The 795249-nt window shown below is 46.2% G+C and carries 687 protein-coding genes, 14 tRNA genes, 5 rRNA genes, 2 other RNA genes, 16 pseudogenes, 1 CRISPR repeat array, 3 riboswitches and 2 other annotated features (1 of these 730 cut by a window edge); of the genes and pseudogenes, 408 read left to right on the top strand and 316 right to left on the bottom strand.

Annotation, left to right across the window (positions count from 1 at the left end):
* From VOA_RS10165 to nfsA, 10 genes are all read left to right on the top strand, one after another.
* A 23S ribosomal RNA gene (locus VOA_RS10165) occupies positions 1–428 on the top strand; the annotation flags it as partial.
* A 110-nt stretch (positions 429–538) separates the two neighbouring features.
* Positions 539–654: ribosomal RNA gene (gene rrf / locus VOA_RS10170) — 5S ribosomal RNA — on the top strand.
* A 358-nt stretch (positions 655–1012) separates the two neighbouring features.
* Positions 1013–2555: ribosomal RNA gene (locus VOA_RS10175) — 16S ribosomal RNA — on the top strand.
* Positions 2556–2617: 62 nt separating this feature from the next.
* Positions 2618–2694, top strand: a tRNA-Ile gene (locus tag VOA_RS10180).
* Positions 2695–2702: 8 nt separating this feature from the next.
* Positions 2703–2778, top strand: a tRNA-Ala gene (locus VOA_RS10185).
* 302 nt (positions 2779–3080) lie between these two features.
* A 23S ribosomal RNA gene (locus tag VOA_RS10190) occupies positions 3081–5967 on the top strand.
* A 110-nt stretch (positions 5968–6077) separates the two neighbouring features.
* Positions 6078–6193, top strand: a 5S ribosomal RNA gene (gene rrf / locus VOA_RS10195).
* Positions 6194–6223: 30 nt separating this feature from the next.
* Positions 6224–6300 (top strand) — tRNA-Asp (locus tag VOA_RS10200).
* A 197-nt stretch (positions 6301–6497) separates the two neighbouring features.
* Entirely contained in the window at positions 6498–6821 is a 324-nt protein-coding gene (locus VOA_RS10205; protein WP_001120311.1) for a DUF1904 domain-containing protein, read from the top strand.
* A 9-nt stretch (positions 6822–6830) separates the two neighbouring features.
* Positions 6831–7553 (top strand): oxygen-insensitive NADPH nitroreductase, encoded by a 723-nt coding sequence (gene nfsA / locus VOA_RS10210; protein ID WP_001070291.1) that lies wholly within the window; start codon positions 6831–6833, stop codon positions 7551–7553.
* 36 nt (positions 7554–7589) lie between these two features.
* Here nfsA and VOA_RS10215 read toward each other — a convergent pair whose 3' ends face one another.
* The 4 genes from VOA_RS10215 to rdgC all read right to left on the bottom strand — a co-directional run bounded on the left by VOA_RS10215 (position 7590) and on the right by rdgC (position 11844).
* Positions 7590–8882 (bottom strand): erythromycin esterase family protein, encoded by a 1293-nt coding sequence (locus VOA_RS10215; RefSeq protein WP_000832795.1) that lies wholly within the window; start codon positions 8880–8882, stop codon positions 7590–7592.
* Positions 8883–9121: 239 nt separating this feature from the next.
* Positions 9122–9376 (bottom strand): YfhL family 4Fe-4S dicluster ferredoxin, encoded by a 255-nt coding sequence (locus VOA_RS10220; protein WP_001196279.1) that lies wholly within the window; start codon positions 9374–9376, stop codon positions 9122–9124.
* Between the two features lie 2 nt (positions 9377–9378).
* The gene (gene trhP / locus VOA_RS10225) at positions 9379–10779 is read right to left on the bottom strand and encodes a prephenate-dependent tRNA uridine(34) hydroxylase TrhP (protein WP_000211017.1); all 1401 of its coding nucleotides are present in this window, start codon (positions 10777–10779) and stop codon (positions 9379–9381) included.
* 150 nt (positions 10780–10929) lie between these two features.
* Positions 10930–11844 (bottom strand): recombination-associated protein RdgC, encoded by a 915-nt coding sequence (gene rdgC / locus VOA_RS10230; RefSeq protein ID WP_000264263.1) that lies wholly within the window; start codon positions 11842–11844, stop codon positions 10930–10932.
* 237 nt (positions 11845–12081) lie between these two features.
* On the opposite strand from rdgC, the gene phoB reads away from it, so the two are divergent.
* Genes phoB through VOA_RS10245 form a run of 3 tightly spaced genes read left to right on the top strand, consistent with a single transcriptional unit; the run spans position 12082 to position 15068 of the window.
* Positions 12082–12771: a phosphate regulon transcriptional regulator PhoB gene (phoB, locus tag VOA_RS10235; protein ID WP_000091118.1), complete on the top strand. Its 690-nt coding sequence runs from the start codon at positions 12082–12084 to the stop codon at positions 12769–12771.
* A 21-nt stretch (positions 12772–12792) separates the two neighbouring features.
* Entirely contained in the window at positions 12793–14094 is a 1302-nt protein-coding gene (gene phoR, locus VOA_RS10240; RefSeq protein ID WP_000230243.1) for a phosphate regulon sensor histidine kinase PhoR, read from the top strand.
* A gap of 5 nt (positions 14095–14099) precedes the next feature.
* Positions 14100–15068, top strand: a complete 969-nt coding sequence (locus tag VOA_RS10245) for a PstS family phosphate ABC transporter substrate-binding protein (RefSeq protein WP_000952772.1) — start codon at positions 14100–14102, stop codon at positions 15066–15068.
* Between the two features lie 72 nt (positions 15069–15140).
* Here the strand turns inward: VOA_RS10245 and ppx are convergent, their stop codons facing one another.
* Positions 15141–16643 (bottom strand): exopolyphosphatase, encoded by a 1503-nt coding sequence (gene ppx, locus VOA_RS10250; RefSeq protein ID WP_000205485.1) that lies wholly within the window; start codon positions 16641–16643, stop codon positions 15141–15143.
* Positions 16624–18729: a polyphosphate kinase 1 gene (ppk1, locus tag VOA_RS10255; protein WP_009355886.1), complete on the bottom strand. Its 2106-nt coding sequence runs from the start codon at positions 18727–18729 to the stop codon at positions 16624–16626. Before ppk1 ends, ppx begins: the two co-directional genes overlap by 20 nt.
* 193 nt (positions 18730–18922) lie before the next feature.
* On the opposite strand from ppk1, the gene VOA_RS10260 reads away from it, so the two are divergent.
* The 4 genes from VOA_RS10260 to phoU are packed head-to-tail and all read left to right on the top strand — an operon-like array spanning position 18923 to position 24342.
* The gene (locus VOA_RS10260) at positions 18923–21118 is read left to right on the top strand and encodes an ABC transporter permease subunit (RefSeq protein ID WP_000946006.1); all 2196 of its coding nucleotides are present in this window, start codon (positions 18923–18925) and stop codon (positions 21116–21118) included.
* Between the two features lie 9 nt (positions 21119–21127).
* Entirely contained in the window at positions 21128–22774 is a 1647-nt protein-coding gene (gene pstA, locus VOA_RS10265; RefSeq protein WP_000935859.1) for a phosphate ABC transporter permease PstA, read from the top strand.
* Between the two features lie 2 nt (positions 22775–22776).
* Complete coding sequence (gene pstB, locus VOA_RS10270) at positions 22777–23598, top strand: phosphate ABC transporter ATP-binding protein PstB (protein WP_000286623.1); 822 nt, start codon at positions 22777–22779, stop codon at positions 23596–23598.
* A gap of 33 nt (positions 23599–23631) precedes the next feature.
* The gene (phoU, locus tag VOA_RS10275; protein WP_001159459.1) at positions 23632–24342 is read left to right on the top strand and encodes a phosphate signaling complex protein PhoU; all 711 of its coding nucleotides are present in this window, start codon (positions 23632–23634) and stop codon (positions 24340–24342) included.
* A 58-nt stretch (positions 24343–24400) separates the two neighbouring features.
* Here the strand turns inward: phoU and ppk2 are convergent, their stop codons facing one another.
* The 3 genes from ppk2 to VOA_RS10290 all read right to left on the bottom strand — a co-directional run bounded on the left by ppk2 (position 24401) and on the right by VOA_RS10290 (position 26957).
* On the bottom strand, positions 24401–25177 hold the full coding sequence (gene ppk2, locus VOA_RS10280) for a polyphosphate kinase 2 (protein WP_000164342.1): 777 nt from the start codon (positions 25175–25177) through the stop codon (positions 24401–24403).
* 49 nt (positions 25178–25226) lie between these two features.
* Positions 25227–25985, bottom strand: a complete 759-nt coding sequence (locus tag VOA_RS10285; RefSeq protein WP_001109269.1) for a copper homeostasis protein CutC — start codon at positions 25983–25985, stop codon at positions 25227–25229.
* 363 nt (positions 25986–26348) lie between these two features.
* Positions 26349–26957, bottom strand: coding sequence for a peroxiredoxin C (locus VOA_RS10290; protein ID WP_000244649.1), 609 nt, complete (start codon positions 26955–26957; stop codon positions 26349–26351).
* 200 nt (positions 26958–27157) lie between these two features.
* Between VOA_RS10290 and VOA_RS0117705 the strand changes: the two genes are divergently transcribed.
* The 3 genes from VOA_RS0117705 (at position 27158) to aceA (ending at position 31726) form a co-directional block, all read left to right on the top strand.
* Positions 27158–28063 carry a hydrogen peroxide-inducible genes activator gene (locus VOA_RS0117705; RefSeq protein WP_000049510.1) on the top strand — a complete coding sequence of 302 codons (906 nt, stop codon included), beginning with the start codon at positions 27158–27160 and terminating at the stop codon, positions 28061–28063.
* Between the two features lie 583 nt (positions 28064–28646).
* Complete coding sequence (gene aceB / locus VOA_RS10295; RefSeq protein ID WP_000106361.1) at positions 28647–30284, top strand: malate synthase A; 1638 nt, start codon at positions 28647–28649, stop codon at positions 30282–30284.
* A 128-nt stretch (positions 30285–30412) separates the two neighbouring features.
* Positions 30413–31726, top strand: a complete 1314-nt coding sequence (gene aceA / locus VOA_RS10300) for an isocitrate lyase (protein WP_000176888.1) — start codon at positions 30413–30415, stop codon at positions 31724–31726.
* A 128-nt stretch (positions 31727–31854) separates the two neighbouring features.
* On the opposite strand, the gene VOA_RS10305 is transcribed toward aceA, so the two are convergent.
* Positions 31855–33798: a methyl-accepting chemotaxis protein gene (locus VOA_RS10305; protein WP_000769463.1), complete on the bottom strand. Its 1944-nt coding sequence runs from the start codon at positions 33796–33798 to the stop codon at positions 31855–31857.
* A 210-nt stretch (positions 33799–34008) separates the two neighbouring features.
* On the bottom strand, positions 34009–34452 hold the full coding sequence (locus VOA_RS10310; protein WP_000598456.1) for a CBS domain-containing protein: 444 nt from the start codon (positions 34450–34452) through the stop codon (positions 34009–34011).
* Between the two features lie 272 nt (positions 34453–34724).
* Here VOA_RS10310 and queA point away from each other — a divergent pair, with 272 nt between their 5' ends.
* On the top strand, positions 34725–35783 hold the full coding sequence (gene queA / locus VOA_RS10315; protein WP_001198111.1) for a tRNA preQ1(34) S-adenosylmethionine ribosyltransferase-isomerase QueA: 1059 nt from the start codon (positions 34725–34727) through the stop codon (positions 35781–35783).
* On the opposite strand, the gene VOA_RS20005 is transcribed toward queA, so the two are convergent.
* Positions 35738–36001, bottom strand: a complete 264-nt coding sequence (locus tag VOA_RS20005) for a hypothetical protein (protein WP_032468186.1) — start codon at positions 35999–36001, stop codon at positions 35738–35740. The two genes, queA and VOA_RS20005, sit on opposite strands and share 46 nt — an antisense overlap.
* Positions 36002–36011: 10 nt before the next feature.
* Between VOA_RS20005 and tgt the strand changes: the two genes are divergently transcribed.
* From tgt to secF, 4 genes are all read left to right on the top strand, one after another.
* Positions 36012–37151, top strand: coding sequence for a tRNA guanosine(34) transglycosylase Tgt (tgt, locus tag VOA_RS10320; RefSeq protein ID WP_000778618.1), 1140 nt, complete (start codon positions 36012–36014; stop codon positions 37149–37151).
* Between the two features lie 104 nt (positions 37152–37255).
* The gene (gene yajC, locus VOA_RS10325; protein ID WP_000053139.1) at positions 37256–37588 is read left to right on the top strand and encodes a preprotein translocase subunit YajC; all 333 of its coding nucleotides are present in this window, start codon (positions 37256–37258) and stop codon (positions 37586–37588) included.
* 21 nt (positions 37589–37609) lie between these two features.
* Entirely contained in the window at positions 37610–39463 is a 1854-nt protein-coding gene (gene secD, locus VOA_RS10330; RefSeq protein ID WP_083806464.1) for a protein translocase subunit SecD, read from the top strand.
* Between the two features lie 14 nt (positions 39464–39477).
* Positions 39478–40425, top strand: coding sequence for a protein translocase subunit SecF (gene secF, locus VOA_RS10335; protein ID WP_000486403.1), 948 nt, complete (start codon positions 39478–39480; stop codon positions 40423–40425).
* 168 nt (positions 40426–40593) lie between these two features.
* Here secF and suhB read toward each other — a convergent pair whose 3' ends face one another.
* A complete protein-coding gene (gene suhB / locus VOA_RS10340) occupies positions 40594–41397 on the bottom strand; it encodes an inositol-1-monophosphatase (protein WP_000553435.1) in 804 nt (267 codons plus the stop codon).
* A 181-nt stretch (positions 41398–41578) separates the two neighbouring features.
* On the opposite strand from suhB, the gene trmJ reads away from it, so the two are divergent.
* The 20 genes from trmJ to VOA_RS10440 all read left to right on the top strand — a co-directional run bounded on the left by trmJ (position 41579) and on the right by VOA_RS10440 (position 60096).
* Positions 41579–42310, top strand: a complete 732-nt coding sequence (trmJ, locus tag VOA_RS10345; RefSeq protein ID WP_001995075.1) for a tRNA (cytosine(32)/uridine(32)-2'-O)-methyltransferase TrmJ — start codon at positions 41579–41581, stop codon at positions 42308–42310.
* Positions 42311–42424: 114 nt separating this feature from the next.
* Positions 42425–42946 (top strand): Fe-S cluster assembly transcriptional regulator IscR, encoded by a 522-nt coding sequence (gene iscR, locus VOA_RS10350; RefSeq protein ID WP_001918301.1) that lies wholly within the window; start codon positions 42425–42427, stop codon positions 42944–42946.
* A 26-nt stretch (positions 42947–42972) separates the two neighbouring features.
* Positions 42973–44187 (top strand): IscS subfamily cysteine desulfurase, encoded by a 1215-nt coding sequence (locus tag VOA_RS10355; protein WP_000775249.1) that lies wholly within the window; start codon positions 42973–42975, stop codon positions 44185–44187.
* 36 nt (positions 44188–44223) lie between these two features.
* A complete protein-coding gene (iscU, locus tag VOA_RS10360; RefSeq protein ID WP_000331703.1) occupies positions 44224–44607 on the top strand; it encodes a Fe-S cluster assembly scaffold IscU in 384 nt (127 codons plus the stop codon).
* 60 nt (positions 44608–44667) lie between these two features.
* Positions 44668–44991 carry an iron-sulfur cluster assembly protein IscA gene (gene iscA, locus VOA_RS10365; protein ID WP_000301571.1) on the top strand — a complete coding sequence of 108 codons (324 nt, stop codon included), beginning with the start codon at positions 44668–44670 and terminating at the stop codon, positions 44989–44991.
* Between the two features lie 48 nt (positions 44992–45039).
* Positions 45040–45555, top strand: a complete 516-nt coding sequence (gene hscB, locus VOA_RS10370) for a co-chaperone HscB (protein WP_001105755.1) — start codon at positions 45040–45042, stop codon at positions 45553–45555.
* Positions 45556–45578: 23 nt separating this feature from the next.
* Positions 45579–47429, top strand: coding sequence for a Fe-S protein assembly chaperone HscA (gene hscA, locus VOA_RS10375; protein WP_001196556.1), 1851 nt, complete (start codon positions 45579–45581; stop codon positions 47427–47429).
* A gap of 13 nt (positions 47430–47442) precedes the next feature.
* Entirely contained in the window at positions 47443–47781 is a 339-nt protein-coding gene (gene fdx / locus VOA_RS10380) for an ISC system 2Fe-2S type ferredoxin (RefSeq protein ID WP_001124187.1), read from the top strand.
* Between the two features lie 47 nt (positions 47782–47828).
* Positions 47829–48023 carry a Fe-S cluster assembly protein IscX gene (iscX, locus tag VOA_RS10385; RefSeq protein WP_000872174.1) on the top strand — a complete coding sequence of 65 codons (195 nt, stop codon included), beginning with the start codon at positions 47829–47831 and terminating at the stop codon, positions 48021–48023.
* 219 nt (positions 48024–48242) lie between these two features.
* Complete coding sequence (gene pepB / locus VOA_RS10390) at positions 48243–49532, top strand: aminopeptidase PepB (RefSeq protein ID WP_000107234.1); 1290 nt, start codon at positions 48243–48245, stop codon at positions 49530–49532.
* Between the two features lie 77 nt (positions 49533–49609).
* The gene (gene ndk / locus VOA_RS10395) at positions 49610–50038 is read left to right on the top strand and encodes a nucleoside-diphosphate kinase (RefSeq protein ID WP_001162850.1); all 429 of its coding nucleotides are present in this window, start codon (positions 49610–49612) and stop codon (positions 50036–50038) included.
* A 173-nt stretch (positions 50039–50211) separates the two neighbouring features.
* Positions 50212–51333 carry a bifunctional tRNA (adenosine(37)-C2)-methyltransferase TrmG/ribosomal RNA large subunit methyltransferase RlmN gene (locus tag VOA_RS10400; RefSeq protein WP_000206066.1) on the top strand — a complete coding sequence of 374 codons (1122 nt, stop codon included), beginning with the start codon at positions 50212–50214 and terminating at the stop codon, positions 51331–51333.
* Positions 51334–51646: 313 nt separating this feature from the next.
* Positions 51647–52684 carry a cytoskeleton protein RodZ gene (gene rodZ / locus VOA_RS10405; RefSeq protein ID WP_000206167.1) on the top strand — a complete coding sequence of 346 codons (1038 nt, stop codon included), beginning with the start codon at positions 51647–51649 and terminating at the stop codon, positions 52682–52684.
* Between the two features lie 10 nt (positions 52685–52694).
* The gene (gene ispG, locus VOA_RS10410) at positions 52695–53819 is read left to right on the top strand and encodes a flavodoxin-dependent (E)-4-hydroxy-3-methylbut-2-enyl-diphosphate synthase (RefSeq protein ID WP_001163463.1); all 1125 of its coding nucleotides are present in this window, start codon (positions 52695–52697) and stop codon (positions 53817–53819) included.
* Between the two features lie 25 nt (positions 53820–53844).
* The gene (hisS, locus tag VOA_RS10415) at positions 53845–55113 is read left to right on the top strand and encodes a histidine--tRNA ligase (RefSeq protein WP_001140459.1); all 1269 of its coding nucleotides are present in this window, start codon (positions 53845–53847) and stop codon (positions 55111–55113) included.
* 36 nt (positions 55114–55149) lie between these two features.
* Positions 55150–55764, top strand: coding sequence for a YfgM family protein (locus tag VOA_RS10420; RefSeq protein WP_000424764.1), 615 nt, complete (start codon positions 55150–55152; stop codon positions 55762–55764).
* 12 nt (positions 55765–55776) lie between these two features.
* Positions 55777–56937 carry an outer membrane protein assembly factor BamB gene (gene bamB, locus VOA_RS10425; RefSeq protein ID WP_000732737.1) on the top strand — a complete coding sequence of 387 codons (1161 nt, stop codon included), beginning with the start codon at positions 55777–55779 and terminating at the stop codon, positions 56935–56937.
* 197 nt (positions 56938–57134) lie between these two features.
* Positions 57135–58619: a ribosome biogenesis GTPase Der gene (gene der, locus VOA_RS10430; RefSeq protein WP_000249408.1), complete on the top strand. Its 1485-nt coding sequence runs from the start codon at positions 57135–57137 to the stop codon at positions 58617–58619.
* A gap of 54 nt (positions 58620–58673) precedes the next feature.
* Positions 58674–59567: an alanyl-tRNA editing protein gene (locus tag VOA_RS10435; RefSeq protein ID WP_000638608.1), complete on the top strand. Its 894-nt coding sequence runs from the start codon at positions 58674–58676 to the stop codon at positions 59565–59567.
* Positions 59568–59862: 295 nt separating this feature from the next.
* Complete coding sequence (locus VOA_RS10440; protein WP_000369857.1) at positions 59863–60096, top strand: zinc ribbon domain-containing protein; 234 nt, start codon at positions 59863–59865, stop codon at positions 60094–60096.
* On the opposite strand, the gene xseA is transcribed toward VOA_RS10440, so the two are convergent.
* A complete protein-coding gene (xseA, locus tag VOA_RS10445; protein WP_000099119.1) occupies positions 60077–61417 on the bottom strand; it encodes an exodeoxyribonuclease VII large subunit in 1341 nt (446 codons plus the stop codon). The two genes, VOA_RS10440 and xseA, sit on opposite strands and share 20 nt — an antisense overlap.
* A gap of 208 nt (positions 61418–61625) precedes the next feature.
* Between xseA and guaB the strand changes: the two genes are divergently transcribed.
* From guaB to VOA_RS10475, 6 genes are all read left to right on the top strand, one after another.
* Entirely contained in the window at positions 61626–63089 is a 1464-nt protein-coding gene (gene guaB, locus VOA_RS10450) for an IMP dehydrogenase (protein WP_000944166.1), read from the top strand.
* Between the two features lie 107 nt (positions 63090–63196).
* Entirely contained in the window at positions 63197–64750 is a 1554-nt protein-coding gene (gene guaA / locus VOA_RS10455) for a glutamine-hydrolyzing GMP synthase (RefSeq protein WP_000164601.1), read from the top strand.
* A 235-nt stretch (positions 64751–64985) separates the two neighbouring features.
* Entirely contained in the window at positions 64986–66686 is a 1701-nt protein-coding gene (locus VOA_RS10460; protein ID WP_000475496.1) for a chitinase, read from the top strand.
* Between the two features lie 191 nt (positions 66687–66877).
* Positions 66878–67471, top strand: a complete 594-nt coding sequence (locus VOA_RS10465; protein WP_000104918.1) for an acetate uptake transporter — start codon at positions 66878–66880, stop codon at positions 67469–67471.
* Positions 67472–67681: 210 nt separating this feature from the next.
* The gene (locus VOA_RS10470) at positions 67682–68584 is read left to right on the top strand and encodes a LysR family transcriptional regulator (protein WP_000943022.1); all 903 of its coding nucleotides are present in this window, start codon (positions 67682–67684) and stop codon (positions 68582–68584) included.
* Positions 68585–68689: 105 nt separating this feature from the next.
* Positions 68690–70672: an alkyl/aryl-sulfatase gene (locus VOA_RS10475; RefSeq protein WP_000859407.1), complete on the top strand. Its 1983-nt coding sequence runs from the start codon at positions 68690–68692 to the stop codon at positions 70670–70672.
* An 86-nt stretch (positions 70673–70758) separates the two neighbouring features.
* Here VOA_RS10475 and VOA_RS10480 read toward each other — a convergent pair whose 3' ends face one another.
* Positions 70759–72309 (bottom strand): alanine/glycine:cation symporter family protein, encoded by a 1551-nt coding sequence (locus tag VOA_RS10480; RefSeq protein ID WP_001190522.1) that lies wholly within the window; start codon positions 72307–72309, stop codon positions 70759–70761.
* Positions 72310–72685: 376 nt separating this feature from the next.
* Complete coding sequence (locus VOA_RS10485) at positions 72686–73948, bottom strand: D-amino acid dehydrogenase (protein ID WP_000453475.1); 1263 nt, start codon at positions 73946–73948, stop codon at positions 72686–72688.
* Between the two features lie 103 nt (positions 73949–74051).
* Between VOA_RS10485 and VOA_RS10490 the strand changes: the two genes are divergently transcribed.
* The 3 genes from VOA_RS10490 to VOA_RS10500 all read left to right on the top strand — a co-directional run bounded on the left by VOA_RS10490 (position 74052) and on the right by VOA_RS10500 (position 76500).
* Positions 74052–74957 (top strand): LysR substrate-binding domain-containing protein, encoded by a 906-nt coding sequence (locus tag VOA_RS10490; protein ID WP_000920222.1) that lies wholly within the window; start codon positions 74052–74054, stop codon positions 74955–74957.
* A gap of 60 nt (positions 74958–75017) precedes the next feature.
* A complete protein-coding gene (locus VOA_RS10495) occupies positions 75018–75995 on the top strand; it encodes an ion channel (RefSeq protein ID WP_000431429.1) in 978 nt (325 codons plus the stop codon).
* 175 nt (positions 75996–76170) lie between these two features.
* Positions 76171–76500 (top strand): DOPA 4,5-dioxygenase family protein, encoded by a 330-nt coding sequence (locus tag VOA_RS10500; protein ID WP_000274567.1) that lies wholly within the window; start codon positions 76171–76173, stop codon positions 76498–76500.
* On the opposite strand, the gene VOA_RS10505 is transcribed toward VOA_RS10500, so the two are convergent.
* Positions 76469–78049: an EAL domain-containing protein gene (locus VOA_RS10505; RefSeq protein ID WP_001150566.1), complete on the bottom strand. Its 1581-nt coding sequence runs from the start codon at positions 78047–78049 to the stop codon at positions 76469–76471. The genes VOA_RS10500 and VOA_RS10505 overlap by 32 nt on opposite strands.
* Positions 78050–78461: 412 nt before the next feature.
* Between VOA_RS10505 and VOA_RS10510 the strand changes: the two genes are divergently transcribed.
* Positions 78462–78860: an ACT domain-containing protein gene (locus tag VOA_RS10510; RefSeq protein WP_000014285.1), complete on the top strand. Its 399-nt coding sequence runs from the start codon at positions 78462–78464 to the stop codon at positions 78858–78860.
* 113 nt (positions 78861–78973) lie between these two features.
* On the top strand, positions 78974–79708 hold the full coding sequence (locus VOA_RS10515) for a TrmH family RNA methyltransferase (protein ID WP_000624130.1): 735 nt from the start codon (positions 78974–78976) through the stop codon (positions 79706–79708).
* Positions 79709–79826: 118 nt separating this feature from the next.
* On the opposite strand, the gene fdxA is transcribed toward VOA_RS10515, so the two are convergent.
* Complete coding sequence (gene fdxA / locus VOA_RS0117695; RefSeq protein ID WP_000896328.1) at positions 79827–80150, bottom strand: ferredoxin FdxA; 324 nt, start codon at positions 80148–80150, stop codon at positions 79827–79829.
* Positions 80151–80405: 255 nt separating this feature from the next.
* Here fdxA and VOA_RS10525 point away from each other — a divergent pair, with 255 nt between their 5' ends.
* Positions 80406–82022: an NAD(P)/FAD-dependent oxidoreductase gene (locus VOA_RS10525; protein ID WP_000620439.1), complete on the top strand. Its 1617-nt coding sequence runs from the start codon at positions 80406–80408 to the stop codon at positions 82020–82022.
* A gap of 67 nt (positions 82023–82089) precedes the next feature.
* Here the strand turns inward: VOA_RS10525 and VOA_RS10530 are convergent, their stop codons facing one another.
* Positions 82090–82773, bottom strand: a complete 684-nt coding sequence (locus VOA_RS10530) for a VC0807 family protein (protein ID WP_000841473.1) — start codon at positions 82771–82773, stop codon at positions 82090–82092.
* A 223-nt stretch (positions 82774–82996) separates the two neighbouring features.
* On the opposite strand from VOA_RS10530, the gene VOA_RS10535 reads away from it, so the two are divergent.
* From VOA_RS10535 to VOA_RS10555, 5 genes are all read left to right on the top strand, one after another.
* Positions 82997–83329, top strand: coding sequence for an HVO_A0114 family putative DNA-binding protein (locus VOA_RS10535; protein WP_000350215.1), 333 nt, complete (start codon positions 82997–82999; stop codon positions 83327–83329).
* Positions 83319–84344: a DNA cytosine methyltransferase gene (locus VOA_RS10540; RefSeq protein ID WP_000792263.1), complete on the top strand. Its 1026-nt coding sequence runs from the start codon at positions 83319–83321 to the stop codon at positions 84342–84344. Before VOA_RS10535 ends, VOA_RS10540 begins: the two co-directional genes overlap by 11 nt.
* 18 nt (positions 84345–84362) lie before the next feature.
* Positions 84363–86363: an McrB family protein gene (locus VOA_RS20110; RefSeq protein WP_000525027.1), complete on the top strand. Its 2001-nt coding sequence runs from the start codon at positions 84363–84365 to the stop codon at positions 86361–86363.
* Positions 86364–86389: 26 nt separating this feature from the next.
* Complete coding sequence (locus VOA_RS10550; RefSeq protein WP_000024182.1) at positions 86390–88720, top strand: DUF2357 domain-containing protein; 2331 nt, start codon at positions 86390–86392, stop codon at positions 88718–88720.
* 349 nt (positions 88721–89069) lie between these two features.
* Positions 89070–89270: a helix-turn-helix transcriptional regulator gene (locus tag VOA_RS10555; RefSeq protein ID WP_001114737.1), complete on the top strand. Its 201-nt coding sequence runs from the start codon at positions 89070–89072 to the stop codon at positions 89268–89270.
* Between the two features lie 79 nt (positions 89271–89349).
* On the opposite strand, the gene VOA_RS10560 is transcribed toward VOA_RS10555, so the two are convergent.
* Positions 89350–90384: a hypothetical protein gene (locus VOA_RS10560; protein ID WP_000355642.1), complete on the bottom strand. Its 1035-nt coding sequence runs from the start codon at positions 90382–90384 to the stop codon at positions 89350–89352.
* Between the two features lie 414 nt (positions 90385–90798).
* Here VOA_RS10560 and VOA_RS0117685 point away from each other — a divergent pair, with 414 nt between their 5' ends.
* Positions 90799–91440, top strand: coding sequence for an inovirus Gp2 family protein (locus VOA_RS0117685; RefSeq protein ID WP_000825659.1), 642 nt, complete (start codon positions 90799–90801; stop codon positions 91438–91440).
* Positions 91441–91474: 34 nt separating this feature from the next.
* On the opposite strand, the gene VOA_RS10565 is transcribed toward VOA_RS0117685, so the two are convergent.
* The 4 genes from VOA_RS10565 to radC form a co-directional block, all read right to left on the bottom strand.
* A complete protein-coding gene (locus VOA_RS10565; RefSeq protein WP_000858604.1) occupies positions 91475–92461 on the bottom strand; it encodes a GTPase family protein in 987 nt (328 codons plus the stop codon).
* Positions 92462–92562: 101 nt separating this feature from the next.
* On the bottom strand, positions 92563–92973 hold the full coding sequence (locus VOA_RS10570) for a DUF2787 domain-containing protein (protein WP_050395386.1): 411 nt from the start codon (positions 92971–92973) through the stop codon (positions 92563–92565).
* An 85-nt stretch (positions 92974–93058) separates the two neighbouring features.
* Positions 93059–93487: a DUF2787 domain-containing protein gene (locus VOA_RS10575; protein WP_000634671.1), complete on the bottom strand. Its 429-nt coding sequence runs from the start codon at positions 93485–93487 to the stop codon at positions 93059–93061.
* Positions 93484–93960 carry a RadC family protein gene (radC, locus tag VOA_RS10580; protein ID WP_000148679.1) on the bottom strand — a complete coding sequence of 159 codons (477 nt, stop codon included), beginning with the start codon at positions 93958–93960 and terminating at the stop codon, positions 93484–93486. Before radC ends, VOA_RS10575 begins: the two co-directional genes overlap by 4 nt.
* Positions 93961–94103: 143 nt before the next feature.
* Between radC and VOA_RS10585 the strand changes: the two genes are divergently transcribed.
* On the top strand, positions 94104–94280 hold the full coding sequence (locus tag VOA_RS10585) for an AlpA family transcriptional regulator (protein WP_001211491.1): 177 nt from the start codon (positions 94104–94106) through the stop codon (positions 94278–94280).
* A gap of 158 nt (positions 94281–94438) precedes the next feature.
* On the opposite strand, the gene VOA_RS10590 is transcribed toward VOA_RS10585, so the two are convergent.
* The 10 genes from VOA_RS10590 to hcp-2 form a co-directional block, all read right to left on the bottom strand.
* Entirely contained in the window at positions 94439–94978 is a 540-nt protein-coding gene (locus tag VOA_RS10590) for a hypothetical protein (RefSeq protein WP_000934804.1), read from the bottom strand.
* Between the two features lie 72 nt (positions 94979–95050).
* On the bottom strand, positions 95051–95680 hold the full coding sequence (locus VOA_RS10595) for a DUF2628 domain-containing protein (protein WP_001181552.1): 630 nt from the start codon (positions 95678–95680) through the stop codon (positions 95051–95053).
* 128 nt (positions 95681–95808) lie between these two features.
* Positions 95809–96000 (bottom strand): PAAR domain-containing protein, encoded by a 192-nt coding sequence (locus VOA_RS19105; RefSeq protein WP_079993816.1) that lies wholly within the window; start codon positions 95998–96000, stop codon positions 95809–95811.
* Positions 96001–96010: 10 nt separating this feature from the next.
* Positions 96011–96799 carry a glycosyl hydrolase gene (locus VOA_RS0117680; protein ID WP_032468224.1) on the bottom strand — a complete coding sequence of 263 codons (789 nt, stop codon included), beginning with the start codon at positions 96797–96799 and terminating at the stop codon, positions 96011–96013.
* Positions 96800–97006: 207 nt separating this feature from the next.
* Positions 97007–97306, bottom strand: a complete 300-nt coding sequence (locus VOA_RS10600) for a type VI secretion system PAAR protein (RefSeq protein WP_001136809.1) — start codon at positions 97304–97306, stop codon at positions 97007–97009.
* A 10-nt stretch (positions 97307–97316) separates the two neighbouring features.
* Positions 97317–98105 carry a glycosyl hydrolase gene (locus VOA_RS0117675; RefSeq protein WP_032468223.1) on the bottom strand — a complete coding sequence of 263 codons (789 nt, stop codon included), beginning with the start codon at positions 98103–98105 and terminating at the stop codon, positions 97317–97319.
* Positions 98106–98313: 208 nt separating this feature from the next.
* Complete coding sequence (locus tag VOA_RS10605) at positions 98314–99924, bottom strand: hypothetical protein (protein ID WP_000882291.1); 1611 nt, start codon at positions 99922–99924, stop codon at positions 98314–98316.
* Positions 99914–100702 (bottom strand): DUF4123 domain-containing protein, encoded by a 789-nt coding sequence (locus VOA_RS10610; RefSeq protein ID WP_001216278.1) that lies wholly within the window; start codon positions 100700–100702, stop codon positions 99914–99916. Before VOA_RS10610 ends, VOA_RS10605 begins: the two co-directional genes overlap by 11 nt.
* Complete coding sequence (tssI, locus tag VOA_RS10615) at positions 100702–102678, bottom strand: type VI secretion system Vgr family protein (protein WP_000212149.1); 1977 nt, start codon at positions 102676–102678, stop codon at positions 100702–100704. Before tssI ends, VOA_RS10610 begins: the two co-directional genes overlap by 1 nt.
* Before the next feature lie 126 nt (positions 102679–102804).
* Complete coding sequence (gene hcp-2 / locus VOA_RS10620; RefSeq protein ID WP_001142919.1) at positions 102805–103323, bottom strand: type VI secretion system effector Hcp-2; 519 nt, start codon at positions 103321–103323, stop codon at positions 102805–102807.
* A 415-nt stretch (positions 103324–103738) separates the two neighbouring features.
* On the opposite strand from hcp-2, the gene VOA_RS10625 reads away from it, so the two are divergent.
* The 6 genes from VOA_RS10625 (at position 103739) to cas6f (VOA_RS10650) (ending at position 111146) form a co-directional block, all read left to right on the top strand.
* Positions 103739–104533 carry a WYL domain-containing protein gene (locus VOA_RS10625; protein ID WP_000880611.1) on the top strand — a complete coding sequence of 265 codons (795 nt, stop codon included), beginning with the start codon at positions 103739–103741 and terminating at the stop codon, positions 104531–104533.
* A gap of 114 nt (positions 104534–104647) precedes the next feature.
* Complete coding sequence (cas1f, locus tag VOA_RS10630; RefSeq protein ID WP_000342415.1) at positions 104648–105637, top strand: type I-F CRISPR-associated endonuclease Cas1f; 990 nt, start codon at positions 104648–104650, stop codon at positions 105635–105637.
* Positions 105634–108570 (top strand): CRISPR-associated endonuclease Cas3'', encoded by a 2937-nt coding sequence (locus VOA_RS10635; protein ID WP_000989811.1) that lies wholly within the window; start codon positions 105634–105636, stop codon positions 108568–108570. The genes cas1f and VOA_RS10635 overlap by 4 nt, the downstream gene beginning before the upstream one ends.
* 3 nt (positions 108571–108573) lie before the next feature.
* Complete coding sequence (gene cas7fv / locus VOA_RS10640; RefSeq protein WP_001174707.1) at positions 108574–109521, top strand: type I-Fv CRISPR-associated protein Cas7fv; 948 nt, start codon at positions 108574–108576, stop codon at positions 109519–109521.
* A 9-nt stretch (positions 109522–109530) separates the two neighbouring features.
* Positions 109531–110586 carry a type I-Fv CRISPR-associated protein Cas5fv gene (gene cas5fv, locus VOA_RS10645; RefSeq protein WP_000697508.1) on the top strand — a complete coding sequence of 352 codons (1056 nt, stop codon included), beginning with the start codon at positions 109531–109533 and terminating at the stop codon, positions 110584–110586.
* 8 nt (positions 110587–110594) lie between these two features.
* Complete coding sequence (cas6f, locus tag VOA_RS10650; RefSeq protein WP_000340322.1) at positions 110595–111146, top strand: type I-F CRISPR-associated endoribonuclease Cas6/Csy4; 552 nt, start codon at positions 110595–110597, stop codon at positions 111144–111146.
* A 130-nt stretch (positions 111147–111276) separates the two neighbouring features.
* Positions 111277–113284: a CRISPR direct-repeat array (repeat unit 28 nt; unit sequence GTTCACTGCCGCACAGGCAGCTTAGAAA).
* A 357-nt stretch (positions 113285–113641) separates the two neighbouring features.
* Here cas6f (VOA_RS10650) and VOA_RS10655 read toward each other — a convergent pair.
* The 3 genes from VOA_RS10655 to smpB all read right to left on the bottom strand — a co-directional run bounded on the left by VOA_RS10655 (position 113642) and on the right by smpB (position 115966).
* Complete coding sequence (locus VOA_RS10655) at positions 113642–114880, bottom strand: integrase domain-containing protein (protein WP_001107726.1); 1239 nt, start codon at positions 114878–114880, stop codon at positions 113642–113644.
* Positions 114881–115045: 165 nt separating this feature from the next.
* Positions 115046–115412: a transfer-messenger RNA gene (gene ssrA / locus VOA_RS19100) on the bottom strand.
* A gap of 68 nt (positions 115413–115480) precedes the next feature.
* Positions 115481–115966 carry an SsrA-binding protein SmpB gene (gene smpB, locus VOA_RS10660; RefSeq protein WP_000162689.1) on the bottom strand — a complete coding sequence of 162 codons (486 nt, stop codon included), beginning with the start codon at positions 115964–115966 and terminating at the stop codon, positions 115481–115483.
* A gap of 183 nt (positions 115967–116149) precedes the next feature.
* Between smpB and VOA_RS10665 the strand changes: the two genes are divergently transcribed.
* Both VOA_RS10665 and VOA_RS10670 read left to right on the top strand, forming a co-directional pair.
* The gene (locus VOA_RS10665; protein WP_000815877.1) at positions 116150–116584 is read left to right on the top strand and encodes an SRPBCC family protein; all 435 of its coding nucleotides are present in this window, start codon (positions 116150–116152) and stop codon (positions 116582–116584) included.
* A 2-nt stretch (positions 116585–116586) separates the two neighbouring features.
* Positions 116587–116892 carry an RnfH family protein gene (locus tag VOA_RS10670; RefSeq protein ID WP_032468185.1) on the top strand — a complete coding sequence of 102 codons (306 nt, stop codon included), beginning with the start codon at positions 116587–116589 and terminating at the stop codon, positions 116890–116892.
* Between the two features lie 77 nt (positions 116893–116969).
* Here the strand turns inward: VOA_RS10670 and bamE are convergent, their stop codons facing one another.
* From bamE to nadK, 3 genes are all read right to left on the bottom strand, one after another.
* Positions 116970–117329, bottom strand: coding sequence for an outer membrane protein assembly factor BamE (bamE, locus tag VOA_RS10675; protein WP_001160912.1), 360 nt, complete (start codon positions 117327–117329; stop codon positions 116970–116972).
* A gap of 158 nt (positions 117330–117487) precedes the next feature.
* The gene (gene recN, locus VOA_RS10680; RefSeq protein ID WP_000879547.1) at positions 117488–119152 is read right to left on the bottom strand and encodes a DNA repair protein RecN; all 1665 of its coding nucleotides are present in this window, start codon (positions 119150–119152) and stop codon (positions 117488–117490) included.
* 128 nt (positions 119153–119280) lie between these two features.
* On the bottom strand, positions 119281–120165 hold the full coding sequence (gene nadK / locus VOA_RS10685; RefSeq protein WP_000742826.1) for an NAD(+) kinase: 885 nt from the start codon (positions 120163–120165) through the stop codon (positions 119281–119283).
* 145 nt (positions 120166–120310) lie between these two features.
* Here nadK and grpE point away from each other — a divergent pair, with 145 nt between their 5' ends.
* The 3 genes from grpE (at position 120311) to dnaJ (ending at position 124408) form a co-directional block, all read left to right on the top strand.
* Entirely contained in the window at positions 120311–120913 is a 603-nt protein-coding gene (gene grpE, locus VOA_RS10690) for a nucleotide exchange factor GrpE (protein WP_000064042.1), read from the top strand.
* Positions 120914–121166: 253 nt separating this feature from the next.
* A complete protein-coding gene (gene dnaK, locus VOA_RS10695) occupies positions 121167–123074 on the top strand; it encodes a molecular chaperone DnaK (protein ID WP_000516151.1) in 1908 nt (635 codons plus the stop codon).
* 200 nt (positions 123075–123274) lie between these two features.
* A complete protein-coding gene (dnaJ, locus tag VOA_RS10700; protein ID WP_000043917.1) occupies positions 123275–124408 on the top strand; it encodes a molecular chaperone DnaJ in 1134 nt (377 codons plus the stop codon).
* A 102-nt stretch (positions 124409–124510) separates the two neighbouring features.
* Here dnaJ and VOA_RS10705 read toward each other — a convergent pair whose 3' ends face one another.
* Positions 124511–124954, bottom strand: a complete 444-nt coding sequence (locus tag VOA_RS10705; protein WP_000425241.1) for a type IV pilin protein — start codon at positions 124952–124954, stop codon at positions 124511–124513.
* Positions 124955–125050: 96 nt separating this feature from the next.
* On the opposite strand from VOA_RS10705, the gene VOA_RS10710 reads away from it, so the two are divergent.
* From VOA_RS10710 to VOA_RS19095, 4 genes and pseudogenes are all read left to right on the top strand, one after another.
* Positions 125051–125563 carry a pilus assembly FimT family protein gene (locus VOA_RS10710; RefSeq protein ID WP_000554596.1) on the top strand — a complete coding sequence of 171 codons (513 nt, stop codon included), beginning with the start codon at positions 125051–125053 and terminating at the stop codon, positions 125561–125563.
* Positions 125544–126134 (top strand): PulJ/GspJ family protein, encoded by a 591-nt coding sequence (locus VOA_RS10715; protein ID WP_001185562.1) that lies wholly within the window; start codon positions 125544–125546, stop codon positions 126132–126134. The genes VOA_RS10710 and VOA_RS10715 overlap by 20 nt, the downstream gene beginning before the upstream one ends.
* On the top strand, positions 126134–127366 hold the full coding sequence (locus tag VOA_RS10720) for a hypothetical protein (protein ID WP_000617159.1): 1233 nt from the start codon (positions 126134–126136) through the stop codon (positions 127364–127366). Before VOA_RS10715 ends, VOA_RS10720 begins: the two co-directional genes overlap by 1 nt.
* A pseudogene (locus VOA_RS19095) lies at positions 127356–127475 on the top strand (type IV pilus modification PilV family protein); the annotation flags it as partial. The gene VOA_RS10720 and the pseudogene VOA_RS19095, both read left to right, overlap by 11 nt.
* 59 nt (positions 127476–127534) lie before the next feature.
* Here the strand turns inward: VOA_RS19095 and VOA_RS10725 are convergent.
* Positions 127535–128575, bottom strand: coding sequence for an IS481-like element ISVvu4 family transposase (locus tag VOA_RS10725; protein WP_000903432.1), 1041 nt, complete (start codon positions 128573–128575; stop codon positions 127535–127537).
* Between the two features lie 104 nt (positions 128576–128679).
* On the opposite strand from VOA_RS10725, the pseudogene VOA_RS10730 reads away from it, so the two are divergent.
* From VOA_RS10730 to tadA, 3 genes and pseudogenes are all read left to right on the top strand, one after another.
* A pseudogene (locus VOA_RS10730) lies at positions 128680–128982 on the top strand (type IV pilin); the annotation flags it as partial.
* Positions 128983–129471: 489 nt separating this feature from the next.
* Complete coding sequence (locus VOA_RS10735) at positions 129472–131031, top strand: AbgT family transporter (protein ID WP_000070917.1); 1560 nt, start codon at positions 129472–129474, stop codon at positions 131029–131031.
* A gap of 123 nt (positions 131032–131154) precedes the next feature.
* Positions 131155–131667, top strand: a complete 513-nt coding sequence (tadA, locus tag VOA_RS10740) for a tRNA adenosine(34) deaminase TadA (protein WP_009355874.1) — start codon at positions 131155–131157, stop codon at positions 131665–131667.
* A gap of 45 nt (positions 131668–131712) precedes the next feature.
* Here the strand turns inward: tadA and VOA_RS20340 are convergent, their stop codons facing one another.
* Positions 131713–131847: a hypothetical protein gene (locus VOA_RS20340; RefSeq protein ID WP_000946177.1), complete on the bottom strand. Its 135-nt coding sequence runs from the start codon at positions 131845–131847 to the stop codon at positions 131713–131715.
* 230 nt (positions 131848–132077) lie between these two features.
* Complete coding sequence (gene mltF, locus VOA_RS10750; RefSeq protein WP_000187491.1) at positions 132078–133655, bottom strand: membrane-bound lytic murein transglycosylase MltF; 1578 nt, start codon at positions 133653–133655, stop codon at positions 132078–132080.
* 106 nt (positions 133656–133761) lie between these two features.
* Between mltF and VOA_RS20490 the strand changes: the two are divergent.
* Together VOA_RS20490 and purL are read left to right on the top strand one after the other, a co-directional pair.
* A pseudogene (locus VOA_RS20490) lies at positions 133762–133968 on the top strand (hypothetical protein).
* The gene (gene purL, locus VOA_RS10755) at positions 133965–137858 is read left to right on the top strand and encodes a phosphoribosylformylglycinamidine synthase (RefSeq protein WP_001221768.1); all 3894 of its coding nucleotides are present in this window, start codon (positions 133965–133967) and stop codon (positions 137856–137858) included. Before VOA_RS20490 ends, purL begins: the two are co-directional and overlap by 4 nt.
* 103 nt (positions 137859–137961) lie before the next feature.
* Here the strand turns inward: purL and VOA_RS10760 are convergent, their stop codons facing one another.
* From VOA_RS10760 to tsaA, 5 genes are all read right to left on the bottom strand, one after another.
* Complete coding sequence (locus tag VOA_RS10760) at positions 137962–138153, bottom strand: DUF4250 domain-containing protein (RefSeq protein WP_001046696.1); 192 nt, start codon at positions 138151–138153, stop codon at positions 137962–137964.
* Positions 138154–138158: 5 nt separating this feature from the next.
* Positions 138159–138362, bottom strand: a complete 204-nt coding sequence (locus VOA_RS10765) for a YaeP family protein (RefSeq protein ID WP_001267016.1) — start codon at positions 138360–138362, stop codon at positions 138159–138161.
* Positions 138363–138464: 102 nt separating this feature from the next.
* Positions 138465–139109: a tellurite resistance TerB family protein gene (locus tag VOA_RS10770; RefSeq protein WP_000364593.1), complete on the bottom strand. Its 645-nt coding sequence runs from the start codon at positions 139107–139109 to the stop codon at positions 138465–138467.
* Positions 139110–139226: 117 nt separating this feature from the next.
* Positions 139227–140942 carry a proline--tRNA ligase gene (locus VOA_RS10775; protein WP_001260601.1) on the bottom strand — a complete coding sequence of 572 codons (1716 nt, stop codon included), beginning with the start codon at positions 140940–140942 and terminating at the stop codon, positions 139227–139229.
* A 102-nt stretch (positions 140943–141044) separates the two neighbouring features.
* On the bottom strand, positions 141045–141740 hold the full coding sequence (gene tsaA / locus VOA_RS10780; protein WP_000283247.1) for a tRNA (N6-threonylcarbamoyladenosine(37)-N6)-methyltransferase TrmO: 696 nt from the start codon (positions 141738–141740) through the stop codon (positions 141045–141047).
* A gap of 134 nt (positions 141741–141874) precedes the next feature.
* Between tsaA and VOA_RS10785 the strand changes: the two genes are divergently transcribed.
* From VOA_RS10785 to VOA_RS10795, 3 genes are all read left to right on the top strand, one after another.
* The gene (locus VOA_RS10785) at positions 141875–142132 is read left to right on the top strand and encodes a type B 50S ribosomal protein L31 (protein ID WP_000643441.1); all 258 of its coding nucleotides are present in this window, start codon (positions 141875–141877) and stop codon (positions 142130–142132) included.
* A complete protein-coding gene (gene ykgO, locus VOA_RS10790) occupies positions 142129–142254 on the top strand; it encodes a type B 50S ribosomal protein L36 (protein ID WP_000866542.1) in 126 nt (41 codons plus the stop codon). The genes VOA_RS10785 and ykgO overlap by 4 nt, the downstream gene beginning before the upstream one ends.
* A 223-nt stretch (positions 142255–142477) precedes the next feature.
* Positions 142478–144064, top strand: coding sequence for an AbgT family transporter (locus VOA_RS10795; RefSeq protein WP_000098867.1), 1587 nt, complete (start codon positions 142478–142480; stop codon positions 144062–144064).
* A 65-nt stretch (positions 144065–144129) separates the two neighbouring features.
* On the opposite strand, the gene VOA_RS10800 is transcribed toward VOA_RS10795, so the two are convergent.
* Both VOA_RS10800 and VOA_RS10805 read right to left on the bottom strand, forming a co-directional pair.
* The gene (locus VOA_RS10800) at positions 144130–144579 is read right to left on the bottom strand and encodes a YaiI/YqxD family protein (RefSeq protein ID WP_000708230.1); all 450 of its coding nucleotides are present in this window, start codon (positions 144577–144579) and stop codon (positions 144130–144132) included.
* A complete protein-coding gene (locus VOA_RS10805) occupies positions 144576–144875 on the bottom strand; it encodes a hypothetical protein (protein WP_000956119.1) in 300 nt (99 codons plus the stop codon). The genes VOA_RS10800 and VOA_RS10805 overlap by 4 nt, the downstream gene beginning before the upstream one ends.
* A gap of 850 nt (positions 144876–145725) precedes the next feature.
* On the opposite strand from VOA_RS10805, the gene VOA_RS0117655 reads away from it, so the two are divergent.
* Complete coding sequence (locus tag VOA_RS0117655; protein ID WP_000150763.1) at positions 145726–146253, top strand: GNAT family N-acetyltransferase; 528 nt, start codon at positions 145726–145728, stop codon at positions 146251–146253.
* On the opposite strand, the gene VOA_RS0117650 is transcribed toward VOA_RS0117655, so the two are convergent.
* The gene (locus VOA_RS0117650; protein WP_032468183.1) at positions 146210–146512 is read right to left on the bottom strand and encodes a DUF3301 domain-containing protein; all 303 of its coding nucleotides are present in this window, start codon (positions 146510–146512) and stop codon (positions 146210–146212) included. The two genes, VOA_RS0117655 and VOA_RS0117650, sit on opposite strands and share 44 nt — an antisense overlap.
* 3 nt (positions 146513–146515) lie before the next feature.
* Positions 146516–147553 carry a DUF3549 family protein gene (locus tag VOA_RS10810; protein WP_000379671.1) on the bottom strand — a complete coding sequence of 346 codons (1038 nt, stop codon included), beginning with the start codon at positions 147551–147553 and terminating at the stop codon, positions 146516–146518.
* A gap of 88 nt (positions 147554–147641) precedes the next feature.
* Here VOA_RS10810 and VOA_RS10815 point away from each other — a divergent pair, with 88 nt between their 5' ends.
* Together VOA_RS10815 and truC are read left to right on the top strand one after the other, a co-directional pair.
* Positions 147642–147953, top strand: a complete 312-nt coding sequence (locus VOA_RS10815) for a YqcC family protein (RefSeq protein WP_000898498.1) — start codon at positions 147642–147644, stop codon at positions 147951–147953.
* A complete protein-coding gene (gene truC / locus VOA_RS0117645) occupies positions 147954–148694 on the top strand; it encodes a tRNA pseudouridine(65) synthase TruC (protein WP_000884386.1) in 741 nt (246 codons plus the stop codon).
* Between the two features lie 309 nt (positions 148695–149003).
* Here truC and dxs read toward each other — a convergent pair whose 3' ends face one another.
* From dxs to VOA_RS20385, 4 genes are all read right to left on the bottom strand, one after another.
* The gene (dxs, locus tag VOA_RS10820) at positions 149004–150884 is read right to left on the bottom strand and encodes a 1-deoxy-D-xylulose-5-phosphate synthase (RefSeq protein ID WP_000171184.1); all 1881 of its coding nucleotides are present in this window, start codon (positions 150882–150884) and stop codon (positions 149004–149006) included.
* A 20-nt stretch (positions 150885–150904) separates the two neighbouring features.
* Positions 150905–151789 (bottom strand): (2E,6E)-farnesyl diphosphate synthase, encoded by an 885-nt coding sequence (ispA, locus tag VOA_RS10825; protein ID WP_000568623.1) that lies wholly within the window; start codon positions 151787–151789, stop codon positions 150905–150907.
* 47 nt (positions 151790–151836) lie between these two features.
* A complete protein-coding gene (xseB, locus tag VOA_RS10830) occupies positions 151837–152079 on the bottom strand; it encodes an exodeoxyribonuclease VII small subunit (RefSeq protein ID WP_000157113.1) in 243 nt (80 codons plus the stop codon).
* A gap of 247 nt (positions 152080–152326) precedes the next feature.
* Entirely contained in the window at positions 152327–152536 is a 210-nt protein-coding gene (locus tag VOA_RS20385) for a hypothetical protein (protein ID WP_309303987.1), read from the bottom strand.
* On the opposite strand from VOA_RS20385, the gene pomA reads away from it, so the two are divergent.
* The 5 genes from pomA (at position 152445) to VOA_RS10855 (ending at position 157493) form a co-directional block, all read left to right on the top strand.
* Entirely contained in the window at positions 152445–153158 is a 714-nt protein-coding gene (gene pomA / locus VOA_RS10835; RefSeq protein WP_309303986.1) for a flagellar motor protein PomA, read from the top strand. The genes VOA_RS20385 and pomA overlap by 92 nt on opposite strands.
* Before the next feature lie 11 nt (positions 153159–153169).
* Positions 153170–154129 (top strand): flagellar motor protein MotB, encoded by a 960-nt coding sequence (locus tag VOA_RS10840; RefSeq protein WP_000340793.1) that lies wholly within the window; start codon positions 153170–153172, stop codon positions 154127–154129.
* A 187-nt stretch (positions 154130–154316) separates the two neighbouring features.
* A complete protein-coding gene (gene thiI, locus VOA_RS10845; RefSeq protein WP_000668909.1) occupies positions 154317–155768 on the top strand; it encodes a tRNA uracil 4-sulfurtransferase ThiI in 1452 nt (483 codons plus the stop codon).
* A gap of 395 nt (positions 155769–156163) precedes the next feature.
* Positions 156164–157093: a transcriptional regulator GcvA gene (locus VOA_RS10850; protein WP_032468181.1), complete on the top strand. Its 930-nt coding sequence runs from the start codon at positions 156164–156166 to the stop codon at positions 157091–157093.
* 13 nt (positions 157094–157106) lie between these two features.
* Positions 157107–157493 (top strand): DUF423 domain-containing protein, encoded by a 387-nt coding sequence (locus VOA_RS10855; RefSeq protein WP_001086377.1) that lies wholly within the window; start codon positions 157107–157109, stop codon positions 157491–157493.
* 31 nt (positions 157494–157524) lie between these two features.
* On the opposite strand, the gene xni is transcribed toward VOA_RS10855, so the two are convergent.
* The 5 genes from xni to queF all read right to left on the bottom strand — a co-directional run bounded on the left by xni (position 157525) and on the right by queF (position 164788).
* Positions 157525–158304, bottom strand: a complete 780-nt coding sequence (gene xni, locus VOA_RS10860) for a flap endonuclease Xni (RefSeq protein WP_000052144.1) — start codon at positions 158302–158304, stop codon at positions 157525–157527.
* Positions 158305–158414: 110 nt separating this feature from the next.
* Positions 158415–159773: a nucleotide 5'-monophosphate nucleosidase PpnN gene (ppnN, locus tag VOA_RS10865; RefSeq protein ID WP_000586706.1), complete on the bottom strand. Its 1359-nt coding sequence runs from the start codon at positions 159771–159773 to the stop codon at positions 158415–158417.
* Between the two features lie 217 nt (positions 159774–159990).
* The gene (locus VOA_RS10870) at positions 159991–161556 is read right to left on the bottom strand and encodes a GGDEF domain-containing protein (protein ID WP_000538425.1); all 1566 of its coding nucleotides are present in this window, start codon (positions 161554–161556) and stop codon (positions 159991–159993) included.
* A 110-nt stretch (positions 161557–161666) separates the two neighbouring features.
* A complete protein-coding gene (locus VOA_RS10875) occupies positions 161667–163928 on the bottom strand; it encodes a tetratricopeptide repeat protein (RefSeq protein WP_001211745.1) in 2262 nt (753 codons plus the stop codon).
* Between the two features lie 14 nt (positions 163929–163942).
* On the bottom strand, positions 163943–164788 hold the full coding sequence (gene queF / locus VOA_RS10880; RefSeq protein ID WP_000049888.1) for an NADPH-dependent 7-cyano-7-deazaguanine reductase QueF: 846 nt from the start codon (positions 164786–164788) through the stop codon (positions 163943–163945).
* A 96-nt stretch (positions 164789–164884) separates the two neighbouring features.
* Here queF and syd point away from each other — a divergent pair, with 96 nt between their 5' ends.
* The gene (gene syd, locus VOA_RS10885; RefSeq protein ID WP_000189084.1) at positions 164885–165433 is read left to right on the top strand and encodes a SecY-interacting protein; all 549 of its coding nucleotides are present in this window, start codon (positions 164885–164887) and stop codon (positions 165431–165433) included.
* Between the two features lies 1 nt (position 165434).
* Entirely contained in the window at positions 165435–166211 is a 777-nt protein-coding gene (locus VOA_RS10890) for a Zn-ribbon-containing protein (protein ID WP_000289672.1), read from the top strand.
* Positions 166212–166368: 157 nt separating this feature from the next.
* On the opposite strand, the gene metQ is transcribed toward VOA_RS10890, so the two are convergent.
* From metQ to metN, 3 genes are read right to left on the bottom strand one after another with little or no spacing between them, the layout of a single operon-like run.
* The gene (metQ, locus tag VOA_RS10895; protein WP_000672703.1) at positions 166369–167178 is read right to left on the bottom strand and encodes a methionine ABC transporter substrate-binding lipoprotein MetQ; all 810 of its coding nucleotides are present in this window, start codon (positions 167176–167178) and stop codon (positions 166369–166371) included.
* A gap of 35 nt (positions 167179–167213) precedes the next feature.
* Positions 167214–167891: a methionine ABC transporter permease gene (locus VOA_RS10900; protein WP_000009577.1), complete on the bottom strand. Its 678-nt coding sequence runs from the start codon at positions 167889–167891 to the stop codon at positions 167214–167216.
* Positions 167881–168915, bottom strand: coding sequence for a methionine ABC transporter ATP-binding protein MetN (gene metN / locus VOA_RS10905; protein WP_000569868.1), 1035 nt, complete (start codon positions 168913–168915; stop codon positions 167881–167883). Before metN ends, VOA_RS10900 begins: the two co-directional genes overlap by 11 nt.
* Before the next feature lie 213 nt (positions 168916–169128).
* On the opposite strand from metN, the gene gmhB reads away from it, so the two are divergent.
* The 4 genes from gmhB to treC all read left to right on the top strand — a co-directional run bounded on the left by gmhB (position 169129) and on the right by treC (position 174186).
* Positions 169129–169689 (top strand): D-glycero-beta-D-manno-heptose 1,7-bisphosphate 7-phosphatase, encoded by a 561-nt coding sequence (gene gmhB / locus VOA_RS10910; protein WP_001108090.1) that lies wholly within the window; start codon positions 169129–169131, stop codon positions 169687–169689.
* A gap of 69 nt (positions 169690–169758) precedes the next feature.
* Positions 169759–170709 carry a trehalose operon repressor TreR gene (treR, locus tag VOA_RS10915; RefSeq protein ID WP_001080445.1) on the top strand — a complete coding sequence of 317 codons (951 nt, stop codon included), beginning with the start codon at positions 169759–169761 and terminating at the stop codon, positions 170707–170709.
* A 289-nt stretch (positions 170710–170998) separates the two neighbouring features.
* Positions 170999–172423 (top strand): PTS trehalose transporter subunit IIBC, encoded by a 1425-nt coding sequence (gene treB, locus VOA_RS10920; protein ID WP_000034049.1) that lies wholly within the window; start codon positions 170999–171001, stop codon positions 172421–172423.
* Between the two features lie 77 nt (positions 172424–172500).
* A complete protein-coding gene (gene treC, locus VOA_RS10925; protein ID WP_000091312.1) occupies positions 172501–174186 on the top strand; it encodes an alpha,alpha-phosphotrehalase in 1686 nt (561 codons plus the stop codon).
* Between the two features lie 121 nt (positions 174187–174307).
* Here the strand turns inward: treC and VOA_RS10930 are convergent.
* The 4 genes from VOA_RS10930 to VOA_RS10945 all read right to left on the bottom strand — a co-directional run bounded on the left by VOA_RS10930 (position 174308) and on the right by VOA_RS10945 (position 174898).
* Positions 174308–174392, bottom strand: a tRNA-Tyr gene (locus VOA_RS10930).
* Between the two features lie 83 nt (positions 174393–174475).
* Positions 174476–174560: transfer RNA gene (locus VOA_RS10935), tRNA-Tyr, on the bottom strand.
* A gap of 83 nt (positions 174561–174643) precedes the next feature.
* Positions 174644–174728: transfer RNA gene (locus VOA_RS10940), tRNA-Tyr, on the bottom strand.
* 85 nt (positions 174729–174813) lie between these two features.
* Positions 174814–174898: transfer RNA gene (locus VOA_RS10945), tRNA-Tyr, on the bottom strand.
* Positions 174899–175182: 284 nt separating this feature from the next.
* Here VOA_RS10945 and vexG point away from each other — a divergent pair.
* The 15 genes from vexG (at position 175183) to VOA_RS11015 (ending at position 193209) form a co-directional block, all read left to right on the top strand.
* Positions 175183–176241 (top strand): vibriobactin export RND transporter periplasmic adaptor subunit VexG, encoded by a 1059-nt coding sequence (gene vexG / locus VOA_RS10950; protein WP_032468180.1) that lies wholly within the window; start codon positions 175183–175185, stop codon positions 176239–176241.
* On the top strand, positions 176241–179351 hold the full coding sequence (gene vexH / locus VOA_RS10955; RefSeq protein ID WP_000266723.1) for a vibriobactin export RND transporter permease subunit VexH: 3111 nt from the start codon (positions 176241–176243) through the stop codon (positions 179349–179351). Before vexG ends, vexH begins: the two co-directional genes overlap by 1 nt.
* A gap of 338 nt (positions 179352–179689) precedes the next feature.
* Positions 179690–180244, top strand: coding sequence for a low molecular weight protein-tyrosine-phosphatase (locus VOA_RS0117630; protein WP_083806448.1), 555 nt, complete (start codon positions 179690–179692; stop codon positions 180242–180244).
* Positions 180245–180634: 390 nt separating this feature from the next.
* The gene (gene vpsA, locus VOA_RS10960; RefSeq protein ID WP_000756752.1) at positions 180635–181753 is read left to right on the top strand and encodes a UDP-N-acetylglucosamine 2-epimerase (non-hydrolyzing) VpsA; all 1119 of its coding nucleotides are present in this window, start codon (positions 180635–180637) and stop codon (positions 181751–181753) included.
* Positions 181754–181772: 19 nt separating this feature from the next.
* A complete protein-coding gene (gene vpsB, locus VOA_RS10965; protein ID WP_000491998.1) occupies positions 181773–183014 on the top strand; it encodes a UDP-N-acetyl-D-mannosamine dehydrogenase VpsB in 1242 nt (413 codons plus the stop codon).
* A complete protein-coding gene (gene vpsC, locus VOA_RS10970) occupies positions 183011–183565 on the top strand; it encodes an exopolysaccharide biosynthesis acetyltransferase VpsC (protein WP_000098191.1) in 555 nt (184 codons plus the stop codon). The genes vpsB and vpsC overlap by 4 nt, the downstream gene beginning before the upstream one ends.
* Positions 183562–184710 (top strand): VpsD family glycosyltransferase, encoded by a 1149-nt coding sequence (locus VOA_RS10975; protein WP_000756874.1) that lies wholly within the window; start codon positions 183562–183564, stop codon positions 184708–184710. Before vpsC ends, VOA_RS10975 begins: the two co-directional genes overlap by 4 nt.
* On the top strand, positions 184707–186116 hold the full coding sequence (gene vpsE, locus VOA_RS10980; protein WP_000562062.1) for an exopolysaccharide biosynthesis flippase VpsE: 1410 nt from the start codon (positions 184707–184709) through the stop codon (positions 186114–186116). The genes VOA_RS10975 and vpsE overlap by 4 nt, the downstream gene beginning before the upstream one ends.
* The gene (vpsF, locus tag VOA_RS10985) at positions 186113–187348 is read left to right on the top strand and encodes an exopolysaccharide biosynthesis protein VpsF (protein ID WP_000140059.1); all 1236 of its coding nucleotides are present in this window, start codon (positions 186113–186115) and stop codon (positions 187346–187348) included. The genes vpsE and vpsF overlap by 4 nt, the downstream gene beginning before the upstream one ends.
* A gap of 72 nt (positions 187349–187420) precedes the next feature.
* The gene (vpsG, locus tag VOA_RS10990) at positions 187421–187852 is read left to right on the top strand and encodes an exopolysaccharide biosynthesis acetyltransferase VpsG (protein ID WP_000266824.1); all 432 of its coding nucleotides are present in this window, start codon (positions 187421–187423) and stop codon (positions 187850–187852) included.
* Positions 187852–189192, top strand: coding sequence for an exopolysaccharide biosynthesis protein VpsH (gene vpsH, locus VOA_RS10995; RefSeq protein WP_000495289.1), 1341 nt, complete (start codon positions 187852–187854; stop codon positions 189190–189192). The genes vpsG and vpsH overlap by 1 nt, the downstream gene beginning before the upstream one ends.
* A complete protein-coding gene (vpsI, locus tag VOA_RS11000; RefSeq protein ID WP_001243148.1) occupies positions 189189–190265 on the top strand; it encodes an exopolysaccharide biosynthesis glycosyltransferase VpsI in 1077 nt (358 codons plus the stop codon). The genes vpsH and vpsI overlap by 4 nt, the downstream gene beginning before the upstream one ends.
* Complete coding sequence (gene vpsj, locus VOA_RS11005; RefSeq protein WP_000842808.1) at positions 190262–191449, top strand: exopolysaccharide biosynthesis protein VpsJ; 1188 nt, start codon at positions 190262–190264, stop codon at positions 191447–191449. The genes vpsI and vpsj overlap by 4 nt, the downstream gene beginning before the upstream one ends.
* Positions 191421–192185 carry an exopolysaccharide biosynthesis glycosyltransferase VpsK gene (gene vpsK / locus VOA_RS11010; protein ID WP_032468179.1) on the top strand — a complete coding sequence of 255 codons (765 nt, stop codon included), beginning with the start codon at positions 191421–191423 and terminating at the stop codon, positions 192183–192185. The genes vpsj and vpsK overlap by 29 nt, the downstream gene beginning before the upstream one ends.
* A gap of 232 nt (positions 192186–192417) precedes the next feature.
* Positions 192418–193209 (top strand): RbmA family biofilm matrix protein, encoded by a 792-nt coding sequence (locus VOA_RS11015; protein WP_001057218.1) that lies wholly within the window; start codon positions 192418–192420, stop codon positions 193207–193209.
* Positions 193210–193450: 241 nt separating this feature from the next.
* On the opposite strand, the gene VOA_RS11020 is transcribed toward VOA_RS11015, so the two are convergent.
* The gene (locus VOA_RS11020; protein WP_000990674.1) at positions 193451–194656 is read right to left on the bottom strand and encodes a glycosyl hydrolase family 28-related protein; all 1206 of its coding nucleotides are present in this window, start codon (positions 194654–194656) and stop codon (positions 193451–193453) included.
* Between the two features lie 284 nt (positions 194657–194940).
* Here VOA_RS11020 and VOA_RS11025 point away from each other — a divergent pair, with 284 nt between their 5' ends.
* Positions 194941–197814 carry a beta-prism lectin domain-containing protein gene (locus VOA_RS11025; protein ID WP_000203872.1) on the top strand — a complete coding sequence of 958 codons (2874 nt, stop codon included), beginning with the start codon at positions 194941–194943 and terminating at the stop codon, positions 197812–197814.
* 181 nt (positions 197815–197995) lie between these two features.
* Positions 197996–198166 (top strand): annotated as a pseudogene (locus VOA_RS19085) (transposase); the annotation flags it as partial.
* A 174-nt stretch (positions 198167–198340) separates the two neighbouring features.
* Here VOA_RS19085 and VOA_RS11030 read toward each other — a convergent pair.
* Positions 198341–199660: an O-antigen ligase family protein gene (locus VOA_RS11030; protein WP_000200318.1), complete on the bottom strand. Its 1320-nt coding sequence runs from the start codon at positions 199658–199660 to the stop codon at positions 198341–198343.
* A gap of 166 nt (positions 199661–199826) precedes the next feature.
* Positions 199827–200432 (bottom strand): hypothetical protein, encoded by a 606-nt coding sequence (locus VOA_RS11035; RefSeq protein ID WP_000817068.1) that lies wholly within the window; start codon positions 200430–200432, stop codon positions 199827–199829.
* Between the two features lie 488 nt (positions 200433–200920).
* Between VOA_RS11035 and vpsL the strand changes: the two genes are divergently transcribed.
* The 6 genes from vpsL (at position 200921) to vpsQ (ending at position 207449) form a co-directional block, all read left to right on the top strand.
* A complete protein-coding gene (gene vpsL, locus VOA_RS11040) occupies positions 200921–202315 on the top strand; it encodes an exopolysaccharide biosynthesis glycosyltransferase VpsL (RefSeq protein WP_001208224.1) in 1395 nt (464 codons plus the stop codon).
* A 79-nt stretch (positions 202316–202394) separates the two neighbouring features.
* Positions 202395–203582 carry an exopolysaccharide biosynthesis beta-barrel protein VpsM gene (gene vpsM, locus VOA_RS11045; protein WP_000779387.1) on the top strand — a complete coding sequence of 396 codons (1188 nt, stop codon included), beginning with the start codon at positions 202395–202397 and terminating at the stop codon, positions 203580–203582.
* A 2-nt stretch (positions 203583–203584) separates the two neighbouring features.
* Positions 203585–204112 (top strand): exopolysaccharide export protein VpsN, encoded by a 528-nt coding sequence (vpsN, locus tag VOA_RS11050; protein ID WP_083806444.1) that lies wholly within the window; start codon positions 203585–203587, stop codon positions 204110–204112.
* 24 nt (positions 204113–204136) lie between these two features.
* On the top strand, positions 204137–206347 hold the full coding sequence (gene vpsO, locus VOA_RS11055) for an exopolysaccharide regulatory tyrosine autokinase VpsO (RefSeq protein WP_000130257.1): 2211 nt from the start codon (positions 204137–204139) through the stop codon (positions 206345–206347).
* Positions 206344–207036, top strand: coding sequence for an exopolysaccharide biosynthesis protein VpsP (gene vpsP / locus VOA_RS11060; RefSeq protein ID WP_001089718.1), 693 nt, complete (start codon positions 206344–206346; stop codon positions 207034–207036). The genes vpsO and vpsP overlap by 4 nt, the downstream gene beginning before the upstream one ends.
* Positions 207015–207449 carry an exopolysaccharide biosynthesis protein VpsQ gene (gene vpsQ, locus VOA_RS11065; protein ID WP_001163371.1) on the top strand — a complete coding sequence of 145 codons (435 nt, stop codon included), beginning with the start codon at positions 207015–207017 and terminating at the stop codon, positions 207447–207449. Before vpsP ends, vpsQ begins: the two co-directional genes overlap by 22 nt.
* 28 nt (positions 207450–207477) lie before the next feature.
* Here the strand turns inward: vpsQ and VOA_RS11070 are convergent, their stop codons facing one another.
* On the bottom strand, positions 207478–208074 hold the full coding sequence (locus VOA_RS11070) for a YitT family protein (protein WP_000410934.1): 597 nt from the start codon (positions 208072–208074) through the stop codon (positions 207478–207480).
* A gap of 340 nt (positions 208075–208414) precedes the next feature.
* Between VOA_RS11070 and glyA the strand changes: the two genes are divergently transcribed.
* Positions 208415–209665 carry a serine hydroxymethyltransferase gene (glyA, locus tag VOA_RS11075; RefSeq protein ID WP_000919125.1) on the top strand — a complete coding sequence of 417 codons (1251 nt, stop codon included), beginning with the start codon at positions 208415–208417 and terminating at the stop codon, positions 209663–209665.
* Positions 209666–209790: 125 nt separating this feature from the next.
* Here glyA and VOA_RS11080 read toward each other — a convergent pair whose 3' ends face one another.
* The 13 genes from VOA_RS11080 to leuS all read right to left on the bottom strand — a co-directional run bounded on the left by VOA_RS11080 (position 209791) and on the right by leuS (position 222890).
* A complete protein-coding gene (locus VOA_RS11080; RefSeq protein WP_000196754.1) occupies positions 209791–210117 on the bottom strand; it encodes a hypothetical protein in 327 nt (108 codons plus the stop codon).
* Positions 210118–210322: 205 nt separating this feature from the next.
* Positions 210323–211288 carry a lipoyl synthase gene (gene lipA / locus VOA_RS11085; protein ID WP_000042596.1) on the bottom strand — a complete coding sequence of 322 codons (966 nt, stop codon included), beginning with the start codon at positions 211286–211288 and terminating at the stop codon, positions 210323–210325.
* Positions 211281–211934: a lipoyl(octanoyl) transferase LipB gene (gene lipB, locus VOA_RS11090; protein WP_000431343.1), complete on the bottom strand. Its 654-nt coding sequence runs from the start codon at positions 211932–211934 to the stop codon at positions 211281–211283. Before lipB ends, lipA begins: the two co-directional genes overlap by 8 nt.
* Before the next feature lie 185 nt (positions 211935–212119).
* Positions 212120–212398, bottom strand: coding sequence for a DUF493 family protein YbeD (ybeD, locus tag VOA_RS11095; RefSeq protein ID WP_000932183.1), 279 nt, complete (start codon positions 212396–212398; stop codon positions 212120–212122).
* Positions 212399–212530: 132 nt separating this feature from the next.
* Complete coding sequence (locus tag VOA_RS11100; protein WP_000748301.1) at positions 212531–213706, bottom strand: serine hydrolase; 1176 nt, start codon at positions 213704–213706, stop codon at positions 212531–212533.
* Positions 213707–213797: 91 nt separating this feature from the next.
* On the bottom strand, positions 213798–214589 hold the full coding sequence (locus tag VOA_RS11105) for a septal ring lytic transglycosylase RlpA family protein (RefSeq protein WP_032468178.1): 792 nt from the start codon (positions 214587–214589) through the stop codon (positions 213798–213800).
* The gene (mrdB, locus tag VOA_RS11110) at positions 214589–215710 is read right to left on the bottom strand and encodes a peptidoglycan glycosyltransferase MrdB (RefSeq protein ID WP_000781444.1); all 1122 of its coding nucleotides are present in this window, start codon (positions 215708–215710) and stop codon (positions 214589–214591) included. The genes VOA_RS11105 and mrdB overlap by 1 nt, the downstream gene beginning before the upstream one ends.
* Positions 215707–217623 carry a penicillin-binding protein 2 gene (gene mrdA / locus VOA_RS11115; protein ID WP_000945983.1) on the bottom strand — a complete coding sequence of 639 codons (1917 nt, stop codon included), beginning with the start codon at positions 217621–217623 and terminating at the stop codon, positions 215707–215709. Before mrdA ends, mrdB begins: the two co-directional genes overlap by 4 nt.
* A gap of 6 nt (positions 217624–217629) precedes the next feature.
* Entirely contained in the window at positions 217630–218100 is a 471-nt protein-coding gene (gene rlmH, locus VOA_RS11120; RefSeq protein ID WP_000701620.1) for a 23S rRNA (pseudouridine(1915)-N(3))-methyltransferase RlmH, read from the bottom strand.
* Positions 218101–218102: 2 nt separating this feature from the next.
* Positions 218103–218420, bottom strand: a complete 318-nt coding sequence (gene rsfS / locus VOA_RS11125; protein WP_001161142.1) for a ribosome silencing factor — start codon at positions 218418–218420, stop codon at positions 218103–218105.
* Between the two features lie 68 nt (positions 218421–218488).
* Positions 218489–219517, bottom strand: coding sequence for a DNA polymerase III subunit delta (gene holA / locus VOA_RS11130; RefSeq protein ID WP_001241937.1), 1029 nt, complete (start codon positions 219515–219517; stop codon positions 218489–218491).
* A 5-nt stretch (positions 219518–219522) separates the two neighbouring features.
* Positions 219523–220137, bottom strand: a complete 615-nt coding sequence (locus tag VOA_RS11135; protein ID WP_001246456.1) for an LPS-assembly lipoprotein LptE — start codon at positions 220135–220137, stop codon at positions 219523–219525.
* Between the two features lie 176 nt (positions 220138–220313).
* On the bottom strand, positions 220314–222890 hold the full coding sequence (gene leuS, locus VOA_RS11140; protein ID WP_001153974.1) for a leucine--tRNA ligase: 2577 nt from the start codon (positions 222888–222890) through the stop codon (positions 220314–220316).
* A 255-nt stretch (positions 222891–223145) separates the two neighbouring features.
* Here leuS and VOA_RS11145 point away from each other — a divergent pair, with 255 nt between their 5' ends.
* On the top strand, positions 223146–223616 hold the full coding sequence (locus VOA_RS11145; RefSeq protein ID WP_001125926.1) for a zinc ribbon-containing protein: 471 nt from the start codon (positions 223146–223148) through the stop codon (positions 223614–223616).
* A gap of 44 nt (positions 223617–223660) precedes the next feature.
* Here the strand turns inward: VOA_RS11145 and lnt are convergent, their stop codons facing one another.
* The 5 genes from lnt to miaB all read right to left on the bottom strand — a co-directional run bounded on the left by lnt (position 223661) and on the right by miaB (position 229221).
* Positions 223661–225178 (bottom strand): apolipoprotein N-acyltransferase, encoded by a 1518-nt coding sequence (gene lnt, locus VOA_RS11150; protein ID WP_000854371.1) that lies wholly within the window; start codon positions 225176–225178, stop codon positions 223661–223663.
* A 41-nt stretch (positions 225179–225219) separates the two neighbouring features.
* Positions 225220–226095: a CNNM family magnesium/cobalt transport protein CorC gene (gene corC / locus VOA_RS11155; protein ID WP_001001298.1), complete on the bottom strand. Its 876-nt coding sequence runs from the start codon at positions 226093–226095 to the stop codon at positions 225220–225222.
* A 69-nt stretch (positions 226096–226164) separates the two neighbouring features.
* Positions 226165–226629, bottom strand: a complete 465-nt coding sequence (gene ybeY, locus VOA_RS11160; RefSeq protein WP_000021214.1) for an rRNA maturation RNase YbeY — start codon at positions 226627–226629, stop codon at positions 226165–226167.
* Positions 226626–227729, bottom strand: a complete 1104-nt coding sequence (locus VOA_RS11165) for a PhoH family protein (RefSeq protein WP_000066201.1) — start codon at positions 227727–227729, stop codon at positions 226626–226628. The genes ybeY and VOA_RS11165 overlap by 4 nt, the downstream gene beginning before the upstream one ends.
* A 67-nt stretch (positions 227730–227796) precedes the next feature.
* Positions 227797–229221, bottom strand: coding sequence for a tRNA (N6-isopentenyl adenosine(37)-C2)-methylthiotransferase MiaB (miaB, locus tag VOA_RS11170; protein ID WP_000038551.1), 1425 nt, complete (start codon positions 229219–229221; stop codon positions 227797–227799).
* A 253-nt stretch (positions 229222–229474) separates the two neighbouring features.
* Here miaB and VOA_RS11175 point away from each other — a divergent pair, with 253 nt between their 5' ends.
* Positions 229475–230641 (top strand): 2-octaprenyl-3-methyl-6-methoxy-1,4-benzoquinol hydroxylase, encoded by a 1167-nt coding sequence (locus VOA_RS11175; RefSeq protein WP_000097705.1) that lies wholly within the window; start codon positions 229475–229477, stop codon positions 230639–230641.
* Between the two features lie 99 nt (positions 230642–230740).
* Here VOA_RS11175 and crr read toward each other — a convergent pair whose 3' ends face one another.
* From crr to cysZ, 5 genes are all read right to left on the bottom strand, one after another.
* Positions 230741–231250 carry a PTS glucose transporter subunit IIA gene (crr, locus tag VOA_RS11180; RefSeq protein ID WP_000522237.1) on the bottom strand — a complete coding sequence of 170 codons (510 nt, stop codon included), beginning with the start codon at positions 231248–231250 and terminating at the stop codon, positions 230741–230743.
* Between the two features lie 108 nt (positions 231251–231358).
* Complete coding sequence (gene ptsI / locus VOA_RS11185) at positions 231359–233080, bottom strand: phosphoenolpyruvate-protein phosphotransferase PtsI (protein WP_000623162.1); 1722 nt, start codon at positions 233078–233080, stop codon at positions 231359–231361.
* Between the two features lie 134 nt (positions 233081–233214).
* Complete coding sequence (locus tag VOA_RS11190) at positions 233215–233472, bottom strand: HPr family phosphocarrier protein (protein ID WP_000273061.1); 258 nt, start codon at positions 233470–233472, stop codon at positions 233215–233217.
* A gap of 296 nt (positions 233473–233768) precedes the next feature.
* Complete coding sequence (gene cysK, locus VOA_RS11195) at positions 233769–234737, bottom strand: cysteine synthase A (RefSeq protein ID WP_000036915.1); 969 nt, start codon at positions 234735–234737, stop codon at positions 233769–233771.
* A 124-nt stretch (positions 234738–234861) separates the two neighbouring features.
* Entirely contained in the window at positions 234862–235614 is a 753-nt protein-coding gene (cysZ, locus tag VOA_RS11200) for a sulfate transporter CysZ (protein ID WP_001167401.1), read from the bottom strand.
* A 229-nt stretch (positions 235615–235843) separates the two neighbouring features.
* Here cysZ and zipA point away from each other — a divergent pair, with 229 nt between their 5' ends.
* The 5 genes from zipA (at position 235844) to cueR (ending at position 241862) form a co-directional block, all read left to right on the top strand.
* A complete protein-coding gene (zipA, locus tag VOA_RS11205) occupies positions 235844–236695 on the top strand; it encodes a cell division protein ZipA (protein ID WP_001157050.1) in 852 nt (283 codons plus the stop codon).
* A gap of 140 nt (positions 236696–236835) precedes the next feature.
* Positions 236836–238845, top strand: coding sequence for an NAD-dependent DNA ligase LigA (gene ligA, locus VOA_RS11210; RefSeq protein WP_000072960.1), 2010 nt, complete (start codon positions 236836–236838; stop codon positions 238843–238845).
* Between the two features lie 567 nt (positions 238846–239412).
* The gene (locus VOA_RS11215) at positions 239413–240450 is read left to right on the top strand and encodes a porin (RefSeq protein ID WP_000359798.1); all 1038 of its coding nucleotides are present in this window, start codon (positions 239413–239415) and stop codon (positions 240448–240450) included.
* 131 nt (positions 240451–240581) lie between these two features.
* Entirely contained in the window at positions 240582–241385 is an 804-nt protein-coding gene (locus VOA_RS11220) for a DUF2057 domain-containing protein (RefSeq protein WP_001228761.1), read from the top strand.
* Between the two features lie 66 nt (positions 241386–241451).
* Positions 241452–241862, top strand: coding sequence for a Cu(I)-responsive transcriptional regulator (gene cueR, locus VOA_RS11225; protein ID WP_009355860.1), 411 nt, complete (start codon positions 241452–241454; stop codon positions 241860–241862).
* A 56-nt stretch (positions 241863–241918) separates the two neighbouring features.
* Here cueR and VOA_RS11230 read toward each other — a convergent pair whose 3' ends face one another.
* From VOA_RS11230 to VOA_RS11250, 5 genes are all read right to left on the bottom strand, one after another.
* The gene (locus VOA_RS11230; protein ID WP_000571565.1) at positions 241919–242368 is read right to left on the bottom strand and encodes an NfeD family protein; all 450 of its coding nucleotides are present in this window, start codon (positions 242366–242368) and stop codon (positions 241919–241921) included.
* A 7-nt stretch (positions 242369–242375) separates the two neighbouring features.
* On the bottom strand, positions 242376–243296 hold the full coding sequence (locus VOA_RS11235; protein WP_000963386.1) for an SPFH domain-containing protein: 921 nt from the start codon (positions 243294–243296) through the stop codon (positions 242376–242378).
* A gap of 287 nt (positions 243297–243583) precedes the next feature.
* Positions 243584–244438, bottom strand: a complete 855-nt coding sequence (locus VOA_RS11240; RefSeq protein ID WP_001147522.1) for a co-chaperone YbbN — start codon at positions 244436–244438, stop codon at positions 243584–243586.
* Positions 244439–244803: 365 nt separating this feature from the next.
* Positions 244804–245631 (bottom strand): SDR family oxidoreductase, encoded by an 828-nt coding sequence (locus VOA_RS11245; RefSeq protein ID WP_000167403.1) that lies wholly within the window; start codon positions 245629–245631, stop codon positions 244804–244806.
* Between the two features lie 52 nt (positions 245632–245683).
* Positions 245684–246598, bottom strand: coding sequence for a TIGR01777 family oxidoreductase (locus VOA_RS11250; protein ID WP_001221386.1), 915 nt, complete (start codon positions 246596–246598; stop codon positions 245684–245686).
* 365 nt (positions 246599–246963) lie between these two features.
* On the opposite strand from VOA_RS11250, the gene yfcE reads away from it, so the two are divergent.
* Complete coding sequence (gene yfcE / locus VOA_RS11255) at positions 246964–247512, top strand: phosphodiesterase (protein ID WP_000764924.1); 549 nt, start codon at positions 246964–246966, stop codon at positions 247510–247512.
* Positions 247513–247563: 51 nt separating this feature from the next.
* Here the strand turns inward: yfcE and VOA_RS11260 are convergent, their stop codons facing one another.
* The 4 genes and pseudogenes from VOA_RS11260 to VOA_RS20480 all read right to left on the bottom strand — a co-directional run.
* Positions 247564–247866: a SelT/SelW/SelH family protein gene (locus VOA_RS11260; protein WP_000356387.1), complete on the bottom strand. Its 303-nt coding sequence runs from the start codon at positions 247864–247866 to the stop codon at positions 247564–247566.
* Between the two features lie 163 nt (positions 247867–248029).
* Positions 248030–248551, bottom strand: a complete 522-nt coding sequence (locus VOA_RS11265; RefSeq protein ID WP_001181148.1) for a regulatory protein ToxS — start codon at positions 248549–248551, stop codon at positions 248030–248032.
* Positions 248552–248560: 9 nt separating this feature from the next.
* Positions 248561–248908: pseudogene (locus tag VOA_RS20485) on the bottom strand (transcriptional regulator); the annotation flags it as partial.
* A 65-nt stretch (positions 248909–248973) separates the two neighbouring features.
* Positions 248974–249406, bottom strand: a pseudogene (locus tag VOA_RS20480) (winged helix-turn-helix domain-containing protein); the annotation flags it as partial.
* A 262-nt stretch (positions 249407–249668) separates the two neighbouring features.
* On the opposite strand from VOA_RS20480, the gene htpG reads away from it, so the two are divergent.
* The 3 genes from htpG (at position 249669) to hemH (ending at position 253624) form a co-directional block, all read left to right on the top strand.
* The gene (gene htpG / locus VOA_RS11270; protein WP_000004782.1) at positions 249669–251576 is read left to right on the top strand and encodes a molecular chaperone HtpG; all 1908 of its coding nucleotides are present in this window, start codon (positions 249669–249671) and stop codon (positions 251574–251576) included.
* Positions 251577–251885: 309 nt separating this feature from the next.
* Complete coding sequence (gene adk, locus VOA_RS11275; protein WP_001220227.1) at positions 251886–252530, top strand: adenylate kinase; 645 nt, start codon at positions 251886–251888, stop codon at positions 252528–252530.
* 125 nt (positions 252531–252655) lie between these two features.
* On the top strand, positions 252656–253624 hold the full coding sequence (gene hemH, locus VOA_RS11280) for a ferrochelatase (RefSeq protein ID WP_001059274.1): 969 nt from the start codon (positions 252656–252658) through the stop codon (positions 253622–253624).
* Positions 253625–253676: 52 nt separating this feature from the next.
* On the opposite strand, the gene dtpA is transcribed toward hemH, so the two are convergent.
* Positions 253677–255248, bottom strand: coding sequence for a dipeptide/tripeptide permease DtpA (gene dtpA, locus VOA_RS11285; RefSeq protein WP_083806438.1), 1572 nt, complete (start codon positions 255246–255248; stop codon positions 253677–253679).
* Positions 255249–255664: 416 nt separating this feature from the next.
* Here dtpA and rfaH point away from each other — a divergent pair, with 416 nt between their 5' ends.
* Positions 255665–256162, top strand: coding sequence for a transcription/translation regulatory transformer protein RfaH (gene rfaH, locus VOA_RS11290; protein WP_000833003.1), 498 nt, complete (start codon positions 255665–255667; stop codon positions 256160–256162).
* 124 nt (positions 256163–256286) lie between these two features.
* On the opposite strand, the gene asnB is transcribed toward rfaH, so the two are convergent.
* The 4 genes from asnB to nagA form a co-directional block, all read right to left on the bottom strand.
* Complete coding sequence (gene asnB / locus VOA_RS11295; protein WP_000337012.1) at positions 256287–257951, bottom strand: asparagine synthase B; 1665 nt, start codon at positions 257949–257951, stop codon at positions 256287–256289.
* Positions 257952–258145: 194 nt separating this feature from the next.
* Positions 258146–259732 (bottom strand): cation:proton antiporter family protein, encoded by a 1587-nt coding sequence (locus VOA_RS11300; RefSeq protein WP_000364237.1) that lies wholly within the window; start codon positions 259730–259732, stop codon positions 258146–258148.
* A 95-nt stretch (positions 259733–259827) separates the two neighbouring features.
* On the bottom strand, positions 259828–261042 hold the full coding sequence (gene nagC / locus VOA_RS11305) for a DNA-binding transcriptional regulator NagC (protein WP_001013126.1): 1215 nt from the start codon (positions 261040–261042) through the stop codon (positions 259828–259830).
* Between the two features lie 2 nt (positions 261043–261044).
* The gene (nagA, locus tag VOA_RS11310) at positions 261045–262181 is read right to left on the bottom strand and encodes an N-acetylglucosamine-6-phosphate deacetylase (protein ID WP_000271130.1); all 1137 of its coding nucleotides are present in this window, start codon (positions 262179–262181) and stop codon (positions 261045–261047) included.
* 481 nt (positions 262182–262662) lie between these two features.
* Between nagA and nagE the strand changes: the two genes are divergently transcribed.
* From nagE to purF, 9 genes are all read left to right on the top strand, one after another.
* Positions 262663–264234, top strand: a complete 1572-nt coding sequence (nagE, locus tag VOA_RS11315) for an N-acetylglucosamine-specific PTS transporter subunit IIBC (RefSeq protein ID WP_001023167.1) — start codon at positions 262663–262665, stop codon at positions 264232–264234.
* Positions 264235–264470: 236 nt separating this feature from the next.
* Positions 264471–266141 carry a glutamine--tRNA ligase gene (gene glnS, locus VOA_RS11320; RefSeq protein WP_001287124.1) on the top strand — a complete coding sequence of 557 codons (1671 nt, stop codon included), beginning with the start codon at positions 264471–264473 and terminating at the stop codon, positions 266139–266141.
* 225 nt (positions 266142–266366) lie between these two features.
* Entirely contained in the window at positions 266367–270701 is a 4335-nt protein-coding gene (locus tag VOA_RS11325) for a FimV/HubP family polar landmark protein (protein WP_001251091.1), read from the top strand.
* Positions 270702–270807: 106 nt separating this feature from the next.
* The gene (truA, locus tag VOA_RS11330; RefSeq protein ID WP_001216998.1) at positions 270808–271602 is read left to right on the top strand and encodes a tRNA pseudouridine(38-40) synthase TruA; all 795 of its coding nucleotides are present in this window, start codon (positions 270808–270810) and stop codon (positions 271600–271602) included.
* Positions 271603–271774: 172 nt separating this feature from the next.
* On the top strand, positions 271775–272701 hold the full coding sequence (accD, locus tag VOA_RS11335) for an acetyl-CoA carboxylase, carboxyltransferase subunit beta (protein ID WP_000118588.1): 927 nt from the start codon (positions 271775–271777) through the stop codon (positions 272699–272701).
* 44 nt (positions 272702–272745) lie between these two features.
* Positions 272746–274011, top strand: a complete 1266-nt coding sequence (gene folC / locus VOA_RS11340) for a bifunctional tetrahydrofolate synthase/dihydrofolate synthase (RefSeq protein ID WP_000182631.1) — start codon at positions 272746–272748, stop codon at positions 274009–274011.
* The gene (locus VOA_RS11345; protein ID WP_000157048.1) at positions 274012–274599 is read left to right on the top strand and encodes an SPOR domain-containing protein; all 588 of its coding nucleotides are present in this window, start codon (positions 274012–274014) and stop codon (positions 274597–274599) included.
* Between the two features lie 62 nt (positions 274600–274661).
* On the top strand, positions 274662–275153 hold the full coding sequence (locus VOA_RS11350; protein WP_001104250.1) for a CvpA family protein: 492 nt from the start codon (positions 274662–274664) through the stop codon (positions 275151–275153).
* 32 nt (positions 275154–275185) lie between these two features.
* Positions 275186–276700 (top strand): amidophosphoribosyltransferase, encoded by a 1515-nt coding sequence (purF, locus tag VOA_RS11355; RefSeq protein ID WP_000334232.1) that lies wholly within the window; start codon positions 275186–275188, stop codon positions 276698–276700.
* Positions 276701–276794: 94 nt separating this feature from the next.
* Here purF and VOA_RS11360 read toward each other — a convergent pair whose 3' ends face one another.
* The gene (locus VOA_RS11360) at positions 276795–278120 is read right to left on the bottom strand and encodes a Na+/H+ antiporter family protein (protein WP_032468177.1); all 1326 of its coding nucleotides are present in this window, start codon (positions 278118–278120) and stop codon (positions 276795–276797) included.
* Between the two features lie 102 nt (positions 278121–278222).
* Positions 278223–278897 (bottom strand): ribonuclease T, encoded by a 675-nt coding sequence (rnt, locus tag VOA_RS11365; RefSeq protein WP_000130235.1) that lies wholly within the window; start codon positions 278895–278897, stop codon positions 278223–278225.
* Positions 278898–279171: 274 nt separating this feature from the next.
* On the opposite strand from rnt, the gene motY reads away from it, so the two are divergent.
* Complete coding sequence (motY, locus tag VOA_RS11370; RefSeq protein WP_001045953.1) at positions 279172–280056, top strand: flagellar protein MotY; 885 nt, start codon at positions 279172–279174, stop codon at positions 280054–280056.
* A gap of 93 nt (positions 280057–280149) precedes the next feature.
* Here motY and gloA read toward each other — a convergent pair whose 3' ends face one another.
* The 17 genes from gloA to VOA_RS11455 all read right to left on the bottom strand — a co-directional run bounded on the left by gloA (position 280150) and on the right by VOA_RS11455 (position 297880).
* Positions 280150–280566 carry a lactoylglutathione lyase gene (gene gloA, locus VOA_RS11375; protein ID WP_000064971.1) on the bottom strand — a complete coding sequence of 139 codons (417 nt, stop codon included), beginning with the start codon at positions 280564–280566 and terminating at the stop codon, positions 280150–280152.
* Positions 280567–280604: 38 nt separating this feature from the next.
* Positions 280605–281246: an endonuclease III gene (gene nth, locus VOA_RS11380; protein ID WP_001057748.1), complete on the bottom strand. Its 642-nt coding sequence runs from the start codon at positions 281244–281246 to the stop codon at positions 280605–280607.
* 26 nt (positions 281247–281272) lie between these two features.
* Positions 281273–281965, bottom strand: a complete 693-nt coding sequence (locus VOA_RS11385) for an electron transport complex subunit E (protein WP_005511140.1) — start codon at positions 281963–281965, stop codon at positions 281273–281275.
* A gap of 1 nt (position 281966) precedes the next feature.
* Positions 281967–282596 (bottom strand): electron transport complex subunit RsxG, encoded by a 630-nt coding sequence (gene rsxG / locus VOA_RS11390; protein ID WP_000954374.1) that lies wholly within the window; start codon positions 282594–282596, stop codon positions 281967–281969.
* 11 nt (positions 282597–282607) lie between these two features.
* Positions 282608–283654, bottom strand: coding sequence for an electron transport complex subunit RsxD (gene rsxD / locus VOA_RS11395; protein WP_000863722.1), 1047 nt, complete (start codon positions 283652–283654; stop codon positions 282608–282610).
* The gene (gene rsxC, locus VOA_RS11400) at positions 283654–286146 is read right to left on the bottom strand and encodes an electron transport complex subunit RsxC (protein ID WP_000949739.1); all 2493 of its coding nucleotides are present in this window, start codon (positions 286144–286146) and stop codon (positions 283654–283656) included. The genes rsxD and rsxC overlap by 1 nt, the downstream gene beginning before the upstream one ends.
* Before the next feature lie 8 nt (positions 286147–286154).
* Complete coding sequence (gene rsxB / locus VOA_RS11405; RefSeq protein WP_000104489.1) at positions 286155–286742, bottom strand: electron transport complex subunit RsxB; 588 nt, start codon at positions 286740–286742, stop codon at positions 286155–286157.
* The gene (rsxA, locus tag VOA_RS11410) at positions 286742–287323 is read right to left on the bottom strand and encodes an electron transport complex subunit RsxA (RefSeq protein ID WP_000141447.1); all 582 of its coding nucleotides are present in this window, start codon (positions 287321–287323) and stop codon (positions 286742–286744) included. Before rsxA ends, rsxB begins: the two co-directional genes overlap by 1 nt.
* Before the next feature lie 255 nt (positions 287324–287578).
* Positions 287579–288565 (bottom strand): HAD family hydrolase, encoded by a 987-nt coding sequence (locus VOA_RS11415; RefSeq protein WP_001023814.1) that lies wholly within the window; start codon positions 288563–288565, stop codon positions 287579–287581.
* Between the two features lie 42 nt (positions 288566–288607).
* Positions 288608–289858: a BatD family protein gene (locus tag VOA_RS11420; protein ID WP_000819635.1), complete on the bottom strand. Its 1251-nt coding sequence runs from the start codon at positions 289856–289858 to the stop codon at positions 288608–288610.
* Positions 289858–291546, bottom strand: coding sequence for a vWA domain-containing protein (locus VOA_RS11425; protein WP_001089758.1), 1689 nt, complete (start codon positions 291544–291546; stop codon positions 289858–289860). The genes VOA_RS11420 and VOA_RS11425 overlap by 1 nt, the downstream gene beginning before the upstream one ends.
* Positions 291539–292546, bottom strand: a complete 1008-nt coding sequence (locus VOA_RS11430; RefSeq protein ID WP_000192600.1) for a VWA domain-containing protein — start codon at positions 292544–292546, stop codon at positions 291539–291541. The genes VOA_RS11425 and VOA_RS11430 overlap by 8 nt, the downstream gene beginning before the upstream one ends.
* The gene (locus VOA_RS11435; protein WP_001070162.1) at positions 292543–293031 is read right to left on the bottom strand and encodes a DUF4381 domain-containing protein; all 489 of its coding nucleotides are present in this window, start codon (positions 293029–293031) and stop codon (positions 292543–292545) included. The genes VOA_RS11430 and VOA_RS11435 overlap by 4 nt, the downstream gene beginning before the upstream one ends.
* Positions 293028–293978, bottom strand: coding sequence for a DUF58 domain-containing protein (locus VOA_RS11440; RefSeq protein WP_000042565.1), 951 nt, complete (start codon positions 293976–293978; stop codon positions 293028–293030). Before VOA_RS11440 ends, VOA_RS11435 begins: the two co-directional genes overlap by 4 nt.
* Positions 293979–293983: 5 nt before the next feature.
* Positions 293984–295000, bottom strand: coding sequence for an AAA family ATPase (locus VOA_RS11445; RefSeq protein ID WP_000438470.1), 1017 nt, complete (start codon positions 294998–295000; stop codon positions 293984–293986).
* The gene (locus VOA_RS11450; protein ID WP_001140797.1) at positions 294984–296291 is read right to left on the bottom strand and encodes an anaerobic sulfatase maturase; all 1308 of its coding nucleotides are present in this window, start codon (positions 296289–296291) and stop codon (positions 294984–294986) included. Before VOA_RS11450 ends, VOA_RS11445 begins: the two co-directional genes overlap by 17 nt.
* Positions 296292–296362: 71 nt before the next feature.
* Positions 296363–297880, bottom strand: coding sequence for an arylsulfatase (locus tag VOA_RS11455; RefSeq protein WP_000103099.1), 1518 nt, complete (start codon positions 297878–297880; stop codon positions 296363–296365).
* Positions 297881–298057: 177 nt separating this feature from the next.
* Here VOA_RS11455 and VOA_RS11460 point away from each other — a divergent pair, with 177 nt between their 5' ends.
* On the top strand, positions 298058–298894 hold the full coding sequence (locus VOA_RS11460; RefSeq protein WP_000365332.1) for a LysR family transcriptional regulator: 837 nt from the start codon (positions 298058–298060) through the stop codon (positions 298892–298894).
* A 129-nt stretch (positions 298895–299023) separates the two neighbouring features.
* On the opposite strand, the gene VOA_RS11465 is transcribed toward VOA_RS11460, so the two are convergent.
* A tRNA-Asn gene (locus VOA_RS11465) sits at positions 299024–299099 on the bottom strand.
* A 586-nt stretch (positions 299100–299685) separates the two neighbouring features.
* On the opposite strand from VOA_RS11465, the gene uvrB reads away from it, so the two are divergent.
* The 3 genes from uvrB to luxU all read left to right on the top strand — a co-directional run bounded on the left by uvrB (position 299686) and on the right by luxU (position 303735).
* Complete coding sequence (gene uvrB, locus VOA_RS11470) at positions 299686–301716, top strand: excinuclease ABC subunit UvrB (protein ID WP_000029981.1); 2031 nt, start codon at positions 299686–299688, stop codon at positions 301714–301716.
* Positions 301717–301980: 264 nt separating this feature from the next.
* Entirely contained in the window at positions 301981–303390 is a 1410-nt protein-coding gene (gene luxO / locus VOA_RS11475; protein ID WP_001183004.1) for a quorum-sensing sigma-54 dependent transcriptional regulator LuxO, read from the top strand.
* Positions 303391–303393: 3 nt separating this feature from the next.
* Positions 303394–303735: a quorum-sensing phosphorelay protein LuxU gene (gene luxU, locus VOA_RS11480; RefSeq protein WP_001209534.1), complete on the top strand. Its 342-nt coding sequence runs from the start codon at positions 303394–303396 to the stop codon at positions 303733–303735.
* On the opposite strand, the gene VOA_RS11485 is transcribed toward luxU, so the two are convergent.
* On the bottom strand, positions 303718–304614 hold the full coding sequence (locus VOA_RS11485) for a YvcK family protein (protein ID WP_000061077.1): 897 nt from the start codon (positions 304612–304614) through the stop codon (positions 303718–303720). The two genes, luxU and VOA_RS11485, sit on opposite strands and share 18 nt — an antisense overlap.
* Before the next feature lie 178 nt (positions 304615–304792).
* Positions 304793–304932: riboswitch (molybdenum cofactor riboswitch) on the top strand.
* On the opposite strand from VOA_RS11485, the gene moaA reads away from it, so the two are divergent.
* The 5 genes from moaA to moaE all read left to right on the top strand — a co-directional run bounded on the left by moaA (position 304921) and on the right by moaE (position 307677).
* Positions 304921–305910, top strand: a complete 990-nt coding sequence (moaA, locus tag VOA_RS11490; RefSeq protein WP_000068573.1) for a GTP 3',8-cyclase MoaA — start codon at positions 304921–304923, stop codon at positions 305908–305910. (Overlaps the previous riboswitch by 12 nt.)
* A 59-nt stretch (positions 305911–305969) precedes the next feature.
* A complete protein-coding gene (gene moaB, locus VOA_RS11495; protein ID WP_000509704.1) occupies positions 305970–306482 on the top strand; it encodes a molybdenum cofactor biosynthesis protein B in 513 nt (170 codons plus the stop codon).
* Between the two features lie 10 nt (positions 306483–306492).
* Entirely contained in the window at positions 306493–306972 is a 480-nt protein-coding gene (gene moaC, locus VOA_RS11500) for a cyclic pyranopterin monophosphate synthase MoaC (RefSeq protein ID WP_000080905.1), read from the top strand.
* On the top strand, positions 306969–307214 hold the full coding sequence (gene moaD, locus VOA_RS11505) for a molybdopterin synthase sulfur carrier subunit (protein ID WP_000598594.1): 246 nt from the start codon (positions 306969–306971) through the stop codon (positions 307212–307214). The genes moaC and moaD overlap by 4 nt, the downstream gene beginning before the upstream one ends.
* Position 307215: 1 nt before the next feature.
* Complete coding sequence (gene moaE, locus VOA_RS11510; RefSeq protein WP_000370417.1) at positions 307216–307677, top strand: molybdopterin synthase catalytic subunit MoaE; 462 nt, start codon at positions 307216–307218, stop codon at positions 307675–307677.
* 9 nt (positions 307678–307686) lie between these two features.
* Here the strand turns inward: moaE and VOA_RS11515 are convergent, their stop codons facing one another.
* Entirely contained in the window at positions 307687–308661 is a 975-nt protein-coding gene (locus tag VOA_RS11515; protein WP_000200637.1) for a GGDEF domain-containing protein, read from the bottom strand.
* A gap of 224 nt (positions 308662–308885) precedes the next feature.
* Here VOA_RS11515 and VOA_RS11520 point away from each other — a divergent pair, with 224 nt between their 5' ends.
* From VOA_RS11520 to udp, 3 genes are all read left to right on the top strand, one after another.
* Positions 308886–309302, top strand: coding sequence for a CBS domain-containing protein (locus VOA_RS11520; protein WP_000377747.1), 417 nt, complete (start codon positions 308886–308888; stop codon positions 309300–309302).
* 114 nt (positions 309303–309416) lie between these two features.
* On the top strand, positions 309417–311741 hold the full coding sequence (locus VOA_RS11525; protein WP_032468176.1) for a zinc/cadmium/mercury/lead-transporting ATPase: 2325 nt from the start codon (positions 309417–309419) through the stop codon (positions 311739–311741).
* 269 nt (positions 311742–312010) lie between these two features.
* A complete protein-coding gene (gene udp, locus VOA_RS11530; RefSeq protein ID WP_000169475.1) occupies positions 312011–312772 on the top strand; it encodes a uridine phosphorylase in 762 nt (253 codons plus the stop codon).
* A gap of 81 nt (positions 312773–312853) precedes the next feature.
* Here the strand turns inward: udp and VOA_RS11535 are convergent, their stop codons facing one another.
* Both VOA_RS11535 and metG read right to left on the bottom strand, forming a co-directional pair.
* Positions 312854–313684, bottom strand: a complete 831-nt coding sequence (locus VOA_RS11535; RefSeq protein WP_000498226.1) for a hypothetical protein — start codon at positions 313682–313684, stop codon at positions 312854–312856.
* 340 nt (positions 313685–314024) lie between these two features.
* The gene (gene metG, locus VOA_RS11540) at positions 314025–316076 is read right to left on the bottom strand and encodes a methionine--tRNA ligase (RefSeq protein ID WP_001262535.1); all 2052 of its coding nucleotides are present in this window, start codon (positions 316074–316076) and stop codon (positions 314025–314027) included.
* Positions 316077–316233: 157 nt separating this feature from the next.
* Here metG and apbC point away from each other — a divergent pair, with 157 nt between their 5' ends.
* From apbC to VOA_RS0117605, 3 genes are all read left to right on the top strand, one after another.
* Positions 316234–317310 (top strand): iron-sulfur cluster carrier protein ApbC, encoded by a 1077-nt coding sequence (apbC, locus tag VOA_RS11545; protein WP_032468218.1) that lies wholly within the window; start codon positions 316234–316236, stop codon positions 317308–317310.
* 177 nt (positions 317311–317487) lie between these two features.
* Entirely contained in the window at positions 317488–318129 is a 642-nt protein-coding gene (udk, locus tag VOA_RS0117610; RefSeq protein ID WP_001293732.1) for a uridine kinase, read from the top strand.
* Between the two features lie 97 nt (positions 318130–318226).
* Positions 318227–320338 (top strand): AsmA family protein, encoded by a 2112-nt coding sequence (locus VOA_RS0117605; RefSeq protein ID WP_000732651.1) that lies wholly within the window; start codon positions 318227–318229, stop codon positions 320336–320338.
* Positions 320339–320408: 70 nt separating this feature from the next.
* On the opposite strand, the gene cobO is transcribed toward VOA_RS0117605, so the two are convergent.
* Positions 320409–321080, bottom strand: coding sequence for a cob(I)yrinic acid a,c-diamide adenosyltransferase (cobO, locus tag VOA_RS11550; protein ID WP_442852181.1), 672 nt, complete (start codon positions 321078–321080; stop codon positions 320409–320411).
* Between the two features lie 19 nt (positions 321081–321099).
* On the opposite strand from cobO, the gene VOA_RS11555 reads away from it, so the two are divergent.
* A complete protein-coding gene (locus VOA_RS11555) occupies positions 321100–321567 on the top strand; it encodes a low molecular weight protein-tyrosine-phosphatase (protein WP_001174516.1) in 468 nt (155 codons plus the stop codon).
* 89 nt (positions 321568–321656) lie between these two features.
* Here the strand turns inward: VOA_RS11555 and VOA_RS11560 are convergent, their stop codons facing one another.
* The 4 genes from VOA_RS11560 to VOA_RS11575 form a co-directional block, all read right to left on the bottom strand.
* Positions 321657–322928: an outer membrane protein transport protein gene (locus tag VOA_RS11560; RefSeq protein ID WP_000856204.1), complete on the bottom strand. Its 1272-nt coding sequence runs from the start codon at positions 322926–322928 to the stop codon at positions 321657–321659.
* 301 nt (positions 322929–323229) lie between these two features.
* The gene (locus tag VOA_RS11565) at positions 323230–324483 is read right to left on the bottom strand and encodes an outer membrane protein transport protein (protein ID WP_001061927.1); all 1254 of its coding nucleotides are present in this window, start codon (positions 324481–324483) and stop codon (positions 323230–323232) included.
* A gap of 255 nt (positions 324484–324738) precedes the next feature.
* Positions 324739–325470, bottom strand: a complete 732-nt coding sequence (locus VOA_RS11570) for a DUF3379 domain-containing protein (protein WP_000343831.1) — start codon at positions 325468–325470, stop codon at positions 324739–324741.
* Positions 325463–325969: a sigma-70 family RNA polymerase sigma factor gene (locus VOA_RS11575; RefSeq protein ID WP_000375859.1), complete on the bottom strand. Its 507-nt coding sequence runs from the start codon at positions 325967–325969 to the stop codon at positions 325463–325465. Before VOA_RS11575 ends, VOA_RS11570 begins: the two co-directional genes overlap by 8 nt.
* Before the next feature lie 578 nt (positions 325970–326547).
* Here VOA_RS11575 and fadI point away from each other — a divergent pair.
* The 3 genes from fadI to VOA_RS11590 all read left to right on the top strand — a co-directional run bounded on the left by fadI (position 326548) and on the right by VOA_RS11590 (position 330647).
* Positions 326548–327855: an acetyl-CoA C-acyltransferase FadI gene (gene fadI, locus VOA_RS11580; protein ID WP_000517920.1), complete on the top strand. Its 1308-nt coding sequence runs from the start codon at positions 326548–326550 to the stop codon at positions 327853–327855.
* The gene (gene fadJ, locus VOA_RS11585; protein ID WP_000368954.1) at positions 327855–329981 is read left to right on the top strand and encodes a fatty acid oxidation complex subunit alpha FadJ; all 2127 of its coding nucleotides are present in this window, start codon (positions 327855–327857) and stop codon (positions 329979–329981) included. Before fadI ends, fadJ begins: the two co-directional genes overlap by 1 nt.
* Positions 329982–330098: 117 nt before the next feature.
* The gene (locus tag VOA_RS11590) at positions 330099–330647 is read left to right on the top strand and encodes an NAD(P)H nitroreductase (RefSeq protein ID WP_000387683.1); all 549 of its coding nucleotides are present in this window, start codon (positions 330099–330101) and stop codon (positions 330645–330647) included.
* 74 nt (positions 330648–330721) lie between these two features.
* On the opposite strand, the gene VOA_RS11595 is transcribed toward VOA_RS11590, so the two are convergent.
* Positions 330722–331597: a LysR family transcriptional regulator gene (locus VOA_RS11595; protein WP_000762364.1), complete on the bottom strand. Its 876-nt coding sequence runs from the start codon at positions 331595–331597 to the stop codon at positions 330722–330724.
* Between the two features lie 248 nt (positions 331598–331845).
* On the opposite strand from VOA_RS11595, the gene VOA_RS11600 reads away from it, so the two are divergent.
* The 7 genes from VOA_RS11600 (at position 331846) to recR (ending at position 337442) form a co-directional block, all read left to right on the top strand.
* A complete protein-coding gene (locus tag VOA_RS11600) occupies positions 331846–332940 on the top strand; it encodes a response regulator (RefSeq protein ID WP_032468217.1) in 1095 nt (364 codons plus the stop codon).
* Positions 332941–333112: 172 nt separating this feature from the next.
* Positions 333113–333244, top strand: coding sequence for a hypothetical protein (locus VOA_RS20335; protein ID WP_000013200.1), 132 nt, complete (start codon positions 333113–333115; stop codon positions 333242–333244).
* Positions 333244–333642, top strand: coding sequence for a YbaN family protein (locus VOA_RS0117600; RefSeq protein WP_001257890.1), 399 nt, complete (start codon positions 333244–333246; stop codon positions 333640–333642). The genes VOA_RS20335 and VOA_RS0117600 overlap by 1 nt, the downstream gene beginning before the upstream one ends.
* 131 nt (positions 333643–333773) lie before the next feature.
* On the top strand, positions 333774–334319 hold the full coding sequence (gene apt / locus VOA_RS11610) for an adenine phosphoribosyltransferase (protein WP_000206216.1): 546 nt from the start codon (positions 333774–333776) through the stop codon (positions 334317–334319).
* Between the two features lie 18 nt (positions 334320–334337).
* Complete coding sequence (dnaX, locus tag VOA_RS11615) at positions 334338–336425, top strand: DNA polymerase III subunit gamma/tau (RefSeq protein ID WP_000120784.1); 2088 nt, start codon at positions 334338–334340, stop codon at positions 336423–336425.
* Between the two features lie 70 nt (positions 336426–336495).
* Positions 336496–336825 (top strand): YbaB/EbfC family nucleoid-associated protein, encoded by a 330-nt coding sequence (locus VOA_RS11620; RefSeq protein WP_000467102.1) that lies wholly within the window; start codon positions 336496–336498, stop codon positions 336823–336825.
* A gap of 14 nt (positions 336826–336839) precedes the next feature.
* The gene (gene recR, locus VOA_RS11625) at positions 336840–337442 is read left to right on the top strand and encodes a recombination mediator RecR (protein ID WP_001260575.1); all 603 of its coding nucleotides are present in this window, start codon (positions 336840–336842) and stop codon (positions 337440–337442) included.
* A gap of 105 nt (positions 337443–337547) precedes the next feature.
* On the opposite strand, the gene aqpZ is transcribed toward recR, so the two are convergent.
* Positions 337548–338243 (bottom strand): aquaporin Z, encoded by a 696-nt coding sequence (gene aqpZ, locus VOA_RS11630; RefSeq protein WP_001046150.1) that lies wholly within the window; start codon positions 338241–338243, stop codon positions 337548–337550.
* Positions 338244–338527: 284 nt separating this feature from the next.
* A complete protein-coding gene (locus VOA_RS11635; protein WP_000340590.1) occupies positions 338528–338779 on the bottom strand; it encodes a YkgJ family cysteine cluster protein in 252 nt (83 codons plus the stop codon).
* A gap of 140 nt (positions 338780–338919) precedes the next feature.
* On the opposite strand from VOA_RS11635, the gene VOA_RS11640 reads away from it, so the two are divergent.
* A complete protein-coding gene (locus VOA_RS11640) occupies positions 338920–339357 on the top strand; it encodes a YcgN family cysteine cluster protein (RefSeq protein ID WP_000106699.1) in 438 nt (145 codons plus the stop codon).
* Positions 339358–339447: 90 nt separating this feature from the next.
* On the opposite strand, the gene VOA_RS11645 is transcribed toward VOA_RS11640, so the two are convergent.
* Complete coding sequence (locus tag VOA_RS11645; RefSeq protein WP_001109950.1) at positions 339448–340191, bottom strand: YciK family oxidoreductase; 744 nt, start codon at positions 340189–340191, stop codon at positions 339448–339450.
* Between the two features lie 158 nt (positions 340192–340349).
* On the opposite strand from VOA_RS11645, the gene sohB reads away from it, so the two are divergent.
* Positions 340350–341411 carry a protease SohB gene (gene sohB / locus VOA_RS11650; protein WP_009355852.1) on the top strand — a complete coding sequence of 354 codons (1062 nt, stop codon included), beginning with the start codon at positions 340350–340352 and terminating at the stop codon, positions 341409–341411.
* An 87-nt stretch (positions 341412–341498) separates the two neighbouring features.
* Here the strand turns inward: sohB and VOA_RS11655 are convergent, their stop codons facing one another.
* The gene (locus VOA_RS11655) at positions 341499–342566 is read right to left on the bottom strand and encodes a PLP-dependent cysteine synthase family protein (RefSeq protein WP_000337328.1); all 1068 of its coding nucleotides are present in this window, start codon (positions 342564–342566) and stop codon (positions 341499–341501) included.
* Positions 342567–342690: 124 nt separating this feature from the next.
* Here VOA_RS11655 and VOA_RS11660 point away from each other — a divergent pair, with 124 nt between their 5' ends.
* Positions 342691–343146 carry an Lrp/AsnC family transcriptional regulator gene (locus VOA_RS11660; protein ID WP_176470623.1) on the top strand — a complete coding sequence of 152 codons (456 nt, stop codon included), beginning with the start codon at positions 342691–342693 and terminating at the stop codon, positions 343144–343146.
* A gap of 10 nt (positions 343147–343156) precedes the next feature.
* Here VOA_RS11660 and tesB read toward each other — a convergent pair whose 3' ends face one another.
* Complete coding sequence (gene tesB / locus VOA_RS11665) at positions 343157–344017, bottom strand: acyl-CoA thioesterase II (protein ID WP_000042745.1); 861 nt, start codon at positions 344015–344017, stop codon at positions 343157–343159.
* 150 nt (positions 344018–344167) lie between these two features.
* Here tesB and VOA_RS11670 point away from each other — a divergent pair, with 150 nt between their 5' ends.
* Positions 344168–344602, top strand: a complete 435-nt coding sequence (locus tag VOA_RS11670) for a YbaY family lipoprotein (RefSeq protein WP_000757091.1) — start codon at positions 344168–344170, stop codon at positions 344600–344602.
* A gap of 39 nt (positions 344603–344641) precedes the next feature.
* On the opposite strand, the gene VOA_RS11675 is transcribed toward VOA_RS11670, so the two are convergent.
* On the bottom strand, positions 344642–344944 hold the full coding sequence (locus VOA_RS11675; RefSeq protein ID WP_000371944.1) for a DNA base-flipping protein: 303 nt from the start codon (positions 344942–344944) through the stop codon (positions 344642–344644).
* Between the two features lie 50 nt (positions 344945–344994).
* On the opposite strand from VOA_RS11675, the gene VOA_RS11680 reads away from it, so the two are divergent.
* From VOA_RS11680 to VOA_RS11690, 6 genes and pseudogenes are all read left to right on the top strand, one after another.
* The gene (locus tag VOA_RS11680; protein WP_000603551.1) at positions 344995–345738 is read left to right on the top strand and encodes a hypothetical protein; all 744 of its coding nucleotides are present in this window, start codon (positions 344995–344997) and stop codon (positions 345736–345738) included.
* 182 nt (positions 345739–345920) lie between these two features.
* On the top strand, positions 345921–347939 hold the full coding sequence (locus VOA_RS11685; protein WP_000960869.1) for a GGDEF domain-containing protein: 2019 nt from the start codon (positions 345921–345923) through the stop codon (positions 347937–347939).
* A gap of 131 nt (positions 347940–348070) precedes the next feature.
* An RNA gene (gene ffs / locus VOA_RS19070) (signal recognition particle sRNA small type) lies at positions 348071–348167 on the top strand.
* A 120-nt stretch (positions 348168–348287) separates the two neighbouring features.
* On the top strand, positions 348288–348911 hold the full coding sequence (locus VOA_RS0117590) for a TnsA endonuclease N-terminal domain-containing protein (protein ID WP_000460250.1): 624 nt from the start codon (positions 348288–348290) through the stop codon (positions 348909–348911).
* A 2-nt stretch (positions 348912–348913) separates the two neighbouring features.
* Positions 348914–350781 (top strand): annotated as a pseudogene (locus tag VOA_RS0117585) (Mu transposase C-terminal domain-containing protein).
* Entirely contained in the window at positions 350747–351844 is a 1098-nt protein-coding gene (locus tag VOA_RS11690; RefSeq protein WP_000177823.1) for a TniB family NTP-binding protein, read from the top strand. Before VOA_RS0117585 ends, VOA_RS11690 begins: the two are co-directional and overlap by 35 nt.
* Positions 351845–351847: 3 nt before the next feature.
* On the opposite strand, the gene VOA_RS11695 is transcribed toward VOA_RS11690, so the two are convergent.
* Positions 351848–352156 (bottom strand): helix-turn-helix domain-containing protein, encoded by a 309-nt coding sequence (locus tag VOA_RS11695; protein ID WP_000548580.1) that lies wholly within the window; start codon positions 352154–352156, stop codon positions 351848–351850.
* Between the two features lie 101 nt (positions 352157–352257).
* Here VOA_RS11695 and VOA_RS0117580 point away from each other — a divergent pair, with 101 nt between their 5' ends.
* The 14 genes and pseudogenes from VOA_RS0117580 (at position 352258) to VOA_RS0117550 (ending at position 366408) form a co-directional block, all read left to right on the top strand.
* A complete protein-coding gene (locus VOA_RS0117580; protein ID WP_001080692.1) occupies positions 352258–352785 on the top strand; it encodes a hypothetical protein in 528 nt (175 codons plus the stop codon).
* A gap of 515 nt (positions 352786–353300) precedes the next feature.
* Entirely contained in the window at positions 353301–354947 is a 1647-nt protein-coding gene (locus VOA_RS11700; protein WP_000415647.1) for an AAA family ATPase, read from the top strand.
* On the top strand, positions 354947–355813 hold the full coding sequence (locus tag VOA_RS11705; protein ID WP_000735927.1) for a hypothetical protein: 867 nt from the start codon (positions 354947–354949) through the stop codon (positions 355811–355813). The genes VOA_RS11700 and VOA_RS11705 overlap by 1 nt, the downstream gene beginning before the upstream one ends.
* Positions 355810–356111, top strand: a pseudogene (locus VOA_RS20380) (hypothetical protein); the annotation flags it as partial. The gene VOA_RS11705 and the pseudogene VOA_RS20380, both read left to right, overlap by 4 nt.
* 76 nt (positions 356112–356187) lie before the next feature.
* Complete coding sequence (locus VOA_RS11710) at positions 356188–357399, top strand: TniQ family protein (protein WP_001090699.1); 1212 nt, start codon at positions 356188–356190, stop codon at positions 357397–357399.
* A gap of 2 nt (positions 357400–357401) precedes the next feature.
* Positions 357402–359490 (top strand): annotated as a pseudogene (locus VOA_RS0117570) (type I-F CRISPR-associated protein Csy2).
* A 6-nt stretch (positions 359491–359496) separates the two neighbouring features.
* On the top strand, positions 359497–360528 hold the full coding sequence (csy3, locus tag VOA_RS11715) for a type I-F CRISPR-associated protein Csy3 (protein WP_000417845.1): 1032 nt from the start codon (positions 359497–359499) through the stop codon (positions 360526–360528).
* Positions 360529–360539: 11 nt separating this feature from the next.
* Positions 360540–361178 (top strand): type I-F CRISPR-associated endoribonuclease Cas6/Csy4, encoded by a 639-nt coding sequence (gene cas6f, locus VOA_RS11720; RefSeq protein ID WP_000083149.1) that lies wholly within the window; start codon positions 360540–360542, stop codon positions 361176–361178.
* A gap of 422 nt (positions 361179–361600) precedes the next feature.
* Positions 361601–361984, top strand: coding sequence for a hypothetical protein (locus VOA_RS0117565; protein WP_000038289.1), 384 nt, complete (start codon positions 361601–361603; stop codon positions 361982–361984).
* 392 nt (positions 361985–362376) lie between these two features.
* On the top strand, positions 362377–362691 hold the full coding sequence (locus VOA_RS0117560) for a hypothetical protein (RefSeq protein ID WP_000113900.1): 315 nt from the start codon (positions 362377–362379) through the stop codon (positions 362689–362691).
* A gap of 3 nt (positions 362692–362694) precedes the next feature.
* Positions 362695–364137: a DUF4041 domain-containing protein gene (locus tag VOA_RS11725; RefSeq protein ID WP_000369786.1), complete on the top strand. Its 1443-nt coding sequence runs from the start codon at positions 362695–362697 to the stop codon at positions 364135–364137.
* 318 nt (positions 364138–364455) lie between these two features.
* Positions 364456–365520, top strand: coding sequence for a hypothetical protein (locus tag VOA_RS11730; RefSeq protein WP_000429454.1), 1065 nt, complete (start codon positions 364456–364458; stop codon positions 365518–365520).
* On the top strand, positions 365498–365902 hold the full coding sequence (locus tag VOA_RS0117555) for an ASCH domain-containing protein (RefSeq protein ID WP_001197714.1): 405 nt from the start codon (positions 365498–365500) through the stop codon (positions 365900–365902). Before VOA_RS11730 ends, VOA_RS0117555 begins: the two co-directional genes overlap by 23 nt.
* The gene (locus VOA_RS0117550; RefSeq protein ID WP_001037425.1) at positions 365899–366408 is read left to right on the top strand and encodes an ATP-binding protein; all 510 of its coding nucleotides are present in this window, start codon (positions 365899–365901) and stop codon (positions 366406–366408) included. Before VOA_RS0117555 ends, VOA_RS0117550 begins: the two co-directional genes overlap by 4 nt.
* Positions 366409–366454: 46 nt before the next feature.
* On the opposite strand, the pseudogene VOA_RS19055 reads toward VOA_RS0117550, so the two are convergent.
* Both VOA_RS19055 and VOA_RS20100 read right to left on the bottom strand, forming a co-directional pair.
* Positions 366455–366901, bottom strand: a pseudogene (locus tag VOA_RS19055) (IS4 family transposase); the annotation flags it as partial.
* A 1-nt stretch (position 366902) separates the two neighbouring features.
* Positions 366903–367033: pseudogene (locus VOA_RS20100) on the bottom strand (regulator); the annotation flags it as partial.
* A gap of 367 nt (positions 367034–367400) precedes the next feature.
* Here VOA_RS20100 and VOA_RS0117540 point away from each other — a divergent pair.
* The 4 genes from VOA_RS0117540 (at position 367401) to VOA_RS0117535 (ending at position 373173) form a co-directional block, all read left to right on the top strand.
* Entirely contained in the window at positions 367401–367808 is a 408-nt protein-coding gene (locus VOA_RS0117540) for a LexA family protein (RefSeq protein ID WP_000864707.1), read from the top strand.
* Entirely contained in the window at positions 367808–369064 is a 1257-nt protein-coding gene (locus VOA_RS11735; RefSeq protein ID WP_000457824.1) for a Y-family DNA polymerase, read from the top strand. The genes VOA_RS0117540 and VOA_RS11735 overlap by 1 nt, the downstream gene beginning before the upstream one ends.
* A 289-nt stretch (positions 369065–369353) precedes the next feature.
* Entirely contained in the window at positions 369354–370244 is an 891-nt protein-coding gene (locus VOA_RS20095; protein ID WP_232202779.1) for an SIR2 family NAD-dependent protein deacylase, read from the top strand.
* Positions 370168–373173 carry a hypothetical protein gene (locus VOA_RS0117535; RefSeq protein ID WP_232202778.1) on the top strand — a complete coding sequence of 1002 codons (3006 nt, stop codon included), beginning with the start codon at positions 370168–370170 and terminating at the stop codon, positions 373171–373173. Before VOA_RS20095 ends, VOA_RS0117535 begins: the two co-directional genes overlap by 77 nt.
* 474 nt (positions 373174–373647) lie before the next feature.
* Here the strand turns inward: VOA_RS0117535 and VOA_RS11740 are convergent, their stop codons facing one another.
* Together VOA_RS11740 and VOA_RS11745 are read right to left on the bottom strand one after the other, a co-directional pair.
* On the bottom strand, positions 373648–374112 hold the full coding sequence (locus tag VOA_RS11740) for a hypothetical protein (RefSeq protein ID WP_000251101.1): 465 nt from the start codon (positions 374110–374112) through the stop codon (positions 373648–373650).
* A 13-nt stretch (positions 374113–374125) separates the two neighbouring features.
* Positions 374126–376066, bottom strand: coding sequence for an alkyl sulfatase dimerization domain-containing protein (locus VOA_RS11745; protein WP_000301880.1), 1941 nt, complete (start codon positions 376064–376066; stop codon positions 374126–374128).
* A 292-nt stretch (positions 376067–376358) separates the two neighbouring features.
* Between VOA_RS11745 and VOA_RS11750 the strand changes: the two genes are divergently transcribed.
* From VOA_RS11750 to VOA_RS11770, 5 genes are all read left to right on the top strand, one after another.
* Positions 376359–376700, top strand: a complete 342-nt coding sequence (locus VOA_RS11750; RefSeq protein WP_000936744.1) for a metalloregulator ArsR/SmtB family transcription factor — start codon at positions 376359–376361, stop codon at positions 376698–376700.
* 27 nt (positions 376701–376727) lie between these two features.
* On the top strand, positions 376728–377729 hold the full coding sequence (locus tag VOA_RS11755; RefSeq protein WP_000985833.1) for an ArsJ-associated glyceraldehyde-3-phosphate dehydrogenase: 1002 nt from the start codon (positions 376728–376730) through the stop codon (positions 377727–377729).
* 13 nt (positions 377730–377742) lie between these two features.
* On the top strand, positions 377743–378240 hold the full coding sequence (locus tag VOA_RS11760; RefSeq protein ID WP_000149573.1) for a cyclin-dependent kinase inhibitor 3 family protein: 498 nt from the start codon (positions 377743–377745) through the stop codon (positions 378238–378240).
* Positions 378241–378286: 46 nt separating this feature from the next.
* Positions 378287–379516 carry an organoarsenical effux MFS transporter ArsJ gene (arsJ, locus tag VOA_RS11765; RefSeq protein ID WP_000952213.1) on the top strand — a complete coding sequence of 410 codons (1230 nt, stop codon included), beginning with the start codon at positions 378287–378289 and terminating at the stop codon, positions 379514–379516.
* A gap of 602 nt (positions 379517–380118) precedes the next feature.
* Complete coding sequence (locus VOA_RS11770; protein ID WP_001143596.1) at positions 380119–383334, top strand: glycosyl hydrolase family 18 protein; 3216 nt, start codon at positions 380119–380121, stop codon at positions 383332–383334.
* Between the two features lie 83 nt (positions 383335–383417).
* Here VOA_RS11770 and VOA_RS11775 read toward each other — a convergent pair whose 3' ends face one another.
* Positions 383418–384167, bottom strand: coding sequence for a CPBP family intramembrane glutamic endopeptidase (locus VOA_RS11775; protein WP_000927227.1), 750 nt, complete (start codon positions 384165–384167; stop codon positions 383418–383420).
* 461 nt (positions 384168–384628) lie between these two features.
* On the opposite strand from VOA_RS11775, the gene VOA_RS11780 reads away from it, so the two are divergent.
* Complete coding sequence (locus VOA_RS11780) at positions 384629–385174, top strand: YbhB/YbcL family Raf kinase inhibitor-like protein (RefSeq protein WP_000647504.1); 546 nt, start codon at positions 384629–384631, stop codon at positions 385172–385174.
* Between the two features lie 11 nt (positions 385175–385185).
* Positions 385186–385968 carry a helix-turn-helix transcriptional regulator gene (locus VOA_RS11785; RefSeq protein ID WP_000048778.1) on the top strand — a complete coding sequence of 261 codons (783 nt, stop codon included), beginning with the start codon at positions 385186–385188 and terminating at the stop codon, positions 385966–385968.
* 49 nt (positions 385969–386017) lie between these two features.
* On the opposite strand, the gene VOA_RS11790 is transcribed toward VOA_RS11785, so the two are convergent.
* Complete coding sequence (locus VOA_RS11790; protein WP_001286332.1) at positions 386018–386506, bottom strand: hypothetical protein; 489 nt, start codon at positions 386504–386506, stop codon at positions 386018–386020.
* Positions 386507–386769: 263 nt separating this feature from the next.
* Positions 386770–387759, bottom strand: a complete 990-nt coding sequence (locus VOA_RS11795) for an L-threonylcarbamoyladenylate synthase (RefSeq protein WP_001132579.1) — start codon at positions 387757–387759, stop codon at positions 386770–386772.
* Between the two features lie 247 nt (positions 387760–388006).
* Between VOA_RS11795 and VOA_RS0117525 the strand changes: the two genes are divergently transcribed.
* From VOA_RS0117525 to VOA_RS11820, 8 genes are read left to right on the top strand one after another with little or no spacing between them, the layout of a single operon-like run.
* Positions 388007–388372 carry an Hpt domain-containing protein gene (locus VOA_RS0117525; RefSeq protein WP_000375680.1) on the top strand — a complete coding sequence of 122 codons (366 nt, stop codon included), beginning with the start codon at positions 388007–388009 and terminating at the stop codon, positions 388370–388372.
* Positions 388369–389511, top strand: a complete 1143-nt coding sequence (locus VOA_RS11800) for an HDOD domain-containing protein (protein WP_000215324.1) — start codon at positions 388369–388371, stop codon at positions 389509–389511. Before VOA_RS0117525 ends, VOA_RS11800 begins: the two co-directional genes overlap by 4 nt.
* Before the next feature lie 34 nt (positions 389512–389545).
* Positions 389546–389911 carry a response regulator gene (locus VOA_RS0117520; protein ID WP_001007804.1) on the top strand — a complete coding sequence of 122 codons (366 nt, stop codon included), beginning with the start codon at positions 389546–389548 and terminating at the stop codon, positions 389909–389911.
* On the top strand, positions 389908–390492 hold the full coding sequence (locus tag VOA_RS0117515; protein WP_000158010.1) for a chemotaxis protein CheC: 585 nt from the start codon (positions 389908–389910) through the stop codon (positions 390490–390492). The genes VOA_RS0117520 and VOA_RS0117515 overlap by 4 nt, the downstream gene beginning before the upstream one ends.
* A 10-nt stretch (positions 390493–390502) precedes the next feature.
* Positions 390503–391822 carry a sensor histidine kinase gene (locus VOA_RS11805; protein WP_001130096.1) on the top strand — a complete coding sequence of 440 codons (1320 nt, stop codon included), beginning with the start codon at positions 390503–390505 and terminating at the stop codon, positions 391820–391822.
* Between the two features lie 12 nt (positions 391823–391834).
* Positions 391835–393139 (top strand): sensor histidine kinase, encoded by a 1305-nt coding sequence (locus VOA_RS11810; protein ID WP_032468216.1) that lies wholly within the window; start codon positions 391835–391837, stop codon positions 393137–393139.
* On the top strand, positions 393139–394749 hold the full coding sequence (locus VOA_RS11815; protein ID WP_000271334.1) for an EAL domain-containing response regulator: 1611 nt from the start codon (positions 393139–393141) through the stop codon (positions 394747–394749). Before VOA_RS11810 ends, VOA_RS11815 begins: the two co-directional genes overlap by 1 nt.
* Positions 394736–396079: a response regulator gene (locus tag VOA_RS11820; protein ID WP_001177855.1), complete on the top strand. Its 1344-nt coding sequence runs from the start codon at positions 394736–394738 to the stop codon at positions 396077–396079. Before VOA_RS11815 ends, VOA_RS11820 begins: the two co-directional genes overlap by 14 nt.
* Positions 396080–396092: 13 nt before the next feature.
* On the opposite strand, the gene VOA_RS11825 is transcribed toward VOA_RS11820, so the two are convergent.
* The gene (locus VOA_RS11825) at positions 396093–397697 is read right to left on the bottom strand and encodes a sensor histidine kinase (RefSeq protein ID WP_009355843.1); all 1605 of its coding nucleotides are present in this window, start codon (positions 397695–397697) and stop codon (positions 396093–396095) included.
* A 3-nt stretch (positions 397698–397700) separates the two neighbouring features.
* Positions 397701–398513 carry a phosphate/phosphite/phosphonate ABC transporter substrate-binding protein gene (locus VOA_RS11830; protein WP_001271121.1) on the bottom strand — a complete coding sequence of 271 codons (813 nt, stop codon included), beginning with the start codon at positions 398511–398513 and terminating at the stop codon, positions 397701–397703.
* A gap of 623 nt (positions 398514–399136) precedes the next feature.
* On the opposite strand from VOA_RS11830, the gene VOA_RS11835 reads away from it, so the two are divergent.
* From VOA_RS11835 to VOA_RS11860, 6 genes are all read left to right on the top strand, one after another.
* Positions 399137–400768 (top strand): ABC transporter substrate-binding protein, encoded by a 1632-nt coding sequence (locus VOA_RS11835; protein WP_000277621.1) that lies wholly within the window; start codon positions 399137–399139, stop codon positions 400766–400768.
* A gap of 154 nt (positions 400769–400922) precedes the next feature.
* Positions 400923–401843, top strand: a complete 921-nt coding sequence (gene oppB / locus VOA_RS11840; RefSeq protein WP_000911063.1) for an oligopeptide ABC transporter permease OppB — start codon at positions 400923–400925, stop codon at positions 401841–401843.
* A 13-nt stretch (positions 401844–401856) separates the two neighbouring features.
* Entirely contained in the window at positions 401857–402759 is a 903-nt protein-coding gene (gene oppC, locus VOA_RS11845) for an oligopeptide ABC transporter permease OppC (RefSeq protein WP_000956298.1), read from the top strand.
* A 27-nt stretch (positions 402760–402786) separates the two neighbouring features.
* Entirely contained in the window at positions 402787–403758 is a 972-nt protein-coding gene (locus VOA_RS11850; RefSeq protein WP_000054403.1) for an ABC transporter ATP-binding protein, read from the top strand.
* Positions 403755–404747 carry a murein tripeptide/oligopeptide ABC transporter ATP binding protein OppF gene (gene oppF, locus VOA_RS11855; RefSeq protein ID WP_001271736.1) on the top strand — a complete coding sequence of 331 codons (993 nt, stop codon included), beginning with the start codon at positions 403755–403757 and terminating at the stop codon, positions 404745–404747. Before VOA_RS11850 ends, oppF begins: the two co-directional genes overlap by 4 nt.
* A gap of 149 nt (positions 404748–404896) precedes the next feature.
* Positions 404897–405841: a glutathione S-transferase family protein gene (locus tag VOA_RS11860; protein ID WP_000517146.1), complete on the top strand. Its 945-nt coding sequence runs from the start codon at positions 404897–404899 to the stop codon at positions 405839–405841.
* A gap of 88 nt (positions 405842–405929) precedes the next feature.
* Here the strand turns inward: VOA_RS11860 and VOA_RS11865 are convergent, their stop codons facing one another.
* Positions 405930–406865, bottom strand: coding sequence for a LysR family transcriptional regulator (locus VOA_RS11865; RefSeq protein ID WP_001046969.1), 936 nt, complete (start codon positions 406863–406865; stop codon positions 405930–405932).
* A gap of 160 nt (positions 406866–407025) precedes the next feature.
* On the opposite strand from VOA_RS11865, the gene VOA_RS11870 reads away from it, so the two are divergent.
* From VOA_RS11870 to VOA_RS11900, 8 genes are read left to right on the top strand one after another with little or no spacing between them, the layout of a single operon-like run.
* A complete protein-coding gene (locus tag VOA_RS11870; RefSeq protein ID WP_000692773.1) occupies positions 407026–407973 on the top strand; it encodes a porin in 948 nt (315 codons plus the stop codon).
* Positions 407974–407982: 9 nt separating this feature from the next.
* A complete protein-coding gene (locus VOA_RS11875; protein WP_001233627.1) occupies positions 407983–408456 on the top strand; it encodes a copper chaperone PCu(A)C in 474 nt (157 codons plus the stop codon).
* Positions 408453–409076 (top strand): cytochrome c3 family protein, encoded by a 624-nt coding sequence (locus VOA_RS11880; protein ID WP_000793358.1) that lies wholly within the window; start codon positions 408453–408455, stop codon positions 409074–409076. Before VOA_RS11875 ends, VOA_RS11880 begins: the two co-directional genes overlap by 4 nt.
* Positions 409073–410722: an Lcl domain-containing protein gene (locus tag VOA_RS11885; RefSeq protein WP_009355841.1), complete on the top strand. Its 1650-nt coding sequence runs from the start codon at positions 409073–409075 to the stop codon at positions 410720–410722. The genes VOA_RS11880 and VOA_RS11885 overlap by 4 nt, the downstream gene beginning before the upstream one ends.
* A gap of 43 nt (positions 410723–410765) precedes the next feature.
* Positions 410766–411854, top strand: coding sequence for a WD40 repeat domain-containing protein (locus VOA_RS11890; RefSeq protein ID WP_000765281.1), 1089 nt, complete (start codon positions 410766–410768; stop codon positions 411852–411854).
* A gap of 10 nt (positions 411855–411864) precedes the next feature.
* A complete protein-coding gene (locus tag VOA_RS0117510) occupies positions 411865–412419 on the top strand; it encodes an SCO family protein (protein ID WP_001225805.1) in 555 nt (184 codons plus the stop codon).
* Positions 412416–412946 carry a TlpA family protein disulfide reductase gene (locus VOA_RS11895; protein ID WP_001024695.1) on the top strand — a complete coding sequence of 177 codons (531 nt, stop codon included), beginning with the start codon at positions 412416–412418 and terminating at the stop codon, positions 412944–412946. The genes VOA_RS0117510 and VOA_RS11895 overlap by 4 nt, the downstream gene beginning before the upstream one ends.
* Positions 412918–413247, top strand: a complete 330-nt coding sequence (locus tag VOA_RS11900; RefSeq protein WP_232202777.1) for a c-type cytochrome — start codon at positions 412918–412920, stop codon at positions 413245–413247. Before VOA_RS11895 ends, VOA_RS11900 begins: the two co-directional genes overlap by 29 nt.
* A 64-nt stretch (positions 413248–413311) precedes the next feature.
* Here VOA_RS11900 and pta read toward each other — a convergent pair whose 3' ends face one another.
* On the bottom strand, positions 413312–415456 hold the full coding sequence (gene pta, locus VOA_RS11905; protein WP_000091716.1) for a phosphate acetyltransferase: 2145 nt from the start codon (positions 415454–415456) through the stop codon (positions 413312–413314).
* 135 nt (positions 415457–415591) lie between these two features.
* A complete protein-coding gene (locus VOA_RS11910; protein WP_000041139.1) occupies positions 415592–416788 on the bottom strand; it encodes an acetate kinase in 1197 nt (398 codons plus the stop codon).
* Between the two features lie 348 nt (positions 416789–417136).
* Here VOA_RS11910 and yfbV point away from each other — a divergent pair, with 348 nt between their 5' ends.
* The gene (yfbV, locus tag VOA_RS11915) at positions 417137–417589 is read left to right on the top strand and encodes a terminus macrodomain insulation protein YfbV (RefSeq protein WP_001060894.1); all 453 of its coding nucleotides are present in this window, start codon (positions 417137–417139) and stop codon (positions 417587–417589) included.
* A gap of 125 nt (positions 417590–417714) precedes the next feature.
* Here the strand turns inward: yfbV and VOA_RS11920 are convergent, their stop codons facing one another.
* Entirely contained in the window at positions 417715–418125 is a 411-nt protein-coding gene (locus VOA_RS11920) for a VF530 family DNA-binding protein (RefSeq protein ID WP_032468211.1), read from the bottom strand.
* A gap of 424 nt (positions 418126–418549) precedes the next feature.
* On the opposite strand from VOA_RS11920, the gene VOA_RS11925 reads away from it, so the two are divergent.
* From VOA_RS11925 to VOA_RS11940, 4 genes are all read left to right on the top strand, one after another.
* Positions 418550–419515 carry an ABC transporter substrate-binding protein gene (locus VOA_RS11925; protein WP_001201234.1) on the top strand — a complete coding sequence of 322 codons (966 nt, stop codon included), beginning with the start codon at positions 418550–418552 and terminating at the stop codon, positions 419513–419515.
* 113 nt (positions 419516–419628) lie between these two features.
* Positions 419629–420573: an ABC transporter permease gene (locus VOA_RS11930; protein ID WP_001272065.1), complete on the top strand. Its 945-nt coding sequence runs from the start codon at positions 419629–419631 to the stop codon at positions 420571–420573.
* Positions 420570–421364, top strand: a complete 795-nt coding sequence (locus VOA_RS11935; protein ID WP_000620370.1) for an ABC transporter ATP-binding protein — start codon at positions 420570–420572, stop codon at positions 421362–421364. The genes VOA_RS11930 and VOA_RS11935 overlap by 4 nt, the downstream gene beginning before the upstream one ends.
* 167 nt (positions 421365–421531) lie before the next feature.
* Positions 421532–423001, top strand: a complete 1470-nt coding sequence (locus tag VOA_RS11940) for a sensor domain-containing diguanylate cyclase (protein WP_009355836.1) — start codon at positions 421532–421534, stop codon at positions 422999–423001.
* A gap of 9 nt (positions 423002–423010) precedes the next feature.
* Here the strand turns inward: VOA_RS11940 and dusC are convergent, their stop codons facing one another.
* Positions 423011–424006, bottom strand: a complete 996-nt coding sequence (gene dusC / locus VOA_RS11945) for a tRNA dihydrouridine(16) synthase DusC (RefSeq protein ID WP_009355835.1) — start codon at positions 424004–424006, stop codon at positions 423011–423013.
* A gap of 164 nt (positions 424007–424170) precedes the next feature.
* On the opposite strand from dusC, the gene VOA_RS11950 reads away from it, so the two are divergent.
* The 4 genes from VOA_RS11950 to serS all read left to right on the top strand — a co-directional run bounded on the left by VOA_RS11950 (position 424171) and on the right by serS (position 428268).
* Positions 424171–424791 carry a YecA/YgfB family protein gene (locus VOA_RS11950; RefSeq protein ID WP_001109762.1) on the top strand — a complete coding sequence of 207 codons (621 nt, stop codon included), beginning with the start codon at positions 424171–424173 and terminating at the stop codon, positions 424789–424791.
* A 95-nt stretch (positions 424792–424886) separates the two neighbouring features.
* Positions 424887–425483: an outer membrane lipoprotein chaperone LolA gene (lolA, locus tag VOA_RS11955; RefSeq protein ID WP_001045827.1), complete on the top strand. Its 597-nt coding sequence runs from the start codon at positions 424887–424889 to the stop codon at positions 425481–425483.
* Positions 425484–425507: 24 nt separating this feature from the next.
* Entirely contained in the window at positions 425508–426857 is a 1350-nt protein-coding gene (locus VOA_RS11960; RefSeq protein WP_000073978.1) for a replication-associated recombination protein A, read from the top strand.
* Between the two features lie 103 nt (positions 426858–426960).
* On the top strand, positions 426961–428268 hold the full coding sequence (gene serS, locus VOA_RS11965) for a serine--tRNA ligase (protein WP_000887347.1): 1308 nt from the start codon (positions 426961–426963) through the stop codon (positions 428266–428268).
* Positions 428269–428375: 107 nt separating this feature from the next.
* On the opposite strand, the gene bioA is transcribed toward serS, so the two are convergent.
* Entirely contained in the window at positions 428376–429656 is a 1281-nt protein-coding gene (gene bioA / locus VOA_RS11970; protein WP_001961219.1) for an adenosylmethionine--8-amino-7-oxononanoate transaminase, read from the bottom strand.
* A 132-nt stretch (positions 429657–429788) separates the two neighbouring features.
* Between bioA and bioB the strand changes: the two genes are divergently transcribed.
* The 4 genes from bioB to bioD are packed head-to-tail and all read left to right on the top strand — an operon-like array spanning position 429789 to position 433471.
* The gene (gene bioB, locus VOA_RS11975; RefSeq protein ID WP_000453786.1) at positions 429789–430841 is read left to right on the top strand and encodes a biotin synthase BioB; all 1053 of its coding nucleotides are present in this window, start codon (positions 429789–429791) and stop codon (positions 430839–430841) included.
* Positions 430825–431979: an 8-amino-7-oxononanoate synthase gene (gene bioF / locus VOA_RS11980; RefSeq protein ID WP_000175219.1), complete on the top strand. Its 1155-nt coding sequence runs from the start codon at positions 430825–430827 to the stop codon at positions 431977–431979. Before bioB ends, bioF begins: the two co-directional genes overlap by 17 nt.
* Positions 431976–432779 (top strand): malonyl-ACP O-methyltransferase BioC, encoded by an 804-nt coding sequence (gene bioC / locus VOA_RS11985; protein WP_000063015.1) that lies wholly within the window; start codon positions 431976–431978, stop codon positions 432777–432779. Before bioF ends, bioC begins: the two co-directional genes overlap by 4 nt.
* Positions 432776–433471 carry a dethiobiotin synthase gene (gene bioD, locus VOA_RS11990; RefSeq protein ID WP_001243132.1) on the top strand — a complete coding sequence of 232 codons (696 nt, stop codon included), beginning with the start codon at positions 432776–432778 and terminating at the stop codon, positions 433469–433471. Before bioC ends, bioD begins: the two co-directional genes overlap by 4 nt.
* A 64-nt stretch (positions 433472–433535) precedes the next feature.
* Here bioD and VOA_RS11995 read toward each other — a convergent pair whose 3' ends face one another.
* Positions 433536–433706: a hypothetical protein gene (locus tag VOA_RS11995; protein WP_000796529.1), complete on the bottom strand. Its 171-nt coding sequence runs from the start codon at positions 433704–433706 to the stop codon at positions 433536–433538.
* A 342-nt stretch (positions 433707–434048) separates the two neighbouring features.
* Between VOA_RS11995 and htpX the strand changes: the two genes are divergently transcribed.
* The 8 genes from htpX (at position 434049) to VOA_RS0117505 (ending at position 440734) form a co-directional block, all read left to right on the top strand.
* Complete coding sequence (gene htpX / locus VOA_RS12000) at positions 434049–434912, top strand: protease HtpX (RefSeq protein ID WP_000832599.1); 864 nt, start codon at positions 434049–434051, stop codon at positions 434910–434912.
* A 299-nt stretch (positions 434913–435211) separates the two neighbouring features.
* Positions 435212–435631 carry a nuclear transport factor 2 family protein gene (locus VOA_RS12005; RefSeq protein WP_000383057.1) on the top strand — a complete coding sequence of 140 codons (420 nt, stop codon included), beginning with the start codon at positions 435212–435214 and terminating at the stop codon, positions 435629–435631.
* Positions 435628–436356: an SDR family oxidoreductase gene (locus tag VOA_RS12010; RefSeq protein WP_000859693.1), complete on the top strand. Its 729-nt coding sequence runs from the start codon at positions 435628–435630 to the stop codon at positions 436354–436356. Before VOA_RS12005 ends, VOA_RS12010 begins: the two co-directional genes overlap by 4 nt.
* A gap of 10 nt (positions 436357–436366) precedes the next feature.
* Positions 436367–437644, top strand: coding sequence for an NAD(P)/FAD-dependent oxidoreductase (locus VOA_RS12015; RefSeq protein WP_000684189.1), 1278 nt, complete (start codon positions 436367–436369; stop codon positions 437642–437644).
* Positions 437644–438450, top strand: a complete 807-nt coding sequence (locus VOA_RS12020) for a DUF1365 domain-containing protein (protein ID WP_001276587.1) — start codon at positions 437644–437646, stop codon at positions 438448–438450. The genes VOA_RS12015 and VOA_RS12020 overlap by 1 nt, the downstream gene beginning before the upstream one ends.
* Entirely contained in the window at positions 438440–439681 is a 1242-nt protein-coding gene (locus tag VOA_RS12025) for an SAM-dependent methyltransferase (RefSeq protein ID WP_000935157.1), read from the top strand. Before VOA_RS12020 ends, VOA_RS12025 begins: the two co-directional genes overlap by 11 nt.
* 2 nt (positions 439682–439683) lie before the next feature.
* The gene (locus VOA_RS12030; RefSeq protein WP_032468171.1) at positions 439684–440223 is read left to right on the top strand and encodes a DUF2878 domain-containing protein; all 540 of its coding nucleotides are present in this window, start codon (positions 439684–439686) and stop codon (positions 440221–440223) included.
* Complete coding sequence (locus VOA_RS0117505; protein ID WP_198006572.1) at positions 440186–440734, top strand: chalcone isomerase family protein; 549 nt, start codon at positions 440186–440188, stop codon at positions 440732–440734. The genes VOA_RS12030 and VOA_RS0117505 overlap by 38 nt, the downstream gene beginning before the upstream one ends.
* 57 nt (positions 440735–440791) lie before the next feature.
* On the opposite strand, the gene purB is transcribed toward VOA_RS0117505, so the two are convergent.
* Genes purB through mnmA form a run of 3 tightly spaced genes read right to left on the bottom strand, consistent with a single transcriptional unit; the run spans position 440792 to position 443975 of the window.
* Positions 440792–442162, bottom strand: a complete 1371-nt coding sequence (purB, locus tag VOA_RS12035; protein WP_000423493.1) for an adenylosuccinate lyase — start codon at positions 442160–442162, stop codon at positions 440792–440794.
* Between the two features lie 57 nt (positions 442163–442219).
* Positions 442220–442837, bottom strand: a complete 618-nt coding sequence (gene hflD / locus VOA_RS12040) for a high frequency lysogenization protein HflD (protein WP_001262243.1) — start codon at positions 442835–442837, stop codon at positions 442220–442222.
* Between the two features lie 22 nt (positions 442838–442859).
* Positions 442860–443975, bottom strand: coding sequence for a tRNA 2-thiouridine(34) synthase MnmA (gene mnmA / locus VOA_RS12045; protein ID WP_000110000.1), 1116 nt, complete (start codon positions 443973–443975; stop codon positions 442860–442862).
* A gap of 264 nt (positions 443976–444239) precedes the next feature.
* Here mnmA and VOA_RS12050 point away from each other — a divergent pair, with 264 nt between their 5' ends.
* A complete protein-coding gene (locus VOA_RS12050) occupies positions 444240–445544 on the top strand; it encodes an inosine/guanosine kinase (protein ID WP_000671612.1) in 1305 nt (434 codons plus the stop codon).
* A gap of 46 nt (positions 445545–445590) precedes the next feature.
* On the opposite strand, the gene VOA_RS12055 is transcribed toward VOA_RS12050, so the two are convergent.
* A complete protein-coding gene (locus VOA_RS12055) occupies positions 445591–445998 on the bottom strand; it encodes an H-NS family histone-like protein (RefSeq protein ID WP_001290197.1) in 408 nt (135 codons plus the stop codon).
* A 389-nt stretch (positions 445999–446387) separates the two neighbouring features.
* Positions 446388–446570, top strand: a riboswitch (Lysine riboswitch).
* A 114-nt stretch (positions 446571–446684) separates the two neighbouring features.
* Between VOA_RS12055 and VOA_RS12060 the strand changes: the two genes are divergently transcribed.
* The 9 genes from VOA_RS12060 (at position 446685) to hisIE (ending at position 455798) form a co-directional block, all read left to right on the top strand.
* Positions 446685–448286, top strand: a complete 1602-nt coding sequence (locus tag VOA_RS12060) for a Na+/H+ antiporter NhaC family protein (RefSeq protein WP_001048839.1) — start codon at positions 446685–446687, stop codon at positions 448284–448286.
* A gap of 182 nt (positions 448287–448468) precedes the next feature.
* Positions 448469–448602: a sequence feature (His leader region), on the top strand.
* Positions 448603–448657: 55 nt separating this feature from the next.
* Positions 448658–449554 carry an ATP phosphoribosyltransferase gene (gene hisG / locus VOA_RS12065; protein ID WP_001194703.1) on the top strand — a complete coding sequence of 299 codons (897 nt, stop codon included), beginning with the start codon at positions 448658–448660 and terminating at the stop codon, positions 449552–449554.
* Positions 449555–449558: 4 nt separating this feature from the next.
* Complete coding sequence (hisD, locus tag VOA_RS12070) at positions 449559–450854, top strand: histidinol dehydrogenase (RefSeq protein ID WP_001261302.1); 1296 nt, start codon at positions 449559–449561, stop codon at positions 450852–450854.
* Between the two features lie 3 nt (positions 450855–450857).
* Positions 450858–451898 carry a histidinol-phosphate transaminase gene (gene hisC, locus VOA_RS12075; protein ID WP_000412882.1) on the top strand — a complete coding sequence of 347 codons (1041 nt, stop codon included), beginning with the start codon at positions 450858–450860 and terminating at the stop codon, positions 451896–451898.
* A 51-nt stretch (positions 451899–451949) separates the two neighbouring features.
* Positions 451950–453023: a bifunctional histidinol-phosphatase/imidazoleglycerol-phosphate dehydratase HisB gene (hisB, locus tag VOA_RS12080; RefSeq protein WP_000043555.1), complete on the top strand. Its 1074-nt coding sequence runs from the start codon at positions 451950–451952 to the stop codon at positions 453021–453023.
* Positions 453023–453634 carry an imidazole glycerol phosphate synthase subunit HisH gene (gene hisH / locus VOA_RS12085; protein WP_000193248.1) on the top strand — a complete coding sequence of 204 codons (612 nt, stop codon included), beginning with the start codon at positions 453023–453025 and terminating at the stop codon, positions 453632–453634. The genes hisB and hisH overlap by 1 nt, the downstream gene beginning before the upstream one ends.
* 42 nt (positions 453635–453676) lie before the next feature.
* Positions 453677–454414: a 1-(5-phosphoribosyl)-5-[(5-phosphoribosylamino)methylideneamino]imidazole-4-carboxamide isomerase gene (gene hisA, locus VOA_RS12090; RefSeq protein WP_000586508.1), complete on the top strand. Its 738-nt coding sequence runs from the start codon at positions 453677–453679 to the stop codon at positions 454412–454414.
* Positions 454396–455169: an imidazole glycerol phosphate synthase subunit HisF gene (gene hisF, locus VOA_RS12095; protein WP_000880142.1), complete on the top strand. Its 774-nt coding sequence runs from the start codon at positions 454396–454398 to the stop codon at positions 455167–455169. Before hisA ends, hisF begins: the two co-directional genes overlap by 19 nt.
* Entirely contained in the window at positions 455166–455798 is a 633-nt protein-coding gene (gene hisIE, locus VOA_RS12100; protein WP_001067501.1) for a bifunctional phosphoribosyl-AMP cyclohydrolase/phosphoribosyl-ATP diphosphatase HisIE, read from the top strand. Before hisF ends, hisIE begins: the two co-directional genes overlap by 4 nt.
* A 73-nt stretch (positions 455799–455871) precedes the next feature.
* On the opposite strand, the gene rluE is transcribed toward hisIE, so the two are convergent.
* A complete protein-coding gene (gene rluE, locus VOA_RS12105) occupies positions 455872–456597 on the bottom strand; it encodes a 23S rRNA pseudouridine(2457) synthase RluE (protein ID WP_009355833.1) in 726 nt (241 codons plus the stop codon).
* Positions 456598–456906: 309 nt separating this feature from the next.
* Here rluE and VOA_RS12110 point away from each other — a divergent pair, with 309 nt between their 5' ends.
* Positions 456907–459132: an NADP-dependent isocitrate dehydrogenase gene (locus VOA_RS12110; protein WP_001142844.1), complete on the top strand. Its 2226-nt coding sequence runs from the start codon at positions 456907–456909 to the stop codon at positions 459130–459132.
* Positions 459133–459235: 103 nt separating this feature from the next.
* On the opposite strand, the gene cspD is transcribed toward VOA_RS12110, so the two are convergent.
* Positions 459236–459457 carry a cold shock domain-containing protein CspD gene (cspD, locus tag VOA_RS12115; RefSeq protein WP_000190602.1) on the bottom strand — a complete coding sequence of 74 codons (222 nt, stop codon included), beginning with the start codon at positions 459455–459457 and terminating at the stop codon, positions 459236–459238.
* A 475-nt stretch (positions 459458–459932) separates the two neighbouring features.
* Between cspD and clpS the strand changes: the two genes are divergently transcribed.
* Positions 459933–460253: an ATP-dependent Clp protease adapter ClpS gene (clpS, locus tag VOA_RS12120; protein ID WP_000041731.1), complete on the top strand. Its 321-nt coding sequence runs from the start codon at positions 459933–459935 to the stop codon at positions 460251–460253.
* A gap of 38 nt (positions 460254–460291) precedes the next feature.
* Positions 460292–462559, top strand: a complete 2268-nt coding sequence (gene clpA / locus VOA_RS12125) for an ATP-dependent Clp protease ATP-binding subunit ClpA (RefSeq protein ID WP_000932410.1) — start codon at positions 460292–460294, stop codon at positions 462557–462559.
* A gap of 102 nt (positions 462560–462661) precedes the next feature.
* On the opposite strand, the gene VOA_RS12130 is transcribed toward clpA, so the two are convergent.
* Positions 462662–464338, bottom strand: coding sequence for an aspartate:alanine antiporter (locus VOA_RS12130; protein WP_001018086.1), 1677 nt, complete (start codon positions 464336–464338; stop codon positions 462662–462664).
* A gap of 205 nt (positions 464339–464543) precedes the next feature.
* Complete coding sequence (locus VOA_RS12135; protein ID WP_000498419.1) at positions 464544–464807, bottom strand: GrxA family glutaredoxin; 264 nt, start codon at positions 464805–464807, stop codon at positions 464544–464546.
* A 306-nt stretch (positions 464808–465113) separates the two neighbouring features.
* Here VOA_RS12135 and VOA_RS12140 point away from each other — a divergent pair, with 306 nt between their 5' ends.
* Positions 465114–466361 (top strand): iron-containing alcohol dehydrogenase, encoded by a 1248-nt coding sequence (locus VOA_RS12140; RefSeq protein ID WP_000486147.1) that lies wholly within the window; start codon positions 465114–465116, stop codon positions 466359–466361.
* A gap of 68 nt (positions 466362–466429) precedes the next feature.
* On the opposite strand, the gene VOA_RS12145 is transcribed toward VOA_RS12140, so the two are convergent.
* The 5 genes from VOA_RS12145 to VOA_RS12165 form a co-directional block, all read right to left on the bottom strand.
* Entirely contained in the window at positions 466430–467254 is an 825-nt protein-coding gene (locus VOA_RS12145; protein WP_332252481.1) for a MurR/RpiR family transcriptional regulator, read from the bottom strand.
* Between the two features lie 338 nt (positions 467255–467592).
* Positions 467593–469239 (bottom strand): pyridoxal-dependent aspartate 1-decarboxylase PanP, encoded by a 1647-nt coding sequence (panP, locus tag VOA_RS12150; RefSeq protein WP_000253253.1) that lies wholly within the window; start codon positions 469237–469239, stop codon positions 467593–467595.
* 110 nt (positions 469240–469349) lie between these two features.
* The gene (locus tag VOA_RS12155) at positions 469350–469859 is read right to left on the bottom strand and encodes a hypothetical protein (protein ID WP_001081090.1); all 510 of its coding nucleotides are present in this window, start codon (positions 469857–469859) and stop codon (positions 469350–469352) included.
* Positions 469860–470066: 207 nt separating this feature from the next.
* Positions 470067–470972 (bottom strand): lysine exporter LysO family protein, encoded by a 906-nt coding sequence (locus tag VOA_RS12160; RefSeq protein ID WP_000948491.1) that lies wholly within the window; start codon positions 470970–470972, stop codon positions 470067–470069.
* Between the two features lie 19 nt (positions 470973–470991).
* A complete protein-coding gene (locus tag VOA_RS12165) occupies positions 470992–471912 on the bottom strand; it encodes an HDOD domain-containing protein (RefSeq protein WP_000019003.1) in 921 nt (306 codons plus the stop codon).
* Positions 471913–472287: 375 nt separating this feature from the next.
* Here VOA_RS12165 and VOA_RS12170 point away from each other — a divergent pair, with 375 nt between their 5' ends.
* A complete protein-coding gene (locus VOA_RS12170; protein WP_001005360.1) occupies positions 472288–472878 on the top strand; it encodes a TfoX/Sxy family DNA transformation protein in 591 nt (196 codons plus the stop codon).
* A gap of 71 nt (positions 472879–472949) precedes the next feature.
* Here the strand turns inward: VOA_RS12170 and VOA_RS12175 are convergent, their stop codons facing one another.
* The 3 genes from VOA_RS12175 to VOA_RS12185 all read right to left on the bottom strand — a co-directional run bounded on the left by VOA_RS12175 (position 472950) and on the right by VOA_RS12185 (position 476138).
* Positions 472950–473504 (bottom strand): hypothetical protein, encoded by a 555-nt coding sequence (locus VOA_RS12175; protein WP_001232584.1) that lies wholly within the window; start codon positions 473502–473504, stop codon positions 472950–472952.
* A gap of 190 nt (positions 473505–473694) precedes the next feature.
* Positions 473695–474192, bottom strand: a complete 498-nt coding sequence (locus VOA_RS12180; RefSeq protein WP_001046161.1) for a response regulator — start codon at positions 474190–474192, stop codon at positions 473695–473697.
* Positions 474189–476138, bottom strand: coding sequence for an ATP-binding protein (locus tag VOA_RS12185; protein ID WP_001083001.1), 1950 nt, complete (start codon positions 476136–476138; stop codon positions 474189–474191). Before VOA_RS12185 ends, VOA_RS12180 begins: the two co-directional genes overlap by 4 nt.
* 222 nt (positions 476139–476360) lie before the next feature.
* Here VOA_RS12185 and VOA_RS12190 point away from each other — a divergent pair, with 222 nt between their 5' ends.
* Both VOA_RS12190 and serC read left to right on the top strand, forming a co-directional pair.
* Complete coding sequence (locus VOA_RS12190; protein ID WP_009355831.1) at positions 476361–477626, top strand: DUF945 family protein; 1266 nt, start codon at positions 476361–476363, stop codon at positions 477624–477626.
* Positions 477627–477747: 121 nt separating this feature from the next.
* Positions 477748–478842 carry a 3-phosphoserine/phosphohydroxythreonine transaminase gene (serC, locus tag VOA_RS12195; RefSeq protein ID WP_000400872.1) on the top strand — a complete coding sequence of 365 codons (1095 nt, stop codon included), beginning with the start codon at positions 477748–477750 and terminating at the stop codon, positions 478840–478842.
* Between the two features lie 90 nt (positions 478843–478932).
* Here the strand turns inward: serC and VOA_RS12200 are convergent, their stop codons facing one another.
* The 6 genes from VOA_RS12200 to VOA_RS12225 all read right to left on the bottom strand — a co-directional run bounded on the left by VOA_RS12200 (position 478933) and on the right by VOA_RS12225 (position 485130).
* The gene (locus VOA_RS12200; RefSeq protein ID WP_000264324.1) at positions 478933–479919 is read right to left on the bottom strand and encodes an alpha-L-glutamate ligase-like protein; all 987 of its coding nucleotides are present in this window, start codon (positions 479917–479919) and stop codon (positions 478933–478935) included.
* Positions 479919–481427, bottom strand: a complete 1509-nt coding sequence (locus tag VOA_RS12205) for an inactive transglutaminase family protein (protein WP_000202055.1) — start codon at positions 481425–481427, stop codon at positions 479919–479921. Before VOA_RS12205 ends, VOA_RS12200 begins: the two co-directional genes overlap by 1 nt.
* A gap of 8 nt (positions 481428–481435) precedes the next feature.
* Positions 481436–482173, bottom strand: coding sequence for an ATP-dependent zinc protease family protein (locus VOA_RS12210; RefSeq protein ID WP_000476333.1), 738 nt, complete (start codon positions 482171–482173; stop codon positions 481436–481438).
* A gap of 119 nt (positions 482174–482292) precedes the next feature.
* A complete protein-coding gene (gene cmoB, locus VOA_RS12215; RefSeq protein WP_000481528.1) occupies positions 482293–483264 on the bottom strand; it encodes a tRNA 5-methoxyuridine(34)/uridine 5-oxyacetic acid(34) synthase CmoB in 972 nt (323 codons plus the stop codon).
* A gap of 130 nt (positions 483265–483394) precedes the next feature.
* Complete coding sequence (gene cmoA / locus VOA_RS12220; RefSeq protein WP_001068376.1) at positions 483395–484123, bottom strand: carboxy-S-adenosyl-L-methionine synthase CmoA; 729 nt, start codon at positions 484121–484123, stop codon at positions 483395–483397.
* A 137-nt stretch (positions 484124–484260) separates the two neighbouring features.
* Entirely contained in the window at positions 484261–485130 is an 870-nt protein-coding gene (locus VOA_RS12225; RefSeq protein ID WP_000127290.1) for a DUF72 domain-containing protein, read from the bottom strand.
* Positions 485131–485421: 291 nt separating this feature from the next.
* On the opposite strand from VOA_RS12225, the gene aspS reads away from it, so the two are divergent.
* Positions 485422–487197, top strand: coding sequence for an aspartate--tRNA ligase (gene aspS, locus VOA_RS12230; protein WP_001256505.1), 1776 nt, complete (start codon positions 485422–485424; stop codon positions 487195–487197).
* A gap of 95 nt (positions 487198–487292) precedes the next feature.
* Complete coding sequence (locus VOA_RS12235; RefSeq protein WP_009355830.1) at positions 487293–487871, top strand: thymidine kinase; 579 nt, start codon at positions 487293–487295, stop codon at positions 487869–487871.
* 100 nt (positions 487872–487971) lie between these two features.
* Here VOA_RS12235 and VOA_RS12240 read toward each other — a convergent pair whose 3' ends face one another.
* The 8 genes from VOA_RS12240 to VOA_RS12275 all read right to left on the bottom strand — a co-directional run bounded on the left by VOA_RS12240 (position 487972) and on the right by VOA_RS12275 (position 496464).
* Complete coding sequence (locus VOA_RS12240; RefSeq protein ID WP_000453411.1) at positions 487972–489228, bottom strand: dicarboxylate/amino acid:cation symporter; 1257 nt, start codon at positions 489226–489228, stop codon at positions 487972–487974.
* A 316-nt stretch (positions 489229–489544) separates the two neighbouring features.
* A complete protein-coding gene (trpA, locus tag VOA_RS12245) occupies positions 489545–490351 on the bottom strand; it encodes a tryptophan synthase subunit alpha (protein ID WP_001083170.1) in 807 nt (268 codons plus the stop codon).
* Positions 490351–491541, bottom strand: a complete 1191-nt coding sequence (gene trpB, locus VOA_RS12250; protein ID WP_001096423.1) for a tryptophan synthase subunit beta — start codon at positions 491539–491541, stop codon at positions 490351–490353. The genes trpA and trpB overlap by 1 nt, the downstream gene beginning before the upstream one ends.
* 40 nt (positions 491542–491581) lie before the next feature.
* Positions 491582–492991: a bifunctional indole-3-glycerol-phosphate synthase TrpC/phosphoribosylanthranilate isomerase TrpF gene (gene trpCF, locus VOA_RS12255; protein WP_000003295.1), complete on the bottom strand. Its 1410-nt coding sequence runs from the start codon at positions 492989–492991 to the stop codon at positions 491582–491584.
* A 5-nt stretch (positions 492992–492996) separates the two neighbouring features.
* Positions 492997–493995 (bottom strand): anthranilate phosphoribosyltransferase, encoded by a 999-nt coding sequence (gene trpD / locus VOA_RS12260; protein WP_001193363.1) that lies wholly within the window; start codon positions 493993–493995, stop codon positions 492997–492999.
* 18 nt (positions 493996–494013) lie between these two features.
* Positions 494014–494619, bottom strand: coding sequence for an aminodeoxychorismate/anthranilate synthase component II (locus VOA_RS12265; protein ID WP_001274031.1), 606 nt, complete (start codon positions 494617–494619; stop codon positions 494014–494016).
* Between the two features lie 2 nt (positions 494620–494621).
* Positions 494622–496193 carry an anthranilate synthase component 1 gene (locus tag VOA_RS12270; protein ID WP_001030218.1) on the bottom strand — a complete coding sequence of 524 codons (1572 nt, stop codon included), beginning with the start codon at positions 496191–496193 and terminating at the stop codon, positions 494622–494624.
* Positions 496194–496277: 84 nt separating this feature from the next.
* Positions 496278–496380 (bottom strand) — a sequence feature (Trp leader region).
* Positions 496327–496464 (bottom strand): trp operon leader peptide, encoded by a 138-nt coding sequence (locus VOA_RS12275; protein WP_009355828.1) that lies wholly within the window; start codon positions 496462–496464, stop codon positions 496327–496329. (Overlaps the previous feature by 54 nt.)
* 64 nt (positions 496465–496528) lie before the next feature.
* Between VOA_RS12275 and rnm the strand changes: the two genes are divergently transcribed.
* The 3 genes from rnm to rluB all read left to right on the top strand — a co-directional run bounded on the left by rnm (position 496529) and on the right by rluB (position 499116).
* On the top strand, positions 496529–497401 hold the full coding sequence (gene rnm, locus VOA_RS12280; RefSeq protein WP_001217209.1) for an RNase RNM: 873 nt from the start codon (positions 496529–496531) through the stop codon (positions 497399–497401).
* Between the two features lie 2 nt (positions 497402–497403).
* Complete coding sequence (locus tag VOA_RS12285; RefSeq protein WP_000077263.1) at positions 497404–498024, top strand: L-threonylcarbamoyladenylate synthase; 621 nt, start codon at positions 497404–497406, stop codon at positions 498022–498024.
* Between the two features lie 132 nt (positions 498025–498156).
* A complete protein-coding gene (rluB, locus tag VOA_RS12290) occupies positions 498157–499116 on the top strand; it encodes a 23S rRNA pseudouridine(2605) synthase RluB (protein ID WP_001291241.1) in 960 nt (319 codons plus the stop codon).
* Positions 499117–499252: 136 nt separating this feature from the next.
* Here the strand turns inward: rluB and cydC are convergent, their stop codons facing one another.
* The 3 genes from cydC to trxB form a co-directional block, all read right to left on the bottom strand.
* The gene (gene cydC / locus VOA_RS12295; protein ID WP_001208700.1) at positions 499253–500974 is read right to left on the bottom strand and encodes a heme ABC transporter ATP-binding protein/permease CydC; all 1722 of its coding nucleotides are present in this window, start codon (positions 500972–500974) and stop codon (positions 499253–499255) included.
* Positions 500967–502754, bottom strand: a complete 1788-nt coding sequence (cydD, locus tag VOA_RS12300; protein WP_000358472.1) for a heme ABC transporter permease/ATP-binding protein CydD — start codon at positions 502752–502754, stop codon at positions 500967–500969. Before cydD ends, cydC begins: the two co-directional genes overlap by 8 nt.
* 118 nt (positions 502755–502872) lie before the next feature.
* The gene (trxB, locus tag VOA_RS12305) at positions 502873–503829 is read right to left on the bottom strand and encodes a thioredoxin-disulfide reductase (RefSeq protein WP_000073131.1); all 957 of its coding nucleotides are present in this window, start codon (positions 503827–503829) and stop codon (positions 502873–502875) included.
* 464 nt (positions 503830–504293) lie between these two features.
* On the opposite strand from trxB, the gene VOA_RS12310 reads away from it, so the two are divergent.
* From VOA_RS12310 to VOA_RS12320, 3 genes are all read left to right on the top strand, one after another.
* The gene (locus VOA_RS12310; protein ID WP_000946305.1) at positions 504294–504950 is read left to right on the top strand and encodes a 2OG-Fe dioxygenase family protein; all 657 of its coding nucleotides are present in this window, start codon (positions 504294–504296) and stop codon (positions 504948–504950) included.
* Positions 504934–506169 (top strand): cysteine desulfurase-like protein, encoded by a 1236-nt coding sequence (locus tag VOA_RS12315; protein ID WP_001212915.1) that lies wholly within the window; start codon positions 504934–504936, stop codon positions 506167–506169. The genes VOA_RS12310 and VOA_RS12315 overlap by 17 nt, the downstream gene beginning before the upstream one ends.
* A gap of 294 nt (positions 506170–506463) precedes the next feature.
* Positions 506464–507780, top strand: coding sequence for a GGDEF domain-containing protein (locus VOA_RS12320; protein ID WP_000869773.1), 1317 nt, complete (start codon positions 506464–506466; stop codon positions 507778–507780).
* Positions 507781–507843: 63 nt separating this feature from the next.
* On the opposite strand, the gene VOA_RS0117500 is transcribed toward VOA_RS12320, so the two are convergent.
* The 3 genes from VOA_RS0117500 to VOA_RS12330 are packed head-to-tail and all read right to left on the bottom strand — an operon-like array spanning position 507844 to position 510652.
* Positions 507844–508620 (bottom strand): SanA/YdcF family protein, encoded by a 777-nt coding sequence (locus tag VOA_RS0117500; RefSeq protein WP_032468169.1) that lies wholly within the window; start codon positions 508618–508620, stop codon positions 507844–507846.
* The gene (locus tag VOA_RS12325; protein ID WP_001176418.1) at positions 508593–508922 is read right to left on the bottom strand and encodes a DUF3392 domain-containing protein; all 330 of its coding nucleotides are present in this window, start codon (positions 508920–508922) and stop codon (positions 508593–508595) included. Before VOA_RS12325 ends, VOA_RS0117500 begins: the two co-directional genes overlap by 28 nt.
* 41 nt (positions 508923–508963) lie before the next feature.
* Positions 508964–510652, bottom strand: a complete 1689-nt coding sequence (locus VOA_RS12330; RefSeq protein ID WP_009355827.1) for an NAD-dependent malic enzyme — start codon at positions 510650–510652, stop codon at positions 508964–508966.
* 491 nt (positions 510653–511143) lie between these two features.
* On the opposite strand from VOA_RS12330, the gene VOA_RS12335 reads away from it, so the two are divergent.
* Positions 511144–511494, top strand: coding sequence for a hypothetical protein (locus VOA_RS12335; protein WP_000460962.1), 351 nt, complete (start codon positions 511144–511146; stop codon positions 511492–511494).
* 100 nt (positions 511495–511594) lie between these two features.
* Here VOA_RS12335 and VOA_RS12340 read toward each other — a convergent pair whose 3' ends face one another.
* From VOA_RS12340 to VOA_RS12365, 7 genes are all read right to left on the bottom strand, one after another.
* Positions 511595–512701 carry a phosphoribosylaminoimidazolesuccinocarboxamide synthase gene (locus VOA_RS12340; protein WP_000050050.1) on the bottom strand — a complete coding sequence of 369 codons (1107 nt, stop codon included), beginning with the start codon at positions 512699–512701 and terminating at the stop codon, positions 511595–511597.
* Positions 512702–512851: 150 nt separating this feature from the next.
* The gene (locus VOA_RS20000) at positions 512852–513253 is read right to left on the bottom strand and encodes a hypothetical protein (protein WP_000903298.1); all 402 of its coding nucleotides are present in this window, start codon (positions 513251–513253) and stop codon (positions 512852–512854) included.
* A 290-nt stretch (positions 513254–513543) separates the two neighbouring features.
* Positions 513544–513726: a hypothetical protein gene (locus tag VOA_RS12345; RefSeq protein ID WP_009355826.1), complete on the bottom strand. Its 183-nt coding sequence runs from the start codon at positions 513724–513726 to the stop codon at positions 513544–513546.
* A gap of 147 nt (positions 513727–513873) precedes the next feature.
* Entirely contained in the window at positions 513874–514887 is a 1014-nt protein-coding gene (locus VOA_RS12350) for a J domain-containing protein (RefSeq protein WP_001212204.1), read from the bottom strand.
* A gap of 115 nt (positions 514888–515002) precedes the next feature.
* Positions 515003–515671 carry an OmpA family protein gene (locus tag VOA_RS12355; RefSeq protein WP_032468209.1) on the bottom strand — a complete coding sequence of 223 codons (669 nt, stop codon included), beginning with the start codon at positions 515669–515671 and terminating at the stop codon, positions 515003–515005.
* A 109-nt stretch (positions 515672–515780) separates the two neighbouring features.
* Positions 515781–516464: a DUF2786 domain-containing protein gene (locus VOA_RS12360; protein ID WP_000360770.1), complete on the bottom strand. Its 684-nt coding sequence runs from the start codon at positions 516462–516464 to the stop codon at positions 515781–515783.
* A gap of 130 nt (positions 516465–516594) precedes the next feature.
* Positions 516595–517278, bottom strand: coding sequence for a DUF3334 family protein (locus VOA_RS12365; RefSeq protein WP_000742112.1), 684 nt, complete (start codon positions 517276–517278; stop codon positions 516595–516597).
* A 213-nt stretch (positions 517279–517491) separates the two neighbouring features.
* Between VOA_RS12365 and ydiJ the strand changes: the two genes are divergently transcribed.
* The 3 genes from ydiJ (at position 517492) to VOA_RS12380 (ending at position 522820) form a co-directional block, all read left to right on the top strand.
* Positions 517492–520527: a D-2-hydroxyglutarate dehydrogenase YdiJ gene (ydiJ, locus tag VOA_RS12370; RefSeq protein ID WP_000937694.1), complete on the top strand. Its 3036-nt coding sequence runs from the start codon at positions 517492–517494 to the stop codon at positions 520525–520527.
* A gap of 55 nt (positions 520528–520582) precedes the next feature.
* Complete coding sequence (locus VOA_RS12375; protein WP_000792735.1) at positions 520583–521044, top strand: methyltransferase family protein; 462 nt, start codon at positions 520583–520585, stop codon at positions 521042–521044.
* A 144-nt stretch (positions 521045–521188) separates the two neighbouring features.
* Positions 521189–522820, top strand: coding sequence for a S1 family peptidase (locus VOA_RS12380; RefSeq protein WP_032468167.1), 1632 nt, complete (start codon positions 521189–521191; stop codon positions 522818–522820).
* Positions 522821–522895: 75 nt separating this feature from the next.
* On the opposite strand, the gene VOA_RS12385 is transcribed toward VOA_RS12380, so the two are convergent.
* From VOA_RS12385 to yeiP, 8 genes are all read right to left on the bottom strand, one after another.
* The gene (locus VOA_RS12385; RefSeq protein ID WP_000480161.1) at positions 522896–523621 is read right to left on the bottom strand and encodes a DUF3581 domain-containing protein; all 726 of its coding nucleotides are present in this window, start codon (positions 523619–523621) and stop codon (positions 522896–522898) included.
* A gap of 160 nt (positions 523622–523781) precedes the next feature.
* Positions 523782–525317, bottom strand: coding sequence for a histidine ammonia-lyase (gene hutH, locus VOA_RS12390; RefSeq protein ID WP_000902911.1), 1536 nt, complete (start codon positions 525315–525317; stop codon positions 523782–523784).
* An 11-nt stretch (positions 525318–525328) separates the two neighbouring features.
* Complete coding sequence (gene hutU / locus VOA_RS12395) at positions 525329–527026, bottom strand: urocanate hydratase (RefSeq protein ID WP_000194588.1); 1698 nt, start codon at positions 527024–527026, stop codon at positions 525329–525331.
* A gap of 18 nt (positions 527027–527044) precedes the next feature.
* Positions 527045–528073 (bottom strand): formimidoylglutamase, encoded by a 1029-nt coding sequence (gene hutG, locus VOA_RS12400; RefSeq protein WP_001069134.1) that lies wholly within the window; start codon positions 528071–528073, stop codon positions 527045–527047.
* Entirely contained in the window at positions 528063–529271 is a 1209-nt protein-coding gene (gene hutI, locus VOA_RS12405; RefSeq protein WP_000995886.1) for an imidazolonepropionase, read from the bottom strand. Before hutI ends, hutG begins: the two co-directional genes overlap by 11 nt.
* A gap of 103 nt (positions 529272–529374) precedes the next feature.
* Positions 529375–530085 carry a histidine utilization repressor gene (gene hutC / locus VOA_RS12410; RefSeq protein WP_000075028.1) on the bottom strand — a complete coding sequence of 237 codons (711 nt, stop codon included), beginning with the start codon at positions 530083–530085 and terminating at the stop codon, positions 529375–529377.
* A gap of 173 nt (positions 530086–530258) precedes the next feature.
* On the bottom strand, positions 530259–530579 hold the full coding sequence (locus VOA_RS12415; RefSeq protein ID WP_000818873.1) for an HI1450 family dsDNA-mimic protein: 321 nt from the start codon (positions 530577–530579) through the stop codon (positions 530259–530261).
* 4 nt (positions 530580–530583) lie between these two features.
* On the bottom strand, positions 530584–531150 hold the full coding sequence (gene yeiP / locus VOA_RS12420; protein WP_001123592.1) for an elongation factor P-like protein YeiP: 567 nt from the start codon (positions 531148–531150) through the stop codon (positions 530584–530586).
* Between the two features lie 216 nt (positions 531151–531366).
* Between yeiP and VOA_RS0117490 the strand changes: the two genes are divergently transcribed.
* The gene (locus VOA_RS0117490; protein WP_000174742.1) at positions 531367–532134 is read left to right on the top strand and encodes a nucleotidyltransferase domain-containing protein; all 768 of its coding nucleotides are present in this window, start codon (positions 531367–531369) and stop codon (positions 532132–532134) included.
* 99 nt (positions 532135–532233) lie between these two features.
* Positions 532234–534306 (top strand): EAL domain-containing protein, encoded by a 2073-nt coding sequence (locus VOA_RS0117485; RefSeq protein ID WP_232202776.1) that lies wholly within the window; start codon positions 532234–532236, stop codon positions 534304–534306.
* Here VOA_RS0117485 and VOA_RS12425 read toward each other — a convergent pair.
* On the bottom strand, positions 534278–536641 hold the full coding sequence (locus VOA_RS12425; RefSeq protein WP_000687812.1) for a DNA polymerase II: 2364 nt from the start codon (positions 536639–536641) through the stop codon (positions 534278–534280). The genes VOA_RS0117485 and VOA_RS12425 overlap by 29 nt on opposite strands.
* Positions 536642–537014: 373 nt before the next feature.
* On the opposite strand from VOA_RS12425, the gene uvrY reads away from it, so the two are divergent.
* The 8 genes and pseudogenes from uvrY to VOA_RS0117480 all read left to right on the top strand — a co-directional run.
* Positions 537015–537659 carry a UvrY/SirA/GacA family response regulator transcription factor gene (uvrY, locus tag VOA_RS12430; RefSeq protein ID WP_001890391.1) on the top strand — a complete coding sequence of 215 codons (645 nt, stop codon included), beginning with the start codon at positions 537015–537017 and terminating at the stop codon, positions 537657–537659.
* On the top strand, positions 537659–539491 hold the full coding sequence (gene uvrC, locus VOA_RS12435; RefSeq protein WP_032468166.1) for an excinuclease ABC subunit UvrC: 1833 nt from the start codon (positions 537659–537661) through the stop codon (positions 539489–539491). The genes uvrY and uvrC overlap by 1 nt, the downstream gene beginning before the upstream one ends.
* Before the next feature lie 47 nt (positions 539492–539538).
* On the top strand, positions 539539–540096 hold the full coding sequence (gene pgsA, locus VOA_RS12440) for a CDP-diacylglycerol--glycerol-3-phosphate 3-phosphatidyltransferase (RefSeq protein ID WP_001211977.1): 558 nt from the start codon (positions 539539–539541) through the stop codon (positions 540094–540096).
* Between the two features lie 255 nt (positions 540097–540351).
* Positions 540352–540425, top strand: a tRNA-Cys gene (locus tag VOA_RS12445).
* Between the two features lie 2 nt (positions 540426–540427).
* Positions 540428–540503, top strand: a tRNA-Gly gene (locus VOA_RS12450).
* Between the two features lie 64 nt (positions 540504–540567).
* Positions 540568–540654: transfer RNA gene (locus tag VOA_RS12455), tRNA-Leu, on the top strand.
* Positions 540655–540664: 10 nt separating this feature from the next.
* A tRNA-Gly gene (locus VOA_RS12460) sits at positions 540665–540740 on the top strand.
* A gap of 61 nt (positions 540741–540801) precedes the next feature.
* Positions 540802–541641, top strand: a pseudogene (locus tag VOA_RS0117480) (diguanylate cyclase); the annotation flags it as partial.
* Between the two features lie 57 nt (positions 541642–541698).
* On the opposite strand, the gene VOA_RS12465 reads toward VOA_RS0117480, so the two are convergent.
* The gene (locus VOA_RS12465; protein ID WP_000171366.1) at positions 541699–542181 is read right to left on the bottom strand and encodes a GNAT family N-acetyltransferase; all 483 of its coding nucleotides are present in this window, start codon (positions 542179–542181) and stop codon (positions 541699–541701) included.
* 290 nt (positions 542182–542471) lie between these two features.
* Here VOA_RS12465 and pheS point away from each other — a divergent pair, with 290 nt between their 5' ends.
* The 3 genes from pheS (at position 542472) to ihfA (ending at position 546611) form a co-directional block, all read left to right on the top strand.
* Entirely contained in the window at positions 542472–543455 is a 984-nt protein-coding gene (gene pheS, locus VOA_RS12470; protein WP_001164213.1) for a phenylalanine--tRNA ligase subunit alpha, read from the top strand.
* Positions 543456–543481: 26 nt separating this feature from the next.
* Complete coding sequence (gene pheT, locus VOA_RS12475; RefSeq protein WP_000672435.1) at positions 543482–545869, top strand: phenylalanine--tRNA ligase subunit beta; 2388 nt, start codon at positions 543482–543484, stop codon at positions 545867–545869.
* 445 nt (positions 545870–546314) lie between these two features.
* Entirely contained in the window at positions 546315–546611 is a 297-nt protein-coding gene (gene ihfA / locus VOA_RS12480; protein WP_001229255.1) for an integration host factor subunit alpha, read from the top strand.
* A gap of 129 nt (positions 546612–546740) precedes the next feature.
* Here ihfA and VOA_RS12485 read toward each other — a convergent pair whose 3' ends face one another.
* A complete protein-coding gene (locus VOA_RS12485) occupies positions 546741–547520 on the bottom strand; it encodes a phosphoribosylglycinamide formyltransferase (RefSeq protein ID WP_000054949.1) in 780 nt (259 codons plus the stop codon).
* 338 nt (positions 547521–547858) lie between these two features.
* On the opposite strand from VOA_RS12485, the gene VOA_RS12490 reads away from it, so the two are divergent.
* Positions 547859–548515 carry a thiopurine S-methyltransferase gene (locus tag VOA_RS12490; RefSeq protein ID WP_001205539.1) on the top strand — a complete coding sequence of 219 codons (657 nt, stop codon included), beginning with the start codon at positions 547859–547861 and terminating at the stop codon, positions 548513–548515.
* A 92-nt stretch (positions 548516–548607) separates the two neighbouring features.
* On the opposite strand, the gene purT is transcribed toward VOA_RS12490, so the two are convergent.
* The 7 genes from purT to VOA_RS12525 form a co-directional block, all read right to left on the bottom strand.
* Positions 548608–549783 (bottom strand): phosphoribosylglycinamide formyltransferase 2, encoded by a 1176-nt coding sequence (purT, locus tag VOA_RS12495; protein WP_000468092.1) that lies wholly within the window; start codon positions 549781–549783, stop codon positions 548608–548610.
* A 153-nt stretch (positions 549784–549936) separates the two neighbouring features.
* Positions 549937–550812, bottom strand: coding sequence for an AEC family transporter (locus VOA_RS12500; protein WP_000462881.1), 876 nt, complete (start codon positions 550810–550812; stop codon positions 549937–549939).
* 159 nt (positions 550813–550971) lie between these two features.
* Positions 550972–551859 carry a cytidine deaminase gene (cdd, locus tag VOA_RS12505; protein WP_001246052.1) on the bottom strand — a complete coding sequence of 296 codons (888 nt, stop codon included), beginning with the start codon at positions 551857–551859 and terminating at the stop codon, positions 550972–550974.
* A 170-nt stretch (positions 551860–552029) separates the two neighbouring features.
* Complete coding sequence (locus VOA_RS12510; RefSeq protein WP_000266246.1) at positions 552030–552704, bottom strand: LrgB family protein; 675 nt, start codon at positions 552702–552704, stop codon at positions 552030–552032.
* A complete protein-coding gene (locus tag VOA_RS12515; RefSeq protein ID WP_009355822.1) occupies positions 552695–553069 on the bottom strand; it encodes a CidA/LrgA family protein in 375 nt (124 codons plus the stop codon). The genes VOA_RS12510 and VOA_RS12515 overlap by 10 nt, the downstream gene beginning before the upstream one ends.
* Before the next feature lie 28 nt (positions 553070–553097).
* Positions 553098–554522 carry an exodeoxyribonuclease I gene (gene sbcB / locus VOA_RS12520; protein WP_001183766.1) on the bottom strand — a complete coding sequence of 475 codons (1425 nt, stop codon included), beginning with the start codon at positions 554520–554522 and terminating at the stop codon, positions 553098–553100.
* Between the two features lie 147 nt (positions 554523–554669).
* Positions 554670–556043: an L-cystine transporter gene (locus VOA_RS12525; RefSeq protein WP_000117943.1), complete on the bottom strand. Its 1374-nt coding sequence runs from the start codon at positions 556041–556043 to the stop codon at positions 554670–554672.
* Positions 556044–556358: 315 nt separating this feature from the next.
* Between VOA_RS12525 and msrB the strand changes: the two genes are divergently transcribed.
* From msrB to btuD, 8 genes are all read left to right on the top strand, one after another.
* Positions 556359–556808, top strand: a complete 450-nt coding sequence (gene msrB / locus VOA_RS12530; protein WP_000935888.1) for a peptide-methionine (R)-S-oxide reductase MsrB — start codon at positions 556359–556361, stop codon at positions 556806–556808.
* A 432-nt stretch (positions 556809–557240) separates the two neighbouring features.
* Entirely contained in the window at positions 557241–558266 is a 1026-nt protein-coding gene (cobT, locus tag VOA_RS12535; RefSeq protein ID WP_000887094.1) for a nicotinate-nucleotide--dimethylbenzimidazole phosphoribosyltransferase, read from the top strand.
* Positions 558266–559051: an adenosylcobinamide-GDP ribazoletransferase gene (locus VOA_RS12540; RefSeq protein ID WP_001247408.1), complete on the top strand. Its 786-nt coding sequence runs from the start codon at positions 558266–558268 to the stop codon at positions 559049–559051. Before cobT ends, VOA_RS12540 begins: the two co-directional genes overlap by 1 nt.
* Before the next feature lie 8 nt (positions 559052–559059).
* The gene (gene cobU / locus VOA_RS12545; RefSeq protein ID WP_000110715.1) at positions 559060–559602 is read left to right on the top strand and encodes a bifunctional adenosylcobinamide kinase/adenosylcobinamide-phosphate guanylyltransferase; all 543 of its coding nucleotides are present in this window, start codon (positions 559060–559062) and stop codon (positions 559600–559602) included.
* A gap of 4 nt (positions 559603–559606) precedes the next feature.
* Positions 559607–560203 carry a histidine phosphatase family protein gene (locus VOA_RS12550; protein WP_000619443.1) on the top strand — a complete coding sequence of 199 codons (597 nt, stop codon included), beginning with the start codon at positions 559607–559609 and terminating at the stop codon, positions 560201–560203.
* A 203-nt stretch (positions 560204–560406) separates the two neighbouring features.
* Entirely contained in the window at positions 560407–561435 is a 1029-nt protein-coding gene (locus tag VOA_RS12555) for a succinylglutamate desuccinylase (protein WP_000167423.1), read from the top strand.
* Positions 561436–561515: 80 nt separating this feature from the next.
* Entirely contained in the window at positions 561516–562511 is a 996-nt protein-coding gene (gene btuC / locus VOA_RS12560) for a vitamin B12 ABC transporter permease BtuC (RefSeq protein ID WP_000345519.1), read from the top strand.
* Positions 562498–563253 (top strand): vitamin B12 ABC transporter ATP-binding protein BtuD, encoded by a 756-nt coding sequence (gene btuD / locus VOA_RS12565; protein ID WP_000621852.1) that lies wholly within the window; start codon positions 562498–562500, stop codon positions 563251–563253. Before btuC ends, btuD begins: the two co-directional genes overlap by 14 nt.
* Positions 563254–563367: 114 nt before the next feature.
* Here the strand turns inward: btuD and VOA_RS12570 are convergent, their stop codons facing one another.
* The 5 genes and pseudogenes from VOA_RS12570 to VOA_RS0117475 all read right to left on the bottom strand — a co-directional run bounded on the left by VOA_RS12570 (position 563368) and on the right by VOA_RS0117475 (position 568092).
* Positions 563368–563943, bottom strand: coding sequence for a nucleoside triphosphate pyrophosphohydrolase family protein (locus tag VOA_RS12570; RefSeq protein ID WP_001177590.1), 576 nt, complete (start codon positions 563941–563943; stop codon positions 563368–563370).
* A gap of 175 nt (positions 563944–564118) precedes the next feature.
* The gene (locus tag VOA_RS12575) at positions 564119–564469 is read right to left on the bottom strand and encodes a DUF2750 domain-containing protein (protein ID WP_032468208.1); all 351 of its coding nucleotides are present in this window, start codon (positions 564467–564469) and stop codon (positions 564119–564121) included.
* A 93-nt stretch (positions 564470–564562) separates the two neighbouring features.
* On the bottom strand, positions 564563–566173 hold the full coding sequence (locus VOA_RS12580; RefSeq protein WP_000915493.1) for a methyl-accepting chemotaxis protein: 1611 nt from the start codon (positions 566171–566173) through the stop codon (positions 564563–564565).
* Positions 566174–566428: 255 nt separating this feature from the next.
* Positions 566429–566941 carry a glycine cleavage system protein R gene (locus VOA_RS12585; protein ID WP_001059534.1) on the bottom strand — a complete coding sequence of 171 codons (513 nt, stop codon included), beginning with the start codon at positions 566939–566941 and terminating at the stop codon, positions 566429–566431.
* 236 nt (positions 566942–567177) lie between these two features.
* Positions 567178–568092, bottom strand: a pseudogene (locus tag VOA_RS0117475) (DUF3943 domain-containing protein).
* A gap of 175 nt (positions 568093–568267) precedes the next feature.
* Here VOA_RS0117475 and VOA_RS12590 point away from each other — a divergent pair.
* Positions 568268–569506, top strand: a complete 1239-nt coding sequence (locus VOA_RS12590) for a CinA family nicotinamide mononucleotide deamidase-related protein (RefSeq protein ID WP_000912235.1) — start codon at positions 568268–568270, stop codon at positions 569504–569506.
* A 247-nt stretch (positions 569507–569753) separates the two neighbouring features.
* Positions 569754–570008: a hypothetical protein gene (locus VOA_RS12595; protein WP_000486263.1), complete on the top strand. Its 255-nt coding sequence runs from the start codon at positions 569754–569756 to the stop codon at positions 570006–570008.
* Between the two features lie 90 nt (positions 570009–570098).
* On the opposite strand, the gene yfaE is transcribed toward VOA_RS12595, so the two are convergent.
* The 4 genes from yfaE to ubiG form a co-directional block, all read right to left on the bottom strand.
* Complete coding sequence (yfaE, locus tag VOA_RS12600) at positions 570099–570377, bottom strand: class I ribonucleotide reductase maintenance protein YfaE (RefSeq protein WP_000718940.1); 279 nt, start codon at positions 570375–570377, stop codon at positions 570099–570101.
* Positions 570377–571510, bottom strand: a complete 1134-nt coding sequence (nrdB, locus tag VOA_RS12605; RefSeq protein WP_000331865.1) for a class Ia ribonucleoside-diphosphate reductase subunit beta — start codon at positions 571508–571510, stop codon at positions 570377–570379. Before nrdB ends, yfaE begins: the two co-directional genes overlap by 1 nt.
* A 91-nt stretch (positions 571511–571601) precedes the next feature.
* Complete coding sequence (gene nrdA / locus VOA_RS12610; RefSeq protein ID WP_001075907.1) at positions 571602–573884, bottom strand: class 1a ribonucleoside-diphosphate reductase subunit alpha; 2283 nt, start codon at positions 573882–573884, stop codon at positions 571602–571604.
* A 447-nt stretch (positions 573885–574331) separates the two neighbouring features.
* Positions 574332–575069: a bifunctional 2-polyprenyl-6-hydroxyphenol methylase/3-demethylubiquinol 3-O-methyltransferase UbiG gene (gene ubiG / locus VOA_RS12615; RefSeq protein ID WP_000168824.1), complete on the bottom strand. Its 738-nt coding sequence runs from the start codon at positions 575067–575069 to the stop codon at positions 574332–574334.
* Between the two features lie 351 nt (positions 575070–575420).
* Between ubiG and gyrA the strand changes: the two genes are divergently transcribed.
* Together gyrA and VOA_RS12625 are read left to right on the top strand one after the other, a co-directional pair.
* The gene (gene gyrA / locus VOA_RS12620) at positions 575421–578105 is read left to right on the top strand and encodes a DNA topoisomerase (ATP-hydrolyzing) subunit A (RefSeq protein ID WP_001281171.1); all 2685 of its coding nucleotides are present in this window, start codon (positions 575421–575423) and stop codon (positions 578103–578105) included.
* Positions 578106–578279: 174 nt separating this feature from the next.
* A complete protein-coding gene (locus VOA_RS12625) occupies positions 578280–578903 on the top strand; it encodes a TPR domain-containing protein (RefSeq protein WP_000348915.1) in 624 nt (207 codons plus the stop codon).
* Positions 578904–579078: 175 nt separating this feature from the next.
* Here the strand turns inward: VOA_RS12625 and nrfA are convergent, their stop codons facing one another.
* A complete protein-coding gene (gene nrfA, locus VOA_RS12630) occupies positions 579079–580506 on the bottom strand; it encodes an ammonia-forming nitrite reductase cytochrome c552 subunit (protein WP_000716710.1) in 1428 nt (475 codons plus the stop codon).
* Positions 580507–580947: 441 nt separating this feature from the next.
* On the opposite strand from nrfA, the gene nrfB reads away from it, so the two are divergent.
* Genes nrfB through nrfF form a run of 6 tightly spaced genes read left to right on the top strand, consistent with a single transcriptional unit; the run spans position 580948 to position 586074 of the window.
* A complete protein-coding gene (gene nrfB / locus VOA_RS12635) occupies positions 580948–581535 on the top strand; it encodes a cytochrome c nitrite reductase pentaheme subunit (protein ID WP_000521189.1) in 588 nt (195 codons plus the stop codon).
* Between the two features lies 1 nt (position 581536).
* Positions 581537–582223 (top strand): cytochrome c nitrite reductase Fe-S protein, encoded by a 687-nt coding sequence (gene nrfC / locus VOA_RS12640; RefSeq protein ID WP_032468165.1) that lies wholly within the window; start codon positions 581537–581539, stop codon positions 582221–582223.
* A 1-nt stretch (position 582224) separates the two neighbouring features.
* Positions 582225–583181, top strand: coding sequence for a cytochrome c nitrite reductase subunit NrfD (gene nrfD, locus VOA_RS12645; protein WP_001094647.1), 957 nt, complete (start codon positions 582225–582227; stop codon positions 583179–583181).
* A gap of 18 nt (positions 583182–583199) precedes the next feature.
* Positions 583200–585149 (top strand): heme lyase CcmF/NrfE family subunit, encoded by a 1950-nt coding sequence (locus VOA_RS12650; RefSeq protein ID WP_001281352.1) that lies wholly within the window; start codon positions 583200–583202, stop codon positions 585147–585149.
* The gene (locus VOA_RS12655) at positions 585118–585654 is read left to right on the top strand and encodes a DsbE family thiol:disulfide interchange protein (RefSeq protein WP_000909997.1); all 537 of its coding nucleotides are present in this window, start codon (positions 585118–585120) and stop codon (positions 585652–585654) included. Before VOA_RS12650 ends, VOA_RS12655 begins: the two co-directional genes overlap by 32 nt.
* Positions 585655–586074: a heme lyase NrfEFG subunit NrfF gene (gene nrfF / locus VOA_RS0117470; protein WP_000898921.1), complete on the top strand. Its 420-nt coding sequence runs from the start codon at positions 585655–585657 to the stop codon at positions 586072–586074.
* Between the two features lie 229 nt (positions 586075–586303).
* On the opposite strand, the gene VOA_RS0117465 is transcribed toward nrfF, so the two are convergent.
* Together VOA_RS0117465 and cspE are read right to left on the bottom strand one after the other, a co-directional pair.
* The gene (locus tag VOA_RS0117465) at positions 586304–586504 is read right to left on the bottom strand and encodes a hypothetical protein (RefSeq protein WP_001231165.1); all 201 of its coding nucleotides are present in this window, start codon (positions 586502–586504) and stop codon (positions 586304–586306) included.
* Between the two features lie 442 nt (positions 586505–586946).
* Positions 586947–587159, bottom strand: a complete 213-nt coding sequence (gene cspE / locus VOA_RS12660) for a transcription antiterminator/RNA stability regulator CspE (RefSeq protein WP_000066842.1) — start codon at positions 587157–587159, stop codon at positions 586947–586949.
* Positions 587160–587516: 357 nt separating this feature from the next.
* Here cspE and trhO point away from each other — a divergent pair, with 357 nt between their 5' ends.
* Positions 587517–588500: an oxygen-dependent tRNA uridine(34) hydroxylase TrhO gene (trhO, locus tag VOA_RS12665; protein WP_000085166.1), complete on the top strand. Its 984-nt coding sequence runs from the start codon at positions 587517–587519 to the stop codon at positions 588498–588500.
* A 25-nt stretch (positions 588501–588525) separates the two neighbouring features.
* Here the strand turns inward: trhO and VOA_RS12670 are convergent, their stop codons facing one another.
* Positions 588526–589425 (bottom strand): helix-turn-helix domain-containing protein, encoded by a 900-nt coding sequence (locus VOA_RS12670; RefSeq protein ID WP_009355817.1) that lies wholly within the window; start codon positions 589423–589425, stop codon positions 588526–588528.
* Positions 589426–589630: 205 nt separating this feature from the next.
* Between VOA_RS12670 and VOA_RS12675 the strand changes: the two genes are divergently transcribed.
* The 10 genes from VOA_RS12675 (at position 589631) to VOA_RS12715 (ending at position 600230) form a co-directional block, all read left to right on the top strand.
* Entirely contained in the window at positions 589631–590848 is a 1218-nt protein-coding gene (locus VOA_RS12675) for a sugar efflux transporter (RefSeq protein WP_000285486.1), read from the top strand.
* Between the two features lie 178 nt (positions 590849–591026).
* The gene (locus VOA_RS12680; RefSeq protein WP_000228192.1) at positions 591027–591206 is read left to right on the top strand and encodes a hypothetical protein; all 180 of its coding nucleotides are present in this window, start codon (positions 591027–591029) and stop codon (positions 591204–591206) included.
* Between the two features lie 168 nt (positions 591207–591374).
* On the top strand, positions 591375–592025 hold the full coding sequence (locus VOA_RS12685) for a GTP cyclohydrolase II (protein WP_001178147.1): 651 nt from the start codon (positions 591375–591377) through the stop codon (positions 592023–592025).
* Between the two features lie 179 nt (positions 592026–592204).
* Entirely contained in the window at positions 592205–593467 is a 1263-nt protein-coding gene (locus VOA_RS12690; protein ID WP_000865451.1) for an imelysin family protein, read from the top strand.
* A gap of 146 nt (positions 593468–593613) precedes the next feature.
* A complete protein-coding gene (locus VOA_RS12695) occupies positions 593614–594999 on the top strand; it encodes a di-heme oxidoreductase family protein (RefSeq protein WP_000842474.1) in 1386 nt (461 codons plus the stop codon).
* A gap of 9 nt (positions 595000–595008) precedes the next feature.
* Complete coding sequence (locus VOA_RS12700; protein WP_000753307.1) at positions 595009–596016, top strand: imelysin family protein; 1008 nt, start codon at positions 595009–595011, stop codon at positions 596014–596016.
* Positions 596006–597082: a DUF1513 domain-containing protein gene (locus tag VOA_RS12705; RefSeq protein ID WP_032468205.1), complete on the top strand. Its 1077-nt coding sequence runs from the start codon at positions 596006–596008 to the stop codon at positions 597080–597082. Before VOA_RS12700 ends, VOA_RS12705 begins: the two co-directional genes overlap by 11 nt.
* A 166-nt stretch (positions 597083–597248) precedes the next feature.
* Positions 597249–598817 carry a L,D-transpeptidase family protein gene (locus VOA_RS12710; protein WP_000842394.1) on the top strand — a complete coding sequence of 523 codons (1569 nt, stop codon included), beginning with the start codon at positions 597249–597251 and terminating at the stop codon, positions 598815–598817.
* A gap of 144 nt (positions 598818–598961) precedes the next feature.
* Positions 598962–599510 (top strand): DUF882 domain-containing protein, encoded by a 549-nt coding sequence (locus tag VOA_RS0117460; protein ID WP_032468164.1) that lies wholly within the window; start codon positions 598962–598964, stop codon positions 599508–599510.
* Between the two features lie 63 nt (positions 599511–599573).
* Positions 599574–600230 carry an MBL fold metallo-hydrolase gene (locus VOA_RS12715; RefSeq protein WP_000058371.1) on the top strand — a complete coding sequence of 219 codons (657 nt, stop codon included), beginning with the start codon at positions 599574–599576 and terminating at the stop codon, positions 600228–600230.
* A gap of 8 nt (positions 600231–600238) precedes the next feature.
* Here the strand turns inward: VOA_RS12715 and VOA_RS12720 are convergent, their stop codons facing one another.
* A complete protein-coding gene (locus VOA_RS12720; RefSeq protein ID WP_000212750.1) occupies positions 600239–600913 on the bottom strand; it encodes a DUF2982 domain-containing protein in 675 nt (224 codons plus the stop codon).
* A gap of 172 nt (positions 600914–601085) precedes the next feature.
* Here VOA_RS12720 and VOA_RS12725 point away from each other — a divergent pair, with 172 nt between their 5' ends.
* The 6 genes from VOA_RS12725 to VOA_RS12750 all read left to right on the top strand — a co-directional run bounded on the left by VOA_RS12725 (position 601086) and on the right by VOA_RS12750 (position 606956).
* Complete coding sequence (locus VOA_RS12725; RefSeq protein WP_001234196.1) at positions 601086–601484, top strand: hypothetical protein; 399 nt, start codon at positions 601086–601088, stop codon at positions 601482–601484.
* A 351-nt stretch (positions 601485–601835) separates the two neighbouring features.
* Complete coding sequence (locus VOA_RS12730; RefSeq protein ID WP_005524588.1) at positions 601836–602930, top strand: TRAP transporter substrate-binding protein; 1095 nt, start codon at positions 601836–601838, stop codon at positions 602928–602930.
* 100 nt (positions 602931–603030) lie between these two features.
* Complete coding sequence (locus VOA_RS19755; RefSeq protein ID WP_001257142.1) at positions 603031–603570, top strand: TRAP transporter small permease subunit; 540 nt, start codon at positions 603031–603033, stop codon at positions 603568–603570.
* 9 nt (positions 603571–603579) lie between these two features.
* Entirely contained in the window at positions 603580–604863 is a 1284-nt protein-coding gene (locus VOA_RS12740) for a TRAP transporter large permease (RefSeq protein ID WP_000579488.1), read from the top strand.
* 106 nt (positions 604864–604969) lie between these two features.
* On the top strand, positions 604970–606325 hold the full coding sequence (locus VOA_RS12745) for a cache domain-containing protein (protein WP_001128524.1): 1356 nt from the start codon (positions 604970–604972) through the stop codon (positions 606323–606325).
* On the top strand, positions 606318–606956 hold the full coding sequence (locus VOA_RS12750) for a response regulator transcription factor (protein ID WP_000360441.1): 639 nt from the start codon (positions 606318–606320) through the stop codon (positions 606954–606956). Before VOA_RS12745 ends, VOA_RS12750 begins: the two co-directional genes overlap by 8 nt.
* Before the next feature lie 2 nt (positions 606957–606958).
* Here the strand turns inward: VOA_RS12750 and VOA_RS12755 are convergent, their stop codons facing one another.
* Positions 606959–607438: a MarR family winged helix-turn-helix transcriptional regulator gene (locus tag VOA_RS12755; RefSeq protein ID WP_000410816.1), complete on the bottom strand. Its 480-nt coding sequence runs from the start codon at positions 607436–607438 to the stop codon at positions 606959–606961.
* A 373-nt stretch (positions 607439–607811) separates the two neighbouring features.
* Here VOA_RS12755 and VOA_RS12760 point away from each other — a divergent pair, with 373 nt between their 5' ends.
* Entirely contained in the window at positions 607812–609416 is a 1605-nt protein-coding gene (locus VOA_RS12760; RefSeq protein WP_032468204.1) for a BCCT family transporter, read from the top strand.
* A gap of 119 nt (positions 609417–609535) precedes the next feature.
* Here the strand turns inward: VOA_RS12760 and cod are convergent, their stop codons facing one another.
* A complete protein-coding gene (cod, locus tag VOA_RS12765) occupies positions 609536–610831 on the bottom strand; it encodes a chitin oligosaccharide deacetylase (RefSeq protein ID WP_083806395.1) in 1296 nt (431 codons plus the stop codon).
* A gap of 241 nt (positions 610832–611072) precedes the next feature.
* On the opposite strand from cod, the gene VOA_RS12770 reads away from it, so the two are divergent.
* The 6 genes from VOA_RS12770 (at position 611073) to VOA_RS12795 (ending at position 616391) form a co-directional block, all read left to right on the top strand.
* Entirely contained in the window at positions 611073–611378 is a 306-nt protein-coding gene (locus VOA_RS12770; protein WP_000722178.1) for a PTS sugar transporter subunit IIB, read from the top strand.
* 91 nt (positions 611379–611469) lie between these two features.
* Positions 611470–612801 (top strand): PTS sugar transporter subunit IIC, encoded by a 1332-nt coding sequence (locus VOA_RS12775; protein WP_000780655.1) that lies wholly within the window; start codon positions 611470–611472, stop codon positions 612799–612801.
* A gap of 48 nt (positions 612802–612849) precedes the next feature.
* Positions 612850–613158 carry a PTS lactose/cellobiose transporter subunit IIA gene (locus VOA_RS12780; RefSeq protein ID WP_000434491.1) on the top strand — a complete coding sequence of 103 codons (309 nt, stop codon included), beginning with the start codon at positions 612850–612852 and terminating at the stop codon, positions 613156–613158.
* A gap of 9 nt (positions 613159–613167) precedes the next feature.
* Positions 613168–614490, top strand: coding sequence for a 6-phospho-beta-glucosidase (locus VOA_RS12785; RefSeq protein ID WP_000089161.1), 1323 nt, complete (start codon positions 613168–613170; stop codon positions 614488–614490).
* Between the two features lie 22 nt (positions 614491–614512).
* Positions 614513–615271 carry a chitin disaccharide deacetylase gene (gene chbG / locus VOA_RS12790; protein WP_000864252.1) on the top strand — a complete coding sequence of 253 codons (759 nt, stop codon included), beginning with the start codon at positions 614513–614515 and terminating at the stop codon, positions 615269–615271.
* Between the two features lie 100 nt (positions 615272–615371).
* Complete coding sequence (locus VOA_RS12795; RefSeq protein ID WP_000101071.1) at positions 615372–616391, top strand: LacI family DNA-binding transcriptional regulator; 1020 nt, start codon at positions 615372–615374, stop codon at positions 616389–616391.
* A gap of 46 nt (positions 616392–616437) precedes the next feature.
* Here VOA_RS12795 and mdoH read toward each other — a convergent pair whose 3' ends face one another.
* Together mdoH and VOA_RS12805 are read right to left on the bottom strand one after the other, a co-directional pair.
* Positions 616438–618600: a glucans biosynthesis glucosyltransferase MdoH gene (mdoH, locus tag VOA_RS12800; RefSeq protein WP_000184206.1), complete on the bottom strand. Its 2163-nt coding sequence runs from the start codon at positions 618598–618600 to the stop codon at positions 616438–616440.
* A gap of 18 nt (positions 618601–618618) precedes the next feature.
* Positions 618619–620256 carry a glucan biosynthesis protein G gene (locus tag VOA_RS12805; protein WP_000621894.1) on the bottom strand — a complete coding sequence of 546 codons (1638 nt, stop codon included), beginning with the start codon at positions 620254–620256 and terminating at the stop codon, positions 618619–618621.
* A gap of 414 nt (positions 620257–620670) precedes the next feature.
* Between VOA_RS12805 and VOA_RS12810 the strand changes: the two genes are divergently transcribed.
* On the top strand, positions 620671–622554 hold the full coding sequence (locus VOA_RS12810; protein ID WP_000779062.1) for a methyl-accepting chemotaxis protein: 1884 nt from the start codon (positions 620671–620673) through the stop codon (positions 622552–622554).
* Positions 622555–622650: 96 nt separating this feature from the next.
* Here VOA_RS12810 and VOA_RS12815 read toward each other — a convergent pair whose 3' ends face one another.
* From VOA_RS12815 to VOA_RS12830, 4 genes are all read right to left on the bottom strand, one after another.
* Complete coding sequence (locus tag VOA_RS12815) at positions 622651–623352, bottom strand: 3'-5' exonuclease (protein ID WP_000487812.1); 702 nt, start codon at positions 623350–623352, stop codon at positions 622651–622653.
* 5 nt (positions 623353–623357) lie between these two features.
* Complete coding sequence (locus tag VOA_RS12820; RefSeq protein WP_000338515.1) at positions 623358–625247, bottom strand: CBS domain-containing protein; 1890 nt, start codon at positions 625245–625247, stop codon at positions 623358–623360.
* A gap of 197 nt (positions 625248–625444) precedes the next feature.
* The gene (locus VOA_RS12825) at positions 625445–626635 is read right to left on the bottom strand and encodes an amino acid aminotransferase (RefSeq protein WP_000462154.1); all 1191 of its coding nucleotides are present in this window, start codon (positions 626633–626635) and stop codon (positions 625445–625447) included.
* Between the two features lie 288 nt (positions 626636–626923).
* Entirely contained in the window at positions 626924–628378 is a 1455-nt protein-coding gene (locus VOA_RS12830; protein ID WP_000799114.1) for an HD domain-containing phosphohydrolase, read from the bottom strand.
* Between the two features lie 284 nt (positions 628379–628662).
* Between VOA_RS12830 and VOA_RS12835 the strand changes: the two genes are divergently transcribed.
* Both VOA_RS12835 and thiD read left to right on the top strand, forming a co-directional pair.
* Positions 628663–629280, top strand: coding sequence for a sugar O-acetyltransferase (locus VOA_RS12835; RefSeq protein WP_000085702.1), 618 nt, complete (start codon positions 628663–628665; stop codon positions 629278–629280).
* Between the two features lie 34 nt (positions 629281–629314).
* Positions 629315–629437, top strand: a riboswitch (TPP riboswitch).
* Positions 629438–629497: 60 nt separating this feature from the next.
* On the top strand, positions 629498–630337 hold the full coding sequence (thiD, locus tag VOA_RS12840) for a bifunctional hydroxymethylpyrimidine kinase/phosphomethylpyrimidine kinase (protein ID WP_001128451.1): 840 nt from the start codon (positions 629498–629500) through the stop codon (positions 630335–630337).
* A gap of 62 nt (positions 630338–630399) precedes the next feature.
* On the opposite strand, the gene asnS is transcribed toward thiD, so the two are convergent.
* Entirely contained in the window at positions 630400–631800 is a 1401-nt protein-coding gene (asnS, locus tag VOA_RS12845) for an asparagine--tRNA ligase (RefSeq protein WP_000220373.1), read from the bottom strand.
* A 145-nt stretch (positions 631801–631945) separates the two neighbouring features.
* A complete protein-coding gene (locus tag VOA_RS12850) occupies positions 631946–633577 on the bottom strand; it encodes a methyl-accepting chemotaxis protein (RefSeq protein WP_001088885.1) in 1632 nt (543 codons plus the stop codon).
* Positions 633578–633889: 312 nt separating this feature from the next.
* Between VOA_RS12850 and queD the strand changes: the two genes are divergently transcribed.
* Positions 633890–634252 (top strand): 6-carboxytetrahydropterin synthase QueD, encoded by a 363-nt coding sequence (gene queD / locus VOA_RS12855; RefSeq protein WP_000845981.1) that lies wholly within the window; start codon positions 633890–633892, stop codon positions 634250–634252.
* An 89-nt stretch (positions 634253–634341) separates the two neighbouring features.
* Here queD and VOA_RS12860 read toward each other — a convergent pair whose 3' ends face one another.
* The 4 genes from VOA_RS12860 to pabB all read right to left on the bottom strand — a co-directional run bounded on the left by VOA_RS12860 (position 634342) and on the right by pabB (position 639499).
* On the bottom strand, positions 634342–635703 hold the full coding sequence (locus VOA_RS12860; RefSeq protein WP_000626425.1) for an L-serine ammonia-lyase: 1362 nt from the start codon (positions 635701–635703) through the stop codon (positions 634342–634344).
* Positions 635704–635795: 92 nt separating this feature from the next.
* Positions 635796–637049, bottom strand: a complete 1254-nt coding sequence (locus VOA_RS12865; protein ID WP_001098612.1) for a serine transporter — start codon at positions 637047–637049, stop codon at positions 635796–635798.
* Positions 637050–637347: 298 nt separating this feature from the next.
* A complete protein-coding gene (locus VOA_RS12870) occupies positions 637348–637962 on the bottom strand; it encodes a CoA pyrophosphatase (protein WP_001244577.1) in 615 nt (204 codons plus the stop codon).
* A 160-nt stretch (positions 637963–638122) separates the two neighbouring features.
* On the bottom strand, positions 638123–639499 hold the full coding sequence (gene pabB / locus VOA_RS12875; protein ID WP_001063896.1) for an aminodeoxychorismate synthase component 1: 1377 nt from the start codon (positions 639497–639499) through the stop codon (positions 638123–638125).
* A gap of 178 nt (positions 639500–639677) precedes the next feature.
* Between pabB and VOA_RS12880 the strand changes: the two genes are divergently transcribed.
* From VOA_RS12880 to VOA_RS12915, 8 genes are all read left to right on the top strand, one after another.
* Positions 639678–641195 carry a fumarate hydratase gene (locus tag VOA_RS12880; RefSeq protein ID WP_000216117.1) on the top strand — a complete coding sequence of 506 codons (1518 nt, stop codon included), beginning with the start codon at positions 639678–639680 and terminating at the stop codon, positions 641193–641195.
* Between the two features lie 118 nt (positions 641196–641313).
* A complete protein-coding gene (locus tag VOA_RS12885) occupies positions 641314–641499 on the top strand; it encodes a hypothetical protein (RefSeq protein WP_001137101.1) in 186 nt (61 codons plus the stop codon).
* A gap of 224 nt (positions 641500–641723) precedes the next feature.
* Positions 641724–643097 (top strand): YcjX family protein, encoded by a 1374-nt coding sequence (locus VOA_RS12890; protein WP_001188988.1) that lies wholly within the window; start codon positions 641724–641726, stop codon positions 643095–643097.
* Entirely contained in the window at positions 643094–644110 is a 1017-nt protein-coding gene (locus tag VOA_RS12895; protein ID WP_001281577.1) for a YcjF family protein, read from the top strand. Before VOA_RS12890 ends, VOA_RS12895 begins: the two co-directional genes overlap by 4 nt.
* 113 nt (positions 644111–644223) lie before the next feature.
* Entirely contained in the window at positions 644224–645765 is a 1542-nt protein-coding gene (gene tyrR / locus VOA_RS12900; protein WP_001235503.1) for a transcriptional regulator TyrR, read from the top strand.
* Positions 645765–646340, top strand: a complete 576-nt coding sequence (gene rimJ / locus VOA_RS12905) for a ribosomal protein S5-alanine N-acetyltransferase (protein WP_001013421.1) — start codon at positions 645765–645767, stop codon at positions 646338–646340. The genes tyrR and rimJ overlap by 1 nt, the downstream gene beginning before the upstream one ends.
* Positions 646341–646342: 2 nt before the next feature.
* On the top strand, positions 646343–646933 hold the full coding sequence (locus tag VOA_RS12910) for an HD domain-containing protein (RefSeq protein WP_000003984.1): 591 nt from the start codon (positions 646343–646345) through the stop codon (positions 646931–646933).
* 9 nt (positions 646934–646942) lie between these two features.
* A complete protein-coding gene (locus VOA_RS12915) occupies positions 646943–647416 on the top strand; it encodes a DUF2947 domain-containing protein (RefSeq protein WP_000121062.1) in 474 nt (157 codons plus the stop codon).
* Positions 647417–647461: 45 nt separating this feature from the next.
* Here the strand turns inward: VOA_RS12915 and VOA_RS0117455 are convergent, their stop codons facing one another.
* The 3 genes from VOA_RS0117455 to VOA_RS12925 form a co-directional block, all read right to left on the bottom strand.
* The gene (locus tag VOA_RS0117455) at positions 647462–648340 is read right to left on the bottom strand and encodes an EamA family transporter (RefSeq protein ID WP_001121572.1); all 879 of its coding nucleotides are present in this window, start codon (positions 648338–648340) and stop codon (positions 647462–647464) included.
* Positions 648341–648507: 167 nt separating this feature from the next.
* Positions 648508–649731, bottom strand: a complete 1224-nt coding sequence (gene alr / locus VOA_RS12920; RefSeq protein ID WP_000273645.1) for an alanine racemase — start codon at positions 649729–649731, stop codon at positions 648508–648510.
* A gap of 64 nt (positions 649732–649795) precedes the next feature.
* The gene (locus VOA_RS12925; RefSeq protein ID WP_000478921.1) at positions 649796–651427 is read right to left on the bottom strand and encodes a methyl-accepting chemotaxis protein; all 1632 of its coding nucleotides are present in this window, start codon (positions 651425–651427) and stop codon (positions 649796–649798) included.
* A gap of 395 nt (positions 651428–651822) precedes the next feature.
* On the opposite strand from VOA_RS12925, the gene VOA_RS12930 reads away from it, so the two are divergent.
* From VOA_RS12930 to VOA_RS12945, 4 genes are all read left to right on the top strand, one after another.
* The gene (locus tag VOA_RS12930) at positions 651823–653235 is read left to right on the top strand and encodes an SLC13 family permease (protein ID WP_032468202.1); all 1413 of its coding nucleotides are present in this window, start codon (positions 651823–651825) and stop codon (positions 653233–653235) included.
* Positions 653236–653244: 9 nt separating this feature from the next.
* On the top strand, positions 653245–654594 hold the full coding sequence (locus VOA_RS12935) for a sensor histidine kinase (protein WP_001140881.1): 1350 nt from the start codon (positions 653245–653247) through the stop codon (positions 654592–654594).
* The gene (locus VOA_RS12940) at positions 654563–655039 is read left to right on the top strand and encodes a response regulator (protein ID WP_000413394.1); all 477 of its coding nucleotides are present in this window, start codon (positions 654563–654565) and stop codon (positions 655037–655039) included. Before VOA_RS12935 ends, VOA_RS12940 begins: the two co-directional genes overlap by 32 nt.
* 348 nt (positions 655040–655387) lie before the next feature.
* A complete protein-coding gene (locus VOA_RS12945; protein ID WP_000718553.1) occupies positions 655388–658447 on the top strand; it encodes a transglycosylase domain-containing protein in 3060 nt (1019 codons plus the stop codon).
* A gap of 91 nt (positions 658448–658538) precedes the next feature.
* Here the strand turns inward: VOA_RS12945 and nqrM are convergent, their stop codons facing one another.
* Together nqrM and VOA_RS0117450 are read right to left on the bottom strand one after the other, a co-directional pair.
* The gene (nqrM, locus tag VOA_RS12950; RefSeq protein WP_000221705.1) at positions 658539–658769 is read right to left on the bottom strand and encodes a (Na+)-NQR maturation NqrM; all 231 of its coding nucleotides are present in this window, start codon (positions 658767–658769) and stop codon (positions 658539–658541) included.
* Positions 658769–659227, bottom strand: a complete 459-nt coding sequence (locus VOA_RS0117450; protein ID WP_032468163.1) for a NifB/NifX family molybdenum-iron cluster-binding protein — start codon at positions 659225–659227, stop codon at positions 658769–658771. Before VOA_RS0117450 ends, nqrM begins: the two co-directional genes overlap by 1 nt.
* 588 nt (positions 659228–659815) lie before the next feature.
* Here VOA_RS0117450 and mglB point away from each other — a divergent pair.
* The 3 genes from mglB to mglC all read left to right on the top strand — a co-directional run bounded on the left by mglB (position 659816) and on the right by mglC (position 663477).
* The gene (gene mglB, locus VOA_RS12955; protein ID WP_009355808.1) at positions 659816–660790 is read left to right on the top strand and encodes a galactose/glucose ABC transporter substrate-binding protein MglB; all 975 of its coding nucleotides are present in this window, start codon (positions 659816–659818) and stop codon (positions 660788–660790) included.
* Between the two features lie 160 nt (positions 660791–660950).
* On the top strand, positions 660951–662459 hold the full coding sequence (gene mglA, locus VOA_RS12960; protein WP_009355807.1) for a galactose/methyl galactoside ABC transporter ATP-binding protein MglA: 1509 nt from the start codon (positions 660951–660953) through the stop codon (positions 662457–662459).
* A gap of 10 nt (positions 662460–662469) precedes the next feature.
* Positions 662470–663477: a galactose/methyl galactoside ABC transporter permease MglC gene (gene mglC / locus VOA_RS12965; RefSeq protein ID WP_000340256.1), complete on the top strand. Its 1008-nt coding sequence runs from the start codon at positions 662470–662472 to the stop codon at positions 663475–663477.
* A 67-nt stretch (positions 663478–663544) separates the two neighbouring features.
* On the opposite strand, the gene VOA_RS12970 is transcribed toward mglC, so the two are convergent.
* A complete protein-coding gene (locus VOA_RS12970) occupies positions 663545–665005 on the bottom strand; it encodes a DUF2867 domain-containing protein (protein ID WP_000757223.1) in 1461 nt (486 codons plus the stop codon).
* Positions 665006–665146: 141 nt separating this feature from the next.
* On the opposite strand from VOA_RS12970, the gene VOA_RS12975 reads away from it, so the two are divergent.
* From VOA_RS12975 to VOA_RS20460, 12 genes are all read left to right on the top strand, one after another.
* Positions 665147–666523 (top strand): MATE family efflux transporter, encoded by a 1377-nt coding sequence (locus tag VOA_RS12975; protein ID WP_000117906.1) that lies wholly within the window; start codon positions 665147–665149, stop codon positions 666521–666523.
* Positions 666524–666648: 125 nt separating this feature from the next.
* On the top strand, positions 666649–667320 hold the full coding sequence (locus tag VOA_RS12980) for an ABC transporter ATP-binding protein (protein WP_000939698.1): 672 nt from the start codon (positions 666649–666651) through the stop codon (positions 667318–667320).
* Positions 667301–669754 carry an ABC transporter permease gene (locus tag VOA_RS12985; protein WP_000964625.1) on the top strand — a complete coding sequence of 818 codons (2454 nt, stop codon included), beginning with the start codon at positions 667301–667303 and terminating at the stop codon, positions 669752–669754. Before VOA_RS12980 ends, VOA_RS12985 begins: the two co-directional genes overlap by 20 nt.
* The gene (locus VOA_RS12990; protein WP_000944972.1) at positions 669755–670873 is read left to right on the top strand and encodes a lipocalin-like domain-containing protein; all 1119 of its coding nucleotides are present in this window, start codon (positions 669755–669757) and stop codon (positions 670871–670873) included.
* A gap of 273 nt (positions 670874–671146) precedes the next feature.
* Positions 671147–672295 (top strand): Na+/H+ antiporter NhaA, encoded by a 1149-nt coding sequence (nhaA, locus tag VOA_RS12995; protein ID WP_001281949.1) that lies wholly within the window; start codon positions 671147–671149, stop codon positions 672293–672295.
* Positions 672296–672905: 610 nt separating this feature from the next.
* Positions 672906–675791, top strand: coding sequence for a pyridoxal phosphate-dependent class III aminotransferase (locus VOA_RS13000; protein ID WP_000100691.1), 2886 nt, complete (start codon positions 672906–672908; stop codon positions 675789–675791).
* Between the two features lie 13 nt (positions 675792–675804).
* Positions 675805–677049, top strand: coding sequence for a carboxynorspermidine synthase (locus VOA_RS13005; RefSeq protein ID WP_000025726.1), 1245 nt, complete (start codon positions 675805–675807; stop codon positions 677047–677049).
* Positions 677050–677174: 125 nt separating this feature from the next.
* Complete coding sequence (nspC, locus tag VOA_RS13010) at positions 677175–678308, top strand: carboxynorspermidine decarboxylase (RefSeq protein WP_001171232.1); 1134 nt, start codon at positions 677175–677177, stop codon at positions 678306–678308.
* A gap of 205 nt (positions 678309–678513) precedes the next feature.
* Positions 678514–678738, top strand: coding sequence for a transposase domain-containing protein (locus VOA_RS20475; RefSeq protein WP_198006570.1), 225 nt, complete (start codon positions 678514–678516; stop codon positions 678736–678738).
* A gap of 4 nt (positions 678739–678742) precedes the next feature.
* Complete coding sequence (locus tag VOA_RS20470) at positions 678743–678982, top strand: hypothetical protein (protein ID WP_009355805.1); 240 nt, start codon at positions 678743–678745, stop codon at positions 678980–678982.
* A 27-nt stretch (positions 678983–679009) separates the two neighbouring features.
* Positions 679010–679417: a transposase gene (locus VOA_RS20465; protein ID WP_198006569.1), complete on the top strand. Its 408-nt coding sequence runs from the start codon at positions 679010–679012 to the stop codon at positions 679415–679417.
* Positions 679418–679449: 32 nt separating this feature from the next.
* Positions 679450–679755 (top strand): hypothetical protein, encoded by a 306-nt coding sequence (locus tag VOA_RS20460; protein WP_198006568.1) that lies wholly within the window; start codon positions 679450–679452, stop codon positions 679753–679755.
* A 49-nt stretch (positions 679756–679804) separates the two neighbouring features.
* Here the strand turns inward: VOA_RS20460 and VOA_RS13015 are convergent, their stop codons facing one another.
* Positions 679805–680443: an OmpA family protein gene (locus VOA_RS13015; protein ID WP_000023712.1), complete on the bottom strand. Its 639-nt coding sequence runs from the start codon at positions 680441–680443 to the stop codon at positions 679805–679807.
* A gap of 1 nt (position 680444) precedes the next feature.
* Positions 680445–681758 carry a TolC family outer membrane protein gene (locus VOA_RS13020; protein ID WP_000677446.1) on the bottom strand — a complete coding sequence of 438 codons (1314 nt, stop codon included), beginning with the start codon at positions 681756–681758 and terminating at the stop codon, positions 680445–680447.
* A gap of 419 nt (positions 681759–682177) precedes the next feature.
* On the opposite strand from VOA_RS13020, the gene VOA_RS13025 reads away from it, so the two are divergent.
* Positions 682178–689194 carry an Ig-like domain-containing protein gene (locus tag VOA_RS13025; RefSeq protein WP_000511195.1) on the top strand — a complete coding sequence of 2339 codons (7017 nt, stop codon included), beginning with the start codon at positions 682178–682180 and terminating at the stop codon, positions 689192–689194.
* 107 nt (positions 689195–689301) lie between these two features.
* Here the strand turns inward: VOA_RS13025 and VOA_RS13030 are convergent, their stop codons facing one another.
* Positions 689302–689850 (bottom strand): DUF1415 domain-containing protein, encoded by a 549-nt coding sequence (locus tag VOA_RS13030; protein ID WP_000102808.1) that lies wholly within the window; start codon positions 689848–689850, stop codon positions 689302–689304.
* Between the two features lie 56 nt (positions 689851–689906).
* Positions 689907–691124, bottom strand: a complete 1218-nt coding sequence (locus tag VOA_RS13035) for an MFS transporter (protein ID WP_000571070.1) — start codon at positions 691122–691124, stop codon at positions 689907–689909.
* A gap of 105 nt (positions 691125–691229) precedes the next feature.
* Between VOA_RS13035 and VOA_RS13040 the strand changes: the two genes are divergently transcribed.
* Positions 691230–692099, top strand: coding sequence for a LysR family transcriptional regulator (locus VOA_RS13040; RefSeq protein ID WP_000453907.1), 870 nt, complete (start codon positions 691230–691232; stop codon positions 692097–692099).
* A 30-nt stretch (positions 692100–692129) separates the two neighbouring features.
* Here VOA_RS13040 and VOA_RS13045 read toward each other — a convergent pair whose 3' ends face one another.
* On the bottom strand, positions 692130–692363 hold the full coding sequence (locus VOA_RS13045) for a glutaredoxin family protein (RefSeq protein ID WP_000832721.1): 234 nt from the start codon (positions 692361–692363) through the stop codon (positions 692130–692132).
* 173 nt (positions 692364–692536) lie between these two features.
* Between VOA_RS13045 and VOA_RS13050 the strand changes: the two genes are divergently transcribed.
* The 3 genes from VOA_RS13050 (at position 692537) to VOA_RS13060 (ending at position 694422) form a co-directional block, all read left to right on the top strand.
* On the top strand, positions 692537–693043 hold the full coding sequence (locus VOA_RS13050) for a M48 metallopeptidase family protein (RefSeq protein ID WP_000553153.1): 507 nt from the start codon (positions 692537–692539) through the stop codon (positions 693041–693043).
* Positions 693040–694125 carry a 23S rRNA (adenine(1618)-N(6))-methyltransferase RlmF gene (rlmF, locus tag VOA_RS13055; protein ID WP_001095827.1) on the top strand — a complete coding sequence of 362 codons (1086 nt, stop codon included), beginning with the start codon at positions 693040–693042 and terminating at the stop codon, positions 694123–694125. The genes VOA_RS13050 and rlmF overlap by 4 nt, the downstream gene beginning before the upstream one ends.
* A 72-nt stretch (positions 694126–694197) precedes the next feature.
* Positions 694198–694422 (top strand): hypothetical protein, encoded by a 225-nt coding sequence (locus VOA_RS13060; RefSeq protein ID WP_001217309.1) that lies wholly within the window; start codon positions 694198–694200, stop codon positions 694420–694422.
* Between the two features lie 3 nt (positions 694423–694425).
* Here the strand turns inward: VOA_RS13060 and pilW are convergent, their stop codons facing one another.
* A complete protein-coding gene (pilW, locus tag VOA_RS13065; protein WP_000831968.1) occupies positions 694426–695139 on the bottom strand; it encodes a type IV pilus biogenesis/stability protein PilW in 714 nt (237 codons plus the stop codon).
* Between the two features lie 248 nt (positions 695140–695387).
* Entirely contained in the window at positions 695388–696329 is a 942-nt protein-coding gene (gene metA, locus VOA_RS13070) for a homoserine O-acetyltransferase MetA (protein ID WP_001122738.1), read from the bottom strand.
* 139 nt (positions 696330–696468) lie between these two features.
* Here metA and VOA_RS13075 point away from each other — a divergent pair, with 139 nt between their 5' ends.
* Complete coding sequence (locus tag VOA_RS13075) at positions 696469–696843, top strand: ATP-binding protein (RefSeq protein WP_001247356.1); 375 nt, start codon at positions 696469–696471, stop codon at positions 696841–696843.
* 3 nt (positions 696844–696846) lie between these two features.
* Here VOA_RS13075 and VOA_RS13080 read toward each other — a convergent pair whose 3' ends face one another.
* The 5 genes from VOA_RS13080 to VOA_RS0117430 all read right to left on the bottom strand — a co-directional run bounded on the left by VOA_RS13080 (position 696847) and on the right by VOA_RS0117430 (position 701989).
* Positions 696847–697995, bottom strand: coding sequence for an ABC transporter permease (locus VOA_RS13080; RefSeq protein ID WP_000061018.1), 1149 nt, complete (start codon positions 697993–697995; stop codon positions 696847–696849).
* Positions 697992–699143 (bottom strand): ABC transporter permease, encoded by a 1152-nt coding sequence (locus VOA_RS13085; protein WP_000679636.1) that lies wholly within the window; start codon positions 699141–699143, stop codon positions 697992–697994. Before VOA_RS13085 ends, VOA_RS13080 begins: the two co-directional genes overlap by 4 nt.
* Positions 699144–699161: 18 nt before the next feature.
* Positions 699162–700136: an HlyD family secretion protein gene (locus VOA_RS13090; protein ID WP_000859635.1), complete on the bottom strand. Its 975-nt coding sequence runs from the start codon at positions 700134–700136 to the stop codon at positions 699162–699164.
* An 11-nt stretch (positions 700137–700147) separates the two neighbouring features.
* Entirely contained in the window at positions 700148–701566 is a 1419-nt protein-coding gene (locus VOA_RS13095; protein ID WP_000644932.1) for a TolC family protein, read from the bottom strand.
* A 189-nt stretch (positions 701567–701755) separates the two neighbouring features.
* A complete protein-coding gene (locus VOA_RS0117430; protein ID WP_001250485.1) occupies positions 701756–701989 on the bottom strand; it encodes a hypothetical protein in 234 nt (77 codons plus the stop codon).
* 327 nt (positions 701990–702316) lie between these two features.
* Here VOA_RS0117430 and VOA_RS13100 point away from each other — a divergent pair, with 327 nt between their 5' ends.
* The 5 genes from VOA_RS13100 to VOA_RS13120 all read left to right on the top strand — a co-directional run bounded on the left by VOA_RS13100 (position 702317) and on the right by VOA_RS13120 (position 707389).
* Positions 702317–703933, top strand: a complete 1617-nt coding sequence (locus tag VOA_RS13100; RefSeq protein WP_000262318.1) for a sensor histidine kinase — start codon at positions 702317–702319, stop codon at positions 703931–703933.
* On the top strand, positions 703933–704619 hold the full coding sequence (locus tag VOA_RS13105; protein ID WP_000993912.1) for a response regulator: 687 nt from the start codon (positions 703933–703935) through the stop codon (positions 704617–704619). The genes VOA_RS13100 and VOA_RS13105 overlap by 1 nt, the downstream gene beginning before the upstream one ends.
* Before the next feature lie 65 nt (positions 704620–704684).
* Complete coding sequence (locus VOA_RS13110; RefSeq protein WP_001198751.1) at positions 704685–705464, top strand: substrate-binding periplasmic protein; 780 nt, start codon at positions 704685–704687, stop codon at positions 705462–705464.
* A 24-nt stretch (positions 705465–705488) separates the two neighbouring features.
* Positions 705489–706466: a chemotaxis protein gene (locus tag VOA_RS13115; protein ID WP_001064343.1), complete on the top strand. Its 978-nt coding sequence runs from the start codon at positions 705489–705491 to the stop codon at positions 706464–706466.
* Between the two features lie 242 nt (positions 706467–706708).
* Positions 706709–707389: a DUF2726 domain-containing protein gene (locus VOA_RS13120; RefSeq protein WP_000889648.1), complete on the top strand. Its 681-nt coding sequence runs from the start codon at positions 706709–706711 to the stop codon at positions 707387–707389.
* Here VOA_RS13120 and VOA_RS13125 read toward each other — a convergent pair whose 3' ends face one another.
* Positions 707390–708448, bottom strand: a complete 1059-nt coding sequence (locus tag VOA_RS13125) for a GGDEF domain-containing protein (RefSeq protein WP_000340045.1) — start codon at positions 708446–708448, stop codon at positions 707390–707392.
* A 273-nt stretch (positions 708449–708721) separates the two neighbouring features.
* Here VOA_RS13125 and VOA_RS13130 point away from each other — a divergent pair.
* The 3 genes from VOA_RS13130 (at position 708722) to fdhF (ending at position 713407) form a co-directional block, all read left to right on the top strand.
* Positions 708722–708798: transfer RNA gene (locus tag VOA_RS13130), tRNA-Val, on the top strand.
* A 21-nt stretch (positions 708799–708819) separates the two neighbouring features.
* Positions 708820–708896 (top strand) — tRNA-Val (locus tag VOA_RS13135).
* 320 nt (positions 708897–709216) lie between these two features.
* Positions 709217–713407, top strand: a complete 4191-nt coding sequence (gene fdhF, locus VOA_RS13140; protein ID WP_000614663.1) for a formate dehydrogenase subunit alpha — start codon at positions 709217–709219, stop codon at positions 713405–713407.
* Positions 713408–713478: 71 nt separating this feature from the next.
* Here fdhF and ygjK read toward each other — a convergent pair whose 3' ends face one another.
* The 8 genes from ygjK to ebgR all read right to left on the bottom strand — a co-directional run bounded on the left by ygjK (position 713479) and on the right by ebgR (position 725342).
* Positions 713479–715866, bottom strand: a complete 2388-nt coding sequence (gene ygjK / locus VOA_RS13145; protein WP_000804310.1) for an alpha-glucosidase — start codon at positions 715864–715866, stop codon at positions 713479–713481.
* A 17-nt stretch (positions 715867–715883) separates the two neighbouring features.
* Positions 715884–716936, bottom strand: coding sequence for a protein YgjJ (gene ygjJ, locus VOA_RS13150; protein ID WP_000848517.1), 1053 nt, complete (start codon positions 716934–716936; stop codon positions 715884–715886).
* Between the two features lie 338 nt (positions 716937–717274).
* Positions 717275–718708 carry an amino acid permease gene (locus VOA_RS13155; RefSeq protein ID WP_000004669.1) on the bottom strand — a complete coding sequence of 478 codons (1434 nt, stop codon included), beginning with the start codon at positions 718706–718708 and terminating at the stop codon, positions 717275–717277.
* Between the two features lie 82 nt (positions 718709–718790).
* A complete protein-coding gene (locus tag VOA_RS13160; protein WP_000636173.1) occupies positions 718791–719243 on the bottom strand; it encodes a beta-galactosidase subunit beta in 453 nt (150 codons plus the stop codon).
* Between the two features lie 2 nt (positions 719244–719245).
* The gene (gene ebgA, locus VOA_RS13165) at positions 719246–722359 is read right to left on the bottom strand and encodes a beta-galactosidase subunit alpha (protein WP_001017065.1); all 3114 of its coding nucleotides are present in this window, start codon (positions 722357–722359) and stop codon (positions 719246–719248) included.
* Between the two features lie 286 nt (positions 722360–722645).
* Entirely contained in the window at positions 722646–723329 is a 684-nt protein-coding gene (locus tag VOA_RS13170; protein ID WP_000764123.1) for a hypothetical protein, read from the bottom strand.
* 10 nt (positions 723330–723339) lie between these two features.
* Positions 723340–724023 carry a hypothetical protein gene (locus tag VOA_RS13175; RefSeq protein WP_001001287.1) on the bottom strand — a complete coding sequence of 228 codons (684 nt, stop codon included), beginning with the start codon at positions 724021–724023 and terminating at the stop codon, positions 723340–723342.
* 332 nt (positions 724024–724355) lie between these two features.
* Positions 724356–725342, bottom strand: a complete 987-nt coding sequence (gene ebgR, locus VOA_RS13180; RefSeq protein WP_000212430.1) for a transcriptional regulator EbgR — start codon at positions 725340–725342, stop codon at positions 724356–724358.
* Between the two features lie 434 nt (positions 725343–725776).
* Here ebgR and galE point away from each other — a divergent pair, with 434 nt between their 5' ends.
* The 4 genes from galE to galM all read left to right on the top strand — a co-directional run bounded on the left by galE (position 725777) and on the right by galM (position 730195).
* On the top strand, positions 725777–726793 hold the full coding sequence (gene galE / locus VOA_RS13185) for a UDP-glucose 4-epimerase GalE (RefSeq protein ID WP_000866949.1): 1017 nt from the start codon (positions 725777–725779) through the stop codon (positions 726791–726793).
* A 41-nt stretch (positions 726794–726834) separates the two neighbouring features.
* Complete coding sequence (locus tag VOA_RS13190) at positions 726835–727899, top strand: UDP-glucose--hexose-1-phosphate uridylyltransferase (protein ID WP_000034286.1); 1065 nt, start codon at positions 726835–726837, stop codon at positions 727897–727899.
* Between the two features lie 65 nt (positions 727900–727964).
* Positions 727965–729125, top strand: a complete 1161-nt coding sequence (gene galK / locus VOA_RS13195; protein WP_001292228.1) for a galactokinase — start codon at positions 727965–727967, stop codon at positions 729123–729125.
* A gap of 8 nt (positions 729126–729133) precedes the next feature.
* Complete coding sequence (galM, locus tag VOA_RS13200; protein ID WP_009355802.1) at positions 729134–730195, top strand: galactose-1-epimerase; 1062 nt, start codon at positions 729134–729136, stop codon at positions 730193–730195.
* Between the two features lie 73 nt (positions 730196–730268).
* Here the strand turns inward: galM and VOA_RS13205 are convergent, their stop codons facing one another.
* From VOA_RS13205 to VOA_RS13225, 5 genes are all read right to left on the bottom strand, one after another.
* Positions 730269–731990 carry an ABC transporter permease gene (locus VOA_RS13205; RefSeq protein WP_000944964.1) on the bottom strand — a complete coding sequence of 574 codons (1722 nt, stop codon included), beginning with the start codon at positions 731988–731990 and terminating at the stop codon, positions 730269–730271.
* A 94-nt stretch (positions 731991–732084) separates the two neighbouring features.
* A complete protein-coding gene (locus VOA_RS13210) occupies positions 732085–732762 on the bottom strand; it encodes a TVP38/TMEM64 family protein (protein ID WP_000670358.1) in 678 nt (225 codons plus the stop codon).
* 27 nt (positions 732763–732789) lie between these two features.
* Complete coding sequence (locus VOA_RS13215) at positions 732790–733560, bottom strand: (Fe-S)-binding protein (protein WP_000066863.1); 771 nt, start codon at positions 733558–733560, stop codon at positions 732790–732792.
* Positions 733557–735353, bottom strand: a complete 1797-nt coding sequence (locus VOA_RS13220) for an FAD-dependent oxidoreductase (RefSeq protein ID WP_001045095.1) — start codon at positions 735351–735353, stop codon at positions 733557–733559. The genes VOA_RS13215 and VOA_RS13220 overlap by 4 nt, the downstream gene beginning before the upstream one ends.
* A gap of 21 nt (positions 735354–735374) precedes the next feature.
* Complete coding sequence (locus tag VOA_RS13225) at positions 735375–736358, bottom strand: sulfurtransferase (protein WP_000749847.1); 984 nt, start codon at positions 736356–736358, stop codon at positions 735375–735377.
* Between the two features lie 245 nt (positions 736359–736603).
* Here VOA_RS13225 and VOA_RS13230 point away from each other — a divergent pair, with 245 nt between their 5' ends.
* The 3 genes from VOA_RS13230 to VOA_RS13240 all read left to right on the top strand — a co-directional run bounded on the left by VOA_RS13230 (position 736604) and on the right by VOA_RS13240 (position 743924).
* Positions 736604–738427, top strand: a complete 1824-nt coding sequence (locus tag VOA_RS13230) for a sensor histidine kinase (RefSeq protein WP_156794452.1) — start codon at positions 736604–736606, stop codon at positions 738425–738427.
* Positions 738417–739019 carry a response regulator transcription factor gene (locus VOA_RS13235; protein ID WP_000489518.1) on the top strand — a complete coding sequence of 201 codons (603 nt, stop codon included), beginning with the start codon at positions 738417–738419 and terminating at the stop codon, positions 739017–739019. The genes VOA_RS13230 and VOA_RS13235 overlap by 11 nt, the downstream gene beginning before the upstream one ends.
* A 330-nt stretch (positions 739020–739349) precedes the next feature.
* Positions 739350–743924: an SslE/AcfD family lipoprotein zinc metalloprotease gene (locus VOA_RS13240; protein ID WP_009355801.1), complete on the top strand. Its 4575-nt coding sequence runs from the start codon at positions 739350–739352 to the stop codon at positions 743922–743924.
* A gap of 93 nt (positions 743925–744017) precedes the next feature.
* Here the strand turns inward: VOA_RS13240 and VOA_RS13245 are convergent, their stop codons facing one another.
* A complete protein-coding gene (locus VOA_RS13245; protein ID WP_000543909.1) occupies positions 744018–744458 on the bottom strand; it encodes a YkgB family protein in 441 nt (146 codons plus the stop codon).
* 446 nt (positions 744459–744904) lie between these two features.
* Here VOA_RS13245 and VOA_RS13250 point away from each other — a divergent pair, with 446 nt between their 5' ends.
* The 3 genes from VOA_RS13250 to sodC all read left to right on the top strand — a co-directional run bounded on the left by VOA_RS13250 (position 744905) and on the right by sodC (position 747601).
* Positions 744905–746416 (top strand): catalase, encoded by a 1512-nt coding sequence (locus VOA_RS13250; protein ID WP_000551122.1) that lies wholly within the window; start codon positions 744905–744907, stop codon positions 746414–746416.
* A 93-nt stretch (positions 746417–746509) separates the two neighbouring features.
* Complete coding sequence (locus tag VOA_RS0117425; RefSeq protein WP_032468162.1) at positions 746510–747046, top strand: ankyrin repeat domain-containing protein; 537 nt, start codon at positions 746510–746512, stop codon at positions 747044–747046.
* 39 nt (positions 747047–747085) lie between these two features.
* Positions 747086–747601: a superoxide dismutase family protein gene (gene sodC, locus VOA_RS13255; protein ID WP_001071439.1), complete on the top strand. Its 516-nt coding sequence runs from the start codon at positions 747086–747088 to the stop codon at positions 747599–747601.
* Between the two features lie 44 nt (positions 747602–747645).
* On the opposite strand, the gene VOA_RS13260 is transcribed toward sodC, so the two are convergent.
* Positions 747646–750162 carry a YbcC family protein gene (locus tag VOA_RS13260; protein WP_000993491.1) on the bottom strand — a complete coding sequence of 839 codons (2517 nt, stop codon included), beginning with the start codon at positions 750160–750162 and terminating at the stop codon, positions 747646–747648.
* Positions 750159–751709 (bottom strand): NADH-quinone oxidoreductase subunit L, encoded by a 1551-nt coding sequence (locus tag VOA_RS13265; RefSeq protein WP_001292961.1) that lies wholly within the window; start codon positions 751707–751709, stop codon positions 750159–750161. Before VOA_RS13265 ends, VOA_RS13260 begins: the two co-directional genes overlap by 4 nt.
* A 118-nt stretch (positions 751710–751827) precedes the next feature.
* Here VOA_RS13265 and VOA_RS13270 point away from each other — a divergent pair, with 118 nt between their 5' ends.
* The 7 genes from VOA_RS13270 (at position 751828) to VOA_RS13300 (ending at position 756864) form a co-directional block, all read left to right on the top strand.
* Positions 751828–752700: a LysR family transcriptional regulator gene (locus VOA_RS13270; protein WP_001216246.1), complete on the top strand. Its 873-nt coding sequence runs from the start codon at positions 751828–751830 to the stop codon at positions 752698–752700.
* Between the two features lie 136 nt (positions 752701–752836).
* Positions 752837–754432 carry a lipid A modification system glycine--protein ligase AlmE gene (gene almE, locus VOA_RS13275; protein WP_001252096.1) on the top strand — a complete coding sequence of 532 codons (1596 nt, stop codon included), beginning with the start codon at positions 752837–752839 and terminating at the stop codon, positions 754430–754432.
* Positions 754416–754652, top strand: coding sequence for a lipid A modification system glycine carrier protein AlmF (gene almF, locus VOA_RS13280; RefSeq protein ID WP_000806242.1), 237 nt, complete (start codon positions 754416–754418; stop codon positions 754650–754652). The genes almE and almF overlap by 17 nt, the downstream gene beginning before the upstream one ends.
* Position 754653: 1 nt before the next feature.
* Positions 754654–755475, top strand: coding sequence for a glycine--lipid A transferase AlmG (almG, locus tag VOA_RS13285; RefSeq protein ID WP_001884831.1), 822 nt, complete (start codon positions 754654–754656; stop codon positions 755473–755475).
* A gap of 155 nt (positions 755476–755630) precedes the next feature.
* Positions 755631–755975: a N(4)-acetylcytidine aminohydrolase gene (gene yqfB, locus VOA_RS13290; RefSeq protein ID WP_000115900.1), complete on the top strand. Its 345-nt coding sequence runs from the start codon at positions 755631–755633 to the stop codon at positions 755973–755975.
* Between the two features lie 2 nt (positions 755976–755977).
* Positions 755978–756436, top strand: a complete 459-nt coding sequence (locus VOA_RS13295) for a DUF2127 domain-containing protein (protein WP_000072368.1) — start codon at positions 755978–755980, stop codon at positions 756434–756436.
* Between the two features lie 77 nt (positions 756437–756513).
* Positions 756514–756864, top strand: a complete 351-nt coding sequence (locus VOA_RS13300; RefSeq protein WP_001068360.1) for a DMT family protein — start codon at positions 756514–756516, stop codon at positions 756862–756864.
* A 116-nt stretch (positions 756865–756980) separates the two neighbouring features.
* Here VOA_RS13300 and VOA_RS13305 read toward each other — a convergent pair whose 3' ends face one another.
* Together VOA_RS13305 and VOA_RS13310 are read right to left on the bottom strand one after the other, a co-directional pair.
* Entirely contained in the window at positions 756981–758366 is a 1386-nt protein-coding gene (locus VOA_RS13305; protein WP_000196499.1) for a class II fumarate hydratase, read from the bottom strand.
* A gap of 15 nt (positions 758367–758381) precedes the next feature.
* The gene (locus VOA_RS13310; RefSeq protein WP_000431621.1) at positions 758382–758762 is read right to left on the bottom strand and encodes a hypothetical protein; all 381 of its coding nucleotides are present in this window, start codon (positions 758760–758762) and stop codon (positions 758382–758384) included.
* 522 nt (positions 758763–759284) lie between these two features.
* Here VOA_RS13310 and VOA_RS13315 point away from each other — a divergent pair.
* On the top strand, positions 759285–760622 hold the full coding sequence (locus VOA_RS13315) for a cytochrome ubiquinol oxidase subunit I (protein WP_000887582.1): 1338 nt from the start codon (positions 759285–759287) through the stop codon (positions 760620–760622).
* Complete coding sequence (locus VOA_RS13320; protein ID WP_000984098.1) at positions 760619–761611, top strand: cytochrome d ubiquinol oxidase subunit II; 993 nt, start codon at positions 760619–760621, stop codon at positions 761609–761611. Before VOA_RS13315 ends, VOA_RS13320 begins: the two co-directional genes overlap by 4 nt.
* 73 nt (positions 761612–761684) lie before the next feature.
* Here VOA_RS13320 and VOA_RS13325 read toward each other — a convergent pair whose 3' ends face one another.
* The 5 genes and pseudogenes from VOA_RS13325 to VOA_RS13345 form a co-directional block, all read right to left on the bottom strand.
* Positions 761685–762386 (bottom strand): ABC transporter ATP-binding protein, encoded by a 702-nt coding sequence (locus VOA_RS13325; protein WP_000839109.1) that lies wholly within the window; start codon positions 762384–762386, stop codon positions 761685–761687.
* A pseudogene (locus tag VOA_RS13330) lies at positions 762386–762874 on the bottom strand (ABC transporter permease); the annotation flags it as partial. The gene VOA_RS13325 and the pseudogene VOA_RS13330, both read right to left, overlap by 1 nt.
* A pseudogene (locus VOA_RS13335) lies at positions 762859–763617 on the bottom strand (TolC family protein); the annotation flags it as partial. The pseudogenes VOA_RS13335 and VOA_RS13330, both read right to left, overlap by 16 nt.
* The gene (locus VOA_RS13340) at positions 763610–764743 is read right to left on the bottom strand and encodes an efflux RND transporter periplasmic adaptor subunit (protein WP_001129591.1); all 1134 of its coding nucleotides are present in this window, start codon (positions 764741–764743) and stop codon (positions 763610–763612) included. The pseudogene VOA_RS13335 and the gene VOA_RS13340, both read right to left, overlap by 8 nt.
* Positions 764744–764919: 176 nt before the next feature.
* Entirely contained in the window at positions 764920–766044 is a 1125-nt protein-coding gene (locus VOA_RS13345; protein ID WP_000778171.1) for a VarG family subclass B1-like metallo-beta-lactamase, read from the bottom strand.
* Positions 766045–766155: 111 nt separating this feature from the next.
* On the opposite strand from VOA_RS13345, the gene VOA_RS13350 reads away from it, so the two are divergent.
* The gene (locus tag VOA_RS13350; RefSeq protein WP_000226378.1) at positions 766156–767088 is read left to right on the top strand and encodes a LysR family transcriptional regulator; all 933 of its coding nucleotides are present in this window, start codon (positions 766156–766158) and stop codon (positions 767086–767088) included.
* Between the two features lie 65 nt (positions 767089–767153).
* On the opposite strand, the gene VOA_RS13355 is transcribed toward VOA_RS13350, so the two are convergent.
* The 16 genes and pseudogenes from VOA_RS13355 to katG all read right to left on the bottom strand — a co-directional run bounded on the left by VOA_RS13355 (position 767154) and on the right by katG (position 784172).
* Positions 767154–767954, bottom strand: coding sequence for a hypothetical protein (locus VOA_RS13355; RefSeq protein ID WP_001131046.1), 801 nt, complete (start codon positions 767952–767954; stop codon positions 767154–767156).
* Positions 767941–769454, bottom strand: a pseudogene (locus tag VOA_RS0117420) (NAD(P)-binding protein). Before VOA_RS0117420 ends, VOA_RS13355 begins: the two are co-directional and overlap by 14 nt.
* Before the next feature lie 390 nt (positions 769455–769844).
* Positions 769845–770267, bottom strand: a complete 423-nt coding sequence (locus tag VOA_RS13360) for a hypothetical protein (protein ID WP_000848982.1) — start codon at positions 770265–770267, stop codon at positions 769845–769847.
* A 199-nt stretch (positions 770268–770466) separates the two neighbouring features.
* Positions 770467–771174: an NAD(P)H-flavin reductase gene (gene fre / locus VOA_RS13365; RefSeq protein ID WP_000669980.1), complete on the bottom strand. Its 708-nt coding sequence runs from the start codon at positions 771172–771174 to the stop codon at positions 770467–770469.
* A 19-nt stretch (positions 771175–771193) separates the two neighbouring features.
* On the bottom strand, positions 771194–772345 hold the full coding sequence (luxE, locus tag VOA_RS13370; protein ID WP_001098399.1) for a long-chain-fatty-acid--protein ligase LuxE: 1152 nt from the start codon (positions 772343–772345) through the stop codon (positions 771194–771196).
* Between the two features lie 69 nt (positions 772346–772414).
* The gene (gene luxB / locus VOA_RS13375; protein WP_000668369.1) at positions 772415–773389 is read right to left on the bottom strand and encodes a luciferase subunit beta; all 975 of its coding nucleotides are present in this window, start codon (positions 773387–773389) and stop codon (positions 772415–772417) included.
* A gap of 27 nt (positions 773390–773416) precedes the next feature.
* Positions 773417–774484, bottom strand: coding sequence for a luciferase subunit alpha (luxA, locus tag VOA_RS13380; RefSeq protein ID WP_000668386.1), 1068 nt, complete (start codon positions 774482–774484; stop codon positions 773417–773419).
* Positions 774485–774523: 39 nt separating this feature from the next.
* Entirely contained in the window at positions 774524–775471 is a 948-nt protein-coding gene (gene luxD, locus VOA_RS13385; RefSeq protein ID WP_000019861.1) for a fatty acid reductase transferase subunit LuxD, read from the bottom strand.
* Positions 775472–775504: 33 nt separating this feature from the next.
* Positions 775505–776950, bottom strand: a complete 1446-nt coding sequence (gene luxC / locus VOA_RS0117415) for a long-chain-fatty-acyl-CoA reductase LuxC (RefSeq protein ID WP_000716491.1) — start codon at positions 776948–776950, stop codon at positions 775505–775507.
* A gap of 97 nt (positions 776951–777047) precedes the next feature.
* Positions 777048–777479, bottom strand: a complete 432-nt coding sequence (locus VOA_RS0117410) for an NUDIX domain-containing protein (protein ID WP_000611645.1) — start codon at positions 777477–777479, stop codon at positions 777048–777050.
* Positions 777476–778786, bottom strand: coding sequence for an adenylosuccinate synthase (locus VOA_RS13390; protein ID WP_000588269.1), 1311 nt, complete (start codon positions 778784–778786; stop codon positions 777476–777478). Before VOA_RS13390 ends, VOA_RS0117410 begins: the two co-directional genes overlap by 4 nt.
* Positions 778783–779010, bottom strand: a complete 228-nt coding sequence (locus tag VOA_RS20090; RefSeq protein WP_232202775.1) for an HAD family hydrolase — start codon at positions 779008–779010, stop codon at positions 778783–778785. Before VOA_RS20090 ends, VOA_RS13390 begins: the two co-directional genes overlap by 4 nt.
* A gap of 35 nt (positions 779011–779045) precedes the next feature.
* Positions 779046–779447: an HAD family hydrolase gene (locus tag VOA_RS20085; protein ID WP_232202774.1), complete on the bottom strand. Its 402-nt coding sequence runs from the start codon at positions 779445–779447 to the stop codon at positions 779046–779048.
* A 33-nt stretch (positions 779448–779480) separates the two neighbouring features.
* Positions 779481–780527 (bottom strand): hypothetical protein, encoded by a 1047-nt coding sequence (locus VOA_RS13395; protein ID WP_000777180.1) that lies wholly within the window; start codon positions 780525–780527, stop codon positions 779481–779483.
* The gene (locus VOA_RS13400) at positions 780514–781302 is read right to left on the bottom strand and encodes a 1-(5-phosphoribosyl)-5-[(5-phosphoribosylamino)methylideneamino] imidazole-4-carboxamide isomerase (RefSeq protein ID WP_000033089.1); all 789 of its coding nucleotides are present in this window, start codon (positions 781300–781302) and stop codon (positions 780514–780516) included. The genes VOA_RS13395 and VOA_RS13400 overlap by 14 nt, the downstream gene beginning before the upstream one ends.
* Positions 781303–781997: 695 nt before the next feature.
* On the bottom strand, positions 781998–784172 hold the full coding sequence (gene katG, locus VOA_RS13405) for a catalase/peroxidase HPI (RefSeq protein ID WP_000400834.1): 2175 nt from the start codon (positions 784170–784172) through the stop codon (positions 781998–782000).
* Between the two features lie 458 nt (positions 784173–784630).
* On the opposite strand from katG, the gene VOA_RS13410 reads away from it, so the two are divergent.
* Both VOA_RS13410 and VOA_RS13415 read left to right on the top strand, forming a co-directional pair.
* A complete protein-coding gene (locus VOA_RS13410; protein ID WP_000152362.1) occupies positions 784631–784993 on the top strand; it encodes a RidA family protein in 363 nt (120 codons plus the stop codon).
* Positions 784994–785003: 10 nt separating this feature from the next.
* Positions 785004–785474 (top strand): YhcH/YjgK/YiaL family protein, encoded by a 471-nt coding sequence (locus tag VOA_RS13415; protein ID WP_000469799.1) that lies wholly within the window; start codon positions 785004–785006, stop codon positions 785472–785474.
* A gap of 94 nt (positions 785475–785568) precedes the next feature.
* Here the strand turns inward: VOA_RS13415 and VOA_RS13420 are convergent, their stop codons facing one another.
* From VOA_RS13420 to VOA_RS13445, 6 genes are all read right to left on the bottom strand, one after another.
* Positions 785569–786279 (bottom strand): glycerophosphoryl diester phosphodiesterase, encoded by a 711-nt coding sequence (locus tag VOA_RS13420; protein ID WP_001139215.1) that lies wholly within the window; start codon positions 786277–786279, stop codon positions 785569–785571.
* Between the two features lie 30 nt (positions 786280–786309).
* On the bottom strand, positions 786310–787071 hold the full coding sequence (locus tag VOA_RS13425; protein WP_001050928.1) for a DeoR/GlpR family DNA-binding transcription regulator: 762 nt from the start codon (positions 787069–787071) through the stop codon (positions 786310–786312).
* An 8-nt stretch (positions 787072–787079) separates the two neighbouring features.
* Positions 787080–788276: a sn-glycerol-3-phosphate import ATP-binding protein UgpC gene (locus tag VOA_RS13430; RefSeq protein WP_000841471.1), complete on the bottom strand. Its 1197-nt coding sequence runs from the start codon at positions 788274–788276 to the stop codon at positions 787080–787082.
* The gene (ugpE, locus tag VOA_RS13435; RefSeq protein WP_000841549.1) at positions 788266–789108 is read right to left on the bottom strand and encodes a sn-glycerol-3-phosphate ABC transporter permease UgpE; all 843 of its coding nucleotides are present in this window, start codon (positions 789106–789108) and stop codon (positions 788266–788268) included. Before ugpE ends, VOA_RS13430 begins: the two co-directional genes overlap by 11 nt.
* 9 nt (positions 789109–789117) lie before the next feature.
* Positions 789118–789999: an ABC transporter permease subunit gene (locus VOA_RS13440; RefSeq protein WP_001189743.1), complete on the bottom strand. Its 882-nt coding sequence runs from the start codon at positions 789997–789999 to the stop codon at positions 789118–789120.
* Positions 790000–790063: 64 nt separating this feature from the next.
* Entirely contained in the window at positions 790064–791368 is a 1305-nt protein-coding gene (locus VOA_RS13445) for an extracellular solute-binding protein (RefSeq protein WP_001045550.1), read from the bottom strand.
* A gap of 304 nt (positions 791369–791672) precedes the next feature.
* On the opposite strand from VOA_RS13445, the gene VOA_RS13450 reads away from it, so the two are divergent.
* The 5 genes in view from VOA_RS13450 to VOA_RS13470 are tightly spaced (at most 9 nt apart) and all read left to right on the top strand, a layout consistent with a single transcriptional unit that may run on beyond the window.
* Positions 791673–792431 carry a DUF3450 domain-containing protein gene (locus VOA_RS13450; RefSeq protein WP_009355792.1) on the top strand — a complete coding sequence of 253 codons (759 nt, stop codon included), beginning with the start codon at positions 791673–791675 and terminating at the stop codon, positions 792429–792431.
* Positions 792431–793807, top strand: a complete 1377-nt coding sequence (locus VOA_RS13455) for a MotA/TolQ/ExbB proton channel family protein (RefSeq protein ID WP_000669331.1) — start codon at positions 792431–792433, stop codon at positions 793805–793807. Before VOA_RS13450 ends, VOA_RS13455 begins: the two co-directional genes overlap by 1 nt.
* A 9-nt stretch (positions 793808–793816) precedes the next feature.
* Positions 793817–794356, top strand: a complete 540-nt coding sequence (locus VOA_RS13460; RefSeq protein ID WP_001083291.1) for a MotA/TolQ/ExbB proton channel family protein — start codon at positions 793817–793819, stop codon at positions 794354–794356.
* Positions 794353–794757 carry an ExbD/TolR family protein gene (locus VOA_RS13465; protein WP_001236422.1) on the top strand — a complete coding sequence of 135 codons (405 nt, stop codon included), beginning with the start codon at positions 794353–794355 and terminating at the stop codon, positions 794755–794757. The genes VOA_RS13460 and VOA_RS13465 overlap by 4 nt, the downstream gene beginning before the upstream one ends.
* A protein-coding gene (locus VOA_RS13470) for an energy transducer TonB (RefSeq protein WP_000533086.1) crosses the window boundary here: on the top strand, positions 794757–795249 show its 5' portion. The gene runs 128 nt beyond the window's last position; only the first 493 of its 621 coding nucleotides appear in the window; the start codon lies at positions 794757–794759; its stop codon lies off the right edge, out of view. The genes VOA_RS13465 and VOA_RS13470 overlap by 1 nt, the downstream gene beginning before the upstream one ends.

Raw genomic sequence — 795249 nt, 5'->3', positions numbered from 1 at the left:
TATCGACGGCGGTGTTTGGCACCTCGATGTCGGCTCATCACATCCTGGGGCTGAAGTCGGTCCCAAGGGTATGGCTGTTCGCCATTTAAAGTGGTACGCGAGCTGGGTTTAGAACGTCGTGAGACAGTTCGGTCCCTATCTGCCGTGGGCGTTGGAAGATTGAAGGGGGCTGCTCCTAGTACGAGAGGACCGGAGTGGACGAACCTCTGGTGTTCGGGTTGTGTCGCCAGACGCATTGCCCGGTAGCTAAGTTCGGAATCGATAACCGCTGAAAGCATCTAAGCGGGAAGCGAGCCCTGAGATGAGTCTTCCCTGATACTTTAAGTATCCTAAAGGGTTGTTCGAGACTAGAACGTTGATAGGCAGGGTGTGTAAGCGTTGTGAGGCGTTGAGCTAACCTGTACTAATTGCCCGTGAGGCTTAACCATACAACACCCAAGGGGTTTTGTAGTGGACTCAAAGCTAAGCGCATAAGAATGTGTGTGAGAACGAAGACAGCTTTCCAGATTATTCTCTAGAAATAGAGAGAAAGAATTTGCTTGGCGACCATAGCGTTTTGGACCCACCTGACTCCATCCCGAACTCAGAAGTGAAACGAAACAGCGTCGATGGTAGTGTGGGGTTTCCCCATGTGAGAGTAGAACATCGCCAGGCTCCTATTTATTTTCACTTTTTAAAAGTGAAGACAAAAGGTCCGACTGGTCTAGCAATAGACGAGTCACCATAAAGTTCTAAAAATTTTAGAGTTTTATGTTGACTTTCAAAGTGGGAAGCGTATTATACGCACCTCGCTGACGTGCTAAAGCACTGAAAGCCAAGCTCTTTAACAATATAAACCAATCAATCTGTGTGGGCACTCGTTGATGATAATCGCAAAAGATTTATCAATGAACTGAGTGACCATTTGAATGAGCAATCATTCAGCACAGTCAATTCAACATTACTTCGCTTTTTATTAAGCAAAGAATGTAATCAGTATTCATTGAGCCGAAGCGAAAGCTTCAAAAACTTTTAATTGAAGAGTTTGATCATGGCTCAGATTGAACGCTGGCGGCAGGCCTAACACATGCAAGTCGAGCGGCAGCACAGAGGAACTTGTTCCTTGGGTGGCGAGCGGCGGACGGGTGAGTAATGCCTGGGAAATTGCCCGGTAGAGGGGGATAACCATTGGAAACGATGGCTAATACCGCATAACCTCGTAAGAGCAAAGCAGGGGACCTTCGGGCCTTGTGCTACCGGATATGCCCAGGTGGGATTAGCTAGTTGGTGAGGTAAGGGCTCACCAAGGCGACGATCCCTAGCTGGTCTGAGAGGATGATCAGCCACACTGGAACTGAGACACGGTCCAGACTCCTACGGGAGGCAGCAGTGGGGAATATTGCACAATGGGCGCAAGCCTGATGCAGCCATGCCGCGTGTATGAAGAAGGCCTTCGGGTTGTAAAGTACTTTCAGTAGGGAGGAAGGTGGTTAAGCTAATACCTTAATCATTTGACGTTACCTACAGAAGAAGCACCGGCTAACTCCGTGCCAGCAGCCGCGGTAATACGGAGGGTGCAAGCGTTAATCGGAATTACTGGGCGTAAAGCGCATGCAGGTGGTTTGTTAAGTCAGATGTGAAAGCCCTGGGCTCAACCTAGGAATCGCATTTGAAACTGACAAGCTAGAGTACTGTAGAGGGGGGTAGAATTTCAGGTGTAGCGGTGAAATGCGTAGAGATCTGAAGGAATACCGGTGGCGAAGGCGGCCCCCTGGACAGATACTGACACTCAGATGCGAAAGCGTGGGGAGCAAACAGGATTAGATACCCTGGTAGTCCACGCCGTAAACGATGTCTACTTGGAGGTTGTGACCTAGAGTCGTGGCTTTCGGAGCTAACGCGTTAAGTAGACCGCCTGGGGAGTACGGTCGCAAGATTAAAACTCAAATGAATTGACGGGGGCCCGCACAAGCGGTGGAGCATGTGGTTTAATTCGATGCAACGCGAAGAACCTTACCTACTCTTGACATCCTCAGAAGAGACTGGAGACAGTCTTGTGCCTTCGGGAACTGAGAGACAGGTGCTGCATGGCTGTCGTCAGCTCGTGTTGTGAAATGTTGGGTTAAGTCCCGCAACGAGCGCAACCCTTATCCTTGTTTGCCAGCACGTAATGGTGGGAACTCCAGGGAGACTGCCGGTGATAAACCGGAGGAAGGTGGGGACGACGTCAAGTCATCATGGCCCTTACGAGTAGGGCTACACACGTGCTACAATGGCGTATACAGAGGGCAGCAAGACCGCGAGGTGGAGCGAATCTCACAAAGTACGTCGTAGTCCGGATTGGAGTCTGCAACTCGACTCCATGAAGTCGGAATCGCTAGTAATCGCAAATCAGAATGTTGCGGTGAATACGTTCCCGGGCCTTGTACACACCGCCCGTCACACCATGGGAGTGGGCTGCAAAAGAAGCAGGTAGTTTAACCTTCGGGAGGACGCTTGCCACTTTGTGGTTCATGACTGGGGTGAAGTCGTAACAAGGTAGCGCTAGGGGAACCTGGCGCTGGATCACCTCCTTACACGATGATTATCGTGATGAGTGTCCACACAGATTGATTTGGTTTAGATTTGAGCATCAAGTGGGTCTGTAGCTCAGGTGGTTAGAGCGTACGCCTGATAAGCGTAAGGTCGGTGGTTCGAGTCCACTCAGACCCACCACTAACGATGGGGTTATAGCTCAGCTGGGAGAGCGCCTGCCTTGCACGCAGGAGGTCTGCGGTTCGATCCCGCATAACTCCACCATCTTTAAGCGTTTTCGCTGAGAATGTTTAAAAATGGTTCATCTTTTCTTTAAATAGAAAGGGAATCTTGCTCTTTAACAATTTGGAAAGCTGACAAAACAACAATTTATTGTTGTTTGTAAAGTTCTCAATGTTTATCGAAAGATAAACACCAACAACACATTCAAGTGTGCTTGGTATCGAATAAGACTTAGGTCTTGTTCAAAATTTGAGTCCGGCAAAATCTGTCTCGCACTCATGTAAATTAAACGCGAGACAACTTAGGTTGTTTAAACAACAACCCGAAACTCCTTCGGGTTGTATGGTTAAGTGACTAAGCGTACACGGTGGATGCCTGGGCAGTCAGAGGCGATGAAGGACGTACTAACTTGCGATAAGCGCAGATAAGGCAGTAAGAGCCGTTTGAGTCTGCGATTTCCGAATGGGGAAACCCAACTGCATAAGCAGTTACTGTTAACTGAATCCATAGGTTAACAGAGCAAACCGGGGGAACTGAAACATCTAAGTACCCCGAGGAGAAGAAATCAACCGAGATTCCGGTAGTAGCGGCGAGCGAACCTGGATTAGCCCTTAAGCACTCGTTGAAGTAGGTGAACAAGCTGGAAAGCTTGGCGATACAGGGTGATAGCCCCGTAACCGACGCTTCATCGAGCGTGAAATCGAGTAGGGCGGGACACGTGATATCCTGTCTGAATATGGGGGGACCATCCTCCAAGGCTAAATACTCCTGACTGACCGATAGTGAACCAGTACCGTGAGGGAAAGGCGAAAAGAACCCCTGTGAGGGGAGTGAAATAGAACCTGAAACCGTGTACGTACAAGCAGTAGGAGCACCTTCGTGGTGTGACTGCGTACCTTTTGTATAATGGGTCAGCGACTTATATTCAGTGGCAAGGTTAACCGTATAGGGGAGCCGTAGCGAAAGCGAGTCTTAACTGGGCGCTCAGTCTCTGGATATAGACCCGAAACCGGGTGATCTAGCCATGGGCAGGTTGAAGGTTGAGTAACATCAACTGGAGGACCGAACCGACTAATGTTGAAAAATTAGCGGATGACTTGTGGCTAGGGGTGAAAGGCCAATCAAACTCGGAGATAGCTGGTTCTCCCCGAAAGCTATTTAGGTAGCGCCTCGGACGAATACTACTGGGGGTAGAGCACTGTTAAGGCTAGGGGGTCATCCCGACTTACCAACCCTTTGCAAACTCCGAATACCAGTAAGTACTATCCGGGAGACACACGGCGGGTGCTAACGTCCGTCGTGGAGAGGGAAACAACCCAGACCGCCAGCTAAGGTCCCAAAGTATTGCTAAGTGGGAAACGATGTGGGAAGGCTCAGACAGCTAGGATGTTGGCTTAGAAGCAGCCATCATTTAAAGAAAGCGTAATAGCTCACTAGTCGAGTCGGCCTGCGCGGAAGATGTAACGGGGCTAAGCAATACACCGAAGCTGCGGCAATGTCCTTTGGGCATTGGGTAGGGGAGCGTTCTGTAAGCCGTTGAAGGTGAATCGTAAGGTTTGCTGGAGGTATCAGAAGTGCGAATGCTGACATGAGTAACGACAAGGGGGGTGAAAAACCTCCCCGCCGGAAGACCAAGGGTTCCTGTCCAACGTTAATCGGGGCAGGGTGAGTCGACCCCTAAGGCGAGGCTGAAAAGCGTAGTCGATGGGAAACGGGTTAATATTCCCGTACTCAATCAAATTGCGATGGGGGGACGGAGAAGGCTAGGTGGGCCAGGCGACGGTTGTCCTGGTTCAAGTGCGTAGGCTTAAGAGTTAGGTAAATCCGGCTCTTTCTAAGGCTGAGACACGACGTCGAGCACCTACGGGTGTGAAGTCATTGATGCCATGCTTCCAGGAAAAGCCTCTAAGCTTCAGATTTGATGGAATCGTACCCCAAACCGACACAGGTGGTCGGGTAGAGAATACCAAGGCGCTTGAGAGAACTCGGGTGAAGGAACTAGGCAAAATGGTACCGTAACTTCGGGAGAAGGTACGCTCTTGATGGTGAAGTCCCTCGCGGATGGAGCTGACGAGAGTCGCAGATACCAGGTGGCTGCAACTGTTTATTAAAAACACAGCACTGTGCAAAATCGCAAGATGACGTATACGGTGTGACGCCTGCCCGGTGCCGGAAGGTTAATTGATGGGGTTAGCGCAAGCGAAGCTCTTGATCGAAGCCCCGGTAAACGGCGGCCGTAACTATAACGGTCCTAAGGTAGCGAAATTCCTTGTCGGGTAAGTTCCGACCTGCACGAATGGCGTAATGATGGCCACGCTGTCTCCACCCGAGACTCAGTGAAATTGAAATCGCTGTGAAGATGCAGTGTACCCGCGGCTAGACGGAAAGACCCCGTGAACCTTTACTACAGCTTGGCACTGAACATTGAACCTACATGTGTAGGATAGGTGGGAGGCTATGAAGACGTGACGCTAGTTGCGTTGGAGCCGTCCTTGAAATACCACCCTTGTATGTTTGATGTTCTAACTTAGACCCGTTATCCGGGTTGAGGACAGTGCCTGGTGGGTAGTTTGACTGGGGCGGTCTCCTCCCAAAGAGTAACGGAGGAGCACGAAGGTGGGCTAATCACGGTTGGACATCGTGAGGTTAGTGCAATGGCATAAGCCCGCTTAACTGCGAGAATGACGGTTCGAGCAGGTGCGAAAGCAGGTCATAGTGATCCGGTGGTTCTGTATGGAAGGGCCATCGCTCAACGGATAAAAGGTACTCCGGGGATAACAGGCTGATACCGCCCAAGAGTTCATATCGACGGCGGTGTTTGGCACCTCGATGTCGGCTCATCACATCCTGGGGCTGAAGTCGGTCCCAAGGGTATGGCTGTTCGCCATTTAAAGTGGTACGCGAGCTGGGTTTAGAACGTCGTGAGACAGTTCGGTCCCTATCTGCCGTGGGCGTTGGAAGATTGAAGGGGGCTGCTCCTAGTACGAGAGGACCGGAGTGGACGAACCTCTGGTGTTCGGGTTGTGTCGCCAGACGCATTGCCCGGTAGCTAAGTTCGGAATCGATAACCGCTGAAAGCATCTAAGCGGGAAGCGAGCCCTGAGATGAGTCTTCCCTGACAGTTTAACTGTCCTAAAGGGTTGTTCGAGACTAGAACGTTGATAGGCAGGGTGTGTAAGCGTTGTGAGGCGTTGAGCTAACCTGTACTAATTGCCCGTGAGGCTTAACCATATAACACCCAAGGGGTTTTGTAGTGGACTCAAAGCTAAGCGCATAAGAATGTGTGTGAGAACGAAGACAGCTTTCCAGATTATTCTCTAGAAATAGAGAGAAAGAATTTGCTTGGCGACCATAGCGTTTTGGACCCACCTGACTCCATCCCGAACTCAGAAGTGAAACGAAACAGCGTCGATGGTAGTGTGGGGTTTCCCCATGTGAGAGTAGAACATCGCCAGGCTTTAATTTAGCACCAAGCGCTAACCAATGCGGAGCGGTAGTTCAGTTGGTTAGAATACCGGCCTGTCACGCCGGGGGTCGCGGGTTCGAGTCCCGTCCGCTCCGCCACTTATTTGAGAAACCCAGTCTTCGGACTGGGTTTTTTGCTTTCTGGATAAAAGTGCCGTTATCTTGGCTATTCAATCCTTCTAACACTCTCATTCTGCTTCTTGAGCCCTTAGAACAATGGTTTATCCTTTGTTTTTTGTACGACTCGCTCCTCGTCATTCTGGCTGTTATGATGGCGAAAAAGGAGAAAATGAGTCATGCCCCACTTACGTTTTCGTGCTGTAGAAGCACATATCGTTGAAACACTGGTAACTCCGTTGCTCAATGAACTTTCCTCTCTACTCTGTACCTCTCGAAGTGCTTTTACCTTTGAGTTGATTAATACTCAGTATTTCGCCGAAGGAGAGGTTTATCCCATGGTGGAAGTATTGTGGTTTGGAAGAGAACAGCAAACTCAGGATCAGGTTGCACAGGTGATTACTGAGCAGATACGTCAGTTGCTCGGTGCTGATGCTCATGTTGCTGTAGTGTTCATACCTTTGCAACGCACTGCTTATTATCTGGATGGTCAACATTTCTGAGGAGACAACATGAATCCAGTTATCGATACCATGCTCAACCATCGCTCTATCCGTGCTTTTAGTCCAGAGCCTATTTCTGCAACGCAACTTGAGACGATCATTGCTTCAGGTATTGCGGCTTCGTCATCCAGCTTACTGCAAGTGATTTCCGTAATCAGAGTGACAGATGGTAGTATACGTGAGCAATTAGCAAAGCTTGCTGGCAATCAAGCTTATGTGGCGAGTGCTGCTGAGTTTTTAGTGTTTTGCATTGATTATCAGCGGCACTATGCACTGAACCCTAACGTAAAACCTGAATTTATGGAGTTAACCTTAATTGGTGCTGTTGATGCGGGGATTATGGCGCAAAACTGTTTATTAGCGGCAGAGTCGATGGGGCTTGGTGGGGTGTACATTGGTGGTTTACGTAATTCACCGAATGAAGTCGATGCTTTGCTTAACTTGCCGCCTTATACCGCAATATTGTTTGGAATGTGCTTAGGACACCCAGCACAGGATCCAGAGTTAAAACCACGCTTGGCTCCGAAGGTGATCCTGCATGAAAACCACTATCAACCTTTGAATAGAGACGATGTGGCGGAATATGACTGCACTATGATCGAGTATTACCAAAAACGTTCTGGCAATCCTAAACAACAGGGTTGGTCAGAACAAATCACCGCTAAGCTCTCCGAAGAGTCTCGTCCATTTATGCTCAGTTATTTGCAGAGTAAAGGTTTGGCGCTGAAATAATGTAAAAATCCCAGCACTTGGCTGGGATTTTTAGGTCTATGGAAGATCTGCATCAGATATAGGTTGAACGGGCTGCTCTTCCGCAATAAAGAGAATGCCATCCATTATTTTGCTTGGAATTTCTGTCGGTAAATATCCCCAAGCATATCTGATTGCATAGGGCTTGTTTAAGTAATCGATGTTGCTTTCATTTTGGCTCTTAAAATCAATAAAAGCGTCGGTATATCCAGCATGATATAAAGCACTATTCAATGTGCCCTCTTCTTCCTGAAGACGTTCTGTATCAATTAGCCAACGTGTGTAATCCGGAGTGTTTGCAGCAAGAGTACCTTTGTAGCTTAACTGCATCACACTATAGACGGATCTGTCTGGATAGCGGCTGTTCATTGCGGAGATCAGAGAACCAGGAATAGGTGTGGCATGAATATTGTGCGCCCAGATAAAGGTTTGTCCCTGTATTTTAAACCACTCATTTACTAACCAATTTAAGTTTTCAGCAGACTGATAGTCGGTATAGGAATGGTCAATGTTGTTGATAATGAAATAGGACTGGGAATATAGGCTTCTTACTATCTGCAGCCAAAATGTAGCGTAATTCCGAAATTCTCGCGGATAGCTAGGGTCGTAATCTGGAACGGTTTCGAGCCTTTTTTGTGTGGTTAGTACTGTTTCCAGTTTTTTCAATTCTTGGGTTAGATCTTGGTGGTTTTGTGATGTGAATTTTTCAGTGGTATGCCAAGGGCACATCATTCTCGGCCCTAGAGTCTGTATCGTATCGTAGTTGGAGAGGTCAAGGCTGTTAATCTGCAAGTAGCTTCTTAATTCATCAAACATCACACTACATCCTGGATCACTATTGATACGGGCATCGTAGCCGATCAGTAGTAGCGGGTTGTCCTGCTGAGAAACCTCACTGACATAGTTGGCCAGAGCTCCCACTTCTTTACTAAAGCGATGTCCATACATGTAGTTCGCATTAGGTCCAATTATGGCCTGTTGTAGGCGCTGTTTTCCGGTGAGGAAATTTTGCCACGCCACTAACCCATCATATAAACCAGCTTCAAAAGCAACTAAGGTTAGATCGCCTTCTTGATGAAGAGCCTTAACCATACGAGCTTTGTAGCTATACGCTTTAGAACCTTGGTGCGTTCTTTCTCCTACACTAACGAAATCATAGCCTTTTACTGCTGCAACAAAACCCTGTAAATCACTATTCTCATGAGTCAATTCTGTACTGGCTAAGCTTTGGGAGGTAACGGTTGGCGGGCTGATACTTTCACTATTACATCCCGATAATAGAAATAAAAATACAATTCCCCAACGCTTCATATTTCTTAACCTTCTATAAAAATAATTACCAAGATTAGATTGAAACTCATTGGTAATGAAAAGAGGTTTGAAGACTTAGTGCGAGTTGCTACGAGTACCAATTTCTTAGGTCGTGAAATGAACCGAATGAAAGGTTTTTAATAATTATATTTTTATTAGATAAAGCGTTGAGAAATTGATTGCTGAATAAAGATTAATATTGTCAAAAAAAAGCGCCATAGAGGCGCTTTTTTTGATTCTTACGCGAGCCCTTGAATTACCACGAACTTCTCTAGCAGTTGCTCTTCGGTTTCGCGATGGGCAGGATCGGTGATGATGCAGTTGCTGATGGGACAAACCGACTGGCACGTCGGTTTGTCATAGTGCCCTTTACATTCAGTGCATAAATCAGGATCGATCTCATAGATCTTATCGCCCATTGAAATCGCACTGTTTGGGCACTCTGGCTCACACATATCACAGTTGGTGCATTTGGCGGTAATCAGTAGCGCCATAATTACTTGCCTGTTGGGTTACGGGTATCCTGCCCTTGTACTAGGTTACGCATCAGCAGAGCGTAGCGGAGATCCAACTCTTCCGGAACTGGAATGTAAACAAAGTGACCGTTGCCTTTGGCATCATCTGTCGCTTCACCTTTACGATTTTCCATCGCTTCTAAAGTGAAGATAACATTGCCTTTTGGCGTCATCAGTTCAAGGCTATCGCCGAGCACAAATTTGTTCTTCACTTCCACTTCGGCCATTGCGCCGCGGCGTTTACCGGTAAATTCACCCACAAACTGTTGAGTGTCGGAAACCGAGTAGCCGTAATCGTAGTTTTGGTAAGCATCGTGCGTGTGGCGACGTAGGAAACCTTCGGTATAACCACGGTGCGCCAAGCTCTCTAGGGTAGTCATCAGGCTGTCATCGAATGGCTTGCCCGCAACCGCATCATCAATCGCTTTACGGTACACTTGCGCGGTACGTGCGCAGTAGTAGAAAGATTTGGTACGGCCTTCGATTTTCAGTGAGTGCACACCCATTTGAGTTAGGCGCTCAACATGCTGTATGGCACGCAGATCTTTGGAGTTCATGATGTAGGTACCGTGCTCATCTTCAAAGGCGGCCATTTTCTCATCAGGACGATGGCTCTCAGAAAGCAGTACGACATCATCAATCGGTTTGCCGGCCCCAATGGTGGTGTCTGGACGTTCATTTTGAACTTCGATGGCTTGCGCAGCATTGGGGTCAAACTGTTCAACGATCTGACCTGCTTCATCTTCTTTTGCTGCTTCAACTTTGTATTCCCAACGGCATGCGTTAGTACAAGTGCCTTGGTTTGGATCGCGCTTGTTGATGTAACCTGACAGCAAGCAACGGCCGGAATAAGCCATACACAGAGCGCCATGCACGAACACTTCAATTTCGGTATTCGGACATTTTTCACGGATCTCTTCGATCTCTTCTAAAGAGAGCTCACGAGAAACAATCACACGCTCAACGCCTTGCGAAGCCCAGAATTTCACGGTTGCCCAGTTCACTGCATTCGCTTGTACCGAAAGGTGGATCGGCATGTGTGGGAATTCTTCACGAACCATCATGATAAGGCCTGGGTCAGACATAATGAGCGCATCAGGCCCCATATCAATCACAGGCTTAAGGTCACGGATGAACGTTTTCAGCTTAGAGTTGTGTGGCTGAATGTTACACACGACATAGAATTTTTTACCCAGTGCGTGGGCTTCATCAATGCCGATTTGTAGGTTTTCGTGGTTGAACTCATTGTTACGCACGCGCAGGCTGTAACGAGGTTGGCCAGCGTATACCGCATCTGCCCCGTAGGCAAAAGCGTAGCGCATATTCTTCAGGCTACCCGCAGGTGAAAGGAGTTCTGGAACAAAGGTTTTTGGCGTTGTCATTGCTTGCTTCTCTTACAATCTGATCTCAAGTCAGGCCAATACCACCTGATGGTATTGGAAAGGGCGCAAATTTTACGTCAAAAACCCTACTCTGCATAGTGAAACTCTCACCACCTCATTTACGCAGAGGTGGTGAAATGGAGTCCACGATTAGGCTTCAGGGTGAGGTAGGCCACCTAAGGCATTGAACAGGTCAGGTAGGAAGACCGACATTTCTCCGCACAGCAGGGAGAAATCGGCATCCAGACGTGCTGCGCGATCTTCGCGTGGGATGTCATCATTCTGCTCTTTAAGTTCATCGCTGTATGCTAGGCGTTTGATGCTGCAATCTTCCGCCAATACAAAACGAATTCGATCTTGCCAGTTGATCGCCAGTTTGGTGACCACTTTATTGGCTTGAATGTGGCTGAGAATTTCATCACTGCTCAGTTCCTGCTTTTTACAGCGAATGGTTGCGCCATCATCGAGTAATGATTTGAGCTCCGCTTCTTCCATCAGGTTAAAGCCTTGTGGCAGATTGCCTTCTTTCACCCATTGCGTCAGAGTCGTTTCGACCGCAATTTCAGGAATAGCAGGCACAACAGGCAGGCTGCCCATGGTTTTACGCAGTAGCGCGAGCACATCTTCGGCTTTTTTGTAGCTTCCTGCATCAACTAGAATTAAGCCTTCGGTTGGCATGATCAGCACAAAAGTGAGTTGGCTTTTGCTGAATGCGCGTGGCAGTAAATCGATGACGATGTCTTCTTTCAGCGCTTCTTTTTCTTTCTTCTTCAGTGGGCGGCCTTCTTCGGCTTCCATCGCTTCGACTTTGGCGTTAAGCGAATCTTTAATCACCGAAGCGGGCAGCATTTTCTCTTCACGTTTCGCGCAGACTAAAATGCGGTTTTCACTGACGTGGGTCATCATGTCGCCGTGTTTACCCAGTGCGGAAACCCAACCAAACTTCTGTTTATCCTGACTGCCGCAAGGCGTAAAACGAAATTCGGCCAACTGTTTTTCCAGCTGATCGGCATTGAAGTTAACCTCGCGATTAACGCGATACACCATACAGTTCTTAAACCACATTGTTGTTTTCCCTTGGTTAGAAAGCCAGACATGATAGGGGAAGATGCTGAGAAAGTCTTAATCCTAATTCAAAAAAATAGGGATAGCTGCCCAGTTGTTGTCTCGCTTTGCTTGTGAGGCTTAGGTATATGAATTTCGCCTGAACCTTATATGAAAATTTGTTTGCAAAGGTCACAAAAGTGTCATAAACATTTCCCATAATGCATGGCGTTGGTGAAAAACAAAGGTTAATCAATTATGTCTAGAAGGATTCTGGTTGTTGAAGACGAAGCACCGATTCGTGAAATGTTGTGTTTCGTGCTTGAACAAAAGGGCTATCAGGCGGTTGAGGCCGAAGATTATGATTCGGCGATGAGTAAACTGGCTGAGCCTTTTCCTGATCTCGTCCTGCTTGACTGGATGTTGCCTGGTGGAAGTGGCATCAACCTCATCAAGCATATGAAACGTGAAGAGGTGACGCGCAACATTCCAGTGGTGATGCTCACCGCGCGTGGGGAAGAAGAAGATAAAGTTCGCGGCCTCGAAGTGGGCGCGGATGATTACATTACCAAACCGTTTTCACCCAAAGAATTGGTTGCCCGTTTAAAAGCCGTGATTCGCCGAGTTACGCCAACGGCATTAGAAGACGTGATTGATGTTCAAGGTTTGAAGTTAGATCCGGTTTCACACCGTGTGACGGCCAACGATCAGCCGTTGGACATGGGACCAACTGAGTTCAAGATGTTACACTTCTTCATGACGCACCAAGAGCGTGTGTATAGCCGTGAACAACTGCTCAACAACGTTTGGGGTACTAACGTGTATGTGGAAGATCGTACGGTAGATGTTCACATTCGCCGTCTGCGTAAAGCGTTAGAAGACGCCGGACATGATAAGTTGATCCAGACTGTGCGCGGTGCGGGGTATCGTTTTTCAACCAAAGCCTAAGAGGGTGTAGAACAAATCAGTATGGTTGAACGCTTAACATGGAAAAAGCTAGCTTGGGAGCTGGCTTTTTTTTACTTGCCATGGATTGTGGTGGGATGGATTTTCGGAAGCATGCCGTGGCTGCTGTTGGCAGCGACGGCTTTGCAGCTTTTTTGGCATTTGAATCATCAAATTCGCCTCTCGGCTTGGTTGTGGGATGAAAAACGTCTCACCCCACCTTCTGGAACGGGGAATTGGGAATCACTGTTCAATGGCATTTATCGTCTGCAGCAGCGCCATCGTAAAAAACGCAAAGAGCTGACTAACCTTATCCGCCGCTTCCGTAATGGTGCCGAATCGCTCCCCGATGCGGTAGTGGTGTTTCGCAGCGAAGGCAATATCGTGTGGTGTAACCGCCTTGCGCAGCATTTGCTAGGCTTTCGTTGGCCAGACGATGCCGGGCAGCCGATCTCGAACCTGCTGCGTACGCCGGACTTTATTAAATACCTCAAGAAAGATGATTTTACCGATCCGCTCGAAATGCGTTCACCACTCAATAGCGATCGCATGCTAGAACTACGGATTGTACCGTACACCGAAGGTGAACACCTGATGGTGGTGCGTGATGTGACTCAGCTGAAACAACTCGAAGGCATGCGACGTAATTTCTTTGCCAACGTTTCTCATGAGCTGCGTACGCCGATGACGGTGCTGCAAGGTTATTTAGAAATGACCGAAGATCCGGATGTGCTCGCCGGCCCGATGTGGAGCAAAGCCCATGGCGTGATGACTGAGCAGCTCAATCGGATGAATAGTCTGGTGAACCAACTGCTGACGCTTTCGAAAATTGAAGCATCACCGATGGTCGATCTCGACCAGGTGGTGGATGTGCCTGCCATGTTGGAAGTGCTAGAAAAAGAAGCGCTGAGCTTAAGCGGTGATGCACAACATAAGCTGCATTTTGAGGTGGATAAAAGCCTTAAGGTGCTGGCGGATGACGATCAACTGCGCAGCGCGATTTCTAACTTAGTTTACAACGCAGTTAAATACACCCCGCCGGGCGCGCAAATTGACGTGCGTTGGTATCGATCCAGTAAAGGGGCTTGTCTTGAAGTGGAAGACAAAGGCGAGGGGATTGAACCACAGCATTTGCATCGCTTAACGGAGCGTTTCTACCGTGTCGATAAAGCCCGCTCTCGTGATACCGGCGGCAGTGGTTTAGGACTGGCGATTGTGAAACACGCACTTGCGCACCATGACAGTCATTTGGATATCTACAGTAAAGTCGGCGTGGGCAGTAAGTTTTCGTTTGTATTACCTAAACGGTTAGTGGCAAAAGGGTGAACCGCATGCTAAGTCGTGTTGGTTTGTTAAGCTCGTTGGTTTTGGCTTCATCGGCTGCTTGGGCATTGGATGAAGGTTTACCGACCTATGAAAAAGTCAGCGGTATTTCGGGCAGCCTACTGTCCGTCGGCTCGGATACGCTGGCGGGTATGACCACGCTCTGGGTCGAAGAATTTCAAGCCTATTACCCTGCAGTGAATGCACAAGTGCAAGCCTCGGGGTCAGCGACAGCGCCGCCCGCGTTATCAGAAAGCACGGCGCAGTTTGGCCCTATGAGTCGCCCCATGCGCAGCAGTGAAATTGCCGCGTTTGAAGCGATGCATGGCTATAAACCGACGGCATTGCGTGTGGCGATTGATGCGGTTGGGATTTTTGTGCATCGCGATAACCCGATCAAAGGGCTGAATTTCCAGCAACTGGATGCGATTTTTTCCGCCACATTACGCTGTGGTGCCACTCAGCCGATTGTCACTTGGTCTCAGCTTGGTCTGCCTTATGATTGGGCAAAGCGCAACATTCAACTGTTTGGTCGCAACTCGGTATCAGGAACCTATGGTTACTTTAAGCAAAACGCGCTGTGTCAAGGTGATTTCCAAACCCGAGTCAATGAGCAGCCAGGCTCGGCTTCAGTGGTGCAGTCGGTTGCGTCTTCCATTAACACACTCGGTTATTCTGGGGTGGGTTATCGTGTTTCTGGTGTAAAGCTACTGCCGATTGCACGTGAAGGAAATGATTATGTTGAGCCAACCCAAGCGAATATCCTGTCAGGGGCTTATCCTTTATCCCGCTACTTGTATGTGTATGTGAACAAGAATCCAAACCGAGATTTGTCACCGATTGAGCGTGAGTTTATTCGCTTTATTTTTTCGGAGCAGGGGCAAGCTTTGGTCGCTAAAGATGGCTATTTACCTATCTCCGCGCAAGTGGCTCAACAAGAACTGGCAAAAGTCGGGATTGAGCCATCAACCGATTGAGCGGGTTCGTTCCGAGCAGGACAACAAAAAACGCCCAAATAGTTTTGGGCGTTTTTTGTAGGTAACTCGTGATTAAAAATGCAATTGCCAGCCAACTTCACGCCAATACTCTTGCTCCGTTTGTAAGTCAGCGTGCAATAACTTATTGTTTTCCAACCAATCAGGCTGTTCGCAGTCTAGCTTCCATTCGTCATCTTTAGCGGATAAAGAAAGAGGAGGTAATGGATCATCGTTGCGCTGTCCATTAACCACAATAGCTAGCCGTAAAACGCGAATCAAGCCAATAATGTGCTTTTTCTTAAACAGGCTAAAGTCATCCAACTCATTCAATTTCAGTGACTTACGTTGAAACCTTGCTAAATTGGATAGAACTAACTGCTGCTCGCTGTTAAAACCGGCCATGTTGTTGTGGCGCAAAATATACGCTGAGTGGCGATGAAAGCCTTGTAAGTTAATGCTCAGCCCAACTTCATGCAGTAATGCTCCCCACTCAAGCAGATCGCACAACTCACTCCCTTCGGGCAAACTCAATTCGCCGGCGATTTGTGCGAGAAATTCACGTGCGTGACCTTTGACTTTGGCGGCGTGTTCTAAATCGACCAAGTGTTTTGCCGCCAGATTTTCTGTAGTACGCAGACGGATGTCGGAATACTTGAAACGATCTTCCATCTCATACAGCAAACCTTCGCGCAGTGCACCATCAGAAAAATGCATCTCTTTGATTTTTAAACCATGAAAGATCGCGGAAAGAATGGCAACCCCTGCAGCAAACACAGGTTTACGATCATCAGTTAAACCAGGCAGTTGTAAGTCATCGATGCTGTCCCATTCGCAGAGTTTTTCAATCAGCTTGCTCAGTCGTTCAAAGGTGATCAATCCATCTTCATGTCCTTGCCCGACTAACACTTCGTGGATTGCTTTGATGGTGCCTGATGAACCAAACGCGACTTGCCAACTTTTTTTACGGTATTTGGCGGCGATGGATTCCAATTTTTGCTCACTGGCGACAATCGCCTGCGCAAAGTTTTTGCGTGAGAGTTTACCATTAGCAAAAAAACGTTCGGTAAAGTTCACACACCCCATCTGTTTACTATTGACCAACTCGGCTTCAAATCCTTTACCAATGATCATTTCGGTGCTGCCGCCACCAATATCAACCACTAACATAGAATCGGCTTGTGGTTGGGTGTGGGCAACGCCGAGATAAATCAAACGCGCTTCTTCAGAACCTGGGATGATCTCAATCGGAAAAGGGAGCACTTCCAAGGCGCGTTGAATAAATATGTGGGCATTGTTGGCTTGGCGCAGGGTATGAGTTGCCGCAATTCGAACATTATGAGGGTCAAAACCTTGTAAGCGTTCCGCAAACATAGCTAAGCATTCTAAACCTCGTTGAATGGACTCCTCATCGAGATTTTTCTGTTCATCGAGCCCTGCTGCGAGGCGCACACGTTGCTTATGACGGCTAATCAGTTGAAGATCTTGGTCTACAACTTTGGCGACCACCATGTGAAAACTGTTTGAACCAAGATCGATGGCAGCGATTTCTCTGCCGTTACTGACTGCTGTTGTCATTGCTTTCCTGTTGACCTTTTATTTTGCGAGTCTGCTTCTCGACATTTTTAAGATAGTCGTAAATCGCGACCTGCGAGCGTACTTTTCTGCGATTACCACGCTCCACATATAAGTTACTCATTTCTTTGTCGATGCGGCGCGCTTTGACTGTATCTATAAACTGAATATTAAGGATATCAATGATGCGCTGTTTGATACGTTCATCACGAATCGGAGCCATGACCTCAATTCGGTGATCAATATTCCGCTCCATCCAGTCTGCTGATGAGATAAACACTTGTGGGTTGCCATCATTATGCACCACTAACACGCGAGGATGCTCAAGGAAGCGGTCAATAATACTGACGATCTCAATATTGTCACTGACGCCCTCAATCCCCGGTACTAAAGAACACATTCCTCGGATAATCATGCGAATGTTTACCCCAGCAGCACTCGCACCATACAGTTTATTAATCAAGCCTTTATCCACTAAGTTGTTCACTTTTAGGGTGATGGTCGCTTTTTTACCTGCCTTGGCGTTGGCGATTTCCCCATCTAACAAGCGGTAAATTTGAGTGCGTGAATTGCGCGGTGAAACAATCAAGTGATTGAATTTAACTGGGCGAAATGGGTTTTCAATGTAGCCAAACACGGAGCGAACTTCGGCGGCCAGTTCTTGGTCTGCCGTCAATAATGCAAAATCGGTATAAATGCGTGCGGTACGTTCATGGAAATTGCCGGTACCGATGTGAGCGTAACGGACAAAATCCTCTCCTTCTTTACGGGTGATCAGCAGCAATTTTGCGTGAATTTTCATGCCCGGAACACCGAAAATAACGTGTACTCCTGCATCGGTCAGAATGCGTGACCACTCGATATTGGCTTCTTCATCAAAACGAGCTTGCAGCTCAACCACCACCACCACACGTTTGCCGTTGTGCACCGCATCCACCAACGAGTTCATCAATTTGGAGTCTTTGGCTACGCGATAAATATTGATTTTGATGCTGACGACTTTCGGGTCAAAAGAGGCTTGGCGCACAAGTTCCGTCATGTGCTCAAAGCTGTGATAAGGGTAGTGCAGTAAAATATCTTGTGCGCGAATCGCATCAAAAGCATTGGCATAGCCTTCAAAGTCAGCACAAGTCATCGGAGGCAAGGGTTTATTTTCTAAATAATCTCGTCCCACGTTAGGGAAGGAGATAAAGTCTTTAAAATTGTGATAGCGCCCGCCAGGGATCAGGCTATCGTAGTGCGAGATTTTGAGCTTGTAACAGAAGAATTTGAGCATGGCTTCTGGCATGTCTCGCTCATAAACAAAGCGTACCGGAAGTGCGGTTAAGCGCTGGCTTAAGCCTTCCGACATCTGCTCGAGTAAACTGTATTCCACTTCGTGGCGCAAATCGTACTCGGCATCGCGGGTCATTTTCATCGCGTAACCATTGAGCGAATCGTAGTCATAAAAACCACGGAAAATCTCATCCAGACAGAGACGAATAATGTTATCGAGCAGAATGATGGTTTTACGCCGTTTGCCTTTTTGCTCAGGTAGCATCACAAAGCGCGGCAGTTGATCGGTAGGGATTTCGATCAGCGCGTATTTAAATTCATCACTACTGCGCATTTCAACCGCAATGTAAGCGTACTCGTCTTTTAAAAACTGCATCACATCAATGTCATCACGCAACATGATAGGGGTCACATGCGGTAGCACTTCTTTGTGGAAATACTTTTTCACCCACTTGAGTTGGATTTCATCGAGTTGCGTTTCATTGACCAAGAAAATGCGCCGTCTGGCCATTTCAAGAATCAATTCATTGTAAAGGTTATCGAAATCTTGGTTGAGTTTTAGGGCTTTGCTTTGCATGCGTGAGAGGAGGTGTTTGGAGATATCGTTGCCGCCCCGTTCTCGATTGATCAAGATTTGTCGTTTTACATCAGCGAATCTCACCTTATAAAACTCATCGAGGTTATTAGAAAATATCCCCAGAAAACGAATTCGTTCAATCAGAGGTACGGTTTTATCCGCTGCTTCCTGTAACACTCGTTCGTTAAACGAGAGCCAACTGAGTTCCTTATCGATGTACAGCTTATCCGCACTCATATCTTCCCTGCCATGTGAGTTGACGTTTTCATCATTAAAGAACTGCAAACTAAGTGATTTTTGTGACACTTTTATTGCATCGTCTTTCGCGTCATAGAGTTGTTTTGATTTCAGTAATTTATTGTGAGCTGTAATATAATTGTCACCCAACCGAAATATTATGACACTCCCCTAAGTATAGGTAGTCCAAAGCATGCTCAGACAACCATTTTCATTGAAAGAACGTGATCGTGCACGGTTAGTCAAAGACCGTATCGTGCGTTTTGCAGTGACTTGCGGTGGCGTCAGTGTATTGGGAGCTTTGGTACTGATTTTTATCTATTTAGGTATGGTAGTTGTGCCGTTGTTTGGCGATGCAAAATGGCAGGGCGATGTAGCGGTTAAGTCGATTTCAACCCCTAATCCGCTATTGATGACGGTAGGGGATTATGGTGAAAATGCCTTTGTTCTTTCAGATGATGGTGTAGGGCAGTTCTGGTCAGTAAGATCGTCTAGTGATCAACCCACACTAAGCGAATCATTGGATTTTAAACCTGTGTTGTGGGCGCAAACACCTGCGGCTCAAGGTTGGTTTGCTCTTGTTGGCCGCCATAACCAAGTGGCGGTGGTGCATCCGCAGTTTTCCTACTCAATGACCGCGCAGGGCCGTGAATTTACGCCAAGTATTGAGCGTATTGATATTGCAGAGGATTTCAAACTCAGTGATTTACCATTGCAACAATTGGCTCTGGCAGTAACAGATCAGCAGCTTATCTTCGCCACTTACGATCAAGCGCAGAATGTGCAAGTGCTACGTGTTGATCGCCAAACTGGACAAGTGCTCAATCGCGTCACGCTAAGTGTAGCGTTTAACGATCTCAGCCAGCTTTTGTTGACGCCGGATGGCAAAACACTCTATTTGCGTACAGGCTCCGAGTTGGTGGTAACTCAATTGGAAGAACTGGGATATCAAATCCGTGAAGTGGTGGATCTCAGCGCAGGGGATAAACACCATCAAGTTTCGCAGCTGTATCTGCTCTCGGGGGCCTTCTCTTTATTAGCTGTTCATAGCGATGGTTTAGTGTCGCAATGGTTTGATGTATTGCGTGATGGTCAGCGTCACTTGACGCAGATCCGCCATTTCAAGCTGGCATCTGAAGTGCAGTTTTTGTTGCCCGATACCCATAGCAAAGGTTTTTATAGTTTTTACCGTAATGGCACGTTGCAAAGCCATTACACGACCAGTGAAAAATTGGTGTTGTTTAAGCGTGCTTTTCAGCGAGCCCCACAATTGGTGGCGATGTCTAGCAATCAAGCCTATGTGGCAAGTTACGACCAAGGACAGATCCGCTTAGCGCGAGTAGAAAACCGCAATCCGGAAGTCTCTTTCTCAGCCTTATGGCAAAAAGTGTGGTACGAAAGCTACCCAGAGCCTGAGTTTGTTTGGCAATCAACTTCCGCTAATGATGATTTTGAAGCGAAATTTAGTTTAGTACCCATTGCATTTGGAACCTTAAAAGCGGCGGCGTTTGCCATGTTGTTTGCGGTTCCGATAGCGGTGCTTGGCGCGATTTATACGGCGTATTTTATGACACCAGCGATGCGCAGAGTGGTTAAGCCGACCATTGAATTGATGGAGGCCCTACCGACGGTGATTATTGGTTTTTTAGCAGGGCTGTGGTTTGCCCCATTTGTAGAAAGCCACTTACCCGCAGTGTTGGCGTTGATGCTGCTATTACCATTGTCCACGATGGTGGTGGGAAGCATTTGGTCATGTTTACCTAAGCGTTGGTTGCGCCATATTCCAAGTGGTTGGCATGCAATGATTTTAATTCCGGTGTTAATTGGCATCGCGACTCTGATTTTGGCCTATAGTGGTGAGTTAGAAAATGCGCTGTTTGATGGCGACTTGCGAGTGTATTTAGCACAGCACGGTATTGGCTATGATCAGCGTAATGCATTAGTTGTGGGCTTTGCGATGGGCTTTGCGGTGATCCCGACCATTTTTACTATTGCAGAAGATGCGATTTTCTCGGTGCCCAAGCATCTGTCGGATGGCTCTCTGGCTTTGGGGGCAACACCGTGGCAAACCTTGATGTATGTCGTACTGCTTACTGCAAGCCCTGGCATATTCTCGGCGATCATGATGGGAGTTGGTCGCGCGGTAGGAGAGACGATGATCGTGTTGATGGCCACGGGGAATACGCCACTGCTTGATTGGAATATTTTTGAAGGCATGCGCACGTTATCGGCAACGATCGCGGTCGAGCTGCCTGAGTCTGAGGTGCAAAGTGCTCATTTCCGAATTCTGTTCTTGGCAGCACTACTTCTGTTGACCTTTACCTTTGCCGTGAACTCCCTAGCCGAATGGGTTCGCCAACGGTTACGTGAAAAATACCGTTCTTTATGATGGAGCAATATGTTGAATTGGTTTAGATCCGGTGCTCCTTGGATCTGGTTAACCGGAGGGGCAGTCAGCGTCAGTCTTATTGCGGTGCTTGGGCTACTGTTGTTGATTGGTTGGCGCGGCTTAACCTATTTCTGGCCATCTCCTCTGTTGGAGTGGCAGACATCGGACGGATACCGTGTGGTTGGTGAACTCTATGCGCGTGAAAGCGTCCCTGTCAGCCACTTAAAAGAGATGAACCTGCCTTTACCCGCAGATGTAGAAGCGGCAGGGCTTGCCACTCGCCTTAATATCAAAGTCGCTAACCGAGATCTGTATGGCTCGGACTTTATCACCTTGCTCGAATTTCAGGCCGAATTTAAAGGTGCACCGCAAGGTTGGGCTGTGGTTGAGCGCAGTCGCGGTGGCCAGCTATTTGGTAAACCCATCCGCTTTGATTCTCTGAATGAGGCAAGCAATCAGTCATTAGAAATCGTTTTGCAACAGGCACTTGATAAAGCACAAACGACTCGAAAGCAAGTTAACACAATAGTTGAAGAGCAAGTTCGAGTGATCAGCGGTAATTTAGAAAAACTGCGTTTGGAAAAGCGCCGTAAACAGCTCAATAACCAATTATCGGATGAGTTTCTACAAAACTATGTGCTACGCAAAAGCCGTTTGGAGGCTGAGCTATCCGCAGTTCAAGTTCAGTTGGATGCGTTGCGTGCGCCACTGGATCAGCAATTCTTGTATGTGATGGATATGCGTGGACAGACTGTATCGGTCCCGCTGAGTGAAATCTTGGATTTTTGGTATCCCAATGACATGAATTTTGCCCAGAAGTTGGTGGAATGGGGCAAGCAAGCTTGGCGTTTCTTATCCGAGTCGCCTCGTGAATCAAATTCGGAAGGCGGGGTATTTCCGGCAATTTTTGGCACGGTATTTCTGGTGATCATCATGTCGATCATTGTGATGCCATTGGGCGTGATTGCAGCTATTTATCTGCATGAATACGCCAAAGAGGGCGCATTTACCCGCATGATTCGGGTGGCGGTGATCAACTTAGCCGGTGTTCCTTCCATCGTCTATGGAGTGTTTGGTTTAGGCTTTTTTGTTTACACCATAGGCGCTTCGGTGGATAACCTGTTTTATGCTGAACGTTTGCCCACACCGACCTTCGGTACACCGGGGTTGCTGTGGTCTGCTCTGACTTTGGCGGTATTGACACTGCCAGTGGTGATTGTGGCGACAGAAGAAGGGTTATCGCGCATTCCGATTTCGGTACGCCACGGTTCATTGGCACTTGGCGCTACCCAGTTTGAGACTATCTGGCGCATAGTATTGCCAATGGCAAGCCCCGCAATTATTACTGGATTAATATTGGCGATTGCGCGTGCGGCAGGAGAAGTGGCGCCACTAATGTTGGTTGGCGCGGTCAAATTGGCCTCCAGCTTACCTGTGGATGGTGAATTTCCGTTCATCCATCTTGAGCGCAAATTTATGCACTTGGGCTTTCATATTTACGACATTGGTTTTCAAACCAACAATATTGAGGCAGCGCGCCCATTGGTTTATGCCACCTCATTTTTATTGGTCACCGTGATTGTGGCGCTCAACCTAACCGCAATCAGCATTCGTAATAATTTACGGGAAAAATACCGAACTTTGGGGCAAGACTAGCTATGTACTCCGCTAATCCCACTTTGGGCTACTATGTGCCGCCGCTAGACGTGAATCATCTCACCGATCAGCAGACGGCGATTTCGATTGAACATTTAAGCCTGTATTACCAGCAAAGCCGTGCCTTGAGCGATATTTCCATGCGTATTCCCAAAGGTCAGGTTACGGCGTTTATCGGCCCCTCGGGCTGTGGTAAATCGACGCTTTTGCGCTGCATTAACCGGATGAACGATCTGGTGGAAGGTACGCGTGTTGAAGGTGAGGTGAAATTGCATGGCAAAAACATCTATCATCCGGATGTGGATGTGCCAACGCTGCGCCGCCGAGTCGGGATGGTATTTCAGCGCCCGAACCCTTTTCCTAAATCGATTTATGAAAACGTGGTGTATGGACTGCGTTTACAGGGGATTAAAAATAGCCGTGCGCTAGATGATGCGGCGGAGCAATCTCTGCGTGCTGCGGCGTTGTGGGATGAAGTTAAACATCGTTTGCACGAAAATGCGTTTGGTTTATCGGGCGGGCAGCAGCAACGTTTGGTGATTGCCCGTGCGATTGCGATTGAACCTGAAGTCTTGCTTCTTGATGAGCCAACCTCAGCGCTTGATCCGATCTCGACCTTGACCATTGAAGAGCTGATCCACGATCTTAAAACCAAATATACCGTGGTCATCGTCACTCACAACATGCAGCAAGCGGCGCGCGTGAGCGATCACACCGCCTTTATCCATATGGGAAAGTTGATCGAGTACGCAGATACTGACTCTATTTTCACCTCACCATTGAAAAAGCAAACCGAAGACTACATTACGGGGCGATACGGTTAAACCCTTTTTCAGCCAGTTTAGTAAGGATATGCCATGCAGTTCGGTCGACATATTTCAGGTCAGTTCAATGTGGAATTGGAGTCCATTCGTAGCCAAGTATTGACGATGGGCGGCTTAGTCGAGCAGCAGTTGACCTTAGCCATGCAGGCCTTGCATGAAGATGATGAAAAACTGGCGCGCCGTGTGATTGCCGACGATCACAAGGTCAACGCAATGGAAGTGTCGATTGATGAAGCGTGTACGCGCATTATTGCCAAGCGGCAGCCGACAGCTAAAGACTTACGTCTGATTATGGCCATAATCAAAACCATTACCGATCTTGAGCGTATTGGCGATTCAGCGACGAAAATGGCTTATATTGCGATCGAGCGTCCACCGGCGAAACAACACCAGTTCCAAGTATCTCTTGAGCCACTTTGCCGCCAAGCGATTGCCATGCTGCATCAAGTGCTCGATGCGTTTGCGCGGATGGATGTTGAAGCCGCAGCCGACATTTATAAGCAAGACGATCGACTGGATAAAGAGTACGAAGCGGTGGTGCGCCAACTGATGACGTATATGATGGAAGATCCGAAAAATATTCCACATATTCTGCAGGTTATCTGGTCGGCGCGTGCCATTGAGCGGGTGGGTGACCGCTGTCAAAACATCTGTGAATACATCATCTATTTCGTCAAAGGTAAAGATGTACGCCATCTGGGCGATCAAGGTATTGATGATGTGCTAAAGAAACCAAGTTTGTAAGCAAGGTGCTATCCTTTCGCACTTGCCGCTTAGCAGCAAGTGCGTTGGGTGTAGGTGACTAGTAGCGCTGAGGTACAAAGGTTTGGTCTTCAATCGGTGGTCGAACGTAACCCTGCTTATTGATCTCAGGCAGCTCAATGGGCGGATATTCAATCTCGTGATACTCAATACTGCTTAATAAGTGGCTGATACAGTTGAGGCGAGCCCGTTTTTTATCATCAGAAGGCACTACCCACCACGGGCAATGTTTGGTGTCGGTATACGCAAACATCTCATCTTTGGCGCGGGAATAGGCCGCCCAACGCTTTCGGGATTCGAGATCCATCGGGCTGAATTTCCAGCGTTTGAGCGGGGTTTCGATGCGTTCTATAAAACGTCTTTCTTGTTCTTCGTCGGACACCGAAAACCAGTATTTGAGCAAAATAATTCCTGAGCGTTGTAACATGCGCTCAAATTCAGGGCAGGAGCGTAAAAACTCTTGATGTTCTTCCTCGCTACAAAAGCCCATTACCTTTTCAACCCCTGCACGGTTGTACCAACTGCGGTCAAACAGCACGATTTCGCCGCCAGCCGGCAAATGAGCCACATAGCGCTGGAAGTACCATTGGGTTTTCTCTTTTTCGGTTGGCGCGGGTAGGGCGGCGACTCGGCAAACACGGTGATTGAGTTTCTCCGTGATGGTCTTGATTACTCCACCTTTACCTGCTGCATCGCGCCCTTCGAAGATCACCACAACTTTGAGTTTTTCTTGTTTCACCCATTCTTGTAGTTTTACCAACTCCACTTGCAGCTGCTCTAATTCATGCTCGTAGACTTTTTTATCCATTTTCGTCATCCCTACATCTCCTTTGATGAGCTAAGCATAGCAGTGAGTATCGCTAAGTTCAGTTTGAGTGAATGGAGTTGAGAGCCTGTACCGTTTGTTGGAGAGCTTCAGTGTTGGTAACTGGAATAATAAAATCATCACAGTCATTGGCTCCCATTTTGCTTTCTGAGCGAATGAAATGCATCAGACTTGAGCGGGTGGTTTTTGCGGACAAATGCAGTTCTTGTACTCCGGTGTCTAAAGCAATTTCTGCCACATTCTGTGCGTTAACACCGGCCCCCGCCATGATGGAAATTCGGCCTGCACTTTGTTGAACCAGTTGAGCTAAACGCTCAATGCCTAAATAGGCGCTACGTGCTAGTCCAGAGGTTAAAACACGCTCACAACCCAGAGCAATAATCTCTTCTAACGCTTGTGTCGGATGGGCGCAATGATCAAAAGCACGGTGGAACGTCACCCCTAAACCAAGTGAGTGGGCAAGCTCAATTAAGGGTTTACAGCGTGTCACATCAACTTTTCCATCGGGAGTTAGCATGCCCAAGACCACGCCTTGTAAATTCGCTTGGTGAGCGGTATGAATATCTTGTTCCATAATGACTAAATCATCATCGTGATAGAAGAAATCCCCCTCTCTTGGGCGGATCATTGCGTAAACCGGAATGGATGACAGTTTGCCTGCACTGTGCATGAGTCCGCTACTTGGCGTTAAACCACCTAAGGCGAGTGAAGAGCAGAGTTCAATGCGGGTTGCCCCTCCTGCAATGGCGTTATGCAAGGATTCGATATTGTCGATACAGACTTCAACTTGATAATTCATCAGGTTAACTCCGGTTTGATGAAGGAAAGGGCAATCATCATAGCAGCTGAAATCACAGTGGAAGAGTAAGAATAGGGGTAAAGTTTAGGGCTCGGATTACCTATTTAATCCCTTTCCTAACTGATGTCATTGAGGTGTTGGTTGCCTTTACGACCCTCTATCGCATAGAGAATTTATGCTTCGGCAGGACTTCCACTTGCTGGCTACTTGCAACACCAAGTCGTTTGGGTACAAAGCGTAGAAATCACAAAAAAGCCCAAAGCGGTGCTCTGGGCTTTTGAAGACTTTACTTCTTAACTGATTGGCGTAGCGTTTTCGCTTTATTTTTTCCAACCACCCGTGTTGAGCGCGGGGTTAAGAATCTTATTTTTTCAGGTCTGAAGAGTGTTGAGACAGGAATGCTGCAACACCTTTTGGTGATGCTTCCATACCTGCTTTACCTGCTTCCCATTGTGCTGGGCACACTTCGCCGTGAGTTTGGTGGAAGTTCAGTGCATCAACCATGCGCAGCATTTCGTCGATGTTACGACCTAGTGGTAGATCGTTAACCACTTGGTGGCGAACCATACCTGCTTCATCGATCAGGAATGAACCACGGAAAGCAACGCCTGCTTCTGGGTGCTCTACATCGTAAGCTTTACAGATTTCGTGTTTAACGTCTGCAACCAGTGGGTATTTCACTTGACCGATACCGCCGTTTTCAACAGCAGTGTTACGCCATGCGTTGTGAGAAAACTGAGAGTCGATAGACACGCCGATCACTTCTACGCCTTTCGCGATGAAGTCTTCGTAACGGTTGTCGAATGCAATCAGCTCAGATGGGCAAACGAAAGTGAAGTCTAGTGGGTAGAAGAAAACAACGGCTTTCTTACCTTTTGTAAACTCAGCGAAGTTGAAGTTTTCAACGATTTCACCGTTACCCAGAACAGCTGCAGCAGTAAAATCAGGGGCTTTGCGACCAACTAGTACCATTATTTTGCTCCTAAGAAGTATGGTAATTGCTAAGACGTGATTTCGATTCACGGCTCAGTCCGTATTTGAACGGGACAAACTATAGTACAGATTGTAGGATCGAAAAAAGCGAATTAAATAGATTGAGTTAATCGAAAAAAGCGATAAATATGAGAAGCGTTAGCTGTGAAGCAAGTTTGACCTAAGGTACTGATAAGAACATGAGTAAGTGGCCGAGTCTAAAACAATTATCCTATTTAGTGACATTGTATGAAACACGTCATTTTAGTGAGGCAGCCGAGCGCTGTTTTGTCAGTCAATCCACGCTGAGCAAAGGTATTCAAAACCTTGAAGAGTTGATTGGGTGCCCATTATATGAAAAGCAGGATAAGAAGAGTCCGCTGGTCTTTACACGGGCTGGAGAGTTGGTGGTCAAGCATGGGCGTGAGTTATTGGCTAAAGGCCAGGATTTGGTCGAGCTAGGTAAGCTTTGCCAAGGCGACGGAATGGAAGGGCAACTTCGACTGGGTTGCATTCCCACTATAGCGCCTTTTTTACTTGGTGATTTGGTGCAAGAGATCAACCAACGCTACCCCAAACTGCACCTACTGTTGCGTGAAGATACCACCAGCAACCTGCTTTCGGCACTGCGCAGTGGTGAGTTGGATGTGTTGATCCTGGCGCTTCCGGTTGAAATCGGCAATATGGAAAAGCGTATTGTTGGACATGATCCGTTTCGCATGGTGATCAGCCGTCATCAGGCTGATCGAATTCGTGTCCCAATCAAATATGATGATTTGCCCGATGAATCGGTCTTTTTACTTGAGAATGAGCATTGCCTTACCGAGCATGCGGTATCGGCCTGCAAGTTAACCGATAAAGAGAAAATAAACCCATTTACCGCCACCAGTTTGCATACATTGGTACAAATGGTTGCCAACGGTTTAGGTACAACTTTTATCCCACAAATGGCGATTGATCACGGCTTGCTGGATAATCAGAATTTAGTCGTTGTCGATCCACCTGGTCAAAAAGCGTATCGGGAAATTGGCTTGGTTTGGCGACCAAGTTCCTCTCGGACGCACACTTTTGAACAATTGTCTCAAGTGGTTTCTGAGCTGCTTTAGCGATTGGTCGTACATTCAAAGTGTTTAGTTGCTAGTGAAAGCACGCCGTATATGGTGTGCTTTTTAGCATTTTATGTGGTTAGTAATTTTTTTATTGTGAAATTTCACAAATCAAAATTGGTGGGGCTTTCATAAAATTGTAAATATTCACAATGTCAATTTTACACATTCTGCTTTCAATACTGTTTAAATCACCTTCTAATTCCTCTTCTCTAGCCCAATAAAAACTGGCCTTTTAGTTCTGTCTAATAATTTAAACATCCGTTTTACGGCCTTTTTCTACCTCAATTTGTGTGTAATTTAATTTCGTAATTAATTACATTTTTTGGGCTGTTTCTAATGTTATTTCTGTAACCGAAGAAAACTTTGAATTTAACGCTTGATTAACTTTTGCACTTTCGTGAAAAGGCTTTGTGGGTTAAGGTTTATTGGCGTTGTTAAGACTTATGTCTAGTGCCTTACTTCTTGCAAATGGAGTTGCTTTAGGTGACTTTTATGCACAGAGAGAAGCAAGAAAAGTAACTGGAATTTGTTGTTTTAAAGTTACAAATGATTTTTGGTGAGCGTTTCAAGGATGGAATTTATGTCAACCAATACTGCCGAATTAACTCAACAATCAACTGCAGCAAAAACGCCCCAAGGCAAGCTTGATGTGGTGGGTACCCTTTCGCCCGAACATCAAGCGATTTTCCCTGTCGAAGCCCAAACTTTTTTACATCATATCTGTGAGCGCTTTGCATCACGAGTGGATGAACTTTTGACCTTACGCGAACAAAAACAAACGCTTATCGATCAAGGTCAGCTACCTGATTTTCTTCCCGAAACCAAAGATATTCGTGAAGGAAGCTGGAAGATTCTCGGCATTCCCGAAGATCTGCAAGATCGCCGTGTAGAGATCACGGGGCCAACGGATCGCAAAATGGTGATTAATGCACTGAACGCGAATGTGAAAGTCTTTATGGCTGATTTTGAAGATTCGATGTCACCTGCGTGGGACAAAGTGCTCGATGGGCAGATCAACCTGCGTGATGCGATTCTAGGTAGCATAAGCTATACCAATCCAGATAATGGCAAGCGTTATGAGCTCAATGCCAACCCAGCGGTGCTTATCTGCCGCGTGCGCGGTCTGCACCTCAAAGAAAAACATGTCACTTACAACGGCTTGGCGATTCCCGGTTCACTGTTCGATTTTGCGCTCTATTTTTACAACAACCATCGCGCACTGTTGAAAAAAGGCAGTGGCCCTTATTTCTACCTACCTAAGCTGCAAGCTTATCAAGAGGCGCAGTGGTGGAGCGAGGTATTCCATTTCACGGAAGATTATTGTGGCTTAGACACAGGCACCATCAAAGCAACGGTGTTGATTGAAACTCTGCCTGCGGTATTTCAGATGGATGAGATTCTGTTCTCACTTAAAGAGCACATTGTCGGTCTGAACTGTGGACGCTGGGATTATATTTTCAGCTACATCAAAACCTTGAAAAAGCATCCCGATCGCGTATTGCCGGATCGCCAAGTGGTGACTATGGATAAGCCTTTCCTCAATGCGTATTCCCGTTTGTTGATTTACACCTGTCATAAACGCGGCGCATTTGCGATGGGTGGGATGGCTGCGTTTATTCCAGCCAAAGATCCTGCGGTCAATGAACAAGTGCTACAAAAAATTCGCGGTGACAAAATGCTTGAAGCGACCAACGGCCATGATGGCACTTGGGTGGCTCACCCCGGTTTAGCCGATACCGCAATGGCGGTGTTTGATGAAGTACTTGGTGAGCGCAAAAACCAGCTCAATGTGAGCCGAATGTCTGATGCGCCTATCAGTGCGGCCGATCTTTTAGCACCTTGTGATGGTCCGCGTACTGAACAGGGGATGCGTCATAACATTCGTGTTGCGCTGCAATACATCGAAGCATGGATTTCTGGCAACGGTTGTGTGCCGATCTACGGCTTGATGGAGGATGCCGCAACGGCAGAGATTTCACGCGCTTCGATTTGGCAATGGATCCAACACGGCAAAACGTTAGATAACGGGCAAGTGGTCACTAACGAACTGTTTCGCGACTACCTCAAACAAGAGATTGAGGTGGTGAAAAGCGAAGTGGGTGAGTCCCGTTTTGCACAAGGACGTTTTACTGAAGCGGCCGAATTGATGGAGCGCTTAACGACCAGCCAAGAGCTACCGAATTTCTTAACCATACCGGGCTACGACTACTTGCCGTAGGCCTCTATAACACTAGTAACGTGAAAAACAGCAGTAACGTGAAACTACTTTACGATCAGCGTGCGCAGTACTGATCGAACAAGGAATCGAGCTGCCAGCAGGCAACCAATATACAAGAGGGATAGATTATGACACTGACTCGTCGCCAACAAATTGAAGCGTTAGAAAAAGATTGGGCAACCAACCCACGCTGGAAAAATGTGAAACGTACCTACACCGCAGAAGAAGTGGTGAGCTTGCGTGGCTCGATCGTACCTGCCAACACCATTGCACAACGTGGTGCAGACAAATTGTGGGAACTGGTGAATGGTTCAGCCAAAAAAGGTTATGTGAACTGTTTGGGCGCACTCACTGGCGGCCAAGCGGTTCAACAAGCCAAGGCGGGCATTGAAGCGATTTATCTCTCTGGCTGGCAAGTGGCGGCAGATAACAACACCGCAGGCACCATGTACCCAGACCAATCTCTCTATCCGGTTGACTCAGTACCTTCTGTGGTGCGCCGTATTAACAACGCGTTTCGTCGCGCCGATCAAATCCAGTGGTCAAGCGGCAAATCACCTGCGGATGAAGGTGGCATTGATTACTTCCTCCCGATTGTAGCAGATGCGGAAGCGGGTTTTGGTGGCGTACTCAACGCCTATGAGTTGATGAAATCGATGATTGAAGCGGGCGCTGCTGGCGTTCACTTTGAAGACCAACTGGCTTCCGTGAAAAAATGTGGTCACATGGGTGGCAAAGTGTTAGTACCGACTCAAGAAGCCGTGCAGAAGCTGATTGCAGCACGTTTGGCCGCTGATGTTGCAGGCACGACTACGTTAGTGATTGCTCGCACTGATGCCAACGCTGCGGATTTGCTCACTTCAGACAGCGATCCCTATGATGCCGATTTCGTAACCGGTGAGCGTACTTCCGAAGGTTTTTACCGTGTACGTGCTGGCATTGACCAAGCGATTTCTCGCGGCTTAGCTTATGCACCTTACGCAGATTTGGTGTGGTGTGAAACTGCGAAGCCGGATCTGGAAGAAGCGCGTAAATTTGCTGAAGCGATTCATGCGCAATATCCTGATCAACTGCTGGCTTACAACTGCTCACCTTCGTTCAACTGGGAGAAGAATTTGGATGCGAAAACCATCGCGCATTTCCAACAAGCCTTGTCGGATATGGGTTACAAGTACCAGTTCATCACGTTAGCGGGCATTCACAATATGTGGTTCAACATGTTTGAGTTAGCACATGCTTACGCGCAAGGCGAAGGTATGCGTCACTATGTGGAAATGGTTCAGCGTCGAGAGTTTGAAGCGGCAGAAAAAGGCTACACCTTCGTGGCGCACCAACAAGAAGTGGGAACAGGGTACTTCGATAAGATGACCAATACCATTCAAGGTGGCAATAGTTCAGTGACAGCTCTGAAAGGCTCTACCGAAGAAGATCAATTTCACTAATCGATAATCCACAATTCTGTGCGAACCTTGGCGGCCGAATGGCCGCCTTTTTTGTCATCCATAACCTAAACCACCGCCAATGGCGGTGGTGGTTTTGAGAAAAATGTATCTTATTAAAAAGAGCGTCTTTAGAGCTTAAAGAAACGTAATAAACTTTTTTGCTCTTCGACTAATTCACCTAACCGCTCACTGGATTGTTTACTCTCGGCTATGCCAGATACATTCTGGTGTACCAAAGTAAAGGCGTGGCTGATGTTAGATGAAATATCTTTTGTGACCCCTGATTGCTCTTCAGACGCTGTTGCAACATGGGTGTTCATATCCGAAATTGTGGAGACGGAATGACTGATCGCTTCAAAAGCGGCATGGAGACGGCGGCTGATATCGCGAGAATCATCGACCAAAGAAATGTTGGATTGCATGAAATCATTCGCGTGCTCCGCTTGTTTTTGCAGCCGACTAATAATGTCCTTGATATCCAAAGTGGATTTTTGGGTTTTTACCGCCAACGAGCGTACTTCATCGGCGACTACCGCAAACCCTCTTCCTTGTTCGCCCGCTCGTGCTGCCTCAATGGCCGCATTGAGGGCTAATAGGTTGGTTTGTTCAGAGATGTTGTTGATGACCTCAACCACAGAACCAATTTCAATTGAGTAGCCATGCAGTTGGTTGACGATCTGTGTGGTTTCACTGATCGAATTAGCAATCGAATTAGCGATGTTATCGGAAGCAGCTAACGCAGATTTACTTTCGGAAACGTTACCATTGGCTTGATTGGCGGCATCTTCTGCGTTGTTGGCGTTCATGCTGACTTCATTGGCAGTGCTAGAAAGTTCGGTGATCGCCGTTGCAATTTGCTCAATTTGATGTAGCTCCTGCTGAGCATTTTTCTCTGACTGTTCGACCACGCTACTCAGTTGCTCTGTAGCGGATGAAACACTGTCAGAAATTTGATGGAAACTGCCGATAATACGTCGCAGTTCTTCGCGCATTTGCAGGGTTGAAAGATAGATTCCAGACTCAGTGCCTGTGAGTCGATGTTGATTGCCTAAGTTACCTTTCGCGATGCTTTGCACAATGGCGGCAATTTCAGCAGGCTCACCCCCCACCACTTTGAGAATGCTGCGATAGATAAACAGAGCGATACTCAGGGCGCAGCTCACTGCAATAAGAGAGAGGATCAGCAACATGGATTGGGTGCTATCAATGTTGTCGACCATCTGGGGTCCTAGCTCATCTTGCACCTGTTTAACATCGAGTTTTACTTGTTCAATCGATGTGGCGGTATCTCTACCTGCAGCATCGAGTTGGGTACGAACGAGTTCATTTCGCTTCTCAATAATTTGCCGTATATCAAGGAAGGCTTTTTGGTATTGAGTAAAGGCATTTAAAAAGGTTTGATACAGCTCGGCATCCTGAGTATTACCCTCGACAAACCCCTTTAACTCTTGAGTCCGTTCTTGGATATAAGCAAATTCTTTTACTGCCTTATCTGCATCATCCTCTACGTTAGTCACTAGGAATTTTACCGCATAGAGACGGGCTAATAAGATATGCTCCTGTGTCTGGCCTGTGGTGACCAACATTTGCATATTTTGTGAAGCTGCAGCTCTATCAACAATATTGCTCATCGCTTGAAGCATAGCGAGTCCGTTTGGGTCGAGGTGCTTACTCACTGCATCGTTACGTCGGTCAATTAATGCCACCACGTTAGCAAAATCACCGCGATAATCGGTCACCTGAGCTTTGATCGTTTGCATTATATCTTCTTGATCTTGCGGTAAATTGAGGCTTAGGGTTTCATCCAATAAGGCAATTGCACTGCTGATTCGTTCTTCTACTTGCTGTTTTAGCAAAGGATCTTGAGATTTGATGAATTTATGAGAGGCAAGCTGCGCATCTAAAATATTGGCTTGTACTCGGCCAATAGCAACACTGGTTACGGCTTGATCTCGATAAGATTTAAATCCTTCTCCAGTGGTTGAAAAACGATAAAAAGAGAGGAGTGAAATGGCTAAAAGTAGAAGTAAAGTTAATCCAAATCCGAGCAAAAGTTGCTGTTTGAGCTTCATGTTTCCCCCTGAAAACAATCCGGTAATGTAAAAAGCCAATGACGAGAATAAGCGGCAAGTTGCATCTTGCCTGTAATGGTATGACTACTAGTATAGTTTCTTATCATTAATAGTAGCTAATTCTGAGATGTGATTTTCTACGAGAGAGTGAAAAATTCTCTCTCTCGTAATGCGGGAGTTAAGCAATCAAAGGAAAAGTTTTAGCGCAGGTTAGCCGTCTAGCTCTTCAGGCTCACTCTCTTCCTGTAACTCAAGCAGATTGATTGCGATGGTGACAAAATCACTGTCGGTAATAATTCCCACCAATTCACCTTTGGCTACGACAGGTAAACAGCCAATTTTGTGCTTTTGCATATAAATAGCACTTTCTTTGAGGCCAGCTTGTGGCGCTACGCTTACCACATCGGTGTGCATCACGTCATATAGCGGTGCCTCAAGTGGATAAGAAGTGATTTGGGTTGAGTGTTGTAAGCTCGATTCTTGAGCGGCCAATAAATCCCGCTGACTAACAATACCGAGCAATTTTTTGTTGGCATCTACCACCGGAATGTGCCGAATATCCAGCGCTTCCATCAGATGTTTTGCATCATTAAGGGTGTGAGTACGTAACAAGGTGTGTGGGTTACGTGTCATCATGTCTTCAACTTTGATCATAGCCAACTCCTTTGGTCAAAGAGATAAATCAGAGTCGGGTTTTTTAACCCTTTCCTGTTAACTATAGTGCTATCGGCATTCAACTTCTGCGAACTGAAACCGAAATATGCGGTTTACTGGTGTTTATCTATGCGGAGTTCGCGCTTTACAAAAGGTTACTTTCAGAGGAGTGCATACTCACGCACCATTCCTGTATCTTGAGCACACTTAGGTATATACTGGCGCGCCGCGAAATCGGGCAACACTACTGATCACTTAATCAAGAAAGAGCCATGCAAGTTTCAGATTTTCACTTTGAACTCCCAGACGAGCTGATTGCTCGTTACCCAAAAGCAGAACGTACCGCGAGCCGATTGCTCCAACTTGACGGCAATAGCGGTCAACTGACGGATGGAACCTTTAAAGATGTTCTCGGATTCGTTGAACCAGGTGATCTGCTGGTGTTTAACAACACGCGAGTGATCCCTGCACGTATGTTTGGGCGCAAAGCCAGCGGTGGCAAGTTGGAAGTGTTGGTGGAGCGCATGCTTGATGAACACACGATTTTGGCGCACGTTCGCTCATCAAAACCGCCAAAGCCGGGCACTGAACTGTATTTAGGCGAAAATGATGAATTTCATGCGGTGATGCAGGCGCGTCACGATGCGTTGTTTGAAATCCGTTTTACTGCGGAAACCGTGGTATTGGATATTCTCAACCAAATTGGCCATATGCCATTGCCGCCTTACATCGATCGTCCTGATGAAGATGCAGATAAAGAGCGTTACCAAACCGTTTACAACCAAAAGCCGGGCGCTGTGGCAGCACCAACGGCCGGTTTGCATTTTGATCAAGCACTGTTGGAGCAGATCCAAGTCAAAGGTGTTGAGTTGGCGTATGTGACTCTGCATGTTGGTGCGGGAACATTCCAACCAGTGCGCGTGGACAATATCCACGATCACCACATGCATGCGGAATACGTAGAAGTGCCGCAAGAAGTGGTGGATGCGGTTGCGGCGACCAAAGCGCGTGGCGGTCGAGTGGTTGCTGTGGGTACCACCTCAGTACGTTCACTCGAAAGTGCGGCGCAAGATGCGCTGCAAAAAGGCACCGAGTTAAAGCCATTTTTTGGTGATACCGAAATCTTCATCTTCCCGGGGTATCAATACCAGTTGGTGGATTGCTTGATCACCAATTTCCACTTGCCTGAATCGACCTTGATCATGCTGGTGAGTGCGTTTGCAGGTTATGAGCACACCATGGCCGCTTATGAACATGCGGTCAAAGAGCAATATCGCTTCTTTAGTTATGGCGATGCGATGTTTATTCGTAAGCAGATGACTAAAGCGTAATCATCGCTGATCACTTGGCGCTGTAGCTTTAAGTGATTGGCGATAACGAAAACGAGTGCTGGCAGTAGCCAGAAAAGGTACAGACCTTTTTCGCAGGGAAACGCGACCGCTCCGCAAAGAGCCTTATTCAATGATATAAGGCTTGGATTGTAGACCTGCTGATGTGGGCAATACGCCACATTGAGTGGGAATAAAACGTCAGACTGTTTCTCTGACATTGGAGGCTTCGTGAAATTAACATTTGAATTGAAAAAGAAAAACGGTAATGCCCGTCGTGGTCAATTGACCTTTGAACGCGGCACAGTGCAAACCCCTGCGTTTATGCCAGTGGGTACTTACGGCACCGTAAAAGGGATGACGCCTGAAGAAGTGAAAGAGACCGGTGCGCAAATTCTGCTCGGTAACACTTTCCACCTATGGCTGCGCCCTGGCCAAGAAGTGATGAAAATGCACGGTGACCTGCACGATTTCATGAACTGGCAAGGTCCTATCTTGACTGATTCAGGCGGTTTTCAGGTATTCAGCTTAGGCGATATTCGTAAGATCACAGAAGAAGGCGTGCATTTCCGTAACCCAGTCAACGGCGACAAAATCTTTATGGATGCCGAGAAGTCGATGGAAATCCAAAAAGATTTAGGCTCAGACATCGTGATGATTTTTGATGAGTGTACGCCATATCCTGCGACCCACGATGAAGCGAAAAAATCGATGGAAATGTCACTGCGTTGGGCAAAGCGCTCACGTGACCACTTCGACAAGCTCGAAAACCCGAACAACCTGTTTGGTATCGTGCAAGGTGGTGTGTATGAAGATTTGCGTGATGTATCGGTAAAAGGTCTGACTGAAATCGGTTTTGATGGTTATGCTGTGGGTGGTCTTGCGGTGGGTGAGCCGAAAGAAGACATGCATCGCGTACTGGAACATACCTGCCCACAACTGCCGGAAGACAAGCCACGTTATCTGATGGGCGTAGGTAAACCGGAAGACTTGGTGGAAGGTGTACGTCGTGGTATCGACATGTTTGACTGCGTAATGCCAACCCGTAACGCACGTAATGGTCACCTGTTTGTGACGGGTGGTGTGATCAAGATCCGTAATGCAGCACATAAAACGGATACAACACCACTCGATCCGCATTGCGACTGTTACACTTGCAAAAATTATTCGAAGTCATACCTGCATCATTTGGATCGTTGTAACGAAATCCTCGGTGCTCGCTTGAATACCATCCATAACTTGCGTTACTACCAACGACTAATGGAAAGTATTCGTAAAGCAATTGATGAAGACCGTTTTGACCAATTTGTAGCCGAGTTCTACGCGCGTCGTAACCGCGAAGTGCCACCACTACAAAAAGACAAAGCCTGATTTCGTGCACTGGGTTGGATTTGTGCGCTAAGCCGCTTGAATTCAACCTTGTGCATCCCAATAGAATCAACATTAAACAACAATAACTTAGAGGACGTTTCTCAATGAGTTTAATTTCTGTAGCACATGCCGCAGGCGAAGGTGCCCCACAAGGTGGCGGTTTTGAAATGATCATCATGCTCGCGATGTTCGCAGTGATCTTCTATTTCATGATCTACCGTCCACAAGCTAAGCGTGTAAAAGAGCACAAAAGCCTGATGTCATCCATGGCAAAAGGCGATGAAGTGCTCACTAGCGGTGGCTTGGTTGGTCGTATCACTAAGATTGCTGAAGACAACGCTTACATCACTATCGAGTTGAACACCAACAACGAAGTTGTGATTAAGAAGGACTTCGTGACTGCAGTGTTGCCAAAAGGTACGCTGAAATCTCTTTAAAACAGCCATAGGATCCTCGCTGTGCTAAACCGTTATCCGTTATGGAAGTATCTGATGGTGGTGTTTACCATCGCCATTGCAGCCTTGTATGCACTTCCAAATATCTACGGTGAAGATCCAGCTATCCAAATTACAGGGGCGCGTGGCGCCTCTGTTGATATGTCAACGCTGGATGCTGTCACCTCTGCGCTCGATAAAGCGCACCTCTCCAAAAAATCCATTGCTCTTGAAAATGGCTCTATCCTTGTTCGTTTCAATGATACGGATACGCAAATCAGCGCCCGAGATATTATCAGCGAAGCACTCGGTAGCGACAAAATCGTTGCGCTCAACCTTGCGCCTTCAACGCCAAACTGGCTTGAGTCGATTGGTGCTGCACCAATGAAACTGGGTCTTGACCTGCGTGGTGGTGTGCACTTCCTGATGGAAGTGGACATGGATGCTGCAATGGAAAAGCTGGTTACTCAACAAGAAGAAGCTTTCCGCGGTGATCTACGTGACGAAAAAATTCGTTATCGTGCGATCCGTCCGTTGCCGGATGCGGTTGAAGTAACCTTACGTGATGCAGAGCAACTGGCACAAACCAAGCTGCTTCTGGAGTCGAAACACCGTGATATGACCTTTACGACTTCAGAAACGGATGGCCGTTTTGTGCTGCTGGCTAAGTTTACCGAAGCTCGCTTACAGGAAATTCGTAACTACGCTGTCGAGCAGAACATCACCATTTTGCGTAATCGTGTGAACGAGCTGGGTGTGGCTGAGCCTCTGGTTCAACGCCAAGGTGCAACGCGTATTGTGGTGGAGCTACCGGGTGTTCAAGATACTGCGCGTGCTAAAGAAATCTTAGGTGCGACCGCAACTCTTGAATTCCGTGAAGTTGACGATAAAGCCGACCTCGCCGCTGCAGCAGCAGGACGTGCGCCAGCAGGAAGCGAAATCAAGTTCGATCGTAATGGCCGTCCTGTGGTGCTGAAAAAGCGCGTGATTCTGGGTGGTTCAAGCATTACCGATGCAAGCTCAAGCGCGGACGAATATGGTCGCCCACAGGTGAACATTTCGCTCGATAGCGAAGGCGGTAACAAAATGTCGGCGTTCTCGAAAAAGAACATTGGCAAGCTGATGGCGACGGTGTTTGCGGAATACAAAGACAGCGGTAAGCGCTCTCCTGAAGGTAAAGTGATCCTGACCAAGCATGAAGAAGTGATTAACCAAGCGACAATTCAGTCGGCACTGGGACGTAACTTCCGTATTACTGGGATTGATTCACCGGCAGAAGCACATAACCTTGCTCTGTTGTTGCGTGCGGGTGCTTTGATTGCACCAATTTCTATCGTTGAAGAGCGCACCATTGGTCCATCAATGGGGCAACAGAATATCGACATGGGTATTCAAGCCTGTATTTGGGGCATGGTAGCTGTAATGCTGTTTACGCTACTTTACTATCGTAAGTTCGGCATGATCGCTAACGTGGCACTAATGGCAAACCTTGTGTTGATCATTGGTGTGATGTCGATGATTCCCGGTGCAACCATGACCTTGCCGGGTATTGCGGGTATCGTGCTGACAGTGGGTATGGCAGTCGATGCCAACGTGCTGATTTTTGAGCGTATTCGTGAAGAGCTACGTGAAGGGAAAAATCCGCAGCAAGCGATTCACCAAGGTTATGCTAACGCATTCAGTACTATTGCCGATGCCAACATCACCACCTTAATTACTGCGATCATTCTGTTTGCCGTAGGTACAGGTGCGATTAAAGGCTTCGCGGTGACGCTGTCTATCGGTATTTTAACCTCTATGTTTACCGCCATTATTGGAACACGTTGTATCGTGAACTTGATGTATGGTGGCAAACGTATCAACAAATTGTCGATCTGAGGCTGGGGTAAGTTATGTTTCAAATCCTAAAAGCAGACAAAATGATCGACTTTATGCGTTGGTCGAAATTCGCCTTTGCTTTGTCGTTGGTGATGATCGCCGCATCGATTTTTACTCTGTCTACCAAATGGCTGAACTGGGGGCTGGATTTCACCGGCGGTACTTTGATTGAAGTGGGCTTTGAACAGCCTGCCAATTTGGAGCAAATCCGTAGCGCTCTTGAAGCTAAAGGCTTTGGTGATGCCACAGTGCAAAACTTTGGTTCTGCACGTGATGTAATGGTACGCCTACGTCCGCGTGATGATATGGCGGGTGAAGCGCTGGGTAACCAGATCCTCGCTGCAATTAAAGAAGGCACCGGTGGTAACGTAGAAATGCGCCGTATCGAATTCGTTGGCCCGAACGTGGGTGATGAACTCACTGAAGCGGGCGGTCTGGCGATTCTGGTCTCTTTGCTGTGTATCTTGCTTTACGTTTCTGTACGCTTTGAATGGCGTTTAGCAGCGGGTGCAGTGCTGGCACTGGCGCATGACGTGATCATCACTCTAGGTATCTTCTCTATCTTACAGATCGAAGTTGACCTGACGATTGTCGCGGCATTGCTGACGGTTGTGGGTTACTCACTCAACGATACCATCGTTGTTTTTGACCGTATCCGTGAAAACTTCCGTAAGATGCGCAAAGAAGAACCGGCAGAGATCATGAACAGCTCAATTACTCAAACCTTGAGCCGTACCCTGATCACCTCAGGTACTACCTTGTTTGTGGTCATTGCACTCTTTACCCAAGGTGGAGCGATGATCCACGGTTTTGCTCTAGCTTTGCTGCTGGGTATTACTGTTGGTACTTATTCTTCTATCTATGTGGCATCAGCACTGGCGCTAAAACTCGGGATTACCCGTGAGCACTTGTTGCCTCCACAAGTAGAGAAAGAGGGTGCTGAATTGGATGAAATGCCTTAATTTCTATTCGATTCCCTGAATGAAAACCGCTGCACTGGCAGCGGTTTTTTTATCAAGCGTATTCCGCGATGGCCTGATTTATCATCAAGTCGTAGACGATGGGGTAATAGAGCTAAAAAAAAGCCCTGCCATAATGGCAGGGCGATATCAGCTGTGACGGAGCAGATATTATTTCAAGATTGCGCTGTTACCGTTTTCACGGATGTGCTGCAGAATGGCTTTCACACCGCGTGGGCTTGATGCCACGATGTTGCCTGATTGCATGTAATCAGTACCGCCAGCAAAGTCAGTTACGATAGCACCCGCTTCACGAGCAATTAGTTCACCCGCAGCCATGTCCCAAGGTTTCAGGCCTAGTTCGAAGTAACCATCAACACGGTTTGCCGCTAGGTAGCACAGATCCAGCGCTGCTGAACCAGTACGACGGAAATCCGCACATTCAACAAACATCGCAGAGAGGATCTTCATGAAAGATTCTGAGTGTTGTTTTTGTTTGAATGGGAAAGCGGTTGCCAAAACTGCGCCTTGCAGATCTTTGATTGGCTGAACGCGAATACGAGCGTTGTTGAGCTGTGCACCAGCACCACGTTGGGCAGTGAACAGTTCGTTAGTCATTGGGTCGTAAACACAAGCGACTTCAGTTTTGCCTCTAAAGCGTACTGCAATAGAAACAGCAAAGTGAGGGAAACCTTTTACAAAGTTAGTGGTGCCATCCAGTGGGTCGATGATCCATTGCACTTCTTTATCTTTACCTTCGATAAGGCCGCCTTCTTCTGCAATGATGCAGTGCTCAGGGTAAGAGCTTTTGATGGTTGAAACGATAATCGCTTCTGCTTCTTTGTCGACGTTAGTCACAAAGTCGTTGCTGCCTTTCTGAGTAGTTTGAATCTTCTCTGCGTTTTCCAGAGATTTGGCAATATGGTTACCTGCTTTTCGCGCGGCGCGAATAGCGATATTTAGCATTGGATGCATACGAGTTTCCCAACGGATGTTAAAGAACGAAAAAGCGGGCGGCAGTATACCAAAACAAATCAAAAAAGGAAGTGGTTATTTTTTGTGCGCTTAGTTGCCCGTCAAGGTAAAGGGTCTGACCATTTTGGTCAGGTTTGTGTTAATATCCCGCGGCTTTGTTTGGAGTACATTTTAGCAAATGATGTTAGAACGCGTGAAAGTCGTATTGGTCGGCACAACTCACTCTGGAAATATTGGTTCGGCCGCTCGGGCGATGAAAGTCATGGGGCTGAGCCAGATGGTGCTGGTCGATCCGCAGTGTCAGGTTGATGCTCAAGCGATCGCGTTAGCCGCGGGGGCAAGTGAAATTGCACTCAATGCGCAAATTTATCCAACGCTGGAAGCCGCCGTTGCCGATTGTGGGTTAGTCGTGGGCACCAGTGCGCGTTCACGTACCCTTGAATGGCCAATGCTTGAGCCACGCGAGTGCGGAGAAAAACTCATCAGCGAAGCCAACCAACATAGTGTGGCTATGGTGTTTGGTCGTGAACGCACTGGCTTGACCAATGAAGAGCTGCAACTGTGTCACTACCACGTGTGTGTGCCTGCTAATCCAGAATACAGCTCGCTCAATTTAGCAATGGCGGTACAACTGCTGAGTTATGAAGTGCGGATGGCCTATCTTGCTTTGCAGCAGAGCTCGCAAAGCAGCACATTGCAGGAAGAGTATCCGCGTCATCAAGAGTTGGAGCGTTTTTATGCCCATCTTGAACAAGTGATAATGCAAACCGAGTTTATTTCTGCGCAGCAGCCGGGGCAGGTGATGAATAAACTGCGCCGCATGTTTACGCGCGCTCGGCCAGAAGCTCAAGAAATCAATATCTTGCGCGGGATCTTAACGTCAGTACAAAAGTCAATCTCACGCAAAGAATAAGCTTATAAGTCTCAGGGTTAAATACCTGACTAAATTAGTCAAATAAATACTTGACCAAAAGAGTCAAGTATGGAAAACTTCCAGCCACATAAACAGTGTGGATACGGTGTGATTATGAGACTGACATCTAAAGGAAGATATGCGGTAACAGCCATGTTAGATGTGGCTCTGCATTCGCAACAAAACCCAGTACCGTTGGCGGACATTTCTGAGCGCCAAGGCATTTCTCTCTCGTACTTAGAGCAGCTTTTTTCTAAGTTACGTAAAGCGGGCTTAGTCGCCAGTGTGCGCGGTCCGGGCGGCGGTTATCGCTTAGGAATGGACTCATACGCCATTTCTATTGGTACTGTGATTGCCGCGGTTGATGAATCGGTCGATGCGACCAAATGCAACGGGAAAGGGGATTGTCAGGGCGGGACTCGCTGCCTGACTCACACACTGTGGCGTGATCTCAGCTCACGCATTACGGATTTTCTCAACAACATCACGCTCGGTGAGCTGATGATGGATAACGAAGTTCTCGAAGTTTCAGATCGTCAAGATCTTCATCTTGCGGTCAGCCAAAGGGTTTCGCAAAACAACTCAAACACAGTCACCATTGGTGCTGCGCCTTTTGGTATTAATGTTCGCTCATAGCGGCAAGGTTTACACTGGAGTAGAAAATGAAACTGCCTATTTATCTAGATTATTCAGCGACATGCCCGGTTGATCCGCGCGTAGCTGAAAAAATGGTTCAGTACATGACGATGGATGGTACCTTCGGTAACCCAGCTTCGCGCTCGCACCGTTATGGCTGGCAGGCAGAAGAAGCGGTAGACACTGCGCGTGAGCAAATCGCAGCCCTGCTGAATGCAGACCCACGTGAAATTGTGTTCACTTCGGGTGCTACTGAATCTGACAACCTCGCGATCAAAGGTGTTGCTCACTTCTATAACAAGCAAGGCAAGCACATCATCACCAGTAAAACCGAACACAAAGCGGTACTGGATACCATGCGCCAACTGGAGCGTGAAGGCTTTGAAGTGACTTATCTTGATCCAGAAAGCAATGGCTTGATCGATCTGGCTAAGCTTGAAGCCGCGATGCGTGATGACACTATTTTGGTTTCTATCATGCACGTGAACAACGAAATCGGCGTGGTACAAGATATCGCAGCGATCGGCGAACTGTGCCGTTCACGTAAAGTGGTGTTCCATGTTGATGCAGCGCAATCCGCGGGTAAAGTAGCGATTGATGTCCAAGAGATGAAGGTTGATCTGATTTCTCTGTCTGCGCACAAAGCCTACGGCCCGAAAGGTATTGGTGCTTTGTATGTACGCCGTAAACCACGTATTCGTCTTGAAGCACAAATGCATGGTGGTGGCCATGAACGTGGTTTCCGTTCTGGTACTCTGCCGACTCACCAAATTGTGGGTATGGGTGAAGCGTTCCGTATCGCGAAGGAAGAGCTGCAGCAAGATTACGATCACGCACTGAAACTGCGTAATCGTCTGCTTGATGGCATTAAAGATATGGAAGCCGTGACCATTAACGGTGATCTGGATCAGCGTGTACCACACAATCTCAACGTCAGTTTTGCGTTTGTAGAAGGTGAATCTCTGCTGATGGCACTGAAAGATCTGGCTGTATCGTCAGGCAGTGCATGTACTTCAGCCAGCCTTGAGCCTTCTTACGTATTGCGCGCTCTGGGTCTTAACGATGAACTGGCACACAGCTCAATTCGCTTCTCTTTTGGTCGTTTCACGACCGAGGCAGAGATTGATTATGCGATCGAACTGATCCGCGTAGCAGTGGATAAACTGCGTGCGATGTCTCCACTTTGGGACATGTACAAAGACGGCGTAGATCTGAACACGGTTGAGTGGGCACACCACTAATCATTCCAAGGTTATAAAGGATTCGAGGTAACGAACATGGCATACAGCGAAAAGGTCATTGACCATTACGAGAACCCACGTAACGTTGGTTCATTTGATAAAGAAGATCCTTCTGTAGGCAGCGGCATGGTTGGCGCACCTGCGTGTGGTGATGTAATGCGTTTGCAGATCAAAGTATCACCAGAAGGCATCATCGAAGATGCAAAATTCAAAACTTACGGCTGTGGTAGCGCAATTGCTTCTAGCTCGCTAGTGACTGAGTGGGTGAAAGGCAAGAGCATTGATGAAGCGGCAGCGATCAAGAACAGCGAAATCGCCGAAGAGCTCGAATTGCCACCGGTGAAAATTCACTGCTCAATCCTAGCCGAAGATGCCATCAAAGCCGCTGTTGCGGACTACAAGAAAAAGCATCAACACTAATTCGTTTGGGAGCGTCGAGCGCTCCCACCCTTTAATTTATTGAAATCATAAGGTTGAAGTATGGCCGTCACTCTTAGCGAAACCGCAGCAAGCCGAGTAAAAACTTTTCTGGATAATCGTGGAAAAGGCATCGGTTTACGTCTTGGTGTCAAGACAACTGGGTGTTCGGGAATGGCGTATGTGCTCGAGTTTGTTGATGATCTCAACGAAGAAGACCACGTATTTGAAAGCCATGGTGTGAAGGTGATCATTGACACCAAAAGCATGGTCTATTTAGATGGCACTCAACTCGATTACAAAAAAGAAGGGTTAAACGAAGGCTTTGAATTCAACAACCCAAATGTCAAAAGCGAATGTGGTTGTGGTGAAAGCTTCAACGTTTAACGGTAACTGACTATCGAGACTGTTCTCGATCACAGGACCGCTATCAAGATGAATTATTTTGAATTATTTGGGCTGCCGATCCAGTTTGAAGTGGATGGTAGCCTTCTTTCTTCTCAGTTCAGAGCGTTGCAGAAACGATTCCATCCGGATAATTTTGCTACCGCTTCTGAGCGTGACCGCCTAATGGCAGTGCAGCAAGCCGCGCAAATTAACGATGCGTATCAGACACTGAAAGATCCACTCCGCCGCGCGGAATATCTGTTGTCGTTACAAGGCATAGAGATGAACGCTGAGCAGCAGACGCTGCAAGATCCGATGTTTCTGATGGAACAGATGGAGCTACGCGAAGAGCTAGAGTCCGTGACGGCTTGTACAGATCCAGAAGCTGCCTTAGTCGCTTTTGACACTAAGGTAACCGCGATGCAGCGTCATTATCTCGCACAGCTACAAGGCCAATTAGCCCAAAGTGAGTGGTTAGCGGCGGCTGATCAGATCAGAAAGCTCAAATTTATTGCCAAACTCAAAAATGAAGTAGAACGAGTCGAAGACCAACTGCTTGGCTAATTCAAGATTCAAAGGAACAACTGATGGCATTACTTCAGATTGCAGAGCCGGGGCAAAGTTCGGCACCACACCAGCATAAGTTGGCTGCGGGTATTGATTTAGGCACCACGAATTCACTGGTCGCTTCTGTGCGCAGCGGAACCGCAAGCACACTCGTCGATAGCCAAGGGCGTAGTATTCTCCCCTCAGTGGTGAACTATGGTGCTGATGCGACTCGTGTCGGCTATCCTGCTCGTGAACAAGCTGAAACCGATCCGCACAACACTGTGATTTCGGTAAAACGTCTGCTTGGACGTTCACTGCAAGACATCAATCAGCGTTATCCTCATCTGCCTTACCGCTTCAAAGCGAGTGAGAAAGGCTTGCCGATTGTGCAAACCGCGCAAGGGGATAAAAACCCTATTCAAATCTCTGCCGATATTTTGAAAGCCTTGGCAGAACGTGCCACCGCCACCTTAGGTGGCGAATTGGCGGGAGTGGTCATCACGGTACCTGCGTATTTTGATGATGCGCAGCGGGTTGCCACCAAAGATGCTGCGGCGTTAGCGGGCTTGCATGTGCTGCGTTTACTCAATGAGCCGACAGCTGCGGCGATTGCTTATGGTTTGGACTCAGGCCAAGAAGGGGTGATCGCGGTCTACGATCTGGGCGGCGGCACCTTCGATATTTCGATTTTACGCCTTTCACGCGGCGTGTTTGAAGTGCTCGCAACCGGTGGTGACTCTGCACTGGGCGGTGATGATTTTGACCATCTGATCGCCGATCACCTGCAAGCACAAATCGGACTCACCAGCTTAACCGCTGAGCAGCAGCGCGCGCTGATTAACGCCGCGACACAAGCCAAAATCGATCTGACTGAACACATGACGGCTGAGCTGAATGTGCTTGGCTGGCAAGGTACGCTTACTCGTGAAGAGTTGGAAAACCTGATTGCACCATTGGTGAAAAAGACCCTGCTTTCTTGCCGCCGCGCATTGAAAGATGCCGGTGTTGAAGCGGATGAGGTGCTCGAAGTCGTGATGGTGGGCGGTTCAACCCGCACACCGTTTGTGCGCGAGCAAGTGGGGGAGTTTTTTGGCCGCACACCACTGACCAGCATTAACCCGGATGAAGTGGTCGCGATTGGTGCGGCGATTCAGGCGGACATTCTGGCCGGTAATAAGCCGGATGCAGAAATGTTGCTGCTCGATGTCATTCCTCTCTCTTTGGGGATTGAAACCATGGGCGGTTTGGTCGAAAAAATCATCCCACGCAACACCACCATTCCTGTTGCTCGCGCGCAAGAGTTTACCACCTTCAAAGATGGGCAAACGGCGATGAGTGTGCATGTGGTACAAGGGGAGCGTGAAATGGTCGATGACTGTCGCTCTCTGGCACGCTTCTCACTCAAAGGTATACCACCGATGGCGGCAGGTGCTGCGCACATTCGCGTGACTTATCAAGTGGATGCGGATGGTTTACTTTCCGTGACGGCTTTGGAAAAAAGCACCGGTGTACAAGCAGAGATTCAAGTTAAGCCATCTTATGGTTTAAGCGATGACGAAGTCACCCAGATGCTCAAAGACTCCATGGCCTATGCTAAAGAGGATATGCTGGCGCGTGCGTTGGCAGAGCAGCGCGTAGAAGCGGATCGCGTGATTGAAGGCTTAGTTTCAGCCCTGCAAGCGGATGGTGATGAACTACTGAGCGAGCAAGAGCGCCAAACTTTATTACAGGCGATCGAGCGCTTGATTGAACTGCGCAATGGCGATAATGCGGATGCCATTGAGCAAGGAATAAAAGACACAGACAAAGCGAGTCAGGATTTTGCGTCAAGACGAATGGATAAGTCGATTCGTAGCGCACTGGCTGGCCACTCCGTTGACGAGATTTGAAGAGACTACCAACATGCCTAAGATTATTGTTTTGCCTCATGAAACCCTTTGCCCGGAAGGCGCAGTGTTAGAAGCGCAAACCGGGGAAACGATTCTTGATGTGGCACTCAAAAACGGTATCGCTATTGAGCATGCGTGTGAGAAATCGTGCGCTTGTACTACTTGCCACTGTATCGTTCGAGAAGGGTTTGATTCACTGGAAGAGAGTGATGAGCTGGAAGACGATATGCTGGATAAAGCTTGGGGTCTGGAGCCAGAATCTCGTCTCAGCTGTCAGGCTCGAGTGGCGGATGAAGATCTCGTCGTCGAGATCCCGAAATACACGCTAAACCACGCAAGCGAAGATCATTAATTCTTAGCCTCGGTCGCAGCCGAGGTAAACCAATAGGAAGGCTAACCATGAAATGGACAGATTCACGCGATATCGCGATTGAGCTGTGTGACAAGTTTCCCGATGTCGATCCCAAAACCGTACGTTTTACCGATCTGCATCGTTGGATCATGGAGTTGGAAGATTTTGACGATGATCCGAATCATTCCAACGAAAAAATCCTCGAAGCCGTCATTCTGTGCTGGATGGATGAATTCGAGTAATTCATCACGTGCAAAATGAAGTGAGTGGTCAATCAATATGGCGCTTGCTTTGTTTAGCCGGGGGAGAAACCCCACAGAGTTAACACTTCTTAGCAAAAAATGCGGACCACTTGGTCCGTTTTTTTATTCGGTTGACATTTTGCCTCGACATAATGCTAACATCTTGGCGATTTAATGAGATGGCACAGGCAAAGCCAATATTTAAGACAAGGAGAAACCATGTCTACACAGATGTCTGTATTTTTGAGTACTCAAGCTGCCCAGCCTCAGTGGGGAGAGAAAGCGCTCATTTCTTTTGCAGAGCAAGGTGCAACCATTCACCTGCAACAAACACAAGATTTCAGCGCGATCCAACGCGCAGCTCGTAAGTTAGATAATCAAGGTATCCGCACGGCATTCCTGGCTGGAGAAGGTTGGGATCTGGAGAGCATTTGGGCTTTCTATCAAGGTTACCGTGATGCGAAAAAGCGCAATACCGTCGAGTGGAAAGCGTTAGCGGCTGCTGAACAAGCAGAGCTAGAAGCGCGCATTAAAGCGACGGATTGGACACGCGATATCATCAACAAAAGCGCGGAAGAAGTTGCACCACGCCAATTGGCGACCATGGCAGCAGAGTTCATCAAATCGCTTGCACCTGATCATGTCTCTTACCGTATCGTCAAAGACAAAGATCTGCTCACTGAAGGGTGGGAGGGGATTTACGCTGTAGGCCGTGGCTCTGAGCGTACGTCGGCGATGCTGCAACTCGACTACAACCCAACGGGCGATGAAAATGCACCGGTATTCGCGTGTTTAGTCGGTAAAGGCATCACTTTTGACTCGGGTGGTTACAGCTTAAAACCTTCCAACATGATGTCAGCGATGAAAGCGGACATGGGCGGCTCAGGCATGATCACTGGTGCGCTCGGTTTGGCTATCATGCGCGGCTTCAACAAGCGCGTGAAACTCATTCTATGCTGCGCGGAAAACATGGTTTCCGGCCGTGCGTTGAAGCTTGGTGACATCATCACCTACAAAAATGGCAAAACCGTTGAAATCATGAACACCGATGCGGAAGGCCGTTTGGTGCTGGCCGATGGTCTTATCTACGCCAGTGAACAGAAACCGCAATTGATTATCGACTGTGCAACCTTAACCGGAGCGGCGAAAAACGCGCTGGGTAATGATTACCACGCACTGCTTTCTTATGATGAGTCGCTGAGCCAACAAGCATTAGCTGCGGCAAAAGAAGAGAATGAAGCGCTGTGGGCTCTGCCTTTAGCTGAGTTCCACCGTGAAATGCTGCCTTCTAACTTTGCGGATCTGTCAAACATTAGTAACGGCGATTACACGCCGGGAGCCAGCACCGCAGCGGCCTTCCTTTCCTATTTCGTGGAAGGCTACCAAAAAGGTTGGCTACACTTCGACTGTTCAGCCACGTATCGCAAGTCAGCCAGCGATAAATGGGCTGCAGGAGCCACGGGCATGGGCGTGAAAATGCTCGCACGTATTTTGATGCAGCAAGCATAAATTTAAAGGCAGCTTGTATAGCTGCCTTGTTTTTATTAAGAGAATTAAAACAAGCACAATAAACAAAAGGAAATTTTATGGCTCTAGAAAGAACGTTTTCGATCATTAAACCGGATGCGGTGAAGCGTAACCTGATTGGTGAGATTTATCATCGTATCGAAAAAGCCGGTTTGCAGATCATTGCAGCGAAAATGGTTCACTTGTCTGAAGAGCAAGCAAGCGGCTTTTACGCTGAGCACGAAGGCAAACCCTTTTTCGAACCCCTGAAAGAATTTATGACTTCAGGTCCGATCATGGTGCAAGTGTTGGAAGGTGAAAACGCCATTGCACGCTACCGTGAATTGATGGGAAAAACCAACCCGGAAGAAGCGGCTTGCGGTACGCTGCGTGCCGATTATGCACTGAGCATGCGCTATAACTCAGTACATGGTAGCGACAGTCCAGCATCAGCCGCTCGTGAAATTGAATTCTTCTTTCCAGAGTCAGAAATCTGTCCTCGTCCATAGCCTTTGAATAGGTCTATTTAGGCTCCCGATGTGGAGCCTAAATTTTGCATAAAAAACAACCTGACAAGAATTAACACCTTAGAAAAGACACGGTTTTGCAGCCCTTGTTGTTGCTGCATAAAGGCTGTACAATTCGCGCCCTTAATTACTGTTCCGTCTTCTTGAGAGGCACCATGACCACAGAAAAAATCAATCTACTCGATTTTGACCGCAAGGGTTTACGTACGTTTTTTGCCGAAGAGCTGGGTGAGAAAGCGTTTCGTGCCGAACAGGTCATGAAGTGGATTTATCACTTTGGTTGTGATGACTTTGATCAAATGAACAACATCAACAAACAACTTCGCGAAAAGCTCAAAGCGAAGTGTGAGATCCGCGCGCCTTATGTTTCGGCAGCGCAACACTCAGCCGATGGCACCATCAAGTGGGCAATGCGTGTGGGTGATCAGGATGTTGAAACCGTTTATATCCCAGAAGAAGATCGCGCGACGCTCTGTGTTTCTTCCCAAGTGGGTTGTGCATTGGAATGTAAATTCTGCTCAACGGCTCAGCAAGGTTTTAACCGTAACCTACGTGTTTCCGAAATCATCGGTCAGGTTTGGCGTGCAGCACGTGAAATCGGCCTAGAGAAAGAAACTGGACGCCGTCCAATCACTAACGTGGTCATGATGGGCATGGGGGAGCCTCTGCTCAACATGAAAAACCTCATCCCTGCGCTAGAGATTATGCTTGATGATCTCGGTTTTGGTCTGTCTAAGCGCCGCGTAACAGTTTCCACCTCCGGTGTGGTTTCTGGTTTAGAGCAGATGATCGGCCAAATTGATGTGGCACTCGCCATCTCATTGCATGCACCAAATGATGAACTGCGCAGCCAAATTATGCCGATCAATGATCGCTGGAACATCCAAGAATTTTTAGCCACAGTGCGCCGCTATATCGCATCATCGAATGCCAACCGTGGCAAGGTGACCGTGGAGTATGTGCTGCTGGATCATGTGAACGATGGAACTGAGCATGCCCATGAACTCGCTGAACTCATGAAAGGCACGCCTTGTAAAATTAACCTGATCCCATTTAACCCGTACCCAGGCTCACCCTACAAGAAGCCAAGTAATTCACGCATCGATCGTTTCCAAAAAACCTTAATGCAATATGAACACACAGTCACGATTCGTAAGACACGTGGTGATGATATTGACGCCGCTTGTGGCCAGTTGGTGGGAGATGTGATTGACCGAACCAAACGAACCAAAGCCAAACAATTTGCTGAACAAGTCATTCCAGTGAAAACACTGTAATTCATCAGCCAGATAAGCCAGAGAAGTTTCTCTGGCTTTATTTTTGCCTAATATAACGACAATTCGCTTATCTTGAATGTCAGATCAAAGAAAAACCTTGAGCTAACTGTGATTTATTGGCCATTTCTTTATTGTTTAGTCAACAATATCTATTAGAATGGGGCAAATTTTCTCAAACTTGATTTGAGTATACCGAAGCTAAGCGCTAACTGATTGCATCGATTAAGCAAAGCTGTCTCATCACTACCTATAATGAAGAATAAAAGTGAGCGACCCAAGCGGCTTAGTCCAGACTAAGAGATTGAATTTACGGATGACTACTGAACAACACGATTACACCCAACCAGAAACCCCTGAGCAAGTGATTGACAAAGTTGCACCAGGTACGCTGCTCAAACAAAAACGTGAAGATTTGGGGTTAACCCAGCGTCAAATTGCGGATCGACTCAGATTACGACTCTCTATTATTCAGAGTATCGAAGAGAACCGTTTTGAAGATGGTCAAGTCGCAACATTCACGCGTGGTTACTTACGCTCTTACGCGAAAGCCGTTGGCATTCGTGAGTCAGAAATTTTGTGCGCCTTTGATGACAGCTACTGTCAGCCGGAGCCCGCACAACCTGATATGAAGAGTTTCTCTAAGAAAACCAAGCGTCAGCTACACGATACTCGCATTATGCTTATCACTTGGGTGGTATTTGCGGTGATTGTCGGTATGTCTACCCTGTGGTGGTGGCAGAACAATCAGAAAAGTAACTTAATTCCTACTCAAACGGTGACAGAAGAAGGCGCGTCTGCAATCGATATGCAACCTGCAGATGAAACAGAGGTTGCCAACGAAGAGTTTGCCACCGTACCACCGCTGAATGATCTCCAAAATAGCGCGCCGCCGAGTGAAGAAACGCCGCTGTTGGAAGTGCCACCGACAACAAGTGAATCCGATGAACTTACCTCTCCGGCATCTAATGGTGCTGAAGTGGCGGCTGAAGCCTCTACTTCAACGGAAGCCGTGGTGACACCGATTGAGCAAACGGAGGCCGTTCCAGCAACGCAGCCTGCAGTTACTACACCTATTACATCTACTGAGCCAGCTATAGCTCCTGTTGAAGAGACTTCTGCGTTATTGGTGATGAACTTTTCCTCTGACTGTTGGATTCAAGTGAAAGATGCAACGGGTAAAACGCTCTCCACTGGAGTTAAAAAAGCCGGACAGAGCATCAGTTTGAATGGTTTGCGCCCATATAAAGTAGTGCTTGGTGCGCCAGAAGGCGTTTCAATCACATTAGCGAGTGAGCCGGTTGACCTTTCTGGGTATACTTCCGGCAAAGTAGCAAGATTGACCTTACCTTAGAAAAATGTCTATGCAACATGAGTCTCCTATTAAGCGTCGCCCCTCGACACGTATCTATGTGGGTGACGTTCCTATTGGTGATGGTGCACCCATCGCCGTACAATCCATGACCAATACCCGAACCACAGATGTGGCTGCCACGGTTGCGCAGATCAAGTCTTTGGAAAAAGTGGGTGCAGATATCGTACGCGTCTCGATCCCTACAATGGATGCTGCAGAGGCGTTCAAACAGATCAAACAGCAAGTCTCAGTGCCTTTGGTGGCTGATATTCACTTTGATTATCGTATCGCGCTGAAAGTGGCAGAATACGGCGTGGACTGTTTACGAATCAACCCAGGCAATATCGGTAATGAAGAGCGCATTCGCTCAGTCGTTGACTGCGCGCGTGATAAAGGTATTCCGATTCGCATTGGTGTCAACGGTGGCTCGCTCGAGAAAGATCTTCAGCTAAAGTACGGTGAACCTACGCCAGAAGCCTTGGTGGAATCTGCGATGCGTCACGTTGATATCCTCGATCGTCTCAACTTTGATCAGTTCAAAGTCAGCGTAAAAGCCTCGGATGTGTTCCTCGCGGTGGAATCTTATCGCCTGTTGGCGAAAAAGATCGATCAACCTCTGCATTTAGGGATCACTGAAGCCGGTGGCGCGCGTGCTGGTTCTGTTAAATCGGCGGTTGGCCTTGGTATGCTGCTTGCCGAAGGTATCGGCGATACGCTACGTATTTCGCTAGCGGCTGATCCGGTTGAAGAAATCAAAGTCGGCTTCGATATTTTAAAATCGCTGCGCATTCGTTCGCGCGGCATCAACTTTATTGCTTGTCCAAGTTGTTCACGTCAGGAATTCGATGTGATTGGCACGGTCAACGCACTGGAGCAACGTCTCGAAGATGTGCTGACACCGATGGATGTGTCGATCATTGGTTGCGTGGTGAATGGCCCAGGTGAGGCGGAAGTTTCTCACTTAGGTTTAGCGGGCAGCAATAAGAAAAGTGCGTTCTATGAAGATGGCGTACGCCAGAAAGAGCGATTTGATAACGATGATCTAGTTGCTCAATTGGAAGCAAAAATTCGCGCGAAAGCGGCGCAACTAGACGAAAAAAATCGCATCAATATCCAGCAAATAGAGCAAGATTAATCTCAACGATATTACGGTAAGAATTGTGGCAAAAACTATTCAAGCAATCCGAGGCATGAACGATTGCCTCCCAGCCCAGTCTCCACTTTGGCAAAAAGTGGAAGGCGTGGTGAAAAATGTAATCAGCGCTTACGGTTACAGCGAAGTTCGCATGCCTATCGTTGAGATGACCCATCTGTTTAGCCGCGCGATTGGTGAAGTTACCGATGTGGTGGAAAAAGAGATGTACACCTTTGAAGATCGCAATGGTGACAGCTTAACGCTGCGTCCTGAAGGCACGGCGGGCTGTGTGCGTTCCGGTATCGAAAATGGTTTGCTGTATAACCAAGAACAGCGCCTGTGGTACATGGGACCGATGTTCCGCCATGAGCGCCCTCAGAAAGGCCGTTATCGCCAATTCCATCAGTGTGGTGTGGAAGTGTTTGGTTTAGATGGTCCAGATGTGGATGCAGAACTGATCATGATGACCGCACGCCTGTGGCGTGAACTGGGTATCGCTGAACATGTTCGTTTGGAGCTGAACTCAATTGGTTCACTAGAAGCGCGTGCCAATTACCGTAGCGCTTTAATTGAATATCTAGAACAGTACCAAAATGTACTGGATGAAGATTGCAAACGCCGTATGTACACCAACCCGCTGCGTGTATTGGATTCAAAAAATCCCGATGTGCAGGCGATTCTGGGTGATGCACCACAGTTGTCTGATTATTTGGATGCTGAATCAAAACAACATTTTGCAGGTTTGTGTGAACTTCTGGATGCCGCAGGCATCGAATACACGGTTAATCAGCGTTTGGTACGCGGCCTTGATTACTACAACCGCACGGTTTTTGAGTGGATCACCGAAAGTCTGGGTTCACAAGGTACCGTTTGTGGCGGTGGTCGCTATGATGGCCTGGTTGAACAACTGGGCGGTAAACCAACTCCTGCGGTAGGTTTCGCTATGGGCTTAGAGCGTTTAGTGCTGATGATGGAAACCTTGGGTAATACCGAAGTTCGTCGTAGCGTGGATGTGTACATGGTGACCGCGGGTGAAGGCACTATGATGGCGGGAATGAAACTCGCTGAACAACTGCGTGAACAAGTGCCGGGTCTGCGCGTGATGACTCACTTCGGTGGTGGCAATTTTAAAAAGCAATTTAAACGCGCTGACAAAGTAGGTGCAGCCATTGCATTGGTATTGGGTGAAGACGAAGTCGCCGCTCAAACCGTGGTAGTTAAAGATTTAGCGGGCGGTGAACAGAGCACTGTTGCTCAAGCTGAAGTAGCCCAATTATTGGCTCATTTAGCGTAATTCTCCCCCAGCACGTTTTAAATAAGAGGACAGGAAGTGGAACTCTACGATACTGAAGAACAACAAGTTGAAGCGATAAAAGATTGGTGGAAAGAGAACGGCAAAGCGGTAATCTTTGGTGCTGTGATTGGCCTAGGTGGCCTATTTGGCTGGCGTTACTATCAAGACTCTGTTGTTGCTGCGCAAGAAGCAGCTTCACATAATTACAGTCAAGCGATGGATGCCCTTGTTGCCAAAGGCGCTGAAGCAGAGGCTTCTATCCAAACCTTTATTGATGCCAATAAAGAGACGGAATATGCAGTACTTGCGGCCATGCAACTGGCAAAAGTACAGGTCGATGCTGGTCAACTGGATGAGGCTCTTGCTCAGCTTGAGTGGGCAAATGGCGTGACCAAAGATCCTGCATTGAAACCGCTACTGACATATCGTGTTGCTCGTTTACAAGCAGAGCAAGGTCAATTTGAGGAAGCACTGGCTCAACTGGGCAATATTCAAGAAAAATCTTGGTTAGGCCGTGTGGCTGAGCTGCGAGGTGACATTCTGATGCGTAAAGGGGATAGTACAGGCGCTTATGCGGCTTATACCGAGGCGCAACAAGCCGATGATGCTAGCCAAACTCTGCAAATGAAATTGGATGATCTCGCGAAGTAAGGGCACTCCCTGATGAAGAAGCTGTTCAATCAAGTGCTGGTCGCGGCGGGTGTGCTAACACTTCTCGCTGGTTGTGCCAGTGAAGAAGAAAACGTCATTATAGCCCCACTGCCTATTGTGAAAAGTGAATTTACACCGAAAACTCAATGGAGCACTTCGGTGGGAGATGGCGTTGGTCACTACTTCTCAAAACTCGCACCGGACTATGCTTACGATAAAGTTTACGTTGCTAGTCGCGATGGTATCGTCAAAGCGTTGGATCCACAAAACGGTAAAGTGATTTGGAGCACAGATCTTGAGGTTGATGGTTCCGCCCGCTTATCCGGTGGCATCACGGCTGCTTTTGGTAAATTGTTCATTGGCAGTGAAAACGGCGTAGTGAATGCGTTAGATGCCGAAACTGGGGAACCGTTATGGACCTCGGTCTTGGAAGGCGAAATTCTTGCCGCTCCGGCAGCTGACAACAACATAGTGATCGTCAATACCAGTCGCGGTGCGTTGATTGCGCTCAATCAAGAAGATGGCGCGCAGAAATGGACCATCAGCACTGAGGTTCCTAGCTTAACGCTTCGTGGTGATAGTCGCCCGACAGCGGTATCTGGTGGCGTGTTTTGGGGTACCCCTAGTGGTCGTCTGGCTGCTGCGATTGCCGAACGTGGCCAATTGATTTGGCAACAGCCAGTAGGGCAGCCAAAAGGGGCGACAGAAATAGACCGCTTGGTGGATGTGGATGCATCTCCCTTGGTCATCGGTGGTACGCTATTTACCGTTGGATTTAACGGTCAACTGATCGCCATTGATTTACGTTCGGGCCAGCCAGTGTGGAAGCGTAACTACTCTTCTGCAACCGACATGGCGACTGATGGCAGCCGTATTTACTTAGTTAGCGATAAAGATCACTTGGTAGCGGTAGACACTCGCAGCGGAACGGAAATTTGGAACAATAGCAAACTTGAGCATCGCCTACTTACCGCACCGAAATTGATCGGTGATTATGTTGTTGTGGGGGATGCGGAAGGTTACTTACATTGGATTGATCGTGATAGTGGTGAATTTGTTGCTCAGCAACTGGCCAATGACAGCGGTTTTGCTGTTGGGCCATTAGTGTTGAGTGATGGCTATGTTATCGTGACTCGCGATGGGCAAATAAAGAAGCTGACGATTCAACAGTAAATTGTGATATGATTCACACGCGGCTCCTGGCTGGAAACAGTTAGGAGCCGTTTTATTGCTAGTGGCATCAAATTGATAGTGCCATTATGGTGTCCGTCTGTGTGGTTATAGGTAAAAGTGGTTATAGGTAAAAATTTAGCGCTTGTGACAGAGTGTTTACCTATAACTACATAAGATGAAATTTTGTAGAGGTTGTTATGGTACCTGTTGTTGCTCTTGTTGGGCGTCCAAACGTCGGTAAATCGACGCTGTTTAATCGACTCACTCGCACACGGGACGCATTAGTCGCGGATTTTCCCGGTTTAACTCGCGATCGTAAATACGGTCAAGCTAAGTTGGGTGAACACGAATTTATCGTGGTTGATACCGGTGGTATCGATGGTTCAGAAGAAGGTGTAGAAACCAAGATGGCTCAGCAATCGCTCGCTGCGATTGATGAAGCTGATGTGGTGTTGTTCATGGTGGATGGTCGAGCTGGTCTGACCGTTGCTGATGAAGCGATTGCTCAACACCTACGTCGAATCGAAAAACCAGCCATTCTGGTGGTGAATAAAGTTGACGGGATCGACGCTGATGCCGCTTCTGCTGAATTTTGGCAGCTGGGCATGGATCAAATGTACCAAATCGCCGCGGCACATGGTCGTGGTGTGGGTGCATTGATTGACCGTGCACTTAACCCGTTTGCAGAGCAAATGGAATCTGAGCAAGCTCAGCTTGAAGATCTGACGAATGAAGAAGATCCAGAAGAAGAGCAGCTAGAGTACAGTGAAGAAGAAGCGGAAGCAGAATACAAGCGTCTGCAAGACTTACCGATTAAACTGGCGATCATCGGCCGTCCAAACGTTGGTAAATCAACGCTGACTAACCGTATTCTGGGTGAAGAGCGAGTGGTGGTTTACGATATGCCGGGAACCACGCGTGATTCTATCTACATCCCAATGAAACGTGATGAGCGCGAATATGTATTAATTGATACTGCGGGTGTGCGTCGTCGTAAGCGTATCAATGAAACCGTTGAAAAGTTCTCGGTTGTTAAAACGTTGCAAGCGATTGAAGATGCAAACGTGGTACTGCTGGTGGTCGATGCGCGTGAGAATATCTCCGATCAAGATCTTAGCCTACTCGGCTTTGCTCTAAATTCTGGCCGCTCAATCGTGATTGCAGTAAACAAGTGGGATGGTCTGAGTATTGACGTCAAAGAACACGTGAAGAAAGAGCTCGATCGCCGTCTTGGTTTCGTTGATTTTGCACGCATTCACTTTATTTCTGCATTGCATGGAACAGGGGTTGGTCACTTGTTCGAATCGGTGCAAGAAGCGTATCGCTCTGCGACAACCCGTGTCGGCACCTCAGTTTTGACTCGCATTATGAAAATGGCCACCGATGATCACCAACCCCCTATGGTGCGCGGTCGCCGTGTGAAACTGAAATATGCCCACGCCGGTGGTTATAACCCACCAATCATCGTTATCCACGGTAACCAAGTGAACGAGCTGCCAGATTCATACAAACGTTACTTGATGAACTATTACCGTAAATCGCTAGAAATTATGGGTACACCGATTCGTATCCAGTTCCAAAATAGCGAAAACCCATTTGAAGGTAAGACAAATAAAATGACTCTCTCACAAGAGCGACAACGTAAGCGCTTGATGAGCATGGTGAAAAACCGCAGAAAATAATTTATAAAGCCCAAGTAAACTTGGGCTTTTTTGTCTCTAAAGGATTGTTATTACATGATCTATTGCGCAACAGAAGTCACTTTTCCACAAGGGATCACCGCCCTTGATACTCAAATCATGCTATGCCAGCCCCATTCTACTGGGGTTGATGTTGTTACTTATAAAACGCCTTTTCATCCGGTTAGCCATATTTGGCCTGACCATCCGGCGGATCGTGGTGCATTCATCTGGCAAGGAGAGGAATATCCTGTTACTGACTGCTTAGTGGGTGCCATTGAACAAGCATCGGGTCATTTGTATGTCGGAAGTGATATTCCCGTAAAACGAGATGAGGCAGGCTGGATATTTGTGGTCGTACACCGTCTAAGCCAAATGCCACCTGCACTCAAAGTGGGTGAGAGCGTTAAATTGGTGGTGGATGCTCAATACCAAGCCAGCTTGAGCCGAGGTCATAGTGCTGGTCATTTGGCTTATTTGGCACTGAATAAGGTTTTGGCTCAAAGTTACTGGCGTAAAGATGCTGACCGTAAAGACCCACATGGGTATTTTGATTTCAACAGCTATGCGCAGATATCAAGTTCTGTAACGCCTAACTGTTCAACAGATTTGTACCGTTTAGGAAAAACACTGCGTAAGCGCGGCTTAAATAGTGATGATGTTCTAAGATATTTGGATTTGATAGAGAAAAACACTAATCAGCAGCTTGTGCAGTGGCTAGCGCTAGCGAGTCCGATTCAACTTGAGTGTGAAGGTTTGGCTCTGACAGATTCGCGTTACTGGGTATGTGACTTACATGAAGGATCCGTAGCTCGTATTCCTTGCGGAGGAACACATACCAAAGGGTTGGAAGCCTTTCGGATGATCAAAGTAGTGCTAAAACAAGTCGATGAACAGCATATCGAAGTAGTAACTAACACAGAACCGACTGGATTAGAGGGATCTTTTTAGTATATTCTGATTTTTATTTGAAATGATGCATCTTATGGAATTAATGTCTGTTTAAAATCCAAATGCAGGATATGTAACTTATGCTTTCGGTGGGTGGTTATATAAAAGTTCTTTTAGGGGCAGATCGCTGATCAAAAGCTTTTGAGCGGAAGATCAATGTAGGATCTTGTTTAAAAGAGTATCAGGTATTGGTTAAACACTGTGCATTAAACTAAGTAGGCGTGATAAGGATCATGGCGCATGATCCCCGCTATAGAGATTATGTGACGCAACGCAAAATACTAAGGAGAGCGCAATGGACAACCCATGTCCTGTATGTGGTCAAGAGTTGGAATGGACAGGGCTGTATCACTGTACTGCTTGTGTTCAGGATTATCGCAAAGTGGGTTTTTGCCCAGAGTGTGACTGCGAGTTAGAAAAGCTGCAGGCATGTGGTGCGGCAAATTACTTTTGTAATCAATGCAATGAGCTTAAATCGAAGTCAAAAATCCGTTTTGTCTTCCAGCCGCTTAGCGCGAATTCACTGTAGAGAGAATCTCGCCATCCATTAACTGGGTGACTAAAGTGTCACCCGGTTTCACTTGAGCGCTTTGACGCACTAACTCACCTTGTGTGGTACGTGTCACCGAATAGCCACGGGCTAATGTTGCAAGAGGGCTGACTGCATCCAACTTTTCACTCAACAAAGCAAGTTGATGGCGTGATTGGATCAAATAGTGTTGGATCGACTGATTTATTCGCTGCTCTTGCTGGATCAGGTGAAAACGCTGTTGGCGGACCAAGTGAATGGGCGAATGGAGTTCGATCTTATGGCTTAAGCGATCCCAACGCTGCTGCTGAGTTGCCAGACGGTGCTGCATCTTTTGCTCAAGGCGTAGGCTGAGTTCATCAAGTTGCTGCTGCTGGCGCTCTAAACGAGCTTGTGGATGCTGTTTATCGAGCTTGTGCTGTATACGAGCAAATTGCGTATCTTGCTGCGTCAAATAATGACGCATGGCACTGGCGAGTTTGGCTTGCCATTGATGCAAGGCTTGCTGTTTATGGCGATTATCACGGCTGACCAATTCCGCAGCTGCAGAGGGGGTAGGAGCACGAACATCGGCGACAAAGTCAGCGATCGTCACATCGATTTCATGGCCTACCGCACTGATAACCGGGATTTCACTCGCGGCGATAGTACGCGCCACGATTTCATGGTTAAAACACCACAAATCTTCTAAAGAGCCACCACCGCGACCCACGATTAATACATCACACTCCGAGCGTGCATTCGCGCGACCAATCGCTTGGGCAATTTGAATCGCGGCATCTTCGCCTTGTACGAGAGTGGGGTAGATCACCACGGGTAAATTCGGGTCACGGCGCTTGAGCACGTGTAAAATATCGTGCAGTGCGGCACCGGTACGTGAGGTAATTATCCCAACACAGCGAGGGTTTTCTGGAAGTGCTTTCTTTCGCGTCTGAGCAAACAAGCCTTCTGCGGCAAGCTGCATCTTCAGTTGTTCAAACTGTTGTTGCAGGCGTCCATCCCCTTCAGGCTGCATGCTTTCGAGGATGATTTGGTAGTCACCACGCGGTTCGTATAGTGAGAGACGAGCTTTGACTAATACCTGCTGACCATTTTGTGGTTTGAAGTTAACCAGACGGTTATTGCCCTTGAACATCGCGCATTTTACCTGCGCTTGGCTGTCTTTTAGGGTGAGGTACCAGTGACCAGAAACGGGGGCGGAGAAGTTTGAAATTTCACCCACCAACCAGACGATCCCCATTTCATTTTCCAGTAATAAACGAACTTCAGAATTTAAACGGGAAACGGTATAGATATTTCGATTGGCGAGAGAAGAAGACAACGCTGATTCCTCAGACGTGGGTATGGAAATTAGCCGCAATATAATACATATCAAGGGGTGGAATGCAAATAAAAAATGAAAAAATGTGTAGTCAACCGATTGCCTCGGGCGTATAATCCGTCCGCAATATCAAATATAAATCCATTTTATTAGGCGAAACGATGAAGTGGATTTCCGTTGTTAACACTCCTGTTGTGAGATATTGCACATGCTACGAATCGCAAAAGAAGCTCTAACCTTTGACGATGTTCTACTCGTCCCTGCTCATTCCACCGTTCTTCCAAACACTGCCGATCTTCGCACTCGGTTGACCAAAAATATCGCGCTGAACATTCCTATGGTTTCTGCGTCTATGGACACTGTCACGGAAGCACGTCTTGCGATCGCTCTGGCTCAAGAAGGCGGCATTGGCTTTATTCACAAGAATATGTCGATTGAACAGCAAGCAGCTCAAGTTCACCAAGTGAAAATCTTTGAAGCCGGTGTGGTTACTCACCCTGTGACGGTTCGCCCTGAGCAAACCATTGCTGATGTAATGGAATTGACTTACCACCACGGTTTTGCGGGTTTCCCTGTTGTAACAGAAAACAATGAACTGGTTGGTATCATCACTGGCCGTGACGTTCGTTTCGTTACTGACCTCACCAAATCGGTTGCCGCAGTCATGACGCCAAAAGAGCGCCTAGCGACGGTAAAAGAAGGCGCAAGCCGTGCTGAAGTGCAAGAAGAGATGCACAAAGCGCGTGTTGAGAAAATTCTAGTGGTGAATGATGAGTTCCAACTTAAAGGCATGATCACCGCGAAAGACTTCCACAAAGCCGAAAGCAAACCCAATGCATGTAAAGATGACCAAGGTCGTCTGCGTGTTGGTGCTGCTGTTGGCGCTGCTCCAGGCAACGAAGAGCGTGTTAAAGCCTTGGTTGAAGCGGGCGTTGACGTACTGCTGATCGACTCTTCTCACGGCCACTCAGAAGGTGTTCTGCAACGTATCCGTGAAACTCGCGCGGCTTACCCACACCTTGAAATCATCGGTGGTAACGTGGCGACAGCTGAAGGTGCGCGCGCTCTTATTGAAGCGGGCGTGAGTGCTGTGAAAGTCGGTATTGGCCCTGGTTCTATCTGTACGACTCGTATCGTAACGGGTGTGGGTGTTCCTCAAGTTACTGCGATTGCGGATGCGGCAGGTGTGGCTGAAGAGTTCGGTATTCCTGTTATCGCAGATGGCGGTATCCGTTTCTCTGGCGATATTTCTAAAGCGATTGCTGCTGGTGCATCTTGTGTGATGGTTGGCTCTATGTTCGCTGGTACTGAAGAAGCACCGGGCGAAGTCATTCTGTTCCAAGGCCGTTCTTACAAAGCCTATCGCGGTATGGGTTCACTGGGTGCGATGTCAAAAGGTTCATCAGATCGTTACTTCCAAACCGATAACGCTGCGGACAAGCTGGTTCCAGAGGGCATCGAAGGCCGCATCGCTTACAAAGGTCATCTAAAAGAGATCATCCACCAACAAATGGGCGGCCTACGCTCTTGTATGGGTCTGACTGGCTCTGCCTCAGTAGAAGATTTGCGTACTAAAGCTCAATTTGTACGTATCTCTGGTGCGGGTATGAAAGAGTCTCACGTACATGACGTGCAGATCACGAAAGAAGCTCCAAACTACCGTCTGGGTTAAGCGTAAACGTTTGCTTTAATGCTTGATGACTGAATGTGAGGCGAGTAGACTCGCCTCCGTTTTAAGACTTCCTGTTTTTAATACTTGGCTGATAAGACTGCTAAACAATGACTAAGAATATTCATGACCAACGAATTCTGATCCTCGATTTCGGATCTCAATATACCCAGCTGGTTGCCCGTCGCGTGCGCGAAATCGGTGTGTACTGTGAGCTGTGGAGCTGGGATGTAGAAGAGGCGGACATTCGCGAATTCAATCCAGACGGTATTATTCTTTCTGGTGGCCCTGAAAGCGTGACAGAAGCGAATTCGCCACGTGCCCCACAATATGTGTTTGACAGTGGTGTGCCAGTATTTGGTGTTTGCTACGGCATGCAGACTATGGCTGAGCAGTTAGGCGGCCGTGTCGCGACCTCTGATGAGCGTGAGTTTGGTTATGCTCAGGTGAAAGTTTCTGGCGAATCAGCGCTGTTTAAAGATCTTGAATTGACTCAAGACGTTTGGATGAGCCACGGTGACAAAGTGGTCGAAATTCCAGCTGATTTCGTAAAAATCGGTGAAACCGACACTTGTCCATACGCAGCGATGGCCAATGAAGAGAAGAAATACTACGGCGTGCAGTTCCACCCAGAAGTAACGCATACCCAAAACGGTTTGCAGATGCTGGAGAACTTTGTTCTTGGCGTGTGTGGTTGTGAGTGTCTGTGGACGTCAGAATCTATCATTGAAGATGCCGTTGCACGTATTAAAGAGCAAGTGGGTAACGATGAAGTGATCCTTGGTCTTTCTGGCGGCGTGGATTCTTCTGTGGTTGCCATGCTGGTTCACCGCGCGATTGGTGACCGCCTGACTTGTGTGTTCGTGGATAACGGTTTACTGCGTTTGAACGAAGGTCAGCAAGTGATGGATATGTTTGGGGATAAATTTGGCCTAAACATCATCAAAGTGGATGCAGAAGAACGTTTCTTGAAAGCACTGGAAGGCATTGATGAGCCAGAAGCGAAACGCAAAACCATTGGTCGTGTGTTTGTTGAAGTGTTTGATGAAGAATCGAAAAAACTGAAAAACGCTAAATGGTTGGCACAAGGCACGATTTATCCAGATGTGATTGAATCAGCGGCTTCAAAAACCGGTAAGGCGCATGTGATCAAATCTCACCACAACGTGGGTGGGTTGCCAGATGACATGAAAATGGGTCTTGTTGAGCCACTGCGTGAGCTGTTTAAAGATGAAGTGCGTAAGATCGGTCTTGAGCTTGGCTTGCCTTACAACATGCTTTATCGCCACCCATTCCCAGGTCCTGGCCTTGGTGTGCGAGTGCTTGGCGAGATCAAGAAAGAGTACTGTGATTTACTGCGTCGTGCAGATGCGATCTTCATTGAAGAGCTGCACGCAGCGGATCTGTATAACAAAGTTTCTCAAGCCTTTACTGTGTTCTTGCCAGTTCGTTCTGTTGGTGTGATGGGTGATGGCCGTAAGTACGATTGGGTTGTGTCACTGCGTGCAGTCGAAACTATCGACTTTATGACCGCACATTGGGCGCACCTGCCTTATGAGTTCTTAGGCAAGGTTTCCAACCGCATTATCAACGAAGTGAATGGCATTTCTCGCGTGGTGTATGACATCTCCGGTAAGCCACCTGCTACGATTGAATGGGAATAATATTCCATAAAAGTCACATAAAACCTCAGGCATAGTCTGAGGTTTTTTCTTTTGCAACAGAATCTGTTGTTTTTGTATTTCCGTTCAAAATCTTTATGTAGACCGCAAGCGTACGATTTACATCGTCCTGAAATGGCTCGCAATTCTGGCTTTTTCCTTATTTTTTACTATTAAATTAGTGCTCAATAAGCCTACTCTCAAATGGATTTCCAAGTTGAGAGAAGGGCTTTCATCTATGTTTAAACTCAAACACACGGCGTGGTGGGTGGCTATGGCGTGCGCATTGCCAGCACAAGCGGCAATGAATATTCAGCCTGATCCACAAAACCCTGGTGGTTATGTGGTTGCTAAAGCGGATATTGCCGCAGCAGAGCAAGCCAAAACCGCCAATCCTATGTACGGTATTTGGTCAAATGCGTTAGCAACTCGATCTAATGCGATTGTCGATGCGATCGAGCCGGGACTGGCGACAAACCCTGATAACGTTAAACGGGTTGAGCGCGTATTTCCTGAATCAGAGTGGAATTTCCTCACTCATATGGCGGCACCTGAATACACCTATACCCGTTTCTTGCGTGCGATTGGTAAATTCCCTGCATTTTGTGCGGAGTATACTGATGGCCGTAATTCCGATGCGATTTGTAAAAAATCGATCGTGACGGCTTTTGCTCACTTTGCTCAAGAAACGGGCGGGCATATCGCGAAAGACAATATTTCTGATAACCCATTAGCTTTGGAAGAGTGGCAGCAAGCTTTAGTGCATGTGCGGGAAATGGGCTGGTCAGAAGGTCAAGAAGGTTATACCACGGGGTGTGGTCAAAATGACTGGCAGAACAAGAAGTGGCCTTGTGCTACTGGGCAGGGTTACTTTGGCCGTGGTGCAAAACAGCTTTCTTACCACTTTAACTACGGTGCTTTCTCCGAAGCCATGTTTGATGGTGATGCTAAGGTACTCTTGAATAATCCCGGATTAGTGGCTGATTCGTGGTTGAACTTAGCATCTGCCATCTGGTTCTTCTTAACACCACAAGCTCCAAAGCCCGCTATGTTGCATGTGATTGATCGTACTTGGGTTCCATCACAACGTGAAATTGATGCAGGGATTGGTTATGGTTTTGGTACCACTATCAACATCATTAACGGTGGTATTGAGTGCGGTGAACAGAATAAAGACAAAGGTCAGCCGGTTAACCGTATTCGTTACTGGGAAGGCTTAGCGGAGCATTATCAAATTCCGATCGAAGCGGATGAGAAGAATACTTGCTGGCAGCAATTGCCCTACGGCAGTTTAAATCTCAATGGTGCGACCGATGTGCTTTACACCAACTGGGATGGCAACTGGAAATATTACCCAGATCGTCCAGGTGGCTACTCATTTGAATGTGAGTTGGTGGGCTTCCAAACCGCTTATTCCGCTTTGGTGAAAGGTGACTATGAGAAGTGTGTGACCAACTTGTATGGTTCACATGCGAGTTGGCCAAAAGTTCGTGTAGTGGAAAAGCTCGATCCATTACCGACAGATCCGACGGATCCACCAGTCGGTGGTGCCCCTGCATGGGAAGCCGGTAAGGTTTATAACACGGGTGATAAGGTAAGTTATAAAGGCGCGGTTTATCAAGCCAAGTGGTGGACACAAGGTGATGATCCTACCAAAGGTGGTCCTTGGGCGTTGGTTTCTGGTGAAACAACACCGCCAATGGAACCGACTCCTCCGCCAACAGAGCCAGTACCTCCGACAGAGCCAACACCACCGACTCCGGTTCCACCAACAGAGCCAACCCCTACGGATGCGATTGTGTGGCAACCTGGAGTAACCAAAGTCGCCAATGGTGACAAAGTTATCTACAACGGTCAGTGTTTTACGGCTAAGAACAGTCCGGGAGTGTGGGAGTCACCGACTCAGCCTAATTGGTTTTGGGATAAAGTTTCCTGCTAAGTCTTTGTATTTAAAATGTATATTTAATCGCTCAACTTAGGTTGGGCGATTTTTTTGCTCGCATCTGTAACTAGCTGTTTCAACAATCTAAGTTTCCAATAAGATCTTTTTTCTTTTGTCTGCCTGTTAATTAAAATTCGCGCGTAATTTTTACAAACATTTTTGAATTCACACTCTGAAGGTAAGTTCACATGTCAACTAAGCTAGCCAACCCAGCACCTCTTGGTCTGATGGGTTTCGGTATGACCACCATTCTGCTTAATATCCACAACGCAGGTTTTTTCCCAATCGACTCGATGATTTTGGCGATGGGTATTTTCTACGGCGGTCTGAGTCAAGTGATCGTTGGCATTATGTGCTTTAAGCGTGGTGACACCTTCGGTACAACGGCATTCACCTCTTACGGTCTATTCTGGCTAACTCTGGTTGGCTTGATCGTGATGCCATATATGGGGCTGCCAGCTAGCCCAGCTCATTTTATGGGGTGGTACTTAGCGCTGTGGGGGATCTTCACTGGCTTTATGTTTATTGGTTCACTGTGCTACCCAACTGCAAAACAAGTAGTGTTTGGTTCACTGACCATTCTGTTTGCTCTACTTGCTGCGCGTGATTTCACTGGTAGCGAGCTGATTGGTACCATTGCAGGTATTGAAGGCATTTTCTGTGGCGCAAGCGCTATCTACTTCGCAATGGCACAAGTGCTGAACAATGAATACGGTCGCGTTGTACTGCCAATCGGCGAAAAGCGCGTACAGCCAGTTAAAGCTCAAGAGCTGGCTGCGTAATTAACATTTGGGAACGTGGAAGGGCTAGCCTGTGGCTAGCCCTTTTTTTATTGCATAAGCAAACGATCCACAGTGGTGTATGTGGTGCAAATTCGCTTTCTAAGGAAGCAAAAGGGTTAACTTAGTGGCAATAAGGCATCGAGATGAAAGGCAATTTGCTTTAAATCGAGTAATATCACGCAGTTCTATGATCACTAAAACGGATTGACCATGCTGCGAGATTATGACCTAAACCTGCTGACGGTGTTTGATGCGGTAATGACATTAGGTTCGGTGAGTAAAGCGGCAGATAAGCTGAACATGACATCGGCTGCTGTGAGTCAAAACTTAGCACGATTGCGAGAGCAGGTTGGTGAGCCCCTCTTTGTACGGCAGGGGCGTGGGTTGCAACCCACTCAGCATGCCCTCAATATGCATAAATATGTTTCTGAAGGGCTCAGCGCAATTCGTTTTGGGTTGGAAACCGATACTACTTTTGATCCTGAAACCAGCACTCGAGAGTTTGTGATCGGTGGGCATGCCTATTTTGATTTGGTGGTATTACCTCGGTTATTGCACCAAATTAGCGATGTTGCGCCGAATGTTTCTGTTCAATTAACGCCTTATGAAGAGAATCATTTCACGCCCAGTCAAGTCTTGAGCGAACGAAAAGCGGACCTTTTCTTATCATCGATCCCTATTAGTCATCCCTCGGTGATCACTGCGCAACTCACCGAAGAAAGCTTGGTCGTGGTATATGCTAAAAATCATCCTCGCCTTAACGGTAAACTGACGGTTCAGCAATTTTTTGCGGAAAAGCACACTGCATTAACCAGTCGCCGTTTTGGTCACTACATGTTTTCTAGTTTATTGGAGCAAGCGCTTCCTGCGCGTAAAGTACATTATCAAAGCGAGTCAATGTTGAACTTAATGGCTACGGCATCAGTGACCGACTTGCTCTGTTTTACACCTAAACGACTTGCCGATATGTGGGCCGAAAAGCTGGGCTTACAAATTCAGCCTCTTCCTTTTGATATTCGCCCTGTCCCTACTTTTATGTGTTGGCATAGCGCTAAACAGCAAGATAAAGGATTGATTTGGTTGCGCCAACAAATAGAGCAAATCCTCTGTTAATTGTTAAGCATTGCTTAATATTGGTTTATTGTTACACGAATCGTTTTGCTGATTTTTCTCTTTTATTCTTGATGGCATTACTAAAGGCATGAAGAGAGATATCAAATGAAAACCGTCTTTAAACCTACACTACTCGCTGTATTAGTTGCCACTTCAGCACCTGTTTTAGCCCATTCTTTGACTGCAGATACCAAAGCACCGAGTGCGACAACGCAAGCTTTTGCTGCAGAGCAACGTAGCACTTTACCATTTGACGATAAAGAAGATTTTAAACTGGTTGAGAAAGGTCTGATCGCACAGCAAAAAGATCTCAAAATTAAAGATGCTAATGGCAAGGTGGTTTGGGAATTAGGTAATTACAGCTTTCTATTGGATGGAAAAGACTACGACAGTATTCACCCAAGCTTACAACGTCAGGCACAGCTGAACATGCACCACGGTTTGTATAAAGTGACGGATCGTATTTATCAGGTTCGTGGTTACGATTTGGCTAACATCACCTTTGTGAAGGGCGATACAGGCTGGATAGTGTTTGATCCTCTCACTGTACCGGCAACGGCCAAGGCGGCATTGGATTTTGTGAATAAAGAGTTAGGTGAGCGCCCAGTAAAAGCGATAGTTTACAGCCATGCGCATGCTGACCACTTTGGTGGCGTAAAAGGCATTGTTAGCCAAGAGCAGGTGGACAGTGGCGAAGTGCAAGTGATTGCTCCGAAAGGGTTCTTAAATCATGCGGTGGCGGAAAACGTGTTGGCAGGAAATGCCATGTCGCGTCGCACCACCTATCAATACGGCAACGTACTGCCTAAAGGTGCCACAGGGCAAGTTGATGCGGCGATTGGTAAAAATGTTGCGCAAGGTGAAGTAAGCCTGATTGCGCCGACCAAAGTCATCACCAAACAAACTGAAACCCTTGTGATCGATGGAATAACGATGGAATTCCAAAACACACCGGGAACGGAATCGCCAGCGGAGATGAATACTTACTTCCCTCAATTCAAAGCGTTGTGGATGGCGGAAAACACGGTAGGTGGTCTACACAATGTGTATACCTTACGTGGAGCTGAAGTGCGTGATGCACAAGCATGGAGCAAATACATCAACCAATCTATTCATATGTACGCCAAAGACGCCGATGTGATGTTCGCTTCTCATACTTGGCCACGTTGGGGAAATGACAATATTAACCATTTCCTGCGTAAACAGCGCGATATGTACGGTTACATTAATGATCAGGCACTGCGCTTAGCTAACCACGGTGTCACGATTAACGAAATTCAAGATGAATTTCATGTGCCAGATGTTTTAGCACACGAGTGGTATAACCGCGGATACCACGGTAGTTACCATCGCAATGCCAAAGCGGTGATCAACAAATATTTGGGTTACTTCGATATGAACCCTGCCACTTTACGTCCATTGGCACCAACGGATGCTGCACCGAAATACGTAGCTGCAATGGGTGGCATGGATAACGTGCTGAAGATGGGCCAAGACGCATTCAGTAGAGGGGAATACCGCTGGTGTGCGGAAATTGTCGACAAAGCCGTATTTGCTGATCCGAGTAATAAACAAGCGCGTTACTTGCAAGCAGACTGTTTAGAGCAACTGGGTTACCAAAGTGAATCGGCGGGTGAGCGTAACACCTATTTGATGGGGGCTTACGAACTACGTAATGGCTTGCCGACCGTGTCTGCCACTAAAACGGCAAGTGCAGATGTGGTTGTGGCGATGGATACTGAACTATTCCTCGATTACTTAGGGGTACGCCTCAACGGAGATAAAGCGGTCGGTGTGGATTACACCATCAACTTTGTACTGCCAGATGTGAATGAGAAATTCTTGGTTGAGTTGGAAAACGCACACTTGAATAACCTGAAAGGGATTCAGTCTGATAAGCCTGATATGACACTGACCATCAATCGTTCGGAACTGAACCGAGTGCTGATGGGGAAAACCACTATTCTCCAATTAGCCAAAGAGGGGAAAGCGAAAGTCGATGGTAACGGTAAAGTATTAACGGATATCGCTGGTATGTTGGATAACTTCGAGTTCTGGTTCAACATCATCGAACCGAAAACAAAGTAATACACCATCGAGCATTCATGAAAAAAAACAAAGGGTTAGCTTATGCTAACCCTTTGACTTAGTTATGTTGTGTTCACTGCTTTTTCTTATATTGAGCTAGTTTGCTCTACCTCATGGGTCTCTTTTACTTCCGACTTTGGCGCTTTGCCCGTTTTTCGGAGGTATTTTCCTTCCCAATAAGTGGCCCCTTTAATGCCAAGCTTAACTGGGTTGAAGATAAACTCGGTTACACCTTGTTTTTGTTGGTCTTCGTAATCTTTTAGCGCAGCCATGGTTGGCTTAGACATGAAGAAGATAATAATGATACCAACTATGTTGAGCCAAGCCATTAAGCCTACCCCAACGTCACCCAATGCCCACGCCAAGTTAGCGGTTTTAACCGTACCGTAGAACACGGCGGCCATGAGTACGATTTTGAGCACAAACATCAGGCCATCGACTTTGAAGGTGCGGCGGATGTATGCAACGTTAGTCTCGGCGATGTAGTAGTAAGCCAAAATTGTGGTGAAGGCGAAGAAGAACAACGCAAACGCCACGAAAGGTTTACCAATGCCGGGCAGGGCACTATCTACTGCAATTTGAGTAAAGGCTGGGCTGCTAGCAATAATGTCTGCAGGTAGATTTTGCACAAGGAAGATGCCTTCACCCGCACCATGTACGTTGTAAGCACCGGTGATCAAAATCATGAATGCCGTTGCAGAACAAACCATCAAGGTATCAATGTAGATAGAAAATGCCTGTACTAAGCCTTGTTGGGCTGGGTGTTCCACACTTGCCGCGGCCGCTGCATGTGGGCCAGTACCTTGGCCAGCTTCGTTAGAGTAAACACCACGTTTTACCCCCCAACCAATGGCAGCACCAACCCCCGCCATTGGTGAGAAGGCATCTCCCACGATCATAGCGACGATACGTGGCACTTCACCAATGTTGAGCAAAATGATCACGAATGCGGTGATGATGTACGCCAGTGCCATAAAAGGCACGATGATCTGGGTGAAACTCGCAATACGTTTCACACCACCAAAAATAATGAAGCCGAGAAGGATTGAAACGACAGTACCGGTGAAAATTTTGGCGAAACTAAAGGTGCCGATCGCGGTTTCAATCATCGGGCCAGAGCCAAACGCTGACTCAACCGCATTACCAATACTGTTGGACTGTACGCCCGGTAGCAGTACACCACAGGCGAAGATGGTAGCAATCGCAAAGATCCAAGCATACCATTTTTGCCCCATGGCTTTTTCGATGTAGTAAGCTGGGCCACCACGGAATTCCCCGTTATCTTCTTCCTTGTAGATTTGCGCCAGAGTGGATTCAGCATAGGCTGTGGCTGCACCGAAAAAGGCTACCGTCCACATCCAAAATACCGCGCCAGGACCACCAAAACCGATCGCCGCGGCCACACCTGCAATATTACCCGTACCCACCCGACCAGAGAGTGAGACTGCGAGAGCTTGGAAAGAGGAGATACCTTTGGAAGACTCCTTGTTGTTGAGGAGCAGACGCCACATTTCAAAAAAGTGGCGAACCTGAACAAAACGAGTCAGAACAGAATAAAACAAGCCAGCGCCAAGGCAGAGGTAAATCAGTGCCGGACTCCAGATGATTCCATTCAGAAAATCAACAAATGACTGCATAAGTAGTCTCCCTGTTAATGAGTTGTTGTGTTTGTTGTGTTTTCGACATATTAAGCTTTTTGTAATCTAAATGTTAATTCTTTTATCTAGCAAAGTAAGGATGCGTGACGATGAACACAAAACCTGTTTATTTGCTGTACAGTTGGAGCGGAATAAGTCGATGTGGCTGATTTTTGGTCAATCTGGTGGGCGATATGTGCTAGATAGAAATTTTATGCTTTAGTTAAGTTGCTTTACAAAAGGTAAGAATTCTCTGCTATTTTACGGTTTTCTTGAAGTTTTACGCTGAAGGCTTATCAAAAAGGCAGTGAGTAAACATGACTGCACCACACTCAACCACACAGAGTTAGGTGGTTGAGTCATGGCAAGGGCAAGCTTAAGAAGCTTTAGGGTAACGGAAAAGATCGAGCCCTAATGAACTGAACCTATTTTCTTCGTGGCTGATCACATCGGCCAGAATGCTGGCGGAACCACAAGCCATTGTCCAACCTAGTGTGCCGTGTCCCGTATTGGTATACAGATTCGCATAAGGTGTGGCACCAATGATCGGCGTTCCATCGGGCGCCATAGGGCGAAATCCCGTCCAGAATTGCCCTTGGGCAAAATCTCCGCCGCGTGGGAACAGATCACGTGCCACCATCTCAATAGTGGCTTTGCGCGGTTCAGGAATCGCAGGATCAAAACCCGCCAGCTCAGCCGTTCCCGCCACGCGGATCCGGTCTGAAAAACGGGTTAGCGCAACCTTATAGGTTTCATCCATCACCGTGGATTGTGGTGCGAACGCTTCATCAATAATCGGTAAGGTTAACGAGTACCCTTTTACTGGATAGACAGGTATATCAATCCCCAACGGTTTGAGAAGCGCAGTGGAGTAGCTGCCTAGTGCCACCACATAAGCATCAGCCTTGAGTAAACCCAAATCGGTTTGGACACCGATGATCTTTTTGCCCTCATAAACCAATTGCTGGATGTGGCAGTTAAATTGAAAACGCACTCCATGTTGCTGCGCTAGTTCCGTCAATTGCTGACAAAACAGGTAACAATCGCCTGTTTCGTCATCCGGTAGCCATAGGCCACCCACCAATTTTTCTTGCACTGGGGCTAGCCCTGGTTCATGAGTCAGGCACTGCGCGACATCCAACAGTTCAAAACGCACACCACTTTGCGCTAGGAGCTGCATGTCTTTTTCAATCGCAGCTAACTGCTTTTCATCACGAAATACCTGCAAAGTGCCGCGTTGGCGGCCTTGGTAATCGAGCTGATACGTTTGATTGAGTGCTTTTAAACACTCGCGGCTATGGTTGGCAATCGCCAACATCCGTGATTTGTTGACTTGGTAGCGCGAAAGTTGGCAGTTAAGCAGCATCTTGCCCATCCAGCTCAGTAACGCAGGATCGAGCGAGGGTTGAATTTTTAGTGGCGCGTGTTCTTCTAACATCCATTTGAGTGCTTTTTGCGGAATGCCAGGCGCTGCCCAAGGGGAAGAGTAGCCATAGGAAATTTGTCCTGCGTTAGCAAAACTGGTCTCTTCTGCACTGCGTGGTTGGCGATCAATCACCGTGACGTTATGGCCAGCTTGTGCGAGATACCAAGCACTGGTTAACCCCACGACACCACTGCCTAAGACTAGAACTTCCATCATTGACTCCTCTCTCAATAGTCGGCTCAGTGTCTGAGGTTTACTTTTCATTAACAATCGATAAAAATTATCACCACCATTTAGTAAAACTAAAAGCAAAGCCATGTTGAAAAGCCACCAAGTTGCGAGTTTGTATACCTTCATGCAGGTCGCGAAATACCCGAGTTTTAGCCTAGCCGCAACGGCATTGCATCTCACAACAGGCGCAATTAGCCAACAAATGTTGCAACTGGAAGGTCAGCTTGGTTTTAGCTTATTTGAACGGCATTCACGGGGAGTACGCTTAACTGAGGCGGGGCTGCTATTGCTCACGACTGTGCAACGTAGCTATCAAGATATTGAGCAAACCCTGCGTCGTTTAACGCCGGCATCAGAGCGCAAAGAGATCCGGCTTAAGCTCACACCATCCTTTGCCTTTAAATGGTTGGTTCCACGATTAGAGGACTTTTATCGCCGTCATCCGGAAATTCAAATTCAGAGTTTTGCGGAAGGCGCGTTGGTGGATAGTGAGCGACATGATTACGATCTAGCGATTGATTACGGCATGCTGCCATACCCTCGGCGCGATGCGCAGCTACTGATGGAAGAGTTTTTGTTGCCTGTGATGAGCGCGGCTTATCTCGCGGCGCATCCTTGGCTGCAACAGGATTGGGCTAACTCCGAAGCTTGGCAGCAAGTGGTACTGCTGCATGATGCAGTGCCGTGGGCGAATGCAGCACGTGATCAAGAATGGCAGTTTTGGGCCAAACACATGGGGATGGTCTTACCGGAGCGGCGTGACCATTATTTCAACCGTACCGACATGGCGATGTCAGCTGCGGAAGCTGGCGTTGGCATTGCGATGGCGCGCATGGCGCTGCTTGCCAATGAATTAGATAGTGGGCGCTTAGTGACGCCTTTTGCCCCAATTCCTGCAAAAGCCGGGTACTTTTTGATTACCCATCAAGCCAGTGAAGCCACACAAGTGTTCACCGATTGGCTATATCAACAAATCCACCTTGATCACTAGCACTCTGTTGGAAGGTTCCTAAACTTATTGGTGAGTATCATCTGGTTAGGAGCCTTCAAAATGGAAAACCAGTCCCTAAAGTGTTGCTATTGCAGCCCATCAGGATGGCGTTGTGATCAAACTGCGAATGAGAGCGGACTCTGTTATTGGCACGATCCTGCCGTTGATAAAAGCCATGATGAGGTAAAAGACAAGCTTGAGGCTTGGGTTCGTTCAGGCCGACCTCTGGATGGCTTTCGACTGGTGCGTACTAACTTACAAGATATTAATTTGGTCAATCGTGGCAGTCTAGTCGGTTATTCGTGTCGGGATGCCGATTTTTATCGCGCGAATCTGACCGATGCCCACTGTTTTCGATTGGATCTTCGAGGCAGCTCTTTGATGAAGGCGAATCTACATGGGGCGAATTTAAATTGCGCTAAATTGGAAGGAGCCAACCTGCTTGGTGTGGAGTTATCGCGTGCTCGGTTGGAAAATATTGAATGGGGAATCGCTTTTAGGCAGGAATTCGAGGCAAAAGAAGCACGCAAAAATCGCGATGTCGCGAGTGAGATCTCCCTCTATCAAGAGCTCGAAGAGGTGTGTCGTAACATACGCAAGCGGTGTGAAATGCAGGGGCTATTTCATATTGCTGGGCAGTTTTTTAAAAAAGAGATGCGTTTTCGCCGTTACCAGATGAAACGTTTTAGCTTGCCCAGAGTGATCTCTAAAATTGTTGAGTTATTTTGTGGTTATGGGGAAGATCCACTGCGCGTTGTGCTGTTTTCACAGTGTGTCATTCTGTTCTGCGCCACACTTTATTATTTGCTTGATACCACCATCCACAATCCACTCTTTGCAAGCGCGCAAGGCTGGCAATTTAAAATGTTCGAGTTTTTAAATGCCGTCTATTTTAGCGTGGTGACCTTTACCACCTTAGGCTATGGCGATATTGCGCCACATGGTTTTGCTCGTGTGGTGGCTGCCATTGAGGCGTTTATGGGCAGTTTTACAATGGCGCTATTCGTGGTGGTTTTTGTTAAAAAAATGACCCGATAAGCGATTCAACGCTGTCATTCTAAGCAGTCGATAGAGATGGACAAACTTATTGGCTGATATTTCCCCTTGAGAGGCGCTATGCTTGGCTGCAATGATAAAAATGGTTGTAATTCGGTGAGTTACCGTTAACCCATGTGATCAAGTTGCTAAATATCGCATCAATCAAGGAGTTGTTATGTACCATGCCCATGTTTATTTTGACCTTGAACAAACGGTGGATGCTGAACGTTTTCGCCAACACATCGCTCATGAGAGAAGCGATGTATTGGCGATCTTTGGACTGGTACCACGTTTGGTGGGACCCCATCTAAAGCCGATGTTTGAGCTGCACTTTCGTGATAATCAACACGGCTTAGTCGAGTGGCTTGATGCAAACCGTGGTGCGCTCAGTGTACTCATTCATCCTGTTTCCGGTGATGATGAGTATGACCATCAAGACGATCAAATCCGTTGGTTGGGCGAAACTTTAGGGATTAACCGAACCGTTTTTCGTTACCTTCGGTGAGCTCCAATTTGTTACTGCCTATACGTGGTGTTTCCCAAGTGCCAACGGCTAGGTGAGTCAAAAAATCATCCATAGGCATCGGTTTCGCGTAGAAATAACCTTGCATGTAGTCCACTCCACGTGAAGCAAAGTAGGCTGCTTGTTCTGCGGTTTCGATGCCTTCGGCTACCGTTTGCATTTCTAAACGATGGGCGAGATCCAACAAGGTATCCACAATATGGCTAGACACCGCATTGGAACCAATCATACGCACAAAACTTTGGTCGATTTTTAACACATCAAATTGAAATTGTTGCAAATAATTTAAGCTGGCGTGTCCGGTACCAAAATCATCAATCGCTAAACGAACGCCAATTTGATTGAGCTCAGAAAAAAGTTTGCGAGCCTCTTCGGTATCCTCAATCAGCTCTCGCTCGGTCAGTTCAAGTGAAAGCAGTGAAGGATGCTCAAAAGCACTTAGAAACTGCTGGCAATCTTGTACCAAGTTAGAACCCACACAATGCTTAGCCGAAATATTAAAGCTGATTCGAAAATCATCGGCGATTTTTGACTGATACGGTGCAAGTTGGTCGCGCACTTTGGCCATCAATTGCGTGGTCATTGGCACAATGAGTCCTGATTCTTCAGCCAATGGAATGAACAGATCGGGGCGAACTAATCCCGCTGTTGGGTGTTGCCAACGCATCAATACTTCAGCTCGTACCATTCGGCCGTAATTATCCATGATCGGTTGGATAAAAGGTTCAAACTCTTGTGCCTGTATGGCGCGGCGGATTTCTGGAGCAAGAGCGTTAGCTTTTCCCTGACGCCAGAAAGTATAAGAGCTAACTCCCACAGACATGATCAGCAACAACCACAAACTGGTGTGCTTTGCATCCAGAAAATAATCCCAATAGTCCTGAGGTGAAAGACTCGTTGCTAATGAGTAATCATATTTGGGAGAGGCCAGCTCAATGGTGGCTTCGGCATTACCTTGGGTGACTATCCCTTTATCACTTAACCAGCGAGTACCAATATGAAGCTGCGTACTGCCGTAGCTTTTTATAAGCGACAAGACATTGCGCAGATAATAGACGCTCACACTCGAAAATACGGATCCTTCTGAATAGTTACGATAAAACACCAAGGCTGAATTCACGGGTGAAAGACGGTTGCCTTGAAGCAACAGCAACTCATCATTAGGATTTAGTTGTTCTTTGATTGGACGAATCCCTTTTCCGCCTAAAGAGTCACAATAAATCTGGTGATTTTCACCTAAATGAATACTACGGACGTCAGGTGTAATTGCCACCAAGTCGGCTAAATAGGGTTGAGCGGTCTGGCAGCTCATACGCAGGTATGGCGCGGCTCGCTCGGTCGCGATTTCAGCATGTTGGACTAAAGAGTCAAGTAATGCGTTACCCGCTTGTAAATTCTCTCGGATGTCATTCTCTAGATCATGTTGGGTTTGCCAGGTAATAAAGGGCAATCCAGCAGCGAGAGGAAGAAGAAACGCCAAAAAGGCGTGGCTGGTGCGCTTAACGATGTTTTTTTGGAAAAAATCCTGCATGTTAGGACTCGCTTATTTGTTGTGTTTGCGCTGTTCCTTGGCAGTGAATTTCGGTTTGATTGTTGCTTATATCTATTTTTTATTCAATCCATAGTGTTTTATTTTGACAATTAGTTGACGCTAATATATCAATAAAATGACGAGGCTTTTGTGAAGAAGAGCTGGAGTGAGCAATTTTTTATATTAAAAAACAGATACTTATATATAAAATTTGTTGCAAGGTTGGTTTGGACGCGTTTTTTGCTTTTTACATATTGAAGACGAATGAAATGTCACGTTTCCAATTCATAGCAGCACATTTGCAAACACATTAGTGACGCTAATCTTAGGTTAATATTCTTCCATGTACTTGTGCTGACGTGGTTTCTATTCTGTCGAGTCTGAGCCGTGGCGATATAAGAAGGAATAAAGCATGTCAGGAATCAAAAACTTAGATCTACTATTGCAATCTATGTCGCCAGAGCTGATGGCGGGAGATTACGTGTTCTGCACAGTTAATGGGGCATTGAATGACTATTTATCTTTAGAGCCACTCGCCACTTTTCGTGAGCCAGAAGGGCTGACGTTAGTGTTGGAGGCTGAAAAGGCGCAGCAAGCAGGGCTGGAGAGCAGCGCGTTGTTTCGTTTGATCACCTTAACCGTGCATTCCAGTTTGGAAGCGGTTGGGTTAACCGCCGCGTTTGCCAGCAAGCTTGCTGAACATGGCATCAGCGCCAATGTGATTGCAGGTTATTACCACGACCATATTTTCGTGCAAAAAGAGAAAGCGCAGCTGGCATTACAAGCGTTAGGAGAGTTTGCTCAAGCCTAGCGCTTGGCAATCGAACGCTGTGATTGTGTTGGTTTGATGGCTTCCCCTACGCGCCCCTTTAGCTCGTAGGGGCTTTGCACTATAATTCGCCGGCATTTATCTCGGACAGCACAATGATTTCGAAAACCCAACTCAAATTGATTCGCGCTTTAGGGCAGAAGAAACAGCGCAAAGCGCACGGCTTATTTCTGGTTCAGGGCGAGAAAAACGTCCTAGAGCTGACCAACAGCACGCTGAAAGTACAACACATTTTTGCGACCGCCGAGTTTCTCGCCGAGCACGCACAAGCCTTAGCGGGTTTCGAATGTATTGAAGCGACCTTGGATGATTTAACCAAAGTCAGCACCTTGGTGAGCAACAACGCCGCGATTGCGGTGGTGGCGATCCCACATATTGAGGTTCCGAAAGCACAAGGGTTGATGATTGCGTTGGATGGCGTTTCCGACCCCGGTAACTTGGGCACCATTATTCGTGTCGCGGATTGGTATGGCATTTCGCACATCATTGCTAGCCAAGATTGTGCCGACCCGTATAACCCGAAAACCATCAGCGCCACGATGGGCAGCTTTGGCCGCGTGCAAGTCAGCCAAGTGGATTTACCTGACTATTTAGCCAAGGCGAATTTGCCGGTGTACGGTGCCTTTTTGGAAGGGGTGAGCGTGCATCAAACCGCCTTTAAAGCCGAAGGTATTTTGCTGATGGGCAGTGAATCTCACGGCATTCGTGAGCAAGCGGCGCAGTACGTGACAGACAAAATCACAATTCCGGCCTTTGGTGGCGCAGAGTCACTCAATGTCGCGATGGCAACGGGGATCATTCTCGACAATATGCGCCGTCAGCACAGCTAATCATTTATGCCTAAAACAAAAAAAGCGTTGGATTGTCCGACGCTTTTTTCATCTCAAGGCTTCTTATCCCAAGGCTTTTTGTCCTAAGGCACTGCACGCTCAAACTCGCGGCTGGGTTTTATTTCTCCAGCATATTCAGTTTGTTCGGCACACCATCCCACTTTGCGGCATCTTCCATGGCCGGTTTCACTTCGGTCAAATTTGGCCAATGCTCCGCCAACTCGGCATTGAGCTCGATAAAAATCCGTTGGTCACCCACCAATTCGTCTTCCTGAAAAATGGCTTGCGCGGTACATTCCGGCACACACAGCCCACAGTCGATGCACTCAATCGGGTTGATCACCATAAAATTCGGCCCTTCATGGAACGCATCCGCGGGGCATACCGCCACACAGTCGGTGTATTTACATTGGATACAGTTATCGGTGACGACAAAAGCCATGACAATTCGCTCTATCTAGTTAGCCGTTTTGTACACCTACAGTGTACGCAAAAATCAAGAACGGCGATGATACTGCGCCGCCGCTAAAATTCAACCCAAGCCGTTTCGATGGTGGCTATTTCCAGCCTGATCTGAGCTTTTATTATGACAAAGCTTTTAATATGACAGAGAACGCGAATTCTCGTAAAATGCGCGCCATTGTGAGCCGCCACGCCAGTGGTGAGGCTAAGACACCCATGACCCACGAGACATCCCATGATACGTTTAACTGAACTTAAGCTGCCCCTCAACCATGAGGAAGGTGCGCTGCTTGATGCCATTGCTGCCAAGCTGAAAATTCCTGCTCAGCAAGTCCTCTCTTTCACTCTGTTTAGACGTGGCTACGATGCTCGTAAAAAAAATGATATCCAACTGATTTACACCGTTGATGTGGAAGTGGCGACCCCAGAAAAACTGCTCGCCAAATTTAGCAAAGATCAGCATGTGCGCCCAACGCCGGATATGTCCTACAAATTTGTGGCGAAAGCACCTGAGAGCCTACCTGAGCGCCCTGTGGTGATTGGTTTTGGCCCTTGTGGCTTGTTTGCGGGTTTAGTGCTAGCACAAATGGGCTTTAACCCGATCATTGTTGAGCGCGGTAAAGAGGTACGTGAGCGTACCAAAGATACCTTCGGCTTTTGGCGTAAGCGTACTCTGAATACCGAATCTAACGTGCAGTTTGGTGAAGGTGGTGCAGGTACGTTTTCCGATGGTAAGTTGTACAGCCAAGTCAAAGACCCTAACTTCTACGGCCGTAAAGTGATCACCGAGTTTGTTGAAGCGGGCGCGCCAGAAGAAATTTTGTATGTGAGTAAGCCGCACATCGGTACCTTTAAACTGGTGACCATGATTGAAAAAATGCGCGCGAAAATCATCGAACTGGGTGGCGAAATTCGTTTTAGCACGCGTGTCGATGACATCCATAGTCAAGATGGCCAAATCACCGGCGTGACGTTATCCAACGGTGAAGAGATCAAATCTCGCTATGTTGTGCTCGCGGTTGGGCACAGTGCGCGTGATACGTTTGAGATGCTGCATGCGCGTGGTGTGTACATGGAAGCCAAGCCTTTCTCGGTCGGTTTCCGGATTGAACACAAGCAATCCATGATTGATGAAGCGCGCTTTGGCCCAAGTGCGGGCCACCCGATTCTGGGTGCAGCAGACTACAAACTGGTTCACCATTGTAAAAATGGCCGCACCGTGTACAGCTTCTGTATGTGTCCGGGCGGCACGGTAGTGGCAGCAACCTCTGAAGAAGGTCGAGTCGTCACCAACGGTATGAGCCAATATTCACGTGCCGAACGTAACGCCAACAGCGCGATTGTAGTGGGTATTTCGCCAGAGCAAGATTACCCAGGCGATCCGCTGGCGGGCATTCGTCTGCAACGTGAACTGGAAGCCAACGCCTATAAACTGGGTGGTGAAACTTACGATGCACCAGCGCAGAAAATCGGTGATTTTCTGAAAGGCCGCAATCCAAGTGAACTGGGCGATGTACAGCCTTCTTTCACTCCGGGCATCAAGCTCACAGACCTTTCTAAAGCGCTGCCTGCCTTTGCGGTAGAAGCGATTCGTGAAGCGATTCCGGCGTTTGATCGCCAAATCAAAGGCTTTGCCTCGGAAGATGGTTTGCTGACTGGCGTAGAAACGCGTACCTCTTCACCGGTGTGCATCAAGCGCGGCAAAGATTTCCAAAGCATCAACCTGAAAGGCTTCTACCCAGCCGGTGAAGGTGCCGGTTATGCAGGCGGTATTTTGTCGGCAGGGATTGACGGGATCAAAGTCGCGGAAGCGGTCGCGCGTGATATGGTGGCGCAGTTCGTAGGCGAATAAGACTTGCGATAAAACAAAAGGGCTCAGTTGAGCCCTTTTTTGATCTTGATGGATTAAAGCGAAGCGATTACTTGCTACGCAGAAAATCTTCCATCTTATGACCTGTGATGCTGGAAAGGCTTCTAAACAGATAGAACAGCGCGCCCATCATCAAAATCGTCACCGGCAGTGAAATCACCGGAAAGCTCAGCGCTGTCATTTTACCAATCTCTTCATTGAACGCTTCCGTACCCGCAGGGCTTTTCACAATCCACTTCGCCAAGCCATAGTTGAGCACGGCTGAAACAAAAAACGAGAACGCAATCAGATAAGAGCTGACATTCACCCGACGCTCAAATTCCGCCTTCTTCTCTGGCGTGCTTAACGCGCTGTGCAGCTTGTCGTGATCGACAATATCTTCATTGAGCAGCATTTTGCGCACTAGCGGATAACCAATCAGATTACTGACCACCAGAATCACAAAAATCAGCCCCGGAATCGCCGCTTCTTTAATCGCAATGTAAGCAGGGTCGAGTTGCAGCAAGCCAATGCCACCGGTGAGCAACACGCTAATCATGCCGAGCGCCGAGTAAAAATTGACTTTGCGCTCTTGAATAAAACTGTAAATACCAAATAGCAGTGGGAAGGCTAAAGCCGCCACCAATGCCCACGTTGGGCCTAGGTTATCTTCACCACTCATTTTGCTCAAAATCACCACTGGAATAACAATGTTGATCAGCACATTACTAAATAAGCTTTGGTTGGATTTCATACGAACAACTTCCTATTAACTGAGCGCTCAGTATACGAATGAAGCGGTTTGACTCAAGCCCATTGATGGTTGCTCGTTGGGTTAATTGTAAGAAGGTGTGGGGGAATGTCGTTAGGATTGGTGTAGAGGGAAAAATCATCTTGCTCCATAATCAGCAGCTGATAAGATATGCACCCTATGTACAGACGTACAGCGGTTTATAAAAGCCAGTCAAGAGAGAAGAATGGACATTGCTAAGCAAAAACGTTGCGTGATTGGTATTCGAGGGCAAATTTCAGACCCTGATTACCCTGTCGATATTTGGTTTGATTCACTGAAATCGGTGGCGAATGTGCTATCGAAAGAAAACCAATATCTATTAAAAGTGATAGCTGAACAGCAGCCACAATCAGTCACCGAGCTTGCCAATTTGACTGGCAGAGCCGTCAGTAATGTATCAAGAACATTAAAGACATTAGGTAAATACAATTTAGTAGAGGTACAGAGTGCAAAAAATATGCTTTGTCCCAAAACTCTACATCAAGAATTTTTAGTAGTATTAAATAATGAAAAATAAATCAATACACATCAAACCAAGAACAATATCTTTATTTTCTGGCTGTGGCGGCCTAGATCTTGGGTTTCATAAGGCTGGTTTTAATATTGTATTTTCCAACGATATTGAAAAAAATGTTGAGTCTACCTATAGGTATAATCTAGGTGATATTCTAATAAAGGATATCACGAAAATTGATATAGATAGTGAAATTCCTAATGATATTGATGTGATACTTGCTGGTATTCCTTGTCAGCCGTTTTCTAGTGCAGGAAATAGGAAAAGTATGGATGACCATCGAGGTGGTCTTTTTGAAAGTGTAATGGATATTGTTGACAAGAAAAAACCAAAAGTGGTTCTTTTTGAAAATGTTCGAGGATTTATTTCATCAAAAGATGACAAGGGCGTGTTAATGCCTGAGCGAATTAAAAATGAATTGCTTACACATGGCTATCACACTTATTGGAAGTTGCTCAAGGCATCAGACTTTGAAGTTCCTCAAAATCGTCATAGGGTGATAATTGTTGGTGTTAGACATGACGTTAATAATAATTACACTTTCCCAGAACCAATAATATCATCAGATCTAACAGTTAAATCTGTTATTGAAAATAGCATTTTAGATGATGAAGAGTTTGAAGTTTGGCCTCTGTCACCACAAGCACAGCTTCTATCATCATATATTCCAGCGGGTGGGTCATGGAAGAATATTCCGGATGATGTGCTCCCAGAACGTTTGCAGCGCATACGCCAAGAAATGAAAAGGTATCGATCGCCTAATTTTTATAGAAAATTCAATCTTGATGAAATTATGGGTACGATTACAGCAGCTGCTACACCAGAAAATTCAGGTATTTTACATCCTTTGGAAAATAGAAGATACTCTGTCAGAGAGATCGCTAGGTTCCAATCATTTCCTGATGATTTTAAATTCATAGGGACTAGCATTCCGAGTAAATATAAAATGATAGGTAATGCTGTACCACCAAAACTTGCCTATCATATTGCGAAGAGCATTTTGGAGCAAATTTTCTAATTATAAAGAGAGCTTTTTATGGGGCTATATTTATCTAAAGAATTACTAGAGTTAGCAATAAGTGATTTTAAATTGTTGGCAAATGGTGAGGAAGTTAAACAGGGTGTTACGCAGGATGTTAGTGCAATTCGTCATTGCTTAGCTTTAGATAGAGTTTTGCATAGTGAATCTTTAAAGTCGGTTAAACTGCAGCATAAAACAGACCCTTATCTAGAAAGCTTTACTAATTATGTTGGTGATATTGTTAAGTTGGATCAAGAGGGGAACTATACTACAAATTTTATTAACGATATAAAACAGAAGTCAGATTTTGGTGTTGGTAGTAATTTGTTAAGCTCAGGTGTTGCAACACACTCTTTAGAAAATGCACAAACTTATCCCAAAAAAGCCAATAAGGGCTTGATTAGAATAGAAAAATATGTTTTTTCATTATTGGATGATTATGTAAACAAACTAGAGTCAGTATATGGCATCTCTCGAATTGGCTTTTCATTATTAATTTGGTTGAACAGGTTTAATACCTTTGGAAAGGAGTGTGAAGATCCAGAGTTACTTTTTAATGCCCTTGAAAACTTTGTAAGTGAAAAATACTCATCTAAATTGGCTGAGTTAATTTGCTTCTCAGATGTAGAAGATTTTAAAAAGAAATATTGTGGAGTGAGTGGTTTACTCTCTGAAAATGAAACAGCATTGAAAGAGCTATTTGATGTTAAAAGCCGGAATAAAGAAAATGCCATTAAAGATTTTAGTTTAAACACATCAATCCCCAAACCCTTTCTCCTCCTCGCCGGTATCTCTGGCACTGGCAAAACTCGTTTTGTGCGCAAGCAAGCTGAAGCTCGTGGTCAATTGAGTAGTACTTACTGTTTAACTTCGGTGCGTCCAGACTGGCATGAACCAAGTGATTTGCTCGGTTATGTTTCACGCTTAGGTGGGCATGCGGAGTACATCACCACGGATGTACTGACCTTTATGGCGCAAGCGTGGCGTGCGATTGTAGATAATGAAAATTTGAACATTGAGTGTGTGGATTCAGATGGACAAGGCAAGCGCTTGGTCGTAAGTGGTGAAGCTGAAGCACTTGAGGATGTTCCGCCTTACTGGCTGTGTTTAGATGAGATGAACCTCGCGCCAGTTGAGCAGTATTTTGCAGATTATTTGTCAGTATTAGAAACCCGAGAGTGGTGTTGGGATGGTGGCGATTCTTTTCACTACAGCTGTGATGCGCTATTAAAACCCTCTTTTATCCAACTTAACGGTGCTGAACAAGCCTATAACACAAAATTGCGTGAGAGCTTAAAACTCGCTGATAGTAAATATGACGATTTATGGCACTGTTTTTGTGAGTATGGTTTGCCAATCCCATTTAATTTAATCGTTGCTGGCACTGTGAATATGGATGAAACAACGCATGGCTTTTCACGTAAGGTGATTGACCGTGCGATGAGTTTTGATTTCGGTGAGTTTTTCCCTAACGAGATTGATGAGTTTTTCGAGGGTGATAAAAAGAAAAGTGTGAACACCTTGAGCTATCCCATCTTGAGCCATGTAAGAAATATTGAAGAGTTCAGTGCTGTTGAAGCGGATAGTGATGCGAACAAAACTAAAGCGTTCTTCAAAGCGATAAATAATGTGCTTAAAAACACGCCGTTTGAACTGGCTTTTCGTGCGTTTAATGAACTCTGTCTTAGCGTAATTTGCTTTGCGCCAAAAACGGATACAGAGCTAGCCGCAGTGTTCGATGATTACTTAATGTGTAAGGTTCTACCGCGTATTGAAGGCGATGAAGATAAAGTACGCACTTCGCAAGGCCACAATTTACTTGAACAACTGACAGAGGTTTTGCAGGAGCAACTTACGGCTATTTTGCCGAATCATGAGTCGATCTCACGCCCTGATCTGCTGCGCCATTTTGAGGGTGAAACAGAGGAAAAAGTCGTGGTTGAGTGGCGTAGTGAGAAGAAATTAAAAGCCATGACCGCACAGCTAAACAATGGTTTTTGCTCATTTTGGCCTTAATGGATAGAGAAGTGTGGAAGTAAAGTATGGCCAACACTCAAGGTGAAACCATTTGCTATCAGCATGATGATTTCGAGATTTTTATTACTGCTGACAATTTAGCTTCGCCAAGAGCGAAACTTGACCGAACTTATGCGCAGCGAGAGTTGTTAACGCCTCAGAGCAAGGTGCTGCTGGGCGAAAATCCATTTACTCTAGAAAAGGGTGAACCGCTAGAAAAACCTTTCTTTTTTGAAAACAAACCTTATTGGTTTGAGATTGAGTTTAAAGATGGGGTTGATCGGGGTTCCCCCAAGATTTGTCATAAATACCGACTTCTTGAAGAGAGTTTTTCGCTTAGCCATAGACGAAATGCCCTGCAAGCCATGCTCAATTTTGGTAATGATGTGGGCGATTGCCAACTCGTTATCGAGTACCTTCGTCAGGGAGTACGATGCTGCGTTGAGTTAAAGTTTACGGTCTTTGCTACCAAAATGGTTGTGGACACCGATCTCAGCATGATGAGTCGCCAAGTGGATGCGGTATACCCATTTTGGCGCTATGCGATTGTGGGAAAAACCAGCCAACAACACGCGAAATCAAACGAGTCTCGCGATCGATTTGAGCTTTTTTGGTTAGCGCAATTTGAGCGTCTGTTTGATGAGTTTAATCTTGGAATTAAGCGAATTCTCAATGCTCCACATAACCGTTTGCAATCTTCGACTCGCGCTCTGAAGTTAGATCGAGTTAATAAGCCACTCTCCGCCAAACAACAAGAACGTGCCCAAGAGCTTATTAAAGCAAAGCGGATAAACAGCCGTTTACCGGTGACCATTAAGCAGTTAAGTGTCAACACGCCAGAAAATAGGTTCATCAAGCACGTCCTAGCTCAGTCCAAACAAGGCTTATCCAAGTTCAAATATCATTTAGATCAAGATGAGCAAAATAGCTTGTCGAGTTCATTTCAAAAGCAAATTTCTGACTGGTATCACTCGGTCAGTCAAGCACTCAAATACCCACTCTGGCGCGAAGTTGGAGAGCTAGCCGGCGGTGTGAGTGAATCGAAAGTGATCCAGCAAGGTCATGGCTACGCCAAAGTGTATAAGGTGTGGCAGCAGTTGAAACACTATTTGCATCAGGTCGAAGGCGGTGATGCGCAATTGGCGGTGAAATCGGTCGCCGATGTCTATGAGGTATGGTGTTTCACAGAAGTGATCTCGATTGTTAAATCATTAGGATTTGAAGAAGTACAACGCAATATCGGTGAATTAGGGCGCTGCTGGTCTTCTCGAAAAGCGGCTAACAATGAAATGGCTTCAGCCTTTCTGTTTAAACGCAAAAGTGATGGCATGGAATTAGATATTGCCCATGAGCCTGCTTTCACCCCAAAAGGGGAGGAAAACCGCACTTGGCTTGGTAAACACAAACCTGATATTGTGATCCGAGCTAAGCTTGCCAATGGCGAAGCTTTCTTGCTGCTATTCGATGCGAAATACCGAATTGATACTCAGCTGTTTAAAGGTGGCGATGCTGTACCTGAAGATGCGATTAACCAAATGCACCGCTACAGGGATGCCATTATTCACCTAGAAAACATGGATTATGAAGCACCGCTAAAAAGCCGACCAGTGAAAGGTGCCTTTGCTCTCTACCCAGGTTATTTCCCTGAGCAAAACAGTGCTGAAAACCCTTATGCTGAAGCGATTAAGGAAATCGGTATTGGGGCTTTTGCACTACTGCCTAATGACGAAAAAACGCCACATAATGTCTGGTTGAAACAGTATTTGATTGAGGCGTTGGGATGCGGAGATCTCACTCAGTATTTGGGGGGTTACCCTGCGGATTATTTTTACATTGAAGATTCTGCTCGCATTGCCCCATATGGTGTGAAGACGGTAAGGCATCATGGCTTAACCATGATTACGCCGATCAATGAGTTGGGGCGAGAAACCACTTATTTAGAAAATGCGAGACAAGGTTTACTTAAGGGCTATCACACACAACTATTCGCAACCAATAGACAAAATATTCACCGTAATATCATTCGTGAAGTTCGCTATGTAGTGGCTCTTGTTCGCGATTCGTTGAGTGATACACAACAAGTGGGGCGCTATTTGTACCGAGTGCGTAGTGTCAAGCTGCTGCCAAGGAGCAGCATAGAAAATGATTTCACTGGCAAAGCCAGTAACGAAACGGCTTACTACTGGTTGTTTGAGTTTTATAGCGATGCCATCAAGCTCCATACCGAAATTCATAAACCTTATGAAGAGCATTTTAACTTCAAGTTGATGAAAGCTGAGGATTTAGAACGGATTCAGGATTGGCAGGATATTTCGGGTGAGTTGCAGGTTTATGCTGAACTCAATAAAACATGGTGATGGAAGAGGAACTGAAATAGTTTCTCTTTCCGCAAAACAAAAAAGACACCCGAGGGTGTCTTTTTTAATGATTTGGTGGGCTGGGGTAAGTTGATCTTGTTTTTTAAATTATTGTTTATATAAGAATTTCATTGATTTGATTTTTATTGGTGTACCTTTTAGTGTACCCATAAATTGTTGCTAGTTACCCAATGGCACTTCTGTCTCATTTATCTTTTTAGTTTTTATCCATGCTTATGGGTCCTGATAAAGCAGTAGCGTAAATGACTTAAAGCCAATTTACACCTAACCAAAAACTATTCAGACATATGTCATCTTCTTGCAACTAACCAACCTGAGAGGTGTGAATATGCCAGAAAACAACATTCGTTTGATCCGCTTTCGAGAAGTGCTAACTATGACTGGTTTGTCTCGCTCTAGTTTGTACCGATTTATTGAAGAAAACCAATTCCCGCCCCAAGTTCAACTGGGTGGTCGTGCTGTAGCTTGGGTAGAAGGCGAGGTGCAGGAGTGGATTGCTCAACGGATCACAAATCGTCGTGTGAATTAATAACATTTATTTTAATGATCCTTAAGCCTGCTTTCATTAATGAAAGCAGGCTTAACAATGGATAATCATAATTACTAGATTAATGTTTGGATTTATTTATTTGTTCAATAGCTAACTCAATGAGTTGGCTTTTTGTTAATTTTAAATCATAACATAAATTATTAAGTTTTCTCTCTATTTCTTTATCTACTCGTAAATTTATTGATTTCTTATCTTTTACACTAAGCCTATATTTTTGTTGAGACCAAGATCTTTTCATTTTTTCTAAGAAGTAATCTTTGCTTCCAATTTCTGGTATGAAATAATCCTCTTGCCATAAGTCGAGTAGAGTTAAGCATGAGTAATACTTATAATCAATATCTTCGTTATTGTTTATAAACCAAAGTTCTATGTTTGATTTTTTAAAGTATTCTACTATCCAGTAAATTTGAACTGTGTTTTTTTTATCTATCCAATCATGATTGTTGTTTTTTAATGCTGAACTCCATTTTTTCTTTAATTCATCCATCATTACTATTGCTTCCTTTTTATTTATCGACATAAAGAAAAGCAATAAATGCTCATGCATTAAATCAAAGCTATGTGTTATATTTGGATCAAAATGATTTAATATGGATATTTTGGATTGAATATCTACGTCTGTTATTTTATCTAATATTACATTTTTGAAGCTTTTAGATGATAATATTGTAAGTTCCTCTAAAATAGATGTTTGGTTGTAATAGATGAATAGCAATGAGAATAAAAAAAGACACTGGCGTGAGTTGCCCATTTTTATCCATTCTAAATCAGATGTTGATACTAATCTTTTGGGTCTGTCAATTTTTAAATAATCATTCACTTCTGCTATTGAAGGATTTTTTTTGTCTATGTCTCTAGAATTGACTTGATGGCGATTCGCTCCATTTGATATTTCAATAATATCATTTATTATTGAGTTTATTTTTGAATTAATAGCATTTCTATCATGCTTTATACTAAATATTTTTTTGTTGAATTTATATTCTCTTGTATCATTTGAATTCAACAATAGATGGTGTGCGACTAATTCAAATATATCATTTGAAATTAAATTATATATGTCATTTTCTAAATAATCTTGTGTTATATCCATTTTGTATTTTCGTTATTTGTTGTCTGTTTATTGTCTGTTTATTGTCTGTTTTTTAATTGTTTATTGAAGTTTTTTTGATTGTAATAGGCAATTTTTTTGTAGTTTTATTGTCGATCTTTATAGTGTCTTTATAGTGTCTTTATAGTGGCTCAAGTCTATGCACTTAAGGCATTTATGCGATGAAGTGAGCATTTTCTTATGTGGTGAAACTCTCTGCGTTGATTTTTGACGCTGCGGTAATGTTTTTCCAGAGTGGCAGAACGTGACATTGTCTCTAGATGTGCGTTGGAACAGAAGGTGGGTAGCTAAGGTAGTAAGTTCGATTATGTTGGTATAGTAATATAGGTTTAGTAAGCACATTAAAAATAACAAGGTGGATATCTTCTATGAACAAGTTAATCATAGAGGTGACTAATGAAACGTTTAATTCAAAATCCGAACCTGACTCTTTTCTATGGCGAGAGTTTTTTATCTAACACTGTCATTAAAGGATATGGTCCATTATGTGAGGAATATTTGATTGCCATTAGGGATGTTTTAGATATCTCTTTATCTGAATATAATCGAGTTTACGTGCAGAGAATTGATCTTAGATACCCTAGCTATTATACAGGGCATAATTGTGGCGATATTTCTAGGTTTTTTTCTTCGTTAAAAGCAAAAATAAAACATGACTTAAAAACAAAGGGTAAGGCTGGTAAATGTACGTTAAGATACGTTTGGGTAAGGGAGCAATTAAGTTCAGGGAATCCTCATTACCATGTGGCATTATTTCTTAATAAAGATGTTTACTTTTGTTTGGGGAATATTACTAAGGATAGTGATAATTTTTCTTCAATGATAAAAGCAGCGTGGGCAAGTGCTTTAGGTATTGAATACTTTGAGGTGAAAAGTAGTGTGCATTTCCCAAGTAACTCTACTTATTACATTTATAAGGGGAAAGATCCTTATCAAGAGGAATACCGACAGTGTTTTTATCGCTTAAGCTACTTGGCTAAAATTGATACGAAAATCTATTCGAATGGATTAAAAAATTTCTCGACTAGTCGAAAATAAAAAAAAGAGGCTCGCCTCTTTTTAATGGTTACATTTAAAACCCAAATGTATATCGTAAACCACCGAAAAATAGACCAGCGATAGAGCCTATGACTTTACCTAGGATCTCGCCTGGTTTTCCGAAAATAGATCCGATATCGGAGCCAATAGATGCGCCTTGTAAAGTTGTTTCTACAATGGCTTCCCAAAGGCTTAAGGTGGTTTTTTTATTGTAATCGCTGGCATCGTTATCTTTCCAATTATCTGCATCATTGGAAATGGTACGATTTGCCAGCATTACTCGTTTATTGTTTGGTAGTATTTCGACAATGGTATAAAGCAATTTTGATAGGTTGTAAGGCCTCTGGCGATTGACTCCATCACTGTAGCCCGCTACAAAGTAAAGAGTCTTAACATTTATCTGTGTGGCTTTATGTATACGTCTTGCTATCGAGTTTTGTTGTTTCTCCAGAAATACCTTAGCCTTGTCCGTTGGTAGATTGTCGCTGTAGTTCCATGATTCAGGTCCTTTCAATGCAACGTCGGCTTGATTCACCGCAACGATGAGCCGTTTTTCGGCTTCATCGCCTAATTGCGGGATAACAATGTCATTGATGAGTCTCAATGGCGTACCCAGATCGCGAGAGCCGCCATCAAGTATCACGAGAACTAAATCAATGACCAACTGACCATGGTCATCTCGTTTGTTGAGAAGCTGTTTAATGGCCTGTACGTGTTTTTTATCCTCATCGATCCCATCTCCAAGCCCTGGAGTGTCCCATAGCACGAGATTATTTAAGTGGTAACACTGAACACATTCCGTGTGCGGATCACTATCGATGCCGACTTGGGCAACCGTCATGTCAAATAGAGCGTTGATGGTGGAGCTTTTCCCAGAGCCTGTGGAACCTGTGATCAGAATATTCAGTGATGCTTTGCGAAGGAAAGATAAGTTACTTAGTAACTTATCTTTCGTGGTTGAATCTAACGAGTTGTGAAGAATGTTAGTTTCTAGAGTTGAGAATAAATCAGTAGTTTTCATTGTTGTGGATCCTCTTTTAATGTTGAGATGATGAACTTGGAGAGCGCGGAGCCCCAGAGCACGGTGATTATCTTTATGAACCTGTCGGTTTTTTGATGGAACTAAGGAGCTGAGGTTAATGAAATATCATCAAAAGCTTCCGTTGCGACATAGGCGAGAAAGTTACTCTCCCATAACTGGTAGAGCTCTCGCGCATCACGGTTACCTACGATAGGATTCCATCCGTGATAGGCGGTGAAGAAATCCCCACGCTGGAAATCAAAATCCAAGCAGCGTTCTAGCTCAGGAAAGTGGTTGCCGACATAAGCAAAATCCGTGATGTATTCAATGCTCCATTGGCCATCACTAGACTGAATCAGTGCAATTTCTACCGGATGAAAACCGCCATCTTCGGCACTGTAAGAACTGTCTCGAAAGTTCATGACAACCTCTTTGCTGGTGGCCTGAACTTCACTTTTTGCTTGATGTTCAGAAAGTATGTTAGCGAGTAGGGCATGAAACGGTTTGGAAATGGAAAGGTGGGTGGGTTGAACAAAATGTTAGACATGGTTATGCCTCCTACAAAAATAAGATTCGATTAAGAAGAATCGCCTTGGGTTAGCGAATCATGGTGAGTTGAATATCTTGCAACGCTTGTTTGGCAAGGTGGCGCTCAAATGCGGAGCACCAGCTATAAAACAGGTCTAGCACGGCTGGGTGAGCTAAATCAGCAGAACCGGCATCAGGCTGGTAACACCAACGGTTAGCAAGGTGAAAGTAGAGCTCGACATCCAACGAGTCATGCCTGTCATTCTGATAAGAAAAACTGGCGATAAACGCGATGGACCACAGGGACTCGTTGCTTTCTCGCTTGAACTGTATTTCGACCGGATGTAGGCCCTGGCGAGAGCTGTAATAGTTTGGATCTCGACAGTTGAGGACTATTCGCTCTGCCTCTTGTGGGATGTCAAAGCGACGAAGTATCGCGCTCAACGTATGACAAAAGCTGTCAGCTAACTGGATCGTTTGATAGCTTTCCACAATCATAGCCAGCCCCTTTCTGCAAATGACACGCTGCTTTTGCCAACGACCACATGGTCTAGCACACGAATATCTACCAGTGATAAGGCGTCTTTTAAGCGCTGAGTAATACGCCTATCGGCTTGTGAAGGCTCCGGATCGCCAGAGGGATGGTTATGCGCAAAGATCACCGCTGCTGCGTTAACGTTTAGTGCCTCCTTTAGTACCTCTCTTGGGTAGACACTGGCGGCGTCGACCGTACCGCGAAAGAGCTCCTTAAATTCAATTAGCCGATGCTGGTTATCCAAAAACAGTACGGCAAACATTTCGTGCTCGTATCCAGCAAGTTTACAGCGCAAGTATTCCGTGGTGTTTTCCGTACGTGCAAAGGTTTCACCGCGCACATAACGCTGTTCAAGGATCTCTGCTGCTTCTTCCAGTACTCGATGCTCATAAGCTCGTTGCGAGAGTAAATAGCTGTGGCGAGGGAAATGAGTCATAGCCTGCTCCTTAACAATAGTGGGAAGGTTCACAGTGATGACATATATCTAAATTGGCTTTGAATATAGGTAAGGCTCTGATTTAACTATTTTTTACAGAGTCAGTTCATCCCATGGGACAACAAGACATAGGAGAACATCCCATGAGATTTCTGAAACTAAAAGAAGTAATGGAAAAGACCGCACTAAGCCGTTCAGCAATTTACCGCAAAATGAATGATGGCGAGTTTCCACAGTCGGTGAGCTTGGGAGAAAGGGCGATTGCCTGGGTGGAAAGCGAAGTGGATGAGTGGATGGAAATGCGTTTGGAGCGGCGTTAGTGGATTTATGGAGGAAGTCTGATGCGTGAAATGAAAAGCGCTGCCAAGTAAAATGGCAGCGCAAGATATTGAGCGCATCACTTAGAACATAGCGCTCTAGATAGGATTGTGGATAGACCAACCTTCTCATTTCGAAATAAATCACAAAGAGTAAATATTTAACTGGCAAGATTCCAAATACAAGCTGCTATGAAGAAGGCTAAGCTGACATAGCCAAGCCCCTTTAATGCTAAATCATAAAGATGTTCGTTATTCCTCTTGTCATAATGATCCACCACAATAATGATGCAGCAGATAGCTAGCACCACAAAAGAGCCAAATAAAACAAAAATCGAATCACCGATAAAAGTAACGCCATGTCCTCGTTTGGAAGGTAAGTAAATTTCTCCGTGGTTAATACCAAACAAACCATAGAGTACTAACCCAGCCGCAATCGATAGAAAGAGAATTCGAATATTTTTGGGTATGACATTTGGTTTATAAGGTTTACTTTTTTTAATAAACTCATACTCACCATTTCGTTTGTTAAGAAAGGATTTCTTAACAAACAGCTTAATGATGAACTCTTCCTCTTGTGACGTGTAGTAGCCCTTATTAAGCTTTGAAAACATTACCTTAGCTATCTCAGGGCTTATATCTTCTTTACCTTGATACAATATCTTCCGCTGCTCAAGATGAAAGTAAACGCGATTCAGCATCCGCTTATATTACCTAATCATTTTAAGTCTGAATGTTGTTGTGACCGAGTCAAGCTGGTGGTTAATCTTGCATTACTGATTGCAAATTACATCTCGACCATAGCTATCAACTTCTTCTTGAGTGGCAAGCATCACAAATGAGCCACAAGGAACACGTAGAGAATTTGGGTCATCATAGGCCGCATACGTTGAGTATGTATGCGTGGCCATGTAGTAAATTGAACTCCCCCAAATTGCAGCACATAGGGCTAAAAACCAAAGAACACTTGACTTATTTCGCCACCGCTCTGGAATCCAATCCCATAGCTGCTCGCTATGAAACGTCATTCGATACAGGTCATAGTTAGCCCACTGGGAGCACAAGCAAGCTGATAAGCTCCAAAAAACTACATCGGGGATGATAACCCCACTAACAAACTCAATTCCCGCTAGAGCAGCTATCCAAAGCATAGATAAAGAAAGAAGTACTAAGCCTTTCAAATACATACGCTTATAGAAGTAGTATAGAAAGCCACCAAAAAACGCCGCGAAATTAGAAATAAAAAACATACGTTCTTTAAAAGACAATGCTCTATAAGCTTCACTCTTTAAAATCAAAGCATGGCTGAGTTCATCTGCCCCTAGATTTTTCAATAGATGAAAACGGCTCTTCCACTTATTACTAACATCTAAGTCATCAATTGTATTTATACTGTTTTGCAAACTATTAAACCTCTCTCGAATTAAATACCAAGCGTTGTTTACGCCAAAGAATAAGGCTCTACGTCAACGTAAGCCTTCTATGAGTAAGAACTCTTTCCTACCCAAAAAGCTTTTACACAGGGCTACCTCTAGATGGTCATATCGAAGTAAATTATTTTTGTAGCTGCTCTTGAATGGTCACCATGAGGTTCTAAAGCATCACCTTGTCGAACGGCGGGTTTACCATCGATAAATACATCACCACTTCCCGCGATAATGGGCGTCGGCGGGAAGTAATCATGCTCAGAGCCGATATCACCGAGTCTTGCTGCTCCTGGTATCTTGGTTCTCCTAGCGTGATACTACGACTCGTCCATCAATCATGGAGAAGTAGGGTAAGACAGAGAAAATTAAATTTTGCTCATCGGAACCAATTCTCAGGGGGGAATGCCCTCGTTTATCTTCTAATTGTACTAGGCGTCCTCCCATGTAGCTTTTTAACTTGTACTCATGCCACTCGCGTCTAGGTTCAATTTTTCCATCGCTGTACCTCTTAAAGGTGGATTCAAAACCAACAGCATCAAAAAACTCATCAGGGGTAGAATAATAAGCTTCTGCCATTGCATTCTCCCTATTTGAAAGAGACCAAGCCATATTTAGCCCTTCCAAATCGCGTTTTTCCATTAATGTTAGGAGATTGGTATACGCACGGTAGAGCTGTTTCATCTGCTCAGGGTTGTCTTCACGAATTGGCGTTGCATCCACCCAGCGCCAGCGCGGGATAGTTTTAATATAAATCGGACGAGTAAAGTCGGTTAATCGATGAGATGTAACACCATCGACATTTACTAACGGGGTTTTATGGTTATCGGGGTAAATTGTTGAGGTTTTTACGTTTGGCTTACCATCGATAATGGTTGCGGTTAGGTTAGAGAGTTCTTGTTTGTTACCATCAGGAAATGCGCCAAAGATAGTGAGCTCACAACGATCGTTTTCGTGATAAGTAAAGTCGCCGTTGTATGCACCACTCGGAACAGTTCCAATACTAAATTCGTTCTCTCCTGGCTGTAAAAAAGCGGTCGCATTAAATCCAGATGAAAATGTACCAGAATCTGAGCCGAGATTATCTAATTGCTCCATGCCGTTTATTTGTCCACCACAAAAGATGGTGTTTGAATTGATGTTCGCCGTGTAGAGCACAGGCGGTTTTTCACCTTCGTTATCGATTTTTACATCAACCGTTGAGACTTGTTCTCTGATTGGTATTAAATCACTCTCCCTAGAACAAGCGGAGAGCGTAATGACTAAGCAGCCGATGATTGGTAGTAATAGATTCAAGTGCATATTTTACCCAATGAGCACGTTCGCAGATGCGGAGGCAATAGTGCCTCCACAATCAATCGCATCACCGAGACGAGCTGCGGGTTTGCCATTGATAAAAACGCCGGATGATCCACCGGAAACCGCTCTTGGATGGTCACCATGAGGTGTTTTCGGGCATGGACAACCATGAGGCTCTAAAGCATCACCTTGTCGAACGGCGGGTTTACCATCGATAAACACATCACCACTTCCTGCGATAATGGGCGTCGGCGGGAAGCAATCATGCTCAGAGCCGATATCACCGAGTCTTGCTGCTCTTGGCATCTTGGTTCTCCTAGCGCGATATGACGATTCGTCCATCAATCATGGAGAAGTAGGGCGTAGGTGAATAGACGAGGTCGTTCTTAGTAGAACCAATCCTTAAAGGAGAATGACCTCTCGTATCTTCGAGTCTTACTAATCGACCTCCCATATAACTTTTTAATTTATATTCATGCCATTCACGTCTAGGTCTGACTTCTCCATCTCCATATCTTTCAAAGGTCGATTCAAAGCCAACAGCATCAAAAAATTCATCAGGGGTTGAATAATAAGCTTCGGCCATTGCTTTCTCTCTGTTGGAAAGAGACCAAGCCATTTTTAGCCCTTCAAAATCGCGTTTTTCCATTAATGTTAGGAGATTGGTATACGCACGGTAGAGCTGTTTCATCTGCTCAGGGTTATCTTCACGAATTGGCGTCGCATCCACCCAGCGCCAGCGAGGGATAGTTTTAATATAAATCGGACGAGTAAAGTCGGTTAATCGATGAGATATAACGCCATCGACATTTGCTAACGGGGTTTTATGGTTATCGGGGTAAATTGTGGAGGTTTTTACGTTTGGCTTACCATCGATAATGGTTGCGGTTAGGTTAGAGAGTTCTTGTTTGTTACCATCAGGAAATGCGCCAAAGATAGTGAGCTCACAACGATCGTTTTCGTGATAAGTAAAGTCGCCGTTGTATGCACCACTCGGAACAGTTCCAATACTAAATTCGTTCTCTCCTGGCTGTAAAAAAGCGGTCGCATTAAATCCAGATGAAAATGTACCAGAATCTGAGCCGAGATTATCTAATTGCTCCATGCCGTTTATTTTTCCACCACAAAAGATGGTTTTTGAATTGATATTCGCCGTATAGAGCACTGGCGGTTTTTCACCTTCGTTATCGATTGTTATGGATACGGTTGAGACCTGTTCTCTGATATTCATTCGTTCCTCGTCATTCCCTGTACAGCCACTCAGTAATAACAGGGTTATTAGGGTTAAATATTGTTTCTTCATTAGACTCTTCTTATCCGCCAATTAAGGTTGTGCGATAGCGGGAATTGGTTTCACTTAATGCCTTGGCCCAAATCCACTCTTTGGTATATGTGTTCTTGGCACTTACTTCAACAGAGTTTTCAGAGCTTCCCCAGCCGCCCCAAAAGCCGCTGTTTCCTTTGGTTGACTCTGTTCCTTCTTTAGCAATATCTCCTGATATCTCAATTTTTACTTCTGCTTTAATCCCATCGTGGAAAAAAATCAGTTCTACAAGAGGTTTTTTGTCTTTAATTTTGCTTCTTAGAGCAATTTTTCCTTCTGCAACCACCTTGGCTTCTAATAAAAATGCCCCTTCCACGACCCAAACTTTTGCCCCTCCTCTTAAATTGACTAAAGAAGAGAGTGTGACCGTTGCCACCTGCGACAGATCGTATTTGGCGGGGTGCTCCGAATTGAAGGTAACTGTGCCGGAAGCATCGAGCTTTGTAGCTAGTGAAATGAAAAACTCTGCGCCTGCGTAAGCACCGATTTCTCCGGCTTTAACTTTTTCTTCTAGCTGTTTAGCTTGTTTTCGAATTTCTGCGACGGCCTTTTCCATTTTAAAGTATGCTGCTGCCGCCAAAATTAAGTCGAGACTGATTTTTAAGTCACATAGAGGATCGAACTTTAAGGTTACATTACCGGTCGTCACCACTTTTGAATCGACAATCTCACTACTTCTCTTGCCCTCTAGGACAAGTTTTGGTGGCCCAAAGTCAAGACTGACCAGTTTTACTTTATCCGCTCCAGTGTTTTGGTAAGTACCATTTTTTAAGTGCTCAACGATGCCAATGATACCGTTAATCAAGCTCCATTGTTCTCGGAAGTTTTCAAAGGAGTCTTGTATGTTTTTGACTTTAACTAAATTGCTTTTAGTCATTGTCTTTGATGCAGAGTACTCGGTTTTTGAACTTCCTTGAGATACGGTCAACGTGCCAGAAAGATTAAATTTCTTTTTGATCTCTTGAGTGGGGATCGGAGTGCCATCATGCATCCCCTTTTTTTGACGCTCTATATATTGCGTATATCTATCTTCATCACTTAGATTAGATTTCGAGCCTGAATAGTCGAGAGTTAGCTTCGATTCAATGTCGACCTTTGGATAGACTTCAATGTAAGTGTCATAAGGGATATTACCCAACAGATATTGAACAGGTGGTGATAACCACAGCGTTTGCTGTGTTTGTGGTTTTCCCGCGCATTGAGTAATGCATACTTTATATCGAGTATAGGGAATTCCGGTAAATCCATCTTGAGCCAATAAGTATTGTATTGCGCTAAACAAGTCGACGTCTTGCCCAGACTTTTGACGGTAGAACAAAGTATGGTCTTTACATTGCGAAGTCGAAAGCGCTTCTGAGAAAGAGCGTTCGTCCGATAAGTAACCGGTTGGGCATGTAGTCAGGTTGTTGGTGCATTTTCCTTCTATCGCAATGTTGACTTTAGTTCCTTGACCTTTATCGACAAGCTTAATGGTCGAAAATTTGTTATCGCCATTTTTAAACTCGAATAGTCCAGCATCACTGGTGATTTGGTAGCGAACTAGACAATCGCCTTTTAGATTACAACGGCAAGCAACACCTGCCGGGTGTTTACATAACATGAGTTGTCCTTACTTCAGACTGAAGACGCATGATTCGGTAATCCGCTGGGTATTGAGTGTTCGATAACAGTGTTTGCCACGGTTTAGGAAAGTTAAGCAGGCTAGTAATTTTCTCATCTGAACACCACTGTGCAACCCTTTTGATGTGAGTTGGAAGGGAGATCTCCCATTCAATCAATTGGTTGACCAGCGCTTTACTAAAAACTTTGTCTTTATCACCAACCATGCTGGCAACTTCATCGACCAAGTTTTGCTCGCACTGAGCAAGGATGGCTTGGTAATGAGTGTGCTCTATGGGAAACGGCGTGAATGCTTCATACCCAAATGGGCGATAGGGTGTCAGCATCGGCTCGAAATCTGACGCTCGTTGCTGAGGGAATGTGGTATGAACGCTTTGTATCGGGCCGAGGAAGTGGTTTAGCCACAGAGGCTCAAATCCATCGAGTACAGCCCATAACACACGTGGATCGTAGTAACGAAAAAACAGCCGCTCTTTAGTCTGCAGGATCTCAATGTTCATCAGACGGCGAAGATGAGTACGAAGTGCCTTGTGGTCATACTCTGATTGAAGGAAAAATCCCCACGGTGCATTTTTCGTGGTGAGCTGCGTGGTAAGCTCAGGAGTCATGAGCACCAGAAAAGGGGCCACTAAGGCAAAGTCTTTCTCGATTGGCTCTGGAAATAAACACCAATGTTGGTTATTCGACTCTTTCACTTTTGCAATAAACTCAGGTGCAACGGCTCGATCCACCACCGCATAATTGACTAAATGACGCATCAGCTCATCTCCGGGCAGTTAGCGACAAAAGCGCTCCCTGCTGAAGCGGCAGCTTCCAACACATCCGCGCTTGAAGGAAGGGCTAGTGAGCCGGGGGAGCCTCCCGATTTAATCAAGATGGTGCCACCATCTATCGCGACACCACTGGCATCAATCACAACAAAACTTCCGCCAACTTGTAGGGTAATTTTACTGCCACTTTTTATCGTAATGTCCCCGTCGGCACTGACCCCGATGGCACCAGCGATTTTGCGTGCTAAATCACCGCCGATGGACTCGTGTTTATCCCCTTGAGTATCAGAGACATAGTTCCCTTTTGTGACCTGACTTTGTGAGCCATCTACCGTGAGCTTACGATCATTAGCAACAACATGCATTTCATCATGGCCAATACTGACCGATTGATCGTAATTGATTCTGGAGTGGCTGGAGTTTTCTACTTTGACCTGCATATCTTTCTGCGCATGCAGATAAATCAGCTCTTTACCCGCTTGGTCTTCAAAGCTGAGTTCGTTAAAACCCTCTCCTTGATGCGTATCACTGCGCAGTACCGTCTTCGTTTTGTTTTCTGGTAAAGGGTAAGGAGGCGTATTGGTTGCATGGTAAGTGCGCCCAGTGATAATCGGTTGATCCGGATCGCCGTTTAAAAAGGAGACAATCACCTCATGACCAATACGAGGGATGGTGATCATGCCGTATTGGCTACCAGCCCAACCTTGTGACACCCGTACCCAACATGAGCTTTGCTCATCGCCATACGAGTAACGATCCCAATGGAAATGAACTTTGACTCGTCCATATTCATCACAGAAAATCTCTTCACCTTTAGGGCCGACTACGGTGGCTATCATTGGTCCGTCGACTAAAGGTTTAGGTTGTGGCGTGGCTTGCCAATTTAAATGCGCAGGAATTACCGTAAATTGGTTAGCATACGTTGTTGCACCACTGCCACCTTCCTCTTCCATGGCTTGCGGTTGGGTGCCGTGGTGATGAACGCTTATCAGCAGCCAATCCCGATTCATAGCCGTATTCAGGTGATCTTGTAATGTAAACTTATAGCCAGCTCTCAGTAGTGGTTGGTTACTTTTTCCAGAGCCTGTATGGGCCTCACGTCTTAAATATTCCAACCGTACTTGACTAAACGCTTTACCATTGAGGTCATCCTTATAACGACCCGGAGCATCAAAGTGAGAGTATATGGCCTGTTGGTAAGCCATCTCTTCCCCTTGAGTCCTTTGTAAGAAGGAATAGTTTGGCTTTTTGAAACTGTAATCTTTGAGTTCGACGTCACTGACTTGGGTTTCAGTTCGCGAGGTCAATCCTGAAATATAAGGCGTGTCTTGTGTGCCACCAGCTAATGCATTGTAGGGGATAGGCTCGGCTAATTTATTGAGTGTCGCGCTAGAGTCACTGAATAACAGCGTGTGTTTACCGGCTTCGTGGGTAAAGCAATAAACGAGTCCCTCTTCGGCGGCTAAGCGGTGCAGAAAATCAAGATCCGTTTCCCGATATTGAACACAAAACTCACGTTGTTCACATTCCCGTTCTAGAGCAAAGGCGTAATCGTTGATCCCCATTTCTTGTAAGATCACAGACAAGATTTCAGGAACGGTTTTACGTTGAAAAATACGACTGTTGTGACGCAACGATAGACGTTCAAGAGCAGGTACTAGCGTTAAGGAATAGAGGGTGTAGTGATGACCGATATCCCCTTGAGAAAAAGCACGCACAATGCCGTGTACCCGTTGGACTAATTGACCATCACGGAACATTCTCAGCTCAGCAGATTTATCGACGACCTGCGCCGCACTGAGATGAGGTTGTCGACTGGCTAAAGCAATTTCATATCGAAAGCCGTAGCAGGGGGCGTATTGAAAAACCGTGTTCGAGAGAGACTCCTGTCCCTCAAAGCTGGTCACAACGAGCGTTTCATCACCGAGCCCGTCGATGTGTATCGTATAAGCTAATGTCGCCATTACGCCTTCCTTCTCTGATACGGAAAATGACAAAAACCTTAAACTCAGTGCACCGCAGAATCGATAGGCTGAGTTTAAGGTTTTCAGCCGCTCACCCGAAAGTGAGCGACCGTATCGGAGCGCGAATTACGCTTCGATTGGCTTACGCCAGTCATCGGAGCCTGAAGTCCCCGCGTTAACGTGATCCCAGGTGATTTTGCGGTAAGACAGAGACACTGTCAGGTTTTGAGTGAAGTCTGCTTTGGCTGGATCTTGGCAGTGTGGCATTTCACAGTGAATATCTACGATAGAAGCGTTTTCCAGCTTAGTCGTGAAGAAGTTCTCTTGTTTACCTTCTAGAGATGTACGGTACCACTTCAGCTCAACGGACTTCAGCTTCTCGCCTGAAGAAAGCGCATTGTACAGTAGAGGAACCGCTTTATTCAGCGCCACAGTAAATTTGAATGGCTTGTGAACGCGCTGGCCTGAAGGCTGACCCGATTGTGGATCGGTAGGTACTGTTACTGTGTGATCAAATTGCTGAACCAGCATCTCATCTTCGTGACCTTCAACAAATGAATCACCGATAGAATCTGCAGTACACGCACCAGCAGTAATCAGACCCTGAGTTTGGCCTTCAATCTTGATATAACATGGAGTTGGCATGATGAATCCTTATAAATGTACGAGGAGTAAAACATTGGCCCATAACAGGGCAAGTCACATGCCATAACTCAAGACTAACAATATCAATAGGTTATTCTGATTTCTTTGACATTCCGGGCAGGTTTTTGCCCGCATCGAGCAATACTTTACCCAGCGAGCAATATTTTGTTGCTTCTATTTCCCCAAATCCAGACTAGGTTTTTTGACCATATTGGAGGCTTGCTGGCTTATGAAGAGCCGTTGTCTCCTATGAAATCGGTATAGCTATACCTGAGTTCTTAACCACTTCGACGTGTAATGTCGAAACTATCACGAACACATCTTATTGATTATGCTACCTTATGCCCATTGTTAGACAATCGGCATATATAGCTTGACCATACACACTCTTCAAGAACGGCATCGGTTTTTAGAAATGCTAGCCTTGTGGCAAGGCTATGTTCGGAACAAAGATCTGATCGATCAGTTTTCGATTACCCGCCAACAAGCCTATCAGGATATCCGAGCCTACCAAGAGCAACATCCTGAACGGTTAAAGAAAATGGTGTCTGGCCCTTATCAATTTAGCGCGCAATATCTCTTTGAAGCCCCCAAACACTCGCTTGAGCATTATTTGCAATGGTTCAGTACGGGTCAGTTTTATGCGCCTCAGTCATCATTTAATGCCGCGCTGGGTGAGCACTGCTGCGTTCCACAGCGTTATGTTGCACCACAGGTGATTGCCGCGCTAACGGCAGCGATTCGTCAGCAAAAACGCCTTGAGCTTGGCTATGTGTCACTGTCCAATCCCGAATGGGAAGGGCGAATTTTCCACCCCCATACCTTGGTTAAAACGGGTTTGCGTTGGCATGTTCGTGGCTACTGTGAAAAATCGCAGGACTATCGCGATTTGGTCTTAAGCCGTTGCCGCGGTGATGCAGAATTACTCGATACTTCAGATCACACCAAAGAGGGCGATCTGGTTTGGAATACGCAGGTGGGTTTAATTTTCGCCCCTGATCCACGCTTAAATGACGAGCAAAAAGAAGTCATCGCCCACGATTACCAAATGGAAAACGGACAACTGCGCATAACCACACGTGCCGCATTGGTTGATTACCTACTCAAAGAGATGCAAGTCAAAACCCACTATCTCGAAGGCACGCCAGAAGCCCAACAACTGATTTTGGTTAACCCACGTGACGTCAAACCCTGGTTATTTGAACGTTAAAACTCAGCCAAGCCACGCTTAGGTAAAGTTACTTTACCTGAATAAATGCGCAGGATTGAGCTTAGGAAACAGATGCATAAAGTAGATGCATGAACGCTAAGCATGGAGCAAAAAATGGACGATCTCTCACCCTCTGATCTTAAAGTCATCCTGCACTCAAAGCGCGCCAATATGTATTACTTGGAATATTGCCGCGTGATGCAAAAAGATGGCCGCGTGCTCTACTTGACCGAAGCCGACAAAGAAAACCTCTACTTCAATATTCCGATTGCCAACACCACCGTACTCATGCTCGGCAATGGCACCTCCATTACTCAAGCGGCCATGCGCATGCTCTCACAGGCTGGCGTATTGGTTGGATTTTGTGGCGGCGGCGGTACGCCACTGCACATGGCTTGCGAGGTCGAATGGTTCACGCCTCAGAGCGAATATCGTCCAACAGAATACTTACAAGGCTGGCTCTCATTCTGGTTTGATGATGAAAAGCGCTTGGCCGCCGCCAAACAATTTCAAAACGCACGGATTGATTACTTGCAGCGAGTTTGGCGATCAGACCGAGAATTAACGCTTGAGAAATTTAATCTACAAGATGAAGTAATAAAGCAATCCCTTGATACCTTTCACCAACGTACTGAAGCCGCGAGTAAACCGGCCGATCTGCTTCTCACTGAAGCGCAGCTCACTAAAGCCCTGTACAAGTACGCCGCCAATAACACAGGCAAAGAAGGCTTTACGCGTCAGCATCAGCCGGATAAAAAATGCACCGACAAAGCCAACGATTTTCTCAATCACGGCAACTATTTAGCCTACGGGCTTGCGGCAAGCTGCCTGTGGGTGCTTGGTATTCCGCACGGCTTTGCTGTCATGCATGGCAAAACCCGCCGAGGCGCTTTGGTATTTGATGTCGCGGACTTAATCAAAGATGCCATTGTGCTGCCGTGGGCTTTTGTTTGCGCCAAAGAGAACGCCAGCGAACAAGAGTTTCGCCAGCAAATTCTGCAAGCCTTCATCGAACACAAAGCGCTCGACTTCATGTTCGATACAGTGAAACACGTCGCACTGCCAGGTAAAGAGGAAGAAGAGCGCGAGGCACACCAATTATGATGGTCACCTTTGTGAGTCAATGCGAGAAAAACGCCCTCAAGAAAACCCGCCGTGTACTGGATGCCTTCGCCAACCGCATTGGTGATAACACCTGGCAAACCCTTATCACCGAAGAAGGGCTACTCACGGTGAAAAAAATGCTTCGCCAAACCGCCAGCCGCAGTACCGCAGTCAGTTGCCACTGGATCCGCTCTCGCTCAAGAAGTCAGTTGTTATGGGTAGTGGGCAATAAAAAGAAATTTAATAGTGAGGGCATTGTGCCGGTGAATTACACAGAAAAAGAGGTTTTTATGGATGTAGTAACAGACAAACCCAAGCACGGTGTGTTGTATGCCAATACCCAATTACAGCCACTGAGTGAGCATTTATTTGCGGTGGGCTATGTTGCCGAGCAGCTGCACCGTCAGTTATTTCCAGACAATACACAGCTTTCACTGACAAATTTTATTGCAGGTTGTTTGCATGATTTAGGGAAAATTGATCCTAAGTTTCAAGAGTGGGTAACCAATCCTAAAAAGAAAGAGTACATAGCAGACGATGGTCAGCATATTGATGATGCTAAATTTAGCTTCGACAAGCACCCAAGGCATAACGAAATCTCTCTGTTACTCTATCAATTGCTTGATAGCGCTGAACTTAAATTCCTAAACCCAAGTAATAAACGTTCAGTAAAACATGCGGTGTATTGGCATCATGCGAAGCCATTTCGTAAAGAAAAAAATGGCTTTGACACCTATAAAGACATCAGCAAAAAGTTCTTGGCAAATCAGAAGAATATGGGTCTATGCGCTATTTTAGGTCAAGCTCAAACACTGCTTAAGCAGGTTATAGGTATTGATAAAAAATATCGTTATTTAACTGATAGTTTTCTTGAAAAAGTCTTCTTAGTTGAAGTTGAACAGGATGTAGAGGCGAATTTGCCCGATGCGCCGCCTTTACCCAGCTATAAAGAATATGAATTTGAAGAGTCGGTATCGGCTAATAGCGACAATGTTAAAGTCAATGCACAAAACAACATTGTACGTGCTTGTTTGATCACCGCTGATCGTGCCATATCGGCATTAAGTGCAGAAGAGCTACACACTGCCATATTTGAGCGCCAGTTAGATCAAATAGTAACCGAGTTACTGGAAGTGGAAACCACACTTACCTCTGATATTGATACTTGCTTAAACGCCTTTTTCCCAACGAGTGATCGCAGTAAAAAGCAACACGATATCGCCAAGCAACTAACCTCAGCCGAGGATATTGCAGTGCTTGCGGGGGCGGCAGGTAGTGGTAAAACTAAAATTGCTTTAGAGTGGGCAAAATTGCAGGGTGCAAAACGGATTATTTGGGTGTGTCCACGCGTACAAGTTTGCCAAGGATTGTTTTATGAGTTGACCTCCGAGCAGTACCTACCTAATAGCCTCATTGAAATAAATACGGGTGAATTTAAATTTCATAATCAGTGGGATAACCCTATTGCGGATGACAAAAACTTTTCTGGCGATATTGTTATCACAACCATAGATCAAATACTTGGCTCAGTAATAAGTCACACTAAAGCGAATACGCTTATTGATTTTTTAAATGTGCATGTTGTGTTTGATGAGTTCCATGAATGCGTCAATATGCCAGCGTTTAATTTGCTATTTGCAGAATTAATTGCGGCAAAAAAAATGCAACAAGATCAAGCTAAGGCCTTATTAGTGTCGGCAACGCCACATTATGTCTTTGTTGAAGATTTACTCGGTATTCATCCTGATGATATTAAAGTCATGCCCTCGTTCAATCCAAGCCAGTATCAGATTGATTTTAAAATCTTTGATGATACTAATTTAAGCGAGATAAACCCGCTATTTGCTCAGCAAAGTGAGTGTACTTTTGTGATCAGTAACATGGCGCTCACGGCACAGAACAGTTTTATTGCAAATCAGCACAACGAGAATGCGGTATTGCTACATTCAAAATTTATCAAAAGTGATAAGCGTAAATGGTTTGGTGAAGTGTACGAGGCATACAAGCGCGGGGGTACTCGTAAATATGAAGTGCTACGCAGTGGGCCGATAGTACAAGCATCACTTAACATCAGCTGTGATTATATGGTGGCCGAAATCACCAGCGCTGAAGATTGCTTACAGCGCTTAGGTCGTTTAGATCGCTTTGGTGAAAATAGTCACGTCAATACCTATACGTTAGCCGTGCCAGAGTCCATAGCCAATGGCAAAGGTAAAAGTCCGGCTGCGGGATTTCTATCAAAAATGTATACCTTGAGTTCTGTTCGGGCTTGGTATCAGTTTTTACACAACGAATTGGCAGGCAAGACTTTTACGTTGCCAGATATTTATCAGCTTTATTTTGCATTTCATCACACTGAACGTAATCGAGAGTTTATCGCGAGTGACTTAGTGGCCGCCCTAAAAAATAGTGTGCAGCAAATTCATTTAAAAGTAGTTGATCCTATAACCGTTCCACCCAAAAACAGCAAAGATAAAAAACGCACCAAGATCAGCAAAGTATCACTGCGCGGTGATAATCGGTTTGTGCAATTGGCAGTGGTAGATTTAACTCAAGCTAAGCCGGAATATATCGAAGCTTACGCTTATTCAATTCCACTGGATGATATAAGTAATATCGACAATCTTACATACCCGACTGGTGCTATTTGTGGTTACGGCCAAAGTGATAAAGACCTTTTAGCACATATGTTTAAAAAGCATCACAATATTATTGGGGGCACGAGTAAAGCGTTTACCGATAAGATTTTACTCAATGAAGCGCGAGACCCTGAATCACCGATCTATTTAAGTTATACCTCGAACGATTTATTGCAAGTGGGCGGCGAAAGTGCTCGCCATCCTCATGCAATTTATTACGCCATTTGCGAGAAGCAAGCTATTGGCGCTATGTCCATTACACAAATTAATCAAACCACAGAAGATGAGGAATAAATTATGCAAAAAGTAACAGGAATTAAAAGTGTAGATTTTAAAATTAAAGCATTAGGTCATGGTGTAGTGAATTGGAATGGGCCTACAACCTTAACTGGAGATGATGGTAAAACAGTCGATAATCATACCTTGCCAAAATTGCGCGGCTATACCAACTTAACCGGTAAAGTAAAAGATGAAACTGGCTATAAATATAAAAAACAAGCAACTGACATTAATTTCAAAGAAACGCCACTGTATATAAGTCAAAATTGTATTCGACATCATTTGTTTCGTGAGCAAGCTTTTGATTTACATTTTGCTAGTGACAAAAACCTAAAAAACGTTCTGGCTTCAATTACGGGGTTGATCCGAGGTTATGTAGTTCCTGCAAGTCAATGTAAGCGCACCAGTCCACTATTGTTAGAAGATTTTGTTGATCAATTTGGGAATGGCAACTTTGAACAATATGGACAGGCAGGTGCTAGAGATAGCACATCATTTTTTTCAAAGACTACTTTTGGTGATACTGAATATATCTCTTATGGTTCCATTAGTATTGAACAACTGCAATTTATATCGTTGGATAAGAAGTTTGATCGTGCCGCAATGGTTATCAAAGAGGGCGAGGGTGAGGTTATTGCCGCTGAACTACAAAGCTATATTAAGTCACTTAATCCTAGCTTAAACCCACAGGCGATTTTTCACAAAAACTACGTCAGAAGAGGCACAATATTTGAAGAGGGAGAGTGTGGCATTTTACTTAATGATGACGCAGTGAAAGCTTTAGTTGACGAAACACTAGATCGTTTAGCTAATTTGTCTATTCGTCAAGCGAAAGGTTATATGTATGTTGACGAAATTACAGTTGATTATAACGATAGTCATAAAATGATGCGCATTAAGCGTGATGAATCAGAAATTTCAGAGCAACCTAATGGTAATTTTGCAATTTACTTTTATGCAAAGTAGAGGTAGGTGATGAAAATCTTAATTGATTATGAAGCATCTTGGCGTAACTCATTTTTGGATGGTAATAATAATGAGCCATTACCTGCGAAAGGTAGAAAATTTATAGCTGCAAGCTCTAGTTTAAATGATCGTGAAAATCCGGGTAATTTTAAATTAGTTGAAGTAACGAAGCAGACAGTATTTGGGATTCTGTGTCGATTGATTGGTGATCAAAGGAAGTTATATCAATCAAAACAAAGTGATACGTATTTCCTGAAAGGGTTGGAAGACTTAATAACGTTCAAAGATAAACCTGTGTTGACCAATGAAATTGTATATATTCGGAATATGACTGGTAGCTTTGACAGAGAGTCATATACAGGAGTGATAAATACAAATCATTGGTTGTTTAAATCTAATTTTTCTAAGCAACTTTGGAGTCTTGCTTTTACTGATCTAAATGCACTGGTCAGTTTTATAGTTGAAGAATTTGAAGTTGCTAATGATCGGGAGTTCGATCCTAGGGATATTATTGATCGATTTAGTAACTTTAAAAGTATCGCCATCAGTAAAATTGATGAATTAGGCTTGTCAGAAAATCGTTTATATAAGGCAGTTGACATTCTTTATGATGCTAACCTTAATGCAACTTTAAGGTATTTGTTTCCCAGTATGAAAAAGAGCTTTTCTGATATTGACTATATCAAATCAGATCAAGTTGATGTCAGAGCATTATATTGCTCTGCACTATATTTAAAGTTAGTCAGGCTCAACCTAAGTGGTGTACCTATAGCGAGTAATATTAAAGGGTTTTCTGTGGCTCGTTTGACACCAAAAGACTTTATGGGCAGTTTCACACAAGGTAAAAAGAAGGTTTACGGTAATCCTTATCTAAAAAAGGAAATGATAAAAGGACAAGGAGAAGTGACATCTATGCTGACCAAAGCCAGCGGGCAGTTGGAAATTATTATTGATGTGGATCGAGACAAAGCACAAGAAATCAAAACGTTGATTGAAAATGCTGGGGTATCAAGTTTTTACCTTGGAAAAAAAGGGTTGGCTTATGTTTCAAGCATTCGACTTTAGGAGCGATGATGGACGCATACATTGATATACGGCTGATGCCTGATGCTGAAATGCGCGAGGCAGAATTAAGTAGTAAAGTCTTTATTAAATTTCACAAAGCACTGGTGAAGTTACGGAGCAATAAAATTGGTATTAGCTTTCCAGAAGCAAATATTAAACTAGGGCGATTATTTCGTTTACACGGTGAAATGAGCGCACTGCATGATTTGCAGGGGTTAAATTGGTTAGGACCTTTGGCAGGATATTGCAAGATTACTACGGTTACTCATGTGCCAGACCAAGTGCAATATCGCATCATTTCAGTTAAACGCAGTAATTTAAGCAAAGCAAAATTAACGCGTTTAATTGCTAGAGGTAGCATAGATAAAGATGGTGAGAAACGTTACAAAGTAAAAATGCTTAGCCAAGGGTTTGATAATCCATACCTTGATCTGTCTAGCAGTTCAACAGGGCAGGTGTACCGAAAATTCTTTGAGTTTAGTGATATTCAAGCTGACCCAGTTGATGGTGAGTTTGATAGTTATGGTCTTAGCAAAACAGCTACAGTACCTTGGTTTTAACCCTTTATTTTTGCTCTTTAAAAATGTGCTTTTAAAACAAATGGTTGCAACGGGTTGTTTTTAACAAGGTAAAAAGATGATTTTTACCCTAACAGCTTGTTGCAGCTTATTTTTATCGGTTTATTCTATTGTTCACTGCCGCACAGGCAGCTTAGAAATTTCATAAAGGTGAAAGCGTAACCACCTGCAAGTTCACTGCCGCACAGGCAGCTTAGAAATGATTGTTTCCGTTAACGTAAACACGGAAGTTGTTCACTGCCGCACAGGCAGCTTAGAAATTTGTTGTCGGTGTCTGCCGCATACCATGTGTGTTCACTGCCGCACAGGCAGCTTAGAAAATTATTAACTTCGCGCTGCATTTCTTCTAGAGGTTCACTGCCGCACAGGCAGCTTAGAAATTAATCGACTTTGCACTGATGAGGGCTTTTCTGTTCACTGCCGCACAGGCAGCTTAGAAACATAGTGATTTTAGTAGTTGAGGTTTTATGCCGTTCACTGCCGCACAGGCAGCTTAGAAATATCAAGCAACACAAGATGCTATGAACGTAGCGTTCACTGCCGCACAGGCAGCTTAGAAATTCCGCTATTCTTCTGGCTTAAAAAACAAGCTGTTCACTGCCGCACAGGCAGCTTAGAAATTGGTTTTTGAATCACCTATTCGAATGTATTTGTTCACTGCCGCACAGGCAGCTTAGAAATCAGACATTCGCCGAAGCGCTACAGCTTGCAGGTTCACTGCCGCACAGGCAGCTTAGAAATTATCGCAGCAATACTCATCCTTGCGTGCTTCGTTCACTGCCGCACAGGCAGCTTAGAAATATTTAACTGGATCTGGCATTGGCATTGGCATGTTCACTGCCGCACAGGCAGCTTAGAAATAATTGAAATGTCTAAGCAGATGCACGAAGAGGTTCACTGCCGCACAGGCAGCTTAGAAAAAATGTCTGCCGGAACTTCAAACCACTTGAGAGTTCACTGCCGCACAGGCAGCTTAGAAATTTATCTGGAATTTCTTGTGGGGTGTACACTGGTTCACTGCCGCACAGGCAGCTTAGAAATGAAGCACTGCGCCTTTCATAAATGTGAAAGCGTTCACTGCCGCACAGGCAGCTTAGAAACAACAATGGCGCCATTGCCCATCTCGTAACTAGTTCACTGCCGCACAGGCAGCTTAGAAATTAGTGTTGCTGATAAAGCCGAGTTCAACCAGGTTCACTGCCGCACAGGCAGCTTAGAAAGTTACCCCAACAGGCCGATACATTAAAGCTAAGTTCACTGCCGCACAGGCAGCTTAGAAATCAACTTGATCGAGAATTGCCTGATTTGGGATGTTCACTGCCGCACAGGCAGCTTAGAAAATATGATGTGTTTTATGGGTGCTTAGACAACAGTTCACTGCCGCACAGGCAGCTTAGAAAGATCTCAGCTTCCCATTCGGACTGAGTTTTATGTTCACTGCCGCACAGGCAGCTTAGAAAACATGCGTGTTTTACGCCTTTTTGATATAATTGTTCACTGCCGCACAGGCAGCTTAGAAAAGTTAACCCCGCTGATTCTGCACCTAAGTGACGTTCACTGCCGCACAGGCAGCTTAGAAATCTATGACTACAATAGCTGGATTGTTCGCCAAGTTCACTGCCGCACAGGCAGCTTAGAAACCATCTGAGTAACAGAGGTAGCGGAATTGTTAGTTCACTGCCGCACAGGCAGCTTAGAAAACTAATCACAAATCCAGCCCCATCCATAAATTGTTCACTGCCGCACAGGCAGCTTAGAAAACACAAACAAGCCTCGCAAAAGCGGGGCTTTTGTTCACTGCCGTACAGGCAGCTTAGAAAGCTAAAATCACTAGGCTGGAACAGAAACAAAAGTTCACTGCCGTACAGGCAGCTTAGAAATGACTGAGCCAGAGAGCAAAGAAGAAGTTTTGGTTCACTGCCGTACAGGCAGCTTAGAAACGTAGGAACGCAGCAGATCAGAAAGTATATCCGTTCACTGCCGTACAGGCAGCTTAGAAAAAGGGTTTAGACTTGGTATCAGTGTATAAATCGTTCACTGCCGTACAGGCAGCTTAGAAAAGCTTAAACAGTACGTTTTTGCCTTTGACGTTGTTCACTGCCGCACAGGCAGCTTAGTTAGAAAGTAAATCAAACGAGGCAGTTCACTTTCTAGATTACGTTAAGGTTCTTACGTTCTGCTATGCATGTTTATTAGGGTTTTCTTAAATGGTCTTTTCCCCAAGCATTAGTGACAAATTTCCGAGGTGTAATGATTAAGATAGCCCAGTTGATGAGTATCAGTTGAGGGGTAGTCACCATGAGCATCGTTGGTTGTGTTAATATCAAATCCAAGTATATCGATCGAACATGTCAGATGGTCTCGTAAGCCAAGTTTTACTCAGGGCGAGTTTTGCGTCAATAAAAATCCTTTTAAAATCATAACGTAATGAGCTATTGGATTACATCAGCTTCCATGTCTTAAGTGGAGGTTATATTCTAGATTATTTTCAATTGCCGAGTACCAGTCACAGATAGGCTACCTTTCGCGGCCTCTTCTATATGCCCGCTCCACCAGCACATCATTGGTTTTCTACGTTCGAGATAATCCGTGCGGTTATAGGCACTTCGAACTTGGTTATCGTCAACGTGGGCTAGGGCTGCTTCAACTAAATCAGGATCAAAGCCTTGTTCATTGAGTGTGGTACTCGCCAGCGAGCGCAAACCGTGACTAACTAGCCTTCCGGCAAAACCCATACGTTTTAATGCCATGTTAGCCGTTTGGCTGTTGCAGGGCTTTTTCGGGTCTCTATCTGACGGAAAAATAAAATCTCGATGGCCGCTTATCGGTTTCATTACTTCCAATAGCGCCAGCATCTGCTCTGTGAGCGGGATGCGGTGCTCTCTTCTTTTTTTCATTCTTTCAGCAGGAATGGTCCAAATTTTCTCATCCCAATTAATTTCATTCCAACGTGCACCGGATGCTTCTGCAGGGCGCGTCATGGTATGCAATTGCCATTCAAGTAAACAACGCGTAGTGCGTTTGATACTGGCATTGGCAATAGCCGCCATGAGTTCGGGCAGCTCTGCCGGTGTCAGTGCCGCCATATTTTCTTTTTTAGGTTTCTTGAAGGCGGCTTTGATGCCAGTTAATGGATTGGCCTGGATAAGACCGCAGTTAGTGGCGAAGTTCATCACTTCATTGAGTCGCTGTGTTAAACGTTTGACGGTTTCTAGGCTACCTTTGGCTTCAATCGGTTTGAGTAGTTCTATGATCTCTGGTGCGGTGATCGCTTTTATCGGTTTGTTGGCAATGTGCGGAAAGATATGAAGTTCCAATGAGCGCCAGATATCGAGTGCGTAATCCGGTGTCACATCATGCTGTTTGATGGCAAACCAATCTTTCGTGACGTTCTCAAAGGTGTGCTCATGGATCTCTTTATGAACTTGTTGTTGGCGTTTTCGATCGTCTTGTGGATCGATGCCTTGTGCGATCAGCTCTTTGGCAGAAAGTAAGCTTTTTCTTGCTTGTAAAAGGGAGATGTCTGGGTACATTCCAAAGCTTAAGTTAGCTCGTTTACCGTTTGTGGGACGATAGTAGTTGAAGATCCACTGCTTTGAACCGTTAGGTTTGATTCTAAGTCGCAAGCCATCACCATCGAAAAGATTATATTCTTTCTCTCTAGGTTTGGAGGCTTTGATCTCTTTATCTGTCAGCTTTACTGTGTTTTTCGCCATGAGGGGTACACCAGATTAACACGATAAAATCAGTGTACCTTGTAGTGTACCTAAAAATCAAAGCTGCTATGGAATCTTGTGGAATAGCTATAAATTCTAAGTTGTTGATCTTTAATTGTTTGATATAAGAAAAAAGACGTCCGGAGACGTCTTTAAACTATGATTTGGTGGAGCTGGGGGGAGTTGAACCCCCGTCCGAAAACCATTCATCTTTGGTACTACATGCTTAGTCGATCTTTAATTTCACCACCGCCTGCGAACCGACACGCTAACGAATGGCTAACCTGAATTAGATCTCGCGCTTCATCCCTCAGGTGGGGGAATCCACGCCAGCTTGATTTGGTTTGACCTTCCTGATTTCCCCGTCTTACAAGCGGAAGCTAGGGAGGAAGGGCTCTGAGCAGGGTATTAAGCTGCTAGTGCGTAGTTTTCGTCGTTTGCGACTATTTTTTTGCGGTTTGTTAACGAGGCCTACCGCACCTCGGCATGCACCTCAGACTGCAAAATTCCCGTCGAATCCTGAATCAGCCCCAGAGGTAACGGGTGCATAGTACCAGAATACGTGCTTCTGTCTAGCTCCCATTTTTCAAGTGGTTACTATTAGCGCAACGCGCTCTTCATCACTCGATCTTTTTGGCGTTGCCACTCTTTTTCTTTCAGATCTTCACGTTTGTCGTGCAGTTTCTTACCTTTCGCAACGCCAATTTTGATTTTGACCCACGAACGAGACCAGTAGAGTGACAATGCGGTTAGTGTCATCCCTTCACGGTTGATGCGACCAAACAGGTTGTCCAGCTCGCGGCGTGAAAGTAGCAGCTTGCGGATACGGGTAGGGTTGGCTACCACGTGAGTGGAGGCTTGCTGCAACGGAATGATGGTCATACCGGAAATGAACGCTTCGCCATCTTTGATGTAGACGTAGCTTTCTGCAATGTTGGCTTTACCTTGGCGAAGTGATTTGACTTCCCAGCCTTGTAGCTCCATGCCAGCTTCAAATTCATCTTCGATGAAGTATTCGTGGCGAGCTTTCTTGTTCAGCGCGATAGTGTTGCTACCCGCTTTGGTATTGGTTTTCTTTTTTGTCATAGTGGGCGCATTATACGGATTGGTCAGCGGTTAGGAAACGCTTTTGTTTGCCGTAGCATACGGTTATCTGCGCGATGACTCAAGCGCTGTATCGTGTTGTGCGTGACTGACGGCTTGAGGTGCCGGGGGGATGAAAGTACAATCCGTTTTCCCAAGCTGTTTGAGTCGTGGTAAGGAGTGAAAATGAAACAAGTGAGTCGTTCTGCCTTGGTCTCGTTTAGTGCAGAGCAGATGTTTCATTTGGTCAATGATGTGGCGCGCTATCCTGAGTTTTTGCCCGGTTGTTCGGGTTCTCGTGTGCTAGAACAAAGTGATTCCCATATGGTGGCATCGGTAGATGTATCTAAAGCGGGGATCAGCAAAACCTTTACCACCTCTAACCAATTGATACATGGATCTTCTATTGGTATGAGTCTCGTAGATGGGCCATTCAAAACTCTGCGTGGTGGATGGTTTTTTACGCCATTAGACGAGGCTGCTTGTAAAGTTGAATTGCGTCTAGAGTTTGAGTTTTCCAGCAAAATGATTGAGTTGGCGTTTGGCAAAATTTTTAATGAATTGACCAGCAATATGGTGAATGCGTTTACTCGCCGAGCAAAACAGGTGTATGGAGAGTGATGATGAGCAGTGAAATGATTCATGTTGAAGTGGTGTATGCGCTACCGCATGAGCAGCGTGTACTCAAGCTGGTGGTTGAGCAATCGGCAACGGTGGAAGAGATCATCCGTACCTCAGGCATTTTGCAGATGTACCCTGAGATTGATCTGACGGTCAATAAGGTGGGCATTTTCAGCCGGAATGTGAAGTTGGATGCTAAGGTACGAGATAAAGATCGGATTGAGATTTATCGCCCATTATTGGCTGACCCGAAAGAGATTCGCCGTAAACGTGCGGATCAAGCCAAAGCTGCTGCTAATCAAAGTTAATGTGATGGCTGAAGAATCAACACCAAAAAAAGAAAAGGCTTGTGAAAGCCTTTTCTTTTTTAATCAGCAAAGTGCGCTTAGTTGACGCCTTCGAAGAAAGAATCGCCAGCAGGGAAATCTCCCGCGACATTAACAAGTTTGCCACCATCATTAAATTTAACGATCAGGTTTTTCTGTACGGGATCGTTATGGCCTTGGGTGTGGTGATAAATGTAATACCAAGTATCTGGATATCCATTTTCAACCAGCATAGGTGAGCCGAGAACAAAACGAACTTGTTCTTTACTCATGCCAAACTTGAGCTGATCAACCGATTGTTGATCAACATAGTTACCCTGATTGATATCGATTCGATACACCAAACGCTCTAATAAAGAGCAGCCGGATAAGGCGGTGACGGCAAGGGGAAGGGCGATGAACCACTTAGTAAACTGCATTGTTAAAACTCTCTGTCCCTCAGGGCTAAAAACTTGGCTGATAATAAACAAGCTCAGAGCAGATGTAAAAACCTCGATCGTGCTCTGAGCCTATTGAGACTGTGAATTTTGAGTTTGGTTGCAAAGCTGAACAAAAAATCCAGTGATGTGATATGAAATTAGGCTGCGATTAATAGCTCTTTAGCATTCGCGAGCGTGGATTCGGTAATTTGGCTGCCTCCGAGCAAGCGTGCAAGTTCAGCAATGCGCTGTTCTTGATCCAGTTTGAGCATTTGCGTTTCGGTTTTGCCTGCTTTGGTCTGTTTGGCGACAAACAGTTGATGGTGTCCGCAACCTGCCACTTGCGGTAAGTGGGTGACACACAGTACTTGAGTCGACTCGCCCAATTTGCGCAGTAGTTTGCCAACTACGGCTGCTGTTGGCCCTGAAATACCCACGTCAACTTCATCAAAAATCAGGCTTGGAGTATCGACTTTCTGCGCAGTAATCACTTGGATCGCCAATGACATCCGTGACAGTTCACCACCAGAGGCCACTTTGGCGATGGGTTGCAGCGGTTGACCCGGGTTCGTCGAGACTAAGAAAGTCACGGCATCAAAACCTAATGGCGATGAGTGCGCGCTGTCTTGCAGCACTTCGATTTTGAATTGCGCTTTTTCCATGCTCAGCTCATGCATGCTTTGGCTAATCAATTTATCCAATTCTTTGGCATAGCGAACACGAGATTTGTGCAGTTTGTCAGCGGCCGCAACAAAGGTTTGGTAGAGCACGTCGACTTCACTAGCGAGTGCTGACATTTTCTCGTCAGAACAATCTAGCTGAGCAATTTGCTGCAAGAGTGTTTGGTGATGCTGATACAGCTCTTCTGGAAGCACATGGTGTTTACGTGCGAGCGACATCACTTTGGAATAGCGCTCTTCAACATATGACATACGTTCTGGGTCGACATCAATCGAATCGAGATAGTTGCGCAGCTCATGGTAAGTTTCTTCAAGCTGAATCAATGCTTCTGCCACCATTGAAGGGAGCGTTGTCAGTTTGCTATCCATTTCAGCTAAGTCTATTAGCGTATGACTAACATTCTGCAATAGACCTAATGCGTTAACCTCTTCACCTTCATTGAGTAGCTCAATCGCGCGTTGGCAGTTGAGTGCCAGATCGCCGCTATTGGCTAAGCGTTTGTGCTCTTGTTCAAGTTCGACAAATTCTTCTTCACCAAGAGCTAATTCATTGAGTTCTTTAATTTGGTATTCCAAAAGTTGTAACTGTGCCTGATTCTGCTGGCTATTTTCGTGCAACTGTTTGAGTTGATTGCTCGCTTGACGCCAATTTTGATAGGCGTGACGCGTGGCTTTGAGCAAGTCTGCATGACCTGCGTATTGATCAAGCATACTGAGCTGATATTCCGGTTTCATGAGTTGCTGATGTGCGTGTTGGCCATGTACATTGATCAGCAGTTGTCCCAACGTTTTGAGCTGAGAAAGCGGAACTGGGCTGCCATTAATAAAGGCTTTAGAACGCCCATCTTTGGTGATGATTCGGCGCAGAATGCACTCTTTACCTTCAAGCAGTTCATTATCTTCTAACCAGCGGCTAGCGAGCAGATTGTTATCCAGATGAAAGGCGGCGCTGACTTCGGTTTTATCTTCACCTTGACGCACCATGCTGGCTTCAGCTCGTCCGCCTAGGCATAAACCCAAAGCATCGATCGCGATGGATTTACCTGCACCAGTCTCACCTGTGATGGTGGTCATTCCTTTTGACAATTCCAATTGCAGCGATTTTACGATAGCGAAGTTATTGATACTCAAATGAGCCAGCATGTTTGCACCTGTATGATTAACCAATACTGTATAAAGAAACAGTTTATACTGTTTCTTTATACAGTAAAGCTACACAGGTAAATTTTTTCACAGCCTTTTCTATTCATGCATGAAATCTGTGAGCGGAATCAAAACAGCTTACTTGACCAACCCAGTTTGGTACGTAGTACATGATAGTAGCTGTAATCTTCGGGATGGATCAGTTTCAGCACATTAGGGCTTTGATAAATATGAATTTCATCACCAGGGGAGACTGGGAGTGAGATTTGCCCATCACAACTGACTTCTTGAGTGCCACGATTATCTGGTGAGACAACAAGCTTGATGCGGCGATTGCCATCGACCACCAGTGGTCGACATGAGAGCGTGTGTGGAAACATCGGCACCAAGGTGATTGCATTGAGGCTTGGCGAAAGGATTGGGCCACCACCGGAAAGTGAATAAGCGGTAGAGCCCGTTGGGGTGGAAACAATTAAGCCATCGGAGCGTTGAGAGAAAGCGAAGTTCTCATCGATATAGACTTCAAATTCAATCATATGCGCTATTTTACCCGGATGAAGCACGGCTTCGTTCAAAGCCGCATTATGGCTTTTGATTTGCCCGTGACGATGAATTTCCGCTTCAAGCAAAAAGCGAGTTTCTTGCAAATAGTGGCCATCCAACACTTCTTGTAAGCGTTGTTGGAAATCTTCTGGGTTTAAGTCGGTCAAAAAGCCTAAATTGCCGCGATTGACCCCGATCACGCAGATATCGAAGCGAGATAATACGCGCGCTGCCCCGAGCATATTGCCATCACCACCGACCACAATCGCTAAATCAGCTTTTTTGCCGATTTCAATCAAACTTGCAAAGTGCTCGCTCGGTAAATCGGGCAAAATTTCCCGTAAACGATCATCAATAAACACCGAATAACCTAGTGAAATCAGCCAGTGATAAATTTCTTTATGCGTTTGAATTGCTTGTTGATCTCGCGGTTTGCCGATAATGGCAAGAACGTTGAATGGCTTTTTCATAGGGTTTCCAACCGATTTAGGCTTGAATCAGAATTCATCGTCCCCATAATAAGGGCAAGTTGTGCTTTTATGCGAATTTTTGTGTTGGGAAATCGACAACTAGGCGATTTCTCCTGACCAGTATGAAGTGAATTTTGGAGATATCATGAGCAACGAAGAGATCAAAAACAAAGACGAGCAACTGCAACAAGAAACGGTTGAAACCGAAGCTGAAGTTGTAGGTACAGATGCCGATATCGATTGGAACCAAGCTGCTGATGAGCTTGATGAGAAAGAAGCAAAAATTGCTCAGCTAGAAGCAGCACTGCTTGTGAGCGAAGAGCGCGTAAAAGAGCAGCAAGACAATGTGCTGCGTGCGCGTGCTGAAGTCGAAAACATGCGTCGCCGTAGCGAGCAAGAAGTGGATAAAGCGCGTAAATTCGCACTCAGTCGCTTTGCTGAAGAGCTGCTGCCAGTGATTGATAACCTTGAGCGTGCGATTCAAGCTGCCGATGGTGAAGTTGAAGCCATCAAACCTCTACTGGAAGGTGTGGAACTGACGCACAAAACCTTCGTAGACACCATTGCTAAGTTCGGCTTGAAAGAGATCAATCCGCACGGTGAAACCTTCAATCCTGAATTCCATCAAGCGATGTCGATTCAAGAAAGCGCCGAGCATGAGCCAAACACAGTGATGTTTGTGATGCAAAAAGGCTATGAATTGAATGGCCGTGTGGTTCGCCCTGCGATGGTTATGGTTTCTAAATAACCATTTCTTAGCAATTATCAAATCTGAAAACGAAGAGCGAAGCCGATTGGCTTCGCTTTTTTATGCCCAAAACGCAATAAATCTGAATTTTTTTCACTTTTACCCTTGAAATGGTTTTTGAAGACCTTATTTAAGGGGCATACGAGAAGCAAACAAGCCCGTTTTGGTTTGTGAGTAGGGGTTGAAACCCGATTCTCCATCCCCACATTAGGGGTATACAAATCGAACATAGAATTTTTTTGGAGATAGCCTGATGGGTAAAATCATTGGTATTGACTTAGGTACTACAAACTCATGTGTTGCTGTGTTGGACGGCGACAAGCCTCGCGTAATTGAAAACGCAGAGGGTGAGCGTACTACTCCTTCTGTAATTGCCTATACAGACGGTGAAACTCTGGTGGGTCAACCTGCAAAACGTCAAGCAGTTACTAACCCACAAAATACGCTATTTGCAATTAAGCGTTTGATCGGTCGTCGTTTTGAAGACGAAGAAGTTCAGCGCGATATCAAAATCATGCCTTACAAGATTGTTAAGGCTGACAACGGTGATGCTTGGGTTGAAGCGAAAGGCCAAAAAATGGCGGCTCCTCAAGTGTCTGCTGAAGTTCTGAAGAAAATGAAGAAAACCGCGGAAGATTTCCTCGGTGAGCCAGTTACTGCAGCGGTTATCACTGTTCCTGCTTACTTTAACGATGCTCAGCGTCAAGCAACCAAAGATGCTGGCCGTATCGCAGGTCTAGAAGTGAAACGTATCATCAACGAACCAACCGCAGCCGCTCTGGCTTATGGTCTGGACAAGCAAGGCGGCGATCGCACTATCGCGGTATACGACCTTGGCGGTGGTACATTCGATATCTCTATCATTGAGATCGATGAAGTTGAAGGTGAGAAAACCTTCGAAGTTCTGTCTACCAACGGTGACACTCACCTAGGTGGTGAAGACTTTGATAACCGTATGATCAACTACCTGGTTGACGAATTCAAAAAAGACCAAGGCATCGACCTGCGTAACGACCCGCTGGCAATGCAACGTCTGAAAGAAGCAGCTGAGAAAGCGAAAATCGAACTTTCTTCTGCGCAGCAAACAGACGTTAACCTGCCATACATCACGGCAGATGCGACCGGTCCTAAGCACATGAACATCAAAGTGACTCGTGCGAAATTGGAAGCGCTGGTTGAAGATTTGGTTCAACGTTCTCTGGAGCCACTGAAAGTTGCTCTGGCTGACGCAGGCCTGTCTGTGAACGAGATTACTGACGTTATCCTTGTCGGTGGTCAAACTCGTATGCCAATGGTTCAGAAGAAAGTAGCTGAATTCTTTGGTAAAGAGCCACGTAAAGACGTGAACCCTGATGAAGCGGTTGCGGTAGGTGCTGCGGTTCAAGGTGGTGTTCTGGCGGGGGAAGTAAAAGACGTTCTGCTGCTAGACGTAACGCCTCTGTCTTTGGGTATCGAAACCATGGGCGGTGTGATGACCAAGCTCATCGAGAAAAACACCACTATCCCAACCAAAGCGAACCAAGTGTTCTCTACGGCGGAAGATAACCAAAGCGCAGTAACCATCCATGTACTGCAAGGTGAGCGTAAGCAAGCGATGTACAACAAGTCTCTGGGTCAATTTAACCTAGAGGGTATCAACGCTGCACCACGTGGTATGCCACAAATCGAAGTTATCTTCGATTTGGATGCGGACGGTATCCTGCACGTTTCAGCGAAAGACAAACAGACTGGCAAAGAGCAGAAGATCACTATCCAAGCTTCTGGCGGTCTGAGCGATGCTGAAATCGAAAAAATGGTTCAAGAAGCTGAAGCGAACAAAGAAGCGGACAAAAAGTTCGAAGAGTTAGCGACAGCGCGTAACCAAGCAGACCAGATGATCCACGCAACTCGCAAACAAATCACTGAAGCAGGCGAAGCACTGCCAGCGGATGAGAAAGCAAAGATCGAAACGGCGATCAATGAGCTGGAAACTGCGAAGAAAGGCGAAGACAAAGCGGAAATCGATGCCAAAGTGCAAGCACTGATGGCAGCGGCACAGAAGCTGATGGAAATCGCACAGCAACAAGCTCAAGCACAAGGTGCAAACGCTGAACAGTCTTCAACAAAAGAAGATGACGTAGTTGACGCTGAGTTTGAAGAAGTTAACGACGATAAGAAGTAATTGAGCGATACCGCACGAAATAACTCGTGCGGTTTGCTGAGTTCTTATTGAACTTTGAAGCAGCGGGCGTTTGAGGTAACTCTTACGCCCGTCTGTTTGAAGCGTGTCGCTAAAGATAAAGGCAACCTGATCCCCCTTATCTATATCGATACCCACCGAGCGGCGTAGCCGTTGGCAGTAACAAATTGGTGACTGAGAACATGTCAAAACGTGATTTTTACGAAGTATTAGGCGTAGGCCGTGACGCCTCCGAGCGTGATATTAAAAAGGCATACAAACGCCTTGCGATGAAATACCACCCGGACCGCAACTCGGGAGATGCCGGTGCGGCGGAAAAGTTTAAAGAAGTCAAAGAAGCGTATGAAATTCTGACCGATGCACAGAAGAAAGCGGCTTATGACCAATATGGCCATGCGGCGTTTGAACAAGGCGCAGGTGGTTTTGGCGGCGGCGGCGGTGCTGACTTTGGCGATATTTTTGGTGACGTGTTTGGTGACATCTTTGGTGGTGGTCGCCGTGGCGGCGGTCCGAGAGCACAGCGTGGCTCCGACTTACGTTACAACATGGAGCTGAGCCTTGAAGAAGCGGTTCGTGGCTGCTCGAAAGAGATTGAAGTACCGACCTTAGTACATTGTGACTCTTGTGATGGCTCAGGTGCGAAAAAAGGCACCTCAGCACAAACTTGTGGAACCTGTCACGGTCATGGCCAAGTCCAGATGCGTCAGGGCTTTTTTGCCGTGCAGCAAACCTGTCCAACCTGTCATGGTAAAGGCAAGATCATTAAAGATCCTTGTAACGTCTGTCATGGCCAAGGTCGCAAGCAAAAGACTAAGACACTCAATGTCAAAATCCCAGCGGGTGTGGATACGGGCGATCGCATTCGTCTAGCTGGTGAAGGTGAAGCCGGCGAAATGGGCGCACCAGCAGGGGATTTGTACGTACAAGTGCATGTCAAAGAGCACCACATTTTCGAGCGCGATGGCAACAACTTGTACTGTGAAGTGCCAGTCAGTTTCGCGATGGCGGCTCTGGGCGGTGAAGTGGAAGTTCCAACACTCGATGGTCGCGTAAGTCTGAAAGTGCCAGCTGAAACCCAAACGGGCCGCATGTTCCGCATGCGTGGTAAAGGCGTGAAAGGCGTTCGCTCTGCGGCATTAGGCGATTTGATTGTCAAACTTGTGGTCGAAACCCCAGTCAATTTGAGTGCTCGCCAGAAAGAGCTGCTGAAAGAGTTTGAAGAGTCTTGCGGTGGTGAAGCGGCGACGAAACACAAACCAAAAGCTGAAGGCTTCTTTAATGGTGTGAAGAAGTTTTTTGATGACCTAACCAGTTAATCAAAATTCAATCAGTAATAATAAGAAAAGACCAGCTTGCTGGTCTTTTCTTATTTCAGTAAATAACTCAATGATGATTTTATTACGTTGATATTCGGATTTTTATTTCCAACATGCGCTAGGTGTAGTTACCCCTTTCTCATTTAACGTGAGGGATGCATAGGTATTACCGCCGCATTTATCACTATTCTGTCCTTTGGTGGATTGCGGGGTTGCTGTAATGGCGTAGCTGCTGGCGGCGGTTTCGACCACAATCTTGTAACGATCACTGTCTACGCTACAAAACGAATTACAGACTTTTTGGGCATCGACAATGCCCGTAGCCGTATAGCCATTGTTGTACTTTTCTTCTAAATAAAGCTGAATTTTGGCCATATCCGCCATTGCCTGTTTACGATGGCCTTCTTTAACATAGTTGGTATAGGCTGGGTAAGCGATACTGGCTAAAATTCCCACGATCACTACCGCGATCATTAATTCGATCAATGTCATACCTTGTTGCTGAGTCACACTTGGCTTGCAGAAAATTTTTCGAATCATTTCCATTACTTCTCTTTATAAAACAACGCCATTTTTGATAGCTGTTAGCATCTATGCAAGTTGATTCACCATACTCTCACAGTTTGCAAAGGATTTTGGGAAATGCATCGCGGCTTTACTTTGCTGGAGCTTTTGATCACCGTTGCGGTATTAACCACAATGTTGCTTTTTGCTGCCCCTAATTTTTCAAAGGTGAGCCAGCAAACGAAGATGACCAATTTAGCCAATGAATTGCAGGGATTCCTCATTCAGGCTAAATCGGAAGCCGTTTTTCGAAATCAGGATTTATGGGTGCATATTCAAGGATTGCCTTCTATAACGGGTCAATGGCAACTAGTGTTATCTAGCGTATCGGATGTGGCAGCGATCGATGCAAGTAATACGGTTGCTCAGTTGCAAGGTCAGCGATATCAAAATGTATTTGTATCGAAGACCAATACACTAACTGAGGTCAAATTTGATCATGTAATGGGCAATCCTCAGGAAGCGGGCAGTCTTTTTATTAAACCGTCGGAATCTGCTGCCGATTCAATCAAAGTGACAGTGCACAATCGGGCTGGGCGAATCAAAGTTTGCACCGAAAATGAGGCAAAATATGGCTTTGAAAAGTGCTAACCAGCAAGGTAATACGCTGATTGAATTTATGGTTGCCGCTTTGGTGGGGGCGATGGCTTTAGCTATTGTCGGGACTGTCTTTTTGTCTAACCAAAAAGCGGCAGCGCAACGCAGTAAAGAAATCATGCTGCTTCAGCAAGTTAGCAGCGTTATGCAGCAGATGAAAGAGGATATCCAACGTGCTGGTTTTGATGATGTGGGTAATCAATCTATGCGGCTATCTGGTGCTGTCGGTGTGATCTATCGAGCATCGAATAAAATTAGTTATGTTTATCGAAAATCATCCACCAAGGTGAGTAATACGGTCTATCAATTAAATAATGACATGTTGGAGTACTGCCAAAAGGATTCCACCTCTCCACTCAGCGTTGTCTCTGCTGCGACAGGATGTTTTGATTTATTTGACCCGAAACAAATCAAAATTGATCAATTTGAAGTTTCAGAAACGCCTTTATCTGGTCAATCGGTCAATAGTTCGTTAATGACGATTTCTATTATGGCGAAATTAAAAGATACCCCTAATATCTCTCATGCTATTTCATTACAGATTCAGCAAAGGAATTGGCAATAATGATTCAATATCAAAAAGGTGTCGCGACTTTACTGATTACCGCTATTTTGCTTTCAATCGCATTGGTTGTGACGCTCGGTTCGTATAAAAATCTTTTTTATCAGATTAAACGTGCACAAAATGAAATAAAAGCTAGGCAAGAGCACTGGCTCGCAGAGGGGGGGCTAGAGTGTGGTTATTCACAGTTTTTATTTTACAATGGGCTCCCGGGTACGATTACTGATTGTGGTAGTGGCTTAGGTGTTATACCTCAATTTAGTTTAATCAGTTCAGGGTATAAAGTGACTTCCCACTATGGTTATTCCTCATTGGTTAAAGATATTCTCATCTCAGGGAATATGGCGCATGGTGCAATTCAATCAGCTTCTGATATTTATGTTAGAGGAAGTGTTAATATTATTCCAGACCCTGGTGTTTTTAATTCAGATGGGTGGGAATGTATTGCGCTACGCTATAAGAATATTTTTGATGCATCTGGTGCTATACAAAATGATGGAGTCTTAATTCCTAACAAACCGCCCTATACTGGATTCTTAAATCCAACGGGGAAGGATTGTCAAACCACACACAAATCCAGTGCGTCAGGAACTCTACCCATCGGTAGTGATTTTGTTAAGCAACCAGAAATGAGCTTATTTGAAGAGTTCTTTGATGTCAGTGAGGAGCAGCATGAAAAAATAAAGAACAATCCAAAGTTCACGCAAATTCTTGCTCCAGAAAATACGAATGGTCAACCTAATATTGTTCCTGATTGTGGACAGAAAATATTGGAACAAATAGAAAATAAACATTATTACCTATGGATTGAAGGGGGGTGTGAACTTAATGCTGTTTATACGCAAAAGGTTTCTGAAGCTTCTCATAAAACACCCGGTGTATTGATTTTGGTTCACGAAGGGATTTTTTCCGTTATGGGTAATGGAGAGTTAAAAGGAGTGTTGTTTCATTTCAATAAGGACTATGTTTCATCAACACAGCACTGGGCCTCTTTTGAAGCGAATACATATTTAAATCACAATCCAAGTGTCATACCAGACTCATTCAGAACGATTGCCTCTTATTATCAACACGGTTCATTTACTGTGACTGGTGGGCAGTTTCTTGATAGCTCGGGTCAGGCCGCGGCATTTAATAACTCCTTAGTATTTAATTTTAATAAAGATGTGATCGATCATATTGCGAGTAATTTTGTAAACCCGCGCTGGAAAGAAGGAAGCTGGAATGCGCAATAAGCAACGTGGATTTAGCTTGATCGAAGTGATGATCTCATTTGTGTTGATTGGTATTGGTGCGCTTGGCTTGGTGAAATTACAAGCTTATATCGAGCAACGTGCCGATTACGTGTACTAATTCAGACCTGATCTGACAGTTACCCACTTTTCGACTTGGTGCCTGTCAGATTATATCTGGGCTAGATTCTTTTCAGCCCAGATTGATTTCCCATCCTCTAATGTTTCTATCGGCGTTCTGCCACAGCACATTTTTCCTTGATGAGTACGGTGATTGTTGTAGTAGTCCATCCATTCGTCCAGATCTTTCTGCAACTCTTCGATAGAACCATACAGTTTCTTTCTGAATGTCACTTGGTAGAACTCATTCAATATGGTCTTGTGGAAGCGCTCGCAGATACCATTTGTTTGTGGTGACATCGCTTTAGTTTTCGTGTGGTCGATATCATTAATAGCTAGGTAGAGCTGGTAATCGTGCTGTTCAACACGACCACAGTATTCAGTGCCTCGGTCAGTCAAGATTCGCAGCATTGGCAGTTCATGCGCCTCAAAGAACGGTAGAACCTTATCATTCAATATATCCGCTGCGGTGATTGGTGTTTTCGTTGTGTAGAGCTTGGCAAAGGCGACTTTACTGTAGGTATCAACGAAGGTTTGTTGATAGATGCGCCCAACACCTTTCAAGTTGCCAACATAGAATGTGTCTTGAGAGCCGAGATAACCTGGATGCGCTGTTTCTATCTCACCACAAGCCTCATCATCGTGCTTCTTACGCTCAAGAGCCGCAACTTGCTCGTCCGTTAGGATAATACCGTTCTCTGCGACCTGTTTCTCCAGTGCGATAAGACGTTTCTTGAAGTTCTCTAGGTCATTGCGAAGCCAGATTGAGCGTACGCCACTTGGAGAGATAAACACTCCCAATTTACGTAATTCATTACTCGTTCTAACTTGTCCATGAGCTGGGAAGTCGATGGCGTATTTGATAACGGCTTGCTCAGTTTCACTATCAACACGGTTCTTCAAATTCGGTGCTCTTCGGCTACGGTTAATCAGAGCATCAATACCCCCCGTCTCAACCAACTCTTGATAACGGTAGAAAGTATCTCTTGATACCCCCATAACCTTACAGGCTCTAGATACATTACCGAGTTCTTCTGCAAGATTGAGAAGGCCCGCTTTGTGTTTGATAATTGGATTGCTAGTATGAAGCATGAGAGTTACCTCTTTTTGTCTTTGATTAGTGATTAAGCACCTTTAATCAAAATGGGTAACTCTCTTCTTTTCAAATTGAAGTGTCAGATCTAGTCGGAACTAATACAGATTACGCCATGCACAGTATTGAAGCTTTGAACCTTGCCGAGCAGAAATTGGAATGGTTTCGTACCCGTGGGGCTTCTTCTGCTCTACCTACGATGCCTGCGGCTAATTTTGATACCAATATTGTCTCTGGGAATGATGTTTCACATCCTCTGTATACCTTGTCGTGGTCTGTGCCAGCTGCAACTCTGTCGGGAGCACTTAAGACCATATATATAGAAGCTCTATGGCAAGATCGCCATGGTGAAACCCAGTCAGTTGAGCTGAAAACCATGATCTCTAAATACAGTGAGTTTGATTAACAAACTTTCTTGTGATGTTTCGTATGACATCCCGATCATTCTTCTGTCATTCCAACTTGGATCTCTCATACCGAGTTGGAATGGGGGCTTTTGCTCCTGATTAAAATTCATTCTCTTGTTTGAACCTCCATATATCAGAGAACACTACATTCTCTTCACTCCTATCCCTTACTCTTTATCGACAAATCATATGTTCATCGATCTGCGCAATCTCAGTTTTTGCAAGTTGGTTTCTGAAATGTATGTGTTGTTTTTTCTGTAATGTTTCGAATGTGTTTCTTTGGTTTTCTGTTTTTGCAAAATATGTCTCTAAATATGTAAAAAAAGAACGAACTCTGTGCTTTGGCTAGGGCGTTTCTATACAATGCCAAGTGAAAAATTGCCCTTTCACTGTGACTGATTAACCAAGCTCACACGGATATTCGAAACGGCTACAGAAGGCCAAACTTATAAGGCCTCACGCAGCAACATCACATTACGGAATTTACTATGAGTAACCAATCTATCAATCAAGCGCTATCGGCCAAACCAAGTGGGATGGATCGCTTTTTAAACTTTATTGAACGGGCCGGAAACAAGATCCCTGACCCTGCTATTCTTTTCTTTTGGGCACTGGTCATCGTTTGGGTTTCCTCTGCTCTGCTCTCTAATCTAAGTTTTGATTTGATTAACCCTCGTACTAATGAGGCTCTAGAAATCAAAAACTTACTAACCGGCGAATCACTGGCTCATTTTCTTGCCAATATGGTGACCACATTTACCAGTTTTGCGCCGCTCGGTATTGTACTTGTTGCTATGTTAGGTGTGGGTGTTGCTGACTCTTCTGGCTTTATTACCACAGGCCTGAAGAAAATGCTTAATGTCACGCCGGCGAAACTGCTCACTCCTATGCTGATTTTGGTGGCGATTGTTTCACACACTGCGGCTGATGCAGGTTATGTGCTGGTGATTCCACTGGGTGGTATTATTTTCCATGCAGCAGGTCGTCATCCGCTGGCGGGTATTGCTGCGGCGTTTGCAGGGGTATCTGGCGGTTTCTCTGCGAACTTTATTCCGTCTGGTATCGACCCATTACTGGCTGGTTTTACTCAAACTGCGGCGCAAGTACTGGATCAGTCTTACCAAGTTAACCCATTAGCCAACATTTACTTCACCGGTCTGTCATCCATTATCATTGTGGCGATTGGCTGGTATGTGACGGATAAAGTGATTGAGCCTCGTTTAGCCGCAACTAAAGTGGATGAGGATGCGGAATCCGCTCCTGATCTGGGGTCATTCACTGCGATCGAATCAAAAGCTTTCCGCTATGCAGGCTGGGCAATGGTTGCTGGTATCGCACTGCTAGTGGCAGCCGTATGGCCTGAAAACTCAGCATTGCGTTCTCCAGATGGTCAGATTACAGCATTCTCTGCACCAATCATGAAGTCGATTGTTCCGCTGATTTTTATCCTTTTCATCATTCCAGGCATCGTTTATGGCCGTGTCGCGGGAACGTTTAAAAATAGTAACGATGTGATCAAAGCCATGTCAGGCACCATGTCTACTATGGGTGCTTACATCGTGATGTCGTTCTTCTGTGCACAATTCCTTTCTGCTTTCGGCCAATCGAACATTGGTACTATGCTGGCACTGTACGGTGCAGAAGGTTTGAAAGCGATGAATCTTCCAGGTCAAGCCACGATTGTTGGGATGATTCTATTGACGGCTATGGTTAATCTGCTGGTTGGTTCTGCTTCAGCTAAATGGGCACTGATTGGCCCAATCTTAGTACCTATGCTGATGGCCGTTGGTATCTCTCCTGAGCTTTCTCAAGCGGCATACCGCGTGGGTGATTCGGTGTCTAACATCATTTCTCCACTAATGGTGTTCTTCCCTCTCGTGGTTGTGTATTGCCAACGCTATGTGAAATCAACGGGTATCGGCACCTTGGCTTCGATGATGATGCCTTACTCAATCGCTATGCTCATCGGTTGGTCTGTGTTCCTGCTAGTTTACTGGGCATTGGGTATCCCGCTAGGTATTCAAGCGCCGTACACTTACACCATGTAAGTCGCCAAACCGATAAATATCGACGAGCCCACTCAATTGAGTGGGCTTTTTCTTGCTCTTACTTTCGTTTTTTCTGCAATCTCCGCTAGAATCACCGTTTTCGATAATCCTTGGAGTGTGGTTTTGTCCGAGTCTCTTTTTTCTACTCAAGATGAGCAATTTATGCGTCGAGCGATCGAGTTAGCCGCTCAAGCCGAAGCACTAGGTGAAGTTCCTGTTGGCGCGGTGTTGGTTCAAGAGGGGAAGATTATTGCTGAAGGCTGGAATTGCTCTATCACACACCAAGATGCCACTGCCCACGCGGAGATTGAAGTTATTCGTGAAGCGGGGAAAGTGCTCAGCAATTATCGCCTGCTCGATACCACCTTGTATGTCACGCTTGAGCCGTGCCCTATGTGTGCAGGAGCGTTATTACACAGTCGAGTGAAACGGATTGTGTACGGAGCGCCAGATTTGAAAGCAGGAGCGGCAGGAACAGTGATGGATCTGTTTAACAGTCAAGCGTCTTACCACTATGCCACTGTTGAAAAAGGGCTATTGGAAGAAGAGTGCCGCACTCAATTACAGGCCTTTTTTCAGCGACGTCGCAAAGAGATAAAAGCGAAACGAGATGAGGAAAAGAAAGAAGGGAAGTGAATCTTTGGCAAACATCGGTAACGATGTTTGCCATTCTAGGTGTTACTACTGGTTGCCAAACTGGACGAAAGCACGATGGCGAGCCAACACCTTTTTCTTGCTGTTGGCTAACATGCGACGACGACGGTTAGCGGATACGGTTTTGTTCAGGAGTTTTGATTGACGTTTACGTCTCAACATAAAACACCCTCCTACTACTGACTGACATAAAACCCCTGCGAGCTAGAGCAGGGGGCCTAATATTGACCTTCTGTTATCTCGGCACAACAGTTGAACTGCTGTTTCAAGTTCTTGGGTCTTGCTGAATTTATCGCTTAATTATTGCGTTTGAATGTTACCTGTTTTTGACGGCAGGAAAGCGATGTAATTCACACATTGGTTTACGTGTTTTCAGCTCAAAAATCAAGTGGCTATTTTATATTCTCATCGGATGCTGCTGCGCCGGATTCGATACCTTCGAGAGACTCAGACTCCATTTTTACCGCGTCTTCATCATTGATCTCTGAGCTGCTGTCATTCAGGCTTGCTTCATCGAGGGCGATCACTGCGAGATCTTCAATATTCTCATCACCGCCAGTCAATTGGCGTTGTTCAAGGTGACCAATGATGCTTTGGTAGTAACGGCGGATGTTTTCCACATAATTACGCGCTTCATCGCCACGCGCGTAACCATAACGAGTCTGAGTAAAGTATTTTTTCTGTTGTAACTGAGGTAAGCGATCTTTTACATCGGCCCATGAATCAGGGTCTGCGCCTTGATTTTTGGTTAAGCGGCGTGCATCCATCATATGCCCATAACCAATGTTGTAAGAGGCTAGCGCAAACCAAATTTTCTCATGATCGGAGATCGAGTCGGGTACTCGCTCCATCATACGGCGAAGATATTCCACACCACCTCGAATCGATTGGTCAGGGTCGAGACGATCGCTAACCCCCACACTACGGGCTGTTGGCAGGGTTAACATCATTAAGCCTCGAACACCAGTAGGGGATTTGGCATATGGATTCCAGTGAGATTCTTGATAAGCCAAGGCAGCCACTAAACGCCAATCAAATTCGGCTGAATACTTTTGAAACATCGGTGTCCATTTAGGCAATCGAGTATCTAACGCACGAATAAACGCACGTGTATCCACATAATCGAAAGTACCTATATGGCCGATATATTTTTCTTCCAAAGACGTGAGGTAACCGGACTGCTTAAGATTGCCAAAAAACTCAATCATTAAAGCATAGAGGCTTTCATCATCGGAACGGCGAATAAACCATGAGATCGGCTGATCTTCGGTTAATTCAAATGCCGCTGCCAGCTCAGGATAGATGCGTTGAGAAAGCGACACTTCGACCGAATCCGCCATAGTAAACATCAGCTCGCCTTGTGAGACTTTTTTCAGCAGTTCATTTACATCCGAATTGTTATCGACATGAAACTGAAAATCAGGGTGTCTTTGCTGCTTCGCTTGCAGTGTGTGTTCAAAATGGGAGTCATCCACCACACTGAAAAAGGCCAAATCTGGATTGCTCTTTAAGAGTTCTTGCTGTTTTTCAACCAACTGTTTGAAATTGCGTGGCCGCCAATCGCCTTTCTTATAGACCACCTGTTGTGACACGTAGTAATAAGCCGGACCCGCACGGAAATCTTTGAGTCGCTCTTCGGATTGGCTTAAGCCAGCAGCAATGATATCCACTTCGCCATTTTTGAGAGCGGGAAACAAGCTAGAGAGGCGATACGCGGGCTTCATTTCCAATTTTACGCCAAGCTCTTTGGCAAATTCTCGGGCTAACTCGTAATCTAATCCCGTTGGGCCATCAGGACCGATGTAATAGGAGAGGGGATTATTGAGAGTGCCCACACGTAAAACCCCACGCTCACGAATTTTTTCTAGCTCGCTTTTCGGCTCGGAATCGATTTGGCAACCGACTAAGAGCAGGCTCAACAGGCCTAGCCAGAGTATGCGAACAGGGAGTTTATAGGTAAAAGGAGTCATCAATTTGGGTTTTCTCTCATCAAGACAGATGCCTTTATATCAAAGGCGATGGTTTTGGCAAAGTCCTCACTGAGTAAGCTGTCATTTTGCTCGAAGATTTGTGCAAATGGGTCGTAACTCAAAATTAACGAAAAAAATGACGCAAACGGTTGCTTTTAGTGTTACGTCACAAAAAGAATTCCTCTATAATGCGCAGCCATTAGTAGAGGTGAAATCGGCATACATTCAATAAATAGAGTTTAATCTACTGTATTTGAAAGAGTTTATGCCAATTACACCTCAATCAATTGGACATAGAGACCTAAGCACATGAGAATTTTGCGTGGCTCCCCAGCTCTTTCAGAGTTTCGTGTTAACAAGCTCCTGACCGCGTGTCGTGAACTGCAACTGCCTGTAACCGGTATTTACGCCGAGTTTATGCACTTTGCCGATCTCAAGGCAGAGCTCAATCCGCAAGAGTTGGAAAAGCTCGAAAAACTGCTCACTTATGGTCCAACCATTCAAGAGCATGAACCGCAAGGTTTATTGCTGTTGGTGACGCCCCGCCCCGGAACCATCTCACCTTGGTCCTCAAAAGCCACCGATATTGCACACAACTGTGGCCTGCATGGCATCAAGCGCCTCGAGCGCGGTACGGCTTATTATGTTGAAGCAGAAACGGCGCTGACCGCAGTACAACTCACAACACTTAAGGCGCTGTTGCATGATCGAATGATGGAAGTCGTGTTCGCAGAACTCACCGATGCCCAGCAACTGTTTAGCGTGGCGGAGCCTGCACCGCTGAGTCAGGTCGATGTGCTAGCTGGTGGTCGTTGTGCGCTTGAAGAGGCAAACGTTTCCCTTGGTCTGGCACTGGCAGAAGATGAAATTGACTATCTGGTTGAGAGTTTCACCAAACTGGGTCGTAATCCTAACGATATTGAACTCATGATGTTTGCACAGGCGAACTCAGAGCACTGCCGCCACAAGATTTTCAACGCCGATTGGACCATTGATGGGGTTAAGCAAGACAAATCGCTGTTCAAAATGATCAAAAACACCTTTGAACAGACGCCGGATTATGTGCTTTCCGCTTATAAAGATAATGCAGCGGTAATGACTGGATCGAGCGTTGGCCGTTTCTTCCCTGATCCTGATAGCCGTCAGTACACCTATCACCATGAAGATACCCACATTCTGATGAAAGTGGAAACCCACAACCACCCAACGGCGATTTCGCCTTGGCCGGGAGCATCGACAGGTTCAGGCGGTGAAATCCGTGATGAAGGCGCAACGGGTATTGGCGGCAAGCCCAAAGCGGGCTTGGTGGGTTTTACTACCTCGAACTTGCGTATTCCCGGTTTTGAACAGCCATGGGAAAGCGATTTTGGTAAGCCAAGCCGCATCGTCAATGCGCTGGATATTATGCTAGAAGGACCACTCGGCGGCGCGGCGTTCAATAACGAATTTGGTCGCCCGAACCTGCTCGGATATTTCCGTACTTATGAAGAAAAAGTGACTTCACATGCGGGCGAAGAGGTACGTGGCTACCACAAACCAATTATGATCGCTGGCGGTCTGGGGAATATCCGCGCCGAGCATATTCAGAAGAAAGAGATCCCAGTTGGGGCAAAACTGATCGTGCTCGGTGGTCCTGCGATGAACATCGGTCTAGGTGGCGGTGCTGCCTCTTCTATGGCATCTGGTCAGTCTGCTGAAGATCTGGATTTTGCTTCCGTGCAGCGTGAGAACCCAGAGATGGAGCGTCGTTGTCAGGAAGTGATCGACCGTTGCTGGCAGCTCGGCGATAAAAACCCGATCGCCTTTATCCATGATGTGGGCGCAGGCGGTATCTCTAACGCGCTGCCTGAGTTGGTTAACGATGGCGATCGCGGTGGTAAATTCCAACTGCGCAACGTGCCGAATGATGAACCGGGCATGAGCCCACTGGAAATTTGGTGTAACGAATCGCAAGAGCGTTATGTGCTGGCGGTTGCAGTGGAAGATATGCCGCTGTTTGATGCCATCTGTCAGCGTGAGCGCGCACCTTATGCTGTGGTGGGTGAAGCGACCGAAGAGCGCCATTTGATGCTGGAAGACAGCCACTTTGCTAACACGCCGATTGATATGCCGATGGATATTCTGCTGGGCAAGCCGCCTAAGATGCATCGTGATGCGAGCACGCTGAAAGTTTCAAGCCCAGCCTTAGATCGTTCTGGTATTGAGCTAAACGAAGCCGTGGATCGTGTACTGCGTTTACCTGCAGTAGCAGAAAAAACGTTCTTGATCACCATCGGTGACCGTTCAGTCACGGGTTTAGTCGCACGAGATCAAATGGTGGGGCCATGGCAAGTCCCAGTGGCTAACTGTGCGGTAACGGCCGCGAGTTTTGATTCTTACCACGGCGAAGCCATGTCGATGGGTGAGCGTACCCCAGTTGCGTTGCTGGATTTCGGTGCCTCCGCACGTTTAGCGGTGGGTGAAGCTATCACCAACATTGCCGCAACCGATATTGGTGAGCTGAAACGCATCAAACTCTCTGCGAACTGGATGTCTCCAGCGGGCCATCCGGGTGAAGATGCCGGCCTGTATGAAGCGGTGAAAGCGGTCGGTGAAGAGCTTTGTCCTGCACTAGGTATCACTATCCCAGTCGGTAAAGACTCGATGTCGATGAAAACCAAATGGCAGGAAAATGGCGAGCAAAAAGAAGTGACTTCGCCGCTGTCACTCATCATTACCGCCTTTGCGCGTGTAGAAGACATTCGCAAGACAGTAACTCCACAACTGCGTACTGACCTTGGCGAGACAAGCTTAATCTTGATTGATTTGGGTAATGGTCAAAATCGTCTTGGCGCAACCGCATTGGCGCAAGTGTACAAACAGTTGGGTGATAAACCTGCTGATGTGGATAACGCGGCGCAGCTCAAAGGCTTCTTTGATGCAGTGCAAACTCTGGTGCGTAACGACAAGCTGGTGGCTTACCACGACAAAGGTGACGGCGGTTTATTGGTGACGTTGGCGGAAATGGCCTTTGCGGGTCATTGTGGTATCAAAGCTAATATTGAAACCTTGGGTGATGATGCACTGGCGGCACTGTTCAATGAAGAGCTTGGTGCTGTGATTCAGGTGAAAAATGATGAGTTGAATGCCGCTCTGGCAACGCTTGCCGCCCATGGCTTAGAAGCGTGTGCTCACGTGATTGGTGAAGTAGAAGCGTCGGATCGCTTGCTGATCACTTGTGGTGAAGAAGTCTTGATTGAGCGCTCTCGTACTGAACTGCGCACAATCTGGGCGGAAATGACCCATAAGATGCAAGCGCTGCGTGATAACTCAGCGTGTGCCGATCAAGAGTTTGCTGCCAAACAAGATAACCGCGACCCAGGCTTGAATGCGAAGTTAACTTACGATGTGCAAGCCGACGTGGCTGCGCCTTACATCACCAAAGGTGCGCGTCCGAAAATGGCGATTTTGCGTGAGCAAGGCGTCAACTCACACGTTGAAATGGCGGCAGCGTTTGACCGCGCTGGTTTTGATGCGGTTGATGTGCATATGAGCGACATTCTGACTGGGCAAACCGTGCTCGATGCTTACCAAGGTCTGGTGGCTTGTGGTGGCTTCTCTTACGGTGACGTACTGGGTGCGGGTGAAGGTTGGGCGAAATCGATTCTGTTTAACGCCCAAGCGCGTGAGCAGTTTGAACAGTTCTTCCAACGTAAAGATACTTTCTCACTTGGGGTGTGTAACGGCTGTCAAATGCTGTCTAACCTGCGTGATTTGATCCCGGGTGCTGAGCTATGGCCACGTTTTGTGCGTAACGAATCGGATCGTTTTGAAGCGCGCTTTAGCTTAGTCGAAGTGCAAAAATCGCCATCGCTGTTCTTTAGCGAGATGGCGGGTTCAAGAATGCCGATTGCAGTTTCTCATGGTGAAGGTCGTGTGGAAGTGCGTGATGCTCAGCATCTGGCGGCAATTGAGCAATCTGGCACCGTAGCGATTCGTTTCGTGGATAACTTTGGTCAGCCAACCCAAGCTTATCCAGGCAACCCGAACGGCTCACCGAATGCGATTACCGGTTTAACCACTCAAGATGGTCGTGTGACGATTATGATGCCGCACCCTGAGCGTGTATTCCGTACCGTCGCCAACTCGTGGCACCCAGATAACTGGGGAGAAAACGGTGCTTGGATGCGTATGTTCCAGAATGCTCGTAAATATTTTGGCTAATTGATTTAGGCTTAAGCACAATAAAAAGCGCTGAGAGAAATCTCGGCGCTTTTTTCGTTTTTTCAGCTCCGATTTGAAAGGGCGTTTTGCGATAACCGTTGGCTTAGCGGAATTGGCCGACTTGCGGTAAAAACTCAAAGCCTGCGCTCGCTAACTTGGCTTCCAACGCGCTGCGATCAATATCGAAATAGCTGACGAGTTTATCCAGATCACCACCAAAGTCGTCACGCAGTTTCATGTTAATGATGCTCATCAGCATGATCGGATCCATAGTGGCAAAATTCGCGAGATTCATGGTGATTAATCCTCAAAATCGGAAATCAGTAAATTCGCCGCCGCAAACGCCGCTTTTTCTCGTGCTGCCAGTGGTAGGGCGGTATCAGCCGCAATCTCGTTTAATGCACGTACAGCGCAGCTGATGGCTTGCGGAATATAGCCTTGATCACCACTACCAATTTGCGCGTAAAGCTCGCGTACCAATTCACAACAGTCGTAAACTCGCATGGGTTCGTCCTCAAATGATAACAGCTCTCAATATACCCTGAGAGCAGAAAAATACCAAACCTACAGCTTGCGTTGGCTCAAGGAATCCGTATGACTGACTAATTACTGACCAGTAACTTGTAAGTTCAGTTGCGCGACCAATTGATCATCCAAGCCGAGCTGTTTAGCCAGTTCGTTGAGATAGGCTTTTTCCATAAAGTTCTGTTCATCCGCAATCAATAATGAAGCCAAATAAAGCTCAGAGGCTTGAGCCGGATTTTGCGCAAAGCGAGCAATTTCAGCAGGATCCAGAGGCTTACGTAGCTCTTGTTCAACCAATTGTTGTACTTGATTATCCGCGCCCAGCTCATCAATCGCTTGTTGGATTCGTGCCATCTCCTGCTCATCGACATGTCCATCCGCTTTCGCGGCGGCGATCATGGCTTTTAAAATGATCAACTCATGGCGAGGGTTGCTTTCATCAAAAGATGTCGGTGTGGTATTGCCTTTTTGATTGGCATTCCAATCGTTGTAAACCTTGTAGGCGAGTGCGCCGAGAGCGGCAGCGCCCCCGACTTTTAAAGCGCTTTTGCCCCATTTTTTGCTTTTTTTAGAGCCAAGTAACATACCAAGCAGACCGCCACCTAAAGCTCCTGCTCCTAGCGTGCTGAGTTGGTTTTTATCTTGGCCTAAGGTTTTCAACTGCTCGCTGCCTTTTTTGACAAGGTCTGAGCTCAGTGCTTGGTTGAGTAATGATTTAAGATCCATGGCTTATCTCCTCTGGTTTTGACTCAGTGTAGGGGGAGAAAAATGAATCTAGTATTAATGGCGGGCAATAAAAAAGGCTGCCAGAGGGCAGCCTTTGTAAGCGAATGTGACTGGAAATTAGGCCAGTTTGGCTTGGATAAAGTCGATGATCGACTCCATTGCCACCGCTTCTTTCTCACCTTGACGGCGATTTTTGTATTCGAAGTGGCCTTCATCCATACTGCGATCACCAATGATGATGGTGTGTGGCACGCCGATCAGTTCCATATCTGAGAACATAACACCTGGGCGCTCTTTACGATCATCAAACAACACTTCGATGCCTGCGGCAGTCAATTCTGCGTATAGCTTTTCTGCTGCTTCCTGAACGCGCTCAGATTTGTGCATGTTCATTGGCACAATCGCCACTTGGAAAGGCGCTAGTGCATCTGGCCAGATGATGCCGTAATCGTCATGGTTTTGTTCGATGGCTGCAGCCACGACACGAGATACACCGATGCCGTAACAACCCATCTCAAGGATGACGTTTTTACCGTTTGAATCGAGCACGCCACAGTTCATTTTTTCAGAGTAGTTGGTGCCCAACTGGAAGATGTGACCGACTTCAATACCGCGCTTAAGCATCAGAGTCCCTTTGCCACATGGGCTTGGATCACCTTCTACTACGTTACGCAGATCTTCGACTTTGCCGAGCTCAACGTCACGACCCCAGTTGATACCGAAGTAGTGTTTGCCGTCGATGTTCGCGCCAGCGCCGAAATCGCTCATTACTGCAACCGTACGGTCAACGATGAATGGCAGTTTTAGGCCTACAGGACCTAATGAACCAGGGCCAGCTCCGATCAACGCACGAATCTCTTCTTCGTTGGCCATTTCCAGTGGAGAGGCAACTTCTGGCAGATTTTCTGCTTTGATTTCGTTCAGTTCGTGATCACCACGGATGATCAGTGCAATGATAGATGCATCGATCGCATCAGAGGCTTTTACAAACAGCGTTTTCACGGTTTTTTCGATTGGCAGACCGTGTTGCTCAACCAATTCCGCGATGGTTTTCGCGTTTGGAGTATCCACCAACGTCATTTCCTGAGTTGGCGCAGCCGCTTCAGTCGCTGGTGCCAGTGCTTCTGCTTTTTCGATGTTCGCTGCGTAGTCCGATTCGGTTGAGAATACGATCAGATCTTCGCCGCTTTCTGCCAGAACGTGGAACTCTTGTGAACCGTTACCACCAATTGCACCGCTGTCTGCCAGCACTGGACGGTAATCCAGACCCATGCGATCGAAAGCTTTGCAGTAAGCTGCGTGCATCGCGTCATAAGATTTTTGCAGGCCGTCTTTGTCGATGTCGAAGCTGTAAGCATCCATCATTGAGAATTCACGCGCACGCATCACCCCAAAACGTGGACGACGCTCGTCACGGAATTTGGTTTGGATTTGGTACAGGTTCAGTGGCAGTTGCTTATAAGAGTTCACCTCGTTACGCACGAGCGCTGTGATCACTTCTTCTGCGGTTGGGCTTAATACAAACGGACGTTCATGGCGATCAGTAAAGCGCAGCAACTCTGGCCCCATTTTTTCAGAGCGACCAGTCTCTTCCCACAATTCAAACGGCTGTACCACCGGCATCAAGGTTTCGATTGCACCAGCATTATCGATCTCTTGGCGAACGATGGTTTCGACTTTACGCAGTACACGCAGACCGGTAGGCAGCCAAGTATAAAGACCTGAAGCCAGCTTACGGATCATACCTGCACGTAGCATGAGCTTATGGCTCACGACTTCTGCGTCGTTTGGAGTCTCCTTCAGAGTGGAAAGAAGATATTTACTGGTACGCATTCTATGGTATCCGTTTCATCAAAGTTTAAGGGATCGCTTTATTTATAGGAGTAACGTTATAAAGCGAATTTGGGCGCTAATAATATCAGCCAAATGGTTTTGTCAAAAGGGTTCAATTGCGTTGACAACGATTGCTTCAGCGTTAACGGTAAATTTCACGTTCCAATCGAACAAATTCACCGCATATAACTTGTCGTCAGCACGATTTTTTTTGTAAGCCGGACGCGGATCTTGCGCTAACACTTCGCTGATCACCGCACGACGAATTTCACCTTCTGGATGTGCTTTGAGTATTTGCTGAGCAGCATCGGCAAACGTTACGCGAATGCGTTCGGGTTCTTGCTCCGCATAACCGCCTTGTGCATCCACAATTGAATCGGAGTAGGGGATGTAAGGTTTAATATCAATAATCGGTGTGCCATTAACTAAATCAACGCTACCGAGTTCAAGATAATACTGGTCGCCTTCTTTGCTGACACCACGTAGTTCAACCGCTGACATACCAATTCCATTGGGGCGGAAAGTTGCTCGTGAGGCGAAAACACCGACTCGTTCATTCCCTCCGAGACGAGGAGGACGTACGGTGGGTTTCCAACCTGCGGCGAGGTTTTGGTCGAACAAAAATAGCAGCCACACATGGCTAAATTGCTCAATACCGCGAATGGCCTCTGCACAGTTACATTCCCCCAACAGTTTGATTCGAGCGGTGGCACTCGGCACTAATCGAGGTTGTCTTGGTACCGCAAATTTTTCTTGGTACGGACTTTCAATAATCGCAACAGGTTCAATGGGATACATGTTTTTATCTGTATTTATAGGTATTGAGAGCGCAAAAATAGCATAGCTCAGTGTAAAAATCGCTTGCAAATCATCTTGAGAATAATTATTAATTAAAATGTTATAACATAACAATTTGAGGTGTTAAGTTTAAAATGAAAGCAGGCATTCATCCTGATTATCGTAAAGTGGTGTTCCACGATACAACTGTCGATCACTACTTTGTGGTCGGTTCGACTTTGCAAACCGATCGCACTATTGAGTGGGAAGGTAAAACCTATCCCTATATCACTGTTGAAGTTTCTTCAGAGTCTCATCCGTTTTATACCGGTAAACAGCGCGTGGTACAGAAAGAAGGCCGCATCGCTAACTTTGCTCGTCGTTTTGGTCAGTTTGCTAAGGAATCCAAATGAAAGTGCTCAGCTCGCTAAAAAGCGCTAAAAATCGTCACCCAGATTGTCAAATCGTCAAACGCCGTGGCCGTTTGTATGTGATCTGCAAGTCTAACCCTCGATTTAAAGCCGTTCAGCGTTAATGGATTGCGGGAGAACCGATTCATAGCGAGATATTTTTCTAACCAGATGGTTGTTCTTTGCAATGATCATCTGGTTAATTTTTTAAAATTGGATGAATATTGTTCTCTCAGATAGATTTTGTAACATCTTTGCTTTTTAATTTACCTTTCTTGTCGAGTACTCTGCCCGCGCTTTTGACATTTTTGTCACAAATGCATAGGAATCAAGACAAGGAGGGAACAGATGAGTTCATCTGCTTCAATAAATCAAAATACACCTAAGAAACCTTTTATTACCCGTTTTCTCGATGGTGTCGAATATTTGGGGAATCTATTACCCCATCCCATCACTTTATTTGCCATTTTCTGTGTTGTACTACTGGTGGCTTCAGGCATCGCGGGATACTTTGAGCTCTCAGTGATTGACCCGCGCCCGGAAGGTGCGAAAGGCCGCGCTGCTGATGGCATGATCCAAGTTGTTAGCTTACTGAATGCGGACGGACTTGAGCTGATCGTGATCAATTTAGTGAAAAACTTTGTTGGCTTTGCACCTTTAGGTACGGTATTGGTGGCGATGCTGGGTGTCGCGATTGCAGAACACTCAGGCTTGCTCTCTGCTGCGATGCGTGGCCTGGTGATGGGGGCTTCGCAACGCATGGTGACTTTCACTGTGGTGTTTGCAGGCATCATCTCTAACACCGCATCTGAATTAGGTTATGTGGTGCTCATTCCACTTGCTGCGATGCTATTCCATTCGTTAGGTCGTCACCCATTAGCGGGCTTGGCTGCGGCGTTTGCGGGGGTTTCCGGTGGTTACTCGGCGAACTTGCTGATTGGTACGGTTGATCCGCTACTATCGGGCATTACTGAAACAGCTGCTCGTATGATTGACCCAACCTATAGTGTTGGCCCTGAAGTTAACTGGTACTTTATGGCTGCATCGACTTTCGTGATCACGATTTTAGGTGCATTGGTGACGGAGAAAGTTGTTGAGCCTAAACTCGGCCAATATGATGTCACAGAAGCCAGTGATGATCTCAGCCAAGACAAAATGGGTCTGCTGACATCGCTTGAGAAAAAAGCGTTAGCGTATGCGGGGCTGGCTGTGCTGGTGGTGAGTGCACTCTTAGCGTGGACGATTGTTCCTGCCGATGGCATTTTACGTGGTGCTGATGGCCAAGTTTCCGGTTCGCCATTTTTAAAGAGCATCGTGGCATTTATTTTCGTGTTTTTCGCTATCCCTGGTTATGTGTATGGCCGAGTGGTCGGCACCATGAAAACCGATCGCGATGTGATTGATGCGATGTCCAAATCCATGTCTTCAATGGGTGTGTACATTGTGTTGGTGTTTTTTGCAGCACAGTTTGTCGCGTTTTTTAACTGGACTAAGTTTGGTCAAGTGTTGGCAGTATTAGGTGCCGACTTCCTGAAAGACATTGGTCTAACGGGTCCCATGTTGTTCTTCGCTTTCATTTTGATGTGTGGTTACATCAACTTAATGATTGGTTCGGCGTCAGCGCAATGGGCAGTCACCGCGCCGATTTTCGTACCTATGCTGATGCTGGTGGGCTATGCCCCAGAAGTGATTCAAGCCGCCTACCGTATTGGTGATTCGGTGACCAACATCATCACCCCGATGATGAGCTACTTCGGCTTGATTCTGGCGGTGGCGACACGTTATATGAAAAACCTCGGTATCGGTACGCTGATCGCCACCATGTTGCCATATTCAGTGGTGTTTATGGTGGGTTGGAGCTTACTGTTTTACGTATGGGTATTTGTGTTGGGTCTGCCGGTTGGCCCTGGCGCAGCTACTTACTACACGCCATAGTGTTTGCTCTGCACAAGAAAAAGCCTGCGTATATCGCAGGCTTTTTTACATCAAGAGAGTGATGATTACACTGAGCGTTTCGCCAAAATACGATCCAGATGATTGGCAAACTCGCGGCGTTCAGTCTGTGAAAGCGCGGCAGGGCCGCCGGTTTGAATACCGCTGGCGCGCATGGTATCCATAAAATCGCGGATATTCAGGCGCGCTTTGATGGTCTCTTTGGTGTACAGCTCACCACGGGGATTCAGCGCCAAACCGCCTTTGCTGATCACTTCATCGGCGAGAGGGATATCTGCCGTAATCACTAAATCGCCCACTTCAGTACGTCTTACTATTTCATTATCGGCAATATCAAACCCCGAAGAGACTTGCAGAGCGCGAATGTTGTCGCGTTTGGGGAGTGGGATTAAGTGGTTCGCCACAAAGGTACACACCACACCAGTACGTTCAGCGGCGCGGATCAGCGTTTCACGGATCACTTTCGGACACGCATCGGCATCGACCCAAATTTTCATCGTTGAGTTCCTTTAGTCGTGGTTTCGAGCGCTTCAATACGTGCTGTGAGCTGCAAAATCGTTTGCTCTAACATTTCAATACGTTGCTCAAGGTTGTTGCCGGTATTGGCGGTGGCGACTTCCACCTTGGGGATACGCTGGGTGCTTTTCCAGCTTTTAATGGTGGCAATAATTGCAGGCATAGGTACAGGTGTTTTTAAGCGCGCTTTGACCAGCGCGACAGAAGGCTCTTTGCCTTGTTGGCTGAGGCTAGTGAGGATCTCTTCCAGCTCTTGTGACACGTCTTTGGTCAGCATAATGGTTCCTTATTCTGGTGTGTTGCCATCTTACTGAGAAAGTCTGATGAGCAAAAGGGGCAATGGTTTGTGAGAGATCGCTTACATCTTGTGTAAGCCAAGGCAGTGAATGGATGCGGGAATAATGGTGTAATCGATTTATCACTTTGAAATTTAAAGGTATTTTCTGATTTCGTTCTGTGCTGTTTTATTTGGATTCTCTTAGTGGCTTGTACGAAAAAGCAAAACGGGTAAATTATCTCTTGTCGAAGGAAATGACCTAGGAACTGTTATTCTCAGGATGAGAAGTGGTGAGGATGACCACAGCAGGATGCAGGAAACGCCAAGGATAGCGTTAGCCCACAGAGACGTGAGCAGCAAGGAAGACTAGGACACTCTAAGGATGTGAGAAGGAACACCATCAGGATGATGGCAGGGACACCGCTCAAGGAACAAGTGATGAAGGCTGAATAGGATATTCGGCATCAGGATGAGAGGACACCGCTAGGACGGCGATGCTCGGAGTTCGCTGAAAGGATCAGCCAGTTAAGGATGATGCAAGGAGCACGCTCAAGTAGCCGGATGCTGCGAGTAAGATTAAGCCCCGACATTCTTTGTCGGGGCTTTCCTTAATCCTCCCACTCGAACCTGCGTCAATAAGGCTTTGTTGGCCAACCATAAAATGAGTACGCCCAAAGGTTCTTCAGAAACATAATTACTATAACAATGTCATTAGGCTATATCTCACATTACTGATGTATTCGGGATGATGAGGTAACTTGATTGAGTTCAAGTGAAAATAAATAGCGCCTTTCTTATACGGAAAGGCGCTTTTTCAGTTTCGATTGATTTTGTTCTACAAGGAATGTCAGTGACTATAGCGACGCGAAGAACGCTACTTATCCCTTACACCGAGGCGTTGGAGTCTAATTTTCTCGTACTCAATTACTGCGCAAAAAACCGTTCACAGATGAACGGTCCGACCACGGTTGCCGCGGCTAAACAGCTTTTTCAACGAGTGTTGCACGACAATTCGTTGTACGCGATGGCAGTGCTCGACAACTATAACCGCGAGTACATGGGGCATGTGTTTATTGAATTTGAGAGTGAAGGACGCGCTGAACTCGGCTTCTTATTTGATAAAGCGTATTGGGGGCAAGGATTAGCCAGTGAAGCACTGAATGCTTTTTTCCCTAATGTGTGCCAACGCTTTGGCTTACAACGCGTGGTGGCTACCATCAAAGCCCAACATGAAGTGGCACGAGCCATTTTGCACAAGTTGGGCTTTGAGCACCGTGCCGATATTGAAGAATTTTTTGGTCCTTGCAGCCAGTTTGTCTGGACGGCCGATGTCCTTAACCCATCCGATGAGGTGGCAGAGCAAAACGTACTGTTCTAAATCCCTGCATTTCTAACTTGCCTTGATAACAATCATCCCCGAGTGACGAAAACTCAAAGAGATAAATGGTGTGCCAACGCCAGCTTCCTGAAGGCGTTCTCACTTTATGCTGGCCGAATGCCACGTTGAGCAGTTGCAAATCAAGCTGATCGCAGTGACGTTGAATCGCTTGTTTGGCGATTTCGGCTTGATGGCGCTGCTGCCAAAACAGAAATCCGGCAAAACAGAGTGCCAGTATCAAGAGTAAATCGCCAATCATGCTTTATCCTCGCGTCATCTGTTGGAGTTGTTGCAGTGCGTGTGCCAACTCCGGTGAGGGGCTGGCATGCAGCAAAGGCAGCATCACTCCACGCAGCGCAGGTAACATAACTACATCCGCAAAAAGTTGGTTAAATAACGCTTGATTTTGAGTTTGCGCTAAACGGATCAAGAAACGTTGTGCACGTCCTGAATTCTGCAAGCTCATCCAACTGCGTCCTGCGAGTGCAATTAACACTTCTTGGTGGCAAAGCGCGGGCGAGGCGAGAATGGCATCACAAGTGGCATCAAGTAAATCTGAAGGTGCACCAGCCAAGGCACGCACTAAGGCCGCGAGTAAAAACAGATCCGGATCGCTCGCTTTCATTTCAGCTTGAGCAAGTTCATTTAAGCGTTCCGCGAGTTTTTCCTGTAAGTTCACATGCTCTAATGCTCCCAACACGGCGTAGAGTGGCTGCGCGGGTAAATGAGTCAGTGCTTTGCGGAGCAACACACCATTTTGCTCTTGCTCTAAACGTGCACAAATATCGGTAATACCTTGTAATCCTACGGTGTGCCACTTGTCCCAGCCCAAGCCACCAGAGAAATAGTGCTGAGCATGTTCGTAATATTGGCTGCATGATAAGCCAAGCTGGGCGCGGATTTGGCTGTGTAGCGTGGCGAGCTTGTCTTCACTAGGTTTGAAAGTATAGGGATTATTGGCGAGCTTCTGTTGCTGCTCTTCGCTCAATGACTGATTAAGGCGGCTGCCCATCGCTTCAAGCAGGTATTGAATAAATTGTCCGACATCGGCTTGTTGCAATAAGCCACGTTCATCCAAAGCAAATTTCAACATCCAGATCCAAGGCTGATGCTGCTCATTCCAATAAGCGATAGCGAATTGTGCATGGCGCTGTACTGGGAAAGGGTAGGCTTGCTGACCCAATTCTACTTGAGCAAACTGGCGGCTATCGATCGGTTGCACGCGACGACCGAGATCAAAAATTTGGTACTGGCAGCCACTATTTTGCAGTAGTGCTGTGAGGGTATGAATGGTATCCATGCGGAAATTGATCCTAACTTTCTTTCTCCAATAAATGGTACTCTATGGCACTTTTTCAAGGTCAACGTAGAAATAAACCGGACGAATTATGTTGTTCAACTCCGCATTGGTGAAGTTACTCGATGAATTAGAGTCCACACTGCGTACTGCGCAATTGTGGCAAGCGACACCCCCGACACCACAAGCGCTCGCGAGCCAAGAGCCGTTTGCGGTAGATACTCTTTTACCCCATGAGTGGCTGCAGTGGATTTTTCTGCCCAAGATGAAACAAGCGATCGCTCAAAATGCGGTGCCGCGTGGTTTTGCGCTGGAGCCTTATTTTTCTGAAGTGTGGAAAACACAACCCCATCACCAAGCGGTACTCACGGTGATCCTGCAAATCGACAAGGCGTGCCAATAAATGCTCGACATTGTTTATCAAGATGAATATTTAGTGGCGGTTAATAAACCCGCAGGCATGTTGGTGCATCGCTCATGGCTCGACAAGAATGAAACTCAGTTTGTGATGCAGACCTTGCGCGATCAAATTGGTCAGCACGTTTTCCCATTGCACCGTTTGGATCGCCCGACATCCGGCGTGTTGGTCTTTGCGCTATCGAGCCAAATTGCCTCTGATGTGATGCCGATGTTTGCCAATCATCAAATGGAGAAAACCTATCACGCGATTGTGCGCGGCTGGATTGAAGAGGCGGATGTGCTCGATTATCCGCTCAAAGAAGAGCTCGACAAAATCGCCGATAAGTTTGCCAAGCAAGATAAAGGAGCGCAGTCGGCAGTGACGGCTTACCGACCATTGGCCAAAGTGGAACTGCCCATTTCGACTGGAAAGTTTGCCACGACGCGTTACTGCTTGATGGAGATGCAACCGAAGACTGGGCGTAAACATCAGCTGCGTCGTCATATGGCGCATCTGCGTCACCCGATTGTGGGTGATACCACCCATGGCGATGGAGTGCATAACCGACTGTTTCGTGAACACTTCTCAGCGCAACGCTTAATGCTCCACGCCAGTGAGTTACGCTTTGTTCACCCTTATACTCAGCAACCGTTAGTGATTCGCGCTGGACTAGATGAAGTGTGGCAAGGCTTGCTTAGTGAGTTTGGTTGGAAGTTTGCAGATAATATAATAGTGTCGAGATGAAAATGAAGAATTGGGGTAAAAAACTGCTATTGTGTTTATTTGGACTCATACTGATATCGCCGTTACTAGTTCTGTTTGGGAACTATTATGTGATATCGACGTATGATCCTGATAATCAAGAAATAACAGAAGAGGAATATCAGAGGCATTTATGCATTTCGGGTGCTATTGAATGCTCGAACGATATGCTTGAATCGGATCAAATCGCAAAATGAGCCATATGGCTTTTAATTATGGTGCAGTAAAAAAGCCTTCATTCCGAAGGCTTTTTCTCGTTCTGATTTCTAGCTAAGCGGCTGATAGAAAGTGCTATTTGGCCAGATAGTCGCGGATAGCACGCTTGATACCAGCACCATCTAACCCAAGCTCAGCATGCATCTCTTCCTGTGAGCCTTGCACAATAAACTCATCAGGCAAGCCTAAATTGAGTACAGGTTTAATGAGTTTCTCTTTCATCATAAACTCAATCACACCCGCACCCGCACCACCGGCAATCGCGTTTTCTTCCAATGTCACCAGTACATCATGAGTTTGGGCGAGTTGCTTGATGAGCGTTTCATCCAGTGGTTTCACAAAGCGCATATCGGCCACGGTCGCATTGAATTTATCTGCCGCCTCTAAAGCGTTAGGCAACAGAGTGCCGAAACTCAAAATCGCGACTTTTTCACCAGTGTTGGCGGTGCTTTCACGCATTAAGCGGCCTTTGCCAATTTCCAATGCCGTAAAGTCACTTTCTAGGGCAACGCCCATGCCATTGCCGCGAGGATAACGCACCGCGCTCGGGCCTTGATGTTGGTGGCCTGTGTAGAGCATTTGGCGGCACTCATTTTCATCCGCTGGAGCCATGATCAGCATGTTGGGAATGCAGCGCATAAAGCTTAAATCAAACGCACCTTGGTGTGTTTGACCATCAGCGCCGACAATACCCGCGCGGTCGATAGCAAACATCACCGGTAGGTTCATGATGGCCACATCGTGGATCAGTTGATCGTAACCACGTTGCAAGAAGGTGGAGTAAATCGCCACAATTGGGTGATAACCCGCAATCGCCATGCCTGTTGCCAGTGTTACTGCGTGTTGCTCAGCAATGGCCACATCAAAGTATTGGCTTGGGAACTCTTTGGAGAAGCGTACCATGCCTGAGCCTTCCCGCATGGCTGGTGTTATCGCCATCAATTTAGGATCTTGCGCGGCCATATCACACAGAAAATCACCAAAGATTTTCGAGAAAGTCGGCTGTGTACTGTTACTTTTTGGCAAGCTGTGGTGGCTAGGGTCAAATTTGGGTACGCCATGGTAACCAATCGGATCTTTCTCAGCAGGCGCATAGCCTTTGCCTTTTTTGGTCATCACGTGGAGGAACTGTGGCCCTTTTAGCTCACGCATGTTTTTCAGGGTTTTGATCAGATCCAGAACGTCATGGCCATCAACAGGACCAATGTAGTTAAAGCCGAGCTCCTCAAACAGCGTGCCGGGTACCACCATGCCTTTGAGGTGTTCTTCGGTGCGACGAACCAATTCTTTGATTGGTGGAATGCCAGAGAGCACTTTTTTGCCACCTTCACGAATCGAGGTGTACAGGCTACCCGAGAGCACTTGCGCTAAGTGATTATTGAGGGCGCCCACGTTCTCGGAGATTGACATTTCGTTATCATTGAGGATTAGCAACATATCAGGGTGCACATCCCCCGCGTGGTTCATGGCTTCAAACGCCATACCAGCGGTGATCGCACCATCGCCAATCACACTCACTACTTTACGGTCTTTGCCTTCTTTGCCCGCACAGATCGCCATACCGAGTGCGGCACTGATCGAAGTCGAAGAATGGCCAACCGATAGCGTGTCGAACTCGCTCTCTTCGCGCCAAGGGAAGGGGTGTAGTCCACCTTTTTGACGAATGGTTGGCATTTGATCGCGGCGACCGGTGAGAATTTTGTGCGGGTACGCTTGATGACCCACATCCCAAATCAAATGGTCGAAAGGAGTGCGGTAGACGTAATGCAGCGCAACGGTCAGCTCAACAGTGCCTAAGCCAGAGGCTAAGTGGCCACTGGATTGACTTACTGAGTTGAGCAAATAGGTTCGTAGCTCGTCACACAGTTTTGGCAGCACTTCCTTTGGAAGGCTGCGCAACTCCTCTGGGGTATTTGCCAGAGCGAGTGTTGGGTATTTTGAGATATCAAGAGTCATAAGTATGCGCGCTTAATTGTTTAGTTCTTGCGCTCGACGACATATCGGGCGAACTCTTCCAGATGTTCCGTATTGTAGGGAATTGCTTCTAATGCCAGAAGCGCTTCTTGTAACAGAGTATGTGCTTTTTCCTGTGCTCCTTTTAAGCCTAAAAGAGCAGGGTAGGTACTTTTATTCAATTGCTGGTCAGAACCTTGCGGTTTCCCCAAGGTTTCAGTGTCACTGATGATATCCAGAATGTCATCTTGGACTTGAAATGCGAGGCCTACTGCATCTGCGTAACGATCTAAATGCGGTAGCATCGCGCGGCCTTTTTCGCCGGCAGCCAATGCCCCTAAACGGATCGCGCAGCGCATCAACGCGCCGGTTTTATTGCGATGAATGGTTTCCAATTCTTCCAGTGAAACTAAACGATTTTCGGCTGCCAAATCCAACGCCTGACCTAGGCACATGCCTTGCGCGCCAGAAGCTTCTGCGAGGGCTTGGATCATGGCGACGCGCTGTGTTTCGCCTGCAGCAGAAAGAGCGCCTTCGGCCAAAATGGTAAACGCCAGTGTTTGCAGGGCATCGCCGGTTAAAATGGCGGTGGCCTCATCAAACTCGATGTGACAAGTCGGTTTACCGCGGCGCAGTTCATCATCATCCATTGCCGGCAAATCATCATGGATCAGTGAATAAGCGTGAATGCACTCAACCGCAGAGGCCGGAGTGTCTAACTCATTCAGCTCACAGCCGAGCATTTGACCAGTAATGTACACCAAGTATGGGCGTGCACGTTTGCCACCAAGGAGTAGCCCGTAACGCATTGCCTCGATAAGAGGTAAGGTTTGAAAAGGAATACGGTTCAGCCACTGATCCAGTTGCTGACTATTTCGCTGTTGGTATGAGGATAACGCCTCAATCATAGGGGGCTCGTCTTTATTGGTTGTTCAGGCTGTAGTTCGGAAATGGCTTATTCAGGTAAATCGTTGAAGTCACTCAGTGGTGCATCATCACTGTTACTGAGTAAAATGCGCACACGTTGTTCTGCGTCATCCAGCTTGAGCTGGCCCGCTCTTGCGAGGCTGATGCCTCGTTCAAATTTTCTTAGTGCTTCATCGAGTGCCAGATCGCCACTTTCCAGTTGTTCAACCAACTGCTCTAGTTCTTCGATGGTTGACTCGAAGGACATGTTTTCCGGTTTCTTACTCGCCATAATCTGTATGCCTTACTTAAGATGCACGAAAGTTACCTCAGGGGGCTGAGCTGGTCAAATTTAACCAAGCGATTTTGTCAGAAATAGAACGCTTTTTTACCGTGTTAGATAACGAAATGGAAAAAAGCCCACAAAGTCACAATCCCAAGGGTAAAAACTCTGTGTGCCACAGGTGCATCTTCGGCCTGTTTGCGTATACACTTGAGTAAGGTTTTTGTTCTCTATTCTGACAATTTCATTAAAGAATTTATTCTGTTGCCGATAATGAGGGTAAGCTTTTCATTATCGCGAATGTGTAGCCGGAGGAGTGCTTCGTGGATTTAGCAACACTGATTGGCCTTATTGGTGGTATGGCTTTCGTTATCATGGCGATGGTGCTAGGCGGCAGCCTCATGATGTTCGTTGATACGGTCTCGGTTCTGATCGTAGTTGGCGGCGCTGTTTTCGTTGTGATGATGAAATTTACTATGGGGCAGTTTTTTGGTGCGGGGAAAATCGCCGCTAAAGCCTTTATGTTTAAAGCGGATGAGCCCGAAGATTTGATTGCCAAGATCGTGGAAATGGCGGATGCGGCGCGTAAAGGTGGTTTTCTCGCTCTGGAAGAGATGGAAATCCCCAATCCTTTTATGCAAAAGGGGATTGACCTGCTGGTGGATGGACATGATGCCGATGTCGTGCGCGCCACTTTGCAAAAAGATATTGCTTTGACTGACGAACGCCATAGTAAAGGTACGCAAGTCTTCCGCGCTTTTGGTGACGTGGCACCTGCGATGGGAATGATCGGTACGCTGGTTGGTCTGGTAGCCATGCTATCCAACATGGATGACCCGAAATCGATCGGTCCTGCGATGGCGGTGGCACTGTTAACCACACTGTACGGTGCGGTACTTTCCAACATGATCTTCTTCCCGATTGCTGACAAACTGGCTTTACGCCGCGATCAGGAAACCCTCAATCGCCGTCTGATTATGGATGGTGTGTTGGCGATTCAAGATGGTCAAAACCCAAGGGTTATCGATAGCTATTTGAAGAACTATCTTAACGCTGGTAAGCGTGCTCTTGATGTTGATAAAGAGTAGCGGAGCTTCCTATGGATGACGAAGAGAAGTGTACTTGTCCCCCTCCTGGGCTACCGATGTGGCTCGGGACGTTTGCAGATTTGATGTCGCTATTGATGTGTTTCTTCGTACTCTTACTCTCGTTTTCCGAGATGGATGTACTGAAGTTTAAGCAAATTGCGGGCTCGATGAAGTTTGCGTTTGGTGTGCAAAACCGCTTGGAAGTCAAAGACATTCCTAAAGGCACCAGCATTATTGCCCAGGAGTTTCGCCCCGGACGCCCTGAGCCAACGCCGATTGATGTGATTATGCAGCAAACGATCGATATTACCCAGCAAACTCTTGAGTTTCAGGAAGGGGATTCAGATCGTGCTGGTGGTAATCAGCGTGATTCTGGGAAGCTCACAGGGGGACAGTCGGCAGAAAGTTCAACCCAAGAGAACCAGAATACGCAATCGGATATGCAACAGCAGCAAGCCAAAGCCATGTCTGAGCAGATGGAAACGGTTGCTGAAAGCATCAAAAAAGCCTTATCTCGAGAGATTGAACAAGGCGCAATTGAAGTGGAAAACTTGGGGCAGCAGATTGATATCCGGATCCGAGAGAAGGGAGCTTTCCCTGAAGGTTCTGCATTCCTGCAACCGAAATTTCGCCCGCTGGTGCGTCAAATTGCTGATCTTGTGAAAGATATTCCCGGCAAAGTGCGCGTGACCGGACATACGGATAACCAAAAACTGGATTCTGAGCTCTATCGTTCAAACTGGGATCTGTCCGCGCAGCGCGCAGTCTCGGTGGCGCAAGAAATGGAAAAGGTCAAAGGGTTTGATCATCAACGTTTACAGGTACGAGGCATGGCGGATACTCAACCGCTTGGTCCTAACGATACCGAAGCACAACGTGCGCTGAATCGCCGTGTTGAAATCAGCATTTTGCAAGGAGATCCATTGTACAGCGATGAAGTACCTTCGCTTGGTGCACCTACAAACCAATAGCGAGCTTCTCGGCTGAGAGGTGATTCACAAAGGCAAGCCGAATGGCTTGCCTTTTTTACAGGCTTTTCTCTCTCCTGTTGAATCGTGTATAATGCCGCCCCTTTAGCGTGAATGCCCCAACGGCTTGATATTTCAGTGCTGGTTGAAGCCAAACGCCACATCATTCATCTAGATTGCGAATAAGCTTATGAAATTTATCGTCAAACCCCATCCGGAAATTTTTGTGAAAAGTGAATCGGTACGTAAGCGTTTCACAAAGATCCTTGAAAGCAATATTCGAATTATTGTGAAAGCCCGCACACAAGGGGTGGCGGTATTCAATCGTCGCGATCATATTGAAGTGACGGCCAACAGCGATACGTATTACGCGGAAGTGCTGGAAATTCTGACCACCACACCGGGTATTCAGCAAATTTTGGAAGTGCAGCAGTCAACCTTTACCGATCTGCACAACATCTATGAGCAAGTGCTGGAGCTGAATCGCGCCAATATCGAAAACAAAACGTTCGTGGTGCGCGCAAAACGTCGCGGTAAGCATGATTTTACCTCGATTGAACTTGAGCGCTATGTTGGTGGTGGTCTTAATCAAGCTGTAGCCAGTGCTAAGGTGAAATTGACTGATCCTGATGTGACCGTGCAAGTGGAGGTAGTGGATGAACTGCTGAACCAAGTGATTGCACGCCATAAAGGTTTGGGTGGTTTCCCTCTGGGTACTCAAGAAGATGTATTGAGCCTGATTTCTGGTGGCTTCGACTCAGGCGTGTCGAGCTATCTGCACATCAAACGTGGTTCCAAAGTGCATTACTGTTTCTTCAATCTTGGTGGCCCAGCTCACGAGATTGGCGTTAAGCAAACTGCTTATTACTTGTGGCAAAAATACGGATCATCCGCCAAAGTCCGTTTCATCGCGATCGATTTCGAGCCTGTTGTGGCTGAGATCTTAGAGAAAATCGATGACGGCCAAATGGGCGTTGTGCTGAAACGTATGTTTATGCGCGCAGCAGGTATGGTGGCAGAGAAGTTTGGTATTCAGGCGTTAGTGACGGGGGAAGCACTCGGCCAAGTGTCTAGTCAAACCCTGACTAACCTGCGCCATATCGACAATGTCACTGACACTCTGATTCTGCGTCCGCTGATCAACTGGGATAAAGATGACATCATTCGTTTGGCGCGTGAAATTGGCACAGAAGATTTCGCGAAGACCATGCCTGAATTCTGCGGTGTGATTTCAAAAAGTCCAACGGTGAAAGCCGTTAAAGAGAAGTTGGAAGAAGAAGAAGCCAAATTCGATTTCTCTTTGCTTGAACAAGTGGTGTACAACGCACGCAAAATCGACATTCGCGAGATTGGTAAAGAGTCACTCGAAAAAGCGCCTGAAGTAGAGCAGGTAAACAGTGCAGAAGAGAGTAACGCAGTCGTGCTGGATATTCGTAGTCCAGACGAAGAGGATGAGAGTCCACTTGAGATCGCAGGCGTTGAAGTGAAACACCTGCCGTTCTACAAGCTCGCGACCCAGTTTGGTGATTTGGATCAGTCGAAAACTTACTTGCTGTACTGCTCACGTGGTGTAATGAGCCGCTTACAAGCGCTCTACCTGCAAGAACAAGGCTTTAGCAACGTGAAAGTCTATCGCCCATAAACGCGATCATGAATGGAAACGCAGAGTTTGTTATGCAGACTCTGCGTTTTTTTTCGCTTAACATTCTCCGGTTACTTGGTCGTGACAGAAAATGCAGATAAAAAAACACCGCCAACAGGCGGTGCTAAAAATTTGACAGACAGGTCAAAAATAAATACAGGAAGTATTTGTTTTGTGGCAGGGATAACTGCACAAAACAGATGGTAGAAACTACCTAACTCGAATTTCGAGTTTGCAAACACAACATCGCAACAACTAAGCCTATTGATTTACAAGGAAATCAAGCCGTTCAGGCCGCTGCTGCGCGGTGAAATATAGATTTTCTCTGGTCGGTTAGCAACGGACAAATTATAATGTTTCAGATTAAAAAAACTAATCTTTAACCGAGTATCTCTATGTCCAGAAGATTGCCCCCCCTTAATTCGTTAAAAGTGTTTGAAGCGGCCGCTCGCCATTTGAGTTTTACCCGAGCCGCTGAAGAATTATTTGTGACACAGGCCGCAGTTAGCCATCAAATCAAAGCCTTAGAAGAGTTTTTAGGATTGAAATTATTTCGGCGTCGTAATCGATCTTTGCTGCTGACGGAAGAAGGACAAAGTTACTTCCTCGACATAAAAGATATTTTTAGTTCATTAGCTGAGGCAACGGATAAATTACTTGAGCGCAGTGAAAAAGGGGCGCTGACCATTAGCCTACCGCCAAGTTTTGCCATTCAATGGCTGGTACCACGTTTGGCGGATTTCAACCAACAAGAGCCAGATATTGATGTGCGTATCAAAGCCGTGGATATGGATGAAGGTTCACTGACGGATGATGTGGATGTGGCGATCTATTATGGTCGCGGTAATTGGCCGGGGTTACGTGCCGATAAGTTGTATCAGGAGTTTTTAATCCCACTCTGCTCACCAACCTTGCTACTCGGAAATAAGCCGATGGAATCTCTGCGAGATCTGTCTTTTCACACTTTGCTGCACGATACCTCTCGTAAAGATTGGAAACAATTTGCTAAAGAGAACGGTCTGGATAATGTGAATGTTAACCACGGGCCGATTTTCAGCCACTCAACCATGGTGTTGCAAGCGGCCGCACACGGACAAGGCGTTGCACTAGGTAATAACGTTTTAGCACAACCAGAAATTGATGCAGGGCGATTAATTGCTCCGTTTGATGAAGTGTTAATGACCAATAACGCCTTCTACGTGGTGTGCCATGAAAAGCAGGCAGACATGGGGCGGATTGCTACTTTCCGTGATTGGATGCTGAAAAAGGCGCGCAGTGAGCAAGTGGATATCTTGCAGCACGGGCATGATCATTCAGTTAGCTAATATGAGGTAGAGGATGAACAGTAAGTATTTACTCACTATCGGTGGTGTTTTGTCGGGTATTGCGGTGGGGCTAGGTGCATTTGCCGCACATGGCCTAAAAAAGACGCTGACACCTTATCTGCTCGGTGTGTTTGAAACTGGCGTGCAGTACCAATTTATTCATGCCTTGGCGCTGCTGTTATGTGGTGTGATATTACTACTACCAATTCAACCTGCTGCACAAAAAGGCTTTCGCCGTGCAGCACTATTTTTCCTCGTCGGTATTATCTGTTTTAGTGGCAGCTTGTATTCCTTAGCACTCACTGGAGTGAAGTGGTTCGGCCCCATCACGCCTTTTGGTGGGCTGATGTTTATGCTGGGTTGGGGCTGGTTTAGTTACGCGGCGTTGAAAAGTCAGTAGTCTTTTCGGTTATACCCAATAAAGCGCTGATTTAGTCAGCCGATGGCGAATTAAAACGGATATCTTGCAAGTTAAAGCCCAGCTCGATGTCCGTTTTTAAGGCGCAGACTTGTTTACAGATGCGCGCCATTTCAATCTGTGGCTCGAGTTTTTTCCGGTATTTTTCGGGTAGCTCAGGGCTTGCGTACGCTTCTTCGATATTGGCGAATTGGATCAAAATCTCTTTCGCTGCTTTTGGGCCAATGCCCGTAACTCCGGGAATCTGGCTTGAACTTACGCCCGTTAATCCCCAATAGTCGGTTAATTGTGCTGGTGTCACTCCAAACTCTTGCGCGATAAATGGTTCATCTAACCAGCGATGCTGAAAATAGTCGCGGATTTGTAGGGTCGGGGAGAGCAACTGACAGTAACCCTTATCCGTCGAGATAATTGTGACTTTCTCTTGATGAGCGGCCACTTTACAAGCCAGAGTGGCGACCAAATCATCCGCTTCATCACCTTCTGACAGCAGTGAATCAATCCCCAATTGCCACCAAGCATCTTGAATGGTTTCTAGCCCTTGTTGCAAAACCTCTGGCATGGGTTTGCGATTGGCTTTGTATGTGGGGAGTAACTCAGCTCGCCAACCACGATCAGATAGGTGGTGATCAAAAACCGCAATCATATGACTGGGTTGCGCTTCATTAATGATGCGTTGCAGAGTGCGTGTAGTAGTTTCTGCCGTTCTGGCAATGTCGTTAGGATCAGGCTGCACCGAATGAACACGGCGGATCAAATTAAGCGCATCAATAATGACAAGATGAAGAGACATAACCAAAAACCATAAAAAATAAGGGCTTGTGAGGCCCTTATTGTAATTAAATCCGACAAGATTACTACCCAAGCCAGTCTATCAGGCTTGAGTAGAACCTTGCTTGAGTTTTAAGTGACGATCTTATAGCAAGGCACGTATGCGCTACCGCCGGGAAGTTTCATCCGATTTTGTGCCACGAAGTCATTGAGCAGTTGATCCATTTTTTTCATTAGGATCGGATCTCCGTGCATTTCAAAAGGTCCGTGACGTTCAATTTCACGTATCCCTTCCGCTTTAACGTTGCCCGCGACAACACCTGAGAAGGCTCGGCGCAGATTTGCGGCTAACACTTCTGGGCGTTGGTTCAAGTGCAAATCTAAGTTCGCCATGCTCTCATGGTTTGGTTCAAAAGGCAGCTGAAATTCAGGTTCAATTTTCAGTGACCAGTTAAAGCTGTAAGCATCTTCTTTATCTTTACGATGCTGGCGAACCAGTGGCATCGCATTACTCATAATGCGCGCCGCTTCTGCCGGATTATCAATGACGATGCTGTAGTGTTTGCGAGCGGCTTCACCCAAAGTATCGGTAATGAATTTATCCAAAGAGCGGAAGTAAGCTTCACTCTGTTTTGGGCCTGTGAGCACGATTGGCATCGGCTGATCGGCGTTTTCAGGGTGCATCATGATGCCTAGAATATACAGCAGCTCTTCTGCGGTACCTGGGCCACCTGGGAAAATAATGATGCCATGTGCCATACGTACGAACGCTTCCAAACGTTTTTCGATATCAGGCATGATCACCAGTTCATTAACGATCGGGTTGGGTGGCTCAGCCGCGATGATGGAGGGTTCGGTTAGACCTAAATAGCGGTATTCACTGTAACGCTGCTTAGCGTGGCCTACCGCTGCGCCTTTCATCGGGCCTTCCATTGCACCGGGTCCGCAACCAGTACAGATATTTAGCTCACGTAAGCCAAGCTCATGGCCGACTTCACGAGTGTATTGGTATTCAACTTCATTGATGGAGTGTCCACCCCAGCAGACCACCAAATTCGGTGTCGCCCCTGGGATCAGGGTTCCCGCATTACGCAGGATACCAAACACTAAGTTGGTGATGTGGGTAGCATTCGTCAGATTTAGACGCTGGCTATCGGCCAAATGCATATTGACGTAGACAATATCGCGCAGCACTGAGAAGAGGTGCTCTTGAATTCCTTTGATGATCTGTCCATCGACAAAGGCATGTTCTGGCGGATTGGCCAATTCGAGTTTGATACCTCGTTCACGACGCATCACTGTAATATCAAAATTTCTATATTTATCGAGCAGTTCTTTCGAGTTATCGGTGTGGCTGCCAGAGTTCAACACCGCTAGGCTGCAATTACGGTAGAGTTGGTAAAGATCACTTGATGCGGTCTTTTTCAGGCGTTCTACTTCCAGTTGAGAAAGTAGATCCATACTGCCTGCTGGGCTAACTTGAATAATCATAGTGTCCTCCTTCAACCTGAGGTTGAGGTCATGCTAGAGCATGATGTTGAGCATTTGTTATAAAACAAGAGTAGCAGAAATACCCAGAGAAGGGGGATAACCTCTTGATATATCTGATTTCAATCTAGAGGCATCGACTAAGGGAAGAAAATAGTTCAAGAGGGTAAATGTGAAATTGAGCACAATTTATTCGCTATTGTGCTCAAATAACAGGCAGTTATTTCCAAGCTAGCTGGCTAGGTCCAATGCTTTTTGCTTCGTTTAAGGTCAAATTCAGGCGGTCTAATACGGTCTCTGGAGTATCAGAATCGGCAAAGCGAATACTGGCTGCGGAAAGAGTTATGGTCAGACTTTTATCGCGGAATTTAAACGGCAGTTTAGATACGTTACGCTGAATTTGATGAATGATCTGATAGCTTTCATTATCGGAACGTTCAGGAAGTAACAGAATAAATTCTTCACCGGAAAAACGTGCGACCGTATCGGTATCCAGCAACTCTTTTTTGATGGTGCGAGCAATAATGCCTAAAGCTTTATCTCCTGCTGCATAGCCGAAGCTATCATTGATCGATTTGAATCTATCAATATCAAATAGCACAACCCGCAAGTTGTGCTGAGTGCGTATCCAACGACGATACTCGTGTTCAAGTCGCTCGTTAAAACTGCTACGGTTGTACACTTTAGTCAGTGGATCAAGTTGAGCTCGTAAAGCCAGATCTTCAAGGCGACGGCGGTAATCTTGTGCCAAATCGGATAAGGCTTCCATCTGATTTTTGCTGTAGTGCATACGTTCGAGAAGCGCTTGTTCTCGTTGCTCTGCCAAGGTCAAACGTTCTGAAAGAGAAGACATTTCTTTCAGTATTGGAGCCATCTTCTGTTTGAGTTGCTCCAGTTCAGTTTGCTCTTTCAATGTCGATTGGCTTCGTGAAACCAAACTACTGAGTTCACTGTTCATTTCTTGCCGATGTGCCACATAGCTCTGGCTTTGCTCAAGGTTTTGAGCTGCACTTTTTAAATTGTTGCCAATCGAAAGGTTAACTTGTTCTAAAAAAGCTTCCGCCGCTTTGCGTTCGGCATGGCTGCCATCAACCACTAAACGTAGCACTTCGAGCGTCAGCTCAAGCAGAGTATGAGTATTGACACCCAACAGCAATTTGGTGCGAATATCACTCAATTGATCTCCCGATTCGCCATTAAAGTCGAGCTCGGTAATTAAATGCTGTAATTCGATGGAAAGTCGGTTCAGCAGTTCACGATCGGCTTGCTGGGAAAGTTCATTGAGTGCGAGATTGGGGTTGGCACACTGGATTTTGACCGCACGTTCATAGATCTCCAATAAGCGCAGAGCCTGTTGGTTTTTTTCCAGTGGTTGCGCCGCAGTAAAGCTCAAAAGATCACGGAGATCACGCTTAACTTTGGCGGGTAATCCCGGAACGCGCAGTAGTATTTCACCACTGCGTTTTAGCTGGTTTTCCAGATGACTATTTTGTTTGTCCATGGCCAATGACTGTTGTTTCAACATGCGTTCCAGCACAGCCAGTTGAGGGATCAGCGTGCTGATGTCTTTTTGTTGTTCTAATGCGAAGCAGAGCTCTTCTAAACTTTGGTTTAGTCTTTGGCTGCTACCGTGACAGGTCGTAGCCAGTGAAGTGACCATTCGTTTAAGCACTTGCTGCTCTCGGTTAAATTTGAACGAAGTATCTCTTTGTGTCAAACGTACTTGTTCTAACTGAGATTTCAGTCTGTGGAGTTCTGCTTGGATATCTTGTTCTAGGACGCCCATGTACAACAAACTAGATAGTAGGGGATCAATCCTGATCCTATTTATTGATTTGTCGATAATAGCAAATATTTTGCTGACGTCACTCGGTGTTTATGTCGACTGGGCAGCATTTATCCATCTTTTAAGAGTTTTTTGATGTTGTCCTCATTCTTATAAGAAGAATGAACTTTGATCAGGCCTTGATTAATCGCTTGTTTACATGAAAGCCTAATATTCTCCGAAGCAAAACTGGCGGCTGGAGCATTATCAATCGCTTTTAAATAAATCCAATGGCTCTGACTTTCACTCTGGCTTAATTCTCTAGCGATGTGTGTTGCCATTAACAAAATATCAAGCAGTTCTTTGTCATTGATCGCGGTGTAGGCACGTGGCAAGAACGGATAATCTGCCATTCCCACTCGAACTATTCTATTTATTTTTCGTTCCGGCTCAAATTCATTTATCCATGATTGAATCTGGTTGAATAGTGTTTCAGGTTCGCTACGTTGTTCACCATTTTTTTCTATATAAAGTAGGCTAGCATCCGAGAAATGATACAACCGATTGGGTTCTTTTATTCTTCCTTTTAGGAATTTTCCCAGAGCCCGCTCTAATTCTAAACCTGCAGTGTATCCATTTTGCAGATACATGTTGCGCATAAAAGGAATATCAATTAAAGCAAAGCGTAAGCGATCATTAAGTGGTTGTTGAATCAATTCACCTAATTGCCATTGCTCATAATTTTTGTTGCTGTTTTCTAACGAACTTGGCAGTTTAGCATTTAGCATTCTCAAGTTATTGAGACGCGATCTAGGGTGAGTAAATAAGGTGTCGTGTAATTCTTGAACCTCATCTCGAAAGGCTTGAACCAGATACCCACGTCTCAACACGATGATAAAAAAGACAACGCTGATCGCCAGTAGGAAAATAGCGATTTTTCGAAGCTGACTAAGTTGATTTTCGGTTTGTTGCAACTGCTTTTCTTGTCCAACTAAATGCAAGGTTTGTTCAATAAATTCCCTTTGTTGGCGAAAGGCATCTTCACTGATTTGGTTCAATTTATTTTGTCGCTTTTGCGCGAGAATTTGGCTCTTTTTAAAACTATCTAGCGCTTTTGTTGCAGATCCTGTTCTTTCATATCCTAAGGAAAGTAAACGATAGGCTTGTTCTTGAAGATAATCATCTTGAATAGATTCACCGATTTGTAGCGCTTTTTCTGCGTAACGGACAATATCGTGATCGATATTTTGATAATAAGCCAATCCAGAATGCAAAAGTGCTGCGTGCCCATTTAAACGCGGAATAGGGCTAACATTCAGCATTTCTTCTGCGTTGGTCAAATATTGTTCAGCGATTGGATAGTTGTAGAGCTGTAAATAGGTTGCCGCAAGATTGATACGAATTTCAATATCATCACTGAGAGAGGCATGGTTATTTTTATGGTCAATGACATTGAAATAATGTACCAAGGCTAAGTTATATTTTCCTTGTTGGTAGTAGATATCACCCATTTGTTTGAGGACTATAGGTAAATAGGGTGATTGTTCATAACGGCCGTAAAAGTCTGCGGCTTGTGAAAAATGATCTAATGCCTTATCCAAGACTTGTCGGTTGAAAAATAACTGCCCTAAGAGAGTATTCGCTTTGGCTAACAATGCTCCTGAGTTACTTTCAATTGCGCTCCAGTAAGCAATCAGCAATTCTGAAAGTGCGAGGTTATAACGTTCATGGCTGAGATGATGTTCACCTAAGGTTAAGTGGTATTCGATGGCCGGTTTTTCAGTTTGCAAGCTCTCAATATAAGGTTTGGCTTGAGCAAACAGCTTATCGGCTAACTCAAGATCATTGGCTTTTGAAGCAATTTCAGCACGCAGTAGCGTCATTTTATAATCGATGCCTTTCGCAATTTGATCCGCATTTTCAATCACTTGGTATTGCTCATCGATCTGGCGTAATTGCTCGCGGGCAGTCACTGCATCGCCGTTGTTTTGCCAAGCGAGGCGAGTGCTGAGGATTTGCACATCGAGCAACAAATAAGGCAGTTGGTACTGCTGTGTGAGCGCCTTGGCATCACGCAGTGCCAACTGAGCTTTGTCATATTCCCCGAGTTTGTCGAGCGCTTGAGCCAAAATCATAAGCGCATCAACGCTACTACCGGGAGTGCGTGTGCGGCTATCCGCTTCATCTCGCGAAACCGTTGCGGGATGCTTATCTAATTTGTCGGCTAAATGGCGTTCACTTAGGTACTGTTGCGCCATTTTTTTTGCTTGCAAAGGGGAGATCTCTATCAAACCATTGGCTTCATTGAGCATGGGAGAAGAATAAATAGTGGCCTGTGCCCAAGTTGAAATCAGCAGTAAGCCCGCAATGGTTATCCAGCGCAGAAATCTCATCCTAAGTTGCATCCTTATTGTCGCGCCATACGTTGATTATGCTCTGGTGCTGAATGGCAGTTGGAGCGGAATGGGTTAATGTCTAAGCCACCGCGTCGAGTATAACGTGCATATACGGTTAAGGTTTTTGGCTGACAGTAACGCATAATGTCAGTAAAAATACGTTCCACACATTGCTCATGAAATTCGTTATGTTCGCGGAAAGAAACAATATAACGCAGTAACGCTTCACGGCTAATTTTGGCACCGTGGTAAGCAATTTCCACGCTGCCCCAATCTGGCTGATTGGTGATTAGGCAGTTGGATTTAAGCAAATGGCTGTGCAGCACTTCGCTGATCTCTTTACCCTGTGCTGCGCCTTGCAGCAAGGCATCATCAAACTCGTAGCCCTTAATCTCAATATCTTGCTCATCAATACACTCACCTTGCATGGTCACAATCGGCTCAGCTGTGTATTCGCTCAGTGATTTCACTTTTACGGTTACCGTTTCGCCTGCACAGGTGGAAAGATCTTGCACAAGGCGTGCTTGTACATCATCCCAAGAGGCAAAGCGAGTTTGGTTGTAACTATTAAGGTAAAGCTTGAAGGATTTGGATTCGATCAAATTTGCGCTGGTGGCGGGAATGGAGACTTCACCGATCGCCACTTGTGGCAGCCCTTTCTCATTGAGCCAAGAAAGCTCATACAGAGTCCAGATATCACAGCCTTGAAAAGGCAGAGTATCTCCGAGGTGTAGATCATCACGGTTCAGGCTGCGAGGTACAGGTTGCAACAGAGTTGGGTTGTACTGGTTGGCATAATCGGTTTTTTTACCCAGTGTTAGGCCAGCCAGCTCTTTGGCGTCGGAATATTTGCTCATACTTTCAAGTCGATTCGATTAGAATGTGCAGAATTTTACGCAATCCCAGTGCCAGTGTCATTAACGAGGCTGCGCAAACTCTACATGGAGATGATTATGACGCCAAGCGTTGTGCAAGCCTTAAGCGCATTCAGTCAGCGTTTTCTACAATATTGTGAACAGCAAACCGGTCAATTACCGGAAAATGACGAGTTAATCGGACTGGCTTCGCCTTGTGTGGCGGAAGAATTAGCCGATGCGGTTCGCTGGCGTTCCGTTAATCGTGAAGTGTGGGCGGATTTTAATAATGTCGAGCGGGCGATTGAACTAACGCTGCACGAGGATATTAAAGCGTTTTATGCCTGTCAGTTTAGTGCGGACATGCCAGCGCAGTGGCGAGGCCGTGAGCTGACATTGCTGCAAGTATGGAGTGAAGACGATTTCACGCGCTTGCAGGAGAACATTCTGGGTCATTTAGTTATGCAGCGTCGCTTAAAACAAAAACCAACGGTTTTTATTGCGACAACAGAGGATGAGATGTCGGTGATTGCCATTTGTAACCTGACGGGCAATGTGATCCTTGAGAAATTAGGAACAGCGCAGCGTGAAGTATTGACTGCCGATCTTGAGACGTTTTTAGAACAGCTTGAACCAAGGGTGAACTGAGATGTACGTGGTTGAGTTGGAATTTGAGTGTTTTGATAACACCACAATCAGCGCGGTCGATAAAGCGATTAATGGCTTGATGGATGCACTACGTTACAACGGGCAAGTGTTGGGACGCGAGTTTCCGATTGTGTTGGGTGAGGGCGTGTTTTACGTGCGCGCCGTATGCCCAGAAAAAGAGAGTTTGCACCCTAAATTCCATTCGGAATACGTTGAAGCTTGTGTTAGCCGTTTAAGTGATGCTTGTTTGCTTGCCCCGAAAGTACGTGTGCTCGGGTTAGACATTAATTCAGAACAAGCCGCGGAAGAGGAAATCCCTAGCTGGCAGGTGCTGTACACCACGTATGTGCATACTTGCTCACCTCTGCGCAGCGGTGAAACATTACTTCCGATCCCTTTGTATCGCAATCCGCCGACCTTTAATGGTGATCATAAAGCCGTGATCAAATGGCAAACCGAATGGCAAGCGTGTGATGAGTTGCAGATGGCAGGAGCGTGCAAAGCTGAACATGCTGCGCTGCATGAGATTTGCGATGTGGATAGTGATTTATTCCGTCGTGGTTGGGATTTACGTGGACGTATTGAATTTCTGACTAAAGTGCCAACCTATTACTATCAGTATCGGGTTGGAGGCAGTAGCCTTGCGCAAGAAAAAGCGCGTCTTTGCCCTAAGTGCGGCGGAGAGTGGTTGCTGGAAGAGCCACTGCACGACATCTTCCATTTTTGTTGTGAGCCGTGCCGGATTGTCTCCAATATTTCATGGGATCATCTGAAGTAGAGCGGGGAAGGAATCCGCATCCATCGCTTTTTCTTTGTATTAAAAAGCTATCGGTATTAAAAAGATCGCGGTAATAAAAAAGGTTGGCTTAGCGCCAACCTTTTCTGAATATATTTCAATGGTTTGTTTTTAAAGGCCGATGCTTGAAGTTAAGCCATTACCAACCCTTTACCGCGCCACCTTGGAAGATTTCTGAAGCAGCTTTAGCCACTTCATCTGTTTGGTAAGCTTTCTTGAAGTTTTGTACGTTTTCCGCGTTTACATTCGCTTCACGAGCTACCAGCAAGTTAACGTATGGAGACTCTTTGTCTTCAACGAAGATGCCGTCTTTTTCTGGCGTTAGGTTGATTGAACTCGCGTAAGTGGTGTTGATGATAGACAGAGCAACATCATCCAGTGAACGTGGCAGTTGAGCTGCATCCAATTCTAGGATCTCAAGTTTCTTTGGGTTCTCAACGATGTCACGTACGGTCGCCAGCAGGCCAACATCTTCACGAAGTTTAAGTAGACCTTGTTGTTGTAGCAGAAGCAGTGAGCGGCCTAGGTTAGTTGGGTCGTTTGGTACTGCAACGCGTGCACCTTCTTGGATCTCATCAACAGATTTAATTTGTTTTGAGTAGCCTGCGATTGGGTAGACAAAAGTGTTACCTACGATTGCCAGCTTGTAACCACGGTCAGCCACTTGCTTGTCCAGGTATGGTTTGTGCTGGAATGCGTTAGCATCGATAGAGCCGTCATCCAACGCTGCGTTTGGCGTTACGTAGTCGGTAAAGGTCACCAGTTCTACATCCAGATTGTATTTTTCTTTAGCAACTTTTGCTGCTACTTCAGCAACTTGTGCTTCCGCACCTGCCATAACACCAATTTTTACTTTGTTGTTATCGATCGCTTTCTCACCACAGCCAGCCAAAATCAGGGTTGAGGCAGCAGCTGCGATAGTCAGTAAACTTTTCAGGCTAAACTTCATGATGAACTCCTTGTTCAAAAAGGCTTTTGTTTTGCTTATCGATGATCAACGCGGCGTACCAACGCATCACCGATGGATTGGATAATTTGTACCAGCACAATCAGCATGACCACAGTCACCGCCATGATGGTGATGTCGTAACGGTGGAATCCGTAGCGGATTGCCACATCGCCCAGACCACCACCGCCAACGGTACCTGCCATGGCTGAGTAGCTGACCAATGTCACTAGAGTAATAGTGACTGAGTTTAAAATCGTGGGTAGCGCTTCAGGTAGCAGTACCTTACGAATGATTTGCAGTGGCGTCGCCCCCATTGATTGAGCGGCTTCCACCAACCCTGTCGGCACTTCGAGCAATGCGCTCTCAATTAAGCGTGCCACAAACGGAATCGCACCAATGGTGAGGGGAACAATCGCCGCAGTGGTACCGATAAAGGTACCGACAATCAGTTTGGTGACTGGAATAATCGCAACCATCAACACCAAAAATGGAACTGAGCGGCCAATGTTAACAATGGCACCGAGCACTCGATTGAGCGGTAGGTTTTCCAGCAATCCATCTTTTTTAGTGGTGTGTAGAATCACCCCAAGCGGAATACCCAGTGCAAAGCCAACCATGCCCGCAATCGCGACCATGTATAGAGTTTGCCATGTGGCCGTTAAAAGTAGGTCGCTGTTCAGCGCAAACCATTGTGCAATCGTATTAAAGGACATAACCCAGCACCTCTACTTTAACGTTGTTTTCACGCAGATAGTGAATTGCGGCCTCATCATCGTCTGCATTACCAAAAATTTCAGCCACCATCATGCCAAACTTCACTCCACCGGCGTAATCCAGATCTGAGCTGAGGATGCTGACATCGATGTTGTACTTACGAGCGATTTGCGTCATCAGTGGGGCATCCACTGTGGCTCCGGTGAATTCCAAACGCACCAGGGGATAACTCCCAGCTACGCGAGTTGGCTGCAGGCGAGCTTGGTAATCTTCTGGAATCGACAAATCTAAGGTTGAGCGGATGAATTGATGCGCCAACTCAGTTTTGGGGTGGGCAAAAATATCTCCGACCGTACCTTTCTCAACGAGTTCACCACCACCAATGATCGCCACTTCGTGACAAATGCTTTTTACCACATCCATTTCGTGAGTGATCAGCAAAATAGTTAAGTTGAGCTTACGGTTAATTTCTTTAAGCAGTTCCAGAATCGACTGAGTTGTGGCGGGGTCGAGCGCACTCGTGGCTTCATCACACAGCAGCACTTTAGGATTGCTTGCCAAAGCGCGTGCAATCGCCACGCGCTGTTTTTGGCCACCCGAAAGATTGGCTGGGTAACTATCCCGTTTTTCCGCAAGTCCCACCAGAGCCAGTAACTCCGTTACTTTGGTTTCGATGTGTTGCTGTGGCTTATTCGCTAATTCGAGCGGCAGAGCCACGTTTTCAAACACAGTGCGTGAAGAAAGCAGATTAAAATGCTGAAATATCATGCCGATGTTACGGCGAGCCGCGCACAACTGTTGATTGCTGAGTGTGGTTAAATCTACACCATCCACAATCACTTGGCCGCAGGTCGGTTTTTCCAGCATGTTGACACAACGGATCAGCGTACTTTTTCCGGCACCGGATGAGCCAATCACCCCAAAAATCGTGCCTTGCGGAATGAATAAATTGATGTCTTTCAGGGCGTGGATTTCTTTATCCCCCTGATAGAACACTTTATTTACGCTTTTAATCTCAATCATGTGCAACCTTGTACTGCGAGAGGCAGAATAATCTGTTGGCCTCTTTGTCAATTAGTAGTCGATGCTATGGGCTTGCTGAGTTTAAGTCAATAGATATTTTTACGTCTAGACGTCTAAATGGTTGTTGTGAATAGATGAGAAAGTAATTAGATAGTGATGAAAAAAATAAAGCATGCAATAATTCGTACAAAGTGACTTGAAAGAGATAGCATTTTGGCAAAACCAGCCGTATTTCTGGACCGTGATGGCGTGATCAACGTTGATCATGGTTATGTGCATGATGAGCACGATTTCCAATTCATTGAAGGTGTATTTGAAGCAACAGCGGCTTTGCAGCGCATGGGCTATCTACTGGTGTTGGTCACCAATCAGTCCGGCATTGCGCGTGGCAAATTCAGTGAAGAACGTTTCATCTCTCTCACTCAGTGGATGGACTGGAACTTTGCCGATAATGGCGTTGAATTTGATGGGATCTATTACTGTCCGCACCATGCTGAACACGGCATTGGGCAATATAAAGAAGAGTGTGATTGTCGTAAACCAAAGCCAGGTATGTTCTTCTCTGCGCGTGATTTCCTCAAGATCGATATAGCCAACTCGGTGATGGTTGGTGACAAAGCGGAAGATATGATGGCGGCGGAAGCGGCGGGCATCGGCACTAAGATTTTGGTGCGTACTGGTAAGCCTGTTACCGAGCAAGGTGAAGCCTTGGCGACTGTGGTGCTCGATAGTATTCGTGATGTACCGCATTATCTGCTGCGAGTGAAAAAGTAACAGTAAGGTCGCCTAAGCGACCTTATTTATCATTCCCCTTTTCTTATTGATGAATACCAAACACAGCACATGAATCGAAAACTGACCATTTTAGACATTGCTAGGCTCTCGGGCGTTGGGAAATCAACTGTCTCACGTGTGTTAACCAATGATCCTAAAGTGAAGCCTGAAACTCGCGCCAAAGTGGAGCAGGTGATTGCTGAGTCGGGTTACGTGCCTTCTAAGTCGGCACAAACCATGCGTAGTGGCAGCCAAAAAGTGGTGGGTGTCATCATTTCGCGTTTAGATTCCCCTTCCGAAAACAAAGCGGTCAGCACTATGCTGCAAGCCCTTTATGCTCACGGTTATGACGTAGTGATTATGGAGAGCCAATTTAGCCGCGAAAAGACCAACGCCCATTTGAAAGTGCTCGCTAAGCGGCAAGTGGATGGGGTGATTGTGTTTGGTTTTACGGATATTGACCATGATGCTTTGCTTAGTTGGCAGCATCGCTGTGTGCTTTTGGCAATGCACAGTGAAGAGATCTCCTCGATCAATTATGACAATGTTGGGGTGATTGAGCGTGCTTTACAACATCTAGCCCAAAAACAGCTACGTCATATCGCCTTTATTGGGGTGGATCCACGTGACAAAAACACCGGTGAGCTGCGCCTTAACGCGTATCTCAGTTGGTGTGCTCTGCATGGCATTGAAGCGAATTATCAAACCGGACAATTGCATCACGATAGTGCTTATCAGTTGGTGGATAAGGTATTGACTGAACAGACACAAGCGATTGTGTGTGCAAGCGATACTATAGCGCTTGGGGTGATTAAGCGACTGCAAGAGCGTCAACGTAATGATGTTGTCGTGACAGGGGTGGGTGGTAATGAGTTGCTCTCTTTCCTATTTCCGAAAGTGTTCAGTGTCGACCCTGGCTATCGCGAAGCGGGTAAACTGGCGGCTGATCTACTGATTGAGCAACTTTGTGGAACGCATGCAGAATGTGTTCACCTCACTCAGTCTCCCATTTCTCACTGATCGTTCCGTTCCTTTTTTGAATGAGTGAAAATAAGGTCGCTCATCCTAACCTATTAGCGTTGTTCTGCTCATGTGGATAAGCCTGTTTACGGCAGGCTTACAACAGCAATGCATTTACCTCTGTTTTACTACACTGAAATAATGAACAAAGAACGAACAGTGTGATCGCTTTCAATTTATGGGATTGTTCCCATTTTTATTTGTTATGTGTTGTGTCAATATCTCATTAATTGATTTGGGACTGTTCCCAACTGCTGCAGCATAACTATTCAATAGGGTGGACAAGGATATGAGTAAGATAGCGAAACAAGACGTTACGCGTCTTATCGAACTGGTGGGAGGCGAAGGTAATATCGCCAGTGTTACTCACTGTTTGACACGCTTACGCTTTGTGCTGAATCAGCCTGAATTGGCTGACAAAGCGGGTTTGGAAGCGCTTAGCATGGTGAAGGGCTGCTTTACCAATGCTGGGCAGTTTCAGGTGGTGATTGGCACCGAAGTCGATCAAGTCTACAAAATGCTGTTGGAACAGACGGGTAAGCAAGCGGCTTCAAAAGAGGATGCCAAAGTCGCGGCACGTCAAAACATGAATGTGCTGGAGCGTGGCATATCCCATTTGGCTGAAATTTTCGTGCCTCTGCTTCCTGCGATCATTACCGGCGGTTTGATCCTCGGTTTTCGAAATGTGATTGGCGACATTCGCATGTTTGATGGCAAAACGCTGACCGAAATCAGCCAGTTTTGGGCATCGGTCCATGCATTTTTGTGGCTGATTGGTGAAGCGATCTTCTTCTTCCTACCTGTCGGTGTTTGTTGGTCAACCGTGAAAAAACTTGGCGGTACGCCGATTCTCGGTATTACCCTTGGGGTTACCTTGGTTTCGCCACAGCTCATGAATGCTTACTTGATTGGTAAGCAAGTACCGGAAGTCTGGGACTTTGGATTGTTTGCGATTGAAAAAGTGGGCTATCAGGCTCAGGTTATCCCCGCAATTTTAGCTGGTGTGATGTTGGCTTTTATTGAGAACAATTTAAGACGTATCGTACCTTCCTATCTCTATCTGGTGGTGGTGCCATTTGTTTCGATTCTTGTCTCTGTAGTACTGGCTCATGCTTTGATTGGCCCGTTTGGACGCGTGATTGGTGATGGGGTGGCATTTGCAGCGAAAGCGGCAATGACCGGTGATTTTGCGGTGATTGGTTCGACCTTGTTTGGCTTCCTGTATGCGCCTTTAGTGATTACGGGGATTCACCACACCACCAACGCCGTGGATCTGCAACTGATGCAGGAATTGGGTGGTACACCGATTTGGCCTTTGATTGCCCTTTCAAACATCGCCCAAGCTTCAGCCGTGGTAGGTATCATTATCATCAGCAAAAAGCAGGGCGAGCGAGATATCTCAGTGCCAGCGGCAATTTCCGCCTACCTTGGGGTAACGGAGCCTGCGATGTACGGCATTAACCTGAAATACAAATTCCCTATGCTCAGCGCAATGATCGGCAGCGCTTTGGCTGCGGCTGTGTGTGGTAGTGCAGGTGTGATGGCCAACGGTATTGGTGTGGGCGGTTTACCCGGTATTCTTTCCATTCAACCGCAGTATTGGAGCATTTACCTGCTTGCTATGCTGATTGCGATAGTGGTACCCGCAGCATTGACTCTGCTCATGTACAAGCGCGCCCAGAATTCAGGCAAGCTGGCCGTGGCGAGTGCTTAACCTTCCCTATATTGGAGTGGTTATCACCACTCCTTTTCTTCGTTTTTGAGTCAATTTTTTGAGTAAGTGAGAGTTGTATGAGTCGCTCAGCCCAATCTATGCCTTGGTGGAAAACCGCGGCAATTTATCAAATTTACCCGAAAAGTTTTTGCGATAGTGGCGCAAAAGGCATCGGAGATCTGCAGGGCATTATCAGTAAACTTGACTATCTGTTGAAGCTTGGGATTGACGCTATTTGGCTGACGCCGATTTACCAATCTCCGATGATCGATAATGGTTATGACATTGCCGATTACTACGCGATCAATCCTGATTTTGGCACCATGCAGGATTTTGAACAGTTATTGAAAGAAGCGCATCGGCGCGGTATTCGTATCATCATGGATATTGTGGTTAACCACACTTCAACTGAGCACGCTTGGTTCCAGTCCGCGTTGGGTGATCGCAGCAGCCCTTATCGTGATTACTACATTTGGCACAAACCGGTTAACGGTGGTGTGCCGAATAACTGGCAATCCAAATTTGGTGGCAGTGCATGGGAGCTAGATGAAGCGACCGGTGAGTATTATTTGCATCTGTTTGCCAAACAGCAGGCTGATCTCAACTGGGAAAACCCGCAAGTTCGGGAAGAAGTCAAAAAAGTCATCCGCTTTTGGGCTGAAAAAGGCGTGGATGGCTTCCGGCTTGATGTGATTAATCTGATCTCCAAACAGCAAGATTTTGCGGATGATGAAACGGGCGATGGCCGCCGTTTTTACACCGATGGCCCGCGGGTGCATGAGTATCTGCAAGAGATCAGCCGTGATGTTTTTCAGCGTTATGGCAGCGTAACCGTGGGCGAAATGTCTTCAACTACCTTGGAACATTGCCAACAGTATTCCGCGCTGGATGGGCGAGAGCTTTCTATGGTGTTTAATTTTCATCATTTGAAAGTCGATTACCCAAATGGGGAAAAGTGGACCAATGCGCCATTTGATTTTCTGCAACTCAAGCAGATTTTCAATCATTGGCAAACGGGGCTGAATGGCAAAGGGTGGGGCGCACTGTTTTGGTGTAACCACGATCAGCCGAGGATTGTCAGTCGTTTAGCGAATGATCAGCAGTACCGAGTGGAATCTGCGAAAATGCTTGCGGCGACCATTCACCTGATGCAAGGCACACCTTATATCTACCAAGGTGAAGAGATTGGTATGACCAATCCGAGGTTTACCTCGATTAAGCAGTATCGCGATGTGGAAAGCATTAACATCCACCAGCTCATGATGCAACAGGGCCTGCCCGAAAGTGAAATGCTGGCGATTCTGGCACAAAAGTCCCGTGATAACTCTCGTACTCCTATGCAGTGGGATGCGAGTCGTCATGCCGGTTTTACTCGTGGCGAACCGTGGATTGATCTGGCGAGTAACTACTCTGATATTAACGCTCAAGCCGCTTTGGAAGATCCGCATTCGGTGTTTTACTTTTATCGCCGATTATTATCGCTGCGCAAAAAAGTTAAGGTGATCACCGATGGCGACTACACAGATTTGCTGCCCGATCATAAAGAGATATTTGCATATCAGCGCCGAAATCAGAAACAAGTGCTGATCTGTTTGAATAACTATTACGGTCACGAAGCGGAATGTGAATTACCCGAATTACCACTGGATGATGCGCTTTATTTACTGGGCAATTATTCAGGGATTGAGTTACAGCGTGTATTGGCGCACCAAGTGCTACGCCCATATGAGACACGCATCATTCTGATTGAGTCTCCCCTATAGGATTCAATCATCTTTCAGCCCCACATTGCTGGGGCTTTTTTCTTGATATTACATACAGGCAGGATAGCTGGATATTGGCTAGAAACAAAAAAGCCAACTCAATGAGCTGGCTTTCTGTATATGGTGGAGGGGGACGGATTCGAACCATCGAAGGCGGAGCCGGCAGATTTACAGTCTGCTCCCTTTGGCCACTCGGGAACCCCTCCAGGGTGTTTTCTTTTCACTGCTGAAAAGACTTAACTGATGTTTTCCCAACGCATCAATCAAGGGTTTCTCTTGCGAGAGAATATGGTGGAGGGGGACGGATTCGAACCATCGAAGGCGGAGCCGGCAGATTTACAGTCTGCTCCCTTTGGCCACTCGGGAACCCCTCCAGGGTGTTTTCTTTTCTCTACTGAAAAGACTTAACTGACGTTTTCCCAACGCATCAATCAAGGGTTTCTCTTACGAGAGAATATGGTGGAGGGGGACGGATTCGAACCATCGAAGGCGGAGCCGGCAGATTTACAGTCTGCTCCCTTTGGCCACTCGGGAACCCCTCCAGGGTATTTTTCTTTTCACTGCTGAAAAGACTTAACTGACGTTTTCCCAACGCATCAATCAAGGGTTTCTCTTACGAGAAGAATATGGTGGAGGGGGACGGATTCGAACCATCGAAGGCGGAGCCGGCAGATTTACAGTCTGCTCCCTTTGGCCACTCGGGAACCCCTCCAGGGTATTTTCTTTTCACTAACTGAAAAGCTTAACCGATGTTTTCCCAACACATCGCTTAAGTGCGGAGCGCATCTTATCAAACTCGCTCCCTCTGTAAACACTTTTTTTAGCAAATTGAATCGAATGCTGTCTTTTTGGGCAAAGATGCAAATAATTGAGCATTTTAGCTGCTTAAGTCACAGCGCTCCTTACACTTTTACTGGCAATCTTTACGTTCCTTGACGTTCAAGTTGCGTATAACTCGCTACAATATAAACAGATTTTTAGACATTAAGCCAAATCATGAACAAACACACTCTAGTTTCATTGACACTATTGACGGTGCTGATGCACAGCGCCGTGCTATCTGCCAAAGAACCGAGCCAGCCGCCAGCGATTTCTGTGGTCACTGAACAGGTTCAATCTCATCAAATTTCACAGTCACTCTCTTTAGTTGGCAAGCTCAAAGCACAGCAGTCAGTGGAAATAGCCTCAGAGGTGACGGGTAAAGTTAACATGATTGCGGTGCAAGCAAATCAGCAAGTCAAAAAAGGTCAGCTGTTGATTCAGTTGGATGACGACAAAGCTCAAGCTGCATTAGTCGAAGCAAAAGCTTATTTGCTCGATGAGCAGCGTAAACTGACGGAATACGAGCGCTTGCTAAAACGTAACGCGATCACTCCTACGGAAATTGATGCGCAGCGTGCTCGCGTGGAAATTGGTCAAGCAAGATTGAATGCAGCGCAAGCCAATTTAGCTGATTTGCATATTGCCGCACCTTTTGACGGTACGGTCGGTTTTATCGATTTTAGCCGTGGTAAGTGGGTGAGTGCGGGGGCTGAGCTGCTGACGCTGGATAATTTGGGTTTGATGCAGCTCGATTTACAGATTCCAGAACGTTATCTGCCGCAGCTTAGCAAAGGCATGAAGGTACTAGGCAGCAGTGAGGCTTGGCCCAATCGTCAGTTTGAAGGCTCGGTGGTTGCCGTGGATTCACGCATTAGTCAGGAAACGCTGAATTTGCGAGTGCGCGTCAATTTCCCCAATCCAGAACAATATTTAAAACCGGGTATGCTGATGTCTGCTCGCATTAATTTTCCCGCGATCGACGCGCCGATCATTCCTGTTCAAGCTTTAGAGTATTCGGGCACTAAGCGTTTTGTGTTCGTGATTGGCGAGGACAATGTTGCTCAGCGTCGTGAAGTTAGCCTCGGTGCTCGGGTAGAGAATCAAGTTGTGATTGAGAAAGGTTTGGCGATTGGCGAAAAAATTGTCGTCCAAGGTATCGTCAATATGCGTGACAACGCACGAGTCAGCGAAGTGACAGTAGAAGGGCGTCCGCTGAAGAAGGATGACAAATAATGTGGTTGTCGGATGTTTCGGTTAAACGCCCTGTCGCGGCGTTAGTGCTGAGTATGTTGCTGTGCGTGTTTGGTGTAGTGTCATTTACCAAACTTGCCGTACGTGAAATGCCGGATATTGAAAGCCCTGTAGTTTCAGTCTCGACCCGTTATCAAGGGGCATCGGCCACTATTATTGAAAGCCAAATTACCAGTGTGTTGGAAGACCAACTGGCTGGCATTAGCGGGATTGATGAAATCACCTCGGTGAGCCGCAATGGCATGTCGCGCATCACGGTGACGTTTGAACTCGGTTATGATTTAAACACCGGGGTGAGTGATATTCGTGACGCCGTGGCAAGGGCGCAGCGTTCACTGCCTGAAGAGGCGGATGATCCGCAGGTGTTCAAAAATAACGGCTCAGGGCAGGCTTCGGTCTACATCAATCTTAGTTCCTCAGAGATGGATCGCACCCAACTGACCGATTACATTGAACGAGTGTTGCTCGACCGTTTCAGTTTGATCTCGGGGGTAAGCTCAGTCGATGTCTCAGGAGGTTTGTACAAGGTGATGTATGTGCGTATAAAGCCAGAGTTGATGGCTGGGCGCGGCGTCACCACCAATGATATTTCTGATGCCCTCAATAAAGAGAATATTGAAAGCCCAGGAGGACAGGTACGCAACGATTCAACCGTGATGTCGGTGCGGACGGCGCGCAGTTATCAATCGCCGGAAGATTTTGAATATCTGGTGGTGAAGAGGGCCAGTGATGGTACCCCGATTTATCTTAAAGATGTTGCTGATGTGTTTATTGGTGCGGAAAACGAGAATTCGACCTTTAAGAGCGATGGCATCGTCAACGTGAGCATGGGGATTGTGCCGCAATCGGATGCAAATCCGCTAGAAGTGGCGAAGCGCGTACATCAAGAAGTGGATAAGGTTCAGCAGTTTTTGCCGAAAGGGACACGCTTAGCCATCGATTATGACTCAACGGTATTTATTGAGCGCTCAATCAGCGAGGTTTATAGCACTCTGTTTGTGACCGGAGGGTTAGTGATTTTAGTGCTGTACATCTTTATTGGTCAGCTACGTGCTACGTTAATCCCTGCGGTGACGGTTCCTGTTTCTCTTATCTCCGCTTTTATGGCGGCTTATTACTTTGGTTTTTCGATCAACCTGATCACCTTAATGGCGCTGATCTTGTCGATTGGTCTGGTGGTGGATGATGCCATTGTGGTGGTGGAGAATATTTTCCATCATATCGAACGGGGGGAAAAACCACTGCTGGCCGCTTATAAAGGTACCCGTGAAGTGGGTTTTGCGGTTATTGCAACCACGTTGGTGTTGGTGATGGTGTTTCTGCCGATCTCGTTTATGGATGGAATGGTCGGACTGCTGTTTACCGAGTTTTCGGTACTGCTTGCGATGGCGGTGATTTTCTCCTCTCTCATTGCGCTGACTTTGACGCCCGTGCTTGGCAGTAAACTGTTGAAAGCCAATGTGAAACCAAGCCGTTTTAATCTGTTTATCGATCGATTGTTTGCAGGGCTTGAGTCCGGTTATCGCAAAATAGTGAGCCGAGCGATTCGTTGGCGCTGGGCGGCTCCTGTTATTATTGCGGCTTGTATCGGTGGAAGCTATGGTTTGATGCAGTTGGTGCCAGCGCAGCTCACCCCTTCCGAAGATCGCGGAGTGATTTTTGCCTTTGTGCGTGGGGCAGATGCGACCAGTTATAACCGTATGGCTGCCAATATGGATCTGGTCGAGCAGCGTTTGATGCCATTATTAGGGCAAGGTTTCTTGAAATCATTCAGCATTCAGTCGCCTGCTTTTGGGGGCAATGCTGGTGATCAAACTGGCTTTGTGATCATGATACTGGATGACTGGAATGAACGCAGTGTCACGGCACAAGAAGCGCTAGGCCAAGTACGTAAAGCTCTGGCTGGAATTCCTGATGTTCGAGTGTTTCCTTTTACGCCAGGTTTTCGAGGTGGTTCGAGCGAGCCGGTGCAATTTGTGCTCGGTGGTTCGGATTACTCTGAGCTGAAAACGTGGGCTGAAAAGTTAGAAGCAGAAGCTGAGAAATCGCCGTTTATGACCGGAGCGGATATCGATTACTCGGAAAAAACGCCCGAGTTGGTGGTGAGCATCGATAAACAACGCGCGGCAGAATTAGGGATCAGTGTGCGCTCGATCTCTGACACCTTGGAAGTCATGCTTGGCGGTAAAAAAGTCACGACCTTTGTGGAGCGTGGTGAAGAGTATGATGTGTATCTGCGTGGCGATGAAAACAGCTTTAACAATGCTGCCGATTTAAGCCAGATTTACATGCGTACATCTACGGGGGAACTGGTGACGCTCGACACCGTAACACGTATTGATGAAGTCGCTTCGGCAATTCGTTTGGCGCACTACAACAAGCAGAAGGCGGTCACTGTGACGGCCAACCTTGAAACAGGTTACACCTTAGGTCAAGCGCTTGATTTTCTAGATCAAAAAGCCATAGAGATGTTACCTAGCGACATTTCAGTGAGTTACTCCGGTGAATCGAAAGATTTTAAAGAGAATCAATCGAGTGTAGCGATCGTGTTTGCTTTGGCACTGTTGGTGGCGTATCTGGTGCTGGCTGCCCAGTTTGAAAGCTTTATCAACCCATTGGTGGTGATGCTCACCGTACCTATGGGGGTGTTTGGTGGCTTCCTTGGTCTGTTTGTGATGGGGCAGGGGATGAACATCTACAGCCAGATCGGCATGATCATGCTGATTGGTATGGTAACCAAAAACGGTATCTTGATTGTTGAATTCGCAAACCAACTGCGCGATCGCGGTGTTGAGTTTGAAAAGGCGATTATTGATGCTTCTGCACGCCGTTTACGCCCGATTTTAATGACGGCGTTTACTACCTTGGCGGGCTCGATTCCTCTCATTGTGTCGACAGGAGCGGGCTATGAAAGCCGGATTGCGGTAGGTACAGTCATTTTCTTTGGGATGGGATTTGCCACTTTAGTCACTTTGCTCGTTATTCCTGCCATGTATCGGCTGATTTCAGGCTCCACACAAGCCCCAGGCCATGTTGAAGCTGAACTAAACCATGAGCTACAGCAAAGTGTTAAAGGTCGCGCTCAACACTAACCCTTCTACACCCACCACGGGTTATGGTGGTGGGTTTTCCCCCCTCTTCTTAGTGTATCTCTTTGAAACCAAAACAGTCTTGATGCTTCCTATATGCACGTGATGTGCAATACATAGTGACACAACATGTCAAGTATCATGTCTAAGTAAATATTCGTTGTCGTAATTTTGATTCAGAAAATCGTCTTTTAATACTAATGAAATAGATAAAACTACAGTTATTTTACTGCTTTAGTTCTAATTAATATCCAACTCACTTATGAGACATACATTATTGGTAAGCTTAGGTTAATCTGATAATGAGTTGATTGCTTATTGGTTTAACTAGGGTAGTAATTATGCATCTTGTGTCATCTTTGAACGCTAATCCTTTATCTGTACTTGTCGTATGTACAGGGAATTTATGTCGTTCGCCAATGGCAGAGATTATTTTGCGTGAAAAGATTCTTCAGAAAAAGATGAATATTCATGTGAGTAGTGCTGGGACAAGAAAAATGGCAGGAATAAAACATCCTGATGAAAAAGCGCTGCAAACAGTACAGGAATATGGCTACCTAACGAGTAAAGATTCGATTAGACAGATAACCAAACAAGATTTTATTGAACATGATTTTATTTACGCGATGGATAGAGCCAATTTCGCGGATTTGATCGACCTTTGCCCAGTGGAACATAAAAACAAATTAAGTCTCTTCTTGAGCATTGCTCCTCGTCAGGAAAAAGAAGTGCCAGATCCGTATCGGCGTAGTCGCGCGGTTTTTCAACAAACCGCATCCCTAATTGAAGCTGGCGCTGAAGCACTCGTTTGTCATTGGCAGCAACAAGGCTTAGGGATGGATAAGGGCTATCAAATTCATCAAGAAGCCATCATGCCGCATGATGCGATAAGGTAATTGAAGTGACGAGATGTCTTATTGAAATCAACTAAATCCCAAAGTGTCAACTCAATGATTATAAGAATAAGACATTCTAAACTAAGGAATTAAATTAAGGTCTGTTTATAGGAAATAATGATAAGGATTTTATCTTTATTTGTAAGTAGAGTTTTTATTAAACGAGTTTCATTTGTTCAGTGGCGTTAATAACTGTCAGTGCCGTAGAAAAGAAAACGTTGAAATATTCTTGCAATCGGCATGGATCAAATTAATTAGAAAGCCACTCTAACGCGAAATAAATTAGTGTTTGCTTATGTATGTGCCTTATTTAAAGGGGTACGGGTTTTTTGTTGCCTGAGTTTAATGGAATTCATGTTTGAAGAGCATGTTTGAAGAGGATGGTGGGACATGAAAAAGGTTCTAATCGTATTTGGTACGCGCCCTGAAGCTATCAAGATGGCGCCGCTAGTAAAGCAGCTTGAACAAGACCATCGATTTGTGATGAAAGTCTGTGTGACAGGGCAGCACCGTGAAATGTTGGATCAAGTGCTGGAGCTTTTTGCGATCACACCGGATTTTGACCTCAATATTATGGAGCCGGGGCAAACCTTAAGTGGTGTGACGAGCAAAATTTTGCTCGGTATGCAGCAAGTGTTGAGTGATGAAAAGCCCGATATCGTTTTGGTGCATGGTGATACCGCAACCACTTTTGCAGCATCGTTAGCGGCATATTATCAACAGATCCCTGTCGGACATGTCGAAGCAGGGCTGAGAACCGGCAATATTTACTCACCTTGGCCTGAAGAGGGGAATCGTAGACTGGCTGCGGTGCTCACCGAATACCATTTTGCGCCGACAGAAACCTCTCGCGCTAACTTACTGCAAGAAAACTATCACCCAGAGAAAATTTTTGTGACGGGCAATACCGTCATTGATGCCTTGCTGACGATTCGCGACAAAATCCGCGTGGATGCTGATTTACAGGCCACCTTAGATAGCCAGTTTCCGATGCTCGATGCGAGTAAAAAACTGATTTTAGTGACTGGGCATCGCCGTGAGAGCTTTGGTGGCGGTTTTGAACGTATCTGCCAAGCTTTATTGAGTACCGCCGAGCAACATCCTGAGTGCCAGATTCTTTATCCCGTGCATCTGAATCCTAATGTTCGTGAGCCGGTGAACAAGCTTTTGAAAGGCGTTGACAATATTGTGCTGATTGAACCGCAACAGTATCTGCCTTTTGTGTATCTGATGGATCGGGCGCACATCATTTTGACTGATTCTGGCGGTATTCAAGAAGAAGCCCCTTCACTAGGCAAACCCGTGTTAGTGATGCGCGAAACAACGGAAAGGCCTGAGGCGGTTGCGGCAGGTACGGTGAAATTGGTCGGTACAGACCAACAACAAATTTGTGATGCGTTGAGCTTACTGCTGACCGATCCACTGGCTTATCAAACGATGAGCCAAGCGCATAACCCTTATGGGGATGGTCAAGCATGTCAGCGTATTGCGGACATTTTAGCGAAATAGATTCATCGGGGGATGAAAGATGTTTAGTAAAGTTTCAGTGATTGGCTTGGGCTATATCGGTTTGCCTACTGCTGCTGTATTGGCTTCACGTGGTTTGGATGTGGTTGGGGTCGATGTGAATGCCCATGCGGTTGACACTATTAATAAAGGCGAAATTCATATTGTTGAGCCTGATTTAGATATCGTGGTGCGCAGTGCAGTAATGACAGGCAAGCTCAAAGCCACCTTAACTGCAGAGCCGGCGGATGCTTTTTTGGTTGCGGTACCCACTCCATTTAAAGGTGATAATCACGAGCCAGATCTGAGTTATATCGAAGCGGCAGCAAAAACTATTGCTCCAGTGCTTGCCAAAGGTAATTTGGTGGTATTGGAAAGCACTTCGCCAGTCGGAACAACAGAAAAAATGGCGCAGTGGCTTGCTGAAGCGCGTCCAGATCTGACTTTTCCACAGCAAAAAGGCGTGGCTGCGGATGTGAAAATCGCTTACTGCCCAGAGCGTGTGTTACCCGGCTATGTACTGCAAGAGTTGGTGAGTAACGATCGCGTGATTGGTGGAGTCAGTAAAGCCTGTAGCGAAAAAGCAGTTGCGTTGTACAAAACCTTTGTTAAAGGCGAGTGTATTGTGACCAACGCGCGTACGGCAGAAATGGCGAAGCTGACCGAAAACTCCTTCCGTGACGTCAATATCGCGTTTGCCAATGAGCTATCTCTGGTGTGTGACAAGTTAAAAATCAACGTGTGGGAGCTGATCCGCCTTGCTAACCGCCATCCACGCGTGAGCATTCTCAACCCAGGCCCTGGTGTGGGTGGACACTGTATTGCAGTTGATCCTTGGTTTATCGTGAACAGTTGCCCAGATGAGGCTCAATTAATCCGTACCGCGCGTGAAGTGAATGATGGCAAACCGCATTGGGTGGTTGATCAAGTCAAACAAGCGGCGGATCAATTTAAAAAGCCGATCATTGCTTGCCTTGGCTTGGCGTTTAAAGCGGATATTGATGATTTGCGTGAAAGCCCTGCAATGGAAATCACTAAACAATTGGCAAAAGAGCAAATTGGGCAGTTGGTGGCAGTGGAGCCTAACATTCGTGAACTTCCCGCCAAATTGGTTGAGCAAGGTATTGAGTTAGTCTCTTTTGAACGTGCGATGGAGTTCGCTAACATTATTGTTGTGTTGGTGGATCACAAAGAGTTCAAAGCTGCAGACAAAACCGAGTTTGCCAAAAAAGTGGTGATTGATACCCGAGGAGTGGTGGCATGAGTTCACCTTGGGTGCTGATCAAAGCCGATCTGTATCGGCATACCGGTCGAGTGAGTGTTGGGCTAGTGGTAAAAAATCTCCTGCTCAATGCTGGCTTTGCCTACATGTTCTGGTTTCGGCTTTGCCGAAGCCGGAATGTGCTGATCCGCACCGTGGCTCGTCTTATGCACCGTATGCTGTCGGTACGTTATCAAATCCAATTACCGAAAGAGACCCAAGTGGGGCCGGGGCTGTACCTCGGGCATGCTACTGGCGTCATTGTGAACAGCACGGCCACCATTGGAGCCAATTGCAATTTAAGTCCGTTTACGGTGATTGGCTCGAACCAAGGTAAAGCGGCCACGATTGGCGATCAGGTCTACATCGGGCCACATGTGTCGATTGTTGAAAATATCACAATTGGTGATGGTGCTTTGATTGGTGCTGGGGCTGTAGTCATCCGTGATGTGCCTGCTAACACCGTGGTGGTCGGGAATCCGGGGCGTGCGCTCAATACTCAGAGTGATCAAGCTTATATCCGCTATCCGGTACCGCAGGAAATGCAGCCATGAAGAAAGTGTTACTCATCATGCCTCTTTCCACCTTGAATTGGGGTGAAAAAAATCTGGGTGGTGTGGATTCGGTGTGTCAAATGTTGGTGCGCCAACTGGCCACAAAAGAGCGTCCATATCGCTATCGAGTGTTAGCCTTTGACCCACTGAATCAGCACGATTACAGCGGTGAGGTGGTTTATCTCTCGGAAAGTATTGAAGTGGTGGTGTGTCCATTACGTGAAAAACGTTTTGGGTTGCCTCTACCTAGTCTCATTTCGGGGTGGCTGCGGATCCAAGAGCAGCTGCGAGTTTTTCAACCGGATCTGGTGCATGCTCACTTAAACAGTTGGATGCTGGGGATAGGTGGTAAGGCTTGCAAGGTTTTGACGCTGCACTCTTACCGCAAAATTGCACGTAAGTCTGTTTCCAAACTCAATGATTTTCTTTATGAGCAAGTCATTCCTTGGGTGAGCGATTTTTCTGTCGATGCCTATACTTGTGTCGGAGAAGAGCTGCACCAAGCGTTACAACCTTGGACTGATAAGCCGATTGAAGTGATTGGCAATCCGGTGAGTTCCGAATACTTCGCGTCTCATACTGAGTTCCAGTTGTTTACCAATTCGGGTGTGAATTTAGTGACTTGCGCACTGATCACGCGCCGCAAACGGATTGAGCGAGCCATTCTCTTATTGCGTGAACTTAAGCAGCGTGGCCACGCAGCGACCTTGCGCATTATTGGCCCCAACATGGATTCTGCCTACTATGCCCAATTGCAACAGTTGGTAGAAGAGAGTGAGCTTGAACAACAGGTAAGTTTTCTTGGCCAGCTCAATCAACGCGAGATAGTGCAACAGTATCAGCAAGCCGATGTGGGGGTGTTTACTTCGGCCCAAGAAACGTTTGGTTTAGCCCCATTGGAAATGTTGGCAGCCGGTTTGCCATTAATCAGCACGCCAGTGGGAATTTTAGGTGAACGCCAACAAGAGTTTGCCAAACTGGGGGTGGTGTTTATGCAAGAAGGTGATGAAGCCATGATTGCGGAGCATATTGATGAGATCAAAATGTCGGATACCCAAGCCGCCCAAGCGTATTTACGTGATCAGTTTGCAGTAGAGAATGTGATTGAGCATTACCAGAGCTTATATCGAGAGGTGCTGAGTTGATTGCCAGCCTACTCAAATATGCCCCAGTTCAAGTGTTCTCCGCTCTGAGTGTTTTTGTGTTGATCGCGATTCAAACTCGCTTTTTATCGCCACAAAACTATGGGGTGTTGGCGGTTGCTATGGTGATTTTAGAGTTGGTGCGTGCTTTTAGTACCCAGTGGCTCAACACCTCTATGTTACGTCTCTATCCAGCCTATTCAGCACAAGAACAACAAGAGTTGGTGCAATCCATTTCTTTAACCGCACTGCTGGGATCGTTGATTGGCTTTTTGGTGATTGCAGTGGCTTTGTATGCCTATCAGCAGTTGAGTGGTTCACTGCTACTGGTGTTGTGTGCTCTGTTGTTCGTGAAATCGCTGTTTCAATATCAATTGGAGTTAAGTCGGCTGACGGAGCGGTTGAGCATTTATCGCCAAGCTACTTTATTGCAATCTGTCGCTTCGGTGGTGATTTCGCTATTGCTGCTGTTTTTTTCGGCAACGATGGAATCGGCACTGTTGGCGTTAACCTTGAGTTATGGTATCGGCGCTCTGGTACTAGGTTCTCCGAGCCAGCCTAAATGGCATGTCTCAATGTTAAAACGTTTGTTTGCCTATGGTGTACCGATCATGCTCGCGGGTGGGATCAGTGTGCTCGGTGGTCGAGTGGATCGGTTGTTCATCGCCCATTTTAGTGGGATGAATGAAACCGGCATTTATGCCGCGCAGGCCAATTTATTGATGGGTGTACTGGGTTTAGTATTCATGGTGATCTCTGTTCCGCTTTATCCCAATCTGGCCAAGTGCACGGAAGATCGCTCTATGTTGCTGCGGCAGCACCAAACTTACCTTCATTTACTGCTGACGTTGACGGTTCCGGCACTGCTTGGCGTAGGCTTATTGCAAGAGGAAATCATCACGCTCTTTTTAGGTCAGCAGTATTTAAGTGGTTCTACTGCGCTATTTTGGGTTCTCGCGTTGGCTATCTTCCTGATCAATTTTAAAGGCCACTATCTGGATCATGGCTTACAGTTTTTGTTGCAGACTCGCCGACTCCTTTGGGTTTCTGTTGTGGGGTTGCTCGCTAGCCTCATGCTGTTGCCTGTGATGCTAAATCAATTTGGAATGATGGGCGCTGCGCTGACGTTGCTGTTGGTCAGCAGCTTGGTAGCCGTGTTGTCCTTCATCAGTTCATGGCGTGCAGGCTATCGTTATGGGATGGGGAGTGATGGTGTCAAGGCATTGTTTTCCGCGTTGGTCATGGGGTTTTATCTGTATGAAATCAAAAAATTATCGTTTGTGAGTAACCCTATTTGGGCGCTGGTTTTTTATGTTGCCTCATCGGTTTTTTTGTATGGCGTGAGTTTGTGGATCTTGAATGCTTTTAATGCCCGTCATCGATTTTTTTCATTGTGGAGGTTGAGTTGACCGAGCGTATTCTTACTCGCTGGATGATGTTAACCATACTCAGTGCATTTCTGCTTGGGGCTTATCTGCTTGAGAATTTGGGCATTCAATATGTTTCTGAAGGCGGAAATCCACTCATAAAAATCCATCTTTACTCTTATTTGAGTATGGGGGCTTTTGCGCTGTTGGCTGTACGTGTGGGTTACTGGGGGCTGATTAAGCCTTTGCAAAGCGTTAAAAAAGCTTGGTTGTTCGCCATGTTTTCCATGCTCGCCGTCATTGTGTACGGATTCATGCGTTTTGGCACCTCAGGGTTGGCATATTTGGTTGATACGATTTTGATCCCTTTACTGTTGGTGCCACTCATCATTCGTTTGTCGGAGGAGAGTAAAGCGCAACTGCTGGCTTTTGTTGGGTATCTGCTGTTTCTGAATGCCTGTATTGCGATTTTGGAATTTATTTTGGGACAGAGTGTGGTGGCGGTTGAGATTGGCAGTTTTGCCTTTTTCCGCTCAACGGCCTTTCTGGCCCACCCCCTTAACAACGCCTTGATCACTGCTGCACTCACCCCGATTTTGATGCGCTATACGCGAATTCCAGCTGCGTTATATGTGTCGGTGATAATGTTGGCTTTATTTGCGTTTGGTGGCCGAGCGGCGTTGGGGATTTTCTTGCTCGGGATTGGCTTAATGGCACTGCCTCAACTGCGCGACTTTTTAGGTAAAGGGGTACGTTATCACAAGTTGAAGTTCGCTTATCTACAAGCCTTGGTTTACTTCTCGGTGATCGCGGTGTTGCTGATCTTGGTGCTGAGCCCGATTGGTGACCGCATTTTGTCTAAGCTTTACATCGATACCAGTGCTGAAGCTCGGTTTGATGTGTTTATTTTGCTTGAGCAGTTGTCGGTGCAGGAGTGGTTATTCGGAGCTTCTCAAGGTTTGCTCAATGACATTGCCTTTTATATTGGCATCAATGTGGTTGAAAACTACCTGATCGGTTGGGTGCTGAATTTTGGGATTTTGGGTTGCTTGGGCCTGCTATTGGCTACCTATCTTGTACCTCTCACGTTGGTGTTTCGCCAAGCGTTGCCTAGCCAAATCGCATTGCTGAGTTTTATGTTGATCTCTATGACCAACAATGCACTCACGGTAAAAACTCCAGCTTTGATGCTGTTGGTTGTGATGCTGACTTGCGGTTATCGCCTTCCGGAGCGTTCATCGGCGAAATCCTTGGTGAGCGAGTCAGTGGGTTAGCCCATCTATCCGTTGGGGATCTGCCTTTTAGGACATGGTTTTTAGGAATAAAAAGACAGTAGGAGATAAGAAATGTGGCTGTATCGAATCGGACATTTCTTCCATAAAAATAAAATTCCACTACTCCCTCAGGTGTGTAATGGCTTGATCCGTTTGATTCACAACTGTGCGGTTTATAGCCAGAGTGAAATTGGTCAAGGGACAGTGTTTGGGTATGGCGGGATCGCGGTAGTGATTCATAAGCGCTGCGTGATCGGCAAACAATGTGTGATTGGGAGCAATGTGACCATAGGTGGCCGTTCTCGCTCACAACATGTGCCCGTGATCGGTGACGGTGTATACATCGCGACCGGAGCAAAAATACTGGGCGATATTCGCGTTGGTGATGGCGCTGTTATTGGTGCCAATGCAGTGGTGCTTAGCGATGTTCCCGCTTACTGCGTAGTGGCGGGGGTCCCTGCAAAAGTCATCAAAACAGGCATTAATCCAAAGGACTTTTACTGATGTTTACCAGTTCATTTTATGTCAAAGCGCCAATCTGGCTGCAAAACGTCATGCTCTCTGTGCGAGCGCTTTCGCGCAAAATGGTGAGAGAAAATGGAGAGATGCGAGCGGTACTCGAAGCCATCCAAGCGAATGAGTTTTCGCGCACGCAGTTAGCCAAGTATCAGCAAGAGCAGCTGCAAAACGCGTTAAGCAATGCGTGTGAAAACGTCCCTTTTTATCAGAATTTGCATTTGTCAAAGCTTGAACTGGAAGCCTTTCCCTACTTGGATAAAAGTGATTTACGTCGTGAGCATGAGCAGTTTATTTCCAAGCGCAAGCCTTCAGTTGTGGTGCATGGGGCAACCAGTGGTACCACAGGGACGCCGCTGACCATACTGCAAGACATGCGTTCGGTGATCCGCGAGCAGGCTTTCGTAACCAGACAACTGGCTTGGGCTGGGTATCGTAAAGGCGATAAACGAGCTTGGTTGCGTGGTGATATGGTGGTGCCGCTGAGCCAAAAACAGGGGCCATTTTGGCGCTACTCATGGTTTGAACAGATGATTGTACTTTCCTCATTTCACCTTACCCCACAAGCCATGCCCAGTTACCTCAAAGCTATGATTGATTTTGGGGTTGAAGTAATTCAAGCCTACCCCTCATCGATTGCCGCGTTAGCTCGTTATTTAGAGGCGAAGAAAACCTATTACCCAGTGAAACTGAAATCGATCATCACCTCTTCTGAATCCCTCTCTGAGGAGGATAGACAGGTCATCGAGACACGCTTTGGTTGCAAAGTGTTTGATTGGTATGGGTTATTTGAAAGGGTTGCTGCGATGGGGCAGTGTGAATATGGCCGATACCACCTATTGTCGGATTATTCGCAAGTGGAGTTATTGGACGCCGGTGAAGGACGGTATGAATTGGTGGGAACCAATTTCAATAACCAATACTTCCCTTTGATCCGCTACAAAACTGGCGATCATGTCCACTTATCGGAGAATGAACATTGCCCTTGTGGCCGAGTCTTTCCGGTTATTGAGCGCATTGAAGGGCGTATTGGTGACTATTTGGTTGGGGAAGATGGGCAGAAAGTTCATATCCTGAACCATATTCCTAAAGGGGTGGCGGGTATCATTGCTTGTCAGTTTGTGCAACATCAGCCCGATCACATCGTGGTGAAAGTGGTGGCCGAGGCAGCATTGTTTGATACCAAACAGCAGCAGATCCTGATTGAGCATACTCAAGCTCGTTTGGGAAGACGTATCCGTGTCACGGTGGAAACGGTCGCGGAGCTTGAACGCACCGCCAATGGCAAAATTCGTCAGGCTATTTGTACTCTCAAGGATACGTTGTGAGAAATGCGATCAATTTAATGATAACCACCGATCCAAAAGGACATGGTGGTGTCGCTACCGTGGTTTCAACTTATGCACAATGTGGTTTTCTCGAGGCAAACCGAGTGCGTTTGATCGTGTCACATTCGAGTTTGGACAACGGAGTGAAATGGCGAATGTTGCTGCGTTTTGCATGGGCGATCTTGAGTCTGCTCTACTGTCTTTCTCGTTATCGAGTTGGGCTAGTGCATATCCATATGTCTTCCCGTGGCAGCTATCGCCGCAAAGCATTGCTAGTACGTTTGATTAAAGCACTCGGTGGCAAGGTCATTCTGCATCTGCATGGAGCTGAATTCCCAGATTTTTATCGTGATGAAAGTGATGAGTTGCAGAAGCAACACATTAGACAAACCTTTGCTTTGGTTGATCATGTGCTCGTACTTTCCACACAGTGGCTTAGTTGGTTGCAACAAGTGGTAGGGCGAACAGAAGGGGTCTCCGTATTCTATAACGCGGTCCCCAGCTTGGAATTAGATCGCCATCAAGCCAAGCCAGGACATATTGCCTTTCTTGGCCGCTTAGGGGCTCGCAAAGGCGTAGCCGATCTGATTCAAGCGTTTGCTTTGGTCAAACAGCGTTGCCCCGAGGCGGAGTTGTCACTGGCCGGTGATGGTCAGATTAACATTTACCAGACATTGGCTCGCCAACTGGGGCTAGCGGAATCCGTTCACTGCTTGGGGTGGATTGCCGGCAAAGCGAAACAAGATCTATTGACGCAGACGGATATCTACTGCTTACCCAGTTATAACGAGGGCTTTCCAATGGGGGTAATCGAAGCTATGTCGGCGGAAATTCCTGTCGTGGCCAGTTATGCCGGAGGCATTCCAGATGCGATCACCAATGGAGAGCAAGGACGACTGGTGGAAGCGGGAGATGTGACAGGGCTAGCCCAAGCGTTGGGGGATTTAATTGAACAACGCGCGGAGAACCAACGTTTAGCCAAAGCCGGCAAACAAAAATTTTTGAATCACTTTTCTTTGCAGGCGGTCATGCCGCGTTTGCAAAGCCTTTACGATGAGCTGTTACAACCATGAAGTCGAGTACGATAGCCGATATCAGTCAATCTTTACTGAATAAAGCACGAGCGGAAGAGTTCGCCGGATACGATCCCTTCGATGGCCTAAATTCGAGTTGGTTTTCTTGGCTGCCAGTGAGTAAAGACTCTCTGTTTGGATTGGCTTGGATTCAATTGTTCAAGCGTTCTCCTTTCAACCTTCGTCCGTGGTTTGGTGTCAAAAAAGCGCGTAACCCGAAAGGCATTGCGCTGTTCATTTTAGGTTTGATAGAGCAGTATCGAGTGACTCAGGATACGGCTTTGCTCAGCGAGGCTGAGCAGTTAGCACAATGGCTGATTAGCCAGCGTTGTGATGAGCAAACATGGCATGGTGCGTGTTGGGGGTATCACTTTGACTGGAAAGCGCGAGCTTTCTTTGTTCCGAAAGGAAAGCCGAATGTGATCACCACAGTGTATGTCAGCCGAGCCTTACATCAATTGGGGGGAATACTTGGACGACAAGAGTGGATTGACCTTGCGCGGAGTAGTGGCGAATTTATTACTCGTCATCTGCTGACTGAAAGTGAGAAGGGGGATTTTTTTGCTTATATTCCCGGGGAAACGGCCTTTGTGCATAACGCCAGCCTTTGGGCGGCAGCTTGGCTAGCTGTAGTAGGTAGTGAAACTCAGCGAGCGGACTACACCGAACTTGCGTTGCGTGTTGCCCGAAACAGCGCTCAAGCTCAAGCGGAGGACGGCAGTTGGGCTTATGGCACTCGCCATCATCACGGATTTATTGATGGTTTTCATACAGGTTACAACTTAGAGGCCTTGCACTTGATGCGAACCGTATTAGCCACTTCTGAGTTTGATGTGGTGATTGAACACGGTTTAGCGTTTTACAGACAGCATCTGTTTGAGGTTGATGGTACGGCCAAGTATTACCACAACAATCCTTTTCCATTGGATCCACATTCGGTCTCCCAAGCGGTGATCACGTTACTGAGCATCGGTAATGGTGAGAGTGACAGGGTATTGGCTAAAAAGGTGATTCAACGCGCCATTCAGACCTTGTATCTCCCCGAGCGAGATCAATTTGTTTATCAGCGCAATCCACATTGGGTTAATCGAATTCACTACGCCCGCTGGACTCAGGCGTGGATGTATTTTTCATTCCGGTATTATTTAAGAATCAATGAGGAACATCATCTTGCAACGCATTAATTTTCTCGGTAGCCCAATGGATGTGGCGTCAATGGGTGAAACCGTCGCACTGATCCGTGAGCGGATTTTACGCCAAGATTTTACTCAGCATGTGGTTGTCAACGTGGCTAAGTTAGTCAATATGCGGACTGATCCGGAATTGGCTCAGTCGGTGACGGAGTGTGACATCATCAACATTGATGGTATGGGGGTGGTTTGGGGCGCACGCTTTTTAGGCCATCAAGTTCCAGAACGTGTCGCGGGCGTGGATCTCTTTCTGGAGTTGAATGCCATGGCTGCCCAAGACCAACTCCCAGTCTTTTACCTAGGTGCGAAAGAGGACATTGTTGAAAAAACCGCATCTGTCATGCAGGCCGAGCACCCTCAATTGCTTATAGCGGGATACCATCACGGCTATTTTGGGGATGACGAGCAAGCGATGGTGGAGAAAATTCGTCAGTCGGGGGCCAAGTTACTGTTTGTCGCAATCACTTCGCCGAAGAAAGAGAATTTTATTAACCGCTGGAAAGATGAATTAGGCGTTTCTTTTGTGATGGGGGTCGGTGGCACTTTCGATGTGGTGGCTGGGCATGTTTCACGCGCACCACTTTGGATGCAAAAATCTGGGTTAGAGTGGCTGTATCGAGTATTACAAGAGCCTGGCCGTATGTGGAAACGTTATTTACTTACTAATACAAAATACGCGGGATTATTAATCGTAGAAAAGTTAAAGCGAATAAAAAATCAAGTGAACTAAGGTTTATTTAATTATTTGTATTAGAAATGGTTTGATTGATTTAAATCGAGTGTTCGTTATTAGATACAATATGGTACATTTGTCTTATTTTCGATAACTGAGACGGCTTTCATTAAGGTGTGATGTATTTTCATAAATTATCTATTAGCCTTGGTTCGAAATTGTGTTGTATTCCAACACCCCCACGGATTTATGGCTATTTATCCCCAATATGAAGATGAAGGGAATTATTATGAACATGCGTCACACTTGTTTGACTGCCTCATTATTACTGACTTTTTCAACTGCTTCCTATGCAACGGTTGATTGTGAAACACAGCCTCTTATTTCAGCGAATATCACATTGGATCACAACCAATTGGCGAGTACCGGAGGGTACATTTCAAGCCAGTTGGGCATTGCCAACGAAAGCTGTGAAACGGTTAAGTTTAAATACTGGCTTTCCGTTAAAGGACCTGAAGGTATTTATTTCCCAGCCAAGGCTATTGTTGGGGTTGATACCGCTCAGCAAGAGTCGGATGCACTCACGGATGGCCGCATGTTGAATGTGACTCGCGGCTTCTGGATCCCTGAGTACATGGCGGATGGTAAATACACGGTTTCTCTACAAATTGTGGCAGAAAACGGCGAAATTTTTAAAGCGGAAGAAGACTTTGCAAAAGGGGTAGATCTGAATAGCCTGCCTGAGCTGAATGGTCTGACGGTTGATATACAAAACCAATTTGGTATCAGCAGTGTTGCTAGCACAGGTGGTTTTGTGCCGTTTACTGTTGATTTGAATAACGGCCGTGATAGCGAAGCAAACGTCGAGTTTTGGATGACGGCAGTAGGTCCAGATGGATTGATTATTCCTGTTAACTCAAGAGAGAAATGGGTGATTGGCGCTGGGAATACCTATTCCAAAGTGCGTGGAATTAATTTAGATAAAAGTTATCCTGCTGGTGAATATACCATTAATGCTCAAGTTGTAGACACCGTTTCAGGTGAGCAAGTTGAACAGCTCATGACAGTGGTAAAAAACTAAGTTTGTAAAAGTATTTACTTAACTACCCTAATTGAAAAGGAAAAATCGGGATTCGCGATTTTTCCTTTTTTTATACACATGTTAATGCTTATGCATGATGTTTTTCTGTTTTTAGTACTTTAGTCTTAATTGGGGTTTTGTCTGTAACTTATTGTAAGTTAAGGCGAGTAAGGTTTTTTACTGTGTCGCTTCTGTATAATATTAAAATATTTACGATTTGAATTTATTCATTTGAATTATATCAATCCTTAATATGATGTTGAATGTAATAACTATCACTATAAAGGCTGGTGTTGTTTTTTGTATGAATTGCAAGGCTTTTATTGTCGATAGAAATGAATTGGCTGTAAGGGGTTAATTGATACTGATTGCCTGTGATATTAATGTATTCAAATGAGACAAGATTATCCCGGCTGTTGGTTCTAATAATTGCCTTATATTGATTTTCTATTTCGCTACCAAAGTAAATATTACTAAAGGTATTGCCACTGATTTGGATGTTTTTAATCGGCTGATTGGTTGAACTGTTTTCACTGAAACTTTGTAAGCGGATGCCTTGCTGAATCGTGTCAAAGTTATTACCGACGATTGATATATTTCCCCACTGAATGTTTTTTTCTGTTCTAGAGTTTGGGTAAATGTTTATGGCAAAGCCATTTATGTTAGAAAAGGTGTTTCCAGAATAAAACACATCTGAATAATAACTGACTTCGTTTGAGGTTCCATTGATATTTTCAAAGCGATTGCTAATAACTTTTGCCCCTCTTGTATCGGCTCGAGCTGATAATTTTAATTTACACGCATTGAACAAGTTATTGTCAACGGTAATATCTTGCGTACCTGCCATTTCGGTTCCTGAAGTCGCTTGGGTTGTGGTTACCTGTGCGCAATGCTCAAAGCGATTATGGCTGACTTTGATTGAGTGAGAACCTGGAGGGATAGAGTGGTCTTGGCTTGCAGTGGTAATGCGCAGTGCGGCATCACCAAAGCGGATAAACTGATTTTGCGCGACTAGGGAGCCCTTAGTGCTGCCTAAGTAAACGCCCTGTTCTCCCCACACGGGTTTGAGATCTCCATCATGCAGCCCTTCAAAGCTGAGACCTTGTAGTTTGAGGTTCTGTGTGTAAGTGATATTGAGTAAATATTCTCCAGAAAATGGGTTGCATTTTTTTAATTTACTATTTATTGCACCAACTATTTCAATATCACTTTTCTCTTTCAAATAAAGTGTTTTGCAAATGAGATATTCTCCAGAGGGAATAATTAACAATTCTCCATTGCTTAATTGGTCAAGAGCATTTTGAAATGCGCTGGAGTCATCTTGCCTATCATTTGCGGTAGCACCAAAATCCACAACATTGTGAGAGATCGTCTCTGCGAAAATTTGTGGGCTAAGTATAGCGAGTGAAATAAAAATGTAATACAAGGCGTTATCCTCCGCATTCATCGTGATTTAGTATAACAGCACCAATAAATAGGTAAGGTGAAAAGAGAAAAATACCTTTTGTAGTTCTTTTATTTCTCAACATTGAGATGTCTCATTACTGAGGCGCTAAAATAGGCTTGACGTATTGAAATAATGTCTATGGGTATTGATAATTTCGTCAGGTCGTTATTAGCAATCGACTTTACCAGTTCTAGGTTTAAAAAATAATAACTACACAAATCAACCGGATGCATATTGTTGCTTCTGGCTTAGAAAATTAACACGAAGTAAAGGGAGTCTTACAGATGACATCTCAATATATCGCACTTGCTGTCGGTCTTTTATCGCTAAGTAGTTCTATGGTTCAGGCTACAACGACGGAAGCTGAAGGGTGTATTATCAGTCGCTTGAATGGTGAAAAGTATTGTTTAAAGGCAGGAGAGCGTTCTGGTTACTCTTTGCCTAGCTGGATTTATGCACATCCAGTGGATGTACTGGCACCAAGTGGTATTTCTGTCATGCTCAGTGACTGGGATAACCTTTCTTACAACCGTTTGGCTGTGTTCGATCGCTATACTGGCAACGAAGAGCTTAAGAATGTTAAAGCTTACAACGGTGCGTATTTAGATTTTTCTAAACCACGCTCAATGCGAGTGCTGGCATCTGAAACTTATCCTGAAGCTTGTATTGTGAGCCGCCAAAATGGTGAGCGTTACTGCCTGAAAGACGGCGAGCGTTCTGGCTATTCACTGCCTGCGTACATTTATGGGCATGAAGTGGATGTGGACGCACCACAAGGATTGGGCGTTATGCTCAGTGATTGGGATAATCTTTCTTACAACCGTCTCGCGGTATTTGGGGGGCAAACCCAAAATGAGCAGATGCGTGCAGTGAAAGCGTACAACGGCGAAATTCTCGACTTTTCTAAACCACGTTCAATGCGTGTTGTACCTTATGAAGGCGATAGTTCAGCCCTGAACATGAAGCAGAAATGGTCTTGGCAGGGCGGGTCGTTCTTACCTAATTCGAATCAAGTAATGGTAACGCCTGTTGTGGCGCAACTGAATGACGATAACCGTGACGGTAAGATTGATGAGAAAGACGTTGCTGACCTTGTTGTCGTCACCTTTGAAGGAAATAAATACACCAATGGTGGTTTAGTCCGTGCCTTGAGTGGTGTGGATGGTTCTGAGCTTTGGAACTACGCCAACGGTGGAGTGATTGCTGATGCTCGTTACTCTCCTGCAATCGGTGATTTGGATGGTGATGGTATCGTTGAGATTGTTACAACCAACAATCGTGACCAGTTCATTACGATTCTGGACAACCGCGGCAATATCAAAAAACAGATTCCGACCACCGAAAGCGGTTGGAAAATTGTTGGCGATATTACTTTAGCAGATTTAGACCACGATGGCAGTGTTGAGATTTTGGCTGCAGATGGCGTGTATAACTACCAAAGCGGTTTAGTGTTTAACCATGCTTGGACGCCTTCTTCAATCAATGTCGATGTGGATGCAGACCAACAACAAGAAGTTTTCTCTGGTGGTACGCTGTACCAAAACAACGGCGCTATCAACTGGCAATATCAAGCCAATGATGCGGTGTGGTTCTCTTCTGTAGTCAATTTAGACAATGATCCAGAGCCAGAAATCGTGGCTTCCGTACCTGCCACATTTGCAACGGGTGACAATGCACGCTTTGCGGTATTGGAGCACGATGGCACGATCAAATGGGAAGTGAACAATGCTGCGAACCCAGGCGGTGGCGTACAAGCAATCGCGAACTTCCTTGGTAAAGCAAAAGAGATTGAAACCAGTGAATTTTCAAAAGTTTACGCTTATCAGCCAAATAACAAACCGACTTCGATTGATTTGGCCGTAGATGGAAAAATCTATGTGCGTTCTGGTTATGCAATTGATGCCATCGGTTCTTCAACTTCGAACTTGGTTGGTGGTACTGGCGGTAATCTGAACTCTCCAGTCAATGTGAAAGACATTAAAGCGATCGATCTGACCTGGGGTAAGTATTACTGGGGTGGGTATCATCTGTTAGCGCTCGATTTTAGAATGAACAATGGCAGTGTGGTTTCAATGGGCTCGAAAAACTACGCCTATTCGAAACAAACCGAGCGTTTCACAGTGCCTGCAGGCAGCCGTATCAAAGGGCTGAAAGCGTGGACGGCTGGCTGGCTCTTAGACGGGGTTCAATTTGAGTTGGCTGCACCAAATGGTACTAACGATCTGGATGTGAAAGGGATTGTGTACGCAGGCTACGCTGCAGTAGATATGTACAATGCCCAAGGTGAACGTGTTTGGTCTGTGGCGAACGATGATACCGGCAGCGGCAAAATCGGCGTATCAGCTTATGACTTCGATAACGATGGTATTGATGAAGTTCTCGTTCAAGATCACGCTCGAGTACGTGTGTTAGATGGTAAAACCGGTAAAGAGCGTGCCTCTCTAGCGCACTCAACGGCAACCTTGTGGGAATACCCAGTGGTGGTGGATCTTGAAGGTGATAACAACGCGGAACTGATTGTGGCTGCGAACGATTTCGATCGCCAATACTCGATTAACCATGGTGTTTACGTGTATCAATCAGCGGATAGCGCTAAACCTTGGAAAAACGCGACCCGTATTTGGAACCAACACGCTTTCCATCTGAGTAATATTGAGCAAAATGGTGTGATCCCAACCTTCGAAGAACCTAGTTGGTTGAGCCACAACACTTACCGTACCAGTACGCTGCGTAACGCGGTAGGTGGTGAGTCACCAATCTTCGGTTACTCGAATACGGCGCAGTATCAACGCACGGTAACGGCAGATAATCAGATGTTCCTACGTTCTGGTTTCGCCATCGATGCGATTGGTACTACAACAAGCAACCTCGTTGGTGGACCGGTTCAAGGTACAAACGGTGGAGTATTACGAGCACCGATTGCACTGGACCAACTGCAGTCAGTAGAAGTGACCTCAGGTCTTTATAACTGGGGTGGATATCATGTTGTAGCGATTAAGTTCACCATGAAAAATGGTTCAAGCGTGATGCTGGGTTCTACAAGCTACGCGAGTAATAAAAAAGTTGAGACTTACACCGTGCCACAAGGCAAGCGCATCAAACAAATTAACGTTTGGAGCGCAGGCTGGTTGGTGGAAGGATTCCAGTTCGTCTACTAATCCAAAGTGATAGTTTGAACATTGATAGATCGAAATACCCCGAGCAATCGGGGTATTTTTTTGTCATCCCTAAACGACCGCTTTTAGCGGTGGTGATTATACCTAGGGGCTTTTGCCCGAAAATGCGCCCATGTTAGAAGACAAACTCTTATTCACCATAAGCTAAGAGAATTCAAATAACATGGGCGACTACAGAAGTTCATCACACGTCTATTGGCGTTGCAAATATCATATCGTTTGGACAGCAACATTTCGTTTTAAGATCCTAAAAGGTAATGTAGACAAAGAGCTAAATCGTTCGATCTGCATTTTTGTAAGTATGAAAGATTGTGAGGTTTTGGAGCTCAATGTTTAGCCAGATCATGTCCACTAAGTTGTGATGTTGGCAGCGCTCGTTTATACCGCTCGGATAACCTATCTATGCGCATGGAGATCTCGACCTGCAACTTCAAGTGGCTTAGGTGTACCTACTGTGGCTCGATGCCAAAAGAAAGGAAATGACGTGCACTTCCTTATTTAGCTTTGATTACGCGGTGCGTAAACGAGAATGTTTGGGGGTTGGGAGCGTGCTGCTCCAGTTGGCGAGCAATAAGCAGAAAAGAAAATAAAGGGTTGTAGCCGGTGCTTGTAGGGGGAAATCCACACTCATGTGCTGCAACATTCCGATGATGGCCATTAAGCTTCCTAAACCAATACCGCGCATGGTGGCATTGCTGCGCAACCGAAAGGCGCGAAAGGCTTGCCACACGCAAAACAGCACCATGATGCCAAGTAATCCCGTTGCTACTAAGCCGGATTCAAGGGCAAATTGCACATAATCGTTATGGGCGTGATCGTAAAACAGCGCAACATTACCTTGGTTATAAGCAGGAAACGTAGAGTAGAACGTGCCATTACCAAATCCAGTGAGTGGACGATCTTGAATCGCTTGTAAGGCATAACGAACCACATCATCGCGTGATTCACTTTCTAAACTGGTTTCTACCAACCGCTGACGTACCTTATCTAGCCCAAACCAATGGCTGACCACGAAAGTATCGATGACAAAAAGACTCACGATAAGGATGTAGATGCTCTTCGGTTTATGGCGATAAAACAGCAGTAGCAGTACACATCCAATACTCAAGGCAATAAAGAAGGCCATGTTACCCATTCGGGAACGAGTGAGGACGAGCGCGATCACCATAATCACTAAGCCCAAGCGGATAAAGGCTTTATCTGAGAGAGCAAGTGACATGAGCTTTTTCAGTGTACCTTTCCAACCCAATGAGGTTTGGTGGCTGAGTTGAGCAATCAATAAACCAAAACCGAGGCAAAGGTTGAGCATAAGAAAATTGGCTAAATGATTGTGATAAACAAAGCTACCTGACGCACGTTGGTTTAGGGGCAGAGAAAAAATAGGAGAGCTGTGAAGTTCGAGTAGCAGTACAACACCGGCATAAAATGCTTGGCACACCCCACTGGCTATCATAGTGGTCGCTAACATTTTTACCTTGTGCGGAGTATCAATCACCAAAGAGGCAATCAAGCAAATTTGTAGGTAATGCAGTGATTTGACGGCCGAAATAAGCACAAGCCCAGGGTCTGCGGAAAGGTTCAAGCGTGGCCAACTTTGGAGCCATGACCAGACTGTAAAAAGTGCGACAGGGAGCAAAATGGCTTTCGCACGCTTAATTGCTTGCCACCACTGAGGGGCAGGAATTGCCACTACACAGGCAAGCAGTAAAGCCGCAGCATAGATTTCATTAAGTGACCAAGCCCATGGGCGATTACTACCAAGTGGAATGGGCAACCAAAAAACAAACAGCAAAAAAGCAAAGAAAAGGATTTTTTTAAATGAAGTCATGAGTTCATCTGCTCAAATCAGTGACTTGACTTATCAATTCTAGTCACTGATTTGAGGTTATAAAGGCAAGGGTTATTTTAAGACTCGGGCTAATTCGGTGAGCTATTTCCTTCCTACTTGATGTTGCAGTGGTGTTGGCTACAACGCCAAGCCATTGGGATATCGATCAGTTTGGTGAAGCGGTTCCGCCACCATTACCATTGCCCGTACCAAAGGTATTGGTGGACCCCGGAGCAAGCGCAATCGGAGGTGGTGTAGCAATACCCGCTGCGGTTGGTTGAGCAATGGCTGCTGGGTCAGCACCACCAGCAATGGCTGCAATAAGGATATCGGCTGGGTCCATTAGGCCGGCTTCGGCAATCGCATCCACGATCGCTTGGGCAAGATCTTGCGGTGCACTCTCAATCGCGGCTTGGACAACATCTGAGCGTTGTTCAGGTTGCACACTTTTCACTGCATTCACTGCGGTTTGCACCAACTCAGCCTGCGAAGTTTGCTGGAACAGAGCGGTATAGATTTCTCGCGTTAGCAAAGGGTTCTGGCTAGCGGCAAGTGAAGCAATCTTCAGCGTATTTTGAGGGCACGTTTTCAATAAGTAGGTCAGCGTGTTGATGAGATCGGCCGAGTTTTTTAAATACTCATTAATCACGGTATCGTCACTGCATGAAGCAATATCAAAGGTGGCTGAGGGGGTAATATCCGCAGCGGTGTCTGCCCATACCCATTGACTAGTAAAAAGACTGGCAAATAGTACAAATGAAGCGCGTTTCATAATGTGTTGTGCTCGATGATTATTTATCAATATTTTAACTTAATACGAGAATGATGTTTTTTTAAATTTTATTCTCTTCGCTTTTTATCTCATTTTTGATTCACCAATAAATCTCAAGGTTAATAAATTTATCTCAGTCTTGAAATGGCTATTAAGTGTTAGTTATTTTCGTGTTTGTAATTATCTAATTGAATTTTAAACTAAACTTTAGTTTGTTTTTTCACTGTTGATAGGGTGGTGATATTAGGTTTTTATGGTTTTTTGTTACTTTATCATTTTGATTTTTATTGTTTTTTGATTGTGCTTTTCTTTTGTTTTATGTGCATTGATTTATATGCTTGTTTTTTTGTTTTAGTTTGCCCTAATTTTGTTGCAGTCTTAAATTTGATGCGAAAATTTCTATTGATAAAGATGTAATATGAAAAAAATAATTCATACATTTAAATTATCCTTTGCCAATTGCTTGCACCAAACAGGAGTATCTCGATATGAGGGAAAAAGGCCTAATCCGTATCGGTATTTATCCGGGTAAGTTTTTCTACAGACTGATTGATAGTTTTTTTATATTATTAATCATGTATCTGTCGATTAAGTCTCAACATCAGGTTGTCACCATGGCTTATATTTCGGTGGCCTTGCTTGGTGTTCTTTTTTACTCCTATATTGCTGAAAGTCTGGATATTTACAGTGGTTGGCGTACCGCAAAGCTACGTTCGCTATCTCTGCACACGGCATTTTGCTGGGCGGCTACTATCGCCTGTTTAACCTTGCTAGCCTATTTCTCAAAAACGGGGATTGAATTTTCTCGGCTAGTGGTAGGTACTTGGTTTGTAGGATCTTTTTCGGCGTTGATTCTGTGGCGAGTGTTTGCCTTTGCCACCATTTATTATCTGCATAAAAAAGGGCTGCATACCAAAAATGCGGTCATTATCGGTATGACAGCGCAGGGGCAGGAGCTCGCATCAAGCCTTAATCACAATCCTGAGTTGGGTATAGTGATGCAAGGTTTTTATGATGATCGCGCACCTTCACGCCTTGATGATGCAATTCCTGTATTGGGCAATATTAACGATGCACTCAGCCTTGCGAAAACAGGTCAAGTGCAGAATGTGTATATCGCCTTACCGATGCAAGCTCAGCGTCGTATCAATCAAATTCTGGATGCGTTTTCCGACAGTACCGTCAATACCTACATAGTGCCTGACTTTTTTACGTTTAACTTATTGCACTCACGTTGGTACACGATTGGTGATGTGAACGCTTTCAGTATCTTTGATACGCCGTTTAATGGATTGTTGAACTGGGTGAAGCGCTTTGAAGATTTGGTGCTGAGCAGCCTGATTCTGATGCTGATCAGTCCCGTTTTATTGCTCGTTGCTATTGGCGTCAAACTCAGTTCGCCTGGGCCTGTCATCTTTAAACAAAATCGCTATGGTTTAGATGGTAAACCAATCCAAGTTTGGAAGTTTCGCAGCATGCGAGTGATGGATAATGGCAGTAAGGTGCAGCAGGCCACCAAAGGGGATCCGCGTGTTACTCGATTTGGTGCTTTTATTCGTCGTACATCTTTGGATGAATTACCACAGTTTTTCAACGTACTGCAAGGGACTATGTCCATCGTTGGCCCCAGACCTCATGCCGTGGCACACAATGAGCAATATCGCACCATTGTGAACCGCTACATGCTGCGCCATAAAGTGAAACCAGGCATAACCGGCTGGGCGCAGATCAATGGTTGGCGTGGAGAAACGGACACCGTTGATAAGATGGAAAAGCGAGTACAGTTCGATCTCGACTATATCCATCGTTGGTCATTGTGGTTTGACATCAAAATCGTCTTTCTCACCATCTTCAAAGGTTTTGTCGGAAAGAACGCATATTAAGCAACAGCACTCCCTTCTTGATGAGGAGTGCTACTCTTGAATGGATAGATATTTAAATAAATACGGATAAAAAGAACGGATGAAACTGACTTCTCTTTTGAACGCCAGCGTAGTGACGCTAGTGGCGAGCCATATGCCTTTGGGTATGGCAAAGCTGACCCCAAACCCGATAGAAACCGAATCGGGTATTGCTATTGTGCCTTTTCTAAATCTTTCAACGGGTTATAACGACAACATTGCGAAAGCGGATCAGGGGCTTGATAGCTCGGCATTTTCCATTATTGAACCGGGAGTTGCTCTGCAAATTGAGCCACAAGGCAATAAAACTGAGCTTCGTTATCGGCTTCGTAACGGGACGTATTTTAGCTCCCATCAAGATAACTTTACCGATCATTATCTTGACCTAACCAGTGATTGGGAGCTCAATTCGCGCCATCGTTTAGCCTTGCAGTACAACTTAGCTTTGGCACATGAAGGTCGAGGTGACAACGACACAACCTTAGGTTTGGAATATAACCAATATGACAGTAACACCCTCAATCTAGGGTATGGTTTTGGTTCGACAGAAGCTGTAGGTCGAATTGAAACCAATGTCGGGTGGCAAAACTTTACTTACCAGAACAACCGTAACATCACCCAGTATCAGGACTGGGATGAGCTGCGCTTTAACTCAACCTTTTATTATCAGGCTCTGCCTCGTACATCATTGATTGCCGAAGTGATCGTTAACTCTCGTCGTTACGACACCATTGCACCAGGCTCAAGCAGCAAAGACAACGATCATTATTTTGCCTACCTTGGAACATCTTGGGATGCAACGGGTAAGCTGCAGGGCAACATTAAGTTGGGTTATCAGCAGAAGGATTTTGATGCGCCGAGTCGACGAGATTTCAGCTCCGCCTCTTGGGATATGGATGTGACCTATCTCATTCGTTCCTATTCGGCATTACAACTGGTTACGAATCGCCGTTCGACCGATTCTGATGGTGATGGGGATGCGATTGATGCGGCAACCTATCAAGTCAATTGGTCACACAACTGGGATACACAGTGGGCCACTGAAGCGGCATTAACTCGCTTGAGCGAGGACTACACGGAGTCTGCTCGTCAAGACGACACAACCAGTGCCAGCTTACGTGCCAGTTATGATTTTCGCCGTTGGCTAACTTTTGAATTTGGGCTAGGCCGTGAGAAAAAAGACTCCAACATCAACACGCTTAGCTATAGTCAAAATGTGTATTACCTGACGATCCAAGGAGTCATGTAGGCATTATGAAGTCCTTGTTCTCTTTGTTGTTGTGTTTGTTGTTATTACCGTCTTTGGCAATAGCTAATGATGACTTTTATCGATTGGGCGTTGGCGATCAAATTCGCATTCAAGTCTATGATGAACCCGAACTCTCGGTGGAGACCCGCGTCAGCGACAACGGTACGATTGATTATCCATTCCTTGGCAAAATTCGCTTAAAGGGTAAAACCTTAGAAGAAGTGAAAGTCGCCATCCATGATGGTTTATTAGATGGTTATCTGATCAACCCGAATGTATCTGTTTCCATCCTTGAATATCGTCCTTTCTTTGTGAATGGCCAGGTTATGAAACCGGGGAGTTACCCTTATTATCCAGGGCTGACGGTGAATCAAGCGATCACTATTGCTGGAGGATTCACTGAGCGTGCCTCGAAAACCAACCTGCAGATTTCCAGTAGTGATGATCCACAAGCCAAACCGGTCAAAGTGACCTTATTTAGCAAATTGCAGCCCGGTGACATTTTAACCGTTGCTGAAAGCTTCTTTTAAATCAAGGGTGAAATGGTACACGAGATGACAGATAAACAATTCACTCAGGAAGAAGTGCTGGATATTCGTCAGTATTTTAATGTGTTGCTGAACTATAAGTGGCGAATCTTACTGTTTTCTATCATGGTCACGGCGATCACCTTGCTGGTGGTGCTGTCGATGCGTTCAGAATACACCGCTCGAGCGACGATTTTAATCGAATCGACACAGGCGAAAGCGGTATCGATAGAAGAGGTCTATGGGCTAGATACCAAAAGCCAAGAATACTATCTGACTCAAATTGAGATCCTTAAGTCAGACACCATTGCGGAAGAGGTCATCAAACGCTTGGATCTGGCCAGTAATCCTGAATTTGACCCAGAATCAAGCATGAATGAACGCTCTGGGCTCAGTCAACAGCTATTGGAGTGGATGCCATTCCTAAAAGCGTTCAAGACACAAGATGTGGTGTTGGATCCGGAACAAGAAGAGTACCGTCACAGTCGGCTGGTTCTGTTCAAATTTAAACGTGGAATGAACATTAGTCCAATCCGCAAAACGCAATTGGTCAATATTTACTACACCACGGGAGATCCTAAACTCGCAGCGCAAATTGCCAATGAAATTGCACGTGTGTATATGGACAGTCATTTAGAAGCGAAGCTAGAAGTGGAGTTAAAAGCCAATACTTGGCTTAACACGCGAATGGGAGAATTGCGTGAAAAACTGCGTGAATCAGAGGCAGAACTGCAGGCGTTTTTGAAAGCGGAAGGCTTGGTCGATATTCAAGGTGTAGAGGGCTTGGCTTCTCAAGAATTAGAAGAGCTTACCTCACAGATGAACAAAGCGCGCGATCGACGTGTTGCGGCTGAAACACTGTATTTAGTGGCGAACAGCTACAGCAAAAACGACAGTGATTTAACAGCGTTATCATCCATCCCTGAAATTTCAAACCACCCGACCATTCGGGATTTAAAGGTGGCAGAAGTCGATGCGGAGCGCAAAGTTTCAGAATTCTCCAAACGTTATGGGCCTAAACACCCAAAACTAAAATCGGCCACCGCCCAGTTGGAAGCGGTGCGCAAAAATTTACGCTCAGAATTAAAACAGTTGCTCAACGGCATCAATAATGAGTTACAAGCCGCTAAGCAAGCGGAACGTTCGTTACAAACTGAGTTCAACCAACGCAAGTCTGAATTTCAGACTCTGACGGTAAAAAATGCCAAGTATTCCGAGTTAAAGCGTGAGGTACAGACCAACCGAGAGCTGTTTGATCTGTTCTTGGCTCGCCAAAAAGAGACCAGTGCTTCGGGGGACTTTAATACCACGATTGCTCGCTTTACCGATCAAGCCAATCCGCCTTTAGTTCCAAGTAAACCGAATAAAAAGCTGCTGGTTTTGTTGGCGTTTGTTGCCTCGTTTGGTTTTGCTTGCGTAGTGGCCTTTATTGCCGATGCGATGTCCGATACGTTTGCCGATATCAAACAGGTGGAGAAACAGTTAGCGTTGAGCCTGCTTGGGATCGTGCCCGCCATCAGTAAGCGTCGCGGAAAGCTAGATGCCAAAGCCTATTTTGATGAAGGGCTGCGCGAGTTGACGGAAGCAGTCCGAACTATACGCACCAGTTATCTGCTTGCCCATGTCAATAAAGAGCAGCATGTTGTCATGCTCACTTCAAGTTTGCCTGGGGAGGGTAAAACCACCTCGAGCATTAACTTGGCACTATCGTTAGCACAAATGGAAAAAACCCTGCTGATTGATTGCGATTTACGTAAACCTGCGGTTGCGCATCGTTTCTCGATAGCAGGCTCACAACCGGGAGTCACTAACGTATTGACGGGCACCCGTTTGGAAGAGTGCATCTACCATGATGAACAGTCGGGGCTAGATATTCTTACTGCTGGAGTCTATACCGCTAACCCATTGGAGCTGCTGTCATCGACGGCATTCAGTGAACTATTGGCCGATCTGCGGACACGTTATCAACGGATTGTGATTGATACGCCACCTTGCCTTGCGGTCAGCGACAGTTTTATGTTAGCGCAATATGCGGATTCGGTCATCTTGGTGATTGATGCAAGCCACACCCGAACACCAGTGGTGCGTGAAGTGGTTGGAAAGCTCACTCAACAAGGGACTCGAATTGACGGCGTAATTCTCAATCGTCTGAATGCGAAAATAGCGTCAGGTTACAGTGGTTACTACCATTACCAAGCCTACTATGGTGAAGAAAATAAACCAGGAGCCACAGAGTGAATAGTGTGTGGCAAGCCGGATGGCGAGCTTGCGTTATCGCATCAGTGCTGCTCGTGATCTGTCTGGCTTTCCAGCAAGGGATTGCTTCTTTATACGCTCTGAGTGCTGAAAAAGAGCTACTGACTTGGAATGACACACCAGCCAATATGTCAGCTGTTGAAGAGGCACAATTCGCTATCCAAAAGGCCATTGAGCATAATCCAGCTCATCCGCAGTATACTTTTTTGGCGGGGAGAGTCTGGCAGTGGCAAGCCTACCTAATGAAAGAGGATGCGCAGGACAATGCTTTGAAGAGAGCGAAAGCGTATTATCTCGAAAGTGTTCAACAGCGACCTACGTGGCCTGATAGCTGGGCAGAGCTATTAAAGATTGAGGCTCAATTATCCGAACGTGAAAGCTTAAGCCCAGAGCTTAATGAATATATGGCGATGGCTGCGCATTACGGGCCGTATACCCTAGCGGTGAATATGGCAATTTCACAAGTAGGACTATCGAAATGGTCTTACTGGAATCGTGAGCAGAAGTGGCTCGTTATTGAGCATCTAGCGCGTGGGCTGAATGGGAAAAACAGTCGACACCTTTTGGCTGATTACCTAAAATCGACTCACCAATTTAAACTGGCTTGCACTTTAGCTTCGCGCCGTGAGCCTAAATTAGAGATCCGCATTTGCAACACTGTCTTAAAATAGGCCGCCAAATTTATCAGCAACGCCCAGTTTCAGTGTTGCTGCTTGGTGTGCTGGGGTTATTTACCGTTCTGGCTTCTTGGTTTAAGTCACTGGGTTTTCATGCCGATTATGTGTACCGGATGGAAATCGCGGTTGGTGGTGATACGCACTTGCATAGCTTGCTCGCATTGCTGCTAACGCTTGCGCTGTATCACGTACTGTCAGCCACCAGTCACAGTTATAAAATCGTTGTTCTCACCGGTGTATTGATTGCGATTGGCTGCCTTGTCGATGAAGGAATGCAGGCTTTTTCGCCTTTGCGCACTTTTTCTATCATGGATATTTTGGCTAGCCTCATCGGCGTGACCCTCGCTAGCTTAATGAATACCTTTTTGGCTGGTGTGAAGCAACGCAAGCGAAAAAGAGCTCGTTAAGCCCTTCTTCGCCGTGAGTAAGATAACGTCAGTAAATGACGCGATAGCGGCTCGGTTTATGATTCATTGCCAACACGAGGTTGAGTAAAAAGGCTCCAAGGATAGAAAGACCGATCGTCAACGGTGATACAAAGAAGAACGAAGCAAGTAGGATCAAGCCATCAATTGCCATCTGGCTTTTACCTACCGAGATGCCAAATCTATCCTGAATAAACAAACACAACACGTTAAAGCCGCCTAAGCTTGAACGGTGGCGAAACAAAATCAGCATTCCCAAACCCATCAATACCCCACCGGCTACTGCGCAATAGACCACATTCACTTTCTCAAGCGTTATCAACATCGCGAGATGATCAGCAAATAGCGAGACTAAAGCACCTGAAATTGCACTATTAAATGCAAAACGGGCTCCAAAACGTTTCCAAGCGAGCAAGTAGAATGGGCAGTTAGAGAGAAAATAGAGCACGCCAAAGGTCAGTGGTAAAAATTGGGTCATTAACAGTGCTAAGCCGGTGGTTCCCCCCGTCAATAAGTGCCCAGCTTGTAGAAAATAGACGCCTTGTGCGACCAGAAATGTCCCAGTCAGAATCGCGATCCAATCTTCTTTGTGTGAATGTTTTTCCATAAATAAGGTTATCAAGGAAGAGAATGGCGCGGATGTTAATGAAAAGTCGATATTTTCGGTAGCTAGGGAGGAAAAATTGAGGTAAACCTATGTCACATCCGCTTTACAGGGTGTAAAGCAAAAAATTGACAGTTTTGTCGTTTAGACGCCACTTCTATCGTCAAGATGAAAGCTGTCTTCATGGTTATGAAAAAACTGCATGATAAATTCGTGAATTTGGGCTTTATGATAAAGATCAAATTATGTAGAATGCGCGCCATAAAGTGATGACGAAAACGTTTGCGTAGAGTCATTGTGTGGTTTTTTTGCAATTTCAGTCAATCTGAGTCAGGAGATACAGATGCTTAAGCGTGATATGAACATCGCCGATTACGATCCGGAGCTATACGCTGCCATTCAGGAAGAGACGCTTCGTCAAGAAGAACATATTGAACTTATTGCTTCAGAAAACTACACCAGCCCGCGTGTAATGCAAGCACAAGGTTCTCAACTAACCAACAAGTACGCAGAAGGTTACCCTGGTAAGCGTTACTACGGTGGTTGTGAGTTCGTGGACAAAGCTGAAGCTCTGGCTATTGACCGTGCTTGCCAACTGTTTGACTGTGAATATGCGAACGTTCAGCCTCACTCAGGCTCTCAAGCCAACAGTGCAGTGTACATGGCACTGCTTAATCCTGGTGATACCGTTCTGGGTATGAGCCTTGCACACGGTGGTCACTTGACTCATGGCTCTCCAGTAAACTTCTCTGGTAAACACTACAAAGTGATCCCTTACGGCATTGATGAAGCGGGCCAAATCAACTACGACGAAATGGAAGCGTTGGCCTTTGAGCATAAGCCAAAGATGATCATCGGTGGTTTCTCTGCCTATTCACAAATTGTTGATTGGAAACGTATGCGTGAAATCGCCGACAAAGTAGGTGCTTACCTATTTGTCGATATGGCACACGTTGCGGGTTTGATTGCGGCTGGTGTTTATCCAAGCCCAGTGCCTTTCGCACACGTTGTGACTACGACTACGCACAAAACTCTGGCTGGCCCACGTGGTGGTTTGATCCTGTCAAACGCTGGCGAAGAGATGTACAAGAAACTGAACTCAGCGGTGTTCCCTGGTGGCCAAGGCGGCCCTTTGATGCATGTGATTGCGGCTAAAGCCGTTGCGTTCAAAGAAGCGATGGAGCCTGAGTTCAAAGCTTACCAAGCACGTGTTGTGCAAAATGCGAAGGCTATGGTGGCACAGTTCCAAGAGCGTGGTTACAAGATCGTGTCTAACAGCACTGAGAACCACCTCTTCTTGGTCGATCTCATTGATAAAGACATCACAGGTAAAGATGCGGATGCGGCACTCGGTGCAGCAAACATCACAGTGAACAAGAACTCAGTACCTAACGATCCTCGTAGCCCATTTGTGACTTCTGGTATTCGTGTGGGTACGCCGGCGATCACTCGTCGTGGTTTCACTGAGCAAGATGCAAAAGATCTCGCTAACTGGATGTGTGATGTTCTAGACAACATCAACGACCAAGGTGTTATCGAAGCGACTAAGCAAAAAGTATTGACGATCTGTCAACGCCTACCTGTGTACGCGTAAGCACGCAGACCTGAACAACGTGAAGTTGCAACCCACGGGTTGCAACTTCAGCCAGAAGGGTAGTAGTGATAAAAAAAGCCTGCGATATTCGCAGGCTTTTTATTGGAATATGGTTTAGTGACCGCTTACTTACTCACGCTGATCATCGTGCCGGATTTGCACTTGAACATGTAGTACTTGTTGCTTTCGGTAAATTTACCCAGACCTTCCCCATCACAGTAATCCACGTTGATATCGCGCATGATGTCGAGGGTTTTCTCGGTTTTTAGAGCAAACTTCGCGCCATCGGCACATACGATACGCACTTGACCATCATCACTGACTGAGTAAATGTTTACTTCGGTATTACAGAGTTCAAAAGACGCTTCGCGGTAGTTATCTTGCTGGGTATTGGATGAACAGCCAGCCAACAGCGCTGCCACGGTAAGAGCGAATAAGCCGATACGAGTCATTATTGTTTTCCTTGTAGTCAGTTTTCACTCAACAGCGCGTTCAAGTTTGTGAGCGAAAAATAATCGAAACTTAGCGTAAGCCTATAGAACCCAAGCGCAGGATTCAAGGTTAAAGAACCGATATGGTGAGATTATGATGCAGGATCTCATCTCAGCTAAAGTATCAAGCCAGCGCATTGGCTGGCTTGATAGGGAGTATATGGGTTTATTTGACTTCTAAACCTTTGGCCTGCAAGTCAGCATGATAAGAAGAGCGCACAAAAGGACCACAAGCAGCATGAGTAAAGCCGAGTTCTAGCGCGATCTCTTTCAGCTCATCAAACTCTGCTGGTGGCACGTAACGCTCAACCGGTAAGTGGTGACGGCTTGGAGCCAAATATTGGCCAAGAGTTAGCATAGTTACGCCGTGTGCGCGCAGATCTTTCAGCACTTCGACGATTTCTTCTTTAGTTTCGCCTAAGCCCATCATCAAGCCAGACTTAGTTGGCACCTCTGGGTGCTGCTCTTTGAATTGACGCAGCAGTTCTAAAGACCACTTGTAGTTTGCACCCGGGCGTACTTTGCGGTACAGGCGCGGTGCCGTTTCCAAGTTATGGTTGAACACATCGGGTGGATTGTCTTTCAGAGCTTCTAGCGCTACTTCCATACGACCACGGAAATCGGGTACCAGAGTTTCGATTCTGATGCTCGGATTTAAAGCGCGGATCTCACGGTTACAGTCAGCGAAATGTTGCGCGCCACCATCACGTAGGTCATCTCGGTCAACCGAGGTAATAACCACGTACTTGAGCTTCATATCATGAATGGTTTGTGCGAGCTTCTTCGGTTCTTCCGCTTCAGGCGCATTCGGACGACCATGGGCCACATCACAGAACGGGCAACGACGAGTACAGATGGCACCTAAGATCATAAAGGTTGCCGTGCCGTGGTTAAAACACTCTGCCAAGTTAGGGCAAGAAGCTTCTTCACAGACAGAGTGAAGGTTGTTTTTACGCATGGCGGCTTTGATGTCTTGAATACGCTGGCTATCGGCTGGAAGTTTGATCTTCATCCATTCTGGTTTGCGCAGAACTTCTTTCTGCTCTGCTGGCATATTTTTTACCGGAATCAAGGCCATTTTATCGGCATCGCGGTACTTAACGCCGCGTTCCATCTGAATTGGTTTACTCATGATTGTATGCTTCTGTGCTGAATTCGACTTGCTCGTAGTCCAGTAGGGTAACGAGTTCTTGGATTAATGTTTGTTCAACCTGTTCCATCCCAATTGGGCTGTATAAATCGCTCAATTGAACCATTTCCATTCCAGCATAACCGCAAGGATTGATGCGCAAGAAAGGAGCCAAGTCCATCTGAATATTGAGTGCTAGCCCGTGGAAAGAGCATCCTTTACGGATACGCAGACCGAGAGAACAGATTTTTTTATTCTGTACGTAAACACCTGGTGCGTCAGGTCTTGCGGCGGAGTCAATCTGGTAGTGTTTTAAAGTATGAATGACTATGTTTTCAATATGAGTGACGAGCTCTCGTACACCAAGGTGCTTACGTCGTAGATCAATTAAAAAATATGCCACTAACTGACCGGGGCCATGGTAGGTCACTTGTCCCCCCCGATCACTTTGCACGACAGGAATATCTCCAGTATTGAGGAGATGCTCAGCTTTGCCTGCTTGCCCTTGGGTAAATACAGGGTTGTGTTCGACAAGCCACACTTCATCACGTGTCGTAGAATCACGTTGATCAGTGAATTGATGCATTGCCTGCCAAACCGGAGTGTAGTCCTGTCTACCAAGGCGTCTCACCAATAGCTGGTTTTCCATTCTTGTCATCCGCCAGAGATATATAAAGTTTTTCGATTATAAACTGCTTGCCAATAATGAACTACACATGTGGGGGAACTTTTTGACCTTGATAACAAGGTGGGTTTATTAATTTTATGAAAAATAAAGGAAAAGCAGCCTAAGCTGCTTTCAAAAAAATTTTAATATATAAAAAAACTGCGTATTTACAGTACCATTCGCACGATATCGATTTCACCTAACTCTTTATAGAGAATTTCAACTTGCTCAATTGAGGTCGCGTTAATCGTGACAGAAACGGCGTGGTAGTTTCCTTTTGCGCTTGGTTTTACTCGTGGGCTGTAGTTGCCTGGAGCATGACGCTGAATCACTTCCAATACCCGTTCTGGTAGCTCAGGCTTAGCATATCCCATCACTTTGTAAGTAAAGGAACATGGGAATTCGAGCAGATCTTTTAATTTTGCATCAGAGTTGATGTTCAGCATGGGGACACTCCAGTTTGAGCATTGGAAAAACGGGACGAAATACTACAGCCATTCGGCTAGGATCTCAAGTCAACAAAAAAGCCGCTTTATGCGGCTTTGGCAGTCGTATGTATTGATTGAGTATGGTTTTAATTAGAACCAGCTTTTGAACAGCAGAACTAGGTAATCCCACAGACGGCTGAATAGGCTACCTTCTTGAATATCTTCCAGTGCCATTAATGGGTATTGAGCAATGTCATTACCGGCCAGTTGATAGTAAAGCGTACCAACCACATCACCTTTTTTCAGCGGTGCTTTCAGCTCTTTCTCTAGTACAAAGCTTGCCGTGAGATCTTTCGCTTGGCCACGCGGTAATGTCACGTAAGTGTCTTTATCTACGCCTAGAGCAATAGTATCTTTGTCGCCCATCCAGATGGTTTCATTAACGAAAGTTTCGCCTGCTTTATGTGGAGCCACAGTTTCAAAGAAACGGAAGCCGTAGCTCAGGAGTTTTTTGCTTTCGGCTTTACGTGCGTTTTCGTTATCAGTCCCCATGACGACAGCAACCAAACGCATGTTGCCTTCTGTTGCAGAGCTAACGAGGTTATAACCAGCGCCGCTAGTGTGTCCGGTTTTGATACCATCCACATTCATGCTTTTATCCCAAAGCAAACCGTTACGGTTGTATTGGGTGATGCCGTTATAAGTGAACTTTTGCTCAGAGTAAATCGCATACTCTTCAGGGACATCACGGATTAATGCTTGACCAAGCAAAGCTAGGTCGTATGGCGTTGAGTATAAATCGGGATTATCTAAGCCATGTGAGTTGGTAAAGTGCGAATTTTTCATGCCGAGCGAGCTTGCCCAAGCGTTCATCAAATCCACAAATGCATCTTCCGTTCCTGCCACATGCTCTGCCATTGCCACACACGCATCATTACCTGATTGGATGATGATGCCGCGGTTAAGATCACTCACTTTTACCGTTGTGCCGACTTCAACGAACATCTTTGATGAATCTGGGAAATTTTTTGCCCAAGCATTTTTACTGATGACGACATCATCGTTAAGCGAGATGTTGCCACGTTTCACTTCTTGGCCGATCACATAACTGGTCATCATTTTGGTTAAGCTGGCAGGAGAGAGTTTAGTATTCATCTCTTTTTCGGCCAAAACTTTCCCTGAATGGTAATCCATCAATACGTAACCTTTAGCTGCGATTTGTGGAGCGTCTGGAGTCACGATAGGAGAGGCAAAAGCAGTGCTGCTTAGCGTGAGAGAAAGCGTAACTGAAGACGCTAACACGGATTTTAGGATTGATTTTTTCATGGTGAATGCTTAGTTCTACTTAAGTGTCCGTAATCTTAACAAAAATAACGTCTCAAACCAGACCTGATATGCTCGGGTCAGGTTTGAGTGGTCATTGAGTTTGTTTATTAATCGCTTTAATAAACGCGCTGTCGTAGCCTGCGGATTTTACTTGTTCAAGTAAGGTCTGCGTCAGGTCATCGTCAGTAAATGGGCCGAGATACAGGCGATGCGTACTATTTGTACTTTCTACGAAGCTCGGCGCCGATAAACTCTGACCTAAGTTTTGCGCCAAAGTTCGCACACGTTCAATATGTTGTGATGAAACCACCTGAATGACGTATTCCAGTGCATTGCTTTTGCTTTTTGGGCGCGGTTTAGCGGGTTTATCGACAGTGATCACTTCGATACGCACGTTGGCTGTACCGGCTTGAACAACACCGATTTTGTAGGCTGCCGCATAACTTAAGTCGATAACGCGGCCTTCATGGAATGGTCCACGATCATTAACGCGCACAATGGTCGATTTACCATTGTCGGTATTGATCACTTTGACATAGCTTGGAATGGGCAATGTTTTATGTGCAGCAGTCATTGAATACATGTCATAAATCTCGCCATTAGACGTGAGATGACCATGAAATTTTTTTCCATACCAAGAGGCTTTACCCACTTCGCTAAAGCCCTTGGGGTTTTTAATGATACGGTAACTCTGCCCACGTAATGTGTAGTCTTTATTACCCCCGAAGCTGTAAGGCTCGTATTGAGGATGAGCATCCTCAATATGTTCAACAGACAACGGTGTGTCTGGCGCTTGATCATCGGGCATATCATAACGCCCTCCCGAAGAACTACACCCCGCGAGGATTAAAGTGAGCAATATGTATAAATAAATTCGGTTCATTAAATCGTCTTCGAAAACGCTTTGCGATGCGTATGGATGGACATCAAAATACCGAAACCGGCCATCAGAGTCACCATTGACGTTCCGCCATAGCTAATCAGAGGCAGTGGTACCCCCACTACCGGTAAAATACCGCTTACCATGCCGATGTTTACGAATACATAAACAAAGAAGCTGAGTACGATACTGCCCGCCATCATTCGCCCAAAAGAGGTTTGTGCATGGCTGGCAAGGTAAAGTCCACGACCAATAATAAACAAATAAAGGCTCAGAAGGACCAAAATCCCGATCATACCCCATTCTTCGGCAATCACTGCAAAGATAAAGTCAGTATGTCGTTCGGGAAGGAATTCTAATTGAGATTGAGTTCCATGCAGCCAGCCTTTACCTGATAAGCCACCTGAACCAATCGCAATTTTACTTTGAATAATGTGATAGCCAGCGCCAAGGGGATCCGATTCAGGGTCGAACAGCGTGCGCACCCGTGTTTTCTGGTATTCGTGCATCAAGAAAAACCACAGCACAGGAACAAATGCGCCCACCGCGACTGCTGCTGCAGTGATGAGCTTCCAACTAATACCCGCCAAAAAAATCACAAAAATTCCCGATGCTGCAATCAAGATCGAAGTACCGAGATCCGGCTGTTTTGCGATCAAAATTGTTGGGGCAAACACCATGATGAGCGAGGCAGCTAAGGTTTTGAATGAAGGGGGAAGGGCGTGTTTACCTATGTAACGAGCCACCATTAAAGGTACTGCGAGTTTGAGTAATTCTGAGGGTTGGAAGCGAACGAAACCGAGATCTAACCAGCGTTGAGCGCCCTTAGATATCTCACCAAACAGCAATACACACACTAACAAAATCACACCGCAGAAGAACAATATTGGTGCGGCACTTTCATAAGTGCGAGGTGGAATTTGCGCCAAAATTACCATGATGACAAGAGCCATTGCCATACGCATAGCTTGACGATCCATCATAGCAAGGCTTTGCCCGCTTGCGCTGTACATGACAACGAGGCCAAACCCCATTAGTGCCAGTACGCCTAACAATAGAGGAAGGTCGATATGAAAACGCTCAAACAGCGCCCGGTTTTGCCCGGTTGCAGGATCCATTTTCATGGTTGTACTACCTCTTCTTTTGGTTCTGCTTTTGGCTCTTCTTCTTTTTTGCCCAACACCACGTGATCAAAAATTTGCCGTACAACAGGCGCACCATTACTGGAACCTCCGCCACCGTTTTCCAGTACAAATGTGACGATCACTTTAGGATCTTTCACGGGTGCAAAGCCAGTAAATAGGGCGTGGTCATGTAAGTGCTCTGCTAATTCACTCGCGTTGTATTTCTGACCTTCCGCTAATCCAAATACCTGTGCTGTGCCGGATTTACCTGCGGTTTCGTAAGTCATATTTTGGAAAGCGCGTCTTGCTGTACCTCTTGGGCCGTGATTCACCAGATACATGCCTTGGATTGCCATATCCCAATATTTCTTAGGTACACCTTCTATTGGAGGATAAGTGGTGTAAGCCGTCTCTTTTTGGGTTGAAAACTGTTCGCCGTTATCAATGGTGGCACGCAACAAATGAGGTGCAATTACTTTTCCGTGATTGACCAACACTGAAGTCGCTTTAGCTATTTGCATCGGTGTGGCAGTCCAATAACCTTGACCAATCCCCACTGGAATGGTGTCGCCTTGATACCAAGGCACTTTGTGACGAGCCATTTTCCATTCTCGCGTCGGCATGTTTGCTTTACTTTCTTCGTAAATGTCGATGCCAGTGAGATCGCCAAAACCGAAACGCATCATCCAGCTTGAGAGTTTATCAATCCCCATGTCATAGGCGATTTGATAGAAGAAGGTATCCACGGACTCTTCTAGGGATTTAATAATATCCACGCGGCCATGTCCCCAGCGTAGCCAGTCGCGAAATGGGCGAGTATCTGTGTTTGGGATGCGCCAATAACCAGGGTCGTTGCGGGTAGTATTAGGAGTAATCACACCATCTTGTAGGGCTGAAACGGCAATAAAAGGTTTAACGGTAGAACCTGGTGGATAAATACCGAGCGTGGTTCGATTGACCAACGGGCGACGTTTGTCATTCAGCAAATCACTATAATCTTTACCTGAAATACCATGTACGAAGGCATTAGGATCGTAGCTTGGACTAGACACCATCGCGAGAACACCATTGTCTTTCGGGTCGAGGGCGACTACCGAACCACGACGACCTTCCAATAGCTTATAGGCATAGAGTTGAAGTTCGATATCGAGGTTAAGCACAATGTCTTTACCCGGAATAGGGGGAACGTATTTGAGAGTGCGGATCACTCGTCCACGGCTGTTCACTTCAACTTCTTGATAACCTGCGGTTCCGTGCAGAAGATCTTCGTAGTAGCGCTCAATACCTAACTTGCCAATATCCCGCGTGGCTTGGTAATTGGCCTTTTTATCTTCGCGATCGAGACGCTCTAAATCTTTGTCATTAATCCTTGATACATAGCCAATGACGTGGGTTAACACTTCACCGTATGGGTAATAGCGTTTTAGGTTAGCGGTAACAGAAACACCGGGGAATTTATGTTGATTAACTGAAAATTTGGCCACTTCTTCATCAGTAAGCTGGGTGAGTAGAGGGACCGAATTAAAACGACGAGTTTGTTTACGCTCTTTTTCAAATGCCGCGATCTTTTCTGGGCTGATCTCCAAAATTTGTTGTAAGCGCGTAATGGTTTCTTCCATATTCGACACTTTTTCAGGGATCACTTCCAAGTTAAAGACGGGGCGGTTTTCGGCAAGCAGTACCCCATTGCGATCAAAAATCAGTCCGCGGTTCGGTGCGATGGGAACGACTTTGATACGGTTATCATTGGAACGGGTTTTGTAATCTTGATACTGATTAATCTGAATATTGTATAAGTTAGTGACCAGCAGCCCCATGCAGATCAAAATCGCGAAAAAAGAGACGATAGCGCGATTACGAAACAGGTGAGTTTCGGCTTGATGGTCACGGATGGGGGTGTGCTGGCGTAACATGACACTCTATTCTCGATGATAGGGGTGGTTGGTGGTAATACTCCAAGCGCGGTATAAGCTTTCGGCCATCACCACTCTCACTAAAGGGTGAGGTAAGGTTAGTGGAGAAAGCGACCAGCTTTGATCTGCGGCGGCTTTACAAGCGGGAGCCAAGCCTTCAGGTCCGCCAATAAGAATGGAGACATCTCTTCCATCGAGTTTCCAACTTTCCAATTGGACTGCGAGCTCTTCGGTATCCCAACGTTTGCCTGGAATATCTAAGGTGACGATTCGGTTGCCTTTTGGTACAGCAGCCAACATAGCTTCGCCCTCTTTTTGCAAGATGCGCGCAATATCAGCATTTTTACCGCGTTTTCCCGCAGTAATTTCTACCAACTCCAGTGGCATATCATGCGGAAAACGGCGGCGGTACTCTTGAAAGCCTTCTTCAACCCATTTAGGCATTTTGGTGCCGACAGCGATCAGTTGAATCTTCACACTTAACCCCAGAGTTTTTCCAGTTGGTATAGCTCACGCGGTGCTTCTTGCATTACATGCAGCATCACGGTACCCATATCTAGAACCACCCATTCACCTTCATTTTCTCCGTTCATACCGAGCGGCTGCAGGCCGGATTGTTTGGCTTCATTCGCCACATGCTCTGCAATAGAGGCAACGTGTCTTTTCGAGGTGCCGGTACAGACAATCATATAATCGGTAACACTGGATTTGCCTTGAACATCAAGTGTAACGATATCGACCGCCTTCATATCATCGGCTTTGTCGGAAAGAAAGTCTTTGAGTGCTTCACCTTGCAAAAGAATGTCCTCTGAATGTCATCAATAAAAAATAGCTTTCGCTTAAAACGGCGCAGTATATCACGCTTTTACTGTAGCAACGGTAGGTTTGCCTGGGGATTGCAGCATTCGAGGCTTAGTTGCTGCAAGATTGGCCAAACTGGTTGTTCATATTGCGTTTTTGCCAGTAATTCGGCTTTGGCCAATAGCCCAACGAGCCGAAACAGTGTTGTACTCGGTAAGCGCTGTAAGGCGGCAGAGTAGAGTGGTCTTCGATTCTGCCAGACACGATAGCGTTCAAAAAGACTCCCCAAATTACCCAGCTTTTGGCGCTCTTGTTGCCATTTAAGCAGTTGAGTGAGCTCTTTTTGTGCGGTGCGGATCAGAATAATCGGCTCACTCTCTTCGAGCATGAGCTGGCGCAAAATACGCTGAGCACGGTTGGCTTTGCCTTCTAATAGCGCATCCATCCAGTGATAAGGCGTGAAATGGTTATGGCGGCTCAGCGACTCTTCCAAGCGCACTAAAGTCAGTAGACCATCGGGGTAGAGTAACGCTAATTTTTCGAGACTCTGCGCTAATGCAAAGAGATTACCTTCATGCCACTGCGCCAACATTTGTACCGCTTCGGCATCCGGTTTTAAACCGAGGGCAAAACAGCGCTGTTGAACAAACTGAGGTAAACGGCTCAATTCTGGCGTGAGGCAGTTAACCCAACAGGCTTGCTGCGCAAGCGTTTTAAACCAAGCTGCGTTCTCTTGCGCCTTAGTCAGTTTGGGGCCAATCACCAGCAAGAGAATATCTTGATGCAGTTGGCTTGCGAGTGAGCTTAATTCTTTTGTTGTTTGTGCATTGATACCTGCTTCAGGAATCTCAATCTCAATTAATTGACGAGACGAAAACAGACTCAGCGCCTGACAACAGTCATACACTGAACCCCAATCGAGTCCTGCATCCGCGCTAAATCGATGTTTCTCCAAAAAACCTTGTGCTTGCGCCGTTTTTTCGATGGCGTTTTTGGCTTCTTGGATCAGCAATGGCTCATTACCGAATACGAGGTAAATCGGATAGAGCGTTTTGTGCAGTGATTCAGCCAGTTTTTCAGCGTAAAGGCGCATCGAAACTACTCACCTTTGTCTTGTGCTGAAACCTCTGCAGGACGTTCTTGAGTATCGATTTGGTAATCGGTCACTCCATCGTTTTCAATACTTTCATCATCCAAGGTTTTGCGTTCAAAGTCGGCTTTGAGACGAGCCATTTGGCGTACTATTTGAGTCGCTGCCAGTTTGCGCATTTCATCCTCAATCATGTCGCGCTCGACAGATTTCGCTAGTGCAGTCAGTGGGTTGTCTAAGTAACTGCGTGTTACGCTAGTGGTAAACGTGCGGCTGCCTAGCTTAGGCACGGTGACTCGATAAGAGGCTCGAAAAGTAAGTTCTTTTTCTGCGGCACGCGTATTCTGATAAAGCGATAAAGTGCGCTCGCCAGTGCTTTCACTTAAGAGATGCAGATTGGGCAGATTTTCAGCTGGAGCTTGCAGATCAATTTTATTGAGACGTAACTGACGATGCACCATGCGAGTAAAGCTACTGTATTGGTCATAACTGGTCAGAGACATACTCGAGAGCTCTTGTGGGATACTGTAATCTCCGCGTAAGTGGAAGCCACAAGCCGTGAGTAAGCTTGTCATCAGAACCAAGAGTGACCATTTCAAAGTAGGGAAAAGAGTGTTACGCATGGATGCTTCAGTCTCGTTATTAGGCAAAATACTTATCTCAGCTCACCAAGAGCGAAAGCTTGCTGTGCGATAAGCTGAGATAAGTAAACAGGGCGAACCCTGTTTACTGACATTAAAATAAGCCATCAGTTCAGCGAGTGTTCTCATGGCTTAGTGACTCATCGATAAAATGTGAGTTAGTTGGCAACGATGTTCAGCAATTTGCCTGGTACGTAAATAACTTTACGCACGGTCAGACCATCAATGAACTTCAGCACGTTTTCATCTTGCATACCGAGCGCTTCAACCTGTTGTTGAGTCGCATCGGCCGCGACAGTGAGTTTACCGCGCAGTTTACCGTTGACTTGCAGCACGATCAGCTTTTCATCTTCGACCAGTGCTGCTGCATCGTAAGTTGGCCAGTTAGCCGTATCGATGTTGCTTTCACCCAGCGCTACCCACATTTCAAAACAGATGTGCGGAGTGATTGGGTAAAGCATAAGGGTGATGGCTTTCAGTGCTTCATCGAGAATCGCGCGATCTTGCGCTTCCGTCATTGGCGCTTTCGTCAGCTTGTTCATCAGCTCCATGATCGCCGCAATCGCCGTGTTGAAAGTTTGGCGACGTGCTACGTCATCGGTCACTTTAGCGATGGTTTTGTGCACATCACGACGCAGTGCTTTTTGGTCTGCATTCAGTGCAGATGCCTCCAGTGCGGGTGCTTGGCCAAGCTCAGTGTGCTCACGGACCAGTTTCCATACACGACGTAGGAAGCGGTTTGCACCTTCAACGCCGGATTCTTGCCATTCCAGTGTCATGTCTGCTGGTGAAGCAAACATCATGAACAGACGTACTGTGTCAGCACCGTACTTATCGACCATCTCTTGTGGGTCGATGCCGTTGTTTTTCGACTTAGACATTTTAATCATGCCTGAGTGTTCAACTTGGCGACCAGTGGTGTCCACTGCAGAAACAATGCGGCCTTTGCCATCACGTTCTACTTTCACTTCCGTTGGCGACACCCACTCTTTGCCACCTTTGTCATTGGTGTAGTAGAAGGCATCAGCCAGTACCATGCCTTGGCATAGCAGCTTTTTGAATGGCTCATCACTCTTCACATAATCCGCATCACGCAGCAGTTTGTGGAAGAAACGTGAATAGAGCAGGTGCATACACGCGTGTTCAATACCACCGATATATTGATCAACTGGCAGCCAGTAGTTGGCTTTCTCTGGATCTAAAATGTCATCCGCTTGTGGTGAACAGTAACGCGCGTAGTACCATGAAGACTCCATAAAGGTGTCGAAGGTATCGGTTTCACGCAGTGCTGGTTCACCGTTAAAGGTGGTTTTTGCCCACTCTTTATCAGCTTTGATTGGGCTAGTTACGCCATCCATCACCACATCTTCTGGCAGGATAACTGGCAGTTGGTCTGCTGGTACTGGGTGTACTTGACCATCTTCAGTGGTCACCATAGGGATTGGAGCACCCCAGTAACGCTGACGAGATACGCCCCAGTCACGCAGGCGGAAGTTAACGGTTTTCTTACCTTTGCCTTCTGCTTCTAATTTCGCAGCAATTGCATTAAAGGCAGCTTGGAAATCCAAACCATCAAATTCGCCAGAAGCGAAAAGAACACCTTTTTCAGTGTAAGCCGCTTCAGACACATCCAGCTCGCTGCCATCGGCAGGCTTAATCACTGGGATGATGTCGAGGCCATATTTGGTCGCGAATTCAAAGTCACGTTGGTCGTGCGCAGGCACGGCCATTACCGCACCAGTACCGTAATCCATCAACACGAAGTTGGCGATGTAGATAGGCACTTCACGACCGTTCAAAGGATGGATAGCCGTTAGGCCAGTCGCCATGCCTTTCTTTTCCATGGTCGCGATTTCAGCTTCTGCAACCTTGGTGTTTTTACATTCATCGATGAACGCGGCGAGTGCGGGGTTATTCGCTGCCGCTTTTGTCGCCAGAGGGTGACCAGCGGCGATGCCCACATAAGTCACACCCATCAAAGTGTCCGGACGTGTGGTGTACACTTCAAGATCGGTGTTTTCACCTTTTACGGCAAATTTCAGTTCCACACCTTCAGAGCGACCAATCCAGTTGCGTTGCATGGTCTTGACCATTTCAGGCCAACCATCGAGGTTATCCAGATCATCAAGTAGCTCTTGTGCGTAGGCGGTGATCTTAATAAACCACTGTGGGATCTCTTTTTGCTCAACCGGAGTGTCACAACGCCAGCAGCAGCCATCTTCCACTTGCTCGTTCGCCAGAACCGTTTGGTCGTTTGGACACCAGTTGACTGATGAGGTTTTTTTGTACACTAAGCCTTTTTCAAACAGCTTAGTGAAAAATTCTTGTTCCCAGCGGTAGTACTCAGGGCGACAAGTGGCAAATTCACGATTCCAGTCATAACCAAAGCCCAGTAGCTTGAGCTGGTTTTTCATGTATTCGATGTTTTCGTAAGTCCAAGGTGCAGGCGCAGTATTGTTTTTTACCGCGGCGTTTTCTGCAGGCAGACCAAACGCATCCCAACCGATAGGTTGCATAACGTTTTTGCCTTGCAGACGTTGGAAACGAGAGACTACATCACCGATGGTGTAGTTACGCACGTGGCCCATATGCAGTCGGCCACTTGGGTATGGGAACATAGAAAGACAGTAGAATTTTTCTTTGTTTGGGTCTTCACTTACAACAAAGGTTTTGTTGTTGTCCCAGTGCTGTTGAACTTTGTGTTCAATATCTTGCGGGTTGTATTGATCTTGCATCGATGACATCCATCTTGGAATTTGTGAGTTCAGTAGGAACGAAGTCTTTCGGTTCGGCATAGAATACAGAAAGCAGGGGTTTACAACAATAGCTATACCCTTCCTACTTGAAGCTGCAGCGGTGTTGGCTGCGTTTACTCACCCCAATCACATAGTTGATCTATGCTCATGGGGATGAACGCACTTGCCGCCTACCTGCAACTTCAAGTCGTTTGGGTATTATCCGGCAGCCATCAGGCTTGAGAGAGGTGAGAGATGCCAAAACAGAAAGCAAGTTATGAAGCCTTACTGGAAGAGGTAGTAGAAACGCTCAAACACAGCTCGAATGGGGTCAATGAGATCGTTGAATCCTCTGCGAAATACGTGGATGCCGCGAATGATTTGACCAAGGATGAGCTTGCGCTGATCTCCGCTTATGTAAAAGCTGATCTTAAAGAGTTCTCACAAAGCTTCGAGCAGAGCAAAAGCGGCCCGTTTTATCTGATGATCGCCAATTCAATCTGGCAGGGGTTACTGGATATTACCGATCGCACCAAAGTCGAGTGGGTAGAACTGTTTGCCGATTTAGAACACCAAGGTTTGTATCAAGCAGGTGAAATGATTGGTCTGGGCGTTTTGGTGTGTGATCAATGTGGTCATAAAACGGAGTTTAACCATCCAACAGAAATAGAGCCTTGCATCCAATGTGGCGGAAAAGCGTTTAGCCGCCAACCTCTCAAACCCTAGTTGGAATAAAAAACGGGAAGATGAACTTCCCGTTTTGCTTTCGCTTATTTTGTTCGGCGTTGTCGCCAGAAAGCAAAAACAAGCGCTAAACCTACCCAAATATAGAGTGGAGCCGTGCCCCATTGGTAGTACGGGGTGCTACCACGAGTGGGTGTCACGGTTGCTTTTAGCACTCCTGTTTCAAATTGTGGCAACTGAGCTACGATGCGCCCGCGTTCGTCAGTGATGGCGGTAACACCATTGTTGGTGGAGCGGATCAGCGGTTTGCCCAACTCTAGTGAGCGCATGCGTGCAATTTCCATGTGCTGCAACGGGCCAATTGAGCGACCAAACCAAGCGTCATTGGAAAGTGTCAGCAGGAAGTCGGTGTCTGGTGTCACATTATCACGCACTTGTTCATTGAAAATGATTTCGTAACAAAGTGCCGCTGCAAACGCGAAACCTTTAGCAATCAAGTTGGGCTGAATATAGGCACCTTGGCTGAAGGAGGACATCGGCAAATTAAAGAAAGGTGCCAATGGCCTTAAAATATCCTCAAAAGGCACAAATTCGCCAAAAGGCAGTAAGTGGTACTTATGGTAACGCTCGGTCGGATCATAACGATACTCGCTTTGAGGGGTATCTCCGAGTGTTAACACACTATTAAAGAACTGCTTATCTTCACTTTGATTAATAATGCCTGTGATCACTGCGCTCTGGTTCATCCGAGCTGCTGCATCGAGATTGTGCAGGAATGAAGAGATCTCATATTCAAAGGCTGGGATTGCCGCCTCAGGCCAAATGATGATATCGGCATTCCAATTTTCGCGGGTGAGGTCGGTGTATTTCATTATGGTTGGCCAGCGTTGGCTAGGCAGCCATTTCAACCCTTGCTCAATATTACCTTGTACCAAAGCCACAGTCGTTGCTCGCTCAGTTTGTGGCGTTACCCATTGCATCGCTTGTAGGCCATAACCTGTCGCATAAACGATGACCGGAATTACAGCAATCAACCAACGACGATTGAGCACGGCATAAGCCAAACTGCCTGCACTGAAAATGAGCAATAAAGTAATGAGTTCAACGCCGCCAATCGGGGCAAAGTTGGCGAGTGGACTATCCATTTGACTGTAGCCGAGCCAAAGCCAAGGAAAACCCGTCATCACCCAGCCGCGCAGCCAATCAGTAATTAGCCATAACGCGGGCGCAGCACATAGCCACTTGGTTCGTGAGTTATTAGGAAAGAAGCGGCTGAGTAACCAACCGAAAAGCCCCGGATAGAGTGCGAGATACCCCACCAGTAATGCCATCAAAAGCAGACTGATAATTTTAGGCATACCGCCAAACGTATCAATACTGACGTGTACCCAACTGATACCAAAAGCAAATTGACCAATTCCCCATGCGTAAGCAATCAAAGCTGATTGCTTTGTACTTTGTTGGTTTAAAAGAAGCAGTAGGATAAATGGGCTGATTAAGGCCAAAGGCCAAAATTGATATGGGGCAAAAGCCAGAGGGGTTATAACGCCAACAAAAGCGGCCGCAAGCGGCCGCATTAGGCGATGATGTAATAGAGTTTTCATCGTCTCTTTTCTTTTTCTCTTACTTGGTAAGAGGATGAGGGCTACTCTTCCGCGACTTGCGAAAGCGCTTCCAGATCGGGAACAGTAACTTGAAGAGCTACCACTCGGCGATTATCTGCCGCGGTCACTTTGAAGTTGTAGCCTGCAATGTCTACGACTTCCCCGCGTGCTGGTAAGTGGCCGAATGCCGTCATCACCAGTCCACCGACCGTATCCACTTCATCATCACTGAATTTTGTGCCGAAAGTGTGGTTAAAGTCTTCAATTGTGGCGAGCGCTTTCACCGAGAAGGTGTGTTTGCTCAGTTGGCGAATGTCTTTTTGCTCTTCGTCGTCGAATTCATCTTCGATATCGCCGACGATCTCTTCCAGAATATCTTCAATGGTGACTAGGCCAGAAACGCCGCCAAACTCATCCACCACAATCGCCATATGGTAACGTTCTTCACGGAATTCTTTGAGCAGACGGTCAACCCGCTTGCTTTCCGGAACCACGACCGCAGGACGGATCACTTCTTGGATATTGAATGGCGCACAGTTGGAGCCTAGATATTTGAGTAAGTCCTTCGCAAGTAGAATGCCTTCCACGTGGTCTTTATCTTCGCTGATCACTGGATAACGCGAGTGCTGCGCATCAGTCATGATGGCAACCAAAGCATCCAAGTTGTGAGTACGATCGATAGTGACCATTTGTGAGCGTGGGATCATGATATCGCGCACGCGCATTTCGGCGATTTCCATTACGCCCTCGAGCATGTCTCGGGTGTCATGGTCAATCAAGTCATTCACTTCAGAGTCGCGGATCACATCGACCAGCTCTTGGCGATCTTTCGGCTCTCCCTGAAAAAGTTGACTTAGGCGTTCAAAGAAGGACTTTCTACTCGGACCTTCCGAATTCTGAGAATTGTCTTCGTTCATTATGTCTCAATTCACTAACGCTATCAGATGTGTGATAGCTCACATAGGCCTTATCTAAAAGGATAAGGGTTACTCTTTTTCTGCCAGATATGGGTCAGTAAAGCCCATTTCTTGCATAATTTCGGTTTCAAGAGATTCCATCTCTTCTGCTTCATCATCCTCGATGTGGTCATAACCTAGCAGATGCAGACTACCATGTACAACCATATGCGCCCAATGTGCTTGCAAAGGCTTATTTTGCTCAATCGCTTCACGCTCAACGACTTGGCGGCAAATCACCAAGTCGCCAAGCAGATCCATTTCCATCCCCGGAGGAGCTTCAAATGGAAAAGACAGCACATTGGTCGGTTTATCTTTACCGCGATAATTTAAATTTAGCATATGGCTTTCCTTTTCATCCACAATGCGAATGGTCACTTCGGCTTGTGGCTGAAAAGGGGTGATTGTACGGGTTAACCACTGGGCAAAATCCGCTTCGGTTGGCAGTCCGTTTTCATTTTCGACTGCCAATTGCAAATCCAGTTCAATACTCATGACGGGTTAGGCTCGTTATTGTGGCCAAGTGCCATTTCAGTTCGTTGCATTTCGAGCAATTTGCTTTCACGCTCTTCACGACGGCGCTGTTCATACTCTTTACGCTCTTTTTGATCTTGTGCTTCCCACTTCTCATAAGCATTCACGATACGGGCAACCACAGGGTGGCGAACTACGTCGTCAGCTTGGAAGAAGTTAAAGCTGATTTCATCGACTTCATTGAGTACTTCAATCGCATGGCGCAGGCCTGACTTCGCACCACGTGGTAAATCGATTTGTGTGACGTCACCAGTAATCACGGCGCGAGAGTTAAAGCCAATCCGCGTCAGGAACATTTTCATCTGCTCGACAGTGGTGTTTTGGCTTTCGTCGAGAATAATAAACGCATCGTTCAGTGTGCGGCCGCGCATGTAAGCGAGCGGAGCTACTTCAATCACGTTACGCTCAATCAGTTTTTCTACGCGCTCAAAACCGAGCATTTCGAACAGAGCATCGTAAAGCGGGCGCAAGTAGGGATCGACTTTTTGGCTCAGATCGCCTGGTAGAAAGCCAAGTTTTTCTCCCGCTTCAACCGCAGGACGAGTGAGCAGAATGCGGCGAATTTCTTGGCGCTCAAGCGCATCCACCGCTGCTGCAACCGCAAGGTAAGTTTTACCTGTACCCGCAGGGCCAACACCAAAGGTGATGTCGTGCGTCACCATATTCATCAAGTATTGAGCTTGATTCGGTGTACGAGGTTTGATCACGCCTTTTTTGGTTTTGACAAACACTTCTTTGCCGTGGGCAATGCTGGATTCGCTGTGCTGTTCAAGAACGCCGGATTCTTTGATCGCAAGATGAATCTGCTCAGGTTCAATGTCGGCAATTTGGCCATGCACCGGAACAGTTTCAACATACAGTGTTTTGATAATATCGAGCGCAGCAGCGGCAGTATGGGCTTTACCCACAATGGTGAAGAAATTGCCACGGTAATTGATTTCGACTCCCAAGCGACGTTCTAGATGCTTGATGTTATCGTCGAAAGGGCCACATAAACTGGCGAGTCGGTGGTTATCGGAAGGTTCCAGATTAATTTCTAAGGTTATGATTTTATTGCTCAAATTTGCCTCTCAGTATGTCAATAAATGTCCGATTTTGACCGGACACTTATTGACAGTGTATACGAGATTAAGGAGTAAATGTAGCAACCCCAAGCTCATCCTCGCGGCGAGTCTTCGCTTTCATTTCTGATGGAGAGGTCGCAATACGCAGATTCATCTCTTGTTCGGTGCGTACCAATTCACCACGCAGTGAGTTGGCGAATACATCGACAATCTTAACATCAACAAACTGACCGATCAGTTCTGGTGAACCTTCGAAGTTAACCACGCGGTTATTTTCGGTACGTCCACGTAGCTCCATCAAATCTTTCTTCGATGGACCTTCAACTAAAATACGTTGTTCAGTGCCCAGCATCAGGCGTGAGTAACGCATGGCTTGACTGTTGATCTGCTGTTGCAGTTCGTACAGGCGCTCTTTCTTCACCTCTTCCGAAAGATCACATGGATAGTCGGCGGCTGGCGTGCCTGGGCGAGGAGAGAAGATAAAGCTAAAGCTCATATCGAAATCGACATCACGGATCAGCTTCATGGTGTCTTGGAAATCTTTGTCGGTTTCACCCGGGAAGCCAACGATAAAATCAGAGCTGATTTGAATATCAGGGCGAGCTTTACGCAGTTTACGGATGATCGACTTGTACTCAATGGCTGTGTGCGGACGTTTCATCATGGTCAGAATGCGATCGCTACCACTTTGCACTGGTAAGTGCAGGAAGCTTACTAATTCTGGGGTGTCTTCGTACACCGCAATAATGTCATCAGTAAATTCAAGTGGGTGGCTAGTGGTAAAGCGAATGCGATCGATACCGTCAATCGTTGCTACCAGACGCAGTAACTCAGCAAAAGAGCAAATCTCGCCATCGTGAGTTGCACCACGGTAAGCGTTCACGTTTTGGCCAAGTAGGTTTACCTCACGCACACCTTGTTCCGCAAGCTGAGCGATTTCGAACAGCACATCGTCCATTGGGCGGCTGACTTCTTCACCGCGAGTGTAAGGCACTACGCAGTAAGTACAGTATTTTGAGCAACCTTCCATGATAGAAACAAAGGCAGTAGGGCCTTCCGCACGTGGCTCTGGCAGGCGATCGAACTTCTCAATCTCAGGGAAAGAGATATCCATTACTGGCGCTTCGCTGATTTGCGATTGTTTAATCATTTCTGGTAGGCGGTGCAGCGTTTGTGGGCCAAAGATCACATCGACATAGGGCGCACGATCACGAATCGAATCGCCTTCTTGAGTCGCCACACAACCACCAACGCCGATTACTACACCGGGTTTTTTGTCTTTCAGGGTTTTCCAACGACCAAGTTGGTGGAACACTTTTTCCTGAGCTTTTTCACGGATCGAACAGGTGTTTAGGAGTAAAACGTCTGCTTCCTCGGGTATTTCTGTCAGCTCATAGCCGTTTGCAGCATTAAGCAGGTCAGCCATTTTTGATGAATCGTACTCGTTCATCTGGCAGCCCCAAGTTTTAATTAGCAGTTTCTTACTCATCACACTTTCGCTCGTTCAATAGTTCTTCAATCATTTGAGCTTTAGCTCACATTCTAGCCGCCCTCTCGGCGGTAAGCGGCGTATTGTACTGCTTTAAAAACCGACTGACTAGTAATTGGCGGAATTCTCTTGTAACCCTTGTTGTGATTGACTTTTTACCTTATTACAAGCAGGGTTTTAGCGTAAAAAATGTCGCAATATTTCCCTCACTCCGTACAATGCCGTTTAGATAAGATGCTTGATGGGAAAGGGTATGAGCAGCAATAAATTTGACATCCTGGTAGTCGGTGGCGGTATGGTTGGTGCTGCGGCTGCACTTGGCTTTGCACGTCAAGGACGCAAGGTTGCGGTGATTGATTCTGGTGAGCCGCAAACTTTTGAGCCTAATCAGCCTATGGATGTGCGTGTCTCCGCGATTTCGCAAACCTCGGTAGAACTGCTGGAAGAACTTGGAGCTTGGTCAAGTATTGTAGCCATGCGCGCTTGTCCGTATCGCCATTTAGAAACGTGGGAACACCCAGAATGTCGTACTCGTTTTTCCTGTGAGTCCTTGGATTTGCCACAATTAGGTTACATGGTGGAAAACCGAGTCATTCAATTAGCTTTGTGGCAGCAATTCGCAAATTACCCACAACTAACCTTGATGTGCCCGGAACAATTAGCTCAATTGGATGTGACCGAAAAGGGATGCTATGTCACTTTGCAATCGGGCGATGCCATTGAGTGTGATTGGGTGATCGGTGCGGATGGAGCGAATTCACATGTTCGTCAATTAGCGTATATCGGGGTCACGGCTTGGGATTATCGGCAGCACTGCATGTTAATTAATGTGCAAACTGAACAGATTCAGCAAGAAACTACTTGGCAGCAATTTTTCCCAACGGGGCCTCGCTCCTACTTGCCTTTGGGGGGGAATCAGGCGTCTTTGGTTTGGTATGATACTCCGCAGCGCATTCGAAAACTGGTCGCATTAAACCCTGAACAATTGCGTAGTGAAATTCTTCAGCACTTTCCTGTTGAGCTTGGGGATATAAAGGTGTTGCAGCAGGGCTCTTTCCCACTGACTCGACGTCACGCTCAGCAATATGTAAAAAATCGCTGTGTGCTAGTTGGTGATGCAGCACATACGATTAACCCGTTAGCAGGGCAGGGCGTGAATCTAGGTTTTAAAGATGTGGTAGTGCTGTTGGCGGAAACACAGGATCATGCGGTATTAAGTCAGACACTGTTTGAACGCTATGAGCGTCGTCGTCGTCCAGATAATCTGCTGATGCAAACGGGGATGGATCTGTTTTACAAAACCTTTAGCAACTCGTTCACGCCGGTTAGATTTGTGCGTAATGTTGCACTTGCTTTAGCCGAACGCTCTGGGCCGCTAAAAACGCAAGTGCTGCGTTACGCTCTCGGTTTTTCAAACTAACCGATCCCTATTTAGGGGGTATTGGCAATATCAAAAAGGCTAGGCCGTAAAAACAAAAAACGCTGCACTGGGCAGCGTTTTTTACATCACATAAGTCGATTACTTGGTAACGCGTAGGATTGGAGTTTCACCTACGTTTACAGAACCAGAAAGTTTGTTCAGCTCTTTGATTTCATCCATGTTAGAAATAACAACTGGAGTCAGAGTTGATTTTGCTTTCTCTTCTAGCAATGCTAAATCGAATTCGATAATAGTATCGCCGATTTTCACTGATTGACCTTCTTCAGCGATACGCTTGAAGCCTTCGCCTTTCAGTTCAACAGTGTCGATACCGAAGTGAACAAACAGCTCAACGCCGTCATCCGATTCGATAGAGAATGCGTGGTTAGTTTCGAAGATTTTACCGATAGTACCGTTAACAGGAGCTACCATCTTGTTACCAGCAGGCTTGATCGCGATACCGTCACCAACGATTTTTTCAGCGAACACAACATCTGGCACATCTTCGATGTTTACGATTTCACCAGAAAGAGGTGCGATAATGTCAATTGCACCAGCGTTAGCGCTGTCGTCAGAGACTAGCTTCTTAAGTTTATCAAACAGACCCATTGTGTCATGCTCCTAACGTTTTAGATTTGTTCTGTCGAAGTATAGTATACCAATCACCAGAGATAGACGACTATTTTCATCGCCTATCTCTTTGGTATCAACCAATAATTATGCTTTCGCTGCGATGAATTTTTCTACGCAAGCTTCGATTTCTGCAGCAGTTGGCAGAGACAGAGCTTCTTCAGCCATCGCTTTGATTTCCGCATAATTGGCGTTGCGGATCACTTTCTTCACTTTTGGAATCGAGATACCGCTCATTGAGAACTCATCCAGACCCATGCCAAGTAGGAGCAGAGTTGCACGCTCGTCACCCGCCAATTCACCACACATGCCAGTCCATTTACCTTCTGCATGAGAAGCATCAATCACTTGCTTGATCACAGTCAGAACAGCTGGAGAGAGTGGGTTATAGAGGTGAGAGATCATCTCGTTACCACGGTCTACTGCTAGGGTGTACTGAGTTAAATCGTTAGTGCCGATAGAGAAGAAAGACACTTCTTTCGCTAAGTGGTGCGCAATCGCTGCCGCTGCTGGAGTTTCTACCATCACACCGATTTCGATGTTTTCATCGAAAGCATGGCCTTCAGCACGCAGTTCTACTTTGTACTCTTCAATCGCTTTTTTCAGTTCACGAATTTCTTCTACTGAAATGATCATAGGGAACATTACGCGAAGTTTGCCGTGAGCAGAAGCACGCAGAATGCCACGTAGTTGATCACGCAGAATTCCACGGCGATCTAAGCTGATACGTACTGCACGCCAACCCAAGAATGGGTTCATCTCTTTTGGCAGATCCATATAAGGCAGATCTTTGTCGCCACCGATATCCATAGTACGGATAATCACGGCATGACCGCTCATCGCTTCGGCAACTTCTTTATAGGCCTGGTATTGCTCTTCTTCAGTTGGAAGAGCATCACGATCCATAAACAGGAATTCAGTACGGTACAGACCGACACCTTCACCACCGTTACGGATGATACCGTCACAGTCTTTCACTGTGCCGATGTTGCCACACACTTCAACGCGGTGACCATCTAAAGTTTCTGCAGGAAGATCCTTCAGCTTTGCCAGCTCTTCTTTTTCAGCAAGGAAAGCAGCTTTAACAGCTTTAGCTTCTTCAATTTGCGCTTCGGTTGGATTCACAATGATTTTGTTGTTCATTGAATCCAGAATCAACATGTCACCATTCTTCACTTTTTTGGTGATGTCGTTGGTACCCACGATGGCTGGTAGTTCTAGCGAACGAGCCATAATTGAAGTGTGAGAAGTACGGCCACCGATATCACAAGCAAAACCAAGAACATAGTTCAGGTTAATTTGCGCCGTTTCAGAAGGGGTCAAGTCATACGCAACTAAGACTACTTCTTGATCGATTTCGCTGAGCGAAACGATATGCATGCCTAGAGCATTTTTAACAAAACGTGTACCGATATCACGAATGTCGGTCGCACGTTCTTTTAGGTATTCATCGTCTAGTGACTCAAGCGCAGTGGCTTGCTCTTCGATAACGGTATGAATCGCATTATCGGCAGACATTTTGTCTTTCTTGATGAGGGCTAAAATCTCTTCTTCTAGCTCTTCATCTTCAAGCAACATGATATGGCCTTCAAAGATGGCTTCTTTTTCTTCACCAAAAGTTTCAAGTGCTTTTTGTTTGATCACTTCTAACTGCGCAGACGATTTATTACGCGCAGTGTAAAAGCGCTCAACTTCGGCTTCTACTTGATCGTCAGAAATGGTGTTTGTGTTTAGGACAATTTCATCTTCTTGAAGAAGTAATGCTTTACCAATCGCAATACCTGGAGATGCTAGAATGCCTGAAATCATAGCCTTACCTTAAACTGGTCAACTGTAAACGGGAGATTGGATAATTCGCTAACGGTAACGTGTAGCTTATTTCTCGGGTTATTTCCAACAAAGCCATTTTGCGTGAACAAAATGGCTTTGAAAGGAAGACCGGATTAGTGAAGTTGGTCCATCAGAGCAACTAGGTGTTCAACCGCTTCTTTGGCTTGAGGGCCTTCGGCAGAGATAGTCACGACAGTACCCTTTACCAGACCTAGCGTTTGAAGTTTGAATAGACTTTTTGCGCTTGCACTTTTACCGTTAGAAGTCACTGTGATGTCTGCATCAAAAGCTTTTGCTTCTTTTACAAACTGTGCTGCTGGACGAGTATGAAGGCCGTTTTCTGCTGTGATTTCTACTTGCTTCTCGTACATGTTTTATACCCCAATGAGTTTATTTTTTGTAAGTTTGTCAACCAGATTTAGCTTAACCGCATCAGCTGCTTTGTGCTAGCACTGTCACAGGCTTTTCGTGTCAGAACTAAGACTGGTCAAAATTTTCCAATTGCCTTTGCTATTTGTTGCAATTTAAGCAATTGAGCGTAAACCGTCGGCTTCTTTATTTTGAAGCTAAAAATAAAACATGCCGATATTACCAAAGGTGAGGCAAGGATCAACAAAAAAGCCCCTGACTGGGGCTTTTTTAAACGAAAAATTGATTTAACCACGTATTACTGTTGGTTTTCTTTTTCGGTAAAAATGCCAGCAAAAAGTGCTGTACTCAGGTAGCGCTCACCAGAGCTTGGTAAGATGGTGACAATTGTTTTGCCTTCAAATTCAGGTAGTTGAGCTATGCGATTGGCGGCTACTACCGCTGCGCCTGAAGAAATGCCCGCTAAAATGCCTTCTTCTTCCATTAGGCGACGAGCCATTTCAATAGCTTCTTCTGACGTAACACGTTCAACGCGGTCAATTAAGCTTAAATCTAAGTTTCCAGGAATAAATCCAGCCCCAATACCTTGAATTTTATGTGGTGCAGGTTTGATTTCTTCACCAGCTAACGCTTGGGTGATAACAGGAGATTCTACCGGCTCAACAGCAACAGAAAGGATTGCTTTCCCTTTTGTGCCTTTAATGTAGCGGCTAGTACCCGTTAATGTGCCACCAGTGCCGACACCTGCGACAAACACATCGATCTGGCCTTCAGTGGCTTCCCAAATCTCAGGTCCTGTCGTTTTTTCATGAATTTGTGGGTTAGCTGGGTTGTTAAACTGTTGCAGCAGCAGATATTTCTCTGGGTTACTTGCAACAATCTCTTCTGCTTTGGCAATGGCGCCTTTCATGCCTTTTGCCGCTTCGGTAAGCTCTAAATTTGCACCTAGAGCTTTTAGCAGCTTGCGACGCTCTAAACTCATTGATTCCGGCATTGTGAGGGTCAGCTTATAACCACGAGCTGCAGCAACGAAAGCTAAGGCAATCCCCGTATTTCCGCTAGTCGGTTCAACCAATTCAACTCCTGGTTTGAGTTTGCCTTGTTTTTCGGCTTCCCAAATCATATTGGCACCGATACGACATTTAACGCTGAAACTTGGGTTGCGAGATTCGACTTTGGCAAGCACTTTGCCTTGTGACACTTTATTTAGGCGAATTAGCGGGGTGTTCCCAATAGTTAGAGAGTTGTCTTCGTAGATTTTGCTCATGTTGATGTTCCTTCATTCGTTGCGCAGCGTGGATTTGTGCGTGAATACTTAGTGAATATGAGCAGAGAATAAGTTCATATTCACTAAGGGAAAAGGATTAAAAAGTTATAAGTTATGTGGATGGTTACCTGCGAACCGTTAAGTGTTGTGGCTTAAATTCCATCACCCACATTGCCGTTGCGCCACATACAGCAACAGGAAGGATAAACAGGTTTACAATAGGAATACTGGTAAAAAAGGCCACTAAAATACCGAAACTATACGCCTTGCTTTGATTTTGTTTCAAAGTATTACGCATGTCATGGAAAGTGACTTTGTGATTATCGAAAGGGTAATCACAATACTGCATCGCGAGCATCCAAGCCGTGAAGATGAACCAAGCGAGCGGACCGAGTGTTTGCCCAAGTGCAGGGATCAGTAACAAGATGAAAAGTCCGAGTGCTTTGGGGAGTACATAAAGTAGTTTTCGCCATTCTCGGCTCAGTATGCGTGGAACGTCCTTAACTAGGGCCCATACCCCTTCTTCACCAATTGGTTCACCCGATAAATGCTGTTCTACTTTTTCGGCAAGCAATCCATTGAAAGGGGATGCAATAAAGTTTGCTAACGTACTAAAAAAATAGGAAAAAGTGGCAAGTATAGTCAGGGAGAGTAAAGGCCAAAGCACATAACTGAGCCAAGATAAAAATGAGGGGAGTTGTCCTATCCAATCCGTAATCCAAGCATCTAAATGGCTGAATAGGTAGTACATAGCACTGCCGACTAGTACGATGTTAGCGAGAAGCGGAAGAACGACGAAGCGGCGTATACCGGGAGTTACCGCTAAACGCATGCCGTAAAAGAAATAACCGAACCCGGAACGTGAGCTGATCTGCATAAAAACAGTATTCTCCTTGATTAACTGGATGAAGATTGTACTTGATTGAAGATGAAGTGAAACGACGAAACTGCAAAAAACGCGTCATCTTTTCAACTTCTCACATTAAGTTGTTCTAAATTCAACGAGAGTTTTGGTAAAGTACCCTGACAAGTCAAAACCACACCCTGATAAACGTCCTGTCGGGCGCTAGAGCTCAGAACATCAAACGGGATACTGAGAGTTTAAGATGCAGGAATTGCGATTCGTATTGATAATTGTTGGCGCGTTGGCGATAGCAGCGCTGCTGTTTCATGGTCTGTGGACCAGCAAAAAAGAGGGGAAATCTAAGTTTGGAGATAAACCTCTACGCAAAATTGATGTTGAGAGTGATGAACCACCTTCACGAGCATTTGCGGCCGAGGATGATTTTGAAATCATTCGCAAGGAACGTAAAGAGCCGGATTTTGGCCTTCCAAACCAACAGCATGATCCTTTAATTGCCGATTTCACTGCTCAAAATGATTCTGATGAACAAGAGGAAGAATATGAGCAGCCTATGCAGCAAACAAAGAGTGTTCAGCCTGAAATGCCAAGAGCACAGTCAGTAATACAAAAGCCGATCGTTGAACCTGTTATGGATGCCGCTCCTATTGTCGAAGAAACAAAAGAAGAGCAATTGGATGTGATTGTGCTGAATGTTCATTGTTCTGGCAGTCAGCCTTTTATTGGCACTAAGCTATTTGATAGCATGCAACAAAATGGTTTGCTGTTTGGTGAAATGGATATTTTCCATCGCCATGCGGATCTGTCGGGAACAGGCAAAGTGCTGTTTAGTGTTGCTAATATGATGCAGCCAGGTACTTTAATGCATGATGATCCTGCGGATTTTTCAACGAAAGGTATCTCATTTTTTATGACTCTGCCCTGTTTTGGCGATCCAGAGCAAAACTTTAAGTTGATGCTTAAAACTGCTCAGCAAATTGCTGACGATCTTGGTGGTCATGTATTAGATGACGCACGTAATTTAATGACCCCGAATCGTTTGGATGCTTATCGTAAGCAAATTCAAGAGTTTAAGGCTCGTGCCGCACAATCATAAATGGCGTTTTTAGTGGCTCAATTTATCCTGTTCTGTTTACGCTTCAGGTAATAAGTTTTGGCTATGTTAGCCTAAGATATCCCTAGTTATACTAAAAGGCTCCGTAGCGGAGCCTTTTTTCATCATCCGAGAGAATTACTATGTCCAATGTCGAGCAACGATTAACCGAGCTAAGACAAACCTTGCATGAGCATGGAGTCCGTTATTACGTAGAAGATGCCCCAACGATTCCGGATGCGGAATATGATCGTTTAATGCGTGAGTTATTGGAGATAGAAGCGCAGCATCCTGAGTTGATCACACCGGATTCACCCAGTCTACGTGTGGGGGGGCGCCCACTTGATGGATTTGAGTCTGTCATCCATGAAATCCCGATGCTTTCTCTTGATAACGCGTTTGATGACGCTGAATTAGACAGTTTTTATCGCCGTATGACAGATCGCATTCCAGCCGTACAACAAAGTCATTTTTGTTGTGAGCCTAAGTTGGATGGTTTGGCCGTGAGCTTACTGTATGAGAATGGTGTGTTGACTCGTGCTGCAACTCGAGGTGATGGTGCTACAGGCGAAAATATCACAGAAAATGTACGTACGATTAAATCAATCCCCTTACGTCTGCAAGGCGTAGATTTTCCTGTGCGTCTTGAAGTCCGTGGTGAAGTTTTCATGCCTAAAGCTGGGTTTGAAGCGCTGAATGCGAGAGCGCTTCAAAAAGGTGAAAAGCAATTTGTTAACCCTCGTAATGCGGCGGCCGGAAGCTTGCGCCAATTAGACTCCAAAATTACGGCTCAGCGCCCACTTGCTTTTTATGCATACAGTGTCGGTGTTATCGAAGGCGGCCAGTTAACTACCAGTCATTATCAGCGATTTTTACAACTGAAAAACTGGGGATTGCCCATCTGCCCTGAAACCAAAGTCGTAACCTCTCTCGCCGATGTGAAATCTTTTTATCAAGATATCTTGCAGCGCCGCCAATCTTTGGTCTACGAAATTGATGGCGTTGTGATCAAGGTGGACGATACTCAATTGCAGGAGCGCTTGGGGTTTGTTGCTAGAGCACCGCGTTGGGCGATTGCCTATAAATTTCCAGCGCAAGAAGAGCTAACACTTCTCAATGATGTTGAGTTTCAAGTTGGTCGGACAGGTGCGATTACCCCTGTGGCGAAGTTGGAACCCGTCTTTGTCGGTGGGGTTACGGTGAGCAATGCTACATTACATAACGCCGATGAGATTGAACGCTTAGGCGTTATGGTTGGTGATACCGTAGTGGTGCGGCGTGCGGGAGATGTGATCCCACAAATCGTTTCGGTTGTGCTAGAGCGCCGCCAAGCCGATGCAAAACCAATTCGATTTCCTACTTGCTGCCCTGTATGCCAATCTGAAATTGAGCGAGTTGAAGGGGAAGCGGTTGCTAGATGTACTGGAGGATTAATTTGCCAAGCACAGCGTAAAGAAGCGCTGAAACACTTTGTTTCACGCAAAGCTATGGATGTGGAAGGCTTAGGGGATAAAGTGATTGAACAATTGGTCGATCGCGAAATGGTGAGTACCCCAGCGGATTTGTTCCGTTTAAGAGCGGGAGAATTGACCATTCTTGAGCGAATGGGACCCAAGTCAGCGCAGAACGTAATTGATGCCTTAAATAAAGCTAAACAGACTACTTTGCCAAGGTTTTTATATGCTCTGGGGATCCGTGAAGTAGGGGAAGCAACCGCTCTCAATTTGGCACAACATTTCTTAACGTTAGAGGCGATTGCTCAGGCAAGTATCGAGCAGTTGATTGAAGTTCCCGATGTCGGGGGTGTGGTTGCAAGCCATTTACATGCTTTCTTTGCTCAGCAACGTAACCAGCAAGTGATTGCAGAGTTGGTGGAATTAGGCATTACATGGCCTGTGTTAGCTGCTGTGCCCGTGGCGGTAGATTCGGCTTTAGCAGGTAAAATTGTCGTGTTAACAGGCAGTTTTACTCAACTATCCCGTAATGATGCAAAAGCAGCACTGCAAGCTTTAGGAGCAAAAGTTACGGGAAGCGTGTCAAAAAATACCGACATCGTTTTTGCAGGTGAAGCGGCTGGTTCAAAATTAACCAAGGCAGCTGAATTAGGGATACAGGTTTTAGATGAGCAAGCGCTGATCGAGTTTGTAAAGTAGCAATTTTCCAACAGTTGATGAGAGTATTCTGTTGCACCTATAGCAAATCAAGTTGAAATGGGTAAGTTATTTTGATTTTCATCTGTATATCGAAAATAAAATTGAACTAAAAGTCTCTAAATAGTCTAAACCTCAGTCTTATGCTGGGGTTTATTTTTTCCAAAAAACAACCTTGAAACTTTCGCTTTAACTCCCATATTTAATTAGTCTTAAAAGTCACTTCATACTTTTTTTATATTCGACATACTTCAAATAAATAATTAGTCGAAAAAATAAAACCGATAAAAATCAATTGATTATATTGGCGTCTTGTGCGGTTGCTTAATTATTGGATCTCGATCACTTACTCCCCAGAAGTTTGCCGTGGCTCATATTTTTTTAGATAAAAATTAAGTTCTGATTGATGTTTTCTGGGTGAGGGTTAGTCTACAGGCATGGATACACGGTCAGTGTGCCAACAACTAAGAGAATCGGTTTCGATACTCGAAAAGGAAATGACTTCTCCCTTCGGCGGCCAACTTAAGGGAGAAACTCAAAAACAGCTATATCCATTTTTAGGAGTTATCCATGGACAAAATGTTTAAACGTACTCTTCTGGGTGCTGCAGTAGCGATTGCTTCAACTAGCGTAATGGCAAAAGAAGTTGGTATTAACTCAGACTTTAACGTAGATGTTTACGGCGTTGCAGCTATCTCTCTTGTTAACTACAACACGACTGATAACCGAGATGATAGCAAAGGTTATGTAGTGGAAAACGAATCTCGTATTGGTTTCCGCGCCCACAAAGATATGTTTGAAAACTTTACCGTTACGATGCAGATCGAGTCTGGTTATGTAGACAGCACAGACTGGGGCCACGGTGGTGTTTCTGGTGGCGTATTGGGCTTCCGTGATACTTATCTTGGCGCATCAGGTGATTGGGGTAATGTACGTGTTGGTCGTGTTTTGACACCTCTGTATGAAATCGTTGACTGGCCATTCTCTAACCCAGGTTTAGGTGCAGCCTTTGACTGGGGTGGTATCACTGCTCATTATGACCGTCAATCGAACCAAGTGCGTTATGATTCACCAAAGTTTGGTGGTTTCACATTCGCAGCATCTGTTGGCCGTGATGACAACAATAATGGTGGTGGCGATGCACATCGTGATTCATCTTTTGCAGGCGCGAATGCTCGTTATACCATTGATACTGTAACTCTAATGGGTGGTATTGAGTCAGCAAGTGACTTCGGTGGTGTTGCAGGAAAAGATACTTTTGCCTATATCGTTGGTTTTGAAGCCGGTCTACCAGGTGGTTTCGGTATCGCAGCTGCATTTAAAGGCGAAGAAATCGAAGAAACAGGTGTAAAACATACTCAAGATTCTTTCTCTGTAATTGGTCAATACTGGAATGGCCCTCTTGGAATCAAAGTTGGCTATGCAGCTAACCTAGATTCGGAAAAAGGTGGCGTAGATCAGGATGACGCGAATAGCATCGTATCTGCGCAAGTTATGGGTGTTATCAATGGATTTGTGCCATATATCCGTGTAGCTGGTCGTTCAGATTTCACATCTGACAAAGATACTGATATCGTAACTCGCGTTGGTCTGGAGTACGGCTTCTAATAGATTTTTTAAATCTGTTGTTTAAGTCGAGTTTCAAAAAGTATTTATTTCAAAACGCTGGCATCTTGTCAGCGTTTTTTATAACAATGAATCTCGATGAATGAATTTAGACTTATGGAGTAGAATGTTGTATGCGTAAACTACTAATTCTTTTAGCCCCTTTTGTATTAAATGCCTGCAGCGCTCTTAATGCAGATAGTAGTTTTCAAGATGTCCTCGATAGCGTGAACCAACGCTATGATTTTGTTCAACTAACTAGTAAGAGTTTTACTCCGCAAGTAAAAGCGTTAAAAGGTCCAGATATACTTAAATCATCGGTAGATATTGTTGCGAATATTCCACGATCTTCAAAAGAGGCTCCTAAAAGCTATGTTTACCTCGAAGTTAGCTATTTTGAAAATTATGATGAATATCAAACGGTAAAATACCAGGATAAGCAATATCTGTTAGAGGTAGTGCAACCTTCAAAAAGTAGTTGTTCAGAACACTGCACTGCAACACAATATGTTCGTTTTCCTTTCGATTATACGGTTCTACAAGATCACAATGATTTTACGTTTACTATTGAATCTGCAAGTCAACGATTGAATACGCAATTTACTATTGCTTCAGGATTTATGAATGCCCTTGCTAAAGAAGGCGATTTGCAACTTTCACTCGGTGGTTCTCAAGCTAGCCCTATGTTAATGACTGCTCCAGTGAATGCTAATGCAGAACAACAATCCAAATCACATGAAATGGTCGAATATTTGTACGGTGAAGCGAATGCTGCCGAACGTCAAGAATTTGCTAATTGGGCATTTGCTAACCGCGCTGAAGTGACTCAGCCTATGGCTACTCAAAATAAGTTGGTAGGAATGATGGCTGATTGGTATGGAAAAGCGGATAAAACCGAAAAAGCATCGATTCTTTCTTGGTTGATTAGCCAGGAATAATTGCATTTTTGGTGTGATAAAGGCATGGTCATTCCATGCCTTTTCTTTTTATTGCTTAAGATTGATATGAATATTAGCGAAATTGCCAAACTGACCGACCTTACAGCCAAATCGATTCGTTTATACGAAGAGAAAGGCCTAATCACCTCGCCATTGCGTTCGGAGAGTGGTTACCGGACCTACACTCAGCAGCATGTGGATGATTTACTATTAATTGCTCGCTGTCGGCGAGTAGGTTTTAGTTTGGATGAATGTAAGGCTATGCTCACATTAGCCAATGATCCGCACCGTACACGCGCCGCAGTACGCGCGCGAGCACAAGAAAAATTACAAGAAGTCACGAGTAAACTGGCTGAATTGGCCATGATTAAGCAACAGCTAGAAGAGTGGATAGCGTCTTGCCCTGGGGATCAAGGGAACGACTGCCCCATTATTGAACAGCTGAAAGGGAATTGTTGTTCAAGCTCTAAACAATAAAACCCCGTAGGGTCTTATTGTTCATATACTTTAAATGATGTTGGGAGGTATGATTCTTAGGTAGGTCTGACGACTAAGATTATTCCATCCACAGCAATCACAGAGACACGGCTGTCTTTAGCAAGACCTTGCTCGCAGCGAGCCGTCCAACGGGTATCCCCAAGAGAAACTTGAAACTCACCAGCAGGAGTATCTTCCGTAATTTGGATTACTCGGCCGATCAATTGTTTGTCCTTTTGATTGAGGTCTCGCTCAACATCTTGCTTTTTATCTTGGCTATATTGGCGTCGCCACCATAACCAAGTGGTGATCAGAGAAAAACTTGCAAAGGCCAACCACTGTAGCTGCCATCCGATTGGCATGACTGCCAGTAATAAGCCCACCAGTAAAGCAGATAGACCCAACCACAGAAAATAACCCGCAGTACCAAGTAGCTCAGCGGCGAGTAATATTAGACCGAAGGCTAACCAATGCCAGAAGTTCAATTGCGAGAGCAGTTCAATCACTTGTCACCTACTTGGTTTGTGAGGACTGTTTAAACATTTCTGCGATACCAGCAACGGAGCCCATTAAGCCCGTTGCTTCGAGTGGTAGCATGATGATTTTACCATTCTCCGCCTGCCCAATCGCTTTTAGAGCATCGGTATAGCCTTGAGCAATAAAGTAGTTGACTGCTTGCATATCACCTTGAGCAATTGCTTGCGATACCATTTCAGTGGCCTTAGCTTCCGCTTCTGCCGCTCGCTCACGTGCCTCTGCTTGCAAAATAGCAGCTTGTTTTTCACCTTCAGCACGTAAGATCTCTGATTGTTTTTGACCTTCGGCTTTGAGAATCTGAGCTTGACGAACCCCTTCTGCCTCTAAAATTGCGGCGCGCTTTTCCCGCTCCGCTTTCATTTGAGCATTCATCGCTGCAGTCAAGTCTGCGGGTGGTTGAACGTCTTTGATCTCGATACGAGTGACTTTTACGCCCCAAGGATTAGTCGCATGGTCAACAATCGAGAGGAGTTTTGTGTTGATCATGTCACGTTGGCTGAGCATTTCATCCAACTCCATTGAACCTAATACAGTTCGCATATTCGTCAGCGTTAGGTTGCGAATTGCATTTTCTAAATCATTGACTTCATAAGCTGCTTTAGCTGCATCAATGACTTGCACGAAGCAGACCGCGTCAATCACTACGTTTGCATTGTCTTTGCTAATCACTTCTTGGGCGGGGATATCGAGGACTCGTTCCATCATGTTAATTTTGCGTCCCACTTTGTCTATCAGGGGGATGATGATATTAAGTCCAGGTTTCAGAGTCAGGGTATAGCGACCGAAGCGTTCTACGGTCCAGTTATTGCCTTGTGGAACGGTTTTCACTGCAGAAGAAATGAAAATAATTACTACCAATACGAGTATTGCAATGGTGATCAATGAATCTATAGCCATGACGTATCCCTGTTTTTATTTGAAAATTGGCTCTCTTCACTAGCGTGTGAAAGAGTGCGGGGTATTTGAGCGAAGAGACATGGTCGACCCTTGGCCTAAATTGATATCGAATGCGTTGGAAGTTTCCCTCAAACAGCGTGGTAACGCCAAGGCAAGATTGGAAAAATACAGCTTTGCTCTAAAAATTGGCCAATATTTTGATATTTATGAGTTATAGAAGTGGCGCTCACATTTAAGCGCCATATGTGTTCTTGGGGGCAGTATTGTTCAGGTGAACAACAGTAATCCTAATAAAGTAGTGAATAGAGCTTCTTACGATACTGATTGGCTAGCGGATTCCCTTGACCTAGTGCGGTTAGAATATCCATAAAGGTTTTTTTCATTTCGCCATCGAGTGTATTGAGGCTATGGCTTAATAATGACCAGAGTAAATTGAGTGCTTCCTCATCGCGTTTTACTTGGTGGTACTGTCTAGCCAGTTCCATTGCTATGTTCGGATTCTGCGGGTCATCCTGCCATTGTTTCTCAAGAGCCATGATTTCTGGGCTATTAGCTGCTTGCTGATGCAGTTCAAGTTTGGCAACGAGAGTTTTGTAGTCGCCTTGTTGGTATTCGAGCGGCACGCTTGCAAGCATAGTTTGCGCGGTTTCGATGGCTCCGGTTTCTAGATAGCAGTGTGCTAAAGCCAGCTTCACTTCGCCTTTAGTGCGCCATTCATCGTTTAAGGATGCAAGTACTGGTAGTGCTTCATCAAATTGTTTTTGTGCTACTAAGTCTAACCCTTGCTGCATCAGTCGCTCTTCGTTACTGGGTAAATGGTGACTGAGCATATCTTCGATAGCCTCTATCGGTTGTGGTCCGCTGAGTCCATCGACGGGCTGGCCTTCAACAAACAGAGCAATAGTTGGTATCGCTTGGATGCCAAATTGTGCTGCAATAGTTTGTTCTTCTTGACAATTGAGGCGGGCAAGAACGAAGGCACCTTGATAATTTTCGGCGAGCTGTTCTAGTTGAGGCAATAATTGGGCACTTTCATGGCTGATAGGAGCCCAGAAATAAAAGAGCACAGGCGAGAGTGTGGAGTGCTGTAATACTTGGTGAAAGTTATGTTGAGAAACATCAATAATATTCTCTGCTTGCATAGCAAATCCTTGGTTTGGATGGCACATCGCTGGATAAACTATGGGGATGCTGCGGGGAAAACTCAAGCTTTGACTCTCTTTCTCTTACTGCTTTTAGGCGGGAGCTTAAAAACAAAAGCACCACCCAGTGGTGGTGCTTTTGTTGCTCTCACGAGCTAGCAAGCAAAGGTGTTTAAAGCAGTATAAATAAGGTCAGCGCAACACCGACACCGATCCAATTCCATTGGTTTAATGTCATTTTTTGTCGTACCACATGCAACGCTTGAGAAGATTTAATGTTTTAGTACGCGTTGTTTAGGAATATTCCCTCCGCGCACTATGAAGTTTGCCGGACAATTGTTACCAAATAATGACAATTAAATAAATTATGCGGCTTTAAATAACAGTTTATCTAGCCAGCGAGTAGGCAATAGCCGTTTTAGAACGGCAAAGATTTTCGTCGGAGTGGTGATTCGATAACGAATCTTTGGGCTAGATGACTCAAGGGCGTGGCAGAGTGGGGGCAAGCAAGCTTCTGCTGGTAGCACAAATCGGTTATTAGAGTGAGCTTTTCCCAAGCGTTCAATTTGCTGTCGATAAGCTTGGTGATGGATGCTTTGATCAATGTTTATCCAGTGTTGGAATGCATGTAATGCATTAGCGCGAAATTGTGTTTCTATCGGCCCTGGTTCTAATAAGCTGATGTGAATATTGGTGTCTTGCAATTCAAGTCTTAGAGTATCTGTCCAGCCTTCAATGGCAAATTTTGAGGCGTTGTACGCGCCTCGGTATTTCATGGCTGCAAAACCGAGGACTGAGCTGTTTTGGATAATCCGACCGTAACCTTGTCGACGAAAGTGGGGCAGTATGAGTGTGGTTAGATGGTGCCAACCAAAAAAATTGCTTTCAAACTGCTCCCGCATTGCTTGTACAGGAAGATCCTCCAATGCCCCAGGTTGGCCAAATGCCCCATTATTAAAGAGAGCAAAAAGTTGATTGTTGGAAAGCTCGAGAGCTTGCTCTACCGCAAGGTTAATACTGTTTTCACAAGTCAGATCCAACTGAATACAGGTCAACCCTTCTTGTTTTAGGCGCTCTACATCTTTCGCTGCTCGGCAGGAGGCGATAACATGATAGCCCCGCAGATGTAATTGCTTGGCAGCCATATAACCGATACCCGTTGAGCAACCGGTGATTAAAATCGATTTTGTCATTGTTATCCTTTACCTCGCCGTGTGATTTCTTGATGGACGCTGGATGAAACATTTATGTTGTTGGATTCAGTAGTTGGTTGAATGCGCGGTCAATCCGCGAAAAATGAAATTGGAAGCCCAAGTCGGTGAGTTTTTTGGGTTTGGCTCGTATGCTATCAAGTAGCAGTTCAGCAGCTTCTCCCATCAGTAGTTTTATGAGCCATTGTGGCGTATTTAAAAGATGTGGTCGTTTCAACGCAGTTGCAAGCGTAATGCTAAACTCTGCGTTAGTCACTGGATGTGGAGCGCACAGGTTATAGGTACCATGTGCGTGCTCTGTCTCGAGTAAAAAAACAATGGCACGAACCATATCAAGCATATGAATCCACGGCATGTATTGCTGGCCGTCTCCGATAGGGCCACCTAAACCAAACCGATAAGGTGGCAGCATTTTTTTGAGTGCTCCGCCGTTAGGAGCTAACACTATACCAGTGCGTAATAAGCATACTCTCGTCTGTTCAGATTGGGCTTTTAAAGCGCACTGTTCCCACTCTCGGCAAACTTTATGGGAAAAATGGGTGCTTTTAACCTGAAGGTTTTCGTCAAAAGCGTGCTCTTGTTGATCACCATAAAACCCCACAGCTGAACCACTCAAAAGCACACGAGGTGGATGTGCACTGGTGTGAATTTTTTCTACGAGCTGTTGAGTAATGTCTAAGCGACTATGGGCAATACGCTGTTTTTGGCGCGGACTCCAACGTTTATCAGCAATCGGTTCACCAGCAAGATTGATGATGGCATCGATGTTATTGAAATCGGACAATTCATCCAACGAGCAAATGAAACTCAGGTTTTGGCTAGGGATATGAGCGAAACGTTGGGTCGCCTTGGAAATATCGCGAGTAAGTAAAACCAACTCATGAGTGCTGAGTAATTTTATCAACTCAAAGCCAATAAACCCGGTTCCACCGGTGATTAAAATTCTCATAATGCCTCCTTTAACGAGTGGTTTAGTCTAGTTATTTTACTTGCTGTAGCTCTGGTTTTACGTGTTACTAAGTTTGCCAGTATTGATGGGAATTTGCACATACGCCATCGACTAGTTGTTGCAAAGTTGAATGACGTTAAAAATCACTTACCGATAGTGGCACTTTGGATTGCATATTAGGCTTCTCGATTTCTGATTTGAAGCGATCTGTGACTTGGCTGCGATCTTGGCCTGAGTAATTGGTTTGAATTTGAATCACGAGATATAGGTTATTGGAGATGATAGCCGAGTAATGTTGCAATTCAGCAAGTGCATCACAAGGATGAAAACCTTACAATTAGCAAGTTAATATTGTGAGGGTTGCCATGAAACTGTTTTTTATTTCTGATTTGCATGGTTCTTTACCTGCTACAGAACAAGCACTTACATTATTTGAAGCATCAGGTGCTCAATACTTAATTTTGTTGGGTGATGTTTTAAATCATGGACCACGAAATCCTATTCCGGATGGGTATAACCCAGTGGCGGTGGCTGAGCGGTTAAATCAATTTGCTAAACGGATTATTGCCGTGCGCGGTAACTGTGATAGTGAAGTGGATCAAATGTTGCTGCATTTTCCACTCATGAGTGATTATGCTTGGGTGCTGTTAGAGTCTGGACAGCGTTTATTTCTGACGCATGGACATCTTTACCATGGGGAGAAACTGCCGCTACTGAATAAAGGGGATATGTTAGTACATGGGCATACACATATTCCAATTGCTGAGCGAGTGGGTGATATTTGGATTGCTAATCCCGGTTCGATGACGTTTCCGCGAGGCAATTTCCGCCCGAGTTATGGAGTGCTGACCGAAGGTGTGATGCAAGTAATATCAGTGGACGGCGAAATTGTAGCGAGCTGCGTTTTAAGCTAATTGGCTTTCGGCATTTTTTGACGTTAAAGCAGCCATAAACTTTCGGCTGCTTTAGGATCCATTTGGTGGCGCTAAAGAGGGGCGGTCGGTATGGCCGAGATTGCGTTCAGGGTCGATTAAATCTCGTACTCGCTGTTTTAGTACCTTGGCTTCAGGAAAACCGCCTTCTTTCTTACGCTCCCAAATTTGTACGCCATTACAAATAATCTCAAACCGTCCACCAGTATCGGGGTGCATTGCAACGTAAGCGATTTCTTCACTAAAGGTGTGTAGTAATTCTTGACTTAGCCAAGCTGCGCGCAGCATCCAATTGCATTGGCGGCAGTAGTAAATGTCGATTTTTGCTTTGTCCATGAAACTTCCCTTGTATTACGCAACGTCTCACCCCGAGAATGGCGCTAACCCTTTCTACTTGAAGCGGCAGTGATGTTCTCTATGTTCGTTCACCACATTACATAGTTTGTTTTAAGCCCATAAGGATGAGCTTGCTTGCAACGCCAAGTCATTTAGTAGGCGTCTATGGGTTACTGAATAGCACGGTGGAACCATGATTTAGGCTAGTAAATAGGATGGTTTTCTCGTTAACAATATCCACTCGGCGGCTCTGCTGAGCATCCATTTTGAACAACTGAGTAATAAGCTGTAATTGTTCATCAGTAAAATCTTTGCTTTGATTTGAGGAGATATCTTTGAACTGCGTCGGAGTAAGGAGCAGGTAATTATCACTGATGTCCCATTCGCCAGATTCCGAAATATTGATTGTACTTTCCGCTTTGATGCCATCTGAGTAGAGTTTGACGGTAGAAACACGAACATAAGTTCTATTAGGCAGGTACTTCATATTCGAAGTTACATCGACCCTACTCAAAGGCCCCATTGCGGGGTTGTTGCTGTTGGTCTTGATTAGAGAGACCATCTTTGACTGCCATTCGCGAGAAACCAACACTTGCTCAAGTTTTAAATCGCTCCCCCAATATAACCATCCGCTAAATAGGAGAGAAAACAGTAAAATACCTAAGGCGACATGTCTATTTTGCATAGAAAAATCCTACTCACACACCTTTACGGCATCCGTGGGATTGGCCACGATGCGTAAACTAATATTTTCACCTGACACTCCTGGGTTGTGAATGTAATTGAGCGTCAGTTGGTTATTTTGTCCACCGGTTGCAATGACTTCTTGCGGCTTCAATTCTCCATGGTGCTTTTCATTATATTTCTTTATGCACAACTCAATAGACGGTAACCAAGTAGTGATATCGGGATGGTTGATAGGCATCTTAACGACAACTCCATCCACTTCTGTCAGTGGTTTAAATTTTGATTCACTAGGATTGGTCAATAGCAGTACCGCTAATGGGATTAACATGGCGATCAAAATAATGAGCCGAGATCCCCAGTCTTGCTGAGATTTCTTGGTTGCCGTTTGGGCTACAGATGGCTCATTGATGCTACCTAAGGGGGAGGCTACGCTGTTTGATTCGGAAAACTCAAGCTCAGCGTTTTGCTGGCTTACACTTTCTGTATCAGTCTCGCGCGTGACCTCTTCTTCAACGGTTTCGACTCTAGCAATCAGTTGATAGCCACGCTTAGGTACCGTTTTGACATATTCTGGATACTTGGTGGAATCTTTAAGCATCTTACGCAATGTTGAGATAGCCTGGGTTAAACTTGAATCATCAACTTCGAACCCTTGTTCTCTCCAAACAAAATCATGCAGTTCATTACGTGAAATGACTTCATTTGGTCGCTGGGCGAGTAGCCAAAGGATTCGATTTTCGTTACTGCCTAAGCGAACGATCTCCTCACTATTCTCTTTTTCAATCAAAGAATTGCTTAAGGGATCAAAGGTAAATCTATCAGCAAGAATGAATTTAGTAGCGATATTACTCATCGATATCTTCTTTTGAGTTATGTCCTAATCTGAACATCTTATTTCCAGCATCTCCCTGTCAAAACACTTAGACTTTACTGGTTTTTTATCTTCTTTGATAAAAATATCGGGTTAGAATAATCCAATCTCGATCAAAAAACAGTGTTTTTATGACTTTTGACCTTGAATTTACATTTTTTGTCCATATCTCACTTGCACATCAAGGTAATTCCATTGAATCTCGATGGATCAATAGTTTGAAACAGAAGTAAATGGAGCGATTATGAGCGAAACAGCGACCACCAATAAAGAAACCCGTGGTTTTCAATCTGAAGTTAAACAACTGCTGCACCTGATGATTCACTCTTTGTACTCCAACAAAGAAATTTTTCTGCGCGAGCTGATTTCGAATGCATCTGATGCCGCTGATAAGTTACGTTTTCAAGCACTTTCTAATCCTGAACTCTATCAGGGAGATGCTGAATTAGGGGTAAAACTCTCGTTTGACCAAGAGAACAACACTCTGACCATCTCGGATAACGGTATTGGTATGAGCCGTGAAGATGTTATCGAGAATCTTGGTACTATCGCTAAATCTGGCACTGCTGAGTTTTTCTCAAAACTTTCCCAAGAGCAGTCCAAAAGTTCGCAATTGATCGGTCAATTCGGTGTGGGTTTCTACTCGGCATTTATCGTGGCGGATGCGGTGACCGTTCGTACTCGTGCTGCTGGTTCAGCTCCTTCTGACGCCGTTCAGTGGTATTCAAAAGGCGAAGGTGAGTATACCGTCGAAACCAGCAATAAAGAGTCTCGCGGAACGGATATCATTTTACATCTTCGTGAAGAGGGGAAAGAATTCCTATCTGAATGGCGTTTAAGAGATGTGATCTCCAAATACTCTGATCACATCGGTATTCCTGTTTATATTCAAACTGCAGAGCTTGATGAAGAAGGCAAAGCCACTGAAGAGATGAAGTGGGAGCAAATCAACAAGGCTCAAGCATTGTGGACTCGTGCTAAATCAGAGGTTTCTGAAGAAGAGTACAAAGAGTTCTACAAACATGTGTCGCACGATTTTGCTGACCCACTGGTTTGGAGCCACAACAAGGTAGAAGGTAAGAACGATTACACCAGCTTGTTGTATATCCCTTCTAAAGCGCCTTGGGATCTGTTTAACCGTGAACATAAACATGGTTTAAAACTCTATGTGCAGCGCGTGTTCATTATGGATGATGCGGCTCAGTTTATGCCTTCATACCTACGTTTTGTGCGTGGTTTGATTGATTCTAATGACCTGCCACTGAACGTGTCACGTGAAATTCTGCAAGATAACAAGATCACTCAGTCATTGCGCCAAGCTTGTACTAAGCGTGTACTTACTATGCTTGAGCGTATGGCAAGCAATGATGCTGAAAGCTACCAAAAATTCTGGAAAGAATTTGGCTTGGTAATGAAGGAAGGTCCTGCTGAAGATTTCGCTAACCGAGAAAAAATTGCTAGCTTGCTGCGTTTTGCATCTACTCATGTGGATTCAGCAGAGCAGACGATCAGCCTTGCTTCTTACATCGAACGCATGAAAGAAGGGCAGGATAAGATTTACTACCTGACCGCTGACAGCTACACCGCTGCGAAAAACAGCCCGCACTTAGAGCAATTCAAATCCAAAGGTATTGAAGTCATTCTGATGTTTGATCGCATCGATGAGTGGTTAATGAACTACCTGACAGAATTTGATGGCAAGACATTCCAATCTATCACTAAAGCAGGGCTTGATCTCAGCCAATTCGAAGATGAAACCGAAAAAGAGAAACACAAAGAAACAGAAGAGCAATTCAAGTCTGTTGTTGAACGTGTGAAAGAATACCTCGGTAGCCGAGTGAAAGAGGTGCGCACCACCTTCAAACTGGCTAACACACCTGCGGTTGTGGTTACTGACGACTATGAAATGGGTACTCAAATGGCTAAGCTGCTAGCAGCAGCAGGACAACCTGCGCCAGAGGTGAAATACATCCTCGAGATCAACCCAGAACATGCTCTGGTTAAACGCATGGCCGATGAAGCCGATGAGCAAATCTTTGACCGTTGGGTTGAAGTGTTGTTGGGTCAAGCGATGCTCGCTGAGCGTGGTTCAATGGAAGATCCATCACAATTCTTGAGTGCGGTTAACCAACTGTTAACACCAGCGCAGTAGACTTTTGTCGATTATCCTAAGTCACTAAGCCCGCTTCGGCGGGCTTTTTCATCGCAAGATAACACTTTCTTAGTTGAAACAACCTAAGCGTTGTTATGCTGAACCTCGAATCACATTCTTTAGTCTTAGGGCAGTATGCCAAACGATTTCTGTGGTAGCATTAGGCACTTGAATGTGGTCATCAACGCGTGTATTTTTGCACGCCAGCTCGTTTAGCGGGCTATTCTGTCTGTTATACCGAAACTTACCGTGAGTTTTTGCAAGCGCAGTGAGCTTCGGTATAAAAATCAATTAGTATGAGGATAAAACATGCGCATCATTCTTCTCGGTGCTCCGGGTGCAGGTAAAGGCACACAAGCTCAATTCATCATGGAAAAATTTGGTATTCCACAAATTTCTACCGGTGACATGCTGCGTGCAGCCATCAAAGCGGGCACTGAGCTCGGTAAGCAAGCAAAAGCCGTGATCGATGCAGGACAATTGGTATCGGATGACATCATTTTAGGTCTGATCAAAGAGCGTATCGCTCAGGCTGATTGTGAGAAAGGTTTCCTATTAGATGGTTTCCCTCGCACTATTCCACAAGCTGATGGCCTGAAAGAAATGGGTATCAATGTTGACTACGTGATTGAGTTTGACGTTGCGGATGATGTGATTGTTGAGCGTATGGCGGGTCGTCGTGTTCATCTACCTTCAGGCCGTACTTACCACGTTGTTTACAACCCGCCTAAAGTTGAAGGCAAAGACGATGTGACTGGTGAGGAGCTAGTGATCCGTGAAGATGATAAAGAAGAGACGGTACGTGCTCGTCTAAATGTTTATCACACCCAAACTGCTCCGCTTATCGAGTACTACGGTAACGAAGCAGCAGCAGGCAAAACACAATATCTGAAGTTTGATGGCACTAAGCAAGTAAGCGAAGTGAGTGCTGACATCGCTAAAGCGTTGGCATAATTGTCATCCTGATGTTCTGATTGCACTGATAGGTGAAAAGAAGCGGCATTAACGCCGCTTTTTTTATAAACTTTTTCCCTGAAATAGACGTATAACACTTTGTAAAATGCATTTTGAAGGAAGCCATGAATAATCATAAAAAACTTGGTGTTTTGCTGTCCAATTTAGGTACGCCTCAAGCGCCCACTCCACAAGCAGTTAAAGCCTTTCTGAGCCAATTTCTTCATGATCAGCGAGTGGTGGATATGAGCCGTTGGTTATGGTGTCCTTTATTGCATGGCATCATTTTGCCCACTCGTTCGCCTAAAGTAGCAAAGTTGTATCAGTCGATCTGGATGGAAGAAGGTTCGCCACTTATGGTTTACTCTCTCCGTCAAAGGGAAAAGCTCGCTGAGCTCACTCAACTGCCTGTTGAGCTTGGAATGACCTATGGTGAACCTAGCTTACTCGATGGAGTTAGACAACTTCAGCAACAAGGTGTTGAGCAAATTGTTGTGTTGCCACTGTATCCTCAATATTCTGCAACCACGACTGCTGCGGTGTTTGACGGATTAGCAAAGGCATTTAACCCATTACCTGTAGTGCCAGAGCTGCATTTCATTCGTGACTACCACAATCACCCACTTTATATCGAAGCTCTTGCAGAGAGTGTTCGAGCTTCATGGCAGAAGTATGGGCAGGGCGATATGCTGCTTTGTTCTTACCACGGTATTCCAAAGCGCTATGCGCAAAATGGTGATATTTATCCTGAGCATTGCCAAAGGACAACTCAATTGCTTGCTGAAGCACTTGGGTTACCCGCAGAGAGAGTAGTAATGAGTTATCAGTCACAGTTTGGTAAGGAAGAGTGGCTGCAACCCTATACGGATAAAACCATGGAAGCATTGCCGAGCAAAGGTGTGAAAAAGCTAGATGTTATTTGCCCAGCATTTTCGGTGGATTGTTTAGAGACTCTAGAAGAGATCGCAGAGCAGAACCAAGAAATCTTCTTGCATAGTGGTGGAGAGAGCTTTCACTACATCCCATGTTTGAATGACAGCCCAAACCATGTTGCCTTAATGGCTGAGTTGATTAAGCCTTATCAAGCCCTATGAGCTGAGGAAACAAAAACAGCGCCTAATTAGGCGCTGTTTTCTATTGAAAGTTTTACTGAGCGGCTAATTCTAACTGTTCCGATTCACCGCGGCAGATCCGAGTGAGCTTTGGTGCAATCATGAAGGTCACCATGGCAATTCCTGCGGTAACGTAACCGATTTGGGCAAAGACATCACCGTAGATGTGTAATGATTCGGTAGCTCCAGTCACATCTGCAGGGGTCGAGGTGAGGCTCGCCACCCAACCTGCGATCACGGCCGCAGAAGCGGAGGTAAGGAACCACATGCCCATCGCAAACCCCATCATGCGCTGTGGTACGAGTTGTGCCACCATAGCTAAACCAAGCCCTGATACCAGAAGTTCGCCAATTGATTGGAAAGCGTAACTTGCGATCAACCAGTTTGAGCTGATGATACCTTGTTCGTTAGCAAACAGTGTTCCCCAACTTAGTACTAAGAATGAGAGGGCGCATAAAGCCATACCGAACGCGAATTTAAATGGCATTGCCAATTTATCGCCTAGCTTTCCGTAAGTTGCAGCCAGAATAGGGCTCGCGATCATGATCCAAAATGGGTTTAGAGCCTGAAATTGCTCAGGTGCAACCTCAAACCCAAAGATATGGTGTTCAACGTTATTAATGGCGAAGAAGTTCAGTGATGTTGGCATTTGGAAATAAAGTACAAAGAACACTACGCCTTGCAGCATAAGAATGAAAGCAACTAGCATTTTGGCGCGTTCAATACCTGAAATCTTGAACGCTTCTTTGAAATAGCAACTTAAAATAAACAGGCCTGCAACCACTAAAATGCCATGTGCCAAACTAAGATTCTGCAATAGGTAACTACATGCCAAACTCGCCACTACGGATCCTAATGCCACGAGAACTAAGTACAGTTTGTTCACTGGAGCAAGATCGGCCGGAGACCCTGTTCTTTTCAGCATGCGCTGGCAGAACAGGAAGTTCACTACTGTAATGGCTAGTCCAACTGCACTGACCCCGAATGCCATACCATAGCCCAATTTCACCGCTACAATTGGTGTAATGATCATTGAGAAGAAGGAGCCTAAATTGATCGCCATGTAGTACATGGTAAAAGCGCCATCTAAACGGGGATCATTCTCTGGGTAGATCTTAGCAAGCAGGCTCGAGGGATTAGCTTTAAACAAGCCGTTTCCAACGGTAATAAAGCCCATCGCTACATAAATTAACGTAGGACCGACTAGTGGGTGCTTCGCGGTAGAAAGTCCAAGTAAAATATACCCAATCATCATAACAATAGCACCAAGAGTGATGGCTCGTTTGGTACCAATGACCTTATCGCCGATCCAGCCACCAATCGCGACAAACCCGTAGACTAAAGCAGAAAAAGCCCCGAACAGCACGAAGGACGCAGATTCATCCATCCCCATAATTTTGACCATATAGACGGTCAGAATGGCTTGCATACCATAGAAGCCAAATCGTTCCCAAAATTCGATAGAAAAGATCAAATAGAAGGCATTGGGTTGTTTGAAGATATTTAGGTTGGACATACGCGTTCCTATATCATTGTGTCTTGCAAATGTAGAAATTGTTTGTTTGGTAGTTTTCTGCCAAACATTATTTTTATTCAACTCTTCCATGAGAGCTTTTTATTCGGCTGTTAGCTATACATGCAAAATAAATGCTAAGCAACAGCTAATGCTTTTGTAATTGAGTTGTTTCTATATGTAACTTAATGAAAAGTAATGATTCTTATGGCTTTGGTTTGGTGATTTTTGATGCGAAAACTAATTTTTCACAAAAAAGTCTTGCTAGGTTTTTTCGTGCTTAGGTCGTTTTATTGATTTTTGATGTCAATAATTTTCGCTTGATGTGGTTGTTTCATTGATGAAATGTTGGTGACAAGGTTTTGATATTTTGAGGTTACAGAATGGTTGGTTTGCAAATTTCTTCATAAGAAGTGCGTATGTCTCCCTTTAACCTCTTTGTGTAGGGATTTCATATTTGAGAGGTGGGTGTGGTAGCATGCCAAAAAGGTTGGCAAAAAAGATAAAAAATGAAACGTTGGTATTTACTTTATTGTAAACGCGGCGAGCAACAGCGCGCGAAAATGCACTTGGAAAATCAGAGTGTAGAGTGTTTTTACCCCGAAGTGTGCGTTGAAAAAATTTTACGCGGAAAGCGGCAGATGGTTAAGGAACCCCTGTTTCCTTCTTATATGTTTGTCCGCTTTGATTTTGAAACAGGCCCTTCTTTTACCACCGTGCGTTCAACGCGTGGTGTGGTGGATTTTGTTCGCTTGGGCCCACATCCAAGGGAATTACAAGGCGATTTGATTTTTCAATTGAAGCAACTCGATTGCCAGCAATTGAAAGGGGTAAGTAAACAACTTCCTGAAAAAGGGCAAGTGGTTCGAGTGGCAAGAGGACAGTTTGCTGGTATTGAGGCGATTTATCAGGAGCCGGATGGGGATACACGCTCGATCATGTTGGTGAAAATGATCAGTCAACAAGTCTCTATGAGCATAGAAAATACCGATTGGGAAATCACTTAAGCGTAAAACCAAAACCTTGTATCGTGTTATAACCTTGTGTTCTCAATAAAACGAAAAGCCAGAGTGATGATAAACTCTGGCTTTTTCATTTATGTTAGAAGATGAAACTGGCCTCTAAACGACATTAGTAAGCTTGTTTATGCACCGCTTTTACCGCGCGACCAGAGGGGTCGATACAGTTTTTGAATGATTCATCCCACTCAATCGCTTTCGCGGAAGAGCAGGCTACAGAAGGGCCGCCAGGTACACAACGTGCAGCTGATTCTAACGGGAACAGCTCTTCAAAAATTTCACGATAGACATAGCCCTCTTTCGTACTCGGCGTATTGTAAGGGAAACGGAATTTAGCGGTTGCCATCTGTTGATCGGTGACTTTCGCTTCTGCTGTTGCTTTCAGTGTATCAATCCAACCATAGCCAACACCGTCAGAAAACTGCTCTTTTTGACGCCATGCGATTGATTCAGGCAAATAGTGCTCAAAGCATTCACGCAGAATGTGTTTTTCCATCTTACTATTGCCACACATTTTATCGGCAGGGTTAAGGCGCATTGCAACATCAATGAATTCTTTATCTAGGAAAGGTACGCGCCCTTCAACGCCCCATGCCGCAAGTGATTTGTTAGCTCGAGCGCAATCAAATAGGTTTAAGGCCAACAGTTTGCGTACTGTTTCCTCATGAAATTCTTTTGCGTTTGGTGCTTTATGGAAGTAGAGATAGCCACCAAAAATTTCGTCAGCACCCTCACCAGAAAGGACCATTTTTATGCCCATAGCTTTAATTTTACGGCCCATCAAAAACATAGGTGTCGAAGCTCGAATCGTAGTGACATCATACGTTTCGATGTGGTAGATCACGTCACGAATCGCATCAAGTCCCTCTTGAATAGTGTAAGTCATCTCATGATGAACTGTGCCTATCTTCTCCGCCACTTCACGAGCTGCTTTGAGATCGGGAGCCCCTTCTAAGCCGATAGCGAAAGAGTGTAGCTGTGGCCACCATGCTGCTGTTTTCTCATCATCTTCAATGCGCAACGCGGCGTAACGTTTAGCAATAGCTGAAGTGATTGAAGAATCAAGCCCACCAGACAGTAGCACACCATAAGGTACGTCGGTCATGAGTTGGCGCTTTACAGCTGCTTCCAATGCCTGAGTGAGTTCTTCTTTGCTGCTGAGATTGCCTTTTACTTCATCATAACTGTTCCAGTCGCGTATATAGTAGCGTGTTGCAGTCTGATCTTTGGAACTAAAATAGCTACCTGGAGGAAACTCACTTAAGTTTTTACACACTGGAACGAGGGCTTTCATCTCTGAAGCAACGTAGAAGTTACCGTGTTCATCATGTCCCTGATAAAGAGGGATGATCCCGATATGATCTCGACCAATAAGATATTCATCTTTCTCTTCGTCATACAGTACAAACGCAAAAATACCGTTGAGTTCTTCAAGGAGATCTACGCCTTTGTCCCGATAGAGCGCGAGGATAACTTCACAATCTGAGTCAGTTTGGAATTCATATTGGCCCTGATAACGCTCACGGATCTCTTTGTGGTTATAGATTTCGCCGTTTACCGCAAGGATCAGCTTGCGATCTGGACTGTAAAGTGGCTGTGCGCCACTATTCAAGCCAACAATCGCGAGGCGCTCATGTGCCAAAATAGCTTTATCCGAAGCATAAATGCCTGACCAGTCGGGACCACGGTGGCGCAGTTTTTTCGACATTTCTAGGGCTACAGGTCTTAACGAGGCTGCATCTGTTTTAATGTCTAAGATGCCAAAGATTGAGCACATATGAATTCCTTTTAAATGTTTTTTAATCTGTTGGACTTAATTTGCCATTCTGATTAAAAACTTCAACCCTTACTTATGTTTTATTTTAAATAAAAAGAAATTGATTGGATATTTTCTATTATAGATTGGTTTTTTGTGAATAATTTTTAAAAAAAGATGGAAAAGAAGCGATAGGGCGAAATTCGCCCTATTTTTTAGCGATGAGTAAAATTCGGTTTTAGTTGTTCGCATACATGGCGTGCAAAACCAGTACCCGCCTCACTGTAGATATTGAATGCCGCGTGTGCTCCATGCTCAATTAAGCTGTCAATTTGATCGGGATACTCAGCAATGGCGGCAATCTGTCCTTGGTAATTGCGTTTTTGCAGTTGCTCAAGGGCGATTTGATTCGCTTGGTGATGAGGCATTGCCATCAAAACGAGTTTTACTTTACCCGTATCTAAGATTCGTTCCCAAAAATCAGGGTCAGTGGCATCGCCGGATATTACATTGCGCCCGTCTTCACGGTGGCTAAATGCCGCATCTTCACGTATTTCTACCCCAAGACAAATATCGCCGTGACGATGTCTTAACTCTTCGTAAGCGCCTAGCCCAATCCTTCCCATTCCTAAGATCAGCACTTGAGCGTCACCGGGATCAATTAAGCGATCTCGGGTGTGCAATGATTCTGCGGCTTGTTCTTTAAGCCATTTAGCTGAGCGTTGGTAAATGGCATGTCCTTTACGTTCAATAGGGGCAGCCAAGATAAAAGAAAGAGGAACAGAAACCGCAAGTGCAACCAGGATGTCACTATTGATCCACCCCATTTTGAAGGCAAGTCCACCGACGATGAGTCCAAACTCACTAAAATTAAACAGGGAGAGTGAAGTAAGTAGCGAAGTGCGCACACGGAAATGGAATTGATGGATAACCCAGAAATAGAGGATGCCTTTAATGGGTAACAATAGTAGTAAGAGCAGAGCAAGCATAATCCCAGTTACAGTGGGTTGTGCTGAAAGGCCGATATTTAAGAAAAAGCAAACTAAGAATAGCTCTTTGAGATTAAACAGCGCTTTAGATAGCTCTGAGGCTTTGTGATGACTGGCTAGCATCATCCCCAAGATCAGAGCGCCTAAATCTGGTTTCATTCCGACTAATTGGAATGAGCCAGCCCCCACAACTAATGCAAAGAAGATACCAAACAAAACGAGCATTTCACCATGGCCAACCCTGTCGAGTAACTCATAAAACAGTGGGCGCAATAACGGCAGGACAAATAAGCCTATGGCATACCATTCTGGTAGTTTTCCGGTTGATGCGGTGAGAAAAACAACGGCGAAAATATCTTGCATGACTAGAATGCCGATGGCTAAGGTGCCATAGGTCGCGTTCATTTCTCCCTTTTCTTGTAGTGATTTAACCGCAAACACCGTACTGGAGAAGGAAAGAGCAAAACCGATTAGAATGAGTTTATCAATAGAAAGGTCGGCAAGGCTATCAAGACCTAATTGTTTGAAAATGAGCAATAAAAGAGTAAATAGGGCTGTAGATAGAATGTTGTGTATCGTAGAGCCTACCCAGATTTCTTTGGCGAGTAGCGTTTTGACTTCAAGCTTTAATCCGATAGTAAATAGAAGTAGTGTGACACCTAAGTCTGCGAGCAGAGAAATGGTGTCATTGCTGCTAAATCCATAAGCGTTTAGAGCAAAACCCGCAATCAAAAAACCAACCAGTGGCGGCAAATGGCATTTTAGCGCGATAAAACCCGCTAAAAATGCAGCAGAGAGAAGTATCAAATCCATGAGTTATGTTCTTAATTTAATAATAAAAAAAACGGTGGTACCGAAATACCACCGCCATTATAGGTCAATCAGTTGCGTAAACTTAAATAAAATGCTTAGTCTTCAAGCAATTTTTGTAACAGAACCCCATTTAACATTGCGCGTTTGATCATAGCAAACGCTCCCATGGTCGGTTGTTTGTATACTTGTGAAGAGACAATCGGCAAATGTTGGTGAAATGTTTTCAGTGACTGATTTTCTACGTTGCGTTGAATCGCGGGGAATACGATCTCTTTGGCGGCGGTGATCTGCCCCGCAATGACAATCTTTTGCGGGTTGAACAAGTTTACGGTGATAGCAATTGCTTTACCTAACTGATTCCCCACTCGGACGAGAGCTTGTTTGGCGAGTTCATCGCCTGCATTAGCATGCTCACAGACATCATCAATCGAAATTGAAGCAAGGTTAGAGAGAGAAGATTCATAACCTTGAGCAATCAGCTTTTTAACTCGTGAAATGATCGCAGGGTTGGTAGCTACGGTTTCTAAACAACCAAAATTTCCACATTGGCACTGCTCGCCGAGCGGATCGATTTGAATATGACCAATCTCACCCACGTTACGGTTGTAACCGAGGAACACTTGCCCATTAACGATAATTCCTGCGCCAGTACCGCGATGGACACTGACTAAAATAGAATCTTGGCAATCTTGGCTTGCGCCAAAGTAATGTTCTGCGAGAGCAATACCACGTACATCGTTACCAACGAAGCATTCAACATGAAATTCTTCGCGAATAGTTGCGCCGAGAGGTAATTCGCTTATCGCTACATTTGGCATGTATTCAACAACCCCCGTTTCTGGGTTGACTAACCCTGGTAGAGCGATACCTATAGCGATCAATTGATCGATAAGATATGTATGTTTTTGAATAAATTGCCTAATTTGCTTGATGAGGCTAGAAGTCAACACCTCTTGCGTGTTGTAGTGAAACTCGTGATGTTCATCAATCAATGAGTTTCCACCTAGGTCATAGAGGCTTAGTTGGATGTAATCGCGGCCGACTCGAACTGCGATTGAATGGAAAGGTTTGACCTCGGTGGTCAGCGAAATAGCTCGCCGACCGCCAGTAGAGGCCTGCTGAGCCACCTCTTTGATCAAACCACGTTCAAGCAGTTGGCGGGTAATTTTGGTAACACTAGCGGGTGCTAGTTGGCTGACATCGGCGACTTGAATTCGACTGATTGGCCCTTGTTGGTCAATCAAGCGGTAAACCGCCGCACTGTTTAGCTGTTTAACTAAATCTACGTTACCAATTTGTCCGCCATTCATTATTAGTTCTGCTCGTATTGTCCGTTAACTACCGTCGCTTTAACGTTGAAGTCACGATCAAAAACAGTCAGGTTGGCGATCATACCTTTCTTGATACGACCTAGTTTATTATCAACACCGATTGCTTTGGCTGGGTACAAAGTAGCCATTCGCAGAGCTTCATCTAAAGCGATACCGACATGTTCAACCGTATTTTGAACTGCTTCAATCATCGTTAGGGCTGAACCGCCAAGCGTGCCGTTTTCATCAACACATTTGCCATCTCTGTAATATACTTTCTTACCGACAAAAATAAAGTGATCCATTTCGGCACCTGCAGGAGCTGTGGCATCGGTCACTAATACGAGCTTTTCACCCTTTAGTTTATGTGCGATTCGAATGTTCGCATAGTCGACATGGAAGCCATCGGCGATGATTCCCGCATAGACATCAGGCGTGTCATAAATGGCACCAACAACACCTGGTTCACGACCTACCATTGGTGTCATAGCATTGAATAAATGCGTGGCAAAAGAGATACCGGATTCAAAGCTCTGGCGTGCTTCTGCATAAGTGGCATTGGTGTGACCAATCGATACCACGATGCCTGCTTCTACCAATTTTTCGATGTGTTCTGGTTTATTGTTCTCTGGTGCAAGAGTGACTTTTGCAATCACATCGCGGTTTGCGCACATGATCTCAATCATTTCGTCATCGGAAGGACGGATGAAGTCAACGCTATGGATCCCTTTTTTCATCACGTTGAGATAGGGACCTTCAAGATGCAGACCTAGTGATTGATTAGGATATTGGCTTTGGTATTCGCGAGCCGCAGCAATGGCTTGACGCATATTTTCATCAGATGATGTGATGAGCGTAGGTAAGAAACTAGTGCAGCCAGATTTCAAATTGGCTTTATGCATGATATCGATGGTGTTCGCGGTAATTTCATCGTTGAACATTACCCCACCACAACCATTGAGTTGTAAATCGATAAAACCTGGGCTGAGGTTTGCGCCGTTAAGGTCAACAATGTTGATGTCTGATGACAGAGAGTCGGCTGAGCAAATCGCTTCAATTTTATCATCATTGATGATAACAGCATGTTTCACAAGCACATCATTGCCAGTATAGATTTTACAGTTTGTTAGCGCATACATAATCAGCTAATCCTCATATCGATATTCTTAGATTCATTTTAGCGACTCAATAAGGTGTGCAACACAGTTTAGGGTAGTTTCACTTAGCTGTTTTACTTCAATCAGGTCGCGAATTATCTTTTGGGCAATAGGTCGCAGTAACTGCGGCTAAAAATAAGTTCTTTGGTATTCCACCATTTTAGGTATCTAACCTAGTTATCTAGGTCAGGAATGTTGTGTTCAGCAGTGTAACACGATGGTCGTTTGACCAACAAACAGTGTGATATTAACGCTCAAAAGATGTTTTTTTACATCATAAAATAAGTTTTATGACGTGGCTAGCAAAATCATTTCGTTATTGGGAGAGTAGGTGATTAGGATCACAAATGGTAAGGTTTTAATTTGCGGAGCAAAATTAATATCATAAACTGACTTGGACTAAATTGGGCGACTAAAAAAAGTCTCCCGATATTATACAAAAATCCTATAGGGGGAACTTAAGGTGAATATTCTTGGATATGCGCAAAAGTTAGGTAAAGCATTGATGCTACCTATCGCAACATTACCTGTTGCAGCGCTTTTACTACGTTTGGGTCAACCCGATCTGTTAGGCATTCCATTCATGGCAGCAGCGGGCGATGCAATTTTTAGCCAACTGCCACTACTGTTTGGTTTAGGTATTGCGATTGGTCTATCGAAAGATGGTTCTGGTGCTGCAGGTCTTGCGGGCGCGGTAGCTTATTTCGTTTTGACTGCAACCGCTAAAACGATCGATGCATCAATCAACATGTCTTTCTTCGGCGGTATCTTCGCAGGTATCATCGCAGGTCATGCTTACAACGCATTCCACACCACACGTCTGCCAGAATGGCTAGCATTCTTTGCTGGTAAGCGTTTAGTACCAATCATGGCTGGTCTATTTGCTCTGGTTGCTGGTGCGATTTCTGGTGTGGTTTGGCCTTCAATTCAAGGCGGTTTAGACGCTCTGGCACACGCTGTATCAACTTCTGGTGCTCTTGGTCAATTTGTTTACGGTACTCTTAACCGCGCACTGATCCCTGTTGGTCTGCACCATGTTCTGAACTCTTACTTCTGGTTCGGTATGGGTACTTGTCAAGAGATCCTAGTTTCTGGTGCTCAAGCTGCTGGTCAAGCTTTGCCTGCACTTGAAAAACTGTGTGTGGATCCTGCGCTAGCGAAAACTCTCGTCGTGGGTCAAGAACATACATTCGCATTCAAGAATGCTGTAACTCCTGAAATTACCGCAATGGTTAAAGAAGTGACTGAAGTCGTTAAGTCTGGCGACCTACATCGTTTCTTCGGTGGCGATAAGAGTGCTGGGGTATTCATGAACGGCTTCTTCCCAGTAATGATGTTCGGTCTTCCAGGTGCTGCACTTGCTATGTACCTTGCAGCTCCAGCTGAGCGTCGTCACCAAGTTGGTGGAGCTCTGTTCTCAGTAGCGTTCTGTTCATTCCTAACCGGTATCACTGAACCTCTAGAGTTCATGTTTGTATTCCTAGCTCCAGCTCTGTATGCAATGCATGCGGTATTTACTGGTCTGTCACTGGTTGTGGCTAACATGTTTGGCACGCTACACGGTTTCGGTTTCTCAGCAGGTCTAATCGACTTCGCTCTGAACTGGGGCCTGGCAACGAAACCTGTAACTCTGTTCGTAATTGGTTTGGCGTTCTTCGCTCTGTACTTCTTCACATTCTCTTTCGCGATCCGTGCATTCAACCTGAAGTCACCAGGTCGTGAAGATGAAGATGTAGCAACTGAGACTGACTCAGGTGATGCGGTGAAAGGTGACTTGGCTCGCCAATACCTGAAAGCACTGGGTGGTCACGATAACCTGACTTCTATTGATGCATGTATCACTCGTCTACGTCTGACTCTGAAAGACCGTTCTGTTGCTGACGAAGTGGTTCTGAAAAAACTTGGTGCTAAGGGCGTAGTTAAACTGGGTGAGAATAACTTACAAGTTATCCTTGGGCCTCTAGCGGAAATCGTGGCTGGCGAAATGAAAGCCATCAGCCCGAAAGAAGATCTATCAGGCGTAAAACTGCCTTAATAGCTCTCTAACCCTAGCCACAAATTAAAGCCTTCGCGAAAGCGAGGGCTTTTTATTTAGAACTGGCGATATAACCACCGAACCATAGAAATAATCGCAAGAAATCCATACTTTTTATTGTGCCAAACGCAAGAATTGTGGATGATTAGCGGCAATATTTTCTGTTTTCTAGCCTTTACGGCTTAAGATGCAGAAACGCTTTCTGACAATACTAAATGAATTTTGAGGTGCTATAGATGAGTGAAGCTGAGGCTCGTCCATCGAACTTCATCCGCCAAATTATCGATAAAGATCTTGCGGATGGTAAACACACGACCGTGCATACTCGTTTCCCGCCGGAGCCGAACGGCTACCTGCACATCGGTCACGCCAAGTCAATCTGTCTGAATTTTGGTATTGCTCAGGATTATCAAGGGCAGTGCAATCTGCGTTTTGATGATACAAACCCAGAAAAAGAAAACCTTGAATACGTTGAGTCGATCAAAAAAGATGTGACTTGGCTTGGTTTCGAGTGGTCAGGTGATGTGTGTTACTCATCAGACTATTTTGATAAGTTGTATGAGTATGCCGTTGAACTCATTAAAAAGGGTTTAGCGTATGTGGATGAATTAACACCAGAACAGATCCGCGAGTACCGCGGTACTTTGACTGAGGCCGGTAAACACAGCCCATACCGTGATCGTAGCGTAGAAGAGAACTTGGCACTGTTTGAAAAAATGCGAGCTGGCGAGTTTGAAGAAGGTAAAGCCTGTCTCCGTGCGAAAATTGATATGGCATCCTCGTTTATCGTAATGCGCGATCCTGTTTTGTACCGTGTTCGTTTTGCCGAGCATCACCAAACCGGTGACAAATGGTGCATCTACCCGATGTACGATTTCACTCACTGTATTTCGGACGCGCTAGAGGGTATTACTCACTCTATCTGTACTTTAGAGTTCCAAGACAATCGTCGCTTGTACGATTGGGTATTGGATAACATTACGATTCCATGTCATCCACGTCAGTACGAATTTAGCCGTTTAAATCTAGAATATACGGTTATGTCGAAGCGTAAATTGAACCAACTCGTGACTGAAAAACTCGTTAATGGTTGGGACGACCCTCGTATGCCAACGATTTCTGGCTTGCGTCGCCGTGGTTTTACTCCAAGTGCAATTCGTGAGTTTTGTAAGCGCATTGGCGTGACTAAGCAAGAAAACATGATTGAGTTTAGCGCACTAGAATCCTGTATTCGTGATGACCTAAATGAGAACGCACCACGTGCGATGGCAGTGCTTGATCCTGTTAAAGTCGTGATTGAAAATTTCGCAGCGGATACGTTAGAAACGTTGACGATCGCTAACCACCCTAATAAGCCAGAGATGGGTGAGCGTGAAGTGCCATTTACCCGTGAATTGTGGATTGAGCGTGAAGACTTCCGTGAAGAAGCAAATAAAAAGTACAAACGCCTTGTATTAGGTAAAGAAGTACGTCTGCGTGGTGCCTATGTCGTCAAAGCTGAGCGTATTGAGAAAGATGAGCAAGGCAATATCACCACTATTTTCTGCTCGTATGATCCTGAAACCTTAGGTAAAAACCCAGCGGATGGTCGTAAAGTCAAAGGTGTGATTCACTGGGTATCGGCAGAGAAAGGGATTCCAGCTGAATTCCGTCTCTATGAGCGATTGTTCACAGTGCCAAACCCTGGTGCAGCAGATAACTTTGCAGAAACGATCAACCCTGAATCATTAGTGAAAGTGCAAGGTTACGTTGAACCAAGCTTGGTGAATGCACAAGTTGAATCTGGCTACCAATTTGAGCGTATGGGTTACTTCTGTGCGGATAGCAAAGATTCTACGCCACAAGCCTTAGTGTTTAACCGCACTGTCGGTCTGCGCGATAGTTGGGCAAAAATCGACGAAGAATAAGTTGAGATTGAGCGTCATTGAGAAAGCCAGCCATAGTGCTGGCTTTGTTTTTCGCGGAGTGAAAGCGTGCTTGCTTCACGCTAGGAATGAAATTTGTGTGAGATTGCTGCGATTATTCCGGCCGTGACACATTTTTTGCCAGCCAGTCTATAGTTTTGCCGGATGGATCCGATATATTTAACCAATCTCCGTACTTCATAATTCAAAGCACATACTGAGCCTTTTATGCGTCGATTTTTCCAACGACTTCTGCTGCCAGTGGCAGTAATAGTCGTGACTCAGATTTCTTTCGTCAGTGCAGAAAGCATTCGTCTTGTTGGTCCTGATGGCCAAGTACAACCTACGCCTCAATACAGCGATAATATTGTCCGTAATCAGGTCAGTGATGAACCGGGAACGTTTTTCGGTCCAACAACCTCGAGTCAGACGTTATGGTCGATTGCCAGTCAGTTAAGACCATCACCAAGAGTGACGGTACAGCAAACCTTGTTGGCGATTTATCAACTCAACCCTCAAGCGTTTGAAAATCAGAATATCCATACCCTTATTCCGGGAAGTACATTACGCATACCATCGTTAGCGCAAATTAGTCGTAACAGCAATCAAGAAGCGGTCAATATCATGGCTGCTCACCAAGCAAAATTAAACCAAACACCCGTTGTCACGACACCAGTACCCGCACGACCTACTCAAGTCGCTAAAACGGAAGTTGCTCCACCAGCCAACGCTGAAGAGTCACTACCCCCGAAAGTAGAGCCTAAAGCAACGCCAGAAGTAGTAAACACGATCAAGCCAAGTCCATCTACGGATAAAGAAGTGATGGCTTTGGAAGAAAAGAACCACACATTACGAGTCATGCTTTCTCAAGTGCAGTCAGAAGTCAGCACGCTTAAGCAAGAGTTAGGGGATGAAAACCGAATCCGCAGTGAAGTTGAAAAACTGTTAGAGGAAGAACGCCGTAAAGCAGAAGAAGCGCAGCGTCTTGCGCCATCAGCCATGGATAACTTGCTCTCCAATGGATGGCTAGTTGCTCTACTGGCGTTGATCCCTGGGTTATTAATTGCCATTGTGCTGCTCTTACTTTTGAATCGTCGTTCAGCAACACAGCAACAGGATATGAATCAGTCCAATGTGGTATCTGATCAAGCTGCTTCTGCGCCAATGGCTTTCGGTCCAGACCAGACTGATGATATTGGTGATGATCTGCTATTGGATGATGACCTGTTCAGCACCACGGACGAGAAAGAAGAAGCTGAGCCAGAGAAAGCATTCTCCGATGACGATGTATTTGCTGACCTTAATGAAACGGATCTCGATTTTAATCTCGATGGGCAAGACAGCGAAGATCTGTTTGTTGGGATTGATGATGATGGTGATCTGGATACTGAATTTGATGCTTTGGGTGAAAGTTCCAACGGTATCTCAGTCAATAGTGAGGACAAAGCGCTTGGGCTAGAGGAAATGGAGCGAGCGCTGAATGATGTGACTGAGCAAGTTGAGAGTGATGATCTTGCCTCATTTGATCTCGCAGATGAAGACCAAATGTCCGAGGATGACATTGAGGCTCTACTGGCTGGAGAGGAGAACAATGAACTGCTTGATGATGGCAAAGTGGATCAATCACTCCTTGATGACTTACTGGCCAGCGAATTGGACGCTTTAGATGAAGATCCAACGTTACAAGATACCGAAACGCTAGATACCCTACTGAATGATGAGCTTGACTTGCTCAATGAAGGCAGTGCTGATGAGTTTGACTTAAGTGGCGCAGGAGTCGCTGATGGCCAAGAACTCGATAATTTATTTGCCTCTATTGAAGAACAAGCCGACCTTGAACATCTAGAGGCGACAGCGGTTGATGAAACTGCGTTATTGGATGAAATGATCGATGATGTGGATAACTTAGTTGCTGAAGATAGTACCGAACTTCTTGAAGAGCTACTTGATGATATTGAGACCCCTGACATCGATGAGCTAGGGTTAGGATCCACACTGACTCAACTCGAAGATACACCGATCGAATTAGAGCTAGATAGCACGCAACTTCTGGATGAAGTTCTGGGGGAGCCAGAGCTCATCGAAGAATCGGTAGAACAGAATATTACGGAAGAAAGCACAGAGCTTCTGGATGAGTTACTGGATGATTTTGATCTGGATGATGACTCGATCAAAGCAACCGAATTTGCTGTTTCTCCGGAAAAGCTCAGTGTTGAAGATGGTACAGAGTTGTTCGATGAACTCCTTGAGATTGAACAACAGGCCGAGCAAGAGCAGCAAGAGTTGGCCGCGGAAGATGAGTTTAATAGTGACACATTTATCGATGACCTACTGAACTCAGCACCGGCTAAAGATCCTTTACTCGAGCCTCAACTGGACGAGAATGAATCATTTACACAATCCGATGATTTTGATTTCAATCCAGAGATTGAAGGCGGTATTGAGGAGGAAATCCCTCTTAAGCAAACTTTACCAGCCAATGAATTCGGTATTCCCCAAGACGATGATTGGGTCTTCGAAGAAGAAGGTACACAGGAAGCGGATGTTGCAAAAAATCTAGCTGATAATGAGTTAGAGTTGGATGAGGTACAGTCTGAAGATGATGAAGCAACTCTTGCTACACTCGAACAACCGTCTGCCAAAGAGCCACTGATTGACTCTCAAATTGAATCTGAGTCAGAGCCTCTCGCTGCTAAAGTTGCCATGCGGGAAGAGTCCGTAGATCCCGCCACTCTTGTGGATGACGATCTGTTTGATGAGTCGGCAACAGAGATGAGTGTTGAGGCACCTGAGCCTGAGCTAGCAACGAATCTTGAGCAAGACAATGAAGAGTCGTTCACAGCTCTTGATGAGCTCGACTTACCGGAGTACACCGAAGAGGACGCATTAGCCGATGCGATTCAAGAGCCAGTAGCAGAGCCTGAGCTAGCAACGAATCTTGAGCAAGACAATGAAGAGTCGTTCACAGCTCTTGATGAGCTCGACTTACCGGAGTACACCGAAGAGGATGCATTAGCCGATGCGATTCAAGAGCCAGTTGCAGAGCCTGAGCTAGCAACGAATCTTGAGCAAGACAATGAAGAGTCGTTCACAGCTCTTGATGAGCTCGACTTACCGGAGTATACCGAAGAGGACGCATTAGCCGATGCGATTCAAGAGCCAGTAGCAGAGCCTGAGCTAGCAACGAATCTTGAGCAAGACAATGAAGAGTCGTTCACAGCTCTTGATGAGCTCGACTTACCGGAGTACACCGAAGAGGATGCATTAGCCGATGCGATTCAAGAGCCAGTTGCAGAGCCTGAGCTAGCAACGAATCTTGAGCAAGACAATGAAGAGTCGTTCACAGCTCTTGATGAGCTCGACTTACCGGAGTACACCGAAGAGGACGCATTAGCCGATGCGATTCAAGAGCCAGTAGCAGAGCCTGAGCTAGCAACGAATCTTGAGCAAGACAATGAAGAGTCGTTCACCGCTCTTGATGAGCTCGACTTACCGGAGTACACCGAAGCAGATGCATTAGCCGATGCGATTCAAGAGCCAGTAGCAGAGCCTGAGCTAGCAACGAATCTTGAGCAAGACAATGAAGAGTCGTTCACAGCTCTTGATGAGCTCGACTTACCGGAGTACACCGAAGAGGACGCATTAGCCGATGCGATTCAAGAGCCAGTAGCAGAGCCTGAGCTAGCAACGAATCTTGAGCAAGACAATGAAGAGTCGTTCACCGCTCTTGATGAGCTCGACTTACCGGAGTACACCGAAGAGGATGCATTAGCCGATGCGATTCAAGAGCCAGTAGCAGCTGCTGATCATGAATCAGATTTAGCAGCAGAAGCTGAACAAGACTTCACTGCATTGAATGAATCAGCTAATGCCGATGAATCCGAAGACGCTCAGATAGTGACCACACCACAGCCAACCGAGACGGCTCAAGTCACGCAAAAACAAGGCTATGATGAAGAAGCATTACATGATTGGCTTAGTGAAAATCCTGATGGCGAAAAGCCTTTTAGTTTTGATCGTCCATTAGATGCGAAAACCATTGACAGTGCAGGCATGGATATTGATGCCATGTTGCAGATGGGCGGTGAGGATTGGAACGGTTTCCACTTAACCCCAGATCAGCAAGCTCAGTTACCTGATGAAGTACCGGAAGATGAACAAGCGATTTGGGCTAGCGAAACACCAGAACCGGAAGCTAAATCTGAAAACTGGGGATCGCAAGAAGATTTACTAGACTTCGATCCGCAGCGTGATGGCTACATGACGATTGATGAGTTAATGGCTCAGGTTGAATCGGAAGAGCAGAGCTTAAATCCTGATGAGGAAGAACTGAAACTGGATGTGGGTTTGGATGAATTCCCTGATGTGATTGGCGACATTCGAGATATTGATGTAGATAGTGGTGCAGAAGCTGCGGGTAAGTTGGATCTTGCGAAAATTTATATCGAAATGAACGATGAGAAAGGCGCAATTAAACTGCTCGAAGAGGCGATTGTTGACGGAGATGATGAGATTCGCCAACAAGCCAAACGGCTAATCGATGTTCTTAATGGGCGAGTATAATCACTCTTTAAAAGGCAGCTTAGCTGCCTTTTGCTTTTCTGGTGATTAGAAATTTATTGGCAAACTGTTTATACTTCCCGCCCCCATTTTTATTGAGACAAACAGCATGAGAATTGCGTTAGGTATTGAGTATGACGGGACTCACTACTACGGTTGGCAGCGCCAGAGAGAAGTCAAAAGTGTCCAAGAAGCGTTAGAAAAGGCGCTGAGTAAAATAGCCAACCATCCCGTTGAAGTTCAGTGTGCAGGACGAACCGATGCTGGCGTTCATGGTACAGGGCAAGTAGTACATTTTGATACTACCGCTGAACGGCAGATGGTGGCGTGGACCATGGGGGCAAACGCTAATTTACCAAAAGACATTGCTGTACGCTGGGCAACCGCGGTTCCTGATGATTTTCATGCACGATTCAGTGCTACAGCCAGACGTTATCGCTATGTCATCTACAACCATGTTTACCGTCCTGGCATTTTGAATTCTGGTGTTAGTCATTATCACGGCGAGTTAGATGTCGAAAAAATGCAGCAAGCCGGACAATACTTGCTCGGGGAAAATGACTTCACCTCATTTCGCGCGGTGCATTGCCAATCACGAAGTCCTTGGCGCAACGTCATGCACCTAAATGTGACGCGTCACGGTCGTTATGTGGTGATTGATCTTAAAGCTAATGCGTTTGTGCACCACATGGTAAGAAATATCACCGGTAGTTTGATTGCCGTTGGTCGAGGTGAACAAAAGCCTGAGTGGATCCAGTGGTTACTTGAGCAGAAGAATCGCACTTTAGCTGCCGCGACAGCAAAAGCCGAAGGACTTTATCTGGTTGATGTGGATTACCCTGCTCAATTTGGATTACCAGAAATGCCAATTGGACCACTTTTCTTACCAGATAATTTGAACTAATGGGTAGTAATTGACTCAAAAATAAACAATATTGTGCTGTAGTCGAAGAGCGAGAATAGGTACAACCAGTTTTTTGTCTACAGTTGGCATTTTCTGTGCTTTAATCCTCACGCATTTTTGTCGAATTTATCTCTCCTGCTGATGGTGGGAGATTGAGAGTAAAAGGTCTTCCATGAGTTGGCTCGAAAAAATTTTAGAGAAAAGCAACATTGGTAGTTCACGCAAAGCCTCTATTCCAGAAGGTGTTTGGACTAAGTGTACATCGTGTGAACAGGTGCTTTATTACGCGGAATTAGAGCGTAACCTAGAAGTTTGTCCTAAGTGTGATCACCACATGCGCATGAAAGCGCGCCGCCGCTTGGAAACGTTTCTTGATCAAGGTGAACGTTTTGAGTTGGGTGAAGAGCTTGAGCCGCAAGATAAACTGAAATTCAAAGATTCTAAGCGCTACAAAGAACGTATTGTTGCTGCGCAAAAAGCCAGTGGTGAGAAAGATGCACTGGTGGTAATGAAGGGTTCTGTACTCGATGTGCCTGTTGTTGCTTGTGCGTTTGAGTTCTCCTTCATGGGAGGCTCAATGGGTTCTGTAGTTGGTGCTCGCTTTGTTCGCGCGGTTGAAGCGGCGATTGAACACAACTGTGGTTTGGTTTGTTTCTCAGCCAGTGGTGGTGCACGTATGCAAGAGGCGTTGATGTCTCTAATGCAAATGGCAAAAACCAGCGCGGCGTTAGAGCGTTTGTCGAATAAAGGACTGCCGTTCATTTCGGTCATGACAGACCCAACCATGGGTGGTGTATCGGCCAGTTTAGCGATGTTAGGTGATATCAATATAGGTGAACCTAAAGCGCTGATCGGCTTTGCAGGTCGTCGTGTGATTGAGCAAACCGTTCGTGAAGACTTGCCTGAAGGATTCCAACGCAGCGAATTCTTACTTGAGCACGGTGCGATTGATATGATCGTTGATCGCCGTGATATGCGCCAACGTGTCTCTAGCCTATTGGCTAAAATGACGGGCCAAACCTCTCCGCTAGTAGTTTCTGTGAACGGCACGCCAAATGAAGCGCCTTATGCGGTACCAGAAGCCAACAAAAAAGGGTAAAGTAAGCGCTAACTAAACCACCGAATTCTATGGTTGCACGTTAGATGACTAATAAGCCAGTTCCTCAAGCCACATCTCCACTCGCGGTGTGGCTTGATTATTTAGCCCACATACACACCTCAGCAATCGATCTCGGCTTAGAGCGTGTTCAAGCCGTCGCTCAAAAAGCCAAACTGACCAAACCTGCACCAACCGTAATTACAGTGGCAGGTACCAATGGTAAAGGTTCCACTTGTGCACTCATGGAAGCGATCTTGCTTCAAGCTGGCTATTCTGTCGGCGTGTACAGCTCCCCTCATCTAATTCGTTATAACGAGCGCGTACGCATCAATGGGAAAGATCTGCCTGATGAGATGCACACCCAAGCATTTGCGCACATTGAGCAAGAGCGTGGAGAAGTGAGCTTAAGTTTGTTTGAATTTGGCACACTGGCTGCACTTTACCTTTTTGAACAGCAGAAAGTTGATGTATTGCTGCTCGAAGTGGGGCTCGGTGGTCGCCTTGATGCCACCAACGTTGTTGATCACGATGTCAGTGTGATTACTAGCTTAGCGCTAGATCATACTGATTGGCTAGGCAACGATATTACTGTCATTGGTTATGAAAAAGCGGGAATCTTCCGCTCAGGTAAACCTGCGATCTGTGGGCAACCTAAACCGCCTGCGACGGTTGCGGCGCATGCTGATGATATTGGTGCCAAACTGCATCAAGTTGAAATCCAATTCAGCTACGAAAAAACCTCAGAAACCACTTGGCACTGGCGCAGTGGGCGCTTTGAGTTAACGGACTTGCCCATTCCGTCATTGCCTTTACCCAACGCCGCGACGGCTCTGATGGCGCTCGGCTGCTCTGGGCTAGAAATCAGTGACATTGATGTTGTTGAAGGGCTACGTCATGCTCAATTGGCCGGACGCATGCAGCTGATTAGCCGTGAACCCATCATAGTGTTGGATGTGGCGCACAATCCGCATTCTGCACACTATTTAGTGGAACAACTCAAGCAGCGTTATCCGCAGCGAGTAATCCATTTGGTGTTAGGTATGCTGCATGATAAAGACATCGCCTCGACAGTGATGGAACTGAATCCAGTGGTAACACATTGGTATCCTGCATCTCTGTCTGGCCCTCGCGCTGCAACGGCGGAGCAGCTTTGCCAGTATTTACCCGCAGGCAATATTCAATATGCTAATCCGGTAGCGGCATTTGAAGCCGCGTTGACACAAGCTTCAGCACAAGATGTCATTGTGGTGGCTGGCTCTTTCCACACTGTAGGTGAAGTGTTAGAGCATTGGCAGAAGAGAGGAGAGTAGATGGCCAGTAAATTTCAAAGCCGTTTAGTTGGTACCATAGTGCTGGTGGCGATCGGTGTGATTGTTTTACCCGATGTGCTCGATGGTAAGAAAACGCACTTTAAAGAAGAGATCGCTAGCATTCCTATCAAACCGCAGCTAGAAGGTGAAGTCGAAAAGTTTGAAGTGCAGGATCCCGTTCAAGATACCATTGTGCTGCCCGAAGCACCGGTGTCCGTCACTCAAACGGGTACTGAACCCCCTTCTGTACCAGCAAGCACCGCTTCTGTACCCCAAAATCCACCACCTGCAAAAGTGGTGGAGCAGGTACCGGTTACGGCGACGAAAGTGCCAGAAACCAACGATTACCAAGATTCGGCTTGGATCATTCAGTTAATGGCGCTTAAGAATGCGGACAATGCGCGTAGTGTGGTCGCAGATTTACAAAAACGTGGCTATCAAGCGCATGTTAAACAAGAGAATGATTTTACCCGAGTGATTATTGGTCCCGATGTTTCGAAATCTAAGCTAGAAACTCAGCTACAGGAATTAGAAAAAATTACTGGCGCCAAAGGTCAATTGCTCAAATTTAAACCACTAAACCCATAAGAAAACGTTTGCGCGGCATTTTTTTCTGTTAAAATGCGCGCCAACTTAAGATGTAAGAACTCATGAACTGGTTAGATATTGTCATTTTAAGTGTGATCGGCCTGTCTGCGCTGATCAGTCTTGTTCGCGGCTTTGCGAAAGAAGCCTTGTCTTTAGTGATTTGGTTTGGGGCGTTTTATATTGCTTCTGAGTACTACGCCAAACTGGCGGTGTACTTCACCAACATTAAAGACGATATGTTCCGTAATGGAGCGGCCATCGCGGCTCTGTTCGTGGCGACTTTAATCGTGGGTGCTATCGTTAACTACGTGATCGCCCAGCTAGTCGAAAAAACAGGACTATCAGGAACCGACAGAATTCTCGGTGTGGTGTTTGGTGCACTACGCGGAGTATTGATTGTCGCAGCAGGTCTGTTCTTCATGGATGCGTTTACCGCATTTCCAAATACAGAGTGGTGGAAGAGTTCGCAGTTAGTGCCTGAATTTAGTCGCATTATTGCTCCGTTCTTTGAACACCTAAAAGCAACATCAAGTTTTCTCTCTGGCGCAATTTAGCGCCGGAGACGGTTGAAATCGAGGATTAGGACATGTGTGGTATTGTTGGAATCGTGGGAACAACGCCTGTAAACCAGTCAATTTATGACGCTTTGACTGTGTTGCAGCATCGTGGCCAAGATGCCGCGGGTATTTGTACCATAGAAAGCAATCGTTTTCGTCTGCGTAAGGCAAACGGGTTAGTCAAGGATGTCTTTGAAGCGAAACACATGCAACGCCTGCAGGGCAACGTTGGAGTCGGTCATGTGCGTTACCCTACCGCAGGCAGCTCTAGCGCCTCAGAAGCTCAACCTTTCTATGTCAACTCTCCTTTCGGTATCACACTTGCTCATAACGGCAATTTGACCAATGCGAATCAAGTTCGTCAAAAACTGTTTGAAAAAGACCGCCGTCATGTCAATACCACATCGGATTCGGAAGTGTTGCTCAATGTGCTGGCTCATGAGATTGACACAGTAAAAGGCAACGTCACTGTGGATGATGTGTTTCGCGCCGTTAGTAATGTGCACCGTACCATTCGTGGTGCTTACGCGGTGGCGGCCATGATCATCGGTCACGGTATGATTGCATTTCGTGATCCACACGGTATTCGTCCATTGTGCCTCGGTAAGCGTGAAACCAATGGTCAACATGAATACATGGTGGCTTCAGAATCGGTGGCACTGGATGCTGTGGGTTTTGACTTTGTGCGAGATGTGGCACCAGGTGAAGCGATTTATGTCACTTTTGATGGTGAGCTTTACACCAAGCAGTGTGCGGATAACCCAGCTCTGAACCCATGTATCTTTGAATTTGTTTACTTTGCGCGTCCAGATTCTTTCATCGACAAAATTTCGGTCTACAGCGCGCGCGTAGAAATGGGAAATCGCTTGGGTGAGCGCATTAAGAATGAGTACAGCGATCTCGATATTGATGTCGTGATTCCAATCCCGGAAACGTCGTGTGATATCGCATTGCAAATCGCTCAGGCGATTGAGAAGCCATATCGTCAAGGTTTTGTGAAAAACCGCTATGTTGGTCGTACCTTTATCATGCCGGGTCAGCAGCAACGTAAGAAATCCGTACGTCGTAAACTCAATGCCATTCGCTCAGAGTTTAAAGATAAGAATGTACTGTTGGTGGATGACTCAATCGTGCGTGGCACGACATCTGAGCAGATCATCGAGATGGCTCGTGATTCTGGTGCGAAGAAGGTGTACATCGTCTCTGCGGCGCCTGAAATTCGTTTCCCGAATGTGTATGGCATCGATATGCCAAGTGCCAATGAACTGATTGCTCACGGTCGTGACAATGACGCGATCTGTAAGCAAATAGGTGCGGATGCACTGATTTTCCAAACGATCGATGATCTGGTGGACGCGGTACGCTGTGGCAACCCAGATATCGTGAAGTTTGAAGCATCAGTGTTCAACGGTGAATACGTGACGGGCGATATCGATCAGCAATACTTGGATTTCCTAGAATCGATGCGCAGTGATGATGCCAAGGTACAGCGTGAAATTTTGCAAGATCTGGCGAATTTAGAACTGCACAATGAAGGCGCATAGGCGCTCTCAGTGTAATGATTTAATCGCAGCTCGATAACAAAAAGGCTTCCCGAGGGAAGCCTTTTTGTAGGTGTAATTTCTCACTACGCTGTAGTTACAGCACCATAGCGGCAATCCAGCCGAAGACAATGAGCGGCAGGTTGTAGTGGATAAAGGTTGGCACCACGGTTTCCCAAATATGCTCGTGTTGACCATCTGCATTGAGGCCAGAGGTTGGGCCTAGCGTTGAGTCTGAAGCTGGAGAACCAGCATCACCTAACGCAGCAGCGGTACCCACGAGAGCCACGGTTGCCATTGGAGAAAAACCAAACGAAAGACAGAGCGGCACATAAATGGTGGCGAGAATCGGAATGGTTGAAAAAGAGGAACCAATTCCCATCGTCACTAGTAGGCCTACGACTAACATCAGTAGAGCCGCTAAAGCTTTGTTATCACCAATGTTGGTGGATAGTGAGGCGACTAACGTTTCAACGCCTCCTGTGGCTTTCATCACTGCCGCAAAACCGGCCGCAGAAATCATGATAAAGCCAATCATCGCCATCATGTGTACGCCTTTGGTGAACACGTCATGAGTCTCTTTCCACGCAATCACGCCACCAAAAGTGAAGACCATAAAGCCCGCAAGCGCACCGATAATCATTGAACCCGTAAACAACTGCACGACCAATGCGGCAACAATCCCTACTCCAGCGATGGCGATGTGTTTGCTATTGATCGCAAAACTGTCTTGCAGAACCACTGTCAACTCAGTTTCTTGATATTCACGAGGTTTGCGGTAGCTGAAAAAGACCGCTAGCAATAGACCAAAGATCATACCAATCGCAGGCAGAATCATCGCTGTTGGCACTTGGCTGGCGGTGATGGCTTCTAATCCATTGTCATGCAGGTTTTTCAGCAGAATGTTGTTGAGGAAAATGCCCCCAAAACCGACTGGAAGTACCATGTAAGGGGTGATCAAACCAAAAGTCAGTACGCACGCGACTAAGCGGCGATCGAGCTTGAGCTTGGCAAACACGGCCAATAGAGGTGGGATCAAAATCGGGATGAACGCGATATGCACGGGAATAACGTTTTGTGATGCCATTGCCATGAGCAGCAATGAAATCAGCACAACGTATTTCAGGCCCGTAGAAGCCACATGGTTTTCTTGACCATGAATGCGACGAATCACACTTTGCGCGAGTAAGTCGGTTATGCCCGATCTAGAAATCGCGACGGCAAAGGTGCCGAGCATAGCGTAACTTAAGGCGATAGTGGCTCCGCCACCCAAACCGCTTTCAAAAGCGGCAACGGTATCATTTAAACTCATACCTGCGACTAAACCACCAACGATGGCACTGAACGTCAAAGCAACCACGACGTTCACCCGCATCAGGGCTAGCAGCAGCATGACACAAACGGAAATGACTACTGGATTCATATTTTTTCTCGGGATGTTGTGTGTTTCCCCTGCCTACCTGAAAAACAGGTGATGTGGGGATTGGCCTTACCTGTTGAAGTAGCTCATACGCAGCAGCGAGCTTCAATCTAAGTCGGCATCATTGTTATTGTCCTCATTATCATTGACCAATGGCCAGCCACCTAAAGCCTTCCATCGGTTGACAATGGTGCAGAACAGCTCTGCAGTTTTTTGGGTATCGTACAAGGCAGAATGTGCCTCGCGATTGTCAAATTCCATCCCTGCGGTTTTACACGCTTTGGCAAGCACGGTCTGCCCGAAAGCAAGACCACTCAGAGCCGCAGTATCAAACGTGGCAAAAGGATGGAATGGAACACGTTTTAATTTACAACGTTCGCTCGCCGCCATCACAAAACTATGATCAAAATGCGCGTTATGCGCCACAATGATGGCGCGGCTGCAGTCTGCGGCTTTTTGTTCTTTGCGAACCAGTTTATAAATTTCTTTTAAAGCATGATCTTCAGTGACGGCGCCACGCAGTGGGCTGAATGGGTCATAAATCCCAGTAAATTCCAATGCGGCTTTTTCAAGGTTAGCGCCTTCAAAAGGCTCGACATGAAAATGAATCGTACTTGCTGGGTGCAAATCCCCATTTTCATCCATACTCAAAGTAACGGCACAAATTTCAAGAAGGGCATCCGTCTGAGCATTGAATCCTGCGGTTTCTACATCGATAACCACAGGAAAATAACCGCGAAAGCGTTTTCTCAGGGTCTGCGCGTCATTTTTATCAGTCATGCGGGTTCTAAATTGTGTGATAAGGCTGGCATTATTGCAGATTCTGCTCGGGAGAAAAACCTAGCCTATTCAAATCAAGGCAATTAATTGCTCAAGAAAGAGGATCGGTTGTGTTTGACTGCTGAAGGTTTAGTCGGTTAACCGAGAGTCAATTCCGTTTATCGTTATCCATGTTACTATCGCGCTGGCTAGATTTTTGCATCTAAATCATCAAGTCTCGCAGGTGGCAAACCTCCACCTGAGCATGCAGTACCAGTAGTGAGAAAAAGTATTTATGAATAAATGGGTTATCACAAGTTTGTTTGCCTTGAGCACGTTGTCAGCGCCAGCTGCTTTGGCGTTGGAGGTGCGTTATGTGGCAACACCACAGCAATCTACGTGGCAAATGCAAACCAACACGCCGTTGGAATGCCGCCTTGTGCACCCGATCCCTAACTATGGGGATGCCGAGTTTTCTTCTCGTGCTGGTAAAAAAATCAACCTCGATTTTGAACTGAAAATGCGCCGTCCGATGGGCGATACTCGTAACGTTAGCTTAGTGTCTATGCCACCGATTTGGCGCCCCGGTGAGGCGGCAGATCGCATTACCAATCTACAATTCTTTAAGCAGTTTGATGGCTATATTGGCGGGCAAACGGCGTGGTCACTGTTGAGTGAGCTTGAAAAAGGGCGCTACCCAACCTTCAGCTATCAAGATTGGCAAAGTCGCGATCAACGCATCGAAGTAGCGCTGTCTGCGGTGCTCTTCCAGCAACCTTACAACGAATTTAGTGACTGCATTTCCAAGTTACTGCCTTACAGTTTCGAGGATATTTCGTTCACAATTTTGCATTACGACCAAGGCGATAGCGTTGAGTTGAACAAAGCTTCGCAAAAGCGCTTAGCTCAAATTGCCGAATATGTACGTTATAACTCCGATATTGATTTAGTGCTGGTATCGACCTACACCGATTCAACCGACACTAACAACAACAGTCAAAATCTCTCTGAAAAGCGTGCTGAAGTGCTGAGGGAATATTTTAAATCCATCGGTTTGCCGGAAGATCGAATTCAGGTGCAAGGCTATGGCAAACGTCGGCCGATTGCCGATAACGCTTCACCGATTGGCAAAGACAAAAACCGCAGGGTGGTGATTTCGCTAGGTCGTACTCAGGTGTGAAACCCTACCTATGACGATTTATTAAGAAGATGGCTTGCTATTACCCTAAAAAATACCGCCAATGGTGGCGGTATAGGGATGAAAAACGTTGAATTAACCTTCAAGACCCGCTGTCGCTTGCTTGTTTTGGATGAGTTCAATCATGTAACCATCAGGGTCTTTGACGAAAGCGATGTGCGTGGTACCGCCTTTTACAGGCCCTGGTTCACGGGTAACGATGCCACCTGCGGCTTTGATGATGTCGCAAGTGGCATAGATATCGTCAACACCAATCGCGATATGGCCGAATGCATTGCCTTTTTCATACTCAGCCACACCCCAGTTGTAGGTCAGCTCAATCACGGCTCCTTGTGATTCATCACCATAACCTAAGAAGGCGAGGGTGTACTTGTATTCGGTATTCTCATTTTTACGCAGTAGAGTCATGCCCATGACTTGGGTGTAAAACTCGATCGATTTATCCAAATCGCCGACACGTAGCATGGTGTGCAAAATACGGTGGTTTGACATAAAGGCTCCTTACTTTCCGGATAACGGTTTCTGGGAAATTAGCTTTCTGGGTACACTTTTTCTTTGAATTCACAAAGATCTTCGATGATGCAACTGCCACAGCGCGGCTTGCGTGCAATGCAAGTATAACGCCCGTGCAGGATCAGCCAGTGGTGTACATCGAGCTTAAACTCGCTCGGAACCACTTTGAGTAGCTTGTGTTCTACTTCATCAACGTTTTTACCGACCGCAAATTTGGTGCGATTGGAAACTCGGAAGATATGGGTATCCACCGCAATGGTTGGCCAGCCAAAGGCGGTGTTCAGTACTACATTGGCGGTTTTGCGCCCAACACCAGGTAGAGCTTCCAACGCTTCGCGGTCTTCCGGTACTTCACCTTGATGTTTCTCAAGCAAAATACGGCAGGTTTTGATGACGTTTTCTGCTTTGGAGTTAAACAGGCCAATCGTCTTAATGTACTCTTTGACTCCATCAACACCCAGATCGAGCATGGCTTGTGGAGTGTTGGCTACCGCATACAGTTTATCGGTGGCTTTGTTGACGCTAACATCGGTCGCTTGTGCGGAGAGCAATACCGCAATCAACAACTCAAAAGGTGAACTCCAGTTTAGTTCGGTCTCTGGCTTTGGGTTGTTAGCCCGCAGGCGCTCTAAAATTTCAATCCGTTTCGCGTTATTCATTAGACGGGTTGGCTTCCTTTACAAGGTTAGACATTGGTCACTCGTGCGCGCTCTATGGCTTGCTTTTGTTGTTTTGGTTGGCGTGCCGCAATGTGTTTATCAATCACACTTTTCGCGGCAATCAAGAAGCCAACACCGATAAAGGCACCGGGAGGTAAGAGTGCCAGCAAAAAGCTGCTGTCAAAATGGAAGATTTCGATACGCAAAACTTTGGCCCATTCACCAAGAAGCAGATCGGCGCCATCAAATAGAGTGCCGTTGCCGATGATTTCACGCAATGAACCGAGTACGACTAGCACGGAAGTCATACCGAGTCCCATCCAAAATCCATCTAATGCGGCAGGCAGGACATCATTTTTTGAAGCGAAAGCTTCGGCACGACCAATGATGATGCAGTTCGTCACAATCAGCGGAATAAAAATGCCGAGTGAGAGGTAAAGCCCGTAGGCATAAGCATTCATCAGCAGTTGTACGCAAGTCACCAGCGATGCAATGATCATAACGAAGACGGGAATGCGCACTTCTTTTGGCACATAGTCACGCACTAGAGATACTGTCACATTGGATCCAACCAATACCAGTAGGGTTGCGATACCTAACCCGAGCGCATTGGTGACGGTAGAAGAGACTGCCAGCAGTGGACACAACCCCAGCAATTGTACTAAGGCCGGGTTATTGTTCCACATTCCATTTAACATCAGAGTTCTGTTTTCACTCATGTTATTGACCCTCGCACGGATTAGGCTGACTGTGCAGCTGTTGTTTATGCTGGTTCACATACATCACCGCTTTTTTCACGGCTTGTACGACCGCGCGCGGTGTAATGGTTGCGCCAGTAAACTGATCAAACTGGCCACCATCTTTACGTACTTTCCAGTCATCTTGGTTATCTGCGGTGACCTGTTGACCGTTAAATCCTAATACCCAATTACTGATACGTAAATCAACCTTATCGCCTAATCCTGGTGTTTCTTGGTGAGCAAGCACACGCACACCCAGCACTGAACCATTATTGGCGATACCGACGATCAGTTTGATTTCACCGTTGTAGCCATCGGGTGCAATGGTTTCAATCGCAATGGCGCTTGGTTCTCCCCCCCGTTTAGCCAGATAAGCATGCATGGTTTTTGGTGTGCCAAGTTCGGCATCGTTCACCAAGGTGCAGGCTTCTGCTAGCGAGTTATCGTGGTATTTATGTGGGATCACTTGGTTCAGAACTTGCAGCAGTTGCTTCTGTTCTTGCCGTTGAATTTGGTTAGCTGTTAAAGCGTACGTCAGCGCGACCAAGCCAGTAGAAACGCAGGCAAAGACGGCGAGAATCAGACCATTTTTTCGAATTGCTGTCAGCATAAGTCGCGCTCTTAGTGTCCGTAAGTTCTGGGTTTGGTGTAGTAATCAATCAGTGGTACGCACATGTTGGCGAGCAGCACTGCAAACGCAACACCATCAGGGTAACCACCCCAGCTACGAATGATAAACACCATAGCACCGATGAAGAAACCGTAAATCAGGCGTCCCTTGTCTGTGGTGCTGGCACTGACTGGATCGGTTGCGATAAAAAATGCGCCGAGCATGGTCGCGCCTGATAAAAGATGGATAACGGGCGAAGCGGTTGTCCCCAGAGCAAAGAGCTGAGCGAGTAGCGACGTGATGACTAAACCTGCCAACATTGCCACCGGAATATGCCAACGTATGATACGCAGTTTCAGCAGCATCAGGCCGCCGAGCAGATAGGCAATATTGACCCACTCCCAACCGATACCCGCAAAACCGCTAAACTGAGGCTGAGTTAAGGTTTCACTCATGGTGTGCCCCGCTTTGAGCGAGGTTTTGATGGCATCCAGTGGGGTTGCCATGGTTACGCCATCAATACCGGTGCGGATTTGCTGTAACGACAGCCCATCACTGTTAAAGCCACCGAAAATCAGTGATACCGAATCGACCAGCGAACTGGGTTCGGCATTCAGCTCGGTTGGTGCAATCCAGCTGGTCATCTCTACTGGGAAGGAGATGAGCAGTACCACGTAAGCAATCATGGCGGGGTTAAATGGGTTTTGCCCAAGTCCACCGTAAAGATGTTTGGCTATTACGATCGCAAAGATCAAACCAATGACCACAATCCACCACGGTGAAAGCGGCGGAATGGCCACGGCTAACAACAGTGCCGTCACAACTGCACTGTAGTCGCGTAGTGCGGATACGGGGGAGCGTTTACGCAGTAGCATTATTCCTGCTTCCAGCGCCACGGCGACTGAGATAGCCAGCAGTAATTGAATCAGTGTGCCGTAGCCAAAAAAGTAGGTTTGGGCAATCAGGCCCGGCACAGCACAGGCCAATACCCAGCGCATGACATCGGCAGTATTACGTTTACTTCGTAAATGTGGGGAGCTAGCAATAAAGAAGGCCACTAGTCATTCTCCTCAGCGTTTAAATTAGATGATTGTTGTGCGGCTTTACGCGCTTTAGCACGAGCGATAGCAGCGGCAACTGCGGCTTTTTTCGGATCAGTGTCGTCATTGCTCAATGCGACTTCGGCTTGCTGAGTCTCGCTTTGCTCCGTTTCGTTTTGCTGCTGGGCTTTGCGTGCTTTAGCGCGAGCAATCGCTGCGGCTACCGCAGCTTTTTTCGGATCGGAGCCGTCATCGCTTGGCGCGCCTTCAACTTGTACGGCATCGCTTTGCTCCGTCCCGCTTTGCTCTGTTTCGTTTTGTTGCTGGGCTTTACGTGCTTTAGCGCGAGCAATCGCGGCGGCTACCGCAGCTTTTTTCGGATCGGCATCGTCATTACTTGATGCGACTTCGGCTTGCTGAGTCTCGCTTTGCTCCGTTTCGTTTTGCTGCTGGGCTTTACGTGCTTTAGCACGAGCAATCGCGGCGGCTACCGCAGCTTTTTTCGGATCGGCATCGTCATTACTTGATGCGACTTCGGCTTGCTGAGTCTCGCTTTGCTCCATTTCGTTTTGCTGCTGGGCTTTACGTGCTTTAGCGCGAGCAATGGCGGCAGCTACCGCAGCTTTTTTCGGATCGGCATCGTCATTGCTTGGTGCGACTTCGGCTTGCTGAGTCTCGCTTTGCTCTGTTTCGTCTTGTTGCTCCGCTTTACGTGCTTTGGCACGAGCGATAGCAGCAGCCACGGCAGATTTTTTGTCGTTCGCGTCATCACTGATTGGAGCTTGTGCTTCTGTCGGTTCGCCTTTTTCCGCTTTGCGTTCCCGAGCTTGGCGTTTACGCTCTTCACGCAGTTTCGCCATTTCACTGTTATCCGGCTCACTTGCGCCACTTTGTGCAGCTTCTGCCTGTTTGGCTTTGGCGCGTGCAATCGCCGCCGCAATCGCAGGTTTTACGCTGTTATCGGCTGGCTCAAGCTGCGCTTTTTGCGCTTTAACGCGTTCAATCGCAGCGGCAATGGCATCGGAGCCTCCTTGCTGCTGCATCTCTTTACGGCGATCTTCCGCCGCTTGCTTGAAGCGATTTTCGCGTTCCGCTTTGTCGCGATCCATCCGCGCTTTTTTCTCTTCAAAGCGCGCTTTAGCGCGTTCAGCGGCTTCCGCTTCTAAACTGCGGGTGCGAATTTCCGCTTTGGCTTGGCGATAATACTGCACCAAAGGAATGTCACTTGGGCAGACGTAGGCACAGGCACCGCATTCAATACAGTCTTTAAGATTTAACTCTTCACACTTATCAAACTCTTGCGCCTTGGCATGCCATTGTAACTGCTGGGGTAACAATGAAACCGGGCAAGCATCCGCACACTGACCGCAGCGAATACAGGCCATTTCATGATCACTGCTGGTTAACTCATTGCGTGTTGGCGCGAGAATGCAGTTAGCGGTTTTGGTGATCGGTACTTGCGCGTGTGGCAGGGTGAAACCCATCATCGGGCCGCCCATGATTAGGCGCGGTAGCTTTTTATCAACCTTGTAACCAAACTCATTGAGCAGAGCTTGTACTGGAGTGCCGAGCAGCGCCCAAACGTTACGCGGCTTACGGAAACAATCACCGGTGAGCGTTACAACGCGGCGGATCAGTGGCTCGCCATGCAAAATGGCGCGCGCAATCGCCTGTAAAGAACCGACGTTTTGTACCAACAGACCAATATCAGCAGGAATGCCGCCTTTCGGAACTTCCAAGTTAGTCAGGATCTTGATGAGTTGCTTCTCACCGCCTGACGGGTATTTGGTTGGGATAACGCGGATCACCATCGGCTTATCTTGCGCGGCTTGTTGCAGCGCAGCAACGGCTTCCGGTTTGTTATCTTCAATCCCGATGATGGTCAGTTTGGGCTTTAAAATGTGCTCAACAATCTCGATGCCCTGAATGATTTCTTGGGCATATTGACGCATTAACACATCATCTGCGGTGATATAAGGCTCACACTCGGCGGCGTTAATGATCAAAATCTCGGTGCGTGATAGCCCAGATTGCAGTTTCTTCGCGGTTGGGAAACCTGCACCGCCCATGCCTGAAATACCAGCCTGACGGATCAGCTCCAACAGTGTCTCGGGTGACAACTGTTGATAATCCGGCTGTGGCTGCAATTCGAACCATTCTTCTTGTTGGTCTGGTGTCAGTACAATACACAGCTCGCTCAAACCGGAAGGGTGAGCCACCGTACGCGGTTCAATAGCGCTAATGACGCCTGAAGTCGGCGCATGAATCGGCAGCATGAAGGTCGAAGTGTATTGCGTCAGCGGCTGGCCTTTTAAGACACGGTCGCCCACTTTAACCAGCAAATCGCCTGCCTTACCAATGTGCTGTTTGAGCGGCAGTACCAGCTCATTCGGAATGCTCGCATTGATAATCGGCTGACGGTTGGATTGATGTTTATTTTCAAATGGATGAATGCCGCCGGGGAAGTCCCAAAGCTTGCCTGATTTGATTTGTTCGATTAATGACAGCATACCAATCCTTAATTCACACTCTTCTGCGCAGCAGGCGCAGAATCGGTCACATTGACCACAGGGATGGCATTGAGTTGCCACTTCCAGCTCTCTGGCGTGGTTTGTATCGGGATCATTTCAATACAGTCTGTCGGGCAGGGTGCGACACACAGGTCACAACCCGTACACTCATTTTTGATCACCGTGTGCAGCGCTTTGTTACCGCCCACAATCGCATCGACCGGGCAAGCCTGAATACACTTGGTACAACCGATACACATGTCTTCATGGATAAAGGCGACCATTTTGACTTTGTTGTCCAGATCATGGGCGGAGTCTTGTACTTCGACACCCATTAGGTCAGCGAGTTTTTCAATGGTCGCTTGACCACCAGGAGGGCACTTGTTAATCGCATCGCCATTGGCAATGGCTTCGGCGTAAGGGCGACATCCGGGGTAGCCGCATTGGCCACATTGGGTTTGCGGCAAGATGGAGTCAATTTGATCAACGATGGGGTCTGCCTCAACCTTAAAGCGGATCGAAGCAAAACCCAGTATGGCTCCAAACACGGCGGCCAATGCCGCCAGAGCAAGAACAGCGATGACTATGGTACTCATTACAGTTTCACCAACCCGGTAAAGCCCATAAAGGCCAAAGACATTAAACCTGCGGTGATCATCGCAATGGATGCGCCTTTGAAGGGAGTGGGGACATCGGCGACATGGATCCGTTCACGCATCGAAGCGAACAAAATCAGCACTAGAGAGAAGCCGACTGCTGCGCCAAAGCCATAAATGATCGATTGAATGAAGTTGTGATTTTCGTTGATGTTGAGCAGTGCAACACCTAACACCGCACAGTTGGTGGTGATCAGCGGCAGGAAAATCCCTAGCAAGCGATAGAGTGTCGGGCTAGTTTTGTGCACGACCATTTCGGTGAACTGTACCACGACAGCGATCACCAAAATAAAACTCATGGTACGCAGATACTCAATGCCTAGTGGGCGTAACACGTAGCTTTCCACCAGATAGGCGCAAACGGAGGCCAAGGTCAGGACGAAGGTTGTCGCTAACCCCATGCCAATTGCGGTCTCTAGCTTTTTCGATACGCCCATGAAAGGACATAAGCCCAAGAATTTCACCAGTACAAAATTGTTCACCAGCACAGTGCCGATTAACAACAAAATATATTCGGTCATAGTTATATAAATGTTTGATTCCGATCCCAGCATTATCCTGCTTTGCCAAAGCAATAACAACCAAGGAAAGCTAAGGTTTTAGATACATGAACATAAATTATACGCAATAGGTGGCAAATAAGAGGCGAACGGTAGAGAAAGTTAAGTGATACATGAGCTAGCGTGCAAAGAAAATGGCGAATAAAAAGCCCAGTTGTTATCGACTGGGCTTAAGGTTGGATGACTTTAACGATAGATGTTCAAAGCGATAGAAACTTAGTGCGGATAGATAGTTTTCCAATCCGCTTTCATATCCACCATCGGCCAGTTTTTCGCTTTCGCTTCATCAAGGCCTTTATCCAATTTACCGATATGCGACTCGCGGTCATAACGCCATTCACGTCTGTCATCGGTGTGGTGAATGTACATTGGCAAACTCAGACCTTCGCCCGCAGCTGTCCATTGCAACATAGCTAAATCACCATCTGAGTTACCAAATGCGGCAATCGGGCGTTGGCCAATGCGTTCGTAAATCTCCTGTACTTTCATCGTCTTATCATTGTTCACCAGCATGTTGGGTAAGCGGTTTAGCACAGGTTTGCCATCGACCATCACAAACTCGGTTTCAAAGGTGCTGCCCACAATTTGCTCTGGCGGAATTTGGTAAACCTCGGTTGCCCACGCACGCATAAAACCAGTACCGCCACCAGACACGATAAAGGTTTTAAAACCGTTGGCGCGCAGATAGTCGAGCACTTCTAGCATAGGTTGGAAAACCATTTCGGAGTATTTTTTACCTGTTGTGGGGTGTTTGGCGGTCGCAATCCACTCTTTCACAATGGCATCAAATTCGTCTGTGGTCATGCCTGCATGAGTGGCGTAGAGCACTTTAACCAAATCTTCGGTATGCAGGTTTTTCAAATCACCTTTCAAAATGCTGGCGTAAGGTTCTTCGGTTTTCCATTCAGGGTGTTTGGGCGCCAGTGTTTTGATGCGATCTAGGGCAAACTGAACTTGAAAGTACATTGGTTGTTCCGACCACAACGTGCCATCGTTATCAAAGGTCGCGATACGCTTTTCCTGCGGTACAAAGTGCTCAGAATTTTTATCCGTCACTTGTTGCACAAACTCAATAATCGATGATTTTGCCGCGCTGTCGTTCCATGAAGGAAGCGGATCTTTGGCGGCGGCACTGGCTTGAGCAATAAATGCAAAGCCGAGGAGTAAGGCAACCGCGTAGCGCTGTAGAGGTAAAATATTCACAAGATGTCTCCTTATTTAGCCAACGGTAAAAATAGAATGGAGTTAAGAATCCGAAGATTCAGATGGATGTAATTCCGGTAATGCTTTGGGTAGCGTGAAGCGATAACGTTGCTTCTTGATGTATCGCCACAAATAAACGAAATCACGTCGGGAAGCGTCTTCCCCTTGTACCTTCACTGCATGATGTTGCCAGCGCGGTTCTGGAGAGTGTTTAACCAATGCTACAGACTGTTCTTGGGTATTCAGCTTTCGGTACAAGAACATGCGACTGCGCGACCACTCTTTGCGGCGTAGCGACTGATAAAATTCAAACCAAGCTGGAGTAGGGTGTGTTTGGTAATAGCGTTTTAGCCAAATCACCATGGCTAGAGTCGCGATTATGCTCAGCAAGATAGCGCCAAGTTCCCATGCGTAATACCGCAGCCATGACGCTAAGGTGTGTTGCACATGAAGGGTTTTACCTTCCAGTGAGACTTTTTCTAAAGTTTCGGTTTTAGTATTCCACCACCAGAATTCATAGGTCGGCCACTCAATATCACCCCCGTTCAGCAGTACATAAGTCTGGCTTTCGGTGCGCTCAGAAATGTAGCCAGAGCGGTTTTGCTTATCGACTAACTGAGGGGCATCAGGGTAAGCACTCCATGATGGAGAGGCTTCTGCATTCATTAATGACGGCAAGAGTACCGACAGCGAGTCGTTCGCTTCGATCGTGATAGTTCGTGTAATGCTGTCACCCGCCTTGAGTGGTTGGGTTTCGTCATCACTCCACTCTTGAGTGACTTTCACATCGGATGCGGCGAACCAATGTTTTGAAGCATCCAGTTCAGGGCTGGGCAGAGTGACGTGAAAAGGCATGGGCGTGGTTTCAAGAGTGACCGCTTTTTTCTGGTTGTTCTTATCAGCCACTTGAGTGATGACTTGCGCCACAGGAACCGTGAAATCACCACTTTTTTGCGGATAGAGGGTAATTTCCCAGCGCTGTTTAGACCAAGTTTGGCCGTTTTCTCGTTCGGTATAATTTACCGCAAACGTATTGCGCTGCTTGACTAATACATCGGGAATCTCGATGCCTTTGATTTGGGTGCCAGAGGTGAACCAAGTGTTGGTGGACACTTCGACGTGCAGCACAATTTGTTGGGTAGGTGCCCACACATCCACCGTATTTTCCGGGTCATCGCCGAGCCAAGTTTTCAATTTCACTTCGACAGTAGATGAAGTCTCCTGCGCCTGAACAATGCTGAGCGGTGACCAAAAAATAAGAAGACATAAGATGCGGAGTAAAAATCGCTTCATTACTGTTCTCCTTCTTCGGCTTCATTTCGTTTCAGAGTTTGTAGCTGAAATTTGGCTTGTAAAAACCGCTGTGGGTTGGCTTCGACACGCTTTAACCAAACTTGCGCTAACTGTGGATCGCCCAAAATTTGGTCGGCACTAAGTGTGTCGCGGATCATTTTGTCTTGCGTGGTTTTTTCGTCAGCACCTTCAGCAGTTTGTGGTTGGTCTTCCGGTAATTCGATGGAGGTTTCTTGATCGCCTATGCTGTTGGCTTGTGACTCACTGGCTTGGTTGATTTCACCAATTAAGCCTTCAATCACCTTGAGGTTATGTTCAATATCGGCTTTTAGATCCGATTCGAGCGTTTCTTTTTCAGCAAGGGTTTTTAATAACCTACGTGCCGCCAAATACTCGCGCTGTCTGGCCAGTGCACTGGCTGCGTAATATCGCCCAAGGTCGGTGTCGCTTTGCATAAACGCCGCTTGAGCCAGTCTGAACTCACTGCCGTAGTAATAGGCGATACCTTTGTTGATGGGGGATTGATAAGCCGCAGCGGCTTTCAGGTATTCTCCCCGCGTGAACCACCATTGCCCTTGTTGATCCGGCGTTAGCCATAAATCCAACCACCATTGATAGCTTTTATCCCAAAGACTCACCTCAACGGTTTGCTGTTCGGACTGGGCAACAGAGGCGGTGATTTCTGCGTAAGCGGTTTCCGGAGCCATAGTGGGGATGAGCAGCGCAAACATCAGCCCCCATTTCACCAGCCAGCCACGGCGGAACCAAAGCAAAGTAATCAGGGCTAACGGCCAAATCAGCCAGTAACCTTCATCCTGCCAAGGCATACTGGATTCACTGTTCAGCATGCGAAATCGCTCCGTTTTGCTCTCCAAAGTCCGTATATCGCTATCGTCCAGACTGAGCGAAACTAAGGTTCCACCTGTACTATCAGCCAAACGTTGGAGCGAAGCCAAGTCGAGAGGTACTTGCGCTTGAATGTCAGGATTGCCCGCTGCCAAAATCAGTAATTGATAGGGATTATCCGCAAAATAGTTTTTGAACGCCTCAATGGTGGCGTTACCAACGCCATCAGTCACCAGCAGAAGTGTGTTACCTACATACGGTGGAAGCTGTTTATGCAGCAAATTCAACGCAGATTGCGCGGCTTTGCCCTCAACAGGCATGACATTGGGGTTAATTGCGGCCAAATAGGGTTGCAAAACACGATTGTCACTGGTGAGTGGCATGGCGACATGCGCACTGCCAGCAAAAACCATCAGCCCCGTTTTGCCACCTTTGCGCGCCTCGGTTAAATCGAGGATTTTCTGTTTGCTGCGGGTCAGCCGATCGGGTGCAATGTCTTTTTGTTGCATCGATTCGCTACTGTCCAGCAGTACCATCAAGGAAGCGCTGTCTTCGCCAAAAGGCGAAGCTTCTCGCTGCCAAGCGGGACCGGCACAAATAATCACAGTTATCACCACCATCACAATCAGCATTTTGAGTGGTAATTGCTTACTCCAACCCCTTTGGTTGAGGGTCAACGCTTGGCGTAGATGCTCTGGAAAGAAAGAGAGCTGCTGCCCGCCTTCGTCTCTTTGCCAACGCAGATAGAGAATGATGAGTAGCGGGAGCAGTGCCAATAACCAAGTGGGTCGCAGAAAATGAAACTGTGACAACAATTGAAACTCCATCTGCCAACTATTCATTTTGCGTCTCCTTTTTATTTCGGAGCTGCTGTAATGTCATCCAGCTAAAGAGCACTAGATATAACACCAGAACCATCGCAATCAGGTAGTGATGTAGGCTCAATTTTGGGCGATACGATTCGCTGCTGTATTTTTGTGGTTCAAGCTGGTCAATGACCTGATATGCCTCGTTTAACTGCGGCTGATCAATAGCGACAAAAGATCGGGCTTGGGTAAGGGATGAAACGCGGTTCACCACATCCATATCCAACGGTTGTTCACCAACATTTTCTGGATCGCCCATCGCAATCACATAAATACGAATGCCTTTTGCTGCCGCGATTTTGGCGGCATCAACGGGGGAAACGAAGCTGCCTGTGTCATTTCCGTCAGTCAACACGAGCATGATTTGATCTTGAGAAGTAGCGGGGCTTTGTTCAAACACCTTGATGCCTAAACCGATGGCATCACCCAAGTTGGTGCTTTGTCCCGCCATCCCCGTTTCTGCTTCATCCAATAAATTGAGCCATACCTCTTGATCCGCAGTGAAAGGAGTCTGGATGAAAGCTGCATCGCCAAACAGAATCAGACCAAATCGATCGCCTTGGCGTTGAGTGACAAAATCGCGCAGCACTTTTTTAGCAGCGGTTAAACGCGATAATTGCTCACCTGATTCAGTGGCAAAATCTTTCTCTTCCATTGAGCCAGAAAGATCAACCACCATGAGTACATCACGTCCGAATGCCTCTCTGGTTTGCACTTCACCTAATACGCTGGGTTTGGCCAGTGCAGTAACCATCAGCAGCCATGACACAATCAGGGCAATGTGCTGCCAATGACTCGCATTGAGTAAGCCCGCTGCCACTTTGGGTGTCTCATCGAGCGCTTCAAGGATTTGAGTGAAGAAAGGCACCTTGATGGCATTTTCGCGGCTGCGATAAGCTGGAACCAGCCAATAGACCAATAACGGCAAAGGAAGCAAAGCAAAAGCCCAAGGATAAGCAAACTCAAGCTGCGTCATTCTGCTTTCTCCGGCAATGGGTGGTGTGTCAGCCACGCGTTGATCTCTTTGCTCAGTACGGCAAAATCCGGAGTCGGCGATTGAGGGTTTTCCAGCCAAACGACCCACTGCGTAAAGTGTGCGTTTTTCGCTATGTTCGAACCGCCTTGATGATAGTGATCCATTTGGTTCAGGAGTGGTTGGCCATAAATCGCGGCATTTTTCGGGTCAAGATACACCATCACGGCTTTCACTATTTGGAGCATCTTACGCGGCCACAATGCATCGTTGGGGGATAAGCGCAGCAAAGCATCCAGCGCTTCTCGGCGATAACGGTTATGCCACCAAAGCTTCGCTTTCTGATAAATGAAAAAAAACGCAAGAAACACGACAAGCAGTAACAACAGTTGCCAGCCAAGGGTTTGTGGCCACCCGCTAACCGTATCGGGGAGGGGAACGTCCTTCAATTCACGCAGCATGTAACTGCTTGGCGGCGTTGGATTCATTGAATCCCCCTCAGCATCTGAGCTAACTGCACCAAGTGATCACCTTGAGTATTGATTTCAATAAACGGCATTTTTTGTGCGGCCATCAGGCTTTTGAGATGAGTTTGTTTCTCAACGTAACGAGCGTGTAGCAGCTTGTTGACCTCTACCGTTTGCCGGCCTTTTTGCAGTGCGAGTTGGTATCTCCCGTCGCCCACGACCCAAGTGGAATTGAGCTGCTGCTCGGGCAGGTTAATTTCCAAAGGATCGGAGATGAAAATCGACAGCACATCGTTGTGTTGCTGTAGGTATTTGAGCTGCTTGAGTGACTGGTCATCCGCATCGGAAAAATCGCTGATAATCACCAAAGTAGCCGCTTTTAACCTGCGCTGGCTGAGTTTCTCCATCCATAGGCGAAATCCCACGGTTTCGCTATCTTGACTTGCTGCGCTAAGAGCTTGATTTGCTGAAACCAACTGGCTTAGCCCCATCAGGAAATTCGTGTTTCCCCGTTTTGCTGATGCCCAGTGGAGTGCTTGGCAGCTTGAGATCAAAAAGCCCACTCGGTCGTTGTTGGCAAGAGCAAGCCAGCTCACCAAGGCGGCGATTTCTGCCGCTACGACGGATTTCATATAGCGGACTGAGCCGAAATACATCGAACTTCTCTGGTCAACGCAGACGATCACTTGGTGGTCTTTCTCTTCGGTGTAGCTGCGCACATGGGGTTTCCCCGTACGCTGAGTGACTTTCCAGTCCATTTGGCGAATGTCATCCCCCAGTTGGTAATGGCGAAGCTCTTCAAAGTTCAGACCCCGACCACGCTGATGCGATTGATAACGACCCGACAAGTGCGCTCTTGAGTAGCGAGCACTCAAGAGTTTCACTTGTGTCACTTGGTTTTGCAGCCGCACTAATTGCGGCAAAGTGACATGGATTCGAGCATCATGGGTGACGTGGGGCTTACTCATCGTAGTTACCCAATGTTGACTACATCAAGCAATTCGGTGACGACATCTTGCTGGCTGATACCTTCGGCCAGTGCTTCATAAGAAAGGCTGAGTCTATGCCCGAGAACCAAGGAGGCGACTTCGCGCACATCATCAATCAAGACATGATCGCGACCTTCTAACCATGCCAGAGCGCGTGAGCATTTATCCAACGCGATGGAAGCGCGTGGGCTTGCACCCATCGTGAGCCAGTTGGCGAGTTTGGAGTGTGTATAGTGCTCTGGATTGCGAGTCGCCATCACCAATTCAATGATGTAGCTCTCCACCATGTCTGAAAGTGACAAGGCTGCAATTTGTTGACGGGCTTGAAGAATACTTGCCGGATCTATGGTGATATTGGCTTGCGGCTCACTAGCAAATACCCCGTTTTCTTCCTGGCGAACCAGACGAATGATGTCGCGCTCGGCTTCTTTGTCGGGATACTCAACCAAGGCTTTAATCAGAAAGCGATCCATCTGTGCTTCGGGCAGAGGGTAAGTGCCTTCTTGCTCAATTGGGTTTTGGGTTGCCAGAACCATAAACAGCTCGGGCAAGGTATGAGTTTGTCCGGCCACGGTAATTGTGCCTTCGGCCATTGCTTCTAATAAGGCAGCCTGTACTTTGGCGGGTGCGCGGTTAATTTCATCCGCCAGAACGATCTGATTGAAGACCGGGCCAGGTTGAAAATGCAGCGAAGATTTGCCTTCGGTTTCTTGCAGAACTTCGGTTCCGGTGACATCGGAAGGCAACAGATCCGGCGTGAACTGGATGCGTCCAAAAGAAATGGAAAGCGCATTGGCTAATGCTTTTACCGAACGCGTTTTAGCGGTGCCCGGTAAGCCTTCCAACAGCACATGTCCACTACAAAGCAGGCCTAAAATTAAGCTGCGGATGACGGTTCGTTGACCAACTACTTGTGACTCAATGGCATTCAATAATTTGATGACATCATGATGTGCACTATTGAGTTCATGACTGCTCGGTTGCTTATTGGTTTGTTCCATTTTGCTGTCCTAGAAGTACGGCCAAGCCTGTCAGCATTGGCAGTGAATAGTCGAAGAATGCTTTGATACCTGGGCATAAATAGCTAAGCCCTTCTTCACCGTCTGGCGTTTTTAGCAAGCGATTTTTAGGGCATTCTCCCCAGCAAAGTTTCAGATAAGGACACGCTTTACAGTATTTCGGCAGTGAATCTCGTTTGGCCATGCCAAACGCTTGCTGTCTTATCGAAAATGCCATCTCGTTGAGTGGACGTTCTTTTACATTGGCGAGTTTGTACTCTGGGTACACATAGTGATCGCAGCTAAACACATCCCCGTTGTGTTCGATGGCGAGTCCTTTACCACAAAACTCTGCAGAGGTGCACAGTTGTGCAGGTTTCCCCATCACCTGCGCGACGGCGGTTTCAAAAAGATTAACCAGCACTCGGCCTAAATCGTTGTTCACCCATTCTTCAAAAATGGTGATCAGGAATTGTCCCCAGTCATCGGCATCCACCGACCAATCGGTCACTATGGACATAGGATGCCCCGGTTTGGCTAACTCACTGCCGACAACCGGAATCATGCTTTGATTCCAGAATTGTGGCGCGGTGGTCTTGAAATCACTCGGTTCAACCACAGGGTTAAACTGCACGTAAGTCGCGCCCAGCTCGCGGGTCATAAAACGATAGACTTCAAGTGGGTATTTGACGTTATAACGGTTGACTGTGACCAGTGCGTTGAAACGAACACCGTGAGCTTTGATTTTTTCTACCGCGGCCATCACCAGATGAAAGGTCGGTTTGCCGCTGCGGGTGACACGATATTTGTTGTGGATCTCTTCTGGCCCGTCGATAGAAAGGCCAACAAGGAAGTGATTCTCTGCCAGAAATTGACACCATTCATCATTCAGAAGGATGCCATTGGTCTGTAGGTCGTTCTCGATACGAACGCCTTTAGGTTGGTATTTTTTCTGCAGTTCGACGATTTTTTGAAAGTAGTCCAAGCCCAGCAGGGTAGGTTCCCCGCCTTGCCAAGAGAAGACGACTTCATCACCATCTTGACTCTCAATATAGCTCTTCACGAAGACTTCAAGAGTTTCATCATCCATCATTGGTTGTTTAGGCTGGTGGAGTAGATTCTCTTTGTGCAGATAAAAGCAATATTGGCAGTCAATGTTACATTTTGCTCCACCTGGCTTAGCCATAACGTGGAAGCGGCGTTGATAAGTGGGTTGCGTGCTGAGATCTTTGTAAGCCGTTTTCAGCGGCACAAGATCGAGCAGAGTTGATGTTTGCATTGAGGTTTTAGCCATTCATAATTCCTTGGTGAATAGAAAATATGGCGCTCCGTAGAGCGCCAAACAAAATGAAATGAACTCAACGGTTACTTAGGAACAAAGCTACCGGCTTCCATGCGAGGTGGAAATTCTTTGAATGAATTCATGATTTCGCCCACTTTCGCTGAGGCTGGCCCCATTAAGAAGACTCTTTCATACATCCATTGGTCGTAGCCGATCCCCGTATCGCCACGCTCGAATGGGTCGATGCTGAGATCAAAGATCAGTGGGATACGCAGTTTAGTTAATGGTTTACGCCAAATATCTAGCCCAGTTTCCGTTTCTTGGATCATGAAATGGAACTTCCATTGGCCATAACGCAGCGCCATCAAATCACCATCATCACTCCAGTACACAAACTCTTTCCGTGCGGATTCTTCAGTTTTTCCGGTGAAGTAAGGCAGTTGGTTATAACCATCCAAATGGACTTTGTAGGATTGACCATCGACTTTCTTGCCTTTCAGTAACTCGTCTTTGACTTTATCGTTACCCGCAGCTGCGACCAGCGTCGGGAAGAAGTCTTCCAGAGAAACGATGCCATTGAGTGTAGTTCCCGGTTTGATTTTGCCTGGCCATTTGATCATGGCCGGAACTCGGAAGCCACCTTCCCAGCCCGTATTTTTCTCACTACGGAATGGCGTCATGCCCGCGTCAGGCCATAAATTGATCATTGGGCCGTTGTCGGTGGTATAGATGATGATGGTGTTATCGTCTACGCCAAGATCTTTGATTTTCTTGAGTAGCTGACCGATTTGGTCATCGTGTTGCTTGATGCCATCAGCATAGAAACCAGCACCCGTTTTGCCTTGGTACTCTTCAGGCACATGGGTAAAGTTATGCATACGAGTCGTGTTGAACCAAGTGAAGAAAGGTTTATCCGCTTTCACTTGCTTCTCAATGAAGGATTCGGCGGCATCGAGGAATTCGCCATCTACGGTTTCCATGCGTTTGCGAGTGAGCGCGCCCGTATCTTCAATTTTGCCGTCAGCATAAGAGTGAATAACACCACGAGGGCCAAACTTTTTACGGAACTCAGGATCTTTCGGATAATCCACATTCTCAGGCTCTTCTTCCGCATTCAGATGGTATAGGTTGCCAAAAAATTCATCAAAACCGTGGTTGGTAGGAAGATGTTCGTCGCGGTCACCTAAATGGTTTTTACCAAACTGCCCGGTCGCGTAGCCTAGTTGCTTCAACATAGTGGCGATAGTAGGATCTTTTTCACTGATGCCTTCAGGTGCACCTGGCATTCCCACTTTACTTAAACCGGTTCGTTTCGGCATTTGACCTGTGATGAAAGCACTACGACCTGCGGTTGAACTCTGCTGTGCGTAGAAGTTGGTAAACTTCGCACCTTCCGTTGCAATGCTATCAATATTTGGCGTGGTGTATGCCAACATACCTTGGTTGTAGGTGCTTAAGTTCCAATAACCAACGTCGTCACCGAATATGACTAGAATATTGGGTTTATCTGCTGCGTAAGCAGTTGCTGACGCTGCACCCATGGCAAGTGTGCATGCATTGAGCAGCAACTTGCTTGAGCGCTTTTGTTTGCCTGTACTCATATTCACTCCATTTTTCATGTGGATTACACGATTATTTGAACTAACATCACATGGAAGGGTTCAAAAATGTCTATTCAAACAAATACATATCCGATTCAGATTAGTCCTAATTTTAAAGAGAAACAATCGAGTGAATGTTTTAACATTCATAAATCAAATTTATAGGTGTGGTGATTTATGGACCTGAATTTAGTCCGGACATTCTTGGTGGTTGCTGAGTTTCAATCCTTTACTCAAGCGGCGGAAAAGCTTCAGCTCACCCAACCCGCGGTGAGTTCGGCAATCAAACGATTGGAAAAGCAATATGGTCAGCCTTTGTTTACCAAAAACGGTCGTGGCATTGCATTAACCAGCAAAGGACATCAACTGGTGCCGTTTTTCCGTCAAGCATTGAATATGATCGAAAGTACGATGGAGATGCGAGAGCATTTCAATGTCTATTGTAATGAAGCGATACTGCACTGCTTATTACCGCTAGAAAATGTAGCGTTAAGTGAGTCCCCACCCGATAAGCACCAACTATTAGAGCTGCTTCGGCAGCAAAATGTGGACTTAATTTTGGACACCCTATTAGCGAAAGACAGTGCTTTTGTAGTTGAAGAAATTCACCATGAGCCTTTAGTGGTTATTTGTCGAGCGGGGCATCCAAGAATTCAGGATACGTTAACCAAAGAAGCCTTTTATCAAGAGAAGCACGTACTTTACAGTGGGCTTTGGGGTAAGCTCCGCGGGTTGGAGCAAATTTGTCGAGAACCGATTGAAGATCGCCAAATTGATATTGTGTGCGGCTCAATTGCTGGAATTGCGCTTTATGTATCGCAATCCGACTCTATAGCTGTGATTTCACACTCTTTTGCACAAAAGTGGGCAAGCACATTACAACTGCAAGTGTTGGAGTGCCCGATCAGTACCAGTGTTATTCCTTATCACTTGGTTTATCACAAGCGTGAAGCCAATAACTCAGCACATAAAGCGCTACGTGAAAAAATAAAAAACCAGTTAGCAAACCATTGAACGAGTTGCTCTCGAGATGATAGGCAAGACATGGTGAGCAAATTGGGAAGACTGGAGTGGGGTGCGGTAGTTGAAATCCATAAGAGAGAAATAAAAAAAGACGTCCTAGGACGTCTTTTTTCTGAAATTTGGCTCCTCCTGCGGGACTCGAACCTGCGACATACGGATTAACAGTCCGCCGTTCTACCGACTGAACTAAGGAGGAATAGTTTCGGGGCGGATGTTAGCGATCTGAGATTGTAGTGTCAATGTTTTTCGATAAAAAAAATGTCCCTTTTTTATGTGCCCAAGGGTTTACTTTTTTGTATCCCTTACCGCTATTGAGCTGTATTCACTTATCCACTAAATTTGTGGATAAGTGTGTTGATGAATCTTGAGTTAGTTACATGGTGGCTATTTTTTGAGTAAAAGCTCAGTTTGAAAATGATGGTTTACTTTGGTTAACTGTTTGTTTTTGCTTTTTTATTTCAACTTTTCCACAATTATCTATGTTGATGAGATGAGCATGAAAAATGGACGTTAGAAAGCGAATAGAGGAAAAATTGGGGAAAACTGGTGGATTATTTTGACTTTAGAGGTCGGCACTAGGCCAAAGTAGGGCTGAGGATATTAACAAAGCGCAACGTCAGAAGCTAGAATTATTTTGAGTAAAAACAAGACTTATCGTACAGTGGCTAGGAAATCCGTTTACATCACGCTGTACGGACTCAAAAGGGGCGGAATAAGTGCTTGATCATCCATCATGCATACAGCAACAATAGCGCTCAACAAACAAGCGTGACGAGGATGCAATGAGTAAAGCATTTGAGCTGGTTTCCGACTATCAACCCGCCGGCGATCAACCCACAGCCATTAAGCAATTGTTGGAAGGTTTAGATTCGGGGTTGGCACACCAAACTCTGCTTGGGGTAACGGGGTCGGGTAAAACCTTTACGTTAGCCAATGTGATTGCCACCGCTCAGCGGCCTACGATTTTGTTGGCGCCGAATAAAACCCTTGCTGCGCAGCTGTATGGTGAGATGAAAGCATTTTTTCCCAACAATGCGGTGGAATACTTCGTCTCCTACTATGACTACTATCAGCCAGAAGCTTACGTTCCGAGCACCGATACTTTTATTGAAAAAGACTCTTCGGTTAATGCGCACATTGAGCAGATGCGTTTATCCGCGACAAAAGCATTATTAGAGCGTAAAGATGCCGTGATTGTCGCTTCGGTTTCGGCCATCTATGGTCTGGGTGATCCCGATTCTTACTTAAAAATGATGCTGCATTTACGCCGAGGTGATGTGATCAACCAACGCGATATGCTGCGTCGTTTGGCTGAGTTGCAATATTCACGTAATGATATGGCTTTTGAACGGGGTCAATTCCGAGTTCGAGGCGAAGTCATTGATATCTTTCCAGCAGAATCGGATCAAGAAGCCGTTCGGGTTGAGATGTTTGATGATGAAGTGGAATGCATCAGTCTCTTTGAGCCATTAACAGGGGTCGTGACATCGCGCGATTTAGCGCGTTTTACTGTTTACCCTAAAACGCACTATGTGACGCCGCGTGAACGAATTCTTGAGGCGATAGAGCTGATCAAGAGTGAGTTACAGGTGCGCCGCCAGTATCTGCTGGATAACAATAAGTTGCTTGAAGAGCAGCGGATTTCTCAGCGAACTCAGTTTGATATTGAGATGATGAACGAGTTGGGATTCTGCTCTGGTATTGAAAACTACTCGCGTTACCTCAGTGGGCGCTCCGAGGGGGAGCCACCTCCAACCTTATTTGACTACTTACCTCACGATGGTCTGCTGATCATCGATGAATCCCACGTCACCGTGCCACAAATTGGCGCCATGTTTAAAGGTGACCGTTCACGTAAGGAAACGTTGGTGGAGTTTGGATTCCGCTTACCTTCGGCTCTGGATAACCGCCCGCTTAAATTTGATGAATTTGAAGCACTGGCTCCGCAAACCATTTTTGTGTCTGCAACGCCGGGTGAGTATGAGCTCACCAAATCGGGTGGTGAAGTGGCGGATCAAGTAGTTCGCCCAACTGGTTTGTTGGATCCGATTATCGAAGTGCGCCCAGTAGCCACTCAAGTGGATGATTTACTTTCAGAAGCGCGTGTTCGTGCAGCGAATGATGAGCGGATCTTGGTGACAACCTTAACCAAACGAATGGCAGAAGATCTTACTGAATATCTGCATGAGCATGGAGTGAAAGTACGCTATCTGCATTCAGACATTGATACGGTTGAACGGGTCGAAATCATCCGCGATCTGCGGTTGGGTGTGTTTGATGTGTTGGTGGGGATAAACTTGCTCCGTGAAGGTTTGGATATGCCGGAAGTCGCTTTAGTGGCTATTCTTGATGCAGACAAAGAAGGCTTCTTGCGTTCTGAACGTTCATTAATTCAGACCATCGGGCGAGCTGCTCGTAACATCAATGGTAAAGCGATCCTGTACGCAGACTCGATCACCAAATCGATGCGTAAAGCGATGGATGAAACCGAGCGCCGCCGCGAGAAGCAACATGCTTATAACGAGCAGTTGGGCATTACTCCGCAGCCATTAAAACGCAGCGTGAAAGACATCATGGAGTTGGGCGATATTGCGAAATCTCGTAAGCAGAAGAACAGCAAAGTGGTGCCTTTAGCGAAAGTAGCTGAAGAATCGGCACAGTACCAAGTGCTGACACCACAACAGTTGGAAAAAGAGATCAGCAAACTCGAAACAGTGATGTATCAACATGCACAGAATTTAGAGTTTGAGTTAGCGGCTCAAAAACGTGATGAAATCCATCAATTACGTCAGCAGTTTATTACTAATAGTTGAGTAGATAAGAGAAAGCAGATAAAAAAATAGCCAATAGAATGAGTCTATTGGCTGTTATTTGTGAACATTTTCATTCACTAACAACGTCAGTTGGCTAGGTGACCCTTGCGGGTCAATAGTAACTAAGCACATATCGTGCCAACTCAATTTGGTCAATATTTGTGATCCTTGACGTTTTCTGCTGGGAAATTTCAGTACAAATTTGCAAAATGCAATTCCAAATGCAATTATTACAGCAAAATGCAAAACAAATATGGCTAGGTTATGCAACCCAATCAATCACTACAAAAAACCAAATATGTACTCATGGTAGAGGATACGGCATCGGTAGCGGCGTTGTATCGCTCTTATCTCACGCCACTGGATATTGATATCAATATCGTTGGAACTGGCCGCGATGCGATTGAAAGTATTGGTCGTCGCGAGCCCGATCTCATCCTGCTCGATTTACGTTTGCCTGATATGACAGGGATGGACGTATTACACGCCGTTAAGCAGAAATCGCCGGATGTTCCGATTGTGTTTATGACAGCGCATGGATCGATTGATACAGCGGTTGAAGCGATGCGCCACGGCGCTCAAGACTTTCTGATTAAGCCTTGTGAAGCGGATCGTCTACGCGTAACCGTGAATAACGCGATTCGTAAAGCATCGAAACTCAAAAACGATGTTGATAATAAAAATCAAAATTACCAAGGCTTTATCGGCAGCAGCCAAACCATGCAAGCCGTTTACCGCACTATCGATTCTGCGGCGAGCAGTAAAGCCAGTATCTTCATTACCGGCGAAAGTGGTACAGGTAAAGAGGTGTGTGCCGAAGCGATTCATGCTGCGAGTAAACGAGGTGATAAACCGTTTATTGCAATTAACTGTGCAGCTATTCCTAAAGATTTGATCGAAAGTGAGCTGTTTGGTCACGTAAAAGGGGCTTTTACGGGGGCGGCGACTGAACGCCAAGGGGCTGCGGAAGCTGCTGATGGTGGCACACTGTTTTTGGATGAGCTATGCGAAATGGATCTGGATTTGCAGACCAAACTGCTGCGTTTCATCCAAACCGGAACCTTCCAAAAAGTTGGCTCATCGAAAATGAAAAGTGTGGATGTGCGCTTTGTTTGCGCAACCAACCGTGACCCATGGAAAGAAGTGCAAGAAGGCCGTTTTCGTGAAGACTTGTATTACCGTTTGTATGTGATCCCATTGCATTTACCACCGTTACGGGCTCGCGGTGATGATGTGATTGAAATTGCCTACTCGCTACTTGGCTTTATGTCCAAAGAAGAAGGTAAGGACTTCATACGTTTGTCGGCAGAAGTGGTCGAACGCTTCCGTCACTATGAGTGGCCGGGTAACGTGCGCCAGCTACAAAACGTATTGCGCAACGTTGTTGTGCTCAATGAAGGGCGTGAAATTACTTTGGATATGTTGCCACCGCCGCTTAACCAAATGCCAGAACCGATCAATCGAGCTTTACCTCTCGCCCATGAAAATAAAGTGTCGGTGCATGAAATTTTCCCGCTGTGGATGACGGAGAAACAAGCCATTGAGCAAGCCATTGAAGCTTGTGATGGCAATATTCCTCGTGCAGCGACCTATTTGGATGTCAGCCCATCGACGATTTACCGCAAGCTTCAAGCTTGGAATGAGAAAGTCAAAGAAAAAGAGAAGGAGCGGTAAGCAATGAGAGAATGGATTAACCAAAGCAAAATTGATTTGCTGGCAAGAGAAATTGGCGAAGAAAATGTGCCGATTTTGGTCAACATTTTTCTTGGTGAATTGAACGATTATCAGATGAGGCTAGTGAGTGAAGCTGTAGCCGATAAATTGGCGTATCTCAAAGAGGTCAGCCATGCCCTGAAAAGTAGTGCGGCCAGTTTTGGTGCAGATCGTTTGTGTGCAAAAGCCGTAGAGCTGGATAGCCGAGCCAAATCTGGCGAGATGATTGACATCTCGCTAGAAGTGGAACAGATGCTAGAACTGCTGAAGCTGACGCATCAATGTTACTCAGAACTCGTCGATTAACTGCTCTTCAACTGCTAGTCTGAGCTTCTGCCGATCATGACGCCAGTCACGGTTGGCAGAAGCCAAATCACGAGTTACAAAGTTCCAACGTCCTTGCAGGTCAGGATGAGGGTGGTGACCTAAAACCACATCGATTTTGCGCCCCTGACACGCTCTTTCACACCACTCCAACTTCTGCTCTAGGCTCATTCTTCCCGCTGGCCCATATTCTGGGGAAAGGTTTTCCACAAAAATCACTTTTGCCTTTTGATTACGCGCAATCGCTTTACCCAGTTCTGGTAATAGCAGCGGCGGCATGATGCTGGTTAAAAAACTGCCAGGGCCGAGAATCACGCAGTCCGCTTCTTGAATCGCGGTAATTGCTTCTTTGGTTGCGGGGACTTCTGGTGAAAGGTCGAGTCGCCGCAAATCTTGCGTCATCTCGTCAACGCTGGTTTCGCCCGTTACCCATTTACCGTCTACTGAGAGTGCTGCCAGATCGGACGGGTGCTCAGACATCGGCAGAATATTCACATCGACCTTGAGCATGTTGCGGATCAGATTAATCGCATCCAGTGGACGTACGGAAAGGTTGTCCAAAGCCGTGAGCATAAGGTTGCCCAAGTTATGGCCATTGAGTTCCCCCGCACCCTTGAAGCGGTACTCAAACATCATCGAGCTGATGGAAGGCTCGGTAATAAGCTGATTGATGCAGTTGCGGGTATCGCCCCAAGCAATGCCACCTTGGCAGTGACGAATACGTCCTGTCGAACCGCCATTATCTGTGGTGGTGACTATGCCTGTTGCATTGGAGCCAAACACTTTGAGCGCCGCCAACATGCGTCCCAAACCATGACCGCCCCCGATAGCAACGACTTTTTTGTTTTCGTATAGAGACATGAGCATCTTCTTATTTTTTCATAACCAGCAGCAATTTAACTAACTTCATTCACAATGAGTACCCATTTAGGGCTAATTTCCCCAAGGTAATCATTTTTTTCTCGTTAAGGCTAGAATCACGTACAATTATTAAGTATTTTACCAACAGCTTGAGCTAAAGGGATGGAAACATCGCCCTGCTTGGCCTTAACTCCGAGCTTACCGCGCTAAGTTTAAACCTTTAAATATGCGTTGTAAGCCAGTGACAAAATGTCACAAGGGCATGATTGGAAATGATTTTGCCTCCCGTATTTGGAAAGGTGTTCTGTGGCGCAACAATTCGAAGACAGATTTCAACGTAAATTCTACTATTTACGTCTATCCATAACCGACGTTTGTAATTTCAAATGTACGTATTGCTTACCTGATGGCTATAAGCCGTCAGTGGATCGCCCTGCCTCTTTTCTGACCGTTAACGAGATTCGCCGTGTGGTGAATGCGTTTGCCCATTGTGGCACTTCAAAGGTGAGAATCACCGGCGGTGAACCTTCGCTGCGCAAAGATTTCAGTGAAATCATTCAAACCATAGCGCAAACTCCTGGCATTCAGAAAGTTGCCACTACCACCAACGGCTACCGATTAGCCAAACATATTGGTGAGTGGCGTGAAGCGGGGTTGACGCAACTGAATGTCAGCGTGGATAGTTTAGATCCGCGTATGTTCGCGCAAATCACGGGTGAAAACCGTTTCCAGCAAGTGATGTCCGGTATTGATCGCGCGTTTGAGGTCGGTTTCGAGCAAGTCAAAGTCAACGTGGTGCTGATGAAAAATCTTAACCACCTTGAGCTGCCAAAATTTATGGCGTGGATTAAAACCCGTCCCATCCAACTACGTTTTATTGAATTGATGCAGACCGGAGAAATGGATGAGCTGTTTGCTCGCCATCATGTCTCTGGCACTTCGATCCGCGACTATCTCCTCGGTAACGGCTGGCTACTCAAAGCCAGAGCCGATAACGATGGCCCTGCACAGGTGTTTATCCACCCTGATTACCAAGGGGAGATAGGCCTCATCATGCCTTATGAGAAGAACTTTTGTAGCAGTTGTAATCGCCTACGTGTGTCGGCGCTGGGCAAACTGCATCTCTGCTTATTTGGCGAACAAGGCATAGATTTGCGCGATCTCCTTCAGGAAGATCAACAAGAAAACGCATTGATTGAACGAATTCAAGCCCAGTTGCAAAACAAGGCGGAAACCCACTTCCTGCATGATGGAAACTCGGGTGTCACGCCTCATTTAGCGTCTATTGGCGGCTGAGTTTCTACCGATAATTTGACCTCGCTATCGAGGTTTAACCATTTTTAAAAGGTGAACAAATGGGTCACGCAGAAAGCAAATTTCAAGCAGCAAACATCGCCGTATTAACGGTGTCAGATACGCGTACTGAAGAAAATGATACGTCTGGTCGCTATCTGGCTGAACAGCTACAAGAAGCGGGTCATAAACTGGCTGATAAGCAGATCGTGATTGACGATATGTACAAAATCCGTGCGGTGGTTTCACAATGGATTGCGGATGAAACCATCCAAGCGATTTTGATCACCGGTGGCACAGGGTTTACCTCACGTGACAGCACACCTGAAGCGCTTAAGCCTCTGTTTGATAAAGAAGTGGAAGGCTTTGGCGAGCTGTTCCGTATGGTGTCTTTTGAAGAAATCGGTACATCGACCATTCAATCTCGCGCGGTAGCGGGTTTTGCTAACCACACGGTAATTTTTGCTATGCCGGGTTCAACAGGTGCATGCCGCACAGGTTGGACAAAAATCATTAAACAGCAATTGGATGCTTCTCATCGCCCATGTAACTTTATGCCACACCTGACGGTATAAGGGAGGTTTGATGAGTCAACTCACTCACATTAATGCTTCGGGTGAAGCCAATATGGTGGACGTGTCGAATAAAGCCGATACCGTCCGTGAAGCTCGTGCCGAGGCCTATGTGCGCATGGCACCCGCAACGCTGCAACTGATTCTCTCTGGTCAGCACCATAAAGGGGATGTGTTTGCCACAGCGCGTATTGCGGGCATTCAAGCGGCAAAACGTACGTGGGAGCTAATACCCCTTTGCCATCCTCTGCTGCTTTCTAAAGTGGAAGTACAGTTAGAAGCATTGCCGGAGCAAAACAGTGTACGCATTGAATCGCTGTGTAAACTCAGCGGTAAAACCGGAGTTGAGATGGAAGCGCTGACAGCGGCGTCGGTTGCTGCGCTCACCATTTACGATATGTGCAAAGCGGTACAGAAAGACATTGTGATTGAGAATGTTCGGTTGCTTGAAAAATCGGGCGGTAAGTCAGGACACTTTAAGGTGGATGCATGATTAAGGTACTTTTTTTTGCACAAACCCGAGAGTTAGTCGGTTGCGATAGCCTTACTGTGGATGAGCATTTTTCGAGTGTAGAAGCTTTGCGTCAGCATTTGGTTCAGCAACCGGGTAAGTGGGATTTGGCTTTAGAGGCGGGCAAGTTGCTGGCTGCTGTCAACCAATCAATTGTGCCATTTGATACGCCATTACAAGACGGTGATGAAGTGGCCTTCTTCCCGCCGGTAACCGGAGGTTAATATGGACAATCGCGTTGCCGTGCAAACGGAAGATTTCTCTATCGCTCAAGAATATGAAGCTTTAGCGCAAGGCACTCAAGCGGGCGCTGTGGTAACTTTTGTCGGCAAGGTTCGCGACATGAACTTGGGCGATAATGTGGTGGGGCTGCACCTTGAACACTATCCGGGCATGACGGAAAAATCCTTGTTGGAGATTTGCGATATGGCGGAAGAGCGTTGGCCTCTGCTGCGCGTTCGGGTGATCCATCGTGTGGGCGATATGCTCAGTGGCGATCAAATTGTGTTTGTTGGTGTGACCAGTGCGCATCGTAATGCGGCCTTTGAGGCGTGCGAGTTCATCATGGATTACCTGAAAACCCGCGCGCCTTTTTGGAAGAAAGAGCTGACAACGGAAGAAAGCCGCTGGGTGGATTCGCGTGACAGCGACCATCAAGCCGCACAACGTTGGGTGAAAGGCGAATAATCGACACGGTTATTCATCCCACGAGGTACCACTTAACATATGAATGGTGCCACGCTGCTCGTGTTTCGCGTGAAACAAGGCTTTGTCGGCCACTGCCACGAGCTTTTCTGCGGTTAATGCTTTGTCAATTTCCTCGCAGTGACGAATGCCGATCGTGATCGTGACATGATCGGCGACTCTTGAGTGTCGGTGTTGGATGTTCATTCTTTCCACCATCGACATCAGTTCTTCCGCTCGTTGTTGGCTCATCGCTGCATCTATCCCAGTCATAAAAATCAAAAATTCGTCCCCACCATAGCGAAAGCAGAGATCGAGGTTGGACTTCCATCGACGCAGTGTTTGCCCAATTTTACGCAGCACTTCATCACCCTGAATGTGGCCATACCCATCGTTGTACTCTTTAAAGCAATCAATATCGATCATCAGTAATGCCGCACTGACTTTGTCGAGTCTGGCAATTTCCAAAGCTTGAGGCAGTAGAGAGTCCATTGCATAGCGGTTATAAACCTGAGTGAGATGATCCATATGAGTGAGATGCTCTAGTTCAAGTTGGTGATGAGCGAGCTTTTCAACGGTGTGCTTGTAATCAGAAATATTACGTACCGTCCAGAGCACCATTTCTGCTCCGGGAAGAGGAATGACTAAGGCAGAGAAATATTGCTTATCGGTAGGGCCTGGGACGGTATCAAAGCAGGGCAGCTGGGTTGGATCAATATCATATTCAAGCTCTTTCGCACAATTTTGCTCAATCGCTTCCACAATCACTTCAGAGAACCAAGCTGCTTGAACAGCAGGCAAAACGTCGTATTGGTTCAACCCCACTAAGTAAGCAGGGTTATGGTGGCGTTCACTGTCGGTGCCCCCCCACGCTTCCAAATACACACCTTGCTTATTAATAAGAAAAGTCGGCTCAGGCAGTGATTGAAAGATAAACTGCAGGATTTCAGGGTTGGCAATAACCGTTGAGGAAAAAATGGAAGTCACCGACTCTGTCCCTATTGATTGATTGCGTAATAATCTATTTATAGTTCATCTTATCGTGAATAGACACTGATACATATCATCACTTTTGATGAAGTTCATGGCGTTCATAAAAATGTGAAATGGTCTAAATTGTGTGGCTAAGCTACAAAATGAGACAGGCTAAATCAGACATTTTGAACAACACTGATGTAAATGAGCATGATTTTGACGCAAAGGAGATCAGAATGGACTCACTGAAAGTAAGTGATTATATGACCACAAAAGCAATCACATTCAGCCCAGATATGTCTCTCACTGCTGCCTTGGATAAGGTTGTACGTTCAGAGAATATGGGGGGGCCTGTGATTGATGCACAGCGACGTGTGGTGGGTTTTTTATCTGAGCAGGATCTATTGGATAAATTGGTACATGCCAGTTATCACTGCCAAGATACCCATATCGTCAGTGACTGCATGCATAAAGAAGTGCTATTTGTGTCCCCCGAGACTTCGATTATCGAAATGGCGGCCATGATGAAAGTGGGAAAACCCAAAATGTATCCGGTGATCGCGGAAGGTCAATTAGTTGGGGTGATCACTCGGCGCGATGTGTTGCGCGCATTAAGTAAAACTTTGAACAGTTGTTTTCAACATCCGGTTTAGTTGGAAAATGATGCAGAGCGACCTGTTTTGTGCGTTTATCGTAAAAAATGGCTTGACCTTGAAGTTAACTCCAAGGTGTAGGCTGGCGATAGACCACAAAAAGGAGATCGAAATATGTGTGTTAAACATCAAGCGTGTCGTTCTAAATCATTACATCAACCGCTTTCTGCACATGCTACGAGTTGTTCGGGTAGCCCTAAAATTTTGTCAATCCGAGCTGAAGGTGTTGCATCACACAGCGAGGGGGATAGCTGTTGTAGCGCTACTGAGGGTGAGGGAGGCTCTACCCTTGATGAAGAGCCTGCTCGAGGTCAGATAGGTTCATCTAGTGCTACCTACCAGCAGAGTTGGCTTGTGTCAGGTATGGATTGCCCCTCCTGCGCCCAAAAAATTGAAAAGGCCGTCAAGCAACTGAGTGATGTCACTCGAGTACAAGTGACATTTGCAACTCAAAAACTGGTCGTGAGTTTTAATCAACAGGCGACTGCACAGCAAATTGAACAGGTGGTACGCGATACCGGATTTACTTTAAGCTCCCCAACGGAAGGCTCTGCGCCATCATCACAAACTCAGCCTCGATTCTGGCAGGGTGAAAATGGCCGAATTATTGGCATTGTGGCACTGATGGCGATTGGTGTTTTAGTCAGTTCAGACGACATCAGTCGTTGGATTTTCATTGCAACCTGTCTATGGGGTTTATTCCCTATCATCCAACAAGCTTGGCGTTTGGCGAAATCGGGTTCTCCTTTCTCGATTGAAACGCTAATGTCCGTTGCCGCTATCGGGGCCTTATATCTCGGCGAAACCTTAGAAGCCGCTATGGTCTTACTGCTGTTTTTGATTGGTGAGCGACTGGAAGCTTACGCGGCATCACGGGCGCGCACGGGTGTACAAGCCCTGATGGCGTTGGTGCCCGAAAATGCCCTACGAATTGAAAATGGTCAACGTATCACAGTGCCTGCGGCGCAGTTACAGCCTGGAGATATTATCGAAGTGGCTCCTGGTGGGCGTCTTCCAGCTGATGGTCGTTTGCTTGCTAGCGCGAGCCTAGATAATAGCGCACTAACGGGGGAATCGCTGCCGGTGGAGCTGACAGAGGGCGATCGTGTTTCGGCGGGTTGCGTCATTGTTGACAAAGTCGTGCAGGTCGAAATTACCTCTAAACAAGGTGAAAATGCGATCGATCGTATTTTGCACATGATCGAAGAAGCGGAGTCACGCAAAGCGCCGTTGGAGCGTTTCCTAGATAAATTCAGCCGTTGGTACACGCCATTAATGATGTTGGTCGCGATTGCGGTGATCATCATTCCACCATTGGCATTTGGTGCCGATTGGCAAACGTGGATCTACCGTGGTTTGGCGCTGCTGTTGATTGCTTGTCCTTGTGCATTAGTGATTTCAACGCCTGCTGCGATTACATCCGGTCTAGCGGCTGCGGCACGCCGTGGGGCTTTGATTAAAGGTGGGGCGGCATTAGAGCAATTAGGAAAAATCGAAACCATTGCGTTTGATAAAACGGGCACTTTGACGGAAGGTAAACCACAAGTGACGGATATCATTCCTTACCAAGATTGGGATGGCCTTACCTTATTAGCGCAGGCCGCAGCGATAGAGATGGGTTCACATCATCCATTGGCTACATCGCTCGTTGCTAAAGCGCAAGCTGCTCAGTTGGATATTCCAGAAGCTGAAGATCGTACGGCGTTGGTCGGCCGTGGAATTCGTGGCCATATCAATGGGGTAGCGTACAGTATTTTAGCGCCAAATCGAGTAGACACAGCTTTACCGGATGCAGTCGTTCAACAAGTAGCAGCTCTTGAAGCAGAAAGTAAAACTGTTGTGGTGATGTTAGAAGGAGAGAGCGTTGTCGGTGTTATTGCTTGGCAAGATACCTTGCGTGATGATGCGCGCCAAGCTGTTGAAGCTTTGCAGAACATCGGTGTGAATGCATTGATGTTGACCGGCGACAATGAACGCAGTGCTGCGGCGATGAGCCGTCAACTCAATATGGATTTTCGTGCAGGATTATTGCCCCAAGATAAAGTGCGTTATATCCAACAGTTGGCGCAAAACCAACGAGTTGCCATGGTCGGGGATGGCATTAATGATGCGCCCGCGATGAAAGAAGCAAGTATAGGTATTGCGATGGGCGGTGGTACCGATGTCGCACTAGAAACCGCCGATGCTGCAATTACCCACAACCGTTTGGTTGAGCTTGCGGGGATGATTGAGCTTTCACGCGCCACGTTGAGCATCATTCGCCAAAACGTCACCTTATCATTAGGACTCAAAGTCGTGTTTTTGGTCACAAGCCTACTGGGTATCACAGGTCTATGGGTCGCGGTGCTTGCCGATAGTGGGGCAACAGCACTGGTTACACTCAACGCGTTGCGTTTGCTCAAGTTCCGTACTCAAAATTCATCTTCTCAATCCTCATAATGGACGTTCAACTAGGGGAAGTCCCCCTAGTTGAAATGATGCCATCATTCTAATGAGCCAGCTCCTACATAGCCTTTCCGTATATATGGATAGATTTGCAGCACAGATACATTTGCATTGTGATATTGATCGATAATTTGTGAAAGTTTGTCACTCATTGCTCTTTTCCTTGTGATTGAAATCACTTAATTAGATGACTCTATCAGGTACAGTGTCTCAGTACCCTAAATGATAAGTGCGCTGAATAGACGCAATGAAGGAGCCCCCTTATGACCAAAACTGTATTTCACCTTGGTGTGACCGAAGCTGATTTAAATGGTGCAACATTAGCCATTATTCCGGGTGATCCTGCTCGTGTGCAGAAAATTGCGGAGCTGATGGATAACCCAGTTTTCCTCGCTAGCCATCGTGAATATACCGTGTACCGCGCGGAGCTGGATGGCCAGTCTGTTGTGGTTTGTTCAACCGGTATTGGTGGCCCTTCAACGTCGATTGCGGTTGAAGAATTGGCACAATTGGGTGTGCGCACTTTCCTGCGTGTTGGCACTACAGGTGCTATTCAGCCCCACGTTAATGTGGGTGACATGATTGTTACAACTGGTTCAGTGCGTTTGGATGGTGCAAGCCTGCACTTCGCACCGATGGAATTCCCTGCTGTACCGGATTTTGATGTTGCAACCGCAATGAAAGCGGCGGCACAAGAAAGCGGTGCGGCGGTACATATGGGTATCACGGCTTCTTCTGATACCTTCTACCCAGGCCAAGAGCGTTACGACACTTTTACTGGTCGCGTCGTGCGCCGTTTCCAAGGCTCCATGAAAGAGTGGCAAGAGATGGGCGTGCTGAACTTTGAAATGGAATCCGCAACTCTGTTGACCATGTGTGCAAGTTCAGGTTTGAAAGCGGGCTGTGTAGCGGGTGTGATCATCAACCGTACTCAGAAAGAGATCCCAGACCACGCGACACTGAAAGAAACCGAAGCGCGCTCAATCAAAGTCGTGGTGGAAGCTGCGCGTAAGATGCTCAAATAATTCATAGACTCCTTAGTTATTACTAAAGAGTATGACTAAAAAGCGCCACCTTGTGTGGCGCTTTCTGTTTTCCGCTTCTGTTTAAGCGACAACGAGTTGCGGCAAAGGGTGATAAAGGCTTTCCACCAGATCATTGAGCATATGATCGTAAACCTGAGCAATGGTTGATGAAAGCTCAGAGCTTAATTGGTACAGCGCATCGCTCTCCAACTCTACGTGAGTATTGTCCGTCACCTCATTGAGTTGACGCATTGCGGATGAACAGACTGGCGAGCCCAGCGTTAAGGGGCTGATTAGCGCCAATTGATTCAGCTTGCGTTGCATCATTTCACAATAATGTCTTATACGTAACCCGTTGTTTTCATTTCGAGTATCGTCAATACACAGGCGTAATTGAGTCAGTGTCTCCATTGCATCAAAAATTTGCTGCCAGTTCATATGGTACTCATCACTCAGTTCTTCACGACCTGATTCCGCTAACCATGCCAATACCACATCATCCATCAAATACATGCAGTGGCGGATCAGCTTGCCATGCAAGCGTTGATTCTTGCTCACGTTAGCTTGTGACCACTCGTTTAACACCTTCTTTAATGAGTTCTGCAAAATCCGATAAGACGGTCTGTTATCAAAATGGGCGATTTGGATCAGTTGCTCTGATTTCTCCAACAAGTGCTGTTGTAAATCTTGCAGATGGAGTTGCCTTTGCTGAGTCATTCCTTGTTGACCAAGCCCTAACTGACTAAGAGTTTGGTGAGTCAAACTACGATGCTGGCGACACAGGGCAAGTACTTCGCGCAAACAAACAAGCAACTCAAATTTACGCTGCTGCGCAGAGTGCTTTTGTTGAGAAAGTGTGTAAATCAAGCCAAGAATAGCCACTGAAACAAGCATTGAAATCGTCACAAACATAGTTACCTCCGTGTTGGTGTTTGACGGTTCCTCTCTGTATTTGAAAGAGAGAGAAGAGAGGATGTTGGGAATAGTGCAGTTTGAATGCCAGAGAATTACTGATTTAAAATCAATTAATTAGAAATTTGTTGTGATTTTTAATGCACATTTATGGGGCAAGCTGCGCAAATAATGTGAGTTAAGGTGGGTATTTTCAGGAAAGCTATTCTGAGTTCTAGGAAGAGAAGTGTGCCAGTGTAGTCGTAATGTTCAATAACAAAAAAGCCTTTGCAGTCGCAAAGGCTTTAAAGGCTCTCATCTCTCAACATTGATGAGAGACGAGAATAAAGGATGGCGAGAATTACATCACGCGCATGCCTGCTTGAGCACCTTGATGCGGTTCAAGCAACCACAGGTCACTACCGCCAGGACCAGCCGCGAGGATCATGCCTTCTGACATACCAAACTTCATCTTACGTGGTTTGAGGTTTGCTACGACGACAGTGTATTTACCAATCAGATCTTCTGGTTTGTAAGCAGACTTAATACCAGAGAAGACTTGACGGGTTTCACCGCCGATGTCCAGTTCAAACTTCAGTAACTTGTCTGATTTCTCGACCGCTTCACAAGAAAGAATCTTGGCAATACGCAGATCAACTTTCGCGAAATCATCGAACTCAATTTCAGCCGCTAGGGGATCTTTGCTCAGTTCCGTTTCTGCGCTCTTTGGTTTTGCTGCGTCTGCCGCGGCTTTTTCTGCTGCCGCTTCCGCTTTCGACGCTTCAATCATGGCTTCAACGTGTTTCGGATCGATACGGTTGAACAGCGCTTTGAATGGCGTGACCGCATGATCCGTTAGCGGAGTTGCTACGCCTTCCCAAGTCAGTTCTTGGTTAAGGAAAGCTTCAGTACGCTCTGCCAACGCAGGCATCACTGGCTTGAGGTAAGTCATCAGTACGCGGAATAGGTTAATGCCTACCGTACAGATGTCTTGCAGTGCTTGGTCTTGGCCTTCTTGTTTCGCGACAACCCAAGGGGCTTTTTCATCCACATACTGGTTCGCTTTGTCTGCCAATGCAGTAATTTCACGGATGGCACGACCAAACTCACGCGCTTCAAACAGCTCAGCAATACGATCGGCTGCGCCAGCAAATTCAGCATACAGCTCAGGCTCAGCAAATTGTGCTGACAGCTTGCCATCAAAACGTTTAGTGATGAAACCTGCGTTACGTGACGCAAGGTTAACGATTTTGTTCACCACGTCAGCATTCACACGTTGGGTGAAGTCTTCGAGGTTCAAATCGAGATCGTCAATGCGGTTGTTCAGTTTTGCCGCGTAGTAGTAACGCAGACACTCTGGATCCAAGTGATTCAGGTAAGTGCTTGCTTTCACAAACGTACCTTTCGACTTAGACATTTTCGCGCCATTGACGGTCACATAACCATGCACAAACACGTTGGTTGGTTTACGGAAACCAGAACCATCCAGCATTGCAGGCCAGAACAAGCTGTGGAAGTAAACGATGTCTTTACCGATGAAGTGGTAAAGCTCAGTTTTACTGTCTTTATTCCAATACTCGTCAAAGTCCAGATCGCCACGCTTGTCGCACAGGTTTTTGAATGAACCCATGTAACCAATCGGAGCATCTAGCCACACGTAGAAGAATTTGTCTTTCTCGCCCGGGATTTCAAAACCGAAATACGGTGCATCACGGGAAATATCCCACTGCTGCAAGCCACCTTCAAACCACTCTTGCATTTTATTGGCGGTTTCTGATTGCAGAGAGCCTGAACGCGTCCACTCTTTGAGCATGCTCTCAAACTGAGGCAGGTCGAAGAAGAAGTGCTCAGAATCTTTCATCACTGGCGTCGCGCCAGAGACGGCGGATTTTGGATTGATCAGCTCAGTCGGGCTGTAAGTTTCACCACAGGCGTCACAGTTGTCACCGTACTGGTCTTCCGATTTACATTTCGGGCAGGTGCCTTTTACGAAACGATCAGGCAGGAACATCTCTTTTTCAGGATCGAACAGCTGAGAAATCGTACGGCTTGAAATAAAGCCGTTCTTTTTCAGTTGCAGATAGATGTGTGAAGCCAGCTCGCGGTTTTCATCGCTGTGCGTGCTGTGGTAGTTATCAAAGCTAATATCGAAGCCAGCAAAGTCGCGTTGGTGCTCTTCGCTCACCATCTCGATCATTGCTTCTGGTGTCATACCCATTTGCTGTGCTTTCAGCATGATAGGTGTGCCGTGCGCGTCATCCGCACAGATAAAGTTTACTGTATTGCCACGCAGACGCTGATAACGAACCCAAATGTCAGCTTGGATATGCTCAAGCATATGACCAAGGTGGATTGAACCGTTCGCGTAAGGCAGGGCACAAGTTACCAGAAGTTTTCTTGGATCGTTTGCCATACTTAATATTCGCTTTTCTTGATAGGGACCAAATTGAAGCGATAATACTACCCTAAGCACGCAGTCACGCCAAGGCGCGCAACAGTTGATTCCCCTATCTTTTTCGGGGTTCAGTCGCAGGCTGAGCGGTGATAGCATGGGTAAAAAAGGGGAAGTTATGCAATCTATTCAATCCAAACAGGATCTCTGCCTATGGCTGAGTCAATTTTCGCATCCCGATTTAATTGCAGATTGGGCAATGTCACCGTCTGTCGTTACGATAACGCCAAATCAGCAAGTCACGATTCAACTGCCGTTTGCTGCGAACACTCTTATCAATGAATTGAGTGACTGGGTCGCCAAGCAGCAGGCAATCGGCGCGATTGCGCCTGTCACTTTTGACATTCAAGTTAAACCTCAAGCACTGGAAACTCGCGTAAGTGCGGCAGTCAAAGGGGTGAAAAATATTATTGCGGTAACTTCAGGTAAAGGTGGCGTGGGTAAATCCACGACTGCGGTGAATCTTGCACTCGCGATTGCGAAATCAGGTGCCAAAGTCGGTCTATTAGACGCCGATATTTATGGCCCCTCAGTCCCGCTGATGCTCGGTAAAACCAAAGCTAAACCAGTAGTGCGTGACAATAAATGGATGCAGCCAATTGAGGCGCACGGCATTGCCACGCATTCGATTGGTTATTTGGTTGATGAGGCGGATGCTGCGATTTGGCGTGGGCCAATGGCATCCAAAGCGCTGGCGCAGTTACTCAATGAAACCGAGTGGCCGGATCTGGATTATCTAGTGATTGATATGCCGCCGGGCACGGGGGATATTCAGCTCACTCTCGCGCAGCAAATTCCGGTGACGGGCGCAATAATAGTGACGACACCGCAAGATTTAGCGTTAGCGGATGCTCGCAAAGGCGCGGCAATGTTTGCCAAAGTGGACGTGCCTGTGATTGGGTTGGTGGAGAACATGAGCTATCACATCTGTAGTCATTGTGGCGAAAAAGAACACATTTTTGGCGAGGGAGGGGCACAAACTCTTGCCGCTGAATTTGGCTTATCCCTGCTGGCACAAATTCCGCTGCATATCGAAATGCGTGAGGATACGGATGCTGGCATTCCGACAGTTGTTGCACGCCCGAGGAGTGAACATACCCAACGTTATTTAGAACTTGCGCAGCGTGTGTGTGCTTCTCTTTACTGGCAGGGAAAACCCAAGCCGGAGAGCATTCAAATTCAGTGGGTTAATTAAAACAGCATCCTGCTCTAACAGCCAGAGTGAATGTAATCGTTTGCTCTGGTTTAAACTTATCCATCCGATATTTATATGGTCGTTTTTGCCCAATGCAAACTGGTATCGCGGTCACATTCTCCCTATAATCAGGCGGTTTATCTTAACTCCTCACAACCATGTTTCGGGTGCATAACCATGTCTGAGAATAATCAATGTGTCATCGTCGGTATTGCTGGCGCTTCTGCTTCTGGTAAAAGCCTTATTGCGAGCACGATTTATAATGAGCTACGCGCCAAAGTGGGTGACCATCAAATCGGTGTGATTACGGAAGATTGCTACTACAAAGATCAGAGTCATCTGAGCATGGAAGAACGTGTTAAAACCAACTACGACCACCCGAATGCGCTGGATCACGATTTACTGTGCCAGCATTTGCAAATGTTAGCGCGTGGTGAAGCGGTTGAAGTGCCAGAGTACAGCTATACTGAGCATACTCGTACGGACAAAACCACTACTATGACCCCGAAAAAAGTGATCATTCTGGAAGGTATTTTGCTCCTAACTGATCCACGTCTACGTGATTTGATGCACGCGACTGTATTTATGGATACTCCGTTGGATATCTGTTTGCTGCGTCGTGTTAAGCGTGATGTGCAAGAGCGCGGCCGTACGATGGAATCCGTACTGAAGCAGTACCAAGAGACGGTGCGCCCGATGTTTATGCAATTTATTGAGCCGTCAAAACAGTACGCAGACATTATTGTGCCTCGTGGCGGTAAAAACAGAATTGCGATTGATGTACTCAAAGCGCATATCGCAAAATTGCTCAAATCGTAATTTTGACCAGAGCTTTGCATCGGTTCGCTTTATTTTTACCAGTAGAAGTGGCACTTTAAGTGCCACTTTCTTTTTCTCGTCAAGCAAGGAAAAGCAGATGAAAAAACTGTTTCTTTCTCTTCTCGGTCTAGTGGTGGTCATTGTTGGCGCACTGCTTGCGTTGGTGTTATTGGTCAACCCTAACCAATTTAAACCTTTAATTGTTGAACAAGCTAAAAAGCAAACTGGTTTGGACCTCGTTATTGAAGGGGATATCGGTTGGCAATTTTTCCCTTCCATTGGATTTGAATTAGGGAAAACCGAGCTGAAAAACCCACAAGGTTTTGCAAGCCCGAATTTGTTTAAAGTCGATAGTGTGGGCATTGATGTTTCAGTCATGCCGCTGTTCGATAAGCAGCTCAAAATCGGCAATATTCGTTTGGATGGCGCAGAGTTCCATCTGGAAACTCTCAAAGATGGTCGCTCTAATTTGGATGCGTTGACGCAAGTACAATCCAAGTCAGCGGCAACGCCTGCAGTGACAGAATCTACCCCCACGTCTCAGCCAAGCTCAAGTGAGTCTGCAGCGGCTTGGAGTATTGAGTTGGGTGGCGTTTCTGTGTCCAACGCAGTTTTGGAGATCACCGATAAGAAAGCGGGCACTCACACCAAGTTGTATGACGTTCAACTGAGCGTTGCTGAGTTTGCGCCTGAGAGTTGGACGAAAGCGACCTTTGCTGCTAAGGGTGACAAAGACCAGCAAAAATTTGCTGCGCAAGGTGATGCCGAAGTACGTCTATCAGCAGATTTTAAGCAGTATGCACTACGTAATATCAATCTTGATGCGAGCTTTAGTGACCCAAGTAATCAGATCGATTCAGCTAAGCTAAAACTGGATACCTTTGAATTTGATAAAGCCAATGCGCTGACTTTCTCCGTAGCGGGTAAAGCGGCGGACATGAAGCTCAATGCAAAAGGTTCTGCGTCACTGATGGTGGATAAGGCAATTACTAAAGTCGGTTTGAATGGTTTGAAACTGGAAGCTGAGCTGGAAGGTGCAGCGTTGCCACAGTCGCCAATGAAGATTGGTTTGGATTCACAAATCTCCTTTGATCTGACGAAAAACCACTTGAATGTGCTACTGAATAAACTGACGGCCAATGCGCTGAGTTTCGATGGCAAAGCGGATGTAACGCTTGCAGATATTCCGAAAATACGTTTTAACCTGCACAGCCCTGATATTGATTTGGATGCCTTCTTAGGCACGAAAGCTCAAGAGTCACAAGCTACGCCTGCCAAGGACGCGGCTGCAACTTCCGCTTCTGCATCTGCGGTAAATGCACCAACAGAAGTGGAACCTGATCTGTCGGCTTTGAAAACCTTGGATGTTGCAGGCGACATCAGCATCGACAAATTCAAAGCTAACAATGCGCATCTGCAAAACGTCAAAACCAGCTTTGTGGTTAATCGTGGTGTAGTGGATTTGAAATCCTTCACTGCGAATCTGTATCAAGGATCTGTGCAAGCGACCGCGCAAGTGGATGCGCGTAAAACGCCCGCGACTTACAGTGTGAAGAAGCAAATCAAAGGGGTACAAGTAAAGCCTTTACTCAAAGATGTGTTGAATAATGAGATGCTCGAAGGTACTGGCAACATTGATGTGAATGTACAAGGTCAAAGTCTGACACCGACTGGGATTCAGAAAAACCTTCTAGGTACAGTCGCGATTAACTTTGAAGATGGTGCAGTGAATGGTATCAACATCGCCAACCTGATTCGTACCAACTATGCCAAAATCAAAGGACAGGACGTACAACAAGTGGATGCTGTCAAGAAGACGGACTTTAGTGCGATGACCGCGACCTTGAAACTCAATAAAGGTGAAGTGACGACCAACGATCTTAATATGCAGTCGCCGCTGCTGCGTATTCATGGTGAAGGGAAAGCCAATTACCTACAGCAGAATGTCGACTTTTTAGTGCGCACCTCGATTGTTGGCTCGTTAGAAGGTCAGGGCGGGAAAAGCATTGATGATCTACGTGATGTGACTATTCCGATTAATATTTCAGGTCCATGGAGTGATCCAAAATTCCGCTTGGTGTTTGATGATGTACTCAAACAAAAAGCCAAGAAAGAAGTGGATCGCGGTGTTGAGAAATTGACTGACAAAATCAAAGATGAAGAGACGAAGAAAGCCGTCGATGGATTGCTGAAAGGTCTATTTAACTGATGGTTCTGCATCACTGATGGAACAAAAAGGGCTGATTTTCAGCCCTTTCTATTTTTGCTGCCTTGGCGTTTTACCAATCGACACCTTTCAGTGCTTTAACGCCTGATTCGAAAGCGTGCTTGATGTTTTTGACTTCAGAAACGGTATCGGCCATCTCAATCAAAGTGCGATGTGCACCACGCCCAGTGATGATCACGGATTGCATTTTCGGTCGCTGATTGAGTGCTTCGACAACTTCCACAAGTTCGATGTAACCGTAGCTCACCATGTAAGTGAGTTCATCAAACAGCACCACATCCAGCGATTCATCCTGCAACATGCGTTTGCAGTGTTGCCATACTTCTTGTGCCGCTGCGGTATCACTGTCGCGGTTTTGGGTTTCCCAAGTAAACCCGGTTGCCATCACTTGGAACTCGACACCAAGCTTTTCTAAAAGATTGCGCTCGCCATTTTCCCAAGTGCCTTTAATAAATTGAGCTACCGCGCACTGCTTGCCATGGCCTACTGCGCGCGCAATCGTACCAAAACCAGAGGTTGACTTACCTTTACCATTGCCAGTAATAATCAGCAGCAACCCTTTTTCTTCCTGAGCGGCGGCAATTTTGGCATCCACTTGCTCTTTCACTTTTTGTTGGCGAGCTTGGTGGCGCTCTTGTTTTATCTCATCGCCTGACATGGCAAATCCTTTTTCAATCTGAAACTTGTCGCTATGATAGCTCAACTCGTCAGTAGCAAACACCAAACAAAAATAGGGATATATCATGCAAAAGGTTCTTGTGGTGTGTATGGGCAATATTTGCCGTTCTCCGACCGCTGAGGCCGTATTACGAGCCAAGGCAGCACAACTTAACGTTGAAGTGGAAATCGATTCAGCAGGCACGATAGGGTATCACCAAGGTAATCCGCCTGATGCACGTTCCCGTGTTGCTGGAGAGAAACGTGGTTATTCATTCTCAGGGATTAAAGCCAGAAAGATTCGTGATGAAGACTTTGCTGAGTTTGATTGGATTTTAGCGGCAGATAAAGAGAATTTGGCTGAGCTGAAAGCTCGCTGCCCTAAACCCTACCAACACAAGCTGTCATTGATGCTCAGTCATTGTGATTGCGGATGTGAAGAGATCCCCGATCCCTATTATGGCGGTGAGCTGGGTTTTGAGCGGGTATTAGATTTAGTGGAAGAAGCGGCAGAGCAGTTTTTACTGAAACTAAAACAACAAGGCCAGCATTAAGCTGGCCTTGAAATATCTCTTGCCGACTTGAGTTGCAGCGGTGTTGGCTGTCCCTTAGGTCGTTTGGATATAGATAAATTGCAATCAAATTAGAAGCGGTAGTTCGCTTGCACACCGATCAGCCAAACGTTGCCTGTTACATTGGCATCGAAAGCTCCACCAATCAATGCTGATGGCTTATCAGAATCATCACGTGGTTCACTGATAGTGGCATCTTTTGCAAAGATATAAGTGAAACCTGCATCCAAAGTCAGTTGCGGTGCTGCCACGTAGCTTGCGCCCAAACTTACCCAAGTACGATCCGTTTCTGGGATGGTTGCTGTGCGGTTTTTATCGTCTACTGCTGAAGTATCGTAAGCAACACCAGCACGCAGAGCGAGTTTGGCATCGTATTGATAAGTTGTACCGATTGCAAAGCGGTAGTTGTCTTCCCAGTTTTCTGATTTGATGAGATCAGATTTTTCTGGGAACACAGCAGTCAGCTCTTTGAATGAGCTCCAATCTGTCCAGTTAAGGCTGGCATGAATGGCCCATTGCTCATTCAGTTGATGGAAGCTTGCCAGTTCAGCGGTAGCTGGTAGAGCAATAGACATCATACCTGGCTTGTAGGCACCATAAGTAATGCCCTCAGCATGGCCTTCAAAATCCATCATCACTTCTGATTTATAAGCAAAACCTAAGCGGTGATCTTCATTGATTTGCCATGCAGTACCAACTTGCCAACCCCAAGAGTTGTCTTCGCCTTCCATGTATTTCAGCGTAGTGCCTTGAGGTAACTTTAGGGCATTTTTAGCGGGTGCAGTTGCACCGAAATGACCTTCACCCATCACATAACGCACACCGCCACCAATGCTCAATTGAGGAAGAATTTGGTACGCAATGTTTAGGTTCGCTTCTTTACTGATCACGCTGGCTTGGTTACCAAAGTGAGAAGCAGCAAACTCAGTACCCAGATCCGTTTCCATACCGTAGTTAGTGCCAAGGGCAAAGCCAAGTACCACTTGCTCGTTCAACTGGTGTGACAGGTAGAAATTTGGAATCACAGCATCGTGTGCAAAATCTTTTGAAGACGCCGCTGTTTGGCCAAGCAATTGATGCTTGACGGTTCCATCCACATCTACGTTCGGGTTCACGTAAATCGCACCGACCGAAACTTGTGTGCCGTTGAGGTAGGTTAACATGGCTGGGTTACGCCATTGTGCGCTGGCATTGTCTGCCATTGCTGCTTCACCCGCGTAAGCTCGACCAAGACCTGTTGCTGAGTACTCAGCAAGCTGGAAACCAGCAGCCTGAGTAAGAGTAGAAACACTGGCTAAACCGAAAGCCACGGCACAGGAAAGGAAAGTCTTATTGGTTTTCATAGAGATTGTTCGCTGAAATTCGCAAATTTAGGTCGGGGAAGTCTACGGCTAGAGCAATTACTTTAAAACTTCAAATCAACGAAAGTAATGGATTTGAAGTTTTAAACTGAAAATTTGCCATTTTCTAGATGATATTTCTAATTATAAAGATGTGGGTATTAAAATTTCAGCGTACAAATGTAGGTTTATCTATGGTGTTAATCGCACAAGTGTACGCTGATATTGAGCAATCAAAACTCAGAATAAAAAGAAAGGGGCTGATAAATCAGCCCCTTAGCAATAGGATATTTTGACGTTTTAATTAGAACGTACGGCTGTACTGTAAGCCCAACAGGATTGCATCTGCGTGAGTTGTTGCGGTGACAGAGGAAACAGTTAGAGATTCATTCACCTGTACATCTTTACCCATCAGATAAGTAAAACCAAAGTCAACATTTGACTTTGCATCGACTTGGTAAGTAAAACCTGCTGATAACCACTGGCGGTCTGAATCTGGTACTGAAATTGAAGTTACAGAATCTTGGGCACTGGTGTCATACATATAACCTGCACGCAGCGTCCAATCACTGTTCAGGTAATAGGTACCACCAATAGAGTAGTGCCAGCCATCTTGCCATTGGTATTGTTTAGAATATGTACCACCAGCAGCCAGCTGAGCGCCAATTGGAGAGCGGCTAGCGCTTAGATTTTCAAAATCAATTTTGTCGAAAGCGCTCCAGCCAATCCATTGAACACTATAATGTACGGCAAACTGGGTATTTTCGATTTTGTGAAAACCTGAGAATTCTGCGATGTCTGGTAACGGTAGAGTAATTTCTTGGCCGTAGTCATCTTTCGCTTTAAATTCAGGGCTGTAGCGGTATGACAAACCAAAGCGGTTATTTTCATCCAATTCGTAGACAGAGCCTAGGTTGAAGCCTACTGCCCAGCCATCAGCTTTATCAACATTAATTAAACTCATACCCTTTAGCGGTCCAAATGACTCACCAGCTACTCGTTTCATAGTGCCCTGACCGTAGATAAGATCTAAGCCTGCACCTAGGCTGAGCTGTTCATTAATACGGTATGAACCAGAAAGACCGAAGTTTGCGCTTTTTACATCTGTTAAACCACCATATTCTGAGGCTAGGTAGTTATCAGAGAATTCTGTTTTTGTACCAAAGTTTGAATAGGCGTTAACACCCCAAGCAAACTGGTCATTAACAGGAACAATCAGATGGATATTAGGAGCAACAGAAGTACTGCCTACATCATCTGTATCAGCGACAGGGAATGCTCCTGCCTGAGTGCCATATTTGGCATCTTTTACATCAATCATGGTCGTGATGGTTTCAAAACCAAGAGATAGAGCCATCTCATCAAATAGTGCCATAGCAGCTGGGTTACGAGACATTACTGCAGCGTTATCGGCGATAACAGCATCACCCGCAAAGGCGCGGCCAAGACCAGTCGCTGATTGTGCATTGAGCTGGAAGCCTGCAGCAAAAGCTTGTTGTGTCGCAAGCGTTACTGTCACTGCAAGTAACGATTTTTTAAACAGACGCATGTTGTTCATTAGACTTTTCCTTTTTAGTTTCGCCTCTAATGGGCGTTGATTTGAGCAACTTTATTTTGAGTAATTGCTCAGTGGTGGCTGATCCTAGTCGCTAGTATAGGAGATAGAAATCCGACCATTGTCTAATTTCACGAGAAAGTTACTGAAATGATGGCTATTTGGCAGGAATTTAGGCGAAAACTCCAAAAGTTAGAGTTTTCGCTCTATTTTAGGTATTGGACATACTGAGTAGATAGTGGGTTTAGTATGTGGAATTTAAATGGATGACTTAATCATAGGCATTAATTTATTAGCGATCGCCAAAACATCTTCACCTTGTTCTCCAACGAGAATTAGACTGGCCTTGCCCATCGGTTCTACAACGCCTGACATGCCATCTTGCTTAAACTCTAAGGCTTTTTTGCTGACAATTGGGGTAAAAAAGAGGGTGACTTTACCTTTGTCTCCTTGAAAAACCATATGCACAGCATTTTCTTTTCCAAAGCCACAATGGTTTAGGTAATAAACGTGATAAGGGAAACTTCCCTCTATTTTGAAGAAGAAAGGCTGCATTTTGGCGTTAATCTGATGCATATCTGCTTGTTCATCAGCTTGATTAACGAAGCCTTCCTCGTGGATCACATGCTGTACGGCCATTTCTGGCAAGCTAGCTTGCGCAGGAGAGATCAAAATATTGCCCCATTGGACTTGTCCAACGAGAAGCCCTGCTGTAAATGCAACCGATGCAGCGATTGCCATCGCTTTACGTACAAACTGCGGGCGGATTACTTTTTCATCTTCAACTAACGCACTTTGCCTGAATAAGATCTTATCTGCCAAGTCATCAGGAACAGCAACCTTGAATGCTTGAGCTAGATGTTTGTCGAGTTGCAACACATCATCAGCAAACTTGGCGTTAGCTTCGCTTGAAGCGATCATCGCAAGTAAATCACTGTCACGCTGTTTAGGATCAGACATGACTTTGCGGCGAAATTCTAGTTCATCCATTGTGCTGCTCCGGGTAGTGTGCTGAACCATCCATCATCTCTTTCAGTTGGTTGCGTGCTCTAAACAAACGTGTCATTACCGTGTTTTTGTTGAGTGAAAGAATGTCGGCGATCTCTTCACCGCTGAATCCACCTACAACCTGTAAAAAAAGGGGCTCTCGATACTCTACGTCTAATTTTAAAATTTGATTCTGTAACCACTCGTTTTGATGATGTTCATCATCGGTGTATTTGGCTTCATAGTCGTGTTCATCAATATCAACTAAATCAAACTGTTTACGCTCAAAACGGCGAGCATTTTCTCTGCGTAAAATGGTGATTAACCATGCTTTAGCCGCTTTTTCATCTAACAAGCTGTCGAGTGACTTCCAAGCTCTTAAGCAGGTTTCTTGCACTAGGTCTTCGGCAATCGAGCGATCCTTACATAGCCAGTAAGCATAACGGTAAAGATCGCGATGATAAGCACGAACCAGTGCCTCGTATTTTCTTTGTCTGTCCATATCATTATTGACCGGACGACTTGTGTCTTTCTTTCCAAATAAATTCAATATCGACACTGAAGTCTCCATTCATACATCGTATTTTGCATGTGTATAGTTTAGGCCAAAGTGGCGTCTCATAATGATGACGATGGCACATTAGGTGTTAACAGCAGCAAGTGAGCGAAAGAAATGAATTGCTTTTCATCAAGTTTACTTTCCTAGTCGCCAAGAAATCACCTTAAACTTGATCTATTTCAAAATCTATTGTTTCGAAGCCGTTATAGTACCTCCTGTCATCTCGTCAGTTATTACGACTGGCATTGTTGAGCAAAGATGACACTTCCTTTTGAAGGCTGACTTTACTTTCTCCTAATCAGGAAACTGATTTTTCAATTGGCGTAAGTTAATTGCTTTACCCATTCCGACCACACAGTTTTGTGTGGTTTTTTTTTGCAAAAAATCCCGAATCCTGTGTTTCTCCTGTATTTTTCCCTAGAAAGGATTGTTTAAATCACGATTATTTAAACGCTCGTTTGATTTGTTTAACATTCTCGTTACAATGCTTCAGGTCAGACCTCTTATTCGAAGGAGAAATCATGGGCAAGCAGGAAGTCAGGACTCGTTCTGGAGAACGAGTGGCGATAGTGGCGGGGCTACGTACGCCTTTCGCCCGTCAAAGTACTGAATTTGGTCAAGTACCCGCCGTTGATCTCGGCAAAATGGTGGTGCAAGAAATGATGGCGCGCACAGCCATTGATCCGAAATTGATTGAACAAGTCGTGTTTGGTCAAGTGGTTCAAATGCCAGAAGCCCCCAACATTGCTCGCGAAATTGTGTTGGGTACGGGAATGTCGATTCACACGGATGCCTACAGCGTAACTCGTGCTTGCGCGACCAGTTTTCAAGCAGCGGTCAATGTTGCAGAAAGCATTATGGTGGGAACGATTGATATTGGTATTGCAGGTGGTGCGGATTCCTCTTCTGTTCTGCCGATCGGCGTGTCCAAAAAACTGGCGGCTTCATTACTTGCCTTGAGTAAAGCTAAAACCATGGGACAAAAGATCAAGTTGCTCAGCAACCTTTCTTTCAAAGATTTGATGCCCGTCCCTCCCGCGGTGGCTGAATATTCAACTGGGCTTTCCATGGGGCAAACGGCTGAGCAGATGGCCAAAAGCTATGCCATTTCTCGCGCCGATCAAGATGCGTTAGCGCATCGTTCACATACTTTAGCGGCTCAGGCATGGGCAGAAGGGAAAATTCGCGATGAAGTGATGACCGCTTTCCCAGAGCCTTATAAAAAGTGGATTGATACCGACAATAACATTCGCCTTGACTCTAAATTGGAGAGTTATGCCAAACTGCGTCCGGCGTTTGATCGTCAATACGGTTCAGTGACGGCGGCAAACTCAACGCCGCTAACCGATGGTGCAGCCGCGATTATGTTGATGCGCGAAGGCAAAGCCAAAGAACTTGGTCTAGAGATCATGGGTTACATCCGTTCTTATGCGTTTGCGGCGATTGGTGTGGAAAAAGATATGTTGATGGGGCCATCGTATGCCACACCGATTGCACTGGATCGCGCAGGTATAACTCTAAACGATTTGACCCTGATTGATATGCACGAAGCCTTTGCGGCGCAAACCTTGGCGAACTTGAAGATGTTCGCGAGCGATAAGTTTGCTCAAGAGCAACTTGGTCGTGCGCAAGCCATCGGTGAAGTCGATATGAGCAAATTTAACGTCCTTGGTGGTTCATTGGCGTATGGTCATCCATTCGCAGCCACGGGCGCGCGAATGATCACTCAAACATTACGTGAACTGAAACGCCGTGGCGGAGGCTTAGCCTTAAACACAGCTTGTGCTGCTGGTGGTTTGGGCGCTGCAATGATTCTGGAGGTGGAATAATGGACAACAAAAAAGCGTTTCAGCTCTCGTTTGATGAGCAGCATTACGCATGGCTAGCGATTGATGTCCCTGGTGAGAAAATGAATACCTTGCAAGCGGCGTTTGCTGAAGAGATGAAAGAGGTATTTACAACGCTCAATGAAAAGAAAGGGCAAGTGAAAGGCCTTATTATCCACTCTCTTAAGCCGGATAACTTCATTGCGGGTGCCGATGTGCGTATGTTGGAAGCCTGCCAATCCGTCCACGAAGCACAAGCGTTGGCATCACAAGGTCAGCAGATGTTCCAACAGCTTGCGGATCTGCCTTTCCCTGTGATCGCCGCTATTCACGGGCCCTGTCTCGGTGGTGGTTTAGAGTTAGCGCTGGCGTGTGATTATCGAGTCTGTACGGAAGATGACGCCACTCGCCTTGGTTTACCGGAAGTGATGCTGGGTTTGCTGCCGGGTTCTGGTGGTACGCAGCGTCTCCCTCGCTTGATTGGTCTGCTTCCTGCGCTTGATTTGATCCTGACAGGTAAACAACTACGCGCGAAAAAAGCCAAAAAACTCGGCATCGTGGATGCTTGTGTTCCGCATTCTGTGTTACTGGATGTGGCAAAGCGTGTGTTGGAAGAAAAAGGGCACAAGAAGCGTGCGCAAACCGCGTTACCCATCAAAGAAAAACTGATGGCGAATACGGGGTTGGGACGTAAGTTGATTTTTGATCAAGCCGCCAAGAAAACGCAGCAGAAAACACGCGGCAATTACCCTGCTGCGCAAGCCATTTTAGAGGTAATTCAATACGGCCTTGAAAAAGGGATGCACGCAGGTTTGGAGTATGAAGCGAAGCGTTTTGCCGAATTGGTGATGACGCGAGAATCGAAAGCGCTTCGTTCGATTTTCTTTGCCACGACAGAGATGAAAAAAGATCTCGGTGCGGACGCGAAACCAGCAGCAATTAAAGCAGTAGGTGTGTTGGGGGGCGGTTTGATGGGGGCGGGCATTAGCCATGTCTCTGTAGTAAAAGCCAAAGTGCCAGTACGAATCAAAGATGTGGCTAACGATGGAGTGCTGAACGCGCTCAATTACAACTACAAGCTATTTGATAAGCAAAAACAACGCAAAATTTTGAGCAAGGCACAGTTGCAAGCTCAAATGTCGCAACTCTCTGGCGGTACGGATTTTGTGGGTTTTGATCGCTGTGATGTGGTGATCGAAGCGGTGTTTGAAGATCTCAAACTTAAGCAACAAATGGTGGCAGATATTGAAGCCAACGCGAAACCTTCCACCATTTTTGCAACCAATACTTCATCGTTGCCAATCCATCAAATTGCCAGCCAAGCGCAGCGTCCAGAAAACATTGTGGGTCTGCATTACTTCAGCCCAGTAGAAAAAATGCCGCTAGTAGAAGTGATCCCGCATGCCAAAACATCGGATGAAACGATTGCAACGGTTGTGGCACTTGCGCGTAAACAGGGCAAAACACCGATCGTGGTGAAAGATTGTGCCGGTTTTTACGTCAACCGCATTTTAGCGCCATATATGAATGAAGCCGCGCAAGTGTTGATGACGGGTGAACCGATTGAGAGTCTGGATACCGCTTTGCTCGATTTTGGTTTTCCAGTAGGCCCAATCACTTTGTTGGATGAAGTGGGGGTTGATATTGGCGCGAAGATCATGCCGATTTTGGTTAATGAACTTGGACCTCGTTTCCAGGGTCCGGATGTGTTTGATGTGCTACTCAAAGACAACCGTAAAGGCCGTAAGAGTGGCAAAGGTTTTTATACTTACAAAGGCAGCAAGAAGAAAGATGTCGATAAATCAGTCTATAAACTGCTCAAGTTAACGCCTGAGTCTAAGTTGAATGACAAAGCGATTGCGATGCGCTGCCTGCTGCCTATGCTCAACGAAGCAGTGCGTTGTCTTGATGAAGGCATCATTCGTAGTGCGCGAGATGGGGACATGGGCGCGATTTTCGGTATTGGCTTCCCTCCATTCTTAGGCGGGCCTTTCCGTTATATGGACACGCTTGGTTTAACCAAAGTGGTGGAACTGATGAATCAGCATACCGAAAAATACGGTGAACGGTTTGCCCCGTGTGACGGTTTGTTAACCAGAGCGGGCTTAGGAGAAAAGTTTTACCCCTAAGTTCGAGATGTCATCATGATTGAGAAAGAGGCCAAGTGCCTCTTTCTTATTGCGAGTTATTCTCAAAAATGTGTGCTAGGATGAAACGTAACATCAAGAACTAACAAGGAATTTAAAATGGAAGCGCTCGATTTATTGCTCAACCGTCGTTCAATCGCGAAACTGGATGTGCCAGCTCCACAAGGTGAAGCGTTAGAGAATATCTTACGTGCAGGTTTGCGTGCCCCCGATCACGGTGCACTCACTCCGTGGCGTTTTGTGGTGGCTCACGGTGATGGACTGGCGAAACTGGCGGCTGTTTTAGAGCAAGCCGAAATCGCTAATGGCAGTGATGAAGCGGTGATTAGCAAAGCCAAGAATGCACCATTTCGAGCACCTATGGTGATCACCGTGATTGCCAAGGTGACGCATAGTGAAAAAATTCCGGCTTTTGAACAGCATTTATCAGCGGGTTGTGCGGTACAAGCCATGCAGATGGCAGCGGTGGCGCAAGGGTTTCAGGGGATTTGGCGTTCAGGAAGCTGGATGTTCCATCCGGTAGTTCGTAGCGCTTTCAATGTACAAGGTGAAGATCAGATTGTCGGTTTTCTTTATCTCGGTACTCCTGGCACAACAGCGACTAAGGTACCCGAACGTGACCTCAGTAAGTTTGTCGAGTACTTATAAACTTGCATGCTGAAGATATAGAAAAAGGGCTGGAAGCCCTTTTTCTATATCTTTTTTAGCCTCCGAAGTTCGGATTACTGCAAGTGATAGCTAATCACGAAATCAATAAACAAGCGTACTTTTTCAGGCTGATGATCTTTGTGGTTATACAGCATGTAGATATCGCGCGGGTTAGAGCTCCAATCCGAAAGCACTTGTATTAAACTGCCGTCACTTAAGAATTCACGCAACATCACATCCGGCATCAGTGTGATGCCTAACCCCTCTGAGCATGCACTGCGTACCACATTCAAAGCACTGGCTTGAAAACGGCCACGATCCGTGTTGACGATGGTTTCCCCCTGACTGTTGGTTAGTTGCCATTTGAGTAGTGGATAACCTTTGAGCAGTTGATGTTGGTGCAACTCTTCTGCGTGAGTGGGTTGTGGATGGTCCGCTAAATATGTTGGGCTTGCCACCAGTATGTCTTTGACTTCTCCAATTTTTCGGGCAATCAAACTTGAATCGCGCTGTGGACCAACACGGAAAATCACATCCCACTCGGTTGGGTCAAGATCATCTGCTTGATTGCTCATCATCAATTCAATATGGATATCGGGGTATTTACGCATAAAGGTGTTGAACATCGGCATCATCATGCGTTTGGTGAGGTTTGATGGCGCAGAAATGCGAATGCGTCCGGAAGCTCCACGACATTCATCGGTGATTTCTTCCGTCATAGAAGCAAGGCGTTCTAGCAATGGTGAGCAATCTTTGTAAAAACGCTCACCGGCTTCTGTTAAGGTCAGCTTGCGTGCATGACGATTCAGTAGCCGAAGATTCAGCGAATCTTCCAAGGCTTGGATCCTGCGTGTGATGGTGGCCACGGGGATCATGGTTTTTTTTGAAGTTGAGGTATAGCTTCCATTTTCGACAACCAGTCGAAAGAGGTTTAGGTCATCTAGTTTCATCGTTTCTGACACATTATGTTGCAACACTGGCTAATTTATACATATATAAGCTGTTAAATTTTGAGTGATGTCAACTTGTATGACGATTTGCTAAAACCCATACATATTGTGATCGCTGAAAATGAGAGTACCCATGGTTTGTGTAAACCCCATTTCAGAGCTACTTTTTAATCAATCAATAATGCATTTTTAACGTAGCAAGTTATCGGTAACTTGCGCAGTAGATTTTATGAGTGGGGTCGATGTTTATGTATAAATCTCACATAGAAGATGAGAGTGAATCTCAAGCCCAATTAGATTCTGGCAAGCTCATCTTACTGGTCGATGATGATCCGGTTTTTCGCCGAATGACCAAAGGGTATCTGCAACAGCAAGGTTATAACGTACTGGAAGCTGAAAATGGTTTAGATGGGTTACGCAAGTTGAGAGACGGCGAACCAGACCTCGTGTTGTGTGATTTATCGATGCCTATTCTCAATGGAATTGAATTTGTTGAAGAGGTGAGTCTTGAATACCCCTCTTTACCATTAATCGTCGTTTCTGCAACGGAAGAAATCTCTGATGTCGCTCGAGCGTTGCGGTTTGGGATTAAAGATTTTCTACCTAAACCGATCGCCAATCATGCTGATTTGAGCAGTTCTATTAAAAATATTTTAGATAGTAACCATACCCAACCACGTGATTTTGCGAGCTGTTGGTATGGTGCGGATAATCAAGGCGGGATTCCTGAAGAGCAAGAGCTGCATTGGCATTTGCAATATTTAAAAGATAACCCGAATGCGGCAAGAGAGTTATTGAGTGCCTTATTGCCAGAAAATGACTCTCAGCTTGGAGATTGGAAGTGTAGTTATCGCTTGTTGCAGTCGGCTGAGATGATGCCATTGGTGTTTGACTATGCTTGGTTGATGAATGGTCAGTTTGTATTTTACGTAGTGGATGCAGCGAGCCATGAAGAGTGTGGTGCGGCATCGACACTGTTAGTCCGAGCCTTATTCCATGATTATGTGCGTAATTTGCGCAATTTTAGTGTTGAGTTGAAAGACTTGGCTGAGATTATTGAGTGGGGGATTTGTTGCTCTGACTGTATTGGTAAAGTTTCCGCATTGTTTGGGGTTGCCGACGTTGCGGGTGGAACATTATCTCTCTTGCCCGCAGGGTTAAACTGCCAATGGTCAAATGGGTATGTGCAACATCGTGTCACTTCTGGCGTTCAGCTTGGTGACAATAGTCTACGCAACTTTATCACCAAAGATTTGCCGATTCGTTCTGCTTGCCAAGTGACGCTGAGTAAGCCGAGCGCTTATAGTTTTACTTTAGATCTCTATCAGGGTTGTGAGGTGTGATTTTACTGTCTAAATTGTGAGTGTGGTTGGAACTTTAGAACGAGTTGGTAATAACCTTATATGTTGTCAGTGTTTGTGGCAGCGAGGTTTCGTTATAGTTCTGAGCAAATTAACAAATGGAGGCAGACGCAGAGCTGTCCAATGTAAAGTCACCCAGAAAGAGAAGATTACAATGGCAAATCAAGAGTTTAAAGAACCCTTTAATATCTATTATTTCCTAGGCGTGGTTGCGGTTTTACTGATCCCGACACTGCCAGCAACATTAACTTGGATCCGCGTACTTAACGGTTACGCCACCTTTTAATGCGTTCATCCCTACAACGTTTCTTATTCAGTTTCATTGGAATGACGAGTCTATGCCTAGGAATACTGGGCATATTTCTTCCTCTTCTACCCACCACGCCCTTTATTCTACTCGCTAGCGCCTGTTTTTTACGCAGTAGCCCACGTTTCCACCGTTGGCTGCATCAACATGAAACGTTTGGGCCGATCATTCAAAATTGGCAGCAACACCGTGCGGTTAGCAAGGCGGTGAAAAAACGCGCCACAGTTTTTATCTTACTGAGCTTTACCTTTTCTATTTGGATGGTGCCCCTCTTGTGGCTGAAAGTTGGGTTGTTTATTTGGCTTGTGCTTCTGATCACTTGGTTTGCCCATCTGCCAACCCATGAGTTGGTTGCTAACCAACAAGAAAATCACTAGCATTAGCGGGAAGTGTGCCCACTCTTCGAGTGGGCTTTGTTTTTTCAGTGCAGGTTATACCGCGCTATCGCCTGCGCCGGAATTGTTCTGTAATCACCTTAGGTGATTAAGCAACTGAAGCTAAAGTAACTATGACAACTGAAACTCTTTCTCTGATCAAATCCAGCATCAAAAGCATTCCAGACTATCCCAAAAAAGGCATTCTGTTTCGTGATGTCACCAGCTTGCTAGAAGATGCCAAAGCGTATCAAGCGACGATTCAACTTCTGGTGGATAAGTACAAAGACATGGGTTTTACCAAGGTCGTTGGTACAGAAGCGCGTGGCTTTCTGTTTGGCGCTCCTTTGGCATTAGAACTGGGCGTGGGTTTTGTTCCTGTGCGTAAACCAGGCAAGCTGCCTCGCCAAACCGTTGCACAATCTTATGAACTGGAATACGGTACAGATACACTGGAAATTCATGTAGATGCGATCAAAACCGGTGACAAAGTGTTGGTGGTTGACGACTTACTGGCAACTGGCGGTACGATTGAAGCGACCACTAAGCTGATCCGCCAATTGGGTGGTGAAGTTGAGCACGCAGCCTTCGTCATCAATCTGCCAGAAATTGGTGGTGATAAGCGCCTTGAAGGGTTAGGCTTGCAGGTTTACAGCATCTGTGAATTTGAAGGTCACTAACCGACAACGGATATTGGAATGAGTTATCTTGCTTTAGCACGCAAATGGCGTCCGACACGATTTAACGAAGTGGTCGGACAATCCCATGTTTTAACCGCTTTAGAGAACGCTTTGGCGCAAAACCGCTTGCACCATGCGTATCTGTTCAGTGGAACCCGAGGTGTGGGTAAGACCACTATAGGTCGTCTGTTTGCGAAAGGGCTCAATTGCGAAACGGGGATTACCGCCACTCCTTGTGGTGAGTGTGCAACCTGTAAAGAAATCGACCAAGGACGCTTTGTTGATCTGCTTGAGATCGATGCGGCATCGCGCACTAAAGTGGAAGACACGCGCGAGCTGCTCGACAACGTGCAGTACAAACCTGCGCGTGGACGCTTCAAAGTTTACCTGATCGATGAAGTGCACATGCTCTCGCGTCACAGCTTTAATGCGCTACTCAAAACGCTTGAAGAGCCACCTGAGTATGTGAAGTTTTTGCTGGCAACCACAGATCCGCAAAAGCTGCCTGTGACCATCTTGTCGCGCTGTTTGCAGTTCCATCTCAAACCGATCAGTGTGGACAATATTCAGCAGCAGTTGGATAAAGTTCTGCACGCCGAGAAGATAGCCTGTGACAACAAAGCGCTGAATCTGTTAGCTCATGCCGCTGATGGTAGTATGCGTGATGCACTGAGCTTGACTGATCAAGCGATTGCTCTGGGCAATGGTGCGGTGAAAAGTGACATCGTCGCGCATATGCTCGGCACGCTAGACACGGATCATGCGCTGCATCTATTGCAAGCCATCAGCCAACAAACACCGCAAGTGGTGATGGAGTGCATCGATACGCTTGCGCAAAATGGCGTAGAGTGGGATGGCCTATTGCAACAGCTTTCTACCCAATTGCATCGAATTGCCATGTATCAAGCGTTGCCTGCGACTTTGGATAAATCGGTTCCTGAAGCATCAAGAATCGAGTCGCTTGCTAAAGTGTTAACGCCGCAAGATGTGCAGCTTTATTACCAAATTGCGTTGAAAGGTCGACAAGATTTACCTTTATCGCCCACCGCGCGAATTGGCATTGAAATGTTGATGCTGCGCATGATGGCGTTTCGTCCATCTAGCGTATCACTGGCGAATGCGATCACATTGCCGAATGCGCAAATGAAAGTGCCATCCACAATGGCGCAAACAACACCTCAAGTGACTCCTGTAGCACAGGTGCAACCAGTCGTTCACTCACAAGTGTCTCAACCTGTGCAGAGACCAACTCAAGTTATGTCAAATACGGTGGCAGCGCCGATGATGACGCAAGAGCCTGAGATGGAAAGAACGGCTCCGGTCGTTCAGCGAGAAAATTCCCACTCGATGAACACCGCTGAGGATTCGGTTGTCACCAATACCGATATGCAAAGTCAAACCAGTATGCCAGCCCTAGCAGGGCTGCGTCATCAACTGCGCTCCAAGCGACAAAAAGTACAAAACAAAGGGGCGGACGGAAAAAAGTCTGACGCGACATCTGCTACTCCTGCATCTGCGCTAGAGCGTATTGCGCAGCGAGCACAGCAAGTGCAGGTGTCGCCAGATCAAAATGATGAAGATGAGTCGGAGCCAGAAGAGGAAATCTATCAATGGCGTCCAATGCAGCCCATCGAAGTCGCGGTGAAAAGTGAAGTCACACCGACGCAACTGAAGAAAGCGTTAGAGCATGAAAAAACGCCAGAAATGGTGGTGAAATTGATTGAAGAAGCCGTTGTACAAGATGCATGGTCGGCTCTGATCCAACAGCTGCAGACGGCTAAAATGGTTGAGCAATTGGCGCTAAATTCTGCTTTTGTTCGCCAAGGCGATCAGATTTCGCTGACGCTGCGTCCAAGCCATGCGCATCTGCACAATGAGAAAGCCCAGCAAGAGCTAGAACAAGCGTTGAATCAAGTTCTTGGTGAGTCTTGCACTTTGAGTATTACCGTAGGGCAAGGGGGCGAAACACCGCTTGAACTGCGTGAGCGCCTCTATCAGCAGAAGCTGACGTCAGCATTACACAGTTTACAAGCCGATCCCCACGTGCAATTTATTGAGCGCCGGTTTAATGCGCAGTTGGATGGCGACAGCGTACGACCAATTTAACTGGGGTTGAAACCGAAGTGTCTCGTCCCCACACTATGTGAAACATTCAACGATAACCAGAGAGATAAAGATGTTTGGTAAAGGCGGAATGGGCAACCTGATGAAGCAAGCCCAACAAATGCAAGAGCGTATGCAAAAGCTGCAAGAAGAGATCGCAAACATGGAAGTGACTGGTGAATCCGGTGCTGGCCTTGTGAAAGTGACCGTAACGGGCAGCCACAGCGTGCGCCGTGTCAACATCGATGAAAGTCTGATGGAAGACGACAAAGAGATGCTGGAAGATTTGATTGCTGCTGCATTTAATGACGCCGCTCGTCGTATCGAAGAGACGCAAAAAGAAAAAATGGCTTCAATCACCGGTGGAATGCAACTGCCACCGGGCATGAAAATGCCATTCTAATCTGAGCTGAATTTATGCGTACCAGTCACATGCTGGAACATTTGATGGAAGCGTTACGCTGCCTGCCGGGCGTTGGCCCAAAATCAGCGCAGCGTATGGCATTCCATCTGTTACAGCGCGATCGTAAAGGCGGTATACAACTGGCTGAGGCTCTGAGTCAGGCGATGGTCGAAATCGGTCATTGTCAGGAGTGCCGAACCTTTACCGAGCAGGATATTTGCCACATTTGTAGCAACCCTAAGCGTAAAGAAAATGGTCAGTTATGTGTGGTCGAAAGCCCAGCAGATATTGCTGCGTTGGAAGCTACCGGTCAGTTTTCTGGTCGCTATTTTGTGTTGATGGGGCACCTGTCACCACTGGATGGTATTGGCCCGAGCGATATTGGTCTTGATACTCTGGATTATCGTCTACAGCGTAAAGACATCAGTGAGGTGATCCTCGCTACGAATCCGACTGTGGAAGGTGAAGCCACCGCGCAATACATTGCGGAGTTGTGTCGTGAGCATCAAGTCACCGCAAGTCGCATTGCCCATGGTGTCCCTGTGGGGGGCGAGCTAGAGTTGGTGGATGGCACAACCTTATCGCATTCGCTGTTAGGCCGGCATAAGCTGTTTTAACTCAGTCTTAAGAATCACAATGCCGCTCAATGAGCGGCATTGTTTTATTGACAGCATACGTTATTTACACATTTTGTGGTTTTAACTGTTGTGTATGTAAGCCAACTAAGCGCTCGCTTTTCCTGCGATGGCTTTATAAATGATGGCACCTAAAATCGCACCTACAATTGGGGCAACCCAGAACAGCCAAAGTTGAGAGGTCGCCCAATCACCGACATACACTGCGACAGCAGTACTACGTGCTGGATTAACCGAGGTGTTGGTTACTGGGATACTGATCAAATGAATCAAAGTGAGGCAGAGACCGATCGCAATAGGAGCAAAGCCTTGAGGTGCTCGACTATCGGTTGCTCCCATGATCACAAATAAAAACACCATAGTCATCACCACTTCTGAGACTAACGCCGCCGTCATTGAGTATTGGCCGGGTGAATGTAGGCCATAGCCATTCGCTGCAAATCCTGATGCGACAACATCAAAGCCGGCTTGCCCTGTCGCTATGATATACAAAACACCCCCAGCAATTAGGCCGCCGATCACTTGAGCAATAATGTATGGCAGCACATTTTTTGCCTCAAAACGGCCACCTGCCCATAAACCAATGGTCACCGCCGGATTTAAATGACATCCAGAAATATGCCCGATAGCGAAAGCCATCGTTAGTACAGTCAAGCCAAAAGCGAGTGATACGCCTAATAAGCCGATACCGACATCTGGAAATCCTGCTGCCAAAACCGCACTGCCACAGCCACCGAGAACTAACCAAAATGTACCGAATGATTCTGCCAGATATTTGTTCATGTATATTCCTAATTTTTTTTCAAAATGACATCAGACAACAAGTTGTCGTAAGTATGTCTACTTGAAGTTGAGTGATGATCCTCAACGAGTGTAGTTTACAAAAGTTATGGTCGTGTAAGAGGGAAATAAAAATATCGTTATATATCAATGAAATGTTCGAAGTATTACATTTGAGAATTTATTGAATTTGTGATTTCAATGGGATTTCCAGCATTCATCTGCCGATCGTTGGAAGAAGGAGCTGTATATAACAAAACCTGAATAGCCTATTTGTAACAACTGGTTCAGTTGGTCAATTGTTCCAATTCAGTCAAATTCATGAGGGCAGCTTGATTGGTTGCACCACATACGATAGGACAAGCTTTGAAATCATGGCATACCTTTGGGCGCTCAGGGCGACCAAATAGCTGGCACAGATTATCGTCATTGAGCTGAATGCAGCGCACCCCAGCAGGTTTGCCGTGCGGCATACCGGGAATGGGTGAAGAAATACTTGGTGCGATACAACAAGCACCGCAGCCTAATCGACAATCCATCATGAACTCTTTGCGCTGGAAAAATGGGCGGCCATCCTAACAGAAAGCACAATAGGATGCACTGACTTGCTCTCTCCTTGCACTTTGGCGGCGCAAAGAGTATAAATCGACCCCCAATTGATTAACCGTAAGACAATGCAATGAGTACACCCTTCTGGCAAAGCAAAACTTTAGATCAAATGACCGAAGCCGAATGGGAATCGCTGTGCGATGGCTGTGGTAAATGTTGCCTGCACAAACTCATGGATGAAGATACGGATGAAATCTACTACACCAATGTGGCGTGTAGCTGGCTCAATAGCGAAACCTGCTCTTGTAAAGATTACCCAAATCGCTTTAGCTCAGGCGAAGAGTGTTTAAAACTCACCCGAGACAAGATTGAAGAATTTATCTGGCTGCCAGATACCTGCGCTTACCGTTTGCTTGGCAGTGGTCAAACTCTCCCAGAGTGGCACCCTTTGCTGACGGGGTCTAAAGACGCCATGCATGCTGCCGATGAAAGTGTGCGCGGTAAAATCGTCTATGAAGTGGATGTGATCGATTGGGAAGATCACATTGTGCTGATGAGCCGAGATTAAGCTCTTTCCTAATCGATGATGTTAGGGAATAAAAACGCCTTGCTTCTCGCAAGGCGTTTGTCTTTGAGCGAAAGCCAAAACTAAACCGCGTTATTTCTTCGGTTGGGCATCGATACATTGCCCATGAACTTCACGACCTTCTGGTGCCATTAGGTACAAATAGAGGGGCATGATGTCGAGCGGCGTTTTTAACTTGTCTGCATCTTCCGCTGGGTAAGCTTTCGCACGCATTCCGGTACGAGTACCCCCTGGGTTAATCGCATTGACACGAATGGTACTGTCGCTCAGCTCATCGGCCAGAATTTGCATCATGCCTTCGGTGGCGAATTTAGATATCGCGTAAGTCGCCCAGAAAGCGCGGCCAATGTGACCTACGGTTGAGCTAGTAAACACAATACGAGCATCGGCCGATTTGTGCAGCAAAGGCAGCAGTGCTTGAGTCATTAGAAACTGCGCTTTTACGTTCACTTGCATTACTTCATCAAAGCTGTCTTCGCCAATTTGATCAAAAGGGCTAAGCACACCAAGCAAGCTTGCGTTGTGTAGAACACCATCCAAGCGGCCAAACTGCTCTTCAATGGTATCCACCATATCCAGATAGTTTTGTTTGGTCGCCCCTTTCATATCTAGAGGTACGATGGCGGGGGTTGGGTAACCTGCAGCTTCAATCGCATCATAAGTGTGTTCGAGCTTTTTCACGGTGCGACCGAGTAGGATCACGGTAGCGCCATGTGCCGCGAAGCTGATCGCTGCTTGTTTACCGATGCCGTCACCGGCACCTGTTACTAAAATCACTTTCTCTTTCAGGGCATCTGCTGAGACTGAATAATTCACGTCTTACATTCCTTATTATTCTTGGTTCTTCCTATTGATACACCGCGTTTTTTTCTTGTTAACCTCGCGGAGAATGTAACAGGGAAGAGGATTTGCTTTAAGTCTTCGTGACAAGGTGGTTACAATACACCAATTCGCATTGAAGAAGGATGAGTCACTTGGAGTTTTTGTTAGATTACGGCCTGTTTTTGGCCAAGATTGTGACTGTGGTAGTCGCGTTAGTGGCAGTGCTAGTGGTGGTTAAATCGCTGGGTGGACGCAGTGGAGCGGCCAAAGGTGAACTGGAAATCACCGATCTGACCGAGCAGCACAAAGAGACCGTTGAGCGTTTAGAATCTTATCTGCATGACGACGCCTTTTTAAAAGCGCGTGATAAGGCAGAAAAGAAGAAAGAAAAAGCAGAACAGAAAAGTCGTGAGAAAGCACTTAAGCAGGCTGCTAAAGAAGGTGAATTGGAAAGCAAACGTGAACCGCATCTGTTTGTTCTCGATTTTCATGGCAGCATTGATGCCAAAGAAGTCGCTTCACTGCGTGAAGAAGTGAGCGCGATTTTGGCGGTGGCACAAGCGGGTGATGAAGTATTGCTACGCTTGGAAACCGGTGGTGGCATGGTGCATGGTTACGGCTTGGCTTCCTCACAGCTTGATCGTATTAAAGAGGCCGGCTTACCGCTGACCATTTCAGTCGATAAAGTAGCGGCCAGTGGCGGTTATATGATGGCGTGTATCGCTGATAAAATCGTCAGTGCACCGTTTGCGATTGTTGGTTCGATTGGTGTGGTGGCTCAACTACCCAACTTCCATAAGCTACTGAAAAAGAACGATATCGAATTTGAACAACTCACGGCGGGTGAATACAAACGTACGTTGACGATGTTTGGTGAAAACACCGATAAAGCGCGAGATAAGTTCAAATTAGAGTTGGAAGAAACCCATCAACTGTTCAAAGACTTCATTCGTGATCATCGCCCAGCGTTGGATCTGGATAAAGTTGCCACAGGTGAGCATTGGTTTGGTACACAAGCTAAAACGCTCGGTTTGGTGGATGAAATTCGGACTTCCGATGATTTGATTGTTGCCGCGTGCAAAAACAAAACCGTGCTTTTGCTGCGTTATGTGCAGAAGAAAAAACTGACTGACAAATTAGCTGGAGTGGCAGGTGATGCTGCCGACAATGTGTTGCTGAAGCTGATCAGCCGAGGCCAACGTCCATTAGTGTAATGGGTATGGCTACATGCTAGCACGCTGATAAATAAAACGCGCTTAGTGAACCCTAAGCGCGTTTTTTATTGGATGGCGTGAGAAGGTTTAATCCAAGCAGCCTGTTGCGGAGAATGTCTCCAATTTGTGCAGGTATTCGCTCAAATCGCCGATGTTATTTTTCACCCATTCAGGGTTGTAGTAAGTGTCGAGGTAGCGTTCACCACTGTCGCACAGTAGAGTGACAATCGAACCTTGCTCGCCGCGGCGCTTCATTTCACACGCCAGTTGCAGTGCGCCATACAGGTTAGTACCGGTGGAAGCCCCTGCTTTACGGCCAAGAATTTTCTCTAGCCAGTAAATGGTGGCCACACTGGCGGCATCGGGAATGGCGCGCATTTCATCCACCACATCAGGAATAAAACTGGGCTCGACTCTTGGGCGGCCAATGCCTTCAATTTTACTCCCACAATTGCGGGTTAATGCCGCATCGCGAGTACGATAGTAGTCGTAGAAAACCGAGTTTTCAGGGTCAACTACACACAGTTTGGTATTGTGTTGCTGATAGCGAATGAAGCGGCCGATAGTGGCAGAAGTGCCGCCGGTTCCTGGGCTCATCACAATCCAGCTCGGAACGGGGTGTTGTTCCATCTGCATTTGGCTAAAAATACTATCAGCGATGTTGCTGTTGCCTCGCCAGTCGGTGGCGCGTTCCGCGTAAGTGAACTGATCCATATAATGGCCTTTCAACTCTTTCGCGAGACGGTGAGATTCTGCATAAATCTGATCGGAGCGATCCACAAGGTGTGCCTTTCCACCATAGAACTGAATCTGTTCGATTTTTTTCCGCGCCGTGCATTTGGGCATCACCGCAATAAACGGTAGGCCAAGTAGGCGGGCAAAGTAAGCCTCAGAAACCGCTGTGCTGCCAGATGAGGACTCAATAATGGTAGTTTCTGGCCCAATCCAGCCATTACACAGTCCATATAAAAACAGTGAACGGGCGAGGCGGTGCTTGAGAGAACCGGTTGGATGGGTACTTTCATCTTTCAGATAGATATCGACGCCAGAAACGCACGGTAAATCGAGTTTAATCAGGTGTGTATCAGCAGAGCGTTGGTAGTCTGCTTCAATTTTACGAATTGCGCTGTTAATCCACTGATGGTCGGTACACATAATCCAGTTTCTCCCTTAGGTTATGAAATAAGTTTAGCTAGGGTAGGAGAGAAAAACTTTGCTATTTTGCCTATGCTTTTGTAGTTTGGGAGAAAATTTTTCTCCCAATAAGGTGGTTTGTATGTTGCTCGACAAAATTGATCGGCAAATCTTGGCAATTTTGCAACAAGACTGCACCGTCTCGCTCAATGAATTAGCCGAAGCGGTGAACTTAACCACTACACCTTGCTGGAAGCGCTTAAAAAAAATGGAAGAGGGCGGAGTGATTCGCGAGCGGGTAGCACTGCTGGATGCCCAAGCCCTCGAACTCTCTTTCACGGCGTTTGTGATGGTGACGACCAATAACCACTCCCATGAATGGTATTGCCGCTTTGTGACGGCGGTGGAAGAGTTTCCTGAAGTGATGGAGTTTTATCGCATGGCCGGGGAATACGACTACATGATGAAGGTGCAGGTCAAAGATATGCAGTGTTTTGATCAGTTTTACAAAAAATTGGTCAACAGCATCGAGGGATTGAATAAAGTGACCTCCACCTTTGCGATGGAGTCACTGAAATACACCACGAGATTGCCTCTTTAAGCGCGATTATTTAGTCAAGAAAACGCATTACGCCTTCTTGCACCGCAGTGGCCACAAGGTTGCCTTGACGATCGTAAATCTCACCACGCACTAAACCACGAGTATTGCTTGCCGTCGGGCTTTCAATGGCATACAGCAACCAGTCATCCATCTTAAATGGGCGATGGAACCAGATGGAGTGATCAATAGTGGCCACTTGGAATTTCGGGGTCATCAAAGAAACACCATGTGGGTGCAAGGCGGTGACCAAAAATCCCCAGTCGGAGGCATAAGCGAGCAGGTATTGATGGATGAGCTGATCATCCGGCATGTTGCCGTTGGCGCGGATCCACAAATACTGTTTGGGCTCGGCTTTTTGCGGTTTCAATGGATTGATGACAGTGACTGGACGCATCTCAATTGGCTTTTCACCACAGAAAGCTCGCTGCAATTTTTCTGGCAGGAAATGGGCAATTTGTGCCGCCAATTCGGATTCTGATGCGAAATTTTCTGGCCCTGGAACCACAGGCATGGCTTTTTGGTGTTCAAAACCAGGAGCATCGCCATGATAAGAGGCGGTCAGATAGAAAATTGGGCGTCCATTTTGAATCGCTTTAACACAACGAGTGCTGAAACTTCTGCCATCACGCAAATTTTCCACATCGTAAATGATCGGCTTTTCCGGATCGCCAGGAAAGAGAAAGTAGCTGTGGAAAGAGTGCACAGTTCGGTCAGATTCCACCGTGTAACGTGCTGCTGACAGCGCTTGGCCGATCACTTGGCCGCCATAAACTTGGGGAAGTCCCAAATTCTCGCTAGCACCACGGTAGAGCCCTTCCTCCAGTTTTTCCAATTGCAGCAGACTTAGCAGTTCGTCTAACGGTTTACTCATTACCCAGAATCCCTATTTTGTATTTTTGATGATTTTGTGATGCTAGTCAGATATTTGTCAATAATCTCTCTGTCCAATGACATAAATAATCATGCAGCATATAATTTGCATGTTTCTAAATCTGATATTTCCATTAGTTAGTGAGGCCCTATGAAAAAGGTTCTACTTGTTGTTATCTCTGTTCTGTTTGGTTCTTTACTCGTAGGTTGCCAAATGAATGAATCTGCTCCTAAAGCACAAGACAAAATGCAATCCATAACGGGGAGCGTTGCGTACCGCGAACGTATTGCCCTGCCTGATAATGCAGTAGTGACGGTTTATCTACAAGATGTCTCTTTGGCTGATGCGCCTGCAACGGTTATTGCCAAACAGAACTTTATCACTAATGGTATGCAAGTGCCGTTAGAGTTCAACTTGGCGTATGACAGCAGTAAAATCAAAGCAAACCACCGCTACAGCGTGAGTGCACGCATTGAGGTGGATGGTAAATTGCGCTTTATTACTGATACCCACTATGGTGTGATCACTGATACTGATGCAACTAAGCAAGTACAAATGATGTTGATTGGTGTGCGTGGCGAATAAATAAGTTGGCAAACCCAATGCATTAAACCAATGGCAGCTTTAGGGCTGCCATTGGTATTTTCGGAGTGATATTTTTCCTGTATCACTCACTTCTATCCCTTCCGCTAACAAGAATTGCCGTTGGCGCACAAAATCATCCCCTTGCAGTGATATTTTGCCTTGGCTGTTGATGACTCGAAACCAAGGTAACTGACTCCCCTCAGGCAAATGACCTAGCGCTTTGCCTACATGGCGAGCATAACCCGGATAGCCAGCCATTTGGGCAACCGCACCATAAGTCGAAACCTTACCAAGTGGAATTTGGTGAATTACTACGAAGATCTGTTGTAAAAACTGGTCCATAATACAAATGCCCAAAACAAGTTTACCAAGGATAGGTATAGGGAGTTGGCATGATACTGTCTGCCGTACAATTTCTGATTGCGACACTTTTTGCCATTGTTGCCGCTTATGTGGCAGGGCTCAGCGATGGTGATATTCCTATCATCGCATTTTTGATCCCTGCGCTATGGTTGCTGCCCAAATCTGGGTTCTCAAGCACAGTAATGCTAGTGGCGATTGCCATTTTTGGCTTAACTTTGCCACAACAACCGATCGCTTTATCTATCAGTCAGTGGGTATTGATCCCATTATTAATGGTGGCGTTTTCACCACGCAGCAACTGGGGTGTAATTTTAGTGAGCGCACTGATCTTGTTAACTTTACAAGTCGGTATCATGGTAACTCAATCCGCAGGAAAACTGGAAGGTTCTCCTATGGTTACAGTGGTGCAGATGGTGATGGTAATGTTGATTTGGTGGGCATCCCGTAGTTGGAAACCGAGCCATTCACACAGTTGGTGGGCTCTGACTTTAGTCATTCCACTCTGGGTGGCAGAGCAATTTTATGCTGTGACACTGGCTTTGTTGATCACTGGCATTATTGCAGCGTGCGAATATTTAGCTTCCAAAACTACGGCTTCATTGAATTGGGGCGTTTTGCTAGGTTGGAGCCTTCCTTGTGTGAGTTTTGCCGCTTTAGTCGTGTCTCCTACTACTGATGTTCCAAACCCCGTTTTTGTTGTTTGGATCTGTTTATTGGCAACGGCATGGACAACGGATTATGTTCTCAAGAGTACAGAAGAAGCTCCGGAGTAAGCAAGGCGGAACGCACTCATTCAAACAACTCATTCGGAATTCGATGCTTTGCATTAGCCGTATGGATGAGTTTTTGTGAAAAGATATTCAGAACTATGAGATAAATCTCCTAGCATCGATAGTGGGTTATGCGTATTTGCGGTAAAATACGCGGCAAAAAATAACACTAAAATTCAACGTTCATGCTAGTTAATACATTTTATCGCCTAGCTTTATTGTTGCTTGGTTGGATCGCTATTTCCGCCAACAGCTTAGCTAGTTCTCAACCTTACGTGGTCGCCACCGAAGCCGATGATGTGGTGACACGTGTCCTTTTTGATTCGATTGCTTACCATTTCAACATTGAGATTGAATACGTCAATTACCCTAGTTTTAACCATATCTTAATGGCGATAGAGTCTGGTCAGGCGGACTTTGCTGCAAACGTTACTTATACCGATAGTCGCGCTAAGAGGTTTGATTTTTCAAGTCCAACCAATATTGAATACACCTATCTCTATAGCTATGGTGGACTCCGCTTAAGTGACGTTCGTACGGTGGGTATCCCGAAGGGAACCATTTATGGTGAATTGCTTAAAGAGCACTACCCCTATATCCAGCAAGCTGAATACCAAGGGAATTTAGAGGCGATCGCTTTATTGGATAGTGGGCGTGTTGATGGGGTTGTCGATGCAATAAATCAATTGAAGCCAATGTTACTCAAAGGACTTGATGTTCAGTTGCTGAATGATCAAATACCGATTCAACCAGTCTCAATTGTGACTCCTAAAGGTAGGCATGGTGAGTTACTGAGTAAAATTGAACAATATGCACATACAGCTTATGTCCAGCGTCTATTACGCGAATCCATCCAAAAATATCAGCTCGATATTCGTAAACAAGCTCTGCGCCAAGCGGTAAATGATAGCGGTTTGAACGCACAACGCGTATTACGTGTAAAGCTAGAGAATAACCCGCAATACGCACTATATCTGCCAGACGGATCTGTTCGGGGAATCAGTGCCGATGTGCTATTTCAAGCTTGCGAGATGTTGCTACTTAAATGTGAATTGGTCAGTGATGGGCAAGAAACGTGGGAAAATATGTTCTCCGACTTGCAAGAGAAAAAAATTGATATCCTTGCTCCGGTAACCATTTCGCCACAGCGTAGGAATTTTGTCTATTACAGCGAAAGTTACTACCAGCCACAGGCAATTCTAGTCAAACGTGAACATTATAAAGATGATGTGTATAGCAATGTTTCTGAACTCGTTGCCGAGCGGATAGGTGTGGTCAAAGGAGATTTTTTTGAAGAGCTACTGCAGCAAATGTTGCCGAACAAGAGGTTGTATACCTACGCAAATCAGCATGAGAAGTTGCAGGGATTATTGAACAAAGAAGTGGATTACATAGTTTTGAGCCGAGCGAACTTCAATCTCCTGCTTCGTGAATCGAAAGAGATGTTACCGATCGTAGAAGACACCATGATTGGTGCATTTTATCAATATGACATCTCGATTGGCTTTGCTAAAAACCCACTAGGGGCAACGCTAGCACCATTGTTTTCTCGGGCGATCAAAATGATCAATACCGAACAAATCATTCACACTTATGATTTTCAACCAGATTGGCGGGCGACACTATTAGCTGAAAAAAAATATCGGCGCAGCACACAATGGTTATTTGCGATGGCCTTACTAGCGTTATTCATCATCGCTTTTTATCTACACGGAATTTCACATAGTGATAATTTAACTAAGCTGCGAAATCGACGAGCTCTTTATAACCGTTATCGCCGAGGTTTATCTGCACGTCATTCATTGGTGTATCTTGATGTGAATAAATTCAAAGCAATTAATGATCAATATGGCCATGAAATTGGAGATAAGGTACTCAGACAACTGGCGCAACGTATTGATCATGTTTGGCGTGGCCGTAGTTATCGTATTGGCGGTGACGAATTTATCTTGATTGGCGAACCCTCTTCGTCACATCTCCAACAAGTGGTTCAGCAGTGCGAGCGTTTTATGTTTGTCGATGCAGAACGTGATGTCAGTTTCGAAGTGACAGTAGCTATAGGTATTGCTCCGGTTCGTGAACGCATCACCTCGCTTAATGATGTTATACATCAAGCGGATCTTGCTATGTATCGTTCAAAAATTGAGTCAACACCCCATCAGTTCAAACATGATTTGGAGGTCAAAGCCTTACACATCGTTTAATCAAATTGGTGAAATGCTGTTCGGTTGGAATAGGATGTGGGCTTAAAAGGGGATTATTGCTTGCATTGCCTAAGTCGATGTTTAATAATCGCACCCGCTTTGGAGATAATCCAAACTCAAATCGATGGAGGCCCTGGTCCTCCCGCAACACTAGTTCGTGAATCTGGTCAGATCCGGAAGGAAGCAGCCACAGCGGATGATGTGTGTGCCGGGATGTGGCTGGGGCCTCCGCCCATCTTGATGTTTGCAAAATAAGTTCGCATAAATTGCAGAATATTTCGCAAATTTGCACTATAAGTCTGCATAGACTACGTTTTGTTGTAGGTTTACAACAAAAGTGACTTAGCTATGTTTGACCAAACTAAGAAATCATCTCACGTACACAACATCTGTAAGTTTATGAGCTTGAAGAATGATGCTGTTGTTCGCACTCTCTCCATTCTGGAGTTCGATTTCTGTTTTCACCTCGAATACAACCCAAACATCAAAAGTTTTACCTCTCAACCTTTTGGTTTCCACTATCTATTCAATAACCGTAAGTGTCGATATACCCCTGACTTTTTAGCAATAGGTCACAATGAGCAATCAACATTCTTCGAGGTCAAACACTCTAGCCAGATTCTTAAACCTGATTTTAAGGAGCGCTTTGAAGAGAAACAGAGAGTAGCGTTGAGTGAGTTCAACAGACGGTTAGTACTCGTTACTGAGAAGCAAATTAGGATGGGACCAACGCTAGATAACTTTAAGTTGTTACACCGCTACTCTGGATTGCGCACAGTGACCGAGTTTCAAAAGCGAGTTTTGGCTTTTATTCAACGCAAGCAAATGGTCAAGTTGCAAGAGGTGTCTTTGTATTTTGGTCTATCAGAGCAAGACACACTTATTTCTACTCTACCTTGGATTTCTTCGGGGCACGTTAAAACAGACCTCAACACGATTGGCTTTGGTCTAGAAACTTGCGTTTGGTGCTAACTATGCCACCTGACTCTAATAATATATTTGGGTTCTTTGATGAGTTTGAAGTGTCAGAAGAAGAATCACAATTGCTCCCAAAAGAGCTAATTCTAGAACCCGTTGAAATATCATCGACCATAGATAGTTTGCCAGCAAAAATTCAGGAAGAGGTTCTTCGCCGCATAAAAGTGATTACCTTTGTAGAGAAGCGCTTGAAAGGTGGGTGGACAGAGAAAAACTTGAACCCCATCTTAAGTCTCGTTGAATCAGAATTACAGCTGACTCCCCCTAGTTGGCGGACTGTAGCAACTTGGAAAAAATCCTACTCTGAAGCAGGTAGAGAACCATGGGCACTTATTCCGAAGCATACGTTTAAGGGTAATCGCCAGAAAGAAATGGATTCGCAATCCTTGATTGACGAGGCAATTCAGAACGTATACCTGACACGTGAACGACTTAGTGTTGCAGAGAAGCATACCGATATTATAAGAGTCGAGTGATTCAAATGAATCGAGGGATTGTTGAAGGAAAAATCAAGCCAATTGCCGAACGCTCTTTTTACAATCGAATAAATGAGTTACCCCCTTATGAAGTGGCGATTGCGAGATTTGGTAAACGATATGCAGATCGGGAGTATCGCTCGGTTGGTCAGCAGGTAGCTGCAACTAAACCTATGGAGTTTGTTGAAATAGACCACACCCCAGTTCCAGTGATTTTGATTGATGATGAGCTAGATATTCCTTTGAGCCGCCCGTATTTGACGATGCTTTATGACCGTTTCAGTAAGTGCATTGTTGGTTGCAGTCTCAACTTTAGAGAGCCAAGCTTTGACTCTGTTAGAAAGGCTCTGTTGAATTCACTTTTGGATAAAAGCTGGCTTAAAGCAAAGTATCCATCGATTGAGAATGAGTGGCCTTGCCACGGTAAGATTGATTGCTTGGTCGTCGATAACGGTGCCGAGTTTTGGAGTCAAAGCTTGGAAGATTCGTTACGGCCTTTGGTGTCCGACATTCAATACAGTCAAGCAGCGAAGCCTTGGCGAAAGTCAGGGATCGAAAAGTTGTTCGATCAAATGAATAAAGGGTTAGTTAACGCTCTGCCTGGAAAAACCTTCACCAATCCTACTCAACTACAAGATTACAATCCAAAGAAGGATGCGGTGGTCAGGGTATCGGTATTTCTTGAATTACTCCATAAATGGATTGTCGACTATTACCACATGGCACCAGATTCTAGAGAGCGTGAGATTCCATACCACAAGTGGCACCAATCGAAATGGACGCCTTCTTACTATGATGGTGCTGAGAAGGAGCAACTCAGAGTAGAGTTAGGATTGCTTAGACACAGGACGATTGGAGTGGCAGGGATCAGGCTGCATAACTTACGCTATCAGTCCGCCGAGCTTATTGAATACCGGAAATATTGCACACCTAATGATGGCAAAAAGCTCTTTGTTAAAACCAAAACAGATCCTTCCGATATCAGCTACATCCATGTTTATCTAGAATCAGAAAAGAAGTACATAAAAGTTCCAGCGGTAGACAACAGCGGATATACAAACGGCCTTTCACTTTTTGAACACCAGCGCATACAAAAAGTACGCAGACTGAACACCAAGGATCTTGCTGATGATGAGGCTCTTGCGGATACATTTCTATATATGAAAAAACGTATCCAGGAAGAAACCGATAGATTCCGCCGTGTTAAAAGTAGCAAGCCCAACCTTCCTAAAACAGGTAACACGTCGAAACTAGCAAAGTTTAATGATGTTGGATCTGAGGGGCCAAGCTCAATCAACGTGACTCCTGTTAGGCTCAAATCTGAGGTTGTTTCCGATGCCTCAGAGTACTTAGATGACGATGATTTTGAAGATATTGAAGGGTATTAGTTTGAATTTAACGCCAAAGCAGCTTGAGCAGCTAAAGTCCTTTGAAACCTGCTTTATCGAGTATCCCGCGATAACTGAAATCTACTCCATTTTCGATCAACTTCGTTTCAATCACTCTTTAGGTGGTGAACCAGAATCTTTCTTGTTAACTGGTGAGGCTGGAAGTGGAAAGACAGCTTTGATCAACAACTACTTGTCACGCTTTCAATCGGGTTCAACTTGGGGAAAGCAGCCAGTATTAAGCACTAGAGTGCCAAGTCGTATCAATGAACAGAATACGCTGACCCAATTTCTGGTTGATTTAGATTGTAAATCAGGAGGACGAGGGATTCGGCGCCGTAATGAAATTGCGCTTGGCGAAGCGGTTGTAAAGCAACTTAAACGTAAATCTGTTGAGCTGATTATTGTTAATGAAATTCAAGAGCTTGTTGAGTTTTCAACCGCAGAACAGAGACAAGTTATTGCCAACACATTCAAATATATAAGTGAAGAAGCAAGAGTCTCTTTTGTGCTTGTGGGTATGCCTTATGCTGATGTGATAGCGACAGAACCACAATGGAATTCGCGGCTAAGCTGGAGAAGAAAGATAGATTATTTCAAATTGTTGAAAGCGAATAGTCATTCGAGTAGAACGGCATCTTATGGGTTTGACTTAGAACAAAAAAAACATTTTGCCAGATTTGTCGCGGGTCTGAGTTCAAGGATGGGCTTTGATGAGCCACCAGTACTTACAAAGAATGAACTGCTATATCCTTTGTTTGCAATGTGCCGAGGAGAATGTCGAGCGTTAAAACACTTCTTGAAAGACGCGTTGCTTATTAGCTTCAACGACAATGCGGATACGATAGACAAAGCAATATTGTCACGCACTTTTGCATTTAAGTTCCCCTACCTAGATAACCCGTTTGATCGTCCTTTAAAGCAGCTTAGTCTTCATCAAATTGACTCTGGTTCTGCTTACCACTTAAATGCAGTCACCACTGAAGATAAAATAGTAGCCCCTCGTTTTACGGATGCTATTCCGCTGAGCATGCTATTGAGCAAAAATGGGCTTAAAGCTTAGAGGCTACTTGTCACGGCTTAGGCTGTCCAACAGCGCTGCTTTCTCTTCATCACTCATTTTGTCAATCACGCAAGCCAGTTCAGCACTTAACTCGTTTCTACAGAAAAAGTAGTTTAGTGGTACGTTTAACTCTTCAGCCATTCGTTCGAGCGTGCCAAGATCGGGTACATGTCTCCCTTTCTCATAGTGGTTCATCCGCCCACTCGCCGAGCTAGGTTCCATACCAATTCTGATACCCAGATCTTTCTGGGTAATGCCAGCTTTTTTGCGGGCTTCTTTAAGCCTCGTTGGGATTGGGTTGTCTTTATGCACTTACACATTTCTTTTCAACCTTTCGATAACTTAGATTGTCTAAGTTTTACCGATTTTTGTATACTTAGCAATCCTAAGTTTTGGATGGGTGAAATAGTGCAATGAATCGAAAAGTACCCCTTAACCAATGGCTATATAAGGCATTGATAAATAAAGAAATGGATGGTTTCACGGTACTGGAACTAAGAAATAGACTGTTGTACGCAACAGTGGGCGTATTCAACAAAAATGAACTCAGAAAAATGCTTTATCGCCAGCTTTATCAACTTGCAGAACGGGGATACCTTGAGAAAAGAAACAATCAGGCTAACGAAAAATCACGCTATTTCAAAACCTCTGCGTTCAAATCAGTAGAGTTTATTTCTGCGCATCGAACAAATTTACCATCCGCGAAAACAGGCTTGCCAAATAGCATTCAACAGCCTTTCATTCGGTATATATCCAAAGAAAAAGCGCAGTCCGAAGCTGAGCTTAGAATTCTGTTAGGGGAAGTTGAAGAATATAAGCGTGTGCTTACCCATTTTCCTGCTCAGTCAGCTCTTATCAAGCCGCTCTATGACAAATCAAAAGAATACTCAGCTAAGCTATTGGGAAGAGTTAATGCTCTGAGTAAATTGGAGTCACTGTAATGCTTGTGCGGGTCACCAAGATATGAAAGCGAGCTACATTCCGACTTTTTGTTGCTTATTATGAAAGCGGTGAGAGCTAGTGTGGTCGGTCTGGTGGATCACAGTTCTCATGGCACGTGTAAGTTAGTATCTGAAAAGCTTTGGGCAATTCCTTTAGCTATTCCTCCTTACAGAGAGCAGAAGAATATCACTAATATGGTGAATGGACTTCTTTCTATTTGCGACGAGTTAAAGTTATGTGTCGGTGATAGCCAACAAACGCAGCCTTAAAGTTGCCGGTTTGCTTTCTTAGATTTATATTTCTTGCAAATTACTGAAAAGATAAAAGTTCTTGTGGCGTACAGGGGGATTAGCCAAATTGTGTTACCATATCTGCCTTTCCGGATATTTAGTTTTGACCTTTAATCTGATGATATCTTTATAACAGTTAATCTTCACTCATCGAACCAGCGCGGATTATTATATGGATTTTTTTGGTGCTGATACTATTTACTTACTATCCAATAAGGTAACAAATGGAAAAGTCTGATTTATATCTTACATTTACAGATGAGAATCGTGCTCCAAAAGTAAATGAAGTTATTCTTTATGCAGAAGATAGCTCTTGGAATGACTTCGGTTATAAAATTGGGTGTACATTGAGAGTTCTTACTCATGAAGAGAATAAAAACTTTGAAGTTAGAGCATTTATAGGTTTTTTTGATCCAAGAAACTCAGAACTAGATGAAGAGCTCAAAAATGTAAACTACAAAACGACATCATATCTGGCGATGCTCCCTATAATACGGCAACTAGAAAAGAGAAGTGCATTAGATAAATTAGGCTTCTTCACTATGCTTCCTGATATGGAGGCTTACAGGTATGCAGTATCATATCTAGGTCCGGAGTTCTTAGAAAAGGTACTGCGAATTGTAAATGATTTGGTTCTTTACAAAGATAAAAAAAATAAATGGATTCCTCATGCTATGAATAGCGATGTTTTTAAACTGGGATTTATGAGGCATTCAAGTTCTTTTTTTGCGTTCAATAATGCTGACAGTGTGTTAGGAGGAGTAGAAGAAGAAAAGTTCGATGGGATATCCCAAGAGTTAACACTTAGGTATGAATTGGCCGGATTCGAAAATGATCATGAAATAAAATTAAAGTATGATCATACTAGCATTATACCCAAAAGGATCAATGTGCTAATCGGGAGGAATGGCCTGGGCAAAAGCCAAGCTCTCATGTCTTTTTGTCGAGCTGCTTTGAGATATCCAGATAAAGGCATTTCTCTCTCAACTTCAGATAGTAATGGTAGACCTGTAATAAATAGGTTACTTGCTATTGCAACGCCAGGCGAAACTCAAAACACCTTTCCATCAGAGAGAGTAAAAACCCAGAAGCTATACTATCGAAGGTTATCTTTAACTCGAAATGGACGCGCAAAAACCACGAAAACCATTAGTGATATGCTAGTTCAATTAGCACGTAGTGAAGATAGTATAGGCAAGAAGACTCGATGGGATATATTCATTGATGCTATCTCAAAAGTATTACCTATTAAAAGTTTGGTGATCGAATCAAGAGACAAGAAATATGTTGGTTTGGCTGATTTAGGGTGGGGTGGTGGAGAGCAGGCTTCTCTTGAAAGATGGGGCAACATTGCGCCTAATGCTGAGCCAAAAATAATGTTAGCTAGGGAAGCTTACCCGCTTAGTAGTGGGCAACTGACATTCATGAAGTTTGCCATTCTTTGTTGTTTATACATAGAGAACGGTTCATTCGTTCTATTAGATGAACCAGAAACTCACATGCATCCAAATATGATATCGGATTTTGTGGGGCTATTGGATGAAATTTTAGAAAATACAGGATCCTTGGCTCTTATTGCAACGCATTCTGCTTACTTTGTGAGAGAAATTCCACAAGATCAGGTTCATGTGTTTAAGAAAGAAGCGAACAACGTATGTATTTCTAATCCTAGACTGACCACATTTGGTGCACCCGTAGACTCGATATCAAGGTTTGTCTTTGATGACGATGCTGAGAGTAAACTCGCAGAGAAACTGTATCGACGAATCAAAAGGCAAAACACAACTTTTGAAGATATTGTTAATAAATTAGGTTACGAAATATCAGTAGCTGCAATGATGAAGTTGCGCCAGAAGATGGAAGAAGCATAATGAAAAAGCTTCCTATTCCTACCTACGACGATAAAGAGCGGACTACACAAGCATCTGAAAACACCAGAATGAGTAGTTACCCCCATCTTCGAAACCGATTAGCAGATGTAACTAGCGCATATCACAACTACTTGCAGCAGTCTGGAAATGCACTGAACATTGGTCCTATAGGTATTAGTAATGATCTAGCAAAAGCACTGAAGACGCACTACACGAGCGAACCTGAATGTTTTTCATTTATCCCATTACTACGTAGATCTTCTAGGCGCGTATGCCCCATGTGCGGTTCTTTGGGGACAGGAACGCTCGATCATTTATTGCCTCAGGCTATCTATCCAGAATTTGCGGTTTTTTCGAAAAACCTAGTACCAGCGTGTGATTGTAATACTAAGCGGCAAGATGTTGTTGCAGGATTTTGCAATCAATTCAATACTGGTGTAAGAGTTCTACATCCATATTTTGACGACTGCTTATCAGAGCGACAGATTTATTTCTCAATAGAGCCTTCCCCAGAATACCCGTTAGCGAAATTTGGGCTGGTATATATCAATCAGAACTGCAACGAATTCCCCTCAATCAAGTTTCATGTGGAGAGTGTTGTCCTTCCTTCGGGCATTGTGGCTGAAATGGTGGATATGTGGTCTAGCCTTAGCGAGTATCCTTCTGACAAAATTCACACGCTACCATCAGATGCAACCATAACTATTGAAAGCTTGAACGAAGCTTTGAGAGATGTATTAGGTAGACACGATCGACAAAAAACAACACCGAACAATTGGGAGTCTATTTTTGTCTATTCGATCATAAACAGTGAGAGTGCAAAAGAATGGATAGTTGAAAAACACAACTCTCTGATGGAGGAATGAGTCTCTACAACATCCCCAAAAAAACTGACCGCTTTAATTCAAACCACTTTTGAAGCTGAAGGGCTGCAAGAAAATCAGGATCTGCAAGAAGCACTTAAAGGATGCATCGACGCCATTGCCTCAGATTGCCTCGTGATCTCAAAAAGAGTTTTCCGACTGGGAAGACAGCTGTCGTCTTATTGATCTTCTGGCAATTATTCGAAATGCCAACTTTGTAGTCATTGAGCTAAGACGGGATGAAATCGGCGCACGGATGAAGCTTCAAGCTATTCGCTATGCTGCCATGTTCTCGCCTATGAATTGACGATATTTTGGTAATCATTTGAAAATACACTACACTAAAACTTAGATACTCTAAGTTTTAGTGGTGATATGTGAATACAGACATTCAACTTTACGCTGATGAATCGCTCGAAAGTTTCTTGCTGCGCTTATCGCAAGAACAAGGCTACGAGCGATTTTCTCATTTTGCTGAAGACATCTGGTTCGACACATTGGAGCAGCATGAAGCGATTCCCGGTGCTTTCCCTCTTGAGCTCAACCGAATCAATATCTACCATGCGCAAACTACAAGCCAAATGCGAGTGCGAGTTCTTATCCATCTTGAGAACCAATTAAAACTCAATAACTTTGGCGCTCTTCGCCTTGCGTTGTCACATTCAAAAGCTCAATTTTCTCCCGAATACAAAGCTGTGCATCGGTTAGGAGCTGATTATCCTTTCGTTTTTCTTGGTAAACGCTTCACGCCTATTTGCCCTTTATGTATTAGTGAGGCTCCATACATTCGCCAGCAGTGGCAATTTCTTTCTCAGCAAGCTTGTGAGCGCCATGGCTGTAAATTGGTTCATCACTGCCCCGAGTGTCAATCGAGATTGGAATACCAAACCACTGAGAGTATTAGCCAATGCGAATGCGGTTTTGAACTCCGAAACTCACCGGTAGAAGATGCGCCAGTGGCTGCGCTACTGGTTGCTCGATGGTTGTCAGGAAATGACTCAAAACCTTTGGGATTATTGAAGGCTGTGATGACGCTCTCTGAGCGATATGGTTTTTTACTATGGTACGTTAATCGTTACGGTGATATTGAGAACATCAGTTTTGAGTCATTTGTTGAGTATTGTTCTTGTTGGCCAAGAGTGTTGAAGGAAGAACTTGATGAGTTGGTAAACAAAGCCGATCTCATTCGAATCAAAGATTGGAAAAAGACGTTTTTCAATGAAGTTTTTGGCGCTTTGCTTAAAGATTGCCGCCAGTTACCAAGTAGGCAGTTAGAGCGTAATAGCGTGCTCACTCAAGTGTTAGCCTACTTTACAAAGTTAATGGCAACACTACCTTCAAGCAGCAAAGGGAATGTAGGCGATGTGCTGTTAAGCCCCTTAGAAGTGTCTACATTGCTTTCTTGCACAACGGATGAGGTGTATCGGTTGTATGAGTTTGGTGAGATTAAAGCAGCGATTAGGCCGCGGATGCATACCAAAATTGCCAGTCATGAATCGGCGTTCACCCTAAGAAGTGTCATCGAAACAAAGCTGACTCGAATGTGCTCTGAAAATGACGGTTTAAGCGTGTATCTACCTGAGTGGTAATTATGACGAAATTAAGTGATCTACTAGCAATTGAAGACGAGGCAATAAAACAAACTGCTCTAAAAAAGATGTTCATGCCCTATACAGAAGAGGTTTGTGTTGATGGGTATGAACAAGAAACGTTGACGATTTTGCTCAATCTCAGTTCTAGTCATCAAGCTGATAGGTGCTCAGATTGGTTGGATGTAGCTCGGGCTCAAAGGTATTTAAAAGACCGCGAAAACTTAGATGCCTCTCTTGCTGAAATCCAGTGGTTCCACACACATAACCTAAAGTTTCCAGATTGCCGTGTTAAGGATCAGCGGATAATTGCGCGACCTCTTTCTACAGCCGAGGAGTTTATTTCAAGTGCAGTATTGGATCAGCGATTGGGATGGGCTCATAACTCTGCTGTCTATCGTCACACATTGTGGTTACTGAATCCTTTTAAATGGCAATCACAGCCAGTGTGTATCCTTTCGCTTATTCAGCAGAAAAATCCAGTTTGGCTTGATCTGCTTACAGAATTTGGCTTGGATGTGAAGTCACTTGCTCGCTTACAACGTGCAATTGAAGAACAGCTTCCTGAGAATAGTTTTCCCGACAGTGTTAGTACTTACAGTAAGCAATTACGGTTTCCATGGGGTGATGATTATGTTTCGATCACCCCCGTTGTGAGTCATGCTCTTCAGTGCGAATTAGAAATAAGAGCACGAAGTCCAGAAAATAAACTCAGTTTTGTCTCTTCGTCACTGCCTAATTCTGCCAGTATTGGGAACCTGTGTGGCAGTTTGGGTGGGTATATGAGAGTCCTAAATTACCCGCTAGGTGTTAAGCAGGCCAAGGGGGGGGACGTTAACGGAAAACCGTCAAAAGAGTGGTCATTACTTTGATGACTATCAGGTAACTAACGCCAAAATTTGTCAGGTACTAAATCGCCTAATTGGGTCTGAGCCATCCAAAACACAGCGGCAAAGAGAAAGAGCTCGTCAGGTTAGGGGTAAGATTTTACGAAAGCAAATAGCCTTATGGATGCTGCCACTCATTGAGTTAAGAGATATCGCCGAATCTGAACCCAATCAGCAACAACTAGAGCATGACGACACCTTAGCTCAAGCCTTTTTGTCGTTACCAGAATGGGAGCTTGGCTCTTTGGCTAGTGAGTTTAACCGACGCTTACATCTCACGTTTCAAAATAATATGTATTCAGCCAAGTTTGCTTATCATCCCAAACTGATGCAGGTAGCTAAAGCACAAGTGACATGGGTGCTTGAGCAACTAAGTAAGCCAATTAACAATCAAGATACGGTGACGGGGGAGCAATATATCTACCTGTCGTCAATGAGAGTGCAAGATGCGGTAGCGATGAGTAACCCTTGTTTGTGTGGTGTGCCGTCTTTGACGGCCATTTGGGGATTCATGCACGATTATCAAAGGCAATTTAATCAATTGGTTAACAATGATTCCCCAGTTGAGTTTTCGAGTTTCGCTTTTTATGTTCGAAACGAGAATATTCAATCAACAGCGAAGTTGACAGAACCTAATTCAGTGGCCAAAGCGCGAACGGTTTCTAATGCGAAACGACCGACCGTTCGTAGTGAACGATTGGCGGACCTAGAAATAGACTTAGTTATCAGAGTTCATAGTGAAAGCCGAATTTCAGACTTTAGATCAGCGCTTAAAACGGCCCTTCCCGTTGCTTTCGCCGGAGGGGCATTATACCAACCACAGCTATCGATGCAGATTGAGTGGCTTAGAACATTTACAGGCAGGAGTGAACTTTTCCATGTTTTAAAAGGATTACCTGCATACGGGCGATGGTTATACCCAAGTGAAAAGCAACCTACTAATTTTGATGAGTTAGAGCGGTTGCTCACTCAAGACGATGATAACTTGCTTGTTTCTCTTGGCTACCATTTATTAGAGCATCCAACTAAGAGGGGTAACGCAATCACAGGTTGTCATGCTTATGCGGAGAATGCGATAGGGCTAGCTAAGCGAATAAACCCGATAGAGGTCCGTTTTAGTGGACGAGATCACTTTTTAAACCGCGCCTTTTGGTCGATAGAATGCAGTAGCGAAACTATTCTTATAAAAAACTATAGGGATTAATCGTTTATGGAACTTTGCACTCAATTGAACTATGTCCGATCACTTTCTGCTGGCAAAGCTTATTTCTACTATCTATCCGAAAGTGGTGATATGTGTCCCCTTAATGTAGATAGAACCCGATTGCGCGCACCAAAAGGGAGTTATTCAGAAGCATATAAGGGGAACAAGTTCGTCGACAAGAATGTTGCCCCCCAAGACTTGGCATATTCAAACCCTCAGTTCATCGAAGAGTGCTATGTAAAGCCCGGCGTTGATGAAATCTATTGCGCATTTTCACTTCGAATTCGGGCCAATTCGTTAACCCCAGATATCTGTAGTGATGATGAAGTGCGCAGTAAACTGTCTATGTTTGCTAAGATTTATAAAGAGCTCAACGGATACAAAGAGTTAGCTAATCGTTATGCGAAGAACATCTTGCTTGGTACTTGGTTATGGCGAAATCGTGAGTGCAGAAATATCACTATTGAAGTGACGACCAGTGAATTGGATACCTTTGTTGTCGAACATGCTCAAAAACTCTCTTGGTATGGTCATTGGGATGGTGATTCAACAGAATGCTTAGAAAGGCTTACAGCCTATCTGGAGCGAGCATTGTCTGACCCGACCGAATACTTCTACATGGACATCAAAGCAAAACTGCGGGTTGGCTGGGGAGATGAGGTTTACCCAAGCCAAGAGTTTTTGGATAGTCGAGAAGATGGAATCCCTACTAAGCAGCTAGCCACAGTAGAGCTTTTGAGCGGAAAAGAAACCGTCGCGTTTCACGGACAAAAAGTTGGTGCAGCGTTGCAATCGATTGACGATTGGTGGCATGAAGAGGCTGATAAGCCTTTAAGAGTGAACGAATATGGTGCAGATCGAGAATACGTTATAGCAAGAAGACATGTAGCATATGGAAATGACTTCTATCAATTACTCAGAAATACAGAGAACTGGATTGAAAGTATGACTGCTTCTGAATCCATTCCGAATGACGTGCACTTTATTATGTCTGTTTTGATCAAGGGCGGATTGTTTAATTGCGCCAAGGTCAATTAAGAGGTTCTATCATGTCTCAACGGTACTACTTCTTGATACGTTACACGAATGCTAATGCCGACTATGGCTTGCTAGCAGGGCGTTGTATCTCACAAATGCACTTGTTTATGGTTAATCACCACCAAGCAATGAATAGAGTAGGTGTGAGTTTTCCTGATTGGAATGAATCTTCAGTTGGTCAAACCATTGCCTTTGTTTCCGAGGACAAAGAGATGATGATGGGCCTCTCTTTTCAGCCCTATTTTTCATTGATGGTTAATGAAGGTTTGTTTGAGATCTCCAGTGTTTATGAGGTGCCAGATACTTCCGAAGAAGTAAGGTTTGTTCGTAATCAGACGATTGGGAAAAACTTTTTGGGTTCCAAAAAGCGTCGAATCAAACGCAGTATGGCTAGGGCCGAGTTATTTGGTATTCAACAATCATTACCAGTAACGAATGAAGACCGTGTCATCGATAGTTTTCATCAGATCCCTATTTCTAGCAGCTCTTCACGGCAGGATTATATTCTGTTTATTCAAAAGGAATTCGCAGATGAGCGTGCTGAATCTGGCTTTAATAGCTATGGTTTTGCAACCAATCAAGAAAAAAGAGCGACGGTACCTGACTTACGTTTTAACCCTTTTGACGAAGACTCTTTTTTAGTTCATTAGAAACAAAGAGTTACAGTTGTGAAAATAAAAATGGTGTTTTTACCAAGTTGTGACTTTAAGCAAGAATGATCAGATGCTTAGTGATTATATTTTATAGTGTTCTGCCGAATAGGCAGCCAAGAAAAACAATCGTGAGGATGTAATCCTCGGTTTCAAGTGTTCTGCCGAATAGGCAGCTAAGAATAGGTCAGGAAGCAAGCAACCTACCTGCTGAACAAGCAGTTAATATTCAAAACCATCAAGTTTTCTCTTGGTGGTTTTTTGTTTTACAGCTTGTGTTGTGACGGCGGATTGGTTGTGGCCATTTAAGAACAGCAACGCACTTTTGCCCCTAAGTTTGTTTCCACGCATTCGTTCTAACGACAGTCTAGCTGATTTTGCTATACTGCAACTAATCTAAATCTTCTGTCAGGTTGTATGCTATGAGCAAGAAAAAGTTGTCCGAAAAAGAGTTGTTAGAAGGGATGACTCCTTATAATACCCACAGTGATTTGCTCGCAAAGACAGAAATAAAGCCTGATTGGATGTCTTTCGCCGACGAGGTTGAACGGCTTACAGATGATTTCATAGCTAACCGAAATGAGGTTTTCGATGATCCTAGTTCCGATTTGGTGAACCCATATATTTTTCTTTCAAACCTCAAGTTAGCACTTGATAGCCTTCCTGATGGTGATATTGAACTTTATGACTTGGGCAATGAAATTGGTCGGGTTATTGCTAGTTTGAGTTCACCAAATAAGACACGTTTACGTGAAGTCACTGATGGTATTGAACATGGTTTTGATTTAAAGAGGATCTTCGAATGAGTAAGCTTGATGAATGGGTTGACAACAATATGACATTAACCGGTATCATCATAATGGTTGCTGGGTTAACGCTCGGATACATCCTTTTCTAACATCGATTGCTATGTCTTTGAAGAAAACTTCAGTCGTTGCAAGTTTTATATTTGCAACAATTCCCACAGGCTCCAATTGTTCTACAGCCTGTTGCACAAATTAGTCTAAATAAAAAGTTGCTTAGACCTTTTACTCATTCACACCCTTATCATGGGCCTTTGCAATACCAAAAGTAATCCACTTTATTCCCACTCAAATCCTAAAAATATGCCATCTGTTTGACATGAGCACCAGTTGCACATATTCGATTGTGCTAGCATCCAAAAAGTCAGCATTACACCACTTCAAAGGAGAAACCATTGGCTAGACGAGGTAGTGGTTTACGAACGGCTATAAAGATTGTTAAAGCAATAGATAGAGCTAACAAACAAGCTGCTCGTGAATCCCAGCGTAGGCAAAAAGCTAATGAGCGAGCACATGCTCAGGCAATGAGAGAGCACGAAAGAGAAGTGCGAGAAGCTCAGCGCGAATTACAAAGGCAAGAAAGACTAAATAAGTCAGCAGCAAAACAAGCTTTTAAAGATGCAGTAGCTAACGCCGCAGAAGAATACCAAGAGCGATGTGAAGAGCGAGCAGCTCTTAGGAAACAATTCATACAAGAGGTTCTAAAGTAATCAATGGATAATAATTTACTGATGTTGGCAGGCTTATCATTAATAGCTGTCGTATTAACTTATATTCTAACAAAACGCTCAGCAGATAAGAAAATCGAGCAATACAAGTCGCTAGATGAAGCACTAGCAAAAACAAAAGAGGAATATGATTCAGTGTGTATGAGCCGAGAATCAATAATCGCTGCCACTGAAACCGCAAAGCTAGAGCTAGATAAAATCAATGAGGAAACTGCCGAACTTCAAGCTTTGAAAGGACAAGATAATGTACTAAAAAAGAGCATTCAAGAGCAGCAAGCGACCTTAGAATCGACTAAATCAACACTAGATGAACTTAACTCAAGTATTGAAAAAGGTGAGCTTGAGCTAGAAGAGTTAATGGGTGATCTCGACTTATATTCAAGGCTTGATGAATACACTGCTCATGGTCATTTTGAAATGCCAAAGTACCTTTACGAAACATCTACTCGATTTGCGGAAGAGATCAAGGATATTAGGCAGCAGCAAAAAGACATGATAAAAGATAAAACAGCGATCACTTTCCCAGAGTCAACGGTGATATCTAACGACAAGTCATTCAATAATTCAGTTCTAAATGGTCAAGTTAAACTCATGCTTACTGCTTTTAATATTGAATGTGATCTTCTTATCGGTAAGGTGTCGCCGAGTTCGTTTGGGCGTACTCTAGAGCGTATAGAAAAACTTGCCAACACACTAGAAAAGTCAGCTGCGACATTAGAGTGCGGATTTAATATAGATTACATCGAACTTAAGTTCGAAGAGTGTAAGCTTCAATACCAATACACACTTAAAAAGCAAGAAGAGGTCGCTGAGCAGCAGCTTATCAAAGAACAGATCCGTGAAGAACAACGAGCTATTAAAGAGTTTGAGAAAGCGATAGCCGATGCCGAAAAAGAAGAAAAAATGTACCGAAATCTTCTTGATAAAGCACAGCGAGAACTTGCTAACGCTACTGAGCAGGAGCGCTCTGAAATGGAGAAACGGATAGCAATGTTAGAGCAGCAGCTCGCCGAAGCAGAAGCCAAAGAAGAACGAGCTAAGAGTATGGCGGAACAAACCCGTAAGGGGCATGTTTACGTCATCAGTAATATTGGTTCGTTTGGTGAGGATGTTTACAAGATCGGTCTTACTCGCCGTTTAGAGCCAATGGACAGGGTTAAAGAACTAGGCGATGCAAGTGTACCATTCCCATTTGACGTACATGCCATGATTTACACCGATGATGCTCCAGCTCTTGAAACAGCATTACACCGCGAATTCAATTCTAAACGTGTAAACGCTGTAAACCTTCGCAAAGAGTTCTTTAATGTCGACCTTGCATCTATCCAAGAAGCCGTAGAAAAGATAGCTGGAATAGAAGCCGAATTTAAAATGACTGCTTTAGCTGAGGATTACTATGAAAGCTTGAGATTAAGTGAAGCAGCATAATGTGGAAATGTACTGAGCTAGCTGCTGTAGCTAGCTCAATTCTGCCCCAAAGTTGCTTAGACCTTTTACTCATTCCCATCCTGTTCAAGAGTTTTCCCCTACTAAAACTTATCCATTCTTCTAGTACTGTTCGTTGTGAATCCCCATGTTGTATTACGGGGGTAAATTCCACCTAAGTTCAACGTTTGTGACGTATGGTCCTATATTCATACAAAAAATATGGAAATAGTTGCACCTCTAATATAGATTATCATGCGATAAGTTGCGTCTATTCATATGGTTACAAGCGTATCCAAATTAAGAGTCAAGGTATTAACAATGGAAAACCTTTCCTATCAGAAATTCTCACAAATCAACCTTAATGATCCCTTCTTCTCAACACTTAAAGCTGATTACGTTGAGTTTCCGGATTGGTTTGCTAAAAAGGCACGCGAAGACGAAAGTGCTTACGTTCTTTATAACCGACATGGTGTAATCGAAGGGTTTATGTATCTCAAAATTGAAGTCGGAGAAATTACGGATACAAATCCACCTTTACCAAATGCTACTCATCTAAAGATCGGTACCTTTAAGTTTGATTCAGCAGGAACTCGCCGTGGTGAGCGCTTTATTAAGAAAGTCTTTGACCATGCTATTGAGTACAAGGCTGATGATATTTATGTAACGATTTTCGACAAGCACGAATACTTAATCATTTTAATGCAAAGATATGGCTTCAACATCATTGCGACTAAAGAAACAGCGAATGGTAATGAAAATGTACTGTTTCGCAAAATGTCGTCTGTAACTGGCGACATTTTGCATGATTATCCAAAATTTGAAACTAGAGGTAACAGTAAATACCTGATGTCGATTTATCCCGATTATCATACACGTATGCTACCTGACTCGATTCTTAACAATGAGTCCCACGACTTGATTCAAGATGTTTCTCACACTAACAGCATCCATAAAATTTACTTGTGTGCGATGGAAGGAACCTCGAATTTCAAACCCGGTGATATTATCGTTACATACCGTACTACGGATCGTCAGGGACCTGCGAGATACCGATCGGTTATAACTTCAGTCTGTGTTGTCGAAGAATACAAAAACATAGGTGAATTCAATACGTTAGAATCTTTTCTTCAATATGCTGGCTCATATTCAGTGTTTAGTACTGAAGAGCTGACCCGCTTCTATAGGACAAAACGCTATCCTCATATCATTCGATTCACGTATAATACTGCTATGACTAAACGCGTAATTCGTGGCCGACTTATTGATGAAGTTGGACTTAGCGATGGACCTGGCTCTTATTGGGGCGTAATGAGATTAACAGATCAGCAGTTTCATCATATGCTTGATTTAGGTGAGTTAGATGCAAGTTTTATTATCAATTAAGCCCGAATTCGTCGAAAGAATTTTTGCCGGGGAAAAGAAATTTGAATATCGCAAAGCAATCTTTAGACGTAGCGATGTAGAGAAAGTGATCATCTACTCTACACTACCTGAGGGTAAAGTAGTTGGTGAGTTTTCTATCGACAAGATACTAACGGACACTCCACAAAAGATTTGGAAGCAGACAAAAACCAAATCGGGAATCAACAAAGAGTTCTTTGACGAGTACTTTGATGGTCGAGCAGAGGCTCATGCAATAAAAATTGGTAATGTGAGAAAGTATCTCACCCCTTTCAAACTAGCCGACATGAAAGAGAAGGTTTCAGCACCGCAATCTTTCAAATATTTATCGTGCGAGTTACTACCCGAGTTAGCGTTTGAATGAATAAATTGATTTTTGTTTCTGGGGTGCATGGTGTGGGAAAATCCACACTATGTAAAAAGCTAAATGAGCATGTTGATATTCCATCGTATTCTTGTAGTGAGATCATTAAGGCAAACTCTGAGTATGTTGAAACTTCTAAGGTTGTTGATAAAGCGGAAGCAAATCAAATCGCTTTGCTCAATGGCTTATCAACATTACGCAATAGCTCGATTTTTCTTGACGGCCATTTCTGTCTCATCGGTAAAGATTCACAAATCATTGAACTAGATTTTTCTGTTTTTGAGCAAATAGCTCCAGCTTTGATCATTAATGTTATTGCTGAGCCGGACGAAATACATAGACGACTTGTCTCTCGTGATGGTGATTCTATAGGTATCTCATTGATTGAGAGCTTACAGAAACAAGAAACATCTAATGCACATGCTTTTGGTAACTCTCGAAGTATACCTGTAATTGATTATGTCTCTGGTACAGATGTGTCAAACTTGCTCAAACAGATAAAATAGACTGATTAGTTCAGTTTTATAAAGACTCCTTTCGGCTGTCTCTTGATCACAAGTCTTCGAGATTGAGAGACATGGCCAATTCGTAACCCTCAAGGATGGTTTGTAATTTAAAGCTTCTTTCCCACAATACCTCTACTGAAGCCCGGCCTGTCCGCTTGGTATTTTTCCAACCCCCTAATCTGGCTAGACGCTCGTACGCCCACTGCATATCTGGCGCCTGTTGCGGTAACGGACCTCCCTCCTTTTTCAGCCAAAGTAACTTCCAGGTTTTCTGACCCAACAATGTTTCACAACATTGTTATTCCACTTCCGCTTTATATTCCTTCATAAAGCGAAGTTGGAGTAGGCGATAAAAGCCAGTATCACACTCATGCGCTCCAGATTCTCCAGTCTCTGCATTCTAGCGGTGCCGCTGCTTTCCATACCTTTCAATCAACCAACGATGCTCGTAATAGCTGACAACCTCCAGCGCCTCTTCTGAGCATGTGATAGGTAATAGTTTTTCCCTTATCCCATTCTTTAACTGTTCTCACAGTTTTTAAACAAAGTTCAGCAGCTTGTTCGACGGATAACCACATTCAACCTCACGAAAAATATAGTTTTTTGTCATTTCGTGATACTTCATTAAATTGCCCCTCAAAAGCGGGACATTCTATATATAATTAATATGCAGCTGCATTAAGTATAAGCAGATAAAGTGCGCACTGTGCGAAGGCGTATTAATTGGCAAATTTGCCTTATAAAAAGTTATTCATGAATAGCTAATATTAGAACTCCTGAAACTAATTTTTGTCCATCTTCGAGCTAGCTAGGTGTGGCTCGCTCAGGTTTGTCCAAGAATGTGCGTTCATCATCCAGTTGGGACAACTCATATTGTGTCAAATGGCCAATCAATAGGAAAACAATTACAGTAATCTTATCTCCGTTGCGCTGTTGCAAAATACCTAATCTGAAATACAATATACTGTATCTATATACAGTGTGTGTTTTGTGTGAAAGTTATCCCTATCTTTGCTCATGCAGGTATCACAGGCTTTGAGAGTCCTGCTGAAGAGTATACTCAGCTCGCTTTAGATCTAGACCGGCTTCTTATTGAGCATCCTTGTGCCACGTTTCTGGGATATGCATGTGGAGATTCTATGCAAGATGTGGGTATCTTCGACAAAGATTTACTTATTGTAGATCGCTCATTAGATATACAAGATTTCGACATCATAGTGGCAAACCTCAATGGGGAATTTATTTGTAAACAAATTGACCTCAATCGTCGATTACTCCTCTCTGCTAATGAGCGATACCAGCCCGTTCCTATCCACGAATTTGATCAATTTTCCCTCGAAGGGATTGTAACTCGCTCAATTCGCTGCCACCGAGTGAGTCCATTGTTGAGAACAAGATAATGTTTGCTTTGGTTGATGCTAATTCTTTCTACTGTAGCGCTGAGCAAGTTTTCCGCCCCGATTGGCGTGGAAAGCCGATGATCGTTTTGTCCAATAATGACGGTTGCATTGTCGCAGCAAATCGACAAGCTAAAGAAGCTGGCATAGAAAAGTTCAAACCTTACTATCAAGTTAAAGCACTTTGTGAACAGAAGGGGGTGATTGCTCTGTCATCGAACTATGAGCTGTACGCGGATTTATCTGCCAAAATGATGCAGGTTATTGGTCGCTTCGCACCTGAACAACACATATACAGTATCGATGAGTCTTTCCTTTCATTTGAGCATAGCTTTCCAGCCATTCGTTCTCTTAAAGAGCACGGAATGAAATTACGACGCGCTGTTTGGCGTGAATGTCGCTTACCCGTATGTGTCGGGTTTGGGCAAACATTGACACTCGCCAAAGTGGCCAATCATGCTGCGAAAAAAATTGAGGGATATAATGGGGTATGTGTCTTAGATAGCGAACGAGAGCGTAGGGCGGTTTTAGGGCAACTGCATGTCTCAGAGGTATGGGGCATAGGCAGGAAACTAACTCATCGATTAGAGATGATAGGAATTAATACAGCGCTCAAGCTTGCCAATTATCCTCCTGCACTGATTAGAAAAGAGTTTAACGTAGAAGTGGAGCGTACAGTACGTGAACTCAATGGACAAAAATGTAAGGGTTGGGATACCGCTAGAGCGGATAAGAAACAAATATTTTCTACCCGCAGTGCAGGGCAGAGGATTACTAACCTTGAGTCGTTGCGGCAAGCGTTGTGCAAGCATGCGAATATTGCTTCCCTTAAGGCTCGAAAACAAAAATCACTGTGTCGAGTGATGCTTTGTTTCGCTAACAGTTCACCATTTGACTCGCTTCCTGTGGTACGCCGAGCGGTTCATCGTTTTGCGTATCCTACTGCTGATGTGACTCTGATAACTCAAGCCGCCTCTCGACTGGCAGAGCAGTTATTCCAACAGGATGTGAGATTTTATAAAATTGGTGTTGGGCTGATTGACTTAGTTGACGGTCAGCATGAGCAGCCCGATCTGTTCAACCTGACCCCGAATAATCCTAAGCTTATGAATGTGTATGACACGTTAAACAATCGATTTGGGAGTGATGCTATCTTCCTTGCTGCTCAAGGCATAACTCAAAAATGGGCAATGCGGCGTGAAATGTTATCCCCTCAATACACCACCCGTTGGCAAGACCTACCAAAAATCAAATGCTGATAGTGTGAATTATGCTCTACCTAATACAGAGCTAGTTTGGTTTTGCTCCCCAATGCGCTACCTTACTTCTGCCCCTCGAGTTTATAAACAGCCATTTGACTTAATTTTTCTTATCCGAGCAAAGGGCATTTCGTCTGAGTTTTCTAAGCTAAATATGATATTGTAATCATATTGGTGTTCTTAGTGCCGCTGTTACCAATAGGAGCGCTATCACCTCTATTGATGTGATTAATCGTCACTTAAGTCACAACACCTAAAAGTTAGAACTTTAAACACAAAAGGAAACATGATGCGATTCCTCGAAAATGGACCTTCAATACCTGATGAACTCTTATTAGCCAGAGACCAAGGTCGGGTGGTATTTTTTTGTGGTGCAGGTGTTTCAAGAGCAAAAGCGGGATTTGCCGACTTTTTTGGGCTAGCTTCATCTGTAACATCTGAGCTTGGTGTAGAAACCAGCAGTCCTGCCTTGAAGCTTATAGATGCAGCTAAAGCAATAACCGCTAGTACTGGCGTGGAAGGAGTAGTTTCGGCTGATAGGATATTTGGTTTGCTGGAGCGAGAGTTCTTAACGAGAGATATATATAAATCAGTAGCTAAGGCTCTCACGCCTGAGAGAGAAATTGACCTAAGTGCACACCAAACGATGCTTAAACTAGCTACAACGAACGATGGTATAGTACGTTTGGTAACAACTAACTTTGATTGCTTATTTGATCTTTGCAAACCAGATATAAATACCTTTATCCCCCCAAGACTACCTGATCTTAATCATCCAATTGAATTTAATGGTACGGTATATCTTCATGGCAAAGTAAACGAGGATGGTACAGGTGCTGCAAGCAACGGCTTTGTCCTCTCAAGTTCTGAATTTGGAGATGCTTACTTGGCTAATGGTTGGGCTACCTCATTTGTCAAAGGGATATTGGAAAAATATGTCGTAGTTTTTGTCGGTTATTCTGCGGACGATCCGCCAATTCAATATTTGTTAGAAGCACTCAATAAAAGCTCAAGCCATCTTAACGATATATACGCATTTCAATCTGGTGATGAAGGTTACGCTAGCTCAAAGTGGCACCATAAAGGGGTAAAAGCGATTGCGTATGACGATACAAATGGGCATATCGCGCTTTGGAACACTTTGGAACACTTTGGAATCTTGGGCAGATCGGGCTTCTGACCCAGATGCATGGTATCGAGGAATAATCACAAAAGCTGGAATGGGGCCTCACCTGTTACAGCCCTTTGAACGCGGTCAGATTGCACATATTGTTTCTACAACCGAAGGAGCCAAAAAGTTTGCTAATAGTGAAATACTAGCTCCTGCCACTTGGCTTCATGTGTTTGATCCTGAGCTGAGATATGAAGTTCCTCGTAAGAATTTATCCGGTAAAGAAAACCTAGCTGATATGGTAGACCCATTTCACTTTTACTCTTTGGATTCGGATCATACACCACAGCATGTTGACCCTAATGACTTTTATAACAAACGTGAAGTTCCCACTGGTGCATGGGATGCTTTTGAGTTTAATTCACAAGATATTAAAGGAACACAAGACCAACGTTCTATCAGATTTAGAGGGGATGATTCCAGTTTCCCTCAGTTTTCTACCCTGCCTCAAAGGCTTAACGCATTAACATATTGGTTGAGCAGAGTGGCGGAACAGCCTGAAGTAATCTGGTGGGTTACGAAGCAGCAATGTCTTCACCCTTGGGTTCAGTTTGTACTTAAGTCACAATGTGAGCGTCGTTCTAAAAATATGGAAAGTACACTCAATGAGGCATGGAACTATGTTTTTGATGGCTTTGAACAAACTGATAAAAGAGGACACCGCGATTGGTTTACTCTGGAAGGAGCAATAAAGAATAATGGCTGGTGTCCCAGAAAATTACGGCAATTTGAAAAGATAACGAAACCATTCATCAAGGTCACACCTCCTTACCGCACCCCGAATGAGATCAACCGAGAGCAGATTAGTTTAAAAGACTTAATTCATTTAGATGTCCATTACCCAGAACTACCAAGAAGGCTAGAAATTCCTGATGAGTGGATAATTCGTATCGTTGAAGTCCTGAGACGTAACCTAGAGCTTGCTGTTGAACTAGAAAAAGAAATAGGAGGATACGGCCTGAGCCTGAGTTGTTCGTTAACACCGGATAAGACTACAGAGGATTCGTATAGTCGAACTTATGGTCTATCTGCATGGGTATTGCTGTTTGTTTCTTACTTAGAGAAATTAGTATTGATTGATCTTGATGCAGCTCGGAAGGAGCTTTCAAGGTGGCCATGCGCTGACAGTACTATCTTTGCAAGGTTAAAGATTTGGGCGTTAGGGAAAACCAATCTTGTGCCTAATGAAAGTATTATTATTACTTTAAATCAACTTTCAGACGAGGCATTTTGGGATAATTATAATGCTAGAGACTTGCTTCTAGCTTTCGTAGCCAGATGGAAAGAACTCGACAAATGTAGCCGTTCCGCAATAGAAAATAGAATATTGCAAGGACCTAAACCTTGGAAAAACGAAGATGAAAGTAGATTTAAGGAACGGAATGCGAGGAATATTCTGGATAGAGTAACTTGGCTTGAACAAAATGGTTGTGAGTTAACAATAGCTACGGATAAGTTAGTTGATCGGCTAAGAGATGATACGCCGGAATGGAAGCCTGAGCATGCAAAAGATGCAGCGCGCTCCTTTCAAGTTCGCAGTGGTATTGTTACCAAAAATACAGACTATTCTTTGTTAGCAGATGAACCAATAGCCTCAATCCTTGAAAGAGCAAGTGAATTATCTGGTAGACAAGCTGATTTTTTGATTGATGAAGACCCATTTCTTGGTTTATCACAAGAAAAACCGATTCGAGCTTTCAACGCTTTAACTTGTTCTGCAAAAAAGGGAAACATTGTTGACTGGGCTTGGGATACTTTCCTTTATTCTGAAGCCCGTAAGAATGATAAACCCCGATTTATGGCATTAATTGCAGAGCGTTTGTCTGGTTTTACCTGTAACGACTTGGTAAAAATACTTCGTTCAGTATCAAGCTGGTTTGAGAAGTCTACTAGCGTACTCGCTGATAATTATTATGCTACATACTATAAATTAGCGTTTAAATTAGTTGATGTAATGTCGATACAACCTGCTAAGGGTGAATCTTCAACAATACGAGGTAGTAAAGCTCCTGATTGGGCCATGGAGTCAATAAACTCACCAACTGGAAACTTAACCAGTGCAATACTGCAATCACAGCATAGCCGTACTTTTGAATCTGGAGAGTGCTTCACTGGAAATTTATTGTTATTGCTCAACCAATCATTAGCTTTACCTAATGATTTACATCGTTACGCAATGGTTATACTTAGCCGCAGTTTAAGTTGGTGCTTTTGGGTTGATCCTGACTGGACTCAACGGAACTTGCTTTCTGTCTTAAACTCTTCTTCCAGAGAAGATCGTCAGGCATTTTGGGCTGGTGTTTTATGGGGAGGAGTTTGTGGGAAAGAACTATTCACCATTTTGAAGCCAAGTATTCTGGAGTTGGCATATTCAGGAGAAGTTGAAAGCCGAGGTCATCAGGATGCTATTGTGGGATTAATTTTCTCAGCTTGGAAAATTAAAGATGAGGATAAAAGGTGGGTATCTGATCTTGAATTAAAAGAAGTATTAATTAAAGCAAGTGATGACTTTAGGTGTGGAATATTATGGCAAGCTAGGCATGGAGATAGTGAAGACAAAGAGCATTGGTTACTACCATTCAGAGAACTTATCTCAAATGTTTGGCCTAAACAGCTTGCTGTTAAATCACCCGCTGTATCAGAACGCCTTTGTGATATCGTATTTTGGTCGGAAGATCACTTCCCTGAAATTGTAAACCTAATCACTCCGTTCTTAACGAAATTAGAATGCGCTAACCATATCTACCTGAATGACGACAACGTACTTAAACAATATCCTAATGATCTTTTGTTACTCCTGAACATCATATTACCTGATGATGTTCACAAATGGCCTTACAACATGGGGGACTATTTAGACCAAATGATAGAAGCCAATACCGAGTTAGGTGATGATGAACGCTTTATCGAACTCAAAAGAAAATGGGATGCAAGGTGAGTCGATTTTAACAAATATTCGAGATTTTAAGTTACTTTTTCTTATCGGAGTAAGGCGCGTTAGAGTGAGATATCTAACGCTTTTTTGTCTAAAACTTTGTTAAACGTATGCTCATTGTTTTTCCAATGCACACGATTATCTACGAGCATTGGTTATTATGTAGTAACTTTACAACGTAATATTCCGATACCTACTCAAATATGCTGACTTTTGATGCAATCTTATGCGAACTTATTCTGCAAATTTCTTCGTAACTACTTGAAAGCTAGCTCTGTCTATGCAGACTTATGCTGCAAGCATCACATCTGTCTTTCCTAAAAGTCCAAAACTTACCGCATGTCGCTCGACTTTTTTCATATGTCGATCTAGATAAATCAATTTGGGCTAAGGTGAAACTGCCCCAAACTGGTCATAATACACACTGATGTGCCTGTTCTTCTGTGTCACCATCACTGATTTGGTTAGACGAGAATGTCACTCCATCGCAATGATAATTTTCATTGCATTAGCTTGCTCAAAGTTAATCTCATTACCGATCAAAGCCGCTAAGGCCGCTTCACTGAGCAGTAGTACACTTTGAGTATCATCGGGTGCTGGGACATGTATTTTGAGCTGACCGGATTGACGTTGTGACCAAAGTTGACTATCGACTAAGTAGATATAGCTTACCTCATCGAGTTCGGCAGGCCATTTCCGATGGAGTAAGTTTAACCACCATTGGGCACGAGCTAATCCTTGCACACCGGATAACTTTTTTGGTCGATTGATTTTTTTCGAGATGATTGCTTCGCGAGTGGCTAAAGCTACATCCAGTGAACCAGGGTAACTCTCTGCAAATGGGTTATTAAATTGCCCATCGTAAGAGCAAGCCAACACGGGTTGGCTTGCTGCATACCATAGAACAAGAATGACCCCTAAGAAGTGCCTACAGCGCACCATCTTGATCTCCTTGTTAAGGGGTAACGATATTGAACCAGAAATTGAATTTATCCAGCATTTCCACGAAGTCTTTGAACACTTGTGGATTACCTTTAAGTTCAATATCACCATCCGCAATCGCTTTTTCTAAGGTGACATTACCTAATTGCACATCATCTAGCGTTGCTTTTGTAAGCGTAAGGGTAACGTCCGCTTTCTTCGCTTGTTTACGAGTATGGTTGAGTACCGAGTTCTCTAAGTACAAAGTGTATTGTTCATCCAGATCCGTAAAGTTGATATTGATCGCGAAGGTTTTGCCGGCCGCTTTTTCTGGCAAAATACGCACTGAGAGGTAATCAAACAGCATTTCAGGTGGCATATTTTTGATAATGTCAGGAGAGGCGGTGTTGGTTCCGCCACTTTGTGGCGTACCATTTCTGAGCTCATAGGCACCTTGTAAGTAGACAGAACGCCAAGGGCCAGACTCTGCTTGGTAACCGAGCTGCTCATAAGTATCGGCTAACAGCGCTTTGCCTCGTTTACTTTGCGGGTTAGCAAACACAACATGTTTCAATGCTTCTGCGACCCAGCGATAGTTACCTTTGTCAAAATCTGCCTGTGCTTTATCTATGACCGCACTTTCTCCTCCCATGTATTCCACATACTTAATCGCGGCATTGGTTGGTGGTAAGTTGTTGAGGTCTGAAGGATTGCCTGAATACCAACCCATGTAACGTTGGTAGACCGCACGGCTATTGTGGCGCAAGGTGCCGTAGTAGCCACGAGTGCTCCAGTTTTTCTCTAATTCTTTCGGGAATTGAATGATCTCAGAAATTTCAGAGCCGATATAACCTTGGTTCATTAAACGCACGGTTTGATCATGGGTGTACTTGTACATGTCGCGTTGCTGTTTGAAATACTTCACGATCTCTTTTTGACCCCAAAGTGGCCAGTGATGGCTTTGGAATTTCACTTGAACATCATCACCCCACATCTCGATGGTTTCATTGAGGTAGGAAGACCATTTCAGCGCATCACGCACTTGAGCTCCACGCAATGTTAAGATGTTATGCATGGTGTTGGTGGAGTTTTCCGCCATCCAGAGTGCTTTTTTATCAGGGAACCAAGTGTTGAATTCTGTCGGAGCCTCAGTACCTGGTGTGTATTGGAATACCATGCGGACGCCATCAACAGTGAGTTCTTCCCCTGTTTTTTCAACAATATAGGTTGGTACGATCAGAGTCGGTAATCCTGTAGAAGTCGTCTGACCCAGACCGCCATTGACACCACCACGTTCATCACGTGGCAGTAAGGCACCGTACATATAGATTGCTCGGCGTCCCATGGCGTTACCTGCAATCACGTTTTCGGATACAGCGTGCTCGGTGAATCCGTGTGAAGCGATAATTTTAACTTTTCCTGCTTTGACATCTTCTTCATTCACAATGCCACGAACACCGCCGAAATGGTCGATGTGACTATGAGAATACACCACTGCAGTGACAGGGCGTTCACCCAATTGCGCATTAACGAAATCGAGCGCTGCTTTTGCTGTTTCTTGAGAGATTAAAGGATCAAAAACAATCCAACCTGTGTCACCTTTAACAAAGGTAATATTTGAGAGGTCATAAGCGCGAACTTGATAGATACCATCCGTCACTTCAAACAACCCATTAATCACGTTTAACTGAGCATTACGCCATAAACTTGGGTTCACGCTATCGGGAGCTTTAGCATCTAGCGTAATAAACTTTTTATACGCTTCCAGATCCCACACCACGTTGCCATTGGCGTTTTTGATGGTCACAACATCTTGTTTTGCAATCAAACCGCGTTGGGCATTTTTAAAATCGGTTTGATCTTTGAAATCCAACGCTTTGTACACAGCTTGGTTAGCTTCGATAGTCGCTTGCGTCGCCGGTTTAGATGGGATGGGCTCTGCGAGTGCAGTACCCGAAGTCAAGACCACTGCCATGCATAAAATGAGATGTCTCATATTCTTTCCTTGTATGAATTTGGTCGAACTGATTCGACAAAGAGACAGTAACAAACGCTATTTAAATATTCATAAATTAAAAAAAATTGCAGTTGGTTACATTTATAAACTTTGAACTGTAGCAGGGAAAATCATTCTCATTTCAAAAGTTATGTTTACTCTGATCGTTCATGTTTTCAGGATTTGGGATTGCTACCTCACCGTTTTTCTTGTTGACAGAAGCATTTTTAAAAATAGGATATATACATATCCATATATGTTGGAGTTGGTTATGTTACCTCACCAGTTTTTCAAATTACTTGCCGATGAAACGCGGGTACGTTGCTTACTGATGATTGCTCGGGAAGAGAAGGTTTGTGTTGCAGAATTAACCGAAGCCTTGAATGAGAGTCAGCCGAAAATTTCCCGCCATTTGGCGTTGCTGCGTGCCAGCGGCGTGGTGGTTGATATCCGTCAGGGGCAGTGGGTGTTTTATCGTATTTCCGATCAACTACCGGGATGGATGCGTAAGCAGATCCAAGGGTTGGTTGAATCCAACTGTCTTAAACAAGAATACCAGCAAGATATTCAGCGCTTAGCCGAGATGGCATCTCGTCCCCAGTGCTGTATTTAGATAAAAAGGTTTAGAGGAAAAAGGAAGATGGCAATCAAAGTCGGAATTAATGGATTTGGTCGTATTGGACGTTTGGCTCTGAGAGCTTCGTTTGATTGGCCTGAGATTGAATTTGTACAGATCAATGATGTGGCGGGCGATGCTGCAACATTGGCACACCTTTTGGAGTTCGATTCCGTACAAGGTCGTTGGCACCATGCCGTGAGCAGTGAAGCTGATGCGATCCTGATCAACGGAAAACGCATTCGCGCAACACAAGAAAAAGCGATTGATGCGGTGGATTGGTCGGGCTGCGATGTGGTGATTGAGGCCACGGGTAAACACCGTAAAGGCGAATTCTTGAACCAGTATTTGGCACAAGGAGTGAAGCGCGTAGTTGTTTCAGCTCCCGTCAAAGAAGAGGGGATCGCCAATATCGTGGTGGGGGTGAACGATCACATCTTCAATCCTGAGCAACATCGCATTGTTACTGCTGCTTCTTGTACCACTAACTGTATTGCTCCAGTGGTGAAAGTGATCCACGAAAAACTGGGTATTGCGCAAGCCTCCTTTACCACCATCCATAACCTAACCAATACGCAAACCATTTTGGATGCCCCGCATAAAGACTTACGCCGTGCGCGTGCTTGCGGTATGAGCCTGATCCCAACTACGACTGGTTCTGCCAAAGCGATTATCGAAATTTTCCCAGATCTGAAAGGCAAGATTGATGGACACGCCGTGCGTGTGCCGCTGGCGAATGCCTCGCTAACCGACATCATTTTTGATGTGGAGCGTGATACGACGGTGGAAGAGATCAATCAGCTGTTAAAACAAGCTTCAGAAAACGAGCTTAAAGGCATTCTGGGTTTTGAAGAGCGTCCACTGGTGTCGATTGATTACCAAGGCGATCAACGTTCAACGATTGTTGATGCGCTCTCCACCATGGTGGTTGGTAAGCGAATGGTGAAAATCTACGCTTGGTATGACAACGAAATGGGTTACGCCACGCGTACCGCGGAATTGGTTCGTAAAGTCGGTTTGGCATAAGGAGTAGTAAAAAATGACGCATCCAACTTGGGAATTACCGATAGCAGAAAATCAGGCGAGCTTAGTGCTCACGCCTTGTCCGGGAACCAAAGGCACACCGCTGTCGGAAAGTATTGCCCAACTGAAAGCGCAAGGGGGTTCAGCTGTAGTGACGGCGCTGAGCCATGAAGAAATGGAGCAGCATGGCGTGGGTGAGCTACCAGCGGAAGTCGAAAAAGCCGGATTACAGTGGTTTCATGCGCCGATTGAAGACGATTGCGCGCCGGATGCCGCCTTTGCGCAAGATTGGCAACAGTGCTCACCGGCTTTGCATCAGGCGCTGAGCCGAGGTGAAAAAGTCGCTTTGCATTGTATGGGCGGTTCGGGTCGTACTGGCCTGCTGGCCGCGCATCTGCTGCTTGAAAAAGGTTGGCCGCTGGAAAGCATCATTACTCAGGTGCAAGCATTAAGACCGGGTGCTTTTACCAAAGAAGTGCAAGTAGAGTACGTCCAACAGCTCGTGAATTCATAACCAGAGCAAAGAGCCGCATCACGCGGCTCTTTTTAAGAGAGTGTTTATGTTGTCCCAACTGAATGCCAATGTTCGTCAGTACATGCTCGTGACGTTCAACTACTGGAACTTTACCCTGACTGATGGGGCGCTGCGCATGTTGGTGGTGCTCTATTTCTATGATTTGGGCTACTCCAGCTTAGCGATTGCCTCGCTGTTTCTGTTCTATGAATTTTTTGGTGTCGTGACCAACTTAATTGGCGGGTGGCTTGGGGCTCGGTTGGGGCTGAATCGCACCATGAACATCGGGCTTGGTTTGCAAATCATCGCACTCTTGATGCTGGCAGTGCCAGCAAGCTGGTTGACTATTCCTTGGGTAATGGCAGCGCAAGCTCTGTCGGGGATCGCGAAAGATCTCAATAAGATGAGTGCCAAAAGCGCCATCAAAACCTTAGTGCCAGAAAATGCACAAGGCGCGTTGTATAAGTGGATTGCGATACTGACGGGTTCAAAGAATGCCTTAAAAGGCGCGGGATTCTTCTTGGGCGGCGCGTTGTTGTCCTTGATCGGTTTCCAGTACGCGGTCGCTGCCATGGCAGGTGTGCTGGTATTGGTTTTCATTGGCAGCTTAATGAGTTTGAAATCCGATCTCGGCAAGGCCAAGAACAAGCCTAAGTTTTCCGATATTTTCTCTAAATCGGCGAGTGTGAACATTCTCTCGGCGGCACGGCTATTTCTGTTTGGCGCGCGCGATGTGTGGTTTGTTATTGCCCTCCCTATCTATTTAGGCAGTGTGTTTGGCTGGGATCACAGTGCTGTGGGGGGCTTTCTGGCGCTTTGGGTGATTGGCTACGGCGTCATTCAAGGATTCGCGCCCAAAATCACAGGCAGCAAATCGGAGCATCCACCAGCAGGGCGAGCCGCTATTGGCTGGGCATTAGCACTGTCGTTGGTCACGGGGCTGATTGCTTACTGTGTGCAGATACAGTGGCACCCAGAAGTGGTGATCATCGGAGGACTCATGCTGTTTGGCGCGGTATTTGCGGTGAACTCTTCACTGCATTCGTATCTGATAGTCAGCTATGCCAAAGACGATGGCGTGTCGCTCGATGTCGGCTTTTACTACATGGCCAATGCGATGGGGCGCTTAATCGGCACGATATTATCCGGCTGGGTCTTTCAGCTTTGGGGTCTTGCGGCTTGTCTTTGGGTCTCTTTCGTATTCTTAGTGCTGACGACGCTGATCTCATTTTGGCTGCCGAATCGTAATCAGGCATCACAATTTCAATTGAAATAATGAGTTCGATGAACTTATCGCGGGCGATATGTGCTTATTCCTAGTTAATGGCTTTTAATGGAAATACAGAACCAATACATTTCAATGTTTAATTAATGGATCTTAATGTTGCGGGAATATTCTTACATTCTTTGTTTTTAATATATTGAGTTATACATGCGGCATTGGTTGTAGATATATAAGTGGTTCCTTATTATTTGATAGTTGGACTAAGTTTTTAGTTATCACGATAGTATTTTTGGTTGTGGATTGATCTGAAATGTAAAATTTTGTTTCATTTATTAAGTTTGAATAAATAAAGGCTAAGGTTTTGGATGGCGACTTATTTTTAAGGTGAATTGCTTTGTGTGACTTTATTTTTACCTGTTATCATTATTTGTCAAGAATGAAAATAAATTTTGAAGCAAATTCTCATAGTTAAAATAATTTTTTTAAGTTCATAAAATTGTAATAAGTACGCTGGTTTTTGAAAATATAAAAACAATTTACATTTACTTACATTCTTGGAAAACAGAATCAAATAAATTTCTTCCTATAATGAGACACAAATTTTTTTCAATAAAATAAGTCTCGAAATAATGAAAAGATCAGCATTAACCCTAATGCCAACCGTTCTTGCATTAGCAGTGGGAATGGCGATGCCTGCAGCGCAGGCGGCAATCAATAGTGAAGCATCTGTTGTTGGCACTGAAAGCCAGTGGTGGAATATCTACAAAGTGACGTTGACCAACAATGGCAGTCAGCCAGTTGAGTTGCGTGATGCTCGTATTGTGTTCGACACCAATCTTTCCGTTTCAACGCCTTCTTGGTCAGCACAAGGCATCTCTTACCCGAGCATGAGCTTTAGCAGCAATGCGCAAGGTTCTGTGTTTAGCAACCGCTTAACTCTAAGCTTTGATCAAGGTAGCTGGGTAAAAACGCAACTGCTGCCAGGCACAAGCATTGATCTTACCTTGGGCGTAAGTGGTGTGCTTGACCTGAGCCTGCTACAAAGCACGATCGCACTGGAAACGGATGGCGACATCGAACCGGGTCAGCCAGAAATTTCTCTGGAGCTGGCTTCACCCGTTCAAGGTGCAGAGTTCATTGAAGGCCAAACTGTTGCGATTCTGGCTAACGTTACCGCAACCAACACGACCGTAAAAACTGTCACATTCTTGGTGGATGGTGAGCAAATTGCGCTGCTTGAGCAAGCGCCATTCCAAGCGAACTGGATTGCGGCTGGTGAGGGTGCTCACTCAATCAAAGCTATCGTGGAAGATGCTTCTGGTTTGCTAAAAGAGCAAGCCGTACGTATTACCGTCAAAGCCGAAGAAATTGATCCACCCGTTGAGCCAGAAGTTCCTGTTGCACCTGTGATTGAGCTAACCAATCCACGTAACGGACAAACCGTATTCTTGGGCAAAGTCACCACACTGGCTGCGAATGCTTCTGATGAAAATAAAGATCTCACCGCAGTTGAGTTTTTGGTGAACGGCAACTCGATTGGCCGTGTCACGCAAGCCCCATATCAAATGGCTTGGACTCCGGTGGCTTTGGGTCAATACACCATCGAAGCGATCGCTTACGATGCGGCAGGACACCAAACACAAACACCAATGGTGACCGTGAACGCCAAAGAAATGGGCACGGGCAACCTAAGCTGTGATATTAAACAGATCTATCGTGAAGATGGCACCGAGTGTATGGGTGACGATCACCCACGCCGCATCATCGGTTACTACACCTCATGGCGTACCGGTAAAAACGGCCTGCCAGCGTACCTTGCTGGCGATCTACCTTGGGAAAAACTGACCCACATTAACTACGCATTTGCCAGCATCAACAAGTCTGACTTCAGCATGCAAGTGGATGATTCTGCGACCAAAATGACGTGGGAAAATGTACCGGGTGCAGAGATGGATCCTTCACTGCCATACCAAGGTCACTTCAACCTGCTGAGTAAGTTTAAGAAACAGTACCCCGATGTGAAAACGCTGATTTCTGTCGGCGGTTGGGCGGAAACGGGTGGTTTCTATCCAATGACGACCGATCTGGCTTCTTGCTCCGTGAACATGGAAGGCATCAAGGCGTTCAACAAATCGGCGGTAGATTTCATCCGTAAATACGACTTTGACGGTGTGGATATCGATTACGAATACCCATCTTCCATGAAAGATTCCGGTAACCCGATTGACTTCGAACAATCGAACAAGTGTCGTGGCCAGTTGTGGGATAACTACATGGTGATGATGACCGAACTGCGCAAAGAGCTGGATAAAGCGGGCGAAGAAGATGGCCGTCGTTACATGCTGACTATCGCGTCACCGTCTTCTGGCTACTTGCTGCGTGGCATGCAAGATTTTGCAATGCAAGATGTACTGGATTACGTGAACATCATGTCTTACGACTTGCACGGTACATGGAACGAATTTGTCGGTCCACAAGCGGCACTGTTTGATGACGGCAAAGACGTTGAGCTAGACCGCTGGGGTGTATACAGCACGAAAGAGTACCAAGGCATTGGCTACCTCAACCAAGCGTGGACGCACCACTTCTTCCGTGGCGCATTTAAACCAAGCCAAATCAACATGGGTATTCCTTACTACACCCGTGGCTGGCAAGGTGTCAGCGGCGGCGATAAAGGTCTATGGGGTCGCGCGGTTGAACCAAACCAATCTTCATGCCCAGAAGGCACTACCGTATGTGGTTGGGGTGCAGAAGGTACCGATAACATCTGGCACGATGTGGATGCTAACGGTAAAGAAATCAAAGCGGGTGTAGTGCCAATGTGGCATGCGATGAACCTGATGCACGCTGAAAAGCTGGGCATTGAGGGCATGCCAAGTTACGGCCCTGCTTGGGGTATGGATCCAAACAACCCGAAACACCTGATTGAAGGTAAATACGAGCGTGTGTGGAGCCAAGAGCTGCAAACCGCATGGCTGTGGAACGACACCAAAAAAGTGTTCCTGAGCATTGAAGATAAAGACTCACTGAAGCCAAAACTGGACTACATCGTTGATAACGGTCTGGGCGGCATGATGATCTGGGAAATGGCGGGTGACTACTCGTATGACGCGGTGAAACGTGAATACGTGATCGGTTCTGACATGACCTCTTATGCCCATGAAGTGTTTGCGGCGGCTGAGCCGATGGATATTCATCACAACGATCTGCCACAACCAGACTCGGTGATTGATGTCACGGTATCGACGACGGAATGGCCAGAGGGTGATCAAAACTACCCAATCAACCCGAAATTGGTGTTTACCAACCACTCTGACGTTGCGATCCCAGGTGGTTCTACGATTGAGTTCCTAATGCCAACGTCAACTGGCGACATCGTGAAAGATTGGAGCGGTGCTGGCCTGAACGTGATTGAAAGTGGTCATACTGGCACTAACTTCTCAGTTAACGGTGAGAAGAAGCTGTTCCACAAACTCTCAGTCACTCTGCGCTCAACTGAAACGATCCCTGCGGGCGGTGAGTACAGTGTCGATATGGTGTACTACACCCCAGTCTCTGGCGTGGCTAACGGCGTACGCTTTATCGTGGGTAACGAAACAGTTGGTCTGAAGAAAGACTTCCCAACTCTACCAGCGTTTGAAGGTGCAGCAGAAGGCGGTAATGGTAACGAAGGTGGCGCGGGTCAATCTTGTGCCGATGCGGGCATCAACCCGAATGGCTTGAAAGTGTACCCAGAGTTCCCACGTGGTGACCACGCGGCAGGCGGTGACCAACTGATCCACAACGGTTCAGTATGGCAAGCGAACTGGTGGACGAACAGTACACCATCGAGCGCCGATGCATCATGGAAAGTGGTGTGCAAAATCTAAGTTAACTACCGCTCATTAAATATAAGCCCAGCCATTTGGCTGGGCTTTTCTATGTTTGGAAAATGGAAAAGGGAAAAGGGCGGTTAACGCGCCAGCATGGGATAGGTAAAAAACAACAAGTGGGCAAAATTAAATAAGAAATGCACGCCAACACTGGCCCAAAGACGCCCCGTAAAATGGAACACCAAGCCATAGCCAAGTCCCGCAATGGTGCCGAACTGCTGCTGTGCTTTCTGCTGAATCAAACCACGAAACAGCGCTTCTTCCGCCACACACGTAAACAGCAGGTTATTGATAGCAAAAATCCACCACCATTCTGGTAACGACCATTCATAAGCTAAAGCCCCTAGCCACACCGCAACAGGCAATAAGGCAAATAAGGGCAGGAGTGTTGCGAGGGTGGCTCCCCACTTTGCGGTTTGCGTCTTACCCAGTAAGCGAGGAAAGGCGAGCAATAGTGCAAAAAAGACCAACGGTTTATCCAGATTGAGATACAGGCTAAACGGTGTACTGTGTGGACCGGCGATGACCTTATCCAGCACTTTGAGGTTAGAAAAACCAGGTAGCCAATGCAGAAATAGGGCTAAACACCAGAGCAGCAAAGCAACCCAAGCTGCGGTACGCCAATGCGCTGTACTATTAACCGCAAAATACGCCAACACAAACCCCAAGCCAGTACTTACGCCGCCGAGCAGCGATAAATGCCCTGTTGCAAAAGCACTCAGTAAAGTGAGGCTCAACAGTCCCCATGTGATGTGACGATAAGGGGTAAATCCAGCCATAACAGCAAGCGCCAACGGCAGCCAAACGAAAGCAGAAAGAGACAATAACATTTTGATATCCTTTTATATTCCTCGGAATAGGCAGTAAGAGAGACCGTTTCCGAAGTTTGGTTTCATATACCTTGAGAATAAAAGTGGCGTTGAATCGTTGAACCGTTGAACCGTTGAACCGTTGAACCGTTGAACAGGGGAAGAATGGTCGAGTTCGTCACAGAGTGACACGTCAACGAAAACCGTGATGTTCCGACTCGCCACATCAAACCGGCAAGATATAAGGTCAGGATAATGACGTGCTCAGCAAGTAGCGACAAGTTACATCGCTAGGCTTTCGCACTGGTTAAACCTGTTATTCATCCAACCTATGATGGTCATTTTCCTATAGATGAACACAAATGAAATAACCGTAAAACTCAAAAATGGCTATTATTAGGTTAATATTGAGTGTTTTTGTTGTCTATAATGGGGCGGGGAAGCGGTAAATTACTCACGTCAACTTAACGAGGAGAATCTCAATGAAAGCACGTCATCTTTTACCTGTACTCGCCGCTGCAGCGGTCAGCCTGCCCGCTCTCAGCAACCCAATGATGAGCATCACGAGCCAAGATATTCAAGAAGGTTCACGCATGGCGAACCAATTTGCCTTCAATGGTTTTGGTTGTAGCGGTGATAATCTGTCTCCACAACTGAGCTGGAACAATGCACCGAAAGGCACAAAGAGCTTTGCAATTACGGCTTATGATCCTGATGCACCGACGGGCAGTGGTTGGTGGCACTGGGTAGCAGTGGATATCGCGGCGGATCAACATAATGTGGCTCGTGGTGCGGCCAAGCAACTTAAAGGTATTCGTGAGCTGAACAACGATTACGGATTCAGCGGCTTTGGTGGTGCGTGCCCTCCACAAGGCCATGGTATGCACCGTTATCAATTTACGGTATGGGCTCTGCCTTTCGAGAAGATGGAGCTCCCACAAGGAGCGTCTAATGCTCTGGTTGGTTTTATGTTGCGCGCCAATGCATTGGGGCAAGCAACTCTCACCGCGACGTATGTGAGCGAATAATAGGAATTGCAATGAGTAAGGTCATCGTCCAGACGGGGCAGTTTAAAGGTTTACGTAAACAGCCTCTGCATAATGTCTTGATCTATGCCCCCACAATTATTTGGGTAACGCATGGGCATAAACAGCTCTGGTGGCATGACACGACGCTCAATTTCCATGCCTCTGATTGGCTGATGTTACCAGCCAATCAGTACCTCACTTTTGTGAATGTACCGCAGCAGGCACAGTTCTATTCGCGGACATTAACCTTGCATGAAGCCCCACCTGCAGAGTGGATTGCACAATCAAGCCAGTTGGAGTCGGATCCAGAGCCGAGAATCAAAGTGACTACGGCACTGGCCTATTGTTTCGAGCTGCTTTACGAGATGAGCCAGAAATCACTCAGTGAAGAAACACAGCGACAATTTGTGCTGGGTTTTTATGCCCAATTGCGTGATGCCAAAGCGCTGCACCTGCTCTTTCCTAGCGAAAATGCGTTGATGCGTGAGCGCCTAGCGCGCTACTTAAGTGTCAATCCTGGCGATGAACACAGTATCGAAACGGTAGCCACCCACTTTGCGATGAGCCGCGCGACAATGGCTCGCCATTTGGCTGCGGAGGGTACAGGCTTTCGAGAAGTGCTGAGTGAAGTGCGGATGAACTATGCGCTAGCCTTGTTGCAGGAGTTACGCCCGTTGATGGAAGTTGCCGTTGCGTGCGGCTACCAGTCTTTGACACGGTTTTCTGCGCGCTTTAAACAGCAGTACCGGATCACGCCATATCAATACTTACAAACGCTAACGGATAAGCCGTAAAAATAAAAAGAGCCACCTTAGGTGGCTCTTGAAGTATGGATTGTCGAGATTAAATGCCCGCACGTTTTAGCAAACCCGCCATCAAAGCAGAGCTAGATTTTACTTGCTTAGATTTGTTGAGCAGATTTTTGGCTAAAGCTTGGTTATCAATGCTTTTTGCGATGAACGACATTGCATGGTAGAAATCGCTGGCTGATTTGATTTTGTTGGCATCATTGAGTGGCGCAAGCAGTTTCACCATTTCGGTGCCTTTCATTTTTTTCTCAGTGGCATACGCTTCAACGGCATCCAACACTAAGTCGAGATCGCCCATGGCTTCCGCGCTTTCCACGCCATGCTTTTTCATCTCTTTTTGGTTGCGTTTGCGCAGTTGCTTAATCATAAACGCAGGTTTGTTGATTTTTCTAAAACCAAAGTAACCTGCAGCAATCACGATGACGATCCCGCCGACCACATAACCCCAAATGGAGCCGCTTGACTCAACTACAGGCTGTACAGTTTGGGTGGCAAAATCGACGGTGGTAGAAACATCAGACATCTTACAAATCCTATCGGTGGCGCTTCAAAACAGAAGCTATTAATTAATCTGGCTGCCGAGTTGGCGCATTGCGGTGCATCAATCTTTATTAAAAGTACGATTGAAAAGCACGTTTTTTTCACCAGCTTTGTCAACATCAATGGGGATGCGCATCAATAAAACCAAGCACCTCGTTGCCAACCTTTGCATTTGCTTGTCCAGTTTGCTGAGTGAGCTCACAAAAATTGTGACAATTTTGGATTTTGCCCTTCAACCGCTTTGGCTTAACTGGCAGCGCGGCGCAGACGGTCATGTACGGCGAGCCACGCTTCACCTTGTGGTGGGCGCTCTAACCAAATTTCATCTACACCCCATTTGTCCACTTCGGCCAGAGAGCGATATAACGCTTGCCCATAGGCTTTAGCGTCCTGCGGCATCGGTTTCAGTAAACGCTGTTCGTTAGCTTGCTGCTCAGAAAGATGGAGCAGAGCAATTTTTACATCACTGGCTTGGGTCGCGAACTCATTCTGTACATTGTCAATGACCCGCAGGCGCGTTTTCGGTTGATAGTGGCTATCCACGTTGCCCGGAACCGCCACTTGGTGAACTTGCGGCTGCAACACTTCTTGACCTAACACGGCGCTGAGTTCACTGGCGGTAATTGGGCCAGCACGGAGTACGCGAATTGGTTTGCTAGTTAAATCAACAATCGTGGATTCCAAACCATGCTGACATTCACCGCCATCCAATACTGCTGCCAGTTTGCCATTGAGGCCATCTAATACTTGCTGAGCAGAGGTTGGGCTGAGCTTTTTATATGGATTGGCAGATGGAGCGGCCACGGCAAGATGATGCGCTTTTAGTATTTCCAACAAAACAGGATGTGCCGGAACACGCAATCCAACCGTTTCTAAGCCGCCCGTTACTACCGGTGACACATGCTCCGCTTTGGGCAGCAACATGGTGAGTGGCCCTGGCCAGAATGCTTGCGCTAATTGATAGGCTTCGTCAGCAATATCGGTTGCCCACTCGCAAAGTTGTTCTGCCGAACCTAAATGAACGATTAACGGATGATTGGCTGGGCGACCTTTTGCGCTAAAAATTTGTTTCACTGCCTCAGGCTGGGTGGCATCGGCCGCCAATCCATAGACGGTTTCGGTCGGTATCGCAACCAGTTGGCCTTGCTTAAGTAACTGCGCTGCGCATTCAATATCAGCAGGTGTCATCGCTGAAAGCTGTTGGGTATTCAACAAAAAATCTCCGTGGTTCGGCATAACTCAATCGCATCATCCATCCGCTGATTCATTCGGGGATGGTGTTTTGAAGAGCGGCATTCTAGCAAACCTTGAAGCAGAACCCTACTCAAGATTGAGCTTGGAAAAGCACCGTTAAAGCACAGGTTTATTGTTAACTTTAAAACTAAAACTGCCCATCTCTGTCATTGACGAGTTCAATATTGGACTACACTTGAGTTAAGACATTGGTTTATATCGCAACCCTAACGTTGGAATGAGAACAGAGATGGATCGGAACTGTGCCTTTAATATTCCTACTATTGCCAAGATGGTCGGGAGTGATCTCGTGGAGCCTATGCTGATCAGTTATCAAGAGACCATGCAGTCTCAGTTGCCCAAGCTACAGGCAACCGCGACAACGCAGTCGGTGAGTGAGCTACATCGATTAGTGCACAGTATGAAATCATCGGCACGATTCATTGGTAGTGACGTATTGTCTGATCTTTGTTTCCAATTAGAGATGAAAACGGCGGCTGAACCGCAATGGCAAGGAGATTACTCGGTACAGATTTCGGAGTTGTGCAAGTGTAGTCGTGATGTGCTTAACCAGATAGCCATCTATATAGACCAGCAAAAAGCGAGTAGTAGATGACTGTAGAAGCGATGAAAGTCGTCTGTGTAGACGATGATGATTTTATGCTCAAAGCATTGGGGCGAATGATCCGACGTATGCGACCTCATTGGGAGCTCATTTTGGTTGAGGATGCCACTCAGTGGGTGATCAATGGGGATGACGCGCCTAGTGTGGTGATTTCTGATCTCTTGATGCCTGGTAAAAATGGGGAAACACTGCTGACCGAGGTTCGTGCCCGCAGCCCGCAGACACTGCGGGTACTGTTGACCGGAGATACCACGCAAGAACTGCCACGTAAAGCGCACGCCTACGCACAATTTGTATTGCCTAAACCTTTTACTCACGAAGATTTTGAGCATCTGTTTGTATGTATGGAGCGGCTCTACCAAATGCCGTTCAATTTTGAATGTCGTAAACGGCTCGGTGCGTTGGAAGATATTCCGATTTTGCCCAATTCTGTTCGCAAACTACAGCAGGTGATAGCTTCCCCTAACTGCAGTATGGATGCGATTGCCGAAACCATAGTGCATGAACCTGTGTTAGCCGCGAAGATCATTCAAATCGCCAACTCCTCTTATTTTGGTTTTCGCCGTAATACTGACTTGCTCAACGAAGCCGTTGCGCGTTTAGGCGCCGTGTTGGTGGAATCGATCGCTATTTCCTTATTGGCCATTCATCCCAGTAATTCGAATTCAGCGGAAGATCATCAATGGGTGGCAGACTGTGCATTTAAATCGAGTTCTATTGCGCGAGCCTTGGTTAGAGCAATGGGGTATTCACGCCAAGATCAAGACCGAGTTTTTGTAGCTAACCTGCTGACATCGATTGGGAAAATTCTGTTGTTGGAAGATGGCGCAAGCAAAAAAGAATTTATGGATTACTACCACCTACAATCGGGGTATGCCGATTGTGATGTGATATCGGCATACATACTGATTATGTGGGGCTACGATATTGATATAGGAGATATCATTCTCAACCAAAGATTGACAACGTTTAGCGGCGAACATTTAGAACAGCTTGGTAGTCTTTCAAGCTTGGCGAATCAGATTGAAAACTGTCGGCAAATCAGTGATTACCGACAACTTGTGCAAAACGCCCCAGAACCGATACAAGGTGTGCTCAAGGATCTAGAAGAACAGTTTTTTCCTGTTTAGTCAGTGAATTACTGCATTTTAAGGGAGTGAATTTATGGCGATTCGGCTAACGGTAGCAGATGATTCAAAAATGTCGCGAAAGTCTGTGATTAGGTCGATTCCACCCGGTTGGGATGTGGAAATTACCGAAGCACAAAATGGCAAAGAAGCGGTGGAGCATTACAACAATGGCCTTGCCGATGTGATGTTTTTGGATCTCACTATGCCAGAAATGGATGGTATACAAGTATTGGAACATTTTCACAGCATTGATGCTAAATGCTTAGTCATTGTGATTAGTGCCGATATTCAACCTTTAGTTCAGCAGCGAGTCCGCGAATTAGGCGCACTGAACTTTTTACAAAAGCCACTCGATCCGGCACAACTGGAACAGACACTTCATGAGGCAGGACTGCTATGACCATAGTACTTTCCGCAGACCACAAAGACGCATTGCAGGAATTCATGAACATCTCAATGGGGAGAGCGGCCAGTAAGCTTGCGACCTTGCTCAATCTGCACGTCACTATCTCTGTGCCGAATATCCGTGTTGCCACGGAAGAAGATATGCGTGCTTTGCAGTCGTATGCTGAAGATTATTACTACACAAGACAATCCTTTTATGGAGGTATGGATGGTGAACTAATTACCCTAATGAGTCGAATTGGCTGTGAGCAAGTGGTCAATGATCTCAACCACACTAAAGGTATGGCGGACGGGTTAGTGAGCATTGAAGAGAGTATTTTAGATATCTCCAACATCCTGTCTGGGGCAAGTTTAAAAGGGCTATGCCAACAGATTGAGTTGAAAACAAAGATTCAACCACCAGTGCTTTTTGATCCCAAGCATCAACCTTTGCCGCTGTTGCAATGGCGGTTGTCGTTAATTATGGAAATCAACTTCCTCATTGAGAAGGCCTCTTTTTCTGCCAAAACCATTATCTGTTTTGCCGATAATGAATTGGAGAAGGTGTTTGCGCATCTTGATGAACTGTTGATGTAAGGATACGGGTATGGCCAAGAGTCGTTTGTTGCTCTCAGAGCTATTGGATCAACTCTCTTTTGCGCTGTGTATCGTGCGAAACGATTATGTGATCGTTAAAGTGAACGAGTATTTTGAGTCACGAGTCATTTTTGATGGGGAGGCGATGCAGGGAAAAAATATTCTCGATCTGTTTCCTGAATCGGCTGACTACTTAAAGCGCAAAATTGATACGGCTCTGGTCATTGAATCCTCCAGTTTCAGTAGTTGGGAGCAAAAACCACATTTGCTACCTTTTAAAAGCTCTCGCCCCGTTTCTGGTGAAGAAGACAAAATGTATCAGGATCTCGAAGTGATCCCGATTCACAGTGAAGATGGCGCAATAGAGCACGTCTGCTTATGTGTTTATGACGTGACTATTCAAGCCAGCCAACAACTGGAGCTAAAGCGGGTTTCGCAAAAGCTTGAAGAAGAGCATCAAGCTCAAAAAGTGTTGATCAAAAAACTCGAAGATGCGCAGGGGCAGTTAATCCAGTCGGAAAAAATGGCCTCGATTGGCCAGCTTTCCGCAGGTATTGCCCATGAAATCAATAACCCAGTCGGTTTTATTACTTCCAATCTGCAAACCTTAAGTGATTACTTCGGCAGTTTAGAGAAAGTGCTGAAGAGCATTACTCAAACCATAGGTCAAGGTCAGGATGTTACGCTGATTGATTCGTGCCAAAAAATCCTCAAGCAAGGACAAGTGGATTTTATTTTGGAAGATACGGCGGAGCTGATCACTGAATCACTTGAAGGCTCTTCACGCGTGATGTCGATCGTGAAAAACCTCAAAGAGTTCTCACACGTGGATCGCTCAGAGTGGAGCTATGCCAATTTAGAAAACTGTATTGAGTCCACACTTAAAATCATTAACAACGAAATCAAGTACAACATCACGGTGGAAAAACACTATTCGCCGAATGTGCCAGATGTGTATTGCCAGCCCATGCAAATCAATCAGGTGTTGCTCAATATTCTGGTGAACGCGAGTCATGCAATTAAAGGTGAGGGCGTCATTGGGATCACCTTACAAGCCACCAATGCGGATTTTGTCGAGATAAGAATTCAAGATACGGGTTGCGGAATACCTGAAGAGATCCGCGAGCGTATTTTTGAGCCTTTCTTTACCACAAAACCGGTTGGTTCTGGTACTGGCTTAGGGTTGTCTGTTTCTTACGGAATTATTAATAAACACAATGGCACCATCAGTGTGGCGAGTGAAGTAGGCAAAGGCAGCGAATTTACCATTCGTTTACCGGTTAATCCGAGTCCCGAAACGGTAGGTAATACCGAACCCAAAGCGACGTAAATGGTGGGCGGTATGGTGAATAAACACTGGGTTTCATCTGAAAATAAGGTGGTTAATGGGGGGGAAGGGCATATTCCCTTCGCCCTATTGGCCTTTCTCAAAGTTCTCTTTTCAAATGTAAAACCCAAGCGCAAGCTAGATAGTTTGATGAGCACGGTCTGTGAGCTTGTACCTGAGTGTCAACTCGCATTACTCGAACATCAAGTGGATGATTATTGGCATCTTATTCAGAGCCGTGGTGTGGCGAATAGCCACCAAGAGTATGGATTATTCCCCGGATTGACCGAAGAAGAGTGGTACAGCATCCCCGATGTGCAACAAGAGTCGGTTTGGTTGGAGCACTATGCGGACTGTTTTCCCGAATCTTGTAGCGCTTTGGTTGTGAAATTTCATAGCTCAGAGAAGCATTACCAACTGCTTATTATGCTCCCTACGCGGGATGGTTTTAGCCACCATCAGCGGGATGAACTGTATGCCTTGTTCGATGTGACAAAAAGTGCCTTGTACTCCATGTTGCAGTTTCGTAAGGCGGTTATCGATAAACATCAGGTACAGCAAGAAGAAAAATTGGCCTCTTTGGGTAAGCTAGCTGCTGGAGTGGCACATGAAATAAACAATCCACTTGGGTTTGTAATGAGTAACTTCAGCTGCTTGAATGAATACGTGGCTCAGATTAAGCAGCATCCACAGATCCAACAGATTGATGATGTTCAGATACAAGAGATGATTGCTGATAGTGAAGCAATTTTAATTGAAAGCCTCGAAGGGTTATCGCGGATCAAAAATATTGTTTCGAGTCTAAATGTCTACGCTCACACCCGTGAAAATTTGGCGGAAATTGATTTGCGAGACGTGGTGAGTTCTGCGCTTGCCCTCATCATCGGGGATTTAAAATTCCGCGCACATTTTACTTACCCCATACCAGATAAGCCTTATTACATTCGTGGCACTTACAATAAGCTGCAGCAAGTATTCATTAATTTGATCATCAATGCGGTGCAATCGGTCCCTAGTGCTCGTGAAGGCCTTATTGGTATCGAAATTCATGAAGTGCGTTGGCCTGGAGAGAGTATTCCGCGGGTACAAGTGGCCATTCAAGACAACGGTAAAGGGATCAGTGCGGAGCACCTAGAAAAGGTATTTGAACCTTTCTTCACCACTAAAACCGTGGGGGATGGGGCTGGGCTTGGGTTGTCCGTCTCGCGTGAAATTATTGAAGAGCATCATGGCAAAATTAAACTCATGTCAACGGAAGGCATGGGAACACGAGTCTTGGTTACGCTGCCACTCGCGGTGAGAACGCAAGGAGTCTCCTGATGTATGCGAGCCGAGAGATCTTATTGGTGGATGATGAACCTGCGGTGCTCAATGCACTGAAACGGGAACTTCGCCCCTATTTTCCGAATCTGTATACCGCAACTTGTGCACAAGAGGCGTTGGAAGTGTTAAAGCAACATTCGATACAGATGGTGATCTCCGACTATCGAATGCCCGGAATGAATGGGGCGGATCTGGTGATCGAAATTAATCGTCATTATCCGCAGATTATGTCACTAATCCTCTCGGGGCAGGCGGATATGGATGGGTTATCACGTGCACTGAATGAAGGTGAATTGTACAAATTCCTCCTCAAGCCTTGGGATCGCACCTATCTATTACAGACCATATTGCAGTGTTTCAGTGAAAAAGAGCGCCAACAAGAATTCAATTCGATCACGGGGCTAAAAACGCAGAGTGCGCTAGATAAACAGATTTCCCTTTTGCAGTCACTGCGTGAGCAACCCTATCTCATTTTGGTCATGGAATGGCCGCAATCGCTGACAGAGAGCCAACGTCATTCCATTTCACAGCAACTCAACGATGTATTACCCGATGTGGATAATCTCTATCAAGATGGTTCGTGTTGGTTTTGGGTTATGCATCGCTTAACCCCTTGGTATCAGAGCGTATTTAAACTGCTGGATCACTTTGAAAACACTTTATTGCTAGCCGCAACAAATGGTGTGCGCTGGTGGTTGACGGATATGGAATCTTGGTCGGATGCCGTGCTGAAATCGCACCATTCCGAGCTAGATGTTCCCTCTTTATTTGAGAATTTCCCTTTGTATTGGTTGGGTAAAACGTCTGATGTTGATGAGATCAAGCAACTGTTGGGTATTTATCGCGATCTGTTACAACACCGATTCTGCGCTTTTTATCAACCTCAAAAATCGATGATATCGGGGGACGTGATTGCTTTTGAGGCGTTAGCAAGACGGGAACTGGGGCGAGGACTCTATGAAATGCCGGCTCGTTTTTTCCCTATTTTGGAGAAATACCATCTGATCCCTGATCTGACCGAAGTCATGGTGCGTGACATTCTGACCTTTTTAATGGCTGAAGAGTCAATTCTCTCGGACATCACGGTCGGTGTGAATATCCCCGGAACCATGCTTACTGATGGCAGTTGCTATCGGTTGATCGTAGATCTCGCCAAGCAACATGGTGCAGAGCAGGCATTACATCGTCTCTCTGTCGAGATCACTGAGCACGATTTGATTGCCGATTTTGATGCCGCTAAACATGAGATTTATAAGCTAAAATCATTAGGAATACGCTGTGCTTTAGATGACTTCGGGACGGGGTATTCGGGCTATGAATATTTGTGCGAAATTCCATTTGATGTTGTGAAAATCGATGGCCGATTTATCCAAAGTTTGGGTAAGTCGGATTCAAGCACAGTAATTTTAAATTCGATGATCTCCAGTATTAAGTCCTTGTCGATGCAAGTGATTGCGGAGTGGGTCGATTCGGAACCGCAATATCATATTTTAAAAGAGATGGGATGCGACATGGTGCAAGGCTACTTGGTTAGCCCCGCAATTGCCCCAGAACAAGTCCTGAAGTATCTCGATAAAGAGAGGGAAGGGCGCTATGCAAATGGATAACACTCATGATGAAAAGTTAAACATTCTGCTACTCGATGATGAAAACGATATTCTGAAAGCTCTAAATCGAGTATTGCGGATGGAGTACAACGTTGTCACCTTTGATAATGGTGCAGAGGCGCTGCAATATCTTGAACAGAACCTCATCCATATCATCATCTCTGATATGCGTATGCCGGAAATGGATGGTGCGGATTTTCTTGCAAAGGCGCGAGAAATGCAGCCCCAAACGGTTCGACTCTTATTGACTGGCTACGCGGACATTCAATCAACGGTACGAGCGGTGAATGCGGGAGGGATCCATACCTACATCAGTAAACCTTGGGACAATGAAAACCTGAAACTGATAGTGGGTAAAGCCGCAGAATTTTATCGTCTGAGCCGCGATAAAGAACGGCTCACCATCGAGCTGGAAGAACGGAATAAAGACCTTGAAGTCGCCAATCAAGCCCTAGCGGCCAATAACATGAAACTCTCGCAGTTCAACCAAGAGTTGGAAGTGAAAGTTCAAGAGCGTACGCTGGAGTTGCAAGACAGCAACAAACGATTGGAAGTATCCCTCGCCTCTCGAAATAAAACCTTCAAAGATATTTTGGCAATGGTGACGGCGATCATTCAGCACCGCACAGGTTATCCTGCCGATCACGCTGAGCGTATTGCCAACCAAGCGAAATCAGTGGCGCTTAAACTTAAACAGCCAGAAGCAGTAGCTAGCCATGTCTATCTGTGTGGTTTAATGCATCAAATCGGTTTAATTGGTGAAGCGAACAATGATTGGAAAGTCATCAAAGTGCATCAGGATACCGATATTCCCATCACACCGAATGTGAACCCTATCCTTGGCGCAGAAATTGTGGGACGAATTAAACGTTTTGAGCCGCTGATGGAAATTATTCGTCACCAAGACGAGTTGTATGACGGTACAGGAAAACCTGACCATTTACAGGGAGAACAGATCCCGATTGGTGCACGGATTATCAAAGTGGTCAAAGACTATGATTTCTTCGTGGCTGGTTCTAATAACCCAAGACGAATGCACACCAAAAGTGCGCAAGGGTATCTACGTCAGCAAGCTGGGATTTTTTACGATACCCAAGTGGTGGAAGCATTTATCACCATCGTGAGTGCAGTGACACGTATTGAAGAAGGGATGGAACTGTGCGTGAGCTTAAGCGAAGTACGCCCTGGAATGGTGATTAAACGCGATATTTATTTACCTAACGGCAGCTTGATGCTCACGGCAGGGAATGCCATGAATGAATCTTTGTTGCGTAAGTTGAAAGAGCTGGAAAAAGAGATGCACATGCCTATTGCAGTTTACATTGGTTAAGCGTTTTCCCATCTTATGGTTGGCTCGGGGCTAAAGGTAGAGTAATGAATACACGAGTGCCTTGGCCCTGTTCGCTGAACAATTGAATATCCCCTGCGTATTTTTTGATACTACTGTAGGCTTCGGTTAAACCGAGGCCTACGCCTTTCCCCACATCATGGGTGGTAAAAAAAGGGTCAAAGGCGTGTTGCTTCTCTTCTGGGCTCATTCCACGCCCAAAATCGACAATCTCAATTTCCAATTGATGTTGCTCATGGCGCAGTGACAGTTCAATACGCACATTGGGGTCGTTGATCGTATAAGCCTGAAATGCATTGTTAAGGATGGCACTGAAGGCCGTGATGAAATCGTTGCTGTAGCAATAAATGAGGGGAGGATAGAGCGCTTGTTCTTTCCAGACTACCCACTCACGTAAGCCACAAATCGTGATTGCTTGTTCAAGCAGACTTAGCGGGGAAACCCAACTGCTGTTGTGCCTATTGGGTTGAGTTTGGCAACGTTGTACCTTATCCACAATCGTTTTGATTCGGTCGACACAGTGCAAAGCATCTCGCAAGCTTTCTTCAATCCCTGAAACACTCTCCTCGATGTAAAGATCGTTTTTTATTCGGAAAAACTTATCGTGATAGCTCGTACCAGCCAACATCAACTCAATATTATCGAAGCAGATTTTTATTTGATTAAAATCTTGCTGAATCAGCTGTAAATGGCTTTTTAGTGCGCCATTAGGGTTATTAATTTCATGGGCAAATCCCGCTGCAAGAGTGCCAATCGAAACCATTTTTTCGGTTTCGACCAATTTATCTTTCATCAACGTCAGCTTGGTGTTCATCTCTTCCAACTGTTGGTTTTTGGCTAACAGCGTTTCAGTGCGTTGGTTGACTTTATCTTCGAGCTCTAAATTCCACTGTTCAAGTTGGTGCTGATAATCGCGCATAGTGGCTTCGGAATGGCGCAGTGATTGAATCATTTGCTGAAAGGAGTGTGCTACGCGGCTAATTTCATCATGCCCTTTTATATCAACTAATACTTCACGGTTACCAAATGTGATCTGATCAGTGGCGATTTTCAACTGAGTCAAACGGCGTGTGAGTGCGTTACCGAGCATATAAGAGAAGAGGGCTACCAATCCCATTTCACCGAGAATGATGAGCAAAGTCCAACGCCTTGCATGTTCAAGTTGTTTTTCGAGATAAGAAAGATCGAACCCAATAAACACCGTGCCAAATGCGGTGCCACTCACCTCTATAATATCGCTAGCCGTATAGATGGGTTGGAGTTGCGAAAAATCTTCATCGTTAATCGTATGGTAAGCCTTAAATAACTCACGCTCTCCTTTGAAGATCAATTCTTTACCGTGGGCGTTTTCTACACAGACATAGACAATGTCTTGATTGGACATCATTAAGGTCGCGGCCGATTCAAGGCTAGCCAAATCGTAGGCAAGCACGGCATTTTTCACCATGGTTGAAAAAAGAGCGATCGTTGTATGGGCTCGTTTCTTTAATCCATCATAGTTGGTGGATTCCAGATAGCTCAGAGTGAAGGTGATCAAAATAGTCAGCAAAAACGCCTCAATCAACGCCACTCCGAGCATAGTCTTTAAGCGTATCGACATCGCTTATTCCTTAAGCTGATGGGAAAGCGTCTGTATATGTAAGTCACGAATATCGTCCCAATCACTGTCTTGCGCTGCTTCTATTCCAGAAAAGCCAATCGCTTGCAGCTGTAGCAGGCCTACTTCTGTTTGTGAAAGATTCAATAAGGCTTCTTTCAAGGCTAAGACCTGAGCTTGATTAAGCCGTGGGTGGTAAGCGAATGCGTGAGGTGTGAATTTAGGGCTTTCCCAAAGAACGCGCAGTTGACTGGTTACCTCTTTGGGTGCGGTATTAAAGGTGCGTTGAATCCCCCCCCCTGCGACAAAAAAACCATTGGCAATATTAAGATATACAGAGTCGTGTGAAGAAACATATTGCGATTCAATATTAACGCCTTCTTTCTTGAGTAGTGCCTGAGGAATGATGGTGGCAGCAAAAGCCGCTGGCGAAGGAAAGGCGAGCGTTTTCCCATCGAGATCTTTAATCGAAGTTATTGGGCTGTCTTTAGCAACCACTATGATGCCTTGCAGTTTTTGATCTTTTTGTTTGGCAAACGCCATGTATCCCGGTTGTTCATGGAAAAAAGTGTAGTGATAGGGATTCATATACACCACATCATATTCACTATTTTTTACCCGTTGTTCAAACTCAGGAATGGTTGTTGCGGTTTGAAATTCCAAAGAGAGTCCCGAACTTTCCGAGAGATTTTCTAAAATGGGTACCCAGCGTTTAGCCAGTTCCTCGGGAGATTGCTGGGGTACAACACCAAACGTAAGGGTTGAAGAGAGGGCGAATGAAGAAATCAACCAAGTTAAAGCAAACCACCAATAGCGCATAAAGCCACCTTATCGATTCTAATACTAATGGCTTAAGTATAGAAAAGGCTTGGCGAGGTTGGGCGAGTATTTCCGGATTGGTGTTTTAATGATTTCGTATTGTTTGAGCTGTTCAGCAAAATTTACGTTTTGATTCGTTTTCTTGCATTACGATCAATTTGAGGGGAAATCGCTCCTTTTATACCAAACGATTGCCTAAAAATAAGCTTTGAGAAGAGTCACATTTTTACTCGATGGAGCAGTGAATTGTCACTAAGAGTTGGCTTTGTTGTGTACGAAATGTTAAATAGATCTGAGTTATCTAGCATAATGCACTGTACATTGTGTGAGCACTAGATAATCTGGCACATTGATCTGTTTGCTCTAGCTTCGGCATTCTAATTAACTGGATATAAATTGGATTGATGAAGTTTTTTACTGATGTTTGGGAAAACCAAAGAGTATAGTCGGTTTTTAATACATTTTTATGGCAAATTAATTCAATGATTGCTAATGTGTGCCGCAATCCCTGTCAGGTGTAAGTTGTCTTTGTTTAACACTTATACGACAAACGACAACAATCAGCCGTTCTGAATACCTGACATGGAAGTCATGGATGCAATACTAAAACTTGGAGTTTATGCATGTATAAGAACAAAATCACCCAAGCACTGCTTTTAAGTGCTGGTCTGGCGGTGGCAGCCACGTCTTTTTCCTCTCTTGCAGCGAATGTTCCTGCTGGTACCAAACTTGCTCCTGTTCAAGAGCTAGTTCGTGGTAACGGTACTGAAGTTGCTTCACTTGACCCACACAAAACCGAAGGTGTTCCTGAGTCCAACGTGATTCGTGATCTGTTAGAAGGCCTGGTTAACCAAGACGCTAATGGCAATGTGGTACCAGGTGTTGCAGAGAGTTGGGAAACTACAGACAACAAAACGTTCACTTTCCACATCCGTAAAGATGCAAAATGGTCTAACGGCGACCCTGTTACTGCGCACGATTTCGTGTACAGCTTCCAACGTGCTGTCGATCCAGCAACGGCTTCTCCATACTCTTGGTACATGGAATACACCAAGATGAAGAATGCGAAAGAAATCATCGCAGGGGAGAAAGACAAATCAACGCTGGGTGTAAAAGCGGTTGATGACAAAACGCTGATGTTTGAACTGGAAAGCGCAGTGCCTTACTTCGTGATGATGATGGGTCACACTACCGTGAAACCTGTTCACAAAGCGACAGTAGAAAAGTTTGGCGAACAATGGACCAAGCCTGAAAACTATGTGGGCAACGGTGCTTATGTTCTTGATAAATGGGTTGTTAACGAGCGCTTAGAGCTCAAACGTAACTCTCAATACTGGGATGACAAAAATACCGTACTGAACAAAGTGACGTATCTGCCAATTGAAAACCAAGTGGCAGAAATGAACCGCTTCTTGTCTGGTGAAATTCAAATCACGAACGAACTGCCTCTTGAGCACTTCAAACGTTTGAAAAAAGAGCACCCAGAAGCAGTACAAGTACAAGGTCAACTCTGTACTTACTACTACGGCTTCAACAATAAAAAGCCACCATTTGATGATGTTCGCGTACGTCAAGCACTCTCTTATGCAATTGACCGTGATGTAATCTCTGATGCCATTCTGGGCCAAGGTCAAAAACCGGCTTATTTCCTAACACCTGAAATCACTGCTGGTTTCAGCCCAGAGATGCCGGCTTACGGCAAATTGACTCAAAAAGAGCGTATTGCTGAAGCGAAAAAACTGCTGGAAGATGCAGGTTACAACAAATCTAACCCTCTGAAATTTACTCTGCTGTATAACACGTCAGAAAACCACAAGAAGATTGCAACCGCGGTCCAATCTATGTGGAAAACAACGCTAGGTGTGGACATCGGATTGGAAAACCAAGAGTGGAAAACCTACCTCGACACACGTCGTCAAGGCAACTTCGACGTAACGCGCGCGGGATGGTGTGGTGACTACAACGAAGCGTCATCATTCCTGACTCTGATGCTATCAAGCAACACGTCAAACGATCCTCAGTACCACAGTGCTGAATATGACGCAGTGATTGAAAAAGCCATGACTTCAACGTCAGAAGAAGAGCGTCAAAAACTCTATGCTGATGCTGAGAAGTTGTTGGCTCGCGATATGCCAATCGCGCCAATCTATCAATACGTAAGATCACGTCTTGTTTCTCCAACTGTTGGTGGCTACCCATCAAACAACGCGGAAGACAAGATCTATATGAAAGATCTTTACATCAAAGCTCAATAATAGAGCCATATAACCTAGCTATTTGAAGTTGCAGTGCGGTATGGCTGCAACTTCAGTAGGGTGGGGATAAAACTATAAGTAACGTAGACGCTGCATGTGAAATTCACGTGTAGGGTCCTTGCATTTCCTTGTCACAGATTGAAAGAGTGAGCATATGCTTAAATTCATCGCAAAAAGGATATTTGAAGCGATACCAACCATGTTGGTGTTGATTACGATATCTTTCTTTCTCATGCGCTATGCGCCAGGTAACCCATTTTCTTCAGAGCGTCCTTTGCCGCCGGAAGTGATGGCCAACATCAATGCTAAATATGGTTTAGACAAACCCGTTTCTGAACAGTATCTGACCTACTTGACCAATATTGTTCAGGGTGATTTTGGCCCATCGTTTAAGTACAAAGACTATACAGTGAATGAGCTGATCGCCAGTGCACTGCCTGTTTCAGTGAAAATCGGTCTCGCTGCTTTTGTCTTTACTGTCATTATGGGGGTAACGGTCGGAACCATAGCCGCCTTGAAGCAGAATACTTGGGTTGACTACACCATAATGTCCACCGCCATGTTAGGGGTGGTCATGCCTTCCTTCGTGTTGGCACCCGTGTTGATTTATATTTTTGCGATTAATTTTAATATTTTCCCGGCAGGCGGATGGCAAGACGGAGGGTTCCAGTACATGGCTCTGCCAGTCTTGGGGATGTCACTGCTCTATGTCGCTACCTTTGCCCGTATTACTCGTGGCTCAATGATTGAAACCCTGAACAGTAACTTTATCCGCACGGCTCGTGCGAAAGGATTGAGTTACGGTTATATCGTGGTCAAACACGCGCTGAAGCCAGCCATGCTTCCTGTTGTTTCATACATGGGCCCAGCTTTCGTCGGCATCATCACGGGCTCGGTAGTGATTGAGACCATTTTTGGCTTGCCAGGTATCGGTAAGCTCTTCGTTAACGCCGCCTTCAACCGAGATTATTCTTTGGTTATGGGGGTAACGATCCTGATCGGTTTCCTATTTATTCTGTTTAACGCGATTGTCGATATTCTTCTCGCTTATATCGATCCGAAGATTCGCTACTAATAGGACTTAGATAATGTTGACGAAAAAAGAAAATTTAGCGGCGATTGAAAACTTCTCGCAAAACCTTGAGATCCAAGGCCGCAGCCTATGGCAAGACGCGCGAATTCGCTTCATGCGTAATAAAGCAGCGATGGTGAGTTTGTTTGTTCTAACCCTGATTACGTTGGCTGTGATATTCCTGCCGATGTTTTCAGCCTACAGCTATGAAGATACTGACTGGTATGCAATGCATTCAGCACCTTCGGCTGAACACTGGTTTGGTACCGATGCTCTTGGGCGTGACCTCTTCGTGCGCACGCTGGTGGGTGGCCGTATCTCTCTGATGGTAGGTATCATGGGGGCTTTGGTTGCGGTATTGATCGGTACTCTGTATGGCGCAGCGTCTGGTTTTATTGGTGGCCGTACTGACCGTGTGATGATGCGTATTCTGGAAATCCTCTACGCAATCCCATTCATGTTCTTGGTTATCGTATTGGTAACGTTTTTTGGCCGTAACATCGTGCTGATCTTCGTCGCGATCGGTGCGATCGCATGGCTGGATATGGCGCGTATCGTGCGTGGTCAAACGCTGAGCTTACGTAGCAAAGAGTTTATCGAAGCGGCACATGTGTGTGGTGTGAGCAAGTGGAACATCATCACTCGCCATATTGTGCCGAACGTATTGGGTATTGTGGCGGTTTATTCAACCTTGCTGATCCCAAGCATGATTTTGACCGAATCTTTCCTTTCCTTCCTTGGCCTTGGTGTGCAAGAACCGATGACCAGTTGGGGCGCTCTGCTACAAGAGGGAGCAAACACAATGGAAGTTGCTATATGGCAACTGCTGTTTCCCGCGGTATTCATGGTGTTGACCTTGTTCTGTTTTAACTATGTCGGCGATGGTCTGCGTGACGCGCTCGATCCAAAAGACAGATAAACCAAGAAGAATAAAAAGGAAGTAATGATGAGTTTATTAGATGTCAAAGATCTGCGCGTAGAGTTTTCTACCCAAGACGGTATTGTTACCGCAGTGAACGATCTCAATTTCTCTCTCAAGCAGGGAGAAACCTTAGGCATTGTTGGCGAATCCGGCTCAGGCAAATCACAAACCGTATTTGCCATCATGGGCTTGCTAGCCAAAAACGGCAAAATCACCGGTAGCGCAAAATTTGAGGGTAAAGAGATCCTCAATCTGCCAGAGCGTGAACTGAATAAAGTGCGCGCCGAGCAAATCGCGATGATTTTCCAAGACCCAATGACTTCACTTAACCCATACATGAAGGTAAGTGATCAGCTGATGGAAGTGCTGATGCTGCATAAAGGTATGGGTAAAGCGGAAGCGTTTGAAGAATCCGTGCGCATGCTGGAAGCGGTAAAAATTCCAGAAGCACGTAAGCGTATCACCATGTATCCGCATGAGTTTTCTGGCGGTATGCGTCAGCGTGTAATGATCGCAATGGCTTTGTTGTGCCGTCCAAAACTGTTGATTGCGGATGAACCCACTACGGCATTGGACGTAACTGTTCAAGCGCAGATCATGGAACTGCTTAACGATCTGAAGCGTGAGTTCAATACTGCCATCATTATGATCACTCACGATTTGGGCGTGGTTGCTGGTTCATGTGACAAAGTGCTGGTGATGTACGCAGGCCGTACCATGGAATACGGTTCAGTGAACGATATTTTCTATAACCCAAGCCACCCTTACGCAGAAGGTCTGCTCAGTGCGATTCCGCGTTTGGATTCTGAAGGTGAAGTGTTACCAACCATTCCGGGTAACCCGCCTAACTTGCTGCGATTGCCAGTGGGTTGTCCTTACCAAGAGCGCTGCCATCGTGTGACGGATCGCTGTAAGCGTGAAGCACCGATTCTGCTGCCGTTTGGCAATGACCGTCAACGTGCGTGTTTTTCTGATTGGGAGGCTTGGACAAAATGAGTGCAGAGAAAAAATTATTACTGGACGTCAAAGATCTGAAAGTCCACTTTAACATCACTCCGAAATCGGCTTGGCCATGGACGAAACCTCTGACCCTGAAAGCGGTAGACGGTGTAAACGTTCGTCTGTATGAAGGTGAAACGTTGGGCGTAGTGGGTGAATCAGGCTGTGGTAAATCCACATTTGCTCGCGCCATCATCGGCTTGGTGCAAGCGACTCACGGCGAAGTGCTGTGGTTAGGCCAAGATTTGACTCGCATGCAGGAAGTGAAACGCCGTGCAACGCGTAAGCAAATCCAGATGATTTTCCAAGATCCACTGGCATCGTTAAACCCGCGTATGACAGTGGGCGATATCATCGCGGAACCACTGCAAACTTTCTATCCTGAGCTTTCTAAGCAAGAAGTGAAAGATCGGGTGAAAGAGATGATGACCAAAGTAGGTCTACTGCCTAACGTGATCAACCGCTACCCACATGAATTTTCTGGTGGTCAGTGTCAGCGTATCGGTATTGCACGTGCGCTGATCCTCAAGCCTAAGATGATTATCTGTGACGAACCAGTTTCAGCACTGGATGTGTCGATTCAAGCTCAGGTGGTTAACTTGCTGAAAGAACTGCAAAAAGAGTTAGGATTGAGTCTAGTATTTATTGCTCACGATCTCTCGGTGGTGAAGCACATCTCAGATCGTGTGTTGGTGATGTATTTGGGTAATGCGGTAGAGTTAGGGGTATCCAAAGAGCTGTTTGCAAATCCTAAACATCCTTATACCAAGGCCTTGATGTCAGCTGTTCCGATTCCAGATCCAGATCTGGAGCGCAATAAAACCATCCAGATGCTGGAAGGGGATTTGCCTTCGCCAATGAACCCGCCTTCAGGTTGTGTGTTCCGTACTCGTTGCCCTCAAGCAACCGCAGAGTGTGCGAAAACCAAACCAGTGATTAAAGGTTCGGATATTCACTCAGTCTCTTGTTTATACGCTGAGGCATAAATTCAGCCTGTGACGGGCCAAGCGCGATTCCTCGTTCGGATCGCGCTTTTTTTGTATTCGAATATTTTGAACAACACGACCAATCGCCTTGGGTTAAGTGGCGTGCCCAGTTGCTTATAATGCCTAAAAGATGAGAATTTGGGGGCAAGATGGGCAAGCTAATTAAAGGCAAATGGCACGATGTTTGGTACGACACCAAACAACATGATGGCGAATTTATACGCGAAGATGCAGGGTTTCGTGACTGGGTGAAAGCGACGCCTGATGCGCAATTTGCTGCGGAATCTGGCCGTTATCATCTCTATGTCTCTTTGGCGTGTCCGTGGGCACATCGCACCTTGATTTTTCGTGCTCTCAAAGGGCTGCAAACGCATATTGATGTGACGATTGTCTGTCCGGATATGCTCTCACATGGTTGGCAGTTTGGCATTCCAGAGCCGCTGTATGGCTACACTCAACTACATCAACTCTATACCCATGCTAAAGCCGATTACACGGGACGAGTCACAGTGCCTGTATTGTGGGATAAAAAGCTGCACACTATCGTCAGTAATGAATCTTCGGAAATCATTCGTATGTTCAACAGTGCGTTCAATGAGCTAACGGGTAATGAAACCGATTATTACCCCAAAGCTTTGCGAACGGTAATCGATGAATGGAATGATTTTATTTATCCAAACATCAACAATGGGGTATATCGTTGTGGTTTCGCGACCACGCAAAAAGCCTATGAAGAAGCCTTTGACGCGCTGTTTGCGGCGCTGGATAAAGTTGACCAGCATCTCGCGACACACCGCTATTTAGCCGGAAACCAAATTACCGAAGCCGACTGGCGTTTATTCACAACCTTGATTCGATTTGATGCAGTGTATGTCGGGCATTTCAAATGTAACCGCCAACGAATTGCAGACTATCTACATCTTAGTGGCTACTTATGCGAGTTGTACCAAATGGACGGTATTCAAGAAACCGTCGATTTTTACCATATCAAGCGGCATTACTATTTTAGTCACACTATGATGAATCCGACTCAGATTGTCCCTGTTGGGCCACAGCTTAATTTACTTAGGATGCATGGGCGGGAAAGTATTTAATTTCTCTTCATAATTAAAGAGTTCAGAAACTCAAGATGAATGAGTGATGCCATTTGCCATTTTAATCTCACTGGCATCACTCATTAAATTATTTTATATCGATAATGTTTTGATGAAGCTTGTTTGATAAATCATGTTCATGCTCAATAAAATGGCGAAATTCATTGATGAATACTTTTATTTTTTGTGTGATATGTTCTCGTGATCGAAGAATAATGTTCATGCTGCCTCGTTTGAAGTGGTAGTGTGGAAATAACTCAATAAGATCATTGTTTTCAATAAAATCCAATGCTTGGAATTCGGGAAGTTGTATTATTCCCACTCCACTTTTTGCTAAATTCTTCGCTATGTCTATAGAATCTGTTGTAATGTTTCCAGTGATGGGTATGGTCTTTTCTTCACCAAGAGGGGTAATATATTGCCAAGATTTTTCATTACCAGGATGGTTAATATTGGCAATGCAGTTGTGTTTATCCAAACAGGTAGGCGTTTCAGGAATGCCGTATTTATTTAAATATTCAGGTGAAGCATAGCAACGAAAATAAAAGTCTAAGATTTTTATTGCAACCAGAGAGTCATCCTCTGGCATAATAGGCGATATCAATAAGTCACAGTCATCAATGAATAGTAATTGTTTTGGTGTTTTAGTGACAAGTTCTATTTTTATTCTTGGGTTTTTCTCAAGAAATAGCTTAACGAAACTGTCGCTGATCCACCTTGCCATTGGGTGAAGTAAACCTATTTTAATATTTCCTTCTATATGATTTTTTTGCTGGTTAATATTCTCTAATCCTTCATTCCATTGTTGTAGTATATTTCTCGCAACGTGAATGAAGTTCTCGCCCTGTGGGGTTAGTGATAATTCTCTATTTCCTCTGTGGATGATTTTAAAATTAATATCATCTTCTAAAGATTTTATTTTTCGACTTAGAGTAGGTTGACTGATGTCCAAAGCTTTAGCTGCAGCGATAAAGCTTTTGTTATCAACTACGGCAATTAAAATTCTCAATAAATCCAAATTCATAACATATCACCAACAAGCTAAGCTTAAGTGGAAACATTTTATTTGAATTGGATCCCACTATGCATTTTGTGAAAGAGGGTATTGTCATCTAGTCGTCTGATAAAAAGGCACCCTTTCGAATATCATCTTATGGTAATGGAAATTAATAAAAGTACAAGAGATGAAAATTAAAGCAGTAGTAACCTTTTTAGCGGTCACCGCAATAGCTCCAACGTATGCCCAATTAACTGAAATAAGGCCAGATTTCTATGGTTCAATCCAAGGCCTAGTCAGTTGGGAAGATAATCAAGATAAGCAAACGCGCATTCAGGAAGCGATCCTTGGGTTACAGGGATTTATTCCATCAGAACATGTTCGCGTACGCTATAAGTTGGCTGCTGAATATTCAGATAACAATCCGAATTTAAAAGAAAATAATGAAATTATAATCAGTGAATCAAATGTTTTGTTAATGTCCCAATCATTTGGTGCATTGTATATAGGTAATGGCACCACAGGTGCATGGCAAGATCTGTACAGTAAAGTTGATATTTTCGATAGCAATAATATCAGCCGTGCGGGTGGCAATGGTACTTTATTTCGCCAAGATAAATATGGGAAAAACATTGTTGCGTACGCCTCTCCCGTGTTTCATAACTTTTCACTCAAAGTAGCAGCAATGTCACCCAAAGCGGAAAATGGCTCAGACGTTGACGTATTGGGGCTTCGTGCTTTGTATAACACGTCTAATTTTAGCCTAGTTTTCAACCGAGCTGAAATGGATCAGAAGTTTATGCCTTCTGGTTATACCCGTTGGGCTCTTTCTTCTGGCTACCGCTTTAACGATGCTTATTTTGGGGCTTTGGTTGAGTATAACGAAAAGGATCCCCAAGGGGATAGTTGGGTTTATGCACTCTCAGGTCAATACCAACATCATAGTGTGAAATATCGTTTAGGGGTGCAAGCCAAACAATATGATGCTCATGTGATGAAAGAGGATGAAACGCTTCTTCTCGCCAATATTTCTTATGCTCTCCATCCCAATGCTTCTCTGTATGGAGAAGTCGCCGAATATTTTGAAGATTCTTCTAACGACAAAATCAGCTTAGGTCTGATTGCTCATTTTTAAGGAGCTCGCATGCGTAAATGGTTATTTCTTATTTCATCCTTATTTTCGATTGGGGCACATGCCGGATTAACGGTTTCGGAGTGTGTAATTCGTGAACCTGTACCTGGTAAAGAGGCAACTGCCCTTTATTTGAACATTCATTTTGAAAATACCGATCAATTTGAAAGCTTATGTCTACCGGCTGATGAGGAAGTGCTTGGTGCTTCGATTCCAGCGTTGTCTGATGTGGTTGAAGTGCACATGACGGAAATGGTTGATGGTGTGATGACGATGCGTCGGGTGCCGAAGATCAAAATTATAGAGGGTAAGAATGAGCTTAAACCTGGCGGTCCACACATCATGCTGAAAAATCTCAAAATACAGCCAAAGGTGGGGGATGTTTATCCCGTCACTATCTGGATGACGTATACCGATGATTTACGTTGTGACGCTGTCGTGAAAACTAGTGCGGAGATTGCTCGTGCACAGGAGAGTGCACTGTGAAAAATCTGTTGAAAGAAGTACGAAATGTAAAGCGCATGGTTTTGTTAGTGCTTTTGGGGAGTGGTATCGGGTTAGGTATGCTTTCTGCCTTGCCTGCAACGGAAGTGTTGCATGCCTTGAGTACCAATGAATTTTGCGCATCTTGCCATACGATGCAACCGATGGCGGAGACGTTCTCGCGCTCAATCCATGGTGGGAACAATACCCAAGGTTTTGTGGCGGAGTGTGTGGATTGTCATCTTCCTAAATCGAATGTCGTTGAAGAGTTGTATGTGAAAGGTACATCTGGCATGCGTCATTTGTGGGGGGAGTACATCTTAGGTATGGAAAATTTGGATTATCAAGCACTGCATGAGAAACGTACCGAGTATGTGTTTGATTCGGGTTGTGAAAGTTGCCATAAGCAGATTGAACCAAGAGCGATCGCAGCAACGGAAGATTCCCCAATTTCAGATCAAACCCATCAATTAGCTTTTTCTCGCAAAGAGACAGATGCCAATTTCCAGTGTTCTTCATGTCATTACGACATCGCCCATCCTGGTTTAAAACGAGACATGCGATTACGTGAAGAGCGCTTACTGGAATCGCTTGCGGCTATGTCAGAAGGAGACCCATCATGAGATTAAAATACTGGGCGTTTACCTTGTTCTCGCTCACCCCCGTTACCTCTGCCATTGCTGCGCAAGATATTAATAATGGCTATGAAGACTACACAATAAATCGTACTTTCGAAGAACTGACTCCGAAAGATAAAGCAGTGGCAAACCGCATTATCTATGGTTGTTACATGGGCTGCCATCGTCCAGCGAAAGAGGAAGTCCCTGAAACCTTAAGTCCTAAGCTGGAAGGTTTTGACCCACAGTATTTTTATAACCAGTGGGTTGATATGGACAATGAAAGACATGCTGGTATTTCATCGCAGATGAAAGAAATCGTATACCAAAATACGCCGGAGCAGATGGCCACTGTTGCTGTGGTGTTGAGTGAACGAACCATGGCGTACAACCCTGATCCACAAGTTCTGAGCAGTGATGTGTTTGCTCGCGGAAAAGAAAAATACGACACGACATGTAAAATGTGTCATGGGGAACAAGGTGCAAGTACAAATCCAGCTTATCCACCACTGAAAGGGCAAATGCCAGCCTACCTTTTTGAGCAAATGAAAGCGTATCGAGATGGTGATCGTACCAATCGTCAAGCTCCGATTATGGCTCCGTTTGCTCGCATGCTTTCCGAACAGGATTATCAAGAGATCATCGCTTATGTTACTGGACAGGAATATAAAGCGGTTGAACGACGTGAGTTCATAACAGGGATTGGCATGCCACCAGTCAAAGGCTTCAAATTGCCAGAGACAGGCCAAATTCAGAACTTTAGCGATATGCCGGGTGAGGATAGTGATTACCCTCATACTCCAATGAGTTTCACCGTCAGTGAATCTGGTAAAGTTGTCCATGACAATAACACCCAGCTAATGTGGGAGCGCGAAAGTTCACGGATTTGGATGAATGCGGCAGAAGGCCAAGCGTATTGTGACAATCTTGAACTGGATGGTTACACCGATTGGCGTTATCCATTGATGAAAGAGTTGCAAAGTATTGCGGATATGGGTGAGTTTCGCCCCGCCATCAATACGGATGTTTTTTCAAACATGCCGCGAGCTAACTCTGGTATTTGGGCATTCCCGATTTCAGATCATCCAGATCATGTATGGCACGTAGGTTTTCCAGATGCACACATTATGGGGCAACATACAGCATCAACGAAATTGGTGAGATGTGTGCGCGCAGATAATGGTGCGGCCTATCACAACATGGATTTTGTCGACAATCGTGATGGAACCGTTACTGAGCGCATAACGAATCGTATGTGGCAGCAAAATATCGATTACAAGCGTCGTAATTGGCAAAACTCGATCAACTACTGTGAAAACCTGAATTATGCGGGCTACGATGATTGGCGTTTACCAAACATCAAAGAAGCGGTTTCAATTGTAAATTACAACAAAACCTCACCAGCGATTGATGAAGAGTTTTTTCCCAATACTCCAGTGAAATATTTCTTCTGGACCAGTACGTCCGATGTCGCAGGCCCTGCCATACATATGCGCCCATTGGGGCAACGTAAGAAGAATCAAACCCCTGAGATGCTCGACTTACGGAATACGGGAGATAATGAGGGTTGGGCACAAGGATATTTGATTGGTTCTGGCTTAGGTATGCAAAAAGATACTGAGTTCTATGCTCGTTGTATTCGAAACCCTTAGTTAATGAGTACCCTCAGGCTAATAACCTGAGGGTTTTTAATTTATGAAATTATTTTTATTTTTGATTGGCTTATGCTTGTCCAGTCAGGCTTGGTCTGAACAGCGTTATGTGGACGGCGCACGTTGGGCTTTTGTTTCCGATGCCCAAAGCCACCAGCTGGCCGTGATTGATACCTTTACCAAAAAGCATATCGATACGCTGACCTTGGGAGCGGTTCCAAGCTCATTGGTTGTCTCGGATATTCAAGACTTGTTGGTGTACATCGATGGTAAAACACCCTCTCTGTTTCTTTACGACTTATCTGAGAAGCAACATAGCCAAATGGCGCTCAGCTTTGTACCTGACCAACTGGCTTTTCATCCTGATGGTGCTCAGTTAGCCGTTGGTGGTCGAGATAAACTGATCTTTGTGATGCCATTGACGAAAAAAATGGTTGGTAGCTTCGCTAAGATTTCTAGTCCATTTAGCCTCAATTTTGATAGTGGTGGATATAACCTGTACATCACGGAGCAAAATACAGGCAATACTTTTATCTACCGTTTTCACGACGGTCAGCAAACTCAACTCCAATTTGCGAAGGGAACGGCGGTATCAGAGATCACTCTCTCACCGGACTCACGCCTAGGTATGGTTGCACAGTACGAGGATAATACCGTCTATATCCAAGATTTATTTATGGGTGAACCATTTAGCGCTATTACCTTATCAGCCAAGCCACAACGACCATACGTGAGTTCTGACAGTGAGCATATTATTCTTGCAGCAGACAATGGTGAAGGTGTGGTGGTTAATGCTTGGAGTGGGGAGAAGGTACGTGACATTCACTTTGGCCAAAACCCGAGTGCATTACGTTCAGGGTGGCTTGAAAGTATCGGTATTGTGGCGGCTCAAGATAGGCTAACTTTGTTTGATATTCAAAGCCAGAAATCAGAACAGCAAGTTGCTCTGAAAGCCCCTCTTCTAGAAGTCGTGGTGGTCTCTGATTCCAAAACCCTGTTTGCAACACAGCAAAACACCCCAACCCTTTTTGTGTATGACATACGTACCGCTCAGGCTTTAGCTCCAATTGAAACAGGCTTAAAGCAGCCATTGTACATGGTCATGGGAATAACCAACACGATTTGTCATTGAGAACTAAAACATGCGTAAAATATTTTTTCTTATGGGTTTGTGGATAGTACTCTTTCCAGTATTCGCCCAAGCTGGTTTACGGTTTGAACTTCAACACGCCACATTAGGTACGGTCACGGAGAAAAGTTGGTCTGAGCAATATCTTCTGATCGGGATCGGTTATACCTCATGCCCAGATATTTGCCCGACAACGGTAATCGATATGACCGCTGCTCTTAGCAAACTGGGTGATAAGGGAAATAAAATCACCCCACTATTTATCTCTATTGATCCGCATCGAGACACTGCGGAATACATGGATACCTATGTAAAATTTTTTAGCCCAAACATGCTAGGTTTGGTCGGGAATGATCAACAAACGCAGCAGGTTGTCAAATCTTTACGTGGCACTTATGGCTACACGTTAGACGGCAAACCGGTATACCCTCCATTACCCGAACAGTATGAAGTATTTCACTCTGCTTATGTTTACCTGTATAGCCCAGATCGTAAATTGCTAGATGTGTATGGGTATGGCATGGGCAGTACCAAAATGGCAGAAGAGATAGCGAGAAATATTCGATGAACATCAACATGGGTTTGAGGGTGACTTTAAGCCTTTTATGTTTATTAACGTATCCATACCTAGCCAACGCGGAAACAAGTTCCTGCCCATTACCCAATGAGTTCAGACAAATCCCAGTACGAGATATTCCAGCTGAGTGGGTAAACGATTCCCCGTATCGAGTCGTGTTCGTTAACTTTTGGGGAGTGTGGTGTGGTCCTTGTTTAAAAGAATTGCCATTACTGGATGAGCTGGCCAAAAGAGCAAACCAGTATCAAGTGCAAACACTTCATGTCGGAGATAATCCAAAGGCAATTCAAACATTATTTAACGCGCTGTCGATAACGCACTTATCCCAAGCCACATGGCCAGATTTTGAAGCACTAAGAGATGTGGGTTTTGTGGGGTTACCCGCGAGTTTGGTGATTGTAGGCGGACAAGCGCTTTTCCAAAGTGAAGGTTACTTGACTAGCACAGTGGAGGAATTTGAAACTTGGTTGAACTGTTTAGGGGAAGAGAGTGAAAGTCCAATTTCTATTGATGGCTAGTATGATGAGTGTTTCTCACTTGGTGCTGGCGAATGATGAGATTGCTAAAGGGGAAGCCTTATATCGAAACCCTGGGCGAGGTGGGTGCATTCAATGTCATGGTGAGCAGGGGAATGTGCCAGTAATTTCCTTATACCCCAAGATTGGTGGTCAGAGTGAGACATATCTCTATAACCAAATGATGGATTACAAAAATGGTCTACGTAAGAATGGCCTTTATGTACCAATGGAAACTGCTAGCAAGGCGCTTACTGAAGTGGAGATAAAAGCCATTGTTCGCTATCTTGCCCAAGTCAAATAACCCGCAACAAAAAAGCCCCCAATTATCAGGGGGCTTTGTATTTTAGCTGATGAGTCAGTTTGACTTATTTCTGTTCTTGACCTGCTTGGATAGCAGTCAGTGCGATGGTGTAGACGATATCGTCAACCAATGCGCCACGAGACAGATCGTTAACAGGCTTACGCATACCTTGCAGCATAGGACCGATAGACACCAGATCCGCTGAACGTTGTACCGCTTTGTAAGTGGTGTTACCGGTGTTCAGATCTGGGAATACGAATACGGTTGCTTTACCGGCTACTGGCGAGTTAGGCGCTTTTGAAGCCGCTACATTTTCCATGATCGCTGCGTCGTATTGTAGAGGACCGTCAATGATCAGATCAGGACGTTTCTCTTTGGCAATGCGGGTTGCTTCACGTACTTTATCAACATCAGCACCTTGACCAGAAGTACCGGTCGAGTAAGAGATCATCGCTACGCGAGGCTCAATACCGAAGGCCGCTGCAGAATCGGCTGACTGGATAGCAATCTCAGCCAGTTGTTCTGCGTTTGGATCTGGGTTGATCGCACAGTCACCGTATACCAGTACCTGATCAGGCAGCAGCATAAAGAAGATTGACGAAACCAGAGACGCATTTGGCGCAGTCTTGATGATTTGTAGTGGTGGACGAATGGTGTTCGCTGTGGTGTGAACCGCACCCGAAACCAGACCGTCAACTTCGTTACGCTCAAGCATCATAGTGCCTAGAACAACGGTATCTTCCAGTTGTTCACGCGCCACCACTTCAGTCATGCCTTTGCTCTTACGCAGTTCAACCAAACGCGCTACGTATTGCTCTTGTGCCACTTTTGGATCGATGATTTCGATGCCAGAACCCAGCTCAACGCCTTGCTGTGCAGCAACACGTTTGATCTCTTCTGGGTTACCCAGTAGCACACATTGTGCAATGCCGCGCTCAGCACAGATGGCAGCCGCTTTCACTGTACGTGGCTCATCACCTTCTGGCAGTACGATACGCTTGTTCGCGCTACGAGCCAGTTCAGTCAGTTGGTAACGGAACGCAGGTGGGCTCAGACGACGAGATGCTTGTGCACCTTCAGTCAGAGAGTCTACCCATGGGCCATCAATATGGCTTGCTACGTGCTCGCTGATGAATTCGATACGCTCTTTGTCGTCTGCTGGTACTTCAAGGCTGAAGCTTTGCAGATTCAGCGAAGTTTGCCAGGTGTTGCCTTGAGCTTTGAAAATTGGCAGACCAGTATCAAAGGCAGGCTTACACAGATTAACGATTTCATGCGGAATGTCGTAACCGCCAGTCAGCAGTACCGCACCGATTTCCACACCGTTCATCGCAGCCAGTGCCGCAGCAACAATCACATCAGGACGGTCTGCTGACGTTACCAACAGTGAACCTGGTTTGAAGTGCTCAATCATGTGTGGGATAGAACGTGCACAGAAAGTGATGCTCTTGATACGACGAGTATTGATATCGCCTTGGTTGACCACTTCAGCTTTCAGGTGCTTCGCCATATCGATAGCACGAGTGGCAATTAGGTCGATGCTCCATGGCACGCAACCCAGTACACGGATCGGGCTAGTGTTGAAGATTTGCATTACTTCAAGGTTAGCTTGCTTCGCGCTGTCCGCATCATCAAAGATTTCAGACAAGTCAGGGCGAGTACGGCCAGCTTCATCAACTGGTGCATTCAGCTTGTTGATGATAACGCCAGAAATGCTCTTGTTTTTGGTACCACCAAAGTTAGAGCACGCAACTTCAATACGCTCTTTCAGTTGCGTTGGGTTATCAGTGCCCGGAGTGGCAACGAACACAATTTCTGCGCCTAGCGTGTTCGCGATTTCCGCGTTTACTTGGTTAGCAAAAGGGTGTTTACGCGTTGGAACCAGACCTTCGATCAGAGTCACTTCTGCATTTTTGTTGATTTGGTTGTAACGCTCAACCACAGTTTCCAGCAGAACGTCCATTTTCTCGCTACCAATCAACGCTTCTGCAGCAGACATGCTCATCGGCTCGCCGATCTTGATGTCGCTGTTGCGGCTCATGACAGTAGAAGTCAGGTCAGGTTGGTCATTGCCAGTACGTGGCTGTGCAATAGGCTTATAGAAAGAAACGCTAACCCCTTTACGCTCCATTGAACGCAGGAGACCCATGCTCACGCTAGTCAGACCGACGCCAGCGCTGATTGGGATAAGCATAATAGTACGGGACATTGGTAAAGTACCTCAACACTATTGATACCAATCTAAGGTGCTTAGATTGAAAGTGACAAAGCTCAAGCGCAGATTAGGCTTACGCTGAGCCCCTAAATGACACTGGCTAACCTGAGTTAGCCAGTGTAAGTCGAATTAGATGTTAGTCAGACGAGCGGTATCTTCTGCAATCACTAACTCTTCGTTAGTCGCGATAACCATCGCTGGGATACGGCTGTCAGCAGTAGTGATCACACCTTCACCGCCGAAACGCGCTTTCAGGTTTGCTTCGCTGTCAACAGTGATACCGAAGATTGCCAGACGGTTCAGAACCATTTCACGGATAGGTGCAGAGTTTTCACCGATACCACCAGTGAAAGTGATCGCATCCAGACGGCCGTCCATACTTGCAGTGTAGCCAGCAACGTATTTCGCCAGACGGTGACAGAACACGTCCATTGCGCGAGTTGCTTCTTCTTTTTGACCGTAGTTGTCTTCCACGAAACGGCAGTCAGAAGTCACTTCAGTCAGACCCAGCAGACCTGATTCTTTGGTCAGCATGGTGTTGATTTTCTCAACTGAGTAACCTAGCGTGTCGTGCAGGTGGAAAATGATCGCAGGATCGATATCACCACAACGAGTACCCATCACCAGACCTTCCAGTGGAGTCAGGCCCATAGATGTATCAACTGATTGACCATTTTTGATCGCACAAACCGAAGCACCGTTGCCTAGGTGGCAGTTGATGATGTTCAGTTCGTTTGCTGGTTTGCCCAGACGCTCAGCTGCTTCACGTGCGATGAACAGGTGAGAAGTACCGTGCATACCGTAACGACGGATGCTGTGCTCTTTGTACAGTTTGTATGGCAGAGCGTACAGGTACGCTTCTTCAGGCATAGTTTGGTGGAACGCAGTATCGAACACGGCTACGTTTTGCAGTTCTGGGAATGCTTTTTGCGCTGCTTTGATACCGATGATGTGCGCTGGGTTGTGCAGTGGAGCTAGAGTTGCACAATCTTCGATACCTTTCAGTACTGCTTCGTCGATCAGTGCTGATTGAGTGAACTGTTCGCCACCGTGTACTACGCGGTGACCGATAGCTTTCAGTTGAGCTGCCAGTTCTGGCTTAGAAGCAAGAATAGTTTCAACGATGAAAGACAGAGCTTCATCGTGTGCTGCGCCTTCGCCCAGTTGAGCTTCGTGCTTGCCGTCCAATTTCCACTTGATACGAGCTTCAGGAAGGTGTAAACATTCAGCAAGACCTGAAAGATGTTGTTCACCGCTTTGAGCGTCAACAACTGCAAACTTAAGTGAAGAACTACCGCAGTTTAAAACTAAAACCAGCTTAGACATGTGTGACTACCTGTAATAATCGGTTAGGATAAAATCAGTACCAAGAATAGATGACGCCTTGATGTACGGCACTAATCTCGGTCAATAAAACGTCAATTTCCGTATCGTGGAGACGTGACAAAGTCAGTATAAATCGTCGATGCAATCCGTGCAGGAATCGTCCCAACGTTGCCTAAATTGTAAATAAGGGCAACAATGAGATTGAGAGTCCGCAGAGCATAGCGATAATAGACAAATATAACAAAAAAAATTTGAATCAATATTAGCTTTTGTCAAATTTTTGCGTCTTTTGTTGAATCATTCAACTATATTTTAGTGGGTTGAGCAAAGAGCAGCGAGGAAGTGGATATGAATAATAAAGTCGGCATCGTGCATAGCCTAAAAGATGGCCAAAAGTACATGGATATTTGGCCGATGCGCAAAGAGCTAAATCCGCTGTTTCCTGAACAACGGGTGATTAAGGCCACTCGCTTTGCGATTAAAGTCATGCCTGCGGTTGCGGCGATCAGCGTATTGACGCAAATGGTGTTTACCAACACACAAGCCATGCCTCAAGCGATTGTGGTTGCTTTGTTTGCCATGAGTCTACCATTGCAAGGTATTTGGTGGCTGGGCAACCGAGCCAATACCCAATTGCCTCCCGCGCTAGCTGGTTGGTACCGTGAACTCTATATGAAGGTTGTCGAGACCGGTTTCGCTCTCGAACCGATCAAAAGCAAACCACGATATAAAGAGCTGGCTCATGTACTGAATCGCGCGTTTCGTCAGTTGGATGATACTGCGTTAGAGCGCTGGTTTTAATTCTTCCGCCTAGAGGGTTTGCCCCGTCAGTCAGTTGTGGCCAACGGATATCGGATAGTCGGCCACGGAAATATACGGAAACATACAGTAGACCAAGGCAACTTAGCTCTGTAGTTCAAGATAACTTAGCGCTGAGTGTGGCGACTGCGGGACGTTCTTTCTTTATGAGCAGAAGCCGCTTTCGCCTGAGATTTCAAAATAGAGTCTACCGTTAATTGCATCGGTTCTTTCGGCTGTAGGCCATGAGGGAAAGTTCTTGCGCGTGGCGGGAGAGTAAACTCTTCACTGGAAGCGCGAGGCATGCGTTTAAAGCGATAGAGATAAAAATTTTCTAGTTTTTCTCGTGCCCACTCGGTCTTGTTTAAATATTTAACACTGCTGGCAATCGAAGGCTTGGTATGAAAGCAGTTAAAGCGCATTGCTGTATCTAAAATATCCCAGCCATAAAAATCCACCAGCTCTTGTAGCAAGGTTTCTAACTTAAGGCCGTGTAGTGGATTGTTCTTTTGTAGTTCGATTCTTTCTTGATCGGTCATCATTATTATCGGCTCCTAAGGGTAAATAGAGTAGGTATACCAAGATTTGGCAGATATGAGCCATGTACTTGTTGATCCCTGCGCGGCGGCGCATTCTAGCAGAGTTGATCTTACATCCCTATGGTTATCTGTTATGGGGTCACCTTAATCATAGCGTTTATCTGGGTTCATGAGAGTGAACTTGCCTACCATCCTCTGTCGTTCTACGTCGTTTGAGAAGAGAGATAGTTAACTTCACTTCCATTTTCGACATTGACCAAATTCTGAGCTTTTTTCTGTTATCTAACTGTTAAATCCTACTTCCCTTTGCCTAAAGTTACTGGTAATAATGTTGTCAGTGACACCCTAAGTGTCCAATAACAACTATTAAAGCTACATCCACACACAACATCATAAAAACTATGCTTTATATCAAGGAGTTAAGATGAGAGCAGGCAAAGTTATTGCTACCGCCGTTCTAGCCGGAGCTGCACTACTGTCTTCCCAGAGTATCATGGCCAAAACAGCCAAAGTCGCGGTATCACAAATTGTGGAACACCCCGCTTTAGATGCGACACGTCAAGGGCTACTCGATGGATTGAAAGCCAAAGGCTATGAAGAGGGCAAAAATCTAGAGTTTGATTACAAAACCGCGCAAGGCAACCCTGCCATTGCGGTCCAAATTGCCCGTCAATTTGTCGGTGAAAACCCAGATGTCTTAGTCGGTATTGCGACACCTACCGCCCAAGCACTGGTTTCTGCCACAAAAACCATTCCTATTGTGTTTACCGCAGTGACTGACCCTGTTGGGGCTAAGTTGGTGAAGCAACTTGAACAACCGGGCAAAAACGTGACGGGTTTGTCAGATTTGTCTCCGGTTGAGCAACATGTTGAACTGATTAAAGAAATCCTACCCAACGTCAAATCGATTGGCGTGGTGTACAACCCAGGTGAAGCTAATGCGGTCAGTTTAATGGAGTTGCTCAAACTCTCGGCTGCAAAGCATGGTATTAAGCTGGTCGAAGCAACTGCGCTGAAAAGTGCTGATGTTCAATCCGCTACCCAAGCGATTGCAGAAAAGTCCGATGTGATTTATGCCCTGATCGACAACACAGTTGCCAGTGCAATCGAAGGTATGATTGTGGCGGCTAACCAAGCCAAAACCCCAGTCTTTGGTGCAGCGACGTCTTATGTAGAACGTGGCGCAATTGCCAGCCTAGGGTTTGACTATTACCAAATCGGAGTGCAAACCGCTGACTACGTGGCGGCTATTTTAGAAGGTAAAGAGCCGGGTTCGCTTGATGTTCAAGTGGCAAAAGGTTCGGATCTTGTGATCAACAAAACCGCCGCAGAACAGTTAGGCATCACCATTCCTGAAGCCGTACTTGCGCGTGCAACCAGTACCAAATAAGTAAGCTCTATCCAAATGACGAGGGGTAACGCTTGGCGCGCTAGCCCCTCGTCGGAAGCGTATATTCCAAGGAGTTGGGGTATTTCAACTTCTGTAAGCAGAAAGGAGTATGTATGTCTGCTTTTGCCTTTTTTGGCGCTTTGGAGCTTGGCTTGTTGTATGGCTTAGTAGCTTTGGGCGTGTATTTAACTTTCCGAGTGCTGGATTTCCCTGATTTGAGCGTCGACGGCAGTTTCCCAATGGGCGCTGCGGTGGCGGCTACTGCGATTGTGGCAGGAATTAATCCATGGGTGGCGACAGGATTAGCCATTCTTGCTGGCGCCGCTACCGGTTGGGTCACGGCTTTTCTGAGTGTGCGATGTGGTATCTTGCATCTCTTGGCCTCGATTTTGACCATGATTGCTGCGTTTTCCATCAACATCCGCATTATGGGACGTCCTAATCTGGCCTTATTGGGTGAAGACACCATTTTGACCCCGTTTGAAGCCTTGGGTGATCCCGTCTTAATTCGTCCTCTCGTTGTCGCAGTATTGGTCGTGATTTCTGCGCTATTGGTTATTCGACTGCTCAACAGCGATTTCGGTTTAGGATTGCGAGCCACAGGCGTCAACGCTCGTATGGTGGCAGCCCAAGGGGCAAGCACCGCGTTTTACACGTATTTCTGTTTGGCTCTGTCTAATGGTTTTGTCGGTTTTGCAGGGGCTCTATTTGCGCAAACCAACAGTTTTGCGGATGTCACTTCTGGCGTTGGTACGATTGTGGTGGGGCTTGCTGCGGTTATTTTAGGACAAACCCTGATCCCCGGTCGCAAGATCTGGGTCGCTGTCGTGGCGGTCATTGTTGGCTCTGTACTGTACCGTTTAGCGGTTGCCTTCGCACTCAGTTCAGGCATGTTTGGCTTACAAGCGTCCGATCTTAACTTGGTGACTGCCGTGTTAGTGGCTTTGGCTTTGATCATGCCGAAGATTAAAAGGAATTTAAAATCAAAAAAGCGTAACGCACCTGCTCAGAAGCCCGAAGTCTCTCAGCAGGGAAGCGTGTCAGGAGAAGCAGTATGATCCGTTTACAAGATATTCAGGTGACGTTTAACCCTGGCACGATTTTGGAGAATCGCGCGTTACGCGGTGTATCGTTAGAGGTGCCTGAGCATCAATTTTTAACCGTGATCGGCTCGAATGGTGCCGGTAAGTCAACCTTGCTCGGCGCAGTAACGGGAGAGACTCCGATCGTCGGTGGCCGAGTATTGATTGATGAAATTGATGTAACTAAACAGAGTGTCGATCAACGCGCTAACCTTTGTGCGCGAGTGTTTCAAGATCCGTTAGCTGGAACCTGTGGAGCCCTCACCATCGAAGAGAATATGGCGCTCGCTTATATGCGCGGTAAAAAACGTGGTTGGAGCTTGGCGCTCTCAAACCAGCGCCGGAAGTTGTTCCAAGAACGCATCAGCATCCTCGGTTTGGGGTTAGAAGATCGTCTCGGTGACAATATTGGTTTGCTCTCAGGTGGTCAGCGTCAGGCGGTGAGTTTAGTGATGGCGACACTGTCAGAAAGCAAGCTCTTGCTCTTAGATGAACACACGGCGGCACTCGATCCTCGTATGGCGGCATTCATTATCGATCTCACGAAAAAAATCGTTAAAGAGTTCAATTTAACCGTGATGATGGTGACCCACTCGATGAAAGATGCTCTGGCTTGTGGTGATCGCACCGTCATGCTGCATCAAGGTCAGATTGTCTTGGATGTCACAGGGGAACAGCGCGCGAATATGGGCGTTCCGGAGCTACTTGAGATGTTTTCTAAAGTGCGTGGAGAAGAGTTGGCAGACGATAGTTTGCTACTGAGTTAAGTGCCTGTTTGAATAGAAAACGGTGAGGAAAAAGAGACGGATGATGAACAAGCGCTAACACTGTTTTGTGTTTTTTTGGCATAATCGCCGCAACGCAATTTCCCTACTCATCATAAGCGTTATCGGTTTATGGTGGGTTTTTCATTTCTAGAGGTTAGCAGGCAATTATGAATCAGCGCATGAGTTTAACTTGGATTATCTGTGCGCCATTGTTTGTTGTTTTTGTGCTAATCGCTTCATTCTTTCAGCAATATCTGGAAGAGCTGAACCAAAAAATTGATGATTCCTACGCGAGTATCCAGAGGCAACTCGATCGTGCAGAAAAAGTAGTGACAGCATTGGATTATACTTTCATGCATAATCAACCTCCTGCAGAGAATGTATTGTTCAGACATTCGGCTCGTGTTGTCGATAATGTTTGCCAAATCAAACCGATAGATGGACTGGTTCTTGCTCAAGGGCCTAGTTCTAATTTTGCCGTCCCCAAATTAAATTTGAGTTATATGTTGATCGGAGACGCCTCTTTATGCGATTCCAAACCAAGTCATGATCCCAGTTTACAAATCAAACTCTCTATGGCACCTATGCTCTCGTTTTTGCATGACATGGATGAATATATTTATGGTGTGCATTATGTGGATACCAGCGGTTATATCATTTCATCGCCGGATACCATCAGCGAAAAGGTAACCTACCAGCAAATTAAAGACTTTATCAGCGAGAGTCCTTTGTGGAACCATGCGATTGCTGCCCCTAATATGATTGCCGTTGATGGGCCTTATCGCTCAGTGACCAGAATTCAACATGAGTGGTTATTAACACTGATACTGCCCGTTTACCGTGACGCGGAGTATCAAGGGCTCGTTGCGGTGGATATTGGCATAAGTGAGCTATTAAAGCGAATGCCACATTTAGCATCAGGATTTGGAATTATCGATCTTGAAGAGAGGCCACTCCCCTCTAAAGCTTATCGCCCTTATCCATTAGCAAGTCATTATGCGGATTATCACCAGATAATATTTTATCAACTGGATATCAAAGCTGAGCTATTGAGTTTCTTGCAGCATAAAAAAGGTAACTTATTGGTTGCTGCTTTAATCTACTTATTCTTTACTGGCATACTGATTTACCTCAACACACGTTGGGAACGTAAACATTTCGAAGAATTAGCAGCACGTGATCCGATGACGGGTTTACTCAATCGACGTGGTATGGAAAGCTTTCTGAAAGGCAAACGCCACAGTCAATATTTAGCCATTGCCGTGTTGGATATCGATGACTTCAAACAGATCAATGATGCTTATGGTCATGATATGGGTGATAGAGTGATCTGCTACATTGGTGAGCAGATTGAAAACCATATTCGCAGCTCAGATGCCGTAGCACGCTTTGGAGGCGAAGAGTTTGTGGTTTATGTCACAGCAAAAGAAAAAGAGCAGATCACGAGAATTATGCAGCGCATTTTTGATGCGGTTTGCCGCGAGTCCCCTTTAATACTAGAGCCAGGTTTTACCGTCTCCGGTGGGATAGAGGTGGTTGAAAGTACAACCGATCGCAGTTTTGAAGATTTGTTTAAAGCCGCTGATGAAAAGTTGTATGTGGCGAAAACCAGCGGCAAAAATCAGTTGGTTTACTAATCAGTTGATTTACTGATTCGTTGTTTTACTCATTAGACAGGGTAGCTCGGCCGCAGCATGATGGAGTTGATCGCGATAGCGATGTAACTGATCAACGATCGGCTCGACTTGAGTCAACGTACGTAACTCACCAAACAGCTCATTAGCCTGAGGGTAGGCGTGGCGCAGATAAGCAAACCACTGCTTAATACGGTTTGGGTAGTATTTGCCTTTGTCACCACGCACTTCAAATTGCGTGTAGCGCAGCAACAAATCTACCACTTCATGCCAAGGCATGGCGGCGTGATTGTGTTTGACCACATTGCCTAAATTCGGCACGTTGAGCGCGCCGCGGCACACCATGAGTGAATCGACACCTGTGGTCTGTATACAAGCCTGACCATCGGCGTAATTCCACACTTCACCATTAGCAATCAATGGAATACTGCATTTTTGGCGGATCTGGTCAATGTAATGCCATTTGATTTCGCTGGCCTTGTAGCCTCCGGCTTTGGTGCGCGCGTGCACAGTGAGCTCATCGGCTTTAGCTTGCGCAACGGCATCGACAATCTCAAAACAATCTTCCGGATCTTCCCAACCTAAGCGGATTTTCGCCGAAACAGGAATGTGCGCCGGTACTGCGTCACGACACGCTTTGACTACCTGATAAATTAGCTCGGGATGCTGCAAAAGAGCCGCGCCGCCTTTGCTTTGATTGACCATTTTGGCAGGGCAACCGAAATTAAGATCGATGCCATAAGCCCCAAGCTCAGCAGCGCGGATCGCGTTTTCGGCCATCCAGTGTGGGTCTTGGCCAAGCAGTTGTACTTTTACCGGAACACCGGACGGAGTTTTAGATCCGTGCCGTAATTCAGGACAGAGGCGATAAAACACATGATCAGGCAAGAGCAGATTCACTACACGCACAAATTCGGTGACGCAGAAGTCGTAGTCATTGATTTGTGTCAGCATGTCACGCATCAAATGATCTAACACGCCCTCCATCGGGCCTAAAATAACTCGCATAGTGATGAATACCGGCTAGCGCTGAGAAAAGGGAGCGAGATTGTAGTAGTAGCACTGATAAATGTCACCCATCGTTTGCGATTCAAGTTCGGCGAGACGACCTGCCACTTCGGGCGCTTTGAGTATATAATGCGGCGCAACTTTCCTTGTATTAAGCGTTTTCTATGAATTATTCCCTGATCGATCTCAGCGCGATTGAATGCCCTGAGTCGGATCTGTTTATTGAAGGTGTGGTGCTCGCCGCTAACTTGGTGACTCGTCCGCTCGATCCTGAGCAGTGGCTCCCCGAGCTGTTTGTCGAGCAACATCAAGCGTTATTACGACCAGTGACCGAGCAAATTCATCTCCAATACCAGCAGCTTAAAGGCAATGGGTACGATTTGTTGGCGCTGCTGGCTGAGCATGCACTGTCGCGTGAGCAAGGTTTGGCAGATTTTGCGGAAGGCTTTATGCAGTTATGGCCACAAGTAGAACCTATGTGGCAGCAGGGTGCATTTGCAGATGGTTCGATTCGTATGCTGCAAGCATTATTGACCACCTTGATGTTGGCGATTGATGAAGCGCAAACCCAAGCGCAAATGCGCGAAGCAGGCTATGAACAAGTCCCTGCGCTCGCCGATTTGATCGAGCAACTGAATTTAATGGTGCACGAAGTCGCGCTTGCGGCGGATGAAGCCATGCTCGGCGCTAAAGCACAAAGTGTGAATCCGTTTAAAGGCATTGGCCGCAATGATGCTTGCCCTTGCGACAGCGGTAAAAAATTTAAACAGTGTTGTGGGCAATAGTTTATTACACATCACTGACACGTTAGAGAAGGCAAACGCTTAGGCTTTTGCTTTATTATCTTCCTCATCGCTAAATTGCTTGGAGCAGAGTCAGCATGAACAAATGGTTAGCCCTGTTATTTTGTAGTTTCTCGGCCATTGCCGCCCCTAAAGATACCTTAAGTGAGCGTTTAGCCATGAGTGAAGGCTTCAGCGCGACCTTTAATCAGCAAGTATTAAGCCCAGAGGGCAAAGTGATCCTGACCGGAAATGGCAAGGTGGATATTGCTCGTCCGAGCCTATTTCGTTGGGAAACCGAAACGCCGGATGAAAACTTACTGGTCTCTGACGGTACAACCTTATGGCATTTCGACCCTTTCGTGGAGCAGGTCACCTTGTACCGCGCCGAAGAAGCTTTAGAGCAGACGCCTTTTGTGCTGCTGACTCGTAATAAAGCCAGCGATTGGGATGCCTATCATGTGGAAGAAAAGGGTGATGTATTTACTCTGACGCCTACTGCGCTGGATTCAAACCAAGGCCGTTTCCAAATCACCATCAGTGAGAAAGGGGTGGTACAAGGTTTTAAAGTGATTGAGCAAGATGGTCAGCAGAGCGAATTTACCTTTAGTAAGGTGAAACAGCAGAAACCCAACGCTAGCGTATTTAACTACAAAGTGCCGAAAGGCGTGGAAGTTGACGATCAGCGTAACTAAATCAGCACCAAGGAAGCGAGTCGAGTGAGTAATTACAGCTTAGATTTTTCCGGCGACGAAGATTTTCGTCCGTTAGCTGCTCGTATGCGTCCACAAACCGTGGAGCAGTATATTGGTCAGCAACACATCTTAGGGCCGGGAAAACCGCTGCGCCGTGCATTAGAAGCGGGGCATATTCACTCGATGATTCTTTGGGGACCTCCGGGCACCGGAAAAACCACTTTAGCCGAAGTGGCAGCCAACTACGCGAATGCGGAAGTGGAACGTGTATCGGCAGTGACGTCCGGAGTCAAAGAGATCCGTGCCGCGATCGAAAAAGCGCGTGAGAACAAACTCAGTGGCCGCCGCACCATTTTGTTTGTCGACGAAGTCCATCGCTTTAATAAATCGCAGCAAGATGCGTTTTTGCCGCATATTGAAGACGGTACGGTCACTTTTATTGGCGCAACCACGGAAAACCCTTCTTTTGAGCTTAATAACGCGCTGCTTTCCCGCGCGCGGGTTTATAAGCTCACCTCACTCAATCAACAAGAAATTCTGCAAGCTCTGCATCAAGCGATTGCCGATACTGAACGCGGGCTTGGCAAAGTGGCGGCGGTATTTGCTGATAACGTGTTGGATCGCCTAGCAGAGCTGGTCAGTGGCGATGCGCGCATGTCGCTCAATTATCTTGAGCTGCTGTACGACATGGCTCGCGAAGATGATCAGGGACGCAAGCAGATTGATCTGCCTTTATTGGCTGAAGTCGCTGGTGAAAAAGTGTCGCGCTTTGATAACAAGGGCGATATTTGGTATGACCTGATTTCCGCTGTACACAAGTCGATTCGAGGTTCCGATCCCGATGCGGCTCTGTATTGGGCGGCTCGGATGATTTCCGCAGGCTGTGACCCTTTGTATATCGCGCGCCGTCTGCTCGCGATTGCCTCTGAAGATGTTGGTAATGCTGACCCACGGGGCATGCAAGTGGCACTCGCAGCGTGGGATTGCTTTATCCGTGTGGGGCCTGCAGAAGGCGAGCGCGCGATTGCTCAAGCGATTGTCTACCTCGCCTGCGCACCGAAAAGCAATGCGGTGTACACCGCGTGGAAACAAGCGCTGTCGGATGCGCATAATCTGCCTGAGTTTGAAGTACCGCCGCATCTGCGTAATGCCCCAACGCGATTGATGAAAGATCTCGGTTATGGTGAGGAATACCGTTACGCCCATGATGAACCGGGCGCTTATGCTGCAGGGGAGTGCTATTTCCCACCAGAAATGAGTGGAACTCGCTACTATCAGCCTACTCAACGCGGGCTAGAAACTAAGATTGCTGAAAAGTTAGCGTATCTGGCGGATTTGAACGCAAAAAGCCCACAAAAGCGCTATGAAAAGTAGTGCCTTTTGGTTATCTTTGGCAGGGTAAATTTCAATACGCGTGGCTTTGGCTAAAAAGGAAGCACACGCGCTTTCTCGCAACTCTTAAAGCATAGGATTAGCAATGCTGGATTCTAAATTACTTCGTACTGAGCTGGACGAAACAGCTGCAAAATTGGCACGTCGCGGTTTTAAACTCGACGTGGAGACTATCCGTACTCTTGAAGAACAACGTAAGTCCATTCAAGTAGAAGTTGAGAATTTACAATCCACGCGTAACTCCATCTCCAAGCAAATCGGTCAACTGATGGCGTCTGGCGACAAAGCGGGCGCAGAAGCGGTTAAGCAACAAATCGGCACCTTGGGTGACGATCTGGATGCGAAAAAAGTTGAACTGGATGCTGTTATGGCGCAATTGGATGCGATCACCCAAACCGTGCCTAACATTCCAGACGATGCAGTGCCAAACGGTAAAGACGACAGCGAAAACGTAGAAGTTTCTCGTTGGGGAACACCAAAAACTTATGATTTTGAAGTAAAAGATCATGTGGATTTGGGCGAAATGGGCGACGGTCTGGATTTCGCTAGCGCAACCAAGATCACGGGTGCGCGTTTTGTGGTGATGAAAGGTCAATTTGCTCGTTTGCACCGTGCTATCGCACAGTTCATGTTGGATCTGCACACCGATCAACACGGTTACACTGAGCTGTATGTACCTTACCTAGTGAACGCGGAAACGCTGTTCGGTACAGGTCAATTACCAAAATTCGGTCAAGATCTATTCCACACTGAGCCTCTGACTGAGAAAGCCAGTGATGAAGAGCCACGCCGTCTATCACTGATCCCAACCGCAGAAGTGCCAGTGACCAACTTAGTGCGTGACACCATTTTGGATGAAGCTGAGCTGCCTCTGAAAATGACCGCACACACGCCTTGTTTCCGTTCTGAAGCAGGGTCTTACGGTCGTGATACTCGTGGTCTGATCCGTATGCACCAGTTTGATAAAGTGGAACTGGTACAAATCACTCGCCCTGAAGATTCCATGGCGGCATTGGAAGAGCTGACTGGTCACGCAGAAAAAGTTCTGCAACTGCTGGATCTGCCTTACCGCAAAGTGATTCTGTGTACGGGCGACATGGGCTTTGGCTCGTGCAAAACTTACGACTTGGAAGTTTGGGTTCCAGCGCAGAAGACGTACCGTGAAATCTCTTCTTGTTCAAACATGTGGGATTTCCAAGCGCGTCGTATGCAAGCGCGTTTCCGCCGCAAAGGTGAGAAGAAACCTGAGTTGGTGCACACGCTGAACGGCTCTGGTCTGGCGGTGGGTCGTACTATGGTCGCGATTTTGGAAAACTACCAAGAAGCCGATGGCCGCATTGCGATTCCTGCGGTACTACAAAAGTACATGGGCGGTTTAACCCATATCGGTTAATCCCGTTTTCCTTTAAAGGGAAATTAGCGCTCAAAGCGCATAAGAATGAAAAAAGCCGACGTGATGTCGGCTTTTTTATGCTTGTCGTTTGTTGCGTAGCCTATTGCCTATTGCTTAAAACAGTCTGGTTGGCTTAACGCGGCTGCCATTGCATCCACCAGCTTTTGCAGATGTTCAGGTTGACTAATATAGGGTGGCATCAGGTAAATCAACCGACCAAAGGGTCGGATCCAAACCCCATGCTCCACAAAGAGAGCCTGAATCACTTCCATATTGACCGGAAGATTTGTCTCCACCACACCAATCGCGCCTAGCCAACGAGTCTGTTTCACCAGTGGAAAATTATTGAGTTTAGGTAGATGTTCGGCAAAAAACGCTTCGATATTCGCGACTTGCTGTTGCCAATCTCCTTGCTCAATCAGCGATAAACTCGCGCTTGCTACCGCACAAGCCAGCGGATTGCCCATAAAAGTTGGGCCATGCATAAAGCAGCCTGCTTCCCCCGCACAAACGGTATCGGCCACTTGTTTGGTCGTGAGGGTGGCTGATAGTGTCATGTATCCGCCAGTCAGCGCTTTGCCCACACAGAGAATATCCGGTTGAATTCCCGCATGTTCACAAGCAAAGAGTTTGCCTGTGCGGCCAAAGCCGGTCGCAATCTCATCCAAAATCAGCAGCACGCCAAATTCGTCACACAAAGCTCTAACTTGGCGTAAAAACTCGGGGTGATAGATACGCATACCACCAGCGCCTTGCACGATAGGTTCAAGGATTACGGCGGCAATCTGGTGGTGATGTTCAGCAAGTTTGGCACGAAAATCGGCAATATCACGCTCATCCCACGCATCAAAAAATCCGCCTTCTGGTGAGTTAGCGAAAATATGCTCGGGCAGAAAGCCTTTGTACAGGCTGTGCATGGAGTTATCTGGATCGGTCACTGACATCGCGGCAAAGGTATCGCCGTGATAGCCGTGGCGTAGGGTGAGAAACTTTGCTCTCGGCTGACCTTTACTGTGCCAATACTGCAACGCCATTTTCAGGCTCACTTCCACCGCAACCGAACCTGAATCGGCGAGAAACACTTGCTGTAAATTGTTGGGCGCGATCTTGAGCAGCTTTTGGCAAAGCTCAATCGCTGGTTGATGAGTTAACCCACCAAACATGATGTGCGACATCTGCTCGATTTGCTGATGTGCCGCTTGATTGAGTTTTGGGTGATTGTAACCGTGGATCGCTGCCCACCAAGAGGACATGCCGTCAACTAAGCTGCGCCCATCTTCAAGTGTGATCATTACGCCATCGGCTCGGCTTACCGGATAACAGGTCAGAGGTGTCAAGGTCGAAGTGTAGGGATGCCAGATATGGCAACGGTCGAAGGCTAAATCCATCATCATTCCAAAATCAATAAAAGATTAATTAGTAATCACATGTAAACCTTGTGATTTTCTTGTTGTTGACAGTCTAACGCCTGTCAGTAGACTAGCCAAGCATAAAACCAATAACCCCAATAAGGATTACACGTGGAAGTTCGTCATAACTGGACGGTCGCTGAGGTCAAAGCGTTACTGGATAAACCTTTTATGGATCTGCTGTTTGAAGCGCAGCAGGTGCATCGTCTTCATCATCCGCACAACCATGTGCAGGTCAGCACGCTGCTGTCGATCAAAACTGGCGCTTGTCCAGAAGATTGCAAATATTGCCCGCAAAGTGCTCACTACCGTACTGATGTAGATAAAGAGCGTTTGATGGAAGTCGAGCGCGTATTGGATGCGGCGCAAAAAGCCAAAAATTCAGGCTCGACCCGTTTTTGTATGGGCGCGGCGTGGAAGAATCCGAAAGAGCGTGATATGCCGCTGCTCAAAGAGATGATCCGCGGCGTCAAGGATATGGGGCTAGAAACCTGCATGACGCTGGGTATGTTGACTCCAGATCAAGCGCAGCAATTGGCGCAAGCGGGGCTGGATTATTACAACCACAACCTTGATACCTCTCCGGAATTTTACGGCAACATCATCACCACACGCACATACCAAGATCGCCTAGATACCTTGTCGCACGTGCGTGATGCCGGGATGAAGATCTGCTCGGGGGGCATCATCGGCATGGGTGAAAGCACCAATGACCGCGCTGGGTTATTGGTTGAGCTCGCGAATTTGCCGACTCATCCGGAAAGTGTGCCGATCAACATGCTGGTCAAAGTGAAAGGTACACCACTGGAACAAGTCGATGATGTGGAACCCTTTGATTTTGTGCGTTTGATTGCGGTAGCGCGCATTATGATGCCGAAATCTGCGGTTCGCCTTTCAGCTGGACGCGAGAAGATGAATGAGCAGATGCAGGCGCTGTGCTTTATGGCAGGAGCCAATTCGATTTTCTACGGTTGCAAACTGCTGACCACCCCCAACCCAACGGAAGACAGCGATATGCTGCTGTTTAAAAAGCTAGGAATTAACCGCGAACAAGTGGCGCAAAAGCCCGATGAAATCACGGAAAATGAGTTGCTGGATAGAGTCGTTGAACGGGTAGCCGCGCGCCCAACCGCCAGCGATTTATTTTATGACGCTGCGCTTTAAGTCGCGGATTGAGCAAGCTCTGAATGAACGTGAACATTCAGGGCTGACTCGCCGTCTTCAGCTTTTAGAGCGAAGCGCACAAGGCGAACTGATTCAGCAAGATCGTACTTACCTGAACTTCTCAAGCAACGATTACCTTGGTTTAGCCAATGATGCTGAGTTAGTGCAGGCTTGGCAAACCGGTCTGGCGCGCTTTGGCGCAGGCAGTGGCGCTTCGCCGATGGTGACTGGTTTTAGCTCAGCTCATGCCGAGTTAGAGCATGAGTTGTGTCACTGGCTTGGTTACGAGCGAGCAGTCTTGTTCAGCTCTGGCTTTAGTGCCAATCAAGCCATGCTGTTTACTTTGCTCGAAAAAGAGGACTTGCTGCTGCAAGACAAACTCAATCACGCCTCCTTGATGGAAGCGGGTATGTTAAGTCCTGCCACCATGAAACGCTTTAAGCACAATGATACTGAGCATCTTCGCCAATTACTGCATGAGCAGAGCAACAGCTTAGTGGTAACGGAAGGGGTGTTTAGTATGGATGGTGATTGCGCACCCTTGGCGCAAATTGCAACTTTAGTGAAACAGCGCGCTTGGTTGATGGTGGATGATGCGCACGGCATTGGCGTGCTTGGAGAGCATGGGGCGGGGAGCTGCCAAGCGGCAGGGATTCATCCCGAGATTCTGGTCGTTACTTTTGGTAAAGCCTTTGGTTTAGCAGGTGCGGCGGTGTTGTGTGATGCACACGTTGGCGATTATCTGACGCAATTTGCACGCCACCATGTGTATTCCACCGCTATGCCTCCGGCACAAGCGCATGCTCTGACTCATGCTGCGCGGATGATCCAAAGTCAGTCTTGGCGCAGAGAAAAATTGGCTGAGCTGATGGCCTGTTTTGATGAATGGTGTAGTGATACACCGGGCTATGTGTCGACTTCAACTCCAATCAAGCCTTGGCTATTAGGAGGCAGTGAACTGGCAATGGCGGCATCCTATCAGCTGAAACAGCAAGGCATTTGGGTCAGTGCAATCCGCCCACCGACAGTACCAGTCGGTAGCGCGCGACTACGCATTACTTTGACAGCAGCACATTCAAAGCAACAAGTACGAAACTTGTCTGATCAGTTAAAAAGAGTGATGGAGGAATGCGCATGAGTATGACAGCTTGCGAACTTTATACCGAGCTGAAAGACAAAAGTGCCATTGCTCAAGCTTTTGGCAAAGCCGCGCCACACTATGATCAGCATGCTGCGTTTCAACGCGATGTTGGATTGCGATTACTCGATAAAATGCCGAGTCGAATGGATGGCTTGTTGGTGCTCGATCTCGGTTGTGGAACAGGCTATTTTTCTGCGTTGTTGCGTGAACGTGGTGCGCAGGTGGTGTGCGCGGATATTTCCTTAGCCATGCTTGATCAAGCAAGGCAACGTTGTGGCGATGAAGGTATGAATTATCAGTTAGCGGATGCCGAGCAACTGCCTTTCATGCCAGCCAGTTTCGATTTGGTGTTTTCTAGCTTAGCGCTGCAATGGTGTGAAGATTTATCTTTGCCGCTGGGCGAGATCCGTCGTGTACTCAAACCACATGGTCAAGCCTTTGTCTCGACTTTGCTTGATGGCTCCTTATTCGAGCTACAAGAAGCTTGGCGGAGTGTTGATCATCATCGTCATATCAATCAGTTCATTTCCATCAATCAGGTAAAAATTGCGTTAGCGCAAGCCGGATGCGTTCAACATCACTTAGAGTTAGCGCCAATCACAGTTTGGTATGAGACGGCTTTCGCACTGATGCGCGATCTAAAAGGGATCGGAGCCAATCATGTCAGTGGGCGTTCAACCGGGCTGATTAGCCGTAGAACGTTGGCAAAAGTTGAGTTGGCCTACCAATCATTTCGTAACCAACAGGGTCTTGTGCCTGCCACATATCAGGTTTGTTTAGGGGTTATTCACCGATGAGAAATGCTATTTTTATCGCAGGGACGGATACCGACGTTGGAAAAACAGTCGCATCAAAAGCGATTCTTCAGGCGCTAGCGGCACAAAATATCGCCACAATTGGTTATAAGCCAGTGGCGGCGGGTAGTGATAAAACGGAGTTTGGCTACCGAAATTCTGATGCGTTGCATCTGATGAAAGCGGCGACAGTCAATATGCCATATGAGGATGTCAATCCGTATGCGCTGGTACTTCCCACTTCACCACACATTGCCGCCAAGCATGAAAATGTGGCTATTGATTATGCTTTGCTGAGCAATAAGCTGGAAAAACATAAACAAAACGCAGAGTTAGTGGTTGTTGAAGGTGCGGGTGGCTGGAGAGTACCCACTTCGGATTCTGATTGTTTATCCACTTGGGTAAAACAAGAGCGTTTGCCCGTGATTCTAGTGGTTGGGATTAAACTTGGTTGTTTGAGTCACGCCATTTTGACGGCAGAGGCTATTCGTACCGATGGCCTAGAGTTAGTCGGCTGGGTAGCCAACCGTATTAATCCTGGTACAGAACATTACGCTGAGATCATCGAACATCTTGAAGGGCGAATTGGTGCACCTAAGTTGGGTGAAATTCCCTATATGCCAAGCGCGAAGCGTCAGGAATTGGGTAAATACATCCATCTTGAACATGTGCTAGAAGCTGCGCCTGTAGCGTAAATGATAAACAGTCATAAAACAAAAAGGCTGCTCATCCTGAGCAGCCTTTTTAGTATGCATTGAGTTATTTTTCTGCTCTCATGCCCATCAAGGATTGCTGAGTTTCGACAATCTTCTGTTGAAGAGTCTGCTCTTTTGCTTCCAATCCGAGTTGAGCGCGCGCTTCTTGCTCGCTAATGCCTAAATGACAACAAAGTAAATCAATCGCCATTTGGTAGCTATGTGCTTCAGCCATGTGTTTTCCTTTGTTTATGGTGTAATTCCTTTGACCCTAGGAATGTAGTCGTACTCTCTTGCTATCTCAATAAGACCAAAGTCTAAGGAACGAATAATTTTATTACGGGTCGTCAACAAAAAATGACGAGTTGTACTATTGAGTAATTCATCATGTATATCATAAGCTTATGATGTGCAAAGTAAGAGCCATAGCGTATGTCTATCAGACACTAAATGTTGCAATTTCTCGCTTAACCTTGTTTTTTAAATGAAAGAACATATGTTGTAGAACAAGAACAGGCGAGAATCGAATGGTTCGGAACTCGTAACAGGAATATTAGTTTCCTTTCGGAGAGAAGTAATGAAACGTGTAATGCTCTTCTTAGCAACCAACCTTGCTGTTGTGCTGGTGCTGAGTGTTGTTTTAAATATTGTTTATGCTGTTACTGGTATGCAACCGGGCAGTCTGTCTGGCCTGTTGGTCATGGCGGCGGTATTTGGTTTTGGTGGCGCGATCATTTCACTGCTGATGTCAAAAGGCATGGCATTGCGTTCAGTGGGCGGGGTAGTGATTGATACACCGCGCAATGAAATGGAACACTGGCTGCTGGAAACTGTGCGTCGCCAAGCGAATCAAGCGGGTATCGGTATGCCAACGGTGGCAATTTATGATGCGCCAGATATGAACGCGTTTGCGACGGGGGCAAAGCGTGACGATTCTCTGGTAGCTGTTTCAACAGGTTTGCTGCACAACATGACGCGTGATGAAGCAGAAGCGGTATTGGCGCATGAAGTAAGCCACATTGCGAATGGCGATATGGTCACCATGACGCTGATGCAAGGTGTTGTGAATACCTTCGTCATTTTCTTGTCGCGTTTTATCGCTAACATTGTTGCGTCACGTGACTCGGAAGAGGGCGAAGGAAGCAACATGATGGTTTACTTTGGTGTTTCCATGGTATTGGAACTGGTATTTGGCGTGTTGGCGAGCTTTATCACCATGTGGTATAGCCGTCGCCGTGAATTCTATGCCGATGCAGGCGCTGCGCAGTTAGTGGGTAAACACAAAATGATTGCTGCGTTGGAACGTTTGAAAATGGGTCAAGAATCGCATCTTGAAGGTTCGATGATGGCGTTTGGTATCAACGGTAAACGTTCATTGTCAGAGTTAATGATGACTCACCCGCCGTTAGACAAACGTATTGCAGCATTGCGTAATATGTAATCTCTCAAAACCAGCCTTCGGGCTGGTTTTTTCTTGTCTCTATTTCCTTCCCCCAATCCGTATTTAGGCACCATTCAACCGTAACCTGACAGCCTGGCTCTCAAGCCTAAAAAACTATTCTTAGTTAGCTTTCCTGCCCATTCTTCTTATTGGGTAATTGTGATCTTCTAGGCTTAGTCTTTCGTAACAATGAAAGGTCAAAGTTATACAGAAAAAATCTTGTACAACTTTGTTAACTCAACTATGTTTGTCATGAATTGTACGAATATTAATTTTGTATAACATCAGGAATGATCACTATGGACGTACAACACGTCGCGCAGTTTTATCAAGCGTTAGACAAAAGCCAGCTGCATAGATTAGTCGAAATATATCATCCGAATGTGGTGTTTGAAGATGCTGCACACCGTATTGAAGGTCTGCCAGCACTTTATCAGTATTTTCTGAATCTTTATGAAAATGTACGGGCATGTACATTTACTGTTCATGCGCAGCACTCTATCAACGGTGGGGCGTTTCTGGTTTGGACCATGCACTTACGGCATCCCAAGTTAGCGAAAGGTGAGCAAGTCGATGTAAAAGGGGTCAGCCATTTGCGTTTTTCCAATGGCAAAGTGGTGTATCACCGAGACTACTTTGATATGGGAGAAATGCTTTACGAGCAGTTGCCTTTACTCGGTCAGATCATTCGTACGATTAAGCGGAGACTCGGCCAATGAAGACGGTATTGATTACCGGAGCTACCTCAGGGATCGGCAAACAGCTGGCACTGGATTATGCGCAAGACGGTTGGCAAGTGATCGCTTGTGGGCGAAACCAGCAAATATTGCAAGCACTGAGCGCAGAGTTTGCCACTATTTTCCCGCTCGCTTTCGATGTGACTGATCACGCCGCAACGAAAGCAGCATTGAGCCAGTTACCTTCTCAGCCCGAGCTATGGATTCTGAATGCTGGGGATTGTGAGTACATCGATCACGGCAAGATGGACGTCAGTGTTATGGCACGTATTTTCGACATTAATGTGTTGGGTGTTGCAGCGGTGATTGAAGGCATACAGTCACATTTGGCGCATGGTCATCGAGTCGCGATTGTTGGGTCGATTGCTAGTGAATTAGCTTTGCCACGTGCGCAGGCGTATGGTGCGTCAAAGGCCGCAGTGGCGTATCTCGCTCGTACTCTACAACTTGACTGGTATCCTCTTGGTATAGAAGTCTCCACCATTTTTCCTGGCTTTGTGGCCACCCCGCTGACCGATCGCAATACCTTTGCCATGCCCATGATCATCTCTGTTGAGCGCGCTGCTCAGGAGATCAAAACGGGCTTAGCACGGGGTGTATCTCAGCTCTATTTCCCTAAACGATTTACTTGGTTGATTCGCTTATTAGGGGCTTTGCCTTATGCGTGGCAAACCCGATTAGTGCAGCGTATGTTGAAAGTTAAATAAGGATATTTCGATGAAGATTGCAATTATTGGCACTGGCATTTCCGGCTTAACTTGTGGGTACTATTTGCATCGCTATCACGATATTACGCTGTTTGAAGCCAATGATTACATTGGTGGGCACACCGCGACGGTGGATGTCGAATTGGACGGTAAGCAGTATGCGATCGATACCGGTTTTATTGTTTATAACGATAGAACTTATCCCAACTTCATCAAAATGATGGATGAAATTGGCGTCAAAGGTAGACCAACTGAGATGAGTTTCAGTGTGCGCAATGAGGCTAACGGGTTGGAGTATAACGGTCATACATTGACAACCCTGTTTGCACAGAAGCGTAACTGGTTGAACCCGAAGTTTTATCACTTTATTAGTGAGATCCTACGCTTTAACCGCTTAACCAAAGCCTGTGTGGAGAATGAACTGGCGAGTGAGCAGACCTTGGGGGAATTCCTGAGCCAGCATCAGTTTTCCGAGTACTTTTGTGAGAACTACATTCTGCCCATGGGGGCGGCGATTTGGTCCTCGTCTCTGGCGGACATGCGTGACTTCCCACTCATGTTTTTTGCGCGCTTTTTCCTGAATCACGGCTTACTGGATGTAACCAATCGTCCGCAGTGGTATGTGATCCCCGGTGGCTCACGCAGCTATATTGAACCGCTAACGCAAGGCTTTCGTGACCGGATTCGCCTCAATAGTGAGGTCACACAAGTGAAGCGCGTACCTGCTGGTGTCGAAATTCAGGTCAATGGCCAAATAGAACGCTTCGATGAAGTGATTTTTGCCTGCCATAGTGATCAGGCGCTCGCCATGCTCAGCGAACCGACAACCAAAGAGCAGCAACTGCTTTCAGCTTTGGCTTATCAAGCTAATGAAGTGGTGCTGCATACCGATACTCGTTTGCTACCTAAACGCAAAGCGGCATGGGCTTCGTGGAATTACTGGTTGAAAGGGGAAGCCAATCAAGAAACGCGTTTACCTTCGCTGACTTACAACATGAATATTCTGCAGCATATTGAAGCGCCGCAGACCTTCTGTGTCACGCTCAATAGCAGCGACGATATTGACCCGAGCAAAGAGCTGCGCCAATTTACCTATCATCATCCGGTTTTCTCTCTGCCAGCAATTGAAGCGCAGCAGGCGAAATCGCAGCTCAGTGGCGTAAACCATACGTGGTTCTGTGGTGCTTATTGGCATAATGGTTTCCATGAAGATGGTGTGCGCAGCGCACTTGATGTTGTCACTCAGTTGGAAACCTATGCACAGCGTCGCGAGCAAGGAGCTGCCTAATGTCAGCGTCCAATCGCAACACTGAGTGGCGAAGCAGTTTGATGATAGGGCAGGTGCGCCATCGTCGTTTTACGCCGGTAGAACACGCACTCAACTATCCGCTGTTTATGCCTTGTATCGATTTAGATGAATGGCCGCAGTTAGCGAATAAAATCTGGGGATTGGGCGAACGCTGGTGGCATTGGGCGCGTTTTCATCGTGAGGATTACCTCGGTCAAGGCAAACTGAAACAAGCGGTGCTTGATAAAGTCGAACAGCTAACTGGAGAGCGGATTGATGGGCGCGTAGTGGCATTGATTCATCTGCGTTATCTCGGAATCTATTTCAGTCCAGTCAATTTTTACTATGTTTATGATGCGCAAGATAATTGGCGTTATCTGTTGGCTGAAGTGAGCAATACACCGTGGAATGAGCGCCATTATTATGCCATCCCTGTGACTCAAGAAGATTCAGCGAATAATGATGCCACGATTCGTTGGCAGCATGAAAAGGCGTTTCATGTGTCGCCGTTCAATCCTATCGAGCAGATGTATCACTGGCGAATCAAACCCTTGTCTCGCTCATTAATGATTCATCTTGAGTGTCATCGTGCTGGCAAAGAATTTGATGCGACACTCTCGATGCAAGCGGAGCGATTCACAGCAGGTAATTTATTACCTCGGTTGATCAAAACGCCCATCATGGCAGTAAAAGTGGTACTGGGGATTTATTGGCACGCATTTAAATTGTGGCGCAAAGGTGCACCGTTTTATTCACACCCAGAGCGGACTCAGAACAATAATAAGGAGCAACCTCATGTTAAATAGCTCGTCTATGGAAGTTTCGCGCTCTTTGACCAGTTGGCAAAAAGGGGCCCGCAGTGTCATTCATCGAGCCTTGCAACATCTTGATGGTAACTTGACGGTCATTGAGAACTTTCCTGAGCAAACTCAGACTTCTCATGAACAATTTGGCCGCGATAAACCCGATGCGATTCATGCGGTGATCGAAGTAAAGCATCCTGATTTCTACAGCCGTGTTCTGAAAGGAGGCAGTATTGCCGCTGCGGAAGCCTATATGGATGGTTGGTGGGAAAGCCCTAACCTTACGGCATTGATGCAGTTGATGGCCGCCAATTTGGGGGCGTTGGATAAGCTTGAGAGCCAAAGTAACCCGGTCACTAAATGGTTGAACCGTCTAACACATTGGCTCAAACGCAACACCATAGAGCAAGCCAAAGATAATATTCATCAGCACTACGATCTGGGTAATGAGCTGTACCAACTGTTTTTAGATGACAGCATGCTTTATTCCAGTGCGCTGTTTAATCAAGCAGATCTCTCACTTGAACAAGCGCAGCAGCAGAAGATGCAACGTTTATGTGAACAGCTACAGCTTAAACCCACTGACCATGTGTTGGAAATCGGTACTGGATGGGGTGCAATGGCGATTTACATAGCGCAAAACTATGGCTGTAGGGTCACAACCACCACCATTTCTGAAGAGCAGTTTGATTACACAAAACAGCAAATTACAGCGTTGGGTCTGAGTGAGAAAATTACGCTTCTAAAACAAGACTACCGTTTATTGGAAGGGCAGTACGACAAACTGGTCTCGATAGAAATGATAGAAGCGGTGGGCAAGGCTTACATACCTAGGTTTCTCAGTCACTGCTACGCTTTGCTCAAACCCCACGGAAAAATGGCGTTGCAGGCCATTACCATTACCGACCAACGATATGAGAGTTACAGCAATAATGTGGATTTTATTCAGAAGTACATTTTCCCCGGCGGCTTTTTGCCTTCGGTCAGTGTATTGACTGAGCTTGCCACAAAACGCACGGGATTCGTTGTTCGCAATCTGCACGACATCGGTATTGATTACGCGATCACTTTGCAACACTGGCGTGAGCGCTTTGAACAGCAACTGCCCAAAGTGCGTGAGCTGGGCTATGACGAACGCTTTATCCGCATGTGGCGTTATTACTTCTGCTACTGCGAAGGTGGTTTTTTGGCACGTAGCATCAGCACAGTGCATATGACGTTCGAACGAGATTAATGATGGCACTGGTATGGGTTTCCATATGGTTTGACCTAGTTTGGACTCTGGCGGTGTTTGGTCAGCAAAAATGGCTATGGCTAACAGCCTTACTCGTTATTGGCACCTATGCATTGGCGGCCATGAAGCGTCATCCGCTATTTGAAAAAATGGTGTGGATGGCAATTATTGGCATCTTACTCGATAGCGGCAATATGGTGATCGGCCTGCTTAGCTTTGCCGATGGTGAGTTTCCGCTTTGGTTAATGGCACTCTGGTTTGCTTTTACTTGGTATGCAGGCCATTTTCTGCCGCAGGTGAATCGCTATCCCCGATTCTTGATCTGTCTCCTAGGTGGTGTGCTGGGTAGCTTAAGTTATTGGGTAGGATACCAAAACGGTGCAGTGAGCTGGGGTTACCCAACATTTATCGTCATGTTGGCACTCTTTTTGGAATGGATAGGTATCACTTGGTGGCTGTTGAAGGTAATGAGGCATGAAAAAAGCACTTATAACCCTATTCGTTTTGCTGATGAGCGGACTTGGTTACGCCGCCGTCGCTAATGCGGCGCAAGCCGAACAAAAACCGACCAGTACATGGACTGAGTGGCCAGTGGTCGGGCAGGCGACACTCTCGTGGTTGTGGTTGGATATCTACTCCTCACAGCTCAGAGCGCCGGATGGCCAATACCATGAATCGCAGGATATTTCTCCGCATCCCATGGCGTTGGAAATACGTTATCTGCGAGACATTAAACGTCAGCAGTTAATCGATGCCACCAAAGACCAATGGCACAAGTTGGGGTTTAAAGAGCCACAAACTCAGCCTTGGTTGGCACAATTGCAGCAAATGTTACCGGATGTCGCGATGGGCGATCGCTTGGTGTATGTCTCTGATGGGCAGAGCGGTGAATTCTTCTTTGCTCACGATCATGAGTTGCAGTACAGCATAGGGACGATTGACGATGAAGCATTCAACGATGCCTTTTTATCGATTTGGCTTTCCCCACAAACTGAATATTTAGCCTTACGGAATCAACTAACAGGAATGAATCGGATTGAAAATGGTAAATGACAGACAGAACTAAGGGGAGCCGTTGCTCCCCTTAGTTATTTGTAATCTCAACAGAGATTACAGCTTGTCAGTCAGCTCAATCGCATAGCCAATGTAGCTGGCTGGTGTCATGGCTTTCAGGCGCGTTTTCTCTTCGGCTGGCAGCTCTAAACCATCGATGAATTGACGCATCGCTTCGCCATCAACACGCTTACCACGAGTCAGCTCTTTCAGCTTCTCATATGGCTTTTCAATGCCGTAGCGACGCATGACTGTTTGGATTGGTTCAGCCAGAACTTCCCAGTTGTGATCCAGTTCAGCGAGCAGTGCATCACGGTTCACTTCCAGTTTGCTGATGCCTTTGAGTGTTGAAGTGTAGGCAATGATCGCATAGCCGACACCCACACCGAGGTTACGCAGCACGGTAGAATCCGTCAGATCACGTTGCCAACGAGAGATAGGCAGCTTTTGCGCTAGGTGAGTAAACATCGCGTTCGCTAGACCCAAGTTACCTTCTGAGTTTTCAAAGTCGATTGGGTTCACTTTGTGTGGCATGGTTGAAGAGCCAATTTCACCCGCGATGGTTCTTTGTTTGAAGTGACCCAGAGCAATGTAGCCCCAAACATCACGATCAAAGTCGATCAAGATGGTGTTAAAACGTGCCACCGCTTCAAACAGCTCGGCAATGTAATCATGTGGCTCGATTTGCGTGGTGTACGGGTTCCAATCTACGCCCAGAGATTCAGTGATGAACTCTTCGCTGAATTTGTGCCAATCCACGGTTGGGTAGGCAGAAAGGTGTGCGTTGTAGTTACCCACAGCACCGTTGATCTTGGCTAGGATTTCTACGTTAGCGATCTGCTTGTACTGGCGTTCCATACGGTAGGCCACGTTGGCCATCTCTTTACCCATGGTAGATGGAGAGGCTGGTTGACCGTGCGTACGAGAAAGCAGCGGAATATCGCGGTACTCTTCGGCCAGTTTGCGAATCGCGTCAATCACGTTGCGAATTTCAGGCAGGATAACCGTGTCACGCGCTTCTTTCAGCATCAAAGCATGTGAAGTGTTGTTGATGTCTTCTGAAGTACAAGCAAAGTGGATAAACTCATTCACTGCATGCAGCTCAGGCATGGCAGCCACTTTTTCTTTCAGGAAGTATTCCACGGCTTTTACATCGTGGTTGGTAGTGCGTTCAATTTCTTTGATACGCAGCGCATCCGCTTCATTGAAGTTGGCGGCAATCGCATCAAGGAATTGATTCGCTTCGGCACTGAGTGCAGGCACTTCTGCGATCTCAGCGGTGGCGGCTAGCTTTTGTAGCCAGCGAATTTCAACGATAGTGCGGTACTTTAGGAGACCAAACTCACTGAAGATACTGCGTAACGCAATCGTTTTACTTCCGTAGCGGCCATCTACCGGTGAAACAGCAGTCAATGCTGACAGTTCCATGTTCTTCTCCTGAATATTGAGTTAAAGGTGTGAGTAATTCGAGTGGGTTGTCATCATTTAGATTCGCGCTAATAAAAGCTGCGCCTGTTCGATCATCTTTTTACGACCGAAAATCAGGTGACGACGGCGTCCACCAACCTGACGCCACAATACGGCGCAGCGGATCCCAGATAGAAGTAGGGCGCGCACTTTGTGTTGGTTAGCAGTTTGCTGTAATACGGATGGTGTGCCAGTGACTTGAATACGCGGGCCGATCGGGCTTACCACATCAAGGTAGATACTGGCGAGGTTGCTGATCATTTGATCATCGAATAAGTCAAAATGTTCAAGCTGACGCTCAATCATTTGAATGCGGTCGCCAAGTTGACTCATGGCATCGCGGCGGCCACTTAACTTACGTTCAAGCGCCATTAGGCTAATCAGATAACGAGTGATTTCGCTACCCGTCGGAGTGCTGTCAATACCTTTGACCAAGCACTCCAAACCGAGCTTGAGCTGACTTTCGTGGCCGAAAACTTCCAGTGTATTACTTGGATTAGTACACGTAATGGCTTTGAGCGAAGTTTCAAACGCATCAGAATCACAGTAACCATTTTTGGCAACTTGTTGTACAAGTGCCACAGCCTGACAAATGCCAGCGAAAGCGATGGTACGGTCGTAAATTGCGTTAGCCACGTAAATCTCCTAAAAATTGACTCTAAATGCGCTCTTCAATAATGCCGCCACCAAGGCAGATTTCACCTTGATAAAACACGGCGGATTGTCCTGGCGTTACAGCCACTTGCGGATCGTCAAACATCACTTTAATTCGATCATTACTGAGTGGAATGATGGTACAAGCGATGTCACTTTGACGATAACGAGTTTTCACGCTGCAACGTAAAGGTTCAGTGATTGGCGTGCGGTCAACCCAATGCAGTTGCGCAGCGACCAAGCCATGAGATTTGAGCAGTGGATGATCTGCGCCTTGTACAGCAATCAGCACATTGCGTTTTAAATCTTTATCCGCCACATACCATGGCTGTTCATTGCTCTCTTTCATACCACCAATGTGCAGACCTTTACGTTGTCCGAGTGTGTGGTACATCAAGCCTTGGTGCTCACCAATCACTTTCCCTTCAGGGGTTTCGATTTTACCCGGTTGGGCTGGCAAATAGCGAGATAAGAAGTCAGTAAATTTGCGCTCACCGATAAAACAGATGCCGGTAGAATCTTTCTTCTTCGCCGTGATTAAACCTTGTTCTTCCGCAATGCGGCGTACTTCTGGTTTTTCGAGATCGCCAACAGGGAATAGGCTACGCGTTACTTGTTCATGGCTCAGAGTATAAAGGAAGTAGCTCTGGTCTTTATTGTTGTCCAACCCACGCAGCATTTGTGGCTTTTCGCCATTTTGCGGGAAAGTACGACGAACATAGTGACCCATGGCGATGTAATCCGCATCCAGCACTTCATCGGCAAATTCTAAGAAGGCTTTGAATTTGATTTCTTTATTACACAGAATATCTGGGTTAGGGGTACGGCCTGCTTTATATTCGGCAAGGAAGTACTCAAATACGTTGTCCCAATATTCGGCGGCAAAGTTAATGGTATGCAGAGGAATGCCGAGTTTGTCACATACAGCCTGAGCATCGGCTAAATCTTCTGCCGCAGTACAATACTCTTCGTTATCGTCTTCTTCCCAGTTTTTCATAAACAGGCCTTCCACTTGGTAACCCTGTTGCTTGAGAAGATAGGCTGAAACAGAGGAATCAACCCCTCCAGACATGCCGACAATTACTTTCTTTTGGCTGTTTGCACTGTGCTCTACAGACATCACTTATCTACCACTTGATGAACTTGGACGGGGATTCTAACAGAAAGAATTTTTCGAGGACAGATCCGAGACACTAATCACACTTCATCTGACTTCAGTCAAATGTTGCTAAATCATTGAATCACTTGCGCTCCAAACGCTAAAGATAGGGTGTGAAATAAAATCCTCACAATGCAAACGTTTGCTATTTTTTCCTTTGTTGCTGCACTAAAAGGTGCGCGGTAGAATCGGCGCTCCTTTCATCCTTGAACCCAAGTAACCCTTATGAAATTTCCTGGCCAACGCAAATCTAAGCATTATTTTCCGGTTCACGCGCGTGATCCTCTCGTGATTCAAGCGCAAGAAAATAAGAAGATGTCGCGCACTCATATTATCGGTATTGATCAAACGTTGGTGGATATTGAGGCCAAGGTGGATTCAGATTTGATCGAGCGTTACGGTCTGAGTAAGGGACACTCATTAGTGATCGATGATCAAGCGGCTGAAGCTTTATATAACGAATTAAAAGATCAGCGTTTAATTACTAATGAATACGCAGGTGGGACGATAGGGAATACGCTGCACAATTATTCAGTATTAGCCGATGACCGCTCAACGCTACTGGGTGTAATGAGCCAAGATATTAAGATTGGTAGCTATGGCTATCGTTATCTGTGCAACACTTCTAGCCGTATGGATCTCAATTATTTACAAGGTGTAGAAGGTGCAATCGGCCGTTGCTTCGCTCTGATTACTGAAGATGGTGAACGCACTTTCGCAATCAGCGAAGGGCAAATGAACCAATTACAACCAGACAGTATTCCAGAAAAAATATTTGCTAGTGCTTCAGCATTAGTTATTACGGCTTATTTAGTTCGTTGTAAAGAAGGCGACCCTATGCCGGAAGCAACGATGCGCGCAATTGAATATGCAAAAAAATATGATGTTCCAGTGGTATTAACTCTAGGAACAAAATTTGTTATTCAGGATGATCCTAAATTCTGGCAAGACTTTTTACGTGATCATGTCACTGTGGTAGCAATGAATGAAGATGAAGCATTAGCGTTAACCGGAGAAAGCGATCCGTTGGCGGCGTCTGATAAAGCGTTAGATTGGGTTGATTTAGTACTGTGTACAGCAGGTCCTGTGGGATTATTTATGGCAGGATATACCGAAGATTCGGCTAAGCGTGAAACGTCATTACCTTTATTACCGGGATCGGTCCCAGAATTTAACCGCTATGAATTTAGTCGTCCAGCACGTAAAGACAGTTGTATAAACCCGATTCGTGTTTATTCACATATTTCACCTTATATGGGCGGTCCGGAGAAGATAAAAAATACCAATGGTGCGGGGGATGCAGCATTATCCGCCTTGTTGCATGACATGGCTGCAAATAAATACCACAAAGAAAATGTACCTAATTCAAGCAAACACCAGCATGAATTTTTAACTTATTCATCCTTTTCTCAAGTTTGTAAATACTCAAATCGTGCGAGCTACGAGGTACTAGCCCAACATTCTCCACGTCTTTCTCGGGGCCTACCTGAGCGTGAAGATAGCCTTGAAGAGGCATATTGGGAAAGATAAAAAAGGCTCCTTCGGGAGCCTTTATCATTTGGGTCTGCTATTAGAATTACAGAGAGAATTCTTCCAGAGATTTGCCTTCGTCCAGCGCCTTTTGGATCACTGAAGGAGTGCGACCTTGGCCTGTCCAAGTTTTTTCTTCACCATTGGTGTCGATGTACTTGTATTTTGCAGGGCGAGGAGCACGTTTGCTTTTTGCTTTAGTTTTGGTTTCGCCAGAAAGCGCAGAAATAAGCGCTTCTAGATCAATACCATCTTTAGCAATTTGCTCAGCAATCGCTGCCAATTTTGCTTCTTGTTCTGCACGAGCAGCAATCTCTTCTGCTTCTGCGTCTTTGCGCTCTTCAACAACGATAGTTAATTTATCTAGAGCTTCTTCAAGTTGTTCAATAGTCAGTTCACGTGCATACGCGCGTAGGCTACGAATATTTAATAAAGTCTTAGTGATTTCCGACATTACCATTTCCTGTTCACAATTTGGATAACGAGTTAATATTAAACCTAGCTTATTATACTGACAAGTTTTCGCTGTAAATATTAAGTCAAAATAACAAGAAAGTAAAAATTAATTATTAGGGATTATTTCCTCACCTTAAGAAAACTTCATATAAAAGTAACCGCAGGTGACTTATAACATGGATAAATTATTTTAGTTCTATATATCAAGGTTAGAGGTTTTTTTATGAATGAAGTTTCTATGAAATGATCGAATTGTGAGCTATGCCACTTGTTTTTCCACTTACCTCCTAGTTGCATTGATATTTTTGTTAAGTAAAATGTGTCGTACCTAATGCGAAAAGCGGGCTGAACTTGATCCAAATGAGTTGGAATAGTCAGCCACGAGGTTTTCGCCGTAGAGGAGCGGTTACGAAGAGTATCCACAATTAGGGTGATGCCTATGAGTTGTGGAGAAAGGCGTTGTCGCCGAAGTCAGTTTGCCGATCAAAGCAACTGGCTGGGGTTACATCAAATAGGTGTAACACTGCCATAGTCTATATTGTTGTTAAACTATGGAGCGCTACTGTAGGGTTGGGTGAAGTGTTCGCTTCCCTTTCGCTTAGTTCAACATAAATTAAGTTGACATGAAGTTGCTTAATTTGTCTGCAGTAGATCTCTAACCATTTTTACTGGTTTTGGAAGATCATGAATTTAATCGATTTTGCCTCTTCGCCACTCTCTGTTGTACCACCACTGGTTGCATTGAGTTTGGCAATTGTTACTCGCCGTGTATTACTTTCTCTCGGTGTGGGTATTTTCTTAGGTGCATTACTACTGGCTGACTATTCTGTTGGTCAATCTGCACAATATATTGCTACTCAAGTTGGCAGTGTATTTGTGAAAGAGGGTGCCATTAATGCGTGGAACATGAGTATTGTTGGCTTTTTGCTATTGTTAGGCATGATGACCGCATTGCTGACTCTTTCAGGTGGGACTCGCGCTTTTGCGCTCTGGGCTCAAGAGAGAGTGAAAAGTAAACGAGGCTCAAAATTACTAGCAGCATTCTTAGGCGTATTCATTTTTGTTGACGACTATTTTAACAGCCTAGCTGTTGGTTCTATCGCTCGCCCTGTAACGGACCGCTTTTACGTTTCTCGCGCTAAGTTAGCCTATATTCTTGATTCTACAGCGGCACCAATGTGTGTGGTGATGCCGGCTTCAAGTTGGGGGGCTTATATCATGACCATTATCGGCGGTATTTTGGTTTCGCACGGCATTGAAGATTACTCTGCGTTAGGCGCTTATCTTCGCCTAGTACCGATGAACTTCTATGCGATCTTTGCGTTGTTAATGGTGTTTGCGGTGGTGTGGTTCCAAATGGATATCGGCCAGATGCGCAAACATGAAATAGCCGCTTCTCAAGGTCGTGGTTTTGAAGAAGACCCTAGCACCGATGCGAAAGAAGCGCATGAGCTAAATGAAGAGCTCGATATTCACGAAAGTGAAGGTGGCACGGTTTTAGATTTGGTTCTACCTATCGTATTCCTTGTTGTTGCGACGATTAGCGCAATGATTTGGACTGGCGCGAGCGCATTAGCAGAAAGCGGTCAATCCTTTAATATTTTTGGGGCGTTTGAAAATACCAATGTCGGTACTTCATTGGTTTATGGCGGATTAGTTGGTCTGGCGATGGCCTTTGTCACCGTACTTCGTCAAAAATTGCCAACCGTTGAAATCGCAAAAACCTTGTGGACTGGTGCTAAATCGATGTTTGGTGCGATTCTGATCCTGATTTTTGCGTGGACCATAGGTTCTGTCATCGGTGACATGAAGACCGGTGCTTATCTCTCTTCTCTCGTACAAGGAAATATTGACCCACATTGGCTTCCGGTCATTCTGTTCATCTTGTCAGGTGCAATGGCTTTCTCCACTGGAACGTCATGGGGCACTTTTGGCATCATGCTGCCGATTGCGGGTGACATGGCGGGAGCCACCGATATTGCGTTGATGCTGCCAATGCTTGGTGCAGTGCTTGCTGGTTCAGTATTTGGTGACCACTGCTCGCCGATTTCCGATACCACCATCCTGTCATCGACCGGAGCGCGTTGTCATCATATTGATCACGTCTCCACTCAACTGCCTTATGCGTTAGCGGTTGCTCTGGTTTCCGCATTGGGGTACGTGGTGCTTGGTATGTTTAGCTCCCTATGGCTCGCATTAGGTGCCGCCTCCGTTGCTTTTGTGATGGTGTGCGTTCTCTTTGCTTTGCTCTCCAAGGCGAAAGTCAGTAAGCAAGTTTCTGCTTAATGAGATCAAGTATATGGAAAGGAGGCCATAGAGCCTCCTTTCTTATGTTCCAAAAGTCGTCATAAAAAAATAACCAGAAAAGTGTCAATTTGTGGTTGAAAAAAAAACTCAGCTTGGTTAGTGTGAAGGCAGTTCTTAAGCAGACAGAAACCACTAAGTATGCGTAATTTCGTAATGAACATTCATCACCATCATCATCCCTAAGGTGTCTTTCGGGAGATGTACGCATACCCGGGGGACAGGAATCTCCCGGAGTTGAAATCAGAGCCATAAAAAGATTCTAACCCTCGGGAGACCCAACCTCCCGAGGGTTTTTCGTTTTAAGCTTTGGAAAAATTATTAAATTCAACAAATTGCAAAGGAAGAATGACATGCAAACACAACGACTAAGAATCGCGATACAGAAAAAAGGCCGCCTGAGCCAAGAGTGTCAAGAACTGCTGAAAAAATGCGGTGTTAAATTCAACATCATGGGTGAGCGCTTGGTGGTTCATTCACTGAATATGCCGATTGACCTGTTGTTGGTGCGTGACGATGATATTCCAGGACTGATCATGGATGGGGTGGTGGATTTGGGTTTTGTTGGTGAAAACGTGCTTGAAGAAACACGCTTAGATCGCCTAGCACTCAATCAACGTAACGAATTTATCACTCTACGCCGTATGGATTTTGGTGGTTGCCGTTTGTCGATCGCGATTGAAAAAGATGCGGAGTATCGTGGATCGCAAGATCTGAATGGTAAGCGTATTGCCACCACTTACCCACAACTGCTCAAAGCTTATATGGATCGTCAAGGTGTGGATTTCAGCACTTGTATGCTAACGGGTTCAGTTGAAGTTGCACCGCGCGCAGGATTAGCGGATGCGATTGCGGATCTGGTCTCCACTGGCGCGACCTTGGAAGCCAACGGTCTTAAAGAAGTGGAAGTGATTTTTGAATCAAAAGCGACGCTTATTCAGCGCCCTGGCCCTTTTGCTGCCGATAAAGCCGCACTGATCGATAAACTCCTCACTCGTATGCACGGCGTACAACAAGCCAAAGAGTCGAAATACATCATGCTGCACGCTCCGGTTGAGAAGTTGGCGCAAATCAAAACCTTACTGCCCGGAGCGGAAGACCCAACAGTGCTCCCCTTGTCTGCAGACAAATCCAAAGTTGCAGTGCACATGGTGAGCTCAGAAAATCTTTTTTGGGAAACCATGGAACAGCTGAAAGCCCTCGGTGCCAGCTCAATTCTGGTGTTACCGATTGAAAAAATGATGGAGTAAGGCGATGAGAACCGTTGTTTGGCAATCGTTGAGTGAAGCTCAGCAAGAATCGATTTTAGAACGTCCTGCGATTACGGAAGGAGCAAACATCACCGCTGCAGTTGCGCTGGTGATTGCGAAAGTGCGCAGTGAGGGTGATGCAGCCCTGTTTGAATTAACCGAAAAATTTGATCGTGTAAAACCGGCTTCACTGCGTGTTTCTAGTGAAGAAATGGATGCCGCTGCCGCGCGTTTGTCGGAAACGATGAAACAGGCACTAGAGCAGGCATACAACAACATCAGCAAATTCCACAAGGCGCAGAAAGCTCAGCCAATCAAAGTGGAAACCATGCCCGGAGTGGTGTGTGAACAAGTGACTCGTCCGATCAATAAAGTGGGTCTGTATATTCCGGGTGGTAGCGCGCCGCTACCATCAACCGTGCTAATGCTTGGTGTGCCTGCACAAATTGCAGGCTGCCGTAAAGTGGTGCTTTGCTCACCACCGCCCATCGCTGATGAAATTCTCTACGTCGCTAAGCTGTGTAACATCGATGAGGTGTACAACTTAGGGGGCGGCCAAGCGATCGCCGCTATGGCTTACGGTACTGAAACGGTCACTAAAGTCGACAAAATTTTTGGCCCCGGTAACGCCTATGTGACGGAAGCAAAACGCCAAGTGAGTAACGATTTCCGCGGCGCTGCGATTGATATGCCTGCAGGACCTTCAGAAGTATTGGTGATTGCTGATGAAACGGCGGATGCCGATTTTATTGCCGCCGATCTACTCAGTCAGGCAGAGCACGGCCCAGATTCACAGGTGGTTCTGGTCACACCATCACCAGTGTTGGCCGATCAAGTGACTGATGCGGTACAACAGCAGCTTAAAGTCCTTTCGCGCGCCAGCATTGCTGAAAAAGCCTTGGCTTCCAGTCTGATCATTATTGCTGAATCGCTCACTCAAGCGGTGTCAATTTCTAACTACTACGGACCTGAGCACTTGATTGTGCAGACGCGCAACCCGCGTGAGTTGGTTCCACTGCTCGATAACGCAGGCTCCATTTTCCTTGGCGATTGGTCACCCGAATCGGTAGGCGATTACGCTTCTGGTACCAACCATGTGCTGCCAACTTACGGTTTCACCCGCACCTATTCCAGCTTAGGTTTGGCCGATTTCAGTAAACGCATGACAGTGCAAGAACTGACCGCTGATGGTTTGCAATTGCTCGCGCCCACCGTAGTCACGATGGCAGAAGCGGAAGGGTTAGACGCGCATAAACGTGCGGTTACGATTCGAGTAGAAAAATTACAGAAGGCTCAATAAATTATGGAAAAACTGGCTCGTCAACAAATTCAGGCGTTAACCCCATACCTTTCTGCGCGTCGTATTGGTGGTAGTGGTGATGTTTGGCTCAATGCCAACGAATCGCCTTTCAATAACGAATACAAAACCGATTTTGCGCGCCTTAATCGTTACAGTGATTGCCAACCTAAGGCGATGATCCAAGCTTACGCTAATTACGCTGGAGTACAGCCGGAGCAAGTGCTGACTTCGCGCGGCGCGGATGAAGGGATTGAGCTTTTGATCCGTGCGTTTTGCGAACCCAATCAGGACGCGATTCTGTTCTGCCCTCCAACCTATGGTATGTATGCGATCAGTGCAGAAACTTTTGGTGTTGAGCGTAAAAAAGTGCCGTTGACTGCCGATTGGCAACTCGATTTACCGAGCATTGAAGCCAATCTGGATCGCGTTAAATTGGTATTTGTGTGTAGCCCGAATAACCCGACTGGGAACTTGGTGAAACGTGCCGACATCATCAAACTGCTGGAGATGACCAAAGATCGCGCGATTGTGGTGATGGATGAAGCCTACATCGATTTCTGCCCAGAGGCATCGACGGTCGATTTGCTCGCCCAATATCCGAACTTGGCGATTCTACGCACGCTCTCTAAAGCCTTTGCTTTGGCGGGACTACGCTGTGGCTTCACGCTTGCCAATGCTGAACTCATCAATGTGCTACTCAAAGTTATTGCGCCTTATCCGGTGCCGGTTCCTGTCGCCGAAATCGCGGTGCAAGCCTTATCTGAAGCGGGTCTAGCTCGCGCGAAATACCAAGTGCTGGATCTCGGCGCGAATCGAGCTTACCTACAAGTGGGGCTTTCAATGGTTCCGGGTGTGCAGGTCTTTGAAGGATGGGGTAACTACTTGTTGGTGAAATTCCCTGATGGCAATGCGCTATTTAAAGCGGCGTGGGAGCACGGCATTATTCTGCGTAACTCACCGATTGAAAATTGTGTGCGTATTAGTGTTGGCAATCGCGAAGAGTGTGAAAAAACCGTCGCGTTCATCCGTAACTACTACCAGTAATTTTGTTTACAGCAGCTCGCAGCACGGGCTGCTGATGAAAAGGACATTCTTGTGAGCAAACAACAAAAAATTCTTTTTATCGACCGCGACGGCACCTTAATTGTTGAGCCGCCAGTGGATTTTCAAGTCGACCGTTTGGACAAACTCAAACTTGAGCCTTATGTGATCCCAAGCCTGCTCAAGCTACAAGATGCGGGCTATCGCTTAGTGATGGTGACCAATCAGGATGGTTTAGGTACTTCAAGCTACCCGCAAGCGGATTTCGATGCGCCGCATAACATGATGATGGACATTTTTGAATCGCAAGGCGTGAAGTTTGATGATGTGCTGATTTGTCCGCACTTTGAGCGTGATAACTGTTCGTGCCGCAAACCGAAACTTGGCTTGGTCAAAGAGTATCTGCAAGGTGGCAAAGTCGATTTCAAATCGTCAGCCGTGATTGGCGATCGCATGACCGATCTGCAACTGGCGGAAAATATGGCGATTCGCGGTATTCAATACCACCCACAAACCATGGGTTGGCTGGATATCGTGAAAGATCTCACCACTAAGCCGCGTGTTGCCCAAGTGGTGCGCAAAACCAAAGAGACCGATATTCAGGTTGCGGTCAATCTTGACCAAACTGGCGGCAACCAAATTGAAACCGGATTGGGCTTTTTTGATCACATGCTAGATCAAATCGCCACTCACGGCGGTTTCCAACTGCAACTGAAAGTGGTGGGCGATCTGCACATTGATGATCACCACACGGTGGAAGATACCGCCTTGGCACTGGGTCAAGCACTGCGTGAAGCACTGGGTGACAAGCGTGGTATTGGACGCTTTGGTTTCACATTGCCGATGGATGAGTGTTTGGCACAGTGCGCGTTGGATCTCTCGGGCCGCCCGTATCTGAAATTTGATGCGAGCTTTAGCCGCCCGCAAGTGGGCGATCTCTCGACTGAGATGGTATATCACTTCTTTCGCTCATTGACCGATACTTTGGCGTGTACTCTGCACCTCTCTTCCAGTGGCGATAACGATCACCACATCATTGAGAGCCTGTTTAAAGCGTTTGGCCGCACGCTGCGTCAAGCCATCACGGTGCAAGGTAACGATCTGCCGAGCAGTAAAGGGGTACTCTGATGACTCAGAATGTGGTGATTATTGATACTGGCTGCGCCAATATCTCCTCGGTCAAATTTGCCATTGAGCGATTAGGTTATGCGGTGACGATTTCGCGCGATCCTCAAGTGGTACTCGCCGCTGACAAACTTTTTCTGCCCGGTGTCGGTACCGCGAGCGAAGCGATGAAAAACCTCACCGAACGTGATTTGATCGAGCTGGTGAAGCGGGTTGAAAAGCCATTGCTTGGCATCTGTCTTGGCATGCAACTGCTTGGCAAATTGTCCGAAGAAAAAGGTCAGAAAGCCGATGAGATTGTACAATGCTTAGGGCTGGTCGATGGCGAAGTCCGTTTGCTGCAAACCGGCGATCTGCCGTTGCCACACATGGGCTGGAACACGGTGCAAGTGAAAGAGGGGCATCCACTGTTTAAGGGCATTGAATCTGATGCCTACTTCTACTTCGTGCACAGCTTTGCTATGCCCGTTGGCGATTACACCATAGCCCAGTGCGAGTATGGCCAGCCGTTTAGCGCAGCGATTCAAGCGGGGAACTATTACGGGGTGCAATTTCACCCTGAGCGCTCTTCAAAAGCGGGCGCACGCTTGATTCAAAACTTTCTTGAGCTTTAGGGACAAGTGCTGGTGAAGGCTGGCGCAATACAAGGAACCACAATGATTATTCCCGCATTAGATTTGATTGAAGGTCAGGTTGTGCGTCTGTATCAAGGTGATTACGGACAAGTGACCGAATATAAAGTAGACCCAGCGGAGCAGTTTAATTTGTACCACCAAGCGGGTGCCGGTTGGTTGCATTTGGTGGATTTAACTGGCGCGAAAAATACCGCAGCACGCCAACTGGATTTGATTGCCCGCCTGCTCGCGAGCACACCCGCCAATATTCAAATTGGTGGTGGAGTACGCAGCGAACAAGACGTGGTGGATCTGCTTGAAGCTGGCGCACAGCGCGTGGTGGTTGGCTCTACGGCGGTTAAACAGCCGCAACTGGTCAAAAGCTGGATGGAAAAATACGGCGCTGAGAAAATTGTTTTAGCGTTGGACATCAACATTGATGAGCAGGGTACGCGCAAAGTGGCGATTTCCGGCTGGCAGGAAGATTCCGGTGTGACGATCGAAGCTTTGATTGATGACTACTTAACGGTTGGCTTAAAGCACGTACTGTGTACCGATATTTCCCGAGATGGCACGCTAGCTGGCTCAAATGTTGAGCTGTATCGCGATCTCTGTCGTCAATATCCGCAAGTGCAGTTTCAATCGTCCGGTGGCATTGGTTCACTCGCCGATATCGAGGCACTGAAAGGCACAGGTGTAGCGGGGGTGATTGTCGGCCGCGCCTTGCTGGATGGAAAATTTACTGCGCAGGAGGCATTCGCATGTTGGCAAAACGGATAATTCCTTGTCTGGATGTACGTGATGGGCAGGTAGTGAAAGGTGTTCAGTTTCGTAACCACGAAATTATTGGTGACATTGTGCCACTGGCCAAACGTTACGCCGAAGAAGGTGCGGATGAGCTGGTGTTTTACGATATTACCGCTTCCAGTGATGGCCGCGTGGTCGATAAAAGCTGGGTCGCGCGAGTCGCGGAAGTGATCGACATTCCTTTCTGTGTCGCAGGTGGGATCAAGTCGGCGCAAGATGCTGCGCGAATCCTGGAATTTGGTGCAGATAAAGTCTCGATTAACTCGCCTGCTCTGGCGAATCCACAACTCATCACCGATCTTGCGGATCGCTTTGGCGTGCAATGCATCGTGGTTGGTATCGACTCTTATTTTGATAAAGAGACGGGTCAATATCAGGTTTATCAGTTTACCGGTGACGAAAGCCGCACCCGAGCGACGCAGTGGCAAACTTGCGATTGGGTGCAAGAGGTTCAAAAGCGCGGCGCTGGGGAAATCGTATTGAACATGATGAACCAAGATGGTGTGCGCAATGGTTACGATCTTGATCAACTCAATTTGGTGCGATCGGTGTGCCGAGTTCCGCTGATCGCCTCCGGTGGCGCAGGAGCGATGGAACATTTCGCGCAAGCCTTTACTCAAGCGAACGTCGATGGCGCTTTAGCCGCTTCGGTTTTTCACAAGCAGATCATCAATATCGGTGAACTCAAGCAGTATCTAAAACAACAAGGAATTGAGGTGAGACGATGAATCCAGCAAGCCCATTTGCCACGCTAACCGACCGTATTGATTGGCAGAAAGTCGATGGACTCGTGCCCGCGATTGTGCAGGATTTTCAGTCCAGCCAAGTCTTAATGATGGGGTATATGAACCCTGAGGCGTTGCAAAAAACCCTCGATACTCAACAAGTGACCTTTTTCTCGCGCAGCAAACAGCGTTTGTGGACCAAAGGGGAAACCTCAGGCCATGTGTTGCAACTGAAAAACATCGCGCTGGATTGCGACCAAGATACGCTACTGGTGAAAGTGAACCCGATTGGCCCTACCTGCCATACAGGCACCGTGACCTGTTGGGATGGTGATGCACAAGAAGAGTCGCAAATGGTTTGGCTTCATCAGCTTGAACAATTGTTGGCTGAACGAAAAGATGCCGATCCCAGTTCTTCTTACACGGCCTCTTTGTATGCGCGTGGCACCAAACGTATTGCGCAGAAAGTGGGTGAAGAAGGGGTTGAAGTCGCGCTGGCGGCGACGGCAGGGGATAAGGAGGAGCTGATTTGCGAATCCGCCGACTTGATGTATCACTTGCTAGTACTGCTGCAAGAGCAAGGCTTAGCCATGAATGATGTGATCAATAAGCTTAAAGAACGCCATAAGTAATTGGTAGAAGAGTTTATCCAATCCAACAATAACGCCCCATTATTGGGGCGTTGTATTTTTAGATGGCAAAGTATTAAAGAGTCATTTCACGCCACTCGCCGGGCTGCAAATCACCCAAGTTCCAATCGCCCATGGAATGACGAATCAAACGTAGAGTCGGGAAACCGATGTGTGCAGTCATGCGTCGTACTTGGCGATTGCGTCCTTCCATCAAGGTAATGGCTAACCATGTGGTAGGAATCGCAGCGCGAAAACGCACTGGGGGATTGCGTGGCCATAGCTCTGGCTCGGACATGATTTTTACTTTCGCCGGTAAAGTCGGACCATCTTTTAAGGTCACTCCGTGGCGCAATGCCTCGAGGTCGCTCTCTTGTGGTACTCCTTCGACTTGTACCCAGTATGTTTTTGGCGCTTTGGATTGCGGCTGAGTTAATCTGGCCTGCAAAATCCCATCATTGGTTAAAATGAGCAGTCCTTCGCTATCGCGATCCAAACGTCCTGCCGCGTAAACATCCTTAATTGGGATGTAATCGGCCAAGGTTTTTCTTCCGTCCCCATCGGTAAATTGGCTTAAAGTGTCATAAGGTTTATTAAACAAGACCACTTTACGCTCACTGGGCGAAATCGCTCGTTTGGGTGAGGTGATGTCGTTAGACGTAGCTCTTTTCTTGGCTGAGAAGCTTTTTTTACCCGATGTGGTATGGGGGCGAGTGGTGTTTTTTGTCGTCCTCTGTTTAAAATGCGACTTTCGTTGAGCAGGGGAAGAAGAGGAAGTGTCGCTGGGTGAGCGAGATGACATGTTAAGCACCTTGCAAAAATGTAAATAAACTGTGTTTGAAAGTTTTCCACAGGGGCGATATCGGCTATCATTTGCGCGCCCTGGAAAAGGTTTAGCGAACAAGATAATAGACTATTGTCTTCAATTTGTTTAATTATAAATACCTTCACTCAAGGACGAGCTCGAAGGCGGCTCAACGTCATTCGAACACAGGATTTGCAAGAGTGAGAAGATCGTACTCAGGTTGAGGGGATGTCGCCGACTTGAGAACGGACAGTCACACAGTGTCATTGCATCCAATGGTGCTGTTAGAACAGATAGGGAAAGTTCATGCCTACCAATAAACCTACAATTATTTATACCATTACTGACGAAGCCCCGGCTCTAGCCACGTATTCATTACTGCCAATTATTCAATCGTTTACTGCCTCATCAGGCATTGATATCGATACACGCGATATTTCATTAGCTGGTCGTATTCTGGCTAACTTCCCTGAGCATTTGACCGAAGAACAACGTATCGGTGATGCGTTAACCGAACTGGGTGAACTGGCGCAAACGCCAGAAGCCAACATCATCAAACTGCCCAATATTTCAGCTTCTATTCCACAGCTCAAAGCGGCAATTAAAGAACTGCAAGACAAAGGCTACGCACTGCCAAATTACCCAGAAGAGCCAAGCAGCTACGAAGAAGAAGCGATCAAAGCGACTTATGACAAGATCAAGGGCAGCGCGGTAAACCCAGTTTTACGTGAAGGTAACTCAGATCGTCGTGCACCCGCATCGGTGAAAAACTACGCCAAGAAGAACCCGCACTCAATGGGGGCTTGGAGTAAGGATTCTAAATCTCATGTTGCGAGCATGAGCGATAAAGATTTCTTTGGTAGTGAAAAGTCAGTCACGGTCAGTGGCGCAACCAAAGTTGCGATTGAGTTCGTGGGTAAAGATGGTGCGGTGAAGGTCCTGAAAAAGCCATTTGCGCTACAAGATAAAGAGATCATCGATACCAGCGTGATGAGCAAGAAAGCGCTAATTTCTTTCTTTGAAAAAGAAATCGCGGATGCGAAAGCGCAAGACGTGCTGTTCTCACTGCACATGAAAGCAACCATGATGAAAGTCTCGGATCCAGTGATCTTCGGTCATGCGGTGAAGGTGTACTACAAAGCGGTTTTTGATAAGTATGGCCAAGTGTTCGATCAACTGGGTGTGGACGTCAATAACGGCTTAGGTGATGTTTACGCGAAAATCCAATCGCTGCCAGAAGCGCAACGTACAGAAATTGAGGCGGCGATTCAAGCAGTGTACGCCACTCAACCTGCTCTAGCTATGGTTGACTCAGATCGCGGCATTACCAACCTGCATGTACCAAGCGATGTGATTGTCGATGCGTCAATGCCAGCGATGATCCGCACTTCTGGCCAAATGTGGGGTCCAGATGGTAAGCAGAAAGATACCAAAGCGACGATTCCAGATCGCTGCTACGCGGGTGTTTACCAAACCGTTATCGATTTCTGTAAACAAAACGGCGCATTTGATCCAACCACAATGGGCAGTGTGCCAAACGTTGGCTTGATGGCGCAAAAAGCAGAAGAATACGGTTCACACGATAAGACTTTTATTCTTGATGCTGAAGGTGTTGTGCGTGTGATTGACGAAGCGGGCAAAGTGCTGCTGGAGCAAACTGTCGAAGCTGGCGACATCTTCCGTATGTGTCAGGTAAAAGATGCCCCTATCCAAGACTGGGTGAAACTGGCGGTAACTCGTGCTCGTGCTTCAGGTACACCAGCAGTATTCTGGCTTGATCCAGAGCGTGCACATGACGCGGAACTGATCAAGAAAGTGAATCAGTATCTACCAAATCACGATACATCAGGCTTGGAAATCAAGATTCTGTCACCGGTTGAAGCAACGCAATACTCACTTGTGCGTATGAAGGCAGGACAAGATACCATTTCCGTAACGGGCAACGTGCTGCGTGATTACTTGACTGACTTATTCCCAATCCTTGAGTTGGGTACTTCAGCTAAAATGCTTTCCATCGTTCCACTGATGAATGGCGGTGGCTTGTTTGAAACGGGCGCGGGCGGTTCTGCACCGAAACACGTTCAGCAAGTACAAAAAGAGAACCACTTGCGTTGGGATTCACTGGGTGAGTTTTTGGCGTTGGCCGCTTCTCTGGAACATCTGAGTGTGGTTACTGGCAATCGCAAAGCGCAAGTGTTGGCAGATGCCCTAGACAAAGCAACGGGTAAGTTCCTCGATATGAACAAATCGCCTTCACGCCGTGTGGGTGAAATCGACAACCGTGGTAGCCATTTCTATCTTGCGACTTACTGGGCACAAGCGCTGGCTGAACAAACGGCGGATGCTGATCTGGCGGCTGAATTTGCTCCAATTGCAAAACAGTTGGCAGAAAAAGAAGCACAGATTGTCGCTGAGCTTAATGGTGCACAAGGTAAGCCCGCTGATTTAGGTGGTTATTATGCGCCTGAATTTGCTAAAGCATCTCAGCTAATGCGTCCTAGCGCGACATTTAACGCTGTGATTGACCGTTAATTTGTACATACGCTAGCCTAAAACAAAACCCGCCAATTCGGCGGGTTTCTATTTTTTTGCGCTTTCTTAGTCTAAAAAAGCACGTTGGTGAGGCAGTTGACCGCTACTTCGCTAGTTGTCCCTCGATCGGCACAACACAGCTTGCGTGGTATCCCTTAGGGCCTTGCTCCACCTGATAAGAAACCTGTTGACCGGCTTTGAGTGTACGGTATCCGTCCATTTGAATGGTTGAGTAATGAGCGAAAATATCGCCGTCTTCACCTTCTGGGCAAATAAAACCGAACCCTTTGGCATTATTAAACCATTTCACTGTACCTGTAGCCATGCTATACATCCCTCATGCATTTTATAACTGATGTTTTTTAAAGAGAAACCTCATTCTGTTGCTTAACTTTGATGAGTTCTCAAAAGTGAATAGCGATTCAGCCTATGCTTAACGTTAGTCACTAATTGACCAATTTAGACGATGATGCAACGCAGTCAATAGGACGAACGTATAAAAGCACACAGTTTTATATGAAAACTCAATTTTGCAATTGCAATTATATAAATTTGTCATTTGCAAATCGCGAAGCAAATTATTAGCGAGATTGCATATTGGTGTTGAGGAAATGAGCAATCACACTATTCGTGATCGTCATTCGCAATGTTTTATTTGCAGCGTTACAATTGCTGCATTAGTCTCTAAGTAGGAGGCGAAATTCGTTGAAGTGCGAACTGAATAGACAAGTCAAAAAGGCTAGGATTACAGCACTTTATAGTTGAATTCTCTTTAGAACGTCCTCAAATATTGAAGTGTCATGAGTAAAAATTTTGAATGGGTCTCTCCAGACTTTGATTTGCTGGAGAAAGAAAAAACGGCAGTTAAGCCACCATCTATGTATCACGTTGTATTGAACAATGATGATTACACGTCGATGGACTTTGTAATTGAGATTCTTGAGCGCTTTTTCTCTATGGATATAGAGAGGGCGACGCAAGTGATGCTCAAAGTGCATTACGAAGGAAAAGCAATATGTGGCACGTTTACTGCAGAAGTTGCAGAGACGAAAGTCGCTCAAGTTACGATGTACTCAAGGGAAAATGAGCATCCACTCTTGTGCACGATGGAGCAAGCGTAAGCTTGCCAGACAACGTGGTTGTTCCTTAAGGAGGCCTTATGCTTAACAAAGAATTAGAGTCGAGTCTAAACGGCGCGTTTGCTCGGGCACGAGACAAAAGACATGAATTTATGACCGTCGAGCACCTCCTACTTGCATTGTTGGAAAACGATGCAGCGCGGGAAGCCCTGTTAGCCTGTCAAGCCGATATCGATGTATTGCGTCGTGAACTGGATACCTTCATTGACCAGACAACGCCACTCATCCCTAAAAACGATGAAACACGCGAAACTCAACCCACATTGAGTTTTCAACGCGTGCTGCAACGTGCAGTATTCCATGTGCAATCTTCTGGTCGCAGTGAAGTGACTGGAGCAAACGTGCTTGTTGCGATTTTCAGTGAGCAAGAGTCACACGCGGCTTATCTGCTCAAGAAAAACGACATTAGCCGCTTGGATATTGTTAACTTTATTTCCCACGGCATCACTAAAGCCTCAAATCATAACGAAGACTCTTCTTCGGAGTCGTTTGGTAGCGAGAGTTCCGAAGAAGTGAGTGCCGATGAACGCCTAGAGAGTTTTGCGACGAACCTGAACCAACTTGCTAAACAAGGTCAGATTGATCCGCTGATTGGCCGTGACAAAGAGTTGGAACGTACGATTCAAGTCCTGTGTCGCCGTCGTAAAAATAACCCACTGCTAGTGGGGGAGGCGGGTGTCGGCAAAACCGCGATTGCGGAAGGCTTGGCATGGCGAATTGTGGAAGGTAATGTGCCTGACGTGATTCAGCACAGCGTGATTTATTCCCTCGATATTGGTTCGCTGTTAGCTGGCACGAAATATCGTGGCGATTTCGAAAAACGTTTCAAATCGATTTTGAAACAGCTTGAGAAAGAGAAAGACGCGATCCTGTTTATCGATGAAATTCATACCATCATCGGTGCGGGTGCGGCTTCTGGTGGTCAAGTGGATGCGGCAAATCTGATTAAGCCTCTGCTCAGTAGCGGTAAACTGCGCTGTATTGGTTCCACTACGTATCAAGAATACAGCAACATCTTTGAGAAAGAGCGAGCCCTGTCTCGTCGTTTCCAAAAGATTGATATTGTTGAGCCTTCGCTTGATGACACCACCAAAATTTTGATGGGTCTGAAAACCAAGTACGAAGCTCATCACGATGTACGCTATACCAATAAGGCGCTGCGTGCTGCGGTTGAGCTTTCAGCGAAATACATCAATGAGCGTCATCTGCCAGATAAAGCAATTGACGTGATTGACGAAGCCGGCGCACGTGCTCGTTTGATGCCAGCGAGCCGTCGCAAGAAAACCGTCGGCGTGGCTGAAATTGAAGCCATGGTAGCGAAAATGGCACGTATTCCTGAAAAATCGGTTTCTTCATCTGATAAAGACATTTTGAAAAATCTGGATAAGCAGATGAAAATGTTGGTATTCGGACAAGATACTGCGATCGATGTGCTAACCGAATCCATCAAACTGACTCGGGCCGGATTGGGCGCGGAGCATAAACCAGTGGGTTCATTCCTGTTTGCAGGCCCAACAGGGGTTGGGAAAACAGAAGTGACACTGCAGCTTTCAAAACTGCTTGGCATAGAGCTACTGCGTTTCGATATGTCTGAGTATGGTGAACGTCACTCGGTAAGCCGTTTGATTGGTGCTCCTCCGGGGTATGTGGGTTATGACCAAGGTGGTTTGCTGACTGATGCCGTTATCAAGCATCCTCACTCAGTAGTTTTACTGGATGAGATCGAAAAAGCGCACCCCGATATCTTTAACTTGCTATTGCAAGTAATGGATAACGGTACGCTGACGGATAACAATGGCCGTAAAGCCGATTTCCGCAACGTTATCTTAGTGATGACGACTAACGCGGGTGTTGCGGAAACAGTGAAAAAGTCGATTGGTCTGATTCAGCAAGATAATAGCCACGATGCGATGTCGGAAATCAAGAAGGTTTTTACCCCAGAGTTCCGCAACCGTCTTGACCACATTATTTGGTTCAACAGCTTGGATGAGCGTGTGATTCATCAAGTCGTTGATAAGTTCATTGTGGAGCTTCAAGCCCAATTGGATGCTCGTGGCGTTTCTCTGGAAGTGTCAGAGGATGCTCGTCATTGGTTGGCGGTGAAAGGCTACGATAGAGAAATGGGTGCGCGTCCGATGGGACGTGTAATCCAAGAGCAATTGAAGAAACCTCTGGCTAATGAGCTGCTGTTTGGCTCACTCGTAAATGGTGGAACAGTAAAAGTTTCATTGAGTGATGACAGACTCGCTTTCGAGTATTTCGCGACTCGTGAAGAGGTTGTTCATTAACACATATAAGTGTTTCGTGAAAAATACAAAAGGCACCCTAAGGTGCCTTTTTAATGCGCAGTGTTTATTGCGTTTATCTTGCTTCAGTTAAATCAATTAGCCTTAACTCAGCAAGATAAATATGGTACCTGTTAATGTCATCAGAATGTTGGCGATCGCATAGGTTCCAGCATAACCAAGTGCTGGGATAGTTGATTTTGCATATTCATTTACAATATCCATTGCTGGCGCACAAGTTCTCGCGCCAATAATTGCACCAAATAACAAAGCACGGTTCATCTTTAGAATGTAAGCGCCAACCAAATACGCGAATACCACAGGCACTACGCTAACTAAAAATGCTAGGCCAATCACCTGCACACCTACTTCAGACAGATGTTGGAACATTTTGCTACCCGCATTCAGCCCGATCCCAACCATGAAAATGGCTAAACCAAGGTCTTTGACCATATTCAGTGCACCTTGGGGTACATAACCAAAAGTGGGGTGGTTGGCACGCAGGAAGCCCAAAGTGATCCCAGAAAGTAGGAGCCCTACGGCATTACCTAAGCTGAACGAGACTTGACCAAAGGTCATGGTGACCAACCCAAACAGAATCCCAAGAATAAAGAAGCTGCAGAAGGCAAGCAGATCAGCCATTTGGCTGTGTACCGAGATAAAGCCGATTTTATCGGCCAGTCCTTTTACTTTACTTTTCTCACCGCTGACTTGCAGGACATCACCTTTGGCGAGCACGATATCCAGATCCATCGGCATTTCGATTTGCGCACGAACGACTCGGTTGAGGAAGCAGCCGTATTCCGAAAGGTTAAGGTCGGAGAGACGTTTTCCCGCAATGCTGTCACTTTTTACCACGATCTCTTCTTCTGAAATACGCAGGTCAAGTAGGTTGCGGTCAAACACCTCTTTCCCGTTACGAAAGCTGGGGTCAAGACGTGCATGGCTATCTGGATAACCGACTAGAGCAATTTCATCGCCTTCCTGCAAAATCGCATCCCCATCAGGGTGTGCCAGAATGCCATGACGACGGATACGCTCAATATAACAACCCGTCTGACGATAGATGCCAAGTTCACGTAGGTTACGGCCGTCAATCCAGTTAATCAGTTCAGGACCAACCCGATAGGCGCGAATAATGGGAAGATACACTTTACGTTGGCTACCAAGACCACGTTCCTGAGCGATTTGCTGCGCTGAATCAGACAAGTTTTGTTTTTGTAACTTAGGTAGTAGCTTAGCGAACATGATCATACTGATAAGGCCGATTAGGTAAGCCATTGCATAACCTACCGAGACATTATCTAAAACCAGTGACAGATCCATATGTCTTGGAACAGAGGCCAAACCTGAGTTGAGAGCATCTTGTGCACCTACCAACACTGGTGTTGATGTTAGCGCTCCCGCCATCATGCCGGCGGATAAGCCGTAATCTAGATCGAGGTAATAGCCACCAAAGTAAGCAATCCAAGTTGCAGTGACCAGAACCACCAAACTTAGAATCAAGTAATGCTTACCATCACGGAAAAATATGCCAAAGAAGTTTGGACCTGCTTCAATGCCCACGCAGTAAATAAACAGCATAAAACCAATGGTCAATGCTTCTGGGGTGAAGGAGAAGCCTAAGTGTCCCATGATCAGCGAGGTGATTAGAACACCAATGGAATTACCTAACTGGAAACTGCCAAAGCGAATTTTTCCAAAAGACAAGCCAATGGCGAGGACTACGAAAATCAGCAAAATTGGATTTTGCTCTAGTAACAAAACGACATCGATGTTCACGATTTAACTCAATTCACGCGTGACAAGAGGGGGGAATGATAAAATTTTGGGAATTGTATCCGAATATTGCAAAAAGATAAGTGAAATTTTGCTCGAATGCTCATTCTTTGGATCGAGATAGCTCAAAAGTGTGTACATAAGCATGAAATCATAGTTAACAAAAAAGCCTGCGAGGTTCGCAGGCTTTTGGGTGATCGATATTTGATTAATCAAATAGTCCTAGGTTTTCTTTTGCGTAAGCTTCGAAATCAGTACAACCACCGATATGTTGCTCATCGATGAAGATCTGTGGAACGGTTTCGACTGGTTTACCAATGGTTTTCTCTAGATCCGCTTTGCTGATGCCTTCCGCATGGATATCTACATAGCGGTAGTTAAAATCATCGCGTTTCTCTTTCAACGTTTCTGCATGCTCTTTAGCACGAACACAGTAAGGGCAGCCAGGACGACCAAAAATCACCACAAACATAACTTTCTCCTTCATTTTGTTTTCGGCTACTATGCCCGATTCAAGTAGGGAAATAAAGTGAGATTTTCCACTTAATTTAATAGGTAAAAACTATCGTTATTCAGAGAGTTAACTTTGCTTAACAAACACTTGTTGCTCGCAGTTGTGTTGGAAGAAATTGAAAATACTCAACTTAGGTGTGAGGTTGTGCAAGAACTAACAGTTTTTTTGTGGTTAATTCCGGCAAATTGCACTGGGTCAAACAAATTTCTTAGCTTTGGGCGCAATCTATTGGCTGTCTGACGTATCGGAGTTTTTGGAGGGTGCATGTTTCAGTTTATGACGGCGACACGGATCATTTTTGGTGAAGGATCGTTAGAAAGCTCCCTGTCAGTTATTAGTCAGTATGGCTATAGCGCACTGCTGGTTTCTGGGAAAAACTCTGAGCGTTATGCGTCGCTTCTTAACTACCTACATCAGCAGAATATGCGCTATCAGCATGTTGCGGTAACTGGGGAGCCGAACATCTCTATGGTAGAGGAAGCTGCGGCGTTAGGTCGACGATTCAAACCTGACATGGTGATTGCGATTGGCGGAGGTAGCGTGTTAGATATGGGGAAAGCGGTGGCTGCCATTATTCCCAACCAAGGTAATGTCTATGACTACGTCGAGGTGGTTGGGCGTAGTGTCCCTCTCAAAGCCAAGCCTCTCCCTTTTATAGCGATACCAACAACAGCGAGTTCTGGTTCAGAAGTCACTCGTAATGCGGTACTCAAGTCGGCACAAGATAGGGTCAAAATCAGCCTGCGTAGCCCTGATATGTTAGCGGATGTGGCCATCGTAGATCCGACATTGACTTATGGTACCGATCCTATTACTTCGGGGCGAGGGGCTATGGATGCTTTTACACACCTGATGGAAGCTTATGTGTGTGGGCAGCCAAACCCTTTAACCGACATGATTTGTGAGGAAGGCATGCGGCGGATAAGCCGAGCGATTATTCCCGGTTGTCTGCGAAATGATAAAAATGCGCGAAGTGACCTCTCGTTTGCTGCCATGCTAGGCGGTATGGCTTCAACTAATGCCAAATTAGGAGCGGCACATGGTCTTGCATCTGCTCTTGGTGGTAAATTGGACGCCCCTCACAGTGTAATCACTGCCCGATTAGCACCGTATGTGATGAGTGAAAATATTGAAGCAGCAAAAGAGGCGGGACGTAACGACATCCTGCAGCGTTACAAGGCTATCGCTCGCATACTTACAGGCCGCAAAAATGCGTGTCTGGAAGACGGTATCTTATGGGTAAATATGATGCTAAAGAGGTTGTCTATTCCTCATTTGACAGATTTTGGTGTTTGTTCTACCTCTTTTGAACGAGTCGCGGCAGATGCTCTGAAGTCAACTTCAATCAAAGGTAATCCAATCCCACTCACCATCGAACGCCTGACTCATATTCTTCACCAAGTTTGCCCATGTCATAAAGTAGACGGCAATATGCCTCAAATGTTACAAGGTGAAGTAGAAATTCGTCACGTATTACAGGAAGAGAGCGGTCATTTAAGTGGTCAACACTGATACGCGGGGGCGCTAGAGAAAATAACGGTGCCTAATGGCTCCGTTATTTTAAGACAATTTATTTTGTTCTAGTAAGGCGGCAATTTGTCGTAGCGTGAGTCTTTCAGCACTTCTTTAACACGTTTTAGATTTTCTCTAAAGCCAGAACCACGACGTAGGGTAAAACCTGTTGCAAGGACATCGATCACCGTCATCTGTACCACGCGACTTGCCATTGGCATGTAGACATCGGTATCTTCTGGTACATCAAGGCAAATTGACAACGAACTCGCTTTGTCGAGTGGTGAATCCTTGGCAGTAATCGCGATGACTGTAGCGCCATTTTCGCGAGCTAAGTTAGCAATTTCTACTTGGCTTTTAGTACGCCCAGTGTGCGAAATCAGCACGATCACATCATTATCCGTACAGTTAATACAGCTCATACGCTGCATCACAATATCTTCAAAACAGCTGATCGGAATGTTAAAGCGAATAAACTTATTTTGCGCATCACGCGCAACGGCTGAGGATGCTCCCAAACCAAAGAAGGAGATGCGCTTGGCTTGAGTTAATAGATCCACCGCACGGTTAATTTGCACTGGATCTAGACTGTTTTTTGCCACATCCAAACATGCCATGGTCGATTCGAAAATTTTATGGGTGTAGGCATCTGGGCCATCATCTTCTTCTACATTACGGTTAACGTAAGGTGTGCCGTTAGCAAGGCTTTGAGCTAAATGTAATTTAAAGTCTGGAAACCCTTTAGTATCAAGTCGGCGACAGAAACGGTTCACCGTTGGCTCACTCACGTCAGCCATTTTCGCCAGCGTAGCGATGCTAGAATGAATAGCGGTTTGTGGTGATGCCATAATCACTTCGGCAACCTTACGCTCAGACTTGCTGAAATTTTCCAGGTTTTTTTGAATTTTTTCTAATGTATTCATAGTGTTCACGCAGGCTAGAGAACAACTCGTTAGTTTGGGATTCGAAAACAATCGGTAATTAATCAAGAGCTTCCGGATAATTACCCTACCAACGCCAATAAACCGAGTATAAACCTAAGCGTGATAAATCCAGAAATGAAACTCTCATAAAGACCGTGAGAATATGACAAGCCTCAATTAAATTTTATAAAAACTACACTTTTGAGGGGGGATATCAAGCAGATATCTCAGCTTCTAGCCCATGATTGATGCAAGAGTTACAGCAATCTGAAATTTTATTTCTGTTTTCTGTAACTCTTGGCTAAGGTTTATTGGTTAAGAATGTTCTGAGTCAAGTGCTCGATTTGTTGCATTAGTTTCGGTGCTTGCTTCGCGATTTCACGTTGTTCATCTAACACTGTGCGGAGAATATCCTTAGTCGTGAGCGGATTTGCCAGCACAACACGGAAGACGATGGTAGCCAATTTATCCCATTGATATGGGTTTAATTGGGTGCGCGATACGAATGATTTTCCAGTTTCCCGTTGTTTCTTCTGAATAAATTTGGTCAGTTCATTAAGTAATTCATTCAGTTGGGTGCGTTGTGTGCCTTGTGATTGCATTAACGCGACACGTACGTGAATTGGCAGATAGCGGTAGGTTAGCAAACACAGCTCCGGTTGAGAAACCAACTCAAAGTCAGCCTGTTCATCAATTAAATCGGCAAAATAGCGAGCTTTCTCAATGCTCTGATTAATTAATAGTTCATAACCAGGACGGCTGATGATGTGCATGCTGGCATAAACCAACATCGCCATGCCTGAACGTGAACCTTCCAATGTATGACTACCTAAGTCTTTAGAGCCTTGGCGTAGAATATACTGTGCGTGGTGTTCAATTGAACGCATCGCATTAGGGTCTTTAAACAATACCATGCCAGCACCCATAGGGATATAGAGCTGTTTGTGTGCATCGATAGTGACAGAGTCGGCAAGTTCAACTCCATTAAGAAGCTCGCGATAGCGATTGGACATTAAGGTCGCACCACCCCAAGCCGCATCAATATGGAAATGAATTTGTTCGCGTTGGCAAATTTGCGCAATTGCGTGGAGTGGGTCGATGTTGCCGGTTTCTGTGGTTCCTGCGACCCCGACTACAGCAAATACTTTGATATTCTGTGCTTTGAGATCCGCAATTTTCTGTTCTAAATCTTGTGGGCAAATCTTGTTACGATCATCGGTTTTGACTGCGATCAGGCCTTCTTGGCCTATCCCTAGTACATCGGCAGCTTTTTTCAATGAGTAATGGCCACGTTCGGAAACCAAAATCGCCAACCCTTCATACCCGTAGTGACGCATGGCCTTGAACAGCCCCGCTTTTTCTACACCGGGAAAGTTGCCTTCTGCTTTAAGTGCATTATTGCGTGCCACCCATAAGGCGGTGATATTTGCTATCGTTCCCCCAGAGCAAAAAGCGCCTAATGAATGATCTGCGCTATGCATCCATTGCTGATAAAAATGATCAGTTTGGCCGTAGATTAAGCGATGAATCATACCTAAAACCTGACGCTCTAAAGGTGTAAATGCTTTAGACGTTTCAATTTTTACCAAGTTTTGGTTTAGGGCGATCATGATCTTTGACAGTGGCATCAAGAAATAGGGGAGTGCCGAGGTCATATGGCCGATGAAACTTGGCGAAGCGGTATGTACCGAATGTGACACCAAAGTATCAAGCAGGTGTTGAGTATGATCGGAGACAAATTGAGGTTGCTCAGGAAGATGCGCATTAGAAAAATCTTTCTCAATTTCTTTAAGTGGCTTTTCTTCGGCAACAATATGTTTACGTAAGAATAGGTTTAAGTTGCGAGAGAGCTCTTCATCGATTTTGGTTAGCGTTGAATCTGGACCTTCCGGAACAGTGAAGATCTTAAGCAAAGAATCGAAGCTAACTTGCGCAGATTTTTGTTCTGATACCATACAGCGTCATTATTATTTTGATTGATGAGTTTCAAGCGGAACAATCTAATTCAAAACGGGAGCAATGTCCCGTCTTAATTCGGAAAGCCTTAGTTGCATTTACGAGGAGGCTACGGACACTGAATCGTATCGACTTTTTCAATCGCTTGATTATAACGATTCATCGCCGATTCAATTTTTTTAGGATGGCTGAGTAGGTCGGCTAATGCAGAACGCAGTTCATAGTTTTTCGGATGAGGAGCGGCTTGTCGGTCGGCAAACGTGATTTTGGCTAGCTGACCAAGTTCATCATCTCGATTGGCCAGTTGTTTGATATCAGGTTGTTCAAGTTTCAACCAAGATTCAATGTGTTGAGCTGTGGCAACTTTGGTCGGATCATTCTGTAAGTAGTAGTGAACGGCCGCACGGTTTAATTCGAAGTGGTGTTGTCTTCCCGTTAGAAACCACTCGCTCACTTCGGTCAAGTCTGGATACTGTTCACTCGTTAGCTTGGTGAGGTCCGCATACCAGTTAAGGGATGCATCGATATAGGCATCGTATTTTTGGCTTAGGCAAGTGTTATCTGCATAGGCAGAGGCCGACATGACCGACATCAGTAAAGCAGTGCTCAGGCGATTCATAATGTTTCCTTTTGAATTGTTATTTTTGGTTGTTTTTGATGGGACTTCACTGAGGTATAGCATGCTCCCTTTCTCACGAAAAGGCAGTCAGAAGTGTTGACTGCATTACCAAGTCGTTGAGGGAAATCTACTTATAAAATATTGGTTGCTAAATTGTAAAACTCAAGACGAAGCATTGTAAATGGTTCGAGCGGGAAATCCTGCGATCTAGCTTGCAAGAGAAACAAAGAAAAGGATGAGCACAGGAACTAAGAGACTCAAAATAAACCCACTCACAATTGCCACTGGAACACATTTGACTCCCCCAGTGGTTTGAATTACTGGGAGTGTGAAATCCATAGCCGTTGCCCCTGCATACCCAATCACAGTGCAGGGTTTACGACGAATGAGCATGGGGATTAGCACTAGAGCAACAAGTTCGCGCAGTAGCTCAATCATAAAGGAAGCACCTCCTAGCACAGGGCCGAAAGCATCACCAACGAGAATACCGGCCAAAGAGTACCAACCAAAGCCAGAAGCCATCGCCAGAGCTTGATAGAGCGGTATGTCTAAAATCCAAGCAGCTATTATTCCGCCGAGCCAACTGGTTGCGATAATGATGGCGGCGATCACCATTCCGTGTTTATTGAGTAGTATTTGTTTCAGCGATAAGCCGCTATTGCGGAGTTGAATACCAATAAAAAACAGTAAGATAAAAAGAATCCAACTGCCAGCAGATTCAACCCAACTCACATCCAGTTGAAAGAGTACACCGGCAATCAATCCTGCGCCAACAACGAGGATTAATTTAGCGGATTCCAACATCATGCTTGAAAGTGGTAACTTCTTATGCGTGGTATCTGTGCTTAATGGTAAATATCGGTCAACTAACGGTAGTGCAAGGAGATTGCATCCTCCCAAGAGCACAAAAAAAACCGCAGTATATTTAACAATGGTTTGCAAGTTACTTTGCAGATTATCTAAACCCGCCAAGCTCAACCCCATTAGAAACAGAATCACATACACCAAATGGGATGTTGCGCGACTTAATAAATGGAGATGGGATGGATTACGCAGCGTAAAAAGGTAACCCACAACAAGTGGAGCAAAGATAAATATCATCCCTGACAGCATATATCCTCACAGCAACTCTTCAGATGCCACTCGCATTGATGACATCACTGAGCTTATTTTTAAATTCTATTTCACTTAAGTTACTGAGTTTATACAAAACCTCAGCGCCTTCAGTGTTGATCTCTACATCGTGCTCATCAAGCGCCTCATCTTGCTTTCTGAACATCAGCAAATGATGAGCGATACGAGCAATGTCAAGATAACTAACCTCATGGCGATCAGCAACGAGTTCACAGTTGCAGGAAACCTCTAAAAAGTCGGTATCAAAGCCCCAGTGGCGTAGCACTAATTGGCTGATAGGAGAGCACTGTGATTGGAAAATGATCAATGCAATGTTGGGATCCAAGTAGTTGCCATTTTGTAGATATAAGTGGTACTCGTTGACTAAACAAAATAGCCCAATGTCGGCTAATAACCCTACCAAAAGGGCTTTTTCGAGTTCAAGGTACTGATATTTTTTGCTATCAACACACTTAAAGGTCTGAGTGACGAGTAACATTGTCGCTCCCAATTCACGCGAAATGGTGGCGCTTTTAACTAATATCCGGTTACAGTCTTTACTGAGATTAACAGAATGTTTCAACTGTTCAATGGCTTGAGCTGTAACAATATCACGAACGCGCAAGATGCCTAGTCGAGAAACTGCGGTGACAATGTCGGTGCAAGTAATGTTACGTCGATTAAATACTACGGAATTCGCAACTCGAATAACGGTAGCTGAGAGACCAGGATCTTCAATCAGGCAGTCGGCGATATCCGTAATGGATGTCGACTCGACTAAACATAGCCTCTGAATTTTTAAGACAACATCTGGGATCGGTGGAAGGGATATTTTTCCAGTGCTGATAGAAAGCTCGACCAATTGCGCAAATTCACTTTCCAATCCTTGGATAAGTTTATGTTTAGTTTCTGGTAGCCAGTAAAAAGATAGATGACTCATAAAATACACGATCAAGCAAAGTTGAGTTCATTTTAACTATCGCTAAACTAAATAAGCAAACGGTTCCACACATTTTGCGAAATGCTCTGGTCTTTTCGTTGAACTATTGAGCGATTTGATAAATGTGGTTTAAGAATAAAGGAGCAACAAAAATTTGACGCTGTGATATCAGTCTCATAATATGCCGCAAAAGAATTGCACTGGTGTGAGATAGATCCGGACTTATTTTTCTCCGTTAACTATCATTACCTTCACAAAATAAGCAAGCTCATACTAAAGATTGAATAGACTTGCTAAAGATTTCATTTTTTCGCTTTATTGCTGCTATCTGGAGATCTTCCTTAATCGGGGACAATGATTAAAGGATCAATGGATATGAATGAGCAACAATTTTTCGACTACGTAAACAAGTTTGGCGCATACCAAAAACGCTCGATGTTTGGCGGGATTGGGCTGTTTCAACACGATGCAATGTATGTGTTGGTCAGCGATGATCGTATTTTTGTCCGTGGTGGCGAAGAGCTCGATCCAGAGCTAGTTGCCTTGGGGTGTGAGAAATATCGCCATGTTAAAAAGCAGACCACCGCAACGGTAAACTATTATGACATTACTGATTTATATGATCAGAATCACCCAGTGCTCGATTCGATTATCGAGCGTTCGATTCAGTTTTCAGTGAATCAAAGAGAATTTCAACGTTCTGCAGCCAGTCGCCGTTTGCGTGACCTGCCAAATATGCAACTTACACTGGAGCGTATGGTAAAAAAGGCAGGGATTGATGATGTTGAAACTTTTATGAGTTTGGGGGCACCTGAGGTGTTCAACAAGGTGCGTCAAGCTTATGGCAGTGATGTCGATGTGAAATTGCTGTGGAAGTTTGCAGGAGCGATTGAAGGTATTCATTGGAAGCTGCTGCAAGAGCCGCGTAAACGTCAGCTACTCGAAAGTTGCCATCAACGTCAGTAACGTGAATCGAAAACAACAAATAAGCCGGGATTTCCCGGCTTATTTGTTTGTGTTGTTGCTTCAAGTCAAAGCTAGAAATTAAAACGAGCAGTAAACATCAGCTGGTCGTTATAAAAGTCATTGAAGCGTGCTTCTGCGCCAAGAGAGAACAGCTCAGTAGAGTGGAAACGCGCATACACGGAACCTAGCCAGTCATCGTTGTTATCGATAGAAACATAACCCGCTTTGCCGCCCACTTCTAACTGTGGACCTAACCATTGGCGAATGCCGACATTCAGTTCCATGCCAGTATCTGCGCTAGAACGACTACGGTCATTGACTAAGCGAAATAGCATTTCACCAGTCACGTCCGCCCAATTGTTGACTGGAGCATGAAAGCCAAATCCAGCCGCGACATCGTAGTCGCCTTCAAATTCTGAGTCGATACGAGCAATAGCATGAGCATTAGGATGCACAGAACGGCTCATCGCAGCACCAAAAGTAACCGGGCTAGCGCCGATGCGCGCTTCTACGTAGTCATAGCTAAAGTTGCTCATTACGGTACGGCTATCATTATTATTACCATCAACAGCGAATGCTGAGCCAGCGGTAAGAAGTAGTGCAGTTGCAATGATTGTTTTACGCATAATTTAGATAAACCTATATCTTCTGATTAATTCCAAGGCCACTGCCCGCATATTTGCAGCGACTGAAGCCATAAAATCGACTCCGGATGCATGGTTTGACATCATAAGGCATTGATGTATCAAGCTACTATCAAAAAATGTCAGAGTTTTGTCGTTCAGATGAAATTTAAGCAAGTTAAGTGCCAGATTGCTATTCGCCAAAGCTTATTCTTTTGGCTGAGATCGCATTCAGAATTTTTTCTGCATCCAACACTTGGATCCAAGGCATTAAATCATCTTCATTTTCAATCACGTATTGAGTCAGTTGCTCTTTGACCGCTTGGCGCAGCTGTTCGCCATGCCATGGCTTAGCAATGTAAAAGTGTAAGCTCGCATGGTTTACCGCTTGAACGGTATCTTCGAGTCCAGCTTGGCCAGTGAGTAACATTTTGCGAGTTTTAGCTGTGTCAGCTTCTTGATTCAGTTCGATCAGAAATTGGATTCCGGTCTGCTCTGGCATGATGTGATCACATAGGATGAGCGCAAGTGGGTTTTCATCTTGCCTATAGTCATCAATTACAGATTTCGCTTCCGCAACTGATTCGGCTGCTTCAATAATAAAATGCTCTTCAAAGCAATCGAGATCTTGCACTACACTGTCGAGCACTTCTCGTTCATCATCCACACATAAAATCAGATATTTATTCATGGCTTACTCCTTGCCAAAGTGGGTGCGACTGAGGGAAGCCACACCGTCATGGTGGTGTAGAGGTTAGGTTGGGAGTCGACGTCTATCCACCCCTGATGTTGTAGGATTATTTGTTGACATACCGATAGACCAATCCCGAGACCAAAATTGCCTTCACGTTTGGTGGTGTAGTTGAGGGCGAAGATTTGCTCTTTAAGTTTTTCTGGGATCCCACAGCCGTTATCGGTGAAGCGAATCACGGCATAATCAGTCTCTTGATGGCGCTGTAGTTCAGTTTGAATTTGCAACACGCCGTGTTCTGGAAATGCATCTATCGCATTGGAAATCAGATTAGTCCAGACCTGCTGTAATGCGATGGGTAAACAGTAAATCAACGGTAACTGAGCGTATTCTTTTTCTACGCTGTGTCTTTTGAGCCGATTTTCAAATATGACGAGAGTATCTTCTATGCCTTCGTGAATATCAGTGAGTCGATAGGTTTCATCATCGGGTCTGGCATAGCCTTTTAGGCTTTTCACCATATCAGCAATACGTTGTGCACAGACTTGGATGGAGCGTAAAGTGCTGCCAGTGAGATGATAACTTTCCAGTTGTTCGAGCTGCTTCTGTGCGCTTTCAGGGCGACTTTTAGCCAGTTGGATCATGGTTTCATCTTCATCGAGCCCCAACTTCACCATTTTCTTGGCAATTAAACGGTGGTGAATGAGGGCTTCCAACTGCTTAGCTTTACTGCGTTCTTCGGAAGTGGATACGGGTTTGGCTTGCATTGCTTTATTGAGAAGTTGTGCACCTAATAGTTCAGTTTGGGCTCGTTCCCCCCCTTCAATTAAATGGCCTATATGACTAGAGAGAGTTTCGGTTCCACGTAATATGGCGGCGACAGGGTTGTTGAGTTCATGGGCTACACCGGCTACAAGTTGGCCTAACATCGCCATTTTTTCACGCTCCACTAACTGCTGATGAGCGGATTCGAGTGAGTCGAGGGTTTTTTGCAGTTCCAGTTTGGTGGTGATGCTGCGTTGTAAGCGTCGATTAAAATGGCGCAGCAGTAAGTTAGTAAAGAGTGGCAATAAACTGGTATCGTTGTGCATGACTTTGGCGAACACATCACGATCGAGTTTGATCACTTCGGTTTGCGTTAAGGTAATTGCGGTAGAGAAGGAGGGTTCGCCAGTGACAAAAGACATGCCACCCACAATATTACCTTTTTTATGGCGCACGACTTCACGTTGCTGACCGAGGTCGTCATTTTTATACAGTGCAACTTCACCTTCGGTGATAAACCATAAAAAGCGGTTTGGTTCCCCTTCCTGAGTCAGTATGTGTTGCGCTGAATAAGTTCGGCAGGCTTGCGTTTCATCTTTTTCATCAAAAAACTGGTACAGCGCGCCGATAACTTTTTCAGCTAGTTCACTGTCGGATAAACGATGATAATCTGTGATGAACCCCTCACGATAACTACGCATTTTATTATCGATATGCGCACGCAGTAGGCGTTGTTGGTCGAGTACTGTGCTGTAGGTGAGGATGTTATCCTTGTCGTGTTCGAGTACAAAAGAGGTTAATTCTTGGACTGCTGTTTTACGTAACACATTGTCTTGTAATGGATTGGTGAGGCAATAGTCTAATCGCCCTTCGTTAACCGCGTTGAGAATGGCTTGAATATCTTGCCCACAGCTGACTAAAACTTTTCTCGCATGTTTGGTGTGAGAAATCTTATCCAAGCGGATCAAAAATTCAGCGCCATTGAGTGCTTCATGGTGACTGGCTATAACTAAGGCTGCGATCTGTTCATGTTGTTCAAGAAACTCAAGCCATTGTTGAGCTTCAGTGATGGATTGCGCACTGCAAACATCGAACTTGTTGGCCAAGCTAACCAACTCTTGGTGCCATTGTTCAATACTGACCGGATTGTTGTCTAAAATGAGCAGGGCGTACCGATTCACAACCTATTCTCTCTCCATTTTTCAAGCTGTTACTGTAGCAGGGATGAGGCTTATGAAGTGGGAGCCGAGTTGGAGAATTTCTAATCGACAGTGTTGCAGTTCAATACTCTGATTTAATTCATACTTTTCCCGTTGTTTGCGCAAAGATTGACAATTATTTGTATCTTGTACGACTTTCGTCACCTAAACTAAGCAAACTCAATCCCAAGGAAACGTTTAACTATGAAATCAATAAAAATGATCGGTGCAGTGGGTGGGGCTGTTGCGCTAGGGTTATGCTGGCCGCTTGCGGTTGGGCAAATCGGCGAATCAGCCATTAAGGATGGCCTAGCCAATTTTGAAAGCGCCTCAACCAAAGCGGAGCTAGTGAATTATCAACGCGGTTATCTGTCGTCACAAATGCAGACGCGTTACCGCATAACTGATCCTGCGATTGTTGCGCAGTTAGAAGCAGAAGGGATCCCAACCGAAATTTTGGTCGACAGTAAATTGACTCACGGCTTAATGGGTGTGTCGGCTGTGTCTACCTTGCCTCAATTTCCGCAATTCCCACTGCAAATATTGTCCAATACGCACCTTAATGGCAATACCGATTACACAGTGAAGCTGGATCAGTGGAACTATGTGTTCCAAGGTGAAGAGCCGGTAACGGTTACTGTTGAACCTGCGCAAATGGTGGGTTCGGTCACCACCTTAGGTGAAGTGACATTCCAGCTCAACATGCCAAAAATGATTTTAGATTTTGAAAATCAAGCACAAATGGTACTTAGTCAGATTTCTGGTGATGGCCAAGGTAAAGAGAGTGAGGGTTTGTGGCTAGGTTCGCAGAGTTTCAAACTCGATAAACTGAGCGTTAACCAAGCTGGGCAAACTGAATTTGATGTGGATGGTTTTACTTATCATTTTACCTCTGCGTTGGATGGTACTCAGACACGCTTTACTACGGCGCATCAAATGAAAGTTGCCAATGCGAAGTACAGCGAAGGCGAGTTTAAAGATTTTGCGCTTGATTTCACGCTAGGTGATCTCGATACTGCGGCGACTACCGCGCTTTCAAAGCTCTATCAAGGCTCAGCAGAAATGACGGATCAAGAGGTTGAGCAGATTTTACCGCAGGTAGAAACGCTGTTTAATAAAGGTTTCTTTATTTCGATTGATAAGTTTGCGGCGAACATTTCCGGTGGTGATTTTGCATCGAACTTGCGTCTTTCTGTTCCGGAAGGCACACAAAATGTTCTGCAAGATCCTATGGCGGTAGTACCTGCGTTGACTGGACAAACCAAAACCTTTATTTCTCACCAGTTGGTTGAAGCTTTCCCATTTATTCAAGAAGGCATCGATCAGTTGATGATGATGGAAATGATGAAACAGGATGATAAAGGTTACACCTTAGATGCTGAAATTAAAGAAGGTAATCTGGTGTTTTCAAGCGGAAAGACCATGCCTTTAGTCATGTTGTTAATGCCTTTGATGATGTCGCAAGGTTAAAAAATTATTTTGTTGATATTTGCTCAGGAAAAGAGGCCGAAAGGCCTCTTTTCTCGCTTTTTATCTGATGAAAAAAGTGGTATTAATCACAACACTTTTCGTTAGCAGGAGCAAAGAACACATGGAGCACAACACCGATACGGTTTATAACTTTAGTGCGGGCCCAGCGGCATTGCCTAAGCCCGTCATGCTGCAAGCACAAGCTGAGTTTGTAAACTGGAATCACCTTGGCACTTCGGTGATGGAAATTAGCCATCGTAGTAAGCCGTTTATCCAAGTTGCCGATGAAGCAGAGCGTGATCTGCGTGATCTGCTGAATATCCCATCCAATTATAAAGTGCTGTTTTGCCAAGGCGGAGCGCGTGCACAGTTTGCTGCGGTACCTCTTAACTTGTTAGGTGATGCAGACACGGCAACGTACATTGATGCGGGTTACTGGGCAATGAGTGCAGTGAAAGAAGCGAAGAAATACTGCACTGTTGATGTTTTCGATGCCAAAATCAAAAAAGAAGGCAAAATTGCGGTGCTGCCAGCCAGTGAGTGGCGTATCGCCGATCAGGCGGCTTTTGTGCATTTTTGTCCCAATGAAACTATCGATGGTATCGAGATCAACGATCTACCCGTGACAGATAAGCCTATCGTTGCCGATATGTCTTCCACCATCTTGTCTCGTGAAATCGATGTATCGAAATACGGCGTAATTTACGCCGGCGCGCAGAAGAATATTGGACCAGCGGGGATTTGTATCGCCATCGTCCGCGATGATCTGCTCGATTTAGCCAGTGATTTGCTACCAGGGGTATTGAACTACAAGATTCTTGCCGAGCAAGACTCAATGTTTAACACGCCACCCACTTTTGCTTGGTATCTGTCAGGCCTAGTATTTAGATGGTTGAAACAACAAGGTGGCGTGAAAGCGATTGAGGAAGTGAACCGTGCTAAAGCAGCGCTGCTTTATGGTTACATTGATGCCTCCGATTTCTATCGGAACGAAATCCATCCAGACAACCGTTCACTGATGAATGTGCCATTTCAATTAGCAAAACCTGAATTGGATGATACCTTCTTAGAATTGGCGGAAGCGCGTGGTTTAGTTTCACTGAAAGGTCATCGTGTTGTTGGAGGGATGCGTGCTTCTATCTATAACGCGATGCCGTTGGAAGGTGTACAAGCACTCGTCGATTTTATGAAAGAATTTGAAGCGCAATACGCGTAATTCATCTGTAAGTGATGCTTTCATTGCTAACGAAAAAGGCTTCCCTTGGGAAGCCTTTTGTCATGCTCGACTCAGCATAAAGTAGAGTTTCTAAACGGTAGTGGCCTGTACGCCAAATTTGCGTACGGAATACGCTACTCGTTCGGCTGGGGTGGGGTAAATTAATGCCGCACCGAGACTTTCAATATGTTGTAAGCGTGGTAGCAGCCCAGCACCGTTGGCAATTTGAATGGCAAGACCTGGGCGAGCATTGAGCTCTAACACCATTGGACCTTCTTCTTTATCTAGAACCATGTCGGTGCCAAGGTAGCCCAACCCTGTCATTTCCCATGCGCTAGCGGCTAATGTGAGCAACCTCTCCCAGTGTGGAACGACTAAGGTTGAAAGATCTTTTCCTGTATCAGGATGATGCGTTACTGGTTTATTAAATTGCACGGCACGTACTGCTTTACCGGTGGCAATATCAATGCCCACGCCCACTGCACCTTGGTGCAAGTTTGCTTTGCCATCGGAGGCTGAAGTAGAGAGGCGCATCATCGCCATGACTGGGTAGCCTTTAAACACAATGATGCGCACATCGGGTACGCCTTCGTAGCTAAAGCCATCAAAGCAGTCATCAAACTTGATTAGGTTTTCAACGACAGCTACATCATTTTTTCCGCCAAGAGAGAAGAGTCCGGCTAACGCGTTACTGATGTGGCGTTCCACATCCTCTTTATTCATGGTTGAGCCAGAAGGTTTAGTATACACCCCATCCTTATGAGCGGTGACGACCAAAATGCCTTTACCACCACTGCCTCGCGCGGGTTTGATTACAAAGCCCGGCCACTCTTTCACCATGTTGTGAATGCTTTTTACATCACCTTGATTGCTGATCACGCCAATCAGTTTAGGCACCGTACACCCAGCACGCTGGGCGATGAGCTTGGTTTTGAGCTTATCATCCACCAAAGGGTATTTGGAGCGATCGTTATAGCGTCCGATATAAGCATGATTGCGCTTATTCATCCCCATAATGCCTTTATGGCGCAGCTTAAACGGCGAAGTGTAATCAGAAAGCGAAAACGAGAACCACATTACTTCTCCTCCACCAATGGTTTGAAGCGACGCAGTTCAGAAATTCGATATCCCGTATAAGTACCGAGTAACAAGATAACCGCTAATACAACTAGCTGTAACCCAATAAAGTTAAAGGTGAGATGCTGTACATAGGAGTTTGTCATCGCGAGGTAGATAAGAATCGCAGTAAACAGCGAGCCACCACCTTGCAACACTACTTCTTTGGCACCTTCTTCTTCCCACAGAATAGACATCCGCTCAATCGTCCAAGACAAGATAATCATAGGGAAGAAAGTGATGGTTAAACCTTCAGTTAAACCGACTTTGAACGCCACTACGGTAAAGACCGAGATAATCAAAATGACCGTGATGATGACGGCGGAGATCCGCGCGACCAATAATAAGTTGAGTTTGGATAGATAACTACGGATCACTAGACCTGTACCGACAATCAGTAGAAAACCGATGATACCGGTGGTGAGCTGAGTTTGAACAAAGGCTACGGCGATCAAAACCGGCATGAAAGTACCAGAGGTTTTCAGGCCAATGATGACACGCAAAAAGACTACGATCAGCGCTCCAATTGGGATCAGCATGATGGTCTTAAACATTGCCTGCTCTTCGAGTGGCAAGCTGTGGATCGATAAATTCAGTAAACCGTCTGCCTCGACTTTGCTGTCGGTGGCTTGCTGAGGTGTCACTTTTTGCGAAATCATACTGAACATGACTTGGCTGTTTTGTCCACCCACAACATCGAGTAAGGAGATGTTCGACTCATCCCAAACCAAAAGATTTGGATGTGTTGGTTGAGTGCCCGTTTCAGGATTAAACAAAATCCACGCCTTGCCATTCCACACTTCATTCATGTGCTGGATCGACTGGCGACGGCGGCCATCTTCAAGCTGAATCACACCAACGACTTTGTTGGGTACTTGTGCGTATGAGAGCAGTTTTTGAGTGGCTTCTACTTTGCTCATTTTATTGAGTAGCAATGAAGCATTTTGGCTTTCTGAATCGTTGAGCGCTTTAATCAGTTCACGAGTAAAAGTGACGTGATCGGCAGAACGTTGAGATGCACTGTCTATCAAGGCGATGGCTGCGGATTCTTCTGGACCGTCAAATGTGGGTTTAGCGATCTCTTGTGTGGGTGGAAGTTGAACGGCTTTAGCCTGAGGGTCAACCAAAAACTGTGCTTTGTAATAGATGGTCTGTGGGCCACTGGCTTGGCGAACTGACCACTCAATACGACGGCCAGAATCAGTGTTGAGGTAAGAGATGCCATAACCCGGTGATGACGCGGTTTCGCTAATTAGGGTATAGCCTTCTTGAGTGAGTGGTGCGGCAAGGGAAACTTTGGCTTCTTTGCCTTGGGCGTTAAATTCAATTCTGGCTTCAACATCCCACACTTGGCGTGTTTCACTGGGTGTCCAAGGTACACCATAATCTTGGTGACGCAACACACTGAGTGTAATGCCGGTCGCAAATAGCAGGAAGACAGAAATATAAAAAGGGATTTTAGAAGTCATTATCTCGCCTATTTTTGTTCAGTCTGAATGTACTTTCGGCTGACATCAACCAAAGCGATGTCACGGATAAACTCACGGCCAAGTAAAACCGGATGGCTCATTTGCGAGCGGTCCGCAAGAGTAAATTGGGCTTTTTCGTGGATCGATCCTAATTTTACCCAAAGTTCAACTACGGCTCGGCGCTCAGTGTTTTCGTTGGTGGACTGACGAATGCGAACATAACGTACCACAGGCGCTTCAATCCAGTTGTTTTCGGTTTTGGGATTCTTCTCATCGGCAAGGTGGAAACGCACCCAGTTTTTGCCATTACGTTCAAACTCTTCAATATCCACGGCATTGAGCGATGAAGTTGCAGCACCTGTGTCAACTCGGGCATCAAAGGTTTGTTTGATCGCATCAATGGTGACACTCTCGATTTCGCCGAGCACGACATCATGGCGTGGTTTGGTCGGAACGCTGTTTTGTTCATTAGAAGGTTTGGTGGATTGTGCACGTTTTTGCACTGGAGGTGGCGGCAATTTAATTTGGCTGACTTGAGTTTTGAGTTCAACAATCTGCTGCTCAAGGCTTTCAATATAATTATTTTGCTGACCCATTTGTGATTCTAAGTTAGTCATTTTTTGGGTCATGTTGGTTTCAGAGCTTTGAATCGCGGCGAGCGTCGCTTGGTGGTATTCATCGCCATTGGTAAGTGCACAGCCAGAAAGCAAACTCAATGCGGCCAAGGGTGCAATTCGCTTAAACATTTGCGACCTTATTATTTTCTAATGAGTGAATGTATAGAGATGTTATAGCAAAGGATGCGCTAAACATCCTTTGCCAAGGGTAACGTTATACCCCAATTAGCGAGTTAAAACTGTGTCAATTATGGTTTTTTGGCAATTAGAATGGCGCGACGTGGTGCCGGATAACCTTCAACCGTCTTGCTTGGGTCTTGTGGGTCAACGTAATCGGGCAGTGAATTATGCGTCATCCATTCGGTGGTTCGTTGCTCGCCTAACGTTGTGGTGTTTTCATCGACAATACGCACATCGACAAAGCCGGTTTTTTCCAACCACACTTTGAGTGCTAAAGCGGAAGGGAAGAAGTAGACATTACGCATTTGGGCGTAACGATCAAAGGGTACCAAGACAGTATTCTCATCACCTTCTACCACCAAGGTTTCAAGAATTAGCTCACCGCCTGAGGTTAACTGATTTTTCAGTTGTAGCAGGTGATCGAGTGGTGAGCGACGGTGGTAAAGCACGCCCATGCTGAACACGGTATCAAACGCGTTTAACTCCGGCATCTGTTCAATACCAAGGGGTAACAAGTGGATGCGTTGGTCATCACCCAGCAGTTTACGCACCGCTTCAAACTGGATCAGAAACAGCTCGGAAGGGTCGATGCCAAACACTTGCTGCGCGCCTTCACCCAACATACGCCACATGTGATAGCCGTTGCCGCAACCTACATCGAGCACCAAACGGTTTTTGAGTGGTGAGATGTGTGGCAGTAAACGATCCCATTTCCAATCTGAGCGCCACTCTGTATCAATATGAATGCCGTGTAGATGGTAAGGACCTTTACGCCAAGGGTGAAAGGTTTTGAGCACCGCTTCTAGCTTCTTCTGTTCACCTTGTGCGAGTGGCTCATGATTGTGTGCCGCTACCGCATTTTTCAGATCAATCACCTCCGGCTGACCGACCGGAATTTTCTTGAGATTGCGCATCCAGCGATCGAGATCACCGTGCTGCTTAGCTTGCCAATCCGTCAATTGCTGGGGCAGGGTGTTGAGCCATAGTTGTAGCTGGGGATGTTGGGCGATCTGTTGGTAAACGTTGGCGAAGTTGAACATGGGGCTAAATACCTAAACTATACTCTCTGTAAGTTGTTTCCGGTTCATGCTGGCGCAGAGAGTCTCTCAGCATGAAAAACCATTTCGTAGGCAAGCCACGAATAAAATGAGTGATTGAATAGCGAACTGGTTATTTAATCGCAAACATTGAGCCAAAATTAAAGCACTGGAACCAGACTTCAAAACTAGAAAATCCTAGCTTAGCAAAGCGCTCTTTATGATCTTGGATTGAGTCAGGGCGCATCACATTTTCAATCGCGCTGCGTTTTTGGCTAATTTCCAATTCGCTGTAACCGTTGGCGCGTTTAAAATCGTGGTGCAAATCAATCAACAGCTCGTGTGCTTCTTGATCCGAAAACACAAATTTCTCCGACAAAATCAAAATGCCACCCGGGCGTAATCCGGCGTAGATTCTCTCTAGTAATGCGTAGCGGTCATCGGGTGCGAGAAACTGCAAAGTAAAGTTAAGTACCACCACCGAGGCGTTTTCAATTTTGATGTCGCGAATATCGGCTTCGATCACCTGCACTGGCGTGTCAGAGCGATAAGCGTTGATGTGCAGCTTGCAACGTTCAACCATGGCTGCCGAGTTATCGACCGCAATGATTTGGCAGCCTTCTTGTTTGATATGGCGGCGCATAGAAAGAGTTGCAGCCCCTAGTGAGCAGCCTAAATCGTAAATCTGTGAATGAGGTTTAACAAAGCGCTCAGCCAGCATGCCAATCGCGGAGATGATGTTGCTGTAACCCGGCACCGAACGTTGGATCATGTCAGGAAAGACTTCAGCCACACGCTCGTCAAAGGTGAAATCACCGATTTTATCGATGGGTGCGGAAAAGAGAGTATCTTTTGGGTTCATAGCAGACCTCATGGCAGCGTCTTGTACCTGATCCCGATGAACAGGCGCAATAAAAGGCGCGTATTTTATGAAAAATCACAGCGTCTGTCATTAAACACATCACCTTTAGGGTAAATCAGCTGTGCCGGCACGTGAGTTCAAAACATGCTCAGTTGTGGCTGTTCTGGCATCGCAGGAAAATGAGTTAAGTCAGGCAGTACGATAGCCTTTTGTAATTGTTGGTAAAGTTGTACCGCGAGCTGAGGTGCTAAATCATTATCTGGCGTATGAATCATCAGATAAGGCTGCTTACCTTGTGCAATCCACTCAGGCAGTTTGTGTTGCCACGCACGGAAGAAGGGTAAGTTAGCGTCCCGTTCAGGATGGCCGATAAAACGGATCATCGGATGTTCTGCGGTGGCAATCGCATGAACCGGCACTTTGGGTTTTTTCTGTTGCGCGTCAATCACCGCTTCGGTATTCGGCAGCGCTGAAAATACGGGGCGACTGTCCATAATGATGCGGTCAATGTTTTGCTTAATTAGCCATTGGTTGAGCGCTTTTTCCGCTTCTCCTTTGCCAAAAAAGGCCAGATGACGCACCTCCACACCCAGTGGAAAATCCGCTGGGAACCATTGACAAAAGTTTTGCAGTTGAGCTAGGTGCTCAGGGCTAAACGCGGCGGGCAGTTGAATAGTCCACATGCCAATTCGGTCGTGCAAGGGCTGCATTAAACGCAAAAAGCTCAGCAGCTCTTCTTTGCAGTCGCGCAGTAAATGCTGGTGTGTAATGCTTTTCGGCAGCTTAAAGGTAAAGCGAAAGTCATCGTGAGTCGCGGCGCGCCAGTTGAGTACGGTACTGGGCGAAGGTGATGCATAAAAAGTAGTATTGCCTTCAACCGTGTGAAAAACGCTGGCGTATTTGGCAAGGCGTTCAGAGGCTTGCGTGCCGCTGCCATAAAATTCACTCTGCCATGCAGGATGAGACCACAGCGTTAAACCTAGGCGCAGGGGAAGAGAGGCAGTCACTCTGGTCAGGCTCCTTAAATCATCATCACGAGAGTTTTTGAAGAATACGGGATTTTAGCGCTATAATCAGCGCCTATTTTTCCCTTCTGGTTAGCCTTTAATCTTCTGTTAGCGGGATTATTGCGTTAAAAAGCAGCAAGGGGTAAGAAAAGACAACAAATTGTACGTGGAAGGTCGATCTTAAATCCCTTTCGGCGTATAAATGGAACTTTGCTGAAATGGCAGTCTGCTAAGCACACCACGACCTTTCAGCGTTAAATTTGATGACTAATTGAGATTGGGAAATTCACTATGCGTAGCCATTATTGTGGTCACCTGAACAAGTCCTTGGTAGGACAAACTGTAGAGCTGTGCGGCTGGGTTAATCGCCGTCGTGATTTAGGCGGTCTGATCTTCATTGATATGCGAGATCGTGAAGGTATTGTTCAGGTAGTAGTGGATCCGGATATGGCGGATGTATTCGCCGTGGCTAACCAACTGCGTAGCGAATTCTGTATCAAATTGACCGGTGAAGTGCGTGCGCGTCCAGAAAGCCAAGTCAATAAAGAGATGGCAACCGGTGAAGTAGAACTGTTGGCACGTAGCCTTGAGATCATTAACCGTTCAGATGTTCTGCCGCTCGATTTCAACCAAAAGAACTCAGAAGAGCAACGCCTCAAGTACCGTTACTTGGATCTGCGTCGCCCAGAGATGAGTGACCGCATCAAGCTGCGTGCGAAAGCCTCAAGCTTTGTACGCCGTTTCTTGGATACACACGGTTTCCTTGATATCGAAACCCCAGTGTTGACCAAAGCGACACCAGAAGGTGCGCGTGACTACCTAGTACCAAGCCGTGTACACAAAGGCAGCTTCTACGCTCTGCCACAATCACCACAGCTGTTTAAACAGCTACTGATGATGTCAGGTTTTGACCGTTACTACCAAATCGTAAAATGTTTCCGTGACGAAGATTTGCGCGCTGACCGTCAACCAGAATTCACTCAGATCGATATTGAAACCTCTTTCATGACCGCAGAACAAGTGCGTGCCGTGACGGAGAAGATGATTCGTGAAATGTGGCTTGAACTGCTGAATGTTGATCTGGGCGATTTCCCAATCATGCCATACAGCGAAGCGATGCGTCGTTTCGGCTCAGACAAACCTGACCTACGTAACCCAATGGAGTTGGTGGATGTGGCGGATCTGCTGAAAGACGTGGATTTCAAAGTCTTCTCTGGTCCAGCGAATGATCCAAAAGGCCGTGTTGCTGCACTGCGCATCCCTGGTGGCGCAGCACTGACCCGTAAACAAATTGATGAGTACACTGCATTTGTTGCTATCTACGGTGCGAAAGGCTTGGCGTGGCTGAAAGTGAATGATTTGGCGGCGGGCATGGAAGGTATCCAATCTCCAGTGGCGAAATTCCTGACTGAAGAGATTATCCAAGCCATCATCGAGCGTACTCAAGTGCAAACTGGCGATATCATTCTGTTCGGTGCAGATTCTGCCAAAGTCGTGGCTGAAGCGCTGGGCGCACTGCGTCTGAAAGCGGGTAAAGAGTTAGGTATCACCAACGAATCCGCGTGGGCGCCACTGTGGGTAGTTGATTTCCCAATGTTCGAAGGTGATGACGAAGGTAACGTGGCGGCAATGCACCACCCATTCACTTCACCGCTGAACCTGACACCTGAGCAGTTGAAAGCGAATCCAGAAGAAGCGTTGTCAAACGCTTACGATATGGTGTTGAACGGCTACGAAGTCGGTGGTGGTTCAGTACGTATCCATAACGCGGAAATGCAATCTGCCGTATTCGATATTCTGGGCATCACGCCAGAAGAACAACGTCTCAAGTTTGGCTTCCTGCTTGATGCGCTGAAGTTTGGTACGCCACCACACGCTGGTCTGGCATTTGGTTTGGATCGTCTGGTGATGCTGCTGTGCGGCACGGAAAACATCCGTGATGTTATCGCCTTCCCGAAAACCACCGCAGCGGCGTGTCTAATGACCGATGCGCCAAGTTTAGCGAACCCAGCCGCTCTCGAAGAGTTGGCGATTGCGGTCAAGCTCGCGACGAAAGATAAAGCGTAATCAACGCCTTGCGAAGGGTGGCATAAGCCACCCTTTTTTTCACCTGCGCTGCAGGGTAGCGCAGACAGTAAAATGATACAGACAGGATTTCTTCTTTGGCTCAGATGTACTTTTATTACTCGGCAATGAATGCGGGTAAATCGACCACCTTATTGCAATCGGCGTTTAACTACCAAGAACGCGGCATGAACCCACTGATTTTTACCGCGGCGATCGATGATCGTTTTGGTGTCGGTAAAGTGAGTTCTCGGATTGGGCTGGAGGCCGAAGCGCACCTTTTCCACGCCGATACCAATCTGTTTCAAGTGATCGCAAACTTGCATGAGGCTGAACCTCGCCACTGTATTTTGATGGATGAGTGCCAGTTTCTCTCTAAAGAGCAGGTTTACCAACTGACCGAAGTGGTGGATAAACTGGATATCCCTGTACTGTGTTATGGCTTGCGTACAGATTTCCTCGGTGAGCTGTTTGAAGGCAGTAAATATCTACTCTCATGGGCAGATAAACTGATTGAGCTGAAAACCATTTGCCATTGTGGACGCAAAGCCAATATGGTGATCCGTACTGATGAGCATGGCAAAGCAATTTGCGAAGGCGATCAGGTCGCGATTGGTGGTAACGATAAGTATGTTTCGGTATGCCGCCAGCACTATAAAGAGGCGTTGGGTCGTTAAGTTGATTCATCTCTCAGCTGGCATATATTGCCCGTGACTGAGTAAAGTAAAAGCCAGACGGATAATGTCTGGCTTTTTTATGAATAATCATGATTAGCGATTAGGCTTCACGTTTTTCTAGCTCAGTTGCCGCTTCTTCTGTGATCATCGAATCCACAATCACCGCACAAGCGGCATCACCGGTAATGTTCAGCGCAGTACGAATCATGTCGAAGATACGATCCAGTGCAAACAGCAGTGGCAGACCTTCAATTGGAATTCCGGCAGAGAGCAAAACCGCCACCACAAGGAATGAAGGTCCTGGTACACCTGCTTGACCAACCGCACCCAAGGTCGCAGTAATGATGATCGCGATGTAAGCGCCCATGCTCAGGTCAATATTGAACAATTGAGCAAAGAAGATCGCCACCAGACCGTAGTAGATCGCGTTACCTGACATGTTGATGGTTGCGCCCAAAGGCAGTACGAAAGAAGCCGTTGAGTTGCGCACACCCAGATCGTTTTTCACCGTATCCATAGTGACAGGCAGTGTCGCCATTGAAGAGGCGGTAGATAGTGCAACCGCTTGTGGCTTTTTCATCGCTTGAATGAATTTCTTCGCCGATGTTTTGCTAAACAGTTGGATCATGACTGGGTAAGCCACAAAGCCAAAAATCGCAATTGCCGCTACGTAAACGACGAACAGTTTAAACACCACCATCAGCGCGCTGAAACCAAATGTACCCACGGCATCAGCCATCAAGCCAAACACACCAATCGGGGCAATCAGCATCACTTTGTTGATCATCCATACCATGGCATCAACAATGGTGTTCACCGCGTTGATCACTGGGTCACGTTTTTCTTTGGCTTGCTTAGAAATCGCAATGCCTAAAAACAGACAGAAAACCAAAATTTGCAGGATGTTTGCTTCGTTCAGTGACTGGAAAACGTTGGTTGGGATCATACCGATGATGGTCGCCCAAAAAGTGGGGAGTTCACCTTGCGCAGCATATTCAGCGGAGAACATGCTCTCAACGCCAGAAACATCAACACCGACACCGGGTTGGAACAGTTCACCCATGATCAATGCCAGAGCTACAGCGGCGGCAGAGGTAATAGCAAAGTAACTTAACGTCACTGCACCGACCTTACCAGCAGAATGGCTATCACCCAGACCTGCTGCACCAGAAATCAGTGCCACAGCCACCAGAGGAATCACCAGCATTTTGATCAGATTAATAAAAATTGCACCTAGTGGGGCAAATAGTGTCGCATCGTGACCCATTGCTGCACCGACTGCGGTACCCGCGAGCATGGCGATCACCACTTGCACGCCGATGTTGTTTAGTAAACCCTTTGTCTTTAACACTTCCATAACCTCTGTGCTAATAAATTGTAAATTCCTAGTGTTAGCCACTAGTGTCATATCACTAAATGGGCAAAAATTTTGCTCCTGCTTTTTACACGGAATGTTTACATTTAGCAATAAGCACATCGAGCGTTTTCTCAATAGCAAAATAAAACGAGAGTGGTTTGGCGTTTTCGAATGCAAAGAAAACGTTTGCTATCTGTTTTTACGATGGGTTTGGAAGGGCGAATAAAAATTAAGGATGAGTTCGGGGGAGTGTGAATTGTTAATGAAATGATGCAGCACATCTGGATGGAAATGCCGCATCAAATGAAGTAGTGAGTTAAATTTGTGTTGCTTGTTTCATGGTTTGAGTGAAGTTTGCTAACTCAGCCAACTGTTTAGCTGGGTTATCCAGATGCGTTTCAATGATTTTCACTACTGCAGAACCTGAAATTGCACCGGCTGCACCGGCTTCAATTGCTTGTTTGACCTGAGCGGGTTCCGAAATACCGAAACCCAGTAACGCAGGTGGCGCATCGAATTGTTGCAGACGTTCAAGTAGAGCATGCACGGGCATATTGGCTTTGGTTTCAGCCCCAGTCACCCCCGCGCGTGACAGCAGATAGGTGTAGCCTTGGCCTAGTTGAGCAACCGCTTGTAAGGTTTCATCACTGGCCGTTGGTGGCGCAATAAAGATCGGCTGAATGCCAAACTTCTCTGCGGCTGCGACAAAAGGCTGGCTTTCGTTGGTTGGCACATCCGCAATCAGCACCGAATCTACACCGGCTTTTTGGCAGCGTTGATAAAAATCATCGATGCCGCGCGCGTAAACCAAGTTGGCATACATCAGTAAACCAATTGGAGTGTCAGGGTTGCGTTCACGAATCTGCGCGATCAGCTCAAAACAGACATCCGGGGTGGTTTTGGCCGCTAACGCACGCAAGTTCGCCCCTTGAATCGTCGGGCCATCGGCCAGAGGATCAGAGAACGGCATGCCAAGCTCAAGCGCATCCGCCCCTGCATCAATCAAGGTTTGCATAATGGCAAGTGACTGCTCGGGGTTTGGATCACCAATGGTCACGAAAGGAACGAAAGCGCCTTGCTGCGCGGCGCTCAGGCGTTGAAATAGGGCTTGATAACGGTTCATTACAACGCTCCTTTGTCTTCAAGTAATTTGTGTACGGTGAAGATATCCTTATCACCGCGGCCAGAAAGGTTAACCACTAACAGCTGTTCTTTGTCTGGCTCGGCATATGCCATCTTGATCGCATGCGCGAGAGCGTGTGAAGACTCCAACGCTGGGATGATGCCTTCGTTGCGAGCGAGTGCTTGGAACGCATCAAGCGCTTCATCATCGGTGATGCTTTCATATTCCGCGCGGCCGATGGCGTTGAGGTAAGCATGCTGTGGCCCTACCGATGGGAAATCCAGCCCCGCAGAGACAGAGTAAGATTCTTCCACTTGACCATGTTCATCTTGCATCAAAGGCGCTTTCATACCGAAGAAAATGCCGGTTTTACCGTGTTTAAGTGGTGCGCCATGTTGATGGGTATCAATGCCTTTTCCTGCAGGCTCAATACCGATCAAACGTACCGATTCTTCTTCGATGAAATCAGCAAACATACCGATGGCGTTTGAGCCACCGCCAACACAGGCGATCACCGCATCGGGCAAACGACCTTCACGAGCAAGGATTTGGTTTTTGGTTTCTTCGCCAATAATACGTTGGAATTCACGCACAATGGTTGGGAATGGGTGAGGGCCTGCCGCAGTACCAAGCAGATAATGCGCGGTCTCGTAGCTACCAGACCAGTCGCGCAGCGCTTCGTTACAAGCATCTTTTAGAGTTGCTGAACCAGAATGAACAGGGATCACGGTAGCACCCATTAAGCGCATGCGGAACACGTTCGGGCTTTGGCGTTCAACATCTTTCGCACCCATGTACACGCGGCACTTTAAGCCAAGCAGCGCACAGGCTAATGCGGTTGCGACACCATGTTGACCAGCCCCCGTCTCGGCGATGATTTCATGTTTGCCCATGCGTTTTGCGAGCAGGGCTTGACCCAAAACTTGGTTGGTTTTGTGCGCGCCGCCGTGCAGCAGATCTTCACGCTTCAAATAGAGTTTGGTTTTGGTGCCTTTGGTGATGTTTTGCGTGAGCGTCAGCGCCGTTGGGCGGCCCGCATACTCCTGAAGCAGAGTCATAAACTCAGCGCGGAAGGCATCATCTTGCTGGGCATCAATAAAGGCTTGTTCCAGTTGATCGAGCGCTGGAACCAAAATTTGTGGCACAAACTGCCCACCGAATTCACCAAAATAGGCGTTTAATTTAGCCATGCTTACATTCCTTTCTTATGCATGTTGCCATGCTGATAATCTAATAATTCCGTAACTGTTGGAAAACCTGTTGTAACTGGGTGGCGTCTTTTTTACCCGGAGCGCTTTCCACACCAGAGTTGAAATCCAGTCCGCGGCAGCCAAGTTGCGCCGCTTGGGCGACATTCTCGGCGTTCAAGCCACCGGCGAGCATCAGGTCGCTATGTTTTGGCAGCAAGCGCCAATCAAAACTGTGTCCTGTGCCGCCACTCTGTTCGCCGATTTTGGCATCGAGCAGATGTCGGTCTATGTGCTCTGGCAGTAGCTCAGGTAAAGCATCACTCACGCCATACGCTTTCCAAATTTCAATCGATTCTGGAAGGGCAGCGCGCAGTTCGCGTACATATTCAGCCTCTTCCTCACCGTGCAGTTGCACCGCAAATAAGCCCAATTCGGTTGCGATATCGGCGACTTGCGCGGCTGGGTGATTTTGAAACACGCCGACATACTGTAGCGGTGCGCCGCTCATGGTCAGGCGGGCTTGTTCTACATCCACAAAGCGTTTGGACTTCTCAACAAAAATCAGGCCACCAAAAACGGAACCTGCTTGGTAGGCTTTAACCGCATCATCAGGATGAGTCAGGCCACACACCTTGTGTTCGCCGAGCACAATTTTACGCACCGCCAGTTCAAGATTGCTTTGCGCCATCAGCGAGCTACCAATCAAGAAGCCATTGGCAAACTGAGCTAAATCACGCACCTGTTGGTGGGTGTAAATACCAGATTCGGAAATAATGATGGTGCCTTGTGGAATGAGCGGCGCCAAGTGCTTGGTGCGATTTAAGTCGGTGGTCAAATCACGAAGATTGCGGTTATTGATGCCGATGACTTTCGCTTGCAGAGCAATCGCCCGTTCCAGTTCTTGCTCGTTGCTGACTTCGGTGAGTACGCCCATACCAAGATCGTGCGCCACGGCGGCCAGTTCACGATATTGATCATCATTGAGCACCGATAGCATCAGCAAAATCGCATCGGCTTGATAATGGCGTGCCAGATAAACCTGATACGGATCGACCATAAAATCTTTGCACAATACAGGTTGGGTGACTTGAGCACGCACTTGCGGCAAAAACTCAAAACGACCTTGGAAATATTTCTCGTCAGTCAGTACCGAAATGGCACTGGCGTACTCGCCATACACGGAGGCGATGTAATCGAGATCAAACTCTTCGCGGATCAATCCTTTTGAAGGTGAGGCTTTTTTGCATTCGAGAATGAATACGGTGTTATCGCCGCTCAAGGCTTGATAGAAATCGCGCTCTGAGCGAGTCAGTAATGGATGAAAGCTAGCGAGAGGTTGCTTGGCTTTGCGCTCCTCAATCCATTGGTATTTATCGTTGACGATTTTGACCAGCACTTGCGCCATTTGCGCGGTTTGTACGGAAATATGCTCAGACAACTGCTCGGACATTCTACTTAACCTCGTTGTGCTAACTGCTGAACCAATCCATAGGCTTGGCCCGATTTCATCACGGCGATCGCTTGTTGGGTATTGGCTTTCAGATCTTCTTGGCCAAATAGACGCAGCAGAAGTGCAACGTTGACGGCCACTGCCGCCATTTGTGCTGCTGTGCCATTGCCCGTTAGGATCTGGGTGATGATGGCGCGATTCTCTTCTGGCTCTCCACCACGGATCGCATCCAGTGGGTAACGACTAACACCAAAATCTTCCGGGGTGAGCGTGTATTCAACCAATTCGCCTTGGCGAATTTCCGCCACTTGCGTTTCGCCATGAATCGCGACTTCATCCAGACCTGAACCATGCACCACCGCCGCGCGTTTCAGACCCATTTGTAACATGGTTTGCGCAATAGGACGAACCAAATCCTTGCTGTAAACCCCCATCAATTCAATATTGGGACGGGCAGGGTTAATCAGGGGGCCTAAGATGTTGAAAATGGTGCGAGTTTTCATGGTTTGACGCACAGGCATAGCATGGCGCACACCACTGTGGTATTGAGGGGCAAACAAGAAAGCCACGCCGAGATCATCCAAGGCTTGACGCGAATCTTGCGCGCTCATCGCAAGGTTGATTCCAAATGAGTTGAGTAGATCGGAAGAGCCTGATTTGCTCGATACCCCACGGTTACCGTGTTTAGCGACTTTCACGCCACAAGCAGCGGCGACAAAAGCAGCCGTGGTGGAGATGTTGATGGTGTTTGAGCCATCGCCACCGGTACCGACGATATCGGCAAAGTCGTAATCAGGCCGCGGAAACGGATTGGCGTTGGCGAGCAGGGCTTTAGCCGCCCCCGCGATTTCATCTGGCGTTTCGCCTTTGATTTTCAGCGCAGTCAGTACCGCAGCCATCAATACTGGATCCATTTCACCGCGAATAATTTGGTCGAAAAGCTGTTGGCTCTCGGCTTGCGTTAGCCCCTGCTGTTCATAGAGTTTATTAATAATGGTTTGCATAACATTCTCCCTGTGCGGTTACGCGAATTGAGTCTGTGCTGGCGTTGCAGACAATGCCCAATCAATGGCATTGGCCAGCAAGGTAGCGCCGTGGGTGGTCATGATCGATTCTGGGTGAAATTGAAAGCCGCAGACTTTGTCAGCCTCATTAACCACCGACATTACCAAGCCATTCACTTCTGCCGTCACGGTCAGAGCTGCCGGTACTTGCGTTGCAACGAGCGAGTGGTAACGTGCAATCGCCAGTGGTGATGGGAGGCCGCGATAAATCGCGTGGTCTTGGTGCTCCATCATCGACACTTTACCGTGGATGATTTCACCCGCACCAGCAACCACACCGCCGTAGGCTTCCACGATGGCTTGATGCCCTAAGCAGATACCAATCATTGGCACCTTGCCTTTCAGGCGTTGCAGTAGCTCTGGCATGCAGCCCGCTTCAGACGGCGCACCTGGGCCGGGGGATAACACGACCACGGGATTGTCTAATTGTTGCAGTGCTTGTTCGATCACATCAGCCGGGATGTTGTTACGGTAAATCGTTACGACATGACCGAGTGAGCGAAACTGATCCACCAAGTTATAAGTGAAGGAGTCAAAGTTATCGATAAACAGAATATTGGCCATGATCATTCCTTCCCTTGATGAGCGTATAAAATGGCGGAGATTACCGCTTGCGCTTTGCCGCGCGTTTCATCGGCTTCGGCTTGTGGGTCGGAGTCGTAAACGACACCTGCGCCAGCTTGAACTTGGGCGATACCGTTTTCCACATAAGCAGAGCGGATCACGATACAGGTATCCAAATCGCCTTCACCCGTGAGATAGCCCACCGCGCCGCCGTAGCTGCCGCGACGCGCTTGTTCAACGTCGCGAATTAACTGCATCGCGCGAATTTTCGGTGCGCCAGTCAGCGTACCCATATTCATGCAAGCTTGATAAGCGTGTAGCGCATCCAGATCTTCACGTAACTGACCCACCACGCGTGACACCAAGTGCATCACATGGCTGTAGCGATCCACTTGCAGCAAGTCAGCGACATGGCGAGTACCGGCTTGGCTAATGCGCGCGACATCGTTGCGTGCTAAGTCAACCAGCATCATGTGCTCGGCGTTTTCTTTTTTATCCGTGCGCAGTTCAAGCTCAATGCGGCCATCGAGGTCAAAATCAATGCTGCCATCGGCGCGTTTACCGCGGCGGCGAGTGCCTGCAATCGGGTAGATTTCCACTTGGTTGGTGTGCATTTCATACTTGAGCGCGCTTTCGGGGGATGCGCCAAACAGGGTAAAGCGTTCATCTTGCATGTAGAACATGTAAGGGCTTGGGTTACTCTGTTTTAGGCGTTGATAAGCTGCGAGCGGTGAGGGGCAAGGTAAGCGAAAACGGCGTGATGGCACAACTTGGAACACATCGCCCTTGACCACGTATTGTTTGAGATCACGCACGATGTCGCAAAACGCTGCATCGCTAATATTGGTGGTCACTTCCACATCAGATAAAGACTGCGCACTCGGCAAAGGCAGTTTTTGATTCACTTGCGCACGAATTTCACGCATTCGGCTTTTGAGTTGGCTGTGCAGCGCATCGCCGGGCTGGAATTGGGTTGCTTGCAGTTGGCAAGTTTCACGCTGATGATCAATGACCATCAGGGTTTCTGCGACATAAAACACGTAATCAGGGCATTGATTGTCGGCAGATGCTTCACCGAGCGGTTCAAAGTTAGCCACTAAATCGTAGGCAAACAAGCCCCCTAAAAACAGTGCGAATTTACCGTGGTCAGTGAGATTAAAACTGTGCTGCACTAAACGTAGCGCATCGAAAGAAGAAGCTTCGCGCAAGCGTGAGTCTTCATCCAACGTATCACACGGAGTAGAGAAGGTGAGGGTAAGTTTCGCTTTCTCTACTTTGCAAGGAATCAGAGCTGTGATGTTGCCATGAATGATGTTGAGCAGCGCTTGGCCGTTTGCACTGAGCGCATGATAGGTCACCTGATGGCCTTCACACACAATGCGCACTGCCGCATCCACCAATAAAAGGCTTTTCAGATTTTGCTTGGAGTCGATTTCTGCGGATTCCAGCAGTAGGCAGTCACTGCGCCCAGCGCAAAGAGCATGAAATAAAGCCGTAGGATCTTGCGTATAAGGCAATTCACTGTGTAGCACCTCAAGCGGCGCGGTTTTCTTTATGTTGATGGCCTTATTCATAAGACCTCCTTAACCATGATTCGATTGAGCACTGATCACCGCGATGAGAAAGTAAGTAAACAGCAGTGATAGGTGGAAAAAACCAATAAAAAGCCCGCTCAAATTGGCGGGCTAGGTGTGTGAGTATCTAAACTTAGAAATACACGTGAGCCCACCAAGAACTTGTCCAAGTGCGCCACCAAGCCAGTTCAGCATTCGCTGGACTGAAATTGGGTTTATGATTTGGGTTAAATTCTTGTAACATAGTGAGCCTTAGTAAAGAGCCTTGCATTTGCGTACTAGTTAACTAGTGCGGAGATGAAAAGTCAAGCCTAAAAATCAAGCAAATAAAAAATATGAGAATTGACCTGCATAGTCATACGACCGCTTCTGATGGACGGTTTACCTATCAAGAATTGATTGAACGAGCCGTCAGTTTCAATATTGATGTTTTGGCGATCACGGATCACGATACAGTGGCCGCTTTAAATGATGCTCGCGCTTACATTGCACAGCAGCAATATCCGCTACAATTAGTGAACGGCATTGAGATTTCAACGGTTTGGCAAAATAAAGACATTCATATTGTCGGTTTAAACATCGACCCAAACAGTGAGGCATTGGGGCAGCTGATTGCGCGGCAGCAGCAACGTCGAGTTGAGCGTGCTGAACTGATCGCCCATCGTTTACAAAAAGCGACGCGTGAGGGAGTGTTAGAAGAGGTTCAACATATTGCCGATGGTGCGCCGATCACGCGTGCCCATTTTGCCAAATGGTTGGTGGATAATGGTTACGCTACCAACATGCAGCAAGTATTTAAGAAATACCTCACTCGTGATAATCCGGGTTATGTACCGCCTAACTGGTGTTCAATGAGTGAAGCGGTGAGCGCGATTCACGCCGCAGGTGGACAAGCGGTATTAGCGCATCCGGGACGATATGACTTGACGGCGAAATGGCTTAAGCGCTTAATGACCGCGTTTGTTGAAGCGGGTGGCGATGCCATGGAAGTGGCCCAGCCGCAGCAATCACCACAGGAAAAACGAACCTTGGGTGATTACGCAATGGAATACCAACTACTCGCCTCCCAAGGCAGTGACTTCCACTATCCTTCTCCTTGGATGGAGTTGGGCCGAAATCTTTGGTTACCTGCCGGAGTAGAACCTGTATGGAAAGATTGGGGCTTATCCCCAAGCAATAGAGTCGAGAGACTCGATGAAGAGGAATAACCATGAGCCAGTTTTTTTATGTTCATCCTGAGAACCCTCAAACCCGCCTAATCAATCAAGCGGTCGCGATTATTCGCAATGGTGGGGTAGTGGTTTATCCAACCGATTCTGGTTACGCCGTCGGTTGTCAGCTAGAAAATAAACACGGGATGGAGCGTATTTGCCAGATCCGTCGTCTGGACGATAAACACAACTTCACCCTGTTGTGCCGCGACTTATCTGAGATATCTCTGTATGCCCGAGTGGATAATACCGCGTTTCGCTTACTGAAAAACAACACCCCGGGACCTTACACTTTTATCTTTAAAGGAACCAAAGAGGTTCCACGTCGTCTGATGAATGAAAAGCGTAAAACCATCGGGATCCGTGTGCCAGACAACAAAATCGCGTTGGATCTTCTAGAAGCTTTGGGTGAACCACTGATGTCGACGTCGCTGATTCTGCCGGGCAACGATTTTACAGAGTCTGATCCTGAAGCCATCCGCGATAGTTTAGAGCACGCGGTGGATGTGATCCTCAACGGTGGTTATTTAGGTCAGCAGCCGACTACAGTGATTGATTTCAGTGATGATGAGATTGTTGTGGCTCGTGTCGGAGCTGGTGATCCAACCCCCTTTCAGTAGTTGAATGACGTGGCCGTGAATACCTGACAAAACGGATGCTTTTATCCACAAAATTTGCGATACTACGCGGCCGCGATTTTGAGATCGCAAACAGTCATTCGACGTCTGAGAAGACGACACATAGGTAAATAAATGAGCGAAAAGTTACAAAAAGTTTTAGCACGTGCTGGTCATGGTTCTCGTCGTGAGCTTGAAGCTCTGATCCGAGCTGGGCGTGTAAGTGTTAATGGCAAGGTAGCTGTATTGGGTGAACGCCTAGAAGATGATAACGCTTTAGTGCGTGTTGACGGGCACGTTGTGTCTGTAAAAGCGCAAGAAGAGGTCATCTGTCGAGTTCTGGCTTACTACAAACCAGAAGGCGAGTTGTGTACCCGTCATGATCCAGAAGGTCGTCGTACGGTGTTTGACCGTCTGCCGAAAATTCGTGGTTCGCGCTGGATTTCCGTTGGTCGTTTGGACGCCAACACCTCAGGTTTGCTGCTATTTACTACTGATGGTGAATTGGCAAACCGTTTGATGCACCCAAGCCGTCAGGTTGAACGTGAGTATTTAGTTCGCGTGTTTGGTGACGTCAATGAAGAAAAAGTTCGCAACCTCGTGCGTGGTGTGCAACTAGAAGATGGTATGGCGCGTTTTGAAGATGTGATGTACGCCGGTGGCGAAGGCATCAACCATACTTTCTACGTTGTGATCAATGAAGGTCGTAACCGTGAAGTTCGTCGTTTGTGGGAATCACAAGGTACAACGGTTAGCCGTCTGAAACGTGTTCGTTACGGTGATATCTTCCTTGATAAGAAGCTGCCTCGCGGCGGTTGGATGGAACTCGATCTGAAGCAAGTGAACTACTTGCGTGAACTGGTAGAGCTGCGTCCAGAGAAAGAAACGGTATTGAACACTGCCCCTGATGCGGCAACGCGTAAGCGTGAACGTACCCGTAGCCAGAAAATTCGTCGTGCAGTTCGTCGCCATGAAGAACGTGTATCGACCGCACCTGGCCGTAGTGGCTCAGCTCGTCGTAAGCCGGGTGGTGAGTCAAGTACCCGTAATAAAGTAGCGAGTAAGCAGCAAAGTGCGCGTAAGCCTCGTGGCTAATTGCTTGCACAGTTCTGCTTTTCAATGATTAAAAAGCCAGTCATATCGACTGGCTTTTTTCTTACCTATTTTTTATCACCCGATTATGAGGGGAGTGATAAAAACCCCACTGCTCGTGAGCAATAGGGTCAGCAGATTACAGCGTTTGGGTTAATTGATGATAACGACCTTGCTGAGCGAGTAGGGCATGGTGATGGCCGAATTCGACCAGCTTGCCATGTTCAATCAGTGCGATTGCATCCATCTGTTCAAGGTTGATTAAGCGATGCGTAATGAACAGTACGGTTTTATTTGCAAAGTGGCTGTGCAGTAGTTGCATGATTTGTTGTTCAGTCTGCTTGTCCAAACCTTCAGTCGGTTCATCTAACAATAGGATAGGGGCATCATGCAGTAGTGCTCGTGCGATGCCGATACGGCGCTTCTCGCCACCTGATAACTGACGACCACCATCACCCAACCATGCGTTAAGCGCGGAATCTTGCAACAGTTTTTCTAAACCCACTTGGCGCAAAATTTCACTTAATTGTTCATCGGTTGCTTCGGCGTTGGCTAACTTCAAGTTATCACGCAATGTACCGTTAAGAATATCGACACGCTGACTGACCACACTGATCGCCGCACGAAGATCGCTCTCTCGCCACTCTCGAATATCGATTCCGCCAATCGTAATTTGTCCCGCTTGCACATCCCAATAACGGCACAGCAACTGAATTAGAGTTGATTTACCAGAACCAGTTTGACCCACAATCGCGACTTTATGACCTTGAGGCAGCGACAAGCTGAATTCATCAATGGTGTTCGGTTTATTGGCTTGGTAAGCAAAGTTAATCCCATTGAACTCAATGCCGTATTGGCCATTATGTGGGGTGGGTTGATCGGTAAACTCGACCTCCGGTTTCGCCAGAATGATCTCATTTAGGCGGCGTGCTGAAGTGAGTGTTTGCCCCAAATGCTGGAATGCACCAGCAATCGGCATCAGCAGCTCTACACTCGCCATTGTGGCGAAAGCGATGAGAGCAATCATAGGATCTGGGGTTTGACCACCGACACCATCGGCAGCCAACCAGAGCATCAGCACCAGTATCCAACCATTGGCGAGCAGGAGTAAGGATTGTGCTAAACCAGATACATGCGCGTTGGCGTATTGGTTACGCAGCAGCTTTTCTTGTGCCGTGAAGATCGCCTGGCGATAGGTTTGCTCCGCGCCGAAAATGGTTAGCTCACTATAGCCTTGCAACCAATCCAAAGTGCGAATTCTTAGCTCTGCTTTATGTTGTGTAAGTTGTTGCCCGTTGTGCTTGCCAAGTCGATAGAACAAGATTGGCCAAACCAACAGCACTAACAGTAAAACGCCCCCAAGGGTAAGACCAAGGGTTGTATCAAACCAAGCCACTAATGCTGTGAGCGCGGCGATGCCCAACACACCAACGGTCACTGGGTTAATCAGGCGCAGATAGACGTGATCCATGGCATCCACATCGGCCACGATGCGGTTGAGCATGTCGGCATCGCGCACGGCGCTCAAGCGTCCCGGAATCAGCGGAGTCAGTTTTTCAAAGAAGAACACACGCAAATCGGTGAGCAACTTAAAGGTCGCGTTGTGTGTGACAACACGCTCACCCCAACGTCCGGCAGTACGTCCCATGGCAAAACCACGTACAAACGCGCCGGGTAGCATGTAGTTGAATGTCTCTCTGGCGATGGTTAGCCCAGCTACCGCAGCGGCGGACAAGAACCAGCCAGACAAAGTGAGCAAACCAATTGAGGCGAGCACTGTCAGCAATGCCAAAAGCATGCCTAGCGTCAGACCGAACCAGTGTTTTTTATAAAGCTTGAGATAAGGCAACAGTTCACGCATCGAGATTCCCCTGATTCGCAGCTTGCAGGGCTTGGTTAGCGGCTAACATAGTGGCAAATAAGCCCGATTGCTGGCTCAACGCTTCAAAATGACCGGCTTGGACTAAGGCTCCGTTTTCCATCACTAAGATCTGCTCGACTGATTGCAACGGTTGTAATTGGTGAGTGACTAATAAAGCCGTTTGTTGCTGAATGCTTTCATTCAGACCTCGCATCACATATTGCTCACTGCGTGCATCTAAACTTGCGGTGGGTTCATCGAGTAACCAAAAGCGGCCGTTTTGCAACATAGCCCGAGCCAGAGCAATACGTTGAGCTTGACCAACAGAAAGGCCGGCTGAACGATCGTTAATCTGGTAATCCAAACCATGTTGTTCAACAAAATCTTGGGCATAAGCGGCTTGTAGCACCTGAGTGACTTGTTGATCGGCAATATTCTGTTTACCAAGCGTCACGTTATCTCGAATAGTGCCGTGCAGCAGCAGTGGATTTTGACCAACCCAACTGATGGTTTGTCGCCACTGCGCGTGATCCAGTTCGCGCAGCTCAATACCATTAATGGTTAAGCTGCCTTGATAGGGCATAAAGCCCAAAATGGTATTGATTAAGCTGGTTTTACCTGCACCACTTGGGCCGACGAGCGCGGTGGTTTTGCCGCTTTGCAGAGTGAATGACAGTGGACCTGCTAGGCATTGGCCTTGTGGGCTGAGCACCACCAGATCATGCGCGATGATTTCAATGGGTTGATCATCGGCCAGTGTTTGTTCACCACTATGCAGCGTGTCGGCTTCGGTTTGTAGAAAGTCGACAATCGATTCCGCTGCACCCACCGCTAATTGTTTGGCGTGGTAGTAAGTACCAAGGTCACGCAGTGGTTGGTAAAACTCGGGGGCGAGGATCAGGATAAATAGCCCTGCGAACAAGGTGACACTTGCACCGTAGTAGCCGAAGTTGAGCTCACCAATGTAACTAAAACCAAAGTAAACCGCAGTCAGAGCAATCGAGATCGAGGTGAAAAACTCTAATACCGCGGAAGAGAGAAACGCGATACGCAGTACATCCATAGTGCGATGGCGGAACACTTCAGAAGCGCCGCGCATTTGCTCGGTTTCCGCTGCTGCGCGATCGAAAAGGCGTATGGTTGTCAACGCTTGTAAGCGGTCATAAAAATGGCCAGACAGACGCTGTAGAGCTTTAAAGTTTTTCCGGCTAGCATCGGCGGCTTTAATGCCGACGAGTGCCATAAATAGCGGTACCAGTGGCGCTGTGAGAAAAAATATCAGGCCAGCAGCCCAGTTCACAGGAAAGACCACCGCGAGGATCACAAAAGGCACCATCACGGAAAGAGACATCTGCGGTAGGTAGCGAGCAAAGAAGTCGTGCATGTTTTCGACTTGCTCAAGCATCAAGGTTGCCCATGAGCCGGCAGGTTTACCTTTGATGTACGCTGGCCCTAAATCGCGAAGTTTATTGAGAATGAGTTCACGAATATAGCAACGGATCTCCTCCCCACAGCGATATCCTGCCATTTCGCGTCCCCAAGAGCAAAGGGCGCGCAGCGCGATGAGTACTACTAAACCGACAAATTGTGGGATGAGCAGGTGCTTATCGACTTGTTCAATAATCAGTTGATGGAGAATCGATGCGAGGAGTGCGGCTTGCGCCACCAGAAATAGGCTTGATAAAACACCTAACCCAACAGCTATTGCAAGCCAGCGCTTAGCCAGTTTGCTTTGCTGCTTGAGCCAGAGATTCAAGCTACGCTGTTTTTTCTTGTCCATTTGAAAAGGCTTAATGAGAATAATAATTGTAATAGGCCACCAGTATACAAAGAAAAGCCCGACGGTTATACCCGTCGGGCTTTGCAAAAATAAAAACTGGTGTTACGCGTAGAGTCGGTTATTTACCTTGGCTATCTAGATAACGCTCAGCATCCAATGCTGCCATACAGCCTGTTCCGGCTGAAGTAATAGCTTGGCGATAGTTGTGATCCATCACGTCACCGGCGGCAAACACACCTTCAATACTGGTTTGTGTTGCATTACCTTCAAGGCCAGATTTGACGACAATGTAGCCGTTTTTCATTTCAAGCTGGTCTTCGAAGATTTGCGAGTTAGGCTGGTGGCCGATCGCAATGAATACGCCCATGACATCCAAGTTTTCAGTCTGGTCTGATTGGGTATCTTTCAAGCGAACGCCAGTCACGCCCATGTCATCACCCAGCACTTCATCCAAAGTACGATGAGTGTGCAGAACGATGTTGCCATTGACCACTTTATCCATCAGACGATCAATCAGGATTTTCTCGCTGCGGAAGCTGTCACGACGGTGAATCAGGTGCACTTCTGCTGCAATATTCGAGAGATAAAGCGCTTCTTCAACTGCGGTATTACCACCACCGACAACGGCCACTTTTTGGTTGCGGTAGAAGAAACCATCACAAGTCGCACATGCAGACACACCGCGTCCTTTAAAGGCTTCTTCTGACTCTAAACCAAGATACTTGGCGGATGCACCAGTTGAGATGATCAGTGCATCACAAGTGTACTCTTGGCTATCGCCGGTCAAACGGAATGGGCGAGAAGAGAGATCGACCGCGTTAATGTGGTCAAAGACGATTTCAGTATCGAAACGTTCAGCGTGCTCTTTCATGCGATCCATCAATGCAGGGCCGGTTAAGCCTTCTGCATCACCTGGCCAGTTTTCCACTTCCGTGGTAGTGGTGAGCTGGCCGCCTTGCTGCATGCCCGTGACAAGCACAGGTTTTAGGTTAGCGCGCGCTGCGTAAACTGCGGCTGTGTAACCTGCAGGGCCAGAGCCAAGGATCAGAAGTTTGCTGTGTTTCACGTTACTCATGAAGTACTCCGATAAGGAAGAAAGGGAGTTTGCTCATTGCTTGACCTAGGTGTAAGACGCAAGCGAATGAGAAGAATTAGTTTCGATTGTAGGGAATATAAGAGGTGAATAAAAGTGGTTCTCTGAGCATAAATCGTAATTGTTTATTCCCTTCCTGCTCTGCCTGCAGTGATGCGCGCTATTGGGAAGCTGCATCATGAGATAAAGATTTTATGCTAACTGATTGGTCATATTCCTTATTTTTAAGTGTGACAGTGAAAGCTTCTGATTTTCCAATTTCTCGACTGCCGCCATTGGTGTAATAGACCATCATCCGACCATTAATTAGATTGTTATTTTTAAATATTCACATAATCAGTTTATTGAGTTGAGAATTGTTGTTTTTGCCAAATAATCGATTAATCTTAAATGTAAATAAAATGTGAAATTTATTGTGGTATGACTAACCCATTAAGGAGTCGATGATGTTACGTTCTCATCCCAATACCCTACATATCACTCAGCTGAGCCATTCGGCAACCCACCAACTTGCCCCTTCCTTTGCTGAGTTACCGCACACAAGTCACGCGGATGGGCAGTATCGTTTACGTCGATACTCAGTGATCCGTTTTATTGATGGACAAGTAGTGGAAGTCGATAAACATGATTTCATGCAAACGGATCAGATTAATCACTTTCAAGGCAATGTCGTGCGCCGTTTTGAGGCACTTCAACCGAGTACATTAAAAAGTGAAGGCCTGCGTGAGTTGTGCTCCCTGTTTATTGAAGCCAACATGTTACCGAACGGGCAAGAGATCGAAATTCACCAAATGCGGATCGCCGCAGTGTTTGATGAAACCTTGGTTGCACCAGAAGGGGTGCATCAAGATGGTTTTGATCATATTGCGATTGTCGGGATTGACCGCCACAACATAGTGGGTGGCGAAATCATGCTTTATTTAAGCAGCCATGAAGCACCGTTTTTCCGAAAAATATTGGAAAACGGTGAAGTTGCTATGCTGGCAGATGGTCAGTTATGGCACAACGCGTGTCCAATTCGTGTGGTGAATCATGATCAAGAAGGGCATATGGATGTGTTTGTACTGACGGCTAAGGATGGTCGCCATGCGCTTCACTCCTGAGTTGGTTCGTGAACAGTTTCCTGCGTTAAGCCAAAAAGTGAATGGTAAGCCAGTGGTGTTTTTTGATGGACCGGGTGGCTCACAAGTGCCGCAAACGGTGCTGGATGCGATGGTGGCTTACCTTGGGTGCTACAATGCCAACTTGGGTGGACATTACTTTTCAAGCCACAAAACGGTCGAATTGGTACAAAGCGCGCGTGAACATGTGCAGGCGCTACTGAATGCCCCATCTCCCGAGTCGATTGTTTTTGGGCCGAACATGACTTCGCTGACTTTTCAGTTTAGCCGAGCGCTCAGCCGAGACTGGCAACCTGGCGATGAAGTGATTGTCACGGCTTTGGATCACTACTCTAACGTGTCCAGTTGGCAGCAAGCTGCTCAAGATAAGGGGGCGACTGTTCACCAAGCTAGAGTGAATACGGCTGACTGCACCTTAGATCAAACGCATCTGCTGTCGCTGATTAATTCGCGTACTCGTTTAGTCGCGCTCACTTATGCCTCTAACACCACGGGGTCATTAGTTGATCTATCAGCGATTGTGCAAGCGGCGCACCAAGTAGGAGCAATAGTGTATGTCGATGCGGTGCACTATCTACCGCACTTTCTGCCGGATGTACAGGCACTAGGCTGTGACTTCCTTGCTTGTTCTGCCTATAAATTTTTTGGGCCACATGTTGGTATTGTCTATGTTGCGCCGCAGTGGCAAAGCTCGATTATGCCGTACAAAGTGGAACCCGCGACAAATCAAGGGCCGGGACGATTTGAAACAGGTACGCTCAACTTTGAAGGCTTAGCGGGGGTTATTGCTGCTGTGCAATATTTGGCGCAATGGGGAGAACCAAAGGAAACGCTGCGTGAGCGATTAGTCTCAAGCTATCAGCAATACCAAGAGCATGAACAACGACTGAGTGAATACTTTCTTCACAAACTAACTGATTTCCCAGAATTGCAGTTGCATGGTGTTCGCCAAGCTGATTTACGGACACCTACGTTTGCTCTGACCATCCGAGATGGCTCACCTTTGTCGATCGCAAAAATGTTGGGTGAGCAACATATCTGCGTATGGAATGGCCATTTCTATGCGTTGGGTCTTATTCGTCAGCTCGAATTGGAAGAAAGTGGCGGGGTGTTGCGAATTGGTTTGATGCACTACAACACGACTGTGGAAATTGATCGGTTATTTCATGTGCTCAGTGATGTTTTATCAACGTTGAACTAGGAATTCTAGGTAGCCAATATCGCTGCAGTTTTAGGTTGGAAGGGAATATCAGAGTTTTGCTCGTGGTTGAGTTCACTTTTTAATCAATATATTTCCAGTTTGCATACCACTTAATTGGTGTGTATTTCTTTGTTTTCTCAAAAGGTGAAATGCCTCTGAAAATGGAGTTTGCAACAATAAAAAAGCAGTGACAAAACGGCATACGGTGATTACTTTTGGAATCAATCTCTCCTTATTGGTTGGACCCTATTAAGAGTGAGCGTTTTAATTACCGGTTAGACACTGGAGTATGTTGTGAAAGTGGTGCCAAGAGTGTTGTTAGGGTTAGTTGTTACTACCATAGTGACAGTATTGCTTTACTGGCAATTTGGCTCAGCAAAGCGTGTGGTTATTTCTCCTCAACACTATGCGTTTTTCACCACCAATGACCAAGCCGCGGGTGGTGCATCAACCAGTTCTATACTGACTGAAGGGAATACCGCGAAGATCGACTGCGAACTGATTGCCAGTGATTATGCATGGCCATATTGCGGAATTTCGATCCACCTTAATCCAGATCCCACTCTAGGTTTAGATCTGAGTGACATTCACACCATACGACTTAATGTGGATTTGCAGGGGCCGACTGCAGAGTCCGCAGGAATGCGTTTATATTTGCGTAATTTCAATTCGCTTTATTCTACGACTGATGATGAATATACCCATAAATACAATGGATTAGAGTTTACGCCAGGTGTGGGTAAAGGCCGTATCGAAATTCCCATTCGTAGTTTGCAAGTGATGACATGGTGGCTAGTCGATAACCGTATTCCCATTGAAAATTCAGCGCCTGAGTTTTCCAATGTCAATAAAATCGAGTTTGCAACAGGCTCGGGAAGCTCGTTAGGTCAATATCAATTGAAATTACATCAAGTTGAATTGATTGGTGATTATGTAGCAGGGGAGAAGCTTTTTTTAGCCATGTTGATCATGTGGGCAGCGGCTGGAGCTTGGTTATCTGCGTTAGAAATTCGCCGTAATCGCCGAGAGGTTTTGCGGGCTCGTATGCGCCAAGAACACTTACAGCGTTTAAATCATTCCCTGCATGAACAAAACATGAAGTTTGTTGAAATGGCACATCGCGATGCCTTGACTGGAGCGATTAATCGTCACGGCATCCGCGATTGGCTGCAAGATCAAGCACGCCTTGTGCGTTGGCAGTTAAACCAGTTTAGTGTGTTGTTCATCGATATTGATTACTTTAAAAAGGTCAATGATATCTATGGACATTCACTCGGTGATGATCTATTGCGTGAGTTCGCGTTGGTGCTCAACCGTGAAATCCGTGAGAGTGATAAATTGGTGCGTTGGGGCGGTGAGGAGTTTGTCGTGTTTTGTGCACAGACGAGTCTTGAGCAAGCGGTTGAGCTAGCGGATCGCTTGCGAGCAAGAGTTGAAGACCATCGCTGGATACACGGAGGGGATTTAACTTGCAGCATCGGGATTGCCCAGATGGGAGATGAGCGTGTCACCGAAACGGTTTCACGCGCTGATGAAGCTTTATATCGCGCTAAGCGACTCGGTCGAAATCGAATTGAAGTCCACTATGGGTTAATGGCTAATTCGAACTAGTCTCTTTTATTTATCACATCTTAGAATCTATAAATAACGACTCAGAGACTAGAACTTTGATGGTTACTGAGCGGGCGTTCCGCTCTCTTCTGTGGTTGGACTATTCTCAATTTCTGCTTCATTGCTCTCAACAATAATCGGCTCTTTCGGACCGAGGAATTTCGGTTGAGTATCAAAGATAAAAAGATCAAAAACCGCATAAGCACGAGCAAAGACTTCACGTAAACGGACTTTAAAACCGGAGTGGTTACTTGGGCCCGGAACGGCCAAACAAGAAGCTTGAATGTCTTGATAGTGAGCGATAAACAGTGCTCGTTCACAATGAAAACGCTGAGTGATGATCAAGAAATTATTGGTTTCGAAGATCTGTTTAGCACGCACAATCGAGTCCAAAGTTCGAAATCCCGCATAATCTAGAGAAATATTCTCTGCTGGGATCCCTGCACGCAATAAATCGCGCTTCATTGTCCAAGGCTCATTGTATGAACGGTGTGCATTGTCCCCGCTGAGCAGAAAATTTCGTACTTTTCCTTGTTGGTAGAGTTCAATAGCTGCATCAATACGGTTGGTGTAGTACTCGTTGAGAGTCTTACCTATGTATTTACTGGTGCCCAGAACAACAGCAACTTGGAAAGGCGGGGTATTTTGAGTGTCGTTAATGATGTTATTTTGGGTTTGCCAAGTCACCCAACGATCAATCCCTAACAGGCTCACTATCGAGACGACTGTTATGAACGATAAAGTACGAGCTAACTTACGCCATGGGAAATGACGCAATCGAGTTGCGACAGAAAAGGCGATTGAGCGCAGAGTTAGATTTGATGGTTTCTTTGTGCCCATAGGCCTATCACAACAAAACAGCTTACGATAACGGTCAGCATCATGCCGGAATCCAGTTGCGCGAGTGTCCGAGCAACGTAAGGGCTCGCTTTGATGATGATTAAACCGTATCCAAACGCGTTAATAAAGATAAACGCTAACGTGCGCACCAGAAAATGTTGATTCCGTAATATTCTACGCAAAAAGGCATTGATTTCACCACCGAGCATCACCAAAGAACAGGCGATTAATGCGGTTGAAATTTCGCTAAGGTAGGGCATTAGAGCCTGACCCGCAGGGGCAAGAAAAGTCAATAATTGCATCTGATTAAAAAGCCCCTGAAAGCAGGGGCTTCTCCATGAGATTAAAACGCAGTACGCTTGTAACGACGATAAACTGGTTGCCAGAAGTGTTGATCGATTGACGCTTCCAATGCTTCATCGGTAATTTCTGGTGCAACACCTTGTTCAATGGCTTTCTTCGCGACGGCGAAAGCAATTTTCTTTGACACTGAGTGAATCGATTCCAATGGCGGCAGTAGTGGACCATGACCATTAATCGCCAGTGGTGAGCAGCTTGCCAACGCACGACTCGATTCCATAAGCATCTCATCGGTTACGCGACGAGCATTTGCAGCCAGAACACCCAAGCCAATTCCTGGGAAAATATAGCTGTTATTGCATTGTACAATCGGGTAGGTTTTACCCTCGTGTAGTACGGGGTCAAATGGGCTACCGGTTGCCACCAAAGCTTCACCGTTAGTCCAGCGAATAATATCGCTTGGCAGTGCTTCCACTCGGCTTGTTGGATTAGACAGCGGGAATACAATTGGACGTGGGCAGTGCTGATGCATCTCTTTGATGATCTCTTCACTAAAGAGTCCCGGCGCACCAGAAACACCGACCAATACGGTAGGTTTAGCGTTACGAATCACATCATGCAGTGAGTAACCGTTGTTCTCGGTTGTCCAGTTTTGCGTGTTGGACTTCTTTTGAACCAAACGCTGTTGGAAATCGAGCAGATTTGGCATGCCTTCTTCCAATAGACCCCAACGGTCGACCATGTAAACTTGTGAGCGTGCTTGTTGATCACTGATCCCTTCAGACACCATTTGTGCGATGATCGCTTCCGCGATACCACAACCTGCGGAACCCGCACCCAAGAAGGTGATGCGCTGTTCACAAAGTTGGCTACCCGCAGCTTTGCATGCTGCAAGCAGTGAGCCCACAGTGACTGCTGCCGTACCTTGAATGTCATCGTTGAAGCAGCACACGCGGTTTTTATAGCGCTCAAGCAGCGGCATCGCGTTCTTTTGGGCAAAATCTTCAAACTGGATCAACGCATCAGGCCAACGACGTTGCACCGCTTGCATAAACTCTTCCACAAAGTTGTCGTAATCCGCCCCTGTGATACGCGGATGACGCCAGCCCATGTACATTGGGTCAGCAAGGCGTTGTGGATTGTTAGTACCCACATCAAGCACTACAGGCAGAGTGTATGCAGGGCTAATACCGCCACAAGCAGTATAGAGAGAGAGTTTACCGATTGGAATACCCATGCCGCCGATGCCTTGGTCACCAAGACCCAGAATACGTTCACCATCGGTGACTACAATTACTTTTACGTTATGGTTTGCCGCATTATTGAGCAAGTCATCGATACGATCACGGTTGGCATAAGAGATGAACAGACCGCGGCCACGACGGTAAATGTTAGAGAAATTCTCACATGCTGCACCCACGGTAGGGGTATAGATGATCGGCATCATCTCTGAAATATGGTTTTGCACTAAACGATAGAATAAAGTTTCGTTGGTATCTTGAATGTTGCGCAGATAAATGTGCTTATCCATATCACTCTCAAAACCGCGATATTGTTGGTATGCACGCACAACTTGCTCCTGAATGGTTTCAGTAGCTTCAGGCAATAACCCCTCTAGGTTAAAGGATGCGCGTTCTTCAGCACTGAAGGCGCTACCTTTGTTAAGCAGGGGGGTACTAAGAAGAGCAGGGCCTGCGTAGGAAATGTACAGCGGACGTTTATCGTTATTCATGTTCGGCCTATTGATTGGTAGGGTAGAAGTGAAACGCGAAAATGATACCGACTTGCTGGTTGGATTGTAAATAGACAAACCCATTGCAGCCATTGATTATCCTGCTTCTGTGCGCAAGCCCAGTGTTTAAAACATCCATTAAAATAGATTGTGAGTGATTTGCATACAATCCGTCTACTTTGCCTACAGATCGCAACATATTTATACGCTGGGAGAGGAATTATCTTTCTTCATCCAAATAACAGATTGAATATGGATTGAGGCTATTTTGTTTGAATAAGAAAATATTAATCAACAAGACACATATCATTTTAAAATTGTAGGTGCAGTGTTATCAGATTGGTTTTTATATAGCGATTAAAACCGATTGCCAGACATAACAGACTATTTTTTTATATCGTATTGCTATATAGGCAAGGTTGGTCAATAGTGGTTTTACTGTGTTGCCAATCGTGTCGGGGGACTGAATGGAAAAAGCAAGGATTAGCGCAGTGTTCGATTACACCACATTTTTAGGTGCATCATGTGCAAAAAAATGGACTTTCACTGAAGCGATAAGCTCATTTGCACCGATTTTTGGGATTGCTTGGATAGATGCAATAAAAGAGCAGCAAAGCCCTGAAGAACGATTATGGGATGTCGCACTAAAAAAGCTTTCTACTCGATGCAGTGATGAGTCTAATTTGATCGCGTTAGTGAAGCTGGCTAAGCAAGAAGGCATTGACGAGTTGACACTGGTGATGCCCTACGCACTTGATGAGCAGCAACTTACAACGATTCAAAGCAAAAGTGCTGCGCAGATTGAATCGACCAATCAAGACGAATTTCTTATTAAGTTGTAATGGCTTGAATGAAAGACATTACATATCGATCGATTAGGTAATATAAAGGGACGTTTTCGCCCCTTTATTCGCTTCATCATTCACTATATTGGTGCATGGCTTAGCGTTCTATGAGCCCGTATTCTTTGTCTAGAATATCAATGATCTCTTGCTTTGGCTGATTGCTAAGGTGAATCGGCTGCCCAGTAATTTTTTCTGCAATACCTAGATAGGTACGTGAGATATCGAGTAATGCTTCTAATGGTAAAGCATTATCGCGTGCGAGCGCTTCACGCTCTGGCATACGTTCTTTATTGAGCAGAATGTCTGGATCAGGGAAGTAGTTCAGCAAAAACTGGCGGAAGCCTTCTTTCGAGTTTTCAACAATCTTGCCTTGCTGATACTGCTCAGCGTCCCAAATACGTGATGAATCAGGTGTGCCCACTTCATCCATATAGATCAGATTTTGTTGCCCTTGCTTATCAGTCACATAGCCAAACTCAAATTTGGTATCGACAAAAATTTGTCCCACCTCCTTTAATGCTTCACTGATTACAGCAAAGCCTTGCTTGAGCAGTGTCTCGTAATGGTCAATGTCTTGTGGCTGACTGAAGTTAAATGCCGTGTAGTTGTTTTCAATATCATGGCGCGAGATATTCACATCATCAGCTTCAGGTACTCCAGGAATGCCACGTAAAATACCTTTGGTGGATGGTGTCATTAGCAACTCTGGCAGTTGGCTATCTTTTTCTAACCCTTCAGGCAAAGTGATACCACAGAACTCACGCTCACCTTTTGTATAGGCGCGCCACATCGAACCGGTGATGTATTGACGACAAATCGCTTCAATTTTGATTGGCTGCGCTTTTTGCACAATCCAAACAAATGGATGTGGGATGTCGAGAATGTGACTATCGGCTAAGCCGTTTTGTTGGAACAGTTTGAACCAGTGATTAGAAATTGCATTGAGTGCAGCTCCTTTACCAGGGACCCCATGAACCCCTCCTTCAGCATGCCAAATACAATCAAATGCTGAAATTCGATCGCTAATCACCATGATGGCGAGTGGTGCATCATCGGCAACGGGGTAACCTTTCTCTTTAATCAGGCGTTGACTATCTTGCTCCGTCAGCCAGTACACCGAGCGAACTTTTCCGCTGTGTACTGGTTGATGAGTGCGAATGGGGAGGTCGTCATTGACGGCAAGGACTTGATCTGCAAGGCTCATTGAGACATTCCTATTTAAATTCAAACATCGTTTTGCAATTTTACTTGGTAGAAAATCGCAGGCTGAGCGCATAATACCAGAACTAATTTCTGCCGCCAGATAAAAAGCAAACGTTTGCTTTGTTTTTATTTTCTTATGAAAACGGGGCAGTCAGTGCAACGAATAAGTAGAGTGCCTGATAAAAAACAGTTCACAATCATGTTGTTTAGCAAACTGAAGTAACTGCTTTTGAGTGACCAAGTCTATCGAACTGGAGGCGACAATAGCACTAGCCGTTTGACAAGCAATCGCTTTAGCCACTATTTCAGCTTCGGAGTGTCGTTTAGAGGCTTTAAGGTGCACTATTTTACCGCAATTAATATTCTGCTCGCTCAATGCTGTAGTGTTTGGGCGTTGGCACTGTGCTGTATAGAGAATCCATTGTGAACGCAGAGATAAATGAGCGAGTCGCTGCATAAGGTTAGCTTCACTGTTTAGGTCAATGTTTGGACGTAACGCACTTGATGTACGTGATGGTGGTAGTCCGAAATGTTTGAATTCAGTGTGTAACATAATACTGTCTCTCCATACATGCTGTATGTAAATACAGTATTGTTGATTGGGTGGTTTTGCAACTCTTTTTTGGATAAAAAAAAATCAGAGATGGGGTCTTAAATGGTGGTTTTTTGTTTAAGATGTTGTTTTTTATTGAGTTGTTTTTAATGCGAAAGGAGTGGGTGTGAATTGTACGGATTGTATTTTTTGTGAGCTGCATCCGAAGCTTAATCTCTGGTTATACAGCGGCAGATGAAAACAGAAAAAGCGCCATAAAGGCGCTTTTTCAAAGGAAAAGGATGGGTAGGTCATCGGATGGCTTGTTGTTTTTCTCGGAATGCCATTTCAGCTAAATTAAATTGCCGTACATCCATACGAGCGAATTCATTACAGGTTTCACATGAGTGATGGGCTTTGCCATCAACATATTCATGTCTTGTTAGTCGTTTTGGTTGCTTACACCAATCGCAAATACCTTCTACGCTATACATTGTTTTCTCCCACCGTGACAGGCGTAAATCTCGCGCGGATTATGGCATGCTTTAATTCAAAAAGTTAACTATTTGTAATTATCCTTGTGAAGGAGATCGATTGCGTAAGCGCTGATTTTTCAAGGTTTAGATGAGCATTTCTAGGGCTTACGCTTGTTTTTGTAACGATCTGTTAACTGCGTCCATCACGATTTTAACCGCGCTATTTAATCGCTTCATTTCTTCATCACTGCCATGCAGATCTGGATGGTAGATTTTTGATAACTGTTTATAGCGTAGCTTGATGGTTTTCACATCCAGTGGTTGGTTTTGATGAAATCCCATCAAAGAAAATGCAATGGCGACTTTGTGCCCATCGAGGTCGGTGCTTTGGTTTTGCTGTAGACGTTTACACTCTAGGTAAAGATGATCAAGCTGCTGTTTTTGCCTTTTGATAATAAATTGCTGTTCTTTCCATTTGGCTTCGTAGTCGAGTCCGGAGGTGGGATGTGCAGTTTTATATACTCTGCGCCAGATCATGCGAATGACAATGATCGCTAGCAAGATGACCAAAGTGGTCAGGGTGGGGAGTATCCAGTCACTGTTGAGCGCTTGCTCCGTTTTTGGGGTCGGTAGTGTTGGTGGTTTACTGAGGTCTTGATCGATGACTTTATCTAATTGATCGATACTGTTTAGCTGCTTTTCACGTTGTTGGTTGAATTTTTGCTCTAGCAAGCGAGCGTAACCTTGTTCTGCTGCAGAGTCATGATTAGCATTAACTCGATACCAGATTTCAGCTAAATCGAGTGGCTCAATTGGCGTTGAGTGTTGTTCATACCATTTTGCTAAGGTTGTGCTGGCTTGGGCATTACCAGTGAGTGCGAGTTTGATAAGCCAGTACTGGGCTTGTAGGGCATCTTTCTCTACTCCTTGCCCTGTTATAAAAGCGTTCGCTACTTGTGCGATTGCGGCAGGATGATTTTGCTCAGCTGCCTGTAAAAACCAATAGAAAGCTTCATTCAAATTTTGCGGGACAGACGTGCCAGATTGATAGGCGATCGCGAGTTGGAATTGAGCTTGTGGTTCACGTTCCTTGGCCAGTTTGATGAGCTCAGTGATACCATCGGCTGCCGCAAGTGGAAATGAAAACAGCAAAATTAGCCACAAATTCCGAAAACGCATGGTTTTTCTTTCCCTGAAAAAAGACAAGAAGCCCAGTGAATACTGGGCTATTTATTCTGCGATGGAAAGTGCTGAATGTTGACTGCAAAATCCATCGCTTTGGCAACATTACACTCTATTTGAGTGGCAGAATTTGAATTTCAACGCGGCGGTTGCAAGCGCGTCCTTCTGCAGTGCTATTTGAGCATAGAGGGAAACGCTCACCATTGCCACGCGCGATTGCACGGCCAGCTGCAACGCCCTGAGAAAGCAAGAATGCACGCACTGATTCAGCACGCTTCTCCGAAAGCACTTGGTTGGTGGTATCACTGCCTGTGCTATCAGTATGACCTTCAATCACTAGACTAGTGTCAGGGTATTCGACCAGAATACGCGCAACTCCACGTAAAGTTTTGTGGATATAAGAATCGAGCTGATAGGAGCTGCTAGTAAAACCGATGCCGTTTTCCATGCGTAGCATCAGTTGATTTTCACCGACACGTACCACTTGAACCCCGGAATCCAATAACGCTTTGCGTAACTCGGCTTCTTGTTGATCAAAATAGTATCCAATACCACCACCAACCGCTGCTCCACCTGCGGCTCCAATTAATGCGTGTTTACGACGTTCTTTGGCATCATCGCCTGTCGCTAACCCAACTGCAGCACCTGCGATCGCACCTAGCAAGGCGCCTTTGGTTGCCGAGTTTGTTTCTGTTTCACCTGTCGTGGCATTTTGGCGTTGAGTCGCCTGACAGCCAGACAATGCCACCACAGCTGCTAACAATAAAGTTGCTTTATTCAACACATTCTCTCCAGTTATTGAATATTGAATGATATGACGCGCAATAAACGAGAAATTGCCTAATACGTCAATTGGCGGATTGTGCTTTTGACCAATCTCTTACAAATGCTTATTCAAGCAGCTTTGGTGCTTGTGCGCCGTGAATAGGGCGATTGACGGAGACGCGGCGGCCTTTTTTAAGGCCAGTCTCATAATCCGCAGTGAGATTCTTCATTGCTTCTCTGAGCTGTTGTTTAAAGGTTTCGCGGTCGATATTTTCGAATTCTTTATCAATATAACTATTGATTTTGTTCATAGAATCTTCGTCCGGAGTGATGATCGGCAGCTTTTCTAAAGCACCTTCAATCCAGCCTGAAACAAAAGAATTAACTCGACGAGTGACTTCCAATGAGGATGTCCCTGACCCAGCAAAACTGTTACGAAATTGCCCTGTTTGCTCATTCATCTCGCGGTAAATAATGTCAAAAGCGAATGCCGCAAAAATGGCGCGATCCGCTTCACCGATAAACTCAACGCGTTTTAGGCCTTTGTGGTTGATGAGCACTGCCTCAACTCCAAAGCGTGTGTTGATGCCACGGATCACCCGTAAAATGCCAGAGGAAATGCTCGCTGGAAGTAAATGGGTTGACTGTGTTTTTCCCATTTTGATGAACTCAATATCATCTTTATCGAGGCCATATTTTAGCATCAGGTTATGCGCCATTTTGATCGCGTTCGCGGCTTCATTAATGTTGGCGGAGTTTCCTAGCTCTAGGCATTTAGCGATTTTTTTAAGGGCTTTTTGTTTATCCATTGGCAAGTAAAACAGCTTCGGTACGGCTTAAGAAAAGTCCGACATTCTAGCGTTTTTACTCAGAGAGGAAAAGGGAAGAGGCCATATCTTACGAGATGGCCTCTCATTTAATTTTGGATTGAGCCGGTGTTTAGATTCCGAGTTGGTCAAGTAAATCAGCTGCTTCATCCTCTGATTTTGGAGTAGCTGCAGGCGCGAGAGATTTCTTTTGCTGTAGTGCTGCTTCTAAAATGTCGTCAGGGCTTTCGTCTTCTTGAACATCAAATTCTTCTAGTTGGATAAATTCAGTTTTGTCCATCGCTAGCTCAAGGTAAAAAATATTGTTATTCGCAGTGGAGAACGTTACTCGGCGTGCTTGTGGACGGTCAAGGTTGGTATCTACCGATAAGATCACCTGTTTGTTCAGAGAAAGCATTTTGGGCTGGTTTTGAGTGATATTGGTTTGTAGTTCTTTGCGTACTTTGTTAGTGAAATCGCCCACTAGCTGGTTCATTAATTCACCCAGTACATCACCCACTTCATCTGAAGTATGCAGTACCGCGAGTTCATCTTCTGGCATGCCCATGTTGCGCATGTAATTGGTGTAAACCTCAAGCGCAGCTTTGGCAGTAAAGTTGATGACCACGAGACCGGTAAAACCCCCATCAAACAATACAAAACAGCCGAAGTCAGGTTTCAGTGAGGTTTTATTAATTTTTTGTACCATTGCAGAATAGTGAATCGGTGAATTCGTTGCGGACGTGAGAACCGTAGAAACCGATTGGCACAGCATAAGTAGGATATCTTCCGTTGTTACTATTTGATTTTTTTTCATCGTTTTTTCCATACAGTTCTAAATAAGCGAAATAACAGAATGGGTCAGCAATAAACAAAGTTGAAAAAATTCTGTTTCCCCCCATTCTGGCATTCAGATTCTGATTTGATCACCATTTTAAATGTTGTAAAGTGACCAAATTCAAAGATTATTCTTTAAAATCCAACAATAACCCAAAGCTGATTGGATCAGCGTAGTAGGGGCAGGAAGCAAATGTTACCAAGACTTCATCACCAATCCGACGTTGATCCGGTGGTTTTAACTTTTTTACACGAGTTAAATGCCGCAGGGTTTTCTGGCGATATTGAAACCCAATACTCCAGCCGCCTTGCGGTGGCGACGGACAACAGCGTCTACCAACAATTGCCTCAGGCGGTTGTTCATCCTAAATCTACCTCAGATGTAGTCCTTATAGGAAAGATTAGTTCAAAACCTGAATTTGAGAGAGTGACTTTTTCACCTCGTGGTGGTGGTACGGGGACCAATGGTCAATCACTGACCAAGGGAGTAGTGGTCGATCTTTCGCGCCATATGAATCGCATCTTAGAGATTAATCCACAGGAAGGTTGGGTGCGAGTGCAGGCTGGGGTAGTCAAAGATCAACTTAATGACGCAGTTCGCCCTCATGGCTTTTTCTTTTCACCAGATCTTTCGACCAGTAACCGCGCGACGCTTGGCGGGATGGTTAACACTGATGCCTCAGGCCAGGGGTCGCTACAATATGGCAAAACGTCAGATCATGTGCTCTCGCTGCAAGCAGTATTTGCCGATGGTTCTCTGCTAGAAACCGATCTCTCACAAGGATTACCTGAAGAACACAGTTTTGCGGCGCAAGCCATGCAAGTCGCCGAACAGGTTTGCCGAACCAAGCGTGAGCAAATTGTCGCGAAATTTCCGCCGCTTAACCGTTTTCTCACTGGCTACGATTTAAAAAATGCTTTGAATGAAGCGGAAGATCGCTTTGATATCACCCGGGTATTGTGTGGCGCAGAAGGTTCACTGGCATTTATCACCGAAGCTAAACTCAATTTAACGCCAATCCCCAAAGCTCGCACTTTGGTGAATGTGAAATACGACAGCTTTGATTCCGCACTGCGTAATGCACCGTTGATGGTTGAAGCGAAAGCTTTGTCGGTAGAAACCGTTGACTCGAAAGTTCTCAATCTTGCCAAAGAAGACATTATTTGGCACAGCGTAAAAGACTTGCTGGCCGATGTGCCGGGCAAAGAGATGCAAGGCATCAATATGGTCGAATACGCAGGCCAAGACAGCGCGCAGATTAATGAGCAAGTCGCACAATTAACCGCGCGCCTTGATGAGATGATGGCTAACCAGCAAGCGGGAATTATCGGCTACCAAGTGTGCAGTGACTTGGCGAGCATCAACCGTATTTACAACATGCGTAAAAAAGCGGTGGGCTTGCTCGGTGCGGCGAAAGGCCGTGCTAAACCGGTCGCGTTTACCGAAGATACTTGTGTGCCACCGGAAAACTTGGCTGATTTTATTGTCGAATTTCGCGCACTGCTCGATTCCAAAAATCTGGCTTACGGCATGTTTGGGCATGTGGATGCGGGCGTATTGCATGTGCGCCCAGCGCTTGACCTGTGTGACCCAAAACAAGAACTGTTGATGCGTGAAATCTCCGATCAAGTGGTCAAGCTGGTGGCTAAATATGGCGGCTTGATGTGGGGAGAGCACGGCAAAGGTTATCGCTCTGAGTACGGCCCAGAATTTTTTGGTGAGGAGCTGTTCACCGAACTGCGTCGTGTGAAAGCGGCGTTTGACCCTCACAACAAAATGAATCCGGGCAAAATTTGTACCCCGCTGGATACGCCGTTTGAGCTGGTAAAAGTCTCCGACACTAAACGCGGTTTTTACGATCGCCAAATCGATGTCAAAGTGCGTGACAGCTTTAAACAAGCGATGGAGTGTAACGGTAACGGTTTGTGCTTTAACTACGAAATCAGTTCTCCCATGTGTCCATCAATGAAGGTGACGGCAGATCGTCGACATTCACCAAAAGGGCGTGCTGGGTTGGTGCGTGAATGGTTACGACAACTGACCGAGCAGGGGATTGATATCCTCGATCTTGAGAAAGCCACTTTAGAATCTTCCCCAAGCATCAAGTCAATGCTTGATCGTGTTCGTCACGCTTTTAGCAAAGATAAACAGTATGATTTTTCTCATGAAGTTTATGAGGTGATGAATGGTTGTTTGGCCTGTAAGGCCTGTGCAAGCCAGTGCCCGATTAAGGTGGATGTGCCCAGTTTCCGCTCGCGTTTTCTGAATATCTATCACAGCCGTTATCCGCGTCCAGTCAAAGATTATTTAGTCGCGAATATCGAAACCTTATTACCTGTGATGGTGAAGGCTCCGCAACTGGTGAATAGCGTGTTAGCACAATCTTCGGTGCAGAAGTTAACCGCTAAAACGGTGGGTTATGTCGATGCGCCACTCTTGTCGGTACCGACACTCGCGCAGCGTTTGCAACGTCATCCCGTTGTCCTGTTTGATATGCAGCGTTTGGCGGGGTTATCGCAAGAAGAGCGCGAGCAACATGTGTTGATTGTGCAAGATCCGTTTACCAGTTATTACGATGCGGATGTGGTCGAAGATTTTGTCGCCCTGCTGCTTAAATTAGGCAAAAAACCAGTATTGTTGCCGTTTAAACCCAATGGCAAAGCGCAACATATTAAAGGCTTTCTACGCCAATTTCGTTCGACGGCAGCGAATACCGCGGCATTTCTGACTCAAGTCGCGGATCTCAATATCCCGCTAGTGGGCGTCGACCCAGCTTTGGTGCTTTGCTATCGCGATGAGTATGTTGAAATATTAGGCAAAGAGCGCGGCGAGTTTTCGGTTCTGACGGTTCATGAATGGCTCAAACCACGTCTGTCGCAGTTTACGCCTCAAGTAACCGATGTACAGCCTTGGTATTTATTGGCGCACTGTACGGAGAAAACCAAGCTGCCGAATGCGGAAAAAGAGTGGGTGGAGATCTTCCGCCACTTTGGTACGCAGCTCAATGCGGTGGCGGTAGGTTGCTGTGGCATGGCGGGTACCTTTGGTCATGAGGTGGATAAATTAGTCATGTCTCGCGATATTTACGATTTGAGTTGGCAACCCGCATTAGCGTCGCTACCGAAAGAGCGCTGTTTGGTCACCGGTTACTCGTGTCGTAGCCAAGTGAAACGGTTTGAGCAAATCAAACCTAAGCATCCGTTGCAGGCTCTGTTACACTTGCTATAAACAGAATGCCCAGTGACTCCACTGGGCTTTTTCATTCAGTTGAATTGAGGTGATTATGAAAAATTTAGAATTAAAGGTTCCTCCCGTTGCGGTTTTTCTGGTGGCCTTGGCGTTGATTCATCTCTCTTCCATTCTATTTCCAACGTTAACCATTACACTACCGTGGCCAAGCCTAGTGATGGCGCTCTGTTTTTGCAGCTCAGGTTTCTGGGGGATTGCAGGTTTGTTGGAGTTTCGTCGTTTTAAAACGACGGTGAACCCTATGGCTCCGGATCTCGCGGCCACTGTGGTAGACAGCGGCGTTTTTGCACTCAGTCGTAATCCTATGTATCTCGGCTTACTGCTCCTGCTGTTTGGGCTTGCTTACTGGCAAGAAAACGCTCTCAGCTTGGTGATAGTTGGCGGCTTTGTGCTGTACATGAATCAATACCAAATCGAGCCTGAAGAGCGGATTTTAGAAGCTAAGTTTGGCGAGGCTTATTTGCACTATAAAAAACGGGTTAGGCGTTGGTTGTAAGCTTATAAGCGTTCGAGAATCGCAGTAAATTTAGGTTTGCTCGCAATATTAGGCGAAAAAAACGCACAACCTTCGGTTATTTTGATTGGTTGAAATAATATCTTTATGAAAAAAGATATTTTTGATAAATCAAAGGGCTAGGTTGTGAAAAAGGCTTATACATTATTGGCGTGCTCGATCATGCCACTATTTTTTCCTGCAATACTTCACGCTGAATCAGCAGCGAGTGTTTCTCCACGTATTATCAATGGTTCTGACGCCGCCATAGGCGATTGGCCTTCGATTGTGGCTTTGGTGAAACGTAACCAAAATGCATTCGACGGACAATTTTGTGGGGGCAGCTTTTTGGGTGGTCGTTATGTGTTGACGGCAGCGCACTGTGTAGAGTTTATGGACCCCGAGAAACTGGATGTTGTGATTGGAATTAATAACTTACACAACGAAAATCGCGAGGGAATTCGTGTTCCAGTTCGACGCATTTATGTCCATGAAGACTACCGTAATACGAATTTAATTAATGATATTGCGGTGTTAGAACTTGCGAATGAGGTTGCTTCACCGGCAATGGTGATCGCTGATGCTGCAACACGAGCATCAACGGGAGCGGGAACTCGTATGAGTGTCGCGGGTTGGGGAACTACCGCTCCATCTGGTTCTGCCGTGTACCCGACAGTATTACAACAAGTGGATGTTGAGCTACAAGACCAAAACGTCTGTTATGGTGCTATGTCTCCACTCAACCCCTCAGGTATGTCTGCCAGTGAAGACTCAACGAGTTTCTGCGCTGGAACCTCGAATAATTCAGATTCTTGTCGCGGTGATTCAGGTGGCCCGCTGATCATTACCTCGAGTGGTGTTCAGCTAGGTATTGTTAGCTGGGGTTCGAATGTTTGTGCTTCGAATGGCACTTATGGTGTTTATACTAATATCAGTTATTTTTCAGATTGGCTGGCAGCAAAAACCAGTGGTTTTAGTTATCAACAGTACATCAATTTAAACCCCATGCCGTTAGAAGCATTCAGTCGTACCTTTACTTACAATAACTTTAGTAGTAGCCCATTAACGTATTCCATGATTGAAGGTGTTGATAATCCTTATGCTCCAGCGAGGGTGACGGCTAATGGCTGTGAGAACCAAACCCTGAATACGAATGAGAGCTGTGATATCACAGTCCAATTCAACCCACAATTTTACCTCAACTATGAACATAACATTGAGGTGAGCTTTTTAGAAAACGGCATCACATATAAAACCGCTAAAACGACCGTTACTTATAAGGCGATGAGATATGCGGACTTAGATGTGATGGATGCACTCGCCAATATTCCGAGAGTCGATATTTTAAGTAGTGAATTTGCTTGGATTGGATCTGGCAGTGGGCTACGTTCTGGATTTATTGGGGATTCACAGAACTCAGAGTTGGTTATTAGAGGGGTTCCAAGAGGCAAACTGTCTTTCGATTATCGAATGTCATCGGAAAACACAGATAGATTTGAGTTGTATTTAAATGGTGAGTATCAAGGTCGAGCTTCTGGGTATGCCGCTGGTTCCGTTACGCTGAAGATGCTTGATGCGAATAATATTGTTGAATTCCGTTATATTAAAGATGAGAGTTATGCTGTCGGGGAAGATGGTGTATTTATTACGAATATTCGTTATTCCTCCAATTTGTCCACTGATAGCTCCTCAAGTTCGGGCTCCTCAGGTGGTGGCTCCATCGGCTGGTTTGGTTTGTTGCTATTCGTCCCGTTGTGGATGAGAAGAAAAGCTTCTTGATTATTAATTGCGAATATAAAAATAACCCGCTGTGCGCGGGTTATTTTTTTGCGTTAGATTTAGATGTTCTACGAATTATGCCGCTTGCTCAATTTGGCTGAGAAAAGCCTCTTTGCGCTCATTGAAACGATTTACGAGATCATCAATTTCCGCTTGGTCATAAGGTTTTAAACCACTGGCCACCATACGCTTAAGTCCTTTTCCTACCACTTGTCCTTCTTCTTTGAAGGCGAAGTTGAGTGTTACTAAGCCACGTTTGCCATCGACATCAAAGGTCGCACCGGTAAATTCTACTTCCGGATGGGTGAGATCAAGTCGGGAAAATTCCACTTCCATTGACTCATAAATCACTAATGGACGCTGACAGTTGATCATCATCTGCTGCTCTTCCATCAACGGCACCATGATGTGCGGGAAGTTCATTCCAGAAAACTGCACATAGCTGGTGACCACATGCTCAATGAAGGCAGGGTTACGGTTAACTTGGCCTTCATGCGACATATGTAGGTATTCTTTGCCATTCGCATCCACTACCGCACTTTCTAGTTCACACTTGTTTTCAATATGCAAAGCAACGCCATCGCTCACCATACCTGAGAAGTCAAAACGCATCTTCTGGCTAATGCCTTCTTTTTGCAGCAGTACGGCAAAAAGCAAATCGCCTGGTACGCAGAAACGCTTGCTGTCTTCGTCATGGATTGGGTTGAAATCGCCTGCCACCAGTTTGGCAAAGTGGCTAGCCTGTTGGCGAGTAAATTGAAATTGGTGTTGTTGGGTTGAATGGTATGCCGTCAGAAACATGGTTATCGCTATCTAAACTAAACTGCGGGCATTATAGGACAGAATCTCGCAATCATTGGTCTATCCAGTGGATATGTTCTTTTTATTTGAAGTTGCCACGTCAAGCGGTTTTAGCATAAGAGCCCCAGAGGGGCTCTTGAAATGTTGATTTGTCAGTCATTTAGTGCTGGCTTGGCAGTAGCTGCTCTGGCATCAAACGGTTGTGTACTGCGAGTAGTAGTAGGGCATTGGCTTTTTCGATATCCGGCGCAAAATAGCGGTCTTTATCGTAAAACGGTACTTTTTCACGCAGTATTTGCCTTGCTTCCTCAATGCGTGGTGAGGACTTCAATGGCGCACGAAAATCCAATCCTTGCGCGGCTGCAAGGTATTCCACCGCCAAAATACCACGAGTATTTTCGCCCATGTCACGCAGTCTGCGTGCGGCAAAGGTGGCCATGGAAACGTGATCTTCTTGGTTGGCTGAAGTCGGTAAACTGTCCACTGACGCAGGATGCGCAAGGGTTTTGTTCTCACTGGCTAAGGCGGCTGCAGTGACTTGCGCAATCATAAAGCCGGAGTTAACCCCACCATTGTCGACCAAAAAGGGCGGTAATTTACTCAGTGCGCTGTCAATCAGCAGTGCCATGCGACGCTCGGATAGGCTGCCGATTTCGGCAATTGCCAGTGCCAAGTTATCTGCGGCCATGGCGACAGGTTCAGCATGGAAATTGCCACCAGAGATGATGTCGCCATCATCGGCAAACACGAGTGGGTTATCAGAAACCGAGTTGGCTTCCACTTCCAACACCTCAGCTGCACTCCGAATTTGCTGCAAGCAAGCCCCCATGACTTGCGGTTGGCAGCGCAGAGAGTAAGGATCTTGCACTTTTTCACAATTGCTGTGGGATTGGCCAATTTCGCTGCTGACATCGAGCAGGTGACGATACGCTGTTGCAGCATCCATTTGGGTACGATGCCCACGCACGCGGTGGATACGCGGATCGAAGGGGCGACGGCTGCCTAGCGCAGCTTCGACTGACATCGCGCCACAAACGGTGGCTGAGGCAAACAAATCTTCTGCAACAAATAACCCTTCCAAAGCAAAAGCCGTGGAGGCTTGAGTGCCGTTGAGTAGCGCTAGCCCTTCTTTTGGCGCGAGGGTGATTGGCTCTAGCCCTGCAATTTTCATCGCTTCCAGACCGGAAATGATTTTGCCGTTGTAACGGGCTTGGCCTTCGCCGAGCAACACTGTGCTCATGTGAGCCAGCGGCGCAAGATCGCCCGATGCGCCAACCGAGCCTTTTTTCGGTACGCAAGGATAAATCTGGTTATTGACGAGCTCGATCAAAGCTTGGATGACTTCAAGACGGATACCGGAATAGCCACGCGCCAAGCTGTTGATTTTAAGTAGCATCATCAAACGAACAGTTTCATCCGACATCAGCTCGCCGATGCCCGCTGCATGAGAAAGCACGATGCTCTTTTGCAGCGTTTCCAAATCTTGCGAGGCAATTTTGGTGTTGGCGAGCAAGCCAAATCCGGTATTGATACCGTAAACGGTACGTCCTTCGCTGATCACTTGTTCCACCACTTGGGCGCTTTCGGCAATCGCAGGAATCGCTTCCGGATCGAGGGATAACACCACGGGTGAACGGCTCACTTGACGCAACTGTTTTAAGCTGAGTTGGCCGGGTTTAATCATCAGGTGCAACATGGTTTCTTTCCTCACTTGAGTTTGGCCAGCTCGGCGTTGAGCATAGGTAAGTCGAGTTTTTGTTGTTCTGCACAGCGTTTGGCGATGTCATAGCCTGCATCAGCATGGCGCATTACGCCTGTGGCTGGGTCATTGTGCAGTACACGAGCGATACGTTCGGCGGCATCATCACTGCCATCACAGCAAATCACCATGCCGGAATGCTGTGAGAACCCCATACCTACGCCACCACCGTGGTGCAGAGAAACCCAAGTTGCTCCGGCTGCGGTGTTGAGTAGGGCATTGAGCAGTGGCCAATCAGAGACTGCATCTGAACCATCGAGCATGCCTTCTGTTTCGCGGTTCGGGCTAGCGACTGAGCCTGAATCGAGGTGATCACGGCCAATCACGATTGGCGCTTTGAGCTCGCCATTTTTCACCATTTCGTTAAAGGCTAAGCCTAAGCGAGCGCGATCTTTTAAACCCACCCAGCAAATACGAGCCGGTAAACCTTGGAAGTGGATTCGCTCACGCGCCATATCCAGCCAGTTATGCAGATGTGGGTTGTCAGGGATCAGCTCTTTGACTTTTTGATCGGTTTTGTAAATGTCTTCCGGATCGCCAGAGAGTGCTGCCCAGCGGAACGGACCTATCCCTTCACAGAATAGGGGACGAATATAGGCCGGCACAAAACCGGGGAAGTCGAACGCATTGGTAACACCTTCTTCCAGCGCCATTTGGCGAATGTTATTGCCATAGTCCAGCGTCGCAGCGCCGCGAGCTTGCAAATCAAGCATGGCGCGCACTTGGATCGCCATCGAAGCTTTGGCAGCGTTGACGACTTCAGCTTCATTTTGTTGACGCATCTGCGCGGCTTTTTCCATGCTCCAGCCGAGTGGCAAATAGCCATTGAGTGGATCGTGTGCCGACGTTTGATCCGTCACCACATCAGGGGTGATGTTGCGTTTGACTAATTCGGGGAAGACGTCGGCAGCATTACCCAGTAAGCCGACAGAAATCGGACGATCGGTATCGGCGATCATTGCGAGCGCTTCATCAAGCGTGTTGGCTTTTTTGTCGACATAACCAGTGCGCAGACGATAGTCGATGCGTGATTCATCACACTCCACCGCAATCATCGAGAATCCTGCCATCGTAGCCGCCAAGGGTTGCGCGCCGCCCATGCCGCCCAAGCCGCCAGTCAAAACCCAACGGCCTTTGGCATCACCATTGAAATGCTTTTTCGCAACCGCGACAAACGTCTCGTAAGTGCCTTGCACTATGCCTTGCGAGCCAATGTAAATCCAAGAACCTGCCGTCATCTGGCCGTACATTATCAAGCCTTGCTTATCGAGCTCGTTGAAATGTTCCCAGTTTGCCCAGTGTGGTACTAAGTTGGAGTTGGCAATCAACACACGTGGCGCATTTTTGTGGGTTGGGAAAACCCCCACCGGTTTACCCGATTGCACCAGTAAAGTCTGGTCATCTTCGAGGCGCTCCAGCACTTCGACGATTTTATCAAAGCACTCCCAGTTACGCGCCGCACGGCCAATGCCACCATACACCACCAACGCATGAGGATGTTCAGCCACATCGGGGTCGAGGTTATTCATCAGCATGCGAAGTGGGGCTTCAGTGAGCCAAGATTTGGCGCGCAACTGCGTACCACGAGGGGCGCGAATGGTGCGCTGAGTGTCCAGTCTTTTTCCTTGTGCAGATGACTGTGTCATGTTGAGACTCCTTTTGATTCACGGGTGGCTGATGGATTGCACTTGTTCGGCCATCGCGTTAGCAATGTCCCAACACAAACGGGCTGCTAAGCGCGCCGTATGTTGATCGATATCGAAACTCGGGTTGTACTCGGCGATATCGGCAATCATCAGTTTGTTTTTGTAATGAAGAATTCGGTCGAAATAGGGGGCAAGCGCTTCTATGCTCACACCACGCGCGGCAGGCGCACTCACACCGGGCGCGCTGGATGCCGGAAACACGTCCAGATCAATGGTGAGATAGAGGTAATCACAATCATCAATAAAGTGTTGTAATTGAGTAAGGTGATAGTTGAGTGACAAAGACGAAAAGGCTTTGTCTTCAACATACCAAACACCCAGTTTATCTGCGCGTTCAAACAGCGCGGGCGTGTTGCTGGCGCGGCTCACCCCTAGGCAAGCGTAATGAAAATCCCAACCTTGCTGCTGGCAAAAATGGTGGATTTGATTAAATGGCGTGCCTGAGCTTGGGCGCACCGGAACGAACTCTGTTTCAAACCCAGATTCAAACGCACGTAAGTCAAAATGCGCATCAAAATTGATGATGCCGATCCGTGGTTGCTTTACGCCTGTTGCCAAGAAATGTTGTGCTAAACCCTGAAAGGTTGCCCAAGCAATCTCGTGTCCGCCACCGAGCACGATGGCTCGCGCATTAGGTAAGGCATGGCTGATGATTTGCGCGCAATCTTGCTGAGCTTGTTCTAATTCATCACCCTCACAGCGAATGTTGCCCAAATCGTAAATGGGTGTTGGATGGTGCCACGCCAGATTGGCCAGCGCTTGCTTGATCAGGTTGGGAGCATGCTTGGCTCCGGTGCGACCTTTGTTGCGTTCAACGCCCGCATCACACTCAAAACCGATCAGCGCTACCCCTTGAGGCTGATTGGCTAGCTCGTCCACTTGAATTGGACAAGCGATATGGTGCACACGACGCCCAGCTTGACCGTCTTCGGCATCATGGCGGCCTTGCCATTGGTAAGTGTGCTCTGTGGTGAGGTTAGGATTCATAGCTCAGCTCTCCATTAACCATGCGTGCATGCAGGCGAGAAATGCCGACTTGATAGCTCAGCTCGGCAGGGTGCTCGATATTCCAAATCGCCAAATCAGCATCGTAGCCTTCTGCTATTTGTCCACGGTTTGCAGCGTAACCCAAGGCTTGCGCTGCATGGCAAGTAACACCGCGTAGTGTCTCTTCCGGTGTTAGGCCAAACAAGGTACAGCCCATATTCATCATCAGAGATAAATCGGCGAAGGGTGAGGTGCCGGGATTTAAATCGGTGGATATCGCCATGGGTACGCGGTGCTGGCGTAGCCATTCAATTGGCGGCTTCTGGGTTTCACGCAAAAAGTAGAATGCGCCGGGAAGCAAGGTCGCGACCGTGTTGGATTGCGATAAAGCTTTCACGCCCGCTTCATCAAGGTATTCGATATGGTCAACCGAGAGTCCCCCCATGCGAGCGGTGAGTGCGCTGCCACCTAAGTTAGAAAGCTGCTCAGTATGACCTTTGATTTGCAAGCCATGCGCTTGCGCGGCATGAAACACGCGTTCAGTTTGCGCCACGCTAAAACCAATCGACTCACAAAACACATCCACGCTGGTGGCCAGTTGCTCCTGTGCGACAAGCGGAATGATCTCTTGGCAAATATGCGCGATATAGTCATCACTACGGCCTTGAAATTCAGGAGGCAGTGCGTGCGCGGCAAGTAATGTGGTGGTGATTTTGACGCGGCGATGCTGCTCCAGCGCTTTGGCGGCACGCAGCATTTTAAGTTCATCCTTGAGCGTTAAACCGTAGCCGGATTTCACTTCAACGGATGTCACACCGCTACGCAGCAGGCCATCCAAACGCGGTAGCGCCAGCTCGATCAACTCTTCTTCACTGGCTTGACGGGTCGCGTTAACGGTAGAAAGAATGCCTCCGCCTTGGGTGGCGATGGTTTGGTAGGGCACGCCTTGTAAACGCAGTTCAAACTCATGGGCACGACTGCCGGCATAAACCAAGTGGGTGTGGCAATCAATCAATCCCGGTGTGACTAATTTACCTGTACACGAGATAGGATGTGCATCGCTGGGTAGGTCAATATCTTGCCCTATGTGCTCAATCCTACCCTGATTAATCACCACGGTTTGTGGTTCAGTAACTTGATAACCTAGCGACCCCGGTTGCATGGTTACTAAACGCGCTTCGGTTAACACACAATTCATCGCTTTCCATCCAGATATCGACATGTCAAATGTATATACAAATAAATAGTGGAAAGCGTGAAAGTTCGCAACTTGAATGTTGCGAAAATGTGATCATGTGGGACTATTGGTTAAAGAGGACTTTCGAGCTGAGTTTATAACGCGATCCCGGATGATAGAGCAGGGCTGAGCTAACCAGCTTGTCACCACTCCAAGTGCGGCGATTGAGTAGCAAACAAGGTTCATTTGCAGCGAGTGCAAGGGCTTGTTTGACATGTGCATCTGCAACGATGGCTTCGACCGTGTGCTCAATCGCGCTCAGTGGACAGTTTTGCGACAAATATTGATTAGGCGTAATTTGCGTAAAGTCTTGGTCTAAATAGTGTGGTGCAGAAAGGCTATTCACCCAGCGCACCTCCAGTTGCATTGGGATGTCGTTAGCGTAGTGAATGATTTCACTGTAAAACACTGGGCTACCCACCATTACACCGAGCTTGATGGCGACAGCTTCATCCGCATTCAGTGCACGCTGTTCAACCACTTTGTTGTGATACTGCTTACCGCGACTGAGGATTTCATCAGCGATGTTGCGAATATCCAGCAAAGGTGATTCTGCTTTCTCTTCTGCCGCGCAAACAAAGGTGCCCAAGCGTGGACGGCGCTGTAATTTGCCTTCACTGACCAGATCGCGCAGCGCTTTGTTGACTGTCATGCGGCTGACTCCGAATTGCTCCGTTAACTCTAATTCGGTTGGGGTACGATAGCCGACAGGCCAACGACCCGACTCGATGTTATCGAGCATAAATTGTTTGATTTGCAGGTAGCGTGGTGACAAGTTTCAACTCTTTCAAAAAATCATTTGCATAGACAAATCATTTCTTTGAAATCGGTGTTTTGCAACTTTTTATGTTTAAGTTGCCACATTGCGCAGATTTTTAGGGTGTGATTGTGCTTGATATTGATGGAGCTAAAAGAGCAACGCCAGCTTGAAAGCTGGCGTTGCGAAGTTTAGTCACGCTTCCACAGCATATGACAAAACTTCTGATCTGGGTCACGACTGATCAGCATGCGCGCGAATACATCGTCCAGCACATCGTTCTCTTCGTTCACCAGACCAATGCGAACTTCGGCGTAGATTTCCTTATCGACTTCAAAGCCCACTTGATCATCCCAGTCATCGCCGACATCAACCATTTCAGCCGCGCCGCGATCGTCAAACTGTGCCGTGAACAGAATCACATCCACGGGTTCGAGGTTATCTGGCGCCATCTCTAGGAAAATGTCGTATGCGGTATCAATGGTGTCGTCGATAGAAATTAGCTCAGCCATAAGATTACGCTCGGTTCATGAATTTGCGTTCAGCAGTATTGATAACGATACGATCGCCCGTTGCAATGTACTCTGGAACTTGAACCACTAATCCAGTCGGCATACGCGCTGGTTTAGTACGAGAAGACGCTGAAGCACCTTTGATTGATGGGTCAGTTTCTTCAATCGCCATTTCAACGGAAGATGGCAGTTCAATCGCAACTGCTTCACCGTCAACCAATACTACGCTCATGCCTTGAATTTCTTCAGTGATGAACAGCAGTTCGTCTTCGATTTCATCTTTCTTAAAGTTGTATGGGGTGTAGTCGTCATTGTTCATGAAGACATACTCATCGCCATCAATGTAAGAGAAAGAGATCGGGCGTTTGTTCATTTCTACGGTGTCGAGCACGTCGTCAGATTTGTAACGCTCATCTACGCGAGCGCCAGTATTGAGGTCAGTACAACGCAGTTTGTAGATTTTTGAACCGCCGCGGCCACCTGGAGTGGTCACTTCGATGTCTTTGATCAGCAGAGTTTTACCGTTAGAAACGATGGCAAAACCTTTTTTCAGTTCACTTGCCTTTGGCATGAAATATATCCTTCGTGTAAAAAGTGGCAGCATTATAACTAAAGGTCGGGGGGAAAAGGAATATCTCTCCTTAGGTTGCGTTTTGTCTCACGAGTTGCATGATGAAGAGCTAACCGGAGTGATGCTTTGCTAAGCAATAAAACGGTGAGCTATTGATTGATAGCCGCGCATCGTGGAACATATGGGCTCTGCATATCAAGTGAGTACGTGAACGGTATGACTCTGCCGGTGATTGACCCGAAACAGCCTTTTCAACCTGAATACCAAAGCGCGATTGCCGATTTGGTACGCTTTTGGCGAGCAGGGGCAGGGCAGGCGCTGCACAGCATCTATCTTTACGGCAGTGTGGCGCGCAAAACGGCGCAACCCAATCGTTCTAACTTGGATGTGGTGGTGGTCACTCATGGATCTTTTGAAGAAAATCGTGCCACATTAATCAACACGATTCGTTGGCGTTTTCAAAAAAGTTATCCGTGGATCACTGATGTATCCATCAAACTTGCAACGGTTGAAGAAATCGCGACTTTAGAGGCGATTTTCTCTTGGGGTTTTATGCTGCGCCATTGCTGCGTGTGTGTATATGGCGATGATCTGGCGGAGTGTTTTGGTCATTACGAACCGAGTTGGGAAATTGCCAAACATTGGAATATGGATGTGGGGGATTGGCTTGCCTATTACCGAGATAAAATTGCTAAAGCGGCTAATCAACAAGAGCAGATCAATGCTCAGCAGATGGTGGCCAAAAAACTGCTGCGTGCCAGTTACTCACTGATCATGTATCGCGACAAACAATGGTTTGACGACCCCATTGAGTGTGGAACTCAATTCTTACGCTATCACCCAGAGAAGCAACTTGAGATCGAACGCCTTGGTTTGCTGTTAAAACCCCGTGCGATTCCCAAACGCTCGGTGGTTGGTCTGCTCGATAGTTTTGGCCCTTGGCTTGTTTCTCAATATCAAAAAACCGAATTCCGGATCGGCTGAATCATTATTTAGGATAGGCTGAAATTCCAAATAATGAGAATCATTATTTGGGGTAAGTGAATTATTATTAACCACGTAATGAAAAAAACGTGGTGGCTTATGCTCACAGGATTCAGTAAACAGATTGCCTCTTCCATGCTCGCGATTAGAGAGAGTATGGTTTGGTTGCTGCCTTGTTTGCTGTTGTCCTCTCTGATCTTGTTTGTGGCTAGTATTGGTGAGTTGCTTTTTGGGGGGCGAACATGGTGGATTGAAAACCTCTATCGAGCGAACGAATCGGTCAATTTAGCCTTTCCCTATCTGATGACCGCGGCTATCTCATTTGTGTTGGCCACACAGTGGCGGCTCCCTCGCCCTCCTATTGCTCTCCTCAGTATTTTCTTTTTGATCATCTCTCGCTCATGGAGTGATTCCGCAGAGTTTGTTCAAGTTTTTTATGTTGCGATGGCTATTTTAACGCCACTTTATGCCGTGCCATGTATTGCGAAGTTAAGTCGTTTCCGGTGGACGCGGATTACGTCCTCTGAGAGTGCAGGGCAGATTGTAAAAGAATCACTGAATATGGTCATCCCCGCGCTACTGACCGCTATTTTAGTGGTGGTAATTAACGGTTTTACTCTGAATTTGCTAGCTTCTATCTCGTTTGGTTCGCTAATGGATGTCAGCTATGCCAATGAACCTTATGCCTTTGGCTTGGTTTATACCTTCTGCAATTCAGCCTTGTGGTTCTTTGGGATCCATGGCTATTACGCGTTATTGCCTTTCGCTCAAATGCTGCAAGAAGGGATTAATCTTAGCTATTCGACCATGTTAGCTGGAGGGGATGTGCCATATCCGATGAATCTCTCTTTAATGGGGGCATTTGTCTTTATTGGTGGTAGTGGGTCAACATTTTCATTGGTACTTATGTTGTTACTTTTTTCTAAACAGCGCAGCTACCGTTTATTGGCTTTGGCGAGTATTCCCATTGGCTTAGTTAACGTAAATGAGCTGATGCTGTTTGGGCTACCGATCATTTTTAACTTACGCTTGCTTGGGCCTTTTATTCTGGCACCGATGATAAATGTATTGCTTTCACTGGGTGCGATACAAATGGGATGGGTAGCGGCACCGAGTGTTCCTATTCCTTTTAATAGTCCTGTTCTAATTAATGCTTGGCTTGCCACCAATGGGGATTGGTATGCCATATTGCTGCAACTCTTTAATGTTTTTGTGGGCTGTCTACTTTATGCTCCTGCCGTATTGCGCATGAATCGAGCATGGCAGGGCCCCAAAATTAACATGGCCACCATCGATACTGTGTATACCCGAATGAGGGAAGAAGCGCAGATTTTACATGAAGATCCTGTCATGCAGGCTAAACGTAAAGAGCAAGAATTGTTAGCAATGGAGCGGCGTTTGCTGACTATTCAAAATAAAGAATTTAGCTTGGAGTATCAGGTGCAAATGAATCCCACCGCCAGCGAAGTCAAAGGTTGTGAAGCGCTGTTACGCGTGGTGGATTCCGAGGGCAAAGTAGAATATCCGGGAACTTTTTTGCCTTGGCTTGAAAATGCAGGTTTGATGAAAGAGATCGATTTATGGGTATTTCGACAAGTTGTGAAAGACATTCGGCGATGGAATCAACAAGGTATCTATATGCCAGTGAGCATCAATATAACAGCCGAGACGCTAGTCGATGATGAGTATATGGACGTTATTACACGTTTAATTGAACCTTTTAGTGGTCAGATACATATTGAGTTGACTGAGCAAACTTTACTTTCAGATGAAGAGAAACTCTCTCCAATGTTGGAACAACTGCATTTATTGGGCGCGAAAGTGTTTATTGATGATTTTGGTACAGGCTATTCCTCGTTAAGTTACCTAAATCGTTTTGATATCGATGGCATTAAAATTGACCGCTCATTTGTATTGGCTCTAAATACGGAGAAAGGGCGTAAAGTCTTTGCTAGTATGCAATCCTTTGCGCAAGTACTGAATCTAGAGTTGGTGGTAGAAGGGGTTGAAACAGTCGAACAGTTGAACCAAATTGAGCGGCAGCACTCGGTTGCTGTTCAGGGCTGGTATTATGGGAAAGCGATGAAACTCGACGAGTTGATCGATTTTGTTCAAGCCACTCACCAACAATCCCACAGCCGCACTAAAACAAACCTAACTGTGGTGCAATAAGCTTGTCAAAGTGCTTTCCGATAAACGGCAAAATTGCGTCTGCGACTGGTTTTAGTTGTTTATCGATGTAGTGCTGATAATCCATCGGACTTTTTGAATAGTCTTTGGGCTCTGGTCCATTCACGGTGATCAAATATTCAATGCTGCCGCGATACTGATACTGTAGAGGCCGCCCGAGTTTGGCATTTATTTCATCCGCCATTCTGGCTGCGCGTACTTGCGGCGGCACATTCTTTTGGTACTCATGTAACCGTCGGCGTAAACGCTTTTGATACACCAATTGTTCATCCAATTGGCCTGCCAATGTCTGTTCTACGATAGTTCGAATATAGGATTCTGGATCCTGTCCGTGGAAAATCAATTGATACAGCTGATGTTGAAAACGTTGCGCGAGTGGAGTCCAGTCGGTGCGTGCGCTTTCCAAACCTTTAAAAATCAGTTGCTCATTGCCATCATCCCCTTTTAAACCCGCATAGCGCTTTTTGGATCCCGTTTCCGAACCGCGAATGGTCGGCATTAAAAAACGGCGATAGTGGGTTTCGTATTCGAGTTCAAGAATCGAAGTAAGGGCATATTCTTGCTTTAAATGCTCTGTCCACCATTGGTTGATTTCACTCACCAAAGCATTACCAATCGCGTCGGCTTCTTGCTGAGAGAATTGCCCACCGAGTGCGACAAACGTTGAATCGGTATCGCCATAAATTACTTGATAGCCGCGCGCTTCAATCAATTGCTTGGTCTGGATCATGATTTCATGGCCGCGCATGGTAATGCTCGATGCCAATCGCGCATCGAAAAAGCGGCAGCCTGATGATCCGAGCACACCATAAAACGAGTTCATGATGATTTTGATCGCTTGCGAAAAAGCCTTTTCTTGGTTGCGTTTGGCTTCATCGCGCGCTGCCCATAGCTTTTCGATCATCTCAGGCAAAAAGTGTTTGGTACGATGAAATTGACCACCGCGAAAGCCCGGAACCGCGTGATCGGCTTGTTTGCCTATCGGTAGCTTTAATCCTTCAATCAACCCAAACGGATCAATCAAAAACGAGCGAATAATCGAAGGGTAGAGGCTTTTAAAATCGAGCACGAGTACCGAGTCATACAGCCCCGGAATCGAATCCATCACATAACCGCCTGGGCTGGCAATCCAGTTTTCTGGCTGCAAATTGGGGGCGACATACCCTGCGCGATGCAATTGGGGGAGATACAGATTGGTGAATGCGGCCACGGAGCCACCAATGCGATCTAACTCGACACCCGTTAAACGTGAACGCTGGATGGCGAAATCGAGCAGATGGGTGGTGGCAAAAATCTTATTCACGAGCACGCAGTCTTGCAGGTTGTAGCGAGCTAACGAGGGCTTGTCGTGACGAAACATCTGGTTAATTTCGTCCATCCGATCATGTACGTTATGAATCGCTTTCCCTTCGCCGAGCAGCTCTTGCGAGACGGATTCCAAAGACCATGAACGAAAATGGTAAGTTGCGGTTTTTAACGTGTCGATACCATCGAGTACCACACGCCCAGGAATACTGATAAAGCCTTGCTGAGTTTGGCTCGCCGTGCGGAAGAAGCTTGGTTGCTGAGCTCGTCCAATAGTGAGTTTCAGTTTGTGGAACTCCGCGCGTTTGTGCAGCAGCCGGAAATCGAAATCCACCACACTCCAACCAATAATTACATCAGGATCAAACTGCTCAAACCATGCAATAAGCGCTTTGAGTAACTGGTATTCATCCTCGACCCATTGAATCGGCGTTTCTGCGGGCTCCGGCTGACCAACCATAATCACTCGGCTGTCCATCGGGCTATCTAAACCAATGGAGTAGAGCAGTCCTTTTTCAGAGCATTCGATGTCTAGTGATACCATGCTTAACGTTGGTAAGTAATCACCTTGACGGCATTTGGCTTGTTGAACTTGACGATAAGTATTGAACTCGGTCATTGAACCGGTAAATTCGATACTGCCTTGAATAAAGCGTTCCATCAGGTAGCGATCTGCTAAGCGTATATCGGCCTCGAAGGTTAAAATTTCTGCGTGAGCGAGTTTCTCTGCGAGTGTCTGGCTGTCACGAATCGTATTGGTATAACAAGCCGCCAGAGCTTGATCTTTAAAACTACGCAAAGAAAGAGGCGTTAATAATGGTTTTAGTGCGAGTTGGCTAGCGATAACCTCGATATTTGGGCAAGCAGACTGCTCCACGAAAAAGACTGGGTTCTCACCACGAATAATCAATTGGGTTGGGCCAGATGAGGTGGCAAGCCATAACTCAATTTGGGTTTGTCCTGCCACATCACGGGCGTGACGCGTTAATACAAACCCGGGTTCAATCTTCAATCTGGCTCACCTTTCTCGACACACCTACACTTTTGCACAAGCACATTATACTAATAGTGAAGCTGATTACATCGCGTTGTACTTCTTGTTCACAATTAGGAAGAAGAATCGGTATAACCCAATTGAAAATATGAAGTGAAATAACCGTTTTATATTCACCAAACCTTTCAATTGGTCGAGTATGATTTTCATTAACTTATTGATATTTATGTGTCGTATGTGTGGTTCGACACTTTGAAAAATAAGTGCTTGCTAAAGTGTAGGTTTCAGATCATATTCACGGGAGAAAAGTTGCCCGCCCTTTGGGGTAACTTCGCTGTAATCCACTGTCTCGGTGGGTGCAGAGCCAATAGATAAGTGTGGAGATACAAGTTTGATTAGTGTTTTCCTTGTAGATGATCACGAGCTGGTTCGCACAGGGATACGACGTATTATTGAAGACGTCCGTGGAATGAAAGTAGCAGGGGAAGCTGACAGCGGTGAAGAAGCAGTAAAATGGTGCCGTACTAATCATGCGGATGTCATTTTAATGGATATGAACATGCCGGGTATTGGTGGCTTGGAAGCAACCAAAAAGCTGTTGCGTGTTAATCCAGACATTAAAATTATTGTATTGACGGTACATACCGAAAATCCGTTCCCAACCAAAGTGATGCAAGCGGGTGCTGCAGGTTATCTCACTAAGGGCGCGGCGCCGGATGAAATGGTCAATGCGATCCGTATTGTTCACAGTGGTCAGCGTTATATTTCTCCAGAAATTGCGCAGCAAATGGCGTTAAGCCAGTTTTCGCCAGCGTCTGAAAACCCTTTTGCTGACCTCTCCGAACGCGAATTGCAGATCATGTTGATGATCACTAAAGGCCAGAAGGTGACGGACATTTCCGAACAGCTCAGTTTGAGCCCGAAAACTGTCAACAGCTACCGCTACCGTCTGTTCGCCAAGCTGAATATCAACGGTGACGTGGAATTAACCCACTTAGCTATCCGACACGGGATCTTAGATACTGAGAAGTTATAGTGTCGATACAGTTTGATTTTGCCCCCTTTCTTAAGACAGTCACTAATCAGCCTGGCGTGTACCGGATGTACAACGCTGAGGCTGAAGTGATTTATGTCGGTAAAGCCAAAGACCTCAAAAAGCGGCTAACAAGCTATTTTCGCAAGAATCTGGACAGCGAAAAAACCAAAGCTCTCGTCAGCAACATTGCCAAGATTGACGTGACGGTCACTCACACCGAAACGGAAGCGTTGATTCTTGAGCACAACTACATCAAGCAGTATCTGCCTAAGTACAATGTGCTATTGCGTGATGATAAGTCTTACCCCTATATCTTCTTAAGTGCGCACAAGCACCCGCGGTTGTCCTCACATCGTGGTACCAAAAAACGTCGCGGTGAATATTTCGGTCCTTATCCTGATTCGGGAGCGGTGCGTGAAACTCTGCATCTGATCCAGAAAATCTTCCCCATCCGCCAGTGTGAAGATACGGTATACAGCAACCGTACTCGTCCTTGCTTGATGTATCAGATTGGGCGTTGTGCCGGACCTTGTGTTAAAGGGTTGATTTCTGACCAAGGCTATCAAGAGATCGTCCAATATCTGCGTCTTTTTCTGCAAGGCAAGGACAACCAAGTGTTATCGATGTTGGTTGAAAAAATGGAGCAGGCGAGTCGTGAGCTGCGCTTTGAAGATGCCGCCAAAGCGCGTGACCAAATTCAAGCGATTCGCCGCGTACAAGAGCAGCAGTTTGTGTCGGACGACAGTTTGGAAGACCTGGATGTACTTGGCTTTGCACAAGAAATTGGCATGGCTTGCATTCATATTTTGATGATTCGTCAAGGCAAAGTGCTCGGCAGTCGTAGCCATTTCCCGAAAATTCCAAGTGACACATCGCAGGTCGAAGTGTTTGAGAGCTTTTTAAGCCAATATTATTTAAGTCACAGTGAAGCTCGCAGTATTCCGGCACGGATCATTTTGAATCGAGGATTGACCGAAGAAACCGAGGCGCTACAAACCGCGATCAGTGAACTTGCAGGGCGTAAAGTCACTTTCCATGTCAATCCAACAGGTACGCGAGGTCGTTATCTGAAACTCGCCAATACCAACGCGCTGACGGCGATCACGACTAAGATTAATCACAAGATGACCATTAGTCAGCGCTTCAAAGCCCTGCAAGAAGAGCTGGGGATGGATGCGATTACCCGCATGGAGTGTTTTGATATCTCGCATACTATGGGTGAGAGTACCATCGCTTCTTGCGTGGTCTTCAACCAAGAAGGGCCAGTGAAGCAAGAGTATCGGCGTTACAACATCACTGGCATCACCGGTGGGGATGATTACGCGGCGATGGCGCAAGTGTTGGAGCGCCGTTACAGCAAGCAGCTTGATAGCAGCAAAATTCCCGACATTATTTTTATTGATGGTGGGAAAGGGCAGCTTAATCGTGCGTACGAAATTATCTCCTCATGTTGGCAGGATTGGCCGAAGTACCCGAAGATCATCGGCATCGCCAAGGGGGTGACACGTAAACCTGGTTTAGAAACGCTGATCACCATTGATGGTGATGAGTTCCATCTACCGAGTGATGCACCTGCACTGCACTTAATTCAACACATTCGAGATGAAAGTCATAACCACGCGATTGCAGGGCATCGTGCTCAGCGTGGAAAAACACGTCGCACCAGTACGCTTGAAGGCATTGAGGGCGTAGGGCCAAAACGGCGTCAAGCTCTGCTTAAATATTTGGGTGGTATGCAGGAATTGAAACGTGCATCTGTTGAAGAAATCGCCAAAGTGCCGGGCATCAGCCACGCATTGGCAGAAAACATTTATCAAGCATTGAAACAATAAGAAAAATACAGCAACATTAACGCGCCATCGAAAAGAGCCTATACATTATGCGTTTCAACATTCCTAACCTTCTCTCCCTGCTCAGATTATTTCTGATCCCTGTTTTTGTGGTGACCTTTTATCTTCCTTTTGAATGGGCTCCCTTTGTCGCCGCGATGGTGTTCTGGGTCGCTGGATTCACCGATTGGTTAGATGGAATGTTGGCACGTAAATTAGGTCAAACCTCACGTTTTGGCGCTTTTATTGATCCGGTGGCTGATAAAGTGTTGGTGGCCACGGCGCTGATTCTGATCACCGAACACTATCACAGTATCTGGATCACCATTCCGGCGGTGACCATGATCGCTCGTGAAATCATCATTTCTGCACTGCGGGAATGGATGGCGGAAATTGGCAAACGAGCCAGTGTCGCGGTGTCTTGGGTGGGAAAAGTGAAAACCCTAACACAAATGTTTGCGCTGTGGGTGCTGATCTGGCGTTATGACGATTGGATGATTTGGCTTGGCTACATTTCTATCTATGTGGCAACAGTGCTGACCTATTGGTCAATGGTGCAATATCTGGCTGCGGCCAAAGATGATTTACTTAACGAAGAACATCATTAGAAAACGGGCGAAAGCCCGTTTTTTATCGCCGAGTGATAGGTGCGCAGAACAAAAAAGTGAAGCTTGAGATCCAGTTATCTCCATAAAAATCCGGTCTTTTTTGCTAATAAAGTGAGCAAATATCGTGTTTTTGCACGTTAAATAGGCAAACGATTAGAAAGGCAAAAAAATTGTGTTGACTCAATAACTCGAATGCGTAGAATGCATTCCCGTAGTCAGGCAGTCACCGAGACAGTGAAGGTCTGAAATTACAGAGGCGCGTTGGCAGAGTGGCCATGCAGCGGATTGCAAATCCGTGGACCTCGGTTCGACTCCGGGACGCGCCTCCATTGCGACACTAGCTCAGTTGGTAGAGCGCAACCTTGCCAAGGTTGAGGTCACGAGTTCGAACCTCGTGTGTCGCTCCAAATTAAATGATATGGCGTTAAGCGGTATCAAAAGATGGTGTCTTCCATCGCAAAGATTTTGCGTGCCCTGGTGGTGAAATCGGTAGACACAAGGGATTTAAAATCCCTCGACTTTCGAGTCGTGCCGGTTCAAGTCCGGCCCGGGGCACCATCTCCATTTCGCGACACTAGCTCAGTTGGTAGAGCGCAACCTTGCCAAGGTTGAGGTCACGAGTTCGAACCTCGTGTGTCGCTCCAAATAAAAAGCCCTGCTCATTGAGCAGGGCTTTTCTGCTTTCTAATTAATCACGACGGTGAATGGCTGGCGGAAAACGTCATCTCATTGCAAGATTTGCACACTGCGTTATTTGAGCTATCGCGCTATGCGGAATATCACTTCAAAGAAGAAGAGCAGTTGATGCGCAAGGTTGGCATCTCTGAACTTCATTTAGAACAGCATATCCAAGTGCATCGCACCTTTATCTCAGAAGTCTTCAGCATGCAGGCCTTTATCCATGAGGTTGATGATCGCTCAGCAGTACAGCTGTTAGAGTTTCTAACCCATTGGCTGGCATATCATATTCTTGGAATAGATCAGAACATGGCAAGGCAGCTTAAGGTTATCCAAACAGGACTTAGTCCCGAAGACGCTTATGTACAAGAAGAACGGGAAAAATGCGGCAACAGAGCCTTTAATTAATGCACTGAATGCGTTGTTTGACCAAGTTTCGGAGCGTAACCGTGAATTAGTTAAGCCTAATCAGACGCTAGAAGAAAAAGTCATAGAGCGAACTCAGCAGCTTTACCAAGCCAATCGGCAGTTGGAGATGCTATCGTTGACTGATTGCTTAACTTGGCTACCCAACCGCCGCAAAGCAATGCGCCAGCTTGTTTTGCATTGGTCTTTTGCTCGGAGCTCCTCGCTTGCGTTATGGTCGATGTTGATTGTTTTAAAGAGGTGAATGATACCTATGGCCATGATGTTGGGGGCAAGGTTTTAACTGCGGTAGCTCATTACTTGAATGACCATTTTCGAAGTGATGATGTGGTATGTCGTTTAGGCGGTGATGAGTTTTTAGTGATCTGCCCCAATACGGATATGAACGGTGGGCGGCAGATTGCAGAGCGGGTGCGTGCTGAGATCGAGCGGGTTATATTGCAAAGAATGGGGGTAAAAATAGAGTGAGTATGGCGCTTAAGGAGGATTAAAAGGCCGTTATAGCCTTTTTAACATCCATACATCGCAACCATTATGCTCAGTCCCTGTCATGGGGTGTGTTAAGTGCTCAAAACCAAGCTGTTGGTAGAGCTTGATTGCTTGGGTCATGCTAGAAAGTGTATCCAGATAACATTTTGTATAACCTTGCTGCATCGCAAAATTCAAACAGTGTTCGCTGAGCTCTCGCCCGACGCCATGCCCACGGCTTGCGGGGAGTAGAAACAACTTCTTCAGTTCACACAAATCTGTATGGCCAGCAAAAGGTGCAATGCCACCACCGCCGACTACCTTCCCCTCCAATAACGCAACAAAATACGCGCTACGATCTTGCTCACGATAATGCTGACTCATGGCAAGCACTTCGGCATCCGAAGGGCCAAACCCTTCACCGATGGCACCAAACTCAGCGCCAACAGTTTGGATAATCTGGCAAATAGCAGCATCAAATTCAGGTTGAATGGGGATAATTTCCAGTGTCATTGAGATTCCTTGTGATTGGTTTTATGACGACGATGGCTGTTTTTTAACACGCCCAAATGAGTTGTCAATCAATGCGCTTTGGCTAAGTGCTTTTCAAGTGCATGAATAATGCACCAATAATGCATACACGGTGGATTTCAATTTGGCTTTAATCCTGGCTTTCGGTACTATGTACAGCTATTTGAAAACCCCAAGAATCCCTTACGGTGACACTATTGGCGGTCTTGCGACTCCCAAAGAAACCTACTCGGGCTCCTAAAGGAAACTGCTGATTGGCAGACGAGGAAACGATGCAACATCTACAAGAGATTATTGCTAATGCGACCGCGGCGATTAACGCTGCAGAGTCGCTGGTCGCACTGGATGAAGTGCGTGTTCAGTATCTGGGCAAAAAAGGTGAACTGACGGTTCAACTGCAAAGCCTAGGTAAGCTACCGCCGGAAGAGCGCCGTGCTGCTGGCCAAGAAATTAACGTTGCGAAAGAAGCGGTGCAAAAAGCGCTGGCTGAGCGCAAAGATGCGCTGCAAAGCGCTGAGCTGGAAGCCAAATTAGCGGCTGAAACCATCGATGTGACTCTACCGGGTCGCCGTATCGAAAATGGTGGTTTGCACCCAGTGACCCGTACTATCGAACGTATTGAAAGCTTCTTTGGTGAGCTTGGCTTTACTGTAGAGTCTGGCCCTGAAATCGAAGATGATTTCCATAACTTCGATGCTCTGAACATTGCAGCGGATCACCCAGCGCGTACTGATCACGATACTTTCTTCTTCAATCCGAAGCTGATGTTGCGTACTCATACCTCTGGCGTGCAAATCCGTACTATGGAAGAGCGTCAGCCGCCACTGCGTTTCATCGCGCCGGGCCGTGTTTACCGTAACGACTACGACCAAACGCATACACCAATGTTCCACCAAGTGGAAGGTATGCTGGTTGATGAAAACGTTAACTTCGCTCAGCTGAAAGGCATCCTGCATGACTTCCTGTGTAACTTTTTCGAAGAAGATCTTGAAGTACGTTTCCGCCCATCTTACTTCCCGTTCACTGAGCCTTCAGCAGAAGTGGATGTAAAAGGCAAAAACGGCAAATGGCTAGAAGTGCTAGGCTGCGGTATGGTGCACCCAAATGTTCTGCGCAGCGTAGGTATTGACCCTGAGAAATACTCAGGCTTCGCGTTTGGTATGGGCGTTGAGCGTTTAACCATGCTCCGCTACGGCGTGAATGATCTGCGTGCATTCTTCGAAAACGATCTGCGTTTCCTAAAACAGTTCAAGTAATTCAGGGTCCCAAAGAGGTATATACAATGAAATTCAGCGAATCATGGCTTCGTGAGTGGGTTAACCCGGCAATTACCACTGACGAATTAACCCACCAAATTACAATGGCGGGTCTGGAAGTGGATGACGTACTGGCAGTAGCTGGTGTGTTCGACGGCGTAAAAGTGGGTCACGTGGTTGAGTGTGCTCAACACCCAGATGCCGACAAACTGCGCGTTACCAAAGTTGATGTGGGCGAAGAAGAGCTTCTGGACATCGTGTGTGGTGCAGCCAACTGTCGTCAAGGCCTGAAAGTTGCGGTTGCAACCGTAGGCGCGACGCTACCAGGCGATTTCAAGATTAAGAAAGCCAAACTGCGTGGCCAGCCTTCACACGGCATGCTTTGTTCATTCTCTGAGCTGGGCATCGATGTTGAATCGAACGGCATTATGGAATTGGCTGAAAACGCACCGATTGGTATGGATTTCCGCGATTTTCTGTCACTGAACGATGTGACTATCGATGTGGATCTGACGTCTAACCGCGCGGACTGTTTCAGCATCCGTGGTCTGGCTCGTGAAGTGGGCGTACTGAACCGCGCTGACGTGACTGCGCCTGCGGTGAATGCGATTGCTGCGACCATTAATGATACGATTGCGATTGAAGTGAAAGCGCCAGCGGCGTGTCCACGTTACCTTGGTCGTATCGTGAAGAACGTGAACGTTCAAGCGCAAACACCACTGTGGATGCAAGAAAAACTGCGTCGTTGTGGGATCCGCTCTATCGATCCGGTGGTTGATATCACTAACTTCGTGATGCTGGAACAAGGTCAGCCGATGCACGCGTTTGATCTGGCGAAGATTGAAGGCGGAATCGTGGTTCGTCTGGCTGAGCAAGATGAAAAACTGACTCTGCTTGACGGTTCAGAAGCAAAACTGAATACAGATACGCTAGTAATTGCGGATCAACAGAAAGCGCTGGCGATTGCCGGTGTGTTTGGTGGCGAACATTCTGGCGTAGGCACTGAAACCAAAGACGTATTGCTTGAGTGTGCTTTCTTCGCGCCAGACCACATTCGTGGTCGTGCACGTAGCTACGGCCTGCATACGGATTCTTCAATGCGTTTTGAACGTGGTGTGGACTATGCTCTGCAACACGCAGCGATGGAGCGCGCTACAGAGCTGTTAGTTGAGATCTGTGGTGGTGAAGTTGCACCAGTGGTAGCAGCAGAATCCGTCGCCGATTTACCAAGACCAAACCAAGTGACACTGCGTCGTACCAAACTCGACAAGCTGCTGGGTCATGCGATTCCTGATGCGGACGTGGTAGAAATTCTTGAGCGTCTGGGCATGCAAGTGGCGACTATCGCAGAAGGCTGGCAAGCGACTGCGCCAACATGGCGTTTTGATATTGCTATCGAGCAAGATTTGGTGGAAGAAGTAGGCCGCATCTACGGTTACAACAACATTCCTAACCAAGCGCCTGTGGCTGCGTTGAACATGAACCTGCATAACGAAGCGAAACTACCACTGAAGCGTGTTCGCGATCTGCTAGTTGACCGTGGTTACCATGAAGCTATTACTTACAGCTTCGTTGAGCCTGAACAGCAAAAACTGGTTGTACCGGGTGTTGATGCGCTGATCCTGCCAAACCCAATTTCTGCTGAAATGTCGGCGATGCGTTTGAGCCTGATCCAAGGTCTACTGAACACTGTAGTTCACAACCAAAAGCGTCAGCAACCTCGTGTTCGTTTGTTTGAATACGGTCTGCGCTTTATCCCTGATGCAGCAGCAGAAAACGGTATGCGCCAAGAGCCAATGTTGGCGGGTGTGATCTCTGGCGCTCGTGGTGAAGAGCACTGGAACATGGAAACCGCGACGGTTGATTTCTTCGATATGAAGGGCGATCTGGAAGCGGTTCTTGAACTGACAGCAAAAGGCAAAGCCTATAGCTTCGCAGCAACTAAGCATCCAGCACTGCATCCAGGTCAAGCTGCAGCGATTATTGTTGATGGCAAAGCGATTGGTGTGATCGGTACAGTTCACCCTGAACTCGAGCGTAAGTTTGGCCTCAATGGCCGCACTATCGTGTTCGAGATTGAGTGGAATGCGATCAATACACGCGTGATCCCAGAAGCCGCCACGATTTCTAAGTTCCCAGCAAACCGTCGTGATATCGCGTTGGTGGTTGATGGCAACATTGCTTCTGGCGAAATCGTTGAGGCATGCCGTGTTGCGGGCGGTGAGTTGCTGAAAGATGCGAAACTGTTCGATGTTTACGTGGGTAAAGGCGTTGAAGAAGGTAAGAAGAGCCTAGCTATTGCGCTGACTCTTCAATCGGTTGAACGCACTCTTGAAGAAGCGGATATCGCTGCTGCGGTAGAGGCGATTGTGCAAGCCGTATCTGCCCAGTTTGGTGCGGCTCTGCGCGACTAAGTCAGAGAACACCTCGCTTCTAGCAAGATGGTAACAGGCTCCTCGGAGCCTGTTTTTTTATCGTAACAATCTGGAACTAGGCCAACAACTCTCTGATTTCTAGATGAAACTAAGAAAAAAAATTTTGGCGTATCGAAAAAAATTATCTACGCTAAATAGTGATAAGGATCTGAAATTAATTTAGTGATAATGATGTAAATAACTAAAAATTCAGATTTTTTTCCTCTTGCTGTTCAAGAGAAAATCAGTGATTTTGGGAGAGAGATGTAAATTGTAACGTTTTGAATCGCTTAGTGAGTAATAAAAAAGTTGGCGAAAATCAGAAGGTTGGCATACACTTTCACTGTTCGGCTGTTCGGCTGTTAGGTTGTTGATTGGTCGAGCAAAAATTGCTTTGGCGCTGCCAACCAGCAGCAAGGTTTAACTTAGCTTTGAGGGAAGTTTTATGGCGCTCACAAAGGCCGAATTGGCTGAAGCCCTATTCGAAAAGCTCGGCATGAGCAAGCGGGATGCCAAGGATACGGTTGAAGTGTTTTTTGAAGAAATTCGCAAAGCACTCGAAAGTGGCGAACAGGTAAAACTCTCTGGTTTTGGTAATTTTGACCTACGAGATAAGAATCAACGTCCGGGTCGAAACCCAAAAACGGGTGAGGATATTCCTATTACCGCTCGACGTGTCGTAACGTTCCGCCCAGGGCAAAAATTAAAAGCCCGTGTCGAGAACATCAAAGTCGAAAAATAAGACCGAGCAATAGACCACGCCTATAAGCGTGGTCTTTTTGCTTTATACCCATTTCAATGAAAAAACGTAACCAGAACGTTTGGGTTGCGTCTTTACCTTTGTCCTGCTCGACGCTGCTAGGGTGGTTTTTTATGCTGCTTGAATATGTGTTGTGATGTAAGGTTGCCACGCTTGTTGATAGAGTTCTCGTGACGTTAAGCGTATCTTGGCAATTTGAGCCTGTTCCCATTCAGTTAAACTACGCTGCTCTTGGTGAGCGGTACGCTCAATATTTTGTATTTGCTCATACAGCTGATGCTCAGCACCACTTTTGACTTCAGCAATCGCGGCTAAATGAAATTGAACTTCGGCGATGATTTTGGTTTTAGGCAGTTGAACCAAAATGTTGAGATCGCGATACCCCGACTCCGCTGGATTCTTGAAGCGGTTCTTCACTTTTACTATGGTTGCTTCACGGTTCAATGTCTCGTAGGCGTTTACAAGGCTTGCCACATCATTCGCGACTATAGTAGCTCGGGCTAAATCGGTAATGCGTTCTGCTTGTCCATCTAATTCCAAAGCCACTTTTTCTAATGCACGCTGGTGAGATTTAGTTCCAGCGAAATAAGCTTGCGTTCTTGTGAGTAGGGCAGTGCTCTTACATAAGGTTTCTAATTCGATCTGGGCTTGGTGTGCTTTACTGTACAGCACATCAAAATCTTGGTAAGGCTGGGTGACGGGATAATTCTGGCTAGAGATACCGTACAAACCACTTAAGCTATGGCGAAATAGCTTAGAGCTGACTTCATTTTGTTGGGACTCTTCTCGATTATCTTCCGTTGAGCTTGAGATTAATGGAACGGCCGCCATAACTGGAGCACGGCTTAACAGCAATAGCATCAATGCTGTGGTACGTAGCAATAGACTCATTCACTCTCCTTAGCTTGCGCTGTTGGGTCAAAAAGTGGACCTAGAAGGCGTTTCCTGACAGGGCAATTAAAGTTTGTTCAATGCGTTCAATTCCGCTCACTATGATCAATGGGGTTGAGATGCATGGTTTCCAATTGCCCTCCCGCTTCCATTTGTAAGAGTTTGTTATCCATCACATATCATTGACATAAATTCAGACTGTGTATTTTAGGTGGAGTTCCGTTATGACAAGTAAACAAATGTAACGTTAGTGGCTTTAACGATGGGGCTAAAATCGTGCTACCGAAAATTGGGGAGATCCGCTACTCTTGGCGGCAGCAAATGAAAAGGAGTGAGAGATGCGAGATCCTGAGTTTTGGCATAACAAATGGGCTGCGAACCAGATTGGTTTTCATCTGGAAGATGTGAATCCGTTACTGATTCGTTTTTGGTCTGAAACAGCACCTAAACGTGATGATAAAGTGCTAGTGCCTTTGTGTGGTAAGAGTGAAGATCTAGTATGGCTTGCTAATCAGCATGACAGTGTGCAAGGCATTGAACTGAGTCAAATTGCGGTACGCTCTTTCTTTGCCGAGCATTTTTATACCCCGACGGTGACCCGACTCAACGCGCAACATGAGTTGTATCAGTTTGATGAGTTGGCGATTTTTACCGGCGATTTTTTCACGGCTCCCGTTGAATCTGTAGATTTGATTTATGATCGCGCAGCGCTAGTGGCATTACCCAAAGAAATGCGTTCAGACTACGCGCAGCGTTTGCTGCAACTGCTTAAACCGGGTGGACGGGTTCTACTGGTCAGTATGGACTACGTGCAAACTGAGCTGCCGGGGCCACCATTCTCAGTTCCTGAAGCGGAAATTCGCATGTTGTTTGCTCATTGCGAGGTTCGCAGGGTTTATCAAGATACGACTATCGATCCTCATCTGAATAAGCGAACTACAGCGGGTTTGAGCCGTTATGCGGAAGAGGTTTGGGTGATTGAGAAAGGTGAGTGACTTTTACTCCATGACCGTCACTAAGTAGAAATGAAAAAAGCGCGCTGAAATAGCGCGCTTTTTGATGGTGCTGATAACGATAGGGTGCCGAATTAGTAATGGATCTTCACTGCTTTCGCACATTCAATCGCACGATCAGTGGCTTCCTGTGTGGTTTTGCCACGGCTTAGCGCTACACCCAAACGGCGGCGACCTGCAATGTCTGGTTTTCCAAATAAACGCACTTGCGTGTGAGGAATGCTTAATGCGTCGTCCAATCCACTAAATTGAATGTTTTGAGACTGGCCTTGGCCAAGAATCGCGGCTGAGGCTGATGGCCCATATTGCACAATTTGGCCAATAGGCAGACCAGTAAACGCGCGCACATGCAGAGCGAACTCAGACAGTTCTTGGGAAATCAGCGTGACCATTCCGGTATCGTGTGGGCGAGGAGAGACTTCGTTGAAGATGACTTTATCGCCTTTCACAAACAGTTCAACGCCAAACAAGCCGTAACCACCGAGAGCATTGACGACTTGTTCTGCTACGTATTCAGCGGCTTTGATGGCATTTTCCGACATCACTTGTGGTTGCCATGATTCACGGTAGTCTCCATCTTCTTGACGATGACCGATAGGTGCACAGAAATGAACACCATCTACGGCACGTACTGTCAGCAGCGTGATCTCGTAATCAAAGTCGACAAAGCCTTCAACAATCACACGGCCTGCGCCACTGCGCCCGCCTTGCTGAGCGTACTGCCACGCGGCTTCAATTTGTTCTGGGGTGCGAATAACACTTTGTCCTTTGCCTGATGAGCTCATGACTGGTTTACAAACACAAGGTAGACCAATGGTTTCTACTGCTGCGGCAAAGCTTTCGTAGCTATCCGCGAATTGATAATGGGAAGTCGGTAGACCCAACTCTTCCGCCGCGAGTCGACGAATGCCTTCACGGTTCATCGTCAGGCGAGTCGCATTGGCGGTCGGAACCACATTCAAGCCTTGCGCTTCTAACTCGACCAATTTGCTCGTGGCAATCGCTTCAATTTCGGGTACGACAAAATGAGGTTTTTCTAAATCAATGACTTGCTGCAATGCATCGGTATCAAGCATATCAAATACATGGCTGCGATGGGCAACCTGCATGGCAGGCGCATCGGCGTAACGATCACAGGCGATCACTTCGAGGCCAAGACGTTGGCATTCAATCGCTACTTCTTTACCGAGCTCACCAGAACCAAGCAAAAGTACTCGTGTTGCGTTATCCCGAGTTGCTGTCCCAAACATAGACAATCCTTATAGTTATTCAGTCAACATTAGCAAAAAACAGCGGCCATGATACTGGAACAAAGCAGAAAAGAAAACGTTTGCTTCCCGCTGTAACCAGTCAGATTAGCTCATGTTTGGTCAAGTTGATGACAGTTTTGTGGAGAATGTCCATCATAGAGAAAGGGCGATAAAGAGCAAAATGGGTAGGCTCAATAAGCTGAAGAAATTCCCAAATAGCACCATAGCGGCAACCTGAGCCGGTTCTATGTGGTAGCGTTCGGCAAAGAGGTAGTTCATCACCGCGGGTGGCAGCATGGTAAACAGCACCATCATTTGCAGTTGTAGAGGGGGTAGGGGAATGAAAAGATAAATCACCACAAACGCACAAGCGCCAGTAAGTAAAGATTGCACCGTAGAAATGATGCCCACTTTCAGGCCCTCTAAACGCAGATTGATCATTTGCGACCCGAGTGAAAGCAGCATCACCGGAACGGCGGCTTGCCCGAGTAAAGCGGTGGCGTTGTATAAGGGTGACCAGACAGAGACTCCACTTAGATTGAGTAGTAAAGCCAGTGAGGATGCTAAAAAAACAGGAGCGCTGAGCACTGTTTTCAACACGCTGCCTTTGCTTAACATGGCAACGCCTAAGCTAATGTGCAGACACATAGAGACCACAAACAGCAACACGGCAGAGGGGAGTGCTGTTTCGCCAAAAGCATAAGTAAACAGGGGAATCGCTAAATTACCGCTGTTGCGAAACATGTGTAGCGGAGCCCATGTTTTAAATGACCATCCGCCCAAACGACACACTCCTAGCATCAATACGCCAGGCAACAATACGGCAATGAGAGCTGAGATTAGCAGGGGTGTCTGCTGTGTATCCAGCGGCATGTTGACCAGTGAAGAAAACACCAACGCAGGCACAAAGGCCTCCATATTGATGCGATTGATCGGGCGAAAATCGGGTTTGAGCCAGAGGCCAATCAGATAACCAATCAGCACCAAGCTGATGACCGGAAAAAGTATCGCAACGATTTGTTCGAACATAGCTCGCTAGAGATGCGTGTAAAAAGCGCAAATTATCAGGCTTTATTCAGAACGTCATGGTAGGTGATGGAAAAATGTGCGCACGACAGCTTTCGCAAGCGGTTTAGCAAAAGTGTTGGTACAAAAAAGTGAAGAGGCCAGCGGCCTCTTCTTTTCGATTTACAGTGAAAGATAGGAGAGCGGGATATCCGGATTAATCACTTCCAGTGTCGCTTGTGTATCGGCAAGATGGCTGATTTTACCGGTTGTACTTTCTACTAGTGCAGCGGCTTCGATTTCCTCAAACGATTCACCCATCATCATGGCTTGTGCTAAGGCCACTTGTAGCGGTGGCAAGCTTGGGTTAAATGCAGCATTTTCGGCATACGCGCCAAGGTAAACTGCACCACTGCGCATTTTCAGTGCAACCCCACTGAAGTTTTGGGTATAAGGTGAATGGCTGATGTTCATCGCACGCAGGGCTTGTTGGATCAACTCTTCATCATCGTTAGTGGTTTTACCATGATTGACTGGGCTCATCAGGCCTGAATCAATACCGAGATCGGCAGGGCCAAACGATTCGGGTAGATACTCTTGTAAGCTTTTTGCTGCACGTTTTGGAAGCTGGATTCTCAGCGAAGAGGCGGTGGTCAGCTCATTCATAAACTGGCGACAATGGCCACAAGGACTGAAGTTGATGGTAATGTCGGCAACGCCTTGTTCACCTTTCATCCAAGCATGGCTGATGGCGCATTGCTCTGCGTGAACGGTTTGACCTAATTGTGCACCAGTGAATTCCATATTTGCACCAAGATAGAGGCGACCTGAGATGCCACGTACGATGGCGCCTACATAAAATTCGGAAATAGGCGCAAAAGAGTAAGCGGCGGCAATCGGTAAAAGCGCAACGCGCAGGTCGGCATCTTCAAGTCCGGAAAGGGTCAATAATTGCTGGTACTGCTCGGCAGAGAAAGTAGCATCGAAATTGTTGGCCAGCACCAATTCGCGTAAGTAAGGGGCAAAAGAGGCGGGCATCTGTTGTAATGCTTGTTCAACACGGTTTCTCATAGTGATTCCTTTTCGTAGCATGGGATCCTATTTTAGGGAATATGAGATTTTATTTAGTGATTTAAGTCACACTAAAGGCTGCAATAATTATCAGTGTTTCATTGTTAGAGTGATGTCACACATGATATCGATTGCAGCCCGATGATATGTGATATCACTCTAAGAGTGGTTTAGTTCAGCCAGAGAGCCAACGCGAATAAGCTTGGTGCAAAAACCGAAGTAATAACGCCGCATATCACTAAAGCTAAAGAGCTAAAGGCGGCATCACGCGGATCTTTCTCGGCGCATGTTGCTGTACCGAGAGCGTGAGAAACGGTTCCCATCGTCAAGCCACGAGCAATCGGGTGGGTAATGTTGAGCAGTTTGTAGATGGGGTAAGCAAGGATTGCCCCAAAGAGGCCAACGAGTAGTACCAAAATCGCAGCGATAGCCGGTTCTCCCCCCAATTGACGGGCGACTTCCATGGCAATCGGTGTCGTTACTGATTTCCCCATTAATGCCGCGATTAAGGGGATGTCCGCTCCCATGGATACTGCAATCAAGCTGGCTGTGATCATCGACATCACACTGCCCACGCCACACGCTAAAGCGATAAGACGCCAGTTGGCACGAATTTGCGGTAATTGTTCATAGAGCGGGTAAGCCAGAGCAACCACGGCAGGTTGCAGCAAGTAACTCAGCCACTGATTATCGGCATAGTAGGTTTCAAAAGGCACTTTCAGATAGGTCAGCAACGGGATCAGTATCCCAATACTGATTAACAATGGGTTGGCTAACGGTGTTTTGCATTTTTGTGCGAGCCAACGCGCCGCGAAAAACACCAGCAGAGTGATGATCAACCACATGATTTTTTCCCCTTCTTCAGCATGCGATCCAGTATCAGTCCCAGTGTCACCATAACAATTAAGGTGCCACCGATAGCGCTGGCAAGGATCGGTGCGATGTTAGCCAGTAGCGTATCGAAGTGCACCATCAAGCCGACACTGATCGGGACGAACAGTAAAATCATGTAGCGGATAAAAAGGGTGGCGCTAGGTTTGACCCATTCGACAGGTACTAAACCGCTGGCCATCAAGCCAAATAGGATCAGTAACCCTATGATGCTGCCGGGAATGGCAATGCCTAACCAAGTTTGTAAGTTGATGCCTGCCAAGAGACAGAGAAAAATCAGTCCCATCGAGACGCAGTATTGAGCTATTTTTTTGATCATTAATGAAGTCAGCAAGTAAAAATAAACGTTAGTGAGCGAGCTTTTCAACGTAATGGTAGACGGATTTTAAAATCGCCATTTTCTTTTCGTCAGTCTGATGTTCATGAACTAAGTTTTCCAAATTGAGCATATAGCTTTCAAGGTTACGTTCAAAATAGTCACGACAATGCGCTGCCCAGCGGCGCTGCTCGGCATCGGTTAAGGTATGTGGGTAATGGCGAGCGCGGTAACGGAACAACAGTGGTTCGATACGTTTATCTGCCACTTTAATCTCAAGGCTGCCAAGATTATCCGGTGATGTGGTACGAATGATCTCCATCGCCGCACGATCGGCAGGCGAGAAGAACCCTTCATACAATTGGCTATCCACATTGTTTTCCTTGGCAAACTCGCGCTCTTGACTGAATACCGTCACCAGTTTTTCACGAATTTCTGGGTGCTGACGAATCACATTCAAATGGGCAAGACACTGTTCGCGATCAATACCAATCTTTTCAGCATTCTCTGCTGTCAGAGTCTTGGCTGGAGCAAGAATAGGGCATTTGTTGAGATGCACTAATTTCACCGGAACGGGCAGTTCATCGGGCGCTAAGTCTTCATAACGCGTATAGAGGCGTGCTTGCAACGCATCTGCATCCAAATCCAACAGCGGCTGAGGGTCTTTACCCAAATCCACCATAATCACCGCATTTTGATTGGTCGGATGCCAAGCAATCGGCACAATCCAACTGGTGTAGTGACGCTCACGTCCAAGCATACCGGAAACATGCATCAGCGGGGTTTGGTTAACGATATCAATCAGCTCAGTCAGCTTGCGTTTGTGGCGCATGTTGAAGAAATAGTCGAACAACTTAGGCTGCGCGGCTTTGATCTTTTTCGCCAATTCAATCGTGGCAATCACGTCAGCCATCGCATCGTGCGCGTTGCTGTGCTCAATGCCGTTGGCAACAGAAAGGTGTTCTAACTTAAAGCTAGTAAAGCCTTCATCATTCTCTGGCCATTCGATGCCTTCAGGGCGCAGAGCATAGCAAGCTCGGATCACATCCAGTAGATCCCAACGTGAATTGCCGTGTTGCCAGCTCCAGGCATACGGGTCGATAAAGTTGCGATAACAGGTGTAGCGTGTCACTTCATCATCAAAACGAATGCTGTTGTAGCCTAAGCTGGTGGTGTTTGGCGTGGAGAGTTCAGCGTGAATACGGGCGATAAATTCTGGCTCTGGTAAGCCTAAACTATTCGCTTTCTGTGGAGTAATTCCGGTGATCAACGCCGCTTCAGGAGCGGGTAGATAATCATTTGGTAATTGGCAGTAAATCACCAGCGGCTCACCAATGATGTTGAAATCCATATCGGTACGAACACCCGCAAACTGACTAGGGCGATCCTTCGCGGGATTCACTCCCCAAGTCTCGTAGTCGAAAAAGAAGAATGTGGGCTGGTATTCTTGCTGCATGTGGCCTTACCAAATCGCTGAAAGTTGCCGTCATTAGACCATCCTGCCCCTGACATAGCAATTGCTGCTCTTTCGGTAATCCGTTATTTGTTCAGCCTTTCAACAAAAAAGCCGATGCTTGGCATCGGCTTTGAAAAGAACGCAAGATTATGCTTGCTGAGTTTGTTGCTCAGATTCTTCGCTTGTCTGTTTGAGCAAACGGCTTGTGACTGTGCCAGCTGTCATCGAACCCGATACGTTGAGTGCAGTACGCGCCATATCAATTAGTGGCTCGATAGAAATCAGTAGTGCGGCGATGGTTACAGGCAAACCCATGGCTGGCAGCACAATCAGCGCTGCGAAGGTTGCACCGCCGCCCACGCCCGCGATCCCAAATGAACTGATGGTGATCATCGCAATCAAGGACACGATAAAGTGGATATCCAGAGGATTAATGCCCACTGTTGGGGCAACCATCACAGCCAACATCGCAGGGTAAATACCCGCACAGCCGTTTTGCCCAATCGTGGCACCGAATGACGCAGATAGGTTCGCAATCGCTGGTGGCACATTCAGTTTGGTGATTTGCGCTTCTACATTAAGCGGAATCGTGGCGGCTGAGCTACGTGAAGTAAAAGCAAAGGTCAGCACTGGCCAGATGTTTTTAAAGTAAGTGGTTGGGTTCACACCCACCATAGCTACGAGCAGACCGTGAACCACAAACATCAGTGCAATCGCAACGTAAGATGCAACAATAAAGCCCAATAAGCTCAGAATGTCTGAAGCGCTTGAAGTCGCGACCACTTTTGCCATTAGGGCTGCAATGCCGTAAGGCGTCAGCGCCATGATCATTTTGACAAGGCGCATCACAATCGCTTGTGCGGCTTCAACAAAAGTACGGATTGGCGTTTCTAATTCTTGCTTATCGGCCATCACTTTGCGTGCTGCAATACCAGTAAGCACACCGAAAATCACTACTGCGATGATGGAAGTCGAACGTGCACCCGTTAAATCAGCAAATGGGTTAGTTGGAATAAAGCTTACTAAAAGCTGTGGGATGGTGAGATCAGCGACGCTTGAAGCTCGGCTTTCCAATACTGCAATGCGTGCGGTTTCACGTGCGCCTTCTACTAAACCTTCCGCCGTCAAACCAAACGCTTGAGTGATCAGGATGCCGATCAGCGCTGAAATCGCGGTTGTTACCAGCAAAATACCTATGGTCAGGCCAGAAATTTTGCCTAATGAGCCGTTTTTATCCAGTCGTACGACCGCTGAAATCATGGAAACCAGTACCAGTGGCATGATCACCATTTTCAGCAAACCGACATAACCGTTGCCTACAATACCAATCCAAGAAAGTGTTTCTTTAATTGCTGGATGGCCTTCGCCCAGAACGACTTGCAGCGCCAAACCAAATGCACTACCAAGAACTAAACCAAATAAAACCTGACGAGAAAGGGTGGATGCTTTTTTCTGTAGTCCGAAGAGATACAGCAATAAGCCTGAGAAAATCACAAGTGCTGCGATGGTAACCACTGACATAATGAGATCCTTAAAAGGGGGGGAGTGAAATCTAACCGAAATGGCACTGAACAAGTGCTAGAAGTAACGGGTTAGAGCATCAAATGAGAATGATTTTCTGGGAATATAGCGATCGATATCACGAAAATAAACTGTGAAAAAAACATGTTTTATAACTAATGGTTATCAAAAACAGAGGGTTGATTGATCGCTGTGCGATTTGTGGGAACTTTGTGCAGTAGATGGTGTTTTTGCGAGTTGTCGATCTAATGAACATCATGAAATAGAACGGGGAAATTCACGGTCTGCTCAATAGTACAAAAAGAGGAGGTAAATATGTTGAATTGGCAACAAGTGCTGGACTTTGCAAATCAAGGTAATCCAACACCGGATTGTGAAGTGATCCGCAGCGAAGCTGAATGGCGCGAAATACTCAATGAACAGCAGTATTACGTGATGCGTCAGCATGGTACCGAAAGAGCTTTTTCCAATGCGATGTGTGAACTATTTGAACCAGGGTTATATCAGTGTGCAGGGTGTCAAACCTTACTGTTTGATTCCGCAACCAAGTTTGATTCCGGCACAGGATGGCCTTCGTTTTCACAGCCAGTGAAAATAAATGCCATCTCTTACCATTTGGATCACCAGTTAGCGCGTGCCAGAGTGGAAGTTTGTTGCAACACGTGTGCTTCACATCTAGGGCATGTGTTTCCTGATGGCCCGCTCCCGAGTGGTTTGCGCTATTGTATTAATTCTGTCGCTGTCGAAAAGCTCAACGCACATTAAGCGACCTACATCAGGTCTGGCCATAACCAGATCTGATGTTTCTCACGCACTTGATTTCTTGTTGAACAATATCGCCAGAGTGCTGGCATTAAGTCAGTGCTAGTGGCACTCGTTTGCCTTTTTTAGTGGCTGGTTTGTTGGGTTTTTGTTTTGGTGATCTTTGGTTAGCAATCATGGTACAACTCCTTGTTATTTCTCTGGTTAGGTAGACCCACTGAGAAAGGAAAACCAAACTTAAGCATCAAAGATGGAAGCGCTGTTCATACCAAGAGTATAGAACATTCTGTATCAATCGTTTATATGAGGGAAATTATCAGTAATTTTGCTTTGCGGCACGCTAGGCAAAATGTGCGAAGGTTTTTGCTTTGTTGTGTAGAGCGAGTAGACTGTGCCGACTCCGCCCCATGCCTAATAAGAAGTAAGGATGACTGCATGTTAGATCGCACTTTTAGCGCCGAAATCCAACAACGAATTGATCAAAAAACCAAACCACTCGCTGCACTCGGCCAACTTGAGCGTGTTGCTCATCAACTCGCTCTGATCCAAAGTCAATCCAAATCAAATGCCGTTAAACAGATTGAAATTCATCAACCTACTGTGCTGGTGTTTGCTGGCGATCATGGCATTGCCGCACAAGGTGTGAGTATCGCGCCAAGCGAAGTCACCGAACAAATGGTGCGCAATTTTCTTGCCGGTGGTGCCGCTATTAACTGTTTTTGCCGTACTGAGTATGCCGCCATGCGCGTTGTCGATTGCGGTATTTTGCGCGCGCAACCTGCGCATCCGGATTTGATTGAGCAAAGATTGGGTGCGGGAACAAACAATTTTGCGCAGCAAGCTGCGATGGGCCCAGAACAGGTTCAAGCTGGCATTACGTTAGGCAAAGCACTGATTCATCGCGAAGTTGATGCGGGATGTAATCTACTGATGTTTGGTGAAATGGGGATAGGGAATACCAGCAGTGCAGCGGCAATTTTAGCGGCACTTTCAGGGTTACCCATCGATGTGTGCGTAGGTCGCGGTACAGGCATCAGTGATGAACAGTTCCAACGTAAAATAACCTTAGTCACACAAGGTGTTGAACGCTGCTTAGGTGCTGAGCCGCAAGAAGTGTTAATGCAGGTCGGTGGCTTTGAAATCGTACAGATGGTTGGCGCATTCCTTGGGGCGTATGAAAAGAAAACTCCCGTATTGGTCGATGGTTTTATTGTTTCTGTCGCGGCTTATGTGGCAACGTTGATCGAGCCGAATGTGCGTGATTACTTACTGTTTGCTCATCGTTCACAAGAAGTAGGGCACCGAGCTGTATTGGAATTGCTTGGTGCAGAACCATTACTGGATTTAGGTCTACGTTTAGGTGAAGGAACAGGGGCTGTATTGGCTCTTGGGATCGTGCGTGCCGCCGTTGAGTTTTATAATCACATGGCGAGCTTTGCAGATGCTGGGGTGACCGTATAATGAGGCCGATTCTTCGTTATCAACTTGAACTTTTTCTATTGGCGGTCAGCTTCTTTTCACGCATACCGGTGCCTGTGAATCTACCTTATAGCAGCGAGCGCATGAATCAGGCCGGCCGCTATTTTGCGTTAGTCGGTTTACTCCTCGGGGCAATTTGTGCGCTCGTGTACTCCTTAGCTACCCAACTTTTTTCTACCAACATCAGTGTGTTTCTGACGATGGTACTTAGCCTATTACTGACGGGAGCATTCCACGAAGATGGGTTAGCGGATATGGCCGATGGCATCGGTGGAGGAATGACCGCAGAGCGCCGTTTAGCGATTATGAAAGACAGCCGCATTGGGACTTATGGAGCCTGTGCTCTGCTGATGGCTTTATTTGGTAAATACTTGCTGCTGACTGAACTTGCTGATCTAACCTCACTGGTGCCGATATGGTTGCTTGCGTATACGTTAAGCCGTGCGGTGGCTGCTTCTTTGATTCGCAATACCCCCTATGTTTCCGACACCGACAGCAGTAAAAGCAAACCTCTTGCGCAGCAACAGTCGGGCACTGATGTTGCGATTTTAGCGCTCACGGCTTTGGCAACCTTACTGGTGTTTTCATGGCAATTCATGGCAGTGATGATCGCGGCAAGCGTGATTTTTAGGCATACCTTCCGTACGTGGTTGATCAAACGCATAGGCGGTTTCACGGGCGATTGTTTGGGAGCTGCACAACAGTTAATGGAATTGATTATCTATATGATCCTGTTAGCTTTTCTACAACATGAACTGATGATTTAGGAGACAAGGTGAGCGTACATTTGATTTTAGGTGGCGCACGCAGTGGTAAATCGAGTCATGCGGAATGTCTTGCTAAACAGGCTGCACAAAAGCAATCGGCAACCTTGCATTATGTTGCAACTGCCACTGCCTTTGATGAGGAGATGCGTGCGCGAATTGCGCATCATCAAGCAAGGCGGAATGCCGAGTGGATTGAGCACGAAGTGCCGCTGGTACTCGCAGACTATTTAGCTCGCTTCCAAAAAAACGATGTGGTGTTGGTGGATTGCCTGACCTTGTGGTTGAACAACCTGCTTTTTGAACATGAACAATCGCTTTCTTCCTCGTTGATTGATGAGTATATAGAGCAACTGCTGGCCGCGTTAGCACAGACCCAAGCCCAGGTGATTTTAGTGAGTAATGAAGTTGGGATGGGAGTAGTTCCTATGGGGGAACTGACTCGTGTCTTTGTTGATCATGCAGGTTGGATGAACCAGAAAATCGCTGCCTTAGCGGATTCGGTGACTTTAGTGGTTGCAGGGTTACCACAGTGTTTAAAAGGCGAGAGCTAACGTTATGATCCGAATTTGGTTACTGCGCCACGGAAAAACGAAAGGGCCTGCCGCGCTCAATGGTGTGACTGATGTTGCGGTTGATAGCGAAATTCAGCAAGCGATCGCTGATCAACTGATGAACTTACCTTTCTCGCGAGTAATTAGCTCTCCTTTACGTCGTTGTGCGGATCTGGCGCAGTTGATTCAGAAGGTACGTCCGGAGATCACGCTTAACTATGATGTTAATCTGCGAGAACTGGATTTTGGTCAGTTTGATGGACAATCTTTTACTGAGCTAGAAAGTGAATGGCCACTGCTAGAGGCCTTTTGGCAAGATCCTGCAAAACATACCTTACCGCAAGCCGAACCCTTAGCCGATGCGTATCAACGAGTTTGCCAATCTTGGCAAGCATGGTTGCCTCAGTTGGAGAGCGATACACTCATACTCTGCCATGCAGGAACCATCCGCTTGATTTTGGCCGAAGTGTTGGGGGTGGATTGGCGCAATCCGAATTGGTATAGCCGTTTAACCATACCTCATCAGTCGCTGACTCAACTGAACCTTTATCCTGGTGAGTCACCTTTCGTGAGCGTGAGCAGCATCGGAAATGCGCTTTGAGGCTGTGGATCCCAGAATTGAATATAGTGTATCTCATTGAATTAGTGCTAGAATCTGCGTCGGTATCGTCGCCATCTGGTTTGGTGTGAATCATGTTCGACTCTCTTGGCTCGGTTAGGGTGAGAGGTCATAAGTGCGATCGTTTCGGCATAAATTGTTCGTACAATTTCTTAACATACCGCTGTGCAATAAAGGAGTAGCGCATGACGAAGTCTCTCTTCCGCCAATCTTTTCTGTTCGATAGCTTAGATCTTGCTCATTCCATGGTCACCCAATCGCTGTCTACAGCTCAAGGTGTAACCCTGACGCTACACCAGCGTGGCGTGTTAGAAGTCATCCCTGCACAGTATGATGCAACCACCAAAAATGTAGTGATTTCTTGCGGCATCCACGGTGATGAAACGGCACCTATGGAGCTCATGGATAAGTGGATTGACGATATTGTCAGCGGATTTCAACCGGTAGCAGAGCGCTGTTTGTTCATTCTGGCTCACCCTCAAGCTACAGGGCAGCATACGCGCTTCATTGAGCAGAACCTCAACCGCTTATTTGATGATAAACCCCACGTGCACAGTATCGAGTCTGCGATTGCGGATAATCTGAAATTGCTGCTTACACAATTTTTTGCCAATACAGAAGAGTATTCTCGTTGGCACTTGGACTTACACTGCGCAATTCGTGCGTCTAAACATTATTCCTTTGCGGTGAGCCCAAAATCACGCCATGCAGTGAGAAGCCGAGAGTTGATCCAGTTTGTTGAACAAGCTCATATCGAAGCGGTCATGCTTTCAAATGCCCCATCCAGTACGTTTAGTTGGTACTCAGCAGAGCATTTTGCTGCTCAAGCTTTAACCTTAGAGCTTGGCCAAGTTGCTCGTTTAGGTGAAAACAAATTAGATCGCCTCTTAGCCTTGGATTTGGCGATGCGTGATCTGATCTCTCGTCATAAACCTGAACATCTACCAAGAAAGGCTGTGATGTATCGAGTGAGTCGAACCATAGTGCGACTTCACGATGATTTTGATTTTCGCTTCAGTGATGATGTGGAAAACTTCACCGCCTTTATGCACGGCGAGGTGTTTGGCCATGATGGTGAAAAGCCATTGATGGCGAAAAATGAAGGGGAAGCGATCGTATTTCCGAATAGAAATGTGGCAATAGGACAACGGGCTGCATTAATGGTGTGTAAAGTGATTACCCGCTATGAAGATGACCAATTGGTGTACGACTGATTGTGCATTCACATGAACCGCTTTCTATTTGAATGGCTTAACGGTAAGGTTAGGCCATTCTTTTTTTTATGAATAATAAGATGGATTTTCATCGATTACTTCAGCATAAACAACAACGTTGGCGGCGCAGCGGCTATCTGCTGCTTGGGTTATTTTTCAGCTTATGTGCGGTTTATCTGCTCGTGGGAGAGTTATGGTTGTCGCCATTTTCCACGTGGTCTTCACTTGAACAGCAATTGGTGTGGGAGCTACGCCTGCCAAGGCTGCTTGCGGCGGCGGTAATTGGTGCTTCTTTGGCGATTGCAGGCGCAACTTTACAAGTGTTGCTCGGCAACGTGCTTGCTGAGCCCGGTGTGGTGGGCGTTTCCGGTGGTGCGAGTGTTGCTATGGTCATCTTGCTGCTGTTCTTCCCAAGTTTAAATTCTCCCGAAGCATTTATGGTTGTCGCCGTGCTAGGAGCATTGCTGTTTACCCTGCTTTTGGTGACGATGGCACGCAAATTACGCTTAACTACGGCGAGGTTGCTGTTGGTCGGTGTTGCACTAGGTATATTGTCAGGCGCAGTGGTCACTTGGGCATTCTATTTCAGTGATGATTTAGGTTTACGTCAGTTGATGTATTGGCTGATGGGCAGTGTTGCAGGCGTTAGTTGGTATCAGCATACACTCTCCTTGGTCTCAATTCCGGTAGTAGTTTGGTTAGCATTACAAGGTGGTTTGTTGGATAAGCTGATGCTAGGGGAAGGTCATGCGAAGCAACTCGGTGTTGATATTCATCGTGTCCGCTGGCGTTTGATCCTAGCTATTGCGTTATTGGTCGGTGCCTCTGTGGCAATGGGGGGCGTGATTGGTTTCGTGGGATTGGTGGTCCCTCATTTACTGCGTTTAACGCTAGGCTCTGAAAATCGACTCCTGTTACCTATGTCTGCCCTGTGCGGCGCTCTGTTATTGGTGAGCGCGGATCTGATTGCGCGTATGGCGCTGGGCAGTGGTGAGCTACCCCTTGGTGTGGTCACGACCACTCTGGGGGCGCCAATATTTATCTGGATGTTGGTGAGAAACCATGATTCGTGTTAATAGTTTACAGGTGGATTCGCGTCTGCTACCTCTCTCACTCAGTGCCAACGCTGGCGAGGTTTGGCATGTGATTGGCCCCAATGGCAGTGGCAAGAGTACCTTTCTGGCGGCATTGGCGGGGTTGACGTCATTTTCAGGTTCAATCCAGATTGATGAGTTGGAAGTGGGGGAGGCTAGTCTTTCTGAATTAGCCCTGCATCGTGCCTATCTTGCCCAAAATGATAAACCCAGTTTTCAATTGCAGGTTTTCCAATACTTAGCGCTTTCCATCCCTGCCGGTATGGCGATTGATAGCCCAGAAGTGGCCAGTGAAATTGATGAGATCAGTCGTCTGCTGAATATTGATGACAAGCTGCATCGTTCGATCCATCAACTTTCCGGTGGCGAATGGCAACGCGTACGTTTGGCTGGCAGTTGCTTACAAGTCTCTCCGGCGTTAAATCCATCTGCCCGTTTGCTGATTTGGGATGAACCCGCAGCACCGCTCGACATTGCTCAAGAAAGTTTGCTGTACCGCCTGATTGAGCGAATGGGCGGACAAGGACTGACTATCATTATGGCTAACCATGACCTCAATCGGACTTTGCGACACGCAGATAAGGTTCTGATGCTCAAAAATGGGGTGTTGTATCGCGCAGGCTGTGCTGAAGAGGTGCTTACTCAAGAAGCACTACAAGCGGTGTTTGGAGCGTCAATTCGCCGTATCGAACTTGAAGGTCATTACCATCTTCTGTTTGACTGAGTTCCCCTTGAATGATCGTCAACCTGATATGAAAAGCCACCTTAGATTAAGGTGGCTTTTTACTGCTCATTGATTGGGCTTAAAAATGAAAACGCCAAATTATTGTGAGATTTGCTATTGAGTCAGCGCCGCCAAGTTAGCCGGACGATAGTAAACGGATTTGAGCACTTTACCCTGACGAATGGTTTTTGACTCAGAGATAAAATCTTCGGCACATTTTGCAATGATGTACTCACCTTGGTGAACCGCCATCAGTTTAATACCTTGTTCCGCATAGAATTTCTCAGTATCTAAATACTCTTGCTCGTTACGGCACACTTTGCTCATGTTGGAGCTATGCACTTCATCCCAGCAAGGTAGGAATTCGATGTTTAAGTTATTGGCAACATGCAAAAGAAGATCAATCAGATAGCTGATGGCGAGATTGTCTGCCATTTTAGCTTGTCCCAAATGCACCAGCCGTCCCATAAGAACGTACACGGTATCCACAATGGCATCTGCTTGTTCAGTTTTATTATCGGCTTGTGCAAGCTCTGTCAGCTCTTCTATCGCCAAAGAGGTATGTAAGGTATCAGCCTGCTCGTTTAAAGTTTGTGGCGCGGCGACCGGCAGATCAAAGGTTTGACGAAACTCACTGATATCGCGATATAAGTGGTTGAAGATCTCTTGCGTCAGCTTGGTTAATTGCATGCTTGCGTTCCGGGTGGTGTTTAACAGGAGGGCAAGTGTAACAAAGCTTGCTAAATGGGGCTATTGCTGAGCATAGGTTGGGGCGGCAAAATTAATACGGAAAAACAAAAGGCGCGAAAACGCGCCTTATCGGTAGGGAGAACCGAAATACCTATAAACCTACATAGGGAATAGGTTACAGGTAGAGTTTGGCCAGTTGTGATGGCTCTAATTCTTTACCTTCTAGACTTGCGTTCCAGTTTGGTCCAACGAGAACACCATCTTCATCTAGGGTAATCAACCAATCTTCAGCAAATACATCAAATGGGATTTCAACCACTTCAAAGTCTGCCCACTCTTCGACATTATGAATTTGCGCATCTTCTTTTGATGACCAGAAAGGCATGACTTCACTTTCTTCAAATTCAGTCGATTCACAAGAGAGCCAACCTTCTTCGTTACGTAAACCCCATACTAGCTGGGTTTCTTGGGTTTCTTGAATAAACAGCGCTAGATTCGCGTCGATATCTGCCGTTAATTTGCTCATTTTGTTCTCTCGCAGTAGATAATGGCGTAAGGGTAGCACTTTCATTGGGGAATGCCCATGATGATCTCCGCGCTGTCTATAAAAAGAGTTAGATCACAGTTTAAAAGTCGTTAGTTTCTGATCAAGTTGACGAGATAAGTCTGCTAGTTTTTCGCTCTCTTCTGCCAAATAAGTCGCAGCTTGCGACATTTCTAACGCAGCATCATTAATTCCGCTCACGTTGCGATTCATTTCTTCAGCAACGGCACTTTGCTCTTCCGCTGCTGTTGCAATTTGTGTTGCTTTATCACTGACATGTTGGATGTGATTCACAATCAGAGATAAATCGTTACCAGCATTTTCGGCTGTAGACACACTGTTTGCGGCTAGGTCCTGACTCTTTTGCATCGCACTTGCCGTGCTCACCGCAAGTTGTTGTAAGCGGTTGATCATGGTTTGGATTTCGTCTGTAGAGTGATGGGTTCGGCTAGCTAAATTGCGCACTTCATCGGCAACCACCGCAAATCCTCGGCCTTGTTCCCCTGCTCGTGCCGCTTCAATGGCCGCATTTAGTGCGAGGAGATTAGTTTGCTCTGAAATGCCACTGATGACAGACGTGACCTCACTGATTTGCATCACTCCTTCTTTCAGTTTGTTCACTTGATCTGTTGCAATCCCGAGCTCAGTGGATAGGGCGCGAATACTATCAACACTGGAATGGACGTCTTTGTCACCCAGATTTGCCTCCTTACTGGCGTCGCGCGTATCGCGTGCCGTATCTTCCGCATGCCCAGCAACATCGGCCACAGTGGCCGTCATCTGGTTCATGGCTGTTGCGAGTTGGTTTAATTGATCACGTTGAGAGACGACAGCCTGGCTCGTTTCTTCTGCTGAGGATGCAATGCGTACAGCCGCTTCGGCAACAGATGAGGCAGACTGAACCGATTCGACTAAAGCATCGCGCACAGAGGCAATGCTGTCGTTAATACGCTGCGCCACAATGCCGAGTTCATCACGCCCCTTAACTCGGATTTTGGCTGTGAGGTCACCTTTGGCGACTTGTTTCATCGCATCTTTAATTGTGTCGAGCGGCTGGATAATGGCACGACTGATGATCACGCCGAGGCCTATCATAAATAAGGTGACGACTAAGGTTGCCAAACCCATTTTGAGGAATTGCTGATAGACAGCAGTTTGTATGTCATCGAGCAACATACCCGAGCCAAAAATCCACCCCCAAGGCGTAAAACCGTTCACATAAGAAAGTTTATCCGCGGGCTTGCCTTGCTGATTTTGCCAAGGATAGATCAGTGAGCCTTGTTGGCCATTGCGCGCTAGGTCGACCATGGTGTACCAAAATTGCCCTTCGGTGTCTTTTCCGGGGCTGCCCATTTGTTTTCCGATTAAATCTTGGCGGATTGGGTGCACAATCGTGTAGCGTGACTCGTCAATCACAAACATGTAATTGTTGCCATCAAAACGTAGCGCGTTGATCAGTGCCTTGGCTTGCTCTTGCGCTTGTTCTTTCGGTAGGGTTTGGTTGAGATAAGCAACTTGAGAAAGGGTGCTCTCTAAAACAGCCTTTAAGCGCGCTTCACGTTCGGCAACCAAATTTTCTTTTAAGGCATTAGCGGAAATGAGTAGTAAGCCCATAAAACCAATAATACCAACGATAACAATAGCGGCCAGTTTATAACTGACCTTAATATTCTCTAGCTTCAACATGACGTTACCACCTAACTGAGCATTGTGATGATCTATGTCTTATTTAACTGCGTTATTGTTTTGTAGGTAGTTGCAGATAAGATCACCTAAAAGCATGGATGACATCGGCTGATTTGCCACTTGTGCACGCTTAATATGTTAACCAGTTCAACTATTTGGTGATAATCAATGTAATTATTTCAAGATCCAGGGGGGAGGCGAGCCTCCCATGTCATGGTAAATGGTTTCGGTAGAGAAGGTAAAAGTGGGACTCAACTAAGCTTCAAGTGTTACACGGGTATCTGTGCTCAAAGATTCAAGCTCTTTCACCACGTCGTCAATTTCAGTATCGATAGGTAGACGCATTGCGACGTTTGCCGTAAATAAACTTGAGCTAATACCGCCGCCGCCGGCGATAAATACGCGTTGGCAATCCATATCCAAAATGCTGATCCCTTGCCCATCAAGAAGATGGGTAATTTCGTTGACGATACCGGCTCGGTCATTTGCATCAAGGCGAATTTGATACACTGTGTCATCGGCATGGATGTGGTGATCGGCATCCTCAACTTCAACTAAGAGTCCAGGATAAGATTCGAATGCCTCTTTCACTGCCGCTGCATTCTCCTGTGGTAACTCAATTTTGATCACGGCGGCAACTCTATCTTCGATGAAGTTCACTTTGCTGATCAGCCATTTGCCACCATTGTCATGGGTGACGGCTGCCAACCGTTTGATGGTGGCAGGTGTTGCTTTCCCGACAAAGTTTACAATGAAAATGTTGTTCATGTTGGCCTCCTGACAAGAGATTCGCGTAGCTCGCTCTTTGAGTGTAGGAGCTTAGCTAGGTTAAGAATTGACGAAAGTCAATTTTTGAACAGGCAGTATCAATGGAGAGACAATAATTCTACTTGCGCCACAGATTTACTGCCTAGGTTTAAGAGGGGGGAAGCTAAAAAGGGAATAAAAAAACAGGCAACCCAATAATGTTGCCTGTCTAATATTTGTAGCTAGCTTAAGCATGGCTAGAAGCTTATTTTTAGGTTAACGCCGTAATACTGAGAGTCTATAGGAGCACCTGCATCCAACGCATATTTGGCAGCGCTAGGGTTGCTTGACCAAGGGCTGCTCTGGAAGGAAACATCTGCAGAGCCTCCCCACGCATTACTTACCCAACCGTGTATATGGCCAATGGGGTTGAGGAAGAACAGCGTTACCCCTCCAACTGTATCTGACCCCATTAATTCGCCACCATTAGCGACAATGTTTTGTTCTGCTTCAAACATAAGTTCACCCACCACGGCACCAAAGAATGGGGTGACAAAAATATCTTGCCATGAGGGCACTTCTGCGAAGGCTTCAACGCCATATTCCCAGAAGAAAGTTGACATGGTTGCAGAATAGAGGAATGACTCAAACTCGTTAAATCCTGCATGGCGCGCAGCGGTGTAGTAAACGCCACCGAAGTAAGGGTGCATGATGTAGTTGAGGAAGTGCTCATCACGATCCCACGTTGGCCCCGAGCTGACGTTATCTTTCCATTTTTTGCCAAGGCCGCTGAGTTTGCGATCTTCCGCATCCCATTTGGTGATGGATTCTGGGAGTAAAGTCATTAATCCTGCGGTCATAACACTCAGACCTAAGATGGTATAGGTCTGGCCTTTGAGGTAGTCCCAATCACGAGTGTCTTGCACCATCAGATATTTCGGTAGGGGGTCATCGAGTTTGAGTGATGGATCATCATTAAGGCTCAAAGAAAACGGATCACCGAGAGAATCGGTATAATTATTGCCTTAGGCATAATTATTGCTTAAGTAGCAGCCGGTCTGTTCACAGCCCATTTGGTAGGCAAAATCAGATTGGAAGTTCACATCTTGTTGTGCGTTTACGCAGGCTGAAAATGTCAACAACATCATGGCGGTGATGTTTTTTTTGGGCACAGATGTCTCCACTAAAAAGGTAATTCGTCGATGAGGGTCACAATTATCCATAAAACTCACCAACAAGAAAGCTGATAATTGAACTTGTTTGAAATTGCTTAATGGATAAAACGTTCTTTTCTATTAGTTGCTGGTAGTTCAATATAGCAACAGCATTTACATCAGGATGGCAAATATGTTGAAAATAGCAATGCTCAGTACCGGCGAAGAGGTTTTGCACGGTGATATTGTTGACTCTAACGCAGCTTGGTTAGCGCGGGAGTTTTATCAGCATGGCTTTTCATTGTCTAAACGCTCTACCGTGGGTGATAGTCAACCTGCTTTGGTTGAAGAATTGATGATGCTGAGTTTTAACTCGGATGTTGTAATCGTCAATGGAGGGCTAGGGCCAACCAGCGACGATATGACCGCTGAAGCTGCCTCACAAGCAGCAGAGCAGCCTCTGGAGCTCAATACAGATTGGCTGACTCGGCTTGAGACATTTTTTGCTGGGCGCGGCCGAACTATGCCAGAAAGTAATCGTAAACAAGCGATGTTGCCAGCGAATGCGGAGTTGATTGATAACCCCGTGGGAACGGCATGTGGTTTTAAAATGCAGATTAACGATTGTTGGTTCTATTTTACGCCTGGAGTTCCTAAAGAGTTTTACAAAATGGTCAGTGAGCAGATCTTGCCTGATTTGCAACGGCAATTTCCTTCCGTACAAGGGCAACAGTGCAGCCGCTTGTATACCTTCGGTACCTCTGAATCTTCAATTTCGGATAAATTGGATAAAATGCATCTGCCGGAAGGTTATACCTTGGGCTATCGCTCATATTTACCATTTATTGAAGTTAAGCTGTTTGGCCCTGAGCAAGATGATGAATGCCGCTTAAGCTTGCTGAAAATTATTCATGCGCACTTAGAGCAATACGTAGTGAGTATTGATGAGCCGATGCTTGCATATCTTGGTCATGTGATGACGGAAAAAGGATTGACACTGGCGTTTGCGGAGCAATCTACCCATGGTTGGTTGTCGAGTTGGTTACTCAGTGAATCAAAAATTGAAGCTTTAGCTGGGCATTCATGGATTTTGAGTCATCGAGTCTCTTCTGAACTTGCTCATCAAGACCCACTTGCTGCGGCGTTTGCATTAGCAGGAGCAACCAAGGATAAGTGTGGAACACAGATGGCGTTGGTAACGGGATCATTGAAAGATGATCAAGTTTCGGTTGCACTCTCCACTCCCAATGGAGAGTGGGGGCAAACGGTAAAATTTGTCCGCCGTTTTACTGCCCAAGAGCAGAAAGAGTGGATTGCGACACTGGCGGTAGACATGCTGCTTCGCTATCTCACTGGGCGTCCTATGTTTGTTGGTTACAGTGCAGTAGAGCGAATCAAAGAAATGTACCTACCAAAGAGTGCGCTCAATTAAAATCAGAGTCTTACTCTAATTGCTTGAATAGAAAGATATTTTATATAGTTATGCATTCTGAGCTAACTGAATGAATCTTCTGCTTATTCTGCATATTGAGGGATTGCTATTCGTTATGCGTATTTTGTCTAATCATTAAGCAGATGATTTATTTAGAGAGCTTATTTTGTCTCAAAAGTGAGGCTTTAAACCCTTGGTTGGATCGGTAAACTGACTTTTCACCTGAAAGTGGAAGCAGGAGGCTGACATGTTTCAACACTCGAAGATCTTGGTTTGGTACAGAATCGCTAGTCAAAAAGTGGTTTTAGGAGAAGCACATAGCGATGGAACAGAGGATGTTGTTTCGATCTGGTTACACGCTCCGGCACAGTTCGATCAAGCTAGCAATCAAGGCTATTGGTTATCTCTGTTTGATGATGGCGGACGAGAAATTGGCAATAAGTGGGTATCGATGAGAACGGCGGATGCAATCTTGTGTGGGGGGAATAGAGCCAGAGCCTAAGCTCTGGCTAGCGTATATTCTTGGCAGTCGTCGTTTACTGGTGGCAACTAATATCTTTCTACACTTGAATCGTCTAGACAGAACCATTGATCAAGCACGTTTGGCTTTCAGTTGGTAAGTCACTTGCTCAATTTCCAGTGCCGTTTTAGCACGACAAATGCATGGAAGAATCTCGTTACCTTGAGTGTAAGCCATGGCAAAACCAACATACTCGACCTCACCAGAGACTAACTGGCAACGACAGGCACCACAGTGCCCATCGCGACAGTTGTATTCTGGTTCTAACCCCGCTTGTTCCATGCTTTCAAGCAGGGTGTGGCTAGGATTAGACTCAATGGTCAGCAGTTTGTTGATTTTGATTGCCGCCATTAAAGTTCAAAGCCCTCGAAATCATCGGTGCTTACTTCGTTGTCGATTTGGCCAACTAAGTAAGAACTGATTTCAGCTTCTTGAGGAGCAACTTGTACGTTATCAGAAGATAACCAAGCATTGATCCAAGGAATCGGGTTGGTGGTCGCAGTTGGGTAAGCTGGCTCAAGACCCACGGCTTGCATACGAATGTTGGTAATGTACTCAACGTACTGGCACAAAATATCTTTGTTAAGGCCAATCATCGAACCGTCTTTGAACAAGTAAGCTGCCCACTCTTTTTCTTGCTCTGCCGCTTCTTTGAACAGATCAAAACTTTCTTGTTTACACTCTTCTGCAACTTGCAGGAAGGTGAAATCGTCCATACCGTTGCGCAGGAGGTTGAGCATGTGCTGAGTACCTGTCAGATGCAGAGCTTCATCACGCGCAATCAGTTTGATGATCTTCGCATTGCCTTCCATCAACTCACGTTCTGCAAACGCAAATGAACAAGCAAAGCTCACGTAGAAACGAATCGCTTCCAGTGCATTCACTGACATTAAGCACAGATACAGTTTCTTCTTCAGATTTTTGAGGGAAACATTGACCGTTTCACCATTGATCTGATGCTGGCCCTCACCGTAGCGGTGGTAGTCGTTAGTCAACTGGATCAAATCATCGTAGTAGTGGGCGATGTCTTTCGCACGCTTGAGGATGTGCTCGTTTTCAACGATATCGTCAAACACCACCGCAGGATCATTCACGATGTTACGGATGATGTGCGTGTATGAGCGTGAGTGAATGGTCTCAGAGAAAGACCAAGTCTCAATCCAAGTTTCCAGTTCAGGCAGTGAAACCAGCGGTAGCAGTGCGACGTTCGGGCTGCGGCCTTGAATTGAATCGAGCAGAGTTTGGTATTTCAGGTTCGAAATGAAAATGTGCTTCTCATGATCAGGCAGTTTGCCGTAATCAATACGATCGCTTGACACATCCACTTCTTCCGGACGCCAGAAGAAGGAGAGTTGCTTTTCAATCAGCTTCTCGAAGATTTCATATTTTTGTTGGTCGTAACGTGCGACGTTGACAGGCTGACCAAGAAACATAGGTTCTTTTAGTTGGTCATTCTTTTTTTGGGTAAAAGTACTGTAAGCCATTGTTGCCTTCATCCGTTTGGCCTCTTGCCGGAGCAAGAGGCATGCAAATCAAAGAGTTAAACTATTATCTCGTGGTTTAGCTTGAATAAGCTTAGATTTTACAAGCACCGCTTGCGCAATCGTCTTCTTGTACTTTGACAGCATCAGTTTGCTCGTCTTTCGCGCCATCACGAGTGTTATGGTAATACAGCGTTTTTACACCAAACTTGTACGCTGTCAGCAGATCTTGCAGTAGCTTCTTCATCGGCACTTTGCCTGAATCGAAATTACTTGGATCGTAGTTAGTATTGGCAGAGATCGCTTGGTCAACGAACTTTTGCATGATACCCACTAAGTGCAGATAGCCATCGTTCGAACCGATGTTCCACAGCAGTTCATAGTTCTCTTTAAAGCGAGTGAATTCAGGAACCACTTGCTTCAAGATGCCATCTTTTGACGCTTTGACCGAAACATAACCACGTGGTGGCTCTATACCGTTAGTCGCGTTAGAAATTTGCGATGAAGTCTCTGATGGCATCAATGCCGTCAGGGTAGAGTTACGCAGACCGTGTTCCATGATCTCATGGCGTAGCTTGTCCCAGTCATAATGCAGAGGTTCTGCACATACGAGATCGATATCTTTCTTGTAAGTATCGATAGGCATCAAGCCTTTAGCGTAGTTAGTCTCATGGAACAGTGGGCAACGGCCTTGTTCTTTCGCCAGCTTCATTGAGGCACGTAGCAGGTGATACTGCATTGCTTCAAACGTGCGATGAGTCAGACCATTTGCACTGCCGTCAGAGTATTTCACGCCGTTTTTCGCTAGGTAGTAAGCGTAGTTGATCACGCCTACACCCAGAGTACGGCGGTTCATTGAAGAACGACGTGCCGCAGGCAGTGGGTAGTCTTGGTAATCCAACAGTGCATCCAGAGCACGAACCACAAGGTCAGACAGCTCTTCAAAATCATCCAGTGACTGGATTGCACCTAAGTTAAATGCAGAAAGGGTACACAGGGCAATTTCACCGCTTTCATCTTCCACATTTGCCAGTGGTGAAGTTGGCAGTGCGATTTCCAGACACAGGTTTGATTGACGTACAGGCGCAACGGCCGCATCAAATGGGCTGTGCGTGTTACAGTGGTCAACGTTTTGGATGTAGATACGGCCAGTTGAAGCACGTTCTTGCATCAGCAGAGTGAAGATTTCTAGCGCTTTAACGGTTTTCTTCTTAATTGAAGGATCGTTTTCGTACTTCACATACAGACGTTCGAACTCGTCTTGGTCTTGGAAGAACGCATCGTATAATCCCGGAGCATCAGAAGGAGAGAACAGGGTAATGTTGCCACCTTCAACCAGGCGCTTGTACATCAGTTTGTTGAGCTGAACACCGTAATCCATATGACGAACACGGTTTTCTTCAACACCACGGTTGTTTTTCAGAACCAGCAGAGATTCTGCTTCACCGTGCCATAGAGGGTAGAAAACCGTTGCTGCGCCACCACGAACACCGCCTTGCGAGCAGCATTTCACCGCCGTTTGGAAGTACTTGTAAAATGGGATACAGCCAGTGTGGAACGCTTCGCCACCACGGATTTCAGAACCCAGCGCACGAATACGACCTGCGTTGATACCAATACCAGCACGTTGAGAAACGTAGCGAACAATGGAGCTCGCCGTTGCATTGATAGAATCTAGGCTGTCGCCACATTCAATCAGCACACAAGAGCTGAACTGACGAGTCGGAGTACGTACACCCGACATAATTGGCGTTGGCAGCGAGATCTTAAAGGTCGACGTCGCATCATAGAAACGTTTGACGTAATCAAGGCGCGTCTCTTTTGGATACTTAGCAAATAGGCAAGCGGCCACTAAAATGTATAGGAACTGTGCACTTTCGTAGATTTGACCGGTAACGCGGTTCTGTACGAAATATTTACCTTCAAGCTGTTTCACCGCAGCATAAGAGAAATCCAGATCGCGACGGTGGTCAATGAACTGATCCATCAGCTCCAGTTCTTCACGAGTATAGTCTTCCAGCAAATGTTTATCGTATTTGCCTTTCTCGACCATGTTGGTCACGTGCTTGAACAGCGTTGGTGGTTCATATTCCCCATAAGCCTTTTTGCGCAGGTGGAAAACCGCAAGACGCGCAGCAAGGTATTGGTAGTCTGGTGTTTCTTCGGAAATCAGATCCGCCGCCGACTTGATGATAGTTTCATGGATGTCTGAGGTCGTAATGCCATCATAGAACTGAATATGAGCGCGCAGTTCTACTTGTGAGACAGAAACGTTTTGCAGACCTTCGGCAGCCCAAGTGATCACTCGGTGGATCTTATCAAGATCAATAATTTCTTTGCGGCCATCACGCTTGGTGACAGTAAGTTGTTGGTTCATTCTGCTTCATTTCCCTAACAAAACTGATAAAAGCCGTATTTTTGTCTAATTCTTGTAAATTGAATCGCGGCTTTTGTGATCAAGCTCGCCCTACATATAGCGTCATAAACACTATATGTAGGGGTGCTTCAGTGTTCGGGTTACAAGATAGTGCTATGAGAGGTCTATTGCAAGTTACAGTTAGGGGACAGATTGTGGATAACTAGCAAAATTAAAAAAATCAGTTAGTGCCTACTTACTGATGATCAAAGAGCAGAGTTGATTGTAAAAAACGCCTTTTCCACATCGCTTTATTCGTAACCACAAACGAAAAAAATTTTCTTGATCTTTAAGGAAAAATTTACGCCGAAATCGGATCGTTCAAAATGGAATCAAACGCACGAAAAATAGACTAAAAAAGTGCGGTAACCTGTGCTACCGCGGCGATTTTTTAGCGTTGCCTATGCGTTAAACTAGGCGGGTATGGACGATGTAATTCACATCGACATTTGAACCTAAACGGTAGGTATCGGTCAGTGGGTTGTAATGTAGACCAGTGATGCCTTGTTCTTGCAACGCTGTTTGGTCAATCATTTTCAACAGTTCTGATGGACGAATAAATTTATTGTGGTCATGCGTGCCTTCCGGAACGATCTTCAGCAGCTTTTCTGCACCCACAATCGCAAACAGATAGGATTTGACGTTGCGGTTAAGGGTAGAGAAGAACACATGGCCGCCGGGTTTAACCAGTTTGGTGCAAGACTGAATCACTGAAAGTGGGTCTGGAACGTGCTCCAGCATTTCCATGCAAGTCACCACATCATACGTTTGCGGGTTAGCCGCCGCATGATCTTCAACAGTGCTTTGGATGTAGGTTAGCTTCGTGCCCGTTTCGAGCGCATGCAAACGCGCCACTTCCAAAGGCTCTTTGCCCATATCAAGGCCGGTCACTTGTGCGCCTTCACGCGCCATGCTTTCCGCTAAAATGCCGCCGCCACAGCCTACATCCAACACTTTTTTGCCAAATAGACCGTTGGCTTTCTCTAGCACATAGTTAAGACGGAGAGGGTTGATCTGGTGTAAGGGCTTAAATTCGCCTTCCAGATCCCACCAACGAGAAGCCATATCCTCGAATTTTTTGATTTCGTTGGGATCGACGTTTTGTGCTGAAGCCTGCTGAGTAGAAGCCAAGTGTGTTGAAGCCATCTTGTATCGCCTGTATTACGCATCCGTGAAGAATGGGCATTATAGCGCGCTGAGTAAATCGCACCAGTTGAGATGCCAGATTTGGCGATGAGCGTTTAAAAAACAACCATCTAACTTTGCCAACTGCAAGGAATGTGTAAATTCTCGGCATTTAAGACGCAACCAAGGTCACAACCTGATAAAAGGTCAGGGAAAGTAATGCCGAAGCGTAGAAACATGTGTTATATTTTTTCACCTTATAAGTATCAAGAATATCCAGTTCTCGACTGACTTGGCGCTCAATCTTGTAGTGAGCCCCGTTTCAGTAAGAATTTGGGTATACCGATCAAACTATAGAGGGATAATGGCTCTATGAGCGATCTAGCTAAAGAGATCACGCCCGTAAACATCGAAGACGAGCTACGCAGTTCGTATTTGGACTACGCGATGTCGGTTATCGTGGGTCGTGCTCTTCCTGATGTGCGTGATGGCCTTAAACCAGTACACCGACGCGTACTGTTCGCGATGAATGTGCTGGGCAACGACTGGAACAAAGCCTATAAAAAATCTGCCCGTGTGGTAGGTGACGTAATCGGTAAATATCACCCTCATGGTGATAGTGCGGTTTACGACACCATCGTGCGTATGGCGCAGCCTTTCTCACTTCGTTACATGTTGGTCGATGGCCAAGGTAACTTTGGCTCGATCGACGGCGACTCCGCGGCGGCAATGCGTTATACCGAAGTTCGTATGTCGAAAATCGCGCACGAACTCTTGGCAGACCTAGATAAAGAAACCGTTGACTACGTTCCGAACTATGACGGCACCGAGCAGATCCCTGCGGTATTGCCGACAAAGATCCCGAACCTGCTGATCAACGGTTCATCCGGTATTGCGGTGGGTATGGCAACTAACATTCCTCCGCACAACTTAGGTGAAGTGATCGATGGCTGTTTAGCCTACATCGATAATGAAGCAATCACCATTGATGAGTTGATGGACTACATTCCTGGTCCAGATTTCCCAACTGCAGCGCTGATCAGTGGCCGTAAAGGCATCATTGACGCGTACAAAACCGGCCGTGGCAAGGTTTACATGCGCTCGAAAGCGGAAATCGAAGCCGATAAGAACGGCAAAGAAACCATCATCGTCAGCGAAATTCCTTATCAAGTGAACAAAGCGCGCTTGATTGAAAAAATCGCTGAATTGGTGAAAGAGAAGAAAGTCGAAGGGATCAGCGCACTGCGTGACGAGTCTGACAAAGACGGTATGCGCATTGTGATTGAGTGTAAGCGTGATGCGGTTGGCGAAGTGGTTCTGAATAACCTGTATGCCAACACTCAGCTGCAAACCACCTTCGGTATCAACATGGTGGCACTCGATAACGGTCAGCCTAAGCTGTTTAACCTGAAAGAGATGCTGAAGTGTTTCGTCGACCACCGCCGCGAAGTGGTGACTCGTCGTACTATTTTTGAACTGCGCAAAGCGCGTGAGCGTGCCCACATCCTTGAAGGTTTGGCTCTGGCTCTGGCGAACATTGATGAAATCATTGAACTGATCCGTCATGCCGCCACGCCTGCAGAAGCAAAAGAAGGCTTAATTGCCCGTGGTTGGGATCTTGGCAACGTTGCGGCAATGCTGGAGCGTGCGGGTACGGATGCGGCGCGTCCTGAGTGGCTTGAGCCGCAATACGGCATTCGTGATGGCAAGTACTTCCTGACTGAGCAACAAGCGCAAGCGATTCTGGATCTGCGTCTGCACAAGCTGACCGGTCTAGAGCACGAGAAGATCCTCGATGAGTACAAACAGCTTCTCGAAGAAATTGCGGCATTGATGCACATTCTGGCGAGCACAGAGCGCTTGATGGAAGTGATCCGTGAAGAGCTCGAAGCGATTCGCGCAGGCTTTAGCGATGCGCGCCGCACAGAAATCACGGCAGCAACTCACGACATCGACATGGAAGAACTGATCGCCCGTGAAGATGTGGTTGTGACTCTGTCACACGAAGGTTATGTGAAGTATCAATTACTGAGCGACTACGAAGCACAGCGTCGTGGTGGTAAAGGTAAGAGCGCAACCAAAATGAAAGAAGAGGACTACATTGAGCGTCTTCTGGTTGCCAATACCCACGATAACATTCTGCTGTTCTCAACTCGCGGCAAAACTTACCGTATGAAGGTTTACCAACTGCCGTTGGCAAGCCGTACTGCGCGTGGTAAGCCAATCGTGAACCTGCTTCCTCTGGAAGAAAACGAGCGTATTACTGCGATTCTGCCAGTGACAGAGTTCAGTGAAGATAAATTCATTTTCATGGCAACCGGTGACGGTACTGTGAAGAAAACTTCACTGGATCAGTTTGCTAACGTTCGCGCCAATGGTTTGATTGCGGTGAACCTACGTGATGACGACGCGTTGATTGGTGTTGAAATCACCGATGGTGAAAGCGACATTATGCTGTTCTCTAAATTCGGTAAAGTTGTTCGTTTTAAAGAGTCTGAAGAAACCGCTGTTGTGGATGAAAATGGTCAACCTGTGCTGGATGAAAATGGCCAGCCAGAGATCAAGTTCAAAGGCGTAAGACCAATGGGTCGTACCGCTGCGGGTGTTCGAGGCATGAAACTGGCTGACGGCGACCAAGTGGTATCGCTTATCGTACCGAAGGCCGAAGGTGACGTGCTCACCGTAACCGAAAATGGTTACGGTAAGCGTACCAGCCTGTCTGAATACCCAACCAAAGGTCGTGGTACTCAGGGTGTGGTTTCGATCAAAGTCTCTGAGCGTAACGGCAGCGTAGTGGGTGCAGTACAAGTGGCCGAGGGTGATGAGTTCATGATGATCACCAATGCCGGCACATTGGTACGTACTCGCGTGGCGGAAGTCAGCCAAGTGGGCCGTAATACTCAAGGCGTTACCCTGATCCGCACTTCGGAAGGTGAAAGTGTGGTAGGTCTGCAGCGTATCGATGAAATCGAAGAGTCTGAATTGCCAGAAGGCGAGGAAGCACTTGTTGAGAACGATGCACCTGTTGCACAAGATGATGATGGTGAACAAGAGTAATCTGCTCTGTCATATCCCCACCTAATCACACTTAGGTAGGGAAATTCATAAAGTGCCTAATCAAAGCCGGACAACCGTCCGGCTTTTTTGATCCCGCTTACAGCCTATAAGCCCCACTCAGTTTTCTCACAAACAGTTAGTTATACTGACTCGGAAAATAGTTAAGGAGTCAATATGGATGGGATGACGCTGATACTGGGTGTCGCTGTGGTAGTGGCAATGGCGATTTATCTATTGATTCGACCCCCGCGCCGAGTCGCAGTTGGGTTTGTTGGAATTGTGACTATGGTGAGCGTGGGTCTTTTTTTATGGATGCAGCAGCCAGAGCCTAAAGCCCAAGTTAAGGCCGAAACAAAATCACTGACTCAGACAATGAGTGATTTGCAGGAAGCGTTACGTAAAGATCCCAATCAAGCCGATTTATGGTTCTCTTTGGGGCAAGGCTATTTATTGGAGAGTGATTTTCCCGCGGCTACGCAATGTTTTGATTACGCGATTCGATTGACCGAGTTTCCGACCGCCAACCAATATGCCGCGAAAGCGACAGCGCTTTACTACCAACATAAGCAAAACATGAGTGATGACGTGACTCAGCTTTTGAATACGGCTTTAGAAATTGAACCATTTAATGAAACGGCACTAACACTGATTGCTCAAGACCACATGATCAGCTTTCGTTATCAGCAGGCGGTGGAAACTTGGCTGCACTTATTGGACTCTCCCGATCTCGCTCTCGATAGAGCCAAAATCATTCAACAATTGGATCTGGCAAAATCACGAGTGGTCAAAGCCAGCTAAATCGTCACCAAGCACTAACTACCTTCGACTCGAAGCCGTTATTTTGTTTGAACTTATCTTGTTTAAATAGAAGAAAAGCCAACGCACTGTTGGCTTTTCGTTGAAGGCACTCCATGTCACGAGAGTGCAGAATCGAGGTTTAAACGCTGACTTCTAGCGTCTACTGACTTTTCGTCTAATAGTTAGCTTCGCGTTGCTCTGCTTTCTTATCCCATTCAGGAACGACAGTATCGAGGAAGTGCTGTTTCTCTGCTTTCATCTTCTCCATATCCATGCCTAAGGCCGCTTGGGCTTTCTCTTTGCTTGAGATATCAGGTTGCTTAATCGGATCCGTGATGCCTTTAGTGGCTAATAGACGAGCCAGTTTAGTACGCGCATCCGCCGCGCGATCCACCGCGGTTCCCAACACTTCCAAAGCGACTTCAGGCGCATGCATGTGCACACCATGTGAAGCGATGGAGTAGTCCCAACGCCATTGCGCATGACGGATATCTTGCAAGATCGATTGCATCTCTTGTTCCGTTGCACCGGCTTTCCATGCAGCTGCTGTTTCAAAGTGTGCTGCAACGATTTGTTTTTCAGCCGTCAGCTTCATTTTCAGCACTTGCGCTTTACGAGTCGCGACAATGTTTTTCAACTCATCTTTACTTTGGGTATGGCAATTGGCACAGGTATTTTCAAAGCGATCAAATGGGTTACCGATTTTATGGTCGGTATACACTGTTCCATCTTCGTTTTTCACCTTAGGCATGTGGCAATCCGCACACACCACATTATTTTTGCCATGGATACCAGCACGCCACGTTTCATATTCAGGGTGCTGCGCCTTAATCATAGGGGCTTTGGAGAGTTGGTGCGTCCAGTCACTGAAATTCAGTGCATCGTAATAACGTTCCATAGAATCCACATCAGTACCCATATCCCAAGGGAATTTCACAGCCTTGGTAGGGCCTGCGAAATAGTATTCCACGTGGCACTGACCACACACGCCCGCTTGTTGATCGAGGCGTGACATTTGATCAAAGGGTTTGCCAATCGCCTGATATGCACGCTCTACATAAGGACGGGTGATTTTCAGTGCCGGTTCACCATTTTTGAACGCTTCACTGCGCGTGTCATGGCAGTCCGCACAACCAATCGGGTTAGAAATTTCTTCACCCAAACGCGCCCATTTGCCTTCGAAATAGCCGTCTTCACCACGTTCTTCAATTACTCTTGCCACATCGGGTGATTTACAGCTCCAACAGGCCATTGGCATTGGGCCTGAATTAGAATCGGTTGGGCCGCCAGTACGCAAGGTTTGGCGAACATCATCTAATGCGTAAAAGTGGCCACGAGCCTTGTTATAGTCTTTGGCAAAGCCGTAGCCCGCCCATAACACAACCATATTTGGATCTTCGGCCAGAGCATCTTCGATAGGTTTACTCTCTGACGTCTCTTTCCATGTTTTGTATTGATCAGGGTGTTGTGCCTGATAAGTCTCGTTACGCGGGTCTGCAAGTTTGTTTTCTGTTTCTGCAGACACGCCAAAACTCGCTACTCCCAAGGAAGTTGCGCTCATGAGTAACAATGCTGCTGATTGTTTTATCCAGTGCTTTTTCACAATGGCTTCTCCATATTCCGTGTTGGTTTCTGCGTTGTGGGGCTGAATATCCAAATTAAGAAAGGAGAATGCACAAACTATTATTGTTTATATTTTTAAAAACAAAATTAGGCATATTAATAATCATTGTTTTGGATCAATTTACCACTGTGACCAAGCTTCAAAAAAAATCCATATACCTCTAAAGTGGTATGAAATCTCTAAATAAATAGAGAAAAGGCTAATGCTTGAAATTAAATAATTTCCAATGATTTAGGTGATGTATCTCACTAATTCTTGCTTGTGAAATACCCATAAAGGAGAAGGGGGGATATTCTATTTATATAGCGTTGTGGCTTATCCAAAATAAGAATTGATTGCATTTGGTGAATAATCGAAACCAAGAGTAATTATTTTTCTGATTTTGATAACAATCCTTATCAGAAATAAGGACAGGATAATATGGGCAAAGTTCAATTTGCCATAGCCATAATGCTGAAGTCCCTTCTTGCATTTTGTCTCTATGGATATTCTATTTATGCCGTCGCGGAATCTTCTGATAAAAAATCGGAGGCATCTCCACAACGCCATGAAGTCACTTTCATCCGTGATGCTGATTACAAATGTGTTCAGTGCCATAAGGATGCCAAAAATACACTACTGGAATCACACAGTGAGCAAGCGCTGCAACAAGAAGGGCGTGAGCTGAACTGTACTAATTGCCACAGCAATATTGGCCCAGAACACCGGAATGGTGCTGAGGACGTGATCAAGTATTTCAGTGCGCAATCGCAACCCGGCACAGAAAAGGTTTATCTGGATCCAGAGCAGATCTTGCAAGCCAACAGCGTTTGTATGGACTGCCATCAACCGGAAAAACTCCGTGAGAAAAGTTGGACGCACGATGTACATGCGAAAAACCTCACCTGTTCTAACTGCCATACGGTTCATGCCATGGATGCCAAAGTGCTGAGCTTTGATCACAAGCAAAAGATAAAGCTGTGTGTCGATTGCCATTCCGATTTCAAAGCGAAGGAAGAGGAGAAATAACATGAGCTGTTCAAGACGTCATTTTCTCGCGGGTTCCGGAGCTTTAATCATGACCACGGGCATTGCGGGTACGGCAGTGATCAATAGTCGCTATGTGCTTGCCGCTGTGCAGGAAGAGGACAATAAACGTTACGCCATGGTGCATGATGAAACCGCTTGTATTGGTTGTACCGCATGTACCGAAGCGTGTCGCGAAGTGAACAAAGTACCTGAAGGAGTCTCCCGTTTGGAGATTATTCGCAGTGCTCCGCAAGGTGAGTTTCCGAATGTGGATTACCGTTTTACTCGCAAATCTTGCCAACATTGTGAGAATCCGCCTTGCGTCTATGTCTGCCCAACGGGTGCGGCTTACAAAGATGAAACGACAGGCATTGTTGATGTACATAAGGAGCGCTGTGTGGGTTGCGGTTACTGTATTGCTGCTTGCCCTTATCAAGTGCGTTTTTTCCATCCGGTCACTCATTCGGCGGATAAGTGTAACTTCTGCCGTGATACCAATCTGGCACAGGGCAAACTGCCTGCGTGTGTGGAATCTTGCCCCACTAAGGCGCTGACATTTGGCGATTTAAACGATCCGACCAGTGCAGTCAATCAACTGCTGGCGACCCGCACGGTGTACCGAGATAAAGTGCAGCTAGGTACCAGCCCTAAACTGTATAAGATCCCGCATCAGAAAGGGGAGGTGTAATATGAACACTTTACAAACCGCTTTTCATTTTGATTCTTTAGTGTGGGATTGGATTATTGCCATCTATTTATTTTTGGCAGGGATGTCCGCCGGTGCCGTCATGATCTCGCTCTATTTGAAACGCAACGTAATACAAGGCGATGCGGCAGAAAATGGGATTATTAAAGCGACCGCTTGGCTGGCACCGTTCGGAATTATTGCCGGCCTGACGATTTTGATTTTCCACCTCACTAAGCCACTCGAGTTTTGGAAGATCATGATTTATTACAACCCCACCTCAGTGATGTCGATGGGGGTGATTTTGTTTCAAGTGTATATGGCGGTGCTGTTCGTTTGGATCGGAATTATTTTCAGACCTGTGATCATGCGACTCTTGAAGGGCAAATTCACCGTAGTGGATGGTTTGCTGCTGAAAGCCAAGCAATTTGAAAATGGGATTGAAATTTTCCTCGCCATTTTAGCCATTACTCTTGCGGCTTATACGGGCTTCCTGCTTTCGGCATTAAAAACTTATCCGATGCTGAATAATCCGGTGTTGCCAATCCTGTTCTTATTCTCCAGTCTTTCATCTGGTTTCGCGGCTTGTTTGATGGTTGGGGTGTGGATCTTTAAAGAGCCGATGAACAGTCCAAGCATTGCCTGGCTGCACAGATTTGAGCGCCCGACTGTACTGTTTGAGTTGTTTGTGTTGGTAACTTTCTTTACTGGGCTGATTTTCAGTGGTGGTCAAGCACAGGCTTCCGCGTGGAATGCCATTTCAGGCGGCTTCTGGGCTAACTGGTTTTGGTTCGGTGTGATTGCACTTGGTATGGTGCTGCCTTTGGTGCTGAATGCGCTATCTCCGAAATCCATCAAACATTCGCTCGGCTTTGTACTGTTTGTCACCTCGCTTAGTTTACTTGGGGTGTTAATGTTGCGTACCTTTGTGTTGTACGCCGGACAGATGACCGTCATTTAAGCGTGATAGGAAAAGCTAATGAGTGACTTAGGGCTGTTTTTACTCATTCTGGTCGCCGTGTTAAGCACGGCGATGAGTTTTTTGGGGCTAAGTCGCTTTCGCTCTCTTTCCTTACATCTATCGAGTTTTGAGCCACAGCAAATATTGCTTACCAAAACCTGCCGACTGGTGTTCCTCTGTGCTTTGTCGGCCTTGGTGCTGTTAGCGTATGCGTTCCTCAGTGATAATTTTGCGCTGCATTATGTTTCATCCCACTCCAATTCTGCTCTGCCCGTGTTTTACAAAGTGGCAGCCGTATGGGGAGGACATGAAGGATCGATGCTGTTTTGGGTGATGACGCTAGCAGGATGGTCTGCAGTGATCTCCTATCAGCGTTGTTACCCGCAATCTTATCAATTCAAAGTGCTGACCTTGATGAATGCGCTGGTTGCCATGTTCGCGTGGTTTACCTTGTTCACCTCCAACCCCTTTGAATTAAACACGGTTTTGCCCAGCGAGGGGAGAGATTTAAACCCGATGCTGCAAGATGTCGCGCTGATTTTTCATCCTCCTTTGCTGTATCTCGGCTATGTAGGTTACTCCACCGTGTTGGCGTTTGCTCTGGCCGCATTATGGGAAAAAGAGATCCCTACCCAATGGGTGGAATGGTGCCAGCCGTGGGCAATGGGCGCGTGGCTGTTTTTAACCTTAGGCATCGGGTTAGGTTCATGGTGGGCGTATTACGAGCTCGGCTGGGGTGGTTGGTGGTTCTGGGATCCCGTTGAAAATGCCTCTTTACTGCCTTGGCTGAGCGGAACGGCGCTGTGTCACACCTTATTGGCTAACCGATACCACGGTGTATTGCAGCGTTGGTGTTATGTGTTGGCACTGATGACGTTCAGTTTAAGCATTATAGGCACGTTTATTGTGCGCTCTGGTGTACTGACTTCCGTACATGCGTTTGCGGTTGATCCCGATAAAGGTATTGCGTTGCTTGCCATTCTTGCTTTGGTGCTGCTTGTGGGCTTGGGCAGTTTTGTCCTGCGTTTAGACGAGATTCGCTCAGCATCTCTTACTCACTGGTGGAGTGCACCATTTTTGATGCTGATCGCGACAGGGTTATTGGCAATCGCCGCATTTACCGTTGGAATGGGTACCTTTTACCCCATGTTGTACACCTTGTTTGGGTTTGGCAGTATTTCAGTCGGTGCGCCGTATTTCAATTCCATGATTTTGCCTTTTGTCTTCTTGGGCATGTTGGCATTAGGCGCAGTTCCATTAATCAAACACAAAAACCGACGACCAATCGCGCTAGGGCTAGCGTTACTTTCCATACTACTGGGAACCACGTTATATCGGCTACAGGTGGATAACCCAGTTTTGTGGGTTCAACTGTTCTGGACTTTGGGATGTTGGGTTGCCAGCACACACTTGCTCTGTTTATTGGAGAAAAAAACGCGAGCGATCCCTATGCTGATGGCGCATTTGGGGTTGGCATTTCTGGCTGTGGGCACGGCAATGAATGCTGAACACTCTCAGGAAATCGCGAAAAAAATGGCACCGGGAGACACACTGACATTTATGCAGTGGCAGGTAACCTATCAGGACATAAACTGGGCAATAGGGCCAAATTACACGCTTGAGAAAGCGCGATTTACATGGCAAAAAGAGGGGGCGAGTTCTTTTATCATGGAGCCCGAACGTCGCCATTATCCAGTACGAGTGATGAACATGAGTGAACCCGCTTTGCATGGACTGTGGAATGGGGATTTGTACGTTACGCTTGGTAGCAAGTTTAGCGAGCAGAGTCATTCCGCAAAAAGCTATGCCGTAAAGAGTTACGCTGTGAAGTTACAGTTCAAAGCTTATATAGGCTGGATATGGTTAGCAGCACTGATGTTTGTAATGGGCAGCGTTCTGGCGTTAGTGAGTCGCTGGAAAGAGAGGAGAGTGCAGAGTGTTGAAAGCCAACGTTATACGCTTGCTTAGTGTGGTCTTAGTGATTGGTGGTGTGCTCGCTGCAATTGGCTTGGGGCTGGAAAATAAAAATACCAACAAGGCAGAAGTGAGTGTGGTCAAACAGTTACCGGCGTTTGATGCCCCAGATTTACTCGACCCAAACTCACGCGTAACGCAGCAAGATTTTCTCGTTTCGGACTACAAACTTCTCAATGTGTGGGCTTCATGGTGTGGCATTTGTTTGAGTGAGCATGACTTTTTAAACACATTAGCCCAGCAAGGTGTTCCAATTTACGGCTTAAATTATCGGGATGAATCCCGTGCGGCAACACGTTATTTGCAGCAACACGGCAACCCATTTGTCAAAGTGGCTCAAGATCCACAAGGTTCAGTGGCGTTAGATCTTGGTGTGATTGGCACACCGGAGACGTATTTGATCAACTCGGCAGGAGAGATTGTTTTTAAATATTCAGGGCAATTGACCCAAGAAAAATGGCAACGTTATTTTCAAACATACTTTAAGCAGGAGAGTTAATTGTTATTCCGGCTGGCTTTCTTTCTCTTTTTCATCGTATCGCCATTGCAAAGTTGGGCGAGTGATCCGCTTTCAAGCTCAGAAGGCGTTAATGCCGTTGAGTTTTTTGAGTTTGATTCCGCTGAGCGGCAACGAATGGCGACCGAGTTGGCGAAATCATTACGTTGTCCGCAGTGCCAAAACCAGAACTTGATTGAATCAAATTCGCCGATCGCCAAAGACTTACGCTTTAAAGTGTTTGTGATGGTGAAAGAAGGGAAAAGCGAGCAAGAGATTGTCGATTATATGGTTGAACGCTTCGGTGATTTTGTGTTGTACCAACCGCCATTTAAAGCTCAAACCTGGCTGCTATGGTTGGCTCCGGTAATCATTCTGAGCCTATTTTTGATTTACGCCGCCCGGTCGGTACGGCGTAAATAGCTACCAGTCAGACAAAATACGGCACAGTCTGGATATAAGACGTACTTCTGGCCGTATTTTTAAATAGATAAATATGGATCAAATCAGAGGCTAAAATAAAAATTGCACGGATGTTTTTCATATTGATCTACTTGCAATGTCTTTAAATAAAATTTTATTAAAATACGACTAATTATTAGTAATATTTTTGGTTGAATTGATACAAGCAGCGGTGATTGAGTGCTGGCTGTTAATTTATATTGATATACCTTTCGGCATTAGAAAATAGTTTTTCACATAATTTCTTCTGGTTCATATACTCTGATGTGCCTTGCTCCATTGAGTCTAGAACTTCTTTCGCTGCTTGATATTCTGAGACCATAACAGAGAATTGCTCTTCAAAGTTGTTTCTTTGTGTTTTTTTATTTGATTTTCTTACGGGTTTTCGCATTTTTGATTCCTTATAGATCCCAAAGTTTCTTCTGTTCTCGTTCTAATAAAATATCTTCAATTTTTTTCTTATCTTGTGAATGTTATCTTGACTTTCATCTGCATTAAGAACTTTTACTTTGGAATTCTTTGATTTAGAACCAGTGATTGGTTTTTTCAAATTTTGATCTCCTTCCCTAACGTAGAAATAAGCAGCTCATCGAACATCACATTTTGCGAATGTTTAATTGCAAAATAAATTTCATCCTAGAAAATTAAAATGATCATTAGGTGATATGAAATGAAAGTGGATAAGATTAAAAACGACTTATCTGATTTACAGTAGGAAGACAAACTTTAACATTGTCACTGTAAGATTGATGAACAAAGAACGGTGTTTTCTTTATTTGATGAAGATTGAATGACTAGATCTCATCATCTAAACAAGATCTAGTCATAAATATTTATAGCACAGTAACGTTAGCAGCTTGTGGGCCTTTATTACCTTGCTCTACGTTGAAAGCAACTTTTTGGCCTTCAGCTAATGTTTTAAAACCGTCGCTAACAATTGATTTGAAATGAACGAATAGGTCAGCACCGCCGTTGTCAGGAGTGATAAATCCAAAACCTTTAGTTTCGTTAAACCATTTTACTAGACCAGTTGTTTTATTAGACATATATATCTCGATAGATTAATTAGATTGAAAGAGAAACTACTAAATATGGAATGAAGAAAAAGTTATCGCAGGATATATATGACAAACTGAATCAAAAACTGAGAAGATCTTAAACTAAATTTTATATCAATAGCTCACTGTTAGAACTGGCGCTACTATACACGATGTACACACAATAGATACGCATTTCTTTGTTTTAAATTTTTATCCTTTTAAATCAGTGTGTTAGATCTTGTTTTTTGAGGGTGCTAAGGTTGGAACTAAGCTATACCCCCAAAAACACTCCGTATTTGTCATCGGTTTGCTTCGGTATAATGCCCGCCCAATTTCCAAGTGTCGTATTTAAAAGGTCATACCATGAGTCAATATGTTGTCTGTGCGCTCTACAAGTTTGTTGAGCTCAATCATTACCAAGAGCTGAGAGCGCCACTACTGGCACTGATGGAAGAGAACCACATTCGGGGCACATTGTTGTTGGCGCAAGAAGGCATTAATGGCACCGTCGCTTCTTCTCGCCAAGGAATTGATGCGCTGCTGGCGTGGCTAGACAACGAGCCCAGTTTAAAAGGCACTGTGTATAAAGAGTCTTTGGCGAGTGAGCCGCCGTTTAACCGCACTAAGGTCAAACTCAAGAAAGAGATTGTGACTATGGGTGTAGAGGGCATCGATCCGCGTCATGTGGTGGGTACTTACGTGAAACCGCAAGATTGGAACGAGCTGATCTCTGATCCCGAAGTGTTGGTGGTGGATACGCGTAACGACTATGAAGTGCAGCTCGGTACCTTTAAAAACGCACTCAACCCAAAAACCGAGACATTCCGCGAGTTTCCGCACTATGTGCAAGAAAACCTTGATCCGCAAAAGCACAAAAAAGTCGCCATGTTCTGTACCGGCGGGATCCGCTGTGAAAAATCCACCGCGTATTTGAAAGAGCAAGGCTTTGATGAGGTGTATCACCTTGAAGGTGGTATTTTGAAATATCTTGAAGAAGTGCCTCAAGAGCAAAGCCTGTGGGAAGGGGATTGTTATGTGTTCGACGGACGGGTTGCGGTAGGGCATGGCCTTGCGGAAAGTGACTATCAAATCTGTAATGCTTGTCGTCTACCTATTACGGAGGAAGACAAACAGAGCGAGCAATACGAACAAGGCGTCAGCTGTCCGCGTTGCTTTGGGTCACACACCGAAGAGCAGCTAGAGCGTTTCCGTGAGCGTGAAAAGCAAGTTCAATTGGCGAAACTGCGCGGTGAAAGCCATATCGGCGAAGAGAGTGCACACGTCATTGAAGCTCGCCGCGCTGAAAAATTGGCACGCAAAGCCGCGCAGCGTGGCCAGAAAGGTTAGCGAGTTGTGAGTGGGGGGCAGGTCTCTACCCACTCACTGCTTGAAATCGCTGACGAAATTCCCTCGGAGTCATGGCTTTGAGGGTTTTAAATTGGCGGTTGAAGTTCGACAAATTTCCAAACCCAGTTCGCTCGGCAATTAACGCAATCGGCAGCGCAGAACTGGCTAAAAGCTCACACGCTTTACCAATCCGAAACTGCTTCAAATGCTCCGAAAAACTCATCCCATAATGCTTTTCAAATAAGCGATACGCCGAGCTTTCACTCAAATGTAAGTGATGGCATAAGTCGGTGATTTTGATCGCTTGTGCGTAGTGCTGCTCCACATACTGTTTCGCCAGCTGAATTTTCTTGTGAATGTCGCTGTTACTGGCGAGTGGTGTCATCAAATACGGCGCAACGGATAGGCGCTGTGCTTGCGGATCGTCCGCCATCAACAGCAGAGACTCAATTACGCGCAAGCTCTGGTAGCTGTGAGCTTGCTGCTCAAGATTTTCCAGTAAATGGGCGACTTGAACTGCGGTCTGCTCGCTCAGGTGTAAGCCATAAGCGGCATTTTGCTGTAGGCGTTTTAAGGCTTGAGCCTGAGGTAACACGCTTTGCAGTTTATCTAGCCACTCTTGCTTAAACCAGATAATCGTAGAGTGCAGGGTTTTGAATTGATTCAAGTGCTGGCGACCAGCAATCATATGCGGCAAACCGGGGCCATAGAGCAAAAGGGTGTTGTGCTCAACCCCACCAATCGCATCACCTGCAAAATAGTTACCGACAAAACGTTGATCTGGGTTCTGGTAGAGCACCAGTTCATACTCGGTGTGATAGTGCCAAGGACAAGAAAACTCTTCTTTATTCATGTTGCTGTGGAATTCTCGTAATACCCAATCCTGACTGATGCCACTCATCACATTTTCAATTAAAGGCCGCATAACGATTTACGTTGGTTTTCCACCGATCAATTTGTGGATATAGATTAGAAGAATGGCTCAATTTCTGTCAAATGGTAGAATGGTTTTGCCGGAATAGTATTAGAACTGGCTCGAATAACATCAATACAGAATAAGCAGATTCAGTACACTAGCCGCCTTATCCATCCATGATATTTCATCTTCAGTTTTGCTACGGAGTTACTGCATGTATCGAGACAAAACCGCCTTACTGTTTATTATGTCGACACTAGTCACGGGTCTGTGCGGGGCTTTCTTTTATCCACTTTCTAGCTTGTTTATTGTTGAGGCGCTCGGTGCTTCACCGATGCAACTGAGTCTGTATATGGTCATGGCGGTGGTCAGCTCAGTCATCGTATCGCAGTGGTTGGCGCGTCAGTCAGATCGTGATTGGCAGCGTAAAACCATCTTATTGGTCGCATTGCTCTGCTATTTGATCACCGTGATCAGCTTTATGTTTATTCGCAGCTACAGCCTCGCCATTATGGTGGTGGTGGTGTTTGCAAGCGTAAGCGGCGCGTCATTTGGTCAGCTTTTCGCGCTTGGTCGTGAATACGCCGATCGCCATTTAACCGATAAAACCACCTTTCTCGCCACCATGCGTGCCGGCATTGCGATAGCTTGGGTATTTGGTCCACCGGCGGCGTTTATGCTCAAAGCCAGTTTTGGTTTTAGTGCTGCCTTTGCGGTTTCTGCCGCGATTGTTTCTTTAGCCATTGTGTTGATTGCCCGCTATTTGCCTGCAGGGGAGAAAACAGCAGTGATTCAACCGGATGGCACACAAGTCGATTTAAGAAAATACTCGACACGTAAGCGGGGGCTGATTGTGTTGTATTGTGTCACCTTGGTGTGTACGTTTGGTGCCAACAACCTCTACATCACCAGTATGCCGCTTTATTTGTCTCGCGAATTGATGGTGCCTGAGCGCTGGTTAGGCTTGCTGTTTGGTACCGCGGCGTTGTGTGAAATTCCCGTAATGTTAATGGCAGGAAAGTTGGCTCAGCGCTGGGGAATGAATAAATTGCTGATGCTTGGGATCACCTGCGGTATTTTGTTTTATGGTGTGATGCTCACTCACGCTGGGTTTGTTGCCATGATGGCGGCACAAGTGCTCAATGGCTTTTTTATTGGCGTGTGTGCAACGTTAGGAATGGTGGTTCTACAAGACATGATGCAAGACCGACTGGGTACGGCATCAACCCTGTTTTCGAGCATGCTCAGTATCAGCACCTTAGTGGCGAGCTTGTCAGTCGGCGTAGTGGGCGAATTTTATAACTACTTCAGCACCTTGTATGTTTCTTTAACTGGGGCGTTTAGCGCACTGATTTTGTTGATGTTGTTTAGTCAATTACAGCGCAAAGTGACACAGGCTGAATTGGCTCAGAGTGCGGTATCAGTCTATTAGAAACGGGTGTCGATGAGCGTTCATTTCGATCGTTCATTGCTTGTACAAAGTGATAGGTGCGTAATTATTCGGTAAATCGTAAAAATATGTGACCATACTTCCATATCTTATGGTGTTATAAGAAATCTTTATGAAAGAGGGTATTATTTTTAAGAAAGTAAAGTGATTGTGGGGAAATATGGTGGACAATTTAATTATTGCCCAGTTGAAGAAGGAGTTCTACGCGCAGTTGAGCGCGTTGCAAGCTCATTCTGCACCACAATCAAAACCCACCCTTTCCGTGCTAACCGATGAAGAATTGAGTCAGTTAGAACAAATGTGGATTGAATTGTGCGTCTGGAAAAAGTCGCAAAACTGATTTTCTCTCCTTATTTTGATGACAGAATGAACCCAACCCACAACGGTTGGGTTTTTTATTGCTCAAAAAGTCATTTGTTATAACATAACAATTTAAGCGTCCGAGTGATCTTTTCTTTGAAAAAAGGGGTATCAGCCCTCATAGTTAGGACACTATTAGAGACAACTTATGCAAATGTTGAGAAACGTGCATCCCGTTACCAAGATTCAAGTGAGTGCAAATATGGCGGAAGTAAGAGCCAGAGTCGATTTCAAAGTCGGAGCCAAAAGTAATATTGACGCAGAAATCCTGTCATTTCATGGACTGCAATCTGATAAAGAGCATGTTGCGGTTATTTTCAAAGCAGCGGATACCACCCAAGAAGCACCTTTAGTGCGTATGCACTCCGAGTGTTTAACGGGCGATGTTTTCCATTCTTCTCGTTGTGATTGTGGGGAACAGCTAGAAGAAACCATTACCAGAATGGGCGAGTCAGGCGGCATCATCCTGTATTTGCGTCAAGAAGGGCGTGGCATTGGTTTATACAACAAGATTGATGCTTATCGTCTACAAAGTCAGGGTATGAACACCTATGAAGCCAATAATCATCTTGGTTTTGGTGATGATTTGCGTGATTTTACCGAAGCAGCACAGATGTTGAAGGCATTGGGAGTGCATAAGATCCGCCTTGTGACCAATAACCCTAAAAAAATCCGTGAGTTGAAAGAACACGGTATTGAAATTGTTGAGGTTGTACATACCTCAGCTCACATCAAAGCGGGTAATGAAAGTTACTTGAAAGCCAAAGTCTCCCACGGCAAACATCAATTTAAGCTGTAAGTTTCCGTTTTATAAAGACTTTTAGCCATCTGGTGAAAAATTCAGAATGTTATTAAACCCCACGCTTGTGGGGTTTTTTGTATGTGTGCTTGAAAAAAAAATGTAAATTTGTATTATCTGCAACGAAATGACAAATGATAATAATTTGCAATACACATTAAGCCATACAAGGATGACACATGAAAGTTAAATCTATTCTCACTTCTGCCATCTTAGCTTCGCTGACGCTGACTGCTTCAGCCAGCTTTGCAGCAGCACCGACTCAAGCTCAAGTGGTTGAACATTACGCCAACATTGCACATGCCGTTTATGCGGATTCTCGTCTTACCGCTCAGCAGCTGCAAAAATCGATTGATCGTTTTTTGCAAACGCCAACAGCGAAAGGCCTAGAAGAGGTAAAACAAGCGTGGTTGGCTGCTCGGGTTCCTTATCAACAATCTGAAGTTTTCCGTTTTGGTAACACGATCGTCGATGACTGGGAAGGTCAATTGAATGCTTGGCCATTGGATGAAGGTTTGATCGATTATGTATCAGGCAGCTATCAGCATGAACTCGGCAATGAAGGCGCCAATGCCAACATTATTGCCAACACATCATTGACGATTGGTGCTAATAAGGTCGATGTAAAAGAAATTACCCCTGAACTACTGGCGAGCCTTAATGAAATCGGTGGTTCTGAGGCGAATGTGGCGTCAGGCTACCATGCGATTGAATTCTTGCTGTGGGGGCAAGATTTGAATGGCACTAAGGCGGGAGCGGGTGCGCGTTCTTATACCGATTATCTGCAAGGTAAAGAGTGTACCAACGGCAATTGTGATCGCCGAGCGCAATACCTCAAAGCAGCCGCTCAACTGTTGGTGACTGACCTTGAATGGATGGAAAAACAGTGGGCAAACGGGGAGAAAGGTAACTACCGTCAGCAACTGTTGACCGAATCCAGTGAGAATGGCTTGCGTAAGATGCTGTTTGGTATGGGTTCTCTTTCTCTGGGTGAGCTAGCGGGTGAGCGTATGAAAGTTGCGCTTGAAGCGAATTCAACCGAAGATGAGCACGACTGTTTCTCGGACAACACCCATAACTCGCACTACTACAACGAGCAAGGCATCTATAATATTTTCACTGGCACCTACACTCGTGCGGATGGATCTGAGCTGAAAGGCCCAAGTCTGTATGAGTTAGTCGCAGAAAAAGATGCCAGTGCGGCAAAAGAAATCCTGCAACAGTTTGAAACTGCCAGAACCCAAGTCGGTGAGTTAGTCACATCAGCAGAAAAGAATAATCAACATTTTGATCAGCTCATCGCAGCCGATAACACCGCAGGCCATGCAATCATCAATCAAGCCATCATGGCACTTGTGGTTCAAACAGGCTCTATTGAGCGTGCTGCAGGCATTATTGGCATTGATAACCTAAACCCAGACACGGCGGATCACGAGTTTTAATCTGTCACTCTAGTTATCCTTTCCCTCTGCAAATCAGAGCAGGAAAGGGATCGTTCGATTTTGCAATAAAACCCAATCCTAGATGTATTAATCAATAAAAACGGATTGGGTTGTTTTTCCAAGAACGTTTTCACAGGAACCATGTCATGAAGTCCTCTTTCTCTCTGCTGCTGTTTGGCGCCGTATTGGGCAGTTCTGCCTTGGCTGCGGAGATTAAATCGGGTGGTGATACCAGTACCACCAAGGAAGGGGCGAACGCCTTTTCTATGCCTGCGAGCAATTTACCGATCACCAAACGCCTTGATTTTAGTGTGGGGAACAGTTTTTTCCGTAACCCTTGGGTACCGGCACCCGCTTCAACGGATGCTCGTGATGGTTTAGGGCCTTTGTTTAACACCAATGGTTGTCAAAACTGCCACATCAAAGATGGGCGCGGTCATCCACCGGAAGCTAATGATACCCATGCGGTGTCCATGTTAGTGCGCTTGAGTATTCCGGCAGTGACTGAGCAACAGAAAGCGACTTATGCCCTCAATGGCGTTGTGCCGGAACCCACTTATGGTGGTCAGCTACAAGATTTTGCGCTGCCAGATCAAAAGCCCGAAGGGCGCATTCACATCACTTATGATGAAGTGGTGGTCACTTTCGCTGACGGTACGCCTGTCGCCTTACGTAAACCGAATTTGAAAATCTTGGATCTTGCTTATGGCGACATGCATCCGGATGTACAAATGTCGGCGCGGGTCGCACCACCAATGATTGGACTTGGACTTTTGGAAGGGATTGCAGACCAAACCTTACTGGAATGGGCCGATCCCGAAGATCGCGATGGTGATGGTATTTCTGGACGAGTCAACCAAGTACGTGATGTACGAACCGGTGAAACTGCGATTGGCCGCTTTGGTTGGAAAGCAGGGCAGCCTAACATCATGCAGCAAAATGCGGCCGCCTTTAATGGCGATCTGGGGTTAACCAGCCACCTGTTTCCACAAGAAAACTGCACGGAAAAACAAACGCTGTGCCGCGAGCTACCGAGTGGTGGTTCACCAGAGGTCAGCGACAACATTTTGGATTTCGTCGAGTTTTATGCTCAGCACTTAGCGGTTCCCGTGCGTCGCAACGTACAAGATCCTCAGGTGCAATTGGGTGAAAAACTGTTTGTCCAAGCGGGCTGCCAGTCTTGCCATAAAACAGACGTAGTAACGCAAGAAAATGCCGACCGTCCGGCACTCTCAAATCAGCGTATCCAGCCTTACACGGATCTGCTGTTACACGATATGGGCGAAGGCTTGAGTGATGGTCGCCCGGAAGCGTTAGCATCCGCACGTGAGTGGCGTACCGCACCTTTGTGGGGGATCGGTTATACCCAAGAGGTGAATGGGCACACCTATTTCTTGCATGATGGTCGAGCGCGCAACGTGATGGAAGCAGTACTGTGGCACGGTGGTGAAGCGCAAGCGAGTCGCGACAAGGTACTGCAATTGGATAAAGCACAGCGTGAAGCGCTGATGGCCTTTTTGAATTCGCTGTAGGAGATGAGGATGAAAAAAACGCTGACTCTTTTGGCTCTGTCGCTACTGACCGCGTGTCAGAGTGCCTCAAATCCTGACCATTCCAGCCAAGCGGTGTTTGAGTTAGAACGTGAATATGCGCAAACTCTCGCTGATCAGACCGAACAGTTGCAGCAGAGTGTGACTCAATATTGCCAAGCGCCGAATGGAGACATCACATCACTTAAACAGCTGTGGCAAGCTAGTATGCAGGCGTGGATGCGTTTGCAAGGCCAGCAGCGTGGCCCGAGTGTGGCGCTGGATCTAAGTTGGAACATGCAGTTTTGGCCAGACAAAAAAGACACGACTGGGCATAAGATGAAGCAGTTAGTGGCTCAGCCTCAAACATGGACGGCGGATGACATCGCGAAACAGAGTGTTGCGGTGCAAGGCCTTGGTGCATTGGAATGGCTGATCTTTGATAGCAAATCCGTTCTATTGACTGAGCCACAACAGGTATGCCCTACCGCGATGGCGATTAGCCACCATGTGCAGCGCAATGCGCAAAACATTGCTCAGGCTTGGCAAGATAACCCGTGGCAAACGCTGGATGAACAAGCGTGGCGAGCCGAGTACATCGCTCTGCTTTCTAATCAACTTGAGTTTGCCCTGTCTAAACTTAATCGACCACTGGCGAGCATTGGCCAGCCACGGCCGTATTTTTCCGAATCATGGCGTTCTAAAACCTCGCTCAGTAATATGCGCTATAACTTGCTAGCGATTCAGGCGTTGTATCATGCCGATGGACAAGGGCTGGATGCCATGTTGCGCGAGCAAGGTATGGTCACGACGGCAGATCGCGTCTTAGCTCAACTAGCGGGGATTATCGAAACATGGCCGCAACAAGCCAGCCTGTTTAACATGTTGCAAACCAAAGCTGGGTATCGAGAGGTGTTAGTGCTGCGTGATAAGTTCGAACAACTGAACTATTTGCTGCACGATGAAGTGGCGGTGGGGCTTGGCGTGGTGATTGGGTTTAATGCAACTGATGGTGACTGATGCAACTCGCCGCAATTTGCTGAAAGCGGCACTGTTTGGTGGTTGTACGCCTTGGCTGGTCAATGCTTGTAGCTCCACACCATCATCCGTGTGTGCCTTAATTGGCTGCGCGATTGAGGGGCGCGAGCGTTTCAGTGTGGTAATGGCAGATAGCGCGGGACAAAAAATAGGCCAATTGTCTCTGCCAGCCAGAGGGCATGGGATTGCCATTCACCCTCATTTGCCACAGGCTGTGGCGTTTGCGCGGCGACCGGGGCAGTTTATGTCGGTGTTTGATTACCAAACGGCGCAGCAAATTGTGCTGCGTCCTGCCGATGCACAGCGTTACTACTACGGGCATGGTGTGTTTTCAGCAGATGGCCGCTTTTTGTATGCTACGGAGGGGGAGCAAAAAAACAGCCGTGGCGTGATCGGCGTGTATGAGGTTGCTGAACGCTATCAGAAAATTGCTGAATTCAGCGGCTTTGGTGTTGGCCCTCACGAAGTGATCTTGATGGCAGATGGTCGTTTGGTGGTAGGAGTCGGTGGTGTGCATACCTTTGGCCGTGAACCACTGAATCTGGACACCATGCAGCCGAGTTTGACCTACCTCTCTGCACAAGGTGAGGTATTGGAGCAAATCACACTTGCCGATCGCCATTTGAGCATTCGTCATCTGGCACATGATGGTGCGCAAACCGTCTTGTGTGGTCAGCAGTATCGCGGCCAGCCGGATGACTACCCACCGCTAGTCGCCATGCACAAAGGTTCAGGGCCACTCATTCCATTGCAAGCCGAGCCTGAGCAGTGGGCGCGTTTTAATCACTACATTGCGAGTATTGCTGCGACGGAGGAGTTGATTCTTGCGACTTCACCTTTGGGAAATTGCTATGGAATTTGGTCTAAAGCCACAGGCGAACTGGTGGAGCTTGCTGCACTAGCAGATGCTTCCGGCGTCGTGGTTCGCCATGGTGCCTTTCAGGTGAGTTCGGGGTCTGGGAAAATCATTTTGCAATCGGCACCAGAGCACTCTCAAGCCTACATGAGTCAAGTGATGTGGGATAACCATTGGTCAGCGATTGGATGAATGAGCATGCTTGCGTATCAAGAGCGCGATTTATAACCAAGGAATGAGAAAATGTAGAACGACTGACGATAAAACGAGACATCGGTGAAAATATATCTATCAACAGCTTAAATTTGCGACTGACCTTTGCCATACTTGATGCATCTTTGGCCAAAAGGGCGTTTTGATGAAAAGCAGAGTTGTTGTTGCTATCGCGTTGTTATTGTTTGTTATTCCATGTTCAGCAGCTCAACGCTTTGTCGAGTTGGGTTGGCTTGAATCCAACGCTCCCGTCTATGAACAAATGGTCAATCCTGCATTGGTTGAAGAGATTTATCAAAATAACAATGACCAACTGTTGTGGAGTGATTTAACAACGGCAAAGCATTTTGAAACTCAATTAGAAGTTATTCATCGTGCGGGCTTTAGCCCATTCTTTAAACAACAACTTTTAGAGTTAAAAACATACCGTCAGCAAGACAAGTGGCATGAATATGACCTATTGGCAACGGATACCTTATTACAGTATCTCAGCTATGCAGAACTTGCTCCGCAAATTGGCATTTCATGGTTCTTTGAAGGGCAGCTCAATAAACCGCTTGCTGCGCCGAGTGAAGAAGCACAGCTTGCCTTGCATATGGCTATCGGTAATCAAACGCTAGATCAGTTGATTGATGAATACACACCGAGAGATCCTGACTATCAGCAATTGCTTCACACCTATCAATCTTTATTGGCAACCGAATCTCAGGATATTCCTCTTTATGAGCAGACTGGATTAAAGCGTCTGGGTGATCCCTTAACGCATCGTGATGCGTTAGTGCATCGTTTATCTTTAGTGAATATCGATATCACCGAGGTTCGTGACGATATTACGTTTTATGATCAGGCTCTAGTGAATCCGATCAAGCAGTTCCAGAGTATGCATGGTTTAAAACCGGATGGCGTTGTAGGGCCGGAAACCATGAAATGGCTGAACAAATCCATGGCTGAGAGAGTCTCATTGTTGGCGCTTAATGCTGAACGCTTGCGTTTGTGGCCAGCACCGCAAGATACCGCGATTGTGGTGAATGTACCGGGTTTTGCGATGAAATATTGGGATGCGGGACAGGAAGTGTTTGAAGCCAAAGTGGTGGTAGGGCGTGTTACACGCCCCACTCCTGTTATGAATACCAAACTGGATTCGCTCATCATAAACCCGACTTGGAATGTGCCACGTAAAATCATGGTGGAAGATATCCTGCCGATGGTGAAACGTGACCATGAATACTTAGCGAAGCATCAAATGGAGATCATTCGTGGTTGGAATGATCCCGAAGTGGTGGATCCGCAGCTCATTGATTGGGCCAGTGTTGACCCTGAAACTTTCCCATATCGGATGCGTCAGCAGGCTGGAGTGCAGAATGCGCTCGGCATGTACAAATTCAATACCCCTAATTCACGTGCGATTTATCTGCACGATACGCCAAGTAAACATTTGTTTAATAATGCTGCACGTGCCTTTAGTTCTGGGTGTATTCGTGTAGAGAATGCACAGAAATTCGCACAGACTTTGTTAGAACAGCAAGGCATTGTGCTCAATGAGCTTCCAGAGAAAACCAAAACCATCGCGCTGAAGAAGCGGATCCCTGTGCACATCATCTATCAAACCGTTTGGTATGAAGGCGGGAAATTGCAGTATCGTGACGATATTTACCGTTACGACACCTCGGCATTGAGTGATGGTGACACGTATCCAAATTTGACTAAAATTTGACAGCAGAAAATTTCCTTTATTGCTCAAGGAATAAGCTAAGTATCGACTTGAATTAGTGATAGCTAGCACGTTTTATGCATTTGATATCGGACCCAGAGTTCGGTACTTTCCGTATCGATAAAGCTAAGTTCGGTAGGTAATAAAGTGCAAACAACACGACGAGATTTTCTAAAACTGACCGCAGGCGGAATAATTTTAGCCGCATGCACCCCCAGCATTGCACTCGCGAGTTATGCCGCTAAACCAAGGGAATTGGCGTTGAGTAATTTGCACACAGGCGAAAGCATTGAAACGCGTTATTTCAATGGTAAAAACTATGTTCGCTCAGAATTGAAGCGTTTGAATTACTTGTGTCGTGATTTTCGTCGTGACGAAGTTCATGCCATGGACAAAGTGCTGTTTGATCAGTTATGCCAGATTCAACAGCTATTGGGTACTCAAGCGGAAGTGCACATTGTTTCGGGTTACCGCTCTCCAGCAACTAACAAACAGTTACGTAAAAAATCGAAAGGAGTGGCGAAGAAGAGCTACCACATGTCGGGGCAGGCTATCGATTTTCGTTTGGATGGCGTGTCACTCAAGAAAATCCGTGAAGCCGCGATTAGTTTGCAGGTGGGTGGCGTAGGTTACTATCCGAAAAGTCAATTTATCCATATCGATACGGGGCCTGTTCGTCAGTGGGTTGGAGCCTAACTTGTCAAAGGCTGGCGTTAGTGACATAGTGCCCGCCAGTTAAGAATCAGACAGGATAGGTTTATGTCTTTACAATATCAGGTGGTGCCAGTTACGGCTTTTTCTCAGAACTGTTCGATCGTGTGGTGCGATGAAACCATGGAAGGGGTCGTGGTGGATCCGGGCGGTGATGTGAAACAATTGGCGATGTTGATCGCTGAGCTCGGTGTGAAAGTGACCCAACTGGTACTGACTCATGGTCATCTGGATCATGTTGGTGGCACTGAGCCACTGGCTGAAGCTCTTGGTGGTACTCGCATTGTTGGTCCACACAAAGCAGATAACTTCTGGCTGCAAGGCTTGGAAGGGCAAAGCAAAATGTTTGGTTTTCCGCTGACTGAGGCTTTTGAACCGGATCAATGGCTGAATGATGGTGACGTGGTCACGTTTGGTAAGCAAACCCTGCAAGTTCTGCATACTCCGGGTCATACACCGGGACACATTGTACTGTTTAGTGAATCAGCACGACTCGCTTTTGTGGGTGATGTGTTGTTCAACGGCAGCATTGGTCGTACCGATTTTCCACAAGGGGATTTCAATACTCTCATCGCTTCGATTAAGAATAAGCTGTGGCCATTGGGTAATGATGTAACTTTTATTCCCGGTCATGGGCCTCAATCCACATTTGGCCGTGAACGTGCCAATAACCCGTACGTAGCGGACGAAATGCCTCTTTATTAAATCCCTTTCTACGGATTATGCTCTGGCTCGGCGGCGGCAAGATAGCGCCGAGCCAATCCGACAAATTCTTCCGCGCTTCGATCTAAATCCTGCTCTGCAATAAACACATCATACCCAAAGAATTTCCGTTGATACTGCATTCGATTGGCAAGCATGGCTTGTAACCCACTGTATTGGTTGCCTTTTGCATCCACGTAAGGGGTTGAGTCCAAAACCAAATCTTCAAATTGACCCTGCTTGGCTTGTTGCTGAGCACCAAGGTAGAGTAGGGCACGTTGGCTAAGTAGTAGTTGGGTTGAGAGGCGGGGGCAAATACTGCTAAGGTAAGGCGAATAATCTTTCAGACGAATCCCCACCCACGGCAATGGCTGATGCCACCCTTCGCGCTCATAGCTGCATACGCCGATTTGGCTGATGTTATTCCATTTTACAACCCATCCGCCCTGATAAAAATGCTGCTGAAAATGGGTTGCGGTCAGTGTGTAAGCGACTTGCCCTTTTAGAATCAACCAATAGGCAAGCCCTCCCCATGTGAAAAGTGCCAGTATGCCAATTAAGGCTTGCATGGCAGATTGCGCAATCCAGAGCACTAAAATGATGAGTGCAGTGGCGAGTAAAACTAACCCCTTGATGATTCTCGGAGTGAAATGGAACTGATGATTGTAAAGTTGCAAAGTGGCCATGCGTTCCCCGTTTTCGAAACACTCCGCACAAATTATAGCCATGCGATCGGCTAGAAGATCAATTGTCGCGGAGAACTTGACCTCATCCCTACAAACGGCGGGCGTAATTTGTTATAAAGCGCGCTTCAAAATTTTATGGTTGCCTTAGGGCAATGAAATGGAGACCGACCCGATGAGACTAGCTCATAAGCGTAAAGTGCAGGCTAAACTGCAAAAGCGCATTAAAGCGATAGTTGCAAACCTTGCTACGGTAAAAGCAACGGTGAAACCGAGTACGTCTGTGCAACAGAAAGCGCAGCCCGTGCACTCAAAGGCCCCTTCGGCACACAAAGTAGAGCAAGCGGCAGCACCCACTGTGATTAGCCAACTGACTCCGAAACAACAACAAGTTCTTGAAATCGTGCGTGATGCCGTTGAAGGCATTAACCCAAAAGCGATCGGTTTGATCGCAGGTCAAGACGAAGCGAAAGCCTCAGCATGGGCTGCAGGCGCGCTGAAGAAGCTGCTTGATGAAAAGCTGGTCGAGAAAAACCAAGCCGGTAATAAAGTGACTTACACTCTGGCGGTGTAAGCCAGCCACAAAGCTCCGCCTCTCGGAGCTTTGTTTCCTTTTATCCAAACCTCAAGCTGTTTGACCATACCTTTGTCACAGTTTTTACTCTTTTCTTTAAAATCCTATCCCGCAGAAATTAGTACGTAATAATTAGTCTATTTAATTTAAAAATAGAGTTTATCTTACTGATTCTATTCACAAAATGATTTTGTCCTACGTATTTTTACTTACAACGAATGGCTAAGTGGTGATTGACAGTTGTTACTAGGCTGCGTGGTCTCGCCGATTTTTTCTGCAGTGAAAATCAACCACATTGTTGACGAGCCTGTCGCAGGGTGCGCAGGTATTGATAACCAAGGACGTCAAACAATGAGTCTTATCCATCAATCTGTATCACGAGTCATTAAACGGAGCGTGCTGGTCATTGCAGCAGGTGTTTCGCTGCTGGCGACTTCCGCGTTTGCTGAAGAAAAAGTTTATCGCTTAACGCTGGCTGAAACTTGGGGGCCGAACTTCCCGATTTTTGGTGACACCACAAAGAACATGGCGGCAATGGCAGAGAAAATGTCCAATGGCCGTTTGCAGATCCGTATCGATTCTGCCAACAAGCATAAAGCGCCGCTGGGTGTGTTTGATATGGTGAAATCAGGCCAATACGATATGGGACATTCAGCTTCCTATTATTGGAAAGGCAAAGTGCCGAACACGCTGTACTTTACTTCTATGCCCTTCGGTATGACTACAGCGGAGCAATACGCGTGGTTTTATCACGGTGGTGGTATGGAGTTGATGGATAAAGTTTACTCGCCACACAACATGCTTTCTTTCCCAGGTGGTAATACCGATGTGCAGATGGGTGGCTGGTTTCAAAAAGAGATCAACACTGTTGAAGATCTTCAAGGTCTGAAAATGCGTATTCCTGGTTTTGCGGGAGAAGTGCTAGCCGAGCTTGGTGCTAAGCCAACCAATATTGCTCCGGGAGAGCTGTATACCTCATTAGAGCGCCGCACGATTGATGCGTTGGAGTGGGTAGGCCCATCGCTCGATTTACGTATGGGTTTCCACAAAATTGCCCCTTATTACTACACAGGTTGGCATGAGCCAGCAACGGAGCTGCAATTCTTAGTCAACAAGCGTACATGGGAGAAATTGCCAGAAGATCTGCGTGAAATCTTGCGTGTCGCAATGCGCACCGCGGCTTATGACATGTATGTACAGTCTGTGCATGAAAGTGGCAAAAACTGGGCTTCTATCACTCAAGAGTATCCAGATGTCAAAGTCAAAACTTTCCCAGCACCTGTTATCAAAGCATTACGTGAAGCGAATGACCGTCTGTTAGCAAAACATGCTGCGGAAGATCCTCTTGCTAAAGAAATCCAAGAATCACAAGCCAACTATCTAAATCAAACACGCAGTTGGACAGACATCTCATTACGCGCTTATCTCAACAGTGAATCGCAATGATATGTTGAACTACGTCTAGGAAGTCCAAGAAAAGTACATAACAATAAAGCTCCGTGCACATTAGTGATACGGAGCAATTTGATTCGACAGGGAGTTGAGAATGAGAAGTCTGATTTATGTTGAGCGGATATTTAACCGCCTCAGTGATCTGCTGGGGTGGATCTCCAGCGTTTTGTTTATCTTGTTGGTGGCGAACGTGGTGTATGACGTTGTGATGCGCTACGCCTTCAATGATGTTTCTATCGCATTTCAAGAATTAGAGTGGCATCTGTTTGCCACCGTTTTTTTGCTCGGTATTCCATATGCGATTAAAGCGGGCGGCCATGTACGAGTCGACTTGTTCTATGAACGTTTATCCATGAAAGCGCAAGCCGTCATTGATGTGCTTGGCACGCTGTTTTTCCTCCTGCCATTTTGTCTGTTGGTGGTCTATTACGGGATCGATTTTGCCAAGGAAAGCTATGAGCTTGGCGAAACCTCCGGTGATCCGGGTGGCCTACCTTACCGCTGGATTATCAAAGCCATGATTCCCGTCGCCTTTACGTTTATGGCTGTAAGTGGTGTCGGTCTGGTAATTCATTCGCTCAATAAAGTGTTTAACCCCCGTCTGATCCATGCAGACCTCAACCAAACGAAGTAAGGGAAACGTATGATTGGTATTGTGATGTTTTTCGTTGCCCTGTTTGCGCTTTTAATCGGTTTTCCAGTGGCGTTTACCTTTGGCGGTATTGCACTGATTTTTGGTGTTTGGGCTGAAGGCATAGAGATGTTTGCGTTTATGCCTTACCGCATTCAATCGATTATGGAAAACACGGTATTGATGGCAGTGCCGCTGTTCGTGTTTATGGGGCTAGTGCTGCAAAAAACCAAACTGGCGGAACAGTTACTCGAATCTATGGGGCGTCTGTTTGGTGGCATTCATGGCGGTGTTGCGATTTCCACCGTGCTAGTCGGTACCTTATTGGCGGCTTCTACGGGCGTGGTGGGCGCTTCTGTGGTGGCGATGGGGCTTATCTCTTTGCCTGTTATGCTCAAGTATAATTACGACAAAGGGTTAGCGTGCGGCACAATTTGTGCGTCAGGGACGTTAGGGCAAATCATTCCTCCTTCAATCGTATTGATTCTATTGGGTGACGTACTTGGTGTGCCGGTTGGCGATCTGTTCCAAGCAGCTCTTTGGCCGGGTTTGATGCTGGTCGCAGCTTATATCATCTACATCCTGATTTACGCCAAGCTTCATCCGAAAGCAGCGATGCCGATTGAGCCGGATGCAGAGTTATCTCGTCGCCAAGAAGTGATTAAAGCGCTGAAAGCGGTTATTCCACCTTTGACACTGATTATCGTGGTATTGGGTTCTATTTTCGCAGGTGTGGCAACACCAACTGAATCTGCCGCTTTAGGTGGTGCTGGTGCTATTTTACTGGCGCTGGCTTATGGTCAATTCAGCTGGAAAATGGTGTATGACGCGTCAAAAGAGACAGTCAAAGTTACGGCCATGGTGTTTGCGATTTTACTGGGGGCAACGGCTTTCTCTATGGCGTTTACCTACACGGGTGGCGATGAACTGGTCGAAGAGTGGATGATGAACCTACCGGGTGATAAATGGGGCTTCCTGATTGTCACTATGCTGGTGATTTTGGTTCTTGGTTTCTTCATCGATTTCGTGGAAATCTGTTTCATCATAGTTCCGATTCTGGCTCCAGTAGCTGTGTTGCTCGATGTGGATATGACGTGGTTTGCGATCTTGATTGCGATGAACCTGCAAACATCGTTTTTAACACCACCGTTTGGGTTTAGCTTGTTCTATCTCAAAGGCGTTGCGCCTAAATCGGTCACGACGATGGATATTTATCGCGGTGTCGTGCCTTTTATCCTCATTCAAATCTTGGTGTTGGTTTCGATTATGGTGTTCCCAGGCTTCTATGGAATGTGATCCGACTCAAGACTGAGCGTGTCAAAATTCAATCGCTCAGCACAAATTGTTAAAGTGAAACTGCTTTTCGAAGGGTCGAAAAGCAGTTTTTGTATGAGGAAAAGGAATGCCTCTCAAAGCCAAATTGATTTTACTGGCTTTACTGCCTTTATTGCTTGCGACAGCAAGTATCAGTTGGATCTCGATTCATCAAGCCAAAACCTTAGGTCAGCGTGAAGTTGAGATTTTCCGCGCTAAGTTAATTGAAGAGCGCGAAACCTCATTAAAAGACAGTGTTGATGTGGCGTTCGATGCGGTGAAATTAATTGCCAACAATCCAAATCTAACGGAAGCGGAAGCCAAAAAGCAGGTTAAAGCGGTTTTAACCAATATCCGTTATGGTTCTGATGGTTATTTTTTTGCTTACGATGCGCAAGGAACCAATTTAGTCCATCCCACTCAGCCAGAACTCGTGGGGCAAAACTTGTGGGAGCTGCAAGATGAGCGTGGCGATTATCTAATTCAAGCTTTGCTGTTTCAAGCCCAATCCGGCGGTGGTTATCACCAGTATTTATGGCGCAAACCTTCCACGGGAGAAACCGTCCCTAAACTCAGTTACTCCGCTTGGCTTGGTAATTGGCAATGGATGATTGGTACTGGTTTATACATTGAAGATGTCAGCCATGAAGTGGAAAAGATGCAAGCGGCGATCAATACCAACATCGATACCACCTTCTTCTCTGTGGTGGTGATTGTGATCATCACAGTGGCCGTGATCATTGTCCTCACCTTAGCGATTAACCTGCATGAGCACCGCTTAGCAGACAAAAACTTGAAAGATTTGGTGCATAAAACGGTGCTTTTTCAAGAGGATGAGAAGAAACATCTCGCGCGTGAATTGCATGATGGGATTAATCAACTTCTCGTTTCCAGCAAATGCCATCTTGAGTTGCTGGGAGGTCAATTGCAGGACCCAAAACAATTGATACATGTAGAAAAATCCCAACTCTCCCTAATGACGGCAATTAACGAAGTTCGGCGAATTTCGCACCATTTACGCCCCAGTGCGTTGGATGATTTGGGCTTGCAAGCCGCGTTAACCACCTTACTGGAAGATTTTAAGCTGCACTCGCAAATGGAAATTGAGATGTTGTTTGACACCCAGCCAGGTAAGCTAAAATCGGAAGTGGCAACGACCTTGTATCGTGTTGTGCAAGAATCGCTCAACAACATCGAAAAGCATGCCAAAGCACGGAAAGTCACTGTGTTATTGCAGCAAATGGGCCAGATGTTGCAACTCATGGTGCGTGATGATGGTGTAGGTTTTACCAGTAAAGAAGCACTACAAAAACGCGGGATTGGTCTACGGAATATGCGCGAACGTGTGGAGTTTATTGGTGGTGAATTTGAATTAAGTAGTGAGCCACAGTTGGGCACTGAAATTACTGTTTTATTGAAGTTGGATGGAAGCGTTTATGGATAAACCAATCAGAGTCGTGATGGTCGATGACCATCAAGTAGTATTGGATGGTTTTATTGCGCGCTTAGAGCAAGAGCCTGAGATTGAAGTGGTTGCGACCGCGAGCAATGGCTTGGAAGCGCTAGAGTTAGTTAAACTGCATCAGCCCGATGTGGTGCTGATGGATGTCAGCATGCCGATCATGAACGGTATTGAAGCAACACGCTTAATTAAAGAAGAAGTTCCTAACACCAAAGTGTTGATGCTAACCATGCATGATAACCGCGAATACATCATGCAAGTGATGCAGGCGGGTGCGATGGGTTACATGCTCAAAGAGATCTCAGCGCTAAAAATGGTGCAGGCGATCAAAACGGTTAATCAAGGTGCGACTTACTTTTGTGAATCGACCACCACCACACTGTTCAGCCAAGAGATTATACCTTCCGCGAATAAACCCAATCCACTTAGCCGTCGTGAAGAAGCGATTTTGCGTATGGTTGCACAAGGGTGTAGTAGTAAAAAAATCGCTTCTTTACTTAATATCAGCTACCGCACGGTTGAAACTCACAGGCAAAACATCAAGCATAAACTCGACATTCACTCCACAGCAGAGCTGGCTCAATACGCGCTACAACACGGCTTGCTTGAGTGAGCCTATTCAGGTTGGGTGATACTGCCAATAGTGAGCACGGGTGCGGCATCCATATCCTGCGCATTCATCATGGCCGAAATACGTTGCACTGAAGAGAGCAGCAAGCTTTGTTCCCAATCTTGTAATTGATGAAACTGTTCCACAAAACTTTCTTGCAACGGCAGTGGTGCTTGAGCCAGTAGCTTACGCCCGCCATCGGTTAAATGAGCATGCACTTTGCGTTTATCGCTGTTACTACGCACACGCTGCACATACCCATTACGTTCCAATCTGTCCAGAATAGTGGTTGCTGTGCCTTGGCTCATATTGGTGTGCACGGCCAGCTCTCGAATTGTGGCTTCTTCACCTAAGTCGTGGATGGAACGCATCAGGATTAATTGTGGTCCGGTGAGTCCGGCATCTTTATTAAGTTTTTTTGAGTGCAGATCAATAGCGCGGATGATCTGACGGAGTGCGACTAATACTTCTTCGTGCTTTTCCACAGTGGCCCACCAAATTTGTGCTGAATCTGCCGCGAACCATACCTTACTTCCCTTGGTTTTTAAAGCGTTGAGCTAAGAGCAACTTTCACTCTTATTGTGTTTCATTTGATGTTTTTAATTGATCTAAAATGTTTTGAGTGCAAATTAATTTGTTTTTGTTTGAATTATTACAGTCTTGGGTTTTGCGTGGTTTTTAGCCAGAAATGTAGTGGATTAGAGTGGTAAACTGGATTTTTTCTGTGATCTGTGTAAGATGATCGTGCTTTTTATAAATGGAATTAACAGTGAGTACAAAGCAATTTGTGATTATTAATTTGAAAATGCTTTGTTGTCATTGTTATTGAGCTCGGTTTAAATGACTCAGAGAGGATACTTGATGAAAGAAATTGATAAGTACAGTATCGATAATACGGATTACACCGTTGGGCAAGATAATGTACAGAAATGGGGTTTTGATGTGCATAATCCTGTCTTTGGAATCAGTGCAGGTTTTATTGGCGTATTTTTATTACTCACCGTTTTGGTGGATGCCCATGAAGCCAAAGTTGGGCTAGATTCATTCAAACAGAGCATCATCGCGAGCTTTGACTGGTTATTTATCTGGTCAGGCAATTTGTTTCTACTTTTTTGCATTGGGTTGGTGATTTCACCTTTTGGCCGAATCCGTTTAGGAGGGCAGTCAGCGAAAGCCGATCACTCCTTTTTATCTTGGCTCGCCATGCTATTTGCTGCCGGAATGGGAATTGGATTGATGTTCTGGAGTGTTTCAGAGCCTATTGCTTACTACACCGGCTGGTATGAAACACCACTAGGTGTTGAAGCTAATACACCGCAAGCAGCACAACTTGCGATGGGGGCAACTATGTTCCACTGGGGGCTTCACCCGTGGGCGATTTATGGTGTCGTTGCGCTTTCCCTGGCTTTTTTCTGCTACAACAAAGGGTTGCCACTTTCAATGCGCTCAGTCTTTTATCCGTTATTGGGTGATCGTGCTTGGGGCTGGGCTGGGCATATCGTGGATATTCTCGCGGTATTGGCCACTCTGTTTGGTTTGGCAACGTCACTGGGGCTTGGTGCGCAGCAAGCGGCTTCAGGGATCCACCATGTATTTGGCGTTGAGTCAGGTATTGGCCTACAAATTGCGGTCATCTGTGTCGTTACCGGTTTAGCCACATTGTCTGTTGCTCGTGGAATTGATGGTGGTGTGAAAGTGATCTCTAACATCAATATGGTCGTGGCATTTTTACTGCTGTTCTTGGTTGCAGTGATTGGTTATAGCGTAACTTTTACCTCAATCCCAGCCACGTTATTGGCTTATCTGCAAAATCTCATCCCACTGAGTAATCCTCATGGTCGTGAAGATGAAGTCTGGTTTCAAGGTTGGACAGTCTTTTATTGGGCGTGGTGGATCTCATGGTCACCTTTTGTTGGTATGTTCATCGCTCGTGTTTCTAAAGGACGCACAATCCGTGAATTTATTGTGGCGGTATTATTGATCCCAACCTTAGTGACCTTGGTATGGATGTCGGTATTTGGTGGCCTCGCTGTTGATGAAGTAATGAATAAGGTTGGTGCACTTGGCCAAAATGGATTAACCGATGTTTCGCTCGCGATGTTCCAACTGTTTGATTCACTGGTTTACGGCAAAGTACTTTCGGTGATTGCGGTTGTGCTGGTATTAGTGTTTTTCATCACCTCATCGGATTCCGGTTCACTGGTGATCGACAGTATTACGTCAGGTGGTAAATTAGATTCTCCTGTATTGCAGCGCGTATTTTGGGCTGTGTTGGAAGGGGCAGTGGCAATTGCCTTGTTATGGATTGGTGGTACAGAAGCCGTGCAAGCATTACAAGCGGGGGTAATTTCAACGGCGCTGCCATTTACCGTCATTTTGCTGCTTATGTGTGTCAGTTTGTGGAAAGGGCTAAAGACAGAGCCTGAGTTTTCTTCCCAAACTAAAAGCCTTAACCAGCATTGATATGAGAGGTGCTTGGCAAAAATGGTAAGGGATATGAGTTTCCTATCTCTTCGAGAATGCATAAAAAAGCGCGGAGAGTTCCCCGCGCAAACTATCTGACGATAGATAGGAGCAGCTTTTTACAAAGCTGTGAACAAGGTGTTCTGAGTGTTAGGTGTCCAGTCTTGCTGAGAAACATGAGGGACATTAACCAAATAGCGTTTGCCTTTATAATTTACTACATCACCTTGGTCATAGGCGACATTGAGCGTCCAATTTGTCGCAGGGTCAGCATTTGTCCATAAACTAGACGTTGATGATGGTGCCCAATCCTCTTGCGCCGTGTGCGCTGTTACTGCTTTGTATACAGCCCCCTGATGCAGCACATACTCTCCAGATTGATAACTCTTACCAACTGTCCAACGTGGAGTGTAATTATCCATTGTATCAAATACATAACCTGCTTCTTTCGCAAGACGGATAAATTCAGCCAGTTTTGGTAAGTTCTGAGTTGCCCCCATACCACGTTTACCGTCTTCAAATAAAAATTCGTGTGTTAGAACAATGACTTTATCTGCATGCAGTGGTGTACCACAGGGGAATTTTTGTGTTTTCGAGTTAATCGGTTCAATCGTTGTCGGTGAACAGCTGTTTAATGCTTTATCCACATAACTCAAAAAGGGTACAGCTTCGGTTAAGCTATTGGCAGGCATAGGAATACCCCAGTTTTCTGGCGCCCAATCTACATCCCAACCATGAGTTTGATAACCTTGGTTCGCAAGAATGTTTTGTACTTGGATGGATGCTTTAACACTGTTTGAAGGATTTGCTGGATCACAGACATAACCAGGTTCCCAAGGTTTCAGGTTGTCTGAAGTCGCACATAAGCCATCCGCTTGAAAGTGTTTTGTCACTCGCCAGCCATTGGTATATGGCAGACGAGCAAGTTCATTCCCCTTATAGTTAGGGTAACTACGAATGGTGGGCAGGTACTTTTCAAGAGTGATCAGGTTTTGTTCAAATGTGGCTGCATCATGAACGGGATCTTGATAAGAGTTGATTTGGTGGTTGCCTGTTGCATTACAGTCAGCTCCACTTGTTGGGCCAAACTCTTCAACACAGTTGTGGATCATATGGTCGTAGCTGTGGTTGCCCACAATATGACCAGAATCTAGTGCTAGTTTTAAAGCCTCCAAAGAGCGATCTTCATTTTCATCACCAATGCCATCCAAGTGCCAAGCGTTAAAATAAAATGTAGCTTTTACACCTCCTTGATTTAAAACCTTAATCACTTCGATAGACGCGTTGATCGGCCCGTCATCAAATGTCAAATAAATCGTGCCCTTAGGAGTGCTGTTTGCAAGTGAAGGGCCAGAAATTGCCAGAGTTATTGCGGTTAATAGAGCCAAGTTTTTTAATTTCATTTTAAAATCCATTATTTAAATAAAATATTTTGGAGTGACGTTGCGAGTGTCTTTATTGATATAAATGACAAATTAGCCCATGGTGCTTATTTGACTTCTCTAATTATCCTATCCAGAAAGTTATCCCTAGAAATAGTGCCAACTATCTAAAATGGGATTTTGTTCACGAATAACGCAACCGGTTGCGCTTTTTTATGTTGTTTTAATTTGCTACAGTTTTTAGGTCGATATTTAAACAAGGGAAGTTTGGGTCATGAAAAAAATCCTACTCTGCTGTAGTGCTGGGATGTCTACCAGTATGTTAGTTAAGAAAATGCAGCAAGCTGCTGAAATAAAAGGGATTGAGTGTAAGATTGATGCGTTGTCGGTCAATGCGTTTGAAGATGTAATCCAAGAGTACGATGTCTGCTTATTGGGTCCTCAAGTGCGCTTTCAGTTGGAAGAACTGCGTAAAACAGCCAATGAATACGGAAAAAATATTGCTGCGATCTCTCCACAAGCTTACGGCATGATGAAAGGGGACGAAGTTCTTCAACAAGCATTAGATTTAATTAATTAAATCTAATTTTTTACAGAGTATATTTTAATTCCATCCTCATTAATTAAATGATGGTCTGTATAGTCTTTATCTAAAATATAAGGTGAATCCTATGAAGCTTTATGATGCGATAATTGGAATCGTAGAAAAACATATAGCACCCATAGCTGCTAAAGTGGGTAACCAGCCCCATGTGAGAGCGATGCGTGATGGTTTTATTGTCGCGATGCCATTTATCATTGTGGGTAGTTTTATTTTAATTTTTGCATTTCCTCCTTTTTCCGAAAATACCACCAATGCTTTTGGTCGAGTATGGCTAGACTTTGCGACTACTCATTTCGATACCATCATGATGCCCTTTAACATGTCGATGGGGATCATGACCATATTCGTTTCTCTGGGTGTCGCGTACAGCTTAGCGAAAGCTTACAAAATGGACGGTATCACGAGTGCGGTACTTTCATTGATGAGCTTTTTATTGGTTGCAGCGCCAGCGAAAGAAGATAGCTTATCTATGGCGCACATGGGGGGCACAGGGATCTTTACCGCGGTTATGTGTGCTTTCTTTGCTGTAGAGCTGTACCGCTTTATGAAAAAGTACAACATCACTATCCGTATGCCAGAGCAAGTGCCTCCTGCCATCGCTCGTTCATTTGAAGTGCTGTTACCAGTATTAGCGATTTTCCTGACACTTTATCCATTGAGCCTCTTTGTTCAAGTGGAGTATGGCATGCTGATTCCTGATGCAGTTATGGCAATGTTCAAACCATTAATCAGCGCATCTAACACATTACCAGCGATTATCGGTGCGTTGTTAGTGTGTCAACTACTCTGGTTTGCGGGGATTCATGGAGCCGCGATTGTGGTGGGCTTATTGTCGCCTATCTTCTTGACTAATATTGATGCGAATATTGATGCGTTTGTTTCAGGTCAACCAGTACCAAATATCTTCACTCAACCATTCTGGGATTTTTACATATTTATTGGCGGTTCGGGTGCCACTCTAGCGTTAGTGATCCTAATGTCATTCAGTCGTTCAGCACACCTAAAAAGCATCGGTCGTATGAGCGCAGTTCCTGGATTCTTCCAAATTAACGAACCCGTGATCTTTGGTAGTCCAGTAGTGATGAACCCGATTCTGTTTCTCCCCTTTGTTTTCGCACCAGTCATCAATGCTACGATTGCCTATTTTGCTATTCAGTTAGGTTTTGTAGGGATGGGAGTGGCAACAACGCCTTGGACAACTCCTGCGATTATCGGTGCTTCATGGGGCAGTGGCTGGTCATTTACTCCAGTGTTGCTCGTTGTAGGCCTGCTGATCCTTGATCTGTTCATTTACTTACCCTTCTTCAAAATGTTTGAGAAACAAGTGCTTGAGCAAGAACAACCAACAGAAAGTAAAGTGAAAACGGCTGAGCCCAAGGGCCAAGGCGTAACAGCATAGTACGGCATAAGGCTGTCCGTTTGGGTAGCCTTGGCTTAGGAGATAATAATGGAACAAGAACTCGTCGTGATGGAAATCATTTGTAATGCCGGTGAGGCGAGAAGCCTGTGCTATGAGGCATTGCGTTTGTCGCGAACCAAATCATTCGAGCAGGCGGAAGAAAAACTCCGTCAAGCGAAAGAGTGTCTAAACAGAGCCCATCTCATTCAAACGCAATTGATTGAGGAAGACCAAGGTGAAGGAAAAGTGCCGATGACTTTGGTCATGGTACATGCCCAAGATCATTTAATGACCACGATACTCGCACAAGAGATGGCAACTGAAATGGTGGCATTACATAAACAGTTAGCAGGGTGAGGGAATAGCATGTCTCGAAATGCATTAAAGCTGGCGATCATCGGTGGTGGCAGTAGTTATACACCCGAATTAGTGGAAGGAGTTCTAAAAAGATTAGATTTTCTTCCCGTAAAACAACTGCACTTTGTCGATATTGAAGTGGGTACTGAAAAATTACATATCATTCGAGACCTTGCTCAACGAATGGTTGACAAGGTTGGCGCGGACATTGAAATCAAAGCGGGATTCGATCGGAGAGAAGCGATTGCTGGTGCGGATTTTGTGATGACTCAATTTCGTGTTGGAGGACTTACAGCAAGAGCAAATGATGAGCGAATTCCACTGAAATATGACGTAATTGGGCAAGAAACTACAGGGCCTGGTGGTTTTGCCAAAGCACTCAGAACAATTCCAGTGATATTAGACATTTGTCGGGATATAGAAGAGTTAGCCCCCAATGCATGGATGCTGAATTTTACCAACCCTGCTGGTTTAGTTTCTGAAGCCGTCAGTAAATACTCGAAAGTCAAAAGCATAGGTTTGTGTAATGTTCCCGTTTCTATGCAGATGATGATTGCTGAGATAATGGAGTGTGAACCCAAGGCACTGCAGCTTGAGTTTGCTGGACTAAACCATTTAGTTTGGGTGCATCAGGCTTGGCTAGATGGTAAAAATATTACCCAAACCGTCTTGGAAAAAGTGGGTGATGGTGCCAATTTCAGTATGAAAAATATCTGGGAGGAACCTTGGGATCCTGAGTTTTTAAAGGCCTTAGGGGCAATTCCTTGCCCATATCATCGCTATTTTTATCAAACAGATGCGATGTTGGCAGAAGAAAAACTGAGTGCTAAAGAAAAAGGAACGAGAGCTGAGCAAGTCATGGCCACTGAAAAGGCCTTGTTTGAGCTCTATCAAGACCCAAATCTTGATCATAAACCCAAAGAATTAGAAGCTCGTGGAGGGGCTTATTATTCAGATGCGTCACTAAATTTGGTCGATGCCATTTACAATAACCGCAATGGTATACACGTGGTTAATGTGCCGAATAATGGTGCGATCAGCTCATTGCCAAATGATGCTGTGATTGAGTGTAGTGCGGTGGTGGGAAGCTGGGGGGCAAAACCTATTGCAGTGGGTGATCTTTCTCCAAAGGTCAGTGGGCTATTACATCAAGTGAAAGCGTATGAGCAACTGGCGATTGAAGCAGCTGTACATGGCGATTATAACCTTGCTTTAATGGCTTTAACCAATAACCCACTGGTTCCGGATATTGGCCGAGCAAAAGCAATTTTGAATGATATTCTGCGTGAAAATGCCGCTTATCTGCCCCAATTTAAACTGACTACATGGTAACTCTAATAAGGTGAATCTCTAGATGAAGGTGATTTTTAACGCGGATGACTTTGGTTTAACCCCTGGAGTCAACGAAGGCATCGTAAAAGCGCATCTTGGTGGGGTAGTTAAATCAACTACTTTGATGGTGGGCATGCCGGCAGAGCAACATGCTGTTAAGTTGGCGAAGCAACTGTCGCAGCTAAAAATTGGCCTTCATCTGAGATTTACGGCAGGACGTCCTTTAACGGGTGAAAGAAATTTAACCGATGAAAATGGTGTCTTTACCACTTACCGAAACTTCTGGAAGCGCAGAGATTACCAACCGCATGCGATCTACCATGAGGCGATTGCCCAAGTTGAGCACTTTCTCAAATTGGGACTCACTCTCAGTCATATGGATAGCCATCATCACGCCCATACGCATCCACAATTTACCCCTATCATTTATGAGGTTTCTAAGAAGTATCACGTGCCGCTCCGATCAATCGGAATGGCAGGGGAGGAAGAGTTTGGATGCCGCTACCACTTTACTGATTTTTTTTATGATCAACGTTTGGGCATAGAACCCTTGATAGCACATTTGCTTGAGCTAAAAGAAAGCTTTGATCTAGTTGAAGTTATGTGTCACCCAGCTATGGTTGATTCATTATTGGAAAAGTGTAGTGGCTATGCCAAACAAAGAGAAGAAGAGCTGCGTATTCTAACCAGCTCACAATTAATACAATTGTTGGTAGAGCATGATATCGAAGTCACGGATTACTCGGCATTGAATTTTGCTCCTATCCACACCTGTGTATGATGGGGATGTCTCGCCGAGTTGAACCTTGTGTAATTAATTTTGGTGAAAGCGGGCAGTTCCTTGTTTCTCTGAAGTTTTTGACTTCCTATAGGCTCCAAATATGGCAAGAATTAAAGATGTTGCTGAATTAGCAGGTGTAAACCGCTCCACCGTATCTAGAATCATCAATGGCGAAGGGAAATTTAAAGAAGAGACTCGACGTAAAGTTGAGCAAGCCATGTCTCAACTTAATTATCGACCGAGTGCGATAGCGCGATCCTTAGCCACTTCTTCATCCAACATGATGGGCCTTCTGGTTACTTATTATACTGGGGGTTTTTTTGGTGAAATGATGGAGCAAGTGCAGACCGAATTGGATCAGCACCATAAATTTTTGATCACCGCACAAGGACATCACTCTGCACAAGGAGAGAGAGACGCGATACAGCGTTTCCACGATTTGCGCTGTGATGGTTACGTTTTACATAGCCGATATTTATCGGATGATGATTTGCGCGCTTTAGCGCAGCAAGATACCCCCTTTGTTTTGCTAGATCGCCATGTTGAAGGCTTGGAAGAACGCTGTATCACTTTTGATCATCGTGGAGCAAGCGAGCTGGTAGTAAATCATCTTGTGCAACAAGGGCATAGAAAGATCGCTTGTATTACGGGACCACTACACAGACACAATAGTTGTTTACGTAAGCAAGGTTACTTGGATGCATTAGCTCATGTTGGCATTATTCCGTGTGAGTCGCTGTGTGAAGAAGGAAACTATGGTCGCAAGAGTGGCTATTTGGCGATGCAGCAACTTTTGGCTCGTCATCCAGAGATCACCGCTGTTTTTTCTTGTAGTGAAGAGATGACGACTGGGGCATTACAATACTTGCACGAGCAAAGAATCAATGTACCAGAGCAGATCTCTTTAGTCAGTTTTGATAGTGTCGATTTGTGCGAGAGTCTTTACCCAACAGTGACAGCTGTACATTTCCCGATTAGTGAAATGGCGCGAGTGGCAGTTCAGTCATTGATCGAAATGCTAAAGCAGCAACCTACCACAGGGGCGCAGAGTTTTAGCCCGATTTTGAAAAAGCGTAAAGCCGATCAACTCATGCTCTCGGCATTGGAAAGTGAAAAATAGCAGAGATAAAGTGGCCTATCGCAAAAAAGAGGATAGGCCACAGACTTTAGCCGTTATGACACAGTGTTGGCGGAAGTTTCGCGACTTGTTGTATCAGAAGTGGATTACCTAAAACATAGCTTAGCTCCACTTTGGTTAAGAGGGCGAGTAGACTTTCTTGGCTTTCTGCTTCTTGCACTTTAATTCGAGCAACCGCGTCTAAAGGTTCAATCGCAGAGCCTGGTTGACGTGAGGGGAGTTTATCCATCATGGCAATATGCAGAGCAATCAAGTTGTTGTCGGCAAGAACCATGCGTGCGCTCCACACCTCTTGAAGATCAGTAACATACTCTTCACGACGAGCTTGTGCCGCAAGCACAATTGCCGGAGTTTCAATTTCTTCAGGTGTGGCAAGAATACGCTTTTTCTTAAACCAAGCACCGATTGAGTGTGAAGCCGTCATCCCAGAAAGTGGGACAGAAAGCCATAATCCAATTAGAGCTGGTGACATCCACGCGAGTAGCGTCCATGAGTCAAGCATGGCTGCATAACCTAGTAACACACCGGCTGCCATATGCCAGCGGTGTCGATACAGTAAATCGATGACAGGCAAGCTGCCATCATCACGGCGTTGTGGAGCCCAGCCACTGTCTCGACCAAACAGAATAGAAACAACAGCCCCACAATGGATTAGCATCATGATAGGTGCAACTAACGCAGAGAGTAAGATCTCAGTAATCGCACTGAGCATGACCCTAAAGCGTCCACCTAAGGTTCGGCACATTGCGCTATCAAACATCAGAAGCAGTAATCCGAAAATTTTCGGGCTGAATAGAATACCCATAGTGATGTAAAACAGTTGTAACGCCCGAGCAGAGTCCATCACCGGCCATGTTGGGAAGAGCGAAAACTGCTCAGTAAAATATTCAGGGCGAATATAGTGCGCTTGTAGAGCCAGTAATAAACCGGACAGGATCAGCAATAACCAAAATGGTGATGATAGGTAAGACATGATGCCCGTGGTCAAGTGTAGACGACTGATCCAGTGCAGACCTTTTGTACCTATGATCCGACTGTGTTGCAGGTTACCTTGACACCAACGGCGATCGCGTACGGCTAGGTCAATGATTGAGGGGGGACACTCTTCAAATGAACCACTCAAATCTGCTGCGATAGTCACGCTCCAACCCGCACGGCGGATTAAAGCCGCCTCCACGAAATCGTGGCTCAGAATATGCCCCCCAAACGGAGGACGGCCAGACAAATGGGGTAGTCCAGCAGCACTCATAAAGGCTTCGGTACGAATAATCGCATTATGCCCCCAGAAGTTACCTTCTTTTTGAACCCACCACGCAAGGCCTGTTCCTACGATTGGTCCATAGATGCGTGCGGCAAATTGCTGCACACGAGCCATGAGCGTCGTGCCATTGATCAGAGCAGGAATTGTTTGAATTAAGCCTGCGTCAGGGTCACTTTGCATGCGCTGAGCAAGTGAAATCATCGTACTAGGTTGCATTACACTGTCTGCATCGAGTACCAGTAAGTGTTCATAGGCTGAACCCCAACGGCGGCAGAAATCGGCAATGTTACCTGCTTTACGTGCAATGTTTTTACGGCGGCGACGGTAGTAAACGTTGGCTTGACCTGTTGTTTGTTGACGCAGTAACCAGAAAGCTTGCTCTTCAGCCAAAGCGACTTCAGGGTCGGTGGTATCACTGAGAATGAACCAGTCGAAAGCATGCCCATGTTCACTCTGGGCAAGCGCTAAGGCCATGGTTTCAACGGCGGCAAAAACGCGATCGGGTGCCTCATTGTAAGTTGGCATGAGGATTGCCGTACGGGTTGTGAGTGGTTGTTCTATCACCACTGTTTTCTTTCGGCTAGTTAAGACCCAAAAGCCCGCAATAGAGCCAGAGAAAGCTAAAGCGATCCAACAGAAGTTGATTGCAAACAGCATTAATACGGCGTATTCAACGGGAGTTAATCCACCGACTAAAAAGACACCGCGCATTTCATTAATCGCGAAAGCAGAGAGGAGTAGAGCAAAGCCAACAACAAACACACGGCGCAGAGGGTTAGACTTCACTCCCCCCGATTGAATTGCTGTGCGAGGAAAACCTTCACTGAGCTGTTTCAGGTTTTGCTCAGGCATATCGCCGTGTTGTTCTGGTGGCATGGCAGTGCCCCCCATTAACTGGGAGGCACCTTGTTCAACCATAGGGTTTGTCATAAAAAATCCGAGTATTAGCTACAGGGTCCAACGATACAACCAAGTTTCTACTGGACGCGCTTCTTGCAGTGTCAGCTCTGCACGTAGTTCGGCCAGCGTAACTTCGCCTGGATCAAACTCAAATGATAGGCGATAGCCATTATTGGCAGGGTTATCACGTAGTACAACGTTACTGATTATCCCTGCATTGCTGCGTACTTTAGGTTCCGGCATTTGTGCAGGTTTGGCACCTTGTACTTGGTAATCAACGACAAACAAGCGTTTTGGCGTTGGCTTGGCAATATCAGCACGTCCACTTGCAGTTCGACTAACAATGATCGCTTGTGGATTCTCTTCTGGTTGTGCGCCCCAATTGAGGTGATAAGAGAAGCGATATTCACTGCCCGCAGCAAGAGGTTGTGCCGGTTTCCAGAAAGCGACAATGTTGTCGTGAATTTCTGACTGGGTCGGGATCTCTGTTAATACCACTGCGCCAGCCCCCCAATTTCCTACAGGTTCAACCCATAGGCTTGGACGTTTTTCGTAATGAGCTTCCAAGTCTTGGTAATTGGCGTAATCACGTTCACGCTGCATCAAACCAAAACCTTGTGGTGAGTTGTCCATAAAGGCGCTGACTTGCAGAGTGCTAGGGTTGGCCAATGGGCGCCACAAACGCTCTCCGCGACCATTGATCATCAACAAACCATCCGAGTCATGTACAGATGGACGGAAATCATCGGTCTTCTCACGGCCATTAGGCGAATGCATGAACATACTAGTCGCAGGGGCTAAACCGACTTTGCTTAACTCTACGCGTGGGAAAAGTACTGCTTCGACGTCCATACGAGTGTTTTCTCCCGGACGGATTGAGAAACGATAAGCTCCCGATACACTTGGGCTATCTAGCAAAGCATGAACCACGATCAAGTTAGTATCGTAGTTCGGTTTTTCAACCCAGAATGCACGGAAGATAGGGAACTCTTCACCAGCTAGATCAGCCGTTTTGATTGCCAAGCCACGAGCTGAAAGACCATAAGCATTACCTTTACCAAGTGCACGGAAATAACTTGCCCCTTGGAAAACGAATAGCTCATCGAAGTAAGAAGCATTGTTTAGTGGGTAGTGCACGCGTAAACCGCTGTAACCGATATCTTCGGTCGGCAGTTTTTGTTGAAGAACTTCACCCGCACTGAACATACTTGGGTCATAGCTCAAGTGGGTAGATTTGTTGCCTTCAACAAGGGCAATCTCAATTAAGTCTTGGAAGAAGAAACCACGATGGAATAATTGCATCTGGTAAGGTAAACCATCCGCTTTCCACACTGCGCTATCGGGTTTAAAACGAATATCGCGGTACTCATCATAATTGATATTTGCCAAACTCTCCGGTAGGGGATCTTTTAAGGCAACATAAGGCTTTTTCGCTAATTGGCGAGCGAGACGAACCACGGTGTCATTATCGAAAGCACCGGTTTTGGCAAAACGAACCACATTTTTAGCCTCCCCATTTTTGGTTGGCTTAGTGGGTTCGGGATTCACTGGTGCAGAAGGTTCAGCGTTTTTGATATCTGTAGCAAAGCCTTCATCAGACATCAGTAGTGCAGCTCCAAACAACAGGGAGATAAGTAAAACCATTTTTTGCGCGTGACGTTGCACGGCATTAGACACACGAATCATATGAAATGAACCGATAAAAAGTGAAATACGACGAAAGCTTAAGAGTTGGCTGTAATCTTGCTTACCGGACGGTATCGCAGGGAAACACAGGTCTCATTCAGCGCGAAAGATATCAGAATTGGGAAAAAATGCACAACATATGTTGTTGATAACTGTCTTTATCAGATATTTTCTATTCATATGCTTATATCCTTTTGTTATATGTGAACTTGGAATGCAAATCACGCTTAAGTCATACTTCCTGTCGCGTTGATTTTTTGTCAGCGGTCAAAACTTCGTTAACAGAAAACCTTATATCACATCTGGTTAATCCTGGTCTGTGACAGGTTGTGAGAAAAAATGACAAAACGAGTGCGTAGTATGCAAATAGTGTTTACTATCGCCATCCCTTTGTTCCAACCTCTTGTTTGAAAAATGAAATTAACACTAAAACACAAACTGATTGGCGCAAGTTTATCGGCAGTGGTGGTGATGGCAACGGCATTGACTTGGCTTTCCGCCAGTCAATTGCAACAGCAAACCAGCAATGCTGTTTATACTCGTGCTGACGCGATCTCTTCGACGGCTGCTCAAGGTATTTCTGACTGGATTTCAATTCGTAAATCCATTAGCTCTGCATTCAACGACTATGTCACCGCACAAGATGTAGTCCCTTATTTACAGCAGGCACGAAATGCGGGTGGCTTCGATGATATCTTCTATGGTACGACAGAAGGGGCGATGTATCGTTCGCACCCTGAACGCAATCGTGCTGACTATGACCCTCGTACACGCCCTTGGTATAAAGATGCAGCAAGTGCGGGTAAGCAAATCATTACCACCGCTTATAGTGACGCGATTACAGGGGCACTTTTGGTCACTATCGCGGAGCCTATCCGCATACAAGGGAGCATGAGTGGTGTTGTTGGTGCAGATGTATTGATTGACCAGTTGATTGCTGATGTGATCAGTATGGATGTAGGTAAAAACGCCCATGCTATGTTGATTGATGGCCAAGATGGCGCTTTCCTTGCACATCCCGATAAGTCTCTATTACTCAAATCTGTCACTACACTTTCCTCTGAGCTGGATATTCGTACGATTGAAAAAGCTGCAAATCAAGGTGAACTGATTGGGCTAGAATTGAAGGGGATAAAAAAATACTTCTTCTTTGCTGCGGTTCCAGATACTCCTTGGTACTTTGCAGTTCAAATGGACAGTAATACTGAGTATGCCGCTCATTCTGAACTGCTTACTGATTTGATGATTACCGCTCTGTTAATCACTTTAGTTGTTGTGGGGATTGTTTCTTGGTTGGTCAGTTTCTTATTCCGTGATTTAAGTCGAGTGTCTAAAGCGTTGGAAGAAATTGCCTCAGGCGATGCTGATCTTACCCAACGCCTTGAGCCACGGAGCGATGATGAAGTCGGACAGTTAGCGAGCAACTTCAATACTTTTGTTAGCAACATGCATAACATGGTGTTGAAACTAAGTCATGTTTCAAAGGCACTATCACAGCAGGCGAACGTAACTGCGGCACAAGCGGAAGAACGTAGTAACCGAATTCGTTTGCAACAAGATGAAATTAATATGGTGGCTACTGCGATTAATGAGATGGCGGCAGCAACTCAGGAGATTGCTGGTAACGCCGATCATACTGCTCAAAATTCCGGAGAAGCAGTAACGGCTTGTGTTCACGGTAGCACCCAAGTTACTCAGACTCAGCGTTCGATCCAGTCTCTGGCGGAAGAAGTGCAAGTGGCCACAGAGGTTATTCAGGAGCTAGAAGCTCACGGGCACCAGATCAGTACCATTCTTTCGACCATTCAAAATATTGCTGAACAGACCAATTTGTTAGCACTTAACGCGGCGATTGAAGCTGCGCGCGCCGGCGAGCAAGGCCGTGGTTTTGCGGTTGTTGCGGATGAGGTGCGCGTACTTAGCCAGCGTACTCATGCTTCGACCAAAGAAATCCAGCAAATGATTGAGACATTGCAAGCCACTACGGGTAAAGCGGTTGGCATTATGGATGACAGCCGTCGTTTGGCGGATACCAGCGTTGATGATGCGAATGCGGCTTCGGTGAGCTTAGAGCAGATTCATAAAACGGTTGAGCGCATCAGTGACATGGCAACTCAAATTGCCTCGGCGGCAGAAGAGCAAGCTTCGGTCACATCAGAGATTACGCGCAATACCGTAGGTATCCGTGATGTTTCAAATGATTTAGCGCATGAAGCGCATTCAGCGGCAGAACAGGCGGCGGAACTTTCTGAGCTTTCTCATGAGTTGGAGCAAGAAATCCGACGTTTCAAACTCTAAGTCGGGTCTTTAACCGAAAATGGAGCGCATTGCGCTCCATTTTGTTTTGCCATCCTTAAACCACCTTTTTAGAGGTGGTGATTGTTTCACAATAAATTACAACCAAAGAGATTGTATGGGTGTCTCTGGCCGCAAATGGTGTGCATATTGCGCTTGAAAAAGCTCAGCGGTCGCAATCGCATCGGTCAGTGCTTGATGGGGGGAATACGCAGGAAGGCCATAACGTAAGCGTGATTGCCCAAGCCGCACTGAAGGAATTGGGCTACGTAACAGGCGTTGCCAGAGTGAGCGTTGCGTATTTTGTACTGAGAGCTCGATTTCTAATGTATCAATGATAGGAAACTCTACCGCTTCCTCCCAAAGTTTCAGGGTCGTTTGGCGCAAAAATTCACGCTCAATGTGGCGAAAATGTGCAACAACGATTTTTCCACGAAGGGCATCGAATAACTCACTAAACACCACTTCAGGTTCTTGGGCATGTTTCAGTTCAGTGTGTGTGATGCCGTGAATGACAACAGAATCTTCTTCCAAAGGTCGACTGGGTTTCACCAACCAATACCGCGCTTGTTTTAGGGCGATACGCTGGGTATTGAATGGAACTAAGCCAATGCTTAGGATGTCATCTTGCTGCGCATTCAGTCCTGTAGTTTCAAAATCAAGTGCCACGAGAGGACATTCGCAAATTGGGACTGAACCATCCACTACGGGGTGAGCATAATAGTTTTGCAATACGGTTTGTTGGGCTTGCTGGGCCAAATGTGCAAATCGCGAAGGCCAATAAATGGCAGACTGAAACATAAGACTCACTTAAAGTGTTGATTCGCCTGATAGCGGTATTTGAGAAAATTCTGCCCATTGCTGAGAATTTGAAATGCATCCTTTAAGTTGCGTCGTTCAAAGTCAGAGAGATTTTCGGGCTCGATGCTGTTATCTGCCTCTCTCTTTTGTTCCACATCGATGGCTTGATGACGAATACGCACCATGGCAATAAACTCGAGTGCATCACGCAGATCTTTACCTTTCCCTTGCGGAAGTAAGCCAGCTTCAATGACATCATCCAAACGTTCAAACGAGTTTTTTGCTCTAGATCCTGCGGCGAGTGCATGAACGCGAATTAAATCCGCCAACGGTGCTGTACCTCGGCGTTTCAAATTAATCGAATTATTGTGACGTCCATCTTTTTCCATTACGAAGTTTTTGAAAAAACCGAGCGGTGGGGTGCGATTGAGAGCATTACGCGCTAAGCAGGCTAAAAAGCGTTGATTGCGTTTTGCGCGGCGTACGATAAAACTTGAAAGCTGTTCTGCCCACTTGGTTCTCCCGTAAACGCCATCCAGATCGAAAAAGATAGATGCATTGAGTAATGCTTGTGGGTTTGGGTTGTCAATCCAATCAGCAAAACAGTTCTCCCAATCTTTGCGAGTCATACGCCACTTGGGGTTACTAGCCATGATCTCGCCATCACAAAGTGGGTAACCACAGAGGTCTAAGCCATGACAAACCGATTGGGCAAATTGCGTGAAATATGCACCATGTTGTTGTGTGTCATAACGATCATCCAAAATCAGGGCATTATCCTGATCAGTCACAATCAGCTGCTCATCGCGCCCCATGGACCCAAACGCAACAAAACAGTAAGGCACAGGGGCTTCGCCTAATTCTGCTTCTACCAACTCAATAATCCGTTGTGTAAAGGCTCGGCCAATGGTGGACATCGCAGTGCCAATCATGTGTGAGTTGGCATCTTCATTGACGAGCCGTACGAAGCTCGCTTGCACTTCACTCGCGAGTTGCGCTAATTCATCGATGCTGGTCTGTTGATAGATACGGCTCACCAAGAGCAAAGAGTTTTGTGATTCATGGCGCACGATGTCCGTCATATCTATGATGCCAATAGGCTGTTTTTCTCTCAGTACCGGAAGATGGTGGACATTATTGCGTAGCATCACAAGCATGGCTTCATAAACGTAGGCATTGTGATCAAGAGAAATTACCTCATGGGTCATCACTTGGCTCACGGCTTGCTGGGTATCAATACCATGTGCAAGAACTCGGCGGCAGAGATCTCGCTCGGTAATAATGCCGACCACAGGTGTTGAGTCATCTTCTGCATCGTGCAGAATGTAATCATCTAGGATAAGCAGAGCAGAGAGATTCTCGTCCGCCATGCGTAGTGCTGCCTGTTGGATGGTGGCCTGTTTATCAATGGTTGGCGCTGGGCGAGTTAACAACTGCTTCACTTTACTGGTGATCAGGTCATTTTGCTCTTTTTGTTTCTTAACCGTTTGGCGTAAACGTGCCGACTGTTCGACTTCCACGAAATCGGCGAAGCTATCAAATTCTTGATGGAGGCGATGAAAGAGGGCTTCTGGGATGCAGTACAGCAGCGTATCTTCAATCGCGGTGACCGCGAAAGAGACTTGGTTACGCGTCAACAAGCCCATCTGTCCAAAAAGGCTACCTTCGGTGAGTCGGTTATACAATTCACCATGACGGCGATAGACTTCGACGGCTCCACTGCGGATCAGATACAGGTCATTGATGGCTTGTTTGTGGTTAATGATCGGTGTGCCTTTGCGAAAATAGGCAATTTCAATCTCTTGGGTGACTTCGGATAACAGGTCAGATGGTAGGGCATCAAAAGGGGGATGCTGTTGCAGAAATTGCTGAATCTCGATTAACTCGGCGTCCATGAAGGCTCCTCTCGTTACAAACATCTGTTTTGCGATGTTTTTGGCGGTTTGGGGCAATCATACTACATCATATTGCCACGTTAAGCCTAATCTGAGGGGAGGGCATAGAGCTAGGGAAAGTAACGTTAAAATCAATTCTGAAAAAACAAAAAACCGGCTCTTTGAGCCGGTTTTGAGAAAGCATGGTTGCTGCGAACTTACATGACCGCAGCGATGCCTTTGCACAATGGCAGCATGTTAGATTTTGTCATGCCAGCAACACTGATACGACCTGACCCCACAATGTAGATACCCAGTTCCGATTTCAAACGTGCGACTTGTTCTTTATTTAGACCAGAGAAAGAGAACATACCGTTTTGGCGTTCGATAAAGCTAAAGTCAGCGTTTACGCCCACTTCTTTCAATGTGTTGACGAATAGCACGCGCATTTCTTGAATGCGTTCACGCATTTCAGCCACTTCAGCTTCCCACTCCGCACGTAAGGTAGGGTTGTTCAGAATATAAGTCACAACCGCAGCACCGTGAGCCGGTGGGTTTGAGTAAATTGAACGAATGATTGCTTTCACTTGTGAAAATGCAGTTTCAGCCACTGCTGCGGATGGTGCTACGAGAGTGAATGCACCAACGCGCTCGTTGTACAGGCCAAAGTTTTTTGAAAATGAACTTGCGACAAGAATTTCTGAATTGTATTTGGCAAAAGTACGCAGACCTGCTGCATCTTCTTCCACACCAGTCGCAAAACCTTGGTAAGCAAAGTCAAACAAAGGTAGTAGACCTTTATCGGCAACTAACTTTGCCAGTACTTCCCATTCTTGTTCAGTTGGGTCGATGCCAGTTGGGTTGTGACAGCACCCGTGGAGCAGTACCACATCGCCTTTCGCTGCTTGCTCTAAATCAGCCAGCATAGCAGCAAAGCTCTTGTCTTTAGCTTCGGCATCATAATAAGCGTATTGCGTGGTTTCTAAACCCGCTGCATTGAACACACCGTGGTGGTTAGCCCAAGTTGGGTTGCTGATCCACACTTTCACATTACCCAATTGGCGCTTAATAAATTCGCCAGCAACACGCAGAGCACCTGTACCACCTGGGGCTTGTGCGGTTTTTGCCAGTTTTTGGGTCACTATGTTTGAATTTTCGCCGAACAGCAGTTTTTGTACGGCTAAACCGTATTCAGCAGTCCCTTCAATCGTCAGATAAGATTTGGTTTTCTCTGATTCAAGCAGTGCTGCCTCTGCTTTCTTTACGGTAGCGAGAACAGGGGTTTCGCCTGCTTCATTCTTATAAATACCTACACCGAGGTTAATTTTGTCGGTACGAGGATCTTTTTTGAACTCTTCAGTTAAACCAAGAATTGGGTCTGCTGGGGCGGCAACGACTTTTTCGAACATAATGCACATCCATGTCAAGTTAGGGTGGGAAGGGATGATTGAACTCATCAAAATTTACCGTATTTATACCTTCCTCGAATTCTGGTGACAACAGTACCTGAAAGAAAATATCGAAAAATTTTTACTTGGCTGAGAAATTGGGAATAGTAGGTCATTTTGTGATGTAAAAGCCCTAAGCTTTTCAGTTTAGGGCTGGGCTTTATTAATAAGATAGTGCTGATGCATGGGTTGCTATCGAACCGTTTCCACGTATTTTGGGATTATTACGTATTAAATTTTCAGCAAGTCTTATGATTCAGCGTCTTTAAAATGTGCCGCAATCGCGATGAATTTGTCTTCAACAGCAAGGAAGGCATCAACTACGGCAGGATCAAAATGACTTCCTGAGCCTTCGATAAGAATGGATTTAGCTTTCTCATGGCTAAACGCAGGTTTGTAGACACGAGCGGAAATTAAGGCATCGTAAACATCGGCTAATGCCATCAAACGACCTGAGAGCGGAATATCCTCACCTTGTAATTGAGAGGGGTAACCTGTGCCATTCCACTTTTCGTGATGGGTTAGGGCGATTTCTTTGGCAATAGCTAAGAATGAACTGGTGCCTAAATGTTTTTCGGCAATCGCAAGCGCTTGCGCACCGATACGTGGATGATCTTTCATGACCATGAACTCTTCATCGGTGAGTTTTCCTGGTTTGAGTAGAACCAAATCGGGGATGCCGACTTTACCGACGTCATGCAAGGGCGCGGATTTATAAAGCAGTTCAATGTAATTGGGAGTCAGCAACGGTTTGTATTTCGAAGACTGTGCCATGTGCTCTGCCAGTGCCTTAACGTATTCCTGAGTACGAAGAATATGAGCACCTGTTTCATTATCTCGCGATTCAGCGAGAGCTGAGAGGCTGACGATTGCGACATCTCGTGTCGTCTTCACTTCATTTTGCGTGGTTTCTAAGCTGTCCAGCATCTGGTTAGTCAACATGGCTACGTTGCCTAGCTCATCGTTAGAATAAATGGGTACACGAACTTGGAGGTTGCCTTCAGTGACCGCTTGTAAAGAGTGTTCTTGATGAGCAAGGATCTCTTTCATCACTCGGCTCCACAGCATCAAAATAGCGGTAACATAGCCACCAAGAACCAAAGAAAGGAAGACAAACTCTTTCAGAATGCTGATTTTTCCACTGCCATCAAGTAAGTGGGTGGGATGATTCTCTAGCCAGTAAATGTCTTTCAATGCCACCATACTGAGCACTATGGTCAAGGTACAAACCAAAATAAAAATCAGACCGATCAATTGATTCACTAAAGAGCGCCGCTCATGGGCAAAGAGCGCTACTGTCATGGACTGTGGTGTTTGGCGTAATGTGCGTAATTTGGCACTCAGTTGCAGTAAAGCTCCCGTAAAAAAACCAAATAAGGTCATGCCAAACAACACTTTCAAATTGCTATCGAGCGTGAATTGGTAATGAAAGTTGTAATAGGCTGCGAAGGGGATACTGATACAAAACAGCAGGCAGGTATCTAATTGAGTGAATTGTTGCTTTTTTGCCCATGAGTGATGACGAAACAGTGTATGGCGGATTAACCAAGCGAGGAAAAATACCACGCTAACTTGGGTGGCAATTTCACGAGTGGTCAGAGTGGCAAGAAAAGGGCAGACACGGCTCGTGTATAGAGCAAACAGTGCTCCTGCGAGCGCATAAAGCCCAAATGTGAGTTTGATATTGTGGATAGTATTTTTCATAGCAAGCGGTAGTACCAAAGGTCAATAAGTTACAGCAACTCAAGTATAAACTGCTTAATTAAAGCAAGTGCGATTTATTATCATTTTTAATGAAAGTTGCGAATCTTATAGGCATCATGAAGTAATCACCACCTTTGAAAGATGATTTTTTGAGTGGTCGTATCACTCCTTAATGCTAACTACCTGATGTAATGTGTTATTTGGCTCTCAACCTTTATGCAACGAGGTTTTTCTATTCGATTTGAGTGCTTATGGTCAGAGGTAAACAGAAAATGAGGAAGCACATGAGCCGTGATTTGAAAGATTTTTCAGTTCAGTTACCCATAAACCGAGATTTGATTACCTATCAAATGGAGGTCAAAGAGAAGCTGTATGACTTCAACCATACACGTCCAGCCCAGCATGCTGAACGGCAAGTGATATTAAATTCGCTCTTGGGTGCGGCAAACGGTGTGACGATAGTGCCTCCGTTTTTCTGCGATTTAGGCCATAACATTCATTTCAAATGTGGTGGTTTCTTAAACACCAACGTCATCATTTTGGATATTGCCCCAGTGATGATTGGTGAATATGTGCAGATGGGACCGAATGTGGTGATCAGTACCGTTGGGCATCCACTTGATCTTGCACAGCGTGTGTTACCGATTGCGGCTGGCAACCCGATTGTGATTGAAGATAACGTGTGGCTTGGCGCGGGCGCGATTGTGCTTGATGGCGTTACCGTTGGTGCTCGCAGTGTCATTGGTGCTGGAAGCGTGGTAACAAGAGATATTCCGCCTGATTGCGTTGCCGTGGGGAATCCATGTCGAGTGATTCGCCAAATTGAGCACAGTGAAATGCCGTCTGAAGTGGAATTAGAGGAAATGTGGCGTGATCTCGACTTTATTGAAAGTGAGAAATAATCGCTGTCCACCGCATTAAATGCTGTTAAGATGCCGCTCGTAGTCGGGGAGCCTGAGAGCGCATGAAAGAGTGCGAATTGAAGGCTGAGATCGCGTAGCGAGACCCGTTGAACCTGATTCAGTTAGAACTGACGTAGGGAACTATCCTCAACAGCTCGTATTGTTTTGCCATTCATCTGCGGTTTGGGATCAGTTCCTGTTTTTCACAGGAGCCTTTATGCCACTAATCTCTTCAAATCCTACCCCTATAGTGCTCACCATTGCTGGATCAGACAGTGGCGGCGGAGCGGGGATTCAAGCCGATATCAAAGCCATTTCCGCAACTGGAAGCTATGCTTGCTCGGTGATTACCGCGATTACTGCGCAAAATACGCAAGGTGTTTCAGCGGTATTTCCTCTACCTCTAGAGATTATTGAGCAGCAATTGGAGGCGATTTTCTGTGATATTCCTGTCTTGGCGGTAAAAATTGGCATGTTGGCGGATGCCCAAATCATCACTCTGGTTGCCAAAAAATTGCGTCAATATCAACCCCAATGGGTTGTGCTCGATCCGGTGATGGTTTCAACCAGCGGGCATCATCTACTCGCAGAAGATGCCGTGATCACCTTAAAAAATGAGCTGTTGCCACTTGCTAGTCTCATCACGCCTAATCTACCGGAAGCGGCCGTTTTAGTGGGGATGACAGAGCAAGAATGGCAACAAAATCCACAGCAGGGCATTGTTGCACTAAGTCAGTTAGACGCTCAAGCCGTCTTGCTCAAAGGGGGGCATAATCATCAGCAAAGGGACAGTGATGATTTGCTGATCGAAGCGAACGATATCTACCCTTTCCGCGCGCCACGCATTGCCACCCAAAACACACATGGTACGGGGTGTTCACTCTCATCGGCGATCGCCTCCTATCTTGCGCAAGGTTATGCGTTGAAAGAGGCGGTTGAGAAAGCAAAGCAGTATATCCATCAGGCGATCTTGCATGCTGATCAACTGAAAATCGGTCAGGGTTATGGACCAGTACACCATTTTTATTCGTTACAAATGGATAAACGTGAAGAATAGTGAGTTTTGGGTATAAAAAAACCGTCTCGCTAGAGACGGTTTTTGCATTCGACAGAGTGCAATTAGAAGCTTGCGCTGCGTGGCGTACGTGGGAATGGAATCACATCACGCACGTTGCCCATACCAGTGACGTAAGACACGAGACGCTCGAAGCCTAGACCAAAACCTGCGTGCGGTACTGTGCCGTAACGGCGTAAGTCGCGATACCAATCCATGTGCTCAGGATCGATACCAAATTCACGCATACGTGCATCCAGAACATCCAAACGCTCTTCACGTTGTGAACCACCAATGATTTCACCAATGCCCGGAGCTAATACGTCCATCGCTGCAACGGTTTTGCCATCTTCGTTCATACGCATGTAGAACGCTTTGATGTCTTTTGGATAGTTCTTTACGATCACTGGCGCTTTGAAGTGTTCTTCTGCGAGGAAGCGCTCGTGCTCAGAAGCTAAGTCGATACCCCACTCAACTGGGAACTCAAACGTTTTGCCACAGTTTTTCAGAATTTCGATCGCATCGGTGTAATCCACTTGTGCAAAATCTGAATCTACAAACTGTTCAAGACGGGCAATCACTTCGTTGTTGATGCGGTCATTAAAGAACTCAAGATCGTCACGACGCTCAGCCAGTACCGCTTTGAACACATACTTCAGCATGTCTTCAGCCAGTTTTGCTACGGTGTTTAGATCCGCGAACGCGACTTCAGGTTCGACCATCCAGAATTCCGCCAAATGACGGCTAGTGTTTGAGTTCTCAGCACGGAACGTTGGGCCGAAAGTGTACACTTTGCTGATTGCACAAGCGTACGCTTCCGCGTTGAGCTGGCCTGATACAGTAAGGAACGTTTCTTTACCAAAGAAGTCTTGGTTGTAATCCACTTTACCTGCATCAGTACGCGGTAGGTTTTCCATATCCAGCGTTGATACGCGGAACATTTCACCCGCACCTTCTGCATCAGAAGCGGTGATCAGTGGTGCAGAAACCCAGAAGTAACCTTGTTCGTGGTAGAAGCGGTGAATGGCTTGTGCCAAGCAGTTACGAACGCGTGCTACGGCACCGATCACGTTAGTACGTGGACGCAGGTGAGCCACTTCACGCAGATATTCGATAGAATGACGAGTTTTCGCCATTGGGTAAGTGTCGGCATCTTCAACCCAACCCACTACTTTTACCGCAGTTGCAGCCAGTTCAAACGCTTGACCAGATGCTGGAGAATCAACAATTGTCCCCGTTACTTCAACAGAGCAACCTGTCGTTAGCTTCAGGACTTCATTGTCGTAATTATTCAGATTATTAGGAACCACGGCCTGAATCGGGTTGAAACAAGAGCCGTCATAGATGGCAAGAAACGAAATTCCAGCTTTGGAATCACGACGTGTGCGAACCCAGCCGCGAACAGTGACTTCACTGTCTACTGCGAGCTTGCCGCTTAGTACGTCATTTACAGGCGCGTAAGTCATGTTTATTACAGTCTCCGTTGAGATAAAAGACACCCCAATGTCATTTGCAGCAATCGTTGCGCAAAAAATAGACGAAACATTGGGTTGTAGAGAGTTTTACAGATTCAACGGAACATATTACCTGTCAATTTGCCAGCTTCAACCTTTAATGTGGTTTCCGCGCAGAATTCTTGCTAATCAAAGTAAATTGATTGAGCAGTGACTCCAATTGCTGCGACAAATGTTCAAGATCGACACTGATTTCACGCGTTTCGCTCGCTGAATGCGAAGTGTCATCGGCATGATGAGTAATCACGTCCACTTTATTTTGAATTTCATGGCTGACTTCTGTCGTGCGCTTGGTTTGTTCTTGAATCCCCATCGCGTGATTGAGCACTTGTTGCATTTCAGTGACCACATTGGTCATGACTTTAGAGAGTTCTTCAATTTCTGTTGAACGTTGGTGAGCATGAGAACACACCGTATCAACTGAAGTAAGAGAGGCTTGGCTATCACGTTGGAAGCCGGAAATGATGTTTTCAATGTTGCCAGTCGCCTCCGCTGTGCGTGATGCTAAATGACGGACTTCATCGGCAACCACGGCAAAACCTCGGCCTTGTTCGCCCGCGCGGGCCGCTTCAATGGCAGCATTCAGAGCCAGTAGGTTAGTTTGTTCGGCAATGCCTTTAATGACGCCAAGGATGGAGGAGACTTGGGTTGTTTGATTGTTCAAGTCCACAATACGTTGTTTAACCGATTCAATATCGCCCACCAGATTTTTAATATCTTCACTCGCGACATGAGCTTGTTTGGCACTTTGCTGAACAATGTTAGTGGTGTGATTGACCAATTTAGAGGCTTCTTCGGTGGCAAATTCGACTTGCTGCTGTTTGGCTTGCATGTCGGTAATGTTGAGTTGTACTTCAGAGGTTTCTTTTTGCTGATTATTGGCTGCCTGATCGGTGACTTGCGCCACATTCGTGAGCTTTTTAGCCGAGTCAGCAAGGGAATGGGACGTTTCTTGCACTTGTTGCAAGCTGTCTGACACGGTATCCATCAGTGAGTTGATAGATACCGCGAGTTGCCCGAGTTCATCTTTTCGGTCATTAGCTAAACGATGAGACAGATCTTTACTCTTACTCACATCACACATGAATGTGGAGATTTTTTGTAGCGGCAGGATAAGAATACGGCGCATAAAAAACAGGGTGACCATAAAACCGAACAAGGCGATCACCGACATAATACTTATGCCAATGAGTGTTCGATGATTCACCATTTGGGTTAAGTGGCTAAGGTTAAACTCAAGGCGGATCACCCCAAGCACTTCACCTTCCGGAGCCATGTGGCAAGCCACACAGTTGGTTCCGCGATAGTTCTCACTGGATTTCATGGGCAAAGCTACCACGATCCCATTCCCCCAATCGCCAGAATAAGGTTCGATTACCGTTTCACCGGCGAGGGCGCGTTGATCGATGGCATCTTGTGGCTTTTGCTCTGGCATTCCTGGGCCATAAAGTTTGTTCACGGTTTCTGCGCGGATCACCCTGACTTGTTCGATGCCATCTTGAGCCAAGGCTTTTTGGCGCAAGGTTTCCTTTTGCGCCATGGTGCCAGTGAGCATCATCATGTTCAAACTATCAAAGTAGTTACTGGCTTTATCGTGTAGTTGCTCACTTAACACGGAATGAATGAGATCTTTTTGCTGCCAATATTGGTAGGAGGTTGAGCCTGCCAAAACTAAGGCAAACACGGTAATTAATGTCAGCAGCAATTTACTAAGAATGGATGAGTTCATGATAGTTTTGTAATTATAAGTGACCCCGATTTATGTAAATATAGCGTTAATTCGCTAGGTGACAAACGTAGACCAATTGTTAGTGTGACCTTAACCAAAGTGTGAGTTTAAATATGAGGGATGACGCATACTCTTTTGTGATGGTTCAACATATTAAGCTGCTGATTATCACCTAGTGCATTGATTGATCAGGGATGTTTTTAGGTGATGTGTGTGAGAGGGGCGGTTGGCTAGAATTATGTTTTGAATAGCCTTGTCTCAACGCGGGAGATTTCTTAGTATTGCGGCTCTTTTAATGCCCCGAGAATGATGATGAAAACAGAATTATACAAAGAGTTTATGTTTGAGGCTGCTCACCACTTACCGCACGTGCCTGCTGGACATAAATGTGGACGCTTGCATGGCCACTCTTTCTTAGTTCGTCTGTACGTTGAAGGTGAAGTGAACCCTCATACCGGTTGGGTGGTTGACTTTGCTGAAATTAAAGCGGCATTCAAACCGATTTATGATCGCCTTGATCACTATTATCTGAACGATATTGAAGGTTTAGAAAACCCAACCAGCGAAGTGTTGGCAAAATGGATTTGGCAACAGCTTAAACCCAGTTTACCGCTGCTGAGCAAAGTCGAGATCAAAGAAACTTGCACGGCAGGTTGTATTTATCGCGGTGAGTAGCGCATTGATGTGAGATGTAATCTGATCATGCCAAGCATAAAAAACGCCCGGATATCCGGGCGTTGTTGTAACAGTAAAAAGTGCTGCTATTAGCAGATCACTTTGATTGCCAAGCCACCTTGTGAAGTTTCACGGTACTTAGCATTCATGTCCTTGCCAGTTTCCAGCATGGTTTCAATCACTTTATCCAGTGAAACACGTGGGGCAGAAGAACGACGCAGCGCCATACGAGTTGAGTTGATCGCTTTCACCGCTGCAATACCGTTACGCTCGATACACGGAACCTGTACTTGTCCTGCAACTGGGTCACAAGTCAAACCAAGGTTGTGTTCCATTGCGATTTCAGCCGCCATACAGACTTGCTCTGGGCTACCGCCTAAAAGCTCAGCTAGGCCCGCAGCGGCCATAGAACAAGCCACACCGACTTCGCCTTGACAGCCTACTTCCGCACCTGAGATAGAGGCATTACGCTTGTACAAACCACCAATTGCGCCAGAAGCAGCGAAGTAGCGGATGTAGTCTTTCTCAGTCACGGTTTGGATGAACTTGTCGTAGTAGGCGAGTACTGCAGGGATAATGCCACACGCACCGTTGGTTGGTGCAGTGACTACACGGCCACCAGCTGCGTTCTCTTCGTTAACCGCAAACGCATACATGTTAACCCAGTCAACTACCGCCATTGGATCGTTGGTGGTTTTTTCTGAAGTCAGCAGTTGTTGACGCAGTGCTGCAGCACGGCGTGGTACACGCAAAGGCCCAGGCAGGATTCCTTCGGTGTTCATGCCGCGTTCCATACACTCGCGCATGGTACGCCAGATGTTGGCGAAATAGGTGCGCACTTCTTCGTCTGAGTGCATGGCTTTTTCGTTCGCCATTACTAGCGTGCTGATAGAGAGGCCACTCTCCTTACACTGGTTCAGCAGTTCTTCAGCAGAGCGGAAAACATAAGGAACTTGAATGAGAGATTCACTTTCTTTACCGAAGTGTTCTTCATCAACGATGAAACCACCACCGATAGAGTAGTAAGTTTTGCTGAAGATTTTCTCGTCATTGATCCATGCGTGAATCTGCATGCCGTTTTCGTGCAATGCGAGATTAGTGCGGTGGAAATTCATGCCTCCTTCACGAGGGAAAGAGACGGTATGACAGTGCATACCAACAGGAAGACGTTCTGTTTCTTCTACACGAGCAATAAAGCCCGGAATCGAATCGATATCCACTTTCTCTGGCGTATTGCCTGCCAGACCCATGATGATAGCAATATCCGTGTGGTGACCTTTCCCTGTCAGTGATAGCGATCCATAAACGTCCACGGTGATTTTAGTGACGTCGCGCAATTTTCCCATTGAGCGAAGTTCATCAATAAACTCTTTACCCGCTTTCATCGGTCCAACCGTGTGTGAGCTCGAAGGACCAACACCGATTTTATAGATGTCAAATACACTAATCATTTTGAATGCCTCAAAACTAAGCCCCCCTAAGGTTAGGGAGGCTTTTGGTATAGTTATGTTTTGTGTTTTAAGCTCATACGCAGAGGTAGAGATTAAAGAGCGCCGTAGATTACAGAACTAATCGCAGCCAAGCCACAAATAACTGTAAAAATCTGTACAGGTGCTGAAGTCTTGAACTTCGCCATTGCAGGCACTTTGTGCATTGCAAATACAGGTAGCAGGAACAAGATTGCGGCAATCATTGGTGCGCCCATGGTTTCGATCATGCCAAGGATACTTGGGTTAACAATCGCAACAATCCAAGTGGTGATGACGATGAAGCCCAGAGAGATTTTTTCAATCTTGCTGATTTGCATATCGCTGCGAGATTTCACCAGACCAACCAGACCTTCATGAGCACCTAGGAAGTGGCCAAAGTAGCTTGAAGTGATCGCTGCGAATGCCACGATTGGGCCTAAGTAAGAGATGATTGGTGAAGCGTGTTCGTTTGCTAGGTAAGACAGAACAGAGATGTTTTGTTCTTTCGCCATGGCCAGTTCTTCAGGAGACAGTGACAGTACCACAGAGAATACGAAGAACATGACGAAACCCATCAGCATCATGGCTGCGCCGCCAGTGATCATATCGGTTTTCTTCACCGCATCGTCACCGAATTGTTGACGTTGCTCTTTAGAGAATTGAGAAATGATTGGGCTGTGGTTGAAAGAGAACACGATGATTGGAATAGCAAGCCATACGATATTTGGCATTGCTGACCAGTCAGGCGCTACTTCAATCATGGATGTGTTCCAATCTGGGATCAGGTAGAAAGAGAGAGCCAGCAGAATGAATACCAGTGGGTAAACCATAGCAGAAGTGGCTTTCAGCATCAGTTCTTTACCAAACACTACGCCCGCAGTCATAGCAATAATCAGCGAACCAGAGAGTAGCCAACGAGGGATGGATCCCATACCCATTTGGTTTACTAGGAAAGAGTCAACGGTGTTTGTGATACCAACGCCATAAATCAAAACGATAGGGTAAATGGCAAAGAAGTAGGCGAAGGTGATGAGGTTTGCACCCGCTTTACCGAAATGTTCTTCAACAGTATCAGTGATGTCTGCATCAGGGTTTTTAGCAGAAAGAACAAAACGAGCGAGGGATTTGTGAGCGAACCAAGTCATTGGTGCTGCAATTAAAGCGAGAATTACTAATGGCCAAAAACCACCTGCACCGGCTTTAATAGGCAGGAATAGAACACCTGCACCGACTGCTGTACCGAAAAGGGATAGAGCCCATGTGAAATCTTTGTAGGTCCACTTGCTAGCAGAACGTGCTGTAGAAGTGGCCGCTGTTGTAGTATTCATGTGTTTTTACTCATTTGGGGAACAGGAAATAAGTCGGCGTACATTTTTGCACATTTTTCACAGAATAAAACTAGATCTAAATCATGATTGACCGTGCTTATTGAAACTTCTATCAAAAACCTATTTTTGATCACGAAATTGGCGTGCCACATGTGAGAATTGTTAATGGTTTGGATTAGATAAAGTTATCTGTGAGTAAATAATTCTCAGTGGATGATTTGGCAAACGTTTGCCTTAATTCGATATTAGATTTTCTAATCAAAACATGGCCGTTAACAATAATAAATAAAAAGAAAAGTTAGACTAACTCATTGTAATTAATAAGTTGTTTTTGGAGGGATTGGATGATTTGTGCAGTCATACCCCATATAAAATGTTGTTTATAGGGAATGGCGAACACACGATGACGGTGGTTTTTTAGCTGAAACGTTCCTGTGTAGAGCTTTTTTCGATCGAGCAAAAAACTGATCGGCACTTCGAAAACTTCATCGACTTCGTTGTGATCGAGCTGAATTTGGTAGTCCGATTCCACAAACGCCAAAATAGGCGTCACCGCAAATTGGCTGACAGTGACTAACTCGGGTAGTTGGCCGACAATGTGGATCTTCTCTTCATTGATGCCTATCTCTTCACGCGCTTCACGCTTGGCGGTTTGCTGCAACGAGTGATCGCTTTCTTCATATTTGCCACCTGGAAAACTAATCTGCCCAGGATGGTGCCTTAAATGCGCTGCTCGTTTCGTCAAAATCACCTGCAATCCTTGTTGCCGTTCAACCACACCAATCAATACTGAAGCTTTACGCAGTGAATCGGGTGCTAAATGAGCGACTCGCAGCAAGCTTTCCTGATGATAGGCTGCAGGTAAATTGAGCTGAAACTGCTGGATAAATTCGTTACGGCTGATATTTCGCAAAGATGGCCTCTATACCGTGATTAACGTACAACACATGTTATAGCGTGTTTTGAAGAATCATGCTGCTGAGTGAAGCACATTTGACCGATTGTGAACATGTAAAATGTGAAAATGGCAGCGAAGGTTTTACTCGCTGCCATTATGAGTGGATGGGGAAAGATTAACTCTCCAAAGTCGGGAGGATTCGGCTCAGTTTATCGAGCGTTTCTTGGTATTCGGAGGCGCACTCGCTATCCGCCACTAAACCGCCGCCTGCCCAAGCATAGAGCTGTTGCTGATAAGCCACGAGAGTGCGAATGGTGATGCTGGTGTCCATTTTTCCATGGCGACTGAGATAACCGATGGAGCCGCAATAAGCGCTACGTCGATGGGGTTCAAGTTCTTCAATAATTTCCATCGCCCGAACTTTGGGGGCGCCAGTAATGGAGCCACCGGGGAAACAAGCACGGAGCAGATCGGCCAATTCATAGCGTTCATCGAGGGTTGCGCGAATCGTGCTTACCAGATGGTGCACAGCGGGAAAGCTCTCCACATCAAATAGTTTCGGTACATGAACACTGCCCGGTGTAGCCACGCGGCCAATGTCATTACGCAGCAGGTCAACAATCATCAAGTTTTCCGCTTGATCCTTTTCCGCCGTAGCCAAATCTTGCATTAACGCTTTATCTTGCTGGCTGTCAGCACTACGGGGGCGAGTGCCTTTGATCGGTTTGGTTTCAATCACCCGATCTGCCACTTGCAGAAAACGTTCTGGAGAGACGCTTAAAATAGCGCCTTGTGGTAGACGCAAAAAGGCGGAGAAGGGCGCTTGGTTGCCAGCTTCCAATTTCAAATACGCTTGCCATTCACTGCCGGTGTAATGAGCCTGAAAGCGCTGCGCGAGGTTGATTTGATAACAGTCTCCGGAACGCAAATACTGCTGTACTCGGGTAAATTTATCTTGGTAGGCGGCATAACTCATATTGGAGCGCCAAGGTGAAGTCAGCGCAAAATCCGAAGAATCTTTTTGGTTCGCCACTTGTTGTTGGCTTAACCAAGCCCAAGCATTCTCAACGCCTTCACCGACTAACTGCGCCGTCTGCTTTTGATGATCAACCACCAGTGCCCAAGGGTAGATTCCCACCGCCATCTCTGGCATGGCAATGTCTTGTTCTGCTAGGGTCGGAATGGTTTCAACACGTCGCCCCAAATCATAAGCGAAATAGCCAAGCGCACCGCCGATAAAAGGCAATTCATGTGCACAAGAACGTTCTGGCAAGTAGTGTTGCTGAGTTTGTGCCAGTAATGTAAAGGGATCTTCTAGTGACAATGTCACGCCATTCTGAGTGCTGATTTCCGTTTCATCACCAAAGGTTACTAAAGTGGCTAAAGGATTGGCGACCAGAATATCAAAGCGGCTATCCATATGAGTGGTAGAAGCGGAGCGCAGCAGCATCGCCCAAGGTTGCTGTTCAATGTGCGTGAAAAATTGTTTAGCAATATCAGGGTGATAAGTTAACTGTTTGTGTTCAATTGACAAAATTTGGTTGTTATTCATTTGTGTAATTTGTGACAGAGAAACCGTTCATTGCGTAGCATCGTGAGGAAAGCAAGAGTATCATAAAAACCTCATACAAAGCTGCTACTTAAAGAGTGAGAGCTTTCTTCCATTTGGAAAGCAGTTGTCCACATAAATAGCGGCAGTACACGGAAGCATAACAATAACGAGGCAAGCAATGACGGTAATACGCAAGCAAGATGTGATCAGCAGTGTTGCTGATGCGCTGCAGTACATCTCCTACTACCACCCATTAGACTTTGTAAAAGCCCTAGAAAAAGCCTACCAACGTGAAGAAAGCCAAGCGGCGAAAGACTCGATAGCTCAGATCCTGATCAACTCTCGTATGTCAGCGGAAGGACACCGCCCTATTTGTCAGGACACTGGTATCGTTACTTGCTTCGTGAACATCGGTATGGGTGTGCAATGGGATTCTACCGATATGACAGTGCAGCAGATGGTGGATGAGGGCGTGCGCCAAGCGTACACCAACCCAGATAACCCACTGCGTGCCTCGGTATTGATGGACCCAGCGGGCAAACGCATCAATACCAAAGACAACACCCCAGCTGTGGTACACATCAACATGGTGCCTGGCAATAAAGTGGATATTCAAATTGCGGCCAAAGGTGGCGGCAGTGAAAACAAAACCAAGATGGTGATGCTGAACCCATCGGATGATATTGCGGAATGGGTAGAGAAAACCGTGCCGCTGATGGGTGCGGGCTGGTGCCCACCGGGCATGCTCGGCATTGGTATTGGCGGTACTGCCGAAAAAGCCGCGGTACTGGCGAAAGAAGCCTTGATGGAACACATCGATATTCATGAGCTGATCGAACGTGGCCCCCAAAACGCTGAAGAGGAGTTGCGTTTAGATATTTTCAACCGTGTGAATAAGCTTGGTATCGGTGCACAAGGCCTTGGCGGTTTGACCACTGTGGTGGATGTAAAAATCAAATCTGCGCCAACTCACGCGGCGTCAAAACCTGTGTGCTTAATTCCGAACTGTGCGGCAACTCGCCATGTGCATTTCACTCTTGATGGCAGTGGCCCTGCGCAGCTAACACCGCCTAAGTTAGAAGATTGGCCACAAATTACGTGGGAAGCAGGAGCGAACACGCGCCGTGTGAACCTTGATAACATCACCCGTGAAGAGATCCAAACTTGGAAAACGGGTGAAACCGTATTACTGTCTGGCAAGATCCTCACCGGTCGTGACGCAGCACATAAACGCATTCAAACTATGCTGCAAAAAGGCGAGAAATTGCCTGAAGGCGTGGATTTGAAAGGCAAGTTTATTTACTACGTTGGCCCAGTGGATGCGGTGGGCGATGAAGTGGTTGGCCCAGCAGGCCCAACAACCTCAACCCGTATGGACAAGTTTACCGACATGATGCTGGAAGAAGTGGGCGTCATGGGCATGATTGGTAAAGCAGAGCGTGGCCCAGCAACCGTTGAATCGATCAAGAAACACAAAGCCGTTTATTTGATGGCGGTTGGTGGTGCGGCTTACCTAGTGGCGAAAGCCATCAAGAAAGCTCGCGTAGTTGCGTTTGAAGATCTGGGTATGGAAGCGATCTACGAATTTGAGGTCGAAGATATGCCTGTAACCGTTGCGGTTGATTCAACTGGCGCGAATGCGCACCAAATTGGCCCTGATACTTGGCGAGTAAAAATCGCTGAAGCAGCCAAGTAAAGGGTTTCATCTCGTTCTTTAGTCGAGACACTTGGCAAAAAAATGACAAAGGTGCAGCGCAAGTTGCACCTTTTTAATATTACAATTCATCCCGTTATCGATACGTCAGGAGTTATGCATGCCTCGTTTTATTCAAGTTCTACAAATTATTATTGCGGTGGTGATTGGTGCAGTGGTCGGTTATGACCTCATTCTGCATGGCATCAGTATTTTCAATGAGAAATACGTCACCATTACCTGCGTCCTGTTTGTGCTGCTCGAAGTCGCTCTGTTTGTGATCTATAAACTGATTGAAGAAGACTAATTTATCCTCATCACCTCTATAATTTGAACGATCCTTCAACACAGTAGAGGTGAGTTATCTACCAATATTTCGCTAGATTCCTAGGCTGAAAATGGCGGGAGTATTCACCCAGGCAACTTGAAGTTGCAGCTTACTACCGCTGCGGCTTCAAGTCAGAAGGGCTATTCATCTCACATTAAGCTTGAGTTTATTAAGCTGTGCTAAAGCCTAATTTGGAGTAAAGAATGCAGCGGATTCGTCAAGAAATGAGCGATTTTATCCATCGCGGTATGGATTCTCATGTGCGTTTGGCCGTGACGGGGCTTTCTCGAGCGGGCAAAACCGCCTTCATCACCTCGCTGGTTAATCAGCTATTACACACCTCCACCCATCAGAATTTGCCGCTATTGGCTGCGGGGCGTGAACAGCGTTTTATCGGTGCTAAACGTGTGCCACAAACCAACATGATGGTGCCACGCTTTGCTTATGATGAAGCGCTGGCGCAACTGCAAAGCAGTCCTGCACAATGGCCAGTTCCAACGCGAGATGTGAGCGAGATTCGCTTGGCGATCAAATACAAGCCGAAAAAACGCAGCAAAAAGTTATTAACTAGCAGCGCGACTTTGTATCTCGACATCATCGACTACCCCGGAGAGTGGTTGCTCGATTTACCGCTATTAGAGATGGATTACGCAACCTGGTCAGCACAGCAATTCAATGCCCTGCATGGCTTGCGCAAAGAACTTGCAGCAGAATGGTGTGCAGCCGTTGAGCAGCTTGATATTAGCCAAGAAGCTAATGAGCAAACCTTGGCAGAAATTGCGGCGTGCTATACCGACTATCTGCATCAATGCAAAACCAATGGCCTACATTGGGTGCAACCGGGGCGATTTGTACTGCCCGGAGAGTTGGAAGGTGCGCCTGTGCTGCAATTCTTCCCATGTCATGCACCGCAAGATTCTGTGAGCAAACAGAGCTATTACGCCTTGCTGCAAGCGCGCTATCAGGAATATCAAAACAAGGTGGTGAAAGCTTTTTACAAGCACTACTTCGCGACGTTTGATCGCCAAATCGTGTTGGTGGACTGCCTATCGCCACTTAATGTGGGACATGAATCATTTCTGGATATGCGCAGCGCCCTTGAACAGATCATGCAAAGTTTCCGTTATGGTCGTAGCGGGTTACTCAGTCGTCTATTTGCACCGAAAATCGATAAAGTTTTGTTTGCTGCCACCAAAGCAGATCACGTGACGCCAGAGCAGCATGTCAACATGGTTTCTCTATTGCAGCAGATGATTCATCCCGCTTGGCAACATGCGGCGTATGAAAATATTGAAATGAACTGCATCAGCATGGCCTCGTTGCGTGCCACGCAATCGGGCTACATCATGCAGGGAGATAATAAGGTTGCGGCGATTCAAGGTGTGACGATGGAAGGAGAATCGATCACGCTATTCCCCGGTGAAGTACCGCGCAAATTGCCAGAACCTGATTATTGGCAGCGACAGCCGTTTGATTTCACGGCGTTTCGACCACTGCCAACGGCTAGTGATGAACCATGTCAGCACATTCGGGTTGATAAAGCCCTCGACATTCTGATTGGAGATAAACTGCGATGAGCGATCTCAAAACCAAACAGATTTTTAATGAGCCGCTGCAAGGCAGTATTGAAACGCCGACTTTCACGGCTCAGCAGCAATTCAGCGCACAAGAAAAGTTTGTGCCGATGAATGTTGAAGAACCGGCAGAAGAGCTAGAAGCACAGATTGATACCATTATTCGCCCTAGTAAAGGGCGCAAGTGGTTCGTGGGCGGTTTGTTTGCTGCATTCAGTGGTTTGGTGGCATGGCAGGCTGTCGATAGCGTAGTGCAAGCTATTCAAAGCGCAGACTGGCTCAGCTTAGGTTGGGCGGGCTTTGTAAGTTCTTTGGCGACATTGGGGTTAGGTGCCATTGGCAAAGAGTTGTGGAAACTGCGCCGCTTACGCCAACATTTTAGCGTGCAAGAGCAAGCCCAAGCCCTGATCGATAAAGATGCAGTAGGGCAGGGGCAAGCCTTTTGTCAGCAGATCGCCAAAGAAGGTAAGGTTGATAAACAGGGTTACCAGCGTTGGCAATCGGCGCTCAATAGCAGCCATAGTGATGCAGAAATTCTCGATTTGTATGATGCGTTGGTGGTGGCCGAACAAGACAAACAAGCCAGCCAAATTGTCACTCGTTATGCCACAGAAGCGGCCGCATTAGTGGCGATTAGCCCGCTAGCGATAGCCGATATGTTATTGGTGGCTTGGCGTAATTTTTCCATGGTGGATCAACTGGCAAAAGTGTATGGCGTTGAATTGGGCTACTGGTCACGCGTAAAACTATTTAAAGCCGTGCTGCTGAATATGGCGTTAGCGGGAGCCAGTGAATTGGCAGTGGATGCCAGCGTTGATCTGTTTTCGATGGACTTAGCAGGACGTGTTTCGGCTCGCGCTGGGCAAGGTGTGGGGGTGGGTATTCTGACTGCGCGTTTGGGCATCAAAGCGGTAGGTTTGTTGCGTCCATTGCCTTGGCATCCCGATCGTCAACTCAAACTGAGTTCGGTACGCAAGCAAGTGGTCAGCAAAGTTGCGGGTTTGCTTGCGAAATAACCTTCAATCCTCAGAAACAGCGATCCGCTATCACGGATCGCTTGACGCCGATCTGGGCTTGGTAGAAACTACTGTCAACTTTTCGTGACACTTTCAAACAGGATCCCATCAAAGTGCGTCTTGAAGTCCTCTGTGAAGACCGTCTCGGTCTGACCCGCGAGTTACTGGATATTCTCGCATCTAAAAGCATCGATTTACGAGGGATTGAAATCGATGTGATCGGCATTATTTATCTCAACTGCCCCGATATCGATTTTGAAACCTTCAGTGAATTGATGGCGGAAATTCGCCGCATTCCAGGGGTAAAAGATGTGCGGAAAATTCAGTTTATGCCGATTGAGCGGCATAACACCGAGTTGATCTCACTGCTCAATAACTTGCCTGATGCCGTTCTGGCTATCAACCTCAAAGGTGCTGTAGATATGGCTAACCATGCGGCAGAGGCTCTATTTAATCGTGAAGAACCTAGCATGATCGGCCATCACATCTCGGCATTGATGCCGGCATTTAACTTCTCGCGTTGGATGGAAGGCAGCAAATCACGCCTACGTGAAGACGTCGTGTTGGACGGCTTGGATTACGTTATGGAGATTATGCCGGTTTATATTTCGGGCGATTCCAAGCAATCGACCTTAGCCAGTGCGATGATGATATTACGCGCTGCGGCGGTTGGAGTAAGCTCCACCACTCAAATTCCGCTACAAAGTAACTTAGGCTTTGAGCATTTTGTCGGTGTCTCGAATCGACACAAAAGTCTAATCAGCCAAGCGAAAAAACTGGCCATGCTTGATCAGCCATTGCTGATTGAAGGGGAGACGGGTACGGGCAAAGAGATGCTCGCCAAGGCATGCCATAACCGTTCGGATCGTTCTTCTGCGCCATTTTTGGTTTTGAGCTGTGCTTCGATGCCGGATGATGTGGCTGAGACTGAACTGTTTGGCCATGCGCCGGGGTCCTTTAACCATCAGCAAGGCCATAAAGGGATTTTTGAGCAAGCCAATGGTGGCACCGTATTTCTTGATGAAATTGGTGAAATGAGCCCACATTTGCAGATTAAGTTGCTGCGTTTTTTGCAAGACGGCACCTTCCGTAGAGTAGGGGAAGAGCATGAAATTCATGTGGATGTGCGAGTGATCGCCTCAACTCGTCATAACCTTGCGGATTTAGCAGAATCACATCGTTTCCGTGAAGACCTATTTTATCGGCTTAATGTCCTCACATTGCGTATTCCTCCATTGCGTGAGCGTCCAAGTGATGTGCAGCCGCTGCTCGAACTCTTCATCACCAAGCACTGTAATAAACTTGCCATGATCAAACCTAAGGTCATGGATGATGTGTTGGACAAACTGAGCCAGTATCAGTGGCCTGGCAACATGCGCCAACTGGACAATATGGTGTTGCGCGCCTTAACTGAAATTGATGGGGATGTGTTGGGCATTGAGCCATTTCATTTGCCGCAAGTCGACAGTGTTAGTTCTGCGCCCAGCATTAACCTTGATGGTTCGCTCGATGACATCATGAAGGAGTACGAATCGCAGGTGTTGGATCGTCTATTCCAATCCTTTCCTTCCAGTCGTAAGTTAGCGAAAAGACTGAATGTTTCTCACACTTCGATTGCGAATAAGTTGAGGGATTATGGAATAAGGAAACGCTGATGAATGGAATATACAGCGAATGTCATTTCTATCAAACCGATGGTGAAATTGTTGTGCGCTGTGCACAAATGACCGATGCCGAACGTTTGAGTCAGTATTTTGTGGGTAATCGAAATCACTTGATAGAGTGGGAGCCGAAGCGTGAAGCGGAGTTTTTTACTGAGTCTGGCTGGCTACAAAGGCTGATCAAGCTCAATGAACTGCATAAGATGAAGCTTGGTTACTATTTGCTGATTTTGGATGCACAAAATGAAACCATGCTAGGAACCATCTCGTTTAGCAATATTACCCGTTTCCCATTTCATGCGTGTAATGTGGGTTACTCGTTGGCCTATGATGTGCAAGGGCGAGGCGTGATGACTCGTGCTTTGAAGATGGCTTGCCAGTACATGTTCAGTGAGCACAATTTGCACCGCATTATGGCCTCGTACATGCCGCACAATAAGCGTAGCGAAAATGTACTCAAGCGTGTGGGTTTTGTGCTTGAGGGGCATGCCAAAGACTATCTTCTGATTAACGGTAAGTGGGAAGATCATAATCTCACTGCACTTATCAATCCCAATTGGAAGGAATAGAAATGTCGGAACGCTTAGCCCAACAGATGACGCTGTTGATGGAGCTTGATCGCCTTAAATCCGTGTTGCGCCGAACCCGCGTGAAAAGTGCTGAAGGACGTTTAGAAAACAGTGCTGAACATAGCTGGCATGTCGCACTCATGGCGATTTTGCTGCAAGAGCACGCGAATGAAGCCGTTGATATGCAAAAAGTGCTGACAATGCTTTTGCTGCATGATGTGGTGGAAATTGATGCCGGCGATACCTTCGTGTACGATTCTGCCGCTTCAGCTGAGCAGGAAGCAAAAGAGTGGCAAGCTGCACTGAGATTGTTTGGTCTCCTCCCGAAAGAGCAAGGCGAAGTCTTATTGGCGATTTGGCAAGAATTTGAAGCGGCACAGAGTGCCGAAGCTCGCTTTGCGAAAGCGTTGGATCGCTTAATTCCTATGCTGTTGAACTACCACAATCAAGGCCAAAGTTGGCAAGAACATGGCGTCACTCGTGAGCAAGCGCTGACGGTGAATCGCAAAATTGAAGATGGCTCTCAAACTCTTTGGGAGTACGCAAAACACATTATTGAACAAGCGAGCCAAAACGGCTGGCTGAAAGTTTAAGGAAACTCAATGTCTTATTTGCCTTTGGATCAATACCAAAGAAAATGGATTTTTACCCATGCCTCAATGCCGGTTCCTGAAGCCGATCTGGCTCAGATAAAACCGATGGAACCACTACGTGCAGCACAGTTTTGGAAAGAGAACATCAGTGCGACAAGTCCTGACGCTGAGCGCTTGAGCTCACAAGACTGGCCACGTAAAGCCAATAACTGGTCAGATGAAACGAGCTGGATGGCAGAATGGGAAAGTGATGAGCCAGAACTGCCTGAAGCATTGTCGGCCCATCTGCCATGGCAAGATGATGTGACGGTGTATTTCTGTTACGAGAAATACAACGTGCTGGAAACCAAATGGTCAATCTTTAAACGTCATTGGAAAAATTTCCTGTTTTACGATGATGGTCCATTCTTGCTTGGCCGCCGCCGCAAAGAGGCGCTCTGGTTTAGTAGTGAAGGTAAAGTGAAACTCGGGCTGCGCCCATAAAAAATCCGGCTTTGGCCGGATTTTTTAACACATAACGTTGTGATTTTATTCTTGAGTGACTTTGGTTGGTGTTTTCGCTGCAGAAAGCGTCGATCCCATGGATGCGGTGATGATCATGAAAATCGCTAGCCATTGTGACCACTGCAGTGTTTCACCCAAAATCGCGAGCCCCGCCATTGCTGCAATCGCAGGCTCTAGACTCATCAAAACACTGAAATGTTGTGTTGAAAGTCGGCTTAGAGCTGCCATTTCTAAGCTATAGGGTAGGGCGCTCGACATTACTGCAACCAGTAGCGCCATCGGCAGAATTGACCAACTGAAAATGGATGCCTCAGCCAACTGAGTCGCAATCGGGAAGTAGATGACCGCGGCGACAAGCATGCCAATCGAGACCGTGATGCCACCAGAGCCCACGCTGCCTGCGCGCTGCCCAAACCAGATGTAGCCAGCCCAGAATCCACCCGCAATCAATGCTAAAGCGACACCAATCGGATCTAGCGCGTCGACCCCATTCATATCTGGCAGTAAGAACACGATGCCCAGAATGGCCAACGCCACCCAGATCAAATCCTTTTTGCGTTTTGATGACAGTAACGCCAGTAGCAGCGGACCTGAAAACTCTAGCGCGACACCAATTCCCAGAGGAATACGTTCAATCGCGAAGTAAAAACTGAGCTGCATGCCGCCTAAGCTCGCTCCATAAATGATCATTGAACGCCATTGGGGCCAGCTTAAACGTGCCCGCCATGGGCGAAAAATGAGTGCAAGAATGATGGCGGACAAGCTGATCCGTAGCGCTACTGTGCCACCAGGACCCACTAAGGGAAACAACTGTTTAGCGATCGAAGCACCGGATTGAATGGTGACCATAGCCGCAAGTAAGCTAAGAATAGCAATGAGTAATGGAGATTTTATAATTGGCATAAATACCTAAATTTACAGCAGAAAATGCTGCTCGATTATGCCGTAAAAACGATGAAGGAGATAGGTGGACATGAATGTCCACCTGAATTTAAGTTCTTAAACCTATCCACTATGAAAAGAAGCCTTGTTGCCTACTGCTTGATTTTCTTTGGGCTGGGCAGTGCGGCTTACTTAACGTAAAAGCGCGGGTTGCTCGTTCCCCATAAAGTATACAGTTCCGGGAAAATCAGCTCTGCGTTATTTTCCATTTCGCTGACCGCGATGCTTTGTTTCTGCTGTTGACCAAATAGCGCTACTTCTTGGCCTGGTAACACGCCTTTAATGTCGGTGACATCCACCATGGTGGTGTTCATCGATGTAACGCCAATCACTTTGGCACGTTGTCCGTTGATGAGCACTTCAGCTTTGTTGCCCATTTTACGTGGGTAACCATCAGAATACCCTACGGGTAGGTTAGCCAGTACACTATCACGGTTAGTGGTGAAGGTGCTGTCATAACCTACCGTTGTACCTTTTGGTACATGGTGCAGTGAAGCGACACGGGTTTTGAAAGAAACAATGGATGGATATTCAGGGTTAGTTGGCAGATCCCCATACAGCACTCCACCTGGGCGTACCATGTCTAATTGAGCTTCTGGGACATTTAACGCAGTATAAGAGTTAGCCACGTGCAGCGTGATATCTTCACGTTTCAGGTTGGCTTGTTCCATTAACCAAGCTGAACTCTCTTTGAACTTGGCCAATTTAGCGCGCACTTCGTCAGCATTGTAGTTCGGGAAGTGAGTCATGATGCCCACGATATTCAGTGAGGGCTGAGTTGCAATAGAGACGGCTTCTTTTTTGCCTGCTTCAGTAGTCATATCGATACCGTTGCGTCCCATCCCACCGTCATTCAGTGCCATGTGAACCTTGACAGTTTTACCATTTTTTTTCGCAAGCTCTGCCAGCTCCATAGCTTGTTGGTGAGTGCCAATCAGTTCTTCGATGTTGAGGTCTAACACCGCTGACATTTCACTTAGGCTTGCTGAGCGAACGCGGATGAGTTCACCTTTAAAGCCACTTTCGCGTACTGCGCGGGCTTCTGCATTACTTGCCACACCAACACAAAGAATACCTTGCGCAATAATGGTTGGCATTAAACCACGAATGCCGTTGCCGTAAGCATCGGCCTTCATGATGGCGCAGATTTTGGTGTCGCTATTCATGTGCGATTTGAATTGCTCAATATTACTTTGGAACTGGCCTAAGCTAATCTCCAACCATGAGTTACTTTGCTGAATTTGCGCAGCATCCGGTAAAACAGTATCGATTTGCAAAGGTGCCGCGGAGAGAGAGAAAGAAGGCAAAGTGGCTGCGATAGAGAGAGAAAGCAGCGTAGCTTTAAAATACATAGTATCTCCTGTTGTTATCATTCATGGTGTAAAAAACGCCCCCGAAATCGGAGGCGTTTGGGGATTAATGAATTTTGAATCGACGTAGAGTGTCTTGTAGCGTGACGGCGAGTTGGCTTAATTCATGGCAAGCCTGCGCTGTTTGTTGTGAACCATTAGCCACTTCTTGTGATGTCAGATGAATGTTCTCAACATTACGGCTCAATTCATCGGCAACGGAATCTTGCTCACTACACGCGCTAGCGATTTGGGTACCGACATCTGCAATACTGGCAATTGACTCTTCAATTGAAACCATCAGTGATTGCGAATGATTACCTTGCTCTACACATTTCTCGATGCTGCTATGTGAACGCTCGGTCGCGTCTTTGGCTTGTTTCGCCATCGCTTGTAGCTTTTCAATGATGGCTACGATTTCACCAGTAGAGTCTTGAGTTCGACCCGCTAAGGTTCTCACTTCATCGGCGACAACGGCAAAGCCGCGTCCGGATTCGCCAGCGCGAGCAGCTTCAATAGCGGCGTTAAGGGCGAGAAGGTTGGTTTGATCTGCAATACTGCGGATCACATCGACAACAACGTTAATTTGGCTCGACTGATGCTCAAGCTCACTCACCGTTTCACCCGCTTCACCGATAATGTTAGCCACTTGTTGGATTGAGCGAACCATAGAGGAGTTTTCACGCGCACCCTCTTGTGATTTCTGATTAACCGCTAAGGTTTGACTTGCCGAATCTTCAGTATTGCGTGCGACATCCGCGACAACCGCTTTCATCTCTGCCATAGCGGTTGCCACTTGGGTAATTTGGTATTGCTGCTCTTTCATGCCATCGGCAGATTGGTTAGAAATCTGCGTCATCTCTTCAACTGCGCTGCTGAGCTGAGTCACGGCAGCGATGATTTCATCAATCAATTGACGTAAATTTTGCTGCATCTGCTCTGAAGCATCGGCAAGGTTGCCGAGCTCATCATTTCCGATTGCCTTTCGATCCATTTTTTGTGACAAGTCACCTTTGGCGATGGCATTTGACTGTTTCATCACAATCATAAGAGGACCACAGATCAGCCGTGTCAGCACCAAGGTCATGATCACCATAATGAACAAAATTGCTAAATTGCTAGCAATCGAGGTGGAGTTTAATGTTTGCACCGAGTTTAAGATTTGTGACCGATTGCTATCCATCGCTTGATGCAGAATGCCGATCAAAATAGTGAAATCACTTTCCAGTGCTTCAAAAGTTGAGAGCGAATTAAGCAAGATGGGGTAAGCGGCATCAGCACCTTGAGTCAAAAGGGTTTGGTTAAATTGTTCAGTGACAGCAGTGTATTTACTCCAGTTTCCCATCAAGCGTTTGAACGTTTGCTCCTCTTCTCCTGGCCAAACGGTTTTTCCGTAAGCAATGAGAGAACTGTCGATTTCCGATTGCACACGGTTATTGCGCTCAATGGTCTGCTTGATTTGCTCGCTGTCTTTAATGGGGAGAACCGCAAATTGAGTACGACGCCAGTAGGACATTTTGTCTTTTATGGCATCGACATTTTCCATTGCTGGTAGAGTGTCATCGGTGTAATTCAGTAATTCAGATTGGATTCGATTCAATTCCGCTATCAGATAGATGGCGAACCCTAGGCTAATGACTGCAATCACGGAGAAAGAAACTGCAATTTTTTTACCTATTGACAAGTTTTTTAGAAACATGAATGTTTTACCCTTGGTTGATGTCATTCGAAGTCGAGTGAATAACAACATCCTTATCTGCGATAACGTTAAATAAGGTTAAGTGTGTCTCAAAATTGCCGGCATACTATCATTTCAATTGTCAGTTGACGACTCTTATAGATAAAGTTAGCAAAGACTGTAGAAATCGCCGAAAAATTTATTTTTTTGGGTTTTAATGGTCCCGGCTAGCTTATTGAACCATCAACGATTTGTTAACTGTGACTCACTTTTGTGTATTACTCAGCTAATAAACTTTAATCATTGATCTAACACCAAACATTTCTTTTTTACGCATCAATAATACCTATTGCCGCTCTGATAGCGTGCATTCTCCTCGCCAAACACAAAATCAATTCTCAGGAAGAGTGAACATGATGCGCCCTTATCTAAAATATATTATTCCATTGCTGATCCCACTATTGGTATTGATGCTGCCAACGACTGCATTTCCATTTGATGGGCTGACCGTGATTCAGCAACGGGTGATCGCCATTTTCCTGCTAGCTGCTTTGCTATGGGTTTTTGAACCGATTCCCATCTACTCGACTTCGGTTGTGATCATTGTGCTAGAAGTGCTGATGTTGTCGGATAAAGGTTTCATTCTGTTTAGGTTAGGTGAGGGGCATGCAGAGTTTGGAGAATTGCTCAAATCAACCGAAATCATGGCGACCTTTGCTAATCCTATTATCATGCTGTTTTTAGGTGGTTTTTTCCTTGCTATGGCGGCAACAAAATACCGTTTAGATGTCAACTTAGCTCGTGTATTGCTTAAACCATTTGGTAATAACCCCAAATATGTGATGTTGGGATTGATGATGATTACTGCGGTGTTTTCAATGTTTATGTCCAACACAGCAACTACCGCCATGATGTTATCGATTTTAACACCGGTCATCGCCCTTTTTGGCCCGAAAGACCCAGGACGGGTCGCATTTGCACTCTGTATTCCTGTCGCTGCAAATATTGGGGGGATCGGCACTCCGATTGGTACGCCACCTAATGCCATTGCTCTGAAATATTTGGTCGGTGATAACTTAATAACTTTTGCGGAGTGGATGGCGTTTGGGATTCCATTCGTAGTAATTTTAATGGCTGTGGCTTGGCTATTAATTGAATTTATGTATAGAGCGGAGCAGAAAACCATTGAATTAACTATCAAAGGTAAGTTTCTGAAAACCCCAAAAGCGATCATTGTTTACATTACTTTTACCACCACGATTTTATTGTGGATGATGGGTTCATTACATGGCATGAACTCTTATTCGGTGGCATTAATTCCCGTGGCAGTATTTTCAATCACAGGGATCATAGGTAAAGAAGATTTAAAAATGATCTCTTGGGATGTGCTTTGGTTAGTGTCTGGGGGTATTGCTTTAGGTTTAGCTTTAGACAAAACCGGACTCGCAGAATTAATGGTAAACAGTATTCCGTTTGATCAATATTCACCTTATGTGGTGATTTTGGGAGCGGCAATTCTCTGTCTATTAATGGCGAATTTTATGTCGCATACCGCCACCGCAAACCTGCTGATGCCGATTATGGCAGCATTAGGCGCTTCTATGACATCCTTATCGCCACTTGGTGGAGAAGTCACTCTCATTTTGGTGGTGACATTTGCAGCTTCGCTTGGTATGTCCCTACCTATTAGTACTCCACCAAATGCACTCGCACATGCGACTGGCAACGTGCAAAGTCAGCAAATGGCGAAAGTGGGGGTGATATTAGGGATCCTTGGTGTATTAATGAGCTTTGTCATGGTGTGGGTCCTGACTATGATCGGCCATTAAGGAAGTTCTATGGCCAAAGTTGCGGCGGTTATTGAACGCTATTTTCACCATCCTGAACGCAGTATTACCTTGCCAGCAGGGTCCATCTTGTTGGCACAAAACGGTTATAACGATCGGTTGTACTACATTCGCAGTGGCCATGTTTCTGGATTTTTCGCTGAAAAAGGGGAGCGCAGAATCAAGGTGTTTTCTGCCTCACAAGGCGCATTTATTGGTGTGCACAGTTTTTTTTCTGGTTCGTGGACGGCATCTTCTACTGTCATTGCTGACAGCGAAGTGGAACTGGCATGGATTGATCGCGACACACCGGTACATGATATTGAGCACTATGGTTCACTCAGCACACAGTTTATGCCAGTTATTGTTGCTGAATTATCTCAACGGCAACGCCGTGCCACTCAAGAAGCGGTAGCAAAAGAACGTGCGCTAGAGCGGCTGCATTCTGCCGAGCAAATGACCACACTCGGTCAACTTGCTGCAGGTATTGCGCATGAATTGAATAACGCTATCGGAGTGGTGAGCAGTAAATCGGAGCGTCTCGAATCGCTGTTTATGGAATTGTTGGAAGAGGTGCACCCAGAAGCGAGCCAGTTTTTCGATTTCGGCCTACTGTTTGGGCAAAAAGTCTCATCCAGTGAAGCGCGCGATCGTGGCGCATTGTTTGAAAAACAGTATCAACTCCCTAAGGCTGTTGCGCGTGAGCTGGCTAGGGCTGTTCCTGCTAATGAGCTTTCCGCCCATTGGCTGAAAAATCCACATTTGGCAATTCGTTACTGGCAGATGGGACGAGATCTCCATGATTTAAGAGTGGCAGCCAAACATTCGGTTGGTATCGTTAAATCGGTTAAGCAACTGGGTCGCGCTGATATTTGTTTGAATGAAGACGTGGATTTGAACAGCACTATCAATCGTGCGTTGGCCCTGTTGCAAAGTGATTTGCGCCGAGTTTCAGTACGGATGAGGCCAGGAGCTCTCCCCATGATTAAAGGGTCGCAGACCGAATGGGTACAGGTTTGGATTAACTTAATCAAAAACGCTTGTGATGCAATGGTACAAACGGCTGAGCCAACGGTTGATATACAGACTCGTTATCACCGCCAGCGGCTGTACATCACGGTTGCGAATAATGGCCCTGAGATATCCGAAGTAACGCGAAGAAAAATTTTCCAACCGAGTTTTACCACAAAGAAAGAGGGGCTCTCTTTTGGATTAGGACTGGGCCTTGCAATTGTTAAACGTATTGTATCGGGTTATGGCGGAACGGTTGCGGTAAAAAGCGATCAGGACAAAACCATTTTTAGGATCAAATTGCCAATTGAGGAATACCATGGAGAAGCTGAATATCATTTGCGTGGATGATCAACGTGAAGTGCTGAGTGCCGTGTTACAGGATTTAGAAGCGCTCAGTCGTTGGGTCAATATTGAAGACTGTGAATCGGCGGCTGAAGCCTTGGATCTGATGGATGACCTTGATGCTCAAGGGGAACTGATTGCCGTAGTGATTTCTGATCATGTGATGCCAGGCAAAAGTGGAGTTGAATTGCTCAGTGAGATCAGTGCTGATTCCCGTTTTACCCATACGAAGAAAGTGCTGCTCACTGGGCAAGCAACTCACACGGATACCATTAATGCGATAAATACTGCGGGAATCCATCATTACTTCGAAAAACCATGGAATGCCAAAACCTTGGTCGATAGTGTTCGTGGTTTAGTTACGCACTACGTCTTTGATCGTCGACTGGATTATACCGAGTGGCAAAGTGAGCTTGATAATGCCATTGTGCTTTCCCGGTTGCATGGATGAAGTCGCGCAAAAAGGCGCAGCTTTTGCTGCGCAATCATGGCCACAGTTTGGTGGTTTCTTGAGCTCAAAACGGTGAGGTTACCTAATAAGGTTCGGTAACTGTGCGCTAACGAATATTTTTTCTTTGCGAAAGGCTGTTAACACTATCGGCATTATGCAATGATGTGCCCGTGCTTAGTGTATTGATGGTCTTGGAAATTCATCAAGGACGATTTTAATCAGATAAGAAAATGCGGTTCGTTATATTCAGTAACTTCTCTACACTTCTACATAACAATCATCGGTTAACGATGAACTCATCTTGTTGCGTTGTGACTACACTCTCAGTGATTAAACGGATTCAATTAAGTGGCAGCTGACTCTATTCCTCGGCGCGTGCTCAAAAAGCGTCGACGTGCACAAAAAAACAAACCACGATTATGGCTATTTGTTGTGCTCATTCTTGGCACCGCAGGCGGTGCAGCACTCTTTCATGAAATGGAAACATCAACGCTGCAATCGCGTGAAATCAGCCGCTATGCTGCAGGATTAACCTATCAAGTTGAGCCTGGTGTTAGCGATAAAATAGCCTTTCCTAGCTATGGTCCTTTTGACCAACGTTTAGGCTATGTGGCTTTGCCTGGTATTCAAGAGCGATTACTGCAGCGTGGTTTTGCCATTAGTCAGCAGGTTCGTTTTTCCGATGCGCTCTATCATTACGCACAGTCGGGCTTGTTTGTCCCTTATACCGAGAAGGTACAAGCGGGATTAACCTTGATTGACTGCCGAGCTGAACCTGTTTACCAGTTTCGTTACCCTAGCTATCACTATCCAGAATTTACCGCGATTCCAGACTTAATCGTCCAGTCCCTGCTATTTATCGAAAACCGTGATTTATTGAGTGAAAAGAATCCCCTAATTAACCCCGCGGTTGATTGGCCCCGCTTTTTTAAAGCAGCTCTTACGCAAATAGGTAAAGCGCTTGATCTGGATGGGCAATCTGCAGGGGGGAGTACATTAGCCACGCAAGTTGAAAAGTATCGTCACTCGGAAGATGGTTTAACGTATAGCCCGCAAGAAAAAATTCGCCAGATGGTTTCTGCAAGCGTACGCGCATACCGTTTGGGTGCGAATACACTGGAAGCTCGTAAGTTGGTGGTTTGGGCGTATTTGAACTCCGTACCTTTATCTGCTGCACCAGGCTATGGTGAAGTGCATGGTTTGGGTGATGGCTTGTGGGTGTGGTTTGCCGCCGATCCCGATCGCGTTAATCAACTGCTGGATTCGAGCCTGAATCATGCCAGTGATCTGGCTGAGCAAGGTTTGGCATTACGTCAAGTGGTGGCGCTGATGATTGCACATCGTCGTCCATCTTATTACTTGGCACTTGCTGGGCGAGACGATCTTAATACCTTGACGGATAGCCATATAAGGCTTTTCTATCGTGAAAATTTGATTTCTCAATCTCTGATGAATGCTGCACTCTCCGCCCATTTGCAATTCCGTGATTTTGTTCAGCAGCCAGCGATGACTCGCATCAATACCAACAAAGGCTTATTAGCCGCACGTACCAATCTAAGCCGTCAACTTGGCGTGAGTCTATATGATTTAGACCGCATGGATCTGCGTGCCACTACCACTCTGAATTTTGAATTACAAAATGAAGTCACGCGCTATTTGCAGAAATTAGCCAATCCAGAATTTGCTGCAGAGATGGGTATCTTAGGTTATCGCTTACTGGCAGCCGAAAAAACCGGAGACGTACGTTACAGTTTTACGCTTTTTGAACGTAGTGACGAAGGATTTAAAGTCCGTGTACAAACCGATAATACCAATCAGCCTTTCGATCTTAATGAAGGAAGTAAATTGGAACTCGGTTCAACTGCGAAGCTGCGTGTACTGACCAACTATTTGGAAATTATCGCGAAGTTGCATGATAAATATCATGATCTTTCTGTGTCGGAACTTCGCCGACAGGCTGTGGAAGCGCAAGATGATTTAAGCCAATGGTCCATCAACTGGTTACTCGTTAGCCCACAACGAGATCTCTCAACTATGTTGGAAGCCGCGTTGGATCGCGAATACTCAGCCGATCCTAATGAGCGCTTCTTTACTGGTGGTGGTCTGCATACGTTTAATAACTTCCGTAAGGAAGATGATGATCGTATCCCGACTTTACGGGATGCGTTGCGTGAATCGATTAACCTACCTTTTGTCCGTTTGATGCAGGATATTGAACGTTACACTTTATACAGTGAAGGATATCGTGCCCAACTGATGAAGGATGACAAAGATCCACGCCGTATGGAGTATCTTCGCCAATTTGCGGATAAAGAGGGGAGAGCGTATCTGCTACGTTTCTGGCGCAAATATAAAGATAAGACCGCTGATGAACGGATGGTAACGCTGTTGGAAGGATTGAAACCGAGCTCGGATCGACTAGCAGCGGTACATCGCTACCTTCTACCTGAAGCTTCTTTGAGTGAGTTCATGGTGTTTATGGATGATAAGCTTCCTATCGCATCGCGCGATAAACTCACCAATAAACAACTTGAAAAGTTATACAACAAGTATGGTCGCGGAAAATATTCGCTTCCCGATCAAGGTTATATTGCCCGAGTTCATCCGTTAGAGCTGTGGTTGCTCGGCTATCTAAATGACAATAGCCAAGCCTCATTTAGTGATGTGGTTGCCGCAAGCAGTGACAAACGACAAGAAGTGTATAGTTGGCTGTTTAAAACTCGTCACCGTAATGCGCGTGATAGCCGAGTTCGCACCATGCTTGAAGTGGAGGCGTTCTTAGATATTCACCAAAGTTGGCAGCGTTTAGGCTATCCATTTGATCACTTAGTTCCTTCGTTGGCAACTGCGTTGGGGAGTTCAGGAGATCGACCTGCTGCGCTTTCTGAGTTGATGGGCATCATTTTGAATGATGGCATCCGTGTGCCAACAAGGCGTATTAACCATCTGCATTTTGCTCAAGGAACGCCGTTCGAGACAGAGTTTTCTCCAGTTGAGACACAGGGAGTGCGAGTGTTACCCGTTGAGGTGGCAAGAGCGCTGCGCGGAGCTTTATCACAAGTGGTTGATAGTGGGACAGCAAGAAGGATTTCTGGCGTATTTAAACTTCCGGATGGAACCCCAGTGGTGATGGGGGGCAAAACGGGAACGGGTGATAACCGCATTCAAACCGTCAACCGTTTAGGGGCCGTTGTTCAATCACAAGCTCGTAACCGAACGGCGACCTTTGTGTTTTATTTGGGGGATCGTCACTTTGGTACATTAACGGCTTATGTGGCAGGTAGTGAGTCAGAGAAGTTCACCTTTACTTCTGCGCTGCCAGTTCAAGTGCTCAAAGGTATGGCACCTATTTTGTCCCCTTATCTGGCTCCGCAAGCGCAAGAGTGCCAACCCACGGTGAAACAATAACCGATAGCCGTTTAATAAACGTCAGGCAGGAGAAATCCTGCCTGACTTGTTTTCACTTTTGTTCCACTTATCCGACATTTTCATTCTCAAGCTATTTATCTTTTATCGCTTGAGTTTGTAGATCGTGATTCATCGGTTCAGATATCTGATAAAGCCTGTTTTGATGAGCTTCACATGTGGTTTCACAGTCGCACACTTTGTCTACCCCGACATTGGCTAAACCACCACAACTGCCTTGAATCGGTTTACGCTTGGCCATCACGCCTAGCGTCATCAAAATCGCAAAAATGACAAAAAATCCGAAAGCCAATAGATAAGTCATTACGCATCTCCTCTCCACAATCGTTTGATTGAAAAGCCGCGATAGGTCGGCATGGCAAGCCTATTCATCGGAGCTGTGCATTTACGTTGGCGATGGCAACCCTGTGCATGCTGGGGTTTATTGGGGGAGGTTTTTCCATAACTCAATTCAGTAACTGATTGCAGTTGCTCTATCACGATATCGCGCAGCTCAACCCCTCTAGGTAAAGAGTAGACTCTGAACCCTTCATTGAACAATGCCTGTAACATGGATTGCCCAATCTGACGAACCACGACTGCGGTTACTTGGTAGTGGCGAAATTGCTGCAAAAGCTCCTTTTTTCTCTCACAAGAAATTTCTTGCTCAACAGTAAATTCACTTTGCGACACTAGATGGTCTGAATCGATAACGCAAAATGTTGGCGCTTTAGCGAAATGGTTACAGGGCATGCCTTGGCGGCAAGGAACGGCATAGATCATCATACTTTCCTCAGTAAGTTAACCTCGCTATTGTGTTCTTGTTATTGGCATATGCCAATAACCGATTGTGCAAACTTATCTGTCACCCAGTGAGGGGGGAATGTTCTTTCACCCTAACGCTTTTTGTTTGTGTTTTAACATCAAGAGAAATACTCATCTATGCTCATAATGGATGGCTTGGTGATAAAAGGCTATCCACCAAGGATATTGGTTTTTAATCATCACCTTAAAAACGGTCTATACTTTTCTAACATAGGTAGCGTTCACCTCAGCATTGAGTTGAACGGAACTCATATGTAAACGTTATCACTTGGTGCTTTTGAGCTGTAATCGAAACTGATGCTCTGAAATGAAGATTATTGCGTGAAAGGAGGTGTGAATTGTTATTGGCTTCAAATATTTTAAACAAACCGTTACAACTTTTCCGTTTGAAGAACAATTTTTTAACTGCTTCACATTAATTACGGTTTTTAAAACTATACTTCCGAGTAAACGTTTTCACAGTTATGCAGCATTCGTGATTGCATTTCGGTCGAGAGAACGTTTTCCCTACACATGTAATACAAAACAACAAATAGGACTTGTTCAATGAGAAAGTTAACTGTTTTAGCAATGCTTTCTGCTGGTATGGGTTTCGGTACACAGGCTCTGGCAGAGACCACCATAGGTTTTACCGTTTATAAATACGATGACAACTTTATGTCTGTTGTTCGCCAAGCGATTGAAAAAGAAGCCGCTGGGGATAGCAACACGCGAATTTTGATGAATGATTCACAAAACAGCCAGTCCATGCAGAACGATCAAGTCGATGTCATGCTTGCTCGTGGAGTGCAGGCGCTTGCAATCAACCTAGTTGACCCCGCAGCAGCGTCTACCATCATTCAGAAAGCGAAAATCGATGGTGTACCTGTGGTGTTTTATAACAAAGAACCTTCAGCCGATGCTATGGCAAGTTACGACAAAGCTTACTATGTGGGTACAGATTCTAAAGAATCGGGGATTATTCAAGGTGACCTGATTTCGGCGCAATGGAAAGCCAATCCATCATGGGATAAGAACGGTGATGGCGTACTGCAATACGTGATGCTGAAAGGTGAACCCGGTCACCCAGATGCAGAAGCGCGTACAACTTATTCTGTAAAAACGATCAATGACAATGGCATCAAAACGCAAGAACTGCATCTTGATACGGGGATGTGGGATACCGCGATGGCAAAAGATAAGATGGACGCGTGGTTATCAGGTCCTAATGGCAGCAAAATTGAAGTGGTGATTGCCAACAATGATGGTATGGCGATGGGCGCGATTGAAGCTCTGCGCGGTGCTGGCCAAAAAATTCCGGTATTTGGTGTGGATGCATTGGCGGAAGCGTTGGCGCTGATTAAATCAGGCGATATGGCTGGTACGGTTTTGAATGATGCGCAGAACCAAGCGAAAGCCACGTTTGAATTGTCACGTAATTTAGCCAATGGCAAACCTGCCGCAGACGGTACTCAATGGAAAGTAGAAAACAAAGTAGTTCGTGTTCCATACGTTGGTGTTGACATCAATAACGTTGAATAACGTTAGAGAAATAGAGGAGAGGGTGACTTCTCCTCTTCTTTCTTTTCTGACATCAAAGCATTGGCATTAGGCATTATTGCCTGATGCAGAGATATATCACGCCGTGTGTACCACGCATTGATATGGGTTGTCTGAATTTTTGCATAATAAAAGTGATGCCATGGTCAATCAAGCACATGAATTCCTGTTAGAAATGACAGGGGTAAGTAAAGAGTTCCCAGGGGTGAAAGCCCTCGATAAGGTGAATTTAAAAGTGCGTCCGCATTCCGTACACGCCCTTATGGGAGAAAACGGAGCTGGAAAATCCACCTTGCTTAAATGCCTATTTGGTATTTATGAGAAAGATGAAGGAGACATCATTTTTCTCGGTCAACATGTGAACTTTACCTCATCAAAAGAGGCACTAGAGTCTGGTGTCTCAATGGTTCACCAAGAGTTGAACCAAGTAAAACAGTGCTCAGTCATGGATAATATTTGGCTTGGTCGCTATCCCACCAAAGGTTTTTTTGTCGATCACGACAAAATGTATCGTGATACCAAGGCGATCTTCGCTGAACTCGATATCGACATCGATCCGAAGGTCAAAGTCGCCACCTTGTCGGTTTCGCAAATGCAGATGCTCGAGATCGCGAAAGCGTTTTCCTACGATGCCAAAGTGGTGATTATGGATGAACCCACCTCTTCCTTGACCGAAAAAGAGGTAAATCATCTCTTCACCATCATCAAAAAACTCAAAGAGAAAGGCTGTGGGGTGGTGTACATCTCGCACAAAATGGAAGAGATTTTTTCTATCTGCGATGAAATCACCATTTTACGTGATGGTCAGTGGGTGGATACGCGTCCCTTGAAAGGGTTGGATATGGACAAGATCATTTCGATGATGGTTGGCCGTGAACTGACCCAGCGTTTCCCTGAAAAAAGTAACGAGCCGAAGAATATTATTCTTGAGGTGAAAAACCTCACGGCACTCAATCAACCCTCGATTCAAGATATTTCGTTTGAATTGCGAGCTGGCGAGATCTTGGGTGTGGCCGGTCTGGTTGGTTCGCGTCGTACCGATATTGTCGAGACCATTTTCGGTGTGCGTGAACGTAGTGCCGGACATGTGTTACTGCATGGACGTGAAATGAAAAACCACGATGCCCATGAAGCGATCAGAAACGGCTTTGCGTTGGTTACTGAAGAGCGCCGCTCGACTGGGATTTATTCCAACCTCGACATCACCTTTAACTCTCTCGTTGCTAACGTGGATGAGTACAAAACGCCTTACGGTTTACTCAGTGATAAGAAAATGAAGAGTGATACGCAGTGGGTGATTGACTCGATGCGAGTGAAAACCCCATCACATCAAACTCATATCGGATCGCTTTCTGGCGGCAATCAGCAAAAAGTTATTATTGGCCGCTGGCTACTGACTCAACCTGAGATTTTGATGTTGGATGAACCCACACGCGGTATTGATGTGGGTGCGAAGTACGAAATTTACCAGCTGATTTTAGAGCTGGCGAAGAAGGACAAAGGCATCATCATTATTTCCTCTGAGATGCCGGAACTGCTCGGTATTACCGATCGGATCATGGTGATGAGTAACGGCCGCAATGCAGGTATTGTGAATACCAAACAAACCTCTCAGAACGAAATTTTAGAGCTAGCCTCTCGATACCTCTAAGGAAATGACTATGGATGCTGTCAAATCATTTGCAATTAAACATTTAAAAGAGGGTGCAATTTACGCAGTGCTGTTTATTCTGCTTGCGGTTATTGTGATTCAAGAGCCCTCATTTCTTAGCTTACGTAACCTCAGTAACATTCTGACTCAATCCTCCGTGCGCGTGATTATTGCACTGGGGGTAGCCGGTTTGATCGTGACCCAAGGCACTGACTTATCAGCCGGTCGCCAAGTGGGTTTAGCGGCTGTTATCTCGGCCACTTTGCTGCAATCGATGGACAACGTGAACAAAGTGTTCCCAAGTTTGGGTGAAATTCCGATTCTTGCGGTCATCATTAGCGTCTGCTTGATTGGAGCGATTATTGGTTTGGTGAATGGTGTGATAGTTGCTTACCTCAAAGTAACACCGTTTATTGCGACCTTAGGTACGATGATCATCGTGTACGGCATTAACTCGCTGTACTACGACTCGGTTGGTGCGTCACCGATTGCAGGTTTCGATGAGCGCTTCACCACCTTTACCCAAGGTTTTATCCGCATCGGCGATTTTAGGTTCTCCTACATCACCTTCTACGCCATTATCGCGATCATTTTTATGTGGATACTGTGGAATAAAACCGTGTTCGGCAAAAACATTTTTGCGGTCGGCGGTAACCCAGAAGCGGCGAAAGTGTCAGGTGTTAACGTGCCATTGACCCTGCTTAAAGTGTATGCACTTTCCGGTGTGTTCTATGCTTTCGGCGGTATGCTTGAAGCTGGGCGAATTGGCAGTGCGACCAACAACTTAGGTTTTTTGTATGAGTTGGATGCGATTGCGGCATGTGTGGTGGGCGGCGTTTCATTCGCTGGTGGGGTAGGTAGTATCGCAGGGGTCGTGACTGGGGTACTGATCTTTACCGTGATCAACTACGGTATGACCTACATCGGTGTTAGCCCTTATTGGCAGTACATCATTAAAGGCTCGATTATTATCTTCGCTGTAGCGCTGGACTCAATGAAATACGCAAATAAGAAGTAACCAGATTTAAACTTGTATGTTTAAGGCCTGACGTTGTCAGGCCTTTTTGTATAGAGAAAACCCACATCTATGCTGGGGGGGTAGTAAAGCTTTCAGCTATAAGTCGGTTATTTATGATTGCTCGCACCATTCCACGGAAAATAAACAGGTGTGCTGGCATCATTGCATACCAATACAAAAGGCCGAGAAATCCTTGCGGGTGCCACCAAGCGGTGACATTGAGGCGCCGTTTATCACCTAAATCATCAATGGTGAATTCCAAACGCCCCAAGCCGGGGCCTTTCATGCCAAACAGCAATGACAAAAACTGTTTAGGTTGGCAGCGAATCACTTTCCAAGAATCAATAAAATCACCTACTGCCAGTTCAGCCCCTGCCGGATAGCGGCGAATAGGCTTACCTCCGCCGAAAAAGAGATCGAGCCATTCACGAGTTCTCCACAGTACGTTGGCAAAAAAGTAGCCTTGGTCACGGCGGCCGATGGTGCGGATCACTTTCCATAAATCTTGGCTGCTTAATTCTGTTTCAATACTTGCACCGGCTTGTTTCGGGTAATAACCAAAACCGGGCTGCCAACGCAAAATGGCGTTGGGGTCAAAGCCCCAAACTTGGCTGCGTACAAAGGTGCCTTCGCTTTTAATGGCTTGAGACACCGCATCGTGATAGGAAATTAAGGCTTGCGGATAACGGGTTTCAATCGCTTGGCAGTCAGCAATAAAATCATGGGTTAATCCTTCCAAAAGTGATCGACCTATTGTGCTTGGTACGGAAGTCACCATGCCTAACCAGCGTGATGCCATACGCGGTGTTAAAAATCGTGTCGACCACAAGCGAAACGGCTTGCCGGTGAGTTCGCACAAAATGCGAAATTGTTCTCGATAGCTCAATACATCGGGTCCACCAAGTTCAAACATCTGATGTTCGCGTGGCTGCTCTAAGGCAAACTTAAGCAGATAAGTGTTGAGATTGGCTAATGCAATCGGGTTGGCTTTGGAGTCGACCCATTTTGGCGTGATCAGCACGGGTAGGTTATACACAAAATCACGCATGATTTCGAAAGCAGCAGAGCCAGACCCAATGATGACGCCCGCTCTGAGTTCGGTAATCGGAACATGAGATTGGCGCAAGATTCGTCCTGTATCGTAACGAGCTTGCAGGTGTGGCGAATGACCCGATTCAGGCTGCAAAGAGCTTAAATAAATGACATGTCGTACCTGATTATGTTGAAGGTCGAGGGCATCTTTTACGTTTTGTGCCAATGAAAGCTCGTAATCAACAAAATCTCCGCCGTGAGCCATTCCATGCACTAAGAAAAACACTAAGTCATAATTTGGAATAGTGGCGAGCGTTTTGGGGCGATCCGCTAGATCAAGATTGAGTAGTGTTAAGTTGGGATGAGTAGGCAAACGCGCATTCAAAGTCTCAATATGACGAGAAGCAGCCGTGGTGTGGTATCCCGCATCCAGTAACAGGGGGAGCAGTTGTGCCCCTACATAACCTGATGCACCTAACACTAATACCTTTTTCATTCGGCCATCCGTTTTAATCGTTTGTTGTGATTATGCACGCGTGAGTATAATAACGGCTGTTTTTTCTGCTTGCTATGCCTTACCCAATTCGAATTTCGACGTTAAAAGGGTAGGGCGTATCACACGCTTTGGAGTGATATTGTGTCTGTTGTCTCTCAAGTTTTATCCCACATGAGAGGGGATTTCTTTCGCCGCTTGATCGCCATCGCGCTGCCGATCACGATACAAAATATCATGTTTTCCAGCCGAGGGTTGGTGGATGTATTGATGCTGGGGCAATTAGGTGAAGCAGAAATTGCGGCTGTTGGCGTGGCGGCGCGCGCCACTTTTGTTACCACTATCATGCTGGTTGGCGTGACGACTGGCGGTGCGTTGCTGACTGCGCAATATTGGGGCGCAGGTGATCGCAAAGGTGTGCGTGAAAGCACCGCGCTGACGTGGTTAGTTTCTAACTTCTTTGCCTTTTTTACTGTTTTGCTGTTTTTACTCTTTCCACAGCAAATCATGTCGTTGACCACGGAATCATCGCAAGTTAACGCTTTGGGTAGCCAATATTTGATCATCACATCGTTCACCATGTTTGCAGTGGCCTGTGTCAGTAGTATGGCCGTGGGGCTACGTGCCATGCATAAACCGGGTATCAGCACTTTCTTCAGTGGCATCGGGATTGTTTCCAACGTTTTACTCAATTGGATTTTGATATTTGGTAAATTTGGTTTCCCTGCCATGGGCATTGAAGGGGCGGCCATTGCAACACTTTTGAGTGGTGCGATTGAAGTTGCCTGTTTATACAGCTATCTCTATGGCAAAAAACATTTAATGGCCTTTGGCTGGTTCGATGTGAAAGCTGTGATTGATTGGACCAAAATCAGCCGTTTTCTGCGCTTGTCTCTGCCAACGACCTTTAACTTTTTGATTTGGGCTGCGGGTCTATTTACCTATCACGCGATTATGGGGCAGACTGGTGTGCAGGGACTCGCGGCTTTGTCGGTGATGACGCCGGTTGAATCCATATCACTCAGTCTGTTGATTGGTATGTCGAATGCGGCTGCCGTTTTAGTGGGTAATCAGCTTGGAGCAAAAAACTATCAAGCCGTTTACTACCAAGCGATCGGTGTAACGGTGTGTAGTGTGTTGGTAGGGGGAGGCGTTGCAATCTGTCTTTATTTAGTACAGATCCCTGTGCTCGGGGCTTTCACAGCATTAACGCCAGAAACTCGGGATCTCTCAGAAAAATTCATCCTGATTCTCAGTTTAGGCATTGTGCTGCGCTCATTACCTATGACGGTGATTGTTGGTGTGCTACGGGCAGGGGGAGATGTGAAATTCTGTCTTGGCCAAGACGTCGTGGCACAGTGGTGTATAGGTATTCCGCTAGCCGCTTTTGCTGCGTTGGTGCTTAAGGTCGATCCTGAATGGATTTATTTGCTGTTTCTTACCGAAGAAGCGGTGAAATGGTTTGGTTCGCTACACCGTATGAAAAGCAAGAAATGGATGCGGAATTTGATTGAAAATTAGACGCTCATCGCTCGATTGGTGCAAATTAATGCATATAGTGTGACCTGCTAGCCAAAATGCTTTCTCCTCTTGGGGTTTTGGTGTAGATTCTGTCTCCAGTTTCATTTTCGGTAATGAGTGGTTTGATGTTACAACTGATAGACCTATGCAAAGGCTATGTAGACGGTGATGAGTTTCATCCTGTGTTGCAGGGGGCTGAGTTGACGTTAAACCAAGGTGATCAATTAGCACTGATGGGCGAAAGTGGCTCTGGTAAAAGCACCTTGCTTAATCTTATCGCGGGTCTTGATACTGCCGATTCAGGTGAAATCTGGTTTCCCGGATTCCCCATGCATGACACTTCTGAGCATCACCGCACGGCGTTTCGTCGTGACAACATTGGCCAGATTTTCCAACAATACAATCTACTCCCCACCTTAAACATTGCGGATAACATTCGTTTTTGTCGTCAGCTCAAAGGGCTTCCTGAAGATGCAGGTTTGTGGCGGCAAATTCTTTCGGCACTGGATCTTATGCCTTTGCTTGGCCGATACCCTGAAGAAGTTTCCGGTGGACAACAGCAAAGAGCGGCGATTGCCCGCGCTTTGTACATGGAACCGAAAATTTTACTGGCTGACGAACCGACAGGAAGTTTAGATGAACGCAATGCTGAAGCTGTCATGCGTTTGTTGACCTCATTGACTCGCCAACTTAATTGCGCGTTGCTTTTGGTTACGCACAGTGAAAAAGTGGCACAGCATATGGATGGCTGTATTCGTCTGCAAGGAGGACAATTGCATGTTATGGCCCGTAGTTAAAGCGCTACTGGGTCATTATCGTCGCTATCCGTTACAGATTTTCCTAGTCTGGCTTGGCTTGACGCTTGGAGTTTCCTTATTAGTTGGCGTGACGGCCATCAATCATCATGCGAGACAGAGTTATGAGCACGGTGAGCAGCTGTTTTCTAATCCTCTGCCTTATCGCATCCATTCAAAACACGCTGCTAACAAAATTCCGCAAGGGTTCTACGTTCAACTGCGCCGTGATGGCTTTCAGCAATGCGTGCCATTCGATGATTATCGTTTCAGTACAATCTCTGGCCTAGATATCATTTTGCAAGGGGTGGATCCGGTTGCTTTGTTATCGCTAGATAGCGGTAAAACGCTTGAGCAACAGACAGGGCTACAACTGATGAACCCACCATATCCAGTGATGGTTAGCCAAGAATTAGCTAAGCTACAAGACTGGAAAGAGGGGGATTACATCCCATTAACGGATGGATCTCAGCTAGGCCCGATCACTATTGATACCCATAACCAAGTTACCGGCATGCGAGTAGTGGCTGATTTGTCTTTAGTGCGTATGCTGAAAAAGGGCTCGGGGCTGACGGTGATCGCTTGTGCTGATATGCCGCCCGCCAAGTTAGAACGTTTGAAGAAGAGTTTGCCAAATGGTTTGACTTTGGTGCGCAGTACGCGATCTGAATTGGAATCTTTAACTCAAGCTTTCCACTTGAATTTAACTGCGATGGGTATGTTGGCCTTTTTGGTGGGCATTTTCATTTTTTATCAAGCCATGTCTCTGTCTATGGTGCAGCGTCAACCTTTGGTTGGCACCTTAAGACAAATCGGTGTGAGCGGTTGGCAACTAACCCAAGCGATGTTGGTCGAACTATTCCTGTTGGTGTTTTTTAGCTGGATATGCGGTAACGCATTGGGTTTGTTACTCGCCAATCAATTAATTCCTTCTGTTGCTAGTAGTTTAGGGTATCTGTACAACGCTAATGTAGATTTGGCGATTGGTTGGGACTGGTCATGGAGTAGCTACAGTTTATTGATGGCTCTGTTTGCCGCATTGGCTTCCTGTGCTTGGCCTCTAGTGCGTTTATTGCGCTCACAGCCGATCCGTTTATCTGCTCGTCTCTCTTTGGTGCGATTCGCCGGCAAAGAATTCAAGTTACAGGCATTGGTTTCGTGCGCTCTTTGTGTGGCCGCGATTGCTATTTATCAAGCGCCGAAAAGCCAACAGTCGGGCTTTGCCATTATCGGTTTCATGTTACTCAGTGTTGCTTTATTTACGCCGTACATTATTTGGACGCTATTCACTAGCTTCTCCTACACGTTGCGTTGGGTAAAAGTCCGTTGGTTCTTTGCTGATGCCGCGGCAAGTATGAGTTACCGTGGTGTTGCTACAATGGCCTTTATGGTCGCTCTAGCCGCGAATATCGGCGTGGAAACCATGGTGGGAAGTTTCCGAGATACCACGGATCGTTGGCTTAGTCAGCGGCTTGCAGCAGACATTTATTTATATCCAAGTAACAGTATGGCATCGCGTATGAGCCAGTGGCTAGGACAGCAACCTGAAGTTGATTCGGTGTGGTGGCGATGGGAGAAAGATTTTTCTTCGCAACATGGGCCAGTACAAATTGTGAGTACTGGTGCATCCGATGGTGAATTGGACTCTTTAACGGTTAAGTTGGGCGTTCCAAACTATTGGTACCATCTGCATCATGCACGTGGCGTGATGGTCAGTGAATCGATGGCACTCAAGTTGGGTATCCGTCCCGGTGATTTGATTGATTTGCCAGAGCCAATGGGTTCTGGGTGGGCGGTGTTTGGCATCTATTATGATTACGGCAATCCTTATCATCAAATTATGATGTCACATCAAAATTGGATGAAAGCTTTTGCGGGTACCGGTAATGTGGCTTTGGCGGTAGTGCTTAAAGAAGGTTTGACTGGCGAGAGTATCAAAAAGCGGCTTGATACGATTTTCCGTCTTGATGCCGACCGTGTTTTTGATAATACCAATATCCATAGTCATGCAATGCGGGTGTTTGATCGCACTTTTTCTATTGCGGGAACGCTAGGCAACATCACTTTATTTATTGCGGTGTGTGGCATTTTCTTCTCAACCTTAGCGGGAGAAACATCACGTCTACGCCACATCTCATTGTTGCGCTGTTTAGGGGTTTCGGGTAAAGAGCTCGTGTTGATCGGGGGCTTGCAGTTGTTTGTTTTTGGTGCGATCTCCTTATTAATTGCTCTCCCACTGGGTTTGACCTTGGCCAAGTTGGTGATTGATATTGTCATTAAGCACTCTTTTGGTTGGACTATGGAATTGCAATTGGTTCCGGGACAATACCTTTACACGGTTATTGGGGCGATGGTGGCGCTTATCTTGGCCGGTGCGCTACCTGTTATCCGCCTAGTACGAAAATCACCGATGAAATCGTTGCGAGAGGCCTTATAAATGCTCCGCCTTCATAAGCGTACCAACAAATGGATTTGGCTCTGTTTAGGGGCGTTATTTTTTATCGTGGGTTTTGTTGGTGATGAGCAGGATGAATATCGCAAGATGCTGCTGATCGCTGAAGATAAGCAACATGTTCATAACCAAGCGGTGTTTGATCCTGTTTTACCTAATCACCCTGTTCAACTGCCTGCTGATTTTTCCGCACACCTTGAGTTTGAGCAAGAGTGGTGGACACTGTACGCGTGGCTCGAAGATGAGTCGGGCAATGAATATAGTGTGCAGTGGCATTTTTTGCGTTTGGCCCTGGATGAGCGTAATACTGCGGGATGGCAGACTCCACAACTTTACTTTTCATCGATCGTGATCAATGGCAAGAAGCTAGTGTTGCGTGACCAGAAAGTTGCACGAGGAGGGATTGGGCAAGCGGGGATAAATGATCAACCTTTTCGCATGTGGGTTGACAATTGGATTTGGCGCTCGCTTGGTGTAGGTCCTTTCCCCGGAAATTTGCATCTGGCTGCTGATCATTTTGCTCTCAATTTACAATTGCGAGCCCAAGGTTCTTATGTATTGGCAGGGGATCGTGGTTATCAGATCCGACAAGACTTACTTTCGTTGGCAAGTTATCAATTCCAACAACCCGATATCACTGTACACGGTATGTTAGGCCTCAATCCTAACCAACCGACACTTCGCGTTAAAGGCCGCGCTTGGTTGAGTAAGGAGTGGGGGAGTGAGCTCGTTGCTAAAGATTATACTGGCACCGATCGCTTTGTAATTCCTCTTGATGGCAATCGTTGGTTGTCAGTAAATCGATTTCGGCATGACGGAGCACCAGATTATTTCAATGGCATGCTAATGGATCGCAATGGTAAGAATAAGGTTTTAACAAACGCTGAGATACAGCTCGAACCTCTTTCTGCATCGTTACTTAGCAACGGTAAACGCGTACCGCTTCGTTGGCGTTTAAGTATACCTAAGCATCAAATCAATGTGTCTATCGAACCGTTAGACCGAGAAGCTTGGCAACCTTTCCTCATCCCTTATTGGGAGGGGCGGATAAAAATACTCGGTAGCCATAATCAGACGGGATTTATGCAGTTATCTGGTTATTAAGTCTTGGTGTCCAATCCCAATAATTAAGAAAGCGCTTTATGCGCTTTCTTAATTATTGAAGCAACATAAAATAACCCGTTACCATTTTTCGGTTAGCATAAAGCTACTGGTGTCTATACTGAATTCAGGTGAAATTCACAGTGAAATGGATAAAGATTCGGAAAAACCGAAGTAAAGCATCATTACAATCGATTTTTCCATTACGCCAAGCCTAGCTACACTCTGGGTCATTCTGTTGTTAATCAATTATTAACATAATTTAAGGACAAACCTATGTCTGACATGATTCGAGACTTCTTTAAAATGGAATCGGCAGGGGGCATCTTGTTGGTGATTGCTGCGGCGATTGCTATGGTCATTGCCAATTCAGGAATGGCTGAAGGCTATCAAGCCTTTTTGCATACCTATCTGTTTGGGATGTCGGTTTCACACTGGATCAACGACGGCCTAATGGCGGTATTCTTCTTGTTGATCGGTTTAGAAGTAAAACGCGAGTTGTTGGAAGGTGCTTTAAAATCGCGTGAAACGGCCATTTTCCCGGCAATTGCTGCAGTGGGTGGTATGCTTGCCCCTGCACTGATTTACGTGATGTTCAATTTTAATGATCCAGAGGCAATTCAAGGTTGGGCGATCCCTGCCGCGACAGATATTGCGTTTGCTCTAGGGATTATGGCCTTACTGGGTAAACGCGTTCCGGTGAGCTTGAAAGTGTTTCTATTGGCGCTTGCGATCATCGATGACCTTGGTGTTGTGGTGATTATTGCTCTGTTCTACAGCAGTGATCTTTCAACCATCGCGCTGACGGTTGGCTTTATTATGACAGGCGTACTGTTCATGCTTAACGCTAAACACGTGACTAAACTCAGTGTGTATTTAGTGGCGGGTTTGATTTTGTGGATTGCTGTATTGAAATCGGGCGTACATGCAACATTGGCTGGAGTGGTCATTGGTTTTGCTATCCCACTGAAAGGCAACAAGGGTGAGCACTCTCCACTGAAGCATCTGGAACATGCACTGCATCCTTATGTGGCGTTTGGTATTTTACCGTTGTTTGCTTTTGCGAATGCGGGGATTTCTCTGCAAGGAGTATCCATCGATGGTTTAACGTCTATGTTGCCACTAGGCGTTGCATTAGGACTGTTCTTAGGTAAACCACTGGGCATATTTAGCTTTAGTTGGGCTGCGGTAAATCTGGGGGTTGCCAAGTTACCAGAAGGGATTAACTTTAAGCACATCTTCGCCGTATCGGTACTGTGTGGAATTGGTTTCACGATGTCCATTTTCATTTCGTCACTGGCCTTTGGCCAAGCGAATGCCGCCTATGACACTTATGCTCGTTTAGGGATCTTAATGGGGTCGACAATGGCAGCAATATTGGGTTACGCCCTGTTGCGCCTTTCGTTGCCACTGAAAGCTAAATAATAGATTTATTGCATGTCGAACAAAAAAACCTCCGTTACGCGGAGGTTTTTTATGCCAAGTTAGCCAAAGCTCCCTGTCCAAGAGGACATTCGGAGGAAGTGAAAAACATGTCCGATGTGAGCCGAGGCGCGGTGTGCTGTAGCTTATAACTGTTTGTCGTAAATTCGCTATGCAAATGATACGAATAATTATTAAAAACGATTGCGCTTGACTTTCTTTTTATGATAAGGTTCGCGCCAATCTCGGACTGAGCTTCTGGGGGACACGCGTGGTGACCATTCAGGCTGATTGTGACACCACGTAGGGTAGGTATCGACAAGTCCTTTTGTCGATAGACGGGATACTCTTGCTGCGGGGCAGCATGTGCATGGGATACCCAACATTGAACTCACTTAATTTATACGCACTAATCAGCTTTGTACTTCCTCTATGCCCTGTTCAACAGGACAGTAGCATTACTGAACCTTGATTCTCTGATTTAGCATTTTGTCATCTGAGTGATGACCTATATTCCGGCTTGCCTATGCGCAAACGCGGAGCATTTTGCTATTCGCCATTTCCATAAACCTAAATCGGAAAGGCGGAAACGAATCATCTCAAGGGGAAAAAGATGAGTACAGCCTTTGAAGTCGATAACCACATCGCAACTCTATTTTCAAATCAAGTGCCGTTATTAGACGGTCTTTACGATCTCACGCCAGACCAAGTGTTGCTTGATCAAGCCGCGCATGAATCTGAAGTGCGTTCCTATCCACGTCGTATTCCTATTGCCATTAAGCAAGCCTATGGCTGCTTGGTGGAAGATACACGTGGGCAGATTTTCTTGGACTGTCTAGCGGGCGCAGGCACTTTAGTACTTGGCTATAACCATCCAGAAATCAACCAAGCACTGAAAACACAACTCGATTCTGGTTTGCCATACCAAACGCTGGATATCGCCACCGAAGCGAAAACCCATTTCATCAAAACCGTGAAAGGCTTTTTGCCCAAAGCGTTGGGTGAAGATTGTGTGATCCAGTTCTGTGGCCCATCGGGTGCGGATGCGGTTGAAGCAGCAATCAAGCTAGCCAAGCAAACAACGGGTCGTAACACCATGTTTGCCTTCCGCGGTGCTTACCACGGTATGACTAACGGTACTATGGGGATGATGGGTAACCTCAATACCAAGGCGCGCCGTACGGGCTTGATGTCCGATGTGCATTTTATGCCTTTCCCATACAGCTTACGCTGTCCGTTTGGTTTAGGTGGTGATGAAGGCGCGAAAGCGAGCATCCGCTACATTGAACGTCTGCTGAATGACGATGAAGCGGGGATCATGAAACCCGCTGCAATCATCGTTGAACCAGTACAAGGTGAGGGTGGTGTTATCCCTGCGCCAGCATTCTGGTTGCGCGAACTGCGCCGTATTTGCGATGACCACGGCATCCTATTGATTTTTGACGAAATCCAATGTGGTGTAGGCAAAACAGGCTACAACTTTGCATTTGAAGAGTCCGGCATTATTCCTGACGTCCTTTGCTTATCAAAAGCCATCGGCGGCGGTTTACCAATGTCGATTCTGGTTATCAACAAAAAGCACGACACATGGCGTCCGGGTGAGCACACCGGAACCTTCCGTGGCAACCAGCTTGCAATGGTATCTGGCGCTAAAGCGCTTGAAATCATTCAGCGTGATAACCTCGTTGAGCATGCGCGCAATGCCGGTCAATACCTACGTGCAGGCCTAGAAAAAATCCAAAGCCGAGTCAATTGCGTTGCCGAAGTGCGAGGTAAAGGTCTGATGCTGGGTCTTGAGATTAAAGATCCAAGCGGCGAACTGAACAAGTTTGGTGAGCCAAAATCAGCGCCACAACTGACACTGGCGATTCAACGTGCGGCACTAGAGCGCGGCTTGATGGTAGAGAAAGGCGGCCGTGATGGCTCAGTTATCCGTTTCTTACCACCTGTCATCATCTCATTTGAACAGTTGGATTTCGCACTACGCGTGCTTGAAGAAGCGATTCTTGCTGCAGGCGGTGGTAAAAAAGATCCTGAGCAAGCCAACCAAGAGTGGAAAAAACACTTTATTCATACCGGTCACATGGGCAGCCAAGAGTTCTCACAAGTGATGAACCATACCACCGCTGCGATGAAAGCTGTGTTTGAAGAAATAAAAGCACCTTACTCAGGTCTTGACCCTAAAGTTCTGGAAGAAGCAATTTACGCTGTGGATCTGGATAACAAAAATGCATCACTAAAAGACGTTATCTCTGAAACCGCTGAATTGGTGGCGAAAAACTCCATCATGGTTCAACACCCTGACTGTATCGCGCATCTACACACTCCACCATTAATGCCTTCCGTCGTTGCTGAAGCTATTATTGCGTCACTGAACCAATCGATGGACTCATGGGATCAATCTTCTGCGGCAACCTTTGTTGAGCAGAAAGTAGTGGATTGGATGTGTGAAAAGTATGAACTGGGCGCGCAAGCAGACGGTATTTTCACCAGTGGTGGCACGCAAAGCAACCAGATGGGCTTAATGCTGGCTCGTGACTGGATCGCAGATAAGCTCAGTGGCCATTCAATCCAGAAATTGGGCCTGCCTGAGTATGCGGACAAGCTGCGTATTGTTTGCTCGAAAAAATCCCACTTCACGGTACAAAAATCGGCGTCTTGGATGGGGCTCGGTGAGAAAGCGATTCTTGCTGTTGATGCGCTACCCAACGGCACGATGGATGTGACTAATTTGGAAGCTGTGGTTGAGCAAGCCAAAGCTGAAGGGCTCATTCCCTTTGCGATTGTGGGCACCGCAGGAACCACAGACCACGGTGCGATTGATGATCTGGTGACGATCGCCGATGTGGCTGAGAAGCACGCACTATGGATGCATGTGGACAGTGCTTATGGCGGTGCGTTAATCCTGAGTAGCCATAAGGATCGACTGAATGGTATCGAGCGTGCCCAATCCATCAGTGTTGATTTCCATAAGCTGTTTTTCCAAACCATCAGCTGTGGCGCATTGCTGCTGAAAGACAAGCATAACTTTAAGTACCTGCTGCACCATGCAGATTACCTAAACCGTGAGCACGATACGCTGCCAAACTTGGTCGATAAGTCGATTTCGACCACCAAACGTTTTGATGCCCTAAAAGTGTTTATGACCATGCAAAACGTGGGACCTAAACAACTGGGCGCCATGTACGATCATCTGCTCGCTCAAACCAAGCAGGTGGCGGAACTGGTTCGTCAGCATCAAAGCTTCGAGCTTTTGGCTGAACCCTCTTTGTCTACCGTGTTATTCCGCGCGGTAAATGAGCAAGCTTCTGATCTGGATGAACTGAACAAAGTGGTTCGCCTTCAGGCGCTGGTACGTGGTGTCGCGGTGCTTGGCGAAACCATCGTGGATGGCAAAACGGCCTTAAAATTCACAATTTTGAACCCATGTTTGACGATGTCGGATTTCGACTCTCTACTGGCTAAAATTGAAACTCTAGCGGTTGAGCTAGCGGACTAAAGGTAAGGGAACTATGTCTATTCTACAGATTGGTGCAGGCGGCGTGGGTTGGGTTGTGGCACACAAAGCCGCACAAAACAACGACGTGCTGGGTGATATCACGATAGCATCTCGCTCGATTGCGAAATGTGAAAGAATCATTGAGTCGATCAAAGGGAAAAACAACCTTAAAGACACTTCCAAGAAACTAGAAGCGCGTCAGGTTAACGCGGACGATACTGAATCACTGGTGAAACTGATTAATGAAGTAAAGCCAGATTTAGTGATCAATGCTGGGCCACCATGGGTTAACGTTGCCATTATGGAAGCGTGTTACCAAGCGAAAGTATCCTATTTGGATACTTCCGTTTCGGTTGATCTATGCTCTGAAGGTCAGCAAGTTCCTGAAGCGTACGATGCACAATGGGAGTTTCGTGACAAATTTAAGCAGGCAGGGATCACCGCGATTTTAAGCGCAGGTTTTGATCCGGGCGTAGTCAGCGTATTTGCGGCCTACGCGGCGAAATATTTGTTCGATGAAATCGACACGATTGATGTGTTGGACATTAATGCCGGCGATCATGGCAAGAAATTCGCGACCAATTTTGACCCTGAAACCAACTTGTTGGAAATTCAGGGTGACTCCATCTACTGGGATGAAGGTCAATGGAAGCGCGTGCCTTGCCATACTCGGATGCTGGAATTTGATTTTCCCAAATGTGGAAAATTCAAAGTTTACTCCATGTCACACGATGAACTGCGTTCATTGAAAGAGTTCATACCGGCTAAGCGTATTGAGTTCTGGATGGGATTTGGCGATCGTTACCTGAATTATTTCAATGTGATGCGAGATATCGGCTTGTTAAACCCAGAGCCGCTGACGTTAGCGGATGGTACGGTCGTTAAACCACTACAAGTACTGAAAGCAATGCTTCCCGATCCAACCTCGTTAGCACCTGGCTATAAAGGGCTGACGTGCATTGGTACTTGGGTACAAGGCAAGAAAGAGGGTAAAGCGCGTAGCGTATTTATCTACAATCATGCCGACCATGAAGTGGCTTACCACGATGTAGAACATCAAGCGATTGCTTATACTACTGGCGTTCCCGCCATTACGGCTGCGTTACAGTTCTTCCGTGGTGAGTGGGCTGAAGCAGGGGTGTTTAATATGGAACAGCTTAATCCTGATCCTTTCCTAGAAACGATGCCATTGATTGGCCTTAACTGGGATGTGATGGAGCTTGAGCCGGGGCAGCCGGATATTCAAATCGTCAAATAATGTACGCAGAGTGTGAAAAACTCCGTGGATAATCCTAAACAGCTATAACCTAATGGTTATGGCTGTTTTTCCATTTTTGCTACGGATCAGTATGAATGGAAACAGTGCAGGAAAGAGGAACTGACATGCAAAAAAATGAATTGAAAACCCCATACTTCATGATTGATGAAGCAAAACTCATCGCGAATCTTGAGATTGCCAAACATCTGAAGGAAATCTCAGGTGTGAAAATGGTGTTGGCACTGAAGTGTTTCTCAACATGGGGGGTTTTTGACATCATCAAACCCTATCTGGATGGCACAACGAGTTCTGGTCCCTTTGAAGTGAAATTGGGCTATGAAACTTTCGGTGGTGAAACCCACGCTTATTCAGTGGGTTATAGTGAAGATGATGTGAAAGAAGTCATCGATATCTGCGATAAGATGATCTTCAACTCACAATCTCAATTAGCGGCATACCGTCACTTAGTTGAAGGTAAAGCATCTTTAGGTCTGCGTATCAATCCTGGCGTGAGTTACGCGGGACAAGATTTAGCGAACCCAGCTCGTCAATTCTCTCGTCTAGGTGTACAAGCCGATCATATTGATGAAGGTGTGTTTGACACTATTGATGGCGTCATGTTCCACATGAACTGTGAAAACAAAGATGTGGATGCGTTCATTGGTTTATTGGATGCGATTTCAGAACGTTTTGGTCGTTACCTCGATAAACTTGACTGGGTCAGCCTTGGTGGGGGCGTATTCTTTACGTGGCCGGGTTACGATGTCGATAAGCTGGGTGCAGCACTGAAAGCGTTCGCTGAGCGTCATGCAGTTCAACTTTATCTTGAGCCGGGTGAAGCTGTCATCACCAAAACAACAGATCTTGTAGTGACTGTCGTTGATATTGTTGAAAATGGCATGAAAACCGCGATTGTTGATTCAGCGACGGAAGCGCACCGTTTAGACACATTGATTTACAAAGAACCCGCTTCAGTGTTAGAAGCTAGTGATAATGGTCAGCACGAATATGTGATCGGCTCTTGTTCTTGCTTAGCCGGCGATCAATTCTGCGTAGCTAAGTTTGATGAACCGTTACAGGTCGGGCAACAACTGCACATCCTAGATAGCGCAGGTTACACCATGGTCAAACTCAATTGGTTCAATGGCCTGAAAATGCCGTCAGTGTATTGTGAACGTCAAAATGGTGAGATCCAGAAAATCAACCAGTTTGGCTATGAAGATTTCAAACGCACTTTATCTATGTGGTCTATCCAATAAAATCCTGGATAGGGTAGGAGGTCAATCAATACCGTTTCTTACCAATACAATAGCCGTGAAAAATCATAATGCCGATCGTTTTAAGTAATTGAACGATCCTATGCGGGCTTCATAATCGGTCTCAACATTGTTGAGGCCGATTTTTTATGTCTGAGTTTTCCTAAGACCATCATATCAATGCTTTTTCTAAGCATATCCCTCTAGAATGGGGGAAGAAGCCGTCAAGCAGACCGGACGAGCTTCTTTGCGTAAAAGACGCTTCCCCGCGGAGCAGGCTGTCTGGCTGGTTTTAGGGATTGGATTGCTGCGCAACCGTTCTATTCAACGTGTCTGTGACCAACTGGAACTGGCTTTCCCGGAGGCTAAAGGGGAGCTGCCTCCTCTCGTCACGAGCAGCATCATAAAGGGAAGAGAAAAACTGGGGGGCTGAGCCGATGCGTTATCTCTTCATGCTAACGGCGGCACAGTGGGAGAAGCAATGTGACTTCGACAAGGTATGCGGCTTGACGGTACTCAGTATCGATGGCACCTACTTTAAAACTCATGATACTGACAGCAACCAGCGATTTGGCTATGCGCAAAAGTCAGCCTCATTCCCCTCAGCGCTTGCTGTCACCTTGATGTCGACCAAAACACACATGATATCTGACGCCGCGTTTGGGCCAGTGACGTAAAGTGAAATCGCGTATGCACAGCAATTAGTGGGGTCAGCACTAGACAATTCCCTCACTCTCTTTGACAGAGGCTTTATGTCAGCCGAGCTTTTTGCTAGCTGGCAGGGCTGTCGTCAAAACACGCACTGGCTGACGCCCATTAAATCTAAACTCAGGTATAAAATTATTGAGTCATACAGTGACTATGACCATCTTGTTGAACTGCCAGTCTCTCCTCAAGCTCAGCAGCAAGCTCCATACTTGGGAGACACTTGGACTTCGAGACTGGTACTCATCCCTTCACCAAAGGGAGAGATAAAAGGCTTTATCACGTGTTGCCTATGTCTAACAACGTATGCGTTGGAAGCGCTGGTCGACGTTTACTGGCAACGTTGGGAAATCGAGCGGGGTTACGGTGAGCTGAAGCAGTATCAACTGTCGAGCAAGCCCTCTTAAGAAGCTTGAAGTATGAAGGAATATATCAAGAGATGTGGGGCATCCTCACGTCTTACAACATAGTGCGTTTAGAAATGGCAGCGATGGCCGCGGAGCATAAAGTTGAGCTGTTGAGGATAAGCTTCATCAACGCACTTTACCTCATTCAAGATGAATTTATCTGGTCTGACGGGAGAAGCCCTGGTGCTATCCCAAAGGCGCTAAAAATGCTTCGAGAAAATGGAAAGCGGCTGATATTGCCTAACAAAAGAAAAAGGAAAGCTTACCCTAGGGCAGTATTGAAGAAAGCTTTAAAGTATCCAGCGATAGTCAGAGAGAAAAAAGCCACTCGCTCTTAAGCGAGTGGCATTATGAAAAATCACGGCTTTTTTATTGCAATATCAGCAACTACATCGGAAGCGTCGTAAAAATTGTCCACTCTTTGACAACTTCACCTTTATATCCAACAACGGTTGCCGTAACGCGGCGGTTACGAGCGTGACTCACATCATCGGTACCATCTGCTTCCAAAACACTATCTCCATATCCCACAATGTTGACGCGATTCGGCGTTATACCGTAGCGCAGTAATTGGTCGCGAACCGCTTCTGAACGCTGCTTAGAAAGTGCAAGATTATGTTCTGCACCTCCGACTTTGCTCGCGTAACCTTGTAGTTCAATCGATGTTGAAGGATAAGTTTTCAAAAACTCAGCCATTTGACGAATCTGAGTCAAAAATGCTGGTTCAATCGCGCTAGAATCATTGGCAAACAGAATATGTAACTGTTGCATTTGTGATGACTTAACAAATGTGCCGCAGCCATCATTGTCAATTTCAGATCCTCGAGGAGTATCTGGACAGAGATCGCGAGCATTAATCACACCGTCATTATCATCATCTTGCAGATCTGCAATCTGGTTTGCTAATGGGGTTGGGCGATAATCATATTCATCTCCCTCGTAATTAGCATAATCATTTTGTTGCGCCAAGGCAGAGGTCGTCACCGAGCAGACAAAAAGTGGCAGAGCCCATGGTTTTATTGACATATTAGTACTCCACCTTCACTGTCCATTCCTGAGGAATGTCGACTCGTAATGCATCTAATAAGTTGCCCGATGCATTCATTACTCGATATTTTGCATATTGCTCAGAGTATTTGGAGTCCAAATAATCTTTACGTGCTTCGAACAGTTCATTTTCTGTGTTAAGGAGATCAAGCAAGGTGCGTTGGCCAATTTGATACTGTTTACGGTATGCAACCACGGTTTTTGATGCCGAGTCAACATGGTCTGCTAAGAACTCTTTTTGTTGCAAGGTGAGGTCCAATGCACTCCATGACAAACGCAAGCCTTCTTCTACAGTTCGGAATGTTTTCTCTCGTAAATCTTTAGATCTATTCAACTGATAAGCCGCACTTTCGGTACGATCGCTATCACTACCACCATTGTAAAGGTTATAACGCAGTCTAAGCATAGCGGTCTGTTCATCACTACTCCCTTCTATTCCCCCTGCATCATTGCGCCAACTTTGTGCGGCTTCAAAAGAAAGAGTCGGGTAATTGGGTGCCTTCGATTGCTTGTATTGGAAGCGAGCGGCATCGACATCAGCTTGGGCAACCTTGATAACAGGGTGAGTATCATGTGCCATCGCTAATGCTTTATCTAATGTCGGTGGTAGAGCGTATTCATCAGCTCGAGGGAATTCCAAACCTAGAGGCTCTTGGCCAACGAGACGACGAAATTGGGTGTGAACATCGAAAAGATTGTTCTGGGCCGCCAGTAAATTACCATGTGCTTTTGCTAAACGAGCTTCAACTTGAGTAACATCCGCAGTTGAACCAATTCCTGAATCTGCTCGTTTTTTGATATCTCGATAAATAGCCTTGTGAATGGCTAAATTATTTTCTGACAAAGTAAGAATTTCATAAGCTTTAGTTGCATCAAGATAAATCTTGGTCACTTCTAAAGCCATGTTGGATGCATCTGCCAATAATTGATATCGATCCCCTTCAGCCTCCGCAGCAGTTCTATCCATATCGTTTAATGTTGCGGAGCCATCCCAAATTAATTGGGTGAGCGTTAAAGTTGCATCTTTACGCGTCAAATCAGTACTTCTATTGCCACTGGCTTCAGCTGGATTGATTCCTTCGTAGCCAATACCCGCATCTAGGTCAATCTTCGGCAAATAAGCACCAGATGACGCCTCTGCATCATACTCACGACTTTTAAATTGATTAAAAGCACTTTTTAATTCCGGGTTGGATGCCAAGGTGATGGAAACCGCTTGTTCCAACGTCTGTGCAGAAACCGGATTGCTCAATGCGATAGCCAGTGCAATCGCTTTTAATGGTAATCCTTTCAAAACGTTCTCCAAATATAAGTCATTTCTCAATGAACGATCTTTAGTCTAATCCAGATTCATTATCATTTATAAGACACAGGGGATATTTGGCGCCAATATCATGACGCACACGAGAGGCGTATCACAAATTGATCTCATAAAACCCAAATAACTTAGTCATAACGATGTAAACTGAAAGTATGAAATGATTTCATTTCTGAATAGTTTTGGAATAAAGTTAACAACTCCAACGACTAATGATGTGATTTTAGTTCAGAATTCATGTTGTTGCTAGATGAAACCATGCTGGCAATTCACTACCACGATGAAATATTAAACATATTTTTAACTAAAGTTAACATTAAGCCGTATTCATTACTGTGGCAAAGGAAGAGTGTTGGCACAAAGACACTCAAAAGAACTAGGATTTGAGGCTATATATGGGAATTCACGCTTTGTTATCTTTAACAAATCTGGCAGCTAACCAGTTACTTGTTATTGATAAAAATGGAAATGTTGTCGTAATCAATGCGGGTGAGGCCATTCCAGAAGGAGCAATAGTCCTCGATCCTAATGGATCTAGCTTAGCTAGTGAGGTAGAGAATAAGCCAAACGTACGACTTATCGATGGTCAAGGTAATGTCCAAGTAATAACTGATGATATACAACAAATCTTAGCCGCATTAGAGCAGGGGGCAGATCCCACAGCACAAGAAGAGAATGCTCCAGCGGCTGGAGGCGCCCAAGGATCAGCATTAACAACAACTGCCGCCATTGAACGTGATGGCACAGAAATTATTGCTGCAACTCAATTTGATACCTCTGGCTTTGAGGCTCTGGGGCTTTCTAGAACACAAAGTTTGAGTTTGCTCAATTTATTTCAAGCTTCTATCACCCCAGTTACCCCTATTCCGCCAGTTGACCCAGAAGAGCCTACTTCTCCAATTGTAATTAGCAGTATTACAGGCGATGACACAGCCGAAGGTAGCAACAATACCTTTTCCGTGAGCCTATCGGGTAGTACTATCGCTGAAACTACAATCGGGCTGACACTGGCTGGTGATACCGCTACCAAAGGTGTTGATTTCAATGGTACTTCAGTCGTTGTTGTTATTAATGGTGTGAGCCAGACAGTGCCAGTTAATGAAGATGGCACCTTCCAAGTGACAGTTCCGGCCAATACAAACAGCTTTAGCGTTCAAGTCTCTACCATAGATGACAATATTTACGAAGGAAATGAGACCTTTACCCTAAGTGGTGCGGGCACAAATAGCACAGTCACAGGCACAGCGACCATCACAGATGATGGCCGCAACGGCGGCACAGACGATCGCCCAAGTGTTGAGAGCATCAGCAGCCCAACCGTCTCTGAAGGCGACAGCGCCACGTTTGACGTCAGCTTGAGCAACGCGAGCACGACAGCGACCACCGTGACTTTGACATTAGCGGGTGGCAGTGCGACTGCAGGCACAGACTTCACCAGTACCGAAGTTACCGTCACTTACAAAGACGGTACGACTGAGAAGGTAGCTGTCAATTCAGAAGGGCAGTTCACGGTCAAGGTTCCTGCTAACGACACCACATTCAGCGTGTCTGTAAAGACCACAGACGATAACGTGTACGAAGGCAGCGAAAGCTTCACACTGAACGGAAAGACCGCAACCCAAGAGACGGCGATTACCGCCACGGGCACCATCCTCGACAACGACAGTGTACCGGCCATTCAGTCGATCGGCTCTAGCGCCGGTAACGTGAGCGCGACCGAAGGCAACGACCTGAGCTTCATGGTGAAACTGAGCAATGCCAGCAGCACTAGCACGTCCTTCGACTTCCTGCTGCAAGACGGCACTGCCACGTCTGACGACTACGGTTCAGCCACCTTCAGCAACGGCGTGACCTACGACGCGGCCACTGGCAAGATAGCGGTGCCGGCGGGCGTGACCAGCTTCACCGTGACCGTGCCGACTGTGAACGACACCGTCGACGAGCTGGATGAAACCGTCAAGCTGACCATCGGCGGCAAAGATGCGGTCGGCACCATCGTGGACAACGACAATGCACCGGTCATCAACGACGCGACCGTGAATAACGTGCCAGAGAGCATCACGAACGGCACCGAAGTGTATAACGTTCAGGAAGCGAGCACAGGCAACGACACCGACCTAGATGGTGAAGCATTGCAATACACCTTCGTGCACAGCGACAACACTCGCAGCACGACCAGTGAAGACGGCGCGTTCAGCATTGACCCTGATACCGGTAAGATCACCGTGCTCGACACCACAAAAGTGGACTACGAAAGCGCGACATCCATCGTCCTGACCGTAGAGACGACCGATGGAGTGAACACAGATACCGCGGACATTAAACTTAACTTAACCAACGTGGATGAAGCTGGCAGCTTTACCGCTCAAAGCTTCAACTACGCGGAAAACCAAGTGGCGGACGCGGTGGTTGGCACCTTGTCGGGCGGCGACCTAGACGGCGTGACGAGCTACCAGTTCAAGCACACAGACGGCTCGTTACACAACACCAGTCAAGATGGCTTCTACACCATCGATGCGAACGGCAATATCCGCATCACGGCCGCGGGCGTGGCGTCGGACGTGAACGACTTCGAGAAAGGCGCGAACAGCGGCGACTACCAAGTGGTGATGACCGACGGCTTCGGCTCGACAGCGGAAGCGACGGTGACCCTGAAAGAGAGCAACGTGGATGAGTCAGGCTCGTTCGTTGCGCAGACGGTGACGTACGCGGAAAACCAAGTGGCGGACGCGGTGGTTGGCACCTTGTCGGGCGGCGACCTAGACGGCGTGACGAGCTACCAGTTCAAGCACACAGACGGCTCGTTACACAACACCAGTCAAGATGGCTTCTACACCATCGATGCGAACGGCAATATCCGCATCACGGCCGCGGGCGTGGCGTCGGACGTGAACGACTTCGAGAAAGGCGCGAACAGCGGCGACTACCAAGTGGTGATGACCGACGGCTTCGGCTCGACAGCGGAAGCGACGGTGACCCTGAAAGAGAGCAACGTGGATGAGTCAGGCTCGTTCGTTGCGCAGACGGTGACGTACGCGGAAAACCAAGTGGCGGACGCGGTGGTTGGCACCTTGTCGGGCGGCGACCTAGACGGCGTGACGAGCTACCAGTTCAAGCACACAGACGGCTCGTTACACAACACCAGTCAAGATGGCTTCTACACCATCGATGCGAACGGCAATATCCGCATCACGGCCGCGGGCGTGGCGTCGGACGTGAACGACTTCGAGAAAGGCGCGAACAGCGGCGACTACCAAGTGGTGATGACCGACGGCTTCGGCTCGACAGCGGAAGCGACGGTGACCCTGAAAGAGAGCAACGTGGATGAGTCAGGCTCGTTCGTTGCGCAGACGGTGACGTACGCGGAAAACCAAGTGGCGGACGCGGTGGTTGGCACCTTGTCGGGCGGCGACCTAGACGGCGTGACGAGCTACCAGTTCAAGCACACAGACGGCTCGTTACACAACACCAGTCAAGATGGCTTCTACACCATCGATGCGAACGGCAATATCCGCATCACGGCCGCGGGCGTGGCGTCGGACGTGAACGACTTCGAGAAAGGCGCGAACAGCGGCGACTACCAAGTGGTGATGACCGACGGCTTCGGCTCGACAGCGGAAGCGACGGTGACCCTGAAAGAGAGCAACGTGGATGAAGCGCTTAGTATTTCTGGGTTGAATGGGGCGAATGCTGAATTAACTGTTCATGAATCGAATCTTTCGGATGGTTCGTCACCAGATAACTCTGCTCTTAGTAAAGTAGGGAGTTTTAGCTTTACTTCTATTGACGGATTAGCGTCTTTAGTTATTGCTGGTCATAGTTTCAATGTGACCGAACTGCTTGCATTGAACTCCTCTGACGCAACGATTTCAACGCCTTATGGTGAACTAACCTTGACGGGGTTCAGTGGTGATCTCACTGGTGGAACGATTCAATATGAATATACGTTGAATGAAAATGTGGATAACGATTCAACCACTAATGCAAATGGCGCGGACTATACCGATCATATCTCTGTTACTGTCATTGATGTAGATGGTAGTCAGGTCACTGATAGCTTAGATGTTAAAATTGTCGATGATGTTTCTACGGCTCTTAATGATAGTGGAGAAGTAGACATTGTTGTTGACAGTTTCACGGTATCTGGTGTGGTTGCTAACTGGACATCATGGAGTAATGGTACCAACGTAACCACGTTTGATGGAACCAACGCACCAAATGGTGGCGGCTTAGACAATGACAGCGGTAAAGACCAAATCCGTTGGGGTCAACCCGCCAGTTCATACAGCTCTGGCTACGGATTTATCGATAACGATAGTGCTCTAAATGGTGAGTTCGCCTTAAACCAAGATATTATTTTAGGTACTTTTACTCATTACAATTATCCCGTTTATTCAGGTGGTGCGATTACCAGTGCGAGTATGGATGTTGCGTTTTCCGTGACAGATGCTCACGGTGTGCTCACACCTGTGACGTTGAAACTGAATTTTGATCACAATGAAACGCCAAATACCAATGATCCGGAAGCATCAAAAGACATCATCAAAGTTGGTAATACTAATGTGACTTTTGAGAATGCAGGGGCTCTCTATACCTTGCAAGTGATTGGCTTTAGGATCCCAGGCACTAATCAAATCGTGACGGAAATTAGAACGGGTGAAAACGCAACGAACAGCTATGAATTAGTTGTACGTGTTGGCCCTGGTGAAGGGTATGAATTGCCATCTACATCAGGCAACGTATTAGCCAATGATGTTTCTGGGGCAGATGTCGATATGACGGTTGTCGGAGCTGCCTCTGGTAATCACGTGAGCTCCGGTGTTTCAGGCAGCGTTGGCTCTATGATTGCGGGTCTGTATGGTAATTTGATCCTACTCGCTGATGGTAGCTACACATACCAAGTGACAGCGAATGCATCTTCGATTCCTAATGATGCAATCGAAACTTTCACTTACACCATGAAAGATGGCGATGGTGATACTTCAACGGCGCTACTTTCTATCAATGTGAACCGAGTTACGATGGCGGATTTCAATGCTAACCAAGATCATAAGGTTGGTTTGGAAGACTCCGAAGTAGCGGGTAATGTGTTAGCCAATGATGGAAGCAAAAACACCTCAGTGGATCATTTCACGGTAGGTAATGATGCCACTTCTCACGCAGTGGGTAGCCCTGTTAGTTTAGAGCAAGGTGAACTGACGCTCAATTCGGATGGCAGTTACACATTTAAGCCGGCAGATAACTGGAATGGTGAAGTTCCAGTTATTACCTACACAACCAACACTGGAAAAACGAGCACACTAGCCATCACCATCACCCCTGTTGATGATGCTACGGTTACTCAACCTGATCATAAGTCGATCTCAGAAGATACTATTGCGACAGGTAATGTGCTGGCGAATGATAGCGATATAGACAGCACTCTCTCTGTGACCAGTTTCCATGTTGAGGGCGTCAATGGGGTTTATACCGCTGGCAATACGACGTATCAGCTGGCTGAAGGTACTTTAGTGCTTAAGGCAAATGGTGATTATACCTTTGATCCAAAAGATAACTGGAGCGGCTCACTGCCAGAAATTACCTATACCACCAATACCGGAGCAACCGGAACACTGAACATCCATGTCGAGGCGGTGGCTGATGCACCGAACCTTACTATCAACGGCTATACCTCTGTTGCTGCAATCAATTTCGAGGATGCGAGATTGAATGGCAGTTGGGATGGCGTGGTTGCGAATCAGATTCACGGTTTGAACACGATTGGAACATGGTATACCAGCAACAATAGCGGGAAAGTTGAAATCGGTTACGAAAATATCTATGTATCCGGTGGTTCTTCAACAAATAAAGTTATGGAAATTGAGTTCAATAATGGTGACAAGACGCTGTATACCAATATTCATGCTCAAGCGGGTCGCTTTTATGAGCTAGAGTTTGATATTGCAGCTCGTGCTGGTTCTGTGAACAGTTCAGGTTTAACCATTAAGCTTGTTCCTCTGAACGCTTACGGTGTTCCTATCATGGCAGAAGCAATCACGCTTTATGATTTCAATCCAACCAATGCGGACTGGTTGAAAGATCAAAAAGTCACGCTTCCTATAGATCAAACTGGGGAATATCGTCTGTTGTTTGAAGGAGATAATGCTGATAGCTATGGGGCGATTTTAGATAATTTGGCATTTAAAGTTGTTGATAATATGGGCTACCGCGGAGATTTCATTAAACTGAGTGAAATTTCCACTTCGCTGAATGATACCGATACCTCTGAAACCTTGAGTCTTAAATTAAAAGGAATGCCAGAAGGTTCGATATTAAAAGACGAGCAAGGTCATGAAGCCACGGTAGGTTCAAACGGTGAGGTAGATATTACAGGATGGGATTACAGCAGCTTACAAATTAAGACGCCGAGCCATGGTAATTTCAATATCACCGTTGAAGCCACGGCCACTGAAAGCAGTAACCAAGATAGTGCAACCACGAGTGCGACAATTCCGGTTACGGTATTACATCCGAATGAGTATGTGGGACGTGGCGGTGTTGATTCTTTCTTGTTGACCAAAAACCATGGTGATAATGCTAACTTGAATATTGCGCTCAATGCTTATTATGAAGGCACCACAGCGATCGCACCTGTGACACAACAAGTAGCCGTAACGATTGATACGGACTTGGTGATCCATTCAGGAGATAGTAACGATTACATCGATTTAGGCATTAGTCGCGCGGATAATACGGTTTATACCGGTAGTTCAATTCCTAACTTTAATAATTCTACGCCGTCACAATCTACACTGGCGGATAGCGCGTTTATGAAAAATGACGTGATTACTGATCATGATGGTGTGTTATTACAATCGGTACAAAGCCAAATTCAACCGATCACCGATACGGTGAATTTAGGTAGTGGTAACGATACCGTTTATGGCGGAGGTGGAAACCTTGCCGCTTATGGCGGAGCGGGTAATGACACTCTGATTGGTGGTGATGGCAACGATGCACTCAGAGGTGGTGCGGATAATGACTATCTTTCAGGTGGTCGTGGTAATGACGTTTTACGTGGTGATTCAGGTAACGACGTTCTGGTCGGTGGCCTTGGCAGCGACATTCTAACTGGTGGCTCAGGTGAAGATCTCTTCAAATGGGTTGATGGTGATTTAGATAATAGTAAAGATAGGATTACCGACTTTACTATTGGCCAAGACAAGATCGATTTAAGCGATTTATTCTCTGATGAAACCAGAACGTTAGATCAACTGCTTAATAGTCATGTTATTGAGATTACTGATAAAGGACAAAACTCGGAAATCGTTATCAACAAGGGATCGACAGAGCACGTTACAATTCAGCTCGATGGCGTCGCTGCGAGTGATTTACTCTCTAATTTGGAAAACATAATCCACATAAAAGATTAGTCACGCTTAAATAAAAATCCCGCCAATCGGCGGGATTTTTGTCTCTGGATAGAATGAAGTCTACTTCGTATTAGTTGGCACGATTAGCCATCAATATGCGGATGTGTTTAGCGAAACAGATAAGGGAAAAGCTGTTTTCTTTCTTGTGCAGAAAGGCTGCTAACTCTTGCGATATTGGTCTCTGGGATGGCTTCTGGATTTGGGTAGTGTTTCAGCACTTTTTCCATGCTCTCTTCACGGATCAGGTGAAAGATCGGGTAGGGTGAGCGGTTGGTGAGGTTCTCATCATCTTCTGGATCTGTGCCTGCAAAGCAGTAATCAGGATGGAACGTCGCGACTTGAAACACACCTTCCCAGTCTTGTTGGCGAATTAATGCTTCCACCCAGTCGATGTAAAAATTGTAATCAACAAAATCGTGCAGCAGGTTTGGGACAACGACGAGAGTCGTTTCAAGCTCTTGCGGCTCTTTAGTATCAAGCTCAAGCAATTGATCGTAAATATCTTGCAGCAGTGCTTCTTCATCACTGGCTTCACTGACATAGATTTTAATTTGCTGATTACGCTGTGGTTTTGCGGCAAATGGGCATAAGTTTAAGCCGATCACGACCTGATTAAGCCAGTGATCGACTTCTTGAATGATGGTTTCCGTTGACATGTTGAGCTCAGATTCTTCGTTTTACTTTTATCATGTGGCGCTGAGCATAGCACAACTTAGGCTGAAGGGCTGACCAAAGCCTGACTGCCTTGTGGCGTTTGTTTATTTTGTTGGCTTAAGCGCCAACCAAGGATAAACAAGACGAAGTAAAGCCCCAACCCACCGAGTGTGACCATTTCCCAGCCACCGTGTTGCCAACAGTACAGCAGATAAAAGCCGCCTAAACTACCGCCAATATAATAGTGAACCAAGTACAGTGCGGTCGCGGTGGCTTTGGCTTGCGTAGCTTTTTGACTAACCCAAGCGTAAGCCAAAGTGTGGGTGAAAAAGGCGCCGAAGCTAATCAAAATCAAACCGACCAGCATGGCGGGTATCGCTTCAATCAGCGCAATCAGCATCCCCACCAGACTGATGAGTGCGCCAAGCATCATGCCGGGAATAGCGGAGAAACGCCGGTTCCAGTTGGCGGTGAGCTTTGAGCTCAGTGTTCCAGCCAAATAACAGACGAAAATCAGTGAAGCAATACCGATGGGCAATGAGTAGGGTTCGGCGACTAAACGGAACCCCATAACAGAATAGAGGTTAACAAACAGCGCGAAGTTAACCCCGCCAATCAACATAGCGAGCCAGAGTGTGCGGTTTTGCAGATGTTTGACCAACGCACGATTGTGATGGAAAAACAGCCCACGCTGCGGTTTAAAATGCTGCTGAATGGGCAGCAAATACGCGACCAAAAGTGCGCCGAGCAGAGTAAAAATGGCCATTGCAACGACCGCATGTTGCCAACCAAGGGCATCGGTGAGTAATCCTCCAGCAATGCGGCCGGTAATACCACCCAGTGAGTTTGCGGCAATGTATCCGCCAATCGCTTTACCAAACGCTTGCGGAGAAAGCTCTTCGACCATGTACGCCACCGCAACCGAAGCAAAAGCCGCTAAAGCCACGCCCATTAAAGCTCGGGTGAGTACCAAAAACCAAAATTGCTCCGCGTAAAGCATGGCTAAACCAATCACAGGCATAGCAAATAAGCCGGTCAGCATCACTAAGCGTCGCCCAACTGCTTCCGAAGTGACTGCCCAAGGCACGAGGCAAAGTGATAAAGCTAAGGTGGAAGCAGCAAATAACCAGTTAATTTGGGTTTCCGAAACCGCAAAGTGATGAGCGAGATAGGGCAGCATAGGTTGGAAAAGATAAAGGTTACAGAAGACTAAAAATGAACCAAAAGCGAGGGCAAAGGTCACTTTTAAATATTGGGGAGAATGCAGTTCAATCATACAGCGGATCCGAGATGCGAAAAGGTGGCGATGTGATCACGATAGCAGTGGCATCTCGATTAATAAAATATATTAAAGTTATGGTTGTGATATGCGGAATATATGATGGAAGTTCGACAATTGCGCCATTTTGTGACCGTAGCAGAATGGGAAAGCTTCACCTTAGCCGCGCAGCAATTGCATATTGCGCAGCCGGCGCTGAGCATTTCGATTAAGAAATTTGAGCAGCAGCTCGGTGTTACCTTATTCAAAAGAGATGAAAGAAAAGTCGCGTTGACCCATGAAGGTGAAGTGTTGCTTGAACATGCCAAGCGCATTTTGCAACAGGTCAATGATGCTCAATTGGCGGTCGATGAGCTTAAAGGCGTCGTGAAAGGTGAGGTACGCCTTGGCGCGCCAAGTATGATGGGCTCTTATTTTTTCCCGCAAATCATCATGGCGTTTAAAAGCCACTTTCCGAATCTGAAAATGACGGTGATTGAAGCGGGTACTCAATCGATCCGTAAAATGCTGCTGTCAGGTGAGTTGGATATTGGGGTAATTTTGAATCACGATCTGCCGGACGATTTGGCAGCAGATCCGTTGCTCTCTTCGCAAATGGTTGCTGTGGTTGGTAAAAATCATGAGCTAGCAGAACGCCGTCACCTTACTTTTGCCGAGTTTTTTGAGCATGAGCTGGTGATGTTTAAACTCGGCTATTTTCACCGAGACTTTATTGATAAAGTGTGCCGAGAACATAAGTTCACAGCAGATTTTTCTTTTGAAACCAATTTGTTAGCTATGATTTTAAGTATAGTGAAACATGAGTATGCGATTACCGCGCTGTTGGAGTTGGTAACCAGCAATGAACCGGAAGTGAAGGCGATTCCGTTTGAACCGCCGGTGTGGCTTGATCTCGCATTAGCTTGGCGTAAAGAAGGTTATCTGTCCAATGCCGATCGTACTTTCATCGAATTTGTGAAAAAGTACGTTTAGAGCCAAGAAGAGCATTCATCTTTGCTGCTATTAATCTTTACTGCTGTAGATACGTTCAAAATTGGTGTGGTTCCAGCCGATCATCAAACGATCACCAATTTTTAGTACCGGAACACTGCGAGCGCCGAGAGCATCAAGCTCTTTGCGGCCGCGTTCCATTTTTGCGTTGCATAAGCGGTACTTAATGCCTTTTGAGTCCAGATAACGCTGGGCGTCTTTGCAATGTGGGCATTTATCTTTTATGTACAAAACCACGCGTTTCATTGGAATCTCTCATGTATCAAAAGGGCGCAAAGTGTAACGAGAGTCGGCTGGAGATGCAAATATCCCCTTCCTACTTGAAGCGCTGATACTTATTGGTGTAGGTGATTCTTGAGTGGAAATTGAGTAAACTTGCCGACCTTTTTTGTAACCCGAACTGAGCACGCGAAATGAGTATGCACCCTGCACTGAAGTACATTCAGGGATATCCCCAACACATTGTTGAACAAGTTGCTCAACTGATCGCAAATGACAAGCTGATACCTTGGTTTGAGCAGCGTTATCCTGAGCGGCACGATATCCAGAGTGAAAAAGCGCTGTTTGACTTCACCATGGCTTTAAAGAACCAATATATGAAGAAAACGGCTCCACTGAGTAAAGTCGTGTATGACGGAAAAATTCATCTCATTAATAATGCGCTGGGGTTACACAGCTACGTTTCTCGGGTGCATGGCAATAAACTGAAAGCAAAAAATGAAATCCGAATTGCCAATGTGTTTAAACAAGCACCTGAGCCGCTACTGCGCATGTTAGTGGTGCATGAACTGGCGCATTTAAAAGAGAAAGAACACAACAAAGCGTTTTATCAGCTCTGTTGCCATATGGAACCGAATTATCACCAGCTCGAGTTGGATGCACGGTTATACATGATGGTGCTAGAGCTCAAGGCAGGCAAAGCATGAACACTCCACTTAAGCCAAAACATGGGCAAAAAACAAATCGAAAACCGAAAGCCAATAAGCCAGTTGTGAAAAAACAGCAAACTAAGCAGCCGCCAACCCACAAAGTACAAGGTGAGGAAGCCGCTGCCGTTAAATCTGGGTTACATCCACGCAATCGTCATCGTGGGCAGTATGATTTTCCGGCACTGATTAAGGTCGTGCCAGAGTTGCAATCCCATGTTATGAAAAATCCTAAAGGGCAATGGACGATTAATTTTGCCGATCCGATCGCGGTCAAGTTACTCAATAAAGCGCTTTTGGCTCTGCATTACGGTGTCACCTATTGGGATATTCCAGAGGGCTTTTTATGCCCGCCCATTCCGGGTCGTGCGGATTACATTCATCGCGTGGCCGATCTGCTGCTTAAAGACAATCCCAAGTTAAACCCTTCTCAAGTTACAGCACTGGATATTGGCGTGGGCGCAAATTGTATCTATCCGATTGTTGGAGTGACGGAATACGGATGGTCATGGGTTGGGAGTGATGTCGATCCTGTCTCAATACAACAAGCGAGTTTGATTGTTCAAAGCAACTCGAAGCTGCAAGGGCATATCGAATGCCGCCTACAAAAGAACAGCCAACATATTTTTAACGGCATTATTAGAGCGGGAGAGCGTTATATGCTGACGACTTGCAATCCCCCTTTTCATGCATCCTTAGCTGACGCTCAGCAAGGAACCCAGCGAAAGTTGACCAACTTACAGGCAAATCAACGCAAGAAAGGTCGCTTAGCAACGCCAACCTCAAGCCACCCAAGGCTAAATTTTGGTGGTCAGAAAGCCGAGTTATGGTGCCCAGGAGGAGAAGCGGCTTTTATCGGTAAAATGGCGGTAGAAAGCCAGCAGTTTGCCGAGCAAGTGCTGTGGTTTAGCACTTTGATTTCTAAGGGTGACAATGTGCGCGACATGAAAAAACAGCTCGAAAAATTGGGCGCTCAGTCGATACATGTAATAGAGATGGCACAAGGGCAGAAGATCAGCCGTTTTATTGCTTGGAGTTTTCAAAATGCAGAACAGCGCAAGCTGTGGTGGCAGACAAAGTGATAATCTTTTACTTAGGCACTAGATTTAAACAAGAAGCCCATGTGATCTGAGACTCAACGAAAGGAGGGCAAGATGAGAATTGAAGACGTTCCACTCTATGCCCCCTGTCAACCGCACTGGTTATGCGTTCCTTTTATGAGTATTTTTACGCTTTTGCTGTTGATTGGGCTTGGTTTCTTTATTCGGGTTATTTACCGCGAATACCAAAAAATTCAGCGCGCCAAAAAGGTTCGCCGTTTGCGCCGTATTCACTATCGAGATCGCAAAGGGAGTGGCCGCCCGACCAATATCAAATAAGTGTTATGAAAGTGTTGCAAGTAACGCTTGATATTTTTGCTCCAAAGCGGGGTTTCCTGCGCGCTTTTCAAGATCTATCAATAGTTTGAGTGATGCCTTTTGGTAGCCGTAGCGCTGGTTTAGATTCATTAAACGCAGTCGTGCTTGAGTGTAATCTCCCGCATCAATCTCCATTTTGGTGAGTTGTAAAATGGACAGCAGCCGAGTGGGATCATGATCCACCGCACGCTTGAAATATTCACGTGCGTTGTCATTTTTACCCGCTTTCAACGCACACAATCCAGCGTTTTCATAACTCGCTGAAATCAAGTAGTAATAGGGTTGCTCAACCGCACGGCGAAAGTATTCATCGGCCGTGTCGTATTCTCCCTGTTTACACAAAAAGGTGCCAAAGTTATTCAGTACATTGCCGTTTTTGGGGTTTTGATTTAATGCTGAACGATACATTTTTCGAGCTGAATCATTTTCACCGACCGCTTCAAAATAGTGAGCCATAGAGAGTTGCGAGCGATAGTAATCCGGTGCATGTTGCAGCGCTTTTTCTAGGTTTTCGCGAGCTTTGATCATACTGCCATTAGCCAAATAGCCAAGACCGAGAGCGATGCGAGCTTCAGCCATCTCAGTAGGGTCACTTTGTGCTGCAACTTCTGACGTCTCTGTTACGGTGACACAGCCACTTAGGGCAAGTCCAATTCCTAATGCAAACACTCTTTTCATACATACCTCCAGTCAAAGTTCCCAATGATAGGCAATTCAGTCTGAAGGCCGAGCTGTGAGGATGAAGTCTGCGAGTCAGTTGGCAAATCTATCTTTATCAGATGATCTGAAGCGGCCGCGGAGTTGGCTACGTTCGATCACGGTTATTAATAACGCTAAGTGGTTTGAGAATGGATAGGCTCGTACTCTGTGGCTTGGAAGACAAATTGGAAGGGAATGAAAAGGCCGCACAGAGCGGCCAAGAGAGGTTATTCATCTTTGGTGAAGTTTGCTTCGCTGAACTTTTCTAAATCATACGGTGTTTGTTGATAAACACAGTAGTTAAGCCAGTTAGAAAATAGTAGGTGTCCATGGCTACGCCAACTGGCACAAGGCTTATTATCTGGGTTGTCATTGGGGTAATAGTTTACTGGAATTGCAGGGCTTAGCCCTTCACCTAAATCGCGTACATATTCGCTATGTAAGGTAAAGGCATCGTATTCAGGATGTCCGGTAACAAACACGTTGCGTTTATCTTTAGTGGCGGCAAGATAAACACCTGCCATATCAGAGGTCGCAAGAATATCGAGGTCGGTGTGCTCTGCCAGATACTCAGCGTCAAAGTCAGCGTAGCGAGAGTGTGGTGCGAGGAAGCGATCATCAAAACCGCGAAGTAATGGATGAAAAGGTTTGTGAATATCATGGTAATACACGCCGGATAATTTCTCTTCACGAGTGCGTTTAGGCAAGTTGTACAGCAGTTTTAGCCCTGCTTGCGCTGCCCAACAGATGTAAAGAGTGGAAGTCACATGCGCTTTCGCCCAACTCATGATGTTTTGTAAATGTTCCCAATACGCGACATCTTCAAATTGCACTAAGCCCAGCGGTGCGCCCGTGATGATTAACCCATCGAAATTGCGGTTTTTGACCAGCTCAAATTGGCGATAAAAAGTGTTGAGATGTTCTTCTGGGGTGTTTTTGCTTGGGCGATCATCGATGCGCAGCAGCTCAATATCCACCTGTAAGGGGGAATTGGAGAGTAGGCGTAAAAATTGAGTTTCCGTCTCAATTTTTTTTGGCATTAAGTTTAAAAGTAACACCTTGAGTGGGCGTATCTCCTGCGTCGAAGCACGCGATTCCGACATAACGAAGATGTTTTCGTTACGTAGCACATCACTCGCGGGTAATTGGTCGGGGATTCTAATCGGCACAGCTTTCTCCCTAAGCTCGATATGGACGTCTAAACATCTAGACTTATAACTCAACCGAAAATTATTGTCGATAGCAAAATGCATGCATCCTTAATCTAAGTTAGTATCACTCAGTTCATTTTCCCACTGTGATCTTATTATGCGCCCCCATTTAACCCTTATTCGCGGTTTACCCGGTTCTGGCAAATCGACTTTAGCCAAAACGTTACCAGCTGTGCATCTGGAAGCGGATATGTATTTTGTGAATGAACAGGGAGAGTACCATTTTCATCCTGAGCTGATAGCCCAAGCGCATCAATGGTGTCAACAGCAGACGGAGTATGGCTTGCAGCAGGGCAAAAATGTGGTGGTATCCAACACTTTTGTGCGGCATTGGGAGATGGCGGTGTATCGGAAACTTGCCCGAAAATATCGAGCTAAGCTGACGATCCTTGTGTGTCGGGGACGCTATCAAAACGTGCATGGGGTGGATGAAGCCACTGTTGAACGTATGCGTCAACAGTGGCAAGAGTAGAGATTACTGTGGATGTTTCGCTGTGCGTTTGAGATCTCGGCGTAAAAAATAATATGCCAAACCACCCCATACCAAAGCTTGTGCCCAAAGTAGCGTCCATTTCGGTGCGATGGTTGACCAACTGGCCGCCATTTGGTTTAGACCTAGGAAGCCTTGGATCCCCGGTGTGCTTGGGAAGCACTGCGCAAGCCAGACTAAAGGCGCAGGGATCATTTCCACCGGCCAAATAAATCCAGCGGTAAAAATCAGTGGCATCGAGCTAATTAACACCACCAAAGTGACCAGTTCGCGTCTCGGAGTCACTGCCCCCAATGCGATACCGACAAAATTGCAGGCTAATAAAAACGGCAGGAGCAGACTGAGTAGATCACTTGGTTTTGCTAATGTATTCACGCCATGCAGATCAAAACTGGCGCCGAAATAATATAGGCTTAGGAAGTAATAGACCGTAACCAATACGAGACTGCGCACCAACAGCAGTTTGGCGGGAGAAACTCGGCTCCAATAGCCGTGACCTTGCTTTTGGGTTCCGACCATAAGACCCGCTGCCATGATCAATGTTTGTTGCAGGATCAATACAAAAACGGCGGGTACGACGTAATCCACATACCCCATACGTGGGTTAAATGTGGGCTTGAGATTGGTACTGGTCGGCGAAAAATGCTGCGCCGCAAACGCCATCGGCTCACCTTCGATCACTAACCGGCTTACTTTTGTTTGCGCAGCGAGTGTGCCGCCTGCTTGGGCTAAGCCTTCAACAATCGTCCCATAAACCAGAAAATAAGAAGCATCGCCTGCATAAGCAAGAGTTGGGCTTTTACCCAGTAGCAAATCTTTGTAGAAATGTTCAGGAATCACTAAGATGCCTGCAACTTTCTTCTCTAAAAATGCCTGCTTGGCATCGGCAATCGTATGGTCTCGCCGAGCAATTCTGACTTGCGGTGTGGCGTCTACCATTCGCTCTAATTGATAACTGGCTTGACTCTGATCGAGATTGACCACCGACACGGTCTGCTCGCGCGGGATCTGCTTGGCGTAAGGAAGTGGGTAGAGGAAAGAATAAAATACTACGCCGCCGAAGATCGTCAATACGACAACGGGGTTGGTGATGAGCGCTTTTAATTCTGCTTTGAACAGTTGCCACAGACTCATACGGCTTCTCCGGCTTCACGAGATAAATGTTTGCGGATCAAGATCAGCACTAAACCAAGAGGCAGTAGGTAGCCCACCATGGCCGCTAAAGGCTGTAGAGAGGTGAAAGCCTCCAGACCATAGCTAACTTGGTTGACTTGCACTTCAATGTAATGGCTGATGGGCAATAGGCTACGCCATGCTTGTGCGAGGGAATTCATGTCACTGGCTGGAAAAGTGATGCCCATAAACGCAAAACTGGGTGCGGTGAATGCACCGGCAAAGCTCATTGCACGAGCGGGATCGAGCGTGAGGAAGTAGAAAAAAGCCCCCATGATCACGCAAGCGATAACCGTAATGGCTTGTGCAAACAATAATACTGAAAAATGCCCAAACATCGGCCAACGCAGCACATCATAAAACCAAATTAAAAAGCCGAGCCCTTGCAGCATAAAAATCGGTAGATAAGGGAATAGGGTGCGAGTTAAATGTCGCAGCGGTGCATCGGCTAGCCATGTTTTCAAGCCATAATGACGATAGTTGGCCGCCAGAATCAAAATAGTGCTGACGACAATCGTGATTTGCCATAAAGCAGGAACAATGGCCGAGACCAGAAATTGTGCGTAGTTGGTATTTGGATTAAAAAGAGGCGTAATTTGGGTTCGCACGGGAACTGAGCGCCCCATTGCGGCCAGCGTCGTGGTATGACTTTTAGTGGCGAGATTCTTCACCACATCAACCTGTGCATTAAACGTTCCTTGTGCTTGCACAACGGCAGAGTTCACCAGCTTGCCAACCAGAATCATCTGGCTGTTGTAAAAGGTCGTCACTTGCGGCTGCTCTTGGCGATAGATCGCTTTATCGAACTGGGTGGGGATCACCATAAAGCCATAAATCTGATTACTACGCATCGCTTGGCTCGCGTCATCTACACTCGCATAATGCTCACTGACTTGCAGAGTTGAGGTGGCATCCACTTCTCGGATCAGTTGCCGAGAAAGTTGGCTGTGGGAAAGGTCGACTACACCGAAGGGTAGATCCCGTGCGATACCTTGTGAAAAAATCCACCAGATGGAAGCCGCAAGGAGTAGCGGCACCCAAGTTAAGCATGAGAGTAACCATTGATCGTGACGCAGTAACGTCCATTGAGCAGGGATGGCGTGTTTCATCTTAAGTTTAATCACAACTTACAGCTTAACCACAACGCTCATACCCATGCGTAGTCCCTCAGTGGGTGTGACAGGACGGGCTTCTACCTCAAAAGTTCGCAGATCGAAACCTTGGGTTGCATCTGTTGAGCGCCATGTGGCAAAGTCGCCCATCACCGCAACATGAGTGACTTTAAACGCCACGTTTTTATCCAGAGCGGGTAAGTACGCTTCAAACTGCGTACCTTGAGTGAAGTGTTTAAGCAGATCCTCACGAACATTGAACACCGCCCAAGAATCTTGGGTATCCACTACGGTGACGACAGGAAAGCCTTGAGGGGCCAGTTCGCCACTGTGCATTAACACTTGTGATACTTCACCATCAAACCAACTCTGAATCTTAGTATCTGCGGCATACGCCTCGACTTCCGCGACCGCGCCTGCCGCCATACGCGCTTTTTCGAGCGCAGCTTGCTTGGTTTCTTCACGTGCGCCAGCTTTCGCGAGTTCATACATTTGTAGTGCGGCACTTTCGGTGTATTTGGCGGCTTGCCACTGAGTTTTCGCTTCGTCGCGTTTTTGTTCAGGCATTACGCCATCGTCATAAAGGTTATTCACGCGAAGATAGGTTTTTTCGGCGAGATCCGCTGCGGCTTGAGCTTTAAGCCACTGATCTTTAGCGGCCTGAATTTGCTGTTCACGCGCGCCGTTTTCTGCTTCTTGAGCCAGTGCGCCGGCGGCTTTTTGACCAGCGATCGCTTGCTCTAATTTGGCATCAATTTCAGGGCTGAGCAGGGTAAAAATCAGTTGGCCTTTTTCAACTTGATCGCCCTTGCGTACCAAAACCTGATCAATACGCCCCGGTACTTTGGAGGAAATGCTGTATTGTTGCGATTCGATTTGGCCTTGCAACGTAACAGGAACGGGCTGATACGCTTGATAAAAGCGATAACCAATCCAACCGACAACGGCAACAGCAGTGAGGGTCATTAAGGTGGTTTTTACTGTTTTCATTGCGATTCCTTTTACTTGGCAGCTGTATTTTTGTGTAGTGAAGAGAGAGAGACTGCCGATTGATGATAAGTGGAGAAACTGTTCATCTCGCTCGACAGCGCCAGTAATTTATTCAGTGAAATAAGATAATTAAAGCTAGCCAATGATTGCTGAGTGCGAATGCTCGCCAGATAGAGTTCGGCATCCACTACATCAACAGAGGTGGATAAACCTTGGCTGAACGCTTTTTGGCGTAAACGCAGGTTCTCTTGTGCCAGATTCAGACTGGAATTCAGCCCTGTGACTTCTTCTAACGCTTGTTCGGCTTCCAGATAGGTTTTTTCGACCAGCACGCTGAGATCTTGCTTAGCTTGAGCTTTCAAATAACGCACTTGATTGACGGCGCTATTTGCGGCTTTCACTTGCTCGCTACGCCCACTGTTTTCGATTAACGGAATGCTTACCCCAACACCAACGAGCCAGTCGGGTTTCATTTGACTGGCGAGTGAGTCATCTTCATGCAAACTGTAATCACCATAAAGGTACACATCCGGATAGTATTTCCCTTGTTCGGCCTTAATTAGACTACTGGCTTGTTTTTCTTTGGCATCGAGCAAACTTAAACCTGGGTAAGTGTTTAGAGTTTGCTCAATAAAGGCATGCATTGGCGGTAAGCTGGTATTGATAAACAACATTCCACTGGGTTCAACAGTTTCTGTGGCGCCTAAAATTTGAGTTAACGCACTTTGCGCTATGTCTAACGTTTTTTGTGCTTTCTTACGTTCGACTTTGGCTTTATCCAGTGAAGCATCGGCTTGCAGACGTTCAACGTGTGCAATTTGCCCTTGTTGCTCTAGCTTGAGCGCATGATCGCGATGTTGTGTCAACCCTTCTTCTACAGCAATTCGGGTTGTGAGCACTTCTTTCGCCAGCACCACACTGAAGTAATATTTGGCTAAATCTTCATAACGCGCTTGTACTTCCATCGCCAGTTGGCTTTGCGCTTCATCCTCTTTGCCTGCGGCGGCATCTTGTGCTGCGGTAATTCGCCCACCAGTAAAAATCGGCCAAATTGCACGAATGGAGGATGTGAAAATATCGCGTTCAGTGATGGTGGATTGAATCGATCCTAACCCTGCAAGTAGTGGTGCGAGTGTCGGAGGTAAAGCTGGCAGAGGTTGACCTGTGCTATCAAAGATTTGTTTTCCTGACAGCGTTACATCTTGATCAAGTCGAGTAAAATTCGCACCTACGCTGACCGAAGGTAAGTTCAGGTTTTGTGTGGCGTCTTTTAAATGGGAATAGCGTTCAACATTCGCTCTTTGCGCTGCCAGCGAATTATTCTGTTGTTGTAACATCTCCCAAGCGTCTTGGAAGGAGATAGGGGCTGCGTGGGCAGTCGGCATGGAGAGTATTGAGCAGACCACCAGAGAGAGAAGTTTCGCTTTCATTTTGGGCTCGATAGAGTGATTTTAGAGCTAATGCTCTATTTTTTGAGTGATGAAGTCAAACAAAGAGTGAGTGGATGCAGTATAAAAAACTGACTTCGCCTTGCAAGTCCGACTTATGGTCAATAAACAACAACACCCAAACAGGGTTTGGGTGTTGAATCGATTTGCAACCGAGTAATCTCAGGACGTTTAACAATGCGGGTAAGAGGGACAGTGGTAATCGGCTCTCCAAACAAGCTTTTTGGTTCCCTGCATCGTTGTAAGTACGTCTTTGCCTGACATTTGAGGAAATGCAAACAGCACGCGCAATTCATCATGTGTCTCGGGTTCTACTTCATAAGCCCTGACGTGAGTGAAAGTCGAGTGCAAATGGTCGCAAAGCATGTCTTTGGAAAGGCAAATTCCAAAAGCATCTCTTCTCATGTTCCTATTCCTTCTGACGTAATGTTTGAGTGAACTTGGCTGCAATTGCTATTTTGTTTTTTATGCCTGATTGCATCCCAACTATGTTTATGCTCACTGCGCGTTAATTATAGTCCTGTATCTTTTTATATGTGGTGGCGAAAGAGACAAATGTTGTGACTTGTGCCATAAATCTGATATGCAATCAGTTTTGTTTGTTTGGTTTTAGAGATCTCCCCATCCGATCTGACTTAGTGAATCTCGTGCTAGCCTCACACTTATGGGTTGTAGGTTTCGCACCCATGTTAAATTGGTGTTAGCTTTCACTCGCCAAACAAGGAGTGAAAAATGGTGTGGAGCAGTATTACTTTCCGCAAGCGAATGCTAATCATCATGACATTATCTGGGCTGATAGAGTTGCTACTTTTGGTGGCGGCTGGCTTTATGTACGTGAAGCATTCACAAGAGCAAGAGGTTGGTCAAAAAGCCTTAGGTGTCGCTTCATTTCTTGCTCAAACACCCGCAGTAGTCGCAATGATTGAAGCTGGTGACGCTTCTATGATGCAGCAACAATCTTACCGTGAGCTTACACATCTGATTGGTGCCGCCTTTATTGTCATTGGCGATAATAAAGGCATTCGACTTGTGCATCCGCTTGATGAGCGGATTGGTAAGCCGATGGTTGGAGGAGACAATGATCGAGCCTTGCTCGATGGCGAAGCGTATGTCTCCTTTGCACAAGGTTCTTTAGGTAAATCAGTGCGTGGTAAAGCCGCTGTGGTTAACCGCAGTGGTCAGATTATTGGCGTGGTTTCTGTCGGTTATTTGATTGAGCGTTTACAAGATAAAATTGAACCATTTCTGCTTTATTTAATTGCTACAGCACTGATGGTTGTTGGCGCGAATGCGGTGGTTTCCAGTTATGCATCTCGACGTTTCCAACGTGCGATTTTGGGCTTTGAGCCAGAAGAAATTGCGCGTTTGTACGTTGAACTCGATGTCACAATGAGTACCCTCAAAGAGGGGATTATTAGTATTGATGACAAAGGTATTCTACGTTCTATCAATAAAAGTGCTTGTGAAATATTAGGATTGAGCCGAGAGCAGGCGCTTAATCGAAAGTTAACGGCCACACTACCAGAAAGCGATCTTTATACTGTGCTTGCGACAGGACGCACTGATCACGATATTGAGCTTTACCTTAATAAACATTGGATTATTGCCAACCGTAGCCCGATTGTGGTGGAGGGAAAAGTGGTTGGGGCGGTATCCAGCTTTCGTTTGCGTGATGAAATTAATGAGCTGACCGAACAGTTAGCCCAAACGCGTGAATATGCTGAAATGCTTCGTTCGCAAACTCATGAGCACCGCAATAAATTAAATACCATCAGTGGGTTGTTGCAAATGGGGGAACAGGATGCGGTGCAACAATTGATTGGTCGAGAAACGGAGCACTATCAATCACTGATTGAGTTTCTACGCGAAAGGATTAAAGACCCCCTAATTGCAGGCATGCTGTTGGGTAAAACGGAGCGGGCGCGAGAACTGGGCTTAGAACTCTTGGTTGAAGATGGCGCACGTTTGGAGAGCCTACCGCCACATATTAATGCCGAAGATGTGGTAACGATTTTAGGTAACCTGATCGATAACGCATTTGAGGCGACACTGAGTGCGATAAGGACACTTGCTGTTGTGCCACAGGAACAGCGTATTGTAGAAGTATCGATCAGTGATTTTGGAAACGAAATCATATTAGAAGTGGATGACCAAGGTTGCGGGTTGCCTAAAGGTTTGGAGCATTGGCAATTGACCGAGAAAGGAGTATCGAGCAAAGCCAAGCAAAATCGAGGTGTTGGGCTCTATTTAGTCAAACAACTGGCCGATCGTTATCAAGGACAACTGGAAATGCACAGTAAGGAGCAAGGCGTCAGAATGACGGTTTATTTACCCAAGGATGCAATGTAATGAATGCTCGAATCCTGATCATTGAAGATGATGCAGCAATTGCGCAGCTTCATCATCGTTATCTCACCCAATTGGAAGGCTTTGATGTTGTGGGCATTGCCACCTCACAAGCTGATGCACGCTTGCAGGTTGATGTTTTAAATCCTGACTTAGTGTTATTGGATGTGTATTTACCCGATGGCACAGGGCTTGAGCTTTTGCAGTGGATCCGAGGACGCAATGTACATTGTGATGTCATCCTAATTACAGCCGCTCGTGAAGTAGACACGTTACAGCAAGCGATGCGTGGTGGTGTGGTGGATTATTTGCTCAAACCTGTGATATTTCCGCGACTCGAAGCCGCACTAAAAAAATATCAGATGCGTCAAATTGAGTTGAAACAGTTGGCGGATTTTGATCAGCAGAAAGTGGATAAAATGCTTACACCGCATTCTGTTGAGGTGATGCCTCAGCGTTTACCGAAAGGGATTGATGCGTTGACATTGGATAAAATTCGCGTGCTATTTCAAGCCTCTGGCATGCTGACGGCTGATGAAGCTGGTGAAAAAATTGGGGCAAGCCGCACAACAGCTCGGCGCTATCTTGAGTATCTTATCAGCTCAGGGGAGTTGGAGGCGGATCTCAGTTATGGTACGGTGGGGCGACCTGAACGGACCTATCGCAAAGTACATCGTTATCCAACCTGATTAGACGGATTGAACAACTGCATCTAAAGTTTAAACAGATTACACGAATGTGATGGGGTCGACAGATGCAGTGGCGTTTTTGTTTGACAGCTGTGCTCGGTGTTGTTCTTGGATTAAATCTAACGGCTAGCGTTTACGCCCAACAAGGGTTGGAGTCGCTCACCTACTATACGGAGAATTATCCTCCGTTAAATTTTTCACAAGATGGTAAGCCCACTGGTATTGCTGTGGATTTACTGCAACAAGCCGCTGCTGCCGTGGATGTAAATCTAAGCGCTGAGCAGATTTTGGTGCAACCTTGGCCGCGCTCTTATCGCTCCGCGCTGTTAAAGCCCGATGCTGCCCTTTTTTCAACGACTCGTACGGCACATCGTGAAAATTTATTTAACTGGGTGGGACCGATTGCCGATATAAAGGTAGTTGTGTTGGCACGTAAATCGAGCCATATCAAAGTCAACGACCCAATAGAGATAGGCAAATATCGAGTTGGTGTGATCCGTGATGATATCGGTGAGCAACAACTGTTGCAGTTTGGTGTACCAAGGGAGTCGATGGTTGAAGGTTCAACCTTCAAAAGTCTGGCGGAGCAATTGTTAAAACGGCGAATTGATTTACTCGCTTACGATGAGAGAACTGCGCTTTGGTTGATGAGTCAAGAGCGTTTTCCGCTCGAAGAATTTGAAACTGTGTACGTTTTAATGCAAGGTTCACTGTATTATGCATTTAACAAAAATATAGATAAGTCAGTATTGGATGATTTACAAAGAGGCATCGAACTTGTGAAAACGAGTGTTGATGAAAACGGAGTAAATCGCTACCAAGCCATACTGAATAAATATCAATAACCATCCCGAGAAGATGTGACGATTATGAACAATCCAAGCAGTACAATTTTGACTGAAAGCGGCACTAACGAGTTAGAGATCATCGAATTTCATCTTGAAAAAGTGCTGCCCAACGGGCGAACCAAAACCTGTTATTACGGGATAAACGTTGCAAAAGTTCGCGAAGTTATCCGAGTTCCGGAAACCACCGATTACCCGAATGCACAACCGCATATGATTGGCGTGTTCTCTTCACGGGAAATTTTAACGCCATTGGTTGACCTAGCTGGGTGGTTGGGTGTTCCAACGTCAACAGATATCAGTAAGAAGTATGTGATAGTGACGGATTTCAACCGGATGACAAACGGCTTTCTAATCGACAGTATCAGCCGTATTCACCGTATCTCTTGGAATGATGTGGAATCCCCAAGTCAATTCCTTGAGGCGGGAGAGCAAGACTGTGTGGTTGCGGTCGTGCGCCAAGATACCAAGCTGATCATGATCCTTGATTTTGAGAAGATTATTGCCGACATCAACCCTGAATTGAGCATGGAAAAATACGATGTGACGGTAGATAGAAAAGTCGACCTGAATCAGCGTATGGTCACTAAACGTAACGCGAAAACCGTTATGGTTGTGGATGACTCAGCCTTTATCCGTAGTTTGATTCAAGACACGCTTAGCTCTGCCGGTTATAACATCATTGCTTGTAAAGATGGCGGTGAGGCGTACGAAAAACTGATGGAAATAAAACAAACAGCGAAAGACGAAAATATTCCAGTAAGTGAGCTTGTTGACGCTGTGGTAACGGATGTTGAAATGCCTCGTATGGATGGTATGCACTTACTAAAACGACTGCGCGATGACGAAGCATACAAGGAAATGCCAATTGTTATGTTCTCTTCTTTGATGAGTGAAGATAACCGAGCCAAAGCATTAGCTTTGGGGGCTAATGACACGATCACTAAGCCTGAGATCGGCAGAATGGTGTCTATGATGGATAAATATGTTCTGAATCTTTAAGAAAGTGGAGCTTAGCTCCACTTTTATCAAATTGAGTATTTGCACCGCTAAAATGTGCTCTACTCTGGGGTAACTCCTTTATTTTCCGCACAAAATCATCAAGTCAAACTGGCCTTTCGGTAAAACATCAGTTATCAATGATAAATCATCGTTAATATCGACCTTTAGGGTTGCTCGACCTGCAGTAATTTGCGGGCACCTATAAGGTTTTGGCACCTCTTCTTTTGTGTGGTTCATAGCTTATGCTTGAAATCTTTATTGTCGTCATACTGTTAGTGCTATTTTTCTTTGTTATTCAGAAGTATGTGATTCGTCACGACGATACCAAAGAGTACGCCTATAAAAAGAAAGGCCCGCTGCTGGATATGAAAGAGAGCGCTTTTTACAATGCGTTAGTGAGCGCAGTAGGGGATCATGGAGTCGTATTGGCGAAAGTGAATATGACGAACGTGATCACTCCGAGCAAAGTGGCGAACAAAAAACACTGGTTCATTGCTTATAACAAGATCTCGAAAAGCTATTTTGATTTTTTGGTTTGTGATGCCAGAACACTTGAGCCGAGAGCTGTTATTGAGTTGGATGATGGTAGAGAGCTGCAAAAAGGCAAAGTAGAGCGTGAAAAACTACTGCTTCATGTGTGTAAATCAGCCAATATTCCACTGATAGGAACCAATATCAGAATGAGTTACCAAGTCGGTAAACTTAGACGACTATTGGCGGCTCATATTGATTTAATTCAAGCAGAGCAAGAAGTGAGATTCTGTAAACGTTGTGGGAGCCCAATGGTGATTAAGGTCGCTACGCAAGGTGAGTATCGTGGTCGCCGTTTTTTCACTTGCAGCAGACAGCCGCATTGCTCTTACACTGAAAACTATAATGTGGTTTACGAATTTGAAGAAGAGGAGAATGCAGATAACAACTAGCTATGCGTTTTCCGTTTGTTGCGTGGTGACATCATTTTTATCTTGTGTATGTCTGAATAAACGAACTTGGTTTCTTCCTGCTTTTTTAGCTCTATAAAGTTCAATATCAGCAAATTTCAGGAGATCATTGAGTTGATCTCCTGACTGATATTCACAAACCCCAATACTGATTGTGAGTTGAATTCGTTTATCCCCATACGCGAATAAATGCTGGCTGACGATGGCTCTTAATCGTTCGCAAACTCGCTCTGCTTGCGTTAAGGATTGATCGAATAAGGTTACGCAAAACTCTTCGCCTCCGATCCGGTAAAGATTGTTGTCACCAACCACTTGCGTTAGCAAACGTGTAGTGTCGATCAGTACCTTATCACCCGTATCGTGGCCGTATTGATCGTTAATCGATTTGAAATAATCTAAATCGATCACGAGCAAACACAGAGATGTTTGATCACTAAACTTCTCAAAATGTTCAAATGAAGTGGTGAGTGACAACCTATTGTGAGCATTGGTTAATGGATCTCGTGAAGCTAGATAGAGTAGGGAGTTTTCAATTTTACGCCGATTATCTTCGTAAACATGTGCAACGACCCAAATACCAATATAAGCAAAACATAGATGGAGTAATACTGACCACGAAATCACCGGTTCATCATGTGACTGCCAATAAACAGTACCGCTTTGCAGAATGAGGAAAATAGCGGAAGTGGTGAAAGCAAAGCGCGCTGAGGTGAAAATATAAAACAGAATCGGTACGAAACAGCTCCATACATATACGCCCATGCCAAGGGGTTTTAGATAGGTAGCAAGTAGTGTTGTTCCCGTTAGAATAAATAGATAAAGATGAATTTGCCCTTCGGTATGCGCTCGTCGTTTGGAGAGCGTATGGATGTAGAGCGAGTAAAGAGCGCAGACTAATTCAATCAATGCCAATTCAAGGTGAACTCGTGACAAAAAATTGATCAGAGCCATTAAACTGGCAATGATTGCCCAAAAGAAGCTCAGGCCACAAAGCACCGAAGCGCGCAGCGTGTGTGTGTTGTCAAATAGCCTAGCATCCATGCACTCACCCTCTCCGGGGCTTAAACGTAAGCGTTTATAGTACAGAGTTGAATGGGGTGATCAACTTTGATCTTGAATGCAAATCACAAAAGTAGACGGCGCTCTAATTCTTTCAACGGCAGAGAAATTTGCAAGTCAGTGAGTAAAGAAGAGGGGTTGGAGAACAAAAAAACACCAAACTGATGATGGAAAAGCCAAACGATTCAAAAACAAAGAAATTGGGCTTGCACGCCAGAAAAACTGCCGTTAATATCCACCTCGTTCTCAAGCGATGCGTCCGTAGCTCAGTTGGTTAGAGCACCACCTTGACATGGTGGGGGTCGGTGGTTCGAGTCCACTCGGACGCACCATGAGGAACAGCAAAACAGTATGCGTCTATAGCTCAGTTGGTTAGAGCACCACCTTGACATGGTGGGGGTCGGTGGTTCGAGTCCACTTAGACGCACCAAAATTCTCAACAAAAAGCCCGCTTCTGTAGCGGGCTTTTTGTTTGCTCACATTTTATTTTTCTTCCTATCATCCTCTAGGCTTCTTCTTCCTGCCGCCTTATTTCATGCCACTATCAAAAATTTCCCAAGAAACCTCCGTTTTTACCCTGATAGATCAAACAATAGCCACCAAATCCATACAAAGAGTCTGGATATTGGGTATGATGTCACACGAAGATTTCCCTGATTTATATAGGGTTAAAGAATAATCAAAAGATTTGCGATAGGCAGCTATTACGTTGCCAAAGAGTCGTTGAAGTTGTGATATGACGGGGGATGCATGATTCAAATCATCATAAACGGCAAATACCGAATTGTTGAAGCAGGGCAAACCTTGCTGCAAGCCGCCAAAGTGTGTGGAGAAGAGATTCCATCACTGTGCGGAATGAACCGCTCGGGTGAGAAAATTGCCTGTGATCTGTGTGTGGTTGAAGTGGAAAGTGGTGGGGTTCGCCGTGCTTGTGAGTTAGAAGTTTACAATGGGCTAACTGTAAACACTCACTCGGATGCCTTAGCCGAGCATCGCCGTAAAGCATTGAACAACATCATGGCGGATCACTACGCTGATTGTGAAGCCCCGTGCAAGACTGCTTGCCCAGCAGGCGTTGATATTCAATCTTATCTGTATCACATCGCTCAGAATGATCATCAAAAAGCGATTGAGGTGATCAAACGTACCTTACCTATGCCACTGTCGATTGGTCGAGTTTGCCCCGCTTTTTGTGAAAGTGAGTGTCGACGGGCGTTGGTGGATGATCCTATTGCGATTCGCCAATTAAAACGCCACGCTGCGGATGCCGATTTAGCCGCTCAGGAAGAGTATGTTCCGCCAAAGAAACCCGATAAAGGTCAACGCATTGCTGTGGTAGGAAGTGGGCCGGGCGGCTTAACGGCGGGTTATTACCTCTCCAATGAAGGCTATCATGTGGATGTGTTTGAGGCGATGCCCAAAGCGGGGGGTTGGCTGCGCTATGGCATTCCTGAATACCGTTTACCTAAGTCGATCCTCGATAAAGAAATTGAGCTGATGTGTCGTAATGGAATGCAGATCCATACCGATCATAAGTTAGGGCAAAAGATACGTTTATCTAATCTTAGCCAAGAGTACGCTGCCGTGTGTCTTGCGGTAGGGGCTTCAAAAGCGGTTGAGATGAATTATCTGGGTAGCGATTTGCAAGGCTGCTATTTGGGGGTGGATTACTTAAAAGATTTTGTGACTGAGCAAAGCTGCGTTACTGGCAAGAAAGTCGCCGTGATTGGTGGTGGTAATACCGCGATCGACTGTGCTCGAACGGCAGTCAGAGCTGGAGCTGACACAACACTGATTTATCGCCGAACTCGTGATGAAATGCCGGCAGAAGATTACGAAATTGAAGAAGCAGAACACGAAGGTGTGAAGTTTCACTTCTTGACCAATCCGGTTGAGAATCTGGCGGATGAGCAGGGGCGAGTCTGTTCGGTTACGCTTGAAAAAATGGCATTGGGTGCGGCGGACTCTTCTGGTCGGCGCCGACCTGAGCCCACGGGCGAATATTTTACGGAAGCGTTTGATACAGTGATCGCCGCTGTTTCGCAACAAGCGGATTTGAGCTTTCTAGAGGGTGACAATGTCACAATTCCTTTGACCCGTTGGAACACCGCTGATGTACATCCAGAAACGTTGCATACCGGATGCGGTAACATTTTCAGCATCGGCGATTTTCGGCGTGGCCCAGCCACAGCGGTTGAGGCAGTCGCGGATGGGCGGCGAGTCGCGCAAGCGATCGATCGTTTTTTACATGGTGATATGGCGTCGATGCCACTTAAGCAATTCAATTCGCGCAAAGAGCAGCAACTCAAGCAAGTGGATCCACTGCATTTTGCGCATTTACAGCAGATCGCACGTACCATTATGCCGGAACTCACGGCTCAGCAGCGCGAGCAAAGTTTTGCGGAAGTGGAGGTAGGTTTTAACAACACGGATGCGATGGCAGAAGCGGCGCGCTGTTTAGAGTGTGGTTGTCAGGCGAATACCGACTGTGATTTACGTGATTACGCGACCGAATACCAAGCTGAGCAGCACTTTACCTATTCGCTAGAGGTATCAAGTCACGAAGATTGGCAACAGCGACGTCAGCAAGATCCGCGGCACAAATATCAGGTCGATCGCAGTGGGGAATTTATTGTGTTTGATGCCAACCGCTGCATCAGCTGTGGCCAGTGTATTCAGGCGTGTCGTGAGCAGTCGGTGCAAGGGGTATTGAGCTTCATGCAGACCGAAAAAGGCCGCCCCGTGGTACGCCCAGATTGTCGTCCAAATTTTGGTGGGCAAGGGGTCAGTATGGGCGATTCTCGTTGCGTGCAATGTGGAGCTTGTGTGCAGGCTTGTCCTGTAGGAGCGATGACCGACGCTCGTGATAAGTCACAAGGTCGAGATACACCATTGACCAAGGTGGAGACGATCTGTACCTACTGTGGTGTGGGTTGTAAGTTGGTGTTGCATGTGGATGAAGCTGCCAACCGAATTCGCTATGTGGAGGGTGGGCAATCTCCAGTTAATGAGGGAATGTTGTGCGTGAAAGGGCGCTATGGCTTTGACTTTATTGCCAGCGATGAGCGGCTTACTACGCCACTTATCCGTAAAGATGGTTGGTTACAACCGGCATCTTGGGATGATGCTATTCAGTTGATTGCGCAAAAATTCACAGCGATTAAGCAAGATTTCGGTAGCCGAGCGTTAGCGGGATTTTCTTCCGCGAAAACCACTAACGAAGATAACTATGCCTTCCAGAAATTCATTCGTCGTGAACTGGGCAGTAACAACGTTGATCACTGTGCTCGGTTGTGCCACGCCTCCACGGTCACGGGGTTAGAAGCCTCACTGGGCAGTGGCGCTATGACCAATGACATTCCGAGTATTAAGCACTCAGATGTCATTTTCATCATAGGTTCTGATACTTCTGCCGCGCATCCGGTGATTGCTTCTCATATTAAACAAGCGGTTCGTCATCACGGGGCGCGTTTGATAGTCGCTGACCCTAAACGGATCGCAATGGCTGACTATGCGGCGCTGTATCTGGCGCATCGTCCTGGTACAGATGTCATGTTGATCAATGGTGTGATGCAACTGATCATCAAAAATGGTTGGTACGACCAAGAGTACATCGAAGAGCGGGTGGATGGTTTTGACACCATGTTGCAAGAAGTGATGTCACCGGCTTATGCGTTGGACAAAGTGGCAATGGTCACGGGAGTAAAAGCGGAAGATATTTTCGCGATGGCGCGTATGATCGGTACGGCTAAACGTACTGCAGTGTATTACTCAATGGGGATCACCCAGCACACCACTGGTCATGATAATGTACGTTCAATTGCTAACCTACAGTTGCTGTGTGGCAACATTGGTATGGAAGGCGGTGGCATTAACCCTCTACGTGGACAGTCGAATGTGCAGGGCGCGTGTGATATGGGCGCACTACCCAATAACTACCCAGGTTATCAGAAAGTCTACAATCCATTGGTGAGAGAAAAATTTGCTCGTGAATGGCAAGCGCCAAATTTGCCAACCGAGCCGGGGTTAACGCTGACTGAAATTATTGATGCGGCTTGTCGTCGAGAAGTGAAAGCCTTGTATGTGATGGGGGAAAATCCAGTTCTGAGTGATCCTAACCAAGCCCATGTGATTGAAGGGCTACAAGCCCTAGATTTTCTCGTGGTGCAGGATATTTTCCTCACCGAAACCGCGCAATATGCCGATGTGGTTTTGCCTTCTTGCTCGTTTGCAGAAAAAACGGGGCATTTCACGAATACGGAGCGGCGTGTACAGCGCATCAACGCGGCGGTTCAGCCCCCAGGTGATGCCAAAGAGGATTGGTGGATCATCCAGCAAATTGCCAATGCAATGGGCGGTGATTGGCACTATCAACAAGTGGCTGAGATTACCAATGAGATTGCTCGCGTAACGCCACAATACGCTGGTTTGAAGTGGGATAACATCACGCGTGAAGGCGTGCAGTGGCCGAGCAATAAGCACAATCCGGCTGGAACACGCATCATGCACCAAATGCAGTTTACCCGTGGGAAAGGGCAGATGGAGGGGATTCCGTTTCGTTATGCAGCCGAGTTGCCGGATGATGAGTATCCATTGGTGTTAACGACTGGCCGCGTGTTAGAGCAGTTCCACACTGGAACGATGACGCGCAAAACGCAGGGGCTGAATAATCTCGCAGGACCAAGAGCGATGATCAGTGTACAAGATGCGGAAAGCTTAGGCATTGGTAATGGGGATATGTTGAAAGTGACGACTCGCCGCGGAGAGATTGAAATTGCTGCATTTGTGACGAAGCGAATGCAGCAAGGCGTGGTGTTTATTCCTTTCCATTTTGTGGAATCGCCAGTTAATCGCTTGACGACCACTGCAACCGATCCACACGCGAAGATCCCTGAATTTAAAGTTGCGGCGGTCAGAGTTGAACGACTTAATGCTCACTAATTAAAGGTCAATATTGTGCGCATAAGAAAAGCGGCTCGTTTGAGCCGCTTTGTTTTTGCTGACAGTAAAGGTTAGTTGGCTGGCTTTTGAGCGGTAAAGAAGTCGTTGTAAAGCATGTATAAGTGAGCGGCACTCCAAGAGAAGTTCGGCGCACCTTGCTGCTCACCCGTGAGTGGGTTGTAGTTCTCACGAATTGGACCATCTTGTACTAAGCCATCGGCATGGTTGAAGAAAGCGCTAGCCATATCCACCGCATCTTGGTGGTAGCCATAACGCTCCATTCCTTTTAGGCCAAAGTAGAATTGGTCAACCCAAACACGGCCTCGCCAGTAAATATCGGCGCCAAATGCAGGGCTAGAAAGTGCTGCCGTACCCAGTGGAACATAAGTATTAAACTCCTTTGGATCTTTCATCACTTTGACGATCGCATCGGCATGAGCTTGGGTCGCTGCACCGTTGAACAGGGGAGACCAGCCTTCAGGGCCTTTACCACGTTCAACAATCGGTTGACCGGCACAGCCGTTCGCTAATGGTTTATCTTCGATGCGGATGTCGTAGAAGAAGCCTGTTCCTTCATCAAACATACAGGTGTTGATGTATTTGGCGAGCTTATCTGCTTTGGCACGGAAGGTTTTGGCTTGCTGTGGTTGACCTAAAATATCGGCCATTTCAGCCAGATATTGGTTATCACTGTACATATAACTGGCTTGATCTACCGATTCTTGCAGCAGTGAATAACCCAGCAAGGTGCCATCTTCAGCGCGGTTTTGCGCAAATTTTACGACCCAGTCAGAACGTTTACCGCCATTGGCGAGGTATTTTTCGAGCTGATCTTGATCGATAAAACCAAACACGGCGGCATCATCACGACCCGACTCCCATGATGCAGCTGTTTGTGCAGGGCTTTCGATGCGATCGTAATCGCCTTGTTTCACCACCTTGTCATACGCCGCTTGGCCTGTAATGGTTGTGGTTTTATCGCCTTTGATGACCTCAAAGTACATTTCACCTTCAGCATTGTTATGGGCTTTATCGCGCGCTGCACCGTACTCAGGTACGCCATTGCCGTTGTGGTCACGGTTACGCAACCACCAGTCATGGTAAGCGATCAATTTCGGGTACATTTCTTCTAACCACGCTTTATCTTGAGTGGTTTTGTACACTTCCATCACTGCCCATGCAGCAAGGCTTGGCTTGGTATTTCGTTCATTCCAGTTACCACCATCACCGCCGCGCTCTGGGCTTAGGTTATAGGCAAGCAAATCGGGAATGTAGCCAGCATCCCATGGACGAACTGCATCATCAGCTTGGATTTGATAAGCGAACATTGCACGGATGTTATTCTTTGCCACTTCTGGATTAAAGTGTGCCATGGCATAGGCTTGTTTCCATGTATCCCAAGGCCAAGTTTGGTTACCCGAGAACCAACGTGCGGTAACCGAAGGGGTTACAGAATCAAACTTCATCGCACCAGCTACACCACGCCAGTTGCCATTTAAGGTTTCCATGGCTTTCACCGCCACGCGTTCTTGTTCTAACGTTGCTTCTGGGTTGCTCAGTCCTTGCTCTAAATAGTTTTCCCAACGTTGCTCGGAAGCCACTAAATAGCTTTGCGGATGGGCCAAAATGTCCGCAATTCTGGCTTGCTCAGTTTGGTTTTCTTGCGCAGTTAACACATGAGTGTAAGTGGTGTAGAGGGTTGTTGAACCTTGAATGCTTGTTTTGGAAACGAAGCGATGACCATCCACTTGGGTTTGCAGTTTGATCGATTTATGAATTTGGTATTCAGATTCACCAGAGGTCAACAGATCCCACGTTGAACGTACTTTGCCAAACGTCACTTTCAAACCATCGTCGGTAGCGACAAGGGTACGCTGGTAGTCAGGGTACTGCTGATCAATGGTTTTATCTGACTGTGGTTTACCTTCTTTGGCATGGTATTTTTCTAGCAGTTCACCATCCCATACCAACTCGACTGGCGTATTTGTGGTGATTTTGGTTTCCAGTAATGAGGTGCGGTGAGAGGCAAAACGCAGCGTCATTTCCACGGTCACATCCGTTGAGCTGAGTTTTTGGATCAATGCCCCCGGGATGCTATACGCCTCCATGGTGAACTCGATTTTCTGGCCATCTTTATACACACTCAGACGGTCGAAATTGTCGGCCATAAAGTTGATGTACTCTTCGGTGAGCAGTGCCGTACCTGTAAATCCCCCCATGCCATCTTGTGAATCAGGCAGCAGATGGCCATGCCAAGCACCCATATCAAAGAATGGGTTAAAGCGTTGGTGGTCATCAAAATCGTAATCACGCATGTACTCTGGCGAGCCAGTACGATCGATCACATTTTTAAATTGAAAAGCCTGTGGTTGGTTTTGGGTCGTTAATTGCGTTGCGCAGCCCGCTAGGGTAAGGGCGCTGGCAATCGTGATTGCCATTAATGATTTTTGTGGTTTCATGATCAATTCTCCCTTGATTACCAGTAGAAGTACTGCATAACAAACAGTTGGTTGTCGGAATCGGATGTGTCATTGCTGAGATAAAATTTGCTGTCAAATGCGGTAGCGTATTTACCTTGACCATATTCCCACCAAACGCCAGCGTTGATGTAAGACGTCGTTTCATCTGCTTGGTTGTGATAAGTACGTTCAGCAAAGTTGTATGCGGCAGAGAGGTAAACCCCTTGCATCGCTTCATACCATGCACTGGTTTGTAGGCCGGTTTCACGACCATCGTTATAGGAAGAATCATCCCCAGTATGATGCCAAGTACGAGCGGCGACGTTTTTGTATTGAATGCCGAGCAGGTAAAGCTCACCTTTGTCTTTGGTGACTTCGGCCCCCGCCATCAGCGTAACGGCATCGGCTAAATCGTATTGTAGATAGCCATTCACCATGGCTGCGTGAGTATATTTATCAGCGTAACGGTCATATTTACCGAAGTGTACTAGCGCATCATCTTCGTCAAATTTACCCTCTGGCGCAGCACTGATACTGTAGCGAAGTGAACCTTCAAGGTTTTGCATTTTCACTGCAAGATTCATATCTCTTGAGTTAGGAATGACATAGCCATAGTCAACGGTTGCATCTCCCCACCACTGCACATCATCTAAAGAAGAGTCCATGCGGCCGAAGATAAATTGCGTACCGTGATCGGTTTTGTAGCCGGCATAAAAGCGGTTGACTCCGCCTTCAAAACCACCCCAACCATGGCCGGTGGCCCAAGGATTGCCAACACTATCCGCTTGTACAGTCCAACCTTCACCGTAGATGAGACCAAACCAGTTTCCGTAGTTCAGTTCTAAGCCGCTTTCAATATAAGTACCATCGCTGTAGCGGCCTTTATCATTGCCCTCTAGGGCTGTGTGCCCACCAATGCCCAATTCACCATAGAAGTTCAGTTTCAAATCGGTTTGTGGCGGTTGGTTATCGGAATGGGGAGTGTGTTCAAGGGTATTTTTCCCAAAGGCGGGTAAAGCAGCAAAAATGCACACCGAAAGCATGGTGGCTTTAGTAAAAATTGTCTTCATTTTAACTTCTCAATTTTATGATGAATGAATTGGAGGTACTTTGAAAGTATTAGGGGTAAGTAAAGGCGATACTCTCATTGTACGCTCCAATTAGTGCTGAATTCTAAAGCCATAAATGAAGTGGTGTTAATTGGGTTTGTGAGGGAGTGTGATCTACATTTAGTAAAACTTTACTTTCTTTTTAGTGCTATTGATAAGGTAGATAAATGGGCTTGTAAGTAGAGATGTGTGAGTGAACTCAGTTCAATAAGGCGCGAATATGGTTAGCTAGAAATGATCAGGATAGGGTGATTCATGAAAGGTAATGCGCCACAAAGAGAGTGGCGCATTGGTAAGTACTAGTGTTGAAGGATGGAGTGTGGTTTTGCGGCAGAGGCCTCGGTGATTTGATTTTTCTTCTCGAAGCGAGAGATCCACCACCAAGCAAGGCCAGAGAAAACCGCCGTCATAAATACGTTGATGAAGAAGGCTTCAACCAAGTCGACCCCTGTAGGGAAGGCTGACGCCGACATGCTGACCACGAAAATGGCAATTAAAACAGAAACCACTGACATACCGAATTTACGTGAGCCCATGCGGAAGTCGCGCGGCGTATCATCGTGTTTTAGACGGAATACAAAGTAAGCCACCATGATAAAGATAGGGGGTAGCATTGCCGTACCCGCGGTGAGATTGATCGCTTTGTTCATCATGTCTTGCACGGATTCTGAACCAAAACCGTTTACAACTAACATTAGAAAGACAAAAGCAAATTGCCACCAAGCAGCACGCACAGGCACACCATGTTCATTCAACTCCGTCGTTTTTTCGCCATACACGCCTTTTGGAATTTCTGAGAAGTGAATTTTCACTGGTGCAGCCGTCCACATCATCATAGAACCAAACATTGCGATGAAGAGGATGATGCCAACAAAGCGGCCAACCAAGGTTTGCGAAATAGCGAAGTAGTTAGCCATCCCTGTGAAGATTTCCACCATGCCGCCAGCATAGGTGAGGTCTTCACGCGCCACAAACACGTTCACAAGCAGAGAGCCGATGGCGTACATCGCACCAATCACAATACCCGCGATAATGATCACTTTGATGAAAGACTTATGGCCGCCTTTAACATCGTTAAGGTAAGCCGCGGCCGTTTCTGCACCGCCAGCGGCTTGGAAAATCCAACACATAATGCCGAGTGTTGCCCAGTTAATGGTCGGGGTCATCGCTTGCAGAGTGATGGGTTCAACGGGAGTATGATCACCACTTAATGCCATTAACGCACCAAGAACATAGATAGCGAAGAGTGCAAATACACCGTAAGCCACGATTTCAGAAATTTTACCTAGCCATGATGCGCCTTTGGTTGAAATGTGGGTGGCAAAAGCAAACAGCACAATGGAGATGATCGAGGTAATCATCGGTGAGAAGCTGTACTCGTAGCCCAACATGGCGTAAGACGCGTAGGCAATAACGTTAGGTAGCAGTGAAACGAACCAAAACAGGTTCACAAACCAGTACAGGAATGATCCGAGATAGGCCGCTTTACTGCCCAACGGTTTTTTTAGCCAATCATACATCCCCGATTCGGAGTTTTTATTGGCAGAAACAAACTCTGCGATGATGAAAACAAAGGGAATAAAGTAGATAGCCGTAGCCAGTAAGAAAATCGGTGCTGAACTCAGCCCCAGTTCAATGTTGTTATTGACAATATTGCGCACGTTAAAAACCGCCGCAAATGTCATAGACAGCAAGCCAAATTTGCCGATCGTGCCGCGTACAGATTCAGACATGGTAATCCTCCGGTGAATCACGTCAGTGCCCCACTTTGGTGTGGGAGAGTGTGGGGGCGGTGCATTGCCGGCCCCCGTTTCGTTATTTATTCAGCATGTAGCCATCTTCAATGGTGATTTTCAGCACCACTTTACGAACGGGTTGCTCGCCATGAAAACGGTAGGCGTGTTGGGTATCAAACAGCGCGATTTGGCCTGCTTTTACTTCAACTTGCTGACCATGCCCTTGAAAATATTCTCTATCCGTTTCGTCACGATAAGCCTGAGTCACGGTGAGTTCCTGTTTGGGGGCGAACTCTATCGTTTCACTGCCAGCAAGGTAGTAATGCACATCAAAATAACGGCGATTACCGACAAATTGCTCCGAGTGTGCGGTGATACCTTCTTCCACCATGTACACCAGTGAATCAACGATGGAGTGCATTACGCCAGGTTGAATGTTGTCGATGTTATGGATGGCTTCGATGCAGCGATTCCATTTTTTGCCACCACGATAAGCCACGATGAATTGTTGTAAGTTGTCTAATACGATCATGATTACGCCTCGTTGCTGGTAGATTGAGTGTGGTTTGGGGTGAAAAACGCGTTATCAAAGTCGTGTTTCACCATGCTTGAGGCGCTGCAATCACCGGCTTGAAGTGGGAGTAATGTAAGCCCGTAGCGGAATTTATCCATATACACTCGATAGGAATCGAGCACTTCACTGCCCCAAGAGTTCGAGCCTAACCCCATCACTTGATGATCTAAGTTGAGGGTGATGTAACCGCTTTTCTCCAACTCGTTGGTGTGCTGAGCTTCATGCAGATTTTGGTTGGTGTAGAACCAAGCACTGAAGTTGATCTCTTGCTGTGGTTTGACCAACAGACCTGTACCATGACGATTGGTTAAGGCTGCCCAACGCACGTTTTGGCGGTTGCCATTGTTTTGTGGGAAGGGATAGTTCACAAACATATCTGCCACTGTGCTGCGGTAAACATCAATCATGCTGGCTTGGCAGCTGTCTTGATAGTTTTCTTCTGGTCCACAACCGTAGTAATTCACCTGATCAAACTGACCATTGATACCCAGATCCAAACCGATAGCAGGGATAACATGCGGGTAGTCACCGTAGCGTTCACCGCTTAATTCCACATTCAACTGACCTTGTGAATTAATCTGGTAGCGATAGGTACAGCGCATCCCAAAATCAAACACTGGTGGTGCAATGATGCTGGTGGTCGTGATCAACACCGCCTCGTTTTTCAATTCCACGCTTAGGGTGCGGAAATGTTCTTGCATGATCTGCAAATGAGCCGGATGCCAGTAGCCTTGATATTCCTGTTTATGGTTATCAATCATTGGCTTAAAGAAGCTCAGTTTCGGCTCAGATTGGATCAGCTCCTCGCCATTAATGCGCCATGAAGTCAGCTTGCCGTTCACTTTCGAGAAGATCAGCGTGAAGTTGTGACCTTCAATCACATGCTCTAAACGGTTTTCATTGACCACCAAAGGTTGCGCATTGTGATTCACAAACGGAGTGTAATGCGCAGTATTGGCTTTCAAGGCAAACTGGTACACCGCAACGGGGTGATTCGCTTCACTGTAGAGAGTGCGGCTATCTTTACGCACGGTGAAATTGATGAAGGTTTCACGCTCATCCAGCTCAGGCAGATTAATCTCAATTTCACGTTCAGAGTTGGCTGCTAAGTCATCGGCTTTCAGTTGCAATGTGGCGAGGGTTTCTCCTTCAGCACGAATGTCTGCGGTAATGGTGTGGTCGTGCAGGGTTGAGAACCAGAACTTGTTTTCAAGGACAAAACGCGCTTTTTGTTGGTCAGGGGTGATGACTAAATCGCGGATTTTGACCGGTGCAATCACCTGTTTGTACTCTTTTAGCCCTTGGCTTGGGGTTTGATCCGAGAAAATTAACCCATCCATACAGAAGTTGTAGTTATTCGGATAATCGCCGAAATCACCACCGTATTGATAAAACGGATTGCCTTGCTCATCGTGAGCCAGAATTCCGTGGTCACACCATTCCCAAATGTAATGACCTTGAATGTGATCGTGTTGATAGAACACGTTTTGATATTCGCTCAAACCACCAGGGCCATTGCCCATTGCATGGGCGTATTCACATAAAATGCGCGGTTTAGCATGGGGGTGCTCACCGAAGTAATTCATCATCTGCGCGCGTGAGTACATGGTTGAAATCACATCCACCACTTCCGCATCACGGTCTTCCTCGTAATGCACTAAACGCGTGTTATCAATGGCTTTAGTTGCATGGTACATGGCGCGAATATTACAGCCGTAGCCAGATTCATTACCCAATGACCACATAATGATCGACGGGTGGTTTTTCTGGGCATGGACATGACGCACGGCGCGATCCACAAACACTGCTTCCCATGCAGGATCATTGGTAATGCGTGACAAGTCACCAATGTTGGCAAAGCCGTGGGTTTCCAGATCGGTCTCAGCCATCACAAACAGGCCGTAAATATCACACAGCTCATAAAAACGTGGGTCGTTAGGGTAGTGCGCGGTACGTACCGAGTTAATGTTGTGTTGTTTCATCAACATCAAATCTTTTTCCACGCGATCCATGCCTACCGCACGACCTTTGAGATGGTCATTATCATGTCGGTTAACGCCGTGCAGCATAACGTATTGATTGTTGATGTAGAACAGACCATCGCGCACTTGAATATCACGGAAGCCAACTCGTTGTGGGATTACTTCCAATACCTTGCCTTGAGGGTCTTTTAAGGTAATAAATAATTGATAAAGATAAGGATTTTCCGCCGTCCAATGGATTGGGTTGACTAGGTCTATGGCGAATTGTACTGAACTCAGCTTTTCAATTGAGAGTGCGCGGCACTGACCTGTGGCAACGGTTTTACCTTGATCTTCCAGTACATATTCCAAGCTGTAATCGGCAGCGGTGGCGTGAGAAAGATTTTCCAATTCAACTTGACAGTTGAGCGTGGCACTTTGGTAATCGGTGGCAAAGTCTGTGCGAATAGTGAGATCTTGAACGTGAACTCGTTCTTTGCCGATCAGGTAAACATCACGGAAAATACCGGCAGTCCACCACATGTCTTGGTCTTCGATGTAGGTTGAATCTGCCCACTGCATTACGCGCACGGACAATAGGTTTTCACCTTGCTGTACCCATGTGGATATGTCGAATTCGGCTGTCAGTCGGCTGCCTTTACTAAAGCCCACGTAGTGGCCATTCACATACACTTCAAAGTAGGTTTCTACGCCATCAAACTTGATGATGGTTTGTTGGTCTTGCCAGTTCGCCCCCAAAGTAAAGGTGCGCTGATAGGCTCCCGTTGGGTTATCGCTAGGTACAAAAGGCACATCAATTGGGAATGGAAAGCCCTCATCGGTGTATTGTAGTTTGCCGTGGCCTTCCATCTGCCACATGTTTGGTACAGTAATATTTCCCCATTCAGTCATAGAGTTAGAGTAAAACTCTTCAGGAATGAGCTGTGGGTTATTGAAATAATGGAAACGCCATTGTCCGCTTAGCTGTAAAAATAAGCGGCTGAGTTCACGCTGAAACGTTTTGGCTTGTGGCAAAGCATCATAAGAGAAGAAGTAAGCACGCGGTGGCATGCGGTTCTCATGTAAGTGCAGAAAGTTTTCCCAATGATTCACGTTTATTCTCCCTCGGCTACTGTGATCTGAGATCGGCCGATGTGTTGTTCGATAAGTTGGGTATATCATCAAGGAAAGATATTAGTAAAAGTTTTACTAAATGAAATTAGTGAAAACGTTTACCTTTAACTTGATCACGGAAAGGAACGAGTTTTAAACAGCAGATGTGATCTGGATAAAGAAACGGTTAGTGAGAGGTTGGTGGTGGCTTCTTCGGGTAAAAATAAAGTAAAAAATGTGAAAGGCACTCGTGATGAGTGCCTAGTAATAAACATGAAAGAGGAAGTTAACCCACTCTTTCTACAATGATAATGTCTAATACGGCAGATTCATCATTTGATAGCACAGTTGGCTTTACTGAGATCACTGCATTGTCAGCATTGGTGAAATAGAAAATAGGGAGATGTAAATCTATATTTGTATTATTTAAAGCAGGGTTTTCAACCCATGAACTTCCACCACCGGACATATGTGACATACAGATAGTACGAGAAGTTGAATCGGTTTGATCAGCAATACCACATTCTATACCTTGGCTACTCCCATTACTGGAAATCATTTGCATATAGATAATTGGGCTGTATCGATACAGTGAGCTAGAATCACTGAAATTGCCCACTTTTTCAGTGAAAATTATAGAAGCTTCTTGCCCTGGCATAATATACGGTGCTGTAAACATGGCATTTTTTACATCAGCTTCTACTAACGCTATTAAATAAGAGGTATAGTTTGTTATTGAAACTTCTAAGCGATAGGTTGGCTCCTCTCTTTTTAAATTTCTGGCACCGCCAATTAAGGATACACAACCACTAATTAATGCTGTTGCTGCATTTGTTGCGGCAAGGAATCCAACTCTTTGATTTGTTTCTTCCGATGTTGACAGCAGATATTTCGAATAGAATCGACCATAATCTCTCAAAAAGTTTTTATTTGCTTGTTCTGAGGTTGTGGCTTGTATTTCAAGTTTCATTCTATTTTCCTTATATGGCAAAAGGTAGGAAGTTTACGCAAAAATCAGATGAACTCTGCTTCTGAACCAGACTTGCAATTGAAAATGAAGGTTTCTCTCCATTACCTAATACAGATAACCCTGTCACTGTGGTATTAAAATCCCCTCTGTCGAGGATGATATCTGCAGAGTCTGTGAAATTAACCTGTTTAAGTCCATGACGTGAATCCCCAATAGGTGAGAACTGGAGCCTGAAACGGATGTAAGAGTCTTTTTCATAGTCCATAGCAATCAACCATAGCGCTAAATCTATATCGTTCATTGAGTTGGCATGATTAATTGAATACTTGATTTGCCCATTGTCCCCTGGTGACAATGTATTGAACATGCCTGATATATAACCGGAGCGGAACCCAGCACCACCTGCGGTATGAACCCCAATGATATATGGAGTGTTATTAGTGAAACTGATGGTTTTAACTGCTTGCCCAGAATTTGGACGAACAGTAGACATTATTCCACCAGTGGAGCCAAGAATATAACCAAAAGTTTCTAATGCATCGGCTTTGGTTGTGGCGGTTCTGGTTGGGGACTGATTTTCTAAAAACTTTAATGCGCCTTGTGCAATCGCTATGCTGATATTTGAAGCGCCTTCATAAGTGTAAATGGTTCCGTCTGATACGCTAATCATTCTATTGTTTATATCTTCGTTCATATTCCACCTGTTCTATTGTGTTCTTGATAAATTACTAATCCATCATTGAAATGTTGTTAATGTATAAGTGAATGTATAAGTGATATTTACATTCCATTTGTTAATCTATGTGGATGCATTGTTAATTACAATGATGCTTTTTATCATGTGTTCCAATAGGTGAGGCGTATTGAAGATTTTTAACTTTATCTTGATATGAATAGTTTTATGGAAGATGAAATCAATTAACTAAAAGTTATTGACCTGATTTAGATTTCTGAATGTTAATTGTTAGATATGAAAATAAAAAAGGCACTCGTGATGAGTGCCTGAAAAAAGAATTTAAGTGAGGATTAAGCGCGTGTTGTGCCACGTAGTTTTAATTGACTCGGAACATAAACTTTCAAAGGTAAGACACGCCCATCACGCGCTTTTTCAACCAACAAATTGACCCCTTGAATCCCCATCATTTCCGAATGAATACGCACGGTTGAGAGGGGAGGAAAAGTAAAACGCGCGGTTGGAATATCATTAACGCTGATCAACGAGATGTCTTGGGGGATGTTTAAGCCATGTTCTAAAATAGCGCGTAGAACGCCAATGGCAATTGAATCAGAAGCCACGAACAGGGCTCGTGGAAAATCGGGGGTGGCGAGCATTTCTTTGGCAAGTCGATAGCCCGATGAGCTAGAAAAACTACCACGATAAATGTCTTGCGCGTTGACCACTCCTTTGAGTTGACCATATTCAGCAAAAGCAATTTCACGAATGTCTGGGTAGCCAGTTTTATCCTCTCCGCCAATAAACCCAATTCGATCAAAACCTTGAGCAATGAAAAAGTCAGTGACTTGTTTACTGATTTTAATGAGGTCAATGTCGACAGAATCGAATTGTCCATTGTCGTCGCTGAAATCGAGATAGCAGAGATTATCGGTTAGCTTACTGGCTTTTTGTAACGTTGCCGTGGTGGTTTTTCCAACCAGTAAAACGCCGGTAATCCGCTTTAAGTCAGGATCTATCTTGCTTTCATAACCGTTGGTTAGCTCAATGCCGAGTTTTTCACATTGAGTTTCGATTCCGTGGCGAATGGAGAGATAGTAAGGATCGTTGATTTCGGCTTCTTGGCGATAGTTATACAAGGCAAGAAAATGGTGGTTAGGTATCGTATTCACGGTATTTCTTTTTGCGCTGCTGGTGCGGTACTCCAGTTTCTCGGCAATCTCTAGAATGCGATGTTTGGTTTCTTCTTTCACACTCAAGGTTGGGTCATCATTCAAGACACGAGAAACGGTTGCCAGTGAAACCCCAGCTTCTGCAGCGATATCTTTTAAAGTTGCCATGCTTTTTGTTTCTCTCCCTTTTCCATTTTCAAAAACGAACCCTTTGAAAGGCTTTCACTAAATTCTCTTATCAGTCATTTGGGCTATGCCGTCGCACGGACAAACCAAAACGGAACTAATCAACGGGTGGATAAATGTTAACTGGCTGCCATTGTAAACAAAGCACAAACAGATGCATTGAGTTTTAGTAAAAAAAGTCTTTTTTTACTGGTTGTTTTCGAATGTCATCACGAAAAATCAGCCAATGTGAGGCTGATTGTGCTTTCAGTAAAATGTAATTTGAGGTTTTATTTAAGTAGTGACTTGTGTAAACGTTTACACAATGCAGTGTTGATCACGTTTTTAAAGTGAGATTGCTTGCTAAGCTTAAATGAGTGAAGAAACGACGAGTTTCCGTGCGCCGTTAGCTTGCGCATCAAAGAGGAGAGTGTGAAGTGAAAGTATTGGTGACAGGTGGGATGGGCTACATCGGAAGCCACACCTGCGTGCAGATGATAGCTGCGGGCATTGAACCCATCATTATTGATAACTTGTGCAATGCCAAACTGGCGGTGCGTAAACGTATCGAAGCACTGACGGGCAAACAACCTCTGTTTTATCAAGGTGATATTCGAGACGAGTCTTTTTTGGATTCCGTCTTTTCTCAGCATCGTATCCACGCCGTGATCCACTTTGCGGGGCTCAAAGCGGTGGGGGAATCTGTTGTTAAACCGCTTGAATACTATGACAACAACGTCAATGGTTCTCTGGTGTTAGCACGCTGCATGCGTAAAGTCGGAGTGAAGCGTTTGGTGTTTAGCTCCTCGGCAACGGTGTATGGCGATCCTCAACATGTGCCCATTACCGAAAATTCACCAACCGGTGCCACAACTAACCCTTATGGGCGCAGTAAACATATGGTGGAAGCGTGTTTAAGTGATCTTTTTCAAGCGGAAAAGGATTGGAGCATCACCTTACTCCGCTACTTCAACCCAGTTGGAGCGCATCCTTCAGGTACTATGGGTGAAGATCCACAAGGCATTCCTAACAACCTCATGCCCTTTATTGCTCAAGTTGCGGTGGGGCGGCGTGAGGCATTATCCGTTTTTGGCAGTGATTACCCAACACCGGACGGTACGGGCGTACGGGATTACATCCATGTGATGGATTTGGCCGATGGGCATATTGCAGCTTTGAAAGCGGTCGGTGAAAAAGAAGGCTTACATATTTACAACTTAGGCACGGGTAAGGGGTCAAGTGTTTTGGATATGGTTGATGCTTTTGCGAACGCATGCGGTAAGCCAGTGCCTTATGAACTCTGCCCACGCCGCGCCGGTGATATTGCCGAGTGTTGGGCAAGTACCGCTAAAGCAGAAAGCGAACTGGGTTGGAAGGCGACTCGCACTATCGCACAAATGACCGCAGATACTTGGCGTTGGCAATCAAATAACCCCAATGGTTACGCTGATTAAAGATTTCTCAGAATAAAGAATTAAATTCAAAGAGTTGAAAAATGTCGAAGATAGAGTTTAACCCTGTAGATCACCCACATCGCCGCTATAACCCGTTAACAGGGCAGTGGATTCTCGTTTCGCCGCATCGTGCAAAACGACCTTGGAGTGGTGCAGATGAAAAGCCGGCATTAGCCGAGCTGCCCAATTACGATACACACTGTTTTTTATGCCCAACTAATACCCGTATTTCGGGGGACGTGAACCCCAACTACTCGGGCACTTATGTGTTTAATAACGACTTTGCGGCATTGATGGTGGATTCGCCAGCGGCGCCTGAGTCGGAAAACCCACTTTTCAAAACTCAAGGGGTGCGTGGTTTAAGTCGAGTCATCTGTTTTTCTCCCGATCACAGCAAAACCCTGCCAGAGCTGTCGGTGGAAAAAATCCGTGGCGTGATTGAAACGTGGAATGAGCAAATAGAAGAACTGGGCAAAGAGTACGTTTGGGTTCAAGCCTTTGAAAATAAAGGTGAAGCCATGGGCTGCTCGCAACCTCATCCGCATGGGCAGATCTGGGCGAACAGCTTTTTACCCAACGAAATTGAACGCAAAGAGCAACACCTTAAAGCCTATTACCAACAGTATGGTCGCAATTTGCTAGTGGATTACGTGCAAGCAGAGTTGAAAGATGGCTCGCGTACGGTGGTGGAAACGGAGCATTGGTTGGCGGTGGTGCCGTATTGGGCGGCTTGGCCGTTTGAAACGCTGTTGTTGCCGAAAGCCCATATCCGCCGTATGAATGAGCTCAATGATGAGCAGCGTGATGATCTCGCCCTTGCCATCAAAAAGCTCACCAGTCGTTATGACAACTTATTTCAGTGCGCATTCCCGTATTCCATGGGCTGGCACTATGCACCGTTTTTTGAAGCTGGCACTGAGATTGAGCATTGGCAATTACATGCGTTGTTTTATCCGCCACTGCTGCGTAGTGCAACCATTCGTAAATTTATGGTTGGTTACGAAATGTTGGCAGAAAGCCAGCGTGATTTAACGGCGGAGCAAGCGGCAGAGCGTCTGCGTGCGGTGAGCGATGTTCATTACAAAGAACAAGAAAAACACCAATAAGATCAATTTTGAACTGCGCACGCTCAACGGTAGCGCGGTTTTCCCCTTTTAAAGCGAGAAGTCCTATGTCTGAACTGATTCATAACGTTACCACTGCATTTCAAGAGGTGTTGGGGTATGCGCCAAGTCATCTGATCCAAGCGCCTGGGCGCGTTAACTTGATTGGTGAGCACACCGATTACAACGATGGTTTTGTTTTGCCTTGTGCGATCAATTATCAAACCGTTGTCGCGGCCGCGAAGCGTAGTGATGACCGTGTTCGCGTGGTTTCTGTCGATTATGGTCATGCGATTGATGAGTTTGACCTCAATTCAGAGATTACTTTTGTGCCAGAAAAAATGTGGGCGAACTACATTCGTGGTGTTGTGAAGTGTTTGCGTGAGCGTGGCTTTATTTTTCATGGTGTTGATCTCGCGGTGACAGGCAACGTGCCACAAGGTGCGGGATTAAGTTCTTCGGCGGCGTTGGAAGTGGTGATCGGTCAAACCTTCAAAGAGCTTTATCAACTGGAGGTTAGCCAAGCGGAGATCGCGCTTAACGGTCAGCAAGCTGAAAACCAGTTCGTGGGTTGTAACTGCGGCATCATGGATCAGATGATTTCCGCCAAAGGACAAGCCAATCACGCTATGCTGCTGGATTGCCGTAGCCTAGAAACGGAAGCCGTTGCGATGCCAGAAGAGATGGCCGTGTTGATCATTAACTCCAATAAAAAGCGTGGCTTAGTGGAGAGTGAGTACAATACTCGCCGTGAACAGTGCGAAACCGCAGCTCGCGCCTTTGGCGTAAAAGCGCTGCGTGATGTCAGCTTAGAGCAGTTTAATGCGCAAGTGGCGAAACTCGATGAGGTGGTGGCGAAGCGTGCACGTCACGTCATCACGGAAAATGCTCGTACACTGCAAGCGGCGCATGCGCTGCGCCAGCAGGATATGGCTCGCTTGAGTGTGCTGATGGCGGAATCTCACGCTTCCATGCGCGATGATTTTGAAATCACGGTCAAAGAGATTGATACATTGGTTGACATTGTCAAAACCGTGATCGGTGATCAAGGTGGGGTGCGCATGACGGGTGGCGGCTTTGGTGGTTGTGTGGTGGCGTTAGTGCACCCAACTCAGGTGGAAGCGGTAAAACAGGCAGTTGAACGCCAATACCAAGCGGCGACAGGTTTAAAAGAGTCAATCTACGTTTGCCACGCGACATCGGGCGCAGGCTTGATTAAACACGGGTAAGTCTATCGATGGACACGTTATTTCCTAGCATGACAGAGCAGGCGGCCTATGATGGCCAGCCTGCTAATCTTATCGAGTTGACCAATCAAGCCGGAATGCGCGTAGTGCTGATGGATATCGGTGCGACATGGCTAAGCTGCGTTATCCCCGTAGGGGATGAAATGCGCGAAGTATTATTGGGCGTGAATAGCATGGCGGATTTTTTGCGCCAAGGCAGTTATTTAGGCGCAACTGTTGGACGTTATGCCAATCGAATTGCTCGTGGAGAACTCATGATTGATGGGCTGCAATATTCGCTTTCTACCAATCAAGCGGGGAATACTTTACACGGTGGTGCGGTTGGGTTTGATCGTCGCCGTTGGCAAATCAGGGCGCAAAGCGTACAGAGCGTGACGTTTCAACTGCTGTCTGAAGACGGCGACCAAGGCTTTCCGGGGAATCTGCACGTTGCGGTGACTTATCGTTTGGATGAGCAAGGAAGCGTGAGTATTGATTACCAAGCGACAACGGATCGCGCCACGGTGGTGAACCTCACTAATCATGCTTACTTTAATTTGAATGGTGCAGAAGGTGGCACCCAGTGCCTTGACCATAAGCTATGGATTGATGCAGCACTGTATGTACCAACCAATGCGGTGGGAATTCCATTGGGTGAACTGTGCCCAGTAGAAGGGACAGCATTTGATTTTACGCAGATCAAAAGGGTAGGTGAGCCTATATTGCAAGGAGAACAGCAAATCACGGCCAAGGGGTATGATCACAGCTATGTTTTTGCCTCAGACCGTGATACTACTCAGCCAATCGCGAAACTTTGGTCCGCCGATGAAAAAGTGCAACTAACGGTCTGTACAGACAAACCGGGTATGCAGCTTTATACCGGAAACTGGTTGGCGGGTACGCCAAATCGTCATGGAGCGGAATACGCCGATTATGCAGGTCTTGCCTTAGAAACTCAGTTTTTACCTGATTCTCCCCATCATCCACAATGGCCTCAGCCAAGTTGCATCCTACGGCCGGATGAACGTTACCAGTATCAGACACGCTACCAGTTTGTCTGCTTTGCCAAATAAGGTTCCACTCTGGCGCAATCTCATGTTGTTCATCTTGATGTTGCGTCAGAGATTCTCTCTTATCATGGCTCTCTTATGAGCGAGTCAACTGCCATTTCCAATCAATTCGAGTCCCAGAGAAGCGAACCCCGCTCAGCCTTGTCAGTCCACGCTTTAGTGTGATCGGCAAGCGGCCGATAAGCATCGCCAAACTGAAAAATAACCAAGGCAGCAAGGCTTGCCATAGGGCATAAATGGCGGTGACTCGGCGGTCAAACCCGCTGGACAACGCAACGGCTTCGGTAGTGAGTGTCGTGATGCGTCCTGCACCCAAAATCAGTGTCGGTAAGTATTGTGCAAAGCTGGCACTCAGCCCCACCGCCCATGCAAAAGCAATCGCAGGAAATAGAATCGGCAGTTTCACCTGCACCCATGCTTGCCACGGTGATTTTCCAAGGCTAAGTGTTACACACGTGAAATTGGGGTTAAAGCTGCGCCACGGGCCATCCAGTGCTAAGTAAACCAAAGGAAACACAAAAAATAGGTGTGACCAACAAACCCAAAACAGGTAGCTGCCATGGTCGATGATCAATGTCATCACTTGCAAGCCAAACAGAATTGAAAGTTGGGGGAGCAGCATCGGCAGCACCAGCAGGTAACTTGGCACTGCCAGTCGGTAGCGCAAGCGATACTCGTGCGCCAATATGGCTAACAATAGCGCTAGGGTTGCGCTAATTAAGGCAATCGCCAGTGTGGGTTGCAGTGCTTCGGTCAGCGCTTGCCACTCTTGCTGCCAAAAACGTAGGCTGTATTGAGTTGGGAGCAAATCTGGAAAACGCCAACGCTGCGCAACGCTCCATACCCCAAGCAAGGGCAGCAAACAAAGAGTAAAAGCAAACACTACTAAGAACAGGGATTGGCCGGGAAGGGTGATTGCAAAGCGGCCTGAGAATTGCCATTGTCGCCAACCTTGGGTGATGCCGCGTTCAATCAATAGAGCCAAAACGAGTACGCAAGTCGCAAGTGCAAACAAAATGACTGCGCCAGCTGCCGCACGTGGAAGCAAGGCTAAATCTGGCTCTTTAAACCATTGCCATACTAATACCGCAAAAGTAGGTGGGTTCGTTGGGCCTAAAATCTGCGCCACATCGACCACTGAAATGCCGTAGGCCAGTACCGCAAACAGCGCGAAACGCAGCTTGACCAACCATTGTGGCAAAATACATTTCCACCAGAACTGGCTAGGTTGATAGCCCAGTGATGCACCGACCTTATGCATTTTTTCAAGCGGGATTTGCTTGAGCAGAGGAATGCTCATCAGCAGCAGAAACGGCAGTTCTTTTAAGGTGAGCATGATGATCAAGCCGAGTGCGTGAGCATCATTGACTAGCCATGACATATCATCGGAGACGTAGCCCAATTCTTGGCTAACGAAGGCGTGCAGCAAACGAGCACCCAAGCCGGTGGGGTCAAATAAGAAAGCAAAACCAATCGCAAATGCCACATGTGGCATTGCCAGTAGTGGGGATAAACAGCGCTCAATCGTTGTCCAGTAACGGCTATTCCACGCGGCTTGTAAGATAATAAAACAGAGAAAGCAGGCCAGATAAGTGCTGGCCAGCGTTGAAAAAAGTGTCAAACCAATGGCTTGCCCTACGCCGTGCCATTCAGCAATCGCATGAAATCCATGCCATGAGAACTGAGTCAAACCGACCGGAGGGACATAACCGAAGGCGGCGACCGTGACGCCTAATAAACCTGGTAAGGTCGGCACCACGCAGACAATCACAAACAGCAGGTAAAAAAGGCGTAACATCAGCAGAACTCTCAACTCAACACACATTGGGGAAAGGGGAGGAATAGCAAAGCCGCTTACGAATAAGCGGCTAAAATTCACAGAGAACAGGCCATTACTTCGCCAGTTCAGCCATGTTGATGCCTTTTTTCTTGGCGATGTATTTTGGGATCAGTGACATACCAAACAGCACAAGACCTGCCGCCGCGAATTTCACCAACAGCATGGCGGAAACGCCATTGGTTGCAATGTCACCTGCCATGTAAGCGAAGATGAATGCGCCCGGAGCCATTGTCAGCAATGAAACAATCGCGTAAGTCCCCAAATTAAGGCTAGTGAGACCGTATGCGTAGTTTTGCAGGCTGAATGGGAAAACCGGAACCAGACGAGTTAGGATCAAAAAGCTTGTGCCGTTTTGAGCTACGCCTTGATCAATCTTCTTGAAGATTGGGTTATCACCAAATTTTTTCATAATGGTGTTACGCAGCAGAAAGCGCGCCACCACAAATGCGGCAACTGCGCCTAACGTGGCAGAGAACAACGCTAAAATGCCGCCTTTGATTGGGCCAAACACAATGCCCGCCACAATGGTAAACGCGCTGCCCGGCAGTAAAAAGACACAGGCAAAGACGAATGTGGCCACAAACACAAAGTAGCCCCAGAAGCCAAAACCCGCGATCCAGTTTTGTAGGCTTTTGATATCAGTAATGATTTCCAGAATCCCCGTTTGCTTTGCAGCAAACAGAACTAAGCCAATCACGGCGGCTAAAATAGCCAATTTCAAAAATTTCATGGTGTTACTTTTCCTTCTTCAGAGCGCTTACACAGACATACATTTGATGAGGCCGGCTTTCGATTTGTAGCGGTTAAACCAAGCTTTGACTGGGCTAGCCAGTACATTCACAGGCGCTTCATCACCCCGCATCACCACTGGGCCAAACATCAAGTCGAGGATGTGCCACGCTTGGGTACCCACACCCATCATTGAGGCACGACAAGCGGCGCAGTACACCACCACATAATCGGTTTCAAACTCATCGACTCGGCGTTGAATCACGCGGTTGGCCACATCTGGGTTGGCGGGTACCACCATGCCGCCAAAACCGCAGCAGCGAGTGTTTTCGCGGGTGTGTTCTGGCTCCACGGTTTTGTAGCCTAGCTCGTTTAAGATCCAACGAATGCCATCTTGCAACTCTTGCTCGTAGCGCGTTGAACAGGAATCGTGAATGGTAAACACCACATCACTGTGTTTGGCTTTGCCGCGTAGCTCTTCCGGCAGACCAATTTGTGGTAAAAGTTTCCAAAGGGAGAGTGGTTTTTGCTTCCCGCCTGCTTTTTTGATCATCCCGTAACAGCTTTGGCACGCCACAATCACTTCTTCCGCTTCTAACTTATCGAAGTCGGCTTGCAGTTGGCCGTAACGCTGTTTGAAAAGGTCAGTTTGACCAATCGCCGCAGTTGGCTTACCACAACATTTTTGCACGGCGCCCATCTCTTGGAAGACTTGTTTTAGGTAAGACGCAATCGCGGCCACACCTTCTGGTGAGTAGGATGGCAAGCTGCATCCCGGCATAAACACTTTATTGCTCATTTTGCTGCTCCTGTGCGTTTGGCCATAGTGAAGAGTTTTGAAAAGCCCAGTTTTTGGTGCATGTTGATCGCCTTATGACCAGGCATTGGAGACTCGCCATTGTTGGCTTTTACGAAATCGGCACGCGCGCCAAGGAACATCTCTTTCATTGGGAAATCTTTCGGACAAACGATGGTGCACTGATCGCAAGCATTGCAAGAGTAAGCCAGTAGCGGATCCATCGCTTGTGAGTCAATAAAGTCGCTGAACAGGGTTTTCGGACAGTCGCCGAAATCGTTCATCATGATGCACTCTGACATACAGAGCTTACAGCTACACTGCAGACAGCGTGAGGCTTCTTGACGAACTTGTTCTTCGCTAAATCCAAAATCGACTTGTGCGAAATCGCGTTTACGCTCGTCGGCATCGCGCAGTTCACCATGCAAACGCGGTTGGTCTACAGTGCCTTTCGGAAGTGGTACATCCAAACGTGATGGGTAGCTGTACTCTTGAACAAAGTCACGGCCTTCAGTGAGGGCAACCTGATTCAAGTAACGTTCAACACTGAATGCCGCTTTACGGCCAAGCGCCATCGCTTGGATCACGATGTTACCGCCACAGGCATCGCCCGCCACAAATACATCATCAAGCTGAGTGGCGAGAGTCTGTTGATCCACCACATAACGGCCGCCACGGGTTTGTTCGAGTGCGCCATCAGTAATATCTGCCACGACTTGACCGGTGGCGAAAATCACCGTATCCACCAAGATAGTTTTGCTCTCTTCGCTGTATTGTGGCGCGAATTGGCCTTGTTCGTTGAAGATAGAAAGCACGCGCTTGAGCGTAATGCCGGTCACCTTGCCATTTTCATGCTCAATCGCGACTTGGCCCCAACCTGCATGGAATTCCACGCCTTCTTCCTGTGCTTCATCAATCTCAATCTGGCTTGCCGGAAGGGCGTCCATCGCTTCCAGTGAACACTGGAACACTTCACTTGCGCCAATGCGCCATGAAGAGCGGGCACAATCCATGGCTACGTCACCGCCACCAATCACCATCACTCGCTGGCCTGCGCGAGGGAATTGTTGGGTTTCGGCGATCTCTTTGAGGTACTCGACAGCAGAGAAAACACCATCACTTTGGTGGCCTGGCAGAGGAATGATTGAGCCGATGTGCGCACCATGGGCCAGAATGACCGCATCATGTTCATCGCGCAGCTGTTGGAATGAAATATCACGGCCGATTTCCACACCAAAACGGGTTTCGATGCCCAGCATTTTGAGGTAATCGTATTCGAAGTCGATCACGTTACGAGGAAGACGGTACTCAGGAATACCAACACGCATCATGCCGCCGTAGACGTTTAATTTCTCATAAATCGTGACTTGGTGACCTAAACGGCGTAGTTCAATCGCCGCTTGAGCACCTGCAGGGCCAGCACCCACAATGGCAATGTGTTTGTGAGTTGCAGGGGCAATAGTGAGATCCCACTGTGCTTGCTGATCCATTTTCTCCGCCACAAAACGTTTGATGCCTGCCACGCTGATTGGCTGTTTGAACTCCGTGTTACGGCGACAAGCCGCTTCACAAGGATGAGCACAAATACGGCCTAGCGTTTGAGGCAAAAACAGCTTGCTGCGGATTACATCCAGCGCTTCTTGGTACAAACCTTCACCCGCTAAGCGAACATACTGTTTTACATCGGTGTGCATTGGGCAAGCGGTTTGACACGCTGGATCGGCATCGCCCATACAGCCATCGACAATCATCTGCGCTGTGTCATACAGCTTTTGGCTAAAAATTACCTTGTTCATTCAATGAGTATCCCGTGTTAATTAGCTTTTGCCGTTGAGGACGGCAACGTCAGGGTGTTGCAGCTCGTAATGAGCATGGCTGTACTCAATCCATGAACCGTCATAGTTGTAGACTTCTTGCGCGCCTAGAATTTCTGATAACACGAGAGTGGTGTGTGCCGAACGCACGCCAGACTGGCAGAAAGCGATCACTTTTTTGCCTTTGATCAGGTCGCCGTAAACCGCTTGTAACTCTTGTGCCGTTTTGAGGGTGGTGTCTTTATTCAGCGCCTGAGTCCAGTTGATGTGAACACTGCCAGGAATCGTGCCTGGGCCAAATGCGCCAGTGACGGTGGTGGTTCCAGCAAACTCTTCTGTGCCACGGGTATCGATGATGACCCAATCCGGATTATTTTGAGCCGCGACCACCATTTCGAGTGTGGCAAGGGTGTTCGCTTCTTGCGCTGGGTTAGGAGCTTGGTAAGTCACACCTGAGATTTTCTCTGCTTCATCACCAGTAGGTAGGCCGGCGCCTAGCCATGCATTCAAACCCCCATCAAGGTAACGAACGTCTTGATGACCTAAGCCTTGGATCTGCCAGTAAAGGCGAGCGGCATCATGGTGTGAGCCCGCAGCATAGACCACGATCGTGGACTGTGCTGTGGCGCCAAATTCACCGAGCATTATTGCCATCTCATCGCTGCTATTGCGCATACCATCGAAGCCGTATTCTGCTTTTGGTGCGGAATAGTCATTACGCCACAGGGAGTACGAGCCAGAAATAGGGGCATCTGGTTTCATCGGGTTGAGTGCACCGATAACGACCACATCGGCTTGGTTATCCATCAGCGCCTTGAGCTGGACAGGGGAGATGAAATGTTCAGGGTGAGCGTAACCTGCAAACTTATCGGCTTGCTGAGTAGCATCCACCGTAACCACGGGGGTGGAGAACATCGCTTGATAAGTGGGGTAACCAATAGCCACTGTCGCGGCTAAGATCCCCAAGGCAATTGTCGACTTCTTCATTGCATTGCTTCCATTTGATTTTTAAAAGTAACCTGCTGGACTTAACCCAACAGGTGGAATTCGTGTGATCAGGAAGGCGGGGGGAGCTTTATGGTTTGTGTTTGGTGCTGCCCACAGTGCGTATCCTTCGCTAAGTCGGGGATGGATTGTGCGTAAATCCGTTATCTACCACTATTGTGGTAAACCACAAGAATGAGATGGGATTGATCTGACGCAACAAAGTGAACAGGGGGATGGGTGCTAAAATGCGCCTCCACTGCATTGAGGTTGGTCTGTTTGTGTATCGATTTTTCTTAAAACTCTGGTTTGGATTGGGGATTGGGCTGGTTTCGTTAACGAGCTTGGCTCAACATCAGCCACGAACGGCTTTTGATGTCGGCGTATTGGCGTTACGTGGTCACCTCAGCGCGCGTGAAACATGGCAGCCAACCATGGATTGGTTGGCAGAGAAAAATCCCAATTACCATTTCAATTTACATACTTACGATTTCGATCAATTAGAAGAAGCGTTTTTACACAATCGCCTCGACTTTATTTTGACCAGTCCCGGTCAGGCGACCAAGCTGGCGCGTGAGTACCCCATTTATTGGCTAGCAACGCAAAGAACGGAATTTAGCCAAAGCCCGAATCGTTCGATTGCCTCGGTGGTCGTAGTGCGGCAAGAGTCTGCGTATAAAACCTTAAAAGACATAGATAAAGCGCGGATTGCTGCGGTTTCGGAGAAAGCTTTTGGTGGGTTTCTTGCCCTGCGCTATGAGTTGGATAAATTGGGTTACTACCATGCACGATTTTTTGACAATCTCGAATTTAAAGGCCCTCCGACAGATAACCTGATCCTTGATGTACTGGAAAAACAAATCGATGTAGCGATTGTTCCGGCATGTACGTTGGAACATATGATCAAAGAGGGAAAATTACAGAGACATAACGTGCGCGTACTGAACGCCTCTCATCCGGAAAACTCGGTTTGTACCGTTAGCACACCTTTGTACCCGAATTGGACTCTGGCAATGACCGAGCGAGCACCACTAGAGGTGGGACAAAAAGTCGCACAGGCACTGTTTGATATGCCCGCAGATCATCTGGCGGCAGAGGCGGCTCAAAACCGAGGATGGATGTTGCCAGCCCCCAGTGTGAATGTGGACAAAGTTTATCAGCACTTAGATCTGCATCCGCTGCAAAAGCCTCTGCCACAAAAAGTAAAAGAGTGGCTGTATAAGAATCAAACGGTCACCATCGCAGCGTTATTGACCCTAACTTTGCTCACGGTGTACCACTTCTGGCTAGAGTGGAAATTCAAACGCAGCCGTGAACAACTGCGCGAAACGCTGAACGACTTACGTCATAAAAGTGCCATGTTGGAACACGCTCAGCGCATCACCATTGTGGGAGAGCTAGGCAGCAGTTTGGCGCACGAGCTTAACCAGCCGTTAGCGGCGATCAAAAATTACAGTCACGGCGCACAACTGCGAATGGAGCAAGGCACATCGCCGGAAACATTAATGCCCATATTGCAGAAAATTCAGCAGCAAGTGGGGGTGGCAAGTGAGATTATTCAGCGGCTTCGTTCCTTGATTCACCGAAAACCGACCCAAAAACGTTGGGTGGATTTACCACAGTTGATTGATGAGTCACTTAAATTGGTCGACTATGAATTTCAGCGCCACCGCATTGAATTAGCCGTACTCTATTCTGGAGAAACACAGCCAATTTATATTGATGCCACGGGGTTGCAGCAAGTGCTGCTCAACCTACTGACCAATGCCAAAGATGCTTGCCTTAGCATGTTGGATTGTAGCCAACCGTTTTACGTTGACCTGCATGTGAGCTTTTGTGATGACCAAGTGATCATCGATATTACCGACAATGGCATTGGCTTGCGTGATTCAAGCGATGCGGTTCAGCAGGCTTTTTACACCACCAAAACGGATGGTTTAGGTTTGGGGTTGGCTATTTGCCGTGATGTGATTGAAGTGCATCATGGGCAACTCTATCTGCGCCCATTACCCCCAACGGGTTGTCAGGCAACGATAATTTTACCTTATCTGGAGAATCACCATGTTTCGTAACCTTCATCCCGTTTATTTGGTTGATGATGAAATCAGTGTTTTAGAGTCATTACAGTTTTTACTCGAAAGCTACGGTTATCAACTGCAAGCCTTCTCTTGTGGGCGACAGTTTCTTGAGCAAGCCAACTGGCAACAAGCAGGGTGTGTGGTGTTAGATAGCCGAATGCCGGATCTGTGTGGCCAAGAAGTGCAGCGCCAGTTAAACGCGCGCAATAGCCCGCTGCGCATCATCTATTTAACCGGACACGGTGATGTACCCATGGCCGTTGAAGCGTTAAAAGAAGGGGCGTGCGATTTTTTCCAAAAACCGGTGGATGGGGATGCATTAGTAAGAGCGATTGATCAAGCACTTGAGCTGTCGGCTATTTGTGCGGAACAGTGTAACGCGCGGCGTAAGATCGGGAGCCTAACCAAGCGTGAGCGAGATGTGGCAGAGTTGGTGCTTAAAGGAATGAAAAATCAAGAAATGGCGGATGAATTATGCGTTTCGCTACGCACTATTGAAGTACACCGTGCCAATCTCATGAAGAAGCTCGAAGTGAATAATATGGCGGCCCTTATTCGCTATATGGGGAGTTATTTACCCGCCTAGTTCATGGTCGGTTATTATTGGTTGTTATTAGTATTGAACATTCAATCTTTGACCTGAATGAGTGGGTGGATATAGTAGTTTATTACTTATATTCCATTGTTTTTTGAATAGATATCAATATTTTCTAATGAGTGATTGTTTCTAGGGAAATTAAGACTTTTTATAATCCTATAGTTATATCCAATGTATTTGGATAATTCATTTTTTAGCTTCTTAAAAAAATCCATTTGTCAGTGAATTCCTACAAGGTGTTTATTGACAGAACATATTTAAAGTTTGACTATTTTTACGTGGCATTTTCGCCAATAAAAATAAAATAGAATGATAAATATGAAAATAAAATTAATTTCCATAATGGTTGCAATGGCCATCGCGGGTTGCAACCATGATTCAATTTCTAATCCATCGGATTCCCTTAAACCTGACATCTCTAATCCAGGTGGTGGTGGTCCCACAACCGAAGGTGGAGAACTTCCAGATATTGGCGTTGATGACCCTATCATCCTTTCTCGTCTTTCACTCGATGGCAGCATCATGTTCGGTCATTCGGTGCTCTGTAATGGTGAGCCAGCCTCGGAGTTTTCGGTGGAACAAAAAGGCCATGTGGTGTGTACATTGGACGGTCAAACGTTGGCCACCTTTAGCTCTCCTTTCAATATTCCGAATTCACGCATGGCAGCTCGACCAAGTGGATTGGAATTACTTACGCTGACGAATGCCGATGAGTACAAAGAGTCTGTATTACGTCAAGCCAACCTACAAACTTTGATCAAAAACATGGGTAATCTGCAAGGGAAAAATATTGATTTTAATTTCGAATCATCCCGTGATTCACTCACTTTTCAAAATTACCTTCGAAATAATTTAGATATGCCTGCTGAAGAGTTTCGTGAACTGATTACCGAAAAAATCAGCAACGATAATCAAGTGGACAAACAACCTTCAACCCATGTTCCCGATATTCCACCCGCGGTCACTCCGGGGGCATCAAACGATTTAAACAGCGGTTTTGTTTCAGCGAATGCTGAAGAGAATTTGGTTTATAAGCCTACAGAAATCATTTTAAGTCAAGGTCAATTATTGGACAGTCAGGGTCGTCCGGTGAATGGTATAGCTTATTTCAGTAACCACAGTCGAGGTGTGACTGGTATTAATAAAAATGGGCAAGCCACGGGAGACGGCAGCTTTGAATTTTCGTGGGGAGATACGATCAGTTTTGCGATTGATACCTTTGAGCTTGGTCATATTCGTGGCAATAAAAATACCTTTAAATTGAATGAGTTAGGTTCTGAATGGGCAGGGAAGAATGCAGAAACTTTAGTGTTGCGTTATGCCAATATTTCCGGCGATATAGTTTCACTTTCGGATAAAGTTACCCAAGTTTTTTCTCAATACCCGAATGTTGTGAATGAATCCATATCATTGTCGCTCAGTAATGAAGATGTCGAGCTGGATGTCGGAGGTGGTGAAAAGCAAACGGTGCCAGGAGAGTTCCACAAGCAATTTTCCCAAGGGATCGCCGCAGAAATTGATCAAGCTTTAAACCCCAGTCGTGCATCACAAATGTGGTCAACGTTTGCGACGAAATCGGCCGTGGATCCAGAAGCGAGCCGAATTCTGGCGGACATCCAAAAACTCTGGGGCGCGACAGAGGAAGTGCAGAAACAAGGATGGAAAAAAGTGGAACGCTTCCATGTATTCCATGACAGTACCAATTTTTACGGTAGTACCGGTCATGCACGTGGACAAGCGGCAGTCAACATCGCCAATACGGCTTTCCCTGTTTTGATGGCACGAAACGATAACAACTACTGGATTGATTTTGGTAAACCGAAGGCATGGGATGATCAAGGTTTAGCTTTCATTACAGAAGCGCCTTCGCTGGTTCAACCTGAGAAAGTTTCTGCCGAGACCGCAACGTTTAACTTGCCTTTTATTAGCGTCGGTGATCTTGGCCGAGGAAAAGTGATGGTAATCGGTAACTCGCGTTACAACAGCGTTTTAGTTTGCCCGAATGGCTTTAGTTGGAATGGTGGCGTAAACCATCAAGGCGAATGTATCGCAAGCTCTGACAGCAATGATATGGGAAATTTTTTCAGTAATGTGTTGCGTTATCTGACTGGAAAAAATTCGGCCGAACTGACGGTTGGTACGAATATTCCTTACGTCTATTTCAAGCGTTATGGACAAGTGATGGGTAGCTCAGCGCCATTTATTTTGGATACACGATTTGCTGCGCGCACAGAGACGCTGACGAGTTTTGAAGGACTAGATCCAGAAACTCTGCCTGTTGTGATCCTCAATGGTTATGAATATCGTGGATTGAGAGGGATGGGAAGTTATGATCTGCCGTTGAGTGCCGATACTGACGAGCCGAAAATGAGCCAAGACGATGTCACGAATCTGATCGACTACGTTAATCGTGGCGGCAATGTACTGATGATGGAAACCATCATCGACCAAGCTAATGCGGGGGAGATGACGCGCTTACTCGATAGTTCTGGCATTGCTTTTGGCATGGGATCAAGTGTGATAGCGAATGGTAATGGTCCGAGTGGTGGTTACCCAGATCGCGTACGTAATCAACGTCAACATGGTATATGGGTACTTGAACGTTATGCCGCGATAGAAGGGGGGAATGGTGCAGCCCCGATGTTGCCATACACGATTAAAGAAGATGGCACGGTTGAGTGGACGTTTATTATTGAAGGTAAGCCGGATGATAAACCCAACCTAGAGGTAGCCAGTTGGCTAGAGAAAAACAGTGAAGGTTCGTTGGTTAAGCAAGTTGCTTTCATCTATGAAGCGGATCATTGGCAAAAAAATGAGCAAGGGCAGATTATCTACAACGAGAGCGGGAAGCCCGTGCTCAACGAAGCAAGTTTAGCGGCTGCCAAGCAGCGTATTCTCAATGCTTTCGTCACTTCAGATGGGAAACTGGCTTATCAAGAATGCAGTAATAGCCACTACCATTACGAAGTGAACTGTTTGGAATACCGCCCTGGTAATGCTATCCCGACGGGAGGCGGTATGCATGTCCCATTTTATACCGAGCTAAAACTGGGTGATGAAGAAGCCAAAGCGATGATCAAAGCCGCCAATCTAGGCACTAACATTGAAGCTTTGTATCAACATGAACGCTATTTCCGCACTAAAGGTAAGCAGGGTGAGCGCTTAAGCAGTGTCGATCTCAACCGCATCTATCAAAACATGACGGTTTGGCTGTGGAACGATCTCGATTATCGTTATGAAGCAGGACATGATGATGAACTAGGCTTTCAGCGCTTCACTGAGTTCTTAAACTGCTATACCAATGATGTGGCAGGCGGAAATACCCAATGCCCAACAGATTTGAAATTAGAACTGAATCAAATGGGCATGGTGTATGGTGAAGGTGAGTATGCTGGCCAAATGAACCCGAGTTACCCATTAAACTATATGGAAAAACCTCTGACTCGTTTGATGTTGGGGCGCTCATTCTGGGATTTAGACATCAAAGTGGATGTGCGTGCTTTTCCAGGAGAAGCCAAGGGTTCTCAAGGCCGAACAATAATCTTGGATATGCGTAACCAAACCACGGCATGGTTTGCGGGTAATCGTCAGCCAACGGGTCAATGGGCTGTCGCGCAGCAAGAGTTCAGTGTGGCCGTGTCTGGAGAAGATTCTCCTGTGACAATCACCATTGCACTGGCTGATGACCTTACAGGGCGTGAGAAGCATGAGCTTGGCTTAAAACGCCCACCAAGAATGAGCAAATCTTTTGTGATTGGTGGTGAAAACGGAAACCCAACGAGCAAAACGTTCACCGTGCCTTATGGCGGTTTGATTTATGCCCAAGGTGGAAACAGCGAGCTGGTAAGTCTGACTTTCACTGGAACGATTGATGCCCCATTGTATAAAGAGGGTAAGTGGGAAAATGGGCTAGATTCCCCAGCACCAATCGGTGAAGTTGTCTCGAACAGTTTCGTGTTTACCGCTCCGAAAGCAAACTTGAATGCCTCTGGTTATACCGGTGGTATTGCTCAATTCGCTCAAGATTTGGATCGGTTTGCTCTCGATCTCAACGATTTCTATGCGCGTGATGAAGGTGTAGAAGGTCAGCATAACCGTAAAGCCACCAGTGAGAGTAACCCCAATAACCGCCATCATTTTGTCAACGATGTGGCGATCAGTATTGGTGCTGCTCACTCTGGCTATCCAGTAATGAATGCCAGTTTTAATGCCACAAGCAAAAGTTTAAATACCGCACCACTGAATAGCTGGTTATTGTGGCATGAAGTAGGGCATAACGCGGCCGAAGCGCCATTCAACGTTGATGGTGCTACTGAGGTAGTCAACAACTTATTGGCGCTTTACATGCAAGATTGTCATTTAGGAAAGATGGCTCGTGTTGAACAAGACATTCGTATTGCTCCTGAATTCGTGAGTATGGAGCGCGGCCATGCATGGGGTGCGGGCGGTGCGGGTGAGCGTTTGGTGATGTTCGCTCAACTTAAAGAGTGGGCTGAGACGGAGTTCCAAATTGAACGCTGGTATTCAGGTGAACTACCGACTTACTACAGCCAAGAAGATGGAGTGAAAGGTTGGAACCTGTTTAAACTGATGCACCGTTTAACCCGTAATGCAGACGATGGCGTAATGACACTGAAAGGAGAGAACTTATGCCAACCTTCTGGGTTGGGTAAAAGTGATCAACTGATGCTTTGTGCTTCCTATGCCGCGCAAACCGATCTCACCGAGTTTTTCCAAACGTGGAATCCGGGTAGCAAAGCGTTTATCTATCCCAACGACCCAAAACCACACTATGAAGGTGGCGTGACAAGTGCGGGGGTGGATCGTGTTAAAGAACAAAACTACCTTAAACCGAACCGAGATCCGTTAAAAATTAACCAGATCAGCCAGTAGGGGTGTTTAGGCAATAAAAATAGAGCGTCGAAAGACGCTCTATTTTTTATGGGATGTTTAAAACGATATTGGACAATAATTAGAGGTTAATTGTTACCCTTTGTTTTTCTCGATAACGTGAATCGCCACCGCTAAAAAGAGAATATCTTTCAATAAAAAGAAGTTTGGAACCAAAATCCCATCCGATACCTTCCAAGTATCAGGCGTTGTGATCAGAAAACTTAAAGTGCTAATAAAAATCACCACGCTCGCAATGCCAGAGTAATAAGCTACTTTAGAAGAGCGTAATCCAATCAATAAACCAATCCCTACTATTATTTCTGTCGCACCAATTAGGTTAGAAACCGCTTGTACGGAGATAAATTGGTAAGTCCAGCCCATCAAGGGGTGGTTAAGTACCAAAGGCTCGATTAATTTGGCTTCGGTGGGGGTAAATTTGTAAATCCCCAACCAAATCAAGATCAGTGATACCCCCAACACACCGATAAGATAGCCGTATTGAGTTGTTAGGTTGTGCGTTTTCGAGTCGTGCATGAAAGCTCCTTTAAACAGATATACAAAGAATTATTGAGCAAAAATGAGTTCACATTTGCTGGTTCAAAGGAGATGACCTGAAAGGTTGAAAAATTCATTCACGCTTTTATATCGTATTTGGACATGAGTTATAACCAGTTTAAAAAACAGCCGGCATGCTTAAGAAACGCCCGAGAATAGAGAGCTAATTTAACCATCTCTAATAAATAATTCTGTGAACCAATATCACAAATATTGGCTTAAAATAATGACGGTTGATAAGTAAAAATATGAGAAGTCATCTAAAACTTTCGTTTAAATCGATTTTCTCTATTAAATTCATCGTTATTTCCCATTTAGTGAAAAGGGTTATTTACCCTTATATTCTCGCTGGGCAGAAAAGAGCTTTTGATTTCTTCATTCTCCGCAACGTCGGTCAGAATGGCAGGTCGCATTGGAGAGCAACCATGCATATGTCAAAAAGCTTTTTAATTATTTCAATGGGTTTTGTGGCGGTATCCGTACAGGCACAAACTCTTACGCGAGACAACGGTGCGCCAGTTGGCGATAACCAAAACTCCATCACGGCAGGTGAGCATGGCAGTGTATTGCTGCAAGATGTTCATCTGATCCAAAAATTGCAGCGTTTTGCCAGAGAACGTATTCCTGAGCGGGTAGTGCATGCCAGAGGAACTGGCGCACATGGTGAGTTTGTCGCATCCGGTGATTTTAGTGATCTGACACTCTCAGCGCCGTTTACCAGCAAAGGCAAAATCACACCGGTATTTGTGCGTTTTTCAACGGTGATTCACTCAAAAGGTTCGCCAGAAACGCTGCGCGATCCGCGAGGTTTTGCGACCAAATTTTATACCGAACAAGGCAACTGGGATTTGGTAGGGAACAACCTGCCTGTGTTCTTCATTCGTGATTCGATCAAGTTTCCGGATATGGTTCACTCGCTGAAACCATCACCCGTCACCAATATGCAGGATCCGAATCGCTTTTTTGATTTTTTCAGTCATGAGCCAGGGTCTACACATATGTTGACTTGGGTGTATACCAACTTAGGTACACCGGCAAGCTATCGAACCATGGATGGTTTTGGCGTTCATGCTTATAAATGGATCAATCAAAAAGGCGATGTGAACTACGTGAAATTCCATTGGAAAAGCCTGCAAGGAATTGAAAGTTTGCGCCCTGATGAGGTCGTCACAGTTCAAGGACAGGACTTTAACCATTTAACGAATGATCTCTACACACAAATTAACGCGGGTAATCACCCCAAATGGGATCTTTATGTACAGGTGTTGACACCAGAACAACTGAGCAAACTGGATTACAACGGCTTAGATGCCACCAAGGTATGGTTGGATGTGCCGGAGAAGAAAGTCGGTACGATGACCTTGAACAAAGTACCTGACAACTTCTTTTTGGAAACCGAACAGTCGGCATTTGCGCCATCAAACCTAATTCCTGGTATTGAGCCATCGGAAGACCGTCTGTTGCAGGGGCGTTTATTTGCGTATGCCGATACACAGCTTTATCGCTTAGGTGCCAATTTGTTCCAACTGCCAATTAACCGCCCGTTGGTTGAGGTGAACAGCCATAACCAAGAGGGCGCGAGTAACAGTGCACAAACGGCTTCAGACATTAACTACCAACCCAGTCGTAAGCTTGAATTGAAAGAGGACCCTCAATTTAAAGCGGTACAAACGCAGTTGGTTGGAAGTGTTCAGCAAAAAGCGATCAGCAATCCGCGTAACTTTTATCAAGCAGGTGTGCTCTATCGCAGCTTAAATGAGCAGGACAAACAAGACCTTATCACCAACTTGGCGGGTGACTTAAACAAAGTCACTGACAAAGAGATCAAAGCTACTATGGTCAGCCATTTCTACCGAGCGGATAAGGATTACGGTACTCGCTTAGCCCGTGCGACCAATACCGACTTGAAACAGGTGGCAAAACTGGCCGCGATGTAACCGATAAAAATTTGCCCCGCAAGAGATAAATCCGCTCTTTTCTGCCCAGAAAATAGGGCTCTTGTGGGGCATTCACTATGGCAAAGGAGAGGAATGATGAAATGGCTATGGCCGCTCGTTTTAATCGGCTTATTAGTACTATTCCCTTTTAGATTGAGTGTAGCGGCTTCGGAGCCGTCTGGTACTGCACGGTCAGATACAAGCCAAGAGTACCAGTCTCTGATCTCACTCTTTTTCGCAGCAGCAAGGACAGGGAATGACGAAGTTGTGAATGAATTTCTCTCCGCTGGATTTCCGATTAATCAACGAAATGCAGAGAGCTATACCGCATTAATGGTTGCCGCCTACCAAGGCAACGCACAAACCGTGGAACTTTTACTACGCTTTGGAGCGAATGCTTGTTTGCAAGATAAACGTGGTAATACGGCTTTAATGGGAGCTCTACTGAAGCGGGAAATCCAAATCGCGAGAGCTTTATACCAAGCAGAGTGTGCGGATGACCTTCGCAATAAAGCGGGACTCTCGGTGCAAGAATTTGCTGAGTTGTACGGTCAATCTGAGACGTTAAAAGCGCTGCATCAAGAAAAATTGGCTGTGTCGTCTTCCACTCAATCACGACCTCTCAACTAACTGTGTCTTACTCTCAAACCCTCAATAAGGATATCCATCATGAATCAATTTACTTTGTTTGCGGTCGCCGCGTTTTTCTCTTCTTCGGTTTTGGCGCAAGAAATGACCGTAGTGATGACGGATTTGAGCTCTGGCCAATCCTTGGGCACCGTTACCTTAACTGATAGCGAGTATGGTACGGTCTTTACTCCGCAGTTAACTGGCTTGCCATCCGGTTTGCACGGTTTTCATGTACACGCGAATGGCTCATGTGAAACCTCGTCCAAAGATGGCAAAACCGTATTAGGTGGCGCTGCGGGTGGGCATTATGATCCGCAAAACACGGGAAAACACGGCTATCCGTGGACCAACGACAATCACTTGGGCGATCTCCCAGCTTTGTACGTGGATGCGCAAGGCCAAGCAAATCAACCCGTTTTGGCATCCCGCTTCAAAATGGCAGAGGTAAAAGGTAAAGCTTTGATGGTCCACGCGGGCGGGGATAACCATTCCGACCATCCAATGCCTTTGGGTGGCGGTGGTGCGCGCATCGTGTGTGGTGTGATTGGTTTATAAAACGCTTTAAATATTGTTGGCCATCCTAGATGGCCAACAATATCTTATCTCGCACTGGAATCTGAGCTGGGCTGAGTGATGCGTTGCCAAGTGCCTTGGCGATACATCTCAATCCCTTGATCAGCAAAACGGGCCAGATAGAGCCATTCATGCTTAACCAAATGTTCAACTACGCGGTGTGAAGCCATCACTTGCTCAATCCGTTCGCGCGGCGCATCAATCACCACAGTGAGGCGTAAGGCTTCATGTCGCCACCCTTGGCCATCATGCAGCGATTGCAGGGCTAAGCCACAGCGCAGATCGCCTCCGTTGCCTTCAAAAAGACCGATATTTCCTCCCACCACATTATGCAAGGTTTTATTGCCACTGCCGAAGCGGCGATTATCGACGGTGGAGGCAAAATACTGCATGTTAATCCAGTGTGTGACCAGCATTGGGGCCGTCATAATTTGTGTCAGTAATTGCCCTTCGGGATCGCGCTCCGGTTGGTATTCATGCAAAAACACTCGACCATCGAGTTTCGCCAGCTTTGAACGTTGCCGCGGTGCAATGATAAAAGCGGCGTTGTTGGTTAGCCCCCACTCAGGGCGAGTTTGCGCCCAATCATGGGCTCGACGCAGAAACGCTTGCTCCAATTGCGGGGCAGATAGGGCGTTGTCCTTGCTTGGAGGCGCTTGGTGGTTGTGATTCAATTCAAGACTTGGCGCGCGTTCTTGACGTGCGCCATGGCTGGCGGCCGTGAGCTGCTGATCAAGTTGTTCTAGTGCTTCGCGATGGCTTGTTGGGATCTCATGGCGATCAAAAAGCGTTATCGCTTCTGTCGTGGTGTTGTGTAGCGCCGCGATAAAGTGGACGTCATCGCGCAGCGAAATTCCATATTCAGGCAACGCTTGGCGCACCGCCTGATCATTTAGCAATGCTGCTAACGTGCGAGCGTTGACTTCGCCGCTTTGACCGCAGCAGGCCCCACAATCCAGCCCTGCACGCTGCGGATTATTTTGCGTCTGTGAGCCGTGCCCTACGAGTAGCACCAAGCGTGCTTGCTCGGTGGCGATCCCCAACGCTCTTAGAATGTTGGCTGCCATTTGAGCACGCTGCGCTAACGTTTGTGGATCGCGCGTGAATTGCGGTTTGACACTCTGCCACTCATGTTCCGTAAAGGCGAAACGCTCCACCGATGCGCTCGATACAGGGTAGGATAAGGTGCGTTTAAGGAGCTTGGTTAAATAAGCCAACCCCGTGGTTTCCACCAGAGTAAACGTGGAGGCGGGGAGGTGATGAAACGCGCGCCAGCTAAAGTGTCGCTTGAGTCGAGCACGGCGACGCAAGGCCAATTTCGCGTCTTGATCTTCATCCCCTGTGCTGTCAGAGACGGTCAAGCTCGGCGCTAATAAGCCCGGTAACTGTGGGCGGCTTGCTTCGGTCCCCAGTAACTGATAGCGGATCGGTAAGCCAAAAAAGCCTGCGAAGCCAAGGGTTTGAATATGGGGTGATTGCGCTTCTAAATGGCGGCGAATGACTTCTGAACGCACATCGATACAAAAAGCCGCTTGCACCTCGGGATAACTTGATTGGTGAGCCGACTCTTGTACTAATGTCAGCTCAGCAAAGAGCTGGCGCTGATAGGCGATTTCCGCACTGCGTTGCCACAGTAGCGCAATGCGTAGTGGGCGATCCTCCTCGCACGATTGGCGCGGTGCCCAAGATTGCTGCCACTGTAACCACACAGAGCCCATACCGCGCTCACCATCATCAAGTAAGTTCTCCCAGCAGAGACGAATCGCCAACAGATCGCGCAGGTGCTCATCGTGCCGACCCTCAAACCCTGCCTGCCATGCGAGATAAGCACACCAGGATGCCCAGCCACTGATGCGCATTAACACGGCTTGTAAATACGTTTCTTGCTGCACAGGGGCAATAGCGAGTTGCGCTAGAGTTTGCTCAATGGCGGCCATAGCATCCTCGGGAAGCTTGGTGGCTTTTTGTTTTACGCTTGTCTCGTTGAGCAGCAGCGTGATGCTGCGATCGTGGATCATCGCCTCACGCCAAGTGGCAAAGAGTCCGGTTTGCTGATCTGGGCTCCAATCGGCTTGATGATGGTCAAAATAGGCGGCGCAAAATTGCGAAATTTGATGGGTGATGGCCTCATTCCATGCGGGATGATGCTCAAGATCACGCCGGCTATCGACGGTGTCGCACAACAATGGCCAAGGATGACTCGGCGCTGTTGGCTGTTGTAAAGCGGCAATCAAGGTGGATTCGCTAAGGTCACTGTTTTGTTCAGCGATGGCTTGTTGCAAATCCGCTGATTGGATTTGCTGGTTTTGCCAACGAAGGTGGTAATCACTGAGCGTCATGGTCATAGGGGAGGCGGCCAATTGCTTGAGCTCGGCGGCGGCTTGTGCAAAGGGCTTATCAATCCGTTTCCAATAAGGGCTCACCGCAATCATGCGATCCAGCGGCCAGTTAGGAGCAATCAAGGCGCAGACTTGTTCGACAAGTGTCGATAATGCTGGGTTAGCGGTGGTGCTTAAAGCTGAGAGTGAACGTGGCGCATTCATACGCGTTCTCCTGTCGTCGGTTGCGCTTGAGTTGATGAAAGAGTGGTAGGCAGAGTTAATTGCACGGGCCAATATTTGAAGGTCAGGCGCGTAAAAGTCTCATCAAGATAAAAACCATGGTAAACCCAAGGATAGAGCCACAGTGATAAACGGCTTTTAGGATAGAGGCAGAGCAGCACTTGCATCAGATACAAAGTGATAAAACAGAACATCACAAAGCTCAGCGCGAGTGGGCTAGCGGGGCGCAGCTCGGGTGCTAAACCCGCAAACAGCAGATGCCATACGAAATAGAGTTGGGTGAGTAGGGCAACCCGCAGCACACCGAGGCTCAAGCCACTTGGTGTAAAACGTCCACTTTGCCAAAGTAGCGGAGCAAAACCTAAGGCGAGAATCGCGACCACCGCATTGGGTAGATGCAAATTGGGTGTTAAGGATTGCCATAAATGGTGCAGTATCAGGATAAGCGCTGCGCTGAGCCCTACCGCGAGCAAGGCCCCCACGGCTTTACCATTGACACTTTGTGGGGCTTGAAAATCATGCAGACGTGCTCGCTCCACCGCTTCGCCAGAACTTAGGAAGGCATAAGCTTTATAAAGTGAATGCGCCACCAAATGGAGCAGGGCGAGCTCATATAAGCCTAAGCCGATTTCCATCAGCATAAAGCCCATTTGCGCGCACGTTGACCAAGCTAAACGAACTTTAATGCTGATCCGAGTCAGCATGACCATACCAGCGAGCACCGCAGTGAGGCTACCGACGATCACCAGCAACCATTGCGCCGAAGGAGCAAGCCCAATCAGTTCTGCGACGCGCAGCAGAACGAATCCCCCCATGTTAACTACACCCGCATGCAATAATGCCGAGACTGGCGTTGGCGCTTCCATCACCTGAATCAGCCAGCCGTGCAGAGGTAACTGAGCGGTTTTTAAGATAGCAGCGAAGGCGAGCAACAACGCAGCCCCAGTTAAGCTAAGTGGCAGCGAATCCTGCGCGTTTAACGCGAAGTGAATCTCTTGTAGCGACAAGCTACCGACATCGAGATAGATCAAACCGAGCGCTAACAACAAACAGATTTCGGCAAAACGGCTGACTAAGAATTTTTTGTGTGCCACCACGCGTGCGGCTTTGCGCTCTGGGTAAAAGGTCAGGAGACGATGTAGGCCAACGCTGGTTCCGCTCCACGCCAGCACGATCACAAGCAGATGCTGACTGGTGACCAACAAGGCTACGCAGCTTAGGGTAAACAGCGTGGCGGTGACAAAACGCGCTTGCTGCGCTTCGCCTTGCAGATAACGATGGGCGAAGCGGGTTATCACCCAGCCTAGGAGCGAGACGAGTAGCGCCATCACGACGCCTAATCCATCGACAGGGACTAGGTTGATGCTCGCTTGCCCTATCGCAAAAAGGGTATTTCCAAGCATGGCGATGAAGCCAGCGAGAGTGGCGAACTTGGCGATACGCCACTGCTGTTGAGGTAACCATAAGCTCAAGACAAGGCCACCAAGATACAAACTAACAAGGAGCCACTGGGGTGACAGTTCCGACATGGGTCGGCCTCCTGATTGAAAAATAAGATGTTATCGGTGGCGCTATTGTGGTTGCGAAGGAATGAGTAAGTAAAATATATTGTTATTAACAAAACGTTCTATAAAAGAGAACAAAGCGATGCGACATCTGAATTTTCACCATTTACATTACTTCTGGACTGTGGCTAAAGAGGGGCATCTCACTCGTGCTGCGCAGCAACTCAATGTGTCACAATCGGCGCTTTCTTCACAAATTCGTCAGTTAGAAGGTCAATTGGGGCATGATCTGTTTGTGCGCCAAGGACGCAGTTTGCAGCTCACCGAAGTTGGGCATTTGGTTCTGGAATATGCCGAAAGCATATTTAACTTGAGCGGCGAGCTGCTTTCGATCATGGAGAGCGGTGAATTACAACGAGTACAGCAATTAAGGATTGGCTCGGTGGCGACCTTATCGCGAAACTTTCAGGAAAACTTTTTACGCCCTGTGCTCGGTAAATCGGATGTGCGGCTTATCTTGTCTTCCTCTACCTTGGAAGATCTTCTAGGTCAGTTACAAATGCATAAGCTCGACCTGATCCTTTCCAATCGTCCGGTACCGAGTGACTCAACGCAGCCTTGGCGTTGTAAGCGCATTGCACAGCAAAGTGTCTGCCTTGTCGGACCGCCGAGTGACACTTTGCGCCGTTATCAATTTCCACAGGATTTACCTAAAGTGAAAACCTTGGTGCCGGGGGCAAGCAGTGAAATTCGGCTGCAATTTGATCTGTATTGTGAACAGTTAGGGTTAGCGGTAACGCCCTACGCGGAAGTCGATGATATGGCGATGTTGCGTTTATTGGCGCGCGATGTGGAAGGCGTCACTGTGGTGCCCGAGGTCGTGGTACAAGATGAAATTGAAACAGGACGGCTGTGCAATTACGGAACACTGGACGCGGTGACCGAAAGCTTCTACGCGATCACTACAAAACGCCATTTTGATATGTCTATTGTCAATCGGTTGCTCGACAACTAGTTGCAACTATAGGTTGTATACCTTTGCGCCATAGAAAGGTGGGTGGGCTCGGTAGCTGACAATGCCATACAATTCTGCGATAGATTTCTTACAGAGAAAGGGGTATGGTGTGGTTCGTGACTAATTTATCAATAAAATGGCGATGTACTGCGAGACAAGACACTCTATTTTGGCGGCCATTCAGGCTAACCGACATGCCCCTGCATTATGGGTGAAACAGAAAACCTACACCTATCAAGAGATGACCGATATGGCACTCTCATTGAGTGACTATTGGCATTTACAGGGCGTGCAGCGAGTTGCGATCCTTTCGGTACGCGATCTCGCGGCTTATTCTGCGATTTGGGCGAGCTATTTGGGCGGTATGACTTATATTCCGCTCAATGCGCGAGCAACAACAGAACAGACCCAAGAGACGCTGATCGCGACACAATGTGATTCCATCATGGTAGACGCGCAGCAATTGAGTCGTTTGTCCTCCTTACTTGAGACTTGCATAGATCGATTACACATTTATGCGCTGCCTGATGTGGATATGGAACTGTTACGTCAGCAATATCCTCAGCACACTTTTCACACAGTGCAGATAACCGAACAAGATGTGGAATTACTGGTAGCGAAATACCATTTAGATAATGAACATGAGTACGCTTATATCATGCAAACCTCAGGTTCGACTGGTAAGCCCAAACGTATTGCGGTCAGTTACAGTAATTTGCATAGCTATATCAGCCAAATTAACAAACTATTTCCACTCAATGCGCAAGATCGAGTGGGACAATATTCTGATTTGACTTTTGATCTTTCGGTACATGATATTTTTTACAGTTTGATCTCTGGTGCTTGTTTATATGTTGTGCCTGAATTAGCGAAATTAAGTCCAGCGGAATTTATTCGTCACCATCAATTAACGGTATGGCTTTCTGTGCCTACTGTTATTGAGTTGGCCCTACAAAGACAAACCTTAACGCCACACAGTTTACCTTCTCTGCGACTGAGTTTTTTCTGCGGACAAGCCTTGCTGCATGATTTAGCCGAACAATGGCAACAGGCTACCCAGCAGCCGGTGATCAATCTCTATGGTCCAACAGAGTGCACGATTGCCATTACCTATCATCGATTTGTCGCCCATTCAGGTATGGCATCGGTGCCGATTGGCCGTGCTTTTGAAGAGGAGTGTTTAGCCATCATCAACGAACAAGGTGAGTTGATGCGCTTTGAATCTGCACCCAAGGGGTATCGCGGAGAATTACTTCTGTCGGGCAAACAATTAGTCAATGGTTATCTGAATGATCCGCTGAATACGCAAAGTGCCTTTTTCCAACACGAAGGGCGTATTTGGTATCGTTCAGGTGACATTGTCACTAAATCAAATGGAGTGTTGATTCATCTTGGGCGTCGCGATCACCAAGTGAAAATTGCCGGACAACGGGTGGAATTAGAAGAGATTGAAACCGTTGTTCGCCGCGTGACTCAAGCGCACAGCGTGGCGATTGTACCTTGGCCTTTAAGTGAGTCGGGCTATGCCAGCGGCACGGTAGCGTTTGTGGATACCCATACCCAATGGCAACCAGATCTGTGGTTGAGCCAATGCAAACAACAATTAAATCCGACTTTTGTGCCTAAGCGTTGGTATGCCATTGAACAATTACCAAGAAATGCCAATGGCAAAACCGATATTAAAGCTTTACAACAACAATTAGCGAGTCAGACATATGAAACAAGCCATTGAAAATATCCTTATTGAGCGATTACAAACCAGTATTGAGGGTATTTCATCGATACTCACCAATAAATTTTTCGATGAGTTTGATTCCTTCTCTTTCATCGATATTGTCGCCAAAGTAGAAAGCCAGTTTTCGGCACAAATTAATCTATTTGATATGCCATTAACCATGGAATCGTCAGTCAATGAAGTCATTGATTGGTTAGTGAGTGAAGTAGGGGAATAACGTGCGTATTTTTTGGTTAAAAGCGTTAACCTCAGGCTTATTTTATTTACCACTGTCGATAAAAAATGGTTTATGCCGCCTCGTGGCCAAGCCGATAAGTCGGAAAAAAATGGCAGCGGCTTTAACACAACTTAATTACGCGTTACCTGATTTGAGTGACGTAAAAAAGCAGGCCATTGTTGAGCAATCTACTCGCTTATCATTGAAGAATTTACTCGGGTTTTGCCATCTTAAGCGTTACCAATATCAAGTTGAACAACCTGAATTGGTTCAAGAGATCCTAGATAACCAAGGCGGCGGTATTATCGTTTGTCCTCATATGGGCGTTTACGATGGGGTGACTTGGTGGCTTAACCAGCAAGGTAAAAAAGCCGTCACCATTTTTGGTGCGGGTAGTTCAGGCGATCGTCCAGATGAAAATGCCATGATCTCCCAAGCTGCGAAATTAGCCGGAGTTCCCTATCTGCTACGCAAGCAAAACTTGATGTTGGAGTTAGCACAGCGGATCAAACAAGGTGAATGGGTGGTGTTACATATGGATATGCGCACTGAAGGTGTGCCTGTTCGTTGGTTTGGGCAAGCCACACAATTGTCGGCAACGCCTTTTTTCCTTGCGCATAAACTCGCATGCCCGATCTATTTTCATTATGCGCTCAGTGAGGGGATGACGCAGAGACTGCATTTCTCGCGCTTTGCCTTGCACCAAACCGATGACTTAAGTCGCAATATTGCGCAGGATGCGCAGCAGTTAGCCGACATGATGCAGCAAGCGATCACCGCACATCCCGAGCAGTGGATCTGGCTTTATCGGCGTTTTAAGTAAAAGCAATTCGGTGTATCTAAGAAGTTGATGTGGATGATTGAGCGCCACGCGCGATTCGCTGATTCATCACACAAACAGCCTCGATAATCCCTTGACCTCATTAGGGGAATGCTTCATAAAGCCCCCCTGATACGCGATTTATCGAGGCTCTTAATATGTCCGTCCCAACTCAAATTACCTTTTTTGAATTTTTGACCCCCTTGGTGGCCTCTGGCCAGAAGACCATCACCATCCGTGATAAATCGGAGAGCCATTACGTGCCCGGCACTCGCGTTGAAGTGTTCACTTTAGAAACCCAGCGTAAAGTGTGTGAGATAGATATTCTGGCGGTTGAACCGCTCAAGTTTGATGAGATCAACGAGTTTCACGCTGAGCAAGAAGCGATAGAATTACCCAAACTCAAGGCGTTGATCCAAGAGATTTACCCCAATATCGATGAGCTGTATGTCATTACTTATCAACTAGCGAAGTCATCGAGCGCAAGAATCATGGTGAAATAAGCATGTCGAATACACACCAAGGCTTAAAAGCGGTCGCGATTTTAGAGTCGACCAAAGGGATTGTGTCGCTACTGTTGGGGTTAGGGCTGCACCATGTTGCTGGCGATAGCCTACAGCAGTTGTTGCTAGATCTGTTACAGCACTTGCACCTTAATCCTGCCAGTTATTGGCCAGAGAAATTACTGCATCAAGCGGGGCTTCTCACCCATTTCAATTTGAACTGGGTGGCCGCAGGTGCGCTAGTGTATGGTGCGATCCGTTTGATTGAAGCTTATGGTCTTTGGCACAACTTATTATGGACGGAGTGGTTTGCACTGCTCAGCGGAGCCATCTATCTGCCATTTGAAGTGTATGAGTTGTTTACCCATCCTGGTGTATTCAGTATGGCGGCTCTGCTGATTAACCTAGTTATTGTGCTTTATATGTATCGGATTATCCGCAGTAAAGTGCCGCAAAGGTAAGATGCAAACGGCATGGCGCTCCTATAGACTAGCGGCGCCGTAGTTTGGGACGGTTATCCAAAGAGGACAGAGTAAAAATGAATCCGATTGTGGTCAGTGTCGGTCTGCTGATTTGCAGCAATGTGTTTATGACTTTTGCTTGGTACGCGCATCTTAAAGAGCTGAATAACAAACCGTGGATTATTGCGGCGTTGGTGAGCTGGGGCATTGCGCTGTTTGAATACTTACTGCAAGTACCCGCCAATCGAATTGGTTATACCGCGCTAAATGTTGGGCAACTTAAAATTTTGCAAGAAGTGATCACCTTAATGGTGTTTGTGCCTTTCTCAGTCTTTTATCTGCGTGAACCATTAAAGCTCGATTATTTGTGGGCTGGGCTTTGTCTGGTTGGGGCGGTCTATTTCGCCTTTCGCAGCAAGTTTGCTTAACCTTGATCTAGGCTCCTTATCGATCGTTTAGCGGCATAAAAACCGTAATGATATCTAGAATTCGCCCCTCCAATGAGGGGCGCATTCTTTTATAGCTAAGGTTTTATGACTAAGGTTTAATGGGCAATCCCGCCTTGTGTGAGCTTTTTCGGGTCAAGCAGCGATTCAAGCGCGGCGCGATCAAGGTCCGTCTCTTCCGCAGCGACATCCAAAATCGCGCGGCCTTGCTGGTAGGCTTTTTTGGCAATATCAGCCGCTTTGAGATAACCAATGACAGGGTTCAAGGCGGTGACGAGAATCGGGTTTTTGGCCAAGGCTTTTTCCAGATTGTCATGACGAACTTTAAAGGTTGCGATGGCTTTATCGGCGAGCGCATGGCAGGCATTGGTCAATAATTCTATTGATTCCAGTAGGTTGTGCGCGATCACAGGCAGCATCACATTAAGCTGGAAATTACCGGATTGGCCAGCCACGGTAATCGTAGTGTCATTGCCAATCACTTGCGCAGCGACCATAGTCACGGCTTCCGGGATCACAGGGTTAACTTTTCCCGGCATGATCGAGGAGCCCGGTTGTAAGCCTTGCAGCTCAATTTCCCCTAACCCCGCCAAGGGGCCAGAGTTCATCCAGCGCAAATCGTTAGCGATTTTCATCAGCGCGACCGCGGCGGTTTTCAACTGACCAGAAAGGCCGACTACGCAGTCTTGACTGCTTAGGTTATAGAAAAAATTGTCGCAGGGCTGAAAAGCAACATGACTCAATTGACTGAGGTTATCGGCAAAAATACGCGCGAAGCGCGGATCCGCATTAATGCCTGTGCCGACCGCTGTGCCGCCTTGCGCCAAGGCTTTGATGGGGGAAAGCGCATGGCTGATGCCTTGTGCTGCGTGGTCTATTTGGCTTTTCCATCCACCCAGTTCTTGTGCGAAAGTCACGGGCATTGCATCCATCAAATGGGTGCGGCCAGTTTTGACCACATCAGCCAACTCTGACTGTTTATCCGCGAGAGTTTGGCTCAAATGCACCAATGCGGGGAGTAGTTGTTGCTCAATATTGATGGCCGCACTGACTTGGATTGCTGTGGGGATCACATCATTACTGCTTTGTCCCATGTTGACATGATCGTTTGGACTCACCGCATAGCCCAACTCACGCGAGGCGAGGGTGGCAATCACCTCATTGGCGTTCATATTGGAACTGGTGCCTGAACCTGTCTGGAAAACATCAATCGGGAACTGTTCGGCATACTGACCATCAATCACCGCTTGCGAAGCATTGGCAATCGCTTGGGCGATGTCCCCTTCTAAATGGCCTAACTGCGCATTGGTCATCGCCGCCGCTTGTTTAATGTAGGCGAGGGCAGCAATAAACGCGCTAGGCATGGTGTAGCGGCTTAACGTAAAGTTATCTACGGCACGTTGAGTTTGTGCTTGATAAAGCGCATCAGCAGGGACTTTGACTTCACCCATGCTGTCTTTTTCAATTCGGTATTCGCGAGTCATAACAGATCCTTTTGGTTAATCAAGCGGGGCTTGAATTCGTTGTAATTGTTGTTTGAGTTGGCGTAAACGCAGTTCACCGTCATCCACTTGTTGATAACATTTGTTGAGCTCCATCAAGAGGATATAGATGGAATCAAGGCAGACGCGGCGGAAAATGCGGCTACGTGTAGGGTCTTGAATGGCATCTAAAAAATGGAAGTAGATTTGGCGTAGAAACAGTTCACACAGCAGGAAGTTTTGCTCTTTTGCTCCTTGGTAATGGTGTGAGGCGAGTAAACGCGCGCAATGAATGTAATCATAGATCACTTCGGGTTCAAAACCGCTCTCCACCTCATACGCTAGAAATCGATCCTGCGCCTTAAAAAAGGCGTTGTATAACCACGTTCTGTTTTCCATATCCCCCCCTTCTTCATTTAAATGATAATTATTATCACATTGCTGATGATTGCAACCGACTTTTGCGTTTATGGACGAAAAAAGCAGTCCAACCCGAACAGGAATGGCGAATCGTGTATCCCCTTCCTACTTGAAGCTGCAGCAGTGTTGGCTACGTTCGTTCACCCCAATCACATAGTGTATCTATGCTCATGGGGATGAACTCACTTGCCGCCTACCTGCAACTCCAAGTAGTTTGGGTGTATAAAAATCCTTGGACTATGGCGTTGATGGTTTGATCGCTCACTTAAGGCGTTATTTCTTATCCTTATCAGGTAATGTTTTGTCATTATTTCTCTGAGTTTAGATACACCTTTTCTCTCGGTTTCCCTCATCAAAATTGATACAAATCAAATTTGTCTGGCACGGGCAATTTGCGCTGCGCGGACTAAACCAATCCAGTGCCAATGACGTATGAGTCACTAAAGATGGTGGTTAGTGTTAACCCCACCACTGGTTTGTTTCATTTTTTGAGGAAAAGAGATGTTAGATACCCTCATGCTGTCGCGGATCCAATTCGCTGCCAATATCAGCTTTCATATACTGTTTCCCACCATCACCATTGCGTTGGGCTGGATATTGGTGTTTTTCAAATGGCGTTATTTACGAACACAAGTCAGTGAATGGCTCGATCTCTACTATTTCTGGGTAAAAGTGTTTGCGCTGACTTTTGCTCTTGGGGTGGTGTCGGGCATTACCATGAGTTTTCAATTTGGCACTAACTGGCCGGGCTTTATGGAGCGGGTGGGCAATGTGGCAGGTCCCTTACTTGGCTATGAAGTGATGACCGCCTTCTTTATGGAAGCGACGTTTCTTGGTGTGATGCTGTTTGGCCGAGGGCGTGTACCGGAATGGTTGCATACCTTATCGACTGTGCTGGTGGCTGTGGGCACCAGTTTATCTGCGTTTTGGATTCTGGTGCTCAACAGTTGGATGCACACTCCAGCTGGTTATGAAGTGATTGATGGCGTGGTGCATGTCACCAGTTGGAAGGAGGTGATTTTTAACCCCTCGATGCCATATCGCTTAGCGCATACTTTGCTGGCATCGGCATTGACGGCAAGTTTTTTGATTGCCGGGATCAGTGCTTATCAAGTGTTGCGTAATGCTAAGCATCAAGCCGCCAAAATGGGCTTAAAAGTGGCCGTGAGTGTGGCCGCGTTAGCGATTCCTGTGCAGATCTTGGTGGGGGATTTACACGGCCTCAACACCTTAGAACATCAACCCGCGAAAATTGCGGCGATGGAGGGTGTATGGCAGACCGAGCGTGGCGTACCGCTACTGCTGTTTGCTCTGCCAAATGAAGAGACTCGCAGCAATGATTTTGCTCTTGGTATTCCGAATTTGGCCAGCTTGATTTTAACCCATGATATGAACGGGGAAATTGTTGGACTTGATGCCTTCGCGCCAGATCATCCCCCCGTCGCACCGCTGTTTTTTGGTTTTCGCGTCATGGTGGGAGTGGGTGTGCTGATGCTATTGGTCAGTTGGTTTGGCGCTTGGCGTGTATGGCGTAACAAACCGCTACCCAAACCCTATATGTATGCCTTAATCGGCATGACCTTTTCGGGTTGGGTCGCCACGATTGCGGGCTGGTATGTCACGGAAATTGGTCGCCAGCCTTGGCTGGTGAGTGGCGTATTGCGTACCGCTGAAGCCGTGACCCCCGTAGCCAGTAGCTCGGTTGGGATCTCGCTGACGCTTTATCTCATCACTTATGTTGTGTTGTTGGTCGCTTATGTTCACACCCTGTTTTACCTTGCGCGTAAAACCGGACACGCACCGCAAGTTTCACCAAGCTCTACAAAGGCCGCGTTATGATGCAGTATTTGCCAGAAATTTATTTGTTGTTGTTGGGTTTCACCGTGTTTATGTACGCGGTGTTGGATGGTTACGACTTGGGCGTGGGCATTTTACTGCCGCGTAATGATGTGGCGCAGCGCGATCGAATGATCGCCTCGATTGGCCCATTTTGGGATGCCAATGAAACTTGGTTAGTGTTGGCGGTCGGTATCTTGCTGATTGCCTTTCCTACGGCACATAGCCTGATATTTACTGAGCTTTATCTACCGACCGCGTTGATGCTGATTGCGCTTATCATGCGTGGAGTCGCGTTTGATTTTCGGGCAAAAGCCAAAGCCGACCACAAAGATCATTGGGATTTGTGCTTTAAAATCGGCTCTCTGCTGGCCGCGCTTACCCAAGGCTATATGATTGGCCGCTATGTCGTCGGGTTTGAATCTGCGCCTGAAGCTTATGCTTTTGCGGTGCTGAGTGCGCTCTGTGTGGCCGCCGCCTATGTGTATATTGGTGGCGCTTGGTTGGTGCTCAAAACCGAAGGGGATCTGCAAGTGCGTGCCGCGCGTTGGTCGCGTAAAGCGGGGTGGCTGGCGGCGTTAGGGGTGCTGTCGGTCAGTTTGGTCAATCCATGGGTGAATTCTGCAGTCGCAGAACGTTGGTTTAGTTTTCCTGAGGTGATCCTGCTTGCGCCGATCCCTATTATCGTTTTTGCCACGATTTTAGTGGTGGATCGCTATCTCAAACGCGTACCGACGGTAAATGATGCGGGTGTGCAATGGCCTTTCTTTGGTGTGGTGCTGATTTTTGGATTGAGTTTCCTCGGGCTCGCGTACAGCTTCTTTCCTGAGATCGTCCCCGGAATCATGACTGCGCAGCAGGCTGCGTCATCACCTGAAACCTTGATGGTGGTGGGGATTGGTGTGGTGATCGTCATGCCAACCATTCTGCTGTACACCTTTTTTGTGTATCGGATTTTCAAAGGCAAAGCGACCGATCTAAGCTATCTGTGACCTTTACTACACTAGAATCCAAACAAACGGCGCATCACGCGCCGTTTGTTTTATCCGCACCATTAGGTGGTAGTTAAGCAGTGGGCTCATCACAGACGACTTGCCCATCCCGAATGGTCACAATTCGCTTAGTACGTTTGGCTAGCTCATTATCATGAGTGATGACGATAATGGTGCGACCTTCGCGGTGCAGTTCATTGAACAGCGCTTCAATTTCGGCACCGGATTTTGAGTCCAATGCGCCAGTTGGCTCATCTGCCAGCAAAATTTGCGGCTGATTGATCAGCGCGCGCGCAATCGCAACGCGCTGTTTTTGTCCGCCTGACAACTGATTGGGTTTGTGATCTAAGCGATCCGCAAGGCCAACTCGAGTCAAGAGTTCTGTGGCGCGTCGACGGCGATCTTTGGCTTTTACTCCCGCATACACCAAAGGAAGGGCGACATTATCCAGAGCACTGGCGTATTCCAATAGGTTGAAGCTTTGGAACACAAAACCAATCTTTTGATTGCGGATCGCAGCCAGTTGTTGAGTGCTTAGGCTATCGACCGGATGTCCGTCCAATTGATAGCGGCCCGCGGTAGGTTTATCCAAACAGCCCAGTACGTTCATCAGGGTTGATTTACCCGATCCCGAAGGTCCGAGAATTGCCAAGAATTCACCGTGACGAATGGTTAAGTCGACGCCATTAAGCGCTTTAACCACGTTTTGCCCACTGGTGTAATGTTTACAAATTTGCTGTAGCTCCACCAAAGGAGCAGGAGATAAAGACTTCATTATTCACTCTGTAATGCTTGTAACGGTGTCACTTTTGCTGCGTGATTGGCGGGTAACCAAGCAGCAACAATGCCCATCACGGTTAGGGTGACAATCACTATCACAATGACGCTAAGCGACAGCTCAGGAACCGGCGGTTGGCCTAAGTGGTCATAAATCGGATTGCCCTGTAAAGGAATGGCGGCGAGTAGGCGAACCATCGCAAATGTCACACCTAAGCCGGCAATTCCTCCCAATCCCATGGTGATCAAAGATTGAGCCAAATAGTGGCAGCGAATGGTATTGGGGGTAGCGCCTACGGCCATGCGTACGCCAATGTCGCGTGTGGCCCGCTTCACGGTAGCAAACATCACATTGGTAATGCCTAAACTTGCCACGGCCAAAGTGATAAACCCAATAATGCCAAGGAAGCTTTGTAGTCTCAGCAGAAACTGCTGCATACTTTTCTGGCTCAAAAAGTGGTCTTGCACCATGACAATTTGCTGATCGCCACTTTTTGGATAGCAATCAAGAGCTCAGGGCTGTGATCTTTGGCGGCGGTAAGCCAGTCATCCAGCTCAGCACTGAATGGCCAACTCGGTGTTGGCGTGTGGGTATCCACTTCATCCACTTGCGGGGCTGAGGCATTGATCAGTATTGAGAGTTGGCTGCGTTTGGTTTCGAGTTCCGCCTTCGCATTGAGAATGGTTGACTCTTCATCAAGTTGGTTGACGCGTAGCTCTTCCAACTCCACAGATTTTATTTTACCCGCTAGATAACGCTGTTCAGCGATGGCTAATAATTGTGCGCCATCCGCTTGTTTTTGCTGGGCAAGAGTCAAATTACTTTGCGCTTCCGCTAAGGCAAAATAAGCGCTGAGTAACTGATGAGCGAGCTGGTTATAAGCTTGGTTACGTTCAAGTTGGGCCAACACCCAATCCGCATCGGCTTTATCCAATGCACTCCACTTTCGGCTATCCCACAAGGTTTGCTCAATGGTGGCACCATAACTGCTCGATCCATTTTGGCTTTCTGACCAGTTCATTCCGGCACTGCCTGAGAGTGAAGGAAGGAGATCGCTTTTGGCGAGATACTTATCTTGCACGCTGAGCTGCACCGAGAGTTCGGCAATGTGTGCATCGGGTGACTGTTGTTTGGCTTGCTGCCACGCTTGCTCGATGGAGAGCGCTAAAGCAGAAGAAGATGCCATCAGGCTAGTCAGTACACACGCGGAGAGAAAGCCCTTATTCATGCTGGCCTCCCAGCATGCTGTTATCCACTATGCTGTCTTTCTCGGCTACGCCTTCTAAGATTTCAACCTGCACGCCGTCAGAAAGTCCAAGCTTGACCGGATGAGCGGTATAGCCTTGTGCAGAGCCATCCGCAATCAGCACCATGGGGGTTTCGCCCTCAAACTGTAATGCGCGCTCCGGAAGGGTAATAACATCCGCAGCACGTTGTAAGGTGATTTTTGCGCTGGCAGAGAATCCAGAACGTAATGTCATGTTTTCAGGGATGTCTAATTGTCCGATTTCGACTTGAAATCCGTTATCAAAACTTTTTCCATCTTTGTTTTCCGGATTATTTAAGCGCTCCGATTGAATCGCGACTTTGGTCAACTGACCATTGATCACCTGCTCAGGGTAGGGGGCAACGGTAATACTGGCGGGCATGCCGGCATTCAACTGCGCAGCATCATGTTCACTGACACTGCCTTTAAACACGATATTTTTCATATCCGCTAACTGGATCATTTCTGTTGCCGCTTGGCTCGACTCGGTAGAGATGATCGGCTCTCCGACCTCGACTTTGATATTTAAAATCGTGCCACTGATCGGGGCATATAGAGTAGAGGAGAGCTTGGCTTGCCCAATCGAAGCTTCACCGCTGCGGATCAACTCTAGGTTTTGGCGTTTTTGCTGCACTTCGGCTTGCTTAGCTTTGACGTCGGCTTTCGCGCGGACGTAATCATCATAATTGGCAGGAATGATTTGCTGTTTCACTAAGCGCTCAAGGTTGGCTAAGCGTTGTAAGTCTGATTCAAGATTCGCTTCACTTTGCATCAGTTCTGTGGAGGCATCGGTCAACGCCTGTGGTGTTGGATTCGGACGAACCTTAATCAAGGGTTGTCCTTGCTCAACATGTTGCCCTTCACGCACATAAATTTCACCGACAATACCGTTGATTTGCGATTTAATTGCCACCGAATGTGAAGGCATGATTTGACCAACCGCGACCGCCTGTTTCTCTATTGTTCCCCGGCTGACGTTGAGGGTCGGTAATGGGGATGAAGACTCAGGGGGATAAGCGAGAGTGTAATAACCGCCTGCCAAGCCAACACCTACTAAGGTTGCAAGAAGTGTCCAACGTTTTGCCATAAAAAACTCATTTATTTCATCAATCAATTAGAGACGGGATTCAGACTAAGGATGATAAGGAAAGTTCAAAAAAACGTTGTTTTTTAACATGCGAAGGGAAAAATAAAAAGCCCTGTCCATGCTGTATGAACAGGGCTTAGTCCGTGAGAATAGAAGAGATAGAGAAGGTCGTCTAATTAGTGATCAATCATATCTGCGAGAATCATTGCCGCGTGTGTTTCAACCACGCCTGAATCGAAACCGTACATGTGGCCATACTTGTTTGCCAGTGCGGTATGCACATTGTTAGTGATCTCATCTTGCCAGCGTTTGAACCAAACAAAGTGGTTACCGTCACTCAACACTGGAGTATAGGGGGCGACTTCTAGCTGCTTACCCACTTCAGTTCTGATGTCCGCAATATACTCAAGCAGATCTTTTACATCCTGTTTCGAACCTATATTGCCATGGCCACCGTTAATAAAGTCCCACTGTTTGCTCAACGGTTTGCTCAGAAGGCTTTGTAGATCTTCTTCGTAACCGTGGAAATGTTCTGCTCCCGCGAAATTGTAAAACGGTAGTTGATCGGGGTTAATCATGTCCGCGAAATGCAACACGCGATCACTTGGGATCAGAATCATGGTGTTATCAGGTGTATGGCCAGAGCCTTTTGGTGCTATCATCTTGATTTTCATTGAGCCAAATTGAACCGTTTGAGGCTTCGTCAGGTCGTATATGTCATTCGGCGCTGGAACTTTCGGGGTTTTCACACCGTTTTCGCCTACTTCGGCGTGTTGGTTGATCTTGTCCGCAACGGTTTGGCTAGCAATAACGCGGACTTTATCTACTTTTGGATAATTTTTCTTAATTAAGTCAACCAGTTGGTTGCCGCCACCTAAATGATCTAAGTGGTAGTGAGAATACATAATCGTAGTGATCGGTTTATTCGTGATGGATTGCACCCCTTTAAAAAGCGCATCAATACGACCATCTCCTAGTGGGTCAATCAGCAAGACAGAGTCTTCGTTAACCACAACGGTAGCGTTGTAATAATTGACCCCTATCCAGTAGGTATTCTTGCCCAATTTTTGAACGGTGGCTTGGCTGTTATCAAACTGGCGCTCATACAGATTATTGATTTTTTGTCCCAGTTTCAAAGAGCGAGTCGCAGAAGGCTCAACTTCGATTTTCACAGTGTCTTGAACAGTTTCACCTGGGAAAAAAATCGCGCGTTGATTGTCGTGGTCATGGCCTTTAGCACTTGCATTAAAAGTAAGTAGTGCTGCAGCAATAGGGGCTAAAGCTAAGGTGGATAGTTTCATTTTTCTCTCCTCAATCAGGTGGGGAAAAGATAAATGAGAAACAAACATATCAAAAATGCATGCTTGTTATAGTATGTATATCATGTACGCACGAAATTATTAGGTGATGAGATGGTCGCCCCCGAAATCAATTTGCGCAGCATTGATTTAAATTTATTAACGATTTTAGAAAAGCTATTGATTCATAAGCACATTAGCCAAGCCGCACAAGCATTGAATATGAGCCAACCCGCCGTCAGCCGAGCCCTGATGCGTTTGCGTGAACAATTTGGTGATCCACTGCTGGTGAAAGTAAAAAATGAGTACCGATTAACCGCAAAAGGTGAGCGCCTCTGCAGTGAACTGGAGAGGTCGCTCAATACCATTCGACACATGTTGGTGGATGACAAGTTTGACCCAATGCATTATTCCGGTGTGTTCACCATTGGTGCATTGGATTTCGAGATGATGATGATTGTGCCGAAATTGTTGGCGCGTTTTCAACAGCGTGCACCGAACTTGAAATTACAAATTGTGCCTTATAATGCGTTTATGCCGTTGCATGATTACTTGGAAAAGGTGGCGGATTTACTGCTGTATTCCACTGATGAGTCGCCCACCAATGTGTTTAAACAGCGTTTATTCAATGATAACTATGCTGTGGTCATGTGTAGAAACCATCCATTAGCCAATCAACCGATGACACTGGAGAGTTATTGCCAGAGTCGACATGTGATCATTTCCGGTAATGGTTTGGGCAAAACGGATATGGATCATGAGCTGAAGAAGCTCAATTATCAGCGCGAAGTGGTGGCATCATTGCCACATTTTTCGATGGTGCCGGAGTTACTGATCAACACCGATCTGATTGCCACCTTACCAAGACGTTTGGTGACTCACTTAGGTCGGCGTTATGAGATTACCGTGGCTGATTTACCTTTCTATACTGCCGATTTTCGAGTGGAACAATTTTGGCATCTTATCCATCACAATAGCCCAATCCACCAGTGGGTGAGGCAGGAAATAAAAAATATGGTGGATGAAGAAATCAATGAATTGGTGTGAGGCGGCTCCATGAGCCACCTCTCCCTTTAGTTTTTAACGAATTGTATCGCAATAAAAGTTAAGCCTTACAGGATTGGTAACGTAAGAGTGCTTGCTAAATGTAAGGCGCAGAGTAGAGCAACGCTGAGGCAAACATAATTAATCACTTTACTTACGTTAGGATTATGCAGTTTACCTAGCAGTGGTAATGCTGCGAATTCGTTGCCTCCCCATTCTCGGTTTTTGAAATCAAAACAGAGACTCAAAAACAAAAAGTGACTAGCGGTGACAATACGAGCATGGAAAAAGTCCTCTGCCTGCAGCGCAATAGTCAGTGAAGCCAAGTGGGCGAGCAGTAACGTCACTTTAGGCAAAATATAGCGATATTCCACCAATAAAAGCTGTAATAGCCAAAGGGTATAAATTGCTTTCAACTGCCATGGCACTGGGGTTCCGAATAATTGTAAATGTCCGGAATCCAGCAACTGAGTTTGTCCTGCTTGAACAATCCATACCAAGATCGCGAAAGATAAACATAAAGAGACGGCGAGAGATAGCCATGCCTTCTTACGTTTCTGCACCAATAAAAAACCACCGGCTTGAAAAACAAAGAACACCATAAAAGCTTTATCCATAACACTAAAAGGAATGATATGGAGTAAGGCAACCACACAGAGTAAGTTGAAAGCGCTTTCTAAGATCAATATTCGAGTGATTTCTTGTTGATTATCAACAGGTTTAACTAAACGCCAAAACAGGATTGGCAATAACAGTGTCAAGATAACTGCCACAACCACCTGTGACTGCACGGCTTGGTAAAATCCACTGAAATAGATCAAAACCAGTAGGTAAAATAACAGCGCAGAAAGGATATTACGCAGTGGCATAGGTCTGTTCCTCTTGGTTTGAGGTGGCAATTCGTTTTTCGAGTGACTCAATCGAAAGTTTGGCCGTTTCTACGCATCGCTCCATTGTGACCGGAACCCGCCATGTTTGACGCGGATCGACAAGATACTCTCCTGCTAAAAATACGTTCTGATAGCAATCAAGCTCGATAGGAATTTGGCACGCGGCATCAGGATGGGTTAGGGCATGATCGGCGACCCAATAATGTTCGATTCCCGTTTCACTCATCACACAGGGACCAACGAATGGATTCGCCTCTTTTTGATCGGCAATCTTTTCTTTCCAATATAAACCCGGCCCTACATGGAACCCTTGATAACCCGATGTGGCCAGCAAAGCGGTGTCACCAAAAATCTGGGTGATGATCTCTTGCTCAATCTGCTTCGGAGTGCACGCCAGTAATGGTTTATTAAATGCGGTTCCAGCGGCAATGTTCAGATCCGTTGCTGTAACAGAGAGGCAAAACAAGCCATTAGGCTGTGATAACTCAAGCCCCAAGGTGAATCTACAACGATTCCGACGGTTTTATCCTGCAAAATTTCGGGCAAAGTAGCGAAGTGGAACTGGAACCCGTGGCTGAGCACGTAGCGGTATTGAAATTGCAGTGGTGTGGCAGACAATAGCTGTTGCGTGACGTGGATAGGCAGCGCCAAAATAAAATAATCGGCGTTAATCACCTCTCCTTGAGCGGTAACAGCATGAGAAATTTTCGGTCGATCAATCGCTTCCACTAATTGATCAACCTCGCAGCTAAGCCTAAATTGCACAGCATTCTGGCGTAAGTGCTGGGTTAATGGGGCTATCACTGCCTCAGAAATCGGGCGTCGATAACCCAAACTGTATGCACTGGGCGCACTAGGATGAAAGGGGCCCACTTTATTGTTGAGCAAATCTAGGACGGAAAGTGCAGGGCTACTGTCGGTTGCACCGATCCAACCTAATAGTACGGGACGCAAAAAGGCCGCCAATTTTGGCCTTTCGTTGAATTCAAAATAGCGCTCAAGAGGCGTACTAAGCAATTCATCACTGTTTGGCAAGTTCTGCAAACGTGTTTTAAACCAATAAATATCACTCAGTGGAACACCTACATAATACATCGCATACGCGGATTTCATATCATCAATGAGCTTATCAATCAGCGAAAAATAGCCGCGTTTGAATTGCATTGTTTTATCCGATTTAGCCCAGTGAAATTGCACTTTTTGTTGTGGGTAAACGTAGTCAAAGCAAGTGCCATTGGTAGTTGGGATCTCTTGTAAAAAGGAAAGCAAATGGAAATTTTTTGCAAAGAACTGCCGATGTGTAAGCTCATGTATTTTCCCGTGATGTACAGAACCAATACATTTCCCACCCGTAAAAGGCAGCTTGTCGTAAACCGTTACTTTATAGCCTTTTTTAATGCATTCATGTGCTGCGGCTAAGCCAGAAATTCCTGCCCCTAAGATAGCAATATGTGGAATAGAATTAAGTTTATTATTCATACTTGCCTCATTTAAATATGCTTGATTGATAAAGTTTTTATGCATTAATAAGAGGTTGAAGTTATGCTCACTAAACCAGTTATATTAGGGTTAACTGCTATAATGAGTCTTATCTCCAACTGACGTTTTTTACTTTGTTTTAGTAAGATGTTTTGGGTAAATATAAAAATACCTTATTTGACGAATAATTCACCAAATGATGAATTATCAATTGTCATTTTAGAACTAAGTTCTATTTTCTTCGTTTTTTACTATATATTTACTCAATATAAATATATCGATGGTTTATATGAATTAACTGAAGTTGCATGTCGTATTGATAAAAATAAATAAAATAGCCAGACTTATAATTTCTGGCTATTTGTTAAGATTGAACTAATTTAAATTGAACTAATTTTGAATGCCTTGAATAACGACTTGGTTTGCTACCTCTAGACGCTCCAAAATATGATTAGGAATGTTGTGCAAAAACTCTGATAGATCCAATTCAAAATCAACCAAAAAGCCACAACGGAATGGGAAATTGTTAGTATGACCAAGTATGATGAGTTGAGGGGTTTTACCTGCCCAAATTAGTTTTGCTTCGTGTTGTGGGTTCTCCGCTATATCGCAACTACCTAGCTGTGAACGAAAAACACCATCTTTTATAGTGTAACCATTAAAAAATGTAACGGGTATTTTTGAAGAGGTTGGGAAAGTAATCGGTGCATCTGGAACTGAACCGCTATCGCCAGGGAAAGTAATAGGAGTATTAGCTGAAGCAAATGGTGAGGCAATAAGTGCTAGCAAGCCAATGAGTTTAATTGTTTTCATAATGATGTCCTTTTTATGATGTTGGGAATATTCCCACCTGATAAGTTATATTATTGTCAAATGATAATAAATATCAATGTTAATTTTCTTGGTTGAGTGTCACAGATTATTTTTTTAAACAAGTGGTGTAGTTGATATTGGTTTTTAAAAATTACTTAATTGAAAAAGGTAACAATGAAACCACATGCTATTTTATTGGTTACACATAATGCACAGCATCACCATAAATATTCTTTGCTGATACGTTGCCTTTCTCAAGTAGATATTTTTTTCCATCCTTAACCATATTCATAGGCCCACATAGATAGATGTCGAAATCTCGCAAATTTGAAAAGTCGTTTAATATTGCATCAATCACTAATCCTTCACGACCTATCATTGAGTTGCATGGTTCCTCTAATGAGAATACATAATGTAGGTTTGGATGTTGTTCTGACAGCATTAATAGGTCTGAATGAAGATAGAGTTGGCTAATTCCTTTAACTCCCCAGTAAACATAAATACTCTGACCCATTTTATGGTGGAGCGCATTTTTAAGTAGGCTCATGATATAGGAAATCCCCGTTCCTCCAGCAATTAATAATATAGAGTTGTTGCTCTCTTTCCGAAGCCATGCATCACCTAATGGCCCTTCAATCTCTAGTGATAATTCTGCTTCTTTAAATTCATGTAAGGCTGCAATAGCACTAAGAACGCCTTCATCACTCTTTGATGCTCCAATATGCAGTTCGATAAGCCCTGGCTGTGAAGGGCAACTAGCAATAGAAAAGTAGCGATCTTTCCCTGCCAATGTGAGCTTCAAATATTGTCCAGCTTTAAAATCCAAGGGGTAGTGTGGCGCTAAAATGACTTGGTAGATCCCGGGGGCTAGGCGCTGAACGGTGTGAACGTGGCATAAAAATTTCATTTTCTTGTTCCTATTCTTCTTAAGGCGTGATGTGGGGGAATGAAAAATGTTGTGACATCTTTAGGGCACAGCCTTTTTGGGCTCGTGTATTAATTCGGCGAACAATTTGTACTCTTGTATAAGGTATTTCCTCAGTGGGCTGATGAACGTAACCAAGATCATCCGTAATTAAAAATGCAGGGTAGCTTGTCGCGGAGGCATCCATATAACTCATTAAACCTATTTCCCCATCAGATAAAGGCTGAAGAGTTCTGGGATTTAAAGCACGAGCATACACCCAAGGTGGAACACATTTGCGTTGCTGATCATCTTCAAAAAAGCAAGTATTAAGTTCAACTTGGTTGAACGTATCGCGTATTTGGCTTATATCGTTGAGACCAAAAGTTTCCATTAACAATTGATTGAATTGATCTCTATTTAAGGCGGAGTTTTGGTGAGCTTTCCACCCACCCCCAGTGATGATGTAAAGTTTATGCCCAGCTCGGAAGTGGATTTTTTCTGCTTTCATGTGCTGACATAGAAGATAAACAAAATAGGGAGGGCCAATTAAGCAAGCGGTTTTTCCCAAGCTTTGAATTCGGTATAAGTGCGTGAGCGTTTGGTCAAAATCTACGCGGTCATCTTTTGCGGTAAAAGCGGTTGGGTAGAGTAATTCAACAAGACTCATCACATATTTAAACCAGATGTTGTGAGCGTTAAATCGATCTGGGCCTAAATTAACAAGCTCCATTTCATGGTCAAACCATGTACCCACCAATTTCATTCCATAGCTTACAGAACCTAATAAACGCTCAATACTCAGGCGGTCTCGAGGAATATAACTTTTTTGTCCCTGTGTACCACTGCTGGTAAACCAATGCTCGATATCTTGAGGTTTTGCGCTGGTCACCCGCATCGTTTTAAATACAGAGGTCGGATAAACGGGGATATCGTCCAAATGCTCTATTTCAAGGCCAATACTGATAGTTTGGCAATAACGACGATAGTCAGCATTGTTCTGATAGTGCCAACGAAAGGCTTTCATGATCACATCATGTCGAATGTTTTTCAGCTCTTCGTATGACCATGAGCTCGGCTCACTCATGAAGATTAAATCATCAAGGGAGGAGCTTGCTTCAATATCAAATTTCTCAACGGCAGGCGTGTCAATTAAGGACAGCGTGGTATTCATTGTGTATTCCTTAAAAAAGGGCCGCCACCGAAGGAGGATGCGGCGGCCCAAGGGAAAAAGAAAAATCTTTTATTGATGGTATTTAGCGATGTTGCTATTAATCACATCCAATACATGCAGGCGGTGAGCGGGCTCTTTTATCGACTCAACAGAGAGCAGCAGATCGGAAGCTCCACACATTTCAATAGCAACTCGTGCGGCATGAGTGCTTTCTTCGTATGTACCAATGGCACTTTCTTTGATGATGCGTTCTAAGACGACCTCAACTTCATCGCTGGGATAGCGTTCCGTGAGGTATTGGGATAGGTATTGACCAACCTCTGCACGCGCGATATCGCCATCATCATTTTGATTGACCAATAACGCGAGTTGATGGCGTACGGCTTGAACATCAACCCCATGTTTTCTTGCTGTCTCTTGATAACGTTGCGCATATTCTTGCCGAGTCGCATTACTATCATCCCATTTAAAGGTCAACGGCAATGCCCGTTTAGCTGCCCATTCCACGACCTGTGTACTAGAGGCATAAACGTACTGTTGCGGCCCCCCTTGGGTAAAACAATGTGGATTAACAGAAATTTTGGGGAAACTATAAAAGTCATTATTTGGATGGCAATAACCTGTGGTTAGAGCGTCATTAATAATGTGATAACAAGCTTCGAATATTGGCTGCTGAGAATCTAAAGGGCGGTTAAAAAAGTTCATCTCGTCGCGGTTTTCACAATCACTGAAACCTAAAATGAAACGGCCTTGACTCATTTGGTCGAGTAGGCCAGTTTCTTCAGCCGTTCGGACGGGATGGTGAGTGGTCAAAATATGATTGAGTGAACCAACCTTGATACGCTCGGTCATGCCCAATAAAAAGCTGGCTACAGTCAGTGGGGCACCAACAATGCCGTGATCACTAAAATGGTTCTCATAAATAAACAGTCGATCAAAGTGTCCTTTTTCCGCGTAATGCACACTATCGATCATGGCATCGAAAACCTCTGTGCATGATTGGCCAGAATGAAGGAAATTTAAGAAAAATAATCCGAATTTCATAGGTTCTTCCTTTGAAAATAGTTGGCGTTAGTTTGTGGATTTGAGGTGAGGCATCACTTCAGCTTGAAAGAGCTTCATTGAGGCGATAATTTCTTGTTCTGAACCGTTGGCTTCAAATCCACAGCAAATATTAGTAATCCCCGTTGCATCAATATCCTGCTGAATAATTCGAATACATTCTTCTGGTGTTCCTACTGGGTTGATTTCGTAGCTGTAATCAATACGACGATTAGTATCGCGATGTCCTTTTAGAACAAAATCTCGCCATTGCCCTTTATTAAAGTCATAGCCTTTAGTTTGGTCTGAATCATCAAAAATGCGGGTAGCATTGACGTAGGAGTCATACCAGTGGGCAAGAAATTGGCGACAGATGTCTTTTGCGCGTTGTGAATCATGATCCACAGAGGTGATGTAGGAGAGGCAGTGATCAATATTCTGGATATCGTGTCCATGCTCTAACGCGATCTCGTTATAAAGGTCAAGTTGCGCTTTTTTCTCATGAGTGTTGATAATCCAACTCAGAATCATGGGTAAACCCCGCTTTGCTGCCCACTCAGTGGTTGAAGCAGACTCAGCGACCACATAGACAGGAGCACCACTACGATGATAGGGGGCAGGTTGGACTTTCACTTCAGGGAAATGGATATGCTCGTTGTCCGCAGAGACAGAGCCTTGTGTCATGCCTGTCGTGATTAAGTCGTACCAGCAATCCATCAACGCGCGGCTATTGTTCATGTCAGTGCCAAACACTCGAAAATCTTTGTCATAGAGCCCACGGCAAATGCCGAAACGAAAACGTCCTTTCGACAATTGATCGAGTAAGTTTACATCTTCAAGCTGTCGAATGGGGTGAGCGGTCGGCAGTACGATCGCCGCCGTACCGACATGAAGATGTTTTGTGGCTCCCAAGAGGTTTGCGGCGGCAACATAAGGATTACCGAGTAAACCAAACTCAGTGAAATGATGTTCTAGCAACCAAACCGCTTCGAAACCGCATGATTCTGAAGCTCGCCCAAGATTCACTAAGCGTTGCATCACTTCTGTTTGTGATAACTCAGGTGGTTGGTAGGTCAGTAAGAAATTTCCAAATTTCATAATATGTCCTTGATTAAGGTAGGTAAGGTATGAGTAGGCTTATGCCTGCATCATCGTTTCTGTTTCAATTTGATTTTTCATTCGGCGCTCGTTGACGGTTGCGATAGTCAATTGCTCAAATGTGGGCTCCACAAAAGGGATGTTGATATCGAAACTATTTGAATCGAGAGCGATTGCTGCTTTAGTCACTGATTGGTAGAAGTTACGGAGTACCACTAAGTTCTCACCGAGATCATGCGAGCTTCCAAGTAGGGAATACAGCTTGCTTTGACCACTAGGAATATGGGAAAGCATCTCAATAACTTCGTCTTGCTTGACCCAATCATCTCCATTGGCGGTAAACGCAATGAAAGGGATCGAGAGATGGCGAATTTGTTCTACCGTGGATGAAAAGCTATCCCAGTGATTTGCAAAACAATCACGAACAAAGACTTCCGCACCTAATTTATGCCCTTCAAAATCCAGATCGTTTGGCAAAGTTTGAATAGGGAGGCTGAGGTAATCAAAACCAAGGGCTTTTTCTAAGGTATCGCGCAGATTCACCACCCCAACCGCGGTGATCAAGAAGGATAGGTCGAGTTCATTTACGCTAGCGTAAGCAATTCGGGCGGATAAGCTTGCTGCAATCACTCCAATGTCTGTTACTCCGCGGTTATGAAGCCAAGCCATCACGATTTCCAGACTCTGCTTGCCAATACTCATTGTGTATTGATCGATCGTGCCGGAGCTTAATCCAACATGATGAAGTGAATCATAGCGATAAACATGAAATCCGTTGGCGGACAAATAGCGCGCTAGACCTGCGAAATGATCCATTCGACGAGCAAAGCCAGATGCGATTAAAATGCTATTCCGCCGCGTTGGCATTGAATTAAATTTAAGTGTTGGAGGGGTTTCCCAAACATGAATTTGCTGATTTCCAGATAAAGAAATCACATGATCAATGGTGCAGGGGTCATCCACTTCCCAATGTGATGAGTGAGACATTCATTTCTCCTTTATGATGTTGTTTTTGGGTAACTAAGGTACAAAGACTAAGAATTTGTCTTCTTCCAGATAGCGTGTCTGCTCAATAGCGACGGCGACATCTTTGGTTGTGAAACGGCTAGGGCGTTCGTGGGAAATAAAACGCACTAAGCGCTGCAATGGACGCATGGCATCATGGGCACCACCGACGCGGAAAATATTATTCATCCCCGATTCAACGATACGCTCAGCGCCGTGAGCAGCGAGTTGATCGCGATATTGCAATGAACAGGACCAAGGGAAGAGGGAGACCGTTTGAGTTTGTCCTTTAATGACAAAGGGCAGCACTTCCTCAAATGAAGCCATTTGATGCAGATAAATACAGCGCCCTAATGGATGATTCAGCTCTACGCCGGCTGGAGATTCAATCATCATCCAATCTTGTTGATTACCCATTTCGGCGGTAAACCCTGCAAATTGGCATTCACGCAGAGTTAAGGAGAAGTCGGCTTGCTCATCAATACTGGATTGCGACTTTGGCAAAATTCGAGCATAGCGCTGTAATTGCTCTCTTAACGCTTGCTTAAATTCAGGAAAACGAGGGCCGATATAAAAAAGATTTTGCGTTGAAAAGCAGGCTTGTTGGTCATAAAAACAGATGTCGTGAGCGGCTCCTTCGGCCGCTTCGATCAAATTCTCAGGATCATTGATGATGGTGAGGCTTTTTTTCGGGCCAAACTTAATGAGCTCAGTATGCGGGGGGGTATGCTCTACGGCCCAACGTATTGCTTCTGAACCGCCCCAAGCGACGACCACATCCATCTTTTGCATTAAACGTTGGGCTACCTGAGTGCATTGCGTATGAGGCCAGTAAATAATGGAAATGGATTGGGTAATGGGATGATTTGGATCGACATCGATAAAACTCATCGCTAATGCATGAGGGGTGAACGGATCATTCGACGACATTTTTACGATTATCTGATTCTTGGTCAGAATGGCGCGCAAAATAGAGGTTACGCCTGAAAGAGGCACATTGCCCGCTAATAAATGCAGTGAACGGCCTTTAGGCAAGGCCTTAACATAGCACTCATCTTGTGCTACCCATTCATCCAATATATGACGTGAACCTAGCTCGGTTTGTACAATGTCATATAGCGCGCTTTTAGAGCACAGAATCATGGCGATCCAATTGGCTTCCAATTTGGCCATTTCCTCGGAATAACCCAGGAAGTTTTTCAAATCCCGAATATAGCTACGTCTTCTGGTGTATTCTTCATTTTTCCAACGTTGACCTACGGTATAAAGGAAATTAATAATATTGTTGAGTGTTAATTCCAAATTGTTTTTATAACTTGTTATTTCATCTGAGATGTGATCGGTTAAAACATCTAGGTTGAGACTGTTTTCGCGAAAACAAATACTTTTTTGTTCTGATTCTGATTTTTTTGAACAATCAGTCACTCTTCCATTAATAATAAATGGCATGTGTTTTTTCATATTATTTAAGCTCTTTTTTGATATTTTACTGCACTACAGTAATTTTAAATAAAGAATTAACTTTATAGGTTGAGTGTGATGGATTTTGGATTGGTATTTATGGGTTTTTAATTTCTTCAATGCCAATGGGTGTCGTCATCGCTAATGATTTATCAAGGGCAAGGGGAATTAACCACCGTAAATTATGAATGACATTTTTAGGTAATGCATCGCAAGGTAATAATTTCACAATTTCTTCTTCCGTTGTTCGAATGTTATGGACTTTGTCACTAATCATGCAAAGGAAATAAACTCGATAAATATCTGGCCTAGTTAAGGTCACATACAACTTCCATTCATCTGGCTTTGTCTCGACGCCAGTCTCTTCTTGAAACTCCCTCGCGATGGCTTCATAGGGTGATTCATCATGTTCAATCTTTCCTCCGATACCGTTATATAATCCACTCTGCCATTTGGGTTTTAATTTTTTGATTAATCCGACGTTTAATAGGTCTTGAGAGAACATAAACCCAGTAACATAATTGATCATGCGTATTCCTCAGACACTGCAAGGATAATTTGGCTGAATCCGTTAGGTTCGATATGAATTGTGTATTCGCGTTCTGCACCATAGGAAATATATCGAATCGGTGCACTGATATAGGATTGAATATAAGCAAGATAATGAAGTAGTTCTTTGGGTAAATCGGATAATTTTAGAATGCCATTAGGGAGTCTTGGCCAACCTTGGAATTTTGTGTAAATAGGCTCGACTTGATCAAAATGAAGAAGAGCTTCATCAGTGCACACTTTTTTTCCGTGTAATAAATATCCATTACATACCCAAACTTCATCCATGCCACCGAGAACATCAAGATTGGTGATCGCCACTTCTTTGACGCCATTGAGATGAATCGCTTGTTCAACCAAAGCAAGATCTAACCAGCCACAGCGCCTTGGTCTTTGCGATACCGTACCAAACTCATTGCCCTTCACTCGAATGTACTGTGCAATGTCACCATCAAGTTCTGTCGGAAATGGACCATTGCCAACTCGGATCATGTACGCCTTCATCACTCCTAATACTTGTAACGTTTGAGCTGGAATGCCTATTGAAGCAAAGCAGCTCTGAATTAAGGTGGAGTAGGCCACTGTGTAAGGGTAAGTTCCGAAACTGTTATCAAGAAAAGTGGCCTGAGAGGATTCCAATAACATGCTTTCGCCACGTTGAAGTAAGCGTGATATCACTTGATTAGTGAAGCAAAAATAGGGTTCTAGTTGTTTACCGAGCCTGAGTATGTATTGCACTTGTTGTTCAAAATTGAGGTGAAGCCGCCCTTCAAAGACGGATTCAATTTGCTTTTCTCGAATTTCCCAAAGCAGAGTGAGCTTATGACGTAATACAGACTCATTGAGCGTATCTTGCAATCGAATACCTAAACGATTGGATTTGTCTTCATAGCACGCCCCAACTCCCACACCAACGGAGCCGATTTTATGAACCCCTTTGTATTGCTCAGAAGCTTGGTTAAGTGCGGCGTGAATTGGTAAAACAATATGGCAGCGGGGATCGATGAATAGTTGAGTGTCAGGACAATGATTTTTGATGAACTCTATTTCTTGGAGTAGCCTCTCTAAGCTGATCAAGGCGCCTTGCGAGATATAAAGGCATTTCCCATTCCTAATAGTTGCTGGAATTTGAGAAAAAGCCATGCGTTGCTCATTAAAGACAACAGAATGGCCAGCGTTCGCTCCACCATTAAATCGAACAATATGTCGGTATTGCTGAGCCAGTAAGTCGACAAACTTACCTTTACCTTCGTCGCCCATTTGTAGGCCTACAATCGCTTTTATCATTTGGCTCTCTCCTGTACGAGCTGATCGGCAAGAACAACGGCTTCTGCTAGGGTATTGACAACAGGGTTTCCTGTGTCCGCTAAGCGCTGATGGCTAAACGCACCACCAGAATAAAGAATGGAGGAGAGACCGAGCGCATGCGCCGCATCGGCATCGTCTTGGGTATCACCGATGAGGACAATCTCATTTTTATTGATTCCTTGGCGAGTAATAAGCTGGCTCAAGTGCTTTTTAAGATAGGCTGATTTGCCTTCTTGATTCAGCGGCCTGTTCGTCCATGAACTTCTGAAAAATGCTCTATGATTCCAAAAGCAGAAAGCATTTTAATTAACAGATTGTGTTCCATTAGAGAACAGACGGAATGGCTTTGGCGTTCATTCAGTAGACGGGCTGCATCTTGAGCTAAAGGTGCATCAAGTACCTCCTGTTTATAAATTTGACTAAACTTTTTGCCAATTTTTGACCATTCAAGCAGAGTAGGTTTACGCCCTAAAACTTGATGATAGAAATCTTGTACAGGTACACAGTAAAGAGAACGGTACTCTTCCGAACTCAATGGAAGTACATCAATTCCCATCAACGCAGTGTTGGTCGCTTTGAGTGAGATATGAAAATCATCGAGCAAAGTTCCATTCCAATCCCAAATAATATGTGCTTGCATATTGCCTCCTTGCCGGGCTAAAAATGATCGTATTTAAGCGCTATAACATTCAAGTTTTAAACAATAATTCCTTAAAGAATCAAATGCTTGAGTCTGGGTTCCCAAGTTAGATAAAAGGTTAAGTACACTTTTTGAGTACACTAACCATTCCATAATATTGGTGGTATGGTTTTGAGTAGTGGATGGTTGCTGTACTAATTGCTTGAGTAAATGATGATGACGAACATTCCATGGTGTTAAATAATCTAAAGATGAGAGATCAAATACAGAGTCTTGGTGGTAATAACCTTTAACGCGCAATAATTTTTCCCAATGAAGTTCAATAGCCGCTATTTTTGCATCAATTTGATAGTGATTTTTTAGAATTGATTTTGCTAGATGGAGTGTTTTCCCTGTGCCACAATTATCATCCAGAATCAATACGGATGGACGCAGATCTATTGGATTTCCCCAAAGAAAGTCATTACACTTTTTCGTGTCATCGTAACGAGAAATTTTTAGATAATTGAGTTGTGACTCATGATAGGCGGAATAAATAGCAGCACTGGCTGCACCACCAAGTAATATTCCCACACATACATCAGAACGTGGTATCTGCATGACAGAGACGAGAGTTAATAGATGATTATCACCCTCAAGATCAACTCTTGGTTTAAAATCTGCCAGATGATTGGGAAAGCTGATCATATAGCTACTTACAGTAAAGTGAGTTTTCCCCATAAAAAAATCGACAATGCCTTGTGCCATCTCTTTAGCTTTTTGAATATAATAATTCACAAGTTCTGAATCATTATGTGCAATTAAACAGTCTAAGAGACGAAGTAATCCGTTTAATATGTGATCCATCAAAATGTAGCTAACATAAGGATTGGCTGTAGAATTTAATCGATTATGGTAATCAAAAATATCAAGCATTAACTGAAGGCATGTTAACTCTTCATAGTATTTATTACCTCTTGATAGGTATCTGTTATTCTGCATAGGTAAATTAAGGTCTTCAATGCATTGGAGATCACAAGACGGTAATTGATGGGTTGGTATATGAATTTCACCCAATAACCCAACTTCAGATAACTTCATTCGAAGTTGATTCATTTTTATAGTTCTGGTGTGCATATTGAAGAAACCTCTTGAGTTGATGTTGTTGAGTATGGATGAGTTGCCCTAGTACGGTTCCCTCAATACCAAGTCGTTGTAAATGGTCAATATCGTCTAGAGAGCAGATTCCACCACCAGAGATGATAGGGTTTGATGTTGTTTTGATGACTTGTTCTAACAGAGAAAAATTAGGGTGGTTTAATGAACCTCCGCGGTCTATGTCTGTCACTACGTAGCGTTGACATCCGCAATTATCTAACCAGTCTAGTATTGTCCATAAATTCCCCTGAAGAGTATTCCACCCCTGAATGGCGAGTTTGTATTCTAATTTCTCCAATTTCACATCGAGAGCAATGGCAATTTTTTCACCATATTGGCTAAATAAATTTTCACAAAGAGAGGGCTTGTCGAAAATCATTGAACTGATATTGACTCGAGAACATCCAGCAAGAATATATTGTTCTAAAATTTCACGGCTTCTTATCCCACCGCAGATCTGAGTCTGTACTTTTCCATTAAGATATTTAATTAAATCTATGACTAATCGTTGATTGTTTCCAATACCAGATGCAGCATCAAGATCGACAATATGTACCCATTTTGTGCCCGATTGATAGTAAAATTCGGCTAGCTCTAATGCGTCACCAAGACATCGCTTTTGTTTGGTTCTTCCTAGAGTTACATCTATGGCTGATCTTGATGTTAAAGCTTTTCCACCAACCATATCTATGGATGGATATAAGTTAAATTTACTCATGGAGTAGACCTGTAATAAATCCGTTTTCTAACATTAAGTTTTTCAATATGCTTATATTAAGATTGGTTTTCTCTAGTGTGGTTTATATTTTTGTATATATTTGTCATTAGAGTTTTAACTCAATATTTAGTTGGGTTTTTGTTGGTTTATATACTTTATTGATGATTGTTTATTTATTATTTACGTTAGTTTTGCATATATTTAAAGTCAATTAAAAAATACCGGTGTGCGATATATTTTGATCATCATTGAAAAAATCGCCGCCCTACTTGATAGTATTGTATTTTTAAGTGCTCATATTTATCGATGTGATTCACGTTATTTAGTGTGGAATAAATAAGGATGAGCTAAATAAATGCAAGTTAATAGGTTTTTTGATAAATTTAATTTTATTGGTTTGATAAATATTAAAAAGATGTCGTTGCAGTCAAGCCATATTGATAAATGGCTTGGATAAAATGAATAAACATTTATGCACGCGTATAACGCTAGATATACCCAAACTACTTGGAGTTGAGGTCGGCGGCAAGAGAGTGAATCCCCATGGTCATAGGCAGGCTATGTGATTGGGGTGAACGAATGTAGCCAACACCGCTGCAGCTTCAAGTAGGAAAGGGATATAGGGTAGATGTGAGGGATTGAATTAGCATGAAAAAGGCTGCCTGATGGCAGCCTTAGCTTTTTACTGGGGGAGATTAAACCAGATCGAAACGATCGGCGTTCATCACTTTTGTCCATGCGGCAACAAAGTCTTTCACGAATTTTTCTTTGTTGTCGTCCTGTGCGTACACTTCGGCATAAGCACGTAGGATGGAGTTAGAACCAAACACGAGGTCAACACGAGTCGCTGTCCACTTGGTCTTGCCACTCTTACGCTCCACGATATCGTAAGAGTTGCGACCGGTTGGCTTCCAGGTGTAGCTCATGTCGGTCAGATTAACGAAGAAATCGTTGCTCAACGCACCTACTCGGTCAGTAAACACACCGTGTTGGCTGCCACCGTAGTTGGTGCCGAGCACACGCAGTCCGCCAATCAATACCGTCATTTCTGGAGCGGTTAGGCGCAGCAATTGCGCTTTGTCGAGTAACATTTCTTCCGGTGTGACTACATAATGCTTTTTCTGCCAGTTACGGAAACCATCCGCGAGAGGTTCAAGCACTTCAAATGAATCTACATCCGTTTGTTCCAGTGTTGCATCACCACGTCCCGGTGCGAAAGGTACTGTCACATTCACGCCAGCCGCTTTGGCCGCTTGTTCAATACCAAGGTTACCTGCCAGAACAATCGTATCGGCGATACTGATGCCTGATTCAGCCGCAATTTTCTCCAGCACTGCCAGCACTTTGGTTAGACGAGCAGGCTCGTTACCTTCCCAATCTTTCTGTGGTGCGAGACGAATACGAGCACCGTTTGCGCCACCACGTTTATCAGAACCACGGTAAGTGCGAGCACTATCCCAAGCGGTGCTGACCATTTCGCTGATGCTTAGGCCGCTTGCCGCAATTTTTGCTTTGACCGCATTCACATCATAATCTTTACGACCCGTTGGTACTGGATCTTGCCAAATCAGCTCTTCTGCGGGTACATCTGGGCCAAAGTAGCGCGCTTTTGGTCCCATATCGCGGTGAGTCAGTTTAAACCAAGCACGAGCAAACACTTCTGAGAAGTAAGCTGGGTCTTTGTAGAAGCGCTCTGAAATCTTGCGATATTCAGGATCCATTTTCAGTGCCATATCGGCATCGGTCATGATTGGGTTGTAGCGAATGCTTGGATCTTCCACATCAACAGGTTTGTCTTCCTCTTTGATGTTGATGGGTTCCCATTGCCATGCGCCGGCTGGGCTTTTCGCTAGTTGCCATTCGTAAGTGAACAGTAGGTAGAAGAAACCGTTATCCCACTTGGTTGGGTGAGTGGTCCACGCACCTTCAATACCACTGGTGACGGTATTACGGCCAACGCCACGGCTAGTGTGGTTGTTCCAGCCAAGACCTTGCTCATGCAGATCTGCTGCTTCTGGATCTGGGCCAAGGTTAGAGGCTTTGCCATTACCGTGCGCTTTACCGACGGTATGACCGCCCGCAGTCAGAGCAACCGTCTCTTCGTCATTCATTGCCATACGAGCGAAGGTTACACGCATGTCTTGCGCGGTTTTGAGTGGATCTGGATTACCATCAACACCTTCAGGGTTAACGTAGATCAAGCCCATCATTACTGCTGCGAGTGGGTTTTCTAAATCACGCTGACCGGAATAACGGCTATTTTCACCGCCGGATTTGGCAAGCCACTCTTTTTCAGAACCCCAGTAGATGTCTTTTTCTGGATGCCAGATGTCTTCGCGGCCAAAGGCAAAACCAAAGGTTTTGAGGCCCATTGATTCATAAGCCATGTTACCGGCAAGGATCATCAGATCGGCCCAGCTGATTTTGTTGCCATACTTCTGTTTGATTGGCCACAGCAAACGGCGTGCTTTATCTAAGTTTGCGTTATCAGGCCAAGAGTTGAGAGGGGCAAAGCGTTGGTTACCGGTGCCTGCGCCACCACGACCATCGGCAATACGGTAAGTACCTGCAGAGTGCCATGCCATACGAATCATCAAACCACCGTAGTGTCCCCAGTCGGCTGGCCACCATTCTTGGCTGTTGGTCATTAAGGCTTTGAGATCACGCTTTAGCGCTTCCACATCAAGCTTTTTCAGCTCTTCGCGGTAATTGAAATCAGCACCGAGTGGACTGGTTTTGCTGTCATGTTGATGAAGGATGTCGAGGTTGAGTGCTTTAGGCCACCAGTCCATATTGGACATACTTGAGGAGGTCAAACCACCATGCATCACTGGGCATTGGCCACTTGAGCCAGTTTTATTGTGCTCCATTTCTTACTCCTTGCTTGGCGTTACTGAATTTTATTTCATCATTCGAATGTAAAACCAGTTTGTATTCGAATGAGTTGGGATCTTGCATTGACGGATAGAGTCTAGTCAGAGAATTCCGCTGAGACTAATTAGAATTGCCGATACTTGTGATAGGTAATATTGACTACTTTAATAGTAGGTTTGTTTTTGGTCATAATTGGTTTTTTAAACTGATTATTTGTAAATAGGGGTAACTTAACGTGTCGGTATTTGTATTTGATTGGCAATGAATTTCCGGTTTTGCGATAGCGATCATGAATGGGTGATCGTCCCTCAAAACAATGGCAGCAAATTTGTCAATAAAACATAGGCGCAGAGGGCGATTTTGTTTTTCATCTTCGGTATTCTGCACATCGATATTGATGGGTGATGAGGCTTACTGTTTCTCACCGAATAAAACATAGAAAAAAGAGAATACCATGACGATACATCGTATTAATCTAGGCACTCGTTGGTCTGACATCACCGTTTTTAACGGTATTGCCCATTTTGTTGAAGTGGCAGATAGCGATACTTCGGCAGACATGCAAGGCCAAGTTGAACAGGTTTTAGCGCAAGCTGAGCGTCAATTGGCGAAGATTGGCAGCGATCGTTCGCGCATCTTATCAGTGACGATTTATGTCACCGATTTTGCGGATCTCCCAGTGCTTAACCAAGTTTGGGATGCTTGGTTCCCTGAAGGTTGCGCACCAAGCCGTGCTTGCGTGAAAGCAGAACTGGCTGACCCAGATTACCGAGTAGAAATGGCTTTTGTTGCCGCCGCGGGCGAGCAGTACCAATAAGGAACTCCAGATGTTTATTGGCCATATGGCGCAGCGCCAGTTTTGCGCTGCACTGTCACCTAAGTTGCAACAGCTGATTGATGAAGTATTACAGCGTGTAGCGACGCCGCTACCAACGGGTAAGCACGAGTTGCAGGGCGATTCTGCATTTTTCCTCGTGATGGATGATCATACCCAACCGTTAACTCTGCGCCGTAGCGAGTGCCATGCCCGTTATTTGGATGTGCAGATTTTACTGCAAGGGCGTGAGCGTTTTGGTTACAGTCTAGCGCCGTTCAATGGGCTAGATGATGATCAACTCGCAACGCGAGATCTGGCTTTCAGTGAGCAATTAGCGGAAGAACGTTTTGTCGATTTGGCTGCGGGTGAATTCATTGTGTTTTACCCCGGTCAACCTCATCGTCCTTTGATTGCAGTAGAAGGTGAGGGTGAGCCTGTACGTAAAGTCGTTATCAAGGTCGATAAATCGCTATTTGAATAAATATTGTCGCGACAAAAAAGCATCGATAAAAAACGCCCATTTAGAATGGGCGTTTTGCTTTTTTATGACATCACAGCCAGTGACGCGGTCAACATCACTTGATAAAGCGTTCTGGGAAGTCGGAAAAAATCGCATCGACTTTGTCGAGATAACGGAATTTATCCACTTGATTAAGCGTGTAACACCAAATTTGGTAGCCGCCATTCTTCAAATCACGGATGTGTTTTTCCGTGATCCAGCGATAGTTGAGGTTGCAGCTAAACGCGTTCACTTCCTTGAGTACTTGGCGATCACGCTGAGTTAAACGCTCACTCAAAATCCCCAGTTTGTAGCCCGGGCAGTGTTGGTGCAGTTGCAAAATAATGTCGTGGCTAAAGCTCGACAGTAAGATTTTGTCGGCCACCAGTGGGCTTTGATCTAGCTGTTCTTTTAAGTTCTGTACGACACTCGCCACATCGTGCTTATCGACTTTAACTTCGATATTCAGCCCTAAATCGTGCTCTGCCGCGAGTTCCAACAACTCTTCCAGAGTCATGATCGGCTCGCCCGTAAAACGGGGATCAAACCAAGCACCGAAATCAAACTGTTTTAGCTCGGCGAGTGTGTACTCATCAATGCGACCTTTGCCATTACTGCAACGGTCAATCGTATGGTCGTGGCACACAACCAATACATTGTCTTTGGTCGGTTGTACATCTACTTCAACCCAAGATAGGCCAAGGTTGATGGCAGCTTGCACACTGACACGGGTATTTTCTGGATACGTTCCGGCCACCCCACGGTGACCGACGATGATTGAAGGCATCATGCTTCCTTAGTGAGAATCACACTCAAATCACGATTCAATAAGTTCGACGTGGTGCAAAAGAGACAACTGCTGAAAGGCGGGCGTGATCTGGTCAACAAAGAGCCTATGCATTTCAGACAGTTCACCACTGACCACGGGAGCATAACGCTCTAATTTGCTTTTGTCTGCAACTAACCAACACTGTTCGCTATGTTCTATGATCGCGCGGGTTAAATTGGCTTCTTCTGGCGTAAAATCAAGCAATTGACCACGAGGATTGAGCCCGCCAACACCAAAAATCCCGACCTTGATATTAAAGCTGCGGTAAAAGCGGGTTGTCGCTTCGCCAACGGTATCTTCATCGGAATGGCGAACCAGTCCGCCAGCGAGGTGCAAATTGATGTTCGGGTTGCGGCTTAAGGTCAGTGCGGCATTGATATTATTGGTCACGACCGTCAAACCGGGATGATCGAGCAGCGCTTGCGCCACCTGTTTCGGGGTCGTGCCGATACCGAGAAAAATACTGCATCCTTCCGGCAGAGCTTGCGCCACTTTCTGCGCAATTCGCTGCTTCGCAGTAAGGTTGATCAAATCCCGATTACTGAAAGAAAGATTGTCATTCGGGCTAGGGAGTGAAATACCGCCATGTACGCGGCGCACCATGCCTTTGTCGCTCAAATCATTCATGTCTTTGCGAATGGTTTGTACCGAGACATCAAAACGTTCAGAAAGCAGGGCGCTCGAAAGCACCCCGTGAGTTTGTTGCAAGTATTCCAAGATCTGTTTTTGGCGAGTAGAGAGTAGATTCACAAACATCCTTACTGTTGACGGGTTTTACTGTTACGAGTACCTGCGACTTTGCTGCTCAGTGTGCAAGAGCGTGGTTGATGGATAAGGCGTTTGCCTTGTTGATCAAAAAGATGCAGTTGCTCAAGCACAACCCAGATCGACAATGTTTGATGGACATCGAGTGGAATTTCAGCAGTGACCGCGATGAAATCTTGCTCGCTTTCTAAACCGATAATTTTGCCATGCACCAGTTGATTAGGGCCAAGCGGCTCCACGACCTGAATATCTAACTCCAGCTCAATCGAATTTTCTAAAGGCTGCAATGATGCGTGTTCAGGGCGAATGCCTAACGTGATGTTTTCGGAACTTATGGTGTCAAACTGTGGCAAGTCACAGTACTTGCCAGCGATGTGCAATCGACCTTGTTTGATGCAAGCAGGAAGGAAATTCATGGCAGGGCTGCCGATAAAGCTCGCGACAAAGGTACTGGCTGGCTGATGGTAAACTTCGGCGGGTGTGCCGACTTGTTCAATTTCTCCTTGTTTGACCACCACAATGCGGTCAGCCAGTGTCATCGCTTCCACCTGATCATGGGTTACGTACACGCTGGTCACGCCAAGTTCACGCTGTAGTTTTTTGATTTCTAAGCGCATGTGCGCGCGCAAAGCCGCATCCAAGTTCGAGAGCGGTTCATCAAACAAAAACAGCTGTGGATCGCGCACAATCGCACGTCCCATCGCTACGCGCTGGCGTTGTCCGCCGGAAAGTTTGGCTGGTTTTCGGTCTAAGTATTCTTCAATCTTGAGAGTTTTCGCGACCTTAGCAATTTTTGCCGCGATGGTTTGTTTATCCACGCCACGGTTTTTAAGGCCGTAGGCGAGGTTGTCGTACACACTCATGTGTGGGTACAAGGCATAGTTTTGAAACACCATGGCAATGTCGCGATTGGCGGGTTTTTCGTTATCGACGCGGCGTCCCGCGAGATGAATTTCGCCGGAAGTAATGCTCTCTAGGCCCGCGATAGAGCGCAGAATAGAGGATTTGCCGCAGCCCGATGGGCCGACCAACACGATAAATTCTCCTTGATGAATCGACAGATCCACGCCTTTCACCGCTTGATGGCCGTTATCGTAGGTTTTGACCAGTTGTTTGATGTCTAACATAACAGGCTCCGCGTGTTTGACGCTGCGTAGCAGATGAATATTGGAGTTCTGATTACTTTTCACTTTCGACTAATCCTTTTACAAACCAACGTTGGAAAATCACCACCACCAAAACGGGGGGCAGCATGGCGAGGATCACCATGGCAAACGCGTAGTCATAACGCGGTAGGCTGGTTTCATTGATGTTATTGAGAATCTGTTTTATGCCCATCACTATGGTGTTGTACTGCTCATCCGTGGTCATCATGATCGGCCACAGGTATTGGTTCCAACCCACTACAAACATGATGATGAAAATCGCGGCCATCATGGTTTTCGAGAGGGGAAACAAGATATCGATAAAAAAGCGCACCGGTCCTGCGTTATCCAGTTGAGCCGCTTCCAACAGTTCATCCGGAATCGTTTTGAAAAACTGACGAAAGAAAAAGGTCGCGGTGGCGGAAGCAATCAGCGGCAGCACTAAGCCGGTGTAGCTGTTGAGCATGCCTAGATTGGATACCACTTCGTACGAGGGAATGATCCGCACTTCGAGCGGCAGCAGTAAGGTAATGAAAATCAGCCAAAACCACGCGCTGGCATAAGGCAAGCGGAAATAGACCAAGGCATAGGCCGCCATCATCGAAATCACGATTTTGCCAATCGCAAAACCCAAGCCCATGATCATCGAATTCATAATCATGCTTTGTGCAGTGACATTACCCGCAAAGCCAAGGCTTTTATTCCACGCTTCGCTATAAACTGCGCTGAGGTTATCGCCCAAGGTCCATTGCAAACCTTCAGAAACAATATCGTTAGGTTGATGAGTAGAACTGGCGAAAATCAGCCACAGCGGCACCAGCATAAACAGTGCGCCAATAATCAGGATCACATGATCCGAGAGTCGATTACTTTTCATCATGACTCCTTAGTAATGAACGCGTTTTTCAACAAAACGGAACTGCAACCACGTCAGCGCCAGCACCAATACTAGAAGCACGACCGATTGCGCCGAACTGCCGCCAAGGTCAGCACCGACAAAACCATCGCGATACACTTTGTATACCAGCGAGGTGGTACTGCCACCGGGGCCGCCGTTGGTCATGGTGTCTATCACCCCGAAGGTGTCGAAAAAGGCGTAAGTGAGGTTGATCACCAGCAGGAAAAATCCAGTCGGTGCGAGCAGCGGAAAGGTGATGCTCCAAAAGCGTTTGCTGTCGCTTTGGCAATCGAGCAGTGCCGCTTCGCGAACGGCGTAGGAAATCGACTGCAAACCGGCCAGAAAATAGAGGAAGTTGACTGAAACTTGCTTCCAGACCGAAACCAGAATGAGAGCAATCGACGCATCGAACGGATCGGTTTGAAAACTAAACTGCCATCCAATACGCTGAAACAGATCAGTCAGTACACCAATGTGCGGATTAAACAGAAAGCCGCCGATAATGCCCGCTACGGCAGGGGCCACGGCATACACCCACGTCAAAGTCACGCGATACGCACTTTGCCCATGAATGATGTTGTCCGCTTTCACCGCTAAAAGCAGCGCCAGTGCCAGCGAAAGAAAAGAAACAACCACTGAAAACAACAGTGTAAAACCTAAGGAGTTGAGATATTCCGCCGAGCTAAACAGCTCTTGATAGTTTTCAAACCAGACAAACGTGGAGGAAAGCCCCCAAGGATCTTCCAACATAAAAGAGAGATAAATCGCTTGAGCGGCGGGATAAATAAAGAACACCGCGATGATCACTATCTGCGGTGCAAGCAGCAAATAGGGCAGCGGAGTGTGAGCGAAATGTTGTCGACGTTGCACAGATAAACTCAAAATTGACGTAAGAGAAGATAAGCCGCCATCTTTCGAATGGCGGCCATTGAGGCTATTGCACAGTACGTGCGAAGCGATCCAGCAGCTTGGCGCTTTCGTTTTCCACTTTGTTCAAGCTGCTCTCTACTGTTGAGCGGCCTGCAAAAATGTTATCGAATTCGCGGTGCATCACTTCACGTACTTGTGGGTAGTAACCGAGGCGATAGCCTTTGGTCCACTCGCCATCCGGCAGGCTAAGCTGTTTCACGCCCACTTCTGCATCCGGGTTTTCTTGGTAGTAGCCTGATTGCTTAGTGAGCTCGTATGCCGCATTCGTCACCGGCACGTAACCAGTGGTTTTGTGCCAGTACATTTGCGTTTCAGGCTTAGTTAAATAAGCGAAGAATGCCGCTACACCTTTGTCTTGCGCTTTACTATGGCCTTGCAGAGCAAACAGGGCAGCACCACCAATAAAAGTGTGAGTCGGATTCTTGGTGACCGATTCCCAATAAGGTAGGTAAGTCGTGCCAAGATTGAATTTCACGCGGTTACGCAGACCGCCGAATGAGCCAGAAGATCCCATCCACATCGCCACTTCACCACGCTCGAATGGAGTTTGGTTGGCATCCCAATCGCTGCCGTAATATTTGTAATAGCCTTTATCCGACCACTCTTTGAGCTTTTTCACATGCATCAGCATGTCGTCAGAGTTAAACATGATCTTGGTCGAGAGTGCTTGATAGCCATTTTGCTTATCAGAAAGCGGTAGGTTGTGGCGAGATTTGAAGTTTTCAAACATGATCCATGGCGTTAACGATTGGGCAAATCCGGCTTGGCCTTTTTCAGCTAACTTAGCGGCCACTTGTTCTAGCTGTTCATAAGTTTGTGGGGCTTTCGCGTTGACGGATGCCAGCATATCTTTGTTGTAATACAGCACAGGTGTTGAGCTGTTGAATGGCATGCCGACCATTTTGCCTTTGTTATCCGCATAAAAGTTACGCACACCGGCAATGTAATCTTGTGAAGTAAAAGGGTAGCCAGATTCAATCATCAGATCTTGCACCGGTTTCGCCACACCTTTTCCGCTCATAATGGTGGCTGCACCGGCATCAAACACTTGCAGAATGTTAGGTGCTTGGCCTGCACGAAACGCAGCAATGCCTGCGGTAAGCGTTTCGGTATACGAACCTTTGTAAACCGGAGTGAGCTTATAATCGCTTTGTGAAGCATTAAACTCATTGGCGAGGTAATTGACGGTTTCACCCAATTGACCACCCATAGCATGCCACCATGTGATTTCTGTTGCCGCGAGGGTTGAAGTTGAAAATACGCCAGAAACCGTTGCGGTTAACAAGCCAGATAACCATACCTTATTCATTGATTCATTCCTTGTAAGTTTCGAACGAGACTGTTGGTGTTTCGTTGGAAGGTATAGTGGCGAGTAAAAGTTACAGTGCGGTGGCTAGTTAATGACAGAAAAATGAAAGATCTATCAAGGATTTGTGTCAAAGTGCAACGCGATGCATTTGTTTGAGCGCTTCATGATGAATACGAATTACCATTTTTGTACACGAACAGGGATTTATGTCGCCAAAGAGCAGAAACGATGAATGAATCTGGTTGATAATGAGAGTGTTTCTCAATAGAATCCACCTCATTCCGAAAAAGGCAAATCACACTCTATGAAAAGATGTCTCTCACTCCTTTGCGTATCGGCATTGTTGCCAGCGCATGCTACTTCGCTCGATCAAGCGCAAGCGATTCAAAACAGCACCAACCAAGCTTCTGCACAAAGCCAACAGAGAATTGATCGCAGTGCAGAAAAGACTCTGGTACTGCGCGCGGAAATTGAGCAACTGAATGAAGAAGTCAAAAACCTTCAGATCTATCGTAATCATTTACAGTCTCTGGTCGCGAACCAAGAGCAAGAGATGAGCAGTCTTGAGCAGCAAACGGAAGAGATCAAACGTACTCGTCAAGGGATTGTGCCACTGATGTACGACATGATTGAAGGACTTGAGGAGTGGGTAGCGCAGGATAAACCGATCCGCCTCGCAGCCCGTCAAGAACGCATTGCCAAGCTAAAAGTACTAATGCCACGCGCTGATGTCAGTGATGCTGAAAAATATCGCCGTATTCTTGAGGCGTACCAAATCGAACTGGATTACGGTAACAAGCTGGGTACTTACCAAGCGCAAATTGCCTTGTCTTCCACACAGCAAGTAGAAGCTGAAGTGCTCTATTTAGGTCGTTTAGTGCTGCTGGCTCGTAGTCTTGATGGTGAACAATTCTGGAATTGGGATGCGAAACAGCAATCATGGCAAGCACTTTCGGATGCGAACAAAAGTGATCTCAGTGCTGCTTACCAACTGGCACAACAGCAAATTGCGCCGACACTCTTGAACTTGCCTGTTTCGTTGACCGCTGCGGAGGCCAAATAATGAAGTTTAAACATTCCGCTTTGGCGTTGGCATTAACCCTTCCGCTAGCACTTAGTTTCAGCTCTGCTTACGCGGAAGATGGTTTAGTACAAAAAGCCAATCAAGATAAAGCGCAGCAACAGCAGCATAACCAGCAGCGTGAATCCGGTTTTGTGCAAACCGAACAAGAGCTTCAAGCTGCGAAAGCCGCTTTGCTCGCTGAACGCAATCGCCTGCAAAAAGAGGCAGATCAGCTCTCTACTCAGTTCAGTGATAACGAAAATACGCTTGTGCGCCTTGAAGAAACGTTGCGACTGGAAACGGGCAGCTTAGGTGAGATGTTTGGTGTGGTACGTCAAAACGCGAAAGAGTTGCAAAGCGAACTGGATCAATCGGTCACTGGCGTTGAGCTTCGTGCTTATCAAAGTAGCATTGATGAAGTCGTTGCGGCGAAAACCCTGCCTTCGATGACCCAACTGCGTGGCTTGTGGCAAGCTATGAGTGAAGAAATTCAAGCCAGTGGCCAAGTTAAACCAACGCAAATTGCTTGGCTAAACGGGCAGGGTGAAACGCAAACAGAACCGGCGTTGCGTTTAGGCTCATTCGGATTGGTCACTGAAAAAGGTTATGTGAAGTGGGATAACTCACGTCAACAAGCGGTGAGTTATCAACAACTGCCGTCAGATTTCCCAACCTTAAGTCGAATTCAATCACTCACATCAGGTGACGTTGTCACCATGAAGGTGGACCCCTCACGCGGTTTATTGTTGGAACAGCTGGCTTTAACCCCTTCACTCAGCCAGCGCCTACAAGCCGGTGGCGTGATTGGTAACGTGATTCTCGTGTTACTGGGTGTGGGGCTGATTATCGCTCTGTACCGTGGCGCAGTATTGGCTACCCTGCGTCAGAAGATTAAAGCACAACTCAAAAATCCTGAGCAGCCGGGTGATAACCCACTGGGACGCATTTTGGCGGTTTACAACAAAGAGCAGCAACGCAGTGTGGAAGCGCTTGAACTGCGCTTGTTGGAAGCGGTGGTGGATGAACAAAATCATCTTGAGACGGGTCTGTCGATGCTGAAATTGCTGGCCGCGCTGGCTCCTATGCTTGGATTGCTCGGCACAGTGACCGGGATGATTGAAACCTTCCAAGTGATCACTCAGTTTGGTAACGGCGACCCGAAAGTCATGGCGGGCGGCATTTCGATGGCCTTGGTGACAACCGTGGAAGGTTTGATTGCGGCGATTCCGCTCTTACTGGCGCACAATATTCTCAGCGCACAAGCCGAAGCGATTCGCAATATTCTGGAGAAACAAGGGATTGGACTGGTTGCTCAACAAGCAGAGCTTGACTGCTCCGCTCAATCAGTTCAACCATTTGTTAAACAAACCGCGTAAGGGCGAATGATGAATTCAGCATTCTCTTTCCTACTGGATTACTGGCAGCCGCTTGAGCAGTTTATGGCTCAAGGTGGGGCGGTACTTTGGTGGTTAGCGGCTGTCGTATTGCTGTGCTGGTTACTGGTGATTGAGCGGGTATTATTCCTAACGCTGGCGTTTCCAAAACAGCGTCAGCATTGGATTACCTTGTGGTTACAACGTAGCGATCAACAGAGTTGGTTTGCCCGTTCCATTCGCGAGCAATGGCTAGGCGAAGCGCACATTGCATTAAACCAGAATCTTAATCTGATTAAGGTTCTGGTGGCCATTTGTCCTATGCTCGGACTACTTGGTACGGTAACAGGGATGATTTCGGTGTTCGATGTGATGGCGACTCAAGGCAGTAGCGATCCTAAATTGATGGCCTCGGGCATTTCACTCGCCACCTTACCCACCATGGCAGGCATGGTAGCCGCATTAGCCGGACTCTTTGTTCACGCACGTTTAAGCAAAACCTGCCGTGGACTTGAAATGAAATTAGAACAAGCGTTAAGGAGCCAATCATGAGGCTAGGGCGCAGACCTTCCAAGCAAGATGAAGCGCAGATCGATCTCACGTCGATGCTGGATATCGTCTTTATCATGTTAATTTTCTTTATTGTGACCAGCTCGTTTGTGCGCGAATCGGGTGTGGAGGTCAATCGACCCACTGCAGCGCATGCGGTGAGCCAAAAGCAAGCCGGGATTTTTGTTGCGATTACTGCGGCCAACGATATCTACATTGATAAACGTCAGGTCGATGTCGAACGAGTGCAAGCAACGTTAGAACATCTATTGTTGGATCAACCGGATGCCTCACTGGTGATTCAAGCCGATGAACATGCGTTTAATGGTACCGTAGTAAAAGTGATGGATGCAGCAAAAGGTGCGGGAGTGAAAAGTATTGCGCTCGCGGCGGAGAAACCCTAATGGGTCGCTTGATCTTAGCTAGCCCAATTGCTCTCGCCGTTACGTTGGCACTGTTTAGCCTGATGGCTTGGATGGTGGATAACGGCGGGAGAAGCATTCCTAAGCCAACTGCGGCACTGAGTTTTACTATGGTGATGGCAGAGCAAGAACAAGATGTGCAGCGTAGGCAGCGGAGCATCCCTGAGCAACCACAAGTTCCGCAGGTGCCAACTCAAGCGCCGGCGAGATCTGAGCAAACTGCCGCGATGGATGCGTCATCACTCAATCCGCTAGTGGATTTAAACCTCAGCACCGCGATTGAAGGCGTGGCAGTGAATGCCCCACAATTTGGTGAATTTTCGGTGAATCAGCAAGTGATGCCTTTGCATCGAGTCGAGCCTAACTACCCTGCGAAAGCCTTGCAACGTGGGGTCGAAGGTTACGTGACTTTGCGTTTTAACATTGATGAACTGGGCAAAACTCGCGACATTGAAGTGGTGGATTCAAACCCTA

This window comes from Vibrio sp. RC586 (assembly GCF_000176715.1).
GTDB lineage: Bacteria > Pseudomonadota > Gammaproteobacteria > Enterobacterales > Vibrionaceae > Vibrio.
Note: the sequence above shows the minus strand (reverse complement) of the source record. Positions and strands in the feature narration are given on the sequence as shown.

Coding starts and splice junctions, on each gene's coding strand:
- VOA_RS20470 (WP_009355805.1), top strand. CDS start 678,743: ATGCGTTATCTCTTCATGCTAACGGCGGCACAGTGGGAGAAGCAATGT.
- VOA_RS13455 (WP_000669331.1), top strand. CDS start 792,431: ATGAAGTTTAAACATTCCGCTTTGGCGTTGGCATTAACCCTTCCGCTA.
- VOA_RS12830 (WP_000799114.1), bottom strand. CDS start 628,378: ATGAAAAATACTATCCACAATATCAAACTCACATTTGGGCTTTATGCG.
- VOA_RS10785 (WP_000643441.1), top strand. CDS start 141,875: ATGAAAGCAGGCATTCATCCTGATTATCGTAAAGTGGTGTTCCACGAT.
- VOA_RS12785 (WP_000089161.1), top strand. CDS start 613,168: ATGTCTCGAAATGCATTAAAGCTGGCGATCATCGGTGGTGGCAGTAGT.
- VOA_RS12810 (WP_000779062.1), top strand. CDS start 620,671: ATGAAATTAACACTAAAACACAAACTGATTGGCGCAAGTTTATCGGCA.
- VOA_RS11385 (WP_005511140.1), bottom strand. CDS start 281,965: ATGAGTGAAAACAGAACTCTGATGTTAAATGGAATGTGGAACAATAAC.
- VOA_RS11240 (WP_001147522.1), bottom strand. CDS start 244,438: ATGCAAGCAGAGAATATTATTGATGTTTCTCAACATAACTTTCACCAA.
- smpB (WP_000162689.1), bottom strand. CDS start 115,966: ATGACAAAAAAGAAAACCAATACCAAAGCGGGTAGCAACACTATCGCG.
- thiD (WP_001128451.1), top strand. CDS start 629,498: ATGCCACTAATCTCTTCAAATCCTACCCCTATAGTGCTCACCATTGCT.
- bioC (WP_000063015.1), top strand. CDS start 431,976: ATGAGTATGACAGCTTGCGAACTTTATACCGAGCTGAAAGACAAAAGT.
- cas7fv (WP_001174707.1), top strand. CDS start 108,574: ATGCAAAAAGTAACAGGAATTAAAAGTGTAGATTTTAAAATTAAAGCA.
- thiI (WP_000668909.1), top strand. CDS start 154,317: ATGAAATTTATCGTCAAACCCCATCCGGAAATTTTTGTGAAAAGTGAA.
- VOA_RS11830 (WP_001271121.1), bottom strand. CDS start 398,513: ATGCGCTATTGGTGGTTTGCTTTAACTTGGTTGATTTCTTCATTCGCC.
- VOA_RS12030 (WP_032468171.1), top strand. CDS start 439,684: ATGGCACTGGTATGGGTTTCCATATGGTTTGACCTAGTTTGGACTCTG.
- VOA_RS12365 (WP_000742112.1), bottom strand. CDS start 517,278: ATGAAAAAAAATCAAATAGTAACAACGGAAGATATCCTACTTATGCTG.
- VOA_RS13265 (WP_001292961.1), bottom strand. CDS start 751,709: ATGTCGGAACTGTCACCCCAGTGGCTCCTTGTTAGTTTGTATCTTGGT.
- mglB (WP_009355808.1), top strand. CDS start 659,816: ATGAGAAAGTTAACTGTTTTAGCAATGCTTTCTGCTGGTATGGGTTTC.
- VOA_RS11575 (WP_000375859.1), bottom strand. CDS start 325,969: ATGGACAGACAAAGAAAATACGAGGCACTGGTTCGTGCTTATCATCGC.
- btuD (WP_000621852.1), top strand. CDS start 562,498: ATGATTCGTGTTAATAGTTTACAGGTGGATTCGCGTCTGCTACCTCTC.
- VOA_RS10470 (WP_000943022.1), top strand. CDS start 67,682: ATGCTGCGAGATTATGACCTAAACCTGCTGACGGTGTTTGATGCGGTA.
- VOA_RS0117510 (WP_001225805.1), top strand. CDS start 411,865: ATGCGTAAAATATTTTTTCTTATGGGTTTGTGGATAGTACTCTTTCCA.
- VOA_RS11935 (WP_000620370.1), top strand. CDS start 420,570: ATGATCCGTTTACAAGATATTCAGGTGACGTTTAACCCTGGCACGATT.
- galK (WP_001292228.1), top strand. CDS start 727,965: ATGTCTGAACTGATTCATAACGTTACCACTGCATTTCAAGAGGTGTTG.
- VOA_RS0117605 (WP_000732651.1), top strand. CDS start 318,227: ATGAAAAAACTGTTTCTTTCTCTTCTCGGTCTAGTGGTGGTCATTGTT.
- hisC (WP_000412882.1), top strand. CDS start 450,858: ATGGAAAAACTGGCTCGTCAACAAATTCAGGCGTTAACCCCATACCTT.
- VOA_RS11780 (WP_000647504.1), top strand. CDS start 384,629: ATGAAAGCACGTCATCTTTTACCTGTACTCGCCGCTGCAGCGGTCAGC.
- VOA_RS12680 (WP_000228192.1), top strand. CDS start 591,027: ATGGTGGACAATTTAATTATTGCCCAGTTGAAGAAGGAGTTCTACGCG.
- VOA_RS11265 (WP_001181148.1), bottom strand. CDS start 248,551: ATGCAAAATAGACATGTCGCCTTAGGTATTTTACTGTTTTCTCTCCTA.
- VOA_RS13230 (WP_156794452.1), top strand. CDS start 736,604: ATGCGCCTCCACTGCATTGAGGTTGGTCTGTTTGTGTATCGATTTTTC.
- htpX (WP_000832599.1), top strand. CDS start 434,049: ATGAAACGTGTAATGCTCTTCTTAGCAACCAACCTTGCTGTTGTGCTG.
- VOA_RS11865 (WP_001046969.1), bottom strand. CDS start 406,865: ATGAATTTGGATTTATTGAGAATTTTAATTGCCGTAGTTGATAACAAA.
- VOA_RS11875 (WP_001233627.1), top strand. CDS start 407,983: ATGCGTAAATGGTTATTTCTTATTTCATCCTTATTTTCGATTGGGGCA.
- VOA_RS13015 (WP_000023712.1), bottom strand. CDS start 680,443: ATGTCAATAAAACCATGGGCTCTGCCACTTTTTGTCTGCTCGGTGACG.
- VOA_RS12060 (WP_001048839.1), top strand. CDS start 446,685: ATGAATTTAATCGATTTTGCCTCTTCGCCACTCTCTGTTGTACCACCA.
- VOA_RS0117555 (WP_001197714.1), top strand. CDS start 365,498: ATGCAAGTTTTATTATCAATTAAGCCCGAATTCGTCGAAAGAATTTTT.
- VOA_RS11565 (WP_001061927.1), bottom strand. CDS start 324,483: ATGAACAACATGCGTCTGTTTAAAAAATCGTTACTTGCAGTGACAGTA.
- VOA_RS11820 (WP_001177855.1), top strand. CDS start 394,736: ATGCAAATGGATAACACTCATGATGAAAAGTTAAACATTCTGCTACTC.
- VOA_RS0117450 (WP_032468163.1), bottom strand. CDS start 659,227: ATGATCTATGCCGTTCCTTGCCGCCAAGGCATGCCCTGTAACCATTTC.
- moaB (WP_000509704.1), top strand. CDS start 305,970: ATGGGTCACGCAGAAAGCAAATTTCAAGCAGCAAACATCGCCGTATTA.
- VOA_RS12160 (WP_000948491.1), bottom strand. CDS start 470,972: ATGCTGTCAGGGATGATATTTATCTTTGCTCCACTTGTTGTGGGTTAC.
- VOA_RS13095 (WP_000644932.1), bottom strand. CDS start 701,566: ATGAAAGCGAAACTTCTCTCTCTGGTGGTCTGCTCAATACTCTCCATG.
- VOA_RS10220 (WP_001196279.1), bottom strand. CDS start 9,376: ATGGCGCTACTGATTACCGCCAAATGCACCAACTGTGATATGTGTGAG.
- hisD (WP_001261302.1), top strand. CDS start 449,559: ATGAGAACCGTTGTTTGGCAATCGTTGAGTGAAGCTCAGCAAGAATCG.
- ppk1 (WP_009355886.1), bottom strand. CDS start 18,729: ATGAGTGCGGATAAGCTGTACATCGATAAGGAACTCAGTTGGCTCTCG.
- hutG (WP_001069134.1), bottom strand. CDS start 528,073: ATGAATCCTAACCTCACCACAGAGCACACTTACCAATGGCAAGGCCGC.
- lipB (WP_000431343.1), bottom strand. CDS start 211,934: ATGGAAAACCAGCTATTGGTGAGACGCCTTGGTAGACAGGACTACACT.
- VOA_RS0117490 (WP_000174742.1), top strand. CDS start 531,367: ATGACTCTGCCGGTGATTGACCCGAAACAGCCTTTTCAACCTGAATAC.
- trpCF (WP_000003295.1), bottom strand. CDS start 492,991: ATGTCCGAGCAGTTGTCTGAGCATATTTCCGTACAAACCGCGCAAATG.
- VOA_RS12910 (WP_000003984.1), top strand. CDS start 646,343: ATGTCGGAACGCTTAGCCCAACAGATGACGCTGTTGATGGAGCTTGAT.
- VOA_RS11655 (WP_000337328.1), bottom strand. CDS start 342,566: ATGTGTACCGACCATCAGTGGATTAACAGCGCAATTCGTAAAATTGAA.
- VOA_RS13390 (WP_000588269.1), bottom strand. CDS start 778,786: ATGATAAAAGCGATTGTAGGCCTACAAATGGGCGACGAAGGTAAAGGT.
- rnm (WP_001217209.1), top strand. CDS start 496,529: ATGAGAATTGACCTGCATAGTCATACGACCGCTTCTGATGGACGGTTT.
- luxO (WP_001183004.1), top strand. CDS start 301,981: ATGCAACCCAATCAATCACTACAAAAAACCAAATATGTACTCATGGTA.
- VOA_RS12925 (WP_000478921.1), bottom strand. CDS start 651,427: ATGTTTCTAAAAAACTTGTCAATAGGTAAAAAAATTGCAGTTTCTTTC.
- luxE (WP_001098399.1), bottom strand. CDS start 772,345: ATGAATACCACGCTGTCCTTAATTGACACGCCTGCCGTTGAGAAATTT.
- suhB (WP_000553435.1), bottom strand. CDS start 41,397: ATGCATCCAATGCTAAATATCGCTATTCGCGCCGCGCGAAAAGCAGGT.
- pilW (WP_000831968.1), bottom strand. CDS start 695,139: ATGAAAAGAGTGTTTGCATTAGGAATTGGACTTGCCCTAAGTGGCTGT.
- ykgO (WP_000866542.1), top strand. CDS start 142,129: ATGAAAGTGCTCAGCTCGCTAAAAAGCGCTAAAAATCGTCACCCAGAT.
- VOA_RS12360 (WP_000360770.1), bottom strand. CDS start 516,464: ATGGATAAACAAAAAGCCCTTAAAAAAATCGCTAAATGCCTAGAGCTA.
- VOA_RS12695 (WP_000842474.1), top strand. CDS start 593,614: ATGAAGTCCTCTTTCTCTCTGCTGCTGTTTGGCGCCGTATTGGGCAGT.
- cysK (WP_000036915.1), bottom strand. CDS start 234,737: ATGAGCAAAATCTACGAAGACAACTCTCTAACTATTGGGAACACCCCG.
- trpB (WP_001096423.1), bottom strand. CDS start 491,541: ATGGCTAAATTAAACGCCTATTTTGGTGAATTCGGTGGGCAGTTTGTG.
- VOA_RS10540 (WP_000792263.1), top strand. CDS start 83,319: ATGAAAAATAAATCAATACACATCAAACCAAGAACAATATCTTTATTT.
- VOA_RS13125 (WP_000340045.1), bottom strand. CDS start 708,448: ATGGATGCTAGGCTATTTGACAACACACACACGCTGCGCGCTTCGGTG.
- VOA_RS11145 (WP_001125926.1), top strand. CDS start 223,146: ATGCCAAAACAGAAAGCAAGTTATGAAGCCTTACTGGAAGAGGTAGTA.
- VOA_RS10715 (WP_001185562.1), top strand. CDS start 125,544: ATGGCTTTGAAAAGTGCTAACCAGCAAGGTAATACGCTGATTGAATTT.
- pta (WP_000091716.1), bottom strand. CDS start 415,456: ATGTCCCGTACTATTATGCTTATCCCAATCAGCGCTGGCGTCGGTCTG.
- pstA (WP_000935859.1), top strand. CDS start 21,128: ATGTTGAATTGGTTTAGATCCGGTGCTCCTTGGATCTGGTTAACCGGA.
- VOA_RS13225 (WP_000749847.1), bottom strand. CDS start 736,358: ATGAAGAAGTCGACAATTGCCTTGGGGATCTTAGCCGCGACAGTGGCT.
- VOA_RS10550 (WP_000024182.1), top strand. CDS start 86,390: ATGGCCAACACTCAAGGTGAAACCATTTGCTATCAGCATGATGATTTC.
- vpsA (WP_000756752.1), top strand. CDS start 180,635: ATGAAAAAGGTTCTAATCGTATTTGGTACGCGCCCTGAAGCTATCAAG.
- nagC (WP_001013126.1), bottom strand. CDS start 261,042: ATGAATGGCGGACAAATTGGTAACGTAGATTTAGTTAAACAGCTAAAC.
- VOA_RS13085 (WP_000679636.1), bottom strand. CDS start 699,143: ATGAAACACGCCATCCCTGCTCAATGGACGTTACTGCGTCACGATCAA.
- VOA_RS10215 (WP_000832795.1), bottom strand. CDS start 8,882: ATGAAGCGTTGGGGAATTGTATTTTTATTTCTATTATCGGGATGTAAT.
- vpsj (WP_000842808.1), top strand. CDS start 190,262: ATGAAGTCGAGTACGATAGCCGATATCAGTCAATCTTTACTGAATAAA.
- VOA_RS11895 (WP_001024695.1), top strand. CDS start 412,416: ATGAACATCAACATGGGTTTGAGGGTGACTTTAAGCCTTTTATGTTTA.
- VOA_RS0117500 (WP_032468169.1), bottom strand. CDS start 508,620: ATGGGCACAAAGAAACCATCAAATCTAACTCTGCGCTCAATCGCCTTT.
- VOA_RS13025 (WP_000511195.1), top strand. CDS start 682,178: ATGGGAATTCACGCTTTGTTATCTTTAACAAATCTGGCAGCTAACCAG.
- ppk2 (WP_000164342.1), bottom strand. CDS start 25,177: ATGACGAAAATGGATAAAAAAGTCTACGAGCATGAATTAGAGCAGCTG.
- VOA_RS20110 (WP_000525027.1), top strand. CDS start 84,363: ATGGGGCTATATTTATCTAAAGAATTACTAGAGTTAGCAATAAGTGAT.
- VOA_RS20095 (WP_232202779.1), top strand. CDS start 369,354: ATGCGATTCCTCGAAAATGGACCTTCAATACCTGATGAACTCTTATTA.
- VOA_RS11570 (WP_000343831.1), bottom strand. CDS start 325,470: ATGGATGAACTAGAATTTCGCCGCAAAGTCATGTCTGATCCTAAACAG.
- VOA_RS11805 (WP_001130096.1), top strand. CDS start 390,503: ATGGCCAAGAGTCGTTTGTTGCTCTCAGAGCTATTGGATCAACTCTCT.
- leuS (WP_001153974.1), bottom strand. CDS start 222,890: ATGCAAGATCAATACAACCCGCAAGATATTGAACACAAAGTTCAACAG.
- VOA_RS10815 (WP_000898498.1), top strand. CDS start 147,642: ATGTTGTTCAACTCCGCATTGGTGAAGTTACTCGATGAATTAGAGTCC.
- iscA (WP_000301571.1), top strand. CDS start 44,668: ATGGCCGTCACTCTTAGCGAAACCGCAGCAAGCCGAGTAAAAACTTTT.
- VOA_RS10840 (WP_000340793.1), top strand. CDS start 153,170: ATGGATGACGAAGAGAAGTGTACTTGTCCCCCTCCTGGGCTACCGATG.
- crr (WP_000522237.1), bottom strand. CDS start 231,250: ATGGGTCTGTTTGATAAACTTAAGAAGCTAGTCTCTGACGACAGCGCT.
- VOA_RS11670 (WP_000757091.1), top strand. CDS start 344,168: ATGAAAAAGGTTCTACTTGTTGTTATCTCTGTTCTGTTTGGTTCTTTA.
- VOA_RS10655 (WP_001107726.1), bottom strand. CDS start 114,880: ATGGCGAAAAACACAGTAAAGCTGACAGATAAAGAGATCAAAGCCTCC.
- VOA_RS10460 (WP_000475496.1), top strand. CDS start 64,986: ATGTTTAAACTCAAACACACGGCGTGGTGGGTGGCTATGGCGTGCGCA.
- VOA_RS11015 (WP_001057218.1), top strand. CDS start 192,418: ATGAACATGCGTCACACTTGTTTGACTGCCTCATTATTACTGACTTTT.
- VOA_RS10900 (WP_000009577.1), bottom strand. CDS start 167,891: ATGTCCTTTAATACGATTGCACAATGGTTTGCGCTGAACAGCGACCTA.
- VOA_RS13400 (WP_000033089.1), bottom strand. CDS start 781,302: ATGAGTAAATTTAACTTATATCCATCCATAGATATGGTTGGTGGAAAA.
- VOA_RS12270 (WP_001030218.1), bottom strand. CDS start 496,193: ATGAATAAGGCCATCAACATAAAGAAAACCGCGCCGCTTGAGGTGCTA.
- VOA_RS12705 (WP_032468205.1), top strand. CDS start 596,006: ATGGTGACTGATGCAACTCGCCGCAATTTGCTGAAAGCGGCACTGTTT.
- cod (WP_083806395.1), bottom strand. CDS start 610,831: ATGGATTTTAAAATGAAATTAAAAAACTTGGCTCTATTAACCGCAATA.
- VOA_RS12550 (WP_000619443.1), top strand. CDS start 559,607: ATGATCCGAATTTGGTTACTGCGCCACGGAAAAACGAAAGGGCCTGCC.
- ebgR (WP_000212430.1), bottom strand. CDS start 725,342: ATGGCAACTTTAAAAGATATCGCTGCAGAAGCTGGGGTTTCACTGGCA.
- VOA_RS10765 (WP_001267016.1), bottom strand. CDS start 138,362: ATGCGAGTTTACGACTGTTGTGAATTGGTACGCGAGCTTTACGCGCAA.
- bamE (WP_001160912.1), bottom strand. CDS start 117,329: ATGCAGTTTACTAAGTGGTTCATCGCCCTTCCCCTTGCCGTCACCGCC.
- treC (WP_000091312.1), top strand. CDS start 172,501: ATGAGTCGCTCAGCCCAATCTATGCCTTGGTGGAAAACCGCGGCAATT.
- purB (WP_000423493.1), bottom strand. CDS start 442,162: ATGGAACTGTCAGCATTGACTGCTGTTTCACCGGTAGATGGCCGCTAC.
- VOA_RS10800 (WP_000708230.1), bottom strand. CDS start 144,579: ATGAAAATTTGGGTCGATGCCGATGCGTGTCCGAAAGTGATCCGTGAA.
- VOA_RS19755 (WP_001257142.1), top strand. CDS start 603,031: ATGAGAAGTCTGATTTATGTTGAGCGGATATTTAACCGCCTCAGTGAT.
- VOA_RS10475 (WP_000859407.1), top strand. CDS start 68,690: ATGAAAACCGTCTTTAAACCTACACTACTCGCTGTATTAGTTGCCACT.
- VOA_RS11460 (WP_000365332.1), top strand. CDS start 298,058: ATGGACCTGAATTTAGTCCGGACATTCTTGGTGGTTGCTGAGTTTCAA.
- VOA_RS12625 (WP_000348915.1), top strand. CDS start 578,280: ATGGATGGGATGACGCTGATACTGGGTGTCGCTGTGGTAGTGGCAATG.
- cmoB (WP_000481528.1), bottom strand. CDS start 483,264: ATGTTCAACTTCGCCAACGTTTACCAACAGATCGCCCAACATCCCCAG.
- ybeY (WP_000021214.1), bottom strand. CDS start 226,629: ATGAGTATTGAACTGGATTTGCAATTGGCAGTCGAAAATGAAAACGGA.
- VOA_RS11595 (WP_000762364.1), bottom strand. CDS start 331,597: ATGAAACTAGATGACCTAAACCTCTTTCGACTGGTTGTCGAAAATGGA.
- VOA_RS11785 (WP_000048778.1), top strand. CDS start 385,186: ATGAGTAAGGTCATCGTCCAGACGGGGCAGTTTAAAGGTTTACGTAAA.
- guaB (WP_000944166.1), top strand. CDS start 61,626: ATGCTACGAATCGCAAAAGAAGCTCTAACCTTTGACGATGTTCTACTC.
- VOA_RS11850 (WP_000054403.1), top strand. CDS start 402,787: ATGAGTTTATTAGATGTCAAAGATCTGCGCGTAGAGTTTTCTACCCAA.
- vpsH (WP_000495289.1), top strand. CDS start 187,852: ATGTTTACCAGTTCATTTTATGTCAAAGCGCCAATCTGGCTGCAAAAC.
- VOA_RS11700 (WP_000415647.1), top strand. CDS start 353,301: ATGGAAAAGTCTGATTTATATCTTACATTTACAGATGAGAATCGTGCT.
- VOA_RS13100 (WP_000262318.1), top strand. CDS start 702,317: ATGGTGTGGAGCAGTATTACTTTCCGCAAGCGAATGCTAATCATCATG.
- VOA_RS10515 (WP_000624130.1), top strand. CDS start 78,974: ATGATTTCGAAAACCCAACTCAAATTGATTCGCGCTTTAGGGCAGAAG.
- VOA_RS11920 (WP_032468211.1), bottom strand. CDS start 418,125: ATGACCGATCAAGAAAGAATCGAACTACAAAAGAACAATCCACTACAC.
- secF (WP_000486403.1), top strand. CDS start 39,478: ATGTTTCAAATCCTAAAAGCAGACAAAATGATCGACTTTATGCGTTGG.
- VOA_RS13270 (WP_001216246.1), top strand. CDS start 751,828: ATGCGACATCTGAATTTTCACCATTTACATTACTTCTGGACTGTGGCT.
- btuC (WP_000345519.1), top strand. CDS start 561,516: ATGGATTTTCATCGATTACTTCAGCATAAACAACAACGTTGGCGGCGC.
- VOA_RS11485 (WP_000061077.1), bottom strand. CDS start 304,614: ATGTCTCTATACGAAAACAAAAAAGTCGTTGCTATCGGGGGCGGTCAT.
- VOA_RS13110 (WP_001198751.1), top strand. CDS start 704,685: ATGCAGTGGCGTTTTTGTTTGACAGCTGTGCTCGGTGTTGTTCTTGGA.
- yfcE (WP_000764924.1), top strand. CDS start 246,964: ATGAAACTGTTTTTTATTTCTGATTTGCATGGTTCTTTACCTGCTACA.
- pheT (WP_000672435.1), top strand. CDS start 543,482: ATGAAATTCAGCGAATCATGGCTTCGTGAGTGGGTTAACCCGGCAATT.
- VOA_RS0117515 (WP_000158010.1), top strand. CDS start 389,908: ATGACCATAGTACTTTCCGCAGACCACAAAGACGCATTGCAGGAATTC.
- VOA_RS10795 (WP_000098867.1), top strand. CDS start 142,478: ATGAGTTCATCTGCTTCAATAAATCAAAATACACCTAAGAAACCTTTT.
- VOA_RS13460 (WP_001083291.1), top strand. CDS start 793,817: ATGAATTCAGCATTCTCTTTCCTACTGGATTACTGGCAGCCGCTTGAG.
- VOA_RS0117565 (WP_000038289.1), top strand. CDS start 361,601: ATGAGCAAGAAAAAGTTGTCCGAAAAAGAGTTGTTAGAAGGGATGACT.
- alr (WP_000273645.1), bottom strand. CDS start 649,731: ATGTATTTTAAAGCTACGCTGCTTTCTCTCTCTATCGCAGCCACTTTG.
- yfaE (WP_000718940.1), bottom strand. CDS start 570,377: ATGGCGGCAATCAAAATCAACAAACTGCTGACCATTGAGTCTAATCCT.
- VOA_RS12780 (WP_000434491.1), top strand. CDS start 612,850: ATGGAACAAGAACTCGTCGTGATGGAAATCATTTGTAATGCCGGTGAG.
- VOA_RS12930 (WP_032468202.1), top strand. CDS start 651,823: ATGCGCCCTTATCTAAAATATATTATTCCATTGCTGATCCCACTATTG.
- tssI (WP_000212149.1), bottom strand. CDS start 102,678: ATGGCGACATTAGCTTATACGATACACATCGACGGGCTCGGTGATGAA.
- truC (WP_000884386.1), top strand. CDS start 147,954: ATGCTCGACATTGTTTATCAAGATGAATATTTAGTGGCGGTTAATAAA.
- VOA_RS12980 (WP_000939698.1), top strand. CDS start 666,649: ATGTTACAACTGATAGACCTATGCAAAGGCTATGTAGACGGTGATGAG.
- VOA_RS12015 (WP_000684189.1), top strand. CDS start 436,367: ATGAAGATTGCAATTATTGGCACTGGCATTTCCGGCTTAACTTGTGGG.
- clpS (WP_000041731.1), top strand. CDS start 459,933: ATGAGTAAAAATTTTGAATGGGTCTCTCCAGACTTTGATTTGCTGGAG.
- VOA_RS13445 (WP_001045550.1), bottom strand. CDS start 791,368: ATGAATAAGGTATGGTTATCTGGCTTGTTAACCGCAACGGTTTCTGGC.
- VOA_RS12265 (WP_001274031.1), bottom strand. CDS start 494,619: ATGGCCAATATTCTGTTTATCGATAACTTTGACTCCTTCACTTATAAC.
- sodC (WP_001071439.1), top strand. CDS start 747,086: ATGAATCAATTTACTTTGTTTGCGGTCGCCGCGTTTTTCTCTTCTTCG.
- VOA_RS13240 (WP_009355801.1), top strand. CDS start 739,350: ATGAAAATAAAATTAATTTCCATAATGGTTGCAATGGCCATCGCGGGT.
- hisF (WP_000880142.1), top strand. CDS start 454,396: ATGTTGGCAAAACGGATAATTCCTTGTCTGGATGTACGTGATGGGCAG.
- rsxG (WP_000954374.1), bottom strand. CDS start 282,596: ATGCTGACAGCAATTCGAAAAAATGGTCTGATTCTCGCCGTCTTTGCC.
- VOA_RS12770 (WP_000722178.1), top strand. CDS start 611,073: ATGAAAAAAATCCTACTCTGCTGTAGTGCTGGGATGTCTACCAGTATG.
- mrdA (WP_000945983.1), bottom strand. CDS start 217,623: ATGTTACGCCAGCACACCCCCATCCGTGACCATCAAGCCGAAACTCAC.
- VOA_RS12415 (WP_000818873.1), bottom strand. CDS start 530,579: ATGGCTGAGCTAATTTCTATCGACGACACCATTGATACCGCATACGAC.
- VOA_RS11235 (WP_000963386.1), bottom strand. CDS start 243,296: ATGGCTATAGATTCATTGATCACCATTGCAATACTCGTATTGGTAGTA.
- hisA (WP_000586508.1), top strand. CDS start 453,677: ATGATTATTCCCGCATTAGATTTGATTGAAGGTCAGGTTGTGCGTCTG.
- oppF (WP_001271736.1), top strand. CDS start 403,755: ATGAGTGCAGAGAAAAAATTATTACTGGACGTCAAAGATCTGAAAGTC.
- luxA (WP_000668386.1), bottom strand. CDS start 774,484: ATGAAATTTGGAAATTTCTTACTGACCTACCAACCACCTGAGTTATCA.
- VOA_RS10465 (WP_000104918.1), top strand. CDS start 66,878: ATGTCAACTAAGCTAGCCAACCCAGCACCTCTTGGTCTGATGGGTTTC.
- VOA_RS13420 (WP_001139215.1), bottom strand. CDS start 786,279: ATGCCTTCAATCATCGTCGGTCACCGTGGGGTGGCCGGAACGTATCCA.
- VOA_RS11835 (WP_000277621.1), top strand. CDS start 399,137: ATGTATAAGAACAAAATCACCCAAGCACTGCTTTTAAGTGCTGGTCTG.
- fre (WP_000669980.1), bottom strand. CDS start 771,174: ATGAAATTTTTATGCCACGTTCACACCGTTCAGCGCCTAGCCCCCGGG.
- VOA_RS12375 (WP_000792735.1), top strand. CDS start 520,583: ATGAAAAATTTAGAATTAAAGGTTCCTCCCGTTGCGGTTTTTCTGGTG.
- VOA_RS13345 (WP_000778171.1), bottom strand. CDS start 766,044: ATGAAACTATCCACCTTAGCTTTAGCCCCTATTGCTGCAGCACTACTT.
- VOA_RS20085 (WP_232202774.1), bottom strand. CDS start 779,447: ATGCAAGCACATATTATTTGGGATTGGAATGGAACTTTGCTCGATGAT.
- VOA_RS12240 (WP_000453411.1), bottom strand. CDS start 489,228: ATGGAAGTGTTAAAGACAAAGGGTTTACTAAACAACATCGGCGTGCAA.
- VOA_RS12915 (WP_000121062.1), top strand. CDS start 646,943: ATGTCTTATTTGCCTTTGGATCAATACCAAAGAAAATGGATTTTTACC.
- syd (WP_000189084.1), top strand. CDS start 164,885: ATGACGCCAAGCGTTGTGCAAGCCTTAAGCGCATTCAGTCAGCGTTTT.
- ispA (WP_000568623.1), bottom strand. CDS start 151,789: ATGATTGAGGCGTTATCCTCATACCAACAGCGAAATAGTCAGCAACTG.
- cspD (WP_000190602.1), bottom strand. CDS start 459,457: ATGGCTACAGGTACAGTGAAATGGTTTAATAATGCCAAAGGGTTCGGT.
- glyA (WP_000919125.1), top strand. CDS start 208,415: ATGCTTAAGCGTGATATGAACATCGCCGATTACGATCCGGAGCTATAC.
- VOA_RS13235 (WP_000489518.1), top strand. CDS start 738,417: ATGTTTCGTAACCTTCATCCCGTTTATTTGGTTGATGATGAAATCAGT.
- VOA_RS12540 (WP_001247408.1), top strand. CDS start 558,266: ATGAGGCCGATTCTTCGTTATCAACTTGAACTTTTTCTATTGGCGGTC.
- VOA_RS13155 (WP_000004669.1), bottom strand. CDS start 718,708: ATGTCTGAATCTGTACGCGGCACGATCGGCAAATTTGGCTTGCTGTCT.
- VOA_RS12820 (WP_000338515.1), bottom strand. CDS start 625,247: ATGGACGCCGAGTTAATCGAGATTCAGCAATTTCTGCAACAGCATCCC.
- VOA_RS13250 (WP_000551122.1), top strand. CDS start 744,905: ATGCATATGTCAAAAAGCTTTTTAATTATTTCAATGGGTTTTGTGGCG.
- VOA_RS10400 (WP_000206066.1), top strand. CDS start 50,212: ATGACCACAGAAAAAATCAATCTACTCGATTTTGACCGCAAGGGTTTA.
- VOA_RS12200 (WP_000264324.1), bottom strand. CDS start 479,919: ATGTGGTTCTCGTTTTCGCTTTCTGATTACACTTCGCCGTTTAAGCTG.
- csy3 (WP_000417845.1), top strand. CDS start 359,497: ATGGAACTTTGCACTCAATTGAACTATGTCCGATCACTTTCTGCTGGC.
- VOA_RS10810 (WP_000379671.1), bottom strand. CDS start 147,553: ATGGATACCATTCATACCCTCACAGCACTACTGCAAAATAGTGGCTGC.
- VOA_RS12825 (WP_000462154.1), bottom strand. CDS start 626,635: ATGTTCGAAAAAGTCGTTGCCGCCCCAGCAGACCCAATTCTTGGTTTA.
- dtpA (WP_083806438.1), bottom strand. CDS start 255,248: ATGGAAGAGTTGAATAAAAATAATGTTTGGCAGAAAACTACCAAACAA.
- VOA_RS12880 (WP_000216117.1), top strand. CDS start 639,678: ATGACGGTAATACGCAAGCAAGATGTGATCAGCAGTGTTGCTGATGCG.
- VOA_RS12730 (WP_005524588.1), top strand. CDS start 601,836: ATGAGTCTTATCCATCAATCTGTATCACGAGTCATTAAACGGAGCGTG.
- recR (WP_001260575.1), top strand. CDS start 336,840: ATGCGTACCAGTCACATGCTGGAACATTTGATGGAAGCGTTACGCTGC.
- mglC (WP_000340256.1), top strand. CDS start 662,470: ATGGATGCTGTCAAATCATTTGCAATTAAACATTTAAAAGAGGGTGCA.
- VOA_RS11350 (WP_001104250.1), top strand. CDS start 274,662: ATGAACTGGTTAGATATTGTCATTTTAAGTGTGATCGGCCTGTCTGCG.
- VOA_RS12860 (WP_000626425.1), bottom strand. CDS start 635,703: ATGATTAGTGTATTTGACATCTATAAAATCGGTGTTGGTCCTTCGAGC.
- asnB (WP_000337012.1), bottom strand. CDS start 257,951: ATGTGCTCAATCTTTGGCATCTTAGACATTAAAACAGATGCAGCCTCG.
- VOA_RS11440 (WP_000042565.1), bottom strand. CDS start 293,978: ATGAGTAAGCCCCACGTCACCCATGATGCTCGAATCCATGTCACTTTG.
- VOA_RS10585 (WP_001211491.1), top strand. CDS start 94,104: ATGAGATTTCTGAAACTAAAAGAAGTAATGGAAAAGACCGCACTAAGC.
- VOA_RS12110 (WP_001142844.1), top strand. CDS start 456,907: ATGCCTACCAATAAACCTACAATTATTTATACCATTACTGACGAAGCC.
- VOA_RS12005 (WP_000383057.1), top strand. CDS start 435,212: ATGGACGTACAACACGTCGCGCAGTTTTATCAAGCGTTAGACAAAAGC.
- VOA_RS12330 (WP_009355827.1), bottom strand. CDS start 510,652: ATGAATAACGATAAACGTCCGCTGTACATTTCCTACGCAGGCCCTGCT.
- VOA_RS10245 (WP_000952772.1), top strand. CDS start 14,100: ATGCTAAGTCGTGTTGGTTTGTTAAGCTCGTTGGTTTTGGCTTCATCG.
- hisH (WP_000193248.1), top strand. CDS start 453,023: ATGACTCAGAATGTGGTGATTATTGATACTGGCTGCGCCAATATCTCC.
- pomA (WP_309303986.1), top strand. CDS start 152,445: ATGGCGATGGTGCTAGGCGGCAGCCTCATGATGTTCGTTGATACGGTC.
- treB (WP_000034049.1), top strand. CDS start 170,999: ATGAGTAAGATAGCGAAACAAGACGTTACGCGTCTTATCGAACTGGTG.
- uvrB (WP_000029981.1), top strand. CDS start 299,686: ATGAGTAAAGCATTTGAGCTGGTTTCCGACTATCAACCCGCCGGCGAT.
- ispG (WP_001163463.1), top strand. CDS start 52,695: ATGCAACATGAGTCTCCTATTAAGCGTCGCCCCTCGACACGTATCTAT.
- cspE (WP_000066842.1), bottom strand. CDS start 587,159: ATGTCTAATAAAACAACTGGTCTAGTAAAATGGTTTAACGAAACTAAA.
- VOA_RS12750 (WP_000360441.1), top strand. CDS start 606,318: ATGGATAAACCAATCAGAGTCGTGATGGTCGATGACCATCAAGTAGTA.
- yqfB (WP_000115900.1), top strand. CDS start 755,631: ATGTCCGTCCCAACTCAAATTACCTTTTTTGAATTTTTGACCCCCTTG.
- hscA (WP_001196556.1), top strand. CDS start 45,579: ATGGCATTACTTCAGATTGCAGAGCCGGGGCAAAGTTCGGCACCACAC.
- VOA_RS0117650 (WP_032468183.1), bottom strand. CDS start 146,512: ATGATTGGCGATTTACTCTTGATACTGGCACTCTGTTTTGCCGGATTT.
- nth (WP_001057748.1), bottom strand. CDS start 281,246: ATGAATAACGCGAAACGGATTGAAATTTTAGAGCGCCTGCGGGCTAAC.
- nspC (WP_001171232.1), top strand. CDS start 677,175: ATGCAAAAAAATGAATTGAAAACCCCATACTTCATGATTGATGAAGCA.
- bioA (WP_001961219.1), bottom strand. CDS start 429,656: ATGGATTTAGCCTTCGACCGTTGCCATATCTGGCATCCCTACACTTCG.
- VOA_RS11250 (WP_001221386.1), bottom strand. CDS start 246,598: ATGAGAATTTTAATCACCGGTGGAACCGGGTTTATTGGCTTTGAGTTG.
- VOA_RS12650 (WP_001281352.1), top strand. CDS start 583,200: ATGAGTGACTTAGGGCTGTTTTTACTCATTCTGGTCGCCGTGTTAAGC.
- VOA_RS11430 (WP_000192600.1), bottom strand. CDS start 292,546: ATGACGCAGCTTGAGTTTGCTTATCCTTGGGCTTTTGCTTTGCTTCCT.
- fdxA (WP_000896328.1), bottom strand. CDS start 80,150: ATGGCTTTTGTCGTCACCGATAACTGTATCCAATGTAAATACACCGAC.
- VOA_RS10490 (WP_000920222.1), top strand. CDS start 74,052: ATGTTGAAAAGCCACCAAGTTGCGAGTTTGTATACCTTCATGCAGGTC.
- VOA_RS20000 (WP_000903298.1), bottom strand. CDS start 513,253: ATGTTACACACTGAATTCAAACATTTCGGACTACCACCATCACGTACA.
- VOA_RS11750 (WP_000936744.1), top strand. CDS start 376,359: ATGTTACCTCACCAGTTTTTCAAATTACTTGCCGATGAAACGCGGGTA.
- VOA_RS11260 (WP_000356387.1), bottom strand. CDS start 247,866: ATGGACAAAGCAAAAATCGACATTTACTACTGCCGCCAATGCAATTGG.
- VOA_RS11730 (WP_000429454.1), top strand. CDS start 364,456: ATGGAAAACCTTTCCTATCAGAAATTCTCACAAATCAACCTTAATGAT.
- VOA_RS12165 (WP_000019003.1), bottom strand. CDS start 471,912: ATGAGTCATCTATCTTTTTACTGGCTACCAGAAACTAAACATAAACTT.
- mltF (WP_000187491.1), bottom strand. CDS start 133,655: ATGACTCCTTTTACCTATAAACTCCCTGTTCGCATACTCTGGCTAGGC.
- purF (WP_000334232.1), top strand. CDS start 275,186: ATGTGTGGTATTGTTGGAATCGTGGGAACAACGCCTGTAAACCAGTCA.
- VOA_RS11245 (WP_000167403.1), bottom strand. CDS start 245,631: ATGACAAAATCGATTTTAATCACCGGTTGCTCAACGGGTATCGGTTAT.
- cueR (WP_009355860.1), top strand. CDS start 241,452: ATGAATATTAGCGAAATTGCCAAACTGACCGACCTTACAGCCAAATCG.
- cobT (WP_000887094.1), top strand. CDS start 557,241: ATGTTAGATCGCACTTTTAGCGCCGAAATCCAACAACGAATTGATCAA.
- nfsA (WP_001070291.1), top strand. CDS start 6,831: ATGAATCCAGTTATCGATACCATGCTCAACCATCGCTCTATCCGTGCT.
- VOA_RS10735 (WP_000070917.1), top strand. CDS start 129,472: ATGAGTAACCAATCTATCAATCAAGCGCTATCGGCCAAACCAAGTGGG.
- aceB (WP_000106361.1), top strand. CDS start 28,647: ATGTCAACCAATACTGCCGAATTAACTCAACAATCAACTGCAGCAAAA.
- VOA_RS11105 (WP_032468178.1), bottom strand. CDS start 214,589: ATGAACCGAATTTATTTATACATATTGCTCACTTTAATCCTCGCGGGG.
- VOA_RS12325 (WP_001176418.1), bottom strand. CDS start 508,922: ATGCAATTATTGACTTTTCTTGCCCCTGCGGGTCAGGCTCTAATGCCC.
- VOA_RS11220 (WP_001228761.1), top strand. CDS start 240,582: ATGCGTAAACTACTAATTCTTTTAGCCCCTTTTGTATTAAATGCCTGC.
- grpE (WP_000064042.1), top strand. CDS start 120,311: ATGAGCAACGAAGAGATCAAAAACAAAGACGAGCAACTGCAACAAGAA.
- VOA_RS10560 (WP_000355642.1), bottom strand. CDS start 90,384: ATGGATATAACACAAGATTATTTAGAAAATGACATATATAATTTAATT.
- ygjJ (WP_000848517.1), bottom strand. CDS start 716,936: ATGAAGACAATTTTTACTAAAGCCACCATGCTTTCGGTGTGCATTTTT.
- VOA_RS12710 (WP_000842394.1), top strand. CDS start 597,249: ATGAAAAGCAGAGTTGTTGTTGCTATCGCGTTGTTATTGTTTGTTATT.
- VOA_RS20335 (WP_000013200.1), top strand. CDS start 333,113: ATGGCAAATCAAGAGTTTAAAGAACCCTTTAATATCTATTATTTCCTA.
- ybeD (WP_000932183.1), bottom strand. CDS start 212,398: ATGCTGAACATCAACTCTGATGCAAAATTAAAAGATCTGCTCGAATTC.
- katG (WP_000400834.1), bottom strand. CDS start 784,172: ATGGAGCACAATAAAACTGGCTCAAGTGGCCAATGCCCAGTGATGCAT.
- iscX (WP_000872174.1), top strand. CDS start 47,829: ATGAAATGGACAGATTCACGCGATATCGCGATTGAGCTGTGTGACAAG.
- VOA_RS10665 (WP_000815877.1), top strand. CDS start 116,150: ATGAAACAAGTGAGTCGTTCTGCCTTGGTCTCGTTTAGTGCAGAGCAG.
- trxB (WP_000073131.1), bottom strand. CDS start 503,829: ATGAGTAACGTGAAACACAGCAAACTTCTGATCCTTGGCTCTGGCCCT.
- VOA_RS12310 (WP_000946305.1), top strand. CDS start 504,294: ATGTTACGTTCTCATCCCAATACCCTACATATCACTCAGCTGAGCCAT.
- VOA_RS12585 (WP_001059534.1), bottom strand. CDS start 566,941: ATGAACAACATTTTCATTGTAAACTTTGTCGGGAAAGCAACACCTGCC.
- VOA_RS0117705 (WP_000049510.1), top strand. CDS start 27,158: ATGAGTAAGTGGCCGAGTCTAAAACAATTATCCTATTTAGTGACATTG.
- vpsK (WP_032468179.1), top strand. CDS start 191,421: ATGAGGAACATCATCTTGCAACGCATTAATTTTCTCGGTAGCCCAATG.
- aspS (WP_001256505.1), top strand. CDS start 485,422: ATGCGTAGCCATTATTGTGGTCACCTGAACAAGTCCTTGGTAGGACAA.
- VOA_RS12935 (WP_001140881.1), top strand. CDS start 653,245: ATGGCCAAAGTTGCGGCGGTTATTGAACGCTATTTTCACCATCCTGAA.
- VOA_RS12795 (WP_000101071.1), top strand. CDS start 615,372: ATGGCAAGAATTAAAGATGTTGCTGAATTAGCAGGTGTAAACCGCTCC.
- VOA_RS13300 (WP_001068360.1), top strand. CDS start 756,514: ATGAATCCGATTGTGGTCAGTGTCGGTCTGCTGATTTGCAGCAATGTG.
- vpsB (WP_000491998.1), top strand. CDS start 181,773: ATGTTTAGTAAAGTTTCAGTGATTGGCTTGGGCTATATCGGTTTGCCT.
- VOA_RS12490 (WP_001205539.1), top strand. CDS start 547,859: ATGCGAGATCCTGAGTTTTGGCATAACAAATGGGCTGCGAACCAGATT.
- VOA_RS13005 (WP_000025726.1), top strand. CDS start 675,805: ATGTCTATTCTACAGATTGGTGCAGGCGGCGTGGGTTGGGTTGTGGCA.
- VOA_RS11795 (WP_001132579.1), bottom strand. CDS start 387,759: ATGCCGAACCACGGAGATTTTTTGTTGAATACCCAACAGCTTTCAGCG.
- VOA_RS13355 (WP_001131046.1), bottom strand. CDS start 767,954: ATGCCACTGCGTAATATCCTTTCTGCGCTGTTATTTTACCTACTGGTT.
- metG (WP_001262535.1), bottom strand. CDS start 316,076: ATGGCAAACGATCCAAGAAAACTTCTGGTAACTTGTGCCCTGCCTTAC.
- rodZ (WP_000206167.1), top strand. CDS start 51,647: ATGACTACTGAACAACACGATTACACCCAACCAGAAACCCCTGAGCAA.
- VOA_RS11020 (WP_000990674.1), bottom strand. CDS start 194,656: ATGAATGCGGAGGATAACGCCTTGTATTACATTTTTATTTCACTCGCT.
- panP (WP_000253253.1), bottom strand. CDS start 469,239: ATGGTATCAGAACAAAAATCTGCGCAAGTTAGCTTCGATTCTTTGCTT.
- VOA_RS11190 (WP_000273061.1), bottom strand. CDS start 233,472: ATGTACGAGAAGCAAGTAGAAATCACAGCAGAAAACGGCCTTCATACT.
- VOA_RS11870 (WP_000692773.1), top strand. CDS start 407,026: ATGAAAATTAAAGCAGTAGTAACCTTTTTAGCGGTCACCGCAATAGCT.
- asnS (WP_000220373.1), bottom strand. CDS start 631,800: ATGACTTACGCGCCTGTAAATGACGTACTAAGCGGCAAGCTCGCAGTA.
- rsxC (WP_000949739.1), bottom strand. CDS start 286,146: ATGCTGTCATTAATCGAACAAATCAAATCAGGCAAGCTTTGGGACTTC.
- VOA_RS12745 (WP_001128524.1), top strand. CDS start 604,970: ATGCCTCTCAAAGCCAAATTGATTTTACTGGCTTTACTGCCTTTATTG.
- pepB (WP_000107234.1), top strand. CDS start 48,243: ATGTCTACACAGATGTCTGTATTTTTGAGTACTCAAGCTGCCCAGCCT.
- chbG (WP_000864252.1), top strand. CDS start 614,513: ATGAAGGTGATTTTTAACGCGGATGACTTTGGTTTAACCCCTGGAGTC.
- vexH (WP_000266723.1), top strand. CDS start 176,241: ATGTGGTTGTCGGATGTTTCGGTTAAACGCCCTGTCGCGGCGTTAGTG.
- serS (WP_000887347.1), top strand. CDS start 426,961: ATGCTGGATTCTAAATTACTTCGTACTGAGCTGGACGAAACAGCTGCA.
- arsJ (WP_000952213.1), top strand. CDS start 378,287: ATGTTGTCCCAACTGAATGCCAATGTTCGTCAGTACATGCTCGTGACG.
- VOA_RS11770 (WP_001143596.1), top strand. CDS start 380,119: ATGCCAACCGTTCTTGCATTAGCAGTGGGAATGGCGATGCCTGCAGCG.
- rnt (WP_000130235.1), bottom strand. CDS start 278,897: ATGACTGATAAAAATGACGCGCAGACCCTGAGAAAACGCTTTCGCGGT.
- pheS (WP_001164213.1), top strand. CDS start 542,472: ATGCAACATCTACAAGAGATTATTGCTAATGCGACCGCGGCGATTAAC.
- VOA_RS12575 (WP_032468208.1), bottom strand. CDS start 564,469: ATGAGCAAATTAACGGCAGATATCGACGCGAATCTAGCGCTGTTTATT.
- VOA_RS11685 (WP_000960869.1), top strand. CDS start 345,921: ATGCTAGTTAATACATTTTATCGCCTAGCTTTATTGTTGCTTGGTTGG.
- VOA_RS12175 (WP_001232584.1), bottom strand. CDS start 473,504: ATGCGTAAAACAATCATTGCAACTGCACTACTTCTTACCGCTGGCTCA.
- fadI (WP_000517920.1), top strand. CDS start 326,548: ATGGGCAAGCAGGAAGTCAGGACTCGTTCTGGAGAACGAGTGGCGATA.
- VOA_RS13080 (WP_000061018.1), bottom strand. CDS start 697,995: ATGAGTCTGTGGCAACTGTTCAAAGCAGAATTAAAAGCGCTCATCACC.
- trpD (WP_001193363.1), bottom strand. CDS start 493,995: ATGCAAACCATTATTAATAAACTCTATGAACAGCAGGGGCTAACGCAA.
- VOA_RS12990 (WP_000944972.1), top strand. CDS start 669,755: ATGCTCCGCCTTCATAAGCGTACCAACAAATGGATTTGGCTCTGTTTA.
- VOA_RS13450 (WP_009355792.1), top strand. CDS start 791,673: ATGAAAAGATGTCTCTCACTCCTTTGCGTATCGGCATTGTTGCCAGCG.
- luxC (WP_000716491.1), bottom strand. CDS start 776,950: ATGAAAAAACACATGCCATTTATTATTAATGGAAGAGTGACTGATTGT.
- VOA_RS0117525 (WP_000375680.1), top strand. CDS start 388,007: ATGGATCGGAACTGTGCCTTTAATATTCCTACTATTGCCAAGATGGTC.
- glnS (WP_001287124.1), top strand. CDS start 264,471: ATGAGTGAAGCTGAGGCTCGTCCATCGAACTTCATCCGCCAAATTATC.
- VOA_RS12050 (WP_000671612.1), top strand. CDS start 444,240: ATGAAATTTCCTGGCCAACGCAAATCTAAGCATTATTTTCCGGTTCAC.
- VOA_RS12515 (WP_009355822.1), bottom strand. CDS start 553,069: ATGATCAAAAAAATAGCTCAATACTGCGTCTCGATGGGACTGATTTTT.
- almF (WP_000806242.1), top strand. CDS start 754,416: ATGAAACAAGCCATTGAAAATATCCTTATTGAGCGATTACAAACCAGT.
- mdoH (WP_000184206.1), bottom strand. CDS start 618,600: ATGACAAACCCTATGGTTGAACAAGGTGCCTCCCAGTTAATGGGGGGC.
- VOA_RS10565 (WP_000858604.1), bottom strand. CDS start 92,461: ATGAAAACTACTGATTTATTCTCAACTCTAGAAACTAACATTCTTCAC.
- VOA_RS12775 (WP_000780655.1), top strand. CDS start 611,470: ATGAAGCTTTATGATGCGATAATTGGAATCGTAGAAAAACATATAGCA.
- VOA_RS11800 (WP_000215324.1), top strand. CDS start 388,369: ATGACTGTAGAAGCGATGAAAGTCGTCTGTGTAGACGATGATGATTTT.
- VOA_RS10575 (WP_000634671.1), bottom strand. CDS start 93,487: ATGATTGTGGAAAGCTATCAAACGATCCAGTTAGCTGACAGCTTTTGT.
- VOA_RS12180 (WP_001046161.1), bottom strand. CDS start 474,192: ATGAATAAATATCTGATTTTATGTGTGGATGATGAACGAGAAGTGCTC.
- phoR (WP_000230243.1), top strand. CDS start 12,793: ATGGTTGAACGCTTAACATGGAAAAAGCTAGCTTGGGAGCTGGCTTTT.
- VOA_RS13395 (WP_000777180.1), bottom strand. CDS start 780,527: ATGAAGTTATCTGAAGTTGGGTTATTGGGTGAAATTCATATACCAACC.
- VOA_RS13075 (WP_001247356.1), top strand. CDS start 696,469: ATGCGCCCCCATTTAACCCTTATTCGCGGTTTACCCGGTTCTGGCAAA.
- moaD (WP_000598594.1), top strand. CDS start 306,969: ATGATTAAGGTACTTTTTTTTGCACAAACCCGAGAGTTAGTCGGTTGC.
- VOA_RS10495 (WP_000431429.1), top strand. CDS start 75,018: ATGGAAAACCAGTCCCTAAAGTGTTGCTATTGCAGCCCATCAGGATGG.
- trhO (WP_000085166.1), top strand. CDS start 587,517: ATGAGTCAATATGTTGTCTGTGCGCTCTACAAGTTTGTTGAGCTCAAT.
- VOA_RS13040 (WP_000453907.1), top strand. CDS start 691,230: ATGGAAGTTCGACAATTGCGCCATTTTGTGACCGTAGCAGAATGGGAA.
- cydD (WP_000358472.1), bottom strand. CDS start 502,754: ATGGACAAGAAAAAACAGCGTAGCTTGAATCTCTGGCTCAAGCAGCAA.
- VOA_RS13205 (WP_000944964.1), bottom strand. CDS start 731,990: ATGTTACGCCTTTTTTACCTGCTGTTTGTGATTGTCTGCGTGGTGCCG.
- VOA_RS20340 (WP_000946177.1), bottom strand. CDS start 131,847: ATGTTGAGACGTAAACGTCAATCAAAACTCCTGAACAAAACCGTATCC.
- VOA_RS11520 (WP_000377747.1), top strand. CDS start 308,886: ATGGACTCACTGAAAGTAAGTGATTATATGACCACAAAAGCAATCACA.
- nrdB (WP_000331865.1), bottom strand. CDS start 571,510: ATGGCTTACAGTACTTTTACCCAAAAAAAGAATGACCAACTAAAAGAA.
- VOA_RS11215 (WP_000359798.1), top strand. CDS start 239,413: ATGGACAAAATGTTTAAACGTACTCTTCTGGGTGCTGCAGTAGCGATT.
- VOA_RS10705 (WP_000425241.1), bottom strand. CDS start 124,954: ATGGAAATGATTCGAAAAATTTTCTGCAAGCCAAGTGTGACTCAGCAA.
- hcp-2 (WP_001142919.1), bottom strand. CDS start 103,323: ATGCCAACTCCATGTTATATCAAGATTGAAGGCCAAACTCAGGGTCTG.
- VOA_RS0117520 (WP_001007804.1), top strand. CDS start 389,546: ATGGCGATTCGGCTAACGGTAGCAGATGATTCAAAAATGTCGCGAAAG.
- VOA_RS11925 (WP_001201234.1), top strand. CDS start 418,550: ATGAGAGCAGGCAAAGTTATTGCTACCGCCGTTCTAGCCGGAGCTGCA.
- apt (WP_000206216.1), top strand. CDS start 333,774: ATGACAACTGAAACTCTTTCTCTGATCAAATCCAGCATCAAAAGCATT.
- VOA_RS12720 (WP_000212750.1), bottom strand. CDS start 600,913: ATGGCCACTTTGCAACTTTACAATCATCAGTTCCATTTCACTCCGAGA.
- VOA_RS11360 (WP_032468177.1), bottom strand. CDS start 278,120: ATGAATCCAGTAGTCATTTCCGTTTGTGTCATGCTGCTGCTAGCCCTG.
- miaB (WP_000038551.1), bottom strand. CDS start 229,221: ATGAGTAAGAAACTGCTAATTAAAACTTGGGGCTGCCAGATGAACGAG.
- cmoA (WP_001068376.1), bottom strand. CDS start 484,123: ATGAACCCAAAAGATACTCTCTTTTCCGCACCCATCGATAAAATCGGT.
- VOA_RS11825 (WP_009355843.1), bottom strand. CDS start 397,697: ATGTCGATACGCTTAAAGACTATGCTCGGAGTGGCGTTGATTGAGGCG.
- VOA_RS11745 (WP_000301880.1), bottom strand. CDS start 376,066: ATGGCAGTGGTCTTGACTTCGGGTACTGCACTCGCAGAGCCCATCCCA.
- VOA_RS10775 (WP_001260601.1), bottom strand. CDS start 140,942: ATGCGTACCAGTAAATATCTTCTTTCCACTCTGAAGGAGACTCCAAAC.
- yajC (WP_000053139.1), top strand. CDS start 37,256: ATGAGTTTAATTTCTGTAGCACATGCCGCAGGCGAAGGTGCCCCACAA.
- VOA_RS0117685 (WP_000825659.1), top strand. CDS start 90,799: ATGAAACGTTTAATTCAAAATCCGAACCTGACTCTTTTCTATGGCGAG.
- VOA_RS13360 (WP_000848982.1), bottom strand. CDS start 770,267: ATGAAAACAATTAAACTCATTGGCTTGCTAGCACTTATTGCCTCACCA.
- ppx (WP_000205485.1), bottom strand. CDS start 16,643: ATGACAACAGCAGTCAGTAACGGCAGAGAAATCGCTGCCATCGATCTT.
- VOA_RS13160 (WP_000636173.1), bottom strand. CDS start 719,243: ATGATCGTATTAGACAACTTACAACAATTCATCGTGGCTTATCGTGGT.
- rluE (WP_009355833.1), bottom strand. CDS start 456,597: ATGTCATCTCGCTCACCCAGCGACACTTCCTCTTCTTCCCCTGCTCAA.
- VOA_RS12010 (WP_000859693.1), top strand. CDS start 435,628: ATGAAGACGGTATTGATTACCGGAGCTACCTCAGGGATCGGCAAACAG.
- VOA_RS13035 (WP_000571070.1), bottom strand. CDS start 691,124: ATGATTGAACTGCATTCTCCCCAATATTTAAAAGTGACCTTTGCCCTC.
- VOA_RS12835 (WP_000085702.1), top strand. CDS start 628,663: ATGAGCCGTGATTTGAAAGATTTTTCAGTTCAGTTACCCATAAACCGA.
- VOA_RS11890 (WP_000765281.1), top strand. CDS start 410,766: ATGAAATTATTTTTATTTTTGATTGGCTTATGCTTGTCCAGTCAGGCT.
- pgsA (WP_001211977.1), top strand. CDS start 539,539: ATGCGTTTCAACATTCCTAACCTTCTCTCCCTGCTCAGATTATTTCTG.
- VOA_RS10305 (WP_000769463.1), bottom strand. CDS start 33,798: ATGAAGCTCAAACAGCAACTTTTGCTCGGATTTGGATTAACTTTACTT.
- cysZ (WP_001167401.1), bottom strand. CDS start 235,614: ATGCAGATCAGCTCACGTTCCGGGTTCGGTTATTTCTTTTACGGCATG.
- VOA_RS12725 (WP_001234196.1), top strand. CDS start 601,086: ATGAGACTAGCTCATAAGCGTAAAGTGCAGGCTAAACTGCAAAAGCGC.
- VOA_RS10975 (WP_000756874.1), top strand. CDS start 183,562: ATGAAGAAAGTGTTACTCATCATGCCTCTTTCCACCTTGAATTGGGGT.
- VOA_RS12055 (WP_001290197.1), bottom strand. CDS start 445,998: ATGTCGGAAATCACTAAGACTTTATTAAATATTCGTAGCCTACGCGCG.
- VOA_RS0117580 (WP_001080692.1), top strand. CDS start 352,258: ATGAATCGAAAAGTACCCCTTAACCAATGGCTATATAAGGCATTGATA.
- VOA_RS13310 (WP_000431621.1), bottom strand. CDS start 758,762: ATGGAAAACAGAACGTGGTTATACAACGCCTTTTTTAAGGCGCAGGAT.
- hisIE (WP_001067501.1), top strand. CDS start 455,166: ATGAATCCAGCAAGCCCATTTGCCACGCTAACCGACCGTATTGATTGG.
- ligA (WP_000072960.1), top strand. CDS start 236,836: ATGTCCAATGTCGAGCAACGATTAACCGAGCTAAGACAAACCTTGCAT.
- holA (WP_001241937.1), bottom strand. CDS start 219,517: ATGCGCCTTTACGCTGAAAAACTGGCTGAATCACTGCACAAAACGCTC.
- VOA_RS12715 (WP_000058371.1), top strand. CDS start 599,574: ATGTCTTTACAATATCAGGTGGTGCCAGTTACGGCTTTTTCTCAGAAC.
- VOA_RS11775 (WP_000927227.1), bottom strand. CDS start 384,167: ATGTTATTGTCTCTTTCTGCTTTCGTTTGGCTGCCGTTGGCGCTTGCT.
- VOA_RS12590 (WP_000912235.1), top strand. CDS start 568,268: ATGTTGAAAATAGCAATGCTCAGTACCGGCGAAGAGGTTTTGCACGGT.
- VOA_RS12700 (WP_000753307.1), top strand. CDS start 595,009: ATGAAAAAAACGCTGACTCTTTTGGCTCTGTCGCTACTGACCGCGTGT.
- metN (WP_000569868.1), bottom strand. CDS start 168,915: ATGATTGAGATTAAAAGCGTAAATAAAGTGTTCTATCAGGGGGATAAA.
- VOA_RS0117455 (WP_001121572.1), bottom strand. CDS start 648,340: ATGCCAATTATAAAATCTCCATTACTCATTGCTATTCTTAGCTTACTT.
- vpsO (WP_000130257.1), top strand. CDS start 204,137: ATGACAGATAAACAATTCACTCAGGAAGAAGTGCTGGATATTCGTCAG.
- ihfA (WP_001229255.1), top strand. CDS start 546,315: ATGGCGCTCACAAAGGCCGAATTGGCTGAAGCCCTATTCGAAAAGCTC.
- VOA_RS12865 (WP_001098612.1), bottom strand. CDS start 637,049: ATGAATACTACAACAGCGGCCACTTCTACAGCACGTTCTGCTAGCAAG.
- VOA_RS12025 (WP_000935157.1), top strand. CDS start 438,440: ATGTTAAATAGCTCGTCTATGGAAGTTTCGCGCTCTTTGACCAGTTGG.
- VOA_RS12595 (WP_000486263.1), top strand. CDS start 569,754: ATGTTTCAACACTCGAAGATCTTGGTTTGGTACAGAATCGCTAGTCAA.
- VOA_RS10555 (WP_001114737.1), top strand. CDS start 89,070: ATGCCAGAAAACAACATTCGTTTGATCCGCTTTCGAGAAGTGCTAACT.
- VOA_RS12140 (WP_000486147.1), top strand. CDS start 465,114: ATGTTTCAGTTTATGACGGCGACACGGATCATTTTTGGTGAAGGATCG.
- bamB (WP_000732737.1), top strand. CDS start 55,777: ATGAAGAAGCTGTTCAATCAAGTGCTGGTCGCGGCGGGTGTGCTAACA.
- VOA_RS12020 (WP_001276587.1), top strand. CDS start 437,644: ATGTCAGCGTCCAATCGCAACACTGAGTGGCGAAGCAGTTTGATGATA.
- VOA_RS12510 (WP_000266246.1), bottom strand. CDS start 552,704: ATGTGGTTGATCATCACTCTGCTGGTGTTTTTCGCGGCGCGTTGGCTC.
- VOA_RS11070 (WP_000410934.1), bottom strand. CDS start 208,074: ATGGAAAAACATTCACACAAAGAAGATTGGATCGCGATTCTGACTGGG.
- apbC (WP_032468218.1), top strand. CDS start 316,234: ATGCAATCTATTCAATCCAAACAGGATCTCTGCCTATGGCTGAGTCAA.
- VOA_RS11950 (WP_001109762.1), top strand. CDS start 424,171: ATGAATTATTCCCTGATCGATCTCAGCGCGATTGAATGCCCTGAGTCG.
- VOA_RS12690 (WP_000865451.1), top strand. CDS start 592,205: ATGAAAGTTAAATCTATTCTCACTTCTGCCATCTTAGCTTCGCTGACG.
- VOA_RS11675 (WP_000371944.1), bottom strand. CDS start 344,944: ATGGACCAGTTTTTACAACAGATCTTCGTAGTAATTCACCAAATTCCA.
- dnaK (WP_000516151.1), top strand. CDS start 121,167: ATGGGTAAAATCATTGGTATTGACTTAGGTACTACAAACTCATGTGTT.
- VOA_RS11325 (WP_001251091.1), top strand. CDS start 266,367: ATGCGTCGATTTTTCCAACGACTTCTGCTGCCAGTGGCAGTAATAGTC.
- luxB (WP_000668369.1), bottom strand. CDS start 773,389: ATGAAATTCGGATTATTTTTCTTAAATTTCCTTCATTCTGGCCAATCA.
- VOA_RS13410 (WP_000152362.1), top strand. CDS start 784,631: ATGACGATACATCGTATTAATCTAGGCACTCGTTGGTCTGACATCACC.
- yeiP (WP_001123592.1), bottom strand. CDS start 531,150: ATGCCAAAGGCAAGTGAACTGAAAAAAGGTTTTGCCATCGTTTCTAAC.
- nhaA (WP_001281949.1), top strand. CDS start 671,147: ATGTCTGACATGATTCGAGACTTCTTTAAAATGGAATCGGCAGGGGGC.
- rlmF (WP_001095827.1), top strand. CDS start 693,040: ATGAACACTCCACTTAAGCCAAAACATGGGCAAAAAACAAATCGAAAA.
- VOA_RS12985 (WP_000964625.1), top strand. CDS start 667,301: ATGTTATGGCCCGTAGTTAAAGCGCTACTGGGTCATTATCGTCGCTAT.
- mglA (WP_009355807.1), top strand. CDS start 660,951: ATGGTCAATCAAGCACATGAATTCCTGTTAGAAATGACAGGGGTAAGT.
- VOA_RS13295 (WP_000072368.1), top strand. CDS start 755,978: ATGTCGAATACACACCAAGGCTTAAAAGCGGTCGCGATTTTAGAGTCG.
- VOA_RS11705 (WP_000735927.1), top strand. CDS start 354,947: ATGAAAAAGCTTCCTATTCCTACCTACGACGATAAAGAGCGGACTACA.
- VOA_RS10355 (WP_000775249.1), top strand. CDS start 42,973: ATGAAACTGCCTATTTATCTAGATTATTCAGCGACATGCCCGGTTGAT.
- adk (WP_001220227.1), top strand. CDS start 251,886: ATGCGCATCATTCTTCTCGGTGCTCCGGGTGCAGGTAAAGGCACACAA.
- ndk (WP_001162850.1), top strand. CDS start 49,610: ATGGCTCTAGAAAGAACGTTTTCGATCATTAAACCGGATGCGGTGAAG.
- VOA_RS13000 (WP_000100691.1), top strand. CDS start 672,906: ATGAGTACAGCCTTTGAAGTCGATAACCACATCGCAACTCTATTTTCA.
- rluB (WP_001291241.1), top strand. CDS start 498,157: ATGAGCGAAAAGTTACAAAAAGTTTTAGCACGTGCTGGTCATGGTTCT.
- VOA_RS10805 (WP_000956119.1), bottom strand. CDS start 144,875: ATGCTGACCAAAGACGTGTCACAAGAGCTGGAAGAGATCCTCACTAGC.
- pstB (WP_000286623.1), top strand. CDS start 22,777: ATGTACTCCGCTAATCCCACTTTGGGCTACTATGTGCCGCCGCTAGAC.
- cas1f (WP_000342415.1), top strand. CDS start 104,648: ATGGACGATCTCTCACCCTCTGATCTTAAAGTCATCCTGCACTCAAAG.
- VOA_RS12555 (WP_000167423.1), top strand. CDS start 560,407: ATGACGAAGTCTCTCTTCCGCCAATCTTTTCTGTTCGATAGCTTAGAT.
- treR (WP_001080445.1), top strand. CDS start 169,759: ATGAATCGAAAACTGACCATTTTAGACATTGCTAGGCTCTCGGGCGTT.
- hutH (WP_000902911.1), bottom strand. CDS start 525,317: ATGTTGCACCTGATGATTAAACCCGGCCAACTCAGCTTAAAACAGTTG.
- VOA_RS12385 (WP_000480161.1), bottom strand. CDS start 523,621: ATGTTTCTGACGGCATACCATTCAACCCAACAACACCAATTTCAATTT.
- fdhF (WP_000614663.1), top strand. CDS start 709,217: ATGATTCAAATCATCATAAACGGCAAATACCGAATTGTTGAAGCAGGG.
- VOA_RS13045 (WP_000832721.1), bottom strand. CDS start 692,363: ATGAAACGCGTGGTTTTGTACATAAAAGATAAATGCCCACATTGCAAA.
- VOA_RS20005 (WP_032468186.1), bottom strand. CDS start 36,001: ATGTCAGAGAAACAGTCTGACGTTTTATTCCCACTCAATGTGGCGTAT.
- VOA_RS0117410 (WP_000611645.1), bottom strand. CDS start 777,479: ATGATCAATTATGTTACTGGGTTTATGTTCTCTCAAGACCTATTAAAC.
- VOA_RS11600 (WP_032468217.1), top strand. CDS start 331,846: ATGTATAAATCTCACATAGAAGATGAGAGTGAATCTCAAGCCCAATTA.
- VOA_RS10285 (WP_001109269.1), bottom strand. CDS start 25,985: ATGAATTATCAAGTTGAAGTCTGTATCGACAATATCGAATCCTTGCAT.
- queD (WP_000845981.1), top strand. CDS start 633,890: ATGAAAACAGAATTATACAAAGAGTTTATGTTTGAGGCTGCTCACCAC.
- VOA_RS11345 (WP_000157048.1), top strand. CDS start 274,012: ATGGCCAGTAAATTTCAAAGCCGTTTAGTTGGTACCATAGTGCTGGTG.
- VOA_RS11995 (WP_000796529.1), bottom strand. CDS start 433,706: ATGGCTGAAGCACATAGCTACCAAATGGCGATTGATTTACTTTGTTGT.
- VOA_RS13415 (WP_000469799.1), top strand. CDS start 785,004: ATGTTTATTGGCCATATGGCGCAGCGCCAGTTTTGCGCTGCACTGTCA.
- rimJ (WP_001013421.1), top strand. CDS start 645,765: ATGAATGGAATATACAGCGAATGTCATTTCTATCAAACCGATGGTGAA.
- VOA_RS12205 (WP_000202055.1), bottom strand. CDS start 481,427: ATGACTTCTAAAATCCCTTTTTATATTTCTGTCTTCCTGCTATTTGCG.
- VOA_RS10440 (WP_000369857.1), top strand. CDS start 59,863: ATGGACAACCCATGTCCTGTATGTGGTCAAGAGTTGGAATGGACAGGG.
- aqpZ (WP_001046150.1), bottom strand. CDS start 338,243: ATGAACAAATATCTGGCAGAATCATTCGGTACATTTTGGTTAGTTCTC.
- mrdB (WP_000781444.1), bottom strand. CDS start 215,710: ATGAAAATGGATCCTGCAACCGGGCAAAACCGGGCGCTGTTTGAGCGT.
- VOA_RS10710 (WP_000554596.1), top strand. CDS start 125,051: ATGCATCGCGGCTTTACTTTGCTGGAGCTTTTGATCACCGTTGCGGTA.
- VOA_RS11450 (WP_001140797.1), bottom strand. CDS start 296,291: ATGGCTAAAACCTCAATGCAAACATCAACTCTGCTCGATCTTGTGCCG.
- VOA_RS13105 (WP_000993912.1), top strand. CDS start 703,933: ATGAATGCTCGAATCCTGATCATTGAAGATGATGCAGCAATTGCGCAG.
- oppB (WP_000911063.1), top strand. CDS start 400,923: ATGCTTAAATTCATCGCAAAAAGGATATTTGAAGCGATACCAACCATG.
- dnaX (WP_000120784.1), top strand. CDS start 334,338: ATGAGTTATCTTGCTTTAGCACGCAAATGGCGTCCGACACGATTTAAC.
- VOA_RS12210 (WP_000476333.1), bottom strand. CDS start 482,173: ATGTTTAAGCGAATTGCACCCTTGGCCGCATTGAGTTTGCTTTCTGGC.
- bioD (WP_001243132.1), top strand. CDS start 432,776: ATGAGAAATGCTATTTTTATCGCAGGGACGGATACCGACGTTGGAAAA.
- VOA_RS0117590 (WP_000460250.1), top strand. CDS start 348,288: ATGTTTGACCAAACTAAGAAATCATCTCACGTACACAACATCTGTAAG.
- VOA_RS10850 (WP_032468181.1), top strand. CDS start 156,164: ATGTCCAGAAGATTGCCCCCCCTTAATTCGTTAAAAGTGTTTGAAGCG.
- VOA_RS11680 (WP_000603551.1), top strand. CDS start 344,995: ATGATACTGTCTGCCGTACAATTTCTGATTGCGACACTTTTTGCCATT.
- htpG (WP_000004782.1), top strand. CDS start 249,669: ATGAGCGAAACAGCGACCACCAATAAAGAAACCCGTGGTTTTCAATCT.
- VOA_RS0117430 (WP_001250485.1), bottom strand. CDS start 701,989: ATGAGAAGAGATGCTTTTGGAATTTGCCTTTCCAAAGACATGCTTTGC.
- ugpE (WP_000841549.1), bottom strand. CDS start 789,108: ATGAAAAGTAATCGACTCTCGGATCATGTGATCCTGATTATTGGCGCA.
- VOA_RS11420 (WP_000819635.1), bottom strand. CDS start 289,858: ATGAAGCGATTTTTACTCCGCATCTTATGTCTTCTTATTTTTTGGTCA.
- VOA_RS11635 (WP_000340590.1), bottom strand. CDS start 338,779: ATGGATTGTCGATTAGGCTGCGGTGCTTGTTGTATCGCACCAAGTATT.
- vpsG (WP_000266824.1), top strand. CDS start 187,421: ATGTGGCTGTATCGAATCGGACATTTCTTCCATAAAAATAAAATTCCA.
- tesB (WP_000042745.1), bottom strand. CDS start 344,017: ATGAGTAAACCGTTAGACGAACTGCTAAGTCTGCTGCAATTGGAAAAA.
- VOA_RS12190 (WP_009355831.1), top strand. CDS start 476,361: ATGAAATCAATAAAAATGATCGGTGCAGTGGGTGGGGCTGTTGCGCTA.
- VOA_RS12675 (WP_000285486.1), top strand. CDS start 589,631: ATGTATCGAGACAAAACCGCCTTACTGTTTATTATGTCGACACTAGTC.
- dusC (WP_009355835.1), bottom strand. CDS start 424,006: ATGCGAGTTATTTTAGGCCCGATGGAGGGCGTGTTAGATCATTTGATG.
- rfaH (WP_000833003.1), top strand. CDS start 255,665: ATGAAACGTTGGTATTTACTTTATTGTAAACGCGGCGAGCAACAGCGC.
- VOA_RS13220 (WP_001045095.1), bottom strand. CDS start 735,353: ATGAACAAGGTAATTTTTAGCCAAAAGCTGTATGACACAGCGCAGATG.
- hisG (WP_001194703.1), top strand. CDS start 448,658: ATGCAAACACAACGACTAAGAATCGCGATACAGAAAAAAGGCCGCCTG.
- VOA_RS13350 (WP_000226378.1), top strand. CDS start 766,156: ATGGTCGCCCCCGAAATCAATTTGCGCAGCATTGATTTAAATTTATTA.
- udk (WP_001293732.1), top strand. CDS start 317,488: ATGTCTGAGAATAATCAATGTGTCATCGTCGGTATTGCTGGCGCTTCT.
- VOA_RS10525 (WP_000620439.1), top strand. CDS start 80,406: ATGATACGTTTAACTGAACTTAAGCTGCCCCTCAACCATGAGGAAGGT.
- VOA_RS10870 (WP_000538425.1), bottom strand. CDS start 161,556: ATGGGCGTCCTAGAACAAGATATCCAAGCAGAACTCCACAGACTGAAA.
- almE (WP_001252096.1), top strand. CDS start 752,837: ATGGCGATGTACTGCGAGACAAGACACTCTATTTTGGCGGCCATTCAG.
- VOA_RS11755 (WP_000985833.1), top strand. CDS start 376,728: ATGGCAATCAAAGTCGGAATTAATGGATTTGGTCGTATTGGACGTTTG.
- VOA_RS12580 (WP_000915493.1), bottom strand. CDS start 566,173: ATGTTGAAGCTAGAGAATATTAAGGTCAGTTATAAACTGGCCGCTATT.
- VOA_RS12805 (WP_000621894.1), bottom strand. CDS start 620,256: ATGATTCGTGTGTCTAATGCCGTGCAACGTCACGCGCAAAAAATGGTT.
- ygjK (WP_000804310.1), bottom strand. CDS start 715,866: ATGAAACCACAAAAATCATTAATGGCAATCACGATTGCCAGCGCCCTT.
- yfbV (WP_001060894.1), top strand. CDS start 417,137: ATGAATAATAAAGTCGGCATCGTGCATAGCCTAAAAGATGGCCAAAAG.
- VOA_RS13245 (WP_000543909.1), bottom strand. CDS start 744,458: ATGCACGACTCGAAAACGCACAACCTAACAACTCAATACGGCTATCTT.
- hscB (WP_001105755.1), top strand. CDS start 45,040: ATGAATTATTTTGAATTATTTGGGCTGCCGATCCAGTTTGAAGTGGAT.
- VOA_RS11100 (WP_000748301.1), bottom strand. CDS start 213,706: ATGAAAAAATCAATCCTAAAATCCGTGTTAGCGTCTTCAGTTACGCTT.
- VOA_RS0117465 (WP_001231165.1), bottom strand. CDS start 586,504: ATGCGAAAACCCGTAAGAAAATCAAATAAAAAAACACAAAGAAACAAC.
- VOA_RS11815 (WP_000271334.1), top strand. CDS start 393,139: ATGTATGCGAGCCGAGAGATCTTATTGGTGGATGATGAACCTGCGGTG.
- trhP (WP_000211017.1), bottom strand. CDS start 10,779: ATGACAACGCCAAAAACCTTTGTTCCAGAACTCCTTTCACCTGCGGGT.
- VOA_RS11300 (WP_000364237.1), bottom strand. CDS start 259,732: ATGGATTTGATACTTCTCTCTGCTGCATTTTTAGCGGGTTTTATCGCG.
- hutI (WP_000995886.1), bottom strand. CDS start 529,271: ATGAATTGTGTGTTAACCGAAGCGCGTTTAGTAACCATGCAACCGGGG.
- nagA (WP_000271130.1), bottom strand. CDS start 262,181: ATGTATGCGCTAACAAACTGTAAAATCTATACTGGCAATGATGTGCTT.
- trmJ (WP_001995075.1), top strand. CDS start 41,579: ATGTTAGAACGCGTGAAAGTCGTATTGGTCGGCACAACTCACTCTGGA.
- VOA_RS0117600 (WP_001257890.1), top strand. CDS start 333,244: ATGCGTTCATCCCTACAACGTTTCTTATTCAGTTTCATTGGAATGACG.
- VOA_RS10435 (WP_000638608.1), top strand. CDS start 58,674: ATGATCTATTGCGCAACAGAAGTCACTTTTCCACAAGGGATCACCGCC.
- queF (WP_000049888.1), bottom strand. CDS start 164,788: ATGAGCAAATATTCCGACGCCAAAGAGCTGGCTGGCCTAACACTGGGT.
- VOA_RS10770 (WP_000364593.1), bottom strand. CDS start 139,109: ATGGATCTTAAATCATTACTCAACCAAGCACTGAGCTCAGACCTTGTC.
- phoU (WP_001159459.1), top strand. CDS start 23,632: ATGCAGTTCGGTCGACATATTTCAGGTCAGTTCAATGTGGAATTGGAG.
- VOA_RS10610 (WP_001216278.1), bottom strand. CDS start 100,702: ATGCGTCATTTAGTCAATTATGCGGTGGTGGATCGAGCCGTTGCACCT.
- VOA_RS13190 (WP_000034286.1), top strand. CDS start 726,835: ATGTCGAAGATAGAGTTTAACCCTGTAGATCACCCACATCGCCGCTAT.
- VOA_RS11760 (WP_000149573.1), top strand. CDS start 377,743: ATGACGCATCCAACTTGGGAATTACCGATAGCAGAAAATCAGGCGAGC.
- VOA_RS20460 (WP_198006568.1), top strand. CDS start 679,450: ATGTGGGGCATCCTCACGTCTTACAACATAGTGCGTTTAGAAATGGCA.
- msrB (WP_000935888.1), top strand. CDS start 556,359: ATGTTGAATTGGCAACAAGTGCTGGACTTTGCAAATCAAGGTAATCCA.
- corC (WP_001001298.1), bottom strand. CDS start 226,095: ATGAACGAAGACAATTCTCAGAATTCGGAAGGTCCGAGTAGAAAGTCC.
- VOA_RS11790 (WP_001286332.1), bottom strand. CDS start 386,506: ATGTCTGATGTTTCTACCACCGTCGATTTTGCCACCCAAACTGTACAG.
- accD (WP_000118588.1), top strand. CDS start 271,775: ATGAGTTGGCTCGAAAAAATTTTAGAGAAAAGCAACATTGGTAGTTCA.
- nrfB (WP_000521189.1), top strand. CDS start 580,948: ATGGGCAAAGTTCAATTTGCCATAGCCATAATGCTGAAGTCCCTTCTT.
- iscR (WP_001918301.1), top strand. CDS start 42,425: ATGAGACTGACATCTAAAGGAAGATATGCGGTAACAGCCATGTTAGAT.
- xseB (WP_000157113.1), bottom strand. CDS start 152,079: ATGGCGAGTAAGAAACCGGAAAACATGTCCTTCGAGTCAACCATCGAA.
- rsxA (WP_000141447.1), bottom strand. CDS start 287,323: ATGACCGAATATATTTTGTTGTTAATCGGCACTGTGCTGGTGAACAAT.
- VOA_RS12275 (WP_009355828.1), bottom strand. CDS start 496,464: ATGCAAGGCTCTTTACTAAGGCTCACTATGTTACAAGAATTTAACCCA.
- ydiJ (WP_000937694.1), top strand. CDS start 517,492: ATGTTACCAAGACTTCATCACCAATCCGACGTTGATCCGGTGGTTTTA.
- VOA_RS11560 (WP_000856204.1), bottom strand. CDS start 322,928: ATGAAAACCAATAAGACTTTCCTTTCCTGTGCCGTGGCTTTCGGTTTA.
- fadJ (WP_000368954.1), top strand. CDS start 327,855: ATGGACAACAAAAAAGCGTTTCAGCTCTCGTTTGATGAGCAGCATTAC.
- tsaA (WP_000283247.1), bottom strand. CDS start 141,740: ATGTATCCCATTGAACCTGTTGCGATTATTGAAAGTCCGTACCAAGAA.
- VOA_RS11590 (WP_000387683.1), top strand. CDS start 330,099: ATGGAAGCGCTCGATTTATTGCTCAACCGTCGTTCAATCGCGAAACTG.
- lolA (WP_001045827.1), top strand. CDS start 424,887: ATGAACAAATGGTTAGCCCTGTTATTTTGTAGTTTCTCGGCCATTGCC.
- moaC (WP_000080905.1), top strand. CDS start 306,493: ATGAGTCAACTCACTCACATTAATGCTTCGGGTGAAGCCAATATGGTG.
- VOA_RS20475 (WP_198006570.1), top strand. CDS start 678,514: ATGGGGGAAGAAGCCGTCAAGCAGACCGGACGAGCTTCTTTGCGTAAA.
- VOA_RS0117675 (WP_032468223.1), bottom strand. CDS start 98,105: ATGGAGCAATTAGATAATCTCGGCTCAGATTCTGGTACATTTTCATCT.
- vpsL (WP_001208224.1), top strand. CDS start 200,921: ATGAGGGAAAAAGGCCTAATCCGTATCGGTATTTATCCGGGTAAGTTT.
- aceA (WP_000176888.1), top strand. CDS start 30,413: ATGACACTGACTCGTCGCCAACAAATTGAAGCGTTAGAAAAAGATTGG.
- VOA_RS10535 (WP_000350215.1), top strand. CDS start 82,997: ATGGACATTGCTAAGCAAAAACGTTGCGTGATTGGTATTCGAGGGCAA.
- VOA_RS10480 (WP_001190522.1), bottom strand. CDS start 72,309: ATGCAGTCATTTGTTGATTTTCTGAATGGAATCATCTGGAGTCCGGCA.
- VOA_RS11535 (WP_000498226.1), bottom strand. CDS start 313,684: ATGTTTGTGACGATTTCAATGCTTGTTTCAGTGGCTATTCTTGGCTTG.
- VOA_RS11025 (WP_000203872.1), top strand. CDS start 194,941: ATGACATCTCAATATATCGCACTTGCTGTCGGTCTTTTATCGCTAAGT.
- VOA_RS12465 (WP_000171366.1), bottom strand. CDS start 542,181: ATGACACTGGAAATTATCCCCATTCAACCTGAATTTGATGCTGCTATT.
- VOA_RS13465 (WP_001236422.1), top strand. CDS start 794,353: ATGAGGCTAGGGCGCAGACCTTCCAAGCAAGATGAAGCGCAGATCGAT.
- VOA_RS0117485 (WP_232202776.1), top strand. CDS start 532,234: ATGCTCACAGGATTCAGTAAACAGATTGCCTCTTCCATGCTCGCGATT.
- bioF (WP_000175219.1), top strand. CDS start 430,825: ATGACGCTGCGCTTTAAGTCGCGGATTGAGCAAGCTCTGAATGAACGT.
- VOA_RS11740 (WP_000251101.1), bottom strand. CDS start 374,112: ATGGTGCGCTGTAGGCACTTCTTAGGGGTCATTCTTGTTCTATGGTAT.
- galM (WP_009355802.1), top strand. CDS start 729,134: ATGGACACGTTATTTCCTAGCATGACAGAGCAGGCGGCCTATGATGGC.
- trpA (WP_001083170.1), bottom strand. CDS start 490,351: ATGAACCGTTATCAAGCCCTATTTCAACGCCTGAGCGCCGCGCAGCAA.
- nrfC (WP_032468165.1), top strand. CDS start 581,537: ATGAGCTGTTCAAGACGTCATTTTCTCGCGGGTTCCGGAGCTTTAATC.
- VOA_RS10600 (WP_001136809.1), bottom strand. CDS start 97,306: ATGCCAAGAGCAGCAAGACTCGGTGATATCGGCTCTGAGCATGATTGC.
- VOA_RS13060 (WP_001217309.1), top strand. CDS start 694,198: ATGAGAATTGAAGACGTTCCACTCTATGCCCCCTGTCAACCGCACTGG.
- VOA_RS0117680 (WP_032468224.1), bottom strand. CDS start 96,799: ATGGAGCAATTAGATAATCTCGGCTCAGATTCTGGTACATTTTCATCT.
- VOA_RS11690 (WP_000177823.1), top strand. CDS start 350,747: ATGACGATGATTTTGAAGATATTGAAGGGTATTAGTTTGAATTTAACG.
- VOA_RS11725 (WP_000369786.1), top strand. CDS start 362,695: ATGGATAATAATTTACTGATGTTGGCAGGCTTATCATTAATAGCTGTC.
- VOA_RS12485 (WP_000054949.1), bottom strand. CDS start 547,520: ATGAGTCTATTGCTACGTACCACAGCATTGATGCTATTGCTGTTAAGC.
- rdgC (WP_000264263.1), bottom strand. CDS start 11,844: ATGTGGTTTAAGAACTGTATGGTGTATCGCGTTAATCGCGAGGTTAAC.
- VOA_RS10670 (WP_032468185.1), top strand. CDS start 116,587: ATGAGCAGTGAAATGATTCATGTTGAAGTGGTGTATGCGCTACCGCAT.
- VOA_RS11735 (WP_000457824.1), top strand. CDS start 367,808: ATGTTTGCTTTGGTTGATGCTAATTCTTTCTACTGTAGCGCTGAGCAA.
- VOA_RS11030 (WP_000200318.1), bottom strand. CDS start 199,660: ATGACTTCATTTAAAAAAATCCTTTTCTTTGCTTTTTTGCTGTTTGTT.
- zipA (WP_001157050.1), top strand. CDS start 235,844: ATGCAGGAATTGCGATTCGTATTGATAATTGTTGGCGCGTTGGCGATA.
- cas6f (WP_000340322.1), top strand. CDS start 110,595: ATGGACGCATACATTGATATACGGCTGATGCCTGATGCTGAAATGCGC.
- VOA_RS13115 (WP_001064343.1), top strand. CDS start 705,489: ATGAACAATCCAAGCAGTACAATTTTGACTGAAAGCGGCACTAACGAG.
- VOA_RS12685 (WP_001178147.1), top strand. CDS start 591,375: ATGCAAATGTTGAGAAACGTGCATCCCGTTACCAAGATTCAAGTGAGT.
- VOA_RS12850 (WP_001088885.1), bottom strand. CDS start 633,577: ATGAACTCATCCATTCTTAGTAAATTGCTGCTGACATTAATTACCGTG.
- VOA_RS11860 (WP_000517146.1), top strand. CDS start 404,897: ATGGGCAAGCTAATTAAAGGCAAATGGCACGATGTTTGGTACGACACC.
- nqrM (WP_000221705.1), bottom strand. CDS start 658,769: ATGACTTATCTATTGGCTTTCGGATTTTTTGTCATTTTTGCGATTTTG.
- VOA_RS13120 (WP_000889648.1), top strand. CDS start 706,709: ATGCTTGAAATCTTTATTGTCGTCATACTGTTAGTGCTATTTTTCTTT.
- VOA_RS12885 (WP_001137101.1), top strand. CDS start 641,314: ATGCCTCGTTTTATTCAAGTTCTACAAATTATTATTGCGGTGGTGATT.
- VOA_RS13305 (WP_000196499.1), bottom strand. CDS start 758,366: ATGACTCGCGAATACCGAATTGAAAAAGACAGCATGGGTGAAGTCAAA.
- VOA_RS11080 (WP_000196754.1), bottom strand. CDS start 210,117: ATGACTCGTATCGGCTTATTCGCTCTTACCGTGGCAGCGCTGTTGGCT.
- cdd (WP_001246052.1), bottom strand. CDS start 551,859: ATGAGAAACCGTGTTGAACAAGCATTACAACAGATGCCCGCCTCTTTT.
- VOA_RS10500 (WP_000274567.1), top strand. CDS start 76,171: ATGTACCATGCCCATGTTTATTTTGACCTTGAACAAACGGTGGATGCT.
- metQ (WP_000672703.1), bottom strand. CDS start 167,178: ATGAAGTTTAGCCTGAAAAGTTTACTGACTATCGCAGCTGCTGCCTCA.
- VOA_RS11555 (WP_001174516.1), top strand. CDS start 321,100: ATGCAAAAGGTTCTTGTGGTGTGTATGGGCAATATTTGCCGTTCTCCG.
- oppC (WP_000956298.1), top strand. CDS start 401,857: ATGTTGACGAAAAAAGAAAATTTAGCGGCGATTGAAAACTTCTCGCAA.
- VOA_RS13215 (WP_000066863.1), bottom strand. CDS start 733,560: ATGAGCAATAAAGTGTTTATGCCGGGATGCAGCTTGCCATCCTACTCA.
- vpsM (WP_000779387.1), top strand. CDS start 202,395: ATGAAACTGACTTCTCTTTTGAACGCCAGCGTAGTGACGCTAGTGGCG.
- VOA_RS10505 (WP_001150566.1), bottom strand. CDS start 78,049: ATGCAGGATTTTTTCCAAAAAAACATCGTTAAGCGCACCAGCCACGCC.
- VOA_RS13090 (WP_000859635.1), bottom strand. CDS start 700,136: ATGAAAACAGTAAAAACCACCTTAATGACCCTCACTGCTGTTGCCGTT.
- motY (WP_001045953.1), top strand. CDS start 279,172: ATGAATAAATGGGTTATCACAAGTTTGTTTGCCTTGAGCACGTTGTCA.
- queA (WP_001198111.1), top strand. CDS start 34,725: ATGCAAGTTTCAGATTTTCACTTTGAACTCCCAGACGAGCTGATTGCT.
- VOA_RS10485 (WP_000453475.1), bottom strand. CDS start 73,948: ATGGAAGTTCTAGTCTTAGGCAGTGGTGTCGTGGGGTTAACCAGTGCT.
- nadK (WP_000742826.1), bottom strand. CDS start 120,165: ATGAAAAAGCCATTCAACGTTCTTGCCATTATCGGCAAACCGCGAGAT.
- VOA_RS13315 (WP_000887582.1), top strand. CDS start 759,285: ATGTTAGATACCCTCATGCTGTCGCGGATCCAATTCGCTGCCAATATC.
- gloA (WP_000064971.1), bottom strand. CDS start 280,566: ATGTCAAACCACCGTATTTTGCACACCATGCTACGTGTCGGCGATTTG.
- purT (WP_000468092.1), bottom strand. CDS start 549,783: ATGTTTGGGACAGCAACTCGGGATAACGCAACACGAGTACTTTTGCTT.
- VOA_RS11135 (WP_001246456.1), bottom strand. CDS start 220,137: ATGCGTAACACTCTTTTCCCTACTTTGAAATGGTCACTCTTGGTTCTG.
- VOA_RS12815 (WP_000487812.1), bottom strand. CDS start 623,352: ATGTTTCAGTCTGCCATTTATTGGCCTTCGCGATTTGCACATTTGGCC.
- VOA_RS10590 (WP_000934804.1), bottom strand. CDS start 94,978: ATGCTGAATCGCGTTTACTTTCATCTTGAGCAGCGGAAGATATTGTAT.
- gyrA (WP_001281171.1), top strand. CDS start 575,421: ATGAGCGATCTAGCTAAAGAGATCACGCCCGTAAACATCGAAGACGAG.
- vpsC (WP_000098191.1), top strand. CDS start 183,011: ATGAGTTCACCTTGGGTGCTGATCAAAGCCGATCTGTATCGGCATACC.
- serC (WP_000400872.1), top strand. CDS start 477,748: ATGGAGCACAACACCGATACGGTTTATAACTTTAGTGCGGGCCCAGCG.
- radC (WP_000148679.1), bottom strand. CDS start 93,960: ATGACTCATTTCCCTCGCCACAGCTATTTACTCTCGCAACGAGCTTAT.
- VOA_RS10720 (WP_000617159.1), top strand. CDS start 126,134: ATGATTCAATATCAAAAAGGTGTCGCGACTTTACTGATTACCGCTATT.
- dnaJ (WP_000043917.1), top strand. CDS start 123,275: ATGTCAAAACGTGATTTTTACGAAGTATTAGGCGTAGGCCGTGACGCC.
- VOA_RS0117630 (WP_083806448.1), top strand. CDS start 179,690: ATGCATCTTGTGTCATCTTTGAACGCTAATCCTTTATCTGTACTTGTC.
- VOA_RS12500 (WP_000462881.1), bottom strand. CDS start 550,812: ATGTTCGAACAAATCGTTGCGATACTTTTTCCGGTCATCAGCTTGGTG.
- VOA_RS10530 (WP_000841473.1), bottom strand. CDS start 82,773: ATGAAATCCAACCAAAGCTTATTTAGTAATGTGCTGATCAACATTGTT.
- VOA_RS13170 (WP_000764123.1), bottom strand. CDS start 723,329: ATGAAACTTGAAATACAAGCCACAACCTCAGAACAAGCAAATAAAAAC.
- VOA_RS11620 (WP_000467102.1), top strand. CDS start 336,496: ATGTTTGGTAAAGGCGGAATGGGCAACCTGATGAAGCAAGCCCAACAA.
- VOA_RS12940 (WP_000413394.1), top strand. CDS start 654,563: ATGGAGAAGCTGAATATCATTTGCGTGGATGATCAACGTGAAGTGCTG.
- nrfD (WP_001094647.1), top strand. CDS start 582,225: ATGAACACTTTACAAACCGCTTTTCATTTTGATTCTTTAGTGTGGGAT.
- VOA_RS13320 (WP_000984098.1), top strand. CDS start 760,619: ATGATGCAGTATTTGCCAGAAATTTATTTGTTGTTGTTGGGTTTCACC.
- VOA_RS10760 (WP_001046696.1), bottom strand. CDS start 138,153: ATGAATCTCGCGAATTTTGCCACTATGGATCCGATCATGCTGATGAGC.
- udp (WP_000169475.1), top strand. CDS start 312,011: ATGACCAAAACTGTATTTCACCTTGGTGTGACCGAAGCTGATTTAAAT.
- sbcB (WP_001183766.1), bottom strand. CDS start 554,522: ATGCAGCAAGAATACCAGCCCACATTCTTCTTTTTCGACTACGAGACT.
- VOA_RS10890 (WP_000289672.1), top strand. CDS start 165,435: ATGTACGTGGTTGAGTTGGAATTTGAGTGTTTTGATAACACCACAATC.
- VOA_RS12155 (WP_001081090.1), bottom strand. CDS start 469,859: ATGAATCGCCTGAGCACTGCTTTACTGATGTCGGTCATGTCGGCCTCT.
- VOA_RS11940 (WP_009355836.1), top strand. CDS start 421,532: ATGAATCAGCGCATGAGTTTAACTTGGATTATCTGTGCGCCATTGTTT.
- VOA_RS11435 (WP_001070162.1), bottom strand. CDS start 293,031: ATGAATCCAACGCCGCCAAGCAGTTACATGCTGCGTGAATTGAAGGAC.
- VOA_RS11175 (WP_000097705.1), top strand. CDS start 229,475: ATGAGCAGCAATAAATTTGACATCCTGGTAGTCGGTGGCGGTATGGTT.
- pabB (WP_001063896.1), bottom strand. CDS start 639,499: ATGAATAACAACCAAATTTTGTCAATTGAACACAAACAGTTAACTTAT.
- VOA_RS11035 (WP_000817068.1), bottom strand. CDS start 200,432: ATGAAACGCGCTTCATTTGTACTATTTGCCAGTCTTTTTACTAGTCAA.
- VOA_RS13260 (WP_000993491.1), bottom strand. CDS start 750,162: ATGAATGCGCCACGTTCACTCTCAGCTTTAAGCACCACCGCTAACCCA.
- VOA_RS12740 (WP_000579488.1), top strand. CDS start 603,580: ATGATTGGTATTGTGATGTTTTTCGTTGCCCTGTTTGCGCTTTTAATC.
- VOA_RS10510 (WP_000014285.1), top strand. CDS start 78,462: ATGTCAGGAATCAAAAACTTAGATCTACTATTGCAATCTATGTCGCCA.
- VOA_RS10205 (WP_001120311.1), top strand. CDS start 6,498: ATGCCCCACTTACGTTTTCGTGCTGTAGAAGCACATATCGTTGAAACA.
- VOA_RS11930 (WP_001272065.1), top strand. CDS start 419,629: ATGTCTGCTTTTGCCTTTTTTGGCGCTTTGGAGCTTGGCTTGTTGTAT.
- recN (WP_000879547.1), bottom strand. CDS start 119,152: ATGCTGGCTCATTTGAGTATCAATAACTTCGCTATCGTAAAATCGCTG.
- VOA_RS12285 (WP_000077263.1), top strand. CDS start 497,404: ATGAGCCAGTTTTTTTATGTTCATCCTGAGAACCCTCAAACCCGCCTA.
- purL (WP_001221768.1), top strand. CDS start 133,965: ATGAGAATTTTGCGTGGCTCCCCAGCTCTTTCAGAGTTTCGTGTTAAC.
- VOA_RS10855 (WP_001086377.1), top strand. CDS start 157,107: ATGAACAGTAAGTATTTACTCACTATCGGTGGTGTTTTGTCGGGTATT.
- VOA_RS13325 (WP_000839109.1), bottom strand. CDS start 762,386: ATGAAGTCTTTATCTCCTGCTCCTTTGGTGGAGCTACAGCAAATTTGT.
- luxD (WP_000019861.1), bottom strand. CDS start 775,471: ATGTCTCACTCATCACATTGGGAAGTGGATGACCCCTGCACCATTGAT.
- VOA_RS12340 (WP_000050050.1), bottom strand. CDS start 512,701: ATGAGCCTTGCAGATCAAGTCCTTGCCGTCAATGACGACCTCCCCATT.
- lipA (WP_000042596.1), bottom strand. CDS start 211,288: ATGAGTAAACCAATTCAGATGGAACGCGGCGTTAAGTACCGCGATGCC.
- VOA_RS10875 (WP_001211745.1), bottom strand. CDS start 163,928: ATGAGATTTCTGCGCTGGATAACCATTGCGGGCTTACTGCTGATTTCA.
- VOA_RS11640 (WP_000106699.1), top strand. CDS start 338,920: ATGAGTACACCCTTCTGGCAAAGCAAAACTTTAGATCAAATGACCGAA.
- moaE (WP_000370417.1), top strand. CDS start 307,216: ATGGACAATCGCGTTGCCGTGCAAACGGAAGATTTCTCTATCGCTCAA.
- VOA_RS12525 (WP_000117943.1), bottom strand. CDS start 556,043: ATGTCAGTGGTTACCATCGCAGCACTTGTGATTTTCTCAGGCTTATTG.
- ppnN (WP_000586706.1), bottom strand. CDS start 159,773: ATGATTATTCAAGTTAGCCCAGCAGGCAGTATGGATCTACTTTCTCAA.
- folC (WP_000182631.1), top strand. CDS start 272,746: ATGACTAATAAGCCAGTTCCTCAAGCCACATCTCCACTCGCGGTGTGG.
- rsxB (WP_000104489.1), bottom strand. CDS start 286,742: ATGAGTACCATAGTCATCGCTGTTCTTGCTCTGGCGGCATTGGCCGCC.
- VOA_RS11425 (WP_001089758.1), bottom strand. CDS start 291,546: ATGAATAGTTGGCAGATGGAGTTTCAATTGTTGTCACAGTTTCATTTT.
- VOA_RS11885 (WP_009355841.1), top strand. CDS start 409,073: ATGAGATTAAAATACTGGGCGTTTACCTTGTTCTCGCTCACCCCCGTT.
- VOA_RS11445 (WP_000438470.1), bottom strand. CDS start 295,000: ATGGAACAAACCAATAAGCAACCGAGCAGTCATGAACTCAATAGTGCA.
- vexG (WP_032468180.1), top strand. CDS start 175,183: ATGAACAAACACACTCTAGTTTCATTGACACTATTGACGGTGCTGATG.
- VOA_RS11910 (WP_000041139.1), bottom strand. CDS start 416,788: ATGTCTAAGCTGGTTTTAGTTTTAAACTGCGGTAGTTCTTCACTTAAG.
- VOA_RS12570 (WP_001177590.1), bottom strand. CDS start 563,943: ATGCAATTAACCAAGCTGACGCAAGAGATCTTCAACCACTTATATCGC.
- VOA_RS11455 (WP_000103099.1), bottom strand. CDS start 297,880: ATGAGTACAGGCAAACAAAAGCGCTCAAGCAAGTTGCTGCTCAATGCA.
- cas5fv (WP_000697508.1), top strand. CDS start 109,531: ATGAAAATCTTAATTGATTATGAAGCATCTTGGCGTAACTCATTTTTG.
- VOA_RS12345 (WP_009355826.1), bottom strand. CDS start 513,726: ATGTATAGCGTAGAAGGTATTTGCGATTGGTGTAAGCAACCAAAACGA.
- truA (WP_001216998.1), top strand. CDS start 270,808: ATGAGAATTGCGTTAGGTATTGAGTATGACGGGACTCACTACTACGGT.
- VOA_RS10725 (WP_000903432.1), bottom strand. CDS start 128,575: ATGCTTCATACTAGCAATCCAATTATCAAACACAAAGCGGGCCTTCTC.
- mnmA (WP_000110000.1), bottom strand. CDS start 443,975: ATGTCTGTAGAGCACAGTGCAAACAGCCAAAAGAAAGTAATTGTCGGC.
- VOA_RS10635 (WP_000989811.1), top strand. CDS start 105,634: ATGATGGTCACCTTTGTGAGTCAATGCGAGAAAAACGCCCTCAAGAAA.
- luxU (WP_001209534.1), top strand. CDS start 303,394: ATGAGAGAATGGATTAACCAAAGCAAAATTGATTTGCTGGCAAGAGAA.
- VOA_RS13175 (WP_001001287.1), bottom strand. CDS start 724,023: ATGAACGAAGATATAAACAATAGAATGATTAGCGTATCAGACGGAACC.
- VOA_RS13050 (WP_000553153.1), top strand. CDS start 692,537: ATGCACCCTGCACTGAAGTACATTCAGGGATATCCCCAACACATTGTT.
- lnt (WP_000854371.1), bottom strand. CDS start 225,178: ATGAAAACTCTATTACATCATCGCCTAATGCGGCCGCTTGCGGCCGCT.
- VOA_RS10605 (WP_000882291.1), bottom strand. CDS start 99,924: ATGTTATGTAAACACCCGGCAGGTGTTGCTTGCCGTTGTAATCTAAAA.
- fdx (WP_001124187.1), top strand. CDS start 47,443: ATGCCTAAGATTATTGTTTTGCCTCATGAAACCCTTTGCCCGGAAGGC.
- guaA (WP_000164601.1), top strand. CDS start 63,197: ATGACTAAGAATATTCATGACCAACGAATTCTGATCCTCGATTTCGGA.
- VOA_RS12170 (WP_001005360.1), top strand. CDS start 472,288: ATGAATGAGCAACAATTTTTCGACTACGTAAACAAGTTTGGCGCATAC.
- clpA (WP_000932410.1), top strand. CDS start 460,292: ATGCTTAACAAAGAATTAGAGTCGAGTCTAAACGGCGCGTTTGCTCGG.
- nrdA (WP_001075907.1), bottom strand. CDS start 573,884: ATGAACCAACAACTTACTGTCACCAAGCGTGATGGCCGCAAAGAAATT.
- phoB (WP_000091118.1), top strand. CDS start 12,082: ATGTCTAGAAGGATTCTGGTTGTTGAAGACGAAGCACCGATTCGTGAA.
- VOA_RS12970 (WP_000757223.1), bottom strand. CDS start 665,005: ATGAAAAAGGTATTAGTGTTAGGTGCATCAGGTTATGTAGGGGCACAA.
- cydC (WP_001208700.1), bottom strand. CDS start 500,974: ATGCGTGAACTGTTGCCTTATCTCAAGCTTTATAAAAAACACTGGTTC.
- hutU (WP_000194588.1), bottom strand. CDS start 527,026: ATGACACAGTCATCTGCACAAGGAAAAAGACTGGACACTCAGCGCACC.
- ubiG (WP_000168824.1), bottom strand. CDS start 575,069: ATGGCTTCAACACACTTGGCTTCTACTCAGCAGGCTTCAGCACAAAAC.
- VOA_RS10260 (WP_000946006.1), top strand. CDS start 18,923: ATGCTCAGACAACCATTTTCATTGAAAGAACGTGATCGTGCACGGTTA.
- VOA_RS12135 (WP_000498419.1), bottom strand. CDS start 464,807: ATGTTTGTGGTGATTTTTGGTCGTCCTGGCTGCCCTTACTGTGTTCGT.
- iscU (WP_000331703.1), top strand. CDS start 44,224: ATGGCATACAGCGAAAAGGTCATTGACCATTACGAGAACCCACGTAAC.
- VOA_RS10290 (WP_000244649.1), bottom strand. CDS start 26,957: ATGGTACTAGTTGGTCGCAAAGCCCCTGATTTTACTGCTGCAGCTGTT.
- VOA_RS0117550 (WP_001037425.1), top strand. CDS start 365,899: ATGAATAAATTGATTTTTGTTTCTGGGGTGCATGGTGTGGGAAAATCC.
- VOA_RS12350 (WP_001212204.1), bottom strand. CDS start 514,887: ATGCGTTTTCGGAATTTGTGGCTAATTTTGCTGTTTTCATTTCCACTT.
- cas6f (WP_000083149.1), top strand. CDS start 360,540: ATGTCTCAACGGTACTACTTCTTGATACGTTACACGAATGCTAATGCC.
- VOA_RS0117425 (WP_032468162.1), top strand. CDS start 746,510: ATGATGAAATGGCTATGGCCGCTCGTTTTAATCGGCTTATTAGTACTA.
- VOA_RS13030 (WP_000102808.1), bottom strand. CDS start 689,850: ATGTCAACGGAAACCATCATTCAAGAAGTCGATCACTGGCTTAATCAG.
- ptsI (WP_000623162.1), bottom strand. CDS start 233,080: ATGATTTCAGGCATTCTAGCATCTCCAGGTATTGCGATTGGTAAAGCA.
- xni (WP_000052144.1), bottom strand. CDS start 158,304: ATGTCTCTTCATCTTGTCATTATTGATGCGCTTAATTTGATCCGCCGT.
- der (WP_000249408.1), top strand. CDS start 57,135: ATGGTACCTGTTGTTGCTCTTGTTGGGCGTCCAAACGTCGGTAAATCG.
- VOA_RS11810 (WP_032468216.1), top strand. CDS start 391,835: ATGGTGAATAAACACTGGGTTTCATCTGAAAATAAGGTGGTTAATGGG.
- dxs (WP_000171184.1), bottom strand. CDS start 150,884: ATGACTCTTGATATCTCAAAATACCCAACACTCGCTCTGGCAAATACC.
- VOA_RS10625 (WP_000880611.1), top strand. CDS start 103,739: ATGCTAGCCTTGTGGCAAGGCTATGTTCGGAACAAAGATCTGATCGAT.
- VOA_RS12895 (WP_001281577.1), top strand. CDS start 643,094: ATGAGCGATCTCAAAACCAAACAGATTTTTAATGAGCCGCTGCAAGGC.
- VOA_RS11525 (WP_032468176.1), top strand. CDS start 309,417: ATGTGTGTTAAACATCAAGCGTGTCGTTCTAAATCATTACATCAACCG.
- VOA_RS0117535 (WP_232202778.1), top strand. CDS start 370,168: ATGACGATACAAATGGGCATATCGCGCTTTGGAACACTTTGGAACACT.
- VOA_RS13210 (WP_000670358.1), bottom strand. CDS start 732,762: ATGAAATTTTTGAAATTGGCTATTTTAGCCGCCGTGATTGGCTTAGTT.
- hemH (WP_001059274.1), top strand. CDS start 252,656: ATGAATAATCATAAAAAACTTGGTGTTTTGCTGTCCAATTTAGGTACG.
- VOA_RS12315 (WP_001212915.1), top strand. CDS start 504,934: ATGCGCTTCACTCCTGAGTTGGTTCGTGAACAGTTTCCTGCGTTAAGC.
- VOA_RS12890 (WP_001188988.1), top strand. CDS start 641,724: ATGCAGCGGATTCGTCAAGAAATGAGCGATTTTATCCATCGCGGTATG.
- VOA_RS10310 (WP_000598456.1), bottom strand. CDS start 34,452: ATGATCAAAGTTGAAGACATGATGACACGTAACCCACACACCTTGTTA.
- VOA_RS12670 (WP_009355817.1), bottom strand. CDS start 589,425: ATGCGGCCTTTAATTGAAAATGTGATGAGTGGCATCAGTCAGGATTGG.
- VOA_RS13340 (WP_001129591.1), bottom strand. CDS start 764,743: ATGGCAAAACGTTGGACACTTCTTGCAACCTTAGTAGGTGTTGGCTTG.